Consider the following 716,782-nt stretch of genomic DNA (forward strand, 5'->3'; position numbering starts at 1 on the left):
ACTGAAGGAAACTCAGGCGTTTTATCATGATTTTCGTTCGCGGTTACTGACCCTGGGACGTACTGATGACCTCAATGACCGCATTGGTGATACCATTGAGGCGCAAAAAGATACGTCCGATGAGGATGCTTTGGTGCGCTATCTCTATGTTGACGCTGCCGGCGTGCTGCATTTTGCCGACAGCCTCAACGAGGTGCCACCGGCCTATCGCCAGGGTGCTCAACGGCTGGCGGACTGAGGTGGAATCTTATGAAGAACCTGCGCCGGCACTTTTCCGGCATCCTGTCGACAGACGATCATCTGGACCGCAGCTGCCGGGATATTCCGCCTGAATCTTGCCATCAGGTGGTGCGTAATCTGCACGCCAATACCGCCAATGGTGCGGCATCAAAACTGGCCGAGCAGATTGCCGGTCCCAATCTGGTTCTCCCCTGGCTGTTCCATATTATCGGCGCGCCGGTCTGGTTGTTTGGTTTTCTCATGCCGATCAAGCAGACCTTCTCACTGCTGCCGCAGCTGATGGTTGCCGGACAGATTCGTCGTTTGCCGGTACGCAAGTGGGTCTGGGTCGGCTGTGGGCTGGTGCAGGCGCTGTGTCTGATGCTGATGATTCCGGTAGCCCTGTGGTTGCCACCGGCCGGTGCCGGGATGGTCCTGTTATTGCTGTTGATCGTTTTCAGTAGCGCCAGTGGCGCGGCCTCGGTGGCTTTTCAGGATGTGCTGGGCAAAACCGTTGACCAGGGTCAGCGCGGAAAATTGCTGGCGCGGCGGGCATTCTACGGGGGGATTCTGACGGTGGTTGCCGGTCTGCTGTTGAATCGCTATCGTGACGCTCAGGATAATTTGAGCACGGTGCTGTTTCTGTTGCTGGCGGCGGCGGTATTGTGGGGAGTAGCGGCCCTGTTTTTTGCCCTGGTCCGTGAGTTTCCCGGTGCGGTGGCGGGGGGGCGCAATGCCATTGGAGAGGTGCGTGCCGGTTTCGACCTGATGCGGCGTGAGCCCGGCTTTGCCCTTTTCTTGCAGGCACGTGGCCTGTTATTGGCGATCGAACTGGCAACCCCCTTCTATGTGCTGCATGCCGGTCAGGTTCTCGATCTGTCGGCAACCCAGATCGGCACCCTGGTTGTAGCTATTGGTGCAGCGCAGATTATCAGTAGCCCGTTCTGGGGGAAGCTGGCGGATCGCACCAGTCGCAAGGTGATGGCGTTAAGCGCGGTGATTGGTGCGGTGTCGGCCTTTCTGGCATTAACGCTGGTTCTGGTACCGGCAGAGGTGCGGTCGGCTGGATATGCTCTGGTGTTTGTATTGATCGGCCTGGCCGAAGCGGGGGTGCGGTTGGGGCGTAAAACCTATCTGGTGGATGCCACACCCCACAACGAACGCGCCACCTACACCGCTTTCAGCAACAGTCTGGTCGGTGTCGTTGCGCTGCTCAGTGGCCTCACCGGTGTGATTGCCCATCAGTTCGGAGCCGCGACCATGCTGGTGGTTCTGCTGTTGCTCATGCTTGCTGCTTATGGGGCCTGCCGTCGGATGCCGGAAGCGGCGATGATGCGGGACTGAGAGCTGAAGGCCGGCTCCGGGATGATCAGGGAGTGCCGTAAATATCGGCGCGGCGATCATGCAGAATCTTGATCTGATCGCGATAGGTCTGCATTTCAGCGAAATCACAATCAGCGATCAGCTCAGCATCCTCTTCTGCGGCCTCCGCAAGGATCGTTCCCAGCGGTGAAATGATGCGACTGAGGCCACAAAAGTCCAGTTTCCCCTGCACCCGGCAGCAGTTGGCGGCAACCACAAAGAGCTGGTTTTCTATTGCCCTGGCACGTAACAGGGTCTGCCAGTGCTCCCCTCGTGGCTTTGGCCATTCCGCCGGGACGCAGATGATTTCGGCACCTTCCAGAGCAAGCTTGCGGAAGAGCTCAGGAAAACGCAGGTCGTAGCAGATGGCAACGCCGATTCTGCCCGCAGAGGTCGCGACCACCAGGCTCCGGCTGCCCGAGCCGAGGTGTCGGTCCTCACCCATAGCGGAAAAAAGATGAAGTTTGCGGTAGCTGCCGACGACTTTTCCCTGATCGATGACATAAGCCGTATTGTAGATCTTGCCGTCGCTCAACTCCGGCAGGCTGCCGACAGTGACCAGACCCAGTTGTGCGCATAGTTGTTGCATCTCTTTGACAATCTCGGGGGTGCGCTGCGCCAAGGTGGAAAGGTGGCGATAGTCGTAGCCGGTGCTCCACATCTCAGGCAGGACGGCTAACTGAACGTTGGCGGAAGCTACCCGCCGCAGGGCGGAAGCGGCCTGTCTGCGGTTACTGTCGATGTTTCCCAGATCGATGTTGAACTGAATGGCGGCGCAGCGCAGTTGTTTCATGAGAGAATCTCCCCGGCCCGGATAGAAAGTCGTTTTATTGTTAATGGAGATATTGAGAATCAGTAATGCCCCAATTCTCCATGGTGATTTGATGGAAATAGCCCATAGAGGCCATTTTTGGCCATTTATGCGTCGCTCTATAGTAGCGTTTTACAAACAGTGGTTTCGATAATTCTTGCTTTTGCTCCCTGAATTGAATACCTTTTTGAACGGTATTTTTTATACCATTGAATCGTCCTTGGTAACAAATGCAAAGCCAGACAGGATGAACTAATGAATCTTGCATTGATCCCTTTGCTCCCCTTGTTGGGGGCGCTTATCCCCTCCCTGTTTCGCAGTCGCAACCTGAATGCCTTAAGTGCTGGAGCTATCGCCGGTATTTCGATGCTGTTGCTGCTGCTGCAGGCACCGGCGGTGTTTGACGGCGGGATGCCGCTGGTGAGCTGGAGCTGGATTCCCGCTATTGGCCTGAATTTCGCGTTTAGGGTCAGCGGTTTCGGCTTCATGTTTGCTTTTTTGATCCTCGGTATTGGTTTGCTGATTGTCCTTTACGCGCGCTTTTATATTTCAGCTGATGACCCGATGGGGCGTTTTTATTCCTATCTGTTGCTATTTATGGGATCCATGCTGGGCATCGTACTGTCGGAAAATATCATCCTGCTGATGATGTTCTGGGAGTTGACCAGTATCAGTTCCTTTCTGCTCATCGGTTTCTGGAGTTATCGAACCGATGCCCGTGAGGGTGCACGCCAGGCTCTGGTGATCACCGGTGGTGGCGGCTTTGCGATGATTGCCGGGTTTATTCTGCTGGGTCATATTGTCGGCAGTTTTGAGCTGACAACGATTCTGGCCTCGAAAGAGATTCTTCATGCCCACCACCTCTATCCTGTCACCCTGATTTTGATCCTGCTTGGCGCCTTTACCAAGTCGGCACAGTTTCCGTTTCAGTTCTGGCTGCCCCACGCGATGGCGGCACCGACGCCGGTGAGTGCCTACCTCCACTCTGCAACCATGGTCAAGGCCGGGGTGTTCCTGCTGGCGTTACTGTTCCCGGTGCTTTCAGGCAGCTCCCTGTGGTTTTACATCGTTACTTCCGTTGGTCTGATCACCCTGATGTTTGCTGCCTATATGGCGATGTTCAAGGACGACCTTAAAGGATTGCTGGCCTATTCCACGGTCAGCCACCTCGGCCTGATTACTCTGCTGCTTGGGCTTGGCAGTCCTCTGGCGGCCTTTACCGCGGTCTTTCACATTCTCAATCACGCCACTTTCAAGGCCGGTTTGTTCCTGCTCGCCGGGATTATCGATCACGAAACCGGTACCCGCGATATGAAACGGCTGTCGGGTTTATGGAAGTACATGCCGATTACCGGTACCCTGACCATGTTGGGTTGTGCGGCAATGGCCGGCGTTCCTCTGTTCAACGGATTCTTGAGCAAGGAGATGTTCCTTGCTGAAACCCTGGAGCCCAACCTGTTCGGTTCTTTCAGCTGGATCGTGCCGGTGGGGGCGACCCTGGCGGCTATCTTTGCCGTAGCCTACTCGATCCGCATGGTACATGACGTTTTCTTCAAAGAGCCCTTTACCGATCTGCCGAAAAAGCCCCATGAGCCGCCCCGCGGCATGCGTTTGCCGGCGGAGGTGCTGATGGCTCTGTGTGTGCTGGTGGGTCTTTTCCCCATGACCCTGGCAGCGCCCATGGTCAATGTCGCGGCCGGAAGTATTCTTGGTGCCGCGACGCCCGATTACCATATTGCCATCTGGCACGGGGTCAATATGGCCCTGGCCATGAGTGTTATCGCTCTGGCGGGTGGCGCCATTTTCTATCTGCAGCGCCTGCGTCTGTTCGATTCCCATCGCTGGTGCATGCGCTATTGTGACGGCAAAGCGACCTTTGAAGCCCTTATCCGTTACGTGGTACAGGGCGGTAGAAAACTGACCGTACTGATGGAGAACGGATCCTTACAGCGTTACATTGCGCTATTGGTAGGAGCTGTCGTGGTCCTGGGCGCGAGTCCGTTTTTCGGATCGAACGCACCCTTCATCGGGCCTTTAGCTATGTCGACGGTCGATCCGGTGACGATGATCATGGGACTGGTGCTGATCATCTGTGCCGTGGCAACGGTAATCCATCATCGCAACCGGATTCTGGCGATCATCATGCTTGGTACCGTGGGTCTGATCGTCTCCTTGTCCTTTATTCGCTTCTCGGCACCGGATCTGGCCCTGACCCAGATTTCCGTCGAGGTGGTCACCATTATCCTCTTGATGATGGCTCTGAATCTGCTGCCGCGCACCACTCCGGTGGAATCGACAAATGTCCGACGCCTGCGTGATATTATCCTGTCAGTGGCGGCGGGCGGTGGCTGTACCGCGCTGATGATGGCGGTACTGACTCGCCCCTATGATACGATTGCCGGGTATTTTCTTGAAAACAGCAAGCCCGGTGGCGGCGGGACCAATGTGGTAAATGTTATTCTCGTCGATTTTCGTGGGTTTGATACCCTGGGTGAAATTACTGTGCTGGTGATTGCCGGCCTGATTATTTACGCCATGCTCCATAATTTTAATCTGCCCGCCCCCAGGACTGATGCGTTGGGACGGCCCTGGGTGCAGGATCGGTTTCCGATGATTCTGGCGCAGATTACCAGGCCACTGACGCCGCTGGCGCTGATGTTCGCCGTGTATATTTTCCTGCGTGGTCACAATGAGCCCGGTGGCGGTTTTATCGCCGGTTTGATCGTGGCTTCGGTGCTGATTCTTCAGTACATTTCCAGCGGGATTGTCTGGACGCGTCCCCGGTTGACTATCGATAATCACATTATTATGGCCTGGGGTCTGGTGATCGCGGTGTTGACCGGAGTCGGCAGCTGGGTGGTCGGTTATCCGTTTTTGACCAGCAGCTTCACCTATTTGAAATGGCCGCTGGTCGGGAAGTTTGAGGTCGCCAGTGCCATCGCCTTTGACCTCGGCGTGTTTCTGGCGGTGGTCGGATCGGTCATGCTGGTGCTGGTCAAGCTGGGATCGATGAACTCGAGAGATGCCGAAACGGTTTCCACCCGCGCCCAAAAAGACCAAGAAGAACAAAAAGGAGCACACTAAATGGAACTGCTGTTTTCATCCTGCCTGGGCGTCTTGATTGCCTGTGGAGTGTACCTGATGTTGCGTGCCCGAACCTTTCCTTTTGTGCTGGGGCTGACCCTGCTTGGCTATGCCGTCAACATGTTTCTGTTTGTCAGTGGGCGCCTCAAAACCAACCTGCCGGCGGTGATTTCCCCGGAGCAGCTGCAGTACACTGATCCTCTACCCCAGGCATTGGTGCTGACAGCCATTGTTATTGGTTTTGCCATGGTGGCTTTTGTTGTGGTGCTGGCACTACGCGCCAGCGGTGAGCTTGGCTCAGATCATGTTGACGGTCGCAAGGAGAACGAATCATGAACCATCTGATTGTCGCCCCCTTGTTGCTGCCGTTATTGATGGGGGCGATCATTGTCCTTGCGGTCAACCGCGGCATCACCCTGCACCGCAGCCTCGGGTTGATCAGCTCTGCGACGGTCACCCTGATAACCGGACTGCTGTTGTATCAGGCCATGACCGGGTCGATCCAGATGTATGTGCTCGGTGACTGGAGTCCACCCTTCGGCATCATCATGGTGCTCGATCGTTTAAGTGCGATGATGATTTTTATCACCTCCCTGCTGGCGTTTCTTTGCCTGCTGTACGCGGTGAAAGGCACCGATGAACAGGGGAAAAACTTTCACGCGTTGTTCCAGTTTCAATTGCTTGGCATCAACGGCGCTTTTCTGACCGGTGATATTTTCAACCTCTTTGTCTTTTTTGAAGTCATGCTGTTGTCCTCCTATGGACTGGTCCTTCATGGTGGCGGTGCCCGGCGCACCAAAGCCGGTATGCATTACGTGATGCTCAATCTGGTCGGCTCCAGCGTGTTTCTGATCGGGGTGGGTATCCTTTATGGTCTGCTCGGCTCGCTCAATATGGCGGATATGGCGATGCGCCTGGCCAGTGCGCCGGCTGACAATGCTGCCTTGCTGCAGGCCGGTGGGTTGATTCTGTTCGGAGTGTTCGCCCTCAAGGCGGCACTGCTGCCCCTCTATTTCTGGCTGCCCAACGCCTACGGTTTTACCAGTGCGCCGGTCGCCGCCTTGTTCGCGGTCATGACCAAGGTCGGAGTTTACGTGATTCTACGCGTCTATACCCTGATTTTTGGTGACCATGCCGGCGTGGCAGCCAATGTGCTGGTGCCCTGGTTGTTGCCGGTCGCCCTGGTGACGTTGGTCGCCGGCTCCATCGGCGTTGTCGCCAGCCGTGATCTGCGCCGAACCATCGCTTATATGGTGCTGGTGTCGGTGGGAACCCTGTTGTCGGTCATTGGTACCTTCAGCTCCGATGCCATTGCGGCCGCCATCGTTTATCTTCCTCACACTACGTTTATGACCGCAGCCATGTTTCTGGTCGCTGACATGATCTCCCGGCAGCGCCTGGATGCGGGTACGGCCTTGACTCCTGATCGGCCGGTTGGGCAGGAACGGTTGCTGGGGCTGTTGTTTTTAGGCGCCGCGGTAGCCATTGGCGGGCTGCCGCCGTTAAGTGGCTTTACCGCCAAGGTGATGATGCTGATGGGGGTCCAATCCCATGCTGCAGCGCCATGGATCTGGGCGCTGGTGCTGATCGGTAGTCTACTGGGACTGATTGCCCTCGGACGCGCCGGCAGTGTGATCTTCTGGAAAACCCTTCCTCTTGATGACAGCGGGGTCGGCGCCTTTACCAAAGAACCCCACGCCGATATTCCTCGCTATGGCGTTGGCTATGCCCTCCCGGTATTGATTCTTCTGGTGATCAGCCCGCTCCTGGTGTTGTTCGGCGGCCCCTTAAGTGATTTCGGTTACGCTGTCGCCGCTCAGGTCAGCCAGCCAATACATTATATTGAAGCAGTACTTGGCAGTGATGCCGTTGCTGCGTTGCTGTCGGCAGGAGGTCACTAATGCAGGATAATCGTTGGGTTCCCCATCCGTTAATGAGTATTACGCTGATTATCCTGTGGCTGCTGCTGAACAATACTTTTTCCTTTGGTCACATTCTTCTTGGTACCCTGCTCGGGATCATGATCCCCTGGTTTACCAACCGCTTCTGGCCGGAGCGACCCCGGATCTGCAAGCGACGTTTGTTTTTGAAGTTTTTTTTCGGAACATTTTTATACGATGTGGTGGTAGCCAACCTCAACGTGGTACGCTTGATTTTACAGCCTGATATTTCCAGGTTACAGCCAAAGTTTATTGAAGTTCCCCTTGATACGGATGACCCGCTGGTGATTTCTCTTCTCGCCAACGTTATTTCCATGACCCCGGGAACCGTATCGACAGAAATTACCGCCGACAACAAAACCCTGATTGTTCACGGCCTCAACGTCCCGGATGAGCAGGCTGCCGTCGCTGAGATCAAATCGCGTTATGAAGCCACCCTCAAGGAGATCTTCACATGCTGAACATCGCCCTGATTATCGCGTTCGTTTTTATGACCCTGGCCCAGTTGCTGAACCTTTATCGCCTGTTTAAGGGACCGAGTCTGCCGGATCGGATTCTGGCACTGGATACCATGTATATCAACGCGTTAGCCCTGTTTGTGTTGTTGGGGATCTATTTTGATACGGCAACCTACTTTGAAGCAGCGTTGATTATCGCCGTGATGGGTTTTATCAGCACCGTAGCAACCAGTAAATATCTGATGCGCGGCGATATTGTCGAATAAGTTGAGGAGTATGACATGATTATTGTCGAGATCCTGGTCTCTTTCTTTTTGATTCTCGGGGCCTTTTTCGCACTTGCCGGGTCTATCGGCCTGTTCCGGTTGCGGGATTTTTTTACCCGTCTGCATGGCCCTACCAAGGCAACCACCCTGGGCGTTGGTTGTCTGGCCATTGCCTCGGCGATCTATTTTACTTTCCATAAAGAAGGGGTCAGTCTGCACGAAGTGTTGATTACTCTCTTTCTGTTTATCACCGCTCCGGTCAGTGCCCATTTTCTCGCCAAAGCGGCACGTCATCAACGCCTGCACGAGGATAAAGATCATCCTGACGCGTGATGGGTTTTTACATTGATTGAATCGATGGCAGCCGCAATGACTACTTAAGTGATTGCGGCTGTTTTCTTATAAGGGCGACCAGAGATAAGTGACTTCTCGCTTGCTGTCGAGCAGACCCTGAGCAAGGGCTTTTTTTTTCGTAACCATCTTGTCAACCAAATCATCGCTTAAACGTTACCATTAGTATCTTGATCTTATCGCTGCACTGTTGTCGAATGTACTGACAGCAAGGGTGTTCACCTCCGGCCGGATTCGATGAGTGCAGGCAGCCTATGGAAAATTTCTTGAAATCGATTGAGGCCAGGGCTTATCGAATGGCTCTTTATGGCAGCGGTCAGCAGTCGGAGGCTCTGGATCTGGTTCAGGAAAGCATGCTTCGTTTTGTTGAAAAATATGCCGACAAGCCACGCGAAGAGTGGCCGGCCCTTTTTTTCAGGGTATTACAGAATCAGATTCGTGATTTTCATCGCCGTCAAAATGTCCGAAAACGCTGGATGCCCTGGTTCTCGGGGACCACTGAAGAAAACGACTGGCAGCTGAATCATGCTGATTCATTTGAGCCTGATCCGGAGCAGAATCTCCTTATGAGTTCGGCATTGAAGCAACTGCAGAAAGAATTGATGAAGCTGCCTGTGCGTCAGCAACAAACCTTTTTGTTGCGCGCCTGGGAAGGGTTAAGTGTCGCGGATACGGCAATTGCTATGAAGTGTTCGCAGGGGGCCGTGAAAACACATTATTTCAGGGCGCTGGAGCGTTTGCGGCAGCGCCTGGGAGATTTTTGGCCATGACTCACGATACGGACAATTTGGTCAGAAAAATAAGGGAAGCTCTTGATGAATCCCTGCATGATATTGACAGTAATACCTTGGCACAACTTAAGCGGGCGCGACAGCATGCCTTAACCAGGCAAAACCAGCGGCCCATTTATTATCCATGGGTGCGCTGGGGGATCGTCCCTGCAACTGTCCTGGTGCTGGTACTGTTGATGAATCCGTGGGACACTGAGCAGCCGGAACCAAAAATATCTGTAGCCGATTTAGCCCTGTTTGCGGACGCGGATAATATGGATTTTTTTGCTGAAGAGCTCGAATTCTACCAGTGGTTGCTGGAGATTGATGAGAATGAGAAGGAAGATCATAACCTGCATCGCCCTGATGTCTCTCATGATCGTAGCCCAAACCTTGTTTGCGGCACCGGAGGATCAATTGCCGGATGATCAATTGCCACAGCAGGAAATAATAGAGTTTCTGGGCTTGTTCAGCGACAGTGAGGGGGTGTGGCATGATCCCTTCACTATCCCCGATGTTGACCCGGGACTGCTATTACCGCCTGCTGAAGAGGAGATGGCCGATGAATGAACACAGGAGTTTGGCCATGCGCTGTGGGTGGATAGCGATATGGGTATACCTTTTTGTCTTCAGCTCGGCGGCGATTGCGGCGCTGCCCTTTTCGACATTGAGTCCCGAAGAGCAGAAGATCCTCGCCCCATATGCCCAGAATTGGGCCTTGTTGTCTGATGAGAAACAGCAACAGCTTCAGACGGGTGCCAGAACCTGGCAACGGATGACGGCAGAGGAACGTCAGCAGGCGCGCAAGCAGTTAGAGGTCTGGAAGCAGTTAACACCCGATCAACAAGAGGTGATTCGCCAGCGTTTCGACCGATTTCAACAGTTAAGCCCGGAACATCGGCAACGTTTGCGGCATGTGCGGCAGGAATACCTTGAGCTGCCGGAGGCAAGCCGCGAGCGTTTACGGCAGGACTGGCAGCGCCTGGATGATCAGCAGCGGGAAGCGCTGCGTCAACGGCTGTTGCAAACGGAACAGGGCGCAGATGATGTGGGAGGTGACATTGCGCCCCAGGCACCTCATTCGTGGGATTTCCACTCGGGTCCTGCGCAAGACTCTTACCGCGGAACTCCCCGGAAATCAGAGCAGAGAGGTCGGCGTTGAATGCTCAGCTGCAGATCTGCCAACAGAAAAAATTGTCAACCAATCACTTGTAAATCCGTTGATCGTTGCAGAGGGGTAATTCGGTCACGAAAGGATAAAAAAATGAAAAAGAGCAATCGTGTAGTTTTGGTATGGATGGTTGTTGCCTGTTTATCTGTGCCGGTGCTGGCAGCCCCCGGAGGTGGTCGTGGCGGTGGCGGAGTTGGCTCTGCAGGAACCGCCGGAGTGTCGCGAGCAATGCCGCAGCGGATTGAGCAAAAGCAGCAGATGCAACAGCAGCGAGTGGAACAGAATCGGGAAATGAGGCAACAGCGGGTTGAGCCGAATCAGGAAATGCAACAGCACCGGGTTGAGCAAAATCAGTCAGCACAAAAGCAGTTGCGGGAAGAACGCCGCGCTCTCGACGGGGAACAGCTGCAGGAGCGTTCACAGTTGCGGGTCCGGGACCCCCAGCAGCCACTTGCTCCTTCGTTGAATGAGTAGCAAAGGATTCTTTGGTAGTACAGTCTGTTAAGATTGCATGCAGAATAGTCATGGGGCCAGGGTGAGTTTCACCCCTGGCCCCATGACTATTTGGGTATTTGGTTTTCATGCTATGGTGCCGTCTAACAGGTCTGATATTTTTGAGCTGCCGATAAAGGATTGATTGTCAGTGAGTTCTCTATATTTCCATATTCCCTTTTGTCTTCAGCGCTGCCGTTATTGCGATTTTTTCTCAACTACAGCCGGCCCTGGCGAGCGTGAAGACTATGTGGGCCTGCTGTGCCGGCATCTGAAGCTTATCTCTGGCGACGAAGCGGTTGGCAGCGGATTGAATACCATCTACTTTGGCGGAGGTACCCCTTCGTTGCTCACGGCCGAGCAGTTAATACTGTTGCTGACGACCTGTCATGACCTGTTTGGCCTCAACACCACAACGGAAATCACCCTTGAAGTTAATCCCGGAACATTCACGGGTAATTATCTTCAACAGGCTCGTCAGGTCGGTGTTAATCGTTTGTCCATCGGTATTCAGTCTTTTGATGCCCGGCAACTGCAGCAACTCGGGCGCTGTCACGATGGTGAACAGGCGCGCGCTGCCGTGACCCGCGCTCGTGCCGCCGGATTCGACAACATCAGCCTGGATCTGATGTTTGCCCTGCCGGGGCAGAGCCGCGATGGGTTGGACCGGGAGATCGACCAGTTATTGCAGCTGGAGCCAGAACACATTTCGGTTTACGGACTGACCATTGAGGAAGGAACCGAGTTTCATCGCTGGCATGATCAGGGTCGACTCGAAGTAACTGATGAGGAGGAATACGCCAGACAGTATGAGCTGTTGAGCACACGCTTTACCGCCGCCGGTTACGAACACTATGAGGTGTCGAACTTTGCCCGCCCCGGACGCCGCTGTCAGCATAATCAGCGCTACTGGCAGCGGCGCAGCTGTCTGGCCGTTGGTGCGGGGGCTCACAGCTTTGTCGCATCCGGTTATGGCGCACGTCGGCATGTGCCGGCCGATCTGGCGCGGTATCGCCACCTCCTTGAGACCGAAGCAGACCCTGCTGAATTGCTTGAGAAGTTTGACCGTCGTGCGGCGATGGTCGAGACGGCTTATCTCGCCCTGCGCACCAGTGATGGTGTTGATCTGGCTGCTTTTGAGCAGCATTTTGGCGAATCATTTCAGCGTGCTTTTCCTGCCGCCCTTGCTCGGTTACATGAGTCGCTGGTCTTCAGCGCTGGGCGAGTTGTCCTGCTGCCACGGCATTGGCTGATTTACGATCATCTGATCGCGTCCTTTTTTTAAAGCGTCCTTGCATCGTGACCAACGCTTTGCCCGGTTAGATCTTGACAAAGGGTATAAGCGTTGTTAGTCTGCACAATTAGCACTCGAGATGGTTGAGTGCTAACATAAATGAGTCAGCGGGTGATGGAGTTGTGTTAATGGCTGAATTGAATGAACGTAGCCAGAATATCCTGGAAGCGATCGTCAAGGATTATATTGCTTCCGCAGAGCCGGTAGGCAGTCGTGCTATTAGTCGCAGGCATCACTTTAACCTGTCACCGGCGACAGTGCGCAATGTCATGGCTGATCTTGAAGAGATGGGCCTGCTCTGCTCGCCCCACACCTCGGCCGGGCGGATTCCGACGGAAAAGGGCTTTCAGTATTATATCGACTCCCTGTTGCAGATTCGTAACTTAAGCGACAAGGAAAAAAAACAGCTGCGGAGCAGCTACCGCTTTTCCGGCATGAAGATGGAAGACATCATGCAAGAGGTCGGGCGGATTCTGTCGGGCCTATCCAAATATGCAGGACTGGTGATGGTGCCGAAGTTTGCAACCACGGTCTTTCGTCAGATTGAGTTCGTGCGTTTGTCCCATGGTCGTCTGCTGGTGATCTACGTGTCTGAAACCGGATTGGTACAAAACAAGGTGATCTCGGCCGCTACTGACATTGATCAGCGCCAGCTGGAAAAAATCAGTAATTATCTGAATCGTGAACTTAATGGACTGACTATTCACCAGGTGCGCGAAAAACTGAAAAAAGAGATGCAGGACGAAATGAGTCTCTATGATCAGTTGCGTAAAAAGGCATTGAGTTTGTCTTTTGCTGCCCTGCAGGATGAGATTGAAGATCAGCTCTACGTGACCGGTACATCGTTGATGCTTGAGCAGCCTGAATTTTCCTCACCCGACCAGATGCGGCGCCTGATTCAGACCTTTGAAAGCAAAAAAATTCTGATAGACTTACTGGACCGCAGTCAGTCGGCCCATGGAGTGCAGATTTTTATCGGCAGTGATGTCGATCTGAAGGGCTGTAGTCTGATTTCAGCGAATTTTTCCAATCGAAAAGGTGCGATAGGGTCCCTGGGTGTTGTCGGGCCGATGCGCATGGATTATTCTCAGGTTGTGCCGATTGTTGATTTTACCGCCCAATTGGTCAGCCGCGTGCTTGATCGGGAAGCTGAGTAACTATCTAAAAAAAGATGCTTTTTGCAAAAGCATCAAAGTGAATGGATAAGCAATAAGCACCAAAGGCAGGGCGCGCAATGATTGAGCAATGAGGCGTATTTCAGGTACGGCGAAGCGGTGAGATTATTGCGGTAACGCCGCCGTTGGTGGGTTTTTGTGACGCCATCAAAAGGAGACGACGTAAAGTGGGCAAAAAGACCGAACAAAGTGCAACAGACCAGGTTGCAGAAAACCCAGCCGAGGGTCTTCAGCCGGAGGCTGAACCTCTTGTGGAAAATAGCGATTTAGAACAGCAGCTGGTACAAGCCCGCGACGAGAAACAGCGGCTGCATGAGCAATATCTAAGAACCCTCGCGGACATGGACAACCTGCGCAAGCGCACAACCCGCGAAAAAGAAGAGATTGCCAAGTTCGCTAATGAAGGAATTCTGCGTGATATTCTGCCGGTGATTGATAATCTCGAGCGGGCCCTGGAACATTCAGATAAAGCCGAAGACAGCGGGGGGCTGTTTGAGGGGGTCCGCATGACCCTGACCCAATTCAACCAGGTGCTCAGCCGGTTCGGGGTGGAGACAATTGAATCTGTCGGCAAGCCTTTCGACCCCGCTTATCATCAGGCGATGGGACAGCTGGAGTCAGCTGATCATCCGGTTAACACGGTGATGGTGGAAATGCAGAAGGGCTATCAACTTAATGAACGTTTGCTGCGTCCAGCTTTTGTGCTGGTGGCAAAGTCGCCGGAACAAAACGCTTCAGTAGCCGACGATAACAACAAAACTACCTGATATCAGGACAAAAAAGATCTAGGGAGGAAACAACATCATGGGTAAAGTTATTGGTATTGATTTAGGCACCACCAACTCCTGCGTTGCCATCATGGAAGGTGGCGAGCCGGTTGTTATTGCAAACTCGGAAGGATCACGCACAACCCCCTCCATGGTCGCATTCACCGAATCGGGTGAGCGCCTGGTCGGCCAGCAGGCCAAACGTCAGGCGGTGACCAATCCGGAGAACACACTGTTTGCCATCAAGCGCCTGATCGGCCGCAAGTTTACTTCGGAGGCCGTACAGAAAGACATGAAAATCAGTCCCTTCAAGATTATTGAGGCGGAGAATGGCGATGCCTGGGTACAGGTGCGGGAAAAGAAATACAGTGCTCCGGAGATCTCAGCTATGGTGCTGCAGAAGATGAAGCAGACCGCCGAGGATTATCTTGGTGAAAAGGTTACCGATGCGGTTATTACCGTGCCGGCTTACTTCAACGATTCCCAGCGTCAGGCAACCAAGGATGCCGGCAAGATCGCCGGTCTCAATGTGCTGCGCATCATCAACGAGCCAACTGCAGCGTCCCTGGCTTATGGTCTCGATAAAAAGCACGAAATGACCATCGCTGTTTTTGACCTCGGCGGCGGCACCTTTGACGTCTCAATTCTCGATCTGGGCGACGGCGTCTTTGAGGTTAAGTCAACCAACGGCGACACCTTTCTCGGGGGTGAGGATTTTGACCAGTTGATCATTGACTATGTGGCCAATGAATTCAAAAAAGATCAGGGAATCGACCTGCGTAACGACAAGATGGCCCTGCAACGCTTGAAGGAGGGGGCTGAAAAGGCCAAGATTGAGTTGTCCTCATCGATGGAGACGGACATTAATCTTCCTTTTATTACCGCAGATCAGTCGGGCCCCAAGCACCTGAATATCAAGCTGTCACGCTCAAAGCTTGAAAGTATCTGCAGTGGCCTGCTCGATAAACTGGTCGGCCCCTGCAAGATGGCCCTCAAGGATGCCGGTCTGTCCGCCAGCGATATCCAGGAGGTGGTACTGGTCGGCGGAATGACCCGTATGCCCGCGGTTCAGGAACGGGTCAAGGAGATCTTTGGTAGAACCCCGAGCAGAGGTGTCAATCCTGACGAAGTTGTTGCTATTGGCGCAGCGATTCAGGGTGGCGTTCTGACCGGTGATGTCAAGGATGTCCTGCTTCTCGATGTTACCCCACTGTCTCTGGGGATTGAAACCCTGGGTGGGGTCATGACCAAGCTGATCGAGAAAAACACCACGGTTCCGTGCAAGAAAAGCCAGGTGTTTTCCACTGCTGCCGACAATCAGCCGGCGGTATCGGTTCATGTTCTCCAGGGCGAGCGTGAGATGGCCAGCGACAACAAGACCATCGGTAATTTTGAACTGGTTGGTCTGCCACCCGCACCGCGTGGAGTGCCGCAGATCGAGGTAACCTTCGATATTGATGCTAATGGTATTCTGCACGTATCAGCCAAGGATCTGGGGACCGGCAAGGAGCAGTCGATCCAGATCACCGCTTCCAGTGGTTTGTCCGAAGAAGAGATTCAGCAGATGGTCAAGGACGCTGAACTTCATGCCGGCGATGACAAGAAGAAACGTGAACTGATTGAAGCCCGCAACCAGGCTGATGGCCTGGCCTACACGACGGAAAAATCCCTGGCCGAGCATGGTGAAAAAGTTGACAGTGCCACCAAGGCAAAAATTCAGGAGGCCCTGGACGAGTTGAAAAAAGCGGTTGAAGGTGATGACCCTGAGCTGATCAAGAAGAAAAGCGAAGCCCTCGCTCAGGTTTCTCATAAGCTTGCCGAGGTGATGTATTCACAGGGCCAGGAAGATGCCGGTGCTCCCGGCAGCGACGGGCCGACAGCTGAGGGCTCTGCCAAGGATGACGTTGTTGAGGCCGAATTCGAGGATGTGGACGACAAGAAATAAATTGCTAACCGGCCGGACGCTGACCATGCCAACAAACGGGCGGCGTCCGCTTTTTTTTGAGTTTGGATAATTATTTTGGCAAAATCTGATTATTACGAGATTCTTGAAGTCAACCGTAACGCCAGTGAAACGGAAATAAAAAAAGCCTATCGGCGCTTGGCGGTACAGTATCACCCGGATAAAAACCCCGGCAACAAGGACGCTGAAAATAAATTCAAGGAGCTCTCCGAAGCCTACGCGATTTTGAGCGACTCCCAGAAGCGGGCAACCTATGATCAGTTTGGTCATGCCGGGGTTAACGGTGCCGGTGGTTTCTCGGGCGGTGGATTCGATTTTGGCGGTGCCCCTTTTGAGGATATTTTCGGCGATATTTTTGGAGATATTTTCGGGGGTTCACGGCGTCCCGGACGTGGCCGTCGCGGCGATGACCTGCGTTACAATCTGACGATCAGTTTCGAAGAAGCGGCATTCGGAGCCGAAAAGAAGCTGCAGCTGCCGCGCAGTCAGCCCTGTGAAAGCTGCCAGGGCAGTGGCGCCCGTAGCGGAACCTCGCCCCAGACTTGTTCAACCTGCCGCGGTGCCGGTCAGGTGCGTTATCAGCAGGGATTCTTCACCATGACTCGCCCCTGTCCGGACTGTCACGGTGAAGGTAAAACCATCAAAGACCCCTGCCCTGATTGTAAGGGTAGCGGTCGAGTCAAACAAAAGCGCACCCTTCCCCTCCATGTGCCTGCCGGCGTGGAAAATGGTACCCGCCTCAAACTCAGCGGCGAAGGGGAGATGGGCAGCCAGGGGGGTGCTCCTGGTGATCTGTACGTGGTGATCAGCGTTAAAAAACATCCGCTCTTCGAACGTGATGGCCAGGATGTGATTTGTGAGGTGCCGATTTCTTTTGCCCAGGCAGCCCTTGGTTGTGAACTCGAGGTTCCCACCCTCGAAGGTCGTGTCAACCTTAAAGTGCCGGCGGGCACCCAGAGCGGCAAGATTTTTAAATTGTCGGGCAAGGGGATTGTCGCTCTGCAGGGTTATGGCCGTGGCGATCAGTTGGTGGTTCTTCGGGTCGAGGTTCCCACCAAGCTTAATGCCCGTCAGAAAGAATTACTCGAAGAATTTGCCAAGGCTGGTGGCGAAGAGATCCATCCCCAGGGGAAGGGTTTTTTTGATAAGGTGAAGGAACTGTTCGACTGACATTTTTTGTTGGTGCGGCGCTATAAACATGGAGTACCGATGAAGCGATTCGCTTTTGTGTTTCTCTTGCTGTTTGGCCTGTGTTTGTCCCCGGGGTGGTCGAGTGTGGCAAACGCTGCTGATGTTGAGCGTGGCCAAGAGCTTTATCAGTTGGGGCGTTATGATCAGGCCCTCGCGGTATTGCGTGAACACATTCGTAACGCTCCTGAAAATATTGAAACCGGTCGTGCTTATGCCCTGATTGGTAGAATTCTGACCGAACGGCAGCAGTATCCCGAGGTCATTCTCTACCTGCAGCGCACCCCTGCCGTGTTACGCAGCCCCGAGATCGATTTACACCATGGTCATGCTCTGGTGGCTACCGGTCATGTTGCCGAAGCACTGCGCATGCTGCAACCGCTGATCGGCGAGTCGTTGGCTCCTGCTGATCAGGAGCTGCTGTTTCAATCGTTGGCCAATGCTGCCGTGGCTGAAAATCAGCCATTATTTGCTTTATACTACCTCCACCGGAAACTGGCTTTAAGCGCTGATCAGCAGGCCGTGCTGGTGCGAGTGCGGCAGCTGCTGCAGAACCGCCTGTCTGACGTTGACCTGGCCGAAGCAGCCTTTATGTGGCAGGGCACGGAAATCGGTCAGGACGCTCGGCTACAGCTTGCCCGGCGGGCGCTGGCGCGGCAGAATCCACAAGCGGCAAGACAGCAGCTGGAAAACCTGTTTGCAATCGGTGTCCCTTTCCCCTACTGGCAGGAAGCCGAGGATCTGTTGCAACGTACACAGGAGGATGGCTGGCTCAACCGCAACGCTATCGGTGTTTTGCTGCCCCTGTCCGGACCTTATGCCTTTTATGGCGAAATGGTTAAAAAAGGTCTTGAGCTGGCCCTCGCAGAACACAACAAGACCCGTTTTCCGGTGCGTTTTATCTATCGTGACAGCGCCGGCTCAGTACCCGCTGCCCGTCTGGTCAACGGTCTGGCCAATGAGGATCGGGTGATCGGTATCATCGGCCCACTCCTCAGTGCTGATGCCATGGATGCGGCGCGTGAAGCACAGCGGCAGATGGTGCCGCTGCTGGCGTTGGCGCAGACGGAGGGGCTACCCCAGGTTGGTAACTTTATTTTTCGTGATACGGTGACCGCAGAACAGCAGGTAAAGGCTCTGGTGGAATATGCCAAAGCTGATCAGCGCATCAGTTTTTCGGTGCTTCACCCGCAGACCCGTAGCGGTCAGCAGATGACCCAGTTGTTTGAAACAATGGTGCATCGAAGTGGCGGGGAACTGGTAGATGTTATCAGCTACCCGGAAGGCACCACCGATTTTCGCGGACAGATAGAGCAGTTGCTCTGGTCGAATCGCAGCCGCCCGATTCCTGAAGAAAAAAGTGGCGGACTTGAACCACCCGAATATCCCCTGCCACCTTTCCATGCCCTGTTTATCCCTGATTTTGCTGATAATATCAGCCTGATTGCGCCCCAGTTGATGTTTTATGGCATCAAGGATGTGCAGTTGCTCGGGATCAATGGCTGGTATTCACCGGAACTGATCAATCGTGCCGGCCGTTTTCTGGATAATGCGGTGTTTGTCGAGGCGTTTTATGCCGACAGCCGTGATCCGGAGGTGCGCCGTTTTGTCGAGCTGTATCGCAGTACCTATGATGAGGAGCCAAGTATTCTCGAAGCTCAGGCCTTTGACGCAGCGAGCCTGCTGCTGGCTACCGTTGATCGCCCTGAAGTGGTTAATCGTGACGATCTGCGGATCGCGTTACTGCATTTCGATGACATTCGTGGAGTAACAGGTACCAGGGGGTTTGATCTGCAGGGCGAGTCGCTCAAGGAGCTGAACCTGCTTGGGGTGACGCGCGGTCGACTGGTCCAAAAAAACTAAGCTATAACAACTCTCTGAATAGTTTTTATGGGGTGAATGGCAGCAGCTCCAGGGCGCGTGAGCGCCACGAAAGCACACCAATCTGGGTGTGCATCCGCTCAGCAAGCTGTGGAAAATCCCTGCAGATGACGTTGGCAGCAAAATCGGCAAGAAAGCGTGATTTCAGTTCAGCGCGCGCCCGGTCCATTCCGATTCCTTCGTAAGGGACGGAAGTAAATAACAAAAAACCGTCGTCGGGAATTCGCCCGGCAGCCATATTCCCTTCGATAATCCCTGCCGCTTTCCGGATCGGATCAGCCATATCCGGGCTGTAAGGCCCGATAATCAGCGCCAGGTTCGGCGTATGCAGAAAGTCGAAACCGCGCCCCAGACAGATCATCCACTCTCGATGTTCTACATCCAGCAGCCGACAGGTGTTACGTACCTGGGCAATGTGCTTGATGTTCCCCTGCAACAGCGGCAGCAGGTCGTGCTGCATCTGTTCAGACATGTCAGGGAACATGTTCGCGACCCTGTGATTCAGGGCTGGAATATCGGCCGTCGAAAGGGTTGACAGGTCGAGAAGTTCATCGTCGGCCCCATGCAGGATCAAGGCGTCTTCATCCGTTTCATAAGCGCACAACAGGGGATAGATGGTGCCGTGGCGGTTACCAAAGATATATTCTGCCTGTTGTTTGATCTGGCGGCAGTGGGCGAGGGCGGCAGCGGTATCACCGTTAAAGCCACCGCAACCGCGGCGGTCATCGCCGCGGGAAAAATGATAGGTGATGAAAAACAGGATCTGGCGGCCTGCGGCCAGAATGCGGTGGACTTCTGCGGCCAGGACTTCTCCCAGATGCGGCCAACCGAGGTCAAAGATCCCGCCAAGGTTACGGAAGGGCTGGATGATTCCGGGCGGGGTGCCGGTAGCAACCGGGATATTGATGCGCCCGTCCATACACTTAAGCACCATCATGGCGGTGGGGTACCTGGCGAGATAGAATTCCCGTGCCAGACTGGCATCTGGACTGCGAAACTCAGCGGTATGACGTTGGGCGAGATCCTGTAGCCAGGCGATGCGTTCAGCAATCGGCTGTTGATGAATGGGCATACTTATCTATCCCCTGAAAAGTAACGTCAGCCGACTTCTTGGTCTTCAGCCTGTGGGCTGTAGCGCTCAACCAGGATTTCGAACTCAGCAGTTAACTGATTGTAGCAGCGCAGTTGCCCGGTGCCGATATTGTAGTACCAGCCATGCAGGCTCAGTTGGCCACGGTTCACCCGTTCGCGCACCCAGGGAAAAGTCATCAGATTTTTCAACGAAACGAGGATTGACTCCTTTTCACAGGCGCGCAGTTGCTTTTCTTCCGGAGCATCGGCAAGTTCCTGCAGCACCTTGTCGCGAGCAGAAGCGGCAATGCTCACCCACTTGCTGATAAATTCACCGGCAATCTCCCCTTGAGCACTTTTCATCAAGGCATTGATACCGCCACACTGGGAGTGCCCGAGAATGATGATATCGGAAACATTGAGGTAACAGACGGCATATTCTATGGTGGAACTGACACCATGGTAGTCATCGCTTTTGGCATCGCTTTTAACGTAAGGGGGTACGAGATTGGCGATATTGCGCAGAATAAACAGATCACCGGGTGCGCAGGCGGTCAACATCGCCGGATCGACCCGGGAATCACAGCAGCCGATCAGCAGGGCTTGTGGCCTTTGGCCTGCCGCCAGGGTGGTTGCGAGCTCAGCGTTTTCGCCAAAGTGTTGTTTTTGAAAAACGCCAATACCATCGAGAAACTTACTCACGTCCGCCATGATTTGATCTCCACTGAGTAATATTATGTGGGGAATTGTAGCATAAAAAAATAGCTAAAACACTGTTTTTGAATGATTGAGGCACCGAAAAAAATCGAAAAAATCGAAGGAAATCAATCGGGATAGTTGATAGCAATGCAAATGGCTTCCAGTGAAGAACTTGTGATATGCTGCAGCGGCAAGTGCAAACAGATGATCAATTGCGATATAACCTGGCCTGACGTTCGATACAGCTGGTCACACAAAAAAGCAGGGGAGCACGATGTCGAGTCGCTTTGGACGTTTATTCAATATCAGTACCTTTGGTGAGTCCCACTGCTACGGGGTCGGAGTCAGTGTCGATGGGGTGCCGGCGCGGATGTCGCTGTGCGAAGCGGATATCCAGCGTCAACTTGACCGCCGCCGTCCGGGCGGCAACAGGCTCGGGACGGAACGCAACGAAGCCGACCAGGTGATGATTCTTTCCGGTGTTGAAAACGGTCTGACCCTGGGCACCCCCATCGGGATGCTGGTGAAAAACCAGGATCAGCGACCTGCTGATTATGGTTCCATGAGTGAGGTTCCCCGACCATCTCACGCTGATTATACCTATCGGATGAAATACGGTATTCACGCTTCCAGTGGGGGTGGGCGCTCCAGCGCGCGGGAAACCATCGGCCGGGTTGCAGCCGGGGCGATAGCTGATAAGTTTCTGCGTGAGCACTATGGCATCGAAATTGTCGCCTGGGTCAGTGGCGTCGGGCAGCAAACTGCTACCGCTATCAACCTGGAGACGATTCAGCGTGACCAGGTTGATGAATACGCCATCCGTTGTCCAGACCCGGTTGCGGCAGAGAAGATGACCAGGGAAATACTAGCTGCCCGGGAAAGCAAGGATTCCGTCGGTGGAGTGATCACCTGTGTCTGCCGTAAACTGCCGGTGGGATTAGGCGAACCGGCTTTTGATCGCCTGGAGGCGCTGCTTGCCCATGCGATGTTATCGATTCCGGCGACCAAGGGATTTGAAATCGGCTCCGGGTTTGCCGGCGCCCAGCGCCATGGATCGGTGCACAATGATCCATTTGTTCGTAAAGGGGAGCGTCTTGGTACGGTGACCAATAACAGTGGCGGCGTCCAGGGAGGGATCTCCAATGGTGAGCCGGTCTGGTTTCGCGTCGCTTTCAAGCCGCCGGCAACGATTGGTCTGGCACAGCAGACGGTTGATTATAGCGGTAACCCTGTGACCCTCGAAGCCAAAGGCCGCCATGACCCTTGCGTGGTACCACGTGCGGTGCCGATTGTCGAAAGCATGGCAGCGCTGGTTCTGGCCGATCTTGCCCTGATCCAGAGGATGAGAAGCTGATGGTTGGTCTCTGCATGAAGATTGTTGATCTGGGTGTTCCCGACGGAAGTTGCAATGATTATTGACTGGTATCCCGGCCACATGAAAAAGGCCCGGGCGCAGATTATTGATATCCTGCCGAAGGTTGATCTGGTTATCGAGGTTCTTGATGCGCGCCTGCCGTCAAGCAGCTCCAATCCGCTGTTAGAGCGTCTGCGGGGCAATAAACCCTGCATCAAGATTCTTAACAAGAAAGATCTGGCTGATCCGAACATCACCCGCTCCTGGTTGCGACAGCTGGAACAGCAGCAGCAGGTCAAAGCGTTGGCGCTGGAGGCCAGGGATCGGCGCGATGTTGGCTTGATTCCCAAGCTCTGCCGGACCGTGCTGACGCAACGCTATAAAGCCGGTAAGCCACTACGGGTGATGGTGGTGGGGATCCCGAATGTCGGCAAGTCGACCTTGATTAACACCCTGGCCGGCAAAAAGATGGCGCGCGTCGGAGACAAGCCGGCGATTACTACTACCACCCAGCAAATCGATCTGCGCAACGGAATCCTGCTCCTCGACACCCCCGGCATCCTGTGGCCGGTTCTCGACAATCTCGGCGGAGCATGTCGTCTGGCCGCCAGTGGCGCCCTCGGTGAAGCTGCTTACGCGACCCTTGAGGTGGCGCTGGCCACCCTGGCCTATTTGCGGGAACACTACCCGCAACAAGTAAAGAATCGTTTTCAGCTTGATGATTTGTCGGGGAGCGCGCCGGCCCTATTGGAGCAGATTGGCCGTGGCCGTGGTTGCCTGGCCAGCGGGGGAGGTGTCGATCTGCACCGTGCTGCAGACATGTTGTTGCGCGATCTGCGCGCAAATAAAATTGGCCGTATCAGTCTGGAGCGTCCGGCTGAAGAAGCGAGCGCTTTTGACCAGTATCAGGAGTCTGAATGAAACGCAACACTGCCTATCGGGATATTTTCATTAGTGACCTGCCCTACGAAATTGGTGAGGAAGAAATTACCCAGCTGTTTGCCCTGTGTGGCAGCGTTCAGTCGGTGCAGTTGGTCAGTGATGCCCGCGGTGAATTCAAAGGGCTGGCTTATGTCCGCATGGCCAGCGCCAAAGAAACCCGGGAAGCCATCAATACCCTTGATGGCACCTATCTTTCTGGCCGTTACATCAAGGTCAGCGAAGCCCGTACGAAAGAAGAGCGCAGTGAGGAAGTCGAGGTCATGCCGGTAAAAGCACGGCGCCGCCGAGCTATACCCGGGCGCAAAAAGGTACGTTAAAGATTTTTTCTGGTCAGCTGGGTGATCCATGAATGACAGCAGGTACAGTCGGGAAAAGTGGGATCAACGCTGGCGGGAAAAGGCGGCCGTGCCTCCAGGGAGCCCGGACGACTGGTTGCTTCGGGTTCTGCCGCATTTGCCGGATCACGGAACGGCCCTTGATCTTGCCTGCGGTATGGGGCGTAACGCGCTGGCCCTGGCGAGGGACGGTTATCAGGTGACTGCGGTCGATTTTTCGCCGGTCGCCCTTGCTGTGCTAAGCGCGGCTGCGGCGCAGGAGAAACTGCCGGTTGCTGTTGTGTGTGCCGATCTCGAGGCCGGAGATTATGGGGTTGCGCCCGGGTCTTTTGATCTGGGGCTGCAGTTCTATTATCTCTATCGCCCGTTATTGCCACGGTTGCAGGATGCTGTACGTCCGGGGGGGTATATCGCTATCCGTACCTTCAGTCAGGCAGGGCAGGAGCGTTTCGGGCCGGTTAATCAGGACATCTCATTTGTCCCGGGCGAATTGATCAACCTTTTTTCCGACTGGGAGATCTTGCTTTACGAGGAAGGGCTTGAGCCCTCACGCAAGGGGGGATCGTTGGTCGGGCTGTTCGCCCGCAAGCAACGGTGCAGTGCTGACACCTGAATCTGGAGGCTGTGTCAATGTCTGAAGAGTCGACATTTTTTTTGCCGGTGCGGGATTACTGTCACCGCCAGCTGATTACCTGCAGCATCAATGACTCGGTGATGGCGGCAGCGCAGGTCATGCGTGAACGCAAAATTTCCAGTCTTATTGCCTGTGACGATCAGGGCCAGCCGGTCGGTATTATGACTGATCGTGACCTGCGCGGCAAGGTGGTTGCTGACGGCCTCGAGCCACGTACCCTCAAGGTCGGTGCTATTATGACTTCGCCGGTCATCTCGGTCAAAGAGGATGACACCCTCTTCGAAGTCCTCTATCGCATGTCTCGCCACCGTATCCATCGTATCGGCGTCGTCGATGAACATAATACCCTCGTCGGGTTTATCAATGAATCTGACATAATTCGTCTGCAGAACCGTTCCCCGCAGCACCTGTTAAGATCCATCGATGAAGCCGGTAATATCGAGGATTTACGCCAGATCAATGCTGAAAGTGAGCAGTTGATTGTTTTCCTCAGTCGCAATGGCGTCGGCACCACCAATCTGGTGGAGTTGATCGCCTTGATTAACGATCAACTGACTGACCGTTTGATTCATCTGCTTAAACAGGACCAATTTCCTGATATGGGGAAAAACAGCACCTTCATGGTCCTTGGTAGTGAGGGCCGCCGAGAGCAGACATTAAAGACTGATCAGGATAATGCGCTGATCTACGCTGACCATGTTACAGCTGAAGAGCTCAAAGAAATTGAAGATTTTTCCCGGGAATTGATCAACTCCCTGATCGCCATCGGGGTTCCTGAGTGTCCCGGTGGTATCATGGCAAGCAATGATTTCTGGCGCCGCAGCTTAAGTGATTGGAAGCGTACTGTCAACGTCTGGATTGAGAGTCCCCGCAGTGAAAACATCCTCAATTTCGGGATGCTCTCAGATATGCGTGGGCTGTGCGGTGATCCTCACCTGGAGCAGGAACTGCGTCAATTCATTCTGGAAAAAGCTCAAAATAATAGTATCTTTATGGCGCGCATGGCCCAGAATGTGGTCAATTTTTCCCAGCCGCTGGGTTGGTTCGGGCGTGTCAAGGTGGAACGTAAAGGCCCCCATGCCGGCAAGATAGACCTGAAAAAAGCCGGTATTTTCACCCTCACCGAAGGGATAAAAACCTTGGCCTTGAGTGTCGGCATTTTTGGAGGCAGCACCCTGGAAAAATTAAGTCAGTTGAAAACCCGAGGGGTTCTCGATAAAGGGCAGACGGCCGATCTTGAGGCGGCTTTTTCTCTGCTGACGGGGATGCGTTTACGGTCTCAGATCGCTGCTGCTGATGCCGGTGAAGAGATCACCAACTATGTCGCACCGGAAACCCTGGATCGGGTTGAGATGGGGCGCTTGAAGGAGGCGTTGGAGGTGGTGATGGCCCTTATCTCAACCCTCAGGCAGCATTTTCGGGTCGACATGTTACGCGGCTGAACAAGGCGCGCGCGTCATCCCTTGATGTTGATCGCCGGGTGCACCCGATGGAGGATGGTGACCAGATCCTTTTGCAGCGCCATCACCGTGTCGAGGTTTTTGTAGGCAACCGGTGCTTCGTCCAGGGTTGTCTGATCGATGCGGGCCACAATACCATCCATACTGTCCTTAAACTGCGTCATTGAGATCTGACGTTGCGCCTGTTTGCGCCCCAGGGCGCGCCCGGCACCGTGAGAACTTGACCACAGGGCTTGCGGGTTTCCTTTGCCAACCACAATGCAGGAGCCGTCGCGCATGTTACCGGGGATCACCCCGCGCATCCCTGCTTCGGCATGGGTTGCCCCCTTGCGATGAATCCATAGACCGTTTTTTTCTTCGGCATGATTATGGTTGCGATTAATCAGCTCCGGCCAGTTCGCATCGCCGGCACAATACTGTTGCATCTGCGTCACCACCCGTCGCAAGATCTCGAAACGATTCTGCAGGGCGAATTGCAGACAGAAGTTTAAGTCCTCGATGTAATGGCGTCCCGGTTCGCTACTGGCAGCGAAACCGAAATGCCCTTCTCGCGCTTTGCCGCCGCCGGCGAGTTTCATGTAGTGGTCGGCAACACTATGGCCGAGGTTGCGCGAGCCGGAGTGGATAATAACCCAGACCCGCCGGGATTCATCACTGCCGATTTCGATAAAATGATTTCCGCTCCCCAGGGACCCCAGCTGTTTTAAACCATTCTTAGCCAACAATCGATCAACCAGGGAGGTGCGAGGAATATGCTGGTAATCCCACGACGTGTCGCTGCGATTGTGGGAGAAGCCGACCGGGACAGCACGATAGATGGCTGCAAAGATAGGCTTTGCGTTTCGCCGTACCTGATCACCGACAAAGCTGGTGGGCACAGCACACATACCACAACCGATGTCATAGCCGACCCACGATGGAAGAACTACACCGCTGGTCGCTACAACAGCGCCGATCGGCAAACTGTAGCCGCGGTGGGCATCGGGCATGAGAGCACCGCGAACGCTGAAATCCTGTTCAAGGGCACTATAAAATTGATCGAGGGTTGCGTTGTCGAGGTCGGTGGCGTAAATTTTATGCGGCTTCATTGTGATCCTTCCTAGATCTACCATGGGGCTTTTACCTGCCTGATGATGGCAGAATTCCTGCGGCGCTGTAAAGACGCTGCTCCTCTACCTGTTGGCCTAAGATAACCGGGGATCATTTATGGGCAGCACCAGACCGGTCCAGAAAAAACACCCCAACTGCTCGGTCATGCTGGCAGTGCTGCTGTTTGTGTCACTGTTGCTTCTTGGTGGTTGCTCCAGATCATCACAACCGGTGAGTAGCGGAGCCCAAAAGGCTGATCCCATTGCCGATCTGCTGTTCGAATCAGCCAGTGCAGATGAAGTAACCGGTGCCGGGGAAGAATTACAGCGCATGGGGTACGCGGTGCAGGTTGGGGCTTTTGCGGTTCTGGAAAACGCCGTTGGACTTGAAGCGTCGCTGGCACGTCAGGGCATTGATGCCTATTACTTTCGTGCTGAATCCGGACTGTACAAAGTCCAGTTCGGAAACTATATGACCTACGATGCGGCGCGCACTGAGGCACAGCAGTTTCAAGAGCAAAGACTGATCGACAGCTTTTTTATTGCTGTCCCGGATCAATACAGCGTTGCCAGAATTCAGCGCAGCGGGCGCGGAGATGTTCGCGAAGAACTGGTCATGACCGCAAGGCGTTTTCTTGGTGTACCTTATCGTTGGGGCGGGGAGGACAAGGGCGGGTTCGATTGCAGCGGCCTGACCATGGTCAGTTATCGCCTTAACGGGCTCGCTCTGCCGCGTAATTCCCGGGCCCAGTTTGATGCCGGTCGGGCGGTAAAGCAGCAGGCTTTACAGCGGGGGGATCTGGTGTTTTTCGCTACCCAGGGAGGGCGACGGGTGACTCATGTAGGAATCTATATCGGTAACGATGAGTTTATTCACGCCCCGCGCGCCGGGCAGACGGTTCGGGTTGCCCGTCTGTCCAGCAATTACTTTAAAAAAACCTATGTTGGGGCCCGAACCTATCTGTAGTTGCGGATGGCCCAGGGGTGTTCAGGGATAGGCCTTTGCCCATTGGATAGCAGGCTCCAGCTCGGTAAAAAGGCGGATGTTGACCCCCTTTTGGTAGAGCGTTTCAAGCAGTAACTGCTCATCTTTTTTGTATTCGATGGTGGTAACAATAGCGAGTTTGCGCAACCGCGCACGATGGGTATGGTGCAGAATCGTTTCGGCAACCAGATTGATGCTTTTTTCCCCAGGTGCACAGAAAATCCGGCGTTTGTCAATCACCAGACCGGTACATTCCGAATCTTCCATTTTGTTCAGGATGGGGCGATAAAGAGCATCAATACAGTTATGGCAATCAGAGGGACCGGAGCCGGTGACGATTAAGCATTCACCGTCCTGGTGTGAATTGGTCTCAAGAGCTGTTTGACGTTCAATCATAAGAAGCTGATCCCTGTTGTCCCCTCTTTGAGTTCATCCGCCGTGGCTTCCTTTTGCTGGAAGAGCCTGTTTGTATAACCTGAAAGGTAATTCTATGCCTGAAGCTAACTTTAACAGCGTTTTAGAAAACTGACAAACTAAAATTTATACAATGCTTTGTGATGCCTGCCGGAGATTAATTTGCCGTTCTGTGCTGGTAGTTTTTGTCGGGGTGTTATCCGGAGGCCGGCTTTTGCTGCTCCTGGTTTCCGGTTACTGATGACGGGGATCGTCACTTGGCTGCGTAAGGCAAACCCCCTGCCTGTATCGTCCTGACCCGCTGCAGGTGAATGGAGTCATTAATGAACAACACACCGGCGTCCAAGAAAGAAATTTTTGGTTGGGCCATGTTTGACTTTGCCAACCAGGGCTACACCTTGCTGATTATTACCGTCATTTACGGTGATCTCTTTACCCGCATCATTGTTGGTGATGCCGGCGGTGATTACCGTCTCGGTAACCTGCTCTGGAGCCTGGCCCTGGCTGCCAGCTATGCTCTGGTGGTTGTGACCGCACCGGTATTTGGTGCGATTATCGATTTTTCTGCCACCCGCAAGAAATTTCTGTTTGCCAGTTATCTACTGACGGTGCTCACAACCTGCATGCTCTACTTCGTCGCTCCTGGTTATGTGGTGCCGGCAATGCTACTACTGATCATTTCCAACTACGCCTACTCCATTGGCGAATCTTTTATTGCCAGCTTCCTGACCGATCTGGGTAAACCGGAGGACCTTGGCAAAATTTCCGGATTTGGCTGGGCTCTTGGATATGTCGGCGGGTTGGTTGCTACGGCGGTTGCCCTGTTGTTTCTCGGCGAAGTGAGTCTGGATAACTTTGCGAGGATCCGCTGGGTCGGACCCTTTGCCGGCGTGTTTTTCCTGGTAGCAGCAATTCCTACCTTTGTCTGGCTGAAAGAGCGCGGTCGCGGGCGTCGATTGGCCCACCCACGCCAATATCTGTTCCTGGGATTTCGCCGGGTGCGAAAAACCTGTGTTCATTTAATCCAGTTGCGTGATCTGGCGCTGTTGTTCGGATCAATTTTTTTCGCCATGTGCGGCATCTACATTATCATCGCATTTACCTTCATTTATGGTGCTCAGGTGATTCGCTGGGATGAATCAGTGCGGGTGTTGATGTTTGTCATTGTTCAGATCACTGCAACCCTGGGGGCCCTTGGCTTCGGTTTTATCCAGGACCGCATCGGGGCCAAGGTCACCTACGCCATAACCTTATTGTTGTGGATCCTTGCGATTATCCTGATCTATCTGACCCCGGATCTGGCGGCCTGGTCGACCCGGCTGTTCGGTTGGAACTGGCAGGCACAGTATGTATTTCTTGGCGTTGGTTGCGTTGCCGGCACCTGTCTGGGCTCAACCCAGTCTGCCGGTCGCGCGCTGGTCGGGCTGCTGTCGCCGCGCGGCAAAGCTGCTGAACTGTTTGGCTTCTGGGGAATGTTCAGCAAGGCCGCAGCGATCGTCGGGCTGGTCGGCATTGGTCTGCTGCAGGTAGTCTTCGGTTTGCAGGTTTCTATCCTGTTCTGTGCATTGCTGTTTGCAGCGGCCTTGTTCGTTGCTCTTGCCATCAATGAAGCGCGTGGAAGAGCTCAGGCAGGGGGGGATGCTGGGCGCGCCGGTTGAATAATAAATTGATTGAAGCAAAAAATGCTTTATAGTAGTTTGTTCAGATATTTAGGCATTATCCAGAGATGGTGAGGAAGGTAAATGAAGTTGACAAGGAAAGTTAGAATTGTCGATCCGGATACAAAATACCATCAGGTGCTTGACTGTGCCCTGCGATTGTTTGTCAAAAAGGGTTATCACCGGGTATCGATCCCGGATATTGTCGAAGCGTCGGGTGTCAGTACCGGGGCCATTTATAATTTGTTTGGCAGCAAGGAAAATCTTGCCCGGACCATGCACCAGCAGATCCTTGATGGTTTTCAGGAGGAGTTTGTCACTCGTCTGGTCGACTGTGAAACGACCTATGATAAATTGCGGGCGTTTGCGGAACTGGTTTATATTGAGACCGATCGTGACCCGATCACCATGGAATACCTGCTGTTTATGAAACATGCTGAGTTTATGGACGCGATGGCACCGATCTGCATGACGGAACCTTTTCGCCTGATCCGCCAGATCGTCACCGAAGGCATGGCCCGTGGTGAAATTCGCCAGGGCAACTATTTTATCTCTGCGGTGTCCTATACCGGAGCTATCCTGCGCCCGGCGCAGCTCAAGCTGGAGTGTGTTCTGGAGGGCTCCCTTTGCGACATGGCCGAGGAGCTTATCGCTAACGCCTGGGCCGCCATCAAATCCTGATCTTTTTTCTTTCCCTTTGCCATCGACTGTCTCCAATCTGCTAAACTTCCCGATAGTATTTTATCTCTTTTTATCCGTCTCCCCGGTCAGGTTGTTTGCCGCTAAGAGCGACTTACTGCTTTTCCTTCGGTACTGGAGGTTTTTTTATGACCTATGATCAGGGTCTGTTGTTTTTAATTGCGGCCACCACCGTTGTGTTTTTTGTGTGGGGGCGCTGGCGGCATGATGTGGTCGCTCTCGGTGCGCTTCTGGCTTGTGTATTTGCCGGCCTGGTTCCTTCTGGAGAGGCTTTTGCCGGTGTTGGCCATCCGGCGGTGATCACCGTCGCCTGTGTGCTGATTCTAAGCTCCGGCTTACAGAGTACCGGTGCGGTGGATGTGCTGGTGCAGCGGGTCATGCCCAAAACCGGCGGAATATTGTTGAGTCTGACCGCTTTGATTGGTCTTGGTGTGATCTTATCGGCGTTTATGAACAATGTTGGTGCCATGGCGCTGCTCATGCCGATCGCTGTCCAGATCGCAAAAAAACATGGTCTGCCGGCAGGCAAGGTGCTGATGCCCCTGGCCTTTGGCACCATCCTTGGCGGCATGACGACCCTGATTGGCACCCCCCCGAACTTGATTGTCTCGGGCTTTCGCGCTGATATTGTAGGCAGCCACTTCAGTATGTTTTCCTTTTTACCGGTAGGAGGTTCTGTCGCGGCGGCCGGGTTGCTGTTCCTGCTGCTTATCGGCTGGCGGCTGGTACCAACCCGCGAAGAAGCCGGGGCCGCCGGCTTTGAAACCGGCAACTACCTGACCGAAGCACGGGTTTCCGATAAGGGCAAGGCCGTTGGCAAGAGTTTGCGGGAAATAGAAGAGGCTCTTGAGGAAGTTGATGCCCAGGTTGTCGGCCTGGTGCGGAATGAATTGCGCATTACTGCTCCGAACCCCGCTCGCGTTGTTAAAGCTGGAGATATCCTGATTATTGAGGCTGATCCTGACGCTCTCTCGGCGGCTTTGACAGCCCTGGATCTAAGTCTTGAGGAAGCCGTCCCGCTGACGAAAGACGCTGATGCAGAGACCCCGGAAGCAGAGGATAAGGAAGACGAAGGTGCAGAAAAAGAGCAGGATCAGAATGATAACAAGGCCGCAAAGGACAATCAGATTCAAATACAGGAATTTGTAGTCATGCCGTCGACTGATTTAATTGGCCGAACTGCCAGCGGTATCCGTCTGCGCAGCCAATATGGAATCAACTTGTTGGCGATTTCCAGACAGGGCAAACGCTCCATCAAGAGGCTGCGCATTACCCCGATACACGCCGGAGATGTGTTGCTGATGCAGGGGAACCCAAGTTCCCTTGCCGGCTTTGCCTCGACCTTCGGCTGTGTCCCCCTGGCTAAGCGATCGATCAGTTTGCCCAATAAGGGGCGTGCCATCACTGCGACACTGATCATGGTGGCTGCAGTTACCTTGGCAGCGTTTGGGGTGTTTCCAGCAGCCATTTCTTTTGCTGCCGGTGTTCTGGCATTTATGGCGTTGGGAATTGTTCCACCCCGCCAGGCCTATGAGTCAGTAGACTGGTCTATCATTATTCTGCTTGGATCCCTTATTCCGGTTGCCGGCGCCATGACCTCAACTGGGGGAGCGGACCTTCTGGCGCAGTCTCTGCTCGAATATGTTGCCCAGGGGAACCCTTTAGTCACCCTGGGACTGTTGCTCGTTTTGACGATGCTCCTTACTGATTTTATGAACAATGCAGCCACCGCTGCTATCATGTGCCCATTAGCTATCAGCCTGGCGACGGAGCTGCAGGTAAACCCGGACACTTATCTGATGGCCGTTGCGATTGGCGCTTCCTGCGCTTTTTTGACGCCCATAGGCCATCAGAATAACACCCTTATCCTCGGACCGGGCGGCTTTCGTTTTACCGATTACTGGCGGCTGGGGCTGCCCATGGATGTCGTGGTTGTGTCATTGAGTATCCCACTGTTGCTTTGGATCTGGCCACTTTGAAAAGGCGTATCCCCCACGAATCGCCGTTGAATTGATAAATTTATCTTGACATACGAGATAGTGTTTAATATTGTCGTCTCCAAGGTTAATGTTTATTCTTTTAGTCGCCATCGGTCTCAACGTTGAAATCGTATCGGCGTAAACCCTTCGGAGAGCAAGATGAGTCAAATCTACGCAGACAATTCCCTGAGCATTGGTGGTACTCCGCTTGTACGCCTTAACCGCATTGTTCCCGGAAAAGCTATTGTTTACGCCAAGATTGAGGGGCGCAACCCGGCCTATAGTGTTAAATGCCGGATCGGCGCGTCCATGATCTGGGATGCTGAAAAGAGTGGGAAGTTACGACCTGGTTCTGAGATTGTTGAGCCAACCAGTGGAAATACCGGGATTGCGCTGGCTTTTGTTGCTGCGGCGCGGGGCCTTCCCATCACCCTGACCATGCCTGAAACCATGAGCATGGAGCGGCGTAAGGTGCTCAAGGCTTTTGGCGCCAAGCTGGTACTGACTCCCGGTAACAAAGGGATGGGTGGAGCGATTGCGGCGGCGGAAGAGATGGCAGCAAGTGATCCTGATAAATATGTGTTGCTGCACCAGTTCAAAAATCCAGCCAACCCGGCAATTCACGAGCAGACCACCGGGCCGGAGATCTGGGAGGCAACCGGTGGTAAGGTCGATATCCTGGTTGCCGGGGTTGGTACCGGTGGCACGATTACCGGGATCTCCCGCTATTTTAAAAAGACGCGTGGTCAGGCATTGCACTCGGTTGCCGTGGAACCGACGGACAGCCCGGTTATTTCTCAGCAATTGGCGGGGCAAAGCTTGCAGCCCGGACCTCACAAGATTCAGGGAATCGGTGCCGGTTTTATTCCCGACACGCTTGATCTGGACGTTGTTGATCAGGTTGAACAGGTCAGTAACGAAGAAGCCATCGACTATGCCCAGCGCCTGGCGCGGGAAGAGGGCATTCTCGCCGGAATTTCCTGCGGGGCGGCAGTTGCTGCTGCGGCCAGATTAGCGGCATTGCCGGAGTCGGAAGGCAAAACCATTGTTGTGATCCTGCCCGACTCGGGTGAGCGCTATCTGTCGAGTGTGCTGTTTGAAGGCATTGTGTAGCCATGAATCGTAATTGCAGATTGCCTGGCCATTAAATACGCAAGGCATCAACATCAAGAGCTGTGAAGAACAGGCCCCTTCTCAAAGCAAGAGTAGGGGCCTTTTTCTTGGGACCCTGCGTCGCAATGTCGGTGGTGATGACCGGCCTGATCGCCTCCCGGCCGCGGGTTGATATTGACTTTTTAATGAAAGATCAATAGCCTAGCTTCGATGGTGACTCCTGGAATTATTCTGGCTCGGGGATGGTGCTCATGAGAAAACTGGCAAACCTGTTTCTGATTCTCTTTATCGCTTCAGCGGTCTCCGGAATTTTTCATGTGCTGGTCCAGCACGAGGCTATGTTCTCCTTCGCCTCCCAGTTTCACCGCTTTCTCCGGGGGGCCTGCCTGATCAGCGGTTTCTTCGTTTACATCGGTTTTGGTTTCAATCGGCATCTGCCCAAGCGGGTGCTGATTCCTCTGCTGCTGTGGTTGTTCTGGAGCCTGGTGGATTATTGGCCCCTGAGCTATTTTGCCCTGGGCTGGGGGCAGCTGGTGGCCTACGTTGCACAACTGGCCTTTGGTGTCCTGCTGCTTAAAGTCAATTTTCTATTGAACAATAAAAGTCTGCTGCTGGTTCCAGAGCAGTTCTCCGGCCCGGCCTTCGGTTTTTCAACACTGGTCCGGTTTTCACTGATCAGTCTGGTTGTGCTGCCGGTTTCTTTGCTGCTCGTTATGTTTTCGATTGTCAGCGGAGTGCTCGATCGCAGCACCGGTGGCTTTGTCCAGCTGCGTCCCGATGGCCTCTACATGCAGGAGAAGGTCTACCATCTCGATGGCAAGGATATCCGTCTGGCGGGGATGATTCATCTCGGCCACGGTAGTTATTTCAGAGATCTGATCGCCTCGATTCCCGCCGAGCGCACCCTGATTCTTGCTGAAGGGGTCAGTGATGAGGCAGGTTTGATGCGCGAACAGTTCAGTTACGGCCAGATTGCCGGCAATCTGGGTCTGTCGAGTCAGGAACAGTTTCATTTTGCCGGTCGCCGTATCAGTCCGGCCGATCTGCGTCAACCCTACCGCGAGGCCTATGATGGCCCGCACATTCTCGACGCTGATATCGATCTGCAGCAGTTCGATCCCCGCAGTGTTGAGGTTCTCAACGCCCTGGCCCGGTATTTTCTGAATGCCGATTCCCTGTGGCATGGCTACCTGCAGTTTAATCGCTGGGCCGAGGAGAATATCACCATCGATACCAACCGGGTGCTGATGGACGATCTGATCGACAAACGAAACCAGGCGGTGACTGACCTTATTCCCCAGGCGCTAGAGCGTTACGATGTGGTAGTTATCCCCTGGGGGGCTTTGCATATGCAAGGGATTGAGGCAGCGGTGCGGGCGGCTGATTTTTATCTCCACGACACTTATCTGCGCCGCAGCATCAGCTTTTTAGAGCTTCCTTTCGGTCGTATTTTCCAGCAATGGCGCAACAACAGCTAAAAACTGACGGCCTTTTTCATGGGTTTCATGGGTTTTTTGCTGCGCCGGCAGCATTGATTCCCGCCAGATACCCGGTTGACCAGCAGAGCTGCAGATTGAATCCCCCGGTCGGGCCATCCAGATCAATCATTTCTCCGGCAAAGTACAGATTATCGACGATTTTTGAGCGCATGGTGCGCATGTCGATATCAGCAAGATGAACCCCACCCGAGGTAATAATTGCCCGCTCCGGCGTATCAAGAGCGATGACTTTCAGGCGCCAGTTTTTAAACAGACCGCCCAGGCGTTGCCGTTCTTCCCTGGTAATGGAATGGCATTTTTTTTCTGCTGGAATCTCGCTCAAGCGGACAAACAGCGGAATAAGGAGCTGTGGCAGTAATCCGGTCAGGGCATTATTGAAGTTTTTGTTGCTGTGGGCCGCAAGTTCGCGCTGCAGACGCTGATCAAAACGTTCAATACTGACCGCCGGCTTCAGGTCAAGCTGGAGTTCAACCGGACCTTGTTGCAGCGCATCGCGGATCTGGGCGCTCATATCGAGCACAATCGGGCCACCGATGCCGCTGCGGGTAAAAAAGGACTCGCCAAAACGTTCGGCAATCGGCCTGTTGTCGTGCCAGGCGGTGATGCTGACATTTTTCAGGTTCAGGTTGAGCAGCTCCCGGGTCCAGTCGGCGTCGAGCTGCAGTGGGACCAGCGCCGGCTGGGGGGGGATCAGCCGATGCCCGCTGGCTGTTGCCCAGCGGTAACCATCGCCGCTGCAGCCGGTCTGGGGATAGGACAAACCACCAGTGGCAACAACCACGGTGCTGGCGTGGAAAGAGCCTGACGGTGTTTCGACCGCATGAATGCGACCTGAGTCGCACAGCAGGCGGCTCACCGGACAACTGGTTTTGATCTCTGCTCCTGTTTGTCGAACATGCTCCAACAGCACCTTGAGGACCTCGCTCGCACCACCCTGCGACGGGAAAATCCGCCCACCCCGTTCGCGTTGTAATGGCAATCCCCGCTGCTCAAAAAAATCAACGGTGGCAGCAACACCAAAGCTGTAGAGCGCTGTCAGCAGGGCTTTTCCCTGCTTGCCGAAATGTTCGCTGAAACGTTGCGGATCATCTTCGTCGTAGGTGATATTACAACGCCCCTTGCCGGTGATCAGCAGCTTGGCCCCGCAGCGACGATTCTTTTCCAGGAGCAGCACCTTGGCTCCCTGCTCAGCGGCAACGCCGGCGGCAAAAAGCCCGCCCGGTCCACCACCAATGACGATCACATCATACTTAGACACTCGTGCCCCTATCTATTTCGCGGACAGAAACCTATCAGCCAGTCTCCGGAGTTTACTCGTTGATCTTGATATTGTACACAGACGCCAGATAGTGAAGATAGTCTTTGTCCTCACAGATGCTTTTTCCCGGCTCGTCGGAAATCTTGGCGACCGGTCGGCCGTTGGCCGCGACCATCTTGATGACCATGTCGAGGGCGGGCGTTCCCGTATCATTGGTAAGGTTAGTGCCGATACCGAAGGCCACTTTTGTCCGTCCATGAAAATAACGGTAGATCTCGATCATCTTTGGAAAGGTGAGGCTATCGCTGAAAACCAGGGTTCTGGTCACGGGATCAATCCCCATTTGCCGGTACATGCTGATGGCTTTTTCGCCCCATTCAAAAGGTGAGGCGCTGTCGTGGCGAAGGCCATCATAAAGCTTGCCGAAGTAGGGGTCTGTGAAATCCCGCATGAACGAATCCATTGAATAGCAATCCGTCAGCGCAATGCCGAGCCTGCCGCGAAATTCACGCACCCACCCCTCAAGAGCAGCTCTCTGGGCATCTGCAAGACGAGTGATTGCCTGCCAGGCCTGGAACCATTCATGGGCCATGGTGCCGATAGGGGTTGTGCCCAGCCGCCTGGCCAGATCGAGATTGCTGGTGCCAACAAAATAGCGGGGAATTTTTTTGAGCAGCAGGGTCAATGCTTCCTCCTGCCATTGCTTCGATGCCCGCCGCCGGGTACCGAAGTCGGCAAAACTAAAACCTGACAGCGGTTCCTGAGACTGCAAATAGGCGATTTTTTCGTTGAGTCTGGCAGTGGCGATGGTCTCATCAACGTCACCACAAATGGTCCTGGTATGTATCTCGCTGATAATAGCCAGGGTATAAATTTCAAAAAGGGCAACATGGATCAAGGGCCCGCGAATCCGCAGATCAATGTCTTCATCTTGGGGTTGCATGGAAACAAACCGCATGTCGAGCTGATAAATCCTTAGAAATTCAATAAAATCAGGGGTGAAAAAGGGGAAGGTGGCGAGATAATCAAGCTCTTCATCGGCAAACCGCAAGCGACAGACTTCTTCCAGTTGCTGCTTGATCTCGGGGATCCGGGCGGCAAGATCAAAGCCGTGGCGATTGCGACAGTGAAATTTCCACTCAGCCTCCACAGTACGAAACTCGGGGGCATGATAGAAGGCCTGAAGCATGGTGAGCTTGTAGAGATCCGTATCCATCAGGCTGGTAATCAGCGCAGGATAATCCATCATCCCTATCCCGCCAGGCGCAGTTCGCGACTGCTGTCAATGAGAACGGCTCCCTGTTGGCGCATGGCGACAATGGCTTTGCTGGTGGTATCAGGGGAGATACCACGGCAGGCAGCGAGGTTGACAATGACCCGGAATCCGGCACGCAGCAACTGCAGAACCGTGGTTTTGACGCAATAGTCGGTAGCCAGGCCACCAACGATCAGGGTCGTGACCCCGTGCTCTGCCAACCACTCGATGGCGCCGGTACTCTCGGTTTCCTGCAGGTCATGGTAGCAGGCACCGTAAGGGTGTTTGAGGGGATCAACCCCTTTTTCAATCACCAGATCGTAGTCGGTTTCAGCGGGCAGCCCCGGCAATAACCGGTTGCCTTCGGTGCCAACCACGCAGTGGGGTGGCCACTTCACATCAAGACCGGGAAAATTGCCCGCGACCGGTTGCAGGGTTTCCTCGGGGGTGTCGGCAATCCAGGGCGCTTGTGCCGGATGGCAGTCCTTGCTGACCAGGCGAACGGAGCCGAAGGCTGCCTGAGCGTTCAATTCGGTAACGATCTGATCCCCCTCGGGAACGGGAAGTTCCTGCGGGCACAGGGGTGAGAATCCACGTTGCGGATCCACGTCAAAACTGGCAGTCACGGCCGGATCAATGATCATCGCCATCCTCACTGGTTGCGTTCAGGAGAGACTAATTCAAAAATAACGGTGACGGTGGCCTGAATATCGACATTGCCGGGAGTGATGGGGACCACATCGCTAGCGGCCATCATCCGGGCCTCGGCCATCAGCGGTGCGGGGCTACTGAAACCGCCGGGAGTATCAAGGGTTAACGAGAGAATGTCGCCGAGTTCGGCACCGGCGGCAGTGGCGAGCACCTGCGCCTGTTCCAGCGCTTTCCGGGTGGCCAGAGTCATGGCCTGCTGCTGGTAGTGATCCTGATCAGCAAGGGTAAACTGCAGGTTGCCGACCTGGTTGACGCCCGCCTGGTGAGCTAAGCCAAGGAGTTGTCCGGCCAGCTCAATCCGGGTGGTCCGGACCCACAGGTCATTGCTGACCCGGTAGCCGATGATCTCCCGTTGCCAGTTGGCCGGGGTCGGTCTGGGCGGCTGGCTCCATTGGGGCTGAATCTGGAACTGGCCGGTGGCCAGATCCTTGCGGTCAAGTCCGAGTTCAGCGAGCATCGCCATGACCCCGGTCATGCGCTGGTTGTTTTCACTCACTGCCTGACCAGCATCGCCGGCTTCGGTAATGACGCCAAGGCGTAAACGCAGCTGGTCGGGTGTAGCCTCGACCCGCCCTTCCGCCTGTAGCCGCAGTTGCTGTGGCGCCTGGCCGGGGATCGTTGCGACAAGGCTGCGTTCGGGGTGGAACGGGTGGGGCATGCAGGCGGAAAGAAGGAAGAGCAACATCAGGCCGGGCAGGAATCGATAGTTCATGGGGATATTTCCTTTGACTTATGTGACAAAAGACGGTGGTTGCTGTTTACGATGAAAAATTGAAAATCGGTATTTAAAGGGTCCTGAGCGCTGTTCCTGAGAAACAATCTCAAACTCATCTTCGCAGAATTCAGGGAAAAAGGTATCACCTGTGACGTCAATATCAAGCTCCGTCAGGTAAATACGCTCTGCCAGGTTAAAGGTTTGCCGGTAAATCTCGCCGCCACCACAGATAAACAGCTGTTCAGCGGGTTTGGCCGCCGCAATGGCAGCCGGAATATTGGTTGCGACAATGCAACCGGGAGCCTGGTAGTCCGGGTTGTGGCTGACGACAATGGTGCGGCGACCGGGCAAGGCGCGGCCGACAGCTTCAAAAGTACGCCGCCCCATGAGCAAGGCATGTCCAGTGGTATGACGCTTGAACCACTGCAGATCGGCGGGCAGATGCCAGGGCAGGGTCCCGGCATGGCCGATGATGCGGTTGCGGTCCATGGCAGCGATCAGCGCAATGATCATCCAACCGTCCTGTCAGCCGGATTGGCACTGATAACCGGAACCGGGCGCACCAGATAGAGCTCAAACAGGTGCTCCGGAAGTTTATTGATCAGCCGTACCAGCAGGAAGATCGCTAACAGGGAAAAGAACAGCCGGCCCCAGAAAATGCCCGATACATGGGCACCGAGAACCATCATCAACAGGGTATCTTCAAAAATACTGTGACATAACCCCATCAGCGTGACTGAGGCAAACAGGTCGCGCTTGCTTAAACGACCCGATTGCGCTTCCTGGATAATCAGCCCACCGCCGTAACTCAGACCCAGGGTCATGCCGATAATAGTGACCGGGGCGGCGTCGCGACTCATGCCGAGGAACTTCAGCAATGGTTCCAGCAGCCTCGTCATCAAGGTGGTGATACCGATTTTTTTCATGATCTGCAGCACCGCCATCAGGGTCAGGATAATCAGGAAAATAATCAGCATGTTGCGCAGTTCCGCCAGCAGCCAGGCGCTCCAGGTCGGATCGATGACAGGGGGATTCCAGAGGGCCTGATTGGCCTGCTGGAGGGTGCCGCTCAGCTGGTAGGAGATATGCAGCAGCCAGCCGAGAAGCAGAGCGCCAATCACGCGGATCATCACGCTGGCGCGAAAACGGGTTCCGGCCTTCTGGGCGATCCGCAGTTCTACCGGCAGGGCGTGAGCTACCAGGATCATGGTACTTAAGACCGTCACCTGGGCGACCGTCAGATTTAGGCCCGGCGCAACGGTAGCAAAAACCACCATCCCGCCGTAAATGTTGGTGACCATGGCAGTGGCCCACACCAGCCCCATCTGGCCTGGCAGTCCAACCAGCTCCATGACCGGCCCGAGCAGTATTCCGAATTGATCAACGACCCCCCACTGCTGTAAAAAACGGGTGGCAATGCTGATCGGAATAATAATCTTGAACAGCATCAGACTGGTACGCAATGCGTTGCGAAACAGGTTGTTAACTGTCTGGAAAAAGTTTTTTAACATATGTTTATTTAACCACGGGACTGCTTGCCGCTCATGGATTCAATGACCAGCTTGAAAACCAGGGTAGCATCGACTTGTTCCGGTTCGAAGCTGAAGGTCTGGTCTGTATATTGTGCCATCAGGATGTGCAGAGCTGCCTGTTTTTGCTGCCGATCATCGATAAGCTCAATCCGCCCGGAGCCCAGCACACTGGTAAAGCGGGCACCCCAGTTGCAGGCCCGCTCGGCCTCGATAATACCGTAATCGATGGTAACACTGAAACATGCCTGCTGCTGTTTTTTCAACAGCTCGATCTTGCGTCCCTGGAGGGCGGAGTGGAAATACAGGGCACCATCCTGATAGCCGTAGTTGAGCGGTATCAGATACGGCAGGGGGTCATCCGGGATGGCCAGATGGCAGACCCGTCCCTGCCATAATACCTGTTCCAGCTCGCCGGTAGCGGTAATCTCTTTTTCATGTCGTCGCATATTCACCCCTTATTTTCGCAATAGCCAGATGATCACTGAAACCAGACCACTAACCAGCAGCATACTGGTAATGGGAAAAAACATCTTGAATCCCGGCTTGTCGATAACAATATCTCCGGGTAACCGCCCCAGCGGAAGCTTGCCGAGCCAAGGCCAGAGCAGGCCAATCATAAGAATGACAATGCCTGCAAAAATCAGGGTCTTCTGCATGTTTTCGGGACACCTCTTTGCTGATCGTTTGCGTCCCTGTAGTGTAGCACAAGATAAGCGCTTGGTGAGCTGATGAAGATGGTTTGAATTGCAGGAAATTTTTTCTCCGGTCTGCTATTCTTGGAACTGAAGAGTTAATGTCGTGCGGTTGCAGTCAGGCCATGAAAAAGTCATGATCAAGAGGATACGATGCCTCGCTGGTTAAAAAAATTACTGATAGCTATTGCTGTTGTTGTCGGGTTGCTGCTGCTGTCAATGCTGATTGTTCCCTGGCAGTTACAAAAACAGTCAGAGCAGTGGATCGCCGCTCACACCGAGCGCACCTTAAGTTATGAACGGGTGTATTTCAACCCCTTTACCCTCACCCTCGAGTTGGATGGCGTTGTCCTGACCGAACCCGATGGGAACGACCCCTTTGTTTCGTTCGAGCGGGTGATGGTTGCGGTCAGCCCCTATTCTCTGTTACGCCGGGCGCTGATTTTCGGGCGCGTCGAGATCGACCGCCCCTATCTGAATATCGCGTTGCTCGGTGAGCAGCTTTACAACTTCTCTGATTTTGTTGCCCTGTTTGCCACGCAGGAAGAGGTAGAGCCTGATCCTGTGGCGGAGAAACACTCTTTTGAGTTTTCGTTGAACAATATTGTGGTGAAAGGGGGTGCCCTCGATTTTATCGATTATACCTCTGCCACCCAGCCCCACCACCGGATTCGCCAGCTGGACTTGAGTGTCCCTTTTGTCGGCAATATTCCTTTTCTGCTCGACAAATACGTTCAGCCAAGCTTAAGCCTGCAGCTCAATGATGCTGAAATCTCTGCCAATGGCCGACTCAAACCCTTCCATGACTCTCTCGAAACCGAACTTTTTGTCAATTTGAGTGATGTCGATCTGCCCTTTTATGCCTATCACTCTCCTGTGCCCTTGCCGGTTGTGATCCAGCGTGGAACCCTCGATCTCGATCTTGACCTTTCCTACCGAATTTCCCGCAGCGCAGCGCCGCAATTGCTGGTGGGGGGAAACCTGGTGCTTGACGATCTGCTGATCCAGGATCGGGATCAACAGCCGCTGTTCGATCTGCCGCTACTGGTGGCTGATCTCGATTGGGCCAATCTGTTGCGCCGGGATGTGAATCTGGCCATGGTGGAGCTCCATGATCCGCAGCTATGGATCAGTCGCAATCCTGTCGGCCGCTGGAACCTTGAAGCTTTGGTGAGTTCAGCTGCCCCAGAAAACGACCAGGGAGCGCCTCCGCAGGAGGTCGAAGAAACACCGCCTTTTTTGTTCAATGCCGAGCGGATAACCATTTTTGATGGAGTGCTTCACTTTCACGATGCTTTTGTTCAGGACCCGGTGACGGAAACCCTGCGCGACATCAATCTTGACGTTCAACGGCTGAATAATCACCCACAACAGTCCACGATAATCGATCTGAGATTGCACAGCGCCCATCAGAGCGATGTGGATGTCAGTGGAGAAGTGACGCTCCAGCCTCTTTCTGCGGTTTTTACTGCCGGGTTGGATAACATTCCTTTGCAACCCTACTACCCCTATCTGGAACCCTGGCTGACTCGGCCCCTACAGGGGGTTGTCGATCTTGCAACGCGCTTTTCGTATACTTCGCAGAACGATGTGCAGCTGTCCGACACCAGCATTCGTCTGCGTGAACTGCTGGTTCCCTTCACCGCTGAGGATCAGCTCAAACTGGCTGAATTGAACCTGACAGGTGGTACTCTTGATCGGCGTGAACAACAGATAACCGTTGAAAAAATCCAATTAACCGGCGCCGAGATCGGCTTTACCCGCCTGGCCGATGGACGTTTTTCGCCCGAGCTGCTGCTGCGTGAACAGCCGGAGCTCAAAAAGGTCGAGGACCCGGCCGAAGAGCTTGTCGATGAGACTTCCGCAGCACAGTGGGAGCTGGCGTTAAGACAATTTACCATAGATAACGCCCTGATCAGCTTTACCGATGCAACACTGGCGGAACGGCCGCGGGTGGAGTTGCAGCATATCGATCTGGAACTTAAGGAACTGCACTATCCTGTAGCGCAAAGCAGCCCCTACCGGTTTGCTGCGCAGGTCGGTGAGCAGGGGCGTGTTGACGTTCAAGGGCAGTGGGTCTATACCCCCTTGAGCATTGCGGCAGACATCAATGTCGGCGCTGTTTCCCTTGCCGATTTCAACGACTTTATCCCGCCGGAGTTGAATTTTTCCATTGCAGACGGATTTCTGCATACGGATCTCAAGCTGGATGTCAAACGGCTTGGTGACAATATCAGCGGAGGATTCTCCGGTGATATTGATCTGACCCACTTTGCCTTGCGTGATCCTGTTGCCGCCGGCACTTTGATTTCCTGGGAAGGGTTTGCCATCAAGGGGATGGCTGGAGATATCGACCCGTTGCGGCTGCATATTCGTGAACTGGTGTTGAATAACTATCTGGCCGCCGTTCAGATCACCGCCGATGGGCAGATGAATCTGACCGGCTTTGGTGCTCCGACTGTCACTGAGGAATCTTCGGTGGTAGCTGAAGCTGCCGCCACCGTAACTGGCCCTGACACGACCCCGGCAGATATCCGCATCGATGAGGTTACCCTGCAGGGGGGAACGGTTACCTTTGTCGATCGTCATGTGCCAAGGGTGTTTTCGACCACCATGTATGACCTGGGGGGGCGTATCAGCGGTATGCGCTCAAGCGCTGACATGCTTGCTGATGTTGATCTGCGCGGGCGACTGGAAAATCACTCACCCCTGACTATCAGTGGCAAGATCAACCCCTTGAGTGAGGATCTGTATCTTGACCTGATCCTGAGTTTCAAGGATATCGATCTGACTCCAATGACCCCCTACTCGGAAACTTATCTGGGTTACACTATTGATCGTGGCAAGCTCCATCTTGATCTGAATTATCATGTCGAACAGCAGCAAATCAGCGCCGCTAACCGGGTGATGTTCGATCAGTTCAATCTGGGTGAAACGGTGCAGAGTGATAAGGCGGTTAACCTGCCGATCCGTCTCGCCATCGCCCTGCTGAAAGATCGCAACGAAGAAATTCATCTGGATATTCCGGTTTCCGGCGATTTGAACGATCCGAACTTCAGTCTGGCCGGCACCATTTTTACCGTATTGCGAAATCTGCTGGTGCGGGCGGCGACGGCGCCTTTTTCATTGCTGACCGCCATGCTTGGCAGTGATAAAGATTACAGCGATGTAGAATTTTCCCATGGCACTGCCCGTCTGGATGAGGCACAACTGGAGAAGCTGACAGAACTGGCCGGAGTGCTGCTGTCGCGTCCGGCATTCAATCTTGAAATCAGCGGTTTTGCCGATCGCGACAATGACCCGGAAGCCTACCGTCAGGAGCGCCTCGAGCAGATGCTCAGAGAAGCACTGCTGCGTAATTTGCAACGTCAGGGCCAACCGCCGGCGGATAGCGAAGATCTGATTATTAATGAGGAAAACTATTCTGAGCTGCTGTTACAGGTGTACGAGGACGCAACCTTCCCGCGCCCGCGGAATCTGCTGGGAATGCTTACCAGCCTGCCTGATGAGGAGATGGAGAAGCTGCTGCTGGCCCATATTGTCGTTGAAGAAGAGCAGCTGGCGGAGTTGGCCCGTGATCGGGCTTTGGCGGTGCGCAATGTCCTCGAAACGATAAGTGAGGAACTGACCCCGCGGCTCTTTCTGAAAAAAACCGATATCTTTGCACCCCCCAAAGAGGAACCGGCGAGTCGGGTTGAGCTGGGAATTATTCCCAGGTAGTTTCTGTCGGGATGCTGGATGCCAACGAGGTAGATAGTGAAAAAGTTGTTATTGTTACTGCTCCTGGTTGCCGTGCCGGTGCCTGCGGCTGGGCTTGATCTGCGTGGTCATTTTACACCTGGCGGGTTGGTGTTTGGGCGTACCTGTGCTGACTGCCGGGTGGTATTCCAGGGGCGTCAGGTGCCGGTGACCGTGACAGGAGATTTCATCATCGGCTTTGGCCGTGGGGCTGCTCTTGAAAAGGAGTTGCTGGTGCAATCCCCGGAGGGTCAGGTGCGCCAACAGCAGATTCAGCTTGAACCGCGTGACTATCGGATCCAGCGGATTGACGGCATCAGTCAGCGGTTAATGGAACCATCGCCGGAAGATCTCGAGCGGATTGGCCGTGAGGCAGCGGAGATCTCTGCCGTCCGTCAACTGGTCAATGAGAACCGTGATTTCCTTGAGCCCTTCAGCTGGCCGTTGACCGGTCGCATTACCGGGGTTTATGGCAGCCAGCGGATTTTCAACGGTGAGCCGCGGCAGCCCCATTTCGGCATTGACATTGCCGTACCAAAGGGGACTCCGGTCAAGGCGCCGGCGGGCGGGATCGTGACCTATGTCCATCCGGGGATGTTTTTTGCCGGCACCACCCTGGTGGTTGACCATGGCCATGGACTCGCCTCAACCTTTTTGCACCTGCATGACATTCTGGTCGAGGTTGGTCAGCATGTTAACCAGGGGCAGCTTATCGCCACCGTCGGTGCTACCGGTCGGGTGACCGGCCCGCATCTTGACTGGCGCCTGAACTGGTTCGATGTCCGCCTTGATCCGGCATTGGTGGTTGGCGCAATGCCTAACTGAGTTTCTCCTAATAAATCTTCCTTTTTGAGAAGGTCGACCCCAGAACGCTGAAGGTGTTTTCGACAATAAACAGGGCGTGTGCGTCGGTAGTAAAAACAATCTCTTCGAGACGCTTGAGCTGGATATTGTTGATCACCACCATCATCACCGTACGGCCCTCCTTGCGGTAGGCACCGATAGCCGGGAGCAGGGTGGTGCCGATTTTTAATGTTGTCATCACCCGGTCAGCGATGGATTCAGATTTCTCCGAAATAATGAAGGCCAGTTTGCGTTGGTTGAACATGGACAGGGTGTAGTCCAGAGTCACTGAGGTGACAAAGACGGCGATCATTGATGCAATCACCAGATCATTGTCGAGACTCAAAAAACTCAAGCTGAACAGGATCAGATTAAAACCGAAATAGGTCTTGCCGATACCGATATTATATTTCTGATAAAGGATGACCGCGATCACATCAAGGCCTCCGTTGGAACCGAGGGAACGTAGCACCATGCCGGCACCGAAACCGAGCATGACTCCCAGGGTTAAGGCAGCGTAGAGCTGGTTCTCGATATAGATTTCAAACTGGAACAGCTGGTAAAAAATTGTGATTTGCGCCATCGCCAAAGCGCTGTACCACAGGAAGCGGCGTGAAATAAAGATGTAGCCGAGGACAAACAACGGGATGTTTAATAGTAGATAGAGCAGTCCTGGATTAAGCACTTCGGTCAGATAATAAATCAGTGAACCGATCCCGAACAGGCCGCCGGGAACAAAATTGTGGGGAATCGCAACCCCTTTGAGAGCCAGGGTTTGAATCAGCGAGCCGCAGGTGATCAGCGAACAGTTCCAGAAAACTGAGTAAACAAATTTGCTTTTTTCTTTCGTCATCCCGTATCCTCCGCAGATTGCGTTCGAACCGAACACTCTAACGCTTTGACGCAAAAAAACAACACTTTTAAAAAGAAATTCCATGGCGCAATTTGAACTGATATCTCCCTACTCCCCCTGTGGTGACCAGCCCCAGGCCATCGATGAGCTGGTCGCCGGCATCGGACGTGGTGACCGCCATCAGGTGCTGCTCGGTGTCACCGGTTCGGGTAAAACTTTTACCATGGCCAATGTTGTGGCGCGCCTCCAGCGCCCAACCCTGGTGCTGGCCCACAACAAAACCCTGGCGGCGCAGCTTTACGGCGAGTTCAAGGAACTGTTCCCCAACAACGCGGTGGAATATTTCGTCAGTTATTACGATTACTATCAGCCCGAAGCCTATGTCCCCTCGACTGATACCTTCATCGAAAAAGACAGCTCCATCAATGAGGAAATCGACAAGCTGCGCCATAGTGCCACCCGTTCCCTGTTGTCGCGTCGCGATGTGCTGATCGTTGCTTCGGTCAGTTGTATCTACGGCCTGGGTTCGCCGGAAGCCTATTATGGGATGCTTGTTGATCTGCGCACCGGGATGGAGCTCAAGCGCAATGATTTTCTCCACCGTCTGGTTGAAATCCAGTATGAACGTAACGATATCGACTTTCACCGTGGTACCTTCCGGGTACGCGGGGACAGTGTCGAGGTGTTTCCCGCCTACGAGGAAAAACGGGCCCTGCGTATCGAGTTTTTCGGGGACGAAATCGATGCCATCAGCGAAATTGATCCCCTGCGCGGCCAGGTTATTGATCGCCTTGAGCGCACCGCGATCTTTCCGGCCAGCCATTATGTCGCTACCAAGCCAACCCTCAAGCGCGCCATCGGTGAAATCCAGGACGAATTGCAACGGCAGATTAAGCATTTCCGTGAGCAGAACATGCTGCTTGAGGCCCAGCGGATTGAACAGCGCACCCTCTTTGATATCGAACTGATTGAAGAGATGGGTTACTGCCAGGGGATCGAAAACTATTCACGCTTTCTTGATGGCCGTCATCCCGGAGAGCCGCCGGCGACCCTGTTATCCTACTTGCCGGATGATGCTTTGATGTTCATTGATGAGAGTCATGTCAGCGTCAGTCAGGTCGGTGCCATGTATCGTGGTGATCGCTCACGTAAGGAAACCCTCGTCAATTACGGCTTTCGCCTGCCGTCAGCGCTCGATAACCGGCCGCTGATGTTCGAGGAATTTCAGCAGTGCCAGCCGCAAACGGTGTATGTGTCAGCAACCCCCGCCGATTACGAGCTCGCACAAGCCGAAGGAGTGTTTGTCGAACAGGTCATCCGACCGACCGGACTGGTTGATCCTGCTATCGAAGTGCGCCCGGCCCTCAATCAGGTCGATGATCTGATTGAGGAAATTCGCGTCACCGTTGATCGGCGCGCGCGGGTGCTGGTGACGACCCTGACCAAGCGCATGGCCGAGGATCTCACCGGCTATCTGCAGGAGGCGGGGATCCGTGTCAACTACCTGCATTCCGATATCGACACGGTTGAGCGGGTGCAGATTATCCGCGCTTTACGTGAAGGGGAATTCGATGTGCTGGTCGGGATCAACCTGCTGCGCGAAGGGCTCGACATTCCTGAAGTGGCCCTGGTAACGATTCTTGATGCCGACAAGGAGGGGTTCCTGCGCAGTGAGCGCTCGCTGATCCAGACCTGCGGCCGCGCCGCTCGCCATATCGACGGTCGGGTGATTATGTACGCGGATCGCGTGACCCGCTCAATGCAGGCCTGTCTCGATGAGACTGAGCGGCGGCGCATCAAGCAGCTGCAATACAATCAGGAGCACGGCATCACGCCGGTATCGGTCACCAAATCCCTCTTTTCGATTGTCGATAATTTTATCGGTCGCAAGGATAAGGAATTACCCCTGTGCGCCGAAGAAGAAGATCTCTATGCTAATCCTCAGGCCCTGAAAGCAAAGATGGCCGGAATCAAGGCGCAAATGCTCGAAGCAGCCGCCGAACTGGAATTTGAAAAAGCGGCTAAACTGCGGGACCAGTTGCTGGAGCTGGAAAAACGGGCCCTGCTTTTTTAAACAGGGTGACAACGAATTATTCTCATGGCGGGCACAATAATTTGTGCCCCTATGGTGATCGGGGCATTCATGCTTGCTTTTGAAACCATCATCACTTTTTTCTCGGTCGCGGTTCTTTTGGGGTTGGCGCCGGGGCCCGATAATATCTTTGTGTTGACCCAGTCAGCCTTGCGCGGTCGTGGACCGGGGCTGGTTATTGTGCTCGGTTTGTGTACCGGCCTGCTGGTGCACACCGCCGCTGTTGCCTTCGGGGTCGCGATTATTTTTCAGACCTCTGCCGTTGCTTTTACTCTGCTCAAATTTGTCGGTGCCGGTTATCTTGTTTATCTCGCCTGGCAAGCATTTCGGGCGGCGCCGGAGACCATCCAGGCCGAGTCCGGGGCGGCACCCGGTTACTGGCGTTATTACCGCCGTGGTGTCATTATGAATATCACCAACCCCAAGGTGTCGATCTTTTTTCTCGCCTTTCTGCCCCAGTTTGCCGATCCGGGTCGCGGCGCGGTGGTTTATCAGTTGCTGTTGCTCGGCAGCTTGTTCATTCTGGCGACAGTCCTGGTGTTTGGCAGTATCGCCCTGCTCGCCGGCAGCCTCGGACAGTGGTTAAACCGTTCACAGCAGGTGCAGCTGTTTCTTAATCGCCTCGCGGGCACGGTTTTTGTCCTTCTGGCCATCAGGCTGGCGACATCGCAGCGCTGAAGAAAGGGTCACGGGTGAAGCAAATTCTCGTTGAATATCGTCAGCTGCTGGGCCGCTTTGACGACTGGTTCGCCGGTTGTGTTGCGCGGTCAGGGGAACAGATTGCCTGCCGTCAAGGATGCTGTGGCTGCTGCCGAGGCCTGTTTGAGATCAGTTTGCTCGATGCGGCGTTGTTGCAGTCCGGTTTTGCTGAGCTGGCTGCGCCTGTCAAGGAGCAGGTGCTGACCGGAGCGCGCAGCCGGGTTGCCGTCTTGCAGCAGCGCTGGCCGGAATTTCAACCCCCGTACATTCTCAATCACCTGCCCGACGATGGGTGGCAGAATATGCCGGAGGATGATCTGACCCCCTGCCCCCTGCTTGGCAAAGATGGCAGTTGTCTGGTTTATGAGTCGCGTCCCATGACCTGCCGGTTGCACGGATTGCCGAATATCGACTGCTCGGGAGAGTCTTTCTCCGACGACTGGTGCTCCTTGAATTTTGTCGACAGCAATCCCCTGCAGATGACGGAGTTACGCTATCCGTTTCGTGATGCTTTTACCCGCGAGTTCGACCTCCTCGGGTTGTTCGCCGAGCACGAAACCGGGCAGCGTCAGTTGGAACTGGACACCTTTATCCCGAGTGGGTTACTGATCGATTTTTCCACCGATTTCTGATTCCGTTCACTCTGCCCGCCAGCGAGAAACCAGGTGAGTACAACAACCACAACAGAGCTAAACACCCCCGGGGGTTTTCGTGAAATGCTCGCCATTTCTACCCCGATGGTGGTGTCCCATGCCTGCGAAACCCTGCTGATCTTCATTGATCGGCTGTTTTTATCGCGCATCGGTCCGGAGCCGATGAATGCGGCCATGGCCGGTGGCCTGTCGAGCTTTATGCTGATGACCTTTTTTGTCGGGCTGATCGGTTATACCACCGCTCTGGTTGCTCAGTATCTGGGTGCCGGGCGTAAATCCCAATGCGCAGTGGTGGTTACTCAGGCGATGCTGCTGGTTATCCCTGCGACCATGGTGGTTTTTGCCTGTCGGCCACTGGTTCATCTGATGTTCGGCCTGATGGATATACCAGCGGAGCAGAGCGAACAACAGCAGATCTATTTTAATATTCTCCTGTACGGTGTCCCGTTGGTGCTGCTGCGTACCAGCCTGTCCGGATTTTTCTCCGGTATCGGCCGTACCCGTATCGTCATGATTTCCGCCATGGTCGCTATGGTTGTCAATGTCGGTGCCAATTACGTTCTGATTTTCGGTCACCTCGGTTTTCCTGCTCTTGGACTGCGCGGTGCGGCCTACGGCACCCTGTTCAGCAGCTTTTGCGCCCTGCTGGTGCTGCTGGCAGCCTATCTGCGGCGCACGCATCGCGATGAATTTTCCATCGGCGCCAGCTGGTTATTTCAACGAACGATTATGAAGAAACTGTTGCGTTATGGTTCGCCGGCCGGGGTTGAGATGTTTTTGAATCTGCTGGCCTTTACCCTGATTGTGCTGATTTTTCACAGCCATGGCGTGGTGACAGCGACTGCGGTGACTATTGTCTTTAACTGGGATCTGGTGTCCTTTGTACCGCTGCTCGGTCTGCAGATCGGCGTTGTCAGTCTGGTGGGTCGTTACATGGGCGCGGGAAGTCCGGAGGTCGCCGAACGTGCCGCCCTTTCCGGTTTGAAGATGGGTTGGATCTACTCATCGCTGGTGCTGCTGCTGTTTGTCACCTTGCCGCAGCAGATGGTCGAGATTTTTGCCCCCTTCGAAGCCAACGAGCTGTTTCTGGCAGCCGCCCCCCTGGCGGTGGATATGTTGCGCCTCGCCGCACTGTATGTGCTGGCCGATGCCACCATCGTGGTGTTCAGCGGCACCCTGCGGGGGGCCGGGGATACGCTGTGGGCCATGGGGCTGTCGGTGGCCATGCACTGGCTGATGGTGCCGATTGTTTTTGTTTTTCTCAAGGTGCTGAATTTGAGCCCGATTACTGTGTGGCTGGCATTTATTGTTTTTTTTCTGATCAGCGGCGGCCTGTTTTACCTGCGCTTTCGTCACGGGCACTGGAAGACCCTGGCGGTGGTTAAAGATCAGGACCCAGGGGAGGATGTTGCATTGATTTCCTGAATTTGATGGCGTCGAAAAAACTTACCAACTGCTGCGTTACAGCCATAGTTTCACTGCTTTAAGGTATGTAAGTACTCCTCATTGCTCAACAATGACGCGCCTTGTATTTGGCGCTTTTTGCTTATCCATCTAAATTGATACTTTTTGCAAAAGCATCAAATTTGCTTGTGCAAATGATATGAGTCAGCGTAGAATGCAGCCTCTAACGTAACAATTTCGGAGGCAGTCAGTAGCCTGGTGGCGCTCACGGTCTTCAAAACCGATGGGGGGCGTATCCCGTCCCCGGTGTGTTCGATTCACATCTGCCTCCGCCAATCAATAAAAACAAGGGGTTATGGATTTTTCCATAGCCCCTTGTTTTTGTCTGAACTGGTCTGGTCGGACAATCCCGAGCCGGCATGGTCGGGTCAAGATCAGTAGTCCAATAGCCGGAATCAGGTCAAAGGGTGGTGCCCATTGCCCCCTCTGTGGTTGCGCATGTTATCTGCAGGTCTTTGAAGTGGGCGCCGTTACTCACACGGGCTTTTTCTGTGGATCATGTAACCCATCACGAACAACAGATCAGCTCTTAAGGGAGGGGTTCGATTTTTACCTTGAGGAGGGCGGTCCCCTTGACCTTGGTGCAGGTGAATCGGTAGTTGTTGATGATCAGGGTTTTCCCTTCTTCGGGCAGTTCACCAAGTTCGTACAGAATCATGCCGGACAGGGTTTCATAGCGGGCAGATTTATTGTTAAAGCGTGCCCCCAGAAGCTGCTCCAGATCACTGACAGAAAGCAGCGCATCAACAATAAATGCACCGTTTTGAAGACGCTGAATGCGTTTGGGCTTGCCTGAGTCATACTCATCCTCGATTTCTCCAACCAGCTCTTCGAGGAGATCCTCGGTGGTGACCAGTCCGCTGAGCATGCCATATTCATCCACTACCATCGCAATATGGGTGTAATCCTGCTGCATTTCACGCATCAGGTCGTGGACGCGCTTGGCCTCGGGAACAAAATAGGGTTTACGCAAGACAGTAGTGATAGAAAAGTCAGGTGATGTGATTGCCAGGTTGAGGAGTTCTTTTGCCAGGACGAACCCCTGAATGTTGTCAATATCTCCACGGTAAACCGGAAAGCGTGAGTGGCGAGAATCGCGGACCCGGGACAAGATTTTCGTTGGTGTTTCATCAATATCCAGGGCGATGATGCGCGGGCGCGGAACCATGACTTCACGGACCTGGGTTTGAGAAAATCGGAAGAGATTGGTGATGAATTGTGCTTCCTTGTCTGACAGGTGACCGGTCTGACTGCCGATTTTTGCCATGGCGAGGAATTCATTACGGCTGAAAATATGGATCTCTTTGCCGTGGGTAATAAATTTAGTGAATCGTTCCGAAAGCCAGACGATCGGGTAGAGGGCGGTAATTAAACCTTTGACAAAAAAGATGGTTGGTCTTGTCAATCTGATCCAGTAGATCGCGCCGATGGTTTTAGGAACAATTTCGGAAAAAAACAGGATCGCCAGGGTCATCAGGGCTGAGAAGAGGCCGAACCAGGCGTTGCCGAAGACAACGGCGGCCTTGGCTCCGGCGAGGATGGCGCCCACGGTGTGGGCGATGGTGTTCAGGGTCAGGATGGCGGCAAGGGACTGATCGACATTGTCCTGTTTCAACTGTTTGAGCAGGGCGGCAAAGGCCGGTTTTTTCTCTTTTTGTTCTTCAATGTACGAGGGTGTGATGCTCAGCAGCACCGCTTCGGCAATGGAACAGAGGAAGGAAAAAAACAGCGCCATTGCAACATAGGTGATCAGTAAAAGGGCGTCCGGGTGCATGCATTTCGTTTCGGTTTGGGTGGGTAGTCGTCAAATAAAAAACCTTTACCTGCGGCATTGATCGTTGCCAGGGATAAAGGCTCTTCAAATCTATCGTCTCAGGGTTTTTCCTGTCAACAGGAAAGGGCGGGAACGGCGCGCTAGCGGAGCGACAGCCGGCCGGCAACGACCGGCTGTCGCCTTCCTTGTCACGTTGCCGGCATCAGTTCTTCCGGCTCTTCCACTTTGAACTGGTTGCGACGCGGAGCGATGCGCCGGAAAAAATCAACCAGCCTGCGGCTGAGTTCCTGTGGCAGTTCCAGTGACAGCAGATGGCCACCGTCCAACTTGTCCGAGCCGAGGCAGCGCGGCAACTTGCCCGCCATAATCCCAACGTGATGGGGGTGGCAAATGCTGTCATGCTCGCCGCCGACGACCATGGTAGGCAGCTGCAGGTTGGTGAGCAGTTGGGTGTAGTCGCGGCGATTAATCATCGCTTTGAGACCATTGATCAGGGCATCGCGATCGTAGTTGTTAACCATCCGCCGTACCGAGTTCACGAGGTCTACCGGAAGCTGCCGCTCGCGTCCCGCAAAGAGCATGCTCACCAGCTGTTCACGCGCTATTTCCCCTTCATTTTTCATCAGCTGATTGATCAGCTCGGAACGGCGCGCACGTTCCTGTACGTCATCCTGTACCGGTCGGGTTGAGATAAAGCAGGCTCCAGCGATGCGCTCGGGGTGGCGTTCGACCAGGTCGAAGAGGATCGCTCCCCCCATCCCCATGCCGCAGGCGGCAAAGCGGCGCACGCCAACACGGTTGAGCAGTCGCAGGATACTGTGACTGTATTCGGCGATCGTCGTGTATTCACGACATTGTGAAAAATCGGGAAGGATGACGCGAAAACCGGCGCGTTGCAAAGGTTCAACCTGCTCGTTCCAGATCTCGGCGGTTAGGGGGAGGTCATGGATGAGGACAAGGGCCGGACCCTGACCAATATCCTTGAAAGGGATGGCGTTCTTATTCTGCATTGCGTTTTCTCCTGTGAGCGACAGATGATGAAAATCGTTCATTTTTTATGTGCTGAAGTTGTAACCCCTGATGTGGTAACCGAGGGCGCTTGTTGATGTGTCGGATACAACAAGGATAAGCAATTTATATACCGATGTTTTATATTTTTAAAAATTTAAATAAGTAACAAAAACAGATATATAGATTGTTATAGTAAGTGCTGTAAGATATGTTGTTTCGCAAAAATGCAAACATTATTTTAATTCAGCGACGAGCTTTTGCCTTGATGAAAAAATGTAACATGATGAAAAATAGAGATAATTCAGGGTTTTGCAATGCTGCGAAAAGCCGTTGCTGGGGTTTTGCATCCGGGCAATATGTTGGGAGACGGTAGAGATGGTGTGGGTACTCGTTGAAGAGAGGGGTTGATGATGGCGGAAATGGATGTGCGGCAGCCTGTTGTTCTGGTGACCGGTGGTGCGCGCGGGATCGGTAGAGGGATTGCACTGCGTCTGTTAGAGGATGGGTTTCGGGTAGTGGTTGCCGATATTGACGAGGAGGCTGGGCGTCGGCTGGTTACCGAATCTGCCGGAGAGATCGCTGCGATAAGGACCGATGTCGCCGATGAAGAGTCGGTGAAAGACCTCTTTACGCGTGTCGGCGCGGATTTTGGTCGCCTGGATGCGCTGATCAATAACGCCGGAATCGCCCGGGCTCATGCCGTCCCCCTTGAGCAACTGGAACTGGCCGACTGGAACCGACTGCTGGCGACCAATCTGACCGGCGTCTTTCTGTGCAGCAAGCATGGGGTTCCTTTGCTGCGAACCTGCCGCGGAGCCATTGTCAATATCGCCTCCACCCGGGCATTACAATCGGAGGCCGATACTGAGGCCTACTCTGCCGGCAAAGGGGGCGTGGTGGCGCTAACCCATGCCATGGCCATGAGCCTCGGGCCGCAGATTCGTGTCAATTGTGTCAGCCCCGGCTGGATTCATGTCAGCGATGGTCCCTTAAGCCCGCAGGACCACCGGCAGCATCCGGTGGGGCGGGTTGGTACTCCGGAGGATATCGCCGGCCTGGTGGCGTACCTGATCTCTGCGCAGGCTGGATTTATTACCGGTCAGAACCTTGTTGTTGACGGCGGCATGACGCGCAAGATGCTGTATCTTGAATAACGGCTAGGGTGTCACCGGTTCAAGTCGCAGCAGGGCGCCGTTGCGGGCATCGATCAGCAGATAGATGAAGCCGTCAGGCCCCTGGCGGACATCGCGGATGCGCCCGACCTGGTTCTGCAACAGACGTTCTTCAGCGGCGATCTCTTCCCCCTCTAGGGTCAGGCGCACCAGCATCTGACCACGCAGGGCGCCAATAAACAGATTGCCCTGCCAGCTGGGAAATTGATCGCCGGTGTAAAACATCATTCCCGCTGGCGCAATGGAGGGGTCCCAATAATACAGAGGCTGTTCCATTCCCTCCTGGTGGGTGCCGATACCGATTCTGGTGCCGATACCGTAATTGACCCCATAGGTGATCACCGGCCAGCCGTAGTTGCGACCGGAGCGGATGATGTTGATTTCATCTCCTCCCTGGGGGCCGTGTTCATGGGCCCAGAGCTCACCACTGACGGGCTGCAGGGCAGCACCCTGAATGTTGCGGTTGCCGATACTGAAGAGTTCCGGCAGCCAGTCCGGATGCTGTCGATAAGGGTTGTCGGCAGGGATGCGACCATCATCGTGAATTCGGATGACCGAGCCGGCATGGTCATCGGTTTCTTGTGCGCGATCCATCTGGCCGTGGTCGCCCAGCCCGATATAGAGAAAGCCCGTGCCGTCAAACACCAGACGGGCGCCGAAGTGGCGGCCGGTAGTTGTTCCCTTGTTGCCGCGAAAGAGCACCTCAACCTCCTCGAGCTTGTTCCCGATCAGCTTGCCGCGGGCAACGTCGGTACTGATCCCACGGTTGCGCGCCGAGGTGTAGGCAATATAAACCAGCTGATTCTCAGCGAAGCGCGGGTGCAGGGCCACATCAAGCAGACCGCTCTGCCCCTGGGCGACAACAGCGGGCAGACCGGATATCGGTTGCGGCAGCAGCTGGCCATTTTCAACCAGGCGCAGTCGCCCCGGACGCTCGGTGACCAGGATGCGACCATCGGGAAGAAAAGCCATCCCCCACGGGTGTTCCAGCCCTCTGGTGATTTCGACGACGCGGATTTGTTCGCTGGAGGTCGTGACAACCTGCGCAGCAGCGCTGAAAGGCAAACTGGTAAGGAATAAAAAACTGAGACTAACCGGCAGGGCTAGGAAGCTGAATATCTTGTTGATTGTCATGATGTGCCTCCCTGTACTGTTTTTGCGTAAAGCAGTAGTGACGTTCATAAAGCATTCACCACTAAGCCACTGAGAAATTTCTAAAACACCAGGTTTCCTCTTTATCTTCTGTGACTCTAGCCAGCGAAGAGAGTGGGTGGTGAAAAATTGTTATTATAACACAGTGCTGCCGGGCAATGGCTTTGGTAACCGCTTTGTCCGTGGTATACTTCGTTTTTACTTTGTTTTTCCAAGTTCACTTATCACATTCGGTCAGGGAGGTTTAGAGTTGATGAAATTTAAAGCATTAGTCGTAAGCCAGCCGGAAAAAAAGGTCTTTGTCCGTTCGATTGAAACCCGCAGCCTTGATGAATTGCCCGCCGGTGATCTGGTAGTAAAGGTTCACTATTCATCCCTCAACTACAAGGATGCCCTGTCGGCGACCGGTAACCCGGGGGTCACTCGTGAATTTCCGCATACTCCGGGAATCGATGCCGCCGGCGAGGTTGTCAGTTGTGATGACGGCAGTTTCCAGCCTGGCGACCAGGTGATTGTTACCAGTTATGACCTGGGGATGGAAACCGATGGCGGCTTTGGCCAGTTGATTCGCGTGCCATCCCGCTGGGCACTTAAATTGCCGAAAGGGTTGAGTCTCAAGGAGAGCATGATGTACGGCACTGCCGGATTGACGGCAGGGTTGTCGGTTGACCAGCTGGTCGCTAATGGGGTGACTCCGGATTCCGGCCCGGTCCTGGTGACCGGCGCGACCGGCGGGGTGGGCAGCCTGGCGGTCGCGATTCTGGCCCGGCTGGGTTATCAGGTGACGGCAGTTACCGGCAAGCTCGATGAAGAATCTTACCTGAAGCGCCTCGGCGCTGCGCAGGTGCTCAGCCGTGAAACCTTTATGACCGGCAGCGAGCGCCCAATGCTTAAAACCACCTGGAGCGGCGTTGTCGATTGTGTCGGTGGAGAAATGCTGGCTACGGCGATCAAGTCGACCCGTTACGATGGGGTTGTTACCTGTTGTGGCCTGGTGGCCTCGCCGGAACTGCCGATCAATGTTTTTCCCTTTATTCTGCGCGGGGTGCGTCTGATCGGTATCGATTCTGCCGAAGCCCCCATGGCACGCCGTCAGCAGGTCTGGACCAGGCTGGCAGGCGATTGGAAACTCGCTGGTCTCGACAAGATGGTTGAAGAAATAGGGCTGGAGCAACTTGAGGAAAAAATCAAACAGATGCTTGCTGGTGAGCTCAAGCGCCGGGTCCTGGTTTCCCTGATTGAGGGCTAATGATACCTTGGAAGCCGGTGAAGAGGTGAGCGGGAGGCGATGATGTTACGACATCTGGCGTGGATGCTGTTGCTGGTGGTGCTGACCGGTTGTGCCGTCAATCCGGTGACCGGGCGCAATGAATTGGTGCTGGTTGGAGAAGGAACTGAGCTGCAGATTGGCGCTGAACAGTATGCGCCGTTACGGCAGATGCAAGGGGGAGATTATGGTACCCAGCCGCAGATTACGGCCTACGTCAAGGACGTTGGCGGACGCCTGGCGGCAGTCAGTGATCGTCAACTTCCCTATGAATTTCAGGTGATTAATGATTCGACCCCGAATGCCTGGGCGTTGCCCGGCGGCAAGATCGCCATCAACCGCGGCCTGCTCACCGAGATGCAGAGCGAAGCGGAGCTGGCAGCGGTGCTTGGTCATGAAATTATCCATGCCGCCGCGCGCCACAGCGCCCAGAGTATGCAGCGCAGCATGTTGCTGCAGGGCGCAGTAGTTGCCGCCGCAATGGCGGCCGGCAACAGTGAGTATGCCGGACTGGCGATGGGCGGAGCCTCTGTTGCCGCCGGTCTCGTCAGTCAGAAATACAGCCGCGAAGCGGAGAGCGAGGCCGATTACTATGGCATGCTCTATATGTCACGCGCCGGTTATGATCCCGGCGCAGCGGTGGATCTGCAGCAAACCTTTGTGCGCCTGTCGGAAGGGCGGCAGAGCAACTGGCTCGAAGGCCTGTTTGCCAGCCATCCCCCCTCGCAGGAGCGGGTCGATGCCAATCGCCGCACCCTGGCGAGCTTGCCCACAGGTGGTGAGAGAGGGGAGGAATCATATAAAAAGATGTTGGCGCCGCTGCTTGCTGCACAGAAGTCCTATGATACCTATGACGAAGGGCGCAAGGCGCTGAATGACAATCGCGCCGATCGCGCCCTGGCCCTGGCCGACCAGGCGATTGCCGGTGAACCCAGGGAAGCCCTTTTTTACGGTCTGCGCGGTGATGCTCTGCGTAAGCAGGGGCGCGAACGCGAAGCGGTAGCGGCCTTCGATCAAGCCCTGCAGCGCCAGCCGGAATATTTTCACTACTACCTGCAGCGTGGGTTGGCCTATCAGGCGTTGGGGGAAACCGGTTCAGCTAGCGCCGATCTGGAGCGTAGTGTCGCTTTGCTGCCGACTGCGCCGGCGATGAATTCACTTGGACAACTGGCCTTGAATCGTGGCAACCAGGCCCAGGCAATGGAGTACTTTGCGGGAGCTGCTGCGTCCGATTCCCCCGCCGGTCGCCAGGCCTATGAATCTCTGGTGCGCCTTGATCTGCCCGCCCATCCCGATAAATACCTTAACCTCGATTATGCTCTTGATCGCCAGGGCCAACTGATTGTCCGTCTGACGAATCAGACCCCGGTGAGCATTGGTGATATTGATCTTGAGGTTGGTTACGACGATCAGGCCGGCAACCGCCGGCAGACCCGTTTGCGGATTGCCGGCCCGGTTGCCGCCGAAACGACTTATCAGGCAGCGACCGGGCTGGGACCCATCGCTGATCCCGGAAAAGTGAAAAACCTCGGCAGCCGGGTCCTGGCAGCTCGGGTGGTTGATTAACGTCACCATGGACTTTTGTGATACGCACATTCATCTGAAGGCTTCTGGTGCCGAGGGGATGGCCGATAGATGGGTTGAATCTGCCAAAGCAGCGGGGATCGAATGGTTGATTCAACCAGGAGTCAGAGTTGGTGATTGGGATGCCCTTATCTCCTTGACACAGCGACATTCGAGCGTATATGCCGCTCCGGGAATTCATCCCATGTGTGCAGATCAATGGGATGACGAGGTAGCCCTGCGGTTAAAAGAACTGATCCGCCATCCAAAGGTTGTCGCTATCGGAGAAATCGGTCTGGATGCAGTTGTCGGACCTGCGCAGGAGATCCAGGAACGGGTGCTACGTTCCCAGTTGCAGATTGCTCTTGATCATGACTTGCCGGTGCTGCTTCACTGTCGTAAAAAAAACGGTGCCCTGCTGGCGATATTACGTGAATTGGACATCGGGCGGCGGATTGGTGGTGTCTGGCATGCTTTCTCAGGCAGTATGCCCTTTGCCCGCGAGCTGGTTGCCCTGGGATTTTCTATCGGGGTCGGGCCGATTCTGCTGCGGCACAATGCGCGCAAGCTGGTTGAGGTTGTCGCGGCCTTGCCATCATCTGCTATTGTGCTGGAAACGGACCTGCCGGATATGGCACCGGCACCGGAGGAATTGGTCAAGGTAGCGAAAAGAGTTGCAGAAATTAAAAACCTGACCCTTGATGCTGTAGCCAGAGTAACGACAGAAAATGCTCTAAAGTTGCTATTCGTTCAACACCGGGGCGGGGGATCCTGTGCCAAGGGACGCTTTTCGTCATCCCTGACCGCTTGACTGTCACCGTCCATGGCGACAGACACCCTTGTCACAGAATCCCCGACCCTGCGATAGCTAAATAATTACCAAAGTTGTTTGGAAAAATTCAGGAAGGCAACAAATGAACGAACATCGCTTCAGCCGGATGCAGTTGCTGGTCGGCGCGTCAGCAATGGATTGCCTGGCAGGGGCTTCGGTAGCCGTCTTCGGTATTGGCGGCGTGGGTAGCTACGCGGTGGAGGCTTTAGCAAGAGCCGGTATTGGAAGCCTGACCCTCGTCGATTTCGATGATATCTGCGCAACCAATATCAATCGCCAGATTCATTCCCTGGATAGTACCATCGGCCGTTCCAAGGTCGAGGTGATGGCCGAGCGTTGCCGCCAGATCAATCCGGATTGCCGAATTACTCCCAAGCACGTATTTTATCATGCCGAAACCGCGCCGGAGCTGTTGCCGGCGGGGTATGGTTATCTTCTCGATTGCATCGATCATATCAGCGCCAAGTTGCACCTGATCGAAAGCTGTGTAAGGCAGCGGATTCCGGTCATCAGCTCGATGGGCGCAGCCAATAAGCTCGACCCGACCCAAATCAAGGTTGCTGACATCAGTGCCACGGAGAAATGCCGTCTGGCGCGGATTATCCGCAAGGAACTGCGGAGCCGCGGGATCAATCAGGGGGTCCAGGTGGTTTATTCGACGGAAGAATTTCGCCCCTTAAGGGATGAAGCCCATGTCTGTGCCGACAACTGCATCTGCACCAATCGCGAAGAACAACGCTGGAACTGCAATGATCGGCGGGTGATTCTTGGCAGTTCGTCCTACATTCCACCGATCTTCGGTTTGACCATGGCAGGCGTTGTTATTCAGAAACTGATCGGCGAGAGCAGATTAGTTCCTGATGGTCAGAGCTAGCCATGCCCGGTACTGCTCCCCTGTGGCAAACTTACCTGAAACTGACCCTCGCGGCAGTGTTCTGGGGAGGAACCTTTATCTCCGGCAAGTTGCTTGCTGCTGATTTGTCGCCCGCTGTTGCTGCCTTTTTGCGTTTTACCCTGGCGGCGGCGGTGCTGCTGACGCTTACCTGGCGACACCATGGCCATCTGCCACGGATTAATCGGGATGATCTGTTGCCGCTGCTGCTCCTGGGTTTAAGCGGGGTATTTGCCTACAATGTCTTTTTTTTCAGCGGGTTAAGGCAGATTGAAGCGAGCCGGGCGGCGATCATTATTGCCAATAACCCGGTGATGATCGCTATTGGTGCCGCGATCTTTTATGGTGAGAACCTCACTGCGAAAAAGGTCTTGGGTATTATCCTGTCGGTTGCCGGTGCGATCACAGTTGTTGTGCGCGGAGAACTGAGCCAGTTATTCACGGGTGGGGTCGGCTGGGGAGAATTGATGATTTTTGGCTGTGTGCTCAGTTGGACCACCTATTCACTGGTCGGTCGGCGTGCCATGCGCAATTTCTCGCCATTGGTAGCAGTGACCTATTCAGCAGTTGCCGGGGCTTTGCTGTTGCTGCCCCTTGCCCTGCTGTCCGGTCTGGGTGCGCAGGTTGCTGTCAGTAGTTTGATCATCTGGGGGCACATCGGCTATCTGGCACTGTTCGGCACAGTGCTCGGCTTTGTCTGGTATTATCAGGGAATCGCTCGTATCGGCTCCACCCGTGCCGGGCAGTTTATCAATATTGTGCCGTTGACCGCCGTCTGCCTGTCGATCCTGGTGCTGGGTGAGCCATTAACCTGGTCTTTGTTGGCCGGTCTGCTACTGGTCAGCGCCGGCCTGTATCTGACCAACAGATCATCCTGATCAGGACTGGCTGCGACGACTCCAGAAGAACCACAGGCCGCCGAGTCCTTGCAAGATCAGCAGGGTAGCAAAGGCGGCACGGTATCCTGCCGGGGAATAACCACCACTGGTAGTGAGAGGATAAAGGCCGATAATGATGCCGACCAGCCACTGGGCACCAAAGGCGCCGGCAAAGACAAGCAGATTGAGTACCGAGTTGCAGCGACCGATCAGGTGTTGCGGAAAGCGCTGGGCCAGGATGGCATAGGCCAGAATACCGACGGTACCCAGTAGCCCGAAGCAGACCCAGGAGACAACGGGATAAGCCGGTGTCATCAGCAGTACCAGCTGGCTGACCATAAACAATACCATTCCGACAGCGGCAACCCGTTCGGTTGGGATGCCGCGGCGGTTTAATCGTTCCGCCAGCATGCCGCTGGTAAAATAGCCAATAATCATCGCTACGGCAATCCACCATAGCCCCCGCGCCACATCCCCCCGCTCGAGTCCGGCGACATCGCGCAGCCAGGGGCCGGCCCATAATCCCTGTAACGCTAAATAAGTCGCCTGGCTGGTCATCGCCCAGGGGACAATCTGCCAGAAAGATGGTGTAGTAACGACAGTTTTGAGACCCTGGAACTGTTGTGTCAAGGTTTCGGGTGTCTGTTGCCGTGGCTGGTTCGGTACAACAAAAAAGACGATCAGGGCGACAATGAGGGTTAACAGGGCGAGCGCCAAAAACAGGCCGCGCCAGTCGGTCAGGGCCATGGCCGCTTCCACTGGAGTAGTGGCCAGCAGCGCGCCAATACCACCCGACACCATCTGCACGCCGTTGGCAAAGGCCAGGCGTTCCCTGGGGAGCCAGCTGGCGAAAGCTTTGAACGCTGCCATCAGGCAGGCGCTGACCCCCAGACCAATCAGTGCGCGCCCGATTAACAACCCGGTAAGGCTGTGGGATAAAGCAAAAGTCAGGGCGCCGGCAGCAGCAAACAGCAGCAGAATTCCTTCAACCCGCCGTGAGCCAAACCGATCGAGCAGAATACCCAGGGGGAGCTGAAAAGCGGCAAAACAGAGAAAATAGATCGATGTCAGTAGGCCCAGATCAGCGGCAGTAAGACCGAGATCGGTGATCAGATCCGGAGCAATAACCGCGTTGACACTGCGAAACAGGTAGGAAATCGCGTAACCCAACCCGAAGGGAACAAAGAGGCGCAGCAACAGACTGGTGTTGTTTGGAGTGGTCATGGCAGCTCGTGATAAAAAACAAAAGAACCTGTCAGCAATCGCGCCCATTAAAGCCGATGATCAGTTTTCGGGCAACAGCTTTCTTTTCGACCATAAAGCGGCCAATCCAAGAGACAATCCTGCAAGGAATGTGTACAATGGAAGCTTATTTGACCAATGAATATTTTGCACTGGAAGGGAGTTGTTTATGAGTTCACAGCCCGAGCCTCATATCGTCTATCGTTATGTCAGCCATCTCGTCAAGGACACCTTTGCTCTGGTTCTGGCCGGTGGCCGTGGGAGCCGACTGCATGAGCTGACCGAATGGCGCGCCAAGCCCGCTGTTTATTTCGGGGGGAAATATCGGATCATTGATTTTCCACTTTCCAACTGCGTTAATTCGGGGATTCGCCGGATCGGCGTGTTGACCCAGTACAAATCCCATTCCCTGATCCGTCACCTGGTGCGCGGCTGGAGCCATTTCAAAAAAGAATTAGGTGAGTTTGTCGAGATTCTGCCGGCGTCCCAGCGCTTTTCCGAGGAGTGGTACCAGGGAACGGCAGATGCAGTCTATCAGAACATGGATATAATCCGCGCCGAGAAACCCAAATACGTTCTCATTCTCTCAGGAGATCATATTTATCGTCAGGATTATCGCGATATGCTTTTACACCATGTTGAAAGTGGCGCTGACATGACGGTCTCCTGCATGGAGGTTCCGGTTGCGGAAGCGGCCGGCGCTTTCGGCGTGATGACGGTTGATGACGGCATGCGGATTGTGCGTTTTGACGAAAAGCCGCAACATCCATCAGAAGTCCCCGGACAACCTGGAATGACCCTGGCGTCGATGGGGAATTACATCTTCAATACCGAATTTCTGGAAGAAGTATTAACCAGGGACGGCAACAATCCGGACTCTGAACATGATTTCGGCAAGAATATCATTCCTGCTATTATTGAGAGTCACAATGTCATTGCTTATCCTTTCCGGAATCCGGAAACCAACAAGCTGGCCTACTGGCGCGACGTTGGTTCACTTGATGCCTTCTGGGAAGCGAATATGGAGCTGATTTCGCCGAATCCTGAGTTGAATCTCTATGATCCTAATTGGCCGGTCTGGACCTATCAGATGCATTTGCCCCCGGCTAAATTTGTGTTCAATGACGATGACCGCCGCGGCATGGCGGTTGACTCAACCGTTTCAGGAGGATGTATTATTTCCGGTTCCCGCCTGAATAAGACCCTGCTGTTCTCCAACGTGCGCGTGCATTCCTATTCTACCATTGATGAAACCGTGATTCTGCCCGAGGTTATTATTCATCGTAACTGTCGTATCCGGCGTGCCATTATTGATCGGGGTTGTGAAGTTCCGGCGGGTACGGTGATCGGCTATGATAGCGAACAGGATAAGAAAAATGGGTTCCGGATCACCTCCAAGGGAATTGTTCTGGTGACCCGTGAAATGCTTGGGCAACAGGGCGGCTACGCCTGATCCCGTGATGGCTTTTTGCGGCTATGGCGCTGCCGCAGGTTCTTCGTTGACGGCAAGCAGATAGCCGTTGGGATCCTGTAGCCAGAGTTCGCGGCGCTGGTGCTCGCGGTCATCCAGTTCATAGAGGATCGGCCAGTTGTGGTAGCGCGCAGCGCGGTAAACATCATCAAGCTCGCTGCATTCCAGCTCAAGTACAACCCCGGCGCCGAGGAGGGTGCGGCTTAAGTGCTGGAATAATGCCGGGTGATGCTGCTCCAGACTATGCAATGACTGAAACACCAGCCGCAGGTTGTCGCTGCAGATCAGCAGGGCGGTTACGGTACCCCGGGAATCTGTCAGTCGTTGTACCGACAGCCCCGGCAGGTGGCGATAAAAATCATAGGTGGTATCGAGGTCAATTGCTGCAAAGGTCATACTTAGCTGCATGGTCTGGCTCCACGAAAATGTCAATCAATGGTTCTCTGCCGTTTTGCGGATGGTCTCTGAAGTCTCATTGATTTTATTTTTGCCTCTGTGTTTTAATGCCGCAGGTTATGACAGAGTGAGGTATGTGTCGAGTATTCATTGGTCTGGGTGGAAATCTGGGTGAGCCGTTGGCGCGATTTTTAGAGGTGCGCCAGGCGCTGCACAGTCATCGGCAGATAATCGTTGTGGCCAGTTCTCCTTTGTATCGAACTGCGCCGGTCGGCGGTCCGGCAGGGCAACCTGACTACCTTAATGCGGTTCTTGAACTGGCAACGGACCTGACTCCACTGGCGTTGCTCGACTATTGTTGTGAGCTGGAACAGCGTGGCGGTCGCCGGCGCGAGGTGCACTGGGGTGCCCGTACCATCGATATTGACCTGCTGTTGGCAGATGGACTGATCTGTTCAACACCCCAATTGACGCTCCCTCATCCACACCTGCATGAGCGTTCATTTGTTTTAAAGCCGCTGTCGGATCTGGCAGCAGATCTGATCCATCCCCTGTCTGGTCGCACCATGGCGGAATTGTTAGCATCTCTGCCACAAAGCGCCGGCGATATTCACTTACAAGGTGCCTGGTAAGCTGATGATCAAGTTGTTGCTGTTAGTCCTTTTGGGTTTTGTTCTCTATTCTTTTTTTCTGTCCCTGACGCGCCCGAAAACCGGCATTTCTACCAAAAATCGCGAAAGCAGGCAGGCCAAGGGTGATCTCATGGTGGAAGATCCGGTCTGCGGCACCTGCCTGCCGCAGGAGGATGCGATCAAGGCTCATATACAGGGCAGCGATTACTACTTTTGTTCCAAAGTCTGTCTTGACCGCTTCAAAGACAGAGATAACGACCCCCCCCCATCCTGATTGAAGGAGTCATATAATGAAGTTCTTTATCGATACCGCAGAAGTATCGGAAATCCGTGCCGCCCACGAACTGGGGCTGGTTGACGGCGTAACCACCAACCCCTCGCTGATTGCCAAGAGTGGTCGTGATTTCAAAGAGGTGATCAAAGAGATCGCCGGGATTGTCGATGGTCCGATCTCTGCCGAGGTGATAGCCCTCGATGCCGAAGGGATGGTCAGGGAAGGCAAAGAGCTGGCTAAGATACACCAGAACATAGTGATCAAGGTTCCCATGACCACCGAAGGGCTCAAGGCCACCAAGGAGTTCAGTCGCGAGGGGATCAATATCAACGTCACCCTGATTTTCTCGCCGCTGCAAGCATTGCTGGCCGCTAAGGCGGGAGCAACTTATGTTTCTCCGTTTGTCGGGCGGCTCGATGATGTCGGACATGATGGAATGGAAGGGGTAGAGCAGATCCGGACCATCTATGACAACTACGGCTATGACACCGAGATCATCGTGGCCTCGGTGCGCTCACCGTTGCACGTTCTCAATGCCGGATTGATCGGCGCTGATATCTGCACCATCCCCTTCGCGGTGATGAAGCAACTGGCTCAGCATCCTCTTACCGATGTCGGCATTGAGAAGTTCCTGGCTGACTGGAACAAAACCAGGGCGTGATTTGTACGTCGAAGATTGATCATCAACGCCGGCAAGAGTGCTCTTGCCGGCGTTGATTCTATTTCCCCCTTTTTATGGTGCAATGTATCTTTTTATTAAATCATCGAGTATTGGTTGATTAGGATGGCCTGACCACTTGACAATCTGCCGGTGCTCGGTTACATCTTTGATTGTTTGCTGGTAGAACACACTTTCCAGCGCTTGTTTCACATCCGTTTTTTTTCTAACCAGGTGAGGTCACGATGAATATTCATGAGTATCAAGCCAAGGCAATCCTGCGCAATTTCGGAGTCCCGGTTCCGGATGGGCATGTGGTCTACAACAGTAACCTGGCCCGCGACTGGGCTCGGCGACTGGGGGATGGACCCTGGGCGGTTAAAGCCCAGATCCATGCCGGTGGTCGCGGCAAGGGTGGCGGTGTAAAAATTGCCAAGACGCCTGACGAGGTCAGGAAATACGCCAAGAGCATGTTCGGAATGACGTTGGTTACCCATCAGACCGGGCCGGAAGGAAAAACCGTCAAGCGGGTGCTGGTAGAAAACGCCAGTAATATCGCCGATGAGTTTTACATTTCTTTTCTGGTCGACCGGGCGACTGATCGTGTGACCTTGATGGCCTCTGCTGAAGGCGGTATGGATATTGAGGAAGTCGCTGCCAAGACCCCGGAAAAGATTTTCTTCGAAGCAGTTGACCCGGTTGTCGGGCTGACCGCCTTTCAGGCACGTAAAGTGGCATTTAAGCTCGGCTTTGAGATGCCTCAGGTCAAGCAGGCGGTCCCCTTGTTGCTGAATATTTATAAGGCATTTGTCGAGTCCGATTGCTCCCTGCTCGAAATCAACCCGTTGATTCTGACCGCCGAAGGCAACCTGCTCTGTATCGATGCCAAACTGAATTTTGATGATAATGCCCTCTTCCGTCATCTGCGCATTCGTGATCTGCGCGATTACGATGAAGAAGATCCGATGGAGATCGAAGCCTCCCAGTACGACCTCTCCTATATTGCTCTTGATGGTAACATCGGTTGTATGGTCAATGGCGCAGGTCTGGCCATGGCAACCATGGACATCATCAAGCATACCGGTGGTGAGCCTGCCAACTTCCTCGATGTCGGGGGCGGCGCGACCATTGAACGTGTTACTGAAGCGTTCAAGATTATTCTCTCAGACAGCAAGGTGAAGGGGATCCTGGTCAATATCTTCGGCGGCATCATGAAATGTGATGTGATCGCTACCGGGATTATCGAGGCGGCCAAGCAGGTCGGTGTTTCTATTCCGCTGGTTGTCCGGCTTGAGGGAACCAACGTCGAGAAAGGGCGCAAGCTGCTGGCTGAGTCGGGTCTGAACATTGTCAGCGCTGAAGGCATGGCTGACGCTGCCGAGAAAATTGTCAAAGCCGTCAACGGCTAAGGAGAAATCTGCGATGAGTATTCTGATCGATAAAAATACCAAGGTTATTACCCAGGGAATCACCGGCGCGACAGGCCTCTTTCATGCCCAGGGTGCCCGTGAATACGGCACCCAGATGGTGGGGGGCGTCACCCCCGGCAAGGGCGGGACCAGTGTTGACGGGTTCCCGATTTTTAATACGGTGGAAGATGCGGTCAAAGAAACCGGTGCCACTGCGTCGGTTATCTACGTGCCGCCAGTCGGTAGTGCTGATGCGATCATGGAAGCCGTTGATGCCGGGATTGAACTGGTGATCTGTATTACCGAAGGGGTTCCCGTTCTGGACATGGTCAAGGTTCAAAAATACATGGAAGGACGCAACTGCCGTCTGATCGGCCCCAACTGCCCCGGGATCATTACTCCCGGCGAATGCAAGATCGGTATCATGCCCGGCTATATTCATAAGCCCGGCCCGGTCGGGGTTGTCTCCCGCTCCGGCACCTTGACCTATGAAGCGGTCTGGCAGTTGACCACGCGTGACATCGGTCAGACCACCTGCGTGGGGATCGGTGGTGACCCGGTCAACGGTACCAGTCACCTGGATGTATTGAAAATGTTTGAAGCCGATCCGGCCACCAAAGCCGTTATCATGATCGGAGAAATCGGCGGAGATGCCGAGGAGCAAGCAGCCGCTTATGTTCGTGATCATATGACCAAACCGGTTGCCGCTTTTATTGCGGGTGCCACTGCGCCGGCCGGCAAACGGATGGGACATGCCGGGGCGATTATCTCCGGGGGCAAGGGTGATGCCGCGAGCAAAAAGGCCTTCCTGGCCGAGTGTGGAATCAGCGTTGCTGATTCACCGGCCGATATGGCAGCTGCCCTGCTGAAAATCTGGACCCCCTGACAGGTCTTAAGCAGACATTTTGATGAACAACAAAGGGACGGGCCGACAGCTCGTCCCTTTGTTGTTTTATCTACAATTTCTGTAACTATTCAGCTATGGCCTTGCGCCGGGTCGAGGGTCCTGTGGCAAGGGTGTCTGTCGCCATGGAGGGCGACAGCAAGCGGTCTTGGATGACGAAAAGCGTCTTTTGACCCAGGATCCCCGATCCGGTGCTGAACAGCTACCAATTTCTTTTGATTGCCCATCCGCTAAAACATGGCTATTCTTCTTGGCGACGGGTGGTCTCATCCTGCGCAAAGAATTATTGCCAATATTGACAAGACTAGTTCCGTAGGCAAAGTAATGATGACAATTGAGGGTTGCCATGGTGGGAAAACATCGGAATCTGCTGGTTATTGACGACGAAGCATCGATGCGTCATATGCTGCGCCTGGTGCTCGAAGAACAGGGCTATCGGATTTCCGAGGCCGGTAATGGATTTGAAGCGATAGCGCGGTTGCGTAAAGAAAAATTCGATCTGATCCTCTCTGATATCCGCATGCCCGACATGGATGGTCTGACTTTCCTCAAGCACCCGGACGTAGTGGCGCTGGATACCACCATCATCATGATGAGCGCCTATGGCAGCATCGACACTGCCCTTGAATGTATCAAGTCCGGCGCTTATGACTATATCTCCAAACCCTTCAAGCCGGATGAGGTTATTCTGACCTTGCGCAAGGCAGAAGAACGCCTGTCTTTGCAGCACGAAAACGTCAGCCTCAAACAAGCCCTGTCTCGCTATCACACGGGATTTTCTATCGCTGATATTATTCACGCCAGCCCGCAGATGAAGGTGCTCCTTGAGCAGGTGAGCAAGGTTGCTGCCACCGATTCGCCGGTGCTGATCAAGGGGGAAACCGGTACCGGTAAGGAGCTGATTTCCCGCGCCCTGCACAGTGAAAGTGGCCGGGTCGGGGAATTTCTGGCCATCAACTGCAGTGCCCTGACCAGCGGCTTGCTGGAAAGTGAGCTCTTTGGTCACGTCAAGGGCGCTTTTACCGGGGCCGATCGGGAAAAGCAGGGACTTTTTGCTATTGCCGCGAATGGCACCTTGTTGCTCGATGAGATTGCCGATCTGCCGCTGGAGTTGCAGCCAAAGCTGCTGCGGGTGCTCCAGGAAGGTGAAATTCGTAAGGTAGGAGGAACCCGCACGGAAAAGGTGTCAGCGCGGGTTGTCGCGGCGGCCGGACGTGATTTGTGGGAGGTGGTGCAGGCCGGACAATTCCGCAGTGATCTTTATTACCGGCTGGCGGTGGTCGACTTGCATATCCCGCCCCTGCGTGAGCGCTGCGAAGATATCCCGGTTCTGGCGCGACATTTTCTGCAGCGTATTTGCGCCCGCGAACACCGGGCGGTGCCCTTGCTGACGGATACTGCCATTGGGCAGTTATGCCGCCACAGCTGGCCGGGAAATATTCGTGAACTTGAAAACTATCTGGAAAAGGCTCTGATCTTCAGTACCGCTGACGAGTTGGATCTGCCGCCTCTGGGGGCAGCGTCGCGAACCAGAGATGAACCCCCGACAGACGACCTCTCCCTCAAAACCGCGTCACGGCAATTGGAGGAAGAGTATATCCGTCAGGCGTTGGAGCGAACCGGCGGCAACCGCACCCAGGCGGCCAGACTGCTGGAAATCAGTCTTCGGGCGCTGATGTACAAGATCAAGGATTACGGTATCGGTTGAACTGTCCTGCTAAAATTCTCCTTTATCTGCCAGACTGATATAAGCACCGTTACCAATAATGATGTGATCCAGTACGCGAATGCCGAGCAGTTCACCGGCTTGTTTAAGGCGCCGGGTGATCTCGATATCTTCGCGACTAGGGGTCGGGTCGCCCGACGGATGATTGTGCACAAACAGCACCGCCGCGGCCGATTCCTTGAGAGCCGGGGAGAAAACCTCGCGTGGGTGAACAATACTGGCGTTGAGGCTGCCCTCGGAGATCTGTATTTCACGGATCAGACGGTTCTTGGTGTCGAGTAGCAGCGCCAGAAAGACTTCTTTGCGGTAGTCACACAGACGTTCGTGAAAATGATAGAAGGCGTCGGTGGAACTCCGGTAGGTTTGTCCCGGTTGCAGACGTTGGTCGGAAAAGCGCCGGGCGATCTGGAACATGGCCTGAATTTCAGCCGCTTTGGCCGGGCCGATACCGGGCTGCTCGCAGAGTTCAGCGATGGTGGCGGCGGCCAGCTGGCGTAGCGAGCCAAACCGCCGCAGTAACCCGCGGGCGAGATCAACCACGCTGTTTTTACTCGAGGAATCGCCGGTACGGATAATCAATGCCAGCAGTTCGGCGTCGGTCAGATGATCGGCGCCACGCGCCAGCAGTTTCTCCCGCGGACGCTCGTCGGCGGGCCAGTTTTTGATACGCTGCATGTTTCCCCCTCCATTGTTTTATCCATCTGTTGAGCACCGGATCGGGGCTCCTGTGACAAGCTATCGCCTGACTAATTGTATTATTGTCAGATAGCGCCCTTAAGTTTCAGAAAATCAGCGATCTTGCGGGCCAGAGCTTCGTACCCGGCGGCGTTAAGATGGACAGCATCGCTTTTGTAGACTTTGGTTTTCATCAGCTCGGATAATTCTCCTTCAAGCAGTTGAACCCCTAATTCATCTGCCAGTTCCCTGTATAGTGGCGCATCCTGGATCATCAGCCCGGGTTTGGGAACGGCAATAAAAGCCACCTGGATATTGCGCTGGTTGGCGGCCTCGTACATGCGGCGTAAATTTTCTTTGAGCTGCTGTTCATCACGTTTTTGCAGCAGGTCATTGCCACCGTGCATAATTAAAACCAGGTTCGGTTCATGAGTGTCGAGCAGGCCAGGCAAGCGGCGCGCTCCATCGGCGCTGACTTCGCCGGGGATACCGGCGTTGATGATGTTACGGCCAATCAGTCGCTGAAGCTGGGCGGTGTAGCTGGTGTTGACATCGGCTCCCGTACCTGTAGTCAGACTGTCACCAAAGGCCAGGATTTTATCGTTGGGGCGCAGAGGGTTAAGGCCTGCAGGATTATCACAGGCCGCCAGCAGGGTGAACAGCACGAGTACCAGGATCGATCTGCTGAAAAAACTCATCATGTTTCCTTTGTTGATTTATGGGGATTGAAAAACTGTTGCAGTGTAGCAAAAACCTGCTCGCTTGAGCCACGGATTATTGGTGCCGGCGGCAGAGATTTAAGAAAAATCCGCCCGTAACCACGCTTGACCACGCGACTATCGAGGATCAGGACCACGCCGCGATCGCTGCGATGGCGGATCAGGCGGCCGAAGCCCTGTTTAAAACGGATAACGGCCTGAGGCACGGTATATTCCATGAATGGATCGCCGCCGGCAGCGGTGATGGCCTGACAGCGGGCCTCCAGAACCGGCTCGGTGGGCACCTTAAAGGGGAGTCGGGTGATGATTACCTGTTCCAATGAGGAGCCGGGGACATCAACCCCTTCCCAAAAGGAGTCGGTACCGAACAGGGTGCTGGAGATCTCTTCGGCAAAGCGTTTGAGCAGGTGATGGCGACTTTCTTCCCCCTGGCGCAGACAGCGCAGGCGCTGCGCTTCAAGGATGGGGGCGAGCTGCTCGTGGACATCACGCAGCAGGGCATAGGAGGTAAAGAGAACAAAACTGCGTCCCTGGCTGATGCGCAGCGCCTTTTCGACGGCATCGCGGACCCCTTCAGTAAATCCGGAGCGTCCCGGTTCCGGGATATCCGTCGGCACAACCACCAGGGCTTGCTGCTGATAATCAAAAGGTGAGAGCAGAGCCAGCTGTTTTTGCCGTCCCGATTCGGTGTGACTCAACCCGATACGCGCGCAGAAGTAGGCAAAGGAGTCGGCTACGGTCAAGGTTGCACTGGTCATGACCAGGGTCTGAACCCGGTCGTAAAGAGCATTTTTCAGGCTGGCGCCTACATCAAGGGGCGCTTGACAGAGGCTGGTCAGAAGCCCCTTGCCGCGTCCGATCCGCCCTTCACGGATTTCAATCCACAGGCAGTTGGCGGGGGTGGCGGCCTGAAAGGAGGCCAGTTCGCCGGCGATGACACTTAAGCGACCGGCCATGCCGCGCAGATCAGTGAGGGTCGGACTGACTTTTTCAGCAATATTGTCGGGCAGCGTCGTAGCGAGTCGTAGCAGGGCGATCAAGCCTTCTTCAAGTCGTACGGTCTCGTTGCGCAAGCCCTCCAGTCGCCGGCACAGGCGTTGCCACAACTCCGTCGTCAAAAAATCGCCGAGGATGCGATGTTTCAGTTCGGCACCGTTACCAACGCTTTTGCCGAGGGCTGCCGGTAATTCTGAAGCAATCGCCTGCATTTCATCGATGGACAGTTCATACAGGCGCTGGCGGTGGTTGGTTAAATCTTCAATCGCTTCATGGAAATTACGGTAGAGGATGTCAGCACTGTCCGGCAGTGCCCGCGCCAGCTGATCGAGCAGACGTGGCAGCAGCCCCTGCTCAGGTTTGCGTGGATGGCGCAGGCGACCTAAAACCCGCGAAAAGGTAAAGCGGGTGGTCTGGGCCGAAAAGTAACTGGTGGCGACATCTTCGAGGTGATGGGCCTCATCGAGAATAATCCGCTCGAAGGGTGGTAAAACCGCCGTGGCAGAATAGTTGTCGGTCTGTTCGCGCAGAGACAGGTCAGACAGCAGCAGGGCGTGGTTGACCACCAGCAGGTTGGCACGCGCTGCCTGGCGCCGGGCGCGATGGAAAAAACAGCGGCTGTAGTGGTTGCAGCGGACCCGCGCGCACTGATCGGGTTCGCAGCACACCTCCTCCCAGGCCTGGTACGAAGGGATAAAGGACAGATCTTCGCGCGAGCCATCTTCGGTGGCGGCCGCCCAGCTCAGTATCTGTTGCAGCTCGGCGCTCTGCTCCTGGTCAAATAATCCCAGTTCGGAACCGGCTGTTTCGCCGCGGCGCAGGCAGAAATAATTGCTGCGCCCCTTGACCAGCACCGCCTGAAAGTTGATGCCGGTGGCGCGCTGCAAAAAGGGAATATCCTTGCGGATCAGCTGTTCCTGCAGGTTGATGGTGCGGGTCGAAATTACCACGCGTTCGTGATTATCACGGGCAAACAAGAGGGCCGGTACCAGATAGGCCAGGCTCTTGCCGGTACCGGTGCCGGCTTCGATAATTGCCAGTTGCCGTTGGTTAAAGGCATCGGCAACCGCAAAAGCCATGCGCAACTGTTCCGGGCGTTCTTCGTAGTCAGGCAGTTTGCCGGCAATGATGCCGTCGGGGCCGAGCAGATCCTGAATCTGCTCATAATCCAGGTGTTCGATATTCTTCGCCGCAAAGGGTTCCACCACCCGATAGAGATCATCCACCTGATTGTTGACGATGAAAAAGCCGACGCCCAGGTCACCCAACATACCGGCGACATCGATATCGGCCGGGGAAGGTTCGAGGTTGCCGGAAGGATGGTTATGGATAACGACATCGCCATGGGCGCAGGTGCTGAGGATGGCTGGAACGGCCTTTTTGGAGCCGCGGGCCAGAACCTCAACCTGAACTACACGGAGCTTGGCGTCGGTCTGGCCAAGAAAAAATACTTCACGACCACGAGCTTGGGTAATAGCATAGCGCATCTGGTCGAGGCAATCTGATGAGAAGTCAGCGAGCATGGTGCGGGATTATAGAGGAAGCTGGATGAGAAGGGGAAGGATTGTATTGCGGCGAAGACATTTTTGCAGTAAGTGTTCGTATTCTTCAGGGACTGTTCGGTTCAGGGCTCGGATCTCCATGCCAGAGGACGCTTTACATCATCCATGGCCACAGATACCCTTGTCATAGAAAATCAAAGGGTCCTTATTTCGAACGCTTGTTTTTTTCTCGACAGGGATTTTTAGAAATGCCGATAACAATCACGGAAATCTATCAGCGCCTGAGTCAGGGGTATTGTCTTGACAACTGGTGGCCGGCGCAAAGTCCCTTTGAGGTCGCTGTCGGGGCTTTTCTGACCCAGAATACCAACTGGAACAACGTGGAAAAGGCGCTGACTAACCTTAAAGAGGCCAGGGCGCTGGATATAACCCTGTTGGCCCGGATGCCCACGGCGCAGCTCGAACAGCTGATCCGCCCATCCGGGTTTTTTCGCCAGAAAGCGCAGCGCCTGCAGCATTTTTGTCGTCACATGCTGGATCACCACGCAGGATCCCTGGAAAAGCTGCTGCAGCAAGAGCCTGATGAAACCCGCCGTGAGCTGCTGGCCCTTGCCGGTATCGGTCCGGAAACGGCGGATTCGATTCTGCTCTATGCCGGTCACCGCCCTTGCTTTGTCGTCGATAGCTACACCCGGCGTTTTTTTGGTCGGCTAGGGCTGCTGACAGGTAGAGAAACATATGATGAAATACGGACCCTGTTCATGACCGAAGTGAGTCAGGAGGTTCCCCTCTATCAGCACTATCATGCCCTGATTGTGACTCACTGCAAGGAGCGTTGCCGGAAAACCCCCTTGTGTTCTGCCTGCCTTTTTAAAGATATCTGTGATTATGCCACTCAGGTGGCTTGAACAATTCCTGTTTCTGCGCTAAGCTCCCGCTGTTTTAAGCTTTTTTTGCCTTTCCTGGATATTGACTGATGGATCATCTGTTGTTTCTGCTGAAAAAAATCCTGGGAGATTTTCTCACGCCGGTTCCCTTAACCCTGTTATTGCTGTTACTGGCGGTTCCTTCCCTGCTGCGCCGAAAAAACCGCTGGTTTGGAATTATTTGTGTTGTTGTTGCTATAGCCCTGCTGTTTGTCAGTAGTTACGCGCCCTTGAATAATCGCTGGATTGCCGATCTCGAAGCACGTTATCCAGCCTATACACAGGATATCAGCTCGCCTGATTATATCGTTGTTCTTGGTAGTTGGCACCAGACGGTGGCTGCTCAGCCCCTGACCAGCGAGTTGAGTGCAACCGCCATTGTCCGCCTGACCGAAGGGATTCGTATTTATCGATTGAACCCCGGTAGCCGCCTGATCTTTACCGGTTATCACGGTATGAACGCCGATCCGGTAGCCTATCCGGAAAAACTCAGAGAACTGGCTCTTGCGCTGGGCGTTCCCGATGAAGACATCCTGACCTTTATCGGTCCGCGTGATACCGTCGAAGAAGCACAATTGATTGCAGACCTTTTTGCTGATGCTGAGCTGGTGCTGGTGACTTCAGCGACTCACATGCCCCGTTCCATGGAGCTGTTTCGCGGCGCCGGGCTTGATCCCACTCCTGCGCCGACAGCTCACCTGAGCAAGCCGACCAGGCGTTTATGGAGTTTCCCCGACGGTGAGGCCCTGGCTCGCACGGATGCCTTGATTCACGAGCATTTGGGAATTTTGTGGGCGCGGCTGACAGGACAGAGCGCGCAGGAATAGACAGTAGAATAATGAATAACTATAGTTGTTATTCAGCTATCGTCCTTGCCCCAGGATTCCCGGCCCGGTGCTGACCAGATACTAAATTATCATCAAGGCATTTTTAGCCTCTTGGAGAAATATTTCATGGACTATAAAGACACCCTCAATTTACCTGTAACCGATTTTCCCATGCGTGCCAATCTGTCGGTACGGGAGCCGGAAATCCTTGCTCAGTGGCAACAGGCCGGTCTCAATCGTCAACTCGAAGAAACCAATAGCGGCAAACAGAAATTTATTCTGCATGATGGCCCCCCCTATGCCAACGGCCATATCCACATGGGGCACGCCCTGAACAAAGTGCTCAAGGATATTATCGTCAAAAGCAAGCGGATGGAGGGATTTCATGCCCCTTATGTACCTGGTTGGGATTGCCACGGTTTGCCGATTGAACTGATGGTCGATAAAAAACTCGGTAAAAAGAAGCGCGAGATGAGCAAAGCCGAGTTTCGTCGTGAATGTCGTGACTATGCCAGAGTGTGGGTAGCCACCCAGTCAGAGGAATTTCAACGTCTAGGGATTTTTGGCAACTGGGCCGATCCTTATCTGACCATGACCACCGGCTATGAAGCGACCACCGCCCGTGAACTCGCGCGGCTGGCTGAACGCGGCTCCCTGTTTAAAGGGAAGAAGCCGATTCACTGGTGTGCTTCCTGCGTGACCGCCCTGGCTGAAGCCGAAGTGGAGTACGCTGACCACAGCTCCCCCTCAATCTATGTCAAGTTTCCCTATGTTGATACCTTGCCGAAGTCGTTGGCGCATCTGACCGACAAGCCTTTGAGTTTTGTCATCTGGACAACAACTCCCTGGACCATTCCAGCCAATCTGGGCATCAGCCTGAATCCGGAATTGCCTTACGTGGTGCTTGATACGGGGAGCGATTATCTGGTGGTTGCCGAAGGATTGCGCGAAAAGGTAGAAACGGCCCTTGGTCTTGAAGGGGCCCTGGTCGTCGCTCCTCTCGATGCGGCCGAATTCGATACGAAAAATTGTCGACATCCCCTGTACGAGCGCAACTCCCTGATCATGCTTGGTGATCATGTTACCCTCGAGGCCGGAACCGGTTGTGTCCACACCGCCCCCGGGCATGGTCACGATGACTATGTGATCGGCCTCAAGTATGGTCTGGAGATCTACAATCCGGTTGATGATTACGGCCGTTATCGCGAAGAATTGGGGCTGTTCGGCGGGATGAAGTTGGCCGAAGCCAACCGTGCGGTCAACGACAAGCTGTCGGAAGTTGGAGCCTTATTGCACGAGTCCGAGCTCAGCCACAGCTATCCCCATTGCTGGCGTTGCAAAAAGCCGGTTATTTTCCGCGCTACTGAGCAGTGGTTCATCAGCATGGAGCATAACAACCTGCGTCACAAGGCTCTTGAAGCGATTGAGCGGGTCGAATGGATTCCGGCCTGGGGCCGCGACCGTATCTACAATATGATCGAAGCCCGTCCGGACTGGTGTGTCAGCCGTCAGCGCAGTTGGGGTGTACCGATCACCATCATGTATTGTGAAAAATGCGGAGAAGCCCTGAATGATGGTGCTGTCATGCATTATATTGCCGACCAGTTTGAAGAAGCAGGGAGTGATGTCTGGTTTGAGAAGGACGCCGCCGAGCTGCTCCCGACCGGTACCCGCTGTCCGGCTTGCAGTCACGATAGTTTCACTAAAGAGACCGATATCCTTGATGTCTGGTTCGATTCCGGCGTGTCCCACGCTGCCGTCTGTGAGTTGCGAGACGAGCTTCACAGTCCTGCTGATCTGTATCTGGAAGGATCCGACCAGCACCGCGGCTGGTTCCATTCCAGTCTGCTGGAATCGGTCGGAACCCGTGATTGCGCCCCCTACAAGGCGGTACTGACCCACGGTTTCGTACTCGACAAGGCCGGTCGCCCGATGTCCAAGTCGATGGGAAATGTTATTTCTCCGGATGAAATCATCAAGAAGTACGGTGCTGAGATTCTGCGCCTGTGGGTGGCCGCTACCGATTACCGTGATGATATTCGCCTTGGAGACGAAACCCTGCAACGTTTGTCTGATGCTTACCGGCGTATTCGCAACACCGCCCGCTATCTGCTCGGCAACCTGAACAATTTTAACCCTGCCACCGATCAGGTGAGCTCGGCAGAACTGCTGGAACTGGATCGCTGGGCTTTGTCGCGGCTGGCTCGGCTGACGCAACGGGTGCGCAATGCTTATGAAAACTACGAGTTTCACACCCTCTACCATGCCGTCCACAATTTCTGCAGCATCGATTTAAGTGCCTTTTATCTCGATATTCTTAAAGACCGTTTGTACGCCAGCGCCCCTTCAAGTATCGAATATCGCAGCGCACGTACCACCTTGTACCGCATTGTTGATACCCTGACCCGACTGATTGCTCCGGTGTTGAGTTTTACCGCCGATGAAATCTGGCAACGCCTGCCCGGTGAGCGCCCCTTGAGTGTTCATCTGGCATCTTTCCCCGAAGTGATTACGGCTGATCTTGATGATGCCCTGGAAACGACCTACGAGCGGTTACTCAAGGTGCGCCACGAAGTCTCGCGTCAGTTGGAAAAAGCCCGCGGTGAAAAGCGTCTGGGACAATCGTTGGAGGCCAGGGTCGTGCTTCAGGTTCCGGGTGATTATCGTGACTTGCTGAACCGCTATCTGCCGTTGCTGCCGGCCTATTTTATTGTGTCACAGGTGGAGTTGACCGAAGAATCCCTGGCGGCAGAGGAGTCAGCCCAGGTTCCGGGGCTCAAGGTGCAGATTGCAGCTGCTGATGGCGGCAAATGTGAACGCTGCTGGAATTACGCTGTCAGCGTTGGCGAGCACACTGAGCATGCAAGCCTCTGCTCCCGCTGTGTGGCGGCACTGGCAGCAGGGTGAGATGAAAAAATATTCCCTGTTTGGTGGCGTCGCCATTCTGAGTCTGGTCCTCGATCAGCTCACCAAGGTCTATTTCGAACGCAATTATGACCTCGGGCAGGTCAAGGTGCTGATCGAGAATCATCTCTACCTGACCCATGTGCGTAACCCCGGGGCGGCTTTTGGAATTCTTGCCGACAGTGCCTGGCGCCTGCCGTTTTTTTTGATAGTGGCGTTGATCGCAGTGGTGGGAATTCTCTGGTATCTGCGGACCCTGCCGGTGACGGCTAAGTGGATGCACCTCTCCCTCGGCCTTATTTTCAGTGGCGCGGTCGGTAACGTTATTGATCGTATCCGTCTGGGTGAGGTGGTCGACTTTGTTGGTGTGCACTGGTATCAGTACCATTGGCCGGCTTTTAACGTGGCCGACAGCGCCATTTGTGTCGGTGTGACCATCCTGCTGCTGCTCTCCCTGCAGGAAGAGTTGGCACACCGGCGTCAGCGCAAAGCGCGACAGCAGGATTGATGGTTACCTAGCTGCTGGTGTGCGCGACAGGGTTCGATTGTTTTACCCAGTATTCATGCACCAGCAGCGACAGCAGCAACACCCCGCCGCCGATTCCAAGACGCATCAGGTCCGCATCACGATTCCAGATCAGCAGATTGACGAGCAGCCCGGCCGGAATCAATGCGTTATTCATGATCGCCAGGGTACCGGCATCCACCAGGGTTGCCCCCTTGTTCCAGAGAAAATACCCCAGCCCGGAAGCTATCACACCCAGATACACCAGGATCCCCCATTGCTGATTCGTTGTCGGCAGCCGGTCCATATCACCCAGCGCCAGCCACAGGACCAGGGTTACCGCGAGGGCGCCGAGATAGAAATATCCGAACAGATAGCGTTGCGGCACCTTCGTTGAAGTTCGTTCGAGTAAAGTTTTGTAACCGACCTGCCCCAGGGCAAAACAGAGGTTCGCACCCTGGACCACCAGAAATCCGACAAATATCTGACTTTCCATGGGGTTGTAACGGATAATCGCAGCGCCGACAACAGCCAGCATGGCGGTCAGCAGGTAGCCCAGACGGAAACGTCGGTGCAAGAGGTCGTGGATCAGGGTAACGTAGATGGGGGTCAAAATGGTGAATATAAGGACTTCAGGTACGCTCAGCAAAGTGAAAGAATGGAAGTAAAAAACATACATCAACCCCAGTTGAATAGCGCCCAGAGCCATTAATTGAACTGCCGGTTTTAGCGGGATGGGGCGTAGCAGGGGAAGAAACATCAGGCTGGCCAGGGCCACGCGCATAAAGACCGAAAAATAGGAATCAACCTGACCGGCCAGGTAGACGCCGATGAGGCTGAACGAAAAAGCCCAGAGCAGGGTAATGCTGACGAGATATACCATAGGCAGGCCCCTATTCATGAAATGCAGAAAAACAGGGGGACGATACTCAATTAATCGGCACTAGTCAACCCTAAATGTTGGACTGGGTTTACTAGTCGGGCAAAAGGGGTCAGTGGGGTGATTCTCCTGTGGTGAAAGGAGTTATAACGGTTTTTTACCCGATAGGCCCAGTTGGCGTCAAACCTCACAACACTACAGTCGCCTACTGCGAACCCTCAGTGAACCTGGAGGCGAAGAGAATGTCAGAGTATTTGCGCAGTAAATAAGAAATCAGCCATTTTTCAGCGCTTACGCTGTTGGAGGATGGTATCCAACTGATTGGCAAATACCTGGCGGTCTTTGGCGGTTAATGCCGCCGGGCCGCCGGTTTCGACGCCGCTGCTGCGCAAACTTTCCATAAAATCCCGGACATTCAAGCGTGCCCGAACGTTCTCTGCGGTATAAAGTTCCCCGCGGGGGTCCAATGCGACAGCGCCTTTAGCGACCACTTCTGCGGCCAACGGGATGTCGGCGGTTACCACCAGATCGCCGCTGGAGAGGCGTTTGACAATTTCGTTGTCAGCGACATCGCTGCCGGCAGCAACAAGGACGAATGAAATGCCGGCTGTGGGCGGAATGCGCATGCCGTGATTGGCGACCAGAGTCAGGGACAAGCCGGTGCGTTGTGCCGCGCGAAAAAGAATCTCCTTGATCGCCGCCGGACAGGCATCGGCATCAACCCAGATATGCATTAATACTCCTTCTCAGCTACACCCCACGAACCATCACCAACATCCAGCCACAGAAAGTCCGCATCCTCCAGGGTTACCTGCGCGCGGCTCAATCGCCCGGCGACTTCAGGCAGCACGACGAGAAAATCGGTATGGCCCAAATCGGTCTTCTGCGCTGGTATGCCGTACTTCCAGGCGTGACCGTTGCCGGCCAATACAATGCCTGACTGTTCGGGGTTGTCCTTCAAATAGAGGTCCATATAGCGCGCCATGGCTTTGTCCCACACCAGCTGCGCTTCGCAGAAATTACGGAATTCAAAGCTGCCATGGCCGTGGCTGCCAATGGCACGCCGGATAAAATCCTCGTAGGTGGCGTCGACGCTGCAGGTCATGCCGCCTAGAAAGCTGATCTGTTCAGCATCAAGGGAGGAAAAACCGCTCGTCGCCACCTGCCGGGTGATGCTGCGCGGCAGGTTAAGCCCGACCATGGGGATCTGCGCTTGGCGGGCATAAGAGAAGATCGGCTCGTAGAGGGACCACCATCCCCAGTTGCGTTGATAGCTCTGCCTGAATTCCTCGGTACTGCTGATGCCGGCCGTCCAGTCGTCTAACGCCTGCTGGTCCTCAGCCTGAAACATTTCGAGACCGATGGCGATTTTTTTCTCCTTAGCCAGTGCTCGGATAATTTCGAGCTGCATCTGATGATGTCCGGCATGATCATGCTGTTCACCAATAAAAACGACGCGAACTTGCGCAAGTTTGTCGATCAGTTGACGGAAGCTGATCTCCTCTTTGGTAGCAACGTCGATAATATGCGGATGAGCTGAGGCTGAACCGAGCAGAAACCATAAGCTGATAATAGACAGGATAAGTATACGGACAAAGGACATAGCACGCCTCCATAAGTCAGGATCAAAATCCTATTCTGTCGCTGACGCGTGTCCGGGGTCAAGAGAGGGGGCTCGGTTTCATCAGACTGTGATCTTGAAAATACGTACTTCGGCGGCATAATAGGCCAATCCGTTGTTCCCGTCTGTCAGCCGACCGGGAACCGCGCTGTTGCAGAAGCCAGCGAGCATCGGCAGGTTTTTCCAGCACATCAGGGTCCCCTTCGGCACCTCATCAGTGATCAGGGCATGGGCGCTAAAGGCACCGCAATCCCCTTCGACGCGCAGGCCGTCGCCGCTCGCTATGTCCCGTGATTCAGCATCAAGGGGGTTGATATGAATAACTTGCAGACCTTGCTCCTGGCCGCTAATAATCTGCGAATTCAGGTAGTCAAGGTGCGAGGCCGTCAGTAGACGAAAATCCCTCATCGCTTGCGGCCAGTGCAGCTCAAGGGAGTCGGTTTGATAGCTGCGTGGTGATGGCACAGGCGCACGCAACTCCTCTTCAGATGTACTGATCAGAGGGATGTTGAGCTTTTTCGCCAGGGCGCGGGCGGCCTGCATGTCGCTGAGTTCATCGGTAAAGGCGGGGCGGGAATAATGGTGGGGGAAGAAGTAGCTGCCCTGAAAATCGGCTTGGGCAAACATCCCTCCAACTTTAAGGAAAAAATCAGCATAGGTAGCGGTTGTGGTCATGTTGGTGTCAACCACCAGGGTTGGCGTGCGATTCAGGGCGCGAATCCAGAGGCTACTGTCGGCGTAGGTTATTACCGGATTAACGGCAATATTGACAAACAGATCGAACTCTCCAGCTGCAAGTCGGACTGCTACCTCATCCAGAGAAATTTTTTGGCTGAAGCGGGCGGGGTGCGGTTGCCAGCGACGTTTTGAAGACTGACCGTAATAAAGGCGCTCGCTGCCGTTGGTAAAGTGGGCCAGGCGATTAATCCAGCGGATGGCGTTCATCCCGTTTTCCTGGCGTTGCAGTCCCATTCCCTGAATGTGAGCGACCTTTTTGGTGCGCAAGCGTTCAAGTAGCAGGGTGAATTGTTCGCTGGTCACTCCCGCGGTTTCAAGAAGCTGCAAAACTGGATAGTCGCGTTCGTGCCCCAGCTCAGTCAGCAAGGCGCAGGCGAGCAGGCCATCACAGGCAGGTTGAATCTGGATATAGTGGTCGGCAAGACCGGCAGTGGCTGTTTTGACCGGATCAATCAGGATGATTTCGCTACCCGATTTTTTGAGTTTTTTCAGATAACTGTACAGATGGGGTGAGGTGACTGCAGCATTTTTGCCGTACAGAATGATAGTCTCGGCTTCGGCCAGTAGGGTGACACAAGGGTTGCTGACACAGCCGAAGTCAAGCTCGTGGGCTTTGTCGCCGGTGGCATCACAGGGGTCGCTGTTGACCGTGACACAATGGGGAAAAGCGGCAAAAAGCTGATCCCAGTAACCCATGTTGTAGCCCAGACTTCCGGATCCGCGCAGGTAGAGGATGTTTTTGTGGCGAAAGGGCTCGAGCCACTTGGCCAGCGCGCCAAGGCCGCTGGCCGCATCGGGAAAATACTCCCTGTCATCCCCGGTCCTTTGCCATGATAACAGACCGTTGTTGATTTCCCGGGTGGCGAAATCCTTGAATTTTGCACAGATAAAGCCGGGGGAACTCCAGAGTTGGGGTTCTGCCCGATAACTGATCATGCTTTCTTCACTGTGGATGTCCATCCCACAGAGATCCGGACAATCTTTACTGCAGAAAAAATTCATCATCTGGGTCCTTTGGCTGAGGATGGCGGGAAGGATCTGTTGGCGTAACGGCGCTACTTTATCAGGAGCACCGAATTGACGCAATTCTCTAAGGTTGCATTGCTATAGTTGAAGCTTTATCCGGACAAAAAAGCGATTCTGGCATGTGCCGACATCCTTGAATGTAAAGTATAAAACCTAGCCTGTCAAAATACTGACCATGGCGGAGAGAGTTTTTTCCAAAGTGCCTTTCTGGTTTTTGTCAAAAGAAAAAAAACAATAAAAACAGTAAGATAGCAATTTTTCGGATGGATTGGCATGATTCTCGCCATTGATCCCCCGCGACGAGCTCTGCCCATAGCTGGAGGAACGTATGACCCCTTTGTTGACCTGGAAAAAAATTATTGGCGTTGGCCTTTTCCTGCTGTTGTTCTTCCTGAGTCTGGCACTGCCTGCCAAAGCGGCAACAACCGTTACCGGGATTCAGAAGCAGGAAGATCCGAGTCGCACCCGGGTGAGCGTTATGCTATCGCAACAAACGGATTTCAGCGTTGATTCGTCAGGCCAACGTATCGAACTTCGTCTTGATGGGGCGGGTTCTGACCCGACTCTGCAGACCCTGCCGGAGGATGGTACCGTCGTCCGCATGACCCTGATCCGCCGTCACAATGATCTGGTTGTTTCCATGTTGATGCGTCGCACTCCCCGGCACGTGAGTGCTGAGGCACTGGAAAATCCAGCACGGATTGTCTTGGATCTCGAATGGGTGGGCGAGGAGGCGGTCCGTCCGGGGGTTGCTTTTCGTATTACCGATGTCCCGCCCCGGCGTGGTGGCTCTGTCGCCCTGCGCTCGCAACAGCAATCGCCCTGGGAGGGCAACTGGCTGGAGTTTTTTCGCAATTATCGGAGTGACTGGAATATTCGAATTCCACAGCGCTTGACTCCTGCGCCCCCACTGGATGCCGTTGCCGGTACCGACAGTGCGTTGTTGCCATTACAACAACTGGCAGATGAAGGGATGTTTTTAAGCCTGCTCCAGGAGGGCATGGCCCTTCAGGGGCTGGACGACGATGAAAGACGGCAGCGCGATCTGATGATGGGCGATGCTTATTTACGCACGGGTTCCTATGCCGCCGGTCTGGCACGTTTAGGTGCCCTGAGGGACCTCAGCGCTGATCAGCAAATCCGTGTCGACTATTTGACAGCATGGGGTGAGGCTGCGCGTGATAATGCCATCGGTGCCCTGCTCCATCTGCAAATTAAGCTGACGACTCTGACAGCGGAACATCCTCTCGCCGTACCGATACGTCTGCTCCACGCCGAAGCAGCGCTGGCTGCGTCCCAGCACCAATTGGTGCTGGATCTTTTGAAGGAGGAGGAGGAGTTGACCTGGCCTCACCACCTTGAAACGGTTCGCCGGATTCGCCTGGCCGATGCCCTGGCTGGGTTGGGAGAGCGTGATCGTGCCTTGGCCGCCTACCGTGAATTGGCTGACGAGCCACCACTGTGTGAATTTTATTACGCTTCCTGTCAGGGTGCCGCCCATGCGGCATTCCAGGCCCGGGATTTTGCATTGTCCCACCGCCTCTATCAGCCCCTGGCATTGGCTTTCAGCAATGAACAAGGTGCGGATATGATCCATTTTGCCGCCGCCGCTGCCGCTTTTGAGACGGGTAACCCGGACTGGGGCTGGATCGGGTTGGAGCGTACAACTCAGGATTACCCACGAAGCGAAGGGGGAGATCGCGCCGCTATACGTCTGCTTGATATCCGGGTGATGAATGGCGAAGTGGCAACTATTGCCGCCCTGGCCAATGAATATGAAGTTATCGGTCAACGCTCGCAGGTGCGCAACCTGCGCGAAGAAGCATTTTTCAAGGAGGCGCTGGTGTTGTTTCTGGCTGCGGAACATCAAACCAGTGTTAACCGCCTGATGTCTTTTCGCCGCGATTTTGCGACCTCACCGTTGCGGCGCGAAGCCAGTATTCTACTGAGTCAGCAACTGCCGATGGTGGTCGAACAGCTGCTTGATCAGGGGAACGATCTGCAGGCGGTGGTGCTGGTGGAACAGAACCGCGAATTGTTGCTGGCCAGCCGCTATGAGCGGACTTTTCTCGATAATCTGGTGCGAGCATTTGATCGTCTTGGTCTTTATGAGCGTTCATCGCGGGTACTGCTCTACCTGTTTGATCAACGTGCCGGTAGTCCCGTTCAGAAAGACGTTTTTTTGCCGTTGGCACAAAGTTTCATGCAGCGTGATCAGTATCTGGCAGCTGGTGACTATGCTCGCCGGTATCTAAGTCAATACCCTGACGGAGATGATGCCGGCGCAGTATTTGTGCTGTTGATCGACAGCCTTGAACGTCAGGGTCTGGACGCTGAGATTCATGACTGGATTTTGCGCCGTGACCGCCCCGACACCCCTGAGGCCAATCTGCGTGCCGCCGCAATTCACTGGCAACAGGACGACTTTGCCGCAGTCGTCACTAACCTCGAACGCGTCGCCGCCGCACAGCCACTATTGCCGCGCGAACAAACCCGACTGGCCGAATCCTATTATCAGCTTGCTGACCTGACGTCATCATTGCGCCTCTATGAAGGTCTGGTTGATGATGTTGATTTTTCATCTCAGGCGCGGTACCGCAGCGCCCAGATGCTGTTTCAGCAACGCCGCCGGCCGGCAGCATTAGAGCAGTTGCAGGCCTTGATTCGTGACGATGCCAACAGTGCCTGGGGAAAGTTGGCGCGGGATTTGCTGATACAGGTGGAACGCTGAAACTTTTGTGCAAGTGTCAAAAAACAGTCAGGAGTGACCCATGAAAATAACTGATCGTACCCTTGCGGTCCTTGAAAAGAGTCTCGATATGCGTGCCCGCAACCAGCAGGTGATTGCGGGCAACATGGCCAACGCCGATACTCCCGGGTACAGTGCCCGCAAGTTGAGTTTTGAGGACGATCTGCAACAGGCCATCAAGCGCCCTGAAATGAACACCAAACCGGCTCACGCCCGCCATCTCCCGGTCAATGGCGCCAGTCTTAACCAGATTCAGGGGCGTATCCAGCGTGATGTTGATACCAGCGGCATTGGTGATGGCAACACCGTCTCCCTTGATGAAGAGATGTTCTCTCTGGCGGAAAACCAGCTGCTCTATGAGGCTGGAACACAAATTTTAAAGAAGAAATTGACAATGCTCAAGTACGCCGTATCGGATGGTCGATAAGGCGCTAAGGAGGTTTTATGGATCTGTTCAGCAGTATGAAGATCAGCTCGTCGGCACTGAAAGCACAACGCACCCGGCTCAACGCGATCAGTTCCAATTTAGCCAATATTGAAACCACACGTACCCCGGATGGTGGCCCTTATCGCAAACGCGAAGTGGTGTTTCAGAGTACCCAGCAGGATTTTGCCGCTACCCTTGATGGACGGATGCGCGATGCTGCCCACGCGGTGCGTGTTTCCCATGTCCAGGCCAGTGATCGCCCCCCCCGGATGGTGTATGACCCGTCTCACCCGGATGCAGACGAAAACGGCACAGTGGCCATGCCCGATATCAGTCTGGTTGAGGAAACGGCCGACATGATGTCGGCATCGCGGGCCTACGAAGCTAATGTAACCGTGGTAAAAGCTGCAAAAAGAATGGCTCTTAAAGCCCTGGAAATCGGACGTTGAGGTGAATGATGAAAAATATTACGGATGTCACACTAGCAACCCAGCTAAAAAGCCTGGCGCAACCACGGACCGCACCGGCCCAACAGATTGGTGACAAGTTTGCCGAGGCGTTGAAAAGTTCCATTGCCGGGGTCAATCAGGCCCAGATAACGGCCGACCGCGCGGCTGAAAATATAGTCGCCGGGGATACCAAAAACCTTCATGAAGCGATGATCCGTCTGGAAGAGGCTGATATTTCGTTGCGCATGATGGTTCAGGTGCGCAATAAGGCGGTTGAGGCCTATCAGGAAGTGATGCGCATGCAGGTTTGATGGCGTCCCAAAAAGTCCGCCCTCCGGCGTTTTATCAGGACCTTGACATACTGTATGTATGCCTGCGCCCCTGAAAAACCACCAGGCCTTGTAGGACGAAATTTTTGCTTAGCCATCCTTTGGTTTTTTGCGATGGCATGAGGTTTAGGCTGAATAAATTCGGGTAGTGGTAGGGAGCAGCGAGCTCATTGTTTGGTCAAGAACCAGTGAAAAAGGAGCGAATCGATGGCTGAGGACAAACCGGTTTTGATCGGTACCAGTGATACCGGCGCCACCAGCAGCAACAAAAAACAAACCTTCATCGATGTGATTGCCGCCTGGTCGATGGCGCGCAAGCTCAGTCTGGTCGGGGTTGCGGTGGTCAGTATGTTGCTGTTCAGTCTGATTATCATGCAGGCGCGGGTCGCTGATTACAGTCTGCTGTTTGCCAATCTTCCCAGTCGGGATGCGGCCGAGGTGGTGCAGTGGCTGAAAGATCGCAAGATCCCCTATCGTCTTGAAGGCAACGGAACCATGATCATGATCCCCGCTGATCAGGTTTATGAGGCGCGTCTCGAATTGGCCGGGTCCGGCCTGGCGGATGGCGGCGTCGGTTTTGAAATCTTTGACAAACAGAGCTTCGGCATGACCGACTTCACCCAGAAGGTCAATTACCGGCGGGCCCTGCAGGGGGAATTGACCCGCACTATCACCTCCCTGGCGCCGGTGGAAGCGGCGCGGATCCATCTTGCCCTGCCGGAAAAGCGCCTGTTCCGTGAGCAGCAGCAACCGGCGACCGCCTCGGTTATTGTCAAGTTGGTAGCCGGCCGCACCTTGCGCGACACCCAGGTGCAGGGCATCGTTCACCTGGTGTCCGGTAGTGTCGAAGGTCTTGACCCGGAATATGTCACCGTCGTCGATTCCAATGGCCGCACCCTGTCCAATAATCGTAGCGATGAAATGCCCGGGCCCATGACGCCGGGGATGTTGAGCTATCAGCAAACCATGGAAAGTCGCCTGGAACATCGCGCTCAGACATTGCTGGAACGCGCTCTCGGGGTGGGCAATGCCCTGGTGAAGGTGAATGCCAGCATCGATTTCGACCAGCGTGAACGGGTTGAGGAAGCCTATGATCCGCGGGGCACGGTGGTGGTAAGTGAACAGACCATGAACGAAGAAGGCGGCCAGCAGATTACCGGTGGCGTGCCCGGGGTTGTGGCCAATCTGGAAGAAGGTGGCGCCGGGGCAACGACCAGTATTCCTTCAAGCCGCACGGAAGAGACCGTCAACTATGAATTGAGCAAGGTGGTCAGCAAGACCGTTCAATCCGTAGGAGCGTTGCAGAGTTTATCGGTTTCGGTGCTGGTGGCCGACCGGGTGACCCCTGGTGCTGATGGTGAACCGCCGGTGACAACCCCGCGCAGCACGACAGAAATTCAGGAGATCGAACAGATGGTACGCAGCGCCTTAGGTATTAATGATGGCCGCGGTGATCTGATCTCGGTTGTTTCCATGCCCTTTGAAAGTACCTTTGGTGACATGACCCTGCCTCAGCCCTCGATGGTGGATCGGGTCTATCCGTTGTTGCCGTTGATTCGTTATGGCCTGTTAGCGGTCGCTGCGATCATGGTTTATCTGATCTTCCTGCGTCCACTGCTACGTACTCTGCGTGGCGCCGGTGAACAGACAGAACCGATGAAAACCGTTGAAGAACTTGAAAATGAATTGCGCGGCCAGAACTCGACTCCGTTGTTGGGTGGCCCTGGCGATCCGTTGGCACAAATTCGCCAGGAGGTATTGGGCGGTGATATGTTCCCGGTCCAGGTCGTCAAAAACTGGTTGCGGCATGAGCCCGCTGAGTCCTGACAGATATCGTATTGCGCTGACCCCAAGGAGATCCCGCAGTGAAAAAAACCAAACATCTGTCAGGTGCCAAAAAAGCCGCTCTGCTCCTGTTGTGTCTGGGTGAGGAAGCGACAGCACGAATTTTCGAAGCCCTCGATGATGCCGAGGTGCGCGAAATCAGCCGCTGTATGATGGAAATTGAGCACGTTGAACCCTCACTGGCACGTGAAATTCTCGAAGAATACAAGAGTGCCCGCAATAATGATATCGGGGTGTATATCCGTGGCGAAGAATTTGCCAAGCATGCGATTTTAGGCGGTGCTGACAGTAACCGTGCCCAGCAACTGCTTGATCAGGTCTCTGCCGGGATCGAAGGACGACCGCTGGAAACCATCTCAAAGATGCACCCACGTATGGTCGCCGGTTTGCTCGAGAATGAACATCCCCAGACCATTGCCCTGATTCTGTCAACCCAGCGTGATGACCACGCCAGCCGGATTCTGGCGGAACTGTCGGAGGATATGCGCGGTGAGGTAGTTTATCGGATCGGCAAGATCGATAATGTCTCACCGGAAGTGATCAATCAGATCGAGGCGGCTCTGCAGCGCGAGGTTGGCGTCATCGTCGGTCACGATCACAAGCAGGTTGGAGGGATTGAGAAGGTTGTTGAGATTCTCGGCAAAATGGAAAAGGGGGCCGACCAGTATATTCTCACCAGTATTGAAGCGACCGATCCTGAAATGGCCGAAGAGATCCGTCGGCGGATGTTCACCTTTGAGGATCTGATTGCCATTGATAGCCGCGGGATGCAGGCGATACTGCGTGAGGTCAGCACCGACATGTTGACCCTGGCGCTGAAGACCGCCAGCGATGCGGTTAAAAACAAGATTTTCTCCAATATTTCCCAGCGTGCTGCTGACATGATCATGGAAGATCTTGAGGCCATGGGTCCGCGCAAGCTGTCCGAGGTTGAAGCAATGCAGATGGAAGTAGTAAAGGTGGCCCTGAAACTTGAAGAAGAGGGCACGGTTGTGATCCCGGGCCGAGGGGGTGGTGGCGATGAACTTGTCTAAAATCTATCGTGGAACCGAAATCGCTGAAGTCAGAGAATTTCACTTCAGCTCTTTTGGTGAGGGCGGCAAGGTCACTGGGGCGGCTCACGCCTTTGTCGTTGATTCACCGGCAAAAGCCAAAGTCCCCGCCGGCAGTTCGGTTCCGTCACCGGCAGCGGTGACGAAAAAAGATATTGATGAGGCCTACGCCCGCGGCCAGCATGATGCCATGAATGCAACCGCAGCCAGGCTGGAATCATCAGCCCAGGCGCTGGCAGCGGCACTGAAGCAAGTTGACCAGTTGCGCAGCCAAATGGCCCGGAACAGCCGCGATGACATGTTACGCCTGGTGATGGCGATCGCTGAGCAGATTATCCACCGTGAGGTCAGCATTCACGCCGATATTATCAATCAGGTGATTGCTGAAGCCCTCAAAGCCTCGGTGCGCGCCGATCATTACCGCATCAAGGTCAATCCGGTCGATCTGGCTGCCGTCAACGAACACAAGCCCTTGTTTCTGGCAAGTATCAGCAGCTTGAAGAACCTGATAGTTGAAACCGATCCTGCGGTCACTGCGGGTGGTTGTAAGATTGAGTCGGATCTCGGCGAAGTGGATGCCACCCTGGAAACCCAGCTTGTCGCTATTCGTCAAGTCCTCCAGGAAGCGATGACAGGAACATCATGATCGATCTGGTGCAGCGGATCAAAGCCGTCAACCCTTACAAGGTCAGTGGCAAGATCATTCAGATCGTCGGTCTGGTGGTCGAGGGCTATTGTCCAACCGCGACTGTCGGCACTCTGTGTGAACTACTGCCCCGCGACGGTGGGCCGGCGGTTCCGGCCGAGGTGGTCGGCTTTCGTGATTCCCGTGCATTGCTGATGCCCCTGGGGGAATTACGTGGCTTGGGCCCCGGCTCTCTGATACAGGTGGTGCGCAGCAGCGCGACGCTGGCGGTTGGGGAACAATTGCTCGGGCGGGTGTTGGATGCCCTCGGACAGCCATTGGATGAGATGCCGCTGGAACCCTGCCATCATGAATGCCCTCTTTACGCTCTACCCGCCAGTCCTATGGCCCGCAAACCGATCATCGCTCCCCTCGATCTGGGGGTGCGGACGATCAATTCCCTGTTGACCTGCGGAACCGGCCAGCGCATGGGGATTATGGCCGGTTCCGGTGTGGGCAAGAGCGTGCTGTTAGGCATGCTCGCAAAACATACCAAAGCCGACGTCAATGTGATTGCTCTGATTGGCGAGCGTGGTCGTGAGGTGCGGGAATTTATCGAACGTGATCTGGGCCCGGAGGGGTTGGCGCGTTCGGTGGTGATAACCGCTACCTCCGATCAGTCACCGCTGCTGCGTATGCGCGGTGCCTTTGTCGCAACCACCATCGCTGAATATTTCTGCGCCCAGGGCAAAGATGTGCTGTTGCTGATGGATTCGGTGACCCGTTTTGCCATGGCCATGCGTGAAGTGGGTCTGGCTATCGGCGAGCCGCCAACGACCAAAGGCTACACCCCGTCGGTGTTTGCCACCCTGCCGAAATTACTGGAACGCGCCGGCAATTTCAAGAATAAGGGGAGTATCACCGGACTTTACACCGTGCTGGTGGAAGGGGATGACATGAACGAGCCGGTAGCCGATGCGGTGCGTTCGATCCTCGATGGTCATATTGTTCTATCGCGCGACCTGGCGGCGCGTAACCATTATCCGGCCATCGATGTACTAACCTCGTCGAGTCGGGTGATGCGCGATATCGTCAGCAAGGAGCATCTGCAGCTGGCCGGTAATGTCCGCGAAATTATGGCCGTTCACAAAGAGGCGGAAGACCTGATTAATATTGGTGCCTATGCTGAAGGGAGCAATAAAAAAATTGATTACGCCATCGGCCGCATTGAGGCGGTGAATGATTTCTTGCGTCAGGAAATGGATGAATCCTTTGATCTGGAAACGACCAGAGAGCAGATGAACGCACTGGTGCTTGATCGTCGCAAAACGCCGCGGGAAGGCTAAATGATGGCGGAAAAGTTCAAACTGCAGTCAGTTCTCAATTATCGCACGACCCTCGAGGAACAGGCTCAGCAGGCCCTGGCTTTAAGTCAGCAGCAGCAGCGGGAGTTGATCGCGGCCATTGCCACCCAGCAGCAGGAATTAAATGATCAGGATCACACGCTCAAACAGCGGCAGGAAGAAGGGCTGACTATCGCCGAGATCGATATTTACGAAAGCCGCATCAATTATTGTCGACGGCGCAGCGCCCAGTTGAAGGAACAGCTTGCAGGGCTTGAAAAAAGAATCATCAAGCAGCGCGCGGTGTTGCTCGATGCCGCCCGTGACCGGCAGGTGATGGACAAACTCAAAGAACGTCAGGAAGCTGAATTTCGGCGCGAACAGGAACGCAAAGAGCGCATCCAACTCGATGAAATCAGCCTGCGCAATAAGGGGCCTACGCCATGAAAAAACGGTTCTGGATTATCGTCACTCTCTCTCTTGGCAGTATCCTTGTCATGCATACCCCGCTGTTTTCCCTCGCCGCTGAGGAGCAGTTTTCCTCGGTTGAGGAGCGCCGGATTCTCACTGCTATCAAGGAGCGTGCCGAACGCCTGAGCGCGCGGGAAGAACAGTTAAAAGGGCGTGAATTGGAGCTAAAGACCCTGGAAGCAGAGGTCGATAAGAAAATCGCCGCGATGCAGCGTTTGCGTACCGAGTTGAATGACCTCCTCGATCAGCGCGACGAAAAAGAGAACGCCAGGATCGAAGAATTGAGCCTGATTTACGAGCGCATGAATCCTCAACAGGCGGCTGTTCTGATCAGTGAACTGGAAACCGGGATGGCGGTCAATCTGCTGCTTGGAATCAAGAAAAAAACCGCTGGTCAAATTATGGAACGACTTAACGCCGAAACGGCGATCAAGCTGAGCAAGGCATTTACCGACTTGTCGGTAGACGAAACGCTGGGAAATTAATCCCATGGCAAATTCTACAAGGAAAGGAGGTGAAACAGCGATGATGAATGCAGCGATGATGATTGCGCCAGTCCCCCAAACGGGCAATATCAAGGCTGGTGGAAAAGCGGCAGCAGGACAAGCGCAGCTTTTTGGTCAGGCCATGGCGCAACAGGAACAGCAGGTGGTCTTTCAGACCGCGGAGCAGGAGCAAGCCGGCCTGGTCGGACTTCCGGGAAAGGGCGTGTTACTGAGCAGTTATGCGGCGTTGTTAGGTGAGGATGCTGACCAACTGTTGGGTCTGCAACCGCAACAGCAGGATCTGCTGGAGCAGATTGAGCAGATGGATGGGGAAATGCTGGAGGTTTTGGCGCTGTTGTTTGAACAAGGAACGGTTCCGGATTCAATGGATGATGCTCAACTGCAGCAACTGGTCGATCTGGTTGAAGAGGTTCTGCCAGAATGGCAGCTTCACAATCAGGTAGTCGCAGCTCAGGTGGGCGAGCAAGTTCTGCCTGCACAGATTCCGGAGACGGAGGAGAATGAAGTCCCCCTTGATCAGAAGGTGGAAGAGCTGATTGCCTGGTTCAGTCAATATCAAGCTCAGCCTCAGCAGCAGACCCGAAATCCTTCCGGTAAGGAGATCAGTGGTGAATTGCCACCCGGACAACTGGTGGCCGCTCAACAGCTCGAGCAGGTTCGTGAGCGTCTGACGCAACTGCGTACCACCCCGGCACAAGCCGACACCGACGTTGTTCCAGTCAAAGCAGACGGTGAAGCCAAGGGTACCCAGATGGCCACGACTGCAGTTCGTGGTACTGATCTGCCGGAACGCCTGGAACCTTCCGCCTCGTCTCTTGAAGCCCGCTTCAGCGAGTTGCTCAAGCCGCGGCATGCACAAGCCGGTCAGGTAGCTGAGGGTGGCCGACAGGCACAATCACTACAGCAAGGTCAGCAGGCATCCGTCAATCCAGCACCAGTGGATGACGTCGGCGGTTTTTTTGCCAACGTTCTGGACAAGTCTGCACCTCAGGTTGCTTTGACACAGAATGGCTTGAACGCCAGGCAGGTAATTGACGGGTTGCATCCACAGCACACCCATCTGCACGGTCAACCGGCAGCGGTTCCCGTTGCAACTCAAGGTATTACTGCACCAGTTGCGGCAGCAGCACCTTTTGCCGCCAGTCAACAGATCGCCGACAGTCAGATTTTTGACCAGGTGGTGACCCATCTGTCCGGCAGTGATAAAGGTGATATGGGGCGTATGGTACTGCGATTACATCCGGCTGAGCTCGGTTCCCTGCGGATCGAGTTGATGGTCGAAGGAGATCGTGTCCGCGCCAACCTGCATGCCCAGACCCAGCAGGTTCAGGAAGTGCTCGAGCGTAATCTTGGGCAGTTGCGTAACTCCCTGGCTGAACAGGGGCTGAAGATCGATCATTTTCAGGTCAGCAGTGATGCCCGTCAGAATCAGCAGCAAGGGCAGGCTGACAATCTGGCTCACCAGCGCCACGGAGCAGAACAGTCAGAACAGCACCGGCGCTCTAATAAAGAGGAGCCGTTACGGGAAGATCAGGCCATCCCCCTGGCTCATCTGACCCAGAATGGTGGTAGAGGAATCAGCCTTCATGTTTAATCCGCTGGTAAACCCTGAATTCGGGAGATCGTAAGATTATGACAACAATCAACCCAGCCATTGCGTCGCAGACCCCGGCCTTGACCAATATGGGGGGCAAGGATGTCTCCATGGGCAAGGAGGATTTTCTCAAGCTTCTGGTTGCCCAGTTGCAGCATCAGGATCCGTTAAACCCGGCCGACCCGACTGAATTTACCGCCCAACTGGCCCAGTTCGGTCAGCTCGAACAGCTGACCAATGCCAACGAAAATCTCGAGCAACTCGGGAGGATGAGCGGCGAGATGGAGAAAATGTCAGCTTTAAGCCTGATCGGTCAGGACGTGGTCGCGGAGGGATCGGCATTCCACTTTAATGGGGAAGCGATGCAGCTTGGTTATCGGCTGGATACGCCGGCAGATAAGGTTACCCTTTATGTACAGAACCAAAGTGGTAGCACCCTGACCACCATTACCGCCCGTGAAACCAGCTCTGGTCAGTATTTTGTTGACTGGGATGGCTACACCGATTCCGGCATGCCGCTGGTTCCCGGTGATTATTCCCTAATCGTTCACGCCATTGATGCCGATGAGAAGACCATCGACAGCAAGAGCCTGATCAAAGGGCGGGTGGAGGCGGTCGATTTGGGCGGTACCGGGGTTCAACTTGATACCAGTAGCGGTACTTTTGCCCTGGGACGGATTACCAAGGCTGGAGGCAGCTGATGACCGATGCCATCAACATCTTTCCGCAACCGGTATTTCCGGGTGGCCAGCCGACGGCTAAACGACCGGATCGTGTACCGGCGACCGGAACCAGTTTCGATGCGTTGCTGCGTAACCAGCTGGAGCCGGCAACCATCAGGTTCTCGCGCCATGCCAGCGAGCGCATGCATAGCCGGGGCATTGCTTTTAACCCTCAGCAATTGCAACGACTGGAATCAGCCATCGAGCAGATCAACCTCAAGGGGGGACGCGAGTCCCTGGTGATGCTTGACGATACCGCCCTGGTGGTCAGTGTGAAAAATGACACCGTGGTAACGGTTGTGGGCAGGGATCAATTGAAAAATAACGTATTTACCAACATCGACAGCGCAGTTATTGCTTAAAACCCGCCGAACCGGTCCTCATATGAGGAGGTTCGCAAGCCGCCGACCGACGGACGCGGCTTTCGACACAAAGGAGTAAGACCATGGGAGTATCGAGTTCTCTTTATAGTGGTGTCAGTGGACTCAACGCCAATGCCAATGCCATGAGCGTTATTGGTAACAACATCGCCAACGCCAATACCGTTGGTTTCAAATCGAGCCGCGCCATCTTTGGTGACCTGCTCTCCAGCCAGATCTCCGGTTCCGGCGGCGCCTCCCAGGTTGGCCGTGGGGTCGGACTGTCCATCGTTGACAATATCTTCAGCCAGGGCACTTTTGAAAACACCGAAACCAATACCGATCTGGCTATCGAAGGTTCCGGTTTCTTTATCGTCAGTGATCCAACGTCCGGTGCCGCCGGTAACTTCTATACCCGTGCCGGAGCCTTCCGCTTCGATGCTGAGGGCTTTCTGGTGAACCCGGAGGGCTTCAACGTGATGGGTTACGACCTTGATGCCGGAGGCAATACGGTCGGTGATTTACAACCGATCTGGGTTAATACCAATTCCTTCACCCAGTCCGGTCCAACCGCGAATGTCAATCTCAATACCAACCTGAACTCTGATGCGCAGACGATTGCTCCCCCGGCTGTCGATTCCAGTGCTACCGCTCTTGATGCTGTCATTGTCACTGCTGGTGGAGCTACAAACGCTGCATATACTGACTTTGCAGCGAATCCTGCAGATCCCGCATTACAGGCCGCCGCGCTTACGGCAGCGGCAGCAGATGAAATAACCTATGCAGCCGATCCTGATGTATTAGCAGCAATAGCAAGCTTGCGTAATGGAATCAATGGTGTTTCTTTTGATTCACTAAACCCGGCCGGCACATCGAATTACGCAACCTCTATTCAGGTGTTTGACAGTCTCGGCAGTACTCATCTGATGACGACTTATTTTACCAAAACATCTGATCAGAACTGGCAGTGGAATGCGGTTGTCGATGGTGGGGAGCTGACCGGCGGAACCTCCGGTGAATTGGCTGTTGTCGGCAGTGGTACCCTCGAGTTTGATGCGAGCGGTAACCTTATTCGCATAGATGGAGCTGATCTCTATGATCCCCCGGGCGATACAAGCGGTGAGCCGGTGTTCCCTCAGCCGACAGCAACAATCCCCGCCGGTAACCTGCCCTGGTTAAATGGCGCGGTTCAAACCCAACAAGTCGCTATCGATATGCAAACGACCCAGTATGCCAGCCCTTCAGTGGTCGTGTCCCAGGAGCAGGATGGGTTCGGCACCGGGACCCTGGTGAAATTGAACATCGATTCTGAAGGATACGTGATCGGTAACTTCTCCAATGGCGCACCGCGGAAACTGATGCAGATGGCCCTGGCGAAATTCACCAACCCCAATGCGCTGGATAAAATCGGCAACAACATGTACTCTCAGAGCACTTCATCCGGGGTGCCGGTTATCGGTACCGTCGGCTCCGGGGTGGGTAATATTTTTACCAACGCGCTGGAACTGTCCAACGTTGATCTGGCGGGTGAGTTTGTCAAGATGATTACCACCCAGCGGGGGTTCTCGGCGAACTCGAAAACGATTACTACGACAGACGAAATGCTGGCAGAAGTTATCAACCTCAAGCGTTAATTACTATGGTCAAAATTCTGACTTAGGCAAAAGGTGCCGCCGGAATCTGTCCTGGCGGCACCTTTTTATTTTTTAAAGGGGTTTGTTGTTTCTTCGTAACTTGCTGAAATTGATCAAAAAAAAACCATTTATGTATTTTTTCTGATAATGGCATGATACCTGCTTTAGTCAACGATTAGCCGCTGCTATTTAGTCGAAACTGATAGATCGTTCGGCGTTTAATTGACCTCGTCAATCTTTTTGACTACGCCACTTCGAGGACACACTATGGATCTGGCAACAATTGTTGGCCTGATTGCCGCCTTCGGCCTCATGGTCTCCGCTATCATGCAGGGTAGCTCCCTGCTGATTTTTATCGACATTGCCGCCCTGACCATCGTTGTCGGCGGAACTTTAGGTACCGTCCTGGTTCACTTCCCCTTTGGCGATATCCTGGGTGCGATCAAGGTGGCCAGTAAAGCCTTTATGCACAAATCACATTCGCCAACCGATACCATTTCGCGGCTGATTACGTATGCCGGCAAGGCCCGTAAAGAAGGGATTTTGTCACTCCAGTCGGTAATGAATGATATTGACGATGAGTTTTTTCTTAAGGGTTTGCAGATGGCGGTCGATGGCCAGGAGCCGGAAGCCCTGAAGGAGATGCTCGAGCGCGAAATAGAATATGTCATGGAACGCCACGATAAGGGAGCGGAGATATTTTCCACTTTTGGCGCCTATTCACCGGCCATGGGGATGATCGGAACCCTTATTGGCCTGGTGCAGATGTTGCAAACCATGGATGACCCATCGACCATTGGCCCCGCCATGGCGGTTGCGTTGCTTACAACTTTTTATGGCGCGATTATCGCCAACGTGATAGCGATTCCTATCTCCGGCAAACTCAAACTCAGGTCGGCCAGCGAAGTCCTCAACAAGACCCTGGTCACCGAGGGGATGAAAGCGATTCTTGAGGGAGAAAACCCACGTTTGATGGAACAACGTCTCCATGCCTTTGTTTCTCCCAAGGAGCGCCAGAGCAACTTTGGCTAAGTGAGTTAACCGATGGAAAAAAAACCAAAAAAGCCGATGGCAGGTGCGCCCCTGTGGATGGTCACATTCAGCGATATGATGACCCTGCTGTTGACATTTTTTGTGCTGCTGCTGTCGATGGCGACCCTTGATCAGGTGCGTTTTCAGCAGGCGGCTGAATCCTTGTCGGGGGCATTCGGCGTCGGGGTGCTGGAAAGCAGTACCCGTACGGAAGTTGCACCACCACAAGTTATGTCTCGTGTCCCTATCGACGACGATTTTAACGCGCGGGTTTACCAGCGTTTGCGTACCCAGCTGCGTGAACTGAAACTCGATCGACAGATCGAACTGGTCAAGGATCGTGGTGCCGTGGTCCTGCGTGTCGATGAAGCCATCCTTTTTGGCATCGGTCAGTCGACCCTCAATCCTGAGGCCCATCCGGTCCTGCGCAAGGTGGCCGGGTTGGTACGTCCGTTACCCCTTAATGTAAAGATCGAGGGGCATACTGATGATATTGGTGATGACATGCAGAACTGGGAATTGTCTGTTGCCCGTGCGGTGTCGGTGCTGCGCTTTATGGTCAGCGATCGATTGCTGCCGTTGACGCGTATCTCGGCTACCGGTTACGGGTCCCACCGACCCCTGTTTCCCAATCTCAGTGAGCGTGAGCGTGCCTTGAACCGGCGTGTTGAATTTGTCCTCGAAAGTCAGGGGGATCCTCAGCAGGAGTTGCCGTATCTGATTGATGCGCGGGATCAGGCCCCTTTTTAAAGAAGCAGAAAGCGAAGGGTATTTCAGTCCATCAAGATTTGACCAGGGAAGGATAAACCGATGGCAAAAGAACCGGAAAAAAAACCTGAGGCGGACGGCGGCTCAAAAAAGAAACTGATCATTATTATTGCTGCCGTTGTACTCCTGTTAATTGGTGTGGGGGTCGGAGCCTTTTTTTTCTTGAGCAGCAGTGATGAGAAGTCATTGACGCCGGAGCAGGAACAGGCTTTGTTGGAGCGTCAGGCTAAAGAGATCGGGCCGATGGTTGATCTTGAGAGTTTTATCGTCAATATTCTCGACCAGGGGGAGGTGCGCTACCTCAAAGCGGCTATTACCCTCGAAGCGGATACGCCGGAAGCTGCCGCCGAAATCAATCAGCGCATACCGCAGATCAAGGATGCCATTCTTCTCTTGATCGGCAATAAAACCTTTGCCGAGCTCAGTGACCTGCAGGGTCGCCTGCAATTGCGTGCGGAACTGCTCAATCGGGTCAACAGCCTGTTGCTGGTCGGCAAGGTTAAGCGTATCTATTTTACTGACTTTGTTGTTCAATAAAGGGCAACCTCGTGGAAAAGATCCTCAGTAAAGAAGAAATTGCCGACCTGCTCTCCGCGGTTCGCCAGGGTCAGGTTGACGTTGAAACCGTCGCTGAAGATGCCCCTCAGCCTGCCGCAGCGAAATCGGTAAAGAACTGTAACCTGTTCCGTGGCACCGGCACCGAAGGGTGGCGGCTGCGCAATTTTGATCTGATCCTTGACAGCTTCGCGCGTAATTACGCCATGTCCCTATCAACCCGCTTCCAGCGTGCCGCCCATATCAAGCTTGAAGCGCTGGAATCCATGTCCTTTGAGACGCTGCTGCAACGGCTGTCCGGTCGTGGCGCTATCGGGGTCTTGCAGCTTGAGCCGTTAACCGGTGGTGGGCTGCTGATTTTTGATGAGCAGCTGGCCTTCTCGCTGATGGAGATGGTTCTCGGCGGAAATTCCCAGGGACAGGCGCTGATTCCTGAACGTGCGTTAAGTGCTATCGAATTGAATGTGCTGCGCGATGTGATTGTTTCCGCCTGCCCGGAATTGAATAAAGGATTTCTTCAGCTTGAGGCGATCAAGGCAGAGCTGGTCGAGGTGGTCAGTAACCTGCGGCTGTTAAATTTTGTCGATCCCGAAGTCGGGGTGTCGGTCTCCCAGTTCAAGGTAGCTATCGAAAACCTCGAGGGGCATATTACCCTGGTCATTCCCCATCTGACCCTGGAGCCGCTACAGAAAAAACAGAAATTAAAAGCCGTTCCTGCCAGTTCGTTGCAAAGTACCCGCTGGCAGCAGCTGGTTTGTGAAGAGCTCAATAACATGGAAGTCGAAGTAGAAGTCAGATTGGCATCCTTGTCTCTGCGGGTGCGGGATATCCTCAATTTTCAGGTGGGGGATGTGATCGACCTGGGAATGAAACCGGAAACCCCGGTCAAAGTGTCAATCGAAGAACGCTCCAAGTTCTTAGGGATGGTGGGCGTTCAGGGGAACAAGAAAGCGGTACGTATTTCGGGACGTATTCCCGGTGGAGGAGAACAATGAGTACTGATAGTCAGCAAACACAAAAAGCACCAGCACCCAACTCGATGAAAGACCGGGGAATTGATCTGCTCCTTGATATTCCCCTCGAAGTTGCCGTTGAGGTTGGCCGCTCACGTATCCTGGTTCGTGATCTGCTGCAATTGCAGGAAGGTTCCATGATCGAACTGGACAAACTGGCCGGGGAGCCGCTGGATCTGTATGTCAATTCGCGGCTGATCGCGCGCGGCGAGGCGGTGGTGGTCAATGAGAAGTTCGGCTTGCGTCTGACCGATGTTGTCAGTCCGTCCGAGCGTATTGAGAACCTGGGGTAAGCTGATGCCTGCAGCGATTGTGCTGATGATTCTGCTCACTCCTGTTACGGTGTTAGGCGAAACCGTCGCAAAAGAACCGAGCCTGTTTACGGCCAGTCTGAAAATGCTGGCAGCGCTGGGGGTTGTGATTGGTCTGTTGCTGCTGTTCTATGCCGCCAGCCGTCGTGGCTTTGGTTTTTTGCCGCAGAATAAAAGCGAAATTATTCAGATTATCGAGACGCGCCCACTCGGAGGCAGAAAATTTTTGTGCGTAGTCAAGATCCGCGACGAGGAACTTCTTCTGGGGATGACCCCCGATCGCATCGAAAATCTCGGACGCCTGGCGCCGGCAAAAAAAGGGTTCAGTGACAGCCTGCAAACAGCGCAGGAGAAACAGTCATGAAATGGCGCGTAACGCTCATGCTGCTGTCCCTGTTGTTGCCGGTGATGGCCCAGGCCCAGGGGTTGCCAACCATTACCCTGGGGATCGGTGAAGCCACCGAGCCGGCACAGGTATCGACGGCTCTGCAGATTCTGATCCTGTTGACGATCCTGTCGGTGGCACCATCGATTCTGCTGATGACCACCGCTTTTACCCGCATTGTCATTGTATTGTCCTTTGTCCGCCAGGCCATGGGTACCCAGCAGGCACCGTCCAACCAGATTGTCGTAGGTCTGGCCCTGTTTTTGACTTTTTTTATCATGGCGCCGGTGTTTATCCAGATTAATGACGAGGCTCTGCAGCCTTATCTCAACGCAGAGATCAGTCAGAATGAGGCGATTCCCTTGGCTCTGGAACCGATGCGGCGCTTTATGTTCTCCCAGGTCGGGGAAAAGGATCTTCAATTGCTGGTTGATATTTCCGCGGCGGAGCAGCCTGAAACCATGGAAGATATCGGCATGCTGACATTGATCCCGGCGTTTATGCTGTCGGAGCTCAAGCGTGCCTTTCAGATGGGTTTTTTGCTGTTTGTCCCTTTTTTGATGATCGATATGATTGTCGCCTCCATCCTGATGGCGATGGGGATGATGATGCTGCCGCCGATCATTGTGTCATTACCATTCAAGATCCTGCTGTTTGTGCTGGTTGATGGATGGTCGCTGGTGATAGGTTCGCTGGTCCAGAGTTTCGCGTAATTTCCGTTGGGAAACAGCATCGCCTTATTCGATAGAAGGATCAAATATGACACCGGAATTTGTGGTTAATATCGGTCGCCAGGCCATTGAAACGACGCTCATGTGTGCGGCGCCGATGTTGATTGCGGCGTTGTCTATCGGCCTGGTTATCAGTATTTTTCAGGCGGCGACCCAGATCAATGAGCAGACCATGACATTTATTCCCAAGATCGTCGGTGTTTTCGTCACCCTGTTGCTGTTTGCTCCCTGGATTCTGCAGAAAGCCTCAGCGTTTTTGATTTCTATCTTTAATCACCTTCCCAATATCACCCCCTGATACGGGCAACCGATGGAGTTGCCGATTTTTACCACGACCCTGGTTCAGGGGTTTCTCATCTGCCTGGCCCGCGTTGCTGCGGTTTTCGCGGTCATTCCCGTGTTCAGTGGCGGTCAGATTCCGCCACAGATGCGGATCGGGGTGTCAGTGATGTTTGCTTTGTTGACCTATCCTGTCGTGCAGCATGTTCTGCCTGTTACATCCTTGAACATCACTGATATGGCAATCATCATCGCCGCCGAGGTTATTTTCGGTCTATTGGTCGGCTTTATTGCTCAGCTGATCTTCATGGCAGCGGAATTTGCCGGTTCAATTATCGGTTACCAAATGGGCTTTGCCGCCGCCAATATCTTTGACCCGAGCACTCAGCAGCAGGTGGCGTTGATTTCCCAGTTTCAGGGAATTTTTGCTATTCTGTTGTTCCTGTCGCTAAATGCCCATCATCTTTTTCTTGACGCTATTGTCGCCTCATTCAGCATGTTGCCCCCCGGTGGGCTCAATCTCTCCGGTGGTGCTATTCCTATGATGATTGAACTCTCAAACCACGCTCTGATCCTGAGCGTTCGGCTGGTGGCGCCGATCATGGCAATTCTTATTCTGGTGACCCTGACCCTGGGTTTTATGACTCGGATTTTTCCTCAGCTCAATGTCTTTATGCTTTCCTTCCCGCTGAATATCGGTTTGTCGTTTATCATCATGGGGCTGACCTTCGGAATCTTTGTTACGATTCTTCAAGGAGAGTTTGCCGCACTTTCGGAACGATTCTTGCGACTGTTCAGCCTGCTGTAGCTTCCTTGCGTGATCGTGCCAAAAAACCGGCACAGCTGAGACTGCCAGGAGAGGGCTGCACAGGTGACAACCGTGATTGATTCCGGGAGAGCAGCATGGCAGAAGACTCAGGGCAGGAAAGGACAGAAACAGCGACAGCTAAGCGTCGCAACGATTTTCGTGAAAAAGGGCAAGTGGCCCAGAGCAAGGAGGTTACCACCGCCGGTCTGTTCACTTTGTCGCTGCTGTTGTGGTTCTTTTACGCCCACCCGTTCTGGAACAACCTTGAAAATCTTTATGTGGTTTCGCTCCTCAGACTCCGTGATTACACGGTAACCCCTCCTGATGTTGTGGCGTTGGCCTGGGGGCTGGGCAGCGTTCTCGGCAAATTGCTCTGGCCTATTTTCTTCGTTTCTCTCATCGTTGGTTTTCTTTCTTCTTTTGCGCAGGTTGGCCCCCTTCTTTCAACCAAAGTCTTCAAACCGGATATCAGCAAGTTTGACCCGATTAAAGGGATGGCAAAATTTGTATCCAAACGGTCGGCGGTCGAATTAATCAAATCACTGGCCAAGGTGTCACTGATTGCCTATGTCGCTTATCTGACCGTAGCCAATGAATTTGATGCGGCTCTTTCTCTTGCGTTATTGGAACTGAATCAGACGCTGGTGTTTCTTGCCAGGGTCGCCTTTCTGGTGATGGCAAAAACCTGCGCCATCATGATTGTGCTGGGGATTATCGATTTTTCTTTTTCCCGATACGAGATGGAACAGAAGATGAAGATGACCAAGCAGGAGGTCAAGGAAGAACATAAAGAAACAGAAGGGGATCCGCTGCTCAAATCGCGTATCCGCTCGATGCAGATGCAGCAGGCACGGCGCCGGATGATGTCTGAAGTCCCCAAGGCCGATGTGGTTATCACCAACCCGACGCACCTTTCGATTGCTATCAGTTATGAGCGCGAAACCATGGATGCGCCGCAGATCATTGCCAAGGGCGCCGACCATGTCGCGTTTAAAATTCGTGAAATTGCCCGTGAACACAAAATTCCTGTCATCGAAAACAAGCCGCTGGCACGGGCTTTGTACAAGCAGGAGATAGGCGAGCAGGTTCCGGAAGAATTGTTCACTGCCGTTGCCGAAATCCTTGCTTATGTGTATCGCCTCAAAAACAAAAAGTAGCTGAAAAATAAAAGAAAAATTAACAATATTCGCGATTGGATGGCCGTGCCGATAAATTGACACGTCCCCGTGTCAATAATCAGGTTTCAAGGAGCAGACAACAATGTCAACACTCACAGCAATGGACGACTGGCGCAGGCTGATTATTCGCACCGACGTATTAATAGCGTTCGGACTGGTGCTGATCCTGATGCTGATGATTCTGCCGGTCCCGCCGATATTACTGGACGTGTTTTTATCGTTGAACATCACCATTGCCCTGCTGATTCTAATCACTGCACTTTATACCTCCCGTGCTTTGGACTTCGCTATCTTCCCCAGCGTGCTGCTGGTCACTACCCTGTTCCGCCTTTCCCTCAACGTGGCTTCCACCCGCTTGATTCTGCTGCGCGGGGATGAAGGTCCGGGCGCGGCCGGCAGCGTCATCCAATCCTTCGGCCAGTTTGTTGTGGGTGGCAATTACGTCGTCGGTATCGTGATCTTTGCCATCCTCGTTATTATCAATTTTATGGTTATTACCAAGGGCGCCGGCCGTGTGGCTGAGGTCGCGGCGCGTTTTACCCTCGATGCCATGCCCGGCAAGCAGATGGCGATTGATGCCGATTTGAACGCCGGCCTGATTAACGATGACGAGGCCCGCGCGCGCCGCAAGGAGATCGCCTCAGAGTCTGATTTTTACGGCGCGATGGACGGTGCCAGCAAGTTCGTTAAAGGTGATGCCATTGCCGGCATCATTATCACCCTGATCAATATCGGCGCCGGTATTGTTATTGGTGTCATGCAAAAAGGAATGCCGGTTGCCGAAGCGGCTGCCAACTATACCATCCTTACCGTCGGTGACGGTCTGGTCGGGCAGATTCCGGCTCTGATCATTGCCACCGGCGCCGGTATCATGGTAACGCGAACCGCCGGTGATGAAGATTTCGGGACCGAGATGAAGCGCCAGTTCAGCGTTCATCCCCGTTCCCTGTGGGTGGTGTCAGCTATTCTGATGATTTTTGCCATGATTCCAGGTCTGCCGAAGATCCCCTTCTTTTTACTCTCAATCCTGACCGGCCTGGTGGCCTGGAAGGTGTCAAAAACCCATACAGAAAGACTCCAGCAACAGGAACTTGACGATGTGCCGCCGCCAAAACAGATCGAAGAAGAGAATTACGAGCAGATGCTTTCCGTCGACCTGCTGGAGATGGAGGTTGGCTACGGCTTAATCCCTCTGGTCGATACCGCTCAGAATGGCGAGCTGCTGCCACGGATCAAGTCGATTCGTCGGCAGTTTACCCTCGACATGGGTTTTATTGTGCCGCCGGTGCATATCAAGGACAACCTGCAGCTCAAACCCAACGAATACGCAATCATTCTAAAAGGGGTGAAAATCGGTGGTGGTGAACTGCTTCCCGGGCATTATCTGGCCATGAACCCCGGCACCGCTACCGAGGTGATCAAGGGGATTGAAACCATCGAACCGGCGTTTAAGTTGCCGGCCATCTGGGTTTCGGAAGATAAAAAAGAGCGGGCACAGATCTCCGGTTATACCGTAGTGGACACCACAACAGTTGTCGCCACCCATTTAAGTGAGTTGATCAAAACCCACAGTCATGAGTTGCTTGGTCGCCAGGAGACCCAGAATCTTCTGGATAACCTTGCTCAGCAGTATCCCAAGCTGGTGGAAGAACTGGTGCCGGGACTGCTCAGCCTCGGAGTGATCATGCGCGTACTGCAGAATTTGCTGCGCGAAGGGGTCTCGGTCCGCGATTTGCGAACTATTTTGGAAACTTTGGCAGATTGGGCACCAGTTGTGCAAGATCCAGATCAACTGACTGAACATGTTCGCGCCATGATGGCCCGATCCATCAGCAGCAGTTACAGCCAAAATGGTGAGGTGCTGGAAGTGATGACCTTTGATCGCAACGTTGAAACCCGTATACAGGACGCCTTGCACAGCACGGAACAGGGCTCCTATCTGGCTTTGGAGCCAGGGTTCGCACAGGCCCTGATCAACAGTCTGAGCCAGGCCCTGCAAAATGTTGCCGGCGGCAATCCGGTGCTTTTGTGTACGCCAACAATTCGACTCCATGTCAAAAGGTTGACTGAGCGTTATCTGCCCGGTCTGGCTATTATCTCTCACAATGAGATCGCGCCCCATCTCAAGGTGCGGTCGGTAGGAACGGTGACCGTCAATGCTGGTTAAAAAATTCGAAGCAGAAACAATGGCCGCAGCCCTTAAGCAGGTAAAAGACACTCTTGGCCCTGAGGCGCTGATCCTGTCAACCCGCACGCTCAGGAAAAAGGGGCTCGGGGTTCTCGGTCGCCAGACCATCGAGGTGACCGCTGCGGTCGAGTCCCCCTCAATGCGGCGTCCGTCAGCGCCGGCACGCAGTGCTTATGGTGGCCAGCGTACCGCGACTGTCTCACAATCGGTTACACCTGCGAACCGGGTCGAAACCCTGGAGGACGAGATTGTCAGTCTTTCCAACCGTCATTCCCAACCGGCAGAACCCCTGACCAGGACAGAGTCGGCTGTTGATCCGCGCCTTGATGAGGAGCTGAAGCAGTTGCGCGCCCAGGTTGAGTCCCAGAGTATCAGTCAGCTCAAGGCCGAAATAGAACAACTCAAGGAATTAATGACGCAGTTAAGTCAGGCGCAAGCCCAGGCTCAGGCACAACCGGCACCTTCCGTGGTGGAACCCTCGGCCTCGGCTCCTGAGGTTCGCAAGGCAGCGCTGCGTCCGGCGTTGACATCCCTCAGGACGGTCGCACCGGTAAAGAATTGCGATCCCCTGGTAGCGCTGTTGCAAGAGCGTGGTATCGATGCTGAATCGGCAACGACCATTGCCGCCTACGCAGCAGCCCGGATGACGGCCCAGCAGCGTCTGGATCCCCAGCAGCAGCGCGACTTTTTATGCACCACCCTTGCTGGTCTGGTTCAGTCCAAAGCTGCCCTGTGGCAACCCGGTCAACCACAAAAAAAGATTTCTCTTATTGGTGCTACCGGTGTTGGCAAGACCACCACGATCGCCAAGCTTGCAGCCCGGGCCATCACCGAAAGTGGCGCTCGCGTTGCCCTGGTGACCATTGATACCTATCGGATTGCTGCTGTTGAACAGCTCAAGGTGTACGGCGAGATTATGGGCATTCCGGTCGATGTGGTGTTTTCTCCCGAGCAACTCCAGGAAACTTTCCGTCGCCACCGCGACAAGGATCTGATTCTGATCGATACCGCCGGGCGTAGCCCCAGGGATGAAGCACGTATCGATGAACTGAACAATTTTCTTGGTGCCCACAGTGGCGTCGAAAACTGCCTGGTGCTCGCTGCTCCGACAGCCGCCGGCCTGCAGCACAAGAGTTTTGAGGCCTTCAGCAAGTTACCGATCAGCCGTCTGATTTTTACCAAGCTGGACGAAGCTGATCAGTGTGGCAGCCTGATCAATCTTCCCCTGAAGACTAATCTGCCGATCAGTTGCCTGACCAATGGTCAGAAAGTGCCGGAAGATCTGTTGCCTGCCGATCCGCAGCTGGTAGCCGAACTGGTGATGGGTTCTTTTGATGATGCCCGGAGGATAGCCGTATGATGAGCAGTACCCCCGATCAGGCCGGAACCCTGCGGCAGATGAGCAGTCAGCAGAACCAGGCGGCCGGTGAATTGCAGATGTCTGCGACCCGTGTCATTTCCATTACCAGCGGTAAGGGTGGGGTTGGCAAGACCGCGGTTGTTTCCAATGTGGCAGTGACCCTGGCGCGCCTGGGAAAAAAAGTTCTGATCATTGATGCCGACCTGGGGTTGGCCAATGTCGATGTGGTTCTGGGGATATCGCCGCCCTATAACCTCAACCATTTTTTCAGTGGCGAGCGGAGTCTCCCTGACATCATGGTTGAAGGCCCTCACGGCCTGAAAATCCTGCCTGCCGGTTCCGGCGTGCAACAGTTTACCCGGCTTGACGGCCAACTGAAAATGCAGCTGATCGACGCCCTGGATGCTCTTGACGAGCACTTTGATGTGGTGCTGATCGATACCGAGGCCGGGATCTCTGACAACGTCACCTATTTCAATGTTGCTGCGCAGGATATCCTGGTCGTTACTACCCCTGAGCCGACTGCTATTACCGATGCCTACGCCCTGATGAAGCTGCTGTCAACCCAGTATCACCAGAAGCGTTTTTTGCTCGCGGTCAATTCGGTACGTAGCGCCGATGAGGGGCTCGATGTCTTTGAAAAACTGACCATGGTGTCGGGGCGCTATCTTGATATTTTTATCGACTATTTAGGCGCCATTCCCTTTGACCGTAAAATGCATGATTCGGTTCGCCGGCAACAGGTGATGATTGAGTTGTACCCTGACAGCAAGGTCGCTAAATCTTTTGTGGAGCTGGCGGACACCCTGATGGAAATACCACAGAACAGTCAGGCCCAGGGAACCCTGCAGTTCTTCTGGAAGCAGTTTCTTGGTGTTGGTGCGGAGGCAAGCTGATGATCTACAGTCAAAGCGGATACGGTCCACCGGGACCGGCAGAACGCGAAAAAATGATCGAGGCCCATCTTGCCCTCGTCGATTTTCTCGTCGATCGGATGATGACCCAGGTTCCTTCCTTCGTTAACCGTGACGATATCCGTAGCGCCGCACTGATGGGCCTGATGGATGCGGCTAACCGTTTTGACCCGCGCCGTGGGGTACTATTCAAGACCTTTGCCGAGCGCCGCATTCGTGGCGCCGTGTTTGACGAAGTTCGCCGTATGGACTGGTTTTCGCGTACCCTGCGGGAAAAACAGTCACGTTTGAATCGTGCCACCGAAACATTGGGACAGCGGCTTGGCCGCCTTCCTCAGGATGAAGAAGTTGCTGTTGCCATGGAGATGTCGCTGGACGATTTTCGCGAACTGCAGTTCCAGGTCAGTCAATTGGGCTATGTGAGTCTTGATGAACAGATCGATCAGGATGAGAGTAACGGGAAATCCTTTATCGAGAATCTTGAAGACACCTTTCAGGTCAATGTGCAGGAGCGGATGGAGGCCGACGAGTTGACCCGCGAACTGGCAGGTTATCTGGAGGAACTCTCAGAGAAAGAGCGGTTGGTGATTGCCCTGCTCTATTATGAAGAGCTTTCGCAGAAAGAGATCGCTGATGTGCTGGAGCTGACGGAGGGGCGTATTTCCCAGTTGCACAGCCAGGGGCTGGCAAAACTAAAAGTCAAGATGAAGCGCAGTATCAATGCCCTGGGAACAGGTCGATAGGATGACAGCGGTAGCAATGATAAGCGTAGCGGCACTGGCTGGTGTAGGGATTATGTTGCTGGTGACGCTGCTGCAACGCCGGACCTTGAGTGCCCTGCAACAACAGCTGACGGCCCTGGAAACAAGGTTACTGCAAATAGCTGAATCGCAACCAGATCGGCCGTTAGCGCCGGTATCCAGCGGGTTTTCAGCCCATCTGAACGAAGCAGAAAAAACTCAGCACCAAAACCATCAAGAGCTAACGGAAAAGCTTAAGGAAAATAAAACAGTTAAACCACCGGGGCAGACCGATAAGTACCGTTACGCGGTGGCTCTGGCCGCCCAGGGTCAAAGCGTTGACAGTATCGCCGAGGCGCTGAACATGGCTCCGGCAGAGGTGGAACAGGTGATGCTCCTGGCGCGGGTAAAGCGCCCGACCTGACCAGCGGCCCGGTAGGTTCTACAAATAGACAAAGATAAAGTTTCGACCCTTAACGGTCGACAAGGTTCATGTCCAACAAAAGATGGAGAAGTATTATGGCAGACGGAAAATATGCAGCAATATCGGGAGCCGTCGCACGGATGCACAAGCTCGACAACATCAGTGAGCATCTGGCCTCCGCCCGCACCCCCGGTTATAAAAAAGGCACCGTCACCTTTGCGGCCCGGCTGGGAGAGGCGACCTCCGGAATGGCCAGTAATGCCACCAATTTTACCGGGTTGACCGGTCACCAGATTGATTTTTCACCCGGTCACCTTGAGCACAGCGGTAAGCCCCTTGATGTCGCCATCAACGGGGAGGGTTTTTTTCAGATACAACGCCCGGATGGTCAATTTGCTTATACCCGTAAGGGAAGTTTTCAACTCAATGGTGAGGGGTTGCTCATCGACAGCAACGGGTATGCAGTGACCGGCCCTAATGGTGAAGAAATTATCCTTGAGCGCCCGGATATCGATATCCTTGGTGACGGTTCGATCTGGATCGAAGATCAGCAGGTTGCCCGGATCGGCCTGTTTCTGTTTGACGACACCGGGCGGTTGCAGCGTGCCGGTCAGGATCTGTTTATTCCTGTGGAGGATGCTGCTCCTGAGATCCATCCACAACCACAAATGGTGCAGAACAGTCTCGAAGGCTCGAATGTCAACCTGATGGAAGAAATGGCTCTCATGACTGCGAACCTGCGTGCCTTTGAAGCCACCCAGAAGGCACTTAAAACCTATAGTGACATGAATGCCAAAGCGACGGAGCTGGGGCTGTTGCAGTAATAATACAAAGAGGCGCCGACACGGCGCGTGAAGTAAAGGAGTACAACCATGATCAGAGCACTTTGGACCGCCGCTACCGGCATGCAGTCACAGCAGACCAACATGGATGTCATCGCCAACAACCTGGCCAACGTCAACAGTTCCGGTTTTAAAAAGAGCCGGGCTGACTTTCAGGATATCCTTTATCAGACGACCCGCGCCGCCGGTGCCGGTATCGATGGGGGTGAAGTGCCCACCGGCATTCAGATTGGCCTGGGCTCACGGGTTGCCGCAGTGCAGAAAGTCTTTACCTCCGGCGACTTTGTCCAGACCGAAAGTGAACTTGATGTGGCGATTGAGGGACCGGGATTTTTTCAGGTGACCCTTCCCGATGGAACCGATGCTTACACCCGTTCCGGGGCGTTGAAAAAGGACAGTACCGGCCGACTGGTAACTTCTGACGGTTTTCCACTGATTCCTGAAATTGTCATCCCCGAAGGATCGACCAGCATTGCCATCGGCAGTGGCGGTACGGTTGACGTCCTGCTTGATGGTGAAAGTACTCCCACCGAGGTCGGAGTTATTGAACTGATCCGCTTCGGCAACCCTTCAGGGCTGAAAAGTCTGGGCCGCAACCTCTATTCAGAAACCCCGACGACCGGAACCCCGATTGCCGGAACCCCCGGGGAGGCTGGTTTTGGCAGCTTGTCACAGGGGTTTCTCGAAGGCTCTAACGTTAACATCATGGAAGAGATGGTCAATATGATCGCCGGCCAGCGGGCCTACGAAGTCAATTCCAAAACCATCAAAACCGCTGACGAGATGCTGTCGATTACCAGCCAGCTGGTTCGCTGATAAGGATGTAACATGAGACATCAAATGCTTACCCTGCTGATGACGATCCTGCTGCTGCTCGGGACGAATCCTGTCAGTGCCGGCGAGACCACCCCTGTGGTCATCGATCACCGGGAAATGCAACAGATTCTCGATGATTTTCTTGCCGAGCAGTCCGCTCTGTTGCCCCAGGTTGAATTGCGGCTTACCGAAGTTAAGTTTCCCGCGCCCTACACGGTGCCGACGGGGCGGATCGAGCATCAGCTGATTCCGTCGCGTCCCGGGGTTCTTGGCAGTCGCCGGATCTCCATCATGACCCGGGTTGATGACCAGATTGTCAGCAACCAGTCGATTCGTATCGAGATCGAAGCCATGGCCGAGATTGCTGTCGCTAAAGAAGGGCTGCGACGCGGCACTCTGTTAACCGAAAACCAGATCGAGATGCGCTATCAGGATATTTCGCGGTTGTCGGAACCGATTTTCAATAGCGCCGACGCCGTTGGTAAAATCGTCAAGCGCACCGTGCGTCTGGGTGAGCCATTGCAGGGACAGCAGGTGGAGTATCCGCCGCTGGTCAAGCGTGGTGAACGGGTAGTTATCGAAGTTCAACATGCAGGAATGACGTTATCGGCGGTCGGTGAAGCGCGCCAGGACGGGCGTGAAGGTGAATCGATCAAGGTGGTCAATATCGGTTCTTCCCGCGAAGTGATCAGTCAGGTCGTTGCCCCCGGGCTGGTCAGAGTGGAGCTATAGCCATGTTAAAAAAACTACTGTTGTTGCCGCTGCTTGTTGTTGTCACCGCCTGTGCTGTGCCAAACAGATCAGTCGATCTGGCCGAGGTTGAACCGATTGCCCCGGTGATTTCTGAACCGGCGCCGCCGCAGACCGCAGGCTCACTGTGGACAACCAGCCGTGGCGGGATTTTTGCCGACATGAAAGGTACCACCGTTGGTGACATCATTACCGTGGTGATTTCCGAAAATGCCAGTGCCAGCAAGGAAGCCAAAACCCAGACCGGGCGCAGCAGCACCATGTCGGCCGGCATTACCAACCTCTTTGGCCTGGAAACGGATATTGGAGATTTTATCGGTGGCAACCCATCTTCTATTATCAATGCCAGCGCCGGCAACGAGTTTGACGGCAGTGGCAAAACCGAGCGTAAAGAAGCCCTCACCGCCACCTTGACAACCCAGGTGGTGGAGATTCTGCCCAACGGCAACCTGCGGATCGAAGGGAATAAAACCGTTACCGTCAATCGCGAGATGCAGATTGTGGAGTTAACCGGGATTGTCAGGCCGTCCGATGTGTCAGCAAGTAATCTGGTTGATTCACAGAATGTTCTCAATGCCCGAATTTCCTATGTCGGAAAAGGGGTTATCAGTGACAAGCAGCAGCAGGGCTGGCTGGTTCAGGTTCTTGATCAGGTCTGGCCCTTTTAACGACACACCGGTAGACAGGAGTATCACCATGACAAATGTTACTGCCAAATTACTCATCGCGCTGGTGCTGGTGTCGGGCATGTTGCTGTCGGTGAATGCTGAAGCCTCGCGCATCAAGGAATTGGCTCAACTTGAAGGAGTACGGGCCAATCAGCTGGTGGGCTACGGTCTGGTCGTCGGCCTTGACGGTACCGGCGATAGTGCCAGCACCCGCTTTACCGTGCAGTCACTGGTTAACATGATGGAGCGCCTGGGAGTAGCGGTTAATCCTGCACTGGTGAAGGTGGATAATGTCGCCGCCGTCATCGTTACTGCTGAACTGCCGCCCTTTGCCCGCGCGGGCAGCACCATCGACGTCAGTGTTTCGTCCATTGGTGATGCTGATAACCTGGCCGGGGGAACCCTGCTGATGACGCCGTTAAATGCCGCTGATGGAAATGTCTATGCCGTGGCTCAAGGGCCATTGGTGGTGGGGTCGCTGGCCTTTGGCGGCAAGGCGGCAACGGTTCAGAAAAACCATCCCACCTCGGGACGAATTCCCGGTGGTGCCTTTGTTGAGCGCGAAGTACCATACGTTTTTGCTGAAACCGACAATCTCAACTACCGCTTGAAAAACTCCGATTTCACGACTGTTTCACGCATGCGTGAGGCGGTGAATCAGCATTTTGGAGGTTCATTGGCGCGCTCACTCGACGCCGGACAGTTGGAGATTCAGGTTCCCCCACAATTTCGCGACAATATAGTCGAGTTTGTCGCCGAGGTTGAGCAATTGCGGATTACTCCCGATACCATCGCGCGGATTGTTGTCAACGAGCGTACCGGTACCATCGTCATGGGAGAAGGTGTCAGGATTTCGACAGTAGCCGTTTCCCACGGCAATCTCAGTCTGGTCATCAGCGAATCGGCCAGGGTTTCCCAGCCTCTCCCGTTTTCTGAAGGGCAGACGGTGGTCATCCCGGAAACCGAGATCGAAGTGATCGAAGAGATTGGTAACCTGGTGGTCATGGAGCAGGGGGTGAGTATTGGGGATGTTGCCTCGGCTCTCAACGCCATCGGTGCAACTCCACGCGATCTGATCGCCATCTTTCAGGCGATTAAGGCGTCGGGAGCCTTGTACGCGGACCTGGTGGTGCTTTAATCGGTAAACAGTGAGCAGTAAACAGTGAGCAGTAAACAGTAAACAGTAAACAGTAAACAGTAAACAGTAAACAGTCAGCGGTGAGCCGTAAGCCGTAAGCCCGTAAGTTTTTAACTGTTCGCCGCTTACTCATTTATTTATTATCCGCCGCAAAGCGGCAGGCAATGGATGGTTTTATGGACATTAATCATGGCTTTGATGCGTCCCAGATGCTGCGTCAGGCAACCAGTGCGCCGAATCCGATCAAGTCGGCTGGACAACAGGACCCGGCACGCCTGAAGGAATTGACCCAGGAGTTTGAGGCGATCTTCATTCAGCAGATGTACAAGGAAATGCGTAGTACCATCCCCGATGATGGATTGATGCCGCGCACCAATGCGGAAGATACCTTTCTTCAGATGCAGGATCTGGAAGTTGCCAAAGCCACCGCCCGCCAGGGCGGCATAGGTTTAGCTGAAATGATGATGCAGCAATTGCAGCAGGTTGACTGATTGACGACAGCAAATCACCCTTGCATTTGACCGACAGCGGTGCTAAATATGACCGCCGTAGCAAGTGTCGGGGCGTAGCGCAGTCTGGTAGCGCACCTCGTTCGGGACGAGGGGGTCGGAGGTTCAAATCCTCTCGCCCCGACCATTTAAAAATCAAAAGGCACCTTCACTCAGAGGGTGCTTTTTTCATTGCAAGGTGCGAAGGATTTGAAGCGGAGTGAACGCTGACTTGATGTCAGAAGAGCGGCCATGGACGGTCGCGCCAGTGAGCGCAGGGGAGCCGACGCAGGAACTGCCGTGATGGCGGTGATGGAGTGGGCAAATCCTCTCGGCATTGAGATTTGCTACCGACCAATAAAATCTATGGGTCATGGCTATTCATCCCATCGGATGAGGATAGCAATACTCAATTTAGGTCCTGGCTCGTACGCTTCCTGGTGACAAGCCGAATTCCCTTTTGAAGGCTCTGCTGAATGCCGCCTCGGATTGATAACCGAAACGATCGGCCAGCACCGCGAGGGGGGCAGAAGTCTCTTGCAGTTGCGCATGCGCAAGTTGCAGGCGCCAGCGAGTGAGGTAACGCATAGCGGTTTCACCAACCATGTTGGTAAACCTTGCCGAGAACCCCGAGCGCGACATGCCGGCCTCCTTTGCCAACGACTCCACGGTCCAGTCGTTTCCGGGCTCGCGGTGGATTGACAAAAGGGCACGGCCGAGTTGGCGATCACGCAGGGCCGCCAGCCAGCCCTGCTTCGCTTCGGGCACCGAGTCGATCCAGGAACGGATGGCCTGAATAATAAGGATATCCGCCAACCGGGTGATGACGGTCTCTCCCCCCGGTCGCAACGACCTGGCTTCGTGGGAAATGAAGCGTAGCGTACTCTGCAGCCAGCTTTTCTCTGCCTCGGCCCAGCTGTCAATCTCCAGCACCACGGGTAGCAAAGCGACAAGCTGTCGTCCGGCGACATGGTCGAAACGCACCACCCCACAAGTCATCTGAGTTAGCTCCCCACCACCACCAAAGCGCATGATCTCATATTGGTCACTGATTTTTTCAACCGGGATATCGAATAGCGGCACCACCTGTTCATTCGGTCCACTGCGGATCACATGTCCATTCCCGTGTGGGACCAGAGCCAGGCTTCCCTGACGAAGCAGACGCGGTTCTTCCCCTTCCACCTCAAGCCAGCAGTTTCCGGCGGTCACGATATGAAACATCATACAGTCTTCGAAGGCGGGCATAGCTGCACCCCATGGCGCAGTCAGCTCAGCTCGACTGTAAAGGATGCCGGTCAACTTAAGTAAGTGCAGGGTTTCGCCCAGAGGGTCACTGAGTTCGGGGATATGGGTGGTGGTGCGCGGTGTGGGATTCATATTTCAACTATTGCACAACCGCTGACCCATGGTCCAGACAGTTTGGACGCAAAGTCAAGAAAGGTCGACGTCCGGCAATTGTTTGTCCAATCTAGGGCTGGTTATACTTTAACCACATGACGAACTTAAGCGTTCGTTCAATACCAATCTCAACACAGGAGACCAATATCATGAAAAACTCACCTATCCTCATCATCGGAAAAAATGGAAAAACAGGCGCCCGCGTTAATCAACGCTTACAGTCTCTTGGCTATTTGACCCGTGCTGTATCACGATCAACAAAGCCGGCCTTCGATTGGGAAAACCCTGCAACCTGGCAGACTGTCATGCAGGGCGTCCGTAGTGCCTACGTCACCTATCAACCGGACCTTGCTGTCCCCCAGGCTGAAGCTGCTATCAGGGAGTTTATGAAAATAGCCCACAAATGTGGCCTGAAGCACATCGTCCTGCTTTCGGGGCGAGGAGAACCGGGGGCGCAACGGGCCGAGCAAGTTCTGATTCAGAGCGGGATCAACTGGAACGTGGTCAGGTGCAGCTGGTTCAATCAGAATTTCAGCGAGAATTTTATGGTTGAGGGGATCTTGGCGGGAGAGCTTGTCCTGCCAGCCACCAACGCTTCTGAGCCTTTTGTCGACGTCGATGACATTGCCGAGGTGGTAGTCGCCGCGCTTACCGGGGCGGCCCAACACAACAAGCTCTATGAACTCACCGGTCCGCAGGCTCTGACCTTTGAGCGGTGCATGGAGGAGATATCTGAAGCCCTGGGACGACAAGTGAATTATGTTCCCGTCCCCATTGATGACTATATCAGCGAACTGCGTGATCTGGGTTACCCTGAAGATATGCAATGGCTCATCCGTGAGCTGTTTACCGTGGTCTTTGATGGTCGCAACAGCCAGGTGATGCATGGCGTTGAGGAAGCACTGGGACGACCAGCGACCGATTTTCGGACTTATGTGCGAAAATCCATTGCTTCTGGAGTCTGGGATCTAGCGACTAAGAAGGAGGTGGCGCGATGATCTCACTGATCGTCACGATACTGTTGTGGGTTACGGCCCTCAGCAGTGGCGTTATGGCCGGGGTCTATTTTGCGTTTTCAGCTTTTGTCATGCGCGCATTCGGCACTCTGGAACCTGCACAGGCGGTGACCGCAATGAATGCCATCAACATCACGATTCTGCGTTCGCTGTTCATGCCCCTGTTCTTCGGCTCATCAATTATTTCGGTACTCCTCGTGGTTTTCGGAGTGATGAGTTGGGGTGAGGCCGGAGCCGGGATATCTCTACTGGCTGGGGCAATCTATTTTTTCGGCATGTTTGCGTGCACCGTACTTTTTAACGTCCCCCTCAACAATGCTCTTGGGGCCTTGACTCAGAACAGCACTGATGACTTCCAGCTCTGGACCCATTATCTGAAAACCTGGACCAACTGGAATCATCTGAGAACGATAAGCTCATTTCTAACTTGCAGCCTTTGTATTTGGCTATTATCAAGCCATTAACATCTTTAAGTCGAAAGTAATGTTATGGATCGCTATGAACTGGAAGGGGATTCAAACCGTGCTCAGCCAATCGTTCGGGTGGGCTCTGTCTTATGTTGCAAAGCAAAAACTTACCGAAGGAGCGAAAGATGCAAAATGAAGATTTAATTCGAACCTTCATCAATGAGGCATTCAATAAGGGGAATTTCTCAATACTCGAAGTGGTTATTAACCCTGAATACCAATATTGGAGTTACGACAGTCAATTAAAGGGTATCAGTCAGTTAAGAGCGTTTATTCAGGCGTTCCGTTATTCATTCCCTGATTTAAACCTGCAAATTGATGATTTCTTCAGTTCCAACGACCGAACCTGTACTGCATTTACCCTCAAGGGCACCCATGAGCAAGATTTTATGGGCATTCCGGCTACTAAAAAGGCTGTAGAAGTTCAAGGAATGGTTATTAGTCGAATTAAGGACAATAAAATCTTGGAAGACAGAGAAATTCTCGATAATTTGACCTTCTTCCAACAGCTTGGTGTCATCCCTGAAATGTCGTAATCCGATCATTAATAAAAAAGACTGACACAACAGTCAGGTTAAGTGGGCTTTAGGAACTTTCCCAGGTACAAGTAGATATTTCAACAAAGTTATGGAGATTTCGGAAATCACGACCGATAGAACAATCTAACGAAGCATACCAGGAACGGATGGGGTCCTGACTGCAGAGTCACAGCCGGATAGTGTATTCTTAAGTTTTCCAGCTAAGATGTTTAATAAAATCATGAAAACAGCAGTGTGGAGTAAATTATGACGATACTTGTGGTTGGGGCCAGTGGCGCAACTGGTAGACTGCTTGTTGAACATCTGCTCAATCGCGGGCATAGCGTTAAAATCATTGTGCGGTCACCAGACAGTGTCCCCGCAAATGTTAAGAACCATGAAAACTTATCAATAACCCACCACAGTGTTCTGGAGCTTAGCGATGCCGAGTTAACCCAACAGGTCAACGGCTGCGATGCGGTTACTTCCTGCCTGGGGCATCATCTAAGCTTGAAGGGGATTTATGGCCAACCGCGCAGGCTTGTTACTGAGGCCACCCACCGATTATGCAGTGCCATCAAAAAAAACAAACCAACAAAGCCTGTTAGATTTGTCCTCATGAACACTGCGGGGAATAGTAACCGTGATCTTCTTGAACCGATCTCATTTGCTCAGAAGTGCGTCATCGGTCTACTTCGACTCCTCTTGCCGCCACATGTGGACAACGAACAAGCTGCGGATTATCTGCGGACCCAGGTTATCAAAAAAGATGGCGTGATCGAATGGGTAGCAGTTCGTCCTGACGGTTTGATCAATGAGGACCAGGTCACCGATTACGAGGTGCATCCTTCACCGACGAGAAGTGCAATATTTGACGCCGGCAAGGTCAGCCGTATCAACGTAGCTCATTTCATGGCGGACTTGATCACCGAACCTGAAACCTGGGACATGTGGAAGGGTCAGATGCCTGTGATCTACAACAGGGAAAAGTCATAATAAAGAAAGGTGACGAAATCTCGGGATCAGTTATAGCCTGACGCTTCACGATAAAAACAGCAGGCGGGTTATCGGTTTCGACAACGCTCACGCAGTCAAGCCGAAACGGAAAAAATATGGTGCTCGAAAGATGACCTGGGACCATAAGCATCAGCAGGAGAAAGTTTTTTCTTACGAATTTGAATCAGCCGGACAACTTCTCGTGGATTTATGGGAAGCTGTCGAAGCGTATCTGGGAGAAGGTCATACCTGAAAATATGTTTAAAATCGGTATCATGACGAGAGAGGATTACAAGCAGAGAAGTATTGCCATTGCCAAAGGCGAATATATTCCCCAAAGCAATGAGCCGAAAATCTGGTTTGAATCACTCCAATCCATGGCCCAAGTGCTGAACAGTGAAAACCAGCGATTATTGCAGCTGATTATAGACAAGCATCCCCAATCGTTGAGGGAACTTGAAGAGCTGTCGGGGAGATCCACCAGCAATCTCTCCTGGACGCTGAAGACCATGGCGAACTATGGGATCATCGAGCTTGAAAAGAATAAGCGGCAAGTTGTTCCAAGAGTCCCAACCGCGCTTTCCCTCCTAGAACCTGTAAAGTCTATCATTGCGCACCAAAAATCGATTATTAATAGTGAACCATATTGGGTTGCCAGCTAGGGGAGTTCCTGCTGGCAACCCACTTTGGACATGCAAATGCAAGTGTGGTTCCGAGCTATTTCCTGTGTTACCCATCTGTGCCACTAAATCACCAATTATCACTTTGTCTCCGGTTTCTACAGAGATACTTCCCTGACGTAGATGCGCCAGGATCACGAAGAAATCTCCGCATTCGATAGCGATATAATTGCCAGCCATGTGGTTGCGGTCCATTTCGGGAACAGGCATATCTTCGAGCCCATTAAACACCAAGGCCACTTCACCAGAGCATGGTGCGACAACCGGGACGCCAAAAGTTGTGTATCTGGCAGGATCTGATGGCTGCCACCCTTTCTTGTGAAACCCAAAAGGCGTAATGCGAAATATATCCAGAGCCTTGCTCTGACCGCGCCATGGGTGCAAATGTTCAATTGTTTGATCCAGGGTTTTAAGGTGCGCATTGACCATGGATGTACTTCCTCCATGGGCGATAAGGTAGTGGTCTGAAAGAAAAGGAGGGGCGATATCCACAACCGTTTCCTCGGGCAGTACCCGTCCCTTCAGTGCCTGCCAGGACAGGTAAGCCCCAAAACAGCCCAGCGCTGCCACCATCACGATGATTACAGAACTCGCTGCTGAGGCTCGCCAAATCCCCGGGCCGGGGATAGTCTTTCTGACCAGATGGGTGAGCGTAATAATGAAAAGTAACAGGCCGTAGGCATAGGGCACCCAGAAGGGTGGCATAACCCAGAGAGCGGCAAGTCCAATACCCAGAAGAACCGCCGTTACCGACATTAACTGAACCCCCCACGCAAGCCAGCCCGCTGCCGGATAAAATAACATCCAGCCTAATAGCGACAGTGGCAGAAGAACTTGCGAGAACATTAGCATCCAAGACATCGGTCAAACCTTCAAACAGAGAACCACGATGACAACAGGCCAGATCATGGATGGTTAGCAGAGAAGTGGTTCAGAAAAAAACCAACCAAAATACAAAAAGTCAGACCCGCCGCGAGCAGAAAAGAATCCATTACCGCACGCTGAAAGACCGGTTGTCAGGTTCACTCATGATGGAGATACTCAACATCCATCACATCCGCCACGAAAAATGGAAAGTACTCATCAGTGCCGAAATGGTTGCCGGCTTCCACATGGGTGGGCAAACGGTAGCCAGCGAATTCTCGAAAGGCTGAAAGATACCCCCCGAACGGCTGCAACCGGTGGATCTTCTGTGGATTGGCATTACTCCATCGTTCAAAGCTGACCTGGATCGGCTGACCATCCGGCGTAACCGTCACCTCGACGGATTGCGTGAGTCCCTGATAGCAAACCGTAACGCGGGTGCAGTTCATATCGAGCAACTCCCAGCGAACAGCCGGGCCGGGCAGCAACGCTGCAGGTGTCCAGAACACGGCTTCAGCCACATAGCGCCCAAACGCAGAACGAGTATGATCCAGGTTACCACCCAGACGGGCAATGGGTATGAAACCGGCCAGCCAAAAACGTGTCCACCGCTGGCAGTCAGAACCGGATAATCTCATCAAACCACGCATTGCACGCATTTTCCAGACGAACCCGGCTGGCATGGCCAGGACCTGTGTAGCCGAAAAATCGAGATAGTTGGGATTATCCTTATCCCCTAAACCAAAACGGCCACGCATGGTGATTTTGGCCACAGGGGACAGAGGGGTGCCCGGTTCAATGGTATACAGAAAATAGCGACGTGCCGGTTCCGGCAGATCTGCAACCATCGTAGCGGTGAAGGTTGGAAGGTGCGATGGTTGCCTGAGCACAAGGTCGTGCATCAACTTACGGTCAGCCCGGTGATCCAGGTGCCTCAATATCAGTAGTGCGACAAGAGCCAGCACAAGTGCTGTCGATAACACAGACACGAACATCATAAACCCTTCTCCATACGGGATATGACAGTTTCAGCCAGCTTTTTTTCCATTTTACTGATCACCGCAGTACTGTCATCCACGATACCGATGTCTGTATTGATTTGAAACGCAATGGTCACTCCTTGGTCCGGATAGTGCCGTAAACTGGAGGTGTAGCCGGGGATCCAGCCGCCATGTCCATAGACCGGGCCAAAAGGGCCTGATCGATAAATACCAACCCCGGCTCCATAGTAAATGTCGGACTCATCTGGACTGACTGGTACCCCTTTTAGCAGCTCCGTCAGATAATCTCCCGTCATGGCATGTCCCTCGAACAATAAGGACCCCCAGCGTGCCAGATCGCCTGCATTACTTACCAGTCCACCACCTGTCCACTCGAGACCAGGGTGCCAAACCATCCTTCCATCCGCTTGAAGTGTTTTTTGAGGGAACCCGAAAGCATTCTCTGTCTCCATATAGCCTGCAGCAAGTCCGGACAACAACAGCTGGTCAGACGGGGTCGTCAATCGCAGATCAAAGGGCGTTAAAAAGCGCTCCCTGATCTCTTCGTAATAGCTTCTGCCGGCAACCTCTTCTATGACAAGACCGAGCAGAATATACCCGGTATCCGAGTAAGCCCAGGAGGTACCAGCCTCAAAAAGTGCAGGTCTTTCAAAAACATATTCTATCAAATCTTCAGGTGAAAAAAGATGCTGTGTCTCGCGACATTGATGAGCGACTGAATTTGCAAAGCTTTCCAGGTGCCCCTGGCCAGACAATCCAGGACCGTGATTAAAAAGGGAACGTAACGTCCTCTCATCATTCTGTCTTTCTCGCCATTTGCGATTGACGGCGGATTCAAAGCTCTCTAGATGAACATGGTCGGGCAACCCTGAACTGTGGTTGAGAAGCTGGCGCAACGTGATCACGTCGTGATTGGGCAAACGATCAAACCATTGCCGGTCACCAAGCCAGCGCGCTACCGGAACATCAAGCTCTAACAACCCCTCGCAGGCAAGTGCCACAACAGTTGCGCCAACAAAGGTCTTGCCAATACTGCCTGCAAGCATGCGTGACTGAACCGTCATTGGCGTCCCGTTTTCAACATCAGCGAGTCCGGTTGCAGCTACAGCGCTTGTGCCATCCCGGAGTACATAAGCTGCTGTAGCTCCCGGGAATCCGTACTCCTGCTGAAAGGCATCAAGTGACGCTTGAAAATCTTCCGGTAGATCAGATGTCGCTGCGATGGACGAATAGAGACCACCTGTTATCAGCAGTAGCACAAATATGGCCGACATGATGATACGGATTCGAATCTCGGGAACATAAAACATCACACGGTCCTCAGTTGCGGAATAACCTCTGTGACCGCTCCTTTTTTTGTGAACATCTCCTGACGGTTCCTCCAAACGATCAACAATGCGGCAAAGACAAGTATGTATGTATCGTACGGCTGCGCATCTGGGAAAATCGGGTTCATGAGCGAAAAGTGAAAAAAAGCTGACAGCAGAATGCTGCCACGTGAATTGTTAAACAGTGCTGTTGCGATGATGCTTATAACAAGACATCCGATAAAGAACGCTGTAAACGACCACTGGCTTTGTTGGGTTCCCCTCAACAAAAATGCCGGCAGATGCCACAAGCCCCATATCACTCCAAGTATCAGCCCGGCCCAGAATGGAGCGCACTTTCTTTGCAACAGCGGAAGGGCAAGACCGCGCCAGCCAAACTCTTCAACCGGGCCCTTAATCGCAGCAAGAATCAATGCTCCGAGCAGAGCAGAAATGGATGCAAATGGAAATGGTTCGGTAAAAAGATTCCCTCTGAGCGCGGAGCCGCTGATAAAGATCAACGGAATACCGATGAGCAGAAAAGCATACCAGCCCGCGTGGCAACGCCAGAGCAATGCCCGCCCGAGGAAACGCCGCAGCCCGGCAATGCCGCCATGGTGGACAACGAGAATGAATGCTGCGATGGCAGGAGCATAAACGGCCAGAAAAAAGAGCGGATGGTTGCCGGTAAGTTGACCGAACATGGTACTCATGCGCTCCGGGAAAACGACGTACAACCCAAGAACGCTCCAGGCCAATCCAAATGTGATGATGAGAAAAGGGGTAAATGACCGGAACGGAACGCTGCATTTTCCCTGATTAAATAGTCGATCCATGATTTTATCTCCGTTGTAGATAGTGTACTCATGCTGAACCTGCGGGCACCGGAAAACTCTCAAAATCTGTACCCAATTCCTGCCCCTGAAAACAGCATGGAACTATCGAAGAAGTCGATATTGGCATTTGTCTCACCAATGGCGGCAACACCATAAACCGACCAGTTTTTATAACCGAAAGGCGCGGCAAAGATGATCGATTCCGAGAAGCTGTAAGCTGACTCTTTGCGCTTTTTATTGAATACCGGATGAATTCCGTCAAAATGCGTATTTTTCAGTTCAAAATGAGTCGAAAATGTCAGTCGACCGACGCCCAGCTCATGATTTACTTCAACAAGATAAGCATAACCTCTGTTTGCGGCGCCGTCCCGGTTGAGCCTGATATGGCTGAGATCAGTACTCACAACTCCACCTGCAGCCAGATCCCAGACATAACCAATCCCCAGGGTGGTATCAGTACCATCACGCCGTAATCCTGGTTCCGTCTGCCCAATCAGATCATCCGCGACATCAATCTTCTGATGTTTCAGCGCCAGCCGCGCCCCGGTGCCCAGAATTCTCTCCCAGACCACCGCTCCACCAAATGATTCGGCATCGGTGCGACTACGATTCGTCCCGACCAGATAGGGATTTTTCCAGGCCTCTTTTTTTTCGTAGAGGGCGCTGAAGGTCATTTCACCTACTCCTACGATCTCATGACGCAGGGCCAGGGAGAAGGGGCCTTCGGTATTGATAGCAGTCAAGAGCGTTGTCCCACTCTCTGTAAAGGTGTAGCCAACATCCGCACTGAGCAGCATCAGACCTTGCGATTGACTCTTGCCTCTTCCTCCCCAATTATCGCGTTTTTCATTGTTGTCCATAACCTCCAGACCGGAAGGGCGGGTGTTAACGACCCCACCGCCCAACCTGATGGTTCCAAACAGACCACTTTGGTTTGCACCACCATCAGAGGCAATCACCGGGGTTGAAAAGGTCATCAGGGTTATAAACAAACCGCAGAGTCCAACGCTACCTGGTCGTTTCATGGCAATTCTCCTTTGCGCTGTTGAAGTTAGCCATACGCTACCCGAAAAAAACTCTATCCGTCTGTTGTGAAACTGTTTGGATTTTGTCTCAAAATGTTGCAGAAATGGTTATATCCGGCTGATGGCAACAATTCGTTACAAATTGATGCAAAAACCCAACAGATTATCCTGCTACCGACCGTTAAACTGGTATTGTGTTAAAAGTTGGCCGCATCGCTGATCATAGACAAAGAAGGAACGATGGATAAAAAACAACGGATACTCCTGGTTGAAGATGATCAACGACTGTCCGAACTGATTCGGGACTATCTTCAGCAACAGGGTTTTGAGGTATTGATTGAAGGGCGGGGAGACACAGCTCCAGGGCGCATCCTGAAGGAGAATCCGGATCTGCTCATCCTTGACCTCATGCTACCCGGCAGGGACGGCCTCTCGGTCTGCCAGCAGGTACGCTCCTCCTACTTGGGGCCCATTCTGATTCTGACCGCCAGAGAGGACGATATGGATCAGGTTGCGGGACTCGAACTGGGGGCTGATGATTATGTCAAAAAACCGATTGAGCCAAGGGTGTTGCTTGCACGTATTCGGGCCTTATTTCGCCGCATGGAGAAGAGTGGCGATCAGCAAGACCCCTTCTCGTCCACCCAGGTGCCAAAGGATATTCACGTAGGTGGCCTGAAAATCTGTTTTTCCTCACGGCAGGTCTCTTTGGATGGTGAGGTGGTGGACTTGACAACGACGGAGTTTGATCTGCTCGCCTTGTTGGCCAACCACGCCGGAACGATTCTTGATCGGGAACGGATTTATTCCGAAATGCGAGGGATTGACTACGACGGATTGGATCGATCCATTGATATCGCTATCTCACGTTTACGTAAAAAATTAGAAGTCGACCCCGCGCAGCCCCATCGGATCAAAACGATCTGGCGCCAGGGATATCTTTTTGTCCTGGACGCCTGGTGAACCCATGAAACGAATCTTCCTGAGTTTCTACCTGTTTATTGTCATCGTTTTGTTGCTGGCACTCTTCGTCGTCGTCCCCACGGTTGAGCACTTTGCCGGGGCACCTTTCAGGGAAGAATTTAACCAGTATTACCGCGAGTTGGTAAAAGGCCCTCTGTTTCTCATCCAGCAGGATCTGACCAACTCCCCAAAGGCAAAATGGTCAAACCGTCTAAAACAGTTACAGCCTGAATTTGGCTATCCCCTGGCGTTGGTTACAATAGATCAGGAAAACTTTTCCGCGGCTGAGATTGCCCTGTTACAAGAGGGCGACATTCTGGTTTCCACCGACTATCATCGATTCTGGCAGGAGATTGACCAAAGTGGTTACGCCCTCGCCATTGGACCATTTCCTTCACCTGGGGTCAGCAGCTTGCTTGATATCTGGACCTGGGGACTTTTTCTACTGCTACTCGGAGTAGCAGCATTGCTCTGGGCGCTGCCATTCTGGCGTCACTTGAGCAAAATCAGCAGGACGGCCTCAGCTTTGGGAGAGGGACACCTTGACGCCAGGGCGAAACTCCCCGCAAATTCAGCGCTACTGCCGCTGGCCAACACCTTTAACCAGATGGCCGAACGTATACAGCAATTGATCACCGCACAAAAAGAGCTTACCAACGCCGTCTCTCACGAGCTGCGGACACCGATCGCCCGCTTGCGCTTTGGTATGGAGATGCTGGTAACCTCGCCTGAGCCAGGAGAAAAGAATCATTATATTAATGGGATTCATCAGGATCTGGATGAACTTGATGGACTGATCAGCGAATTATTGACCTATGCGCGCTACGACTGGAAAGACGCCGAGTTGATATTGCAGAAGCAGGTCATCGTGCCGTGGCTTGAAGAGGTTCTGGAAGAGCAGAGAAGGAAGATATCAGCACACCTCCAACATGAAAATCTGGTCGATCCCCATCTTGTCGCGAGCTTCGAGCCCAGCCAACTGGGACGGGCGATCAGCAACCTGATACAAAATGCCTCCCGCTATGGAAACGGTCTTGTCAAGGTGACCCTTGAGCAAGGGGATGAAGAACTACTGATTCATGTGGATGATGATGGCTTGGGGATTCCTACCGCAGACAGGGAAAGAATTTTTGAACCTTTTGCACGCTTGGATTCCAGCCGAAGTCGTGAATCGGGAGGATACGGATTGGGGTTGGCAATTGTCAAAAAAGTAATGGATTCACATCGGGGAAGCGTCACCATCTCAACATCACCTTTGGGCGGCAGTCGTTTTACGATAAGCTGGCCCGATAGACAAATAGAATAGCGGCCGGATGTCACAACTAACCTTATCATTGGCAGTAGTCCGTCAAAATTCTCTATTTTCGGATTCATTGATCCGAAGGGGGTTTCTATGTCTGAGCCTTCAATTTCCCTGCCCGGACTGGGCTGGAGGCATTTTTTTAACAACAACTGAGTTTTTAAAGGGCAAAAACCCACATAAATGAAGGAATTTTTTATGACCGATGAAAGCAAATCAATCCATGAATTTGATTTCAAATTAATCTGCGAATATTTTTCAACCCTCGAACGACAGGGTCCAGGTAGTCCTGAAGTAACGGTTAAAGCGCTGAGTTTTATCGATAATCTTAACGAAAAATCAAGTATTGTTGACATTGGTTGCGGGTCAGGTGGTCAGACAATGGTTTTAGCACAGCACGCACCGGGCAATATTACAGGAGTCGACCTTTTTCCTGTCTTCATTGATCTGTTTAACAAAAACAGCGTGAAGCTGAATCTTCAGAACAGAGCAAAGGGTATTGTTGGCTCGATGGAAAACCTTCCCTTTGGAGATGAAGAACTGGATCTATTGTGGTCAGAAGGAGCAATTTACAATATAGGCTTTGAGCGGGGGCTAAATGAATGGCGAAGACACCTAAAAGCCGGTGGCTATGTTGCTGTTTCGGAAGCATCGTGGTTCACAGAAAAGCGTCCTGTTGAGATCGAAGATTATTGGATGGATGCTTATCCAGAGATAGACACTATCCCCAACAAAATAGCGCAAATGCAAAAAGCCGGCTATATTCCGGTTGCTGCGTTTATTTTACCCGAAAACTGTTGGACAGAGCATTTCTATGTACCACAAGAGAATGCACAGAAAGTCTTTCTGGAAAATAATGCGGGCAATAAGTCAGCCATAGATTTTATTGCAAACCAACAGCATGAAATTCAGATGTATGATAAGTATAAAGAGTATTATGGTTATGTTTTCTATATAGGGAAAAAACACCAGTAGACCAGCAAGTTACGGCCATTGCCAGAAAACCTCGTTTGACGATTCAGGCTGGATTTTCCGGAAATGCAGGGTTTGCAGAAGGCTTAGATACACTTCGATCTATGGTTCGGAAAACAATGCAGTACAAAATCCAAGACGTTTTCCAGCGCTCTAAACTTACGACTTTAGAGAATGGAAAAAGTTTATCTACCCAGTTGCAATTCACATTTAAATTTAACGCCTGTTGACTTCCAGCGCCCAGCTTGTTAATTATTGCTAATATTTAGTCTTCATATTCATCCACATGGAGAAGGTATCTTTATGGTGTTTTTTGAGTGGAAAGAACAATATGAGTTGGGTATACCGCATATTGACCTGCAACACACGATGATCGTCAACATGATAAACGAACTCTACATGTCCCTCGAAACAAGGGAGGAGGAAGACACAACCTCAAAAATTCTTGAGAAACTGCTTTGCTATGTAGAAGACCATTTTGCCGCCGAGGAAGCAGCAATGCGGGAGAATAATTATCCACATCAGGATGCGCACCTCGCAGCACATGACGCCTTCAGGGTAAAGGTTACTCGACTGCACCATACACATCGGACTGGGGAAAGAATTGCAGGTTATGATTTAAGTGAGTTTTTAAAAGACTGGTTGCTGGAACATATTGCCCAGGTTGATAAAGCCTTTGGAGTCTTCGTATCTCAACTCAGCGAGAAAGCCAAAGAGTCATTTTTCAGACAAAATCCAGACCATCCTCTATCGAAGAATACTGAATCGCTCCTTGTTTTCTAGACACTTTGGAAATGTTTCCTGATTTACGACAATTAGAACAGCAAATCCCCGCTCGGCGACCCAAGCGGGGATTTCTGGTAATGCAGGGCCTGCAAGAATTTGATATTAGCTTCTCTGTGAAGCAGTCAAAATTGGGTGGAGCAACTTCCGAGACGTGTTTTCATGGCAAAAAAGCACTGACCTGAAATCGTCAGTTCAGTGTCGTGGATATCGCGATATGTAAGACGTGCTCGGTCTGCCCGACTTTCTGACCGCCAAAACAATGCAGTGCAACTTGCGGGACACTTTCGGCGAGGCAAGGATTCCTGACAGAAAGCGGGGCCCCTGTGCCTGACAAGTCGACACCTGTAGGGAACAGGGCTCTTATGACCGTTACGTCCTTTTTTAAATGCGTGCTACCAGGCAAATATCTGCAGCACCTTTTCCTTGGTTACCGGATGAGTGGCAATGGCCTGTTCAACCTGCTGTAAAAACAGCTCCTGGACATCCGGCAATCTGCCCCGCATCGGCACGATATTGTTACCGTGATCACCCCAGTACATCGTTGGAAAATTGAGACTCTCCAGCAGGTACTTTTCCTCTTCTAGAATCTGCAACGGGGTCGGCAAGACAAATTCTCCCTTCCCAACTTCTCGCTCTAACTCGGTCCCCGGCTGGATGGTCAGCGCCATGGGTGCGATCTCTTCTGGTTGCATAATGTTGAGCAGGCGAACGGTTTCAACAATATGCTCGCGAGAACGTTCTTTGCCACCGAGCCCGAGAATGAAGGAGAGTAGCATTTCGATCCCAGCAGCTTTCGCTTTTTCCAATCCTGCCAGCGCTTGGTCAACCGTCATTCCTTTTCTGATCCGCTCCAGCACCACCGGATCACCCGACTCCAGGCCAGAGTAGGCAATGGTCAGTCCGGCTTGCCTTAACTGTTTGAGCTCTGCAACCGATTTGCGCTCGAAATCGTTCAGCCCACCGTAGAGTGCAATCCTCTTGTTTTCTGGAAAGGTCGACTTGATCTTGTTCAGAACCTGCAGCAGGAGGTCAGTCTTTAGCACCAACACGTTGCCATCAATCAGGAAGATCGACTCTACGTGCGAGTATGTCCTCCGCGCTTCCTCGATATCCTGGAAAGCATCCTCAAGTGCCCGGATACCGAAATTTTTCTCCCGGAACATATCGCAGAAGGTGCACTTGTTGTTGGTGCAGCCGATGGTCGTCTGGATGAGCAGACTGTTGGCTTCTGGCCAGGGTCGGTAAATTTTTCCTTCGTAATACATAGCTCTTTCCTAGTTTGTTATTTCTGCCAGAACACTCTTGATAACACGCACAACGTCTGTATTTTTCTGCGGATTGAGAGCATCTGCATGGGGTGGGGAGAAGTTTCCCGCATCGTTGTCGAAATACTGGCCAGAGGCCTTGGAAAATTCATCTGATAAGGCAGCGCGGCAAAGGATATCGGCACCGATGCGGAGATCACTACCTGCGACACCAAACCCCTCTTTCACCATCTTGCTGGCAAGCAGTGAACCGGGGTTGACCGCAATGATCGCCGGTCCGTTTTCACCCAGCAATTGCGCCATGGTCCGCGACCAGATGGTGATAGCCCGCTTGCTTTGCGCGTAGGCCGGCATGTCATCCAATTTCTCCCGGCCGGCGAGTGCCTCTAAATTCACCGGAGCTTGGGCGGCAGATGACAAGTTCACTACACGGCCGGTTTTGCCCAGCAACGGCAGCAGTTTCTGGGTCAGCAGGTAGGGGGCCAGTGTGTTGACAACGAAGCGGACATCGAGCCCGTCTGGGGTGATCGGGTCAGCAACTTTGAAGATGCCGGCATTGTTGATCAGCACATCGAGTTGACTATGCTTTTCAGCTACCGCCTTTGCGAAGGCTTCTACTTCTGCCATGTTTGACAGATCCGCGACATAGCTTTCAACCTGCCCTGCACCTGCAAGCTCAGAGAGTTCATTTTCCACTGCGGACAGTTTTTCCGGATTACGCCCATGCAATAAGACCTGATGTCCCTGCGAAACCAGCATGCGGGCTGTTTCCAGCCCGATGCCGTCAGTCGCTCCGGTTATAAGAATCGTTTTACTCATGATGAAAACCCTTCCAGAACAATCTTGCCGATCGATTGGCCTGATTCCAGTTCGGCATGTGCTGTTTTCAGGTTGGTAGCGTTGATGGTTCCGAGATTTTTACCAACAGTGGTCTGGATGAAGCCCTGGTCAATCAAATCCGCAACGCGGGTCAGCAGGCGGCTCTGTTCATCCATGTCAGCCGCGTTGAACATGGAGCGGGCATACATAAACTCGATGTGCAGTGACAGACTCTTAAACTTCATCTTCATCACATCCAACGGCTCTGCAGGGTCATCGATCATGGCGATTCTGCCGAACGGCACCAGTTGTTCGATGTAGGTATCGAAGTAGGAGTCGGTATTGGTCAGGCTGGCAACGTGCGTCAGCTTCCCGATCCCCAGAGCCTCGATCTGTGGCTGGAGCGGCTGGCTGTGGTCGACAACGTAATCGGCGCCCAACTTTTTCACCCAGGCCTGTGAGCTTTCCCGCGAGGCGGTGGCGATAATGGTGGCACCGGTGATGGTTTTGGCGAGTTGCAGCAAGATAGAACCGACCCCGCCTGCGGCGCCGACCACCAAAATCACTTCGTCAGACTTTTTCTTGGAATCTGGAGATTGCTGCTTGATCTCCAGATGCTCAAAGAGCATCTCCCAGGCGGTGATGGTGGTCAGCGGCAGTGCGGCTGCTTCGGCGTCAGACAGGCTTTTCGGTTTGCGGCCGACCAGACGCTCGTCAACCAACTGATATTCTGCATTGCAGCCCTGGCGCATGAGAGCACCGGCATAATAGACTTCGTCTCCTGGCTTGAACTGAGTCGCGCCTTCTCCGATTGCGACCACCTCACCAACGGCATCCCAGCCGATCACTTTGTACTCTCCTTCTTCAGGGGCCATTCCCTGGCGGACCTTGAAGTCGACCGGGTTCACCGCGATCGCTCTGATCTTGACCAGCAGGTCGCGGCCAGTGGCGATCGGCTGGGGAAGTTCGATGTCGATCAAGGATTCAGGATCATTGATGGGGAGTGATTTGGTGTAGCCAACAGCTTTCATAGTGGTTCTCCATTGAGTTAGTGACTTAAATTTTCTGCAAGTTTGTTATTTAAAGTCATCATAGCTCTTGACTGTCTTGTTGTGAACAGTGTAGTGATTGAAACATTATCAAGGGAAATTTGACAATATGCAGATCGAAGACCTCAAAGTTGTTCTCAAGGTAGCTGAATGCCGCAGCATTACCGCTGCGGCAACCCGACTGGATATGCTGACGGCAACGGCCAGTGCTGCCGTCAAGCGGGTGGAAAACGGGCTGGGCATGGAGCTGTTTATTCGCACCACGCGTCAGTTGCGGCTCTCCAATGCTGGGGAGCGATACATCCCCCAGGTTGAAAAGGCCCTGCTCATGCTCGATCAGGCCAAACTGCAGATACGGGATGATCAGGACATTGTTGACGGTGAACTGCGCATTGCCGTCTCATCGGACCTGGGGCGGAATCTGGTGACCCCCTGGCTTGACGAATTTATCGAAACCTACCCGAAGGTCAGTTTGAAGTTGAATGTCAGTGATAGCGCTATCGATTTTTATCGCGATTCGGTGGATATCGCATTGCGCTACGGCTCGCCCAACGAAGCGCATCTCTATGGGTTTAAAATCTGCAACGTCCCGGGGCTCCTTTGTGCAACCAAGGGGTATCTCGATCAAAACGGCACACCCAAACATCCGCACGACCTCCCGACCCATAACGGGCTGTTTTACCAGCTTAACGACGTGGTTCACGATACCTGGACGTTTTCTCAGGGTGAGGCTGAATACAAAATCAAGATGAGCGGCAACCGCGCCTCAAATGATGGTGATCTGGTCAGACGCTGGTGTGTCGCAGGGAAAGGTTTAGCGGTTAAGTCCTGCCTCGACATGTCTGCAGATTTACTCTCCGGAAATGTTTTAAGCGTCATGCCCGAATTCATGCCCAGGTCTACAGAACTATGGCTTATTTGCCCGAGCAGACAATTGATTACACCAGCTGCTCGACTGCTCAGAGATACTCTAAAAATGAAGAGTAAAAATATTTTGCATCAGTTGGTTGAAAAAGGTTTTTTAGACGACGGTGTTCTTGCTTGGGGCAGGTAGAGCGAATACATAAAGTCACCCCGATAAGACACGAAAGCCGCACGGATACCAGATCGTGCGGCTTTCGTGATTTGCGACATTTATCAGACATGGATTTTCCGGAAGTGGCCACTCCCAGTAAAAATTGTCTGCCCTACCTCGAAGCCTTTTAAGGCGTTTCTCTCTCTGGAATTTTCAAAAAAAGAGGGTGGTACCGCTGGGTTTTTGCTTTAGATCTGTGAGTTCCATTTTTCCTGCTTGAATTTATCAACAAGGTAATCGACTAGAGCTCGAACCTTTCCGGAGAGATGCTGGCGGGTTGGATAGACTGCATAAATACCGCGTTCTTCGGTGTGCCATTCAGGGAGTATTTCTATTAGGCGACCTGCAGCCAGATCATCGCTGATGATAAAGTTTGGTTGAACGATAATTCCCAGGCCTTGCATCGCCACTGAGCGGCAGGTGTCGCCATTGTTGACCCGCAGGCGCGGGCTAACCTTCAAACCTTCTGTTGCCCCGCCCGATTTGAATTTCCAGACATCTCCGGTTGGAATATAGCTGTAGCCAATAAATTCATGTCTTGATATCTCGTCCAGCGTTTGCGGTGTACCATGCTTTTCCAAGTACTGTGGAGCGGCGCACATCACCATTCGCGAACTCGCCAGTTTTCGGGCGACCAGAGATGAATCTTCCTGTTGTGGTGCAATCCGAATAGCCAGGTCGTATCCTTCGCCAATCAGATCGACCCGTCTGTCTATCAGCGTGAGATCGAGTTCGACCAGTGGATGCCGTTTAAGAAACTCGCCCCAGTGCTGAGCCAAATGCATGGTTCCGAAGGTGAGAGGAGCGCTGACCTTTAAGATGCCGATGACCGCCTCACGATCTTTACCGACCGCACCTTCAGCCACTTCCAATTCTTCAAGAATATGTTTGCAGCGCTGATAATAGGCTTGGCCGATATCGGTTAGCGATAGTTTGCGGGTTGTTCGGTGCAACAAACGCCCCCCTAAACGAACTTCCAAATCCTGGATAACTCTTGATGCCACTGATTTAGAAATACGCAGTTTTTCTGCTGCGGCGACAAAACTTCCAGCGTCAACAACCGCCATGAAAGTTTCCATTTCTCTGAAACGATCCATCATTATTCCTATTTTCAGGATAGTTAATTCTACAAAAGTGAGTTTATCTTTGTTTTACACAACAGTAAAGTCATTACAAACAGGATTTGGACACTTCATAGCGTTGCCGAATCGAAACCGAACTGATAAAGAAAGGAAAAGAACATGAAAATATTTGCCCTCCCGATTATCGCAACTTTGCTGTTCACCTCATCAAGCTTTGCCGCTACGACCAACTGGAGCATTGACCCTGCCCACTCATCTGTGAGTTTTAAGGTCAAACATATGATGATTTCCGATGTGCGTGGCAGTTTCCGTGATCTGCAGGGGACAGTAACAATCGACGAAAGCAATTTGGCACAATCAAAAGTTGATGTAACCATCGTTGCGACCAGCATCGATACCGGCATTCAGAAGAGAGATGACCACCTGCGCAGTGCCGACTTCCTCGACGTTGCCAAATATCCAAACCTGACATTCTCTTCAAAAGAGGTAAGAAATGTCAGCGACGACCGATTTGAGCTGGTCGGCGACCTGACTCTTCATGGCGTTACCAAAGAGGTGGTTTTAAACGTCAGTGGCCCGACCGCCGAGGCGAAAGATCCTTGGGGAAATCTACGCAGAGCAACCCAGGCTACGACAAAAATCAATCGCAAAGACTTTGGTTTGACCTGGAATTCAGCTCTTGAAACCGGTGGCGTGCTGGTTGGGGAAGAGATCAGAATCGAACTGGATGTCCAGTTTATCAAGCAGGCAAGCTAAGTCGTTTTTAGAAATACAGCTCACAGGAGCGATTATGAACAACTCCAACAACTCAACAATGCCGGCACTGTTTATCGGCCATGGCAGCCCGATGTTGACCCTGAGCGACAACCGCTACACCCGCAGCTGGACAGAGATCGGTCAACAGTTGCCACAACCGAAAGCGATCCTGGTGATTTCTGCTCACTGGTACATTCCAGAGTTGCGGGTGACAGCGATGTCGACGCCAAGGACGATCCATGATTTCTACGGATTCCCGGAGGAGTTGTTCCAGATAGAATATCCGGCCCCCGGCAGTCCCGAACTGGCAGAAAAGGTTGCTGATCTGTTGCTGCCAGACAAGCTTGATTATGATTATCAGTGGGGGCTGGACCACGGAACCTGGGCGGTACTTCGGCACCTGTACCCAAAAGCCCGAGTCCCGGTTGTTCAGTTAGGCCTGGATATGCGTAAAACCCCTGAGGAGCATTATCGGTTGGGACAGAAATTGACAGCCTTGCGCAACGAAGGGGTCCTCATTGTCGGCAGCGGCAACATTGTTCACAACCTTCCCGGTTTCGACTGGCACAATTCGCAAAAAGAACCTCCCGGCTGGGCGGTTGAATTTGAAGCCTGGAACAGGAATAAATTATTAAACGGAAAAGCGGATGAGTTGGTCGACTACCTCGGTCAGGGGGAGGCTGCACAATTAGCAGCCCCCGGACCGGACCATTATCTGCCGTTGCTTTATCTGGCTGCATTGAAAAAAACTGGGGATAAAGTGAACTTCCCGGTCGAAGGTTTCGATGGTGGAACCATGTCGATGCTCTCCGTATTGCTGGCATAAGCGTGAAATCAAGTCCTCGGTTGGTGCCGAGATCTTGATTTTAAGTGTAAGTAAAGCGTATCGGACCGACTAGACTGCGTCTCATAAGTCACGACTATAAGCACACGAAAATCCCGCCTGGCGATCTGAACGGGTTTTTCTGATAACCCAGGAGTTCCAGGAATTACCCATTCGGACTAACTTCCCCGCTAAATTAACTACAAGATGAATTATGAGACGCAAGAACAAAATCTAAACGCCCGCCGTTGATTGATCCCCCTATCAGCTTAGGTTGATTAAGGTGGCAAGATAGTAGTAGACATCCCAAGGCCTCTATACACTTCTTAAGGAATCTGGTGGTGACCTTACGGAGAAAACCTTCATTTGTTCCTTTGCGGAATCATGAATGATCTAAGGCGGTTACAGAGGAATCCTCCGGTAACCCTCCGAATTTATTTTGAAAGTAGGCATTGTTTACTTTCTTGATTCCTGAAGCAAAAGAACACACATTAATTTTCTCACTATCGCACATCACAACGTAAAACGTTTTTTTACTTGACAGTAACGAGATCAATATATAGCTTATGTATATAAGCTATATGATTGCTGGTAGGAGACCTACTGTTTTGGCTGAAATAGTGCTTAACTGCCAAAGCGTTATATTAACCATAACTAAAGGAGGTACGTGCATGAAAAGACTTATTATTGCTTTACTGTCAGGCACCATACTACTGGTTTCGGGAACATTGATGGCCGCTGATTTTCCAACAAGACCAATCACGCATATTGTTCCAGCGAGGGCCGGGGGTGGATACGATCTATCATCACGAGCACTGGCTGCTGGCTGGGAGGATATTCTTGGTCAACCAATCAAGTTCGATTATTCGCCAGGCGCATCTGGCGCAATAGGGTTCGGCAAGCTTGCCAATCTGCCATCTGATGGCTATACGACCATCATGACTACCATTTCCATGCATGCCATCAATGTGAATATTGGTACGTTAGAACAGGGTTGGGATGAGATTGGGTTTGTCGGCAATCTGATTACTGACCCTAATGTACTGCTCGTCCACAAGGACTCCCCTTACAAAACCATCCAAGAGTTTATTGAGGCCGGGAAAAAAGCCAAAAAGCCCCTGACTATTGCAACGTCCCACCCTAAAGCAGTTTCTTCTTTGGCTGCTAAGATTCTTATCGAGATGACTGGCATTAACGCCAAAGTTGTAGCTTTTGATGGTGGTTCTAAAGCGCGTGATGCTTTGGCTGGCAAACAGGTAGACGCTTGTATCGGTCCCTATTTTTCTTCATCCAGCAAAAAAGATTTCATCACCGCCTTGGCCTCTTTCACTAACAAGAAGGTCTATTCTGGGGTATGGGATGTCCCAACAATGTCTGATGCGATAGGTCAAGAGGTCCCAGCAATGGTGGAACCGTTTGCTTTTTTGATAAAACGAGATACCGCTACCGTATCACCTGAAAACTACAAAGTCTTAGTTGATACATTCAAACAAGCCATCTCCTCACCCAAAACTCTTGAAATGGCAGAAAGACAGGGAATGACTCCCTTTATCGATTATTGGTCCCCAGAGGAGTGTGATGCTTTTGTTGAGGAGTTTCAGAAGGTCTGGGAAAAATATAAACATCTGTTGGATTGACCTTTCTTTGGAATCTTATTTCCGCGGCAGTTAATGCTGCCGCGGCGTGGAGATACATGTGACCAAACCAAAGCGTCGATTAGCTTTAGAGGAAGCCATAATTCCCGGACTATCTCTGCTTTTTGTCTTGAGTTATTTCTGGCAAACCAGACAAGCAAACCTGACAGTATTGCTCTGGCCTCTCGGAATCCTTGCGATACTTGGAACTCTGTGGGTATTGGTGTTGATTTTTAATTTAGTACGCAAGGATCGTTCTACTTCATCAACGTCAAAAACTTATACAAAACCCATCCTTATTTTGATCATATCAGTACTCTATCTTGTTCTTTTACCATCTCTCGGATTTGTATTTAGCACTTTCTTGTTTCTGAATGTGTTGTTTCTTTGCCTCGGAAGTAAATCTTATTTCATAAATGTATTTATTGCTTCAGCAATAACCATCATCTTGTTTTTTGGTATGGTGGTTGGTATGGACATGTCTCTGCCTCGGCTTGATCTCGGCATTATTCTTCTCTAGAGCCAGGATAAAATAATGGAAATAGCCAGTTTAAGCATAATAGGTGATGGATTTGCTACCGCATTGCAATTCAACCACCTAAGCTGGATTCTTATTGGCATGCTTGCGGGATTAATCATTGGTGCGATCCCAGGCTTTAACGATACCAACTTTCTAGCCATGATGTTGCCATTAACGGTTTATCTTGGGCCACTCGATTCAGTGATTTTCATGATGTCCTGTTTTTGTGCCGCACAAGCCGCAGGATCGATACCTGCAATTCTACTGAATATCCCCGGAACACCATCTAACGCCACAACCTGTTTAGAAGGGTTTAAAATGACTCGTCGTGGCGAAGCGGGCCACGCTCTGGGTCTATCAGTTGCAGCCTCGACTGTGGGCGGTGTTATCTCGGCCCTCATTGCTTTGGTCCTAGCGCCGGTAGTGGGCGTCTACGCACTTAATTTTGGACCGGCAGAATTGTTCATGATGGCTCTTTTCGGAATGACGGCCGTCGGATCGTTAACTGGAAAGTCATTAACAAAAGGTCTTTTCTCATCAGCTTTAGGGCTCTTTCTGGCTTGTGTTGGAACAGAATTTAATGAAGGATACACCCGTGCAAGCTTTGGGTTCTTTGAACTTTATGAGGGATTTCCACTTATTCCGGTGCTTCTTGGAGTTTTTGGCTTCAGTGAGATATTTATTTTGGTCAACGAAAAAAATCTATTCACCGGAGATGAAAAGCCAGTTACAAATTTTGCTTCTATTTTAGGCGGTGTTAAGGCCTCTATGCAGCATAAGTTTAATATGTTGCGGTCGGCGTTGATCGGCGTATTGGTGGGCATCATTCCCGGCACCGGGGCAGCAATAGCTACTTGGGTCAGCTACGGACAAGCTCGTCAATGGAGTAAACACCCAGAAAAATTTGGCACCGGTTGTGACGAGGGGCTCGTTGCTGCGGATGCATGTAATAACGGTGTCCCCGGCGGGGCATTGATTCCGACTGTTACCCTAGGAATTCCCGGTTCAGGTACAACGCTGGTTGTCATGGCCGCCCTGATGATAAACGGGATTACCCCTGGACCAAGTTTTTTCAGCGATTATGCTGTAGAGGCCTACGCGATACTTTTTGCGTTGCTTTTCGCCAATCTAATGCTGCTGCCAATCGGAATTCTAATCGTGCGGGTTACAAGCAACGTGACAGCAATCCCGAACAAATACCTGGTACCAATTATTGCCCTGTTTTGCTTAATAGGCGGTTTTGCCTGGCGACAGATGGTATTCGATATGTACCTTGTTATCCTGTTCGGCGTACTGGGAGCGTTGCTAAACCGATATGGATATTCTGTTCCAGCGTTTCTGCTGGCTCTGTTGCTGGGACCTTTGGCTGAGCAAAACCTGTATTGGGCCCTCGCTATTGGTGGCATTGAAAGTTTCCAACGGCCTATTGCATTAGTTATTCTTATAGCCACCATCGCTGTCTTGTTAATGCCGAGCCTGTTGAACAAAATGGTCCGGCGAGGAAAGATCTCAGTACCTTAATTCTGTTAGCTATCACTTTTCAATATAAACACCTTTGGATAAAGAAACGATGATCGATTTAGCGGACCAAAGACCACTCTATATTCAGCTTACTGAAGCTATCAAGAAAAAGATTACACGTAATCAGTGGACTCTTGGCATGATGACACCCTCAGAAAATGAGCTTGCAGCGGAGTTTCAAGTCTCTGTTGGTACGGTAAAAAAAGCTCTTGGTGTATTGGTTCAAGAGGGAATTTTGTTTCGCCGTCAGGGGCGTGGAACATTTGTTGCCAGTCCTGATTTCTCTAAAAGTTTTATTCGCTTTTTCCGTTACGGTCTGCCTGAACGCGATGACTCTGACGTTCCCGGAAGCCATATTCTTTCAATGACAATACAAGAGGCCAATTCCAAAGTGTGTGGACGACTACACCTGCAGCCTGATGCAGCAGTTGTACAAATCAAGAGGGTCCGAACCCTAAGAGAAATTCCCTTTTCTTTTGAAGAAATTTTCCTACCTCACAAGCGCTTTAAGGGGATTGAACAGATAAATTTGGAAAACAAGTTGCTCTATCCTATATACAACAAAAAATTTGTGACCCCAATTTTCTGGGCTGATGAATATTTACAACCCGATGTAGCTGATGACGAAGTTGTCGAACACCTAGGCGTAGCTAAAGGATCGCCGGTGATGTGTGTGGAACGAATTGCTTACACTTATGAAGATATCCCGGTTGAGTGGAGACGTAGTATTGGTCGTGGCGACAGCTTCCGTTACCACATCGTCATTCGATGACTCATTGTGAGGAATGAATGTTGCGGGAAATTGCTAAACATAAATTGTTTGACTGTCATTTTCATATTATTGACCCTCAGTTCCCCTTGGTTGAGAATCAGGGGTTTATTCCCGACTATTTTACCTGTGACAATTACCGCCAACGGTTGTCACACTACCGACTTGCGGGTGGCGTCGTAGTATCCGGTTCTTTTCAAGGATTTGATCAGAAATATTTATTGGCCGCTTTGAAAAATCTTGGGCCTAACTATGTTGGAGTCACCCAACTATCTGTCGACGCAAGCGATGAGGAAATTCACGCCCTCAATCAGCACGGGGTACGTGGCGCCCGTTTCAATCTGAAACGGGCAGTCATTGATGACCTTGAACGCATGGATGAGTTCGCTCAACGAATTTTTGCGTTGGTTGGTTGGCATGTCGAATTATATGTCGATTCTAGCGAGCTTATCTCACTGACCCCAACTTTATTGCGGTTACCACGTGTTTCCATAGCTCATCTAGGCCTTTCCAAGGCGGGTTTTCCGTACCTGCTGAACCTCGCTGAGCATGGAGTTCACGTTAAAGCTACCGGATTTGGAAGAGTTGACTTTCCTGTGGAACCGGCACTAAAAGAACTTTATCAAGTTCATCCGAATGGGCTGATGTTCGGTACTGATCTTCCCTGTACTCGGACTTCTACTCCTTATACTGATGCTGATTTTATGCTAGTACTCAACAGTTTAGGTGAAAGTGCCGCGCATCAGGTCTTTTATGAAAATGCTCGCAATTTTTACAATCCAGTTGGATTGTAAATAATAAAATCATCGCATGATAATCAGTATGGTACTGTTGATGTGAACAAATATTCCAACATTGATTCGCTTTAAAATTTGGCCTCGACACAATGGCGCTCAATAATAGTTAGTACACCTCACTGCATTTAGGCACTATTTCTCAGAAAGTGGGGATGGCACGTAAAATAAAAGTTGTTGCCAAGCCCCATCAACGCGTCTAGCGGTCAAGCATAAAGTATGCTCAATGCACATTTCATGAAAATTTAATGCGAAACTAAATCTTCGATCGAACAACGACACTCAAGTCCCATAACTCACGAATTATAAAACACGAAAACCCTCAATCTCCGGATCGGGGGTTTTTCTTACATTGCAGGGATTCTGGCACACAGGTAAACTTAGGCGTTTAAAAACCCTCAAATTCAGTGACATAACATTTGAGACCGTCAGACTTTGCCCTCCAACCTCAATTGCTCTAGGTTGGTAGAAATCTAGCTTTATACGAGTTCCAGATGATCAAGGAGGTGCTTTTGAAGGTTTTATCTATTAATGGCAGCAGAAGAAAAAATGGGAATACGGAATGTCTCATTCAATCAATACTTGCGCCTTCTGAAAAGGCTGGAGCGCAAATAGAATCGATTTCGCTTGGTGGCTACGATATTGGTGCGTGTACCGGATGTGAAGGGTGTCGCAACTCCTGGGAATGTATAATCAAGGATGATTTTGCCCAGGTTGTCGAGAAGATAGATGTTGCAGATGGGATAATCCTCGCTTCACCAACCTACTGGTATTCAGTCACCTCTGACATGAAACGCTTTATTGACCGTTGTTACAGTCTCATCCAGTTTCCCGTCAACCGCAAGGAATGGATCGGAAAATATCAGGGTACAGGAAAAGTCTGTGTTACTGCGGCTATTTGTGAGCAATCTGAAGAATCAGCGATGGGCAACACCCTGTCGCTATTGACTGATTTTTCTAAGGACATTGGAATGGATGTTACCGATTCGGTAAAAGCCTTGGGATTCTTTGAGGCCGGTAGCATTAGAGTGGACCATAAACTCTTGCAAAAAGCAGAGACGGTCGGACAGTCTTTATTTGATCGTCTGAAACGCTAATCCTCTATTTTTCAACGTCCGTAAAATCACGATCCCAGATATTCAACATCCCATCCTGATATCTCACCGTTGGAGTGTCTTGCATTTCATTCTGCAATAGGGGCTTACATTGCCTGGAGCTTATCATTCAACATCGCGGACCTTGGAAGGGTCGGGAGGCAGTTGAATATGCGACATTGGAATGGGTGGACTGGTTTAACAATCGCCGATTGCTGAAGACAATAAAAAATATTTCACCAATGGAAAAAGCAATGGAATATTAACGGCTAGAGGAGTCAGCCAAAGCGGCCTGACTCAAACAAAAACTGTCGCCGGAAAAACCGGGGAAGTTCAGTAAAGAGATTCCCGCAAATCCAGCTCCCAGTAAAGAGCTCCCGGCAGGGGATTGTCATAGTACGGCGGAACTTGACGAAAGCCGAGCTGTTGATACAGGTTGACTGCCTCGGTCAGGGTATCCAGAGTATCCAGACGCATGATCACATAACCGCGTTGCCGGGCAATGGCGATGATTTTTTCGGCGAGCTTTTTTCCCAGTCCTTTACCGCGACCCTCCGGTTTGACGTAGAGGCGTTTCATCTCACAGATGCCTTCTTCGAGTTTGCGTAACGCAACGCAGCCGAAGGGCTGCTCGTTGCTCAGCGCCAACAGCAGTGCGCCGTCCGGTGGAGCGTATTTTCCCGGCAGATTGGCAAGTTCCTGTTCAAAATCTTGAAAACACAAATCCACCTGGAGGAACTGTTCGTATTCGCGAAAAAGATCGCGCATCATGTCGAGTTCCGTGGTTGATGTTACTTCTTGAATGATCATGCCAGCTCGCTTAAAAGAGGTAAAAAGTCAGGCTACCTGCCACACTTTTCTGGTCAAGACATCACAGGCCGTCAGGGTTCTGCCGTAAACCGCACCGGTATCAAGATTGTAGCGCCCCGGCTCAAAGTAGGGCTTTCCATCAGTGGTCGGATGATGACCGACGACATGAATTTCACCATCCTGCCCTGGTGGCGACATTCGTTCCCACATCAATGTGAAAGGATCTTGCAATTCAAGCGGAAGGCCCTGTTCAATCCCGGCGTGGACAAAGACAAAATGTTCGAATCGCCACCACAGACGAGTCGATTGCAAAAAGGCGATATGCTCGTTGGGAAAGTCAGTAAGGTGGGTGATTCGATAGCTGCGCAGGGTTTGTTTGCCACCGTTGAACAGAAAAATATCGATGTCGGATTCCGAGGCGCGGGCTCGATAGGCACGCGACTGGTCGCGTAAGCGGTGGCCGGTGATAACGCCATTCTCGATGAGCGCATCAAGGACCATCTGATCGTGATTGCCCCGAATAAAAACGGAGTCCGGGAATGCCTCACGAAAGCGGATCAGATGCTCAACAACGCCTTTGCTGTTCTTGCCCCGGTCAATGTAATCACCAAGAAAGACGAAGCGATCATGATCCGTGGGCGCAAGGGTATTCAACAACCGATTGAGTTGCCCCAGTTCGCCGTGTATATCGCCGATGGCGATTAATCTATCAGGCTTGGTCATCTTGTAAGTATTATATCCACCATGATTAAGCCGATGACAAAAATGTTGGCAAACCAGTAAACATAGCGAATCTTTTTGTGCAGGTATGACCTTGATAACACCCAAACCAATAGCCAGTGAACTATATTGACGGCAATAAATGCAGGAACAGATATAATCAGAAAAACCAAGTATTCACCGCCACCCGCACTGACGCTTTGCAGACCTGAAGCGGTTTTCCAAGCCTCAATACCAAAGGCTATAATCGTTAGTGAAAGCCCTAAAACAGCAGCGTTACCACTATGAGAGGCATAAATCTTTAACTTTTCTTTATTCATAAAATAACCATTCTGTCAGGACAAATCTGGCGCCATTGCTAAACTTTCCGCTTGAATGAAACGGATCTGAAAATAAAAAACCCTTCGTGCGGAGGGGGGGTGCACGAAGGGTTTTTGGGAAGCTATGTAGCCCCCTTGCTCTGAAGATTACTCTAACTCAGCATCTGGGGGCAAGCTTAAATCGACAGAAAAGATTAGCCCCACCTGCCGCATGGGAGTGACGTATTGTGTCACCTCGGGATGTTATGCCATGTGCTATAGTGCCGTCAGGAGATCAATATGAAAGCCATTCTACTCGGTCGGGCCGATCAGGTTCCGCCGGAAAATCTTAATATCCCCCTGTTCCTTGACCGGGTACCTGCCGGATTTCCCTCGCCGGCGTCCGACTATTGCGAGCGCAGTCTGGATCTGAACGAGTTGTGTATCACCAAACCCGCTGCCACCTACTTTGTCCGTGCGTCGGGCGATTCCATGCTCGACGCCGGGATCTTTCCCGGTGACGTGCTGGTGGTGGATCGCTCCCTGGAGGCACGTCATGGTGATGTGGTGATAGCCGAGTATGGTGGCGAGTTAACAGTCAAAAGGCTGGAGCTTAAACCAATGGTGCGGCTGATGCCGATGAACAAGAATTATCTGCCGCTGGTGATCCCGGAAGGGGAGGAGCTGCAGGTGTTCGGTGTTGTTACCACTGTCATCCATTCCCTGCGCAAACCATGACCGATAACGTCTTCGCCCTGGTCGACTGCAACAACTTCTACGTCAGTTGTGAGCGGGTGTTCCGTCCTGATCTGAAAAAGGTTCCGGTGGCGGTGCTCTCCAACAATGATGGCTGCATCATTGCCCGCAGTCAGGAGGTCAAGGACCTGGGGGTCAAGATGGGCACCCCGGTGTTCAAGGTCAGGGATCTGATCAAAGCGCACAACATCCGCATCTTCTCCAGTAACTACAGTCTCTATGACAATATCTCCACCCGGGTGATGCAGACTCTGGAAACCTTCGCTCCGCGGGTGGAGATCTATTCCATCGATGAAGCTTTTCTGGATGTAAGCGGTATCTCCCCTCTTGAAACCTATGGCTACCGGATCAGACAGACGGTTATCAGGGATGTTGGTGTTCCCGTCTGTGTCGGTATTGCCCCCACCAAGACCCTGGCCAAGCTGGCCAACTATGCCGCCAAGAAATTCAAACAGACCGGCGGCGTGGTGGATTTATCCGATCCGCAACGCCGGCAGCGTTTGCTCGATATCACCCCGGTATCTGAAGTCTGGGGGATCGGGCGACGGCATACGGAAAGTCTCGCCCGCATCGGTATTACCACCGCCGGACAGTTGGCGCGGATGGATACCCGTTTTATCCGGGGAAAATACTCTGTGGTCATGGCGCGTACCGTCAAGGAACTGAACGGCGAATCCTGTATCAACCTGGAAGAGATTAGCCCACCCAAAAAACAGATTGTCTGCTCGCGCTCCTTCGGCGAAAAGATCACCGACAAAATCCAGGTTCGCCAGTCCCTTTGCGAGTTTACCGCCCGTGCCGGCGAAAAGCTCAGGAAAGAAAAACAACGGGCAGCCATCCTCACCGTTTTTATCCGCACCAGTCCGTTTGATAAAAACCAACCCTACTACGCCAATGCCGCGACCGGCGGTTTTTTTCAAGCCACCTCCGACACCCGACAATTGACCGTCATGGCCACCACCCTGTTTGAACAGATCTGGAAAAAGGGGCGCCGTTACGCCAAGGCCGGTATCATGCTGAGTGACTTTACTCCCGCACAGCAGATCCAATATCCCCTGTTCGGCCAAGCCGACGATACCGACACCTCAGACCGCCTGATGCTGACCATCGACAGCATCAATAACAGGGGACTCGGCAAGATCTGGTTTGGTGGGCAGCGCCCGAAAAAAGACTGGTTCATGAAGCAGGAACTTAAATCACCGGCCTATACGACAAGCTGGGATTGTTTGCCGATGGTAAGGGCGTGAAATCGCGCTGGAGGAGAAAATCGGCCTCCAGAGTACAAAGAAGTTTGTCCCCTTGAAGCTTAACGGGCAGGTGTATATCGCTGATCCCGGCTGAGGTCACCCCGAAGCAGGCCGCTATCACCCACGCAAACGCAGCCGATCTTCTCAATGTTGCCCTCTGCGACCTGACTGCTCGAGAATGGCGCGACGCCAACCATGACAAGGACAGGTTTTGCGGCTATTTAACTTGCCTTTGCCCCATCGGCTGTTAGCCTTCAATCAAATAGAATCGGTTTTGCCTCAACCGAACGGAGTATGGACATGATTGAAAGCGACCGCAATATCTTGACACTCAAAGAAGCGTTGCAGCAGCCTTGCAAATACCGGGATCTAGAACTTGCTCTGCAACCGATGGACAATCACAGTAAGACCCCCGGTGGGCCGAATCAAACCCCTCTGGCCTTTTGGGCCGCCTGGGACTTGAAGGATCGTCCCCGCAGAATCGCTTTGTTGCTGGATGACTGCCAGGAGGAGTATCGGCCCTATGCCGGCGGCATCCTTCCGAACATGACAAAAATAATGAAAACCTTCCGACAGGCCGGAACGTCCAGCGACGGCGTGTGTATCGCCTGGAGTTCGTGGACCCGCAGATACGATGATGGCATTTCAAATGCAATGGATCGCTGGTATGGTCCCAGGGGCTTGCGGCCGGAAGACCCGGAAAATGCTGTTTATGTTTTTAACGGTGCTCCTGGGTTGAAGCCATTGGCTGAAATCGCGCCGACAGCGCAGGAGATCGCGGACGGATGGTATTATCACGGCAAGCATCTGGATATGTTCTGGACCTTCAATGAGCAAGGCAAGTCATATCTCGACGAAAAGCTCAAAGAACTAGCTATTGACACGATTGTCATCGTCGGATTGTGGACTGATGAATGTGTTCTCAGCACCGCGTATGCGGGTAATTCTCGGGGATATGATGTCATCGTCATAGGCGATGCTGTCGCAACCGCCACAGCGAACCAGAAAAATGCTTTGACTATTGCCAATAGTACTTGTGCCAAGGTACTGACAACCGACGATTTAATCCATTATATGGAAAAAGATTTTAAGACGGGACAGCCCGGAGCTGTGAAAGGCACAGGTTACCCCGATGGCAGAAAAGAGGGGTGATCTAGCCTAAAGGTTTTAACCATCATTCTTCAGCGCGCTTCGCAGAGACCAGCAGTGGCCGATCAAAGGCCTGCTCGAACAGGTCAGATTTGCTGCGGGCGCCGTAGAGTTCCACTGACATTTCCCGCGGGCTTTTGAGAGTCATTTCAAGGTTTTTATCGGTCAGTCGGCACTCTAGCTGTTTCACCTGGAGATTACGCCGGCGGTCAAGGCCGTCCGCCAGCCGCACAATGCCTCCGAGGCGCCGCACCAGTTGTTGATCCTCCGGACTTAAGACGGCAAAACTTTCATGGCTGCTTTTTGGTTTGGCCTTGCGGTGATAGCGGGCAATATTGGCGATCAGTTCGCGTTCGCGCGGGGAAAAGCCGAACAGGTCGGCATGGCGGATCAAGTGGTAGGTATGGCGATGGTGGCGATCATAACTGATGAAGTAGCCGATATCATGAAGCAGGCTGGCGGCAATGAGCAGGTCGCGCTGGCGCTCATTCAGTTCATAACTGGCTGCAACGGCGTCAAAGATAGTTTCTGCCATGCGGCAAACCTGTTTGGCGTGCTGTTCGTCAAAGCGACAGGATCGACCGAACTCCAGAATGGCGTCACGCCAGTGCCGTGACGCGGCGCGCTGGGGCAGCAGTTGACGTTGCTGAAGGCTGTGGAGGATGAGCCCCTCGCGGATACCCTGACCGTTGATGCGCAGCAGGTTGGTGCGCAGGCGCCGCATCAGTTCATCGACCACAACCATGCCGGCGAGAATAATGTCGGCCCGCTCCGGATTAAGTCCGGGGACCACCAGGCGCTCTTTCTGGGTTTTGCGGGCGATCATCGCCAGCATATGGACGACTTCGGAGTGAAGCACCTCGTAGCGATGCACTGATTCATATTGTTCGCCGCGCATCGCCATGATCATGCCGGCGATGTTGGTCATGGTGCCCCCGGATCCGATCAGACAGGAGACGGCCAGCCCTTTGCCGATGCCATGGGCTTTGAGCTCCTTCCGTACCAGCTTGCGTACCTTTTCGAGCTCGCTACTGGTGACCGGGTCGTGGGTAAAATATGTTTCAGTCAGAAAGACGGCCCCCAGATCCAGCGAGATGAGGTTCTCGGTATGATCACCCACCGCGACGACAATTTCCACACTGCCACCACCGATATCGCCCATGGCAAAGCGTTGTTGATCCATGGCAAAATTATGGTGAACACTTAGTGCGGCGAGTTCCGCCTCCTGCTCGCCGCTGATCACATCGATGGTCAGACCGGTCGCCGCTTTGACCTGAGTGAGAAACCTCGATTGATTATGTGCCTTGCGCACCGCGCTGGTCGCAACCACCGCGTCAATCTCGGCACCAAGCCCGGCGCAGATGCGCTTCATTCGTGTCAGCGCGTCGATAGCGCGCTGGATGGCGGCATCGCAGATGATCCCGGTTTGGCTCAAACCTTCGCCCAGGCGGGCCTGGGCTTTTTCATCATCGAGGACACGAAAATTGCCTTGGGCATCAGCTTCTACGACAATGCAGCGAATCGAGTTGGTGCCGATATCGATGGCAGCCAGGCGCGTGGTTGCCGGCAGGGCGTTGTGACTATCGGTCATGGTATTTTCCTCATGGAACCGGGTGCAAATCGTTGTAGAATGTTTACAACATTTATCAATATGGCAGATATTTGTTTATCATCATAACCTATCAGTCTGATGCATTGCCATGGTCCGGGTCGAAAGTTGTGGCAAAAACGGCATTCTCACACAATTCTCACATAGACAGGCTATGGTGGCGCGGATTTTTTACCATATTCTAAGGAGAGTTTAGATGCCGCCTTCACCTGTGCCGCTAACGCCCGATTCCATGCCATTATCTCCGCAGGAGGTGTCGGTGACAGCAGAAAAAAAAGAGTTTGATTTAAATGATCCCGCCCTCTATATCAACCGTGAACTGAGCTGGATGGAGTTTAACGACCGGGTGATGAGCCAGGCTGCGGATCAGCGCCTGCCACTGCTTGAACGAGTAAAGTTTCTGGCGATCTACGGTTCGAATATGGATGAGTTCTTTATGAAGCGCATCGGTGGCCTCAAGCAGCAGGTTGCTGCCGGAATCCAGGATGTCACTGTCGATGGACGCACTCCCCGGCAACAGATAGAAGCCTGTTTCCAGGTGATGATCGACCAGAGCGCCCGCCGTGAACAGACCCTGAAAGAGCTGCTCAGGGCCTTGGCAAAGGTCGGTATTGAGGTTGTTGCTTACTCTAAGCTCGGACGCAGTGAACAGGAAGCGCAACGCAGTTATTTCTACGATAATCTGTTCCCGCTGATTACTCCGCAATCAGTTGATCCGGCTCATCCTTTCCCCTTTATTTCCAACCTGTCCCTCAACCTGTTTGTCAAGCTGCGCTATCCCGGCGACAAGGAGGTTTCGTTGGCACGGGTTAAAGTGCCGGTGGGTGCCGGCGCCAGCCGTTTTCAACGGATCGGACATCAAGGGCATCGCTATGTTCTGCTTGAAGAGGTGGTGGAACAGAACCTTGACCTGCTGTTTCCCGGCATGGAAATCATCGGTTGCGAACTCTTTCGGGTGACCCGCAATGCCAATACCAGCAAGGATGAGGAACACGCCGATGATCTGCTCGAGCTGATTGAAACCACCCTGCAGCATCGTCGTGTTGCCCCTATCGTCCGTTTGCAGGTGACTCCCGATGTGTCCCTCGAAAACCGCGGCCGTTTAGCGGCTGAGTTGGGCCTTAATGAAGAACGTGATGTTTTTGTTTCCGAAGGGATGCTCGGACTGCGCGATCTTTGGGAGTTATACCGTCTCGAATTTCCTGCCCTGAAGGATCTGCCACATCACCCTGTCGATCATCCGCTGCTGACTAAAGAACGCAGTATCTTCCACTCTATTCGGGACCAACGAGAGATTCTGCTGCAGCATCCCTATGAGTCTTTCTCTTCATCGGTCGAGCGATTTCTACACGAGGCTGCCAGTGACCCCAAGGTGCGCTGCATCAAAATGACCTTGTACCGTACCGACCCCAACAGCGGGATCATCAACTATCTGATCCGTGCCGCACGCAACGGCAAGCAGGTAGCCGTGGTGGTAGAGCTCAAAGCCAGCTTTGATGAGCAGGCTAACGTCAAGCTGGCAACGCGCATGGAGGAGGCGGGCATTCACGTGACTTACGGTGTCGTCGGGTTGAAAACCCATGCCAAGATGATTCTGGTCATTCGCGAAGACTACAAGGGGTTGCGCCGCTATGTGCATATCGGTACCGGCAACTACCACCCGGTCACCGCGCGCCTGTATTGTGATCTGGGACTGTTGATCTATGACAAAGAGGTCGGTCGTGATGCTACTGAATTGTTCAATTATCTGACGACCGGCTTTACCCCAAAGCGTAATTACACATGCCTGTTGCCGGCGCCGAAAATCCTGAAAAAAGCCCTGCTGGATAAAATTGACCGGGAAATCGCCTGCCGGGCCGGCAGCAAACCAGCGCGAATAATCTTCAAAATGAATGCCCTTGAGGATGTACAGATTGTCCAGGCGCTTTACCGTGCCTCCCAGGCCGGGGTCAAGGTCGATCTGCTGATCCGCGACAGTTGTCGCATCCGTCCGGGGATTGTCGGATTATCGGAAAATATCCGCGTGGTGTCGATTGTCGGACGCTTTCTCGAACATGCCCGGGTCTACTATTTCTGCAATGGCGGCGAGGATGAATTGTTGATCGGTTCAGCTGATGCCATGAAGCGCAACCTCGAATTCCGGGTGGAGGCCCTGATCCCGGTGAGCTCCCTCCACCTGCGCCAACAGTTGCTGGAGATGCTGGAAGTGCAGTTGAAAGACCGCGTCAACGGCTGGCAGATGCAGGCCGACGGCAGGTATCAGCTGCACCAACCGCGTTCGCGTAAAGGCATGTCCGGAAGTCAGGAACAGCAGATCAAGCTGGCAGAAAAGCGCGTTCATGAGGTGCAGCGCTTGCGCAAGCGAAAGGCGCGACCGGCATAAGACCCTAGTTCCCTGTAACTCATAGAACGTCGCAACGATTGCGCAGGATTTTGGCGCGTCAAAGGACAAGCAAGATGCGATAGATTATGGGTTACAGGGTGCTAGTTCCCAAGGCATTGGCGGATGGCCTGGCTGAAGGACTGTACCGTGAAGGGTTTGGTCAGAACCGGCAATTCTCCTGTCTGCGGGCAACTGCTCAACCCCAGGGAAAGATCATGGGCGGTGGAAAGTAATATCTTCGTGGCTGGCTGGAGGCGCCTGGTGTCGGGGAGAGCTTTTTCCGCTTCAGCCACCTGATGATCTATCTCGACGTCGAAAACAATCATCTCTATCTTCTCTGTGCGGCATAATTCGAGAATATCGGCAGCGTTGTTGGCGGTCAGGGCCCGGTATCCGAGGATTTCAAGTAGTGACTTCCCCAGTTTGAGCAGGGTTGCATCTTTTTCTGCCAGCAGAACGGTCTCTCCCTCTCCGTAAGCGATGGATGTCTGTGGGGAGAAGGCGCAATGGGCCCAACCCTGCACCCAGTGCTGTGGGAGTTGACGGTTGTTCTGATCGGTCATGGGGGTGGTATATCCTGTTGTCATCAGAAGGTTCAGTGCTGATTGTTTGTGACATATCATTTGTAATAATTAATCAGAGTAATGTCAACACCTATTGTTCCGATTAGGCGCTGCGCTGATCTAAAAAAAGGCCGTAGCATTGCAAATAAAAAACTAAAGAAGCTCTTCTCCATGGTCGATAACAGTCTCATAGAAAAAGACTTGCACATGGACAACAGGGAGGTTAGCCATGGTACAGCAGATCAACCCGACAGGTGGCGCAAAGCCGGTAAACACCCCTTTGCAGGAAGAAAAATCCCAGCGAAATCATGCGCAGCACAAGACGGCAGGCGACGCTGATCGAGTCTCTCTGGGGAGTAAAAAGGCAGAAGCAACCTACGGGCCGGGTCTGAAAGTGGCGGAACCTTACGAATTATTACGGCAACTGGTGGTAAAAACCCTGCTCGATCAGGGTGCGACCAGTAAAGTTGATACCGGCAGCGGGATCATCGATCTGGCGACCTTGACCCCGGAAGAAGCACAGGCACTGGTGGCTGAGGACGGTTACTTTGGCATTGAGCAGACCTCGGAGCGCATTGTTGGATTTGCTATCAATGCTTTTAGTAATGACCCTGGAAAGTTACAACAGATGAAAGACGCTATCGACAAAGGCTTTAGCGAAGCACAACAGGCCTTTGGTGGGGCGCTACCGGAGATATCACAAAAAACTTACGAAGCCATTATGGAAAAGCTGGACACCTTTGCAGCCAGTTTTGACCAGGAGCAATAGGAGTTGGTTATGGTCGATCGAATCGTTGGAAATAGAGGTTACGGACCTGTCGGACAGATGGGGAGAACTGACAAGGCGGCCAACGTCAAAAAAAATGACGGCGGCAAACAAACTGATCGGGTGGATTTTTCCAGTGCCCTCAAAGAAGCTGAGAAGGTCGGAGCCGCTACATCCGCTCAGGAGGCTGCACGTATGGACAAGATCGCAGCACTTAAAAGTCAGATTCAGGAAGGAACCTACAAGCCTGACCTGAACAAGGTCGCTGCCAGCCTGCTCCCCTTCCTGATGCGGGAGAGCTGATCATGGCGGATCCCCATGTCAGACAAGCTCTCGAGCGACTGCTTGAACTTCTGGGCCAGGAACGCGAAGCGGCTCAGCGCCTCGACATGGAAGGGCTGCAGACGATCGTTGCCGACAAGGAAGAATTGCTCAAAGGGCTGGTTATTGCTCCCGAGCAGGTGGAAGGGCTACAGGGTCTGCTCAAGCAGATCGACCACGAAAACCGCCGCAACGCTTTTTTGCTGTGGACCGGGCTGAACTGGGTGCGTGACCTGATGGGGTTTTTCGGTAAAGCTGCCATGCCTCAGGTGTACGGTGGCTCGGGTCAGTCCCGGACCCTGCATCAGGGTGGGCGACTGCTGTCAGGAAAGGTGTAGATCATGGGTGGACTCAACGCCGCGCTGAACTCCGGCCGCACCTCATTACAGACCAATCAAAAAGCCATCGAGATTACCGGCCTGAATGTTGCCAATGTCAACACCGAAGGCTATTCACGCCAGACCCCCAACCTCTCGCCCTATCCCGCCCTGGCCTTTGGTGATTATTTTATCGGTACCGGCGTCACCGTCGGCTCGATCCAGCGCTCTCATGATGTTTTTCTTGCCGGTCAGATTAAAGAAAAATCGATGGAAGCCGGCCTGGAAAACAGCATGCTTAATCCCCTTGCTGAACTGGAGCGAGTGATCGGTATCGGCGAAGGCAGCCTGTCGGATGAGTTTGACCAGTTTTTTGATGCCTGGCGTCAGCTCTCTACCAACCCCGGTGGTGAAGTTGAGCGGCAGGCGGTGTTGCAACGTGGTGAGCTGCTCGGCCGCGCCTTCTCCAATATCTATCGCGAAACCCAGCAGTCGGTAAAAAATATCAACAGCACCATCACTTCCAAAATCGATGGTGTCAATCTGGCCCTTGAGGAAGTAGCCCAGCTCAATACGCGGATTTCGGCTCTTGAGATGTCCGGCCAGGATGCCAACTCCGATCGTGATCGTCGTGATGTGTTGCTCAAGAGCCTGGCTACCAGTATCGGCGCCACCACTTTTGAAACCTCCACCGGGGCCGCTTCGGTGCAGTTGCCCAATGGCATGCCCCTGGTGGAAATGGGTAAGGCCAATCAGATCAACGGCGTATTTTCCGGAACCGATGTCAATCTCGAATTGAGCTTCGGAGCCTCCACCCTGCCTCTTGACCGAAACGCTTTAGGCGGTGAATTCCGCGGTCTCTACGAAGTCCGTGACATCATGATTCCCGATGTGGTGAATCGGCTTGATCAGCTGGCTTATACTTTTGCTTCCGAAGTCAATACGGCGCATCAGGCCGGCACAGGATTGGATGGCAGCACCGGATTAGATTTCTTTGTCCAACCTCTTGGTGTCGATGATGCTTCTTCTAATCTGCAGATGAATATTAATTTGACCAGCCAGATTGCCGCGGGTCAGACCATTGCCCCCGGAGATAACACCAACGCCCTGTCAATTCTATTGCTGGAGCAGGAACAATTGCTCGGCAACGATACCTTTGTCTCGTTTTACGGCAAGATCGCTTCCACTGTCGGTGTTGAGACTGCCCGTAACCGCCAGGCCGCCCAGGGCTACAAGGACAGCCTGGTGCAGCTGGAAAACATGCGTGACGGTGTTGACGGCGTCTCGTTGGAAGAAGAAATGATCAACCTGCTCAAGTATCAGCGCGGTTTCGAAGCCTCGGCGCGCTTCCTGTCGACGGTTGATGAGATGATGGCCACGTTGATGACCCTGAAACGCTAGGTGGTGCCATGAAAGCAACACAAGTAACAACCTATCGCAGTTTGCAGAATTTTCTCGATCGCACCAGTGACCGGCTGTCAACTTTGCAGTTGCAGGCCGCGACCGGTAAAAAACTCAATCGGCCGTCAGATGACCCGACAGCGATCAGCCCGGTGCTAAGTGCCCGCACCCAGATTCAGGCATCGGATCGTTACATTGAAACCATCGCCACCGGTCTTGACCGTATCAACAATATGGATGGCTATCTTGACGGTATCCAAAATACCATGATCCGTTTAAAAGAGATTGCCATCGCTGGAGTTAACGGCGCCATGAGCCCGGAAGATATGCGTACCTACGCTGAAGAAATCAGGCAGTTGCGTGATAGTCTGCTCGCAGATGCCAATGCGCAGGTTGATGGAAAATATCTTTTTGCCGGATTCAGTGAAAAGACCCGTCCCTTTTCTGCGAATGAATCTTATATTGCAGATCCGTTCGATCCCGCTGATCCTGCGAGCTGGCCGGCTGACTTTGATCCCACCGATCCTGCTTATGATCCGGCTGACCCAACGACCTGGCCACCCTCTTATGATCCGGCTGAGCCGACGACCTGGCCGGTTATTTATGAAGGGGATACGGGTCTCGTTGAATTTGAAATTGCCCCCAATGAGCTGATTGGGGTCAATATTACCGGCGACAAGTTGATGCAGGATCCGATAGACGTCTTCGGGCTGGTAACTCAGCTGGAGGCTGCCTTTCGTGCCAATGATTCGGGGGCTGTGGCCGCTTTGATCGATCCGCTGGAAAGTGCAGCCAACCAGATCCGTGGCGAACGCAGTTTGAAAGGGAATATCGGCAAACGTCTTGAAGTAGCCGGTTCACAGATGGAAAAAATCAAGATCGACATGGAAGCCTTTCGCTCCCGTTTTGAAGATGCTGACATTCTGGAAACGATCACGCAGCTGCAACAGCAGCAGCAGAGCTTCGAAGCGGCGTTGAATGTCACCGGTAAGGTTTCGGCATTGTCGATACTGGATTATATTTAAGGGGCAGCATTCATAATATAGAAAACAGAATTTAGCATGAATCTCAAAACGTACTGCGGAGGCGGTACGGATAACAGCCAGGAGGCACATCATGTTGGTACTCACACGCAAGGCCGGAGAAGGCATCATCATCGGTGATGATGTCAAGATCACGATTATCGAAGTAAAGGGTGGTGGCATCCGCATCGGGATTGATGCTCCCCGCGACATGAAGGTTCATCGTCAGGAAGTCTACGACAAAATCAAAGAGGAAAACCAGGAGGCAACACAATGGCACATCGCGGATCTGGACGAGCTGAGCAATATGCTGAAGTCCGGGAGGAAACAACCATGAAAAAAATTCAATCCCGTTTTGGTGAAATTGAGTATGATCCGGCAAACACTCTTCACTTTCCTGAAGGGCTCATCGGTTTTGAAGATCTGCGCGACTTCGTCGTGATGCCTAATGAAAAAGAGGGGCCCCTTTTCTGGATCCAGAGTGTGGAAGATCCCCAGGCGGCTTTTATCCTCACCAATCCATCCGATTTCTTTTATGACTATAAGGTGATTCCCGATAACCGTGAGCGGCAGAAGCTGGGTATCGCCGACGGCGAACTTTGCCTGGTCTGCAGCATAGTCTCGGTGTCGCCCGAGCGCAGGATCACCCTTAATCTGGCTGCGCCGGTGCTCTTTGCTCCCGCAACAAACAAGGCCCTGCAGGTGATTCTGGAAGGGACGCAATTCAGTTCGAGAACACCCTTGCCTGAGGTTGCACCGCTAAAGGAATAGTTGGTACCCTGTTGTCAAAACAACGGGTCGCTGTAATGATGGGTTGCAGCGGCCCTTTTTTGTTGGAAGTTTTTTAAAAAAATGGTTTGTTTTTATAGTATTGTAACGCATCCACGGTGCGCGGTTTTATAATGACCTCAAGATTGAAATAGTAACCTCCTTCTGTTGTGTCGCCTTTTGATGTGTTGACGCTTTCTCCAACGCGGAGGCTTTTGTGAAGTCTGTTCTGGTAACAGGTGGTTGTGGTTTTATCGGCAGCAATTTTGTGCGGCTGTTGCTGCAATCGGTGCCGCAGATTCGGGTCGTCAACCTTGACAAACTGACATACGCCGGTAATCAGGAAAACCTGCGTGATGTCGAAACCGATGATCGTTACCGGTTTGTGCAGGGGGATATTTGTGACGCAGCGCTGGTGGAACATCTGTTTCTGGACGAGGGGGTCGACGCTGTCGTTCACTTTGCCGCTGAATCCCACGTCGATCGCAGTATCAGCGGCCCGGCGGAATTTATCCAGACCAATATCATCGGCACCTTTACCTTGCTTGAGGCCGCCAGAAAAACCTGGCAACCAGCCGTCGCAGAAAGATCATCCCGGCGCTTTCTCCATGTATCAACCGATGAAGTGTATGGTTCTTTAGGAGCGCAGGGGTTGTTTACCGAGACCACCCCCTATGATCCCCGTTCCCCCTACTCTGCGAGTAAAGCAGCATCGGATCACCTGGTCAGCTCCTATTTTCATACCTTCCAGCTGCCGACTGTCATTACTAACTGTTCCAACAATTATGGCCCTTACCAGTTTCCGGAAAAACTGATTCCTCTGGTGATCAATAACGCCCTGCAGGGGAAAGAACTGCCGGTTTACGGTGACGGCAAGAACATTCGCGACTGGCTCCATGTCACCGATCATTGTCGGGCAATTTTGCAGGTGCTGCAACAGGGGCGCCTCGGTGAAACCTACAATATCGGCGGCAACAACGAAATGCAGAATATTGATGTGGTTCACACCATCTGCGATGTTCTCGATGAAAAGGTCGGGCTGTTGCCGGACAACCAGGCACGTCGTTCCCTGATCAGGTTTGTCAAGGATCGTGCCGGGCATGACCGCCGCTATGCTATCGACTCAGCTAAAATCAAGAATGAGCTGGGTTGGGAACCGTCTCTGGGATTTGCCGAGGGAATCCGCCTAACCATCGACTGGTATCTTGCACACCGTGATTGGTGCGATCATATCCTCAGTGGGTCATACCGACAATTTTATGCCCGGCAATATGGGGAGTAGATCGATGACGCTGGCTCAGCCGCAAAAGATAAGGATTGCCCTGGTTGGGGCCAAGGGAATGCTGGCCAGTGCCGTGCAAGCGGCAGCACCCGACCCGGTCATCATCATCGGTCTTGACCTGCCGGAATTTGACCTCACACAAACGGAAACGGCTACCCGGCGGTTGCTGGAATTGCGTCCTGATATCATCGTCAACTGTGCCGCCTGTACCGCGGTGGACCGCTGTGAAGCTGAGGAAGAAACAGCCATGCTCGTCAATGGCACAGCGGTAGGAATGCTGGCGACAACAGCAAGGCAACTGGATGCAACCCTGGTGCATATTTCGACCGATTATGTCTTTGATGGCCGTGCCCGGCAACCCTATGTCGAGACCGACCCTCCCAATCCTTTATCTGCCTACGGGCGCAGCAAATTGGCTGGGGAGATGGCATTGGTCGGCAGCGGCCTGAAACGTTATTTTTTGATCCGCACCAGCTGGTTGTACGGTCTGAACGGTCCGAACTTTGTTGAAACCATCCTTCGCCTGGCCCGGCAGCGCCGGGAACTGTGCATTGTGAACGATCAGATCGGCTCACCGACACTGACCTGTGACCTGGCTGCCGCTATCTTCAGACTGTTGGCGATTGTGCCTCACCCTTCCTACCCGCAGCCGGAACATGGTCTGTATCATTTTTCCGGGAGCGGGTATTGCAGCTGGTACGATTTTGCCTGCGAGATTGTTCGACTGGCACAGCAGCAGGGGATGTCTCTAAAGATTGAAAAAATACTGCCGATAAACACAGCTGATTATCCCTTGCCCGCTGTGCGTCCTCCCTGGTCAGTTTTGTCGAAAGATAAATACCAGACAGCGACGAAAGAGATGATACCGCCATGGCAGGAGAGTCTGGCCAGATATTTTTCGATGAGAGACACTGATTGAAATACGATTCTGAAACCGAAAGGGTGCACCATGGCAGGTATTGAAAAGGGCATCATTTTAGCCGGCGGTGCCGGGAGCCGTCTCTATCCGCTGACGCTGGTTGCCAGCAAACAGCTGCAGCCGGTATATGACAAGCCAATGATCTACTACCCCCTGGCAACGCTGATGATGGCAGGGATTCGCGATATTCTGATTATTTCCACGCCGGATGACACCCCGCGTTTCAAAGCGCTGCTGGGGGATGGTTCACGCTGGGGGATCTCCATCTGTTATCAGGTGCAGCAGCAACCCGGCGGGATCGCCCAGGCTTTTCTGGTTGGGGAGGATTTTATCGACAATCGTCCCGTTGCGCTGATTCTGGGGGACAATATCTTTTACGGCAAGATGGGGCTCGATCGTATTGTCCGTTCTTTCCATGCTGGCGCCAGGGTGTTTGGCTATCCCGTGGCCGATCCACAACGTTATGGCGTAGTGGAATTCGACAAGCAGGGCAAGGTCCTCAGTATCGAAGAAAAACCCCTTCAGCCGAAATCCCACTACGCTGTTCCCGGGCTGTACCTTTACGATGACCAGGTCGTCGAAATCACCAAATCGATGCGTCCCTCAGCCCGCGGCGAGCTTGAAATTACCGATGTCAATCGCATCTACCTTGAACGTGGCACGCTGGAGGTGGAAAAACTTGGACGCGGCATTGCGTGGCTCGACACCGGCACCCACATCAGCCTGCTTGAGGCCAGCCACTTTATCGGAACCCTGGAAGCGCGCCAAGGGTTGAAAATCGCCTGTTTGGAAGAGATCGCGTACCGCACCGGTTTTATTGATGCGGATCAGCTGCAGCAGATCATCTCAGCGACCCCGGCATCCAGTTACCGGGATTATCTGCAGATGGTCGCACGGGATGAATTCTGATGCAGGTTACAGCGACGGAAATTCCAGAAGTTCTGATGCTTGAACCCAGGGTCTTCGGGGACGAGCGCGGATTTTTCTTTGAGAGCTACAATCACCGAACCTTTTCGCAGGCAACCGGTTTTTCCCCGGAATTTGTACAGGACAATCACTCAAAGTCCGCCGGAGGGGTTTTGCGCGGTCTACACTATCAGATCAAACAACCGCAGGCAAAACTGGTCAGGGTGATTGCCGGCGAGGTGTTTGATGTGGCTGTTGACCTGCGTCGTTCGTCACCAACCTTCGGGCGATGGGTGGGGAAGCTCTTGTCGGGAGAAAATAAACGTCAATTGTGGATTCCCGAAGGTTTTGCCCATGGTTTTCTGGTGTTAAGTGAATCCGCCGAGTTCCTCTATAAAACCACCGAATATTATGCCCCCGAATATGAGCGCTGCATTATCTGGAATGACCCGCAACTGAATATTGTCTGGCCGTCGGATGTGGAAATTATGCTGTCGGCAAAAGATCAGGCGGGAGAGGCTTTTCACGTCGCGGATGTTTTCGAGTGAGGTGATAGTACTGTAAGGAGCTGTTTTTCTTCAGCCGCAGGTCGCGGGACAAAATCTTGACACCTTTACGCCCACCTGATGACAAGCAAGCAATCTGTTCAGTCCGTTGGTTGCAGGTGCTGTGTTTCAGAAAAATAAGTCTCGGCGAAAATTTTTTCTTCTTTCCGCTTCGAAGCCTGTTTGGCGGTAGTTTGAGATCAAATAAGTTGGTTCCTCTTGCTTGATTCCCCCCCCATTATTCAATAAGACCAACAATTGAGCACAGTTTTTGCAAACACTAATATTTTGTACGTGAAATTTTCCGATTTAAAGCGGAATGAACATTTACATGACAGATCATGTAGAGCGTTGCTATTCGCTTTAATGTTAAAGGAACCGGATTTTTAGGTTATTTCGGCGCACCAATTCTTATCAAAGGACCTGGCTTATGTTGACATCTTCAGAATCCAAACACCCCGCAAGCGCAACGGTTGAACAAGAACTCCAGCAGACGGTAGCAAAGGTGATGCAGCAAGCAGTAGCTCACCATAAGTCGGGAGAAATCCAGGCGGCTGAAGAGCTCTACCGCGGGGTTATTGACGTACAGCCTGACCACCCGGACGCAAATCACAATCTCGGGGTTCTGGTGGTCCAGACCAGAGAGCCGCAAGCGGGCCTCCCTTTTTTGCAGACTGCCCTGGAAGCGCAGCCCGAGAATGAGCAGTACTGGATGAGTTATATTGAGGCGTTGATTCAGGATAAGCAGCTCACTGTCGCGGCAGAGACCCTTGTCCTCGGACGCAAGCACGGGTTGCAGGGCGACAAGGTAGACCAGCTCGCAGCGCAACTGCAAATCGATCATCAGCAGTTGCCGGCACCGTCTGAAGATCCCCCGCCCGGACCTTCTCGGCAGGACATCAAGAAATTAAACAGTTTGCAGCGTAGAGGAAGACTTTCAGCGATTGAGGCTTTTGCCCGGGATCTGACTGTACGCTTTCCCGAACATAGTCTGGGTTGGAAGGTTCTGGGGGTGGTTTTAATTCAGCAAGATGCAGGCGATGAGGCATTGCAGGCGTTGCAGCAAGCTTCGACGCTGCTGCCGGAAGATCCGGAAGTTTTGAGCAGTTATGCCGAACTGTTGAGAACCAGGGGACGGCTGGCCGAAGCAGAAGAAAATTTCAAAAAAGCCCTGAAGCTGGCCCCGGAACTGTGCATAACCCTGAACAACTATGGAAACCTGTTGCGGCAACAAGGTCGTTATGCCGAAGCAGAAGAGTGCTTTCGCAAGGCATTGCAGCAAAAGGAAGATGCGGCAATTCATAATAATATGGGAGCAGCGTTGTTGGATGATGGTCGCATCGTCGAGTCCGAAGCCTGCTTTCGGCGCGCACTGAAAATATCTCCCGGGTATGCGACGGCCCGGCTTAATTTAGGCGTCAGTCTGCGCAAGCAAGGCCGCCTGGTCGAAGCGGTAAAAGAGCAGCGGCGAGCAGTTAAGCTTGAGCCCCAAAACACGGAACATTTTAGTAATTTGTTGTTTACCTTGAATTATTCAAGCAATACGGCCGACTATTTTCTTGAAGAAGCCCGGCAGTTTGGTCAGGTTGTGGCAAAAAAAGTGAAGGCGCCGTTTTCTTCCTGGCAGTGTGAAGCGCAGGCCGAGAGGTTGCGGGTCGGTTTTGTGTCTGGCGATCTTTACAACCACCCGGTCGGCTTTTTTCTGGAAAGCCTTCTCGGGCACTTTGATTCGGCGCGTATTGAGTTGATTGCCTATCCGACAAACCCCAAAGAAGATGATCTGACCTCGCGCATCAAACCCCTGTTTGCCGCATGGCGACCGCTGTTCGGATTGAGTGATGAAGCCGCCGCTAAAAAGATCCGCGACGAAGGAGTGCATGTTCTGTTCGATCTGGCCGGACACACCAGCCACAATCGCCTGGCGATGATGGTTTGGAAGCCGGCGCCTATTCAGGCCAGCTGGCTGGGCTATTTTGCCACGACCGGAGTCGAGGCGATCGATTATTTTATGGCCGATGAGGTCGGGGTGCCGGAACTTCACCAGAAGAATTTTTCCGAATCCATCTGGTATCTCCCTGAGACCCGGCTCTGCTTCAGCGCACCACACCAGAAGGTTTCCGTGTCACCATTGCCGGCGTTGAAAAACGGCTATGTGACCTTTGGCTGTTTTCAGCAATACACCAAGGTCGGGGATGACGTACTGACTCTTTGGAGCGCCATTCTCGCGGAGCTTCCAGAGTCGCGTTTGCGCTGGCAATGTAAACAGCTGGGGGATCCGCAGGTTGTTGAACAGCTGCATGCACGTTTGAAAAAGCTGGGCATCAATCCCTCACGGGTCGAGACGGTTGGGCAAGTGCCTCGCGAAGGCTATCTTGCAGCACATGGCAAGGTTGACCTGGTGCTCGACAGTTTTCCGTATCCGGGCGGCACAACGACCTGTGAAGCCTTGTGGATGGGCGTGCCGACGGTCACCCTGGCCGGAGAATCGCTTTTGTCCCGGCAGGGCGCCAGCCTGCTTACAGCTGCCGGACTGCCGGACTGGATCACAGCGAGCCCGGAAGAATATGTAGTGAAAGCCGTTGCCATGGCCGGCGACCTGGAGAGCTTAGCGGAGCTGCGAGCCAGGTTGCGCGAGCAGGTCCTTGCCTCGCCGCTGTTTAACGCAAAGCGCTTTGCCCGGAACTTTGAGGACGCAATCCGGGGCATGTGGGAGCAAAAACGCCCCGGGAAAGACTGTCTGGCGCAGCGGGACTTTGATGAAGAAACCGCGAGTCCGGCTCAAGACGATAAGCCGATCATGAATTTTTTTAATCCGGTCCACTGGGGGACTAAGGATCCGGCGCTGTTCAATGACCTGATGCGCAAAGCGTCAGAGCAGACCACCGCCTTTCACTATGGCGACAACATGTTTGTTTTTCAGCGCAACAACTCCATGCTGAATGATCAACCCTTTATGCAGTCCTGGAAGGAAAATGCCATTACCCCCCCGGACCAGACGATCATCTGGCGGCGCTATATCCTGTCGATGGCAGCTTTTCACTGTCAGCATCTTGATGGTGATTTTGTCGAATGCGGTGCCTATCAGGGTGTTGGGGCTAAGACCGTCATTGATTACCTTGGCGGTAGAGATTTTCCTAAAACATTCTGGCTTTATGATGTCTTCGAGCATAATGAAAAGATGGTAAATCATTCCATGCAGGCCCACGGACCACAACTCTATCGGCAGGTTGTAAAACGCTTTAAGGACTATCCGAATGTTAAGATATTAAAAGGGTTTTTGCCGGATGTTCTGGCAGAAGGTGCGCCGGAAAAGATCGCTTATCTGCATCTTGACCTGAACCAGGCGCCGGCGGAGATCGCTACCCTGGACGCCCTGTTCGAGCGGGTGGTGCCGGGCGGGATGATCATCCTCGATGATTACGAAATGGTTTTTTACCGGGCGCAGAAACTGGCGGAGGACGAATGGTTCGGCAAACGCGGTTACAAGGTATTTCCGCTACCAACCTCCCAGGGGTTTGTGATTAAAAGGTAAGGGTGGATGGTCTTCACAGGGGCGTGCTGCCGCACGCCCCTGATTTATTTCATCGGGCAGCGTTATTTCCTCTTCGGTCACCGTCCGGGCAATCACAGCGCTCTGTTCCTGCAGCAGATAATGCAAAATTATTTCTCTTTTCCCCTAAAGTTTTTCTAAGAGCCGGTCGAAAAGCCCACCAACGGGAAATCCAATCCGGGAAAAGGAGGTGATGGAACAGGACAGGAGCGGATACCATCCTAGGTTAACCAGCAGCAAAACCCCACAGGCAAAGCAATCATCTTTTGCAATGCCAACAACTTTTGGGCACGGATGCCCAACAAACAACTTCATGGAGGAACATCATGGCTTTAACAATCAACACTAACGTCGCTTCCCTTAACGCTCAACGTAATCTGGGTCAATCACAGGGTGCTCTGTCGAAATCGATGCAGCGCCTCTCTTCCGGTCTGCGTATCAACTCCGCCAAGGATGATGCTGCCGGTCTGGCTATTTCCGACCGCATGACCGCGCAAATCCGTGGCCTGAATCAGGCTGCCCGTAACGCCAACGACGGTATCTCCCTGGCGCAGACCGCTGAAGGTGCCCTGCAGGAAAGCACCAATCTTCTCCAGCGCATGCGTGAACTGGCCGTGCAGTCGGCAAACGATACCAACAGCCAGTCCGACCGCGACTCCCTGAATGCCGAGGTAACTCAGCTCAAGGCCGAACTCAATCGTATCGCTGATACCACCGAGTTCAACGGTCGCAAGATTCTCGACGGTACTTTTGTCGGCGCAACCTTCCAGGTGGGTGCCAATGCCGGTACGAACCAGACCATCAGTTTTGATATCGCTGGTGCCTCCGGTGCTAATCTGAGTGCTGTGGATGCCGGAACCGTTACCGGTACAGCAGCAAGCTCTGATTATGTTCCAGCAAGCTCCGATTATGTTGCTGAAAGCTCCGATTACCAGGCTGCTGCCGCTGCAACAGGTGCTGGTGCTACCAACACCACACTCTCCTTTACTGCTGATACAGATGGAACCGACGGCAATGCGATCACTATAGCTCTGGTAACCGGTGCTGCCGCTTCTGATGCAGGTGTTTCGGTGAGTGGTAGTACTATCACTTATTCTGCGGTAGACATCACTGCAGTATCCACAGCTGACATTGCATCTGCGATTAATAGTGACGGAACCGCTGGTGCTTTGGTGGATGCAGTCGGTACAACTGATGCTGCAGCAGCAGAAGCATCAATCTCCTTGTCCGGTGGTCTCGAACTGATCGGTACTCCTGAAGTCGGTACTGCGCAGGTGGGTACTGCTGCCAGCACTGACTATGCGGTGTCCGGGGCAACGGTACTGATCAATGATCTCACCATTGCATCAGCCAGTGACTCCTGGGTCGCTATTGACAGCGTCGACCTGGCCCTGTCGCAGATCAGCACCATCCGTGGTGATCTGGGTGCGGTCCAGAATCGTTTTGAATCAACGATTGCCAACCTGCAGAATGTTTCCGAGAATCTCTCCGCTGCCCGCAGCCGGATTCTGGATGCGGATATCGCTCAGGAAACCTCAGCGATGACCAAGAACAACATCCTCCAGCAGGCTGGTGTTTCCATTCTGGCGCAAGCCAATCAGATGCCGCAACTGGCTCTGAGCCTGCTCGGGTAATTATTAACCCGTAACCGGTGAGGGGTACGCCGTACCCCTCACTATCTAGGTAGAACAAAACCGGGAATCGGACGTTAATTCCGGTTCCCGGCTTTTCCTGTTGATTGGGAGTGTCACGAGGAGACGCTTATGAATGTCGAGAGTTTAGTCAATGTCAGCACCCAGAGTACCGGTCAATCATCCTTCAGTAAGGGCGCCGACCTGGTCAATGAGGCCCGCAAGCAGAAGCAGGAAGTCGCCCGCGACAGTGGCAACAAGCAGCAGAAAGTTCAGCCGGAAGAGCTGCTGCAGCAGATCAATGCCCTGACCGAGGAAGGCCTTTACAGTGTCCGTTTTGAGAATGATCGAAGCGGCGGGGGCATGGTGGTGAAAGTCGTGGATCGGGAGACCAACGAGGTGATTCGGCAGATTCCGCCGGAGGAGCTTATGGATCTGACCAAGCGGTTGAATGATTTGCGCGGCAATGTTGTCAACACCGAAGGGTAGAGAAGTTTACTAGTGCTGGATGACGTGTAAGGATCTCGGGAGATTTAGTTATGGCAATCACATTTGGCGGACTCGCGACCGGGTTGGACACCAACAATATCGTCCAAGAATTGATGGCGCTGGAGCGCCGGCCAATTACCCGTCTGGAAACGGACAAGTCCTGGTACAACTCGCGGCAGCAGGCCTATTCAGCCTTTGATGCGAGGCTGAAGAGCCTCCTGGCAGCAGCCGAAAACCTCGAATCTTCCGAAAATCTGCTAAAGAATACAGTGACATCGTCCAGTAAGGATTTTTTCTCTGTGAGCGCCGGGGCTGAGGCTCTGCCGGGCGCCAGTTATCAGGTGGAAGTGGTTTCTCTGGCGCAGGTGCAGAAGAGTGTCAGCCAGGGCTATGTTGATCGAGCCGCTGCTGTTTTTGCGTCGGGGGAACTGACCCTGACGGTCGGCGATGCCGAACCATTGACCATTGCTGTTGATGAAAGCAACAATTCCCTGTCCGGGATCATGCAGGCGATCAATGCGGCTGATGCCGGGGTCAGTGCGGCGATTATCAATGATGGCACGGACAGCCCCTATCGTCTGGTGCTGACGGGGCAGGACCCCGCGACGAGTTTTTCGCTGGTGTCCGGTGTGGCCGGCATCAGTGGTGATATCAGCGCGCAATTGCAAAGTGGTGGTTTTGCCAGTGCCGACAAGGCCTATTTCGGTAGCGGCACCCTCGATTTGTCAACGGGGCATCAGATCACCCTTGCCGGCGAAGCTAACTCCCTGACCGACGTGATGGACGCAATCAACGCGGAAACGGCAACAACCGGAGTCACAGCCGAGATAGTCGCCGATGGCGATAATGTCGTTCTCTCCCTGAGCGCCGGTGCGAGCATCACGACAACAGCGTTGAGCAGTACCTTCGGCCCATTGACCATGGCTGAAACGCAGGCCGCAACACGGGCGCATATTCGGGTTGATAATGTTGATATCTATGCCGACGGGAATTCTCTGGATGAAGCGATTCCAGGGCTCTCTCTTAACCTGAGTAAGGCCGAAGAGGGGACAAAGACGACGGTTTCCGTGGCCCTTGATGAAGCGGCGATCAAGTCACAGATCCAGGGATTTGTGAAGGGCTACAATGATGTCATGTCGTTTATCCGTGATCAGTCCGTGAAAGCGGGATCCTCCGGCGGGATCCTCAGCGGCGATTCCGGCATGTACAATATCAAGATGCGTCTCCAGAGTTTGTTGACGATCGGGGTCAGCACGTCCGGCAGTTTGAGGGCCCTGTCACAGCTGGGTTTGGAGACCCAGAAGGATGGCACCGTCAAACTAAATGACGAAACCCTGACCGACGCAATCAGGGAAAATCTCCCCAGTGTTGAGAAATTACTGGTCGGTGAGGGAGAGACAAGCGGGGTTGCCGTTAATTTTCAGGACTATCTCAAAACGATGACGGATTCTGTCGATGGGTTGCTGTCGGCAAACAAAAAGAGTACCGAGGCCAACGTCAGACGTATTGATAGCCGGATTGAACAGATCGAGATGCGGCTGGAAAAAAAGGAAGAAACCCTTCGTAACAGGTTCAACGCCCTTGAACAGCTGGTCAGCGGGATGAATACCCAGAGCACTTTTCTGACCCAGCAGTTTGATCTGCTTAACAACATGATGACGAGGAAGTAATAATATGAATGCCTATGCCAATCAATATCAGAATAATCAGATATTAAATGCGTCACCGGAGCAGATTCTGATCATGCTTTATGATGGGGCGATCCGCTTTACCCGCCAGGCGATCCTCGGCATCGAAGAAAATCGGCCATCCATGAAGCTGGAGGGCATCAGTCGGGCGCTGGCAATTATTGCTGAATTTTCCAACACCCTGGATCGCGACATAGGTGGTGAGATCGCCGAGAATCTTGATGGACTTTATCATTTCATGATGCGTGAACTGATTGGTGCGCGTAGCGAAAACAGCATTGCCAAGTTGCAGGTAGTGGAGGAATTGCTCCTTGATCTGCGGACAACCTGGTCTGAAGCGATCGAGATCAATCGTCAGACTGCTATGGCTGCTCGAGGCCCGCAGATGGCAGGCAGTTCATCTGTTGATGGGCACCGGCGCCTGACCGTATCCATGTGAGTTTCTAGATCATGGTAGCGCAGTATCAAAAGGAGCCTTGTTGATGGAACAGTGCCTGAACACATCAATTGAACAGTATCGAGATATTATTGCCCACGCGCGGCATCTTGAAGCTTTACTGACGGATGCAGATCCGGTGGCGTTACAGTTTTATACAGAGCGCCTGCAGCAGTTGCAGGACGATGCCGGTGTTAACGATGAGCGCCTGTTTGAGTTGTATGCTGCCGACAGCGAATACTGGAAAGAACATCCCCTGTTTATTGAGCGCAATGAATTACTCGAGCAGATTGTAGAGTTGAACCATTTGCTATTGCCAAGAATTCGTGGCATCATGGCCGTCATTGCCAGTGAATTGTCGCAAATCAAGAGTGGTCGTACCGCCGTTGCCGGTTATCATCGCCCGGTCTCCAGTCTCCCTGCCGCCGCACGTGGGGTGGGGTAATGTAAGCGCGAGCGACCTTTCTATTGACGCAGGAATATCGAAAATCCAGTAGGCACACTTCATTAGAAGCAATTCCCACTGGATTTTTTGTTGGCCCCTGACCCCTGTATTCTGTATTCTGTATTCCTGAACTCAAAATTCTGCTTTCTCAATGTCAACGCCCCGCTGCTTGTTGCGGGGGAACTTACTTGAAAAGTGACAAGCCATGTCCGTACTCGATCATCTTAAGGACTACCGTGTTGTCAAGGTGACTCTTCCCCTTGAAGGGGGTAAACATGTCCATCTGGATGGGGTCGCCAGACTCACCTCAGGGCTGCAATTTGAGATCACATTTCTGCCGGATCAGCTCGAAAAACTCTCCCTCGATAAAGAAACCACCTGTCGGGTCATGCTTGATATCGCCGGCGAGCACAAGTCAATCACGGCGCGGATTGTTGACCAACCGACCGCCGAGCGCTTGTTGTTGGAGCAGGTTGAAAGTTTTGTTCATAAGCAGAAGCGTGAATATTTCCGGATAGATGCCGATCTCTCGGTGAGTTATTGGGTGATCGACGCGGAAAACCCGGTGGCCAGTTCAGTTGCCAGCTCGGTTAATATCAGCGGCGGCGGGATTCGCCTGCCGGTGACCCGGCAACTGCCTGCCGGATCGCGAGTTGGATTTGAAATCGTGATTGATGATCCGGCGGCGGTGATTGAGTGTGTCGGTGAAGTGGTGGCTTATTACGATAATGGTGATGGACCGACGGCGGCATTTAAATTTATCGGGTTGGAAGAAGAGGATCAGGATGCTATTGTCTCCTTCTGCCTGGCTGAACAGCGCAAACAACTGCGCCTCAAGGTGAAGGTGATTGGCCCCCCTGCACAGGAATAGTACGCTCGCATGTCGATTCTTGATCATCTTGACGATTACCGCGTTGTAAAAATCACCCTGCCGGTTGAGGGGGGTGCTGTCGCTCAACTAGATGCCGTGGCGCGGGTAACCAAGGCACCACAATTTGAAGTGATCTTCTTAAAGGGCCAGCTCAAGGAGCACGCCCTTGATCCCACCGTGTTATGTCGTATTGCCTTTGACGTTGCCGGCGCTGTTAAATCGATCCAGGCCCGCATAGATCATCAGCCGGCTGCTGACAAGCTGGTGCTGGAGCTGGTAGAGTCTTTTTCCTATCTACAGAAGCGCGAGTATTTCCGGGTTGATGCCGAGCTGGTGATCAGCTGGTGGCAACTCGAGGATGAGGATGAGGAAGCTGCCGTGAACACGGTGCAGGGCATTGCCAATATCAGTGGCGGCGGGGTACGTTTTCCGGTTGCTGAAAAAGTCGAGCGCGGGGTGCGGACCGGAATGAAAATCCTGCTCAATGTGGATACGCCGATGATTGAGTGCGTTGGTGAGGTAGTGGGAAGTTACCTGCTTGGCCGTGACCATTCCCTGGCGCTGAAATTTGTTGCCATTGAAAATGATGACCGTGACGAGATTGTAGCCTTCTGCCTGGCCGAGCAGCGCCGACAGTTGCGGCTTAAGGTTCAGGTGTTGGACAGTCTTTAACTTCCAGAATACAGAATACAGCGTTAAACTAAACCCGCCCTGCCAGTGCCAGGTTGCCAGTCAGGTTTCCCACCATATTGTCGGCGTTAAACAGCGGGCAAAAATCCCCAGATACATCAGCATTCAGTAATTCATTACAATGCCAGATTTCGGTACGATTACGGCCATTACGCTTGGCGTGGTAGAGGGCCTGGTCGGCCTGCTCAATCATCAGATCAACCTCGCCGCGATTCATGTCGGAGGAACTGCCGATGCCGATACTGACAGTCACTGGCTGATGGTCCAGGGGGAGCTTGCGTGAGGCCACAGCGATATTTCGATGGATGCGCCGGGCGAGGATGTCTGCATCGCAAGCGGCGGTATCAGGAAGAATCACGGCAAACTCTTCACCGCCGTAGCGGCAGCAGATATCGGTGTCACGAGATGATTTTTTAATCGCCGCGGCGACTTGTTGAAGGATGTGATCGCCGGCCTGGTGGCCGTGGATATCATTAACCTGTTTAAAATGATCAAGGTCGATCAACAGCAATGAATAAGGGCTTTGCGTGCGCCGGCTTCGGGCCATGGCCTGGGTCATGCTCAGGTCAAAGGTGGCACGATTGCCGATGCGGGTTAAGGGGTCAGTCAGGGCCATGCGCTGCAGCTCTTCCTGGGCATCGCGCAACTCACGCAGGCGCTCCCAGCGCTGCAGGTGGCGCTTGATGCGGGCACTGAGTTCCTGTTGATCAATCTGCAGTTGCAGGGCATCGCTGGCACCGAGTTCAAAACCTGCAAGAACGTTCTGCTGGTTGTCGGCGAAGGCAATAAGGGGCAGATCATGCCACTTTTTTTGTGCCTGCAGACGATGTATCCAATTATTTTCCGGGTGCAACCGATTAACCGTCCAGCAGATCATGTCGGCCGGCGCACTTTTCAAGCGCCGGAACAGATCGGCAATGGTGGCAATGGGAGTAACCCTGCTAAACAGGCCGGTTGCTGTCAACTGCTTGACGATTTGCTTTTGCTGGCTATTGTCGCTAGCCATGACCAGAGCGGTAGCGTTCATCATAGGGTGGCCTTTACTCAATTCATTTATTGCACTATCAGGATGTAACAGGCTTTTCGGGTGCTGACAGAAAAGTCTTTAGTTTTTTTGATGTTAATGCGAACGCCATGCCAGTTTTTATTGTGTTGGAATTTCAAGGTGTTCGGTGGCAGCCAAGGTCCTGTTGACGATCTGTTGACGCAGTTGAGCCGTGACAGGACCGATGTCACTGATTTGACAGACCGATTTAGGTCTTTTTTCAACCTTCTGCAACCAGGCACCAAGTCCGCCAAGAAAAACAATAATAATTCACCTCAGGCTTTCTTCTCCTGGTGTTCTGGGAGCCCTGGTGGCTGACAGGGCGTTTTTCCTTTGCTACTGAGGGTAAAAGTTCGATAATAGTCAGATGGACATAGCTTCTATCCCTTCTCCACCTAATCTGTTTCTGCTCCCTTCGTTGCCAACCGTCAGTTCGGCCTCTGGTGTTGTCGCCGGCTTGCGCCCGGAACAACTGGTGCGTGCTCTGGTGGTGGCTACCGGGGCGCGGGAGGAGGTACTGCTTGAAATTGGCAATGAGCTCTTCCGGCCAGTTGGGACTCGCCCGTTGCCGCCCGGTCAGATCCTTGATTTACGCATTATCCAGACCACGCCACGACTGGAAGCGCTGGTCCTGAATAATCGTCTGCAACAGCAGCTGGCGGTGCGCCTGCCGGCCTTGTCGCAGCCTTTTGACTGGTCAGGACTGCTGGAACGCTTGCAGCGTCCGGAATTGACCCGGCACCTAGGTTCGTCAGAACAAACCCTGGTGGTTCAGCTGCGCCAGCTGCTCGGCCCCGGGTCGGATCATTTTGCCCGGTTGCGGGAGCGGGTTGATCAGCTGGTCGTGCAACTGCGAGGGTTGCGGCATGGGGGCGAAATTTTTGCTCGTCCCACAACCTCACAATTTGCCGCTGTGCCACCCGCTGTGCCGCTTGCTGCTGCTCCTGCGCCTGTTGCCCTGTCGACCACAAATTCTCCCGCGCTGGTGGGATCCACAGAGCAATCGCGACTAGTGGTGCAGTTGTTGGGGCGCTTGCAGGTGCAATTACTGCCGTTGATCGAGCTGGGTGGCGAGAACATGTCAAAAGATTGGCAGAGGGCCACCGCTGAAATTTTTTCCCAGTTGCGTCAACATGCTGACATTCGTTCCCTGCCGGCTTTGCGGACACCGGAATGGACGCAAGCACTCCAATTGCTCCGCCATCATCCGGGGGTTACCAAACAGATCGCCGGGCAGGCGACAAGGCTGCTGGCGCAGTTCGAACAGCTAGCCGGTGCAGCGCAGGCGGAGCCGGTGGTGGTGCAGCCTGATTCCCGGGCCGCCGGGGGAGTCCCTGGACAACTTGCTGCGTCCCCCTCTTCAGTGACCCTGTCGCTTCCGCCGCCACAACAGGATGTGTATAAGGCGCTGCAACCCGTATTACAGGAACTCAAAACACTGCTGGGGGTCGGCAGTGTTGTGCCCCGCGTCGCTCCGGCGCTGAATCCGCCGCTGACGCCTGATCTGCTGGGGAAAATTGACGGCCTGACGGCGCAAATCCATCAATTGTTAACCCGCGAAGGGGTTGCGCCTTTGTTGCAACAGGGTCTGCAACTGGTGGCGGTTCAGTTGCAGCAATTGACGGCAGTTCCTTCGGTTCCGGCGCAGGGCGAGGCGTTAGGGCTCTTGTCCCAATTTTTTGGTCTGCACCTTGAGCGCGAGCTGCTGCTGGGCAAGCAGAAGCTCGCGCTGGCTAATCTCAAACAGACCCTGCTGACCTTGCAGCAGAAAAGTGGTGAGGATTTACGTGAACCGCTAAATCGTATTGAGTTGTTTCAGCTGTGTAAAGCACGCTTTAGTGAGACGCAGTTGCAATTTCTACCTTTGCCTCTGGTAGGTCTGAGTGACGGTTACCTGGTTGCCGGCCGCCAGGAGACCGCAGAGCATGAGAAATCTGCGCAAAATCAAAAAGAGGAAGTAAGGATTTCCCTGTCGTTGCGTCTCTTAAATCTCGGAAGTATGCGCGTCGACCTCAATCTGTTGCCCGATCAGGGGTTGGTGGTGCGCCTGGCCTGCGAGGATCGCCGCAAGATGGAATACCTCAAGGGATGTGAAAATGAACTTGCCGCCGTCTTGTCGCAGTTGAAACTGCGTCAGGTTCACTATAGCGCTGATGCCCAGCATCCTTTAAAGCAGCTGCAGCAATCGCTGTTGCCACACCAGCACACCCTGCTTGACACGAGGGCCTGATGAACAGAAATACTCAACCATTACGCGCTGTCGCCCTGCATTACGACCAGAAGGCATTGACCGGTCCCAAGGTGGTGGCGGCCGGGCAGGGGGATTTCGCCCAGCGCATTATCGCGGCTGCCAAAGTGGCCGGCGTCGATATTGTTGAAGATCCCGATCTGCTCGAAGTGCTGGGGCGGGTGCCGGTGGGGGAGGATATCCCGCCCGAGCTGTTTCAGGCGGTGGCCGAGATTCTCGCGTTTTTGTACCGGGTTAACGGACGCTTCGGAGTTGAGGAAGGTGAGGTCTGAATATCGCTGCATGGCCCTGCAACTCCCAATCCAGAAGACACGATTGTCCCCCCCAGGGCTATCCGTGGCCGTTTGACTGTCGCCGTCCATGGCGACAGACACCCTTGCCATGGGAGCCACAAGTTCATGCGGAGTCCTTACGTCGATTGAGAAATAACTTTACAGCCTCATTTTGGTTGGTGTATCTTCCCGGTTTCGCGGAGAGGTGACCGAGAGGCCGATGGTGCTCGCCTGGAAAGCGGGTGTAGTGAAAGCTACCGGGGGTTCGAATCCCCCCCTCTCCGCCAGTTATTTAGCACAAATGCTTCGGGGATTCGAAGCGAAGCGAACGCTGACTTAATGTCAGAAGAGCGGCCATGGATGGCCGCGGCAGTGAGCGTAGGGGAGCCGACGCAGGAGCCGCCGTGATGGCGGTGACGTAGTGGGCGAATCCCCCCCTCTCCGCCAGATTTCAAACGGCTGAAAAATCTCCCCCAGCTGCGTTTCTCTCACCCCCGCTGCAACGACGTATGAGTCAATACGTCTTATGCCGCGTGAATTCGAGGGCCTTGCTGGTGAAGTTTTTGAGCCGTTTGGTGAACGTTTGGTGGTATGTAAAGGCGCCTTGCAGAAGGTTCTCGATATAGACTACATAGGTTGAAAGTGTTGCCGGTAGAAGTGACAGCCGGGTCCTGCGCAACAGGCGGCCGTAAACCCCGTCAGGCCCGGAAGGGAGCAGCGGTAGCGGTTTGAATGTGTGCCGCGGGGGTACCCGGCTGTCTCTTGTATCGGCAATTTTTTTCCTGCTAACAGATGGAGCTCTTCATGTCGTATCTGGTTCTGGCGCGCAAGTGGCGTCCACAGCTGTTCGACGATCTGGTCGGCCAGGAGCACGTCAGCCAAACCCTGAAAAATGCCATCACCACTGATCGGGTGCATCACGCCTTCCTCTTCACCGGTGCGCGCGGGGTTGGTAAGACCTCGGCGGCGCGGATCTTCGCCAAGGCTCTGAATTGTGAACAGGGAATCACCACCACCCCGTGTGGTACCTGTTCCTCCTGTGTTGAAATCACCTCCGGTCAGGGGATGGATGTCCTCGAAATCGATGGTGCCTCCCACAATGGCGTCGATGATATCCGCGAGCTACGTGATGCGGTGCGTTATCTGCCGTCCCGGGGGCGCTATAAGATTGTTATTATCGACGAAGTGCATATGCTCTCCAGCAGCGCTTTTAATGCGTTGCTGAAGACCCTCGAAGAACCACCTGCCCACGTTAAATTTATTTTTGCCACCACCGAACCCCATAAGATTCCGGTCACCATTCTGTCACGCTGTCAGCGCTTTGATTTCAAAAAAATCAGCATCACGGCGGTACAGGCACGCTTACAGTACATCGCCGGCGAAGAGGGAATCACCATTAGTGATGTCGGCCTTGCCGCTATTGCCCGTCACGGTGGCGGCAGTATGCGCGATGCCCTGTCGGCTTTTGATCAGGTGATTGCCTGCTGCGGTAATGAGGTGGCGGATGAGACGGTGCAGCAGATTCTCGGTCAGGTCAGCAGTAAGCTGCTGCTGGATACCCTGACCGCCATTGTTGAACGCAATCCACAACAACTTCTGACGCTGGTGGCGCAGGTTGATGACCTGGGACATTCCTTTCGCCAGTTCTGTCAGCAGCTGGTGGCGCTGGTGCGCGGCCTGGTGATTCTCAAGGTGATTGCTGAGCCGGGAGAACTGCTCGACTTCAGTGAAGGTGAATTGACCGAATTGCGTCGTCTGTCCACGCCCCGCCCACTCGATGAATTCCAGCGGATTCTGGCATTTTTGCTGCGGACTGAAGCCGAGTTGGCGACGTCCTCTTTTTCACGTCTGACCATGGAAATTGCATTGGTCAAGCTGGCGACGTTGCCCACCGGGATTGATGTTGCGACCCTTATCCAGCGGTTGGAGGGTCTGGAGGAGAAATTGCTGGCGCGGGTTGAATGTTCTGCTCCCACGCCTGTTGCAACCCCGGCTGTCGGCGAGAGCCATGTCGCCGCATCTGCTTCAGTGGGGGCGAGCCACGGGTCCGACCTCCCCCCCGAGTTGCCGCCGCTACCGGAGGAGCCTGAGGAAAAAAAGCCTGAAGCTCAGCCGGCTGAGGAACAATCAACAGGCAGCTGGGCAGGATTGGTTGAATTTGTCAAAAGTCGGCGGCGTCCACGCATTTCATCATTGCTTGAACAGGCCAGCCTGTTGACGCTGGAGTTGCCACTGCTGCGGATCGCCATGCCGGCCAAGTTTTTTGGTCTGGCTGATAGTGAGATGCAGCAGAATCTGCAGGGGCTGGCTGCGGAATATTTTTCTGTACCTGTAAAAATCGAGATTATCAAAGGTGCCAATGGCGAACCCCAGCCCCCATCACTGCATGAGGAGCGTAAGCGTCAGGAGAGCGACCGCCAGCGCAAGCTGCGCGAGAATGCTCTTGAGCATCCGCTGGTAAAATCGGCTCTGGAGATTTTTGGTGGTCAAGTGGAAAAGGTAACCCCCATCGACAAGGGTTTTGTATAGTAATCTGTATCTGTTCAGTGCCGGGTCAGGGATCCTGAGCAAAGGACAGGGCTGAATAGTGAAGATTACAATGGTTTCTACTCATTTAAAAGGAGAACGTCATGGCAAAAGGACTGGGCAACATTATGAAGCAGGCTCAGCAGATGCAGGCAAAAATGGCCCGGATGCAGGAAGAGCTGGCCACCAGAGAAGTTGAAGCGACCGCCGGCGGCGGCATGGTGACCGCGCGGGTTAATGGCAAGCAGCAACTGCTCGAGCTGAAAATTGAAAAAGCGGTGGTTGATCCCGAGGATGTCGAAATGCTCGAGGATCTGGTCATTGCCGCAGTCAATGAGGGCATGAAGAAGAGTCAGGAGATGGTACAGGAGGAGATGAGTAAGATTACCGGAGGCATGAATATCCCGGGGATGTTTTGATGGTGTCGCAAAAACTCACCATCAGCGGCGTTGCTGCGAATGTTTCACCGCTTCGACGTACGTAAGTACGCCTCATTGTTCAACAATGGCGCTTTTCATTTGGCGTTTTTTGCCCAGCCATCCAAGTAAGATGCTTTTTGCGAAAGCATTAGCTTTTAACGCCGATAAAAAAAGATTGAGTCAACCCCTTTCTGCGTGGTAGTGTTGTCTTTGGTCAGACCAATGCACCATCATTCTTTTTGGTCTCATTGTAGTTTTTTAGCTTCCCTGAAAACAATGTTATAAAAGCATAAACCATTAGATTTTGGAGATAAAATTGTGCTAGGCTCCCTCCCGTCCTTCGCTCGTTTAGAAGCTGAACTGGGGAAGTTGCCGGGGATCGGTGGCAAGACGGCGGCGCGTTTGGCTTTTCATCTGTTGCGCACATCGGATTCTGAGGTTGCTGCGCTGGCTGATGCTCTGCTGGAGATGAAACGCAACGTCCGCTTGTGCGAGAAGTGCTTTCATGTTGCTGAAGAACAACTCTGTGGCATCTGTGCAGCTGAACAACGTGACCAGCGCCTGCTTTGCGTGGTTGAACAACCTCAGGATCTGCTGGCGATTGAGCGCAGCCATTCGTATCGCGGTCTGTATCATGTACTGCACGGGGTGTTGTCGCCCCTGGATGGGATTGACCCGGAGGATTTGAAGATTCCACAGCTTGAGCAACGCCTGGTCACCGAGCCTTTCGATGAGGTGATTATCGCCACCAACTTCAGCGTCGAAGGGGAGGCAACGGCCCTGTACCTGGCGCGCCTCTGTCAGCAACGTGGGATATCGGCCAGTCGTTTGGCCCACGGCATCCCTTCGGGCAGTGGTTTGGAATATATCGATGCCGGTACCGTGCAACATGCGGTCTCCGGTCGCCGCACATTATGAACCAGCTTGATTTGTATCATGAGTGAAGTTCCTTTGTTCTTTTAATTGAAAAGAACACCATTTACCTAACTTACACAGGAGGTATGCATGTCTCGGAAAATGGTCAATATCGACGGTAATGCCGCAGCGGCGCATGTTGCTCATGCGACCAATGAGGTGATTGCCATCTACCCCATTACCCCGTCATCGGTCATGGGTGAGATCTCCGACGCCAAAAGTGCGGTCGGTGAGAAGAACATCTGGGGCACCGTTCCCAAGGTGGTTGAATTGCAGTCAGAAGGGGGCGCCGCTGGTGCCGTCCATGGTGCGCTGCAGGCCGGTGCCATGACCACAACCTTTACTGCATCCCAGGGACTGCTGTTAATGATCCCCAACATGTTCAAGATTGCCGGTGAATTGACCCCGACCGTCTTCCATGTGTCGGCCCGTGCCATTGCTGCTCAGGCGCTGTCGATTTTTGGTGATCACTCCGATGTTATGGCCTGCCGCTCGACTGGCTGGGCCATGTTCTGCTCCAATAATCCGCAGGAAGTCATGGACTTTGCTCTGATTTCCCAGGCAGCAACTCTTGAATCCCGGGTGCCTTTCCTGCATTTCTTTGATGGTTTCCGTACCTCCCATGAGGTTCAGAAAATTGAGGAATTGTCACGTGACGACATGCGTCACATGATCGACGATGATCTGGTGACGGCCCACCGCGAACGTGCCATGTCACCGGAACGTCCAAAACTTCGTGGTACCGCCCAGAATCCCGATGTGTATTTCCAGGGGCGTGAAACGGTTAACCCCTACTACGAAAAAGTGCCGGGTATTTTGAAGGCACAAATGGACAAATTTGCCGCCCGTACCGGTCGCCGCTACAACCTGGTTGATTATGTCGGTGCTCCTGATGCCGAGCGCGTTGTGGTGATGATGGGTTCCGGCGCTGAGGCGATGGAAGAAACCATCAACTATATGGTTGCCCAGGGCGAGAAAGTAGGGATGATCAAAATCCGCCTGTTCCTGCCGTTCCCGATTGAGGAGTTCTGTAAAGCTATCCCTGCAAGCACCAAAAAAATTGCCGTGCTGGATCGCACCAAGGAACCTGGTTCTATCGGTGAGCCGCTTTATCAGTCGGTGCGTACTGCGATCGGTGAAGGCATGGTTGAGAATCTGACCAGCTTCTCAGGCTACCCGTCTATCGTCGGTGGTCGCTACGGTCTGGGCTCCTTCGAGTTTAACCCGGGCATGTGCAAGGCGGTTCTTGACAACCTGCTCAAGGACAAGCCGAAGAATCATTTTATCGTTGGCTTCAAGGACGACGTGCTTGGCAATAGCCTCGACTTTGACGCGAATTTCCGGGTCCCCTTTGACGGTTATGCCGCCATGTTCTTCGGTCTGGGTTCTGATGGTACCGTTGGCGCCAACAAAAACTCGATCAAGATTATTGGTGAATGTACCGACAACAAGGTCCAGGCTTATTTCGTTTATGATTCGAAGAAAGCCGGTACCATGACCACCTCTCACTTGCGTTTCGGCAAGAACGAGATCAAGAGTATTTATCTGATCACTCAGGCCGACTTTATTGCCTGCCATAATTTCTCTTTCCTTGAGAAATACGACATGCTCAAGAACGCCAAAGAAGGTGCGACCTTCCTGCTGAACGCGCCTTATGACAAGGACGAAGTCTGGGGCAAGCTGCCGAAAGCGGTGCAGCAGCGCATCATCGACAAAAAGCTCAAGTTCTTTGTTATTGACGGTATTCATCTCGGCGAGAAGATTGGCCTTGGTGCACGGATCAACGTCATCATGCAGACCGCCTTCTTCAAGATCTCCGGCATCATTCCGGAAAGTCAGGCGATTGCGCAGATCAAGGACGCCATCGACAAGACCTACGGTAAGGCCGGCGAGAAGGTTCTGGCAATGAACAAGCAGGGCGTTGATGCCGCTCTCGAAAATATCTTTGAGGTCAAGGTACCGACCGTCGCTGACAGCAGTATCGACATGCAGACCGGCAAATGGGGCGCCTACCCGGGCCTGGTTTCTTCAACCCTTGGGCCGATCATTGATGGTGTCGGTCACGAACTGCCCATGTCGGCCATGCCGACCGACGGCACCTTCCCGACCGGAACCGCTAAAATCGAGAAGCGCAATATTGCTGTCAATATACCGGTATGGGATGAAGATCTCTGTATTCAGTGCGGGATCTGTTCCTTCATCTGTCCGCATGCGGCGATCCGCATGAAGATTTATGACGAGAGCGCCCTTGCCGGTGCCCCGGCCACCTTTAAGGCGGTTGCTCCTAAAGGTAAGGATATGGACGGCAAACGTTACACCCTGCAGGTCGCCCCTGAGGATTGTACCGGTTGTGGTGCCTGTGTTTACAATTGTCCGGCCAAGAGCAAGGAAAACGAAAAACACAAGGCTATCAACATGACCTTCCAGGCTCCATTGCGCGCCAGCGAAGCAGCCAACTTTGAGTTTTTCCTGAATCTGCCTGATACCGATCCGGTATTGGTCAATCGCAACACCCTTAAGGGAACTCAGCTGTTACCGCCGTTGTTTGAGTTCTCCGGGGCCTGTGCCGGTTGTGGCGAAACGCCTTTCGTCAAGCTTTGTTCCCAGTTGTTCGGTGATCGTATGCTGGTCGCCAACGCGACCGGTTGTTCCTCTATTTATGGTGGTAACCTGCCGACAACCCCCTGGACCACGCGCAAGGACGGCCTTGGGCCATCCTGGAGTAACTCCTTGTTTGAAGATAACGCCGAGTTCGGCTACGGCATGCGTCTGGCCATCGACAAGAGCACGGAATATGCCCGTGAGTTGCTGACCAGCAACATCTCCTGTGGCTGTGCCGCCTGTCAGGGCACCGCTGATCTCAAGCGGGCTATCCTCGACAGCACCCAGGAGACCCAGGAGGAGATCGAACTGCAGCGTGGCCGGGTTGCCAAACTGCGGTCAATCCTCGAAAAATGCACCCACGAAACCGCCAAGCCGCTGCTGGTGAATATCGACTTCCTGGTTGTCAAGTCGGTGTGGATTCATGGTGGCGATGGCTGGGCCTACGATATCGGTTACGGCGGCCTTGACCATGTTCTGGCTTCCGGCGAGAACGTCAATGTCCTGGTCATGGATACGGAAGTGTATTCCAACACCGGTGGTCAGGCTTCCAAGTCGACACCTCTGGGTGCAGTTGCCCAGTTCGCTGCCGGCGGCAAGCGTCAGCCCAAGAAGGATCTCGGGATGATGGCCATGTCCTATGGCAACATTTATATCGCGCAGGTCGCTCTTTCCAACCCGGCTCAGGTGGTCAAGGCGTTCCTTGAGGCCGATTCTTTTGACGGCCCTTCACTGATCATTGCCTACAGTCACTGTATCGCCCATGGTATTGCCATGGACAGCGCGATCGAAGGCTGTAAGGAAGCGGTAGCATCCGGTCACTGGCCGCTCTACCGTTTCGATCCGCGTCTTGCGGATCAGGGCAAGAACCCGCTCCAGTTGGACAGCAAGGAGCCGACCATCTCTTTCGAGAATTATGCTCTCAAGCAGAACCGCTATCGGGTTCTCAAAAAGGTTGCTCCGGAAGCTGCTCAAAGCCTGATGGACGATGCCAACAAGATCACTTCCAATCGCTATCGCCTTTACAAGCAGATGGCGGAAATGAGCTACGGCGGCGATGAGGGGAAATAGTCCCGTCCTGCACTAGATCATGAACCAACAGGCCCCTGGTAAGATTTCCAGGGGCCTGTCTTTTTCTCATGCTGGTCAGCAAGGTTTGCTGCCGGCAGAAACATTTCTTGACTTTGTTATAGCGCTGTGATAATCAGGCTCCAACTTTTTAACGAAGGAAGCAGCATGAACCATCTATCTGCAGCGGCGACCCGAGCGATGACGGCGGCAATAATCCGTCGGAAGTCTGTCCATCACCCTTAAGCGGGTGACGCCGCGCAGGTATGACTAGCATCAACCCGAGGCCATGGACAGATCGTCCGTGGCTTTTTTTCGTTTTAGCTTCAGGGAGAAAATACAGATGCGTAACAATATTGTGCATATCGGAGCCGGCGAGCTGACCTACGAAATTCGCGCCATTGTCACCATAGCCGAAAAAATGCAGAAGCTCGGTCTCAAAACCAATATGGAAAATATCGGAGACCCTATTGCTAAGGGAGAGAAAATTCCGCTGTGGATGAAGGAGATTGTTGCGGATCTGGTCATGCAGGACTGTTCCTATGGTTATTGCGCAACCAAGGGGTTGTTTGAAACCCGTCAGTTCCTTGCCGATATGACCAACAAGCGCGGCCATGCCCAGATCTGTGTTGAGGATATCATCTTTTTCAACGGCCTCGGTGATGCAATTCAGAAGGTTTACGGCCTCCTGAAGCGTGAAGCGCGGGTGATCGGGCCGTCACCAACTTACTCGACCCACTCCTCGGCAGAAGGCGCCCATGCCGGGCTCAAGCCGGTGACCTATCGTCTGGATCCCGATAATCACTGGTACCCCAACATGGATGATCTGCGTCAATCGATCAAATACAATCAAGCAGTTTCCGGGGTGCTGATTATTAATCCTGACAATCCCACCGGTGCAGTGTATCCTGAGCGGATTCTCAAGGAGATTATCGCCCTGTGCAAAGAGTACGATCTGTTTTTAATCTGTGATGAGATTTACCATAACCTCTGTTACAACGGCATGAACACCCTACCGATTTCCGATTTGATCGGCGATCTGCCGGCCATCGCCATGAAAGGGATCAGCAAGGAATTGCCCTGGCCGGGTTCGCGCTGTGGCTGGATAGAGGTGTATAACGCTGACAAGGATGAAACCTTCAAGCGTTACGTCGACAGTATCATCAATTCTAAAATGGTCGAAGTCTGTTCCACCACCCTGCCACAGAAGGCCATTCCGCGCATTTTGAGTCATCCCGAATATCCGGGGTATCTGGCCGAGCGGCGTGATCGCTATGAGCATTATTCCAACATCGCCTATGATATGCTGAAGCTGATCCCCGGCCTGAAAGTCAACCGCACCAATGGCGCTTTCTATATGAGTGTGGTGTTTGAGAGTAATCGATTGACAGGCACCCAGAGCCTGCCGATCAAGAGTCCGGAGGTCAAAACACTGGTCGAACAGCTGGTCACGGCACCGGGAACCCAGACCGACAAGCGCTTTGTCTACTATCTGCTCGGAGCCACCGGCATCTGTGTGGTGCCGATATCTTCTTTCTGCACTGACGAACGGGGTTTCCGGGTGACCCTGCTGGAGCGCGATGAAAAGGAATTTACCCAGATATTCACGACCCTTGCTGAAGCGATCAATACCTATCTTGAATCTTGATGGCGTGCTTTTGAAAGGCCAGGCAGAATGAGTCAACAGAAGGATCAGGCAGCGTTTAGCCCCAGCGATTATATCGAGCGTCCGGCACAGTTGGTCGATTTTATTCTGCGGGGAGCGCGTCCGCGCGATGAGTGGGGGATCGGGCTGGAAACCGAAAAGCTGGTGGTTGATCGGGCTACCGGTGAAGCGGTTGCTTATGAGCGCATCCGTGAGCTGCTGGCGCGTCTTGATGGAATTGGCGGCTGGCAGGGGGTTAATGAGGGGGCTAATCTTATTGGCTTGCAGGGGAAACGCTCGTCAGTGACCCTTGAGCCCGGCGGGCAGCTCGAGCTTTCCGGAAAATTCTGCTGTGATATCCACTGCAGCTGGCGTGATCTGAATCGTTATCGCCAACATATTGTTGCAGTAGGCGAGGAACTGGGACTGCTGTTTCTTGGCCTCGGAACGCACCCCTTTACTCGTCTTGATGAGATTTCCTGGCTGCCGAAGGGGCGCTACCGGATCATGTCGCAGTACATGCTCAAGACCGGTGATATGGGACAGCGGATGATGAAACAGACGGCCGGCACACAGGTCAATCTGGATTTCTCCGATGCTGCCGATTGCGCCCGTAAGCTGCGCCTGTCCCAACGCTTAAGTGCGGTCGCCTACGCGCTGTTTGCCAACTCACCATTGCTCGATGGAAAACCGAGCGGATTTTTATCCACCCGTGGTGAGATCTGGTCGCGCACCGATAATGATCGCTGTGGATTGATCGAGAAACTGTTGAATCCCACTTCCGGGGTGGATGATTTTGTCGCCTATGCCCTAGATGTCCCCCTCTATTTTATCGAGCGTAATCAGCAGTATATTGATATGACCGCCAGCCGTTTTACCTTTCGCCAGTTTCTTGACAGTGGTTGGAATAGCGAGCGTGCTACCTTCAGGGACTGGAATCTGCATCTGTCAACCCTCTTCCCCGAAGTGCGTCTGCGTCCGCAGATCGAGGTGCGTAGTGCTGACAGTCTGCCACCACGTTTTACTCCTGCCGTAGCGGCCATTTACAAGGGTTTGCTTTATAGCGAAGAGGCCTTGCTGGGGGCTGAAGCTCTGCTGATGTCACTGCCACGCGAGGAATTTGTCAGTCTCTACCAGCGCTCCTGGCGTGACGGTTTCGCTACCCGCTATTCAGGAGGCACCCTTGGCGAAATCATCGCTGAATTGCTGAAGCTGGCCCGAACCAGCCTGCAGCAGCAGTTTGCCGCAGCCTACAGCGGAGCGGATGAGAGTCATTTTCTTGATCCCTTGCAGGAACTGGTCAAAGATCAGGAGACCCTGGCGGAGCGGCTGCTTAAGCGTTGGCCGGCAACCAGGGCAGACCAGTTAAAGCTGCTGATCGAACATTGTGGCTACCGGGCAAAATAATAAATCGACTCAGTACCCAGACTGTGCATTCCCACAGTCGCTGTCCGCCTATTCTGGATCGTCAAAATACGAAAAGGCACGTGGTTTTGCGCTACGTCGTTGATTAACATGGGAACCATCAGCAGCGTGGTGTGGCAGTCATTCTGTTGATGGAGAACGCAACATACCTCCTTTTCAGTACCGGGCCAGTGTCGGACCACCTCCTCCGACATTGGCCCATTTTTTTTGATCTTTCTTCCTGATCTCGCTGTGCTCCGTTAAATCTCTCTTTTTTTAAGACTTTTGCTTGATTTGTCAGGGCTAAAACTGGTTGAATACGGGCCTTAAAAAACCGCCAAAGGAGCCGCGCATGTCCCATGTTCAATTGAATGACCCTATCGTCCGTCAATCCATCGATACCATCCGTCTGCTGGCTGCAGATGCCGTTGAAAAAGCCCAGTCCGGCCACCCGGGAACGCCTATGGAGGCTGCCCCTATTGCCTATCTGCTGTACATGAAGTATCTGCGTCATAACCCCGGCAATCCTGACTGGGCCGGACGCGATCGCTTCATTCTTTCCTGTGGCCACGCTTCAGCCCTGATCTACAGTATGCTGCATTTGACAGGTTATGATCTGTCGCTGGACGAGATTAAAGCTTTCCGCCAGTTTGGCAGCCGGACCGCCGGTCATCCGGAGTTTGCCCATACGCCGGGGGTTGAAACCACCACCGGGCCGCTGGGGCAGGGGGTGTCGGTCGCTGTTGGTATGGCCATGGGCGGGCAGTTTCTTGGTGAGCAGGTCGATGCTGAGCTTTTCGATTATCGTACCTGGGTCATCTGTTCCGATGGTGATCTGATGGAAGGGATTTCCGCCGAGGCCGCTTCATTAGCCGGTCACTTGAAGCTGGGACAGCTCAATTATATCTATCTGGATAACAAGATTACCATTGAAGGGGCTACCGATCTTGCCTTCAGTGAAGATGTTGGTGCCCGTTATCTCGCATATGGCTGGCATGTTGAACGGGTTGATGGCGAAAATCTTGCTGAAATCGATGCCGCTATGGCCCGCGCTCAACAGGACAAACGCCCATCATTGATTGTCGCCCGTACCCACATCGGCATAGGTGCCCCCAACAAGCAGGATACGGCCGATGCCCATGGCGCGCCCCTGGGTGCTCAGGAACTGGCGTTGACCAAGCAGGTCTACGGGCGTGATCCGCAAGCCACCTTTGTGGTGCCGCCGGCGGTAGCTCAGCATATGGGCTCCTGCCGTGAGCGCGGAGCTGCCCTTGAGCAGCAGTGGCAGCGCCTGTTCGACAGCAAAAAAGGTCAGCCGGTGGTCAGTGCCTGGCAGCAGGCAGTGCAGGGTAAACTGCCCCAGGGGTGGGATGCCGAGCTGCCGAGCTTTGCCGCCGGCGATGGTGCCAAAGCAACCCGCCAGGCCAGTGGTGCAGTGATCAATGCTCTGGCTGCGAAACTGCCGTTTCTGATCGGTGGTTCAGCGGATCTGGCACCGTCCAACAACACTGAAATCAAGCTGGCCGGTTCATGGGTTCCCGGCCACAGTGATCGTAATATCCACTATGGTATCCGTGAACACGTGATGGGTGCCATTCTCAATGGCTTGTGCCATACTCCCGGCCTGCGTCCCTTTGCGGGCACCTTTTTTGTTTTTGCCGACTACATGCGCCCGGCAATCCGTCTGGCGGCTCTGATGGAACTCGATCCCATCTATGTCATGACCCATGACTCTATTGGTCTGGGTGAGGATGGTCCGACCCACCAGCCGGTAGAGCATCTCGCGTCGCTTCGGGCCATGCCCAATCTGACCCTGATCCGTCCGGCTGACGCCAACGAAACCGTCGAAGCCTGGAAGGCGGCTATAACCAATCGCCGTGGTCCGACCATGCTGGTGCTTTCGCGCCAGGGATTGCCGACTCTTGATCGCAGCCGCTATGGTGCGGCAGCAGGATTGCTGCGCGGTGGCTATGTGCTGGCGCCGGAAGCAGCAGAACTGCAGTTGATTCTGATCGCCAGTGGTTCCGAGGTTCAACACGCCCTGGCAGCGCAGGAGATTCTTCAGGCTGAAGGGGTCGGTACGCGGGTTGTCTCTCTGCCGAGCTTTGAACTGTTCGATGCTCAGGACGCAGCATACCGCGAGCAAGTGTTGCCGGCAAAATGCGTTGCACGGGTAGCGATGGAAGCCGGCAGCAGTTTCGGTTGGGAGCGGTACGTCGGGATGCAGGGGCGGGTTATCGGGATGACCGGCTTCGGGGCCAGTGCCCCGGCCGGGGTCCTGATGAAGCATTTTGGCTTCACCGCTGAGAACTTTGTTGCGGTGGCCAAAGAGGTGCTTGGCTAAGGCAGCAACCTCTTCGGTTTAAAACATCATGGAAACAACAACGGGCGACCCAAAAGAGGTCGCCCGTTGTTGTTTCCATTACCGAAGCTAATGGGTGGGAGCGAATATCTTGCCGGAGAGCACCCCTTTGATGGTTTGCACCATAACCAGTCCCCAGACCAGCAGTAAAAAGATAACGGAATAATAGTAAAAGAATTCCATGATGGCGAAGCCACTGACCTTCCAGGCGATGCCCGATGCTACCGCCAGTGCCCCGGAAGGGAAGGTGAAGGCCCACCACGACAGGGCGTAAGGTAGTTCAATCCGGGTAAGGTAGTAGAACGTAACGATGACCGCCATAATATGCCACCAGGCGGCAAATCCCCAGGTCATCATGATGCCGAAGTTACACAGGGTTACGATCACTGTCGGATCGAGGTTCATATAGGAGTGATCAGAGAAAAGATGAATGATTTTGAACAGGATGACGGCGATAATCGCCGGGGGAGCGATACCGATAAAGAAGGTTGCAGCAAACCTGCTCATGGGAAGTTCATGATAAATATAGCGGTGATAGACAGCGGCGCCGACGAAAATAAACAGAAAAAGCCCGATCCCGAAACTGGCGGTGGAGACGGCAATCATGAACTCTGCCCGGTCTGGAAAATGGGCGGCAAGTTCATAGCCGGAAACCGGTATTAACAATTTTGAAACCGGCGGGATGTACCAACCAAAATTGGCGTGTTGCAGCTTGATTTCCTGATGTCGGAAAATGTGGATCAGGATAATAAAACCCATGATATAAATGCCGGCGGTACCAACCAGCCAGAGGTAATAGCCCAGCTGCAAAGCTGTCTCCTGGCTGAAGAACAGGGTCGGATATTTTTTCAGGTTCAGGGCAAACAGGATCAAGGTAATCGGCATGGTTGGAAAAAAATTTGCTGCAACGGGATGATTCAGATCCTTTTTGATATTGGCCGGATAGGCAAAAAATTTGATGGTCCAGGGAATCATAAAAAGAATAAAAAGGCATGCCGACAACAGGATAAAGACAGCAGCCAGCGGCACGACCCAGGGCGCATTAATAAATGAAATGGCCAGAGGGATAACCGCTGTTCCCATGATAGCGGCAAACCAGGCCGGGCTGAAATGTTCAGTAATGGTTGACGGGGTGGCTTTAAACGCTTCGGACATGAATTTCCTCCGATACCTTTGTGGTTGAAATATCATCTTACATATAGAAAAATATATATATGGTTATATGGGTTTAGTCAATCCATTTATTCCATCGATAAAAGCTGAAAGCTCACTTTTCTGCCGGCCCGATTATAATAATAAAGAGGGCTTAAGCCGGTCGGTGAAAGGTTAGCAGTATAGAGTGTTTTAGCAAGGAGGGTGGTAGCGGTAGTTTCAGACCGTACCCAGACGCGTTTTTCGTGCTCGGAGGCATATCATGGGAGATCTTTTTATCACGACAGATATCAGTATTCCTGAACAGGAAATTGATCTGATCGCGGTGCGCTCACAGGGTGCCGGTGGACAGAATGTCAACAAGGTCGCCACTGCAATCCATCTGCGCTTTGATATCCATAAATCCTCTCTGCCGGCAGAGGTGAAGCAGAAACTTCTGAGCCGAGCTGACCAGCGCATCAGCAATGATGGCCTGGTAGTGATCAAAGCACAGCAGTCGCGCAGCCAACTGCAAAATCGCCAGGAGGCGATGTTACTCCTGCAGCAACTCATTCAGTCGCTACTTGTCAAGCGCCGGCCCCGGAAAAAAAGCCGACCCGGAGCCGCAGCTGTCGCCAAGCGGATCAATCGCAAAAAATTGCGTGGTCAGGTCAAAGCCCTGCGCCAGAAGGTGGAACACTAAAAAAAGGGCTACACCCTTAAGTGTAACCCTCTGATTTTACTGGTGCCCAGAGACAGAATCGAACTGCCGACACGAGGATTTTCAGTACTTTTATCCTTGCACTATCTAGTTTCTTGTAGTCTCTACATGCCTGAAATAGCTAGAATTAATCTGCTTATACCACTGTCTAGTATTGACAAGTTTCGTTTATCTTGTTACCTATTTGTTACCTACTTTTATGGGGGTACGAAATGACGAAGCAATATACAAAATTTAAGCTCACAAAGTCCAAGGTCGACTCCCTTCCTTTTGTTGCCCCGAATACATTGAATAACAGGGGCAAGCCGATTAAGCAGGTTGATTATTTTGATGCGGCTTTGCCCGGTTTCGGGGTTCGTGTCAGCGCCAAAACTAAAACCTATTTTGTCATGGGGCGAATCAATGGCAAATTGTCTCGTGTCAAGCTAGGTACTCATGGAACCATGACCGCTGATGAGGCGAGAAGTGAAGCAAAGGATAAATTGAACGCCCTGAGAAAGGGGCAGGATGTAAATAAGCTCAAAGCTCGTGAGAGGGCAGCTAAGATTACTCTGGAAGAAGTGCTGAATAAATACGTTGAGGATAAGGCCCTTCGCCCTAATACGGTTTTGGATTATCGAAAAGTTCTCAGACTTTATGTGTCCGATTGGCTAAAAAAGCCAATGATCGATATTACTTCGGCAATGATCGAAGCTCGACACAAGAAAATTAAAAACAGAATCGGACCTATACCAGCCAATAAATTAGCCCGTTATCTGAGGTTGTTATTCAATTTCGCCATTAAGACCCCTTCCATTGACCTGGACATGGTAAAGCATCCTGTTGTTGTCGAATGGGGGCAAGAGCGGCGCAGAAAGACCTACCTGAATGCTTCTCAACTTGCGGTATGGGTTCAGGCTGTCAAGACACTTCAATCTCCTATGATGCAGGATTTTTTCATGCTGCTGCTCTATACAGGGTTGAGGAAAAACGAAGCTCTGTCGATGAAATGGGCTGATGTGCATATCGATGAAGGTTACTTTACCATTCCTGGCGAAGTAGCGAAGAACAGAGATGATCTCGTATTGCCGATCACGAGACAACTTGCGGAAATATTCAAACGCAGAGAAATAGAAAGGGAGAATGGATTTGTTTTTCCTGGCACTGGGGCAAAAGGGCACCTTGTAGAGCCTCATAAGCAGGCCCTCCGGATTCAGGAAGCATCCAAGATGATTCTAAACGGGGTGGGGACTGAGAAAGAATGGAAAGAGTATCTGGAGGAAACACCAGAACATAAAATCAAGCCTGGTCTTAATTTCTGTAACCACGATCTAAGAAGGACCTTTTCAAGTGTTGCCGAGGCATTAGCGAGTTACAGCCAAATGAAAAAGCTGTTGAATCATTCGACTAAAGCAGATGTCACAGCAGGATATATAATTCTCGATGTAGAGAAGTTGAGAGGGCCAGCTCAAGCTATTTCTGATGAAATTGATGCTCTGAGCATGAGGCGGGATGGGAAAATTATTCCGTTCAAAAGAACTGCAAATTAACCGGCAAGGCAAGATGTATAGAGCACCAAGCCGGGCTGTCTCGCGTCAACTATCTTGTCCGGGACCGGCCATTATAATAGTTGCAGAACACCGGGCCTAAGAACAACTGCCAAACAAGAAGGCAAATTATAGCTGCAACAAACGTAACGCTCCCGGCCGCAGAAAGCAATGTGATTTAGCTAGCCATAAAACACTGCCGCAAAAGGGAGCGTGCAAACATAGTACAGAATATTGAGCGTGCGGAGAATCTGTTAAAAATGTTACGACTTTGATGTGCACTATCATGAAGTTAATTCTCTTGACGCTCGAAATTCACGGCAGCGAACAATAAAGCAGGCCTGTTAAATAGCTTAGATTGTTGCCGGTATGCGTTTGAATGGTTAAGCGCCTAGGGACGCTCCCCAAAAGCTGGTTGCCTCAACAGCCTGGAGCGTTTTTCAACTTGAGGGCTCGGTGGTGGTATGAGTTACACGTATAGAGATTTTTTAAACGATTTCCCAGAGATTAGGAAGGACGATTTTTTTGAGCTTAGGAGGGACGGTTTGTATCTTGCCGAAAGCCCAATTGAAAAGCTACCCAAGCACCTCCAAACATCAATAGCTGAAAGAGAAAAGAATGTTTTTGAGGATCATCCAGATGGCATGCCCGGAAATCCTATTCTCAAATTCGGGGAGGAGTGCACAAGGGAGAATGTAATTAGGCGCTTTATCTGTTATTACGGAGTGTATGATTTTTGCTGTAATGAAATCCTTTTAAATGAAGCAATGGCAAAGATTGATGGTGCTGATCAGGAAGAAGTTGATGCCTCTATGGACGGTGGGCCAATTGCTGAGAGCCCAAAAGCGGGAGTGGCTATAGCTCCAACGGTTGTTTGGGAAACTTTAAAGGCTCGGGCTGGCAAAGAGAACCCGGTACTAAAAGATTATGATGGTGAAACGATTGGTTTTTTTGAAAATTCGCAACAGATGAAAAGACTGACAATGCCGGCACTAAAAGCGAGGATGAGGAGACGCAAAACAAATAAACAGCAAAGGTATGGAGCTCTGGCGTTGGAAATTGAAAAGGTCATTGCTGAACTAGAAGGGCATTAATAGTTAATAGCAAAGCACATGACTTTGCGGTTTTTTGACAAATTTTTTTTTAAATTTATTCAATAAAGAGCAGTGTGCGATAAGTGGACTGCTACACGTTAAGGGGGTACGTTAAGGATAAAAAATACGTTAAGGATACGATAACTAACTTATTTTACAGACAAAGTTCCCTGTGCTAAATCCTGTTATGCGAAAGTAAACACGACAGGAGGATAGCCAAATGGAAGAAACCGAAACTACATATCATAGTAACCCGCTCAACGATGGGCGTCTCCTCTATACATCTGAAGACATTCAGAAAATCTATGACATAAGTAAAACGACCGTTGAGCAGTGGCGTCTCCGTGGCGTCGGTCCTCGTTTTATACGTCTTGATGGATCCCGGCTTATCCGCTACCGCCGAATGGAAATTCTGGAGCACATAAACAGCCAGAAATCTGTTCAGAGCACAACCGAAGCCGATCTGGTGACGCAATGAACAATAAAGCCAACCCTTCAAGGTCAGCCATTCTGTTTTTTAGGAATGTACAAGCGATTCTCACCCATGAAGACTTGTGCGCGGAAAATCAAAAACTATCAAATGCGCTGGCCGATGTTAACCAGAAATGGCGCTACGAACGTGATAGAGCGCAGGCTCTTGAGCAGGAAATCACATCACCCTTAGCGTTGACAAAACGACTCCTGATCGCCGTAATACATCGCCTTCCGTGGCGTTTACAGCCCTTGGCTGGAAGAATTGTGCGGACAGTGTGGCCTGGGTTCGCGAGGGCGTGAGATATGCCAACAGGCTGGATTAAGTTGCATCGACAGTTCACACAATGGGAATGGTACGACGACTCTCAGATGTTTCATTTGTTTGTCCACTTGGTTCTTTCTGCTAACCACGAAGACAAAGTATGGAGAGGTGTGATGGTCAAAAGAGGACAATTAATAACCGGCCTCCACTCACTAAATGAAGCCACAGGTATCTCAATTCGGAGCATCAGAACCTGTTTGGCAAGGCTCGTAGAAACTGGTGAAATCGACAAGCAAAGTGACAACCGATATACCGTCATAACTATCAGAAAATATGAGGAATATCAGGAGCAGCCGAGCCAGAGCGACAAACAAAACGACAAGCCAGCGGCAAGCGATCGACAAGCAAACGACAACAAACAAGAATTAAAGAATAAAACCTCTTGTCCGAAAACAAAGTTTTCTGACGCTGATATGGTCTTTGCACTTCACATGAAGGAAGCAGTTCAACGTGTGGGATACAACGTCAAAGATGGCACTGATAAAAAGTGGGCAAACACCATCCGTCTTATGAGGGAAATTGACAAGGTTGATCACCGGACAATGAAAGAAGTTTTCGATTGGGCTAATCACGATGATTTCTGGTCAATGAATATCCGTAGCGCCGATACGTTCAGAAAACAGTTTCAACACTTGAAAGTTAGACAGCAGAGAAAGCCCAGCAACCAAAGGAAAAAAACCCACGAAGAATTGGTGAGGGAGTTTGGCGTAGCATGAAATTTGACCTGAACATATCCACATTCAACGAAATTAGCAATAAGCGCCCGCGCGTTTACTGCAAGGACTTCATCCCCCTGCAAGAGGGCGCACCAGCAATGCTCTTTGCTGGAGGTGGCATGGGCAAAAGCTACGCATCCATCCGAATAGCGATAGAATTTTCGCTTGAAACCGGCAAGAAGTCTGCGTTGTGGCTTACCGAAGACACTCCCGGCGAAAACAGGTTCCGGTTTGACTCAATTTGTGGGCATTTCTACCCGAATCAGCGCGAACAGATTTCAGGGCTGGTGAAGTGCATCAACTCTGAACCTGCCCGTTTTACGAAGCTGGAAGGCGACAACGCGGTACTGACTGATGCGTTCTGGTACACACGGCTTCACCTTAACGAGTATGGCCTTGTTGTGATTGACCCGTTGATTCAGTTTAACGGCGGTAATGAAAACTCAAACACCCACGCAGGGATCATAATGGGGGCGATCAAAACATGGGCCCACGAGGAAAACAAGTGCATCGTCTTGATACATCACGTCACGATCCACGACGGGAAAGTAAAGGCTAGAGGCGCAGGAGAATGGAGCAATGCTTGTCGGGCTGTTTACCTTGTCAGCAAGCCGGAAGGCATGCCTGAAAGTCACCTGAAGTTCACACTGACGAAGAACAACGGCATTGCCTGGTGCTTTAAAAATCAGGTTGGCGAATTGTCTCGGGAAATAGAAATATTTCCTCCATGGGACAACTTAAAGGAGCAACGAGAAATTAACCTTTCGTTTATTTCTGTGGCCAATCACAACAAGGCCCAGGAGCCAAAAGGTTTCGAAAAAACAAACGTTTATTTCCGCGACCTTCATAATTACGTCATTGGTGATTGCGCGTATTCTCCATTCGCGTTTCGTAATAGCTACCGGAAAGGTGAAAACAACGAAGGTGGTGCTACCATCATCTGTCTGGATTTTGATAGCGGCATGACCATTGAAGAAGCAAGAAAGATGTTCTTCAGATATGACGCCCTTATCGTGACAACCCGCAGTCACCAGAAAGAAAAAGGAAGCGAGGCGGCATGTGATAGATACCGCGTCTTTCTGAATCTTCGTACTCCGCTAGATATACCAACCAGCGAATATGGGGAGTTTTTTAATCAGCTTTACGGGATTTTCAAGCACGTTGATCCGTCAACAAAGGACATAGCCCGGTTCTATTTTGCGTCACCTTTAGAAGCTCAATACTGGTACTCCGAGTCATCAACGCGGTTTGACTGGGAGCCTGTTTATGAAGCGATGAAGCGGCAGGCTGCCCTTGGAAACGTGCGGAAGCGGATCGCACACAACAACATCGAAACCCCTATACGAAAAAGATACGGGTCAGAACCAAGCAACACACTACCAGAGGACACCATCTTTTCTACTAAGAACGGTAGCGTTGCCTTTGCGACATTGCGTAATGAGCTCAGCATTGGACAAAAGATTACGTGCCGCTGCAGGGAGGACATTGACCACGGCGGCCTAGGTCATAATCATCATTCCGCATTCATTCAGAAAGCCGACAATGGAAATGTTTTTTACTCATGTAGCGGTGGTCGTTGCGCAAGTGTTGGCACCCTTTGGTGTGCAGAATGGAATGGTGGGTAAATATGGGCTGCCGACTGCCGAGGCCTGAAAACTTGTAGGTAGCCCGGTATCTAAAATGAACAAGGATCTATTCAATAGGCAATAAGAAAACGAAAATGACACAAAAAAATTCCGAAAAAGTTAATAAAAACAGAAAGAAAGCCCGAAGTCCCGTTAGGTCTTCACTAACTAGGCTGGAGCATGTGCGAGAAGAAATGGCATCAGTCTATCGGGAAGCCAGGCGCGGTGTTCTGGACGTTCAGGACGCTGGAAAGTTGTGCTACATCCTTCAAAATTTAGGAAGAATTATCGAGACCAGTGATCTTGAACAGCGGATTAAGGCACTGGAAGAAGCCAAGGCGCTCGAATGATGGCAAAGAACAACTTAGCCAAAAGAATTGAACGTCTTGAGCAGACTTCTTTGGTAACGGCAGAGATTCATTATCCGCAGTCGGCAGAAGAGGTGCTGGCCCTGCTTAAAACCAAGGGTGAATCTGTCTTTTTCATAGACGGGCAGAGATATACGCCATCGTTGTACATCGCCAAGATACAGCGTACACGGAAGCCCCTGGTGGCTGAGCGTGCATACGGAGGTGAACGGTGAAGGATTAGAGAGGAGTGCTGAACGTCCAATCGTCCAGGTTTCGTTTCGTACATTATTTTCGTGCTGAACGCACAATGGGCATAACCCAGTCAAAAGGAGAAACATCATGAGTCAGATTACCAAACTGCAATCGATCATAAAACAAAAGCAGCATCTCAATAAGGCTTTAGATGATGCAGGCCTGCCAGCCACTTTGCGGGGAGGGTTAGAGCAAGCCCTCATAGCAGGCACCGTTATGGAAATAATATGCGAGGCCGCAGTCATAGCAGACTCCGACCCACTAACGGCGATTGAATACCTCAACATTTGTGAACGTTGCTTTTTACACTTAATAGACAACCAGCGCGGCGCTCGAATGCTAACGACCAAGCTTCATATAGACGCACAAGGTCATTGGCTGCGCCTCATGGATAGTAAAAACCCGGTTATTATACAAATAGAAGAAAAGGAAATATTTAGAAACATTCAGGTTCAAAAACTGCGCGTCGTTAAGAAGGTAGGAGGCAAATCCAAAAGTTCTTGCCATAAACCAAGACGACACAGTGACTTTTGACCGGCGTTCCCTGCGGAACATATGTAAACCGTTTGAAAAGATCGCATCGGCAACCCTCAAGACCAGTGCTATCTTGCAGGACCTGGAAAGTTTGCCTTGCGGAATTACTGCGAAAGGAATTTTACGATGAAGATTAAACCGACAACAACAGCAGAAAACCAGGACATGATCCAACATACAATTCATCAGGCACTGCATGGGGCATCTTGAAATCAAGCAGGACTGGCACTCTTTGCAATGCCTAAGCTCGCCGCACTAATTAACACCGAAACCACAGAAGGAGAACAACAATGAATACCGAGGCCAATAATGTTTTTGAAGCCCAGGGGAAATTTCTTGACGCGATCCAGCAAATGATTGACGACGAAGAAGTAACCCTCGACGGTGACGACCTCATAGGGTACGAGTCTCTTGTGGAACAGTACAATATTATGAGTGGCACCATTGGCCCGGAACATACTATCAGTGACTGGTAAACCTTGAAGGAGGCTCTATGAGCGCAGCAACCGTTTTATCGTTCCATACAAACGCCAACCGCCAGCTTGGATCCCAACTGGACAAGATCAGTACGGCGGCGGCAACCATAACCAAAACTTGCAAGGTGCTTCAAAACCTACATGTCGTATCCGGTGACCCGCACTTCGACGGCACCGGCGTTAACAACAACACTCTGAGCGGCCTGCTTGATGCGATCGCATTGATGGCGGTACAGATCGAAGATGTAGCAGAGAATATCCTGATGCAGTCTGATGTGTAGTAGTCGCGACTTGATCTGACATTTGCCAGGTTACTAAGGCATCTGAAACGATATTCTTGCGGGTGTGGAGTCAGTCAACCGGTTTTGATGCGGAGCAGAACTTCACGTTGATCATTCGGATCGTGGATATGGTGTTATTCTTGACCTGTACTGCTGTTGGCTTCTGGTTTGGTAGCCGGGGCCTCTCCCGGAAGAAATAGAAACTGCGGTGAATCAAACTGTTTTGGTTTCCGTTTCTTCTTACAGCTGTCGGTCATACCCTTGGTAGTTTTCCATGCCCAATAGATGAAGGTGAAGATGATTGCTCCACGCATAATCGATAACCATCAATTATACCCTCCTGCCGTCTCTAGTTCTATCTGCTTCCATATTCCGTAGAACAAAGCCGCCAAAAGCAAGCAAAAGGTGAAGATCGTCCAGCGCAGAACATGCTTCAGTGTAGATTTCATAATCCCTCCCTCGTTATTTGTTTAGACAGGCTAACCGACACCATGACCAGCCGGGAAGCATCAGAACTTGCCGTTAAGCAGTACAAAGATGTTGTGCGCGACATGCTAATCTATGTGGATGGAGCACTGAGTCCAATTTTGGACTGAGTGAATATGCCAAGGCCCCCCCCGATATGCAGGAAAACAAAGAAATCAATGTCTTACGCGTATCCTATGCGAAGCAGTGAAACGAAGCTATGGGTTGCATCCAGTGCGTTTATTTGGTCAGATATTTCCTATTTGTGATGCTAGCTCAATTGCCAGCTTTATTTGCTCGGAGGACATTTCTTTTTTAATCGATTCAAGAGCAATTATTGCCTGAGTGTCGCCCTTTGAAGCGGCAAGATACATCCATTTGTAGGCCTCTATTATATTTCTATTTACTATTTCACCCTGGTAATAGTGAATGCCCAAATTGTATTGTGCATCCAGTAGTCCAGCCCCTGCGGCGGATTTAAACCAGTAGATAGCTTTTTTAAAATCTTTTTCCTCACCTATGCCTTCAATTAACATGTGAGCCAAATTATATTGAGCCATTACATTTCCGTGTTCCGCTGCACTTGCTAGCCATTTTTTTGCTTCAGGATAATTGCTGCTGCCAAGTGCTCCGGTCACGTATAAAGTCCCAAGGTTAAATTCTGCTTCTGGCAAGCCTTGCTCGGCGGCCTTTCTGTACCAATAAAGAGCCTTTTCAAGATTCCTTGCCACCCCTTTGCCCTTTTGATAAAAAGATCCAAGATTGTTTTGGGCAAGAGCTAAACCGCTTTTGGCAGCCCTCATATAATAATCGAATGCAGTCTTATCGCTTTGCGACACTCCAATCCCTAATGAATACATCTGACCTAAATTGTAGATAGCCTCTAAGTGGTTTCCTTCGCTTGCTTTTTTGTAATACTCTAAACCTAGTTTGTAATTTGTTTCTCCAGATAGCCCATTGGTATATATATATCCAAGTGCAAAAGAAGACTCGACATCGCCGTTTCTACTTTTGGATATTAGCTTTGTAACTTCATAAGCTGGAATGGTTTGGCAATACAAGAATGTTGTTGTAGTTATTGAAAAGAAGAACACTAAAAAAGAATATTTAATAAATAATATTATATTTTTCATAATATAAATCCTTAATAGGAGCGCGCGCCGATAGAGTAACTTTTTTAAGTTACTCAGAATAGAACTATGCGAACCGGCAGAAATGCCGCAGTGATTTGTCAAAGAACTGAACAGTTAAGTTTATTCAAGTTCGAGCTCATAATATTGTGCCCTATTTCACATAACCGAATGCTTCTTCTATGACCCACGTGTCATCAAGCTGCCCTTTCCACATTGTGTTTATTGAAAATCGCCTGCTAGAATATGGCTGGACACTTGTTTTTATGGTGAATCTTCTTTGGCCTTCCGCTTCGGCCTCAGCAAGATACTTATCGACAATCGACACAGACCCGCCCCTTGTTATACCGGTTGATTGCCCAGTCGATAAATAGCTACGCCTAAGCCTGACAACGACCGACGTGACAACCCACGCATCAGTTCCGTTGTAGATGTCACCCTGAAGCGTGCCGTTTCCAATAGTCGCCCTGCCAGTGATTTTTTCAAGCTGACTCTGTGGGAGCTGTCTTTGATTTTGTGGCGATGCCGGGAACTTGTTTCTGCATGCTCGCTCTATGAGGACAGCAGCAGAATTGCTCGTGACGCCTTTCATTGAATCGATAATACATTCATCGTAGGTTTTTGGTCCAAACCAGGCGTGAGAATTTCCGCAAAATAAAAAAACAAAAAGAAATGCTGATGCTGAATAGAAACCGTTTTTTTTCACAAGGTGTTTTCTCCAGTTTTTCTAGTAGTCTGCATGCCCAAACCGCTCTGGCGAAAGTTCTTAGCCTCCACAATGAGCTGAACACGATTGAGCATGAGTTAAGGAATTTATTATTTTTACGTTTCAGGGAACTTAATGACGTTTACTGGCCTGGTTAGTTGTATATGGACAAGGCATCTCACCCGACACTAGCGACTTTGGCTTCGTCTTTCCTCCACCAATGCTTTCATGTGTTCTTTCAGATCAGTATTCTGATAAATAAAGCTCCACATTCATTCTTGAGGAGGCTACTACCTGATCTTGGAGACTAAATATTGATGGTAGTTGACAATATCAACGAAGGCGCTTCACGCCGATCACCGTTGAGCCAGAGACGGTAAATACTACGTCCTTTCCGTATGCAAGCGACCTGTAATACCACTCTTCTGTGATCGTTGTGGTTTCACGGCTTCCAGCAGCTTCCCGCAAAACTTCTTCACCTATAGTGGTGATGCTTGCAGGCGATCCACAGTTCCGCTCAAGTTCAAATTTGGTAGAACCCGAAGCGATTACTTTGCCGGAACAGCGAATCCTGTCTTCTGCGAGGGCAGACGTGGAGAAGAAAAGGATAAACAGAATCAGGGTGATAGCTTGTTTCATTGTTCTCTCCCGTTAGTAGTTTTGCTGCTGTTTCTGCTAGATGAGCCATAGCTCTTCCCGCGATATATTCCGGCTTTAGTGCAAATGTTCCTGAGATCTTTCAAACAGAAGTCCTTGTGCAGGCGTGGTTTTTTCCGGTTTTTTCCGAGGCTCTTTTTTGACCTTGTTCAGCGTCAACAGTTCTTCAACTTGCCCTGCTGCTCGCATGACTTGGTACAGGTCAATATTTTTAACTGTCATTTGTTTTTCAACGAACTGTGATAGGTAGGTTTGAGATCTTGGCGCAATACCGTTACGGTGGCATACAAGGTAGGCGACAGATTCAGCTTCTATTTCTATGGCTTCGTGGGACATCAGTCTTCGATCTTTGATTTTGAGCCTGTTATCGCAACCTAGGTGGCCCAGATAAAGATGGGCAAGCTCGTGCGCCAAAGTGTTGTACTGGACGGGATATGGATGATTTTGATTTAAGACGATTCGATACTGGTTTTTTTCCTTTTCACTCTTTGCTTTTCTTAAAACTTCTATTGAGCCTGCACTTTGATCACCTTGATCAGCCCACTGACATGTAATATTTTTTCGCAATAGCAATCGCGCAAAGGTAACCATATTTGTGGGATGGATGGTGCCGGTAGCAGTAAACAAAAAAGCATCTACAGGTAGATCTTTTCCTTCTGTATCCTGCACATCATAGACTAGAGAAACCGGGCCGAAAGGCCAGAGGATGAGCAGGGGCCGTGCACCGTGAACAGGAAATCGGCCAAAGCGTTGTTTCCAATCATGAGCAGATGCGGCATGACTAAGACCAGGCTTCTGGATCTGCAGCAACATGGCGTTGAATGGTGCAAAATCCCGCAGGCGCGTTACAAAATCCAGGAGATTCATGTAGTCAGCGCTATTCTTGTAAAGTCGTGAGTCTTCAAGCAGCTGGTCGAGAAGGGATCTTTCGTCGATATTTTCAGATGGGTCGGCTTTTCTTTTGCTCGTCATATCCCCCCCCCTAGATGGTTGATTTGTTTTGAAATTGATTATGTCAAATGGCACCAATAGGTTTTATATATTAGCTTTTTAACATCTATGAAGTGTTTTTGGCTAGTCAAAAAGCACATATTATTCCCATATGTGCCCTCAAACATTACATACAGATATTAAGAAGCTGATTGGCAAAAGAATCAGAAGCCTTCGGAAAAACAAAGGCTGGAGTCAGGAGTATCTGGGTGAACACTCAGCTCTAAGCTACAAGTTTATCGGCGAGATTGAGCGTGGAGTAGTGAATCCAAGCCTGGAAACCTTGGTGAGCATTGCCGGTGGTCTTGGTGTTGAAGTTGCTGAATTGTTCTCTGCTGGGCCACATTTAGTCATCTCTGAGAAGGAACAGAAAAAAGCAAGGGCTGCTTTGATAGAGCTAGAGAAGATCCTGCGCCCCGGTAACTGATTATCTCAGCACCGGATTATTTTCCTTGATTTTGCTCACGACTGATATGCCGCAATGGACATAGCTCGCATCTTCTGTTGTGCAGAAAGGGAGTGATCGAGCCTAAAATCTCTACTCCACCTGCCAAACCTGCTTGGTCAGCACATCACACGCGGTCAATGTTTTGCCGTAAACAGCGCCGGTATCCAGATTGTAGCGCCCTGGCTCAAAGTAAGGTTCACCATCAGTGGTTGGATGATGGCCGACCACATGAATGTCACCGTCCTGTCCTGGTGGTGACAGCCGTTCCCACATCAGCACGAATGGGTCTTGCATCTCCAGGGGAAGGCCCTGCTCGATCCCTGCATGCACAAAGACAAATGGCTCGTACCGCCACCACAACCGGGTCGATTGTAGAAAGGCGATATGCTCTTTGGGAAAATCGGTAAGTCGGGCGATTCGATAGCTTCGCAGGGTTTCCTTGCCGCCGTTGAACAGGAAAATCTCGATGTCTGACTCCGAGGCGTTGGCTCGATAGGCACTCGACTGCTCGCGCAATTGGTGTCCGGTGATAACTCCATCCTCGATGAGTGCATCTAGCAACATCTGATCATGATTGCCCCGAATAAAGATGGTTTCCGGAAACTCTTCATGGAAACTGATCAGGCGGTCAACCACCCCTTTGCTGTTCTTGCCCCGGTCAATGTAGTCACCAAGAAAGACGAAGCGATCGTTATACGTTGGCGCAACGGAATTGAGCAATCGGTTGAGTTTATCGAGTTCACCGTGAATATCGCCGATGGCGATTAGTCTGGCGGCACAGTCTTGAGCCATTCTTATATCCTCTTTCTGTCTGGAGAGGGGCTTTGTTGCCGAATCTGCTCAACCAATGCCTCTCGAAAGCGTTCAAAGATTTGATTCGCTTGCGTCGTTGTTAGTTGTCGAGCCTCTACCTTGACGCACAATCCGATCCATAGCGCATGGATGGCAGCGAGGGGTTCGGAGTCAGGTTCGTTAGTCAGCATCTGCTCCCACTTCTGCAGTTCGACGGTATCATGGCAGTAATCGGTATTATATTCGCTGGAAAGAGTGCTGGATACCGAGAAGAAAATTAACAGTAAAGCAGTAATAGTTGTTTTCATCAGAATACCGATCGCATATTGATTAGTCGGTTGTGGTGACAGGCATAAAATTAAAAACCCCCTCGTGCCGAGGGGGGTCGGGCACGAAGGGGTTTAGAGGTGCGTATAGCCCCCCTTTATTGAAAGAGTAGCCAATCATTGCAAACGATACAAGAAAAATTGCCGCCAGCCCATGTCCTTTTACCTTTTTGCCACCGACCAAAAGTGCTAATCTTCTAATTCTGCCGATTTTGGCAATCAAACCATTCAATCTTTCGATTCAATCCACTACCGGGGGGGCACCTACCTTTGTTCGAGCAGACCTTTAAAAATATCGATGATGTCCTCTGGAAAGATGCTGGTTGTACCAGTGAGCTGGATTACACCGAGCAGAGTTCCTGGATACTATTTCTGAAATATCTCGATGCTCTGGAGCGGGACAAAGCGACCGAGGCGCTGCTGGAAGGGCGTGAGTACAGCTACATTCTCGAAGAACCCTACCGCTGGGAACGCTGGGCGGCTCCTAAAACCGCCAACGGGCAGCTCGATCATCACCGCGCCATGACCGGGGATGATCTGCGCGATTTCGTCAATCAGCAACTCTTTCCTTACCTCCACGGCTTCAAGCTCAAGGCAACTGGTGCCAACACCGTCGAATACAAGATCGGTGAGATTTTCGGCGAGATAAAGAACCGGATTCAGAGCGGTTACAACCTGCGTGAGATCATCGATCATATCGATCAACTGCGCTTCGGCTCTCAGGCTGAGAAGCATGAGCTGTCGCACCTGTACGAAGCCAAGATCAAGAACATGGGCAACGCCGGACGCAACGGCGGTGAATATTACACCCCTCGTCCGCTGATCCGCGCCATCATCAAGGTGGTGCAGCCACGCATTGGTGAACGGATATATGACGGAGCCTGCGGGTCGGCAGGCTTTTTGTGTGAAGCCTTCGAGTACCTTAAACAGAAACCGCAACTGACCACCGCCGACGTCAAGATCCTGCAGGAGCAGACCTTCTTCGGCAAAGAGAAGAAGTCCCTCGCCTATGTCATCGCCATCATGAACATGATCCTGCATGGCATCGAAGCACCCAACATCGTCCACACCAACACCTTGGCCGAGAATATCAGCGACATTCAGAACAAGGATCGCTTCGACGTGATTCTGGCCAATCCCCCCTTTGGCGGCAAGGAGCGCAAAGAGGTTCAGCAGAACTTCCCCATCCGCACCGGGGAGACGGCCTTTCTGTTTTTGCAGCACTTCATCAAAAGCCTCAAAGCCGGGGGCCGCGCCGGGGTCGTCATCAAGAACACCTTTTTGTCCAATACCGACAACGCCTCGGTGGGTCTGCGCAAACTCCTGCTGGAAGAATGCAACCTGCATACGATACTCGATTGCCCTGGCGGCACCTTCCTGGGTGCAGGCGTCAAGACGGTGGTGCTGTTCTTTGAAAAAGGCGCACCGACCCGCAAGGTTTGGTACTACCAGCTTGTACCTGGTCGCAATCTGGGCAAGACCAACCCGCTGAATGATGCCGACCTGACCGAGTTCGTTACCCTGCAACAGAGCTTTGCTGATTCCGCCAAAAGCTGGAGTACTGATGTTGCCGACATTGATCAAAAGACCTTTGATCTGTCTGTGAAAAATCCCGATGGTGGCGAAGAAATCATCCACCGCACCCCGCAAGACATCATGGACGAGATTGCCAAACTGGATACTGAAAGCGCTGAGGTGTTGGCGAAGATTCGGGAACTTCTATGAAGGCGGGGTGGCTTGAGATGCCATTAGGGGAAGTTCTTCGTCTTGAATATGGAAAGCCCCTAGAACGCTCTGAAAGAAAGTCTGATGGAAAGTATCCGGTTTATGGAGCTAACGGAGAAAAAGATCGCTCGGACAAATTTTACCACGACAAGCCAAGCATAATTGTTGGCCGCAAAGGATCGGCTGGCGAAATCAATTTAACTGAACAAAATTTCTGGCCTCTCGATGTAACGTATTTCGTGACATTTGATGAGCAAAAAAACAATCTCCGGTTTCTTTATTTTCTGCTTAATACTCTGGATTTGCCCAGCTTGGCAAAAGGCGTAAAACCGGGGATAAATCGTAATGAAGTTTACTCAAAATGGGTTAGAATCCCCCCTCTCCCCGAACAACAGCGCATCGTCACCATTCTCGACCAAGCCTTTGACGGCATTGCCACCGCCAAAGCCAACGCCGAAAAGAACCTGAAAAATGCCCGTGAGATTTTTGAAAGCCATCTAAATGCGGTGTTCACCCAGCCGGGTGAAGGGTGGGTGGATAGACACAAACCACTTTCAGAACTATGTGTCCTCATCGTCGATTGCGAACACAAGACGGCACCGACGCAAGATGAAGGCATTCCCTCAATTCGCACTCCGAACATTGGAAAAGGGAGCTTGCTTCTGGATGGTGTGAACCGAGTTTCAGAAGAAACGTACAAGGCATGGACAAGGCGAGCAGAACCGATTGCTGGCGATTTGATACTAGCCCGTGAAGCGCCCGCAGGTAATGTTGCTGTGATCCCTGAGAACACGCGGGTCTGTCTGGGTCAACGAACGGTATTGATCCGTCCGAAAGCCAGCATTTTCGATCCGTCATTTCTCGCATTCCTCCTATTGGAGCCGGGGACTCAGGCAAAACTTCTGGCGCACTCGCGAGGAGCAACCGTGCAACATGTGAATATGAAGGATATTCGTGCACTTAATGTTGGAGCGATACCACCACTTGAAGTGCAGCAATCTATTGTGTCCACACTCTGGGATTTAGACTCCGAAACCCAACGCCTAGCCGTCCTCTACACGCAGAAGATGGCCGCGCTGGCGACTTTGAAAAAGTCGCTGCTGCACCAAGCATTTGATGGAGGACTATAACTCAATGAACCCAACACAGAAGAACCCGAATGCGTTTCACGCACCTCTCCAACCGAAAGACACACCCGAACAGACTGTTGGTTGTCGGCACACGCAGCCCAATATCTGTGGCAAGAACGGATTGCCAAAGATCTGTGCATTTGCTCGGGCGGATAAAATGTGTCTGGCACCGCCTGCATCTTGGAAGAAGCAGTTTCTCAAATTGAAGACAAGCACGGCAATGAAGTCATGAACGAAGCCGCAACCCGACTTGATTATATCGATCCGGCCCTGAAAGCCGCTGGTTGGGGCGTGGTAGCCGGGAGCCGGATTCGCCCGGAATATCCCATCACCTTAGGGCGCATCGAAGGTAGCGGCAGACGCGGCAAGGCACTGACTGCTGATTATGTGCTGGAATATCGCAATACCAAGCTGGCGGTAGTCGAAGCTAAAGCCTGGGATAAGGCCGTAACCGAAGGGGTCGGTCAAGCCAAGGAGTACGCTGCCAAGCTCAGCATCCGTTATGCCTTTGCTACCAACGGTCAAGGCATCTACGCTATTGATATGAAAACTGGCAAGGAGCAGGATATTGACGCCTTTCCTTCGCCGGATGATCTGTGGAACCGTACCTTTGCTATCCGTATCCTCTGGCGTGAACGCTTTGCCGCCATCCCTTTTGAAGATAAAGGCGGTTACTTTCAGGGGCGTTACTATCAGGATATTGCTATCGAGCGCGTATTGCAGGCCATTGCCGAAGGGGCAGACCGCCTCCTGCTGACTCTGGCGACCGGCACCGGCAAAACCTTCATCGCCTTTCAAATTGCCTGGAAGCTGTTTCATAGCCGCTGGAATCTCACCGACTGGAAGCACGAGGAGGAACCGACCCGCCGTCCGCGTATTCTCTTTCTGGCAGATCGTAACAATCTGGCCGATCAGGCCTACAATGCTTTTTCCGCCTTCCCTGATGATGCACTGGTTCGCATTGAACCTGATGCTATCCGCAAGAAGGGGCGCGTCCCCACCAACGGCAGCATCTTCTTCACCATCTTCCAGACCTTCATGAGCGGCACCGATGAGAGCGGTGAACCTTCCCCCTATTTCGGGGACTACCCTGCTGACTTCTTTGATTTCATCGTCATCGACGAATGCCACCGGGGCGGCGCCAATGATGAGAGCAACTGGCGCAAGATCATGGAGTATTTTTCTTCAGCCGTGCAATTGGGTCTGACCGCCACCCCCAAGCGTCTGGAGAATGCTGATACCTACGCCTATTTTGGCGAGCCGGTCTTTACCTACTCCCTTAAGGACGGCATCAACGACGGCTTTCTCACCCCCTTTCGGGTCAGGCAGATTGCCACCACCCTGGATGATTACATCTACACCACCGATGACACCATCGTCGAAGGAGAGATTGAGGCCGGACGTCGCTACGAGGAAACCGACTTTAACCGGATCATCGAGATCAAGGAGCGCGAGCAACATCGGGTCAAACTCTTCATGGGGATGATTGACCAGAAGGAGAAGACCCTGGTCTTTTGCGCCACCCAAGATCATGCGCTGGCCGTACGGGATCTGATCAATCAGGTCAAGACCAGCAGCGACCCCAACTACTGCGTTCGCGTCACGGCCAATGACGGCGCTCTAGGCGACAACAACCTGCGCACCTTCCAGGACAATGAAAAGACCATCCCCACCATCCTGACCACCTCGCAGAAGCTCTCCACCGGCGTTGATGCCCGCAATGTCCGCAATATCGTGCTGATGCGCCCGGTCAACTCAATGATCGAGTTCAAGCAGATTATCGGACGCGGCACCCGTCTGTATGAGGGGAAGGATTATTTCACCATCTACGATTTCGTTAAAGCCTACCATCATTTCAGTGACCCCGAATGGGACGGCGAACCCCAAGAGCCGGAAGCCTGCCCACGCTGCAACTATCAGCCCTGCCAGTGTGTGAAGGAGCCACCTCACCCCTGCAAGGTCTGCGGTGAGCGGCCCTGTGTCTGCATTAGGGAAAAAGAACCCTGCAACAAGTGTGGTGAGACTCCCTGTATCTGCAAGAAGAAGGCAAAAGCTAGGGTCAAGCTGGCCGACGGCAAGGAGCGCACCATCCAGCACATGATCGCCACCAGCTTCTGGCATACGGACGGCACCCCTATGTCGGCAGCACAGTTCATGGAAGAACTGTTCGGTAAACTGCCCGACTTTTTCAAGGATGAAGATGAGCTACGCAAGCTCTGGAGCCTGCCGGATACACGCAAGAAACTACTCGAAGGATTGGCGGAAAAAGGCTTCGGGCGGGATCAACTCAGCGAAATGCGCAAAATCATCGATGCCGAAAGGAGCGACATCTTCGATGTGCTGGTGCATGTGGCCTTCGCCCTGCCACCTCTAAGCCGCGAAGAACGCGCCGCCCGTGCCCAGCTTAGCTTTGACAGACACTTCAACGACAAGCAACGCAGCTTCCTGGATTTTGTGCTGGCGCAATACGTCAAGGTCGGGGTCGATGAACTGGCATTAGAAAAGCTCTCCCCCCTGCTCAAGCTCAAGTACCACAATTCCATCCCCGATGCCGTCGCAGATTTAGGTGTGCCCCAAGAGATCAGCCGCATCTTTGTCGATTTCCAGCAATATCTGTATCAGCAGGCGGTGGCGTGAGCGGGGAGGTCACTCATCCCCAGGAAGTTGTTCTATTTTTTCGATGGAGGCGATAGCTTCTTCTCTGGAAAGATGAATGACCCAAGACGGAAAGGTCACCTACACTCCTTTTTCCGTATTTTTTATGGCGCATCCTTTTTTTATTGGAATCAAGTTTTGGCGTAATATTCCAACATGGTAAGTCATTTATTTTTTGTTTAGCGTACAACTGGGTTCAGAGGGCTGAAACCGCAAGGTGAAAACTAGGATAAAGCAAAGCGTATTCCCATCAGTCTGCTGCAACGAAGGGCTATTCTTCACATTTTAATAGACTTAACAAGGCGTCTACAGAATCTATCAATTCTAAACCAAAGTCCTCTTTTATTAGATCCCGGCAGCGCTTAAAATCTGAGTCGAATGAAGCAAAGTATTCGCATCCGAAATGGTGTGCCGCTGTAATATGAAGTAAATCAGCAAGGCCTATTTGATGGTATGCTAGCATGAAAAGCCTACTTCCCAGATATTCAGCATCAATAGTTAAATTTTTAATATCTACTTGTAAAATCCCACTAAGGCCATGAGAGTCCATGAAAGAAGTATTAAGGATGCAATCTCTCATTAGCGCAACTTTGGGGGCTTTATTAACGTTAAAACTATCTTCTACTTCTTCTTTTTGCTTTTCGCCCTGTAGGTAAACTTTGCTTAGATAGTCCCCCACCTGCTTTCGGGAAAGCCTGTCTACACAAATATATCCAGCTGATTCGGATGCAATTTGTTTAAATGCGGCATGAGCATGCCATTCGACAAGCTCAAGAATTGCTAGGGGGCTAGTTATCGGAACCAAAGAGCCATTCCCGAAGACAACTAATTCTCTTACATCTGCCATCTTATCCAATCGATTTGAGTATTTGAATAATTCACGCACATTGTTTTCATATTCATGCCCAATTGAGGGTGTTCTTTCTGATTTAGATAGTCTTGAGGATTCAATCCCTTCGGCTGACCAATAATCAACTAGGACAGAACTGTCGAGGTACACGGATGGTTTTAGGGCATTTTGAAGTTTCCCATTTTCAGTAAGAGGCTCTTTCATCTATTACCTTCTTTTTTCATTTTTGATGAATATGCTGTAGACCCTGAATAAACTAGCGCCGTGCTTGCTTTGGCTAATGTGCATGGTTTGAGCTCAGGCTTAATCTGACGCCGATCTTGAAAGAAGGTTGCCAGCTTGCATGTGTGCTTATTCTTCCACAAAATAGTCTGAGTCAACTCTCTTCAGCTCGTAGGTTGCGGTAGTGGTAACTCCCAGACCGTAGTCAATCATCAACTCAGCCAGTTCGGCCCCGTCGATCAACACGACCTTGGGGTCAATGTGAGAGACGTAATCACGGGCTTCGACGGAGTAGTTGCTGGTGGTGATGAATACCCCTTTACGGGCGCGTTTGCCGTGCAGGGCGCCGACAAACTTCTGGATCTCCGGTCTGCCGACAGTGCCTTCCCATCGCTTGGCCTGGAGATAGATGGTGTCGAGGCCGAGGCGGTCTTCGTTGATGATGCCGTCAATCCCTTCGTCGCCGCTCTTGCCGAGGGCTTTGCCGGCTTCTTTACGAGAGCCTCCGTAACCCATCTTGACCAGCAGTTCTACCACCAGACGCTCGAAAAATGATGGCGGTGACGATTTGATCCTTCTGAGTAAATCAGTTGCCAGATCGTCACGGATCTGTTGATGAGCCGTCTCCAGCATCTCTTCGGGTGTGGCGGTAGCGCATTCCTGGGCAGATGCCGTTGTGTCTGTTTTGTTGTTTTTTCCAGCAGAACGAAACTCGACGAACTCGGGGAATTGATCAAGGAATCTGGTGTCGATGGTTGTGGGGTTGTCATCAAGGACATGGCGTCCTCGATCGGTTACCTGAAAGTGTGCCCGGCGTGGAGAGTGAAGCAGCCCGGCTTGTTGAAGGTAGGTTTTAGCCCAGGCGACGCGGTTGTCGAATACCGGCTGCCTCCCGCTGGGTAGTAGCTCACTGCGCTCAGCATCGGTCAAACACAACTCAGCAGCAAGGCGCTCTCGTGCATCACGAATGGAGTGTTCGCTTCCATCAGCTGCCAGCGTCAGCAGTGGTAACATCAATGATTGGTAATCGGGAATAGACATGATTCCCCCTCATGCTGTCGATCGTTTGGTTGGAACGGCTAATAGTTACCATTCATTGAGAAAATTGTCACGACTGAATGTTTTCCCCTCAATAAGTGAAGGCCCGGCAACCACCACAAGGCACGATCAGTCCGCCGCCCGACCCTTACCCTGGGCGAGTAAGTATCAAGAATGGGACTTGTTCTGATAGTTAACGCCTAAAAGCTGGAATTAGTGGGCAGGATGCTCTAAGGTTTGATGAGTAATATTGGGTGATAGTGCTGATTTCTATGGAGGATGGATTCTATATGCGATTATTGTCTTTATTTTTTGTATTATTGGTTTTTTCTTCTGGGTGTTCGCAAAAAAACTGGAATTTTACTGAAGTTCAAAAAATAAAACACAATACTTTCAAGGTTAATGGTCAGCCTGAAGTTAAAATAAAGTTTCCATACGATGTTTATTTCGCACAGACTAATGAAATTATCGAACATGGAAAAAAAACAACAGAAAGTTTACTTTTCAATCACGACCCTTTTAGGAGTAAACATTCTATTGAGATGCTAGAGATTGTGTCACAGAAGAAATATCACGAAATATATAATTTGTATGATGTTTTGATAAGAAGAATTTATTATGAAAATTCGAGAAATTTCGTTCCTGAGCCACCCGGAGACAGGGGTTCTATAGTATATAACGGTAAGAATAATCACGGTGGTGTTTTCGTTTATATAAAATCAAATAACAAAAATGAAATATTTATCATAGGTCATATAGACGATCATTCTGATGAATTTTATTCTATAGAGATAGTAGTTGGTCAATTTATGGGAAAGGGTATTTCAGAAAATTCTTGGTTGTCTAATAATTCTAACAAAATAAAAGATTTTGTTGATGAGCTATATTCTATTTCAATAAAAATTTCTGAATAAGAATTAATAAAAATCAAGCTAAATAGAAGCTTGTCAAAAAACGATTAGTAGAATGGACTGAAAAATATCAGCAGTGAGGAACGTCCCTCATCTATAAATCATCAGGAAATGCGTCTTGATACAATCTGGTCGCATTTTTTTTATTGAATGCAGTTGGTATCTCAGACACCAGCGAAGCAACAAAGCCCTGTATCTCTTATCTTCACGCGCGTACTGTAATTTTAAAGGACAACACCTTTGAAGAATAGGAGCAAGCGTGATGATTAGAAATAAAACTGACTGGGAAGCCATCTCAAGACACTACCGAGCAGGGATCCGATCTCTCAGGGACATAGGCGCGGAGTACGGCATTAGCGAGGCCGCAATCCGGAAGAGAGCAAAGAAAGAAGGCTGGCCCCGCGACTTGTCTGAGCAGATCAAAGCTAAAGCAGCTGAAAAGGTTCGCATTGAAGCGGTGCGCAACGGTACGCAAGGCGCTTCCGAGCGTACCATTATCGAGGCCGAATCAGACATCCAAAGCCGGGTAGCTCTATCTCACCGCAAAGACATTCCGCAAAAGCGTGAGCTGGTTGCGAAGCTATTTGCCGAGATCGAAGCTATGACCGACGGCAAAGAGTTGTTCGAGACGCTGCAGGAAGCCTTGACGAATGACGATGCTAAAGCGCTGGCACAAGCAGTCAAAAAGGTTGTATCGCTTCCACAGCGCATCAAGGGAACCACTGACTTGGTCAGTGCCTACAAGACATTGATCATGCTGGAACGTGAAGCCTTCGGGATTAACGACGACGCTGGATCCTCCGAAGACGCCCTGGCCGATCTCATCAAGAAGGTGCAGGCCCGGCGAGTGGATCTCGTGCAGGTAGCAAGGGGTAGCTGCTAAGGTCTTGACTAAACCTGACGATCATTCTAGCGTCCCTTGACCTGAAGCTGAGGTGTATTGTCGAAAATTACTCTTCTCCTGGTCCGTCCAAGGTGCACGGATCAGATTTATCATCTCGTCGCTGGGCTTGCTTTGTCTCTGTGCATCCAACCAAATCATCCCGACTAAATAGTCGTGCCATGGTCAGAAGGTCCTGGGCCACATCTCTGTTGTATTTGCCTGCCTGAGTTTTTTATTTCGTGTTGTTGTTTGATGGAGGTCTCATTTTTCAAGATGGGCACTGGCGTGATCATTTTTAGCTGATGGTGTTACCTATATGTTACCTACACCAAAAAGGGTTACAGCTATAAAGCCGTAACCCTTTGATTTTGCTGGTGCCCAGAGACAGAATCGAACTGCCGACACGAGGATTTTCAGTCCTCTGCTCTACCGACTGAGCTATCTGGGCGAAATGAAGCCCGTTTATAACCAAAGGGCGCGGGACTGTCAAGAGAAAATGCGGGTTTTTGCGCTGCCGCAGTCAGCGATTTTTCACTTGCTTTGTGGGGGCGGGCTTGTGTAGTCTACGCCAGATCACGTGAGAGGATGGTTATGACAACCTTCGGTCTTTATCGCAGCTTTTTCTTTTTCTGGTTTTTCGGCTTTTTCAGGCCGTCTGCCGTGGAAGGGTGCGAGTAAAGCTCACCAGATACACCAACCCATGGCAGAATGGCTCACAGCGATTCTCCCACGGGTTTTTTACTTTGTAGATGTAAGGGCCGCCGGGAGATCTGGTGGCCTTTTTGCCTTCAAACGTCGCTGGCGACAAAAGGAGCGCAACAATGATTATCGTTATGAAAAAAGGTGCAGATAAACAGCAGCTGGCTGCGGTGGAAGCCAAAATTACTGAGATGGGATATCAGCCTCATGTGATTTACGGCGAGACGCGCAATGTGATTGGTGCTGTCGGCGAGGAGCGTGGCAAAGAGAAATTGCAGATTCTACAGTCCATGGCTGGGGTGGAAAATGTCGTTCCCATCCTTAAGCCCTACAAGCTGGCGAGCCTTGAAGTTCAGCCGGAGCCGAGCACGATTGAGATCGTCCCCGGTCTGGCTGTTGGTGGCAAGGAGTTTATTGTCGGTGCCGGTCCCTGTGCAGTGGAGACCCGTGAACAGATCTGTGAAACCGCCGTTGCTGTCAAAGCGGCGGGTGCGCGGATGCTGCGTGGCGGAGCTTTCAAGCCACGCACCAGCCCCTATTCATTCCAGGGGATGGAAGAAGAGGGGCTGAAGTTGCTGGCCGAAGCGCGCGAATTGACCGGCTTGCCGATTGTCACCGAGGTGGTGAATCCGCGTGATGTTGAACTGGTCGCCCGCTATGCTGATGTCATGCAGGTCGGTGCCCGTAATACCCAGAATTTTGCCCTGTTGAAGATGCTCGGCCAACTCGATAAGCCGATTCTGCTGAAGCGAGGGATGGCGACCACCATTCAGGAGTTTCTGATGAGTGCCGAGTATATTCTGTCCGAAGGGAATCGCCGGGTGATTCTGTGTGAGCGCGGGATTCGCACCTTTGAAACGGCTACCCGCAACACCCTCGATCTGTCGGCTATCCCGGTACTCAAGCAGCAGACCCATCTCCCCGTTGTTATTGACCCCTCCCATGGTACCGGGCACTCGGCACTGGTGCCGGCCATGTGTTATGCGGCGGCGGCGGCTGGTGCCGATGGACTGCTGGTCGAGGTGCATCCCTGTCCCGAAAATGCTACCAGTGACGGGCCACAATCCTTGCGTCCGGATGATTTTGCCGCGATGATGAAAAAACTTCGTAGGTTTGTTGATGTCTGCGAACGCACCATAGCCGGTTAAGAAAAGAGGAAAAGTATGTATCTGGTCCCCCTGTCCCAACTTGAAAGTGTTGAACTGCTGATCCATTGCCTTAAAGCGGCCGGCGGTCAAGCAGATTGTACCATGTGCCCGGCCTATCGGGTGTGTATGAAGCAATGCCTGGCGGTTGCCGGTTCAGTAGAGCAGATGCTGCATCAGGGTACCTTGCCGACGCTGGGGGGAGAATCAGCTGTATCTGAGCCGGAGACCCCGGAAGATGACCCGGATCCGCCGGGATCTGCAGGTAAAGGTGGCTTGCGGGTGGTCAAGTGAGATAATTAGTATTTGTTCGGCGTCGGATCGGGGAACCTGCGGCAAGGACGCAGTTGAATGATTGCAGTTATTTTTTGGACGGTGATCTATGAAAGACAGAGTTTACAATTTCGGTGCCGGACCGGCGATGCTGCCCGAACCGGTGATGCGCAAGATTCAGGAAGAATGGCTCGATTATCGAGGCATGGGGGTATCGATCATCGAAATCAGTCATCGTGCTGATGAATTTATCGAGGTACTTGAAGAGGCCAAGGCCCTATTTCGTGAATTGACCGATCTGCCGGATAACTTCCGGATTCTGTTTATGCATGGTGGGGCGCGAATGGTCTTTTCGGCGCTCCCGCTGAATCTCGCCGGGCGTTCTGCTGAACGCAAATGCCTGTATGCCGAAACCGGCAACTTTGCCAAGGTGGCAGCCCGGGAAGCGCAGAAATTCTGCCAGGTAAAAACCGTCAGCAGCAGTGCTGCCAGCGGTTATGATCACATTCCGGAGTTACCCCTGGAGTTGATCGATCAGGATGCCGCCTACCTTCATGTTACCGGTAACAATACCATCTTCGGTACCCGCTGGAATCAGTTCCCTGATTGCGGGCGGGTACCGCTGATCGCTGATATGACGTCTGAGCTGCTGTCACGCCGCATCGACTACAGGCGTTTTGGAGTTGTCTATGCCGGCCTGCAAAAGAACCTTGGCCCCTCGGGTATGGCCATGGTGATTATTCGTGATGACCTGCTTGGCTATGCTGATGCCGCGACTCCGACCCTGCTTGACTTTACCCAGGCCGACAAGGATAACTCCCTGACCAACACCACCAATACCTTTGCCGTTTATGTCATCAAGCTGGTGCTTGAATGGCTTAAGGAGCAGGGAGGTGTGGATGCGCTGGAACGGATCAATGAAGCCAAGGCGTCACGTCTCTACCGGGTGATTGATGCCGGCGATTTTTATCGTGGAATCGCCAGGAAAGAGCATCGTTCGATCATGAACGTCTCCTTCCTGCTCAATGGCGATGGACTTACTGCTAAATTCCTGCAGCAGGCCGAAGAGCGCGGTCTTTATGCCCTCAAGGGCTATCGCAGTGTCGGTGGTATCCGTGCTTCCATCTATAACCCGATGCCGATGGCCGGGGTGGAAAAGCTGGCGAGCTTTATGGAGGAGTTTGCCGCCCGGCACAGTTGAAAAATGAATGTCGAAATAGTTTACACAAACGGGCCGGTCGGCGTTGCTGATCGGCCTTTTTATGTAAAAAAAACCGACAACCTGTTTTTTGCGGTGATGACCTCCTTATTTAAAAGACTGAATAGACTAATCTGGTCATGATAACCAGCTGAAACTGCGTGGGTAAGCTATTGGGTTAGAGAGTAAATTCATGATGTTAAAGAGATACCAGCGGACTGGCCTGATTCTTGCTATAAATGACTATAAAGTAAATAATGAATAAATTTTTGGAGGTTGTTATGAAAAATATAGTGAAGATGATGATGGTTCTGGCAGCGCTGCTGGTGCTGGGTGTTAGTCAGGTTTTTGCGTTTCCGATTGATGATGGCGCAACCGTTTCGTTGAAAACCTCAATTAATGGGGTTAACGGGGCATTTGCGGTTTATGATCAGGATGGAGACCAGATATCATACCCCAATGGAGATATGTTCCTCACTTTTTGTGTTGAGAAAAATGTCACGTTTGTTCCCGGTGCTAAATATACAGCGACCATCGATGATGGCATCAAGACGCAAAAAGCTGGAGCAGTCACTGAATTACTTCATGGAGGAACAAAATATCTTTACTGGAATTTTGTTCAAGGGTCTTTTGCATTCAATAAAAATAATGTAATTGCTCTTCAGAATGCCATCTGGATGTTGCAAGGCGATTTAAGTGTCAACCTCGGTAATACTTTTTATGCGGCAGCTATTCTGGCTGAAAATGTAGCAGCCGGTAACGGTTACGATGTCAAAGTCATGAATCTTTGGGATGGTAACATAGCAAAACAATCCCAATTGATCGCTCAGGTTCCTGAGCCGGGTACCCTGTTGCTGCTGGGTTCAGGTCTGGTCGGTCTGGCTCTGTGTCGTCGCCGGGCAAAAAACTAGTAAATCTGGTGCCACGAAAAGTGGAATTTCTGTTGAACCAAAAAGCCCGTCCTAATGGACGGGCTTTTTGGTTTGTTTCTGTTCAGTAGCCGGTGATTATTGTCAATGCGATGTCGCTTGTTGCTTTGCTGCGACAGGTAAGGGCGCTTCGGTATAAAAACGGATAAATGTTTGTAATTTCTTCAACTGTTCATCTGACAGGGGGGCAAAGTGGACACTGGCGCGCCTGACGGGAACGAGATTGTCGCGCAAGCGATAATCCGACACGGATTTGACCGGCAGGTTGTCGACAATCAGCTCGTGGTTGTGATAAAGGCTGAGTTCCCTGATGTCTGAACGTTTGAGTTTCTGCCCCAGATAACGAAATGAGAGCCCCCCTTCGCTGACATCCATGATGTGGTAAGGCAGAGACTCAGGGCCACGATCAATCAGGACCAGAGCCCGGCTCACGGCCTGAAAGCGCTGGTTCTCTCTGACGGGACTGTACTGGTAGCGACTTTCCATTGTCCTCTCTTCTTGGCAATATGCCATGGAAAGGGGTTAGTGCGGTAAGGGGTTTTTGCCTTCTGGGCTGCATTCTCTCATTTTTTGTTCTTGGTTGCAATGAGTGCGAAAATAACCATAAGTGTTAAATTCTTGATGCAATAATTATTCCCCCGGTAGCTTTCGTGATTCTGCTGTTAATGAATCAAAAAGACCTTTTCACACATGATATCGCCCTCTATGAAGATCCGTTTGTTATAATAATCGCTGATTATTCCTGGATCAGACATTGCCTGGATGGTAAACATTGTCTCATCCCGATAGCTTTGTCGAATTTCTTTACAGGCGTCCTCTATGTTTGGCTTAAACCGCCTCCAGACTTTTTTACTCCTGCCGCCGGCGTTGATCTGTGCGGGGCTGCTGTTTGTCGGCGGACCCGGACCTGATTCGATACGCTCTGTTCGCCAGGCCTGGGTCAGCGGGCATCTGCTGTGCTTTTTCCTGTGGGGGTACCTGTATCTGAGCTGGAGGGGTGACCTGCCGCTACGGAGGTTGCTGATTGAGGTTGTCCTGCTGAGTGCTCTGGTAGGTGGTATGACTGAAATTCTCCAGTCTCTGGTCGGTCGTGAGCCGAGTTGGCGGGATGTTTTTAACGATGTGCTGGGGGGGCTGCTGGCCATCCTCTTTTTTGCGCCCGGGCGGGGGCAACTTGGGGCTCCGGCACGTCATGCAACACAATTATTATTGCTACTGGTCGTGGCCTGGAGCTTGGTTCCCTTTTCCCGGGCGCTGGTAGATGACATTGTCAGTCGTCATCAGTTCCCTCTGTTGTCAGGTTTTGAGACTCCCTTTGAGCGGAACCGCTGGGGTGGAAAATCACGTCGTTACCTTGATGAGGAGATTGTCTATCGGGGCCGGAAAGCGCTGCGGGTTGAGCTGGTCAGCGGCTGGTATCCGGGGGTTTTTCTCAATTTTTTCCCGGCCGACTGGCGTGGCTACGCAGCATTGCAGATGCACATTCATCATTCTTTACCGGAGCCGCTGGAATTACATCTGCGGATTCATGATCAGCACCATCGCGCTGCTGATAATCTGCATAGCGACCGATTCAACTCTACGGTTGTTTTGAATCAGGGCTGGAATCGTATCCGGGTACCCCTGGCCGAGGTCGCTAGCGGCCCGCGGGAACGCGAGCTCGATTTGCGCCGCGTCGCCGGCGTCGGGCTCTTTGCGGTTTCTCTCGAAGATCCCCAGATCATCACTATTGATGAGGTCAGATTGCTCAGTCACGAAGCACTGCTTGAGGATGATTGACAAGAGCCGACGAGGCACATAAAATCCTCGCTCTCCCACAGTCAGGAAAAAGGCTTGCTTTCCAGCGTATAAATAAAAGAGGTAGATCTATGAAGGTTCTGATTACTGATGAGATTTCCGACAGCGGCCTGCAACCGTTGACCAATGACCCGCGCATTACCGTCGATAAAAAAATTGGTCTGGAGATCGACGAACTGCACCGTTGTGTCGGTGACTATGATGCAATTATTACCCGCAGCGGCACCTTGGTTGATGAGGTTTTATTGAGTCATGCCAAGCGTTTAAAGATCGTTGCCCGGGCCGGGGTCGGGATTGATAACGTTGATGTCGATGCGGCCAGTCGCCGCGGCATTATTGTCGTCAACGCTCCGTACGGCAATGTCAATTCGGCCGCCGAACATACGCTGGCAATTCTACTGGCGAAATGCCGCAATGTCGGGATCGCCAACATCAGTCTGAAAAACGGAGAGTGGAAGCGCGCACCTTTCACCGGGCATGAACTCAAAGGCAAGACCGTTGGTATTATCGGCCTGGGCAAGGTTGGTGGCCGGGTCGCCCTGCGCTGCCGCGCTTTTGAAGCTGATGTGCTGACTTACGACCCCTATATTTCTGAAAAGCGCGCCGAAGATTTTGGTGTCAAGTTGACCTCGTTGGAGGATGTGATTCGCTTTTCCGATATTATTAGCGTGCACACCCCTCTCAATAACGAGACCCGTGACATGATCAATGCGGAGCACTTTGCCGGTATGCAGGATGGCGTCTTGATCGTCAATTGTGCGCGTGGCGGGATCATCAATGAGGCGGCGATGCTATCAGCTTTGGAGTCGGGCAAATGTGGAGGTGCGGCCTTCGATGTGTTCAGTGAAGAACCACCACGCAGTGAGGTGCTGAAGCGATTGATCGATCATCCCAATATGCTGGTAACGCCGCACCTGGGAGCCAATACCTTTGAGGCACAAAAAAATGTTGCCATCGACGTCAGCAAGGAAATTGTCAACTACATCGACGGCCGTCCGTTAAGCAACGCGGTCAATATCCCCCGCTTTGATCCGGATCTGATGGATCACATGAAACCCTTTATGGAGTTGGTAACGATTCTGGGTGAATTTATGTCTCAGCTGGCACCCGCCAACCCAAGCAAGATTTCCTTTACCTATAACGGCAAGATTGCCCGCTATGACTGCGAGCCCCTGACCATTTGCGGCCTCGCAGCAATGCTCAATTTCAGTACCGAGCAGGACGTCAATATGGTAAACGCCAGTCTGGTTGCCAAAATCCATGGTATAGCAGTCGAGTCAATCCGCTCAACGGAAACTGATTCCTTTTCCAGTCTCATTACGATTGATCTGGAAAGTCCGGAAGGCAGGCGACGTATTGCCGGAACCCTGTTTGAAGGCACACCAAAAATTGTCAAGCTGCGCAACTTCCCCATCGATTTTCGCCCTGAAGAACATATGCTGGTTATCAATTATCAGGACCGCCCGGGGTTGATCGGGAAGATCGGCACGATTTTGGGCGAACATCAGGTCAATATCGGCAATATGAGTCTTGGCCGTCTGGAAAAAGCCGGAGAAGCGATGGTAGTTTTCTCTGTCGACTCGCCGGTTGAACCGGAAACCCTGGCCAAGGTGGGTGCGGCGGTTGAGGCGCGGTTTATCAAGGCGGTGCGTCTCGGAGTAAGATAATAACTGACTATTCAGCTATGCCCTTGCGCCGGGTCGGTGATCCGGTGCTGAACAGTTACGATAACAAGGTATCAGATTGTCAGTGGCAGGTCGGTTTTAGCAATAATGCCGACCTGTTCCGCTTTTTCCAGGAGACAGCTAACAGCTGCCAGCCCGTCTTCACCTAAATCGATTGAGTAATCATTAACATACAGGCCGATATGCTGATTTATGACGCTATCGTCAAGTTCCTGGGCATGTTGACGGATATAACCGGTTGCCTGATGCGGGTGATTGCGGGCGTATTCGATGCTGCGTCGCAAGGCCTGATCCACCAGCCTGATCCGCACTTCACCCAGGCTTCTTTTCGCCAGAATTCCCCCGAGGGGGATCGGGTACCCGGTTTCCTCCTCCCACCATTGCCCCAGATCAAGTAGCTGCTCCAGCCCGTACTGCTGATAGGTAAAACGTGATTCGTGGATAATCACCCCGGCTACAGCGCGTCCCTGACGCACGGCAGGAATAATCTGATCAAAGGGGAGAACCAGCAGTTTACCGGCTCCGCCAAAATAGAGTTGCAGCAACAGATTGGCGGTGGTCAGCCGTCCCGGGACGGCAATGGTTTTATCCCTTAATTGTTCAAGGGGGGTTGCGCTGTTGGCAACAATCAGAGGTCCACAGCCGCGCCCCAGGGCGGCACCGCTGCGCAGCAGGACGTAGCGATCACGCAGGTGGCCAAAGGCATGAAAGGAAATCTTGGTCAGATCAAGAATCCCCTCCAGTGCCAACTGGTTGAGGGTTTCGACATCTTCGAGACGTTCTGCAAAGGTCAGGTTATCACAGGGAATTAAGCCATGAACCAGGGCGTGAAAGATGTAGGTATCATTGGGACAGGGAGAATAGCCAAGGCTTAAGGTTGTCATGATAACGATCCTTCAAGGATTCAGCAGGCCGCGCTGCAGCAGGGTCAGAACCGCCTCTTGTGCCACTCTCATGCCCAGGGGGATATCCCACAGTACATCGGCGCGGGTCCCGGTCGGGTTGGAAATGCCGCGTACTTCTACAAGCGGGCAGGAGAATTCAGCGCATACCTGCGCCGCTGCTGCTCCTTCCATGTTTTCGCAGATCCCTGCGGTCTGTTGCTGCAGCTGGCGGCTTATCTCCGGGGTGCCGGAGCAGTTGTTGACGGTCACAAAGGGGCCGCAGTGCGCCTGCGGAAGCAACTCGGCCGTTCGCTTGTGCAGGGGCGTGTCAAACTTGTAAGACTGTTGAAAGAGAGGAGCAAAGCGGGTTTGTTGCGGAATGTTCAGCTGTTCCAGCGGGACAAAACCAGTGCCTGCGGTTACTCCGCAGTCGCCATAGGTCTCGCTACTGGCCAGAGCCAGATCACCGATGCCGAGGCCGCTGTCGGGATAACTGCCACCACAGCCACAGAGGATTACCGCCTCGGGTCGTAATTCAGCTAACATACGGGTTAGTTGCATCGCCATCAGCATAGCACCGATGCCGGCGTGGCCGACCACTACCGGGGCCCCACCCAGATTGCCGTGTAATACTTCCCTGCCGCCGCATTGTGAGCTTGTTTTGGAGCTCAACTGCTGACGCAGCAGAGCTGTTTCAGCTGGAGTTGCAGCGAGAACCAGCACCATGATTACGGCCTTTTAAACCAGCCGTGGCGGATCAGATCGCGACGCAGTTCGCTTCCCTGATTGCGCACTACCCCCTGGTACCAGAAGCACTCCTGGCTGATTAACGGGTTGCCCGGAGTATCGAGACGCTTTGAACCGTCGACCAGATTCTTGCGAAAGGTCGCATCGGGTTCGCTGACGATGGCCCTGATTTTTTCCGCCAGGGGCTCATCAAGCAGTTCAATTACCGTTGCGATCAGATCGCGGATTTTCAACCCCTGGCGATATTCCCACAAATCACCGTCAAAAACGTATTCGCACTCGGTGACAAAATCACTCCAGTCCAATAACAGGGATCCGAATTCGACATCGGCAAACTCATGCTGTATCAGTTTGCTGTTAATCAGATCAGCAATTTGTTCCTGCTCTTTGCGGGTGAGGAAGAACGAAAGGCCTTCTTCGACCTCGTACATGTCGAGCAGTTCAGTGATTTCATCACAGTAGAGGGACGCATCAAGCTCTGCGGTCCCAAGCTTTTTAAGCTCCGGGGGAAGCAGGTCGCGTGGCAGGCCAAGTAGCGAGAGGTGCTGATGGTCGTAATCAGTGGGCAGAATCAGGTCCTCGCAATAGGGAAGCTGATGGCGTGCCAAAAAATTGCAAAGGCGCAGATGGTTATCGGTAAAAAAGCTCAAGACTTTTTCTTCGGAGCAGAAAAACTCCAGGCCTTTTCGGTTATTGGCGAGCCCAAAGCCAACAAAACCATCATGGATCAAGCGACTTAGGTAGGGTGCAATGGTTCGCAGGATCAGATTGGTCGGCAGGTAGGGGGAATAATAGACTGCCGGTTCCGGACGTGATTCCTCGGCGCTTGAGCGCCGGGTTGCTGCCTGTTCGGGATAGAATTCCAGAATGAAAAAGGACTCGTCTTTTAGAAAGCGGCTGAATTGCATAAAAATATCGGCAAGCCGGGGGGCTGAGACCAGGGCGGTAAAACGATAAGCATTGTCACAGTCGTCGAGCAATGAAAAATCGTATCCTTCGCGGATCGATGTGACTAGTCGGTGATTTTTAGCAGGTTGCAGACCGGCCGGGTGCTGGTAATTTGTTGTCAATGGGAATCCTGTTATTGTCGGGATTTTCTCAGGGTTCGGTTGGGTTCCTTGATGATATTTCTATATCATAACAGTCTCTCGTAGTGGTGGCTAATTTTCTTTCTAATGATTAGATCCTTGATATGAGACTTTTTAAATGATATATAAATGCCTTAATCAAAGATGAATTCTAGCCAAGGAGTACCACATGCTCAGCTCACAGTCATCTCTGGTCATGTACGATGAAGAATACCAGAAGATTATGGCACTGATTGAACGTCTATTGCGGGAATCTAATGCCAAGGTTATATTTCTTGTCGACAAGGATGGCCAGCTGATCGCAGCTACCGGCGAAACTGACAACCTTGACACCACCAGCTTGGCGTCTCTGACGGCGGGGAATATTGCGGCGACCGGTGGACTGGCCAAACTTATTGGCGAAAAGGAATTTTCGATCCTTTTTCATGAAGGTGAGAAGGATAATATCCACCTTTCCATCGTCGGCGGGCGGGTTATTCTGGTAGTCATCTTCGATCAGCGCAGTTCACTGGGGCTGGTGCGTTTACGGGTTAAAAAAGCCAGTAGCGAATTGGCAGTGATTCTCGAGGATCTAGTACGCAAAGCCCAGGATCAGCACTCAGAGTTTCAGGCGAGCCCGTTTGCTGAAATTACTGACGATGATATCGACAACCTTTTTAACTGATCGGAATTCGCCAGATGTCCTTCATCAACTACGCCTCACGAGAAATTAACTGCAAGATTGTCTATTACGGCCCGGGCCTGTGCGGTAAGACAACGAATTTGCAGTTCATTTATAATAAAACGGCTGAAGGTTCCAAAGGCAAGATGATTTCTCTGGCTACAGAGACTGAGCGCACCCTGTTTTTTGATTTCTTGCCACTGGCCTTGGGTGAAATTCGGGGATTCAAGACCCGTTTCCATCTTTATACCGTTCCAGGTCAGGTTTTTTACGACGCTTCACGCAAGTTGATTCTAAAAGGTGTTGATGGTGTCGTTTTTGTCGCCGATTCGCAGGAAGAGCGTTTTGACGCCAATATCGAGAGTCTCGAAAATCTGCGTGACAATCTTGAAGAGCAGGGATTTGATATCGAAAAAATCCCTTTCGTTATCCAGTACAACAAGCGCGACCTGCCCAATGCCAGTGACTTGGAAGAACTGAGTCGGGTGCTTAACCCCCGTAAGGTTCCCGAATATGAGGCCTGCGCGCCAACCGGAGAAGGGGTGTTTGAAACCCTCAAAGCGGTGGCCAAGCTGGTTCTGAACGACCTCAAAAAAGGGGGGTAGCCGGGCGCCAGAAAATGGCTTGACATGGGGGTTGGTATCCCCTATATTCCCATCCCGCACCAATTATTCCCTCTTAGCTCAGTTGGCAGAGCATCTGACTGTTAATCAGATTGTCGCTGGTTCGAGCCCAGCAGAGGGAGCCAGATATTATCAAAGGCAGGCACGCCGGACAGGCGTACCTGCCTTTGTTTTTTCAGGGCCTGTGCCAACCCGGTATAGCTTCTCTGGATATGGATGTTCTACAGGTGCCCCCCCCCCTTGTGCCAGCACTGTTGTTGCCTCTGACTGATGACTCCTGATCAGCGAACGGGGCAGTAAGCAAGAGCGTATATTCAAAAGCAGCTCAATCTGGCGCGACCTGAAGGCGTATCCGGTTGCCCCCTGCCGCTTTGGCCTCATACATGGCATCGTCGGCCCCCTTGATAATGCTGTCTTGTGCCTGATGATTGGTAAACAACGCAATGCCGATGCTCGATGTGCAGTGATGCTCGACAGTGACCGGCGCCCGCCCCTCAAGGGTGGTGGTCAGAGTATATGGTTCCGCGAGGGCGCCGCGGATTTTCTCTGCGATGAGGTTCGCCAGTGCGGCGGATTCTGCCCGGCCCACGCCCAAACCGTTAACCAGAACGACAAATTCATCGCCACCGAAGCGCGCCACGGTATCCATCCCGCGGACACAGCTTTTCAGGCGCGCCGCGGTTTCAATTAACAGCGAATCACCAATCTCATGCCCATGACCATCGTTCAGTTGCTTGAAATTGTCCAGGTCAAGGAAAATAAGAGCACTATAGCCGCCGGTGCGCTTATTGGCAGCCATGGCAAGGGCCAGGTGGTCTTTGAGCAGACGGCGGTTCGGCAGGTTTGTCAGGTGGTCATGGAACGCCAGTTGGCGCACCTGATCTTCCATCAATTTACGTGCAGTGATGTTCCTGCTGATACGGTAATACCCGGTGACCATGCCCTGCTTGTCACGTTCGGCTGTTGAGAGGATTTCAACCCATATCAGGCTGCCATCCTTACAGCGCTGCTGGACCTCGATGGTTGCGCAATCAAGTCCTCGGTTTGTTTCAGTGTCTCCGGGGAAACTTTTTGAAAAGGTGATGATGTCATCAGCCGTCATCAGTTCCGTCAACGGCAGACCAATAACGTCTTCGGGACTGTAGCCCGTGACCCGGGTGAAGGCAGGGTTAATCGAAACAATATTAGCGTCCAGATCGGTGATCAGAGTGGCTTCGGTGCTGGCATCAAAGACGGTGGCATTGATTTTTTGAAGACGTTCGTTTTCAGCCTGCTGCTCGGCAAGCTGGAACTGACGGCGGTAAAACAAAACAGCAAGCAGAATGATTGCCAGCAGGGTGGGAATAACTATTCCCAGGAGGGTTTTTGCCTCGGACTGCCAGTGCCTCAAGGCGTAGTCGCGCTTGATATGGGTGACAACAACGAAGGGGTAGAGGCGTGAGGCACGAAATGCGGTCAATACGTGCCGATCATCCCCCAGCTTTTGTTCAAATTCGCCGATCTCATCTTCTGCCAGGCGCATTTCGCGGGTAACATATTCACGCAAGGATCCCGGTTGTTCGTCCGGGTCGGTACTCATCAGCAACACCCCGTCGTAGCGCACGATTTCGACAGTTCCTCCCTCTTGGTTGATTTTCTGTGCCATGTGGTTAATGAAATAATCCGGGTTCAGGGTGGTGAGGAGGGTTGCTGTCCGGTCATTCTCTATCAGTGTGCGTACCATCGGGATGAACCTTGCTGTGTTGTCATCTCCAGCCCCAGGTTGGCCGTCAGCAAAATCACGCCCGGTCCAGGGGGTGCCTATGCGTAAAATTTCCAGCGCTTTTGGTGTGGGTGGCAAGTAATTATCCAGAACCACATCCACACCAAGATTGGCTAGATTGGAACTGGCAATGATCAAGCCACGGTCGTTAAGCAGCGACATGGAGCGCAGAAAGGGCACATGGCGCAACGTCCTGGTGAAGGTTTTTGCCGCCCCGTCAGGATCCGTCAGCTGATCCTCTTGCCCGCCGATATTGGCGCCAATAAGTTCAGTAACGTGCAGGCTTTGGGTTATGAAATCCTCGAAACTGCGTGAGTGCATCGATGCTATTTCGATGCCATTAAGGATGGCTTCAGCGCGCGATCGCCACAGCATGTAGGAGGTAAGGATCAGGGTTGCGCTGACAAAAAGCAGCAAGGCGACAAAGAAAAATTGTCGTAACTGTCTTGTGCGCTCGGTCATGGGGCAACGATGGGTTCCAGCTTGTGCCGTTTAGCTGCGGCCATCAGGCGGCCATCGTGCTTGATATCGCTCACAAATTGTTCCATGCGGGCATGCCAGATGTCATCGTCCAAGTTCATGGCATAGGCATAAGGAGTTATGTGATAGGCGCTCGGAGGCGATATCAGGCGTGCCCAGTCAGCGTTAGCCAGAAATCGTTGGCTATAGGGAAAGTCCGTCATGAAAACATCAGCGCGCCCCGACTGTACTTCCTGCTCGCGGGCAAAGGGTGTGTCAAGAACAAGCAATTGCGCGGCCTTGAGTTTTTCCCGCATGACGGGCTCATGAAGCGTGCCTTTGGCGACCGCCACCACCGAACCAGGGCTGTCAATGTCTTCCCACCGGCTGATCCGGCGGTTGGTCTTGGTGGTTATTGCATAAATGTCGCTGGCAAGATGACTGCGGGTAAAGCGCAGCTTTTCGGCACGCGAAGAGGTGATGCCGACGGCGAACATTGCCAGGTCACAGCGGTCGTTAGTTATATCATCGATGAGGGTGGCAAAAGAACTGTCGACAAACTCTACAGCAACGGCCAAATCCTTGCCGAGTTCCTTAGCCATGTCAATGTCGATTCCAGAGAGCTCCAGGGTTCTCGGATTCCGGTAGGTGATTCCGTAGTAGTCGGGCCAGATACAGATGCGTACGACGTTGGCGTTCTTAACACGCTCGAGGCGATTTTCGGGCGCACCTGCGGCTTGAGCTGGTGATGGGATGACAACCCAGATCGTCAACATCATGAGAAGCAGGCATTTGCGCATCGGAACCACCTTTAAAAAAATCAGTATACCTGAAGTCTGACCTGATTGTGGTTTAACCGGGGAAGCGTTCATCGGATCAGATATTTAGTGTATGGACTTCATGGCGTATCCAACGCGGTAAACTGGGATGCATGAGTCCGAATCATGGAACTTGTCAGTTCGGGAAAACGCAATTATACATGAATCTTCATTAGCTGCAAGAAGTTGTCGGCAAGGCTGCCGTTGAATGCTTTACCACTATATCTGCGCTATTATGTATAGTGGTAATTGTTCTAGGTTGAGTCGTGGCTTCTCTGCCGCGGTTTCTAACCAGTGTCTTCTTTTTGGAGTCCAATATTTATATGAAAACATTTCAATGTGATTGCAAAGATCAGTCGACGTTATTTTTTGAAAGTAACCTTTGTCTTGCTTGCAACAGAACGGTTGGGCTTGATGATGGTTTTAACCAGGTGGAGCCTTACGATCTGGATGAAGCCAGTGGTCAATTCTTCAAAGCAGCACAGCCGGAAATTCGTTATCAAAAATGTGATAACAATGCTCAATTCAACGCCTGTAATGGCATGGTGAATTTAAACACCTTCGTTCCTGTTGCCGGTAAAGATGAAGTCCTGTGTTTTGCTTGTCGTTTTAATGAAACCATTCCGGATTTAACGATTGTTGAGCACATTCCGTTGTGGAAGAAAATGGAAAAGGCCAAACGCCGGGCCTTGTATACCTTAAATGCATTACCCGTCCCGTTGCGTAATATTAGTCAGGATCCGGAAAATGGATTAAGCTTTGATTTTATTACTGATCGTAACGTAAATGATCACTTTGCCAGCAAATTAACACACCATGAAGCGGTGTTTACCGGCCATGATTTTGGTCACATAACCATTAACCTGGCCGAAGCCGACGATGTTGCCCGCTCCAGTACAAAAATGGCCATGGGCGAACGTTACCGTACATTGCTTGGGCATTTTCGTCATGAACTGGGCCACTATTATTTTGACCGATTAATTGCAAGCTCGCCGGAAAAGCACGCGTTATGCAAACAATATTTTGGTGACGATGAATTAGACTACCAAAAAGCGCTGGAACGGCATTACGAAAAAGGTGCCCCGGAAAACTGGCATGAAACCTTTATCAGTGCATATGCCACCATGCATCCCTATGAAGATTGGGCAGAAACCTGGGCGCACTACATGCACATTATCGATACTCTGGAGACGGCACAAAATTTTTCCATCACCGGTTCAACTACCGGCAGTGCCGCTGCTAATGGGGAAGTCGGCGAATTACAATTACCCCAGGATCAGTATTTTTTTTCAGTACAGACACCGATTGGCGCTATTTTAGATGCCTGGATGAGTTTTTCCGTGATCCTCAATTCATTGAATCGCAGCATGGGCTTGGATGATGCCTATCCGTTTGTGCTGACACAATCGGTACGGACAAAGTTGTCGTTCATTCACCATGCCATTCATAACAGGTTGAACCAGTTGCCGGTATTGGCGCCGGAAACAAAAAACAATAAAGTGGAACATGAAGCTGAGAAATCACGGCCAAAGGCTCTATGATCGCATTGCCGTTCTACAAGAACTGGATCACCAGGCCGGTGTTCTTGGTCTTTGGTTTATTGCCGGGAAAATCGGAAGTGCCGTCACCTTGCCGTTTTACGGTCTGGGGTGCGGCGTTCCATTTGCGGCTGGTGCTGGATTATTCTGACAGGAGGTCATCCTATGAGTGATGTATTTGAGACCGATAGCCCCGATCAGGACAGATCCGCTTCTGTTTGTGCGGCCATCCGCATGATCCTGCAACCAAAGGTCAAGGATCTTGGTGGTTTCAGTGTGCGGCGTTTATTGCCGGCCGACAGTCTCAAGTCGGTGGGACCGGTGATCTTTTTTGATCACTTTGGTCCGGCACAGTTCCCTCCTGGTGAAGGAATGGATGTGCGCCCCCATCCGCATATCGGGCTGGCGACCATCACTTATCTGTTTGACGGTGAAATTCTCCATCGTGACAGCTTAGGGAACGTTCAACCGATTCGTCCAGCCGAGATCAACTGGATGACCGCCGGTCGCGGTATCTCGCATTCGGAACGGACACCGCCGGCATTACGTGATGCCGGTCATTCATTGCACGGGCTGCAACTGTGGGTTGCGCTGCCGGAAGATTCAGAGCAGGGCGAGCCGGGCTTTGTCCACTATGCTGCCGAGCAGATTCCCAGCGTCCGGCACGAAGGCGTAAACCTGCGGCTGATTGTCGGTGAAGCCTGGGGCGTCACATCGCCGGTGAAAACAGCCTCGCCTACCCTCTATGCCGATGTCCGGATCAGCAAGGGTGCCCGATTGCAGTTGCCGGACGATGTCGAGGAGCGCGCCGTCTATGTGGTGGATGGTAATGTCCAGGTCCAGGGCGTACCCATTCCATCCCAAAGCCTGGTGGTGTTGAATGCCGCCACAGCGGTTGAGTTGACGGCCACAGCAGACAGCGGGCTGGTGGTTGTCGGCGGCAAGCCCTTGGGTAAACGCACCGTCTGGTGGAACCTGGTCTCAACCCGCAGGGAGTTGATTGAGCAGGCCAAGGACGATTGGCGCAGCGGCCGCTTCCCGCAGGTGCCGCACGAAACCGAAAAAATCCCCGTACCCGGGGGCGAATGAGCAACCGTCGGGTTGTTGTTGGGGACAGGTTCCTGTACTATCGGCCGCAGTGATAAATGCCGGTTTCGGCACGGTTGTGGATTGATAGATCAAGCCTGTTTCACCATCTGTTGTCAGTAGGGGAGAGGGTATGAATACCCGGGTCGCGCGTGGTCAGGAGCGAAAAAGCAGACGTCTCAAGGTCCGTTTCGGGGTCGATGACATCTCAAAAATAGCTTTTCTCGGCAATGCTTCCATCGCCGGGGCCTGGGTTATTACCGGTCAGCCGGAGCGGGTAGGAACCCTGCTGCGCTTGTGTATTTACCTGCCCGATGGTGAGGAAGTGCTGGTACGGGGCCGGGTACAGTGGGCCAAGAAAATTCCGCCGAACCTGATCCGCCTGAGTAAAAATGCCGGAATGGGCATCAAGTTCACCCGGTTTGAGTCCGGCCTGTCGATGTTTTCCGACTATCTGGCGACCTTGCGCTTCTAATGCCCGGCCAATTGTCATGATGAACGCAATCGATTACCTTCCCGTCATTACTCCGGACCTGGTTCTGCTCCTGCCCGCTCACGATGATTGGCAGGTCCATAAGGTTTCCGAACGGTTGTCGACCAGCCTTGGACGGGCTGCCGGCCAGCTGCGGGGGCGCCCGGTCGCAGTCGCTTTTCCTGATGCTGTGCCGTCCCTGGCGGATCTGGCGACGGAGGTGGTCGAACGGGGGCAGGATCTGTCCGCTATCAGAATACGACTGGTGCCCCAGCAGGCCGATGTGCTGGCTGATATTCAGTCTGCCGGGTTGAGCGAAGATTATCAGGGTCATCAGGTTCAGGTGATTCTCCGTCCCCTGGGAGATGTCCCGGAAGCGGAGGATTTTCATCGACTTGTTGGGGTCAGTGCCGTCATGCGGGAGGTGTTTCGCAAGGTTCGCCTCTATGCGGCTTCGGACGCAACGGTCATTATTACCGGTGAAACCGGTGCCGGCAAGGAACTGGTTGCTCATGCTCTGCACCTGGAAAGTCGGCGCCGTGACAAGCCCTTCGCGGCACTCAATTGTGCCGCCATCAGTGAACAGTTGCTCGAATCGGAACTTTTTGGCCACGAGCGCGGTGCTTTTACCGGGGCGGTGCGGGATCACCGTGGTTACTTTGAGCGTGCTCATGGCGGCAGCCTGTTCCTGGATGAGCTTGGTGATATGCCCCTTTCAACCCAGAGCAAACTCCTGCGGGTTCTTGAAGATGGCCAGGTTGTACGGGTTGGCAGCGAAGTGCCGCGCAACGTGGACGTCCGGGTTATCGGTGCGACCAATGTGGCGCTGGAGAAGGCTGTTGCCAACAAAGATTTTCGCGCTGATTTGTACCATCGTCTGGCGGTATTGCGGATTCATCTGCCGCCCTTGCGGGAGCGTGCCGAAGATATTCCGCTGCTGGCCGAGCGCTTTCTGGCGCAGTTCGGTCACCAATACAGCAAGCCGGCACGGCGCCTGACCCTCGAAGCGGTACGCCTGTTGCAGTCCTATCTGTGGCCGGGCAACGTTCGCGAGCTGCGTAATGTGATTGAACGGGTGGTGGTCGAATCCGAGACCGAAGCTATCGGCGCTCGTGCTTTTGCTGAATGGATCCGCGAGCGGCGCCAGTTTACTGCCGACCTGCCCGTCGCTCAGCCGGCACCTGCGCCCGCCTCTTTTTTACCGGTGGCCCTGCCCTGGTCAGGCGCTAACCAGAGCGCCTCGCGGAATGCTGCTGAACCGGGCCGCAAAGGGCACAAAATAGATTTAAGCGCAGAGCTGATCCGGTCTGCTTACGCCGCTGCTGACGGAAACCTTTCCGCTGCAGCGCGTCAGCTGGGCGTCCATCGTGCGACCCTTTATCGTCACCTGCAGCGTCTCGGTCTCGAGCGCGACCAGCTCAATAGCAACTGAAGCACATCCTTTCCTGATCTGAAGCTCTTTATTCTAAACCCAGCCGGCGGAATGGTTCTTTTTCTTCAAGGTGCGACGTCGCATCTGTCGCACGACAATGGCGCTGCGACAACTGGTGCGCCGTCGCATTTTTTATTTTCTCCCCGGCAGCCCTACAACATGCTGAAAATAATAGCTTTTTATTTTTATGAAAAGTTGGCATCCGATTTGTAATAGAGATATAGCAAAACAGGAATGGCCGCCTGGAAAAAAACGGCAGCGGCGTGATAACACACTTAAAGTAATAACCAAGACACCAAATAAGGAGGAAACCATGTTGAGATTTCATATGATGAACCCGTTTGAAGGTATGCAGCGCGAAGTAGAGCATTTGCTGCGTGGATTTGATCTGGATCCGGTCCTTCGGCGTGAACAGGAACGGGTTGATTTCATCATCCGTGAACAGGACGAGAAATACCTGGTCAAGGCGGCATTGCCCGGCGTTGATGGCGAGAAGCTGGACATTAATGTTGTTGACCGCCAGTTGGTGATCAAGGGTGAATTTGCTCCGGCTGATCTGCCGGAGAACGTTCGCGTTCATCGTCAGGAACGCAGGAGCGGCTCCTTTGAGCAGAGCCTGATGCTGACCGGCAAGCTCGATACTGATAATATCGCAGCCGAATATATAGACGGCATCCTGAGCATCAGTATTCCCAAGGCGAAAGAAGCTCTGCCCCGGCGGATCGAGATCAAAACCGGTTGATTGAGCAGTCAGGCCGGCTAGCTGATATAACCATAAAAACTTCAAGAATAACAGATGAGGTGTTGATATGAACGACAAGCAGATGGCAACCCAACAAGCCCAACAAGCAACCCCGGCTCACCCGGTTGAGCAGGCAGTACCAGTCTTCCGGGGTACGCCTGCAGTAGATATTTATGAGACCGATAATGAACTGATACTGCTGGCAGATATACCCGGGGTGAATGATCAGGGGCTGCAACTGGAAATTTCCCGTGGGGTGTTAACTCTCGAAGCCGAGCGCGAGGGACGTGAAAACGGCAACAAGCACGGCTACTACCGGCAATTCAAGCTCTCCGACCGGATTGATGCGGATGCCGGGCAGGCGCAAATTAAAAATGGAGTTCTCACCCTGCGGTTACCGAAAACCGAGACAATCAAGCCGAAGAAGATTGCGGTGAAAACCCTTCACTAACACGCCTGTTCAAGCCGGGACGGTGAAGAAACCTTTATTGCCGGGGCCGACAATGGCCCCGGTTTTTTTTACGCGAATTTACGGCAGGGTGGCAAGCCTGTTGGTATAATTTGACGAGGGCATGACCACTGGCTGATACAGGAGGAAGAGATGATTGATATGAATAAAACCACCCAGAAAGTTCAGGAGGCCCTGCAGGCTGCACAGGCTCTGGCATTGCGCTATGGCCATGCGGAAATAGATGCGGAACACCTGCTTCTTTCCCTGTGTGAACAGCAGGATGGCCTGGCGCCGCGACTACTGCAGAAAATGAACATCGCCATCGAGGATGTGGTGGGTGGTTTGCGCCAGGATGTTGAATCGCGCCCACGGGTCAGTGGTGCCGGCGTCGATAGTGGCAAGCTTTACGCCAGTCGGCGCTTAAGCCAGCTGCTCATGCAGGCCGAAACCGAAGCCAAGCAGCTCAAGGATGAGTATGTCAGCGTTGAGCATATTCTCCTGGCGGCCACTGGTGAAGGGGAGCGCACCGCCGCCGGGCGCCTGCTGAAAAAATTAAAAGTTGAGCGCAATGCGCTGCTCCAGGCATTGACCAGTATCCGTGGCAATCAGCGGGTCACCAGTCAGGATCCCGAAGCGACCTATGAGGCTCTGTCCAAGTTCGGCCGCGACCTGGTGGAAGAAGTCAAAAAGGGCAAGCTCGATCCAGTCATCGGCCGTGATGAGGAAATCCGTCGCGTCATCCGGGTATTGTCGCGCAAAACCAAAAACAATCCGGTTCTGATCGGTGAGCCGGGGGTCGGCAAGACGGCGATTGTCGAAGGTCTGGCGCATCGGATCGTGCGCGGTGACGTTCCTGAAGGCCTGAAAGATAAAACCGTCTACTCTCTTGATATGGGAGCGCTGGTTGCCGGCGCGAAATACCGGGGTGAATTCGAAGAGCGCCTGAAAGCGGTGCTTAAAGAGGTGCAGGAAAGTCAGGGGCGGATTCTGTTATTTATTGATGAACTCCACACCATCGTCGGTGCCGGTAAGAGCGAGGGAGCTATGGATGCCGGCAACATGCTCAAACCGCTGCTGGCGCGCGGAGAGCTTCACTGTATCGGCGCTACGACTCTGGACGAATATCGTCAGCATCTGGAAAAGGATCCAGCACTGGAACGCCGCTTTCAGCCGGTGATGGTTGACCAGCCCAATGTCGAGGCGACTATCAGTATCCTGCGTGGTCTCAAGGAACGTTACGAAGTCTACCATGGTGTCCGCATCCAGGATAATGCTCTGGTTGCGGCGGCGGAGCTCAGTCATCGCTACATTGCTGACCGTTTTTTGCCTGACAAGGCGATTGATCTTGTGGACGAGGCCTGTGCCACAATTCGTACCGAAATTGATTCGATGCCGGCAGAACTTGACGCCATCACCAGGCGGCTGATGCAGCTGGAAATTGAAGAAGCGGCATTGAAAAAAGAAAAGGATGCCGCCAGCCGAGAACGCCTGGGAGCTCTGCAAAAGGAGCTGGCTGAACTCAAAGAACAGGAAAAGGTCTTCTCTGCCCAGTGGCAGCTGGAAAAAGGGGGCATCAAGGGGATTCAGAACCTGCGGGAGGAAATTGAGCAGGTGCGTCTGGATATTGCTGCCGCCGAGCGGAACTATGACCTGAATCGGGCGGCTGAGCTCAAACACGGCAAGTTGCCGGAACTGGAAAAGCGCCTTGTGCAGGAGGAGGAAAAGCTGGCCGGGGGCGATCAGCAGGCCAAACTGCTGCGCGAAGAGGTCACAGAAGACGAGATAGCGGAAATTGTCGCACGTTGGACCGGTATTCCCGTCACGCGTCTGATCGAAAGCGAGCGCGATAAGTTGTTGCGTCTCGATGAGATCCTTCACGAGCGGGTCATTGGCCAGAACGAGGCGGTCGAACGGGTTGCTGATGCGGTAATCCGGGCCCGTTCCGGAGTCAAGGATCCGCGCCGCCCGATCGGTTCCTTTATCTTTCTCGGGCCCACCGGGGTCGGCAAAACGGAACTGGCCCGCACCCTGGCCGCCGCCTTGTTTGACAGTGAAGACAACATGGTACGCATTGACATGTCGGAGTACATGGAAAAGCATGCGGTCAGTCGCCTGCTTGGTGCCCCTCCCGGCTATATCGGCTATGAGGAAGGCGGCCAGCTGACCGAGGCGGTGCGGCGTAAACCCTACTCGGTGGTGCTGTTTGATGAAATTGAAAAGGCCCACCCTGACGTTTTTAATGTCTTGTTGCAGATTCTCGATGACGGGCGTGCCACCGATTCCAAGGGGCGCATGGTCAGCTTTAAAAATACCGTGATTATTATGACCTCTAATATCGCATCACATTTTCTGCTCGAGGGTATTAAAGACGGTGAAATTCCCCAGGTGGTTCAGGATCAGGTTGAGCAGGAATTGCGGCGGAGTTTCCGGCCGGAGTTTCTTAACCGGATTGACGATATCATCATCTTTAAGCCCTTGTCTCTTGATGAAATCAGACAGATTGTTTACCTGCTGGTGGAGGATTTGCGTAAGCGTCTGCAAGAACAGCGCCTGGAGTTGGAACTGACAGCACCAGCGGCCGATCATATTGCCACCAGCGGCTATGATCCGGTCTACGGCGCTCGCCCCCTGAAGCGTTATCTCCAGCACCAGCTTGAGACCCGCATCGGTCGTGCTTTGATCCGCGGTGACATGGCTGGGGGTGGCAAAGTGGTTGTTGATTTAAACGCCGGCGATCTTGAGGTCAGGGTTGAAGCAAAGGAATAAAAAAGCGCAGCAACTCATCGAAAAAACTTGCTAAACGTGGGATGTTGATTATAATAAAGACAAAACAAGTAATAATTGACCCGTAGACTCGTTAAGGAGGGCATCATGCGTATCGATATACTTTGTAGGCCGGACAAGCCGGAGAGCTGTCAGGGAACCGTGGACAATGTCCGTCAAGCCCTGGAGCAGCTCGGGGTTAAGGCTGAGGTCCACCAATATAGTGACTCGCGCAAAATGATTGACAATCGTATCTATGTCGTTCCGGCATTGATGATCGACGATCAGGTTCGCATTGCCGGGCGCGTGCCGAAGGTTGAAGAGATTGTCAATTTTATTGTCGAGCGGCCACGCTATCTGAAGGATACCGCTGAAGTCGCGTAGGTTAATATCATAAAAAACCATTATCAAGGCTCCTGCCGGTACACCTGCGGGAGCCTTTACTTTTTCAAGCGTTCGCGCTACCGTAACTCCTCATTATGAAGGAGTCATAATAATGCCGAAAGTGCTTCTGGTTGACGATGTTGATCTCTTCCTCGAACTTGAACGTTCGTACCTTGAGGGGTGCGGTTACGATTTATTGACGGCCTCGTCAGGGGAAGAAGCCCTTAGCCGCCTGGATAAAGTGGCTCCCGATATCCTGCTGCTTGATTTCTACATGCCGGGGATCAACGGTGACGATGTCTGTCGTACCATCCGTCGCAACCCCCGCTGGCACCGGTTGCCGGTACTCATGGTGACCGCTGCCGGCAAGGCTGAAGAGGTGCAGAAGTGTCTTGATGCCGGCTGTGATGATTATATCACCAAGCCGGTCAACAAACTGGAGCTGCGCGAAAAGGTTGCCCGTCTTTTAGGTGAAGTCAAACGCCGTACCGCCGAGCGGGTGGTGGTTGATATGCCGATTGAATTACAGGATGGAGTCAAGGTACATACGGCGCGGACTGAAGACCTGTCAGTAACCGGTGCGCGCATCTGTTCATCGGTGGCATTGGAAGAAAATTCCACCATCAAGCTGTCCTTTGCCCTGCCGGAAGGAGAAATCCTCTCCCTCTACGGTCGCGTCAAGCGTACGGCTGACAGCACCGTCGACAAAAAGGGGATTTACTTTCTTCATCCCGATCAGCACAGCAAGCAGAATCTTGATCGTCTGGTACGTTTTAAAAAGGTCGAGGCATTGCGCCAGGAGGGCGTCGATGCGAATCTGTGTCAACGCCTTGCGGCCCTTGAGGATGAGTGCTCACGTTTGCGGCGCGAGCAGAATGATGCCATGCAGCGTATCGGCGAACTGGAAGAGGAAAATCTCGATTTTGCCAATCAGCTGGTCAAGGTGGAGCAGGTCAACAATAACCTGACCAACCTCTATCTGGCCTCGTCCCGGCTGCATTCTACCCTCGACCGCGGTGAAACCCTCGATATTATTAAAGAGGTTGTGATTAATTTTGTCGGCGCGGAAAAATTCGCGGTATTGCTCTACAACCAGGGGAGCAAAGAGCTGGTTTTTGAAACAGGTGAAGGGTTTGAAGAGACGGGAAGCTTCCCGGTTATTGGTGCCACCGATGGAGTCTTCGGGGAGGTGGTTACCAGTGGAGAAAATTATTTCTGCAGTGGCTCGATGACCGCCGGATCGGATGATTTGTTAGCTCCAATCGTTGCTATTCCGCTGAAAACCCAGCAGCACTTGATCGGGGTGTTGGCCGTCTATCGTTTGTTCATCCAGAAGGAGCAACTTGAGTCCATTGACTACCAGCTTTTTTCCATGCTTGGCGAACATGCCGCGACGGCGCTATTCTCATCCTCTCTCTATGCCCGCTCGGAACGCAAACGCCAGACCTATGAAGGATTTGTTGATTTGCTGATCAAGTAATCGGTACCAGAATACCCTGTTCTACCGCTAAAATTGCTATGTTTTCACTTTCCCGAAGGTCAAGCTGGGCCAGCAGGGTTTTTCCGCTTTGTCCTGTGGTTGCCATCTGCAGCATCCGGGCCGCAGGACCATCCAGCGCTTCAATGATCATTTCCCCCTCCACTCTTAGCAGCAAGCGTTGCCCCGGGTCCGGTTGCAGCTGTTTAACTGTGTTTTTCAGTGATTTTCCTCCAAGGGTTTCCAGGTCAGCCGGATCATAATGAAAAAAATGCAGGAAGACAGCTGGATTGAGTTGCCAGTGGGCGGCAGCAAAGGTCGCCGGGTTGATCTGCTGCTCTGCGGGTTGGCAGTCGTCACCAAGCAGGATTTCAGCGCACAGGTAATGAAAGTGCAGCAGATCCTCGATGAAAGGGATCAGTTGGTCGTGGTTATGGTGTCGACATTGAGCGCGACAGAAGTTGCGTTGCAAGGGGAGGATTCGGTCCGGTGTCCAGGCTTCGACGTCAACAAGTTGGACTCTGGTGCAGATTTTTTCAGCCGTCAGCCAGTCAGCAAACTGCTGCAACAGGGCGGCAGGGGACACATGGAGCAGGTCGCACAGTGGCAGGAAGAATCCTACTGCCCGGCCGCGATTGTAAAAAATGTCGGTAGCGGCAGCAAGCAGCTGACTTTGTTCGATCTGATCGGGCGGGTAGCTGGTGACTGTTTCAACGAGGTACGGCGGCGCGTTCTGGGCACAAAGACCGAACTCGCTGCGGCGCTGATAAAGATCGGTTCCCGGCAATACAGCCAACGGAAAAATGTCGACCTGGTTTGGCTGCTGCTCAAGGGCGAAATCAAGACTACGGCAGAACCCCGGGTGGTTGTCGCCGGGCAGCCCGTAAATCAGGTCAAGCCCAAAAACGATACCGGCCAGGTTGAGCTGGTGAAGCACCTGGCGCATCTGGCGAGGATTGATATGCCGCTGCAAAGGTTTGAGGACTTCCGGATGTGCCGACTGCAGGCCAATCTGTACTGAACACGACAACTGTGCCAGTAAACCGATGGTCTGGTTATCGAGCAGATCAGCCTTGGCTTCAATGTGGTAATGAATCTGTGGAGCAACATCGAGAAGCAGCTGCAAAAGCTGATGACCGCGTTGAGCCGGGGCATTGAAGGTTGAATCGAGAATCCAGATCTGGCCGACCCCGGATTCGGCGAACAGTTTCAACTCCTGACGTAACCGTTTTAAAGGTAAAGGGCGGACGCCGTGGTGGCCTTTGGCATCGTAACAGAAAGAACAGTTGAAGTGGCAACCTCGGGCGACTTCCCACAAAACTCCGCAGTCGGACTCAAGCGGCAGAATGCCGGTCAACCAGGGTGAAGGCAGGTCGGCCAGGTCAGGGCAGGTGGCTGCCGGCGGGTCTGCTAAAGGGGTTGCGGCGCTGACAAAGCCATCAATTTTTCCGATTAAGTGCCCATGCTCCAGAGCCTCCACCAGCGCCGCAAAGGCCAGCTCTCCTTCACCGCGAATAGCGCCGTCAAGGCCGCCGGCGCAGATCAGCTGAGCGCAGTTGCCGGCGGTTTCCGGACCACCGCCAAGGAGAAAGAGCCGGGGTTGCAAGACCCGCAGACGGCGCGCCAGCGCCAGTAGCGAGGTGCGGCTCCACAAGGTCAGGGAAAAGGCGATAACGTCGGGCTGTTTGGCCAACAGTTGCTGACAAACCAGGTCGATGTCGAGGGGCGGATAGAGATTGATAATCTCTGTTTGTTGCTGCTGTTCGCTCGACAGGGCCGCGGCGATACAGCCGGCGGCCAGAGGAACGGCCTGGACCGACGCACGGACATGTTGGGTGACAATCAGGATGCGCATGAGCTGTGAGCCATCTCGCGGACAAGGTGATGAGAGGGGAGTTAATTTTTGAATCGGACTTTGATACGCGGTTTCCCATCCTGAACATCAACGCTGAATTCCACCGGCTTGTCCCCATAGCGGTTGCGAATCTGCTCGCGCTGGTTGTCGAGAAAAGAAGCAATCTTTTCCGGGGTTGGCCCGTCTCCGGCAAGGCCGCAATTTTTGCGCGCCTGAAGCATCTGCTGGTGCAATCGTTCGGCCTCACCCGGTGATACCGGTGCTTTGTCAGATTTCTGTACGCTGAGCGAGGGACGTGGCCTTTTGGCGAGGTGACGGTGGTACTTGCCTTCGTCCATCAGGCGCAGAATGCGATCCCAGTACTGGCAGTAAGACATGAAACGCGAAGCGAGACCATGATAGCGGAACTGCAGATCAGTCCAGACAATGTGGCGGTTGGTAAAGTGACGCACCTTGCGGGCCAGAACTTTGCGGTCGGCGACCGGCTCACGCCGCTCAATGCCGGCAAAATACTGCTCGTAACGGATTTCCAGTTCCTTCAGCAGGTGCTGCATCGCGTCGAGTTCATGAGCTATTGTGCGGCGATCATCCATGGTGTTTGCTCTCCATAGGGGGTGACTATACGTCAGCATCAAACAATTGTAAATAATGCCCGCATATTTCTGACGCAGCTAACCGGATGGTGCTTGACTTGTGGTAAACCCTTTCGAGATAATTCAATGTTTATAAAAAAGTATCTGTTCAGCACCGGGTCGTGGGGATCCTATGCCAAGAGACGCTTTTCGTCATCCATGGCGACAGAGCCCTTTATCACAGAGCCCTCGACCCTGCGCAATGACAGAGCTGAATAGTTACATAAAAATACCCGTCAGGGGGTTGAAATGAGTCGTTGTTCAGCTTCCTGCTATCCCAAAAAGGGGGTCTCTATGAGTAGTGGACTGGCAGCAGTGATCCTTGCCGCCGGCAAGGGCACGCGGATGCGTTCGGTAAAGCCGAAGGTGTTGCATCAGCTATGCGGGCGGCCAATGCTATATTATCCGCTGGAATCGGCGCGTCAAGCGGGCTTTGCTCAGCTCAAGGTCGTTGTCGGTCATGGCGCTGACCAGGTCAAAGAGGCATTTGCTGATCAACCGATCGACTGGGTCGAACAGACCAGTCAGCTCGGCACCGGTCACGCCCTGATGTGTGCCGTCGAGTCGCTGCGTGGTTATTCCGGACCCTTGTTGCTGTTATGTGGCGATGTCCCTTTGCTGAAGCCCGAAACGGTGCAGAGGCTCTATGAGTATCACCGTCACGAGGAGGCCGCAGTGACGATCCTCAGCGCCCGCATGGCCGACCCTTACGGCTACGGCAGGATCATTCGTGACGGCGAACAGATCCTGGGGATTGTTGAAGAAAGGGATGCCGATGAGGACCAGCGTCTGGTGACGGAAATCAACTCCGGCACCTATCTGTTTGATGCTGCCTTTGTTGTCTCTGCTTTGCAGGGGCTGACCAAAAATAACGCCCAGGGGGAATATTATCTGACCGACGTAGTCGCGGCCGCGACTGCCGCAGGCAAGACAGCCCGCGCCCTGTGTGTTGACGACGCTACCGAGGTGATGGGGATCAATGACCGCCGGCAACTGGCGGAGGCCGAGGTGCTGATGCGCTGGAAGATCAACGCGGATCTGTTGTATGCCGGGGTGACCATGATTGATCCGACCACGGTTTATATCGATGATGGCGTCGAACTCGGTCCTGATACCCTGATTCATCCCAACGTTCATCTTCACGGTAAGACCGCTATAGGTCGCAACTGTATTATCGAGACCGGCGTGGTTGTCACTGACTCAAACGTCGCCGCCGGCAGTCATCTTAAAGCCGGCTCGGTGATCGAAGGGTCGGACGTCGGTCCCGATTGTATCATCGGTCCCATGGCGCATTTGCGCCCCGGTACCCAGCTGGCCGGCCATAACAAGATCGGCAATTATGTCGAAACCAAAAAGGCGGTTTTCGGCGAAGGCTCTCAGGCCAGCCATCTGACCTATATTGGTGATGCTGAAGTCGGACGAAATGTTAATTTTGGCTGTGGCACCATCACCTGCAACTATGACGGTGTCAATAAACATAAAACCACGATCGAGGATGATGTCTTCGTCGGTAGTGATACCCAGTTTATTGCCCCGGTGCATATCGGTCGCAATAGTCTGATCGCAGCAGGTTCAACGATCACCAAAGATGTTCCGGCCGATGCTTTGGCTGTGTCACGCGTTGAGCAGAAGAATATTGATGGCTGGCGTCTGCGCAAGCAGAAAAAATCCTAAAAGGCGAGGGGAATAACCATGTGTGGAATTGTTGGATATATCGGTTCACGGCAGGCCTCACCGATTATTTTAGATGGATTGCGGCGACTCGAATATCGCGGTTATGATTCAGCCGGCATCTGTACCCTCGAAGGCGGCGTGGCCCAGATTCGCCGTGCCCAGGGCAAGCTCCTCAATCTGGAAAACCTGCTCCACGATAATCCTGCCCGCGGCGCCCGCGGCATCGGCCATACCCGCTGGGCCACCCACGGACGGCCTTCGGAGATCAACGCCCACCCCCACCGTGCCGGCAGTATCGTTCTGGTGCATAACGGCATCATCGAGAATTACATCAGTTTGAAAGGGCGCCTGCAGGAGCTTGGGCATCAGTTCAGCTCCGAGACCGATACGGAAATCATTGCCCATCTGATTGAGGCACATTATCGGGACAGTGGTGATTTTGAGCAGGCGGTACGTCAGGCTCTGGCTGAGGTCAAAGGCGCGTATGCGGTGGCCATCCTCTGCATTGACGAACCGGACAAGTTGATCGCCGCCAAGCTCGGCTCCCCGCTGGTGGTTGGCCAGGGGGAAGGGGAATATTTTGTCGCCTCCGATATTCCGGCGATGCTTTCCCATACCCGCGAGATGATCTTTCTTGAAGATGGCGAGATGGTTGTCTTTACCCCGCTGGCCATGGGTTTTACCGATCTCGCCGGCAATCCGCTGGCCAAACAGAGCAAAACCATCACCTGGAGCCCGACCATGGCGGAAAAAGGGGGCTACCGCCATTTCATGCTCAAGGAAATCTATGAGCAGCCACGAGCACTGGCCGATACCATTGCCGGTCGCGCCCTGGTCGAAGAAGGGGATGTTTACCTTGAGGATCTTGGCCTTGATGACGCTCAATTAGAAGGCCTGGACAAAATCTTCATCATTGCCTGCGGCACCTCCTGGCATGCCGGACTGGTAGGCAAATTTTATCTCGAAAAGGTCGCCCGGGTGCCGGTGGAGATCGATATCGCCAGTGAATTCCGCTACCGTGATCCGATCATCCCGGCCAACAGCCTGACGATTCTGATCAGCCAGAGCGGCGAAACCGCCGATACCCTGGCGGCACTGCGTGAGGCCCGTGGAAAAGGGGGTAAAACCCTGTGTATCTGCAATGTTGTCGATTCCTCCATCGCCCGTGAGAGCGACGGCATCATCTACACCCACGCCGGTCCTGAAATCGGCGTCGCCTCAACCAAGGCTTTTTCTACCCAGCTGGTGGCTTTGTATCTGTTAGCCTTAAAGCTTGGCAGGATCCGCCGCCGCTTAAGCGCCGCTGATTGTCAGGAGCGTCTGGCCGATCTGCTGGAACTGCCACGCAAGCTTGAAAAAACCCTCGAGCTCGATGCTCAGATCGAAGAACTGGCGCGTGAGTTTGTGAATGCACGTGACTTTCTTTATCTCGGGCGCGGCAATCTCTATCCCATCGCCCTGGAAGGAGCCCTCAAGCTTAAGGAGATCTCCTACATCCATGCCGAAGGTTACCCCGCCGGCGAGATGAAACACGGCCCGATCGCTCTGATTGATGAGGATCTGCCGGTCGTGGTACTGGTGCCGCGCAATTCCACCTACGACAAGGTGGTCTCCAATGTGGAGGAGGTCTGTGCGCGGGGTGGTCAGGTCATCGCTGTCGTCAGCGGTGATGACGAAGAGCTGCTCGACAAGGTCGCCGCCCTGATCTCGGTCCCTGTGGTCGATGAAGACTTGCTTCCCATCATCACCTCAGTCCCCATGCAGCTGCTCGCTTATTATATCGCCGTGCTCAAGGGCACCGACGTTGATCAACCCAGAAATCTGGCGAAATCCGTCACCGTCGAGTAGTTTCGCACGATTGGTTTTACATAAATGTAAATTGACAATAAGGTTGGTAAACGAAAGCCGCTGGGAATGACGCCTCTGTGGCTTTCGTTTTTATGCAGTGTAACAGCACTTGTCTGCGAAATAGCATCGGGTCGGGAACTTCTGAGGATTGATACAATCCACGTAGGCGACGACAAACCATCTTTTCGTGGGAGACGGTCAGTTCAGCTTCGCCTGACATGCTCATGCTCTTTTAATGGCGGCTGACTATGGCAATAAGAATTTATATCGGATGATATGATCACAAGCGACCGCTCACCGAAGAAACATCAGCCTAAAGGGCTGCCGATCCTGCACGAGGACAAGGATATCATTGTTGTGGTTAAACCCGTCGGGTTGCTGACCATTGGTACTGATCGGGAAAAGTCGAGAACGGCCCACTATCTGCTCAATGATTATGTTCGCAAGGGGAACCCAAAATCACGCAACCGGGTATATGTGGTTCATCGTCTTGATAAGGACACCTCCGGGGTCCTTATTTTTGCTAAAAGTGAGCAGGCTAAAAAATTTCTTCAGGAGGGTTGGGAGAAGTCGGAAAAGCACTATCTGGCCGTCATTCACGGCCGACTGACGGTAAAAGAGGGAACGATCTCATCCTATCTAGTCGAAAATATGGCTCAGAGGGTTTACTCTACCAATGATGCGACCAAGGGGAAGCTCTCCCATACAGCCTACAAGGTTGCGGAAGAGTCGCAGGGTTTGAGCCTGGTGGATATTCATCTGCTTACTGGTCGCAAGCACCAGATTCGCGTGCACTTTGCAGAAAAAGGACATCCCATCGTCGGGGACAGGAAATACGCGACAAAGGACATCTGTTCAAACCGACTCGCCCTCCATGCCCGTTCCATTTCCTTTACTCACCCCTTTACTCATAAGCGCATGACTTTTGACACCGGGGTCCCGGAGGACTTTATCCGACTGTTGCGCAAGCTGCAGATGGATAAATGAATTGATCTTTTATCGCTATATCTGCATCGATCTCGCCGGTCTAAAAAAGGGACAGGGACTGCTGGTGTTTATCCGGAGCCGACATGAATCGGGGTGAATTGGTTGTCCTGACGAGTCCTTGTGTAGATTGTATCAGTTGAGAAAATTGGTTTAATAAGAACGTCCCAGAAGAACACCTATTAGGAGCGTGAAAAAAAATGACAAGAAAAGAAAAGCATTTTCTTTGTTTTCTGTTGTTGAATCTGATCTTTTTTCTGCCGATTGCTGCTATCGTCGACCCCGCAGCTGCGGTTGAGTCTTTCGGTTTTGTTGATGTTGAAAATCAAGCCCGGCAGATGGCGCGTCACGCATATGTTTTACCGGAAAAACTGCCTGATATTCTGACCAAACTGACTTACGACGAGTGGCGTAGTATTCGTCTGAAACCCGATAAAATTTTATGGCTCGGGGACAAGAGCCCTTTCCAACTGCAATTTTTTCATCCCGGTCTTTTTTATGACCGGACGGTTGCGATCAATGTCGTAGAGGCAGGCAAGGTCGTCCCTATTGTCGGACGACGCGACTGGTTCGAGTACGGTGGACTGGAGCAAGCACCGCAACTTTCCGATAACATCGGCATCGCCGGATTTCGTGTTCATGCGCCTATCAAATCACCGAAGTATTTTGATGAATTCCTGGTTTTTCTGGGGGGGAGCTATTTGCGTGCGGTTGGAAAAGAGAACGCATATGGCCTTTCCGCACGTGGTCTGACTCTGGATACGGCCTTGCCGCAGGGTGAAGAATTCCCATGGTTCAGGGAGTTCTGGATCGTCCAGCCGCAGCCGAAAGACAACGCTTTAACGCTTTATGCGTTGCTCGACAGCCCACGCGTTACGGGGGCTTTTCAATACAAGGTCATTCCAGGAGAAGAGACGGTTCTTGACGTCACCAGCAAGCTGTTTTTTCGTGAGGCTATCGACAAGGTCGGCATTGCTCCTTTGACCAGTATGTATTTCTTCGGCGAGAATAATCGTGAGCCGGGAGTTCGTGATTTTCGTCCGGAGGTTCATGATTCCGATGGTTTGCAGATTCATTTTGGTTCCGGAGAATGGCATTGGCGGCCGTTGAACAACCCGAAGCTGTTACAGATCAACAGTTTCAAGGCACAAGGCATAAAAGGCTTCGGCCTGATACAGCGGGACCTCAAGTTTGACAATTATGAAGATCTGGAGGCAAATTATCATCAACGCCCCAGCTTGTGGATAGAGCCTCTGTCCGATTGGGGCGCAGGGCATGTCGAGCTTGTCCAAATTCCGACCAAAAGTGAAATTCACGATAACGTTGTTGCGTTCTGGGTTCCGCAGGAGCCGGCTCAGGCGGGTGACTCCTGGCAGTTTGACTACCGCATGAGATGGGGTGCGGGGACACGGGTGGTGCCTCCTGGAGCACAGGTTCTGGCGACCCGTATCGGAGATGTCGACGATAGTCAGATTCGTCGTTTTGTCATCGATTTTAACGGGGATAAGTTGCGCAGTCTGTCCGGCAATACCACCATCGACGCGGTGGTTACAGCCAGTGTCGGCGGACGCATTCAGAACGTCAATGTTCAGAAAAATCCGTTCAATCTGAGTTGGCGACTCTTTTTCGATGTCGTCCTCGAGCCGGTTACAACGATCGAGAAAATGCTCCCCGACAAGGGTCAGACAATTGAATTGCGGGCATTTCTGAAGCAGGATACTGATGTCCTGTCGGAAACCTGGAGCTACACCCTCAGCAGGAAAATTCGGTGAAAAAGGCAGATCAGGTTTCTATATCGACAGATCAGCATAAATATGACGCCCTGACACAGCGCTGCCTGACATTTTTGCGCTGCTGGCCGTTTGCCGAATTGCGCCGAATGGAGATTGTTGCAGCAACGGTCAGAAAAGTCGTAGAGCAATGTTCCGGCAACCTCGCTGCCTGCCAGGGAAAAGCCATCCGGGAGCTGCGACAACGGGTTAAGCACGAGATTGCTGATGATAACCTGCGACCGCAGCCACCGCTCAATAGAAGAAGTATGGCGGCAATTCATTTGCGCCGCCTGCCCTGGCAGTCATCCCGGGACAGGGCTAAGCGTGCTGGCCATTCGTCCAACCGGATCCAGGTCGATTCTCCGGACCCGGTGCTGAACCGCCCTTGGATGCGGACGGCTCTCTGGCGTCGGCTGATCCTTGCCTTTCTGGTTTTCGTGCCGGCATTGATGGCGGCATGGGGGATTTCAACTGTACTGCCGTACCATGGCTCGACCTGGATAGAAAAGCTCCTGATCGTCGTATCGGGGTTGCTTTTTGCGTGGGTTTCCGTTGGTTTTTGGGTCGCAACTTTCGGCGCTTTTCATCTGTTGCGGGGAAAAGAGCGGTATCTCCTCGGGAAAGATGCGCCCCCCCTGCCCGAACAGATTGCACCAGGTTGCCGCACTGCGATTCTCTTTCCCATCTGTGGTGAGGATATGAGTCGGGTCAGTGCCGGGGTTTTCTCGGTCTATAAATCGCTGCAAAAGACCGGCCAGATGGAGGCGTTCGATATCTATCTGCTGAGCGACTCATCGCACCCTGATGCTTGGGTCAACGAAGAGGTGAACTGGCGCCAGTTGAATCGTGACTTGGGAGATCCGGGCAATCTGTTTTATCGACGCAGGCGGCTCAACCTGAAACGGAAAAGTGGAAATGTGGCCGATTTCTGCCGGCGTTTTGGTGTTGCTTATCGCTACATGATCGTCTTTGATGCGGATAGTGTCATGTCCGGAACGACTCTGGTGAGGATGGTGCAATTAATGGAACACCATCCCCATGTCGGGATCCTTCAAACCCCCCCGGCCGTGGTCGGCCGCGAGACACTGCTGGCCCGCATGCAACAGTTTGCCGGTCGCGCCTATGGGCCGATCTATGCGGCGGGGCTGCATAGTATTCAACTCGGTGACGGCAGTTTCTGGGGGCACAACGCTATTTTGCGGATCGCGCCTTTCATGAAATACTGCAGTCTGCCGCGCCTGCCCGGCAGCGCCCCTTGGGGTGGCGATATCCTCAGCCACGATTTTGTCGAGTCGGCGCTGATGCGTCGGGCCGGATGGAGTATCTGGCTGGCCTATGATCTCGAAGGCTCTTATGAAGAGCCGCCGCCAACTCTGCTCGATGAACTCAAGCGTGATCGGCGTTGGTGCAGTGGCAACATGCAGCACTTGCGGCTGATGTTCACGGAGGGCTTGTCAACGGCTCATCGCTGGCTCTTTTTGAACGGTGTCATGAGTTATTTTTCCGCCGCACTGTGGATGCTGTTGTTACTGCTGTCGACGGCAGTCATTATCATTCATGCTTTCCATCCGCCGGATTATTTTCCTTCCGGGCGGTCCTTGTTTCCTCACTGGCCGGTTTGGGACCCGTTCGGCCCGGTGATCCTGCTGGTAATCACAGCAATCCTGCTATTCCTGCCCAAAATCCTGGCCCTGGTCGTGATTGGTCTGCAGAAGCGCTCTGCACAGTTCGGTGGTTGGGCCGGTTTGCTCGGCAGTTTGCTGACGGAGGTGATTCTGTCTGCCTGTCTGGCTCCGATCAGGATGTTGTTTCATACCCGTTTCATCCTCATGCTGCTGCTCAAACGCCAGTCCGGCTGGCATGCGCAGAACCGCGATGATAGCGGTACTCCCTGGCAGGATGCCTTGCGTTTTCATCTGTCCGGAAGCATTATTGCCGTGCTCTGGGGGGGGGTCGTGTGGCTGATTAATCCACTTTTTTTTGTCTGGCTGACCCCTATCCTGATTCCCTTGCTGCTGGCTGTGCCGATTTCGGTCTGGACCAGCCGTCTCAGTGTCGGGCGCTTTGTTCGCCGTTTGAAGATATTTTTGATTCCCGAAGAAGTTGATCCGCCAATCGAGCTGATTACTCTGGCCAACAAGCAACGCGAGCTTAGCGAGGCGGCGACCCCTTTGCGTCTGCATCCGAGCGATGGATTTGTGCGGGCCGTGTTGAACCCGCAGATCAACGCGTTGCACCGGAGTTTGAACGGGCGGATGACGCGGGTGAAAATTCCCGTAAAAAGACGTTTCATCCTGTTACATAAAGCATTGAATGCCGGCCCGGAAGGATTGAGCCTCGGGGAAAAGAAGCGGATTCTTCAGGATAGCCTGACTTTGTGGCTGCTGCACAAACGGCTCTGGGCACAGCCGGAAGGGGATATTTCACGGAAGTGGTTTGCCCGTTACGCACAACGTGCGGTCTGAATGCCGTCAGGACCTGCTTAGATCGGCATACGCCGGTGATCAAGAGGTCCGGCAGTTGTTTCAGGGCCGCTCAGCGCTCCCGGCGGTTGAACTGTGAGAATGTAGCAGTCACACGCTCCAGCAACACTGCGGGGACTTTAAACCGCACCGGGGCATCAAGATATTTCGGAAAGAACAGCTGTCAACTCAGCTCAGTTACACCCGGCACGCTGGAGCTGTCGGCGTGCTCTACAGCACATCACCGCTATTGTTAACGGTGCGCTCAAACCGGCAGCAGGAACCTCCGCCCAAAGAATGAATAACAGGCCGAAATGGCATTGTTTGATCGTTTGAAAAGGCGAAAAATGTTTTGATGGCAGGTAAAAAGATGAAAGGACTCTGTGGGTTGTGTCCTTGTGTTTTTTGCAAAAGCTTTTTGTGGATAGGGACAGGTTGTTGTGTTATGAATAAACATTTTGCAACGAAATTACGCAGTGTTGCCGATGTCTTTTCCAATCAGACGGGAAGTGCCGGGTCCCAGAAGTGAACAGAGTTTTGTTGAAATATTTTTCGTTGACAGTCCTCGCCCAACAGTTACGTGCCGTGATTCAGCTGCTGCTCGATCGACTCAAGATCAGTGACAACACCTTCCTGATTATTCTGGCAGTGATCATCGGCATGCTCGGTGGTCTGGGAAATTATGTTTTCCGCATGACCATCGAACTGGTGCACTGGCTGGTGGTGGAGCAGACCTTTGAGCTGTTCAATATTTCTACCACTGAGTGGTCACTGCAGCGGGTGCTGGTGATGTTCATGCCGGCCATCGGCGGGCTGCTGCTGATTCCCCTGTGGATCCTGTTCCCCAAGGATCTCAAAGGGGGGTTTTCCTCCTTTCTCGTCAAGGTCAACCTGCGTGGCGCCAAGCTTCCTTTTAGGCCGTTGTTTACCAAAGGGCTGGCATCGGCTATCACCTTAGGGACGGGAGGCAGTGCCGGACAGGAAGGCCCGATCGCGGTGATCGGTGGCACCATCGGCAGCCAGTTTGGTAAATCCTTTCGTATGAGCAATGACCGGATCAAGGTGCTGGTGGCCTGCGGGGCCGCGGCCGGGGTCGCGGCAACCTTCAATGCTCCGATTGCCGGGGTTTTCTTTGCCACGGAAATTGTCCTGTTGTCATCCTATGGTCTGTCCAGCTTTACCTCGATTGTTATCGCCAGCGGGATGGCGACGGTGGTTTCACGGGCGCTGCTGGGCGATATCTCCGAAATTGTCGCTCCCCCCTATGTCATGGGGAGCCTTTGGGAACTCGGCTTCTATGTGCTCCTGGGTATTCTGATCGGTGGTCTGGCGGCCGGTTTTATCGATCTGCACTATCGCATCAAGGATCACATCGAGGCCCTCAAGCTGCCCCGCTTAAGCAAGCCGTTTCTTGGTGGTCTGGCGGTCGGAGTCATCGGTATCGGAATGCCCCAGGTGTTCGGTAACGGCTACGAATTTATCAGCGAAGTTCTCGTTGGTCATCACAGCTGGTATCTGCTCGGCTTGCTGGTAGTTGCCAAGATGGTGGCTACCTCAATCACCCTGGGTTCAGGAATGCCCGGCGGTCTGTTTGCCCCCTGTCTGTTTTTAGGGGCGGTGTTTGGCGGCGCTTATGGACATCTGCTCGAGGTTCTCTTCCCCGGCAGCTACATGTCGCCCGGCGCCTACGCCCTGGTCGGCATGGGGGCTTTTCTGGCGGCGGCCACCCACGCACCGATGACGGCGATCTTCATGCTGTTCGAGATTACTGACAGCTATGAGGTTATCGTGCCGATTATGCTGACCTGTGTGATTGGCACCTCGATTGCCCGTCGTTTCCAAAAAGACAGCCTTGAAACCTTTGAGCTTACGCGTGCCGGCATCGACCTGGAGGCCGGTAAAGAGCGCAACATCATGAAAGCCATTGAGGTCAGCGAGGTGATGCGTTATCCGGTTGAAACAATTTCTGAACGGATGACTCTCGGGGATTTCGCCCACTTTGTCGAACAGACCTCCCACAGCAATTTTCCACTGGTGGATGAGGCCGGTGAGTTAGCCGGCATCATCTCGGTGCAGGACTTTATGGGAGTGGTTTTCGAGAAGGAACTGATGGATCTGGTCGTGGTCAAGGAACTGGCCACTACCGATGTCATTACCGTTCACGCCGATGAAAGTCTCGATGATGCCATGCGCAAGATCGGTTATCGCAATATTGAACAGTTGCCGGTGGTTGATCGTAAGACTCACCGCAAGATCTACGGTATTATTTCACGGCGTGACATGATTTCCGCCTACAACCGGGCGTTGATGAACAGCAGCCTCGGGGAAGAAAAAGCATGACCAGCGATTTACTGACCTCCCTCAACGAGCCGCAGCAGCAGGCGGTACTCTATGAGGGAACAGCATTATTGTTGCTTGCAGGAGCCGGCTCAGGTAAGACCCGCGCCCTGACCCATCGTGTTGCCCATCTGATCCAACAGCGCGGCGTGCCGCCGTGGCGGATCATGGCGGTGACCTTCACCAACAAGGCCGCGGCGGAGATGCGCGAGCGTCTTGAAGTGCTCCTCGGGCAGGATGCATTGCCCTGGGTGGCGACCTTTCACGCCAGCTGTGTCCGGATCCTGCGCCAGGAGATCGAACATTTAGGTTACACCCGGGATTTCACTATTTACGATGATCAGGATCAGCAACGCCTGCTGCGCGACCTGCTTAAAGAACGCAAGATAGCGGAGAAAGATCTTAAACCTCGCGCTCTGGCCGCTTTTATCGATAACGCGAAAAACCGTGGATTGACACCCCGGGACTGCGTCCGGCAGGGGGTTGATGATCCCGGTTTGATCGAACTTTATAGCCGTTACCAGCAGCGCTTGAAACAGGGCAACGCCCTCGACTTCGGTGATCTGCTGCTCGTGACGGTGCAGCTGTTTGAAGAGGTTGACGTTGTTCGCAACCGCTGGCAGGAACGCTTTACCCATCTGCTCATCGACGAATTTCAGGACACCAATCGGGTTCAGTACCGGTTGATGCAGCTGCTGTGCGGCGCGCAGACGCATCTGTGCGTGGTGGGTGATGACGATCAGTCGATCTATCGCTGGCGCGGCGCGGAAGTCTCCAACATTCTGGGTTTTGACCGGGATTACACCAGTACACGGATTATCCGCCTGGAACAGAATTATCGCTCAACCCGGACCATCCTTGATGCAGCTACTGCGGTGGTGGAGAAGAACAGCGATCGTCGCGCCAAGAAACTCTGGACCGACAATCCGCCTGGCGAGGTCATCCATCTGGAGACCTCTGCCGATGATCTGGACGAGGCCCGTTTTATCGCCACCGAGATCAGTCGCCTGCAGCGCCGGGGGGAGGCGTTACGCGATATCGCCGTATTTTACCGCACCAACGCTCAGTCGCGGGTTCTGGAAGAAGCCCTGCGCGGCCAGCGGATCCCGTACGCCATGTTTGGCGGGGTGAAGTTCTATGCCCGCCAGGAGATCAAGGATGCCCTGTGTTACTTGCGAACGCTGGTTAACCCGGCGGATGGCATGGCGGCGCGGCGCATCATCAACACTCCGGCGCGCGGGATTGGCGCGACCACGATTGAGCGGATTGCCCAGCTTGAAACCGAAGCTGGTGGGTTCATGGCGGCCTGTCGCCTGGTGCTGGAGCGCAAGCACCTCGGCGCAGCAGCGGCACAGCGGGTCAGGGGCTTTGTTGAATTGATGGAGGATTTTGGTCAGCGCCTGGTGCGGCTGCCTTTGCCGCAGCTGATGGCCGAAATTCTGGAGGCTAGCGGCTACACCCCCATCCTCCAGGAAGAGGCGCAGCAGGCCCTGACCACCGACGGCCGCCAGGAGGCCAAAGGGCGTCTCGACAACCTGGAACAGCTGCTGGCGGGGATGGAGGAGCACACTTCCAGTGGCGGCAGCCTGCAGGACTATCTTGAGCAGGTTGCCCTGATGACCGATCTTGACCAGCACGATCCAACCATTGAGCGGGTCACCCTGATGACCCTGCATTCCGCCAAAGGACTTGAATATCCTCTGGTCTTTATCACCGGGATGGAGGAGGGGCTGTTCCCCCATTCCCGTTCCGGTAGCGGCAGCGCTGACCTCGACGAGGAGCGGCGACTCTGTTACGTCGGCATGACCCGCGCGATGCGCAAGCTGTACCTGTCTCATGCCCGGCGCCGCCGCATTTACGGCACCTGGCAATTCAACCCGCCGAGTCGCTTTCTCGCCGATATTCCGGCGGCACTGCTTAGCGGTTACCGCGAGGCGTCAATAGCTTTATCAGCAACCACTGTGACGGCGCCGGCGCCACCGTCTGCGGTCCACAATCTGGCCGGTCTGGCCGATCTGGTTGCCGCCGAGGAGATGGATCAATCAGCTGAAGTCCACACTCCGCAGCCGCCGACACCAGCAGTTCCTTCAAGCGTAGCGGCAGGCCCTCCTGCTGATAGCGGAAGTTTGCGTCTGGGCGCGCGGGTACGCCATCTCAAATTCGGCCCCGGTGTTGTCCGCCGCCTCGAAGGCAGTGGCGATACGCAGAAAGTGACCGTTTATTTCAATTCGGTCGGCACCAAGAAGTTGTTGCTCAAATTTGCCGGTTTGATGCCGGGTTGAAAAAAAGAGGCTTGATGCTCGCAAGTCCTTCCCCCTATACCCTGCTGCTGGTCGATGATAACCCGGTCAATCTGCAGCTGATCACACAGATTATCGGTCTCGATCTGCCTGCCGTAAGGGTGCTGACCGCCGGCAATGCCGCCGCAGGACTGGCCCTGGCGGCAGAACATGCGGTTGACGGCGCCTTTATTGACGTGCAAATGCCGGGGATGGACGGCCTGGAGATGTGCCGGCAATTGCGACTGCATCCCCAGACCGCCCGCATTCCCCTGGTGTTGATGACCGCTCACATTGCTTCGCCGCAACTGCGCGCCGAAGGACTTGAGGTTGGTGCCCACGATTTCATTACCAAGCCAATCAGTAACGTCGAAATGCTGGCACGCATCAAGGTCATGTTGCGCCTGTGTGAGAAAGACCGCGCCCAGGCGCTCAGCACGTCCCAGCTGCAGCAGCAACTTGAGGGGAACTCGGCCCAGCTGCGCTGGCTTAGTGGCCTGTTGACCTCCGGTGATGGCTTGCTGACCCCTGACGATGAACAGTGGTTGCAGCAACTGACTGCCGACCAGCCCCGGATCGAGAGCAAGGATGATCGTCTTTTTTACGAAAAGTTATTTAATGATTTCCCCCTGCCCTGGCGCCGCACTTTGCTCAAACTGTCATTGTTGGAATGTATCTCCCTGGCACTGGCCAGAAGGTTGAGTGAAATAGCCGATATCGCCGCCGGTCTTGATTATCTCAAGCGCCATCAGTTGTCTCTGGTACAGATGAAAGGTGAGGAAGATTGTCTATTGTTCCATCCTCAGGTCAAAGATCTGCTCCGCAGCAAGGCCCGGCAGATGCTCAGCGAAGCAGAGCGCAGCGAGGTGTATCGTGTTGCTGCCGACTGGTACCGGGAACGTGAACAGATGCTGCCGTTGCTGGCCTGCCTGATCGGTGGTGGCCGCTATGCAGAGGTTTCGCAACTACTCAGTCAGCGTGGTATTGAGCTGTTGGATCTGGATAATGCCTGTATCTCTATCCAGGTGCTGGATCAGATTGCTGATGACAGGGTTGCAGAATGTGGTTGGCAGTCACTGGTGCGCGGCATCATGCGTCTGAACAATCTGGCTGACGATGCTCCAATCTGGCTGGAGCTGGCTTACCAGCTTTTTTCCAGCAACAATGACGCACGGGGGATGGTCCTGACCCGGTCCTGGCAGACGCTGCAAGCCATTTATGTGGATGGTCATTGGAACGATTGGCAAGCGCGATATGGCACTTTTGCACAACATGCCGGCCAGGTGATGCCGACACTGGTAGTTGACGAGAAGCTTGCAGTTGCTGTTGCCCTTGGCCTGAGCCGGATGTGTTTTGGTGGTGAGTTGCCCCCAACCCAGGATCTTCTCGATCATGCTCTTGCCCAGGCCCATCAATCCGGGTCAACGTCAGTTCTTGCCCGCCTGCAGTTGCTACGGGTTCGCCTGGCGCTGCATCAGGGCCGTGTCCTCGTCGCCCGTACCGTTCTCGAGCAAGCCTATGGCGCCCTGGAAGGGCGAGAGAGTTTTTTTGACCGGCTGATGATTCACCAGACCGCTTTTGATCTGCTCCTGGTCGATGGTACCTTGTCGGGATTGCAGCAGCAACAGGCAAGTTTGAGCCGTGATTGTCCGCTGCAATTGCGTAACCGTGTCCTGATCGATCCCCTCTGTGGGTATTACGCTGCCAGTCTGCTCATTGCCCGCGACCAACAGGAGCAGGCTGAACAGTTCATTGATTCGGCCCTGAACTCCCCGCGGGGCGGGGATAGCGACCATCTGCGTAGTCTGCTGCTGCAATTGCGCGGCTGGATCAAGGCACAGAATCACCACGCTGACGCGGCCGGTGCTGATCTGGAAAAGGGGCTGGAATTGCGAGAGCAAGCCGGTGGGCCACTCTGGCGACTGGAAAACCTGTTGTTGGCGGGCGCTACCTGCGTTGCCCTCGATCAATTGACCCGCGCTCATAACTTGCTCAGCACGGCATTGGCCGGGTCACAGCAACTTTTTGAGGAGTGCCTGCGTACCGGCCTTCATGCCTGGCTGGCGGTGGTGTGCCGACGCCTGGGGCAGCTCCCGGAGGCTGATCAGCATCTGCGTGCTTTTTATGATTTGCTGCGCCGCCAGCGAACCCTCTTTTTCCGGGGATTGTCGTCTGATCTGCTCCAGGACTTGCTGCTTTTCCCCACAACCGCGCAGGAGCGCGAGTTGTTGCTGCCGCTGCTGGAAAAGTATCTTCATCTCGATGTTGACAGTGACGGACAAGTACTGGAACAACTTAAAGTGAATACCCTGGGGGGCTTCACGGTGCAAAAAGGCCAGGAGCGCTTCGATTTATTCCAGGTTGGTCAGTCATCGCGCCTGATCGTGGCGCTGTTGTTGCTAGCTCCCCGAAGGACCTTGAGTATTGAGGTGCTGATGGGGCAGCTATGGCCGGACAGCTCGCCGGTCAAGGCACGCAATAGTTTTGATGCGGCACATTCGCGGTTGCGAAAGGCCCTAGAAGATGTTTTTGGCCGGGATGTTCGGCATCAATACCTGGTGTTGGAAAAAGGGATGCTGTCAATCCAGCATGCCACATTTGATGCCCAGATCTTTGAACAACAGATGGAAAAAGTTCGTTATCATCTGCAACGGGAGCAGTACTGGCAGGCTGAGCAACTGTTGTGGCGGATGGAACGGTTGTGGCAGGGTGAGTTTTTGAACGGCTATGATCTTGGCGATGAGCTGCCGCGTTTTCGCGATCAGTACAACCAGCTGCGCCTTGAGCAACTGCAGGCATTGGCCGGCCTGCTGGCGCGCCGCCATGAATATCAACAGGCCGCCGGGCTCCTGCGTGCCGGGCTGTTGTTCGAGCCGACCGCAGATGGATTGATTCGGCAGCTGCTTGCTATCTATCGTCGGCAGGCAGACACGCGGTCAGCAGAGCAGTTGCTCAAGGATTATTGCTCGGCACTGATCTACGAAGGATATGCAACAGAGGAAATCGACGAGCTGATTGAATCCTTTGGGGTTCATTGGCTCAGCAACAGCATAAATTACCAGAGGGAGAGTGGAAACAATGAGTAGCTGTGATAGTTGTCAGGACAGCAGTTGTTCGGTTAAACAGCCGGGCAACCCCCAGGATCAGCAACAACAAATGCAAAAAGCGCTGGCGTTGCGGATGTGTACGGTAAAACAAAAAATTGTCGTTATGTCGGGCAAGGGTGGAGTGGGAAAAAGCACCACCGCAGTGAATCTGGCACTGGCGCTGGCCAAGGCTGGGAAAAAAGTCGGACTGCTCGACATCGACCTGCACGGCCCCAGTTTGCCAACCATGTTCGGGGTGCGCGGCGAACGACCGGTCATGGATGAAGAGGGAATTCATCCCCTCGAGGTGCACGGAATCAAACTGATGTCGCTGGGGCTGTTGTTGCCCGCCGATGGCAGCGCCACGATCATGCGCGGGCCGATGAAGCATGGTGCCATTATGCAGTTGCTGGCCGATGTGGTATGGGGAGATCTGGACTTTCTGCTGCTTGACTGTCCGCCTGGAACCGGTGATGAGCCCTTAAGCGCGGTACAGCTGCTGGGCAGCAAGACCGCCGCCGTGGTGGTAACCACCCCCCAGGATGTCGCTCTGTCCGATGTGGAAAAATCCTTGAGTTTTTGTCGCGAGCTGAACCTGCCGGTGGTGGGCCTGGTAGAAAATATGAGTGGTTTTATCTGTCCCCACTGTGGCGAGGCGTCTCCCATCTTCAAACAGGGGGGAGGTGCCGGGCTGGCAGAAAAAACCGGCGTTGCCCTGCTCGCCCAGGTCCCCCTTGATCCGGAGGTGGTGGTCGCCGGTGATGCCGGTGAACCGCACATCATCAGCCACCCTGATGCGGCAGGGAGTAAAGCCCTGGACGCGGTGGCTGCCGCGGTCATTAAATTCACCGCGCAAGCGGCTTGATGTGATTGTGGCGAGAGTGCTATCTTGCCGGGTTTGCGAGGATGTTATTTGGCATGCCGGGGATTCTTATGATAAACCCGGCCAGGGAGGTGTTATGAAAATTACTGAAGAGGATGTCGCCTATGTCGCCGGACTGGCGCGACTGACCCTGAATCCGGAAGAATTGAAAGACTTGACCGGGAAGATGGATGCGATGCTGGGTTATGTCGACAAGCTCAATGAGCTGAATACTGACGATATTATCCCGACCGCCCACGCCGTGCCCATGGCCAATGCCTTTCGCAGCGACCAGGTGGTCGTTTCGCTCGGCGCTACGGCGGCTTTGGCAAATGCGCCGCAAGGGGTGGAAGATTGTTTCCAGGTTCCACGGGTGATTGAATAGGCGGTCAGGTTTCAAGGAGAACAGAAATTTATGTCAGTACCACAACTTACCATCAACGGCCTGGCTAAAGAGCTGCAGGAGCAAAAAAACACGGCAGTTGCCGTCACCCGGCAGTGTATCGAGCGTATCGACAGTACCGATGGGCAGCTCAACGCCTTTGTCACCCGGTGTGACGATGCCGCTTTAAAGGATGCCGCCGCGGCGGATGCGCGGCTTAAGGCAGGAAACGCCGGGCCCCTGACCGGAATCCCCGTGGGGTTGAAGGATATTTTCAGCACCAAAGGGGTGCGCACTACCTGTGGATCGAAGATTCTCGACAACTACGTACCGGTTTATGATGCCACCGTGGTGGAACGTTTGCGTGACCAGGGAGCGGTGCTGGTCGGCAAGCTCAACATGGATGAATTTGCCATGGGGAGCTCTAACGAGAACAGTTCCGCCGGTGTATGTCGTAACCCCTGGAACAAAAACTATGTGCCCGGTGGTTCCTCCGGGGGCAGCGCTGTCGCTGTCGCTGCCGGTCAGGTCGCTGCTGCTTTGGGAACCGATACCGGCGGTTCGATCCGCCAGCCGGCTGCCCATTGCGGCGTCGTTGGCCTGAAGCCGACTTACGGGCGGGTATCGCGTTACGGGGTGATTGCCTACGCTTCATCCCTCGACCAGGTCGGACCCATCACCCGCAATGTTGAAGATTCTGCCCTGCTGCTGGCAGCCATCGCCGGCTACGACCCCCGTGATTCCACCTCCGTCGATTGTCCGGTCCCCGACTATCAGGCGCACCTGCATGAGGGTGTTGCCGGCAAAAAAATCGGTCTGCCGCGTGAATATTTTATTGATGGGCTGGATCCTGAGGTGAAACGGGCAGTTGACACAGCAATTGAGGTCTACCGTGGACTGGGTGCCGAGCTGGTGCCGGTCAGTCTGCCCCATACCGACTATTCGGTGGCCTGTTACTATCTGATTGCCACAGCCGAGGCATCAAGCAATCTTGCCCGTTACGATGGCGTGCGTTTCGGGGTGCGTCACACCGGCGCTGGTGGTCTGATCGATATGTACCGGCAGACCCGCAGTGCCGGTTTTGGTGACGAGGTCAAACGTCGGATCATGCTTGGCACCTACGCTCTGTCCTCGGGCTATTACGATGCCTATTATCTCAAGGCCCAGAAAGTTCGCACCCTGGTCCGTCAGGATTTTACCAGGGTTTTCGACCAGGTTGATCTCCTGCTGACGCCGGTGGCGCCAACTGCTGCCTTTAAAATCGGCGAAAAAATTGACGATCCCCTGCAGATGTATCTGTGTGACCTGTTCACCATCCCTGTCAACCTTGCCGGCACCTGCGCCATGAGTATCCCCTGTGGTTTCGATGCCTCAGGACTTCCTATCGGTCTGCAACTTATAGGTAAACCTTTTGGTGAGGGGGAGATGCTGCAGGCAGCCCGGGCTTTTGAACAGGTCACCGACTGGCATACGCGCCAGCCGTCCCTTTAGTCTGCTGAATAGTTACTTTAATTGACCGTGAATGAACGAACAACCACAGGGGAACCTGATGAATACGCGCTACGAAACTGTTATCGGTCTGGAAGTTCATGTCCAGTTAACTACCGCCACCAAGATCTTCTGTGGCTGTTCCACTGCCTTTGGTCAGTCGCCCAACAGCCAGACTTGTCCGGTCTGCCTGGGATTACCGGGAGCACTGCCGGTGCTTAATCAGAAGGTGGTCAATGCCGCGATCAAGACCGGTCTGGCCACCAACTGCCGGATTGCGCCGTATTCTATCTTTGCCCGCAAAAATTACTTCTATCCCGACCTGCCCAAGGGGTATCAGATCTCCCAGTTCGAGCTGCCGATCTGCGAGCACGGCTGGCTGGATATCAGTGGCGAGGAGGTTGCCGCCAAGCGCGTCGGCATTACCCGTATTCACATGGAAGAGGACGCCGGCAAGCTGCTTCATGGCTTAAGCGCCGGTTCCCTGGTTGATCTCAACCGCGCCTGCACCCCCTTGCTCGAGGTGGTATCCGAGCCGGATATGCGCAGCGCCGCCGAGGCGATTGCCTACTTGAAGCAGCTCCATCAGATCGTCGTGTACCTGGGGGTGTGTGACGGTAACCTGGAAGAAGGGTCTTTCCGCTGTGACGCCAACGTTTCGGTGCGTCCGGTTGGTCAGGTCGAGCTCGGTACCCGCGCTGAATTGAAAAATCTCAACTCCTTCCGCTTTATCAAGCAGGCCATCGATTATGAGGTAGAGCGCCAGATCGAGCTGATCGAAGAGGGGGGTAAGGTGGTACAGGAGACCCGTCTGTTTGACCCTGATGCGGGGGTGACCCGCTCCATGCGCGGCAAGGAACAGGCCCACGATTATCGCTATTTTCCCGATCCCGATCTGCTCCCCCTGGAGGTTTCGCAGGACTGGATTGCCGAGGTGCGGGCCGCCCTGCCGGAACTGCCGGCGCAGAAACGCCAGCGCTACGAAGAGGAAATGGGGTTGCCTGCCTATGATGCCGACGTGCTCGCAGCCGAGCGTGCTGTCGCGGAGTATTTCGAGGCGCTGGTGGCGCACCACAACCATCCGAAGCTCTGCTCCAACTGGGTGATGGGGGAGGTGCTTGCTGCGGTGAAAGAATATGATGTCACGATTGCTGCCTGTCCGGTAACGCCGGCTTTACTGGCCGGTATCCTCAAGCGGATTGATGACAACACGATTTCCGGCAAGATTGCCAAAACCGTCTTCAGGGATATCTGGCAAAGCGGCAAAAGTGCCGATGCTGTGATCGCCGAAAAAGGGCTGAAGCAACTCAGCGATAGCGGCGCCCTTGATGCCATTATTGATGAGGTGATCGCTGCCAACCCGACGGAGGTGGCGGAATATCGTGGCGGTAAGGATAAGTTGATGGGCTTTTTTGTCGGTCAGGTGATGAAGGCAAGCAAGGGCAAGGCAAATCCGGGACTGGTCAATAAATTGTTGAAAGAACGCCTCTCGGCTTAATATTGTCCCGGTGTAAAAATGTCGGAATTCAGGGTTGCTGTAGGGGCGCCGTGTCCGCGCCCAGGGCGGGAAAACCCCGCCACTATAGTTCAATCGTTAATTGCAGCAGCAATAAAAAAGGAACCATCATGTCCAGTTGCCCGATCGACCCCAGTGTGATTCGTCCCATCCGTTTTGTTGCCGGCAAGTGCCAGATGCTTGATCAACGGCTGTTGCCGGAGCAGGAAGTGTGGCTTGACTACGACAGTTATCAGGACGTCGCCGAGGCGATCCGCAGCATGGTTGTGCGTGGCGCGCCGGCCATCGGGATTGCTGCCGCTATCGGCGCCTGGTTTGCCGCCCGCGACATCGACAGTGAGTCGAGCCGGGAGTTTTTTACTGAATTCCAGCAGCGCTGCGCTCACCTTGCCGCCAGTCGGCCAACGGCCGTGAACCTGTCGTGGGCACTGGAGCGGATGCAGCGCTTTGCTGAAGCTAACCTTGACCGCAGTGTTTTCGAGCTGAAGATCGGTCTTGAGTATGAAGCCCTCGCGATTACCCAGGAAGATGAGCAGATCAACCGCAAGATCGGCCGTTACGGTGCGCCGCTGATTCCCGATCAGGCGCGGATTCTGACCCACTGTAACGCCGGGGCGCTGGCGACCGGTGGCTACGGCACCGCCCTTGGAGTGATTCGTGCGGCCCTGGCGGCGGGCAACAAGATCTCGGTGATTGCCGATGAAACCCGCCCCTTTTTACAGGGTTCCCGGCTGACTGCCTGGGAACTGCAGCGTGACGGTATTCCTGTGACCCTGATCTGCGACAACATGGCCGGTTACCTGATGCAACAGGGCGACATCGACTGTGTGATCGTCGGCGCCGACCGGATTGCCGCCAATGGTGATGTTGCCAACAAGATCGGCACCTACACCGTGGCGATCCTGGCGCGCGAGCACAATATCCCATTTTACGTGGCGGCGCCACGCTCAACCATTGACCTGCGCCTGTCTGACGGCAGCCGGATCCCGATTGAAGAGCGCGCTGCCCGCGAGGTAACCCATATCGGCGATAAAGCCCTGGCTCCCGCAGGGGTTGCGGTGCGCAACCCGGCGTTCGACGTGACCCCGGCGCGACTGGTCACGGCCATCATCACCGAAAGCGGTGTCGTCAGTGGCGATTACGAAAGTGGCTTGCGACAACTGTTTTAATCCGTAGTAACTTCTGAGTAACTTAAAAAAAGTTATTCTATGACACGCACGCCGCTGCGTGCTGAGCAGATGCAATTTTATTAACTGCAGGAGCAGCAGGTATGAGTCCTCATCAGCACGACATCGTCGCCGGTCTGCAAAGCCTCGATCGCAGCCCGTCTGAGTTGATTGACTGGTGCGCGCGTCTGCCCCTCTGCGACGGCGAGCGTCTGGCCACCAACCTGCGTCTGCTCGATGAGCACCTGTCCGATCGTGACCTGTTGGCGGCCATCCTTGCCGATGCTATGGAGGTAGCCGATCCGGACGCTGCCCTGAATAATCTCGAACGCCTTTTCGATCTTCTCAAGTACCAGGCGCTGGGTAAAATCCTCACTGATTCGAACCGGCGGCGGCAGTTGCTGACTCTGCTTGGCGGCTCCCCGTTTCTTACCGGCATTCTGTGCCGGCATCACCAGTATATCGCCTACCTGTTTGACGACGGCGCCATCGATACCAGCCATGGTGAAGTCGATATGCTCGTGGATTTGCGCAAGTTGATCGGCGATGATGTCGATTTTCCTCAGCTCAAGGCGGGTTTGCGGCGCTATAAGGCCAGGCAGGTGCTGCGGATTGCCGCCCGCGACCTGTGCGGTCTGGCAACCCTCGAAGAGGTGATGGGCGAACTGTCTGATCTGGCATCGGCATCATTGCAGCGGGCCTATGATGTCTGCAGCCGGCAGCTGCAGGTCGAGTATGGAAAACCATGGCAACAAACCGATACCGGTAAAAGTACGGAAGCCGGCATGACCATTCTCGGAATGGGTAAGTTCGGCGGGCGTGAGCTGAATTTTTCCTCTGATATTGACCTGATCTACTGCTACTCATCGACCCGGGGTGAAACCGGTGGTGGTCGGCGCGGCGAGCAGATCAGCCTGCACCGTTACTTTGTCAAGCTGGCGGAGATGGTTACCCGGGCCCTGCATCAGGTGACCGAAGATGGTTTTGTGTTCCGGGTTGATACCCGTCTGCGCCCGGAAGGCAACAGTGGTGATCTCGCGGTCTCCCTCGACGGTGCCGAGATCTATTATGAGTCATGGGGGCAGAGCTGGGAGCGCGCGGCGATGCTCAAGGCGCGGCCGGTTGCCGGTTCCGTCGCTGTCGGCAATGAGTTGCTCAAACGCCTCAAACCCTTTATTTTCAGGCGTCATCTTGACTTCGGCATGATCGAGGACATCAAGGTGATGAAGCAGAAAATCAACACCAGCCTCGACCGCCGGCAGCACGAGCAACTTAATCTCAAGCTGGGGCAGGGGGGGATTCGAGAAATTGAATTCTTCATTCAGGCCCTGCAACTGGTCAATGCCGGTTCGCGCCCGCAGCTGCAGCAGCGCAATTCCCTGAAAACGATTCAGCTGCTGGCGCAGGAGGAGATGATCAGTACCGCAGAAGCGCAGAGCCTGGCTGATGCTTATCGGTTTTTGCGCACGGTTGAACACCGGATCCAGATGGTGCAGGAACAGCAGACCCATTCGTTGCCCGAGGATGAGCGTTCCATGACCATCCTGGCGCGGCGTTGTGGCTGCGCAGATGCCGTCGCTTTCAACGCCGAGCTTGACCGCCATCGCCAGGCGGTACACGGAATTTTTCGCGAGCTGTTTCATTCGGCTGATGCCGACATGGTTGAAATCCGTCCGGAGGTCGGACTGATTCTCGCTAACGATGCCGATCCTGATCTGGTCAAGGATCTGCTCGAGGAAAAAGGCTTTGCCAACCCCGATGCCGCTTATGAAACCTTGAACCTGCTGCGTGGTGACAGTCCCTCGCGGCGGATGACGCGGCGCTCGCGCCGTTGTCTGGAAAAGCTTGCGCCCCTGCTGCTGGGCGAGATTCTCGATTGTGCCAACCCCGATCAGGCCCTGAACAACCTTGACGCTTTTCTCGACAGTATTCGCGCGCGCAGCTATTTTTTCTCACTTCTGGTTGAAAACCCCCCGATTGCCAAGTTGCTGATCGCGCTGTTCGGATCCAGCCAGTTGTTGTCGCGGATTTTTATCCAGCGCCCAGAACTGCTTGATGCCCTGGTGCTCGATTCCTACGGCACACAGAGTAAGACCCGCGAGCAGATGGAAATAGAACTGGGCGAACAGTTGGCGCAGGAAGAAGATTTTGAATGGCGTCTCGATACCCTGCGGCGTTTTCGCAACGAAGAGTTTTTAAGGATTGCCCTCAATGATCTCCATGGTTTTATTGAACAGGAAGATATTGCCCGGCAGTTATCCCTTTTGGCTGAAGTATGTTTGGAACATGCCGTGGGTCTGGCGCGCCAGGAGCTGGTCGTCCGTTTTGGTGCACCGTTCAGTGGGGAGATAGCTGAGACCGGGCGGGAAACAGAGTTTGCCGTTATCGGGATGGGTAAGCTTGGTGGTTATGAGCTGAATTATCATTCTGATCTCGACATCATTTTTATCTACCAGGAAGAAGGGCAGACACAAGCGGTCAAACAAACCGACCCGGAGCGCTTTCGCTCCATCAGCAATCATCAATATTTTGCCAAACTGGCGCAGCGTATCATTACCATCCTCACCCTGGTAACGCGCGAGGGGTTTGTTTACAAGATCGACACGCGTTTGCGCCCCTCCGGTAATCAGGGGCCTCTGGTGACCAGCTTAAGTGCTTTTAAACGCTATCATCAGGAATCCGCTCAACCCTGGGAGCGGCAGGCCATGACCAAGGCCAGAGCCGTGACCGGCGCCCCTGATTTTATTCAATCGGTTCAGTCCACCATCAATGAACTGGCTTTTGAACGGCCACTCCCGGAAAACCTGCAGGCAGAGATCTACCGTTTACGGCGCCGCATGGAGCAGGAGATCGCCCGCGAAAGTGACGAGCTGCGCAATATTAAAACCGGTCGGGGCGGCATGGTCGACGTTGAATTTATTGCACAATTTCTTCAATTGCGGCATGCTGACAGGATTGTGGCATTAAGAACCCAGAATACCATCAGATTACTGGAAGTTCTTGGCGCTGAAGAGCTGCTGTCCCAGGTTGATGCGGACTGTCTGATTTCCGGTTACACCTTCTTGCGCCAACTGGAAAACAAATTACGTTTATTGTACGACCAGTCGATCAACGAACTGTCGGTGCGCGGCAAGGCCTTTCGCCAGGTGTCAAAGAGCCTTGGCTATGGGACTGCAGAAGTCAACCCGGAGCAGGCCTTCATGGATGATTACCGCCGGGTTACCGAAGCAATCCGGCAGCGGATGGAATTTTACCTTAACCCTCAGGGGGAGTCCTGAAAAAACGTAACTCTTCACCTGTCGTCCTCGCTGCAGGGTCGAAGGGCCTGTGACCAGGGGGGCTGTTGCCATGGACGACGAAAAGCGTCCCCTGGCGTAGGCCTCCCGGCCCGGTGCTGAACAGATACAAAAAACAAGGAAGCTGATTTATGGCTAAGAATATTCTGATTATCGACGATGACCGCGACCTCAGGGATTTTCTTCAACAGGCGCTGACGGCAGCGGGATTCCACGTCGAAACGGTTGATCGTGGTGCTCTGGGGTTGCGCAGACTGCTCAGCGAAGATATTGATCTGGCCCTGATCGATATCAATATGCCGGAGATTTCCGGCCCGAATATCTGTCAGGCGTTGCGCAAACACGAGAAAACCCGCGACCTGCCGGTGGTCATGATTACCACCACCTTCCACAGTCCGGAGCAGATCAAAGCAGCTAAAGAGGAATATGGCGCCGATGATTTTCTCTTCAAGCCTTTTACCGGTATCGATTTGCAGCGTCTGCTTGAGCGGGTATTCAAGCCAGGGAAAAAGGCCGCCGGCAGCCTCGAAAACAAAGTACTGCCATTATCTGAATTTACCATACCGACTCAGTTGCATCGCCTGTATGTCGACAAGGCGACGGGATTGTTGCACCTGCATCATGGTCAAGCCAAAAAGGTTATCTATATCAAGGATGGTTATCCGGTCTTTGCCCGTTCGAATGTTCTCGGCGAGTGCCTCGGGCGGATGCTGGTGCGGGAGGGCACAATCACCCAGGTCGATTGCGATCAGTCGGTAGAATTAAGTAAACAAAGTGGGCGCCTGCAGGGAACCGTGCTGATTCAGATGGGTCTGTTGACCCCGCAGGACCTCAAGGTGGTACTGGAACGACAGGTGACGGAAAAGCTGCTTTCGACCTTCGCCTGGCGCAGTGGCAGCCTGCATTTTGAGCCGGGGAAAGACTTCAAAAAGGGGGTCACCCAGATCCGCCTGTCCCCAGCCTCACTGATTCTGCAGGGGATCAACCGTTACTGGACGATCAAGCAGGTCGATGAATTCCTTTACCCTTTTGCCGCTGATTATCTCTGCCAGGCGACCAACCCCAAGTATCGTTTTCAGGATATCGATCTGGGCAAGCGCGGTCTGGCGGTGTTAAAAAGCTGTCAGGGGCAGAAGCGACTGCAGGACATCCTTGAACAGCATCCCCTGGCTCGCCGCGAAGTGCAAAAGCTCATTGCGGCCCTGCTGATTTCGGAGATGCTTGAACGCCACGCGACCCCGCAGCAAGGGGTGGTCGATGATCACGCTGATGCCGAGATTGGTCTGGTTGATGAAAAGCTGCGGCGAAAGATCCTTGGTGATTACCAGCGGATCATGGATGCCGACTATTTTGAGGCTCTGGGGATAGAACGCAAGAGCGATTCAGGCGCGATTCGCCGGGCCTACTACAAAATGGCCAAGGAGTATCACCCTGACCGCTACCTCGGCAGCAGCCTCTCGCGCGAGATGGGCGCCAAAGTCCGCGAGATGTTTCAATACATTACCCAGGCCTATACGGTACTCAGCGATCCGGCGACCCGTACGGACTATCTGGATGAACTGATCAACGGCCCCAAAAAGAAGATCGACATCAACCAGGTCATCGAAGCTGAAGCCGCATATCAGGAAGGGCTGGCGCTGCTCAAGGTGCGCCGCTTCGCCACGGCCGCCAAAGCGCTGAAAAAAGCCGTCGAGTTCAGCCCCGAAGAGCCGGAGTACATGACCAATTTTGCCTGGGCATTATTTAAATCTGCACCGGAAAAGACCGAAACCCGTAGCCAGGCCATGGAGATTCTGCTGACATCGCGCGAACTTAATCCCGGCTCTTATCAGACCCATCTGTATCTTGGCCATGTCTATCAGGCCCAGGGCAAGGAACGCCAGGCTGAGAAATCCTTTGAAGTTGCGGTGCAGGCCAACCCCGATTGTACCGAAGCGCTACGCGAATTGCGCCTGATCAATCTGCGGCGCGAGCAGACCGCCCAGCATAAGGGGGGGCTGTTCTCAGGCTTCGGCAAGAAGGACAAGTAGCCTAAAGCAGATGGCGGTGGTGAATATTTCCCATAGCGCTGAGCAGACTCTGGCGAATCTGTGGGATCTCGCTGCAGAGTTCGTTTATCAGGTGTTTCATCCGCTGCCGCTGCTGAAGCTGCTCCTGGGCTCCTGCCAGGGGGCAGGCACAGGAAACAATCGGAACATCACAGCGGGTACTGTAGTCACTGATCAGCGCTTCCTCGACGTACACCAGCGGCCGAATTACTGTCTGCTCACCATTGTCGGCCAGCATTTTCGGACTCATGGCCGCCAGCTTTCCGGCATAAAACTGATTGAGCAGCAGTGTCTCGATGAAATCATCGAGATGGTGGCCCAGTGCGATCTTATTGCAACCAAGACGCTGGGCAACGCTATAGAGGACGCCACGCCGCAGGCGCGAGCAGAAGGCGCAGTAGGATGACCCGGGGCGGAGTTTTTCCTCGATGACAGTAGCGCTTGCGGTTTTTTCCACATGCCAGGGGATGTTGTGGCGTTGCAGGTAGTCAGCAATAAGATCGCTGCGATATCCGGGAAAACCGGGATCGAAATTGACCGCAATCAGCTCGAAACTGACCGGTGCCCGCTGTCGCAGATCGTCGAGGATGTGCAGCAGGGCCCACGAATCCTTCCCGCCTGAAACCGCCACGGCAATCCGATCGCCATCCTCAATCAGGTTAAAATCACCAATCGCCTTACCGCAACTGCGCTTGATGCGGTTGTGGAGCTTCTCTTTGGTTTTGTTCATCTCTTGCATTCCCCAAGCAGTACATACAGATAATCATTAAAGCTACAAAGGGCTTTCTGGTCCACGGAAAACTCTAGAAAACACGGAATATAAACCCTCATCCTCACTCCAGTCTTCTCCCTCATGGAGAATGGATACAATTGTATCTTCGGAAGAATAGCTAAAAAAAGGAATAGGTGTGTCCTTTTCGATTTAGTCCGAGCTTTCCGTGTTTTCCGTGGACAAACAGGCTTTGCAGGTTAAATTTTGGTTCGGATTTTGCTTATTTTACTTATCTATGAGTTTAAGCATGTCGATGAGGCAGATACTTGACACCCGTTTGTATCGACCAGGAGGCCGCTGTGAGTATTGAATCCCTGAATTTCCCCACGTTGTCTGCTACTGTGGCATTGCCGGCTTCGGCGCCCGGCATGAATCATCATTCCCCAGGTAACGAATTCACGGCGTTGCTGGAACAGGCGACACAGCGCCAGGCCGGAGAACCTGCGACCGCCGAACAGGCGCTGATCCAGCTCAAGGTCACCCAATTACAGATGATGCAGGGCTTGTTTTCCGATAGCGACGATGATGAACAGGAACACCAACCCCTGTTCGATTTGACAGCAAATACCCCTTTTAGCCTGCTCGACAACCGCATGAGTCAATTTATTGACAAATATCGCCGGAACCTGGCGCCGTTGCAACAGCAACCGGCAGCTGTTAACCGTGACCAGATTGAAGGGATGATCGACCGCATCGCCCGGAAGGTTCAGGTAGCCCCGGAACTGATTCGTGCCGTTGTCGCGGTTGAAAGCTCCTACAATCCCACCGCGGTATCACCTGCCGGTGCGCAAGGGTTGATGCAGCTGATGCCGGCCACGGCCGCCGATCTCGGGGTGAAGGACAGTTTTGATCCGGTCGACAACATCGACGGCGGCAGTCGCTACTTAAGTCATCTGCTCGACAAATACGCCGGCGATCTGGACCGTACCCTGGCCGCTTACAACTGGGGACAGGGGAATGTCGATCGCCACGGTCTGGAAAAGATGCCGACCGAAACCCGCAATTATCTCGCCAAGGTCAAGCAGTTGCTGAACAACTCAAGCAGCGTCTGACCCCTGGCGTTGACGATAGGGGCGAAAATCCATCGGCCTGCCCTCGGCCAGGTTAAGCCACCCCTTGGCGACGCGATAGATCATCCAGAAATAGTTGGCAAACAGAATCACGTAGCCGATGAGCAGCAGGTAGGTGATAATCCCTATTCCCGTCCACAGCATGCCGTACCAGAAGGTACGGATCTGCCAGCGAAAGTGCGACTCCAGCCAGGTTCCCCGCACCTCGTCGCGCTTGATGTAATTGAAAATAATCGCCACAAACAAGGTCACCCCGACAAAAAAAGATCCAGCCTGCAGGGCGTAAATAACCGTGGTCATGGTTTTTAATGGTCGCAGCCGGTCCCTGCCGGAAGAACCGGGCTGCTCCGGTGAGATGATGATCGGTTCGGCCTGGGTCATGATCTGCCTTTATATTGTTTCATGCTGTTGTTGTTCTTGGTTTTGCCAGTGACCGCCGAGGGCACGGATGAGGCTGATACGGTGGCCGATCAACTGGCGCCGGTTACTCAGTTGCTGGCTGCGAACTTCAAGTTGGGCCATTTCGCTTCGCAGCAGCTCCAGGCTGTCAGTCAGGCCGAGAAGATAGTCCTCGGTCCTTATTTTTAATACTCTATTGTTCATTTCCTGCTGTTGTTCAAGTAACTGTTCGCGCCGGAAGCTTCCCTGCTCAGCCAGCAAGGCTGATTCAACCTCTTCAATCGCGGTCAGGATTGTCAGCTGACCGGCAAGTTGCTTTTCGTCGCGGATGGCTTGTTGCAGATCACTTGCGGCTTTAAGCCGGCCGCCGTCAAAAAGTGGTTGAGCCAGCCCCAGGGCCAGACTCCAGAAGGTGCCGGTGGCATCGCCCGTCGACAGGCGGCTGACAGAACGGCCGATATTGGCACTCAGGTCGAGGCGCGGCAAGCGATCCGCCAGGGCGGCGGCCAGATCCCGATCCGCTGCTTCCAGTTCGAGCAGGGCCGCGGAGACATCGGGGCGGCGGCGAAGCAGGGTAGCGGGCAAGCCGATATCAATAACACTGGTCAGCATCGGCAGCTGGTTGCGTTCAATCTGAATACTGCCGGGGGCCTGGCCAAGCAGTAAAGCCATCGCGTTACTGGTCTGGTTCAGGGTTGTTTCAAACAGCGGGATTTGCGCTTCCATCTGCGCCAGGTTCTGTTGCGCCTGATAGAGTTCATCGGCCGCCGCCAGACCCGACTGGTAGCGCTCATCAATAATCCGCACCAGCTCGCGATTGTGGTTGCGGCGGCGTTCGAGCAGGTCAAGCTGGGCGCGTTGTTCGACGCCGATAAAGTAAAGTTCAGTAAGGCGCGCGCTTAAACTCAACAGCAGGGTACGAACCTCCTCCTCGCCAACCAGCAAACGCAATTCTGCTGCCGCGGTGCGGTGGCGCAGGCGCTGCCACAGATCAATTTCATAAGCCGCTGCCAGGGTCAGGCGACCGGCGCTGGTCCGGTTTTCTCCGGTCTGGCTGAATGTCTGTTCGCGGCGAACATCGGCGTTAAGATTCAGACTCGGAAAGAGTCCGGCCTGGGCTGACCGTTGCCGCGCTTCAAGTTGATCCAGCCGCAGAAAAGCCTGGCGCAGATTGAGGTTGTCGGTAACCAGTCGCGCCTGCAGTTCCTGCAGCTGCGGGTCAGCAAAATCGAGCCACCAGCCCGCAGTGACTCTCTCGCCGTTAGCGCTCACGGGGATGGAATAGGTGTCGGGCAGCGCCAGCTCTGCCGCGGGGGGCGCGGTCAGTGGCGAACAGGCCATCAGCATTGAACCGACAAGGGTAACTATCACCAGTCTCATCAGATAACTCCTTGAAAAAGAGCAATATAGCATATTTAAAAAATCGGGTTATCCATTTTGCTCAAGCGGCGCCGTGCAGAGGCCCGACCCCCCTTCTTCAGGGACGCGATTGTTTCTTCTTGGGCCGTCCATGGCCGCTTAGCTGTCGCCCTCCATGGCGACAGACACCCTGAAGAAGTGAACCCGGACCTCTACTTCCGGTTTTACTGGAGTCAGTCAGATAGCCAGATTTAAAAGACTCACGTCCGGCAGAAAAAACGCCCGGGGTGAGAGGTCATCCGGGCGCTTAGGGTTTGACAGCAACAACTTTTTTAACGTATACAGGCGACTCTTTGGCTGCTCATGCCGGACAGCCGTAAGCTGGTTTTTATCTGAACATTCTTCTAATAGCGAGAGAGTGCGACCCATGATGAATCTTAATCCGGAAGTTGTTGCCCAGATAGAGCGTGTCTTAAGTTCTGTGGAAATGTTGTTGCCCAGGGCATCCAAGGCGGTTGACTGGAAAACCTGTTATGCCGCCAACTGGCGCCGCCACTCCTTTTCCGGCTATCTTGAGCCGGTCAAGGTGACCGACACCACCCGCCTTGAACAACTGTTGGGAGTCGACGAGCAGAAGACCATCATGGTCAATAACACCCGCCAGTTTATCAAAGGCTATCCCGCCAATAATGCCCTGCTCTGGGGTTCGCGCGGAACCGGCAAATCCTCGATTGTCAAAGCCCTGCTGAATGAGTTCGCCACCGAAGGGCTGCGGGTCATCCAGGTGGAAAAGGAAGACCTGATCTATATCGCCGAGATCTTTGCCGCTATTGAGGATCAGCCCTATCGCTACATCATGCTCTGTGACGACTTGACCTTTGAGACCGGTGAGCTCTCCTACAAGATGCTCAAGAGCGCCCTCGACGGCTCGGTCTATTCAGCACCGGAAAATGTGCTGATTTACGTCACCTCTAACCGCCGTTACCTGCTGCCTGAATACGATGGCGATCATCTGGGCGGGAAATATGTCAAGGGGGAGCTGCAGCAGAGTGAGATCCAGGAGGAGAAAAGTTCCCTGTCCGATCGTTTCGGCCTGTGGGTTGCGTTCCACGTTTTTTCCCAGGATCGCTACCTCGAAGCGGTACAACTCTGCTTCAAGCAATGGAGCGATAAGCTCGGCAAGCCGATCCCCTGGAGCGACGACGCCGAACGCGCCGCGATCAAATGGAGTCATGACAAAACCAAGCGCTGCGGCCGCACCGCCTTTCAGTTTTCCAAAAACTGGGTAGGAAAGTACCTGCTCAAGGGGTAGTGGCTGAGGGGCCTTGCCCTCACTCCATGCGCCCGGTTGATCGGCCTATTGCGGCAGTCGCGCAAAATCGCGAATCACTTCCCGGGGGTAGCTGCCGCGCTGTTGCATCTGCTCGATCAGCGAGCGGGGATACTCCCCGGTGGCGATCAGGCGTGATTCACGGAAATGATAAAACTGGTATTTGCCCTCACGCTGATAAACCGCAATCTGTTCTTTTCTGCCCGGAGTCAGGTTGTCGTCCGGTACACCGGCCTCCCTGATGACCTGCAGCAGGGTTTTTTGTTCCTGCGCTTTTTCCAGACGCTTTTCACTGATGCTATCGGAGGCGGGCGCGACCGGGCTAGAAATCGGGGTTGGAATCGGGGTTGGAATCGGAGCGGGCACAACCACAACCGGCGACGGATCGATTTCGGCGGGTGGCAGCTCAACCGCAGGCGCTGCCGGCTCGGTCTGGACCGAAGATGTCGGCGGGACCGGTGGCGCAGTTGCTATCTGGCTTGGAGCACAGGCACTGAACACCAGGGGCAAACTGAGTAGCAGGCAAAGAGCAAAAAATTTCATGGCAGTCCCTCTCTTGGTATCCGTAGCATTCACGTTGTCTTTATGATGTCGTAAGTCTTTTCCTTTCCAGCTTAGATGAGCCAGCGCCATTGTCAAAAAAAATCGCAACGATCAATCAGCTCAGGTCGTATTTTTTGGCCTGGTAGCGAAAAGCGTCGTAGGTAATATCGAGCAGTTTCGCCGCCTTGGTCATGTTGCTGCCGGTTCGTTCCAGCGCCTGGCGCAAGAGCTCACGCTCAACTTTTTCCAGGGAAATTCCTTCTTCCGGCAGCACAAGGTGAAAATTTTTGCGGCGTTCCATGGTTTTGTTGGCCTGGCCGCCGACGGTCAGGGGCAGATTATCCGTGCCCAGCTCATCGGCCTCCTCCATGACCACGCAACGCTCAATGATGTTGCGCAACTCGCGGATATTGCCCGGCCAATCATAGGCGGTGAGCAGGCTCTGCGCGTCGGGACTGATGCTCCTGATCGGTTGCTTGTTGTATTTGAGGGCAAAGCTCTCAAGAAAATGCTGGGTCAGCAGCAGGACATCGTTACCACGATCCTTTAACGGCGGCAGATCAATGGCAAAAGAATTGAGGCGGTAGAAGAGATCCTCACGAAAACTGCCTTCCTCCATCTGTTTTTTCAGGTCCCGATTGGTACAGGCAATCACGTTGACGTCGATGGGCAGATCGACCTTGCCGCCGACCCGACGCACCGTGCGCTCCTCCAGTACCCGCAGCAGTTTTCCCTGCAGATCCAGACGCATGTCCCCGATTTCATCCAGCAGCAGGGTGCCGCCGTCGGCCAGCTCGAAAACCCCCTTTTTATCAGAGATAGCATCGGTAAAGGCGCCCTTGACATGACCGAACAGTTCCCCCTCAATCAGGTTTTCCGGCAGGGCCGCGCAGTTGATGGCGATATAGGGAAAATTGTTGGTGTCGCCCCGTTCTTCAAAGCGCCAATGATGAATCCGCCGCGCCAGAACCTCCTTGCCGGTACCCGACTTGCCGGTAATCAATACCGAGGTCACCCCGGCGCGCGCGATTTTGCGGGCATCATTGACCATTTTCTGGATGATGGGAGAGTCGCCCACGAGCAACTTTTCCAACGATGTGGCCGAAGTTTTTTTGAGATAGTCGACCTCATCGCGCAGACGCGCATTGGCCAGGAGCTGGCCAATGACAATTTTGATTTCTTCGACGTTGAAGGGTTTGTTCTGGTAGTCGGATGCGCCGTAGCGCAGGGCCTTGATGGCCGATTCACTGGAATCGTCGCTGGTCAGCATGACGACAGGGAAGCGGGCATCCTCCTCCTGCAGCAGCCGCAGCAGATCAAGGCCGTTGAGCTCTTCGCGCAGATTGACATCCAGCAGCACCAGATCCGGCTGCCAGCTCATGATCTTTTCGACCGCACCCTTCGACGAGTGCAGAACCTGGGTAATGTAGCCGTCCTTATTGAGTGCGCGGGCGAGCATGGAAATGATCAGCTCATCATCATCCACCATCAGGATGCGCCCTTTTTTACTCATGTTGTTCTCCTTCTTGTTCCTGTTGCGGTTGTTGAATGATCGGCAAGGTGATGACAAACCGGGTGCCGTGCCCAGGTTCGCTGAAAACATGAATGGTTCCCTCGTGTTGTTCGATCAGCCGCTGGCAGATCGGCAGTCCCAGCCCGGTGCCCCGGTTTTTGGTGGTGAAGAAGGGGGTGAAGATGTTTTCAAGGACGCCGGCGGAAATTCCCGGACCATTATCTTCGATTTCAATCGTTACCTGCCCCTTTTCGCGGTCGACTCGGGTACGGGTGATGATTTCTCCATTCTGCTCAAATGCCTCGATGGCATTCAGGTAAAGATTCAGCAGCACCTGCTGGAGCTGGGACGAGTCGGCTTTCATCTGTACCGGTTGCGGGTCGAAATCGCGCCGCAGCACGATGTCAAGAGGAGATGACTTGACCCCGGTCACTTGCAGGTTTTTCAAGGTATAATCAAGCAGATGGTCCAGGCCAATCACTTCGAGTTGGGGTTGCGGGGGACGCGCGAACTTGAGCAGATTTCTGAGCAGCCGTTCCATCCGTTCGACTTCATCAACAATCCGCTCAAACAGCTCGCGATCTTCAGGTTCCAGATCAAGATCAGCGGACAAGACCTCTACCGTCGCCTTGATTCCGGCCAGGGGGTTTTTAATTTCATGGGCCAGCCCCACCGCCATTCTTCCGGCCACCGCCAACTGGTTGGCATGCAGGAGTTCTTTTTGGGCTTGTACCCGTTCGGTAATGTCGCGGGTGAAAAGTAGAATATAGGGATGGCCGTCAATCTCCATCGGTCCGGCGTTGATTTCCGCTGGAAAGGTGCTGCCATCCCTGCGTTTCCTGGTAATGGAAGCCAGCAGCCAGTTGCCTTTCTGCATACTTTCCAGCCGCTTACGGAAATCGGCTATCTCGCTCGCTGGTGAGAGGTCGAAACAGTACATGGTTTTCAGTTCTTCAAGACTGTAACCATACAGTTTGGCCGCCGCCGGGTTCACCGACAGGATTTTGCCGCGCTCTTCCGGGCTGGTCTCAATAATGCAGATCGCCTCCTGGGCGCTCTCAAACAGGGCTCGGTAGAGTTTCTGCACCGACTCGGTGTATTGCTTTTCCCGATACAGGGTTGTCGCCATCGCGTTGAAACTGTCCGCCAGTTGTCGAAACTCGTCCTTGAGCGGATCGGCGATACGGTAATTCAGGTTGCCGCGTTCCAGTTCATTGGCTCCCCTGGTCAGGGAGAGCAAGGCTCCCCTGAAACGCTGCATGAAAAACCCGGACAGCCCCAGTACCCCCAGAGGGCCGACAACCAGCAGCACGGCAATCACCTGTTTGGTGTGCTCGGCTGACTGGCGAACCAGTTGAGCGCGCGCGTCAGCATTCATGGAGGACATCTTGGTCAGTTCGACCGTCAGCTCAAGCAGCGCCTCTCCCTGGCGGTAGGTTTCAGTGCGGAGCTGACCCAGGCGCAGCGCATCGCCCCGCATGGTCAGGTTACGGCTGATGTTTTTCAGGTACAGCTGGGCCTGCCTGTCGATCTGCTCGAGATACCCGGTAACGACCTCATGATGGTGGCAGGCGCGACAGCCGCCGGCCGCCAGACTCAACTCCTCGGCATCGGCGATGAGTCGGTCGAAGGATCCCGACTGATGCAGGTCAGGCTGATTGAGGTCCAGCTGCAGCGTGCGGATACGGGCTTCCAGTTGTTCGCGCAGGGCCTCGACCTGATGAAATGTTGCCAGCTCGTCGAGCTGCGTTGTCAGCGCGGCTACCGACCGGTAAATATACAGACCACCGGCAAAAAAACAGCACAGCATTACCGTCAGGCCAATGAAAATCCGCACTTTCATCGGCATACCCCACTGCTGGTGAAAACGGGGAGGTTATTCATGTGCGTCAGGATCCTTCGTCAAATCACAACCAAGCTCCTTGGCGTAATTCTTTACCGGGATAAAATCCTCCCGGGTGGTTAACAGAAATCGTTGCACGCTGAGGTTTTCCAATACCTCGCGACCGGCCACATCCTCATGCATTGTCAACAGCTCCTGGCGCAAGCGAATGACAATGTCGACCGCCAGATCATTCGCGACCCCGAAGGTAATAGACGGAATATGGGGCGACGACGCAAGGATATCCAGTTGCTCAAGAACCTCCGGGTTGGCGCCGGAGATCCGGTAAAACATCGAACTTCTGGTGGCCCCGACATCGGCATGTCCCTTGATGACCTCGTAAATAGTATCTTCGTAGGTGCCGGCAAAATAGTACTGCGCGAACCAGGTCCGGTAATCATCAATCCCGATCTCTTTAAAATAACGCAGCGGTAGCAGATAGCCGGTGGCCGACGCCGGATCGACAAACACCAGGCGTTTGTTGCGCATGTCCTGCGCCGAACGGATGCCGCTGTTGCGGCGAACAAAAACAATGGCGTAATCGCTCGCCAGCCCTTCCATATAGTGAGGCCGTACCAGTGGCCGCATGCCCGTCGTTTCAATCGCCCTGACAGCGGTGAGGCAGCCGAAAAAAGCGGCATCCAGTTCCTGCCGGGCAAAAAGTTCAGTCACCATGCCGTGGCGCGGCAGGACCTGCAGCTCAAAGGATAGTCCCAGTTGTCGGCCCAGGTATTCAAACAGGGGACTATAGAGTTTTTTCTGGGTGAAGATATCCTGCTCTGCTACCAGCCCGACCCGCAGCGTCTGCGCCGCAAGGGATCGTGGTGTCGCGGTCAGGACAACCAGGGTCACCAGCAGGGCCAACACTATTGTCAGCCGCATCGTTAGCCGATAGGGGTGCGAACGGGTCATCATGTCCTTTGCTCCAGCCAGGATTCGCGGGCGGCCAGCCAGCACACCTGGTTGCCGCCGCGATTGGTCGCCGTGGTCAGGGCGGTCGCCGCCCGGTTGATCGCAGTCGTGGAATCCGCTTCGTCGACAGTCAGTGGGGAAATGCCGATACTGGCGGTCATGTTGATCTGGATCGTTTGAATATCGAACATTTCCGTGGCGAAGGCGGCACGGATCTGTTCCGCCACGGCCAGCGCCCGGGTTTGATCGGCCTCGGGCAGCAGCACAATGAATCTGCTGCACAGATAACGGTGCAGCCGGGCGGTCGCCGGAAGACATTGGGCCACTATCCGGGCACTCTGCGCCACCAGCAGATTCCACCGCTCCTCACCCTGTTCGGCCAGCAGCTGGGAATAGCCATCGAGCCCGATCATCAGCAGCGCCAGGGGTGGAATGTCATCCTCCCCCGCGATGGACTCATCCTTTGCGCCCAGCCACAGGGGCAGGTCGGTCAGGGGGTCGCGCCGGGTTTCAGCGCGCAACTGCTCCTGCAGATCCTTTGCGCGCCGTTGCAGCTGCAGCATGGAACTCAATTGCCATAAGAGCAGCAGGGCCACCACCGCGCCGCCGCCGATAAGCGGCAACAGTCGTGACGGCTGTTGGCCGATCAGGGCCCCAAGGGGCGCTTCGGCGCGGATTATCAGCCCGTAGGTGTCGAGGTGGCGCATCATCAGCAGCTGTTTGCGCCCATCAATGACGCGGGTTGTCGCGCTGGTGGGTGCCGCCGCTGGCGGGCGTCGTCCTTCCAGCAGATCCGGCTGGTTGCTGCCGACGATCTGGTGATGGTCGGGGCTGCGGGCTAGTACCTCACCGCCCGGCGACAGCACCGTCAGGACGGCGGTCGATTCGGCGGCTGCATTGTCGAGGACACTGAACAGCCGACGGGCATCGATAATGGCAACCAGGACCCGGCTTAGGGACTCATCCGGGTAACGCAGGGCCTTGCTCGCGCCCAGGACCCACTGTCCGGGGCTCATGATCGACGGCAATGGGATGCTCAGGTACACGCCGTCGATCAGGGAGCGGCTATGTACGTTGAAGTAGTCGCGTTCGCTCAGGTTCGGTTTGGGGCCGCTGTTGGTCCAGTGGAGGATGTTCCCGTTTCCGTCGGTGACCACCAGGGAGACCATGAAGCTGTTGTTCAGCACCAGGGTATCCATGGTGCGGCGCAGCGCCCCTTCATCCGGGTCAGGCTGCTGTTCTGTCAGCTCCAGGTACTGCTGAAAGCCCAGAAACATCTGCTCCAGCACCGCCAGTGAGGTAATCATCTCCTTTTCCACCTTATCAAGGGTGGCACCCAGCTGCAGCTGGGCCGAGGTCAGCGCCAGTCTTTGCTCCAGTTGTAGCGCGTAGAAGGTCAGAAAACCGACCAGCAGCAGAGCGACTGTTCCTGTCAACCAGGAATATTTCATGCGAGGTTACCTCCGGCAGAAAGACACATCCGCAGAATCGTAACAAAAAACAAAGAAAAGTAGTAGGAAAAGGAGGGGTGAGGGGAAATATTGAGCCGTAAGCCGTAAGCCGTAAGCCGTAAGCCGTAAGCCGTAACAAAGGACAAAGGACAAAGGACAAAGGACAAAGGACAAAGGACAAAGGACAGCCTTTACCTTAAGTAAAAAGAACCCCCGAGCGGTAGCCGTCATCAGCGCTGCTGGTCCAGACCACCCGGCCGGACTGGTGCATGAATTTTTCTGAAAAGGAAATGGACTGATTGGTCGGTAATGGGGCGCTGGTACTCAGGCCGAGGCCGCTGACCGATATGTCGTTCAGGGTTGCCGGAAAAAACGGCGGCGCGCCATTGTTGCTTAAGGAGATAGCGAGCTCTTCACGGCGTTTATAGCGCCGGCAGCGGCGCAGATCGCCGACGTTGCAGCTTGCCGTGTTGTCCTCAAAGGACCCTTCAATCAGGCCGCGCTCAATCGCTTCGGTGAGCTTTGTCAGTTCAAAGGGTTTTTCCACGATATGCCAGCAGCCGTGCGGACAGCAGCTGTCAATCTGTTCCTGCAATTCCGGCGCCTGGCTGTTATCCGTGGTCAGCAGAATGATCGGCACTTCCGGCTGAGCGTCGGCAATGCAGCGCAACAGCTCCATGCTGCTGCAGTCGTTGATGTCCAGATCCAGCAGGATCAGCTGAAAAGTAAAAATGTCGATCTGCTCAAGCGCCTGGTCTTTACAGGTAGCGGTGATGATATCAACGGGGGATTTGCGGTAAGCCCTGGTCAGGGCCATCAACATAGTGATTTCATCACTGATGGCCTGGATCTGTTTTACCGTAGCTTTCATTGGGTGGGGCCCCTCTCTTTTGGTGCGGCGTACTGCTGCACAGTGAGTGACGATGACTCACCGCTGATGCAGCAACCTCCTCGAATGTAAATGAAAATATATTATAAATAATAACTTCGTGCCCCGTAATCCGGCACGAGGCCGGGTGGCAGTACGGGGCAGTCAGATTGACAGTCGATGTTCGTTGAACTGTGGGAGCAATGGCTCATCAGGGCACAGTTCGCCGGGGGAGCGTTGGTGCTTCTGATAAAATGACTCACAAAGTTGACTGAGCAAAAGTCATACCGGGGACGATGGATTATATTTAATAATGAAAAATAATGAATTTCAGGCCGGTTACGCAGGTGGGCAGGGTGGACTGGGAGTGGCCCTTGCCGATTTTCCGGGAAAATGACCAGATGTATTTGGGGATATCACCGGAATCGTTCCGGTTCACCATTGGGGGTGCGCGCAGCTCACGACTGTGCAGATGCGCAGTCGGAATTCGGGAATTAAACCAGAAGCGACTGATGAAATTCCCACATTTGGTTTTCGACAGGGTGGTGCGGGGACAATCGGATGCCGCCGAATTCTCTCATTTAAAAATTATAAGCACACGATATTACAGGAAATAAAATTAAAATAGCAGAGTTGTCGGGTTAAGCCGCGTGGGTTGGCACAGGCATTGCTGATAACTGGAAGCGTAACAATTTGAAGGTGGCGCATTCGATGACGCCGACAACTTAAAATAAGAGTTTTACGAACAACACAACTAAAAGTAATAACCAGGAAAGGAGGTAGCAAAAAGAAAACTGCCACTTAAAAAAGCAGGAATCAATGATCACTTAAGTAGCGGAGCCGCAGCGGCTCCAACAGTAAAATGAAAAACAACTAACGGAGGAAAAAATGAAAAAAACTCTACTTCTTCTTGCCATGCTGGCCCTGCCGGCATCTGCCATGGCCCAAGGCATCATCGGTGATTGCGCCGACTGTCACACCATGCACAACAGTGAGCAAGGCCAGCCGGTTGCCGTATTCGGTATCGGTGCTGATCCTGCTACCGCCGGACACACCTTCCCGATCCAGAACCTGCTGCGCATGGACTGTATCGCCTGTCATGCCCAGGACGACACCAAAGTTGTTACCATGGCTGGTGGCAGCAATATTCCCCAGGTCTATCACTCTGACGCAGCCGGCGATCTGGCCGGTGGTAACTTCAAGTATGTTGCCGACCTCGGTGACCGTTTTGGTCATAACGTTCGCGATCTGCTTCCTCAGGATGCCGCCAATCTGAACGCGGCCCCTGGCGATTATCGCCGGGTAGATCAGGCCCACAACTTTGAAAACTTCACCTGTGCCGGCGCCAAGGGTTGCCATGGTACCCGTTCCCAGTCCCTGAGCCAGTCAATGGATCCGGTAGAATCAACTGATCCACTCTTCTGGGATTCCGGTATTGTTGGTACCGGTACCTACACCGGCGCCAATATCGTTGTTGAGCGCGTTGGTATCGCCGCTATCTCCGGCGCCCACCACAACAACTATGACGGTGAAAAAGATCCGACCCAGATTGCTGACGTCGTCGGTGCCGGCGCCCACAGTGGCCAGGAACTCGCCGACAGCTATCGTTTCCTGCGCGGCCTTAAAGGCTGGGGTAACGAAGCCACCCGTTGGGAAAACGTTGATGCCCTCAGCCACAACGAGTACTTCGGCGTTGCCGGTGGTATCGGTGGTGTCGCTACCGGTTGTAACCGCTGTCACGTGCCGGATGCCTTTGACGGCTCCAACGGTCGCAGTTCACGTTTCGCTAACGAATCTTCAATTCGTATCCCTAACCAGAGCATGAGCGGTTTCTGTTCTACCTGTCACGGCAACTTTCACTCTTCCGGTGCTGGCAATGACTTTACCATCGCTGATTTCGGTGGTAACAACGGTGTGAGCGGCGCCTTCCTGCGTCACCCCTCCGATTACGTCATCCCTGCTGATGGTGAGTACTTAGCCTACACCAGCTACGACATTACTGCTCCGGTTGCCCGCCAGACCCTGGCTGCTTCCAGCGATCTCGTCACCCCCGGTAGCGATATGGTTATGTGTCTGTCCTGCCACGCTGCCCACGGTACCGAGCATGAAGGCATGCTGCGCTTCGACTACGAGCTCATGACCGCTGGTAACTTCGCCAGCATCCCTGATGCCCAGGCTGCAGGTGGTTGTCTGGCCTGCCACACCACCAAAGGTGTGTTGCCGGAAGATCGTTAATCCTAATGCCTGATCCGGATGGACTCGGCTGACCCCGACCCATCCACCCAACCGGCCGGGCTTTTCGTATCCTCACGAAAAGCCCGGCCACTCCTTCCTGAAAAGACAGAAAAAATCGTCACCAGGCAGGAATCTTAACTGAGGGATGTTGCGGGGGATTCAAATGAAAAAAGCCACGATGTTATTCAATATATTAATGACGGCAGCGCTGCTGCTGACCGCTTCCGCCGCTTTCGCTGCGGGAATTCAGGGCGACTGCGCCGACTGCCACACCATGCACAACAGTGAGCAGGGACAAGCGGTCGCCGAATTCGGTATCGGTGGTGCCGGTGTAACTGGTCACACCTTCCCGATTCCTAATCTGCTGCGCATGGATTGTATCGCCTGCCATGCCCAGGACACCAGCGAGAAAATCGTGACCCTGCCGGGCGGCAGCACGATACCCCAGGTGTATCATCAGGACTCGACTGACCTGGCAGCGGGCAACTTCCGCCACATCGCCGATGGCGGCAACCGTAAGGGGCATAACGTTATCGACCTGGTTTCCGCCGAGTCGGACCTGACCTACCCACCCGGTTTCCGTCATGCCAGTGCCGCTATTGGTGAAGGGGGCTTTGATCTCGACAAGTTCACCTGCGCCGGTGCCCAGGGATGCCACGGTTATCGCGGCCAGGTTCTCTCATCGACCTCGGTGGTCTGCGATGAGTTCGGCAACAAATTTGTTGATGGAGTGGCGACCGGTGAGCTGTGTGGGCCGGATGAACTCGAAGGAACCATCTTCAGCTACCGCACCGGCCTCGCTGCCCTGAGTGGTTTTGACGGCTTCCCGACCGTGTCGATGAAGCGCGGCGCCCACCACGACAGCTACGACGGCGTCAAGCACGACGGTCTCGACCCCAACTTTTACGACAGCCCGCTGGCCCACAGTTACCGGTTTATCCGCTCCTTGCGGGGGTACGGCAACGAGGTGGATCGCTGGCAGAATGTCGATGAAAACAGCCATAATGAATACGTCGGCGGCTACGAATCGACTGCGCTGGGAACTATTCTCAAGGCAACCGATTTCGGCAGCACCGCAACCTGCAGCCGCTGTCACGTCGGCGGGGAAATCAACTCCACCTCCAGCCGTTTGACGACACCGGGACAGTCCATGTCCGGTTTCTGCCTCACCTGTCACGGCAGCTTCCACTCGTCCGGCGTCACCAACGGCACCAGCGGCGCCTTCCTGCGCCACCCGTCCGATTACGTGATTCCCGATCGTGACGAGTACTCCGCCTACACCACCTATGACGTGACCGCGCCGGTAGCGCGTCCCCACAGCTTTTTTGTTGACGGCATGAGCAGCAGCCCTGACGTCACTCCGGGGACCGACCTGGTCATGTGCCTTTCCTGTCACGTTGCCCATGCGTCACCCTATGACGGCATGCTGCGTTTTGATTACGAAGCCATGACCGCCGGTTTCTACGCGGATATCCCGACGGCCCAGGCCGAAGGCGGATGCCTTGCCTGTCACACCACCAAAGGGGTGCTGCCGGGGAACAGGTAGTAGCGATTTGACATAATCGGGCGCATGCGCTGCGCCCCTACGAAGAAATGCTCATATTGGTTTGAACGGACCGGCAGTGGGAAATGGTTATTTTCCGCTGCCGGTTGTTTTGTTTTGGTGATATAACAAAATCTGTCAGCACCCAACCGGCGAAATACCCGGTTAGTCGTTTTGTTCGTTCATCGTCGGGGCACCCCGATTTCCCCCTCTTTGGTTCGGACAAGCTGCCGGGATATTGAACAAATCTGCTAACAGCTCGGTCACAACAAAAAGGATATAATTCAGCGGCACGTAATTTGTATAGAATGAATGGCAAGTGGCGGTATCGTAAAAAATGGCCTTTGTTTTTTATCCTTTGTCATTGGTTATTAAGCGCATTAACGTTCGGGCACATGTAATGCGCCTCGGCGGGTTGTTGGTGTTGGGCTCAGTTTACGGCTTACTGCTCACTGTTATCTGTTCACTGTTTTTAGTCCTTCAACCGGGCGGTCATTCCTGATGCGGTTAACCCAACGTCTTACATCATGCCTGCTGCTGCTGCTGCTCGGTCTTCCCGGGGTAGCCATGGCCCTTGATGCAACGGCCTTCTGGCTGTATCGTACCAGTGGCGGCGAAAATCGTGAGACGCAGAGTGAATTCCAGGAACGCTACACCCTGGGGGTCGGCCCCCAGCTTGACTGGCGTCCGACCCATGCCATCACCGCGACCGCCGGAGTTGGCTATAACCGCACCCAGCGTGACAGTGGTGACGGTACCCGAACCACTGACGAGATTACCCCGTCAGCGAGCCTGACCCTGAACAACGATATTTTTTCCCTGGGGCTGGCCGGTTCCACCAGCCGGACCTCGGGCAGTGATCAGGAGACCTCTTCCACCAATTCGTGGGACGCGACCTTGGCCAGCCGCTGGAACATCCCGTTCTGGCCGAATGTTCAATTAAACTACGGTCAGCGTGATGACGGCGGTGACAACCAGGATCTCTTCTCCCGATCCGAGAGAATTCAGACAACCAAAAGCGCGACGGTGGATTGGGACCTGTTGCTGGCGCGGCTCAGTTATCGCTACAGCGAGACCCTCGATGAGAATCGCGACTCAGGGCTGGAAGTCGAGAGCATCAGTCATTTTGCCAAGATCGAGACCGACGGTAGATTTTTCAACAACCGGGTCAGCTATAACCTGTCGCAACAGGTCCAGGATACCCGTTCCACTATCAGCGGTACGCCCGATACGGAAGGGTTTCTGACCTTTCCACTGGGTGGGACTTTTGCCGTCAAGCGCGGTGCGCTCAGTGACGATCCGGTTGTCGATCTGTTTTATCAGTCGCCGGCTGAAGCACCGGAAGCTCTACCGGTGGAAATCGACCCGATCTTTGTGACACAAAACAGTCTGCAGGTGTCTTTTGCCGTTAGCGATAGCTTTGATCGACAGGTCAGGATCATGCGATTGACCTTCGATGCCCCCGGCCTGGACGCTGTGGAAGGAGTGCGCTGGGATCTTTACCGGCGGGATTTCAGCGGCTGGGTGCAGGTTGCAGCGAATCTTCCCGGCCAGGGGGATGGTAACCGCCTCGATATTTTGATCCCTGAGACCGGTGGGGCCCCTGATGAAGAGATTCTGCTGATCGCCCGTGACGCGCCGACGTTTCCCGTGACCTTGACGGCGGTTGAGGCGTTCGGGCAGGAGCAGGGGGAAGAAGGGGGTGACCTCGATGCCAGCAGCCGCAGCTATCAGACCACGGCGGGCTTAAGGGTTGCCCTGACGCAATCGTTGAGTCTTTCCACCAATGCAACCTACGAACTGTTCGAACGTGGCGCGGCTGATGACAGTCGCCAGACCCTGAGCGGCCGGTTGCGCTGGGCGCCGGTCGTCTGGTTCAGCCCTTCGGTGAGCTACAGCGAAAGCCGCGAGGACAATGAGGGGCAGGATCAACAGTTGAGCCGCACCTACGGTCTGACCGTGGCGACGTTACCCCTGCCGACCCTTAACGTGACCTTCGGTGTCAACCAGAACGAGCGTTTTGACGGTGATCTGAAAACCAATGAAAGTCTGCGCTACACGGTCAGCAGTTCGGCCCGGATTTATCCCGATTTAAGCGCGTCCCTATTTCTGACCTGGCAGGATGCTGAGACCCTCAGCAACCGCCCCGAACTGGATGATGGGACTGCCGACACGGCTGACTATAGTTTGAGTGAAACCTTCAGCAGCCGGTTTAATCTGAACGCGCTCTTGACCAGCGCGCTGGTGGCCGATCTGACCGTCAATTATCGCGAGAGCGAACGCGAGGACGATGCACGGGAAACCGCCGACGCGACCCTGATTCTGCAATATCGACCATCGGCACTCTTGGCGCTGCGGGGATTTTATACGACCTATTTGCTTGAGAGTTTGCAGGACGACAGCATGGGGGCGGGGTTGACCCTGGCATTGCTGCGCACCAGCAAAACCAGGGTGACCATGGATTACAATGTGGCTTATGCCGAAGAATTGAGTCAACGGGTTGGCGTCAATGGCAGTCTGAATCTCAGCCGGGCACTGTCGTTGCAGGCACGCACAAATTATACCTTTGCCGACGCCGATTTTTACAGCGCCCAGGTATCATTGAATTTACGCCTGTAGGGGCGACGCACGCGTCAACCCTACAGACAATGAAAATATCGGGCGCGTTACATGGCGTCTTAACGGAACAAGCGAACGGGGTCATTATGATGAACAAAAAAATTATCGGGATGGTGCTGATCTTATTTGTGCTGGTACTGGCGGGCTGTGGCAGCAGGGTCGGGGTTCGCTCCTTTATGCGTGAAAACGTCAGCCTGGCGCATATTCAAACCATTGCCGTGCTCCCTTTTGAGGGAGCGAGCGCCGCGCCACGTATCCGCGAGTTCGCCATGACCCAGGTGCTGGCGACCGGGCTGTTCGATGTGGTCGACAAGGGGCGGGTCGATAGTTTCCTGGCCCAGGAGGCGATCACACCGGGCATGCCGCTGGACGCTCCGACCCTCAAGCGCCTGGGGCAGATTACCAGTGTCCAGGCCTTTCTGCTGGGATCGGTGGAGCAATCGACCGAATCACGGGGGTCGGCATCGTTCAGCGAAATCACCATGACCTTGCGCTTGATCGATGTGGAAACCGGCGCCCTGCTGTGGCAGGCCAGCGGCCTTGGCAGCGGCTACTCCCTGGCGGATCGCCTGTTCGGCATGGCACCGAAGGATCATTTTCAGGTCAGCATGAATCTGCTGGCGCGGTTGCTGGCGACCATGCGTTGATCGCCGGAGATGGCAGCTGAGCGTATCTTTTCGGTGCAACATCGGGCATAATTGTGGGTTGAAAGCTGTTCTTTGTCATTGGTCCTTTGTCATTTGTTGAAAGGCTGTCCTTGGTGATTTGTTGAATCATAATTCAAGTCATCAAACCGGGCGCACGTCGATGCCCTTACGGTGGGGATGAATGTCGAGCGCATGCGTTCGAAAATGGAAACGATAGATAAATGAGGCGCGGGTTATTGGGTAAATATCTCATCATGATGTGTTGCTGGTTGTGGGTAGCAGCGGCTCATGCGGCTTCGGTGGCGGTTTTTCCCCTGCAGGAACTCGGGGATGGGCGCAATGACGCCAATCTGCCCATGACCAGGCTGCTGATTGATGAACTGACCGCAAGCGGCAATGAGGTGATTTCCCAGCGGACGGTGATCAACTTCATGGCGAATAACCGCATCCGCACCCTGGGGCATCTGGAAAGCTATCATATCGATCAGGTACGAACCGAGCTGGGCGCGGCCTTTGTGTTGCTCGGCACCGTCAGCCAGCGGCGTGAACGGCCGGAACCATCCCTGGGGCTGACCTTGAACCTGATCCGCACCAGCGATGCACGCTCGGTCTGGACCTATGTCGGCAGCGTCAGCAGCAGCGACGAGCGGCGCGTCCTTGCGATTGGTGAGCCGCAGACGGTTGCCGCCCTTCCGCCCTTTTTGCTGGAGGAAATCAGATCCGACTGGCCCTGGCGGATTATCAACGAAGGATTGCATGGCGGCACTATCCAGATTGATCTGGCCCGTCTCGAGCCGCGCCATGTCGGTCCCGGCGATACCCTGACGACCCTGGTGCGATTGCGTGAACGCTGGCCGGGAGAACGGGCACCGCGGGTCTTTTTCCGCGCCGATGAACAGCTCTATCCGGCAACCCTGGACGCGGATGGGCGTACCTATACGGGCAGCTGGGTTGCCGGCGGCAGTGACGGCAGTTTCCCCGTCAATATGGTATTTGAATGGCCCGATTATGGGCGTACCGAGACCGCTCTGCTCGGCAGTTATGTGGTCGACGGCACCCCGCCGGTCCTAGACATGGAGCTGCGCGGCGCCCAGATGCTGGAAGGGCGTCCGGTGTTTAACCAGCGCGTGACCATTGTGCCGCGCCTGCTGGTGCGCAAACCGTTAAGCCGCTGGAAGCTGTCTTTCTACGAGGCGGGGGGAGCGCCCATCGGCGACATGGAAGGTCCGGGGGATTTGCCGGGTTCATTCATCTGGTCGGGGAAGGCCAACTACGGTCGGGCCGAGGATGGTATTTACACCGTGGCCGTCGATGTCTGGGACCTGGCCGGCAATACTGCCCGGGCTGAAAAAAGCCTTGAGGTCAACCGCAGCGCGCCGCGCATTGCCTTAAGCCTTGATACTGGTGATGAGGGCGTGTTTGTTGACCTGGATAACCAGGGGAAAGTCCCCCTGGAGTTCTGGCGCATGGAAATGTGGACCCAGGAAGGTCAGATCCTGGCGCGCGAACAGGGTTATGAGCTGCCGGTGAAGATAGAGCTGAATCTGCTGGATTCGGTGCTGGACGGCACAACCCAGGGGTTTGTCTTTGTGCAGGATGTTCTCGGTAACCGAACCCGCAGTACCTTGCAGGAATTGTTGCCGAGTCTGGGCAAGAAGGAAGAGGACGCCGTCGAACAAGAGAAGGAACTATCGGAAAAATGGGTCGACGAATTCTGACGCATACCTGGTTGAAATGGCTGCTGCCGAGGTTGGCACTGGTGATGGTCGGCCTGCTGGCCGGTTGCGCCGGCAGCACCGGGCCGCAACATCGGCAGATGGCTCCCTTGCCGCAGGAAGCGGTGTGCCAGGTGGCGGTGCTGCCCTTTATTAATGACAGTGAATTTATGACGGCGGATGCGGTGATTGCCAAGGTGGTGAGCGCTCGCCTGCAGGGCAGTACCGATTATCTGTTGGCCCAGGACGGCGATGTTTATAAAGCTTATCGCCAACTCGGCTTGTTGCCGGGGATGGTGCCGGATCTGGAGCAGTACCAGATCATCGCCGACCGGGTTGATGCGCGCTTACTGTTTACCGGTACTGTGCTGGAAATGCGCGAGGAGCGTGGTGATCATGGCAGTGTCAACCCGGTGATTGTGTTGGAGATGCAGATTCGCGACGGGCGTAGCGGTGAGGTCCTGTGGACGGCTTTTCACCGGCGTCAGGGTACCGATTACAAAAAAACCATGCACTTTGGTTCAATTTACACCATCACCGGTTTAAGTCGACGGATGGTGGACGAAATTATTACTCTCTGGCTGAAAAAAGGACTGATACAATGCAACGTTTGACCCAGTATCCTGTGTTGATGATGATTCTGCTCTGTTTTCTGGTGCTGCCGACCGCTCCGGCGGCGGCCTGGTTTTTCAATGATGACACCCTGGTGACAATTGACGGCACCAAGCACTCAAGCGATGAGTTTAAGCGTTGGTGGCAGTTCTGGAACACCGATAACGAGGCGGTGCCGGAGACCCTCGATGTCTACACCGACTGGTTGCTGCTCAAGCGTGAAGCGCAGCGCATGGAGCTTGATCAGGATCCCGGTTTCAAGCGTCAGACCCGGATCTTTCTGCAGTCACGGGGTTTGCTGATGCTCAAGTATGAAGCGGTCGACAGCCAGATTGATGTCTCCGATGCGGTGATCGAGGAGCGCTACCAGCGGGATTACCTGCCGCGCTGGAACTTGCAGCGGCTGATTTTTGCCGACGATGCCAAGGCTGCGGCCGCCTGGGAAGAGATATCAGCGAACGGCGTAAGTTTTGATGAACTGCGCGAACGCGATGAAGCCGAAGGTGGCCCTGAAACCATGGTGGAAGAGTGGGTACGTCCAAATGCCATCGATCCGGGCTGGGTCGATATCCTCCAGAATATGGAAGTCGAAACCATGGTGTCGCCGGAGCTTTATGACGGCGGTAAACAGCTCTATTACCTGAAGGAAGTGGCCGGCGCTGACGATCTTGACCGGCTGGCGCGGCGTGACCAGATCCGCCGGGAACTGTGGAAAGAGCAGGAAACCGAGTTGACCCTTGGCCTGCTGCGGGATCTGCGCGAAAAGTATGAGGTGAAGATCAACGAGGAGCGTCTGGCGGCCCTTGATCTGATGGCCGACGACAGCACCTTTAGTGATGAGCCGGTGATCACCACCAATCGCGAGAATGTGTCGGAAAAGCAGTTTGTCGCCGTGATCAGGCGCCTGCAGGAAAGCCGCCCGACCGCCGCCCACGCGGCCTTTGACGAGGAGAAGTCCCTGGCATTCAAAATGGAAACGGCCGGCAATATCATTGGCCAGAGTTTGACCAACTGGGAATCCCTCGATCGCAAGTTTGAAGAGCGGGAACCTTTCAAGTGGGAGTACGAGTTCAATCGCGATCACCGCATGGTGCTCTCATTGGAACAGCGCCTGTTTATTGAGGAGGCCAGGCCGACGGATGAGCAGGTTGAGGCCTTTTACAAGGACAACCTGGTGCGCTTTACCCAGCCTGCCATGGTCAAGCTGTATATTGTTGATGAAACGCAAGGACCGGTTGACAAGTTCTGGGCCGATGTGGCGACCGGCAAGGAGTTTCGCCAGGTGTTGCGCGATCATTTTGAGCAGCGCGTGAATCCCCAGGAAATCCCCGCCAACCATCTGGATCCGGAAGTCAAGCCGGTGGTCGAGCGGCTGGTCGCGGGGGAAACCAGTCAGGTGTTTACCGCCCAGGGGCTCAAGGTGATTGTTCATCTGGATGAACGGACCCCGGAACGCCCCCTGCCTCTGGCGATGGTGCGGGATTCGATCCGCACCGAGCTGCGGCAGCAGAATATGCAGCAGCTGCGTCAGGCGTATCTTGAGAAGCTGAAGGATCAATCCAACGTTGATGTTAAAGCCAGTAAATGGCGGTCTGTCAGAAGAGAGCTTGGAGGAGCGTGATGAGTAACATCGGTTTGCGAACCGGCCTCGGCCTGATCCTTGTCGGGGTTGTCCTGGCAGCCCTGTTGTCTGCCTGTGGTCCTGCTGCGCCGGTCGATCGGGTGGCGGAGATCCGCCGGACCTGTGCACAGTGTCATCCGGAAATGGTGGAACGTTTTACTACGGGTGTTGTCCATCAACCGACGGCTGAAAAACGCTGTGAGGCCTGCCACCTGCCCCACGGTATGGTGCCGACGGTGCTGATGCGCCAACCGGTACCGGTGGTCTGTCTGAGTTGCCACGGCGATTTTCGTGATATCACCAACCGCGCCTCGGTTCACGAGCCGGTCGGCGCCGGTTTGTGTGAATCCTGCCATCAGCCCCATAATTCCGAGCATGCGAATCTGTTGGTCGCGGCCGCGGATGAACTCTGTTTCTCCTGTCACGGCGCCGAAGGTTTTACCCGCACCACGGTGCACGCGCCCCTCGAAAACGGCTGCCGCAGTTGCCACGTACCCCACGCTTCCGATCACAAAGGGTTGCTGGAGATGCAGGGTGATGTCCTCTGTGCCTCCTGCCATATGACCGATGACCCCGGATTTATCCAGGCCCACAGCGATTATCCGGTGACCGGACGCTGCATCGATTGCCACGCTCAGCACAGCTCCAGTGATTCCAATCTGCTGCGCGAAGTGGTGCACGAACCGGTACGGGGCGGCGACTGCAACAGCTGTCACGAACTGCAAGGCCAGGCGATTCTGACCCCCGAGGTCGAGGGCGGCCTGTGTCTGATGTGCCACGTTGATGTGCCGGAGACGGCCCAGCATGCTCCGGTCCTTGGCGGGGACTGTCAGTCCTGTCACTCCGAACATGCCAGTGAATATGCCGGGATGCTGAACCAGGCCCCGACCCGGGTGTGCCTGTCCTGTCATGATCAAAATCAGCGCACCCTCGGTATCCGCAGTATGCACGCGCCGGCAGGCAAGGGGGAATGTATGTCCTGCCATCAGGGTCACCGTTCCGACAACCCGGCGCTGCTGACCAATGAATCACCGCTACTGTGTTTTGAGTGTCACGATCGCGGGACCTATGCCGATACGGCCAAGCCCCATATGCCGTCCGAGAACGGTATGTGTCTTGATTGCCATGCGTCACACAAATCGGAACAGGGAAAACTGCTGGTTGAAAAGGAGGCCAATCTGTGCTTCTCCTGCCATCGTCAGACCCGTGGTGAAATGGGACTGTTCAGTCAGCACCGCCCCTTCGCCCAGGGTAACTGCTCCGGTTGTCATGCCCCCCACGGCGGCAGTCATGATGGACTGCTGGTGGATACCGCCGTCGGCGGAACCATGTGTTTCAGCTGCCACGGCGAGCTGGAAGCGGACAAGTCTGGGCCGAATGCCCATATGCCCTTCGCCGATGGTGACTGCCTGCTCTGCCATGGACCCCATGGTACCGACCAGGCGGGCCTGATCAAGGGACAGCCGGGAGCCGTGTGCATGGATTGCCACGGCGATGTGGAAGCCACTGTCAGCCAGGTCAAGTTTGCTCATGAACCGGTGGCCGAGCGCCAGTGCGCGACCTGCCACAGTGGTCACGGTTCGCCCCATGACAGCTACCTGACCCGCGGCCAACCGGCTCTGTGCCTCGGTTGTCATGGTGAGGTTGCCCAGTATTGGCGCGACGGCGCCCTGCATCAGCCAGCGGCTCAGAACTGCTCGACCTGTCATGATGCCCACGGCTCTAATTTTGCCGCCATGACCGTCAGTGCCATCGGTGAATTGTGTGCCGGTTGTCACGACCAGGGAACGCCACGCTTCGCCGCTGCCCACGAGGGAATTATTCCGGGTGGGGACAGCTGCGTTTCCTGTCATGATCCCCATGGCGGACCGGAAAAGAATCTGCTTTATCCGGTACGGCATCAGCCGTTCACTCCGAATAACTGTATCGCTTGTCACGAAGGGAGGGCCCAATAATGTCGGTGTCTGTTCTTATGCGGCCTTTCTTGCTGTGTGCCGTTGTCGCCATGGTCGCCGTCGTGTTGCTGTCGGGGCAGACGGTTTTTGCCTACGATTGTTTCAATTGTCATGATGGTGCTGCTTTTAAAAAACGGGTCAATCACGCTCCGGCGGCAGCCGGGGACTGTCTTTCCTGTCACAGCGCCCACGTTGCCCGCTTTGACGGCCTGTTGCAGGAGCAGGTTAAGGATCTGTGTTTGACCTGTCACGATGACGTGACCGTTGGCCAGCAGAATCAAAGCCTGATTCATGAGCCGGTGCGTACCGGTAACTGTCTCGGATGTCATAATCCCCATGCCTCGGATCACCGGGGCCTGTTGAATGAGCGTGCGGTGGATACCTGCTTCTCCTGCCATGATGATATGCCGCGGTCTTTTGCCAATACCCATGCCCCTTATGCGGCGGGGGACTGTTCCTCCTGTCATGTGCCGCACCAGTCCGACAACCCCTATCTGCTGGCCCAGGCCGGTGATGAGCTGTGTTTTGGCTGCCATGCTCCGAGCAGTGTCAAACAACAACACCGGAACTTCCCGGTGGAACCGGCAAACTGCAGCTCCTGTCACAATCCCCACGGCAGCGAACGCAAAGGGATGATCCGCGATGTCCTGCACGCCGCCTATGAGTCGGGTTGTACCGACTGTCACTCCGGCAGTGAGCCGGTGCTGGTGGATACCTGCCTGATGTGTCACCCGCAGGTCAGTGACCAGATGGCTTCGTCGCATAACCACCTGGTTCGTTACGATGATAATGGCTGCATGGCCTGCCATTCGCCCCATGCCGGTGATGATCAGCGCCTGCTCAAAGGGCAGGAACGGCATGTATGTGGCGCCTGTCATGACTCGACTTTTGCGCGTTCTGACAGTATGGAATTCCGGCATGTTAAAACCGAAGCCTGTAATGACTGCCATGCTCCCCATGGGTCGAACCATCCGGCTATGTTGCGCGGGCCGATCAACAATGTCTGCGGGGAATGTCATGACCACCACGCCACCTTCAGTCATCCGACCGGTGAATCGGTTTTTGATCCGCGTACCGGGCAGACGATGACCTGCGGCAGCTGCCACGCGACCAAGGGAACCGATTACGAGTATCACACCCGGTACAGTGGCAAACGGGCGTTGTGTGTGCAATGTCACGCGGATTATTAAAGAAAGAATGATACGAACAAGATTGGGCGCAGGCAATGCGCCCCTACGGGAGGTTGACGGATGAAGCAGGCGGTAAAATCAACATTCATGGCCCTGACCCTGATGGCGCTGTTGCTGCCGGTTGGTGCTTTGGCGCAATCACCGTGGCAGTGGCAGATGAGCCTCAAGGTGGATAAGGCGGGTGACGCCATGTATATGCCCTCGGCGGTCGGTTTTGATGCTGAAAGCGAACGCTATTATGCCATTGACACCGGACGCAACCGGCTCGTGTCCTTCGATCGGGAAGGCAACCTGGTGCGCGCCTTTACCGCCAATGATCAGTTGCGGGCGCCCTTCGATATGGTGCGCCTCGACAATGGTCAGTTGTGGGTGGTGGAAAAGGGGCGTAACAGCCTGACCCTGATTGATCTGGCGGCGAGAAAAATTGACCCCAAAATTATCAGGGATGGCAAGCGCCAGGTCTTTCCCGACCGGATCGCACAGGATCGGGGAAGTCTCTATGTCCTTGACCGTTCAAGCGGTGCGGTGCTGCGCCTGGCCACCGATCTGTCGGTTGATCAGCATTTCCGTTGTGCTGATTGTCAGGGTGGTTTCGACGATTTCGTGGTAACCGACGGTAAGGTCCTGGCTCTGGCGGGGCGTGATCACAAAATCCTGTCCTTCAACCGCGATGGCAGCGTGGCGCGTGAATATCCCCTGGGGCGCGATGTTGATTTTGCGGTATCGCTGGCGGTCGGGCCTTCCGGTTTTATCTATGTGCTGGACCGCCATTCCAACAGCGTTCTGGCTTATGATGAAGATGGGCGCTTTCGTTACCGCTTTTTGAGCAACGGTCACTCAACGGGTAAAGTGTATTTTGCTCGCCAGTTGCGCTTTGATCCGTGGGGGAATCTGTGCGTTGTTGATGAGGGGAACGGACGGGTCGAGGTGTTTTCCCGTTAGGAGCTTAAGCATGGACTACAGAGTGTGGCTCATTGTAGGGGTTCTGGTTGCCACCTTCGGGCTGCCCGCAGCGGGGTGGTCAGCGGTAACGGGGAGCTGTGTTCTCTGTCATACCATGCACAACAGTGAGCAAGGACTGCCGGTGGCCTATACGCGCAGCACCGACGGTGAAAAGATCATCAGCGATCAACCTCTGGCGAACCTGCTGCGCACTGACTGCATCGGTTGTCACAGCCATGCCGGTGCAGAAACTATTCTGGAGACCGAAGGGTTCCGGGTGCCGGTGGTGTTCAACCTGACCGAGCCGAGCTATCCGCCGGACGGTTCGATTAATTCGACCCTGGCGGGCGGCAACTTCCACTGGCTGGCAACCCAGGGCGACGCCTATGGTCATAATATCGGCGGGATTGCCGTAGCGGATCTGCGGTTTCCTCCGAATCAGGCACCGGGGGGTGTTGAGCGTTCTGGCTCCTGTATTGACTGCCACGGGACCCTGGCAACGGCAACCGCCAGTTGCGAGGGGTGCCATGTGCCCCACCATCACGCCGACGGGGCAGGAACCGTGGCCGGCTATGATCAGGGCTGGTACCGTTTTCTAGGCTCGGTGATGCAGCGCGAAGAGACCGCTGAGCCGCCCACCGAAGGGGTTGTCGGTATCGAAGACCCGAACTGGGAACAGAGTCCGGCGGCTGATCGGCACAATGTCTATCAGGGTAAATCCGGTCCCTACAGCAGTTATCTCGAGAGTGGCGCCATCAGTCAAAAGTGTGTCGGGTGTCACGGCTATTTTCACAACGAAACGGCGATCGGCTCCGTCTGGATTCGCCATCCGGTTGATGTTGCCATCCCTGACGCCGGTGAGTTCGCCGCGTTTTCCCTGTACGAGCCGTTGGTGCCGGTGGCACGCAACAATGTTTCCGAGGGGGATGCCGGTTTCTCGATGATTAATCGCGGTGCGGATATGGTGACCTGTATCTCCTGCCACCGGCCGCACGGGTCACCCTATCCCGCCATGCTGCGCTGGGGATACCGAGACTGGCCGGGTATCGACTCTCACACGAACCAACCGGCCTGGAACGGCTGTGCGGTTTGCCACACAAGCAAGGACTGAAGATGCCGGGATCTTTTATATCAGATTTGATCCGTGCTCTTTTTTTGCTGCTGCTGCCGGCGCTGCTGCTTGGGGGCTGCGCTTTGCCTCAGGGACTGGCGCCGGGTTCCGGGGCTCTGGTGACACCGGCGGATGAACAGGGTTTGCCCAGGGTCAGCCTGTTTTTGACCTTGCGCGATGAGCGCTCACCCCTGGTCAGGATGGAGGTTTCCGAACTGGAAATCCTGTCCGGCGACATCTGGTATCCGCTGAGAACCGGTGCTATCACTCTTGATTCCTTCCTGATTGCCGACCGTCAGATTTTTCTGGGTGGGTCGCCCTTGCCGGCGGGGCCGTTGCAGCGGTTGCGTCTGACAATCCCCGTGGCGCGTGGTGGTGTGACCGGAACCGGTGATACAGCGTTGCTCGCGGAACCGATCATTCTCGAAGTTCCCCTGGGCGAATCCCTTGATCTGGGCGCCGGTGACAGTCGGTCACTGTTTCTGACCTGGGATGTCGAGGCTTCTCTTGATCAGGCTGGCGGTTTCTCCCCGGTTTTCAATGTGGTGGCTGTGACGCGGGGATTACAGTTGGACCTGATCTATGTCAGCTGCCCGGATATTGATACGATTTTCGTGGTCAGGAGCGATACGCATCGGGTCGTGGATTCTTTTGGCATCAGTGGCAAGGGCACCTGGCTGGCCCTGGATCCCGTTGCCGGTGAGCGACTCTACCTGTTGACTCCCGCTCAGCGGCAGGTCAAGGCGATTGACCCGGAGACCTATCGGGTCGTTGATTTTTTTCAGACGCCCCTCAATGACGTGCCGACCTTCATGACCCTGGACAGTGAAGGTCGCTTTGCTTATCTGCTGGATGAGACCAGTGGTTACGTCAGCCGGATGGACTTATCCTCCGGCAGGATTGGTGCCAGAGTGTCCGTTGGCTATCGCCCCACTTATGCGCTGTATCTGGCGCAACAGAATTTGCTGGCCGTGTCCCTCAATCTGTCCCAGACGGTTGTGCTGCTCGATCCGTTCACTTTGCAGATGCGCGGCAGTTTGTCCAGCGGCAGTGGACCCGAGGGGCTGGCAGTGAGCGACAACCTGTTGTATATCGCCGAGGGCAACGACAACAGTGTTTCGGTCTTTGATCTCGGCAGTCGCGCCCGTCAGGAGCGTATCAGCGTCGGTTTCGGGCCTCAGCGGATTTTGGCGATACGAAACCAGATCTATGTCGCCCAGGGAGTAGATGGTTCAGTCGCTGTTCTGGCCCCCGGCCAGTTGGGGGTGTTTCGCGAGATTACCGGATTGGGGCTACCGCAGGACATGGTCTATCGATCCTTGTTGCGCAAACTCTATATCGCTGATCATAGCGGAGGAGGTATTGCTGTGGTCGATGTCAATACCAACCGCCAGGTTGGCTATATTGAACTGGGGGCCAGACCTCAGGGTCTGGTGATTGGCCCATGAAAAGTGCTGACGCAGGTTGCAGATTCGCACGATGGTGCACAAAGACAGTTGGTAGGCTACTGGTCCTGCCGGCTCTCTGGGTGATGTTGATTCTGGTGCCGACCCCTGATTCGTTCGCGGCGGCGGCTGCCGAGATTCTGACGCCCCGTAGCGGCGCGACGATCCTGGCCCGACATCCGGAAACGCGACTGGTGCTGCGGCAGGATCCCGGCACCCGGATGCTCAGGGTGCAGATCGGGGAGACGACACGCCTGATTGATCCTGCTATCTCCATGGAAGGTGCGGACGGTGTTTATCAGCACTATCGCCTGCCTCTCAAAGAGGGTGTCAACACCTTTTTCCTGGTGCCGGGCAGCCAGCGACTGGAGATCAGCTATCAACAGATTCAGTCAGAAGTCAATCTGCGCCGCCGATCCAAAGATATCTATTCATTCCATCTGGATGGGGAGTTGCCGTTATCCTGCCGCGATTGTCACATCCTGAAGGATGATGGCCTGCTGGCACCGGTTGGGCTGCCGCAACAGCAATCCTGTCGCTCCTGTCATCGCGCGGTGCTGGAAAGGGGTAGCCATCGTCACAGTACCACCGTCAATGAGCAGTGTCTGGCCTGCCACCAGCAGTCGCTCGACCCCTGGCGCATCGGTTTGCCGACGGAACGTACCAGGGACCTGTGCCTGGGCTGCCATACTGGTAAAACTGGCTGGTTTGAAAAAAAAGCGATGCACGGTCCAATCAACCTGGGCGGTTGCACGATCTGTCACGACCCCCATGGCAGCGATCACCCCCAGCAGTTGTGGGCAGATGGAGCGCTGGATCTTTGTATCGCCTGTCATAGTGATATGGCTCAGTTGGTGACGGCCATCAGGGAGAGAAAAATCCCTTATGTTCACAATGTCCTGACCGGGCCGGGGTGCGTGGTCTGCCATGATCCCCATGCCTCCGACGAAATTTATATGCTGAAAAAACCGATCAACGAGTTGTGTGCCGGCTGTCATCCGGGACCAGCCGAGGCGGAAGGGCATCCGGTCGCGAGGCACCCGGTCGCGGGGCCGTCGGAACGATTGCGACCAGGACGGGCACTGACCTGTACCAGCTGCCACGAACCCCATGGTTCCTATAACCGCTACCTGTTGATCGAAACCAACCTGGGGGGGCGTCTGTGTCGTGAATGTCATGGCCAATAATCCGCAGCGCTGGCTCCGGCTCGCGCTGGTCTGCTGTGGCTGGTTGCTGTTGTCTCAACAAGTTCCGGTGTTGGCGGCGGAGATCCCGATTAAATCAATTGCCCAGTTGACGGTGGATGATGACGGGCGGTTTTTGAGCTATCCTTCGGCGGTCTTTTACGATGCCGTGGAGGAGGAAATTTATCTGGTCAATGGCGGTACCGGCCGGGTGGTGGTCTATGGACCGGATTATTTCCCCGGTATTTCCATCGGCGCAGGTCGCGGGGTTGAGGCCCCACGTGGTGGGGTGGTACTGGAAAATGGTCATGTTTTTCTATTGCAGGTGCGAAACGTCAAAAGTGAACGTCCGCGGATCACAATCTTAAATGGCGCCTTTTTTGTAGAACGGGAAATTTATCTCGACGAGATACCGGAGGCGGCAGAGGTTATTCCCCGGGAACTTGCCATCAGCAAAGACGGCTTGATTTATCTGGCCGGCAGCAGCAGTCGTGGTGTGCTGGTTCTGGATGGTGAGGGGAATCTATTGCGGCGGCTACGCCCCAGAGACCGCACGGTGGTGCCGGTTGAGGACGATGAATTCGATGTGGCGATCGCGATCGCTGAAACCGAGCAGAGTGAGGGGCAACGGGCTGCCGATGAGGCCATGACACTGGCCGATATACCGGAAGAATATCGGCCCCGGGGCGGGCGACAGGATCAGGTTTCTGAGTCCGGTGAAGAACTGAGCCCGGTACGGATTAATCATGTGACCATCGACAGCACAGGGCGAATTTACCTGATGAGTGCCGAGACCAGTAAAATTTACGTCTACGGTCCGGATGAAAGTTTTTTGTTTTCCTTTGGCGAAAAGGGGGGAACGCCTCGGCGTCTTAGCCAGCCGCGAGCACTGGCGATTGATGAAGAACGGGGACTGATCTATGTAGCGGACTACATGCGCCACTCTATTCTTGCCTACAGTATGCGCGGTGAATACCGGTTTGAGTTCGGCGGAAGAGGTGTGGGCCCGGGCTGGTTCAACTTTCCCGAAGATATGACGATTAACGAAAAAGGTCAGTTGATTATTGCCGACTTGTTCAACCGCCGCGTTCAGGTTCTCGAAGTTGATTATGAAGAATTTTCGCCATCTCAGAAGACGCAGATTGAAGGCGGCTCAACAACAAACCTTCCGCGCTTGCGTTCATCTCCGCCAAGTGTGGAAGTTCAGGAAGATGCAGTGCCAACGGAAGCAGATATCATGACGGAAGAAGTGGCACCATCTCAAGTGCCTGATGCTTCGCCCTCGGGCTTGCGGGAAGCTCAGATCGAAGAAGTCATCATAGTGGATCCGTAATGTCGAATGCCGGTAGTGGCGAGTCGATGTACGCCCAGGTCGCCCGTGAATATCTCGCCCGGTGTGGGTTCCATGTGAACAGGGTGAAAAGAGGAACCGATGAAAACGATGGACAACATACGTGATCGATTGATCTGCGTCACCATGGTCGGACTGTTCTGTCTGGTGCCGGTTTTCGTGTCGGCCGGCTCCTATCGTGATTCGGCTCATGGCAACAACCAGTACGGGGTCAATCGCTCCGATATTGACAGCAGGTACGGCTCGTATGCTACCGGCAATTGTGCCCATTGCCATGAACTGCATGCCAGTCTCGACGGGACGGATCCGCTACCCCACGCCGGACCGGTCGCGCACGCGCTCTTTGCTCCACAGTTCAATATGGACAGAACCCTCAATTTTTATCAGGAATCGGATAATTTCTGTTTTTCCTGTCATAGTGAAACCAGTGGACAGATGGTGCGTAACCAGGATTACAGTGTCACTTTCGGTGGTGGAATTGCCGGGACCGGGCCCCAGTCGATCATGACCGCCTTTAATCAGACATCATATCATAACCTCTATGATATCAAGATGTTTCTTGACAGCAGCCTGATTTACAGTAACTGGTTTGCCCGCCGCGGCAACCCCTGCAGTGCTTGTCACGATCCGCACCGCGCCCGCCGCAACTGGGACAGCGCCCAGCCCGGCTTTCCGTTGGTGAGTGCGATTTCCCGTCCCGGCATGTCGACGCTCTGGGGAGAAGCAGAGGTGATGTCGAGCTATTTCGGCTATGAGGCTCCCTATGCTTTTGCTGAAAATCGTGAGCCGGCGGGGGTGGGGCTGAACGATGGTGACAACACACCAGACTACGTGAGCTTTTGTGGCGACTGTCATAATGCGGATACCGATATCTGGAGTACAACCCTCAATCGTAACCTGAAACGGGTCAACTGGAACGATATCGGACTGAACCAGGATAAGCACGGCAAGTTGACCCGAGACGGAGCCGTTTATCTGCGCGAACCCTATGCTTCGGCCGCAGCGTTGAAAAGCAACTATGTGCTGTCGTGCCTTGATTGCCATGAAGCGCACGGTTCGGACAACATCATGCTGCTACGGACCCGTATGAATGGCGAGGAACTGGGTGGTCGGATTGATAGCACCGAGACTTTGGGACTCGCTTGTGCCCGCTGTCATCAGGATGACCTGGCGGCTACTTCTGTCCTCGGTAGTACGGCTGGAACCGGCCAGTCCGGCCGCTGGCAATATGTTCATCATCAGGCCCCGGATGCCCCTTATGTCGGCGCCGGGCAGTGCGGAGTGTGTCATGGCCCTGGTGGCGGTTCCTCCCCGATTGATTGCGGCAATTGTCATGGCCACGGTATGACGGACAGCTGGGCGCCGACCGGGAGTAGCGGGCGGATCAGCTTCTGACGAGGAATACGGATTCTCAAAAATTGGCCGCATTGCATGCGCCCTGTTCGAAGGTTACCCAGATTGTGCCTGGGGATTGATGGAGATAAGCGGTTGAACCTTTTTTTGCGCATAGTGATGGCTGGTGTTTTGCTATTGCTGACGACACCTGTCCTAGCACAGGAATTCAGCCGCTGCGTCGATTGTCACGCGCAAACCCTCGAACGTGATCGGGTCCGTTTTTATCAGCACCAGCCCTTCGCGCAACAGGATTGTCGAAGCTGCCACGCGGTTGCGGTTGAGGCAGCAGCGCCGCCCCCGGGGCGTGCGGGTGCATCCAGAGGGCTGGATCGGCGGCGGATTGCCTGGTTGGCAGAGGGTCCCGTGGCAGCAACAGACCATGCGTTTTTGCTGCCGGCCGATCAACTCGGTGACGTGCTGATTGTCGAAGCGCGCAGGGAAGATGGCGATTTGTCTCAAACTGAATTGCCGGTGCCGATGCTGATTGATATACCGACCGTTCCCGACGAGGGGCGTGCTCCCCTTATCCGCGACGTACAAGTGCTTGAGGTGCGGCGTGGGATTTTTTTATCGGTGACTATTGGCTGGAGCACCGATACCTTGACCACTGCGCAGGTTGTCTATGGCCTTGGGGATATGTCCCAGTCCTCAAAAAGTGGTGAACGTTATGGGTTGCGCCACCAGGTTGTCCTAAATCAGCTCCAACCTGAAAAAAACTACAATTTTCGGGTTGTCTCCCGCGATCTCTACGGTCGTGAAGAGCAATCACCGTCTCTGACGTTTTCTACCGCCAGGGCCGTTGCCGGACCACAGCCGGCGACGGGCTCTTTTGATCGCCGCGGATCGCAGGATTCGACTGAAGGGTTCTGGCGGATCGGTTCAGGTTACCTGCTGACTCTCCAGTTCGACAAACCGGCCACGGTTTTTGTCGGGCGCAAAGGGGCGGTACGGGAGCAGGTTGTTCACCTGGCAGCTGCGGCCCCTGCAACGGTCGCCAGGGATGTCCATGCTGACTTGAGCAGTGGATCGGTGCTGACCATCAGTTCGTGCCGATCCTGCCACAACAGACAGACTTCAGCCACCCATCCGGTCGGGGTGCTGCCAAAGCCGGGGATGGTGATTCCGCCGGAGTACCCGACCCTGCCTGATGGACGTATTTCCTGCGTCTCCTGCCATGCCGTGCACGGCTCCAATAATGAGTACCTGGCGCGTAAACCCGGCAAGCGGGATCTCTGTGTCGGTTGTCACCTGGATATGCTGTAACAGCTTGAATGTGAGGATGTTTTTATGAAAGAAGCAGGACCGATAAAATACAAACGTAAGAAACTGAACCTGACCGTAAAGCGCGAATTTCAGATCTGGCTGCTGGTGCGAATGATCGGTGTGGTTTTGGTCAGCACGCTGGTGGCAGTGCTCATTCTGTATTTTTACTCGCGCCAGGAAATATCGGCCTCCTTCTACTCGGCACATATTCAGATCCGCCGGGTCAGTGATCTGTTGATACCGGTAATAGCGGCAGGGGCCTTCATCAGCCTGCTTAGCGGAATCGTCCTGGCGCTGTTTCTGCCGCAGAAGATTGCCGGCCCGATCTTTCGAATCCAGAAAGGGCTGGAAACCATTGGAACAGGGGATCTCACCGAGCATATCGTTCTGCGCCGCAAAAGTATTTTTAAAGATCTGGCCGCAGAGGTGAACACCACCACAACAAGTCTTCGCACGCGAGTTGATACGGTAAAGGCCATTCAACAGGAGCTGGATCAACTCCTTTCGACCCTGGAAGCTGAGGATGCCAAATCGTTGCTGCAACGCCAGAAAGAGGCTCTGGCACGTCTAAAGACAGAAGCAGGTGATTAGTTTCTTCATAGGCGGAAAGACTACCTTCCCTTTAACTGATTCTATATTGAATCGCTAAGCCGATCTGGACAGTGGTTTTTATGATTTCATCGATGCGTGATCTGTGGCAATTTTTTGCTTCAGTCAAATTGGCTCTTTTTACCCTTTTTATTCTGGCCGCCACCTCAATTTTCGGTACCTTCATTGAGCAGAAAAAAACACCGGATTTTTATGTTGAGGAGTATGGTGAGGCACTGGCGGAACTGCTACAGCTGCTTGGCCTTACCAATATGTATAATTCCTGGTGGTTTATTGCACTGCTGCTGCTGTTTGCCGCCAACCTGGTTGTTTGCACGATTGAGCGTCTGCCAGGGGTCTGGCGTATCGTTACTGGTCCAACCGCTCAGATGTCAGCGAAGCAACTGGAAGCGCTGGCCTGTAGTTTCACGGCCAAAAGCTCACAATCGGCTGAACAGGCGGCTGGAAATATTGAAAAAATATTGATCAATCAGGGGTGGAAAAAACCCCTGACGACAAGTGACAACGATACAATCAGGGTGTCGGCACAGCGCGGAGCATGGACCCGACTGGCCGTTTACGTGGTGCACGCAAGTGTGCTGGTGATTCTGGCCGGAGCACTGATCGGCACTATTTTTGGGTTTCAGGGCTATATTTTTCTCCCTGAAGGAAGATCCAGTGACAGGGTTTTTTATCAAAAAGACGGAGAACCCCTGCTGCTGGATTTTCAGTTTTTTTGTGATCGCGCTGAAAAAAGTTTTTATCCCGATGGAATGGTCAGCGAATATCGGGCGGACATGCGCATTGTGGACGTGCAGCGTGGCGTCAATTTCAGCAAGTCCGTGATTGTTAATGACCCCTTGAATTATCGAGGTGTTTCTTTTTATGTGGGTGACTTTCTCCCGAGCGATGAATTTTTCGTGGTACTCAAAAACCATGCCGACCAGAGCGAACAGGCTTTTCGAGTCGGGCCGGAGATGGACTTTTCCTGGCCTGAAGCAGCGGTTACCGCTCGTCTGGAAGAGTTTACCCGCGCGGCCGACAATGAGGTTCTCCTGGCGCGGTTGACCCTTCGTGCCGATGCGCAAGAGGAACCATCGGAGGTCTGGGTTCGTAACAATAATTCCGCCAGGATAGAACATGCCGGTCAGGAGTTCACTGTGAGTTTGAGCCAGATGACATCGGTGCTGCTTCTTGTCAATAAGGATCCCGGCGTGTTGATTGTCTGGGTCGGTTTTGTTCTGCTGAGTATCGGTATTTATCTCTGTTTCTTTATTTCCCATCGGCGGGTCTGGGTGAATCTGTCGAAAACCGGGAAGGGAACCCGGATGGTGGTCGGCGGTATTACTAATAAAAACAAGCCTGGTTTTGAGAAAGTATTTAACGCCTTGGCCGAGCAGATCAGTCGTGAACTGTAGGGAGATTGATTAATCCCCGGCATGTTCGAGCAGATCATTCTGAGATAACGATTTAAGTTGTTTGCTTGACAACCTTTGATCAGGGGCAAGACTGTTGATATCTGCATTCCCTCGAAAAACAGGCAAATTCTTTCACCTGGGGGCGTTGGGAGCGATCCTGATTACTGGACTGCTTGTCTATGGCAACAGCTTTCAGGCCCCCTTTGTGCTGGATGATGTTTACTCCATCGTTAAAAATCCCGATATACGCAATTTTGATGACCTTCAGTTTCATACACCCCGCTATCTTGCCTACCTGAGTTTTGCCCTCAATTACCGTATCGGGGGTGTTGAGGTGTTCGGCTACCACCTGGTCAATGTGATGATCCACCTGGTTTCGGCTCTGCTGGTTTATCTGCTGATATTCCTGACATTCAGGACACCTTATTTCTCTGCGTTTTCGCCCGGCGGGTCGGAGCTGCAGAAGACCGTACCAAAGCCGTGCGGCTCGCCAGTGGGCTGGATCGTTCCGCTGTTTGTCGCGCTGCTGTTTGTAGTCCATCCGATCCAGACTCAGGCAGTGACCTATGTCGTCCAGCGGATGACATCTATGACGGCCATGCTCTATCTGTTGTCGCTGGTCCTTTACGTCATGGCCCGGCAGGGGGTGCCGACCGCAAAGCCGAACGGGTCGTCAGCGACTCCAGATGGCGGGCGCCTGACCTGGCCGTCGCTGGTTCTGCTGGTAGCTGCGACCGTCGTTGCGGTCGCGGCGATGAAGACCAAGGAGATCGCCTTTACCCTACCCCTGGCAATAGTGCTCCATGAGGTTTTCTTTTTTATCGGAGCCTGGAAAAAACGACTGTTATATCTGCTGCCGTTGCTGGCGACTCTCCCGATTGTCCCGCTGACGGTTATCGGGATGCAGCAGGCGACCGCTTCACCCGAAGCGGCATTTGCCGCAGAAAATACAGAAATATTCACTGCCGGGGATCTTGATCGCACTACCTATCTGCTGACCCAGTTCCGGGTGATGGTTACCTATCTGCGGTTGCTGCTGTTCCCTGTCAATCAGAATCTGGACTATGAATATCCGGTATACGAGACCTTTTTTGTCGCTCCGGTTTTTCTTTCTTTTCTGCTGCTGGTCGGACTTTTCGGTGTGGCGATCTGTCTGTACATCAGATCGGCTGTGCCTGCTGAGTTGCAGCTAAAATCACAGGATATTGGGCCACCGGGGGCAGGTGCACGTCAGTTCGCTCCTGCGGATGCTTTATGGCGGATGGTGTCTTTCGGAATACTATGGTTTTTCCTCACCCTGGCAGTAGAATCCAGTGTGGTGCCGATTGCTGATGTGATAGTTGAGCACCGGCTATATCTGCCCAGTGTCGGGTTTTTCTTAAGTGCTGTCGTTGTTATCGTGGCGCTGCTGCAGAAGATTTCTTCGGTGGTGGTAAATCGACTGGTTGTGGCGGCCGCACTGGTGCTGCTGGTGGTTCTTGGCTCTGCCACCTGGCAGCGCAACCATATCTGGAGCGACGATCTTCGTCTGTGGCATGATGTAATTGCCAAATCTCCAGGCAAGGCCAGACCTTATAACGATATCGGTGCTATTCTCATTGGGCAAAATCGTTTTGAGGAGGCCATTGACTATCTGGCGCGATCAGTGGAACTGGATCCGGAATATCCCTATTCTTACAGTAACCTGGGTCTGGCGCTGATCATGACCAATCGCAGTCTTGAGGCAATTCCATTACTGAAAAAAGCGATTGGACTGCATCTGCGTTTTGAGCAGGCCTATATCAATCTGGCTGTTGCTTTTAATCAGAACCGCCAATTTCAGCAGACAGTGACACTGCTTGAGGGTAATAGTGGCTGGCTCAATTCACGGGTGGAGATGCATTACCATCTGGGAGTCGCCTACTATTTTCTCGGCAACCGGGCGGGTACCCTGGAGAAACTTCAGATAATGGAACGGACCGGAGAAATTCAACTGGCGCAGGATTTGCGTCGTCTGCTGGCGGGAAGGTGAGGACATGATGAATATGCTGGCGGGTTTTTTAAAATATCTTCTGTTGCTGGTGTCCGTTCTGGGATTGATGCTGATGGTTGGTTGCGGCGAAGAGCGCCAGGCTGATCCGGCTCCGACTGTCTCCGCCGAGGTGGCCGCAGAAGCCTCGTCTGCGGATGCAGATAGTGCGACGGAACCTTTTGAAGCTGAAAAACTTGAATTGTCGGTATATGAGCTGGTTTACGAGGTCGGAGAGCAGGGAAAGATTGACGGCGAAGCCAGACAGGAGGTTATTGCCGGGAGTGCGGGCACGCCGGTTCGTGCCGTTGCCGCAGAGGGCTTTCGTTTTGTCGGCTGGAGTGACGGGGTTGAAACGGCGGAACGTGTTGACGTGGAAGTGACCGGCGATCTGCAGGTGAGCGCGATATTCGAACCGCTTGTTTATGAATTGTCCTACATGGTTGAAGGAAACGGCAGGATTGACGGGCCGGCTTCCCAACAGCTCAGCCATGGCGCAGATGCTGTTCCGGTAACCGCTGTTGCTGCGGCCCACCATCATTTTGTTGGCTGGAGTGACGGGGTCACCAGTACACAGCGCAATGATCGGCAAGTTGTCGCAGCGGTGAAGGTGGCAGCCCGTTTCGCGGTTAACCAGTATCAACTTGTGTACAGCTCCGGGGCCAACGGACGGATCAGTGGTACGGCACGGCAGTCTGTCGATCATGGAAAAGATGCTCAGGCGGTAACGGCTGTTGCCGCTGATGGGTATCATTTCGTGCGCTGGAGTGATGGTATAACCACGGCACGACGTCAGGATACCGGCGTGACCGAGAACCTGTCTTTAACGGCGGAATTTGCCCTTAACCATTATGATGTTGTCTATGCGGCTGCGGGACATGGCCGTCTCGAAGGGGAGGCTGTTCAACGGGTCAGACACGGGGAAGCCACCGCAGAAGTGGAGGCAGTAGCCGACGCGGGCTACCACTTTGTTTCTTGGAGCGATGGAGTTACCAGCCCGCAGCGATCAGATGGGGATATCCGCGCCGATCTGGCAGTAACGGCACAATTTGCAGTGAATACCTACATGATAGGCGGGGAGGTGCAGGGACTGGTGGCGGGCACCAGCCTGCGGATTGATAACAATGACAGTGATATCCTGGATATCAACGCGAACGGCCCGTTCCGCTTTGGTGATGAACTGCTGGACGGGGCCGAATACCGGGTCGCAGTGGTTTCCCAGCCGCAGGGACCCAACCAGATCTGTACCATGACCGGGGCTGAAGGCGAGGTTGCCGGCGCAGACGTCAACGGGATTGTGATTGAGTGCGTATTACGGACCTATACCATTGGCGGAACGCTTAACGGTTTGCCGGCGCAGGATCAGATTGTTCTGCAGAACAAGGGCGGCGACGATCTGACGCTGACGACCAATGGCCCCTTCGTTTTTCCGCTGACGATGGAAGATGGCAGCAGCTACGAAGTGGAACTGGTAGCGCCACCGCGCAAACCGAACTGGGTCTGTGATGTTCACAACCCCTACGGTCTGCTGGCGGGAAGAGATGTCGACAATGTCGAGGTAGATTGTTACCCGCAAGTCATGTTGGAGGTTGAGACGGGGATTGGGAAGGTGCGTCTGGGCTGGAACAGTGGCGATTTTGCCGGGGTGAGCTTCGATCTGTGTCAGGCGCGGGATGAGATCGTTGGTGCTGATATCGAGCAATGTCGCCGGTTGCAGGGTGGGACAGTTCGCCCCGGAATCGATAACGGGCTGGTGATTGAGGGCTTGCGTACCAATCAACCATACTGGTTCCAGCTGCTGGCTCGCTATGCGAGTGGACGTTTGACCTATTCCGCGCCGGCCACTGCCGTACCCTATGGCGGGTTGAACGACACCGGGGTTGACTGGTGTGCTGATGCAACCATCAATCACGAGACAACCGGGGTTCGGGGAGACAAAATTGCCGGGTGCGAAGCGGTAGCAAATGAGCATCCGGGGCAGGATGCCATGTTCGGTCGTGATCAGTCAGCACTGAGTCGCGCGTTGAAAAAAGGTGGTACCGGCTCAGCGGGCTTCGATTTTACCAAAATCTGTCGCAGCGGCGAGGCTGCCGGCGAGGGACGCTGTCCACCCAACCCGATGATCGGTAAAGGCTTCGATAACTGGACCTGCAACCGCGACAATGTCACCGGATTGATGTGGGAGCTGAAGGACGACTCAGGGCTGCGTGCCGCTCAGCACACCTACAGCTGGTATCAGCCTGACGCTGCAGTCAATGGCGGCGATGCCGGGGTTGAGAATGCTGGACGCTGCAGTGGTAGTAACTGTGATACCTTAAGTTTTGTCGAAGCCGTCAATAAGGAACAATTATGCGGAGTCAATAACTGGCGCTTGCCGACACGTAAGGAGTTGTTGTCAATTGTTGATAACGGGCGTTTCAAACCGGCCCTGGATGTAAGGCAGTTTCCCCATGCCTTGTCTGAATATTTCTGGACCTCATCACCCTATGCAGATAACCCTCTTGACGCCTGGCAGGTGTATTTTCTCTATGGTGAAGCCCTTTCAGCTGAGAAAATGCAGGCGAAATCAGTACGCCTGGTCAGCGGTGAGACCGCGACCTTCAGTATGGATAGCCGCTGATGCGCCGGATTACCGTACATAAAACCACTCTTTTTTTGGTGGTTGCTATTCTGGCGGTGTATGGTCTCTCGGTTTGGAAAAAGGTCGAGAGTTATCATCTCTGGCAGCAGCATCCTCAGGTTCATTTCGTTGACGACATGCCGGTGCTGTCCTCGATGGATGCTTATCACTGGTTAAAAATGGCCAGGGATCTGGACGCCGGACATCTTGGCAAAGGGTTGATCAATAATGCCAAAGGTTATCCCGATGGAATGGAATATTTTGACCCCAACCTCCTGGCTCATGTGATTAGCTTTGGTGCAAGATTTACCGATGGAAATTATTATCTTTCCGGCGTGATATTGGTGACGCTGCTCGGGGGATTGTTTGTTTTTCCCTTGTTTTTCTATTTTCATCAGTTGGGTTTCGGCGCCTCTGCTGTAATTGGTGGCCTGGTTGGCCTCTTCAGTCGGGCTTACTATGAGCGCAGCGGAATTGGTTTTGTCGATACCGACATGCTCAACCTGTTTTTTCCCCTTGCCGTTGCCTGCTTTATCTTGCCGATGGACAGGGAAGCTGCGCCCCGGCGCAATCTGTTGCTGGGAGCGGGTGCCGGTGGCATGATGTACCTGTACAACTGGTGGTACGAGCAGCCCGGCATCATGCTGGTGTTCCTGCTGGTCATGTCATTTTACCTGCTGCTCGGACATGTGCCCTGGAAGCAGACCCTGCTGCTTTTGTCGGTGTTTATCATCTGCGCCGGGCCGATATATGCGACCTACAGTATCGAGTCGGTCCTGGTTTTTGTACGTGCGTATTTTTCATCCTCCGCTTCCGGTGCTATCGTCTGGCCAGGGGTGATGGAGTTGATCGCCGAAGCGCAGGTGTTTGAACCGCTGGTCGTACTGAAAAGGATTCATGGGCTGCTGCCATTGGTCTTGGCCGGGGTGGTCGGGTTGCTGTATCTGCTGCTGCGCTATCCCCGTCGGATGTTGCCGGTCACCCCGATGTTGCTGGTGGGGTTGTGGTCTTTGTTCGGACCAATGCGATTCGCCATGTATCTGGCCCCTTTGATCGGGATAGGGCTCGGGGTTTTGATTGAGCTGTCGGTACGCAAGGGGATGACATGGCTGCGCGTATCGCAGAAGTTTCATGTGCCTGCTACGGTGGCGGTGATGCTGGTAGTTTTTTTCACTACAACAGCCTTTACCGGGTACGGTCGGCAGCCGAAGCTGATCGTGCCGGTTGATTATGTCCGGTCAATTCTGGAGATCAAGCAGCTGGTACCACCACATGCAGCCATGCTCACCTGGTGGGACAATGGCTATCTGCTGATGGATGTGGGGGACTTTGCCACCTATCATGATGGCGCATTGCACGGTGGTCTGCGCACGACAATGATCGGCAAGGCGTTGTTCTCTTCCCGCCAGGAGGAGTTGTTCGCGTTTATGTCCTATCTGGAGGACCATGGTTTTGGACCTCTCGAGGAGTGGATAGCCCAGGGTCATGTCACCGGTGGAGAACTGGAACGACGCGTTTTTTCTTACCCCGGCACTTTTACCGGGGATCATGCCTATCTGCTCTACAGTGAAGACATGGTACGTAAATTCGGTTCCATCACCGAGGCCGGGGCCTGGGACTTTACTCGTCGCGAAAGCAGCTGGGTTTTTTATGAGCGGTGGAACTGCACCTCCCGCATCGGCAATCGGTATCAGTGTAAAGAAGGCACCATCGATCTGAATCGGGGCGTGCTGACTGACGGCATCGTCAATGTGCCCCTGAACGCCGTGCTGACGGTCAATAACGGCTCGGTGACGTCTCGCCACGATTTTCGAACCGACGGCACCCATTATTTACAGATGATTTATCGTGATAGTCAGTTCTACCAGGTGCAGGTGGTTGAAAATCGTCTGTTTGAGACCAATTTCAACCAGCAGTATATTCTGGGAAACTATGATCCCAATTATTTTGAAGAGATTTACAACAATTTCCCGGTAGCTAGGGTGTTCAAGGTACGAAAGCGGTGACGGGATGGACGCGATGAAAAAAGTGCTCACAGGTCTTACTTTTTGTTTACTCTTGTCTGCCGGGCTGCCGTTAGGGGCAGAGCAGCTCTGTAATGAAGTGATTACTCCGACTTCAGCTGACGATCTGTTTGTCACCGCTGACAATGGTACCGTGACCCACAAAACCACCGGATTGATGTGGACACGCTGCAGCCTCGGACAGGAGTTGAATGGTCAGGGATGCGGTGGTGAACCGAGGTTGTTTAGTTGGACGGAAGCCCTGACGGCAGCAACCGGGTATGAACAGGCCGGGTTCGTCGACTGGCGGCTACCGAACAAGAATGAGCTGGAATTTATTGTCGAGGAGTCCTGCGCGCAGCCGGCGATCAATAGTCGTGTTTTCCCTGAGACACCATCGCTCTTTTACTGGACATCCTCCCCTTATGCAGGCTCGGCCCAGGGGGCATGGAGTGTAGATTTTGGCTACGGAACCGTCAGCGCCACGGTGAAAACCGGTAAGTTGCCGGTGCGTCTGGTCCGTGATGTTGTGTGGTAATGGATGGTGGTTGCGGATTAGACCCAAACCGGCGTTGAACATGCTTTGATGTTGTGGCAGGGGCGCATTGCATGCGCCCGATGTGGCGGCACGACCAAACCCGACGGCAACAAACACCGTAGGTTCGCCCCATGGGTCGCCCGATTATGTATTTCGATGTGTTGCAACAAATACAACCGGGACACCCACTGGTGCGCCCCAACGAATGTGAAATTGCATGAACCAGCCCTGGATCAAATACCTGCCGTCATTTATCCGTGAAAAGGTAGAAGGGCGGACATACCTGCAGAACGTGGTCAACAATACGGTCTGGCAGTTCGGTGACCAGGCGTTGCGCATGGGTGTCGGCCTGGTTGTCGGGATCTGGCTGGCGCGTTATCTGGGGCCGGAGCAGTTCGGTCTATTCAGTTACGCCCTGGCCTTTGTCGCCATGTTTACCGCCCTGGCCGGGTTGGGACTGGATGATATTGTCGTTCGGGATCTGGTGCGGGATAAGCAGCAGCGAAGTGATATTCTCGGCACGGCATTTTTTTTGCGGCTGTTCAGCGGGAGCGTAAGTTTTGCTGCGGCGCTGGCTGCCATTGTGCTGCTGAGGCCAGCAGACGCGCTGAGTCATTGGCTGATCGGTATTATCGGCGCCGGCGCATTGCTGCAGGGATTTTTCATCATTGAGTACTGGTTTCACTCGCAGGTGCAGGCCAGGTATGCGGTGATCGCCAAAAATACGGCTTTTTTACTCTGTGCTCTGGTTAAAGTTGTTCTGATTGTTACCTCCGCATCATTGCTTGCTTTTGCCTGGGTGACTTTGCTCGAAGTTGCTCTGGGGGCGGTCGGCCTGATCATTGCTTATCTTTCCCAGGGAAACCGGCTTGTCGTCTGGCGGTTGCGCCTTAACCGGGCGAAAAACCTGCTGAAAGACAGTTGGCCTTTGATGCTGTCGAATATTGTTGTGCTGGTTTACCTGCGAATTGACCAGATTATGCTCGGTGAAATCACCGGCCACCAGGAGGTCGGTGTCTATTCAGTAGCGGTGCGCCTGGCGGAAGTCTGGTATTTTATCCCGATGGCGATCTACTGGTCGGTCCTGCCGGCCATTGTCGAGGCCAGGCAGCAGAACGAAGAACTGTTTTATGCCCGGCTGCAACAATTTTACAATCTGATTGCTTTGAGCGCCTATGCCGTGGTGATTCCGATCACGGTTCTGGGGCAGTGGCTGGTGCCTCTGCTGTTTGGTGAGGCCTATGTTCGTGGTGGCCTGATGTTGACCGTGCTGATCTGGTCGAACATTTTTTACAGCCTGGAGGTCGCCAGAAGTTCTTTTTTAACGACCATGAACTGGACCCGCCTTTACCTGGTGACGGTGGTTCTTGGATGTCTGGTCAATATTATTCTGAACGCCTGGCTGATTCCCCTTTACGGCGGCATGGGCGCGGTGATCGCGTCGATTGTCGCCTACTGGTTTGCCGCTCATGGATCCTGTTTTTTGTTCAAACCATTGCATCGCACCGGAGCCATGCTGACCCGCGCGCTGGTTTATCCAAAAATCTGGTAACAATTGAGGTGTTAAATGGCCTGTCGATTATGTAACAGCACCCGGCTTCACCGTTTCCTTGATCTGGGTTTTACGCCACCGGCGGACGGATTCCTCCGCCGTGAGCAACTGCAGGAGCCGGAAACCTGGTATCCCCTTGATGTGATGACCTGTGAGGACTGCGGCTTTATCCAGCTTGGTCACGTGGTGTCACCTGAGGTGTTGTACCAGCATGATTATCCTTACGAGTCGTCCATTACCCGTTCCGGTCAAGTGCACTGGAATGAGTTCGCGACAACGGTTGTGAAGCACCTCGGGTTGGGCGGTGACGATCTGGTGATCGATATCGGCAGCAATGTCGGGGTACTGCTGGGGGCTTTTCGGGATAACGGCACCCGGATTCTGGGGGTTGAACCGGCCAGTAATATTGTGCAGATTGCTGAAAGGCGGGGCATTGAAACCATCAATGAATTTTTTGATGAAGAGGTCGCCGGGAAGATCAAGGCAAGTCATGGCCAGGCGACGGTGATAACCGGCACCAATGTGTTCGCTCATGTCAACGATCTGCATGCGTTTATGCGGGCGGTGGACTCCCTGCTTAATGATCGCGGGGTGTTTGTTTTTGAGGCCCCTTATTTTATTAATCTGATTGAGCACCTTGAATACGATACGATCTATCATGAACACCTCTCCTATCTTTCGGTAAAACCCCTGGTCCCCTTCTTTGCCAAGTTCGGCATGGAGATTTTCCATATCGAAGAGCGCGACATCCATGGTGGGTCGTTCCGGGTTTACGTGGCGCGCCGGGGCCAGCATCCGCTATCAGCGGTGCTTGAGACCATGATCGCGCGGGAGGAAGAGAAGGGCATCTATCGTCGCGATGTCCTTAAGGGATTCGCCCAGGCAGTAGAAAACAACCGACAGACCCTGACCTGGATGCTTCACAAGCTGAAGCATGAAGGTAAAAAACTGGCTGCTGTCAGCGCTCCGGCCAAGGGGATGACCCTGCTTAATTATTGCCGCTTGGGAACTGAAACTCTTGATTTTGTTACCGAGAAATCGACTCTCAAGATCGGCCGTTTCACACCGGGGATGCATATTCCGGTCTATTCCGATGACGCCCTGCTCGATCAAATGCCTGATTACGCCCTGTTGCTGGCATGGAACTTTGCTGAAGAGATCATGGCCAACCTGTCGGAATATCGCCAACGCGGCGGTAAGTTTATTATCCCGATTCCCGAACCAAGAATCGTTTGACCCTGACATATAAGGAACCCTCGATGAAACTGGAAAACAGAAAACCGGCCTTTGCCGATGCCAGAGGTGCCATCACCGATATTGTCGAAAATGTTCCCTTCGACTCACTTACCCTGATCACTTCGGCCAAGGGAGCGGTGCGCGGTAATCACTTTCACAAAGAAACCACCCAGTATACTTACATCCTGGAAGGCAGCTGTCGCTATTACGCCCAGGTCCCGGGCGGCCCGGTGGAGCAGAGCCTGGTCGTCAAGGGAGATCTGATTGCATCGCCGCCACTGGAAAGTCATGCCTTTGAAGCGCTGGAAGATTCGGTACTGCTGGCTTTCTGTAAGGGGCCGCGAGCCGGAACCCAGTACGAAACCGATACCTATCGGCTTGAGGTGCCCCTGGTCAAAGAGTCCGGTAACGAGGCCGTATGAAAAAAATCCCCGTCGCGCAGCCGATTCTTGGCGAGCAGGAACGCAGATACGTTCTTGACGCCCTTGATGCCGGAGCCATTTCCGGTTTTTTCGGGGAACACCTCGGGCGTTTTGAACGGAATTTTGCAGACTACTGCGGCAGCGCTCATGGCGTCTCGGTATCGAGCGGAACCACTGCCCTGCATCTGGCACTGGCAGCGGCCGGTGTCAAGCCGGGGGATGAGGTGCTGGTATCGACCATGACCAACATGGCGAGCTTCTTCGCTGTCCATTACCTTGGAGCCGTTCCGATTCCCGTCGATATCGAAGCCGATACCCTGAACCTGGACCCTGCTCTGCTGGAAGATCTTATCACTCCTCGGACCAGGGCCATTCTGGTGGTCCACCTGTTCGGACACCCGGCTGATATGGATCCGATTCTTGAAGTGGCAAAGCGTCACGATCTGGCGGTCATTGAGGATTGCGCCCAGGCCCATGGTGCTGAATACCGGGGGCGCAAAGTCGGCAGTTTGGGAACCATCGGTTGCTTCAGCTTTTACGCCAACAAGGTAATTACCACCGGCGAAGGGGGCATGTGTATTACCAACGATGCTGTCCTGGCCGAAAAAATGCGGTCCCTGAAATCCTTGGCCTTCGGTACGGATAACAAATTTATGCACAGTGCCATCGGCTACAACTACCGAATGACCAATCTGCAGGCGGCGATCGGTTGTGCGCAACTGGAAAAGATTGATGACATCCTCGCCCTCAAGCGCCGGGTGGCATCCGACTATACCGAGTTGTTGGTCGATTGTGTCGATGTGCAACTGCCGGTCGAAAAAGATTACGCCCGCAATATATTCTGGATGTATCACATTATCCTGAAAGGCAAGGCTGCTGATGCCCGTCCGGCGATCATGACCCGGCTGGCTGCCGAGGGCATTGAAACCCGCGAAACCTTTATCCCTTACAACCTGCAGGAGCATTTGCCCCTGGCAGGGCATATTCGGCGCGAGGACTGTCCTCGCGCCAACGAGGTCGCCTTGCGCGGATTTTATCTGCCCTCCGGGCCGGTGCTCGACAGGCAGGAGATTACCCTGGTTGTCGAACGTCTGCTGGCGGCGATTGCCACCTGCTGAAGCAGGCGATGAGAGGTGTTGCCTGCCATGAGTGATATTTTTGCGGACTATTCAGAAGTTTACGATCTGCTCTATGAGGATAAACCCTATCGAGAGGAATCCTTGTTTGTTGACGTTTTGCTCAGGCGCTACGCGGATCCCACCACTTCTGTCTGCAGGGTGCTGGATCTGGCCTGCGGCACTGGTCGCCATTGTTTCGAGCTGGAGGCCATGGGTTATCAGGTAGAGGGGAGCGATCTGTCCGCAGCAATGATTCAGCGGGCGCAAGCGGCGGCATTAGAGCGTGGCAGCGCAGCGGTGTTTTACAACCGGTCGTTTCAGGACGCCGACCGAATCGCCAGGAATTATGATGCGGTTGTTTCCATGTTTTCAGCGATCTGTTACCTGACAACTCATCAGGATTTATTCAAAGCTCTGGGCAATATCAACGGGTTACTGAAGCCGGGTGGACTGTTCATCTTCGACTACTGGAATGGCAACGCCGTCGTCAAGGACTATTCACCCCGGCGCGAGTTGCGTAAACGGCGCGGACCACTGGAGGTGATCAGAACCTCGACGACCAGTCTCGACCTGATCAACCAGCTTGCCGAAGTGAATTTTCATTTTGAATGCAGCGATTCCGGGGCTAAACGCCATGAGTTTACGGAGCAGCACCTGGTACGTTACTTTTTTTTTCGCGAGATGGAAAGTTACCTGGAGCTTGCCGGGTTCGATCTGATTCACCGCAGTGGTTTTCTCAAAGACGGGCTTGAACCGGATGACTGGAATATCACTATTGTGGCACGAAAGCGTCCGGCGTGAAAAAGATAGGCCTTTTTCTCGAAACGCCCCCTCATTTCGGCGGCACTTTCCAGTACTGCCAGACCATGCTCGATGCGGTGGCAGCTTTGCCGCGTGATCGATTCCGGGTTGTTGTCGGGTATGCGTCGGATCAGTGGCTGGATTATCTGTCCCATTATCCTGACCTGGAAATTGTTCATATCCCAAGAGGTTTCTGGGGGCGGGCAGTGGGGCTGGCCTGGCTGCAGCTGCGTTTGCCCATGGGGTTGTGGCGTAGCCTCAGTCCGCTGATTTTCCCCATGGCCAGGGCCATGTTGCGGCAGAAATGCGATCTGTGGATTTTCCCGGCGCAGGATGCCCGCAGCTTTCAGGTGCCGGTTCCGGCACTGGTGACGATCCTTGATGTTGTTCATCGTTATGATGGGCGCAACTTTCCCGAAGCGGCATCGCGCTGGGAGCTGCTGTACCGGATCCCCACTTATGCCAACATCTGCCGCTGGGCCAGAGGGATTATCGTTCTGTCCGAGATTGATAAGCACCAGGTGATGGAATCCTATCAGGTGGCCGAGGAACGCTTGCATGTAATGCCTATGATAGTGCCCCGCTATATTTATGAAACGCAGACACCTGCAGGATTTGATCAGCGTTATCAGTTGCCGGAGAAGTTTTTCTTTTATCCGGCGCAATTCTGGGAGCATAAAAATCACAAAAACCTGCTACGTGCCATGGCATTGTTGAAACCGGAATTGCCGGATCTGAAGTTTGTTTTTGTCGGATCCAAAAAGAACGCCTGGGATTCAGTCAAGCAATTGATTGAGGAGTTGGGATTGCAGGACGATGTTATTTTGCCCGGCTATGTTCCCGACGCCGATATGCCCGAGTTTTACCGTCGCGCCCGTGCATTGATTTATGCCAGTTGCTATGGCCCGACCAATCTGCCGCCTTTGGAAGCCTTGGCGTTGGGTTGCCCGATGGCGCTAGCTGAAGTCACCTGTATGCCGGACCGCGTCGGCAATGCCGCATTGGTGTTTCATCAGGATTCTGTTGAGGAGATGGCGGACTGTATGCGCAGGCTGTGGGGGGATGATGAGTTATACAGTGAGCTGATCGAAAGAGCTAGCGAGAGGGCGGCAGCATGGCAGGAACAACAGTTTAATGGCCGTCTGGGTGAGATTGTTGAGGGTCTCGTTTTCAAAAGGACGATGACAACTTAATGAAAATCGGCATTTTCACTTATGGGATTTATGGGATTCGAATGACCGGCATCGCCCGGTATACGATCGAATTGACGAGAGCGCTGAAACAGCTAGATCCCTCCCTTGAAATAATTTTGTTAAATCCTTATACCGACTCGGAGCATCCGTGGTATCGCGAGTTTCCGGTTTATCCCGTCCCCCATTTAAAGAAACTTCCCCTTGCGGCGACCCTGGGGAATATAGAGTTACATCGGGCTGCTTGCAGATTAAAGTTGGATATTCTCCATGACCCCTGCGGGATTGCGCCATTTTTATCTCCCCGTGGTGCATACAAAAAAGTGACAACCATCCACGACACCCTCCCTGCGATCTACCCGGAGACACAGCCTCTGTTATCCAGGTTGGTATTCTCGACTCTGATTGCTCATGCCGGGAAAACCTGCGATGCGATTTTGACGGTCAGTCAAACCTCTGCTGCTGACCTGCAGCGTTATTACCGGTTGCCCCCGGAGAAAATCCATGTCACTCCCAACGGTGCTCACCCACCAGACTTGAGTTCCTCGGATGAAGCTCAAGGCCTACTCAAGCGCTTCGGTGTGCATCAACCCTATTTTTTGTACGTCGGAGCGCTGCATCCGCGCAAGAATATTCGGCGGGTGATTGAAGCCTTTGGAATTGTTCACCGTCGTCATCCACAATCAGAACTGGTTATCGTTGGTCCGCCATCCTGGGGAGCGCAGCAGGAGTTACAGACTGTTATTAGCTCAAGTGGTGATGACAGCGGGATTGTGTTTACCGATTTTCTTACGGATCAAGAGCTTGGGAGTTTTTATCAGGAGGCGCTGGCACTGCTGTTTCCGTCGCTTTATGAGGGGTTCGGGCTTCCCGTACTTGAGGCCATGAGTTACGGCACCCCGGTGATTACGTCGAACGTCAGTGCCCTTCCCGAGGTTGCCGGCGATGCAGCATTGCTGGTTGACCCCTTTTCGGTTGATGCTATTTCCGCAAGTATGCTGAGAGTTTTTGAAGACGATGTATTACGTGAGGATTTACAACAAAAAGGGCGCGCGCGCTTTGCCGAATTCAGCTGGCTGAAAACTGCGGAAGGTACGCTGGATGTTTTTAAGCGACTGTTAGAGTGATTAGTAATTTTGATGAACTGGAATGACGGGATCTATCTATCGTGAAAATTGCTGAACTGGTCGCAACATTTCCCCCGCATCATGGCGGGATGGGTTACGTCTGTTACCATAATGCCCGTGAACTGGCAAAGCGCGGGCATGAGGTGACGGTATTTACACTTGATCATGGTCGCCGGGATTATGACGATGGGGTGTTTCCATTTCAGGTTGACCGGCTCAAGACCTTTGTTCGTCCGGGTGATGCCGGGATTGTGCCGCAACTTGTACAACGGTTGAAAAATTTCGATATTGTGCATCTGCACTATCCTTTTTTCGGCGGTGCAGAGTATGTCTGGCTGGCTGCCCGGTTACACAAAAAAAAATATTTATTGACCTATCATATGGATGTCGAAGGTGATTCCTTTATCAAAAAAGTGGCTTTAAAAAGCTATGAAACCATGATGGCACCACTGATCATCAAGGGCGCTTCCGGAATCGGTGCGCTGACCAGAGCTCACCTGGCGAGTTCCAGATTCGGCAAGCGGATGGATTGGTCAAAAGTAGTTGATCTGCCGAACGGTGTCGATGTGGACCGTTTTTTGCCGGGAACAAGAGATGCGCGCCTGGTTGAAAAATATCAACTGCAGGGTAAATTGGTCGTTCTGTTTGTCGGGAATCTGCAGCCTTTTAAAGGATTACATCTGCTGGTTCAGGCCATAGCGCAAATAGACGACCCTCGCATTGTCCTGCTGATTGTCGGCGGTGGTTATGAGGAACAGGCTATCCGCTCACAGGTTGGCGACCTGGGGATTGAAGATAGAGTGATTTTTGCCGGGCCGCAATCGCCGGCGGGTGAATTGCCTGATCACTATCGCCTTGGGGATTTTCTGGTGTTGCCTTCTACCTATTCCGAATCCTTCGGGCTGGTGGTTCTTGAAGCCATGGCCACTGGGATGCCGGCGATTGTTTCATCACTTCCCGGACCCTCGCAGCTGGTTGATGATGGCAACGATGGACTGGTGGTGCGGGTCGGCGATGTGGACGATCTAAAATCTAAAATTGAATTTCTTGCGAATAGTCCGGAAACAAGAAGCGTCATGGGGCGAAGAGCAAGAGCCAAGGTATTGGAAGGATACAGCTGGGATAGCATCGGCTTGCATCTTGAGTCAGTGCTTATGGACCTTGTTGATAGAAACCAGACGGATGTGCTTGATGACTGAACTGAGGGCTAAGGTTTCGATCATTATTGTTAACTGGAATGGACTAAATCATCTGGAGGTGTGTCTCGACAGTTTGCAGGACCAGACCTTCCGTGACTTTGAGGTGGTACTGGTCGATAATGGCTCGGTGGATGCTTCCGTCGCGCTCGTCAGTGAAAAATACCCATGGGTGAAACTGGTCTGCCTGGCAGAAAATACCGGTTTTGCTACCGGCAATAATCGCGGTTTTGAGCAGGCCGGCGGTGAGTATATCGTTACTCTGAATAATGACACCAGAGTGGCTCAGGGCTGGCTGGAACAGCTGGTTGCGGTTGCCGATAACCGCCCGCAGGTCGGGATGGTCGCTTCAAGGATCTGTTCTTTTGATGACCCCGACCGGCTCGATTCCATCGGGATGGGAATCTGCCGCGATGGTATGGCGCGCGGCAAATACCGTAACCGGCGCTGGTCAGATTTACAGATGCATGATATTGAAGAGATTCTTATCCCCAGCGCCTGTGCGGCACTGTATAAGCGGGACATGATTGTCGAGGTTGGCTTTTTTGACGATGATTTTTTTGCCTATGCCGAGGACGTCGACCTGGGATTGCGGGGGTTGCTGGCGGGCTGGGATGCGGTCGCGGCGACGAATGCGGTTGTGTACCATAAATATTCACAGACCTCCGGAAAATTGTCTCCCTTCAAGGTCTACCTGGTGGAGCGCAATCACTACTGGGTGGCATTGAAAAACTTTTCTGTGGGGCAACTGCTGCTGCTGCCGGTTTTTACCTTTATGCGCTATCTTGAACAGGTACGGGCTGTCGTGGGCGGTGGCGGCACCGGTGGTGAGTTTCGCACCGAAACCTCGCAGTGGTTGTTGATCAAGGCAATTTTCAGGGCATCTTTTGATGCCCTCAAGGGTGCTCGCCGTGTTTTTGCAAAACGCCGTGCACTGATGATGATACGAATACGTTCCACGAAGGATTTTAGTGCTTTGATGGCACGGCATCGGATCAGTTTCAGAGAATTGCTGGATTACGACTGACCTTCATTTCACATCCTGACCCTGGGCGGACTATTATGCCGGTATTTGTTTTCGACAGAATCCAGTTCTTCTCCATCATTTTCAGCCTGTTTATCTTTTTTTTCATTTTCAGTCTGGTGAAAAATCGGCGGGTGAAAGAGGAATATTCGATCCTCTGGTTCACTATGAGCTTCTTTCTGTTGTACCTGTCCCTTGATCGGCACGCCATCGATCGCCTGGGAAGCCTGTTCGGGATCGCTTATCCTCCCAGCGTGTTGACCCTGATGACCACCGGCTTTACTTTTTTGTTGCTGATCCACATAACCGTTGTCGTGACCCGGCTTTCGGATCAAAATAAGGAGCTGATTCAGGAAATGGGGCTGGGGCGACTGAGTCCCGGTGAGCGTTGTCATGAACTGCTGATCATCGTACCGGCTTTTAATGAAGCTGATAATATCGCCAGAGTCATCGAGGATCTGCAAAGTGCAGATTGTGGTCTTGACATCCTGGTGGTGAATGATGGCTCCAGCGACGGAACGTCCAAAGCGGCCCGCCGCTATGATGATGTTGCCGTGATTGACCTGCCGAAAAATCTGGGCATCGGCGGTGCGGTGCAGACCGGTTTCAAATATGCAGCCCGTCGCGGTTATCAGCGGGCAATGCAATTTGACGGGGATGGCCAGCATCTGGCTGGAGAAATTTCAAAGCTGCTGAACGCCCTTGAAGCTTCAGGCAGCAATTTAGTCATCGGATCGCGTTTTATCGGCCGCACTGCAGGGTTTCGTTCGACCTTTGTCCGCAGGCTGGGGATCCGCGTTTTCGACGGGCTCAATTCATTGTTGATTGGTCAGCGGGTGACAGATAACACCTCTGGTTTTCGGCTCTATGACCGCCGGGCAATTGAATTCCTCGCGCAGCATTATCCGGTCGATTATCCGGAGCCGGAAGCCGTCATTTTGCTGGGAAAGAATGGGTTTCGCATTTCCGAGGTGGCGGTTGAGATGCGCGAACGCCAGGGTGGCGGGTCTTCGATTGCCGGGATTCGCGGGGCTTATTATATGATCAAGGTGATTCTGGCGGTTTTGATGACGGCCCTGCGCAAACCCTTGATGAAAAAAAACTAAAAAACACCTTTTAACGACAAGAGGATTGAATATGGTTGAAAAAAAGGCACTGATAACCGGAGTAACGGGGCAGGATGGTTCCTACCTTGCGGAGTTATTGCTCGAAAAAGGGTATGAGGTACATGGTATCAAGCGTCGCGCGTCGCTCTTTAATACCCAGCGGGTCGATCATATTTATCAGGATCCGCATAATGAGGACACCAGGTTCTTCCTCCACTATGGTGACCTGACCGATGCATCCAACCTGACCCGAATCCTGCAGCAGATTCAGCCGGACGAGGTTTATAACCTGGGAGCACAGTCGCACGTGTCAGTGAGTTTTGAATCACCGGAATATACGGCTGATGTTGATGCCCTTGGCGCTTTGCGCCTGCTCGAAGCGATCCGTCTGCTCGGGTTGGAGAAAAAAACCCGTTATTACCAGGCGTCAACCTCTGAGTTGTTCGGACTGGTTCAGGAGACGCCGCAGAAAGAAACCACCCCCTTTTATCCGCGTTCGCCCTATGCCGTGGCCAAGCTCTATGCCTACTGGACTACGGTCAATTATCGCGAGGCTTACGGGATGTATGCCTGCAACGGGATTCTCTTCAATCATGAATCACCACGCAGGGGGGAAACCTTTGTGACCCGTAAGATCACCAGGGGCCTTTGTAATATCGCCCAGGGACTGGAAGATTGTCTGTATATGGGGAATATGGACGCGTTGCGAGACTGGGGGCACGCCCGTGACTATGTCCGCGCCCAGTGGCTGATGCTGCAACAGGATGAGCCGGAGGATTTTGTTATTGCAACTGGCGTTCAGTGCTCGGTCCGCGATTTTGTCCGGATGACGGCGGGGGAACTGGGCATCTTTCTGGATTTTGTTGGTAGCGGAGTGGAAGAACAGGCTGTTGTAACGGAAATCACAGGTGACAAAGCCCCGGCATTGAAAACTGGTGATATTGTATTGCGCGTTGATCCGGGATATTTTCGTCCAACAGAAGTTGAGACCCTTCTCGGAGATCCGTCGAAAGTTCGGGAAAAACTTGGTTGGAAGGCAGAGATCGGGGTTGAGAAAATGTGTGCGGAAATGGTCACGGAAGACCTTAAAATTGCCAGAAAGTATGCTTTTTTAAATAGAAATGGTTACCAGGGTAATGAGTATTGATGAGTTTTCGATGGGATGCTATGCCGCCGCTGACATCCTTCTGGTTACATTCCACCTACTGTTCTGCCGGCCAGCAATGGCGCTATCTTTTCCGGCGGCACTGCTTCGCTGAAAAAATACCCCTGAACCTTTTCACAGCCGAGTTGGCCCAGGTAGTCCAGTTGCTCCAGGTCCTCGACTCCGTCGGCGGCCAGGTTGAACTGCATCCCTTTGGCCATCATCGCGATACCGTCAATCAGGCGTGAACTGCGGAGTGTTTTGCTGACTTCGCGAACAAAGGAGCGATCGATCTTCAAAGCACTCACAGGAACAGATTGCAGGTAGCTTAAGGGCAAAAAACCGCGACCGAAGTCATCAACGGTGATGGTCATGCCGGCATCACGTAAGGCTTGTATATTGCTAAAGACCGTTTTTTGCCCCTTCAACAGACATTTCTCGGTAATTTCCAGATCAAAAAGTTCAGGTCCGAGATTGAATTCTTTCAGTGTTCCAAGGATGTTGTCGACAAAATTTTCCTGTTCCAGCTGAGTCGGTGAAATATTGAGGGAAATTGGAATAGTGGATAAGCCCTGACGCTGCCACTGGGTCAGGGCTTCGCACACTTGACGCAGCACCAATGCTTCGATGGTCAGCAGTAGTTTCGTCTCTTCAGCACTTACTAAAAACTCCCCAGGGTAGATAACTCCCCGCTGCGGGTGGTGGCGGCGGATCAGGGCTTCGAGACCGACGACAACCTTGGTGTGGGGATTGAATTGGGGCTGGAAATACACCTTGAACTGGTTTTCTACCAGAGCTTGCTGCAGGTCCCGCTCTGCAGCGTTGGCGAGGGTCTCTTTCTGCATGGAGTCGGTATAGAAAGAGTAGTTGTCCCGGCTGCTGGACTTGACATGGTACATGGCGACATCGGCATTATGAAGCAGGGTTTCCCAGGTCGTGCCGGTGGTCGGATAAACGGCGACGCCAAGGCTCGCTCGCAGATGCAGCTGGTGCTGATCGACCAGAAAAGGCTTGCGGATTTCATCAATGATTTTTTTCGCCACGGTAGCGATACTGTGCTGATCGGAAATATCGGGCAGCAACAGGGCAAATTCGTCACCACCGAAACGACACAGGGTGTCTTCGGCTCTCAGGCTACCGAGGATTCTGCCGGCGACCAGTTGCAGGACGCGATCGCCGATCAGGTGCCCCAGGGCGTCGTTGATGGATTTGAAGCGGTCCATGTCAATGAATAACAGGGCAAACTGTTGATCATGGCGCTGGGCGCGGGCAATGGTCTGGTTAACCCTGTCGATGAAGAGGGTGCGGTTGGGTAACCCTGTCAGCAGATCATGATAGGCCAGGTACTGGATGTTTTTTTGTTGATTTTGCAGCTGCTGCTTTTCGTAATATTTTTTCCGGGCTTTGATAATGGCTTTGAGAAGCGCTTCAGGTTTATAGGGTTTGCGGATATAATCATGCGCCCCCAGGCGCATGGCTTCCTTGACCCACTCGAAAGATGATTCGCCGCTCAGTACGATGGTTTCGGTGGCATTGCCTGTCTGACTGATATGCTCCAGCACATGCAGGCCGGTTGCGCCCGGCATCTGCAGATCGAGAAGCAGGAGCTGGTAGCAGCCGCTCTGCAGTTTTCTGATCGCCTCCTCCCCATCAGAGGCCAGATCGACATCCTCATAACCGTTGAGCTGCAGCATCAGCTGGACGCTCTTTCGCTGCGCCTGCTGGTCATCAACGATCAGCACCCTGAAGGAATCTGTCGGGTTAAGGCACAAAGCGTTTTCTTTCATCAACGTGGATCCCTTCGATCCGGGATGGGGCGGATGGTATTGCGTCCGGCATCCTTTGCCGCATAGAGGAAGCTGTCGGCCCTTTTCAGGGCGTTATTGAGTCCGTCCTCGCCGGTGCTTACCTGGGTAACGCCGAAACTGGCGGTGATATTCAGCCCCCGCTGCTGATGGTAGAACTGATGGTTTGCAATGATGTGGCGAATTTTTTCCGCAATTGACAGGGCCCCTGCTTGGTCTGTTGCCGGCAGGAGCAGCACAAATTCTTCACCACCAAAGCGACCGACAAGATCGGTTTCACGGCACGTTTTTTTCAACAGGTCGGCGCACTCCCGCAACACCATATCGCCGGTATGGTGTCCGAACTGATCATTGACTTCTTTGAAGTGGTCGAGATCAGCCATGATCAGTGACAGGGGAAGTTTACTGCGCTGGGCCTTTTTTGTTTCCAGCTGTGCTTCTTCGAGAAAATGGCGACGGTTACTGACTCTGGTCAACTCATCGGTCGATGACTGAATCCGAAGTTTCTCCATGGTGGCCAGCTGTTTTTTTTGGGAATTTATAGCTACAACCGCGAAATAGAGCAGTGCCAGGCAAATGACAACGCCCAGCAACGTCAGGATACGACCGGTGTCCCGCCATGGTGCCAGCATGGCGTCTTCTGATCGGGCTACCCGGATAAGAAGTGGCAAGTCTCCGATCTGCTTGAACATCACGGCTTCGCTCGTGCCGTCACCGCTCTTTAAGTATGTCAACTTCTGTTGCTGTGCCTTGGCTAGCAGGTCTCCGTCGCTGATGAGTTCGGGATAGGGTTGGCCCACGGATGAGCTGTGCTCAGGGATTCTGGAATACACCAGCCCTTGTGAGGAGAGGATGGTCAGGGAATATCCCGGTTCGGTGATGAGTTCTGCATAGGAATGAAAAAAATACTTCAGATCGATGATCCCTGCCAGCACCCGATCAAGGGATCCGTCCGGATGGCGGATTGCCCAGCTGATGCCGGTTGTCCACTGATCGTCGAAAATCAGGGAAGGCTGGGGCGGGCTGATATAGAGACCTTCCGTTTTTTCTGAAACATGTACAGCAAAAAAATTGCGTTGTCCCAGGTTCGGCCTGACAATGTCTCCGTTGCCGTGCACAACATCGCCATGGGAATCAATGATGTTGAGTCCAACCAGGTAGTTGTTTTGTGCCACCAGATCATCCAGGATGTGACTCATTTCCGGTCGGTTACGACCGTCTGATTGAGCGCAGACACCAAGATAGTTCTGCAAGCCGTGAAAGACCTGATCAAGCCCGAAGACGGCGCGCTTGATGTCCGCTTCAACTGATCCCAGGATGCCGGCCATGGCCGTTTCGTTTTCCTTGAACACAAGTTTTTTCTGCAGATGGTGATTGTAACCAATCAGCACGACGGTCAGCAGCATACAGAAAAAAGCGAATGTCGAAGTTTTTCTCATCTGTATTCCATGGATTCCGGATGACAACTACCTACAGAAAAAAACCCCTCTTCGTGCCGAAGAGGGGTCAAAACGTCTTCGGCAACCCGGCTGTCCCTTTGGGACCCGTGGTTTTGCGTCCCCGAATTGCTCCGGGTTTGCTTTTGTCGGACCTTTAAGATTAAATTATCTTTATCATCCTACTGCAAGTAAAGCCACCGGATCAAGTCGTTTTTCCTCCCCGGCTTATTGCAGGTTGTTAAGATCATGCGCGGTGTTATGGCAGTCGCCGCAGTTCGGGAACTTGCTATGAATGCCGGCGGCATGCGGTTCACCATGACAGTCGTTGCAGGATGCGATGGTCGCATGCTGGTTAACGTGACAGTCTACACAGGCGGTCGTGCTGTGTTTGGTCGTGGTTGCCTGCAGTTCACTAAAAGCGGTGGCATGACAGGCCGCACACAAATTATTGGCGGTCGTTGCCGGGTATTCAAGCAGGGTTGGCTGATGTGCGGCGTGACAGGTGGCACAATCAGTTACCGCCATATCAGGCGAATGTGATGCATGGCAGGTCATGCAGTCCGGCGTGTAGCCATGCGTGTCGGCATGACAGTAGTTACAGGAAACCTGACTGTGGACGCTCGGGTTGGCGTCCATTTCCTTGCCCTGCTGATCGTGGCAGGTCAGGCATTCCATTTTCAGTTCGCCGGTCAGGGTGACCTTGAGGGGTTGATGCGGATTATGACATCCATTGCAGGTGTTCAGCGCGTAATGGTCCGTCCCCACGTGGCAGTCCGCACAGGAGGGGATATTGTTGGCACTCATGGGGCGATGCTGGACGTGGCAGTCTAGACAGTTGATGGCCTGCTGGTGTGCGGCTCCGTCATCGGCAACCTGACGGGTTTCCAGGGCGTGGCATTTGATACAATCGTCAACGGTGAGGGTGTTGGCGAATACAGGAGCGCAAAAAACAATAAATAGCGCGCCCGACAGGAACAGGGTGAGAAAAAATGTGTGCATGGAACGACAGATCAACATGAAACCTCCTCATTAAATTTTTGCGGTTGGAATTCGTGGTGGCAGCACGAATGTCGGAAATTAATGAGGGATCATACCACATAAAATTAATTTCACAATAATCATAATTGCAATAAGCAGACCATCCAGAGGGGCCAGGTAAAATGTCTTTAGTTCAGCGGGTTGTCAGTGATGGCAACAATAGGGTTGGTGATTTCGCTGAAAAAAATCACATTTTGATCCGGGAAATACGGTGAAATAACCTTGTCGAGCCGGTCATCATGATTCAACGCAGGCGCTGGCAGAGCAGCCCGGCAACGATCAGAATCAGGACAAAGCCTGTCCGCAAAGCCCCGCTCTTATCTCACATGCGTTCATCCTGGGGGCAGTGGATTGGTAACCGATGAGTAATCTGTTTCGGTGACCAATCCCATATCAGTTTCTCTTCGACATACGTCACCAGGGGTTGATGTGTCTGGCGACGATGATGCCGCTGGATAGAGCGTTTGGTGATCGCCTTCTTGTCCGCGATCAAGCCGCAATACAGGTCACCCCGAAGTTTACGCCCGATTTCGTGGCTGATCGTCGTATCACCACGACCGAGTTCGCGTCCAATGGCCAAGAAACTCAGCCGCATGAGAAGCAGAAGTTCGATGAAAAAACGTTCTTTTGCAGTAAGCTGTTGGTAGGACATGATGAGCTCCTTCTGCAGCGTTGGTTGGTGGTACTTCCAACATTTCAGAAACCTCATCATGTCCTTCTTATTTTCTAATCATCTTAACAGCTGGTGCACTCTGAACTAGAGTTTACCGACAGTCCAAAGGCCAGACTCGCCTCCATTGCATCAATACCAACTATCACCACTATGGTTTTCTCCGTGACAGCTACCGCTGCAGGTGGTGTTAGTCCCGGTCTGGTTGATCGTAATAGCGGCACCAACGCCCGTCATGATGACCGTAGCGGGGAAATTCTGGTCGAAGTGGTTAGCGTTCCCAGGCCCATAAGGGCTTCCATGGCAAATCGTGCAGCTCACGTTGTGGTCTCCTCCATGTTCTCCTCTCCTGTTCGGTGAACCGTTTCCGGCAATTCCACTTCCATTGGGGGGTAGATTGTGACAGGAGACACAACCACTATTATTAATCACCGGATTGGCCACATGGCAGCTGGTGCAGGCCGGACCTACGGTGCCGGAACCTCCGATGCCTGGATGGCAAACTCCGCATGCAGTCTGGAAGGTCGCCTTGGCGCCGGTGCTATGACGGAAACCGAGATCGTACCATTGGACCGATTCACGAGTTCCTTGCGAGGGATGGGCGGTAAAGTCGTTATGGCAACCCTCGCAACCCGTGCTGCTAATGCTGTTAATGCCGACATTATAGCGCGGGTTTGTGTCGGTTGTTTGCCCGTGGCACAACTTGCAGCTGGCCAGATCCGCTTTGGCAGTGTCTCCGTGAGCGCTGGGTGGCAAGAAGGATCCATCCATGGCGTGGGGTGCGCCAGCTGATCCGTAGTCGCCGAATTGAACCGTCAAGGCGGAATCGGAGAGCTGGTAGTCGGAGTCGTTGACGTGACAACCAGCATTGTCGCAGCCGAAATTACTCTCGTTGTAGCCGGTGCCAGTGTCCGGTGACGGTCCGTTCATGTTGATCTGGCCGTTCCAGTGATCGCCAATGGCCCCGGTGAGGGGGTCGAAAGTCCGATAGTTGGCATTAGGTGTGAGTGCCCCGCTGGATGAGGAAGCACTGCTCTTGACGCCGTGGCAGATAGCGCATTCATCGTGGGAAGCCACGTTCGCGGCCCCCCCGTGTGCGACCAACTGCCCGCCGAGGTCGGAAATTTGCGGCTCGGGGGTGGTCCCGTCGGGCGGGTAGAGGTGGCAACTGGCGCAGTCGAGAGCGAAGGTCACGGCTTCAGCATGACAGCTCAAGCAACTGATACCGACGCCACCGACTCCATCTAGGTCGACACCATGGCAAAGGGTGCAGGCATTGTCGATATTTCCGGCTAGATAATGGTAAACATCGTTGTCGGGGCCGGCCCAGACCTGCGGGTGAGCATACTCCACACCGTGGCAACTCTCACAACCGTTGTTGCCGACACTACCGATGCCAACATTGAAACGGGGATTGCTACCTGGCCCACCGGTCGGATTGTCAGAGTGACATGCCTGACAGGAGGTCAAATCGGTCTTGGCGTCGGGGCCGTGGTTGGCGCCCAGAAGATAGGTGCCATTGAGGGGATGCGGAACCGCGCCGCCACCGCCTCCGCTGCCATAGGCCCCCAGTTCCACCGGCAGACCGGAATCCGACAGCTGGTAGGCCGCGTCGTTACCGTGGCAACCGGCCGCGTCACAGCCAAAATTAGTCTCATTATAATCAGCGTCACTGCTCATATTGATATTGCCGTCCCAATGGTCCCCATTGATATCATTGGCCTTGTCAAAGGAAGCATACGCGGAAACGGTTGAGAAGGTTCCACCGACCGTAGACTCCTTCACGCCGTGGCAGATAGTGCAGGTATTATGGAGGGCAACATCAGAAACCCCGCCATGGGCAACAGCAATAGGCACATCGAAATCAGCCGCCCCATCCGGCGGCATACCGTGGCAGGCACTGCAATCCAAGGTGAAGTCAGCAGTCTCGGCGTGGCAGCCCAGACAATTGCTGCCCACCCCACCGCTACCGTCGAGGACCGCACCGTGGCACAGGGTGCAGGCCTCCTGGAGGTTGCCCGCCGAATAGTGGAAGGTGCTGTTGGGACCGGCCCAGGCTTGCGGGTGGGCATAGTCCGCGCCGTGGCAACCTTCACAACCGTTGCCACCAATGCCGACATTGAAACGCGGGTTGCTTCCTGGCCCACCGGTCGGATTGTCGGAGTGGCAGACCTGGCATGAGGTCAAATCAGCCTTGGCGTCGGGGCCGTGGTTGCTGCCAATAAGATAAGTCCCATCCAAGGGGTGAGTTGCCTGTCCTGGCCCGCTGGCATGGCAACCCCGACCGTCAAAGGTGGCCGAAAAGCAGCTCGGCGCTCCGCCGCTGCCCTTTAGGTCAACACCATGACAGTTGCTGCATTCGTTGCTATCAGCCGTCGCGCGATGGTCCACAAACCAGCCGTCGGGATGAGCGCCTAACGGCGCATTCGGATTTCCATCGGAGCAGCCAGCAACCAGCAGCATCGCCGGCAACGCTAGTAAGAACAACCAGGATTTTTTCAACATTCAAACCTCCCTTTCGTCCTACCCGTGGCAGGGTGCACAAGTTTTAGCCGCTTTAGGATTACCATGGCACCGGAAACAGGATGTTGGATCGATCCGGCCATCAATGCGGTGGCGGGAGAGGTAATCTCCACGGTGTGGCATTTGCTGGGTTTTTTCCAGTGGGTTTCTCTCGGAGGGTTTGAGTTCAAGCTCACTGGCGTGGCAACTATTGCAGTAGCTGGTCTGATGACACAGAGAACAAACGGCTTCGTTTTGGTAACCCTGATATTTGTGCGATGTCATCCAGGTTGGGGTGTGGTCAAAGCTACCGAAAGCCAGGGTATCAGACCGCGCTTCGTGGCAGGCAGTGCAGGTTGTTAGTGGCATTCCCAGATCTTCGCTCGATATATGACCTGCTGGCAGGTTGGAGCCGCTGTCCAATGCGGCGCACGCTGCGAGCATCAGCATCAGCAGAAGTAGTGCGCCCAGTATCCAGAAATTCTTATACATTTTTTTCTCCTGTGGTTTATCAGAATAAGAACATTACAGGTCAGTCCCGAACCGGTAGTTGACGCTGAGCATTCCTCGAAGATCTTCGTCATAATAGGGGTCTTGACTGAAGTCTGCAGACAGCTTGCACTCAAGGGCGTCGTCAAGAAACATTCTGCTGACACCCACTGAGATGAACAACGAGCTGTCTTCACCATAGATCGGCTGGTCATAATCAACGTAAATCAACTCACTGCTCAACCTACCGAAAGGCAACATCTCAGGCAGCTGGCGCCAGTCTCCGAAAGCGCGTAATAAAACATATCGATTCCGTGCCTCGTCCCCATCCATGATCCCGATCTCACCACCGAGCTGGTTGTTTTCGTCGCTGGTCCATATGGCCCGGCCTGAATAATACAGGGCGGTGTCGTCAAGAACGTCGTAATCGTACTGCTTCAAGTTGGCGATCAGAGTCCAACTGCCTAGGACGGATAAAGTCGCATCAGCACCCAGAATACTTAGCTTTTCGCCCGTGTTGGCCAAGCCTGGAAAAGGGTTGGCCCCTTCCGCAGAGTTGGCGAAATAATCGTCATACTGAAAATATTGAAAATAGGGACGCAGCTGAACCGGACCAACAGCAAAGCGCAATTCGTACGAATGTTCGGACCATTCTTCACTGTCGAGATTATAGGTGGTGAAACCGTAGAGATTGACCGCGTAAGGCAGATAGGCCGAAATATCCAGACCGGCTTTCTCTTCGGCATCCTCACTGTCGCTACGAATTTTCTGGTAGGACAAGCCCAGGTCGTACCAACCGGGCAGATGATTGGCGATTCGCCCGCCGTAAATACTATCGCCATCCCGACCATTGCTATCGGCGTAGGCAACTGGCAGGCCTGCGTAAACAGAACCGGAGAAATATTTACCCAGATCGGAGCGAACACTTAACCCGTCGACGGTTTCATTTGTCACACCTGAAAAAATGTAGTGGCGCCCCAGCCGGGTTCTGAAATTGGCTTGCTCACCATTGTATTCGAGATAGCCGTAGAGAAGTTCAGCTTCCGCGCTGTCTTCGTAGTAATTATTATCCGCCATATCCCAGCGTCCCCAACCATACAGGTGGAAGGAGAGACCTTTTTCACCGCCTTCCCCGAGGTCAACCTGAAGATACTCATAAAGCGGTAAAACAGCTGCGGAATCATCTGTAGTGGTATCCCGCTCCAGCACGCGTAGTATGGTGTCGGATTGAAAGTTTAATTCTGCAGCGGAAAGCGGCAGAGGCAGGATTAAGGCGAGGGAGAAAATCAGGCTGGCGTAAAACGCAATAAGTCCTCTCACTTCCATGGAACCTCCAGAGCAAGGAATATCATGCGACCCTTTATCAATTTTCACAGTGGCAGTACGTCAGCGCAGTGTAGCAAGATCATGGGTAAAGTCTAGTTTTTTATCTTTACTCAACTGCTCAACTTTTAAAGGAAATAAAAAAAGGTAAGGCTAAGAACATACAGGAAGATTACCTATAATTAGCATAATACAACAAGCAATCTGATTCGCTTAATGTGAGAAAAACTTAGGTTTCCCTGGCAAAATCCTCTCAGCGTAGACGCTGACAAAGAAGTCCGGCAACGATCAGAACCAGGCCAATAAAGGTTGCCGGCAGGATTTTTTCTCCAAGTAAAAAGTAGATGAACACCAGGGATAAAAACGGCGACAGAAAAATCAAGTTGCTGAGCCGTGCGGTATTGTCGGTGAGCTTCATTGCCAGCAGCCACAGGACAAAGCAGGCTCCCATCTCAAAGGTGCCGACATAGGCGGCGCCGAGCAGACCTTCCAGCGGCGGGCGGCGCAGCTCGCTGGTCAGCAGGTAGTAGCCCAGAACAAAAGGGAAACTGAAAAGAAAATTGACAAACAAGGCGACCACCGGATCGCGCTGGTCGCGGGTATTATAGATCCAGTACAACGCCCAGACGACGGTGCTGAGCAGCGCCAGGGCCACGCCCAGGGGACTGGTGAATGTCAGGCTGAGGATGTTGCCTTCGGTAGAAATGACTACCACGCCGCAGTAGCTGATGACCAGGGCCAGCCATTGCTGCCAGCGGATCTGTTGCTTGAGCAGGGGAACCGCCAGCAACGACAGGACAATGGCCCAGGTGTAATTCAATGGCTGTGCCTGTTGGGCCGGGAGCAGATCGTAGGCTTTGAACAGGATCAGGTAATAAAGGAAGGGACTTAAAAAACCCAGGAAAATGGAGAGCAGGTATTCCTGGCGGCTGCATTGGAAGATGAGACGGATTTTGCCCTGATACAGAAGGATCATGCCCAGCAGTGCCGTTGAGAAGACGCCCGAGTAGAGCAGCAATTCAATCGGTGTGAAATGGCGCAGGGAGAGCTTGAAAGCGGTGGCCACTGTTGACCACAGCAGTACCGCCGCCAGGCCGAAGAGCAAAGCTTTACGCTGCTGATTCATGGATGCTCCCCGGTTTGGGCGAACGTCGGCGGATCACCAGGACAGCTAACCCGGAAAAGATCAGGACAATGCCAAGACCGGCCTGCAGATTGAGAATTTCGCCAAGAACAAAAATTCCCAGTAATGCTGCCGTCATCGGTTCGGCCAGGGAGAGGGTGACGGCGCTACCGACGGCGACGGTCTGAAGCCCCCGGGCAAACAGCCAGTAGGACAGGGCCATGGTCGCCAATCCCAGGTGCAGGATTACCATGATCGAGCCTGGTTGCAGTAGCCATTCCGGCTCGATTCTGAATAACGCCGGTGATAGTATCAGCGCCCCGAGGCAGACCACGATCGCCATCACGGCGTTGGGGCTCTGGCGTTCCAACAGTCCCTTGATCATCAGGGTGTAGGCGGCATAGGCCGCGCCGGCACAGATAGCAAGCGCAATCCCTATGGGATCGACAGTGACATCACCGCCGCTGAAGCCCAAGAGCATGCACCCGACAATTGCCAGCAGGGTCGCGGCGTACCAGCGTCTTCCCGGTTTTTCACCGCGGAAGATGAGTCCGAGCAATCCACCGGCGATGGGTGCGCTGCCGATACCGACAACGGTGCCGACGGCAACGCCGGTTTTGGCCACAGCACTGAAAAAAGTCAGCTGGTAGGCAGCGGTAAAAAAGGCGGCCAGCAGCAGGGGACGCAGCTGCCAGTCACGAAAAGATCCAAATTCCTTGCGGTAGAGGGTCAGCAGGAGCAGGGCGATGCCACCCACCAGCAGGCGCAGGGCACCAATCGCCGCTGAGTCATAGCCGGCCGGCGCAAAAGCCTGGGCGGTGCCGGTGGTGCCCCAGAGCATTGCTGCGCCGAGCACCAACCAGGGCCCGACTGCCGGGGAATAGGATGACAACCTGTGTTGGTTGAGTTCAGGCATGATATTCCTTGATAATTTGTCTGCTGACGGGGCGTTGCAACAGCGCAACGCCTGCCAGTCGTGCAATAACATAAGCGCCGGCTGCAGCCGTGGCACCGGTCAGAGGCAAGTATACCAGCGCGCCAAACATCAGCATAAAAATAACTGTCGCCTCAACCGCGGTGGCGATGGAGACCGGTCTGGTCAGGCGCGTTACGATAAGGATGGAGCGCTGGAAACAGATAAGCACCGTTAGTGTTGGAAACAGCGCCATTACCTGTAGTGGCGTTACGGCAAAAGCTGACAGGGCCGGGGTAAGTCCGGAAACATCTTCAAACCAGATGCGATTAAGCGGCGTCAGGGCAATCAGGGTCAGGCAGCTACCGGTGGCGACGGCAAGCAGCGCTGCAAAATTGCGTACCCTGGGATAATTGTCTTTATTCTCACCGAGCAAAGCAATGGCAATTTCCTGATAGGAAAGACCAACGGCACGAAAGACAAAGGTCAGCCCATAGATGACCGGCATTACGGCCAGGGATTCTACCGGATTGGGAGCACGGCTTAAAAAAAAGGTCACCATGGGATGCACTGACAACCCGATCAGGGGCGTCAGGGCCAGGGGAAGATAATGATCCCAGATTTCACGATAGCTGGGGATGTTGGCGTCCGGTTGCGGCTCCTTTGCCAGCAGTACGGCAACGGCCTTGTGGGCCAGGACCCGGGTCATCAGGGCTTCGGCGACAACCCCGCTCGAGAGGGCCAGGGCGCCAATGACGGCGCCGCTGATAGCGGTAGTCAGATAGCAGAAAACCGCCGTAGTGCCCATGAAGCTGATACGAAAAATGGTGGCCAGGGCGACCCGGCGGGTATTGTGGTCGGCGATCAGGACTCCCTGATAAAACCGCCGCAGGCCGATGGCACCGGGCCAGGGGAGCAGAAAAAACAGGGCGGTGCGGGTCAGATCGGCGACTTCCGTGGGTAGATCGATGAGGGTGCGTACCACCAGATCATAGACCGGGGGGAGCAGAAACAGGGCCAGGGCCAGCGTGACCGCAAGACTTAAGGCAATGGAAAAATGGCGCAGACGCCGGTAGCTGATACGATCTTTGCACAGGGCGGTGGCTGAGCTTAAGAGCATGATCACCGGCGCTTCGGCGACCAGGGCGAAGGCGAAAGCGACGCCGTAGGCGGCGAGATTGACGGCTTCGGCGCCCATGCGCGCGATGATGGCGGCGATAAAAGGGCCTTCAACCGCCATCATCAGCCAGGTGGCGGCCAGGGGCAGCCAGAAACGGAAGATCTGGGGATAGGTTGCTGGTTGCGGATTTTGGGTCATGGTCGGGTGTGTTCTTAGCAAGTTAGAAATCAATTTCAGGTGTCTGAGGAATGGGGTCGTGATTCCCATGTCAAGGGACACTTTTCGCCCTCCATGGCCGTTTGACTGTCGCCCTCCATGGCGACAGACACCCTTGTCATGGAAACCACGCCCCCACCCCGATTGGTCTAAAAATTGAAAAATTAGCCGCCAACCGAGGCACTTAGTCCGTGGTGCGAAAACCAGTCAATAGCGCCTTCCAGATCTTTCTGCTCAGGTGTCTGCAATGCATCTTCCTGGTAGGTTGATCCGAGTTTGCGATATTTGTGGACGGCTATAGCATGATAAGGGAGCAGGGCAACAGCCTTTTTTTCGCCCGGTAAATCGGCGATCATTTCAGCAAAAGCCCGAAGGTCTGCATCACTGGTATTGATCCCCTTGATCAGAGGGATGCGGATCTGGATCTGTGCACCGGTTGCGGCAAGGGCGCGCAGGTTGGAGAGGATCAGGCGATTATCAACGCCAGTGAAACGCTGGTGACGTTCGTTATCGATCAGTTTGAGGTCAAATAAAAACAGCTCGGCGCGCTCTGTAGCGGCAATCAGGTTTTCCTCGGGGATATGGCCGGCAGTATCAATGGCGCGGTGAATCCGGCGCTCGCCGCAGCGATCAAACAGTTCAAACAGATAATCGGGATAGAGCAGGGGTTCACCACCGGACACCGTCACCCCGCCACCGGACTGGTCAAACAGGTGTTGTTCGCGTTCAATAATTGTCATCAGTTCATCAATGGATTTTTCTTCGCCCGATATCTCCATCGCTCTGGTCGGGCAAATGCGTGCACACTCGCCACAGAGGGTGCAGCGTTCGCTGTCGGTGCGAATTCCTTTTTCCGTTAGCTCCAGGGCTTGATGTGGACAGGCCTTGACGCACTCCCCACAGCCAAAGCAGCGTTCCGGGGCGAAGAGTTTTTGCGCCTGCGGCACAATGCTTTCCGGGTTGTGGCACCAGGCGCAGCGCAGGGAACAGCCTTTGAAATAAATGGCCAGACGAATACCGGGACCATCATTGATGGCGTAGCGCTTGATGTCAAATATTAGGGGAAACTTCATGTAGAACCTTGGAATATAGAATACAGAATTCAGAATACAAAAACCAAAAGCCTTCTTCTGTATGCTGTCTCCTGTATTCTACATTCTGCTTTATCTGTATTCTGCCCTCAAAAGCTCTCATTCTCCGTGCGTTCAATCACTTCCTGCTGCAGATCGGCGTTCATGTCGTTGAAGTAATCGCTGTAGCCGGCCATGCGTACGAGCAGGTCCTTATACTCTTCCGGATGTTCCTGCGCGGCTTTGAGGGTGTCGGTATCGACGATATTGAACTGGATATGATGGCCGCCGAGGGTGAAATAGCTGCGGACCAGTTGGCCGAGTTTTTTGATGTCCTCATCGCGCTTGAGCAGACTCGGCAGAAAACGCTGATTGAGCAGGGTACCGCCGGAGAGAGTATGATCGAGCTTGGTCAGGGAGCGGATAACTGCCGAGGGACCGTGGGTGTCGGCGCCGTGGGAGGGGGAGGTGCCGTCGGAGATTGACTTGCCGGAAAGGCGTCCGTTGGGCGTGGCCCCGAGCATTTTTCCGAAGTAGATATGGCAGGTGGTCGAGAGCATGTTGAGGTGAAAACTCTCCCCCTTGGTGTTGGGTTTGCCGTCGATGGCAGCAAGCAGATCATTGTAGACGCGGACGGCGATATCGTCGGCGTAATCGTCGTCGTTGCCGAAGAAGGGGGTGCGGTTGAGGATGGTCTGACGCAGAAACTCTTCACCCTCGAAATTATTTGCCAGGGCACCAAGAACCCGTTCCATGGTGAAAGCACCATCGTCAAAAACATGTTTTTTGAGGGTGGCAAGGCTGTCGGTGACTGTCCCCAGACCGGTGCATTGAATGTAGTTGGTGTTGTAGCGCGGGCCGCTGTCATAGTAGTCGCGTCCCTTGCTGATGCAGTCCTCGATTACCACCGACAAGAAGGGTGCCGGAGCGTACTTGGCGAACATGCGATCAATGTAATTGCTGACGCGGATCTTGGTATCAACAACAAACTCAAGCTGTTTGATAAAGGCGGCATAGAGCTCTTCGTAGCCGGTAAAGGTCAGCGGCTCACCAGTGGCCAGGCCGACCTGCTTGCCGGTTAATGGGTCGACCCCATTGTGCAGAGTGATTTCCAGAATTTTCGGCACATTGAGATAGCCGGTCAGGACAAAAGCTTCCTTGCCGAAAGCGCCGACCTCGATGCAGCCGCTGCACCCGCCCTCGCGGGCATCCCGCAAAGATTTTCCCTGGCGCAGAAGTTCGGTGACATAAACATCGGGATTAAAGATTGACGGATAACCGTGCCCCTGGCGGATGACCCGACAGGCGGCATTAAGGAAGCGGTCAGGGGTTTTCGCGCTGATATGAACCGAGCTGCCCGGTTGAAGGATATGCAATTCCTCAATCACTTCGAGCATGATATAGGAGACTTCGTTCACGCCGTCGCGTCCGTCGCTGGTAATGCCACCGATATTGATGTTGGTAAAATCATTGTAGGTGCCACTTTCGCGCGCAGTGATGCCGACCTTGGGGGGGGCCGGCTGATTGTTGACCTTGATCCAGAAACAGCACAGCAGTTCCTTGGCCTGCTCGCGGGTGAGGCTGGCGTCCTTGAGACCGGCTTCGTAAAAGGGGGCCAGATGCTGATCAAAATGACCTGGATTCATCGCATCCCAACCGTTCAATTCAGTAATGGTGCCCAGATGAACAAACCAGTACATCTGGATCGCCTCATGGAAGGTTTGGGGTGCATGGGCCGGTACCCGGCGACAGACTGCGGCGATGGTGCGCAGTTCTTCAGCGCGCTCTGAGTTGACTTCTGTCGCTGCCATCTGTTCGGCCAGGTCGGCGTGGCGCTCGGCGAACCGGATCACGGCATCACAGGAAATTTCCATGGCTCTGAGCTCTTCAAGCTTGTCGGTAGAGCCAGGGTCGTTCAAAAAGTCCAAACGTTCAATTTCTGATTTTATCTGCTTTTTATAATCAAGCATCCCTTTGCGGTAAATCTGTCCGTCCAGAGCCGTATGCCCCGGTGCCCGCTGCTCCATGAATTCGGTGAACAGACCGGCCTCGTACATGCCACGCCACAGATCCGGCACATGGCTGAAAATCCGCTCACGGATGGTCTTGCCCTGCCAGTAGGGGATCACTTCACGGGCGTAGGTATCGATGTCTGCCTGGCTGATCGTGTAGCGCTGCTGGTCGCGGGTGTTAAGGACGTGAAAATCATCAACGCTGTGGCACGTGAGCTCAGGAAAAGTCGGCACCGCCTTTGGCCGCGGTCCCCGTTCACCCACGATCAGTTCATCGTCGCCGATGTAGATGGTTTTTTTGTTGCAGTGATCGTAAAAGTTCAGCGCCCGCAGCACCGGAATGGAGTGTTTGCCATAATTTTCTTTGTAGAAAGCAGTTTCATGCAAGGCTCGTTCAACGGAGAGACTCGGCTCGGTATCGACGCTCTGTTGACGCAGGCGCTGGATGCGAGGGTTCATGCCGGGCAGGGCGGCTGTTGCGCTGGTTGAGTTCATGATTGTCTCCATTGGATGATCGCAGTAAACGTCGTTGTTCACTGAATGTAGCAGGCTTATGTTTATCCGGGCACGCCTGGTAGCCACAATGCGGTGTCCGAGGTTGAAACAATTATTGCATAACTATGAAACAGCAAAGAAGGTGCCAATGTGAGACTGTTTTTAGCTGCTGTAAAGTCAGTATGTTAGGAGAGGTTGGGTTCTTTGATCAGAGTTGTTTTTGAAATAATTATTTATATATGAATAAAAAATCCATAATCAAATATATGACCGGGCCGGTTTTAGGATCACAGGGTTCATTGGTTTGAGTTGTTGCAGTTTCCCTGCTTGCAAGTAAATATCGAAATTTTGGTGTTCCCATGAATCCCAATCAACTATACAGTTAACAGAGAATGTCGAAAATCTAAACCTTTATTCCCTGATAAGGAGCTGCAATGTCGATACAAAAAACACTGGGTGAATTCATCGTTGAAAAGCAATCTGATTTCCCTCACGCAAAAGGTGAATTAAGCGCACTATTAAGCGCGATCAAGCTTGCGGCAAAAATTGTTAACCGCGAAATCAACAAGGCTGGTCTGGTTGATATTACCGGTGCCAGCGGCGTAGAAAATATACAGGGCGAACAGCAGCAAAAACTTGATATGTATGCGAATGAGATATTTAAAAATGCACTCATCGCGCGCGGTGAGGTCTGTGGCATCGCATCCGAAGAAGAAGACAATTACGTATTTTTTGACAACAAAAATAGTCGTAACGGCAACTATATTGTTCTGATGGATCCGCTGGATGGCTCGTCAAATATTGATGTGAATGTCTCTGTTGGTACAATCTTCTCGATCTACCGCCGCGTCTCTCCGCTTGGTGGTACTGTCAACATGGAAGACTTCCTGCAAGTCGGCCGAAAACAGGTTGCCGCAGGCTATGTTATTTATGGTTCTTCAACCATGCTTGTTTTCACGACTGGTCATGGTGTTCATGGCTTCACCTATGACCCATCAATTGGAGTGTTCTGTCTATCCCATGAATCTCTCACAATTCCGAAAACCGGTAAGATTTATTCAATCAATGAAGGCAATTACATCAAATTTCCACTAGGGGTGAAAAAATACCTGAAATATTGCCAGGAAAAAGATGAATCAACCAACCGCCCTTATACTTCACGCTACATTGGTTCCCTGGTTGCGGACTTTCACCGTAACTTACTCAAAGGGGGTATCTATATTTACCCGCAAACGGCACAGGCACCGTCAGGTAAATTACGCTTATTGTATGAATGTAATCCCATTGCCTTCCTGGCAGAGCAAGCTGGTGGGCTGGCTACTGATGGTTGCAATCCCATTCTTGACCTGAAGCCTACTGAGTTACATCAACGCGTCCCCTTCTTTACCGGGTCACCGGAGATGATGGCGACAGCACACGAGTTCATTGCTAAGTTTAAAGAAGAGTAACTCTCCCCCGGCAAAGCCCGGAATTCGCCGGGATTTTCGATATGATTGTAGTTACATCGACGCTGTGGTAAAAATATACATGACTATTTTGGTCGTATATTGAAATGACTCTGTCTTTCTGTCCCGAAGTCTTTGTGACTACAGGAACTTTTGTAAAGCGGGGACAAAGGAGCTTCATGGCCGGTTGTTGCGATTCAGGGTGCGAAATTCAGGTTGATTCTGCGGCTCAGAAAAGAACGCTATGGATGGTTCTGCTCATCAATTTTGTCATGTTTTTTGTCCTGGTTGCCGGATCGATCTGGGGGAGCACGGTATCGCTCTTTGCCGACAGCTTTGATAATCTCGGCGATGCTATCACTTACGGTGTCAGTATCTGGGCGGTGGGAAAAAGCTCGCTGCAAAAAGCAAAAGTTTCGCTGTTTAAAGGACTATTGATTCTGCTTGGCGCCGTGGCGGTTATTATCAGTTTAGGGGTGAAATGGTACACCCTTGAGGTACCGGTCTACCTGGTGATGGGCGGATTTGCGATTGCCGCTCTCATCGCCAACCTCATCTGTCTCGGTTTGTTGTGGCAGCACCGCAACGATGATCTGAACATGGAATCGGTCTGGCATTGTTCGCGCAACGATATCGTCACCAACTCATCGGTTATTGTCGCCTCCGGGCTGGTCTGGTATTTCAATTCGTGGATTCCTGATATGCTGCTTGGCGGGATTCTGTTCCTCTACCTGCTGAGATCCGGCATCATCATCACCAAAAAATCGCTGAAGCAGATCGACCCTCCCGGCCTTCACCTATAGGCAGGCCGTATCTTCAACCAGCAGGGTAAATGAATTTATGGGATTTTACAGCAGCTACCTCCTCCCCAAAGCTGTCCATTGTGCCTGCGGCCTGAAGCAGGTAAGGCGCCAGCGCGAGAAGGTGATACCACATGCTCGTGGACAGGTGCTGGAGGTTGGCATTGGTACAGGTTTGAATCTGCCTTACTATGACCCAACCAGGGTCAGCAAGGTCTGGGGACTTGATCCCGCGTCGGAGATGATCACCATGGCCCGTCGGGCCGCGGATTCAGTTCCCTTCGAGGTGGATTTCATCGGTCTGCCGGGTGCTGACATCCCGCTTGGGGATAACAGCGTAGATACCGTGGTGGTTACCTACACCCTGTGCTCCATTGCCGATACCCTTCCGGCCCTTTTACAGATGCGCAGGGTGCTGCGGCCAGAAGGTGAACTGATTTTTTGTGAGCATGGTGCCGCGCCGGATGCTTGTGTTCGCCGCTGGCAGGAGCGGATCAATCCGCTCTGGAAGAGAATTGGAGGAGGCTGTCATCTGAATCGTATGATCCCGGAGCAAATTGAAGCGGGTGGTTTCCGGATCAAACACCTGGACAGCATGTACATATCGGGCTGGCGTCCGGCCAGCTTCAACTTCTGGGGGACTGCTGTGCCGCGCTAAGTGCCTGCGCAATGAATTTTTCGAGGGCAACAATCAGTAATACAGCAGCAGCGGGATGATCGGTATCAGGATGCCGATGACGGAAAAGGCAAGACAACGCACCCTCAGTCTTCCCTTGGGCAAAAGAGCGAGACCGGTCAGGCTCAACAGGATCAAGCCAACCGCATAGGCATCAGCGATCCATGTCCAGGCTTTGTTTGCATGATTGAGATGGATGAAATTGAGGGCATGCCAGACCGGGCGCCTGGTGACGCGTTCATACTCGACAACTCCGGTCGGCAGATGGAACTGAATCACCCGACCATCGATAAACACCATCAGGGATTCAGGGTCGGGCTGAAATAGATTCTCGTAGGTGGGCCGCTCACCGATAAGCCGCAGCAGATCAAGGGCCATCGCTTCACTGATAACACCTCGATAAGGGTTCGGTGGAATCTTTGCAACGGTTCTTTCCAGGGTGTAGTTAGGATTCCAGTCGTGCAGGTGATTCACGGCAATACCCGAGAGCGCATATATCAGGGTCAAGCCGATACAAAGATAGCCGACATCGCGATGCAGGGCATGATTAAAGCGCCGAAAGCTCATGCCCTGGCTAAAGGTCCTCAATAACGGCACCGAGCCCACGCAGCTGAAAATAAGTCTCGCCCGAGGTTACCGTTGCCGGATCAAAAGACTCGCCGGTCTGTTGAGCATGACGTGTCTGGTACGCAATAACATCTTCCTTGCTCAAAACAAATTTTTGCAGGACACCTTCGACCGTTGCGGTTTTCCCACGGGCGGTCATGGGGAAGACCATTTCTCCATCTTCCACCTTAAAGCGCAGTTGTTCAAAGGGTCTTTCGCCGGCAATCGACATCCAGCACCCACGAGAAGCACACACATTGACAACCAGGCCTTTGACCTGCAGGGTTTTGCCGACATAGCTGTCCGGGTCTTCAAGAATCGCTGAAATAGAAGTAGTTTCCTTGAGTGACAATGGTGCACCAAAGGATTGCGCGTACAGTGGCGATGAAAACCAACCCACCAGCAACAACACCAGACTAATACCGAACCAATTTTTCATAAAGGGCCTCCAGCCGTGAATCATGACAACTTAGGAGCAGCTGTGATGACGGAATCTATATGGAAATCGACGGATACTATACTCCGGGTCTGGAAGTTGTCAAAGCGGTTTTTGGGAGGACTTCCTTTTCTCCACTAAAGGAACAATATAGAATGTCCTCTTTTTGAGGTGGGCACGGTCGCTGGTCGACATGATGAATACCCGGAGGTTATGGCATGGAGCAGCAAGTAATCTACAACTTCGATGATTCGCCATCGCGCGAAGGCACGTGCACGGAAAAGTACGAAGCGCGCCAACGCCTCTTTGGACGCGCCGACGTGACGCCACTGTGGGTCGCGGACATGGATCTGCCGGCGCCGGCGTTTCTGACCAACGCATTACAGGAGCGGGTTCTTCATCCGCTGTACGGCTATACCGAACAGTACGAAGCGGTTTTCGCTGCCATCCAGTGGTGGCTGAAGGACCAGCACTTGGTTGACATCGATCGTAGCACTATCCTGCTTTCACCATCGGTGGTTACCAGCATGTGCCTGGCCATCCAGACCTGTACCGAACCGGGTGACAGTGTCGCTTTGCTCTCCCCGGTCTACGGACCCTTCTTTACCACGGTAACCAGCAACGGTCGTAATGTCGTCGATTGCCCCCTGCTCGTATGCGAAGGTCGCCATGACATCGACTTTGCCCAGCTGGAAAGTTGTCTTGCGCGCCCCGCTGTCAAACTCTTGCTGTTCTGCAGCCCCCACAACCCCGGCGGGCGCGTCTGGACGCCGGACGAACTGGAACAGGTTTTACGCCTCTGCGCAGCCAACGACGTGGTGCTCTTTTGCGACGAAATCCATTCCGATATTGTCTATCCTCCCCGCCGCAACGCCTCCATCTTCTCCATCGCTGGTGCGCATAGCCACTGCATCCAGGCCCATTCCATCGGCAAAACCTTCAATGCCAGTGGACTCCAGGCATCCTTCTGCTGCATCGCCGACCCGAACCTGCGCAAACGCTTTCGTCAGGTGCAGAACGCCGTGCATGCAGGCGACGTCAATCTGTTTGGAAAGACCGCTATCGCCACCGCCCTGTCGCCCCAAGGGGCAGAATACAAGCGGCAACTGGTCGCCTATCTCTATGACACGACGCGCGAAGTCTGTCGCCGTCTGGGCGCGATCAAGGGCATTGAGGTCATGGAACCGCAATCCACTTTTCTGGTCTGGTGTGACTTCCGCCGCCACGGCACCTGGCAGGATGTCTCCAGGCGCCTTGTCGATAATAGCGGCGTCGCCCTGTCCGGCGGCACCTTTTTCGGTCCCGCCGGCGCTGGCTGGTTCCGCATCAATTGTGCCCATCCACGTTGCCAGCTCTATCCTGCCATTGACCGGATCGCGTCAGAATTCAACCTCTGAACCGGGTTTTCTCCAAAGTATATATGATAAGTAACATCAGGGTAAAAGTGCGGCGCCACGGCGGGACTGTTGAGAAAATATGGTCTGTATGCATTATTGATATAGTTAAGATCTTATAATATGTGCCACAATAGAGCCTTTGTGTCGCTGTATCAGCGTTATTGTCAAATGTTGCCAACAACTTTTAAGCGGGGCGGAGGCAGATACAATGGAAGTGCTGGCAAACTTTCTGGTTTTAGCCGGGTCGGTAATATTTATTTTTTCCCTTGCACCAATCCGCCATCTGTATCGGCGTCTACCAGACAGCATCAGTCGGACAGCATGGACTTTTTTGTCCGGTCTGATTGTTTCCTTTTTTGTTGGGTATCTTGTCTATGCGTGGATGTTTTGGGGCCAGGCCCAACGCTGGTCAGATATGGTAGTCCCGGCGATATTCTGTGCCGGCGCTATTTTTGTACTGGTTGTCTGTAGTTTGTCGGCGCGAACGGCTGATGATATCCGGCGCCTGGGCCATTTGGAGCAGGAAAATATTACCGATCCCCTGATGGGTATCTATAATCGCCGGCATCTGGATAAATGTCTGTGTCAGGAGGCCGTAAAAGCACGACGTTATGGTCTCGAACTGTCCGTTCTAATGATGGATGTAGACCACTTTAAAAAATTCAATGATAGCTACGGGCATCAACTCGGCGACGAGGTGCTGCGTTCTCTTGCAAAACTGATACAGGGCTCGGTGCGTGACTTTGATTACGTGTTCCGCTATGGCGGCGAGGAGTTTGTGGTTCTGCTCCCATACACTGAATCTGAAGGTGCTCTCATTCTTGCTGAGCGACTGCGCTCCTGGATTGAAGGACGCACTCTGGTAGCGGCTGATTCTAAAGGCAAGTATCCGGATGTTATGCTCACGGTCAGCATCGGGGTGAGCACCTTCTGCCCTGAATCAGATGATGAGACTAAAATGGTCGCGCGCGCCGATAAGGCATTGTACGCAGCAAAGGAGCAGGGAAGAAATCGGGTCGTGTTTTTTCCGGGAAAATAATACCGATTTGAAAAATTTGTCGCAGGAAAATGATTGCGTTATTTTTTTGCTTCATCGTGATGACACTAAGGTTGTCGATCCTGAGGGGCAAATGGCACGTTTTGCCTCCCTGGCTGTCCCGGGATATCCACATCACATCACCCGGCGCAGCGACCGTTCCGTGGATGTCTTTGCTGACAATCACCACCGACTTACCTGCCTGCGGAGCAATGTGCGCTGCAGTTACGGAAGCACGGTGATTGGTCCCGACTGAAAGATCAAGAACCTGCCCGTTCGCAGACCTTTTTCACCGCCTGCACGTTGATGTACAACACCACCGCCAGAACGATCACTGCAGCCACACCGGTCAGCCCGCCGTAGAAGCTGTCGCGCAGGACATTCATGATGAATACCCCGAGAAAACAGCCGGCCAGCAGCATATCGGCCTTGACCGACCATTCGCTGCGACTGTTCCAGGCCCAGCTCAGTACGTAGATATTGAGCAGGCCGTAACCGCCGGTGACGTAGGCAAAGCCTTTGAGCCAGGTGGTGGCGGCGTCGCTGAAGTAGACATTGACGGTGTAGAAAACAAAGACGAAAGAGCTGATAACGCTGAACAGCATCAGGCCGTAGAGCTGAAATCTTTCGGTTGGGTTCATGGCGTTATCCTGTGCATTGAAAAAGGGATGGCGCAGATTAGCAAAATCGTGCCCGAATGCCAAGGCAGGTCAGGTTTTTTCAACGGCTTGATGGTAGCCTGTGGTCAACAGTATGCCTGATTTCAGAGTGTCTGAAACAGTGGATGGTGTGATCGTTGACCATGCCGATCGACTGCATGAAGGCATAGCAGATGGTTGCGCCGACAAAATTACAACCACGCTGTTTCAGGGCTTTACTCAAGGCTTCGGACAGCGGCGTTCGTGCCGGAACCTCGCTGCCGCTGTTCCAGTTGTTGTGCCGGGGAACGCCCTCGACAAAATCCCAGAGGAAATTGGCCAGACTACCCGATTCTTTCTGAATATTGAGCACCGCGCGGGCGTTTTTGATGGCGGCTTCGATTTTAAGGCGATTACGGACTATCCCGCTATTCTGGAGTAGCCGTTCCACATCGACCGGCGTGAAAGCAGCAACGGTGGCCGGATCAAAGCCGGCAAAAGCTCTTCGGTAGTTTTCTCTCTTTTTGAGAATAGTCAGCCAGCTCAGACCCGCCTGCGCCCCTTCCAGGATCAGCATTTCAAACAGGTGGTTATCGTCGAAATCAGGAACACCCCATTCATGGTCGTGGTAATCGATATAGAGCGGGTCGGTGCCGCACCAGGAACATCTGGATTTGAGATCGGGATACATGGCGGAGCTCATAACGGCTGTTCCCCGGCAGCGGAGGCGACTGTTGAAAACAGCATATCCCGGCGATGTTGTAAAGCTGGAAGTTGTTGCCTGACCTTGTCAAGCCGCTCCCGGCTCAGATCGGCTATGATCAGTTCCCCGGTCATTGAATGATTTTGTGCCTGGGCGAGGACGATTCCCCAGGGATCGATGATCATGCTGTGCCCGAAGGTGTTGCGCTCGCCGGGGTGGGTGCCGATCTGGGCAGGAGCGAGAACGTAAGCCTGATTTTCGATGGCGCGGGCTCGCAGCAACACGTCCCAATGAACACTGCCGGTTGGAACGGCAAAGGCTGAGGGCACCGTCAGGATGCTGCTTTTATGGCTCGCGTAGTGGCGGAACAGCTCAGGAAAGCGCAGGTCGTAGCAAATGCTCAGGCCGATGCGCCACCCTCCCACCGCAACGATCTGTGGCGAGGAGCCGGCGGTCACCTGTTCGGATTCGCGGTAACTCTGATCCTCCAGATCGCTGTCGAACAGATGGATCTTATCGTAGCTGGTGATCAGGTTGCCGTCAGGAGAAAAGACCGGGCAGCAGTTGCGCAGCCGCTGATCTTCTCCGGTCAGCAACAGCGAGCCGCCGACGATGGTCAGTCGGTGTCGACGAGCCTGATCGGCAAGGAAAGGCAGGACTTTTTGATGTGCCTCCTGCGCGGCAAAGTGTTCCTTGCGTCCCTGGTCGGGATGCATGAAGGCGAACATCTCAGGCAGTGCCGCCAACCTCACATTGTGCCTGGCGGCTTCTTCCAACAGGCGGGCAATGGTGGCAAGGTTGCTGTCAACATTGTCCTGAGAATTAAGTTGCAGACAGGCAGCACGCAAGACATTTACTCCTTGTTGTTTTTCGACGATTCATTACTGAAATCATGGCGCCGCCAGACATAGGGCAGATCAATAATGGCGCCGGGTGTCCGAATCGCGTAGAGATGTTCCAGGCAGTCAAGGACAACCGTGCGCTGTTGCATCTGGTTGAAAGGTTCTCCCAGGGGATGACCGAAGGGCCAGCGCAGAAAAATGCTCCGTGGCGGTTTTACCTGATCCGTGTACTCCCTGACAATGGTGATGCCGATGGTCGCGATGCCGGCCTGTTCAATAACCCGTTGAATCAGTCCAACGGACTGATTACAGATCCCTCAACCAGGGGTAAGCAGGACGATATCCACCCCATCGGCACGCAGTTTGTCAGCTACCTGGACAGCGGTGTGCTTCAGCAGTGTGTCGATGTGAGGACCGACGATATGCCCCATGAAGGAGTAGTGCGTTGCCCCAATACTACCGAGGACCCTCTCGTTGACAAGTTCTTTGAGGCGATCCAGCGGCAGGATGATATTGGGATCCCGGTCGGCATCGCTATGGTCATAGTAATCGTGGGTAATGATAAAATCCTCGAACAAAGTGGCGGCATCCAGTTCCCGGTAGCTGGGGTCACCGTTGGCGTCCTTCATGTCAAAAGGAACCTGATGACGATGATGGATGCCGGCAGTGGTGACCAGGGCCAGTTTTGCCTGGTGCCGGGGAGGCGAAGGGAGCGTCCAGGGAATATCCCCGTCGCTTGTTCGCGGGGTGTAGCTGTCGGTAAATTTCTTTGCCAATGTTGGAAATCGGGTGGCAAGACGAGCCAGCTGCTGGTTTTTTATTCGGGATAGAGTGATCATGATTTGATACTAACCGACAAGTTGGTCTGGTGTCATCCATGTGACATCAGGCTTCAACTCAAAAATTTGAATCTGTGGGGGTGCGCGTCACAGTAACTACCTGTCCAACAGTGAAAAAGTTGACAAAAGATTACACCGGTTGAGCGCGGTTGACGGCCGAGGTTTAGAGCATCAGGGCAGCAATCAGCAGTCCTGGAATGATGGCGGCCCCCATCCACAAGGGAAGAAAAAGGTGCTTTTTGATGCCGGCAATAACGCTAAAGATGATCCCCTTGATCAGCGTGTTGGTGGTACAGGCCAGCAGGATTCCCCTGGCGGCCACCTCCCCAGCAAGGTCACTTTGGGCTGAGTGTGCTAGTGACAGGCTAATGGCATCCACATCGATCAATCCGGAGAACAGTGCCAGCGCGTAGATTCCCTGGTCGCCAAACCAGATTGTTGCTGCTTCAGACAGCAACAACATGGCTGCCAGCAGCAAGCCGATCTTCAGCGCCATGGCCAGTTGCAGGGGACTTTTGTGTTCAATCGGCGGGGTCTTGTCTGACCGATCTTTCTTTTGCAGATGCCAGAGTCGGTAAAAAACACAGAGCAAGCCGATCAACATGACGATCAGCGGAATCCACAGAGGGTGAAAAAGGGCGGGGTTTACAATCATAATCTCGATCATCACCCGTGGGAACATGATCGCGGATGCAAGCAGAACGGCAGCGGCGAACAGGTTCCGGCTCTGCTCCTCCCGCGCAAAGCGAGCCAATGTCAATGTTGTCGCGGTGGAAGAGATCAGGCCCCCGGCAACGGCGGTGATGATTGTGCCGGTCTTTTTGCCGGTCACCTGAATAATAAGGTATCCTGCAAATGAGAGACCGGATACCAGGACAACCATCCACCAGATCCAGTAGGGGTTAAGGGCGTTCCAGGGTCCGTACCCCTGATTCGGCAGCAGCGGCAGAAGAACGATGGAGATGATCAGCAGCTTGATACCGGAAAAGAAGTCCTGGGGAGTAATTTTTTTCAGCAAACCATGAAGAACCGGTTTGTGTCCCAGCAAGGCCATGACGACAACTGTTATTGCCAGAGCCGGGATTGGCTGGTCATAGGCAGACCAGGCGGCCAGTGAAAATGTCAACATCATGGTGAATGCAGTGGTTGTACCTACGTCCCTGTCGGCGTGGACTCCGAGGATATGCGAAGCGATAATCAGGGCTGAAACTGCCAGAAAAGCGCTGCACAGCAACCAGATGCCGGCTTGTTGGGAGAGCAGCGCTGCAACGGCACCCAGCAGACCGATGAGGCTGAAGGTGCGAACACCCGCAATGCGTGTGCCCTCTTCTTCATCACGATCACTCCAGCCGCGTTCAATACCGATCAGCAGGCCTATGGCCAGGGCCACCAGCAAGGTTATGGTTATATCGTGTGGCTGCTCGATCATGCTCCTGATTCCTTTAGAGTGATTTGATCGATCGTTGTCTAACCTGTGACTAGTGGGAAAAGTATAGTCGATATTTTTGATGTTTGCTCTTGCGTCAGGTGGTGATGGTTGGTTTGAGAAGACGTCTCCCTGGATATCCTTTATATCGTAATCGTTTGATCGTGGGAGTTATTGCTGTATTATTCAGGTTGACACTACCTGAATCTTCTGCAATGTCGTGAAAAGGTTTTTTTAAATGAGATTCTTGCTGACGAAAGGACTGCTGATGCTAGCCATGTTGCTGTCGACCGCTGTTGTTGCCGCTGGTGCGGGACAAAAAAATCCGGCGCCGTCTATAGGCCTGGCACTGGGTTCGGGCGGTGCCGCAGGGCTGGCCCACATTGCCATGCTTCAGGTATTTGACGACCTTGGTATCAAGCCTGCGAAGATCACTGGTGCCAGTATCGGTGCCGTCATCGGCGGACTCTACGCCGCCGGCCAAAGCGCTGAGGAAATCAGGAAGATCTTTGATGAATTCGGCGGGTCCAACCTGGATATGCTGTCACATCTGATCCTTTCAGATAGCGAATTAAAACTGGGTGATCTGCTCAAGCTCGATATCAATAATGGCGGACTGATTGATTCAGGAGGGTTCCTGAAATTTCTCGCCGGCAAAATTGACGCGCGTACCTTTGACGATCTTGACATCCCTCTGGAGGTAGTTGCTACGGATTACTGGAGTGGTGAAACGGTTGTGCTCAAGCAGGGCGATCTGTTTCAAGCTATTGAGGCAAGCATGGCGGTGCCCGGGCTCTTTTCGCCGGTGCAGCTGGGGGAACAGTTGCTGGTCGATGGCGGCACCACCAATCCGCTACCCTTTGACCTGCTGAACGGTGCTTACGACCTGGTGGTGGCGATCGATGTGACCGGTTCAAGGTCCCCAGGCGAAGAGCAACAACTAAACTGGACGGAGGCCTTGTTCAGCACCTTTGAAATCATGCAGCAATCCCTGATTGCCTCACGTATCCGCCTACAAAAGCCGGACATTTATATCAAGCCGGAGGTCGGCGATATCCGTTTGTTGCACTTTAATCGTATCGCGGCGACCCTCGAGCGTTCTGCGCCTGCGGCTCAAGAGTTGAAGCGGCAGCTCAGGGATTTTCTCAAAGATCAGTAGACTGTATCCGCGCTTCTGCGGATTGACATGGGAGCACCGTCCCGGTGCTGAACTGATCCAAGGATAAGATATGGACTATCCTTTTTTGGTAGCCTTGTTGTCTGGATATTTCATAGAGTCTGACCGGGAAAACACCAGCACAAGAATTAACAGCAAACAGAGAAAATAACCGACAAACCAGGGGAGGGAAGCAGTAAAGACCAGATTTTTAAGGCCCTCTTCGGATATTTCAGGGTGTTGGGTTGCAACCCGGTGGTTCAGGAACTTCAGCAGCAGGGCATAGAGCAGGCCGATCCCGCCATAGCCAAGATTCAGAAAGAGTCCTTTGAAGCTCAAGACCGTGGCTCGTTGCCTGGAGCTGGTGGCCTGATTGAGATAGGTGCTGAGAAAAAAGCCGATCAGGTACATACAGCTGAACAACAGCATGGCCGGCAACAGACCATACCAGGGCCAGACAAAGCACAGACCGGTTAATCCCGTCAGGATCAACCCTGCTGTGACCATGAGATTGAATCCCGGACTGTGGTCTTCACTTAGCCGGCGTGCCAGGCTGGGGACGACAAATCCGAGTAATGCCACCAGCGATCCGATGACGCCAAACAGGGCGGCAGGGATATCTATGACGCGATAATACTGACTCGACATGGTCAGCAGCATCCTGACAACGCTGTCACCTAACAAGCCGAACAGCATGACGGCTAGAACGAAAGGGGTACGAAATATCCACCGGCCGGCCTGCCAGATCAACACAAAGGTACTGCTAAAGGTGACGCTGCTATCTTCTTTCGCCATGTCGTGCGTTACTTCAACTTCGCGCATCCCCAAGGTTGTCAGCAATAGCAGGACAGCGCTGATCAGGGTCAGATAGATCGGCAGGCGCAAGGTGGTTTCACTGGTAATGATGATCGCCAGTCCGGCCCAGTCGAACAGACGTTGCAGCAGGTCGGGGTCGTAAATCACACCACCGAGGGTCATGGCAATCACAAACCCGGCAGATTGGAACTGAATCTGCCGTTCCAGGACGCGTCCCCAGTCTTCACTGTTCCCCTGCTCCTGCAAACTGTCGTAGGCCAGTGCTTCGTCAGCACCGCTGGCTGCCGCCTCAGCCATGCCGCTGAGAATTCTGTTGAGGACAAAAACCCAGAATAACAGGGTCACATTGCCGCGTGGTACAAAGGCCCAGAGGGCTATCTCAAGGACCATCAAGCTGGCGGCAAAGACCAGCAGGTTGCGGCGACCGATACTGTCCGCCATGGCTCCCGATGGAATTTCACAGAGCACGATCGTCGCCGCCCAGACCGCGTTAAGGATGGCAAACTGCGATAGACTGAGACCGAAATCGAGAAACAGAATGGAGAAGACCGGATAATAGAAACGCGCATTGAACAGCACACGAAACAGGATAAAGAGGCGGATATTGCGGATCGCAAAAGGCGATGAGGCGGCGGCAGTCATCTGCCTGGGGCGTTCGGTTTGTGCATACGGTTATCAACTCCAGAGCGGGTAGGAGGCGCTGTGCTTTTATTATTGCATTGGGTCTTCGTGCTCAGCAAGGGGCTTTTCCGGTCTAAAATTGCTTTATGATCAACCTTTGTGCAACATGTTGCAGTTACTCCCGCTTATTTACGTTGGCAGACATCTGTTAGCCAGGGGCCGGGGCTGCCACGCAAGGGGCGCTTTGCACCTCTATGGTGACTCCGACCCCGTGCAAAGTGGGAGTTCAATAGTTGTATTGGTAGAAAGAAGAGGGCCGCAAATGATGGCACGCAGGTTTTTCAGCTTCAGCATCAATAACCGTCGTGTGCTTCTGCTGCTGATCGGCGGCTGGTTGTTGTGGAGCGCTGCCGTGGCCGGTCTGTGGTTCTTCAGCCGGTTGTTGCCGTCACCATCATCCTGGTGGTCGGCGGCTTTTATTTTTCTGCAGTTGTATATCGCGGTGCAAATGCTGTTGCCGGCGTTACTGCTGGAACCTGAACAACGCACCCGTGGTTTCTATCTGTTCTGGCTGGCGGGTCTGACCCTGCTGATTTGGGTTGCCCATCAGCTTCCTGTTGGGGGTTTATGGGCGCCGCTGCTGAGCGCATTCAACACCGGATTACTGCTGTTCAGCGGGACCCTTGTCGGTATCATTCTGGCCCGCTATGTGAAGCGTTTGTGGGAGGTTCTGCCGCTTGCTCTGGTGATGATGCTGGCCGATTTTTCGAGCTGGGCGGTTGGGCCAACAGCGGATTTTGCCCGTCAGATCGAAGACTATTATCGTGCTCCGGAAGGACCACGACCCCTGATCGATATGGTGCTGGTGAAACTTACCTATCCGGGGGCGAATGGGTTGGTGCCAGTCTTTGGTATTTCTGACTGGATCATCGTTGTGTTTTTTGCCGCGGTAGCACGGCGTTATCGGATCAATGACAATCTTATCGGGCCAGGCGGTGGTCCGGAAAAAAGGTGTCCTGGTCGCTATCTTCCGGTATCTGTCGTTGCCCTGTTTCTGGCGATCTTGCTTGCCCACGCCGGAGAAACCTTTATTCCGGCTTTACCCCTGATTGTGCTGGTTGTTGTGCTTTACTATGTGCTGTGGATACTGGTTCAGCGGCTGCGGGGGGTGAAGAACTGAACGTCGTCTCCATCCGGTCCCGATTCCGATAGCGATTCCGATAGCGATTCCGATTTGGATCATCCCGGCATTGTATCTTTGTCAGTTATGATGGCTAGTGGATATAGGCCTCGGTCACATAACGTCTCATCATGACATGGGTATTGAAATAATAAGCGTTTTTGCCGATGGCGTTCTTCATGACCCGGACCCAGCCACTGCGGTCTTTGTAGTACAGCGGGATGATCACCCTGTCCAGCTTATCATACATGTCTTCGAGATCTCCATCAGCATGACTGCTGTCATCTTTAATGTCCTGCGGGGCCGGCCCGATGGCCCAACCGGTGACCCCCTCAATGTGTCCTTCAATCCACCAGCCATCGAGGACGCTGAAGTTGGGAATGCCGTTCAGGGCGGCTTTCATGCCGCTGGTACCCGAGGCTTCAAGGGGACGCATGGGGTTATTGAGCCATAAGTCGACGCCGGGGATAAACTGGGCGGCGACTTCCATGTTGTAATTTTCAAGATACACCAGGGAGATCTTGCCACGCATCTTTTCAGCCTGGTGGATAATTCGCTGAATGACCTTTTTCCCTTCGTTGTCCTGGGGATGAGCCTTGCCGCCGAAAACAAACTGGAGCTTGCCGGCACCCATAGTGAGGAGGCGCTCCATGTTGCTGAAGATCAGATCTCCGCGTTTATAGGTGGCAGCGCGGCGGGCAAAACCGATGGTCAGCAACTCGGGATCGAGCTGGGTGCCGGTCTGCTCATGGATATACTGAAAAAACAGGGCCTTGGCGCCGCAGTGTGCGTCCCAGATCTCATCGTCGGGGATGGTGTCGACCCGTACCAGCAGTTCCGGTTCGTTGGCCCAGCCGGGCAGATAACGGTTGAACAACCTGACCATGAAGGGGGAACACCAGGTGTAGGGATGGATGCCGTTAGTAATGGCGTGAATCTGAAAGCCGGGGAACATGTCCTGGGAAATCTGTCCGTGACGCTTGGCAACACCATTGATAAACCGGCTTAAGTTCATCCCCAGCATGGTCATGTTGAGATCCTCCTCGCCGCCAAACTTTTTAAGGGTGGCCAGGGGGATATCGCCCGGCAGAATCTTTTCCACCAGATCGTAGGGGAACCGGTCATGCCCGGCCGGAACCGGGGTATGGGTGGTAAAAACACACTGTTCAGCGACTTCGCGGATATTGATGTCGCTGAAATCATTTGAACTGTCACCGAGGTTCTGACGAGTCTGGTTGAGCAATTCGAGGGTCAGCAAGCTCGCATGTCCCTCATTCATATGGTACTTTTTGATCGAGAAGTTCATCGCCTGCAGAATCCGGGCGCCGCCGATCCCGAGGATAATTTCCTGCTTGAGCCGCAGCACCTGATCACCTCCATAAAGGTGATCAGTGAGGTGACGATCCTGATCATCGTTACCGGGAATATCGGTGTCAAGAAACAGTACCGGAACTTCACCACCGGCGGGACTCTTGACCCGGTACAGCCAGGACTGGATTTTGACATCGCGCTGTTCAAGACTGATCAGTGCCTTGTGGGGGAGCAGTTGCAGGTAGCGCTCCGGTTTCCAGTTGATATCGTGCTCATGCTGCCAGCCGGCGTTGTCAAATTCCTGGCGGAAATACCCCTTACGGTACAACAGGGTCACGGCAACCAGCGGGATATTGAGATCCGCAGCACTTTTGATGGTATCGCCGGCGAGAACACCAAGACCGCCGCTGTAGGTGGGGATGTCGGCATTCAAGCCGATCTCCATGGAAAAATAAGCGATACGTTGATTCCGGATATAGATATTGCGCCGTTCCATGGGGGCTCCTTGCTCTGTTCAGGAGGAAAAGCAACCATCAGTGCTGCAGCTAAAGGATAGCAAATGGCGGGAGTTCCTCAAGCGTATCTGGAGCCATTGAAGCCAAACCAATTCATTTTTGTGCTATATAGATTCAAGTAGATAATTTCTTTAGATTCAAAGGCAACCAATCGTGAATAATTACCCGTTCAGCGCCATTGTCGGCCAGCAGGGGATGAAGACGGCCCTGCTGCTCAACGCTGTGGATCCGTCCATCGGCGGCGTCCTGATTCGCGGCCACAAGGGCACTGCCAAATCAACGACGGCACGGGCGCTGGCGGCCTTGCTGCCACCAATTTCCGTGGTGGCGGGTTGTCCCTATCATTGTTCCCCCGATCAGCCGGAACAGCTGCACCGGGATTGTCTGGAAGCTTATCAGCAGAAGAGGGAGCTCCCTCGCACAGTTATCGCGACGCCGATGGTGGAGCTGCCTCTGGGAGCGACAGAAGATCGGGTTATTGGTACCCTGCATCTGGAAAAAACCCTGCAGAGCGGTGAGCGTCATTTTGAACCGGGGTTGCTGGCGGCAGCCAATCGCGGCATTCTTTATGTCGATGAGGTCAACCTGCTGGAAGATCATCTGGTCGATCTGCTTCTGGACGCCGCGGCCTCAGGAATCAACCGGGTCGAGCGTGAGGGTCTTTGTGTCACTCACCCGGCGCGATTTATGTTGATCGGTACGATGAATCCGGAAGAGGGGGAGTTGCGCCCGCAGTTTCTCGATCGTTTTGGTCTGTGTGTGACCGTCTCCGGACTCAAAGAGTCTGCCGAGCGGGGGAAATTATTGCAACGGCGTCTGGCCTATGAGCAGGATCCTGCCGTCTTTTCCAGGGACTGGTCGGAAGCGGAGGCTTTTCTCGCGGAGCAGATCAAGACGGCCCGTCAGCGTCTGAAAGATGTCGTCATTCCCTCCGAAATCTATACACAGGTAACCACTCTGGCTCTGGCCCTTGGCGTCCAGGGACACCGTGCAGATATCGTCCTGCTCAAGGCCGCCAGGGCCCACGCGGCATTGCGTGAGTGCCGGCAGATTGAGCGGCTGGATCTGCGCGAGGTAGCCTGGCTGGCCTTGCCCCACCGATTGTCCGGTCGCTCCTATCCGGATGACCGGCAGCTTGATGAAGCCTTGCTGCCGCTTTTCAATGATCAGGATCAACCAGTGCGCGAAGCTGAAACAGCTCAGGGTACAGCAGCGTTGGAAGATCTGGATTGTCTGCAGGGTGATTACGAATTTCCCGGTTCGGCGGCAGCCGGCAGCATGTTGTTCGAAACCTTTAAAAAAAAAGTCCGGAACAGTACCTTTTTCTGAACGATGAAACCGTCGATCCCTTGATGATCGAACCTTTAGCTTTTTCTTCCCCGACGGCTGCCCGCAGCCGCAGGCGTCAATCCATCGTAAGCTCCGGCGGCAGGTATCTGCGCAGCGAACCCTTGACCACAAAAACTTCAGGATGGCTGCTGGATCCTTCAGCGACGGCGCGGGCGGCGATGCTGCGGGCGGCGTTGACCCGGCAACCGCTGCGGCTTGAGTTAGCTGATTTGCAGCGTAAAGTGTGTCAGCGGCAGCAGCAGTCACTGGTTGTCTTTGCTGTCGACGCTTCGGAATCGATGGCGACCGGCGCAAGACAGCGGATGATCGCGGCGCGCGATGCCATTTTCGGGTTGTTGAACGGCGTCTATCAGCGCCGCGACCAGGTGGCCCTGGTTGCATTTCGGGGGGAAAGGGCCGACGTCCTCTTGCCGCCGACCGCCAGCATTGCCCTGGCCCGTGAGCGTTTGCGGCACCTTGCCATCGGTGGAGCTACCCCCTTCAGCGACGGTTTGTGCCGGGCACAACGCCTGATTGAAGGCGCCCGGCGGTGTCAACCTTTGCTGGTCCCTACTCTGATCATTGTCTCAGACGGCGAAGCCAATGTTCCCCTGAAAGCGGGTGCTGATGTTATGGAGGAGCTGTGGCAGGTGGTGGCACAACTGGCAGGAATGAAGGTGGTAGCGGTGATTGTGGATACCAACACTGCTGCCGGTGGCAGCAGTGTCCTGCGGCGAATGGCGGAGATCCTGGGCGGGGTCTATCAGCGCGCCCGCGATCTTCATGCCCGAGAGCTTTATACCATGGTTCGTCAGCTGGAGTGACCGGGTTTAAATCCCCTCATCCAGCCGCCGGGTTGTCCGCGCTGCTTCCTCGTCACAACGCATCTTATCCCAGCCCAGCTCAGCTGCCATCAGCTCAAGGATCCGTGGTGCCGCCTGTCGCGCTGCCCGGGTATCCACGATGGCCAGATGGGTGCGCCGCGCAAGGATATCGATGACGCGCTGCGCCATTTCAAAGCGTACAGCATAGATTACTTCCGCCTCAAGGCAGGGATGTCCCGCAACCAGAGGGCGCAGGGAGTCGGTACTGCGTCCCACTTCCAATAATTGATCGGCCTGGTCGCCATAGCAGCGGTTGAGGTAGCTGGCGGTTTCTTCATCGAGGGCAAACCGTTCGGTCAGTTCGGTGCCGCCGAGCAGGTCAAAGTCGTTGCTGCCAACCAGGGACAGATGAAAGGTTTGGCAGCTGGGTGTCCCCGGTTTCAGGGAAAAGTGGTTGATGGCATAATCGATCGTATCCTGGGCCATCTTACGGTAGGTTGTCCATTTGCCCCCGGCCAGGGTCACCAACCCGGACGGGCTGGTTTGCAGGATGTGGTCACGCGCCAGACCGGCGGTGTCGCTGGCCGTCGGGTTGGCTACCAGCGGACGCAATCCCGACCAGGTGGCTTTGATGTCACTGGGTTCAATCTGCAGGTCAAAATAACTGCGGGCGTGTCGCAGCAGGTAATTTATTTCGGTATCAAGGGGGCGTGGGTGTTCACTCAAGGGGGCGGGTTCATCGGTGGTGCCAACCAGGGCATGCCCTTCCCAGGGGAGGATGAACAGCACCCGACCATCCTCGGTTTTCGGAATCATCAGGCCGCTATCCGGTGGCGCAAACCGCTGATCGAGGACAATATGAACGCCGCTACTGGTGGTAAGCAGGGGCGATACCAGCGGATCATCGAGTTTGCGGATGGTATCTACAAAGGGCCCGCTGGCGTTGATGACCCCTGTGCAGCTTAACGACAGGGTGTCACCGGTCAGTTGATCGGTCAGGGTTGCCCCTTTGATGGCTCCGGCTGATTTGTCCAGGCCGGTCAATGCCATATGATTGATGATCGTTGCTCCCTGCTGTTGGGCAGTCATGGCGATGGCAAGGGTCATGCGGGCATCGTGAAACTGGCCATCATGGTATTGAACACCTGCTTTGAGTCCTTTCGCCTTGAGCATGGGAAAGCGGCTGAGCGCTTCAGAACGGCTGAGCAGGCGGCTGTGACCGATATGGTTTTTGCCGGACAACAGATCGTAGAGCTTAAGCCCGGCAAAAACATAAGGGACTTCCGACCAGCTGTAGATAGGGGTAACCAGGCTCAGGCGATTGGACAGGTGACGGGCATTTTGGAGCAGCAGGGTACGCTCGCGTAAGCCGTCCCTGACCAGATTGTACTGACCGCGATCGAGTTTTTTGACTGCTTTTTCCAGATAGCGGACGCCACCATGAATCAGCTTGGTGCTGCGCCCGCTGGTTCCTTCAGCAAAATCATTTTTTTCAACCAGTGCAACCTTCAGGCCGCGGCTGGCAGCATCGAGGGCCACGCCACAACCGCTGGCACCACCACCGACAACGAGCAGATCGTAAGGGGAATGTTGCTGCAGTCTTGAAAGGATTTCTTCTCTTTTCATAACCTCCTCTTGGGTCGTTTGTCAGGCATTGGCTCTTGCCATAAGAATAATGCACAAGGTCAATCAATGTTATACACTACATGGATCTTGAACAATTTTCATCGATCAAATCATATTTGCCGCTAAACAGCAGATGACGGAGGCGACCATGAGCGCAAGCCACATCCTTGCGATTGACCAGGGGACAACCAGTACCCGGGCGATGCTTTTTTCCGTGACAGGACATTGTGACATTATTGCCCAGCAGGACCTGCAGCAACATTATCCCGCTGATGGCTGGGTTGAGCATGACCCTGAGGAAATCTGGCAGGCAGTTGTGAATGTCTGTCGCCAGGTGCTGGCGCAGGCGGCACACAGGGGTATTCAGGTGGCCGGGATCGCTATCACCAACCAACGTGAAACCACGGTGGTCTGGGATCGCAACACATCTGAACCGGTCTATAACGCCATCGTCTGGCAGGATCGCCGCACTGCTGATTTTTGTGATGAGTTGCGTCGCGCCGGCCATGAGGAACGGGTAACCAGGACGACCGGACTGTTGCTCGACCCCTATTTTTCCGCAACCAAATTACACTGGATTCTCGATCAGGTACCGCAGGCACGGCAGCGCGCCGAGGCCGGTGAGTTGGCTTTTGGAACGATCGACTCCTTTTTATTGTGGCGCCTGACCGGCGGCCGCGTCCATGCGACCGATGTCACCAACGCGTCGCGTACCATGCTTTACAATATCCAGCAGTTGCAATGGGATCCGGCAATGCTGGAATTGCTTCAGATTCCTGCTGCTGTGCTGCCCCAGGTAAAAGAATGTGCCGATGATTTCGGCACAACCGATCCCGAGTTGTTTGGAACCGCGCTGAGGATTGGCGGCATCGCCGGAGATCAGCAGGCGGCGGCTATTGGCCAGGGTTGCATCGCTGCGGGAATGATCAAGAGCACCTATGGCACCGGTTGCTTCATGCTGCTGAATACCGGCAAAAAGGCCTGCCGCTCTCAACATCGTCTGCTGACCACCATCGCCTATCGCATCCATGGAGAAACCAGCTATGCCCTGGAAGGTTCGATCTTTGTCGCCGGTGCGGCGATTCAGTGGTTGCGCGATGGCCTGAAGCTGATCCGCAAAACCAGAGATATTGAAGAACTGGTGGCAGCTCTGCCGTCCAACCGTGGGGTCTATATGGTTCCGGCTTTTACCGGCCTGGGTGCGCCTCACTGGGACCCTCATGCGCGTGGTGCAATTTTCGGTCTGACGCGCGATACCGGGATCGCTGAGATCGCCCGGGCAACCCTGGAATCGGTCGGGTATCAGACTGTCGATCTGATGACGGCGATGAAAAAGGACGTTGCAACCGGCTCCTGGACCTTGCGGGTTGACGGCGGAATGGCTGCCAATGACTGGTTTCTGCAGTTTCTTGCCGACCTGCTTGATATGCCGGTGGAGCGTCCGCATAATACCGAAACAACCGCTTTGGGCGCTGCCTGGTTGGCTGCAGTTCAGTTCGGGTTGTTGCCATCCCTGACCGCCGCCGCCAACCACTGGCAATGTGCCAGTCCCTTCGCCGCAAAGATTGATTCATCCGCACGTGCGGAATTGTTGCGTGGCTGGCAGAGTGCGGTGTCACGGGTAGCTAGTCAGAAGGAGTAGGGTCAGGTTTTACGGGCGGCGAGGACGATTTTTCTTGAGAAAGCACGTTTTGCCTGACCATCAAGGTGAATAGTAGCAGGAACAAATCCGCAGCTCCGTAGCAGGTCAGTGATCTGTCGGCGGGTGAAGATCTGTTTGTGTCCATAACGGACGGGTGAGTAAAAATGGCTGAAAAACATGGGGAGTGTGCCGCTGCTTAAGCGATTGCCGACCTGACTGAGCCGGTAGCTGAATACGTCGCGATCGGGGGTATCAAGACAGATCAGTCCGCCGGGTCTGAGCAGGGCTGCTGCTGCGGCCAGAGTTGAGCGCGGGTCATCAACGTGTTCAATAACATCCCACAGGGTAATCAGGTCAAAGGCCTGGGGGTAACCGGCCTGCCAGTAACCGTCATTTGCCAGCTGGGGATTCAGATGCAGCCCGTAGGCTTCAAGGGCATAGGCGCGGCGCAGGGGACTTGGCTCGATACCCAGCGACGTTGCTCCCTGCTGTTGTATCAAGCGCACAAACTGGCCGAGACCGGCGCCGATATCGAGAGTCATAGTATTGTCAAGGGTGCAATGTTGCAGCACCAGCTGCAGTCGCAAAGGGTGGAGATGTTCCCCCTCATTGATGCGTGATTCTATATAGCGGCGCCCGGCGGGACTTAGTTCGCCATGATCGTCGTCGCAGCTGCCATCAAGGTGATTGAGAAAATGGAAGTCACAGTGAGGGCAGCAATAGATTGCTCTTTTGCCCAGGCGATAGGCCGGGGTGCTGCCGTTCTGGCCGCAGAGTTTGCAGTAATTGAAAGGATCCTGGCAGGTAGACATAGGTATGATTGATCATAAAACTGATCTTCGTGTCAATTGGTAAAGCTGAGCTAATGGAGCTGTTGTGATTCTTGGTGTCACCGGTAATATCGCCTCGGGCAAAAGCTCGGTCTGTCGTGAACTGGCCCGACGGGGCGCAGTGGTAGTGGATGCCGATCAACTGGCACGTGCGGTCGTTGAGCCCGGCAGTCCGGTACTAAAGCAGCTGGTAGGCAGCTTTGGGGAGAACATTCTCAAAAGTGACGGCAGTCTTGATCGAAAATACTTTGGCGATCTGATTTTTTCCGATCCTGCTGCCCGCCGGCGCCTCAACGCCATTATCCATCCGGCGATTGCCAGATTATCAACGCAGCGCCTGCAGGAGCTGCGTGATGCTGCCCCGTTGGTTATTTACGAAGCGCCTCTGCTCTATGAGGTGGGTGCCGAAACGCGGGTCGATAAGGTACTGCTGGTGACCATTGACCCTGAGGTGCAGCTGGCCCGTTTAATAAAGCGGGATGGACTCGATGAAAAGAGTGCCCGCCGGCGCATCGCTGCCCAGATGCCGCAGGAGCAAAAGGCTGCTCGTGCAGATTACCTGGTCGATAACTCGGCCGGTCGCGAAGAAACAATCGCTCAGATTGAACAACTCTGGCCATTGCTGGTGGGGGCGCTGCCGAATTCCTGATTCATGAATTCAATGCAGCGCTGCAGAACGTCATCGAGTTGGGGGTTTTCTGCGGTCGTGAGAACATGGGGAACCTGTGTGCCGTAAGTATGAAGTATTTTATGCGGGGTGCCGAGGCGCTCATAGAGCTTGAGGGCGGTACCGGGAGCTATGGTGGCATCGCCGGTCGAGGTTAGTACCAGCGTCGGTGACTTGATCTGCGGCAGAATGCCGGGCATATCACGCAGCAGGCGATTGATCTGGGCAATGGCCTTTAAAGGACGGCGACTGTAGTAAAAATCACTCTCGGTCTTGTCTACAACGCTCTTCTGGTAAGGAACAAAAAAGCTTAAAAAGCCGGCAAAAGGGGCAAGATGATGGCGCAACTGCAGAAAAGGAGAGAATAACAGCAGTTTATGGAGTGACCGTTGTGAGGCCAGGGTCAGGGCTATCAGGGCGCCGGTGCTCAAGCCGCCACCACTGATCTTAAGCCCGTCGGCGGCTAGAGCATCATGGGCAGAGCGAGCTGTCGCTATCCATTCAGCTGCTTTACGCTGCTTCAGGTCGTCCGGGCTGGTGCCGTGGCCTGGCAGCCGCACCCCGGCAACAGTATAGTGCTGTTGGTAGAGGGCTTCTGCAACCGGAAAAATCGATCTGGGGGTAGCTCCAAATCCGTGGATTAATATGACCGCCTGGCCATTGGACTGTTCCGGAGTCAGCAGAAAAGGAAAATTTTCACGGTGGCTCACGCCGTCGCTGCGGGCCCGTTCCCTTTCTTCTTCAATCCAGCTCATAAGGTTTTTTCCCATAAAAAAAGGCCCCTGTGGTTGAGGGGCCTTTGGTTTATTATTGTTCAGCTAAATCAGCCCGGAAAGCCGAGGCGGGTTGACAGTTCTCTGGCAGATTCAAGGACCAGCGGGGTCAGTTCGCTCTGAATGCGCTCGTTGGAAACCCTCATGGTTGGCCCGGAGACACTGATGGCACCAACAATGCGGCGCGTATAGTCGCGAATCGGTGCGGCCAGGCAACGAACGCTTTGATCAAGTTCCTCATCATCGAAGGCATAGCCCTGCTCACGGACCTGCAGGAGTTCTTTGCGCATGGCTTCGGGGTTGGTGATGGTGGTCGAGGTATGTTGAAAGTAGTTAATCTGCGGCAGCAACTCGTCAAGCTCCTCGTCGGTCATAAAGGCCAGGTGGACTTTGCCGGCAGCGGTACAATAGGCAGGCAGGCGTGAGCCGACCCGCGATACCACGCGCACGGTCAGATTGGTCTCGACCACGTCAAGGTAAACAACATGAGAATCTTTGTAGATGACAACATAGGAGGTTTCGTTGCTTTGCTCAACCATCCGTTCAAGAATCGGTTTGGCCTGACGCAGCAGCCCCATCTGGCGGATGAAGGTCTGTCCCAGTTCAAGGGCCTTCAAGCCGAGACGATAATTTTCCGTCGCCTTGTTCTGCTCAATGTAGCCCCGTGATTCAAGGGTGGCGAGCAGGCGAAAGACGTTGTTTTTGTGGAGTTTAAGGCGCTTACTCAGTTCTGTTACGCCGAGCTCGTCAACGTCCTCATGAAACTGCTCAAGCAGATCCAGCGCATGGGAGACGGCCTGGATGATATATTCTGATTTGTCCTTTTTGACCATGGTATCAACACCCCTGTTTTGTCTGTTATCACTACATAAAATGGCTCGAAGATTCTAGACCCGTGATAAGAAACTGTCAACGATTATCGGATTGTTTATTAAACTACCATTACTGTGAGCCAAAAGTATAGAATGGTGTTTTACTTTTGTCTATATGGAAGATGGTTGCAGATCAAAACTTATGGCGATTTCATCAGTTCTGCCAGCACACTGGTGGCGTAGCTTCCCTTGGGAAGGGCAAATTCGACGGTCAGGCTGTCGTTGGTTGCGCTGACGATTTTGGGCAGTTCCAGCGGCACCCGCAACGGTCGGCGTTCTCCCGGCATGGCCAGTCCGGTCGCCGGTTTCCAGCTGCCGAGGATCAGGTTTGAACGTTCCATAAGTGCTCTCTCAGCGGCTCCCGGTTCGCCTTTTGCGAGCATGACTTTGTGACCGAACAGGGGTGCGGTCGGACTGATCTCAAAACTGTCGGCGCGCGGTTGTTCCTGCTGCGCCGCTTCGACCAGAAAACAGGCGCCATTAACGTGCTTGTAGGCGATGTCCCCGTCTTTGAGCTCTCCGAGGGCAGCAACCCTTGCATCCAGCAATTGATCAAAGTAACGCGATTGCAGCGCCGAGAGAAAAAATCGCAAGCGCTGTTTCGGAAGCCGGTAAACGGCCTGCTCATGGGTTTTCCCCTGCAGCAGGTCACGGATCAGCCGTTGTTCCAGGCGCATGGCGTCGGGCAGCGTTTTGATCGCCTGTTCCAGTTTCTGCTGGCGGTAGGCCAGTGCTGCTTTTTTCCATCCGGGATGGCTGATTTTTTGCGGATCACCGAGCAGTTCACGGCAAAATCCCTCATAGTCCCCCGACAGCAGCAGATGGCCCAGTATCGCAGAATTTCCCAAAATGCCGTAGCGTTGTTCACCAAAACGATTGGGCACTCCGCGGTGATGAAGCTGGTCGAGGATGGCTTCAGCCTTTGGCACGACGTCGGCACCAAGTTGGCGCAGGCAGATGGAAAAACGGTTGCCGGCCAGATGACCGAGGCGCAGTTTGTTGCTATGGCGCTGAGTATCGAGGATGCGGGCGCTGTTCAGCTGAAGATTGTCCAGGTGAGACTGTTTTGCTGCCGGGATGCTGAGCCACTGGCGGGTCAACGCCCGACTGTCCTTGAGACCGGCATAGCCGATATCGTTTTCTTTGAGTTGCAGCCCCCGTGCCAAGCGACTGATGAGTTCAGAGGTGCTGATCCCGCTTTTTTCTATCCACAGATACAGATGCTCGCCACTGCCGCAGCAAGGGTACAAGGGGATTTCTTCGACCTCAAAATCTGTCGGAGTTTCTTTGTAGCTGCCACCAATACCGGGCAGTTCGGCGGTGACAAATCTCATGTGTCCTCCTGTGGCCAGGGGATGCGAAACCCTTTGCTGATCGCTGGTGGTGCGATGGTCAGCCCCGGTTTTTTGCGATAGCGACAGAGGTAAATGGGCTGCTGCAGATCGAGGAAGCGGCGCATGTATTTTGAGACCGGGTAGTTTCCCAGGTCGTTGGTGTAGGGAGCATTGTTCAAGTTTTCCAGCCGCTGGTCATGGCTGAGAAGGTCTGCTACCTCTTCACCATAATCGGTGAAATCGGTTGAAAAGTTCAGGACGCCGTTATCCTCAAGGGAGTAAAGGGCGAGATCGATGAATTCGCGATTAACCAGGCGGCGCTTGCGATGGCGCTTTTTCGGCCAGGGATCGGGGCAATTGATGTAAAGCGCCCGCAGGCTATTGCCACCGAGATAATGGTGGATCAGGTAGCGCGCCTCCATGCGCATGACGCGGATATTATCGAGACCGGATTCTTCAACCCGGGAGCAGGTCGAGCGGCATCCTTGATTGAAAATGTCGATGGCAAGAAAATTGTGTTCCGGTTGTTGGGCGGCGAGCTGGATGATAAAATCGCCGATGCCGCAACCGACTTCCAGCACCAGCGGCCGCTGGTGGGGAAAAAGGGAGGAACAGCTGCCCAGCTTTTTCAGGGTGGTTTCAAAGACAAATACAGGTGAGTTGATCAGGATCATTCGTTGGGACATGGGATCGATTCTTTGTTAGCGCAGGTTGTAGAGGTAACTGCTGAGTTTGTCGATTTCTTCGGTCGACAGGGTGGTGTAAAACGGCATCAGGCGGTTTTCGCCGCTGCGGGGATGGGCGGTCAGCAGTTCGGCTATTTCTGCGGTGGTCAGGCGCGTGCCGATCGCGGTCAAGTCCGGCGCCAGGCTTCCGCCAAAGTCCTGAATACGATGACAACCGCGGCAACCCAGGGATTCAACCAGTTGGCTGGCTGAACCATCGGCCGGCGGTGGCGGGGCAGCGCTGACCAGGGTAGCAAGAACCAGCATGCCACCTGCCAACAGGGAGATAAAAAATGTCGATGCGTATTTCATCGGGTGTTGTTCCGCAAAAAATTGTGGGATTAACTTTGATGCTTGCGCAAAAAATATCAATTTAGATGGATAAGCAAAAAGCACCAAACGCAAGGCGCGTCATCGTTGAACAATGAGGCGTACTTGCGTACATCGAAGCAGTGAAACAATGGCAGCAAGGCAGCAGTTGGTGAGTTTTTGCGACGCCATCAACTTTACCCGCAGGCTGAGTGCAATGCAATGGTAATTGCACCCTTTTTGTTTTGGCGGCAAGGGCTAGTAAAGGGGGTTGCATTCACTGCAGGCGAAGATTAATCTTGAGCGCGAAGACTGCCGAAGCGGTTAGCCTGTGTGAGGTTATCATGAACATCCCTTTATCCCGACGCACTACCCAGATCAAGCCCTTTCTCGCCATGGAGTTGATGGAGCGGGCCAAGCTTCTCCAGGCTCAGGGACGTGATGTGATTTATCTGTGCCTCGGCGAGCCCGACTTTCCCACACCGGCCGCTGTGGTTACCGCCGCTGGTGCGGCCCTGGCGGAACAGGCAACTTCCTATACCCATTCCCTTGGTTTGCTTGAGCTCCGGGAACAAATCTGTCAGCACTACCTGGATACCTATGGTGTCGATCTGGTGCCGGAGCAGATCATGGTATCGTCGGGGACCAGCCCGCTGATGCTGCTGCTTTTTTCTGCGTTGCTGGAAACCGGGGATGAAATTATTCTGACCGATCCGGGTTATGCCTGCTATCCAAGCTTTGTCCGTTTTGCCGGGGGGGTGCCGGTGACGGTTCCAACTACAGCGGCAAACGGTTTTCAACCGCGAGTAAAAGAGGTTGAGACGGTCCTGTCTGCGCGTACCCGCGGCTTGCTGATTAACTCTCCGGCAAATCCGACCGGTTCGATCCTGACACCTGATGATCTGGCGGCACTTGCAACGTTACCGATCCCGATTATCTCCGATGAGATCTATCACGGCTTGACCTATGTGGGTGAAGAACAGACGATCCTCCAGCATACCCGCGATGCCTTTGTTTTAGGCGGCTTTTCCAAGGCCTACGCCATGACCGGGTGGCGATTGGGCTATCTCATTGCACCACTAAAGATCATGCGGCAATTGCAGACCCTGCATCAGAACTTTTTGATCTGTGCCAATCATTTTGTCCAGCGTGCCGGGATTGTTGCCTTGCGCGATTGCAGTGCTGATGTCGCCAGGATGCGCGAGGTTTACAACCAGCGCCGGCGGCGGCTGATTCAGGGCTTGCGGGATCTGGGTTTCGGCGTACATGTTGAGCCGCAGGGAGCCTTTTACGTATTGGCGGATGTGCGTCATATTGATCCGGATTCACAGCGACTGGCATGGGACATCCTGGAACAGACGGGTGTCGCTGTGACCCCGGGAATCGACTTCGGTGCTGGTGCCGAGGGTTATCTGCGCTTTTCCTATACCCGACCGCAAGAGGACCTTGATCAGGCTCTGGAGCGAATTTCATTGTATCTGCAGCGGCGGGGTTGCCTGCCGGCCTGAACACGAAAGGACAGCTGTTATGCTGATTGTCATGCATCATCACGCGACACCTGAACAGATCGATGCGGTGGTTGCCGCCGTTAAGACCATGGGGTTGATGGCCGAGCCCATCCCCGGGAGTTTGCGCACCGCCATTGGGGTGCTGGGCAATCAGGGGTACGTTGATGATTCCACCATTCGCAATCTGCCCGGAGTGCGTGAAACCATTCATGTCAGCAAGCCCTATAAACTCGCTTCGCGCGATTTTCACCCGCAGGCGACGATTGTCGATGTTGCCGGGGTGCGTTTCGGCAATGGCCTGCCCCCGGTGATGATCGCCGGTCCCTGTTCGATCGAAAGCGAAGAGCAGATGCAGGCCGGCGCCGCAGCAGTAAAGGCCGGCGGTGGCCAGATGCTGCGCGGTGGCGCTTTCAAACCCCGCACCGGCCCTCATTCGTTTCAGGGGTTGGGGGTGGATGGACTGGCGTTGTTGCAGCGTGCCGGTCAGGCATATGGGTTGCCGGTAGTGACCGAGGTGATGCGCATTGAACAGCTCGATGCGGTCATGCGCCATGCCGATATGATCCAGATCGGGGCCCGTAATATGCAGAATTTCGATCTTCTCAAAGAGGTCGGCAAGTGTGGCCATCCGGTCCTGCTCAAACGTGGAATGAGCGCGACCCTTGAGGAATTTCTGGCGGCGGCGGAGTATATCCTCGCGGAAGGAAATCCCAAAGTGGTGCTGTGTGAGCGCGGTATCCGCACCTTTGAGCGGGCCACCCGCAATACCCTCGACCTGTCGGTAGTTCCCCTGATCAAGGAACTCAGCCATCTGCCGATTGTTGTTGATCCGAGCCATGCCACCGGTAAGCGTTCCCTGGTGCCGGTGATGACCCGCGCCGCCCTGGTTGCCGGTGCCGACGGCGTCATGGTGGAGGTTCATCCTGACCCGGCTCGAGCCCTGTGTGATGGGGCCCAGAGTCTGTCTGGTGAGGAATTTGGTGAGATGATGGAGAGCGTCCGGACGTTGCTTGGATTTCTCGGTTTTGTGGATAATTGATGTGCCGTTAATCTACCTGGATTCCTCGCCGGCAGAGGACATATAAAGCGATGACAAGCCTGCTGGTTGATATCGCCGTCAACGCGCCGGTACGCAACCTGTTCAGCTACCGGGTGCCGGCAGGGCTGGCAGAGAAGCTCAGGATCGGCGCGCGAGTACAGGCACCTTTCGGGGGTCGTTCCATTGTCGGCGTGGCGGTGCGTCTCTATCAGGGTGATGGCAGCCAGCTCAAGGAACTGCGGGATTGTCTGGACGAGGCTCCTCTGCTCGATGAGCAACTGATGCGCCTGTTGCGCTGGGCAGCTGACTATTATCACTATCCCTTTGGCCAGGTGCTTAAAAATGCCCTGCCCGGAGGCCTGATGAGAAGTACCGGCCAGACCGGGATTGCCACTGAATACCTTTATCGGCCCATCAATAGCGATATCCGGCCTGCGGGGCGGCGCCAGCAACAGATTCTCTGCTGGATTGAACAGCAGGGCGGCGCCAGCGCCAGTCAGATCCGCGCCGAATTTCCTTCCCCGACTACTGTCTTAAAACGCCTGGTGGAGCTCGGTTGCCTGCAACAGAGCGAAGGGGAGCGTTTGCGCGATCCGTTTCTGCTGGAGCCGGTTCCGTCGGATAAACAGCTGATCCTGAATGATTCCCAGCATCTGGCCCACGAACGGATTGCCGAATCCTTGACCGCCCGGCGGTTCCAACCCTTCCTGCTGCATGGCGTGACCGGCAGCGGTAAAACCGAGGTCTATTTGCGTGCCGTGGCTGACTGTCTGCAGCAGGGACGGCAGGCGCTGATTATGGTGCCTGAGATTTCCCTGACCCCGCAGCTGGTGTCACGCTTTCGGGCCCGCTTTGAGCCCCTGGGGCAGCAGATCGCCACCCTTCATAGCGGCCTGTCCGGCGGTGAACGTTACGATGCCTGGCGCACTATTACGCGTGGGCAGGTGAATATTGTCATCGGTGCGCGGTCGGCGATTTTTGCTCCCTTGCCGCAACTCGGCCTGATTATTGTTGATGAAGAACACGATGGCAGTTACAAACAGGCAGAAGGTTTCCGTTACCATGCCCGCGATCTGGCGCTGGTACGCGGCCAACAGCAGCAATGTCCTGTGATTCTGGGCAGTGCGACGCCCTCACTGTCCAGCTATTATCGCTGTCAGCAGGGTAGCTGTACCCTGTTGCCTCTCCCCGAGCGGGTTCACACCGGAGCCCTGCCGGCGGTTGAACTGGTCGATCTGCGCACTGAAGCGGTACGCGGGGTCCTGGCAGAGCCGTTGATCACTGCCATCACCACAACCCTGGAACAACGCCGGCAGATATTACTCCTGCTCAACCGCCGTGGTTTTGCCCCATTCTTGCTGTGTACGGATTGCGGTACCAGTTTTCACTGCCCCAACTGTGAAATCACCTTGACCTATCATCAGCGCCGGCGTCGCATGATCTGCCATTATTGCGATTATCAGGATCAGGTGCCGGAAATCTGTCCGGCCTGTCGCGGCGAGCGAATCACCCCGCAGGGGGCCGGTACCGAACGTCTCGAAGAGGATCTGGCTGAGTTGTTCCCTGCGGCGCGGATTGCTCGCATGGATCGCGACACCACCCGTGCAAAGGGCAGTCACCAGCGCATTGTCAACGGGATGATGGCGGCGGAGGTCGACATCCTGGTCGGTACCCAGATGATTGCCAAGGGGCACGATTTCCCGAATGTTGCGCTGGTCGGCGTCCTTGGGGCCGACAGTCTCCTGAATCTGCCCGATTTTCGCTGTGCCGAGCGCGGCTTCGCCCTGTTGACCCAGGTGGCCGGGCGTGCAGGGCGTGCGGTTGGTGGCGGCAAGGTGTTTATTCAGACCTATCATCCCGAACATTTTTCCCTGACCTGTGCTGCCAGTCATGATGTTGAGAGCTTTTATCAGCAGGAACTCCCTTTTCGGCGTGAACTGGGGTATCCCCCTTACGGTCATCTGGTCAATCTGATCTTTTCCGGTAATCACGGGGATCAGGTCAACAGCAGCGCAATCCAGCTGGCTCGACGTCTGCAGGCCGTCGCCGGTGAGGTTGAGATCCTCGGCCCGAGTCCGTGCCCCCTGACCCGCCTGCGTGGTAAATACCGTTACCAGATCCTGCTCAAATCCCCATCGCGCCCCCCATTGCGGCGTCTGTTGCTTGCAGTCGACAGTGCTGTCGGCGAATTGCCGCGGCAGGTGGCGATCCATATTGATATTGATCCCCAGGATATGTTCTGATGGCACATGCAAGTACAGGTTTTTTGGTTTGATCCCCCGGGGTGACTAGAGGTTTTTAGTATGTGTTTTCGGACGTTGTTGATTGCAGGTTTATTTCTGGTATTGATTGGTGGTTGTGTTAAAAAACCGCCGGTTGACATCGAGCCGCCGATGGTCGAGGTGCCGGCGCTGACTCCGGTTGAATGGGAACATCTGGAGGGCTGGAAAGATGATTATCCACTACCGGCGCTGGAAGCGTTTCGTAACAGCTGTGTATCCCTGAAATGGCGTGAGCAATGGCGTGAAGTCTGCTCCCAGGCGGAACAGCTTGATGTGATTGACGTGCTGACAGTGCGTAATTTCTTCGAGCAATATTTTACCCCTCATCAGGTGCGTAACTCCGATGGCACGACCAGCGGGCTGATGACCGGCTACTACGGACCAGAGCTCCAGGGAAGTCGTCTGCAGACGGAGGAATATCGTTATCCATTATACGGCCAGCCCGATGATATGCTGATTATTGACCTTGATTCGGTTTATCCTGAGCTTGGAAATTATCGTTTACGTGGACGCCTGGAAGGTAACCGCGTGGTTCCTTATTTTGACCGGAAACAGATCGATTTTGGTGATAACCCCCTGGTCGGTCATGAGCTCTTCTGGGTCAAGGACCCTGTTGATCTATTTTTCCTGCATATCCAGGGCTCCGGTAGTGTTCGTTTGCCGGATGGTGAGCAGGTGATTGTTAATTATGCTAACCAGAACGGCCACCCTTATCGCTCGATCGGTCGATTGCTCCTCGATCGCAATGCAATGACCCGCGACCAGATGTCGATGCAGAATATCAGGCGCTGGGTTGCCGATAACCCCGAGGCCGGGCAGCAGTTGCTGGCGGAAAACCCCAGCTATGTCTTTTTCCGGGAGCTGCCGATCGGCACCAGTTCACCGCCGGGCGCCATGGGGGTGCCTTTGACTCCGCAACGCAGTCTGGCAGTTGATCCGCTGACTATTCCGCTGGGAGCGCCGGTTTTTTTGTCGACCATTTTCCCCGGCACGGAAGATCAGCCTTTGCGGCAACTGATGGTTGCCCAGGATACCGGTGGTGCCATCAAGGGACGTGTGCGCGGGGATTTCTTCTGGGGAATGGGTAACGAAGCCGGGGAATTTGCCGGTCGCATGCGCCATCCGGGTGAGCTCTGGGTGCTGTTGCCGCGAACGCTGGAAAATTATCAAGTCAAGTGACCTTTTATTGCTGTGGCGATTAAACATTGAATTGTAGGGACGGGGTTTTCCCGCCCTGGGCGCGGAAACCGCGCCCCTACTGGAGCCGATTGATGACGGACCAACCCAAACATGTTCTGGTGGCCTGTGGCCTGGTGCGCAACGATGAAGGCCAGTTGTTGCTGGTCAGGCATCGTCTGCGCGGCTGGGAGTTGCCTCAGGGGCGGGTAGAAGAGGGTGAGGGGCTGGTTTTTGCCTTGAGCCGGGAAATCCTCGAAGAAACCGGCGTGACCGTGAACCACGCACGGCTGGCAGTGATCTGGTCGAAGGTGAGTCATCCAGCTGCCGTTATTTTCTGTTTTATCGCCCGTTATGCTTCCGGCGTTTTGCAGCCGAGTGAAGAGACCCCCGAGGTTGTCTGGTGCAGCGATCCCGAGGCAAAGCGGCGGGTGACCCATCCGGTCAACCGCGATCGGATGGAATCAGTTCTTGCTTTTGACGGGTCATTGCGCCTGCACAGCTATGCAACCGGGCCCTATCGGGTGTTGAGCTAGGTTCCAGCGAAACGTCTTTTTGGATTGTTAGGACATCTGCCTGCGGGTTTGTCCGTGCGCCGCACAGACAAACCCGCAGGCTTTTCAGAAGGGTCAAGCCGGTGTCCAATAACAGCGCTTGGGCGACACGATTTTTTCTTCCTTCTTCAGCCTGGCCATGGCCTTGTCGACGTCCTTGCGGTCGAGGCCGCTGAGTTCGGCAATCTTGCCGGCATTGAGGGGTTCTTTGGCTGTCCGCATGGTTTCCAGGACTTTTTCTGTCACATCCATTGTTAATCTCCTTGTTGGTGTTTTCTCGTTGCTGGTTGGGATACGGAATTGTTTTTATCGGCACCTGTCGTATGGGTACGAACGAGCCACCTGAACAGCGCCAGCTGGGCCGGCAGGTAAAAAAGATACTCGGGGTGCCACTGGACACCGATGATGTTCCTGCCGTCACTGGCCTCAATTGTCTGGACGATGCCATCCAGGTCCTTCCCGACTATCAGCAGGTTGTGCCCTGCCTCCCGCACTGCCTGATGGTGCAGGCTGTTGACGCGCAGTTTTGTCGTTGCGCAAATCCGGGCGGTCAGGGAATCTGCCTCCAATTTCACTTGTTTAGTGGGTAGCAGGCCGGGACGGTTGTAGGTGAGCTTGCGCAGTGAGCGAATATCCTGGTGCAGGGTGCCGCCAAGAACAACATTGATCAGTTGTGCGCCCCGACATATTCCCAGAACCGGTATCTGGTGCTTGAGGGCATATTCAATCCAGCGGATTTCCAGCTGGTCACGTTCGGGATCGGATTTGACCGGTGCACTGATGTCACCATTGTAGTGTTCCGGGCTGATGTCGTTGCCGCCACCGATGACCAGCGCATCCAGATGGTTCTGGTCAAGCGCGTGCCTGACGCTGATGCGCCGTGCCGAGGCTCCGGCCAGACGCAGGGCAATGCGCGTACACCACCAGGCCGGGGCCCAGTACCGCGCCCCGCCGGTGACACCGATGATGGGTGATTTTTTCATGTAGAGAGCACTTCTTTATCGCTACCGGTTGGCCGGAGATAGGCAGTTGCCTTTGTCAGTTCAGACAGATTATCCTTTTTTTGGTCTGTCTGGCAACCGCCCATGGCATGACCTGATGGCAGAAAGAGATTGCTTGATCTTGGCGGCAATGCTGCCAAACAGAGAAAAATCGTGTATGCTAAAAAACTGGTTGTAGCTGTAATGATTGCTTCACCTGACGGGTTTGCGAAAGGAGTCAGCAGGCTATGAGTAACGAAAAACAAAAGACATCGCAACAGTTGCAGGAAATAGAAAATCAGGAATGGCGTGAATCCCTTGATTACGTCCTCAAGGAGCAGGGCGCAGAGCGGGTGCAGCAGATTCTGCGGCAACTGCAGATTCGTGCCCAGGAACAAGGGGTGAGCATCCCCTTTACTGCCAACACCCCCTATATCAATACCATCCCACGTAGTCAGCAGCCGGTTCCCCCGGGCAATCGGGAAATCGAGCGGCGGATCAAGTCGATTGTGCGCTGGAACGCGATGGCGATGGTGGTGCGTGCCAACCGTGAATCTGCCGGTATCGGCGGGCATATATCGACCTACGCGTCGGCTGCGACCTTGTGGGAAGTCGGCTTCAACCATTTCTGGCGTGGGCGGACCGAAGATTTTATCGGTGATATGGTTTATTTTCAGGGCCACGCAGCACCGGGAGTCTATGCACGGGCGTTTCTCGAGGGACGTCTTACGGAACAGGACCTGATAAACTTCCGTCGCGAGCTGGATCCCAAAGGGGGTCTCTCCTCTTATCCCCACCCCTATCTGATGAAAGACTTCTGGGAATTCCCGACGGTCTCCATGGGACTGACGGCACTAAGTGCCATCTATCAGGCGCGCTTTAACCATTATCTGGTCGATCGCGGCTTACGCAAGTCAAGCGGCCGCAAGGTCTGGGCGATGCTCGGTGACGGTGAAATGGATGAGCCGGAATCCCTGGGAGCTATTACCCTGGCTTCGCGGGAACAGCTCGATAACCTGATTTTTGTCATTAACTGCAATCTGCAGCGTCTCGACGGTCCGGTCCGTGGCAACGGCAAAATTATTCAAGAGCTCGAAGCGGCGTTTCGCGGTGCCGGCTGGAATGTAATCAAGGTGATCTGGAGCGAAGACTGGGATCCCCTGCTGGAAGCGGACGATTCCGGCAAACTGGTCAAACGGATGGATGAGGTCCTTGATGGCGAAATGCAGCGCTATACTGCATCAAGCGGTGATTTTGTGCGTAAGGATTTTTTCGGTCGCTACCCGGAACTGCTGGAACTGGTCAAGAGTTACAGCGATGAGCAACTCGGCGCCTTCAAGCGTGGTGGCCACGATCCGGTCAAGATCTACGCTGCCTACAAGGCTGCGGTAGAACATAAGGGGTCACCTACGGTGATCCTGGCCCAGACGATCAAGGGGTACGGTCTGGGTGAAGCCGGGGAGGGAAAGAATATCACCCATTCGCAGAAGAAATTGAATGAGGATGAACTCAAGGAGTTCCGTACCCGGTTCAATATCCCCATCAGTGATGATCAGATCGCCGCCGCTCCCTTTTACAAGCCGGCAGATGACAGCCCGGAGATGCAGTATCTGAAACAACGGCGCAAAGAACTTGGCGGTTCTCTGCCGCAGCGTTTTTCCGGCAGTCAGCCGATGGCCTGCCAGACCGACTGGCTGGTACAGGAGTATCTCGGCGGTTCGGGTGAGCGTGAGCTGGCCACCACCATGGCTTTTGTTCATCTTCTTGCCAAACTGCTGCGGGATGATGAGGTCGGCAAGCTGATTGTGCCGATTGTGCCGGATGAAGCGCGCACCTTCGGCATGGAAGCTCTGTTCCGCCAGGCCGGTATTTACAGTCACGTCGGTCAACTCTACGAACCGATCGACAAGGGGAGTTTACTCTTCTACAACGAAAAAAAGACCGGTGCTATTCTTGAAGAGGGCTTGAGTGAGGCCGGTTCCATGGCCAGTTTTATTGCCGCCGGCAGTTCGTATTCCAGCAACCAGGTACAGACAATTCCGTTTTACACCTTTTATTCCATGTTCGGTTTTCAGCGTGTCGGCGATCTGATCTGGCAGGCGTGCGATAGTCGGGCGCGCGGATTTCTGATCGGGGCGACGGCCGGGCGGACGACCCTGGCCGGGGAAGGACTGCAGCACCAGGATGGCCACAGCCATGTGCTGGCCCTGACCCCGACCAAAGTGAAGGCCTATGATCCGGCTTTTGCTTATGAGCTGGCCCTGATTGTTCAGGACGGTCTGAATCGTATGTACTGCCATCAGGAAGATCTGATTTACTACCTGACGGTCACCAATGAAACCTATCTGATGCCCGCCATGCCCAAGGAAAAAGGGGTGCGCGAAGGGGTGATCAAGGGTCTCTACCGGTTCCGCAAAACCGGCCTCAAAGGAAAGCAGGCCCGCATTCATCTGTTTGGCAGCGGCGCGATTCTGAATGAGGTGATCAAGGCGCAGACGCTGCTGGAGGAAAATTACGGTGTGGCTACCGATGTCTGGAGTGTGACCAGCTATAAAGAGCTGTATCAGGATGCCATCGAGGTTGACCGCTGGAACCTGCTGAATCCCGGGAAAAAGCCGCGTAAGCCCTACATCGCTCAGGCGCTGGAAAAAGAGGAGGGGATCTTTGTTGCCGCCTCCGATTATATGAAGGTGCTGCCGGCCGCCCTGGCAAAGTGGTTGCCCGGTCCGATTCATTGTCTGGGAACTGACGGTTTCGGACGTAGTGACAGTCGTGAGCGTCTGCGTGATTTCTTTGAGGTCGATCAGCGCTATATCGCCCTGGCCGCGCTCTATCAGTGGGCAGCCCAGGATGGTGGCTCAATGAAAACGGTGCAGCAGGCGCTCAAGGATTTTGACATTGATCCCGATAAATTGAACCCGCATCAGGACTAAAGGAGGATGGCGTCGCAAAAAATCACCAACTGCTGTGTTGCTGCCATTGTTCCACTGCTTCGACGTACGTAAGTACGCCTCATTGTTCAACAATGGCGCGCCTTGCATTTGGTGTTTTTTGCTTATCCATCTAAATTGATACTTTTTGCTAACGCATCAAAGGATTAATTATGGCCCTCGAAATAGTTGTTCCGCAAGTCTCCGACGGTGTCACTTCCGGTACCGTCACCGCCCTGGCGGTGGCGGTCGGTGATGAGGTCACGGAAGATCAGACCCTCCTGGAGCTGGAAACCGATAAGGCGGTGGTGGCCATTCCGTCACCACAGGCCGGTAAAATCAGTGAGATTCGCGTCGCAGAAGGTGATCAGGCCGAGGTCGGTTCGGTGATTATGCTGCTGGAAACTGCCGGGGCAGAAGAAGAAACCACAGCGGCTGATGCGGAACAGGATAATCAAGAGTCACAAGCTGATGCCGATGAGCAACCAGCACCGACGCAGCAAAAAAAGCAGCAGGCGTCGGTCCAACAGGCGCCTGTTTCAACAGCTGAACAAAAATCATCTGCAGATCGGCCTTCTCTGGATCTGACAACGCGCCGTAGCGCAGATCTGGTGGCGCCGGCGGCCCCATCGGTGCGCCGTATTGCGCGCGAACTGGGAGTCGATATCTATCAGGTTCAGGGTTCCGGCCCCGGTGGCCGTATCAGCGAAACGGATGTGCGCGAGTTTGTTCGTACTACCATGGAGCAGCTGAGCGGCGGCACGGCGGTCAGCAGTGGCGAGTTTCGTGGGCTGCATGCTCAGCGGCCGTTGCCCGATTTCAGTGCCTGGGGTGATATTGAGCGCAAGCCTCTGTCCAGAGTACGGCAGGTTACCGCTGACGCCATGGGTTATGCCTGGTCGACGATCCCGATGGTGACCCAGTATGATGGGGCGGCGGTGGATAATCTGGAAAACTTCCGTCAGGACTATAATCGCAAATCTCCGGAGGTCAAGCTGACCATGACGGCGATTCTGCTGAAAGTCTGTGCTGCGGCACTTAAGGAATTTCCACAGTTCAATACCAGCCTTGATCTCGCCGGTCAGGAACTGATTTACAAGAAATTCGTTCACGTCGGGGTCGCGGTGGATACCGACAATGGTCTGATGGTACCGGTGGTGCGTGACGCCGACCGCAAGGGGATTCATCAGCTGGCGGCAGACCTCAATGCGCTGGCAGAGAAGGCGCGGGCACGCAAACTGGGTCCGGACGAAATGAACGGTGGCACCTTCACCATCAGCAACCTCGGCGGCATCGGTGGCAGCGCCTTTACCCCGATTGTCTACGCGCCCCAGGTGGCGATCCTCGGGGTGTCCCGCACCGAAACCCGACCGGTCTGGAACGGTCAGGAGTTTGTACCGCAACAGATGATGCCCCTGAGCTTGAGCTACGATCATCGCGTGATCGACGGTGCGGATGGCGCGCGGTTTCTGCGCTGGATCTGCGAGGCGCTGGAGCAGCCACTAAAATTGGTGATGTGATGAAATTGTTGGTGGTTGGGTATGGTGCCCCGACCCCATACCGAAGTACACATGGTGGAAGCTCCACTAAGCTAACATTCCTATTAAAATAGAGAGATTTTATGAGTATCAACGTAGTTGTTCCGCAGGTTTCAGATGGTGTGACCTCTGGTAAAGTGATTTCCGTGGCGGTCAGTGTCGGTGATCAGGTTGAAGCGGATCAGACCCTGATCGAGCTGGAAACCGACAAGGCGGTGGTGGCGATTCCTTCGCCATCAGCAGGTCGTGTCACTGCTCTCAAGGTCGCTGAAGGGGATACGGTGGAAGTGGGGGCGGTGATTTCCGTCCTGGAGGAGTCAGAAGCGGACAGCTCAGCAGCTGAAACAGATAAATCGCAAGAGGTTGCTTCGGAGGAAAAAGTCAAAGAGACGTCAACAGACGAGGCAGAAAAGGAACCGGCTGCCAAAAAGTCTGTCGAAAAAACTGCCGACCAGGCAGAAGTTCCGGGCAAGGATCTGGTCGTTATCGGTGCCGGCCCCGGTGGTTACCACGCGGCCTTTAAGGCGGCGGAACTGGGGCTGTCGGTGACCCTGATTGATCCTGAGGAGAATCCCGGCGGCGTCTGTCTGCATCGTGGCTGCATCCCTTCTAAAGCCCTGTTGCATGTCGCCAAACTGATCACTGAAACCCAGGAGTCAGCAGCTATCGGCATCGCATTTTCGCCGCCGAAGATTGATGTTGACCGGGTCCGTGCATGGAAAAATGACGTAGTTGAAAAACTGACGGGTGGCCTGGGTGCAAAAGTCGAGAAGCAGAAGTTGACCTATTTAAGAGGGACGGCACGATTCAAGGATGCTCATCATCTTGAGATGACGGATCTTGACGGCAAGACCAGTGAACTTTCCTTTTCGCAGGCGATTGTTGCCACCGGTTCGCGGCCAACCATGCTTCCCGGTGTTAAAGCCGGCAGTCAGCGGATTATCGATTCCACCGGCGCCCTTGATCTGAGCGATGTCCCTTCTTCCTTGCTGGTGGTCGGTGGCGGATACATCGGGCTCGAGCTTGGTAGCGCTTATGCAGCGCTGGGCAGCAAGGTCAGCGTGGTCGAGATGACCGATGGCCTGCTTCCCGGTTGTGACCGCGACCTGGTGTCCTTGCTGAAAAGGCGGCTGGATAAAATATTTGAAGATATTCTGCTCAAAACCAAAGTTGTTGAACTAAAAGAGCAGAAGAACGGGGTCGCGGTTACCCTGGAAGATAAGAAAGGGGAGTCGACTAACCGGCGCTTTGATAAGGTGCTGATCGCTATTGGCCGGAAACCCAACACCGAACAGCTGGGGCTGGACAACACCCGGATTAAAAAGAATGATAAGGGTTTTATTGAGGTTGATGGCCAGCAGCGTACGGCTGAACCCCATATCTTTGCCATCGGTGATATTGCCGGTGAGCCGATGCTGGCGCATAAGGCCTATGCTGAAGCCGAGGTCGCCGCCGAGGTTGCCGCAGGAGGCAAGGCGGTCTACGAGCCGCGGGCGATTCCAGCGGTGGTATTTACTGACCCGGAAATAGCCTGGTGTGGCTTGACTGAAACCCAAGCGCGCGAGCAGAAGATCAAAGTCAAGACCGCCAAGCTTCCATGGCGCAGCAATGGTCGTTGTCTCACCCTGGGGCGTGATGACGGCATCACCAAGTTGATCGTTGATCCTGAAACAGATCGCATTCTGGGGGTTGCTGTCGCCGGACCGGGGGCCGGGGAATTGATCGCTGAAGGGGTGCTGGCTATGGAGATGGCGGCCCTGTCTGAGGATCTGCGCAAGACCATTCACCCCCACCCCACCCTGTCGGAAACCATCTATGATGCGGCAAGAATGCTGTAAATGACGGTAAGGGCACGGCGCGCCGTGCCCTTACATCTTGTCTGCCCTACCAGCCCCCACCCAGCGCATTGAACATTGCCGCCGCAGCGTTGTAGCGATCACGGGTCGCTTCGGTCAGGGCAAGTTCGGCGGCGAGGAGTTGGCGTTGGGCATCAAGAACTTCGATGAAACTGCTGTACCCTTCCTGATAGCGCAACTCAACCAGTTGCAAAGTCTTTTGCACTGACTCCATCTGCCGCCGGATGGCGGTTTCGCGTTCCGTCGCTGTTGCGCTTAGCAGCAGTGCGTCACGCACCTCGCGAAAGGCGGTCTGAACGGTTATCTGATAGCGGACCTCGTCCTGATCCCGTAGCGCTTCGGCGATCTCAACGCGAGCCTGGTTGCGGCCAAAATCGACCAGCGGCGCTAAAAGTGAACCACTTGCGCCCCAGATTTCGGCATTGTGGCTGAGCAGATCGTCTAGGTCTCCTGCCGCGCTGCCGTAAAACAGGGCCAGATTAAAGCGGGGCAAGCGCTCTGCGGTGGCAACCCCGATCTGCGCATTGGCAGCGATCAGGTTTGCTTCTGCCGCCCGAATGTCCGGGCGGCGCAACAATAGCTCTGAGGGTAGAAAGTCGGGCATCGTCCGGGCGAGGCGCAGGTCCGTCAGTTGCCCTTCGCCGAAATCGAGTTCCCCCAGAAATTCTGCGGGGCTCATGCCGGTGAGAATGGCCAGGGCACTTTCAAGGAGCCGTACCTGTTCCTGCTGGCGTGGCAGCAGTGCTCTGGTCGCCTCCCATTCTGACTGTGCCTGTTGTAATCCGAGCTGGTCAATGACCCCACCATCATAGCGAATCTGTTGCAGTTGCAGGGTGTTATAGCGACTTGTCAGGGTGTTTTCGGTAATCCTCAGTTGTTCCTGGGCCGCGCGCAGGTTGATATAAGTGCTGACCAGATCAGTAATCAGCCGCAAGCGAACCGCATCCCTATTGAAACGGGATGCCGCGAGCAGCGCTTCAGCACTTTCCTGTCCCCGCGCCAGGCGACCCCACAGATCGACTTCGTAACTCAGCAGTCCGCTCAGGGAAAAACTGTTACCTACGCTTCCGGTAGAAAGAGCGCCGGACTCCTGTTGGCGCGCGCCTTCCGCCTGAGCATCCAGAGACGGACGGCGTTGTGCTGAGGCCGATCCGAGGCGGGCACGGGTTTCCTGAATCCGGTACAGCTGCAGACGTAAACTGAGATTCTCAGCAAGGGCACGATCAACCAGACCGGTAAGAATCGGGTCTTCAAACTGCAACCACCAGTCGCGGCCATCTGCATCTGCAACGAACTTTCTGAAACTGGATTCCGGCCAGCGGGTGGGTAACTCAGTGTCTGGACGCTGGTAATCGGGACCGACAGCACAACCTGAGAGCAGGAGAACCATTCCGAAGAGAAAAAAGAAAAGTTGCTTCATTTGGACGTCGCCTTTCGATTTTGCAGGCGCTGCTGCCGCCGGGTCGCGATATCTTCAAGAAGTTTGTAAAACAGTGGCACAAAAAACAACGCCAGGGAACTGGCAACGACCATGCCACCGACCACGACAGTACCGATTTCCTGCCGGCTGGCGGCGCCGGCACCCGTGGCGTATACCAGCGGCAGGGTGCCGATGATGAAGGTCATGGCGGTCATCATGATTGCCCGGAAACGTTGTCGGGCTGCTTCTGTAGCGGCCTCAAAAGAGCTCATGCCGGCGCGGCGATTCTGGGCGGCAAACTCAACAATAAGAATCGCATTTTTGGCCGCCAGTCCAATCAGCACCAGCAGCCCGACCTGAAAATAGATATCACTGGGAAAACCCCGTGTCCAGGCCGCAAGGGCGGCGCCCAAAACGGCAAAAGGAATAGCCGAGGCTACGGCCATCGGCAGGGTCCAGCGTTCGTACTGGGCGGCAAGAATTAGAAACACCATCAGCAGCCCCAGACCAAAAGCGGCGGTACCGGTGCCTGCTGCTGCATCAAGCTGATAGGCTTCACCGGTCCAGCCGAGCACGGTATTGTCGCGACCTAGTTCGGCGGTCACTTCTTCCATGGCGGTTTTGGCCTGACCACTGGTGAAACCCGGCGCCGGATCAGCCAGGAGTTTGGCCGAGGTATAGAGGTTGTAGCGATTGACAACGTCAGCGCCGCTGATCCGTTCCATGGAAATCAATGAACTCAGCGGCAGCATTTCGCCTTTTTGCGAGCGGACAAAAACCTGATTGAGGTCTTCGGCGCGGTTGCGGAATTCACCCTCCGACTGCAGGCGTACCTGCCACAGGCGCCCAAAATAAGTGAAGTCGTTGACATACAAGCCACCAAAGGTGCTTTGCATGGCATCGTAGATCTGATCAATGGGAACTCCGGCGGCACGTGCTTTTTCACGATCAAGCACCGCATTATAGCGAGGGATGGTCGTGTTGAGCAGGGAGCGGACATTGTTAAGTTCCGGGCGCTGGTTCGCGTTGGCGACCAGATCGCGAGCAATCGCGTCGATCTCTTCAACGCCGACATCGCCACGCACCTGCAGGTAACCCTCGACGCCGCCGGTCAGGGACATTCCTCGGATGGGTGGAAGGGTGAAGGCAAAGACGTTAGCTTCCTGGATTCCCATGCCGATGCCCATAATCTTGCCGGTAATCGAGGCGGCGTCCTGTCCCGGACCACGTCGTTCATTCCAGTTGGTGAGTTTGGCAAAACCAACGGTAGAGTTCGATTTTGATGACGACGAAAAAATATCAAAACCGGCAAAGGTGGTGAACTGATCGACTTCGGGGATGTTGACTACCTGTGCCGACAGTCCTGCCAGGGTTTCTGAACTGCGACCCAGGGACGCGGTCGGCGGTAATTGTGCTACCACCAAGGCTACCCCCTGATCTTCCTGCGGCACCAGACCGGAGGGCAAGCGCTCAAGCAGCCATAGGGTACTGCCGATCACCAGGACAAAGCCGATCACGCCGATGATTGCATGGCGCAGTAAAAAAGTCACACCGGCAACAAAGACGGTGGTTGCCGCGTCGAAGGCGCGGTTGAATAAACGGAAGGGTGCTGCCAGCTTGCGCGGTTGGCGATCGAGGAGCAGGGCACACATGGCCGGTGTCAGGGTAACGGCAACGACGCCTGAGATTACCACCGAAACGGCGATGGTGACAGCAAACTGGCGGTAAAGTTCGCCACTTAGCCCGCCCAGGAAAGCTACCGGTGCAAATACTGCGACAAGCACCAGCGTTGACGAGATCACCGCACCGGAGACCTGCTGCATCGTTTCCACTGCTGCATCGCGGGCACTGAGCTGCTGTTCATTAATCAGGCGCTCAACATTCTCCATAACGATAATGGCGTTATCGACGACAATGCCGATCGACAGAACCAGACCAAACAGGGTCAACAGATTGACCGAGAAGCCGAGCGCCTGCATCCCGGCAAAGGTTCCGATCAGAGAGACCGGAATCGCTGCAATGGGTATCAGTGCTGCACGTAAATGCTGGAGAAAAGCGAAGGTGACCAGCACTACAAGAATGACGGCGAGGATCAGGGTAATAAATACTTCGCGGATGGATATCTCGACGAATTCGGTGGTGTCATAGGGGATACGGTATTCGAGCCCGGCTGGAAAGCGCTCAGCCAGGTCACGGAAAGTCTGATGCACCATTTGCGCAGTTGCCAGCGCGTTGGCACCCGGCTGCAGATAAATCCCTACCGGCACCGCCGGCTGGCCATTGTAAATAGCGTGAAAACCATAGTTCTGGGAGCCTAATTCAACTCTGGCGACATCGCGCAGACGCAGGGTCTCACCATCAGTGCTGGAGCGCAGAATGATTTCCTCAAATTCCGCGGGTGTTGCCAATTGCCCCTTGGTTGTGACGGTGAAGGTAAAGGCCTGATCATCGGGTGCCGGCTGATCTCCCAGGCGACCGGCAGCAAACTGGGAATTCTGCTCACGGATTGACTGGGCAACATCGGTGGGAGTCAGTTGATACTGGGCAAGGATGTCCGGGCGCAGCCAGATCCGCATGGAATAGTCCTGGGCGCCGAAAAGTGAAGCGCCACCAACCCCGGGAATCCGCACCAGCTCGTCCAGCACATTGAGCAGGGCATAGTTGCTGATGTAGAGGGTGTCGTAGCGACCCTCAGGGGCGTTCAGCGTGGCGACCATTAACAGGTTGGTAGAGCGCGACTCAACCCGCACTCCGGTATCCCTCACCTGTTGGGGCAAGCGCGCGAGAGCTGCCTGGACACGATTGTTAACGTTGATAGCATTCTGGTCGGGATCAGTGCCGAGTTCAAAAGATACAGTGATCTGCAAGCTGCCGGCATCTGTTGCGGTCGATTCCAGATAGATCATGTTGTCAACCCCGTTGATTTCCTGCTCAAGGGGTGCGGAGACCGAAGCAGCCACAACATCTGCACTGGCACCGACATATTGGGCACTGACCACGACCTGCGGCGGGACGACCTCGGGATATTGCTCAACCGGCAGGATTCTGAGGGCGGCCAGACCGATGATCACGATAATAATGGAAATAACCGAACTGAAGATTGGCCGATCAATAAAAAATCTGAGCATCAGTTTCTACTCCTCCAGGCCGGCGACAATGTTCACCTGAGCACCGGGATAGAGGCTGACCTGACCATTGATGACGAAAAGATCTCCGACTGTCAGGCCATCAACTACCACCTGACCTGCGGTTGTTACCGGACCCAGAGTGACGGGGCGAAACTGGGCACTGTTCTCCTCGATGACAAATACGCTGGGTCCCTGCGGCCCTTGAACAACGGCGGTTTCGGGAATAACAATGGTGTCCTGGAACGATTGCAGGAGAACCTGCACGCGTACGAACTGGCCGGGAATCAGTAGCTTGTCGGGGTTGGGAAAAATCGCCCGCGCGGCCACCGTACCGGTCATCTGGTCAACGGTGCTGGCGGTAAAGTCGATCTTGCCGGCGAGGGGATAAGCGCTTCCGTCAGCGGTAAACAGCCTGACCGGGGTACTGTTTGGGTCAGTACTCGCAGCCATTGCTGCCGTACGGCGGATGGCGGCATCGGCTTCCGGAAGGGAAAAACGCACGTGAATCGGATTGAGCTGAACAAGGCTGGTAAGCAAGGTTCCCGGTTCTACAAGGTTGCCTTCTGATACTGCTTCCAGACCGGTCACGCCGTTAACCGGGGCCTCAACCCGGGTATAACTCAGCTCCAGCTGTGCCTCGGCAACCCGTACCTGTGACAAGGATTGGTTGGCCTGGGCCAGTTCAAAAGTGGAGCGGGCATTGTCGTATTCGCGCTGACTGACGGCATTCTGCTCATATAAACGAGAGGTCCGCCGCCATTCGCGCTCGGCCTGATTCAGGGTGGCGGTGGCAGTACGATGGTTAGCCTTCGCGGCATCCAGGGCCACCTGAAACGGTTCGGGATCAATCTGAAAGAGGATGTCCCCCTGTTTGACTTCTTCCCCCTCCTTAAACAGGCGTTGTTGCAGTATCCCCTGAACACGCGCCCGTACTTCCACTTCCCGGGCACCGTAAACTCGACCGGCGTAGGCGCGCATCAGTTCAGCATCAGCCAGCTGGGTTTTACTGACGGTTACCGGTGCCGGTGGCCGCTGTGCTCTGCTCTGGCCCTGGTCGGATTGACATGCCGTCAGAAAAAAAACAAGGGTTAACAAAATGGCACTGAGGAAGATGGAACGAGGCGAATGAAAAATGGTCATGCTCAAACTCCGCATTGAAAACATGAAAAACACGTATTGGTTTCATCGTTGTTGATGGAGCAGGGGGCGAAAAGAATCGTTGCTCTGTATAACTTATGAATGCTAACATACATCCTTGAATGTTTGTAGGAGGAAAAACCTTAAAATTTTGATTTGCCTGAAAATAGATGTCTATTCAGATGGAGAAAGCTGTTGAGACGTTCGAAAGAAGATGCGCAGCAGACAAGAAAGAAAATCATTGCGGCCGCTGAAGAGGTTTTTTTTCATCAAGGGATTGCGCGTACGACCCTGGAGCAGATCGCCCGTGCTGCCGGAGTGACGCGCGGGGCCATTTACTGGAATTTTGCAAATAAGGTCGAGCTGATCAATGCCGTTCACGCCGAGGTTCAGATGCCGGCTGAAGAGATTCTCAAGCGGATTCTTGCCGATGACACCTCTCACGCCCTCTGCAACCTGGAAAAACACTGCAGTGATTCATTGCTCCAGCTGTATACGGATGAACATATCAGGCGTGTCTACAGTATTTTGCTGCTCAAATGCGAACTTTCCGACGAGACCCGGTCGCTCAATGAGCGTTTGCGGGAATCAAAACTCGAGATGACGCACGATCTGGAGCGCTTTTTTGCCCGCCTCCAGCAACATGGGTATATAAGCCCCGCTGAAGATCCACGGCTGCTGGCCGTTGGACTGTACAGCTTTATGCTCGGCCTTTACAGTGATTATCTACGTTACCCGGATTTTTACCAGATGCCTGATGATGCGGCAAAAATGGTCCAAAGGTTCTTTGTGTCGCTGCGTTAGCTGTCACCGGGAACACTGCAGCTTAGTAATAAAAAAGGGTGCCCTCACAATGAGGCACCCTTTTTAGCTATGAAAAATACGAGTTTAGCAGCCCTGGAGCATGTCGCCACCTTTTTTGGGAGCTTTTTTGCCGTCGGCTTTGATCTCGACCGAGTCACCGGCAGACAAATCGCCAGCTTTGCCTTTGTTGATTTCGATGGTCACGGTCTTGTCTTTGACGTCCTTGACGGTGCCCTGCAGATCGGCAGCTATTGCCAGCCCGGCAGCAGCAAACATCAGGGTAATCAGGACGATCATGATTTTTTTATACATTTGAATCTCCTTTTTTTTGGTTAAACGTTCGGTCTTATGACCGGGGTTAATCGCGCGGAGGTTCTAGCCGCAGGACTCCGGTTTCTGGTTCATCGGATCCTCAGAATCAGAAGCATGGCTGTTCAGAAACAGATATATATGTTTGAGTCTGCAGCTTTTATTTATTTGATATGACAGTCACGACAGCCCGTCGGGCCCTGTTTTTGCTCTTTGTGACAACTGATACATAGATCATGAAATGCATCTTTGCGTTCTTTCTTTTCAATCCCCTGGACAAGGCTGTGACAGCTTGCGCAGTCAACCAGGTTCTCATGGCTTGTGTGGTTAAAGGTGACAGTACCCATTTTTGTAGGGTACTCGATTTCAGCTGGTCCACTGCTCTGAGCAACAACCAAAGTTGCTACAACAGAAACCAGACTGATGGCGATGAGCAGGGTAAAAAGTTTTTTCATGACATTTCCTCCTTTAAAAGAATTTTGACCTTAGTGGTCTGTGGTTGACTGAATTGTTTCATCCGGCGCGACTGATTTCATTAGATATCTGTCATCAAACCGCCCGATGTCGGGTTTAAATTGAATGATTACAGTCTGTTAAAGGGGTTAATGGCCGGCGGGTCTGATGCAGATGTCTAACCATTTCAAGCAGATTTTCACTTATGGACAGATCGGGGAGTTTTGTCTTTGCGGGTGGATTTTTTGTCAGTTCTGATTTTGCGTGCTGTTGGAGAGCAGATAGCCGGCGTAACCGAGTCCAACCCCGAGCAGGTCGGCAACCCCGCCCATGGTCAAGTTATGGCGGCAGAATTCCCGGTTGGTCTGATGGAGCAGAGAGGTCGGGTCATTACCGGACAGGATACAATCTTCCAGGCGCGCCCCTGCCTGATGGAGCAGGATCAAGCCCTGTTCGCCACAGCGGTGAATGCTGGTCGAGTCCTGTACCCTTAGCATCAGTCGGGCCAGGGCCAGATAAATGCGCTGTGGCTGCTCAAGTGTACGCTGGTCATAGAGGATGGGGAGGATGGTCTCAAAGAGATTCGGCAGTCCCGTTAGTGCCTCGGTGACAATGCCGGCAACAGGGTGCTGGCGGCGGACCATCTCGCCGTTGCTGATGTGTTTTTCCCGGTTGGTAAAAAAAGCTGTCGCAACCTGTATCACAGACTGTTGTAGTGCCTGGGGATCGTCGGGATTGCTGTGATGGGCAGCGACCAGGAGTAGTCCGCAGAGGAAGATTCCACCACGATGGGTATTGCTGCCCAGTTGTTTTATCATGGTTTGCTCCGCCTGCAGACCGATAGCAATCATTTCGTCCGATCCGGCGTTTTTGAGCAGCGCTCCAGTCAGTTCCTGCAGATAGTTATCGACCAGCCGGATAGAGCGGCACATGAGGTGCAGGTTCAGATCCGGATGGGCACCGTTGTCCCTCAAGTCGACCAGTCCCGGCTTGGGGGTCAGATAGAGCTCCGCCCGCAAGCCATTGGCAAGGGCGGTGGCAAGGATCTCAAGTCGGGAGGTGGTCGAGGAGGCGATCAAGATAGCGCTGCAATTCTTTGGAAGAGTGCCGGCCAAGACGGATACATTCAGTCGCTGGTTCCGGACAGACAAAGCAGGGGCGGGGCGGATGCCCGAGTTGTTGTCGGTGGTATGCCGCGGCGTTGCTGTCATAAACATCAATGTCAAGCAGGCGGGCAGCGGTGCAACCTTCTTCGATCATACAACCGATGCGTTTGGCAGCCGCCGCAGACAGGCTGCTGGCAAACAGTGCCCAGGGACCCAGAACGTCGGTTTGCCGGGTGATCGGGTCAAGATCATCAATATAATACTTAAGTTGTTGTTCCCCCCAGGCAAACAGTCGACTGAAGCTGGTTGTTGGTTTGTCCCGGCCCGGGAGGTTAAGGGACAACAGTACCCGGGTTCGGGAATCGCCTGCCGCCAGCTGGTCAAGCGAACGTTGGCGCTTGTCGCGGGCGGCGAGGATGTCACTCCTTAACTTTGCGTACGGCATCGATCATGGTTCCATCCCGGTATTCAATCAGGGCAACAACCTCGTCGGTAAACTCGATCGGGCGCGGCTCGCCGGTGATGCGACAGGCTTCTTCTCGTAGTTCGTGGATATCCCTGACCGGTACCTTGCGTTTGATCAGTTCTTCCTTGAGCTCCTGCTGATGGTCGTTGACGGCGATACCGCGTTCGGTGACGATGACATCGATGGTGCGCCCCGGTGTGGTGACCGTGGTCACGGTATCGCGGATGATCGGCAGGCGGCCACGCAGCAAGGGTGCGGTGATGATCGACAACTTAGCTCCGGCCGCAGCATCACTGTGACCCCCGGTATTGTGCAGCAGGTACCCGTTGGATTCCGTATTGACATTGACGTTGAAATCGACATCAATCTCGGTGGCGCCAAGGATGACACAATCAAGCAGGTTGACCATCGCACCGGCATTGAACGGATTGGCGTAGGTATCGGCACTCATTTCCTGATGGTGCAGATTTCGGCCGATCGACTCAACCGCCTTGAGGTCAAAGCATTGTACATCGAACAGGGTGCGGAACAGCCCTTCTTCCAGCATGTCAACAAAATAGCCGGTAATCCCGCCGCAACCGAAGCTCCCTTTGATCTGAGCCTGACTCATCATCCGGCGAACCTGTTCGGCGACTGCCAGGGAAATCCCCCCGGCACCGGTTTGAAAGGAAAAGCCGTCGCGCAGCAGGCCGGATGCATCGATCACCTGAGCGGCGTAGCGGGCGATCTGCAGGCCAACCGGGTCACGGGTTATCTGGGTGGTGGTAGAGACGATCTTGCGCGGGTCGCCGAGGGTGTCGACCTCGACGACGAAGTCGACCAGCGACTGGGGAATCGATACCGGTGTCACCGGGGCAGCGGTCAGATTGTCGGTAACCGCAACCACACAGCGGGCATACTGGGCGTCGGTAAAGGCATAGCCGAGGCTGCCGCAGGCTGACGGACCGAAAAAACCGTTCATGTTGCCGTAACAGTCGCAGGAAGGCGCAGCGATAAAAGCCACGTCAACCACGACCTCGCCGGTGATCAGGGAACGGGCCCGGCCACCGTGGGTTCGAACGATAATCGGACAGTCAAGCTCGCCGCGTGAGACCATTTCGCCGATCAGACCGTTGACCCCGCATTCAAATCCGCTGATGACCCCTTTCTGGATGAAAGGAATCAGCTCTGCGTGAACCGGATGAACCGAGCTGGAGGCGATGCGGATATCGCGGATTCCCATGCGGTCAATTTCACGGACAACGAGGTTAAGGACGGCGTCACCGTTACGCAGGTGATGGTGAGTGGCAATACACATACCACTTTTAAGGCCGGAAGCTTCAATCGCTGCGCGCAGACTGCCCAGTAATTTATTGTCGCCGGGGTTATGACGACGTAAGTGTCGGGTTGCGTGACTGCCGACAGGTTTGAGGCTGTAGGGATCCTGATAGGGGTGCACCGTTTTGCCAAAAAAGGTTTCCGGCAGTTGCCGGCCCAGACTATTTGTGACCATAGATAACCTCTTCATCCAGCTGCATATCGATCAGACCATGGGCCTGGGCGGTCTTAAGGATTCTCAGGGCGCGTTTCACCACCGGGGCATCGACCATCTTCCCCTCAAGAGAGATGACGCCGGTTCCCATTTCACGTGCCTTCTGGATCGCTTCAATGACCTGCAAGGCGTAATCAACCTCCGCCTGCTTCGGGGCGAACACTTCATGCACAACCTCGATCTGACGGGGGTTTACCAGGGATTTTCCGGAGAAACCCAGGGTTTTAATCAAGGTTGTTTCGCGCCGCAGGGCCTCCATGTCGGAGACATCGGAAAAAATTGTATCGATGGCTTGAATTCCGGCGGATTTACAGGCCCAGACCACGCGGGTGCGCGCGGCAAACAGTTCTTCTCCGGTCTTGGTGCGCTCAATCTCCAGGCTGGCGGTGTAATCTTCGGCGCCAAAAGCCAGACCGATCAAACGGCTGGAACTACGCGCGGTCTTGATACAGTTGATAACCCCTTCAGCGGTTTCGATTGAAGGGAGAATCTTGAAGTGGCCGATCTCAATCCCGAGTTCTTCTTCGAACTCGGTCAATACCGTATCCAGCTGTTCAACAAATTCCGGGGAATCAGCTTCCGGCAAGCGGATGCCATCAGGTAGAGCCGGGAGGATCGTCTGCAGATCCTGTTGCCACCATTTGGTTTTCAGGCCGTTGATGCGGACAAAGATCTCCTTGTTGCGCTCTCGATAGGTGCTCAAAAAACTGTGGACCAGGATCCGGGCAGCGTCTTTTTCGCTGTATGGAACCGCATCCTCGAGATCGATCATGACAGCATCGCTCTCAAAAATCGGGATGTTCTGCAGCATTGATGGCATATTGCCCGGCACATAAAGGAGTGAACGGCGCAAGCGGAAAGAATATTCCATGGTCAGTCCTCCTCAATATAGATGGCGGGTGTACCGGAAGATTTTGAAACATAGCGAGCGACCCCGGTCATCTGCATTTCACACAGTGCAATTTCGCAGCCGGCAAAGATTTCGGCATCAAACAGGTGACCACCAGCGACTTCACCGGAACTTTTTCCCAGCAGAATATGCAGATGGATATCAACGTTGCCGGAACTTTCGGCGATCAGGTTACCCTCAAGGCCGAGTAGTTCAAGGGGGCCTTCGAGGTGATGACGGCTCATCCGTGGTTCCGAAATGGGACGTTTGGCTCCTGATTTAATACCGCGAAACTCGGCCTTACGCACTGACCCGACCGCCGAAACGATGACCGCGTGCTGAATTTTTTCATCCAGGGCGAATTGGTTAAGGCGGTTACGCAGGCTTTCTCCCGGCTCAATCTTGATCAGGAAATTACGTCCTGGTTGCCACTGGCGGTAATGAAGTCCGCTCATGATGATGCCCCTTGTTCAGCGCAGGCGCGCAACAGTCCGGTTTCCAGGCGGGCGGCGATGGCGTAATCAAGGGCACCGCGATCGCTGATGCGAATAACCCCGCTGGTGATGGAAAAGCGCTCAAGAACGCTTTCAATCTGCCGGCGGATGAGGTGTTCGAACTGTTTTTTTACCGTCGAGTCAATTTCAACCCGCAGTTGCGGCGCGGGCTCGAGAAAGACCATCAGGTCACTAGATTGCATGGTTCCGGCCTGGGCTTTGCGAACGATTTCCATGTTAGTGTCTCCTGCGATGATGTTTACTGGTAGTCAGAAGCTTGCGGCCTTCAGCACTGCGCAGAAACTCCAGGGTTGTGACCGGGACCAGTTTGCGCAACGCTTCGTAATCCTCATTTTTCAGGGCCTGGCGGACGCGAAAGGCGCTGATCGGGGTATCTGCGCTGAGTTTCCTTTCCAGCTGGATCGTCTGGATTCCCTCCGGGCCGAGGATGCGCGGCATGGTGTCGCTGTAACTGCGGGTGGTCCGGCAGTAAGGTTCGGTACCAATAAAGCGCCGTGTGATTCCAAAAAATGGTGCAATCTGCCGTGCAAAGAGCAACAGATCGATCTCAATCTGCAGCTGCAGGCGGTCATCATCCTGTTTCAGAAAATATCCCGGAAAGGTCACCTGACTGACGGCATAGTCGGAAGTATCCAGAACCGTCACGTTGTTCAGATCGGCAGTTCCTTCCCTGACCAGGGCCATGCGTACCTCGAAGGGAAACAGCGAACGGTCTTCACGGACAACAAAGATATACAGGTGATCTACCTGTGCCGCTGCTGCTTCGATCAGATAACGATGGCCCATGGTGAAGGGGTTGCAGTTGACGACGACCGCGCCGTTGCTGCCGGGCAGTTTGAGCTCGCTGTGCTGCTGCAGATAGCTGAACAGACCCTGTCCGTATTCGAGCAGACAAATGTTGCCGTGGGTAACCAGAGGTGAGAAATTGAGATGTTCAAAGGCGCCACGGTTTTCCAGAGTGGTAAAGATGAAAAAATTGCGCATGTCGCAGTAGGCACAACTATTGATCAGGGCGGTCACCAGCTCGCCGAGACACCCTCCACCGCGATGACCTTCCCGGATACAGATCATCTTGAAAACATTGTGGTTTCGGGCTGCTGTCGCGACCAGCTCACCGTCTTCGAACTTACCGAAAAGAAGGTCATAATCTTCTTCGAAGGTGAAGCCGTTTTCTTCGACCAGCTGCCTGGCCAGGTTACGGTCGCGTTCATTAATCAAATTGACGACCATGGGGTGCTGCATCCTTTCTGAGGTGACAGTAAACGGTTTCCTTATAAAGAATTCATAACACGATTCAGACCTCCCAATCAGCGTAAATCGGCAATTATATCCCAACTTTCGGTCAACCATTGTTTTATGAATCTGTGGTTTACGGGCTTTGTTCACCTTCGGCGGAAATTTTATTTTTAATGTGTGCTGGTAAGCTATAATGAAACATGGAAGTTTTTTTGTTGTATGTCGAAACCAATGAATTTGAAAGGTGTACTAATGCGAACAGCTAAGCAGGTTCTCCTCATCGTTCTTGGTGCCTTGTTGGCGGTGGTGATTCTGCAGAACACATCGCCGGTAAGAATCCAGTTTCTGTGGCTGTCCGGACAGATGTCGACCGTTTTATTGCTGTTTCTAACGGCTGTCGGTGGTTTTGCCATGGGGGTTATCGTCACCCTGCTGCTCAAGGGGCGCGCAAAAGACCCGGACATCGAAACATCTCAAAAACGGTGACCGCTCGCGGCGATTGCCGCCGGCGCTAATGTCCGGGAGGAGCGAGAATGGACAATTTTAAAGGTATCCTGTTGTGGTTGTGGGATATATTGCAGTGGCCGATTATTGAAACGGCGGGTACGCGCATCACTGCATGGACCATTCTCTCCTTTCTGGTGCTGGTGGTTGGGTTGCTATGGTTTGCGCGCAGAATGCAGCGCTGGCTGACACAGGGGCCGTTGCTCCGGGTACGCGTGAGCGAAAGCGCGCGCTATTCAGTTGGGGCGCTGGTACGTTATCTGATTCTGCTGGTCGGACTGCTGATCATCCTCCAGACCGTGGGAATTGATCTGACCACTTTCAATGTGCTGGCTGGTGCCATCGGCATCGGTGTCGGTTTTGGCCTGCAGAACATCGTCAGTAACTTTATTTCCGGTTTAATCATCATGTTTGAACGCCCGGTCAAAATGGGTGATCGGATTGTGGTTGGTGGGGTAGAGGGGAATGTCGTCAATATCGGTGCCCGCAGTACCACCGTGCTGGATAATGACAACATCGCCGTGATTGTCCCCAACTCCAAGTTTATTACCGATAATGTCGTTAACTGGAAATACAATAATAATGAAGTGCGTTTTCGGATTCCCGTCAGTGTCGCCTACGGTAGTGACGCCCGTCAGGTGGAGACCCTGCTGCTCGAGGTCGCGGACCGCGAGCCCGATGTGTTGCAACTTCCTCCTCCCGTCGTCAGGTTCCTCGAGTTTGGTGACAATGGGCTGCTATTTGAGTTGCGAGCCTGGTCGTCGAGCCTGGTTGATCGCAAAGGCAAATTGATCAGTCAGCTGAATTTTTCAATATATGAGCGCTTTACGGAAGAGGGTGTCGCCTTTCCGTTCCCACAGCGGGATATTCACCTGCGCAGCGGCGTGCTCGACGTGCGTCGCTTGGCAGATGTTCCCCCTCCGGAGCCGGCGCCTGACTGATATCGACCCGCGCCACGCTTTATGAGGGTCCTGTTGTCGGGGCGGATGTTCCGTGAAAAAACTCCCAGCGAAATGTTCACTCGGCAAAAAATCTTACAAAATTAGTCTTCATTTGTTGTCAATATCGTGTATACTTTTCCTTCTGCGACACAATATGTAGTGAAAATAGAGAAAGAGCAGGAGGGTCTATCAGATGGCAAAACGTTATCGGGTGATCAAGCGTAACGGGGAATCAGCCCCGCTTGAGATCGCCAAAATCCGCAAAGTGATCCAGTGGGCAGCCGAAGGGCTTGATATTAATCCGATCAAGCTCGAATCGAGTCTTGGCCTGCATTTTCGCAACAACATGACCACCGGAGAAATTCATGAGACGGTCATTGAAACATCCCTGCGCCTGACCTCGATAGAGGAGCCGGACTGGCGTATTCTGGCAGCGCGGCTCAAACTGGTCGATTTCTACAAACGGGTGCATATTGCCCGCGGTATCCCCTATGAATATCGTTATCCGAGCTATTGCGCGACGGTAAAAAACTTTGTCGGCAAGGGAATCTATTCGCCGGTACTGTTGGAAAAATATTCCGACAAGGAGCTGCACAAGGCTGGTCAGTTTTTGAAGCAGGAGTACGACTACGATTACGACTATGCCGGTATCAGTCTGCTGATCAAGCGCTATATGCTTGAATACGACAACCGGGTGATTGAAATGCCGCAGGAGGCATTACTGACCATCGCCCTGCTGATCGAACAGAACCAGCCCTCAACAATCCGTTTGCAGCGTGTGCGCGATACCTACACGATGCTCGCCCGCCGCAAGATTTCCCTGGCAACCCCGATACTTATCAATCTGCGCCGACCCAACGGCAATCTCTCGAGCTGTTTTATTACCGCCTTTGACGATGACACCAACAGTATCTTTCACACTTTCGAACAGGTTGGTCAGATCAGCTCCGGCGGCGGCGGGGTCGGGGTGAGCATCAGCCGGATACGTTCTCACGGTGCCCGGATTCGTAACTCTCTGGGGCGGGCCGGTGGAGTCGTGCCCAATATCCGCGTGGTCAATGATATCGCCCTTTATTTCAACCAGGGTGGCAAACGGGCCGGGGCAGTCACCGTAGCACTGGACAGCTGGCATCTGGATATCGAGGATTTTCTTGAGATCCAGACCGAGAACGGTGACCAGCGCCGCAAGGCCTATGATGTGTTTCCGCAGGTGGTGGTGACTGATCGTTTTATGCGCGCGGTTGAGGGCGGAGAAGACTGGTATCTGTTAGATCCCCATGAAGTTCGGAGTAAATACGGTTACGAACTGGCTGACCTGTGGGGACACGAGTTTGAGCAGGCACTTGATCATCTCTATGCCGAGGTCGCTGCGGGGCGTATAGAGCTCTTCGAAAAGGTCAATGCGAAGGCGCTCTACAAGCAGATCATGAAGGTGCAGATCGAAACCGGCATGCCTTATATCGCCTTTAAGGATACCATCAACCGCGCCAACCCCAATAAACATGTCGGCATTATCCCCTGCACCAATCTTTGCGTGGAATCCTATTCGGTGGTCAAGCCGTCACGCATCGGGCCGCAACGCTTTGACGGCACAACCCTGTGTCGCGATGTCGAGCCGGGACTGGTGCATACCTGCAATCTGGTGTCGATCAATATGGCCAATCTCAAGGATGATGAGCTGCCGGCTATCTGCGAAACATCCGTAAGGATTCTGGATAATTGTATCGATATTACCGATGTTCCGGTCGCCGAGGGACAGCGACATAACGAGCTGTTGCGGACTGTCGGCGTCGGAATGATGGGACTGGCTGATTACCTGGCGCGGCGCAATATCCCCTACTCCGGGGCGGCGGCGAAAGCGGCTGAGATCGGGGAGGCATTTGCCTATCATTGCACGGCTGCCAGTTGCCTGCTCGCCGAGGAGCGTGGTGCTTATCCATTGTTTGATGGAAGTGAATGGGCACAAGGAAAGATTCTCTGTCGCGATCGCCAGTGGTTTGAGGAACATGGCAAGCTGGACTGGGACGCACTGTTCGAGCGGATTGCTGAACACGGCATCCGTAACAGCCATATCACCGCCATTGCCCCCAATACCAGCAGCTCGATCGTTCAGGGGTGTACGGCCAGTGTCCTGCCGATCTTCAGCAAGTTTTATATCGATAACAACAGCAACGGCACCGTACCCATTGTCCCTCCCTACATCAAAGACAAGCTGTGGCATTATCAGGAGTCAAAGAATATTGATCAGCGCGACGTCGTCAATCTGGTTGCCCAGCTACAGACCTGGGTTGATACGGGGATTTCGATGGAGCTGCTGTTCAACCTCAATAACAATCTGACCGCGAAGGATATTTTTGAGACTCATCTGCTGGCCTGGAAAAAAGGGTGCAAGGCGATATACTATACGCGCAGCATTCAGAAAAACAGTAATCTGATGACAGACAAAGAGGAGTGTGTTTCCTGCGCAGGATGAATTAAAAGGAGAAATTTTTGATGCAAGCGAAAAAACTGTTTAATCCGGCCGGGGACGATTCCCTGGAGACCCGGCGTATCATCGGCGGCAACAGCACCAATATTTTTAATCTCAACAACGTCCGTTACCAATGGGCCAATCGCATGTATCGCAACATGATGGCCAACTTCTGGATTCCGGAAAAAACCGATCTCTCAAGCGATCTCGAACCCTACAAGCATCTGACTGTCGAAGAGCGCCAGGCTTATGATGGTATCCTGTCCTTTCTGATCTTCCTCGACAGTATTCAGACCAACAACCTCTCCAATATCAATGATTATATCACCGCCCCGGAGGTTAACCTGCTGCTTGCCATCCAGCAGTACCAGGAAGCGATTCACAGCCAGAGCTACCAGTACACAGTCGAGTCGATTATCCCGGCCGATCGGCGCAATTCGATTTATGATAAATGGCGCTCCGACAAGGTATTGTTTGAGCGCAACAAGTATATTGCCCAGATCTATCAGGATTTTATTGATGAACCGACCCAGGAGCATTTTTATCGGGCGATCATCGCCAATTATCTGCTGGAAGGGCTCTACTTCTATAACGGCTTTAATTTTTTCTACAATCTCGCCAGCCGCCACCTCATGCTCGGGACCTCGGAAATCATCCGTTACATCAATCGTGATGAGTTGACCCATTGTGTGTTGTTTGAGCTGATTGTTCGTGAAATCCGTGAACTGGATCCGGAATTTTTCCCCGCGGCTGAAGTTGAAACCATGTTCCGTACCGCGGTTGAGCAGGAGATCAGCTGGACCAGTCACATCATCGGTGACGGTATTCTCGGCATCAGCGAAGAGACCACCGAGTTATATACCAAGTGGCTCGCCAACGAGCGTTGGAATAAACTGGGATTTTCCGGCAAGCTCTATGAAGGGTATAATAAAAACCCCTATCTCCATCTGGAAAAACTGGCCGATACGGAAGGGGAAGGGAGTGTCAAGAGCAACTTCTTTGAATCGACGGTGTCTGCTTACAACCAGTCGTCTGTTCTCGACGGCTGGGATGATTTTTAACGCGGCGGCACCAAAAAACTCTGTGCTTAAAAACAGGGGGCAGCCCTTGTCCAACAAAAATAAAGGGTCGACAGTTATGTCGACCCTTTATTGCGTCTTTTCTACTGCTGTACCGCCGCGATTTCCAGGCCGATATCTACGGTGTCGCCAACGACAAATCCACCGGTCTCCAGGGCTTTATTCCAGTTCAGGCCGAAATCTTTGCGATTAATCTGGCCGGTGGCTTCAAACCCCGCGCGGCTGTTTCCCATGGGGTCGGTTGCGGCGCCAACAAAGGAGCCGTTAAGGGTTACTTCACGGGTAATCCCTCTGATGGTGAGATCACCCACGACCTGAATATTATCGCCGGATCCACTTACTTTTTTACTGACGAAGGTAATTTCCGGGAACTTGCCGGTTTCAAAAAAATCTGCGCTACGCAAGTGCTCATCACGCTTATCATTACGGGTGTTGATTGATTCTGTTTTGATTGTTGCGGAAGCGGCCGTCAGGGTTTGTTGGGCCGGATCGAGAGTCACGGTCGCCGAGAAGTCATTGAAGTTCCCCCGCACCTTGAACACCATCAGGTGGGCGACACTGAAGTGGATCTGGCTGTGAGCGGGATCAACCACGTAGGTGTCAGCTGCCGGGCTGTTAGACGTCAGAAACAATAACAATGCGGGAATCATCAGAAATGATCTGAACATAGGGTTCTCCTTTTTTGCAGGAAGGGTGATTGATGACAATTATAGTCGTGATTGCGACGTTTGTCATTAAGGAGAGTGGAAAAAATGGGGTTAGCCGAACACCGACCAGTCCATCTGCTGGGCCAGGATCTGTACAGCTTCGGTTCCCAGCAGTGAGTTGCCCTGTACAGTCAGGCCAGGTGACCAGACAGCAATAGCTGCTGTGCCCGGGACAATCACCAGGATACCTCCCCCGACACCACTTTTTCCCGGCAATCCGACCTTGTAGGCAAAATCACCCGAAGCATCATAGTGACCACAGGTGATCATCAGGGCATTGATGCGGCGCACCTGATCACGGGAGATCAGCTGCGGCATGCCCGGAGCATTGATCAAAAAACGCCCGGCCAGCGCCAACTGTCGGCAGCTCATTTCTATGGCACATTGATGAAAGTAAGTTCCCAGGGTCAGATCCGGTTCATGGGTGAGATTGTTAAAGCTGCGCAGAAAGTGAGCCAGGGCAAAGTTGCGATGACCGGTAGCTTTTTCGGAAAGGGCTACCGCATCGTTGATATAGATGTTCGCATCATCGGCCGCGTATCTGATGAAAGTGATCAATTCGGCCAGGGCCTCCGCCGGGGAACTGCTGGCCAGGATGACATCGGTAACAACAATAGCGCCGGCGTTGATGAAGGGGTTGCGAGGAATCCCATACTCCCGTTCGAGCTGCAGAATCGAATTAAAGGCATTGCCTGAAGGCTCTCTTCCGACACGTTCCCACAGGGAATTGCCGATTTTTCCCAGTGCCAGGGATAAGGTAAATACCTTCGAGATACTCTGGATGGAAAAAGGCACGCCGGCATCACCGGCACTGTATATCTGCCCATCCGCCATAGCAACGGCCAGCCCAAAATGAGAGACATCGACCGAAGCCAGTTCCGGGATATAGGTAGCTACTTCTCCGCGATCATTGCGCCGGGACATTTCCTCATGGATTTGATCGAGAATTTCCTGGATGGACATACTTGGTCTCAATAGTGGGAGCAGGTTTTAAGGGAGTCAGATCTGTATCGGGCTTTACTGTACGAGTGAGACAGGGGACGGGTCAATCATTCCCGCCGAGTAATGCCCGCAGTTGACACTAGCGTAAACCCAGTCGGGCGAAGACTTTGCCGAGCATGCGGTTGACCGGGTGGTTGCGCTTCAGGCTTTTGACCACCGGCTCCCTGCGCATTCCTAATTTGCTGATCTCATTGATAATTCTTTGATCTTTGTTGATGTTGGCGCCCTGCCGCAACACCTGTACCGCTTTGATCTTATCGCCGGCGAGCAGATGAATGCGCCCAAGTAGCAGATAATGGGTCGGGTTGCCGGGTTCACGCCGGATCGATTCAATGCAGGTTTTGGCGGCAACCTGGGTGCGCCCCTGGCTTTTTGCCAGACAGTAGGCCAGGTAGCTGCGGACTTCCGGGCTGTTTTTATGTTCGGCCACCTGGCTGAAAAAGACCTGGGCGGAAGGGATATATCCTTTTTCTACCGCTTCCTTGCCTTTATTGAGCAGCTCATTAAGTTCTTTTTCTTGCATATGATTCAATTCCGGATCATTGGTTGTGGACAGTTTGTTCTTCAGCCCTTGAACTATAGCGGATAGTTCAGTCGGATTCCAAGGTTCTTCATCATTGGGCATGTTTTTCTTTTATGGGCGGTCTAAGGTTGTTGTTTTTGATAATTCTGACCGACCTCAGTCCGGATACATAGAAAAGCCCGGAAATCCTGTTAAAGACCACCGGGCTTTTTTCGGTTATGACGATCGGGGACGGGAGTTACTCCTTCTTTTCAAATCCTCCATCAGCCAAAATGAATTCGCCATGGCGATTGTAGACACTGTATCCGGCTTCCACCCAGCCTTTAAACGCATCGTAGATATTTGTTACGTTGGTATATCCCATCTCGGTCAAACGTTGGGCAACAAAAGCAGATCTGGCACCGGTCCGGCAATAGGTATAAATGGGGATATCGGTATCCTCAATCATTTTGGGGGTGACCCACTCAGTGAGTCCTCTGGGAATATGAATCGCACCCGGGATGTGAGCTGCGTCGTACTCATCTGCGGTCCTGACATCGATCAGGACAAGATCCTTTCCACTGTCGAGGATTTTCTTAAACTCAACCGCCATGACATGGGGCTGATTTTCCTTGATGGGTGTCCACAGGTTGACAACATTTTTCTGGACTTCTTCAATAGAGGGCCCAGCGAAGGCAAATTGCGCAGAAACCAGGAAAATTATCGGCAAAGCTACTAACGAGATCAGTAAAACTTTTTTCATCTGCATTGTTATCTCCTTTGACAGGTTAGGGGAACCCATTCCATTAAATGGAATGTTCGATCTATAAATGGTATCTGCCTGTAAACATAAAGTCAAACCTTCATTCTTTTGACCGGCAGTCCTGATTGTCTATCCCGCTGGGTCAGGGCAGTTGTTCCTGGGGCAGGGAGATGTCTTCGTCGAGCAGCTCGAAGAGCTGTGTAACTTCTTCATCCTCAAGCTGCACCGGCATCATCGGCGTAAGTGGGCGAATGTCCCGTGGATTTTTGAGCCATTTCTTTAAATTATCCCGATTCCAGGCGGTGTTGTCTTTTGCCGTTTCAGGATAAAACTCGGTCAACAGCCCGGATAGATTTGGCGCCACCACGCCATCACCGAGGCCACCCAGGGTTGCAGTCAGCGCCTGATGACAGCCGCCGCAATGTTTGACAAAGAGATTTTCCTCCATGCGTTCACGGGCGTCAAAGTGGACAACCTGCGGCAGTTCGTCAGAAACCACGTCAACATCTTGACCCAGTGAAAAAAGTGCGTTGATCAGTAGGTCAAGGCGGGATTCAGGCAGGTGAAAGTCGGGCATCAGTTGGACCGGATTGCGAATGGCTTCGACCAGGGTCAAGGGATCTGAGGCCGCGATGCTGCGGTCGAGATTGGTTGCAAGCTGATTTCCCTTGTCACCACTGATATGGCAGCGACGGCAGGCATAGGTTTCCAGATGGCGGGTTCCCTGTTCTACCTGAGGGGTGTCAGGCAGATTGAACCAGGCATGTCGCGCCTGAATCAGACCAAAGTGGGCGATATTAAGGCGCGATGAACGCGGGTCGCCACGGTGGCAGTCGGTACAAGTGCCGTATTCCTGATGGTGCCCCTGATGACAGGCGAGACAGCGATTCACCGTCCCTTCACGTGCACTTGATAAGGCAGGCAGGCACAGCAGAATCAGAAGGGCAAGACGAAAGACCAATTTTCCCCCCTGAAATAAAGAGCGATGATGGTGAGCAGAACAATCAGTGCAAAACTGATCCCTGTTACCAGATTGATCGGCCATTGGTCTTTCGGAAACCAGGTCGCCCAGGTTGCGACTTGCGTGCGTGGCAGCCAGGGAAGCAGGCAGAAGAAGCCTCCCAGAGCAATAATCAGATAAACAAAGGTATTGGAATAGCTGACCAATTCCTGCATCCATAAGAGAAACCAGGCCGAGCGGGATGGATTCGGTACCCGGGACAGATCCGCTGCTTCCTGCAGGGGCGCGGCAATAAACCACGCCAACAGCAGCAGAACGGCAGCGCAGAGTCCCATGGATAATAAAATCATCCGGAAAAAGGTCGGATCGCTTTTAACGTAATCGTGTTTCATAGGTAGGGCAGCGTTCCTTTATCCTTGCGGATCCGATAAAAGTGCAGGGCGCAGAGTGCCAGTATTGATATCGGCAGAATGGCAATGTGCAGGACATAGAAGCGCAACAGGGAGAGTGATCCACCTATGCCATCCGGTAGCAGGAAATCACGGACCCACTCACCCCCCGGCAAAATTGCTACCAGTTCCATCCCGGTCTGGGTGGCCCATAGAGCGAGTTGATCCATGGGCAGAAGGTAGCCGGTATATCCGGCAAACAAGCTCAGACAAAGCAGCGCGAAACCGATCAGCCAGTTAAACTGGCGCGGTGGCCGGTAGGCACCGGTCAGGATGACCCTGAGAGTATGAAGGAAGATCAGAATCAACAACCCATTGGAACTTATTCGGTGGAGACTGCGTATGTATTTGCCGCCGGCGACCTGTTCTTCAAGAAAAAGGATTGAGGCGTAGGCTCCCGCACTGGTCGGTTGATAGTAAAACAGGAGCAGAACACCGCTGAAAACCAGAAATAACAGGGCGGTCATGGCCAGACCGCCAAGACAAAAAGTGTAGCGGATGGTTAGATCCTTGCGGCGTACCACCCGTGGAAACAGGTGAACGAAAAAATCTTTGAAGAGTTCCTGTTTCTTCATTCGCTTACCACCCAGCGCTGATCCAGGTCGGCCAGCTCAAGTTTGCGCAGGGGGCGTTCTGCAGGACCCTCCAGGACCTGTCCATGGTGGTCAAAGCGGCTGCCATGACAGGGACAGATAATCTCCGTCGGGGTCACCGTGACGGTACAGCCAAGATGGGTACAGACCAGATCCAGGGCGTAGATTTCCTGCTCCTCCCGGATCAGGGCGACCCGTGACTGTCGATATACCAGTGCCCCACCAACAGGAATCGTCTCTTTGCTGATATCCAGCCGGACATTTTTCGATTCGAGGCGTGGGCTAAAGAACCGCACCAGACCGCCGAAGGTCAGCAGGCTGAGGATCAGGGTGAGGAGGGTGCGACGCTTTCGGTCAGTTTTTTCCATTTTTCCACATAGGCTTTCACATAGTCAGGGGACCGCCGCGACATCTTCTCGAAGCGTTCCCGCGGATAGAACGAACCATTGACCACTTTTTGCCCTTCCTGTTCCCAGAAAGAACCAAGGGTCAACCCGTCTTTTTGCGGCAGGTAGATACGGGCCTCAGGGTCTCCCAGTAAAAACCGTTCCGGCTGATCATGGCAGGCGTTACACATGGGCGTGCCACGCTGGATTGTATGCGGAGAAAAGGCTTTCCACTCAGCAGCCAGCAATCGATTTTCCTCGCCGACCGCTTGTTCGCCGACAACGTCACTGAAGTAGGCGAGATACTGGGGCCGGATCGGGCTGACCAGCCCGCGTTCATTGATCCCCAGCGGCGGCAGATTCTGGCGGCGCAGATAGGCGCTGCGGATATAGTTGTCGGCGGTTGTGTCGGTGCGGACCCGAAAGTATGGTTGCGATGGGCTGTCGGTGAAGCGAACGAAAAAGGTCCCGTATTCCTGGGCCGCCCAGGCTGAATGGCAGCTGTAGCACTCAAGCTTTTCCATGTGCGCCTGAACGCCATGTTCGATGATCCCGGGGTCGGGATCATGGCAATCACGGCAGCTTTTGGCGCTTTGCTGTCCGGCAGCAAGACTGGTCATGGAATGGCAGTCGCCACAGCTCATACCGGCGCGCTGGTGAACATCGGCACTCATTTTCAGGTAATGTTCCCCCTGAAACTCAGGACCGCGTTGATAACGCATGGCGTCTTCGCGCGGTGCCATACCGTAATAGTCGGCGCCTACGTAATAGCCCAGATGACAGGAATGGCAATCCTTTTTTTCCGGTCGTGTCAGTTGATGACCGCCGCCGCTATGGCAGTCAAAGCAGGTCTGGACATGGCAACTGCTGCAGTTGATCTGGTAAAAGTCCGGGTCAACTTTCCCCCAGCTGCGCTCAACAAACGACTGCTCGGCTTCACGCAGGGCCATCGGCCCGTGGAGGATGCCGGCGGTATTTTCGTGACAGCTCTGGCAACGGTCAAGGATATCTGCTGTAGCGCCGGCCCGGTCGTGTTCCTCCAGGGCGCCGTGACAGGCGGAGCAGTCAATGGTTTTATGAACGCCCATGACTTCAACCGGGTGGCAGGTTCGGCAGTTATCCTCAGTCGCGGAGGCTGTCGAAAGTACGGGCAGAAGCAGGGCGAGCAAGGCAATCATCCAGTACACGATAATCAAGTTCCTTCTGATAAATAGGGTCTTTCGGGTCGCGGTGACACACCAGGCATTGATTGACTGCCCAGGTGCGCCCGATTTCTGTTGCGTTTAGTGGTCGCGAGTTTTCCCGCGTAATAGCAGAGAACGCTTTGAGGTCGCCATCCTGCAGAGTAACAAAACCATCCAGGGGCTTGTCCTGCGATTTTTCACAGATCAGGGTTGCGCGCACAGAATCGCCCTCGACAACGTGCTGACCAAATCCAACAAAAGCCGGGTTGGTGTGGCATTCAGTGCAGCTGACCGCTTTTTTGCCGACGTTATGACCGAAGAATGGAGCAAAACGCAATTGCTGCTTGCCTTTATAAAGGGCAACATAACCATCCTTTGAGCGGCTGCCATCGCGCTCGATGACGGTGACAAAGGTCTGGCAGCCCGGTGTGACCGGTGAAACCTTGCCCCGTTGATCAAGAGCCAGAGGAAACGGATAGAGCATGCGGTAATCTTCAGTCTCTGTGAAAACTCCTGGTGTGTCCATCTGTTTGACGTAGTCTCTTCCTCGTTCACGCAGATCATACTGGGTGTGGCAGCCGTAGCACTGGACAACGCTCTGGGAGTGACAGCTGTAGCAGGCCATGCGTTCATGGCCGGCAATGCTGTGCTCCGGGGTGTCGGTAATCACTTTGCTTTCGTGGCGCTTGCCGGTGCGTTTGCCGACCACCCAGACCTTGTCCTCTTCCCAGAAGACATTTGAGTACTTTCGCCCTTTGGAGGTCAGAATCAGCTGATCACCCATTTTCACTGCGCGCTCATAGTGTTGCGACTCGCGGATAGCTTCATCGTTTTCACGTTCCACCGCCTGGTACAGGGGACGATCTGTCGCGCTGCCGTGGCAGTCTTCACACGTTACTTCAACTTGCAGAAACATATTTTCATAGGCATAGCCGTCTCCCATCAAATCGCGGGAGGTGTGGCAGTCGATGCATTCCATCCCTTTTTCGTGATGGATATCAGGCGCTATGGAGGTGAGATTGCGACTGCCACCGGCCACAACCGGTCCAATAAAGCCGTTATCGGTTGGCACCAGGCCGTTGTTGCCGTCATTTAGCCCCTGATAGCTGTAGCCGATGCGGCCACTGCGGTTATGGCAGCGGGTACAGGTCTGGTTGTCCGGAAGGACCTGCATTTCATGGGTTGCTGAGTAAGGCCACTTGCCTTTGACGGTCTCATCCTCCCCCTGGTAGGTGGCATTGTCATTGTAGGGAAAGTGGCAGGCCGCACAACCCGAGCCGTGACTGCCGCTCCAGATAACGTTGGTTTCAATCCCCACGTGACACAGAACACAGCCTTTACGATACAATTCACCGGCCAGATTGTTTAGATCTTTCACCGGAGCCAGATGAACTGGCTCGCCCTCGGCATTGTGGACGTCAACGCCTCTACTCGAATAAAGATTTCCATCCACACCCTCCCAGGTTTCCTGTGCTCCTTTGATAATACCTGTGCCGGTAAACATCAGGGTCGATTTAACGCGCTCAAGCTGATAAGGATGACAGGTGCCGCAACTTTTATCCCAAACAGAGGGGTCCGACGGATTTTTTTTGCCGAACATGCCACGATGAGAAATATCCTTGTCTGCGGCGGTTGCATCGCCTCCGTGGCATGCGACACAGTCGTTATGGGTGGCTGACACATGCTCAAGGCCCTTGTGGCAGTCAACACAGGTTGACACCGGACCTGAAGAAAACCAGCAGCCGGAAAGAAACACAGGGAAGAGAGAAAGGATAAGGAAAAAGCGAAAGTCAGCCATGAGGTGGATAGAGCATCCTTCGTGGTAAGAGCAAAAAAAATTGAGCCATTATAACGGATATCGACGGGCCGGTACCAGTAAAAAGGGCCGGCAACTCCATAGAGGAACTGCCGACCCGGATGTTCTGTTTGCTTGTGATAAAGCTACAGTTTGATGGTGACGGTTTCCGTATATTCCTTCCACAGGAAGGGGTCGGAATCCATGGTACCATAAGGCAGGTACCACAGCTGAACCTTCAGATCCAAGGTTCTTTCTTCAACATCGTCGTCCGCAGGGAGTGTAATTTCAAAGTGCTCTTTGGCGGTCTTGAGCGGATGCAGGGCGGTATCGGCCACCATGCCGCTCTTCTCATAAGGACCGCGGCCCATCACCTTGCCGCGAGCGAATCGTTCAGGCACCGGCATGTAAAGCTTTTCATCAGCATAAACCTCATCCCCATCTTCATCTGTTGCACTTACCGACAGAACCAGTCGGTTGGGGGTCGGTCAGCCATCGGGGATGCCGTGACCGGCATTATTGGTCAGGGCAACATCAATCATGACTTTGGGGTGAACACTGCGGGCATTACGCCAGACCATGGGGCGAACCTTGACTTTCCAGTCTACGGCCTTGTCAGCCATGGTCTGGGAACGGTAGCTCTGGATGTTATGACCCAGACCGCTCTCTTCCATGTGGCATTGCTGGCAGGTTTTATCACCACCGTTGGCGATGTAGGACCACAGGTAGCTGCCGTAGGCGGTGGCACACTGGGTCGGGTTGTCGAGCTCCAGGTTGGGACCTAAGCCATGACACTGACCACAGAGAATCGAGGCGTCCATGATCGGGCTGACCTTCATCTCGGTGAAGTGATCATCCGGATGGAAGCCTTCACTGAACCCATAGACGCTGCCGTCCTGGGGATAACCATCGGTCCACTTGTGGGTGATGGCCATACGGTTGTGGCAGACCAGGCAGTTGATATTGAGCTGCAACAGGGTTTCCTGATGCTTCTCGAAGGTCTCCATGTCGTCGTTCTGGTAGGCGTCCATCCAGTCAAAGACGGTGGCGACCAGCTCCTTGGCGACGGCATCGGTGGCATCGGCGAGTTGCGGCAGGTGACACTTGGCGCAGCCCATCAGGTGTTCGACTTCAACATCTTCAGGAGATTCAACACCGGAGTAGGCCCAGTCCATGAAGCCGTTGATAAAGGCGGTGCGGAAGGTGGCGGCGGTGCGGCCGGTACCGTACACTGAACGGGAATGGACCGACTGGGACCACTCTTCGTGTTTGTCCCCATGGCAGTCATAGCATGAGGAGGAATCATACATGGCAATCAGTTCATCCAGGGTGGTGGCTTTGCCTTTAACAGCGGCGATGGTGCCGTCTTTGCCGATTCCGGCAGCCTGGCCGGTAACCGGCAGAGCCAACAACACACCCATGACGAGCAGTGATGCCATGCATGACAAAAAGCTGAAGTAACTCTTTTTGGTCAGCATGGGCAGTGATGTCCTTTCCTTAATGTGTGCAATGGAATGATCAAACAATCAGATAGATTAAAATAGATAAAAAAGCGGGGCTGAGCGGCGTTAGCCGCAACAACCCCGCATAAGTGCTGTCAGAGCTTAGCAGCCCATCAGCATGCCACCACCTTTTTTAGGGGCTTTTTTTCCATCTTTGGATTCGAGTTCGACTTTGTCGCCTTCAGACAGATCAGAGGCTTTGCCTTTGTCGATTTCGATGGTGACGGTTTTGCCTTTGACTTCCTTGACGGTTCCGTACAGCTCAGCTGCGATAGCGGTACCAGCCAGGGCAAGCATCAAAGCCATCAGGGTAACAATGATTTTCTTGCTCATGTGTTTCTCCTTTCGTTGTGCAAAAAACGGCCTGCAGGCCTAACGGTCTACAGGCCGCGGGTTAGTTAGAATTAAAAGACAACCTGCAGCTGGGTGGTGAAGGTTTTAAAGTCTTCCACGCCGGCGATTTCCTCGTCATAGTCAACCTGACTGTACTCCATGGTCAGTTTCAGGTCCTGGCCGCGGAAATAATAGTTGAAACCAACGCCGGTCCAGTCGACTTCCTGGTCGATACAATTGTCAAGGTTGGCAAACGACCAGTTTTCAGCCCGGGCAAAGAACTGCAGGGGCAGGTTGGGCAACATATAGCCGGCCTTGATATAGCCACCGTTCTTCTCACCGGCAAGTCCGATAACACCGGCTTCCGGGTTGGCGCCCTGGTAGGCATCGTCCAGGTCGTAATCAACATAGGCACCGGATACGGTAAAGGTACCGATATCTTCAATGGGATACTCGAAGAACACATCAACCGTCCAGGCGCTGTAATCAACTGCATCACCGCTGACAGTGTCAGAATAAGCGACATCATTTTCAAACTGGTAGGCAGCTCCGATGGTCAGGACCTTGCGCTCCCCCATGTAGGTTCCGCGATAGCCATAGCCGGTTTCCGGGTCCAGCAGTGAAACGTGAGCACGGGCAGTGTAACGGAAGTTGGATTCGGGGGCGGAAGCTGAGTCGTTGCGACCATTCATGACATCAAGACGATACTGGAACATGTCGTTAAAAAGGTTGCCCCAGACAGCAACACCTTTGTCGCGGGTTCCTTCGCTGGCCAATGGAGCGCGCAGCAGAACGGAGCGATCAAGGGTCAGCGGCTCTTCACAGGATTCCAGGTTTTCACGGGTCAGGTTGTACTTGAATTTACCTACCCAGACGTTGACAGCCGAGCTGTGTTGGAAACGAAAGACTGCATCGAGAAACTGGAAGTCGGATCCGCTGCCGTCGGTGACGTTAAATGCCGTAATATTGTTGTCTTCAGTAAACTCGGTCTGCACATACAGGCTGAAGTTCTGGCCATAGGCGCCCATCAACGCCAGGCGGTTGCGGCGGAAGTTGAACTCGTTGGTGCTGTCGTCGCCGTCCTCGCCGGAACCGTTGTCACGCATGTTGAATTGGAACTGGCCTTTATAATCCAGCTTCATCAATCCCTGATCGTCAGGGCCGAAGGTCCACACCGGGCCGGCTATCGCGGAACTTGCGATGAGGCACAGCCCTGCAACGATTGCACAGAGCAGGCTTGTTTTCTTGAATTGTGCCATTCTTGTACTCCTTTTTAGGAAAAGTTCTATCACTCTATGTAAGCATCAATGATGAATTCTTGGCGTTGTTGTCCGATATCAACATGGAGTGATGACATCATCACCAGGTGCCGGTGCTGATCCGCCGCCTGAGGCCCCGTCGTCGTCGGACATATACTCTGCATCCTGGGTTTCAATCTGGTTGAATTCAGGAGCTGTTACGTCGTTAAAGATCTGATACTCAAGGTTCAAGAATGGAATGATCGATGACGTATTGGCGGCGGCCGGAGCAAGCGAGCGTCCGAGTAAATTCACGTTCCAATCGTCGTCAATAGTTATATCGCCACCAGCCGCATCACCACGATATTGAGCCCATTGTCCGGAGGAACCGTCCCATACACCGATATTCAGGCCCATGATGGCATCGAGGGCGAAGAAAATCGGGGTGCAGGAGAGACCGGAACCACAATGGGTGATAATCGGCAGGTCACTGTTAAAACCATCGTAGGTGTCCAGAACTGCCTGGATTTCTGCCGGCGACTTAAAGAGTCCTTCGGGCGTGAAGTATGCAGATTGACCGGCAATCGGGTCGCCGAGGGTGTCACGAATGGATGTAGAGAGGACATAGAAGCTGGGGCCGTTGGGGAGAATGTTGTAGGCGATGTCGGTGCTTGCAGCGACATTGGCAACGTTGGTGTCCACCGCTTCAATAATCTCGCCGATGGAATAACGCAGGTCGGCTTGAAGTGTACCGTTGCTTTTGACGCTGAAGGTGTTACCCACGACTTCATCTGGGAAGTCGGTCGTCAGGCCATAGGCTACGTCCCAAGCGGGATTAAAGCCGTCAACAACTTTGATTTTCTCTTTTGGGAATCCCCAGTAACGCAGGGTAAAGTAAGCCAATGTAGCTTCATAGCTTCTGGGGGCACTGACAACGATGGTTGACAACTCATTGACGCCACTGCGCTGCAGTACCTCGTCCATTGTCTCGCCCGTCGATACCATGGCACTCTTCTCGGCAAGCCCTTCGATCCGGGTCTGTCTGATTTCATTCGTCAGCCAGTAGTGTGCTCCGGGGATTTTGGCATCGGCCTGATTACCGATATGAAGGACGACAACGTTGTCAGCCATATAGCCTGAGTTCACCAAACCGGCATCGATCCAGCTTTTAAGCTTGTCGACGCTGATCAGGGGAGTTGCCGTTTTGGTGGCGCGCTGGATTGTATGGTCGTCGTAGCTGTCCGATCCGCCGCCGCAACCGCCAACCAACAGGCCGACTGCGAGAATCAGGGCCAGAAGCAGGGAGAGCTTGCTCTGCTTCATCCAAGTGAACATTTTACTCATGTTACCTCCTTTGCAAAAAGTGCAGGTTGGTGAAGAGCCTCTTATTTATGCTGTGACAGGGAGAACTCTTCGCTGTTTTTTAAATTTCGACAGGAACCATCTATCGAAACATCGCTTTGGGTTGTAGCCATTCTATCTGAAAAACCGGTGTTACGGGCCATTTCCTCTTGGAGCCTGGAGTAGGACAGCTGATCAAAATGGAAACACATACTGTCTCTGAATGAATATTCGATCATTGTTGCGGCGATACTTTCCCCTGGCGATCTTCAATATGCAAACCCATTTATGTAAAAAAGTTGAAACCGACTGGATGTCGGGCGCTATCGATATATTATGCAGGGTCTAAATTCGCCGATAAGGTATCAGGGTCAGGTGCCCGCAGTCAATGAAAAAGCAGTATATTCTTAAAACTTTTTATTATTCAAATAGGCATATATTGTGTTTGAAAAAGGGCATAGAGAAAGCGGTGGTGAGACTGCTCATTTACGAGTAAAACCATCTGTTTTGCAGCCCCTGAACCTGAGCTAGCAGGTCAATTAGGCTTCAGTAGGTTTCCCCTGATGTTGTGTCGTTCCCCCAGGACTGCCACCCTTTGAAACGGGGGACCCAGTCGGAGTTGGTTGATTCCGGTTCGCCGGGTTCGTTGTGGCCGGGGGTTGCCATCGGCGAAGAGGGCTTTGTCGGAGCGATGGAATCTGTGGCGGGGGCTGGTGTTGTCTGAACCGGGGCAATTGCGGTGTGCTGATCGGTTGGTTGCGGTGTGGTCGTCATGGCTTTGCCGGCTTGTTTGCGCAGATCCTTCACCATCAGGGCAAGCCCATGCTTCGGATTCTGGGTCGGTGCCAGTTGGTAGCGGCTACGTGCCAGCTCAGCACCGCTGGAACGATCATAAAGACGTAGCAGCAAGGTTTTGGGCCAGGTAGTCTCTTCACCGGTTTCTGCAATGCCGGTGCCTTCAGTGACTTCAAGGGTTGCTGACAGGTCGGCAGTCTGCTGATTGTGTTCGACCGGCACCAGGCCCCATCCTGCCAATTGTTCGGCAACCAGAGGCCGCAGCTCCCAACGATCCGGCTCAGTGACGGAAACTTCGACATGACGGTAACGTGTCCAGTCGATGTTGCTGCGGACATTGGTTTGCAGGGTGCTGCAGCCGGAAAGGATGAAAAGGATGATCAGGCCTGAGGCGAAAATTCTCATGGAAAAAATCCTTCTGGTGGTGTGCATTGTCGAGCCATGCCGATTCGGTTTGGCGTGAAGTTGATGTCCGTTCTGTCAACATGACAGGACTGTAGCTCAAATTTCTTGTTTTTGCCTGCTCTTTTTGTTCATATTGGTATTGTACGTGCCACACTATAAGATTCCCTTTGTGTGATCTGGAGGAAGAGTATGAAAACAGTTAAAGATATTCTGGCCGAAAAAGGCAAACGGGTTATCACGATTCAACAGGATAAGACCGTACTGGAGGCGTTGAAGTGTCTGGTTGAAGCTGGTATCGGCGCCATTGTCGTGGTGGATGAGTCCAACAAGCTTGCCGGTATTTTTTCAGAGCGCGATGTTATTCGTATTGTTGCGCAAAAGCAGGCTTCGGGGTTGCCGTTATTGGTGAAAGATGTCATGACCTCGAAGGTTACCTGTGTTGTCCCCGAGCAGACTGTCGATGAATGCATGGCGTTGATAACAGAAAAGCGTTTTCGTCATTTGCCGGTGGTGGTCGACGGTTCGCTGCAGGGTCTCGTATCGATCGGCGACCTGGTTAAGGCGGCGATTGCCGATAAAGAGTTTTTGATCCAGCAGTTGACCCACTACATCAAATCCGGGGGTTAAACGGCGTCGCAAAAAATCACCTCCTGCGGCCTTGCCTGTCAATAACGCGTTTTTTGCTGAGCCGTTTGCCTCAATCAAGGTTGATCGGTCCGTTAAGTTTTTGATGCTCTTAATACTGTTTCGAGCGCCCCGGCAACCTGTTCAGGGTTGAGGTCGGTGCAATCCTGGGTCAGCTGGGCGTACTTTTCGTAGAGGGGCACGCGCTGTTGGTAAAGATGGGCAAGGGTTTGCCCTTTGTGCATTACCAGACCGCGCTGGCCCATATCGGCAAGGCGCTGTTCAAGGTCGGTTAATGGCACCTGCAGATAAACGAAAAGCCCTTGGGCCGCCAGGGCCGCCATCCCCCTGGGGCAGTAGATCACCGAGCCGCCGGTAGCAATGACGCTGTTTTGGGTATCGAGAGCGATCAAGGTCTGTTCTTCGATTTCACGGAAACGCGGTAACCCTTGGGTATCGATGATCTGCTGCAGCCGCATCCCGCAGTGAGACTGAATCAACAGGTCGGTGTCGATAAAATCGAAGCCGAGGCGTTTGGCGAGGATGACGCCGACGGTGCTTTTTCCCGCGCCGGGCATGCCGATCAGTACAATATTTTTGTTCATTATTTTTATCCTACAGGAGATCCCATGAATCTGATCGCTATTAACGGTAGCCCGCGACCACAGGGCAACACTAATCTATTGTTGAAAACTGTTTGTGAACCCCTTGAAGAAGCGGGAATCAATACCCGGATCATCCAGTTGGCTGGATCGCGGTTGCATGGCTGCACAGCCTGTATGAAATGCGTTGAGAACAAGAACCGTCGCTGTGTTATCGACTCAGACCCGCTCAACGACATTCTCCAGAAGATCTATACAGCCGATGGCATCGTCCTCGGTTCACCGACCTATTTTGCCGATGTTACCGCGGAAATGAAAGCGTTTATCGATCGCAGCGGCTTTGTCTGTCGTGCCAACGGTCACCTGCTGCGCCGCAAGGTTGGTGCCGGAGTGGTGGCGGTGCGCCGCGGCGGCTCGATGCACGCGCTGCAGACCTTGCAGAATTATTTTCTCATCAACGAGGTGATCGTTCCCGGCTCAAGCTACTGGAATATCGCCTATGGGCGCAATCCCGGTGAGGTCGCAAACGACACGGAAGGCATGGATACCATGCGTCGGCTGGGGGAAAATATGGCCTGGCTGATGGATAAGGTTTGTGGTTAAGGAACATAAGGAGGAATGACATGAATAAATCAGAAGACGATCAGGCCATGCCGATTGCTATCACCCTGGAGCCCGGCATCTATTTTCGCTGTACCTGCGGGAAATCGGACAGTCTGCCTTTCTGCGATGGTCACCATCAGGCCGGGGAAAAGATTCCGATCCGTTTTGCGATCACCGAGCGCGAGCGGGTCTACTTGTGTACCTGCGGAAAAACCGCCAATCAGCCTCATTGTGACGGGTCGTGCGGGGTTGCCCTTCCTTGATGGAAACGGTTCTTTTTTCGCTGTGGCAGAGTTAACCCGGCTGCTGCTCCCAGAACCAGTAAAAGGCAAAGATCAGCCCCGGGGTCTTGGCTTTGCTTTCGTCGTAGATAAAAGTTCTGGCGTCTTTGCAGGGGATGTATTCGAGCAGGATCTCTTCAGTGTGGATTCCGCCGCCATGATGGACTTTCATGCTGTCGTCGATTTCAGCGTAATACAGATGCTGCTTGTTGCCGCTGACGCCGACATTGGTGAAGAATGAGCTGATTTTGCCGATTTTTTCCAGCGGTACGGCGTAGCCGCATTCCTCATCGATTTCCTCGCGGGCAATCTGCTCCAGGGGTCCATCCTTGTCGACCAGTCCGGCGCAGAGTTCATAGGTGTACAGATGCTCCGGGTGGTTCATGTGCACTGCCGGCCGGAATTGTTTCACCAGCAAAAAAGCGTCCTTGTCGCGGTGATACAGCAGGATGGCAACACTGTCGTGGCACCTGACGGCTTCCCAGCTGCGCTGATTACCGTTCTGCAGGTAATGCAGACGAACCGGTTTGACGAACTGCCCTTTATTCAGCGGGGCGGTGTGAAAATCGGTGATGTCGAATGGCATGATGATTTCTTTATTGTGTGTAGGGGCACGGCGCGCCGTGCCCCTACAGGAACCGTTTATTCGGAAATCTTCAAAACAATTTTGCCGAAATGTTTATCTTCTTCCATCATGGTGTGAGCGGCGACAACCTCCTCCATGGGGAAGCTCTTTTCGATAATCGGCACAATGCTGCGATCGGCAAACTTCGGTAACGCGCGGCGGGTGAATTCGGCAACAATTTCCCCTTTTTCCGAGACCGGACGGCTGCGCAGCACCGAGCCGATAATCTGTTGACGCTTGACCATCATTAATGCCAGATTGAGCTCTGCCTTGATGCCGCTGATTACTCCGATGACCACCAGTCGGCCCTTGTAGGCAAGGGAGTTCATGTTGGGCTTGAGGTATTGCGCACCGACGTGATCGAGGATGACGTCTGCTCCTTTTTTGCCGGTGAACTCTTTCACTGCATCGCTAAAGTCAGGGGTGGTGGTATAGTCGATTACCAGATCGGCGCCGAGTTCCCTGACCCGTTCCATCTTTGAGGGATGGGCAGTGACAATCAGTTTGGCATTGGGGGTCAGGGTTTTGGCCAGCTGGATCGCCGCAGTATTGACGCCGCCGCCGCCGCCATGCAGGATGGCGGTCTGTCCATCTTCGAGGCCACCAATCATGAAGACATTCAGAAACGCGGTAATGTAGCTTTCATTGACGCAGGCAGCCTCTTCAAAGCTCATGGTGTCAGGGATTGGCATCAGGTGATTGGCGTAGGCCACGGCATATTCGGCATAACCACCACCACCGACCAGGCTCATGACCCGGTCTCCGACTCTCCATTTGGTGACGCCGCTACCGACCGCGGCGACGGTGCCGGCAACCTCAAGGCCGAGGATTTCCGAATCTCCGGGAGGCGGCGGGTAGTTGCCGACGCGCTGCACCAGGTCCGGGCGATTGATACTGGTGGCCACGACCTTGATGAGGACTTCGTTGTCTTTGGGTTGCGGTTTATCCAGATCGCCGACGGACATGACTTCCGGGGCGCCGAACTCTTTGATAAGAACTGCTTTCATGTGTCTCTCCTTTGCCGATTGAAATGATTAGTAATCAATATCAGTTTAAGACATAATGCCAGATTGATAAATAAAGCGGATTAACGACCCTGCAGTATAGTAGGATTAGCGGCAGGATTCAAATTACCAATCTCGCAAGGGCAGGTTTTTTGTGACAAAAGCATGGCGTTGCAGCGTCTGTGGCTATCTGCACGAGGGTCATTCCCCGCCGGAATTCTGCCCCTTGTGCCACGCCACGGCAGACAAGTTCGAACTGGTCGAGTCGGCTGTCGCTAACAGGTCACTTGTCGCGGGGCTCAAAGAAGAGTTACGCCAGATGCGGGAGACGTTTGCTCCGCACGTTGTTTCGGCCCATTTCCCGACAGCCCTGATCCCCACCTGTTGTTTGTTTCTGCTTCTTGCTATTATCTGGTCTTATCCGCCCCTCGATTTTGCCGCGTTTTCCCTGCTGATGGTGGCCGTGGCCGGTATGCCGCTGACGATGTTTTCCGGTTTTTTGTTGTGGCGGAGAACCCACCGGAAAGTTCGCAGTGTCATTGTTAACAGAAAAATCCGCCTGGCCTGGACCTTGCTGCTGGTTGCGTCGTTAACCTTGTCGTGGCGCTGGCTCTACCCGGATCTGGTGACAAAAGGCGGTATAGCGCTTGTCCTTTATCTGCTGCTGAACCTGCTGATGCTGTTATGTGTTACCCTTCTTGGTCACTATGGAGGGATGCTGTCCGCAACCAGGAGGAAATAAGCGCGGAAGGGGGACTTCTGAGTTTATTAAAAATAAATATTTTTTATTTTATCAAATGGTTGTAGAATCACTATCCTTAGGTTTTTTCAATCTTTTAGTAACCGATTGGAATATGAGCATTCAAGTAGGTTAAAAAGTGCCTTTTAATTTGCAGATATACCTCAATTATGTTCTGGTGATATTGGCGCTGGCCGCGGGTCTGGTTGCCGGTATGCTGGCCGGGCGCCTGATCCATTTGTCGTTCAGCGGTGAGCAGGGATACCAGCCGACAGCAGTGGTGCAAACGCTGGCGGTGCGTCAGCTGCAGGAGGAAGATCTGCAGGTGATCATCAACCGCAGCCTGTTCGATGCAGCCGCCATCGGTGCAGAGTATGTAAGGCCTGATGTGCCGGAAGTGGCAGCAGAAAGTGATATGGCTCAGGTTTCTGTCCGCAGCGAAAACCTCACCCTGCTCGGGACTGTCGTTGCCGGTGATGATTCGCTGGCATTGATCAACACCGGCAGCGAGGTCAAAGTGTATGGCCTGGGCGCTGAAATCGCCCCCGGGGTGACGGTTGACGCCATCGAGCGCAAAAAAATTGTGGTGCTTGAACGTGGCGAACGCCGTGAACTGCTGTTGGTTGAGGACCAGGTAGAGCCAGCGCGACCGACCGGCCGACGGCCGGCTACTGCTGCTGCGCCGGCGCCAACTGCGGCGCGAGGTGGCGTTGTTGACCTCGGCGAAGGGCGCTTTCGTGTTGATCGCGGGATGGTTGACAGCGCGCGCAGCAATATGGGTGCCCTGTTACAGTCAGCACGGATGATTCCGCACATGGAAAATGGGCAAACTGCCGGATTCCGTCTGGTCGGTATGCAGCGCGGTTCCCTGCTTGAACAACTGGGTTTGCGCCTTGGTGACGTGGTCGTCGAAATTAATCAGGTCAAACTTGATAGCCCGGAGAAGGCGTTACAGATTTTTCAGCAGGTACGAGAGGCAAATAATATCAGCCTGGGGTTGATCCGGAACGGACAACCGCAGACATTTGAATACAGTCTTGATTAGGAGCTGATACGTGGAGAGAATAAAATATTTTCCGGCAAAGCTGCTGGTTTTCTGGTTGGTGATTTTTCTGCTGTGCCTGCCGGGTAGCGGTATTGCGACAGCGGCCGACGAGATGATGATAACTCTCGACTTTCAAAATGTTGAGCTGGTCGACATGATCAGCACCATCAGTGAGTTGACCGGCAAAAATTTTCTGTATGACGAAACGGTCCGCGGCAAGGTCAGTATTCTGTCGCCGGAGCCGGTCTCCCTTGATGAAGCGTATCGACTGTTTTTGACAGTGCTGCGGGTGAGGGGATTTACCGTCGTTCCTGCCGGGGAGGTTAACAAGATTGTCGCTCTGGCTGCTGCCAAGGAAGAAACGCTCCCCCTTACCAATCAGCGTGGGCTAGGTGATCAGCATGTCACCCGGATTCTCAGCTTGAAGCATCTTGATGCGACCGTTGCCGTAGAAACCCTGCTGCGTCCGTTGATGCCACGCACCAGCTATGTGGTTGCACATCAGGCCACCAACACGATTGTAATCAGCGACACTGCGGAGAATATCGAACGTTTAAACCGCCTGCTGACTATTCTGGATAAAACCTGGGACAGCGAACGAATTGAACTGGTGCCGTTGAAATTTGCTGTCGCTGCTGATGTCGCCGCATTGACCATGCAGATTCTCGAGGGAGATGACAGCATTGCAGCAGCTGCCGGTCGTGCCGCGCGTCAGGCCCAGACAGGTAAAAAGCGCGTTGCCGGCCAGATTATCCCTTACGAACGGACTAATACCCTGGCCTTGCAGGGGGAGCAGCTGTTTATCGATCAGGCTAAAGAGCTGATCGCCAAGCTGGATGTTGAGGTGGAGGCGGGGTTTACCGGGGTGCATGTCTATTATCTTGAGCATGCAGAAGCCGAACCCCTGGCCGAAACCATCAACCAGATTATTGCCGGCGCGGCCAGGGCGCCAACGGCCCCACGAGCGGCAGAAGGACAACAACAGGCGGCTGATCTGTTCAAGGATGTCAAGGTCACTGCCGACAAACCCACCAATTCTCTTATCATCAACGCCTCCCAGGATGAATTCAGGAATGTCATGTCCCTGATCGGTCAGCTCGACATCAAGCGCAAGCAGGTGTTTGTCGAAGCCCTGATTATGGACTTATCGATGAATGCTGTGCTGGAACTGGGCACTGCTTTGCAGGGAGCGGTCGATCTGGGTGATGATAGTATCATCAGTGTCGGTAGTGGTATGCCCCTGGGAGGGCCCAGCATTGTCGATCCCGCAACGAGTGTTCTGACCCAGGCAGTTGAGGGGATTTTACTTGGTGGGTTGTTTAACCCGATCTCTTACTCCGTCGGGGGTGTAGATTTCACGATCCCGGCGATATCGGCACTGATTAATTTGTCGCAGACGGATGATGATGTCAACGTCCTTTCGGCCCCTCGCTTACTGACCTCAGATAACGAGGAGGCGGAAATTATTGTCGGTGAGAATGTACCGATTATCACCTCACGTTCATCTACGACCGGTGGAGAAAATATTATCAGCGCTGTTGAGCGCCAGGATGCCGCGCTTATCTTAAGATTTACTCCGCAGATTACCGCGGGTGGGCTGGTACGGATGAAGATTCATCAGGAAATCAGCGGCGTCAAAGAGGTTGGCGGTGTTGGAACGGAGGACAATGTCGGTCCAACCCTCACCAAAACCCTGCTGCGTAATTCCATTGTTGCTCGTGATGGTGAAACGGTTGTGCTTGGTGGGTTGTTCAGAAATCAGATTACAAAAAATATCACCAAGGTCCCTTTATTGGGAGATATTCCGGTTCTTGGCTGGTTATTCAAATCGACCTCTGATCGTGAGGAAAAGCGCAGTCTGCTGATTTTTATTACGCCACGCGTTATTAACGATAGCGAAGATTTAGGTAGTCTGACGCGGGATACCCACAAGGATCTGCAGCTTTTTCGTTCTGAAGGCGGCAACGAAGCGTTTTTTGAAAAACAGCAGATGAAAACCATCGGGGATTTTGCCGTACCCCTGGAGAATTAGACCCATGCGACCGATGAAGTGGCGCAAACTCGGGGAAATTCTCATCAACGATCAGGGGATTCCCGAAGAGATTATTCGTGAGGCTCTGCAGGAACAGGAGGGCAATCGCACCCGCCTTGGTGAAATTCTGAAGGCCAGGGGTGAGGTGACTGAGGCCATGCTCGCCGAGGCTTTGGCCAGCCAGAGTGGGGTTGATTTTGTTGCCGAGCCGAATATCACCGCCACCGCCCTCGAACTTCTGACCACGATTCCCATTGGTTACGCCAAAGAACATCTGGCCATTCCCCTCGATATTCAAGGTCAGACGATTCGCCTGGCGGTGGCAGACCCCAGCAATAACCGTGTACTTAATGACCTGTCGGTGATGACCGGCTGTCGGATTGTTCCGGTGATCGCTTCTGCTGAACGGATCACGCGCGCTATCAACCAGGGATACGAAGCCCTGTCCGGTGGCGGGGGCATGATGGAGGACATCAGTCACGGGGATATCGCGGTAGAGGACAGACTGCAGGTTGACGATTTGCTGGATACCAGCGATGAGGCACCGGTGATCCGTTTTGTCAACGGGCTCCTGACCCAGGCCTACCGCCAGCGAGCCAGTGATATTCATATTGAACCCTTTGAGTCAGAGGCCGTGATCCGCACCCGTATCGATGGCATCCTCTACGAATCACAGCGCCCCCCCCATCGTGCTTTGGCGAATATTGTGTCACGGGTCAAGATCATGGCAAACCTGGATATCGCCGAAAAGCGTCTGCCCCAGGATGGTCGTTTGTCTGTGCGTATTGCCGGCAAGGATGTTGATATTCGCGTATCAACGCTGCCGACCGCTTTTGGCGAGCGGGTGGTGCTACGCCTGCTTGATAAGAGCTCCGGGGTGCTGGGTCTTGAGCAGATTGGTATTGATGCGCGGATGTTGCCTCAGATTCAAAAGATGATTCACAAAAATCACGGTATTTTTCTGGTCACCGGCCCGACCGGTGCAGGTAAAACAACGACTCTCTACTCGGCCCTGTCGTCGATTAATTCGCGTGAACAGAATATTATTACGGTCGAAGATCCAATTGAATACCAGCTGGCCGGGGTTGGCCAGATCCAGGTTAATCCCAAGATCAACCTGACCTTTGCTCAAGGGTTGCGGTCGATTCTGCGCCAGGATCCGGACGTCATCATGGTTGGCGAGATCCGCGACAGTGAAACCGCAAAAATTGCCGTTCAGGCGGCACTGACCGGGCACCTGGTGTTTTCGACCCTGCATACCAACGATTCGGCTGGAGCATTGGCGCGCCTGGTTGAAATGGGGGTCGAGCCGTTTCTTGCGGCTTCAGCCCTGCTGGGCGTTATGGCGCAGCGGTTGGTGCGAACCATTTGTCCTCACTGCCGTGTCAGTTATCACCCCGATGAAAAGGTTCTGGCTCAGCTCTTCGAAGGTCAAGCTGTTCCGAAGGAAGCTGTTTTTTTTCGTGGCCGTGGCTGCAGTCACTGTATGGAGGTCGGCTATCTGGGGCGTACCGGGCTCTATGAAATGCTTGAAGTAACAGATGCTATCCGCGCACTGGTGACTACCAATTCCGATGCCGCCACCATCCGCAAACAGGCTCAGAAAGACGGAATGCGTCCGTTACGCCTGGCGGGGCTGGATAAGGTGCTGGCGGGTCAGACAACCGTCGAAGAAGTGTTGCGCGTTACCCAGGAGGAGATCTAGGTCGTGGCGCTGTTTGAGTACAATGCTCTGGATGCCAATGGCAAAACCAGGCGGGGCGTTGTTGAGGCTTTAAGCGCCAGTGCCGCCAGCCGCAAGCTGCGCGATCAGGGGTTGTTTCCCACTAAGCTCAAGGGTGCCCGGGAGGTTGCTGCCGGTGCTGTCCATAGAGGTTTGTTCCGGCGAGTGACGGTGCTCGATCTTGGTGTCGCTACCCGTCAGCTGTCGGTCATGCTCAGTGCCGGCATGCCTTTGGCCGATGCCCTGGCGGCGGTGGCCGAGCAGCAGGCCCGGGGGGAACTGGGTTCGGTGCTTTCGCGGGTACGCGATGAGGTGCTGCAGGGGAGTTCGTTGCATGGCGCTCTCGGGGCACATTCCCGGGTCTTTCTGCCGCTGTATGTCAGCATGGTACAGGTTGGCGAGGCCAGCGGTACCCTTGATAAGGTGCTGATGCAACTGGCAGATTTCATGGATGAGCAGTCACGTTTTAATTCTCAGCTCAAAGCGGCCATGACCTATCCGATCCTGATGTTTCTGGTAGGGACCGGGGTGCTGGTTTTTTTGATGACTTTCGTAGTGCCGAAAATTACCCGCATGCTTGAAGATCTGGAACAGGTACTCCCATTGCCGACCAGGTTGCTGATGGGGTTTACAGAGTTTTTAACCGGCTATTGGTGGCTGTTGATTCTTGGCATTGCGCTGATTGTCTGGGTCGGGCATCGCTATTCTCTGACCAGCCGCGGGCGGCTGTGGTTTGACCGTAAAAAATTCGACCTGCCGCTGATCGGTTCTTTGGCTCTGAATAAAGCTACCGCCCGTTTTGCGCGGACAACCGCCACCCTGCTGCGCAGCGGTGTTCCTTTGTTGCCGACGCTGCAGATTGTCGAGCGACTGCTGGGAAACAATTTCCTTCAGCAGGCCGTGGCTGAGGTGCGCGAAAAGGTGACGCAAGGTGCCGGCCTGGCCGTGCCGTTGCGGGAAACCGGAGCTTTTCCGCCGATGCTGGCGCAAATGGCGGCAGTCGGAGAGCGTAGCGGTGAGCTGGAGGGGCTGCTGTTTCGTGTCGCCGATATCTACGAACACCAGGTGCAGACCAAACTAAATGGTCTGATGGCATTGCTTGAACCCCTGATGATCATCTTCATGGGGGGTGTTGTTGGTTTTATTGTCCTGGCGGTATTGTTGCCGATTTTTCAGGCCAGCCAGGGGATGGGTTAGCAAGGAGAAAAAAATGAAAGATTTCAGGTACAGCCAGCGGGGATTTACCCTGATTGAAATTATGGTGGTCGTGGTGATCCTGGGCATTCTGGCGGCGATTGTCGTACCGCGTCTGCTGGATGAGCCTGAGCGGGCACGACGCACCTCGGCGGCAACCCAGATTCGCAGCCTTGAGGAGGCCCTGGGGATGTTTCGCCTCGATAATGGCTATTACCCGGCGACCGAGCAGGGATTGCAGGCTCTGGTAAATCCGCCAACCATCGGCCGTATTCCTGCCCGTTACAAGGATGGCGGCTATATCCGGCGGATACCCGATGACCCCTGGGGCAACCCCTACGTGTTCCTGTCTCCCGGTGTTCACGGCGATTATGACCTGCTCTCTTATGGAGCCGATGGGCAGCCGGGCGGAGAGGGTGACAATGCCGACATTGCCAACTGGAATCTCGAGTAAAAGTCAGGGTTTTACCCTGGTTGAGCTGATTGTTGTCATGGTCATCCTGGCGCTGATCGGGACCATCAGTGTGCCGCTGTTGTTTAATCGCCTCGGCACTGATGAACGCACCACCCTGCGCCGTATCGTTGGTACGGTGAAGGAGCTTTATAACGAAGCGACTTTGACCAGTGACGAGCATCAGCTGGAGTTCGACCTTGATCGCCATACCATTCAAGCTTATCGTCTGCGTCGTGTCGCTGCGGATCGGGTGGAAAAAGAACCTTTCCGGCGCGAGATCGAACTGGCACCCTTGACCCTGCGGCAGCTTGAGGTTGAGGGCCAGGGAAGCTTCCGTTCCGGTCAGGTTACTGTGCGGATTTTTCCGTTAGGTTGGATGGAGCAGACGCGCCTGTATGTACGTCACGCCGATGGCAGAGATATAGAGTTGATTTTTTCGCCTTTAACGGGAACGACACGGATTGAAGAAGCAGAGAACACAATGCGCTGACGGCTTTACCCTGCTTGAGGTGATGATTGCTCTGGCCATTGTTGCAATCGCCCTAGTTACCCTGCTGGGCCTGTCAAATCGAACGGTACTGGTGCATGAGCGCATTCAGAAATTGACCCGTGCAACCCTGCTGGCACAGCAGTTGATGAGTGAGCAGGAAGTTCAGGTCGTTGGTGTCGGCGCCGTTGATGAGGAGCAGGAAGGGGTTTTCGAAGAGCCTTTTGCCGATTTCAGCTGGCGGATTTACTATGAAGATACCATGATCCCCCAGGTGCGGCAGATCCATGTGCAGGTCAGCTGGGGGCAGGCCCAGCCCAATCAACAGGTGGAGCTGATTTCCTTTGTTGCTGCCGGAGGTTCTTGACGATGCAGCGAACTTCCGGTTTTACCCTGATTGAAGTGGTCATCGCGGTGATGATCGGGGGGCTCCTGCTCAGCAGCATTTACGGGGTGTTTGGTGCCGTCAGTGCGGCACGTGATCGCTTGGAAGGCGAGGGGATTCTTTATCACCAGGCCCGGATTTTTTTTGATCGGGTGGGTGGTGAACTCAGTAGTATGCGCATGACCGCGTTGGGCAGCCGCTCTGTGCTTGAGGGGGGAACCACGGTTCAGGGAACGGCCTATCTGGAGTTTAATACCGAACTGGTGTCGCCCCTGCAGCGCCAACGCGGTGGTTTGTCGCGGGTGCGTTACGAATTGCGGGAAGAGGAGGAAGGCTATTCTCTCTATCGCAGCGAGGAAATGCTGCTCGCCAATCTGGCAGCATCCGAGCCGCTGGTGTTTATCTCAGGTCTGAAGACGTTTGATATCCGCTATTATGGAGCAGGTCAGTGGCACGACAGCTGGGCCCGCAGTCAACCTCCGCAGATGATCGAATTTCAGTTTGAAGTTGACTCCACACCCGGCGGCACGGTTCCTTTCCGCAGTAGTTTCGTATTATCCGGAGGGCGCGGATGAACCCGGTGGCAAATGACAAGGGGATGGCGCTGCTGATTGTTCTGGCCATCGTGGCGCTGCTCAGTGCGCTGTTGATCGAGTTTTCCTTTTCAACGCTGGTTGATTTACGTTCGGTGGAGACCTTTCGTGATCGTTCAAAGGCCTATTATATTGCCCGTGGCGGGGTTGAAGCCGCACGTATCATTTTGCAGGAAGACCGCAATAACTTTGATCATTCTTCTGAGTTCTGGGGGGAACCCCTGGCCGGCATTCCGGTGGGGGATGGTGATGTCAGTCTGAAGATTGAGGACTTGAGCGGCCGAATGAATATCAATTTTGTCGCCGATGAACGAGGTAATCCGTTACCCGGCTTTCACCGTTTTGTCGCATTGTGTGAAGAGGTTCTGCAGATTGATTCAACTGCGGCACGATCCCTGGCCGATGCTCTGGTCAACTGGTTTTATGCGGATATGGCGGTGGTGACAGCCGATGATGCCTATTATAATCGTCAGACGCCGCCCTACAGCCGCCGTGGAGCTAAGCTGACAGCGCTGGACGAATTGCACCTGGTGCGCGGTTTTGATCAAGAAACCGTAACCGCCTTGCGTCCTTTTATCCGGGTTGTCGGGGACGAACCGATCAATATCAATACCGCCCCGCGCGAAGTTTTGCTGGCCTGGCAACACTCGGCAGCAGCGGGGAATGTGGCAATAATTTTTGACCGGCTGGACATCGATGTGCTGACCCAGTACCGAGAGGGTTCCGCTTTTCGCGAACTGGCTGAGCTGGGCCAGGTTGAAGGAATCGGCCCGCGCTGGTCAACAGCATGGACACAAGGGTCGGTAACGGTTCAGGGTGAAGTGTATCAGGTTGACAGTCTGGGGCGGGTCAATCAAGGCAGTCGGCGTGCTCACGCCATCGTTGCCAAACAGGGAAACCTCCTGCTGAGTTTAAAGATGGAATAAATTATGTCAAAACGTTTTATCGGTATAGATCTGGAGGGTGCTGAGGTACGGGTTGCTGTGCTGCAGATAGTTGCGGGCAAGATCAAGGTCGATCTTGAGCGGCGCGGGTACGGTTCCCCTGAGGAATCCCGTGCTGCACTCACGGAGATTCTTGCCGGCAAGACCACCATGACTGATCGGGTGGTCACCGCCCTGCCGGCGCGCGTCGGTCTGTTTCGGCGGTTGCGCTTTCCATTTCGTGAAAAACGCAAGATCGAGGCTGCGCTGCCTCTGGCTCTGTCCGCGCAGTTGCCGGTTTCGCTGGAGGAAAAGCTGGTTTCCTACCTGCCGCCGCGCCCCTGTGATAACGACTATGAAGTAGATGCGGTGGTTGTCAATCAACTGGAAATTTCCGATCTGCTCGAGCATTTTCCTGACCCTGAACAAAATCCCGGGCGGATCGATATGTTTCCCTTTGCCCTGTTACCGGCTCTGGCGGAACAGGATGGAGTGCTGATTTATTGTCGCCGGGTTGAGGTGGTTGTTGCCCTGATCGTCGCCGGCAAAGTGGAAGATTATCGCTTGTTGCCCGGCACTACTGAGCTGCGTGACGATGAGCTGTACGATTTTATCAGTCAGCAAGTTAGTCAGCTTGAATACGTCCTGGAGCAAGATGAACTGCCTTTGTGGGTCATGGGTGCCGGCGTAACGGACCAGCTGAATCAATTTCTCGAAGATTCCGGACGTACGATTCTACCGCTTGTGCCGGAGGTGTTTGGCTCCGATCTTTCGCGTGAGATGGCACCAGCAGCGTTGCTGGCGCTGGCAGAGCTGCGCAGCAAGAAAAGCGGCCAACTCAACTTCCGGCAAGGCGAATTTACCGCCCGCGGTCAGCTCCAGATGATGCGGCCCAAGTTGATCGTAGCTGCAGTGCTGCTGAGTCTGGTGCTCCTTGGTGGAGCATTGACTATGCATCTGAGTTATCTTCAGAAATCAGCAGAGGAAGCCGAATTGGCGGCGCAACTCAACCGTATTTTCAGGCAGGTTGTCCCCGCAGGTGCCATTGTTGATATCCCTCTACAGATGGAGAGCCTCCGTCAGCAGTTGCAGGCCGATGTGCAGATGCTCGGTCTTGATGGGCGTGGAGCAGTCGCGGTGCTGCGTGAATTGTCCGACGCCATCAGCACGGAGTTGCGGGTTGAACTGCAGGATTTCAACTATAGTGCCGAAGAAACTAGGATTTCGGGTTCTGCGGAATCTTTTGATGCGGTCAATCAGATTGCGGAGGTGTTAGGTGCCCGGCCACTGTTCCGGGAGGTGACCATCACTAATGCACGGCTGGCGGCGGATAATGTGCGGGTCGATTTTGAGATGCGTCTTGCCAGCGCCAGTGGGAGGCCGAGATGATCAACCGACTTGACGAACGCGAGCGCATCATACTGCTGGCGGGGACCCTGATTCTGGCAGGAATCCTGGTCTGGCTGGTTCTGCTGAATCCCTATATGAACAGGATGCAGGGTCTTGAGCGGAGCATCGAGGGGCAACGGCGCAATCTAGAGCAGGTGGCAACCCTTGGGCAGGAGATCGAGCAGTTGCGCCGCCAGCTGGCAGAAATCGAGTCGCAGCAGCGCTCCGGCCGCCCCCTTTTTTCCCAGGTCGAAAATCTGACCAAGCAGATGGGGGTGCGCGATCAGCTGCTCTCCATGCGCCCACAGCCTGATTCTGTCCAGGATGGTTTCCGTCAACAGACGGTTGAAATTCGTCTTGAACGGGTCACCTTGAGTCAGCTGGTTGGTTTTCTGCATGCGGCTGAACACCGCAGCCATGGGATTCAGGTGCGCTCACTGCGAGTTCGTCCACGCTTTGATGATCGTTCACGTTTGGATGTCAATCTGGTCCTGATGTCGTTGGAGCGGGCATGAAAAATTTCCTTGGTCGAGTATTGTCAGGTCGGGTTCTGGGGACTAACTTACGGCTGTTTGCCCTCTGCCTGGTGCTGTTCTGCGTCAGCAGCTTTTTCTCTTTCTGGGTGTTTTTCCCGGCCGATGTATTGCAGCAGCGGCTGGTGCGGGAGATTTCCAATGAAACCGGAATCCGCATGCACGGTGACCGGGCGTCGATGCTCATGTCGCTGGGGCTTGAATTTGACTTGACCGTTTACCCCGATCAGCCGGGGATGACCCCGCTGAAGATTGATCGTCTGCGTTTGACTCCCCTGTGGACATCTTTATTGACCCTCAACCAGGCGGTTCATCTGAAAGGGTCTTTGGCCCAGGGAGATATTAACGCCCGTTTCTGGCGTAATGGTAATGTCAATGTCAACCTGGAAAACGTGACCCTGCTCGAACTGCAGGAACAGAACTCGCCCTATCGCCTGGACGGCGCTCTTAATCTGCTCTTCCAGGGAGAAAACCTGTTGGCGCAGCCGGGACAAGGTGAGGGTCGTTTCAGTGCTGATATAAGCGACATCGTACTGTTTGGTCTCGAACGTATTGGTTTGCCGTCGGAGGTGCCAATGGGACTGTTACAGTTGAATGGGAATTTCAGCGAGTCGCGGGTGACGGTTGAACAACTGGTTGCAACCGGTGGTGTTCTCGAACTCAGTGGGGGCGGTACCCTGTCTGTTGGCGCAACGCCGGAACAGACCCGACTCAATCTTAATGTGCGCTTGCATCCAACGCGGCAGACACCGGAAAATATCCGTGATCTGTTGATGCTGACCGGTGTGCGTCCCGGCCCTGATGGGAGCTATACCATGCAAATTGGCGGCACTGCAGCACGCCCGATAGTGCGCTGACATTTTTTCTCAACGCGGGTTTTTAACAAAACGATAGCCGCGTCCGCGTACGGTTTTAAAGTAGCGGGGCTTGGTCGGATCGTCTTCAAAATATTTGCGCAAGCGCACCACAAAGTTATCCAGCGTCCGGGTTTCGGTCGTTGGAGAAACTCCCCATACCTGTTTGAGCAGCTCTCCCCTTGCCAGGATCTTCCCCTCGTTCTCGATAAACAGCATCAGCATCTTCAGCTCCAGTTCGGTCAGCTGGATGATCCCTTGCGTGGTTGTTGCCTTCCGGCTATCCGGATCGATGAAATTACTGCCAAATTGATAGGTTGGCAGTTTTTTTTCAGGCGGTGGCCAGTGCCCGCGGCGTAGCAGGCTGGCAACCCGCAGCAGGAATTCTTTCAGATGAAACGGCTTGGTCAGATAATCATCTGCCCCGGTACTCAGACCGGCAATGCGATCCTGCTGTGAGTTGCGGGCAGTCAGCATTAATATCGGCACGGGGTCGCCGCTTTCGCGTAGCTGATCACACACCTTAAGCCCGTCCATTCCCGGCAGGGTCAGGTCAAGAATCACCAGGGCATAAGGTGTGTGTTGCAGGAGTTGAAGGGCTTCTTCGCCGGTGGTGACATGGGTCACCAGATATCCTTCAGCTTTGAGATTGTAAGTCAGTCCGTGGGCGAGATGGGGCTCATCTTCGACCAGGAGCAGGGGGACTTGGTCGCTCATGCTGGCTGCCTTGCGCTGTTGAGAGGGATAAGGAGATGAAATGTGCTTCCCTTTTCTTGGGTCGCGGTGTCCAGCCAGATCCGCCCATTATGCAGTTTGATGATATTGTGAACGATGAACAGTCCCAGTCCGCTGCCGCGAATACTTTTGCCGGGATGTCTGATCCGGTAAAACATCTTGAAAATCTTCTTGCGCATGGCCGGAGGAATACCGCATCCGGAATCTCGAACGATGAGATGAGCCATGCCGGCATTACGTTTCATTTCAACCCGGATGCGCGCCGGGCCTTCGCTGTAAAGGGTGGCATTTTCAATCAGATTACGCAGTACTGTTTCCATGGCGTCGAGATCGAAGCTGGCCATCAGTCCAGGCTCAATAGTCCAGTCCAGATCGGTGGCGGGGGGCAGCGCCGGACGTTTGTTGCGCAGGTAGGATTCGATCATTTGTGACAGGTTGCCGCGCTGCAGGTTAAGCAGCGAATCCTTGTGCTGCATGCGGCTGGCATTGAGCAGGTTGTTGATCATGGCATCGAGGCGACCGCAGTCTTTTTGCATCAAGTTGACAAACTGATTGAGCTGTTCCTGGTTAGGGGGGCGCATCTGGATGGTGTCAAGGTGCAATTGTAATGAAGCCAGGGGTGATTTGAGTTCGTGGGTAACCTGACTGACAAAGCGTTGTTGAGCCTTATAGAGAGTGGTTTGCTTACGCCAATAAATAAAAATGACATAGACCCCAACCAGGATAGCAACCAGCAGGACAATCCCTTCAGCCAGAATCAGCCAGTCGGTTGTTTGTGGTAACCATTCGGCCTGGTACTCAATGGCCAGATCTTTAAGCTGACGATGGCGCCCAAGAAACCAGTAGATCCAGAAAACCAGCACCATGATCCAGAGGATCTGAATGCTGATAAAGGTGATCAGTGGATGAAACAAGCGGCGGAACAGTTTCATGGCATTATCCAAACCTTTACCCGACCAGACAACAAAGATCTATCCATCAGTTTTTACACAAGTATTACATTTGTTGCGAGATGATTACGATATTATTCGTAAAGAGGTCAGGGATAACAATTCGTATCATGTAAAGGAAATATCAACTATATGCCTAATGGACTTACTATCGGCAAGCACAGTGTACCATACCCTCTGATCCAGGGCGGTATGGGGGTGCGGGTTTCCGGTTATCGTTTGGCCGGCCACGTGGCATTAAATGGCGGCATTGGTGTGATTGCAACCCCCGGGCTGGCGTTAGGTAGCGATGCGGCGACCGGTGACAACTATTTTGCCGATGATCGTCAGGCGCTGCTCGACGAATTGCGCAAAGCCTACGAAATTGCCCCTGATGGCGTTATCGGGGTAAATTGCATGGTCGCTGTGAGCAATTATGACGATGCGGTCAAGGCCTCCTGTGAAGGCGGCGCGAAGCTGATCATCAGCGGTGCCGGCTTGCCCTTGAGCTTGCCCGGTTTGACGGCAGAATACCCTGATGTGGCATTGGTTCCTATTGTCTCTTCCTTAAAGGCTGCACAATTGATCGCCCGCAAATGGCACAAGAGTTACGGGCGATTGCCGGATGCTATTGTGGTGGAAGATCCCGATACCGCCGGCGGTCATCTGGGTGAAAAGCCGGAAAAGATCGGTTCCGGCGAGTACGATCAGTATGCTACGGTGCGTGCCGTGAAGGAATACTTCAGCAGCGAGTGGAATCTGCATATCCCGATCATTGCCGCCGGCGGCATCTGGGATCGTGACGATCTGGAACATGCTCTTGCTGAAGGGGCGGATGCCGTGCAGATGGCTTCGCGTTTTGTCGTCACTGAAGAGTGCGACGCCGACGATGCCTTTAAACAGGCCTATCTCGACTGCACCCCCTCGGATATCGGCCTGATGATGAGCCCAGCCGGCCTGCCGGGCCGCGCTCTGATCGGCAATGTCGCGACGGTCCGTCAGCGCGATCTCGATGAAGACCTTTACTGTCCGGTGGGCTGTCTGAAAAAATGCGCCTACCGGGATAATCGTGAGCGTTTCTGTATTGTCCAGGCTCTGGATCGGGCACAAAAAGGGGATCGTGAAACGGGGTTGATCTTTTGTGGCACCAATGCCTGGAAGGCTGAACGTATTTCAACGGTGAAAGAAGTTTTCGCAGAGCTTTTTGGGGAAAAATAAAAGCCGCCCCCGGAGAGGGCGGCTTGGGCATTATCGTATGAATGGGGATACTGATCAGAGCAGTCGCTTTACCTCCTGTACAAAGGTCGCTTTTTCTTCATCGTCATCGATCTCGGGCAAGAGCAATTCAGCAAGATCCGGCAAGCGTTCCGCGGTTGGTTCGCCCTTCGCCAGCCAGGTTTTCAGGGCACCATCCAGGGCCATTCCGGCAACCGGACCAATACATTTGGCCAACGCACGCTTTATTCCGGTCAATTTATCAGCAAGGGGGCCGTTAAGAACCTCTGCCGGTGTCAGCTTGGCTGGCGCCGGAGTCGTAGGCTCAGGTGCTGCCGCGGTTGATGATGGGGTAGTGCCACCCGGATGTGCGGCTATCTCCTCCAGCAGTTCAGCACTCTGCATGCCACAGGCCATTGATACCAGGGAAACATTGACATCCGGGGCACACACAACCACCAGGGTTGTTTCCGTGTTCAGACGGCGGGCCATCAGCAAGGCTTCATCGTATTGGATTTCATAGGCGTTCACATCGAGCCTGGCGGCATCATTCAAGCGAAATACGCGGTGGAGAATACTGGTAATCCGCTGCTGCTGTTCTGAATTAAAGGTAGCGGGCAGGTTTGACCCGACAATCCCTTTTTTGCTCGAGTAGACACAGGCCCCCAGGACACCCGGTGATGTTTTGATTTCTTCAAGCAGGTTATTCATTGCCGCCTCATTTCTAAAGCTTCAGTTCATTGATTACAGAAGCAAAGTTGTCGATTATATCCAGATACTCCGTCTCCTCATCCAGCAGTACCCCGGCGCTGAGTTCTTCACCGAACAGAATCAGCAGTGTTTGTCCTGAGGATAACACGACCCTGGCATAATTCGGAACGTTGATATTCATGTAGTTGCGCACCTGAGCCGCAGTCACTGACATGAACGAGATATAGTCAGCCAGTTTTTTCTCGTCTTTTTCGCCAGACTGGGCACGGACGGCCCCGCGTTGGTCCAGGACGGTAACCCTCAATACTCCGGGCGTGTCCTGGATTGTCTGAACAATTTCCGGCAGATCTGACATCGTTTTTGCCTTTCTGTTGATCGGCTGGGCAATCAATTTATCCGCGAATCATATGGACTGTATCAGCTTTTATCAGCCGTTTAAAAAACTTACCTGATTTTTCGGAACTCGACCCGGCGGTTAATGGCCCGATTCTGCGCCGAATCATTTGCCACAGCCGGGCGCGTATCACCATAATAAACGACAGTGAGGCGATCCGGTGCAATGCTGTAGCGATCGATCAGGTGCTGTTTGACCTGTTCAGCCCGTAACCGCGACAAGGGAAGATTTACCTCGGGGGCGCCGGTGCTGTCAGTGTGTCCGGCAATTTCGAAACGCTGTTCAGCCAGTGACGGGTGAGTCAGCGCCGATCCCACCGTTTCAAGCTGTTGTACGGCGCTAGGCGTCAGTCCGGCTGAGCTCATCTCAAAGAGAATCTGCATGCGCACGACCGGACCGTCCAGTGCTCCTTCAGTGGTGCTTTGATCGCGACTTTCCTGCATAACCCGGACAAACTCATCCGTGGTAATGCGTTCTCCCTTTTCGGATCGATATTTTATTCGTGCCAGTTCCAGAGAGGCGAGAGCGCGCTGATTGTCAGGCTCCAGCGCCAATCCGGATTGATATGCCCAGATGGCGGGCTCTAGGTTGCCCAGCACAACAAAGATGTCGGCCAATCCGAAGTAGGCTTTGGTAAAATTCTCATCAAGTTCGGTTGCCCTCAAATAGTAGGTCAGGGCCTCATCATAGCGGCGCAGACGTTCCTGCGCATAAGCTTTATCATAATGCAACTGGGCGTGGTTCGGGCAGGCCTGCACGGCTTCATCCAGGAGCTTCTGTTTCTTGATCAGGCTGCGCTCCTTCTGGACGTTTTGGCGTAGTGCGTCGCAGTCATTCGAATATGCCGGGCCTGGATGTAACAGCATAATCATGATCCAGAGCCCGGCCACCCATAATGAGGGTATGCGCATGGATGTCTCCTAGCGGTTACGTTGCATCAATTTATTGAGACTGATCCGTAAACGTTCAACTGACTGGGCCAGCACACCAACTTCGCCGGTGGCATTTTTGTCGATCGGTTCGTCCAGGTTTTCACCGAGACTGAAATCTTCGGCACGCTCGGCCAGGCGGACAATGGGAGTAACAACATCGCGATTGAGGAACCAGCCAATGATGACAAGCATGACGACGATCCCGCCGGCACCATAAAGCACCAGGGTCAGCGACATGGTTTTGGCCGAGGCAATGGCATCGGCAACCGGAACATAAACAATAAAGGCAGCAACGACTTCATCCATTTTCCACCCGTAGCCATTGGTGTCGCCATAGATTTCAATCTGGTCTTTCGGTGCATCGGCAGGGTCACCGTGGCAGGTAAGACAGTTTTTACTCATTACGGTGAAGGGGGTGGCGGTATAGAAGACTTCTTTCCCACCCCTGACAATGCGACCTTCGTCATTCTTAAGATCCGGATTGTCGATAAACTTCTGGATGATCTGTACTTCCTGGGTATCTGCTTTGTTGGAGGGGTGCAGGGGATCAAGGGTTGCCTGTCTGAAAACATAACCGGGATAGGTTTTTTCGAACTCCTCGTAAACCCCGCGTGCGGTCGCAAAGCCGGACATGATTTCAGGGTAAAAGCGATCCGGTTCAACCAGCTGCCGCACCAGCGGGGACTGGGAAACGCGGGTGAATTCACGCGAGGCCATGGCGTAGTTCATGACCAGGTCGCTCTTGATTTTTGCTTCCTCAAGGGCATTTTTCATGCTCAGGCGATAACTGGTAAAACCGAGAACTCCGATCGCCAGAAAACCGAGAATGCCCATGACCAGGATAGATCTCATGCGAATGCCCATTTGTTTTACTTCCTTTCTTTGTATAGCGCTTATACGCCTTTAGTCCCGCTTTGGCTGAAATCAGTGCCGGCGGCTTGTTAATTGTCCAGGGGTGTATACGGTGATGCTCGGTAGAATTAGATTTTACACATCAATCAGGGCAGGTCAAGACAAAACGTAAGAGAATGCTCATTTTTTGTCTTCCATGTTGATTTTTTCATGATGACTTTTTTAGTTGTGTTTCCGGCGTGTTGCTGGCTGCGCTGGTCTGTTCGTAGAATATAAATGTTGTCCCTTTTGCATAAAGAAGGCTTGAGCTGTATAACGTACCGTAGTAAAGTCGAGTGTTCAAATCAACTTCAAGGAGACGACATGGCAAAACAGAAAGAATATATTCCCAAATGGATTGCCTGGGAGAGTACCCAACGCTGTAATTTAAGTTGCGTTCATTGTCGCTGTTCCTCCGAATTAACATCCTCAGCGGGTGATTTTAATACGCAAGAGGCGTTCAAGCTGATTGATGATATTTGTGAGGTGAGTACCCCGGTGATGGTCTTGTCCGGTGGCGAACCGTTGATGCGTGAAGACATCTTTGAAATAGCGCGTTACGGCACATCCAAAGGTCTACGCATGTGCATGGCCACCAATGGGACCCTGATTACCGATGAGGTGTGCGCAGAGATGAAGAGTGCTGATATCAGGATGGTCTCCCTTTCTCTGGACGGTTCAACAGCGGCAATCCACGATAATTTTCGGAGTTCACCCGGAGCCTTTGAGGGTGTTGTGCGCGGGGCAGAAACCTTAAAGCGCAACGGTATCCCTTTTCTGATCAATTCTTCTTTTACCAAACGCAACCAGCAGGATATTGCTGCAACCTTCCGGACGGCCAAAGAGCTGGGAGCAACCGCCTGGTACATGTTCATGATTGTACCGACCGGACGCGGGGAAGAGATCATGAGCGAACTGATCTCTCCGGAAGACTACGAAGAAATCCTCACCTGGCACTATGAGCAGGAGAAGAACGAGGAAGATATTCTGATGCGGCCGACCTGTGCGCCTCATTATTATCGGATCGTTCCCCAAAAAGCCAAAGAAGAAGGGATCGACTTCAAGCGCCGCAGCCTGACCTTTTCAACCGGTGGCGGCAAGGGTTGCATCGCTGCCCAGTCCATCTGCCTGATCGACTGCTTTGGCAATCTTAAGCCGTGCTCCTACTTCCACTCATCAGTCGGTAACGTCAAACAGATTCCGTTCAAGGAGCTCTGGTTTAACTCCAAAGTGTTCAATGATCTGCGTGATAACAGTAAATACACCGGCAAGTGCGGAGAATGCGAATATGTCAATGTCTGCGGCGGTTGCCGCGCCCGCGCTGATGCGGTTCACGGCGATTATATGGCTGAAGAACCCTTCTGCAACTATATCCCTCCTAAAACCCGCAAGAGGCTGGCGGAGGAAGCAGCGGGGGCAGCGAAATAATGCCGCAGGGGCAGGCCCCGTGCCTGTCCGTGTTAATTCCAGTGAAGAAACGCGGACGCTCATAGCGAGTGTTCCCATCGATTTGAAAATATTTCAATAGGAGAAAGCATATGTCCGATTACAATTTTATCAAAGCCTGCTGGCGTCAGCCCGTCGATCGGGTGCCGGTCTGGTTGATGCGCCAGGCCGGGCGTTATTTATCCCAGTACAAGGAGGTGCGGGCTAAAGGTGGCGGTACGTTTCTTGATCTATGCAAGGACCCGGCACGAGCTGCGGAAGTGACCATCCAGCCCATCGATATCCTTGACGCCGATGCAGCCATTCTCTTTTCCGACATTCTGACGCCGCTGGAGCCGATGGGTCTGGAACTCGATTTTGTGCCGGGGCCGGTATTTGCCAACCCGGTGCGTACCCGTGCCGATGTGGAGGCCCTGGTGGTCCCGGAGGACATGGCCAAGGCGGTTTCCTACGTCCCTGAGATCATCAAACGTTTACGTGTTGCCTTTGAAGGACGCGTGCCCCTGATCGGTTTTGGTGGTGCTCCTTTTACCCTGGCCTGTTACATGGTTGAAGGGCAGGGAAGTAAGGATTTTGCCCGTCTCAAGCAGATGATGTACAGCGACTTTCCTCTCTATGACGAGCTGATGAAAAAGGTCACGGAGATGGATCGGCGCTATCTGAATATGCAGATTGCTGCCGGGGCCCAGGCGATCCAGATTTTTGATACCTGGGGAGGACTGCTGGCCCCCAACGATTTTGAGCGTTATAACCTGCCCTATGTTAAAAATCTGATTGATGGCCTTGACCGCAAGGACATTCCGATTATCTACTTCGTCAAGAATGGCGGCACCATGCTTGACCTGGTCAAGGATGCCGGTAGTGATGTCATCGGTCTTGACTGGCACGTCAATATTGATAAGGCCCGTGCGATCCTTGGTGACGACGTGGCGGTTCAGGGCAATCTTGATCCGACGGTGCTCTATGCACCAAAGGCCTACATCGAAAAAGAAGTGCAACGGATCCTGAATGAAAATGCCGATCGGCCCGGCTTTATCTTCAACCTGGGTCACGGTATTCTGCCGACGGTGCCGCCGGAGAATGCGATTCATCTGGTGGAGTGTGTGCATCGGTTGAGTCAGAAGTAGGGAAGATATGTTCTTTTCGCCCTTCTCCCGGGGGAAAGGTTAGCTGGAAACCGGAAAAGGGGGCACGAATTGCCTTGACGAAAAAGTTCCTGCGTGGAGAGTCCGATGTCTGTAAAATCGAAACACGCCCTGATTCTGCTCAACATGGGTGGACCTGATTCCCTCGCAGCGGTGCGCCCGTTTCTTTACAACCTGTTCTCTGATCGTGAGCTGATTCAGCTGCCTGCCGGAGCTGTTTTGCAGAAGCCCTTTGCGCGCCTGATCTCCTATTTCCGGTCCAAAAAAGTGGTGGAAAACTACCGCGCCATCGGCGGCAGATCACCGCTGCTTGAGTGGACGCAGAAGCAGGCCAGGGGGATTGCCGAAAGGCTGGAGGGTGGGGTTGTCCCCTGCGTAGCAATGCGTTACTGGCACCCTTTCGCAAGTGAAGTGCTGATCCAGCTCAAAGCTGACGGCATCACCAGCGCCACGGTGCTTTCCATGTATCCTCATTATACCGGGGCAACAACCGGCAGTAGCGTCAACGATTTCAAGCGTGCAGCGGCACAGATATATCCGGATCTGGAATATCGTGTCATTGAACAGTGGCATGACTGGCCTTTATATCTTGATTCTCTGGCCAATCGTGTACGTGAGGGGCTTGAGTCTTTTCACGAACTGATGCGTGACGATGTGCAGATTCTTTTTTCCGCTCACGCTCTGCCGCAAAAGTTTATTGATCGCGGCGATCCCTACCAGCAGCAGGTGGAGGAAACAGCAAAAGGGGTGATGGATCGGGTAGGCGATTTTTCATGGTCCATCGCCTATCAGAGTCGTAGCGGTCCGGTCAAATGGATGGAGCCCGGCACCGAAGAGGAAATTACCCGCATTGCCGCAGCGGGACATCAATCCCTGCTGATGGTGCCCATTTCCTTTGTCTCCGATCATATCGAAACCCTCGAAGAGATCGACATGGAGTACCGTGAACTGGCGGTCAGCGCCGGTGTCGTCAACTTTTGTCGGGCCCCTTCCCTGAATGACAACGATGATTTCCTCGACGCCATGGCCGCGTTGGTTCAGTCTGCCGGCGCATGAAACAGCGACAATGTCTCTTGTGTCATCATCTGTTCGATCCCGAACAGCCCCTGACTGAGCCCGCTGAAATTGCCGGAATGCACCTGGCCGAGCAGGAATATGATGATGCCGGCCAGGTATGTCCCGCCTGCCTTGCAAGTCGAGGCCGCCTGGCAATGATGTACCGCAGCGACTGCTTTGACTGAAATCGGCAGAAACCGCTGCAACAATCTGCTGACAGACGATGTTGACCTGAGTTTTTTCATTTAAGTCACCCCTTCAATTGCCGGATCGACGTAGCCAAATAATTAAAAACAGACAGCTATTTGATTTTTAAGCAACATTCCATTATAGTTATGATTTTACAGGCAGCATCTGGCCAGGGTGCTTCGCCTGATCCCGCATGAGAATCGTTGAGGATGCCGCCCCGCGCGGTACTTCCGAAGATTCTCATCCCAAATAAGAGTAGCGCCTGGTTTGTGTCGTTCGATCAAACCGGGTCGCGGGTTGCTCTGTCTCTTTAAAAAAACAAATAAGTCAGTTCCTGCCGCTGCAGGTGATTTCTTTTCGGGGTTTGTTGAACCCGCAAAAAAATTCCGTCAGAAATTTCTGTTCCGTCAGGAATGCTCGTGGACGTCTGCTCTTTTTCAAAGAGAACGTCCTGTAAATATTGCACTATCACGTCAGGAGTACAGATGGATCAGGACATCAAAATCAGTGTTAAAAATCTCTACAAGGTCTTTGGCGCCAACATCAAACAGGCGATGAAGCTGCTTGAAGAAGGCCATGAGAAGGAACATATTCACGAAAAAACAGGGGCCACCGTCGGTGTCCAATCCGCCAGTTTTGATATTCGTACCGGAGAGATATTTGTCATCATGGGGTTATCCGGTTCCGGCAAATCGACCATGGTGCGTATGCTGAACCGCCTGATTGAACCGACTTCCGGACAGGTGCTTATTGATGGCGAGGATATCACCGCCATGAGTGATGATCAGCTGGTCAAGATGCGTCGCAAGAAAATGAGCATGGTCTTCCAGTCATTTGCCCTGATGCCTCACCTGACAGTATTGCAGAATGCCGCATTTGGTCTGGAACTGGACGGCGCCGACAAAAAAGCACGTGAAGATCGCGCCCTCGAAGCCCTAGACCAGGTTGGCCTGGCTCCCTACGCCCAATCATTTCCCAAGGAACTCTCCGGTGGCATGCAACAGCGCGTCGGTCTAGCGCGGGGACTGGCGGTCGATCCGGATATCTTGTTGATGGACGAAGCCTTTTCGGCCCTTGATCCGCTGATCCGTACCGAAATGCAGGACGAACTGCTCAAGCTGCAGGCCAAGGTCAAAAGAACGGTGGTGTTTATCTCCCACGATCTTGACGAGGCGATGCGGATCGGTGATCGGATTGCCATTATGGAGGGCGGTCGTGTGGTGCAGGTCGGCACCCCTGAAGAGATTTTACAGAACCCGGCTGATGACTATGTCCGTGCATTCTTCCGCGGTGTTGATCCAACCAACATTCTCACTGCCGGTGATATTGCCAGTGATACTCAGGTCACCATCATTGCAACTGACGGGAAAAACCCCCGTGCAGCTTTGCAGCGCCTGATCAAAAACGACCGGGAATACGGTTATGTTATTGATGCCGATCACAAGTATCTCGGACTGGTATCGGCTGATGGCTTGCGCGAGATGATAGACCAATCCGATAGCGAAAAGCGCTTGTCCGATGCCTATATCAAGGAGGTTTCTCCGGCACCCGCGAGTTCTTCAATGCAGGACATCCTCCCTGAAGTTGCTGCCCATCCATCGCCTTTACCGATTGTCGATGAGAACGGCAAATACCTTGGTGCTATTTCCAAAAATCTGTTTTTGAAAACCCTGCATCGTAACCAACCGGAAGAAATGGTTGATGAGGATCAGGCCGAGAAGGAAGAGGTCTAACCAATGAATCTGTTTACCTTTGAAGAACAATTGATCCCCCTTGATAGCTGGGTACAAACCTTTGTTAACTGGCTGGTCATAAACTATCGCGACTTTTTTCAGGGCATTAAGGTGCCGATTGAACTGAGCCTGCAGGCGCTTGAATGGCTTTTCACAACCCTGCCACCGGTTGTGGTCATCCTTCTATTTACTATCGCTGCCTGGCGATTTGCCGGCAAGGGAGTGGCTATTTTTACGCTGTTGTCTTTTTTCCTGGTGGGTTATCTGGGTTTATGGCGCGACACCATGATTACTATCGCGATGGTCGTCAGTTCAGTGTTCTTCTGTGCCCTGATCGGTATTCCACTGGGAATCATGTCGGGCCGCAGTGATCGTTTCCAGTCATTTTTACGCCCCTGTCTGGATGCCATGCAGACTATTCCACCATTCGTTTATCTGGTGCCGGTGGTCATGCTCTTCAGTATCGGCACCGTTTCCGGGATTCTGGCGACGATAGTTTTTGCTTTGCCGCCGATTGTGCGACTGACCAGTCTCGGGATTCGTCAGGTACATCCCGAGTTGATCGAGGCCGCTCTGGCTTTTGGTGCTACGTCCGGTCAGGTGCTGCGCAAGGTCCAGGTTCCCCTGGCAATGCCATCCATTATGGCCGGCTTGAATCAGACCCTGATGATGGCTTTGTCGATGGTTGTTATCGCCGCCCTGATCGGTGCCGGGGGTCTTGGTAATCCGGTTGTTCAAGGGTTGAATTCATTACAAATCGGTCTGGCATCCATTGGCGGTCTCGCTATCGTGCTACTGGCCATGGTGCTTGATCGAATTACTCAGGGGATGGCCGACAAATAATACCCCGTTCCATCAAACAACAAAGGAGAAAAAGAATGAAGAAACTGATGATGGTTATCATGATAATCCTGCTTGCAGCGCCGGTTTTTGCCGCAGCAGATAAGCCGGGCCAGGGAATAACGGTAAAACCGTCCCGGGCAACCTGGGATACCGGTTATTTTCAGGAAGCCCTGGTTCGGGCTGGTCTGACGGAGCTTGGATACGATGTTAAACAGCCGACAGAGTTAACCAATCCGCTGTTTTATCAGTCTGTATTTTTAGGTGATATCGACTATTGGACCAACGGCTGGTTCCCCAATCATGTCGGCCAGATGCCGGCCGGCTGGGAGCAGAATGTCGAGATTGTCGGTTACGTTGCCAAGGCCGGTGGACTGCAGGGCTATCTGGTCTCGAAAAAGCACGTGGAGCAATTCAACATAAAATCACTGGATGATTTCAAACGCCCTGAAGTTAAAAAAGCCTTTGATGACAATGGTGATGGCAAGGCTGACCTGACGGCCTGCCCTCCGGGCTGGGGATGTGAACAAGTGATCACCCACCACTTTGATGTCTACGATCTGGACGATCATATCAATCCGATCAAAGCCGGTTACTCCGCCAGCATGGCGGACACCCTGGCCCGTTATCAGGCCGGAAAACCGGTTTTCTTCTATACCTGGGCGCCCAACTGGACGATTTTCAAATTGAAGCCGGGTGAGGATGTCATGTGGATCAACGTTCCGGAAATCATTCCCCGTGAGGCCCAGAAAGCGGGGGTCGATCGGATGACCGTCAGCGGCATCGAAGGCGCCGTGACCGATCCGTTAAAGGCTGGCTTTGTGGTCAGTGATATCCAGGTTGTTGCCAATAAAAAATTTCTTGAGAAAAACCCGGCGGCTAAAAGATTTTTCGAGGTATTCAACTTGCCGTTGATCGATATCAACGAGCAGAACACCAGAATGAATGAAGGTGAGAAAAGTCAGCGTGATGTCGAACGTCATGCCCAGGAGTGGATCGATAAGAACCGTTCTACCTGGGATGGTTGGCTGGCCGAAGCACGTAAGGCAGCCAAGTAGCGACAGCTTGACCACCACCAGGCCGCAATAAATATTTCGGTCTGGTGGTGGTAGGCTTTCTCAGGTCATACCTTAAACCACCGTATCAGCAATCTTTTTCATTGCTCCAAAAGCATTCGTCATATTCTGGGCAAAATCCTGGTTGGACGGTTCTGCTCCCTCCTCGTCGTCACCAAGCAGGCGGATAATCAGTTCCGGCGAGTAGATCAAAAAGCGAATTTCAGTTTTGTCCCCGTTATTGTAAACCGAAAAAAACTTCTGTACAAAAACGCTGCGCTCGGGGTTGGCCGGCAGGGATCTTCCTGAATTTACCGGCTTACACATCTGAATCATGGCGTGGCGGTAATTTTCCGGCATGCTTACTCCCTGATCACGGTAAAAGGCCACCAAATCCGATTTGTCGAGATGATGGACGCTGAAACCTGATGCGACGATCGCTTTTTTCAGATCGTCGATCAGAACATCAAAAGATTTATCCGAACTGTTGCGATAAATGGAAACATCGGCCATGATTTACTCCTTGGGTAAGGTTACAGGTATATACTGTTGAGCTCAGAACCTCCGATCCGGCGGCGAAATTGACAATCGAATAGTTGCCTGTATAGAGGTTGAGTTTTGTACTTGTTATGCACATATCGTAATATTCAAGAAATTGAATGTCAACTGCTTTATTGTTGTGCTGGAGTGATGAATGAGCGATGTCCCGGTGATATTCTGGTTCCGTCAGGATTTACGCCTGGCGGATAATCCGGGGCTGACAGCTGCCGCTCAGCAGGGCGCTGTCATCCCGGTCTATATTCTCGACGATGAACAGGCCGATAGATGGCGTACCGGCAGTACCGGTCGCTGGTGGCTGTATCGTTCGTTGCAGAAGCTTGAGCACCAGTTGCAGGGAAACCTGCGGTTGTTTTGCGGGAACGCCGGCGATATCCTGCCGAGACTGGCACACGAGGTCGGTGCTGAAGGGGTTTTCTGGAATCGCTGCTATGAGCCCTGGCGCATCAATCGAGATCGCCGGATCAAAGAGACCCTGAATCAATCCGGTATTGCTGTACAGAGTTTTAACGCGTCCTTGTTGTGGGAACCATGGGAGGTGCTCAAGGGTGACGGTACTCCCTACAAGGTCTTCACTCCCTATTACCGCAAAGGCTGCCTTGGTCGCAATACTCCCAGGTCTCCTGCTGATAAAATCCCGCCGCTGCCTTTTTGTGATGCCGTGAACTTATCCGGTTCTTGTCGCCTCGATGAGCTGAATCTGTTGCCACGTCACGGTTGGTACAAAAAACTGGAACAGCACTGGCAACCGGGAGAGCAAGGAGCGCACCAGCGACTCAACGAATTTGTCGCCGGAGCCCTTGTCGGTTATCGCCAGGGACGCGATTTTCCAGCGTTGGAGCAGACTTCAAAGTTATCACCCCATCTGCATTTCGGTGAAATTTCCCCCCATCAGATACGACAGGCTCTATTGACGGCGGCTGTAACCGGAAAGATCCCGGCAGATGACCTTGACCATTTTTTCAGCGAATTGGCCTGGCGTGAATTTTCCTACTATCAACTTTACCATAATCCTCACCTGCCGGAATCGCCTTTGCGTGCCGAGTTTCAGCGCTTTCCCTGGCTTAAGGATGAAGAGGGACTACGCCGTTGGCAGAGTGGGTTGACTGGCTACCCGCTGGTAGACGCGGGGATGCGCGAACTATGGCAGACCGGCTTCATGCATAATCGCGTACGGATGGTGGTGGGTTCTTTCCTAGTGAAAAACCTGATGCTTCCCTGGCAACAGGGGGAGAGCTGGTTCTGGGACTGTCTGGTGGATGCCGACCTGGCCAGTAATGCCGCCAGCTGGCAATGGGTTGCCGGTTGTGGCGCCGATGCCGCGCCTTATTTCCGTATCTTCAACCCGATGACGCAAGGGCAGAAGTTTGATCCCCGCGGTGACTATACCCGTCGCTATGTGCCGGAGATTGCCGCTCTTCCCGATAGCTATCTGCACGCGCCCTGGACAGCGCCTGCCACACTGCTGGAACAGGCGAATGTTGTGCTGGGACGGGATTACCCGCTACCGATAGTCGATCTGAAAGCGTCACGGCAGCGGGCGCTGGACGCCTATCAGCAAATGCGGCACAGTGGTTGATATTTGTCAGGTAAAGGCAGCCTCACACGAAGCCACGAAGAACACAGAGACAATCTGAAAAAAGTTTTTGATTTTAAAACCATAAAAAGCTTTTTTCGAGTTTTAACCCCTGTGTATTTCTTGCAATCTGAGTATTCAAAAGACTTTAACGGACTAATCTTCTTTGTGGCTTCGTGCCTTTGTGAGAGAAGGCTTTGATTTTGGTCATTCTTCAGACATCCGGAGTAGTTGCCGGACGATTATTTCATAAAGACGGGCACTGGTTTTTTCCAGGGTTTCCCCATCCTGTTTTTGTAGAGCGTGAAAAAACTGGCTGCAGACCTTGCGATCGTCGCTGCTCCAGTTGCTGGTAAAACCCTTTTTGTCACCATCCTGTTCTTTGAGCAGAAGGTTTTGATCGTAGTCCCGCCGCCCGTGGGCCCAGTTGATGACGTGAGAAGTAAACAACAGGCAACGGTCAATCAGAATAAACACTAACTGGATATTACGCGCCGGTCCGACCTGGATCGATTCGCCACCAACCTTGAAGCCAAGCAGCTCAAAACTGTCAACTAGATCCTTCCCTTTCAACAGGGTACCGGCGGCCCCGAGAATCCCCCCCAGTGCTGAAAATACCCCGAAACTGATACCGGCGGCGGCGAGGTCGATTCCGGCACCGATGGTTGCGCCACTGATGGCACCGGCCAGCACCAGCTGTTTGTCCGTAAGCCCCAGAAAGTCCCAGGTTCTGTCGCTGAACAGGTCTTCCTCAAGAATCGAATGCGGGGGAAGCTCAAGATCAAAAATGTTGTGTTTATAAAGGGTGCGGATGGCCTTGCGAGTCTGTTGCTCTTTACGACTGACGTGGTCCATATAGGTTAGCGTCAATTTTTTTTTGATCGAGGTTTCGTCATCCTTTATGCCAAAGGTTGCCGTGGCATGGTAATCAAGGACGTCGCACAAAAACTCAAGAATCAGTTCGGCAGTGCGATGACTGCGCTCCTGCCAGTCCCTCTGAAAGGTGGAAATGACCATTTTCAACAGCGGCTCTAATTGTTGGTCAATGGCTTTAAGGCTTTCCAGCAGCTCGATACGCTGGGCGTAGTTGGCGCGGCTTGAATTGAACACCCGGATGGCATTGAAGTGCCTGCGAAATTCGCTGTGCCAGTGGTCGAGATAGAGGGTGTCCTCCCCTTTGCTGTTGATCACCGCCAGGCGCGGGGCACCGGTCAGGCGCAGAATCTCCATTTCCACTTTATCCATATTGCGCAGCGGCCGTGAGCCGTCAACCACAAAAATCACTCCGGCTCCTGCCGCTATTGGCGTTAGCAGACTGCAATCATCACGAAAATCGGGATCATCACGATGTGCGGCAATGAACGCCGGTAGCAACTGGTTCGCAGGACCGGCATAGTTTTGCATCCAGGTCAGGGTCTGACGGGGGTTCTGAAACCCGGGGGTATCAACAAAGCGGATGATTTCCTTTCCATCGATGGTGACCGGAAAGCTCTGAACGTCGGTGGTTTCACCGGGGATCGGGCTGATCCTGACGCGATCGTCTTCGGCCAGGGTGGAAAGGACGGAGGATTTTCCTTCGTTGGGGTGGCCGATAATGGCAAATTCTGGGACGGAGGTCGTCATCAGTTGCGCACCAGGGGAAAAACATCAAGGTAGGGATCAGCCAGCGCTTTCGTGGTTTTCAGCCAGATGGTCAGGTCCTGCAAGTCAACCGGAGTCAGTGGGTTGTCTGCGACGGGCCGCCCGACCAGGGCGACGGCAAGGGACGAGGATGTCCCGATCATCCGGCGTAGCTGTTCTAACAGGATGGTGATCTCCCGGATTGGTGGTTGCCAAGCCTCCTGCAACACAATAATACCGGCAAGGTTACGGTTTTTCAAGGTGCTCTTGACCTGCTCGAACAAGTCCGTTCCGGATTGTCCGATGGCGCCGTAACGGATCGGAATCAATGGGCTCCCCTTGTCCTGATCGATGAGATGGGGAGTCAGAAGATCGATGGTGCAAGCATCCCAGAGCTCATCAGGGATCAGAACCAGCTGACCACTACCGGTGAGTGAGCGCATCTGTCGTTTCTGGTTTGGGATTGGTTCTTGAAATGCCATCATGGAAGGGATCTGCTGCTGTGATTCGGTTTGTACCAGTGGCGTCAGCATACGTCGGCGCAACTGACGAAAAGGGGCGCTATCTAAGGGTAGATTCTTCAGCCCGAGGCGTAACTGATAACTCCCCCAGCCCAGCAGCAACAGACGCGGCAGAAAACCATAAACCAGGGTTCCGCACAATAGAAACGGCCACCAGGAGGTGAGACCAGCGCTGGTCAGGCGCCAGTTGCCTTCAATCAGGACAATTTTGCTGCCGATAATCTGCTCAAGGCCAGGATAAGCCCAATCCTGTGGCAGCAGCCAGGTCCAGGGCAGGGCGATCCAGCGCACCAGTTCGGCGAGAAACGCATCGGTCAACGGCAGGGTCGACTGCCAGCCAAAGGCAATATCAGTAAAGCTGATTTTAGCCAGCAGGGTGAGCAACACCCCCAGATTAAAACCACTGCCGGCCAGCTGCAGCAGGATAAAGGCCGGCCACAACAGCAGCTTTCCGTAGATTTGCCGTAGCTGTCGCAAGCTTCCGGACACGGCCTGCAGATCAAGACGCCGAGATGCCGCCAGATGTTTCCGGGAGCGTTTGAACAGGGAGGTGCAGAGCTTGCTCAAGCCATCGGCGAGCAGTGCATAAAGGACTGACTTCGGCGCTTTTATCCGGCGCAGGGAACGGTAGCCAAGAAGAGCGAGATTGAGAAACAGCAGCAGCAGTTGTACGAGGATGAAAAGCGCGACAAAACCGGAGACATTGACCGGTGTGGTCCCGTCATAACGGAGAAAGGCTGCCGCCGTACCGATTCCAGTCAGCAGACTGAGCAGAAAGAACAGAATCGCGCTGAAAGTGGTGGTTTCCTGCCAGATCTGCCCCGGCAGCTGCAGTTGCTGCCGCTGATATTCCTGACGCCGGGCCAGCAGCCAGTGGCACGCCAGCTCGCGTGTGGGAGGTTCGGCGGCCGAAGCCACCCCGGTGGCAAGATAAATAGCGCGGTCGCGGCGGCGCAGCTCCGCATCATCTCCCTGTTCAAGGCAAGGTTCATCACGCTTGAAGAGAAATTCGAGGTCGAGGATATCCGACAGGGTAAATGAAGGTTTCATTGACGGTGGCGCTATCTGATTGAGATACTGTTAACAGATTTTTTATTGTGCCGGGATCATAACAAAAAACAGTCGGTTGTGACACCATGTTGCTGTCGCTCGTTGCCCTGGAGGCTCACCATGAACGATTTGCTGAATCATCAACTCATTTCACAACGCTATTTTTTCCCACGCCGGGGATCTTTTTCTGAGCCTTTTATGGTTGAGGTAAAAGGGGCTCAGCTTGCCTGCTATTATCATGAAGTTGATCCGCACGCCAAAACCCTGGTGCACTTTCATGGCAATGGCGAGATTGTTGATGACTGGCTGGACGGATTTGTCGCGGCCATCAGTCAAATCGGGTGCAACTGCTTCCTGGCAGAGTATCGCGGTTACGGGTCGTCGACGGGGGAGGCGCAACTGGGGAAAATGCTCGAAGATGTAAAGGCGACCCTTGCAGCTCTGCAGCTTCCCCCTCAGGAGTTAATCATTTTTGGGCGCAGTGTAGGCGCTATCTTTGCGCTTGAGGCGGTTCGGCTTTTCCCGGACGTGGCTGGACTGGTGATCGAAAGTGGTATCGCCGACGTGCGCGAACGTCTGTTGTTACGGGTGCGTCCACAGGAGCTGGGAGTCAGTTTGACAGAATTCGATGCAGCTGTAGATGCTCATCTCAATCAGCAGCGCAAAATCGCTGCTTACCCGGGCCCGGTGCTGGTGATGCATACGCGCAATGACGGTCTGGTGAGTGCCCAACACGCGGAAAAGCTGTACCAATGGGCTCCCGGACGCAAGGAATTGAAGATTTTTCCTCAGGGCAACCATAACGACATCATGTTCGTCAACAGTCGCGAGTATTTTTCAACCCTGGAGCGTTTTATCGCCACCTTGTGACAGGCCCCCCGACCCGGCGTCACGGGTGACGCTTAATAATTACGACGAACGCAGGGTTAATACCGCGCTGAGTTCGCTGAGATCAAAAGGTTTTGCCAGAACCGCACAGAATCCGTGTTTTCGATAATTAGCCATGATCGGATCCTGAGAGTAACCGCTTGATACGACAATGCGGGCATCAGGATCAAGGGCAAGAATTTCCTGTGCTGTTTCTTTGCCGCCTTTGCCACCGGGGACGGTAAGGTCGAGAATTGTCAGAGTGATGGCAGATTCCTTGCCCAGATGTTCCCGATACAGACGAACGGCCTCTTCTCCGTCAATTGCCGCCAGCGATTCCAACCCGAATTCCTCAAGCATCATACAGATGGTCTGGCGCACCGGTTCCTCATCATCCATCACCAGCACTTTACCCTGAAGTCCGTTGTTCACATGTTTTCCAGGTTGAACCTTGAGCTCCTGCAATGTTCTCACTGAGGCCGGCAGGTAAATGCCGAAGGTGGTGCCTTGCCCTGGTGATGATTCAACCTGAATGTGGCCGTCATGTTTAGTGACAATCGAGTGGACGATAGACAACCCCAACCCGCTACCCTGGGATTTGGTGGAAAAGTAGGGGTCAAAGACCTTGTCGATGATTTCAGCAGGGATTCCTTCACCCTGATCGCTGATGGTCACCCGCACGTATAGTCTGGCGGGATCAAGTGGTGTGCCGGCTATCTGATTAGGCTCAGCGATAGTGCCGGAGACGGTAAAAACCCCTCCTCGTGGCATGGACTGTACGGCATTAAGGACCAGGTTCTGAATCACCTGACTGATCTGGTTGGTATCAATATCCACCAGCGGCAGATCCTCGGCGAAATTGTATTGGCAGGACACCTCCGCACCATGGAGAATAAAATCTGTTGAATCCTTGATAATTTCCGGCAGGGAGGCTGTTTGCCTGATCGGTTGCCCCCCCTTGGCGAATGTCAGGAGTTGCCGGGTCAGATCGCGAGCACGCAGAGATGCTTTGGTCGCATCCTTGAGGCGTTTACGGGTTTTTTCAGTGAGATTGGAATCGAGTAGAGACAGATCAATATTGCCAAGAATTGCTGAAAGCATGTTGTTGAAATCGTGGGCGATGCCGCCGGCGAGCAGCCCCAGGGACTCAATCTTGCGAGCTTTTTCGAGCTCACGTTCGAGGCGATACTGATTGGTGACATCACGGAATACCAGAACCACGCCGATGGTTTCGCCGCTGCCGGTAATGATTGGAGCTCCACTGTCAGCGATGCTGCGCATCTGGCCATCACGGGATATCAGTGCCGTATGGTTTGCCAGTCCAATAATCTGTCCGGAACTTAAGACTTTTTCCACCGGACCCTCGCACGGTTCACCGGTTTGCTCATTGATGATATTGAAAACTTCGGCGAGGGGACGGCCTGTCGCTTCATTGATTTTCCAACCGGTAAGCTCTGCGGCGATCGGGTTCATCAGCATCACCTGCCCGTCGGTGTCGGTGGTGATAACCGCATCGCCGATGCTGTCGAGGGTGACGGCAAGTTGTTCTTTTTCTGCGGCCAGGGCGCGCTCGGCCATTTTTTTGTCAGTGATATCGGTAGCTACTTCCAGGCGCACGATCCTTCCATCTATCCAGTTGATGGCTCGATCCATGATGTAATACCAACGCTGGTTCCTGGTGTTATGAAATTCCCAGGTATGGATACCGGTTGATTGTCCCTGGTCATCAATCAACAAATGATTCGTGCAAAAAGGGCATGGTCCGGATTGATCCGATTGAATGGCCTGCCAGCAGATCTGGCCGGTGACATTGCCAAAAATCTCTCTGCCCTGGCGGTTGATAAAAAGAATTTCGTAGGTCTGCATGTCCGCTACGTAGACCAGGGCATCGAGGCTGTCCATGATCAGGCGAAAGCGCGCTTCACTATCACTTAAGCTTTGACGATTGGCGTCGATCCTGATTGCCATGTCGAAAAGGGTATCGCTCAGGGTTGTGATCTCCTTTGGCGCAAGCCCGATAGAAGGACGTTCCAAGAGGCTTCCTGAATCCAGGTTGCGACTGAACCTGGCAAGGGTTGTTATCGGTATGACCAGGGTAACGCGGCCAATGCGCCAGGCCAGGATTAAGGTTGCTATCATGGTTCCCAGCAGCAACAACAGATTGCGGGTCAGAATGGCGTTGGCGGATTGGAGAACCTCCTGCTCGGAGATTCCGGCCCATACATAGGCATAGGCAGGGGTATCGGGACTCAGACTGATCGGCCTAAAGGCAATGACACGATGCGTACCATCTGATCCGATACTTTTGAATATTCTTTCCTCTTGCGCAGCGCGGGATTTGTCCCATGCGTCTTGCGCTATAGACTGACCAATCGGATTAGTAGCGGGACGGCTGGGTTGATAGAACAGGCGGATTCCCTGGTGATCGGTGACGGCAATAAAGGATTTTTCCGACAACTGCGGAATGTTCTGTAATGCGGAAAATCGCGCAAGGTTGACGGCGGCGGTCAGTACACCGCGGGCCTTACCATCCGCTTTTCTGATCGGGTAGGCAAAGGCCAGGGCGGGTTCGGCTATTCCAACCCGCGATATGATAAATTCCCCTACGGCAAAATCATCACAGCCAACGGCCTGACGAAAATGTTTGCGGTCGGCTAGGTTTATCCCCTCGAAGGGCAGAGCAGAAGCCAGAACCTCGCCATCAAGATCGGTCAGGGTGAAGTTTTGGAATTCGGGGTTCTGTTTGATCAGGGATTGAAATATTTTTTCACTGGCGTCTAGGTCAAATTCCCGGATTTCCGGCAGTAAAGCCAGGGTAGCAAGGATGCTGCGGCTGGTATTGACGAGATCAAACTGCGCTTGTGCCATACTGAGGGTGAGGAGTTGAATGCTCTTTTCAGCGTCTTTGATAGCAATTTGCCGTTGCTCAAAACCACTAAAGACCAGAATGCTGAAGGCGGGAATCAGTGCAATGATCAGCAGCAAAGCAAGACTTTTGCCAATGGATCCCTTAAGCCAACGAATCATGCCGGACCCCTCAATATGAGTGCTGGTGCGCAAACTTTTTACTTAACAGGATTTTCCGCATACTAGCATCTGTTTAGCGCAACTCCAAATGGTTATTGTGTTTACTTAATACTTGCTGTGTCATGGACTGTGTGATTATACTCATAAAAACCAACTAATGACCAGGTCAGCTCGTATGTCCCAGGATTTCCTTCTTATTGTCCAGCAATATGCCCGGCCGCCGGAGCGGTTTGAGGACTTTCTGCGCCTGCTGTTTGAACGCCACCAGCTTGACATGTTTCAGAGCCGTCAGCGCCTGCTTGGCCGTAGCCTGGCCCAACTCGCCCAGGGGAGGCGCTACGAGCTGGAACAGATTTCGGCAACCCTGACCGAAGTTGGTCTTTCCCATTGGTTGATTGAACCTGTTCTCCCCGATTTTCCTTCTCTGCGGATCTATGGACTTGAAGTATCAGATAGCCGGATCCGGTTTGCCTGCCGGAACGAGGAGATTGAGTTTGTTCAGGGTGCAACCGTTCTGGCGGTGCTGGCTGACGTCTCTGGTGGGTTGGCGGACAAGCTGATGGCACGCATGCTGGCCAGCAACGCCTACCGCGGGCGCGAGACAATGCAAGCTGAAGACCAGCAGCAAGTTTTCAGCATGATTCTCCAGGGACAACCTGTTCTTGATTTTTATCGCCTTGACGAAAACAAAAAAATAACTGCAGCGGTGCGGGTCTTTCCCGGGCGCTTCAACCCCCAAGGGTTGGGTGATGCGGGCACTTTAAGCAGTCGTAAAAATCTCGATGTGCTGCTCAAGTTGCTGGAACAGCAATCCGCTGCTTTTCAACTTCATACCGATCTCGGGCTGGCGCTGTTGCCCGGTTGTCAGTTGCGCCGCGCGGATAAGAATGATCAGGATGCCTTACGCCATAATCTGAATTGCATGACCCGCTATGGCTGGTTGATGGCCGATCTCTGGCGCTATGGGTCGTTGCCGCGCCGGACTGGCAGCAACCGGGATCAGAATATAGCACCAGGCGGGTTGGGAGCCGTGCTGACGGCACCCCTGCTGGCTGCTGGAGAAATAGTCCGGGAAACAGCTGTGGGGCAGCAGCCCCTGATGGATGAAATAACCGCGGCTATGGGTGATGATGGTGACGATGACAGGGCAGGATCGAACAATCGGGGTGCCTCAGGGCGCCGGACAGCGACCCCGCTGTTGCCGGCCCCCCCGCCAAGTGTGCCCGCGGCCTGGAGCGCAAAACACATCAGGACCCTGATCGCCTTTGGTGCTGGTTTTTTAGTCTTTGCTCTGCTGTTGCTGGCTGATCGCAGTGACCTGATCGACCAGATCGCTTATCACGGCATGGCTTCGGGCGCGGCGCCCTTTGCCCTGGCGGTTCTGTCATTTGCTTATGGATTTTATCATCTGCATATCAAGCGCAAGATCGAGGATACTCCGACCAGTCGGATCCGCTCGGTGGCGATGGGCATGGTAGAAATCAAGGGCAGGGCCCTGCGTAAGTATGCCCTGGTGACCCCCATGTCCCATACCCCCTGTGTCTACTATCGCCTGACCCGCTATCGCAAGGACAAAAACAACCGCTGGCAGGCGATCAGTGCCACCTCCAGCGATAACGCCTCTTTTTTTCTCGAAGATGATACCGGCCGCATCGAAATTAATCCAGCCGGCGGACGCGTTCGCGCAGTAACCCGGCAGGAGGGTTTTCCCGGTCAGGTCAGCCTGACCCGTTTTGATACCGATCAGACGGAAAAATGGCTGGAAGAGATTGTTGTTGAAGGGACCTTGCTCTATGTACTCGGTTTTGCATCCAATAAACCGGCAGAAGGTGAATCTCTGGGCGAAGAGGTAAAGACGGCATTGCGTGATCTTAAGCATGATCCGCGGCGTTTAAAAGAGTTTGATCTTGACGGTGACGGAAAAATCTGTGTTGATGAATGGGATGGGGCGCGAGCACAGATGGAAGAACAGGTGTACCATCAGCGGCTGATTAAGCGCAGTCAGCAGCGCCGCCGCCAGGAAGATCATATCGTCATCGGCCGCCGGCCGGGGCGACCGCTGATTATCGCTGAAACCCATTCCGAGACCCATTTAACCGGAACATATCGCAATATGGCCATTGGTTTGTTATTGTTAAGCACCATCTTAATGGGGACCTCCATCTATTTATTGCTAAGCTACATACAATGATCGTAACTATTCAGCTCTTTCCTTGCCACAGGATCCCCGGCCCTGCGCTGAATTGATACCAATAGTCTTTCCATTTTACCTGAAAAGGAGCTTGATCATGACCGGTTGGATCACATTGGGTGTGTTGTTGCTGCTGCTGGTCGCAGTGATTGTATATACCATCGTCATCTACAATGGTTTTATTGCCCTGAAGAATACGATCAGCCAGGATTGGAGCAATATCGACGTGCTGTTAAAGCAGCGCTACGATGAGCTCCCCAAGTTGATCAAGGTCTGCGAAGGGTACATGCAGCACGAGCAGAGAACCCTCGAAGCGGTTGTCAAGGCTCGTTCCATGGTCAACTCGGCGCGAACCGACGAGCAGCAGCTGCAAGCCCAGAATATGCTCACCGATACCCTGAAATCCCTGTTCATGGTGGTGGAACGTTACCCCGATCTCAAAGCCGATGCCGGTTTTCGGCAGCTCAGCTACCGGATCAGCGAAATTGAGGATCAGATTGCCGACCGCCGTGAACTTTACAATGCCTCGGTAACCATCTACAACACCCGGCTTGCCCAATTTCCAGATCTGGTCGTTGCCAATATGTTCAAGTTTCAGCCGAGTACCCTCTGGATCATTGATCCCGAACATCGTCAGGATGTCAGCGTGAATTTTGCTGCAGGTTAAAGCTTCTGCTTGATATAGCCGATAAGCACAAGGATGACCGATTTTTGATCCGGATTTGTCGGTGAACATCCATTGGGCAGAGCTAGGACGTTTTTCATGGCAATAGACTACTACAGATTGCTGGGTATCCCGCCTGACGCTGATCAGCCGCGGATCAGAGGTGCCTACCGCAGTCTGGCCAAGCGCTTTCATCCCGATACCAACCGCGGCTCAGAAACGGCCGCCGAACTCTTCCGTCAGGTCAACAGCGCCTATCGGATTCTCTCCGACCCGGTCCGGCGCGCACGTTATGATGAAGAACTCGCCATACGGCACCAGGGTAAGCCCACGCCTGCTTCTACAGAACCGACGACACATCTTGACCCGGCACAAAAATTCAGCCGCTTTGTCACTTCCCTCCTAGAGGCGATCTTTGCCCCGGAGGAGGTTCCGGCTGCGCCTGCACGAGTTCGTCCGGTCGTTGCCAAACCAAATAAAACCCCCTCTTTTAATTTTTTTTATCATCGTGCTCTGGAAAAGGAGAACCCCCAATATCGCCGTGGTAGTGATGGGGTGTTCCGCAAAGTGCAGCGCAAAAAAACGCCCACATAACGTCATTTCTCCCTGACTCACCGGTTCTATTTGCGCTGTACACCCCGATGCGGCTATGATTTTCATCTAAGTTGACCTAACCTCAACAGGAGTTTTCTATGGAAGATGCAGCGGCACAACTGAAAATGTGTGAACTCAAGGCCAAGGGGCTGATGGAAGAGATGGATCGGCGCTCAAATAAGCCCACTGTCGTTTGTGGTAAATGCGGCGCCAAGGCCAACGAGGCGGAACATCTTCACAATCCGCGTCCCTTGGCCAAAAAATTTTCCGACAATCTGTGGGGATGATAGTGCAGGATTATCTTGATTTTTTTCGCGCCAACGATCATTTTGCTCGTCATTGCGGGTTCAGATTGCTCGCAGTAAAGCCCGGTTTTGCGACCGCGAACATGGTGGTCCAGCCATTTCACTTTAATGGCGCCAATACCGTCCATGGTGGTGCTCTGTTTGCCCTGGCTGATTTTGTTTTTGCGGCGGCGGTGAACAGCCGCGGGCAACTGGCGTTGGCAATCAATACCAGCATGGCGTTTATCAATGCAGCACTGGGTGGTACCCTTGTCGCTGAAGCGCGCGAGGTTTCCTGCAATCGACGCCTCGGGGTGTACCAGGTCGATATTCATGATGAGCAGGGGCAACTGATTGCTCAGTTTCAGGGAACGGCGTATCGCAAGAGCGCATCGCTGCTGCCGGAGTCTGATGAAAAGTAAAGTATTTCGTAAATTCAACACTGTCCTTGCGCAGGGTCGGGGGTCCTGTGGCAAGGGTGTTTGTCGCCATGGATGGTGACAACAAGCGGTCAGGGATGACGAAAAGCGTCCCTTGACATAGGATCCCCGATCCGGCGTTGAACAGATATAGTATTTCTTTTCAAGGAGTATCCCAATTTATGATCGAAGCAAGTGATTTTCGTCGTGGGGTGATTTTTCAGCAGGATGCTGCCCCCTGCCTGGTGGTGGATGTCAGTTTTCAGTCGCCGACCGCCCGTGGCGGTAATACCCTGGTCAAAACAAAATATCGCAATCTGTTGACCGGTCAGGTGTTGAGTGGTTCATTCAAATCGGGCGACCGTTTCGACGAGGCCGATTTCTCCCGTCGTAGGGGGCAGTTTTTATACGCTGCTGATGACCAGGGCGTGTTCATGGATAATGAAAATTTTGAACAGTATGAGCTGGGCGGGGATATCTATGAAGATATTCGTGGCTACCTGCTCGAAGGCGCCGAAGTCACCCTCGGGGTCTATAATGATCAGGTCGTTACTATTGACCTCCCGCAGGTGGTGGAATTAACCGTGACCGAAACCGCTCCGGCGATTCGCCATGCCACCGCTACCGCTCAAACCAAGGAGGCGGTTCTTGAAACCGGGATCAGTGTGCAGGTGCCGGGGTACCTGGAAAACGGTGAAAAAATCAAGGTTGATACGCGTGAGTGCCGGTTCGTTTCCCGAGCATAATTGCCATGATTGACCTGCAACAGATCAGAACGGGACTGACTCATCATCAGCCACAACTGCTAACGCAGCGGGATTTTCGCCGGGCGGCAGTGGCCATGCTGCTGCGAGAACAGGCCGGTGAAACGGAGGTTCTGTTTATCCGCCGCGCCGAGCATGAGCTGGATCCCTGGTCGGGAGATCTGGCTTTCCCGGGGGGAGGCGTTGATCCAACAGACCCTGGCCCGAGGGCCGCCGCCGAGCGGGAAACCTTAGAGGAAATCGGCCTGACGCTTTCTCCGCAACAGTACCTTGGTCGCAGTGACGATCTGGCCGGGGCTTACTTATCGATTCACATTGCCTGTTTTGTCTATCAGCTTGACCATGAGGTGGACTTTTGCCTCAATCGTGAAGTGGTCGATCTATTCTGGGTGCCCTTTCGCACGTTGCTTGATCCGGCGCGCAATCGGTTGCATGAGTTTTACTATCGCGGTGCCGGCCGTCGCCATCCGGTTGTCGATCTCTCAGAATGGAGCAACCGTCCCCTGTGGGGAATTACCTACCGCCTGCTGCAGAATTTTCTCGAACGCTTCGAGCTTTCCTTTCGTCACCCTGAGCACTTCTGATCAACTATTTATGGTTATCCGCGTCGCCGACAGATTTTGACGCTGCTGGATTTGCTCTGTTTGGCCAGTTTCTTCATCTCGGTGCAGGCGTCGATCATCTCCAGGACACTGCTAAAGCGTCGCACCGCCAGATCAACACCCCCCAGACTTAAATTGGCCAAAGGAAAAAGCTGTTTCACTCCCTCGCGATTAGCCGCCACAATGTGGCCGCGTTGACGATCATCGGCGCCATAAAATTCAGAAATTCCCAGATCGATGCGCCGTAAGATATCATCAGCAACCCGCGCCGCGGCACTTGATGGCAGGGTAAACATGAAATCATCCCCGCCGATATGACCAAGAAAGGCATTGCCGCAGCCGGCAGCATGCAGGGCAACACGGATGACGTTTGCCGTAAAGATAATCATGTCATCGCCACGGGCAAAGCCATAGACATCGTTGTAGGGCTTGAAGTGATCGAGGTCGGCATAGATAACGCAGTACTCTTCATTGCTGTTCAACAACCGCTCGAGTTCCTGATGAATGCTGTTATTGCCCGGCAGCCCGGTGTTAGGGTTGGCATCGAGGGCCAGGGTGTTGAGACGCTTGAGTTCAGCCAGTGCGGCACTGAGCTTTAATTGATTTTTTACCCGCGCGTTGACCGAAGGAGCGGTATAAGGACGAGCAATGTAATCGGAGGCACCGCACTCAAAAGCCTTTTCTTCCTGTTGGGGTGAGGCTTGTGGCGCAACAATGATGACCGGCAGGTGGGTGGTTTGATCGTCCTGCCGAAGGTTCTCGCAGAGTTGGAACGGGTCTTCTCCCGGCAGTCTGGTATCCAGCAGCAACAAATCGATGGATTGCTGATTTAGCAGTTTGAAAAGCTGATCGCTGGAGTTGGCGGTAACGACCTGATAACGATCCTTCAAGGTCCCGATCAGGCTGGCAAGACCCATCAGGTCGGCATCGGCGATCAGAATGCGGTGGCGGTCGGTGGTGGACATGGTGGAATTCCTGCATGTATATGTATAAAGTTTTCCATTTTTACCAGATATATGCCAGGGACGTTTTTCTGTCAAACCAGCACCGCAAGAGAGGTGGGCTGGATAAGGGCATTGAAAACCATCTGAAGAGCTTTCTGTGCAGTATTAACTTGACCGCCCGGAGGATTGTTTATATATTATTATTTTCTTTTAATTATTATTTTTTTACTGGTTATAGTTTTCATGCGGAGACCGTGCTTGAGGAAGAACAGGATCGCCGGATTTACACTTATTGAGCTGATGATGGTAGTGGCCATTCTGGCAACCCTTGCTGCCATCGCTGTGCCTACCTACCGGGATCTCCTGCTCGAGATCAAACAGGATAATGTTATTTCCGAACTTAAAGGTATTGAACATGAAATTTCAAACTTTGAGGCTGAGCATGGTCGTCTTCCGACGAGCCTGGCCGAGGCGGGCATTGACAAAAAGGACCCCTGGGGAAACCCTTATCAGTTCATTTTGATTAAGGACCAGCCGTTGACTGGTCCGGGCAAAGTTAGACCTCGGAAAGATCGAAATCTGCATCCACTCAACTCAGACTATGATCTCTGGAGCATGGGCCCCGATGGCACGACGCAGTTGGCCCTGACCGCGAAGGCCAGCCATGATGACATTATTCGTGCCCGGGATGGCGGTTATTTTGGTGACGGCAAGGATTTTTGAATCAACAGGCCCAGCGAATGAAAATTATTAATAAAAACTTTTTGCGCGGCAAGGTATCACGGCGGATTTTTTTGACCGTGCTGCTTTGTGCTGCTATTCCTATCAGCAGCCTGGCCTTTCTGACCTTTTATAATGTTTACAACAATGCGGCGGATGCCACCTCCCATCGCCTGCGCTACGTCGGTAAAAATATCGGTATGCTCATGGTTGCTGAGCTGATGACCATCTCAAACGATCTTCAGCGGTTGGCCACGCAGGTCGATCTGCATCCTACGCTAGAAGTTGCTCCTGTTGTCCGATTGCTTGCTGATGAAGATAGCCAGCGCCTGACCGCCGTCTGGTTTTTCGATCCACAAACGGACCATCAAGAAAGTCGGCCCCAATATCGTCAGGAAATTGATGACTGGCTCAACAGTGGTTTCCCAATGTTAGAGGTCAGTGGAAGTGGTGCTGATGTTGATTTGTACTTATGGACATTTGTTCATGATATTCATGGTCACCGCGGGGTTGGCGTCGGACGGATCAGTAATTCCTATTTGTGGAGGACAGCTGAAGAATTTCTCCCCGGCGATACCTTACTGGCGATCACCAACCAACACAATCAGCCTATCCTTGTCGATTATCCGGATATCCCGATTAATGAAAGTTTGACTCCTCAAATTCATGAACAGCGCGGTCGGCCGTTTGTAGAGATCGACAATGGGGATGATTCCCTGCTGGTCGGTTTCTGGGATCTTTTCATGCAGGCCCAGTTCAACACAGAGGATTGGCGTGTTTTTGTGGCTGAGTCGCGTTCTATGGCGTTTGCCGAAATTGTCCACTTTCAACGCAACGCAGGTCTAACCGCACTGTTGGCGTTCTGGATTATTCTGCTTGCTGCAAGCATTCTGGTGCGACAGATTCTTCATCCGCTCAAACAGCTCAAAGAGGCAACCGGAAAGATCGGACGAGGGGATTTCGGTTTCAATGTACAGGTCACCAGTCGGGACGAGTTTCAAACCCTTGCGGATTCTTTCAACCTGATGACGGCTCGAATTCAACACCAGGTTCTTCGCCATAAGCATATGGGCGAAGCGGTTCAGCATATTCTTTCAACCGAAGGTCGCTCCGCAATCGTTACCGCCTTCCAACGCGCAATCAGGTCAGCAAGCAACGTTAAGCAGGGGCATTTGTTACTGGTCGATCATTCTGTAAGTGCGCCAGCCGAAGTGTGGCACTGCAACGGCACAAAGACCGGGGCGCCAGAACTGAACCCGATCGTCGGTTTATCGTCGGATGAGCTTGTTCGGCTGGCTCATCTGCCTGATCGTTATGCAGAAATAACTCGTCAGACATTTCCGGAGCTGTTTCGGCACGTTATCGGTACCAATGCGGATAGCTGTTTTTGCTTTCGTGCCAATTCCGGTCTTGCCGGGGCGACATTTCTGATGATTGACGGCCGGGATGTCGTTGATGAAGAGGAACGGGTCAGTGTCCGGCTGTTGGTCGATCAGCTGGGTATCGCCATGACCCGTACCAACATGGTCAGTGAATTGCGGGAACTGAATATCGGTATCCTGACAGCGCTGGCGCGCACGGTTGATGCAAACAGTCGCTGGACACATGGCCACTCTGAGCGGGTCACGGAGTATACCATCGAAATTGCTCGTGAGATGGGATTTGGTCAAGATCAATGCGACAACCTGCGTCGGGCCGGTCTGTTGCATGATCTGGGGAAGGTTGCAGTACCCTCACCCATATTAAATAAGCCCGGGAAGCTGACCGACGAAGAGTACGATTGCATCAAAGAACACCCCGCTGAAGCAGCCCGTATTATCGAGCCAATCGTCGCCTTTTCTTCTATCCGCAAGATTATTCGTCAACATCATGAACGCTGGGATGGAAAAGGATATCCTGATGGTCTGCAGGGTGAGGATATTGAACTGGGCGCAAGAATCCTTGCGGTAGCCGATGTCTTTGACGCTCTTTACTCGGATCGGCCCTATCGACCGGGATGGTCCTTTGAAAAGGTTGTTGCCCACATCCAAGAAGGCTCGGGAAATGCCTTCGACCCGGCAGTAGTCGCCGCATTTCTGAAAATTCATAAGAAAATTGCCGCGTGAAATAAGATCAACGATTACCGGATATCATTCGTTGTGATGGTCCGGTAGTTCAGGCAAGCTCTTCAAACAGCTGATCCTCGTTGCGCAGACTGACGGCGCCGCACAGGAGCAGCCGCTCGATCTTTTCCGCAGCCCGCCCACCGGTAAAGTCATGTTGTTCCTGTGGATTAATCAGATAGATAGCTTTTCCCAAACGCTGCGCTGTCAGTGCCAGATCCAGGCAGTTGATATTGCCCTCTCCCCACCAGTTGGTAGCAATCACGCAGATATCGGCTGTTGCTATCTGTTCGCGGGTTTGTTCTAAGATTGCTGATGAATAGGGGCGAAACGGAAGTTCTTCGATGGTGGGAATGCTTAAGGCTGTCGCTGTCGTGTGGTCGGAGTCCCCCTGATTCAAAGGCCCGACACTGAGATCGACCTGGGCCAGATGCAGCCGGCGCAGCAGAATCCGGCCGCTGCCGCCACCACAGAACAGGTGGATTCTCAGGTGATTCAGCTGGCGCGGTGCAGTATTGATCAGCGGGGTGATTTGCGGGGTACCGGTATAGGGATTGGTTTCGACCCTCAGATCGACCCGGAATAACCGGTGCAGGTTGGCAGCGGTCATGACCTGTTGTGGAGTCCCCAGGGCAACAATTTCGCCATGGCTTGAGAGCATCAGAATCCGCTGGGAGATCGCGGCGGCGAGGTCAAGATCATGACTGACCTGGACTATGGTTTTATGCTGTTCGCGGTTGAGACGGACCAGCAGTTCGGCAAGCTCGAGGCGGTGATCGATATCGAGATGGCTGGTCGCTTCATCGAGAAACAATACCGGTGTGTTTTGTGCCAGCGCGCGCGCCAGCAGTACCCGTTGCAGTTCGCCACCGCTGAGCTGGGTAACCTGACGCCTAGCCAGTTCTACCGCATCGGTTAACGCCAGTGCCTCATGGATTATCCTGTCATCATCGGCGCTGGACCAGGTAAACAGCCCCTGGCGATGAGGATAGCGCCCCATGGCCACCATTTCATAGACCGTAAAAGGGAAGTCAATGTGGGTGGTCTGCGGAACCACGGCGACCTGGCGTGCCAGGCTGCGGGATGACATCTGGGTCAGGGGGGTTTGATCCCAGCGGATGTCCCCTTTGTGAGGGTACAGATGACCACGCAGCAGGCGCAGGAGGGTCGATTTTCCGCAACCGTTGGGGCCAATGATCGAGAGGATTTCGCCGCGCTCAATCTGCAGTTCAAGGCCATGAAAGATCGGCGTGCGCTCGAAGGCAAAATGGAGGTTGTTGGCCTGAATCACATCTCCCCCCGACTGCGCTGTAACAGATAGAGAAAAAAGGGCGCGCCAAGCAAGGCGGTGACAACACCCACCGGAATTTCTGCCGGCGCATAAACGCTGCGGGCGATGGCATCGGCAATCATCAGAAAACTGCTGCCGAGCAGTGCGGCAAAGGGTAACAGTCGCCGGTGTCCCGGTCCCCAGAGCAGCCGACAGATGTGCGGGATCACCAGTCCGACAAAGCCGATCATCCCCGCGAGCGCTACTGCCGCTGCCGTCAATCCGCCGGCAATGGCAAAGAGGATAAAGCGTGTCCGGCCAACATCAATTCCCAGGTTGGCGGCAGTTTCTTCCCCTTGAGTCATCAGATCCAGATGGGGAGCATACAGCCACAACAGCATCAGGCCGCTGCCGATCCAAGCCCAACTCCACTGCAAAGCTCCCGGAGGAGCCAACGCCAGGTTTCCTGCCATCCAGAAAATAGCCTGGCGTGTGGCTTCCGCCGGTGCTTGCCATAAGAGAAATAACAGCAAAGCACCGGCAAGGCTGCCGACCATCACCCCGGAAAGGATCAGGGTATGGGGGGAGCAGTTGTGGGCACGGGCCACCAGGTAGACCAGCAGCAAGGTGCCGAGGGCACCGCAAAAAGCCGCCACCGGTACCAGGAGCGTTGCGCTGATTCCCGCCGTCAAGGCGGCAACCGCACCGAGCGCGGCGCCACCGGAAACGCCAAGCAGATAAGGATCGGCCAGGGGGTTGCGCAGGGTCGCCTGAAAGGTCGCCCCGGCCAGGCTTAATGCCGCACCAACCAGACCGGCCAGCAGGGCGCGGGGCAGGCGGATCTGCCAGAGGATTACCTGTTCGGTGGTGTCTCCCGGCCCGGAAAGAATCAATGCGGTCAGTTCATTGAAAGAAAGGCCAAAGCTGCCGGTGCTCAGGCTGATATAGAAGGCCAGCGGCAGTGACAGCAACAGGGCAAGTTGGCTGAAACGCCGAGAAAAAGAGTGGTGATCAGTTCTTGACATCAATATCCGGGTGCAAAGCTTTTGCCAGCGCTTCGATCCCGAGGATCATGCGCGGGCCGGGTCGGTGGATCCAGTCGGCGACGGTTTCGATAATACGTTGTTCACGCACCGCTTGCAATTGCGGCCATTGATCGAATATCGCTGCGGGGGCCGGCTGTCCCGGATGAGCAGAAACAATAATGACCTCAGGGTCAATGCGCAACAGCGCTTCGAAGTTCCAGGTCGGGTAATTGTTGTTGCCCGCCGGAACCGGATTGATGGCGCCGGCATAACGCAATATGTCGCCGACGATGGTGTCGGGGCCTGCTATCACCAGCGGCTGCAGCATGACGCAGACCAGTGCTCTGACCCCGGGGCGATCTTCAAGTTGTTCTTCAATATGCTGCAGGCGTCTGGAAAAATCGTTGACCAGTTCCTCAGCGGCGCGGGCGTGTCCGGTTACTTGCCCAATGGCGCGAATGGTTTCGAGGGTTTCCCACACCGTGTTGGGATAGACAACGAACACCGGTATATTAAGAGACTCCAGTCGTTTGACCTGATCCGGACGGTTCATGTCGGCGGAGGCAAAGACCAGATCGGGGCGGTGCAGGAGAATCTGTTCCAGGCTCGGATCGGCATATTGACCGACATTTGGCAGGGATGTTGCGGCTTCGGGGTAGGTACAGGCGTCAGTCACCGCCACCAGTTGCTCCTGTGCCCCCAGGGCAAAAAGAATCTCCGTCACACTCGGCACCAGCGAGATAATGCGCTGTGGCGGTTCGTTCAGAACAACCTGCCGCCCGACGGCATCGGTGAAGCTTGCTGCCGATAATGGGCATGAATAAAGGATAAGTAACAGTGCTATCGGCAGAAAATGTTTTTTCATGTTCAATAGCTGACTATCAATCCGGCAAAGGCATTGAATCGCGGTGAGGGATAGACCGCCAGTTCCCCATCCCACCTTTGGACACCATTTTCCGCGTATTTTTCGTCTAAAATGTTATTAAGGTTGAGATAGAGGGTGATGAATTCTGAGCAATTGTATTGGATTCTGGTATTGAACACCATGAAATCATCTTGGTTTGCTGACCCGTTCTCGAAGTCACTGATATAGTGGCGCTTGCCGATGTAATTTGCATTCAAATTCAGGTTTGCTTTGTCTGTGAAATGAATTAATGCATTTACGGTTGCCATATGTTGCGGCACGTTGGGAACCCTGTTTCCTTTGTACTGCCCCCCAAGAATTTTTGTTTCAGTGTAGGTGTAAGAACCGCCCAGTTCAAATCGGGAAAATGTTTTGCTAATGGTGGCTTCGAATCCTTGTCGACGCGTCTTGTCATCAAAGTTTTCATTTGAGAAGGTGATTGGATTGTAGAAAATCTCATTTTTTGTTTCTAGATGAAAAAGGTTCCCTTGCAAACTAAAACCTTGACCGAAATACTCCTTGAAGCCAATTTCAATATTATTTGTGCGTTGAGCTTCAAAGTCAGTGGTGACAGTATTCGTCATGTAATTGAAGAGTTCATCAAGAGCCGGATAGCGAAATCCTGTAGCATAGCTGAGATAAAGATAAGATGAGCCCCGATAGCGAAAATTGAGGCCAGTGCTGAAGATGTTTTCAGTGAATTTCGGTTTTTCTGTCGAAGCATTGCCGAAGTCATAGCTTGCACGATCATGACGATAGCCGACCGAGACGTCTAGATTGTTATTAAACGCGAGCTCATTTTGAATATAACCACTATAATTCTTTTTGCTGAAGCGGTAGGTTGCGACATCGACTGAACCGAAGAATTCTGACCGGTTATCTACGCTGGCTTTCGTGTCGTAATAATCGACTCCGATGATGATACTGTTACCCATGGAGAAAATTTCGTTTTTCAGCACCAGGCGGGGGGTGAGGGCAGTTGTATCCATGGCCGTTTTCCCGGTGTAGTTTCCACCGAAAAAAGAAGCGAAGGCTTCATTGTTGCGTTGGCGATAGGACGCATCCAGGCGCAAAGATCCTTGTTCGTTAAAAAAGATTTCACTGCCCCCCTTTAGGTAATAATCTTCAATCTCGGTATAATCATCCGGGTTTGTAGCGGTTCTTCGAGATACTCCATTATTAAGATCACTCAGCAAAATGGCTCCGGGAAGTCCGGTTTTGTCTTTATGGTAGTCACTGCTCAAGTCAAAAGTGACATGATCGCTCGGGTAAAACCTGAGGCCGACACCGATATCTTTAGCTTCACTGTTTGAGTTGTCGCGATATCCATCAGTATCTTGAAAGGCGGCTGAAAGGGAATAGCTTAGAGCGCTTGTTTCGGCGGAATTGAAGATACTGGCGTTGAATGTATCATGGCTGCCGTATGATGTTTTTCCTCCAACATTGAATTCTCCGCCTTCCTTGGTGATGATATTGATGACGCCACCTGTTGCATTGTCGCCATATAGTACGCTTCCTCTGCTGCCCCTGACGATTTCAATTCGCTGAATTCTTTCCAGCGAAATAAGAGACCAGTCGATACCACTCAAATCTGCCTGGTTGATCCTGCGTCCATCAATAAGTAACAGGACGTTTTGTCCACTGGTTTCGCCAAAGCCACGCAAATCAATATTATATTTACGACCATTGCCGGTAGTATCCGTAACAAAGACACCGGCCTCGTTGCGCAATAGATCCGGGACGTTACGGGCGTTTGATGTTGCAATCTTTGCTTCATCGATGATCGATACATGTGCAGGTGTCCTGGATATCTCTCGGTCAATCCGGCTCGCCGTGACTACCACCGGTTCCAGGGTAGTGGTGTCCAGCGTTTGTGCTGCAGCTGCTGCCGGCAACAGCATAGCCAGCAATACGAGAATTTTTCTAAACATCTTGTTTCCTCCTGTGTTCCCATGGGGAGGCGTGAGGCGTGCAATAAAAAACCCGCCACCTGACAAGACAGGGGCGGGTTTCCGAATTCTAAAGCCGCGCGTGCCCACGCTCCCGTACCCGGGGAGATAAAAGTGGATGTTTCGACGGCAGGTCTTCTGACTTGCGAGTTCCCGGCGACTTGCCGGCATCTTGTACGGCCTTCCCGGTTGAAAAAACCAGTGGCATGGTTGTACAAGACCTGACTCGCTTACAGCGGCGGGTCCGTGGAGGATTTGCACCTCACTTCCCGTTGTTGTCTTACCCAGGGTAGATCAACAAGCCTTGCGGCACCGGCGAAACGTTCAATTGTGGATCGGTTATAGGGACTGAAGCAGGAGGATGTCAAGAATTAATCCTTAAGGTTGGTGTTTTCAAGGGTGGTTGAAACATGTAAGAATGATAAATTATTCTACCCATCAATCAATTGAGTTGGAAGAAAAGGATCAGATGATGATTTATGAACATATCGGCTTGCAGGTGCCAAAAATTCTCCTGCCGAAAAAAGGGGTCGACATGCAGCGCTGGGCGGTTATTGCCTGCGATCAGTATACCTCCGATCGTGACTACTGGCGTCACCTGGATGAGCGGATCGGCATGGCCCCATCGACATTAAGGTTGACCTTGCCGGAAGTGTATCTGGAAGATTCCGACGTAGAAGAGCGTATCCAGGCGATCAATCGCACGATGGAAACCTACCTGGAGCAAGGGGTGCTGGAAGAACAGCCGCCCGGATTGATTCTGGTCAATCGACGCACCTCTGCGGTACCTTCACGCAAAGGGCTGATGGTGGCCCTGGACCTGGAACGTTATGATTATCGCCCGGGTTCCCAGAGTCTGATTCGCGCTACCGAAGGAACCATTCTTGAGCGCCTGCCACCAAGGATCCGGGTGCGTGAACATGCGCCGATTGAACTGCCCCACATCATGGTATTGATCGATGATCCACAGTGCACGGTGATCGAGCCGCTGTTCGAGGAGAAGCTGGAAAAAGTTTATGATGTCGAGCTGCTATGTCAGGGCGGACATCTGAAGGGGTATCGCGTTGATCAACCGGAACTGCTTGACCAGGTTGCCGGCGCGCTGGAAAAGCTTGCCGATCCACAATCCTATCGGACCCGCTATAATGTCGAAGGGGAAGTAATGCTCTACGCCATGGGGGACGGCAATCATTCTTTCGCCACGGCCAAGGCGATCTGGGAAAAGCTTAAAGAAGAGGCTGGCGATCCGCAGCAGGTGATGGATCACCCCGCACGCTTTGCCCTGGTCGAACTGGTCAATGTCCATGATCCGGGATTGGAGTTTGAAGCGATTCATCGCGTGCTTTTCGATGTCGATAGCGAGGCGCTGAGGCAGCAGATGGCTGACTTCTTTGCAGAGCGTAGTACACCGGCTATCATGACCCCTTGCGCAGATTTGAAAGCGTCCTGGGCATATATTGATGAAGCTCAGGCTGAGCATGCTTTTGTCATGGTGCTGGCCGGCAAGTTCTATGTCTGCGATCTCCTGGATCCTGAATTTACCCTCGAAGTGGCATCCCTGCAGCTATTCCTCGACGCTTTTCTGAGACGCAATGCTCAAGTGCGAACCGATTACATCCACGGGGCGCACGAAGTGACCCGCCTGGGCAGCAAGGCGAACAGCGCCGGTTTTATCCTCCCCTCCATTTCCAAACACGACCTGTTCCGTACCATTGTGCTTGATGGGGCCCTGCCGCGAAAAACCTTCTCCATGGGAGAGGCTGACGAAAAGCGCTTTTATCTGGAGTGCCGACGCATTAAGGCAGACCAGGCATGAGTCCTGACAGGGTCCCGGTTAAGTACATTGTCTTCGATCTGGGCAAGGTGCTGATCGACTATTGTTATGATGACTTCTTTGCTCTGATGCGCTCGCGAGGCGCACGGGTTGCCGGGGTGGAAGAGTTTCTGATACAGGTTCGTTTGCTTGACTATGAGCACGGCCACCTGAGCTGTCATGAGTTTCTAGCCGGGATGAATCGACTCCTCACCGATCCCCTCAGCCGCGAGCAGCTGACGGACGCCTGGAACGGTCTTTTTACTCCGATACCTGAAATGCTTGAGTTGGCCCGGGAGTTGAAAAATCGCTATCCGGTCTATCTGCTCTCCAATATCGGCAAACTCCACTGGGATTTTCTGTCATTAACCTATGATCTTGACGCCTATTGCCATGATCGTCTGGCCTCCTTTGAAGTCGGCGTTATGAAACCCGCAGCAGATATCTACCGATCCGCGCAGCAGCGTTTCTCCCTGGAGCCTGAGCGCACCCTGTTTATTGATGACAAACCGGAAAATATCAGCGCTGCTGCAGCCTGTGGCTGGCAGGCTTTTGTTCATAGTGATCCGTCTGCTACCAGGAAGCGTCTGCATGATTTGATCGGTTTTTCCGGCTGACTTTTAACTACGGTAAGCGTAACGGGGAAGTAAGATGGATGCACTGTTCCAGTTAATTGATCGCTTTTTGCCCCGGCGCCTGCAGGTCAAGCTCAGTCTGCTCGTGACGATTCTGCTGATTATTCTGGTCAGTCTGATCGGAGCACTGTTTTCCGATTTTTCCGAGCGCACCCTGCGCGAGCAACTAGGACGTAAAGCGTTGGATATCGCCCAGTCGGTGGCGATGAATCCTGTGATCATAGAGGGCATAAAAAATGCGGATGTAGCATCTGTTCAGTTTTTTGCCGAAAAACTGCGCGATGTGACCAGGGCGGAATATATCGTCGTTGGTGATCATCAGGGCATTCGTCTGTCGCACCCGGAGCCGGATCGAATCGGCAAGGCTTTTGTCGGTGGCGATCTTGGTCCGGCCTTGAACGAAGGACGATCATACGTTTCGGCAGCGGTCGGCACCCTCGGCCCGTCACTACGAGGTATTGTCCCGGTCGTCAATGGTGATGACCGGATTATCGGGTTTGTTGCGGTTGGTTATCTCACCAGTCAGATAAACGATCAGATCCGCTCGCAACGCAACGAGATTATCGGTTATGTGGGCGTTGTGCTGCTGTTTGGTGTTTTCGGTGCGACCCTGATTGCCCGCGGTCTGAAGGCGGCGATCATGGGTCTTGAAGTCCATGAGATCGGAGCCCTGTTCAAAGAGCGCAGTGCGATAATCGGGGCTGTCCGCGAAGGGATTATCGCGGTGGATGGACGTGGATATCTGACCTTTGTCAATACCGCCGCACTGAAATACCTTGAGCGTAGCGATATGGACGACATGAGCGGAAAACCTCTGGCTGAAATCTGTCCCTGCCCGGAGCTGGCGCAAGCACTTACAGACGGAAAGCAGGCGCTTGATCAGGAGATGATCCTGGCCGGCCGGGTGATGCTGGTCAATATTGTTCCTCTCTTGCATGCGGCTGGAGGCCTGGTGGTCAGCTTCCGCCCCAAGGATGAGCTTGACCGTTTGATCCAGGAACTCTCCCACGTCCAGGAATATTCGGAACTGCTGCGTGCTCAGACCCATGAGTATTCCAACAAGATGCACACCATCGCCGGACTGATCCAGCTTGAAGCCTATCAGGAAGCCCTTGATCTGGTGATTAACGAATCCAGCGGCTACCAGGAACTGGTGCGCACACTGGCTGAAACGGTACCTGACCCGGTGCTTGCCGGATTGATCCTGGGTAAATACAACCGCGCCTGTGAGCTCAAAATCACGATGGAGTTTGATCCGCAGAATTCCTTCGCTGATCTGCCATCCCACCTGGATCGTGATGCACTGGTAACCATTCTTGGAAATCTGCTTAACAATGCTTTTGAAGCCGTGCGTGAACGTGGCAACGAGATGCTGGTGCGATTATATTTGACCGATCTGGGACCTGATCTGGTGATTGAGGTGGAAGATTCCGGTGTGGGTGTTTCCCCCGTCATCGCGGAGAGTCTGTTTGAGCTGGGTGTGACAACCAAGGAAGGGAAGGGGCGCGGCACCGGTCTGCCCCTGGTCAAGCACGCGGTTATGCGATTGCAGGGGGAAATTATCTACAGCCAGGGGGAGCTTGGTGGGGCGTTGTTTACGGTGATGATACCCAAACAGCGGAGGGCCAACTGATGACCGCAGAAAAGATCAGAGTTCTGGTAGTGGAGGATGACCTGCGTATTGCCGATCTGCATCAGCGCTTTGTCGGCAAGCTGGAGGATTTCGAGGTCGTCGGCGTGGCTGTGCGGATTGATGATGCCCTGGAAATGATTGAGGTGTTGCAGCCCGACCTGGTGTTGCTTGACCTGTTTTTCCCCGAAGGCAACGGCATGGACCTGTTGCGTCATATCCGTGCCGGCGACCACCCCTGTGATGTGATTCTGATTACCGCCGCACGGGAAATGTCCACCCTGCAGAACGCCCTGCGTGGCGGCGTGTTCGACTATATTGTTAAACCGGTATTTTTCCCGCGTTTTCAGGAATCGCTGCAGAATTTCCGTACCCTTCACCTGGCCTCCCGCAGTGGCGCCTCACTGGAACAGAAAGATGTTGACCGATTGCTGCATGCGCAGATTCCGGTGACTGCGGACGCTGGTTCTATGCCGGTACCAAAAGGGATCGATCCTTTAACCCTGAGCAAGGTTCGGCAGGTGTTCGACGAGCCAGGGACCGCTGATTTGAGTGCCGAGGATGTCGGCAAGACAATCGGCACCAGCCGCTCCACCGCGCGTCGTTATCTGGAATATCTGACCACGGAGGGGTATTTAAAGGCCGATCTGATCTACGGTGTTGTCGGCCGCCCGGAACGGCGCTATGTGCGTAGTCGCTAACGGCGCCTTGGCTTCTTTGGTCGTGAACACAATCATCATAATCCCCGCAAAAGAATAAATTCTTTTTAATTCCACAATATTTACAGTTTGATCAACGACTCCTAGTCTGGTGACAACGAGGTTCCGGGGTTCCTGCTCCCGGCTTACTGCTCACCTGTTTCCCTAAGGAGTCTGTCATGCTGTACATCCAGTTTCTTTTTCTGTTGCTGATGCTCTATATCGGTAGCCGCTACGGTGGTATTGGTCTGGGCGTTGTGTCCGGTATCGGTCTGTGCATTCAGGTCTTTGTTTTCAAAATGCCGCCGACCAGCCCGCCTATTACCGTCATGCTGATCATCATTGCGGTGGTCACCTGTGCCGCCATTCTTGAGGCGGCCGGAGGTCTCAAGTACATGCTGCAGAAAGCCGAGCGACTGTTGCGCTCCAGGCCGAAAATGGTCACCATCCTGGGCCCGTTGGTCACCTATACCATGACCTTGATGCTCGGAACCGGCCATGCCGTCTATACCATCATGCCGATTATTGGCGATGTCGCTCTGAAGAACGGCATTCGTCCGGAACGTCCCATGGCATCTGCTTCGGTCGCTTCACAGATGGGCATTACCGCCAGTCCGATCTCCGCCGCGGTTGTGTACTACCTGTCACAGATGACCGACCTGGTCCCCGATTTGTCTCTGCTGTCGATTCTGATGGTCACGGTACCGGGTACCCTGGCCGGTGTCTTGCTCATGTCTCTCTACAGTATGCGCCGTGGTGCGGATCTGGACAAAGACCCCGAATATCAGCGCCGTTTGCAGGATCCCTTGTGGAAAAAACGGATTGAAGAAACCACCGCGACAACCCTCGGTGAAACCCTGCCAACCTCGGCCCGCAACGCGGTGTTGATCTTTCTGCTGGCCCTGGCCTCCATCGTGGTTGTCGCCATGATTCCTGAACTGCGCACCATCAACGTGGGTGATAAGCCGATCGGCATGGCGGTTATTATTCAGATGATGATGCTGGCCTTTGGCGGTCTGATCCTGATCGTCACCAAAACCAAAGCCTCTTTGGTGCCTGAAGGGGTGGTATTTAAATCCGGCATGGTTGCCGCCATCGCTATCTTTGGTATCGCCTGGATGAGCGACACCTACTTCAAGTTTGCTCTTCCCAGCTTCCAGAGCGGCATCACCGAGATCGTTACCGCTCACCCCTGGACTTTCGCCTTCGCCATGTTTGTGGTGTCGGTGGTGGTCAACAGCCAGGCCGCGACCTGCCGGATGATGCTCCCCGTCGGCTTGTCCCTGGGGCTGCCGCCGGCCCTGCTGATCGCAATCATGCCATCATCCTACGGGTATTTCTTTATCCCCAACTATCCGTCGGATATCGCCACCGTCAACTTTGACAGCTCAGGCACCACCAAAATCGGCAAGTGGTATTTCAATCACAGCTTCATGGTGCCCGGCCTGATCGCCGTACCCACCGCCTGTATCGTCGGCTATATCATCGCTATGGTCGTGATTGGTTGAGGAAAAAACCATAGAATGGTCTCCCTGCCCCTTGTGTCAACGCGACGCCGGGGGCAGGGATCTTAGAAAAGTCTGTTTGCCTAGATCACCACCAAGCCCTCCCCATAACCTTATTGCAATAACCTGATCACCTGTTAGACTCTGGCGTGATTTTCCCCGTGTCCGGTATCTGGGTGTGATTTTGAGAATACTTAATGCAATAATTATTTTTGTAATGATCCTCCTGCTGTCGTCCCTGGCGGATACGTCCCCGGCGGCTGAAAGCGCGACTGAACGGTTACCAGGTCGGCGCAGCACAGTGAGTTTTGTTTATGAGAATGATGCTTTTAATAACAGTGATGTTCACTATACCAACGGGATTCGCGTCAGTTGGATTCCGGCTTCCAGGCAAACACCGAATTGGGCTATTAAGATTGCTCGTTCTATTCCCTGGTTTCCCCGTGCCGGCGAAGTACTGCACGGTTATTCCATTGGTCAGAGCATGTTTACTCCCAACGATATTTCGCAAAAAACCCCTCCGCAGGATGCACGACCTTATGCCGGCTGGCTCTACGGCAGCATCGGCCTCGGGGTTGAGTCCGGACAGCAGCTGGATCATCTGGTTTTAACCATCGGAATCGTTGGGCCGGAATCCCTGGCCGAGCAAACTCAGAGTTTGATTCATGAGCTGGTAGGGGCACAGCAAGCGCAGGGCTGGGATCATCAATTGCAAAATGAACCCGGATTGATGGTCAGTTGGCAACGCAGTTGGCGCGCCTTGGCCGTGCGGCCATTTGTGGGCAGGCAGCTTGATTTGACACCTCACATCGGGATGACATTGGGCAATGTGCTGACCTGTGTGAATGGTGGGCTAACCTTACGCTACGGCGCTAATTTACCGCTTGATTATGGACCACCCAGGATTCAGCCGGGATTGACCGGTACCAGTAGTTTCGTGCCGACATCCAGGGTCGGCTGGTATTTATTTGCCGGTGCCGAGGCGCGCGCGGTGGCGCGCAATATTTTTCTTGACGGTAACAGCTTCCTTAATAGTCGTAGCGTTGACAAAAGGCCGATTGTGGGTGATCTGCAGTTTGGCGGGGTGCTGCTCTGGAATAATGTCCGGTTGAGCTATACCCAGGTGCTGCGTACGCGCGAGTTCGAGACCCAGGAAAAAAAGGACAATTTTGGTTCTCTGGCGGTTTCAGTACAGTTTTAAGCTTCTAAGGTAGAACGATTACAGTTAACCAGGGTTGTGCAAAGATCTTCGCACAACCCTGGTTTTTTGACTAAATAATTCCGGTCGTCCTCAGTGTTTAACCCCGTAAGGCAGAATCAGATTCAGTACGACGCCGACGATTCCCGCCAGACCGATGCCGCCGAGTTTGACAATCGCCAGGTCAAAGGTCATGCCGCCGATGCCGAACACCAGAATCACGGCGACAACTGCCAGATTGCGCGGCTGCATCAGGTCGGTGCCGGCACGAACCAGGGTGTTGATGCCGATAACGGCGATGGCGCCGAACAACAGGACCATGATGCCGCCCATGACCGGGACCGGAATGGTGTTGAGCAGGCCACCGAGTTTGCCGATAAAAGCCAACAGGATAGCTGCGATGGCAGCCCAGGTCATGATCGCGGGGTTGAAACAACGGGTCAGGGCGACAGCACCGGAAACCTCGGAATAGGTGGTGTTTGGTGGTCCCCCAAGCATTGCCGCAACACTGGTGGCAATTCCGTCTCCGAGCAGGGTGTTCTGAACGCCGGGATCGCGGACATAGTCCTTGCCGGTGATGCCGCCGATGGCCATGACATCGCCGAAATGCTCGATCGCCGGAGCCAGAGCGATGGGTACAATAAAGATGATGGCTTCCAGATTCCATACCGGCATGGTGAAGTTGGGAATGGCCAACCAGGGTGCCTCAACCACCCGTTGCATGGAAATCAGCGCCGGCGCAGTCCAGTTGGATAGATTGCCGGGGTCAAAGGATGCCTGCATGGTGGCGGTCAGACCGCTTACATCAAGGGCCAATGAAGTGGCGTAACCGGCAATAATTCCACACAAAATAGGGATAAGTCGAAACATTCCGCGGCCAAGCAGTGAAACCAGCACCGTGACTGCCAGGGCTACGCCGGCAATGATGTAAGCGGTTGTCTCCGGTACCAGCCAGGCGGCGCCGTCGCCGGTACGCCCCGAGGCCATATGAATAGCGACCGGTGCCAGCACCAGACCGATGACCATGATTACCGGTCCGGTGACAATCGGGGGCAGCAGCCGATGAAGGATGCCGCTACCGAAGATCCTGACGATGAAGCTTAAGATAACGTACATCAGGCCGGCCGCCAGCAGGCCGCACATGGTCCCGGCAACTCCCCATTGGCCGACCCCGTAAATAATCGGAGCTATGAAGGCAAAGCTGGAGGCAAGAAATACCGGGACTTTGCCACGAGTGATGATCTGAAAAACCAGCGTGCCGACTCCGGCAGTAAACAGGGCGACATTGGCATCGAGTCCGGTCAGCAGGGGAACCAAGACCAGGGCGCCGAAAGCGACAAAGAGCATCTGGGCACCCAGCAGACCATCCTGCAGGCGAAAGTGGTAATCAGTGGCGGCGTGGGTTTTTTTCATCAGGGGCTCCTGTTTTGGTAGATTTTTTAGTTTCTGTCCGGAGGTTCAGAATAAACATTACTTGGTGCCGAAAATTTTATCGCCGGCATCACCGAGACCGGGAAGAATATAGCCGTTTTCATTGAGACGTTCATCGATGGAGGCGATATAAATATCGACATCGGGATGAGCTCTGCTGACGCGTTCGATCCCTTCCGGAACCGCTACCAGAAACAGTCCACGAATGCTGGTGCAGCCTGCTTTCTTGAGCATATCGACACAGGCGACCAGGGATCCTCCGGTGGCCAGCATCGGGTCAAGAATCAGCGCGGTGCGATCCTCCATCCTGCTGGTCAATTTTTCAAAATAAGTGACCGGCTGCAAAGTTTTTTCATCCCGGTAGAGACCCACGACACTGACCCGGGCACTGGGAATCAGATCCAGCACTCCGTTCATCATTCCCAGCCCGGCACGCAGAATCGGCACGACGGTGATTTTTTTGCCTTTTATCCGCTGTACTGTCACCGGTCCGTTCCAGCCGGTGATGGTTTCATCTTCGACTTCCAGATCTTTGGTTGCTTCGTAGGTCAGCAATCGCGCCACTTCAGAAGCCAGCTCACGAAAGTTTTTGGTACTGATGTCATGTTGGCGCATCAGCCCCAGCTTGTGTTTAACCAGAGGATGGTTGACTTCATGGACTGCCATGTTCATTGCTCCTTGAAAGAGGGCGGGGATTGTCGCCGCACAGCATAAAAGGATCGACCTGATCGGTCAAGAATTTAGGTGCCTGCCGAGGCGGTTGGTTGATAGGGTTGGCAGCAGCGCCGTTTTTGCTGATAAGAGGCTTTCTTCTGCGAGCCAAGATAGGCTATAGTCACCGGTCGGCATTTTATCGAAATGGCTATAGAAATGGCAAAACCTGCAAAGAACATCAAACCTGTTCTGTTCAGACATCGGCTTGAATACGCTGCTCTGCTTGGTATTGCGCCGCTGATCCGTGCATTGCCACGCCGGTCGGCGTTGCGCCTTGGCCGTGGTATCGGGAGTTTAAGCCGCTGGTTATTGGCGGAGCGTCGGCAGCTGGCTCAGGACAACGTACGTCAGGCATTCCCTGACTGGTCCCCGCAGCAGGTCGTGGCGTTGGTGAAACAAAACTTTGAACAGCTGGGGATGTCTGCGGTTGATTCACTTCGCCTTGATCTGTTCGCTGCCGATAAGCCCGAGGAATGTTTCGAGATAAGCGGGGTCGAGCATCTGCGTGAAGCCCAGGCCCTGGGGCGCGGAGTTATTCTGCTGACCGGTCACCTGGGTTTTTGGGAGGCGGGCCACTATGTGTTCCCGGTCCTGGGTGTGCCGCTTGATACCATCGCCAAGCCGTTAAAAAATCGCCTGACGGATGCTTATCTTCACCGGATTCGTACTCACTTTGGTGCGGATATCATCAACAGCCGCAAAGGTGCGCGGCAGATCCTCAAGTCATTACAGTCGGAGCGTGCGATTGGTTTGTTGCTCGATCAGCACATATCGCCTCCGGGTTCAGTTCAGGTCGACTTTTTTGGTCGCAAAGCTTACGTCACGACGGCCATCACCAATATGGCGATGAAATACCGGATCCCGATTGTCCCGACCTTTTGCCTGCGCCGCCCTGATGACCGTTTTGACCTCTGGATCGAACCGCTGCTATTGCTCGAGGGAGAAGGCGAGGCCGCGCTGACTGAAAACACCCAGTATCTGACGCGCATTATCGAACAGGCGATCCGCCGTGACCCCGGTCAGTGGTTCTGGATGCACAAACGCTGGCGCAAAACCAGAATCAAGAAGTAGCCGGACAAAAAACCATTGTTTCAACGGAGACAGCACACCCATGACCCTGCAGCAGGAAATAGCTAAACGCCGCACCTTCGGTATTATCAGCCACCCGGACGCCGGTAAAACCACCCTGACCGAAAAGTTGTTGCTGTTTGGTGGTGCCATCCAGATGGCCGGCACCGTCAAGGCGCGCAAGTCGGACCGTCATGCCACCAGTGACTGGATGAATATTGAAAAAGAGCGGGGGATTTCCGTTTCCTCCTCGGTGATGAAGTTTGACTACCGTGATTTTGAGATCAACCTTCTTGATACCCCCGGACACCAGGATTTTTCCGAGGATACCTATCGGGTTCTGACTGCGGTTGACAGCGCCCTGATGGTTATCGACAGTGCCAAGGGGGTTGAACCCCAGACCGAAAAACTGATGGAAGTGTGCCGCATGCGAAATACCCCGGTGCTGACCTTCATCAACAAGCTCGACCGCGAAGGTCAGTCTCCCCTTGATCTCCTCGCCGATATTGAAGAAAAGCTGCAGATCGAGTGTGCCCCGCTGTCCTGGCCGATCGGCATGGGCAAACGCTTTAAAGGCGTCTATAACCTCTACCGCAACGAGCTGCACCTGTTTCGCTCCGGAGAAGACCGCCGCAAGACCGACATCATCAGTATTGGTAATATCCACAGTCCTGAGCTTGATCAATTGCTCGGGACCCAGGCTCAGGAGCTGCGGGATGATATTGAGTTGCTTCAGGGCGCAGCCAATCCCTTTGACCCTGATGAATACCTGCGTGCAAACCAGACACCGGTTTTTTTTGGCAGCGCGATTAATAATTTCGGTGTGCAGGAGATGCTCGATGCCTTTGTTGAGCTGGCCCCGCCGCCGGGGATCAGAGCCGCGACCGAGCGGATGGTGGCGCCGGATGAAGAGCAGTTCTCCGGGTTTGTTTTTAAAATCCAGGCCAATATGGACCCCGCCCACCGCGACCGTATCGCCTTTTTGCGCATCTGTTCGGGAAAATTTACCCGTGGTATGAAAGTGCGCCACCATCGGATCGGCAAGGATATCTCCCTGGCCAATGCGACCATTTTCATGGCCCAGGATCGTGCCCACGTGGAAGAGGCTTTCCCCGGTGACATTATCGGCCTGCACAATCATGGCACGATCAAAATCGGTGACACCTTCAGCGCTAAGGAACCCCTGAAATTTACCGGCATACCCAGTTTTGCTCCGGAACATTTTCGCCGGGTGCGCCTTAAAGATCCACTTAAGTCAAAGCAGTTGCAAAAGGGGTTGATTCAGTTGGCAGAGGAGGGAGCGGTACAGGTTTTCAAGCCGGTCAATGGCGCTGAGTTTATTCTGGGCGCCGTCGGGGTTCTCCAGTTTGACGTCACCATGGAGCGACTGAAGGCCGAATACAATGTTAACGCGGTCTATGAAGGTGTCGATTTTACCACCGCCCGCTGGATTCGTGCCGGGGATCGCAAGCGTCTGGAAGAATTCCAGAAGAAAAACCAGAATAATCTGGCCATCGATGCCGAAGGGGAATTGACTTATCTGGCTGCCAGTGAGTGGCGCTTGCAGCACACTATCGAGCAGTGGGATGGGATCGAGTTTCTCAAATCGCGCGAATATAAGTAGTCCCCTACCTGAAACACTGACATTACCTGCGTTGGGGAGATGCCGACCTGATGATGTGTCGCGTGCTGATGGTTTTGTGCCACGAGTCTTGTAAATAATGTTTGAGCATGCTAATTTTAACTTCTCCCCTTGGCGATGGGCCTTGTATTGTTTTCATCTTTCCGGGTGGTAAGGCGGCAGGTTCCTTATGGTGGTTGATTACAAGAAATTCACCTCGATTAATTCACGTCTTAGAATCCTTTCAATTTTCACTCTACTGATTTTCATGCTCACAACAGTCGTTGTTCTCCTGTTGTTAGCGCACCTGCAGAACAACGTCGACCAACTGATCGGGGATCGTTTCGAGCAGGCTCTGGACAATTCGCAGAATCGCTCTGATTTTGGTTTGCTGGTAGCGCGCCTGGGAGTATTCCGCACCACCTTCTACGGGAATCAGAACCTGGTTGCGACGGAAGGGCGAGCGTTGGAAGTATTTATTGAGCAGTTGGCCGGTCAGGTCGAAGACGAAGAGCAGCGCCATCTGCTGTATCAGCTTCAGGAAGAATACCATAGCTTTCTTAATCGTGCTTTTTGGATAAATTATACCTTTTTACAATGGCGGTGGCAGGAAGAAGGGCTGGACGACCTGCTGGTTTTTAACAGTGAAGGACTGATGAAGCGCGTCATGGCCGGATCTGCTGATCCTGATATAATGAAAACCTTCTCTGGATTGCGCCGGTTACGGGTTGGTTTTCAACACGTTTTGAAGAAGTTTTTGTCGTTTGATCGAACTTACGAGCAGATTTTTTTGCCTCTGGACCAGCGCGCCATTCTTGCCCAGCTTGCCCCCCTCAGAGCCATTGCCGGGGAGTTTGCCACCAGAGCCTTTCCCGAGAACCTGTTCGGACGTGAGTTGCTTGGGCGGATTGATCATATGGCTTACCTGCTTGATCAACATCAGCGTGAAATTGCCCTGCTGAACGAACAGGAGCAGAGGCTGGACATGCTGGCCGAGCAGATCGCGGTTGCGATGCAGGATCTTGATCAGCAGACCGGTAGCGCCGTCAGAACCGCCCGCCAGGAGATCGGCAACACCTTGAGTCGGGTTTTTGCCGGTGCGCTGGCCATCTGTCTGGTCCTGATTGGAGCTGTTCTCGTCAGTCATCGCTGGTTGTTTATTCGTCACGTGCAAAAACCGATGGGGCTGGTTGGGGAACGCCTGCAGGCTTTTCAGGGGGGAGATCTTTCGACTCCCATGCAGTTAGGGCGTAGCGATGAGTGGGATCAGATCGAATCAGTGTTCAATGATATGCTGGGTAGCCTTGAAAAGAGCTTTGTTTCCCTGCGTGATTCAGAGAGCCGCTACCGTGAAATTTTTACCAACGCTACCGAAGGGATCTTTCGCGCCAGTCTTGATGGTCGTTTTCTGGCCTTGAATCCGGCCGCAGTAGCCATGCTGGGGCACACTTCCGAAGAACAAGCCCTTGCTTATTATGATGACCTTGAAACCCAGTTGTACGTCAATCCGGAAGATCGCCGACGTTTGCTCCGTCAGCTCTATGAACATGGCACAAGCAAAGACTATGAAGTGTTGGCAAAACGTAAGGATGGCCAGTTGTTCTGGATGGCCCTCAATAATCATCTGGTCTACAGTGACAACGAGGACCCCCTGTTTGTCGAAGGAACCATGCAGGATGTTTCCCTGCGAAAGACCACCGAAGAAAGCTTGAATCAGCTGAAAAACTTTCTTCAGCGCATCATTGATTCCATGCCTTCCATCCTGATAGCGGTTGACGCTGACCTAAAGGTTATGCTCTGGAACCGGCGGGCTGAGCAGGAAGGCCGATTGCGGTCTTTCCATGCCCAAGGGATCGCCCTGAAGGATGCCCTGCATCTGGTTAAATATGAAACTATCCTGGCCAAATTGCAGTCAGCGCTGGCCAGCCAAAAACCTGTTCGCCTGCAAAAGGTCGAAGGACGCGAGCTGGCCCAGGGGGGGGCAAAGCGCTACTATAATATTCTGATATATCCCCTGCCCAAAGCCGATGAAGGTGGTGCTGTCATTCATATTGACGATGTGACGGAACAGGTAGGACTGGAGCAGATACTGATTCAAAAAGAAAAGATAGAATCCATCGCCGGATTAGCGGCCGGCTTTGCCCACGAGCTGAATAATCCGCTGGCAGTGATTTTACAGACGGTGCAGGTGCTGCAGCGACGCTTGTCACCGGAGTTCAGTAAAAATCATGAAACAGCCGCAGACCTTGGGACTTCAATGACAGCCATTACTGCGTATCTTGAGAAAAAGAAGTGTGATGCCATGATCGTCTCAATTGCCGAAGCTGGTGCCCGGGCAGCAAAAATAGTTGAAAATATCCAGACCTTCAGTCGCTCTTCGGGAAGTGATTTCTCCCGCTATGCCCTGGACGATCTGGTTGAACGAACCCTGGACCTGGCGGTTAGCGACTATGATATGCGCCGCCACCTGAAATTTCAACGCATCAATATTGTCCGTCGCTATCATTCAGTACCGGAGGTGGTCTGTGATGCCGGGCAGATTCAACAGGTAGTCCTGATTTTGTTGAAAAATGCCGCGCAAGCATTAGTGGATGTTGCCAGTGATCCCCGGATTACCCTGCGACTTGAGGCTAAGGGCGGCTACGTATGTCTCGAAGTCAGGGATAACGGCACAGGAATGTCACCTGATGTGTGTCGCCGGGTGTTTGATCCTTTTTATAGCAGGCAGGAAGTAGGCCAGGGGGTTGGACTGGGTCTGTCCATTGCGTATCACATTATTACCCAGAACCATCGTGGTTTTATGTCCGTGACTTCGGAGTCCGGAGGCGGCAGCAGTTTCGAGGTTTACCTGCCGACACTCAATAACATGTAGCAGTCAGGGTTGGTCATGGCCATTATCAAATGGAGACAGGGGTATGAAACCGGTATCGTTGCCCTGGACAAAGAGCATCAGGGTCTGGTCCGGCAGATCAATGAATTGTTTGAAGCGGTACGTGACAAACGCGGCAGTGAAGTTTATTCTGACGTCGTTGCGATGCTTCAAACCTATGTACTTGAACATTTTTCCCATGAAGAAAAGTTGATGGAAGAGTATCAGTTCCCCGGCTTGGCAGTCCATCAGCAGGAACATCGGAATCTTGTTGTTGCTGTGCAAGCACTCAGAAAAGATCATGCCGTACTGGATGAAAGTGCAGCTCGCGAATTACTGAATTTTTTGCGCACCTGGCTGCTCGAGCATATCGTCAAGGTTGATAGAGAATACGGGCCTTTTATTGAATCGCGCGGCGGCCGCTTCGTTGAATAATTGTACCTGGTCGAATATATCACTTGCTGGTGGCACTGATCAAAAGGGTTGGAATGCTTATGTCGAAATCACGATTTGCAGTTAAGGAATTACTCAACAGTTCAGCACCACGACAGAACCTCCGTGTCTGTGGCTGGATCAGATCGGTGCGCCGGGGGAAGGACGTTGCATTTATTGCTCTGAACGATGGCAGCTGCCAGGGATCCCTGCAGATCGTCGTGCCTGCATCCCTGCTGCAGGCGTCGGCAATGAGCGCGCTGGGAACCGGGGCCTGTGTCGCGGTCAATGGAGATTTGGTGGCTTCTCCCGCTGCCGGTCAGTCGTGGGAATTGCAGGCCGGTCAGCTGGAGTTGCTTGGAGGGGTTGACGCCGGTTATCCGTTACAGAAAAAACGCCACAGTTTTGAATATCTGCGCAGCATCGCTCATCTGCGTCCACGCGCCAATACCTTTGGTGCGGTGTTCAGAATGCGTAGCACCTTGTCGTTTGCCGTTCATCAGTTTTTTCATGAGCGCGGATTTTTATATGTCCATACCCCGATCATTACTACCAATGATTGCGAAGGCGCGGGCGAAATGTTCCGGGTGACCACCCTTAGCGCTACCCATCCCCCGATGACCAATGACCGGGTTGACTGGGCGCAGGATTTTTTCGGCGACAAGGCCGGGTTGACGGTCAGTGGTCAGCTGCAGGGTGAGCTGTTCGCCATGGCTTTTGCCGATATCTATACCTTCGGTCCGACCTTCCGGGCGGAGAATTCGAACACCAGTCGCCACGCCAGTGAATTCTGGATGATCGAACCGGAGATGGCCTTTGCCGATCTGGCTCGGAACTGTGAGGTTGCCGAAGAGTTCTTCCGGTATCTGGTTACTTATGCTTTGACGCATTGTCGTGATGACTTGGCTTTTTTTAACGAGCGTATCGCGCCGGGGCTGATCGACCGCCTTGAGCAGCTTGCCGGTGCAGAGTTTCACCGGGTGACCTACAGTGAAGCCATCAGGTTGTTGCAGAAGTCAGGTAGAATCTTCGAATTTCCGGTGGACTGGGGACAGGACTTGCAGTCGGAACATGAGCGCTATCTGACCGAAGAAGTATTTTGTGCGCCGGTTTTTGTCACTGACTATCCGCAACAGATCAAGGCTTTTTACATGCGCCTGAATGATGATAACAAAACCGTTGCCGCCATGGATTTGCTGGTGCCTCGGGTTGGTGAAATTATCGGAGGCAGTCAACGTGAAGAACGTCTGGATGTGCTGCAGCGACGTATAGACGAGCATGGGATCGATCCGGCGAGTCTTGATTGGTATCTGGATATCCGGCGCTGGGGAGGATGCGTTCATGCCGGATTTGGTCTGGGTTTTGAGCGCCTGCTCATGTATCTGACCGGCATGGAAAACATTCGTGATGTGATCCCCTTCCCACGGACACCGGGTCATGCGCGTTTTTAAAACCTTAATGATTTGCGATTCGGACAGACGAGAACAACAATCAAAGCGTTTCTTTTTGCCGGGCTCAAGTCTTGAGTATTCTCCTTTGAATGGTTATAATTCGACCCATGTTGTGCTGATTAAGGGAAGTTGTTACGATGTTTTTTACCCCTTTCTTTACCATTGACATGCTTTTTATTCAACAATTACCCCGCCCTTAGCGGGCAGTGTGCTATAATCTTGTTTCTTCGTTCTGTTATCGCTCACATCGGGTGGGCTTTTGTCACCAATCAATCTTCAAGGAGGCTAAAAACAATGAAAAAGCTGCTTATGTATGTCCTCGCTCTGACCGTTGCCATTAGCATCACGCCGATTCCGGAAGTTGCAGCCAACCAGTTCGTCACCATCGGTACCGGGGGTGTTACCGGTGTTTACTATCCCACCGGCGGCGCTATCTGTCGTCTGGTGAACAAGGATCGCAAAGAGCATGGTATCCGTTGCTCGGTTGAGAGTACCGGCGGCTCAATTTACAACCTCAATACCATTGCCGCCGGCGAGATGGATCTCGGCGTTGTCCAGTCTGACTGGCAGTATCATGCCTACAACGGTACCAGCAGATTTGAAGAAGCCGGTGCCAACAAGGATCTGCGGGCGGTATTTTCCATTCACCCCGAGCCCTACACCGTTGTTGCTCGTGCTGATTCAGGGGTCCGTAACTTCCAGGATCTTAAAGATAAACGTGTAAATATCGGTAACCCCGGTTCCGGTCAGCGCAGCACCACCGAGGTGGTTCTTGAAGCTTTCGGATGGACAGTGAACGATTTCCGCCTGGCCTCCGAGTTGAAACCTGCCGAGCAGTCTGCGGCCATGTGTGACAATCGTGTCGACGCTATTGTTTATGTTGTCGGCCATCCCAATGGTTCGATTCAGGAAGCAACTACTGCCTGTGACTCGGTTCTGGTGAATGTAACCGGACCGGAAATCGACAAGCTGATTGCCGAGCGCGATTATTACCGCACCGCTACGATTCCTGCCGGAATGTACCGTGGCAACAACCAGGAAACCAAAACCTTCGGTGTCGGCGCGACTTTTGTTTCCTCCGTTAAGGTTCCAGAAGATGTGATTTATCAGGTAGTCAAAGCCGTTTTTGACAACTTTGAGGATTTCAAGCGCCTGCACCCGGCTTTTGAAAATCTGAAAAAAGAAGAGATGGTCAAGGACGGTCTCTCAGCACCATTACATCCAGGTGCTCTTAAGTACTACAAAGAAGTTGGTCTGCTCTAGCGTCAATTCATTGAACAGAAAATGCACCGCCTAAGGCGGTGCATTTTTTTCGGTGATTCGTTCGTTGACTATCAGTTGAACCTCCGGGGAAATCTATAGAATTAATCTGTTTACATTTGTTTTTTGGATAAGCACCCGGTGCTTGATCGAGTGAAGGGCCAAGATGATGAGTGACACCAAAACGACCAGCAGTATCGACGACAAACTGAAAAAAGTGATGGCCGAAACTGAAGGGGGTGCACGTAACCCGGCCGGTGCTTTTCCTAAAAAAGTTCTCTTTTTTGTGCCATTAATATGGACTTTGTTTCAGCTCTGGTACGCATCTCCTCTGCCGTTTCTTTTGAATTTCTTTGTCCTTAATGACACTCAGGCGCGCTCAATCCATCTGGCTTTTGCTATTTTTCTTGCTTTTACCGCTTTTCCGACGTTTAAGCGCTCGCCGACATCCTATATTCCGCTACAGGATTGGGCTCTCGCCCTGCTCGGATCCTTCTGCGGCGGGTATCTTTACCTTTTTTACAGTTCTTTGTCGATGCGACCCGGCAGTCCAACAACAATGGATCTGGTGGTCTCTGTCGTCGGCATGATTCTCCTGCTCGAAGCGACGCGCCGGGCCCTGGGACCACCCCTGATGGTGGTGGCGGCAATTTTTTGCATCTATACCTTTTTTGGGCAATACATGCCCGACGTTATTGCTCACAAAGGAGCCAGCCTCGCCAAAGGAATGTCACATTACTGGCTGGGAACTGAAGGGGTGTTCGGCGTCGCACTGGGCGTTTCCACCGGTATGGTCTTCATGTTTGTCCTGTTCGGTTCGTTGCTCGAATCGGGCGGTGCCGGCAACTATTTTATCCGCGCATCCTTTGCCGCTCTCGGGCATTTTAAAGGGGGGCCGGCCAAGGCCGCAGTTGTGGCATCGGGACTGACAGGGCTATGCTCCGGATCCTCCATCGCCAACGTTGTTACGACTGGTACCTTTACTATTCCCTTGATGAAAAAGGTCGGTTTTAAAGCCGAAAAGGCCGGGGCCATTGAGGTCGCCTGTTCGACCAACGGTCAGTTGATGCCTCCGGTCATGGGCGCGGCGGCCTTTTTGATGGTGGAGTATGTCGGTATTAACTATATCGAGGTCATCAAGCACGCTTTTTTGCCGGCGATTATTTCTTATATTGCCTTGCTCTATATTGTTCACCTGGAAGCCTGTAAAATGGGGCTCGAGGGGATGACACGAACCATTACCCGAACCCTGACCAGCCGCCTGATTTCATTTGTAATGGTTTTTCTGGGCATTATTATCATCGGCGGGCTGACCTATTATGGTCTGGGCTGGATCAAGGTTGTTGCTGGTGACGCTGCCTTTTATATTGTCATTGTTCTGCTGGCAGCCGCCTATCTTGGGCTGCTGTGGATAGCGTGCCGGGTTCCTGAACTCGAATATACAACAGAAATTACCGAGTTGCCGCCGCTGCGCGATACTACCCAGGCTGGTCTCTATTACCTGCTGCCAATTGTCGTGCTGATGTGGTGTCTGGTGGTCGAACGACTTTCGCCGGCCCTGTCTGCTTATTGGGCTACCGTGCTGATAATCTTTATCCTGCTGACCCAGCGCCCGATAAAAGGGTTGATGCGCAAGCAAAAGGGAGAATATTTTTCATTTAAAACCGGCACCACTGATCTGATCAAGGGACTGGTTGCCGGCGCCCGCAATATGATCGGGATTGGGGTTGCTACCGCCGCTGCCGGTATTGTGGTCGGAACCGTGACCCTGACCGGTATCGGTCTGGTGATGACCGAATTTGTAGAATTTATTTCCGGCGGTAATCTGATGCTGATTCTGATCTTTACTGCGGTCATCAGTCTGCTGCTGGGGATGGGATTGCCGACCACCGCCAACTATATCGTCGTGTCGACGCTGATGGCGCCGGTTATTGTCGAACTTGGTGCCCAGAACGGTTTGATTGTTCCCCTGATTGCTGTTCACTTGTTTGTCTTTTACTTCGGTATTCTCGCCGACGACACTCCGCCGGTGGGCCTGGCGGCATTTGCCGCGGCCGGAATTTCCGGTGGGGATCCAATTCGCACCGGGATCCAAGGGTTTATGTACGACATCCGCACCGCGATCCTGCCGTTTATGTTTATTTTTAATACCCAGCTGTTGCTGATCGGCCTGACCGGATGGTTCCACCTGCTGATTGTTGTCAGCACGGCACTCCTGGGAATGTTGGCCTTCGCCGCTGCAACCCAGGGGTTTATGCTGACCCGCAATCGTCTCTGGGAGACGGCTGCGCTGCTGTTGGTGACGCTGTTTTTTTTCCGCCCGGGGCTGGTGTGGGATGAATTCTATCCACCCCTGATGGAAGAACCAGCTACTGAGATTTCCACCTGGGTTGGCGACATGGACCCAGGCAGTTCCCTGCGATTGTCTTTGCAAGGTGAACGGCTGAGCGGTAAAGAATATTCTAAGGTGATCATGTTGCCGATCGGCGATGAACCGACCGGGGAGGAGCGTTTGGCAGCGGTTGGTTTGGAAACAAGAGTGGAAGAAGACGGCCGTGTGTTTGTCGATTTTGTCGCTTTTGCCAGTGTTGCTTCTCGTGCCGGTATTGATTTTGATCAGGAAATTGTTAATCTGCAGGTGCCGACTCATCCACCTCCGAAAGAAATTGTTTACATACCGACCATGGCGCTACTGGTGCTGGTCTGGCTGGTTCAGTCGCGGCGCAGAAAAAGGGAACAGGAACGGTTAGTTTCTGCTTGATGCTGTAGGTTCTGGTATATTCTCGACTATATGGAGCGGGGTCATCTCTTCGCCGCGTAAACAGCCACGGTTTTTTGACCACATGCTTTCAGGGAGGTAGATGTCAATGGAAGTCAGAATGAAGAATATTCTTGTTGCCCGGGATCTCGGGAAAGATTCTGCCCGAGTTATCCGTTATGCCCTCGAACTCGGTTGTAAGTTCCATGCCCAGATTCATGTCCTTCATGTTATGCCTACCGTCGACGCCTCGGTGATGAACATGGTGTCGCTGGCGATGGGGGCTGATAAACTGGCTAAGTTCAACAAGGAGAACGAAGCGGAGCTGGCTGAGCAAACGCGCAAACAGCTTCATGAACTCATTCTTGAAGAAGCCGAATATATGGAGGAGGAGGTTGCCCACCCGCCCAAGGTTGAAGTCCATCACGGCGAGCCGGTGCCGATGATTCTGACAGTAGCTGATAAGATTGATGCTGATCTGATTGTTATCGGCAGCCACAGTAAAGGGCGCCTGGAATACGCTTTTCTTGGCAGTGTCGCAGAAAAAATTCTGCGCAAGTCTCACCGTCCGGTGATGATCGTGCCACCAAACGCCCTCAAGCCGTCAACAAAGAAATAAAGGAGAAAAACTATGAATACAAATCTGGAACGTGACGGGGCCGTAGAGTTCAAGGGCAACCCTGCCACCCTGTTGGGACCTGAAATCAAAGTCGGCGACGCTGCTCCTGATTTTCGTGTGGTTGACAACGGTCTTCAGCCGGTAACATTGGCCACAGATGCTGGCAAAATCCGCTTGATTACTGTTGTTCCCTCCCTTGATACACCCGTGTGTGATGCCATGACCCGCAAGTTCAATCAGGATGCCGCGGCACTCCCCGATGGGGTTGTTGTTTATACTATCAGCGTTGATCTGCCCTTTGCCCAGAAACGCTGGTGCGGCAATGCCGGTATCGACAAAGTCAAGACCCTTTCCGATTACCAGGAGCGTTCATTCGGACTGAATTACGGTGTATTGCTTAAAGACCTCAAGCTGTTGGCGCGTGCTGTTTTTGTTATCGATGCGAATGACAAGGTCGCTTACGTTGAACTGGTGCCGGAAGTGACGGCCGAGCCTGATTATGTTGGCGCTCTCAATTCGGTAAAGAACCTGCTGTAGTATCTAAAAAACTGCAATGGTTTTAAAAAGCCCCCGGGAACGACGCTTCCCAGGGGCTTTTTTTACCCACAAGCAGGGTCTGCCGGCAGCTTGCGACTGGGGCGTTATGCCGTGCGCAGTCGATTAATAGACACGGCGGGTTTTACTGGCAATCTTGGTTTCTCCGCGGTCCCGGTCGACCGGATAGCGCAGATTCTCAACCTGCTGTTGTACTTCCAGCGGCGGCGGTGGGGTAAAACGCGAGACAACAATTAACAGGATGAAGTTGATCAGCATGCCGATCGCGCCAATCCCTTCAGGCGAGATACCGAGCAACCAGTACTCTGCGGTATTTCTTTCTGGATAAAACAGCGTAAAAAAGCCGATATAGGCAGAGGTAAACAGAACACCTCCGAGCATCCCGCTGATCGCTCCGTAAAAATTGACCCGTTTGCTGAAAATCCCCATCAAAATAACCGGAAAAAAGGTTGATGCTGCAAGCCCAAAAGCAAAGGCGACGACCTGAGCGACGAAACCTAAGGGGAAAATGCCGAACAGTCCGGCAACAACAACTGCTCCGGCGGCACCACAGCGGGCCCACAACAGCTCACCCTTTTCAGAGATGCTTGGCATCAAGACACCCTTGATCAGGTCGTGGGAAATCGCCGAGGCGATAACCAGCAACAGTCCGGCTGCTGTCGACATGGCTGCGGCGAGGGCCCCGGCAGCGACCAGTGCAACCACCCAGTTAGGTAGTTGGGCGATCTCCGGGTTAGCGAGCACGATGATGTCGTGATCAATATAAATTTCGTTGCTGTTGTCGGTCGGTGAATTTTTGACGATTTGTTGCCCAAAAGCTCCGAGTTGACCGATCTGTCTGGGCTTGCCGCTGATGGCATCGCCGGGGCCATATTGAATGAGCCCATCGCCATTTTTGTCCACCCAGGCAACCAACCCGGTTGATTCAGCGCTTTTAAACCAGTCCGGCGCTTTTTCATAGGACACATGATGGATACTGCCGATGAAGTTGGTGCGCGCAAAAATTGCCACGGCCGGAGCGCTGGCATACAGCAGGACAATAAAAATCAGTGCCCATCCCGCTGAAGCACGGGCGTCGCGAATTCTCGGAACGGTAAAAAAGCGGATAATAACGTGAGGCAGCCCTGCCGTGCCGAGCATCAGGGCAATCACCACGCAGAGCACATCAATTTTGGGGCGGATGCCGGATGTGTATTCGGCAAACCCCAGATCAGTATGCAGATCATTCAATACCGCCAGCAAGTGGCGACCCTGGGCACTGGAGTCACCGAGAATAACAGCACCATCGGCACTGATGGTGCTGCCGATCCCGAAGAAAGGCACCGGATTGCCGGTCATCATGATGGAGATAAAAATAGCAGGGATCATGTAAGCGACAATCAGGATGCAGTACTGCGCAACCTGGGTGTACGTAATGCCTTTCATGCCACCGATCACCGCGTAGAAAAAAACCACGAACATACCGATGACCACACCGGTATTGATCGGTACCTCCAGAAAGCGCGAAAAGACAATACCTACCCCGCGCATCTGTCCAGCGATATAAGTAAACGAAATGAGGATGGCACAAAGAACGGCAAGGATTTTGGCAAACAGGGAATAGTAGCGATCACCAATAAATTCAGGGACCGTATAACGCCCATATTTACGCAGGTAGGGGGCAATCAGCATGGCCAGCAGAACATAGCCGCCAGTCCAGCCCATCAGGTACATGGACCCGTCGCGCCCCATAAAGGAGATGAGCCCGGCCATGGACAGAAAGGAGGCCGCCGACATCCAGTCAGCACCGGTTGCCATGCCGTTGAGAATCGGATGCAGAGATCTGTCCGCTGTGTAGAAATCGCTGGTCGAGCGACTGCGGGCAAGAAGGGCGATGGCGATGTACAGAAACAGGGTGACAGAAACCAGGGTCCAGGTCCAGGTCAGTATGCTCATGACGAAAGATCCTTTCGCCCGGTACCGGGTTTAGTCTTCATAGACATCGTATTTCTGATCGAGACGATTCATCAGGCGAACGTAAACAAGAATCAGGATGCAGAAGATAATAAGGGAGCCTTGATTGGCAAACCAGAAGCCTAAGGGGAAACCGAAGAGATTGAAGCGATCGAGCTGTTCAACCAGGATCACGCCAAACAGGCAGGAAACGGTGAACCAGACAGATAAAAATATATAGATGTATTTCAGTGTCTCTTTCCAATAAGAACGCAGTTGCTGTTCTCTGTCCATAGGGCCTCATCGCGCTTGGGGCAACAGGAGGTAGGTTGCAACTCAATAAAGGTCGGCTAATGGTAGCTTGACGAGGCATCGTTGTAAAGAATCATTTCCTTTTCCAGGACGGGATTTGTGTCTGAACGCCGGGGCCTCAAGCCGAAAAAGCTGTAGTTTTAAGTCAAAAAGTGCAGAATCGGGCCATATCAGCTGATCTGCCTGGAAAAATGGCGCTTGGTAGAATCCTGCAACTTTCCCGCAACGCGGAAGGCTTCTTTGAGAAGATCCTGCTCATTTTTCGATAAATCGTAGGGATTGAGAAAGTGTGAAGGGAACTTGCCTTGATCGATCATGGAAATTTCGTTGCGTAAACGCAAAAAAGTAAAGGCTTCGAATGCGGCTTTGACGTGTTCAGCGGTTTCGGAAGTGAAAATGTTCAGTTTGACCAGTTCGTCGATCCGTTCACTGGTGGTTGTGGCATCAATCTGCTGTTCAAGCAGGAACATGCGTACACAGTCAACGATGAAGATACTGCCGGCTTCTTTGACCGAAAGGGTGCCCTTGTGTTCTTTTTCGCGGCTGGTTGTAAAACGACCAATCAGGCTTAAGGGAACCTTGTGTTTGAAATCGAGTTCCATCATGTGGTAGAGAAAAATCGGATGTTCCTTGATATGACGGTGGACAATATCGCGCAGATCCTGACACAGAGTGGCTTCACCGGAAATTGGCATAAAGTCGAAAAAGATTGTAGAGTAGCGGACCTTTTGTGGTTCAGGGACTCTTATCCAGTCAGCAATCCGTTTTTTCCATTCTTTCAGGCGTCCGCGCCAGATCGGGTTGTTGACCATCACCTTGCCCTTGCAGCGCGGATAGCCGATGCGAGCCAGGGCCCCGACCAGTTTTTCTGAAAAGGGCGCAAAGAAGGCATCGACTTCCTCTGCTTTGCTGTCGGGGAAATCCTCATATATCATACCGTTGTCCTGATCCGGGCCCAACAGCATTTCTTTGCGGCCGCCGCTGCCCATGATAAAAAAGCAGAAACGAATATCCGGGGGCGTCAATCCATGGCGCTTTGCATCGTCCAGAACAATCTCATAGCAACGACGAATAATCCGGTGGTGGATATAGGAAATAATCTCCATGGTTTCAACGTGGGAGCGGGATTCGCCCATCAGTGCTCGCGCCACTTTGACAATTTCCGAACGCGCGATGATCAGATCTTCGATGGTGCGCGCCTTGTTGATGTTCCCGACCAGCAACATCGATTTCTGGCTGCGGTATTTCATCAGATCCTGCAGGGAGACGATACCAACAATGATGTCGCGGTCGAGGATCGGAATATGTTTGCTTTTGTGAGCCATCATGAAGGTGGTCGCCTCGTACATGAAGGTCTCAGGGCTCATGGTATGAGGATTGGCGGTCATAACTTCGGCAGCAGTGGCGGTGGAGCCATTAGCCATCTGCCGGGCAAGCACCTTGGACACCAGGTCGCGCTCGGTGACAATGCCGGTCAGGTGTTTTTCGGCATCGCAAACCAGTACCGCACCGATCCCGCGTAGCGTCATCTGGCGGGCAATTTCGGGAATGGGAGTATCCAGGGAGCAGGTTTCCGCCGGTGTGGACATGATCTCCGACAGGCGTTTTTTGAAGGGATAGGCTTCGACTTGGGTCAGGGTGTTGCGTGCATGCTCGTTGACCATATCCGAGTACAGATTGCGCACCCGGGAATAGATTATCTTATTGAAAAAGTCAGTGATATGGGGATAGTTGGAGGCAATCTCGGCGAGAAGTTCGCCGGGAATCAGATAGCATTCAGTGTCCGTAACCGGGCGCGCACCGGCGGTGTAACCGCCATCGGTAAAGATCGGCGTGCCACCAAAAAAAGCCCCTTCCTTGCGAAGGTCAACGGTCATTTCAACTCCGCCGGGCGCCAGCACAACAATTTCCACCAATCCGGATTTGATCACGTAGAGGAAGCCGGTCGGTTCGTCGTGCTGATTGAAGATATGGATCTGCGCCGGGAATTTTTGTACTTTTGCTGATTCACTGATACGCTGAAAAACCGCATCGGGTAATTGATCAAAAGGCTGGGTGTCGCGCAAGGATTGGATAAGTCCCATGAATGTTTACTCTGCAGTCAATAAATAAAATACAGGATGGCAGGCTTTTTGAGCAAAAGCCTGTCGGTTTTGAGGTGGGACAATATCACAGGTTGCTGCAAAAGAGGAAGAGGGCAGGAGGCTGACGGCACAGCAGGGTCACGCGTCCTTTTTTTTACCGAACTGAAAAGGGTGAGCATAGCGGCTCAGAATAAAGTCAGCCATCAGTTTTGACCAGATGGTCACCCCGCCGATAGCGCTCCAGTTTTCGTAGTTGGCAAAAGGTCCGAGCTTAATGCCGGTGGCGATGTAAAGGGGGAGGCCGATAACGACCAGGGCCGCAGTCCCGCCTGCCAGCAGGTTAATCAGCCCGGCAATCAGGGCAAACTTTGCCGGATTCTGCGGCGGCAAGCCACGCTTGAGGGCGACCTCGGAATAATTTTTGTCGATTAAAATGCGTTTGGCGCGACGCAGCCAGAAAAATGCCAGGGGAAACAGGGCCAGAAACAACAGCCAGGTGATAACCGTTGCAGCATCGAAAACTAACTCCATTGATCAACTCCAGATGATAAAAGACGATTTCAGCTCAGAAAACGGATAGAGATTTTTACCTGAGCGGTGCTGAATTGGCAACCTTCTTTTAAAAAAAGCCCCGCCGGAGTAGCCGGCGGGGCCAGGACATTACAACTCGATGTTTACGATCAGATCAATATCAGTGGGCTCCCGATACGGCTGATGAGCCACGTGGGGTGCGAACATCCTCTACCATCTGCTGGATGTGCTCAGGCGGCGGCGGAGTGACCTTGCTGACGATATAGGCGGTCAGGAAGTTCAGGGCTGCGCCGATGGCACCAAACGCTTCCGGGGTGATACCGAAGAAAGAGTTGGCTCCACCGATCAGCCCGAGGTATTCGGTCCCCTTGAAGAAAAAGATTCCCTTGTGGGCAAACACGTAGAACAGGGTGACAAACAGACCAACGGCCATCCCCGAGATCGCGCCGTATTTACACATGTTCTTGTTGAAGATACCCATCATCAGGGCCGGGAAGATTGAACAGGCGGCAATACCAAAGGCGAGCGCGACGGTTCCTGCCGCAAACCCCGGCGGGTTCAGACCCAGGTAGCCAGCGACGACGATGGCAAGGGCCATGGAGATTTTACCTGCCAGCAGTTCATTCTTTTCACTCATGTCAGGAACAAAAATCTTCTTCAGCAAGTCGTGGGACACGGCTGAAGAGATGGCCAGCAGCAGCCCGGCAGCCGTTGACAGGGCGGCAGCGATACCGCCGGCCGCCACAAGGGCGATAACCCAGTTGGGCAGCAGGGCGATTTCAGGGTTGGCCAGAACGATGATGTCGCGGTTAACGGTCAACTCGTTGCCTTGCCAGCCGGCCGCGGCAAATTTGGGATCGGTAGATTTGTCATTGTAATACTGGATGCGGCCATCGTTGTTTTTGTCAGTCCAGGACAACAAGCCAGTGACTTCCCAGCGTTTCATCCACTCAGGACGCTGCTCGTAGACCAGGCCGGCACCTTCGGCAACCGCAGGCGCACTGGTGAGAACCTCGGGGCTGACGGTTGCGTGCAGGTTGTAACGCGCCATGGCGGCAACAGCAGGGGCGGTGGTGTAAAGAATCGCGATGAACACCAGGGCCCAGCCGGCTGAGTAGCGGGCGTCAGAAACGGTCGGCACAGTAAAGAAACGAATGATAACGTGGGGCAGACCGGCGGTGCCGATCATCAGGGAAATGGTGTAAACAAACATGTTCAGTGTGCTGCCGGGCACAGATGTCGTGTACTCACCAAAGCCAAGCTCGGTAACGACCTGGTTGAGTTTGGCCAATAGGGTGATGTCCTCACCAACCAGGGAAGCACCAAGGCCCAGCTGCGGAATCGGTACGCCGGTCAGCTGGAACGAGATGAAGATCGCCGGAATGGTGTAAGCCGAGATCAGCACGCAGTACTGGGCGACCTGGGTGTAAGTGATCCCTTTCATGCCGCCGAACACCGCATAACTGAAAACGATGGCCATCCCGATGTAGATCCCCATTTCATTGGAAACGCCCAGAAAGCGCGAGAAGGCAACGCCGACACCGGTCATCTGACCGATGATGTAAGTGATGGAGGCAACCAGCAGACAGACAACCGCCATCCCTGCAGCCGACTTGGAATAGTAACGATCAGCAAAGAATGCCGGAACGGTAAAGCGACCGAACTTGCGTAAGTAAGGTGCGAGCATGGTTGCCATGAGCACGTAGCCACCGGTCCAGCCCATCAGGAACAGGGCGCCACCGTAACCCATGTAGGCGATCAGGCCAGCCATGGAGATGAAGGACGCTGCCGACATCCAGTCAGCGGCGGTGGCCATCCCGTTGACAACCGGGTGAACGCCGCCACCGGCAACGTAAAAATCACTGGTGCTACCGGCGCGGGCCCAGACGGCAATGCCGATGTAGAGTGCGAAGGACGCACCGACGAACAGATAGGTTAAAAATGTCAGACTCATTAGGGTGCCTCCTTTTATTCTTCGTTAACGTTGAATTTGACGTCAATCTTGCCCTGCATTTTTGCATAGACAAAAATCAGTGCGATAAAGACGTAAATGGAGCCCTGCTGAGCCCACCAGAAACCAAAGGGGTAACCCCCAATGTGGATGTTGTTCAGTGCCGGAGCCAAAAGAATTCCGAACCCGTAGGAAACAAGCGCCCAGACGGCAAGAATTCCACCGATCAGTTTCAGGGTCGCAAACCAGTAAGCTTTTCCTTGCTCTTCCATTATTTACCTCCTCTTCCTTCATTGTGATAGTGACAGACTGAAACCGTTGAAGCGTGAGCAAAATGATGACGTTCGCTCAAAAATTTACTCTCGAATTCGCGGCCTCCTTTCTTTGCTGAATACCAAGTTTAAAACCAGGTAAGAAAATATAAATTGCGAGCCACGAAAGACACTGATGGCGATTGCTTGATCATGTCAGTCTTCCGGGGCTGTAGAGGTTATAGCCAAGTCGCGCAGAAATCATATCCCCGGCAGCTTTGAGGGCCGGCAGCAGTTCGCTGGTAACGCGCCGCTCATCCATGCGAAAAGTTGGTGCAACGATAGTAAGGCAACCGGCCAGTTCCTGCCCCTGTTGAAACAGGGGAACAGCCAGGGCACTGCTGCCTTCACCAAGTCCATCATGATCAATACAGTAGCGTTGTGACCGGTAAACTGACTGGTCGGATTCTGCCGGCGAATCCTGTAAAAAAGCCAGCAGGATCTTGCCGGGGGCACAGCTGTCAAGTGGAAAACGATGACTGGTCAGGGGGGCGACATTGACCTTCTGATCGTTGTCGGCCATTTCCAGAAACAGGGCATCCTGCCCACGGCGTACCACCAGGTAAACAGACTCATCACACTGGCGTGCCAGATGGGACATGACCGGGCGGGCGTGGCGCAGCAGCGGCATGCGTGCAAGGAGTTTCTGACTGGTTTCGAAGACGCCCATGCCGAGCTGATACTCGCCGGCGCGCGCTCCGCGCTCGACGTAACCCATATTTTCAAAAGTTGCCATCAGGCGAAAGAGGCTGGCTTTGGTCATATCGAGCCTGTCGCTAAGTTGTGCCAGACTGCATCGGTCTCCATCGCTTGCCAATGCTTCGAGCAGGTGCAGAGCATTTTCAACGGAGCGGATATTATAAGAGTCTTTATCCCTGCCTGACATAAATACCCTTGGGGAGAAACCGATCGGTTATAAAATAATAGGTCAAAAATTCTCATTGGCAACTCTTGCCCCCCCCCGGGAGGCTGATGGCGAAAACAGTAATACGCTGTTATATTTTTGTCAACACGGTTTTTTATTTTTTTAAAATGAGCCCCCATTGCCTGCCTGAAGTAGCCCTGTTTTTAAAACATAAGCTTCTGAATAATATATGGAATTCATTTTCTGGACGGCGTGTATTTTTTTAAAAACAATGTTTACTTAAGTTGTCTTTATTGTGTTTTCTGGTGCCTTTTCAAGGTGCTTTATAACCTTGTTTTGAGTTTGTGGTGAAGTCTGGATGATAAAAATAAAATGGTATTTTTTTTCACATAGGTGATAGGCTGCCAGATAAATAGCGTTCTATCTTGAGCGGGATCCTGCCTCTGACTGAATCTGTGCGTTTTTTCACCCAGTTAAGGCTGGTCGTAAGAGGTGGCTTGTCTTGACTTGTTTTGCTCATGAATGGTAAAAAGCCAGACTTTCAAGTCACATCCTCGGCCATAACTGCCTGCTCGCTCCGGACATCGATTTTTTATGTATTTCCCCAGCCAAGACCATTTTTGCCACCTGGCCCGGCAGGGCAACCTGATACCCGTCTATCGCGAAATTCTTGCTGATATGGAAACTCCGGTTTCGGCCTTTCGTAAGATCGACGATGGCGAGAATGCTTTTCTGCTGGAATCGATCGAGGGTGGTGAAAAATGGGCCCGCTATTCCTTTCTGGGGAGTGGTCCGGCACGGGTATTTCGCTGTCGTGGCGGCTATTACGAAGTTCTGTTTGACAACAAGCTCGAAAAGTCCGGTACGGTAGAAGATCCCCTGGAATATCTGCGCAGTCTGATGGCAGTTTATCGGCCCGTCGAGGTTGATGGCCTGCCCCTGTTCTGCGGTGGCGCGGTTGGCTATCTTGGTTATGATATGGTGCGCTTTATCGAGGATCTGCCGGATTCGAACCCCCGCAATATCGGTGGTTGGGATGCCTGCTTCATGATCACCGACCGGGTGATTATCTTCGATAATATGCGCCAGAAGGTGAAGGTTGTTTACAATGTTCACCTGCGCGACGGCGATGACCCACAGCGGGCCTACACCGCTGCTCGGCAACAGATTGATCAGCTGATTGATCAGCTGCGGCGCCCGCTGGTTTATCCTCAGCCGCCCCCCAGGGAGCCGGGGTCGGTGGAGCTGGTACCGAACTTCACTCGCGCCGACTTCAAGGCGGCAGTTGAGCAGTGCAAAGAGTATATCCGCGCCGGCGACATCTTTCAGGTGGTTCTGTCCCAGCGTTTCAGTGGCCCCTTGCAGTCCGATCCATTTGATATCTACCGTGCCTTGCGGACCATCAACCCTTCTCCCTACATGTATTTCTTGCGTTTTGGCGACTCTCTTGTGGTCGGCGCTTCACCGGAAGTACTGGTGCGCAAGGAGGGAGATCAGGTCGAGGTGCGTCCTATCGCCGGTACCCGCCCGCGGGGCCGGACGGTAGCGGAGGATCAGGGCCTGGAAAAAGAGCTGCTGGCCGACCCGAAGGAGCTGGCGGAGCATATTATGCTGGTCGATCTCGGGCGCAATGATGTTGGGCGGGTGGCGGTGGCCGGCACTGTTGAAGTCAGTGAACTGATGGTGATTGAGCGCTATTCCCATGTCATGCATATTGTTTCCAATGTGCGCGGGCGACTGCGCCCGGGACTTGACAGTTTTGCCGTGTTTCGCGCCACCTTTCCCGCCGGTACCCTGAGCGGGTCACCCAAGATCCGGGCGATGGAGATTATTGACGAGCTTGAGCCGGTCCGCCGCGAGGTTTATGGTGGTGCCGTTGGCTATTTCTCTTTCAGTGGCAATATGGACCTGGCGATTGCTATTCGCACCCTGCAGATAGAAAAAGATCAGTTGCATCTGCAGGCCGGAGCCGGAGTTGTCGCCGACAGCGATCCGGAGTCGGAATACCAGGAAACCCTCAACAAGGCGCGTGGGGTCAAGCGTGCCATCGACATGGCAAATCGTGGTTTATTGTAGCATGAGCGGTGAAATAGGACTGATGCAATGCTGTTGATGATCGATAATTATGACTCTTTTACCTATAATCTGGTACAGTATTTTATGGAGCTGGGCGAAGAGGTTGAGGTGTACCGCAATGACAAGATCAGCCTGGACCAGATCGCCGCTTTGGCCCCGGACCGGCTGGTGATTTCACCCGGCCCCTGTACCCCGGCCCAGGCCGGCATCTCCATCGCTGCCATTATGCGTTTTGCCGGAAAGATTCCGATTCTCGGTATCTGTCTCGGTCACCAGGCGATTACCGAAGCCTATGGTGGCGAGGTGGTCCGGGCGCAGCGCCTGATGCACGGCAAAACCAGCCCCATCGAACACGACGGCAGCAGCTTGTTTCGTGATCTGTCCAATCCGTTTATCGCGACCCGTTATCATTCCCTGCTGGCGCAGCGTGAAAGTTTTCCGCCAGTCCTCAAGGTAACGGCGTGGACGGCAGAGGGGGAAATCATGGCCCTGGAACATGCCCGACTACCGGTTTGGGGGGTACAGTTTCATCCAGAATCGATCCTCACCGTTGAAGGGAAACGTTTACTGAGTAATTTCCTCGAACTCAGCAGCAAGGAGAAAGCCGCATGATCAGGCAAGCGATTGGAATGCTGGTCGAAGGGCGGGATCTGTCCGAAGAAATGATGATCGAGGTGATGACCATGATCATGGGCGGCGAAGCAACCCCCGCGCAGATCGGTGCCTTTATCACGGCGCTGCGGATAAAAGGCGAGACCATCCCGGAAATCGTCGGCGCGGCGCGGGTGATGCGCGACCATGCAACTCCGATTGCAGTGCAGACAACCCTGGATCTGGACCGTGATGATATCAATCTTGACCGCGAAACCATTCTTGATACCTGCGGTACCGGCGGCAGCGGCACCCGCAGTTTCAATATTTCCACCACCGTCGCTCTGGTGGTTGCCGCTTGTGGGGTCAAGGTGGCGAAACACGGTAATCGCAGTGTATCATCGGCCTGTGGCAGCGCTGATGTGCTGGAGCATCTCGGTGTCAACCTGGATGTGGCACCAGCACTGGTGACCCAGTGCATTGACCAGATCGGTGTCGGTTTTCTGTTCGCGCCGGCTCTGCATGGTGCGATGAAGCATGCCATCGGCCCGCGTCGTGAGATCGGTATCCGCACCATCTTTAATATCCTTGGGCCCCTGACCAACCCGGCACGTGCCAACCGCCAGGTGTTGGGGGTTTATCATGTCGACCTGGTTGAAAAGATGGCCGCGGTGCTGTTCTCTCTTGGTTGTCGTAAAGGCTTTGTTGTTCATGGCAGTGACGGCATGGATGAGATCACCCTGACCGGTGCGACGACAGTCGCCGCGATTGACAGCACGGGGGTGACGCTAACCACCATAATGCCTGAACAGTTTGGTCTGACGCCCTGTGTCCTCGCCGACCTGCAGGGGGGAGATGCGGCCCGCAACGCGGAGATAGTCCGCGCCATTTTGGCTGGGACACCAGGGGCGCAACGGGATATTGTGCTGCTTAACAGCGCATATGCACTGCTGGCGGCAGGGTCGGTGGAGACGGTTCCCGACGGTATCGCCATGGCCGCTCGGGCCATTGATAACGGTCGGGCAGCACAGGTGCTGGCTGAGCTGGTACGGATGACGAATTTATGATATTGGACCGGATATTAGTTACCAAAAAAGAGGAGGTTGCAGCTGCTAAAGCCCAGCGATCCCTTGCGGATCTGGCCGGGCGCATCGGCGATCTTGAAGATATTCCACGGGGTTTTGCCCGAGCGTTGCGTATTATGGCGGCATCAGGAGGGGTTGCGGTAATCGCCGAAGTGAAAAAAGGGTCCCCTTCCAGAGGGGTCATCCGTTCTGATTTTGACCCGGTGGCGATTGCCGTAGAATATCAGGAAGCCGGCGCTACCTGTCTTTCGGTGCTGACCGATCAACAGTACTTTTACGGTCATCTTCGCTATCTGGGGTTGATTCGTGAGCAGGTGTCCTTGCCGCTGCTGTGCAAGGAGTTTATTATTGACCCCTATCAGTTGTATCAGGCACGACTCGCTGGTGCCGATGCGGTATTATTGATCGCTGCGGCTCTTAACGACGATCAATTACTGGAGCTGGCGCAGCAGGCAACGGCCTTGCGCCTTGATACCCTGCTTGAGGTTCACGATGCTGCTGAAATGCAGCGGGCACTTAAGCTGCCGGTAGATCTGATCGGGATCAATAACCGTGACCTGCGCACCTTTGATACCGATCTGGGGATTACCGAATCCCTGGCGGCGCTGGTGCCGGAGGCCCAACTGGCAGTTGCTGAAAGTGGAATCGCCACGCGCGCTGACATTGAGAGGCTACAGGCAGCCGGCGCCCGTGCCTTTCTGATTGGGGAAACCCTGATGCGCGAGGCCGATATTGCCGGAAAATTGCGCGAATTGCTGGGGGCTGATTAGGCGATGGCTGTTACCCGTGTTAAAATCTGCGGTATCACGAATATTGATGACGCCAAAGGGGCCGTGGCGGCCGGGGCCGATGCCCTGGGCTTTGTTTTTCACCCTGCGAGCCCGCGTTATGTCGCACCGGAAGACGTTGCCGACATTGTCGCTGTTCTGCCTCCTTTTGTTTCCACTGTCGGGCTGTTTGTTAATATGCCGGCGGTAAAAATTCACCAGATTATGGTGCAGACCGGCTTGCAGCTGATCCAGTTGCACGGTGATGAGACGGCAGCCGAGTGCCATCTCCATCCTCCTTATTCGGTCATCAAGGCGCTACGGGTGCGTGATGAACGATCTTTGAGCCATCTGGACGATTATCCGGTAGCTGCGCTGTTGCTCGATGCCTGGAGTGATGACCATTACGGTGGAACCGGGCGCCGGTTTGATTGGCAACTGGTGAGTCGTGCTACACTGAATAAACCGCTTATTCTGGCCGGTGGTCTTACCCCGGCGAATGTAACCACGGCCATTCAGCTGGTCAAGCCGTATGCTGTTGACGTGTCCAGTGGCGTTGAACGGGAGCCGGGGCGCAAAGACATGACCCTGGTGGCCCAATTTATTGAACAGGTGAGGAAGGCATGAGCTACGAATATCCCGACGCACGTGGTCATTTTGGGCAATACGGCGGTCGTTATGTTGCTGAGACCTTGATGCCGGCACTGCTTGAACTGGAAGCAGCCTATGCCGAGGCACGCAATGATCCCGAGTTTCAGCAGGAAATCGATTATTATCTCAAGAACTATGTCGGCCGCCCCAGTCCCCTTTACTTTGCCGAGCGTCTGACCGGCGAGTTGGGTGGAGCGAAGATTTTTCTTAAGCGTGAAGATCTGAACCATACCGGTGCTCATAAGGTCAATAATACCGTCGGTCAGATTCTGCTGGCGCGGCGCATGGGGAAGAAAAAGGTCATTGCCGAAACCGGTGCCGGACAGCACGGTGTGGCTACTGCGACGGTAGCGGCTCTGTTCGGCATGGAGTGTGAAGTTTTCATGGGCACAGAAGATATCCGGCGGCAGTCGTTGAACGTCTTTCGCATGAAGCTGCTCGGGGCCAAGGTGACCGGGGTCGCGGGCGGTACGGCGACCCTGAAGGATGCCATGAATGATGCCCTGCGCCACTGGGTGACCCACGTCCGCGATACCTTTTATGTTATCGGTACGGTCGCCGGTCCGCATCCCTATCCGATGATGGTCCGTGATTTTCAGGCGGTTATCGGGAACGAGGCTAAAGAACAGATCCTGGCTGCCGCGGGGCGCTTGCCTGATGTCGCGGTGGCCTGTATCGGCGGCGGCTCCAATGCCATCGGCCTGTTTTACCCTTTTATCGGCGATTCTCGGGTACAACTACTAGGCGTTGAGGCGGCGGGGCTCGGCATCGAAACCGGCAAACATGCGGCTTCCCTTGGTGCCGGTTCTCCGGGAGTCCTCCATGGCAACAAAACCAGCCTGTTGCAGAATGCCGACGGTCAAATTCAGCACGCCCACTCCATTTCGGCCGGCCTTGATTATCCCGGTGTCGGCCCGGAACACGCTCACCTCCATGATATTGAGCGCGCCTGCTATGTTTCCGTGACGGATGACGAAGCCCTGGCCGCATTTCGCAAGCTAACAGAGATCGAAGGGATTATCCCTGCTCTTGAAAGTGCCCACGCGATTGCCCAGGTGATCAAAATGGCCCCTGCCATGAGTACAGATCAGATTATCCTTGTTTGTCTATCGGGTCGAGGAGACAAGGATATCAATACGGTCGCACAAGCGATGAAAGTCGAGTTGTAATGAGGTTTACCGAATTAGATCTACCGGCAACAGTGATGCAGGGTATTGCTGATGCTGAGTTCGAACATTTAACCCCGGTTCAGCAGCAATCGATCCCCTTGGCCCTGCAGGGCAGAGATGTGGCTGCTCAGGCCCAGACCGGTACAGGAAAAACCGCCGCTTTTCTGATTTCGATTTTTTGCCGGCTGCTGGCTAATCCGCGCCCGTCCGGGGACAGCCCGCGCGCTCTGGTGATGGCGCCCACCCGTGAACTGGTCGTGCAGATCTGTCAGGATGCCGAGCTGCTCGGACGTCATACCGGCATCAAGATCCAGCCGATCTTTGGTGGTGTTGATTACGAAAAGCAGCGTCAGGCCCTGCGCGATGGTGTCGATATCATCGTTGCCACCCCCGGGCGACTGATTGATTACTTCAAACAGCGGGTGTTTTCATTTAACCAGGTTGAGGCGTTGGTGATTGATGAAGCTGACCGGATGTTTGATATGGGTTTTATCAAGGATCTGCGCTACCTCCTGCGAAAATTGCCCCCCTTTGAAAAACGCCAGACCATGCTCTTTTCGGCTACCCTTTCGCCCCAGGTGATGGAGTTGGCCTATGAGTTTATGAACTTGGCCGAGCGCGTTGAGATTGCTCCCGAACAGGTCTCCGCTGAGGGCGTTGTGCAGGTGCTTTACCATGTGACCCGCCGGGAAAAATTCGCCCTGCTGCTGGGATTGCTGCAACGGGAAAAAAATGCTGAGCGGGTGATGATTTTCGTCAATACCAAGATCGAGGCGGAAAAGCTCGATGCCTTGCTGCAGGTTAACGATCTTTCCAGTGCCGTCCTGTCTGGAGACATTCCGCAGAAAAAACGGATGCGGATCCTGGATCAGTTCAAGCTTGGAAGCATTACTCACCTGGTTGCCACCGATGTCGCATCGCGCGGGATTCATGTTGATCAGGTCACCCACGTTATCAATTATGATCTGCCCCAGGATCGTGAAGATTATGTTCACCGTATCGGCCGCACCGCACGGGCGGGAGCGGCCGGTCGGGCCATCAGCCTTGCTGATGAAGAAACCGTCTATGTGCTGCCGGAAATTGAAGATTATCTCGGTTTCAAGATCCCCAGCGAGGTTCCTGTGGATGAAGATTTCTGCTTTACCTACAAGCGTGCGCGTCCGAAGAAGAAGCGACCGGTGCTCGAAAAGCCCGCCGATCCGCGCAAGCGCCGGCGGCCGCGGCGCGGCCGGAAGCCGGGAGCCCCTGGATCAGGTGGCAGCGGCGGCGCGACAAAGCCACGCAGTAATAACCAGTAGTTACAAAAAAATGATTGAAACCCGCGCACAGAATCGTCTAAGGTGAACTGTCGTTGTCAAGAAGTTTAATGGTCTAACCAGCGTTGTTCATGAACAAGGATGTTATGTCACGTCTGCAACACACCTTTGATGAATTGAAAAAGCGGGGCGAAGCTGCCCTTATTCCTTTCATTACAGCCGGGGATCCCTCCCCGCAGCGGACCCTTGAGTTAATCAAAACCCTCGCTGCAGCCGGTGCCGATGTGATCGAGCTGGGAGTGCCTTTTTCTGATCCGATGGCTGATGGTCCGACGATTCAGGCAGCATCAGAACGTGCCCTGGCCGCTGGTACGACCCTGACGACGGTGTTGGATATCGTCGCCCGGGCGCGCCGCGAGCTGGAGATCCCGCTGGTGCTGATGGGTTATTACAATCCGGTTTTTCGTTACGGGGTTGAGCGCTTTGCCCGTGATGCCGTGGCGGCCGGTGTCGATGGCTTATTACTGGTTGATCTGCCGCCGGAAGAAATGGCTGAAATCAAGCCGGCGACCGACGCTGCCGGGTTGCCGCTGATTACCCTGCTGGCACCAACCACGCCGTTGGAACGGACGAAGCGTCTGGCTGCTGCTGCGGAAGGTTATATCTATTATGTGTCGATGACCGGGGTCACCGGAACCCAGGCAGTATCACCGGCGGCTATCCGCGATGTGGTCGTCCAGCTTAAAACCCTGTCGCAGGTGCCGGTGGCTGTAGGTTTTGGGATTAGTACCGCGGCCGATGTGCAGGCGGTGGCTGAATTTGCCGATGCGGTCGTTGTCGGCAGTGCTCTGGTGAGGATTATTGGCGAGCATGGGTCGGATGAGACCCTGCTGGGCAAGGTTGCAGCCTTTACTAAATCGTTGAAACAGGGCTGCAAAAAAATAAATTCTAAATAAAGAGGTTGTGACACTCGATTGACGATTCATTTTGAGCGCCGGAACGGCTTAAAAACATGACATCTGCAGGTTCACGAACCACTAAAGAGGTTGAGCATGGTCTGGTTTCGTAAGAAAAAGTCTTTGACGGCTTCAGTCGAGAAGAAAAATGTCCAGGTTCCTGAGGGGGTTTGGACCAAGTGTAAAAACTGCCAGGAAATTATCTATTGTAAAGAGATTGAACGTAACTTTAATGTCTGTCCGAAGTGCGATTACCATTTTCGCATCGGCGCTCGGGAACGTATCGATTTAATTATTGATGCCGGGACCTTTGTTGAGATGGACGCCAAAATGCGTTCGGTCGACTTTCTCGACTTCAAGGATTCAAAAAAATACAAGGATCGGATCAAGGCCGCGGTCAAAAAAGCCGGAGACGGTGATGCGGTCATCTGCGGCACAGGCCAACTCGACGGTCTGCCGGTGGTGGTTGCTGTCTTTGATTTCTCGTTTATGGGGGGGAGCATGGGCTCCGTGGTTGGTGAAAAAATCACCCGGGCCGTTGAAAAAGGGCTGGAAATCCAGGCCCCGGTGCTGATCTTCTCTTCATCGGGGGGCGCACGGATGCAGGAGAGTATTCTGTCGCTGATGCAGATGGCAAAAACCAGTGCGGCTCTGGCGCGCCTGAAAGCCGCCGGCATCCCTTTTATTTCGGTTCTGACTGACCCGACCACCGGGGGAGTGACCGCCAGCTTTGCCATGCTTGGCGATTTGAATATTGCGGAACCCCGGGCGCTGATCGGTTTTGCCGGTCCTCGGGTGATTGAACAGACGATTCGCCAAACCCTGCCGGAAGGATTTCAGCGTTCGGAGTATCTGCTCGAACACGGTATGGTCGATATGATTGTCAAGCGCCAGGTAATGAAGAAGACCCTGTCACAGATTCTGCGTATCTTCACCAGAAGCTGATCGCAGGCGATGCTTCAAGATCATCGCGACAGCCTTGACTATCTTTATGCGCTGCGATTTTTCGGGATCAAGCTGGGCCTTGAAACGATTGCAGAGCTGCTTGATCGCGTTGGCAACCCGCAACGACATCTGCGGATACTGCATATCGCCGGAACCAACGGTAAGGGCTCGACTGCTGCCGCCCTGGCGGCTGTTTTCCACGCTGCCGATATCCCTTCGGGTCTTTATACCTCACCTCATCTGCATCAATTTACTGAACGCATCCGGATTGATACCCGTCAGCTTGAGCTTGATGAGATAGTAGCGCTGATTAAGGAATTGCGACCTCACGCTGAACAGCTGAAGGCAACCTTCTTCGAAGTGACTACCGCAATGGCGTTGCTCGCTTTTCAGCGTCATGGGGTTGCCTGGGCGATCATGGAATGCGGAATGGGGGGGCGCCTGGATGCCACGAATGTGGTTGCCCCGGAATTGTGCCTGATCACCCCTGTTGCCCTTGACCATACCCGTCATCTCGGTGAAACTCTGGCGCAGGTGGCGGGTGAGAAGGCTGGCATTATCAAGCCCGGTGTGCCGGTTATCAGTGCCTGTCAGCCCCCGGAAGCGGCGGCGGTATTAGCACAACGTGCACAGCAGCTGGGCAGCAGGCTGCTGCTCCCCGAGCGCGACTACTGCTGGCAATCAAGGCCGGAAGGGTTTGATGTTCAGGTCGGCTCCTTCGAACTGGAGGCTGTTCGTCCGGCTCTGCCCGGTTTGCATCAGCACCAGAATCTTGCGCTGGCCGCTGCCGCCGCCGGTTGTTTGCGTGAGATCGGGGTCGAACTTGACCCGTCCGCTGTTCGCTCGGGTCTCGAGCGGGTCTGCTGGCCGGGGCGACTGGAGTGGCTGCCGCAGCGACTGCTGCTTGACGGCGCTCACAATCAGGCCGGTGCGACGATTCTCGCTGATTATCTGAAGCAACAAAATCTGGGAGGGGTGCACCTGATCTTCGGCTGTAAAGCCGACAAGCAGGTGCTGCCCATGCTCAATCTGCTGCTGCCTTTTTGTCAGGCACTCTATGCTACCCGGCCGCCGGTTGAAGATGCTGCTGATATCGAACTATTGCGTGCCCACGCCGCCGACCATGCTGTCGCAGCTCGAGTTTTTACTGAGCCGACAGCGGCTTTGGCGGCGGCCAGACAGTCACGTGCGGCTGATGAGCTGATTCTGGTTGCCGGGTCCCTGTTTCTGGTGGCCGCCATCCGTGAACAGGTAGTTGTCCGGGCCGATGTAACACCGATCATGCGCTGATCCGTATCACCCTTTGGATGTTTTTTATGTTGATTCGCCATCTGGTTCTGTTGTTGTTGATCGGTTTGTCTTTTGCCACGAGCGCAGAGGCACGCAGTCGCGTGGTCGTCATGGGAGAACCGGTCTATCTCGAAGCAGATGAATTGAGTTATGACCATGAAGCGGAGCTTTACCAGGCCAGCGGTGATGTTCGGTTGAACCAGGGTGAACTTGAGGTGCTAAGTGAGCAGATGAGCTGGAATCGCGCCACCGGCGAGGTCGAAGCCAGCGGTAATGTTCAGTTTCTGTCGCCGACGGAAACCCTGACCGGTTCCACCGCCTGTTACAATCTGAACGCCGGGACCGGTCGCGTTGACCAGGGTTATTTTTATCTGCTGGAGGACAATCTTCATGTTCGCGGCAGCCGCATCGAGCAGCTCGGGGAAGACGATTACCGGGTAACTTCAGGTACCTTTACCACCTGTGATGGTGCGGTTCCGGACTGGAAATTTGGTGCCGGTACGATTGATGTGACCTTGGGGGGGTATGCCCGTGCCCGCCATATGGTTTTTTATCTCAAGGATATCCCCACCCTGTACTTTCCCTATATGATTTATCCGGCAAAAACCGAGCGCAAATCTGGCTTGCTGATGCCTTCTGTGGGCTACTCCAAGAAACGGGGATTCAGTTACGGTGCTGCCTACTATCAGGTGCTTGGCGTCAATCAGGATGCCACCTTTTACCTTGACTACCTGTCAAAAATGGGAATCGGCAAGGGGTTGGAATACCGCTATGTCTTTGGTCATGACATTGCCGGCGAGGCACGCGCCTATCATATTGATGTGCAAGAGGTTGATAATGAGCGGATCGACGAAGAGCGCTATGCCCTTGAATGGATCCATACCGGAACCCTGCCCGGTCAGGTGCGGATGGTGGCTGATGCGCTTTATGTGAATGATGACGAGTACTTCAAGGATTTTGGCGAGGTTGCCGGGGAGTATAATCGGGATCAGGTGCAGTCGACCTTTTCCCTGAGCCGCAACTGGCGGCGCGCTAATCTGGTTGGCCTGCTGCAATACACCAAAAATCTTGAGACCGATCAGCGCACGACCTTACAGCTGTTGCCACGGATCAATTTCAATATTGCCCGCACTGCCATTGGCCCCACTCCCCTGGCTTATGAGTGGGGCTCTGAGTACACTTACTTCTGGCGGCAAGAAGGTCTGACGGGGCAGCGTTTGATGTTGCGCCCGGTTTTAAGCATGAATTCGCGGCTCTTTAATCTGCTGAGTGTCAACCCCTCAATGGCCTATCGGCAGCGTTACTACTGGAATCTTGACCAGGAATCAACCACGCAGCAGCACGGTATCCTCGAGGTCACAACCCGGGTTTCAACCCCGCCGGTGCAACGCACCTATGATCTGCCCTTTGGTATTTCCGGAAGGGTGCGCCATGCCATCAATCCGGAAATTATTTATTACTATGTTCCGGAAAAAGATCAACAGAATCTTCCCCTTTTTGATTCCTTTGACCGGATTGCCCCCAGAAACCGTCTTGAGTACGCTCTGGTGCAGCGTCTGCGGGTACGCCTTGACAATGAGGATGGCCGCCGCCAATATCGCGACTGGCTCTATCTGCGTCTGTCGCTGTTGCATCATTTGGATGAGGACGAGGTCGATAAGGGCTTTGGCGAGGCCCGCGCTCAGTTAACCTTGTTGCCGTTGCCGCAGGTTCGCCTGGCGACGGATGTGATTGTCGATTCACGCACTAACGAGCTTAAAGAGTTGCTGGTCGAAGGGCAGGTTGCCGATCGCTCTGAAAACTTCCTGCGGGTCAGTTACAATATTGACCGCAGCACCGACCTTGACTATGGTGAAATCAATCTTGGGCTGGGATTTTTGCAGCCGATTTATCTGACTTATCAGCAACGCTACGATTTTTTCACCAATGATCGCCTCGAGGAGCGAATCGGCATCGAATACCGCCGACAATGCTGGAGCCTGCTGTTGACCCTGCGTGATCGCACTGATGATGAACAATCCCTGATGTTGACCTTTACTATGCTCGGCCTCGGTTCGGTTGGCGGCTTCAGTGGTGGTCTGGGTGGCGGTTAATCAATGGTTGTTGCTATTGGCCTTGGCGAGTGGCTTTGAGGGCCTGGGTGCCGGTCGCTAACATCGGTGATAAGAACGGGGAGACGCTTGGGATCGGAACATGAATCGGGCTTGCCCGGCAGGAATAACCTGCTGACACTTGTCCTGCTGGTACTCATCCTGTTAATGGCTGCCTATGCGGTATTTGGTAATCGTGGTGTTCTGCGGATCGTTCAGGCACAGCGCCAACAGCAGGAGCTGCAGCAACGGTTGGAGGAGATGCAGGCCCAACAGCAGGAGTTGCGCCAGGAGATTGAGCGGCTTAATAATGACCGGGACTACTGGGAACAGCTTGCCCGCACCCGCCTGGGGATGGTGCGCGAGGGAGAGCTGATCTATTTTGTCCCGACAGAAACACTTAAAGAAAGAGGCAGCAAGTGATTAAGAATGATATCAGGTCAGCGCTCAGGCAGGCACTGGAGAGTTGTTATCAGCAGGAAACTCTGACCTCCGGGGAGTCTCCTGCTGAAATTCAGCTTGAGGTGCCGAAAAATCCGGACCATGGTGATTACGCGAGCAATCTGGCGATGCTGCTGGCCCGCCATGAGGGCAAGGCGCCACGTCGGATTGCCGAGATTCTGGTTGCCGCCTTGCGTACCAATGCCCTGTTTGAAGCGGTTGACATTGCTGGCCCGGGATTTATCAACTTTCGTCTTGCCGCCGGTTACTGGGCAACAGTTCTCTATCGCATCTATGCCGAACAGGACACTTTTGGCTGTTCACAGGTCGGTGCCGGGATCAAGGTTCAGGTCGAGTTTGTCAGTGCCAATCCGACCGGGCCACTGCATATCGGTCACGGTCGCGGGGCGGTGGTCGGCGACGCTCTGGCATCAATTCTGGCTGCGGCCGGGTTTGACGTGCAGCGTGAATATTATATCAACGATGCCGGTAATCAGGTGCAGACGTTGGGTCGCTCGATCCTGCTGCGCTTGCGCGAATTACAGGGGGAGGTTGTTGATTTTCCTGAGGACGGGTATCAGGCCGCTTATATCACCGAACTGGCGGCGCGCTTGCGTCACGATCAGGGGGAGCTTGCCGACCTCAATGAAAGCGACGCTATCAAGCGTTGCACCCGCTTCGGGGTAGAGCAGGTTTTACATTGGATTGACAGTGATTTGCAGGCCTTCGGTATCGAGTTCGACAACTGGTACAGCGAACAGAGTCTCTACGATCGCAACATGGTTGAGCAGGAGCTTGGACGCCTCAAGGAGAAAGGGCTGACCTACGAAGAAGACCAGGCCCTGTGGCTGCGAACCACCGATTTCGGGGATGATAAAAACCGGGTATTGATCAAGTCGGACGGCAGCTACACTTATTTTGCTTCTGATGTTGCTTACCACCTGGAAAAGTTTGATCGCGGCTTTGACCGGGTCATTGATGTCTGGGGTGCCGACCATCACGGCTATATTCCGCGCATGAAAGCGATGCTCAAAGGGTTTGGACTGCCGGCCGAGGCCCTTGAAGTGCTGTTGATCCAGATGGTTAATCTGTTGCGCGACGGTCAGCCCTTCGTGATGGGAAAACGTTCCGGAAACTTCGTTACCTTGCGTGAGGTCATTGATGAGGTTGGTCGCGATGCCTGCCGGTTTTTCTTTTTGATGCGGCGCTGTGACAGCCAACTTGATTTTGATCTTGAACTGGCCAAGCAGAACAGCAGTGATAACCCGGTCTTTTATGTGCAATATGCCCACGCGCGGATCTGCAGTATCAATCGCAATGCTGCCGAGGCAGGTATGACGCAGCCAACCCGGACGGAGTTTGATTTTTCGCGCTTGATCCTTGCTGAGGAAACGGCTCTGATCCGACAGCTATCGCGTTTTCCCGAGGCGGTAGAGGGGGCCGCTCTGCACTATGAACCTCATCGCCTGGTCTTCTATCTACAGGATCTCGCGGCCTTGCTTCATAGCTATTATAATCGCCATCGGGTGCTGGATGAGGATCAACAGGTGACGCTTGCACGCTTGTATCTTGTGAACGCCGTACGGATTGTCCTGGCTAATGCCTTAAGGCTGCTTGGGGTGTCGGCTCCGGAGAAAATGTAAAGAAGGGGACTCGTGATAAGGGGGTATATGATGCAGACTGAAACAAAAACCCGCACCCAAAGACGCCTGGAAAAGCGTCAGACCATTATTCTTCTGGCGCTGCTCTTGCTGGCTTCATTGCTCAGCTTCGTGCTCGGGGTAACAACCGGGCGGCGCGGAGCTGAACGTGACTTCGCGCAGCAAGTCAAGAATCGGCAGGAAGAGGTGAAAATCGTTCAGGTCCCGGCAGTTCCGCCGGTGCCGGTTCCCGCTCCGCCCGCGGTTGAAAAACCGGAAGGAGAAAAGGGGGCGCTTATTGATACGGTTGTGGAAAATGCGCGGCTGAGTTTTTATGATGACCTGGTTCGTGATTCCTCCCCCTTAGGCAGTGGTATCAATCAACCTCCCTCTGAGGAAACCCGGTCGCCGGCCGCTCCGCCGCCGCTGGAACTGGCCGATCAACCAATTGTTATGAGGGGCGGCAGGACACCCGCGCCGACTCAGGCCGCGCCGGTGCGACCAGTGCCGCAGCAAGAACAGACGCCCTCTGCCGCTGCACCGGCCCCAGCCGATCCAGTCTTGCCTGCGGCCACTGCGCAAGGCAGCCACGTGGTACAGGTCGGCTCGTTTGGCTCAGCAGCGGATGCAGCCTCTTTGCGTCAGCGCATGCTCGATAAGGGCTACCCGGCTTTTCTTGCTGAAGCGGACCTGGGTGAGCGCGGGATCTGGTATCGGGTACGCATTGGACCCTTCGCAGATTCTGCCGCTGCCGGGGTTGCGCGCCAGATCATCCTTGATAAAGAGCAGATTGAGGGGTTGGTGACCCGCCACACGCGCTGATATTACCGGTGTCGAACTGCTTTTTTTCTCTTGACATTTGCCGGTTCGAAGATTATTTTCCAGTGCTCGTGTCGCGGGATGGAGCAGTCTGGTAGCTCGTCGGGCTCATAACCCGAAGGTCGGGGGTTCAAATCCCTCTCCCGCAACCAAATCAATAATCTTCGGTTGCTGTTGGAGATGACATAGATTTGGCGGTGTAGCTCAGTTGGTTAGAGCATGCGGCTCATATCCGCAGTGTCCGGAGTTCGAATCTCTGCACCGCCACCACAATAAAAAAAGCCCTTCCCGCCTGGAAGGGCTTTTTTTTTAAGCGCCAACCTTAAGATGCTTTCGCAAAAAGCATCACTTTGGATGGATAGGCAAAAAGCGCCAAATGCAAGGCGCGCGATTGTTGAGCAATGAGGCGTATTTACGTACGTCGAAGCAGTGAAACAATGGTGGCAACGCAGCAGTTGGTGAGTTTTGCGACGCCATCAACCTGGAGTTGTTGATGACAGCTAACTGCCTTGAGCAAACTGTGCTGAAATCCCTGCCGGAAGCGGTGAATTCCCTTGTGATTGCCGTCTCAGGAGGGGTTGATTCAGTAGTCCTGCTGCATTTGCTGCACCAGGTGGCCGCCGACCGCGGGTTGCTCCTCCACGCTGTTCATCTCAATCATCGTATGCGTCCTGAAGCTGATGGCGATGAGCGCTTTGTTGGGGGGCTGTGTCGTCAACTCAATGTTAGCTACTACAGTGAATCCTGTGATGTGCCGAAACTGGCAAGGCAGGAAAAAATCAGTCTCGAAATGGCCGGCCGCCTGGCGCGGCGACGGCTCCTGGAGAGAGTGGCGGCAGAAACGGGTGCCCGGTTGATCGCTCTTGGCCATCATCGTGACGATCAGGTCGAAACCCTGTTAATGCGATTGACTCGTGGCACCGGTATCAGCGGCCTTAGTGGGATGGTAGAGCTTGATCCTCCCTGGTGGCGGCCCCTGCTTTTTTGCAGTCGCCGGCAATTGCTGGATTACGCTCGCCAACAATCCCTGTCCTGGCGCGAAGATGCCAGTAACCTGGACCCGCGGTTTGTCCGCAACCAGTTGCGCCACGAAATTGTGCCACTGCTTAAGGATATCAACCCGCAATTTACCGAGCGGATGATTGTTCTGAGCCGGCAGGTTGCGGTCGAAGAAGATTTTTGGCGTAATCAGATAGAAACGCACTTCCCGACAATCCGTGCCGCCTGTGATGATGGTCTGCGTCTCCAGCGTTCGCAGTTGCTCGCCTTCCATCCCGCTCTGCGTCTACGCTTGTTGCGCGCTGCGCTGACTGAGATTCGTGGTCATTTGCATGGCATTGAGGCGGTCCATCTGCATGCCGTTGATGACATGCTGACCGGTGACCGCAGTCAGGCACAGCTTGATTTGCCGGCATGTTGGGTAGCACGTCGCTATGAGAATCTGTGGTTGCGTAATGCTGCCCCGAAGTTGCCCCCCTTTTTTGATGTGCAGCTGCAGATTCCCGGAGAGACCCCTCTGCCTGACGGCCGCAAGCTGGTGACAACAGTGGTGGAGCGAGCTGAGATGGAAACCCGCCACCGGGTATATTTCGATCTGACGGCACTAGGTGTGTCCCTGTCTGTGCGTAGCTGGCGCCCTGGTGATTATTTTGTGCCGTTGGGAATGCCCGGTCGCAAGCGGGTAAAACAGTTGTTCTCTGATTTGAAGATCGAGAAAGAAGAGCGCTTGCGAACGCCTCTGGTAGTTGCCGGCGAGAATCTGCTGTGGGTTGCCGGGTTGCAGCGTTCAGGTTTTGGCGTCGTTACTCCCTTCTCGGTTAAGGTAGTGCGGATGGAGTTGTTGTGATAAGACGAAAAAGCAGACATTAAGCCTTGTGGGTATGCTCTCTTTATGGTAGGTTTTCCTGCTAGTTTCAGCTATTTTATTGATGTTGCAAGTGGACATCCAGGTTGTTTTTTAATTACCCGACAGGGGGTCGATACGTGAGTCAATTTCAAAAGAATTTAGCTTTGTGGCTGGTCATTTCACTGTTGATGATCATGCTTTTTAATATGATGACACAAAAGCAGGAAACTCAGCGACCAATGAACTACACTGAGTTTCTCGCTGCGGTTGACAATAATCAGGTGGTCAGTGTGCTCTTTCAGGGCGGTCAGCTGACCGGAACCCTGGAGGATGGAAGTAAATTCCTGACCCATATTCCGCGCGACGAAGAGCTGCTGCCGCAATTAAAAGAACGCGGCGTTATTATCGAAGCCAAGCCGGTTGATGATCAGGGGTTCTGGTTTACCCTGCTGATTTCATGGGGGCCGATCCTGCTGCTGATTGCGGTGTGGATCTTTTTCATGCGGCAGATGCAGTCGGGTGGTGGCAAGGCCATGAGCTTTGGCAAAAGCAAGGCCAAACTCCTGACCGATACCGCCGGCAAGGTGACGTTTAAGGATGTTGCCGGTGTTGACGAAGCAAAACAGGAGCTCGAAGAGGTTGTCGAGTTTCTGCGCGACCCCAAAAAGTTTACCAAGCTTGGTGGCAAAATCCCCAAAGGAGTGTTGCTGGTAGGTTCACCGGGCACCGGTAAAACCCTGCTGGCGCGCTCTGTTGCCGGTGAGGCGGGAGTGCCATTCTTTACGATCTCCGGCTCCGACTTTGTCGAGATGTTTGTCGGCGTCGGTGCCAGCCGCGTCCGTGATCTGTTCCTGCAAGGCAAAAAAAATGCTCCCTGTATTATTTTTATTGATGAGATTGACGCGGTAGGGCGGCATCGCGGTGCAGGCTTGGGGGGCGGCCACGACGAACGTGAGCAGACGCTGAATCAGCTGCTGGTCGAAATGGATGGTTTCGAATCGAATGAAGGGGTCATCCTCGTAGCAGCAACCAACCGCCCTGATGTCCTCGACCCGGCGCTGTTGCGTCCCGGCCGTTTCGATCGCCAGGTGGTGGTGCCGCGCCCGGACGTTAAGGGGCGCCAGAAGATTCTGCATGTTCATTCGCGCAAGGTCCCGATGTCGGAAGATGTCAATCTTGGGCTGGTGGCTAAAGGGACCCCTGGGTTTTCGGGTGCCGACCTGGCCAACTTGATCAATGAGGCAGCATTGCTAGCGGCCCGTGGCGGCAAGTCCGAGGTCACTATGAGTGACCTTGAGGCTGCGAAGGACAAGGTCATGATGGGGGCGGAGCGACGCTCAATGGTGATTACTGAAGAAGAGAAAAAGGTCACCTCTTACCATGAGGCCGGACACGCCCTGATCTCGTTGTTGACTCCAGGTTCCGACCCGGTTCACAAGGTGTCGATCATTCCCCGCGGACGCGCCATGGGGGTGACCATGTATCTCCCGGCCGAGGAAAAATATAACGAGACCAACAAGGGGCTTAATATCCGTATCCGTTCCATGCTGGGTGGGCGTATTGCCGAAGAAATTACCTTTGATTCGGTGACCAGCGGCGCCAGTAACGACCTGGAACGGATTACCATGATCGCGCGCAAGATGGTTTGTGAATGGGGTATGAGTGAAAAGATCGGACCCGTTGTTTTCGGAGAAAAGGACGGGGAAGTCTTTCTTGGTCGCGATATGAGCACAGGCAAAAACTACAGTGAGGCAACAGCGCTCGATATCGATAATGAGATTCGGCGGATTATCAAAGAGAACTATGCCGAAGCGACCAAGCTGTTGAAGGAAAACCAGCACCGGCTGGTGGCTCTGGCCGAACTCCTGCTTGAAAAAGAAACGCTGGAAACCCATGAGATTCATGCTGTGGTATTCCCTGATGGTCTTCCTGATTATCTGCAAAAACAGGTAAGCGAGCAGGCTGCCGACAGCTTTGTGTTTGAAAAGACAGACGAGCAGGCGCCATCGCCGCAACCTGTTGGTGATGAAGCCAGTGGGCAAGGACAGCCTCCACAAGGCGACGTCGCTTCAGGGTCAGAGTCATCCCGGCAAAGTCCTGAACAAGAACGCGCACAGGAATCACCGGAGCAGGATGATTCCAAAAAAGACGACGATAGCGATTCACCGTCAAAAGAGTGAATGCGTTACCTCGGGCTACTGTTCTGGCTGGTCGGGACTGTGTTCTCGACCTGACCCGGCCCTGCATGATGGCGATCCTCAATGTGACCCCCGATTCGTTCTCCGATGGCGGTGATTACATTGAGGTTTCGGCGGCTGTTGAACGCGGTCTGGAAATGGTCGAGGAAGGGGCCGCCCTCCTCGATGTCGGTGGTGAAAGTACCCGGCCAGGGGCGCCGGCTGTGTCTGCAGAGGCTGAGCTTGAACGGGTGATTCCGGTCATTGAAGGATTGCGCCGCCATACTTCTACTCCCTTATCAATTGACACCAGTAAAGCCCCGGTCGCACGTGCCGCCCTGGCTGCCGGCGCAAACTTTGTCAATGACATCAGTGGTCTGGGTTTTGATGACGACATGGCTGTGGTTGTCGCCGCTGCCGACGCCGGTCTTTTTCTCATGCACACGCGCGGATGTCCTCAGCAGATGCAGAAAAATACCGACTACCGGGATCTGCTCATTGAGGTGATTCAGTATTTACAGGACCGTCTTTCCAGGGCTCGCTCAGCCGGGATATCTCCGGAGCGTTTGGCCGTTGACCCCGGCATCGGTTTTGCCAAAAATGGTGCGGGCAACCTGCTGTTGTTGAAGCATCTGGAGGCCTTGCATCAGCTGGGGTGTCCGATTCTCCTCGGCACATCGCGCAAGAGCTTTATCGGCAAGATCCTCCATCAGGATGATCCGCGCCGGCGTCTCTATGGAACGCTGGCGACCGTTGCTCTGGGTGTGGCACAAGGGGTACAGATGTTTCGTGTCCACGACGTGCGGCCGGCACGTGAGGCCGCTCTGGTGGCCTGGGCGATCCGGGAACAGGTTTTCCCGCTGCTGCCGTAACCTATAATCTTTTATGTAAGATTTCCTGATCATAGCTGATTGCACTAGCGGGGGTTTGAATGCTCGATGTCATCCACAATATCCGGTTGCTCGATATTCTCGACATCTGCATTGTGGCTTTTATCATCTACCGGATCATTCTGCTGATCAAGGGGACCCGCGCCGTCCAGATGCTTCTGGGGCTGGCGGTGGTTCTTACTGTCTATATGGGGTCGCGCATTGGTGAGTTGCATACCCTCAACTGGTTTTTAAGCAACTTCCTGTCATCCATTATTCTCGTCATCGTTGTTATTTTCCAGAATGATATCCGGCGCGCTTTGATGCACGTTGGCCGCAATCCCTTTTTAGGGGGAGCGACCTACCACGAAGAATCCCACCTGATTGAAGAACTGGTAAAAGCCTGCGTCGCCCTGGCAAACCGTAAAATCGGTGCGCTGATTGTTGTTGAACGCGAAACCGGGATCAAGGACATCCTCGAATCTGGAACCCCTCTGGATGCTCAGATCTCTTGTGATTTGATCCGCGCCATCTTTATGCCCAGTTCGCCGTTACATGATGGTGCCCTGGTGATACAGCAGGGGCGAGTGAGCATGGCGGGCTGTTTTCTGCCCTTGACCCAGGGTAGCAACCTGTCAACGGAGTTAGGTACCCGCCACCGCGCTGCGATCGGCCTGACGGAACTGGCAGATGCCATTGCCATTGTGGTGTCGGAAGAAACCGGAAAAATTTCGGTCGCGGTCAACGGCGGCATGACCCGCAATCTTGATGCGACCAGTTTGAAAAAAGTTCTTGGACGCTTGCTTGAACCCCGCAAATCAAAACTGAAGAAAAAGGGCTAGGATGATGTTCAAGCTGATCACCGAAAACTGGACACTCAAGCTGATGTCACTGGTTTTTGCCCTGATGCTGTGGTTCTTCATCATGGGTGAGCGACGCCTGGAGGTGAACTACCGGGTTCCGCTGGAACTGCAGAACCTTCCCAGGGAATTGATGGTTGCCAATGAAATTCCCAGCATGGTGGACGTGCGCATCAGTGGCCCCCGTACCCTGTTGATGAAGGTCAGCCCCAACGATATCAGCATTACCGTCGACTTGACCGGCCTGAGTCCGGGCCTGACCTCCTTTCGTCGCCTTGAAGAGCGCCTCAATCTGCCCAATGGCTTGCGCGTGACCAGGCTGTCTCCATCGTTTGTCGATGTCCGCCTGGAGCGGATTCAGCAGAAAACTGTCCCTATTAGTATTCTTCTTGCGGGCGAGCCTATGAACGGATTTGGGGTCGGAACTGTCCGCGCCATGCCTGATCAGGTTGCCATCGAAGGTGCGGAGAGTGAACTCAAGAACGTCACCAATGTGACTACTGATGAGGTTGATTTGAGCGGTGTCAACAGCAGTTTCTCATTGATTGTGCCGCTGCAACACCAGGGGCGTTTCAGCTGGTTTAAGGATGAGCGAACGACGGAAATCCAGGTAGAAATTATCGCTGTTGAGGGTGCGGCTGAGGCAGGTCAGGAGCCGATCGAATAAAAAGAATGCCGACAGGCAAGGGAGGCCGCAAAACGATGGAAAAGAAACTTTTTGGCACCGATGGTGTACGGGGTGTTGCCAATATTGACCCGATGACCGCCGAGATGGCGATGCAGTTAGGGCGTGCCGTGGCCTATGTGTTCAAGCAGGATGCCGGGCGGCGCCACCGGATAGTTATCGGCAAGGACACCAGGCTTTCCGGTTACATGCTGGAAAATGCCATGGTTGCCGGTATCTGCTCGATGGGGGTCGATGTTCTGGTTGTCGGCCCGCTACCGACGCCGGGTATTGCTTTTATCACCTCCTCCATGCGCGCTGACGCCGGGGTCGTTATCAGTGCCTCCCATAATCTCTACCAGGACAATGGCATCAAGTTTTTTTCAGGCAGCGGTTTTAAATTGCCCGACGAAATGGAAATCAAGATTGAAGACCTGATCATTAATCATCGCATCGATGCCTTGCGGCCGATTGCCGAGGATGTCGGCAAGGCCTTTCGAATTGCCGATGCCATTGGTCGCTATGTGGTCTTCCTCAAAAATTCCTTCCCGCGCGAACTGGACCTGCAGGGCTTGCGGATTGTTCTCGATTGCGCCCATGGTGCCGGCTACCGGGTTGCCCCGGCGGTATTAACCGAGTTAGGTGCTGAGGTGATTGCGATCGGGGTTGAACCCAATGGACTGAATATCAACGACGGTTGTGGCTCCATGCACCCGGAGATCATGGCAGCCAAGGTCAAGGAATATCGTGCTGATCTGGGCATTGCCCTGGATGGCGATGCCGACCGGGTAATTTTTGTCGACGAACAGGGTCATGAGGTTGATGGCGATCATATCCTTGCACTGTGCGGCACTGAGTTGATGAAGAGCGGCAACCTGAAGAAAAAAACGGTGGTGGCAACGGTGATGAGCAACATGGGGCTCGAGATCGCGATGAAACAGGCCGGTGGCAAGGTGGTACGCACGGCGGTTGGCGATCGCTATGTGGTTGAAGAGATGATTCGCGGCGGCTATAACCTCGGTGGGGAGCAATCAGGGCACATGATCTTTCTTGATCATAATACCACTGGAGACGGTATTCTCTCGGCGCTGCAGGTTCTGGCGATCATGCAGCGCAGCGGCAAACCTCTGTCAGAACTGGCAAATGTGATGACCTCCCTGCCGCAGGTTCTGGTGAACGTTAAAGTCCGAAAAAAGGCGGTTCTGGGCAAGGTCGCAGCGATCAAGTTGGCAATGGCTGAGATTGAACAGGAAGTCAACGGTAAGGGACGTTTGCTGGTACGTTATTCCGGTACCGAACCGTTACTCCGGATCATGGTTGAAGGAGAAAATCAGGAGCGGATTAATCAGCTCGCCGAAGGCCTGGCAGCGATTGTGCGTGAACATCTCGGAGCCTGATCTGAATTTTTTCCATAGCAGGAACAAGGAGGCAGGAGTTGCCGAAGTTAAGTGTCAATGTTGACCATATTGCGACAATTCGTCAGGCGCGGGGCATTGATGAGCCGGATCCGGTAGCCGCTGCGGTGCTGGCGGAGTTGGCAGGTGCCCATGGAATTACCGTGCATCTGCGCGAAGACCGTCGTCATATTCAGGATCGCGATGTAGAGGTGCTGCGCAAAACAGTAAAGGTGCGGCTTAATCTGGAAATGGCGGCAACCGATGAGATGGTGGCTATTGCCCTCAAGACCCAGCCGGAAATCGTCACCCTGGTGCCGGAGGGGCGCCATGAATTGACAACCGAGGGCGGTCTTGATGTAAGCCTGTTGAAAACCGGGCTGAAGCAGAAGATTGCCCTGCTGCAGCAGGTCGGCATCGATGTCAGTCTGTTTGTCGAGCCGGACCTGGAACAGATCAAAGCCAGTCATCGGGTTGGTGCCGATATGGTTGAGATTCATACCGGCACCTATTGTGAAATGCGCACGGAAAAAGAGCGCCAGGAGCAGTTGCGACGCATCGATCTGGCTGGTGCGGCTGCCCGCAAGCTGGGCATGCGCACCAGCGCCGGGCATGGCCTCAATTATCGTAACGTGTCAGCAGTTGCTGCTTTGCCCGGTTTTGAAGAGTTCAACATCGGCCACAGTATCGTCGCACGTGCAGCCCTGGTCGGGATGGAGCGGGCAGTACGTGAAATGCTCGCTTTACTGAAGCGACCCTAGCCGTGGCCATCGTCGGTCTCGGCGTTGACCTGGCACGCATCGGGCGCTTTCGCACATTTGTTGAGAGGCGTTCGTCGGTGCTTGAGCGTATCTTCTGCCCGGACGAAAGGGAATACGCTCTGGCGCGCCGAGATCCTGCCCAGGCGCTGGCGGCGCGGTTTGCCGCCAAAGAGGCATTTTTCAAAGCTCTTGGCACCGGCTTGCGTGATGGCCTCTCATGGCAGCAGGTGTGTGTCCGGCGCAATGAGCTGGGCTGCCCTTCTCTGGTCCTCAGCGGCCGTGCCGCCGAAATGCTCGCGCAGCGCGGCGCAAAAAAAGCCTTGTTGAGTTATTCCCACGATGGTGACTATGCCGTAGCAACGGTTATTCTGGAGGCCTGATGGAGCTCTACAGTGCGGCGGAAATGATCGCGGTGGACCGTAACGCCATCGACATCCTGGGGATTCCCGGTACCGTGTTGATGGAAAATGCCGGTCGCGCTTGTGCCCAGTTACTCGAACAACACTACGCAGAGTGTTTCCCCGGACCGGTTGTGGTTGTTGCCGGTAAAGGCAACAATGGCGGTGATGGTTATGTCATTGCACGAATCCTTGCCGATCACGGCTGGCAGGTAACCACCCTGGTGCTGGCGGACGCGGAAAAAATTGCTGGTGATGCCGCTGTCATGTTACAGATTCTGCGTCATTGCGGCGGCCGGATAGATTTTGTCAACAATGGGGACATACTGGCGCAACGCTTAAATCAACTGCAGCCGCGTTTGATTGTCGACGCCGTGATTGGTACCGGCCTGGAATCCGAGGTTCGGGGCTTGCCGGCTGTTGCTATCGCCCTGATGAATGATGCACAGGCCCCTGTGGTTGCCGTTGATCTTCCTTCCGGTGTCGATGCTTCCAATGGTCGCATCTGTGGTTGTGCTGTGCGCGCTGATTTAACCGTCAGCTTCGATCATCCCAAAATCGGTCATTTCAGCACCCCCGGTGCCCTGCATGTCGGCGAACTTAAAGTTGTTGACATCGGTATCCCCGGTGCAAGCCGCCCGACTGATCTGTTGCCCCAGGCGTGGATGATCGATGTTACCGGCGCGCGCTCTCTCGTGCCGAAACGTCCGACATTTGCTCATAAAGGTACCTTTGGTCATCTGCTGGTGGTGGCTGGCTCTCCCGGCAAGACTGGAGCGGCGGCCCTGGCGGGTGATGCTGCATTGCGCAGTGGTTGTGGTCTGGTCACGGTTGGAGTGCCGGCATCAGTGCACGGGATTATGGAGGTCAAGCTGACGGAAGCCATGACCGTACCGCTCGCTGATCAGGACGGCTTGCTGGCGCTGGCCGCCGCTGACCGGATCGTGGACCTTGCGGCTTCCAGTCAGGCGCTGGCGTTAGGGCCGGGCCTGGGCCAGGGTGACGAGTTGCAGCAGCTGGTACGGCAGATTGTGACGACACTGAATCTGCCCCTGGTGATCGACGCCGATGGCTTGAATCTGCTCGCCGGTCAGCTTGATTGCCTGCTTGAGCGTCAGGGCGGGCCCCTGATCTTGACCCCTCATCCCGGTGAAATGGCACGTCTTGCCGGAATAAGCGTTGCGGCTGTTGAAGCTGACCGTTTCAACGTGGCACGTAACTTCGCGCGCCGGTATCAGATCATTTTATTGCTTAAAGGGGCGCGCACGATTGTCGCGGCCCCCGATGGCCGGGTTCATATTAATACCAGCGGCAACAGTGGGCTGTCCAGTGGGGGGAGCGGCGATGTCCTGACCGGTCTGATCGGTGGGCTGCTGGCGCAAGGGTGTGATCCTTTTGCAGCCGCCAGCCTGGCTGCCTGGTGGCATGGCCGTGCTGCCGAGCAGATTGCGGCCCAGCGCGGAACCGTCGGGATGACGGCCGGCGAGTTAATCCTTCAGCTGCCACTGGTGCGCCAGGAACTCGCACAACCCTAACCAAGGAGTACCCTTATGTTAACAGCACGGGACATCATGACCTCAGCCGTTGAGGCCGTCAGCGTTCATACCAGTTTGAAGGACCTGGCGAAAAAATTTATTGAAACCCGCTACAGCAACATGCCGGTGCTCGATGATAAGGGTAAACTGGTTGGGGTCATCAGTGAGACGGATCTTATTGAATACCAGCGTCCCCTTCATATCCCCACGGTGATGACTCTGTTTGACGGGGTTTTTGCTCTGGGGAGCGAAAAAAAATTCAAGGAGGAGGTTGATCGGGTAACCGCTACCAAGGTTGGCGATCTCTATCAGAAAAATCCGGTTACATGCTCTCCGGATACACCGGTCAATGAACTCGCCGGGCTGATGAGTAAACATAAGGTGCATCTGTTGCCGGTGATGGACGGTGAGCAGATGATCGGCGTGGTCGCGCGTCTTGATCTGATTCGGGTGATGGAAGACTGATGTCCCGGTGGTCGCTGGTCTCAACGAGTGAAGAGCAGACCCTTAAGATCGGTACGCTGATTGGCGGTTGTCTTGATGCTCCCCTGCTCATTCTGCTGCAGGGTAACCTCGGGGCCGGTAAAACTGTTGTCGCTCGAGGTATAGCACGGGGGCTGGGGGTTGCAGCCCAGACTCCGATTACCAGCCCGACCTTTACCCTGATGAATCATTACGCGGCCCGGCTCGATCTCTATCATTTCGATCTCTATCGTTTATCCGGGCCTGAGGATCTGATGGATATCGGTTTTGATGAATACGCCTTCGGTGACGGTGTTGCCCTGGTGGAGTGGCCGGAAAAACTGGAAAACCCGGATATCGCCGGAATCTGGATCGATATCAGCACAACTGCAGAAGACCAGCGCCAGTTGACCTTTTCGGGACGGGACGGGACGTCGCAACACAGACTTGAATTGATATTGACGCAACTTGGATCAGCAGGGCTTGACGTGCGCGAGATGGAAAAATAGCTTTGACCGGACAGGGGTTTCTTGTTATGAAGGATTCTTATATTAACGTTTATCTACCGACAATAATTGTCGGTTTTTCCTGATAAGGAGGAAAACAACTGTTATGGCTCTGATCGTTCAGAAGTACGGTGGAACTTCAGTAGGCACCGTCGAGCGTATCCAGAATGTCGCTCGCCGCGTTGCTAAAACCTTTGATGATGGCAATGAGGTCATTGTTATCGTCTCGGCAATGGCTGGGGAAACCAATCGTCTGGTCGCCCTGGCGAACGAAATCTCTGAAATGCCCGACGAGCGTGAATACGACGTGCTGGTGTCAACCGGTGAACAGGTGACGATCGCGTTGTTGTCCATGTGTTTGAAGTCGATGGGTTACAAGGCCAAAAGTTACCTTGGTTCGCAGATTCCGATGTTGACCGACAAGGCTTTCTCCCGGGCTCGTATCGAGGAAATCGGTGACAAAAACATCCGCGCAGATCTGAAAGCGGGTACCATTGTTGTCGTCGCAGGTTTTCAGGGTGTCGATTGTGATGGCAACATCACGACTTTGGGACGTGGTGGGTCAGATACCTCAGCGGTTGCTGTTGCCGCTGCCCTGAAAGCCGACGTCTGTGAAATCTACACCGATGTTGATGGTGTTTACACCACCGACCCGCGAATTGTTCCCGAAGCCCGCAAGATCGATAAAATCTCCTATGAAGAGATGCTGGAGATGGCATCGTTAGGAGCAAAAATTCTGCAGATTCGCAGTGTTGAGTTTGCCAAGAAATATAACGTCGTCGTCCATGTGCGTTCCAGCTTTGATGATTCGCAGGGAACACTTGTCATGAAGGAGGATCAAGAAATGGAAGCCGTATTGGTTTCAGGTGTCACGTTCAACAAAGACGAAGCAAAAATAAGTATTTTCGGTGTTCCTGATCAACCCGGAGTTGCTTCCCAGATTTTCAGCCCATTAAGTCAGAACAATATTACCGTGGATATGATCATCCAGAATATTTCCCACCAGGGTGCCACCGACATCACTTTTACCGTTCCCAAGACCGACTGTAAAAAAGCGCTGAAGATTATTGAAGGGGTGGCAAAGGATATCAGTGCCCGTGGCGTCAGCCACAACACCAATATTGCCAAGGTGTCCATTGTGGGTGTCGGAATGCGTTCTCACACCGGAGTCGCTACCACCATGTTTGATACCCTGGCGCGTGAGGGGATCAATATAGAAATGATTTCTACCAGTGAAATCAAGGTGTCATGTGTTATTTCCGATAAATATACCGAGTTGGCAGTGCGTGTTCTGCACGAAGCTTTCGGTCTTGATCGTCCGGCTGCAGAAGCCTGATAAAGTTTTTTTTGGATGAAAGGGTCTTTGTTCATGAGTAACAGAGTTTATCTGTACGATACAACCTTAAGGGACGGAACCCAGGCTGAGGATATCTCCTTCCAGATTCAGGATAAGGTGCGTATCGCCAAACACCTGGATGCGTTAGGGATCGATTATATTGAGGGTGGTTGGCCTGGTTCCAACCCCAAGGATATCGGTTTTTTCGAGGCCATCCAGAAGGAAACTCTTTCTCATAGCAAAATTGCCGCATTCGGTTCTACCCGGCGGGCTCGGATTACCCCGGATCAGGACAATAACATCAAGATGCTGATCGAGGCGCGTCCTGATGTGGTAACGATCTTCGGCAAGACCTGGGATTTTCATGTGCGCGAGGCGTTGCGTGTTTCCCTCGAAGAAAACCTCGATATGATCAACGATTCTCTCGCCTACCTGAAAGAGCGGGTGGGCGAGGTGATTTATGATGCCGAGCACTTCTTCGATGGTTACAAGGCTAATCCTGAATATGCGATGAAAACCCTCCAGGCAGCGGCTCAGGCCGGCGCTGATTGTCTGGTACTGTGTGATACCAATGGCGGTACCCTGCCTCACGAACTACCCATGATTATGGAGCATGTCCGTCGCGAGATTGATGTCCCTCTGGGCATTCATGCCCACAACGACAGTGAATGTGCGGTGGCCAATTCGCTCATGGCGGTTGTGGGTGGAGCGATCCACGTCCAGGGGACAATGAACGGCTTCGGCGAGCGCTGTGGTAACGCCAATCTCTGTTCGATTATTCCTTCGTTGATCCTCAAGATGAATAAGGAGTGTCTGCTTCCGGCAAGACTGGAAAGCCTGCGGCGCGCGTCACGGGCTATTTACGAACTGGCCAATCTGGCACCCCAGAAGCATCAGGCCTTTGTGGGTAACTCGGCCTTTGCCCACAAGGGCGGGGTCCATGTGTCGGCGATTCAGCGCCATCCGGAAACCTATGAACATATCCGGCCGGAATTGGTCGGCAACAAGACCCGGGTGCTGGTTTCCGATTTGTCTGGACGCTCGAATATTCTTGCCAAGGCGCAGGAATGTGGTATCAAGATTGATGATAAAGATCCGGTAACCCTTGAAATCCTTGAACAAATCAAGGAGCTTGAGAATCAGGGCTATCAGTTTGAAGGAGCTGAGGCTTCTTTTGAGCTGCTGATGCTCAGGGCGATGGGAAAGCTCAAGCAATATTTCCATATTACGGCCTTCAGGGTGATTGATACCCTGCGTGAGAGCGACCAGTGCCCGGTGTCAGAGGCGACGATCAAGGTTAAGGTCGGTGGTCGTGTAGAACACATGGCAGCTGATGGCAATGGTCCCGTCAATGCCCTGGACCGGGCGATGCGTAAGGCCCTGATCAGTTTTTACCCGCAGCTTGCAGAGATCAAGCTGCTTGATTATAAAGTCAGAGTGCTGCCTTCGAGCCAGGGTACCGACGCGATGATCCGCGTGCTGGTTGAGACGGGCGATAAGGACAGTCGCTGGGGAACCGTTGGTGTCAGCAGCAATGTCGTTGAGGCGTCCTATCAGGCACTGGCTGATGCTTTCACCTATAAATTACACAAAGATCAGCAATGACCACTAAAGATTCTTTGCCATGGGGGGGGCTGATGATGAAATGTCCAAAATGTAAGGGGAGAATGCAGGCGGAAACCTACTATAACTTTGTAAGATCCTATGAAGCCTGGCGCTGTACATCCTGCGGCGAAATTATCGACCAGACCATTCTGGTCAATCGTGAGCGTCCTCACAAGGAAGACTAGCCTTTTTGCATAGTGAAAAAATCACAAAAAGCCGGCCACCTTTGGTCCGGCTTTTTGTGATTGTGGGGAGCAAATCATCTGTTTTTTGATGTTTAGGGATTGTTTTGGCTGTCAGGTTGAGCTGATCATGGGAACTGAACGCATAATCGATGCCGGATGGCGGAACAGCTGACCTCAATTACTGATACAGGAGTTTTACCATGAACATTGCCAGACATGAGGTTCATTTGAACCTTAACGTTCGAGGGTTGCCGGTTTCAGCAACTCTTAACATTAATGAACAGAGCAACCGTTTGATAGCAGAAGGAAAAACTGTTTATAAGTTGGGATTGGGACAATCACCTTTTCCTGTCCCCCAGTCAGTTGTAAAAGAGCTCCAGAATAATGCCCATCAGAAAGATTACCTCCCGGTACGAGGATTGCCCGCTCTGTGTGAAGCTATCGCCGGTTATTATCGTCGCTCCCAGAATCTGACGATTTCGAAAGAAGACGTTCTGATCGGACCCGGTTCAAAAGAGCTCATGTTTATCCTGCAGCTGGTTTATTACGGAGATCTTGTTATACCGACCCCGAGCTGGGTCTCCTATGCACCCCAGGCCCACATTGTCGGCCGTCATGTTCGCTGGCTCAGGACGGAAGAAAATAATAACTGGTTGCTGTCCGCGGAGGAACTGGATTGTTTTTGTTCTGTCGATCCTGATAAACCGCGTATTGTCATTCTTAATTATCCCAATAATCCGACCGGCTGTTCCTATACTGATCAGCAGTTGCAGGAGCTGGCAGCAGTTGCACGAAAATATCGGATTATTCTGCTCTCGGATGAGATTTACGGAGAGCTGAATTTTAACGGCAACCATCGTTCGATTGCCCGCTATTATCCCGAAGGGACAATTATCGCCAGTGGTTTAAGCAAGTGGGCGGGGGCCGGTGGGTGGCGTCTCGGATCTTTTGCCTTTCCAGCAGAGTTGCGGTGGCTAAGTGACGCGATGGCTGTGGTTGCCAGTGAAACCTTTACCGCCACCAGCGCACCGATACAATACGCAGCAGTGAAAGCATTCCAGGGAGGGGCAGAGATAGAGCGTTACCTCGTCAATTGTCGCAGAATTCTCAAGGCGCTGACAGACTGGATCTGCGCAAAGCTGACCGCGGCAGGAGTTTTTGTTGCCAGGCCGGACGGGGCTTTTTATTTGTTGCCCGACTTCGAGCCATTGCGTGAAAAACTGGATAGCAGGGGAATCCAAAACAGCAGCATCTTGTGTGAGCGACTGCTGCGTGACACCGGTGTGGCTATCTTGCCGGGGAGCAGTTTCGGTCGTCCTGCTAACGAGTTGACGGCACGTATTGCCTGTGTCGATTTTGACGGTGCCAAAGCCCTCGCTGCGGTCGAACAGATTGGTGCCGACAGGGAGCTGGGAGAGATCTTTTTAGCTGATTATTGTGAGAAAGTTGTTGTCGCAATTACAAAAACCTGTGAATGGCTGGAAGCAGGGGACTAAATCACATCCGCGGTGCTTGTGGTCCGGTGCGAACGTCCCAGGTCAGTTTCAGCAGGCCGGCAAAGGCGATCAAGGCAAAAAATATACCGCGCCAGAAGGTTGGTTCTTTTTCTTCACTGATAAAAATAGGGGTGCCGGAGGTTTCTATCCCCATTTCTTCCAGCAGGCTGACTAGTTTCTTCTGATTTGAGTTAGCAACCAGTTCGGCTGCCGTCATTCCGGTGAGATTCCGCTGGCTGGAAAAGATATGATCATTATCCTTGAGAAAATTGTGACGCTGGGCTTCCGAGTCGAGAAGAAAGTAGTATGTTGTCAATGCCTCAAGGATGTCAGGGTCTCTGGTCTCGAACCAGACCCGGTAGTTATTGTTTTCAGGTGAACTGGTCAGGGGTACCAGAAAAGCTTCAAAGTCCATGCTGCCGGTCATGTTGATGCCCTGCAGAAAGTCGGGGTATCCTCCCGAAACAGCCAGCCATTCTCTCGGGGCTTTTTCCAGCGTCTCGAGTTCCGCTATGGAGATTGCCAGGGGTTGCGGGTTGCGCAGATACAGGCTGATATCCTTATAGGCGAGCCAGGAAAGCACCAGACAGACAGCAATCAGGGTTACGCGGAATCGATTCATATTTATCACCATAAAGAACGGGCCGCCCTGTCAGTGGCGGCCCGTTCACAGGACATTGTTTTGGACTGATCCAATCAGTTATTGGATGGTTCCGTTGCGTGGCCGATGTTGACATCTTTTTGTGTTAACAGAGATATCACAACCAGCGCAAGAAATGACAGCGGTATGGAGATCAGCGCCGGGCTGTTGAACTGAATCGGTGCCTCGGCCGGCAGCTTGCCGTACCGCAACCACATGTCCGGCGATATCAGAATGAGGCCGAGGGAACTGACCAGACCGACGGTAATCGATGCTGCTACGCCTCGCGCTGTGGTTTTGCTCCAGAACAGCAGCATCAGGATGGCCGGCAGGTTAGCCGAGGCGGCAACGGCAAAGGCCCAGCCGACCAGGAACGAGACGTTCATCCCCTCGAACACGATCCCCAGGTAGATGGCAATGGCCCCGACACAGACCGCCGATATTTTGCCCGCGCGGACCTTTGTGCGATCGTTCATTTTTAACCCGAGAAAATTGTCGAGCAGATCGTGGGCAATGGCGCCCGATGACGCGACGATCAGGCCGGAGACCGTACCCAGCACTGTGGCAAAGGCCAGCGATGAAATGATGGCAAAGAGAAACACGCCAAAAGACAGGGCCAGCAGCGGTGCCGACATGTTGTTGTCGAGCAGGTTGATAACCCCGCTGGTCATGGCGCCCATCCCCATAAACAGGGTCAGCAGGTAGAAGAAGCCGATGCCGGCGATGGCGACGATGGTCGACTTACGTGCGGCCGCCTGGCTTGGCACCGTGTAATAACGGATCAGAATGTGTGGCAGCGCTGCGGTTCCGCAGAACAGCGCCAGCATCAATGAGATAAAGTTGAACTTTTCCATCGGGGTGGAGTTGTCGACTTTAAAGCGCAAGCCGGGGCGCAGAACCTGTGCTCCTGGCGTCGGCTTTTGATAGTAAATGGTGGTGATTCCGTCGGCATCAGGGACATAGGCTTTTCCCCAGAGAACGATCGTCGACTCAGTCAGTGCAGAAAGATAGCTGAACGGCCCGATTGGTCCGGTAGCAAGCATCTCTTCACCATTGACAACCAGTTCCTTGATGTGGCCGACCGGGAAAAATTGGCCGTCTTCGGCAGGCGAACCGTTGTAAAATCTGGTGCCGTCATTGAGGCGAGTGGCATAAAGGGTCTCTTCCAGGCGGTACCCCTCAGGGGTTTCATGCAATTGCCAGATCGACTCATTGCCGTTCTTTTCAAGCTTGACGAACCCTTTTTCACCGAAGATCGAATCGAGACCAGCAACTATCCGGTAGCTGCTGTCTTCGAGTACCAGAGCGCTGTCGGCGTAGAGGGTGGTGAAATCGTGGTAGGGTTTGCCATCATTTTCCGGGGTGGTTGAAAGGCCACGGAAGAGTACCATGCCGACCAGGACGGTCGACACAATCAGTAACATGGCACCTTTAAAGAACTGGACATAGGTCGTTGATGCCATCCCTGCAGTCGCAACAATCATGGTAACAACAACGCCAACGATGCAGACCCCGACCCAGTGAGGCAGGCCCATCAGTGGCTGCACCAGAACACCGGCACCCACCATCTGTGGAATCAGGTAGAAAATTGAAACCAGCAGGGTGGAAATGGCTGCCATGAGCTGAATTGACTTGGAGTTGAATTTAGAGTCAAGGGCATCGGTAAAGGTATACTTGCCCAGGCGTTTCATCGGTTCGGCGACCAGGAACAGGGCCACTATCCAGCCGGCAAGGTAGCCGATAGAGTACATCCAGCCGTCATAGCCGGAGGTCGCGATCATGCCGCAAATTCCGAGGAAGGATGCCGCCGAGAGGTAGTCGCCGGCAAAGGCGATGCCGTTGGTCATCCAGTGGATATTACCGCCTGCGGCGTAGTAGCCTTCGGCTGAACTGGTACGACGGGCGAGATAGAAAGAGAGTCCGAGAACAAACAGAACAAAGAAGATAAACAGACCGATAGCCAGTGGTGATTGTGTATATATCATCGTTCGGTTCTCCCTTAGCTGTTATAGCGTTTTTCTGCTTGAGTGCAGAAGTGGTTATAAATCACTGCCATAATCAGTGCGAGACCGAGCAGAAAGAACCCCCAGATAACGGCGGCCGTTTGACCAAAGATGATGGTTTCCATCGTTTTAGGTGCGTAGACATTCAATCCAATAAAAATGACGTAAAAGATTGTGTAGCCAAAAAACATCTTTACGCCCAGGCTGGTTTTAAAGCTGGCAGCATCATCTTTGCCCAACTTTACGGCAGGTCCGTGTCCCATAGAAAATCTCCTCTCGTTCATTATAAAATTGTGATCGGGGTTGATCACATATTCAACGGTTGTCCACGTTTGCAAGGGGCAGGCAGAAACCCTATTTGATTGAATTTTACCAGCTGTCTGTTGGTGAGGTTAAAAAATGCGAAATAGTGGCTTTTGGATTCGGCGTCATAATACGTTGTTATATAAACGTGTCAACAGAAAAAATGTGCAAAACCAGCGTTTATCTTGTCAAAATAGCGTTCTATTTTATTGGTTGTGAGCTGCCGGCCGGGATGTGTTTGAGCGGTTGAAAAGTTAATGCATAGGGGTGTGTAGCCTGGCGATGGGTTCTGGTCGGTTGAGGTGCTCATGGGTAATCATGAACTTCGTGCATGCCGGGAAGGCTGATGGCCGTAGTGCTTCATGCTGCATTACAGTTGTTCGGGGGAAAAGCAAACGACCTCATCGATTGTCGGCTGATCGCAGAGCAGCATGATCAGGCGGTCAATGCCGAGGGCAATTCCTGCAGCATTTGCGAGAGTTTCGAGCTCCTCAAGGTATTTTTCCGGCAGCGGGTATGGAGGTTTCCCCGCCTCCCGGCGCTGTTTTTCTTCCCTTATGAAGCGCTGTCGCTGTTCTGCCGCGTCGGTTAGTTCGGTAAAGCCGTTGGCCAACTCAAACCCGGCAATATAAAGCTCGACCCGTTCCACGCAATCTGGATCATCGGTTTTTAAGCGCGCAAGGGAGCCTTGCAGGGTTGGATAGTTGACAAGAAACAGTGGTTTATTCCGGGGAAGGGCGGGTTCTATTTCATTGCTGATCAGTTCCGAAAATTTTTTTTCGTCGGTAATTTGCGATAGCAAAGTAGAACTGTGTTGCGAAAATGCCTGTTTGACGGTTAATCGCGGCCACGGCGTTGAAATGTCAACTTCGTGTCCCTGCCAGATGAATGTCTCCTGGCCTACCAGATGATTGATGAGTTTTTCGCAGTCATGCATCAGTTGGTGATAGTCGCAGTCGCGCCGGTACCATTCGAGCATCGTGTATTCAGGCAGATGACGTGGACCGCGTTCTTCGGCTCGCCAGCAATGACAGATCTGAAAGATGTTATCGTAGCCCGCAGCCAGCAATCGTTTCATGCACAGTTCCGGTGAGGTCTGCAGATACCAGCCGTCACTTAAGATCGCATCGATATGGAGTTCCGGAGCGTTGGCGGGGATGCGCGCAGGGGTTTCGACCTCGATAAAGCCCTGTTCAATAAAGAACGCCCGAATCTTCTGGAGGATTCGGGCGCGCTGTTCAATGGTTTTACGTTTGCGGGCCAGTTGCCAGTTTGGTTCCACGATCATTCCTTGACGCGGGTTGCATATGCTCCGGTACGGGTGTCGATCTGGATCAGGGTGCCTTCTTCGACAAAAGAGGGAACCTGGAGGGTATAACCTGTCTCCACGGTGGCTGGTTTGTTGTTGCCGGCGGCGGTGTCGCCTTTGACCCAGGGGTCGGCTTGCATAACCCGCAGATTGACAAAGTTCGGCAGACTGATTCCGATGCCGCGATCACCATGCATGAGAATTTCTACGTCCATATTGTCGACGAGAAAATATTTATCATCCGCCAGGGTTTCTTCGGACAGGGTGATCTGTTCGTAGGATTTCTTGTCCATGAAAACATAGCCGTTGTCATCCTGATACAGATATTGCATTTCCCGCTCCTCCAGGTGTGCGGGTTCGAACGATTCGCCGCTGCGGTAGGTGCGGTCAAAGAGGCTGCCGGTAATCATGTTGCGCAGCTTGCATTTATACAGGGCCTGGCCTTTGCCCGGCTTGGTGAAATCATACTGGGCGATGACGTGAGGTTCACCATCGATCATCACTTTCAATCCTTTTTTCAGGTCGGAACAGTTATACATGGTCTGGCTCCTTCAATGGTTTTTTTCGAAGGGCGCATTTAAGCACAGTCAAACCGCTGTTGTCATGGAAAAAAGCGCGGGCCGGCGGCAGCATTTTACGGCGTAGATTCGGACGCTCCAGTATCATCCTGCAGGCAGCCGCAGTGATTGTTCAGGCGCTCATAGAGGGCAATCTGGTCGCGTATCGACAGACGCGGCGGAGTCATCGGTTTCAGGCATAACCGGCAGCGTTCGTCGCTGCACCATTGGCAGTGGCTGCAGTCAGGGCAGGAGTGTTTTTTTACAGATTCGGTCATGTCGACCATGTTACTGCCAACGATTAATAAGGGGCAAGAGCACGAACGGTTGCAGGTTGATTTTTGCGCTGACGATAGAGATAGCCGGCTTCGAGCATTTCAGCTGCAACCAGTAGGGCAATCGCAAGCGCTATCCCGGATATCGCGGGTTGCCAGGTGACCAGGGGCCACCACAATAACAGCAGAAAACTGCTCTTGATCAGGGTCGAGCGTCCCAGTTGGTGGGTCTGCTCGGCCCCGGAAAACCAGCCGCGCAACAGGTTGCTGGCAGCATACATGAAAGGGAACAGGGCACAGGCGGCGAAAGCCAGGCGCAGATAGTCGCGCAGGTCGGTTTCAATGCCCAGAAACCGGCCGAGAATCAGTTGATGGAGGGGGCCCGCTGTGAGAAGGATAATCACCCCCATGACAGCAGACAGGCTGCAGCTGAAATAGACCAGGGTGCGGTAATCATCCGCCGATTTAACCAGGGTCATGTAAGTCTGTTGCAGATTACGCATGGGGCCGGCCAGCAGAAACAGAAATCCGCGGATGACCCCGAAGGCCGCCAATGCCAGGGCGCCATCGTGAAGGCGACCGATAATGGCGCTGATGAGCAGGGGAATCGTTTGTTGCAGACATGATGAGTAGGCCAGAGGAAACGCATAGCGCAGGATATCGGCGGTACTTTTTTCTCCTCCGTGGCGCAGCAGGGGCGGGTGTACTCGCCAGGCAATCCACGAGATCACCAGGGTTTCGGTAACAACGCAACTGACCAGGGCAAAGGCGCCAAGTTGGGCGCCATCAAACCAGGTGCGTCCGACCAGCAGAAACAGAAACAATCCGCCAACGCGGACACCGGTCGCCAAAGAGACCAGGCCGGTGCGCCGCGCACGGATCAGCATTCCCTGGCTGAAACCACGCATGCCGGTGAAAAAGGGGAGCAGGGTCATGACCATCAGGGCTTTTTGAGCCTCCAGGGCCACGTCGACAGGGGTTCCGAGCAAGGTGACGAGGACAAGATCACCTAAGGGAGTGAAGGCGATCAGCCCGAGCATCAGGGTGACATAAAGCGCTACCAGAAGAATAAACGTCAGGACGCCCTTTAACGAGTTTCGTCCGCGCACCATGGCAATAGTGACGGTGTGGTTCTGATAGGAGGGTGAAGAAATGAACAGGTGGACAATCATGGCGACAGAGATGCCGGCTAGCGTGGTTACGTAATTTTCCATCCGCGCCAGCGCACCATTGATAATGGTATGGGAGATGCTCATGAGCTGTACATTGAGCAATAGCGGAAAGAAAAACCAGGAAATTTCGCGATAGGTCAGACGCGGATCGGTCACCAATTTTTTCCCGGCAACAGAGTCAGCAGGTCCCTGGCATCCGTAACCTGGTAGTCAGGAACGTAATCGCCGCAGTGTCCGAAACCGTAAGCACAAAAGCAGGTAACGATGCCGGCATCCCGGGCAGCGTAAAGATCAGTATGATGATCACCAACCATTAGCGCCTGTTGCGGGTGGCCGTCCAGCTGCAGTAATGCCTGTTGCAGCGGGTAGGGATGAGGTTTTTTGTGAGGATAGGAATCGCCGCCGATGACCACCTTGAAGAACTGTGCAAGGTTGAGTCCCGCGAGAATCCTGCGGGTATAGAGGACCGGTTTGTTGGTGACCAGTGCCATGCGCTCAGGATCATGTCGCTGCAGCAGTTCTACAATTCCCGGATAGCAATGGGTCTGGTCGAGGAGGTGCCGGCCATAGAGCTCAAGGAAACGCTCCAGGTGGTGTTGTTCGTAAAGATCATCTCCCAGGGCTCGCTTGACCAGTATCGTTGCCCCATCTCCAACCATCCGGGCAACCTGGGCAGCTGTCAAGGGCGAGAGTGCCAGCTCCTGACGCAACAGGTTGATGGCGGTCAACAGGTCAGGAAGAGAGTTGACCAGAGTGCCGTCGAGGTCAAAAATCAGGAATTCTGGTTGCGGATCTGCTAACAAATCAGTCGCGCTCCCCAAAAATGGCTGTGCCGATACGCACCAGGGTTGCCCCTTCCTCGATCGCAACCTCGAAATCACCACTCATTCCCATGGATAACTCGTTCATGCTCACCCCCGGAATCTGCTCTTCTGTGATCATTGTGGCAAGTTCCCGCAGTTGTCGGAAAAACGGGCGCACCTGTTCCGGGTCACCAAGGTCGGGTGGAAGGCACATCAGACCGCGAATCCGAAGATGAGGCAAGGCGGCAATTTGTCTGGTCAGCGCCGGCAATTCAGCGATAGCACAGCCGGCCTTACTGTGTTCATCTCCGACATTGACCTGGAGCAGGATCGGCGCAACGGCATCAATCTTTCCCCATTGTCGGTTAATCTCTTTGGCCAGGGAGAAGCGATCCACCGAGTGGATCAGCGCCACCTTGCCGCTCAGATATTTCACCTTGTTGCTTTGTAGCGCGCCGATAAAGTGCCATTCGACCGGACTTTTTACGGTGGTTTCCTTGTCCCGGAACTCCTGAACGTAGCTTTCGCCAAAGAGTTGCTGACCGGCGGCAAAGGCTTCGTCAATCAACTCTGCCGGTTTGACCTTGGAAACGGCCACCAGACGGACATCAACGGGGTTGCGTCCGCTGGTGGCGCAAGCATCGCCGATGCGGGCGCGAATCTGATTGATATTGTTGCGGATAAAGGTCATGGCGAGTCTCCAGTAAAAAACAGAGCTGTTTTTCCGGACAGAAACTAGATCATCAGGGGAACGCCCAGCTCCTTCAACGCCAGGGTCAGGCGGCATAGAGGCAGACCGACGACATTGCTGTAGCTGCCTTCAATGCCACTGACAAAACAGGCGCCAATCCCCTGAATGGCGTAGGCGCCGGCCTTGTCAGCCGACTCCCCAGTGGCAATGTAGCGCGCAATTTCTGCTTCTGTCAATTGCCGGAAATGAACCTTGGTAATGACCGCTTCCGCGCGCCGGGTTTGCTGCCGGCGGTCGATGACGGCGTAGCCGCTGACCACCAGATGACTGGTGCCGGAGAGCTGGCGGAGCATCGCGGCAGCGTCATGATCGTCAGTCGGCTTGCCGAGGATCTGCTGGTTACAGACGACGACGGTATCGCTGCCGATGATCCAGCGGGCCCGGGTGTCAGATCGCCCGGCAATGTCGCGGGCCTTGGCCAGGCTTAGGCGGATAACCAGATCGCTCGGCGCCTCATCGGGTCTGATGGTTTCCGCAACGCTGCTTGGCATCACGCTGAATTCAAGGCCGATCTGTTCCAGCAGTTCCTTGCGGCGTGGGGAAGCCGATGCGAGAATCAGGCTGTCATCCATTTCCAGTCACCAGCGCGTTAGCGCGTTCTGCCAGAATCTGCTGCCACCAGGCGGGCAGCGCCGCCAGGGCACGTTCCGCCATGGCCAGGCGGCGCTCAGTACGTTTTCTTCGGCCCCCTTCCAGGGGTGGAAAAAGGCCGTAATTGACATTCATCGGCTGAAAGTTATCAGGGTCGGCGTCTGCCAGATGGCCCAGCAAAGCTCCGAAGGCGGTTTCAGCTGGAGGCGCGGGGGCACTGTTGCCGTACAGGTGACAAGCAGCGAACAGGCCGGCAAGAAAACCGCAGGCGGCGGATTCAACGTACCCCTCAACCCCGGTGATCTGACCGGCGGCATAGATGTGCGGGGCACGTTTAAACTGCAGGGTTTGATTCAGGCAGGTCGGAGCATTGATAAAGGTGTTGCGATGCATGCTGCCGAGCCGCGCAAAGCGTGCCTGCCCAAGACCTGGAATCATGGTGAAAATGCGTTTTTGCTCCGGATAGGTCAAGCGCGTCTGAAAACCCACCATGTTGTAGAGGGTGGCGTGGTGGTTGTCCTGGCGTAACTGAATAACCGCATGCGGAGGTCGCCCGGTACGTGGGTCAGGCAGACCGACCGGCTTCATCGGGCCGAACGAGAGGGTTTGATGGCCACGTGCGGCCATCTCTTCGATCGGCATGCACCCCTCAAAGTGGGTCAGTTTTTCAAACTCACGTCCGGCTACCTTGTCGGCGGCAAGCAGTGCGGCAACAAAATCATCGTAGTCTTCTTTGCTCAAGGGACAGTTGATGTAGTCATCACCACCGCGTCCGTAACGTGATGCGCGCCAGGCAACGCTGGTATCGATGGAGTCAGCTTCAATGATCGGTGCGATAGCGTCGTAAAAATAAAGATGCTCATTCCCGGTCAGCTCAGCCAGGGCCACCGACAGGCGCTCTGAGGTCAAGGGGCCACTGGCCAGAATGGTAACACCCTGGCCCGGCAGTTCGGTGACCTCGGTTCTCTTCAGCTCGATCAACGGATGGGAGGTGATTTTTTCAGTGATATAGCGGGAAAAAGCATCGCGGTCGACGGCCAGGGCACCCCCAGCCGGCACCGCGGTCGCATCGGCAGCTTCAATGACCAGGGAGCCGCAGCGGCGCATTTCTTCCTTGAGGCAGCCGACCGCATTATTCATCCCACTGCCACGCAGGCTGTTTGAACAGACCAGTTCGGCCAGGTCAGCACTTTCGTGGGCAGCAGAAAAATGCAGCGGCTTCATTTCCAGCAGCTGAACATTAACGCCGTGCGCAGACGCCTGCCAGGCCGCCTCGCAACCGGCTAGGCCGGCGCCGATGATGGTCATCTTCATTGATTTATCCAGATCGCTGTTAATCTGCAGTTTTCTTAGCGCTGACAGGTTTTTTAGTTGGCGCTTTTTTTGCTGTCTTTTTTTTTGCTGTTGTCTTTTTCGTTGGGGCCTTTGGTGGGGTCGCCTTCTTCTCCGGCGGGGTAATCACCTTCTCCCAACCACATTCAGGTTGTGGACAGCGCTGAACAGTCCCAAAGCGTTTAGTGGTTTTGATCTCGGTAAGGGGCCAGGCACATTTCGGGCAGGGTTCGCTGGTGGGGGGATTCCACAGGGCGTATTTGCATTTGGGGTAGCGATTGCATGAATAGAATATTTTCCCGTAGCGGCTTTTTTTCTCCATCATTTCGCCATCACCACATGATGGGCAGGCGATACCTAATGATTTGGGTTTTTCCAGGGGTTGAATGTTCTTGCATTCCGGGTAGCCGCTACAGGCAAGAAACTTGCCAAACCGCCCCGACTTGATCAACATCGGACTCCCGCACTTATCACACTTCTCGTCGGAAAATGCCGGCTCTTCGGCCTCTTCCGCCTGACCGGCAAGGGGTTCGGTATGGCGACAGTCGGGGAACCCGGAGCAGGCCATAAAGCGCCCTGCGCGCCCCAGCTTAATGACCAGCTCCTTGCCACATTCTGGACAGGTCTTGTCGGTTTTTTCGGTGGTTACATCGGCTTTGCTGACCTCTTTTTCCTTGAGTTTGAGAAGCTCGATGAAGGGTTTCCAGAACTGACGAATGGCTGGAACCCAGGTTTTTTCACCACGCGAAATGGCATCCAGTTCCTCTTCCAGGGCAGCGGTAAAGTCATAGTCGACATACTGGCTGAAGTGCTCGGTCAGCAGTCGGGTGACCACTCGTCCGGTGTCCTCAGGGAAAAATGTGCGCTTTTCCAGGTGCACGTATTTACGGGTGACCAGGGTGTTCATGATGCTGGCGTAGGTAGAGGGGCGGCCGATGCCGTATTCCTCGAGACTTTTAACCAGGCTCGCTTCGGTAAATCGCGGCGGCGGTTGAGTGAAATGTTGTTGGGGAAGCAGTTGTTCCTTGTGCAATTCTTCCCCCACGCTCAAGGGTGGCAGCAATCCTTCCTGTTGTTCGTCCTCCTGCTGATCAGTGCCTTCAATATAGAGGGTCATAAAGCCGGGGAAGCGAATCACCTGACCGGTGGCACGAAAGCTGTAGTCAGTGCCGGCACCGATATCAACGGTTGTAGCATCAAAAATCGCCTGCGCCATCTGTGATGCGACGGTACGCTTCCAGATCAGATCATAAAGACGGAACTGATCGGAATTGAGGAAGGGCTTGAGGGTTGCCGGGGTGCGCATCAGCCCGGTTGGGCGGATCGCTTCATGAGCTTCCTGAGCGTTTTTACTTTTATTGCGGAAAAAACGGGGCTTTGCCAACGCATATTCGGCGCCATACTGCTGCTCGATTAGCAAGCGTGCTTCGCTGGTCGCGGTCTCTGACAGGGCGACCGAATCGGTTCGCATGTAAGTGATCAGCCCCTGGGTGCCGTCACTAACAGTGATCCCCTCATAAAGTTTCTGCGCGACACTCATGGTTTTGCGGGCTGAAAAACCGAGCTTGCGGCTGGCTTCCTGCTGCAGGGTGCTGGTGGTGAAAGGCGGCGCAGGGTTGCGTTTGCGTTCCTTTTGCTCCAGTTTGTCAACCACAAAACGAGCCTGCTCCAGTTCGCTGAGGATCGCGTCGGTCTGCTGTTTGTCAGCAAGGGCAAACTTGTCAAGTTTCTTACCCTTGTGGGCATGGAGCTTGGCATTGAACGTCGTTTTTTGAACGTTGGCAAGAATCGCCTCAATACTCCAGTATTCTCGCGACTCAAAGGCTTCTATCTCGTCCTCACGTTCACAGATCAGGCGCAGGGCAACAGATTGAACGCGACCGGCAGAGAGCCCATAGCGGATTTTTTTCCAGAGAAAGGGGGACAAGTTAAAGCCGACCAGATAATCGAGGATGGAGCGTGCCTGCTGGGCATCGACCATAGTGCGGGAAATGGCGCGGGGTGCGGCCATCGCCTCAGTGATGGCGGATTGGGTGATTTCATTAAAGGTGACGCGTTTGACCACCGGGTTCTTGGCCCCTTCATCGAGGCCCAAGGCCTCCAGCAGGTGCCAGGCGATGGCCTCTCCTTCGCGGTCCAGGTCAGTCGCAAGAATCAGTTCAGAACTTTTGGCAACTTCTTTTTTCAGGGCAGCGATGTGTTTGCTGCTCTCGGGGAGGATCTGATAATTGGGTTTGAAATCGTTTTCAGTGTCCACGGACCCCTGTTTGCTGGGCAGGGCGCGGACGTGTCCATAGGAAGCAAGAACCTTATATCCCTTGCCAAGAAATTTCTCGATGGTTTTAGCTTTAGCCGGTGATTCGACAATGACCAGTGATTGAGCCATTTACATCCTCTATATGTTGCCGCCAGCAGCAGCGACAGTGATGAAAAGAAAAAAGGGTTGCAGCCGTAGCACAACCCTTTGAAACCTGGCGGTAGATGCACTCCCGGTCGTTCTTGGGAAGGACACCGGTTTTGCGTGACCGGAGGTTGGCGGTGCGCCACCGGGAGCGTCTTCTGATCTTTATACAGCGTGGGCGATCAGATTGACAATCGCGCTACTGCGCTCGTTCAAAAGACCAAAGACCTCCTGATCGTTCGTTGGCATCATCTATGGAGCCGTTAAAGGGCTGCCAGGGAACCACGAATATAGTTGCCTCCGGGAAGTTGTTTCGCCCCTCCTCGAAGCTCCAAGTCGAGTAAAATAGCGGAAAGGCTCATGGGAGTCAAGGCGCATTTCCGCGCAATTTCGTCGTGATGCAAGGGGATTTCGCCGAGCAACTGATAGACTGCCAGGCTCGCCGGACTGAGATTGACCGGGGGGGCGGGGGCAGGGGGCGGGGTCATCAATACAGGGTTCAGTTTGCCTGGAGCGGATTGTTCCGGCCAGAGCGCCTGGAGAATATCGTTGCTGTCAGTAACCAGTTGTGCCCCGTCCTTGAGTAACTGATGAGGGCCCTGGCTGTTGGGGTGATTGATGGCGCCGGGGGTGGCAAAGAGTTCGCGTCCCTGCTCCAGGGCAAAGTCTGCAGTGATAAGTGAACCACTGCCGGCGGCCGCTTCAACAATCAGTACTCCACGTGCCAGGCCGCTGATAATCCGGTTGCGACCGGGAAAATGTCTGGCGACAGGGCCGGTACCGGGGGGATGTTCACTGATAACCGCACCCTGTTCGATGATCTGATGATAGAGGCGCGTGTTTTCGCGTGGGTAAATATGGTCAACACCACAACCAAGAACTGCAATGGTGTTGCCTTGGGCATCCACCGCCCCCTGGTGAGCGGCGCTATCGACGCCTCGCGCCATGCCACTGACAATACAGATCCCCTGGGCCGCCAGTTTGGCGGCCAGCTCCCGTGCAAATTCCCGTCCCGCAAGCGTAGCTTTACGTGATCCAACAATGGCAAAGCTTTCCCGTTCGGGCAGCGTGCCACGAATATAGAGTAATGCCGGGGGGTCGTAGATGGTTTTCAGCAAGGCGGGGTAGGTATCATCCCAGTAGCTGATGATGCGGATGTCCTGGGTGACGATTTTTTCCTGCATCGCGCGCAGGTCTGGTGCTGTCGGGCTGAGCAGGCCGGCGTGCAGATCGGCACGAACCCCCGCTTGCTGCCAGGCGCGGCTGGTGGCGTTTACTGCGGCGCTGAAACAGCCAAAGTGACGATAAAGCTTGAACAGAGCGGCACGGCCAATGCCCGGATTCATGTGCAGTCGTAGTAAATCCAGCTGCGCTTGTCTCATCTGTCCCCCCTGGCGTGGATGAGATTATTGATCGGTGGGGTTCATTTTATGAAAAAAGAGGATTGAAAAAATCAATCCTCTTGGATGGTTATCTGTTTGAGCGGGATGGCTCAGTCGGTTACAACCGTGATGCTGTTGCCGATAGCGGCTGAGTCCACACTCTTGATGATCAGCGCTGTTGCTGTCGTGTCGCGAGTCTCGGTGACGATGGCAGCGCCAATAACTTCTTCGGGCAGGTCAAGAGGTTCGGCACCTTTGAGAGCCTCATCAGTGATCTGGCCTGGGCGCGAGATATACAGAAGGTTGCCGACTGCCAGTTCATTGTTGCGCCCGAGATCGACAAAGATGATATCACCGGTCGAGATGGTTCCCTTTTCATCCTGAGTAGCAACAATGACGCCGGTGTCTTGCGTTGTACCGCGCTGCAGCGCGATGTCGCGCCGCGGTGGATCGTAGTAAAACAGCTCTGCCCCACGGGTGATTTCGCGAAACGCCCGGTCAATCTGGCCAACAACGGTCTGGCCTCTGACTTCAGAAACCTTCACAGAACCGAGGTTGTACATCATGGTGCCGATATGTTGCTTCCTGTTCGTAGGGTGCACCACACTGTCACCGCGCTGGTAGAGTCCAAACGAATCTCCTGCGCGGGCGATCGTGCCGTCATTCATGGCAACAAAAACCTTGTCGCTTTCAGTCAGCAGAACGCGATTGTCGGTTGCGTCAACCAGTTGCCCCTGGGACTGTTCATCCACCAGGATAAAGCCGTTGCCGCGGGTGGCAACGGTAATTGAAAAAATTTCATCGACGGGTTCGCCGGCCGGTGTTTCCGCCGTGGGGGCTGTATCTTTCTGGATGTAAGCGGGAAGGATTTCAAGTCGTCCATCAAGAATGCGGATCTGCTGCCCCGGGAAGATCAGGTGCGGGTTGGTGATAAGTTCCGGATTGTCCGCCCAGATATTCGGCCAGTAGAAAGGGTCCTCGATGAAACGCTGGGACAGATCCCAGAGGGTATCCCCCTTTTTAATCGTGTAGATTTCGCCGCGCTGGGCAAAAGCCGAGGTGGCGACCACAGAAAAAGTCAGTAACAGAATCAGGATGAGTAATCTGCAGGTGATTGTCCGTGTCATCAGTTCCCTCGCTGCCGGGAATTCAGGTCACTGTCAGTTTGCGACGCTTCATTCCGGATCAGTAGTTGCGCTTCAGGGCTATCGGGATAGCTGGTCCGCAACTGTTCAACAATATTATCGGCCTGGTTGTTGAGCCCCTGCCGGCGGTAAATAGCTGCCAGTTGCATCAGTGCTGCCGGAGCTTTGAATTGCGCCCTGGGATCGGTAATAATCCGGCGCAGGGTTGTTGTCGCCAGATCGTTTTTGCCCTGGGTTGATTGTGCTTGTGCCAGCCAGTAACGGGCATTGGCTGAATGCTGGTGGTCAGGAAACTCCCGCAGGAAAAATTCAAAACCACCCTCGGCGCTGTCGGGGCGTCCACTGGCAAGATGTGAAAAAGCATCAAGATAGGCAGCAACCGCTGGATTGAGTTCAATCTGTGAGACTGTGCTTGGTGGCGGGGCAGGAATGTCCGCAGGCGGCGTCGCCGAAAATATAAGTGCTTCGACGGGATCCGACTCCTCTAACTTCATTTCCTCAATGCCCATCACCTCCTGCAGCAACATCATCCGGCGACTCAGAAGCTGCAATTGCTCTGATTGCTGCTCTTGCTGCTGGCGAATCTGCTGGAGCTGTTCGCTCAGGGCGATAGAAGGCACCACGGCAGGTGCGGGGGCACAGGAACTCAAGAGCGCTACGAGCACGACCAGAGCCACTGAGTTTGACAGATGGCGGATCAGTGAAGAACTTATGAAGCCAGACTTTTCCATAAACACTCAATGTTAATAGAGAATGAATACTAATTTGTAAAAATTATAGGCTTAAGGGCAGGTTGTCAAGCTGGAAAAATGAGAGGCTTCCAAAAAAGCATAAGGAAAAACACGATCAAATACCTAGAGGATGTCCTGTTTTAAACGCAAAAACTCTTCTCTGGTGATCAGCCCCTGTTCCAGCATACGGTTCAGTTCCGTTAATTCTGCGATTTGATGGGATGAGGGAGCGGGCAGTTGTTTGATCTCTCCGTCAGGGCCGACATCGATCATGCGCGGCGGTTGGGAGTGGTTATCCTGGTGGCCGACACGCAGGGTCGCCATTCCTCCCATCAGGCTGATTTCGACGCTGCGGTTTTGAAACGCCGGGTCGTTCATGATGTCGCGCAGGCGGCGTTTGCCGGCCTTGGCACGACGGTAGAAATAATAGCCGGAGGCAATGACCAGCACCAGACCGATCCCCAGAATCCACCAGCGCAGGTCGTAGATCCCCTTAAACAAGATGACGGAACTGATTAAGCCGACGATCAACAGGATATGGAATAATATGATAAGGGTGATGACCACTACGCTACTGAACATCGACCGGGTCTGTTCCTCTTTGCTCTGCATATTTAACGCCTAAACGATAATGCCCGGCACCCGGCGCGCCCGATCATCAATCTAACGCTGCGTAAAAAGCAGAGTTTGTGCTATGATGGCAAGGGTGGTCGGTGTTAAATAAAGGTGCCTGTGGCTTTGAGTTTCTATCCTAACCCTTCCTTGATGAACGGGCAAGATATGGCTGTTGCATTCCCCCTGCAAATTTTTTTTGATGGTTCGTGTCGGGTTTGCAGTGCCGAAATGGAAAGCTATCGGCGTAAAAATCCGGATGATCGTCTTGAGTTCGTTGATATCAGTGATGAGCATTTCAATCCGGATGTCTACGGCAAATCTCTTGGTGACTTCATGTCAGAGCTCCACGTACGTGATGCCCAGGGTAACTTTACTACCGGTATCGACGCCTTTATTGCGATCTGGCAGGCGTTTCCCAGTGGCTCGGTCTGGCGGCTGGCAGCGGCGTTTTGCGGTTTGCCCGGGGTCTATTCCCTCGGTCGCGGCGGCTACCGGGTTTTTGCCCGCTGGCGGCACCTGTTGCCACGGCGGCGGCAAGACTGCGAAGCCGACTCGTGTTCTCTCAATCATGAGAAAACTGATCGCACCAAAGGGGAACATTGATGCCGGTGCTGGGCGTTGATATTGGCGGGAGTGGTATCAGGGCGGCTCTGGTTGATGTGGATAAAGGAACGATTCTGGAAGCGCCGCTGGAGGTTCCTACGCCGCGTCCGGCTGTCCCTGGGGCGATCGCTGACAAGGTGTCCGCATTGGTGTCTGCCCTCAACTGGCAGGGACGCGTCGGTATCGGTTTTCCAGCGGTGATCCGTAACCGGGTGGTGGGTACTGCGGCCAATATTGACGCCGGCTGGATCGGCATTGATGCTGTCGATCTGTTTGGCAGTGCCATTCCGGGTGAGTGCGTCGTTCTTAACGATGCCGATGCCGCCGGTCTGGCGGAAATGCGTTTCGGTGCCGGTGTGGGCCATGATGAAACGGTGCTGGTTTTGACCCTGGGAACGGGTATCGGTTCGGCTCTTTTTTATCGTCAGCAGCTGTTTCCCAATCTCGAGTTGGGATCTTTTCCGTTACAAAGAGGTACTGCCGAGGAATACGCGGCGGCATCGGTACGGATGCAGGAAAATCTCAGCTGGCAGGAATGGGGCGCCCGCCTCAATCGGTTTTTGGGACCGGTGGAACGTTTATTGTCGCCGGATCTGATCATTATCGGTGGCGGGGTCAGTCAGCGCAGTGATCAGTTCTTTCCCTATCTGCAGACACGTGCCCAGCTGGTGCCGGCGCGTTTGCTGAATCATGCCGGGATTGTCGGTGCCGCCTGTCACGCTGCAATTGCTGACTGCTGAGGTTTTCAATCGCTTTTGGTAGTACTGTTCAACTAATATAGACCACGCCTGCTGTTTTTTCTTCTATTGATCATGCCGGTTCGTTAGCGACTTGCAGATGTAAGGACTTGTTTATGCCGATTCGTATCGCCTGCCACCATGTGACCCGTTATCTCTTTGATAAGCCGACCCAGATTTATCCCCACGTGTTGCGTTTGCGCCCGGCTCCCCACTGTCGCACCCCGATCCAGGCCTACTCCCTCAAAATTCTGCCGGAAGAGCACTTTATCAACTGGCAGCAGGATGCCTTCGGCAATTATCTCGCCCGCCTGGTATTTCCCGAACCGAGCAAGGAGCTGTCGATCGAGGTAGAGGTGGTTGCCGATATGGTCGCCTATAATCCCTTCGATTTCTTCATTGAAGAGTATGCTGAAGAATATCCGTTTGAGTATACCCGCCAGGAACGCACTGAGCTGGTTCCCTATCTTCAGAAGATCCATGCCGGGCCGCGCTTGTCGCGCTGGCTGGAAAAAGTCGATCGCGGGCCAATGATCACCGTCGATTTTCTGGTCGAGGTTAACCGTCGTTTAAATCAGGATATCGCTTATTCGGTACGCATGGAACCCGGCGTCCAGACCTGTGAAACAACTCTGCGCCTGGCCCTTGGTTCCTGCCGTGATACTGCCTGGTTGCTGGTGCAGATTTTGCGCCATCTGGGGTTGGCAGCGCGTTTTGTCAGTGGTTATCTGGTGCAGTTGAGCGCCGATGAAAAGTCCCTTGATGGACCTTCGGGGCCGGAGGCTGACTTTACCGATCTGCATGCCTGGGCCGAGGTGTATATCCCCGGTGCCGGCTGGGTCGGTCTTGATCCCACCTCCGGGCTGCTTGCCGGAGAAGGACATATTCCGCTGGCCTGTACCCCCCATCCGGCGAGTGCAGCACCTTTGACCGGTGCGACCGGGCCCTGTGAAGTAAGCTTTGAATATAGTAACACCGTCCATCGTCTCCACGAAGATCCACGGGTGACCAAGCCCTACAGTGACGATCAGTGGCAGTTGATCAACGCCCTGGGCCAAAAGGTAGAAGAGGATCTGGAGGCCGGGGATGTCCGTTTAACCATGGGCGGCGAGCCGACCTTTGTCTCCATCGATGATATGGAGAGCGACCAGTGGAACACCCACGCTGACGGCGAGCACAAGCGCAAGCTGGCCCATGACCTGGTGTTGCGACTACGTGAAGCTTTTACCAGCGGGGGTCTGTTGCATTATGGCCAGGGCAAATGGTACCCCGGTGAGCCGTTGCCGCGCTGGGCTTATAACTGCTTCTGGCGCCAGGACAAGCAGCCGATCTGGAAGAATCCAGATCTGCTCGCCGATATCCGCAAGCCGGGGACCGTGGAGCAGGACGTGGCTCAGCACTTTGCCGCGCGAGTTGCCGAGCGTATTGGAGTCAAGGACCATTTTCTTGTTCCCGGTTACGAAGATCCCCTCTACTGGCTCTGGAAGGAAGGCACCACACCGGTAAACCTCGACCCGGGGGTAGCCAATTTAAAAGACAGCATGGAGCGTCGCGCACTGGCAAAGGTATTGACCCACGGGCTTGATCAGCCGGTCGGATATGCGTTGCCGCTACGTTGGGACCTCCTCGAGGAACGCTGGATCAGTGCAGACTGGGATTTTCGCCGCGAGCAGATGTACCTGATTCCCGGTGATTCAGCCATGGGTATGCGTTTGCCGCTGGATTCCCTGCCCTGGGTTGCTCCGGAAAAACGGGAGCCGTTTTTGGAACAGAGTCAGTTTGCGTCTTTGCCGCCCCTGGGGGATTTTCCTCAGTCATCCTGGTCACCGGAAGCTCCCGGGCAGGTTGTGGAAACCGAAGAACAACTCAAACTCGAAGAGATTCCCCATACCGCCATCTGTTTTGAAGTACGCGACCGCCGTCTGTATCTCTTTATGCCCCCCCTGCCGGCCCTTGAGCAGTATCTTGATCTGATTGCCGTGATTGAAGCGACGGCGGCAGAACAGGGATTGCCGGTGGTGATCGAAGGCTATGAACCGCCGCGCGACTGGCGCATTGAGCGCTTGAGTGTGACCCCCGATCCGGGCGTCATTGAGGTCAACATCCACCCCGCCAAAAGCTGGCAGGAAATTGTTGAAAATACCACGCGTCTTTACGAAGAGGCGCGCCAGTGTCGACTGGGGACGGAAAAATTCATGCTCGATGGTCGTCATACCGGTACTGGTGGTGGTAACCATATCACCCTGGGTGGAGCAACCCCGGCGGACAGTCCAATGCTGCGCCGCCCTGATCTGCTGCGCAGCCTGATAACCTACTGGCAGCATCATCCGGGGCTTTCCTATCTGTTTTCGGGCATGTTCATGGGGCCGACCAGCCAGGCCCCGCGCATCGATGAGGCCAGGGATGATTCCCTTTACGAGCTGGAGATTGCTTTTGCCCAGATGCCGGAAGGGGAGGTGGCTGCTCCCTGGCTGGTGGACCGGTTGCTGCGTAACCTGCTGATTGATGTGACCGGCAATACCCACCGCGCCGAATTCTGTATTGATAAACTCTATTCGCCGGATGGGCCGGCGGGTCGCCTCGGAATCCTCGAATTGCGCGCTTTTGAGATGCCACCCCATGCGCGCATGAGTCTGGTGCAGAACCTGCTGTTGCGCACCCTGGTCGCCTGGTTCTGGCGCGAGCCTTATACCCATAAACTGGTCCGCTGGGGGACCTCATTGCATGATCGCTTCCTGCTCCCCTGGTTTGTGGCCCAGGACATCAAAGAGGTGATGGCCGATCTGAAGCGCGCCGGCTATCCGTTCCAGTTCGACTGGTTTGACCCCTTCTTTGAATTCAGGTTTCCCCGTTACGGGACGGTTCAGATTGACAATATCGAGATGGAATTGCGCTTTGCCATCGAACCCTGGCATGTGCTCGGTGAAGAAGTCACCAGTCAGGGCACCTCGCGCTATGTTGATTCCTCGGTTGAGCGGCTCCAGCTGCACGTGACCGGGCTGACCGAAGAGCGCTATGTCATTGTCTGCAACGGCGTGCGTCTGCCATTGCGTAGCACCGGGCGGCGCGATGAGTTTGTTGCCGGTGTCCGCTATCGCGCCTGGCAGCCCCCTTCAGCGCTGCATCCAACAATCAGGCCCCATGCCCCGTTGGTTTTCGATGTGATCGATACCTGGAACGGTTGTTCCATTGGCGGTTGTTCCTATCATGTTTCCCACCCCGGTGGACGCAGCTATGATGTTTTCCCTCTGAACCCGCTGATCGCGGAGTCACGCCGACGTTCCATGTTTACGGTGACTGAGCATACCCCGGGAAGGCTGGCACCCCACGCCGATTTTGGCAGCCTCGGACGCTTCTTCCCGAACGGATCAGTGCTCGGGCCGATGGCACCGCCACCGATTGACATTGATGATGAATTTCCCTTGACCCTGGACCTGCGCCGTCACCGTCAGGGTTGATGACAAGCGCGTTAACCAACACATATGTGGTGAGAGTTTATCCTTGATAAATGAATCTGTAACAGCTGATCCAACACCTGCCGTCGCCGAAATTTACCGCGCTATTGTCAACGCAGCGGCTACCGGGACTTTCCCCGATCATTGGCAGCGGTTGCAACAGAATCTTGAGAAAATGGGTCCGCGGGTCCACACCCGCTTTCGCGAGGCGCAGCGGTTATTGCGGGAAAACGGAGCCATCCACAATGTCTTTGATCAGAGCAACAATACCCGCGCCTGGCAGTTTGACCCGCTGCCGCTGATTTTCAGCGTCGCTGAGTGGGCTCAGCTTGATCAGGCCCTGGTTCAGCGCGCCGAGCTGTTTAACCTGATTCTCCGGGACATCTATGGTCCGCGCAAGCTGATTGAGAATCGGCTGTTGCCCCCGGAACTGGTCTTTCCACACGGGGGCTTTCTCTATCCTTGTGCAGATGGTAATTTTCCCGAATCACAGCAACTTAATCTGTTTTCCTCAACCATTGCCAAGGGTACTGACGGCAATTTCTGGGTTGTCGATGATCATGTTAGCCCGCCTTTTGGCGCCGGCTATTCTCTGGAAACCAGGGTGATCATGACACGCAGCTTTCCGCAGTTGTTTGACGGCTTAAGGGTGCACCGACTGGCGCAGTTTTTTCGTGCCGTGCGCCAGCGCTTTGGCCAATTGGTCAGGCACAACCAGGATGACCCCCGGATTGTCGTCCTGACTGCAGGCCCGACCCACCCCGATTACTTCGAACATGCCTACCTGGCCTCTTACCTTGGCTACCCGCTGGTGCAGGGGGGCGATCTGGTGGTGCGCGACAGTTGTGTCTGGTTGAAATCGGTCGATGGCCTGCGCCAGGTTGATGTGATTTTTTCGCGGCTCGAGGATGACGCCAGCGACCCGCTGGAACTGCGCAGTCATGGTGGTGGCGTTCCCGGTTTGCTGCAGGCGGTGCGCCGGGGCAATCTGGCAATGGTCAATCCGATCGGCAGTAGTGTGCTCGCCAATCCGGCCCTGATGGCTTTTTTGCCGGGTATCTGCCGCTATTTTCTTGGAACCGACCTGAAGATGCCATCGATTGCGACCTGGTGGTGCGGACAACCGCGTGAGTGTAAATATGTGCTGGAAAATCTTGATCGTTTAATTATCAAGCCGATTCAGCCATTGGCCAATCTGCCGAAATCAGCACCGGGACGGATGACGGATACTGAGCGGCAACGCTGGTGCGAACTGATCAGTGCCAACCCACGTCTGTTTGTTGGCCAGGAGCAGGTTGATTATGTTGCTTTTCCTTGCTACGAGGAAAAAAAACTGGCAACCCGCCAGAGCCTGGTCAGTCTCTACGTCACCGCCCACAACGACAGTTACCTGGTGATGCAGGGAGGCTTGAGCCGGGTTGCTGCCGCCGGCGACAATCTGCTGGTTTCCGGACAACGGGCCGGCAGTATCAAGGACACCTGGGTGCTGACGCTGGAGCCCCACCAGCAGGTGAATCTGTGGTTGCGGTCAACCACTGATGTGACCCTTTCACCGCACTTTGCGCCCTTGCCCAGCCGCGCAGCCGAGAATCTGTTCTGGGCCGGGCGTTATGCCGAGCGCACCGAGCAGACAGCGCGGCTGCTTCGCTCAGTTCTGTTCAAGCTGCGTGAGGTCAGGGAATTCGATGATCCTGATGATCGTATCAGCCTGAATCATCTGCTCCAGGCGTTGACACACGTCACTTTGACTTATCCCGGCTTTACCGGCAAAGATGCGCAGCCGAAACTGGACGATCCGCGCTCTGAGCTGTTGTCGCTGATCCGCGATATTGATCGCCCCGGAAGCCTGCGTTCATCATTGCGCAGCCTGGGCCGTTCGGCCGTGGCTGTCCGCGATCTGCTTCCCGAAGATGCCTGGCGCATGGTCGATAAGATGCAATCGTGGAATCCACGCATTGGCAGGGCATTGATTGGCAGTGGCCGGATGTATGACAGCGTTCAGCAATTGGTGTTACAGCTGTCTGCTTTCAGTGGGTTGGCTTATGAAAACATGGCGCGGGAAACCGCCTGGCTGCTCCTGAATATCGGTCGGCGACTTGAGCGTGCCCTAAATTTAATTGATCTGCTGAGTGAGACCCTGGTGCCTTGCTACGACAGCGCTACAGAAGCGCGGATTATGGAAACGGTGCTGTCAAGCTGCAACAGCCTGGTGGTCTTCCGGCGACGCTATCGTTCTTTTATGCAGTTATCACCGATTCTCGAACTTTTGTTGCTGGATGCGGACTACCCAAGGGCCCTGGCCTGTCAGATGCGGCAGTTGAAAAAGCATATCAGTGAACTGCCCCATGAAGCCAACATCCCGGCAGTGGGTCAGGATGAAGCGATTATCTCCGCCGCCCTGGAGCAATTGCTGGCGACGGATCATAAAGCCCTGACCCGACAGATTTCCGACAGCGGCACCTATCCCCTGCTCGAAGAACTGCTGACAGATCAGAAAAAACGACTGCAGCAGCTTTCGGACAGTCTGACCCAACTTTACTTCAGCCCGACACTGGCACTGCAGCAGTTCGGCTCACCGCTGCGGGAATTGGCCCTATGAAATACCGTATTCGTCATGTGACGCGCTATCAATATAGCGAAGCGGTGAACCTGTGCCGTAATGAAACCTGCCTTCTGGTGCGCCAGACCGAGCACCAACGCTGTCACAACAGTGTGCTGCAGATCAGCCCCGAAGCGACAGACATCCATGAGCGCAGCGATTTTTTCGGTAACCGCAGAACCCACTTTGCGATTCAGCAACCCCATCAAGTGTTGACAGTGACGGCCGTCAGTGATGTTGAGGTCTTCCCGCGGGTGTATCTGCAGAAGCCCGAGCAGTCCCACTCCTGGGAGACGGTTGTCGAGATGTTGCGTACCCAGCGTACTCCGGATATTGTCGCAGTGATGCCGTATCGTTATGCTTCACCGCTGGTTCCCCTGTTGCCGCCACTGGCTGATTACGCGCGCGGCTCAATGACTCCCGGTCGCCCTTTGCTGGCCGCCACCATGGAACTGATGCAGCGAATCTATCGGGATTTTTCCTATGACCCGACATCAACGACGATCGCAACGCCACTGGCGGAAGTTCTTGAAAAGCGGCGCGGCGTATGTCAGGACTTTGCTCACGTTGCTATTGGTTGTCTGCGCTCCCTGGGGCTGGCGGCCCGATATGTCAGCGGTTATATCGAAACCCTGCCACCGCCCGGCCAGGAGCGACTCATCGGTGCCGATGCGTCCCATGCCTGGTTTGCCGTTTATCTGCCGGGCCATGGCTGGCTTGATTTTGATCCGACTAATAACTACCAACCTCTGGAACAGCATATTACCGTTGCCTGGGGGCGGGATTTCTCTGACGTGTCGCCTTTGAAGGGGATTGCACTGGGGGGAGGCAAACATCAGGTTGTCGTTTCCGTTGATGTTGCAAGACAACCTGATCAACCCCTGTTGCTGCAGAAGCAACAGCAGAATCAGGGTCCATTAGCCTGATATGAGCAGCATTAAAATGTGTTTTTTGGCCCCTTAAATTAAATATAGGAGGACTCAATGAATTTCACTGGATATGATACCGAAGGTTTTTACGATGAGATGTTTGATGGTGACGGACATCCACGGCCCGGTGCCGATCTGCTGGTCCAGCGCATTAATGCGTTGCCCGATACAGAATTGCAGCGGCGTCAACAAGCGGCGGAAAAGGCGTTACTGAATCTGGGGATCACCTTTAACGTCTACAGTGATGAGGACCAGACGGAAAAAATTTTCCCCTTTGATATCGTTCCGCGAATCATTCAGGCCCAGGAATGGCAACATCTGGAAGTTGGTCTTAAACAGCGGATCCGTGCCCTTAATCTGTTTATCGACGATGTCTACCACGACCAGAAGATCCTCAAGGACGGGGTTGTCCCGGTCGATCTGGTGCTCTCGGCTGAGGGTTTCCGTAAGCCCTGTATCGGTCTGAATCCCCCCTGCGGCATCTGGTGTCATGTCACTGGAACTGATCTGGTACGCGGCGGTGACGGTGAATACTATGTTCTCGAGGATAACCTGCGCTGTCCCTCCGGGGTTTCATATGTGCTCGAAAACCGGCAGATCATGAAACGCACCTTCCCGTTGGTGTTTGATGCGTGCAGTGTCCAGCCGGTGACAGATTATCCGATTCGTCTGCTCGATATGCTGCAGGAAATGGCCCCGTCCGGAGTGCGTTCACCGGTATGTGTGGTCTGGACTCCGGGGATTTACAATTCTGCCTATTTTGAACACAGTTATCTTGCGCAGCAGATGGGCGTGCAGCTGGTTGAGGGGAGCGACCTGGTTGTCCACCGCGGTGAGGTGATGATGCGCACCACCAAAGGGCTCGAGCGGGTCGACGTGATTTATCGCCGAATCGACGATGATTTTATCGACCCCAAGGTGTTCCGGGCCGATTCCATGCTTGGCGTACCGGGCTTGATGGAAGCCTACAGTAAAGGTCGGGTGGCCCTCGCCAATGCTCCCGGATCCGGGGTTGCCGATGACAAGGCGGTATACGCCTATGTGCCCGAGATCATTAAATATTATCTGCAGGAAGACCCGATCATCAACAATGTCCCGACATACGCCTGCTGGCGTGAAGATGAGCGCAAATATGTACTGGAAAATCTTGATAAACTGGTGGTTAAGGCGGTTAATGAGTCCGGCGGTTACGGTATGCTGATCGGACCTCATGCCAGCGCTGCCGAGCGTGAAGAGTTCCGCCGGCGGATTATCGCCAAGCCCCGTATCTATATCGCCCAGCCAACCCTGTCGCTGTCGCGGGTGCCGGTGTTGATGGGCGATCATTTCGAGGGACGGCATGTTGATCTGCGCCCTTATATCCTGTGTGGCGATGATAATATCTATGTTATGCCCGGTGGTCTGACGCGGGTGGCGCTGAAGAAAGGATCACTGGTGGTCAATTCGTCGCAAGGCGGGGGGAGTAAAGATACCTGGGTGATTAATTCGATCGAAGGACCATCGCCCGAATCTCCACTGCAGGAGCCGAAAAAAGAACAGGACCAGAATCAGAATCAGGAGGATGAGCCATGCTGAGTCGGGTTGCGAATTCTATTTACTGGCTGAACCGCTATATTGAGCGGGCCGAAAATGTCGCCCGTTTTATTTCCGCCAACTACAATATGACCCTTGATCTCCCCGAGGATGCCAGCGATCAGTGGCAGCCTTTGATTAATACTACCGGCGATCACGAGTTGTTCAAAAAACTTTACGGGGAGGCAACCCGTGACAACGCCATCCGTTTTCTGATTTTTGACCGGCGTAACACCAATTCCATTTACTCCTGCGTGCGTGCCGCGCGGGAAAATGCCCGATCAATCCGTGAATATATCAGTTCCGAAATGTGGGAGCAGCTTAACACCTTTTATCTGATGGTCAATGCCGCCTCGGAAGAGACGGTGATGGATCTTCCCCATCAGTTTTCTGCTGAGGTGATGAATGCCAGCCATGCCTTTATCGGCATTACCGATGCAACCATGAATCATGGCGAAGGCTGGCATTTTGGACGCATGGGACGGATGCTGGAGCGCGCTGACAAAACCACCCGTCTGCTGGATGTGAAGTATTTCATCCTGCTGCCGTCGGTTGATTACGTCGGCAGCCCCTATGACAACATCCTCTGGGGAGCTTTGTTGCGTTCAGCCAGTGCCTTTGAGATGTACCGCAAGCAGTATGGGCGCATTGCCCCGCGCAATATTGCCAATTTTTTACTGCTTGACCGCAATTTCCCGCGCGCCGTCCATTATTCACTGGCAACAGCGATGAATTCCCTTAATGAGATCAGTGGTGGTCAGAGCGATTCATATACCAACAAGGCACAGCAGGCATTAGGGCGGTTGCTGGCGGAGTTTCAGTACGCGTCGTTGGAAGAGATTTTTGACTACGGCCTGCATGAATACCTCGACGTCACCCAGACCCGGATTAACCAGGTTGGCGAGACAATATACGAGGTGTTTTTCCGGATGAAGCTGGAAAACTGAGAGCGCGTTGGTTCCTGTTTCAACCGGCTGTCGGTTGTGTAAACTGAAACTCGGGGACGGTGAGCATTTAAGGGATCATCATGTGGTTAAGTGTCAGTTGTGATCTTGAGTTTGACATTTCGGTGGCGACCCCTTTTGTCCTTATGTTGCGGCCACGAAGTGGCGCTCAGCAATGGATAGCCAAAGAAGAGTACCGCCTGGTCCCCGAGGTGCCGGTGTTCGAATTTACCGATGGTTATGGGAACCTCTGTCAGCGGCTGATCGCGCCGCCGGGACATTTTGCCATCCACACCCTGGCCCAGGTGAAGACCGCAGATACCAGCGATCAGGCGGTGGGTGCGCCTTTTATCGAGATTCAGAATCTTCCCGATGGTGTGCTGGAGTTCCTGTTGCCGAGCCGTTACTGCGAGTCGGACCGCTTCGGTCAGATGGCGACGGAAATCACCGCCAATGCCCAGCCCGGTTATGATCAGGTGGCGGCGATTGAGGACTGGGTGCGAAACGTCATCCGCTATCTCCCCGGCAGCAGCGATATCCCGATTTCTGCGGTTGAAGTCAGTCAGCGCCAGTCGGGGGTGTGTCGTGACCTGGCGCATCTCTGCGTGGCATTGTGCCGCAGCATTATTATACCGGCGCGTTTTGTGGTCGGATATCTGGATGGACTTGAACCGATGGATCTGCATGCCTGGTTTGAGGCCTACGTCGGGGGTCGCTGGTACACCTTTGATGCCACCCAGACAGCTCACAGGGGTGGTTATGTGGCCATCGGTTATGGGCGTGATGCTGCCGATGTTGCCATTTATAACCAGTTCGGGCCGGCGGTGTATCCACTGGTTCAACGTGTCCTGGTCTGGCGCAATTAGCTCGCTTCCTCGTCCCTCCTTAAAACCGATAGCCCAGGCTGGTTCCCAGCAGATAAATATCCGTATTGTATGCTCCATTGGCAGTGCCCACCGAGGTTCCGGCAACCGCTGAACCAAGTTCATCACGCAGCTCATTCCGCTTGTTTCCGGTCTTATGATATTCGTAACCAAAAGCGCCGGCCAGGGTCCAGCGGTCGTATGACCATTGTGCGCCGAGAGTAAACAAGTGGGCATCGGTATCAGGTATCAGGGGTTCAAAGGTGCTTGAGGGAACGGCATTCTGACCGTATAAATATCCCGCCTTGAGTGAAATAGAGGGAGTGGCCTGAAAGCTGGACCCGATATTATAGCTCCAGGTTGCCCGCCAGTCCCGAGGGATAACCTCAGCACTTTGCCCGAAAACAGGCTGGTCAAGGTTGATGGTCAGGTTGCTGGTCGAGGACCAGTCCTCCCAGCGAACCCCCGCTTCCGTGGTGAATGTGTCCGTTACGATAACAGCAACGCCTGCGGTTGCTTGTGCCGGTAGACGAATGCGCGCCTCGCCGCTTGTGTCGGCAAAGGCGGTCGCGAGGATCGGATCTACTTGTGAGAAGACCGCCTTGCCTTTTACATCGATATCAATATGGCTGCGGTAAGCCATACCAATATGAACCCGATCATGGGCCTTGATATACAGGCCGAGATTGAAACCGTAACCCCAGCCGTCACCGGTAAACTTTTGATCGATGTCAGGCAAGGGACTACTAAGAGAGGGTAGCGCACCACCTATGCCACTACTGAGTTGCAGGTCTGTAATGACATAGGCCGCGGTCTGGTTGATTCTCTTGCGCAGATCAGCATCCATGTAAAGAGCGCTGAGCCCGGCGGCAACAGACAAACGAGATGTTGCTTTCCAGGAGATGACCGGATTCAGGTTCAGGGTAAAGATATCGCCCGACGTGCCCAGGTAGCGTCCTTCATAGCCATCATCCCAGGTGTTTGACAGGCCGAAAGGGAAAAAGGCGCCGAAGCCCGCAGTGAGTTGATCATTGATCTGATGGCTGTAATAGAAGGTCGATGGGACGTTCCAGCTGTTATCCCCGGTTGCAGATCCGCCGGAATCGAGCTTGATTTTTCTGTCGGCCTGGACGCCCGTGGTGCCGACTTCAACCTGAATCCCGGGGACATCGTTCAGCAGTGCCGGGTTAAAATAGACCGACGAGGGACCATTGGGCTGCGCCGTGACGGCATTGGCCTGGCCAAGGGCTGATGCCCCTTGGGTAAAAACGCCAAAGCCGGAAGCAGAAGCGGATCCGGAAAAAACGAATAAAATGATTATGCCGATTGCGAGTGGTTTCATGGCAGCCTTTCCTTGGCATCATTGTTTAACCCCCCGGACGATAATCAATGGTGTGTAAGTGAAGCCTTCAGGATCCTTCAAAAAGCGGGTCACATCCTCTTTAAAAGCTTGAAAATCTCCTTCATAGGCAGAAAAAGAACTGCCTGAGCGAACGGCAGCTACTTCGATCTTGGTCCTCCAGTTAAATAGGTCGACATCATTCGCTTCACCGTAAATCAAGTGATGAGCTTCCAGCATGCAGGCTATTTCAGTAAAGCCAAGATGACAAAGATGGCCATAAAGCCGTCGCCCCGCATAGGGATCGAAGTTGTGATTATCCTGCAACAGGGTCATGATGTCTTCAATCGTCTGCTGGATTTTGTGGTTGTGGCCATGGTGATTCAGGCAGTTATGATCCAGATCCCCCAGACAGATAATCCCCCCCGAACGCAGGGATGCCACACCGTTAAGAATAACCTGCTCTTGATTATTCTTGAAGTATTCCAGGAAAAAACGCGACCAGACGGCGTCGAACGGACGATTATCACGGTAGGGCTGGGCAATATCATGTTGTTTGAAACTCACCCAGGACATGTCATTGTGGCCACGGGCAATATCCAGGCGCTCCGGAGAAATATCCAGGCCGACGACTTCACCTGTCGGCCCGACCAGTTGCGCCAGGGCCTGGGTCGCTGCACCACTGCCACAGCCGACGTCAAGAACCCGCATGCCTTTGGTAATACCGGCCCAGGCGGCCTGACGTTTGACCGATTCTGTATTGGTTTTCAGCAGGAGTCGGTGCGCTTCCTGATCGCTTTCCATGAGATACAAGGTTTATTTTGCCTTTCTGTGTTCAATGCTGGCAACGCCCGAGTGCTGGTTGATGAAGTGCCGAATTGCCTTTAACACCTCCCCCGGCACTTCTCGGAAGCGGATAGCAAAGCCAACCTGATGCCGTGGGCTGACGGAAAACTTTTCGTTGTTGATCCAGGCAATCTCGCCGTGGATATGGACAAATTCCGAGTGGCCCGGCGGGCAGAGGGTCACGATGATGGATGCATGATAATCAACAACCTCGTCAGTGATGACATAAATTCCCTTTTCGCTGATGTCGGATGTTTTTCCGTGAAGGATTTTACGACCGTACTGCACCGACACCTGGGTCTGGAAAGGGATACGAAGAGGGCGATTATCGACAGGATTAAGGCCCTTTTTATCCTCGGTCTGGCTTCTCAGTGAGGATAGCAGGGCGCTGTTGTTTTCAATAATACGTAAAAAACAATCGACTATTTTGGGGTCAAAATGGCTTCCGGATTCTTTCTTTAAGAGCTGGATCGCAATGTCAAGCGGCATCGGGCGGCGGTAATGACGACGAGCCGTAATGGCCTCAAAAAAATCCGCCACCGCGATAATTCGCGAACCCAGAGGAATTTCCACTCCCTTCAGACCGCGCGGGTACCCGGAACCGTCCCAGTGCTCATGATGACAGCCGGCGATCAGAGGGATTTGTGCCTGGTGCTTGGGAAAGGGGATCTGGTTGAGGATTTTTTCCGTCTGGGCCGGATGGGTGTTGATAATGGCGCGCTCCTCAGTGGTCAATGGACCGTTTTTACATAAAATCGTGTCGGGTACGCCTATTTTACCGTAATCATGCAACAAACTCGCAATCCGGAGGGTGGTGACCTCCTCTTCACAGAGGCCCAGATCTTCTCCAATCATTTCGGTATAGCGGGTCACCTGCTCTGAATGTCCCGCAGTCAAGGAATCACGGGCATCTATCGAATCCGCCAGGACCTTGATGGTTTTTTCAAAGAAATTCTGAAGATTTTCGATCAGCTCGGCATTTTGCAAAGCGGCACCGATGACCGGTGCTATGCCCTGCAGCAGGGTCGTGTCACTTTTAATCAGAATTCGTCGGGATTTCTGATTGTTGACGGCAATAACGCCAAGGGAAACCCCTTCCACCATGATCGGACAACAGATGAAAGAGTCAATCCCCAGCCGGTCGACAAAGGCTTGAGATTTTTCAGAGAGCTTTTCTTTGATGTCACGGGTGGAATTGATAAGGATCGGTTTTTGTTGTTGAAAACATTGAACCAGCGGCCCTCCGCTGTTCACTTTGTTTAAATTGAACGAAGTTCCCTTCAATACGGTGTTGTCATCAAAGGAGTAGCCATAAGCCCGGCGAATCTCAAGACGTCTTTTTTCATTATCTGCCAATAAAATAGCGCCACAATCAAAATTAAGATGATCCTCCATGAGCCGTATGACGGCGGTTAAAACATCATCGGTTGATTGTTTCTTTGTCAGGGTGTTTCCCATGGCTTGTATCAAGTGGAGGTTTTGAGCCCTGGACGCGATTTCCTCGGCCAATCGATCGGAGCTGTCCCACATGGTTGTAAGGGCACGGTTCATTTCACGACGCTGTACAATCTCTCCACACAGGGCAAATAGTAGGATAAGAGCGAACAGAATGGGCAAAGTAACCAGGAGCGGATTTGAAAAACCTACAAACAGGCCGACGAAAAGGATCAGGATCGTCGCAATTGAGAAAATGTTTCTAAAGGCATTAAACAAGCCGACAAGGTTTTTTTTCCAGGTAATGATGTAGCGGCAACTTGCTCCACCTTCAAATACACACTCCGGGTGTTCAATCTGTGGTGTCCCGAGATTAAATCCGCTGATGATTGCTTCAAAAAAACCCATTCGATTTTGACATTGAAACAGTTTTTCGCTCATTTCAGGAAAAGGACGAACAGTAATTTCTACGCGATTGGAACAAAGCGGTCGGGTCAGGTATTCAGCTGAGCGTACAAAATTCTGGGTTATTTTATTGAGCAGTTGAAAGGTTTTCATCGGGCCGATCATGCCAAATGCGGCTTGTCGCATCGCACCAATGGCTCCGGGTGTCGCGGCGAATCGACCGGCTTCGCGAGCAATATTGGGGTTTTTAGTCAGCTGGATAGTTTTTTCGACAAAGCGATCTACTTGTTTCTGGGTAAACCAGGAACCTTCATCTATGATCTCACAATGTTCAATTTCAGCGTAATCAAAAATCTCTGATGTTGAGATATTTGGATACTTCTCTGCCAACAATAAAATGAAAACATTGAGAATTCTCGAATTATAAAGTTTTGGTTCATTTATCATCGGTCATACCTGCACAGCCAGTTCATGTATTCTTCAGAGCCAATCAACTTGTCAAGAATCCATAGTGTATAGACTTTTTCAGGTGTAAACCCTAAATGTGCGGCAGCTTCTGAAGGATAGAACATGACGGGATGATGTTCTTTTTTTAGTCTGTCAATGAAAAAACTCACTACAGAGCGCACTATGGCCGTTCCGATTGCCGGATCAGGGAATTGCAGAAAAAAGAATGTTGTAGTGTTGGAAAGTTCAGAGAGATTCAAACCACGCGAGGAAGATTGATAGTCTACCAGCGCGTAAAGATTGCCCTCGTACCTGAGTGAAAAAACTCGGCGCGTTCGTGAAAGGCCTGCTTCGCTATAGCGATTATGCATTTCGCTGCTCGCATATCTATCAATCGTAAGATCAAGCGCTTCAGGTAAAAGTCCGCCGGAGTGTTTCATATAAAAAGCAGTGAACTGTTGAATATCTAGTGGTGACGCAGGCTGAAGATCCCATTGATCCCATAAATGATCTTTAGTGTAGAAGGCTTCTGAGTTGCTGAAATAAGCGAAATCATCTAGAGAGGCCTTAGTTTTGTCGTTAGTATTTTCAGCGAAGTCTCCGAAAAAACGCCTTGGAAATTTATTTGACGGTCGGTAATAAGCGAGAATATAACGAATATTCATTGTTTCAAGTCGATAACTGTCGTTAACATAATCACTAAGTGCCCGCAAAACATTTAGGCCTGCCCGTTTGTTTTGCAGCGCGGCATGGTGTTGGCAGAGCCAGGTTTTGCTGTAAAGGTTCAGCATGGACATGTGACCCTGGATTTCCCCTGGAACCTGGTAGACAACGTGACGAAAAATTTTATTATTCTGTTTGTAAAGGATCTGATAGATCCGCTCATATTCTTTTTTGTGAGCAGCAATCTCAGCGTATTTTTCCGGGTAGATAAATCCACTTTGAAAGAAGAACTCAAAAAGTCTATCTGGATCAATCGGAACGTTTATGTAAGCTTTTTCATCACGCGCATGTTGAACCAGTTGACACAGTGTCAACTGATCGTTGTGAGACATGCTTAAAATAATCAGGCCAAAACGGACATTTTTGGGTTTTTCTTCTGACTGGTGGCGATAAACGACCTGCACCAGGGCGCTGAACATCTCGCTGCCGGCGATATAAATGACCAGGTCAGGAATAATCAGTCCTGGAATGAGTGTTAAGCTCTCGAGGGGTTCTTCGACCGAAAATCCAAGGCTACCAATGTCTGAAACTTTGAGCGTTGATTCTTTTCCGGTAATCGGGTGGGTAAAGCGTGCCTCTGGGAGAGGGTCAATTGATTGACGTCGTGTTCGGTTTTTTTTGGGGGCATAGCGGGAATACGATTCGTTTTCTGGTTGAATAATATAGCGATTGCTTCCCCTTTTTCTGGATACTGAAACAGTACCCGAGTAAATGTTTCTATTGCTTTTTGTAACGGTCATGGTTGCCGGTGAGGTTGGGGTCAGCCATGTCGTTTGCCAACTGGAATCGGGCATCAAGTCGATCAATATCCCATGGGGAGAATAATCAAGCAGGCAACCAGGAAAGGCAACACCGTTCTGTGTCAAGGTTGCGTAAAGGCCGGACTGACAAGAGAACCGTTGATGTTGTCGGGCGCCATCATCAACGGCAAAATCCGGAAGAACAAGCTGAATTCCCCGTTCGGTGAGTTGATAACTGTTCGGCACAAAAACGCAGGACTTATGCCCGACAGTGACGGTAATTTTGAGGATATTAAATGACAATAAAGAGAGAGAAAAATTATGATCTTTGATCCACAGGAGTTCCGTAGTGTCACCTGCGGTGGGCCCCGGCAGAGCCCTGGCAGTGATGAAGAAATCGTTAGCCGGCTGAAAAAAAGTGATCAGCAACGGCTGCTTAGAGTAATGAACAGCATTGATGAGGTTGATCAATTTTTTCTTGGTTATCCGTTGACCGGATGCTGCCGTCGGCAGCGAGATAATTTGACCAGTTGCTTCGTGCATTAGAAACTGTCCTCGTTACAGAAATATCACAGGGCTCATCTCGCTAGTGTTTGCAGATTTACGAGCATAATTCAAGTATGGAAGCATTGACATCATTTTAATAAAAAACCAGAGGTGGTTGGTTTTTGCGCTCTGTTTTCCGTCGTTTTATTTCACACAGCTATTAAATGCAGATACGGAGTGTTGGTCGGAATTGAAATAACTAAATGGATGTCGATCTAGTAAAGAGGGAAGGTGAGTCAGGGCTCACCTTCCCGGCAACAGTCGGTGTTAAGCTATAACAACGAGTGAGTCAGTGATCAAAGTTCTTTTGGTCGGCAGACATTGGCCGCATCGTGAACCTTGGCGCCGCAGTTAATACAGGCATAACGCGGATTTTCAAAGATTTTGTCGATTTCAGGGTTGCGGGTGCTGGCTGTCAATTGACAGGCATGCAGGTCACAATGCTCCTCGGGGTTCTCACAGCTCCATTCAGTCATCATCTCTCTCCTTTATCAGATATCATGTCGGGGTGCACGGCTTTATGTCGAACTATCTTAGCAAATTTTCCGCACAGTTGTTAATGCCTTGTGCTGTTCACCCCTATTTTTTAGCCGGCGGTTGATTCTCACTGATCTTCGCATGGTGGCTGTCTTAAAAATGAGTAACGCCGGAGAAACGGGTAGTGCGAACATCAGAGTGAAGAGTGTCATGCCCCATCGCATCGGCAGCAAGCCGGTCGGAGGTCTTGTTTGAGTTGTTGAAGACAATAAATTAAAGTATCTAGCAAGGAGATGTATTGTTCCCCTGATCTTCTCCGTCAGTACCACAGGCGTTAGATAGCGATTTCATCCAAGGAGTGAGTCATGAATCGATCAAGAAATCGAGTCGTTCGCAGCAGCATCGTGTTCTTGTGCGTGGTGACCCTGATTGTTCTGGGAGCATCCCCCGTTGTTGCCTCAGACTATGCGTCAGCTTTCAAAGGCATTACAACCTACAACGCTGTCTACCAGTTCACGTCCGGCGACCCCGGGGTTGCCAACCGGATATTCTGGGCTGTTAAAAATTCATACGAGGATACGGCTGTGCGTGATCTTGGAATTGTGCCCAGGATTGTCGTCGTTTTCCATGGTCCGGTGGTTAATCTGCTTTCAACGAATCTGGCCATTTTCCCCGAAGATGTACGTTCAGAGGTTGAAATGTTTCAGGCAACCATCCGGCAGATGAAGCAGGATGGCGTGAAGTTTGAGGTCTGCCTCTATGCCGTCAACATGGCGGAAGTCGATCCAACCACGATTCTCCCGGAGGTGGATTCCGTAGATAACGGTTTTGTGTCGGTGATCGGTTACCAGATGCAGGGTTACGCGGTGGTGCGCATTCCTTAGCCAGATAATCATCGACAACAGGGGGAACCGCTGGTTTTCAAGGATTCTGTTATCCAGCTAACTCCCTCCCGACTTCTTCCGCAAGATCCCCGCAAACTTCTCCGCATTGATGGTAAACCGCTCGTGGGTGCCGGTCCCGATCAGGTCTTTTTCGTCTCTGGCGGTCACCTGCCAGGTGGTTTTTGCCCCATCCACGTTGATACAGACCACCTCAACCTGAACCTTCATTCCCACCGGCGTAGCGGCCTGATGGTTGACACAGATATTGGTGCCGAGGCTTATTTCCCCTTCCTCCATGTGCGGTCGCAAGGCCTCCATGCACGCCCACTCCATCAGCCCGACCATGAATGCCGTGGCAAAAACCGGCGGCATGGCGGCGAACAGATCGGATTCTTTAAACACATGGGGGACGGTTTTGTCGGCGGGAACCTGATATGTGTGGAGATAACTGATTCCTGCAGTGATGGTGTTTTTCATGGCAATGACCTCCGCTGGGGTTTTAAGTGAATCTTTTTCACCACCCTTTCTCTTCGTTCGCTTGAGACACAGAGACACAGAGGAAGTTTAGAATACATGGTTTTTGTGAATTTCTCAGTGCCTCTGTGACTCTGTGGTAAATGTTTAGACAGTGTAACATAACTAAAGCCTATGAGCCTTCAAGACACCCCTCGCAATAAACGCCGTTGATTTTTTGCCCGAAATGGCTAGACTCCACAAGTCTGCATTCATCACTTTTTCAAGGACTCAACATGATTATCGGATTTGCCGGCAAGGCCGCCTCGGGGAAAACCACCGCTGCAAAACATCTGCAGGCTATCCTGGGGGACAAAATTCAGGTATTGCCGATGGCGAGCGTTCTACGCCGCGAGGTGGAAGCCTTTCTGCGCCAGGTCGGTGCTACCGATAAGGTTGCTCTGCTTTATGGCGACCAGCAGGACAAGCTGACCCATTTCGAGATTGATGAGCAAAGCGCCAGATTGCAGTGTCCGGCCTGGGACGGCTTTGTTGGGGAAAATCGCGATATTCAGCAGCGTCCGGGAATGACGACCCTGAGCGTCCGGCGCATTCTGCAGTGGTGGGGGACTGAATACCGCCGCGCCCAGGACCCCGATTACTGGACCAAGGCGTGGGAGGCTGCGCTGGCGGAACTAAAGGATCGCAGCGCCCATATTCTGGTTGATGATGTGCGTTTTCACAACGAGGTCGAGGCTGTCCAGCGTAACGGCGGGGGCTTGATCCGGGTCGTGCGGCCGGGATTCAACGGCGCCAATGACCACAGCAGCGAGAATTCCCTGGATGATTTCACCGGTTGGAACATGATCCTGCTCAATGACGGCAGCCTGGAGCAATTTCTGGGTCAGGTTGAAGACAAGGTCTTGACCCTGTTGGCAGGCTGATCAGACTTTACCCACCGGCGCCAGATAGACAACGAATTCGTCAACACCGTCAACCCCCACCAGCTCATCCATCAACTCCTGATGAAAGGCGGCGATCGCACAGGTACCTGCGCCCACGGCTGCGCATGCCAGATAGAGGTTCTGGCAGACATGCCCGACATCCATCAGGATCACCCGATGGGCGGCGGTATGGTAGCGCCACTCGGTGCGGTAGGGGATGCAGGTCCAGACAAAGGTCACGGCAGCGGCAGCGGTAAACATCTGGCCGAGGGTTGCCGGGGGGAGCTTTTCGATCAGGTCGGCATCAGTCCGTTCCAGAACCAGGGCATGTTCGCGGGGTAGATAACGATACACGCCGGATTCCAGGCCCGTCACATGGGTGACCAGCAGGTAGGTTTCGAACGGGTGGCGGCAGCCGGCCGATGGAACGGTACGTAATGCCGTGCCGGGAGCCGGCTCGGCGCGGATGCCCTGGGTTGCCCAGAGCAGAAACGCCAACTCGGTCAGATCGATGGGTGTAGTCGAGAAGCGTCGCCGGCTGGTACGCCCGGCGATCGCATCGAACAGGCTGACGCTGTGGCGATCGTCCGGTGCCGGGAGTTTGATCAGTTGTTGCTCCGGTCGCGCTGGTTTCTGGATCGGCGGCGGCTCAATCCCCTTGTGCTGGTCTGTGAAACGGAAATCAATTGCCAGGCGCAGGGAATCCTTGAGAAATTCACGTTGAGATGCAATCTGTTGACTATCCATGGCTGCTCCTGGGGGTAACATTTAAAAGCGTTCTTCTTTACTGAAAAATCCGATGATATCTTCGAGAATCAGGTAGGTTGCCGGTACCAGCAGCAGGCTGAGAAAGGTGCTGAAGAGGATGCCGAAGCCTAAGGATACCGCCATTGGTATCAGAAACTGTGCCTGGGTGCTGGTATCAAACAGCAGCGGCGTCAACCCGAGAAAGGTGGTCAGGGAGGTCAGCAGGATCGGCCGGAAGCGGTTGACCCCGGAGAGCATCACCGCTTCAATCATCGGTACCCCTTCACGCCGCCGCCGATTGATGAAGTCGACCAGGACCAGGCTGTTGTTCACGACCACCCCACACAGCGCCAGAATTCCGAGCAGACTCATGAAGCTCAAGTTGAACCCCATGATCATGTGGCCGACGATGGCACCGCCGATACTAAAAGGGATGACCAGCATCACCGGTATCGGTTGCAGGTAGGAGCGAAACGGGATGGCGAGCAGGGCATAGATGGCAAACATGACAAAAACAACGCCATAGATCAAGCTGCCCAGCGATTCCTGTTGTTCCTCCAATTCCCCCTTGAAGGTATAGCGGATACCGGGATACTCAAGGAGCAGCTCGTCGAGATAGATTTTCAGGTCAGCGGCGATCGCGTTGGTATCAACCTCCCTCTTCTCGGCGTCCGCGGAGACATTCACCGCCCGGTTGCGGTCGACCCGGCGGATGCTTGAATAGCCGGCCTGCATGTCGATGGCCGCGACTTGATTGAAGGGAACTTCAATGCCGCTCTGGGTGCGGATTTTCATGGTTTCCAGGCTGGCCAGGTTCCGGCGTTGTTCTTCCGGATAGCGGATCATCACCCGGACATCATCGCGTCCGCGTTGAATGCGTTGCGCTTCGCTGCCGAAAAAAGCGGCTCTGACCTGGCGTCCGAGGTCACTGGTGGTCAATCCGAGGAGTTTGGCCTCCGGCAGCAGGCGCAACTGGATTTCCTGTTTGCCCTGGTCAAAGCTGTCCTGAATGTCGAACAGACCGGGATATTCGCTGTACCGCTTTTTCAGAATCTCGGCAACTTCAGTCAGCTGGTTAAAATCAGCACCGGTTAATTGAACATCAACCGGGTTGCCGCCCCGCCCGATTTCAGCCCGGTAGGTCAGTTCCTTGGCCCCGGGAACCGTGCCGATCAGTTGACGCCATTCCTGTACCACTTCACTGGTGCTGATCTGATTAAGGCGCTCCTCGGGCGGCACCATTTCCATGGTGACCTGTCCCAGTTCCGGTTTGCCGCCCGTGCCGGGACTGCCGGTGCCGGTCCAGCCGGTACTCACCAGGATGTTACGGATCACTGATCCGGAGCCATCCGGTTCCTGATGCTTGGCCTGGAGGGCATAAGCGTGTTGAGCCATGCGTTCAATATGGATCCGGGTCTGGTCGACCGAGGTGCCGGCCGGCATGGTCAGGGTCGCACGAGCAATCTCACTTTGAATCCGCGGGAAAAAAGTGTAGCCGTAACGGCCGCTGACAACAAAGCTGACAATAATGATGATCGCTGCAGTGAAAATCGACAGGGTCAAATGCCGTCGTCTGACCGCGAGTTCGAGCACCGGTTGATAGATCCGCAGGGCAAACGACTCCAGCCCGTTGGCAATTTTCTGTTGCAGTTTCTGCAGCATCAACAGTCCACCCCGTGGTGGTTTGGTGATGTGGACACTGCTTAAGTGGGCAGGCAGAATCAACTTTGATTCGACCCAGGAAAAGGCCAGGGCGGGAATAACAATCAATGGAATCTGGGCGAAGATCGGCCCCCGTACCCCTTCCATAAAAAGGAGCGGGGTAAAGGCCGCAATGGTGGTCAACAGCCCGAAGGTGACCGGGACCGAGACCTCCTGGGTACCAGCGATAATAGCTTCGATCGATTCTCCATCTTCCTTGAGTCGACGATAGACATTCTCGCCGGTAATAATGGCATCATCAACGACTATTCCCAGGACCAGAATGAAGGCAAAAAGACTCAGCGAGTTAAGGGTCACGCCAAGGATCGGCATCAGTGCCAAAGCGCCTAAAAAGCTGATCGGGATGCCGACGCAGACCCAGATGGCGACAGAAAGCCGCAGAGACAGGGCCAGGGCCAGAAAGATCAGAAGGCCGCCCTGCAGTGCGCTGCTGGTCAGGGTGTTCAAGCGCAGCTGGACAATGCGTGAGCGATCGCGCCAGTAGTCGATGGAGACTCCCGGCGGCAGGACCTCGCGTTTATCCGTCACATAATCGCGGACGGCACGTCCGACATCCAGGGCGTTCTGCTCGCCGGTACGGTAAACCTCGATCATGACTGCAGGCTTACCGTTAAGTACAGCTTCCAGTGGTTCTTCATCAAAACCGTCACGGATAGTCGCAATATCACCGAGCAGCAGTTGACTGCCGGCCGGGGTGGTGCGAACGGGGATGCGGGCGTAGTCTGCTGCCGTGTCTGCTTGCCCCATGGTACGCAGGAGAATTTCCCCGCCGCTGGTTTTGATGGAACCGGCAGGCAGATCAAGGGAGTAGCTGCGGATCACCTGGGACAGGTCTTCAAGACTCAGCTGGTATTGTTCGAGGGTCGCCTGATTGACCTCAACAGAAAGTTCGTAAGGTCTGACCGCGACCAGATCGGCCAGACTGATAGCAGGTAATGCGGTCAGATCATCGCGGATCATTTCACCGATCTTGCGCAGATCTGCTTCGGGCAGATTGGCGCCGACAACCACGGAGATGACTTCCCGGCGAAACTCCAGGATTTCGTAGGTTGGTCGTTCAACCTCTTCCGGAAAGGTGCTGATGGCATCCACTTTGTTGCGAATGTCATCCATGATTTCGCGTGGTTTGTAGCCTTTTAAGACGTCGACGCGAACCTGTCCACTGCCTTCATTGGCGGTGGAAATAATGGTATCGATACCGGTGATGGCGGCGATCGCTTCCTCGATCCTGATAATAACCGCTTCTTCCACTTCAGCCGGGGTTGCACCGCGATAGACGGCATTGATGATAACCGTATCCCGTTCAAATTCGGGAAAGACCTCCATCGGGATCCGGTCAGTGACCGCCCACAGCCCCAGGCCGATAATTAATGCCATCAGTAAATTGGCTGCAACATGATTGCGGGCAAACCATGAAATAACGCCGTTCATTGTGCCTGTCCCTTGTGCCCGTCCTGATCATTCTTGCCGAGGATACGAACGATAATGCCATCGGCTGCAAAAGGGAGCCGCGTCACGGTGATCTGTTCGCCAGGGCGCAGGGGGCCGCCGGCCACCAGATATTCGGAGTCACGCCAGAGGATGTCGAGCTCACGCCGTTCCAGCCGGTTTTCCGGTGTGATAATGTGGACAGTGCGGTCGCCATGAACGGCTTGCCGGGGAATCCTGTAAACGTCCTCCAGCCGGCTGCCTGAGATGCGTGCTTCAATAAACTGACCGATTTTCAGTTGTGGACGGTTTCCTGTCTGCTGATAAGGGTCATCGATTCGGGCGACGACAAAAAGTTGCCGACTGTTGACATCAATGCTGCCTTCGGTGCGAACCAGGCGTCCGGACCAGGTAAAGGTTTCGCTGCCGATACGGACACTGAAGTTAACGGCAGCTTGCCGGGTTGTGGAGCCTGCGGGACCATGACGAAATTCCTCCGGCAGGGTGAGGTAGCTCAGTTGCTCATCTGAGAGGGGCAGGCGAACTTCCAGCGCGTCGCTGGCATAGATCCGTGCCAGGCGCGTACCGGTAGTGATATATTGTCCGAAGTCAACTTCCTTGGTCAGAATGCGGCCGGCATAGGGGGCGAGGATGCGGGTGCGTTCTAGATTAAGCTCGGCCTGGCGCAGCCGTGCTTTGGCGGCTTCGAGGGCCGCCACGGCATTTTCGAGCTGAGGGGTGCGCAAAACCAGGGGTGGCGGAGGATTCTGATGCTGAAATTGCTCCCAATCGCGTCGTGCCTGATCGCTGCGCGCCTGTTCTTCAAACAGCGCCAGTTGGCGCTGTGCCACCTCAGCGCGGGCAATGACAAGGTCATTCTGATAATCGCGGTCATCCACTTGCAGCAACAGATCCCCTTTTTCAAAAAAACCGCCATTGTAGAAACTGTCTGAAACCCTGGTAATGCGTCCAGTTGTTTCAGCCACCAGAGTGCTTTCCGTGCGTGCCGAAATCGTGCCGCGACTGGCAACCTGAACCTGGTAAGATTGGGGCTCAAGAGTGATGATTTCAACCGTCGGCGGAGGGGTTTGTGGGCGCTGTCGGGTCGCTTCCGGGCCGCTGGCAATCAGCGCGGCACTGATGGCAATGCCTCCCGAGAGAATCAGCAGGGGCAGGAGAAAACGAATGATGCGTTTCATGGGTTGTCCTGTAACAAAGAAATTGATAACTAAAGAGGTATGCTGATCGTTGAATCTAGCAGAAAAGCCGATGGAAGTAATCAGTGTTACGCACAGTTTGTCTCAATTTATGGTGACGAAATTCCTTGTGAAATTTTTTTCTTTACCTGGATATCCACTTCACACAAACTATCGATACGGGGTCATAAAACATGAACCACAAGATACCGTGACTTAAGTGAGTGAAGCGAACGGGCGTTGAAGTCAGAACTTAACCGGCGAGGTAAAAATGATCATCGGGATACTCAAAGAAATCAAGGCGGAAGAAAATCGTGTCAGCATGACCCCGGCCGGGGTCGAGGTAATGACAGCTGCCGGGCACCAGGTGCTGGTAGAGAAATCTGCCGGGCTCGGCAGTGGTTTTGGCGATGAGGATTATCAGTCCGCCGGTGCGGAAATTGTCGCCGAGGCCGAGCAGATTTTTGCCCGGTCGGCGATGGTGATGCATGTCAAGGAACCGCAACCACAGGAGTATTCGTTGATTCGGAAGGGACAGGTGGTGTTCACCTACTTTCACTTTGCCGCCGCCGAAGATCTGACCCGCGCCATGATGAAGCGCAAAGCGGTGTGTATTGCCTACGAAACCATCACCGATGCTGCCGGCGGTTTACCCTTGCTGACACCTATGAGCGAAGTTGCCGGGCGTATGGCAGCCCAGCAGGCGGCCAAGTATCTGGAACGCGCCCAGGGGGGGCGCGGTATTCTCATGGGCGGGGTGCCAGGGGTTGAACCGGCGAACGTTGTCGTCATTGGCGGTGGCGTGGTTGGCAGTCAGGCCGCGCGTATGGCCTGTGGTCTCGGCGCCAAGGTTTATCTTCTCGACAAGGATCTGACTCGTTTGCGTTATCTGGACGAAACCATGCCTGCCAATTGTTTTGTCATGATGTCCTCGCCGGCGGCCATCAGGGAACTGGTAACCAAGGCTGATGCCGTTATCGGCGCGGTGTTGGTCCATGGCGCCAAGGCGCCACGCCTGGTAACGCGTGAGATGTTCGCGACGATGAAGCCGGGTGCGGTCCTGGTGGATGTTGCTATCGATCAGGGGGGCTGCTTTGAGACTTCACGTCCGACGACACATGGCAACCCTACTTACGAGGTTGACGGAATTCTCCATTACTGTGTTGCCAATATGCCCGGGGCTGTTCCTTTGACCTCGACCATGGCCCTGACTAACGCCACTTTGCCTTATGCCCTCAAGATTGCGAACCAGGGGTGGAAGGCGGTGGCACGCCAGGATGCGGGGATCGCTGAAGGGTTCAATGTGGTCAATGGGCTGGTCTGCTGCAAAGGGGTGGCTGAGGCTTTTGGTCTGGACTATGTACCGGTTGATGAAGTGTTAAAGGTTTGATGGTGCTCCCCCCGCGGGCCACGGATGACCCGCGGGGGGAGGGCTTACCCCCTCTGCTGATACTTTTCGCGCAGCAGTTTTTTGTCGGTTTTGCCAACACTGGTTTTTGCGATAGCGTCAATAAACTCAATTTTCAGCAGCACAATCTGCTTTGAGATCATCCCCTTGTCAACAAATCCCCGAATATAGGTGAGCAGTTCCTTATCGTTGATGTCTGCGCCATCTTTTCTGACGACCAAAGCCAGGGGCCTTTCCCCCCATTTGGCGTCAGTCAGGCCGATGACTGCCGCTTCAGTCACTTGCGGATGGGCGGTAAGGAAATCCTCTACCTCCAGGGAAGAAATCCACTCGCCACCGATCTTGATGACATCCTTGATGCGGTCAGTGATTTTGATGTAGTTATGGGCATCGCGACTGGCGACGTCACCGGTATGCAGGTAACCACCACGCCACAGGGTCTCCGAATTGCGCTGGTCTTTGAGGTACCCTTGTGTCAGCCAGGGCGCACGAACGACAATTTCACCGACGCTCTGGCTATCTGCGGGCACCTCCTGCATCTGCTCATCGACAATGCGCAGATCGACCAGGGGAATGGGCCGCCCGGTTTTGCAGCGGATCTCCTCATCCTCATCGGTGCTGACAGCCTCATCGGTCACATGAGCCAACGTCAGCACCGGGCAGGTTTCCGACATGCCGTAACCGGAATAGATGTCTATCCCCCGTGCCCGCGCCGCCCGGCACATGGCCCTGGGCAGAGCGGCACCACCGATCAGCACCTTCCAGTTGCTCAGGTCGATTTCCTTGAACAGGGGATGGCTCATGAGCAGGTGGAGAATGGTCGGAACGCAGTGGGAGAATGTGACCTTCTCACTGTCGATCAGTTTGAGCAACGTCTCCGGCAGGTATTTGCCGGGGTAAACCTGTTTGATCCCTAATGCCGTGGCAATGTAGGGAACGCCCCAGGCGTGGACATGGAACATGGGGGTGATGGGCATATAGACATCATCCTGAGCCAGTCGCCCCTGACGGGTGACAGTGCCCAGGGCCGCCATCCCGGCAATCGTATGCAACACCAGCTGGCGGTGGCTGAAATATACGCCTTTGGGCATTCCGGTGGTGCCGGTGGTATAAAAGGTGGTTGCCCTGGTGTTTTCGTCAAAATCGGCAAATTCGAAGGTATCAGCAGCCTGACGTAACAGCGCTTCGTATTCTCCGGCGACCGGAAGGCTGGTTTCCACCTGCTGCTGTTCATCCTGCAGCAGGATGTATCCTTTAACCGTGTCGATCCGCCCTTTGATCTGTTCCAGCAAGGGGAGGAATTCCTCATTGACGAGGATATAGTCATCTTCGGCATGGTCGATGGTGTAGAGAATCTGTTCCGGCGACAGGCGGATATTGACCGTATGGAGAACCGCACCGAGCATGGGGATGGCGTAAAAACATTCAAGATAACGATGGCTATCCCAGTCCATCACTGCTACCGTATCGCCCGGCTTGACGCCGATGACGGTCAGAGCATCAGCGAGACGACAGACCCGCTGTTTGAATTCAGCATAGGTAAAACGGTGCAGATCACGGTAGACGATGGTCTGTTGCGGGTTGCTGGCCGCCGGGGCGGAAAACAGATTCTTGATCAGCAGCGGATAATTGTAGGCAGATTCGGTACGGGGAATCAGATGGTCAGTCATGGGTACCTCGCGGGTTGAATGAACGTTGAAAGCATCTCATAAAGGATCAATCCTGGCGGCACAAAGGTGCTGCACTAATATACGATGATCATTACCGCTTCGCAAGATTCGTCCATTGTGGTTTGGCAACCAGGTGGTTAGAATGACAGTCTTTTTAACCACGGAGACACCATGAATCTACCTTCCCCCCTGCTTGCCGGAACCTTAGTGCGCCGTTACAAGCGTTTTCTGACCGATATCGAACGCCCTGACGGTAGTGTTATTACTGCCCATACCCCCAACACCGGCAGCATGGAACAGTGTGCGGTTCCCGGTTATCCGGTGCTGTTTTCCGCAGCGCACAACCCCAAGCGAAAACTCCCCTGGACGCTGGAATTGATCCGGGTTGGTGACGACTGGGTCGACACCCATACCCAACGCAGCAACCAGCTGGTGGGCGAAGCCCTGGAACAGGGGTGGATCCCTGAATTCCGTGGTTACCAGGTACGTGCCGAATACCCTTTCGGCGGCAGCCGGATCGACTTTCTGCTGACCAAAGGTGATGAAAAGGTGCTACTGGAGGTGAAAAACGTCACCCTCTGCTGTGATCCCGAAACCGCCTGTTTTCCTGATGCGGTAACGGTGCGTGGGCAGAAACATCTGCTTGAATTGCAGGAAGCCTTGAGCCGGGGGTATCACAGTGTCATCTTCTTTCTCGTACAGCGTGGCGAGGCCCGGTATTTTTCCCCGGCAGATGAGATCGATCCTGTGTACGGCCGCCTGTTGCGTCAGGTAGCGGCGGCCGGGGTTGAAGTGCTGGCCTACAAAACCCGCACCACCCCGGAAGAAAACCGAGTGGCTGAGAAAATTATGGTAGAACTTTAACCACAGAAACATTTTTACCACAGAGACACAGAGACACAGAGACACCCAGAAGTACAGAAACTAAGAAAAGAGGGGGGTATGGAATATCATTTTGATAAACTTACACAGCAGGTCATTGCTGCGGCTATTGAAGTGCACCAGGCATTAGGACCGGGGTTACTTGAATCGGCTTATGAACACTGTTTATGCCATGAATTGAGCCTTAGACAGATTCAGCATAAACGACAAGTTGTTTTACCGTTGAGTTACAAAGGAACCATGCTTGACTGTGGTTATCGACTCGATATTCTGGTTGAAGGTCAGGTAGTTATCGAAATGAAAACCGTAGATAAGATTTTGCCGGTCCATAAGGCACAACTGTTGACCTATTTACGACTTCTGCAGGCAAAAGTCGGGTTAATATTGAATTTTCATGAAGCACGATTAAAAGATGGAATCTGTCGTTTGGTTTACTGATTTTACTCTTGATTAAGCCTTTACTCAGTGGCTCAGTGCCTCAGTGCCTCAGTGGCTCAGTGCCTCAGTGCCTCAGTGCCTCAGTGGTGAGATTATTGTTTTATGCGAGCGGTCGGACTGATTACCGAATATAACCCCTTTCACAATGGTCACCTTTACCATCTGCGGCGCAGTCTTGAATTGGCAGATGCTGAGGTGGCGGTGGCGGTGATGAGCGGTCATTTTCTTCAGCGCGGTGAACCGGCACTGGTGGATAAGTGGGTACGGGCGGAGATGGCCCTGGCCGCCGGGGTTGACGTCGTGGTCGAATTACCACTGCCCTGGGCCTGCAGCAGCGCTCCTGATTTTGCCCGGGGCGGCGTTCAGGCCCTCACCGACCTGGGTGTCGATGCGTTCTGTTTCGGCAGCGAAAGCGGTGACCTTGATGCCTTGCAGGGCTGTGCCGAGCTTCTGGCCGGCAAGTATGACATTATTGAAAAACGCACCTCCGCCGCTTTGCGTCATGGCGTCACATTTCCCCAGGCGCGGGCGCAAGTGCTGGCTGACCTTTTTCCGGATTCTGACAGACAAACGATTCTTGCCAGCCCTAACAATATCCTCGGCCTTGCCTATCTGCGGGCCCTGAGTCAAACCGGCAGCCCCATCGTGCCTTTGACCATGACCCGAATCGGTGCCGGTTATCACGATCTTGAGCCGCGAGACGGAATTGCCAGCGCTACCGGTATCCGTCAACGGTTAGGTGACGGCCGTGAGGTCGCCGCGCTGGTTCCCCAAGGGGTCAATCAGCTTCTGCAACAGGCCCTGGATCGGGGCATGGAGCTGGACGAGGAATTCTATTATCGACTGCTGTCCGCGCAGATTTTGCAACAGCCTGGTGCTTTGAGGCGTTACTGGATGATTGAAGCGGGTTTGGAGAATCGTCTGGTTGACGCAGCTGATCGAGCTACTAGCCTGGAAGAGTTGATCAGTGCGGTCAAGGCCCGGCACCTCACCCGGACCCGGGTGCAACGGGCTTTAGTGGCGGTTCTCCTCGGCATCGAAACTGAAGTCGCGGGGCTGCTGCTGGCCGCTCCCCCTGCCTATCTGCACCTTCTTGCCGTCAGTGAACGGGGAGAAAACTTTCTGGCTGACCGCCGAACATTGCGAACAATTCCCCTAATCCAGAATTTTTCCCGCATTCAGGCCATTCTTAAACGCCGCCATGGAGCTGAACCTGGGGTGTTGCAACGCGCACAAATCCAGTTGGCCCTGCAACTGCGCGCTAGTCGTATTTATTCTCTGTTGCAACATTCTTCTGGCGGTCACCGTCAGCGCGATTATTTTGAACCACTGCGTAGAGGGTTGCGCACCTCGCAGGGGATCCTTACCTGACATAGCCCGCACGGCGTAACCACCTGACCGCTGAGCCGTTTGGCGTAGGGTGCGGTCACCTGACGGATGTAGTTGTGACAGGCGACTTTATCGTGTCCGGCGGCAGAGATCGCATCCACCGGGCAGCGTTTGATACAGGCGCCACAGGTGCCATGGGCATAAAAGAGGCAGTTGGCGGTATGGGAGGCGGCGTGGCGCGGGGTGATTTCCATGTCTGCGGCGACAATCACCGAGCCGATGCGTATCGCTTTCCCTGCTTCGCTGATAAAGCCGTCCGACAGACCAAAGGTACCGAGCCCCGCAGCATAGGCAGCGTGGCGTTCCGACCAGTTGGAGCAGATCCCCGCCTGCTGTGTCTGGCGATAGCCCCAATCCGACAACAGGGTTGGCGCCAGCGCTCTTAGTCCCATTCTGATAAATTCATCACGCACCTTTAGTCGCAGCCATTCATTAAATAGTTCACCATAATAGCGCGAGTAAACCCAGCGTGCTGCCGGTAACTCCGTTGCCAGTCTCTGATCCTCCAGGGTGTTTTTTGTCTGCGGCAGGATCCAGCTGACCACCCGTAAATTTTGCGCCGTCACCGGCTGGTCAGGATATGCCAGTGCAAAAGCTTCCGCCGGCGTCCAATGTACCCTGCCGATGACCTGTTTGAATTGGTTAAACAAGGGATCATCACCCGCCGCGACACCGATCAGCGGGGTGTCCCAGGCTTTTTCGTCAACAGCATGGAGGTGATTTTCCGGCGCCTCATGAACCAGGGTGGTGATCAGTTCAGTGCACCAGTTGCGATATTCAGATGGATTCATATTGGGCTACTGTCGTTTGTAACAACCTATTTACCTGAGCCGGGCTTGTGCTTTTCTGAACCGAAGCTGATACCACAGCGCGGTAGAATGACGCGGTGGACAACCAGGGTCATTCCAATGATGAAGGCGGCGACACCGAACAGGCTGATAACACCACCAAGGCTTCCAAGGACATCGTAGGCGAAAACAATTCCATAAGCCAGGACCAGCATAATTACGCCGCTGATCAGCTTGAGAATGCGGCCGTGTTTTTCTTCAAACACGCTCTTTTTCAGGGTGATCACTGCCGTTACCAGGATAGCGATCTCGATTCCCAGGTAGATGGTCAGATAAATCACAAACAGCAGTGCAAACTCAATCCTGCTGACCCCCTGTTGGGCGACCATGTTGGACCAGATGACCGGAAAACCGGCGGTGCAGGGCAACTCTACCAGGGTTACGCCCAGGGCCATGATAATGGTGGCTCCGACCATACCCGCGGTTGACATGTCCTGATGAATAATGTTGCGCATGCGTTTGAAAATTCCCGGCTTATGTTTGTCGGAGATGGTAAAACTCACTCCTTGCTGAAACCAGAAATAGTCCTTGATGTTGACCACGGCAAAAGTCAGAGCCAGCAGCCCCACAAGGATCTTGATCCAGTCGACATAGCCTACATACAGAAAAACATTGAGCAGGCCCAGCATGAAGGCCCCGTAACCGGCGGCGGTGGTCAACAGAAAAGCAAGTCCGACAATGATAATTTTTCGACGTGAGTGGGTATGGAGAAGAATACCCAAAAGGATGGTCAGCAGCCAAATCGAACAGGGGTTAAAACCATCTACTGAGGCAATCAGAACCGTTGTTAACAGCAGGGGCATGGTACCGATGTTGATGTCGCCAAGCAATGGGACACTGATGGTGTCAGTTGCTGTTGCGGTCGTTGCGATCGTACCGCCGGCAGTACCCAGAAGTTTTTCTAGCTCACCACGCATCTCGTTTAGAAAATGCTCTCGGTAACCAATCCAGTGGCGTTCACCGATCAAGGTGAGGGGGACGCTGTGCGCATCAATACCGTATTGATTGATGGTTTTGAGAAAAAGTTGCTGATTGGCACGGTCGTAATAGACCTCGACGTCGCGCAGTTGAACCTGTGGATAATCTGAGGCAAGCTGCTCGAGCTCCGGTTTGAGACGTTCGCAAAAGGGGCAGCCGATCCCCCAGAAATAGAGAATCTCATGGGGGGCTTTTGAGCTGCTGGTCAATGCCGGGCTGTCGCCGCCGGCCCAACCGAAGATGTCGGTTGTCAGGGATGGAACCAGCGGACTTGCGGCACCGCCCCGGCAGGCAGCATCAGTGTCGGCATCGACACCCTCAGGGCAATTCGGTTCAGCCTCACAGCGCATAGAAACAGGGTTGAATTTTTGCCCTGGAGTACAATCTACAAAAGCCACGGTCTGGGTCGCTATCGACAACAACAGTGCCATCGCAATCATCAATGCTGTGGGAAGCATCAGTCGGTGAGGTTGAAGCCGTGTCATGTCGGTGCTGATCGTCCTTCCTTAAACATGCAGATGGCCCTGTCGGTTGGCAATCTTAGCGGAAAACGGATTGGCGGGTAAGATGATTTTGATGATTTTTTTGTTCGCCGGGTTGATTGATTACCGATCAGTCGAAAGACAGTTCGCCATTGGTCAGTTTTGCGGAAATCTTTACGGCCGATTCCGGTCGGTGGAACAGATAACCCTGGAACATATTGCAGTGCTCCTTGTGCAGGAAAGCAAATTGACCCTGGGTTTCTACCCCTTCAGCGATGACCTGGAGATTCATGGCCTGTGCCATGGTGATAATTGCCGAGAGGATGATGTTGTTGTTCTGCTGACCAAGCCCCTGGATAAATCGGCGGTCGATTTTGAGCACATCGATGGGCAGGTTGCGCAGATAGCTTAAGGACGAATATCCTGTGCCGAAATCGTCAAGGGCAATCCGTATTCCAATTTTTCTGAGTTTACTTAATGTCGCTATGACCTCTGTTTCCCCCTGGATGACGGCGCTCTCGGTCAGTTCCAGGTGAATCGATTCGGGCTGAATATCGTGGCGCTTCAATGTTGCCTGAACCTGGTTGGCAAATTCGGGTTTTTCAAGCTGTTTTCCGGACACATTAATGGCTACCTTCAGACCGATGATTCCCTGATCATGCCAGTTACGGAGCTGACGGCAAGCCTCATTGAGAACCCAGTCCCCAATCGCGCTAATCAGACCTGTTTCTTCAGCAATTGGAATAAAGTAGCCGGGAGCAACGGCGCCCAGTTCGGCATCATCCCAGCGGATCAGGGCTTCCATGAGGGCAATATTCCGGGTTTTGTTATTGAGAATCGACTGGTAGTGAAGTTCGAAGTCATCATTCTCAAGGGCAACACGCAGCCGTCGTTCCAGGTGGGTGCGCTCCATGACCTGCTTACTGATTTTGGTTGAAAAAAATTCAAAACGCCCTTTGCCGAGCTTTTTAGCCTCATACATGGCCATGTCAGCGTTTTTAATCAGTTCTTCCGGGGTGGTGCCGTCTGAAGGAAAAACCGCGATGCCAACGCTCGCGCTGACGAAATGTTCCGTGTTCTGATGGATAAAGGGGCGTTCAATGGCCGCAATCAGACGCGTTGCTACTTTGCTCAGATCCATGGCCGAGGGGAACCCCTGGATTATAACGGTAAACTCATCTCCTCCCAGGCGGGCAAGGTTATGCTCCTGCGGCGTGAGATCGACCGGACCGGACACATCAATGCCGCGCAGATGATTCTGCAAGCGCCGGGCGATATCTTTGAGCAGGCGATCCCCGGTCTGATGACCGAGGGTGTCATTGATGTTTTTAAAGTTATCGAGATCAATAAAAATCAGTCCCAGTTGCCGGTTTTTGCGCAGGGCAACATCCATAGCCTGGCTTAAGGTCTTATGGAACTGAAAGCGGTTAGGTAATTCAGTGAGATAGTCGCTGTAGGCCATGCTGCGAATCTGTTCGTTTGATTGCTGCAAGGCGCGTCCCATGCGATTGAATTCCTGTGCCAGATCTCCTAGTTCATCTTGGCTTTGTATTGGAATCTGCACCAGTTCGTTGCCATCGGAAAGTTCAAGGATTCCCTTGCGTAATCGTGTTATGGGACTGATGACCTGAAAGTTGAGACCCAGAAGAATCAGACTGAGGGACACGCCCAGGGCGACAAAGGTTATCCAGGCAATAGTGCGGTTGAGCGACCGGCTTGCATCCTGGAGATCCTTTTCCGCCATCAAAGCGTGAACCCAGAGGTTGTTCTGAAGCCGCCGGCTGCTGAGCTGGAATTCCCCGGATGCTAGTTGCACAAGTCTGTTTGCAGTGTCGAACTTCTCGGCAAATAGTCCGTTCAGGTCATCTTTTAGCCCTTCTAAGTGCGACGGCAGGTAGACGATGACACCCCGGTCGTCGGTGAGAAGCATTCCGCTTTTGTTTCCCAATAGGCTCTCTTCTAACTGCCTGAGCAGAAAGTCGATGTCAGCGGTGATGCTGAAATATCCCCGTAATCTCGGAGCCGTTCCGGGATCTTGAATGGCATGATTGATCATAAATATGCGTTTGGTGATGTAAAGAGCAAGTTCGTTATTGTCCGGATTGCGATCAACCCGGGTTGAAATATCGTCCTCAAATGTCAGCAAATCGCTGATTGCCGGCGAGTCCAGCTCCACCTCGCTGATGTTGGGCAAAGGGCGATTGGTCATGCGCAGATCCTCAAACCCGTCGGGCAGCAAGAGGCGCAGTTCATAGTATTCGGGGTAGTTTTTCTGAATGCTGTGGAGCTGGCGCTGAACCGGCAGAAAAAGCACCAGATAGCGTTCTTCTTCGGTGTCAGCCAAAAAGTATTGTTTAATCAGCGGATAGTCGCTGAACAGGTGCAGGTTGGATTGGGCGGTGCGGGTGATGCTGTCGATCTGGGAATAATACATGTCGAACAGGGTGTGGATCTGCTGCTGACCACGTTGCTCGCTGATGTCTGTCAGTTGCAGATAGGCCGCCACTCCAACAGCCAATAGGGGAACTGTCACCAGGGGCAGCAGCAGCAATGATAATTTGGCCTTAAGCTTCATCTATTGCAACAGCTCACTTGCCATAATGTGCCAGAGGCGCTGTGATCGCGGGGAACGGGGAGCGTATAATTCTGAGTTCTGCAGACTGTTTGGTTGCGGATAAACAATCGGGTTGTTGAGGAAATCCTCATCGAGCAGCTTCTCGGCGGCCAGATTTGGGGTAGCGTAGTAGACAAAAGTCGCCATCTGGGCCGCGTTTGCCGGCTCATTGATGAAATTAAGAAAGGTGTGTGCGAGGTCCGGATTTGTTGCGTGGTTGGCGATAACAAAATAATCGATCCAAATCTCCCCTCCTTCCTCAGGGATCACGTAACGAATATGATCGTTATATTCCGCCATCATCAGAGCGTCGCCATTGTAAGCCATCGCGGCAATAACCTCTCCCTTGACGAGCAGAGAGCTTTCATCCATGGATAAATATTTGGAGCTGTGAACATGGGGTTTCTGCGCCCGCAGTAGCTCCCTGACTCTGGACAAAGCATGCTCGTCTTCACTGCTAGAGGAAAATCCCAGGGATTTAAGGGCCATAGCAATGACATCGCCAGGACTGTCAAACAGGGCAATTTTTCCCTGTAGCTCCACATCGGGTTCAAAAATCTGTTTCCAGCTGGTGATAGGTGTTGCGACCAGATCCTCACGGTAGGCGATGCCGGTTGTGCCCCAGAAAAAGGGTACAGCATATTGTTCGGCGTAGGGGAATGCTTGACGCCAGCGGGGTGAAAGATAAGCAAGGTTAGGTAACTGACGGTTGTTGAGGGGAGATAACCAGCCCTGCTGAACATAGGTAGTTATATCGACTCCGGATGTCAGGATCAGGTCATAGCCCTTGCCGCCGGTTTCGAGGAGAAGTTCAGTGCGGCGTTCATCGCTGGCAAAAAAAACCTGGGTAACCTTGGTGTTATATGCGGTTTCAAACTCGGCGACCAGGTCGGGATCCAGATAGTCACTCCAGTTAAGTATAACCAACTCGTGACGTGTTTCAGAAGCCAGGTTTACTGCAGGAACAAGCAGCAGGAAAGACAAAAGAACAACAATGGTTTTTCTTGCCATAAAGAATCCCCCTGGGAAATTAAGAAATTCAAAACATATATTAGATTAGTATTATTTTATAAATCAAGACATATTTGTTTCAGAAAATGGCAAGGCTGAAAATTGAAAAAAACATTCAGATTGATGGGATCGGTTTTTTACAAGAGCAGTCCTCGTTGCAGGATCTGATAACGTACCCCGCTGGTGTAAAGAGTGCTGCTAAAGAGAGTGACGGCGTTGATACTAAAGGTTTTTCGAAATGGCATGTCATCCAGCCGTTGTCGGAGCCTTTCAAGGTTTTTGAAGTTCTTGATACGGGCGAGGGTAATGTGAGGGGTAAAGTGCTGTTCCGGCGCAATGCCTAATGGTTCCAGCAAGCTGTCGAGGTGCTGCACCAGTTGTTTGAACGGTATTTGCTCCTGGATTGAAACATAGAGAATACGTGGTCGCTGTGGGGAGGGGAAAAAGCCGAAGCCCTTCAGATTAGCAGTGAAAGCTCCATGCTGTTGAGCAAGCTGGCTGATTTTTGCAGTAAGTCGGGGTACCTGAATGTCATCAATATCGCCAAGGAATTTCAACGTCAGATGCAGATTCTCCGGTTTGACCCAGCCGGCAGTGACATCGCACCGGCATAGTTGCCGGGCGATGTCACCCAGGTGTTGCTTGAGTTCAGAAGATAATTCAATGGCGATAAAAGTACGCATCCGCTCATCTTACGTTTTTCACCGGTGCGGTTACAGCCCCTTCTTTTCAAATATCCTGAATGCCGACAAGCCAACGATGATAAACACAACGATAACCAGCCAGGGTGAAATGCCGAGAACTTGCGGCAGGGTCACCTTGCCGTAGGCTCCCCAGGTCAGCACGGTACGTTGCAATAGCGGATAGGCTTCGGCGAAGATGGCGGCACCAACGACCATGCCGGCGATTGCCCAGAGGACATGAATACGTCCTTCCGCCAGGGCGCCGACGGAGGTACCGGGGCAGAAACCGGCGATCGCCCAGCCGATACCGAACAGCAGACCGCCGATAATAAGGGCACCAACATTGGCTGACTTGATGCTTAAGGAGATCATGCCGATACCATTGAGGGCGTAGATGCCGACCATCCCGACCAGCACCGCGGTCAACATGAACTTGATGATGGTCATGTCCTTAAGCAGCATGAACCCGACCTGCTTTTCGAAGCGCAATACTTCACCTTTTTGCAGGAAGAATCCGAATAAGATGCCGGTTACCAGTCCTAAAAAGAGATCCATGATGACCCTCCTTATTTCTTGTAGAGCAGGTGAGCGGTGATGATGCCGCCAACCATGAAGAATACCAGGGCCAACAGACCACTGACCGCCAGTTGCATGTTGCCCGACAACCCATGACCACTCGGGCAACCATCGGCCAGGCGAGCGCCGAACATCAGGATCATGCCGCCGATAAACGCGCCACCCCCCCGTAGTGTCGCGCTGGTTCCAAAGCGCTCCCTCCAGATGGGCGGGACAGTTTCGAGTTTGGCTGAGTGTCCGAGCCGGGCAGAGATCAGTGCCCCGATAAAAATACCGGCGACGACCATCATCTGCCAGTCAACCTTGGGGGAAGTCTTCTTCAAATACTCATTGGTATCGACATTCTCGGGGATGACAACCTGCTCAGCATAGCCGGCCACCCGAACGAAGGTGGTTGAGGCGCCCAGATACATACTCTTATCGATCACCAGAGTGGTGACCGCGACCGAGAGGACAGCCAGGATGCCGGTGAGAGCACCGGCAAGGTAAGGATTCCAGCGCGCAGCAAAAAGCGACATATTCATAAGAACCTCCTATTTATTATTGTATATGAATATCTATATACAATAAGTAGTGAAATACTACAAGAGGGTGGCGATATTTTTTGACGCTACGATATCAGTTTTACACATTTGGTACGTATCGCAACTGATGGCAAGGTTTTTTAAGATTGATAAATCTAGCGGGGGATGATCAGGGTATTGCCATGATGGCGGAGAATGTCGACTTCGATATCATAGACATGCTGAACGATATCGGCAGTCAAGTCGTCGCAGTTGCCGCAGAAGAAGATATTGCCCTCTTTCAGGCACAAAAGAGCGTCGGAAAAGCGCATCGCCATGTTCAGATCATGCATGGTCATGACCGCGGTAAGTTGATGTTCGCGGACGATATGCCGGATGGTATGGAGAATTTCGAGCTGGTTTTTCAGATCCAGACTACTGGTGGGCTCATCGAGGAGCAGCACGGAGGGTTCCTGTACCAGGGCCCGTGCAATACAGACTTTCTGTAGTTCGCCGCCGCTCATTTCATTGATATGGCGCAAGGCCAGATGGGAAAGATCAAGCTGGTTGAGGGCGGCATCAACCTTGCGCAGGTCATCATCACCGACGCGCCAGCGCAGGTGGGGTATGCGCCCCAGCAGGACCGCGTCAAAAGCGGTCATGCGACCGGCATCATTGCGCTGGGCAACGTAACTCATACGTTTGGCAATCTCACCGGCACGCATTCTGAAAACATCGGCATTTTCGATGAGTACCACCCCGGTGTCAGGTTTGAGCATGGCATTGATACAGCGCAGCAAGGTGGTTTTCCCGACGCCATTGGGCCCGATAATGGTCAGAATCTGTCCCTGGTCGACCTGAAAACCCAGGCCATGCAGAACCATGCGACCAGCGTAACCGATGCGGATATCGCGGATGTCAAGGGTCATCGATTCTTTGCCCGGATCAACAGATAGAGGAAGGCAGGAGCACCTAAAAAGGCGGTCAGGATTGACACCGGCAGCATCTGCGGAGCAAGCAGTAAACGCGCTGCGGTATCTGCGGCCAGAAGCAGGCAAGCGCCAGTCAGAGCCGATGCCGGCAGCAGAAAGCGGTGGTCATCGCCAATGATCCGCCTGACAATATGGGGGCAGACCAGACCGACAAAACCGATAATGCCGAGGAATGAGACAATAACAGCGGTAACCAGCGATGCCGCCAGCATCCCGGTCATACGTACCAGTTCGACCCGCACTCCCAATCCTTTGGCGGTTTCGTCACCAGCGTCGATAGCATTGTAGTTCCAACGGTTGAGGATGAAAAAAACCAATGAGACGGTGACCACCACCACCATGAAAACAACCTCCGACCAGCCGGCCCGGCCCACGTCGCCAAAGGTCCAGAAGACCATGGCCGCCAGCTGCACATCGTCGGCAAAATACTGCAGCAGCATGGTACCGGCGGTAAACAATGACCCCAGGGCAACACCGCTGAGAATCATTACTTCCGGCGTGGCGCCGCGCAGGCGGGCGATAGCGATGATCACCAGTGACGCCACCAGGCAGGCAGCAAAGGCAGAAAATGTCGTCAGGTAGGGGTTGATGATACTGATAGCGCCGGCCTGGGTGCTTTGCATGGCGCCACTGCCGAAGATCATCACTGAAAAGGCCGCACCAAAAGCACCGGCCTGCGAGATACCCAGGGTAAAAGGGGAGCCCAGGGGATTACGCAGGATCGACTGCATGGCCGCTCCGGCCGCAGCCAGTCCGGCACCGGCAAGGATTGCAGCGAGGGCGTGGGGCAGGCGGATATGACGGACAATAATAGCGGACCTGGGATCGTCGCCAAGGTTAAGCAAGGCCAGAACCGCCTCCCAGATGGGGATTCGGACGGCACCGAGAGAGATGGCCAGCATCAGCATGAGCAGAGTCAGCACGGCTAACAGTGCCAGGAACAGCAGCTTGCGAGCGGTATAACGGGTGTATGCAGCAGGAATCCGGCCGTGATCAAAGTGTGACATCATTACTGCAGGGGGATCCGGCTGAAGCCGATGTTATTGAAGCCTTCGTTGATGCGTTTAAAGGCCGGGCCACCATTGAGAAAGGTACTGATTTCTTCGGACTTAACGAGAGGGTCGATATCGGCAAAGTGCTCCGGGTAGAGGATACTTCCAATATAATAGCTGTTGGCAAAAACCGATTCAAAATTGGTGTTGTAGTAGTTGTAGGGAAAAACCCCATAAACACGTCCGGACCGCACAGCGGTCATGGCCTGATAAACAGCATCGGTACGTAACTGTTCCAGCCCGTTGGCGCTGGCGGGCAGGCGGGTGCTGGCAATATCCAGAAAAATGACGTCCGGATCCCACAGCAGCAGTTGTTCTTTGGCAACGGTTGCGTGAGAGAAGTTGGATTCGCCTGAACCAAGCTCCCGGGCAACGTTGCCGGCGTTTAAAAATGTGAAGGGAGCATAGGACGGTTCTGTGGAGGCAAAGCCGTGGCCGCCGCGCATGACCAGCCCCCCTACGTAGGTCGTCGGGCGATTGTTGCCGGCGATGCCGGCAACACGCTGCTCCAGATCGGCTTGCAGTGAGTCAAAAAAGCTGATCACCTCGTCGGCACGTTGCTCCAGTCCCAATACCTGCCCCATGATGTGCAGGGTCCGGTTCAGTTCTTCGCGTCCGTCGGTCAGATTGCCGTAGCCCAGGGCAACAACCGGGATGCCGGTTTTCGTTTGTAAGCTGTCGACGCCGCCATCGCGCGGGGCATTGACCTTGAAAATGACCTGGGGCTGAGGATCGAGTGCTGCAATCAGCTCGGGATTGTCATGACCGCGGAATTCGCCAAAGAGCGGAAGATCGCTAAGTTGAGGTTGGGTTAAGGCGTAAGGGCGTGCATCAACAGCAAAAGGCAGTCCTCCCTTTTCAGCGCTGTCGACAGCGACGACCCGATCCTGACCTTGCAGGTAGACCAGCAGGCGCAGGCACCCGGATCCGGAACAGATGACCCGGTCGACCTGGTCCGGAATCTGAACCGTCCGTTCCAGGATATCCGTTACAGAACGAGTTGGCGTGGCTGCAAGCATCGGAGATGACAGCCCCAGCAGAAAAATCAGCAGCGCGACGAGGTTCCGCATGGAAAGCCTTCTTTTGGTAGTACGAATTCAGTTTTCGTGCTACTGATTCAGTAGCATTTCTGCAGGCAAGCGTCAACCGCTTCCTTCCGGTTGCCATATCACAGAAAAGTCGGGGGTCAGTCTTCGTCATTGGATATGGTTTCCACAAATCTGAACCACCATCCTTGCCGTACCCTGATCATCATGCCAGCACCTGCTCCCGAGTATCTCCGGCATGGCTCGGAGCAATCGCCGTCAGGATAGGTCAGTAAAGTCTGCGAAAAGCCGATGCTTTGATCACGGCGATAATTTCACTATCAGCTTCAAGTCCCAGATCACGGATAGCGTCGCCCACGACCTGGGACACCAGCTGCTGCCCATGACAGTCGAGCTCCACGCCGAAGCGGCTGCCGACCTCGAAAATTCTTTTTACCCGGCACTGAAGCATGTTGCGGGCACTGGTGGCTTCGGGATGACGTTTGAACAGGGTGATGTCCTTGGACGAAAGCTCGAACATACCCAGGGGTTCATGGCCTCCAGCGGTCAGATATATATCCTGTTCGCCCCAACGATAGGAATAGAGACCGTCATGATGATGCGGATCGCGCAGTTCCAGCAGATTGATGTAACCGACGGGGCTTGTGCCCATCCCGCGCAAGGCCAGCTCGTCAGCCGAGGTTTGAGCCTGCAGACTCCCCTGGTCGAATTTAAGTACCAGATCGGTCATCAATCTCATCTCGTTGAGTGAATGGCTGATATATATGTGAGGGATGTCGAATTGCGTGAAGACCTTTTGCAGGAAGGGGATGATCTGAAATTTGAGTCCCTCGTCGAGACCGGTGAGTGGCTCGTCCAGCAGAATCAACCGCGGGCAGGAGAGCAGGGTACGTCCCAGCGCAACGCGCTGGCGCTCTCCCCCGGAGAGGCTGTTCACGTCCCGATCCGTCAGCAGACCGAGGCCCAGCACGTCGATTAAATCTGCAGGGTCGATTCTGCGTTCCTGGCGGGAAATGCGTTTGTAGCCGTAAAGCAGGTTGCGCCGAACACTCATATGGGGAAAGAGGTGGGCGTGTTGGAAGACTACGCCGATGCGGCGTTTTTCCGGTGTTTTATTGATCCCGGAGATTTTGTCAAAGAGAGTCTCATTGTTAAGACGAATGATGCCGGCGTCGGGTTTAAGCAGCCCGGAAAGCAAGTTCATGAGCGTGGATTTGCCACTACCCGAGGGACCGAAGACACCAATGCGACTTCCTTCCACCAGGAATTCTGAAGTGAAATTGAAATCCCCCAGTTTTTTGTTGACGCAGACCTCAAGCCTCATCGTTCCCCCCCCCGATTGAAGCGTTTGACAAGTTTCTCGTTAAAAATCAGCACCGTCAGTGCCAGAACAATGGAGACCAGGCAAAGCCCCAACGCCATGCTGTCGCCACCGGGAGTGCTGGTGTAGTCATAAATAGCCAGCGGAATGGTCTGGGTGACCCCGGGGATGTTGCCGGCAATAATAATGGTCGCACCGAACTCGCCAAGGCTGCGGGCGAACATTAGGGAGGCGCCGGCAATGAGGGCACGGGTCGACAGGGGCAGAATGACCGAGAAGAGGGTGTCATACCAGCGGGCCCCAAGAGTGCGGGAGGCATGAATCAACTTTTCGTCGATCCCCTCCATGCCGATGCGCAGGGAACGTACCAGCAGCGGAAAGCCGACCACCATCGAAGCGAGGACGGCGGCCTTCCAGGTGAAGATGATGTGGATGCCCCAGTCCGCCAGCAGTCCACCGAGCCAACTCCGGTTCCCCAGTGATATCAGAAGCAGATAGCCAACAACTACCGGCGGCAATACCAATGGTAGATTGATGATTCCGTCAAACAGGGCTTTGGCGGGCAAGCGAGTGAAAACCAGGAGATAGGCGGCGATCAAGCCGAACGGAAGCGAGAGTATAGTGGCGGTTATGGCCACCCGTGCGGAGAGGACGATCGCTTGCCAATCGGTAGGGGTAAAATCAAGCATGTCGATATCGTACCTTGATTGAGTTGGAGTCTCTCAGCGAATGTCGAAGCCATATCTCGTCAGGATGTCAGAGGCCTCGCCGGTCTTGAGAAATTCAAAGAAGGCAACCGCCTCGGGCTTTGTCGCGCCGACATCGGTCAGTCCGATGGGATAAGTCACCCTGTGGTAAAGCGCTGGCGGCACCTCCAGCAATATAACCGCCTCTTGTGCCAGCAGAGCATCGGTCTTGTATACAAATGCCCCGTCTACCTCCCCGCGGTCGGCATAGATCAGCGCCTGGCGCACATCCTTGGCCATTACCAGTTTAGATGCCATTTGTTCATATAGCCCCGCTGTCGTCAGGGCCTCTTCGGTATACTGCCCAGCCGGGACACTTCTGGGACTGCCGATGGCGATGCGTTGAAGTTTAGCAACATCGTCAAGAGATGAAATATCAAGTCCTTTCTTGCCGACAAAGACCAGGCTGTTGTAGGCGAAGGTTCGGACTTCTTCAGACGAAATGTGTTTCTGCTCTACCAGATGGCTCATCCACCTGGAATTAGCGGAAATGAAGATGTCTGCCGGCGCACCCTGCTCGATCTGTTTGGCAAGGGAACCTGAAGAAGCGAAATTGGGTAGTAACAAAACCCCATTAGCCTTTTCCTGGTAGGTGGCAATGAGCTCTTTTGTCGCGTCGGTCATGCTTGCCGCCACGGATAGCCGAACCTCGGCAGCCATTAGGGGCGTAGTCAGAGCTAGACAGAGCAGCAATGGCGTCAGAAGTAAACGCATAAAAATGTCCTTTTCCGCAAGGCCGGATTATTGACCGACTCAGGGGTCACCACCGCTGACTTTCATCGATCACACCCTGGCATAGTGGCCAGCGTTAGTGCTATGTACTAAAGTTAAATAACGATCGTCAAGAAAATGATTATCAGCCGATACTGCCGAAGCTGGCCAGGGCCATTACCCCGTGCATGCGGGGCGGCATCCCCTGATACATCAGCTTGTTCTGTCCCTGCCGGGCAAAACCGCGTTGGCGCAAAAGCAGTTCAAGACCGGCAGAATCCAGGATATCGACAAACAGGTTCTTGTCTGACGGGGTTGCGGCCACTGCTGCATCAAGGAGCAGGCGTGCGCTGCGCGGGTCTGCCTTCGCGGTAGACCAGGGGCCGAGTTGCCATAAATCAATTCCGGTTTGTACCATCGCAAGAGCATTTGGTTGTTGTAGCAGGAAGCTGTCTGCTGCGATCGCTCTGAGTAAATCCCGGCGATCTTCCCCCCAGCTGTCCTGTTCAATAGCAGTCAGACATTCCAGCGTCGCCTCGGCGGAAAGGCGTTGACCCCTGCCTTGACCGCTAACCCTCCAGCGAGTCACCGTATCGGCCTGCGCGAATCCATAACGTTGATACAGGGGCAGCCCCTGCCTCGAAGCAGTGAGCCAGATTCGTTGTAATGGAGATTGCTTCAGAATCTTTAACGCCTCTGCGAGCAGGTGCTTCCCGTAACCTTGTCCGCGCAATTCAGGGTCGATGAGCAGATTGCCGATCCAACCGCTATGGCGGTAACTGACGGCAGAAATGAAGCCGCAGGTTTTTCCGCAATGACGCAAAGCGAGAAAAAAAGGGCGCCACTGATGTTGAAACAGCAGTTGCTCTTTGGTCGGGACAAGCCAGCCTTCGCCGCCGGCAAGGCGCAAAAAAAGGCTCCAATCGGCAGTTGATAAGGGTTGAAGGATCATCGACAAGTTAACCGGCGCGACACAGCTCGATCAGTTCATGGTCAAGCAAGGCGCGTTTGCGGCGGCCGGCAAGGGAACGGACGCGCTGCAATAATTTATTCAGGTCGATCTGCGGCTGCTCCAGTTGCAGTTCATGCAGGCGCTGTTTTAAACCACTGCGGCCGGAATGTTTGCCGACGACAATGTGGCGCTTTAAACCGACCTCCGCCGGATCAAACCCCTCATAGGTGGACGGATGCTTCAAGACACCATCAGCATGCAGACCTGATTCGTGGGAAAAGACCTTTTCACCGACAACAGCCTTCCAGGGTGCTACCGGTCGGCCGCTGGCAGTAGCCACATAGCGGGAAATTTCGGCCAGGTCTGTCGTAAGAATCTGTGGATCAATCATACAGGCCAATTTGAGTGCCATCACCACTTCCTCCAGAGCCGCATTGCCGGCCCGCTCGCCGATACCGTTGACGGTGGTACTGACAAAGGTCGCTCCTGCTCTGACGCCGGCAATCGCATTGGCAGTCGCCATCCCCAGGTCGTTGTGGGTGTGGACTTCCAGGTCGATGGAACTGTGACGCGCCAGGGTGCTGACCTTGTCATAGGTTGTGAACGGGTCGAGCAAGCCCAGGGTGTCACAGAAGCGGAAACGATCGGCACCAAGATCTTCGGTAATAGCCAACAACTCAAGGAGAAAGGTCGTATCGGCGCGTCCGGCATCCTCAGCACCGACGCAGACATAGAGCTGATGCTGCTTGGCGAAGCTGATGGCAACTTTCAGTTGTTCTTTGACCTGTTCACGACTGGAACGTAGTTTGTGACGGATGTGGATGTCGGAAACCGAGATGGAGAGATCGACCGCCTTGATACCGCAGTTTATTGATGCCTGAATATCGGAAATCAGGGCACGGTTCCATGACATCAGGCGCGCGCTCAGATTCAGGTCGACGAGTTTTTTGATGGTGCGCTGTTCACTCTTGCCCATGGCCGGGATGCCGCACTCCAGTTCGCTGACCCCGATTCGGTCGAGCATTGTGGCGATGGCGATTTTTTCGGTGTTGCTGAAGACGATGCCGGCGGTCTGTTCCCCGTCGCGCAGGGTGGTGTCGGAAATGTGGACTTTTTTGCTGGACATAGGCGTAACTCCATCTCGTGGTTAGGGACGCCGTTGTCGCTATTCAATCCTGAATCTATATCCTTAGCAAATACTATGCCTTGCAGGGCAATAGAAAAACACGGGGTAAAGCTGCTATCCGTTGCAGAAAATCTGCTGATTCTTGAGGCAGGGTGTTGAAAAAATGGGCAGACACTAAAACCGGGGACACAAAACCTATTATTTCATAATTGGTATTGTGTCCCCGGTTTTACGGCTTTAATCCTTTTTGACGGCTCTCAAAAAGGAAGTCACTCGGCGCAGAGCCAACCGCTGGTTTTGGCAAGTGTCTTGCAAACGATTAATGGATTGAATTTCGGCATTGCCGCCGGACAACACCAAAATAATTCCTCCCCTCTCAACGGTGCGGCGGGGCGACTTGAACCCTCATTCAAGGAGCTGTCGTGGCTACCAAACCCAACATCAGAGAACTGCTCGTTGAAAGCGCCTGCGAGCACAATCAGACTAAAAAATCAGCATGTAATGCACCTACTCCCGGTGCGACGACGGGCGGCTGTGCCTTTGAAGGCGCACAGATCGCCTTGTTCCCATTCGCCGACGCCGCTCACCTGGTTCACGGCCCCATTACCTGCCTTGGTTCCAGCTGGGAAACCCGCGCCACCCCGACCAGCTGGCCGGGAACCGATCTGACCCAGGTCGGTCTGACCACCGACACCAGCCTTAATGATGTGGTCTTCGGAGGTGAGGAAAAGCTTGCGGCGGCTATTGATCAGACCATTGCCCGCTACCATCCCCAGGCCTTGTTTGTCTATGCTACCTGTGTTACCGCCCTGATCGGTGATGATATCGACAAGGCCTGTCGCGAGGCGGTGCAGCGCCATAACATCCCCTGTGTGCCGGTGCATGCCCCCGGCTTTGTCGGTAGCAAGAACCTCGGCAGTCGTTTAGGTGGCGAAGCGGTGTTGAATCATCTGATCGGCACGCTGGAGCCGGAAGTTACTACCCCCTTCGATATCAATCTGATCGGCGAATACAACGTTACCGGTGATATGTGGCAATACGCGCACCTGCTCGAAGAACTAGGGATCCGCGTTCTCTCCACTTTGAGCGGGGATGGTCGCATTGCCGCGATCCGCACTGCCCATCGGGCCAAACTCAATGTGATTGTCTGTGCCAAATCGCTGGTCTCCATCACCCGCAAGATGGAAGAAAGGTATGGTATTCCCTGGATCTCCCTGTCCTTTTACGGGAAACGAGAGACCTCTGCCGGGCTATTGGCGATTGCTGCGGCTTTTGGTGATGCTGATCTGCTGGACCGGACGCGCAAGCTGGTGGCACGGGAGGAAGCGGCGCTGGAGAAAAAACTTGCTCCATATCGCGAGATCTTTGCCGGCAAAAAAGCGGTGCTCAACACCGGCGGCAATAAAACCTGGTCGATCGCCGCCGCCCTTCAGGATCTGGGCATCGAGGTGGTAGCGACTGCGGTGCGCAAGGCCACGGAAGATGATCGCGCCAAGGCGCGGGAGTATCTTGGGGCTGATGGGGTGCTGATGATGAATCCCGTTGCCGAACAGGCAAAAATTATCGATGAACAGGGCGCTCATATCCTCCTGGCCGGAGGGCGCTCCCTCTATACGGCAATCAAAAAAGGGATCGCCTTTATCGACGTCAATCAGGAGAAAAAAATCAGCTATGGTGCTTATGCGGGACTGCTCAATCTCGCTGAAGACCTCAAGCATGCGCTGGAAAGCCCGGTGTTTGAACTGGCCGGACGGAGGGCACCATGGAACAGCTGAAAACACGGACCAGATACAAATCAACCAGGTCGTTGCAGGTGAATCCCTTCAAATTATCGGCACCGATGGGGGCGACCCTGGCGTTTCTCGGGGTTCACCGGTGCATGCCGCTAATGCACGGCGGCCAGGGGTGCGCCAGTTTTACCAAGGTGTTTTACACCCGTCATTTTGCCGAACCCATTGCCCTGCAGACCACTGCCGTGACCGATGTTACCGCGATTCTCGATGGCGGTGACTACAGCATCAGTGAATCGGTGAAAAACATCGGCAACAAGGTCACACCGGAGTTGATCGGGCTTTATACTACCGGTCTGACCGAAACCAAGGGAGATGATGTCAGTGGTATCGCCAAACGGATGGAGGTGCCGCTGGTCTATGTCAATACCCCCGATTACGAGGGGGGGCTGGAGCAGGGGTGGGCAGCGGCTTGCAGTGCCATGATCAGGCAGCTGACGAATCCTGCCGATAGCATTGACGATAATCAGCTGGTGCTGCTCCCTCATGTCAGTCTGACGCCCATTGAGGTGGAAAAGATCGCTGATCTGATTGCCGCCTTCGGTTTCAATGTCGTGACGCTGCCTGACCTGTCGAGTTCCCTGGATGGTCATCTGGGGGAGAAACAGGCGGCCCTTTCCAGCGGCGGCATCCGTGTCGAACAGATTCGCGATCTGGCGTCAGCCGGACTTGTGGTGAGTGTCGGAACATCAATGAAGCCCTGCGCAGCAGAACTGCAGAAGAAAAATCCGCAGATGCGCCATCATCATTTTCCTCATCTGGCGGGTTTAAGCGCTACCGATGAACTGATCAAGGTGCTACTCGACGAAACCGGTTTTCATGCGCCACCACAGCAGGTCGGGCGCTGGCGAGACCGGCTGCGCGATACCCTGCTCGACGGTCATTTCGCCCTGGGTAAAACCCGTTTTGCCCTGACCGGCGAACCGGATCATCTTGCCGCGCTTGCCGCTGTTATCGGTGAAGCTGGAGGGCGAATCGCTCTTGCCATTGCTGCCACCGATTCTCCCGCGCTCGATAGCCTTGGGGCTGAACGGGTGCTGGTCGGGGATCTGGGGGATGCCGAGGACCTGGCCGCAGACTATGATCTGATTATCGGCGGTACCCATGTAGAGGCCTTGGCCGATCGCCTGGGTAAGGGGATGGTGCTGCGCGGTTTTCCCAACTGGGAGCAACTTGGCAATCAGCTGGTGTATGATTGCCTCTACGAAGGGGGAACCTATTTCATTTGCGAGGTTGCCAACGCGAGCACCCGGCACCGGCATCATGGGAGCAGTAATGAACGGATATAGCGAACAGATTCTGCGCTATGCCAATAATTCCGATTATGTCGGACACTTGGCCGCAGCCGACGGCATCGGTGAGATTGGCCTGGGGGAGGGCGAACGTGGTTCGCACATTGCTGCCCGGTTTTTTATCAAAGTTGACCGGCAGAAGATTGAATCTGTCAGGTTCAAGGCCTTCGGTTGCGGCTATACGATTGCGGCCTGCGTGGCGGCGGCCGAACTTGCAGAAGCATCAACCATCAATGAGATTCTCCAGATCGAAAGGGAAGTCGTGGCCGAGCGGCTGGGCGGGCTGCCTGCTGATCGTCTTTATTGCGCGGATCTGGCGGTCGCGGCGTTGCGGGCGGCAGTTGTCAGTATCGGGCGTCAAGGAGAACCGGTCGCCAGTCGTTTGGCGTTGCACCGGCAGCATGGCGGACCCAGAGTCTCTAGTGCCCATCCACGCTATCGCCGGCTGATGGACAGTTCCTGCCCCCCGGATATCTTTATGGCCGATCGTCATCTGCTCGCCTGTCTGCAGGTAGTCTTGGAGCAGGAGGAATGCCCCCCGGAAATTGTCGTCGGTTTGACATCACAGGAGTTCATCAGCCTGTGGCGAAATTACTTTCCGGACATCGACATTGAGGAGTCAAACGGATCATCGACAGTCAGTATTGATCCTGACTTGGTCAACCTATTACGGGGCTTTATCCAAAATCCGCAAGGGCCCGTAAATACGTTGTCCGGCACGCTGCTGGCCCACATCCTCGCCGCCCGTGCGGCCAGGTCCGGCCATCTCTGGGTGGCCATGGGGCTGTTCGATCGGGCGGAACTTGGCGCCGCGATCAAACGGCATCTGCCGGCACTGTTTGCCGCCAATCATCAGGGAATGCGCTGGAAGCGTTTTTTTTATAAGCAGATCTGTGAACAACGGGGGGGGACTTTATGCAAGAGCCCGGTGTGTGGGGACTGTAGTGAGTATGAATTGTGTTTCTCATAAGTAGGGGCGGGGAAACCCCGCCCTGGAAATTCATAAGTAGAGAGTAGGGGCGGGGTTTCCCCGCCCTGACCTCAGTTGGCCAGCGTTGCCGTCCTTCTGCCCTCCAGTACCTCCAGATCAATATCCTGTCCAACGACCCCGGCGGCATCGGCACGGCACTGTTTGCAGTGACGCGCTTGTGAGAGGATGAGCTCGGCCTGGTTGCGCACCATGTCCATGGTCAGCGTCGTCGGCGGGACAACGTCCCTGAACCTGCCGACGGGAATAACCGGGGTGATGTTCATCATCTGCGCTCCCAGTTCGCGAACCTTGATCGCCAGATCGAGGGTTTCGTGGTCATTGACGGCGGGAATATAGACATGATTGATCTTGACGATCAGGCCGGCCGCGGTTGCCAGCCGCAACCCTTCCAGCTGATTATGCAACAGGATGGCTGCACCTTCTTCGCCCCTGAGCTTTTTGCCCTGATGCCGTACCCATTCATAGACCCTGGCGCCGGTTTCGGGAGTGAGGGCATTGATGGTAATGGTCAGGCTGGTCACCCCGGCGGCAATGATTTTATCAACCGACTGCGGCAACAGCAGGCCATTGGTTGACAGGCACAACTTCATCTGCGGGAATTCCTTGCGGACCAGATCAAACGCGATAAAGGTTTTGGGATTGTCCAAGGGGTCGCCGGGGCCGGCAATACCGACAACTTTGAGTTCGGCGCCACCCTTCATTTCCATATGTCTTTTGACCAGGCGCACGCGCTCCAGCGACTGTTCCGGTGTCAGTACTCGACTGGTGACGCCGGGACGGCTTTCATTGACACAGTCAAAGCGACGCTCACAGAAGCCGCATTTGATATTACAGCCGGGGGCTACCGGCAGGTGGATACGTCCAGCTTTACTGTGATCGCCGCCGAAACAGGGATGATCGGAAATCTTTGTAGCAGTCATCATTGGGCAACCGGTCGCCATGGGTGTCTCCTTATATGAAATCAGGGAAGGGAAAGCGCCGTTGCCTGGCCCGAGATAAAAAAGCCCCGAAAACTCAGTAAGAGTTTCGGGGCGACTGTGCCTTGGGTGAAAGGGTTACATCAACGTATCCCTTGTTTATCGGATTGTTATATTACCTGTTTAGCATATTGCGTGCCAACTATCCGACGGAGGTAATCAGCCGATTTCGGTCCGGTGATAGAGTGAAACTGCCGATAATGTAAGCACATTGTCTTAGGTGCTGCTTTAAAATGGTCCAACCCACTAAGGTCACAGATGCGGGCAAGCCTGCGTCTGCTGCATGTTGCCTTTGCACTGGCCGCCACAGACACTGTCATGAGCCAGTTTCAGCGCCTCGAGAATCGGCCCCGAAGCAATTACCGGACGGATCCCGACTTTTTCCAGCTCCATCCTGGGCAGTTCGCCAATCTGAGCGGTAACCACCGCTTTGCAGTCTTTGATCGCCTCAACGATAGCGTCGAACTGGCGATGACGAAAGGGATGATCCGGGTCAAAGGAACAGTATTTTTCGACTTCAACCTCACCAATCTGTTCCGGGTTGTGACTGCGGTAGTCGTATATCAGAAAGCGCCGGGCGTGACCAAAGTGCTGGTCAACCTCGGTTCCTGATTTGGATGTGACGGCAATACGCATCAGATGCTCTCCTTTTGCAGCGGAGGGTTTAAGTTCCTGCTAAGCCGCCATCGGGGCAAAACTGAAACATTTCTTCGGACAGGCGACGCCACAGGCGGCACAGCCGATACAGTTGTCTTCTGCAACGACATCCATCACCATGCGCGTTGTGTAATTCTCTTCATCTTCAATGTCCAGCGGTGCCAGTACCTTGCGCGAACAGGCCTTGTAGCAGCGACCGCAACCAATACATTTTTCATGATCGATCCCTTCGACAAAAGTTGGGGTCCAGGTTGCACCCCCTTTGGTAATTCCAGTAATGAATGTCATGATGTCTCCTTTGTTATAAATGATGAACTATTTAAGGCAAGGGCGTGATGAATCACGCCCTTGCCTGCTTGTTATTTGAGCATGGCCTTACGCAGCCAGGGTGGTGGGCTGCCGCGCAGCACTTCCTGGAGTTTTTCGATGGTGTCGCTGATCGGCGCTTTGGTTTTGCTTTTGATCGGATGAATCTTCTTGGCAACCAGGCGTGCCGCAGCCGGACCACCGATCTCCGCGACATAGACCAGGGCACAGTCGGCCAGGCCGGCACAGCGGGACTCGATGCGGTCGGCTTCATCCTCTCCGGAAGTGCTGACCTGGACAATGCCGTTGAAACTTGCTGTGTCCGGTCCTACCTTCCAGATAATGAATTCTTCCGCACGGCCGAAATGTTCATCGATATGAACCTTGTCGGTACTGGCAAATGCAACATTCATGTGCAGACCTCGCTCTCTGCTGGAGTCGATGATGTCGAAACGTCTGATGCGGATCATAGGAAAACCAATCTCACACTCGTTCGCTGTGCTCACTCAAGACACGAAGCCACAAAGATCGACACACCAGGGCTTTTGTAATAGTTTGTCATCCCCTAACCCATGTAGAGCACCACTCTTTCGCCTGCACCTTCTCCTGGGGGAGAAGGTGGCAATTCAGTCTTGGTGTCTTCGTGGCTTTGTGTGAGGCGACATTATCCTTTAGCGCATCATCTCGAACCACTGATCCTCACAGGTCTCATCAACCGTATCGAGGAACTTGTTGACGATCATGGTCAACAGATTGACGGTGCCCTGGTAACCGACGACCGGACTGCGATGAAGATTGACCCGGTCCATGATCGGGAAACCAACCCGGAACAGGGGGATTTTAGCGTCACGGGCGACCCACTTGGCGTGGGTGTCACCGATGATAGCGTCAACCGGATCGGTCATGCACAGACTGCGCATGTGCCACAGGTCTTTGTTGACATAAACGGTTCCCTGGGCGCCGTAAAGAGGTGAGGTAGCGAGCAGGGCCTCCATCTCTTTTTTGAATTTTTTGTTCGAGCGGGAGCAGAGGATGTGGTACGGAACAGCTCCCATCTCCAGCAGGAATGAAACGATGCCGAAGAGGTAATCAGGGTCCCCGGCTACGGCGAACTTTTTGCCGTGGATATACTGATGGGCATCGGTCATGGCGTCGACAGCACGGCCGCGTTCCGCTTTGAGTTCAGCCGGGATCGGCTTATCGAACAGTTCGCTGAGGGCCATCAGAAATTCATCGGTCTTGCGGATGCCCATGGGCAGCGGAAGGGTTTTCGTGACACCCTTAAAGTTTTCTTCGACCGTTTTCATGGTGTTTAAGGTTGAATATTTCATCAGTGAAAGGGTCGCTTTGGCGTTGATAGAATCTGCCGCCGCATCAAGGGGTGTGCCGCCACTGTACATGCGGTAGGTGCCATCGCAGACCGAATCAAAGACATCGGAAATATCTGCGAGCATGGTGTAGGGGATATCCATGGCTTCAAGGTATTTTTTGTATTCGCGCAGGTTGCCGGTGTTGCCGTCAAAGCCGGGAATCAGGTTAAGGGTGCCGTTATCGCCCGCCTCGGTCTTTTTACCCTCGGTCAGATATTCCAGCATCGCTTTGAGCATGCTGTCATAACCGTGGATATGCGTGCCGTTAAAACTTGGAGTGTTGGCATAGGGGGTCGGCAGCTCTTTCGGAATATGCCCCTTGTTTTTGGCATTGGTGATAAAGGCAGTGAGGTCATCACCGATAACTTCGGGCATACAGGTGGTGAAAACCGGTATGATCGCGGGTTTATAGAGGGCGTAGGCGTTTTCCAGTCCTTCAAACAGGTTGTTCTGGCCACCGAAAACCGCACCGTCCTCGGTCATGGCATCACTGGTGGCACTGGCCGGTTCACGAAAGTGACGGCTGAAGGTACTGCGGAAATAGGAAGCGCAGCCTTGCGAACCGTGGATGAAGGGAAGAGACCCTTCAAATCCATGGGCAACCATCTGCGCACCCAGCGGTTGGCAGGCATGGGCAGGGTTGATCACCAGGGCCTCGCGGGCAAAGTTTCTCTCTTTATATTCTTCACTGTTAATCCAGTTTTTAACCCGTTCTATTTCTTCTGCCGAATGTTCGGTCATCGGCTTGACGTCGGTTGTGGTACTCATCGTCTATCTCCTAAGTAGTGTCGAAATTTGCCTGGTTTATTTGTGTCGGCACCCTTGATCGGAATATTTTCTCTTGCGGGCAAAACTCGCCAATTGGCTCAAACAGTTCCCCGCTGCGTTCAAACATTCCGATCAAGGGTGCCGGTGTGGCAGTCATCGTTAAAAAGGTGCTTTCACCAGACTCCAGGTCGGCGAGTTGATCGCCATGTCGATATCGCGGGCGAAGATTTTAAATCCTTCGTAGCCGTGATACGGGCCGGAATAATCCCAGCTGTGCATCTGACGGAAGGGGATGCCGGCCTTCTGGAACACGTATTTTTCCTTGATCCCGCTGCCGACCAGGTCGGGCTTCATTTTCTCGACAAATTTTTCCAGTTCAAATTCCGAGACATCATCATAGATGATGGTGCCTTTGGCCATCTCCGGACTGGTGCGGTCATAGTCGTCCTGATGGGCGAACTCGTAGCCGGCGCCGGTAATCTGAATACCCAGGTCTTCGTAGGCACCGATGGTATGACGTGGTCTTAAGCCGCCGACAAAAAGCATGGCGGTTTTTCCTTCGAGGCGGGGTCGATACTCGTCGATAACCTCCTGCATTTGCAGGCGGTATTTTTCGATGACTTTTTCGACATTGGCCTTGATGGTATCGTCAAAGAACTCGGCAATGTCGCGCAGACTTTTTTCGATCTTGGTCGGTCCGAAGAAATTGTATTCCAGCCAGGGGATTCCCCATTTTTCTTCCATCACCTTGCACATGTAGTTCATGGAACGGTAGCAATGGATCAGGTTGAGTTTGACCTGATAGGTGGCGGCAATTTTTTCGATTTCTCCATCACCGGTCCAGACACTCTTGACGTTGAGGCCGATCTCTTCAAGGATCGGCTTGGCGGCCCAGACATCGCCACCGATGTTGTAGTCACCGATCAGAGCTATATCATAGGGGCCGGCAGGTTCGGCAAATTCGCGCTTGCCGATGACATGATCACGGATCGAATCATTGGAGATGTGATGGCCGAGGGATTGGCTGACGCCACGGAAACCCTCACAGTTGCAGGGAACGACAAACTTGCCCAGCTCTTGTTCCATTTTTTTGGTGACGGCATTGATATCATCACCAATCAGTCCGACCGGGCACTCAGAAAGCACCGACAGTCCTTTGTTCAGCGGGAACAGTTCGTCTGCTTCGCGCAACAGGGTTTCGAGCTTCTTGTCACCGCCGTAAACGATATCTTTTTCCTGGAAGTCGGAGGTGAAATCCAGAGGGAAGGAGGTCACTCCCGGAATTCCCTCCATCAGATTGCGCCGGGTCCCCCAGCTGTAGACGCCGCAGCCGATCGGCCCGTGGGAGACATGCACCATGTCACGGATGGGTCCCCAGACCACCCCCTTGGCTCCTGCATAGGCGCAGCCGCGCTGACTCATAATGCCGGGAACCACTTTTTTGTTGGATTTTACCGCACAGGTAGCCGAGGTCGGCTCATTGGCGCCCAGATGCGGGGCGCGTTTTTTTCGAGCTTTTTCCGGCATGGCCGCGAGAGTTTCTTCGATCAATCCTTCCGTGGTCTCGGTGGAAATGCCGTCAATTGTTTTTATTGTATCAGCCATATCAGCTCCTTATTATGAAGATGTCTGCAAAAACTAGGCGTTTTCCGCCACGCCGACAACCGTCTCATCGTCCGCTTCCATAATGCCGAACTCCATCAGCAATTCTTCCAGTTCTTCGATTTCGATCGGAGTCGGAACAACGAACATTGTGTTTTCATCGATTTTGCGAGCCAGTTCACGATATTCCTGCGCCTGGGGATGCTCCGGAGAATACTCAATAACGGTCATGCGACGTAATTCGGCGCGTTGCACCTGATTGTCGCGCGGCACGAAGTGAATCATCTGGGTTCCCAGCCGCTTTGCCAGGGCTTCGATCAGATCCGCTTCACGGTCAGTGTTGCGGCTGTTACAGATCAGGCCGGCAAGCCGGACGCTGCCGGAAGAGGCGTACTTGACAATGCCTTTGGCGATGTTGTTGGCAGCGTACATGGCCATCATCTCGCCGGAGACGACGATGTAGATTTCCTGGGCTTTGTTCTCACGGATCGGCATGGCAAAGCCGCCGCAGACGACGTCACCGAGAACATCATAAAAAACGAAGTCCAGATCGGGGGTGTAAGCACCTTCTTCTTCACAGAAATTGATCGCGGTAATAACGCCGCGGCCGGCACAGCCGACACCGGGTTCAGGACCGCCTGACTCAACGCACTTGATGCCGCCATAGCCGACCCTGAGAACATCCTCAAGCTCCAGGTCCTCGACGGTGCCGAGTTCCCGGACCTTGTCCATTACCGTTTCCTGGGCTTTGGCATGGAGGATCAGGCGGGTGGAGTCGGCCTTCGGATCACAACCGATGATCAGTACTTTTTTCCCCAACTGGGCGAGCCCGGCAACCGTATTCTGGGTGGTAGTGGATTTGCCGATGCCGCCTTTGCCGTAGATTGCGATTTGTCTCATCTTTTTTTCAGCCATGATTGTTTCTCCTTAGTGTTGACGATGGTTCGTCGTTACGGTGGTTGGCCTTCCGGACAAAAAACAGCTTGGCGGCATCTTCGTTGATGTGACTGTAGTGCCGGGATAGCCGGAATAATAAGTGAAAGCCAGGTAGTGCGGTCGACGATGACGTGCGGTTGAAACAGGGAGCAGTCAATTGCAGCTGCTGTTGTAGAAAATAAAAAAAGCCCGAATGGATGACCACGTAATGTGGATTCCTTCGGGCTTCTTTACCGATCAGTTGTACGCTACTGCAATGTAGCGGTCTGACGTATTAATGTTTAAGCTATAAGCACAGGATGTGCCAAGATCCTTGTAATCTGGTTAACCTGCTAATATTTCAGCGAGACTTTTATGTTGTTTTTTTTTATTCAGCTTTAAACTGTTTGCTGCTGTTGTCTGTGCTTAGAAATTGGGCGTCGGTGTCGATTCATTGCCTGTTTTCTGGGCAGGCTGCCTGGGCCGTTGTCAGTCTTCAACAGCAACCAGGGTCAGGGCAAAAGTCAGATCATGCCCGGCCAGAGGATGATTGGCATCGAGAACGACATCCCTGACGTTGCTGGTCATCACCCGCATGATCCGTTGCTCGCCGTCGCTAAAGGTGATGGTCAGAAGCTTGCCGGGTTCCGGTGCTTTATCTGGAGGAAATTGTGACCGATCGACCTTGAGCAGGTTCTCGTTTTTGCGCGGGCCGTAAGCTTGTTCCGCCGTGATCAGGATGCTTCTGGTCTGGCCACAGTGCATGCCGCAGATTTCCTGCTCCAGGGCGGGAAACACCGTCCCGTCACCGACCACAAAGGTCAAAGGGTCATCGCCGTCACGGTTGTCAAAGATGGCACCATGATCGAGGGTGCCGATATAATGGACCGTGACCCTGCTGCCAACCGCTGCTATTTTGTTTCTGTTAGTCGTTGTCATTATTGCATCCCCCGCTGCCTGGCAAAATCGACGAGAAAATCAAAGACCTGTTCTCGTGTCCTGATAAAGCCGGGCATCTGCAGCAGCATCATTTCCTCGATTTTTTCCAGCACGTGCCCATCGGCGCTGCCAATTTCATTCATGACCGCTTCGAGCATCGGCAAGACCTCGTAGAGATCGTCGCGATCAAAAGGTTGAGGATCCGGCTTGCCTTGGAATTTCGGCAGATCCCTGGTCTCTTTCTTGTGCCGGTAGCGATAGAATAAATCTGATGGATTGATGGAAAGATTCATGGGGTTATGCCTCGGCGCAGCCGCCGCACCCTTTACCGCAGCCGGAATGAATACCGAGTTCGCCGGGCTCGGCCTTGCGGCTCTCGGCAATAAAAGTTTCCAGGTCTTTTTCGTTGATAAACCACTGACCCTGCTCCTCGGTCGCGGGAAGCAGCCCGCGCTTGATGTGCATCAGCAGGTTCAGGGTGGTGGAATGGGTTTTTCTCGCAGCGACGTCCAGGGGTATCTGTTTGCTCATGGTCATCATCTTTTCTCCTTTGGTGACATCAACGGGATCAGCTTGCCGGCCTAAATGCCGGTGCCAGAGCCAGCAGCTGAGAGGTCAGTTGCTCAATGTCGGAATACACGGTTCGATTGAGTTTTTTCAGCCAGTGCCCCGGCAGGCTCTCTTCGCCATAAAGGGCCCCGGCGATCATGCCGGCGATGGCACCGGTGGTGTCCGCGTCCCCCCCCTGGTTAACCACACCAACCAGACATTCTTCAAAATCGGCGGTGGTAAACAGAAAATGAAAAACGGTGCGTAAGGTATCGACGATATAACCTGATGCCTGGCCGTTATAGTCATTAAAACGAAAATTCGGATGTTGTTTCACCAGTTGCCGGGTCAGTTTGTGCAGGGCAAAGCGATCACCGCCGGCCATGGCGACATGAAGCATGGAGCCGATACACAGGCAGCCGGCATCCGACAGCGGATGGTGATGAGTCAGATGCGCCTGTTCAAGGGTGTAGCGCTTCAGCAGTTCGCTGCTGCCGTAACTGACCAGCGCTACCGGACACATGCGCATCGCTGCACCATTACCGGCATCCCATTCATTGAAAGACATTTCCAGGATGCCCGTGTGCAGATAGGTGCGAATCCCCTTGCGTACCGTGGCCCCGATGTCGATGGGCTTGGAGCGCATCCAGGCGACAAAATAATCGGCAATCTGCTGGAGATTCCAGTCGCCGGCGTCGACCACGGCCTGCGCCAGGGCCAGGGACATTTCCGTATCGTCGGTAACCTGACCTGCTTTAATCCCGAGCCAGCCGCCGCCGATAATACGGTTGTGGATCTGATACGTTCTTTGGATCTCGGTCGGGATCATGAACTCGGTAGTTGCACCCAGAGCGTCGCCCAGGGCCAGGCCGAGAAATGCCCCGCGCGCACGTGAGAGAATCATCTGTCGCTCGTTGTTGCTCATCCGCCGATCAGGACCTTGACGTTGTAATCACCGCCGATGACCAGATATTCATCTTCTCCCTTGAACAGGGATTTCGGCAGCACCCCGGAAAGAAAAAAGATTTTGGTTAAGGGAATTTCTGCCTGCAGCACCCGCGAACCAAACTCCCAGGCCCGTTCAAAATCAGCGGTAAAAGAATTCAGATTGTTCAGTCGCATCAGGCACAGGTTGCCGTCCTTTTTAAGAATGACGTGATCTTCCAGTTCATTGATGCCGCGATAGAGGGTTCGGTGGGTTGCCTGGGCATTGCGGTGAAGCAGGTACTGAACGTACTCATAGAGCAGATCCAGTTGCGAAAGAATCGCGCTGGTTCTGGCTGAGCCGCGCATGCGATCGACCAGATAAAGAAAATAGCCTTCCGATTGAATACCGTCGATGGTGATGCGGTGAAACGTCGGCAACAATCCCAGACGTGATTCCACCCATCCTTTAAGGACCGCTCCTTCGATGGAATTGCTGTCAAAGAGCCAGCCGCGTAAAAATCGCAAGTAACTGTTTTTGAGGCTTTTACGGCTGTTTGGTGAATCTTCCCGTTGCCATTGATGAAGTTGGAAGGTGACATCCATAAAATCGTGAAACAGAGTCCCGCACACCTGCAGGTCGGATATCCCGTCGAGGCGGGGCAGCAGCTTATTAAGGCATTGGGTTCCCTGGATCTGAATCCGTTGAGGATTTTCGTTGTAATGGTGCGACGCAATCGACCAGGGGGGCAGATTACTCAGGTTCATGGCACCGATATGGCTGCTGCACTGCCCGCTCAGATCATCCCTCCGTCAGCAGGATCGCTTCAGCAACCTGGCTGATGCTTTTACGTTTATCCATGGCCAGCTTCTGGATCTTGCGATGGGCCTGAGGTTCCGTCATTCCGTTTTTGATCAGCAGGGCTTTGGCGCGGTCGACCAGCTTGCGGGTCTCCAGGCTTTCCTTGAGGGCGGCAACCTCGTCACGCAGATTGGACAGCTGGATAAACTGATGGATAGCCATGTCGACGGTGATTTTCAGTTGATCGGCGCGGAACGGTTTCATCAGGTAGTGATGGACCCCGGCCTCAATGGCCCTTGAAACCGTATCATGATCAGTGGTGCCGGTCAGCAGCACCAGGGCGCCGGTGGGGTTCTGGTTGATGGTGGCCGCAGCGGTGATGCCGTCCATGACCGGCATGGTAACATCCATGACGATCAACAGGGGCTGGTGGGCTGATGCCAGGGCAACCGCCTGGGAACCGTCGGCCGCTTCAAACAGCTCATCAAAACCATAGTCGCTCAAGGTATCGGCGACCTGCCTGCGGATCAGGGGTTCGTCATCAGCGATCAAGGCCTTTTTCATGAGGGTTCCTTACGTCGCCGGACGTGCTGTTACCACTTGGGCTTCAGCACGTCCGGGTGATGGTTTAGGCGTTGATGCGTTTATTCAAATCACTATTCGTCAGTGGTTAGTAGGACGACATGCCGGTGGAGGAACCACCGCGGAAATCCGGGTAGGCTTCCATGCCGAGTTCGGATGCATCGCAGCCGCTCATTTCGACCTCTTTGCTGACGCGGATGCCAACGCTGTATTTCAACGCCAGCCAGACCAGGGCACTGGTGATCATGACAAAGGCGCCAACGGCGATAACACCAACAAGCTGTACCACAAAACTGGCATCGGAATTGGTCAGTGGTACTGCCAGAGTTCCCCAGATGCCGCAGACCAGGTGGACTGAAAGGGCACCAACGACATCGTCAATCTTGAGTTTGTCGAACAGTGGGATGGCCAGCACCACCAGAATACCACCAATGGCACCGATAATCACGGCCATGCCGGGGGATGGGGAAGCAGGCTCTGCAGTAATCGATACCAGACCGGCGAGGGCACCGTTGAGGGCCATGGACAGATCGACCTTTTTATAGATCAGCTGCAGCATGATCATGGCGGCAACGATACCACCGGCAGCACCCAGGTTGGTGTTCAGGTAAACATTGGACATCTCGACCACGGCGTCGGCAGAGCCCAGGGCCAGAACCGAACCGCCATTGAAACCGAACCAGCCCATCCACAGGATGAAGGTACCCAGGGTAGCCAGGGGCATATTCGAGCCGGGCAGGGGGGTGACCCGGCCGTCTTTGCCGAATTTTCCGGACCGTGCTCCGAGAATAATGGCACCGGTCAGAGCCGCCCAGCCACCAACCGAGTGAACGATGGTTGAACCGGCATAGTCGGAGAAGCCCATCTCACTCAGCCAGCCGCCACCCCAGCTCCAGGCACCCTGGATCGGGTAGATGATGGCGGTCAGAACAACGACAAAACCTAAGAAAGGCCAGAGTTTGATGCGTTCGGCAACGGTACCGGAAACGACCGAAGCGGCAGTGGCAACGAAAACCATCTGGAAGAACCAGTCGGAGCCGGCGGAGTATCCGCCCGAATAATCACCACCCAGAGCAGCAGCGTCATCCGCTCCCCAGAGCCCGAAGCTGCCCATGAAGCCGCCATCGACACCCGAGTACATCAGGTTGTAACCGATCAGGTAGTAGAGAATGCCGGCAATGGAGTACAGGGAGATGTTTTTCAGACAGATGGTTGCAACGTTCTTTGAGCGTACCAGTCCGGCCTCGAGCATAGCAAAACCGGCTGCCATCCACATGACCAGTACACCACTGATCAGAAAGGAGAAGCTGTTGAGGATATAGGCGACTTCGGTAATTACCGTCTCTTCAGCAAGGGCCAGGCTTGGCAGTAGAACCAGACCGGCAAGCAATATCAGTTGTTTTTTCATTCTCGTGTCTCCTTTTCAGGGAAATTGGGTGTGTTTTATGTCGGTTAAATACCAAAGATTAAAGGGACTCTTCGCCGGTTTCACCGGTACGGATGCGGATTGACTGCTCAATGTTACTGACGAAAATCTTGCCGTCGCCGATGCGTCCGGTCCCTGCAGTTGTCTTGATTGCCTCGACCAGTTCACTGACCCGTTCATCGCTGGTGACCAGTTCAAGTTTGATTTTCGGGATGAAATCAACCTGGTATTCGGCTCCACGATAGAGTTCGGTATGTCCTTTCTGGCGGCCAAAGCCGCGTACCTCACTCACGGTCATGCCGGTGATGCCAAGTTCGCAGATAGCGCTCTTGACGTCTTCAAGCTTGAACGGTTTGATAATGCATTCCACTTTTTTCATCAGCTGACCTCTTTCTTGTCGGTGTTAAAATATAAAAGGCGCAATGAACCCAACGATGTGGGTGCAGAGCGCCTTTGCTCGATGGTTTTCAGGTTGTCATGCCCTCGTGGCGGTTGTATCCGGATCAGGACGCTGCTTGATGACGGACAACCTTGTTGTTTAGCATGGTTTGTGCCAACTGCTGCAAGTGACTGTTTGTCCTTTGATCACCTGCAGGAAAAGGGAGGATATGCCTTCTTTTTGAGCAATCAGCGGGTGGGGTGGACAAAAAAAGTGCACTCAGACCGGCAGCTGTAAGGTGAAACAGGTGCCGCCTTCCGGGTTGTCAGCCACTGTCAAACTGCCCTGGTACGTCGTAATGATTTTACGACACAGATAGAGCCCCAGGCCGGTGCCGGTGCCGTCCTTGCGATTGGTGAAAAAGGGCTCAAATATCTGCTCTTTGAGGTGATCAGGAATACCGGGACCGGTATCGGCGATGTGGATCAGCACATGTTCCGGCGTACAGCGGGTGCTGATCCGGAGTGTTCCCTTGGGCTCCATCGCCTGGATCGCGTTGAGTATCAGGTTGATGAAAATCTGTTTAAACTTGTTGGCGTCAACATCAGGCAACGGCAGCTTGTGAAAGTCCTTGCTGATGTGAACCTGATGTTTTTTGATTTCATAGGTCAGCAGGGTCAGCACGTCAGCGATGGTCTGGTTGAGATCGGTCGGGGCACGGCGATCCTCCTGCTGTCCGGAATACGTCAGCAGTTCCGAGGTCAGCTGGGACAGTCGCTCCACCTCCAGGGCGATACGTTCGAGCAGCTCACGTCCCTGATCCGCAGCGGGTTCGGTTTCCTGCAGGATCTGGCAGGCATAACTGATAACCGCTAAGGGATTGTTGATTTCATGGGCGATGCCGGCGCTCATGCGTCCCACTTCAGCAAGTTTTTCCGATTGAATGGTCTGCGCCAGAAGTTGCTCGAATTCAGTGATGTCCTCCACGGCAATCACGGCACCAACGGTTTCGCTGTCGTCTTTCAGGGGTGATAAAAAACGATTCTGCAGACGGTTCTGGCCACTCTGGCCACGGTGAACAATCCGTAACTGCTGGGCTTCGCCGCTCCTTAACACTTCTCGCAAGCGCTCGGAGATCCCCTCTTCTTCCAGGTTTGGAAACAGCTCAAGCAACGACTTGCCGCTGGCTGCTGCACTGCTGATGCCGCTCATGCGGGCCATACTGCGGTTCCATGAGGTAATGCGCAGATGCCGGTCAACCGTGTACAGGCCGATACTGATGCTGGTCAGGATCTGTTCATTGAGGTGGTGGAGCTGCTCTTTTTCCCGCGACACCTGACACAGGTCGCGGTACAGATGAGCATTGTCGATGGCAATCGCTGCCTGCCCGGCAAGGATGGCGAGGGTATCGCAGTCCTGGGCGGTAAAGGCCTCCGGCTGGCAGCTTTCGACGTTAAAGACCCCGATCACCTTGTCGCGGGCGATGAGGGGAACGGCCATTTCCGAACGCGCGGCGTCGATACCGGGAATGTAGTCGTCTTCCGGTGCAATATTATTAATCAGATACGGACGCCCGAACTTGGCGGCCTTGCCCATAACCCCCTGGCCGAGGCCGATGGGGCGGGCGACGGCCTCCTCGCTGTAGCCATAGCTGGCGGCTGTTTCGAGGGTGTCTGTTTCAGGGTTAAGAAGGCGGATGATCGCATTGTCAAAGGTGAAAACCTCTTGAGATACCTGCAGAATCCGTTGCAGCAACGGATCGATGTCGGTGATGGCGGCGAGTTCTTTGCCGATGTCGAGCAGGGCGCGGAATAATAGCTGGTTCTGGTGAAACATGGGTGGTTTTCCCTTTCTTGGTATTGTTCTTGGAGAGAAGAACTAGCACAGACAGTGCCAACCTAAAGGATGGTTCCCTTTTGTGGGTAAGCTATGCATTTCCAACCTGCATGCAGGATGACTATAATGGACATTGCACTACGACCAGACGAGATCTTTCTGGGGTGCAAGCGTGGTTGAATGTCAATTAAGGGAAGGTGATTATGGAACAACTCTTTACAGCGCTTGAGCAGATTACACGCGAACAATACGACAATGGTGATTTGCCAAAATGGTTGGCAGATCCTGTGTTTCATGTGGCGAGGAATCCGTCATTATATGAAGGGAAGGATTATCTCGTTGAAGTATTGCTGGATCAAGTGCGCGAGTATGATGTCTATGCTGAAGCGGGATGCTGCAAGTGGGCGTACGACCACGAGGATATTGCCAGGACCCTGCGCTGCCTGGAGGAGGGGCAGGACTGATGTTTCCGCAACTCCAGGCGGTGATGAAGATCGCTCAGGATGAACAGGAATTGCCCGATTATCTGGCTGAGCAGGTGCAGTTTATAATCGATCATCAGGAACGGCACCGCTCCAGAAAACCGGAGATTGAAAACCTGATTGATCAGATCGCCCAGTACGACACCTACGGTCAGACCGGGTATCTGGGGATGGGGGTGAATAATGTCATTCTTGCTAACACCTTGAGGCGGTTGCTCGATACGTGATTGTTGAATCTAAAAGGGGGGGGGTGTGGTGTGCCGCCCGCCGCCATCCTCTTTTGTGATGCAGCCTGATAGCATACAATATGCATCATTGTAGCTCTGGAGATATATTATGAAAAATAAAGCATTATTTGTTTTATTGACGACATTTTTTTCCTTGACGGGTTGTTCATCACAACAATTGTACAGCTCCGGCCAAGCATGGCAGAGGAATGAGTGCAGGAAAGCGATTGATCAAGAAGAATACCGTCGCTGCATGGAAAGTGCAAACACACCATATGAAGAGTACATACGACAAACGGACGAACTTAAAAGCAGGAGGTAACGTTCTTTCGCAATTGTAAAAAAAACCAAATTACGGTGGTGGCCAGAATCCTCGCATCGCCGCCGGTTATCATGAACCGTCGTCCGTCTTTAGTTCGATACCATAATCGATCATTCACGCGTGCTGATGACGTCACATCAATCAACCTGATACAATGATACTGTTCTGTGAGGAAGGCTACCAGGAGTAGATGCTGAAAATTACCGGAATAATAACGACCTGTAGAGGAGAAGTAATCGATGAGAAAGATTCTCAGTTTAATCCACGATGACTTTGAGGACCTGGAATTGTGGTATCCGATTCTCCGGTTACAAGAAGCCGGATATGCCGTTGATATTGCCGGAGAACAGGCAAACCATACCTATCACGGGAAATACGGTGTCCCTGCCGTGTCAGGCCTGTCGTATGCAGAGGTGCGTGTCGATGACTATGAGGGGCTGCTGATCCCTGGTGGTTGGGCTCCAGATAAAATCAGACGTTTCCCGGACGTCCTCGACATCGTCCGGACCATGAATGCACGTGGAGACGTCATCGGACAAATCTGCCATGCCGGCTGGGTGAGTATTTCTGCAGGAATCTTGCAAGGAAAACATGTCACCAGTACGCCTGGCATCAAGGATGACATGGAAAATGCCGGCGGTCTGTGGCATGACCAGGCGGTGGTTGTTGATGGTAATCTGGTATCAAGTCGACGTCCACCAGATCTCCCCGAGTATATGAAAGCGTTCCTCACCGCCTTGTCGACGTAGGTCAACCCCGCGAGACGATCGCGACACTACGTCGACCAACGCATAGGCCACCTCGTTGGAAATCAAAAAAACAGGAGGCGTCATGAAGAAAAATCTACATTTTGTTCTTTTGTTTTTAGTCTTCTGGGCCCCTTCGTCTTTTGCAGGAGAAGCTGATGTTGTTGACGTGAAAGTCAGTAAGGGGGGCAACAACTCTTACAGTTTTACTGTAACCGTTTTGCACAAGGATAGCGGGTGGGATCATTATGCAAATAAATGGGATATTATTGACGGAGACGGGATAGTTTTAGGAACCAGGACCCTTCATCATCCTCATGTTGAAGAACAACCATTTACAAGGAGTTTATCAGGAGTTGAAATCCCTGATAATATCAGGGCGGTCACGGTACGCGCCCATGATTCTGTCCATGAATATGGTGGCAAAGTCGTCAATCTGGAATTGCCGTAATTCAACCCAATGACAACAATTTTTTACAAACGTACCCACCGGCCGGACCATGCATCTGCTTTTTGCCTTTTGAGCTTTAAATCTTCACGATGGTTGCAGTGTTCTCAACTCATCCAGATGAAGAACCGACAAAATATCCTCGCGCTTTGATTTATTGATAATGACCGCGCAACCAACCAGCTCGGCCCGTGCCTGGCGGATGATTTCGGTGAGGGCCTTGAGGGTTGTTCCCTTGGCAAAAAAATCATCGACAAACAGCACCTTTTCCCCGGGGTTCAAGACCTCGTGGGAGACGTAAAGGGTCGTCGCTTCCTGTTTGGTGTAGGAATAACTGCTGGCGGTATAGAACTTTTTCATGGTGATGGAGCGTTTTTTCTTGGCAAAGATAAAAGGAATCTTCAGCGCGGTGGCAACCGCCTGGGCGACCATGATACCACTGCTTTCAGCGGTGATGATCTTGTCAATCTGCTGATTGCTGAAACGCCCGGCCAGATCCTGCCCGATTTTTTCCATCAGCAATGGATCAACCATGTGGTTGAGAAAACTGTCCACCTTGACGACATCCCCCTGAATCGTCCCTTCCCGGCGAAAACGTTCAACCAATTCTTGTGTAACTGTCATTTGCGATCCTCACGATCATAGGGCAGGCCAAGGCCCTGTGGTTGTTGACTGGCACCTTTCTGCAGGCGAATTGTTGATATGACCAGCACCAGAATAGTAAAAACATAGGGGAGCATCTGCAGGATATGGGTACTGATGTCGGTGCCTATCGCCTGAAAGCGCAACTGCATGGCGGTGATTCCACCAAACAGATAGGCCCCGAACATGGCTTTGCCGCTTGACCAGCCGGAAAAAATCACCAGGGCGACGGCGATCCATCCGCGTCCGGCCGACATGTTCTCAATCCACATGGGGGTCATCGCCAGACTTAAGTAGGCACCGCCGATGCCAACCAGGCCGGCACCGGTAGTAACCGCTAAAAAGCGATAAAGGCTGACTGAGATGCCACAGGTGTCGGCCGCCGCCGGATTCTCACCAACCGTCCGCAGGGCAAGCCCGATACGGGTGCGATAGAGAAAAAACCAGAGCAGAAAGACCAGGACAAAGCTGGTGTAAATGAGCAGATCCTGCTGAAAAAAGGCGCGGCCGAAAATGGGCAGCTGCGACAATCCCGGAATCGGCAGTCGTTCCAGGCCGCCGATGGTTTGCCCGACCATTCCGCGACCGAACAGGGCAGTGACCCCGATCCCGAACATGGTCATGGCCAGCCCGCTGACGATCTGATTGCCGCGCAGTTGTACCGTAATCAGCGCATGAATACTGCCGGCGGCAAAGGTGACAGCAAAGGCAGCCAGGATACCGATCACCGGCGAACCGGAATAAAAGGTGCCGGCAAAACCGGCCAGGGCACCGATCAGCATCAATCCTTCAATTCCCAGGTTGATGATGCCTGCACGCTCATTCAGGATGGCGCCCAGGGTGGCGAACAGAATCGGGGTGCCCGCCCGCACGGTTGCATCAAGCAGGATTTCAACCACCTTTTACTCCTTTGATCAGCTTGACTCGGTACTGGATGAAAAAATCCGACCCCAGCAGGAAAAACAGGATCAACCCCTGGAAGGCATAGACAAAGGCGATAGGCAATTGCCAGAGCATCTGCAAGCTGTCACCACCGACCAGCAGGATACCCATCAGTAGCGATACAATAATGACCCCCAGGGCGCTGCGCCGGGCGAGCCAGGCGATGATAATGGCGGTATAGCCGTAACCGGACGAGATACCGTGCTGAAGCCGATACTGAAGACCGGCAACTTCACTTAAACCCGCAACACCGGCAATGGCACCGCTGAGGAACAGGACGGCAAAGATGGCGACGCCGGTGCGCATCCCGGCGTAACGGGCGGCCTGCGAGTTGCTGCCGATGACCTTGATCTGATAGCCCCAGATGGTGCGTTCCATAAACAGATAGAGCAACAGCGCACAGAACAGCGCAAGAAAGAATCCGCTGTGGAGCCGGGTATCAAAAAAATTGGCGAAACGTGCGGCATCGGCAAACTGTGCGGTCAGGGGGAAATTGAACCCTTGCGGATCACGCCAGGGGCCGTAGATGAGATAATTGACAAATAAAATGGCGATGTAATTCATCATCAGGGTGACAATGACTTCGTTGACATTCCAGCGGGCGCGCAGCAAGCCGGCAACCCCGGCCCAGAGACCGCCGCAGATAAAGGCCGCGCTGAACATGGTGACCATCAGCAGCCAATGATTCTCCAGCCCTGAGAAGAGGGCCACCCAGGTCGCTCCCATCGCCCCCATGTAAATCTGTCCTTCGGCACCGATGTTCCAGATCTGCATACGAAAAGCGAGGCTGACACCGAGGCCGGCAAAGATTAACGGGGTTGCTTTGACCAGGGTTTCAGAGAGGCCATAGCTTGAACCGACCGCTTCGTAAAGAATTTCGCGATAGGCGTCAAGCGGGTTGATACCGGCTGCAAGAATCAGCACACCGGCAAACAGCAGTGCGACCAGGATCGAGACGATCGGTGCGGAAAAGCGCAGCAGAGCCGATGAGATATCGCGCCGTTCAATGACCAGCTTCATGAGGACGGCTTCCGGCGTTCACCGCTCATCATCAGACCGATTTCTTCGCGGCTGGTGTGGCGGGGATCGGCATAGCCGATCAATCTGCCGCGAAACATCACGGCAATTCGGTCACTGAGCTTGAGCAGTTCGTCCAGGTCTTCGGCAATCAGAATGGTACTCATGCCCCGTCCGACACCGTCGACAATGACCTTGTGGATATACTCGGCACTACCGATATCAAGACCCCGGGTCGGGTAGAGGGCGACCAGTACTTTGGGGCTTTCCGACAGCTCCCTGGCAATAATAACCTTCTGAATATTTCCGCCGGACAGGTAGCGCACCGGTGAACCATCTGGGCCGGTCTTGATGGAAAAACGGGCCACTTTGTCCTCTGCGTTGCGGCGGATAGCCGTCTTGTTCTGAAAAATCCCACGGCGGAACAGGGGGTTTTTGAAACTCTTCATAATCAGGTTGTCGGCCACGTCAAGATCGGGAGCAATGCCGATGCTTTTGCGGTCTTCCGGGATATGTGCAATGCCGGAAATATAGGATGAACGGGCGCTGCTGTAGGTGATATCCACCTCTCCGGCAAAGATTTGTCCCTTGCTGACATTTTTAAGTCCGGTCAGCGCTTCCGCCAGGGCCTTCTGTCCGTTGCCGGCGATGCCGGCGATGCCGAGGATTTCCCCTTCTTTAAGTTGCAGGTTGAAGTTGTCGAGATCGGCCAGACCACGATCATTGCGGACCGAGAGGTTGCGGATGTCGAGAACGATCTTTTCAGACATCTGAAAGTTTTTCTGCCATTCAGGGATTCTGTCCTGACCGATCATGAGACCGGCGAGTGTTTCCGGATTAAAATTGCCATGGGTCAGGGTGCCGATGCTACGTCCCTTTTTCAGGACCGTCACCCGGTCAGAAATTTCCATGACTTCACGCATCTTGTGGGAAATAAAGATGATGCTTTTTCCCTGTTGCTGCAACAGGCGCAGGACCTTGAACAGGCGGTTGGCTTCCTGCGGGGTCAGTACCGCTGTCGGTTCATCGAGAATCAGCAGGCGGCAGTTGCGCAGCAGCAGCTTGATCAACTCGATCCACTGCTGGGCACCGATGGAGAGGTTCCAGACGCTGGCGTTCAGGTCGAGATCAAGCTCGAAGGTGTCGATCAGTTCCTGAATCTTCTGTTGGTAATGTCTGCGGTTGTAGATCAGGGGGACCTTGTCCAGGGCCAGGAGAATATTTTCAAAGACGGTGTGCGCAGGTACCAGCATGAAGTGCTGATGGACCATCCCGATACCACGTGAAAGGGAATCGCGGGGGCTGGTGAAATGGACCGGCTCGCCGGCCAGATGCATGTGTCCGGAATCAGGATGATAGAGTCCGGTCAGGACATTCATCAGGGTGCTCTTGCCGGCACCGTTTTCGCCCAGCAGGGTATGGATTTCTCCAGGCGCAACGGTAAAGGAGACGTCGTCAAGAGCGACAACGCCGGGAAAGGTTTTCCTGATATTCTGGATCTGCAGCAGCTCTTGCATAAAAAAATCGGCACGCCCGTTGCCGGGCGTGCCGTCGTAGGAGAACGAATTATTTGGCAAGAGTACCCTGAACGCCTTCAACAAAGAAGTTCATGCTCAGCATATCTCCATCGCTCATGGTTTCCCCGGCAGCAAGGATCTGATTGCCGTCACGGTCTTTCAGGGGGCCGCTGAATGGATGAAACGTTCCGGCGACGATGGCTGCGGTTTGTTCCTGAACCAATGATTTCACCTCAGCAGGGACACTGGAGTGAATATCGGCAAGACCGACGAGCCCGTCTTTAAGGCCCCACCAGATCTGTTCCGACTTCCAGGTTCCTTTATGCACTGCCTCTGCCAGTTGGGTATACAGAGCGCCCCAGTTCCAGACCGGTGCGGTCAAAAAGGCGTTGGGAGCAAAGTGGCGCATGTCGCTGTTGTAGCCGATGACGTAGGCGCCACGGGCTTCTGCTGCCTGCAGGGTTGCCGGTGCATCCTGGTGCATTGCCAGGACATCGGCGCCGACATCCAGCAGGCTGTCGGCGGCATCCCGCTCGACACCCGGATCGAACCAGGTCTGGGTCCAGACCACCCGAACTTCAGCTTCGGGATTAACGCTGCGGACGCCGAGGGTGAAGGCATTGATGCCACGGATAACTTCCGGAATCGGGAAGGCGGCGACATAGCCAATGATATTTTTGGTTGTCATCTTTCCGGCGATGATGCCGGAGAGGAAACGCGGTTCATACATGCGTCCGAAATAGGTGCCGACGTTCTCGGCGGTTTTGTAGCCGGAGCAGTGCATGAAGACCACATCTTTGTTGCGCTTGGCAACATCAATGGTGGCATCCATGTAGCCGAAACTGGTCGTCAATATCAGATTATGACCGCGCCGGACGAGGCCGTTAATGACCCGGGCCGATTCAGCTCCTTCAGGAACGGACTCAATATAGGTAGAGGGTTCAACAAAGGGAAGCTTTTCCATCTCCAGGCGACCGAGGTCGTGGGCATAAGTCCAGCCGGCATCGCCAACGGGACCAACATAGACAAAGCCAGCCTTGACCTGTTTGTTCTCTGCCAGAGCTTGTCCGGCAAGTCCACAAAGCAGTAGCACCAGCACCATGATCATTGTTTTTTTCATCGATTCATCCTTTTTTTTGCATGTCAGAGGAAATGGCAAAAATTGCCGCCGCAGTGGTTCCGAGAGCTTAAGCACCCGCTATGACTAGGGTGAATAAACAGCTTAAAACCGGTTTTTATTGTCATTCCCGCACAGGCGGAACTCCAGCATCTTTTAAGACCGTAACGGCCCATCATCCCCGACAAAAGCACTCGGGGATGATGGGCTGTCTATCCACGGCAGCACTAAGTAATTATTCCGGTTGCAGCTTGCTGTCAATATTATTGTGCTGCCAGTTGGCATCCCACCATTCAATGGGCTGCACCGGAATGCCGTTAACCAGAACTTCAAAATGAAGATGATCCCCCCCGGCCAGGCCGGTTACTCCGCTACGGGCGATGACGTCGCCACGGCTCACCTGCTGACCAACTTCAACCTGGCTCTGACTCAGGTGGGCGTACAGGGTCTGGATGCCGATCCCGTGGTCAATCACGATACACAGCCCGTAGATGCCTAGAAAATCGCTGAAGACAACCTTTCCGGTGTTAGCGGTAATAATTTCAGCCTGGACGGTTGAAGCCAGATCGTAGCCAAGATGCACCGTCCGGTCGATTTCTCTGCCGTTGTACAAATAGGTGCGGTGATCGGCATAAAGTGACAGTGGTGCCGCTCTGGGTTGGCGCAGGAAAGCCCCTTCCCATTGCGGTTCGTTGGCGGTTTCTGTCGCCAGGGCTGCTACTGCAGCGCGGTTCTGCTTGCGGAGCTCCTGGTTGATGTAAAGAAATGTGTCCAGCGGGGTGTCAAATGATGGCACCTGATGAATAAATTCTGGCAGGGTCATATCGAGAAAGTTGTCGGTAATGTTGATCTGACGCTGGCGAAACTGCTGGTTGTTGGCGCGGTAATAGATGCCGGCCTGGCGTTCATTGTCAGCGAGATCGACGGCGATAATGCGCGGAACAAAATCCTTCGGATCCAGGTAATAGGGGAAGGTTACAGCGCTCACATACATGCCTGAGGGCTGCTGAAATGCCGGGAAGAAATGCTCGTCAAAGATTACACCAGTGTGTTTGACGGGTTCATCCAGGGAATAAGTCACCAGCCCGGCACCACCCCGGGTAAAGTTATGGGCACGGCTGATCACCGAGATTGACGGTGGCCGGGAATCATTCAGCAGTTCAAAAGACTCTTCAGCGGTATTGCCTTTTCCTAACCGGTAAATGGCCTGATCGGTGGCACTGACTTCGATGGTGAATGCCCCATCGCGCAGGCGCAGTCCTTCCAGACTCAGTTCGATTGTCGCCTGGTTTAGCGGTGTTGGAAATTCCTGACGGTTCAACGAAATACGCAGATCTCCCTGCACCAGATTGACATCGATAACCTTAAGCCCGGTACCTTCATCATTGACCTGCAGAGTCAGGGGGGTTGCCGGCGAGACCGGCCCGCTGGCCGGGGTCAGGGTCACCTGGGGTGGATTGGTGTCACGAAAATAAGCGATAGCGGCGATGACAAGGGCAATCAATATAACGACAAGTAACAGTTTTTTTAACGATTTCAATGCTTGATCCTTTATATAAGTACAGATTGTGTTTTCATTTGGTGGTTAACAAAACAGCGCTATCATGGATTTTGATCAGGCATGAATAGCTTCTTTGTTCACAGCTAGAGCGGCCTCTTTAAAGGTCTCCGACAGGGTCGGATGAGCAAACGATGTAACCGCCAGATCGTGGATGCTGCCGGCAAAAGAATAGACGGTTGCCGCCGGGGCAATCAGTTCCGAGGCGTGGGGCCCGACAATGTGGACGCCGAGGATCCGTCCGCTGTCAGGAGTGGCCAGTACCTTGATAAAGCCGTCACTCATGCCGCTGCAAAGGGCACGGCCATTGGCGCTGAAGAAGAATTTGCCGGCGCTGAAGTCGATTCCCTTTTGCTTGAGTTGTTCCTCGGTATGACCTACAGACGCAACTTCCGGCCAGGTGTAGGTGACCGCAGGGATGCCCGGATAGTTGATGGTTGCCGCCTGACCAGCCAGGCGTTCGGCAAAGGCGACCCCTTCATCACTGGCTTTGTGCGCCAGCATCGGACCTGCCACCAGATCGCCGATGGCATAAATCCCTTTGGTGCTGGTCTGAAAATTTTCATCGATATCAAGCTGACCGCTCTTGTTGGACGTTAAATCGACCGCTTCCAGTTTCAAATCATCGGTATGGGCGCGACGACCGGCGGCGACCAGGATCTTGTCACAGAGGATCTCTTCCTGTTTGTCGTCCGCATTCAGGGTGACAGTGATTTCTTTGTTACCCACATCAGCTTTTTCCAGGCGGGTCTTCAAGCGGATATCGAGTCCCTGTTTTTTTAGACTGCGCTGCAGGGTTTGAGCGACCTGGGGGTCAGTTTGCGGGAGAATCTGGGGGAGCATTTCCACCACCGTGACCTGGGCGCCGAGGCGGCTCCAGACCGAGCCCATCTCCAGACCGATAACGCCCCCACCGACAACCAGCAGGCGCTTCGGTACTTCCGTCAAGCTCAGGGCATCGCGGGCGTTGATGATTTTATCACCATCAAAAGGGAGGTGCTTCAGTTCGATTGCCTTACTGCCGGTGGCAAGCAGGATGCTTTTGGCGCTAAGTACCTGTTCCTTGTCAGCCCGGATGGTTACCCGGCAGGTATCGCCCTCTTTGGGCAGCAATTCGGCCGCCCCCTGGTAAACCTTGATCTTGTTTTTTTTCATCAGCCCGGCAATGCCGCCGGTCAACTTGCTGACAATCTCCTGTTTGCGGGTCATCATCTGCTTCAGGTTCAGTTTGGCCTCACCCACATCGACACCGTGCTCTGCCAGCTCGTGACGGGTGCGGGCAAAATGTTCACTGGATTCCAGCAGCGCCTTGCTCGGAATGCAGCCCTCATTAAGGCAAACGCCTCCCAGTTGTTCACGCTTTTCCACCAGGGCGACGTTAAAGCCCAGCTGGGTGGCACGGATAGCGGCAACATAACCTCCCGGCCCGGCGCCGATAACGATCAGATCATAATGTGTATCAGACATGGATCATTCAACTCCTTAATCCGTTAATTTGAAGAAGAACGCAGCGCTTTATAGCTTCAGCAGCAGGGTTTCCGGTGCTTCGATATAGGTTTTAACCTGTTTCAAAAAACTCACCGCCTGTTGTCCGTCAATGATGCGATGATCATAGCTTAACGCCAGATTCATGATCGGGCGGACGACGATGTCGCCGTCACGTACCACGGCACGTTCCTGAATTGCATGCATGCCGAGAATAGCACTCTGTGGCGGATTGAGCAGAGGTGTGGAGAGCACCGAGCCATAAATGCCGCCGTTGGAAATGGTGAATGTGCCCCCTTCCAGCTCTTCCAGGCCCAGTTTTCCACTGTCAGCACGAGCGGCAAGATCGCGGATGGTGGCTTCGATCTCATCAAACCTGAGGTGGTCAGCATCACGAATCACCGGCACCACCAGACCACGCTTGCTGCCGACGGCCACGCCGATGTCGCGATAGTGATGGTAGAGAATGTCAGTGCCATCGATGCTGGCGTTGACCTCCGGATAACTTTTCAGGGCTTCGGCGCAGGCTTTGACAAAAAATGACATGAAGCCCAAAGGGACATCATATTTTTTCAGGAAGGCTTCCTTGTAGCTGCTGCGCAGGGCGATCACCCGGCTCATGTCGGCATCGTTGAAGGTGGTGAGCATGGCCGTTTCCTGCGTGGCTTTGAGCAGGTGTTCGGCGATCTTGCGGCGGATGCGCGTCATCGCTACGCGCTCGGTTCGCTCGCTGCGGTCAGCGACCGGCTTTGGCGCCGGTTTGTCCTCGGTTTTTGTCGATTTCTGCTGTGTTTCCTGTTTATCTTTCTGCTCGCTCTCAGCCGGAATGTCATCGACCAGAATCCGTCCGTCGCGGCCACTGCCCTTGAGCTGCTGCGGATCGATGCCGCGCTCGGCCGCAATTTTCGGTACCGCCGGGTTCATCGGCCTGGCGCTGCTTTCAGCCTCATCCTGCCGGTTTTTTTTACTGCCCTCTTCTTTGCTTCCAGAGGCTTCTTTACTGCTGGTCTTTTCTTCCTGCCGGGGCTCTTCTCTATCTTTGTCCGAACCCTCTGGACTGTCAGTTTTTTCGGCAGAGGGGTCGATGCGTCCGATGACCGCACCGATTTTCACCGTCTCGCCATCCTGGGCAAGGATGGTCAGCTTTCCGGCTGCTTCGGCGTTCAGTTCAACATTGACCTTCTCCGTTTCGAGTTCTAAGAGCAGATCATCTTTTTCTACGTAGTCGCCGTCTTTTTTGAGCCATTCCGCAATTTCAGCTTCGACAATCGACTCGCCTACCTGGGGTACCTTGATCTCCATAAGTTATCCTCTATTTTGTCGCTGCAAAGGCATTTAAAAGGATCTGATCCTGTTCTTCCTTGTGGATTCGATGAGAGCCGACGGCAGAACTGGCAGAGGGTTTGCGGCCGACATAGACCGGCTCCTTGCCGATGAGCTCCCGCAGTCGCGGCCGCAGATGATCCCAGCCGCCGCCGTTGGCGATCTCTTCCTGAACCCAGTAGTATTCTGCCTTGTCCGGGTAGTTGCTGATAATCTCCTGCAACAGCTCGGTATGCAAGGGAAAGAGCTGTTCAATGCGGACAATGGCAACATCCTTATGGCCTTCCTGCTCCCGGTATTCGGCCAGTTCGTAATAGATTTTTCCTGAGCACAACAGGACCCGGCGGCATTTTTTGATGGTTTTTGGATCCGGCAGCACTTCGGCGAAATGCCCACCTTCCAGATCGGCCAGATAAGATACGCAGGCCGGGTGGCGCAATAGTGCCTTGGGCGTAAAAATAATCAGGGGCCGGCGATAACGGTGGCGCACCTGCCGTCGCAGCAGATGGAACAGTTGTGCCGGGGTGCTGGGGTTGGCGATGATCATATTGTTGTCAGCACAGAGCTGTAAAAAACGCTCGATACGGGCGCTGGAATGCTCCGGCCCCTGTCCCTCATAACCATGGGGTAAAAACAGGGTGATACCGGTGGGGCGATTCCACTTGGCCAGACTGCTGGCGATAAACTGGTCGATAATGACCTGGGCGCCATTGGCGAAATCGCCGAACTGGGCTTCCCAGATGGTCAGGTCGTCCGGGGTTTCAACCGAATAGCCGTAATCAAAGCCGAGCACGGCCGCTTCTGAAAGCAGGCTGTTGTACACGTCAAAATGGGACCCGGCTTTGCGGGCAATCTCTGCCAGCGGGGTATATTTAACCGCCGCCTTGGTGTCATAGAGGGTTGCATGGCGATGGTTAAAGGTTCCACGGCGTGAGTCCTGACCTGACAGCCGGATCGAGGTGCTTTCATGAACCAGGCTGGCAAAGGCCAGCGCCTCAGCGGTTCCCCAGTCCATCCCTTTGTCTTCAGCGATCATGGCATGGCGTTTTTTCAGGAGCGTGCTGATTTTTCGATGGGCCGAAAATTCTTCAGGCGTGGTTGTCAGCTGGCTGCTCAGATCCATCAGCGTCGCTTGGGCTACCCCGGTATCAACGCGGTCAAAACTGAAGTTGCGGGAGATGTGCGACCATTGTTTGAGGAATATTTCGTGGAGACCACAGACCTGACGCTCCAGTGCCTCTTCCAGATGATTTTCAACGTCTGTCGCAAGCTGTTCCAGCTTTTCCTCGCTGACACCCTCCATGAGTAACTGGTTTTTATAGATGTCGGCTGTCGGGGGTTGATTACGGATTTTTTCGTACATCAACGGCTGGGTGAAAAAGGGTTCATCCCCCTCATTGTGACCATGACGGCGGTAACAGATCATCTCGATGACCACATCCTTGCGGTAGCGCTGGCGATAATCCAGAGCAATGTCGGCAGCCTGGGTCAGGGCTTCGGGGTCATCACCATGGACGTGGAAAATCGGTACATTGAGCATTTTGGCGACATCGGTTGCGTAGATGGTTGAGCGCGAATCCGAGGGGGCAGTGGTGAAACCGATCTGGTTGTTGATGACCAGATGGATGGTGCCGCCGGTTCTGTAGCCATCAAGTTGTGACAGGTTGAGGGTTTCGGTGACCATCCCCTGGCCGGCAAAAGCGGCATCCCCATGAATCAACAGCGGCATGATATGCCGGCGCCCATCCTTGGGATGACGATCCTGGCGGGCGCGGGCCTTGCCTTCAACCACCGGATTGACCGCCTCAAGATGGCTCGGGTTGGAGGCCAGGGAAATACGGATTTCGCGACCGGACACCTTGCGATAGGCGGTATAGCCCTTGTGGTATTTGACATCCCCTTCGCCGACGATCTGGTAGCAGGCGTTGTCACCGAATTCTGCGAACATGTTCTCCAGGGGCTTTTCAAAAATATTGGCAAGCACATTGAGGCGACCGCGGTGGGCCATGCCGATGACAATCTGTTCAATGGCGATCTGCGCTGAACGTTCGACGATATGATCCAGCAGGGGAATGACCGACTCTCCCCCTTCGAGGGAGAAGCGTTTCTGCCCAACGAATTTGCGGTGCAGAAAACTTTCGAAGCGCGTGGCTTTGAGCAGGGAATGATATATGGATAGTTTTTTCTCCAGCGAAAGATCCGGTTTGTTGCTGTTGGTTTCGACCCGTTTTTGTAACCAGCTGCGTTCTTCGGGAATCGGAATATGCATGAACTCGATGCCCAGGGTGCGACAATAGGTCTGCTGAAGGATATCAACAATATCTTTGAGCGGAGCCTGCTCGAGAATAAAGTCGACAACAGAGAAGGTTCGTTTCAGGTCTGCATCCTCAAGACCGAAAGCTGACAGGCGTAAAAAAGGATGATCCAGTGAGCAGGGGGTCAACGGATCGACACAGGCGTACATGTGGCCCAGTTCGCGGTATCGGCGTATCAGCGCCTGAACCGCTGCCGGTCTGCTGTCGGCGGCGACGGCATCGCGGGTGCCGGCGAAGTCAAAGCCCATAAAAAAGGAGCGCCACTCATCGGGCACCTGTGATGGATCCTGCTGATAGAGTCGATACTGGGTTTCAAGCCATTCCGGGCTGACGTTGTGTGTAATACTCATTCGTTTAATCACCATTGACGGCGTCGCAAAAACTCACCAACTGCTGTGTTGCTGCCATCGTCTTACTGCTTCGACGTACATAAGTACACCTCATTGTTCAACGATGACACGCCTTGCATTGGGCGCTTTTTGCTTAGCTATCCAAGCGGATGCTTTTTTGTGAAAGCATCACCATTAGCAGGGAAAAAGTGAAATCCAGCAATTATATCTGGTCAAAGCTGGACAAGTATAAAGCAGTCAACCGTTTGTCGCAATAACGTCAGGACCCAAAGGGGAGAAAAGTCAAAAAATTAAAAAAGTCAAATATATTGTTGACCCGCCATTGGCTTTTCTGCTACGCTCTAAAATACGCATGTTGAAGAAAGGAGAAAGTCCATGGCATTAGAAGTCGGCACAGCAGCAAGTTTAGTGAACCAGGAAATGGCAAACAACAAGACGCAGACAGGTTTTGATGTATTGACAAAGACCACCGAAAAAACAGAACAGATGCAAATAAATGAACAGCAACGTCTGGAAATTGCTGAGCAGACCGGCAAAGGGTTGAATCTGGATGTAACTGCCTGATCCATAAGTTTCCACAGTTGCCGGAACGATAAATCAAGCCGCTAACACTGTACAACAGGTGTTAGCGGTTTTTTTGTGCTGATGTGTCTTGTGATTGCGTCAATGCGTAAGGTTCACCGTCGGCGCCAAGGCGCACAAAAGTTATGGCGGTGCTGAAGACTTCTTCTTCGCTCACGGCCCCCGGTGCGTCGGCATATACCGTCACATCGTAGGTCACCGAGGTTTTTCCCTGATGCTGCTTGTGGGTACTGAAGCGCAGGATAGAGCCATTTTTAACCCGGTGCTTGAAGCGACATGCCGCCATCCCGATGGTCACCAGATTGCAGCCGGGGTAGTCGCGTGAGGCTGCCATCCACGCATTTTCATCAACCCATTTGAGCATGACCCCGCCGAACAGGTACCCGTGGTGATTGAGGTGCTCCGGCCGAACGATGGTAAAATTATCCATGGGGTTGGGCCTTGCCGGCGGCAAACTGCTCTTCCGCATGATAGGAGGAGCGCACCAAGGGTCCGGCTTCCACATGATCGAACCCAAGGCGCCTGCCATAGGCCGCCAGATCGGCAAATTCCTCAGGTGTTACATAGCGTTTAAGCGGGTAATGATCTCTAGTGGGTGCCAGATACTGGCCGACGGTGACAATCCGGCAATCATGGTCGTACAGATCGTGAAGCGCTGCAATCACCTCGGCGTACTCTTCTCCCATTCCAAGCATCAGACCCGACTTGGTGATCACCGCCGGGGCCAGTGTTCGTACCTGTGCAAGAACCGCGAGCGAGCGGTGGTAATCGGCTTCCGGTCGTACGCGGGAGTAGAGCCGTGGCACTGTTTCCAGGTTGTGTCCAAGGATGTGCGGAGCTTCCTGCAGAATCGTTGCAAGTGCCTGTTGATCTCCCTGCAGATCGGGGATAAGCAGTTCGATGGTACAGTCTGGACTGGATCTTTTAATCTCTCGCACCAGGGCGGCAAACTGGCCGGCACCACCGTCGGGCAAGTCGTCACGGGTCACCGAAGTAATAACGGCGTGGTTGAGCTTAAGCTCAGCGATCGCGCCTGCGACCTTTTTCGGTTCCTGGGGATCGGGAGATTCGGTCGGAAGGTTGCCGATGTTGCAAAATGAGCAGGTGCGGGTGCAGTTGTTGCCGAGAATCATGAAGGTTGCTGTGCCTTTGTTCCAGCATTCGCCCTGGTTGGGGCAGGCGGCGCTGCGGCAAACAGAATTTAAACCCTGCACCCGGTGGTACTGGTCAATACGACGATAATTTTCCCCGGCCGGGAATTTAACCTTCAACCAGTCCGGTTTAGCGATACCGTTCTGTTTCAAAACACCCTCATTCTGATAGTCGTATAAAATCATCATCTTAAACTAAAAAGGTCCGGCAGTGCTACTTGTGCCGAACCTTTTTAGCGATATTTGACGGCGTCGCAAAAACTTACCAACGGCCAGGCTGCTGCGCTGATTTCAGCGCGTCGATGTACGTTAGTACGCCTCATTGACTAATAATCGCGCGTTTTGCATTTGGCGTTTTTTTACTTATCCATCCACATTGATACTTATTTTGGCGAAAGCGTCATATTTACGGTCAATGAAGAAAACAGATCAGACCGGCTCAAAATTGGATTTGTCGACACCGCACAATGGGCAGACCCAGTCTTCCGGAATATCTTCGAAAGCGGTTCCCGGCTCAATGCCGCTGTCAGGATCGCCGACCTCCGGGTCATAGATGTAGTTGCACACAACACAGCGGTAACTCTGCATGATGTTTCTCCTTGTGATGGCTGTAGGATGAAGTGAAAAACCGCCGCAACAATTAACAGATCCGGAAAATTATTACAATCCCGGTTGTAATTTTTATTCATCAGCTCGACGTGGTTTTGCTCGGGCTCCGGCCCTCATCCTGACAAATATGAGTGGTTGTAAGGGAAAATTTGCTGATCAGGTTTTGGTGTAGAGCACCGCAATGCCGCGAGCGATTTCGTTACCTAAGGCTTTGAGGCTGTGAGGTTCGTTGGAATCCCAGTAGACTGAATCACCGGCCTCGAGAATGTAGGTGTCGCTGCCGTGCTGCAATTCCACCCGGCCTTCGAGGATATAGAAAAATTCTTCGCCGGGATGGCGGACCGGCTGGGATTGCTCGGTGCGGCTGGGGTCAAATTCAACCAGGAAGGGCTCCATGTGCTTGTGTTGCTTGCCGTAGGCCAGGGAGTGGTAGAAATAGGGTTGTGGCTTGCCGCCGTGATTCGGACGACGGTTCATGCGATCGGCTTCTCCAGCTTTAACGACCAGGCATTTGCGGGTATTGTCCTCCTCCTCAAAGAATTTCTGCAAAGGGACATTCAGTGCCTTGGCGATGCGCAGCAGGGTTGCCAGCGGCGGGATCACCTGATCGTTTTCGATCTGGGATAATAGTGGTTTGGACAGTTCGGTGGCGACGGCGAGATCCTGGAGAGTCATCCGCCGCAGCTGGCGCAGATCGCGGATAGTCAGTCCGATTTTAAGTTCCTTTACTTCAGCTCTGAAGGCGTCCATTGTTCCCCAGTCTATCCCGGCGGTTGAGCGTGGGCAACGTGGCAACGCGCCTGGCCGGGTGGCATTGCAGTCGTTGAAATCACAGTATTTGTTGATAAAAATTCACTCTTAGCCTGCCGGCTGCGGTGGCGTCAAGTCTTGTTGTGCCTGTGGAGACACTGAAATAATAGCGAATAAAGGCTGGAGTGTGTTAAAAAACTTGTCACCTTAAGCTTTTTTCCAGGTGGCGGAAAAAAATCCGGTCTGATGGAGATTAACATGCTAATAAAAGAGGGTCGCGAGCCGATCGAGGCAATTCTGTTTGATCTCGATGGCACCTTGTTGCGGGTGCAGATGGAGCACTTTATCCCCCGTTATGTTGAACGCCTCGCTGCCTATTGCTCCCCCCAGATTAAGGCCCGGCGCTTTTCCCGCGCCATGCTGGACGCCATTCGAGAGTTGATCATTGCAGAGGGGGATGGTCATGTCAGTAATGAGGAGCGATTGTTTGCGCTGCTCAAAAAACAGCTGGGCATCGCAGAGACCCTGGTGCGGGAGTGCCTTGCGCATTACGCTGAGCATCATCTTGATGAATTACAGCACCTGGTGCACCCGATTCCACTGGCACAACAAATCGTCAAGGATTGTCATCGTCGCGCTATCCCCATGGTCCTGGCCACGAATCCGGTATTCCCGCGCTTTATGATCGAGGCGCGGATGGCCTGGGGCGAGCTCGATCTGGGTTGGTTTCGTCATCTGACCAGTTATGAGAACAGCCGTTACTGTAAGCCGCAGGCCGGGTATTTTGCAGAAATCGCCGCGTTCTTGAGAGTGCCGCCCGAGCGTTGCCTGATGGTCGGCAACGACAGCAGTCATGACCTGGCGGCGGCGGCGGTTGGGATGCAGACCTTTCTGGTCGACACCTGGCTGGTGGAACGCAACGATAAAAAATGGCCGTGTCATTACCGTGGTGACCATCGCGCCTTGCAGCAGTTTCTCGAGCAGTTATAGATTGTGCGTGTGAACCAGATGTAAAAACTATTTTGACGTCACCAACCTTTGAAAATTGGAAAAACTATGACCAGACTGACGCAGGAGATGCTCTACCGGGGGCGTATTTTTGATATTACCCGCGAACAGCATCGGATGCCCGACGGGCGCGAATCGACCTTTGAATTTCTGCGCCATCCGGGCGGCTGTGCGGTGTTGCCGGTGATGGCAGACGGGCGCCTGCTGCTGATCCGCCAGTTTCGACCAGCCATCGGTGATACGATCTGTGAGATTCCTGCCGGGCGCCTCGAACCGGGTGAAGATCCGGCCGGCTGCGTGCGCCGCGAGCTGGTGGAGGAAGCAGGGTATAACGCCGCCGGGCTGGAGAGCCTGGGTTTTATCTACAGCAGTATCGGCTTTTGTGATGAGAAGATTTATCTCTTTGTCGCGACCGACCTCGAGCAGACCGAAACAGCTCTTGAACCGGATGAGTTTATCGAGCCGCTGGTGGTTGATCTGGAGACTGCTTTGGCGATGATTGCCGCGGGAGAGATCACCGATGCCAAAACGCAGACAGCTCTGTTGCGTTATGCCTTGAACAAGAGAAACTGATGTTGAATCAATCTTTATGCGCCATGGATATCTCAACCCTGCCATTTAATCGTACCTGTCTTAATGGTTACTTCGAGCTATCAACTCCCGATCGCGACCCCGGAGGTGACGGGGTCTGGGTTCTGCTGCAGGGGATGCGGTTAGGCACCCTGATGGGGGCACCTGAACAGCTTCCCGCCGGCGACTGTCCGGTTCCATCATTAGCGGGCAGTGCCCTGTACCTTGGACAGTGGCAAGGAAAGCCCTGCCGTCTGGTAGAGGTTCCAGACGCTACCGATCTGCCGGCAGCGCTGGAATTCCATCATCTGCGGGCAAGCGAACCAACGCTGCCAGCGTCTTTGTCTTCCCTGGGCGGAATTGGTCTGATGGTCCTGCACTGGGAGTCGACCAGTTGCTACTGTGGTAACTGTGACGGCAAGATGGAAAGATTGTCCGCCGAGTGGGGTAAATTCTGTTTGCAGTGTGGTGCTCATCATTTTCCACGCATCCATCCCTGTGTTATCGGGCTGATCGTCCGCGGCGATGAGATATTGCTGGCCCGTAAAGGAGACTGGGTAACCGGGCGTTACGGACTGGTGGCCGGGTTTGTCGAATTTGGCGAATCGCTGGAAGAGGCAATGGCGCGCGAGGCTCTTGAGGAAACCGGCCTCACTATTACCAATATCCGTTATCTGGGCAGCCAGTCCTGGCCTTTCCCGAGCCAGCTGATGTGTGGTTTTGTCGCTGATTATGCCGCTGGCGACATCGAATTGCGGGACCAGGAGCTCAGTGCCGCGGACTGGTACCGGTTGGATCAACTGCCGATCCTGCCACCATCGCGCAGTATCGCTCGTTATCTGATTGATCGGGCGGGACAATTTATCCACTGCTGACAACCCGACGACTAAGGTTTTTTTGACAAAAAAAGGCAGGTTATGAACCGATTTAGCGCTGAACAATTGAAAAAGTTTGCTGAAGCGATCTTGACGGTCGCCGGAAGCAGCTATTACGAGGCAGACATTGTGGCCGACCATCTGGTAGCGGCCAATCTCGCCGGACATGACAGCCATGGCATCGGCATGCTGCCGGCTTACGTCAACAGCCTTAACGTTGGCGCCCTGTTCCCGGATGCCAAGCTGGATCAGGTCGTGGATCAGGGATCGATGCTGCTTTTTGACGGCCACCGGGGTTACGGCCAGCGGCTGGCCAGAGAGGCAATGGAGAGAGCAATAACGCGTTGCCGCCAAACCGGACTGGTTTTTATGGGACTGCGCAATGCTCATCATATGGGCCGTATTGGCAGTTATGGGGAGCAGGCGATTGAAGCCGGCCTGGTTTCCCTCCATTTTGTCAATGTCGTCGATCACCGCCCCCTGGTCGCTCCTTATGGAGGTACCGCGGCACGCTATTCCACCAACCCCATCTGCTTTGCCATGCCGGCCACAACCGACAGCGCTGCGGTCCTGCTCGATATGGCGACCAGTAAGACGGCGTTGGGCAAGGTCCGGGTGGCGATGAACAAGGGGGAGCAGATGGCTGCCGGTACTCTGTATGACGGGAGCGGCAAGGCAACAACCGACCCTTCGGTGATGTTCACGGAACCGTTCGGAGCCATTACCTCCCTGGGTGAGTATAAGGGTTACGGAATGGCGCTGTTCTGTGAATTGCTCGCCGGCGTGTTGACCGGTGGCGGCACAATCCAGCCGGATAATCCGAAGTTGGGTGGTATTATCAATCACATGGCGACGATCCTTGTCGATCCGCAGCGGCTGGTGGATCATCAGTGGATGGCCGCTGAGGTTGCAGCGCTGGTGGCGTATGTGAAATCTGCACCGGCGGACAATCCGGATTGCCCGGTTCTGGTGGCCGGTGAGCCGGAACAACTGGTGCGCAATGAGCGCCAACAAGAGGGAATACCGATTGATGTGACAACCTGTGAGCAGCTGGTTGCGGCGGCACAACAGGTTGGTATTGATCTCAGCACAGCGGAAACTCTGCTTGGCGGTATAAAAGCCCATATCTAGCTTAGAAAATCAGTGCTTTGTTTAAGCCTGTACTTGACCGGCATTGATCGCTTCAGATAAAACTAACACTTGAGAATCTCGGGAAGAAAATCCTATTAACCACCAATAATGCATCAGGAGGAACGTCGATTATGAAACGTCGCGATTTTATCAAAACAGCTGCTGTCGGTGCCGGTGTCGCGGTCTCGGCCGTTGCCGCCCCCGCCATTGCCCAGCAGCGTTATAACTGGCGCATGGTCACAACCTGGCCGAAAAACTTCCCGGGACTGGGCGTCGGTGCGCAGCGCCTTGCCGACCGGATGACCGCGATGTCGGATGGTCGACTCAATGTCCGCGTTTATTCAGCCGGAGAACTGGTGCCGCCGCTGCAATCATTTGATGCGGTGATTGAAGGTTCGGCGGAGATGAGTCACGGCGCCGCCTACTACTGGCAGAACAAGAGTCCGGCGACCTCTTTTTTTACCGGGGTGCCATTCGGAATGACGTCACGTGAACTGACGGCCTGGGTTCGTTACATGGGCGGGCAGGAAATCTGGGACAAAGTGTATGACCAGTTCGGGGTCAAAGGCTTTTTATCCGGTGATACCGGAACTCAGGCTGGTGGCTGGTTCCGTAAGGAAATCAACAGCCTGGCTGATATCCAGGGGCTCAATTTCCGTACTCCGGGTTTAGGTGGTCAGGTGTGGCAGCGGATGGGTGCCAACGTGGTCAACATGGCTGCCGGTGAGATCTATCAGGCACTGCAGTCGGGCGCCCTGGATGCGGCTGAGTTTGTCGGTCCCTACAACGATCTGGCCCTGGGATTCTATCAGATCTGCAAGGAATATTATCTGCCCAGCTTTACCGAGCCCGGTCTGGCTACCGAGCTGGTTGTCAACAAGTCGAAATTTGCAGAGCTGCCGAAAGATCTGCAGCAGATTGTGGAAGTTGCCTGCCAGGCGGAATATGATCAGATTGCATCCGATTTCTACGCCAATGATCCGATAGCCCTGAAGACCCTGGTAGAGCAGCATGGAGTGAATCTTAGAACGTTCCCCGAGGATCTGCTGGAGGCGGGTGCCAAGGCGTCCATGGAGATCATCAACGGCCTGCGCGAACATCGTGATGCCCTGACCCGTGAAACCGCGGAGAGTTTCGTCAAAAACCTCACCCTGCTGCAAAGCCGCACCGAGAAAGTCGATCAGGGCTTTATCGCGGCACGTGCGAAGTACGTCAAATACAGCTGATCATTCTTTTCAGCAAACACATCGGGGCGGTTGAAGTAGCGTACTTCAACCGCCCTTTTTTAATATCAACATGAAGATCAGCACCAGAACCGCTGGATTACCAGAAACCCCCACCCGGATCGCCGTTCTTAGAAATCCTGCATTATAGGAAACGCCCACGATGTGGCATCCGTGGGCGCTTCGTGTTGTGTGGGTCGTGATTTCATCTCACGGCCCTCTAGTCTCCGAATCTATTCCCAGCGACCGTCACGCCGGCGACGCAGTTCGATATCGATCGACTCAACCCGTCCTTGACCACTGATAAATGAACTAAGTAGCAGGCTGACGAGGCTGATAACCAGCGATCCGAGCAGGGCGGAGCCGAATCCGTCTACTACGAGGCCCCCTGCGACACCCGAAGTCATCAGCAACAATAGAGCATTGATCACAAAAGTAAATAAACCAAGGGTTAACACATTGATCGGCAGGGTCAGAATTAACAGGATCGGTCGGAAAAATGCATTAAGAATCCCCAACACCAGGGCGGCAATGAGTGCAGACCCGTAACCATCAACGTGAATACCCTCAAAGAGATGGGCGGCCACCATAATAGCAATAGATAGAATAAGCCACCGCAGTATAAGTCCCTTCATACGTAAACCACCCCCTTCACCACTCTGAAAAATTCACTGAAATTCTATCTCATCGGCCAATGGTGTCAAATAATGTATTGCCCTATGACCAACTCCGGATTCTCAAAATAATCGATGTGTTTTACCTTTTTATTAAAGCAGGCTCTGCCCATGAAATGCAACCTGTGGTTAATCAACTGAAACCCGTATTTATGAGATATATTATTCATTCTCACAAATATTCGCTGCCCTGGAAGCTGCACCATCTTCTCGCTTTGCCAGAAAATCCATGAAAACCGAGGGCGGGGTTTGTATCAGAACCTCAAGATGGTTTTGATCAAAGCGCGCATAGAAGCAGGAATCAGAGCATTTAAAGGTGAACTTCCAGATCCATTCTTTTTTCATGCAAAACGCGGATAACTTTGATGCCACCGGCAACCTGTTCGCGGTAAAAAACGACATGCTGACCGGAAGGAAATTTGCGGTACCCAGAACGGATTACGTCACACCGCTGGCCTGATGATACAGATGATCAGCGCCGGGCGCCGCACATCCAACCGGATCAGGTTATTGCGAGCGAAGGGGCGTCAGCGACCGTAGAGAAGATTGGGCAGCCAGGTGACCAGATCAGGAAAGATCACGAGAATGAAGATTGCCACCAGCTGCAGTACTACAAAGGGCAGGGCGCCTTCATAAATCATGCGGGTTGATACTGTCCCTGGTGCCACTCCGCGCAGATAAAACAGGGAAAAACCGAAAGGTGGGGTCAGAAAGCTGGTCTGCAGGTTCACGGCCACCATGACCCCCAGCCAGACCGGGTCTACGTCCATCATTAACAGAACCGGTGCCGTGATCGGCAGAATGATGAAGATGATTTCAAAGGTGTCGAGGATGAAGCCGAGCAGAAACATCAGCAGCATCACAAACAGGATTGCGCCTATTTTCCCGCCGGGCAGCTGATGTAAAAATTCCCCGACCAGTTCATCCCCGCCCATCATCCGGAATACCAGGGAAAAAACCGACGCACCCAGGAGGATGACAAAGATCATGGTGGTGATGTTGGCGGTAGCCAGCATGGTCTGCCGCAGGCTCTTCAGGTTCAGGCGTCGGCGCGTGGCAGCGAGAATAATGGCACCTACGGCGCCCACGGAAGCGGACTCAGTCGGGGTAGCGATACCACCGAGAATGGAGCCCAGTACGGCAAAAATCAGCAGTAGCGGCGGCAGCAGACTGACCAGTACGTCCTTCCACAGATCGGCGCGTTCCTGCTCCGTGACCACCAGGGCAGGGCACGATTCCGCCCGGAAAAAAGCTTTCCATGTCATCCAGCTCATATACAGGGCGATAAGCAGCAACCCCGGCACGAAAGCTCCGGCGAACAGATCCCCGACCGAGACCGGGGTCGGAGCAAAATTTCCCATCTGCATCTGAACCTGGGCATTGATGCCGGAGAGCATGTCTCCCATAAAGATCAATACGGTTGAGGGGGGAATGATCTGCCCCAGGGTCCCCGACGCGCAGATGACGCCGCTGGCCAGACGGGGGTCATAGCCGGCCCGCAGCATGGCCGGCAGGGACAGCAGTCCCATGGTGACAACCGTCGCGCCGACAATGCCGGTGGAAGCGGCCAGCAAGGCGCCGACGACGATCACTGAAAGCCCCAGCCCGCCGCGAAGGCTACCGAACAGCCGTCCCATGGTGATCAGCAGTTTTTCCGCGATACCGGAACGTTCCAGCATCATCCCCATGAAAATAAACAAAGGAACAGCGACCAGGACTTCGTTGAGCATAACGCCGACATAGCGGGAGGCCAGGCTGTTGAAGTTGGACGGGTCAAAGACTCCCAGCAGATAGCCGATCCCGGCAAAAGCAACGGAGGTGCCTGCCAGGGAAAAAGCGACCGGGAACCCCAGCATCAATACACCGATAATGGCAAAAAACATCAGCAGGGAAAGCAGTTCACCAATCAGCACCAGATCCATATCAGGATTCCTCCCGATAGCGATAGGCATCAGGCAGCAATTCTTCCTGGTTCAGCAACACCAGAATCCCGCGTAAAAACATGGCCAGGGCCTGAAGGGCGACGACAAAGGCGAAAAAGAGGATGAAGCTTTTAATAATAAACAGGCCCGGCAGACCGCCAAAGTTGGGCGAGCTTTCCATAAAACGCCAGGATCTTTCCACGTAAGCCCAACTCCAGCTGGACAGGACCCAGACGAAAGGCCCGATAAAAAAGAGGCTGCCGAACATGTCGACCAGCGCCTTGTGTCGCCGACCGGCCGGACGGTAAAAGATATCTACCCGGACATGGGAATTGTTGAACAGGGCAAAGCCGGCGATTCCCATAAACATCATGGCGTTGAGCCAGACGTAGAGATCCTGAAGCCAGATAAAACCGGTGGAAAAAGCATAACGCAGAACGACGACAGTAAAGCAGACCAGAACGATTCCCAGGGAAAACCAGGAAAAGAAGTGTCCGAGAAAGATATTGAAGCGACTGATAGTGCGAATCAGCAGAGCAAGTGTCTGCATATTGTGAACCCCTGAACCATGGTGCTGAAGTTGATAGACGACAAAAGGACGCAGCCCAGCCAAGAATAAATTGGTCTGACAACTGTTAGATGGGCGAATCTAGTTGATTTATATGAGAATGTCCAGACATGAGGGGACGGTAACGGATTTTTTTTATTTTTTTTGCGTGGGATGATCTTGTCCCTGCAAAAGACAAGGGTCTGCTGTTATGCCGGATTACTGCTGATAAAGTGAAGATAACGCGCACTGCCGGCAACTAATTCATCGTGACCGGCGCAAGCGATAATCTGCCCCTTTTCCATGAAACAAACCCGCTCGACCCGCTCAAGCACGTCCGTTGTGTGGGTAATGAAAATGGCCGTTTTGCCGTGCAGATTGGCAAACAGGGTCTGATTGAACTGGTGTCGGGTATGGTTGTCCAGTCCCTCGGTCGGTTCATCGAGAATCCAGATCGGAGCATCCTTGAGCAGGGCTCTGGCCAGCACCAGCCGCCGCGCTTCCCCTCCGGACAGCCTTGCTCCCCCTTCCCCCGCCCAGGTGTCGAGCTGATGCGGCAGGCCGCGGACAAAATCTGCCAGTTGCGCCTTTTTTAACGCCTCCCAGAGTTGCTCATCCGTTGCCCTGGGTGCGGCGATCAGCAGATTGTCGCGCACTGTCGTGTTGAAAATATGCGATTTTTGTGACACCAGGGTAACCATCCGGCGCAGTTGCGCTTCACTGAAGTTCTGCAAGGGTTTGCCACCAATGGTGATGGCACCCTGATCGGGATCCCAGAACCGGGTCAGCAGGTGGGCGAGGGTGGTTTTGCCGCAGCCGGATGGACCGACGATAGCCAGCTGCGTCTGGTGTTCAATGGCGAGGTTGATGTCCATGACGGTAGCTGCCTGACTGCTGCCGGGATAGCGGAAGTAAAGGTTGTCAAAACGGATGCTCGCATCGGCGACCTCTTCCGCCGGTTTTTCGGGAAAGGTTACCGCCGCCGGGGTCTCGGCGATAGTTCGGATACGCTGCGCTGCCGCGTTGATTTTGCCGAGCATCTGGTACGCCGCGGGCAGGGGCAGGACGGCTTCAAAAGCCGCCAGAATGCCGAAAGCAATCAGCGCCAGCAGGGCACCATCAAATTGACCTCCCTGGGCCAGGGGGATGGCAATATAGAGAGCTGTCAGGGCCGCTATCCCGGCGAGCACCGTCAGCATGGCGTTGTTGAAACCATGAATCCGTGCCATCCGTTCCTGCAACCTGAGCAGCACCTCATTTTCTTCCCGGCGGGCCAGTTCGTGGCGTTGCCAGGCTTCGTAGATGGTCAGATCAGCCATGCCGTGCAGGTCTTCGAGCAGGTTGACGCGTAACGTCGCCAGTTGACGCTGAATGGCGGCGCCGGTAGCTTGTCCGAGGACGTGGCTGAGCAGGGGCAGGAGCGCTCCCGCGGTCAGGTAAAAAAGCAGAAACACCAGGGCGAGAACCGGTGTCAGCCACCACAAAAAAAAGCTGACCAGACCGGCGGTAAACAGGGCGACCATGGAGGGTGATACGACCCGAATAAACAGGCCGTCGAGGGTATCGATATCGGTGACGATGCGATTGAGCAGGTCGCCACTGCGGTGCCGGTAGAGACCGGCCGGCGCCTGGGGTTCGATGCAGCGGTAAAACCAGACCCGCAGGGATGACAGCAGACGCAGGGTCGCCTCGTGGGAGAGCAGGCGCTCAACATAGCGCCCGGCAGTGCGCATGACGGCAAAGCCACGAATACCGGCGCTGGGGGTGAAGATATTGAAGTTCTGCGCCGCTGCGATACTTAGGCCGGCAACCGCGGTGGCACTAAGGAACCAGCCGGAAAGGGCCAGCAGACCGATGCTGGCAAACAGGGTCAGGCAGCCGAAAAAAATCGCCCAGACAACCCAGTCTCGGTGCGGTCGGAGTAGCCGCAAAAAAGGCAACAGGTTTCTCATGGTAGCACCTGGCGACCGCTGTTGATCAGTTCAGCATAAACACCATCAAGGGCCATCAGCTCCTGGTGTTTTCCCTGTTCGACCACGGCTCCTGCTGCCATCACCGCAATGCGGTCAGCGCTTTGGGCGGTGTCCAGACGATGGGTCAGCATGATCAGGGTTCTGCCCGGGGCCAGCTGTTTAAGGCTGGTCATGATCAGTTGTTCGTTTTCCCGATCCAGTCTGGCAGTCGGTTCATCCAGCAATATCAAGGGGGCATCTTTGGCAAACGCACGGGCGAGAGCAACCCGCCGGGCTTCGCCACCGGACAGTTGATTGCCCTGTTCGCCAACGGCGAGGTCAAGGCTCTGCTCTGTGGTTGCCGCAATCCTGTCGACATGGGCAGCACGAGCAGCAGTTAAGAGCTCCTTTTTAGCAATAGTCGGCTTGCCCAGGGAAATGTTGTTTCCCAGGGAACCATCAAACAGGGCAGGGTGCTGGGGAACCCAGGCGATCTGGCGTTGCCAGTCGTCAAGGTTCAGGCTGCTTAAGGGCTGTCCGTTGACGGTAATCTCTCCCTGCTGCAGCTCTAGAAAACCGAGCAGCAGGTTCAGCAGGGTGGTTTTGCCGGCACCGCTGGCGCCGACAATGGCCAGCCACTCGCCTGCCTTTATGTGTAGATTGAGATCGGCCAGAGCCGGTCGACGGCCTTGGTCAAAACTGTGGCTGACATGGGTCAATTCAATACTGATCGATTCCTGGCGTGCAAAAGCAATGGTGGCTGCCGGTATTCTATTCGGAATCGGTTCGGCCAGGATCGCATGAATTTCCTGTGCTGCTCCAAGGGCTTCAGCCCGGGCATGGTAGTGGGTGCCGAGATCGCGCAACGGCTGGTAAAATTCAGGGGCAAGAAGCAGCAAAAACAGACCGGTCTGCAGGGTCAGTTCCCGCTCATAGAGACCAAAATCGAGAAAGTGCAGGTACGACAATCCAAGAAAAACCGCGGTCATGGCAATCGCTACCGAGGTCAGAAACTCCAGAACCGCCGAAGATAAAAATGCCACCCGCAGAACCGCCATCGTGCCCTTGCGGTAGTGTTCCGATGATTTTTCAACCTCATCGGCCTGATCAGCAGCGCGGTAAAAAATTTTCAGGGTCGCCAGCCCCTGCAGGGTGTCAAGAAAATGGGCGCTCATGCGGGAGAGCAGGGCAAAATTTTTCTGATTGAGTTTTTCTGCGCCACGGCCGATCATCATCATGAAGAGCGGAATCAGCGGTGCGGTTAAAAGAAAGATCAGCCCGACCACCCAACTGACCCGGAAGGCGCTCAGACCGATGATTATCGGCACGATCAGGGCCAGTGACTTCTGAGGCAGGTAATGGGCAAAATAGCCGTGCAGGGCTTCAATTCGTTCCAGCAGGGTGTTGCTCAAAGGAGCGGTCTGTTTGTCTTTGACATAGAGGGGGCCAAGCACATGGAGGTGTTTGAGCAGTGCGATCCGGGTCCGGCGGCGGACCAGGGTCGAGGCTTTCTGGCCGCTTACTTCCCGGCCCCAGGCTAAGAGTCCGCGCAGGCTGATGACGCCAATCAGCATGACGAAGAAGGGTAACAGGGCTTCACGGGGTGTCTTCACGATGAAGGCGGCATGGATGATATAGGCCAGAAGTCCGGCCTGGATAACGATACATACGCCGCTAACGGTACCCAGAGCTACTGTCAGTTGCACCCAACGACGGCTGCCAGGGCTCAAGGACTGAATCTGGTCGAGAACGGACGCTGCTGGCAAGGTGGTTCCTTCTCAAATATGATACTGGGGGTAGCCTCTATGACCAAATCGGTGAATAATAGCATGCTGAAGATGACATCACCAAGGGTGGGAGAGACAAATGGAACATAAAAACAAAACCATCGTCCAGACCGAAGATGTCAGGGTGCGTGAGATGTTTCTTGAGGTCGGCGCCGAGGTTTCCTGGCATTTTCACACCCAGGTGGTTGATACCATGTATTGTCTGCAGGGGAAGATGCAAGTGGAACTCGCAGATCCCCCGGCAGCAGTTTTCCTCAGCGTGGGCGAAGGCTGTGAAATCGGCGCTGGTCGCCGGCATCGGGTCAGTGTGGTTGGTCATGAGCCGGTCAGCTATCTGTTGATCCAGGCAGTGGGAAAATATGATTTTCAGACTGCATAAAACAACCGCAAACAGACGGAGAAGTGACGGTGAAATGGTGGTTGCTGGTGGTAGTCGTGCTTTTAGGGACAGGAATTTATATGTTGATGACTAACCGTTCTGCTGATGATCTTGAATTGACCGCCCCCGAAGCGCAGCGTCTTGTGGTGGCCGGGGAGGTGACCCTGATCGATATTCGCAGCCCTGAAGAGTGGCGTCAGACCGGGGTGGCCCGCGGCGCGAAACTGGTCAATATGATGCATCCCGGGGGAGCGGATGGTTTTGTCAGCGACATTCTCAAGCAGGTTGACGGCGACGCTGATGCGCCGATCGCGCTGATCTGCCGCACCGGCAATCGCACGACCCAGGTTCAGCGGTTGCTGGCAGCGCGTGGCTTCAGTCAGGTGCACAATGTCACCGAGGGCATGGTTGGCAGTTCTGCCGGTCCGGGCTGGCTCAAGCGTGGGTTACCGGTTGATCCTTATCAATAATCACCATCGGGGCACGCTCTTGCCAGGGCGACTCTTTGGTCTGACTTGTTATTAAATAGTCTATTTAGAGGACGTCCTGTGGATATTTTTCAGATTGTTGTTCTTGCTGTTTTGCAGGGGGTCACCGAATTCCTTCCGGTTTCGAGTTCGGCCCATCTGATCCTGGTGCCGGTGTTGACGGCCTGGGAAGATCAGGGCCTGGGATTTGACATTGCTGTCCATGCCGGCACCCTGCTCGCGGTGGTGGTCTATTTCCGCAAGGATCTGGCGCTGATGGCAATTGACTGGGGGCGCTCACTGGCCACCAGACAAGTGACGCCGCCGGCACGACTGGCCTGGGGGGTGCTGCTGGCGACAATCCCGGTGGGACTGGCAGGGATCACCTTAAAAGAGTTTATCGAGGGGCACCTGCGTTCGCCCCTCGTGATTGCCGTCGGGCTGATTGCTTTTGGTCTCCTGCTGGGATGGGCTGACTGGCGCCGTCGTGGTGAGCTCGATGTCTTCAGTTTAAGCTGGCTGGGGATGCTGTTGATTGGCTGCGCCCAGGCCCTGGCCCTGTTTCCCGGGACGTCGCGCTCGGGAATTACCATCACCGCCGCTTTGCTGCTCGGCTTGAATCGTGAAGCGGCCGCTCGCTTTTCGTTTCTGCTGTCGATTCCGGTGATCTTTCTTGCCGGCGGATTGCAGCTGGTGGATCTGCTTCTGTCTGCCGCAGCGCCCGACTGGAACGCCATTATCCTCGGGGTCTTGTTGTCGGCGGTCAGCGCTTTTGTCTGTATTCACTATTTTTTGGCGTTTATCCGGCGTATCGGCATGCAGCCCTTTGTTGTCTATCGCATTGTCCTCGGGGTGGTTTTAATCGTCGTCTTCTGGTGATGTGCCGGTGTGATCAGGGTGATTTTCACCACCTTCTGCGGCCATCAGCGGGGTTCTGGTGCGTTTGTCAACCGCTACCACCGGGTTGAGATCTTTGCTGCTTCCTGCCCCCAGCTCAGTGAACTTGCGCGCTGTGACCAGCACCCGACTGTCGAGGGAAGCAATCCCCTTGTTGTAACTTTCAACCGCTTTTTCCAGGCTCCGGCCCATCTGCTCAAAATGCTGGTGCATGGTCGCCAGCCGCTCGTGCACTTCCTGGCCCAGGCGGCTGATGGCGAGGGCGTTGGCGGTCAGTTTCTCTTCGCGCCAACCATAGGCGACTGAGCGCAGCAGGGCGATCAGGGTGGTTGGGGTGGCCAGCAGCACTTTGCGCTCAACCCCCGCCTCAATCAGCGCAGGATCGACGCTCAACGCTGCAGAGAAAAAGGATTCGCCCGGCAGGAACAGTACGACAAACTCGGGAGTCGGCTGAAATTGATCCCAGTACTGTTTGCCTGAAAGCTTGAGAATGTGATTGCGAATATGCCGGGCATGGTGATCCATGGCCTGTCCCTGAGTTTTTTCATCGCTGGCTTCGATGGCCTCAAGGTAGGCCATCAGCGGGGCTTTGGCATCAATAACAATATTGCGGCTGTTGGGGAGTTTGACAATCATGTCCGGCCGTGCCCGGCCGTCACCGGAAGATTCCTGTTCGACAAAATCACAGTAATCGAGCATCCCGGCCATTTCCACGACCTTGCGGAGCTGAATCTCCCCCCAGCGGCCGCGTACGGTCGGGGTGCGCAGGGCTTTTACCAGGTTGCCGGTTTCCGCTTCGAGTTTGAGTTGACTGTCGAGCAGAGATTTGACCTGCTCATCAAGCCGCGCATAGGCACCGCTGCGGGTCTGCTCCAGCTGGGCAATTTTGCCGTCAACCTGGGTCAATGCTTCTTTTAATGGTTGCACCAGCTGGTGAATGGCGCTCTGACGTTGCTCCAGTTCCTGGCGGGCCTGCCCCTGATGTTGCTCCAGGGTTGCTTTGGCCAGATCAAGGAAGTTGCGGTTGTTGGCGGCGAGAGCCTGGCTCGATAGATGTTGAAAATTTTTCTCTGAACGTTGGCGGATCTCTTCCAGCAGATCCAGCTTCTCCAGCGTGCTGTTCTTCTCTGCTTCCAGTTGCGCTTCAGCCCGCGCCAGGCGCTGTAACGCTTCTTCACGTGCATGGCCCTCGGCATTCAGGCGTTTACGGCTGCGCCCGAAAGCGACCAGCGCTCCTAACAGCCCTCCCAAAAAAAGACCGGCAAAAAAAATCACGACAATCAGAACTTCCGGACGTTGAATTATCGACACAAAAACTCCTTGGTAGCAGCAACTGGAACGATGAAAATGGTAAAATAGCAAAAGGGTTGGTTAAATCACAAGAAACTTGCTTGCCGGCTGATCTTGTCGCCGGCTCCCCCGATTGTTTGGGGTACAGGTTTTATGTTAGGATGTGCCAAATTACTTGGTTAGCAGATGAATGGAAGGTCATGGAAAAGGCAGAAACCAACACCGGCAACAAGACCGGGACCCGGGTAGCCACGGAAAAAAAAACCCAGACTCCGTCGTTGTTTAAAGTGCTGATGCACAATGACGACTACACCACGATGGAATTTGTCATTGAAGTGCTGCAGGAGGTCTTTAACAAGTCAGCCACTGAGGCCGAAAAGATTATGCTGACAATCCACTTTCAGGGGGTGGGATACTGTGGAACCTTTCCCTATTCGATTGCGGAAAGCAAGGTTGACCGGGCGCGCTTGAAAGCGCGTAAAGCGGGGTTTCCGTTGCGCTGTTCCCTTGAAGAAGCGTGATGGCGTAACCGTTTAAGTTGTTTTATTTTTTCCAAAGCACCGAGCTTAGAAACGGCAGGTATTATGTTCAGTCAGGATGTCCAGATCGCTTTTACCCTCGCGGTGCGCGAAGCACAGCGTCGTCGCCATGAGTATCTCACTACCGAGCATGTACTCTATGCCCTGCTGTTCGAAGAAGCGGGGCAGCAGATTCTGCTTGCCTGCGGTGGCGATGCAGAGGAGCTCAAGCGCCAGCTGGAGCATTTTTTCGATGCCCATCTCGAACATCTGGCCGAAGGGGTAGAAGATGAAGATGTGCCGCGCCAGACCCTGGCGTTGCAACGGATGCTGCAGCGTACCGTAATGCACATGCAGTCGGCACGCCAGACCGAAGTTGGTGTCGGCGATCTGCTGGCGGCAATCCTTGAAGAGGAAAACTCCCACGCCTGTTTCTTTTTACAGAACCAGGGGATTGAGCGGGTTGATCTGCTCGATCATATTTCCCATGGTCGTCCCGCCGCCGCCAGTAATCCCAAACCGGGTGAACGCCCCACTGAAGGGCCCCCTTCGGAACGAGCTAAACCGAAACCGAAGTCGGTCGATCCCCTTGAGGCCTTTACCATCAATCTGATCCAACGTGCCCACCAGGGGAAGATCGATCCGCTGATCGGTCGTGGCGAAGAGCTGGAGCGGGCGATTTTAGTGTTATGTCGACGGCGTAAGAACAACCCCCTGTTTGTCGGCGAGCCGGGGGTTGGCAAAACCGCCATGGTTGAGGGACTGGCTTTGCGGGTCTCCCAGGGTGAGGTGCCGGAACTGCTGAAGGACAGCGAGATCTTCACCCTTGATATGGGTGCTTTGCTGGCCGGAACAAAATTCCGGGGAGATTTTGAGGAACGTCTCAAGGCGGTGGTCGGTGCCCTGCAGAAGCGCGAGCGGGCGATTCTGTTTATTGATGAAATTCATACCATTGTTGGTGCCGGAGCGACCAGCGGCGGCTCCCTCGATGCTTCCAATATCCTCAAACCCGCATTGGGCAGTGGTGAACTACGCTGTATCGGTTCAACCACCTACGAGGAGTATCGTAATCTGTTCAGCAAGGATCGCGCCCTCTCACGGCGTTTCCAGAAGATTGACCTGCACGAGCCGAGCAGTGAGGAAACCACTGCTATTCTCCATGGACTGCGTAGCCATTACGAGGGCTACCACAAGGTCAGTTATGCTGATGAAGCCCTCGAAGCGGCAGTCAAGCTTGCGGTCAAGCACCTGCCCCAGCGCCATCTGCCTGACAAAGCTATTGACGTGATTGACGAGGCCGGCGCCCAGCATCGTCTCGACGGTTCCCCCAATCGTCCTGTCGGCGTTGACGAGATAGAGCGGGTGGTGGCGCGCATGGCGCGAGTACCGATCAAGTCAATCAGTGGCAGCGACCGTCAACGTCTGCGCTATCTGGAGCGCGACCTCAAACGCGTGGTGTTCGGTCAGGATCCGGCTATTGATTCGCTGGTGCGGGCGATTCATCGTTCCCGTGCCGGGCTCGGTCATCCGGAAAAACCGGTCGGCTCGTTGCTCTTTACCGGCCCAACCGGGGTGGGCAAGACCGAAGTCGCCAAACAGCTGGCCAATCAGCTTGGGGTCAAGTTTCTGCGTTTTGACATGAGTGAATACATGGAGAAGCATTCCGTCGCACGCCTGATCGGTGCTCCTCCCGGTTATGTCGGTTTTGATCAGGGCGGCTTGCTGACCGAATCTGTCGGCAAGAACCCCTGGTCGGTATTGCTCCTTGACGAAATCGAAAAAGCCCATCCTGATCTGTTCAATATCCTGTTGCAGGTCATGGATCATGGCACCCTTACTGACAACAACGGTAAAGAGACTGATTTTCGCAACGTGATTCTGATCATGACCAGCAACGTCGGTAGCCGCCAGATGAATCTTGTCCCCATCGGCTTTGGCGAGCGTTCTACTGCCGCCCCCAAAATTGCTCTTGAAAAGGCCTTTACCCCGGAATTCCGTAACCGTCTGGACGCGGTTATCCATTTTGCGCCCCTTGATCAGACCGTGATGCTCCAGGTTGTTGATAAATTTCTGGTTGAGTTGTCGGCACAGCTGGCAGAAAGAGAGGTCCGCCTGAAGGTCTCTCCGGCAGCCCGGCGGGCACTGGCCAAGCAGGGCTATGACCCTCTCTTCGGCGCTCGTCCCCTCGCACGTCTGATTCAGTCGGAGCTGAGTGATCCCCTCGCCGGAAAAATTCTGTTTGGGGAGTTGAAGCAGGGTGGTGAGGTTCGCGTTGGGCTCCGCGGGGGGGCATTTACCTTCAGTTTTCACTGACAGTTTTTATGCCGGTACTGCTTGATCGCCAGCTGTGGTTTCCACCTGCGGATGCTGCTCATGAATCAGGGTTGCTGGCTGTTGGCGGCGACCTTTCTCCCGAGCGGTTGCTGCTGGCTTACAGCCTGGGGATCTTCCCCTGGTATAACCCGGGTGAGCCGATCCTCTGGTGGGCTCCCGATCCCCGTTGTGTCCTTCTGCCCGATGACTTCCACGTCTCGCGTTCTTTGCGGCGACTGCTGCGCAAACATCCTTATCGCCTGAGTTTTAACGAAAATTTTGCAGCGGTCGTCTATTGGTGCCGACGTCTGCGTACCGGACCGGGCGGCCATGGCAGCTGGATTACCAGTGACATGAAAAACGCTTATCAGCGTTTGCATCAGCTCGGTTTTGCCCATTCGGTGGAATGCTGGGAAGGGGAGACTCTGGTTGGTGGGCTCTACGGGGTCTGTATCGGCCGCTGTTTTTTTGGCGAATCGATGTTCAGTCGCAAAACGAGTACCTCAAAAATTGCTCTCTGTCACCTGATGGAGCACCTGCGACGGCGCCAATTTGAATTGCTTGATTGCCAGCAGACCACCGACCACCTGCTGAGTTTTGGGGCCGGCGAGATTCCCCGCAAGCGGTTTGCCGACCACCTGCAACAGGCGTCCGTACCCCCGTATGGGCCGTTGGTCAGCTGTTTCTGAAATAACGCGGAGGGTCTTCAGTGGTGTTTAACGTGTCCAAGGAACTCCGTCAGGCGCTCGGATTGCGGGTTCTTCATCACCTCCCCGGGTTTGCCTTCTTCGACGATTCTGCCTTCGTCCATAAAGATCAGCCGATCTCCAACCTGTGAGGCGAAACCCATTTCGTGGGTGACAACCGCCATGGTCATACCGCTTTCCTGAGCAATGTTCTTCATGACATCAAGAACTTCGCCGATCATTTCAGGATCGAGGGCCGAGGTCGGCTCATCAAACAGCATAACTTTCGGATTGACCGCCAGCGCCCGGGCAATCGCAACGCGCTGTTGCTGCCCGCCGGACAGCTGTCCCGGCAGTTTGTCTTCAAAGTCCGCCAGGCCGACCTTTGCCAACAGATCAGAAGCGATCTCGTTGGCCTTTTTTTTGTTCATGCCCCGCGATTTATGCGGCCCGAATGCGACATTTCCCAACGCGGTCAGATGCGGGAACAGATTGAATTGCTGGAAGACCATCCCGACCTCAAGGCGGATTTCACGGATACGTTTGCGCTCCTCGGGAATGCGAATCGAGTCGACAATCAGGGTGCCGCTGCTGATCATTTCGAGGCAGTTGATGCAACGGATCAGGGTCGATTTGCCTGATCCGGAGGGGCCGATAATAACCACAACTTCCCCCTCATCAATCGCTAAGTTGATGTTGTTAAGGACCTGTGTCTGTCCGAATGACTTACAGACATCGAGCATTTCAATAATGGGGGCCATGTGTTCCTCTTGGGGTGGGGTCTGATATCAGTGGTCAATAGATTTTCATTTTTCGTTCCAGGGTCCTCAAGCTCACAGCCAACGCTGTTGTCATGATCAGATACATGATTGCCACGGTGAGCCAGATTTCAAGTGCCCTGAAATTGCTGGCCATGATTTCCTGCCCCTGGCGAGTTAACTCACCGACGCCGATGACAATGAACAGGGAGGTGTCTTTGAGGCTGATAATAAACTGATTGCCCAGCGGCGGAATCATCCGTCTGAAGGCGATGGGTCCGATGATGTGCGTGATCAGTTGATAGCGGCTGATCCCGAGGGACAGTCCGGCCTCGATCAGTCCCTTGTTGACCGACATGACTGAACCGCGAACAATTTCGGCAATATAGGCACCGGCATTGATGATGATGGTGATAATCGCTGCGGTCAGGGCTTCAATGCGGAAACGTTCGATATCGGTCATGGTCTTGACCAGCATCGGAAAAGCGAAATAGATAAACATCGCCTGGACGATAATAGGTGTGCCGCGAATCGTCTCGACATAGCCTCCCGACAGATAGCGGATGAGAGTAGAAACCCCTTTGGATAGACGATTATGCGGGGGCTCACCCAGGTATTCGCTGCCGGCCAGACGACCAAGCCCGGCAAGAACACCAAATATCATGCCACCGACAATACCAACCAGAGTAATGATCCAGGTCAGTTTCGCACCGACCAGCAGCGCAGGGATGGAGTCGGTAATCACTGAAAATTCAAAACCCATGATATCTCTCTTAAGGCTAATTGCTTTTCGTTTGGAAACGAGTTGTTCGGTTTGGGGGAAGCGCAGCGTCAGTGGTGACTAGTGCGGGGGCCCCTTTCCTTAAACGAAAAAGGGGCCCCGCAAGTGGTTCGGTTCACTCAGACATAACCTCCTGCCTTAGTGGATTAGCTGGTGATTACTCAGGATCTTTGCCGAACCATTTCCGGTAGAGTTCGGCATAGGTTCCGTCTTCCATCATCTCCAGCAAGGCAACGTTGACCGGCTTGCGCAGTTTGCTGCCCATCGGGAAAGCAATACCATACTGTGCTGCTTTCACATCGGCGCCGACAGCCTTAACCCGGCCTTCACCGGCGGTCTTGATGTAATAAAGGACGTTGGGCGTGTCGTGCATTGCGGCATCCGCACCCCCTGTTACAACTTCAAGGTATGCCTGATCGATATTGGGAAACTTGACAACTTTTTTAGGATTCAGGCTTTCAACATACTCAACCGTTGCGGTCCCGAGTTTGACGGCAACAACCTTTCCTTCCAGATCCGCAGGGCCCTTGATATCGGTGTTGTTTGCGGGAACCATGGTCATCAACCCTGCTCTGAAATAGGGGTGGGAAAAGTCGATCGATTTTTCCCTTTCCGACTTGATAAAAATAGCTGCCAGCGCGACATCCAGGTTACCTGTCGTCAAGCCCGGTATCAGGCCGTTAAAATCCATCGGCCTCAGTTCATATTCAACACCGATCCGCTTGGCGATTTCAGCCCACAGATCGATGTCAAAACCGGTGTATTGTCCATCCGGGCCTTTATACTCAAAAGGAACGAAGGCCGTATCCGTACCGACGTTCAGTTTTTCAGCGAACGCTGTCCCGGAAAAAATCAGTAATGTTGCTATCAACAGTAATGTCATTCTTTTCATTGTGAAACCTCCTTGAATGCAGGCTGAGGGAAAACCGACATACCGGTATAGGGTGCCGGACACAGTTTTTTAGAACTACGTTATAAACACTACGTTTTTTGAGATGAAAAGTAAACACCGTCTCCCGGCTTTATCTTAGGAAGTACTCTAAACAACTATAACTGTTAAATGTTTCTTCGCAACTATTGACCATACCCTTAGCACTGAAAACTTCTGACGCCGAATTGCGAGTGAAAAGCTGAACCCACGCCAAAAGCCTGTCGGAATGCCCACTGGAACTGTGTTCAGATATGAGCATTCGCAATGAAGACCGCCCCTGCATCGGGCTGGACAGATCCCGTTAAATAAAAAATCATCGCTGATCCTGGTTGACATTGGCGGCGCATGTGTCTAATGTCGACAATCGACAAACGGAGGTGCCATGGTGATTGTAAAAAAAACGTACAAGGATCAGGTGATTGATCACATCTATCAGCTGCTCCTTGCTGATCAACTCAAACCGGGGGATCGGGTCAAGGAGAGTCTCCTGGCGCTGGAGATGGGTATCAGTCGTGCGCCGATTCGTGAGGCATTGAAAGAATTAATGACTCTGGGTTTAATCGACTACAAGCCGCAGATCGGCAACTTTCTTCCGGTGATGACCCCCAAGCAGATTATCGACAGCTACACTACCAGAGGGGTTCTTGAGGGGTATGCTGTGATGTCGGCCAGTGAACACTTTACTTCCCAGGATCTGGAGCGCCTTGATCATTTTGTCGATGACATGGGGCGGGCCGCCAGGAATGGGGAGCATAAACAGGTCGTTGATATCGGCGGTGATTTTCATGATTTTCTTGTTGCTCGCAGTGATAACCAGCAGCTGCTGGAATATTCCAACCGCCTGAGTTTGAAACTTCATGTTCTTTTTTACAAACATTGGGGAATGCTGTATCGAGCCGATGAAATTGAGCAACGTCACCGTGCTATTGTCACCAGCATCAAAGAGCGTGACAAGGGGCGGATTGAACAGGTTATCCGGGACCATTATGTGGAAACCGGTTCAAAGATTGTCGCCGTGCAGACGCTGAATTCTGTGTCGGTAGCTTGAAGCAGGGCATAAGAAATCGTCAAAATCTGATCGTTGTTAACCCATAACAATGGCCACAATGAGGTGACCAGGAGGATGAAAAGATGGCAGAAACATGGATGGATCAAGTTCGTGACGAAGTAAGAACCCTGGAGCAACTGGAGCAGTATATTAACGTGAGTGACGATGAGCGACACGCCATCACGACTCTCAAAACACGCTGGGGAACAACCCCTTACTTTGCTTCCTTGATGGATAAAGATGATCCCAAATGTCCGATTCGTATGCAGGTGATTCCTTCCATGAAGGAAAAGGTCAACGAGTTCGGCATGAATGACTATCTGATGTGGAAAGAAAATCGTGCCACCGAGGAGAAGCGTCCCGATAGTATTGCCCGTCAATACAAGGACCGCATAGCCTTTACCGTGACGGAAGTTTGCGGAATCTATTGCCGGCACTGTTTTCGCAAAGAGCTGGTTGTTGATCAGGACCTGAAATTACGGTTTGACGTTGAGGAAGGTCTGGAGTGGATACGCGAACATCCGGAGATTCGCGATGTGCTGGTAACCGGTGGCGATCCTTTGCTGCTGTCCGATGAAAAGCTCACCTACCTGATCGGTGCGCTGCGTGAGATCCCCCATGTCGAGATGATTCGGATCGGTTCACGCTTGCCGATCGTATTGCCGCAGCGGATTACCGAGGGCCTTAAAAAAGCCATCGGCGGATTTCACAAGGTGCCGGTATGGATCAATACCCAGTGTAATCACCCCAAGGAAATTACCGCAGAGACCGAACGAGCTATTTACGAACTGCTCAGCTGCGGTATCAATGTCGGCAATCAGGCAGTGCTGCTCAAAGGGATCAACGATGATGTGCCGACTTTCAGGGAATTGCACCAGAAGTTGCTGCGCACCCGCATTCGTCCCTACTACGTTTTTTACTGTGAGCCGGCACCGGGAATCGATCATTTCCGAACCCCGGTGGAAAAGGGTGCCGAGTTGATTCGGGATGCCCTGCGGGGCCATACAACGGGGCTGGCTCAGCCGATGTATGTGCTTGCGACCAATATCGGCAAGATCCCCCTGATGCCTGATTACTATATTGTTGACAAAAACGACAAAGAATACACCTTGCGAAACTATAAAGGTGAAACGACAAAAATCCCTAATATGCCCGCATAAAGAGCATTCGTCAGACCGGTTGTCGGCTTTTTTGCCGACAGCCGGTTTTTTTGTTCGGCACAACGGCAGACAGGATCAATGATGATCATGTTGTAACATTCTTCACAGGAGAAGAAACGATGGGCAGTGCGGATTTCAGTGTGATCAGGGATCAATTAAAACAGGCATATACCACTAAAATATTTTTTACCGACCTCAATGGCAGGTCCAAAAATCTTTCCATCAATCCGCAGGATATCGACACTATTATTGAACAAGGGGTAGGTATTGACGGCAGTTCGATTGCCGGGATCGCTACCGTTGACAACAGTGACCGGATTTTAAAGCCGGTTCCCGAGAGTTTTCGTCTGGTTGACTTCGGTGACCGCAAAATCGGCTTTTTTGTCGGCCGGATTTTTAATCAGGATGGATCGCGCTCCAGTGTCGATCCGCGCTACGCCCTTGAGCGGGCGGTGGAGAAAGGAGCAAGCGAATATCAGATGCGGTTCATGCTCGGACCCGAACATGAATTTTTTCTGCTCAACGGCGATGAAATCCACAGCGATATCCATACCGACAAGCTTGGCTACTTTGGCTCCTCCCCCGGGGATATTGGCGAGGTGGTCAGGCAGGAAATCGTCAATGTGCTGGAAAAGTGCAACATCAAGTACGAAAAGACCCATCACGAAGTCACCTCATCGCAGCATGAGATCAATCTGGAACCGGGGGATCCATTAACGGTTGCCGATCGTACCATCCTGTTTGATTTTGTCACCAAAGAGGTGGCCGCCCACTATGGACTTCATGCTACCTTCATGTCCAAACCCTTCACCGGCTTTAACCGTAACGCCTTTCATATTCACCTGTCTTTTACTGATCTGGAGGGTAAGAATCTCTGTTACGATGAGACCTGTGATCATCACTTAAGCCCTTTGTTGATGAATTTTGTCGGCGGGGTTATTGGCCATGCGCGTGAGGCGTCCATCATCTTTGCCGCGACCTTTAACTCCTATAAAGCCTACGTGCTCGACAAGGAAGCCCCGATCGTGCGCGGTTGGGGAGTACGCAATCGCAGCTCGATGATCCGCATCCCCCACGCCGCCAGTCCTAAGGCAACGCGTATGGAACTGCGCTGTCCTGATGCCACCGGCAATGTTTATCTGCAGTTTGCGGTACTGATCTTTGCCGGTCTTGATGGTATCAAAAATAAAGCCGATGCCGGCCCGGCTGATGTTGGCAGCGCCTATAAAAAGCCAGGCGGCGAACGCCCCAAGGTGCTGGATCGCCGTTTTATCCCGCGTGATTTTTTCCCGGCGCTGATGGAGGCGGAAAACAGCATGTTCATGCCTGAGGTGTTAGGCGACGACTTGTTCGATAATTACATGCGCATCAAAATGACCGAGTGGGAAGATCATCGCACCACCATTACGGATATGGAGCACCGGAAGTATCTGAATATCTGATTCTGCGAAAGGTAAATGACGGGAAACAGTAAAGGGCTTCGCGATTATCGGTTGAAGCCCTTTACTGCGTGCTTAAGCAGGGACAACTCAGCGGAAAAATGACAGCCCCAGGCGGAAAACTTCGGTTCGTTTTTCATAGTTGACCAGGCTTTCAGCCAGGCTGTTGCTGTATTGCAGATGCAGATAGACATTCAGGTTGTTGCCGATCAGGCGATCAATAGGGTAGGTCAGGTCGGCCTGAACCGAGGTGCCTTTGCGGGCGAAGCGCAGGTTGGTGGTCAGCATCAGGCTGTGGGCCCTGCCGATGCGGGTTTCCAGTTCAACATGGCCACGGTAATCGGGAAGATCGGGGTTGGTGTCGTTCTCATTATTCACATAAACCAGAAACTTGGGGCTGATCATGATGCCCAGACGTGAGGCCTGATGGTAAAAAACCGCCATCGGCTTGATGTAAAAGTAATTGGTGCTGCGCGACCCGTCTGCAGCGCGACCGTTTGATTCGTGAGCCAGGCCGGAACGCATAAAAAAGCCCGCCATGGTATCAAAACGGCTTAAGTTTTCAGTCTGAAACATGAGCTGCGGTTTGTAGCTGGTGTCGTTAAAAGGAATGGAGTCGGAGGCCAGATCCCAGAAAGATGTCTGCGTATAGGCAAAGAACAGGCCGCTCAGCCACGGATACTTTTGACTCAAAGTGCCACTGCGATTGAGCAGGCGGTATTTGAAACTCAGTTGAAACGTGCTCTCGGACGGATCACTGCCGACCAGAAAATAGATCGGTTCATAAGTGAACAGGTCAGCAGCGTAAGATTGATAGAGGGACTCTATATCCTTCAGGGACAGATAAGACACCGTCGCAGGAGCGCTATCATCGCCGGATTTGGCGAGATCAGCCGGATGAAATGCCGGCGCGACATCGATGAGGGTGACGGCACCGGTTCTCTCGGCCAGTCGGACTTCAAGAGTAGCCGACAGATCCAAAGGCAGCACCAGCTGATACTCAAGGCGGAAAAACTGCCCGGGTTGCAGTTCAGCCGGTTGTATCGCTGACATTGCCTGGGCGCGAACCAGGCGTGTCGTGCCGCTGCTGGTGATCAACTCCAGCAGTAGATCATGTGGGAGAGCAAGGGGCAGAACCTCGCTGGTTTCATTATGGTAGTAGGCGAAAAAGCTTATGCTTTGGCCGGCGGTCAGTGGCTGCGTTGGAAAACGCAATAGTGGTGCCGGACCCTCTTGTGCACCAACAGGGACGCACAGCAGCAGGGTGGTCAGGGCAACCAGCGCTACATGGCGTAGCAGATAAGTCCGCCGCCAGGGTTGATGGCATTTCATCATGACGCCTTTGCCCGGTTAGATGGTTTGGTTGGTGTTCGTGGCGTCGATTGCCTTAATCAATACCAGTGTTCGGTCATCATCAACAGTGCGATCACCGCGAAACAGGTCGAGTTCAACAAAAATCCGATCAGCAATTTTGTCCACTGTAAGATCAGCTGACTGTCGCAGGATATCGCACAGGCGCCGGGTACCGAATATTTCGCCGGCGAAGTTATGGGTTTCCCAGATGCCGTCGGTGCTTATCAGCAATATGTCGCCGGGATTAAAATGAATAGCCGGCTCCATTGCATAGTCACTGGCGGCGATGATGCCTAAAGGGATACCGGAACTTTGCAGTTCTTCAATCTCTTCGCCGGTTGGTTGTGAGCGATAGAGGAATACCGGAGCCTGACCGGCAGAAACCCAGTTTAGAGTACGCTGTTCAGGGTCCAGTGCTCCGAAGAACAGGGTCATAAAGCTTGAATCATCGGTAGAGCGAGACAACTGTCGGTTAATTTCCGCCGCCATGCCGGGCAGATCGTCACTGTAGTAATTAATCAGGGTGTGCAGCGCACCACGCGCGCTGGCCATCACCAGGGCTGAACCGATACCATGCCCGGAGACATCGCCAACCACCACCCCCAGCGACTTATTCTCAGCCTCTTGTAAGGGGATAAAATCATAATAATCGCCGCCGGTTTCGTCACAGTAACGGCTGACCCCGATCAGTTCAAAGTTGGTGTAGCGCGGGGTGGTACGGGGCAATAGCTGCTGTTGGATTTCCTTGGCCAGCTCGAGGGATTGCTTGAGCTTATCGCGCTCTTTGAGGCGACTTCCAAGGCCGTTGAATATTTCTCCGAGGTTTTGCAGTTCGTCGTTGGTGCGGATATCGACCCGCGTATCAAACTTTCCCCGGGTGAGTTGTTGTGCGGCTGTTGCCAACTGGGTAATCGGATCGGTGACGCGGCGGGCGTGCCGCAGGGCCAGCAGTACTGCGGCAAGTACCGCAACCAGGGTCAACAGGGCGCTGAAGGAAAGTCCGAGGGTGATCTGCCGGTTAACGGCCTGGCGAGCTCGTGCCGCCGGGGCAATGACCTGATCATAAGGAACCATCACCAGCGGAAAAGGAGAGGCGTCGCGATTGACGCCATAGGCAAACAGCATCTCCTCGCCGGCATATTCGACCTTTCTGACAGCAGAGCGCCCTTGCTGTAAATCACGTGCTACCGGTTCAAGCTGCGGGTCTGACAGATCAATAAACTCCGGCGTCAAAGGCAATGACCAGTCGCGGACAACGCCGTTGTCGCTGTTGGTCAGAAGAATTTCAAGTTGTCTGGTCGGATCGCTTCCATTGCTGTCGAAGCGCATGATCATGCTTCTGGTGACCCCATGCCACTGGGGAGGGATATTCCAGTCGGTGAAGAGTTTGCGGTAATCAATGTCCAGGGCCGTGACCCCGAGCAATTCATCCTTATCATCATAAACAGGCTGGGCCAGGGTCAGAATCAGGGAACCGGTGGTGACATCGGTCAAGACCTGTTGCACTGTCCCGCCATTGATAACGGCCTGCTGGTACCATTGGCGCCGGCGGGGATCATAGTCCGCCGGATATCCGCCCTTGCCGGGATAGCTCGAATGAACTCCGCTGGTCAGTGCCGTGTATTGCCACAGAAACAGATCCGGCTCGATCTGTTGCAAAGAGCGGTAAATCCGGGTCATGTCGGCCATCCTCTGGAGTTGCTCAGCGACCTCGGCAGGGTCGGTATCAGCCACCAGATAAAAGACCTGATGATCCCAGGAAACCGCCATCGGTTTTAACGAGCCGTCCGGAGCACGGCGCAAATGAAGAGGTGAGGGACTCAGGTCGGCCGGTTGCCTGAGCGGATGATCAAAATCTCCGGCCAGATAGACCGGGGTGTGAAGTCTGGGTCGGGGCGCAATAAAGGCCTGTCTCACCGCCTGGGCCTGGGCCTGTAGAGTAAAGCGTGCCATGGAATGGTCACGACTTAAAATGCGGCCATAATCATCGACCAGCACATGCAGCAGATTGACAGCGTTATCGTTGATCAGGGTATGGGTATCATCGGCCAGCTTGTTACCATAGTAGGTCACCAGGTTGCGCTGTGCGAGAAAACTCAGCCCCAGGGGGAGCAGGGTGATCGTCAGTAGCAAGAGCAGCAGTTTGGTGCGAAAATTCATGGTCTGGACACCTTTGTCGCCAAGCTTTCGGGTTTTGTTCCTGCCAACAGATCAGTACAGTATACAGGCTTATTCCTTGAGCCAGTTGGAAATCTTAGTCTCTTCCGCCAACCAGGCAGGTGAAAGGCGGGTGCTTAAAAATGATTTTAACAGACTGTCGAACATTTGCTCACCTTCCAGTACCGCCGCCATTTTAGTCAGAAAGGCTGCCTCTGCTTCTGCTGCCGGATCACTGTCCGGATCTTTTTCCGGGCGCAGCATCGGCGTGAGGAAGTTCCCGAAGGAAAAACGCTCACCTTTAAGGGTCAGCTTCCAGGCGCGCTCTTCGTCCTGACGCAGATGGATAGTTGCCTCTTCAATCTGCTTTCCTTGATTTAGAGCAGCCTTGACCTCGAGGAAATGATCCTGCGGGCCGGCAACAACAATCTTCTGTATCCCCTCCTGGCCACCGCCCACCAGCACCAGGCGGTTATCGAGAAAAGCATGGAAGGGTTGCTGCTCGAGCAATGGGCCGGACACGTTGACGCCATAAAGGGAGTCTGAGTTGAGGGTGCGGAAAAAAAGCCAATAGAAAAAATCACTGCCCAGCCAACGATTGGCCTCGATAAGTTCGAGGGTGCTGTCAGTTTGTGCCAGGTTGGCTTTGCCGAGGGATTCGTGCAACTCTTCCGGCAGTACCCGTGCGGCTCGCTCCAGCGGCGGCATGAGCTGCAGGCGCAGGCCGGGGAAGGTCTGGTGAAAAAGACTCTGGAAGCTGTCAAGGGTGTTTTTTCCCAACGAACAGAAGCGGATCAGTTGTAGATTTGTGTCCCAGACCAGATTGGTCACCGCAGGGGCCGGCAGGGTGCGGGCGAGAAGGACTTCGCGGGCCTGATCGCGCAACTGTTCACGCTGAGACTTAGGGACCCGTTGATAGGTTGGGTGCGTTGCCAGAAACTGCCCGCATAAATGGCCAAAGTGGCGCTTGAGAAGTGCTCCCGGCACACGTCGGCGATCCTGGCGCAGGCTGAAACAGAGATACTGATCGCGACGCAGGCCTAGGGGAGAGGTGAATTCGCCGTCGTCATCATCATCAAGGGCGACCCAGCCGGTTGCCAGCTCTTCCGCCGAGTGTTCGATGGAACGGAAGCCTTCAGCCGCAAGTTTACTGCGGATCAGATCATCATTGTCGTGAAACTTTTCGGCATTTTTGACCTGGAAATAACAAATGCTGGTAGAGGCAGATAAGAAGCCCATGAAAAATCCTTTAGTGAATTGAGAAAAAAACGGCTATGTCATCCGTACCGGATGATTGTCAATAAAACCGGAATTTGGCACTGGTCAGGAGTGATAATAATAGTACTGACCGCTGCTGCCTTTACGGAATTTGCGGTTGTGTTCGGCAAGTTGGCCAAGCAGATTGTGAAGTGTGTCGCGGTCAAGCAGTCCCTGTTCGACAAAATATTCCCCCAATTGCTGCTGACGCGTGCGTTGGTAATAGAGCAGGGTACGAACTTGCTGTGCAGTGAGCAGGCCCAGCTGCTCGGCTTTCTCACCAAAGCGCAGGGGTTTGCCGCGGTGAGTAATGATCTGCCGGATGTGATAATCGTTCAGCCAGCCCCAGCGCTTGGCAATGTCACCAATCTGTGGACGCTGGCGGCGCTGGCAGGTGATAGCTGAAATCAGTTCTTTAAAGGGGACGATACCCAGGTAATAGAGGAACAGGCCGAATTGCAGCGGGTAAGGAGGCAGTCCGAGATGTGGTTGATGATTCCTGCTGTTGTGATACCTGGCGGGCGAAGCAGCAGGCCGTTGCCGGGTTGCAGGGGCGGTCCAGATCAACAGGTTGTTTTGCCGGAGTTTGATAAAATGCTGGATCGTTTGATGGGCCTGATTGAGATCCTGAAACCGGTGATGTTGTTTTTTTCTGATGTCTGCGGCGGCAACAGCAAAGCGATCAGGGTGAATTTCTTTTGCCTGACGGCGGTAGGCCGAACGCACACCGGAAGGCTGGAGATAATCGAGAAAATTGCGATTGACCTGAAGTTCAGGCCCGAAGAGGGTGCGGCAGGCACGGTAGACTTCGTTTTCGCAGAGTTGTGACATGACGTTGGTCCGATAGGTCAGGCAGTCAAGATAACAGGTCCGGATTTGAAACTTTTATAGCTTAGGCTTTCTGCCAAAACAAGAGTCCTTGCATCAAACCCGGGTTAAAAGTTTCACTGTTTGCTTCTTTTAATAAAAGTATCGATGCGATCCTGATCTTCTTTGAGAATATTGATAAAGCGCATTCCGGTGGTTGCTGCCTCTTCGCCGATCATGCAACTCCAGACAACTTCAGCTATGCTACAGACCGGCGGTTTGCTGTCATCAAGATGAACCAGAATCAGGCACAGATCACCCTGATTGGCTGCCGGTTTCATCGCAAAACAAATCCCGCCGGCGCTGATATTGACGCGACAGGAGCGGAATCCCTGGAAAATCAGCGGTGCTTCCGGGCCATAGAGAACGTTGAGGTTTTTTTTCCAGATGTCACGCATCGCCGGCAACGTCTTTGCGCCGCGACTGAAACGAATGCCTAAATCACAATCGATGCGTTCTTTGACGCGGCGCTGGAACAGCGACATGTCATAGTTGAGCACAATGACAAATTGTTTGTCGCTTAGTTTTTTTTCAAGACGACCGCTGACGCGGGCACCCATTCCCATGACATCAGTGGTGACTTCTATAACCGTGTCGGGCGAGATAGCGTAGTGCTCAAGCACCTCATTGCCATAGGGGGAGTTGACGATCAACTGGTTGCCCTCTACCCCCGCCACAGAAGCAATCAGCAGCTCAGTACGCCTGGTAGCTGACGACTGGTCGTCCTGCCGCTGCACCACGAGGTGCTGATCGGTTTTGAAGTAACGTTTGAAATTCATCAATATTTCCGTTTGCCCGTTCTGGTTCTGACGGCTGATATGTCCTCCCATATTACATAAAAAAGGCCATGGGGAGTACGTATTTCTCTTTTTTCAATCGTTGCGGGTTGTTACAGTCTGTGTCCATCTGCGCTGGAGTTTTAGCTGCTGTTCCGGAGAAAGGTTTGATCATGAAAGATTCACCAAGAGATTGCTTTGCGGTAACGCCTCCCGGCCTCGAAGCCACCTGTTTTCAGGAGCTTGTCAGATTGGGATTATCGCCCCAGGAGCCGGTAACGGGTGGGGTCGGTTTCAGCGGTGGGGTGCGTGATATCTACCTGGCCAACCTCTGGTTGCGCAGCGCAAATCGTATCCTGGTGCGGCTGGGGACCCTGACTGCCCGCGATTTCCCGACCCTCTATCAGCGCCTGGTGCGCCTGCCCTGGGGGCGCTATATCAAGCCGGAGACAGCATGCGCGGTACGGGCGACCAGTCAGCGTTCACGCTTATCTCATAGCGGGCGCATCGTCGAGGTGTGCCGGGAAGCGATCAGCAAAGCGTTAGGATCGTCAGTGGTGGGCGCCGGCCCGACGCAGATGGTCTTGCTACGGGTCAGTGATGACCAGGTCGAGGTCTCTATCGACAGTTCCGGCGATCACCTGCATCGGCGTGGTTATCGCCAGGCACGCAGCGCCGCACCCCTGCGTGAGAATCTGGCAGCGGCGGCCTTGTTGAGCTGTGGTTACGACGGTTCATTGCCTCTGGTCGATATGATGACCGGCTCCGGTACCTTTGCGATTGAGGCGGGGTTGATCGCCGCGAACAAGGCTCCCGGAGCCGGCCGCGATTTTTCATTTATGCTCTGGCCGAAGTACCGTGAGCAATTGTGGTGTGAGTTGTTGAGCGAGGCAAAAAAGGGTGAACGTGATAGTGGTTTCGCTCTGATCAAAGGTGTCGACAATAATCCCAGGGCGATAACCGCGGCGCATGCCAATCTTGCCCGTGCAGGCCTAAGTGCCGGCATAGAGATCAGTCTCGGGAAATTGCAGGACCTGGTGCCGGCAGGCGCGCGCGGATTGTTGATCGGTAATCCACCTTATGGCGCCAGACTGGGAGGCCGTGCAGATCTGCGGCCGTTTTATCGTGACATTGAATATTTATGTGGCGAGGTTTTTACGAGCTGGACGTGTGCCCTGCTGTGTCCTGCAGCTGTTGCCGGACAACTGAGAAAGCTGAAACTCGATCCGTTGCTGGGTTTCTCCCATGGGGGCATCCGGGTTTCTCTCTATGTTAGAGAACCGGGCAAATCTTCTTGACTTGCCGGGGCTTAAGAGTGTATAAGTCCCACCTCTTGCACCAGCAACAAGCTTCTGCAAAGACTCGGAAGAAAGTGGGGTGATTGTTAGTGGAAATCACTGTTATCGACGGCAACGTCGAAAAGGCGATTAAAGTCCTGAAGCGCAAACTGCAACAGGAAGGGCTTTTCCGTGAAATGAAACAGCGCAAGTTTTACGAAAAACCCAGTATCAAACGTAAGCGCAAAGAGAAGGAAGCCCAGCGTCGACTGCGCAAAAAGATGCGCGCCATCAAGCGGTTTGCCTGATCGGTCGAGACGTTAAAACACTCCTTTAGCAAGATAAAAAGCGAAGAATCCTTTCAACGGGTTCTTCGCTTTTTTTATTCCGAGCACCTTGACAGTCAGTCATGGCGAAGTTATATTCTTACTTCGTAATAATTCTTGTTTGTTCCGGAGGTTTTCAATTATGAGGATTTTTGCCGGCGGCCGATTCCAGTGGAAAAATTTCTGCTGTGAATGAAACCGTCCGTGAAAATGGTACAATTCGGATTGTGTGTGCTGAATGATTTTTGCAATGCAACATCAAAAAAAATCATTCATTAATTTTGTTATTATCAACCCATCTAACAAAGGAGAGGTGAATGAGCGAATTAAAGTGTCCGGTTACCGGTAAGGTTGGCAGCACCGTAGCAGGTCAAGGGCCAACCAATCGCGACTGGTGGCCCAATCAGTTGAACCTGGGGATCCTGCACCAGCATGCTCCGGCGTCCAATCCCATGGGGCCTGACTTCAATTATGCCGAAGAATTCAGCAAACTGGATCTGGCTGCGGTCAAGAAGGATCTGGTTGCGCTGATGACTGATTCGCAGGAATGGTGGCCGGCTGACTGGGGACATTATGGTGGACTGATGATCCGTATGGCCTGGCACAGTGCCGGAACTTACCGCAGTGGTGACGGGCGTGGCGGTGGCAGTACCGGAAACCAGCGTTTTGCCCCGGTTAACAGCTGGCCGGATAACGGCAACCTCGATAAGGCGCGGCGCCTGTTGTGGCCGATCAAGCAGAAGTATGGCAACAAGATTTCCTGGGCGGACCTGATTATCCTGGCGGGTAACTGTGCACTCGAATCAATGGGCTTCAAAACCTTTGGCTTTGGTGGTGGCCGTGAGGATATCTGGCAGCCGGAAGAGGATATCTACTGGGGTTCCGAGGCCGAATGGCTGGGCGACAAACGTTACAGCGATGGTCGTAAGCTGGAAAATCCCTTGGCGGCAGTGCAGATGGGACTGATTTACGTCAACCCCGAAGGCCCCAATGGCAACCCGGATCCGGTGGCTTCCGGGAAGGATGTTCGTGAAACTTTCGCCCGCATGGGCATGGACGATGAGGAAACCGTTGCCTTGACAGCCGGTGGCCATACCTTCGGTAAGTGTCATGGTGCCGGCGACCCCAAGCATGTTGGTCCTGAGCCGGAGGCCGCTCCCCTTGAGGAACAGGGGCTGGGTTGGAAAAACAGCTTTGGTAGTGGCAAGGGTGGCGATACCATCACCAGTGGTATTGAGGGCGCCTGGAAGCCCAATCCCACCACCTGGGATAATGGCTATTTTGATACTCTTTTTGGTCATGAATGGGAACTGGTCAAGAGTCCTGCCGGTGCCTATCAGTGGCTGGCCAAGGATGTTAAAGATGAGAATATGGTCCAGGACGCCCATGATCCGTCTAAAAAACGTCGGCCAATGATGACGACTGCGGATCTGTCCATGCGTTTTGATCCGATTTATGAGCCGATCTCCCGGCGCTTTCACAAGGATCCGGAAGCCTTTGCCGATGCCTTTGCTCGTGCCTGGTTTAAGTTGACCCATCGTGACATGGGCCCCAAAGCGCGTTATCTGGGTTCCGAGGTTCCCGCTGAAGATCTGATCTGGCAGGATCCGATTCCCGCCGCCGATCATCCATTGGTTGATGCCGCAGACGTTGCTGCTTTGAAAGCAAAAATCCTCGCTAGCGGTCTTTCCGTTGCCGAGATGGTTGCTGCTGCCTGGGCGTCTGCTTCGACCTACCGCGACTCCGACAAGCGTGGTGGTGCTAATGGTGCGCGCGTTCGTCTGGCTCCGCAGAAAGACTGGAAAGTTAATAAGTCTGCGCAGGTGGCCAAGGTGCTGAGTGTTCTGGAAAAAGTTCAGCAGGACTTCAACGCAGCTCAGTCTGGCGGCAAGAAAGTATCCCTTGCTGACCTGATCGTGCTGGCTGGTGGTGTTGCTGTTGAGGTGGCGGCCAAGGCGGGTGGATTCGCCATAGAGGTCCCTTTTACTCCGGGGCGCACTGACGCCAGTCAGGAACAAACCGATCTGGAATCCTTCAGCTTCCTTGAGCCGGAGGCGGACGGTTTCCGAAACTATCAGAAAACCGTCTACACGGTGCCGGCTGAGCAGATGCTGGTAGACAAGGCTCAGCTACTGACCTTGAGCGCACCGGAAATGACGGTCCTTGTTGGTGGTCTGCGCCTGCTCGGTGCCAATGCCGATCAGTCACAGCATGGCGTGTTTACCAAGCAACCAGGTGCCCTGAGCAACGACTTCTTTGTCAACCTGATTGACATGGGCACGGTATGGAAGCCGGTATCAGAAGCTGGTGATGTGTTTGAAGGACGCGACCGTAAAACCGGCGATCTTAAATGGACCGGTACCCGCGTCGATCTGGTCTTCGGCTCCAACTCGCAACTGCGTGCCCTGGCGGAGGTTTACGCCCAGGCCGACACCAAAGAAAAATTCGTGAAGGATTTTGTTGCTGCCTGGACCAAGGTGATGAATCTGGATCGGTTTGATCTGAAGTAGATTTGAGATTTGTCAGTTGCAGGTCAAATTAATAGCGCGGGGTTACCGATAGTCGGTGCCCCGCGCTTTTTTTGCTGAGGTCAACATCAAGGTCGTTAGGCCATGAGCTGTGATTGAAGGCTGAACTATTCAATATCAAGGATCTCACGTAATCATGTGTTAGAGCATTCGGGACAAATCGGCAAAATCAACAGATCAGGAGCAATTGTTTTTCGCAGGGTTCTTCAGGTATGCGAGTAATGGTTTTATCCCTATGATCGCCAATACGGCGGTCGCGACGGCAAACCCAAGTAGTGTCCCCCACATTACACCGTATAGAGGGTAAACCAAAGATACCGTCAGGGCGTAGGCAATAACGGACCAAAGCCCGTATGGGAAGTTTCCGAGAATGCTCTGTGCTGTCTCGGGCCCATATTCCCGGTGCAGCAAAAACACCAGCGGATAAAGGGCCACAGGAAAAGCCGAGAAGATACCGGCCCAGCCCGGACCGACGATGTCAGCGAACTCGGTGACGATAAGAACGAGTGACGCCGTGAACATCAGTCGACCAGCAACCAGACGGGCTGACCATGTCTGGGGCGCAACCATCTGTTTAACCTTATTATTGCGAAACAGGATGCAAAATACAGTCGTGGCACTGCTGGCGATGACCAACGCGGTCAGCCTCGTCGGATTTATTTGACTAACCACGAGGGCCGGCAACAGATATCCTGTCAGAGCCAGGATTGAGGTCATAAAAAGCGCTGCGGTTCGTTGTGAAACACGGTAATAGGTATAGGCAAAGCACTGCGACGCGAGTAGTCCACAGAGGTTGAATATTGCAGCGTCAGCTGCGAATTGGGCGCCGTACTCCAGACCGTAAAAATGCAAGATGATGGCGGTACCGATTGGATAACCGGATAACAGGCCAGCCAGTCGGACACTGATCTTTTCGGCAATAAACGAAAGACCGAGAACCGCCAGTATGGTGATGCCGATTTTATAGAGCAGCAATGCGGTCATGGCAGGACCTCTAAGCGGTTACAAATTCGATCTTGGAGAGTAACATAGCCTTGACTTATTTCAGCATGATTTGATCATACCGGAGAGCTTTTCGATTCCTCGCGGTATATCCTCAATAGTGATTCCTCCGAAACCAAGGATCAACTTATTGTTTTTTGGTTCGCCCGATATGGAGAAGTCTGAAAAAGGCAAAAGCCGACAGCCACATTGCTGCGCCTGATCTATGAAAACTGCTTCATCCTCCAAGCTTTTGGCCAGCTCCAGAACGATATGAAGGCCGGCCCCCTGGCCGATTATTTTTGCTTTGTCCCCAAAATACTGCCCGATTGCTTGGAGTGTTATTCCATGTTTCTTCTTATAAAATATTCGCGCACGACGGATGTGTTGCTCCCAGTGGCCCCGTTCCATGAAAATAGTCATAGCCCGCTGCGACAGCAGGGAAACTTGTGACAAATGGTTTCTGAATATGCGTTGGTAGTTACCTGAGAAGGAGCGCGGGAGAACCATATAGCTCAATCGTAATGCCGGAGAAAAAACCTTTGAAAATGTCCCTTGATAGATAATATTGCTGTCAGGAGACAGCCCTTGTAACGATGGGATGGGCTTGCCGATATATCGAAGTTCACTGTCATAATCGTCTTCAATAATGATTCCATTCCTGCTTTTTGCCCACGAGATGAGTTTCATTCGGTCGGCCACTGGCATGACATGGCCCAGGGGCATCTGATGTGATGGCGTGACGTAGACTGCAGCGTCAGAAAGTGCGTTGAGCTCATGGATGGCAAGTCCTTTGAGACCAACATCAATAGGTATTATGGTGAAACCATGGCTTTGAAATAACTCCTTCGGCAGACAATAGCCGGGATTCTCAAATACCACCTCTTTATGACTGTCCTTGAGGAGTTGAGCCACGATGTGCAATCCCTGCTGTAAGCCTGAGCAAATGACGATCTGATCTGGAGAACAGAGAACACCACGTGAGTGCTCCAGGTAAAATTGAATATTGCAACGCAGCCCCCATTCGCCCTGCGGGTCATTGTAATGGGAAAAGTCCTCAACCTTTGCGCGGAGAGCGTCAAGGAGGCATTTTCGCCAGAGTGCTGTCGGAAATATTACCGGATCAAGGCGGGCCGGATGAAAATCATAGGGATAACTCTCAACGAGTTTAGGATGAAGGTCCTGTTTCCGTTGAACAATTTGAGAAGTTACCGCGAATTGCTTGTCAATATCGGAGATGAAATATCCACTGCGGGGTTTACTGTAAATATAGCCCTCAGCGCGTAGCTCTTGAAAAGCGCTTTCGACGGTATTCCTGCTGGTTGTCAGTTCTTCAGCCAGGCCAAGAATTGAGGGCAACTTAAAATGCGCAGGTAAGGTTCCGGTAAGGATTTTCTCACGGATTTGCTGGAAGAGTTGTCTGTAAAGTGGCGTGGTATCGCTGCTGTTCAGTGTAAACATAATCAACCTGACCCCATCATTTATTTCTAATCTATACCTTCTTTAGGGGTCAAAAATCAAATATACTCTTTTTTGTCTACTAAAACATTTCAACACTAAACGTCAAGGAGACGGACATGATTGCAGAAAAATTACTTGAGATCCTGAAAAAGGATGGTGTTGTTTCAATTGCCACGCTTGGCGAGGATGGCCTTCATATGGTCAACACCTGGAACAGCTACGTCAGCATCTCACCGGCAGGACGCTTTTTAATTCCTGCGGGTTATATGCAGAAGACAGAGGAAAACATTAAGATTAATCCTGAGGTTGCGATCACGACGGCGAGCAGTAAAGTTCAGGGGCTGCATGGAGCTGGTGCGGGGTTTTTGATTAAAGGGAAAGCCGAATTTTTAACGGCAGGGCCGGATTATGATATCTTGAAGGAAAAATTTAGCTGGCTCAGGGCAACGCTTGCCGTCACAATTGATTCCGCAGTCCAGACCTGGTAGCAGGCAGCAGCCCGGAGTATGGTCAGTTTTACAGTCTCTCGTGTTTAGGGGTATTGTTGATGGATATTACGGAAAAAATCCTGGAAGTTATGCGTGCTGCAGGGCAACCACTCAATGCTGGAAAAATTGCTGAAATCGGGGGATTTGATCACAAGGCGGTGGACACAGCCATGGCGCTATTAAAAAAAGACGAAAAGATTGTTTCACCAAAGCGCTGCTTCTGGACACCGGCATAAGCGCTCGAACACGTTCTCAACCAAGTCACGTATTAATATAATACCCTGCAACCCATAATCTTTCGTATTTTGCAGGGTAATAGGGTCAAAGGTCGAATTTCGCATGGGATTCGACCTTTTTTCTATCATATCAAAAGTTATTCCAGCTCTTAAGAAAAGATGAAATCGGCAATGGCAACGGAGTCGCACAATTAAATCAGAATAAAAGCGTAGTCCGTTGCGCCCATCGAATACCCGAGCTGTTGCCATTTCCCCTGATATTAAGGGCCCGGTTTTGCCAACGCACTGATTTTGGCCGCAAGAACAAAGTCACTTTCTGTCAGCCCGTCAATCTTGTGTGTCCAGATCCGTACAATGACAAGACCCCATGTCAATGTGATTTCCGGGTGGTGGTTTTCATGTTCGGCGACTTCACCGATGGCATTGGTAAAGGCCAAAGCCTGCTTGAAGTTCCCGAAGTTAAAGGTGCACATCAAATGATGCCCAGTTTCAACCGACCACTCCGGCGAGAGTTGGCCTGCCAGGGCATCTATTTCGTTTCCGGTTAAAGGCGGGATCCCGCCCTTGCAAGGAATGCAGCTCCTTTCAGCAAGATTGCTGGTTTCTATCATTGACTCCTCCTTATTCGGTTGGAGTTTTTGTAGGCAGCTTTTGCAAAGGATAAAGGCTATCAAATCGCGAGCTGATAGCCTTTGCTATTTAAAAAGTCGATGATTTGAATCATTTGCTCAACCGTCTTAGGGTCTGCTTCGACTCCCGGATGACGCACTTTTGTCGATGTGAAAATCCCCATCCGCTGCAATAAATGTTTACGCAATGAAATGCCGACAGCCGGTTGAAATTCCCAGCGGGTCAAGGGGAGAAAATCATAAAACAGCTGCCTGGCCGCATCCCAATCTCCCGCCTCGGTGTAATCAAACAGTTGAACCAGTAACTCAGCATAAACAAAACCGGTCATGATTCCTGTTGCTCCCAGTTGCAGCTCTTCCAGGGCGTAGTTTCCCCCCAGGGCACCGAAAACTTTGAGCGGTTTGCCGACGGTCTTTTGCAGTGCCTGCATTTTCATCCCGGTGGGCGGATCCTCCAGTTTAATATATTGAATGTGCTCTGCAGTGCTGAACATATCCGTAATCAGTTCCACCGACATGGTGATACCGGTCACCGCGGGATAATCGTGAATCACACAAGGTATCTGCGCTGCAGCGGAGACCTGCTGATAGTATTCGAGTAGTGGTTTGTCTTTCTGGATTCCATGCGGCCCCAGCAGCAGGGCGTTCGCGCCCAGGTCACGAGCTTTTTGCGCCTGAAGCCGGGCTGGATCGGTTGCCGGTGCCCGGGTGCCGACAACAAGATGCATATCGCCGGGCATATGTTTGCGAAAAAATTTGATTATTTCGGAACGCTCGCTGTCAGTCAATTTGGGGCCTTCACCGAGGGCACCCATAATGGCCAGCCCGTGCACCTTTTTCTTGGCCATGCAATCCACGAGTCGCTCAATGCTGGCGTAATCAACCTCCCCGTTATCCAGAAACGGGGTCGGGACAATCGGGTAAATTCCTTTCAGGTTCATAGGGGCCTCCGGTATGGATAGGAAATTGTCAGAATGGGGAGCTAAAGGTTGCCCTGACAATGACCATATTATCAGTTTTTGCTCAATCGCTAGCAACATCTTTGACATCCCGTCGCAAATCAAGCTTTTACCGGTCGTTTGAAGCCTCAATCAGGTTCCGGTCGGGATCTCGAAAAAACTGACTTGAGCGGATAAGAAGCTCCGGTTATGCGTCCGCCTGGCCAAAAGGGTATAAAATGAAAAGCCTCAAGTGCAATCTGCCGTTTCATCGGATATTTATGTAAGCATTAAAAAGAATGGAGAGGATTTTGGCGGGAAATATGGTAGAGTTTCTAAATAGATTCGGAAGTCCCGAATAGTAAAATTTATTCTACAACCAAGGAGGAAGACAATGAAAAAAATGATCAATAGTGTTTTGGTGGCTGCCATGGTGTTGGCTCTGGCTGGTTGTGCCACGCAGTATACTCTGGCCCCGGAAGATGAAAAGTTGATGCAAGACGCCCTGGCTGCGTCGCAGGCGGTAGCTGCTTCGGCACAGCAGGCGCAAGCTGCTGCAACCAAGGCTGAAAACGCTGCCACCAGGGCTGAAAACGCTGCGGCAAAATGTGAAAAATCCGTCGCTCTTTGTGACGCTGCTGCGAGTTCAGCTCAGATCAGTGCCGACCGCGCTGAAGCAGCTGCCGATAAAGCCGCCAAGGCATTTGAGCTAAGCCAGCAGAAATAAATATCTCGGTCAACAGGTTGATAACAACAAAAAGCCCCGGTTCTCCGGGGCTTTTTGTTGTTATCGGGGCGCATTTTGCGGCGTTGTCACAAGCTGCGGTACGCCAGTGCGCTGCTGAAGGATGAGGCGTACCTGCTGCCAGTCGATATCGGCCTGGGGGGCAATAAGGTCACGTTGTCGCAGGACTTCCGCTATGGGGGCCTCTACCCTGTAGGCCGGATCGGGGTGGGCTTCGAGATACAGTTGTCCCTCCTGGTGTCCCAGTTTAATCGGCTGATCTATAATCGTTACCGCCATACCGATGTGCACGCGCTCAAAGAGCAGCTGGATATGTTCAGGGTAGAGGCGGATACAGCCACTACTGACCTGACGACCTATACCAAAAGGGCGATTGGTTCCGTGCAGACCGATGTGCTCCTGGGAAAGACCAATCCAGTAATTACCCAGGGGGTTGTCCGGTCCGGGTGGAATCACTGCCGGCAGCTCCGGATGTTCAGCGCGCAAACTCGGCGGTGGCGTCCAGCTGGGATTGGCAATCATGGTGACCACCCGATTATTGCCGGTCGGCGTGTCGCGGCCTTCGCGGCCGATGCCGATGGGAAAGACACTTGTCAGGGTCTGTTGCCGCCCTTCGCGGATCAGGTACAGTCGCTGTTCAGCCAGGTTGATGGTGATCCCCGGTTGCGCCTGATACGGGATGATGGCCGCGCGGGGAATCAGGAGATCGCGCTCAACCGGCGGTCGCCAGGGATCGATGGTGGGGTTGGCATTGATGAGGGTGCCGTAGCCAATGCCATGCCGGCGCGCCAATTCAATCAGGGTGTCGCCGGGTTGAATCAGCTGATAAAAATTCTCGCCTACCAGGGTGTCGGGTTTAAGAGCGGCACCGCTTGACGATAAGGTCATGAGTAGTAGCGCGAGCACCGGAAGTACTGTTTTTGTAAGTTTTTTTAAGGTCATAAGTAGCTTCTTGTAAGTGCTCCGTTAACGGCAATGCTGCAGGAGCTGATTTTTTAAGCATGGCGTCGTATCAGAAATAGGGTGAGAGCCCCTGTACAATCTGTTCAAAAGGACGAATTTCCTCCAGCAGGCTTACGATATCACAGCTGTTGTCCCCATTGGCAATTGTTGCCAGGGCGGCAAAATAATCGTGCGTCTGGGTTGGGGTCAGGGTGAAGCTGCCGACCTGGGCCCGTTCGATAGCGATCTTGCCGCCACCGGGCATTTTTATTTCGCGAAATGGATGGCGATAGGACAGTGCTGTCCCAACCCTGGTTTCCGCATAGTCGAGCTGAACACATGGATGATAGTCATGCGCACAGATCAGCGGCCACAGAGATGCGGAAAAGAAAATCTGGTCGCCACCTGGGGTACGCGTCCACAAGGCTGGATCCTGATCGGACAACCGGGCGATGACGGATTGCAGAGGTTGTGGTGCAGACTTGATGGAGCAGCTGCGCAGATAGCCGGCGCTGGTTAGCTGCTCATGGCTTTTGCCCATATCCATGGCTCCGCGCGCGCGGGCAGCGATCTTCTGGTAGCGGTTCTTATAGACAAAGGAGCAGTAGTTTATCGGCAGTTGCAGGCGCTCATCGCGGGCATAGTTCAGCAATTCCAGGGCCGTCAGTTCGGATTCGAGAACGGTAATTTTTTCACCATGAAGATAGCTAAAGGGGCGTTTTTTGAAATGACGATAGTTATGGTTTGTCAAACGTAGCTGATGGAGATTGAGAAAGTTGATACCGCCGTCAGCTATCTTTTTCAAGGAGTTTTTGAGACGCTGTATTTCCTCCGGCACCGCCGGGATCTCAATGGTCACCGTCGGAATCAGCCCCACCGCGAGCATGGCCTGGTCGAGGGAATAATCAAGAGCGCCGATATCAAAGCGAATCTCATCGAGCCCGCAATCACGCAGGCGGGCGAGAATATCCCGGCTCACGAGGCTGCCATTGGTGTAGATCCAGCTGTGGATCTTGTCGCCGAAGTGTTTTTTGACAGTTAACAGATAGTCAAGGGATCGCTCCAGAGTCAGCAAGGGCTCGCCACCGGACAGGCTGAAGCCACGAAACCCAAAATGCTTCAGATAGGTCAGATAGTGATCGGCTGAAACAAAGCTGAGATTGTTGGTTGTCGGTTCACCGATGTCATCCTGTGAACTGGGGCAGTAAAAACAGCTCAGGTTGCAGCGGCCGTTGACAAAGAGGCAGGACCATGAACCTTCGATGCACAGACGACAACCGGGAGATAATGGTCCCATATGGGGTTTGGTTCCATGGCAGCTGGAAAATCCCCCTCCTTGTATTAGTTTCGTGATCAAGTCATGGCGCTGCTGCTCTGCTTCGGTGACCTGGCGGGGCTGAACAAAATTCAGGTCAGGGTAGATATCTGAATAGTCTTGCTGATTCTGATGGATGAACCGGTTTTTGCTGTTGTCGCTTAACGCCAGGGCCATGAGGGTGCTCCGCTACAGGGTTTGAAAGATGAGCATAAGTAGCTGAAGCCTCGCGCTAAAACAATTAAAAAATGATGTCATCGTGCGGATTTCCGCTACTGATTCTCGTCTTTCGCTTTTTGTCTATCTGTGGAATAATGCAAAAATTTCGTTCTTGCCAAAAGGTCACCCATGTCCGACAAGGTTCAACGTCTCTATCTGGTTGATGGTTCTTCCTATATTTACCGAGCCTACTTCGCTATCCGCCATCTCTCCAACTCAAAGGGTGAGGCAACCAACGCCATTTACGGTTTTACCACCATGTTGCTGACGTTGCTGCGGCAGGAACAGCCCGACCATATTGCGGTGATTTTTGACAGCAAGGGTCCAACCTTTCGCAAGGATCTTTATCCCGACTATAAGGCCAACCGCAGCGCCATGCCGGAGGATCTGGTACCGCAGATCCCGGTCATCAAGGAGGTGGTAGCGGCGTTTCGCATGCCGGCGCTGGAGCTCCAGGGCTTTGAGGCCGATGATATTATCGCTACCCTGGCACGTCGTTATGCCGCCCAGGGGCTTGAGGTAACGGTGGTAACCGGCGACAAGGATCTGATGCAGATTGTCGATGAGCGTATTCGTCTGCTCGATACCATGAAGGGGAAGGTGTCAGGGCGCGGGGAGGTGATTGAGCGCTTCGGTGTTCCACCGGAGCAGGTCCTCGAGGTGCTTGGCCTGGCAGGAGACAGTTCCGATAATATCCCCGGGGTGCCCGGTATCGGTGAAAAAACCGCCAGTGCTCTGATTCAGGAGTTCGGCAGTATCGATAACCTGCTGGCTAACATCGATCAGGTCAAGGGCAAAAAGCGTCAGGAGAATCTGCGTGAATTTGCTGAGCAGGCACGTCTGTCGCGCCGCCTGGCGGCTCTGGTTGAAGATCTTGATCTGGAGGTCGAACTGGATCAGCTGCTGCTGGAAGAACCGGATGCCGATGTGCTGCGAGCGCTGCTCAAGCGCCTGGAATTTAATAAACTGCTCACTGATCTGCCGGCCCTTAAGAGTCAGCCGGCAGCAGATTCATCTGCCGATTATCGCATGGTTGTCAGCGAGGCGGAGCTGGATAGCTTGATTGCCGAGCTGAAAAAAGTCGATACCTTCGCCCTTGATACTGAAACCACCAGTTTGACGGCGGTTCAGGCCGATCTGGTCGGTCTGTCTTTTGCCGTACGGGCAGACGCCGGCTGGTATGTGCCGGTGGGCCACCATTATCTGGGGGTGCCTGAGCAGTTGCCGTTGCAGCTCGTCATCGAAAAACTTAAACCGCTGTTGGAAGATCCAGAGATTCGGAAAATTGGTCAGAACATCAAATACGATGCCCTGGTGTTACGCCGTGCCGGTATAGAGCTTGCGGGTATCAGTACCGATACCATGATTCTGTCGTACCTGACCCACCCGGAGGCCAAATCCCACGGCCTCGATGCCCTTGCTCTTGCCCATTTGAATTATCGCACCGTGCCCTATAGCGAGGTCGCCGGCACGGGCAAAAAACAGATCTGTTTCAGTGAGGTTGATGTCTCCAGGGCGACCCGCTATGCGGCGGAAGATGCTGACATCACCTGGCGCCTGGCGGACAAGCTGATGCCGGAGCTTAAGGACGAGGCGAGCCGTAAACTCTTTACCGAGGTCGAGATGCCGCTGGTCAATGTCCTCACGCGTATGGAATGGGCCGGTATCCGCATTGACGCTGATTTTCTCGGTACCCTCTCGGCGGAGATGGGTGAACGCCTCCAGACCCTGGAGGAACAGATTCATCAGTTGGCCGGCGGCGCTTTTAATATCAACTCACCCAAGCAACTGGGAGAAGTGTTGTTTGAACGCCTGGGACTGGCCAAGGGCAAAAAAACCAAGAGCGGCTGGTCGACCAACGTCGAGGTGCTGCAGGGACTGGCCGATCAACACGACATTGCTGCACGCATTCTTGACTATCGTTCAGTCAGTAAACTCAAAAGCACCTATACCGATGCCCTGCCGCGCCTGCTCAATCCCGCCAGCGGGCGCTTGCATACTTCCTTTAATCAGGCCGTGACGGCGACCGGGCGGCTTTCGTCGAGCGATCCCAATCTGCAGAACATCCCGATCCGGACCCCCGAAGGACGGCGGATTCGTGAAGCCTTCATTCCGCAGGAAGGCTGGGTGCTGCTGGCGGCAGACTATTCGCAGGTGGAGTTGCGGGTGATGGCGCACATGGCCGATGTGGCTGACTTAAAGCAGAGTTTTGCCGCTGGTGAGGACATTCACCGCCGCACCGCTTCGGAAATTTTCAACGTGTTTCCGGAAATGGTGACGCCCGAGATGCGGCGGCAGGCCAAAACCATCAACTTCGGCGTGCTGTATGGCATGGGGGCCTTCAGTCTGGCAAAGGATCTGGGGATCGGTCGCGCCCAGGCCCAGGAGTTTATTGATCAATACTTTCTGCGTTACCCGGCGGTGCTTGAGTTTCTCGAAGAAAAAAAGGCCCAGGCCCGCGAACATCAGTATGTCACCACCCTGCTCGGGCGGCGCTGTGCCATTCCGGAGATTAACAGCAGTAACGGCGCGGTGCGCAGCTATGCTGAACGCAACGCCATTAACTATCCGATTCAGGGCAGTGCTGCCGATATTATCAAGGTCGCCATGGTGAATATCGACCGGCGCTTGCGTAGCGAGGATTTGCAGACCCGAATGTTGCTGCAGGTTCATGATGAGCTGGTGTTTGAGGCCCCGGAAGAAGAGCAGGAATACGTCGCGGCATTGGTTCGCCACGAAATGGAAAAGGCGGTCGCTCTTGATTTGCCGCTGCAGGTAGATTTGGGAACGGGTAAAAACTGGGCGCAAGCCCATTAAGAATATGGGCTGTCGCCCAGCTATAGCAGAATCTTAAGGAGATTATATTTGATGAATTTGAAGCGCTACGCAGTTAAGGATATGGTTTGTCCGGAACTTACCGATGTTCCGCCCCTGGGGATGGATGCCGTCTCCCTGGAAATGGATATCCGTCATTACTACACCAATAACCTCGGGCGCGATCAGCATTGTCGTTTGCTCTACTACGCTTACGAGGCCCTGGCCCTGACCATCCGCGATCGCTTGATGGAGCGCTGGAAGAATACCCGCCAGGCTTACGAGGATGCCGATGCGCGGCGCTGTTATTACTTATCACTGGAATTTCTGATGGGACGCACCCTGGGGAACGCGGTGCTCAATCTGGGGCTGGATCAGCAGATCGAAAAAGCGCTGACGAATCTCTGCCTGCATTATGAAGACCTGGTCGATGCAGAGCCGGATGCCGGCCTGGGTAATGGTGGTCTCGGGCGCCTGGCGGCTTGTTTTCTTGATAGTTGTGCGACCCTGCAACTGCCGGTGCACGGCTACGGTATCCGCTACGAGTACGGCATGTTTCGCCAGAACATCAACAATGGTTATCAGGTCGAAGAGCCGGATCACTGGCTGGCGATGATGAATCGCTGGGAGGTGGAGCGGCGCGAGTATCGCCAGCGCATCAAGTTTGGCGGCCACAGCGAACACTATTATGATGACAATGGCAGGCGTCGGGCGCGTTGGGTTGATACCCAGGATGTGCAGGCGATACCCTACGATGTTCCGATCCCGGGTTTTAAGAATGGTACTGTCAATACCCTGCGCCTGTGGCGCGCCGAGGCCACCGAAGAATTTGACCTGGGGGAGTTTAACGCCGGGGATTATGCCGGTTCGGTGGCCGCGAAGAACGAAGCCGAAAAAATCACCATGGTGCTCTACCCCAACGATGCCAGTGAAAACGGTAAGAATCTGCGTCTGGGGCAGCAATATTTTCTTGCGTCGGCCAGTCTGCAGGATGTGATCGCCCGTTGGACAACCATCAAGGGCAATGATTTCAGCCGTTTTGCCGAACTGAATTGTTTTCAACTCAACGACACCCACCCTTGTTGTGCGGTGCCGGAATTGATGCGCCTGCTGCTTGATGTCCACCATCTGACATGGGATGAAGCCTGGGAGATCGTTCAGGCTACCATGGCTTACACTAACCACACCTTGCTGCCCGAGGCGCTGGAAAAGTGGTCGGTGCGCATGTTCCAGCACCTGTTGCCGCGTTTGCTGGAAATTATTTATGAGATCAATGCCCGTTTCCTCAAAGAGGTTGCCCTGCGCTGGCCGGGAGATCTGGAGCGTCAACGGCGCATGTCGTTGATAGAAGAAGGGCCGGTGCCGCAGGTACGCATGGCTTACCTCGGTATTGTCGGCAGTTTTTCGGTTAACGGTGTTGCAGCGTTGCACTCACGTCTGTTACAGCAGGGACTGTTTCGCGACTTTTACGAGATGTGGCCGCAAAAATTCAACAATAAGACCAATGGCGTGACCCAGCGGCGCTGGCTGGCTTATGCCAACCCGCTGCTGGCAGAGTTGATCAGCAGCCGCATCGGCAGTGGCTGGACCACCGACCTTACCGAACTCAAACAGCTGGAAGTCCTTGCAGATAACACTGAGTTCCGGCAACAGTGGCAGCAGGTCAAGCGCGCGAACAAAGAGCTGCTGGCTGATTTTGTTGCAGAGAAGTGTGGGGTTGCCTTTCCCCTAGACAGCCTGTTTGATGTGCAAGTCAAACGTATTCATGAGTACAAGCGCCAACTGCTCAACGTTTTGCATGTGATTCATCTTTACAATCGGATCAAGCAGGGTGATACCGCAGATTGGGTGCCCCGTGCCATTCTGATTGGTGGCAAGGCCGCTCCCGGGTATGCCATGGCCAAGCTGATTATCAAATTGGTTAACAATGTCGCTACCGTGATTAATCACGATCCCCAGGTCGGCAATCTGCTCAAGGTGGTTTTCCTGCCCAATTACAATGTCTCTGCCATGGAGATTGTCTGCGCCGGTACCGATCTGTCCGAGCAGATTTCTACCGCGGGCAAGGAGGCCTCGGGCACCGGCAACATGAAATTCATGATGAATGGCGCCTTGACTATCGGTACCCTGGACGGTGCCAACATCGAGATGCGTGAAGAGGTTGGCGCGGAAAACTTCTTTTTGTTCGGGCTCTCGGCCGAGGAGGTCGAAGAGCGCCGCCGGGACTATGATCCTGCTGGTATTATTGCTGCGGACAAGCCTCTGGCGCAGGTGATGCAACTCTTGCAGAGCGGTCATTTTAATCAATTTGAGCCTGGGATTTTCGATCCGATTATCCGCGCGATTCTCAACCCCGACGATCTGTGGATGGTTGCCGCTGATTTTGACAGTTACCGGATTGCCCAGGAAGAGGTGTCAAGGGCCTATCGTGATCAGCAGGGCTGGACGCGGATGAGTATCCTGAATAGTGCCTGTTCGGGCAAGTTCTCTACCGATCGTACGATGCACCAGTACAATGAAGATATCTGGCGTCTGCAGGCGGTAGCGGCAAAAAAGGTTGGCGAAGACGGAAAATTTCTTTAAAAAGACTGACAGGGGTGCTGTCAGATCAGCACAATCTGGTTGCGCCCCTGATTCTTTGCCTGGTAAAGGGCATCATCGGCGCGTTTGAGCAGTGTGTCGATGGAATTATCATCAGCCTGGTGCATGGTGATGCCGAGGCTGACGGTGATTTTGATGATTGAGCTGGTGGGGGTGAGGACCTTCAATTTTGAAATGGCTTGTAAAAGACGCTCACAGATCTTTAAGGCGCTCGCCTTGTCGGTGTTTACCAGTACTGTCGCAAATTCCTCGCCACCATAGCGCCCGAAGATGTCGGTTTCACGCAGTTCCTGATGACAGCAGTCGACCAGGCGCCTGAGGACTTCATCACCGACACTGTGACCGTGGGTGTCGTTGACCTCTTTGAAATAATCGATGTCAAGCATCAGCACCGCCATATGTGAGCCATAACGCCTGATGCGAGCCAGCTCGCTGGTCGCGCGGTCGATAAAATGACGGCGATTGCTGGCTCCGGTGAGCGGATCGGTCGTTGCCAGCTGCAGCAACTCCTCTTCCATGCGTTTGCGCGCTGTAGTGTCACGCACCGTCGAGAAAATCCGCCGCCTCTCCGGATCGGGATACGCGCTCCAGGCCAGCCATTTAATGCTGCTATCTTTGCAACGGCAACGGTTTTCAAATCCGACAACGCTTTCTCCTCGATTCAGCCGGGCAGCAACATCAGTGCTGCTGTCGAGGTCTTCTGTAACGACCAGATCCAGCCAGTTTTTGTCCCTAAGCTCTTCAGCAGACCATCCCAGGGTGCGCCCCCAAGCCGGATTGGTTTCGATGAACTGCCCAGCCATGGTGCTGATGCTGAGCATGTCCAGAGAGAGCTCGAAAATTCGCTGGCGGCTGGTTTCGGCGCGTTTGAAATCGCTGATGTCGCTGGCATTGATGACAACAAACTTTGGCTGAAGATCCTGACTGCGCAAGGGATGGTATGAAACATTAAAAAAACGTTGACCATTTCCGGGGCAGTCAAGCCAGCGTTCGGCCTGAATATGCTCCCCGAGAAAGGCGCGTTCCAGAATTGGCCGGGTAAATTCGCTATAGGTGTCATCGCCGACCATTTGTTTGATATGGGTTCCGATGAGAAACCGACGCTCTTTATCAAATGCTTCGAGGTAGGCATCATTGACCATCTGAAACTGATGATTGCGATCCACCAGAGCAATCAGATTGGGACTGGAGGCAATGATCTGCTCGTAACGGCGCAGTTCTTCCTGGATTTCGTGGGTCTCGGTGATATCTCGAGCGAAGATGGATATGCCGATAATTGTGTCTTTGTCACGTACCGGCTGGATAATGGCGGCATACTCACGCCGATTGCTGCCGGGATAATTAGTGCGCAGGGTTTTGCCCCGCTGTGCCAGTTTCAGGCTATGCAGAATGAAATCGACCTGATCAGGAGGGAAAATGCTGGTGATTGCCATGCCGGGGAGAACATCAATTCCCTGGACACTCTTTAATAAATCCATCGTAGCCAGATTGGCAAAAATAATAAGTCCTTCAAGGTCGACAAGAATAATCAGGTCTTCGCTGCTGTCAAATAACGGCCTTAACTCCTTGTCAACCCGCGTGATCGGAAGAATTGACTGGTCGGCGCCGTTTAAAACGAGCAGCTGCTGCTCCAGTTGATTGATCCGCTGTCTGGCCTGTTCAAGTTCCAGTTTCAGCAGATCGGGCAACGGTATTTTCATGCAGGACCCTCATGATTATTTTGATTTGGTCCGGGATGCTAGCATGCTTTTATAGGCGGGTGTAGTATTTATTTGCCGTTCTGTTCAGGATGTTGTGCGGTTCAATAGCAGATGAGCTGTTAAGGAGGGGTCAACTTTACGAAGCCTCAGGACTGTTGGCAGCATTTATCTTCTGCGGCCCTGATTTGATCGGTTTTTTGGTCGCTGCGGCAATGCCGCGAATCATGCCATTGAAGACAAAAAAATGAAAAGGGGTGACCAGATACCAGTAGAGCAGACCCAACAGCCCTCTGGGCAAAAAGCGGGCGGTTTGCTGAAGGGTGGTCGTGCCATTGTCCTGCTCGGTTAATCTGAAGGATAAAGTGGCCTTGCCCGGCAGTTTCATCTCAGCAATCAGCAGCAATTGCTGCTGCGGTTTGATCGCCAGAACGCGCCAGAAATCGACGACATCGCCGGGATAAAGAGCGGCTGCGCTGCGCCGTCCGCGTTGCAGACCGACGCCGCCCCCAAGACGGTCAATCAATCCGCGCAGCTGCCACAACCAGTTAGCATAGTAGTAGCCGACGTCGCCGCCGATGGAGGTGACGGCCGGCCATATTTCTGCAGCTGTTGCGTCCAGGACCAGCTCGCGAGAATCTTCAAAGGCGCTCCCTCCCGACCAGCTTGGATCACCGGCACTGCTCCATTCTGCCGGGTGCAGATTTCCGGAGTCGCTCCAGGTGGTTTCAACCTGTTGCTGGCGAATACGGTCGAGGGCCAGGCGGATCGCCCTGCGCGCATCAAAAAGTTCCTGGGGCAACAGCCCGGTGATGCTGTTTTCGGTGCAGACAACCGGATTGCTGAGACCTTCAGCCAGGGGGCGGGCGATGGTAGCGGGAACCGGAGTGACCAGATGAATCCAGTAGGAGCTCAAGCGTGGTGTCAGCAGCGGGATCGGGATGATTAACCGTTTACGCAAGCCTGCTTCTTCGGCATAGATTTCCATCAATTCGCGATAATTGGTCACCTGCGGCTGACCGATGTCGAAGGTTCTCCCAATCGTTTGCGGTTGTTCAAGGCAGCCGATCAGATAATGCAGGACGTTGCGCACGCCGATCGGTTGACAGGGGGTGCTGACCCAGCGTGGTGTGACCATGACCGGCAGGCGATCGACCAGGTAGCGGAGAATTTCAAAGGAGGCGCTGCCGGATCCGATGATCATCGCCGCGCGCAGAATAGTGACCGGCACGTTCCCCTGGCGCAGGTAGTCGCCAACTTCGCTACGTGACTGCAGATGGTCGCTTAAGGCGGCGTTATCTTCACCCAGTCCACTTAAGTAGATGATTTGCTCCAAGCCGGCATGGCTTGCGGCATGGGCCATGTTTTCTGCGGCAATTCGGTCGGTATTGGCAAAATCGGTGACCCCTGGAAGCATGGAGTGAACCAGATAATAGGCGGCGCGGCAGTGAGCCGCCGCTGTGGTCAGGCTGTCAGGATCAAGCACATCCCCTTTGATGATTTCCAGGTTAGAATGGTCTCCCCAGGGGCGCCCGGCCAGTTTTTTCGGGGTGCGCGCCAGGGCTCTGACCCGGTAGCCGGCATCAAGCAGACGTGGAATCAGGCGCCCACCGATGTACCCGCTGCCGCCGGTGACCAGGATCAGATTATTGTTGGAATTGTTGCTCACGCGCGCCTCCTGCAGCAAGGGGATGATATGGGTAAACCGACAACCCCGGGATTCTTTCGTTGCTGATTTCTGCTAATATGCGACAGGTAATAATAATCTGCCCAGCGAGGAGAGTATAGCATGGACGATAAAAATGATAAGATCCGGCTCGGTATCAGTTCCTGTCTTTTGGGTGCACAGGTGCGTTACGATGGCGGCCACCAGCTTGACCGGTTCCTGCGCGACGTGCTGGGCGCATATGTCGAGTACGTGCCGGTCTGTCCTGAGGTTGAGGTCGGGTTGCCGATTCCCCGGGAAACCTTGCGGCTGGTAGAGAACGCTGAGCAGCAGGTGCGCCTGGTTTTTTCGCGCAGCGGTGAGGACATCACTGAGCGTATGGAAGGCTGGGCGCGCGAGCGCGTCAAGCAATTGGAAAAAGAGCAGCTAGACGGTTTTGTGTTCAAGGCAAAATCACCCAGCAGCGGCATGGAGCGGGTTAAGCTCTATGATCGCAACGGAGTGCCGAAACAAGTCGGGGTCGGGGTGTTTGCCCGTTACTTCATGCAGAACTTTCCCCTGCTACCGGTTGAAGAAGATGGCCGCCTGAATGACCCTCGCCTGCGCGAAAACTTTATTACCGCGATTTTTGTCCTCAAGCGCTGGCGCCAGATGCTTGCCAAAGGCTTCAGCCTTGGGCGGCTGGTGGATTTTCATACCCGCCACAAGCTGCTGATCATGGCGCACAGCCCGCAGCATTATCGGCAGATGGGTAAACTGGTAGCTGCGGGGCGGGATTATCCTCTGGATGAACTGCGCGAGAGCTATCTGACTGAGTTGATGACCGCCCTGCGCCTGAAAACCACGGTGAAAAAGCAGGTCAACGTCATGCAGCACATTCTCGGTTATTTCAAACGCCGGCTTACTGCCGATGAAAAACAGGAAGTACTCCAACTGATGGAAAATTATCGCCAGGAGTTGGTGCCGCTGATCGTTCCTTTAACCCTGCTGAATCACTTTGTCCGCAAGTATGATCAGCCTTACCTGCGTCAGCAGTACTATCTGAATCCGCATCCCAAGGAGTTGAAGCTGCTCAATCAGATATGAAACTTCAGCCGAGGGTCAATTCGATTTCGGGTGGATCGCTCAGCGCCTTTTTCACTGAACACTGGTCAATACTGCGCAGGATCGCCTGCTGGTATTTTTCCGGAAAATCGGTCGGCAGGCTGAGTTTCATCCTGATGGTTTCCAGTCGCCGGGTGTCAGGGTGGCGCTCGATATCCAGCGCAATGGCTAATCCTTCGGTCGCGAGTTGACGCTGCTGGCAGAAGCGCAAGGCATAAAAGCCGGCGCAGGTTGCCACCGAGCTTAAAAAGAGATCGTAAGGGGAAGGCGCGGCATTGTTGCCGCCGTCCTCGGGCGGCTGATCGGTGAGAATATCGAAGGAACCGACACTGGCGGCAACCTGAACGCCGCCGGGAAAACTTACTTCAACTGTGGGCATAACCAACGACTCCTGATAGCAAGGTGATATTGAGTAGCTCCCAGCTTACCCCAGCAGTTGCTGCATCTGCTGAAAAAACTGATTGGCGCTTTTTTCCTGCTCTTCTTCCCCGCCATCGGCCGGTATCCCTGCCATTCGGCTGGCGACCAGCTGTTGCGGCAGTTCCGCCAGAAAGCGGCTCGGTTCACGCAGCTCCAGTTTGCCATGTTTACGACGTTGACGGGCACCCAGCAGTACCAGCCGCTTTTCGGCGCGGGTAATACCAACATAGCAGAGTCGCCGTTCCTCGTCGATATCACAGGTGACATCCAGGGATTTTTTGTGCGGCAAAAAGCCCTCCTCCATCCCTGCAAGAAAAACCACCGGAAACTCCAAGCCCTTGCTTGAGTGTAGACTCATCAGCGTCACCGTGTTGCCGGACAGCAACTTTTCCTTATCGTCCTTGCCGGCGGGATCAGCATCGAGCAGGGAGATGGCATCGACAAAGCCGGCGAGGCTGGGGCGCTCACTGCGCTCAATATAGCCGCCCAGGGAGTTGAGAATTTCGTTCTGGTTTTCAATCCGCCGCTGGGCGGTTTGGGGATCTTTTTCCTGGCGGTAGATTTCATCTGCCAGTTTCAACTCGCTGAGCAGATCGCGCAGGGTGTCGAGCAGGCGCAAAGGGTTCTTGAATTTACGCTGGTAATTTTTGATCAGGGTGACAAAATCAGCGATGGCGGTCAGGGTCTTTTGCCCCACACCAGCGAACTGTTCGGGTTGCTGCAGCAATGTCCAGATGCTGGTGTTTTGATCGGCCGAGCAGCGGATGATCTGATCGATGCTGCTTTCTCCGATCCCGCGCTTGGGATAGTTGATGATACGCAGCAGATTTACCTCATCGGCGGGATTAAGGATGGTACGCAGATAGGCAACCAGGTCGCGGATCTCCTTGCGGTCAAAAAACTGCTGACCACCAATCAGAACATAGGGGATGTTGTCGTAGCGCAGCTGTTCCTCAAAGGCCCGGGATTGGGTGTTGGTGCGATAAAGGATGGCAAAATCGCTGAATTTTCGCTGATGCCGAAAACATTCGGTGTGGATCAGTTCGACGACCTGGCGCGCTTCGTCTTCACTGTCGTCACAGCGCAGATACTCGATGTCGTGCCCCGCCGGACTACTGGTCCACAGGGTCTTGGGGCGACGCTGGCGGTTATTGGCAATCAGGTGGTTGGCGGCCGCCAGTATATTGCCGCTGGAACGATAGTTCTGCTCCAGCTTGATGACCCGCGTTCCGGGGAAGTCCTTCTCAAAATCAAGGATATTGCTGATGTCGGCGCCACGAAAGGCATAGATAGATTGATCATCATCGCCAACAACACAAAGATTGCTGTGCCCTCCGGCCAGCAGTTTGAGCAGTTGATACTGGACCGGGTTGGTGTCCTGGTATTCGTCGACCATCTGATAGACAAAGCGCTGTTGATAGTGCGCCAGAAGCTCGCTTTGTTCTTCCAGCAGGCGGACGGTTAAAAGCAGCAGATCGTCAAAATCGACAGCATTATAGGCCTTTAGCGCTCGCTGATAACGCGGGTAGATAGTTGCTACCAGGTGCGACAGAGGATCGCGCTGGTTGGGCTGATACTGCGCGGCATCAACCAGACGGTTCTTGGCCGCCGAAATCCGCCAGAGGATCTGTTCGGCGTCGCGGTTTGTGCTGTCAGCTCCGGTTTCGCGCAGCAGTTCGCGGATCAGGCGTAACTGGTCGCTGCCGACATAGATGGAAAAGTTACGTTTAAAGCCGAGGCGGTCGATGTGGCTCTTGAGAATCTGCACACCGAGGGCGTGAAAAGTGGAAATGGTCATCCCCTTGACGGCGTTGCGGCCGGTCAGCTCCTGTACCCGTTCGCGCATTTCGCGCGCCGCCTTGTTGGTAAAGGTGACTGCCAGTATCTGTTCGGGACGGGTGCCCTGGCGCAACAGGTGGGCAATCCGGCAGGTAATGACCCGGGTTTTGCCTGAGCCGGCGCCGGCCAGCAGCAACAACGGGCCAGTGCCGTGGGTCACCGCCTGCCGTTGTTGGGGGTTGAGTTGATTCAGATCGAACATGGTGGTTTGCCTGCCGGGTGAAGTAGTGGAACTATCTGATACCCGAGAACGTCCGGCGGGTCAAGGGGATGGCTGCCAGGAAATTCATCGAAGACTGATTGGCCTTTGAATAAAAAAAGGAAGCTTTAAGTAAAGCAGTTGATTCTCTCAGATGCTTCTGCTAGATTGCGCGCCATGTTTCGAATTTCAATCATTATTATCAGCATTCTCTGGGCCTCACTGCTGTTGATTTCCTGGAGCGGGGCGACACCTGCATCAGATGAGTCGGCGACGGTAGCGATTACCAGCAACCCGTCCTGAAGCCTTAAATTCCAGGCGAGGGGCTGCGTCTTTGTTTTTTACAAATCGCAGGTATGCAGTGTTGCACCTGGGAAATGACTCCCCTGGCGGGTTCCCCGCCGTTCCAGCTCCGCCCCAATCGCATTGAGTACCTCCCATTTATTGAGTGACCACAAAGGCGCCAGCAGCAGCTCGCGTGGGCCATCGCCGGTCAAGCGTTGAATCAGGGTTCGAGGTGGCAGGCACTCAATCACATCGACAACCAGTTCGACATAGTCCTCCATTGTCAGAGTGCTGATTTCTTCGGCAAGATAACTGTCGCCTAAGGGTGTGCCACGTAAAACGTGGAGCAGGTGGAGCTTGATGCCGTCAACACCGAGCCTGGCCATTTCCCGCGCCGTATGCAGGATATCATCACGGCTTTCACCGGGCAGACCGATAATCAGATGGACGCAGACTCGCAGACCGCGGGTTTTGGCACGCTGATAGGCATCAAGGAAGCAGGCATAATCATGACCACGACCAAGGTAGCCGAGGGTACGGTCATGGCAGCTTTGTAACCCCAGTTCAAGCCAGAAATAGGTGCGCCGATGATATTCTGCCAGCAGATCGAGCACCCCATCGTCAACGCAGTCGGGACGCGTTCCGACTGCCAGCCCGAGCACTTTGCTGACATTCAGGGCCTGATCGTAACACTGTCGCAGGTGTGCGAGCGGGGCAAAGGTGTTGGAGTAAGGCTGGAAGTAGGCAATAAACCATTTGGCCCGGTACTTGCGTTGCATCAACTCTTTGGCCTGCTCGAGTTGCCGGGCAATGTCTGTCTGACGGGAAATGCCCACCGCCGCCGAACCGGAGCTGTCACAAAAGATGCATCCGTGACTGTCGCGCCCGTTGACGCGGTTGGGGCAACCAAACCCGGCATCTACAGAAATCTTGTGAACCCGGCCACCGAAGCGATGTTTAAGGTAGGTTGAGTAGAGGAGCATTTTTTCTTTGCGCATGGCGTAACTATGCCAGCCTCGTCAGGTCAGGGCAAGGCGTTAATGGTAGAATAAAGGCAGAATAAATATGCGGGGATTAAGTGACATCCCGGGTGAAAAATTGTTACACTGTGCACCGGTAACCTTGATTGGATTTTAGCACCAAGGGTGCCTGATTGTTATCTGACAACATGTCGTGGCTTTAATGGACTGATTCTTCGTTGCGTGCGGAGAATCTCTTCACCGCTTCATGCGCCGACCTCTGGTTGTAAAAGGACTGACATGGCTTCCCCTGACGTTTCTACTGACTCTCCTGCACAATTGAAAGTCTGTATTCTCTGGCATATGCATCAACCTGACTACCGTGATCCAGTCGGTGGCCAGACCCTGCTTCCCTGGACCTGGCTGCATGGTTTAAAAGATTATGGTGAAATGCTCGAAACCGTGGCCGAAGCCAGGGCCAGAGTGACGGTTAATCTGGTTCCCTCGCTGCTGGAGCAGCTTGAACGCTATGCCGAGGGCAAAGATCAGGATCGCTGGCTCGAACTGATCCGTCGACCCGCAGATCAATTGACAGCGGTAGAGCGGCAATTCATCGTCGAACAGTTCTTCTCCGTTAATATTGAGACCCAGATTCTGCCCAACCGCCGCTACCATCAACTCTATCTGCAACGGGGAGCTCTTGAGCCACGGGCCGAGAGCTTCAGCCCTCAGGATATCCTCGATCTGCAGGTCTGTTTTTTGCTTGCCTGGACCGGGTATCATCTGCGCCGGCGCTCATCCCTGGTCAGCGCGTTACTTGAACGCGGTGGTCTCTATCATGAGGAGCAGAAGCAGCAGTTACTGCTGGTGTGTCATGAGGAGATCGCGCGCATTATCGATTTCCACCGGGAACTGGAAGCGGCCGGACTGATCGAGATTACCGTAACCCCCTACGCTCATCCGATTCTGCCCCTGCTCTGTAATCTGCAAAGTGCCTGGGAACCGTCGCCAGGTCTGCCGTTGCCGGCCGCCGACTTTCGCCATCCGGATGATGGGCGGCTGCAGGTGCGTGAAGGGTTGCGTATCGGGGAGAGGTTTTTCGGCAAACGCCGTCGTGGGATGTGGCCGGCAGAAGGTGGTGTGAGCCACGAAGCGGCGCTGCTGATGCAGGAAGAGGGGGCCTTGTGGGCCGCGACCGATGAAGACATCCTGGCGCGCAGCCTTGATGGCGGACTACGTGATCGCAGTCGGCTGTATCGGTTTTATGAGTATGAAGGGCTGCCCCTGATCTTTCGCGATCGAGAGCTGTCCGACCGTGTCGGTTTTCTTTATGCTACCTGGAAGGCAGCCGAAGCGGTGGCTGATATCCAACAGCGCCTGCGGCTGATTGCCCGCCTCGCGCCCGGGGGGACGGTGGCCATCATCCTCGATGGTGAAAACTGCTGGGAGCGTTACGCGGACAACGGCTACCCGTTTTTACGCGATCTTTATCAGATGCTTCACAACGACGACCAGTTTGTCATGGCAACCATCGCTGAAGCGCTGGAGCAGAGCACACCGGAACCACTGACGCGGCTGGCCGCCGGATCCTGGATCCGTTCAGACTTCACCACCTGGATTGGTCACCCTGAAGATAATATTGCCTGGCAGCTGCTTTATCAGGCTCGCCGCGATTGCATTACTACCGAGGTGACCGAGGCACTAGCTAACCCGCAGGAACCCCCGAGTGATTTGGTGCAGGAATTGTTGCGTGCTGAAGGCAGTGACTGGTTCTGGTGGTTCGGCGATGAGCATTCGAGTTTGCAGGCTGACATTTTTGATCGCTTGTTTCGTTTGCATCTGGAGGGGATGTACCATCTTAAAGGGTTGCCGGTGCCGGTATCCCTGCAACAGCGCATTAAACCCAGAGTGAGTACTATCACTGGGGGCTATGAACCATCGGCCTGCTTTACCCCGACCATTGATGGCCGCATCGGTGATTATTTCGAGTGGCTGGCCACCGGCTGTATCGATCTCGCTGTTGGGGGCGCCATGTACAGTGGGCGCGAAGGCCTGGAGCATCTTTACTATGGCTATGATAATGAACATCTTTATTTTCGTATCGATCAGCCCGATCTGCTCAGGCGCCTGTGCGGTAAAGATGGTTACTTTGAATTGCGCCTGAACGGCAGTGGTCTGTTTCATGTCTGTTTCAGTTTTAGTGATAACCGGGTCAAGGTTCTGGTTGACGGCAAACAGGTTCCCGGCGGTCGCGGCGCATGCGACAAAATTCTTGAGTTGGCGGTGCCGGTCGAATTGCTGCAACTGGAGCAGGGCAAGAGTATTCGCATCAGTTGTCGTGTTGTACGTCAACAACGTGAAAATGGCCGCTGGCCAACGGAAGGGGACGCGGTTTTGTGCTATCGCGGCAGTGCCCTTGATGAAGAAAACTGGTCGGTTTAACCGACTGAAAGGATAGATGCCTTGTCTGAACTGCGTTGGGATCCATTAAAAAATAGCTGGGTGATTATGACCCTGAGACATAGTCGCCGCCCGCAGGAATTCCTCCAGAAGCGGCAGGAAGATTGCGAATCGGGCAGTTTTGATTATCAGCGGCTGCAACTTAAGGATACTAACTGTCCATTGTGCAGCGGCAACGAGGGGCGGACACCACCGGAGATTATGGCCTGTCGTCCACATGGGAGTGCACCCAATGAGCCGGGTTGGCAGGTGCGGGTTATCCCCAACAAGTTTCCGGCTCTGCATATTGAAGGGGAGCTGGAGAATCGGGCGGAAGGGCTCTATGACCGGATGAACGGTATCGGCGCGCACGAACTGATTGTCGAAACCCCGGATCACGGCAAATCTCTTGCCGATTTGAGTGAGTCCGCGATTACTGAAGTCCTTAAGGTTTATCGCGCGCGGATGCTTGATCTGCGCAAGGATAGTCGCTTTCGCTATATTTTTATTTTCAAAAACCATGGCGTCGGCACCTCTTCGTCTATTACTCATTCTCACTCCCAACTGATGGCTGTGCCTTTGGTGCCACCGCTCATTTTTAACGAGTTGAAATACTGCCGACGGCACTTTCAGCGGAAGGAACGTTGTTTGATCTGTGACCTGATCCATCAGGAACAGCAGCATAAATCACGGATCGTCCGCGATGACGGCAATTTTCTGGTTTATACTCCCTTTGCTGCGCGTTTTCCTTTTGAGTTGATGATTGCGCCGCTTGCTCATCATCATGATTTTACCCAGCAGAGTGATCAGCAGCTGCGCTTGCTGGCGCGTACCTTGCGTGATATCCTGCAGCGCTTGCGGACCGCGTTGCGCGATCCGGCCTATTCCATGATTCTGCACAGTTCACCGCCACCCCATCCACGCATGGGGCGGCCGGATTACTGGGAATCTCTTCCGGTTGATTATCACTGGCATATCGAGCTGGCTCCCAAGCTGACACGGTTGACCGGGTTTGAATGGGGCTCCGGTTTTCATATTAATCCGACGCCGCCGGAAGAAGCCGCCGAGTTCTTGCGCAGTGCCGAGCCGGGACTATAGATGATGTCTGCACAGCCTTTTTCACAGCGCCACTATCCCCTCGATCTTCACTGCAGCCGTAAGGTCTGGGACGCAACCAACCTGACCAGCTACTTTCGCCACGACCAGCGTCCGGGGCGCACCTTTATGCGTCACCTCCTCGCTGATGCCCTGCGCGCTCAGTCTGCACAGGGCATCACTGCCGCTGAACTGGAGCTGCTGGCGACCCTGAATCGGATCCTGCGTGAGGTGGCAACGGATTTTTTGCGCCGCCGCGGTTGTCGCTTGACCAAAAATGCCATGGAGATTGGCGACAGGCGCTTGCCTATGCCGGGACTGATGACCAGCTTTTCCTCCTTTCTCGATTTTTTTCCGGCGTTACCCCTGCAATTGGAGCCGGTTGATCCAGCTACCTATGTAGAACAACTTGGTGATCGTGGTGAATGGATTGACCTGTTGCTTGAGTTGGTGCTGCTTTATGTTCAGAGCCACAACCCGGCCCTGACCGGCGCCCGTTCCCTGTTTGCCGAAGAGGAGCAGCAGCTGCGTCGTATCAGCGCCTACGACAAGCAGCTGACCCTGCTTGATGAGGCCCTGCCGGTTCTTGATGATGGCTACGCCGCTCAGCCGCAGACTCTGCTGGCACGGTTACTTGAGCCGCTGCGCAAGGGGAAGGATCTTTACACCCAGGTGCAGTTGCTGCGCGATGTCTGGGCTGATCTGTTGCCACCGGAACTGCTGACGCGGATCAGTATGGCGATCCAGCAGTTTGAGGTAGAAGGACACAAGCCGGGACTTCCCGGGCCACCGGATCTCACGCCGCTTGATCCGGCCGCCTATAAGGATCATGAATATGCAAGTTTTACCACCGACCTGGCGTGGATGCCGCGCGCAGTGTTGCTCGCAAAATCCACCTACGTCTGGCTCGAGCAGCTGTCGCGGCGCTATCAACGGCCGATTTATACCCTTGACCGGATTCCCGACGAGGAACTCGATGCGCTGGTTGAATACGGTTTTACCAGCCTCTGGCTGATCGGTATCTGGAAGCGTTCCCAGGCTTCCCTGAAGGTCAAGAACCTCTGTGGTCAACAGGATGTCGCCGCTTCAGCCTATGCGATTGATGATTACGTCATCGATGACAAACTCGGTGGCGAGCCGGCGTTTGAACAGTTGCGCAATCGCTGCCTGCAGCGTGGTCTCGATCTGGCTTGTGACGTGGTCACCAACCACACCGGGATTGAGTCGGCATGGCTGCGCGAGCATCCGGACTGGTTTGTTCAGTTATCCTATCCTCCCTATCCCGGTTATCGTTTCACCGGCCCTGATTTGAGCAGCAGCCCGGATTACAGTATTCAGATCGAAGATGGTTATTACGACAATTCTGAAGCGGCGGTCGTGTGCCGCTACCAGCAGCGTCAGAGCGGCGCAGTGCGCTACATCTACCACGGCAACGACGGTACCCATCTGCCGTGGAATGATACGGTACAGCTCAATTACCTGCTGCCGGATATGCGTGAAGCGATGATTCAACTCATCATCCGCGTTGCCAGGCGTTTTCGCATTATCCGTTTTGACGCCGCCATGACCCTGGCCAAGCGCCATTTTCAGCGCCTCTGGTACCCGTTGCCGGGTGCCGTCGGGGGAGTACCCTCACGCAGCGACCATGCCCTGAGCCAGCAGGAATTCAACCGCTATTTCCCGGTCGAATTCTGGCGTGAGCTGGTCGACCGGGTGCAGCTCGAAGCCCCCGACACCCTGCTGGTGGCCGAAGCCTTTTGGCTGATGGAAGGGTATTTTGTCCGTACCCTGGGGATGCACCGGGTTTACAACAGTGCTTTCATGAATATGCTGATGCAGGAAGAAAATGCCAAGTACCGTCAGACCATCAAGAATATCCTGGTGTTCGATCCGGCCATTCTCCAGCGGTTTGTCAATTTCATGAGCAACCCCGATGAAGAACCGGCTATTGAGCAGTTCGGTGATGGGGATAAATATTTCTGTGTTGCCACCATGCTCGCCACTATGCCCGGTCTGCCGATGTTCGGTCATGGTCAGATCGAAGGTCTGCGTGAGAAATACGGGATGGAATACCTGGCACCGCGTTGGGACGAACCGGTCGACAGACCGTTACTTGAACGCCATCGGGTTCGTATTTTCCCACTGCTGCGACATCGTGCCCTGTTCAGTGGCGCGGAAGCGTTTCAGATGTACGATTTTGAATCGGTTTACGGGGTCGAAGAGGATGTCTTTGTTTACAGTAATCAGCTTGAAGAGCGCCGGGTGCTGGTGATCTGTAATAACTCGGACAAGAGCATTGCCGGTCGCATCGGTGCTCCGGTCACCATGGCCGGGCGTGCCGGCCGGGATCTGGTTAGTGCCTGCGCCATCGACTGCAACCAGAAATTCGTTGTGATGAGCGATCTGACGGACAACCTCCAGTATCTGCAACCGGCTGCTTCCTTGCGCCGGGGAGGAGACTTTACCCTCGCGCCCTACAGTGCTCGGGTGATTGCCGCCTTTACCGCACACCAGGACGAGGATGGACGCTGGCAACGCCTCTGGCAGCAATACGGTGATCGCGGCGTAAGTCACCTGTGGCTTGAGCATGACGGACTCTTGCTCCAGGACAGCTGGCCGCTGCTAAGCGAGCTCCTGAAACTGCCCCGGCCCCAGCGGGCGCGCCGCCAGATCCGTCAGTTGCTTGCCGAACTGGCATCAATTTACACAGCCCGGCCCCTCGCCGCTATGCCACTGGACTATGTCCTCGAAGTCATGACCCGAGGACGTTATCCCGATCTGCCGCGGCAGCAGGAAGGTTATGGCGAACTGGCCTGGTATCTCGACCGGGCCGATACGGATGAAGGCTGGTTCGGGCTGTTTGACCGGATCTGCAACCGCTATCCATTACGGCCACTACTCGGTTGTCACTACTACGATTACAGCGACTGGTGTGTTCATCAGGATCTGGAGCGTTTCTGCCTGGTCCTGCTCAGCTACCAGCTGTTTCGTGAGCGAGATCTGATCGCTGCGGAACCGATGGTCATGATCGATCGCACGATCGAGCTGCTGCGTGCTGTTGCCGGAGTGCAGCGTCAGGCGCTGAAGGTCGGCTATCGCGTTGATCAGTTATTGGCGCAACTGGATCCGCGGCCATCATTGATGGAGCCGCTGCCGGCACAAGCCGAAGGCCTGAAGATCCTCTTTGTTGCTTCCGAGGCGGCCCCGTTTGCCAAATCGGGGGGGCTGGCAGATGTCGCCGGTTCCCTGCCGCGTGCCCTGCGCCTGCTCGGCCACGATGTCCAGGTGGTCATCCCCGCCTACCCGCAGATCGACAAGGCGCCGGTGATCCCCCGCAAGGCGCCGCAGAGTGTTGAGATTGTCATGGACGGGGCGCCGCGTCGCGCCAGCCTCAAACAGGCGGTTTACGATGGCGTTCCCTATTGGTTCATCGATACCCCGGATCTGTATCAGCGTGATGGCCTTTACTCCGGCCCGGATGGTGATTATCCTGATAACGGCATGCGCTTCGGGTTTTTCTGCCGGGCCTTGCTGGAACTTGCCAGAACCCTTGATTTCCCTCCGGATATTATCCATCTGCATGACTGGCAGACCGGCCTGGTGCCGGTGTTGCTGAAAACCAGCTATACCGGCGATCCGTTCTTTGCTAGGACCAGGACCCTGCTGACGGTTCACAACCTGGGCTACCACGGCACCTTCCCCTTCGCCCTGCTGCGGCAACTTGAACTGCCGGGGGATCTGACCAGCCCGACGGCGCTGGAATATTACGGTAATCTGTCGCTGCTCAAAGGAGGGATCGTCTTTTCCGATCTGGTCAACACGGTGTCGCCGACCTACTGTCGTGAAATCCAGACGGTAGAGCAGGGGTACGGCCTTGATGGTCTGCTGCGCGAGCGCAGCGCGCATCTCCACGGCATCCTTAATGGCCTTGACGAACGGGTCTGGAATCCCGCTCAGGATGCGGCCCTTCCGCATAATTACGGCCCACGCCAGCTGAAGAACAAGCAGAAGTGCAAAACCCTGTTGCAGCAGGAATTGGGGCTGGAGGTACGCGCCGATGTGCCGCTGGTGGTGGTGATCAGTCGTCTCGATCGTCAGAAGGGAATCAGCCTGATCGAGACCATCTGGCCGCAACTGCTCGAGCGCCCTTTACAGTTTGCCCTGCTTGGCTCAGGCACCCCTGAGAATATGCGTTTCTGGCGGGAACGCCAGGGTTTAAACCCCGGCCAGGTCTCTATCAATCTGACCTTTAACGAGGGCCTGTCGCGGCGTCTGTATGCGGCGGCGGATCTGCTGCTGGTGCCGAGTTTATATGAACCCTGCGGTCTGACCCAGATGATTGCCCTGAAATACGGCGCTCTTCCTCTGGTGCGTCGTACCGGCGGGCTGGCGGACACAGTTGTGGATATTGACGAGTATCCCGCCGCCGGCAACGGGTTTGTCTTTGATCATTTTGACCCCTGGCTGTTGCTGGCTACTATTGATCGGGCCTTGCGCTATTATCACCAGCCCGCAACCTGGACCAAACTGGTCAAGCGTGGCATGACGCAGGATTTCAGCTGGACGCCAGCGGCCCAGGAATACCTCAAGCTCTATCGCCATATGATCCGATTGCCGGTTACCCTCGAAGAAGCAAAGGATACTCTCAGCAAGCAATAAAACAGGCGGCAAAGCAGTAGTTGGTGGGTTCTGCCCCGCTGTCAAAGGAAGAGCTGATGGGCTACGTGGCAAAAGGCGCGTTCTGGATCGGGGTCTATCTGTTGCTGATACTGACCCCGTTGGCGATTCTGCTGATCGAACCGGTGCCCCCCGGTAGCGGCTTCTGGTGGGATATATCGTTGGGGTTGGGGTTTGCCGGCACCGCCATGATGGGGATGCTGTTTCTGCAAACGGCCCGCTTTCGCCGTGCTTCAGCGCCCTTTGGTATCGATATTATCTATTATTTTCATCGTCAGGTAGCGCTCGTCGCCGTTCTTTTTATTATCGCCCACCCGATCATTCTGCTGATCCTCAAGCCGCAACTCATTGACCTTTTCAAGCCGGGGGTGGCACCCGCCCATCTGTGGGGTGCGGTTGTCTCCACCCTGGCGCTGCTGGCGCTGGTAGTGACATCGATCTGGCGCAAGCAACTTGGCCTCGATTATGACCTGTGGCGGGTTCTCCATGCGCTGCTGGCGGTGCTGGCGCTGGGCCTGGCGATCTGGCACGTGCTGGGTGTCGGCCATTATGTCGATACCCCGTGGCGTAAACAATTGTGGGGCACCTTTTCCCTCTCGTGGTTGCTGCTGCTGGTGTATGTGCGTTTATATAAGCCGCTGCAGCAGTTGCGCCATCCCTACCGGGTGGTTAAGGTGAAAGAGGAGCAGGCGGACAGTTGGAGCCTGACTGTTGAACCGGATGGTCACAGAGGGTTGCGCTTCGCGCCGGGACAATTTGCCTGGCTGACCCTGGGATGTTCCCCCTTTGCCCTCAAGGAGCATCCCTTTTCCTTTGCCGGCAGCGCCGAAAAGGTTCCGGCCCTGACCTTCACGATTAAAGAACTGGGTGATTTCAGCAGCAGCATCAAGCACGTAAAGGTCGGTCAGATCGCCTATATTGATGGTCCGTACGGCGCTTTCAGCCCCGACCGGATGACGGCCGGTGGTTTTGTCCTGATTGCCGGTGGGATCGGTATCGCACCGATGATGTCAGTGCTGCGAACCTTTGCTGATCGTCAGGAACAGCGGCCGCTCACTTTGTTATACGCCTACAACACCTGGGAGCGTCTGACTTTTCGGGAGGAGCTGCAGGCGCTGGAGCAGCGGCTGAATCTGGAAATTGTCTGGCTGCTGAAGGACCCTCCCTGCGACTGGTCAGGTGAGTCAGGGTTGATCACTGCCGATCTGCTCCAACGGCGACTGCCGCTGACAGATCCCGAACAGTCTTACCTTATTTGCGGGCCGGTGAAAATGATCGAGTTGACGGAAAAACTGCTGCATCAGGGTGGAGTTTCGCTGGCGCGAATCCATTCGGAACTGTTTGATATGGTATAATGCGTTCATAAGGAGCAACTGGATGAGACTTCTGTTTGCCAACCTGCTGGCCTGGGTGACCGGGATGCTCATCATGGTGATGGTGATCCTGTTTGCCTGGCTCCAGAACGGTTGATTTGATGATAGAGGCCCGGCTCTACGAAAAACGCCCAGACAGCCAGGTTGCCTGCCGTTTGTGTGCTCACTGCTGCGTGATCAAGTCTGGTGACCGAGGACGTTGCGGGGTACGCGAAAATCGCGATGGCATTCTCTATTCCCTGGTTTACGGGCATACCATCGCCCGCCATGTTGATCCTATCGAGAAGAAACCCCTGTATCATTTTTATCCCGGCAGTCGCTCCTTTTCCATCGCGACCCCCGGCTGCAACATGCACTGTCACTGGTGCCAGAATGCCGGGATCTCACAGGTGCCCCGTGACCTGAAATTTCCTGTCGGCGATGCCATGGCGCCGCAGCAGATTGTCGTCGCCGCTGAGCAGAGCCACAGCCGTTCCATCGCCTACACCTATACCGAACCGACCATCTTTTTCGAGTACAGCTTCGACACTGCGCGTTTGGCCCATGATGCTGGGATGGCCAATGTCTATGTCAGTAACGGCTATATGACGGCAGAGATGCTTGATCTGGTTCATCCGTACCTTGATGCTGCCAATATTGATCTCAAATCCTTTCGTGAACCGACCTACCGCAAATATGCGGGGGCCCGCTTACAGCCAGTGCTCGACAGCCTCAAACGACTGCGTGCCCTTGGTATCTGGCTTGAAGTCACCACCCTGATCATTCCGGGAATCAACGATGATCCGCAGGAACTTAAAGAACTGGCCGAATTTATCGTCACCGATCTGGGTGCTGATACCCCCTGGCATGTCAGCCGTTTCTATCCCCAATACAAACTGGAGCACCTCCCGCCAACCCCGCCCGCCACGATTAACCAGGCTGTGGAGATCGGACGAGCGGCCGGACTGAACTATATCTATGTCGGTAATCTGGGGGTCGATGGCGACACCCTCTGTCCGGGTTGCGGTGCTGCCCTGATCCAGCGTCGGGGGTATGACCTTCGGCACAACCGGATAGCCAGGGACAACAGCTGCCCCGATTGCGGTCACCGCATCGCCGGGGTGGGAATGACTGGACGCTGAGTTATCGGTGCGCGGAGCGCTGATTTTAGAAGGTAGGATCGGCATGGTTCATAAAATACGATGAATCTGAACATCAAGGATCAGGGGCGCTCAGGTTGATGCCCTTTTCCCCGCCCGCCTGTTTGTCATAATAGCCCTATGAATCTTTTAACCTTTCCAGGTATTCTTTCCACTCAAGCGGCAGCAGGTCCTTCTTCCGGTTGTTGCAATCTTTGCACGCTGGAACGCAGTTGCCCTTGGTGCTGCGGCCGCCGCGGGTTATGGGGACAATATGGTCGAGGGTGAGCTCTTTCGGAGAAAATTGCCGGCCGCAATAGTGACAGATGCCGGTAGCGACGCGGTTCCTCCACCACCCCTGCTTGCGAAGTTCCCGGGCTTTTTCGCGTTCCCGGCGAAGTTGCTGCTCATCAATATCTAAAAAGAAATCCACTGGCGTTGGGCCTTTGTGCTGGTCAGCTGGTTAATTCATTTATTCAGCATGATAAAGCCAACCTGGCGACCGGTATTCCCATGATCGCGCCGGTACGAGAAAAACATTTCTGCCTGGGTCACGGTGCAGTGACCTGATTCTTCGATATCATCAGGTTTCAGACCGGCCTGTTCCAGTTGCAGGCGGCAACTGCGGGTGAGGTTGAGGTGCCAGTGCCCCAGGCTGGTTTCACGGGTAATCTCGTTCCAGAAACCACTCCCCTGGCGAAAAGCATCACGCACAGGGCGATCAACTTCATAGCTGTCGGCACCGATGCCGGGGCCAATTGCTGCTATCAGATCCTGTGGTGTGCAGTCAAAGTGGGTCGTCATCGCCTTGATGGTCTTGGAAATCAGGCCGCCGGCCGCGCCGCGCCAGCCGATGTGGATAGCAGCGATAGCCGTGTGTTGCTTGTTCCACAGCAGTAACGGGTAGCAGTCCGCCGTAAGAATGCCGATCATGATGCCGGGTTGATTAGTCACTATCGCATCAACCTCGACCTGGACGAAATGGCTCAAGTCGAGATTGGGTTCGTCGATCAGCAACAGATCATTGCCATGAACCTGCTTTACCGTCAGCAGTTGATGTAAAGGAAGATCGAACGCACGGACAAAGGTTGAGCGGTTTCCTTCGACGTGAGCTTTAATATCTTCGGTATTGGTACCAAGGTTCAGGGAATGGTAGGGGGGGCGACTGACCCCGCCGTTACGGGTACTGAACCCGGCAGTCAACCCGGTAGCTAGCGCGGCGGGCTGCAGATAGGATATTTTCCCGGTGCGGACCAGTTTCATGACAACAACTCCATGGCAAGATGATGGTAGTACCGATCAGGTCGGGTGGCCGTTGCCGGCTGTATCGTGGTTTGACACACCCGGTTGCAGGTAGGCGATAATATGACGCAGCGGCGCTGGGATGTCACTGCTAAATTCGAGATATTCGTCGGTACGTGGGTGAATAAACCCGAGGGTGTGGGCGTGCAGGGCCTGTCCGGGTAGCTGGCGGATCAAGGTGCGCAGGTGATGATCCTTGAAGTTGTTAAGCTCCGAACGCCGACCATAAAGCGGATCGCCTACCAGGGGGTGGCCCGATTCGCTTAAATGAACACGAATCTGGTGGGTGCGACCAGTTTCCAGTTGCAGGCGGATCAGGCTGAGCTTTACGTTTGAGAAATTGTCAATAACGCGCCAGTGAGTAACTGCCCGCTTGCTGTTTCTGGCTTTGGTGCTGAATTTTTTCCGCTGAACCGGATGGCGTCCCAGCGGCTGATCGATGGTCCCCTTGCGGGTTGACAGGTGGCCGTGGATCAGGGCGAGATACTCGCGTTTGATGCTGTGCTGGTGGAATTGTTCCGCCAGATGCTGATGGGCCTGATCATTTTTGGTAACGACCAGGACACCGGAGGTATCCTTGTCGATACGGTGGACGATGCCGGGGCGCAGGGTGCCGCCAATGCCGGCGAGATCAGCGCAATGATGAAGCAGGGCGTTAACCAGGGTGCCGCAAGAGTTGCCCGCGGCAGGATGGACCACCATGCCGGCTGGTTTGTTGATAACAATCAGGTCCTGATCTTCGTAGAGGATATGCAGGGGAATATCTTCAGCCAGAGCTGTGCTGGGCTCTGGTGGTGGTAGCAGAACCTCAATGGCTTCGCCACCTTTAAGTTTGACGCTGGCTTTAGTTGCCGTGCCGTCGCAGGTAACCTGTCGGTTGTCAATAAGTTTTTTAAGTTGTGCCCGGCTGATATCGGGCAGGGCTTCGGCGAGAAACGCATCAAGGCGCTGCGCAGGAGCGTCATAGGGGAACAACAGCCGCCGGGACAGGGTCATTTACCAGATCTGGCTTTCGATTTTTCCGGCCTGTTTGATCATGACATCAACAATGGCGCGCTCATAGAGATGATCACGATTAGCAAGATCAGCCGAGACGCGCGAGTAGAAATGTTCGCGCCCCTCTTCCAGTTCGGCATCCATCAGTTCAAAGATATTGTCACCTTTGATCCCTTCGGCCACCTTGTCCTGATTATACAGGGCGATGTCGGAAACAATCGCTCTGGCCAGGCGAAAGGCCAGATCGGGATTTTCAACTACTCTTGCCATAGATCATGCCTCCTGTGTTGCAATCTGGTATATCAAGAATTTAATTCTATTAATTTTTCTCCTGGTTGGCAAGGGATAAACGGAGAAAATCGTTTTTTACGATTAGTAAAGATAATTTTTGTTGAAAATGGATTTATTTATGGTAAAATTAAGAACATATTAATCAATATTTTTAATGTGTTTAGCTTTACTATTTCCTCGTCGAGAAACAAGGTAGTAGATGGATACCCCAATCCCCCCCATTAAGGTGCTGTTTGTTGATGATGAATCGGCGTTGCGGGCCTTGGGAGAAGATCTGCTGGTTGAAGAAGGTTACGACGTTGTTTGTGCCTCCAGCGCTCGTGACGCGCTTGAAGTGTTTGCTCAGCATGGGCAACAGGTTGATCTGGTTGTGACCGACGAGTCGATGCCGGGAATGACTGGTACCGAGTTAGCGCAGCAGCTGTTTCAGCTGGCACCACAGTTGCCGATTGTTCTCTGCTCGGGTTATCTGTTGTCCATGGCGAATGAGGAGATTGGGGCAACGAACATCAAGGCCGTTCTCGCCAAAACCGATGTCTTCTTTAAGCTGCCGGCAACAATTGCCGGTCTCTTCCACCGAGAACGGCACTGAGTAGAGCCGATCGCCTCACCATCCCAAAAGTCTGTCAGCGCAGGATGATAAACACCAGTGCGGCTAGAATAACAGCAGCAACAAAGATTGGAACCAACGGCACTGTTTTGCCGGGTTGTTTCGCTGTTGCGGCTGTCAGTCTTCCGACCACGGGAAAGCGTTCGATGACCGAACGGACATGGGGGGCGGTTTTCAGATCTTCGGTTAAATCCCGGCCGGCCTGGTGGACCCCCTCATGATTTCCGTTGTCCCATCGCTTGCTGCTGCTGACGTCATAAATTACACCACTGACGGCAACATAGGCAGGGGTACCGTTCTGACCGTTGAATTGTGCAAGTTCTTCCGGTGTCATTCTTTTCTCCCATCTGATTATTACTGATCTGCGCGCTTCGTTTTTTTTCCTTCAAGCGGCTGGTTTCCCTAGCTGTATTTTTCCAGTCACTATGATAAACAAAGGTAGCTTTCAAAGTAGATGGTTTCGCAGAAACTCGCCAGCTGCGGCACTGCTAGCGTCACCTCACTGCTTTGACGTACCTTGAGGACATTACATTGTTCAACACTGGCTGCCCATGCCTTCGGCGCATTTTGCTTAGCTGTCAAACATGATGATTTTCAGGAAAAAATCAAGAAAAACACGTAAGGGAAAGTTTTGTCAACAAATCCGGACCGGGAAAGGGTAACAACGATGACTGACGAAAAAAAAATAGGATTTATCGGTGGTGGTAATATGGCCGAAGCCCTGATTAAAGGGCTGCTGGCGAGTAACTTCTCCGCTGCCAAGCTGGTTGTTTCGGAGCCGATTGAAAGCCGTCGTGATCATTTGCACGACGCTTTCGGAGTGTCGCTGGCCCAGAGCAATACTGAACTGGTCGAATTGTGCGAGATTGTGGTGCTGGCAATCAAACCGCAAATTGTTGATGAGGTGCTGTCTGAAATGGCAACTGCCTGGGATGATAACAAGTTGATGGTATCGATTCTGGCGGGCGTCACTTGTGCGGGCATTGAGAGGAAGTTTGCCGGATCGCCGCGGGTTGTCAGGGTGATGCCGAACACCCCGGCTTTGGTTGGTGAGGCCGCCAGCGCAATATGTCGTGGTACCCATTCCACCAAGGATGATCTACAGATCGTTCGCGAGTTATTAGAAAGTGTGGGCATGGTTCAGTTGATCGATGAACGCCAGATGGACGCTGCGACGGGCTTGTCCGGATCCGGACCCGCTTATATTTATACGGTGATTGAAGCTCTTGCAGATGGTGGTGTGCGCGAAGGGCTGCGCCGTGATGTCGCTCATGCACTGGCGGTGCAGACGGTTGTGGGGGCCGCGCTGATGGTACGCGAGACCAAAGAGCATCCAGCAATATTGCGTGATCAGGTCTGTTCTCCCGGAGGTACCGCCATTACCGGGGTCAGCACCCTGGAAAAAAACGGGCTCCGCACCACCCTGATGGAGGCGGTCTCAGCGTCGGCGGCACGCTCGCGCGAGTTGGGCGGCAATTGATTGTCATGACCAATGGGTAGGGCTTTTGCGGCGTGAGAAGACTTCCTTTTCATTACGGCTGGGTGATTGCTGTTGCCTGCATTCTCACCACTTTTTGCTGCTTCGGTCTGGCGCGCTTTGCTTTTGCCATGTTGTTGCCGGGAATGCAGGAAGGATTGAGCCTGTCCTATGAGCAGATGGGCTATCTGGGGACGGCCAACTTTGTCGGTTATCTGCTGGCCGTTGCTGTGACTCCCGGCTTTCTGACGCGTTGCCGTCCACGGTTGACCCTTGGCATTGGCCTTGCTCTGATTGCCGTGACTCTGGCGGCCATGTCTGGAGCCCGCACCGTTGTTTGCCTGCTGCTGCTCTACCTATTGACCGGTTTTGGTAGTGGCCTGGCGAACATCTCCGGGGTGGTACTAATCGCTTTCTGGTTTCGCCGCGAGCGCCGTGGCTGGGCCGCAGGATTGATGGCTGTCGGTAGTGGTCTGGGGATTATGTTTTCCGGATGGGTGGTCCCACGCTTGAATCGGCTGGAAGGTTTTGAAGGCTGGCGTTTAAGTTGGCTGCTGTTTGCGCTGATTGTTGCGGTCCTTGCCTTGAGTGCCTTTATCCTGGTGCGTAATACTCCGGAAGAATGTGGCTTGCAACCGGTCGGGCTCACGGCGGCGCTGACCCCAACCGATCTCAGTAGCAGCTACCCTGCAGGGAGCGGACGGATTCTGTTGCTGCTGGGACTGCTTTATTCCGCCTTTGGCCTGACATATATGGTGTACGGCACCTTTTTTGTGACCAGCCTGGTTGCTGAACATGGCTACTCGGAAGCCCTGGCGGGGCGATTCTGGTCGTGGGTGGGATTTTTCAGTCTTTTTTCCGGGGTCGTGTTCGGCGCCCTGTCAGATCGCATTGGTCGGCGCCTGGGGTTACTTCTGGTTTTTATGATTCAATCGGCGGCCTATCTGCTCGCGGGGTCGGGGGCAGGCGCTGTGGCTCTGATGTTGTCGGTGGTTCTTTACGGGGTCACGGCCTGGTCGGTTCCCGCCATCATGGCCGCAGCGGTCGGCGATTATCTCGGTGCGGCTAAAGCCGCCGGTGGTTTTTCGCTGATTACTTTCTTTTTCGCCGGTGGCCAGGTCTGTGGTCCGGCTATTGCCGGCATGCTGGCAGAGTATTTTGGAAGTTTTTCTCCTGTCTTTCTGCTCGCAGCCCTGATTACGGTTGCGGCATCACTGTTTTCTCTGACCTTGCCCGGCGCATCTTATCCTGCGTCCGGATAAACCATCCTAACCCCTTTGATGGTCGCGATAATGCTGGTCGATCAGCGGTTGCAACTCCGCATGTACGCCGGGAAAGCCGCAGACCAGGATACGGTCACGGTAGGGGGAATAGGGGAGCCCCCGTTCGTTACTTATCTCACAGCCGCTTTCAGTGAGGAACAGTAATGCGGCCGCTACATCATAAGGTTTCAGGTCACTCTCCCAAAACCCCTGGAGGAATCCGGCAGCGACGTAAGCCAGGTCGAGGGCGGCTGAACCAAAACGCCGAATGCCACGGCAACGGTAGAGGACATCCTGAGCACAGGCAAAAAAAGGAGCGGCCAGATCGGCAGAACGGTAGGGGAATCCAGTGCCGATAAGGGCCTGATTCAGAGTTAGCCGGCTTGCTTGGCGGCAAGGCCTGCTGCAATGCTGGAACCCCTGGCCACGGACAGCACAGAAACTCTCGGCGGAGGCTGGGCGCCAGATGACACCAAGGTCGCTGCGCCCTGAAACTTCAAGGGCGACGGAGATGCAGAATTGATCGAGACCACTGAGAAAATTGGTGGTGCCGTCGATGGGATCGATAATCCAGCGCAGCGCAGCGCTTCCCTCCTGCCCGGTTTCTTCGCCATAAAAACCGGCCTCGGGCAACAGCTTAGCCAGCGCCTCTTTGAGCATGTTTTCAGAATTGATGTCGACATCAGAAACAAGTTCGCGGGCATCTTTTTCGTTGCCGCTGCCTGGACCCAAACGGCGGAACTGACGGAGTTGATAGTCTCCCACCGTTCGGCACAGGCTGGTGACTGCTTCAAGCAGATGGTTATCGATCATCATCAGAGCATTTTCCCACGACTGGAGAAGTAGCGGTGATAGGGATTGAAAGTGCGCCGGTACTGACGGATCTCGAGAATGATGATGTTAATGATGCTGGCGATAGGGACACCGATAATCATCCCCAGGATTCCGTAGAGTTTGCCCCCCATAATGATCGCCAGAATCACCCACAATGGGTGCAGATTGGATACCTTGGAGATGAGGATCGGAATCAGAATCATATTGTCGACGATAACCTGGGCGATGAGAATATACACACATAAAATCCACCAGAATTGAGGACCAACGCCCAGGTCCACCAGGGCAATAGTAATCCCCGGCAGCATGCCAAAAATTGGGCCGACGTAGGGAACCAGGTTGGTAACCCCGGCGACTACGGCAAGAATCGGGGCGTAGCGGATATCGGTAAGCGCCAGCCCGGCCCAGACTACCAGTCCGACAATAATGGCTTCAATGATTCTGCCGCGAATAAAATGGGACAGTTGCCAGCTGACGTGGGCATAGATATCCAGCACCATTTCAAAATAACGATTGGGGGTGAGGGAAATGAGCCCGCGCATGATGCGACGGCTGTCACGCAGAAAAAAGAAGGAGAACAGCGGTACCAGAATCAGCAGGCTGCCGATACGCATGGCCGAGCGCGGGGTCTGCACCAGGACGGCGCCGATCAGCTCCTGGGAAAAATTTCGCAAGTGATTGCCCAGGTTGTAATGGGCGATAAATGGAAAGTGCTGTTGCGCCAGTTCGAGCAAGCCGGTCAGGTAAACAATGGCAAAACTGATGTAGCGTGGCACATCGGCTTTGAGCGCCTGCATCATGCCTCGCCAGTTAGGTGGGCCGATGATCAGCATTAGCAGGATCACCGCTGCAGAAAACAACAGATAGATGATAAAGATGGCAAAGGTTCGGTGAATACCGCGATTTTCAATCAGGCTTACCAGTGGTTCAAGCATAAAGGCGACGATCATGGCAAGAAGAATCGGCAGAAACAAGCCGGCAGTTGCCGTTCGTAGCAGGGTGGTAAAGGTGGTAGCAGATGAATAAATGGCAATCCCTGAGGCGATTGCCGTGGTCAGAACCAGGTACATAACCGCTACCTGGGCCCGTCTGAAGCCGGTGGAATCACTCATTGTTCGGTTCCTGTGCAGCTGTTAACCTGGTCTGCAGCAGCTCCAGCTGCTGGCTGCACTGGTGCAGGCGATCGGCGAGAACCCGGTTCAATCCAAACAGGATTTTTGCGGTTGGTGCCGGATGGCTAATGGTCGCCTCGAGAATGTCGGAACGGAACAGTCCTACCAGCGATGAGGCGGTTGTCGCTCGTGCACTTGCCGTGCGCGGACGGGTTCCGGTCAGAGCGACCTCGCCAAAAAAATCGCCCGGCTCAAGAATTGCCTGCTCAGCTTCCTTGCCGTTGTTGTCAACCGAGAAAATCTGTACTTGACCGGAACGGATAATGTACATCCCGGAACCGATATCCCCTGCCGAGAAAATCATTTCATCTGCTTCAAAATTACGAATGTGAACAATTTTCTCAAGGAACTTAAGTTCCCGCTGGCTGAGTTTGGAGAACATCGGTACCTGGCTTAAAAAATAAGCGAGGGTCAGTTTGCCTGCTTGATTGCGGAAAATATTCTGCCAGAAAGGATTTGGATTCATAGGTCATCCCGGGGCATGATGGAACTGCAATAAGGAAAAAATGAATAATGAAATCATGATGCAGCGGCATGATATATCAGCCGCCTGTACCAGTTCCAGAAAAATTCGAATCCAGGTGGTTTAAGAAGGTTGTAGCGAGAGTATCACAGGGAATTGAAAAGACAAAAGCCCCAACTTTTTTGCGTGGTGCTAAAAGGCTGGGGCTTTCGTTTGCATTGTGACAAAGCAGGGGGTTACTTGTTCTCAGCCAGCAGGGCTTCTAAGTCGGGAACACAGCCACCACAGCCGGTGCCGGCGGTGGTGGCCTCCTGTACTTCTTCAACGCTGGTGAGGTTTTGCTCCTTGATGGCTTTAACGATGGTGTCACGATCGACATTCATGCAGTGGCATACAGTTTCAGACATAACGGTCTCCTTTGATGGTTGGTTTTTCTTGACGTCGCAAGTATACCCTCAGGGTAGCGGACTTGGCAATTGACGTGTGAGTTTTTCACAACAAAACCCTTAAGGATTAGCAAACCGGCGCTCCTGTGCTCCGATCAGGGTCAGTGATTTTTCAACCCTGAAACGAACCAGATGTTTCGGTCCTTTTTCCTGATCTTGTCCTGGTGTCAAGCTTTTACGAGTCATCTGCTGCGCCAGGTTCGGGTCGTTAATTTCGTCAATTTTTTGCAGATATAATCGGGTTCCCTGGTAGCCGGCACCCGATTCAATGAACATGTAGGCTGCATGAGGGTTGGCGCAGATATTGTTATATGACAATCGTTCCCGCATCAAAAATATCAATGTGCCGTCTGCCAGTACGGTTGGTCGGGCATAAATAGCGCTGGTAACATTGCCCTGAGCGTCAGCGGTTGATAAAATGCCGACTCCCTGGCTAGTCGAAAAATAGTCGTTGAGGGTCATGCTTGGCTCCTGTTTGTGCTGTCGCGAGGTTTTATTTTTGTCCACGACAAACTATAACACACCTGATATCATTAATTGTAGGGTCGGTCGTTTATTTTTGTATGCCGTTGATATGGATATTCTTTTTTGCTGCCGGAACCAGGAAAACCGATGTTCAGCCCAGACCTGAAAAATTATCCCCAGGCACCCGGCGTTTATCAGATGCTTGCCGGCGATGGGACCATCCTCTATATCGGCAAAGCGCGGCGTCTGCGTTCACGCCTGCGTTCTTATTTCTCGGCAAAGGGGGACGGTCGTCAGCAGATTCCCTTGCTGATGAAGAAGGTCCAGGGCATTGAGGTGATCGTCACCGATACGGAAAAAGAGGCTCTGCTGCTGGAAAATACGCTGATCAAGCAGCATCGGCCACGCTACAACATTGAACTGCGTGACGATAAAACCTACGTCTCGGTACGTATCGACCTGCGCGAAGAGTTTCCCATCATGGAGGTTGTCCGGCAGGTGAAAAATGACGGTGCCCACTATTTCGGCCCCTATTCATCGGCGGCAGCTATCCGCGCAACCTTGAGACAGATTTACCGCATTTTCCCCTTGCGTCATGCACCGATAGAACGTTGCCGGCAGCGGCAGCGTCCCTGCTTGTTTTATCAGATCGGTCAATGCAGCGCTCCGTGTCACGGCAACATCAGCAGCGCCGATTACCGACGTCTGGTGGACGGGGTCATCCAGCTCCTGGAAGGGAGAGAATCAGAAGTGATCGCATCCTTGCGCCAACGGATGGAGGTCGCAGCTGGGGCCATGGATTATGAACAAGCGGCGCTGGTGCGTGATCAGATTCGCCTGATTCAGCAAAGTGTTGAAAAACAGAAAGTAACAGCGCATGGCGGCGGTGATCAGGACGTGATCGGCCTGCATCAGGATGGCGGTGAGGTCGAAGTCACCCTGTTGTTTGTGCGCAATGGCAAACTGATTGGACGCCGCAGCTTTCTGCTTGAGTGGGTGCTTGATCTGCCCGAGTTGTTACACGGATTTCTGCTCGATTTTTATGCCCGCGATGTCATTGTTCCTGACCAGCTGATTCTTCCCTTCCCCCTTGAAAGCCTCTCACTGCTGGCCGAGTGGTTGAGTGAAAAACGTGGAAAAAAGGTGCGCTTACTGACCCCTGAACGTGGTGAAAAGCGGCGTCTGAGCGAACTTGCTAGGCGCAATGCCGAGGAGTCTTACCGTCAGCGTGGACAGCGTAAACAAGCGCGCAAAAACCTGCTGGTTGAGCTGCAGGAGCGCTTAAAACTTCCACATTTTCCCCGCCGGATCGAGTGCTTCGATATCTCCAATGTGCAAGGAGAGTTGGCGGTCGGCAGTATGGTTGTGTTTGTAGATGGTGAACCGCAGAAACAGGAGTATCGACGCTACCGGATCAAAACGGTGGTCGGCGCTGATGATTATGCCTCATTGAGCGAGGTGCTGCAGCGCCGGCTTGAGCGTGGAGTGGCAGAAGGTTGTCTGCCGGATATGATTCTGATCGATGGCGGCAAGGGGCAGCTTGGTGTTCTGGTCGACGTGATATCAGGCATGGGCTTAACAGGGCAGATCGGTGCTGTCGGGATAGCTAAGAGCCGGGTTCTGTCAAATGTTAAAGGCAAGGTGGTAGAACGCTCTGAAGAGCGGTTTTTTGTCCCCGGGCGAAAAAATCCGGTGACCTTTCGTCATGGCTCTGCTGCTGCCTTCTTGCTCGAACGTCTGCGTGATGAAGCTCATCGCTTCGCTATCAGCTTTCACCGTTCTCTGCGTGGCAAGCAGGGGCTGCGCTCCACTTTTGACCAGATTCCCGGGATCGGCCCGGAGCGCCGTAAGGCCCTGCTGAAGCATTTCGGCAGCCTTAAGCGTTTACGGAAGGCCACAGTGGATCAGATTCAACAGGTTCCCGGCTTTTCTGCAACACGGGCACAGCAGCTGGTTGAGGCATTGAAAAACCAGCTCGATTAGTTTGTCGGAAGAAATCCCCGTTTTTTCTGCTCTGAGGCTCCAGGCACAAAAAAGCCCCCCGCCTGAAGTCGGCGAAGGGCTGGATTTGCAGCATTGTGATGAGTTTGTCGGTTACTCGACGCTGACGACGGCGTCTTCAACGATCAGGTCGTAGGCGTAGCCATGACCGAAATCTTTGTCAATAGTGAGCTTGCCGCTGGCAATGACGACATCGCCCACCTTGAGTTGGGTGTTGCTGGTCAGGGTCAGATCGTGGGTGCCTGCTTCGGGATTGCCCGAGCCGTCCTGCAGGTGGATCCAGTTGGTGCCCATGATCTGTGGGCTGAATTTCACCACTTTGCCACGCAGTTGGATCTCCTGACCGGACAGGTTGTCACGAGCAGCGTAAATTTCTTCAATGTTGTGTCCGTTTTCGAGTTTTTCGAGGGCGGTCACGGTAATCGGTGCAGGAGCAGCTCCGCCCATGCCGGAGATGGGTGGGTGCCCGGCCGGCATCTGATCTGGTGCGGGGGTCTCAGTTGAAGCTGTTGCCGAGCTGGCGTTGAGGATTGACTCAACAAAATAGACCACGTCAAAGGTTCTATCGAGGGTCTGGCTGTGGTAGTTGTGCATCGCCATGCCATCGGGAACAACCACCAGATCGCCAACGCTGACGGCAAATTGGGGTGTTGCTGCCCAGACCTGGTCACTGCCGGTGTCGACCAGGACATAGGTGTAGCCAAGAGCGTTCATCGTCTCAACTACATCTCCACTGATGTTGTCGGTTGTTTGCTGCGGCGTCACTGCCGGGGTCGGGGTTGCTGCTGGTGGCTGGGGGCTGGCGCTTTGGTTGTTGGAACTTTGTTGGCATCCAACCAGCAGTGCCATGACTAAAAATAATACAAGATAGAGAATCCGATTTTTCAAGGTAGCCTCCGAAGCTGGTGTTCACGATGTTAAAAGGTGGTATTGCTAAACGCAAAAGACAATAGCACAGGCTTTAAATCAGCAACAATAGTTGAATGTTCTTTAGGAAATTTATGTGCTGATACACAGATCGCGACCGTAGAGATGTGTTGTCGATCGCAGACGCAGGCGCAACGATTCATCCAGCGTGTTTTTGCTGAATCGCCACGACCAGTTGCCGGTGGCGGTTCCGGGAGTATTCATCCGCGCTCCTTTGTCGAGGCAGAGAATATCCTGGAGGGGGATGATGCTGAGGCGGGCAACACTGGCCATGGCGGTTTCAACCAGCAGCCAGGGCATATCTGCAGAGCGCAATCCCAGATATTCCTTAACCCGGTTTTTGACTCTGTCGTCAAGCTGATTCCACCAACCAAGGGTGGTGTTGTTATCGTGGGTACCGGTATAAACAACCGAATTACGGCGATGATTATGGGGTAGATAGGGGTTCCTGGCGTCAGAATCGAAAGCAAATTGCAGAATTTTCATGCCGGGGAAGGAAAAATCATCCCGCAATTGTTCTACCTCCTCAGTGATAATGCCAAGATCCTCAGCGATGATCGGCAGGTTGGAATAGCGTTCAGCCAGCAGGTCAAACAGCTCTCGTCCGGGGGTGTCCATCCAGTGACCGTTAACTGCCGTCGGGTCGTGAGCCGGGATGGCCCAGGAGGCAACAAATCCGCGGAAATGATCGACCCGTAACAGATCGAACAGACTGAAATTCCAATCGAAACGCTGAAGCCACCACTGGTAGTTCTGCTCCTTGAGTTGGTCCCAGCGGTACAGGGGGTTGCCCCAGCGTTGCCCGGTGGCACTGAAATAATCCGGAGGCACCCCGGCGATCAGCGTCGGCCGCTGGTGTTCATCAAGATGAAACAATTGGGAATGGGCCCAGACGTCGGCAGAATTCTCGGCGACGAAAATCGGCAGATCACCGAAGATCAAGATGCCGCGTTGTTGTGCGTATTGGTGTAATGAAAACCATTGTTCAAAAAAGACAAACTGGAGATACTTGTGCCATGAAATCTGGTCGGCAAGCTCCGATCGACATTGCTCAAGGGCTGCCTGATCGCGGCGTCGCAGTGGTTCCGGCCAGTCCTGCCAGTTACGGTATTCATGGTGCGAACGGATCGCCTCGAACAGGCTGTAATCATCCAGCCAATGATGTTGGGCGTGACAAAAGTCGGTAAAGCTTTGATAGCGCAGCGTGTCCTGCTGACCAAAAAATATCTTCCAGGCTTTGCGCAGCAGAGGCATCTGGGTAGTTAAGGCAGCGGCGAAGTCACAATGGGATGCCTGCGCTGCGGGAGGCGGTAAATCACTGACGTCAAGGTCATTGGTCTGGACGAGGTCAGCCAGACTAATCAGCAGGGGGTTGCCGGCAAAAGCTGAAAAACAACTGTAGGGGCAGTTGCCGTAGCCGGTTGGACCAAGCGGAAGGATCTGCCATACTGATTGCCCGCTAGCGACGAGAAAATCAATAAAATCACGCGCTTCTTGCCCTAAAGAACCGGTATGCTGTGCCCCCGCAAGGGAGGAAGGGTGTAGCAGTATACCGCTGCAGCGTTGTTTCAGCATCTGGTTTTCCTGTGTGCGGTGATCAAGTAAATAGATTATTTCTAACACGCTGTTGAGAGTAAAGCATCGCTTTTCTTGCCGATTGGGTGTTGCTTTGTCTGTAACTTAAGTAGAGCTCAGGGGGAAATAATGCGCCCGGCCTGATGCTGGATATCGACGATATCAAGCATATTGGTGATACGACCAACCTTGAGCTGATCCTTACGATTGTAGAAATCGAGGCACAGGCCACAGCTGGCAATATCAACACCAGCGGTTTTGAGCGCCTTAAGGGTATCAAGAACCTCTGACCCGGTACAAACCAGATGGACTGCGCTGTTAACAAACAAAATAGCTGCCGGCAGCGGATCGATTTCGAGTTGGGTCATCAGAAAGTTTCTCAGCAGCAACCGGCCAAAATCGTCATCACCGGAGCCCATGCGGTCGCTGCCACAGTAAATCACAGTTGCTCCTGGCGCGGCTGCTTGTGGGGCCGGGCTGGTGGCTTCGGCTTGTGCTGCCGGCGGCGACAGTTCCATCCGATAGCCGTCAGGAGTGGCCACCGCGGTGGTTTGATATCCCATTTTTTCCGCCAGGCGGGCAACATTGTCGCGGCAGACATCGTCATCAACCAGTACTGTCAGTTTATCGGTAGCATTGGCCAGAATCTGTTTGCGCGTTTCAACAACAGGGTATGGACAGGCATGTCCGCGATAGTCAAGTTCCAACATGAAAAACTCCTGTAACATCAGTTTGTTGATTTAGGTTCGGCAAAAAAAAGAAAAAAGCCGGCGTCCGGGTGGATTGTCGAGTAACAATCTAGCACAGATTTTGTGGATAAGGAGTGAATTCGATAGCTGTACCTCTGGCGATCAGTTTACCCGGAAACCAGTTGGACAAGGGTTTCAATATGGGCGGTCTGAGGAAACATATCAATTGGTTGCAGCCGTTTGATCTGGTAGCCACCGTCCAGCAACTGCTTTAAATCCAGCGCCAGGGTGTCAGGATCGCAGGAGACGTAGATGATCTGGGTCGGGCGCAGCGCGAGAATGCGGCGGATCAGCTCAACACCACAGCCTTTGCGCGGCGGATTGATGGAAACCAGGTCGGGGGTGACAGCGAGATGCTCAAGCTCCGTCATCGCGTCACCGGCAATAAATCGACAATTGCTCAGCTGGTTAAGGGCGGCATTGGCTTTGGCATTACGCACCGCTTCTGGAACAACCTCAATGCCGATAACGCTGCGTGCTCCTTTGGCCAGGCTCAGGGCAATTCCGCCGATGCCGCAGAACAGATCAACGACCGTTTCTTTGCCGCGCAGCTCAGCCCAGTCAGAAATCAGGGCGTACATCCTTGCTGCCTGCCGGGTATTGACCTGGAAAAAGGATTCGGGGGCAATATGCATCCTGATGTCATTAACCTGTTCAATCAGGTCGGGATGGCCGAGGAGTTTGATGGATTCATTACCGAGGACCACGTTGCCGCCGGAGCTGTTGACGTTCTGGTGGACGCCGATCACCTGGGGAACCTTTTTGACCAGTTTTTTTGCGAGTTTGGGCAGCTCCTGATAATCCCGGTAATGACAGACAAAGGTCACCAGGGCGCGGTCGTTATCGGGGCTGACGCGGATCAGCAGATAGCGCAACAGGCCGCGCTGGTGGCGCGGGTTATATACGGAGACCTGCTGGCGGGCGACATCATCACGCACAATGGCAGCGATACGGTTGATAAGTGGATGGTGAACCGGGCAGGCGGCGATATCGACAACATCGTGGCTGCCACGCCGGTAGAGGCCAAGGAGCAGCTTTTCCCGTTTGCGCGCAAACACCAGCTTGGCGCTGGTGCGATAGCCGAGGGTATCGACAGCGGGGAGTACCGGCAGGGCGGCAAAACTCTCTGCGGGAATCAACGCGGTCAGGGCGTGTTGCACCCGCTGTTCTTTGAATTGAAGTTGCGCCGGGTACTGCATGCTGACCAGCGGGCACCCCAGGCAACTTAATTCAAGAGGACAGCCGGGCTGGGCGGTACGCAAGGGGGATCGGCGCAGTATTTTGAGCAGGCGGGTAAAGATATGGGTGCGTCCTCGATGTTCCACCTCTGCCACCACCGTTTCAGCAGGGAATGCACCCTGAACCAGGGCAGTGCGGTTATCTTCCCGGGCGTTACCGACCCCTTCGTTATCCAGTTCGGTAATGGTCAGCTTAAGGGTGTCAAGTTCCGGGCGGCCGGTTTTTTTCTTTTCAGTGTTTTTTTTCATCATGTTTAAGTATCTGGCTGTCTTTTCCTGGTTGAAGAAACACGTGGATGCAGGCTGCACACTACTTCTTGTGTGCGCCCGCTGTCAAACATTGTCGGTTGTCTGGTGGTTAGTGATGGGGTAGACTGCGCTGCGCAGTTTTATCTGTTAACGTCGGAGGTCTTTTGTGGGTCGTAAAACGCGTCAAATCAAGCTTGGCGGGCTTCTAGTCGGTGGTGATGCACCGATCAGCGTGCAGTCGATGTGCAGTACCGACACCAGGGATGTCACCGCGACTTTAAGCCAGATCACGGCCCTTGAGCAGGCCGGTTGTGAGATCGTCCGTTGTGCGGTACCGGACCTGGACGCTGCCAGGGCGCTGAAACAGATTCGGAACGGCTGTCATATCCCGCTGGTGGCTGATATCCATTTCGATCATCGCCTTGCTCTGGCGGCGATTGATGCCGGTGTCGACGGGTTGCGCATCAATCCCGGCAATATTGGCGAACGCTGGAAGGTGTCCGAGGTCGTGCGGGCCTGTCAGGAGCGGCAGATCCCGATTCGTATCGGCGTTAATGGTGGTTCGCTGGAAAAAGAATTACTGCGAAAACATGGTCAGGCTAGCGCAGCGGCGATGGTTGAAAGTGCCCTGGGGCATATCCGCCTGCTCGAAGAGGAATCTTTTGAGCAGATCAAGATCAGTCTCAAGGCTTCTGACATCGGCCGTACAGTTTCGGCCTATCGCCTGCTGGCGCAGCAGGTTGACTACCCCCTGCATGTCGGCATCACCGAAGCCGGGACGGTTTTCAGCGGTACCATCAAGAGTGCTATTGGTCTCGGCGTCCTGCTCAGCGAAGGGATCGGCGATACCCTGCGGGTTTCCCTGACCGGCGATCCGGTGACGGAGGTTCGTGTCGGCTGGGAAATCCTCAAATGTCTCGAGCTGCGCGAGCGCGGCCCGGTGTTCATCAGTTGCCCCACCTGTGGGCGCTGCCGGATCGACCTGATTGAGATTGCCAATGAAGTCGAAGCGCGGCTTCAGGACCTTCCCCTGCCGCTCAAAATTGCTGTTATGGGGTGCGCCGTCAATGGTCCCGGCGAGGCGCGGGAGGCCGATCTGGGGATCGCCGGTGGTACCGACGAGGGGATCCTTTTCCGGCGGGGGGAACTGGTGTGCCGGGTGCCTCAGGCTGACCTTGCCGACACCCTGGTCGCCGCCGCCTGGCAGGAGGTTGCCGAGCGACAAGCACCAAAAAAATAACCACACCGGCTCCGGTAGAGGTTAAGTACTTGCATTTGCAGGGTTCATCAGGTTAGCTTTTTCAACGACCGGAAAAGTTCTTCAACGGTAGCTGATCCCCTTTTTTCTGCCAGGCTGTTTTGCTAACAACTTCTTAATTTACAGGAAAAACCATGCGCTATTCCCAATATCTTTTGCCCACCTTAAAAGAGATTCCTGCCGATGCTGAGGTCATCAGTCATCAGCTGATGCTGCGGTCCGGCATGATCCGTAAAGTCGCTGCCGGGATCTACAATTATATGCCGTTGGGATTACGTTCCATTCGCAAAATGGAACAGATCATTCGTCAAGAGATGAATCGCGCCGGGGCCATCGAATGTCTGATGCCGATGGCCAACCCGGCGGAGCTTTGGCAGGAGTCGGGGCGCTGGGAAAAGTACGGCAAAGAGCTGCTGCGTTTCAAGGATCGCAAGGATGCAGACTTCTGTATGGGACCAACTCACGAAGAAGTGGTGACCGATATCATTCGCAACACGGTCCGGTCATACCGCCAGTTGCCCCTCAATCTGTATCAGATTCAAACCAAATTTCGCGATGAGATCCGGCCGCGTTTTGGTTTGATGCGCGGGCGCGAATTTATCATGAAGGATGCCTATTCCTTTGATCTGGATGATGCCGGTGCCGACATCTCCTATCAGAAGATGTATCAGGCCTATCGCAACATCTTCCAGCGTTGTGGCCTGCGTTTTCGTGCGGTCGAGGCCGATAGTGGTGCGATTGGCGGCAGTTTTTCCCATGAATTTATGGTTCTCGCGGAGTCGGGAGAGGATGCTATTGTTTCCTGCGATTCCTGTGAATATGCCGCCAACGTTGAGAAGGCCGAGGTACTGTGGACCGAGCAGGAGGCAGCAGCGCCCGGGCAGCCCCTGCAATTAGTGGATACTCCAAATCAGAAAACCATCAAGGAGGTGGCGGACTTTCTTGGCCTGCCTCCGACCAGTCTGGTGAAAACCCTGATTCTTCAGACCTCGACAGCGGATGTCGTGGTTGTTCTGTTGCGCGGTGATCGCGAACTCAATACCATCAAGCTTGCCAATCTGCTGGAAGTTGATTGGGTTCTTCCGGCCGAAGAAGAAGTTGTACGCCGCGTGACCGGTGCCCCGACCGGTTTTGCCGGCCCGGTCGGTCTGGATGTTCGTCTTCTCGCCGACAACGAAGTCCGCGCCATGAGCCATTATGTCGTTGGAGGCAATGCTGCCGATCGCCATTATACCGGGGTCTGTCACCCGCGTGATGTTGCTATTGACCAGTTTGCCGACCTGCGCCGTGCTGAGCAGGGTGACCCCTGCCCACGCTGCAAGGAGGGGCGGTTTGAGAGTTGGCGCGGGATTGAGGTAGGACACGTCTTCAAACTCGGAACCAAATATTCCGAAACCATGGCAGCGACGGTGCTTGATGATCAGGGACAAAACCGGGAGCTGGTGATGGGCTGCTATGGTATCGGCGTTGGCCGTACTGTCGCGGCAGCCATAGAGCAAAACCACGATGAGCATGGCCTTAAATTGCCGTTGCCGTTGGCTCCGTTCCAGGCGCTGGTGGTGATGCTCAATCCCAAGGATGAGCAGGTGCGTCAGACCGGCGAAGAGATCTATGAGCAACTATTGGAACAGGATGTTGAGGTGCTGCTCGATGACCGTGATGAACGTCCGGGAATCAAATTCAAGGATGCCGACCTGGTTGGTATTCCGCTGCGGATCACGGTTGGTACACGTGGCTTGCAGGAGGGGACGGTCGAGTTGAAAATCAGGACCAGTGGCGAACAGACAACCCTGGCACTGGACGAAGTTGTCCCAGCTTTATGTCGGCTTATTGCTGCAGCTGATGATGTTTGAGGTGATAGCGTCGTTGATGGGCGCAGGGTATGAGGTGGTATGACAGAGATTCGTGTCGAAAAGGGGACGCTGCACGGCTTGCCGCCGGAAGTTGGTCAGTTGCTCGCCAAAAAACCGCTGGAATTGCTCTGTATGTCAGCCGGCCATCTGTTGCTGGCGGATCCCCGGGCGTCGGCCCCGGTACTGTTGGCGGGGGTGCTGGAAGAAGGAGCGATCGCTGACCTGTTGTCGTATTTCAATATGTTCCGCAAGAGCGGAGTTCTCCATATTCTGCTCTCCGGGGGCAGCAAGTCGCTGTATTTTCAGCAGGGTGAGGTGGTTTTTGCAACCAGTACCTTTGAGACCGAAGACATCGGTTCAGTCCTCTTTTCTCTTGGCAAGATCGAACAGCAGGAGCTTCAGCATCTGCGCGAGCAGGTTACTGAAACCACGACCTTAGGGAAGTTGCTGGTTGAACAGGCATCGGTTTCCCCCAAAGATCTGTGGTCCGCCGCACGCAGTGAAGTAGAGAATATTGTCTATAATCTGTTCAACGCTGGACGCGGTGCTTTTTACTTTGAAGCCAAGGCGGTTGAACAGGAAGATATCTTGCGGCTGTCAATGAGCACCCAGAATATGATTATGGAGGGATTGCGTCGACTCGATGAAAAAGCCCTGTTTATGCGTAAGGTCGTTTCCCTTGACTATTATCCCTGTGCTACCGGCAAGGAAGTCGGAGATCTTACCGAAACCGAAACGCGTATGCTCAACCTGTCCGGCTTTGGACAATTAAAAGCGCGTGATCTGTTCAGAAAGTCGGGGGTGCGGGAATTTGACGGCATTCGTATCCTCTATGGCTTGCTGGAGCGCGATCTGCTGCGTATGCATGAGTCGTCAGGTACGGAAATCGATGGGGTTCTTGGACAGGTCCTCACTATTTATAATGGCCTGTTCCGTAAGATTCATGCTCCGCTGAAGCAGGCCAACCCACTTTTCATGGAAGAGATCGCCCTGGAGTTACGCGTTTTGCCGCAGCCTTATTCCTTTGTTTTGCGCGATGTCGAGTTTCGTGCCGATGGTACCCTGGATGGCCGCATTCTGGTGGACAATCTGGACGGGCTCGAGGCGCGCGACAAAACCAAATTACTGGTGGACTCTCTGGCGGAAGTTGCTTATCTGAAAAGCATGGCCGTCAGGCAGCAGTTGAGCGCTGAACAGGCCCGTCCACTTATATCATGCGTTCAGGAGAGTACCGCGCAAGCGCGTGCTCTGGCCGGGAGAGATGAATGAACGAAAGAGCCAAGGACTGTTTGATTTTTGCCCTGGATGTTGATGATTTTGACCAGGCGCGCTACTGGGTTGAAATCCTCAAGGATAACGTCGGTGTTTTCAAGATTGGCAAGCAGCTCTTCACCCGCTGTGGTCCGGCGGTGGTGAAAATGGTTGTTGAGCAGGGCGCAGATGTTTTTCTTGATCTGAAATATCACGATATCCCCAATACCGTCGCTAAGGCGGCGATAGAAGCGACTCGGCTCGGTGTGCGAATTTTCAATGTCCACGCTCTGGGGGGTGCACAAATGATGCGTACCGCCGTGGAACAAGTTGAGGGCTATTGTCATGAAGCCGGTTGCCCGCGTCCGCAGATGCTTGCAGTGACCATTCTGACGTCCTCGGATCAGGCGACCCTCACAGAAATCGGCATTGAGCGACCAGTTGATGAGATGGTTGTACGCCTGGCGCGATTGGCGCAAGCGTCCGGTTTTGACGGTGTGGTAGCCTCCCCCAGAGAAGCAGCCCTGATCCACGCCGCCTGTGGCGAGGGTTTTGCCATCGTTACCCCCGGTGTGCGCCCGGCGTTTGCTGCTGTGGATGATCAGAAGCGCATCATGACGCCGGCGGCTGCCATTGCCGCTGGGGCCACCGCCCTGGTGATTGGCAGGCCGATTTCTGCAGCTGCTGACCCACTGGCTGCTGCGGGGAAGATTCTTGAAGAAATCAGCGCTGCTCTGGAGGGTTGATGGCCGATTACCTGTATGGTATTAACCCGGTAGCCGAGGCCCTTGCCGGTTCCGGGCGAAGACCGCTGGAATTATTGCTGGCTGATACCAATCGTCAGCAGCGTCTGGATACCTTGCGTCGGCAGGCAACTGCTCAGCAGGTTGGCGTCCGGCAGCTGGATCGACAGGATCTCACCCGCCTGATCGGCCATGATCGTCATCAGGGCGCCGTGCTCAGGCTTGAACCATTTCGCTATCTTTCTCTGGAAGAGTTGTTTGCCCACTGGAAGCAATCAGAAGGTGACGCTTTTTTCCTGATCCTCGACGGTATTACCGATCCGTATAATTTCGGCGCTCTGGTGCGTAGTGCCGAAGGGGCAGGGTGTCATGGTGTAATAGTTGCCAAGGATCGTGCATGTCCGGTCACCCCGGTCGTTGAAAAAGCAGCGGCCGGTGCCCTGGCGCATTTGCCCCTATGTCAGGTTACTAATCTGGCCCGCACCCTGGAAGAGCTTAAGCGGGCGGGGGTATGGTGTTATGGATTGGCTGGCGAGGCCCCGGCCAAAGGTCTGTTTAGCGTTTCCCTGGATGGCCCGGTTGCCCTGGTTGTCGGTAGAGAAGGGGAGGGTTTACGTGTTAATATTCGCAAGCATTGTGATGGCCTGCTGGCGATCCCGATGGCGGGGGCTTTGAGCTCCCTGAATGCATCGGTGGCAGCTGGAGTTGCTTTGTTTGAAATCGTTCGACAAAGACGCAGGAATCTTGGCACGGAACCAGCACAAGGCTGATCAACGCAGGCGCTGGCAAGGAGAATGAATGATGGCGAGTACGAGTATGAAGACCGAAGGAAAAAAGCGGACGATCAACCCTCAGGAAAAAATCAACAAGGTGATTCTCGCCAGTCGCAAGCTGTTCGTTGAAAAAGGCTACTGCGGCGTTTCTATCCCGGATATCGTGACCGCTTCCGGGGTCAGTACCGGAGCGATTTACAGTCATTTTAAAGACAAGGAAACTCTGGCAAAAAGGATTCATGCTTACTCGGTGCAAGAATTCAACGACTTGTTGAAATCGCGCCTGAGCGGAACCGAGTCCGTGCAGGAGGTGCTCCGGGTGTTTACCTATCTGGTCTGTGAGTTGGTTGAAGAAGATCCGATCCTGATGAAATACATGCTCTTTATGCAGCATGGTGGTGCTGTTGCCGGTTTGTCTCCGATCTGTGATACCGATCCTTTCCGCTTTTTGCAACAATACCTGCGACGTGGCATAGACGAAGGCGTGATACGTTCCGGCCAGGATTTCATGGTCGCCGGTCTTTCCTATACCGGTGTTGCTTTGCGCGCGGCAGAATTGCGGATGGATGGGGTCCTGAGAGAGCCATTGACATTCATACGGGATATCCTGGTTGAAAACGGCTGGAATGCCATCAAGGCCTGAATCCCAACCAGCTCGAAAACAACAATGATCGGCAGGTTCTGTTTCGGGGGGAGAGCAAACTCCGTTGGGTGCGTTCTTTATGGTTGACATTCGCCCTGCCGATGCACTATAAGACGGCGCTGTCAGTGCGGAACATATGCCGGATTATTGAGAGGTTTTTTCCTTGCATTCCGGTTTTATCTGATATATAAGTCGCTTCTTGTGCTGGCGTAGCTCAATCGGCAGAGCAACTGACTTGTAATCAGTAGGTTGGGGGTTCAATTCCTCTCGCCAGCTCCACTTAGATAATAACGGGCAAGCCCGACAATTAAATAGATGCAGGTTCCCCTGGAGGGGTTCCCGAGCGGCCAAAGGGATCAGACTGTAAATCTGACGTCAGCGACTTCGGAGGTTCGAATCCTCCCCCCTCCACCATAAAAACTTGCCGGACAAGGGTTCGATATCTGTGCGCCAGGAGGCTGTCAAGCCATATGTACTGGGGCAGTGGCGGGCTTGGTGTCCAGATATAAGCAATCAGCTGTAAATTTTGGGCGGGAATAGCTCAGTTGGCTAGAGCGTCAGCCTTCCAAGCTGAGGGTCGCGGGTTCGAGTCCCGTTTCCCGCTCCATTTTATGTCTCTGCGAAGAAAAGGTAGCGCACCGGGCCCACATAGCTCAGACGGTAGAGCGCATCCTTGGTAAGGATGAGGTCACCAGTTCAAATCTGGTTGTGGGCTCCACTTATTCTGTTGAATTGACATGCAATGTTTTTCAGTGGTATTGGCTTCATCGTGGTTGCGGTAAGCTGGATATTTTCTATTAAAACCAGGTGTTAAGAAAACTAAGGAGGATTTCACAATGGCGAAGGCAAAATTTGAGCGGTTAAAGCCGCACGTTAACGTTGGAACGATCGGTCACGTCGATCATGGCAAGACCACCCTGACCGCTGCTATTACCCGGGTGCTGGCCGAGAAGATGGGCAAGGGAGAGGTCAAGGCTTTTGACCAGATCGACAATGCTCCCGAAGAGCGCGAGCGTGGTATTACCATCG

General features: G+C 53.6%; 656 protein-coding genes, 12 tRNA genes, 1 other RNA gene, 3 pseudogenes and 2 riboswitches (1 of these 674 cut by a window edge). Of the genes and pseudogenes, 404 read left to right on the forward strand and 268 right to left on the reverse strand.

Features of this window, described 5'->3' with window-relative positions; genetic code table 11:
- Together AC1931_RS05700 and AC1931_RS05705 are read left to right on the forward strand one after the other, a co-directional pair.
- Positions 1 to 238: the 3' portion of a hypothetical protein gene (locus AC1931_RS05700; RefSeq protein ID WP_483876282.1), read on the forward strand. It extends 98 nt beyond the left edge of the window; 238 of the gene's 336 nt are visible here — the last part of the coding sequence; its start codon lies beyond the left edge, outside the window; the stop codon is at positions 236 to 238.
- A gap of 11 nt (positions 239 to 249) precedes the next feature.
- The gene (locus AC1931_RS05705; RefSeq protein WP_483876283.1) at positions 250 to 1,563 is read left to right on the forward strand and encodes an MFS transporter; all 1,314 of its coding nucleotides are present in this window, start codon (positions 250 to 252) and stop codon (positions 1,561 to 1,563) included.
- A gap of 25 nt (positions 1,564 to 1,588) precedes the next feature.
- Here AC1931_RS05705 and AC1931_RS05710 read toward each other — a convergent pair whose 3' ends face one another.
- Positions 1,589 to 2,374, reverse strand: coding sequence for a carbon-nitrogen family hydrolase (locus AC1931_RS05710; protein ID WP_483876284.1), 786 nt, complete (start codon positions 2,372 to 2,374; stop codon positions 1,589 to 1,591).
- Between the two features lie 40 nt (positions 2,375 to 2,414).
- The gene (locus tag AC1931_RS05715; RefSeq protein ID WP_483876285.1) at positions 2,415 to 2,660 is read right to left on the reverse strand and encodes a hypothetical protein; all 246 of its coding nucleotides are present in this window, start codon (positions 2,658 to 2,660) and stop codon (positions 2,415 to 2,417) included.
- Here AC1931_RS05715 and AC1931_RS05720 point away from each other — a divergent pair.
- The 17 genes from AC1931_RS05720 to AC1931_RS05800 all read left to right on the forward strand — a co-directional run bounded on the left by AC1931_RS05720 (position 2,648) and on the right by AC1931_RS05800 (position 19,174).
- Entirely contained in the window at positions 2,648 to 5,476 is a 2,829-nt protein-coding gene (locus AC1931_RS05720; protein ID WP_483876286.1) for a monovalent cation/H+ antiporter subunit A, read from the forward strand. The genes AC1931_RS05715 and AC1931_RS05720 overlap by 13 nt on opposite strands.
- The gene (locus AC1931_RS05725; protein ID WP_483876287.1) at positions 5,477 to 5,812 is read left to right on the forward strand and encodes a Na+/H+ antiporter subunit C; all 336 of its coding nucleotides are present in this window, start codon (positions 5,477 to 5,479) and stop codon (positions 5,810 to 5,812) included. It begins immediately after the preceding gene.
- On the forward strand, positions 5,809 to 7,377 hold the full coding sequence (locus tag AC1931_RS05730) for a monovalent cation/H+ antiporter subunit D (RefSeq protein ID WP_483876288.1): 1,569 nt from the start codon (positions 5,809 to 5,811) through the stop codon (positions 7,375 to 7,377). Before AC1931_RS05725 ends, AC1931_RS05730 begins: the two co-directional genes overlap by 4 nt.
- Positions 7,377 to 7,877, forward strand: coding sequence for a Na+/H+ antiporter subunit E (locus AC1931_RS05735; protein WP_483876289.1), 501 nt, complete (start codon positions 7,377 to 7,379; stop codon positions 7,875 to 7,877). The genes AC1931_RS05730 and AC1931_RS05735 overlap by 1 nt, the downstream gene beginning before the upstream one ends.
- Positions 7,871 to 8,140, forward strand: coding sequence for a K+/H+ antiporter subunit F (locus AC1931_RS05740; RefSeq protein WP_483876290.1), 270 nt, complete (start codon positions 7,871 to 7,873; stop codon positions 8,138 to 8,140). The genes AC1931_RS05735 and AC1931_RS05740 overlap by 7 nt, the downstream gene beginning before the upstream one ends.
- A gap of 15 nt (positions 8,141 to 8,155) precedes the next feature.
- Entirely contained in the window at positions 8,156 to 8,473 is a 318-nt protein-coding gene (locus AC1931_RS05745) for a Na+/H+ antiporter subunit G (protein ID WP_483876291.1), read from the forward strand.
- A 272-nt stretch (positions 8,474 to 8,745) separates the two neighbouring features.
- Positions 8,746 to 9,261, forward strand: coding sequence for an RNA polymerase sigma factor (locus AC1931_RS05750; RefSeq protein WP_483876292.1), 516 nt, complete (start codon positions 8,746 to 8,748; stop codon positions 9,259 to 9,261).
- On the forward strand, positions 9,258 to 9,689 hold the full coding sequence (locus AC1931_RS05755) for a DUF3619 family protein (RefSeq protein ID WP_483876293.1): 432 nt from the start codon (positions 9,258 to 9,260) through the stop codon (positions 9,687 to 9,689). The genes AC1931_RS05750 and AC1931_RS05755 overlap by 4 nt, the downstream gene beginning before the upstream one ends.
- Positions 9,679 to 9,831, forward strand: a complete 153-nt coding sequence (locus tag AC1931_RS05760; RefSeq protein WP_483876294.1) for a hypothetical protein — start codon at positions 9,679 to 9,681, stop codon at positions 9,829 to 9,831. The genes AC1931_RS05755 and AC1931_RS05760 overlap by 11 nt, the downstream gene beginning before the upstream one ends.
- Positions 9,824 to 10,423 (forward strand): DUF3106 domain-containing protein, encoded by a 600-nt coding sequence (locus AC1931_RS05765; RefSeq protein ID WP_483876295.1) that lies wholly within the window; start codon positions 9,824 to 9,826, stop codon positions 10,421 to 10,423. The genes AC1931_RS05760 and AC1931_RS05765 overlap by 8 nt, the downstream gene beginning before the upstream one ends.
- Before the next feature lie 102 nt (positions 10,424 to 10,525).
- Entirely contained in the window at positions 10,526 to 10,906 is a 381-nt protein-coding gene (locus AC1931_RS05770; protein ID WP_483876296.1) for a hypothetical protein, read from the forward strand.
- Between the two features lie 169 nt (positions 10,907 to 11,075).
- Positions 11,076 to 12,209 carry a radical SAM family heme chaperone HemW gene (gene hemW, locus AC1931_RS05775; protein WP_483876297.1) on the forward strand — a complete coding sequence of 378 codons (1,134 nt, stop codon included), beginning with the start codon at positions 11,076 to 11,078 and terminating at the stop codon, positions 12,207 to 12,209.
- Positions 12,210 to 12,346: 137 nt separating this feature from the next.
- Positions 12,347 to 13,375, forward strand: a complete 1,029-nt coding sequence (gene hrcA / locus AC1931_RS05780; protein WP_483876298.1) for a heat-inducible transcriptional repressor HrcA — start codon at positions 12,347 to 12,349, stop codon at positions 13,373 to 13,375.
- 185 nt (positions 13,376 to 13,560) lie between these two features.
- Entirely contained in the window at positions 13,561 to 14,160 is a 600-nt protein-coding gene (grpE, locus tag AC1931_RS05785; RefSeq protein ID WP_483876299.1) for a nucleotide exchange factor GrpE, read from the forward strand.
- A gap of 37 nt (positions 14,161 to 14,197) precedes the next feature.
- Positions 14,198 to 16,105: a molecular chaperone DnaK gene (gene dnaK, locus AC1931_RS05790; RefSeq protein WP_483876300.1), complete on the forward strand. Its 1,908-nt coding sequence runs from the start codon at positions 14,198 to 14,200 to the stop codon at positions 16,103 to 16,105.
- A 69-nt stretch (positions 16,106 to 16,174) separates the two neighbouring features.
- Positions 16,175 to 17,293: a molecular chaperone DnaJ gene (dnaJ, locus tag AC1931_RS05795; protein ID WP_483876925.1), complete on the forward strand. Its 1,119-nt coding sequence runs from the start codon at positions 16,175 to 16,177 to the stop codon at positions 17,291 to 17,293.
- A 39-nt stretch (positions 17,294 to 17,332) separates the two neighbouring features.
- On the forward strand, positions 17,333 to 19,174 hold the full coding sequence (locus AC1931_RS05800; RefSeq protein ID WP_483876301.1) for a penicillin-binding protein activator: 1,842 nt from the start codon (positions 17,333 to 17,335) through the stop codon (positions 19,172 to 19,174).
- 25 nt (positions 19,175 to 19,199) lie between these two features.
- Here the strand turns inward: AC1931_RS05800 and AC1931_RS05805 are convergent, their stop codons facing one another.
- Entirely contained in the window at positions 19,200 to 20,264 is a 1,065-nt protein-coding gene (locus tag AC1931_RS05805; RefSeq protein ID WP_483876302.1) for a hypothetical protein, read from the reverse strand.
- Between the two features lie 26 nt (positions 20,265 to 20,290).
- On the reverse strand, positions 20,291 to 20,974 hold the full coding sequence (locus tag AC1931_RS05810; protein ID WP_483876303.1) for a carbonic anhydrase: 684 nt from the start codon (positions 20,972 to 20,974) through the stop codon (positions 20,291 to 20,293).
- Between the two features lie 262 nt (positions 20,975 to 21,236).
- On the opposite strand from AC1931_RS05810, the gene aroC reads away from it, so the two are divergent.
- From aroC to AC1931_RS05835, 5 genes are read left to right on the forward strand one after another with little or no spacing between them, the layout of a single operon-like run.
- Positions 21,237 to 22,316: a chorismate synthase gene (aroC, locus tag AC1931_RS05815; RefSeq protein ID WP_483876304.1), complete on the forward strand. Its 1,080-nt coding sequence runs from the start codon at positions 21,237 to 21,239 to the stop codon at positions 22,314 to 22,316.
- Between the two features lie 54 nt (positions 22,317 to 22,370).
- Positions 22,371 to 23,237 (forward strand): ribosome biogenesis GTPase YlqF, encoded by an 867-nt coding sequence (ylqF, locus tag AC1931_RS05820; RefSeq protein WP_483876305.1) that lies wholly within the window; start codon positions 22,371 to 22,373, stop codon positions 23,235 to 23,237.
- Entirely contained in the window at positions 23,234 to 23,575 is a 342-nt protein-coding gene (locus AC1931_RS05825; RefSeq protein WP_483876306.1) for an RNA recognition motif domain-containing protein, read from the forward strand. The genes ylqF and AC1931_RS05825 overlap by 4 nt, the downstream gene beginning before the upstream one ends.
- A 28-nt stretch (positions 23,576 to 23,603) precedes the next feature.
- Complete coding sequence (locus AC1931_RS05830; protein WP_483876307.1) at positions 23,604 to 24,206, forward strand: class I SAM-dependent methyltransferase; 603 nt, start codon at positions 23,604 to 23,606, stop codon at positions 24,204 to 24,206.
- Positions 24,207 to 24,223: 17 nt separating this feature from the next.
- Entirely contained in the window at positions 24,224 to 25,669 is a 1,446-nt protein-coding gene (locus tag AC1931_RS05835; protein WP_483876308.1) for a putative nucleotidyltransferase substrate binding domain-containing protein, read from the forward strand.
- 14 nt (positions 25,670 to 25,683) lie between these two features.
- Here the strand turns inward: AC1931_RS05835 and AC1931_RS05840 are convergent, their stop codons facing one another.
- Positions 25,684 to 26,775: an RtcB family protein gene (locus AC1931_RS05840; RefSeq protein ID WP_483876309.1), complete on the reverse strand. Its 1,092-nt coding sequence runs from the start codon at positions 26,773 to 26,775 to the stop codon at positions 25,684 to 25,686.
- Positions 26,776 to 26,893: 118 nt separating this feature from the next.
- On the opposite strand from AC1931_RS05840, the gene AC1931_RS05845 reads away from it, so the two are divergent.
- Positions 26,894 to 27,742 carry a C40 family peptidase gene (locus tag AC1931_RS05845; RefSeq protein WP_483876310.1) on the forward strand — a complete coding sequence of 283 codons (849 nt, stop codon included), beginning with the start codon at positions 26,894 to 26,896 and terminating at the stop codon, positions 27,740 to 27,742.
- Positions 27,743 to 27,763: 21 nt separating this feature from the next.
- Here AC1931_RS05845 and AC1931_RS05850 read toward each other — a convergent pair whose 3' ends face one another.
- Positions 27,764 to 28,156, reverse strand: a complete 393-nt coding sequence (locus AC1931_RS05850) for a hypothetical protein (protein WP_483876311.1) — start codon at positions 28,154 to 28,156, stop codon at positions 27,764 to 27,766.
- 341 nt (positions 28,157 to 28,497) lie between these two features.
- Here AC1931_RS05850 and AC1931_RS05855 point away from each other — a divergent pair, with 341 nt between their 5' ends.
- The 5 genes from AC1931_RS05855 (at position 28,498) to AC1931_RS05875 (ending at position 35,101) form a co-directional block, all read left to right on the forward strand.
- Positions 28,498 to 29,832: an MFS transporter gene (locus AC1931_RS05855; protein ID WP_483876312.1), complete on the forward strand. Its 1,335-nt coding sequence runs from the start codon at positions 28,498 to 28,500 to the stop codon at positions 29,830 to 29,832.
- Between the two features lie 84 nt (positions 29,833 to 29,916).
- Entirely contained in the window at positions 29,917 to 30,513 is a 597-nt protein-coding gene (locus AC1931_RS05860) for a TetR/AcrR family transcriptional regulator (protein WP_483876313.1), read from the forward strand.
- A 146-nt stretch (positions 30,514 to 30,659) separates the two neighbouring features.
- Positions 30,660 to 32,510 (forward strand): SLC13 family permease, encoded by a 1,851-nt coding sequence (locus AC1931_RS05865; RefSeq protein WP_483876314.1) that lies wholly within the window; start codon positions 30,660 to 30,662, stop codon positions 32,508 to 32,510.
- 159 nt (positions 32,511 to 32,669) lie between these two features.
- A complete protein-coding gene (gene cysK, locus AC1931_RS05870; protein WP_483876315.1) occupies positions 32,670 to 33,623 on the forward strand; it encodes a cysteine synthase A in 954 nt (317 codons plus the stop codon).
- Between the two features lie 251 nt (positions 33,624 to 33,874).
- Positions 33,875 to 35,101, forward strand: coding sequence for a hypothetical protein (locus AC1931_RS05875; protein ID WP_483876316.1), 1,227 nt, complete (start codon positions 33,875 to 33,877; stop codon positions 35,099 to 35,101).
- A gap of 25 nt (positions 35,102 to 35,126) precedes the next feature.
- On the opposite strand, the gene AC1931_RS05880 is transcribed toward AC1931_RS05875, so the two are convergent.
- From AC1931_RS05880 to AC1931_RS05915, 8 genes are read right to left on the reverse strand one after another with little or no spacing between them, the layout of a single operon-like run.
- On the reverse strand, positions 35,127 to 36,380 hold the full coding sequence (locus AC1931_RS05880) for a BaiN/RdsA family NAD(P)/FAD-dependent oxidoreductase (RefSeq protein ID WP_483876317.1): 1,254 nt from the start codon (positions 36,378 to 36,380) through the stop codon (positions 35,127 to 35,129).
- A 52-nt stretch (positions 36,381 to 36,432) separates the two neighbouring features.
- Complete coding sequence (gene pncB, locus AC1931_RS05885) at positions 36,433 to 37,629, reverse strand: nicotinate phosphoribosyltransferase (protein ID WP_483876318.1); 1,197 nt, start codon at positions 37,627 to 37,629, stop codon at positions 36,433 to 36,435.
- Between the two features lie 2 nt (positions 37,630 to 37,631).
- Positions 37,632 to 38,279, reverse strand: a complete 648-nt coding sequence (locus AC1931_RS05890) for a nicotinamidase (RefSeq protein ID WP_483876319.1) — start codon at positions 38,277 to 38,279, stop codon at positions 37,632 to 37,634.
- Between the two features lie 8 nt (positions 38,280 to 38,287).
- Positions 38,288 to 39,058, reverse strand: a complete 771-nt coding sequence (locus AC1931_RS05895) for an SIMPL domain-containing protein (protein ID WP_483876320.1) — start codon at positions 39,056 to 39,058, stop codon at positions 38,288 to 38,290.
- Between the two features lie 18 nt (positions 39,059 to 39,076).
- The gene (locus tag AC1931_RS05900; protein ID WP_483876321.1) at positions 39,077 to 39,574 is read right to left on the reverse strand and encodes a dihydrofolate reductase; all 498 of its coding nucleotides are present in this window, start codon (positions 39,572 to 39,574) and stop codon (positions 39,077 to 39,079) included.
- A complete protein-coding gene (locus AC1931_RS05905) occupies positions 39,571 to 40,572 on the reverse strand; it encodes a nucleoside recognition domain-containing protein (RefSeq protein ID WP_483876322.1) in 1,002 nt (333 codons plus the stop codon). The genes AC1931_RS05900 and AC1931_RS05905 overlap by 4 nt, the downstream gene beginning before the upstream one ends.
- An 8-nt stretch (positions 40,573 to 40,580) precedes the next feature.
- Positions 40,581 to 41,039, reverse strand: a complete 459-nt coding sequence (locus AC1931_RS05910) for a pyridoxamine 5'-phosphate oxidase family protein (RefSeq protein WP_483876323.1) — start codon at positions 41,037 to 41,039, stop codon at positions 40,581 to 40,583.
- 9 nt (positions 41,040 to 41,048) lie between these two features.
- Positions 41,049 to 41,249: a DUF2905 domain-containing protein gene (locus AC1931_RS05915; RefSeq protein WP_483876324.1), complete on the reverse strand. Its 201-nt coding sequence runs from the start codon at positions 41,247 to 41,249 to the stop codon at positions 41,049 to 41,051.
- A gap of 189 nt (positions 41,250 to 41,438) precedes the next feature.
- Here AC1931_RS05915 and AC1931_RS05920 point away from each other — a divergent pair, with 189 nt between their 5' ends.
- Positions 41,439 to 45,005 carry a DUF748 domain-containing protein gene (locus AC1931_RS05920; RefSeq protein WP_483876325.1) on the forward strand — a complete coding sequence of 1,189 codons (3,567 nt, stop codon included), beginning with the start codon at positions 41,439 to 41,441 and terminating at the stop codon, positions 45,003 to 45,005.
- Between the two features lie 36 nt (positions 45,006 to 45,041).
- Positions 45,042 to 45,848 (forward strand): M23 family metallopeptidase, encoded by an 807-nt coding sequence (locus AC1931_RS05925; RefSeq protein WP_483876326.1) that lies wholly within the window; start codon positions 45,042 to 45,044, stop codon positions 45,846 to 45,848.
- Positions 45,849 to 45,855: 7 nt separating this feature from the next.
- Here AC1931_RS05925 and AC1931_RS05930 read toward each other — a convergent pair whose 3' ends face one another.
- Positions 45,856 to 46,719, reverse strand: a complete 864-nt coding sequence (locus AC1931_RS05930; RefSeq protein ID WP_483876327.1) for a YitT family protein — start codon at positions 46,717 to 46,719, stop codon at positions 45,856 to 45,858.
- 82 nt (positions 46,720 to 46,801) lie between these two features.
- Here AC1931_RS05930 and uvrB point away from each other — a divergent pair, with 82 nt between their 5' ends.
- The 5 genes from uvrB (at position 46,802) to AC1931_RS05955 (ending at position 51,902) form a co-directional block, all read left to right on the forward strand.
- Positions 46,802 to 48,793, forward strand: a complete 1,992-nt coding sequence (gene uvrB / locus AC1931_RS05935; RefSeq protein ID WP_483876328.1) for an excinuclease ABC subunit UvrB — start codon at positions 46,802 to 46,804, stop codon at positions 48,791 to 48,793.
- A 24-nt stretch (positions 48,794 to 48,817) separates the two neighbouring features.
- Entirely contained in the window at positions 48,818 to 49,489 is a 672-nt protein-coding gene (locus tag AC1931_RS05940) for a LysE family translocator (RefSeq protein WP_483876329.1), read from the forward strand.
- 14 nt (positions 49,490 to 49,503) lie between these two features.
- Positions 49,504 to 50,142 carry a YkgJ family cysteine cluster protein gene (locus AC1931_RS05945; RefSeq protein WP_483876330.1) on the forward strand — a complete coding sequence of 213 codons (639 nt, stop codon included), beginning with the start codon at positions 49,504 to 49,506 and terminating at the stop codon, positions 50,140 to 50,142.
- Between the two features lie 33 nt (positions 50,143 to 50,175).
- Positions 50,176 to 51,588, forward strand: coding sequence for an MATE family efflux transporter (locus AC1931_RS05950; protein ID WP_483876331.1), 1,413 nt, complete (start codon positions 50,176 to 50,178; stop codon positions 51,586 to 51,588).
- Positions 51,589 to 51,806: 218 nt separating this feature from the next.
- A tRNA-Sec gene (locus AC1931_RS05955) sits at positions 51,807 to 51,902 on the forward strand.
- A gap of 254 nt (positions 51,903 to 52,156) precedes the next feature.
- On the opposite strand, the gene AC1931_RS05960 is transcribed toward AC1931_RS05955, so the two are convergent.
- Both AC1931_RS05960 and AC1931_RS05965 read right to left on the reverse strand, forming a co-directional pair.
- A complete protein-coding gene (locus tag AC1931_RS05960; RefSeq protein ID WP_483876332.1) occupies positions 52,157 to 53,401 on the reverse strand; it encodes a hemolysin family protein in 1,245 nt (414 codons plus the stop codon).
- 188 nt (positions 53,402 to 53,589) lie between these two features.
- Positions 53,590 to 54,411 (reverse strand): alpha/beta fold hydrolase, encoded by an 822-nt coding sequence (locus AC1931_RS05965; RefSeq protein ID WP_483876333.1) that lies wholly within the window; start codon positions 54,409 to 54,411, stop codon positions 53,590 to 53,592.
- A gap of 408 nt (positions 54,412 to 54,819) precedes the next feature.
- Between AC1931_RS05965 and AC1931_RS05970 the strand changes: the two genes are divergently transcribed.
- Complete coding sequence (locus tag AC1931_RS05970) at positions 54,820 to 55,566, forward strand: SDR family oxidoreductase (protein WP_483876334.1); 747 nt, start codon at positions 54,820 to 54,822, stop codon at positions 55,564 to 55,566.
- A 3-nt stretch (positions 55,567 to 55,569) separates the two neighbouring features.
- On the opposite strand, the gene AC1931_RS05975 is transcribed toward AC1931_RS05970, so the two are convergent.
- Complete coding sequence (locus tag AC1931_RS05975; RefSeq protein ID WP_483876335.1) at positions 55,570 to 56,718, reverse strand: PQQ-dependent sugar dehydrogenase; 1,149 nt, start codon at positions 56,716 to 56,718, stop codon at positions 55,570 to 55,572.
- A gap of 271 nt (positions 56,719 to 56,989) precedes the next feature.
- On the opposite strand from AC1931_RS05975, the gene AC1931_RS05980 reads away from it, so the two are divergent.
- The 5 genes from AC1931_RS05980 (at position 56,990) to AC1931_RS06000 (ending at position 62,168) form a co-directional block, all read left to right on the forward strand.
- Positions 56,990 to 57,985, forward strand: a complete 996-nt coding sequence (locus tag AC1931_RS05980) for a YhdH/YhfP family quinone oxidoreductase (protein WP_483876336.1) — start codon at positions 56,990 to 56,992, stop codon at positions 57,983 to 57,985.
- Between the two features lie 39 nt (positions 57,986 to 58,024).
- Positions 58,025 to 59,569 (forward strand): M48 family metalloprotease, encoded by a 1,545-nt coding sequence (locus tag AC1931_RS05985; protein ID WP_483876337.1) that lies wholly within the window; start codon positions 58,025 to 58,027, stop codon positions 59,567 to 59,569.
- 7 nt (positions 59,570 to 59,576) lie between these two features.
- Positions 59,577 to 60,377: a TatD family hydrolase gene (locus AC1931_RS05990; RefSeq protein WP_483876926.1), complete on the forward strand. Its 801-nt coding sequence runs from the start codon at positions 59,577 to 59,579 to the stop codon at positions 60,375 to 60,377.
- Between the two features lie 103 nt (positions 60,378 to 60,480).
- Entirely contained in the window at positions 60,481 to 61,272 is a 792-nt protein-coding gene (locus AC1931_RS05995; RefSeq protein ID WP_483876338.1) for a tRNA threonylcarbamoyladenosine dehydratase, read from the forward strand.
- A 2-nt stretch (positions 61,273 to 61,274) separates the two neighbouring features.
- Positions 61,275 to 62,168, forward strand: a complete 894-nt coding sequence (locus tag AC1931_RS06000; protein ID WP_483876339.1) for a DMT family transporter — start codon at positions 61,275 to 61,277, stop codon at positions 62,166 to 62,168.
- On the opposite strand, the gene AC1931_RS06005 is transcribed toward AC1931_RS06000, so the two are convergent.
- Positions 62,169 to 63,392: an MFS transporter gene (locus AC1931_RS06005; protein ID WP_483876340.1), complete on the reverse strand. Its 1,224-nt coding sequence runs from the start codon at positions 63,390 to 63,392 to the stop codon at positions 62,169 to 62,171.
- On the opposite strand from AC1931_RS06005, the gene AC1931_RS06010 reads away from it, so the two are divergent.
- Entirely contained in the window at positions 63,391 to 63,552 is a 162-nt protein-coding gene (locus AC1931_RS06010) for a hypothetical protein (protein ID WP_483876341.1), read from the forward strand. The two genes, AC1931_RS06005 and AC1931_RS06010, sit on opposite strands and share 2 nt — an antisense overlap.
- A gap of 27 nt (positions 63,553 to 63,579) precedes the next feature.
- The gene (gene glgC / locus AC1931_RS06015; protein WP_483876342.1) at positions 63,580 to 64,863 is read left to right on the forward strand and encodes a glucose-1-phosphate adenylyltransferase; all 1,284 of its coding nucleotides are present in this window, start codon (positions 63,580 to 63,582) and stop codon (positions 64,861 to 64,863) included.
- A gap of 21 nt (positions 64,864 to 64,884) precedes the next feature.
- Here glgC and AC1931_RS06020 read toward each other — a convergent pair whose 3' ends face one another.
- Entirely contained in the window at positions 64,885 to 65,289 is a 405-nt protein-coding gene (locus AC1931_RS06020; RefSeq protein WP_483876343.1) for a VOC family protein, read from the reverse strand.
- Between the two features lie 122 nt (positions 65,290 to 65,411).
- On the opposite strand from AC1931_RS06020, the gene folK reads away from it, so the two are divergent.
- The 6 genes from folK to AC1931_RS06050 all read left to right on the forward strand — a co-directional run bounded on the left by folK (position 65,412) and on the right by AC1931_RS06050 (position 70,862).
- Positions 65,412 to 65,909, forward strand: a complete 498-nt coding sequence (folK, locus tag AC1931_RS06025; protein ID WP_483876344.1) for a 2-amino-4-hydroxy-6-hydroxymethyldihydropteridine diphosphokinase — start codon at positions 65,412 to 65,414, stop codon at positions 65,907 to 65,909.
- A 4-nt stretch (positions 65,910 to 65,913) separates the two neighbouring features.
- On the forward strand, positions 65,914 to 66,183 hold the full coding sequence (locus AC1931_RS06030; protein WP_483876345.1) for a YHS domain-containing protein: 270 nt from the start codon (positions 65,914 to 65,916) through the stop codon (positions 66,181 to 66,183).
- 16 nt (positions 66,184 to 66,199) lie between these two features.
- Entirely contained in the window at positions 66,200 to 66,844 is a 645-nt protein-coding gene (fsa, locus tag AC1931_RS06035; protein WP_483876346.1) for a fructose-6-phosphate aldolase, read from the forward strand.
- A gap of 242 nt (positions 66,845 to 67,086) precedes the next feature.
- The gene (gene sucC / locus AC1931_RS06040; protein ID WP_483876347.1) at positions 67,087 to 68,250 is read left to right on the forward strand and encodes an ADP-forming succinate--CoA ligase subunit beta; all 1,164 of its coding nucleotides are present in this window, start codon (positions 67,087 to 67,089) and stop codon (positions 68,248 to 68,250) included.
- A gap of 13 nt (positions 68,251 to 68,263) precedes the next feature.
- Positions 68,264 to 69,136 carry a succinate--CoA ligase subunit alpha gene (gene sucD, locus AC1931_RS06045; protein WP_483876348.1) on the forward strand — a complete coding sequence of 291 codons (873 nt, stop codon included), beginning with the start codon at positions 68,264 to 68,266 and terminating at the stop codon, positions 69,134 to 69,136.
- Positions 69,137 to 69,500: 364 nt separating this feature from the next.
- Positions 69,501 to 70,862, forward strand: coding sequence for a sigma-54-dependent transcriptional regulator (locus AC1931_RS06050; RefSeq protein WP_483876349.1), 1,362 nt, complete (start codon positions 69,501 to 69,503; stop codon positions 70,860 to 70,862).
- Positions 70,863 to 70,871: 9 nt separating this feature from the next.
- Here the strand turns inward: AC1931_RS06050 and radC are convergent, their stop codons facing one another.
- From radC to AC1931_RS06065, 3 genes are all read right to left on the reverse strand, one after another.
- Positions 70,872 to 71,555 (reverse strand): RadC family protein, encoded by a 684-nt coding sequence (radC, locus tag AC1931_RS06055; RefSeq protein ID WP_483876350.1) that lies wholly within the window; start codon positions 71,553 to 71,555, stop codon positions 70,872 to 70,874.
- 86 nt (positions 71,556 to 71,641) lie between these two features.
- On the reverse strand, positions 71,642 to 72,253 hold the full coding sequence (locus AC1931_RS06060) for a GDSL-type esterase/lipase family protein (RefSeq protein ID WP_483876351.1): 612 nt from the start codon (positions 72,251 to 72,253) through the stop codon (positions 71,642 to 71,644).
- Entirely contained in the window at positions 72,253 to 74,793 is a 2,541-nt protein-coding gene (locus AC1931_RS06065) for a helicase C-terminal domain-containing protein (protein ID WP_483876352.1), read from the reverse strand. The genes AC1931_RS06060 and AC1931_RS06065 overlap by 1 nt, the downstream gene beginning before the upstream one ends.
- A 227-nt stretch (positions 74,794 to 75,020) precedes the next feature.
- On the opposite strand from AC1931_RS06065, the gene AC1931_RS06070 reads away from it, so the two are divergent.
- From AC1931_RS06070 to lspA, 4 genes are all read left to right on the forward strand, one after another.
- Entirely contained in the window at positions 75,021 to 75,680 is a 660-nt protein-coding gene (locus AC1931_RS06070) for an endonuclease III domain-containing protein (RefSeq protein ID WP_483876353.1), read from the forward strand.
- A 68-nt stretch (positions 75,681 to 75,748) separates the two neighbouring features.
- Positions 75,749 to 76,525: an ElyC/SanA/YdcF family protein gene (locus AC1931_RS06075; RefSeq protein ID WP_483876354.1), complete on the forward strand. Its 777-nt coding sequence runs from the start codon at positions 75,749 to 75,751 to the stop codon at positions 76,523 to 76,525.
- A gap of 126 nt (positions 76,526 to 76,651) precedes the next feature.
- On the forward strand, positions 76,652 to 79,432 hold the full coding sequence (gene ileS, locus AC1931_RS06080; protein ID WP_483876355.1) for an isoleucine--tRNA ligase: 2,781 nt from the start codon (positions 76,652 to 76,654) through the stop codon (positions 79,430 to 79,432).
- Between the two features lies 1 nt (position 79,433).
- Positions 79,434 to 79,937: a signal peptidase II gene (gene lspA, locus AC1931_RS06085; RefSeq protein ID WP_483876356.1), complete on the forward strand. Its 504-nt coding sequence runs from the start codon at positions 79,434 to 79,436 to the stop codon at positions 79,935 to 79,937.
- Between the two features lie 7 nt (positions 79,938 to 79,944).
- Here lspA and AC1931_RS06090 read toward each other — a convergent pair whose 3' ends face one another.
- The 4 genes from AC1931_RS06090 to AC1931_RS06105 form a co-directional block, all read right to left on the reverse strand.
- Positions 79,945 to 80,817 (reverse strand): carboxylate/amino acid/amine transporter, encoded by an 873-nt coding sequence (locus tag AC1931_RS06090; RefSeq protein ID WP_483876357.1) that lies wholly within the window; start codon positions 80,815 to 80,817, stop codon positions 79,945 to 79,947.
- Between the two features lie 281 nt (positions 80,818 to 81,098).
- Positions 81,099 to 81,548 (reverse strand): YaiI/YqxD family protein, encoded by a 450-nt coding sequence (locus AC1931_RS06095; protein WP_483876358.1) that lies wholly within the window; start codon positions 81,546 to 81,548, stop codon positions 81,099 to 81,101.
- Complete coding sequence (locus AC1931_RS06100; RefSeq protein WP_483876359.1) at positions 81,548 to 82,417, reverse strand: ChaN family lipoprotein; 870 nt, start codon at positions 82,415 to 82,417, stop codon at positions 81,548 to 81,550. Before AC1931_RS06100 ends, AC1931_RS06095 begins: the two co-directional genes overlap by 1 nt.
- Before the next feature lie 81 nt (positions 82,418 to 82,498).
- Positions 82,499 to 84,178, reverse strand: coding sequence for a molybdopterin-dependent oxidoreductase (locus tag AC1931_RS06105; protein WP_483876360.1), 1,680 nt, complete (start codon positions 84,176 to 84,178; stop codon positions 82,499 to 82,501).
- Between the two features lie 349 nt (positions 84,179 to 84,527).
- On the opposite strand from AC1931_RS06105, the gene AC1931_RS06110 reads away from it, so the two are divergent.
- The 14 genes from AC1931_RS06110 to AC1931_RS06175 all read left to right on the forward strand — a co-directional run bounded on the left by AC1931_RS06110 (position 84,528) and on the right by AC1931_RS06175 (position 98,304).
- The gene (locus AC1931_RS06110; RefSeq protein ID WP_483876361.1) at positions 84,528 to 86,930 is read left to right on the forward strand and encodes a tetratricopeptide repeat protein; all 2,403 of its coding nucleotides are present in this window, start codon (positions 84,528 to 84,530) and stop codon (positions 86,928 to 86,930) included.
- Positions 86,931 to 86,970: 40 nt separating this feature from the next.
- A complete protein-coding gene (gene flgB, locus AC1931_RS06115) occupies positions 86,971 to 87,375 on the forward strand; it encodes a flagellar basal body rod protein FlgB (protein WP_483876362.1) in 405 nt (134 codons plus the stop codon).
- A gap of 17 nt (positions 87,376 to 87,392) precedes the next feature.
- On the forward strand, positions 87,393 to 87,824 hold the full coding sequence (flgC, locus tag AC1931_RS06120) for a flagellar basal body rod protein FlgC (protein WP_483876363.1): 432 nt from the start codon (positions 87,393 to 87,395) through the stop codon (positions 87,822 to 87,824).
- Between the two features lie 5 nt (positions 87,825 to 87,829).
- Positions 87,830 to 88,135: a flagellar hook-basal body complex protein FliE gene (gene fliE, locus AC1931_RS06125; protein WP_483876364.1), complete on the forward strand. Its 306-nt coding sequence runs from the start codon at positions 87,830 to 87,832 to the stop codon at positions 88,133 to 88,135.
- Positions 88,136 to 88,360: 225 nt separating this feature from the next.
- Positions 88,361 to 89,980 carry a flagellar basal-body MS-ring/collar protein FliF gene (gene fliF / locus AC1931_RS06130; protein ID WP_483876365.1) on the forward strand — a complete coding sequence of 540 codons (1,620 nt, stop codon included), beginning with the start codon at positions 88,361 to 88,363 and terminating at the stop codon, positions 89,978 to 89,980.
- 38 nt (positions 89,981 to 90,018) lie between these two features.
- Positions 90,019 to 91,032 carry a flagellar motor switch protein FliG gene (gene fliG / locus AC1931_RS06135; RefSeq protein ID WP_483876366.1) on the forward strand — a complete coding sequence of 338 codons (1,014 nt, stop codon included), beginning with the start codon at positions 90,019 to 90,021 and terminating at the stop codon, positions 91,030 to 91,032.
- A complete protein-coding gene (locus tag AC1931_RS06140) occupies positions 91,019 to 91,696 on the forward strand; it encodes a FliH/SctL family protein (RefSeq protein ID WP_483876367.1) in 678 nt (225 codons plus the stop codon). The genes fliG and AC1931_RS06140 overlap by 14 nt, the downstream gene beginning before the upstream one ends.
- Entirely contained in the window at positions 91,693 to 93,021 is a 1,329-nt protein-coding gene (locus tag AC1931_RS06145) for a FliI/YscN family ATPase (RefSeq protein WP_483876368.1), read from the forward strand. The genes AC1931_RS06140 and AC1931_RS06145 overlap by 4 nt, the downstream gene beginning before the upstream one ends.
- Entirely contained in the window at positions 93,022 to 93,465 is a 444-nt protein-coding gene (fliJ, locus tag AC1931_RS06150) for a flagellar export protein FliJ (RefSeq protein WP_483876369.1), read from the forward strand. It abuts the gene before it with no gap.
- Positions 93,462 to 93,974, forward strand: coding sequence for a MotE family protein (locus tag AC1931_RS06155; protein WP_483876370.1), 513 nt, complete (start codon positions 93,462 to 93,464; stop codon positions 93,972 to 93,974). The genes fliJ and AC1931_RS06155 overlap by 4 nt, the downstream gene beginning before the upstream one ends.
- Positions 93,975 to 94,014: 40 nt before the next feature.
- Complete coding sequence (locus tag AC1931_RS06160; protein WP_483876371.1) at positions 94,015 to 95,589, forward strand: flagellar hook-length control protein FliK; 1,575 nt, start codon at positions 94,015 to 94,017, stop codon at positions 95,587 to 95,589.
- A gap of 38 nt (positions 95,590 to 95,627) precedes the next feature.
- The gene (locus tag AC1931_RS06165; protein WP_483876372.1) at positions 95,628 to 96,290 is read left to right on the forward strand and encodes a flagellar hook assembly protein FlgD; all 663 of its coding nucleotides are present in this window, start codon (positions 95,628 to 95,630) and stop codon (positions 96,288 to 96,290) included.
- A complete protein-coding gene (locus AC1931_RS06170; RefSeq protein WP_483876373.1) occupies positions 96,290 to 96,673 on the forward strand; it encodes a TIGR02530 family flagellar biosynthesis protein in 384 nt (127 codons plus the stop codon). The genes AC1931_RS06165 and AC1931_RS06170 overlap by 1 nt, the downstream gene beginning before the upstream one ends.
- An 83-nt stretch (positions 96,674 to 96,756) precedes the next feature.
- The gene (locus tag AC1931_RS06175; RefSeq protein ID WP_483876374.1) at positions 96,757 to 98,304 is read left to right on the forward strand and encodes a flagellar hook protein FlgE; all 1,548 of its coding nucleotides are present in this window, start codon (positions 96,757 to 96,759) and stop codon (positions 98,302 to 98,304) included.
- A 22-nt stretch (positions 98,305 to 98,326) separates the two neighbouring features.
- Here AC1931_RS06175 and AC1931_RS06180 read toward each other — a convergent pair whose 3' ends face one another.
- A complete protein-coding gene (locus AC1931_RS06180; RefSeq protein WP_483876375.1) occupies positions 98,327 to 98,458 on the reverse strand; it encodes a hypothetical protein in 132 nt (43 codons plus the stop codon).
- A gap of 113 nt (positions 98,459 to 98,571) precedes the next feature.
- Between AC1931_RS06180 and AC1931_RS06185 the strand changes: the two genes are divergently transcribed.
- From AC1931_RS06185 to AC1931_RS06290, 22 genes are all read left to right on the forward strand, one after another.
- Positions 98,572 to 99,336, forward strand: a complete 765-nt coding sequence (locus tag AC1931_RS06185) for a motility protein A (RefSeq protein ID WP_483876376.1) — start codon at positions 98,572 to 98,574, stop codon at positions 99,334 to 99,336.
- A 12-nt stretch (positions 99,337 to 99,348) separates the two neighbouring features.
- Positions 99,349 to 100,086 (forward strand): flagellar motor protein MotB, encoded by a 738-nt coding sequence (locus tag AC1931_RS06190; RefSeq protein WP_483876377.1) that lies wholly within the window; start codon positions 99,349 to 99,351, stop codon positions 100,084 to 100,086.
- Positions 100,087 to 100,146: 60 nt separating this feature from the next.
- Positions 100,147 to 100,641 carry a flagellar basal body-associated FliL family protein gene (locus AC1931_RS06195; RefSeq protein WP_483876378.1) on the forward strand — a complete coding sequence of 165 codons (495 nt, stop codon included), beginning with the start codon at positions 100,147 to 100,149 and terminating at the stop codon, positions 100,639 to 100,641.
- 11 nt (positions 100,642 to 100,652) lie between these two features.
- The gene (locus AC1931_RS06200) at positions 100,653 to 101,654 is read left to right on the forward strand and encodes a flagellar motor switch protein FliM (protein ID WP_483876379.1); all 1,002 of its coding nucleotides are present in this window, start codon (positions 100,653 to 100,655) and stop codon (positions 101,652 to 101,654) included.
- A complete protein-coding gene (fliN, locus tag AC1931_RS06205) occupies positions 101,651 to 101,965 on the forward strand; it encodes a flagellar motor switch protein FliN (protein ID WP_483876380.1) in 315 nt (104 codons plus the stop codon). The genes AC1931_RS06200 and fliN overlap by 4 nt, the downstream gene beginning before the upstream one ends.
- A gap of 4 nt (positions 101,966 to 101,969) precedes the next feature.
- A complete protein-coding gene (locus AC1931_RS06210) occupies positions 101,970 to 102,347 on the forward strand; it encodes a flagellar biosynthetic protein FliO (RefSeq protein WP_483876381.1) in 378 nt (125 codons plus the stop codon).
- Positions 102,344 to 103,081, forward strand: coding sequence for a flagellar type III secretion system pore protein FliP (gene fliP / locus AC1931_RS06215; RefSeq protein ID WP_483876382.1), 738 nt, complete (start codon positions 102,344 to 102,346; stop codon positions 103,079 to 103,081). Before AC1931_RS06210 ends, fliP begins: the two co-directional genes overlap by 4 nt.
- 46 nt (positions 103,082 to 103,127) lie before the next feature.
- Positions 103,128 to 103,397 carry a flagellar biosynthesis protein FliQ gene (gene fliQ, locus AC1931_RS06220; protein WP_483876383.1) on the forward strand — a complete coding sequence of 90 codons (270 nt, stop codon included), beginning with the start codon at positions 103,128 to 103,130 and terminating at the stop codon, positions 103,395 to 103,397.
- A gap of 12 nt (positions 103,398 to 103,409) precedes the next feature.
- The gene (gene fliR, locus AC1931_RS06225) at positions 103,410 to 104,186 is read left to right on the forward strand and encodes a flagellar biosynthetic protein FliR (RefSeq protein WP_483876384.1); all 777 of its coding nucleotides are present in this window, start codon (positions 103,410 to 103,412) and stop codon (positions 104,184 to 104,186) included.
- Positions 104,187 to 104,281: 95 nt separating this feature from the next.
- Positions 104,282 to 105,343, forward strand: a complete 1,062-nt coding sequence (gene flhB, locus AC1931_RS06230) for a flagellar biosynthesis protein FlhB (RefSeq protein ID WP_483876385.1) — start codon at positions 104,282 to 104,284, stop codon at positions 105,341 to 105,343.
- A gap of 103 nt (positions 105,344 to 105,446) precedes the next feature.
- Positions 105,447 to 107,531, forward strand: coding sequence for a flagellar biosynthesis protein FlhA (flhA, locus tag AC1931_RS06235; RefSeq protein WP_483876386.1), 2,085 nt, complete (start codon positions 105,447 to 105,449; stop codon positions 107,529 to 107,531).
- Positions 107,521 to 108,912, forward strand: coding sequence for a flagellar biosynthesis GTPase FlhF (flhF, locus tag AC1931_RS06240; protein WP_483876387.1), 1,392 nt, complete (start codon positions 107,521 to 107,523; stop codon positions 108,910 to 108,912). Before flhA ends, flhF begins: the two co-directional genes overlap by 11 nt.
- Entirely contained in the window at positions 108,909 to 109,808 is a 900-nt protein-coding gene (locus AC1931_RS06245; RefSeq protein ID WP_483876388.1) for a MinD/ParA family protein, read from the forward strand. The genes flhF and AC1931_RS06245 overlap by 4 nt, the downstream gene beginning before the upstream one ends.
- Complete coding sequence (locus AC1931_RS06250; RefSeq protein ID WP_483876389.1) at positions 109,808 to 110,569, forward strand: FliA/WhiG family RNA polymerase sigma factor; 762 nt, start codon at positions 109,808 to 109,810, stop codon at positions 110,567 to 110,569. The genes AC1931_RS06245 and AC1931_RS06250 overlap by 1 nt, the downstream gene beginning before the upstream one ends.
- 1 nt (position 110,570) lies before the next feature.
- Complete coding sequence (locus AC1931_RS06255; protein ID WP_483876390.1) at positions 110,571 to 110,990, forward strand: hypothetical protein; 420 nt, start codon at positions 110,571 to 110,573, stop codon at positions 110,988 to 110,990.
- 95 nt (positions 110,991 to 111,085) lie between these two features.
- Positions 111,086 to 111,814, forward strand: coding sequence for a flagellar hook-basal body protein (locus AC1931_RS06260; RefSeq protein WP_483876391.1), 729 nt, complete (start codon positions 111,086 to 111,088; stop codon positions 111,812 to 111,814).
- Positions 111,815 to 111,862: 48 nt separating this feature from the next.
- Complete coding sequence (gene flgG, locus AC1931_RS06265; RefSeq protein WP_483876392.1) at positions 111,863 to 112,648, forward strand: flagellar basal-body rod protein FlgG; 786 nt, start codon at positions 111,863 to 111,865, stop codon at positions 112,646 to 112,648.
- A gap of 12 nt (positions 112,649 to 112,660) precedes the next feature.
- Positions 112,661 to 113,380, forward strand: coding sequence for a flagellar basal body P-ring formation chaperone FlgA (gene flgA / locus AC1931_RS06270; protein ID WP_483876393.1), 720 nt, complete (start codon positions 112,661 to 112,663; stop codon positions 113,378 to 113,380).
- A gap of 2 nt (positions 113,381 to 113,382) precedes the next feature.
- Positions 113,383 to 114,066: a flagellar basal body L-ring protein FlgH gene (locus AC1931_RS06275; RefSeq protein WP_483876394.1), complete on the forward strand. Its 684-nt coding sequence runs from the start codon at positions 113,383 to 113,385 to the stop codon at positions 114,064 to 114,066.
- A 28-nt stretch (positions 114,067 to 114,094) separates the two neighbouring features.
- Positions 114,095 to 115,204, forward strand: coding sequence for a flagellar basal body P-ring protein FlgI (locus AC1931_RS06280; protein WP_483876395.1), 1,110 nt, complete (start codon positions 114,095 to 114,097; stop codon positions 115,202 to 115,204).
- Positions 115,205 to 115,380: 176 nt separating this feature from the next.
- Positions 115,381 to 115,695, forward strand: coding sequence for a rod-binding protein (locus AC1931_RS06285; RefSeq protein WP_483876396.1), 315 nt, complete (start codon positions 115,381 to 115,383; stop codon positions 115,693 to 115,695).
- Positions 115,696 to 115,763: 68 nt separating this feature from the next.
- Positions 115,764 to 115,840 (forward strand) — tRNA-Pro (locus AC1931_RS06290).
- Positions 115,841 to 116,106: 266 nt separating this feature from the next.
- Here AC1931_RS06290 and AC1931_RS06295 read toward each other — a convergent pair.
- A complete protein-coding gene (locus AC1931_RS06295; RefSeq protein ID WP_483876397.1) occupies positions 116,107 to 117,069 on the reverse strand; it encodes an AraC family transcriptional regulator in 963 nt (320 codons plus the stop codon).
- Between the two features lie 170 nt (positions 117,070 to 117,239).
- Between AC1931_RS06295 and AC1931_RS06300 the strand changes: the two genes are divergently transcribed.
- The 6 genes from AC1931_RS06300 (at position 117,240) to AC1931_RS06325 (ending at position 120,749) form a co-directional block, all read left to right on the forward strand.
- Positions 117,240 to 118,088 (forward strand): NmrA family NAD(P)-binding protein, encoded by an 849-nt coding sequence (locus tag AC1931_RS06300; protein ID WP_483876398.1) that lies wholly within the window; start codon positions 117,240 to 117,242, stop codon positions 118,086 to 118,088.
- Complete coding sequence (locus AC1931_RS06305) at positions 118,085 to 118,570, forward strand: anthrone oxygenase family protein (protein WP_483876399.1); 486 nt, start codon at positions 118,085 to 118,087, stop codon at positions 118,568 to 118,570. The genes AC1931_RS06300 and AC1931_RS06305 overlap by 4 nt, the downstream gene beginning before the upstream one ends.
- Before the next feature lie 128 nt (positions 118,571 to 118,698).
- Positions 118,699 to 119,109, forward strand: a complete 411-nt coding sequence (locus tag AC1931_RS06310) for an ester cyclase (protein ID WP_483876400.1) — start codon at positions 118,699 to 118,701, stop codon at positions 119,107 to 119,109.
- A gap of 249 nt (positions 119,110 to 119,358) precedes the next feature.
- Positions 119,359 to 120,087 (forward strand): NAD(P)-dependent oxidoreductase, encoded by a 729-nt coding sequence (locus AC1931_RS06315; protein ID WP_483876401.1) that lies wholly within the window; start codon positions 119,359 to 119,361, stop codon positions 120,085 to 120,087.
- A gap of 25 nt (positions 120,088 to 120,112) precedes the next feature.
- Positions 120,113 to 120,340: a toxin-antitoxin system TumE family protein gene (locus tag AC1931_RS06320; RefSeq protein WP_483876927.1), complete on the forward strand. Its 228-nt coding sequence runs from the start codon at positions 120,113 to 120,115 to the stop codon at positions 120,338 to 120,340.
- Positions 120,341 to 120,344: 4 nt separating this feature from the next.
- Positions 120,345 to 120,749: an HVO_A0114 family putative DNA-binding protein gene (locus tag AC1931_RS06325; protein ID WP_483876402.1), complete on the forward strand. Its 405-nt coding sequence runs from the start codon at positions 120,345 to 120,347 to the stop codon at positions 120,747 to 120,749.
- Here AC1931_RS06325 and AC1931_RS06330 read toward each other — a convergent pair.
- The 5 genes from AC1931_RS06330 to AC1931_RS06350 form a co-directional block, all read right to left on the reverse strand.
- Positions 120,675 to 121,628: a M23 family metallopeptidase gene (locus tag AC1931_RS06330; RefSeq protein WP_483876403.1), complete on the reverse strand. Its 954-nt coding sequence runs from the start codon at positions 121,626 to 121,628 to the stop codon at positions 120,675 to 120,677. The genes AC1931_RS06325 and AC1931_RS06330 overlap by 75 nt on opposite strands.
- A 161-nt stretch (positions 121,629 to 121,789) precedes the next feature.
- Complete coding sequence (locus AC1931_RS06335) at positions 121,790 to 122,629, reverse strand: DUF6544 family protein (protein ID WP_483876404.1); 840 nt, start codon at positions 122,627 to 122,629, stop codon at positions 121,790 to 121,792.
- Positions 122,626 to 123,942: a serine hydrolase domain-containing protein gene (locus AC1931_RS06340; protein ID WP_483876405.1), complete on the reverse strand. Its 1,317-nt coding sequence runs from the start codon at positions 123,940 to 123,942 to the stop codon at positions 122,626 to 122,628. Before AC1931_RS06340 ends, AC1931_RS06335 begins: the two co-directional genes overlap by 4 nt.
- Entirely contained in the window at positions 123,942 to 124,775 is an 834-nt protein-coding gene (locus AC1931_RS06345) for a CPBP family glutamic-type intramembrane protease (RefSeq protein WP_483876406.1), read from the reverse strand. The genes AC1931_RS06340 and AC1931_RS06345 overlap by 1 nt, the downstream gene beginning before the upstream one ends.
- Before the next feature lie 59 nt (positions 124,776 to 124,834).
- Positions 124,835 to 125,800: a DUF2860 family protein gene (locus AC1931_RS06350; RefSeq protein ID WP_483876407.1), complete on the reverse strand. Its 966-nt coding sequence runs from the start codon at positions 125,798 to 125,800 to the stop codon at positions 124,835 to 124,837.
- Between the two features lie 240 nt (positions 125,801 to 126,040).
- On the opposite strand from AC1931_RS06350, the gene AC1931_RS06355 reads away from it, so the two are divergent.
- The 4 genes from AC1931_RS06355 (at position 126,041) to AC1931_RS06370 (ending at position 129,818) form a co-directional block, all read left to right on the forward strand.
- Positions 126,041 to 126,763 carry a response regulator gene (locus AC1931_RS06355; protein WP_483876408.1) on the forward strand — a complete coding sequence of 241 codons (723 nt, stop codon included), beginning with the start codon at positions 126,041 to 126,043 and terminating at the stop codon, positions 126,761 to 126,763.
- 4 nt (positions 126,764 to 126,767) lie between these two features.
- A complete protein-coding gene (locus AC1931_RS06360) occupies positions 126,768 to 128,069 on the forward strand; it encodes an ATP-binding protein (RefSeq protein ID WP_483876409.1) in 1,302 nt (433 codons plus the stop codon).
- Between the two features lie 192 nt (positions 128,070 to 128,261).
- Positions 128,262 to 129,038 carry a class I SAM-dependent methyltransferase gene (locus AC1931_RS06365; protein ID WP_483876410.1) on the forward strand — a complete coding sequence of 259 codons (777 nt, stop codon included), beginning with the start codon at positions 128,262 to 128,264 and terminating at the stop codon, positions 129,036 to 129,038.
- Between the two features lie 300 nt (positions 129,039 to 129,338).
- Positions 129,339 to 129,818, forward strand: a complete 480-nt coding sequence (locus AC1931_RS06370) for a bacteriohemerythrin (RefSeq protein ID WP_483876411.1) — start codon at positions 129,339 to 129,341, stop codon at positions 129,816 to 129,818.
- A gap of 395 nt (positions 129,819 to 130,213) precedes the next feature.
- On the opposite strand, the gene AC1931_RS06375 is transcribed toward AC1931_RS06370, so the two are convergent.
- Genes AC1931_RS06375 through AC1931_RS06385 form a run of 3 tightly spaced genes read right to left on the reverse strand, consistent with a single transcriptional unit; the run spans position 130,214 to position 132,936 of the window.
- Positions 130,214 to 131,086 (reverse strand): radical SAM protein, encoded by an 873-nt coding sequence (locus AC1931_RS06375; protein WP_483876412.1) that lies wholly within the window; start codon positions 131,084 to 131,086, stop codon positions 130,214 to 130,216.
- Between the two features lie 9 nt (positions 131,087 to 131,095).
- Entirely contained in the window at positions 131,096 to 131,905 is an 810-nt protein-coding gene (locus AC1931_RS06380; protein ID WP_483876413.1) for an SDR family NAD(P)-dependent oxidoreductase, read from the reverse strand.
- Positions 131,902 to 132,936, reverse strand: coding sequence for a zinc-binding alcohol dehydrogenase family protein (locus AC1931_RS06385; RefSeq protein ID WP_483876414.1), 1,035 nt, complete (start codon positions 132,934 to 132,936; stop codon positions 131,902 to 131,904). Before AC1931_RS06385 ends, AC1931_RS06380 begins: the two co-directional genes overlap by 4 nt.
- A 127-nt stretch (positions 132,937 to 133,063) precedes the next feature.
- On the opposite strand from AC1931_RS06385, the gene AC1931_RS06390 reads away from it, so the two are divergent.
- The gene (locus AC1931_RS06390; protein ID WP_483876415.1) at positions 133,064 to 134,008 is read left to right on the forward strand and encodes a LysR family transcriptional regulator; all 945 of its coding nucleotides are present in this window, start codon (positions 133,064 to 133,066) and stop codon (positions 134,006 to 134,008) included.
- 209 nt (positions 134,009 to 134,217) lie between these two features.
- On the opposite strand, the gene AC1931_RS06395 is transcribed toward AC1931_RS06390, so the two are convergent.
- Entirely contained in the window at positions 134,218 to 135,129 is a 912-nt protein-coding gene (locus tag AC1931_RS06395; protein ID WP_483876416.1) for a LysR family transcriptional regulator, read from the reverse strand.
- A 141-nt stretch (positions 135,130 to 135,270) separates the two neighbouring features.
- Here AC1931_RS06395 and AC1931_RS06400 point away from each other — a divergent pair, with 141 nt between their 5' ends.
- From AC1931_RS06400 to AC1931_RS06440, 9 genes and pseudogenes are all read left to right on the forward strand, one after another.
- Positions 135,271 to 135,867 carry a YceI family protein gene (locus AC1931_RS06400; RefSeq protein ID WP_483876417.1) on the forward strand — a complete coding sequence of 199 codons (597 nt, stop codon included), beginning with the start codon at positions 135,271 to 135,273 and terminating at the stop codon, positions 135,865 to 135,867.
- 34 nt (positions 135,868 to 135,901) lie between these two features.
- The gene (ygiD, locus tag AC1931_RS06405) at positions 135,902 to 136,693 is read left to right on the forward strand and encodes a 4,5-DOPA-extradiol-dioxygenase (protein WP_483876418.1); all 792 of its coding nucleotides are present in this window, start codon (positions 135,902 to 135,904) and stop codon (positions 136,691 to 136,693) included.
- Positions 136,694 to 137,361: 668 nt separating this feature from the next.
- A complete protein-coding gene (locus tag AC1931_RS06410) occupies positions 137,362 to 138,327 on the forward strand; it encodes a Bug family tripartite tricarboxylate transporter substrate binding protein (protein WP_483876419.1) in 966 nt (321 codons plus the stop codon).
- Between the two features lie 58 nt (positions 138,328 to 138,385).
- Positions 138,386 to 138,844 carry a tripartite tricarboxylate transporter TctB family protein gene (locus tag AC1931_RS06415; RefSeq protein WP_483876420.1) on the forward strand — a complete coding sequence of 153 codons (459 nt, stop codon included), beginning with the start codon at positions 138,386 to 138,388 and terminating at the stop codon, positions 138,842 to 138,844.
- A 15-nt stretch (positions 138,845 to 138,859) separates the two neighbouring features.
- On the forward strand, positions 138,860 to 140,365 hold the full coding sequence (locus AC1931_RS06420; RefSeq protein ID WP_483876421.1) for a tripartite tricarboxylate transporter permease: 1,506 nt from the start codon (positions 138,860 to 138,862) through the stop codon (positions 140,363 to 140,365).
- A 49-nt stretch (positions 140,366 to 140,414) separates the two neighbouring features.
- Positions 140,415 to 141,137 carry a GntR family transcriptional regulator gene (locus tag AC1931_RS06425; RefSeq protein ID WP_483876422.1) on the forward strand — a complete coding sequence of 241 codons (723 nt, stop codon included), beginning with the start codon at positions 140,415 to 140,417 and terminating at the stop codon, positions 141,135 to 141,137.
- Between the two features lie 17 nt (positions 141,138 to 141,154).
- A complete protein-coding gene (locus AC1931_RS06430) occupies positions 141,155 to 141,928 on the forward strand; it encodes an amidohydrolase family protein (RefSeq protein WP_483876423.1) in 774 nt (257 codons plus the stop codon).
- A 512-nt stretch (positions 141,929 to 142,440) separates the two neighbouring features.
- Entirely contained in the window at positions 142,441 to 143,025 is a 585-nt protein-coding gene (locus tag AC1931_RS06435; protein ID WP_483876424.1) for a flavodoxin family protein, read from the forward strand.
- Between the two features lie 101 nt (positions 143,026 to 143,126).
- Positions 143,127 to 143,288, forward strand: a pseudogene (locus AC1931_RS06440) (IS3 family transposase); the annotation flags it as partial.
- A 67-nt stretch (positions 143,289 to 143,355) separates the two neighbouring features.
- Here the strand turns inward: AC1931_RS06440 and AC1931_RS06445 are convergent.
- Genes AC1931_RS06445 through AC1931_RS06455 form a run of 3 tightly spaced genes read right to left on the reverse strand, consistent with a single transcriptional unit; the run spans position 143,356 to position 144,872 of the window.
- Positions 143,356 to 143,832 carry a GNAT family N-acetyltransferase gene (locus AC1931_RS06445; protein WP_483876425.1) on the reverse strand — a complete coding sequence of 159 codons (477 nt, stop codon included), beginning with the start codon at positions 143,830 to 143,832 and terminating at the stop codon, positions 143,356 to 143,358.
- Positions 143,833 to 143,859: 27 nt separating this feature from the next.
- The gene (locus tag AC1931_RS06450) at positions 143,860 to 144,555 is read right to left on the reverse strand and encodes a metallophosphoesterase family protein (protein ID WP_483876426.1); all 696 of its coding nucleotides are present in this window, start codon (positions 144,553 to 144,555) and stop codon (positions 143,860 to 143,862) included.
- On the reverse strand, positions 144,552 to 144,872 hold the full coding sequence (locus AC1931_RS06455) for a hypothetical protein (protein WP_483876427.1): 321 nt from the start codon (positions 144,870 to 144,872) through the stop codon (positions 144,552 to 144,554). Before AC1931_RS06455 ends, AC1931_RS06450 begins: the two co-directional genes overlap by 4 nt.
- A 279-nt stretch (positions 144,873 to 145,151) precedes the next feature.
- Between AC1931_RS06455 and umuD the strand changes: the two genes are divergently transcribed.
- The 3 genes from umuD (at position 145,152) to AC1931_RS06470 (ending at position 148,006) form a co-directional block, all read left to right on the forward strand.
- On the forward strand, positions 145,152 to 145,589 hold the full coding sequence (gene umuD, locus AC1931_RS06460; RefSeq protein ID WP_483876428.1) for a translesion error-prone DNA polymerase V autoproteolytic subunit: 438 nt from the start codon (positions 145,152 to 145,154) through the stop codon (positions 145,587 to 145,589).
- Positions 145,586 to 146,854: a translesion error-prone DNA polymerase V subunit UmuC gene (gene umuC, locus AC1931_RS06465; protein WP_483876429.1), complete on the forward strand. Its 1,269-nt coding sequence runs from the start codon at positions 145,586 to 145,588 to the stop codon at positions 146,852 to 146,854. The genes umuD and umuC overlap by 4 nt, the downstream gene beginning before the upstream one ends.
- 300 nt (positions 146,855 to 147,154) lie before the next feature.
- Positions 147,155 to 148,006: a cysteine hydrolase family protein gene (locus AC1931_RS06470; RefSeq protein ID WP_483876430.1), complete on the forward strand. Its 852-nt coding sequence runs from the start codon at positions 147,155 to 147,157 to the stop codon at positions 148,004 to 148,006.
- A gap of 22 nt (positions 148,007 to 148,028) precedes the next feature.
- Here the strand turns inward: AC1931_RS06470 and AC1931_RS06475 are convergent, their stop codons facing one another.
- Complete coding sequence (locus tag AC1931_RS06475) at positions 148,029 to 149,594, reverse strand: Ppx/GppA phosphatase family protein (protein WP_483876431.1); 1,566 nt, start codon at positions 149,592 to 149,594, stop codon at positions 148,029 to 148,031.
- A 214-nt stretch (positions 149,595 to 149,808) separates the two neighbouring features.
- Here AC1931_RS06475 and ppk1 point away from each other — a divergent pair, with 214 nt between their 5' ends.
- Complete coding sequence (ppk1, locus tag AC1931_RS06480) at positions 149,809 to 151,995, forward strand: polyphosphate kinase 1 (protein WP_483876432.1); 2,187 nt, start codon at positions 149,809 to 149,811, stop codon at positions 151,993 to 151,995.
- 101 nt (positions 151,996 to 152,096) lie between these two features.
- Here the strand turns inward: ppk1 and AC1931_RS06485 are convergent, their stop codons facing one another.
- Positions 152,097 to 152,558, reverse strand: coding sequence for a response regulator (locus AC1931_RS06485; protein WP_483876433.1), 462 nt, complete (start codon positions 152,556 to 152,558; stop codon positions 152,097 to 152,099).
- A 229-nt stretch (positions 152,559 to 152,787) separates the two neighbouring features.
- Here AC1931_RS06485 and AC1931_RS06490 point away from each other — a divergent pair, with 229 nt between their 5' ends.
- From AC1931_RS06490 to AC1931_RS06585, 20 genes and pseudogenes are all read left to right on the forward strand, one after another.
- A complete protein-coding gene (locus AC1931_RS06490; protein ID WP_483876434.1) occupies positions 152,788 to 153,327 on the forward strand; it encodes a hypothetical protein in 540 nt (179 codons plus the stop codon).
- Positions 153,328 to 153,336: 9 nt separating this feature from the next.
- The gene (gene flgM / locus AC1931_RS06495) at positions 153,337 to 153,627 is read left to right on the forward strand and encodes a flagellar biosynthesis anti-sigma factor FlgM (RefSeq protein ID WP_483876435.1); all 291 of its coding nucleotides are present in this window, start codon (positions 153,337 to 153,339) and stop codon (positions 153,625 to 153,627) included.
- A 2-nt stretch (positions 153,628 to 153,629) separates the two neighbouring features.
- Positions 153,630 to 153,983, forward strand: coding sequence for a hypothetical protein (locus AC1931_RS06500; RefSeq protein ID WP_483876436.1), 354 nt, complete (start codon positions 153,630 to 153,632; stop codon positions 153,981 to 153,983).
- 3 nt (positions 153,984 to 153,986) lie between these two features.
- Complete coding sequence (gene flgK, locus AC1931_RS06505; protein ID WP_483876437.1) at positions 153,987 to 155,363, forward strand: flagellar hook-associated protein FlgK; 1,377 nt, start codon at positions 153,987 to 153,989, stop codon at positions 155,361 to 155,363.
- An 8-nt stretch (positions 155,364 to 155,371) separates the two neighbouring features.
- The gene (flgL, locus tag AC1931_RS06510; protein WP_483876438.1) at positions 155,372 to 156,388 is read left to right on the forward strand and encodes a flagellar hook-associated protein FlgL; all 1,017 of its coding nucleotides are present in this window, start codon (positions 155,372 to 155,374) and stop codon (positions 156,386 to 156,388) included.
- A 91-nt stretch (positions 156,389 to 156,479) separates the two neighbouring features.
- A complete protein-coding gene (csrA, locus tag AC1931_RS06515; RefSeq protein WP_483876439.1) occupies positions 156,480 to 156,722 on the forward strand; it encodes a carbon storage regulator CsrA in 243 nt (80 codons plus the stop codon).
- Complete coding sequence (locus AC1931_RS06520) at positions 156,719 to 157,156, forward strand: flagellar assembly protein FliW (protein ID WP_483876440.1); 438 nt, start codon at positions 156,719 to 156,721, stop codon at positions 157,154 to 157,156. The genes csrA and AC1931_RS06520 overlap by 4 nt, the downstream gene beginning before the upstream one ends.
- Positions 157,157 to 157,370: 214 nt before the next feature.
- Positions 157,371 to 158,435, forward strand: coding sequence for a dTDP-glucose 4,6-dehydratase (gene rfbB, locus AC1931_RS06525; RefSeq protein ID WP_483876441.1), 1,065 nt, complete (start codon positions 157,371 to 157,373; stop codon positions 158,433 to 158,435).
- Between the two features lie 4 nt (positions 158,436 to 158,439).
- Positions 158,440 to 159,354 (forward strand): dTDP-4-dehydrorhamnose reductase, encoded by a 915-nt coding sequence (gene rfbD, locus AC1931_RS06530; protein WP_483876442.1) that lies wholly within the window; start codon positions 158,440 to 158,442, stop codon positions 159,352 to 159,354.
- A 30-nt stretch (positions 159,355 to 159,384) separates the two neighbouring features.
- Complete coding sequence (rfbA, locus tag AC1931_RS06535) at positions 159,385 to 160,263, forward strand: glucose-1-phosphate thymidylyltransferase RfbA (protein WP_483876443.1); 879 nt, start codon at positions 159,385 to 159,387, stop codon at positions 160,261 to 160,263.
- Positions 160,263 to 160,808 carry a dTDP-4-dehydrorhamnose 3,5-epimerase gene (rfbC, locus tag AC1931_RS06540; protein ID WP_483876444.1) on the forward strand — a complete coding sequence of 182 codons (546 nt, stop codon included), beginning with the start codon at positions 160,263 to 160,265 and terminating at the stop codon, positions 160,806 to 160,808. The genes rfbA and rfbC overlap by 1 nt, the downstream gene beginning before the upstream one ends.
- A 427-nt stretch (positions 160,809 to 161,235) precedes the next feature.
- The gene (locus AC1931_RS06545; protein WP_483876445.1) at positions 161,236 to 164,337 is read left to right on the forward strand and encodes an O-linked N-acetylglucosamine transferase family protein; all 3,102 of its coding nucleotides are present in this window, start codon (positions 161,236 to 161,238) and stop codon (positions 164,335 to 164,337) included.
- 344 nt (positions 164,338 to 164,681) lie between these two features.
- Positions 164,682 to 165,092 (forward strand): annotated as a pseudogene (locus AC1931_RS06550) (flagellin N-terminal helical domain-containing protein); the annotation flags it as partial.
- A gap of 567 nt (positions 165,093 to 165,659) precedes the next feature.
- Positions 165,660 to 165,989, forward strand: coding sequence for a flagellin (locus tag AC1931_RS06555; protein ID WP_483876928.1), 330 nt, complete (start codon positions 165,660 to 165,662; stop codon positions 165,987 to 165,989).
- A 129-nt stretch (positions 165,990 to 166,118) separates the two neighbouring features.
- Positions 166,119 to 166,475: a flagellar protein FlaG gene (locus AC1931_RS06560; RefSeq protein WP_483876446.1), complete on the forward strand. Its 357-nt coding sequence runs from the start codon at positions 166,119 to 166,121 to the stop codon at positions 166,473 to 166,475.
- Between the two features lie 50 nt (positions 166,476 to 166,525).
- Positions 166,526 to 168,145, forward strand: coding sequence for a flagellar filament capping protein FliD (gene fliD, locus AC1931_RS06565; protein ID WP_483876447.1), 1,620 nt, complete (start codon positions 166,526 to 166,528; stop codon positions 168,143 to 168,145).
- A 4-nt stretch (positions 168,146 to 168,149) separates the two neighbouring features.
- Positions 168,150 to 168,602 carry a flagellar export chaperone FliS gene (gene fliS, locus AC1931_RS06570; protein ID WP_483876448.1) on the forward strand — a complete coding sequence of 151 codons (453 nt, stop codon included), beginning with the start codon at positions 168,150 to 168,152 and terminating at the stop codon, positions 168,600 to 168,602.
- 43 nt (positions 168,603 to 168,645) lie between these two features.
- Positions 168,646 to 169,044: a hypothetical protein gene (locus AC1931_RS06575; RefSeq protein WP_483876449.1), complete on the forward strand. Its 399-nt coding sequence runs from the start codon at positions 168,646 to 168,648 to the stop codon at positions 169,042 to 169,044.
- Between the two features lie 205 nt (positions 169,045 to 169,249).
- On the forward strand, positions 169,250 to 169,915 hold the full coding sequence (locus tag AC1931_RS06580) for a flagellar brake protein (RefSeq protein ID WP_483876450.1): 666 nt from the start codon (positions 169,250 to 169,252) through the stop codon (positions 169,913 to 169,915).
- Between the two features lie 9 nt (positions 169,916 to 169,924).
- A complete protein-coding gene (locus tag AC1931_RS06585; protein WP_483876451.1) occupies positions 169,925 to 170,587 on the forward strand; it encodes a PilZ domain-containing protein in 663 nt (220 codons plus the stop codon).
- A 28-nt stretch (positions 170,588 to 170,615) separates the two neighbouring features.
- Here the strand turns inward: AC1931_RS06585 and AC1931_RS06590 are convergent, their stop codons facing one another.
- Entirely contained in the window at positions 170,616 to 171,635 is a 1,020-nt protein-coding gene (locus AC1931_RS06590) for a GGDEF domain-containing protein (RefSeq protein ID WP_483876452.1), read from the reverse strand.
- Between the two features lie 382 nt (positions 171,636 to 172,017).
- Between AC1931_RS06590 and AC1931_RS06595 the strand changes: the two genes are divergently transcribed.
- From AC1931_RS06595 to tkt, 11 genes are all read left to right on the forward strand, one after another.
- Positions 172,018 to 173,880 carry a hypothetical protein gene (locus AC1931_RS06595; RefSeq protein WP_483876453.1) on the forward strand — a complete coding sequence of 621 codons (1,863 nt, stop codon included), beginning with the start codon at positions 172,018 to 172,020 and terminating at the stop codon, positions 173,878 to 173,880.
- Positions 173,880 to 174,170, forward strand: a complete 291-nt coding sequence (locus tag AC1931_RS06600; protein ID WP_483876454.1) for an EscU/YscU/HrcU family type III secretion system export apparatus switch protein — start codon at positions 173,880 to 173,882, stop codon at positions 174,168 to 174,170. The genes AC1931_RS06595 and AC1931_RS06600 overlap by 1 nt, the downstream gene beginning before the upstream one ends.
- Positions 174,171 to 174,369: 199 nt before the next feature.
- Positions 174,370 to 174,457, forward strand: a tRNA-Ser gene (locus tag AC1931_RS06605).
- Between the two features lie 375 nt (positions 174,458 to 174,832).
- Positions 174,833 to 174,930: signal recognition particle sRNA small type (ffs, locus tag AC1931_RS06610), an RNA gene on the forward strand.
- A gap of 44 nt (positions 174,931 to 174,974) precedes the next feature.
- The gene (gene dnaX / locus AC1931_RS06615) at positions 174,975 to 176,699 is read left to right on the forward strand and encodes a DNA polymerase III subunit gamma/tau (protein ID WP_483876455.1); all 1,725 of its coding nucleotides are present in this window, start codon (positions 174,975 to 174,977) and stop codon (positions 176,697 to 176,699) included.
- Positions 176,700 to 176,800: 101 nt separating this feature from the next.
- Positions 176,801 to 177,115, forward strand: coding sequence for a YbaB/EbfC family nucleoid-associated protein (locus tag AC1931_RS06620; RefSeq protein WP_483876456.1), 315 nt, complete (start codon positions 176,801 to 176,803; stop codon positions 177,113 to 177,115).
- Positions 177,116 to 177,433: 318 nt separating this feature from the next.
- The gene (recR, locus tag AC1931_RS06625; protein ID WP_483876457.1) at positions 177,434 to 178,033 is read left to right on the forward strand and encodes a recombination mediator RecR; all 600 of its coding nucleotides are present in this window, start codon (positions 177,434 to 177,436) and stop codon (positions 178,031 to 178,033) included.
- An 87-nt stretch (positions 178,034 to 178,120) separates the two neighbouring features.
- The gene (gene nifJ, locus AC1931_RS06630) at positions 178,121 to 181,702 is read left to right on the forward strand and encodes a pyruvate:ferredoxin (flavodoxin) oxidoreductase (RefSeq protein WP_483876458.1); all 3,582 of its coding nucleotides are present in this window, start codon (positions 178,121 to 178,123) and stop codon (positions 181,700 to 181,702) included.
- Between the two features lie 340 nt (positions 181,703 to 182,042).
- Positions 182,043 to 183,347, forward strand: coding sequence for a pyridoxal phosphate-dependent aminotransferase (locus tag AC1931_RS06635; protein ID WP_483876459.1), 1,305 nt, complete (start codon positions 182,043 to 182,045; stop codon positions 183,345 to 183,347).
- 27 nt (positions 183,348 to 183,374) lie between these two features.
- Positions 183,375 to 184,751: a glutamate--cysteine ligase gene (locus AC1931_RS06640; RefSeq protein WP_483876460.1), complete on the forward strand. Its 1,377-nt coding sequence runs from the start codon at positions 183,375 to 183,377 to the stop codon at positions 184,749 to 184,751.
- Between the two features lie 349 nt (positions 184,752 to 185,100).
- The gene (tkt, locus tag AC1931_RS06645; protein WP_483876461.1) at positions 185,101 to 187,092 is read left to right on the forward strand and encodes a transketolase; all 1,992 of its coding nucleotides are present in this window, start codon (positions 185,101 to 185,103) and stop codon (positions 187,090 to 187,092) included.
- 87 nt (positions 187,093 to 187,179) lie between these two features.
- Here tkt and AC1931_RS06650 read toward each other — a convergent pair whose 3' ends face one another.
- Entirely contained in the window at positions 187,180 to 188,265 is a 1,086-nt protein-coding gene (locus AC1931_RS06650) for an SLAC1 family transporter (RefSeq protein WP_483876462.1), read from the reverse strand.
- Positions 188,266 to 188,524: 259 nt separating this feature from the next.
- Here AC1931_RS06650 and arfB point away from each other — a divergent pair, with 259 nt between their 5' ends.
- Entirely contained in the window at positions 188,525 to 188,944 is a 420-nt protein-coding gene (gene arfB / locus AC1931_RS06655; RefSeq protein ID WP_483876463.1) for an alternative ribosome rescue aminoacyl-tRNA hydrolase ArfB, read from the forward strand.
- A gap of 40 nt (positions 188,945 to 188,984) precedes the next feature.
- On the opposite strand, the gene AC1931_RS06660 is transcribed toward arfB, so the two are convergent.
- A tRNA-OTHER gene (locus AC1931_RS06660) sits at positions 188,985 to 189,049 on the reverse strand.
- Positions 189,050 to 189,174: 125 nt separating this feature from the next.
- Here AC1931_RS06660 and AC1931_RS06665 point away from each other — a divergent pair.
- The 11 genes from AC1931_RS06665 to AC1931_RS06715 all read left to right on the forward strand — a co-directional run bounded on the left by AC1931_RS06665 (position 189,175) and on the right by AC1931_RS06715 (position 196,612).
- The gene (locus tag AC1931_RS06665) at positions 189,175 to 190,491 is read left to right on the forward strand and encodes a tyrosine-type recombinase/integrase (protein ID WP_483876464.1); all 1,317 of its coding nucleotides are present in this window, start codon (positions 189,175 to 189,177) and stop codon (positions 190,489 to 190,491) included.
- Between the two features lie 461 nt (positions 190,492 to 190,952).
- Positions 190,953 to 191,582 carry a hypothetical protein gene (locus AC1931_RS06670; RefSeq protein ID WP_483876465.1) on the forward strand — a complete coding sequence of 210 codons (630 nt, stop codon included), beginning with the start codon at positions 190,953 to 190,955 and terminating at the stop codon, positions 191,580 to 191,582.
- Between the two features lie 220 nt (positions 191,583 to 191,802).
- Positions 191,803 to 192,060 (forward strand): helix-turn-helix transcriptional regulator, encoded by a 258-nt coding sequence (locus AC1931_RS06675; RefSeq protein WP_483876466.1) that lies wholly within the window; start codon positions 191,803 to 191,805, stop codon positions 192,058 to 192,060.
- The gene (locus AC1931_RS06680) at positions 192,057 to 192,356 is read left to right on the forward strand and encodes a hypothetical protein (RefSeq protein ID WP_483876467.1); all 300 of its coding nucleotides are present in this window, start codon (positions 192,057 to 192,059) and stop codon (positions 192,354 to 192,356) included. Before AC1931_RS06675 ends, AC1931_RS06680 begins: the two co-directional genes overlap by 4 nt.
- Positions 192,357 to 192,359: 3 nt before the next feature.
- Entirely contained in the window at positions 192,360 to 193,094 is a 735-nt protein-coding gene (locus AC1931_RS06685) for a hypothetical protein (RefSeq protein WP_483876468.1), read from the forward strand.
- Positions 193,091 to 194,719: an AAA family ATPase gene (locus tag AC1931_RS06690; protein WP_483876469.1), complete on the forward strand. Its 1,629-nt coding sequence runs from the start codon at positions 193,091 to 193,093 to the stop codon at positions 194,717 to 194,719. Before AC1931_RS06685 ends, AC1931_RS06690 begins: the two co-directional genes overlap by 4 nt.
- A 182-nt stretch (positions 194,720 to 194,901) precedes the next feature.
- Positions 194,902 to 195,069, forward strand: a complete 168-nt coding sequence (locus AC1931_RS06695) for a hypothetical protein (RefSeq protein WP_483876470.1) — start codon at positions 194,902 to 194,904, stop codon at positions 195,067 to 195,069.
- Positions 195,066 to 195,302 carry a hypothetical protein gene (locus AC1931_RS06700; protein WP_483876471.1) on the forward strand — a complete coding sequence of 79 codons (237 nt, stop codon included), beginning with the start codon at positions 195,066 to 195,068 and terminating at the stop codon, positions 195,300 to 195,302. Before AC1931_RS06695 ends, AC1931_RS06700 begins: the two co-directional genes overlap by 4 nt.
- A gap of 106 nt (positions 195,303 to 195,408) precedes the next feature.
- The gene (locus AC1931_RS06705) at positions 195,409 to 195,855 is read left to right on the forward strand and encodes a hypothetical protein (protein ID WP_483876472.1); all 447 of its coding nucleotides are present in this window, start codon (positions 195,409 to 195,411) and stop codon (positions 195,853 to 195,855) included.
- A 290-nt stretch (positions 195,856 to 196,145) separates the two neighbouring features.
- The gene (locus AC1931_RS06710) at positions 196,146 to 196,331 is read left to right on the forward strand and encodes a hypothetical protein (protein ID WP_483876473.1); all 186 of its coding nucleotides are present in this window, start codon (positions 196,146 to 196,148) and stop codon (positions 196,329 to 196,331) included.
- Between the two features lie 17 nt (positions 196,332 to 196,348).
- A complete protein-coding gene (locus tag AC1931_RS06715; RefSeq protein ID WP_483876474.1) occupies positions 196,349 to 196,612 on the forward strand; it encodes a hypothetical protein in 264 nt (87 codons plus the stop codon).
- Positions 196,613 to 197,325: 713 nt separating this feature from the next.
- On the opposite strand, the gene AC1931_RS06720 is transcribed toward AC1931_RS06715, so the two are convergent.
- The 4 genes from AC1931_RS06720 to AC1931_RS06735 form a co-directional block, all read right to left on the reverse strand.
- Positions 197,326 to 198,210, reverse strand: a complete 885-nt coding sequence (locus tag AC1931_RS06720; protein ID WP_483876475.1) for a tetratricopeptide repeat protein — start codon at positions 198,208 to 198,210, stop codon at positions 197,326 to 197,328.
- A gap of 151 nt (positions 198,211 to 198,361) precedes the next feature.
- Positions 198,362 to 198,913: a hypothetical protein gene (locus AC1931_RS06725; protein ID WP_483876476.1), complete on the reverse strand. Its 552-nt coding sequence runs from the start codon at positions 198,911 to 198,913 to the stop codon at positions 198,362 to 198,364.
- Positions 198,914 to 199,246: 333 nt separating this feature from the next.
- Positions 199,247 to 199,552 carry a DUF2845 domain-containing protein gene (locus AC1931_RS06730; RefSeq protein WP_483876477.1) on the reverse strand — a complete coding sequence of 102 codons (306 nt, stop codon included), beginning with the start codon at positions 199,550 to 199,552 and terminating at the stop codon, positions 199,247 to 199,249.
- Between the two features lie 75 nt (positions 199,553 to 199,627).
- Positions 199,628 to 200,542, reverse strand: coding sequence for an ImmA/IrrE family metallo-endopeptidase (locus AC1931_RS06735; protein WP_483876478.1), 915 nt, complete (start codon positions 200,540 to 200,542; stop codon positions 199,628 to 199,630).
- A 130-nt stretch (positions 200,543 to 200,672) separates the two neighbouring features.
- On the opposite strand from AC1931_RS06735, the gene AC1931_RS06740 reads away from it, so the two are divergent.
- The gene (locus AC1931_RS06740; RefSeq protein ID WP_483876479.1) at positions 200,673 to 200,987 is read left to right on the forward strand and encodes a helix-turn-helix domain-containing protein; all 315 of its coding nucleotides are present in this window, start codon (positions 200,673 to 200,675) and stop codon (positions 200,985 to 200,987) included.
- A 111-nt stretch (positions 200,988 to 201,098) separates the two neighbouring features.
- Here AC1931_RS06740 and AC1931_RS06745 read toward each other — a convergent pair whose 3' ends face one another.
- Together AC1931_RS06745 and AC1931_RS06750 are read right to left on the reverse strand one after the other, a co-directional pair.
- Positions 201,099 to 201,800: a metallophosphoesterase family protein gene (locus AC1931_RS06745; protein WP_483876480.1), complete on the reverse strand. Its 702-nt coding sequence runs from the start codon at positions 201,798 to 201,800 to the stop codon at positions 201,099 to 201,101.
- Between the two features lie 2 nt (positions 201,801 to 201,802).
- The gene (locus AC1931_RS06750) at positions 201,803 to 202,108 is read right to left on the reverse strand and encodes a hypothetical protein (protein ID WP_483876481.1); all 306 of its coding nucleotides are present in this window, start codon (positions 202,106 to 202,108) and stop codon (positions 201,803 to 201,805) included.
- A 288-nt stretch (positions 202,109 to 202,396) separates the two neighbouring features.
- Here AC1931_RS06750 and AC1931_RS06755 point away from each other — a divergent pair, with 288 nt between their 5' ends.
- From AC1931_RS06755 to hsdR, 3 genes are all read left to right on the forward strand, one after another.
- A complete protein-coding gene (locus AC1931_RS06755) occupies positions 202,397 to 203,851 on the forward strand; it encodes a class I SAM-dependent DNA methyltransferase (RefSeq protein ID WP_483876482.1) in 1,455 nt (484 codons plus the stop codon).
- Positions 203,848 to 204,981, forward strand: coding sequence for a restriction endonuclease subunit S (locus tag AC1931_RS06760; RefSeq protein ID WP_483876483.1), 1,134 nt, complete (start codon positions 203,848 to 203,850; stop codon positions 204,979 to 204,981). The genes AC1931_RS06755 and AC1931_RS06760 overlap by 4 nt, the downstream gene beginning before the upstream one ends.
- Positions 204,982 to 205,209: 228 nt before the next feature.
- Positions 205,210 to 207,618 (forward strand): EcoAI/FtnUII family type I restriction enzme subunit R, encoded by a 2,409-nt coding sequence (hsdR, locus tag AC1931_RS06765; protein WP_483876484.1) that lies wholly within the window; start codon positions 205,210 to 205,212, stop codon positions 207,616 to 207,618.
- A 289-nt stretch (positions 207,619 to 207,907) separates the two neighbouring features.
- Here hsdR and AC1931_RS06770 read toward each other — a convergent pair whose 3' ends face one another.
- Both AC1931_RS06770 and AC1931_RS06775 read right to left on the reverse strand, forming a co-directional pair.
- Positions 207,908 to 208,690, reverse strand: coding sequence for a hypothetical protein (locus AC1931_RS06770; RefSeq protein WP_483876485.1), 783 nt, complete (start codon positions 208,688 to 208,690; stop codon positions 207,908 to 207,910).
- 147 nt (positions 208,691 to 208,837) lie between these two features.
- On the reverse strand, positions 208,838 to 209,749 hold the full coding sequence (locus tag AC1931_RS06775; protein WP_483876486.1) for a restriction endonuclease: 912 nt from the start codon (positions 209,747 to 209,749) through the stop codon (positions 208,838 to 208,840).
- Positions 209,750 to 210,036: 287 nt separating this feature from the next.
- Between AC1931_RS06775 and AC1931_RS06780 the strand changes: the two genes are divergently transcribed.
- A complete protein-coding gene (locus AC1931_RS06780) occupies positions 210,037 to 210,660 on the forward strand; it encodes a hypothetical protein (RefSeq protein ID WP_483876487.1) in 624 nt (207 codons plus the stop codon).
- A gap of 259 nt (positions 210,661 to 210,919) precedes the next feature.
- Positions 210,920 to 211,540 carry a hypothetical protein gene (locus tag AC1931_RS06785; RefSeq protein ID WP_483876488.1) on the forward strand — a complete coding sequence of 207 codons (621 nt, stop codon included), beginning with the start codon at positions 210,920 to 210,922 and terminating at the stop codon, positions 211,538 to 211,540.
- Positions 211,541 to 211,912: 372 nt separating this feature from the next.
- Here the strand turns inward: AC1931_RS06785 and AC1931_RS06790 are convergent.
- Positions 211,913 to 211,988: transfer RNA gene (locus AC1931_RS06790), tRNA-Phe, on the reverse strand.
- Positions 211,989 to 212,361: 373 nt separating this feature from the next.
- Between AC1931_RS06790 and aroF (AC1931_RS06795) the strand changes: the two genes are divergently transcribed.
- The 4 genes from aroF (AC1931_RS06795) to AC1931_RS06810 all read left to right on the forward strand — a co-directional run bounded on the left by aroF (AC1931_RS06795) (position 212,362) and on the right by AC1931_RS06810 (position 215,766).
- On the forward strand, positions 212,362 to 213,387 hold the full coding sequence (aroF, locus tag AC1931_RS06795) for a 3-deoxy-7-phosphoheptulonate synthase (protein ID WP_483876489.1): 1,026 nt from the start codon (positions 212,362 to 212,364) through the stop codon (positions 213,385 to 213,387).
- 15 nt (positions 213,388 to 213,402) lie between these two features.
- The gene (locus AC1931_RS06800) at positions 213,403 to 213,678 is read left to right on the forward strand and encodes a hypothetical protein (protein WP_483876490.1); all 276 of its coding nucleotides are present in this window, start codon (positions 213,403 to 213,405) and stop codon (positions 213,676 to 213,678) included.
- A gap of 88 nt (positions 213,679 to 213,766) precedes the next feature.
- On the forward strand, positions 213,767 to 214,858 hold the full coding sequence (gene serC, locus AC1931_RS06805) for a 3-phosphoserine/phosphohydroxythreonine transaminase (RefSeq protein WP_483876491.1): 1,092 nt from the start codon (positions 213,767 to 213,769) through the stop codon (positions 214,856 to 214,858).
- 278 nt (positions 214,859 to 215,136) lie between these two features.
- Positions 215,137 to 215,766, forward strand: a complete 630-nt coding sequence (locus AC1931_RS06810; RefSeq protein ID WP_483876492.1) for a PEP-CTERM sorting domain-containing protein — start codon at positions 215,137 to 215,139, stop codon at positions 215,764 to 215,766.
- A 102-nt stretch (positions 215,767 to 215,868) separates the two neighbouring features.
- Here the strand turns inward: AC1931_RS06810 and AC1931_RS06815 are convergent, their stop codons facing one another.
- On the reverse strand, positions 215,869 to 216,270 hold the full coding sequence (locus tag AC1931_RS06815) for a PilZ domain-containing protein (protein WP_483876493.1): 402 nt from the start codon (positions 216,268 to 216,270) through the stop codon (positions 215,869 to 215,871).
- A 333-nt stretch (positions 216,271 to 216,603) separates the two neighbouring features.
- On the opposite strand from AC1931_RS06815, the gene AC1931_RS06820 reads away from it, so the two are divergent.
- Positions 216,604 to 217,563, forward strand: a complete 960-nt coding sequence (locus AC1931_RS06820; protein WP_483876494.1) for a VanZ family protein — start codon at positions 216,604 to 216,606, stop codon at positions 217,561 to 217,563.
- 89 nt (positions 217,564 to 217,652) lie between these two features.
- Entirely contained in the window at positions 217,653 to 219,248 is a 1,596-nt protein-coding gene (gene serA / locus AC1931_RS06825) for a phosphoglycerate dehydrogenase (protein ID WP_483876495.1), read from the forward strand.
- 71 nt (positions 219,249 to 219,319) lie between these two features.
- Here serA and AC1931_RS06830 read toward each other — a convergent pair whose 3' ends face one another.
- Genes AC1931_RS06830 through AC1931_RS06840 form a run of 3 tightly spaced genes read right to left on the reverse strand, consistent with a single transcriptional unit; the run spans position 219,320 to position 221,967 of the window.
- The gene (locus tag AC1931_RS06830; RefSeq protein WP_483876496.1) at positions 219,320 to 220,150 is read right to left on the reverse strand and encodes a 1,4-dihydroxy-6-naphtoate synthase; all 831 of its coding nucleotides are present in this window, start codon (positions 220,148 to 220,150) and stop codon (positions 219,320 to 219,322) included.
- A gap of 12 nt (positions 220,151 to 220,162) precedes the next feature.
- Positions 220,163 to 220,876, reverse strand: coding sequence for a futalosine hydrolase (mqnB, locus tag AC1931_RS06835; protein ID WP_483876497.1), 714 nt, complete (start codon positions 220,874 to 220,876; stop codon positions 220,163 to 220,165).
- Between the two features lie 2 nt (positions 220,877 to 220,878).
- Complete coding sequence (locus AC1931_RS06840; RefSeq protein ID WP_483876498.1) at positions 220,879 to 221,967, reverse strand: hypothetical protein; 1,089 nt, start codon at positions 221,965 to 221,967, stop codon at positions 220,879 to 220,881.
- 187 nt (positions 221,968 to 222,154) lie between these two features.
- Between AC1931_RS06840 and AC1931_RS06845 the strand changes: the two genes are divergently transcribed.
- The 3 genes from AC1931_RS06845 to AC1931_RS06855 all read left to right on the forward strand — a co-directional run bounded on the left by AC1931_RS06845 (position 222,155) and on the right by AC1931_RS06855 (position 223,394).
- A complete protein-coding gene (locus tag AC1931_RS06845; RefSeq protein ID WP_483876499.1) occupies positions 222,155 to 222,649 on the forward strand; it encodes a roadblock/LC7 domain-containing protein in 495 nt (164 codons plus the stop codon).
- Between the two features lie 14 nt (positions 222,650 to 222,663).
- Positions 222,664 to 223,251 carry a GTP-binding protein gene (locus tag AC1931_RS06850; protein ID WP_483876500.1) on the forward strand — a complete coding sequence of 196 codons (588 nt, stop codon included), beginning with the start codon at positions 222,664 to 222,666 and terminating at the stop codon, positions 223,249 to 223,251.
- 67 nt (positions 223,252 to 223,318) lie between these two features.
- Positions 223,319 to 223,394, forward strand: a tRNA-Asn gene (locus AC1931_RS06855).
- A 200-nt stretch (positions 223,395 to 223,594) separates the two neighbouring features.
- Here the strand turns inward: AC1931_RS06855 and AC1931_RS06860 are convergent.
- Both AC1931_RS06860 and AC1931_RS06865 read right to left on the reverse strand, forming a co-directional pair.
- Positions 223,595 to 225,493 (reverse strand): diguanylate cyclase domain-containing protein, encoded by a 1,899-nt coding sequence (locus AC1931_RS06860; RefSeq protein ID WP_483876501.1) that lies wholly within the window; start codon positions 225,491 to 225,493, stop codon positions 223,595 to 223,597.
- The gene (locus AC1931_RS06865) at positions 225,490 to 226,290 is read right to left on the reverse strand and encodes an ABC transporter substrate-binding protein (RefSeq protein WP_483876502.1); all 801 of its coding nucleotides are present in this window, start codon (positions 226,288 to 226,290) and stop codon (positions 225,490 to 225,492) included. Before AC1931_RS06865 ends, AC1931_RS06860 begins: the two co-directional genes overlap by 4 nt.
- A 341-nt stretch (positions 226,291 to 226,631) precedes the next feature.
- Here AC1931_RS06865 and AC1931_RS06870 point away from each other — a divergent pair, with 341 nt between their 5' ends.
- The 9 genes from AC1931_RS06870 to AC1931_RS06910 all read left to right on the forward strand — a co-directional run bounded on the left by AC1931_RS06870 (position 226,632) and on the right by AC1931_RS06910 (position 236,656).
- Positions 226,632 to 227,849 (forward strand): zinc-binding metallopeptidase family protein, encoded by a 1,218-nt coding sequence (locus AC1931_RS06870; protein WP_483876503.1) that lies wholly within the window; start codon positions 226,632 to 226,634, stop codon positions 227,847 to 227,849.
- A 162-nt stretch (positions 227,850 to 228,011) separates the two neighbouring features.
- Positions 228,012 to 228,935, forward strand: a complete 924-nt coding sequence (locus AC1931_RS06875) for a pirin family protein (RefSeq protein ID WP_483876504.1) — start codon at positions 228,012 to 228,014, stop codon at positions 228,933 to 228,935.
- A gap of 130 nt (positions 228,936 to 229,065) precedes the next feature.
- A complete protein-coding gene (locus AC1931_RS06880; protein WP_483876505.1) occupies positions 229,066 to 229,407 on the forward strand; it encodes a hypothetical protein in 342 nt (113 codons plus the stop codon).
- A 16-nt stretch (positions 229,408 to 229,423) separates the two neighbouring features.
- A complete protein-coding gene (locus AC1931_RS06885) occupies positions 229,424 to 230,836 on the forward strand; it encodes a sigma-54 interaction domain-containing protein (RefSeq protein ID WP_483876506.1) in 1,413 nt (470 codons plus the stop codon).
- A gap of 313 nt (positions 230,837 to 231,149) precedes the next feature.
- Complete coding sequence (locus tag AC1931_RS06890) at positions 231,150 to 231,578, forward strand: Hsp20/alpha crystallin family protein (RefSeq protein ID WP_483876507.1); 429 nt, start codon at positions 231,150 to 231,152, stop codon at positions 231,576 to 231,578.
- Positions 231,579 to 231,645: 67 nt separating this feature from the next.
- Positions 231,646 to 232,029, forward strand: a complete 384-nt coding sequence (locus tag AC1931_RS06895; protein ID WP_483876508.1) for an Hsp20/alpha crystallin family protein — start codon at positions 231,646 to 231,648, stop codon at positions 232,027 to 232,029.
- A 150-nt stretch (positions 232,030 to 232,179) separates the two neighbouring features.
- On the forward strand, positions 232,180 to 234,795 hold the full coding sequence (gene clpB, locus AC1931_RS06900; protein ID WP_483876509.1) for an ATP-dependent chaperone ClpB: 2,616 nt from the start codon (positions 232,180 to 232,182) through the stop codon (positions 234,793 to 234,795).
- A gap of 105 nt (positions 234,796 to 234,900) precedes the next feature.
- The gene (locus AC1931_RS06905) at positions 234,901 to 235,176 is read left to right on the forward strand and encodes a thioredoxin family protein (RefSeq protein ID WP_483876510.1); all 276 of its coding nucleotides are present in this window, start codon (positions 234,901 to 234,903) and stop codon (positions 235,174 to 235,176) included.
- Positions 235,177 to 235,288: 112 nt separating this feature from the next.
- The gene (locus AC1931_RS06910; RefSeq protein ID WP_483876511.1) at positions 235,289 to 236,656 is read left to right on the forward strand and encodes a response regulator; all 1,368 of its coding nucleotides are present in this window, start codon (positions 235,289 to 235,291) and stop codon (positions 236,654 to 236,656) included.
- Here AC1931_RS06910 and AC1931_RS06915 read toward each other — a convergent pair.
- On the reverse strand, positions 236,649 to 238,508 hold the full coding sequence (locus tag AC1931_RS06915; RefSeq protein ID WP_483876512.1) for a B12-binding domain-containing radical SAM protein: 1,860 nt from the start codon (positions 238,506 to 238,508) through the stop codon (positions 236,649 to 236,651). The two genes, AC1931_RS06910 and AC1931_RS06915, sit on opposite strands and share 8 nt — an antisense overlap.
- Before the next feature lie 41 nt (positions 238,509 to 238,549).
- Positions 238,550 to 239,101 carry an MXAN_5187 C-terminal domain-containing protein gene (locus tag AC1931_RS06920; RefSeq protein WP_483876513.1) on the reverse strand — a complete coding sequence of 184 codons (552 nt, stop codon included), beginning with the start codon at positions 239,099 to 239,101 and terminating at the stop codon, positions 238,550 to 238,552.
- A gap of 333 nt (positions 239,102 to 239,434) precedes the next feature.
- Here AC1931_RS06920 and glmU point away from each other — a divergent pair, with 333 nt between their 5' ends.
- The 15 genes from glmU (at position 239,435) to AC1931_RS06995 (ending at position 266,322) form a co-directional block, all read left to right on the forward strand.
- A complete protein-coding gene (glmU, locus tag AC1931_RS06925) occupies positions 239,435 to 240,814 on the forward strand; it encodes a bifunctional UDP-N-acetylglucosamine diphosphorylase/glucosamine-1-phosphate N-acetyltransferase GlmU (protein WP_483876514.1) in 1,380 nt (459 codons plus the stop codon).
- Between the two features lie 18 nt (positions 240,815 to 240,832).
- Complete coding sequence (gene glmS / locus AC1931_RS06930; RefSeq protein WP_483876515.1) at positions 240,833 to 242,662, forward strand: glutamine--fructose-6-phosphate transaminase (isomerizing); 1,830 nt, start codon at positions 240,833 to 240,835, stop codon at positions 242,660 to 242,662.
- Between the two features lie 276 nt (positions 242,663 to 242,938).
- On the forward strand, positions 242,939 to 243,649 hold the full coding sequence (locus AC1931_RS06935; RefSeq protein ID WP_483876516.1) for an RluA family pseudouridine synthase: 711 nt from the start codon (positions 242,939 to 242,941) through the stop codon (positions 243,647 to 243,649).
- Positions 243,650 to 243,846: 197 nt separating this feature from the next.
- The gene (locus AC1931_RS06940; protein WP_483876517.1) at positions 243,847 to 245,418 is read left to right on the forward strand and encodes an OpgD/OpgG family glucan biosynthesis protein; all 1,572 of its coding nucleotides are present in this window, start codon (positions 243,847 to 243,849) and stop codon (positions 245,416 to 245,418) included.
- The gene (gene mdoH, locus AC1931_RS06945) at positions 245,415 to 247,883 is read left to right on the forward strand and encodes a glucans biosynthesis glucosyltransferase MdoH (RefSeq protein ID WP_483876518.1); all 2,469 of its coding nucleotides are present in this window, start codon (positions 245,415 to 245,417) and stop codon (positions 247,881 to 247,883) included. Before AC1931_RS06940 ends, mdoH begins: the two co-directional genes overlap by 4 nt.
- A 522-nt stretch (positions 247,884 to 248,405) precedes the next feature.
- On the forward strand, positions 248,406 to 250,220 hold the full coding sequence (locus tag AC1931_RS06950; protein ID WP_483876519.1) for a chloride channel protein: 1,815 nt from the start codon (positions 248,406 to 248,408) through the stop codon (positions 250,218 to 250,220).
- Positions 250,217 to 252,499 carry an ATP-dependent helicase gene (locus AC1931_RS06955; protein ID WP_483876520.1) on the forward strand — a complete coding sequence of 761 codons (2,283 nt, stop codon included), beginning with the start codon at positions 250,217 to 250,219 and terminating at the stop codon, positions 252,497 to 252,499. Before AC1931_RS06950 ends, AC1931_RS06955 begins: the two co-directional genes overlap by 4 nt.
- Before the next feature lie 14 nt (positions 252,500 to 252,513).
- Positions 252,514 to 255,582 carry a response regulator gene (locus AC1931_RS06960; RefSeq protein ID WP_483876521.1) on the forward strand — a complete coding sequence of 1,023 codons (3,069 nt, stop codon included), beginning with the start codon at positions 252,514 to 252,516 and terminating at the stop codon, positions 255,580 to 255,582.
- Positions 255,575 to 256,447 carry an Mrp/NBP35 family ATP-binding protein gene (locus AC1931_RS06965; protein ID WP_483876522.1) on the forward strand — a complete coding sequence of 291 codons (873 nt, stop codon included), beginning with the start codon at positions 255,575 to 255,577 and terminating at the stop codon, positions 256,445 to 256,447. The genes AC1931_RS06960 and AC1931_RS06965 overlap by 8 nt, the downstream gene beginning before the upstream one ends.
- Before the next feature lie 94 nt (positions 256,448 to 256,541).
- Positions 256,542 to 256,829 carry an Asp-tRNA(Asn)/Glu-tRNA(Gln) amidotransferase subunit GatC gene (gene gatC / locus AC1931_RS06970; RefSeq protein WP_483876523.1) on the forward strand — a complete coding sequence of 96 codons (288 nt, stop codon included), beginning with the start codon at positions 256,542 to 256,544 and terminating at the stop codon, positions 256,827 to 256,829.
- 30 nt (positions 256,830 to 256,859) lie between these two features.
- A complete protein-coding gene (gene gatA / locus AC1931_RS06975) occupies positions 256,860 to 258,317 on the forward strand; it encodes an Asp-tRNA(Asn)/Glu-tRNA(Gln) amidotransferase subunit GatA (RefSeq protein WP_483876524.1) in 1,458 nt (485 codons plus the stop codon).
- Between the two features lie 58 nt (positions 258,318 to 258,375).
- Positions 258,376 to 259,812 (forward strand): Asp-tRNA(Asn)/Glu-tRNA(Gln) amidotransferase subunit GatB, encoded by a 1,437-nt coding sequence (gene gatB / locus AC1931_RS06980; protein ID WP_483876525.1) that lies wholly within the window; start codon positions 258,376 to 258,378, stop codon positions 259,810 to 259,812.
- Positions 259,813 to 259,940: 128 nt separating this feature from the next.
- The gene (gene mtnA, locus AC1931_RS06985) at positions 259,941 to 260,999 is read left to right on the forward strand and encodes an S-methyl-5-thioribose-1-phosphate isomerase (RefSeq protein WP_483876526.1); all 1,059 of its coding nucleotides are present in this window, start codon (positions 259,941 to 259,943) and stop codon (positions 260,997 to 260,999) included.
- A gap of 101 nt (positions 261,000 to 261,100) precedes the next feature.
- Positions 261,101 to 264,274, forward strand: a complete 3,174-nt coding sequence (gene glnE / locus AC1931_RS06990; protein ID WP_483876527.1) for a bifunctional [glutamate--ammonia ligase]-adenylyl-L-tyrosine phosphorylase/[glutamate--ammonia-ligase] adenylyltransferase — start codon at positions 261,101 to 261,103, stop codon at positions 264,272 to 264,274.
- Between the two features lie 149 nt (positions 264,275 to 264,423).
- Positions 264,424 to 266,322: a response regulator gene (locus tag AC1931_RS06995; RefSeq protein WP_483876528.1), complete on the forward strand. Its 1,899-nt coding sequence runs from the start codon at positions 264,424 to 264,426 to the stop codon at positions 266,320 to 266,322.
- Between the two features lies 1 nt (position 266,323).
- On the opposite strand, the gene ttcA is transcribed toward AC1931_RS06995, so the two are convergent.
- Positions 266,324 to 267,070 carry a tRNA 2-thiocytidine(32) synthetase TtcA gene (ttcA, locus tag AC1931_RS07000; protein ID WP_483876529.1) on the reverse strand — a complete coding sequence of 249 codons (747 nt, stop codon included), beginning with the start codon at positions 267,068 to 267,070 and terminating at the stop codon, positions 266,324 to 266,326.
- A 341-nt stretch (positions 267,071 to 267,411) separates the two neighbouring features.
- Here ttcA and AC1931_RS07005 point away from each other — a divergent pair, with 341 nt between their 5' ends.
- Positions 267,412 to 268,164, forward strand: a complete 753-nt coding sequence (locus AC1931_RS07005) for a lytic transglycosylase domain-containing protein (RefSeq protein ID WP_483876530.1) — start codon at positions 267,412 to 267,414, stop codon at positions 268,162 to 268,164.
- On the opposite strand, the gene AC1931_RS07010 is transcribed toward AC1931_RS07005, so the two are convergent.
- Together AC1931_RS07010 and AC1931_RS07015 are read right to left on the reverse strand one after the other, a co-directional pair.
- Positions 268,150 to 268,563, reverse strand: coding sequence for a DUF4870 family protein (locus AC1931_RS07010; protein WP_483876531.1), 414 nt, complete (start codon positions 268,561 to 268,563; stop codon positions 268,150 to 268,152). The two genes, AC1931_RS07005 and AC1931_RS07010, sit on opposite strands and share 15 nt — an antisense overlap.
- A 9-nt stretch (positions 268,564 to 268,572) precedes the next feature.
- On the reverse strand, positions 268,573 to 269,961 hold the full coding sequence (locus AC1931_RS07015) for an efflux transporter outer membrane subunit (RefSeq protein ID WP_483876532.1): 1,389 nt from the start codon (positions 269,959 to 269,961) through the stop codon (positions 268,573 to 268,575).
- Positions 269,962 to 270,367: 406 nt separating this feature from the next.
- Between AC1931_RS07015 and AC1931_RS07020 the strand changes: the two genes are divergently transcribed.
- Positions 270,368 to 271,252, forward strand: a complete 885-nt coding sequence (locus tag AC1931_RS07020; protein WP_483876533.1) for an ATP-binding protein — start codon at positions 270,368 to 270,370, stop codon at positions 271,250 to 271,252.
- Positions 271,253 to 271,297: 45 nt separating this feature from the next.
- On the opposite strand, the gene AC1931_RS07025 is transcribed toward AC1931_RS07020, so the two are convergent.
- From AC1931_RS07025 to AC1931_RS07050, 6 genes are all read right to left on the reverse strand, one after another.
- Complete coding sequence (locus tag AC1931_RS07025) at positions 271,298 to 271,813, reverse strand: hypothetical protein (protein ID WP_483876534.1); 516 nt, start codon at positions 271,811 to 271,813, stop codon at positions 271,298 to 271,300.
- Between the two features lie 115 nt (positions 271,814 to 271,928).
- Positions 271,929 to 273,326, reverse strand: coding sequence for a sigma-54-dependent transcriptional regulator (locus tag AC1931_RS07030; protein ID WP_483876535.1), 1,398 nt, complete (start codon positions 273,324 to 273,326; stop codon positions 271,929 to 271,931).
- Entirely contained in the window at positions 273,319 to 275,175 is a 1,857-nt protein-coding gene (locus tag AC1931_RS07035) for an ATP-binding protein (protein ID WP_483876536.1), read from the reverse strand. The genes AC1931_RS07030 and AC1931_RS07035 overlap by 8 nt, the downstream gene beginning before the upstream one ends.
- A 27-nt stretch (positions 275,176 to 275,202) precedes the next feature.
- Positions 275,203 to 276,123, reverse strand: coding sequence for a phosphate/phosphite/phosphonate ABC transporter substrate-binding protein (locus tag AC1931_RS07040; RefSeq protein WP_483876537.1), 921 nt, complete (start codon positions 276,121 to 276,123; stop codon positions 275,203 to 275,205).
- On the reverse strand, positions 276,120 to 277,571 hold the full coding sequence (locus tag AC1931_RS07045; protein ID WP_483876538.1) for a sensor domain-containing diguanylate cyclase: 1,452 nt from the start codon (positions 277,569 to 277,571) through the stop codon (positions 276,120 to 276,122). The genes AC1931_RS07040 and AC1931_RS07045 overlap by 4 nt, the downstream gene beginning before the upstream one ends.
- 196 nt (positions 277,572 to 277,767) lie before the next feature.
- A complete protein-coding gene (locus AC1931_RS07050) occupies positions 277,768 to 278,442 on the reverse strand; it encodes a PilZ domain-containing protein (protein ID WP_483876539.1) in 675 nt (224 codons plus the stop codon).
- A gap of 885 nt (positions 278,443 to 279,327) precedes the next feature.
- On the opposite strand from AC1931_RS07050, the gene AC1931_RS07055 reads away from it, so the two are divergent.
- From AC1931_RS07055 to gmd, 33 genes are all read left to right on the forward strand, one after another.
- Positions 279,328 to 280,674 carry a hypothetical protein gene (locus AC1931_RS07055; protein WP_483876540.1) on the forward strand — a complete coding sequence of 449 codons (1,347 nt, stop codon included), beginning with the start codon at positions 279,328 to 279,330 and terminating at the stop codon, positions 280,672 to 280,674.
- Positions 280,675 to 280,837: 163 nt separating this feature from the next.
- The gene (locus AC1931_RS07060; RefSeq protein WP_483876541.1) at positions 280,838 to 282,220 is read left to right on the forward strand and encodes a hypothetical protein; all 1,383 of its coding nucleotides are present in this window, start codon (positions 280,838 to 280,840) and stop codon (positions 282,218 to 282,220) included.
- Between the two features lie 498 nt (positions 282,221 to 282,718).
- The gene (locus tag AC1931_RS07065) at positions 282,719 to 284,836 is read left to right on the forward strand and encodes a hypothetical protein (protein ID WP_483876542.1); all 2,118 of its coding nucleotides are present in this window, start codon (positions 282,719 to 282,721) and stop codon (positions 284,834 to 284,836) included.
- A gap of 86 nt (positions 284,837 to 284,922) precedes the next feature.
- Entirely contained in the window at positions 284,923 to 285,483 is a 561-nt protein-coding gene (locus tag AC1931_RS07070; protein ID WP_483876543.1) for a hypothetical protein, read from the forward strand.
- Positions 285,484 to 285,719: 236 nt separating this feature from the next.
- Positions 285,720 to 287,201 (forward strand): hypothetical protein, encoded by a 1,482-nt coding sequence (locus AC1931_RS07075; protein WP_483876544.1) that lies wholly within the window; start codon positions 285,720 to 285,722, stop codon positions 287,199 to 287,201.
- Complete coding sequence (locus AC1931_RS07080; protein ID WP_483876545.1) at positions 287,183 to 287,812, forward strand: hypothetical protein; 630 nt, start codon at positions 287,183 to 287,185, stop codon at positions 287,810 to 287,812. Before AC1931_RS07075 ends, AC1931_RS07080 begins: the two co-directional genes overlap by 19 nt.
- Positions 287,800 to 289,431, forward strand: coding sequence for a peptidyl-prolyl cis-trans isomerase (locus AC1931_RS07085; RefSeq protein ID WP_483876546.1), 1,632 nt, complete (start codon positions 287,800 to 287,802; stop codon positions 289,429 to 289,431). The genes AC1931_RS07080 and AC1931_RS07085 overlap by 13 nt, the downstream gene beginning before the upstream one ends.
- A complete protein-coding gene (locus tag AC1931_RS07090) occupies positions 289,431 to 291,386 on the forward strand; it encodes a cytochrome c3 family protein (protein WP_483876547.1) in 1,956 nt (651 codons plus the stop codon). The genes AC1931_RS07085 and AC1931_RS07090 overlap by 1 nt, the downstream gene beginning before the upstream one ends.
- Positions 291,386 to 292,576 (forward strand): cytochrome c3 family protein, encoded by a 1,191-nt coding sequence (locus AC1931_RS07095; protein ID WP_483876548.1) that lies wholly within the window; start codon positions 291,386 to 291,388, stop codon positions 292,574 to 292,576. The genes AC1931_RS07090 and AC1931_RS07095 overlap by 1 nt, the downstream gene beginning before the upstream one ends.
- A gap of 60 nt (positions 292,577 to 292,636) precedes the next feature.
- Positions 292,637 to 293,518, forward strand: coding sequence for an NHL repeat-containing protein (locus AC1931_RS07100; RefSeq protein WP_483876549.1), 882 nt, complete (start codon positions 292,637 to 292,639; stop codon positions 293,516 to 293,518).
- A 10-nt stretch (positions 293,519 to 293,528) separates the two neighbouring features.
- Complete coding sequence (locus AC1931_RS07105) at positions 293,529 to 294,629, forward strand: cytochrome c3 family protein (RefSeq protein WP_483876550.1); 1,101 nt, start codon at positions 293,529 to 293,531, stop codon at positions 294,627 to 294,629.
- Positions 294,630 to 294,631: 2 nt separating this feature from the next.
- Positions 294,632 to 296,077, forward strand: coding sequence for a YncE family protein (locus tag AC1931_RS07110; protein WP_483876551.1), 1,446 nt, complete (start codon positions 294,632 to 294,634; stop codon positions 296,075 to 296,077).
- Between the two features lie 83 nt (positions 296,078 to 296,160).
- Positions 296,161 to 297,261: a cytochrome c3 family protein gene (locus AC1931_RS07115; protein WP_483876929.1), complete on the forward strand. Its 1,101-nt coding sequence runs from the start codon at positions 296,161 to 296,163 to the stop codon at positions 297,259 to 297,261.
- Positions 297,251 to 298,591 carry a 6-bladed beta-propeller gene (locus tag AC1931_RS07120; RefSeq protein WP_483876930.1) on the forward strand — a complete coding sequence of 447 codons (1,341 nt, stop codon included), beginning with the start codon at positions 297,251 to 297,253 and terminating at the stop codon, positions 298,589 to 298,591. Before AC1931_RS07115 ends, AC1931_RS07120 begins: the two co-directional genes overlap by 11 nt.
- A 99-nt stretch (positions 298,592 to 298,690) precedes the next feature.
- A complete protein-coding gene (locus AC1931_RS07125) occupies positions 298,691 to 300,004 on the forward strand; it encodes a hypothetical protein (RefSeq protein ID WP_483876552.1) in 1,314 nt (437 codons plus the stop codon).
- A gap of 93 nt (positions 300,005 to 300,097) precedes the next feature.
- A complete protein-coding gene (locus AC1931_RS07130) occupies positions 300,098 to 301,267 on the forward strand; it encodes a cytochrome c3 family protein (RefSeq protein WP_483876553.1) in 1,170 nt (389 codons plus the stop codon).
- A 24-nt stretch (positions 301,268 to 301,291) separates the two neighbouring features.
- Positions 301,292 to 301,858, forward strand: a complete 567-nt coding sequence (locus AC1931_RS07135; protein WP_483876554.1) for a hypothetical protein — start codon at positions 301,292 to 301,294, stop codon at positions 301,856 to 301,858.
- A gap of 80 nt (positions 301,859 to 301,938) precedes the next feature.
- Positions 301,939 to 303,273, forward strand: coding sequence for a cytochrome c biogenesis ResB family protein (locus tag AC1931_RS07140; protein WP_483876555.1), 1,335 nt, complete (start codon positions 301,939 to 301,941; stop codon positions 303,271 to 303,273).
- Positions 303,274 to 303,367: 94 nt separating this feature from the next.
- A complete protein-coding gene (locus AC1931_RS07145; protein WP_483876556.1) occupies positions 303,368 to 305,284 on the forward strand; it encodes a tetratricopeptide repeat protein in 1,917 nt (638 codons plus the stop codon).
- 4 nt (positions 305,285 to 305,288) lie between these two features.
- A complete protein-coding gene (locus AC1931_RS07150; protein WP_483876557.1) occupies positions 305,289 to 307,901 on the forward strand; it encodes an InlB B-repeat-containing protein in 2,613 nt (870 codons plus the stop codon).
- On the forward strand, positions 307,901 to 309,907 hold the full coding sequence (locus AC1931_RS07155; protein WP_483876558.1) for a hypothetical protein: 2,007 nt from the start codon (positions 307,901 to 307,903) through the stop codon (positions 309,905 to 309,907). The genes AC1931_RS07150 and AC1931_RS07155 overlap by 1 nt, the downstream gene beginning before the upstream one ends.
- Positions 309,908 to 309,920: 13 nt before the next feature.
- Complete coding sequence (locus tag AC1931_RS07160) at positions 309,921 to 310,442, forward strand: Lcl C-terminal domain-containing protein (RefSeq protein ID WP_483876559.1); 522 nt, start codon at positions 309,921 to 309,923, stop codon at positions 310,440 to 310,442.
- Between the two features lie 217 nt (positions 310,443 to 310,659).
- Positions 310,660 to 311,994, forward strand: coding sequence for a flippase (locus tag AC1931_RS07165; protein ID WP_483876560.1), 1,335 nt, complete (start codon positions 310,660 to 310,662; stop codon positions 311,992 to 311,994).
- A 15-nt stretch (positions 311,995 to 312,009) separates the two neighbouring features.
- Positions 312,010 to 313,230: a methyltransferase domain-containing protein gene (locus AC1931_RS07170; RefSeq protein WP_483876561.1), complete on the forward strand. Its 1,221-nt coding sequence runs from the start codon at positions 312,010 to 312,012 to the stop codon at positions 313,228 to 313,230.
- 23 nt (positions 313,231 to 313,253) lie between these two features.
- Entirely contained in the window at positions 313,254 to 313,652 is a 399-nt protein-coding gene (locus tag AC1931_RS07175; protein WP_483876562.1) for a cupin domain-containing protein, read from the forward strand.
- Positions 313,649 to 314,770, forward strand: a complete 1,122-nt coding sequence (locus AC1931_RS07180) for a DegT/DnrJ/EryC1/StrS family aminotransferase (RefSeq protein WP_483876563.1) — start codon at positions 313,649 to 313,651, stop codon at positions 314,768 to 314,770. Before AC1931_RS07175 ends, AC1931_RS07180 begins: the two co-directional genes overlap by 4 nt.
- 27 nt (positions 314,771 to 314,797) lie before the next feature.
- Complete coding sequence (locus AC1931_RS07185) at positions 314,798 to 315,571, forward strand: class I SAM-dependent DNA methyltransferase (RefSeq protein ID WP_483876564.1); 774 nt, start codon at positions 314,798 to 314,800, stop codon at positions 315,569 to 315,571.
- Positions 315,568 to 316,764 (forward strand): glycosyltransferase family 4 protein, encoded by a 1,197-nt coding sequence (locus tag AC1931_RS07190; protein ID WP_483876565.1) that lies wholly within the window; start codon positions 315,568 to 315,570, stop codon positions 316,762 to 316,764. Before AC1931_RS07185 ends, AC1931_RS07190 begins: the two co-directional genes overlap by 4 nt.
- Positions 316,764 to 317,888 (forward strand): glycosyltransferase family 4 protein, encoded by a 1,125-nt coding sequence (locus AC1931_RS07195; RefSeq protein WP_483876566.1) that lies wholly within the window; start codon positions 316,764 to 316,766, stop codon positions 317,886 to 317,888. The genes AC1931_RS07190 and AC1931_RS07195 overlap by 1 nt, the downstream gene beginning before the upstream one ends.
- Before the next feature lie 41 nt (positions 317,889 to 317,929).
- Positions 317,930 to 319,087: a glycosyltransferase family 4 protein gene (locus tag AC1931_RS07200; protein ID WP_483876567.1), complete on the forward strand. Its 1,158-nt coding sequence runs from the start codon at positions 317,930 to 317,932 to the stop codon at positions 319,085 to 319,087.
- On the forward strand, positions 319,080 to 320,111 hold the full coding sequence (locus AC1931_RS07205) for a glycosyltransferase family 2 protein (RefSeq protein WP_483876568.1): 1,032 nt from the start codon (positions 319,080 to 319,082) through the stop codon (positions 320,109 to 320,111). The genes AC1931_RS07200 and AC1931_RS07205 overlap by 8 nt, the downstream gene beginning before the upstream one ends.
- Before the next feature lie 35 nt (positions 320,112 to 320,146).
- Complete coding sequence (locus AC1931_RS07210) at positions 320,147 to 321,214, forward strand: DUF2304 family protein (RefSeq protein WP_483876569.1); 1,068 nt, start codon at positions 320,147 to 320,149, stop codon at positions 321,212 to 321,214.
- Positions 321,215 to 321,245: 31 nt separating this feature from the next.
- Positions 321,246 to 322,361, forward strand: a complete 1,116-nt coding sequence (gene gmd / locus AC1931_RS07215; RefSeq protein ID WP_483876570.1) for a GDP-mannose 4,6-dehydratase — start codon at positions 321,246 to 321,248, stop codon at positions 322,359 to 322,361.
- A 44-nt stretch (positions 322,362 to 322,405) separates the two neighbouring features.
- On the opposite strand, the gene AC1931_RS07220 is transcribed toward gmd, so the two are convergent.
- From AC1931_RS07220 to hypD, 12 genes are all read right to left on the reverse strand, one after another.
- Positions 322,406 to 324,145 (reverse strand): putative bifunctional diguanylate cyclase/phosphodiesterase, encoded by a 1,740-nt coding sequence (locus AC1931_RS07220; RefSeq protein ID WP_483876571.1) that lies wholly within the window; start codon positions 324,143 to 324,145, stop codon positions 322,406 to 322,408.
- Positions 324,145 to 325,602: a sensor domain-containing diguanylate cyclase gene (locus AC1931_RS07225; RefSeq protein ID WP_483876572.1), complete on the reverse strand. Its 1,458-nt coding sequence runs from the start codon at positions 325,600 to 325,602 to the stop codon at positions 324,145 to 324,147. The genes AC1931_RS07220 and AC1931_RS07225 overlap by 1 nt, the downstream gene beginning before the upstream one ends.
- A 77-nt stretch (positions 325,603 to 325,679) precedes the next feature.
- Positions 325,680 to 325,754, reverse strand: a riboswitch (cyclic di-GMP riboswitch).
- 73 nt (positions 325,755 to 325,827) lie between these two features.
- Complete coding sequence (locus tag AC1931_RS07230; RefSeq protein ID WP_483876573.1) at positions 325,828 to 326,619, reverse strand: cytochrome c3 family protein; 792 nt, start codon at positions 326,617 to 326,619, stop codon at positions 325,828 to 325,830.
- A gap of 343 nt (positions 326,620 to 326,962) precedes the next feature.
- The gene (locus tag AC1931_RS07235) at positions 326,963 to 327,292 is read right to left on the reverse strand and encodes a helix-turn-helix domain-containing protein (protein ID WP_483876574.1); all 330 of its coding nucleotides are present in this window, start codon (positions 327,290 to 327,292) and stop codon (positions 326,963 to 326,965) included.
- A 150-nt stretch (positions 327,293 to 327,442) separates the two neighbouring features.
- Positions 327,443 to 329,815, reverse strand: coding sequence for a hypothetical protein (locus AC1931_RS07240; RefSeq protein WP_483876575.1), 2,373 nt, complete (start codon positions 329,813 to 329,815; stop codon positions 327,443 to 327,445).
- An 18-nt stretch (positions 329,816 to 329,833) separates the two neighbouring features.
- Entirely contained in the window at positions 329,834 to 330,304 is a 471-nt protein-coding gene (locus AC1931_RS07245) for a cytochrome C (protein ID WP_483876576.1), read from the reverse strand.
- Positions 330,305 to 330,337: 33 nt separating this feature from the next.
- Positions 330,338 to 331,627 carry a hypothetical protein gene (locus AC1931_RS07250; RefSeq protein WP_483876577.1) on the reverse strand — a complete coding sequence of 430 codons (1,290 nt, stop codon included), beginning with the start codon at positions 331,625 to 331,627 and terminating at the stop codon, positions 330,338 to 330,340.
- Positions 331,628 to 331,877: 250 nt separating this feature from the next.
- A complete protein-coding gene (locus AC1931_RS07255; RefSeq protein WP_483876578.1) occupies positions 331,878 to 332,750 on the reverse strand; it encodes a DMT family transporter in 873 nt (290 codons plus the stop codon).
- Positions 332,734 to 333,663 carry a DMT family transporter gene (locus AC1931_RS07260; protein ID WP_483876579.1) on the reverse strand — a complete coding sequence of 310 codons (930 nt, stop codon included), beginning with the start codon at positions 333,661 to 333,663 and terminating at the stop codon, positions 332,734 to 332,736. Before AC1931_RS07260 ends, AC1931_RS07255 begins: the two co-directional genes overlap by 17 nt.
- Positions 333,656 to 334,978 (reverse strand): hypothetical protein, encoded by a 1,323-nt coding sequence (locus AC1931_RS07265; protein WP_483876580.1) that lies wholly within the window; start codon positions 334,976 to 334,978, stop codon positions 333,656 to 333,658. Before AC1931_RS07265 ends, AC1931_RS07260 begins: the two co-directional genes overlap by 8 nt.
- A gap of 182 nt (positions 334,979 to 335,160) precedes the next feature.
- On the reverse strand, positions 335,161 to 336,069 hold the full coding sequence (locus AC1931_RS07270; RefSeq protein WP_483876581.1) for a glycyl-radical enzyme activating protein: 909 nt from the start codon (positions 336,067 to 336,069) through the stop codon (positions 335,161 to 335,163).
- Between the two features lie 107 nt (positions 336,070 to 336,176).
- Positions 336,177 to 338,573, reverse strand: coding sequence for a trans-4-hydroxy-L-proline dehydratase (gene hypD, locus AC1931_RS07275; RefSeq protein ID WP_483876582.1), 2,397 nt, complete (start codon positions 338,571 to 338,573; stop codon positions 336,177 to 336,179).
- Positions 338,574 to 339,007: 434 nt separating this feature from the next.
- Between hypD and fbp the strand changes: the two genes are divergently transcribed.
- The 3 genes from fbp to AC1931_RS07290 all read left to right on the forward strand — a co-directional run bounded on the left by fbp (position 339,008) and on the right by AC1931_RS07290 (position 341,476).
- Positions 339,008 to 340,021, forward strand: a complete 1,014-nt coding sequence (gene fbp / locus AC1931_RS07280; RefSeq protein ID WP_483876583.1) for a class 1 fructose-bisphosphatase — start codon at positions 339,008 to 339,010, stop codon at positions 340,019 to 340,021.
- A gap of 176 nt (positions 340,022 to 340,197) precedes the next feature.
- On the forward strand, positions 340,198 to 340,821 hold the full coding sequence (locus AC1931_RS07285; RefSeq protein ID WP_483876584.1) for a cation efflux transmembrane domain-containing protein: 624 nt from the start codon (positions 340,198 to 340,200) through the stop codon (positions 340,819 to 340,821).
- A 37-nt stretch (positions 340,822 to 340,858) separates the two neighbouring features.
- The gene (locus AC1931_RS07290) at positions 340,859 to 341,476 is read left to right on the forward strand and encodes a class I SAM-dependent methyltransferase (RefSeq protein ID WP_483876585.1); all 618 of its coding nucleotides are present in this window, start codon (positions 340,859 to 340,861) and stop codon (positions 341,474 to 341,476) included.
- A 33-nt stretch (positions 341,477 to 341,509) separates the two neighbouring features.
- Here AC1931_RS07290 and AC1931_RS07295 read toward each other — a convergent pair whose 3' ends face one another.
- Positions 341,510 to 342,061: a PepSY-associated TM helix domain-containing protein gene (locus AC1931_RS07295; RefSeq protein ID WP_483876586.1), complete on the reverse strand. Its 552-nt coding sequence runs from the start codon at positions 342,059 to 342,061 to the stop codon at positions 341,510 to 341,512.
- Between the two features lie 7 nt (positions 342,062 to 342,068).
- Positions 342,069 to 342,539, reverse strand: a complete 471-nt coding sequence (locus AC1931_RS07300; RefSeq protein ID WP_483876587.1) for a DUF4920 domain-containing protein — start codon at positions 342,537 to 342,539, stop codon at positions 342,069 to 342,071.
- A gap of 215 nt (positions 342,540 to 342,754) precedes the next feature.
- On the opposite strand from AC1931_RS07300, the gene AC1931_RS07305 reads away from it, so the two are divergent.
- The 3 genes from AC1931_RS07305 (at position 342,755) to AC1931_RS07315 (ending at position 345,225) form a co-directional block, all read left to right on the forward strand.
- The gene (locus tag AC1931_RS07305) at positions 342,755 to 343,933 is read left to right on the forward strand and encodes a MalY/PatB family protein (RefSeq protein WP_483876588.1); all 1,179 of its coding nucleotides are present in this window, start codon (positions 342,755 to 342,757) and stop codon (positions 343,931 to 343,933) included.
- Positions 343,934 to 344,141: 208 nt separating this feature from the next.
- On the forward strand, positions 344,142 to 344,972 hold the full coding sequence (locus tag AC1931_RS07310) for a GGDEF domain-containing protein (RefSeq protein WP_483876589.1): 831 nt from the start codon (positions 344,142 to 344,144) through the stop codon (positions 344,970 to 344,972).
- Positions 344,973 to 344,979: 7 nt separating this feature from the next.
- Positions 344,980 to 345,225: a hypothetical protein gene (locus AC1931_RS07315; protein ID WP_483876590.1), complete on the forward strand. Its 246-nt coding sequence runs from the start codon at positions 344,980 to 344,982 to the stop codon at positions 345,223 to 345,225.
- A 4-nt stretch (positions 345,226 to 345,229) separates the two neighbouring features.
- On the opposite strand, the gene AC1931_RS07320 is transcribed toward AC1931_RS07315, so the two are convergent.
- From AC1931_RS07320 to AC1931_RS07345, 6 genes are all read right to left on the reverse strand, one after another.
- A complete protein-coding gene (locus AC1931_RS07320) occupies positions 345,230 to 345,610 on the reverse strand; it encodes a hypothetical protein (RefSeq protein WP_483876591.1) in 381 nt (126 codons plus the stop codon).
- Positions 345,611 to 345,689: 79 nt separating this feature from the next.
- Positions 345,690 to 346,310: a DNA-3-methyladenine glycosylase I gene (locus tag AC1931_RS07325; protein ID WP_483876592.1), complete on the reverse strand. Its 621-nt coding sequence runs from the start codon at positions 346,308 to 346,310 to the stop codon at positions 345,690 to 345,692.
- Positions 346,307 to 347,158, reverse strand: coding sequence for a carbon-nitrogen hydrolase family protein (locus AC1931_RS07330; RefSeq protein WP_483876593.1), 852 nt, complete (start codon positions 347,156 to 347,158; stop codon positions 346,307 to 346,309). The genes AC1931_RS07325 and AC1931_RS07330 overlap by 4 nt, the downstream gene beginning before the upstream one ends.
- 5 nt (positions 347,159 to 347,163) lie before the next feature.
- Positions 347,164 to 347,301 carry a hypothetical protein gene (locus AC1931_RS07335; RefSeq protein ID WP_483876594.1) on the reverse strand — a complete coding sequence of 46 codons (138 nt, stop codon included), beginning with the start codon at positions 347,299 to 347,301 and terminating at the stop codon, positions 347,164 to 347,166.
- Positions 347,302 to 347,469: 168 nt separating this feature from the next.
- Positions 347,470 to 347,991 (reverse strand): glycine/sarcosine/betaine reductase selenoprotein B family protein, encoded by a 522-nt coding sequence (locus AC1931_RS07340; RefSeq protein ID WP_483876595.1) that lies wholly within the window; start codon positions 347,989 to 347,991, stop codon positions 347,470 to 347,472.
- A gap of 163 nt (positions 347,992 to 348,154) precedes the next feature.
- The gene (locus tag AC1931_RS07345) at positions 348,155 to 349,420 is read right to left on the reverse strand and encodes an MgtC/SapB family protein (protein ID WP_483876596.1); all 1,266 of its coding nucleotides are present in this window, start codon (positions 349,418 to 349,420) and stop codon (positions 348,155 to 348,157) included.
- A gap of 235 nt (positions 349,421 to 349,655) precedes the next feature.
- On the opposite strand from AC1931_RS07345, the gene AC1931_RS07350 reads away from it, so the two are divergent.
- Positions 349,656 to 350,576 carry a patatin-like phospholipase family protein gene (locus tag AC1931_RS07350; RefSeq protein WP_483876597.1) on the forward strand — a complete coding sequence of 307 codons (921 nt, stop codon included), beginning with the start codon at positions 349,656 to 349,658 and terminating at the stop codon, positions 350,574 to 350,576.
- A gap of 75 nt (positions 350,577 to 350,651) precedes the next feature.
- Here the strand turns inward: AC1931_RS07350 and AC1931_RS07355 are convergent, their stop codons facing one another.
- Positions 350,652 to 352,031 (reverse strand): MFS transporter, encoded by a 1,380-nt coding sequence (locus tag AC1931_RS07355; RefSeq protein ID WP_483876598.1) that lies wholly within the window; start codon positions 352,029 to 352,031, stop codon positions 350,652 to 350,654.
- Positions 352,032 to 352,332: 301 nt separating this feature from the next.
- Between AC1931_RS07355 and AC1931_RS07360 the strand changes: the two genes are divergently transcribed.
- Positions 352,333 to 353,190, forward strand: coding sequence for a hypothetical protein (locus tag AC1931_RS07360; RefSeq protein WP_483876599.1), 858 nt, complete (start codon positions 352,333 to 352,335; stop codon positions 353,188 to 353,190).
- Positions 353,191 to 353,284: 94 nt separating this feature from the next.
- On the opposite strand, the gene glgP is transcribed toward AC1931_RS07360, so the two are convergent.
- Complete coding sequence (gene glgP / locus AC1931_RS07365; protein WP_483876600.1) at positions 353,285 to 354,997, reverse strand: alpha-glucan family phosphorylase; 1,713 nt, start codon at positions 354,995 to 354,997, stop codon at positions 353,285 to 353,287.
- A 172-nt stretch (positions 354,998 to 355,169) separates the two neighbouring features.
- Here glgP and AC1931_RS07370 point away from each other — a divergent pair, with 172 nt between their 5' ends.
- Together AC1931_RS07370 and AC1931_RS07375 are read left to right on the forward strand one after the other, a co-directional pair.
- A complete protein-coding gene (locus AC1931_RS07370) occupies positions 355,170 to 356,345 on the forward strand; it encodes a magnesium chelatase ATPase subunit I (RefSeq protein ID WP_483876601.1) in 1,176 nt (391 codons plus the stop codon).
- A 23-nt stretch (positions 356,346 to 356,368) separates the two neighbouring features.
- The gene (locus AC1931_RS07375; protein ID WP_483876602.1) at positions 356,369 to 357,169 is read left to right on the forward strand and encodes a VWA domain-containing protein; all 801 of its coding nucleotides are present in this window, start codon (positions 356,369 to 356,371) and stop codon (positions 357,167 to 357,169) included.
- 6 nt (positions 357,170 to 357,175) lie between these two features.
- Here the strand turns inward: AC1931_RS07375 and AC1931_RS07380 are convergent, their stop codons facing one another.
- Positions 357,176 to 358,795: a glycerol-3-phosphate dehydrogenase/oxidase gene (locus AC1931_RS07380; protein ID WP_483876603.1), complete on the reverse strand. Its 1,620-nt coding sequence runs from the start codon at positions 358,793 to 358,795 to the stop codon at positions 357,176 to 357,178.
- 148 nt (positions 358,796 to 358,943) lie between these two features.
- Between AC1931_RS07380 and glpK the strand changes: the two genes are divergently transcribed.
- A complete protein-coding gene (glpK, locus tag AC1931_RS07385) occupies positions 358,944 to 360,437 on the forward strand; it encodes a glycerol kinase GlpK (protein WP_483876604.1) in 1,494 nt (497 codons plus the stop codon).
- A gap of 2 nt (positions 360,438 to 360,439) precedes the next feature.
- Here glpK and AC1931_RS07390 read toward each other — a convergent pair whose 3' ends face one another.
- A complete protein-coding gene (locus tag AC1931_RS07390) occupies positions 360,440 to 361,249 on the reverse strand; it encodes a class I SAM-dependent methyltransferase (protein WP_483876605.1) in 810 nt (269 codons plus the stop codon).
- A gap of 64 nt (positions 361,250 to 361,313) precedes the next feature.
- On the opposite strand from AC1931_RS07390, the gene coaE reads away from it, so the two are divergent.
- Positions 361,314 to 361,916: a dephospho-CoA kinase gene (coaE, locus tag AC1931_RS07395; protein WP_483876606.1), complete on the forward strand. Its 603-nt coding sequence runs from the start codon at positions 361,314 to 361,316 to the stop codon at positions 361,914 to 361,916.
- On the opposite strand, the gene AC1931_RS07400 is transcribed toward coaE, so the two are convergent.
- The 5 genes from AC1931_RS07400 to AC1931_RS07420 all read right to left on the reverse strand — a co-directional run bounded on the left by AC1931_RS07400 (position 361,865) and on the right by AC1931_RS07420 (position 365,950).
- Positions 361,865 to 362,704, reverse strand: a complete 840-nt coding sequence (locus AC1931_RS07400; RefSeq protein ID WP_483876607.1) for an alpha/beta hydrolase — start codon at positions 362,702 to 362,704, stop codon at positions 361,865 to 361,867. The two genes, coaE and AC1931_RS07400, sit on opposite strands and share 52 nt — an antisense overlap.
- 53 nt (positions 362,705 to 362,757) lie before the next feature.
- Positions 362,758 to 363,540: an IclR family transcriptional regulator gene (locus AC1931_RS07405; protein WP_483876608.1), complete on the reverse strand. Its 783-nt coding sequence runs from the start codon at positions 363,538 to 363,540 to the stop codon at positions 362,758 to 362,760.
- A gap of 179 nt (positions 363,541 to 363,719) precedes the next feature.
- Entirely contained in the window at positions 363,720 to 364,913 is a 1,194-nt protein-coding gene (truD, locus tag AC1931_RS07410; protein WP_483876609.1) for a tRNA pseudouridine(13) synthase TruD, read from the reverse strand.
- Positions 364,910 to 365,599 (reverse strand): tRNA (guanosine(46)-N7)-methyltransferase TrmB, encoded by a 690-nt coding sequence (gene trmB, locus AC1931_RS07415; RefSeq protein ID WP_483876610.1) that lies wholly within the window; start codon positions 365,597 to 365,599, stop codon positions 364,910 to 364,912. The genes truD and trmB overlap by 4 nt, the downstream gene beginning before the upstream one ends.
- 15 nt (positions 365,600 to 365,614) lie before the next feature.
- Positions 365,615 to 365,950: a c-type cytochrome gene (locus tag AC1931_RS07420; protein ID WP_483876611.1), complete on the reverse strand. Its 336-nt coding sequence runs from the start codon at positions 365,948 to 365,950 to the stop codon at positions 365,615 to 365,617.
- 296 nt (positions 365,951 to 366,246) lie between these two features.
- Here AC1931_RS07420 and AC1931_RS07425 point away from each other — a divergent pair, with 296 nt between their 5' ends.
- From AC1931_RS07425 to AC1931_RS07445, 5 genes are all read left to right on the forward strand, one after another.
- Positions 366,247 to 367,455, forward strand: coding sequence for a pyridoxal phosphate-dependent aminotransferase (locus AC1931_RS07425; protein ID WP_483876612.1), 1,209 nt, complete (start codon positions 366,247 to 366,249; stop codon positions 367,453 to 367,455).
- Between the two features lie 19 nt (positions 367,456 to 367,474).
- Complete coding sequence (aroF, locus tag AC1931_RS07430; protein WP_483876613.1) at positions 367,475 to 368,494, forward strand: 3-deoxy-7-phosphoheptulonate synthase; 1,020 nt, start codon at positions 367,475 to 367,477, stop codon at positions 368,492 to 368,494.
- 50 nt (positions 368,495 to 368,544) lie between these two features.
- Positions 368,545 to 370,737, forward strand: coding sequence for a primosomal protein N' (locus AC1931_RS07435; protein WP_483876614.1), 2,193 nt, complete (start codon positions 368,545 to 368,547; stop codon positions 370,735 to 370,737).
- A 60-nt stretch (positions 370,738 to 370,797) separates the two neighbouring features.
- Positions 370,798 to 371,955 carry a murein transglycosylase A gene (mltA, locus tag AC1931_RS07440; RefSeq protein WP_483876615.1) on the forward strand — a complete coding sequence of 386 codons (1,158 nt, stop codon included), beginning with the start codon at positions 370,798 to 370,800 and terminating at the stop codon, positions 371,953 to 371,955.
- A 92-nt stretch (positions 371,956 to 372,047) separates the two neighbouring features.
- Complete coding sequence (locus tag AC1931_RS07445) at positions 372,048 to 372,488, forward strand: NUDIX hydrolase (RefSeq protein WP_483876616.1); 441 nt, start codon at positions 372,048 to 372,050, stop codon at positions 372,486 to 372,488.
- A 93-nt stretch (positions 372,489 to 372,581) separates the two neighbouring features.
- Here AC1931_RS07445 and AC1931_RS07450 read toward each other — a convergent pair whose 3' ends face one another.
- Both AC1931_RS07450 and AC1931_RS07455 read right to left on the reverse strand, forming a co-directional pair.
- Positions 372,582 to 372,758 carry a hypothetical protein gene (locus tag AC1931_RS07450; RefSeq protein ID WP_483876617.1) on the reverse strand — a complete coding sequence of 59 codons (177 nt, stop codon included), beginning with the start codon at positions 372,756 to 372,758 and terminating at the stop codon, positions 372,582 to 372,584.
- Between the two features lie 2 nt (positions 372,759 to 372,760).
- On the reverse strand, positions 372,761 to 373,489 hold the full coding sequence (locus AC1931_RS07455; protein ID WP_483876618.1) for a gamma-glutamyl-gamma-aminobutyrate hydrolase family protein: 729 nt from the start codon (positions 373,487 to 373,489) through the stop codon (positions 372,761 to 372,763).
- A gap of 245 nt (positions 373,490 to 373,734) precedes the next feature.
- Between AC1931_RS07455 and aceE the strand changes: the two genes are divergently transcribed.
- The 3 genes from aceE to lpdA (AC1931_RS07470) all read left to right on the forward strand — a co-directional run bounded on the left by aceE (position 373,735) and on the right by lpdA (AC1931_RS07470) (position 379,792).
- Complete coding sequence (aceE, locus tag AC1931_RS07460; protein ID WP_483876619.1) at positions 373,735 to 376,419, forward strand: pyruvate dehydrogenase (acetyl-transferring), homodimeric type; 2,685 nt, start codon at positions 373,735 to 373,737, stop codon at positions 376,417 to 376,419.
- Between the two features lie 170 nt (positions 376,420 to 376,589).
- Positions 376,590 to 377,936 carry a 2-oxo acid dehydrogenase subunit E2 gene (locus AC1931_RS07465; RefSeq protein ID WP_483876620.1) on the forward strand — a complete coding sequence of 449 codons (1,347 nt, stop codon included), beginning with the start codon at positions 376,590 to 376,592 and terminating at the stop codon, positions 377,934 to 377,936.
- 101 nt (positions 377,937 to 378,037) lie between these two features.
- Positions 378,038 to 379,792 carry a dihydrolipoyl dehydrogenase gene (lpdA, locus tag AC1931_RS07470; RefSeq protein WP_483876621.1) on the forward strand — a complete coding sequence of 585 codons (1,755 nt, stop codon included), beginning with the start codon at positions 378,038 to 378,040 and terminating at the stop codon, positions 379,790 to 379,792.
- A gap of 46 nt (positions 379,793 to 379,838) precedes the next feature.
- Here lpdA (AC1931_RS07470) and AC1931_RS07475 read toward each other — a convergent pair whose 3' ends face one another.
- Genes AC1931_RS07475 through AC1931_RS07485 form a run of 3 tightly spaced genes read right to left on the reverse strand, consistent with a single transcriptional unit; the run spans position 379,839 to position 385,498 of the window.
- Positions 379,839 to 381,230, reverse strand: a complete 1,392-nt coding sequence (locus tag AC1931_RS07475) for an efflux transporter outer membrane subunit (RefSeq protein WP_483876622.1) — start codon at positions 381,228 to 381,230, stop codon at positions 379,839 to 379,841.
- On the reverse strand, positions 381,227 to 384,358 hold the full coding sequence (locus tag AC1931_RS07480) for an efflux RND transporter permease subunit (RefSeq protein WP_483876623.1): 3,132 nt from the start codon (positions 384,356 to 384,358) through the stop codon (positions 381,227 to 381,229). Before AC1931_RS07480 ends, AC1931_RS07475 begins: the two co-directional genes overlap by 4 nt.
- A 6-nt stretch (positions 384,359 to 384,364) precedes the next feature.
- Positions 384,365 to 385,498: an efflux RND transporter periplasmic adaptor subunit gene (locus AC1931_RS07485; protein WP_483876624.1), complete on the reverse strand. Its 1,134-nt coding sequence runs from the start codon at positions 385,496 to 385,498 to the stop codon at positions 384,365 to 384,367.
- A gap of 192 nt (positions 385,499 to 385,690) precedes the next feature.
- On the opposite strand from AC1931_RS07485, the gene AC1931_RS07490 reads away from it, so the two are divergent.
- A complete protein-coding gene (locus AC1931_RS07490; protein ID WP_483876625.1) occupies positions 385,691 to 386,299 on the forward strand; it encodes a TetR family transcriptional regulator in 609 nt (202 codons plus the stop codon).
- 84 nt (positions 386,300 to 386,383) lie between these two features.
- Here AC1931_RS07490 and extJ (AC1931_RS07495) read toward each other — a convergent pair whose 3' ends face one another.
- The 9 genes from extJ (AC1931_RS07495) to citC form a co-directional block, all read right to left on the reverse strand.
- The gene (extJ, locus tag AC1931_RS07495; protein WP_483876626.1) at positions 386,384 to 386,611 is read right to left on the reverse strand and encodes a selenite/tellurite reduction operon protein ExtJ; all 228 of its coding nucleotides are present in this window, start codon (positions 386,609 to 386,611) and stop codon (positions 386,384 to 386,386) included.
- Positions 386,612 to 386,772: 161 nt separating this feature from the next.
- A complete protein-coding gene (locus AC1931_RS07500; protein WP_483876627.1) occupies positions 386,773 to 387,063 on the reverse strand; it encodes a cytochrome c3 family protein in 291 nt (96 codons plus the stop codon).
- Between the two features lie 246 nt (positions 387,064 to 387,309).
- Positions 387,310 to 388,140 carry a triphosphoribosyl-dephospho-CoA synthase gene (locus AC1931_RS07505; protein ID WP_483876628.1) on the reverse strand — a complete coding sequence of 277 codons (831 nt, stop codon included), beginning with the start codon at positions 388,138 to 388,140 and terminating at the stop codon, positions 387,310 to 387,312.
- Positions 388,109 to 388,612, reverse strand: a complete 504-nt coding sequence (locus AC1931_RS07510; RefSeq protein ID WP_483876629.1) for a citrate lyase holo-[acyl-carrier protein] synthase — start codon at positions 388,610 to 388,612, stop codon at positions 388,109 to 388,111. The genes AC1931_RS07505 and AC1931_RS07510 overlap by 32 nt, the downstream gene beginning before the upstream one ends.
- Positions 388,587 to 390,125, reverse strand: a complete 1,539-nt coding sequence (gene citF, locus AC1931_RS07515) for a citrate lyase subunit alpha (RefSeq protein ID WP_483876630.1) — start codon at positions 390,123 to 390,125, stop codon at positions 388,587 to 388,589. The genes AC1931_RS07510 and citF overlap by 26 nt, the downstream gene beginning before the upstream one ends.
- On the reverse strand, positions 390,112 to 391,035 hold the full coding sequence (locus tag AC1931_RS07520) for an HpcH/HpaI aldolase/citrate lyase family protein (RefSeq protein WP_483876631.1): 924 nt from the start codon (positions 391,033 to 391,035) through the stop codon (positions 390,112 to 390,114). The genes citF and AC1931_RS07520 overlap by 14 nt, the downstream gene beginning before the upstream one ends.
- A 2-nt stretch (positions 391,036 to 391,037) precedes the next feature.
- Positions 391,038 to 391,508, reverse strand: coding sequence for a PPC domain-containing DNA-binding protein (locus AC1931_RS07525; protein WP_483876632.1), 471 nt, complete (start codon positions 391,506 to 391,508; stop codon positions 391,038 to 391,040).
- A complete protein-coding gene (gene citD / locus AC1931_RS07530; RefSeq protein ID WP_483876633.1) occupies positions 391,505 to 391,783 on the reverse strand; it encodes a citrate lyase acyl carrier protein in 279 nt (92 codons plus the stop codon). The genes AC1931_RS07525 and citD overlap by 4 nt, the downstream gene beginning before the upstream one ends.
- 1 nt (position 391,784) lies before the next feature.
- Complete coding sequence (citC, locus tag AC1931_RS07535; protein WP_483876634.1) at positions 391,785 to 392,798, reverse strand: [citrate (pro-3S)-lyase] ligase; 1,014 nt, start codon at positions 392,796 to 392,798, stop codon at positions 391,785 to 391,787.
- A gap of 258 nt (positions 392,799 to 393,056) precedes the next feature.
- On the opposite strand from citC, the gene AC1931_RS07540 reads away from it, so the two are divergent.
- From AC1931_RS07540 to AC1931_RS07555, 4 genes are all read left to right on the forward strand, one after another.
- Positions 393,057 to 393,290 carry a LapA family protein gene (locus tag AC1931_RS07540; RefSeq protein ID WP_483876635.1) on the forward strand — a complete coding sequence of 78 codons (234 nt, stop codon included), beginning with the start codon at positions 393,057 to 393,059 and terminating at the stop codon, positions 393,288 to 393,290.
- Between the two features lie 47 nt (positions 393,291 to 393,337).
- Positions 393,338 to 394,249 (forward strand): mechanosensitive ion channel family protein, encoded by a 912-nt coding sequence (locus AC1931_RS07545; RefSeq protein ID WP_483876636.1) that lies wholly within the window; start codon positions 393,338 to 393,340, stop codon positions 394,247 to 394,249.
- A 193-nt stretch (positions 394,250 to 394,442) separates the two neighbouring features.
- Positions 394,443 to 396,722, forward strand: a complete 2,280-nt coding sequence (locus AC1931_RS07550) for a ribonucleoside-diphosphate reductase subunit alpha (RefSeq protein WP_483876637.1) — start codon at positions 394,443 to 394,445, stop codon at positions 396,720 to 396,722.
- Positions 396,723 to 396,742: 20 nt separating this feature from the next.
- Positions 396,743 to 397,780, forward strand: coding sequence for a ribonucleotide-diphosphate reductase subunit beta (locus AC1931_RS07555; protein WP_483876638.1), 1,038 nt, complete (start codon positions 396,743 to 396,745; stop codon positions 397,778 to 397,780).
- Positions 397,781 to 397,881: 101 nt separating this feature from the next.
- Here the strand turns inward: AC1931_RS07555 and AC1931_RS07560 are convergent, their stop codons facing one another.
- From AC1931_RS07560 to AC1931_RS07630, 15 genes are all read right to left on the reverse strand, one after another.
- Complete coding sequence (locus AC1931_RS07560; protein WP_483876639.1) at positions 397,882 to 398,466, reverse strand: YceI family protein; 585 nt, start codon at positions 398,464 to 398,466, stop codon at positions 397,882 to 397,884.
- Between the two features lie 90 nt (positions 398,467 to 398,556).
- On the reverse strand, positions 398,557 to 399,468 hold the full coding sequence (locus tag AC1931_RS07565) for a glutaminase (RefSeq protein ID WP_483876640.1): 912 nt from the start codon (positions 399,466 to 399,468) through the stop codon (positions 398,557 to 398,559).
- 118 nt (positions 399,469 to 399,586) lie between these two features.
- Positions 399,587 to 400,030, reverse strand: a complete 444-nt coding sequence (locus AC1931_RS07570) for a tetratricopeptide repeat protein (RefSeq protein WP_483876641.1) — start codon at positions 400,028 to 400,030, stop codon at positions 399,587 to 399,589.
- Positions 400,031 to 400,268: 238 nt separating this feature from the next.
- Positions 400,269 to 400,778: a rhodanese-like domain-containing protein gene (locus AC1931_RS07575; protein WP_483876642.1), complete on the reverse strand. Its 510-nt coding sequence runs from the start codon at positions 400,776 to 400,778 to the stop codon at positions 400,269 to 400,271.
- A 136-nt stretch (positions 400,779 to 400,914) separates the two neighbouring features.
- The gene (extS, locus tag AC1931_RS07580) at positions 400,915 to 401,733 is read right to left on the reverse strand and encodes a selenite/tellurite reduction operon c-type cytochrome lipoprotein ExtS (protein WP_483876643.1); all 819 of its coding nucleotides are present in this window, start codon (positions 401,731 to 401,733) and stop codon (positions 400,915 to 400,917) included.
- Positions 401,709 to 402,125: a selenite/tellurite reduction operon b-type cytochrome membrane protein ExtQ gene (gene extQ, locus AC1931_RS07585; protein ID WP_483876644.1), complete on the reverse strand. Its 417-nt coding sequence runs from the start codon at positions 402,123 to 402,125 to the stop codon at positions 401,709 to 401,711. Before extQ ends, extS begins: the two co-directional genes overlap by 25 nt.
- Positions 402,122 to 402,757: a cytochrome b N-terminal domain-containing protein gene (locus tag AC1931_RS07590; protein ID WP_483876645.1), complete on the reverse strand. Its 636-nt coding sequence runs from the start codon at positions 402,755 to 402,757 to the stop codon at positions 402,122 to 402,124. The genes extQ and AC1931_RS07590 overlap by 4 nt, the downstream gene beginning before the upstream one ends.
- Positions 402,754 to 403,143 carry a QcrA and Rieske domain-containing protein gene (locus tag AC1931_RS07595; protein WP_483876646.1) on the reverse strand — a complete coding sequence of 130 codons (390 nt, stop codon included), beginning with the start codon at positions 403,141 to 403,143 and terminating at the stop codon, positions 402,754 to 402,756. Before AC1931_RS07595 ends, AC1931_RS07590 begins: the two co-directional genes overlap by 4 nt.
- Positions 403,101 to 404,339 carry a selenite/tellurite reduction operon b-type cytochrome iron-sulfur cluster-binding subunit ExtO gene (extO, locus tag AC1931_RS07600; RefSeq protein ID WP_483876931.1) on the reverse strand — a complete coding sequence of 413 codons (1,239 nt, stop codon included), beginning with the start codon at positions 404,337 to 404,339 and terminating at the stop codon, positions 403,101 to 403,103. The genes AC1931_RS07595 and extO overlap by 43 nt, the downstream gene beginning before the upstream one ends.
- Positions 404,284 to 406,143 (reverse strand): selenite/tellurite reduction operon c-type cytochrome ExtM, encoded by a 1,860-nt coding sequence (extM, locus tag AC1931_RS07605; protein ID WP_483876647.1) that lies wholly within the window; start codon positions 406,141 to 406,143, stop codon positions 404,284 to 404,286. The genes extO and extM overlap by 56 nt, the downstream gene beginning before the upstream one ends.
- Before the next feature lie 143 nt (positions 406,144 to 406,286).
- Positions 406,287 to 407,579, reverse strand: a complete 1,293-nt coding sequence (extKL, locus tag AC1931_RS07610; protein ID WP_483876932.1) for a multiheme c-type cytochrome (seleno)protein ExtKL — start codon at positions 407,577 to 407,579, stop codon at positions 406,287 to 406,289.
- 165 nt (positions 407,580 to 407,744) lie between these two features.
- Positions 407,745 to 407,975 carry a selenite/tellurite reduction operon protein ExtJ gene (extJ, locus tag AC1931_RS07615; protein ID WP_483876648.1) on the reverse strand — a complete coding sequence of 77 codons (231 nt, stop codon included), beginning with the start codon at positions 407,973 to 407,975 and terminating at the stop codon, positions 407,745 to 407,747.
- A gap of 71 nt (positions 407,976 to 408,046) precedes the next feature.
- A complete protein-coding gene (gene extI, locus AC1931_RS07620; RefSeq protein ID WP_483876649.1) occupies positions 408,047 to 409,234 on the reverse strand; it encodes a selenite/tellurite reduction operon porin ExtI in 1,188 nt (395 codons plus the stop codon).
- A gap of 78 nt (positions 409,235 to 409,312) precedes the next feature.
- Entirely contained in the window at positions 409,313 to 410,557 is a 1,245-nt protein-coding gene (gene extH / locus AC1931_RS07625) for a selenite/tellurite reduction operon rhodanese-like protein ExtH (RefSeq protein ID WP_483876650.1), read from the reverse strand.
- Positions 410,558 to 411,100: 543 nt separating this feature from the next.
- Entirely contained in the window at positions 411,101 to 411,754 is a 654-nt protein-coding gene (locus tag AC1931_RS07630) for a hypothetical protein (protein WP_483876651.1), read from the reverse strand.
- A 189-nt stretch (positions 411,755 to 411,943) separates the two neighbouring features.
- Here AC1931_RS07630 and AC1931_RS07635 point away from each other — a divergent pair, with 189 nt between their 5' ends.
- Positions 411,944 to 412,381 (forward strand): CBS domain-containing protein, encoded by a 438-nt coding sequence (locus tag AC1931_RS07635; protein ID WP_483876652.1) that lies wholly within the window; start codon positions 411,944 to 411,946, stop codon positions 412,379 to 412,381.
- A 92-nt stretch (positions 412,382 to 412,473) separates the two neighbouring features.
- On the opposite strand, the gene AC1931_RS07640 is transcribed toward AC1931_RS07635, so the two are convergent.
- Positions 412,474 to 412,983: a shikimate kinase gene (locus AC1931_RS07640; RefSeq protein WP_483876653.1), complete on the reverse strand. Its 510-nt coding sequence runs from the start codon at positions 412,981 to 412,983 to the stop codon at positions 412,474 to 412,476.
- A 24-nt stretch (positions 412,984 to 413,007) separates the two neighbouring features.
- Between AC1931_RS07640 and AC1931_RS07645 the strand changes: the two genes are divergently transcribed.
- Both AC1931_RS07645 and AC1931_RS07650 read left to right on the forward strand, forming a co-directional pair.
- Positions 413,008 to 413,583 (forward strand): flavodoxin family protein, encoded by a 576-nt coding sequence (locus tag AC1931_RS07645; protein ID WP_483876654.1) that lies wholly within the window; start codon positions 413,008 to 413,010, stop codon positions 413,581 to 413,583.
- A 20-nt stretch (positions 413,584 to 413,603) separates the two neighbouring features.
- Entirely contained in the window at positions 413,604 to 413,846 is a 243-nt protein-coding gene (locus AC1931_RS07650; RefSeq protein WP_483876655.1) for a CDGSH iron-sulfur domain-containing protein, read from the forward strand.
- A 31-nt stretch (positions 413,847 to 413,877) separates the two neighbouring features.
- On the opposite strand, the gene AC1931_RS07655 is transcribed toward AC1931_RS07650, so the two are convergent.
- On the reverse strand, positions 413,878 to 414,450 hold the full coding sequence (locus AC1931_RS07655) for an NUDIX domain-containing protein (RefSeq protein ID WP_483876656.1): 573 nt from the start codon (positions 414,448 to 414,450) through the stop codon (positions 413,878 to 413,880).
- A 56-nt stretch (positions 414,451 to 414,506) separates the two neighbouring features.
- Positions 414,507 to 415,496 carry an NAD(P)H-quinone oxidoreductase gene (locus AC1931_RS07660; RefSeq protein WP_483876657.1) on the reverse strand — a complete coding sequence of 330 codons (990 nt, stop codon included), beginning with the start codon at positions 415,494 to 415,496 and terminating at the stop codon, positions 414,507 to 414,509.
- Between the two features lie 151 nt (positions 415,497 to 415,647).
- On the opposite strand from AC1931_RS07660, the gene AC1931_RS07665 reads away from it, so the two are divergent.
- The 13 genes from AC1931_RS07665 to gspN all read left to right on the forward strand — a co-directional run bounded on the left by AC1931_RS07665 (position 415,648) and on the right by gspN (position 427,847).
- The gene (locus AC1931_RS07665) at positions 415,648 to 416,235 is read left to right on the forward strand and encodes a rubredoxin-like domain-containing protein (protein ID WP_483876658.1); all 588 of its coding nucleotides are present in this window, start codon (positions 415,648 to 415,650) and stop codon (positions 416,233 to 416,235) included.
- Between the two features lie 148 nt (positions 416,236 to 416,383).
- Positions 416,384 to 417,277, forward strand: coding sequence for a type II secretion system protein GspC (gene gspC, locus AC1931_RS07670; protein ID WP_483876659.1), 894 nt, complete (start codon positions 416,384 to 416,386; stop codon positions 417,275 to 417,277).
- A gap of 10 nt (positions 417,278 to 417,287) precedes the next feature.
- A complete protein-coding gene (gene gspD, locus AC1931_RS07675) occupies positions 417,288 to 419,309 on the forward strand; it encodes a type II secretion system secretin GspD (RefSeq protein WP_483876660.1) in 2,022 nt (673 codons plus the stop codon).
- Between the two features lie 4 nt (positions 419,310 to 419,313).
- Positions 419,314 to 421,014, forward strand: coding sequence for a type II secretion system ATPase GspE (gene gspE / locus AC1931_RS07680; protein ID WP_483876661.1), 1,701 nt, complete (start codon positions 419,314 to 419,316; stop codon positions 421,012 to 421,014).
- Between the two features lie 3 nt (positions 421,015 to 421,017).
- Positions 421,018 to 422,229, forward strand: coding sequence for a type II secretion system F family protein (locus AC1931_RS07685; protein ID WP_483876662.1), 1,212 nt, complete (start codon positions 421,018 to 421,020; stop codon positions 422,227 to 422,229).
- A gap of 13 nt (positions 422,230 to 422,242) precedes the next feature.
- The gene (gene gspG, locus AC1931_RS07690) at positions 422,243 to 422,680 is read left to right on the forward strand and encodes a type II secretion system major pseudopilin GspG (protein WP_483876663.1); all 438 of its coding nucleotides are present in this window, start codon (positions 422,243 to 422,245) and stop codon (positions 422,678 to 422,680) included.
- Positions 422,649 to 423,170, forward strand: coding sequence for a prepilin-type N-terminal cleavage/methylation domain-containing protein (locus AC1931_RS07695; RefSeq protein ID WP_483876664.1), 522 nt, complete (start codon positions 422,649 to 422,651; stop codon positions 423,168 to 423,170). Before gspG ends, AC1931_RS07695 begins: the two co-directional genes overlap by 32 nt.
- On the forward strand, positions 423,142 to 423,534 hold the full coding sequence (locus tag AC1931_RS07700; RefSeq protein ID WP_483876665.1) for a type IV pilus modification PilV family protein: 393 nt from the start codon (positions 423,142 to 423,144) through the stop codon (positions 423,532 to 423,534). Before AC1931_RS07695 ends, AC1931_RS07700 begins: the two co-directional genes overlap by 29 nt.
- A 2-nt stretch (positions 423,535 to 423,536) precedes the next feature.
- A complete protein-coding gene (locus tag AC1931_RS07705) occupies positions 423,537 to 424,127 on the forward strand; it encodes a type II secretion system protein GspJ (RefSeq protein WP_483876666.1) in 591 nt (196 codons plus the stop codon).
- Positions 424,124 to 425,071, forward strand: coding sequence for a type II secretion system minor pseudopilin GspK (gspK, locus tag AC1931_RS07710; protein WP_483876667.1), 948 nt, complete (start codon positions 424,124 to 424,126; stop codon positions 425,069 to 425,071). The genes AC1931_RS07705 and gspK overlap by 4 nt, the downstream gene beginning before the upstream one ends.
- Before the next feature lie 3 nt (positions 425,072 to 425,074).
- A complete protein-coding gene (gene gspL, locus AC1931_RS07715) occupies positions 425,075 to 426,457 on the forward strand; it encodes a type II secretion system protein GspL (RefSeq protein WP_483876668.1) in 1,383 nt (460 codons plus the stop codon).
- Positions 426,454 to 426,972: a type II secretion system protein GspM gene (gspM, locus tag AC1931_RS07720; protein ID WP_483876669.1), complete on the forward strand. Its 519-nt coding sequence runs from the start codon at positions 426,454 to 426,456 to the stop codon at positions 426,970 to 426,972. The genes gspL and gspM overlap by 4 nt, the downstream gene beginning before the upstream one ends.
- Positions 426,969 to 427,847 (forward strand): type II secretion system protein GspN, encoded by an 879-nt coding sequence (gspN, locus tag AC1931_RS07725; protein WP_483876670.1) that lies wholly within the window; start codon positions 426,969 to 426,971, stop codon positions 427,845 to 427,847. Before gspM ends, gspN begins: the two co-directional genes overlap by 4 nt.
- Before the next feature lie 9 nt (positions 427,848 to 427,856).
- On the opposite strand, the gene AC1931_RS07730 is transcribed toward gspN, so the two are convergent.
- A complete protein-coding gene (locus AC1931_RS07730; RefSeq protein ID WP_483876671.1) occupies positions 427,857 to 428,561 on the reverse strand; it encodes a response regulator transcription factor in 705 nt (234 codons plus the stop codon).
- Positions 428,558 to 429,511: a sensor histidine kinase gene (locus tag AC1931_RS07735; RefSeq protein WP_483876672.1), complete on the reverse strand. Its 954-nt coding sequence runs from the start codon at positions 429,509 to 429,511 to the stop codon at positions 428,558 to 428,560. Before AC1931_RS07735 ends, AC1931_RS07730 begins: the two co-directional genes overlap by 4 nt.
- A 150-nt stretch (positions 429,512 to 429,661) precedes the next feature.
- On the opposite strand from AC1931_RS07735, the gene AC1931_RS07740 reads away from it, so the two are divergent.
- Complete coding sequence (locus tag AC1931_RS07740) at positions 429,662 to 430,726, forward strand: NAD(P)H-dependent flavin oxidoreductase (RefSeq protein WP_483876673.1); 1,065 nt, start codon at positions 429,662 to 429,664, stop codon at positions 430,724 to 430,726.
- A gap of 54 nt (positions 430,727 to 430,780) precedes the next feature.
- On the opposite strand, the gene AC1931_RS07745 is transcribed toward AC1931_RS07740, so the two are convergent.
- The 4 genes from AC1931_RS07745 to AC1931_RS07760 form a co-directional block, all read right to left on the reverse strand.
- Positions 430,781 to 431,434: a DUF8082 domain-containing protein gene (locus tag AC1931_RS07745; RefSeq protein WP_483876674.1), complete on the reverse strand. Its 654-nt coding sequence runs from the start codon at positions 431,432 to 431,434 to the stop codon at positions 430,781 to 430,783.
- Positions 431,435 to 431,447: 13 nt separating this feature from the next.
- A complete protein-coding gene (locus AC1931_RS07750) occupies positions 431,448 to 431,789 on the reverse strand; it encodes a hypothetical protein (protein WP_483876675.1) in 342 nt (113 codons plus the stop codon).
- Between the two features lie 89 nt (positions 431,790 to 431,878).
- Entirely contained in the window at positions 431,879 to 432,739 is an 861-nt protein-coding gene (locus AC1931_RS07755) for an OmpA family protein (protein WP_483876676.1), read from the reverse strand.
- Between the two features lie 9 nt (positions 432,740 to 432,748).
- On the reverse strand, positions 432,749 to 433,612 hold the full coding sequence (locus AC1931_RS07760; protein ID WP_483876677.1) for a Tll0287-like domain-containing protein: 864 nt from the start codon (positions 433,610 to 433,612) through the stop codon (positions 432,749 to 432,751).
- A 363-nt stretch (positions 433,613 to 433,975) separates the two neighbouring features.
- On the opposite strand from AC1931_RS07760, the gene AC1931_RS07765 reads away from it, so the two are divergent.
- The 3 genes from AC1931_RS07765 (at position 433,976) to hemH (ending at position 437,298) form a co-directional block, all read left to right on the forward strand.
- Positions 433,976 to 435,079: a radical SAM protein gene (locus tag AC1931_RS07765; protein ID WP_483876678.1), complete on the forward strand. Its 1,104-nt coding sequence runs from the start codon at positions 433,976 to 433,978 to the stop codon at positions 435,077 to 435,079.
- A 110-nt stretch (positions 435,080 to 435,189) separates the two neighbouring features.
- Positions 435,190 to 436,224, forward strand: coding sequence for a uroporphyrinogen decarboxylase (gene hemE / locus AC1931_RS07770; RefSeq protein WP_483876679.1), 1,035 nt, complete (start codon positions 435,190 to 435,192; stop codon positions 436,222 to 436,224).
- Between the two features lie 105 nt (positions 436,225 to 436,329).
- Positions 436,330 to 437,298, forward strand: a complete 969-nt coding sequence (hemH, locus tag AC1931_RS07775) for a ferrochelatase (protein WP_483876680.1) — start codon at positions 436,330 to 436,332, stop codon at positions 437,296 to 437,298.
- On the opposite strand, the gene AC1931_RS07780 is transcribed toward hemH, so the two are convergent.
- Positions 437,280 to 437,543 (reverse strand): hypothetical protein, encoded by a 264-nt coding sequence (locus AC1931_RS07780; RefSeq protein WP_483876681.1) that lies wholly within the window; start codon positions 437,541 to 437,543, stop codon positions 437,280 to 437,282. The two genes, hemH and AC1931_RS07780, sit on opposite strands and share 19 nt — an antisense overlap.
- Before the next feature lie 429 nt (positions 437,544 to 437,972).
- Between AC1931_RS07780 and proV the strand changes: the two genes are divergently transcribed.
- Genes proV through proX form a run of 3 tightly spaced genes read left to right on the forward strand, consistent with a single transcriptional unit; the run spans position 437,973 to position 441,118 of the window.
- Positions 437,973 to 439,220 (forward strand): glycine betaine/L-proline ABC transporter ATP-binding protein ProV, encoded by a 1,248-nt coding sequence (gene proV / locus AC1931_RS07785; protein ID WP_483876682.1) that lies wholly within the window; start codon positions 437,973 to 437,975, stop codon positions 439,218 to 439,220.
- A gap of 3 nt (positions 439,221 to 439,223) precedes the next feature.
- Positions 439,224 to 440,063: an ABC transporter permease gene (locus tag AC1931_RS07790; protein WP_483876683.1), complete on the forward strand. Its 840-nt coding sequence runs from the start codon at positions 439,224 to 439,226 to the stop codon at positions 440,061 to 440,063.
- Positions 440,064 to 440,098: 35 nt separating this feature from the next.
- Positions 440,099 to 441,118, forward strand: a complete 1,020-nt coding sequence (gene proX / locus AC1931_RS07795) for a glycine betaine/L-proline ABC transporter substrate-binding protein ProX (protein WP_483876684.1) — start codon at positions 440,099 to 440,101, stop codon at positions 441,116 to 441,118.
- Between the two features lie 72 nt (positions 441,119 to 441,190).
- Here the strand turns inward: proX and AC1931_RS07800 are convergent, their stop codons facing one another.
- Positions 441,191 to 441,628, reverse strand: a complete 438-nt coding sequence (locus tag AC1931_RS07800) for a hypothetical protein (RefSeq protein WP_483876685.1) — start codon at positions 441,626 to 441,628, stop codon at positions 441,191 to 441,193.
- A gap of 181 nt (positions 441,629 to 441,809) precedes the next feature.
- Here AC1931_RS07800 and AC1931_RS07805 point away from each other — a divergent pair, with 181 nt between their 5' ends.
- Positions 441,810 to 443,252 carry a cryptochrome/photolyase family protein gene (locus AC1931_RS07805; RefSeq protein ID WP_483876686.1) on the forward strand — a complete coding sequence of 481 codons (1,443 nt, stop codon included), beginning with the start codon at positions 441,810 to 441,812 and terminating at the stop codon, positions 443,250 to 443,252.
- A gap of 204 nt (positions 443,253 to 443,456) precedes the next feature.
- On the opposite strand, the gene AC1931_RS07810 is transcribed toward AC1931_RS07805, so the two are convergent.
- Both AC1931_RS07810 and AC1931_RS07815 read right to left on the reverse strand, forming a co-directional pair.
- Positions 443,457 to 444,872 (reverse strand): GTPase/DUF3482 domain-containing protein, encoded by a 1,416-nt coding sequence (locus AC1931_RS07810; protein ID WP_483876687.1) that lies wholly within the window; start codon positions 444,870 to 444,872, stop codon positions 443,457 to 443,459.
- A complete protein-coding gene (locus AC1931_RS07815) occupies positions 444,872 to 446,440 on the reverse strand; it encodes a DUF2868 domain-containing protein (protein WP_483876688.1) in 1,569 nt (522 codons plus the stop codon). Before AC1931_RS07815 ends, AC1931_RS07810 begins: the two co-directional genes overlap by 1 nt.
- Positions 446,441 to 446,560: 120 nt before the next feature.
- Here AC1931_RS07815 and AC1931_RS07820 point away from each other — a divergent pair, with 120 nt between their 5' ends.
- A complete protein-coding gene (locus AC1931_RS07820; protein ID WP_483876689.1) occupies positions 446,561 to 447,310 on the forward strand; it encodes an alpha/beta hydrolase in 750 nt (249 codons plus the stop codon).
- Positions 447,311 to 447,349: 39 nt separating this feature from the next.
- Here the strand turns inward: AC1931_RS07820 and AC1931_RS07825 are convergent, their stop codons facing one another.
- Complete coding sequence (locus AC1931_RS07825) at positions 447,350 to 450,334, reverse strand: ATP-binding protein (RefSeq protein ID WP_483876690.1); 2,985 nt, start codon at positions 450,332 to 450,334, stop codon at positions 447,350 to 447,352.
- A gap of 175 nt (positions 450,335 to 450,509) precedes the next feature.
- Between AC1931_RS07825 and AC1931_RS07830 the strand changes: the two genes are divergently transcribed.
- The 7 genes from AC1931_RS07830 (at position 450,510) to AC1931_RS07860 (ending at position 455,834) form a co-directional block, all read left to right on the forward strand.
- A complete protein-coding gene (locus tag AC1931_RS07830) occupies positions 450,510 to 452,525 on the forward strand; it encodes a hypothetical protein (protein WP_483876691.1) in 2,016 nt (671 codons plus the stop codon).
- Between the two features lie 97 nt (positions 452,526 to 452,622).
- Positions 452,623 to 453,192 carry a LemA family protein gene (locus tag AC1931_RS07835; protein ID WP_483876692.1) on the forward strand — a complete coding sequence of 190 codons (570 nt, stop codon included), beginning with the start codon at positions 452,623 to 452,625 and terminating at the stop codon, positions 453,190 to 453,192.
- A 96-nt stretch (positions 453,193 to 453,288) separates the two neighbouring features.
- Entirely contained in the window at positions 453,289 to 453,783 is a 495-nt protein-coding gene (locus tag AC1931_RS07840) for a J domain-containing protein (RefSeq protein WP_483876693.1), read from the forward strand.
- Positions 453,784 to 453,881: 98 nt separating this feature from the next.
- Positions 453,882 to 454,070: a hypothetical protein gene (locus tag AC1931_RS07845; protein WP_483876694.1), complete on the forward strand. Its 189-nt coding sequence runs from the start codon at positions 453,882 to 453,884 to the stop codon at positions 454,068 to 454,070.
- A gap of 2 nt (positions 454,071 to 454,072) precedes the next feature.
- Positions 454,073 to 454,489 carry a PaaI family thioesterase gene (locus tag AC1931_RS07850; RefSeq protein ID WP_483876695.1) on the forward strand — a complete coding sequence of 139 codons (417 nt, stop codon included), beginning with the start codon at positions 454,073 to 454,075 and terminating at the stop codon, positions 454,487 to 454,489.
- 179 nt (positions 454,490 to 454,668) lie between these two features.
- Positions 454,669 to 455,232 carry an elongation factor P gene (locus tag AC1931_RS07855; RefSeq protein ID WP_483876696.1) on the forward strand — a complete coding sequence of 188 codons (564 nt, stop codon included), beginning with the start codon at positions 454,669 to 454,671 and terminating at the stop codon, positions 455,230 to 455,232.
- 5 nt (positions 455,233 to 455,237) lie between these two features.
- The gene (locus AC1931_RS07860; protein WP_483876697.1) at positions 455,238 to 455,834 is read left to right on the forward strand and encodes an NUDIX hydrolase; all 597 of its coding nucleotides are present in this window, start codon (positions 455,238 to 455,240) and stop codon (positions 455,832 to 455,834) included.
- 14 nt (positions 455,835 to 455,848) lie between these two features.
- Here AC1931_RS07860 and AC1931_RS07865 read toward each other — a convergent pair whose 3' ends face one another.
- Complete coding sequence (locus AC1931_RS07865) at positions 455,849 to 456,817, reverse strand: GGDEF domain-containing response regulator (RefSeq protein ID WP_483876698.1); 969 nt, start codon at positions 456,815 to 456,817, stop codon at positions 455,849 to 455,851.
- 237 nt (positions 456,818 to 457,054) lie between these two features.
- On the opposite strand from AC1931_RS07865, the gene AC1931_RS07870 reads away from it, so the two are divergent.
- Together AC1931_RS07870 and AC1931_RS07875 are read left to right on the forward strand one after the other, a co-directional pair.
- Positions 457,055 to 457,519, forward strand: coding sequence for a prepilin-type N-terminal cleavage/methylation domain-containing protein (locus AC1931_RS07870; RefSeq protein WP_483876699.1), 465 nt, complete (start codon positions 457,055 to 457,057; stop codon positions 457,517 to 457,519).
- Between the two features lie 17 nt (positions 457,520 to 457,536).
- Positions 457,537 to 459,621, forward strand: coding sequence for an HD-GYP domain-containing protein (locus AC1931_RS07875; RefSeq protein ID WP_483876700.1), 2,085 nt, complete (start codon positions 457,537 to 457,539; stop codon positions 459,619 to 459,621).
- A 49-nt stretch (positions 459,622 to 459,670) separates the two neighbouring features.
- On the opposite strand, the gene AC1931_RS07880 is transcribed toward AC1931_RS07875, so the two are convergent.
- The 4 genes from AC1931_RS07880 to AC1931_RS07895 are packed head-to-tail and all read right to left on the reverse strand — an operon-like array spanning position 459,671 to position 464,748.
- Positions 459,671 to 460,909, reverse strand: coding sequence for an ABC transporter ATP-binding protein (locus AC1931_RS07880; RefSeq protein ID WP_483876701.1), 1,239 nt, complete (start codon positions 460,907 to 460,909; stop codon positions 459,671 to 459,673).
- Entirely contained in the window at positions 460,906 to 461,913 is a 1,008-nt protein-coding gene (locus AC1931_RS07885; protein WP_483876702.1) for a FecCD family ABC transporter permease, read from the reverse strand. Before AC1931_RS07885 ends, AC1931_RS07880 begins: the two co-directional genes overlap by 4 nt.
- The gene (locus AC1931_RS07890) at positions 461,900 to 462,778 is read right to left on the reverse strand and encodes an ABC transporter substrate-binding protein (protein ID WP_483876703.1); all 879 of its coding nucleotides are present in this window, start codon (positions 462,776 to 462,778) and stop codon (positions 461,900 to 461,902) included. The genes AC1931_RS07885 and AC1931_RS07890 overlap by 14 nt, the downstream gene beginning before the upstream one ends.
- Before the next feature lie 2 nt (positions 462,779 to 462,780).
- A complete protein-coding gene (locus tag AC1931_RS07895; RefSeq protein ID WP_483876704.1) occupies positions 462,781 to 464,748 on the reverse strand; it encodes a TonB-dependent receptor in 1,968 nt (655 codons plus the stop codon).
- A gap of 129 nt (positions 464,749 to 464,877) precedes the next feature.
- Positions 464,878 to 465,098, reverse strand: a riboswitch (cobalamin riboswitch).
- Between the two features lie 137 nt (positions 465,099 to 465,235).
- Here AC1931_RS07895 and AC1931_RS07900 point away from each other — a divergent pair.
- The 6 genes from AC1931_RS07900 (at position 465,236) to AC1931_RS07925 (ending at position 472,248) form a co-directional block, all read left to right on the forward strand.
- Complete coding sequence (locus tag AC1931_RS07900) at positions 465,236 to 466,582, forward strand: DUF1015 domain-containing protein (RefSeq protein ID WP_483876705.1); 1,347 nt, start codon at positions 465,236 to 465,238, stop codon at positions 466,580 to 466,582.
- Complete coding sequence (locus AC1931_RS07905; protein WP_483876706.1) at positions 466,579 to 467,196, forward strand: HAD family hydrolase; 618 nt, start codon at positions 466,579 to 466,581, stop codon at positions 467,194 to 467,196. The genes AC1931_RS07900 and AC1931_RS07905 overlap by 4 nt, the downstream gene beginning before the upstream one ends.
- Positions 467,197 to 467,230: 34 nt before the next feature.
- Positions 467,231 to 468,847 carry an ATP-binding protein gene (locus AC1931_RS07910; RefSeq protein WP_483876707.1) on the forward strand — a complete coding sequence of 539 codons (1,617 nt, stop codon included), beginning with the start codon at positions 467,231 to 467,233 and terminating at the stop codon, positions 468,845 to 468,847.
- Positions 468,847 to 469,545: a response regulator gene (locus tag AC1931_RS07915; protein ID WP_483876708.1), complete on the forward strand. Its 699-nt coding sequence runs from the start codon at positions 468,847 to 468,849 to the stop codon at positions 469,543 to 469,545. Before AC1931_RS07910 ends, AC1931_RS07915 begins: the two co-directional genes overlap by 1 nt.
- A 176-nt stretch (positions 469,546 to 469,721) precedes the next feature.
- Positions 469,722 to 471,050 (forward strand): anaerobic C4-dicarboxylate transporter, encoded by a 1,329-nt coding sequence (locus AC1931_RS07920; protein WP_483876709.1) that lies wholly within the window; start codon positions 469,722 to 469,724, stop codon positions 471,048 to 471,050.
- Positions 471,051 to 471,264: 214 nt separating this feature from the next.
- Positions 471,265 to 472,248, forward strand: coding sequence for a lipid A deacylase LpxR family protein (locus AC1931_RS07925; protein ID WP_483876710.1), 984 nt, complete (start codon positions 471,265 to 471,267; stop codon positions 472,246 to 472,248).
- 90 nt (positions 472,249 to 472,338) lie between these two features.
- On the opposite strand, the gene AC1931_RS07930 is transcribed toward AC1931_RS07925, so the two are convergent.
- Positions 472,339 to 473,658 carry a uracil-xanthine permease family protein gene (locus AC1931_RS07930; protein WP_483876711.1) on the reverse strand — a complete coding sequence of 440 codons (1,320 nt, stop codon included), beginning with the start codon at positions 473,656 to 473,658 and terminating at the stop codon, positions 472,339 to 472,341.
- A gap of 57 nt (positions 473,659 to 473,715) precedes the next feature.
- Entirely contained in the window at positions 473,716 to 474,342 is a 627-nt protein-coding gene (gene upp, locus AC1931_RS07935) for a uracil phosphoribosyltransferase (protein ID WP_483876712.1), read from the reverse strand.
- Positions 474,343 to 474,546: 204 nt separating this feature from the next.
- Between upp and AC1931_RS07940 the strand changes: the two genes are divergently transcribed.
- From AC1931_RS07940 to tpx, 9 genes are all read left to right on the forward strand, one after another.
- Positions 474,547 to 475,461: a lysophospholipid acyltransferase family protein gene (locus AC1931_RS07940; RefSeq protein WP_483876713.1), complete on the forward strand. Its 915-nt coding sequence runs from the start codon at positions 474,547 to 474,549 to the stop codon at positions 475,459 to 475,461.
- Positions 475,462 to 475,501: 40 nt separating this feature from the next.
- Positions 475,502 to 477,082, forward strand: a complete 1,581-nt coding sequence (locus AC1931_RS07945; RefSeq protein ID WP_483876714.1) for a peptide chain release factor 3 — start codon at positions 475,502 to 475,504, stop codon at positions 477,080 to 477,082.
- Between the two features lie 187 nt (positions 477,083 to 477,269).
- Complete coding sequence (locus tag AC1931_RS07950; protein ID WP_483876715.1) at positions 477,270 to 479,951, forward strand: ATP-binding protein; 2,682 nt, start codon at positions 477,270 to 477,272, stop codon at positions 479,949 to 479,951.
- A 15-nt stretch (positions 479,952 to 479,966) separates the two neighbouring features.
- Entirely contained in the window at positions 479,967 to 480,383 is a 417-nt protein-coding gene (locus AC1931_RS07955; RefSeq protein WP_483876716.1) for a bacteriohemerythrin, read from the forward strand.
- Positions 480,384 to 480,442: 59 nt separating this feature from the next.
- Positions 480,443 to 481,831: an asparagine--tRNA ligase gene (gene asnS, locus AC1931_RS07960; protein WP_483876717.1), complete on the forward strand. Its 1,389-nt coding sequence runs from the start codon at positions 480,443 to 480,445 to the stop codon at positions 481,829 to 481,831.
- 294 nt (positions 481,832 to 482,125) lie between these two features.
- Entirely contained in the window at positions 482,126 to 483,094 is a 969-nt protein-coding gene (locus tag AC1931_RS07965; protein ID WP_483876718.1) for a TAXI family TRAP transporter solute-binding subunit, read from the forward strand.
- 166 nt (positions 483,095 to 483,260) lie between these two features.
- Complete coding sequence (locus tag AC1931_RS07970; RefSeq protein ID WP_483876719.1) at positions 483,261 to 485,852, forward strand: TRAP transporter permease; 2,592 nt, start codon at positions 483,261 to 483,263, stop codon at positions 485,850 to 485,852.
- 118 nt (positions 485,853 to 485,970) lie between these two features.
- Complete coding sequence (locus tag AC1931_RS07975; RefSeq protein WP_483876720.1) at positions 485,971 to 486,468, forward strand: universal stress protein; 498 nt, start codon at positions 485,971 to 485,973, stop codon at positions 486,466 to 486,468.
- A 12-nt stretch (positions 486,469 to 486,480) separates the two neighbouring features.
- Positions 486,481 to 487,005 carry a thiol peroxidase gene (gene tpx / locus AC1931_RS07980; RefSeq protein ID WP_483876721.1) on the forward strand — a complete coding sequence of 175 codons (525 nt, stop codon included), beginning with the start codon at positions 486,481 to 486,483 and terminating at the stop codon, positions 487,003 to 487,005.
- A gap of 123 nt (positions 487,006 to 487,128) precedes the next feature.
- Here tpx and AC1931_RS07985 read toward each other — a convergent pair whose 3' ends face one another.
- The 7 genes from AC1931_RS07985 to AC1931_RS08015 form a co-directional block, all read right to left on the reverse strand.
- Positions 487,129 to 488,958: a sodium:solute symporter family protein gene (locus AC1931_RS07985; RefSeq protein WP_483876722.1), complete on the reverse strand. Its 1,830-nt coding sequence runs from the start codon at positions 488,956 to 488,958 to the stop codon at positions 487,129 to 487,131.
- Between the two features lie 30 nt (positions 488,959 to 488,988).
- Positions 488,989 to 489,249, reverse strand: a complete 261-nt coding sequence (locus tag AC1931_RS07990) for a DUF4212 domain-containing protein (RefSeq protein ID WP_483876723.1) — start codon at positions 489,247 to 489,249, stop codon at positions 488,989 to 488,991.
- A 188-nt stretch (positions 489,250 to 489,437) separates the two neighbouring features.
- Complete coding sequence (locus AC1931_RS07995) at positions 489,438 to 491,351, reverse strand: DUF294 nucleotidyltransferase-like domain-containing protein (protein ID WP_483876724.1); 1,914 nt, start codon at positions 491,349 to 491,351, stop codon at positions 489,438 to 489,440.
- 138 nt (positions 491,352 to 491,489) lie between these two features.
- Positions 491,490 to 491,882, reverse strand: a complete 393-nt coding sequence (locus tag AC1931_RS08000; protein ID WP_483876725.1) for a hypothetical protein — start codon at positions 491,880 to 491,882, stop codon at positions 491,490 to 491,492.
- 160 nt (positions 491,883 to 492,042) lie between these two features.
- Positions 492,043 to 493,836, reverse strand: a complete 1,794-nt coding sequence (locus tag AC1931_RS08005; protein WP_483876726.1) for a sodium:solute symporter family protein — start codon at positions 493,834 to 493,836, stop codon at positions 492,043 to 492,045.
- A gap of 14 nt (positions 493,837 to 493,850) precedes the next feature.
- Positions 493,851 to 494,105, reverse strand: coding sequence for a DUF4212 domain-containing protein (locus AC1931_RS08010; RefSeq protein WP_483876727.1), 255 nt, complete (start codon positions 494,103 to 494,105; stop codon positions 493,851 to 493,853).
- A 190-nt stretch (positions 494,106 to 494,295) separates the two neighbouring features.
- Positions 494,296 to 495,030, reverse strand: coding sequence for an IclR family transcriptional regulator (locus AC1931_RS08015; protein ID WP_483876728.1), 735 nt, complete (start codon positions 495,028 to 495,030; stop codon positions 494,296 to 494,298).
- Positions 495,031 to 495,603: 573 nt separating this feature from the next.
- On the opposite strand from AC1931_RS08015, the gene trpE reads away from it, so the two are divergent.
- The 31 genes from trpE (at position 495,604) to AC1931_RS08170 (ending at position 526,879) form a co-directional block, all read left to right on the forward strand.
- Positions 495,604 to 497,085, forward strand: coding sequence for an anthranilate synthase component I (gene trpE / locus AC1931_RS08020; protein ID WP_483876729.1), 1,482 nt, complete (start codon positions 495,604 to 495,606; stop codon positions 497,083 to 497,085).
- A gap of 27 nt (positions 497,086 to 497,112) precedes the next feature.
- Positions 497,113 to 497,697: an anthranilate synthase component II gene (locus tag AC1931_RS08025; protein WP_483876730.1), complete on the forward strand. Its 585-nt coding sequence runs from the start codon at positions 497,113 to 497,115 to the stop codon at positions 497,695 to 497,697.
- On the forward strand, positions 497,694 to 498,743 hold the full coding sequence (gene trpD / locus AC1931_RS08030) for an anthranilate phosphoribosyltransferase (protein WP_483876731.1): 1,050 nt from the start codon (positions 497,694 to 497,696) through the stop codon (positions 498,741 to 498,743). Before AC1931_RS08025 ends, trpD begins: the two co-directional genes overlap by 4 nt.
- Positions 498,740 to 499,531, forward strand: coding sequence for an indole-3-glycerol phosphate synthase TrpC (gene trpC, locus AC1931_RS08035; RefSeq protein WP_483876732.1), 792 nt, complete (start codon positions 498,740 to 498,742; stop codon positions 499,529 to 499,531). Before trpD ends, trpC begins: the two co-directional genes overlap by 4 nt.
- A 3-nt stretch (positions 499,532 to 499,534) precedes the next feature.
- Positions 499,535 to 500,155, forward strand: coding sequence for a phosphoribosylanthranilate isomerase (locus AC1931_RS08040; protein ID WP_483876733.1), 621 nt, complete (start codon positions 499,535 to 499,537; stop codon positions 500,153 to 500,155).
- The gene (trpB, locus tag AC1931_RS08045) at positions 500,152 to 501,348 is read left to right on the forward strand and encodes a tryptophan synthase subunit beta (RefSeq protein ID WP_483876734.1); all 1,197 of its coding nucleotides are present in this window, start codon (positions 500,152 to 500,154) and stop codon (positions 501,346 to 501,348) included. Before AC1931_RS08040 ends, trpB begins: the two co-directional genes overlap by 4 nt.
- Positions 501,348 to 502,646 carry a DEAD/DEAH box helicase gene (locus AC1931_RS08050; RefSeq protein WP_483876735.1) on the forward strand — a complete coding sequence of 433 codons (1,299 nt, stop codon included), beginning with the start codon at positions 501,348 to 501,350 and terminating at the stop codon, positions 502,644 to 502,646. The genes trpB and AC1931_RS08050 overlap by 1 nt, the downstream gene beginning before the upstream one ends.
- A 104-nt stretch (positions 502,647 to 502,750) precedes the next feature.
- Positions 502,751 to 503,560 (forward strand): tryptophan synthase subunit alpha, encoded by an 810-nt coding sequence (trpA, locus tag AC1931_RS08055; protein ID WP_483876736.1) that lies wholly within the window; start codon positions 502,751 to 502,753, stop codon positions 503,558 to 503,560.
- 96 nt (positions 503,561 to 503,656) lie between these two features.
- Positions 503,657 to 504,505, forward strand: coding sequence for an acetyl-CoA carboxylase, carboxyltransferase subunit beta (gene accD, locus AC1931_RS08060; RefSeq protein WP_483876737.1), 849 nt, complete (start codon positions 503,657 to 503,659; stop codon positions 504,503 to 504,505).
- Positions 504,506 to 504,514: 9 nt separating this feature from the next.
- Positions 504,515 to 505,795 (forward strand): bifunctional folylpolyglutamate synthase/dihydrofolate synthase, encoded by a 1,281-nt coding sequence (locus AC1931_RS08065; RefSeq protein WP_483876738.1) that lies wholly within the window; start codon positions 504,515 to 504,517, stop codon positions 505,793 to 505,795.
- Positions 505,796 to 505,821: 26 nt separating this feature from the next.
- Positions 505,822 to 507,888 (forward strand): LPS-assembly protein LptD, encoded by a 2,067-nt coding sequence (locus AC1931_RS08070; RefSeq protein WP_483876739.1) that lies wholly within the window; start codon positions 505,822 to 505,824, stop codon positions 507,886 to 507,888.
- Between the two features lie 87 nt (positions 507,889 to 507,975).
- Complete coding sequence (locus AC1931_RS08075; protein ID WP_483876740.1) at positions 507,976 to 508,308, forward strand: FtsB family cell division protein; 333 nt, start codon at positions 507,976 to 507,978, stop codon at positions 508,306 to 508,308.
- Complete coding sequence (gene argS / locus AC1931_RS08080; protein ID WP_483876741.1) at positions 508,305 to 509,969, forward strand: arginine--tRNA ligase; 1,665 nt, start codon at positions 508,305 to 508,307, stop codon at positions 509,967 to 509,969. The genes AC1931_RS08075 and argS overlap by 4 nt, the downstream gene beginning before the upstream one ends.
- 27 nt (positions 509,970 to 509,996) lie before the next feature.
- Complete coding sequence (locus AC1931_RS08085) at positions 509,997 to 510,788, forward strand: SPOR domain-containing protein (protein WP_483876742.1); 792 nt, start codon at positions 509,997 to 509,999, stop codon at positions 510,786 to 510,788.
- A 72-nt stretch (positions 510,789 to 510,860) separates the two neighbouring features.
- Positions 510,861 to 510,937: transfer RNA gene (locus AC1931_RS08090), tRNA-Met, on the forward strand.
- Positions 510,938 to 510,978: 41 nt separating this feature from the next.
- Positions 510,979 to 511,055, forward strand: a tRNA-Met gene (locus AC1931_RS08095).
- A 223-nt stretch (positions 511,056 to 511,278) separates the two neighbouring features.
- The gene (tilS, locus tag AC1931_RS08100; RefSeq protein ID WP_483876743.1) at positions 511,279 to 512,631 is read left to right on the forward strand and encodes a tRNA lysidine(34) synthetase TilS; all 1,353 of its coding nucleotides are present in this window, start codon (positions 511,279 to 511,281) and stop codon (positions 512,629 to 512,631) included.
- 137 nt (positions 512,632 to 512,768) lie between these two features.
- Positions 512,769 to 514,811 (forward strand): ATP-dependent zinc metalloprotease FtsH, encoded by a 2,043-nt coding sequence (gene ftsH / locus AC1931_RS08105; RefSeq protein WP_483876744.1) that lies wholly within the window; start codon positions 512,769 to 512,771, stop codon positions 514,809 to 514,811.
- On the forward strand, positions 514,808 to 515,680 hold the full coding sequence (gene folP, locus AC1931_RS08110; RefSeq protein WP_483876745.1) for a dihydropteroate synthase: 873 nt from the start codon (positions 514,808 to 514,810) through the stop codon (positions 515,678 to 515,680). The genes ftsH and folP overlap by 4 nt, the downstream gene beginning before the upstream one ends.
- A 59-nt stretch (positions 515,681 to 515,739) precedes the next feature.
- Entirely contained in the window at positions 515,740 to 516,519 is a 780-nt protein-coding gene (gene cdaA / locus AC1931_RS08115) for a diadenylate cyclase CdaA (RefSeq protein ID WP_483876746.1), read from the forward strand.
- A gap of 1 nt (position 516,520) precedes the next feature.
- A complete protein-coding gene (locus AC1931_RS08120) occupies positions 516,521 to 517,204 on the forward strand; it encodes a CdaR family protein (RefSeq protein ID WP_483876747.1) in 684 nt (227 codons plus the stop codon).
- 35 nt (positions 517,205 to 517,239) lie between these two features.
- A complete protein-coding gene (gene glmM / locus AC1931_RS08125; protein WP_483876748.1) occupies positions 517,240 to 518,598 on the forward strand; it encodes a phosphoglucosamine mutase in 1,359 nt (452 codons plus the stop codon).
- 38 nt (positions 518,599 to 518,636) lie between these two features.
- Entirely contained in the window at positions 518,637 to 519,356 is a 720-nt protein-coding gene (locus AC1931_RS08130; RefSeq protein WP_483876749.1) for a pyridoxine 5'-phosphate synthase, read from the forward strand.
- Positions 519,357 to 519,358: 2 nt separating this feature from the next.
- Positions 519,359 to 519,736, forward strand: a complete 378-nt coding sequence (locus AC1931_RS08135; protein ID WP_483876750.1) for a holo-ACP synthase — start codon at positions 519,359 to 519,361, stop codon at positions 519,734 to 519,736.
- Positions 519,736 to 521,289 carry an NAD(P)H-hydrate dehydratase gene (locus AC1931_RS08140; RefSeq protein ID WP_483876751.1) on the forward strand — a complete coding sequence of 518 codons (1,554 nt, stop codon included), beginning with the start codon at positions 519,736 to 519,738 and terminating at the stop codon, positions 521,287 to 521,289. Before AC1931_RS08135 ends, AC1931_RS08140 begins: the two co-directional genes overlap by 1 nt.
- A 15-nt stretch (positions 521,290 to 521,304) precedes the next feature.
- Complete coding sequence (locus tag AC1931_RS08145; RefSeq protein ID WP_483876752.1) at positions 521,305 to 521,754, forward strand: CBS domain-containing protein; 450 nt, start codon at positions 521,305 to 521,307, stop codon at positions 521,752 to 521,754.
- Positions 521,754 to 522,260: a tRNA (adenosine(37)-N6)-threonylcarbamoyltransferase complex ATPase subunit type 1 TsaE gene (gene tsaE / locus AC1931_RS08150; protein ID WP_483876753.1), complete on the forward strand. Its 507-nt coding sequence runs from the start codon at positions 521,754 to 521,756 to the stop codon at positions 522,258 to 522,260. Before AC1931_RS08145 ends, tsaE begins: the two co-directional genes overlap by 1 nt.
- Before the next feature lie 103 nt (positions 522,261 to 522,363).
- The gene (locus tag AC1931_RS08155; RefSeq protein WP_483876754.1) at positions 522,364 to 523,593 is read left to right on the forward strand and encodes an aspartate kinase; all 1,230 of its coding nucleotides are present in this window, start codon (positions 522,364 to 522,366) and stop codon (positions 523,591 to 523,593) included.
- 33 nt (positions 523,594 to 523,626) lie between these two features.
- Entirely contained in the window at positions 523,627 to 525,198 is a 1,572-nt protein-coding gene (gene cimA, locus AC1931_RS08160) for a citramalate synthase (protein WP_483876755.1), read from the forward strand.
- Between the two features lie 35 nt (positions 525,199 to 525,233).
- The gene (locus AC1931_RS08165) at positions 525,234 to 525,383 is read left to right on the forward strand and encodes a TFIIB-type zinc ribbon-containing protein (RefSeq protein ID WP_483876933.1); all 150 of its coding nucleotides are present in this window, start codon (positions 525,234 to 525,236) and stop codon (positions 525,381 to 525,383) included.
- A gap of 200 nt (positions 525,384 to 525,583) precedes the next feature.
- The gene (locus AC1931_RS08170; RefSeq protein ID WP_483876756.1) at positions 525,584 to 526,879 is read left to right on the forward strand and encodes a pyridoxal phosphate-dependent aminotransferase; all 1,296 of its coding nucleotides are present in this window, start codon (positions 525,584 to 525,586) and stop codon (positions 526,877 to 526,879) included.
- 1 nt (position 526,880) lies between these two features.
- On the opposite strand, the gene AC1931_RS08175 is transcribed toward AC1931_RS08170, so the two are convergent.
- The 16 genes from AC1931_RS08175 to AC1931_RS08250 form a co-directional block, all read right to left on the reverse strand.
- Positions 526,881 to 527,501: a hypothetical protein gene (locus AC1931_RS08175; RefSeq protein ID WP_483876757.1), complete on the reverse strand. Its 621-nt coding sequence runs from the start codon at positions 527,499 to 527,501 to the stop codon at positions 526,881 to 526,883.
- A gap of 74 nt (positions 527,502 to 527,575) precedes the next feature.
- Positions 527,576 to 529,504, reverse strand: a complete 1,929-nt coding sequence (locus AC1931_RS08180) for a sodium/solute symporter (RefSeq protein ID WP_483876758.1) — start codon at positions 529,502 to 529,504, stop codon at positions 527,576 to 527,578.
- A 14-nt stretch (positions 529,505 to 529,518) separates the two neighbouring features.
- Positions 529,519 to 529,785, reverse strand: coding sequence for a DUF485 domain-containing protein (locus AC1931_RS08185; protein ID WP_483876759.1), 267 nt, complete (start codon positions 529,783 to 529,785; stop codon positions 529,519 to 529,521).
- Positions 529,786 to 530,195: 410 nt separating this feature from the next.
- Positions 530,196 to 531,107 (reverse strand): EF-P lysine aminoacylase EpmA, encoded by a 912-nt coding sequence (epmA, locus tag AC1931_RS08190; RefSeq protein ID WP_483876760.1) that lies wholly within the window; start codon positions 531,105 to 531,107, stop codon positions 530,196 to 530,198.
- Between the two features lie 2 nt (positions 531,108 to 531,109).
- Positions 531,110 to 531,673 (reverse strand): elongation factor P, encoded by a 564-nt coding sequence (gene efp / locus AC1931_RS08195; protein WP_483876761.1) that lies wholly within the window; start codon positions 531,671 to 531,673, stop codon positions 531,110 to 531,112.
- A gap of 95 nt (positions 531,674 to 531,768) precedes the next feature.
- The gene (locus AC1931_RS08200; protein ID WP_483876762.1) at positions 531,769 to 531,969 is read right to left on the reverse strand and encodes a hypothetical protein; all 201 of its coding nucleotides are present in this window, start codon (positions 531,967 to 531,969) and stop codon (positions 531,769 to 531,771) included.
- Between the two features lie 23 nt (positions 531,970 to 531,992).
- Positions 531,993 to 533,294 (reverse strand): hypothetical protein, encoded by a 1,302-nt coding sequence (locus tag AC1931_RS08205; protein ID WP_483876763.1) that lies wholly within the window; start codon positions 533,292 to 533,294, stop codon positions 531,993 to 531,995.
- Positions 533,291 to 533,941: an HAD family hydrolase gene (locus AC1931_RS08210; protein ID WP_483876764.1), complete on the reverse strand. Its 651-nt coding sequence runs from the start codon at positions 533,939 to 533,941 to the stop codon at positions 533,291 to 533,293. Before AC1931_RS08210 ends, AC1931_RS08205 begins: the two co-directional genes overlap by 4 nt.
- 1 nt (position 533,942) lies before the next feature.
- Positions 533,943 to 534,632: a YggS family pyridoxal phosphate-dependent enzyme gene (locus AC1931_RS08215; RefSeq protein WP_483876765.1), complete on the reverse strand. Its 690-nt coding sequence runs from the start codon at positions 534,630 to 534,632 to the stop codon at positions 533,943 to 533,945.
- A gap of 44 nt (positions 534,633 to 534,676) precedes the next feature.
- Entirely contained in the window at positions 534,677 to 535,264 is a 588-nt protein-coding gene (locus AC1931_RS08220; RefSeq protein ID WP_483876766.1) for a Maf family protein, read from the reverse strand.
- The gene (gene trmFO / locus AC1931_RS08225; protein ID WP_483876767.1) at positions 535,257 to 536,597 is read right to left on the reverse strand and encodes a methylenetetrahydrofolate--tRNA-(uracil(54)-C(5))-methyltransferase (FADH(2)-oxidizing) TrmFO; all 1,341 of its coding nucleotides are present in this window, start codon (positions 536,595 to 536,597) and stop codon (positions 535,257 to 535,259) included. Before trmFO ends, AC1931_RS08220 begins: the two co-directional genes overlap by 8 nt.
- 19 nt (positions 536,598 to 536,616) lie before the next feature.
- The gene (topA, locus tag AC1931_RS08230) at positions 536,617 to 539,001 is read right to left on the reverse strand and encodes a type I DNA topoisomerase (RefSeq protein WP_483876768.1); all 2,385 of its coding nucleotides are present in this window, start codon (positions 538,999 to 539,001) and stop codon (positions 536,617 to 536,619) included.
- Between the two features lie 278 nt (positions 539,002 to 539,279).
- Complete coding sequence (dprA, locus tag AC1931_RS08235; protein WP_483876769.1) at positions 539,280 to 540,398, reverse strand: DNA-processing protein DprA; 1,119 nt, start codon at positions 540,396 to 540,398, stop codon at positions 539,280 to 539,282.
- A gap of 110 nt (positions 540,399 to 540,508) precedes the next feature.
- Positions 540,509 to 541,525 carry a LysM peptidoglycan-binding domain-containing protein gene (locus AC1931_RS08240; RefSeq protein ID WP_483876770.1) on the reverse strand — a complete coding sequence of 339 codons (1,017 nt, stop codon included), beginning with the start codon at positions 541,523 to 541,525 and terminating at the stop codon, positions 540,509 to 540,511.
- The gene (locus AC1931_RS08245; RefSeq protein WP_483876771.1) at positions 541,525 to 542,274 is read right to left on the reverse strand and encodes a tetratricopeptide repeat protein; all 750 of its coding nucleotides are present in this window, start codon (positions 542,272 to 542,274) and stop codon (positions 541,525 to 541,527) included. Before AC1931_RS08245 ends, AC1931_RS08240 begins: the two co-directional genes overlap by 1 nt.
- 123 nt (positions 542,275 to 542,397) lie before the next feature.
- Positions 542,398 to 542,886 (reverse strand): SHOCT domain-containing protein, encoded by a 489-nt coding sequence (locus tag AC1931_RS08250; protein ID WP_483876772.1) that lies wholly within the window; start codon positions 542,884 to 542,886, stop codon positions 542,398 to 542,400.
- A gap of 168 nt (positions 542,887 to 543,054) precedes the next feature.
- Here AC1931_RS08250 and AC1931_RS08255 point away from each other — a divergent pair, with 168 nt between their 5' ends.
- The 8 genes from AC1931_RS08255 (at position 543,055) to AC1931_RS08290 (ending at position 554,594) form a co-directional block, all read left to right on the forward strand.
- The gene (locus AC1931_RS08255) at positions 543,055 to 543,492 is read left to right on the forward strand and encodes a thiol-disulfide oxidoreductase DCC family protein (RefSeq protein WP_483876773.1); all 438 of its coding nucleotides are present in this window, start codon (positions 543,055 to 543,057) and stop codon (positions 543,490 to 543,492) included.
- Entirely contained in the window at positions 543,492 to 544,232 is a 741-nt protein-coding gene (gene ppgK, locus AC1931_RS08260) for a polyphosphate--glucose phosphotransferase (RefSeq protein WP_483876774.1), read from the forward strand. Before AC1931_RS08255 ends, ppgK begins: the two co-directional genes overlap by 1 nt.
- Positions 544,233 to 544,345: 113 nt before the next feature.
- Positions 544,346 to 547,687 (forward strand): transglutaminase family protein, encoded by a 3,342-nt coding sequence (locus AC1931_RS08265; RefSeq protein ID WP_483876775.1) that lies wholly within the window; start codon positions 544,346 to 544,348, stop codon positions 547,685 to 547,687.
- A gap of 43 nt (positions 547,688 to 547,730) precedes the next feature.
- Positions 547,731 to 550,283: a circularly permuted type 2 ATP-grasp protein gene (locus AC1931_RS08270; protein WP_483876776.1), complete on the forward strand. Its 2,553-nt coding sequence runs from the start codon at positions 547,731 to 547,733 to the stop codon at positions 550,281 to 550,283.
- The gene (locus tag AC1931_RS08275; RefSeq protein WP_483876777.1) at positions 550,280 to 551,209 is read left to right on the forward strand and encodes a transglutaminase family protein; all 930 of its coding nucleotides are present in this window, start codon (positions 550,280 to 550,282) and stop codon (positions 551,207 to 551,209) included. Before AC1931_RS08270 ends, AC1931_RS08275 begins: the two co-directional genes overlap by 4 nt.
- A gap of 57 nt (positions 551,210 to 551,266) precedes the next feature.
- Positions 551,267 to 552,787 (forward strand): circularly permuted type 2 ATP-grasp protein, encoded by a 1,521-nt coding sequence (locus AC1931_RS08280; RefSeq protein WP_483876778.1) that lies wholly within the window; start codon positions 551,267 to 551,269, stop codon positions 552,785 to 552,787.
- Positions 552,781 to 553,731 carry an alpha-E domain-containing protein gene (locus tag AC1931_RS08285; protein ID WP_483876779.1) on the forward strand — a complete coding sequence of 317 codons (951 nt, stop codon included), beginning with the start codon at positions 552,781 to 552,783 and terminating at the stop codon, positions 553,729 to 553,731. The genes AC1931_RS08280 and AC1931_RS08285 overlap by 7 nt, the downstream gene beginning before the upstream one ends.
- Positions 553,732 to 553,811: 80 nt before the next feature.
- Complete coding sequence (locus AC1931_RS08290; RefSeq protein ID WP_483876780.1) at positions 553,812 to 554,594, forward strand: transglutaminase-like domain-containing protein; 783 nt, start codon at positions 553,812 to 553,814, stop codon at positions 554,592 to 554,594.
- Positions 554,595 to 554,613: 19 nt separating this feature from the next.
- Here the strand turns inward: AC1931_RS08290 and AC1931_RS08295 are convergent, their stop codons facing one another.
- From AC1931_RS08295 to AC1931_RS08315, 5 genes are all read right to left on the reverse strand, one after another.
- Entirely contained in the window at positions 554,614 to 555,933 is a 1,320-nt protein-coding gene (locus tag AC1931_RS08295; RefSeq protein ID WP_483876781.1) for an OmpP1/FadL family transporter, read from the reverse strand.
- 18 nt (positions 555,934 to 555,951) lie between these two features.
- Positions 555,952 to 556,734, reverse strand: a complete 783-nt coding sequence (locus AC1931_RS08300) for a methyltransferase domain-containing protein (protein ID WP_483876934.1) — start codon at positions 556,732 to 556,734, stop codon at positions 555,952 to 555,954.
- A 12-nt stretch (positions 556,735 to 556,746) separates the two neighbouring features.
- Entirely contained in the window at positions 556,747 to 559,062 is a 2,316-nt protein-coding gene (locus tag AC1931_RS08305) for an HD domain-containing phosphohydrolase (protein WP_483876782.1), read from the reverse strand.
- Complete coding sequence (locus AC1931_RS08310) at positions 559,059 to 561,068, reverse strand: hypothetical protein (protein ID WP_483876783.1); 2,010 nt, start codon at positions 561,066 to 561,068, stop codon at positions 559,059 to 559,061. Before AC1931_RS08310 ends, AC1931_RS08305 begins: the two co-directional genes overlap by 4 nt.
- Positions 561,069 to 561,367: 299 nt before the next feature.
- The gene (locus AC1931_RS08315; protein WP_483876784.1) at positions 561,368 to 561,550 is read right to left on the reverse strand and encodes a hypothetical protein; all 183 of its coding nucleotides are present in this window, start codon (positions 561,548 to 561,550) and stop codon (positions 561,368 to 561,370) included.
- Between the two features lie 363 nt (positions 561,551 to 561,913).
- Here AC1931_RS08315 and AC1931_RS08320 point away from each other — a divergent pair, with 363 nt between their 5' ends.
- Positions 561,914 to 562,432: a DsrE family protein gene (locus tag AC1931_RS08320; protein ID WP_483876785.1), complete on the forward strand. Its 519-nt coding sequence runs from the start codon at positions 561,914 to 561,916 to the stop codon at positions 562,430 to 562,432.
- Positions 562,433 to 562,489: 57 nt separating this feature from the next.
- Here the strand turns inward: AC1931_RS08320 and AC1931_RS08325 are convergent, their stop codons facing one another.
- Positions 562,490 to 562,909, reverse strand: a complete 420-nt coding sequence (locus AC1931_RS08325) for a thioesterase family protein (protein ID WP_483876786.1) — start codon at positions 562,907 to 562,909, stop codon at positions 562,490 to 562,492.
- A 272-nt stretch (positions 562,910 to 563,181) separates the two neighbouring features.
- Here AC1931_RS08325 and AC1931_RS08330 point away from each other — a divergent pair, with 272 nt between their 5' ends.
- Complete coding sequence (locus tag AC1931_RS08330) at positions 563,182 to 563,829, forward strand: deoxynucleotide monophosphate kinase family protein (protein WP_483876787.1); 648 nt, start codon at positions 563,182 to 563,184, stop codon at positions 563,827 to 563,829.
- Here AC1931_RS08330 and AC1931_RS08335 read toward each other — a convergent pair whose 3' ends face one another.
- From AC1931_RS08335 to AC1931_RS08345, 3 genes are read right to left on the reverse strand one after another with little or no spacing between them, the layout of a single operon-like run.
- Positions 563,830 to 564,576: a SagB/ThcOx family dehydrogenase gene (locus tag AC1931_RS08335; protein WP_483876788.1), complete on the reverse strand. Its 747-nt coding sequence runs from the start codon at positions 564,574 to 564,576 to the stop codon at positions 563,830 to 563,832. It lies immediately after the preceding gene.
- 21 nt (positions 564,577 to 564,597) lie between these two features.
- Positions 564,598 to 567,729 (reverse strand): efflux RND transporter permease subunit, encoded by a 3,132-nt coding sequence (locus AC1931_RS08340; RefSeq protein ID WP_483876789.1) that lies wholly within the window; start codon positions 567,727 to 567,729, stop codon positions 564,598 to 564,600.
- Complete coding sequence (locus tag AC1931_RS08345) at positions 567,726 to 568,925, reverse strand: efflux RND transporter periplasmic adaptor subunit (protein WP_483876790.1); 1,200 nt, start codon at positions 568,923 to 568,925, stop codon at positions 567,726 to 567,728. Before AC1931_RS08345 ends, AC1931_RS08340 begins: the two co-directional genes overlap by 4 nt.
- A 268-nt stretch (positions 568,926 to 569,193) precedes the next feature.
- Here AC1931_RS08345 and ald point away from each other — a divergent pair, with 268 nt between their 5' ends.
- Complete coding sequence (ald, locus tag AC1931_RS08350) at positions 569,194 to 570,312, forward strand: alanine dehydrogenase (RefSeq protein WP_483876791.1); 1,119 nt, start codon at positions 569,194 to 569,196, stop codon at positions 570,310 to 570,312.
- Between the two features lie 44 nt (positions 570,313 to 570,356).
- Here the strand turns inward: ald and AC1931_RS08355 are convergent, their stop codons facing one another.
- Positions 570,357 to 572,000, reverse strand: a complete 1,644-nt coding sequence (locus tag AC1931_RS08355) for a fatty acid--CoA ligase (RefSeq protein ID WP_483876792.1) — start codon at positions 571,998 to 572,000, stop codon at positions 570,357 to 570,359.
- 171 nt (positions 572,001 to 572,171) lie between these two features.
- Here AC1931_RS08355 and sfsA point away from each other — a divergent pair, with 171 nt between their 5' ends.
- The 3 genes from sfsA to AC1931_RS08370 all read left to right on the forward strand — a co-directional run bounded on the left by sfsA (position 572,172) and on the right by AC1931_RS08370 (position 574,691).
- The gene (gene sfsA, locus AC1931_RS08360; RefSeq protein WP_483876793.1) at positions 572,172 to 572,864 is read left to right on the forward strand and encodes a DNA/RNA nuclease SfsA; all 693 of its coding nucleotides are present in this window, start codon (positions 572,172 to 572,174) and stop codon (positions 572,862 to 572,864) included.
- 78 nt (positions 572,865 to 572,942) lie between these two features.
- On the forward strand, positions 572,943 to 573,320 hold the full coding sequence (locus AC1931_RS08365) for a GxxExxY protein (protein ID WP_483876794.1): 378 nt from the start codon (positions 572,943 to 572,945) through the stop codon (positions 573,318 to 573,320).
- 102 nt (positions 573,321 to 573,422) lie between these two features.
- Positions 573,423 to 574,691, forward strand: a complete 1,269-nt coding sequence (locus AC1931_RS08370) for a tRNA(Met) cytidine acetate ligase (protein ID WP_483876795.1) — start codon at positions 573,423 to 573,425, stop codon at positions 574,689 to 574,691.
- Here AC1931_RS08370 and AC1931_RS08375 read toward each other — a convergent pair.
- The 15 genes from AC1931_RS08375 to nifV all read right to left on the reverse strand — a co-directional run bounded on the left by AC1931_RS08375 (position 574,637) and on the right by nifV (position 590,350).
- Complete coding sequence (locus tag AC1931_RS08375; RefSeq protein ID WP_483876796.1) at positions 574,637 to 575,500, reverse strand: 4Fe-4S ferredoxin; 864 nt, start codon at positions 575,498 to 575,500, stop codon at positions 574,637 to 574,639. The two genes, AC1931_RS08370 and AC1931_RS08375, sit on opposite strands and share 55 nt — an antisense overlap.
- A 26-nt stretch (positions 575,501 to 575,526) precedes the next feature.
- Positions 575,527 to 577,020: a hypothetical protein gene (locus tag AC1931_RS08380; RefSeq protein ID WP_483876797.1), complete on the reverse strand. Its 1,494-nt coding sequence runs from the start codon at positions 577,018 to 577,020 to the stop codon at positions 575,527 to 575,529.
- A 127-nt stretch (positions 577,021 to 577,147) separates the two neighbouring features.
- Entirely contained in the window at positions 577,148 to 579,592 is a 2,445-nt protein-coding gene (locus AC1931_RS08385) for a bifunctional diguanylate cyclase/phosphodiesterase (RefSeq protein WP_483876798.1), read from the reverse strand.
- Positions 579,593 to 580,642 (reverse strand): polyamine ABC transporter substrate-binding protein, encoded by a 1,050-nt coding sequence (locus tag AC1931_RS08390; protein WP_483876799.1) that lies wholly within the window; start codon positions 580,640 to 580,642, stop codon positions 579,593 to 579,595.
- A gap of 137 nt (positions 580,643 to 580,779) precedes the next feature.
- Entirely contained in the window at positions 580,780 to 581,325 is a 546-nt protein-coding gene (gene thpR, locus AC1931_RS08395) for an RNA 2',3'-cyclic phosphodiesterase (protein ID WP_483876800.1), read from the reverse strand.
- Positions 581,326 to 581,355: 30 nt separating this feature from the next.
- Positions 581,356 to 581,880, reverse strand: a complete 525-nt coding sequence (locus AC1931_RS08400; RefSeq protein WP_483876801.1) for a DUF6691 family protein — start codon at positions 581,878 to 581,880, stop codon at positions 581,356 to 581,358.
- A gap of 11 nt (positions 581,881 to 581,891) precedes the next feature.
- Positions 581,892 to 582,425 carry a YeeE/YedE thiosulfate transporter family protein gene (locus AC1931_RS08405; protein WP_483876802.1) on the reverse strand — a complete coding sequence of 178 codons (534 nt, stop codon included), beginning with the start codon at positions 582,423 to 582,425 and terminating at the stop codon, positions 581,892 to 581,894.
- A 155-nt stretch (positions 582,426 to 582,580) separates the two neighbouring features.
- Positions 582,581 to 583,333: an ABC transporter ATP-binding protein gene (locus AC1931_RS08410; RefSeq protein ID WP_483876803.1), complete on the reverse strand. Its 753-nt coding sequence runs from the start codon at positions 583,331 to 583,333 to the stop codon at positions 582,581 to 582,583.
- Positions 583,330 to 584,406, reverse strand: coding sequence for a FecCD family ABC transporter permease (locus AC1931_RS08415; protein WP_483876804.1), 1,077 nt, complete (start codon positions 584,404 to 584,406; stop codon positions 583,330 to 583,332). Before AC1931_RS08415 ends, AC1931_RS08410 begins: the two co-directional genes overlap by 4 nt.
- Positions 584,406 to 585,518: an iron ABC transporter substrate-binding protein gene (locus AC1931_RS08420; RefSeq protein WP_483876805.1), complete on the reverse strand. Its 1,113-nt coding sequence runs from the start codon at positions 585,516 to 585,518 to the stop codon at positions 584,406 to 584,408. Before AC1931_RS08420 ends, AC1931_RS08415 begins: the two co-directional genes overlap by 1 nt.
- 244 nt (positions 585,519 to 585,762) lie before the next feature.
- The gene (modC, locus tag AC1931_RS08425; RefSeq protein WP_483876806.1) at positions 585,763 to 586,818 is read right to left on the reverse strand and encodes a molybdenum ABC transporter ATP-binding protein; all 1,056 of its coding nucleotides are present in this window, start codon (positions 586,816 to 586,818) and stop codon (positions 585,763 to 585,765) included.
- Positions 586,815 to 587,504 (reverse strand): molybdate ABC transporter permease subunit, encoded by a 690-nt coding sequence (gene modB, locus AC1931_RS08430; RefSeq protein WP_483876807.1) that lies wholly within the window; start codon positions 587,502 to 587,504, stop codon positions 586,815 to 586,817. Before modB ends, modC begins: the two co-directional genes overlap by 4 nt.
- Before the next feature lie 33 nt (positions 587,505 to 587,537).
- Positions 587,538 to 588,275 (reverse strand): molybdate ABC transporter substrate-binding protein, encoded by a 738-nt coding sequence (gene modA, locus AC1931_RS08435; protein WP_483876808.1) that lies wholly within the window; start codon positions 588,273 to 588,275, stop codon positions 587,538 to 587,540.
- A gap of 142 nt (positions 588,276 to 588,417) precedes the next feature.
- Entirely contained in the window at positions 588,418 to 589,224 is an 807-nt protein-coding gene (locus tag AC1931_RS08440; RefSeq protein ID WP_483876809.1) for a GNAT family N-acetyltransferase, read from the reverse strand.
- A gap of 7 nt (positions 589,225 to 589,231) precedes the next feature.
- Positions 589,232 to 590,350 carry a homocitrate synthase gene (gene nifV / locus AC1931_RS08445; protein ID WP_483876810.1) on the reverse strand — a complete coding sequence of 373 codons (1,119 nt, stop codon included), beginning with the start codon at positions 590,348 to 590,350 and terminating at the stop codon, positions 589,232 to 589,234.
- Between the two features lie 422 nt (positions 590,351 to 590,772).
- Between nifV and nifE the strand changes: the two genes are divergently transcribed.
- Genes nifE through AC1931_RS08460 form a run of 3 tightly spaced genes read left to right on the forward strand, consistent with a single transcriptional unit; the run spans position 590,773 to position 594,402 of the window.
- A complete protein-coding gene (gene nifE, locus AC1931_RS08450) occupies positions 590,773 to 592,125 on the forward strand; it encodes a nitrogenase iron-molybdenum cofactor biosynthesis protein NifE (protein WP_483876811.1) in 1,353 nt (450 codons plus the stop codon).
- Entirely contained in the window at positions 592,113 to 593,429 is a 1,317-nt protein-coding gene (nifN, locus tag AC1931_RS08455; protein WP_483876812.1) for a nitrogenase iron-molybdenum cofactor biosynthesis protein NifN, read from the forward strand. The genes nifE and nifN overlap by 13 nt, the downstream gene beginning before the upstream one ends.
- Positions 593,416 to 594,402, forward strand: a complete 987-nt coding sequence (locus tag AC1931_RS08460) for a nitrogen fixation protein NifQ (protein ID WP_483876813.1) — start codon at positions 593,416 to 593,418, stop codon at positions 594,400 to 594,402. The genes nifN and AC1931_RS08460 overlap by 14 nt, the downstream gene beginning before the upstream one ends.
- Before the next feature lie 71 nt (positions 594,403 to 594,473).
- Here AC1931_RS08460 and AC1931_RS08465 read toward each other — a convergent pair whose 3' ends face one another.
- The 16 genes from AC1931_RS08465 to AC1931_RS08540 all read right to left on the reverse strand — a co-directional run bounded on the left by AC1931_RS08465 (position 594,474) and on the right by AC1931_RS08540 (position 608,455).
- A complete protein-coding gene (locus AC1931_RS08465) occupies positions 594,474 to 595,364 on the reverse strand; it encodes a radical SAM protein (RefSeq protein ID WP_483876814.1) in 891 nt (296 codons plus the stop codon).
- A 288-nt stretch (positions 595,365 to 595,652) separates the two neighbouring features.
- Positions 595,653 to 596,036, reverse strand: coding sequence for a NifB/NifX family molybdenum-iron cluster-binding protein (locus AC1931_RS08470; RefSeq protein ID WP_483876815.1), 384 nt, complete (start codon positions 596,034 to 596,036; stop codon positions 595,653 to 595,655).
- 39 nt (positions 596,037 to 596,075) lie between these two features.
- Positions 596,076 to 596,345, reverse strand: coding sequence for a ferredoxin III, nif-specific (gene fdxB / locus AC1931_RS08475; protein ID WP_483876816.1), 270 nt, complete (start codon positions 596,343 to 596,345; stop codon positions 596,076 to 596,078).
- A 71-nt stretch (positions 596,346 to 596,416) separates the two neighbouring features.
- Positions 596,417 to 596,833: a nitrogen fixation protein NifX gene (gene nifX, locus AC1931_RS08480; RefSeq protein WP_483876817.1), complete on the reverse strand. Its 417-nt coding sequence runs from the start codon at positions 596,831 to 596,833 to the stop codon at positions 596,417 to 596,419.
- Positions 596,834 to 597,034: 201 nt separating this feature from the next.
- Positions 597,035 to 598,501, reverse strand: coding sequence for a nitrogenase molybdenum-iron protein subunit beta (gene nifK, locus AC1931_RS08485; RefSeq protein WP_483876818.1), 1,467 nt, complete (start codon positions 598,499 to 598,501; stop codon positions 597,035 to 597,037).
- Between the two features lie 159 nt (positions 598,502 to 598,660).
- Positions 598,661 to 600,106 carry a nitrogenase molybdenum-iron protein alpha chain gene (nifD, locus tag AC1931_RS08490; RefSeq protein WP_483876819.1) on the reverse strand — a complete coding sequence of 482 codons (1,446 nt, stop codon included), beginning with the start codon at positions 600,104 to 600,106 and terminating at the stop codon, positions 598,661 to 598,663.
- A gap of 33 nt (positions 600,107 to 600,139) precedes the next feature.
- The gene (gene nifH, locus AC1931_RS08495) at positions 600,140 to 601,003 is read right to left on the reverse strand and encodes a nitrogenase iron protein (RefSeq protein WP_483876935.1); all 864 of its coding nucleotides are present in this window, start codon (positions 601,001 to 601,003) and stop codon (positions 600,140 to 600,142) included.
- A gap of 504 nt (positions 601,004 to 601,507) precedes the next feature.
- Positions 601,508 to 601,957 carry an FKBP-type peptidyl-prolyl cis-trans isomerase gene (locus AC1931_RS08500; protein ID WP_483876820.1) on the reverse strand — a complete coding sequence of 150 codons (450 nt, stop codon included), beginning with the start codon at positions 601,955 to 601,957 and terminating at the stop codon, positions 601,508 to 601,510.
- Positions 601,957 to 602,250, reverse strand: a complete 294-nt coding sequence (locus AC1931_RS08505; RefSeq protein ID WP_483876821.1) for a hypothetical protein — start codon at positions 602,248 to 602,250, stop codon at positions 601,957 to 601,959. The genes AC1931_RS08500 and AC1931_RS08505 overlap by 1 nt, the downstream gene beginning before the upstream one ends.
- Before the next feature lie 4 nt (positions 602,251 to 602,254).
- A complete protein-coding gene (locus tag AC1931_RS08510) occupies positions 602,255 to 602,497 on the reverse strand; it encodes a hypothetical protein (RefSeq protein WP_483876822.1) in 243 nt (80 codons plus the stop codon).
- 28 nt (positions 602,498 to 602,525) lie between these two features.
- Entirely contained in the window at positions 602,526 to 603,431 is a 906-nt protein-coding gene (draG, locus tag AC1931_RS08515; protein WP_483876823.1) for an ADP-ribosyl-[dinitrogen reductase] hydrolase, read from the reverse strand.
- Positions 603,428 to 604,198: an NAD(+)--dinitrogen-reductase ADP-D-ribosyltransferase gene (locus AC1931_RS08520; protein ID WP_483876824.1), complete on the reverse strand. Its 771-nt coding sequence runs from the start codon at positions 604,196 to 604,198 to the stop codon at positions 603,428 to 603,430. The genes draG and AC1931_RS08520 overlap by 4 nt, the downstream gene beginning before the upstream one ends.
- Before the next feature lie 34 nt (positions 604,199 to 604,232).
- A complete protein-coding gene (locus AC1931_RS08525) occupies positions 604,233 to 604,796 on the reverse strand; it encodes an ANTAR domain-containing response regulator (protein ID WP_483876825.1) in 564 nt (187 codons plus the stop codon).
- A 106-nt stretch (positions 604,797 to 604,902) separates the two neighbouring features.
- Entirely contained in the window at positions 604,903 to 606,222 is a 1,320-nt protein-coding gene (locus tag AC1931_RS08530) for an ammonium transporter (RefSeq protein ID WP_483876826.1), read from the reverse strand.
- Between the two features lie 58 nt (positions 606,223 to 606,280).
- Positions 606,281 to 606,619 (reverse strand): P-II family nitrogen regulator, encoded by a 339-nt coding sequence (locus tag AC1931_RS08535; RefSeq protein WP_483876827.1) that lies wholly within the window; start codon positions 606,617 to 606,619, stop codon positions 606,281 to 606,283.
- 279 nt (positions 606,620 to 606,898) lie between these two features.
- Positions 606,899 to 608,455 carry an ATP-binding protein gene (locus tag AC1931_RS08540; RefSeq protein ID WP_483876828.1) on the reverse strand — a complete coding sequence of 519 codons (1,557 nt, stop codon included), beginning with the start codon at positions 608,453 to 608,455 and terminating at the stop codon, positions 606,899 to 606,901.
- 203 nt (positions 608,456 to 608,658) lie between these two features.
- Between AC1931_RS08540 and AC1931_RS08545 the strand changes: the two genes are divergently transcribed.
- From AC1931_RS08545 to AC1931_RS08565, 5 genes are all read left to right on the forward strand, one after another.
- Positions 608,659 to 608,919, forward strand: a complete 261-nt coding sequence (locus AC1931_RS08545) for a GSU3529 family protein (RefSeq protein WP_483876829.1) — start codon at positions 608,659 to 608,661, stop codon at positions 608,917 to 608,919.
- Entirely contained in the window at positions 608,919 to 609,164 is a 246-nt protein-coding gene (locus AC1931_RS08550) for a GSU3529 family protein (RefSeq protein WP_483876830.1), read from the forward strand. The genes AC1931_RS08545 and AC1931_RS08550 overlap by 1 nt, the downstream gene beginning before the upstream one ends.
- 109 nt (positions 609,165 to 609,273) lie before the next feature.
- Entirely contained in the window at positions 609,274 to 609,486 is a 213-nt protein-coding gene (locus tag AC1931_RS08555; protein ID WP_483876831.1) for a hypothetical protein, read from the forward strand.
- A 239-nt stretch (positions 609,487 to 609,725) separates the two neighbouring features.
- Positions 609,726 to 610,235, forward strand: a complete 510-nt coding sequence (locus AC1931_RS08560) for a type 1 glutamine amidotransferase domain-containing protein (protein WP_483876832.1) — start codon at positions 609,726 to 609,728, stop codon at positions 610,233 to 610,235.
- Positions 610,236 to 610,317: 82 nt separating this feature from the next.
- Positions 610,318 to 610,683 carry a hypothetical protein gene (locus AC1931_RS08565; protein ID WP_483876833.1) on the forward strand — a complete coding sequence of 122 codons (366 nt, stop codon included), beginning with the start codon at positions 610,318 to 610,320 and terminating at the stop codon, positions 610,681 to 610,683.
- Positions 610,684 to 610,767: 84 nt separating this feature from the next.
- Here AC1931_RS08565 and AC1931_RS08570 read toward each other — a convergent pair whose 3' ends face one another.
- From AC1931_RS08570 to AC1931_RS08610, 9 genes are all read right to left on the reverse strand, one after another.
- Positions 610,768 to 611,304 carry a phosphoribosyltransferase family protein gene (locus AC1931_RS08570; RefSeq protein ID WP_483876834.1) on the reverse strand — a complete coding sequence of 179 codons (537 nt, stop codon included), beginning with the start codon at positions 611,302 to 611,304 and terminating at the stop codon, positions 610,768 to 610,770.
- Positions 611,301 to 612,221 (reverse strand): ABC transporter permease, encoded by a 921-nt coding sequence (locus tag AC1931_RS08575; protein ID WP_483876835.1) that lies wholly within the window; start codon positions 612,219 to 612,221, stop codon positions 611,301 to 611,303. The genes AC1931_RS08570 and AC1931_RS08575 overlap by 4 nt, the downstream gene beginning before the upstream one ends.
- A complete protein-coding gene (locus tag AC1931_RS08580; RefSeq protein ID WP_483876836.1) occupies positions 612,214 to 613,284 on the reverse strand; it encodes an ABC transporter permease in 1,071 nt (356 codons plus the stop codon). Before AC1931_RS08580 ends, AC1931_RS08575 begins: the two co-directional genes overlap by 8 nt.
- Positions 613,281 to 614,858 (reverse strand): ABC transporter ATP-binding protein, encoded by a 1,578-nt coding sequence (locus tag AC1931_RS08585; RefSeq protein WP_483876837.1) that lies wholly within the window; start codon positions 614,856 to 614,858, stop codon positions 613,281 to 613,283. The genes AC1931_RS08580 and AC1931_RS08585 overlap by 4 nt, the downstream gene beginning before the upstream one ends.
- Positions 614,848 to 615,918, reverse strand: coding sequence for a BMP family ABC transporter substrate-binding protein (locus tag AC1931_RS08590; protein WP_483876838.1), 1,071 nt, complete (start codon positions 615,916 to 615,918; stop codon positions 614,848 to 614,850). The genes AC1931_RS08585 and AC1931_RS08590 overlap by 11 nt, the downstream gene beginning before the upstream one ends.
- Before the next feature lie 232 nt (positions 615,919 to 616,150).
- The gene (locus AC1931_RS08595; RefSeq protein ID WP_483876839.1) at positions 616,151 to 617,455 is read right to left on the reverse strand and encodes a M23 family metallopeptidase; all 1,305 of its coding nucleotides are present in this window, start codon (positions 617,453 to 617,455) and stop codon (positions 616,151 to 616,153) included.
- A 75-nt stretch (positions 617,456 to 617,530) separates the two neighbouring features.
- On the reverse strand, positions 617,531 to 618,940 hold the full coding sequence (gene lpdA, locus AC1931_RS08600; RefSeq protein WP_483876840.1) for a dihydrolipoyl dehydrogenase: 1,410 nt from the start codon (positions 618,938 to 618,940) through the stop codon (positions 617,531 to 617,533).
- 48 nt (positions 618,941 to 618,988) lie between these two features.
- Entirely contained in the window at positions 618,989 to 620,260 is a 1,272-nt protein-coding gene (gene odhB, locus AC1931_RS08605; RefSeq protein ID WP_483876841.1) for a 2-oxoglutarate dehydrogenase complex dihydrolipoyllysine-residue succinyltransferase, read from the reverse strand.
- Positions 620,261 to 620,270: 10 nt separating this feature from the next.
- A complete protein-coding gene (locus AC1931_RS08610) occupies positions 620,271 to 622,946 on the reverse strand; it encodes a 2-oxoglutarate dehydrogenase E1 component (protein ID WP_483876842.1) in 2,676 nt (891 codons plus the stop codon).
- Between the two features lie 375 nt (positions 622,947 to 623,321).
- Here AC1931_RS08610 and AC1931_RS08615 point away from each other — a divergent pair, with 375 nt between their 5' ends.
- Positions 623,322 to 623,510, forward strand: a complete 189-nt coding sequence (locus AC1931_RS08615) for a hypothetical protein (RefSeq protein ID WP_483876843.1) — start codon at positions 623,322 to 623,324, stop codon at positions 623,508 to 623,510.
- 61 nt (positions 623,511 to 623,571) lie between these two features.
- On the opposite strand, the gene AC1931_RS08620 is transcribed toward AC1931_RS08615, so the two are convergent.
- From AC1931_RS08620 to AC1931_RS08635, 4 genes are all read right to left on the reverse strand, one after another.
- Positions 623,572 to 623,958, reverse strand: coding sequence for an acyl-CoA thioesterase (locus tag AC1931_RS08620; RefSeq protein WP_483876844.1), 387 nt, complete (start codon positions 623,956 to 623,958; stop codon positions 623,572 to 623,574).
- The gene (lipA, locus tag AC1931_RS08625; RefSeq protein WP_483876936.1) at positions 623,951 to 624,865 is read right to left on the reverse strand and encodes a lipoyl synthase; all 915 of its coding nucleotides are present in this window, start codon (positions 624,863 to 624,865) and stop codon (positions 623,951 to 623,953) included. Before lipA ends, AC1931_RS08620 begins: the two co-directional genes overlap by 8 nt.
- A gap of 243 nt (positions 624,866 to 625,108) precedes the next feature.
- Positions 625,109 to 625,267 (reverse strand): rubredoxin, encoded by a 159-nt coding sequence (rd, locus tag AC1931_RS08630; RefSeq protein WP_483876845.1) that lies wholly within the window; start codon positions 625,265 to 625,267, stop codon positions 625,109 to 625,111.
- A gap of 177 nt (positions 625,268 to 625,444) precedes the next feature.
- The gene (locus AC1931_RS08635) at positions 625,445 to 626,038 is read right to left on the reverse strand and encodes a helix-turn-helix domain-containing protein (RefSeq protein WP_483876846.1); all 594 of its coding nucleotides are present in this window, start codon (positions 626,036 to 626,038) and stop codon (positions 625,445 to 625,447) included.
- 258 nt (positions 626,039 to 626,296) lie between these two features.
- Here AC1931_RS08635 and AC1931_RS08640 point away from each other — a divergent pair, with 258 nt between their 5' ends.
- The 5 genes from AC1931_RS08640 to AC1931_RS08660 all read left to right on the forward strand — a co-directional run bounded on the left by AC1931_RS08640 (position 626,297) and on the right by AC1931_RS08660 (position 630,848).
- A complete protein-coding gene (locus tag AC1931_RS08640; RefSeq protein WP_483876847.1) occupies positions 626,297 to 627,028 on the forward strand; it encodes an HAD family hydrolase in 732 nt (243 codons plus the stop codon).
- A 66-nt stretch (positions 627,029 to 627,094) separates the two neighbouring features.
- Positions 627,095 to 627,619, forward strand: coding sequence for an NUDIX domain-containing protein (locus tag AC1931_RS08645; RefSeq protein ID WP_483876848.1), 525 nt, complete (start codon positions 627,095 to 627,097; stop codon positions 627,617 to 627,619).
- Positions 627,619 to 628,491, forward strand: coding sequence for an NAD(+) diphosphatase (gene nudC / locus AC1931_RS08650; RefSeq protein ID WP_483876849.1), 873 nt, complete (start codon positions 627,619 to 627,621; stop codon positions 628,489 to 628,491). Before AC1931_RS08645 ends, nudC begins: the two co-directional genes overlap by 1 nt.
- A 42-nt stretch (positions 628,492 to 628,533) precedes the next feature.
- Positions 628,534 to 629,622 carry a malate/lactate/ureidoglycolate dehydrogenase gene (locus AC1931_RS08655; protein WP_483876850.1) on the forward strand — a complete coding sequence of 363 codons (1,089 nt, stop codon included), beginning with the start codon at positions 628,534 to 628,536 and terminating at the stop codon, positions 629,620 to 629,622.
- A gap of 131 nt (positions 629,623 to 629,753) precedes the next feature.
- A complete protein-coding gene (locus tag AC1931_RS08660; RefSeq protein WP_483876851.1) occupies positions 629,754 to 630,848 on the forward strand; it encodes a TRAP transporter substrate-binding protein in 1,095 nt (364 codons plus the stop codon).
- 230 nt (positions 630,849 to 631,078) lie between these two features.
- Here the strand turns inward: AC1931_RS08660 and AC1931_RS08665 are convergent, their stop codons facing one another.
- From AC1931_RS08665 to cydD, 6 genes and pseudogenes are all read right to left on the reverse strand, one after another.
- A complete protein-coding gene (locus AC1931_RS08665) occupies positions 631,079 to 631,480 on the reverse strand; it encodes a phage holin family protein (protein WP_483876852.1) in 402 nt (133 codons plus the stop codon).
- 349 nt (positions 631,481 to 631,829) lie between these two features.
- Positions 631,830 to 631,964, reverse strand: a pseudogene (locus AC1931_RS08670) (type II toxin-antitoxin system RelE/ParE family toxin); the annotation flags it as partial.
- A gap of 82 nt (positions 631,965 to 632,046) precedes the next feature.
- Positions 632,047 to 633,441: a TRAP transporter large permease gene (locus tag AC1931_RS08675; RefSeq protein ID WP_483876853.1), complete on the reverse strand. Its 1,395-nt coding sequence runs from the start codon at positions 633,439 to 633,441 to the stop codon at positions 632,047 to 632,049.
- 1 nt (position 633,442) lies between these two features.
- Positions 633,443 to 633,991, reverse strand: coding sequence for a TRAP transporter small permease subunit (locus tag AC1931_RS08680; protein WP_483876854.1), 549 nt, complete (start codon positions 633,989 to 633,991; stop codon positions 633,443 to 633,445).
- A gap of 206 nt (positions 633,992 to 634,197) precedes the next feature.
- Complete coding sequence (gene cydC, locus AC1931_RS08685) at positions 634,198 to 635,940, reverse strand: thiol reductant ABC exporter subunit CydC (RefSeq protein ID WP_483876855.1); 1,743 nt, start codon at positions 635,938 to 635,940, stop codon at positions 634,198 to 634,200.
- Entirely contained in the window at positions 635,937 to 637,706 is a 1,770-nt protein-coding gene (cydD, locus tag AC1931_RS08690; RefSeq protein ID WP_483876856.1) for a thiol reductant ABC exporter subunit CydD, read from the reverse strand. Before cydD ends, cydC begins: the two co-directional genes overlap by 4 nt.
- Positions 637,707 to 637,806: 100 nt before the next feature.
- Between cydD and AC1931_RS08695 the strand changes: the two genes are divergently transcribed.
- The 3 genes from AC1931_RS08695 (at position 637,807) to AC1931_RS08705 (ending at position 639,452) form a co-directional block, all read left to right on the forward strand.
- Positions 637,807 to 638,106 (forward strand): cupin domain-containing protein, encoded by a 300-nt coding sequence (locus AC1931_RS08695; protein WP_483876857.1) that lies wholly within the window; start codon positions 637,807 to 637,809, stop codon positions 638,104 to 638,106.
- 86 nt (positions 638,107 to 638,192) lie between these two features.
- Positions 638,193 to 638,576, forward strand: a complete 384-nt coding sequence (locus AC1931_RS08700) for a rhodanese-like domain-containing protein (RefSeq protein ID WP_483876858.1) — start codon at positions 638,193 to 638,195, stop codon at positions 638,574 to 638,576.
- Between the two features lie 78 nt (positions 638,577 to 638,654).
- Positions 638,655 to 639,452: an undecaprenyl-diphosphate phosphatase gene (locus tag AC1931_RS08705; RefSeq protein WP_483876859.1), complete on the forward strand. Its 798-nt coding sequence runs from the start codon at positions 638,655 to 638,657 to the stop codon at positions 639,450 to 639,452.
- Here the strand turns inward: AC1931_RS08705 and AC1931_RS08710 are convergent.
- Positions 639,432 to 640,781 carry a DNA recombination protein RmuC gene (locus AC1931_RS08710; RefSeq protein WP_483876860.1) on the reverse strand — a complete coding sequence of 450 codons (1,350 nt, stop codon included), beginning with the start codon at positions 640,779 to 640,781 and terminating at the stop codon, positions 639,432 to 639,434. The two genes, AC1931_RS08705 and AC1931_RS08710, sit on opposite strands and share 21 nt — an antisense overlap.
- Positions 640,782 to 640,960: 179 nt before the next feature.
- Between AC1931_RS08710 and AC1931_RS08715 the strand changes: the two genes are divergently transcribed.
- The 3 genes from AC1931_RS08715 (at position 640,961) to aat (ending at position 644,280) form a co-directional block, all read left to right on the forward strand.
- On the forward strand, positions 640,961 to 641,281 hold the full coding sequence (locus AC1931_RS08715) for an ATP-dependent Clp protease adaptor ClpS (protein WP_483876861.1): 321 nt from the start codon (positions 640,961 to 640,963) through the stop codon (positions 641,279 to 641,281).
- A 63-nt stretch (positions 641,282 to 641,344) separates the two neighbouring features.
- Positions 641,345 to 643,591: an ATP-dependent Clp protease ATP-binding subunit ClpA gene (gene clpA / locus AC1931_RS08720; RefSeq protein WP_483876862.1), complete on the forward strand. Its 2,247-nt coding sequence runs from the start codon at positions 641,345 to 641,347 to the stop codon at positions 643,589 to 643,591.
- An 8-nt stretch (positions 643,592 to 643,599) separates the two neighbouring features.
- Positions 643,600 to 644,280 (forward strand): leucyl/phenylalanyl-tRNA--protein transferase, encoded by a 681-nt coding sequence (gene aat / locus AC1931_RS08725; RefSeq protein WP_483876863.1) that lies wholly within the window; start codon positions 643,600 to 643,602, stop codon positions 644,278 to 644,280.
- 17 nt (positions 644,281 to 644,297) lie between these two features.
- Here aat and AC1931_RS08730 read toward each other — a convergent pair whose 3' ends face one another.
- The 3 genes from AC1931_RS08730 to glnH form a co-directional block, all read right to left on the reverse strand.
- A complete protein-coding gene (locus AC1931_RS08730; protein ID WP_483876864.1) occupies positions 644,298 to 645,038 on the reverse strand; it encodes an amino acid ABC transporter ATP-binding protein in 741 nt (246 codons plus the stop codon).
- Between the two features lie 34 nt (positions 645,039 to 645,072).
- Positions 645,073 to 645,798, reverse strand: coding sequence for an ABC transporter permease subunit (locus tag AC1931_RS08735; protein WP_483876865.1), 726 nt, complete (start codon positions 645,796 to 645,798; stop codon positions 645,073 to 645,075).
- Between the two features lie 175 nt (positions 645,799 to 645,973).
- Positions 645,974 to 646,708, reverse strand: coding sequence for a glutamine ABC transporter substrate-binding protein GlnH (gene glnH, locus AC1931_RS08740; RefSeq protein WP_483876866.1), 735 nt, complete (start codon positions 646,706 to 646,708; stop codon positions 645,974 to 645,976).
- 421 nt (positions 646,709 to 647,129) lie between these two features.
- Here glnH and AC1931_RS08745 point away from each other — a divergent pair, with 421 nt between their 5' ends.
- The 3 genes from AC1931_RS08745 to AC1931_RS08755 all read left to right on the forward strand — a co-directional run bounded on the left by AC1931_RS08745 (position 647,130) and on the right by AC1931_RS08755 (position 650,397).
- Positions 647,130 to 647,795, forward strand: coding sequence for a GntR family transcriptional regulator (locus AC1931_RS08745; protein ID WP_483876867.1), 666 nt, complete (start codon positions 647,130 to 647,132; stop codon positions 647,793 to 647,795).
- Positions 647,796 to 647,878: 83 nt separating this feature from the next.
- Positions 647,879 to 648,955, forward strand: a complete 1,077-nt coding sequence (locus tag AC1931_RS08750) for a KamA family radical SAM protein (RefSeq protein WP_483876868.1) — start codon at positions 647,879 to 647,881, stop codon at positions 648,953 to 648,955.
- A gap of 119 nt (positions 648,956 to 649,074) precedes the next feature.
- Positions 649,075 to 650,397: a glutamine synthetase family protein gene (locus AC1931_RS08755; RefSeq protein WP_483876869.1), complete on the forward strand. Its 1,323-nt coding sequence runs from the start codon at positions 649,075 to 649,077 to the stop codon at positions 650,395 to 650,397.
- A gap of 87 nt (positions 650,398 to 650,484) precedes the next feature.
- Here the strand turns inward: AC1931_RS08755 and AC1931_RS08760 are convergent, their stop codons facing one another.
- The 5 genes from AC1931_RS08760 to AC1931_RS08780 form a co-directional block, all read right to left on the reverse strand.
- Positions 650,485 to 651,729 carry a phospholipase A gene (locus tag AC1931_RS08760; RefSeq protein WP_483876870.1) on the reverse strand — a complete coding sequence of 415 codons (1,245 nt, stop codon included), beginning with the start codon at positions 651,727 to 651,729 and terminating at the stop codon, positions 650,485 to 650,487.
- 15 nt (positions 651,730 to 651,744) lie between these two features.
- Entirely contained in the window at positions 651,745 to 653,907 is a 2,163-nt protein-coding gene (locus AC1931_RS08765; protein ID WP_483876871.1) for a SpoIIE family protein phosphatase, read from the reverse strand.
- 69 nt (positions 653,908 to 653,976) lie between these two features.
- Positions 653,977 to 655,143: a recombination-associated protein RdgC gene (gene rdgC / locus AC1931_RS08770; protein WP_483876872.1), complete on the reverse strand. Its 1,167-nt coding sequence runs from the start codon at positions 655,141 to 655,143 to the stop codon at positions 653,977 to 653,979.
- 84 nt (positions 655,144 to 655,227) lie between these two features.
- Entirely contained in the window at positions 655,228 to 655,992 is a 765-nt protein-coding gene (locus AC1931_RS08775) for a hypothetical protein (RefSeq protein ID WP_483876873.1), read from the reverse strand.
- 113 nt (positions 655,993 to 656,105) lie between these two features.
- Positions 656,106 to 656,807, reverse strand: a complete 702-nt coding sequence (locus tag AC1931_RS08780) for a PilZ domain-containing protein (protein ID WP_483876874.1) — start codon at positions 656,805 to 656,807, stop codon at positions 656,106 to 656,108.
- A 170-nt stretch (positions 656,808 to 656,977) separates the two neighbouring features.
- On the opposite strand from AC1931_RS08780, the gene AC1931_RS08785 reads away from it, so the two are divergent.
- The 3 genes from AC1931_RS08785 to katG all read left to right on the forward strand — a co-directional run bounded on the left by AC1931_RS08785 (position 656,978) and on the right by katG (position 660,917).
- Entirely contained in the window at positions 656,978 to 658,102 is a 1,125-nt protein-coding gene (locus AC1931_RS08785; RefSeq protein ID WP_483876875.1) for a THUMP domain-containing class I SAM-dependent RNA methyltransferase, read from the forward strand.
- 89 nt (positions 658,103 to 658,191) lie between these two features.
- The gene (rpsU, locus tag AC1931_RS08790) at positions 658,192 to 658,389 is read left to right on the forward strand and encodes a 30S ribosomal protein S21 (protein WP_191153948.1); all 198 of its coding nucleotides are present in this window, start codon (positions 658,192 to 658,194) and stop codon (positions 658,387 to 658,389) included.
- Between the two features lie 335 nt (positions 658,390 to 658,724).
- Complete coding sequence (gene katG / locus AC1931_RS08795; RefSeq protein WP_483876876.1) at positions 658,725 to 660,917, forward strand: catalase/peroxidase HPI; 2,193 nt, start codon at positions 658,725 to 658,727, stop codon at positions 660,915 to 660,917.
- A 195-nt stretch (positions 660,918 to 661,112) separates the two neighbouring features.
- Here the strand turns inward: katG and AC1931_RS08800 are convergent, their stop codons facing one another.
- The gene (locus tag AC1931_RS08800; protein ID WP_483876877.1) at positions 661,113 to 661,919 is read right to left on the reverse strand and encodes a hypothetical protein; all 807 of its coding nucleotides are present in this window, start codon (positions 661,917 to 661,919) and stop codon (positions 661,113 to 661,115) included.
- Between the two features lie 60 nt (positions 661,920 to 661,979).
- The gene (gene pdxR, locus AC1931_RS08805; protein WP_483876878.1) at positions 661,980 to 663,377 is read right to left on the reverse strand and encodes a MocR-like pyridoxine biosynthesis transcription factor PdxR; all 1,398 of its coding nucleotides are present in this window, start codon (positions 663,375 to 663,377) and stop codon (positions 661,980 to 661,982) included.
- A 116-nt stretch (positions 663,378 to 663,493) separates the two neighbouring features.
- Between pdxR and AC1931_RS08810 the strand changes: the two genes are divergently transcribed.
- Both AC1931_RS08810 and AC1931_RS08815 read left to right on the forward strand, forming a co-directional pair.
- Positions 663,494 to 663,865 (forward strand): pyridoxamine 5'-phosphate oxidase family protein, encoded by a 372-nt coding sequence (locus AC1931_RS08810; RefSeq protein WP_483876879.1) that lies wholly within the window; start codon positions 663,494 to 663,496, stop codon positions 663,863 to 663,865.
- Positions 663,866 to 663,924: 59 nt separating this feature from the next.
- Positions 663,925 to 664,101: a hypothetical protein gene (locus AC1931_RS08815; RefSeq protein ID WP_483876880.1), complete on the forward strand. Its 177-nt coding sequence runs from the start codon at positions 663,925 to 663,927 to the stop codon at positions 664,099 to 664,101.
- 260 nt (positions 664,102 to 664,361) lie between these two features.
- On the opposite strand, the gene AC1931_RS08820 is transcribed toward AC1931_RS08815, so the two are convergent.
- Entirely contained in the window at positions 664,362 to 664,712 is a 351-nt protein-coding gene (locus AC1931_RS08820; RefSeq protein WP_483876881.1) for a 4a-hydroxytetrahydrobiopterin dehydratase, read from the reverse strand.
- 59 nt (positions 664,713 to 664,771) lie between these two features.
- Positions 664,772 to 665,671 carry a dihydrodipicolinate synthase family protein gene (locus AC1931_RS08825; RefSeq protein ID WP_483876882.1) on the reverse strand — a complete coding sequence of 300 codons (900 nt, stop codon included), beginning with the start codon at positions 665,669 to 665,671 and terminating at the stop codon, positions 664,772 to 664,774.
- 391 nt (positions 665,672 to 666,062) lie between these two features.
- Here AC1931_RS08825 and AC1931_RS08830 point away from each other — a divergent pair, with 391 nt between their 5' ends.
- A complete protein-coding gene (locus AC1931_RS08830) occupies positions 666,063 to 666,395 on the forward strand; it encodes a YgdI/YgdR family lipoprotein (protein WP_483876883.1) in 333 nt (110 codons plus the stop codon).
- A 60-nt stretch (positions 666,396 to 666,455) separates the two neighbouring features.
- Here AC1931_RS08830 and AC1931_RS08835 read toward each other — a convergent pair whose 3' ends face one another.
- A complete protein-coding gene (locus AC1931_RS08835; RefSeq protein WP_483876884.1) occupies positions 666,456 to 667,355 on the reverse strand; it encodes a L,D-transpeptidase family protein in 900 nt (299 codons plus the stop codon).
- A 70-nt stretch (positions 667,356 to 667,425) separates the two neighbouring features.
- The gene (locus AC1931_RS08840; protein ID WP_483876885.1) at positions 667,426 to 668,847 is read right to left on the reverse strand and encodes a radical SAM protein; all 1,422 of its coding nucleotides are present in this window, start codon (positions 668,845 to 668,847) and stop codon (positions 667,426 to 667,428) included.
- A 171-nt stretch (positions 668,848 to 669,018) separates the two neighbouring features.
- Between AC1931_RS08840 and polA the strand changes: the two genes are divergently transcribed.
- Positions 669,019 to 671,706, forward strand: coding sequence for a DNA polymerase I (gene polA / locus AC1931_RS08845; protein ID WP_483876886.1), 2,688 nt, complete (start codon positions 669,019 to 669,021; stop codon positions 671,704 to 671,706).
- 51 nt (positions 671,707 to 671,757) lie between these two features.
- Entirely contained in the window at positions 671,758 to 674,286 is a 2,529-nt protein-coding gene (locus tag AC1931_RS08850) for a glycogen/starch/alpha-glucan phosphorylase (RefSeq protein ID WP_483876937.1), read from the forward strand.
- A 20-nt stretch (positions 674,287 to 674,306) separates the two neighbouring features.
- Here AC1931_RS08850 and AC1931_RS08855 read toward each other — a convergent pair whose 3' ends face one another.
- Both AC1931_RS08855 and AC1931_RS08860 read right to left on the reverse strand, forming a co-directional pair.
- Complete coding sequence (locus tag AC1931_RS08855; RefSeq protein ID WP_483876887.1) at positions 674,307 to 676,004, reverse strand: sensor domain-containing diguanylate cyclase; 1,698 nt, start codon at positions 676,002 to 676,004, stop codon at positions 674,307 to 674,309.
- Between the two features lie 136 nt (positions 676,005 to 676,140).
- Positions 676,141 to 677,670 carry an SDR family oxidoreductase gene (locus tag AC1931_RS08860; protein WP_483876888.1) on the reverse strand — a complete coding sequence of 510 codons (1,530 nt, stop codon included), beginning with the start codon at positions 677,668 to 677,670 and terminating at the stop codon, positions 676,141 to 676,143.
- 120 nt (positions 677,671 to 677,790) lie between these two features.
- On the opposite strand from AC1931_RS08860, the gene AC1931_RS08865 reads away from it, so the two are divergent.
- A complete protein-coding gene (locus AC1931_RS08865; protein ID WP_483876889.1) occupies positions 677,791 to 678,753 on the forward strand; it encodes a YbgA family protein in 963 nt (320 codons plus the stop codon).
- A 4-nt stretch (positions 678,754 to 678,757) separates the two neighbouring features.
- Here the strand turns inward: AC1931_RS08865 and AC1931_RS08870 are convergent, their stop codons facing one another.
- Positions 678,758 to 679,150, reverse strand: coding sequence for an OsmC family protein (locus tag AC1931_RS08870; protein ID WP_483876890.1), 393 nt, complete (start codon positions 679,148 to 679,150; stop codon positions 678,758 to 678,760).
- A gap of 45 nt (positions 679,151 to 679,195) precedes the next feature.
- Positions 679,196 to 681,232, reverse strand: a complete 2,037-nt coding sequence (locus tag AC1931_RS08875) for an ATP-dependent helicase (RefSeq protein ID WP_483876891.1) — start codon at positions 681,230 to 681,232, stop codon at positions 679,196 to 679,198.
- A 174-nt stretch (positions 681,233 to 681,406) separates the two neighbouring features.
- Here AC1931_RS08875 and AC1931_RS08880 point away from each other — a divergent pair, with 174 nt between their 5' ends.
- Positions 681,407 to 681,532 (forward strand): hypothetical protein, encoded by a 126-nt coding sequence (locus AC1931_RS08880; RefSeq protein ID WP_483876892.1) that lies wholly within the window; start codon positions 681,407 to 681,409, stop codon positions 681,530 to 681,532.
- Positions 681,533 to 681,570: 38 nt separating this feature from the next.
- Here the strand turns inward: AC1931_RS08880 and mnmL are convergent, their stop codons facing one another.
- A complete protein-coding gene (mnmL, locus tag AC1931_RS08885; RefSeq protein ID WP_483876893.1) occupies positions 681,571 to 682,512 on the reverse strand; it encodes a tRNA modification radical SAM protein MnmL/YtqA in 942 nt (313 codons plus the stop codon).
- Between the two features lie 261 nt (positions 682,513 to 682,773).
- On the opposite strand from mnmL, the gene AC1931_RS08890 reads away from it, so the two are divergent.
- The 5 genes from AC1931_RS08890 (at position 682,774) to amrS (ending at position 693,178) form a co-directional block, all read left to right on the forward strand.
- Positions 682,774 to 684,915 (forward strand): glycoside hydrolase family 57 protein, encoded by a 2,142-nt coding sequence (locus AC1931_RS08890; RefSeq protein ID WP_483876894.1) that lies wholly within the window; start codon positions 682,774 to 682,776, stop codon positions 684,913 to 684,915.
- A 21-nt stretch (positions 684,916 to 684,936) separates the two neighbouring features.
- Entirely contained in the window at positions 684,937 to 686,010 is a 1,074-nt protein-coding gene (gene galT / locus AC1931_RS08895) for a galactose-1-phosphate uridylyltransferase (protein WP_483876895.1), read from the forward strand.
- Positions 686,011 to 690,666, forward strand: a complete 4,656-nt coding sequence (gene glgA / locus AC1931_RS08900; RefSeq protein WP_483876896.1) for a glycogen synthase GlgA — start codon at positions 686,011 to 686,013, stop codon at positions 690,664 to 690,666.
- Positions 690,667 to 690,689: 23 nt separating this feature from the next.
- Positions 690,690 to 692,039 (forward strand): ferredoxin reductase family protein, encoded by a 1,350-nt coding sequence (locus tag AC1931_RS08905; protein ID WP_483876897.1) that lies wholly within the window; start codon positions 690,690 to 690,692, stop codon positions 692,037 to 692,039.
- A gap of 119 nt (positions 692,040 to 692,158) precedes the next feature.
- Positions 692,159 to 693,178 carry an AmmeMemoRadiSam system radical SAM enzyme gene (gene amrS, locus AC1931_RS08910; protein WP_483876898.1) on the forward strand — a complete coding sequence of 340 codons (1,020 nt, stop codon included), beginning with the start codon at positions 692,159 to 692,161 and terminating at the stop codon, positions 693,176 to 693,178.
- Positions 693,179 to 693,314: 136 nt separating this feature from the next.
- Here amrS and AC1931_RS08915 read toward each other — a convergent pair whose 3' ends face one another.
- From AC1931_RS08915 to AC1931_RS08930, 4 genes are read right to left on the reverse strand one after another with little or no spacing between them, the layout of a single operon-like run.
- Complete coding sequence (locus AC1931_RS08915; RefSeq protein WP_483876899.1) at positions 693,315 to 693,608, reverse strand: HNH endonuclease; 294 nt, start codon at positions 693,606 to 693,608, stop codon at positions 693,315 to 693,317.
- Between the two features lie 35 nt (positions 693,609 to 693,643).
- Complete coding sequence (gene pgeF / locus AC1931_RS08920) at positions 693,644 to 694,438, reverse strand: peptidoglycan editing factor PgeF (RefSeq protein ID WP_483876900.1); 795 nt, start codon at positions 694,436 to 694,438, stop codon at positions 693,644 to 693,646.
- 36 nt (positions 694,439 to 694,474) lie between these two features.
- Positions 694,475 to 695,473 carry an RluA family pseudouridine synthase gene (locus tag AC1931_RS08925; protein WP_483876901.1) on the reverse strand — a complete coding sequence of 333 codons (999 nt, stop codon included), beginning with the start codon at positions 695,471 to 695,473 and terminating at the stop codon, positions 694,475 to 694,477.
- Positions 695,474 to 695,743 (reverse strand): hypothetical protein, encoded by a 270-nt coding sequence (locus tag AC1931_RS08930; RefSeq protein ID WP_483876902.1) that lies wholly within the window; start codon positions 695,741 to 695,743, stop codon positions 695,474 to 695,476.
- A 220-nt stretch (positions 695,744 to 695,963) separates the two neighbouring features.
- Here AC1931_RS08930 and AC1931_RS08935 point away from each other — a divergent pair, with 220 nt between their 5' ends.
- A complete protein-coding gene (locus tag AC1931_RS08935) occupies positions 695,964 to 696,356 on the forward strand; it encodes a response regulator (protein WP_483876903.1) in 393 nt (130 codons plus the stop codon).
- 34 nt (positions 696,357 to 696,390) lie between these two features.
- Here AC1931_RS08935 and AC1931_RS08940 read toward each other — a convergent pair whose 3' ends face one another.
- Positions 696,391 to 696,708, reverse strand: a complete 318-nt coding sequence (locus tag AC1931_RS08940; protein ID WP_483876904.1) for a cytochrome b5 domain-containing protein — start codon at positions 696,706 to 696,708, stop codon at positions 696,391 to 696,393.
- A gap of 333 nt (positions 696,709 to 697,041) precedes the next feature.
- Here AC1931_RS08940 and proC point away from each other — a divergent pair, with 333 nt between their 5' ends.
- Together proC and AC1931_RS08950 are read left to right on the forward strand one after the other, a co-directional pair.
- Positions 697,042 to 697,854, forward strand: coding sequence for a pyrroline-5-carboxylate reductase (proC, locus tag AC1931_RS08945; protein WP_483876905.1), 813 nt, complete (start codon positions 697,042 to 697,044; stop codon positions 697,852 to 697,854).
- Between the two features lie 32 nt (positions 697,855 to 697,886).
- On the forward strand, positions 697,887 to 699,113 hold the full coding sequence (locus tag AC1931_RS08950) for a YbfB/YjiJ family MFS transporter (RefSeq protein WP_483876906.1): 1,227 nt from the start codon (positions 697,887 to 697,889) through the stop codon (positions 699,111 to 699,113).
- 6 nt (positions 699,114 to 699,119) lie between these two features.
- Here the strand turns inward: AC1931_RS08950 and AC1931_RS08955 are convergent, their stop codons facing one another.
- The 5 genes from AC1931_RS08955 to AC1931_RS08975 form a co-directional block, all read right to left on the reverse strand.
- Positions 699,120 to 699,929 carry an inositol monophosphatase family protein gene (locus tag AC1931_RS08955; protein ID WP_483876907.1) on the reverse strand — a complete coding sequence of 270 codons (810 nt, stop codon included), beginning with the start codon at positions 699,927 to 699,929 and terminating at the stop codon, positions 699,120 to 699,122.
- Positions 699,929 to 701,059, reverse strand: coding sequence for an AI-2E family transporter (locus tag AC1931_RS08960; protein ID WP_483876908.1), 1,131 nt, complete (start codon positions 701,057 to 701,059; stop codon positions 699,929 to 699,931). The genes AC1931_RS08955 and AC1931_RS08960 overlap by 1 nt, the downstream gene beginning before the upstream one ends.
- On the reverse strand, positions 701,052 to 701,585 hold the full coding sequence (locus tag AC1931_RS08965) for a Crp/Fnr family transcriptional regulator (protein ID WP_483876909.1): 534 nt from the start codon (positions 701,583 to 701,585) through the stop codon (positions 701,052 to 701,054). Before AC1931_RS08965 ends, AC1931_RS08960 begins: the two co-directional genes overlap by 8 nt.
- Positions 701,586 to 701,818: 233 nt before the next feature.
- Positions 701,819 to 701,989, reverse strand: coding sequence for a (2Fe-2S)-binding protein (locus tag AC1931_RS08970; protein ID WP_483876910.1), 171 nt, complete (start codon positions 701,987 to 701,989; stop codon positions 701,819 to 701,821).
- Positions 701,990 to 702,088: 99 nt separating this feature from the next.
- Positions 702,089 to 702,490 (reverse strand): hypothetical protein, encoded by a 402-nt coding sequence (locus AC1931_RS08975; protein ID WP_483876911.1) that lies wholly within the window; start codon positions 702,488 to 702,490, stop codon positions 702,089 to 702,091.
- Between the two features lie 150 nt (positions 702,491 to 702,640).
- Between AC1931_RS08975 and uvrC the strand changes: the two genes are divergently transcribed.
- Positions 702,641 to 704,476, forward strand: coding sequence for an excinuclease ABC subunit UvrC (gene uvrC, locus AC1931_RS08980; RefSeq protein ID WP_483876912.1), 1,836 nt, complete (start codon positions 702,641 to 702,643; stop codon positions 704,474 to 704,476).
- 111 nt (positions 704,477 to 704,587) lie between these two features.
- Here the strand turns inward: uvrC and AC1931_RS08985 are convergent, their stop codons facing one another.
- The 4 genes from AC1931_RS08985 to rlmD form a co-directional block, all read right to left on the reverse strand.
- On the reverse strand, positions 704,588 to 705,382 hold the full coding sequence (locus AC1931_RS08985) for a DNA-binding protein (protein ID WP_483876913.1): 795 nt from the start codon (positions 705,380 to 705,382) through the stop codon (positions 704,588 to 704,590).
- 111 nt (positions 705,383 to 705,493) lie between these two features.
- On the reverse strand, positions 705,494 to 706,996 hold the full coding sequence (gene malQ, locus AC1931_RS08990; RefSeq protein WP_483876914.1) for a 4-alpha-glucanotransferase: 1,503 nt from the start codon (positions 706,994 to 706,996) through the stop codon (positions 705,494 to 705,496).
- A 116-nt stretch (positions 706,997 to 707,112) separates the two neighbouring features.
- On the reverse strand, positions 707,113 to 707,706 hold the full coding sequence (gene yedF / locus AC1931_RS08995; RefSeq protein ID WP_483876915.1) for a sulfurtransferase-like selenium metabolism protein YedF: 594 nt from the start codon (positions 707,704 to 707,706) through the stop codon (positions 707,113 to 707,115).
- Between the two features lie 146 nt (positions 707,707 to 707,852).
- Positions 707,853 to 709,235, reverse strand: a complete 1,383-nt coding sequence (gene rlmD / locus AC1931_RS09000; protein ID WP_483876916.1) for a 23S rRNA (uracil(1939)-C(5))-methyltransferase RlmD — start codon at positions 709,233 to 709,235, stop codon at positions 707,853 to 707,855.
- 163 nt (positions 709,236 to 709,398) lie between these two features.
- Between rlmD and ispG the strand changes: the two genes are divergently transcribed.
- The 11 genes from ispG to AC1931_RS09055 form a co-directional block, all read left to right on the forward strand.
- Positions 709,399 to 710,472 (forward strand): flavodoxin-dependent (E)-4-hydroxy-3-methylbut-2-enyl-diphosphate synthase, encoded by a 1,074-nt coding sequence (gene ispG / locus AC1931_RS09005; protein ID WP_483876917.1) that lies wholly within the window; start codon positions 709,399 to 709,401, stop codon positions 710,470 to 710,472.
- Between the two features lie 152 nt (positions 710,473 to 710,624).
- Positions 710,625 to 712,343, forward strand: a complete 1,719-nt coding sequence (locus AC1931_RS09010; RefSeq protein ID WP_483876918.1) for a proline--tRNA ligase — start codon at positions 710,625 to 710,627, stop codon at positions 712,341 to 712,343.
- Between the two features lie 39 nt (positions 712,344 to 712,382).
- The gene (locus AC1931_RS09015) at positions 712,383 to 713,612 is read left to right on the forward strand and encodes a DUF4388 domain-containing protein (RefSeq protein WP_483876919.1); all 1,230 of its coding nucleotides are present in this window, start codon (positions 712,383 to 712,385) and stop codon (positions 713,610 to 713,612) included.
- Positions 713,609 to 714,340, forward strand: a complete 732-nt coding sequence (gene pyrF, locus AC1931_RS09020) for an orotidine-5'-phosphate decarboxylase (protein WP_483876920.1) — start codon at positions 713,609 to 713,611, stop codon at positions 714,338 to 714,340. Before AC1931_RS09015 ends, pyrF begins: the two co-directional genes overlap by 4 nt.
- Positions 714,340 to 715,107 (forward strand): 23S rRNA (guanosine(2251)-2'-O)-methyltransferase RlmB, encoded by a 768-nt coding sequence (rlmB, locus tag AC1931_RS09025; protein ID WP_483876921.1) that lies wholly within the window; start codon positions 714,340 to 714,342, stop codon positions 715,105 to 715,107. Before pyrF ends, rlmB begins: the two co-directional genes overlap by 1 nt.
- Before the next feature lie 28 nt (positions 715,108 to 715,135).
- Entirely contained in the window at positions 715,136 to 715,753 is a 618-nt protein-coding gene (locus AC1931_RS09030; RefSeq protein ID WP_483876922.1) for a TetR/AcrR family transcriptional regulator, read from the forward strand.
- A 203-nt stretch (positions 715,754 to 715,956) separates the two neighbouring features.
- Positions 715,957 to 716,032, forward strand: a tRNA-Thr gene (locus AC1931_RS09035).
- Positions 716,033 to 716,082: 50 nt separating this feature from the next.
- Positions 716,083 to 716,167, forward strand: a tRNA-Tyr gene (locus AC1931_RS09040).
- 116 nt (positions 716,168 to 716,283) lie between these two features.
- Positions 716,284 to 716,360 (forward strand) — tRNA-Gly (locus AC1931_RS09045).
- Positions 716,361 to 716,395: 35 nt separating this feature from the next.
- Positions 716,396 to 716,471: transfer RNA gene (locus AC1931_RS09050), tRNA-Thr, on the forward strand.
- A 118-nt stretch (positions 716,472 to 716,589) separates the two neighbouring features.
- Positions 716,590 to 716,782 (forward strand): GTP-binding protein (locus tag AC1931_RS09055; RefSeq protein WP_483876923.1); only part of this gene is annotated, 193 nt, incomplete at its 3' end.

The organism is Pelovirga sp. C15f (assembly GCF_057178085.1).

Bases quoted from the DNA above. Each gene is read 5' to 3' on its own strand.
- extH (WP_483876650.1), bottom strand. From the start codon at position 410,557: ATGAGTAAAATGTTCACTTGGATGAAGCAGAGCAAGCTCTCCCTGCTT.
- AC1931_RS08505 (WP_483876821.1), bottom strand. From the start codon at position 602,250: ATGAATCTTTCCATCAATCCATCAGATTTATTCTATCGCTACCGGCAC.
- AC1931_RS08610 (WP_483876842.1), bottom strand. From the start codon at position 622,946: ATGAGTATTACACACAACGTCAGCCCGGAATGGCTTGAAACCCAGTAT.
- thpR (WP_483876800.1), bottom strand. From the start codon at position 581,325: ATGCGTACTTTTATCGCCATTGAATTATCTTCTGAACTCAAGCAACAC.
- fliR (WP_483876384.1), top strand. From the start codon at position 103,410: ATGGAGTTGCCGATTTTTACCACGACCCTGGTTCAGGGGTTTCTCATC.
- ald (WP_483876791.1), top strand. From the start codon at position 569,194: ATGATCATCGGGATACTCAAAGAAATCAAGGCGGAAGAAAATCGTGTC.
- citC (WP_483876634.1), bottom strand. From the start codon at position 392,798: ATGGTCGTCAATTTGATTAATGAACGCGACCGTAACCTGGCCAGGCAG.
- hrcA (WP_483876298.1), top strand. From the start codon at position 12,347: ATGGCTGAATTGAATGAACGTAGCCAGAATATCCTGGAAGCGATCGTC.
- AC1931_RS08530 (WP_483876826.1), bottom strand. From the start codon at position 606,222: ATGAAAAAACAACTGATATTGCTTGCCGGTCTGGTTCTACTGCCAAGC.
- AC1931_RS07890 (WP_483876703.1), bottom strand. From the start codon at position 462,778: ATGAAAAAACATTTTCTGCCGATAGCACTGTTACTTATCCTTTATTCA.
- glmS (WP_483876515.1), top strand. From the start codon at position 240,833: ATGTGTGGAATTGTTGGATATATCGGTTCACGGCAGGCCTCACCGATT.
- citD (WP_483876633.1), bottom strand. From the start codon at position 391,783: ATGGAAATCGTTCGCAAAGCCCAGGCCGGAACCATGCAATCTAGTGAC.
- AC1931_RS05930 (WP_483876327.1), bottom strand. From the start codon at position 46,719: ATGACGAAAGAAAAAAGCAAATTTGTTTACTCAGTTTTCTGGAACTGT.
- AC1931_RS06730 (WP_483876477.1), bottom strand. From the start codon at position 199,552: ATGAAACAAGCTATCACCCTGATTCTGTTTATCCTTTTCTTCTCCACG.
- cimA (WP_483876755.1), top strand. From the start codon at position 523,627: ATGAGTAACAGAGTTTATCTGTACGATACAACCTTAAGGGACGGAACC.
- AC1931_RS07825 (WP_483876690.1), bottom strand. From the start codon at position 450,334: ATGATTCGTTGGCTTAAGGGATCCATTGGCAAAAGTCTTGCTTTGCTG.
- AC1931_RS08840 (WP_483876885.1), bottom strand. From the start codon at position 668,847: ATGGCCCTGGCGTTAAGCGACAACAGCAAAAACCGGTTCATCCATCAG.
- lipA (WP_483876936.1), bottom strand. From the start codon at position 624,865: ATGATTTTATACGACTATCAGAATGAGGGTGTTTTGAAACAGAACGGT.
- AC1931_RS06845 (WP_483876499.1), top strand. From the start codon at position 222,155: ATGCTCAGCTCACAGTCATCTCTGGTCATGTACGATGAAGAATACCAG.
- AC1931_RS05770 (WP_483876296.1), top strand. From the start codon at position 10,526: ATGAAAAAGAGCAATCGTGTAGTTTTGGTATGGATGGTTGTTGCCTGT.
- AC1931_RS06965 (WP_483876522.1), top strand. From the start codon at position 255,575: ATGAGTAGCTGTGATAGTTGTCAGGACAGCAGTTGTTCGGTTAAACAG.
- AC1931_RS08745 (WP_483876867.1), top strand. From the start codon at position 647,130: ATGGTGATTGTAAAAAAAACGTACAAGGATCAGGTGATTGATCACATC.
- trmB (WP_483876610.1), bottom strand. From the start codon at position 365,599: ATGTCCCAACGAATGATCCTGATCAACTCACCTGTATTTGTCTTTGAA.
- AC1931_RS08245 (WP_483876771.1), bottom strand. From the start codon at position 542,274: ATGGAAAAGTCTGGCTTCATAAGTTCTTCACTGATCCGCCATCTGTCA.
- AC1931_RS07180 (WP_483876563.1), top strand. From the start codon at position 313,649: ATGAAAAAAATCCCCGTCGCGCAGCCGATTCTTGGCGAGCAGGAACGC.
- AC1931_RS07550 (WP_483876637.1), top strand. From the start codon at position 394,443: ATGGCAAAACGTTATCGGGTGATCAAGCGTAACGGGGAATCAGCCCCG.
- AC1931_RS08255 (WP_483876773.1), top strand. From the start codon at position 543,055: ATGGCTGTTGCATTCCCCCTGCAAATTTTTTTTGATGGTTCGTGTCGG.
- AC1931_RS07855 (WP_483876696.1), top strand. From the start codon at position 454,669: ATGATCGAAGCAAGTGATTTTCGTCGTGGGGTGATTTTTCAGCAGGAT.
- AC1931_RS08000 (WP_483876725.1), bottom strand. From the start codon at position 491,882: ATGGAGTTAGTTTTCGATGCTGCAACGGTTATCACCTGGCTGTTGTTT.
- AC1931_RS07445 (WP_483876616.1), top strand. From the start codon at position 372,048: ATGACGGACCAACCCAAACATGTTCTGGTGGCCTGTGGCCTGGTGCGC.
- mtnA (WP_483876526.1), top strand. From the start codon at position 259,941: ATGTCCAGTTGCCCGATCGACCCCAGTGTGATTCGTCCCATCCGTTTT.
- AC1931_RS08855 (WP_483876887.1), bottom strand. From the start codon at position 676,004: ATGAAAATACCGTTGCCCGATCTGCTGAAACTGGAACTTGAACAGGCC.
- AC1931_RS06760 (WP_483876483.1), top strand. From the start codon at position 203,848: ATGAAGGCGGGGTGGCTTGAGATGCCATTAGGGGAAGTTCTTCGTCTT.
- AC1931_RS07790 (WP_483876683.1), top strand. From the start codon at position 439,224: ATGAATCTGTTTACCTTTGAAGAACAATTGATCCCCCTTGATAGCTGG.
- AC1931_RS07545 (WP_483876636.1), top strand. From the start codon at position 393,338: ATGGACAATTTTAAAGGTATCCTGTTGTGGTTGTGGGATATATTGCAG.
- ylqF (WP_483876305.1), top strand. From the start codon at position 22,371: ATGATTATTGACTGGTATCCCGGCCACATGAAAAAGGCCCGGGCGCAG.
- AC1931_RS05915 (WP_483876324.1), bottom strand. From the start codon at position 41,249: ATGCAGAAGACCCTGATTTTTGCAGGCATTGTCATTCTTATGATTGGC.
- AC1931_RS05980 (WP_483876336.1), top strand. From the start codon at position 56,990: ATGAAATTTAAAGCATTAGTCGTAAGCCAGCCGGAAAAAAAGGTCTTT.
- AC1931_RS08320 (WP_483876785.1), top strand. From the start codon at position 561,914: ATGAATCGATCAAGAAATCGAGTCGTTCGCAGCAGCATCGTGTTCTTG.
- AC1931_RS08875 (WP_483876891.1), bottom strand. From the start codon at position 681,232: ATGTTCGATCTGAATCAACTCAACCCCCAACAACGGCAGGCGGTGACC.
- AC1931_RS08265 (WP_483876775.1), top strand. From the start codon at position 544,346: ATGCCGATTCGTATCGCCTGCCACCATGTGACCCGTTATCTCTTTGAT.
- AC1931_RS08675 (WP_483876853.1), bottom strand. From the start codon at position 633,441: ATGGATCTGGTGCTGATTGGTGAACTGCTTTCCCTGCTGATGTTTTTT.
- polA (WP_483876886.1), top strand. From the start codon at position 669,019: ATGTCCGACAAGGTTCAACGTCTCTATCTGGTTGATGGTTCTTCCTAT.
- flhB (WP_483876385.1), top strand. From the start codon at position 104,282: ATGGCAGAAGACTCAGGGCAGGAAAGGACAGAAACAGCGACAGCTAAG.
- AC1931_RS07805 (WP_483876686.1), top strand. From the start codon at position 441,810: ATGAGCGATGTCCCGGTGATATTCTGGTTCCGTCAGGATTTACGCCTG.
- AC1931_RS06705 (WP_483876472.1), top strand. From the start codon at position 195,409: ATGAGTCAGATTACCAAACTGCAATCGATCATAAAACAAAAGCAGCAT.
- glnH (WP_483876866.1), bottom strand. From the start codon at position 646,708: ATGAAAAGAATGACATTACTGTTGATAGCAACATTACTGATTTTTTCC.
- AC1931_RS06560 (WP_483876446.1), top strand. From the start codon at position 166,119: ATGAATGTCGAGAGTTTAGTCAATGTCAGCACCCAGAGTACCGGTCAA.
- gatA (WP_483876524.1), top strand. From the start codon at position 256,860: ATGTCAGTACCACAACTTACCATCAACGGCCTGGCTAAAGAGCTGCAG.
- AC1931_RS06500 (WP_483876436.1), top strand. From the start codon at position 153,630: ATGGCGGATCCCCATGTCAGACAAGCTCTCGAGCGACTGCTTGAACTT.
- AC1931_RS06680 (WP_483876467.1), top strand. From the start codon at position 192,057: ATGAACAATAAAGCCAACCCTTCAAGGTCAGCCATTCTGTTTTTTAGG.
- AC1931_RS08925 (WP_483876901.1), bottom strand. From the start codon at position 695,473: ATGACCCTGTCCCGGCGGCTGTTGTTCCCCTATGACGCTCCTGCGCAG.
- AC1931_RS08340 (WP_483876789.1), bottom strand. From the start codon at position 567,729: ATGAACGGCGTTATTTCATGGTTTGCCCGCAATCATGTTGCAGCCAAT.
- nifH (WP_483876935.1), bottom strand. From the start codon at position 601,003: ATGAGACAAATCGCAATCTACGGCAAAGGCGGCATCGGCAAATCCACT.
- pncB (WP_483876318.1), bottom strand. From the start codon at position 37,629: ATGATGGATTATCCTGCGCTGATTACCAGCCTGATGGATACGGATCTC.
- AC1931_RS05910 (WP_483876323.1), bottom strand. From the start codon at position 41,039: ATGCGACGACATGAAAAAGAGATTACCGCTACCGGCGAGCTGGAACAG.
- AC1931_RS08365 (WP_483876794.1), top strand. From the start codon at position 572,943: ATGGAATATCATTTTGATAAACTTACACAGCAGGTCATTGCTGCGGCT.
- gatC (WP_483876523.1), top strand. From the start codon at position 256,542: ATGAAAATTACTGAAGAGGATGTCGCCTATGTCGCCGGACTGGCGCGA.
- AC1931_RS08520 (WP_483876824.1), bottom strand. From the start codon at position 604,198: ATGAACCTGAGTAATCTGCCCCCCTGGTCGATTGCGTCGCACCATTAC.
- AC1931_RS09010 (WP_483876918.1), top strand. From the start codon at position 710,625: ATGCGCTATTCCCAATATCTTTTGCCCACCTTAAAAGAGATTCCTGCC.
- aceE (WP_483876619.1), top strand. From the start codon at position 373,735: ATGAGTAACGAAAAACAAAAGACATCGCAACAGTTGCAGGAAATAGAA.
- AC1931_RS08565 (WP_483876833.1), top strand. From the start codon at position 610,318: ATGAAGAAAAATCTACATTTTGTTCTTTTGTTTTTAGTCTTCTGGGCC.
- AC1931_RS05710 (WP_483876284.1), bottom strand. From the start codon at position 2,374: ATGAAACAACTGCGCTGCGCCGCCATTCAGTTCAACATCGATCTGGGA.
- AC1931_RS06190 (WP_483876377.1), top strand. From the start codon at position 99,349: ATGGAAAAAAAACCAAAAAAGCCGATGGCAGGTGCGCCCCTGTGGATG.
- AC1931_RS08120 (WP_483876747.1), top strand. From the start codon at position 516,521: ATGATGTTCAAGCTGATCACCGAAAACTGGACACTCAAGCTGATGTCA.
- AC1931_RS05905 (WP_483876322.1), bottom strand. From the start codon at position 40,572: ATGTTAAAAAACTTTTTCCAGACAGTTAACAACCTGTTTCGCAACGCA.
- AC1931_RS07210 (WP_483876569.1), top strand. From the start codon at position 320,147: ATGCCGGTATTTGTTTTCGACAGAATCCAGTTCTTCTCCATCATTTTC.
- AC1931_RS08300 (WP_483876934.1), bottom strand. From the start codon at position 556,734: ATGGAAAGCGATCAGGAAGCGCACCGACTCCTGCTGAAAACCAATACA.
- AC1931_RS07500 (WP_483876627.1), bottom strand. From the start codon at position 387,063: ATGAAAAAACTTTTTACCCTGCTCATCGCCATCAGTCTGGTTTCTGTT.
- folK (WP_483876344.1), top strand. From the start codon at position 65,412: ATGTGTCGAGTATTCATTGGTCTGGGTGGAAATCTGGGTGAGCCGTTG.
- tpx (WP_483876721.1), top strand. From the start codon at position 486,481: ATGAATACAAATCTGGAACGTGACGGGGCCGTAGAGTTCAAGGGCAAC.
- AC1931_RS07050 (WP_483876539.1), bottom strand. From the start codon at position 278,442: ATGAAAGCTACGGTAAAACAGATCCAGGCCATCAGTGATGAAATCACT.
- AC1931_RS05740 (WP_483876290.1), top strand. From the start codon at position 7,871: ATGCTGAACATCGCCCTGATTATCGCGTTCGTTTTTATGACCCTGGCC.
- AC1931_RS07555 (WP_483876638.1), top strand. From the start codon at position 396,743: ATGCAAGCGAAAAAACTGTTTAATCCGGCCGGGGACGATTCCCTGGAG.
- AC1931_RS06915 (WP_483876512.1), bottom strand. From the start codon at position 238,508: ATGCGCATCCTGATTGTCACCCAACATGTCCGTGCGTCGGTCCAGGCC.
- AC1931_RS08325 (WP_483876786.1), bottom strand. From the start codon at position 562,909: ATGAAAAACACCATCACTGCAGGAATCAGTTATCTCCACACATATCAG.
- AC1931_RS07060 (WP_483876541.1), top strand. From the start codon at position 280,838: ATGAAAAAAGCCACGATGTTATTCAATATATTAATGACGGCAGCGCTG.
- AC1931_RS06285 (WP_483876396.1), top strand. From the start codon at position 115,381: ATGGACATTAATCATGGCTTTGATGCGTCCCAGATGCTGCGTCAGGCA.
- AC1931_RS06815 (WP_483876493.1), bottom strand. From the start codon at position 216,270: ATGGAAAGTCGCTACCAGTACAGTCCCGTCAGAGAGAACCAGCGCTTT.
- AC1931_RS08810 (WP_483876879.1), top strand. From the start codon at position 663,494: ATGATTGCAGAAAAATTACTTGAGATCCTGAAAAAGGATGGTGTTGTT.
- AC1931_RS06650 (WP_483876462.1), bottom strand. From the start codon at position 188,265: ATGTCCGAAGCGTTTAAAGCCACCCCGTCAACCATTACTGAACATTTC.
- AC1931_RS06095 (WP_483876358.1), bottom strand. From the start codon at position 81,548: ATGCATATCTGGGTTGATGCCGATGCCTGTCCGGCGGCGATCAAGGAG.
- AC1931_RS08960 (WP_483876908.1), bottom strand. From the start codon at position 701,059: ATGAGTGATTCCACCGGCTTCAGACGGGCCCAGGTAGCGGTTATGTAC.
- AC1931_RS08005 (WP_483876726.1), bottom strand. From the start codon at position 493,836: ATGAGTCTGACATTTTTAACCTATCTGTTCGTCGGTGCGTCCTTCGCA.
- AC1931_RS08560 (WP_483876832.1), top strand. From the start codon at position 609,726: ATGAGAAAGATTCTCAGTTTAATCCACGATGACTTTGAGGACCTGGAA.
- AC1931_RS06005 (WP_483876340.1), bottom strand. From the start codon at position 63,392: ATGACCACTCCAAACAACACCAGTCTGTTGCTGCGCCTCTTTGTTCCC.
- AC1931_RS08010 (WP_483876727.1), bottom strand. From the start codon at position 494,105: ATGGAAGAGCAAGGAAAAGCTTACTGGTTTGCGACCCTGAAACTGATC.
- AC1931_RS06865 (WP_483876502.1), bottom strand. From the start codon at position 226,290: ATGCGCAAATGCCTGCTTCTCATGATGTTGACGATCTGGGTTGTCATC.
- glmM (WP_483876748.1), top strand. From the start codon at position 517,240: ATGGAAAAGAAACTTTTTGGCACCGATGGTGTACGGGGTGTTGCCAAT.
- AC1931_RS07910 (WP_483876707.1), top strand. From the start codon at position 467,231: ATGGATGCACTGTTCCAGTTAATTGATCGCTTTTTGCCCCGGCGCCTG.
- umuC (WP_483876429.1), top strand. From the start codon at position 145,586: ATGACCGATAACGTCTTCGCCCTGGTCGACTGCAACAACTTCTACGTC.
- AC1931_RS08570 (WP_483876834.1), bottom strand. From the start codon at position 611,304: ATGACAGTTACACAAGAATTGGTTGAACGTTTTCGCCGGGAAGGGACG.
- AC1931_RS07010 (WP_483876531.1), bottom strand. From the start codon at position 268,563: ATGACCCAGGCCGAACCGATCATCATCTCACCGGAGCAGCCCGGTTCT.
- fliD (WP_483876447.1), top strand. From the start codon at position 166,526: ATGGCAATCACATTTGGCGGACTCGCGACCGGGTTGGACACCAACAAT.
- AC1931_RS06665 (WP_483876464.1), top strand. From the start codon at position 189,175: ATGACGAAGCAATATACAAAATTTAAGCTCACAAAGTCCAAGGTCGAC.
- AC1931_RS05940 (WP_483876329.1), top strand. From the start codon at position 48,818: ATGGCGGGCACAATAATTTGTGCCCCTATGGTGATCGGGGCATTCATG.
- AC1931_RS07815 (WP_483876688.1), bottom strand. From the start codon at position 446,440: ATGAAACCTTCATTTACCCTGTCGGATATCCTCGACCTCGAATTTCTC.
- AC1931_RS07225 (WP_483876572.1), bottom strand. From the start codon at position 325,602: ATGAGAAAAACTTCGACATTCGCTTTTTTCTGTATGCTGCTGACCGTC.
- AC1931_RS06640 (WP_483876460.1), top strand. From the start codon at position 183,375: ATGAGTCAACAGAAGGATCAGGCAGCGTTTAGCCCCAGCGATTATATC.
- AC1931_RS07780 (WP_483876681.1), bottom strand. From the start codon at position 437,543: ATGAAAAAACTCAGGTCAACATCGTCTGTCAGCAGATTGTTGCAGCGG.
- AC1931_RS06065 (WP_483876352.1), bottom strand. From the start codon at position 74,793: ATGCTCGCTGACTTCTCATCAGATTGCCTCGACCAGATGCGCTATGCT.
- AC1931_RS07300 (WP_483876587.1), bottom strand. From the start codon at position 342,539: ATGAAAAATTGGTTCGGTATTAGTCTGGTGTTGTTGCTGGTGGGTTGG.
- AC1931_RS07035 (WP_483876536.1), bottom strand. From the start codon at position 275,175: ATGCCGATGAAAGTGCGGATTTTCATTGGCCTGACGGTAATGCTGTGC.
- AC1931_RS06170 (WP_483876373.1), top strand. From the start codon at position 96,290: ATGACCGATGCCATCAACATCTTTCCGCAACCGGTATTTCCGGGTGGC.
- AC1931_RS08215 (WP_483876765.1), bottom strand. From the start codon at position 534,632: ATGACCTTTATCCGCAACAATATCAATCAGATTCGCGCCCGCATCGGC.
- extO (WP_483876931.1), bottom strand. From the start codon at position 404,339: ATGATTGCCTTGCTCGCCCTGCTTCTGCCCGTACTTTCGACAGCCTCC.
- AC1931_RS07100 (WP_483876549.1), top strand. From the start codon at position 292,637: ATGAAGCAGGCGGTAAAATCAACATTCATGGCCCTGACCCTGATGGCG.
- AC1931_RS07205 (WP_483876568.1), top strand. From the start codon at position 319,080: ATGACTGAACTGAGGGCTAAGGTTTCGATCATTATTGTTAACTGGAAT.
- AC1931_RS07160 (WP_483876559.1), top strand. From the start codon at position 309,921: ATGAAAAAAGTGCTCACAGGTCTTACTTTTTGTTTACTCTTGTCTGCC.
- AC1931_RS05750 (WP_483876292.1), top strand. From the start codon at position 8,746: ATGGAAAATTTCTTGAAATCGATTGAGGCCAGGGCTTATCGAATGGCT.
- AC1931_RS08375 (WP_483876796.1), bottom strand. From the start codon at position 575,500: ATGAATCCATCTGAATATCGCAACTGGTGCACTGAACTGATCACCACC.
- AC1931_RS08170 (WP_483876756.1), top strand. From the start codon at position 525,584: ATGAACATTGCCAGACATGAGGTTCATTTGAACCTTAACGTTCGAGGG.
- AC1931_RS06700 (WP_483876471.1), top strand. From the start codon at position 195,066: ATGATGGCAAAGAACAACTTAGCCAAAAGAATTGAACGTCTTGAGCAG.
- AC1931_RS05865 (WP_483876314.1), top strand. From the start codon at position 30,660: ATGACCTATGATCAGGGTCTGTTGTTTTTAATTGCGGCCACCACCGTT.
- AC1931_RS08755 (WP_483876869.1), top strand. From the start codon at position 649,075: ATGGGCAGTGCGGATTTCAGTGTGATCAGGGATCAATTAAAACAGGCA.
- AC1931_RS07745 (WP_483876674.1), bottom strand. From the start codon at position 431,434: ATGAATAACCTGCTTGAAGAAATCAAAACATCACCGGGTGTCCTGGGG.
- AC1931_RS06195 (WP_483876378.1), top strand. From the start codon at position 100,147: ATGGCAAAAGAACCGGAAAAAAAACCTGAGGCGGACGGCGGCTCAAAA.
- AC1931_RS06145 (WP_483876368.1), top strand. From the start codon at position 91,693: ATGATCGATCTGGTGCAGCGGATCAAAGCCGTCAACCCTTACAAGGTC.
- AC1931_RS05850 (WP_483876311.1), bottom strand. From the start codon at position 28,156: ATGATTGAACGTCAAACAGCTCTTGAGACCAATTCACACCAGGACGGT.
- AC1931_RS06955 (WP_483876520.1), top strand. From the start codon at position 250,217: ATGACCAGCGATTTACTGACCTCCCTCAACGAGCCGCAGCAGCAGGCG.
- AC1931_RS06675 (WP_483876466.1), top strand. From the start codon at position 191,803: ATGGAAGAAACCGAAACTACATATCATAGTAACCCGCTCAACGATGGG.
- AC1931_RS07940 (WP_483876713.1), top strand. From the start codon at position 474,547: ATGGCAAAACCTGCAAAGAACATCAAACCTGTTCTGTTCAGACATCGG.
- AC1931_RS07255 (WP_483876578.1), bottom strand. From the start codon at position 332,750: ATGAATCAGCAGCGTAAAGCTTTGCTCTTCGGCCTGGCGGCGGTACTG.
- AC1931_RS05765 (WP_483876295.1), top strand. From the start codon at position 9,824: ATGAATGAACACAGGAGTTTGGCCATGCGCTGTGGGTGGATAGCGATA.
- fliE (WP_483876364.1), top strand. From the start codon at position 87,830: ATGATGAAAAATATTACGGATGTCACACTAGCAACCCAGCTAAAAAGC.
- fliP (WP_483876382.1), top strand. From the start codon at position 102,344: ATGAAATGGCGCGTAACGCTCATGCTGCTGTCCCTGTTGTTGCCGGTG.
- AC1931_RS06810 (WP_483876492.1), top strand. From the start codon at position 215,137: ATGAAAAATATAGTGAAGATGATGATGGTTCTGGCAGCGCTGCTGGTG.
- AC1931_RS06370 (WP_483876411.1), top strand. From the start codon at position 129,339: ATGGTGTTTTTTGAGTGGAAAGAACAATATGAGTTGGGTATACCGCAT.
- AC1931_RS07095 (WP_483876548.1), top strand. From the start codon at position 291,386: ATGTCGGTGTCTGTTCTTATGCGGCCTTTCTTGCTGTGTGCCGTTGTC.
- AC1931_RS08930 (WP_483876902.1), bottom strand. From the start codon at position 695,743: ATGGCAAGAGTAGTTGAAAATCCCGATCTGGCCTTTCGCCTGGCCAGA.
- rfbC (WP_483876444.1), top strand. From the start codon at position 160,263: ATGCAGGTTACAGCGACGGAAATTCCAGAAGTTCTGATGCTTGAACCC.
- AC1931_RS07595 (WP_483876646.1), bottom strand. From the start codon at position 403,143: ATGGAAAAAACTGACCGAAAGCGTCGCACCCTCCTCACCCTGATCCTC.
- odhB (WP_483876841.1), bottom strand. From the start codon at position 620,260: ATGGAGATCAAGGTACCCCAGGTAGGCGAGTCGATTGTCGAAGCTGAA.
- AC1931_RS06750 (WP_483876481.1), bottom strand. From the start codon at position 202,108: ATGAAAACAACTATTACTGCTTTACTGTTAATTTTCTTCTCGGTATCC.
- AC1931_RS07465 (WP_483876620.1), top strand. From the start codon at position 376,590: ATGGCCCTCGAAATAGTTGTTCCGCAAGTCTCCGACGGTGTCACTTCC.
- AC1931_RS06360 (WP_483876409.1), top strand. From the start codon at position 126,768: ATGAAACGAATCTTCCTGAGTTTCTACCTGTTTATTGTCATCGTTTTG.
- AC1931_RS07965 (WP_483876718.1), top strand. From the start codon at position 482,126: ATGAAAAAGCTGCTTATGTATGTCCTCGCTCTGACCGTTGCCATTAGC.
- aroF (WP_483876489.1), top strand. From the start codon at position 212,362: ATGATTATCGTTATGAAAAAAGGTGCAGATAAACAGCAGCTGGCTGCG.
- AC1931_RS07350 (WP_483876597.1), top strand. From the start codon at position 349,656: ATGAGATTCTTGCTGACGAAAGGACTGCTGATGCTAGCCATGTTGCTG.
- AC1931_RS07175 (WP_483876562.1), top strand. From the start codon at position 313,254: ATGAAACTGGAAAACAGAAAACCGGCCTTTGCCGATGCCAGAGGTGCC.
- hsdR (WP_483876484.1), top strand. From the start codon at position 205,210: ATGAACGAAGCCGCAACCCGACTTGATTATATCGATCCGGCCCTGAAA.
- AC1931_RS08070 (WP_483876739.1), top strand. From the start codon at position 505,822: ATGTTGATTCGCCATCTGGTTCTGTTGTTGTTGATCGGTTTGTCTTTT.
- AC1931_RS05800 (WP_483876301.1), top strand. From the start codon at position 17,333: ATGAAGCGATTCGCTTTTGTGTTTCTCTTGCTGTTTGGCCTGTGTTTG.
- AC1931_RS05705 (WP_483876283.1), top strand. From the start codon at position 250: ATGAAGAACCTGCGCCGGCACTTTTCCGGCATCCTGTCGACAGACGAT.
- proX (WP_483876684.1), top strand. From the start codon at position 440,099: ATGAAGAAACTGATGATGGTTATCATGATAATCCTGCTTGCAGCGCCG.
- cdaA (WP_483876746.1), top strand. From the start codon at position 515,740: ATGCTCGATGTCATCCACAATATCCGGTTGCTCGATATTCTCGACATC.
- AC1931_RS06315 (WP_483876401.1), top strand. From the start codon at position 119,359: ATGACGATACTTGTGGTTGGGGCCAGTGGCGCAACTGGTAGACTGCTT.
- AC1931_RS07265 (WP_483876580.1), bottom strand. From the start codon at position 334,978: ATGACCCAAAATCCGCAACCAGCAACCTATCCCCAGATCTTCCGTTTC.
- AC1931_RS06940 (WP_483876517.1), top strand. From the start codon at position 243,847: ATGACAAGAAAAGAAAAGCATTTTCTTTGTTTTCTGTTGTTGAATCTG.
- AC1931_RS07485 (WP_483876624.1), bottom strand. From the start codon at position 385,498: ATGACCATTTTTCATTCGCCTCGTTCCATCTTCCTCAGTGCCATTTTG.
- AC1931_RS08540 (WP_483876828.1), bottom strand. From the start codon at position 608,455: ATGTTTCACCAGAACCAGCTATTATTCCGCGCCCTGCTCGACATCGGC.
- gspG (WP_483876663.1), top strand. From the start codon at position 422,243: ATGAAAGATTTCAGGTACAGCCAGCGGGGATTTACCCTGATTGAAATT.
- AC1931_RS07895 (WP_483876704.1), bottom strand. From the start codon at position 464,748: ATGTTTAGAAAAATTCTCGTATTGCTGGCTATGCTGTTGCCGGCAGCA.
- trmFO (WP_483876767.1), bottom strand. From the start codon at position 536,597: ATGAAGATGACCATCATCGGCGCCGGCCTAGCCGGTTGCGAGGCGGCC.
- AC1931_RS08715 (WP_483876861.1), top strand. From the start codon at position 640,961: ATGGAAAAGGCAGAAACCAACACCGGCAACAAGACCGGGACCCGGGTA.
- AC1931_RS08730 (WP_483876864.1), bottom strand. From the start codon at position 645,038: ATGGCCCCCATTATTGAAATGCTCGATGTCTGTAAGTCATTCGGACAG.
- AC1931_RS08065 (WP_483876738.1), top strand. From the start codon at position 504,515: ATGCTTCAAGATCATCGCGACAGCCTTGACTATCTTTATGCGCTGCGA.
- AC1931_RS05825 (WP_483876306.1), top strand. From the start codon at position 23,234: ATGAAACGCAACACTGCCTATCGGGATATTTTCATTAGTGACCTGCCC.
- sucC (WP_483876347.1), top strand. From the start codon at position 67,087: ATGAATATTCATGAGTATCAAGCCAAGGCAATCCTGCGCAATTTCGGA.
- pdxR (WP_483876878.1), bottom strand. From the start codon at position 663,377: ATGTTTACACTGAACAGCAGCGATACCACGCCACTTTACAGACAACTC.
- AC1931_RS06850 (WP_483876500.1), top strand. From the start codon at position 222,664: ATGTCCTTCATCAACTACGCCTCACGAGAAATTAACTGCAAGATTGTC.
- AC1931_RS07705 (WP_483876666.1), top strand. From the start codon at position 423,537: ATGCAGCGAACTTCCGGTTTTACCCTGATTGAAGTGGTCATCGCGGTG.
- AC1931_RS08535 (WP_483876827.1), bottom strand. From the start codon at position 606,619: ATGAAAAAAGTGGAATGCATTATCAAACCGTTCAAGCTTGAAGACGTC.
- AC1931_RS07285 (WP_483876584.1), top strand. From the start codon at position 340,198: ATGGCCGGTTGTTGCGATTCAGGGTGCGAAATTCAGGTTGATTCTGCG.
- AC1931_RS06430 (WP_483876423.1), top strand. From the start codon at position 141,155: ATGTTGCGGGAAATTGCTAAACATAAATTGTTTGACTGTCATTTTCAT.
- AC1931_RS07640 (WP_483876653.1), bottom strand. From the start codon at position 412,983: ATGAACAAAAATATTGTACTGATCGGCATGCCCGGCGCGGGAAAAAGC.
- AC1931_RS07650 (WP_483876655.1), top strand. From the start codon at position 413,604: ATGAATAAATCAGAAGACGATCAGGCCATGCCGATTGCTATCACCCTG.
- AC1931_RS05840 (WP_483876309.1), bottom strand. From the start codon at position 26,775: ATGAAGCCGCATAAAATTTACGCCACCGACCTCGACAACGCAACCCTC.
- AC1931_RS07990 (WP_483876723.1), bottom strand. From the start codon at position 489,249: ATGGACAGAGAACAGCAACTGCGTTCTTATTGGAAAGAGACACTGAAA.
- AC1931_RS08200 (WP_483876762.1), bottom strand. From the start codon at position 531,969: ATGACCGAATCTGTAAAAAAACACTCCTGCCCTGACTGCAGCCACTGC.
- AC1931_RS07760 (WP_483876677.1), bottom strand. From the start codon at position 433,612: ATGAGATCTATCCTGGTCATGGGCATTCTCGGTTTTCTGGCGATCGGA.
- AC1931_RS07085 (WP_483876546.1), top strand. From the start codon at position 287,800: ATGCAACGTTTGACCCAGTATCCTGTGTTGATGATGATTCTGCTCTGT.
- AC1931_RS06905 (WP_483876510.1), top strand. From the start codon at position 234,901: ATGCGTATCGATATACTTTGTAGGCCGGACAAGCCGGAGAGCTGTCAG.
- fliQ (WP_483876383.1), top strand. From the start codon at position 103,128: ATGACACCGGAATTTGTGGTTAATATCGGTCGCCAGGCCATTGAAACG.
- AC1931_RS05890 (WP_483876319.1), bottom strand. From the start codon at position 38,279: ATGATCATTGATCCGGCCGTGACTGCCAGTTTTGACGTGGATCCGCAA.
- rdgC (WP_483876872.1), bottom strand. From the start codon at position 655,143: ATGGGCTTCTTATCTGCCTCTACCAGCATTTGTTATTTCCAGGTCAAA.
- AC1931_RS07820 (WP_483876689.1), top strand. From the start codon at position 446,561: ATGAACGATTTGCTGAATCATCAACTCATTTCACAACGCTATTTTTTC.
- AC1931_RS06250 (WP_483876389.1), top strand. From the start codon at position 109,808: ATGATCTACAGTCAAAGCGGATACGGTCCACCGGGACCGGCAGAACGC.
- AC1931_RS08310 (WP_483876783.1), bottom strand. From the start codon at position 561,068: ATGCACGAAGCAACTGGTCAAATTATCTCGCTGCCGACGGCAGCATCC.
- AC1931_RS07345 (WP_483876596.1), bottom strand. From the start codon at position 349,420: ATGATCGAGCAGCCACACGATATAACCATAACCTTGCTGGTGGCCCTG.
- AC1931_RS06350 (WP_483876407.1), bottom strand. From the start codon at position 125,800: ATGAAACGACCAGGTAGCGTTGGACTCTGCGGTTTGTTTATAACCCTG.
- AC1931_RS06920 (WP_483876513.1), bottom strand. From the start codon at position 239,101: ATGGATGATCGCCGCACAATAGCTCATGAACTCGACGCGATGCAGCAC.
- AC1931_RS08865 (WP_483876889.1), top strand. From the start codon at position 677,791: ATGGACGATAAAAATGATAAGATCCGGCTCGGTATCAGTTCCTGTCTT.
- AC1931_RS08180 (WP_483876758.1), bottom strand. From the start codon at position 529,504: ATGATATATACACAATCACCACTGGCTATCGGTCTGTTTATCTTCTTT.
- AC1931_RS08465 (WP_483876814.1), bottom strand. From the start codon at position 595,364: ATGGCGACCGGTTGCCCAATGATGACTGCTACAAAGATTTCCGATCAT.
- AC1931_RS06355 (WP_483876408.1), top strand. From the start codon at position 126,041: ATGGATAAAAAACAACGGATACTCCTGGTTGAAGATGATCAACGACTG.
- AC1931_RS07065 (WP_483876542.1), top strand. From the start codon at position 282,719: ATGCGGTTAACCCAACGTCTTACATCATGCCTGCTGCTGCTGCTGCTC.
- AC1931_RS07950 (WP_483876715.1), top strand. From the start codon at position 477,270: ATGGTGGTTGATTACAAGAAATTCACCTCGATTAATTCACGTCTTAGA.
- AC1931_RS07970 (WP_483876719.1), top strand. From the start codon at position 483,261: ATGAGTGACACCAAAACGACCAGCAGTATCGACGACAAACTGAAAAAA.
- AC1931_RS06165 (WP_483876372.1), top strand. From the start codon at position 95,628: ATGACAACAATCAACCCAGCCATTGCGTCGCAGACCCCGGCCTTGACC.
- AC1931_RS06210 (WP_483876381.1), top strand. From the start codon at position 101,970: ATGCCTGCAGCGATTGTGCTGATGATTCTGCTCACTCCTGTTACGGTG.
- AC1931_RS07055 (WP_483876540.1), top strand. From the start codon at position 279,328: ATGAAAAAAACTCTACTTCTTCTTGCCATGCTGGCCCTGCCGGCATCT.
- AC1931_RS06580 (WP_483876450.1), top strand. From the start codon at position 169,250: ATGTCCGTACTCGATCATCTTAAGGACTACCGTGTTGTCAAGGTGACT.
- AC1931_RS07105 (WP_483876550.1), top strand. From the start codon at position 293,529: ATGGACTACAGAGTGTGGCTCATTGTAGGGGTTCTGGTTGCCACCTTC.
- AC1931_RS05960 (WP_483876332.1), bottom strand. From the start codon at position 53,401: ATGCACCCGGACGCCCTTTTACTGATCACCTATGTTGCAATGGCGCTG.
- AC1931_RS08400 (WP_483876801.1), bottom strand. From the start codon at position 581,880: ATGGATCTCTTTTTAGGACTGGTAACCGGCATCTTATTCGGATTCTTC.
- AC1931_RS06720 (WP_483876475.1), bottom strand. From the start codon at position 198,210: ATGAAAAATATAATATTATTTATTAAATATTCTTTTTTAGTGTTCTTC.
- AC1931_RS08635 (WP_483876846.1), bottom strand. From the start codon at position 626,038: ATGGACGCCTTCAGAGCTGAAGTAAAGGAACTTAAAATCGGACTGACT.
- AC1931_RS07380 (WP_483876603.1), bottom strand. From the start codon at position 358,795: ATGAAAAGAGAAGAAATCCTTTCAAGACTGCAGCAACATTCCCCTTAC.
- AC1931_RS06710 (WP_483876473.1), top strand. From the start codon at position 196,146: ATGAATACCGAGGCCAATAATGTTTTTGAAGCCCAGGGGAAATTTCTT.
- AC1931_RS07885 (WP_483876702.1), bottom strand. From the start codon at position 461,913: ATGTCAAGAACTGATCACCACTCTTTTTCTCGGCGTTTCAGCCAACTT.
- AC1931_RS05975 (WP_483876335.1), bottom strand. From the start codon at position 56,718: ATGACAATCAACAAGATATTCAGCTTCCTAGCCCTGCCGGTTAGTCTC.
- AC1931_RS05970 (WP_483876334.1), top strand. From the start codon at position 54,820: ATGATGGCGGAAATGGATGTGCGGCAGCCTGTTGTTCTGGTGACCGGT.
- AC1931_RS07920 (WP_483876709.1), top strand. From the start codon at position 469,722: ATGCTGTACATCCAGTTTCTTTTTCTGTTGCTGATGCTCTATATCGGT.
- AC1931_RS08385 (WP_483876798.1), bottom strand. From the start codon at position 579,592: ATGAAGCTTAAGGCCAAATTATCATTGCTGCTGCTGCCCCTGGTGACA.
- AC1931_RS06180 (WP_483876375.1), bottom strand. From the start codon at position 98,458: ATGCCATTATCAGAAAAAATACATAAATGGTTTTTTTTTGATCAATTT.
- AC1931_RS06090 (WP_483876357.1), bottom strand. From the start codon at position 80,817: ATGGTATATCTCGTCAGCATTACCCTGCTCTGGGCTTTTTCGTTCAGC.
- AC1931_RS08655 (WP_483876850.1), top strand. From the start codon at position 628,534: ATGAACCGATTTAGCGCTGAACAATTGAAAAAGTTTGCTGAAGCGATC.
- aroC (WP_483876304.1), top strand. From the start codon at position 21,237: ATGTCGAGTCGCTTTGGACGTTTATTCAATATCAGTACCTTTGGTGAG.
- AC1931_RS08410 (WP_483876803.1), bottom strand. From the start codon at position 583,333: ATGACCCTTGACATCCGCGATATCCGCATCGGTTACGCTGGTCGCATG.
- AC1931_RS07290 (WP_483876585.1), top strand. From the start codon at position 340,859: ATGGGATTTTACAGCAGCTACCTCCTCCCCAAAGCTGTCCATTGTGCC.
- AC1931_RS05990 (WP_483876926.1), top strand. From the start codon at position 59,577: ATGGACTTTTGTGATACGCACATTCATCTGAAGGCTTCTGGTGCCGAG.
- AC1931_RS08975 (WP_483876911.1), bottom strand. From the start codon at position 702,490: ATGACCCTCAACGACTATTTTTCGACTAGCCAGGGAGTCGGCATTTTA.
- AC1931_RS06185 (WP_483876376.1), top strand. From the start codon at position 98,572: ATGGATCTGGCAACAATTGTTGGCCTGATTGCCGCCTTCGGCCTCATG.
- AC1931_RS05715 (WP_483876285.1), bottom strand. From the start codon at position 2,660: ATGCAAGATTCATTAGTTCATCCTGTCTGGCTTTGCATTTGTTACCAA.
- AC1931_RS07185 (WP_483876564.1), top strand. From the start codon at position 314,798: ATGAGTGATATTTTTGCGGACTATTCAGAAGTTTACGATCTGCTCTAT.
- citF (WP_483876630.1), bottom strand. From the start codon at position 390,125: ATGGTCACAAATAGTCTGGGCCGGCAACTGCCGGAAACCTTTTTTGGC.
- AC1931_RS07995 (WP_483876724.1), bottom strand. From the start codon at position 491,351: ATGGGACTTATCCAATCCTTGCGCGACACCCAGCCTTTTGATCAATTA.
- AC1931_RS05855 (WP_483876312.1), top strand. From the start codon at position 28,498: ATGAACAACACACCGGCGTCCAAGAAAGAAATTTTTGGTTGGGCCATG.
- AC1931_RS06050 (WP_483876349.1), top strand. From the start codon at position 69,501: ATGGTGGGAAAACATCGGAATCTGCTGGTTATTGACGACGAAGCATCG.
- AC1931_RS06365 (WP_483876410.1), top strand. From the start codon at position 128,262: ATGACCGATGAAAGCAAATCAATCCATGAATTTGATTTCAAATTAATC.
- AC1931_RS06105 (WP_483876360.1), bottom strand. From the start codon at position 84,178: ATGATGAATTTTTTCTGCAGTAAAGATTGTCCGGATCTCTGTGGGATG.
- AC1931_RS08405 (WP_483876802.1), bottom strand. From the start codon at position 582,425: ATGAATATGTCGCTTTTTGCTGCGCGCTGGAATCCTTACCTTGCCGGT.
- AC1931_RS08240 (WP_483876770.1), bottom strand. From the start codon at position 541,525: ATGACACGGACAATCACCTGCAGATTACTCATCCTGATTCTGTTACTG.
- nifX (WP_483876817.1), bottom strand. From the start codon at position 596,833: ATGATCCGCATCAGACGTTTCGACATCATCGACTCCAGCAGAGAGCGA.
- extQ (WP_483876644.1), bottom strand. From the start codon at position 402,125: ATGAAACACGATTACGTTAAAAGCGATCCGACCTTTTTCCGGATGATT.
- lpdA (WP_483876621.1), top strand. From the start codon at position 378,038: ATGAGTATCAACGTAGTTGTTCCGCAGGTTTCAGATGGTGTGACCTCT.
- glgP (WP_483876600.1), bottom strand. From the start codon at position 354,997: ATGGAACGGCGCAATATCTATATCCGGAATCAACGTATCGCTTATTTT.
- AC1931_RS07510 (WP_483876629.1), bottom strand. From the start codon at position 388,612: ATGCCGTACGCAAAGTTAAGGAGTGACATCCTCGCCGCCCGCGACAAG.
- AC1931_RS06600 (WP_483876454.1), top strand. From the start codon at position 173,880: ATGAACAGAAATACTCAACCATTACGCGCTGTCGCCCTGCATTACGAC.
- AC1931_RS08140 (WP_483876751.1), top strand. From the start codon at position 519,736: ATGGAGCTCTACAGTGCGGCGGAAATGATCGCGGTGGACCGTAACGCC.
- AC1931_RS08695 (WP_483876857.1), top strand. From the start codon at position 637,807: ATGGAACATAAAAACAAAACCATCGTCCAGACCGAAGATGTCAGGGTG.
- AC1931_RS08760 (WP_483876870.1), bottom strand. From the start codon at position 651,729: ATGATGAAATGCCATCAACCCTGGCGGCGGACTTATCTGCTACGCCAT.
- fdxB (WP_483876816.1), bottom strand. From the start codon at position 596,345: ATGACATTCATTACTGGAATTACCAAAGGGGGTGCAACCTGGACCCCA.
- rlmB (WP_483876921.1), top strand. From the start codon at position 714,340: ATGGCCGATTACCTGTATGGTATTAACCCGGTAGCCGAGGCCCTTGCC.
- AC1931_RS05805 (WP_483876302.1), bottom strand. From the start codon at position 20,264: ATGCCCATTCATCAACAGCCGATTGCTGAACGCATCGCCTGGCTACAG.
- AC1931_RS06780 (WP_483876487.1), top strand. From the start codon at position 210,037: ATGCGATTATTGTCTTTATTTTTTGTATTATTGGTTTTTTCTTCTGGG.
- rfbD (WP_483876442.1), top strand. From the start codon at position 158,440: ATGACGCTGGCTCAGCCGCAAAAGATAAGGATTGCCCTGGTTGGGGCC.
- AC1931_RS06735 (WP_483876478.1), bottom strand. From the start codon at position 200,542: ATGACGAGCAAAAGAAAAGCCGACCCATCTGAAAATATCGACGAAAGA.
- gmd (WP_483876570.1), top strand. From the start codon at position 321,246: ATGGTTGAAAAAAAGGCACTGATAACCGGAGTAACGGGGCAGGATGGT.
- AC1931_RS08015 (WP_483876728.1), bottom strand. From the start codon at position 495,030: ATGTCAGGCAGGGATAAAGACTCTTATAATATCCGCTCCGTTGAAAAT.
- AC1931_RS07195 (WP_483876566.1), top strand. From the start codon at position 316,764: ATGAAAATCGGCATTTTCACTTATGGGATTTATGGGATTCGAATGACC.
- AC1931_RS07335 (WP_483876594.1), bottom strand. From the start codon at position 347,301: ATGCAACAGCGCACGGTTGTCCTTGACTGCCTGGAACATCTCTACGCG.
- AC1931_RS06335 (WP_483876404.1), bottom strand. From the start codon at position 122,629: ATGATGTTCGTGTCTGTGTTATCGACAGCACTTGTGCTGGCTCTTGTC.
- AC1931_RS07155 (WP_483876558.1), top strand. From the start codon at position 307,901: ATGCGCCGGATTACCGTACATAAAACCACTCTTTTTTTGGTGGTTGCT.
- nifN (WP_483876812.1), top strand. From the start codon at position 592,113: ATGGAACAGCTGAAAACACGGACCAGATACAAATCAACCAGGTCGTTG.
- gspL (WP_483876668.1), top strand. From the start codon at position 425,075: ATGTCAAAACGTTTTATCGGTATAGATCTGGAGGGTGCTGAGGTACGG.
- AC1931_RS07560 (WP_483876639.1), bottom strand. From the start codon at position 398,466: ATGTTCAGATCATTTCTGATGATTCCCGCATTGTTATTGTTTCTGACG.
- AC1931_RS07245 (WP_483876576.1), bottom strand. From the start codon at position 330,304: ATGTATAAGAATTTCTGGATACTGGGCGCACTACTTCTGCTGATGCTG.
- pgeF (WP_483876900.1), bottom strand. From the start codon at position 694,438: ATGAAACTGGTCCGCACCGGGAAAATATCCTATCTGCAGCCCGCCGCG.
- AC1931_RS07810 (WP_483876687.1), bottom strand. From the start codon at position 444,872: ATGACGACCTCCGTCCCAGAATTTGCCATTATCGGCCACCCCAACGAA.
- AC1931_RS06880 (WP_483876505.1), top strand. From the start codon at position 229,066: ATGAATACCCGGGTCGCGCGTGGTCAGGAGCGAAAAAGCAGACGTCTC.
- AC1931_RS07730 (WP_483876671.1), bottom strand. From the start codon at position 428,561: ATGAGCGACCAAGTCCCCCTGCTCCTGGTCGAAGATGAGCCCCATCTC.
- trpC (WP_483876732.1), top strand. From the start codon at position 498,740: ATGATATTGGACCGGATATTAGTTACCAAAAAAGAGGAGGTTGCAGCT.
- AC1931_RS08175 (WP_483876757.1), bottom strand. From the start codon at position 527,501: ATGAATCGATTCCGCGTAACCCTGATTGCTGTCTGTCTGGTGCTTTCC.
- fliJ (WP_483876369.1), top strand. From the start codon at position 93,022: ATGATGGCGGAAAAGTTCAAACTGCAGTCAGTTCTCAATTATCGCACG.
- truD (WP_483876609.1), bottom strand. From the start codon at position 364,913: ATGAGATTTGTCACCGCCGAACTGCCCGGTATTGGTGGCAGCTACAAA.
- trpE (WP_483876729.1), top strand. From the start codon at position 495,604: ATGTATTTCCCCAGCCAAGACCATTTTTGCCACCTGGCCCGGCAGGGC.
- AC1931_RS05965 (WP_483876333.1), bottom strand. From the start codon at position 54,411: ATGCAGAATAAGAACGCCATCCCTTTCAAGGATATTGGTCAGGGTCCG.
- AC1931_RS06585 (WP_483876451.1), top strand. From the start codon at position 169,925: ATGTCGATTCTTGATCATCTTGACGATTACCGCGTTGTAAAAATCACC.
- AC1931_RS08390 (WP_483876799.1), bottom strand. From the start codon at position 580,642: ATGGCAAGAAAAACCATTGTTGTTCTTTTGTCTTTCCTGCTGCTTGTT.
- uvrB (WP_483876328.1), top strand. From the start codon at position 46,802: ATGGCGCAATTTGAACTGATATCTCCCTACTCCCCCTGTGGTGACCAG.
- AC1931_RS07945 (WP_483876714.1), top strand. From the start codon at position 475,502: ATGACCCTGCAGCAGGAAATAGCTAAACGCCGCACCTTCGGTATTATC.
- AC1931_RS08285 (WP_483876779.1), top strand. From the start codon at position 552,781: ATGCTGAGTCGGGTTGCGAATTCTATTTACTGGCTGAACCGCTATATT.
- AC1931_RS06305 (WP_483876399.1), top strand. From the start codon at position 118,085: ATGATCTCACTGATCGTCACGATACTGTTGTGGGTTACGGCCCTCAGC.
- AC1931_RS07565 (WP_483876640.1), bottom strand. From the start codon at position 399,468: ATGTCCATCCAGGAAATTCTCGATCAAATCCATGAGGAAATGTCCCGG.
- nifK (WP_483876818.1), bottom strand. From the start codon at position 598,501: ATGAGTACCACAACCGACGTCAAGCCGATGACCGAACATTCGGCAGAA.
- AC1931_RS07170 (WP_483876561.1), top strand. From the start codon at position 312,010: ATGGCCTGTCGATTATGTAACAGCACCCGGCTTCACCGTTTCCTTGAT.
- AC1931_RS08510 (WP_483876822.1), bottom strand. From the start codon at position 602,497: ATGATGACCATGAGCAAACAGATACCCCTGGACGTCGCTGCGAGAAAA.
- AC1931_RS06745 (WP_483876480.1), bottom strand. From the start codon at position 201,800: ATGGCTCAAGACTGTGCCGCCAGACTAATCGCCATCGGCGATATTCAC.
- AC1931_RS08835 (WP_483876884.1), bottom strand. From the start codon at position 667,355: ATGACCTTAAAAAAACTTACAAAAACAGTACTTCCGGTGCTCGCGCTA.
- AC1931_RS06075 (WP_483876354.1), top strand. From the start codon at position 75,749: ATGGATCATCTGTTGTTTCTGCTGAAAAAAATCCTGGGAGATTTTCTC.
- AC1931_RS07930 (WP_483876711.1), bottom strand. From the start codon at position 473,658: ATGAAAAAAACCCACGCCGCCACTGATTACCACTTTCGCCTGCAGGAT.
- AC1931_RS05895 (WP_483876320.1), bottom strand. From the start codon at position 39,058: ATGAACTATCGATTCCTGCCCGGCCTGATGTTGCTCTTCCTTCTTTCC.
- rfbA (WP_483876443.1), top strand. From the start codon at position 159,385: ATGGCAGGTATTGAAAAGGGCATCATTTTAGCCGGCGGTGCCGGGAGC.
- AC1931_RS07865 (WP_483876698.1), bottom strand. From the start codon at position 456,817: ATGTCCACCACCGACCGCCACCGCATTCTGATCGCCGATGCCGACCTG.
- AC1931_RS06100 (WP_483876359.1), bottom strand. From the start codon at position 82,417: ATGTCCTTTGTCCGTATACTTATCCTGTCTATTATCAGCTTATGGTTT.
- ileS (WP_483876355.1), top strand. From the start codon at position 76,652: ATGGACTATAAAGACACCCTCAATTTACCTGTAACCGATTTTCCCATG.
- AC1931_RS06155 (WP_483876370.1), top strand. From the start codon at position 93,462: ATGAAAAAACGGTTCTGGATTATCGTCACTCTCTCTCTTGGCAGTATC.
- rlmD (WP_483876916.1), bottom strand. From the start codon at position 709,235: ATGATGAAAAAAAACACTGAAAAGAAAAAAACCGGCCGCCCGGAACTT.
- AC1931_RS07140 (WP_483876555.1), top strand. From the start codon at position 301,939: ATGATTTCATCGATGCGTGATCTGTGGCAATTTTTTGCTTCAGTCAAA.
- AC1931_RS08775 (WP_483876873.1), bottom strand. From the start codon at position 655,992: ATGTCACAACTCTGCGAAAACGAAGTCTACCGTGCCTGCCGCACCCTC.
- AC1931_RS07125 (WP_483876552.1), top strand. From the start codon at position 298,691: ATGAAAACGATGGACAACATACGTGATCGATTGATCTGCGTCACCATG.
- AC1931_RS08750 (WP_483876868.1), top strand. From the start codon at position 647,879: ATGGCAGAAACATGGATGGATCAAGTTCGTGACGAAGTAAGAACCCTG.
- AC1931_RS08935 (WP_483876903.1), top strand. From the start codon at position 695,964: ATGGATACCCCAATCCCCCCCATTAAGGTGCTGTTTGTTGATGATGAA.
- AC1931_RS08370 (WP_483876795.1), top strand. From the start codon at position 573,423: ATGCGAGCGGTCGGACTGATTACCGAATATAACCCCTTTCACAATGGT.
- AC1931_RS07840 (WP_483876693.1), top strand. From the start codon at position 453,289: ATGGCAATAGACTACTACAGATTGCTGGGTATCCCGCCTGACGCTGAT.
- flgC (WP_483876363.1), top strand. From the start codon at position 87,393: ATGGATCTGTTCAGCAGTATGAAGATCAGCTCGTCGGCACTGAAAGCA.
- AC1931_RS08185 (WP_483876759.1), bottom strand. From the start codon at position 529,785: ATGGGACACGGACCTGCCGTAAAGTTGGGCAAAGATGATGCTGCCAGC.
- AC1931_RS05810 (WP_483876303.1), bottom strand. From the start codon at position 20,974: ATGGCGGACGTGAGTAAGTTTCTCGATGGTATTGGCGTTTTTCAAAAA.
- AC1931_RS08440 (WP_483876809.1), bottom strand. From the start codon at position 589,224: ATGATCCTTCAACCCTTATCAACTGCCGATTGGAGCCTTTTTTTGCGC.
- AC1931_RS08590 (WP_483876838.1), bottom strand. From the start codon at position 615,918: ATGAAAAAAACAATGATCATGGTGCTGGTGCTACTGCTTTGTGGACTT.
- AC1931_RS07090 (WP_483876547.1), top strand. From the start codon at position 289,431: ATGAGTAACATCGGTTTGCGAACCGGCCTCGGCCTGATCCTTGTCGGG.
- AC1931_RS06375 (WP_483876412.1), bottom strand. From the start codon at position 131,086: ATGTATTACGAAGGAAAAATTTACCGACCCTGGCCAGAAGCCAACAGT.
- AC1931_RS06620 (WP_483876456.1), top strand. From the start codon at position 176,801: ATGGCAAAAGGACTGGGCAACATTATGAAGCAGGCTCAGCAGATGCAG.
- AC1931_RS06860 (WP_483876501.1), bottom strand. From the start codon at position 225,493: ATGACCGAGCGCACAAGACAGTTACGACAATTTTTCTTTGTCGCCTTG.
- AC1931_RS08275 (WP_483876777.1), top strand. From the start codon at position 550,280: ATGAAATACCGTATTCGTCATGTGACGCGCTATCAATATAGCGAAGCG.
- AC1931_RS07540 (WP_483876635.1), top strand. From the start codon at position 393,057: ATGCGAACAGCTAAGCAGGTTCTCCTCATCGTTCTTGGTGCCTTGTTG.
- AC1931_RS05730 (WP_483876288.1), top strand. From the start codon at position 5,809: ATGAACCATCTGATTGTCGCCCCCTTGTTGCTGCCGTTATTGATGGGG.
- AC1931_RS07325 (WP_483876592.1), bottom strand. From the start codon at position 346,310: ATGAGCTCCGCCATGTATCCCGATCTCAAATCCAGATGTTCCTGGTGC.
- AC1931_RS08870 (WP_483876890.1), bottom strand. From the start codon at position 679,150: ATGCCCACAGTTGAAGTAAGTTTTCCCGGCGGCGTTCAGGTTGCCGCC.
- AC1931_RS07765 (WP_483876678.1), top strand. From the start codon at position 433,976: ATGGCAAAACAGAAAGAATATATTCCCAAATGGATTGCCTGGGAGAGT.
- AC1931_RS06450 (WP_483876426.1), bottom strand. From the start codon at position 144,555: ATGACCAAGCCTGATAGATTAATCGCCATCGGCGATATACACGGCGAA.
- nudC (WP_483876849.1), top strand. From the start codon at position 627,619: ATGTTGAATCAATCTTTATGCGCCATGGATATCTCAACCCTGCCATTT.
- AC1931_RS07320 (WP_483876591.1), bottom strand. From the start codon at position 345,610: ATGAACCCAACCGAAAGATTTCAGCTCTACGGCCTGATGCTGTTCAGC.
- trpD (WP_483876731.1), top strand. From the start codon at position 497,694: ATGATCAGGCAAGCGATTGGAATGCTGGTCGAAGGGCGGGATCTGTCC.
- fsa (WP_483876346.1), top strand. From the start codon at position 66,200: ATGAAGTTCTTTATCGATACCGCAGAAGTATCGGAAATCCGTGCCGCC.
- AC1931_RS08290 (WP_483876780.1), top strand. From the start codon at position 553,812: ATGTGGTTAAGTGTCAGTTGTGATCTTGAGTTTGACATTTCGGTGGCG.
- cydC (WP_483876855.1), bottom strand. From the start codon at position 635,940: ATGAGAAACCTGTTGCCTTTTTTGCGGCTACTCCGACCGCACCGAGAC.
- AC1931_RS07375 (WP_483876602.1), top strand. From the start codon at position 356,369: ATGATCGAACCTTTAGCTTTTTCTTCCCCGACGGCTGCCCGCAGCCGC.
- AC1931_RS06995 (WP_483876528.1), top strand. From the start codon at position 264,424: ATGGCTAAGAATATTCTGATTATCGACGATGACCGCGACCTCAGGGAT.
- AC1931_RS06935 (WP_483876516.1), top strand. From the start codon at position 242,939: ATGATCACAAGCGACCGCTCACCGAAGAAACATCAGCCTAAAGGGCTG.
- dprA (WP_483876769.1), bottom strand. From the start codon at position 540,398: ATGAGACAAGCGCAGCTGGATTTACTACGACTGCACATGAATCCGGGC.
- AC1931_RS08025 (WP_483876730.1), top strand. From the start codon at position 497,113: ATGCTGTTGATGATCGATAATTATGACTCTTTTACCTATAATCTGGTA.
- AC1931_RS07070 (WP_483876543.1), top strand. From the start codon at position 284,923: ATGATGAACAAAAAAATTATCGGGATGGTGCTGATCTTATTTGTGCTG.
- AC1931_RS06485 (WP_483876433.1), bottom strand. From the start codon at position 152,558: ATGACCGATCAGAACAACCGTCAACTCCCACAGCACTGGGTGCAGGGT.
- sfsA (WP_483876793.1), top strand. From the start codon at position 572,172: ATGAATCTACCTTCCCCCCTGCTTGCCGGAACCTTAGTGCGCCGTTAC.
- flgK (WP_483876437.1), top strand. From the start codon at position 153,987: ATGGGTGGACTCAACGCCGCGCTGAACTCCGGCCGCACCTCATTACAG.
- AC1931_RS08580 (WP_483876836.1), bottom strand. From the start codon at position 613,284: ATGAAGCTGGTCATTGAACGGCGCGATATCTCATCGGCTCTGCTGCGC.
- nifD (WP_483876819.1), bottom strand. From the start codon at position 600,106: ATGGCTGATACAATAAAAACAATTGACGGCATTTCCACCGAGACCACG.
- AC1931_RS08830 (WP_483876883.1), top strand. From the start codon at position 666,063: ATGAAAAAAATGATCAATAGTGTTTTGGTGGCTGCCATGGTGTTGGCT.
- AC1931_RS06325 (WP_483876402.1), top strand. From the start codon at position 120,345: ATGTTTAAAATCGGTATCATGACGAGAGAGGATTACAAGCAGAGAAGT.
- AC1931_RS06820 (WP_483876494.1), top strand. From the start codon at position 216,604: ATGTTTGGCTTAAACCGCCTCCAGACTTTTTTACTCCTGCCGCCGGCG.
- AC1931_RS08295 (WP_483876781.1), bottom strand. From the start codon at position 555,933: ATGAAACCACTCGCAATCGGCATAATCATTTTATTCGTTTTTTCCGGA.
- AC1931_RS06140 (WP_483876367.1), top strand. From the start codon at position 91,019: ATGAACTTGTCTAAAATCTATCGTGGAACCGAAATCGCTGAAGTCAGA.
- AC1931_RS08250 (WP_483876772.1), bottom strand. From the start codon at position 542,886: ATGCAGAGCAAAGAGGAACAGACCCGGTCGATGTTCAGTAGCGTAGTG.
- AC1931_RS06545 (WP_483876445.1), top strand. From the start codon at position 161,236: ATGTTGACATCTTCAGAATCCAAACACCCCGCAAGCGCAACGGTTGAA.
- AC1931_RS07360 (WP_483876599.1), top strand. From the start codon at position 352,333: ATGATGGCACGCAGGTTTTTCAGCTTCAGCATCAATAACCGTCGTGTG.
- aat (WP_483876863.1), top strand. From the start codon at position 643,600: ATGCCGGTACTGCTTGATCGCCAGCTGTGGTTTCCACCTGCGGATGCT.
- tsaE (WP_483876753.1), top strand. From the start codon at position 521,754: ATGTCCCGGTGGTCGCTGGTCTCAACGAGTGAAGAGCAGACCCTTAAG.
- AC1931_RS09015 (WP_483876919.1), top strand. From the start codon at position 712,383: ATGACAGAGATTCGTGTCGAAAAGGGGACGCTGCACGGCTTGCCGCCG.
- AC1931_RS07230 (WP_483876573.1), bottom strand. From the start codon at position 326,619: ATGTTGATCTGTCGTTCCATGCACACATTTTTTCTCACCCTGTTCCTG.
- AC1931_RS06385 (WP_483876414.1), bottom strand. From the start codon at position 132,936: ATGAAAGCTGTTGGCTACACCAAATCACTCCCCATCAATGATCCTGAA.
- umuD (WP_483876428.1), top strand. From the start codon at position 145,152: ATGAAAGCCATTCTACTCGGTCGGGCCGATCAGGTTCCGCCGGAAAAT.
- AC1931_RS07355 (WP_483876598.1), bottom strand. From the start codon at position 352,031: ATGACTGCCGCCGCCTCATCGCCTTTTGCGATCCGCAATATCCGCCTC.
- AC1931_RS08050 (WP_483876735.1), top strand. From the start codon at position 501,348: ATGAGGTTTACCGAATTAGATCTACCGGCAACAGTGATGCAGGGTATT.
- AC1931_RS08700 (WP_483876858.1), top strand. From the start codon at position 638,193: ATGACTAACCGTTCTGCTGATGATCTTGAATTGACCGCCCCCGAAGCG.
- AC1931_RS07590 (WP_483876645.1), bottom strand. From the start codon at position 402,757: ATGAAGAAACAGGAACTCTTCAAAGATTTTTTCGTTCACCTGTTTCCA.
- AC1931_RS08820 (WP_483876881.1), bottom strand. From the start codon at position 664,712: ATGATAGAAACCAGCAATCTTGCTGAAAGGAGCTGCATTCCTTGCAAG.
- AC1931_RS06010 (WP_483876341.1), top strand. From the start codon at position 63,391: ATGGCAGCTCGTGATAAAAAACAAAAGAACCTGTCAGCAATCGCGCCC.
- hemE (WP_483876679.1), top strand. From the start codon at position 435,190: ATGTCCGATTACAATTTTATCAAAGCCTGCTGGCGTCAGCCCGTCGAT.
- nifJ (WP_483876458.1), top strand. From the start codon at position 178,121: ATGTCTCGGAAAATGGTCAATATCGACGGTAATGCCGCAGCGGCGCAT.
- AC1931_RS07150 (WP_483876557.1), top strand. From the start codon at position 305,289: ATGATGAATATGCTGGCGGGTTTTTTAAAATATCTTCTGTTGCTGGTG.
- asnS (WP_483876717.1), top strand. From the start codon at position 480,443: ATGTCGAAATCACGATTTGCAGTTAAGGAATTACTCAACAGTTCAGCA.
- AC1931_RS07655 (WP_483876656.1), bottom strand. From the start codon at position 414,450: ATGCCATTCGACATCACCGATTTTCACACCGCCCCGCTGAATAAAGGG.
- AC1931_RS07135 (WP_483876554.1), top strand. From the start codon at position 301,292: ATGAAAGAAGCAGGACCGATAAAATACAAACGTAAGAAACTGAACCTG.
- AC1931_RS06410 (WP_483876419.1), top strand. From the start codon at position 137,362: ATGAAAAGACTTATTATTGCTTTACTGTCAGGCACCATACTACTGGTT.
- extM (WP_483876647.1), bottom strand. From the start codon at position 406,143: ATGGCTGACTTTCGCTTTTTCCTTATCCTTTCTCTCTTCCCTGTGTTT.
- AC1931_RS07020 (WP_483876533.1), top strand. From the start codon at position 270,368: ATGATGAATCTTAATCCGGAAGTTGTTGCCCAGATAGAGCGTGTCTTA.
- AC1931_RS08880 (WP_483876892.1), top strand. From the start codon at position 681,407: ATGTTTCGAATTTCAATCATTATTATCAGCATTCTCTGGGCCTCACTG.
- AC1931_RS06280 (WP_483876395.1), top strand. From the start codon at position 114,095: ATGACAAATGTTACTGCCAAATTACTCATCGCGCTGGTGCTGGTGTCG.
- AC1931_RS07835 (WP_483876692.1), top strand. From the start codon at position 452,623: ATGACCGGTTGGATCACATTGGGTGTGTTGTTGCTGCTGCTGGTCGCA.
- dnaX (WP_483876455.1), top strand. From the start codon at position 174,975: ATGTCGTATCTGGTTCTGGCGCGCAAGTGGCGTCCACAGCTGTTCGAC.
- AC1931_RS06890 (WP_483876507.1), top strand. From the start codon at position 231,150: ATGTTGAGATTTCATATGATGAACCCGTTTGAAGGTATGCAGCGCGAA.
- glgC (WP_483876342.1), top strand. From the start codon at position 63,580: ATGAGTTCACAGCCCGAGCCTCATATCGTCTATCGTTATGTCAGCCAT.
- sucD (WP_483876348.1), top strand. From the start codon at position 68,264: ATGAGTATTCTGATCGATAAAAATACCAAGGTTATTACCCAGGGAATC.
- flgG (WP_483876392.1), top strand. From the start codon at position 111,863: ATGATCAGAGCACTTTGGACCGCCGCTACCGGCATGCAGTCACAGCAG.
- AC1931_RS07860 (WP_483876697.1), top strand. From the start codon at position 455,238: ATGATTGACCTGCAACAGATCAGAACGGGACTGACTCATCATCAGCCA.
- AC1931_RS06775 (WP_483876486.1), bottom strand. From the start codon at position 209,749: ATGTCTATTCCCGATTACCAATCATTGATGTTACCACTGCTGACGCTG.
- AC1931_RS07015 (WP_483876532.1), bottom strand. From the start codon at position 269,961: ATGAGACTGGTGATAGTTACCCTTGTCGGTTCAATGCTGATGGCCTGT.
- AC1931_RS07450 (WP_483876617.1), bottom strand. From the start codon at position 372,758: ATGGATGTGACAGAAAAAGTCCTGGAAACCATGCGGACAGCCAAAGAA.
- AC1931_RS06885 (WP_483876506.1), top strand. From the start codon at position 229,424: ATGATGAACGCAATCGATTACCTTCCCGTCATTACTCCGGACCTGGTT.
- AC1931_RS07645 (WP_483876654.1), top strand. From the start codon at position 413,008: ATGAATCTGATCGCTATTAACGGTAGCCCGCGACCACAGGGCAACACT.
- AC1931_RS08550 (WP_483876830.1), top strand. From the start codon at position 608,919: ATGTTTCCGCAACTCCAGGCGGTGATGAAGATCGCTCAGGATGAACAG.
- AC1931_RS07030 (WP_483876535.1), bottom strand. From the start codon at position 273,326: ATGAGTAAAAAAGGGCGCATCCTGATGGTGGATGATGATGAGCTGATC.
- AC1931_RS06870 (WP_483876503.1), top strand. From the start codon at position 226,632: ATGAAAACATTTCAATGTGATTGCAAAGATCAGTCGACGTTATTTTTT.
- AC1931_RS08220 (WP_483876766.1), bottom strand. From the start codon at position 535,264: ATGGATGACAGCCTGATTCTCGCATCGGCTTCCCCACGCCGCAAGGAA.
- AC1931_RS07570 (WP_483876641.1), bottom strand. From the start codon at position 400,030: ATGCAAGAAAAAGAACTTAATGAGCTGCTCAATAAAGGCAAGGAAGCG.
- AC1931_RS07220 (WP_483876571.1), bottom strand. From the start codon at position 324,145: ATGAAAGAAAACGCTTTGTGCCTTAACCCGACAGATTCCTTCAGGGTG.
- AC1931_RS07340 (WP_483876595.1), bottom strand. From the start codon at position 347,991: ATGATCACTCTATCCCGAATAAAAAACCAGCAGCTGGCTCGTCTTGCC.
- AC1931_RS06715 (WP_483876474.1), top strand. From the start codon at position 196,349: ATGAGCGCAGCAACCGTTTTATCGTTCCATACAAACGCCAACCGCCAG.
- AC1931_RS05860 (WP_483876313.1), top strand. From the start codon at position 29,917: ATGAAGTTGACAAGGAAAGTTAGAATTGTCGATCCGGATACAAAATAC.
- AC1931_RS08380 (WP_483876797.1), bottom strand. From the start codon at position 577,020: ATGACACGGCTTCAACCTCACCGACTGATGCTTCCCACAGCATTGATG.
- AC1931_RS07955 (WP_483876716.1), top strand. From the start codon at position 479,967: ATGGCCATTATCAAATGGAGACAGGGGTATGAAACCGGTATCGTTGCC.
- AC1931_RS08940 (WP_483876904.1), bottom strand. From the start codon at position 696,708: ATGACACCGGAAGAACTTGCACAATTCAACGGTCAGAACGGTACCCCT.
- AC1931_RS09030 (WP_483876922.1), top strand. From the start codon at position 715,136: ATGATGGCGAGTACGAGTATGAAGACCGAAGGAAAAAAGCGGACGATC.
- AC1931_RS05835 (WP_483876308.1), top strand. From the start codon at position 24,224: ATGTCTGAAGAGTCGACATTTTTTTTGCCGGTGCGGGATTACTGTCAC.
- serA (WP_483876495.1), top strand. From the start codon at position 217,653: ATGAAGGTTCTGATTACTGATGAGATTTCCGACAGCGGCCTGCAACCG.
- AC1931_RS08645 (WP_483876848.1), top strand. From the start codon at position 627,095: ATGACCAGACTGACGCAGGAGATGCTCTACCGGGGGCGTATTTTTGAT.
- AC1931_RS08815 (WP_483876880.1), top strand. From the start codon at position 663,925: ATGGATATTACGGAAAAAATCCTGGAAGTTATGCGTGCTGCAGGGCAA.
- gatB (WP_483876525.1), top strand. From the start codon at position 258,376: ATGAATACGCGCTACGAAACTGTTATCGGTCTGGAAGTTCATGTCCAG.
- fbp (WP_483876583.1), top strand. From the start codon at position 339,008: ATGTCGATACAAAAAACACTGGGTGAATTCATCGTTGAAAAGCAATCT.
- AC1931_RS06070 (WP_483876353.1), top strand. From the start codon at position 75,021: ATGCCGATAACAATCACGGAAATCTATCAGCGCCTGAGTCAGGGGTAT.
- AC1931_RS08555 (WP_483876831.1), top strand. From the start codon at position 609,274: ATGAAAAATAAAGCATTATTTGTTTTATTGACGACATTTTTTTCCTTG.
- AC1931_RS08780 (WP_483876874.1), bottom strand. From the start codon at position 656,807: ATGAATTTCAAACGTTACTTCAAAACCGATCAGCACCTCGTGGTGCAG.
- proC (WP_483876905.1), top strand. From the start codon at position 697,042: ATGACTGACGAAAAAAAAATAGGATTTATCGGTGGTGGTAATATGGCC.
- AC1931_RS06590 (WP_483876452.1), bottom strand. From the start codon at position 171,635: ATGATGAACGCTACCGCTCTGGTCATGGCTAGCGACAATAGCCAGCAA.
- AC1931_RS07525 (WP_483876632.1), bottom strand. From the start codon at position 391,508: ATGAGCGGACTTCATTACCGCCAGTGGCAACCAGGACGTAATTTCCTG.
- AC1931_RS05900 (WP_483876321.1), bottom strand. From the start codon at position 39,574: ATGATCATTGCGCTGATCGCTGCCATGGACCGCAACCGCATCATCGGC.
- AC1931_RS07925 (WP_483876710.1), top strand. From the start codon at position 471,265: ATGATCCTCCTGCTGTCGTCCCTGGCGGATACGTCCCCGGCGGCTGAA.
- AC1931_RS08470 (WP_483876815.1), bottom strand. From the start codon at position 596,036: ATGCGTATTGCCGTCACATCCAAATCAGGAACCGAGGTTGACCAGCAC.
- AC1931_RS07915 (WP_483876708.1), top strand. From the start codon at position 468,847: ATGACCGCAGAAAAGATCAGAGTTCTGGTAGTGGAGGATGACCTGCGT.
- AC1931_RS06340 (WP_483876405.1), bottom strand. From the start codon at position 123,942: ATGTTTTATGTTCCCGAGATTCGAATCCGTATCATCATGTCGGCCATA.
- fliN (WP_483876380.1), top strand. From the start codon at position 101,651: ATGAGTACTGATAGTCAGCAAACACAAAAAGCACCAGCACCCAACTCG.
- AC1931_RS07025 (WP_483876534.1), bottom strand. From the start codon at position 271,813: ATGAAATTTTTTGCTCTTTGCCTGCTACTCAGTTTGCCCCTGGTGTTC.
- AC1931_RS06175 (WP_483876374.1), top strand. From the start codon at position 96,757: ATGGGAGTATCGAGTTCTCTTTATAGTGGTGTCAGTGGACTCAACGCC.
- AC1931_RS06345 (WP_483876406.1), bottom strand. From the start codon at position 124,775: ATGGATCGACTATTTAATCAGGGAAAATGCAGCGTTCCGTTCCGGTCA.
- AC1931_RS05985 (WP_483876337.1), top strand. From the start codon at position 58,025: ATGATGTTACGACATCTGGCGTGGATGCTGTTGCTGGTGGTGCTGACC.
- AC1931_RS06800 (WP_483876490.1), top strand. From the start codon at position 213,403: ATGTATCTGGTCCCCCTGTCCCAACTTGAAAGTGTTGAACTGCTGATC.
- AC1931_RS06685 (WP_483876468.1), top strand. From the start codon at position 192,360: ATGCCAACAGGCTGGATTAAGTTGCATCGACAGTTCACACAATGGGAA.
- AC1931_RS08315 (WP_483876784.1), bottom strand. From the start codon at position 561,550: ATGATGACTGAATGGAGCTGTGAGAACCCCGAGGAGCATTGTGACCTG.
- AC1931_RS06670 (WP_483876465.1), top strand. From the start codon at position 190,953: ATGAGTTACACGTATAGAGATTTTTTAAACGATTTCCCAGAGATTAGG.
- efp (WP_483876761.1), bottom strand. From the start codon at position 531,673: ATGTATAACTGTTCCGACCTGAAAAAAGGATTGAAAGTGATGATCGAT.
- AC1931_RS08525 (WP_483876825.1), bottom strand. From the start codon at position 604,796: ATGAAAAAGGCCTTGATCGCTGATGACGAACCCCTGATCCGCAGGCAG.
- AC1931_RS05845 (WP_483876310.1), top strand. From the start codon at position 26,894: ATGGGCAGCACCAGACCGGTCCAGAAAAAACACCCCAACTGCTCGGTC.
- AC1931_RS08765 (WP_483876871.1), bottom strand. From the start codon at position 653,907: ATGAATTTTCGCACCAAACTGCTGCTCTTGCTACTGACGATCACCCTG.
- glmU (WP_483876514.1), top strand. From the start codon at position 239,435: ATGAGTAGTGGACTGGCAGCAGTGATCCTTGCCGCCGGCAAGGGCACG.
- AC1931_RS07405 (WP_483876608.1), bottom strand. From the start codon at position 363,540: ATGGTCAAAAAGGACAAATCAGAATATATCATCCAGGCCGTCTCCCAT.
- modA (WP_483876808.1), bottom strand. From the start codon at position 588,275: ATGCGTTTACTTCTGACGCCATTGCTGCTCTGTCTAGCTCTGACTACG.
- AC1931_RS07260 (WP_483876579.1), bottom strand. From the start codon at position 333,663: ATGCCTGAACTCAACCAACACAGGTTGTCATCCTATTCCCCGGCAGTC.
- AC1931_RS07040 (WP_483876537.1), bottom strand. From the start codon at position 276,123: ATGATGACCCGTTCGCACCCCTATCGGCTAACGATGCGGCTGACAATA.
- gspN (WP_483876670.1), top strand. From the start codon at position 426,969: ATGAAAAATTTCCTTGGTCGAGTATTGTCAGGTCGGGTTCTGGGGACT.
- AC1931_RS08825 (WP_483876882.1), bottom strand. From the start codon at position 665,671: ATGAACCTGAAAGGAATTTACCCGATTGTCCCGACCCCGTTTCTGGAT.
- AC1931_RS06060 (WP_483876351.1), bottom strand. From the start codon at position 72,253: ATGAGTTTTTTCAGCAGATCGATCCTGGTACTCGTGCTGTTCACCCTG.
- ttcA (WP_483876529.1), bottom strand. From the start codon at position 267,070: ATGAACAAAACCAAAGAGAAGCTCCACAACCGCATCAAGCGCAGTTGC.
- gspK (WP_483876667.1), top strand. From the start codon at position 424,124: ATGAACCCGGTGGCAAATGACAAGGGGATGGCGCTGCTGATTGTTCTG.
- AC1931_RS07420 (WP_483876611.1), bottom strand. From the start codon at position 365,950: ATGAAATACGCATCGACATTTTTTATCTCCCTGTTGGCAGGTGGCATG.
- tkt (WP_483876461.1), top strand. From the start codon at position 185,101: ATGTCCCATGTTCAATTGAATGACCCTATCGTCCGTCAATCCATCGAT.
- AC1931_RS06275 (WP_483876394.1), top strand. From the start codon at position 113,383: ATGTTAAAAAAACTACTGTTGTTGCCGCTGCTTGTTGTTGTCACCGCC.
- proV (WP_483876682.1), top strand. From the start codon at position 437,973: ATGGATCAGGACATCAAAATCAGTGTTAAAAATCTCTACAAGGTCTTT.
- AC1931_RS07985 (WP_483876722.1), bottom strand. From the start codon at position 488,958: ATGAGCATACTGACCTGGACCTGGACCCTGGTTTCTGTCACCCTGTTT.
- malQ (WP_483876914.1), bottom strand. From the start codon at position 706,996: ATGCTGAAACAACGCTGCAGCGGTATACTGCTACACCCTTCCTCCCTT.
- AC1931_RS06030 (WP_483876345.1), top strand. From the start codon at position 65,914: ATGATCAAGTTGTTGCTGTTAGTCCTTTTGGGTTTTGTTCTCTATTCT.
- AC1931_RS06875 (WP_483876504.1), top strand. From the start codon at position 228,012: ATGAGTGATGTATTTGAGACCGATAGCCCCGATCAGGACAGATCCGCT.
- upp (WP_483876712.1), bottom strand. From the start codon at position 474,342: ATGGCAGTCCATGAAGTCAACCATCCTCTGGTTAAACACAAGCTGGGG.
- radC (WP_483876350.1), bottom strand. From the start codon at position 71,555: ATGCAGCGTATCAAAAACTGGCCCGCCGACGAGCGTCCGCGGGAGAAA.
- AC1931_RS08155 (WP_483876754.1), top strand. From the start codon at position 522,364: ATGGCTCTGATCGTTCAGAAGTACGGTGGAACTTCAGTAGGCACCGTC.
- AC1931_RS06490 (WP_483876434.1), top strand. From the start codon at position 152,788: ATGGTACAGCAGATCAACCCGACAGGTGGCGCAAAGCCGGTAAACACC.
- AC1931_RS08660 (WP_483876851.1), top strand. From the start codon at position 629,754: ATGAAACGTCGCGATTTTATCAAAACAGCTGCTGTCGGTGCCGGTGTC.
- AC1931_RS08620 (WP_483876844.1), bottom strand. From the start codon at position 623,958: ATGGATAATTTTACCATCGTTCGGCCGGAGCACCTCAATCACCACGGG.
- flgL (WP_483876438.1), top strand. From the start codon at position 155,372: ATGAAAGCAACACAAGTAACAACCTATCGCAGTTTGCAGAATTTTCTC.
- AC1931_RS08680 (WP_483876854.1), bottom strand. From the start codon at position 633,991: ATGCAGACACTTGCTCTGCTGATTCGCACTATCAGTCGCTTCAATATC.
- glpK (WP_483876604.1), top strand. From the start codon at position 358,944: ATGAGCGCAAGCCACATCCTTGCGATTGACCAGGGGACAACCAGTACC.
- AC1931_RS07475 (WP_483876622.1), bottom strand. From the start codon at position 381,230: ATGAAGCAACTTTTCTTTTTTCTCTTCGGAATGGTTCTCCTGCTCTCA.
- AC1931_RS07735 (WP_483876672.1), bottom strand. From the start codon at position 429,511: ATGAAACTGTTCCGCCGCTTGTTTCATCCACTGATCACCTTTATCAGC.
- AC1931_RS06390 (WP_483876415.1), top strand. From the start codon at position 133,064: ATGCAGATCGAAGACCTCAAAGTTGTTCTCAAGGTAGCTGAATGCCGC.
- AC1931_RS08665 (WP_483876852.1), bottom strand. From the start codon at position 631,480: ATGAAGGGACTTATACTGCGGTGGCTTATTCTATCTATTGCTATTATG.
- AC1931_RS07110 (WP_483876551.1), top strand. From the start codon at position 294,632: ATGCCGGGATCTTTTATATCAGATTTGATCCGTGCTCTTTTTTTGCTG.
- draG (WP_483876823.1), bottom strand. From the start codon at position 603,431: ATGAGCAACAACGAGCGACAGATGATTCTCTCACGTGCGCGCGGGGCA.
- rd (WP_483876845.1), bottom strand. From the start codon at position 625,267: ATGCAGAGTTACCGCTGTGTTGTGTGCAACTACATCTATGACCCGGAG.
- AC1931_RS07900 (WP_483876705.1), top strand. From the start codon at position 465,236: ATGATGATTTATGAACATATCGGCTTGCAGGTGCCAAAAATTCTCCTG.
- mqnB (WP_483876497.1), bottom strand. From the start codon at position 220,876: ATGGTGCTGGTTCTCGCTGCAACTCCAGCTGAAACAGCTCTGCTGCGT.
- AC1931_RS06260 (WP_483876391.1), top strand. From the start codon at position 111,086: ATGGCAGACGGAAAATATGCAGCAATATCGGGAGCCGTCGCACGGATG.
- extJ (WP_483876648.1), bottom strand. From the start codon at position 407,975: ATGAGCAAGAAAATCATTGTTACCCTGATGGCTTTGATGCTTGCCCTG.
- ppk1 (WP_483876432.1), top strand. From the start codon at position 149,809: ATGCCGCCTTCACCTGTGCCGCTAACGCCCGATTCCATGCCATTATCT.
- AC1931_RS07400 (WP_483876607.1), bottom strand. From the start codon at position 362,704: ATGGGAAAAAACCTTATGAGCTGGATTGAAGAAGAAAGGGAACGGGCC.
- AC1931_RS08970 (WP_483876910.1), bottom strand. From the start codon at position 701,989: ATGTCTGAAACTGTATGCCACTGCATGAATGTCGATCGTGACACCATC.
- AC1931_RS08040 (WP_483876733.1), top strand. From the start codon at position 499,535: ATGGCTGTTACCCGTGTTAAAATCTGCGGTATCACGAATATTGATGAC.
- AC1931_RS06830 (WP_483876496.1), bottom strand. From the start codon at position 220,150: ATGACAACCTTAAGCCTTGGCTATTCTCCCTGTCCCAATGATACCTAC.
- flhF (WP_483876387.1), top strand. From the start codon at position 107,521: ATGCTGGTTAAAAAATTCGAAGCAGAAACAATGGCCGCAGCCCTTAAG.
- AC1931_RS06330 (WP_483876403.1), bottom strand. From the start codon at position 121,628: ATGTCTTGGATGCTAATGTTCTCGCAAGTTCTTCTGCCACTGTCGCTA.
- pyrF (WP_483876920.1), top strand. From the start codon at position 713,609: ATGAACGAAAGAGCCAAGGACTGTTTGATTTTTGCCCTGGATGTTGAT.
- lspA (WP_483876356.1), top strand. From the start codon at position 79,434: ATGAAAAAATATTCCCTGTTTGGTGGCGTCGCCATTCTGAGTCTGGTC.
- glgA (WP_483876896.1), top strand. From the start codon at position 686,011: ATGATGTCTGCACAGCCTTTTTCACAGCGCCACTATCCCCTCGATCTT.
- AC1931_RS06160 (WP_483876371.1), top strand. From the start codon at position 94,015: ATGATGAATGCAGCGATGATGATTGCGCCAGTCCCCCAAACGGGCAAT.
- AC1931_RS06470 (WP_483876430.1), top strand. From the start codon at position 147,155: ATGATTGAAAGCGACCGCAATATCTTGACACTCAAAGAAGCGTTGCAG.
- dnaK (WP_483876300.1), top strand. From the start codon at position 14,198: ATGGGTAAAGTTATTGGTATTGATTTAGGCACCACCAACTCCTGCGTT.
- AC1931_RS05720 (WP_483876286.1), top strand. From the start codon at position 2,648: ATGAATCTTGCATTGATCCCTTTGCTCCCCTTGTTGGGGGCGCTTATC.
- flgA (WP_483876393.1), top strand. From the start codon at position 112,661: ATGAGACATCAAATGCTTACCCTGCTGATGACGATCCTGCTGCTGCTC.
- AC1931_RS08165 (WP_483876933.1), top strand. From the start codon at position 525,234: ATGAAATGTCCAAAATGTAAGGGGAGAATGCAGGCGGAAACCTACTAT.
- AC1931_RS08640 (WP_483876847.1), top strand. From the start codon at position 626,297: ATGCTAATAAAAGAGGGTCGCGAGCCGATCGAGGCAATTCTGTTTGAT.
- AC1931_RS05755 (WP_483876293.1), top strand. From the start codon at position 9,258: ATGACTCACGATACGGACAATTTGGTCAGAAAAATAAGGGAAGCTCTT.
- AC1931_RS08965 (WP_483876909.1), bottom strand. From the start codon at position 701,585: ATGAATCCAAATCCTTTCTGGCAGAATATTTTCCGCAATCAAGCAGGC.
- AC1931_RS07305 (WP_483876588.1), top strand. From the start codon at position 342,755: ATGGAGCAGCAAGTAATCTACAACTTCGATGATTCGCCATCGCGCGAA.
- AC1931_RS06445 (WP_483876425.1), bottom strand. From the start codon at position 143,832: ATGATCATTCAAGAAGTAACATCAACCACGGAACTCGACATGATGCGC.
- yedF (WP_483876915.1), bottom strand. From the start codon at position 707,706: ATGTTGGAACTTGACTATCGCGGACATGCCTGTCCATACCCTGTTGTT.
- AC1931_RS08305 (WP_483876782.1), bottom strand. From the start codon at position 559,062: ATGATAAATGAACCAAAACTTTATAATTCGAGAATTCTCAATGTTTTC.
- hypD (WP_483876582.1), bottom strand. From the start codon at position 338,573: ATGAACTCAACCAGCGCAACAGCCGCCCTGCCCGGCATGAACCCTCGC.
- clpB (WP_483876509.1), top strand. From the start codon at position 232,180: ATGATTGATATGAATAAAACCACCCAGAAAGTTCAGGAGGCCCTGCAG.
- AC1931_RS06300 (WP_483876398.1), top strand. From the start codon at position 117,240: ATGAAAAACTCACCTATCCTCATCATCGGAAAAAATGGAAAAACAGGC.
- mnmL (WP_483876893.1), bottom strand. From the start codon at position 682,512: ATGCGCAAAGAAAAAATGCTCCTCTACTCAACCTACCTTAAACATCGC.
- AC1931_RS07905 (WP_483876706.1), top strand. From the start codon at position 466,579: ATGAGTCCTGACAGGGTCCCGGTTAAGTACATTGTCTTCGATCTGGGC.
- AC1931_RS07165 (WP_483876560.1), top strand. From the start codon at position 310,660: ATGAACCAGCCCTGGATCAAATACCTGCCGTCATTTATCCGTGAAAAG.
- accD (WP_483876737.1), top strand. From the start codon at position 503,657: ATGGTCTGGTTTCGTAAGAAAAAGTCTTTGACGGCTTCAGTCGAGAAG.
- AC1931_RS06960 (WP_483876521.1), top strand. From the start codon at position 252,514: ATGCTCGCAAGTCCTTCCCCCTATACCCTGCTGCTGGTCGATGATAAC.
- trpA (WP_483876736.1), top strand. From the start codon at position 502,751: ATGTCACGTCTGCAACACACCTTTGATGAATTGAAAAAGCGGGGCGAA.
- katG (WP_483876876.1), top strand. From the start codon at position 658,725: ATGAGCGAATTAAAGTGTCCGGTTACCGGTAAGGTTGGCAGCACCGTA.
- extJ (WP_483876626.1), bottom strand. From the start codon at position 386,611: ATGTATAAAAAAATCATGATCGTCCTGATTACCCTGATGTTTGCTGCT.
- fliF (WP_483876365.1), top strand. From the start codon at position 88,361: ATGGCTGAGGACAAACCGGTTTTGATCGGTACCAGTGATACCGGCGCC.
- gspM (WP_483876669.1), top strand. From the start codon at position 426,454: ATGATCAACCGACTTGACGAACGCGAGCGCATCATACTGCTGGCGGGG.
- hemH (WP_483876680.1), top strand. From the start codon at position 436,330: ATGTCTGTAAAATCGAAACACGCCCTGATTCTGCTCAACATGGGTGGA.
- AC1931_RS08335 (WP_483876788.1), bottom strand. From the start codon at position 564,576: ATGGATAGTCAACAGATTGCATCTCAACGTGAATTTCTCAAGGATTCC.
- AC1931_RS05745 (WP_483876291.1), top strand. From the start codon at position 8,156: ATGATTATTGTCGAGATCCTGGTCTCTTTCTTTTTGATTCTCGGGGCC.
- AC1931_RS06455 (WP_483876427.1), bottom strand. From the start codon at position 144,872: ATGAATAAAGAAAAGTTAAAGATTTATGCCTCTCATAGTGGTAACGCT.
- flhA (WP_483876386.1), top strand. From the start codon at position 105,447: ATGTCAACACTCACAGCAATGGACGACTGGCGCAGGCTGATTATTCGC.
- AC1931_RS06400 (WP_483876417.1), top strand. From the start codon at position 135,271: ATGAAAATATTTGCCCTCCCGATTATCGCAACTTTGCTGTTCACCTCA.
- mltA (WP_483876615.1), top strand. From the start codon at position 370,798: ATGTGTTTTCGGACGTTGTTGATTGCAGGTTTATTTCTGGTATTGATT.
- AC1931_RS08955 (WP_483876907.1), bottom strand. From the start codon at position 699,929: ATGATGATCGATAACCATCTGCTTGAAGCAGTCACCAGCCTGTGCCGA.
- cysK (WP_483876315.1), top strand. From the start codon at position 32,670: ATGAGTCAAATCTACGCAGACAATTCCCTGAGCATTGGTGGTACTCCG.
- AC1931_RS06520 (WP_483876440.1), top strand. From the start codon at position 156,719: ATGAAAAAAATTCAATCCCGTTTTGGTGAAATTGAGTATGATCCGGCA.
- AC1931_RS06395 (WP_483876416.1), bottom strand. From the start codon at position 135,129: ATGATGGATCGTTTCAGAGAAATGGAAACTTTCATGGCGGTTGTTGAC.
- ygiD (WP_483876418.1), top strand. From the start codon at position 135,902: ATGAACAACTCCAACAACTCAACAATGCCGGCACTGTTTATCGGCCAT.
- AC1931_RS07695 (WP_483876664.1), top strand. From the start codon at position 422,649: ATGCCGACATTGCCAACTGGAATCTCGAGTAAAAGTCAGGGTTTTACC.
- amrS (WP_483876898.1), top strand. From the start codon at position 692,159: ATGATAGAGGCCCGGCTCTACGAAAAACGCCCAGACAGCCAGGTTGCC.
- AC1931_RS05725 (WP_483876287.1), top strand. From the start codon at position 5,477: ATGGAACTGCTGTTTTCATCCTGCCTGGGCGTCTTGATTGCCTGTGGA.
- lpdA (WP_483876840.1), bottom strand. From the start codon at position 618,940: ATGTCTGATACACATTATGATCTGATCGTTATCGGCGCCGGGCCGGGA.
- AC1931_RS07480 (WP_483876623.1), bottom strand. From the start codon at position 384,358: ATGCTCAGATTTTTTATTGATCGGCCAATCTTCAGTTCGGTTATTTCC.
- AC1931_RS06910 (WP_483876511.1), top strand. From the start codon at position 235,289: ATGCCGAAAGTGCTTCTGGTTGACGATGTTGATCTCTTCCTCGAACTT.
- AC1931_RS08850 (WP_483876937.1), top strand. From the start codon at position 671,758: ATGAATTTGAAGCGCTACGCAGTTAAGGATATGGTTTGTCCGGAACTT.
- aroF (WP_483876613.1), top strand. From the start codon at position 367,475: ATGCTGATTGTCATGCATCATCACGCGACACCTGAACAGATCGATGCG.
- AC1931_RS08735 (WP_483876865.1), bottom strand. From the start codon at position 645,798: ATGGGTTTTGAATTTTCAGTGATTACCGACTCCATCCCTGCGCTGCTG.
- fliS (WP_483876448.1), top strand. From the start codon at position 168,150: ATGAATGCCTATGCCAATCAATATCAGAATAATCAGATATTAAATGCG.
- modC (WP_483876806.1), bottom strand. From the start codon at position 586,818: ATGAGGCTTGAGGTCTGCGTCAACAAAAAACTGGGGGATTTCAATTTC.
- AC1931_RS08545 (WP_483876829.1), top strand. From the start codon at position 608,659: ATGGAACAACTCTTTACAGCGCTTGAGCAGATTACACGCGAACAATAC.
- AC1931_RS08420 (WP_483876805.1), bottom strand. From the start codon at position 585,518: ATGCGGAACCTCGTCGCGCTGCTGATTTTTCTGCTGGGGCTGTCATCT.
- AC1931_RS08280 (WP_483876778.1), top strand. From the start codon at position 551,267: ATGAATTTCACTGGATATGATACCGAAGGTTTTTACGATGAGATGTTT.
- AC1931_RS08800 (WP_483876877.1), bottom strand. From the start codon at position 661,919: ATGACCGCATTGCTGCTCTATAAAATCGGCATCACCATACTGGCGGTT.
- AC1931_RS06245 (WP_483876388.1), top strand. From the start codon at position 108,909: ATGATGAGCAGTACCCCCGATCAGGCCGGAACCCTGCGGCAGATGAGC.
- AC1931_RS07295 (WP_483876586.1), bottom strand. From the start codon at position 342,061: ATGAGCTTTCGGCGCTTTAATCATGCCCTGCATCGCGATGTCGGCTAT.
- AC1931_RS07660 (WP_483876657.1), bottom strand. From the start codon at position 415,496: ATGAAAGCAGTTCTTATCAAAGAGTTCGGCGCCCCGGAAGTCATGTCC.
- modB (WP_483876807.1), bottom strand. From the start codon at position 587,504: ATGCTTGATTTTACCCCTACCGATTGGCAAGCGATCGTCCTCTCCGCA.
- topA (WP_483876768.1), bottom strand. From the start codon at position 539,001: ATGGCTCAATCACTGGTCATTGTCGAATCACCGGCTAAAGCTAAAACC.
- AC1931_RS06475 (WP_483876431.1), bottom strand. From the start codon at position 149,594: ATGACCGATAGTCACAACGCCCTGCCGGCAACCACGCGCCTGGCTGCC.
- AC1931_RS07250 (WP_483876577.1), bottom strand. From the start codon at position 331,627: ATGGAAGTGAGAGGACTTATTGCGTTTTACGCCAGCCTGATTTTCTCC.
- AC1931_RS08500 (WP_483876820.1), bottom strand. From the start codon at position 601,957: ATGACAACGACTAACAGAAACAAAATAGCAGCGGTTGGCAGCAGGGTC.
- AC1931_RS07080 (WP_483876545.1), top strand. From the start codon at position 287,183: ATGGGTCGACGAATTCTGACGCATACCTGGTTGAAATGGCTGCTGCCG.
- AC1931_RS05995 (WP_483876338.1), top strand. From the start codon at position 60,481: ATGAACGAACATCGCTTCAGCCGGATGCAGTTGCTGGTCGGCGCGTCA.
- AC1931_RS06420 (WP_483876421.1), top strand. From the start codon at position 138,860: ATGGAAATAGCCAGTTTAAGCATAATAGGTGATGGATTTGCTACCGCA.
- AC1931_RS07115 (WP_483876929.1), top strand. From the start codon at position 296,161: ATGTTGATTCTGGTGCCGACCCCTGATTCGTTCGCGGCGGCGGCTGCC.
- flgB (WP_483876362.1), top strand. From the start codon at position 86,971: ATGAAAATAACTGATCGTACCCTTGCGGTCCTTGAAAAGAGTCTCGAT.
- AC1931_RS05830 (WP_483876307.1), top strand. From the start codon at position 23,604: ATGAATGACAGCAGGTACAGTCGGGAAAAGTGGGATCAACGCTGGCGG.
- AC1931_RS06110 (WP_483876361.1), top strand. From the start codon at position 84,528: ATGACCCCTTTGTTGACCTGGAAAAAAATTATTGGCGTTGGCCTTTTC.
- AC1931_RS07310 (WP_483876589.1), top strand. From the start codon at position 344,142: ATGGAAGTGCTGGCAAACTTTCTGGTTTTAGCCGGGTCGGTAATATTT.
- AC1931_RS08890 (WP_483876894.1), top strand. From the start codon at position 682,774: ATGGCTTCCCCTGACGTTTCTACTGACTCTCCTGCACAATTGAAAGTC.
- AC1931_RS08355 (WP_483876792.1), bottom strand. From the start codon at position 572,000: ATGACTGACCATCTGATTCCCCGTACCGAATCTGCCTACAATTATCCG.
- AC1931_RS07270 (WP_483876581.1), bottom strand. From the start codon at position 336,069: ATGAAGTTTCCCCTAATATTTGACATCAAGCGCTACGCCATCAATGAT.
- AC1931_RS06575 (WP_483876449.1), top strand. From the start codon at position 168,646: ATGGAACAGTGCCTGAACACATCAATTGAACAGTATCGAGATATTATT.
- AC1931_RS07750 (WP_483876675.1), bottom strand. From the start codon at position 431,789: ATGTCAGATCTGCCGGAAATTGTTCAGACAATCCAGGACACGCCCGGA.
- AC1931_RS06255 (WP_483876390.1), top strand. From the start codon at position 110,571: ATGACAGCGGTAGCAATGATAAGCGTAGCGGCACTGGCTGGTGTAGGG.
- AC1931_RS08145 (WP_483876752.1), top strand. From the start codon at position 521,305: ATGTTAACAGCACGGGACATCATGACCTCAGCCGTTGAGGCCGTCAGC.
- AC1931_RS07740 (WP_483876673.1), top strand. From the start codon at position 429,662: ATGCCTAATGGACTTACTATCGGCAAGCACAGTGTACCATACCCTCTG.
- tilS (WP_483876743.1), top strand. From the start codon at position 511,279: ATGACAGCTAACTGCCTTGAGCAAACTGTGCTGAAATCCCTGCCGGAA.
- AC1931_RS06690 (WP_483876469.1), top strand. From the start codon at position 193,091: ATGAAATTTGACCTGAACATATCCACATTCAACGAAATTAGCAATAAG.
- AC1931_RS05920 (WP_483876325.1), top strand. From the start codon at position 41,439: ATGCCTCGCTGGTTAAAAAAATTACTGATAGCTATTGCTGTTGTTGTC.
- gspE (WP_483876661.1), top strand. From the start codon at position 419,314: ATGCGACCGATGAAGTGGCGCAAACTCGGGGAAATTCTCATCAACGAT.
- AC1931_RS07575 (WP_483876642.1), bottom strand. From the start codon at position 400,778: ATGCAGATGAAAAAAGTTTTACTGATCTCGTTAGTAGCTTTGCCGATA.
- AC1931_RS06595 (WP_483876453.1), top strand. From the start codon at position 172,018: ATGGACATAGCTTCTATCCCTTCTCCACCTAATCTGTTTCTGCTCCCT.
- AC1931_RS07235 (WP_483876574.1), bottom strand. From the start codon at position 327,292: ATGTCCTACCAACAGCTTACTGCAAAAGAACGTTTTTTCATCGAACTT.
- AC1931_RS07455 (WP_483876618.1), bottom strand. From the start codon at position 373,489: ATGAAAAAATCACCCATCATCGGTGTCACCGGCGGGGCGCGGTACTGG.
- AC1931_RS06635 (WP_483876459.1), top strand. From the start codon at position 182,043: ATGCGTAACAATATTGTGCATATCGGAGCCGGCGAGCTGACCTACGAA.
- AC1931_RS08785 (WP_483876875.1), top strand. From the start codon at position 656,978: ATGAAAGATTCACCAAGAGATTGCTTTGCGGTAACGCCTCCCGGCCTC.
- AC1931_RS07630 (WP_483876651.1), bottom strand. From the start codon at position 411,754: ATGAGAATTTTCGCCTCAGGCCTGATCATCCTTTTCATCCTTTCCGGC.
- AC1931_RS06380 (WP_483876413.1), bottom strand. From the start codon at position 131,905: ATGAGTAAAACGATTCTTATAACCGGAGCGACTGACGGCATCGGGCTG.
- AC1931_RS07390 (WP_483876605.1), bottom strand. From the start codon at position 361,249: ATGTCTACCTGCCAGGATCCTTTCAATTACTGCAAACTCTGCGGCCAG.
- serC (WP_483876491.1), top strand. From the start codon at position 213,767: ATGAAAGACAGAGTTTACAATTTCGGTGCCGGACCGGCGATGCTGCCC.
- AC1931_RS08345 (WP_483876790.1), bottom strand. From the start codon at position 568,925: ATGAAACGCATCATTCGTTTTCTCCTGCCCCTGCTGATTCTCTCGGGA.
- flgM (WP_483876435.1), top strand. From the start codon at position 153,337: ATGGTCGATCGAATCGTTGGAAATAGAGGTTACGGACCTGTCGGACAG.
- AC1931_RS06295 (WP_483876397.1), bottom strand. From the start codon at position 117,069: ATGAATCCCACACCGCGCACCACCACCCATATCCCCGAACTCAGTGAC.
- arfB (WP_483876463.1), top strand. From the start codon at position 188,525: ATGGGAGATCTTTTTATCACGACAGATATCAGTATTCCTGAACAGGAA.
- AC1931_RS07830 (WP_483876691.1), top strand. From the start codon at position 450,510: ATGTCCCAGGATTTCCTTCTTATTGTCCAGCAATATGCCCGGCCGCCG.
- AC1931_RS06020 (WP_483876343.1), bottom strand. From the start codon at position 65,289: ATGCAGCTAAGTATGACCTTTGCAGCAATTGACCTCGATACCACCTAT.
- AC1931_RS06770 (WP_483876485.1), bottom strand. From the start codon at position 208,690: ATGAAAGAGCCTCTTACTGAAAATGGGAAACTTCAAAATGCCCTAAAA.
- AC1931_RS06740 (WP_483876479.1), top strand. From the start codon at position 200,673: ATGTGCCCTCAAACATTACATACAGATATTAAGAAGCTGATTGGCAAA.
- AC1931_RS07120 (WP_483876930.1), top strand. From the start codon at position 297,251: ATGGCCAATAATCCGCAGCGCTGGCTCCGGCTCGCGCTGGTCTGCTGT.
- AC1931_RS07800 (WP_483876685.1), bottom strand. From the start codon at position 441,628: ATGGCCGATGTTTCCATTTATCGCAACAGTTCGGATAAATCTTTTGAT.
- AC1931_RS08085 (WP_483876742.1), top strand. From the start codon at position 509,997: ATGATGCAGACTGAAACAAAAACCCGCACCCAAAGACGCCTGGAAAAG.
- AC1931_RS07755 (WP_483876676.1), bottom strand. From the start codon at position 432,739: ATGCGCATACCCTCATTATGGGTGGCCGGGCTCTGGATCATGATTATG.
- AC1931_RS08460 (WP_483876813.1), top strand. From the start codon at position 593,416: ATGAACGGATATAGCGAACAGATTCTGCGCTATGCCAATAATTCCGAT.
- AC1931_RS06785 (WP_483876488.1), top strand. From the start codon at position 210,920: ATGATTAGAAATAAAACTGACTGGGAAGCCATCTCAAGACACTACCGA.
- AC1931_RS07975 (WP_483876720.1), top strand. From the start codon at position 485,971: ATGAAGAATATTCTTGTTGCCCGGGATCTCGGGAAAGATTCTGCCCGA.
- uvrC (WP_483876912.1), top strand. From the start codon at position 702,641: ATGTTCAGCCCAGACCTGAAAAATTATCCCCAGGCACCCGGCGTTTAT.
- AC1931_RS07520 (WP_483876631.1), bottom strand. From the start codon at position 391,035: ATGGAATATTCTTTCCGCTTGCGCCGTTCACTCCTTTATGTGCCGGGC.
- extI (WP_483876649.1), bottom strand. From the start codon at position 409,234: ATGGCACAATTCAAGAAAACAAGCCTGCTCTGTGCAATCGTTGCAGGG.
- AC1931_RS07845 (WP_483876694.1), top strand. From the start codon at position 453,882: ATGGAAGATGCAGCGGCACAACTGAAAATGTGTGAACTCAAGGCCAAG.
- AC1931_RS06425 (WP_483876422.1), top strand. From the start codon at position 140,415: ATGATCGATTTAGCGGACCAAAGACCACTCTATATTCAGCTTACTGAA.
- AC1931_RS05735 (WP_483876289.1), top strand. From the start codon at position 7,377: ATGCAGGATAATCGTTGGGTTCCCCATCCGTTAATGAGTATTACGCTG.
- AC1931_RS07435 (WP_483876614.1), top strand. From the start codon at position 368,545: ATGACAAGCCTGCTGGTTGATATCGCCGTCAACGCGCCGGTACGCAAC.
- AC1931_RS06310 (WP_483876400.1), top strand. From the start codon at position 118,699: ATGCAAAATGAAGATTTAATTCGAACCTTCATCAATGAGGCATTCAAT.
- AC1931_RS06895 (WP_483876508.1), top strand. From the start codon at position 231,646: ATGAACGACAAGCAGATGGCAACCCAACAAGCCCAACAAGCAACCCCG.
- trpB (WP_483876734.1), top strand. From the start codon at position 500,152: ATGAGCTACGAATATCCCGACGCACGTGGTCATTTTGGGCAATACGGC.
- glnE (WP_483876527.1), top strand. From the start codon at position 261,101: ATGAGTCCTCATCAGCACGACATCGTCGCCGGTCTGCAAAGCCTCGAT.
- AC1931_RS08615 (WP_483876843.1), top strand. From the start codon at position 623,322: ATGGCATTAGAAGTCGGCACAGCAGCAAGTTTAGTGAACCAGGAAATG.
- AC1931_RS06000 (WP_483876339.1), top strand. From the start codon at position 61,275: ATGCCCGGTACTGCTCCCCTGTGGCAAACTTACCTGAAACTGACCCTC.
- AC1931_RS07240 (WP_483876575.1), bottom strand. From the start codon at position 329,815: ATGTTGAAAAAATCCTGGTTGTTCTTACTAGCGTTGCCGGCGATGCTG.
- clpA (WP_483876862.1), top strand. From the start codon at position 641,345: ATGTTCAGTCAGGATGTCCAGATCGCTTTTACCCTCGCGGTGCGCGAA.
- AC1931_RS07635 (WP_483876652.1), top strand. From the start codon at position 411,944: ATGAAAACAGTTAAAGATATTCTGGCCGAAAAAGGCAAACGGGTTATC.
- AC1931_RS05875 (WP_483876316.1), top strand. From the start codon at position 33,875: ATGAGAAAACTGGCAAACCTGTTTCTGATTCTCTTTATCGCTTCAGCG.
- nifV (WP_483876810.1), bottom strand. From the start codon at position 590,350: ATGTCCAGCAAAAAAGTCCACATTTCCGACACCACCCTGCGCGACGGG.
- AC1931_RS08330 (WP_483876787.1), top strand. From the start codon at position 563,182: ATGATTATCGGATTTGCCGGCAAGGCCGCCTCGGGGAAAACCACCGCT.
- AC1931_RS08415 (WP_483876804.1), bottom strand. From the start codon at position 584,406: ATGATGTCACACTTTGATCACGGCCGGATTCCTGCTGCATACACCCGT.
- AC1931_RS07045 (WP_483876538.1), bottom strand. From the start codon at position 277,571: ATGAAATATTCCTGGTTGACAGGAACAGTCGCTCTGCTGCTGGTCGGT.
- AC1931_RS07875 (WP_483876700.1), top strand. From the start codon at position 457,537: ATGAAAATTATTAATAAAAACTTTTTGCGCGGCAAGGTATCACGGCGG.
- csrA (WP_483876439.1), top strand. From the start codon at position 156,480: ATGTTGGTACTCACACGCAAGGCCGGAGAAGGCATCATCATCGGTGAT.
- ppgK (WP_483876774.1), top strand. From the start codon at position 543,492: ATGCCGGTGCTGGGCGTTGATATTGGCGGGAGTGGTATCAGGGCGGCT.